Here is a 922,746-nt window from a genome sequence, read left to right as displayed (position 1 = left end):
TGCTCGCCTTCCGTGATGTTCACGGTGATGTAAATCCCTTTCTTGTCCGGCGTCAGGCTGACCTGCGTGGAGTCAATGTTGAAACGTGCGTAGCCGCGATCCAGATAGTAGCTGCGCAGGGTTTCAAGGTCGCCCGCCAGCTTCTGCTTCTGATATTTACGATCGCCCACCACGTTCCACCACGGTACTTCATCACGCAGCTGGAAGTGAGAGATCAGTTCATCAGTGCTGAAGGCGTGGTTACCAACGATGTTAATCTGTTGGATCTTCGCCGAAACACCTTCCTGGAACACCAGTTTGAGGTCCACACGGTTACGCGGCAGCGGCGTTACGACAGCTTTGACGCTGGCGCTATACTTACCGACGCTATAATAGAAGTCTTCCAGCCCTTTCTCGATATCGGCAATGGTGGTGCGATCCAGAGACTCGCCAACACGCACGCCAGACGCCTCGAGGTTTTGCTTCAGCATGTCATCTTTCACCGACTTGTTTCCGGAGAAAGTAATGCTGGCAATCGTCGGACGCTCTTTTACCTGAACCAGAAGAGTATCACCATCACGAAGGACGCGGACATCCTCAAAGTTGCCGGTAGCAAACAGTGCGCGAATGGTATTACTGATATCTTCATCATTAACCGTGTCGCCTGTGCGCACCGGCATACTGAGGAGGGCCGCACCAACGGCGACACGCTGCAGGCCTTCGAAATGAATGTCCTTCACTACGAACCCTTCAGCACCGTATACGGTCGCGCTGCTAAACAGCAGCGACGCTATGAGCAACTTTTTCATCGCCATCGTTATTATGCGTTCTTCCTAACACTCTCTTACAACCGAGAGAAATCATTGAAAAGTGCAAGCCCCATTAACAGCACCAGCAAAATCGAGCCAATGCGATAACTAAAGTCTTGAACCCGCTCGGATACCGGTCCGCCCTTAAGCTTTTCAATCGCCAGGAACAGCAGATGCCCCCCGTCAAGAACGGGCAACGGAAAGAGGTTAATTATCCCTAAGTTCACGCTAATCAGCGCCAGGAACATCAGGTAATAAATCACCCCGAACTCCGCTGACATCCCAGCCCCCTGAGCGATAGAAATCGGCCCACTGAGGTTGTTCAGTTTCACATCACCGGTTATCAATTTTCCCAGCATGTTGACCGTCAGTTTCATCAACTGCCACGTTTTATCCGTGGCCTGTGCGATGGCGCTAAACGGCCCATACTGGCGTACTGTCTTGTACTCATCTGGCAGAGGAATGATTTTCGGCACCACGCCGGCAAACCCTTCTGCCTTTCCGTTACTTGATTTCGTATCCGGAATTAGCGTCAAAGACAAGGCGCTCCCTTGTCTCTCAATTTCCAGCGCTAACGGCTTCCCTGGATTATCGCGCACAAGCGTTACGAACGTCATCCATTGCGTTAACGGTTGACCATCGACTTTAACGATCCTGTCGCCCGCTTGCAAACCCGCTTTACTTGCAGCGGACTGCGCCTGCACTTCTGACAGTACCGGTTCTATCTGTGGCCCACGTGGTCGGATACCTAAAGAAGATACAGGATCTTCCTTATCTGGCTCAAATGCCCACTGTCGCAAATCCAGCATTTTGTCTTGTCGCTGGTTGCTGCCAAAAGGCGCCACGCTGATTGTTGTGTGTTCATCACCGATTTTCGTGACCAGTTGTAAACGCACTGCATCCCAATCAGGGGTTTCGATACCATCAACGGCTTTAAGTTCCGTACCGGCAACAATTTGCGCTTGTGCAGCGATTGAATTGGGCGTTATTTCACCAACCACCGGACGAACACCGGGCACACCGATGATAAACACCAGCCAGTAAGCAAAAATAGCAAAGAGGAAATTAGCAATCGGACCTGCCGCAATAATCGCCGCACGCTGACCGACTGTTTTATTATTGAAAGCATGGTGGCGCAGTTCAGGAATAACGGGTTCCGCGCGCTCATCCAGCATTTTGACATAACCGCCCAGTGGGATTAGGGCGATAACATATTCTGTCCCTGACTTGTCGGTACGACGCCAGAGCGCTTTACCAAAGCCAATGGAAAAGCGCTCTACGCGGACACCGCAGCGCCGGGCAACCCAGAAATGGCCAAATTCGTGCACGGTGATAAGCACACCCAGTGCGACGATGAATGCAGCCAGATTCCAGAGAATACTCAGCATAAAACCTTCCGTTATAGCGTTTTGAATACCAGTAACAACAGGCAGGCGAAGACCGGTACAGCCGCCGTCAGGCTATCTATACGATCAAGAATACCACCGTGTCCTGGAATCAAATGACCGCTGTCTTTAATTCCTGCTTCACGCTTAAACATGCTCTCGGTTAAATCCCCCAGCACAGAAGCCAGAGCAGCAACAATAGAGCAGATCAATAAGGTGACAGGCGCGACTTCCAGATTCGCCCATACGCCGTAACCCCATGAGATCACCGCTGCAGTCACGAGCCCGCCAAAAAAACCCTGCCAGGTTTTACCCGGTGAGACTTTAGGCGCAAGTTTATGTTTGCCAAACAGTTTTCCAAACATATACGCCCCGGAGTCTGCACCCCAGACAAGGATCATGACATAGAGCAGCCATAGCGCGCCACTATAATGATTCTCATCATAGTGCCATGCCCGCAGCGCCAGCATCCCCCAAAAGAATGGGACGATGGTCAGTACGCCAAAAATTATGCGCAATATCTTTGAATTACGCCAGAATGTCGCCGAGCTGGGGTAAAAAAAGACCAACAAAAGCGCGAAAATCCACCACCCCAACGAGGCCCAAAGTGAAACTTCGACCAGGGGTTGGTGAATATTACGATGATATTCCGGCAGCAGAAACAGCATCAGCGCGAGTAATAACCCGCACAGCACCGCCAGCCATACGCGTTGGGTGCGAGTGGCAAAACCGCTTAACTGTCCCCATTCCCACGCGGCCAGCATACACACAACCAGCGTCACAATGGCGAACCCCACCGGCGGCAATAAAAACAGTGCCGCGATGACCACAGGTATTAAAACAAAAGCAGAAATCAGGCGATACTTCAGCAAAAGCGACCCCCATCAGGCTTTTTCATCACCGGGCTCGGTGCCGCCGAAACGACGCTCTCGATTTGCAAAGGCATGCAGTGCACCTTCAAAGTCTTGTTCATCGAAATCGGGCCAAAGAACATCTGTAAAGTAAAGTTCGGCATAGGCAATTTGCCAAAGCAAAAAGTTACTGATTCGATGCTCTCCCCCAGTCCTAATTACTAAATCTACAGGAGCCAGCTCATGCATACAGATTTGTTGATTGAGTGTTTCTTCATCAATCTGATCAGGACGCAGTAAACCTTCCTGCACCTGTTCTGCTAATTGCCTGACTCCCTGGACAATATCCCAGCGTCCACCGTAATTCGCAGCGATATTCAGCGTCAGCCCGGTGTTATGGGCAGTGATGGCTTCTGACTTACGAATACGTTCTTGCAAACGTGAGTTAAATCGACTGATATCACCAATAATGCGCAGGCGAACGTTGTGGCGGTGCAGGCTTTTCACTTCGCTATCGAGCGCCCACACAAACAGTTCCATCAACGCACTCACTTCCTGTGCAGGTCGATTCCAGTTTTCACTACTAAAGGCATACAGCGTTAACGCATCAATACCATTGTTGGCAGCAAAAGAGACGGCCCGACGAACGGATTTCGCTCCGGCCTTATGCCCGAAGGCGCGGATCTTCCCTTGCTTTTTCGCCCAGCGACCATTGCCGTCCATAATGATGGCAACATGACGACAGCCATGCGCGGGCAAATTTTCGCTTACTGGTTGAGTTGCAGACAACATAACGCGTTTTTAGTCCCTGAAAGGATTTGGCGGTACTCAGGAATACTGAAGCCTATACACAAAAAAGCCGTGTCATACCACGGCTTACCTGACCGAAAAAAGCCAAATACCTGCGATCAGGTGGCGCAGACTATATCACTGAAGCCCAACGCTAACAAATAGCACGATATCCTGTAGCGGGATAATCCTCAGCTTGCGAGTCGCATCACTTGTTTTCTGGCGACTTCTCGCGCAATTGCATCGACTTTCAGTACGTCATCAACGCTCTGAGGCTCCTGCAAGTCCATCTGCTCCAGTACGGCTAAATTCATATCGGCGATATCTGTAAAGCGAATCTCTTCAGCAAGAAACGCAGCAACGACGACTTCATTTGCTGCATTTAGCGCGGTTGTGGCTGCCTGCCCCTGCTCAAACGCCTCCATCGCCAGTTTCAGGCAAGGATAGCGCAGATAGTCCGGCGCGCTAAACGTCAACGCACTGAGCTTACAGAAATCGAGCGGCTTCACGCCAGACATCACGCGATTCGGCCACGCCATCGTATGGGCGATTGGCGTGCGCATATCGGGCTCACCCAGTTGCGCCAGTACGCTACCATCATGATAACGCACCATTGAATGAATGACCGACTGCGGGTGAATCAGCACTTCCATCTGGCGAGCACTGGCATTAAACAACCAACGCGCTTCAATGTATTCCAGACCTTTATTCATCATAGTGGCGGAATCGACGGAAATCTTACGCCCCATCGACCAGTTCGGATGACGACAGGCTTGATCGGGTGTCATTTTCACCAGATCGCGCAAGGGCGTTTCCCGAAACGGGCCACCAGACCCGGTAAGCAAAACAGACAGTACGCCATTTTGCTCGAGGTCAGCGTAACCCAGATTGTGTTGAATCGGTTGGGGCATACTCTGAAAAATAGCGTTGTGCTCGCTGTCTACCGGCAAAAGTCGTGCTTTGCTGTGCTTTACCGCGTCCATAAACAGTCGTCCGCAGGTGACCAGCGACTCTTTATTTGCCAGCAGAATGGTTTTTCCGGCACGAATAGCGGCTAACGTCGGCAGCAATCCTGCTGCGCCAACAATGGCGGCCATGACCTGATCGACGTCATCGAGCGCCGCCATATCACATGCGGCCTGCTGTCCGCTCATGACTTCAGTACGGCTACCGTGCTGACGCAGCGTCTCGCGAAGCTGGTTGGCACTGGCTTCGTCATCCATCACGGCGTAACGTGGGGAGAACTCCAGGCACTGTTCCACCATACGGGTGACGTTTTTGCCTGCAACCAGTGCAACTACGCGAAAGTCGTCAGGGTTATGGCGCACCACGTCCAGCGTGCTGCCACCGATAGAGCCGGTCGAGCCCAGAATGGTTAAATACTTCATCTTTCGTCCAAAAATTGAGACGGGATAAAAAGCAAAACGCCGCCAGTCGATCCTAACGATCTTCTGAGCGGCGTTTTAGTCGTACAGGCGAATCAGAACTGCATCAGTTCCGCTTCTTTATCTGCCAGCGCCGCATCTACTTTCTTGATAGCCGCGTCAGTCATTTTCTGTACGTCGTCCTGAGAACGGCGATCGTCATCTTCGCTGATCTCTTTGTCTTTCAGCAGGGCTTTCACTTTGTCGTTCGCGTCACGACGCACGTTACGCACCGCAACACGTGCCTGTTCAGCTTCGCCACGCACGATTTTGGTCAGATCTTTACGACGCTCTTCGGTCAGAGGCGGCAGCGGAACACGAATATCAGCGCCTGCTGAACTCGGGTTCAGACCAAGATCAGAAGCCATAATCGCTTTTTCAACGGCCGGGCTCATGGAACGGTCGAACACGTTGATTTTCAGAGTACGGGAGTCTTCTACTGTTACGCTCGCCAGTTGACGCAGCGGCGTCGGCGTGCCGTAGTATTCCACGACAATGCCATCCAGCAGGCTGGGAGAAGCACGACCCGTGCGAATTTTGCTGATTTGGGTTTTGAACGCTTCTACGCATTTTTCCATGCGTACTTCAGCATCTTTTCTGATATCGCTAATCACGTTACGAATCCTTGAATACTAGTCTCAGGCAGACTATTCGCCAGCACAGCGCTACAGGTGTGCTAAGTATAGTCGCGTTTAATTCATGACAACGCCTAAGGCGCGTCCAGGTAAGATACCACTACAAAGTAAAGCGGAATCTTACCTGTATTTATCGCCGACGGAAATTATTCCGTGATTAAAGTGCCTTCTTTTTCACCCATGACCACGCGGCGCAGTGCGCCAGGTTTATTCATGTTGAAGACACGAATCGGCAACTTATGGTCGCGAGCCAGCGTAAACGCGGCAAGATCCATCACTTTAAGTTCTTTATCCAGCACTTCATTGTAAGTCAGCTGCTCGTACATGGTCGCAGTGGGGTCCTTCGCCGGATCGGCAGTAAACACACCATCGACTTTCGTCGCCTTCAGCACCACGTCAGCTTCGATCTCAATGCCGCGCAGGCAGGCAGCCGAATCGGTGGTAAAGAAGGGGTTACCGGTACCCGCAGAAAGGATCACTACGCGGTTATTGCGCAGTAGGCTAATCGCCTCTGCCCAGCTGTAGTTGTCGCAGACGCCATTAAGCGGGATAGCAGACATCAGGCGGGCGTTCACATAGGCGCGGTGAAGCGCATCGCGCATTGCCAGACCGTTCATCACGGTGGCCAGCATGCCCATGTGGTCGCCCACAACGCGGTTCATACCCGCTTTCGCCAGACCCGCGCCACGGAACAGGTTACCACCACCAATCACCACACCGACCTGAATACCCAGTTCAACCAGTTCTTTGATTTCCTGAGCCATACGATCCAGTATGCTTGCGTCAATACCGAAGCCTTCCGTTCCCTGCAGAGCTTCGCCGCTTAACTTGAGCAGAATGCGTTTATAGACGGGTTTTGCATTGGTAGCCATGTTTCTTTCCTGAGACTGTCAACGATTTAAAAAGGGGGTGAATTCTGGCGACAATGATATGCCGCTTCTCAGTACAACGAAATAAGAGCCATACTGATTTTGCGTGATGGGTGACAAAAAGAAGCCGCCCTCAGGCGGCTCCTTTTCAATCATTAAGACTGCTTGGACATTGCAGCAACTTCAGCTGCGAAGTCAGTCTCAACTTTCTCGATGCCTTCGCCCACTTCGAAGCGGATGAAGCCAGTGACGTCAGCGTTGTGCTCTTTCAGCAGCTGAGCAACAGACTTGCTTGGATCCATAACGAAAGGCTGGCCAGTCAGAGAAACTTCGCCGGTGAATTTCTTCATGCGGCCTTCAACCATTTTCTCTGCGATTTCTTTCGGCTTACCGGACTGCATCGCGATATCCAGCTGAACCTGGTACTCTTTTTCTACCACGTCAGCAGACACGTCTTCTGGCTTAACGAATTCTGGTTTGCTTGCAGCGATGTGCATTGCCAGCTGTTTAACCAGTTCTTCGTCAGCGCCTTTAGCAGCAACCAGAACACCGATACGCGCGCCGTGCTGGTAAGAACCCAGTACTTCGCCTTCCAGGGAAGACACGCGACGGATGTTGATGTTTTCACCGATTTTAGCAACCAGCGCAACACGCTCTTCTTCGAACTGTGCTTTCAGAACTTCAACGTCAGTGATTTTGCCAGCAACAGCTGCGTCCAGAACTTTGTTAGCAAATGCCTGGAAACCACCATCTTTAGCAACGAAGTCAGTCTGGCAGTTAACTTCCAGAATGATACCGTAGTTGCCGTCGATTTTAGTGATGATCACGCCGTCAGCAGCAACGTTGCCTGCTTTCTTAGCTGCTTTGATCGCACCGGATTTACGCATGTTTTCGATTGCCAGCTCGATGTCGCCGTTCGCTTCAGTCAGCGCTTTTTTGCAATCCATCATGCCTGCGCCAGTACGCTCGCGCAGCTCTTTTACCAGGGATGCGGTAATTTCAGCCATTCTTAAATCCTCGGGAGATGTGAACTGCCCGGCCGGGGGCCAAACAGTATAAATTGAAAAAAGGGGCCGATAATGGGCCCCTTTTCATACACGGTACTAATAAGGGGTAAAGCCTTATTATTCAGCTTCTACGAAGCTTTCTTCCGCCTGGGAAGCCAGATCCTGAGAACGGCCTTCACGAACGGTAGCAGCTACAGCGCCCAGGTACAGGCTAACAGCACGGATTGCGTCGTCGTTACCCGGGATAACGAAGTCAACACCGTCCGGATCAGAGTTGGTATCAACGATAGCAAATACCGGAATACCCAGGTTGTTTGCTTCTTTGATAGCAATGTGCTCGTGGTCAGCATCGATAACGAACAGAGCGTCTGGCAGACCGCCCATGTCTTTGATACCGCCCAGGCTGTTTTCCAGTTTCTCAAGCTCACGAGTGCGCATCAGCGCTTCTTTCTTGGTCAGCTTTTCGAAAGTACCGTCCTGAGACTGAGTTTCCAGGTCTTTCAGACGTTTGATAGACTGACGAACGGTTTTCCAGTTAGTCAGCATACCGCCCAGCCAGCGATGGTTCACGAAGAACTGGTCGCAGCTGTTAGCAGCGTCTTTCACCGCTTCGCTTGCAGCGCGTTTAGTACCAACGAAAAGGATTTTGCCTTTACGAGAAGCGATCTTGTTCAGTTCAGCCAGGGCTTCGTTGAACATCGGTACAGTTTTCTCAAGGTTGATGATGTGAACTTTGTTACGCGCGCCGAAGATGAACGGCTTCATTTTCGGGTTCCAGTAACGGGTCTGGTGACCGAAGTGAACACCAGCCTTGAGCATGTCGCGCATGGAAACAGTTGCCATGTTTAAAACCTCTATATAAAAGTTGGGGTTATGCCTCCACGTATCCCATATTACCGACCCCAAAGGGCACCCCGGAATATGTGCCGATACGTGTGTGTTGTTACACAAAGTGAGATTTGTCGCTCCCGTCCAGCCTGTGTATCTGAAATGGATCGGAAGTCCGGCGCGCTTTATACCACAAATACGCCGTTGACACCAATAATTGTTGGCGTGCTGTGCTGTTAATGATTCTCAATTTTGCAGCATGTATGTCAGCCTGATACCATTGACGGCACTTACACAATTATTGTCGAAATAATCGACACTGATGGACAGAATTCATGGCTATCTCAATCAAGACCCCTGAAGAAATCGAAAAGATGCGCGTCGCAGGCCGACTGGCCGCAGAAGTGCTGGAGATGATCGAACCGTATATCAAACCGGGCGTCAGCACCGGCGAACTGGATCGCATCTGCAATGACTATATCGTCAACGAACAGCACGCAATCTCTGCATGCCTTGGCTACCACGGTTATCCGAAATCGGTGTGCATCTCGATCAACGAAGTGGTGTGCCACGGTATCCCGGACGATGCCAAGCATCTGAAAGATGGCGACATCGTTAACATTGACGTGACCGTCATCAAAGATGAGTACCACGGTGACACCTCAAAAATGTTTATCGTCGGTAAGCCGACCATCCTGGGCGAGCGTCTGTGCCGCGTAACGCAGGAAAGCCTGTATCTGGCCCTGCGGATGGTGAAGCCTGGCATTCGTCTGCGCACATTAGGCGCGGCAATTCAGAAATATGCGGAAGGCGAAGGCTTCTCTGTGGTGCGTGAATACTGCGGACACGGTATCGGTCGCGGCTTCCACGAAGAACCGCAGGTGCTTCACTATGACGCAGATGACGGCGGCGTCGTGCTGCAACCGGGCATGACCTTCACCGTCGAGCCAATGCTGAATGCCGGTGACTACCGCATCCGCACCATGAAAGACGGCTGGACGGTAAAAACCAAAGACCGTAGCTTGTCTGCGCAATACGAGCATACTATTGTGGTGACCGAAAACGGCTGCGAAATTCTGACGTTACGTAAGGATGACACCATCCCGGCGGTCATTACGCACGAAGCATAACTATTTTGCCTGATGGCTCTATCGCTTATCAGGCCTACAAATGGCACTATTCCGTAGGCCGGGTAAGGCGCTTTTGCCGCCATCCGGCCTTTTTTATGGGTGGTGACAATGAATACTCTTCCAGAACAGCACGCGAATACGGCACTCCCCACCCTACCCGGCCAGCCGCAGAATCCGGGAAGCTGGTCACGCGACAAACTCACTGTCGCCGGAATCAAAACGTATATCGATGCCTTTCAGCAGTGGCTGGGCGAGGCTTTTGACAGCGGGGTTTCCGCGGAACAACTCATAGAAGCACGCACCGAATTTATCGACCAACTCCTGCAACGCCTGTGGATTGAGGCAGGGTTCGGACAGATAGGCGATCTGGCACTGGTCGCTGTCGGCGGCTATGGCCGCGGCGAACTGCATCCGCTTTCTGACATCGACCTGCTGATCTTAAGCCGCAAAAAATTACCCGATGAGCAGGCACAAAAAGTTGGCGAACTGCTGACACTGCTGTGGGACGTTAAGCTTGAGGTCGGGCACAGCGTGCGAACGCTGGAAGAGTGTCTGCTGGAAGGGCTGTCGGATCTGACCGTCGCGACCAACCTGATTGAAACCCGCCTGCTGATTGGCGATGTCGCGCTTTTTCTGGAGCTGCAAAAACACATCTTTAGCGAGGGATTTTGGCCATCCGATAAGTTTTATGCGGCCAAGGTAGAAGAACAGGAACAGCGCCACCAGCGCTATCACGGAACCAGCTATAATCTTGAGCCGGATATCAAGAGCAGCCCCGGTGGCCTGCGTGATATCCATACGCTACAGTGGGTTGCCCGTCGCCATTTTGGCGCCACGTCGCTCGATGAAATGGTCGGTTTCGGCTTTTTAACCCAGGCCGAGCGCGCCGAGCTTAACGAATGCCTGCACATTCTCTGGCGCATCCGCTTTGCGCTGCATCTGGTGGTGCCCCGTTACGACAACCGTCTGCTGTTTGACCGCCAGTTAAGCGTCGCCCAACGTCTGAATTACAGCGGCGACGGTAACGAACCGGTTGAGCAGATGATGAAAGATTACTTCCGGGTGACGCGCCGCGTCAGCGAACTCAATCAGATGCTGCTCCAGTTATTTGACGAAGCGATCCTCGCACTGTCTGCAGATGAAAAGCCACGTCCGATCGACGACGATTTTCAATTGCGCGGTTCACTTATCGATCTGCGGGAAGAGGATCTGTTCATTCGCGAGCCGGAAGCGATCCTGCGGATGTTTTACATGATGGTGCGTAACAGCGCGATCACCGGGATCTATTCAACGACCCTGCGCCACCTGCGTCATGCCCGTCGCCATTTGAATCAGCCGCTGTGTTATATCCCGGAGGCGCGCTCGCTGTTTCTCAGCATGCTGCGTCATCCTGGCGCAGTCAGTCGCGGCCTGCTGCCGATGCACCGTCATAGCGTGCTGTGGGCCTATATGCCGCAGTGGTCGCACATTGTCGGGCAGATGCAATTTGATCTGTTCCACGCCTACACGGTGGACGAGCACACTATCCGCGTGATGCTAAAACTGGAAAGTTTTGCCAAAGAAGAGACACGCCAGCGTCACCCGCTGTGCGTGGATCTGTGGCCACGCCTGCGTCAGCCGGAACTGATCCTGATTGCCGCGCTGTTCCATGATATCGCCAAAGGGCGTGGCGGCGACCATTCTGTACTGGGTGCGCAGGACGTGCTGAAATTCGCCGAACTGCACGGCCTGAACTCACGCGAAACGCAACTGGTAGCCTGGCTGGTACGCCAACACCTGCTGATGTCGGTCACCGCTCAACGTCGCGACATTCAGGATCCTGAAGTGATCAAGCAGTTCGCCGAAGAGGTACAAACGGAGCATCGGCTACGCTTCCTGGTGTGCCTGACGGTAGCGGATATTTGCGCCACAAATGAAACGTTATGGAATAGCTGGAAGCAGAGTCTGCTGCGTGAATTGTATTTCGCCACGGAAAAACAGCTGCGGCGGGGAATGCAAAACACGCCAGACATGCGTGAGCGGGTGCGTCATCATCAGCTTCAGGCGCTGGCGCTTCTGCGGATGGACAACATTGATGAAGAAGCCCTGCACCATATCTGGTCACGTTGTCGTGCCAACTATTTTGTGCGCCACAGTCCAAACCAGCTGGCCTGGCATGCGCGTCATCTTTTGCAGCACGATCTTAAAGAGCCGCTTATTCTGCTGAGCCCGCAGGCGACACGCGGCGGAACGGAAATCTTCATCTGGAGTCCGGACAGACCGTATCTGTTTGCCGCCGTCTGCGCCGAGCTGGACCGCCGCAATTTAAGCGTCCACGATGCGCAGATTTTCACCACCCGCGACGGCATGGCGATGGATACGTTCATTGTGCTGGAGCCGGACGGCAGCCCGCTTTCAGCGGACCGGCATGAAGCGATCCGTTTTGGACTGGAGCAGGCGATCACTCAGCGCAGTTGGCAACCGCCGCAGCCGCGTCGACAACCGGCGAAACTACGCCACTTTACCGTCGATACTGAGGTGACGTTCCTGCCGACGCATACTGACCGAAAATCGTTTCTCGAACTGATTGCGCTCGATCAGCCGGGACTGCTGGCGCGGGTCGGGCAAATTTTTGCCGATCTGGGAATTTCGCTTCATGGCGCCCGAATTACAACCATTGGCGAACGAGTAGAAGATTTATTCATAATCGCCACAGCGGACCGGCGTGCCCTTAATAATGAGCTCCAGCAGGAAGTGCATCAACGGTTGACAGAGGCCCTCAATCCAAACGATAAAGGGTAGTGTTTTTATTCATTAGGGAAAGAGTTTACCAATGCAGCAGTTACAGAACGTTATTGAAACCGCTTTTGAGCGCCGTGCGGAAATCACGCCGGCTAATGTTGATACCGTCACCCGTGAAGCGGTGAATCAGGTCATTTCTTTACTGGACTCCGGCGCACTGCGTGTAGCAGAAAAGATCGACGGCCAGTGGGTAACTCATCAGTGGCTAAAGAAAGCGGTACTGCTCTCTTTCCGTATTAACGATAACCAGGTTATCGACGGTGCGGAAAGCCGCTACTACGATAAAGTGCCGATGAAATTCGCTGATTACGACGAAGCGCGTTTTCAGAAAGAAGGCTTCCGCGTGGTTCCCCCAGCGGCGGTGCGTCAGGGCGCGTTTATCGCCCGCAACACCGTTCTGATGCCGTCCTATGTCAACATTGGCGCTTATGTTGATGAAGGCACGATGGTAGATACCTGGGCAACGGTAGGCTCCTGCGCGCAGATCGGTAAAAACGTTCACCTCTCCGGCGGCGTCGGCATTGGTGGCGTTCTGGAACCCTTGCAGGCTAACCCGACCATCATCGAAGACAACTGCTTCATTGGCGCGCGTTCCGAAGTGGTTGAAGGCGTTATCGTTGAAGAAGGTTCCGTCATTTCTATGGGTGTTTACATCGGTCAGAGCACCCGTATTTACGATCGTGAAACCGGCGAAGTGCATTACGGTCGCGTTCCGGCGGGTTCAGTTGTCGTTTCCGGCAACCTGCCGTCGAAAGATGGCAAATACAGCCTGTACTGCGCAGTGATTGTGAAAAAAGTCGACGCCAAAACGCGCGGCAAGGTGGGCATCAACGAACTCTTGCGCACCATCGACTAACAGCGGTTTGAAAAAGCGGGCTTAGCCCGCTTTTTTTACATTTGCGAGTGGCAAAAACAGAGCTTTTCATTAATTATTCAATAGTTAAAGTGAGCTTAAGGGGATCGCTATGTATGACAATCTGAAAAGTCTGGGCATTACCAATCCTGAAGAGATCGATCGTTACAGTCTGCGGCAAGAAGCCAACAACGATATTCTTAAAATCTATTTCCAGAAGGATAAAGGCGAGTTTTTTGCCAAGAGCGTGAAGTTCAAATATCCCCGCCAGCGCAAAACCGTTGTCGCCGATGGCGTCGGTCAAGGCTATAAAGAGGTGCAGGAGATCAGCCCGAACCTGCGCTATGTGATCGACGAACTGGATCAGATCTGCCAGCGCGATCGCACGGAAGTCGATCTTAAGCGCAAGATCCTTGATGATTTACGTCACCTGGAAAGCGTGGTGGCGAATAAGATCACCGAAATCGAATCCGATCTGGAAAAACTGACACGTAAATAAGTGGTTGTTACGCCTTATCCAGCCTACAGGTGCTCACCTCGTAGGCCGGATAAGCGTAGCGCCACCAGCCAATCAATCACCGCTGTTCATCCAGTTGTAACGCCACATACAGTAACAGCCTGTCGTCAAAGTTCCCCAAATCCAGCCCGGTCAGTTCTGAAATACGATTTAGTCGATACTCCAGCGTATTACGATGAATAAACAGCGCCTTAGAGGTCGCCAGCGGCTGAACATTATGGCGAAACCACGCCGCCAGGGTTCTGCGCAAAAGCCCGTTATTATCCATCGCCTTTAACCGCACCAGTGGGCGCGCCAGTTCATTGGCCTGCCAGCCGCCGCGCAAACTGTCGAGTAACACCGGTAGCATCAGATCCTGATAAAAATAGCTCCGGCTTTCCGGCATTCGCTGTTTGCCGACCATCATTGTAGTACGCGCGGTACGGTAAGAACGGGCAATACTGCCGGGACCCGTAAAGTAGTTCCCCAGCGAAACGCGAAACCGCAGTTGCCCGTTCTCTTTCATTCGCGCAATCAATTGCTCAACGCGCTTACGATGATCTTCCGCGTCCCAACGGCCAAACTGGTTCAGCGCCGGTTTTAACACTACCATTTCAGTCAGCGAGACAATCGCAATCAGGTTATTACGCTCTGGTGTGGTCAATGCATTTTGTAGCTGCTGCAACTCGGCCATCGCACTATCCACACCAAGCTGACCGCTGTCGACCTCCAGCACCGCCACCACGCGCGGTTGATTAAGGTCGATGCCCAGACGTTGCGCCCACTCGGTCAACGCCGGGGTGTTTTCTTCCGCCTGGATCAGGTTCATGACCAGCTCTTCACGCAGACGGCTGTCCTGGGCTAGCAGGTGCAGCAGGCGTGATTGCTCAAGCATCATTTCCGCGGTCATACACACCAGCTCGCCATATTTGCGCAGATATTCCGGCTCTCCGGTGAGGCCAATGACGCCGACGATTTCACCTTCCAGCCGCAACGGTAAGTTGATCCCCTGGCGAACACCGTGCAAATGACGCGCTACGGCATCATCAATATCCACGACGCGCCCTTGAGATAGTACCAACAGCGCGCCTTCGTGCAATTCACCAATACGCTCTCGATCACCACTGCCGATGATCCGCCCACGGGCATCCATTACGTTGATATTGGTATCAATGATGCGCATTGTGCGCGCCACGATATCCTGCGCCATTTTGGTATCAAGATGCCAGCCAGCCATAAACCCCTCCTGTGAGCAGAGCTCAAGAATAGGGAAGATAATAAACGGCGGCATTGTGCAAATGCACAAAGCAGAGGGGAGAAGTATGGAGTTGTGGAAGGTATCACAAAAAGAACCCCCTTCCCTGTAACAGGAAGGGGTGGAGGGAGATTACTGCATCAGCAAATAGATTGTGTTGTCGCCACGCTGAATATTCAGCGCCAGGACAGACGGTTTGCTGTCGAGGATCTTACGCAGCTCGGCAATGTTTTTCACCGCCTGCTGGTTAGCACCGATAATCACATCACCTTTTTTCAGGCCAATCTGTGCGGCTGGGGTGTTCGCTTTCACGTTGTTCACCACCACGCCTTTGTCCTGGCCTTTGTTGCTCATTTCAGCGCCTTCGATACCGCTGAAGATGGAGCTGGAATCAACCTGATTCTGGCTGCTCTGCTGCAGTTCCAGATTGACGGTCACCGGCTTCCCTTCACGCAGCAGGCCGAGGGTAATTTTGCTGCCCACCGGCATGGTACCGACCTGAGCACGCAGCGCCGCAAAGCTGTTGATTGGCTTACCATTCAGAGTGGTAATCACGTCCCCTGCTTTGATTCCCGCCTTCGATGCGGAAGAGTTCGGCAGTACCTGGCTGACGAATGCACCACGCTGTGCGTCAACTTTCATCGCTTTCGCCAGCTCAGAGCTCAGTTCGGTCCCCATGATCCCCAGTTCGCCGCGTTTCACCTGGCCGAATTCAACCATCTGCGAGGTCAGGTTTTTCACCATGTTGCTTGGGATCGCAAAGCCGATACCGATGTTACCGCCGTCCGGCGCGAGGATCGCAGTGTTAATGCCGATCAGTTCCCCGTTCAGGTTAACCAGCGCGCCACCGGAGTTACCCCGGTTGATTGCCGCATCGGTCTGAATGAAGTTTTCATAGTTTTGCGCGTTCAGGCCGCTACGACCAAGTGCAGAAACGATACCGGAAGTGACCGTCTCCCCCAGACCAAATGGGTTACCGATAGCGACCGTGTAATCACCCACGCGCAGCGAATCGGAATCGGCAAGTTTAATCGCCGTCAGGTTTTTCGGATCCTGAATCTGGATCAGCGCAATATCGGAGCGCGGGTCTTTACCGACGATCTTCGCGTCGAATTTACGCCCATCGCTCAGTTGAACTTTAATCACCGTGGCGTTATCGACCACGTGGTTGTTGGTGACAACATAGCCTTTCGCGGCGTCAATAATGACCCCTGAACCCAGCGCCATAAATTTCTGCTGCTGGTTGCCGCCATTACCGCCCGGTACGCCACCCTGACAGAATGGAGAGCCCTGGAACGGTGAACCGTCCTGGCAGAACGGGGAATCATCACCGAAGAACTGCTGGAAATTACGCGGCATACGCTGAGAATTAACGGCAGTACTTCCTTCGACGTTAATGCTGACCACGGAGGGCATCACTTTTTCGAGCATCGGTGCCAGGCTTGGCATCTGCTGGGCCGTCGTTGCCGATGCCGTTTCAGCTGCGGTTGCAGAAAGCGGGGATAACGCCAGGCTCAAACTCAGAGCCAGTGCACTCATAGCTAAGGTCGTTTTTTTCATGTGTTTCAATCTCGATTACCAGATAACGCAAAATTGCTGTGTACATCAGATTCATTTTATTGCGCTAAGTTCCGGACTGAAGTTTATGGAAAAAGTAAAAATTTATAGTCCGTCTTTACAAAAGTCGTTTTATTGTTCGACCGCCATGAGACGACGATATTCATCCCATGCGTAGAGGTCGGTCATTCCGCTGATATAATCCTGGATCAGTCGGCAGCGATAATAATATTCCAGCACGGGGTACTCCGGCGAGTCTGACGCTAATTTACCGATAGCCTCAATGTAGGCCAACCGATGACGCGTTGATAATTTCTGAAATAGTCTGGATTCAATAGGGAAACGCATCAGACGCTCTTTTTCCACCAGTTCGCTAAAGTCAACCAGCGGCAGGCTTAATAAAGGCCCGTAGATGTCTAACAACCCGCTAATGACGCGGTAACCCTGCAACTCAAGCTGCTCGACGTCCGGGTGGCTAAATACATGTTTCATCGCTACATTTTTATATATCTTCAGTAAATGGCTATAATTACTGCCGTCTTCGAGCAATGCCTGATTAAAGGTTCCCTCAAAGATATGTTCCAGATTCTCAATAAAACGCTGGGCGGCGTAAGGCACCAGTTTATTAAGAGTATTCACGCGTAAATACATAAAGAACTGGTCTTCAGTACTGCGGCTTAACGTATTCGCCCGCGATTTATCCCAGGCGTTTTCGACAACCTGCGCGAACAGCGAGCTTTTTCCCTGTTCTCCCCAGGCATCCCGTAAATGCTGGAAGAGCTGTTCCACGCTGAAGATTCTTTTCTCAACCGCATCTTCCAGATCGGCCACGCAATAAGAGATATCATCGGCCGCTTCCATAATCCAGGTTAACGGGAACCGACTGTAAAGTGCGAGATCAAGTTCCTGACGTAACCTTGCAATATAGGCTTCTTCAGAAAGGTAATATCCCGGCTTTTTCATTAAGTAGCTGTGTGATGCGGGAGTTTCGCCGCGCCACCATGCCGGACGCGTATATTTCAGTATCCCCCCCACCTGCGCCCAGGTCAGGTTCATCCGCATTAAGGTATGTACCAGGCGAATTCCCTGGGCATTACCTTCGAAATGAGACAGATCCTGTCGGACCTTACGCCGCAGATCGTTGAGCGACTCTTCGCCTTCGCGCAGACGCAGCGTCGCCACTTTGCAGCGGTCTTCCGTTAATGGCTGGCTTTCAGCATCCGCCGGATGCAGTCGCTGGCGAAACCAGTCGTTGATAGCCGCCTCGCCAAAGTGGCCAAACGGCGGGTTACCGATGTCATGCATCAGGCAGGACATTTCAACAATGCTCTCGAAAGGCCCGGTCAGCTCATCCAGACCATATTGTTCGAGCAGCTTCATCTCTTTGAGGCGGCTGAGCACCTCTTTCGCAATATAGCGACCAACCTGCTGCACTTCCATGGAGTGCGTGAGGCGAGTGCGCACTGCCGCATTACGCTCAAGTGGGAATACCTGGGTCTTTTGCTGCAGCCGACGGATCGCCGGAGAATTAATAATGCGCCCGCGATCGCTTTCGAAAATGCGCAGGATCTCGTGCTCGGTTTTAACACCCTGCGGTGAACGATATCGACGATGCCAGTTTATTTTTTTCCGGAAATCAATCTGAGCCATGTCCTCTCCCGCGTGAGAATGCACTTCCCCTTAAGCGCATGATAGACTATGCCTTTAAATCTCACCTTGCGCGAGTAAATCTATGAAAATCGGCATCATTGGTGCAATGGAAGAAGAAGTTACGCTGCTGCGTGACAAAATCGAAAATCGTCAAACTCTCACCCTGGGCGGTTGTGAAATCTACACCGGTCAGCTAAACGGTACCGACGTTGCGCTGCTGAAATCCGGTATCGGTAAAGTCGCAGCGGCGCTGGGTGCGACGCTACTTCTGGAACGCTGCAAGCCGGACGTGATCATTAACACCGGTTCAGCGGGCGGCCTCGAACCAACGCTGAAAGTCGGCGACATTGTCGTCTCTGACGAAGCGCGCTATCACGACGCTGACGTTACCGCATTTGGCTACGAATTTGGTCAGCTTCCGGGCTGCCCTGCAGGCTTTAAAGCCGACGAAAAGCTGGTTGCCGCAGCAGAAACCTGCATTGCTGAACTGAACCTTAACGCCGTTCGCGGCCTGATCGTCAGCGGCGATGCTTTCATTAACGGTTCTGTGGGTCTGGCGAAAATCCGCCATAACTTTCCGCAGGCGATTGCCGTAGAAATGGAAGCGGCGGCTATCGCGCACGTGTGCCATAACTTCACGGTACCGTTTGTGGTGGTTCGCGCCATCTCCGACGTGGCCGATCAGCAGTCCCACCTCACCTTTGACGAATTCCTGGCCGTTGCCGCGAAGCAGTCAACGCTGATGGTTGAAACGCTGATACAGAAACTGGCGCATGGCTAACACATTCTTCAGGGCGCTTGCCGCCCTGCTCTTATCGTTTCCTGTGTGGCTGCACGCCGCACCCCGCGTGATTTCACTCTCCCCTGCCAATACCGAACTTGCTTTTGCCGCTGGCATCACTCCCGTTGGGGTCAGCAGCTATTCTGACTATCCACCCGCCGCACGAGACATCGAACAGGTTTCTACCTGGCAAGGCATGAACCTCGAACGCATCGTGGCGCTAAAACCAGATCTGGTCATTGCCTGGCGCGGCGGCAATGCCGAACGTCAGGTGAATCAACTCACTTCGCTGGGCATTAAGGTCATGTGGGTCGATGCCATCACCATTGAGCAAATTGCCGAGACATTGCGAAAACTGGCCGCCTGGAGCCCACATCCTGAAAAAGCGCAACGCGCCGCGCAAACCTTGTTGGACGAGTATTCGCAGCTAAAATCTCAGTATGCGGATAAAGCGAAAAAGCGCGTGTTTTTGCAGTTTGGCATCAATCCTCCGTTTACCAGCGGAAAAGGGTCGATTCAAAACGAAGTGATAGAGCTCTGTGGCGGAGAAAACATCTTTGCCGGCAGTCGGGTTCCCTGGCCCCAGGTAAGCCGTGAGCAGGTACTGGCACGGGAGCCGCAGGCGATCGTCGTCACAGGAAATTCGGGTGAAATTCTTAAAATTAAACAGTACTGGGGAGATCAGCTCCAAATTCCGGTTATTCCTCTAAACAGTGACTGGTTTGAACGTGCAAGCCCGCGTATTATCCTCGCCGCAAAACAACTCTGTAATGCGCTTTCACAGATTAGAGATACACACCCTCATTCATAATGCTTTAAAGAGGCAGCCTGAAGGATGATGCGTATGGGGATTAAAAATGCTTGTCTATTGGCTTGATATTGTCGGCACGGCTGTATTCGCTATCTCTGGCGTATTGCTGGCCGGTAAACTGCGTATGGATCCGTTTGGTGTACTGGTCTTAGGGGTGGTTACCGCCGTGGGCGGCGGGACGATCCGCGATATGGCGCTGGATAACGGTCCGGTTTTCTGGGTGAAAGATCCCACCGATCTGGTCGTCGCCATGGTCACCAGTATGCTCACCATCGTGCTGGTGCGCCAGCCCAGACGTTTACCTAAATGGATGCTGCCGGTGCTGGATGCCGTGGGTCTGGCGGTCTTTGTCGGTATCGGGGTAAATAAAGCGTTTATTGCCGGCACCGGACCCATGGTGGCAATCTGCATGGGAGTCATTACCGGCGTTGGCGGCGGGATTATCCGTGATGTGCTGGCGCGTGAAGTGCCCATGATCCTGCGTACCGAAATCTACGCAACGGCCTGTATTATTGGCGGGATGGTTCACGCCACTGCATTTTATACTTTCTCGATACCGTTAGAGACAGCCAGTATGATGGGGATGGTGGTGACACTGGTGATTCGCCTGGCGGCGATACGCTGGCATCTAAAACTGCCGACGTTTGCGTTAGATGAGAACGGGCGTTAAGGGCTCAGAGCAAGAATAGTAGGCCGGATAAGGCGTTAGACGCCATCCGGCACATCGCCCGGTGGCGACACGCTTACCGGGCCTACAGGGCAGCCTTCCGGCTATAGATCAAATGCTGAAAGAAGAACCACACCCGCAGGTGCTTTTCGCATTCGGGTTAGTGACTACGAAGCGGGAACCTTCCAGACCTTCGGTGTAATCAACAGACCCACCCACCAGATACTGCAGGCTCATTGGGTCAACAACCAGGCCCACGCCCTGTTTCTCAATGGTCATATCGCCTTCGTTGATCTGGTCATCAAAGGTAAAACCATACTGAAAACCGCTACAACCGCCACCGGTGATATAAACACGCAGTTTCAGGTTCGGGTTTTCTTCGTCTGCGATCAGGCTTTTTACTTTATTGGCTGCTGCTTCAGTAAATTGCAGTGGCAGCGCTACGTCATCACTCATTTTTTTGCTCCAAACGACATCGGCAATTGGGCAAATTATAACCCAATGATTACGGCCATTATCTAATACCCTGGTATTTCATTCAAGTATTCTCGCCGGCGGTTACCGCCTGGCTTTTTGCAGCCTGCTCCGCATCCTGCTTCGCCAAAGTACGGGCAAGGATGGTGGAGTATAACGGCTTTCCGCCGAGGAATTGTGCTAATAGTGTTGCGCCAAGACAGGTAATTATCATTGGCAAAATGAGCTGATAGTTATCGGTCATTTCCAGTACCAGCAAGATACCCGTCAACGGGGCGCGAAGCGATGCCGCCAGCAGCGCGCCCATTCCGGCAATGGCAAACGTTCCGGCGTCCAGTGAGTAATGCGGAAAGCAGACCGCCGCCGCCATGCCAAAGGCGGTACCCAACAGCGTGCCAAGTGCCAGCATCGGCGCAAAAATACCCCCCGGCGCGCCTGAAGAAAAGCACAGCAGCGTGGTAATGACTCGCGCAATAAAGATAAACAGCAGCAGCCCAACGCTAAAATTACCTGCCGCCGCAATGGGGATAAGGTTAAAGCCGCCCCCTGCCGCTTCAGGTTCGATCAACCCCAGAATACCGCACAGGCCGCCAATCACCCCACCCATCAGCACCCATTTGGTGATATTGCCGCCGTGAAAACGCTGGAACATGTCCTGCGCCCCCAGCACCAGCTTGTTAAAGAGCGGCCCTACGCAGCCAAATACCATGCCGAGGATCAGATACAGCCACAGCGTGTTGAGCGGCGCGTTGGACAACTTCCCCACCTCGATAATCGGTGCTTCACCGTTGAAGATGCGAAAGACAATGCTCGACATGATCACGCCGGTAAATACGGCTTTGATCGAAATAAGGTTGTAGCGAAACTGCGGGCGCATCTCTTCAATAATGAACAGGATCCCCGCCAGCGGTGCGTTAAAGGCCGCCGAGAGCCCCGCCGCCGCCCCTGTTGCCAACAGCGTGTGCCGTGCTTCGGCGCTGCGCATACGAAAAATATCCAGCACCATGCGGCCAATATTGCCGCCAATCTGGACCGTAGGGCCTTCGCGCCCAAGCACCATTCCAGCGCCCAGCGTCCCCATCCCGCCGATGAATTTCACTGGCAATACGCGCCACCAGCGAACGGGACGCAGCTCTTCCAGTGCACCTTCGATCTCCGGGATCCCCGAGCCCCCCGCTTCCGGGGCGAATTTACGCACCAGAAAATAGCCGACCATCGCCAGCAGCGCAGAGAGGATAAAGGCCAACGGCCAAAGGAGAAACGCGCGATCGGCAACGCTTGCCAGGGTACTAATACGCATATTCTGCACCCAGGTGACAGCATGTTCGAACGCCACGCCGACAAGCCCGGTGATCGTACCGACCACCGCCGCCATGAACAGGATTGCCAGCGGCGTTTTATCCCGTTCCAGCAGTCGACGGATCAGATCCCCGCGCCGTAAACGCACAACTTGTTGTGCTTCAAAAGTGGGAGTTTCTGTTTTCATGGATTAATCGTTAATTGGTCATACAAATGCAGGCGGACATTGTACTCGCCTGGACGGCGAAAATCCCTGGAAATCGCGTTGTTTCAAATACAGATAAGTTTACTTAGAATAGCGGGCATTCACTTTTTCTACGAACCAGGAATTCCATCCATGAGTAAGTCTGAAAACCTCTACAGCGCAGCACGCGAGCTAATTCCCGGCGGCGTTAACTCTCCTGTTCGCGCCTTTACTGGCGTGGGTGGCACTCCGCTGTTTATCGAAAAAGCCGATGGCGCGTACCTGTATGATGTCGATGGCAAAGCCTACATCGATTACGTCGGCTCCTGGGGGCCTATGGTGCTGGGCCACAACCATCCGGCCATTCGCAACGCGGTCATTGAAGCCGCCAGCCGTGGCTTGAGCTTTGGCGCACCAACCGAGATGGAAGTGAAAATGGCGGAACTGGTGACCGAACTGGTGCCGACCATGGACATGGTGCGCATGGTGAACTCCGGGACTGAAGCCACCATGAGCGCGATTCGTCTGGCGCGTGGCTTCACCGGTCGCGATAAGATCATCAAATTCGAAGGCTGTTATCACGGCCATGCGGACTGCCTGCTGGTAAAAGCCGGTTCCGGCGCGCTGACCCTCGGCCAGCCGAACTCTCCGGGCGTACCGGCAGATTTCGCCAAACATACCCTGACCTGCACCTATAACGATCTGGATTCCGTGCGCGCCGCGTTTGAACAGTTCCCGCTGGAGATCGCCTGTATCATCGTTGAACCGGTGGCTGGCAACATGAACTGCATTCCACCGCTGCCGGAATTCCTGCCGGGCCTGCGCGCCCTGTGCGACGAGTTCGGCGCGCTGCTGATCATCGACGAAGTGATGACCGGCTTCCGCGTGGCGCTGGCAGGCGCTCAGGATTACTACGGCGTGGTGCCGGATCTCACCTGTCTGGGCAAAATTATCGGCGGCGGGATGCCGGTCGGCGCCTTCGGTGGTCGTCGCGACGTGATGGATGCGCTGGCGCCAACCGGTCCGGTCTATCAGGCAGGCACGCTGTCCGGTAACCCGATTGCCATGGCGGCAGGCTTTGCCTGTCTGAACGAAGTGGCTCAACCAGGGGTGCATGAAACGCTGGATGAGCTGACCACGCGCCTGGCGGAAGGCCTGCTCGACGCGGCGCAGGAAACTCACATTCCGCTGGTTGTTAACCATGTCGGCGGTATGTTCGGGATTTTCTTCACCGATGCGGAATCTGTAACCTGCTATCAGGATGTTATGGCATGCGACGTAGAACGCTTTAAGCGCTTCTTCCACATGATGCTGGAGGAGGGCGTTTATCTGGCCCCATCGGCGTTTGAAGCGGGCTTTATGTCGGTCGCGCACAGCATGGAAGATATCAATAACACCATTGATGCCGCACGCCGGGTGTTTGCGAAGCTGTAACAGAGTACGTTGTAAACCGTAGGCCGGGTAAGGCGAAGCCGCCACCCGGCTTTTTTATTGCCGAATGGCGACGCCAAGCGTCTTATCCGGCCTACACGAAAACATCCAAATCAACGACTCTGCTTGCGTAACAGATAAATAAAGTACGGTGCGCCGATAAACGTAGACAGAATCCCGGCCGGGACCTGATACGGGAACAGCACCATCCTCCCGCACCAGTCGGCAAAGACCAGCATCAATCCCCCTGCCAACGCCGACATAACCATGTGCGGCATCGTACGGCGAAAACCTAACATCCGCGCAATATGTGGCGCCATCAAACCGACAAAGCTCAATGGCCCGATGGTCATTGTTGCCGCTGCCGTCAGCGCAGCCGCTAACAGCAGCAGGCTAATCCGCGACGGCGTCAGCGCCATACCCACTGAGCGGGCGGTATCGCCACCGAGAGGCAAAATGGTCAACCAGCGACGACACAATGGTGTGATCGCCAGCAGAATAAGCATCACAACCCCGGTACGCAGTGCCTGTTCGCCCGTCGCGTTATAGGTCGAACCGGAGATCCAGGTCAGCACGCTCGCCATGCGCGGATCGCCGCTCGCCTGGAGCATCATCAATAGCATGGTAAACGCCGTACTGAGCGCCATCCCCGCCAGCAGCATACGCTGCGGAGAAAATCCTCCGCGCCCGGCGGCGATCATAATGATCAACAGCGTGACGGCAGCGCCGAGACTCCCGGCAGGAAGCAGCCAGCCAAAAGCGTTCCCCGGCACCAGAAACAGCATTAACACCACACCAAACGCCGCGCCGGAACTTATCCCCAACACTTCGGGGCTTGCCATTGGGTTTCCGGTCAGTCGTTGAATAATACAGCCCGCCACCGCCAGCATCACCCCGGCAATGAGTGCCGCCAGAATGCGCGGCCAGCGCCACGGCAACAGATCGTCGAGTAGGACCCCGCTCGCCCAACTCCAGCCTTCCGCATTACGCCCCAGAGAAAGCGCCACAAACACGCCAAGCAGCAGTATTGCGCCGCCCATCAGGGCATAGCGCAGTACATGCTGCCGCTCGGCAGCAATACGGTCATTAACGTTCATATCGGGCGCGCTCATACTGCGCAGACGCGGCAGTAACCATAGCAGCAGCGGCGCACCAATCAGCGCCGTCACCGATCCGGTAGAGACTTCCATCCAGACGCGCGTCAGCCAGAGGATGATCTGATCGGAAAGCCAGAGGATTAACGCACCAATCAGTGGGGCCAGTATCAGACGGGGCAACAGACGGCGCGCACCGAGCATTTTTGCTAACAGCGGCGCAAACAGCCCGATAAAACCGATAATCCCCACGGCGTTAACCAACAGAGCACTGAGCACAATCGCCAGAGACAGTGCCGCCAGACGAGCCAGCGACAGCGCCAGTCCGAGGTTACGCGCGACGCCATCATCCAGCCCCATCAGCGTCAGTGGGCGCAACAACAGTAAAGTGAGCACGACACCGCCCAGCAGCTGTGGCCACAGGCGCTGCACAACGCTCCAGTCGGTTTGCGTCAGCGTACCGGTACTCCAGAGGAACATACTTTGTAGCTGATCGTGATGGAAGATCACCATCAGTTGGTTGATAGCCCCACAGTACAAGCTGACGACCAGACCTGCGAGGATCAGGGTGACCGGTGAGAGCCGTTTTCCCCAGGCAACGCCAAACACCAGCGCACCGACAATGCACGCGCCGGCAAGGGCGGCAAACTGCGACGCCAGCACGCCCGGTATCGCCCACAGCGTGGTGACCGTCATGCCCAATTGCGCACCGGTAGCCACGCCGAGCGTTGTTGGTTCCGCCAGAGGGTTACGCAGCACCTGCTGAAACAGTACCCCCACCAGCCCGAGCCCAGCCCCAACCAGCAACGAAATCACCAGACGCGGCAGCAGACTGTAGTGGAAAATCATCTGCTCAATATTATCAAGCCCGGGTGACCACCAGGCCTGCTGCCACTGACTTTGCGGCAGCGCGACGGAGAGATTCATCCAACTAAGACCGACGGCGACAATAAACAGCAGCGTCAGCAATAAGGACGGGAACAGGGCGACACGTTTACTCACGCCTTGCCTCCCAGTGCGTTATCCAGGATGCGGACAAAGCGCATACTCGACAGCGTCGCGCCATAGAACCAGACGGCAGGAACGCGCTGAAAGCGGCCTGCACGTACGAATGGCATCGCCTGCCACAGCGGCGTCGCCATAAGCGCATCCATATCTTTGTTATTACCGTGATCAAAGCAGAGTACGTCGGCATCTTTGTAGGCTGCCAGCCGGTCGATCCCTACCACTGAGCTTCCCCAGAAGTTGGTTTCCCCCTGCCAGCCGTTGCGGATGCCGTACTCATCCAAAACATCCTGGAACAAACTGTTCGCGCCAAAAACCAGCATATGGCGCGGATCAAGCTGCGTCACCAGCAATACGGGGCGATCCCCACGCTGCACAAAACGCGGTTTCTTGCTGTCGATAAAACGATCGTATTCCGCCAGATGTTGCTCAGCCGTCGGTCCCAGATTCAGCAGTTGCGCCAGTTCAACCAGCGACTGACGCGCCACGGCCAGCGGTTTTTTGCCATCACTGAAGTTAAATCCACGGCCGGGGGCGATACGCGCCAGCTTCTCCGGAGAAGGGCCATAGCCGGCTGACCAGACCATAAACGAAGGTTTCATTTCAGTCAGCAGTTCAAGATTAGGTTCTGTGCGCAGCCCAACATCAATCACTGAGTCCGGCAAACGCGGCTCACTGACCCAAAGGTTGTAGTTGGGAACATCCGCCACGCCGTAAGGAGTAATGCCCAGCGCCAGAAGGAGTTCTACAGGCAGCCATTCCAGCGCCACAATGCGCTGCAAGTCGATGGATGCCGCGCGCGCCTGGTTCATCTTCCAGAGCAACGGTGAGAGTGCCATCGCCGTTAATAAACGACGACGCGAAATGGGGTGTAAGCCAATCATTAATAAACAAAGCTCACGGGTGCGGCACCGGCCGGGTGCGCCAGAATCCCCATAGGGATGCCGTAAATCATTTCCAGGGTTTCGCTACGCATCAGTTCCGCAGGCGTACCCTGAGCAATCATTTCCCCACCGCGCAGCGCAACTAAGTAATCGCAGTAGCGGGCAGCCATGTTGATATCATGCAGGACGGCAACCACCGTCAGCCCGCGCTGCTGGCTTAAACGGTGCACCAGAGCGAGAACGTCAACCTGATGAGCGATATCCAGCGCCGAGGTGGGTTCATCGAGCAGCAGACAGCGGGTGTCCTGCGCCACCAGCATGGCGATCCAGGCGCGCTGACGTTCACCACCGGAAAGGCTGTCTACCAGACGGTGCGCCAGCGGCTTTAAGCCGACCAGCGAAATCGCTTCTTCGACCTTCTCACGGTCCGCAACGCCAAAACGCCCCAGCGCGCCGTGCCACGGATAGCGACCAATCGCTACCAGCTCGCGTACGGTCATCCCTTCCGCCTGAGGCAACTGCTGCGGCAGATAGGCCACTTTGCGGGCAAAAGCTTTACTGTTCCAGCCGTCCAGCGGCTGACCGTCAAGCAGAATATCCCCTTCCGAAGGCGGCTGATGGCGACCCAACATTTTCAATAAGGTGGATTTTCCGGAACCGTTATGGCCGATAAGGCCTGTGACTTTCCCGGCGGGAAAGGTCAATGAGAGCGGGTGTAGCAGCGTGCGCCCTGGCACATGAAAGGCGACGTTACGCAGTGCAAATGTGGTATCGGAATGCTTCGTCTGTTCCTGCATAGCAGCCAACTTGTAAAACGGGCACGCAAATTCGCGTGCCCAAAAGGTAAATTAGAAACGGAAGGTTGCCGTTGCGACGACCTGACGTTCCGCGCCCCAGAAGCAGCCATAAGTCTGGAAGCAACTCGCCACGTACTCACGATCAAGTAAGTTGTTCACGTTAACGGCAAGGCTAGACCCAGCCAATCCAAAACGGGCCAGATCGTATTTTACAACAGCATCCATCACCGCCGCGCTGCCAACTTTGAAGCTATTCGCGGGATCGCCGTAGCTGGACCCGATGAAGCGACCACCTGTGCCTAATGTCAGACCAGACAGCGGACCTTCATTAAAGGTGTAGTCACCCCACAGAGACGCCATGTGCTCAGGCACCTGTTCTGGGGTATTACCTTTAAGGTTCGTGTCTTTCGTGTACTCGGCATCGGTATAGGTATAAGAGGCCGTCATGTTGATATTCGGAGTCAGCGCAGCTTTGGCTTCCAGCTCAACGCCACGCGCACGAATTTCACCCGCAGGCACCTGTGCTATTGGATTGTTAGGATCCGCCGTCAGGTTGTTGGTCTTGGTCAGCTGATAGACCGCACCGGTAACAACGACAGGCATGTCTTTTGGCACATATTTAACACCTGCCTCGTACTGCTCACCTTTTGACGGTTTATAAGAAACACGCGGATTGCTCCACAGATCAAATGAACTCGGTTCAAAGGATTGGCTGTAACTGAAGTACGGCGTAATGCCATTATCAAACAGATAGTTTACGCCACCGCGCCAGGTGAACTGGTGGTCATTACGCTCAATATAACCTTCCGTTGGCGTATAAGAGTTCTCGCGTACCGTGGTCGCTTGTTGCGACCAGTCATAGCGGCCGCCGAGGGTAACTACCCATTTATCCCATTCAGCCTGATCCTGAACGTAGATACCGGTCTGTTTGCTTTCATTCATCTGATAGGGCTCAGCGCCACCGAAAGCAAAATACTCCGGACGGTAATGACGAGTTAAGTCAATCGACGGTGCGCTACCAAAGGTCGCGTTAATATCGTTACGCATACGCATAAAATCGACACCGGTTAACAGGGTGTGATCAACCTGACCTGTTGAAAATGCGCTTTCCAGTTGCGTATCAACGCTGAAGTTTTGCAGACGTTCGTCGTCAACCACCGTTCCACGGTTGAGCGTAAATCCATCCGCCGCAATACCTGTTCCGTAGACGCTTTTCTGCGAGGTTTTCATCTCGGCAAAACGCAGATTCTGACGCACAGTAAACGTATCGTTGAAACCGTGCTCAAAGCTATATCCCACCATTTTCTGGTTACGGGAATAGGTATTGTTGGAAGCACCTTCATTAAAATCGGTCGGCAGGCGTTTACCGTTCGGAAGCGGTTCTACAGTGCCTTCTTTCGGTAACCAACCGTAATAGCCCGTTTCCGGCTCATTCTGGAAATAGGACAAGAACGTAAAGTTCGTTTTGTCATCCGGGCGCCAGGAGAAAGACGGCGCAACGGCATAACGCTGAGATTCAGAACCGATTTGCTGCTCGTTCGTAGAACGCGCCAGCCCCGTCAGACGGTAAGAAAACTCGCCATTGTCATCCAGGGAATCACTGAAATCGAACCCCGTCTGGAACAGATTATCCGTCCCCATTTTAAACTGGATTTCTTTCAGAGGTTCCGTGGTCGGACGCTTGCTGACCATGGAGATAATGCCGCCCGGGTTGCTCTTTCCATAAAGAACAGAAGTAGGACCACGCATCAGTTCAACACGCTCAAGCATGTACGGGTCGATGACTGCGTCGTTATAAAAGTTACCCTGCAGCTTCAGGCCATCCAGATAGTTGTTCTGGCTCAGACCGACAGAAGAAAAACCACGGATAATCACGAAGTCGTAGGTATTCGATGCACCACGGCTGTTGACCGTTACGCCAGGGGTATAACCCAGCGCTTCTTTGACAGACTGGAATTGATGCATCTGCATTTCTTCATTCGTCACTACCGAAACAGACTGTGGTGTTTTTTCTATTGGGGTGTCTGTTTTAGTGGTGGTCGCAGAATGTTTGGCCGCAATGGTTGCCGCCGGGCCCCATGCGCTCTCCTGCGAAACAGGTGCGGCAGTGACGGTAATGGTGTCTTGTTTCGGTTCAACCGCTGCCTGCGCATACGCAGACATGCCGCTAACCGCGGTCGCGACTACGACTGCGATTTTACGCAGTGAGTGCTGGTGCTGTGCAGTTTTAAAACGCGCCATGGGTATATCTCTGATGTAAAGTGAATGATAACGTAAACGAGAATTATTATTATGCCGCAGCATAATATTCGAAACGTTGGCGAGATAGCAAGCAGTTCGCAGCCCTACAAAAACTAAGGGGTTAAGAAATATGCAGATGAAAATAAAGGGTTAAAAAACACACTGAAATGTTACTTTGAGGATGCCGGATGGCGGCTCACGCCTTATCCGGCCTACGAATCATACCGCGCCCGTAGGCCTGATAAGCGCAGCGTCATCAGGCATAAAAAAACCGCCGAAGCGGTTTTTTTATTACATAAACGGTTAATTGCTGCCGAACATGTCTTTTATCCAGCCTGCGACGCCGTCACTGTCCTTCTTCTCTTCCTTCGGCGGCGGTGTCTGCTGCTGTGGTTGAGACGACTGATCGAACGGGTTACCCGACGGTTGCTGCTGTTGCATCATCTCACCCTGCTGACACAACGCTTGCGGATCGCTGGTCCAGACAGGGAGCGAACGCGTACCGCCACTGCAGACCCAGTTACCGTCATAATCAACGCCCAGATCTGCAATATCTTCCGGTGGCGTCAACGTTAACGGCGTTGGCGTCTGGTTTGCCAGATAGCGCTGGTAAATCGACATTGCCCCGCTCGCACCGTACAACTTCGTCGGCTGGTTGTTATCGCGTCCCACCCAGGTAATCGTCACCTGACTGCCGTCAATCCCGGCAAACCAGGTATCAACGTTGTTGTTGGTGGTCCCGGTTTTACCCGCCAGATGCAGGCCTGGGTATTTGGCGCCAAGCTGACGACCGGTACCGCGTTGCACAACCTGCTGCATCGTCCACAGCGTCATATAAGCGGCCTGCGCCGGTACCGCACGCTCCGCCTGCGGGAAGCTCTGGTACAGCACAGTGCCGTCTTCTGCAATCACAGAACGTAGCGCCGACAGGGGGGCCCGGTTACCGCCGCTGGCGATAGTCTGGAACGCCTGCGCCACTTCGATTGGCGTCAGGTTCAGCGCCCCCAGCAGCATCGCGGGAACCGGATGCAGCTGATCTTTCGGCACGCCCAGCTTCATCCAGGTTTCCGTGACGGCAGGCAGACCCAGTGCCATCCCCAGATTCACCGTTGGCACGTTCATAGAACGCGTCAGGGCATCGACCAGCATAACTTTTCCGCTCTCGCTATAGCGGCGGTCGTCGTTTTGCGGCGACCATACCTGGCCATTTGGCTGACGCAGGGCAATTGGCGCATCGGCAATCCAGGTATTGAGGCGATACAATTTCGGCTGGCTCAACGCAGTCAGATAAGTTGCTGGTTTTGCCAGAGAGCCAATCGAACGTCGCGCCTGCATAGCACGGTTATAGCCGGCATACTGCGGTTCCGCACCACCGACCATCGCCCGCACTTCGCCACTGAAACGGTCAACCACCACCATCGCGGTTTCCAGGTCGCTCAGCTTGCGCTGTTTTTTCAGTTCCGGAATGCCTTCCACCGCGGCTTTTTCTGCGGCGTCCTGCGCGACGGAATCGAACGTCGTGAAGATCTTCACGCCGGAGAGATCTTTAACTTTATCGCCAAGTTTGGCCTGAAGCTCCTGGCGCACCATCTGCATAAACGCAGGCTGTGGTGAGATCACTCCGCCGCGTGGCTGTACCCCCAGCGGACGCGCACTCAGCATGTCGTACAGCTCTTTGTCGATGATCTGCTGCTGTTGCAACAGACGCAGCACCAGGTTACGACGTTCCAGCGCCAGCTTCGGATTACGCCACGGATTATAAATCGATGCCCCTTTCACCATCCCGACCAGCAGTGCCTGCTGATCAAGGCTCAGTTCTTCAACCGGACGGCCAAAGTAGTACAGGCTCGCCAGTGGGAAACCGCGAATTTCGTTATCACCACTCTGACCGAGGTAAACCTCGTTCATATACAGCTCAAGAATTCTGTCCTTGCTGTAGCGGGCATCCATCAGCAGCGCCATATAGGCTTCGTTGGCTTTACGCCAGTACGAACGCTCGCTGGAGAGGAACAGGTTTTTCACCAGTTGTTGGGTGAGCGTACTCGCCCCCTGCACTGTCCGCCCGGCGGTCAGGTTTGCCAGCACCGCACGGCCAATCGAGTACAGGCTGACCCCATCATGCTCATAAAAATGACGGTCTTCGGTTGCCAACAGCGTATCAATCAGCAGATCGGGGAAACCGCTGCGCGGCACAAACAGGCGCTGCTCGCCGTTTGGCGAAGAGAGCATCGTAATCAGACGTGGATCGAGACGAAAGAAACCGAACTGACGGTTGTTATCCATATTGACGATGGTGTCCAGACGACCATCATCAAACGTCAGACGCGCCCGTACCTGCCCCTCTTTACTGTCAGGGAAGTCAAACGGACGACGGATCATCTCAATGCTGTTTGCCTGAACGGTGAATTCGCCAGGACGCGTCATTTTACTGACCTGGCGATACTGCGTTGCTTCCAGCAGCTTCACCATTTCATTTTTGCTGACCGGCATTTCGGGTTCAAGGTTGACCATGCGGCCATATACCGCTGCAGGCAACTGCCAGACCTTACCGTCGATGCGGCTACGGATTTTTTGATCCAGATAAACGCCATAGATGGCAATCAGCACCACAAAAACAATCGACAGTTTTACCAGCAGCCAGAACCAGCCGCGTCTGCCACGAGGCTTACGCCCTTTGCCCTTACCCTTGCGCGGCATCGGTTCCTCATCCTCATAGTCATCATCGTATTCGTCGTCGTACTCATCATCTCGGAGCTGACGACGGCTTACCTTTTGCTTCACCGGACGCGTGGGTTTCCCTTTGCGTCCTATTGGCTCGCGGTCATTCCCGGCCATGCTTTTTCTCCGCAACATTCAGGCGCAACGGCCCGATTATCCGTTCTTCCGTCCAGCGACAGAAGAAGAAATCTCTCATTTTTTGCCCGATGGCGCTTCGCTTATCAGGCATACAGCTACAACTCATGAATACTTTTTGGTGCGCCGCGTCGGCGCGGTATTCGCCGGATCGTCCGGCCACACGTGTTTGGGATAGCGCCCTTTCATCTCTTTTTGCACCTCGCGGTACGCCCCCTGCCAGAACGCGCTTAAATCCCGCGTAATCTGTAAAGGCCGCTGCGCGGGGGATAACAATTCCAGCACCAGCGGCACACGCCCCTGGGCGATAGTCGGCGTGCTGGCCTCGCCAAACATTTCCTGCATTCTGACGGCCAGTGCCGGGGGATTATCCTCATGATAACGAATGGCAATCCGGCTTCCCGTCGGCACAGTGTAATGTGTGGGCAGCGAACTCTCCAGACGTTGCTGCATCGGATAGTCCAGCAAACCACGTAACGCCTGATACACATCCAGAGATTTCAGCCCGCGCAGTGACTTAACGCCGCTCATATGCGGCAGCAGCCAGCTTTCCAGCGTAGCCAGCAACGTCGGTTCGTCAACCGCAGGCCAGTCGAGTTCCGGCAGCCATTTCGCTGCACAATGTAAACGCAGCCGCAGTTGTTCGGCTTCGGGAGTCCAGTTAAGGACGCGTAAGCCTTTATCGCGAATCCCGTTCAGCATTGCCTGGTGCAATTCTTCCTCAGAAGGTTTCGCCAGCGGCTGTACTTTTACCGTCAGTTGCCCAATACGCAGCCTGCGCCACGCTTTCAGCGTCCCTAACGTGTCATCCCATTCAATGGTGTCTGACTGCGTTAACAGCTCAGGGCAACGCTGAACAAGGGCATCAATATCCAGCGGCTGTGCCAGCAAAATCCGCGCATCCGGAGCCGTGCTTCCCTGTAATAACATAGGGGCGATCAGCCACTCGTGTCGTCCGAGCGCATCGTCTGCATCCAGCGCGGCACCCATCCCGTTCGCCAGTTGATAGCGTCCGTCCAGGCTACGTCGACGGGCAATGCGATCGGCAAAGGCCTGGGCAAGCAGCGGCGCAATACGCGACGCATCCTCGTCACCGCTGCGAATGTTCAGTCGTTTCAGTAGCTGTTGGCTACGCTGCTTCCAGTTGGATTGAGGACGGGAAAACGCCGCGCCAAGATCGGTATTCCCCGTGCGCGGCGGCTCTTCAAGAATAGCGGCAAGCTTCCCGGCGGTAGCCGCATCATCGGGTTCAGATGTGCTGACTAACATTGCGGCCAGACGCGGATCGTTACCCATCATCGCCATGCGGTTTCCCTTCGCGCTCAGACGCTCCCCCTCCAGCGCGCCAAGCTGCTGTAATAACCGTTTCGCCGCCTGAAAATTGACCGCTGGCGGAAGATCGAGCCAGGTAAGCTGTGCCAGATCGCTACATCCCCACTGCAACAACTCCATCAGCAAACCAGAAAGATCGCTTTGCAGGATTTCCGGATCCCCCTGCGCTGCCGCACGCTCCGCCTGCTCTTTCGCCAGCAGGTGCAGACAAATACCGGGTTCAAGACGACCGGCACGCCCTGCGCGCTGGGTCATTGACGCCTGGCTAACACGCTGAGTAACCAGTCGGGTTAATCCGGTACGCGCATCGAATCTGGCGACACGTTCCTGCGCACAATCCACCACCAGACGAATGCCTTCAATGGTCAGACTGGTTTCGGCAATATTAGTCGCCAGCACGACTTTCCGCATACCTTGCGGCGCGGGCAGAATCGCTTTGCGCTGCTCGTTGAGTGAAAGCGTGCCATAAAGCGGGCAGAGCAGCACGTCGCTGCCCACGCGAGCGCTTAATTGTTCCTGTACGCGCTGGATCTCCCCGACGCCGGGTAAAAATAAAAGCAACGAGCCGGATTCCTGGCGCAGGAGTTCCGCGGTGGCGTTAGCCACGGCGTCATCAAAACGCAGATGGGTGGGCAACGGTTGGTAGCGACGCTCCACGGGAAAGGCACGACCTTCAGAAACAATCACCGGCGCCTGTGGCAGACGCTGCTGCAGGCGGTCATTATCCAGCGTGGCGGACATGATCAATAGCTTCAAGTCGTCTCGCAATCCCTGCTGCACATCCAGCAGCAATGCCAGCGCGAGATCCGCCTGCAGGCTGCGCTCATGAAATTCATCGAGAATCACTAACCCCACGCCATTCAGCTCAGGATCGCGCTGAATCATTCGGGTAAGCACCCCTTCCGTGACCACCTCCAGGCGCGTCGTCGGCCCCACGCAGGTTTGCGCCCGCATCCGGAAACCGACCGTTTCTCCCGGCTTTTCATTGAGGAGTTCCGCAAGCCGCTGCGCCACGTTACGCGCCGCCAGCCGACGCGGCTCCAGAAGGATAATTCGGCCAACAATGCCGGGGTGAGAGAGGAATTGCAGCGGTAGCCAGGTCGATTTACCCGCACCCGTTGGTGCGCTCAGCAGAACCTGCGGGGCGGTATCAAGGGCGGCAAGTATTTCAGGCAGTACAGCGGCAACAGGCAACGACGTCACAAATGGCTCCGGAGGGTTAACATTCTTCGCGCTGCATTGTAGCATCGCGTTAATACATTACCGAGTATCTACGATGTCTGAGCCGAAACGGCTGTTTTTTGCGATTGAATTGCCATCAACCGTACGCGAGCACATTATCCACTGGCGGGCGGAACACTTCCCAGCGGAAGCGGGACGCCCTGTCGCTGCTGAAAACCTGCACTTAACGCTGGCATTCCTGGGCGACGTGAGTGATGACAAACAAAAGGCGCTGGCTGCGATGGCAGGGAACATTCGCCAGTCGGGTTTCACCCTCACGCTGGATGACGCCGGGCAGTGGCTGCGTTCCCGCGTCGTCTGGTTAGGGATGCGCCAGTCGCCACGTGGCTTACTGCAACTGGCTAGTATGCTGCGTTCTCAGGCCGCGCGCAGTGGTTGCTACCAGAGTCCGCAGCCCTTTCATCCGCATATTACGCTCCTGCGCGATGCCAGCCACGCAGTGGCAATCCCGCCCCCCGGCTTTTGCTGGTCGTTCCCGGTGAAAGAATTTGCACTTTATGCCTCCTCCTTTACCCGGGGTCGCACGCGTTACACCCAACTTCAGCGCTGGACGCTCGATGAATAATTAAGGACTTAGAGATGCAGTTCACTCCCCCACTTCAACGCGCCACGCTGGTTCAACGCTATAAACGTTTTTTAGCGGACGTGATCACACCTGACGGTAATGAACTCACGTTACACTGCCCAAATACCGGCGCGATGACCGGATGTGCGCAACCGGGCAATACGGTCTGGTATTCGACGTCAGAAAATACTAAACGCAAATATCCGCATACTTGGGAATTAACTGAAACTCAAAATGGGGCCGTTATTTGTGTTAACACATTATGGGCAAATAGACTGACTAAAGAGGCTATTGAGCAGGATCGAATTTCAGAACTTTCAGGATATAGCACCCTGAAGAGCGAAGTAAAATACGGCGCCGAACGCAGCCGTATTGATTTTATGTTACAGGCAGATTCCCGGCCTGACTGCTATATTGAAGTGAAATCGGTCACGCTAGCGGAAGACGAATTTGGTTATTTTCCCGATGCCATCACTGAACGAGGTCAGAAACATCTTCGGGAACTGATGAGCGTAGCGGCGGAAGGCAAACGCGCGGTGATTTTCTTTGCCGTGCTCCATTCTGCCATTACACGGTTTTCACCCGCGCGCCATATTGACGCGAAATATGCGCAACTATTGATTGAAGCACAGCAAAAGGGGGTAGAAATTCTGATTTATAAAGCGGAACTTTCTGCCGATACTATGACTCTGAAAGAGCCATTAGCCATGATTTTATAATGGCGTAACAACTGGTTAATTAATATTCTGGTCGCGTGCGCAAATACGCTTTTCCTCACAGGGTTGTCAAGTGTCACGTTTAGATAATTGCTATCCTGAAAAGCATCTGCTATTTATAGCGACCTGATTTTTCCCCCTACAATGGGGATCGATAGTGCGTGTTAAGGAGAAGCAACATGCAAGAAGGGCAAAACCGTAAAACATCGTCCCTGAGTATTCTGGCCATCGCAGGGGTGGAGCCGTACCAGGAGAAGCCGGGCGAAGAGTATATGAACGAAGCCCAGCTGTCGCACTTCAGGCGTATTCTTGAAGCATGGCGTAATCAACTTAGGGATGAAGTCGATCGCACCGTTACTCATATGCAGGACGAAGCTGCAAACTTCCCTGATCCGGTAGACCGTGCCGCGCAGGAAGAAGAGTTCAGCCTTGAACTGCGTAACCGTGACCGTGAGCGCAAACTGATCAAAAAGATCGAGAAAACGCTGAAAAAGGTTGAAGACGAAGATTTCGGCTACTGCGAATCCTGCGGTGTTGAAATTGGTATCCGTCGCCTGGAAGCGCGTCCAACGGCCGATCTGTGCATCGACTGCAAAACGCTGGCTGAAATTCGCGAAAAACAGATGGCGGGCTAATCCCCTCCGTTTGATCACGTTGACCACAGGCGGGGGCTTCCCCCGCCTTTCATTTTTCCGTAAAGATGACGAACTCACACTATATCGGTCGATTCGCTCCCTCACCTTCCGGCGAACTGCACTTTGGCTCCCTTATTGCCGCTCTGGGCAGCTATTTACAGGCTCGCGCCCATCAGGGGATATGGCGAGTCCGTATTGAAGATATTGATCCTCCCCGTGAAGTTCCCGGTGCCGCAGACACGATCCTGCGTCAGCTGGAACATTATGGCCTGTTCTGGGACGGCGACGTGTTATGGCAGTCGCAGCGTCATGACGCTTATCGCGAAGCGCTCGCCTGGCTTAGCGATCGCGGGCTGAGCTATTACTGCACCTGTACGCGCGCGCGTATTCAAAGCATTGGCGGGATATACGACGGCCACTGCCGTGAGTTGCATAATGGGCCAGAGAATGCGGCAGTCCGCCTTAAGCAATTTCACCCGGTCACCCACTTTCATGACGCCCTACGTGGGCCAATCCAGGCCGATGAGCGACTGGCGCGGGAAGATTTCATTATTCACCGTCGTGATGGTTTATTCGCCTATAACCTGGCCGTCGTGGTAGACGACCATTTTCAGGGCGTTACCGAGATTGTGCGCGGTGCCGATTTAATTGAGCCCACCGTGCGGCAAATTTCGTTGTATCAGCAGTTCGGCTGGACACCGCCGGGCTATATTCACCTGCCGCTGGCGCTCAATACGCAAGGTGCTAAACTTTCTAAACAGAATCATGCACCTGCGCTGCCTCATAGCGACCCCCGACCGGTACTTATTGCCGCGCTACGCTTCCTCGGACAGCCAGCCGATTCCGCATGGCAGGAGTTGTCGGTGGAACAACTGTTGCAAAATGCGGTGGAAAACTGGGCGCTTTCAGCAGTGCCAGAATCGGCGATTGTAAAAATGCGTCTTGCTGAGCTATGATTAGCCGCTATTTTTACTCGTTGGCTTTCGCATTCATGCAATCCGAAAGCCATTGAGTCATCGATTTGAATATTGTTTGACACTACCGAGGTGCACTATTTTTACCCGAGTCGCTAATTTTTGCCGCAAGGTGCTAAGCCGCGAGGAGAGCGAGGCTGAAATTGCCGTCGCCCGTCCGCATATGACGGTCATCCCCCGCGAGCAGCATGCTATTTCCCGCAAAGATATCAGTGAAAACGCCCTGAAGGTAATGTACAGGCTTAATAAAGCGGGATATGAAGCCTGGCTGGTTGGCGGCGGCGTCCGCGACCTTTTACTGGGCAAAAAGCCCAAAGATTTTGACGTCACCACCAACGCAACGCCGGATCAGGTACGTAAACTGTTCCGCAACTGCCGTTTGGTTGGCCGTCGTTTCCGTCTGGCCCACGTCATGTTTGGCCCGGAAATTATCGAAGTGGCAACCTTCCGTGGTCACCATGAGGGTAGCGAAAGCGATCGCACAACTTCTCAGCGTGGGCAGAACGGTATGCTGCTGCGTGACAACATTTTCGGATCTATTGAAGAAGATGCCCAGCGTCGCGATTTCACCATCAATAGCCTTTATTACAGCGTCGCCGATTTCACCGTCCGCGACTACGTTGGCGGTATGCAGGATCTTAAAGACGGCGTCATTCGCCTGATCGGCAATCCTGAAACCCGCTATCGTGAAGACCCGGTACGTATGCTGCGCGCCGTGCGTTTTGCGGCGAAGTTGGATATGCGCATTAGCCCGGAAACGGCTGAGCCGATCCCACGTCTGGCCACGCTGCTTAACGACATTCCCCCTGCGCGCCTGTTTGAAGAAGCGCTGAAGCTCCTACAAGCGGGCTACGGCTATGAAACGTATAAAAAGCTGCGTGAATACAGTCTGTTCCAGCCACTGTTCCCGACCATCACCCGTTATTTTACCGAAAACGGTGATAGCCCGATGGAACGCATCATCGTGCAGGTGCTGAAAAACACCGACAATCGTATTCATAACGATATGCGTGTAAACCCGGCGTTTCTGTTTGCCGCGATGTTCTGGTATCCGCTGCTGGAGATGGCGCAGAAAATTGCCCAGGAAAGCGGTCTGGCCTACTATGACGCCTTCGCGCTGGCGATGAATGAAGTGCTGGATGAAGCCTGCCGTTCACTGGCCATCCCTAAACGTTTGACTTCGCTGACCCGCGACATCTGGCAATTGCAGCTGCGTATGTCCCGTCGCCAGGGTAAACGCGCCTGGAAGCTGATGGAACATCCGAAATTCCGCGCCTCCTATGACTTACTGGCCCTGCGCGCCGAAGTCGAGAACAACGCTGAACTGCAGCGTCTGGCGCAATGGTGGGGTGAGTTCCAGGTTTCAGCACCACCAGAACAAAAAGGCATGCTTAACGAACTGGAAGAAGACCCGGCACCTCGCCGCCGTCATCGTCGCCCACGCAAACGCGCGCCGCGTCGTGAGGAATAAGCGAGGAAAGCCAACACAGATGCAGCCTGAAAGACAACGGGTATATATCGCACTTGGCAGCAATCTGGCCTCTCCTCTTGAGCAGGTCAATGCTGCCATCCAGGCAATCGGCGAAATCCCTGACAGCCAGATCGTCGCCGTTTCCTCATTTTATCGCACCCCGCCGCTCGGTCCGCAGGATCAGCCCGATTACCTGAACGCCGCCGTTGCGCTGGAAACCGCCCTTGAGCCAGAAGCGCTGCTTGACCACACGCAACGCATTGAGCTACAGCAAGGTCGGGTACGCAAAGCCGAACGCTGGGGGCCACGCACGTTAGATCTCGATATTATGCTGTTTGGCGATCGGACTATCTCGACCGAGCGCCTGACCGTTCCGCATTACGACATGAAGAATCGCGGCTTTATGCTGTGGCCGCTTTTTGAAATCGCGCCTGAACTGGTTTTTCCTGACGGTATTTCTCTGCAACACCAACTCACTGCGCTTGGCGCAGAAAAACCCGCACGCTGGTAATTCCCCTCTTCAATTATCGTTAACGGCTTTCACGCCAAACGGTGACTTAAAACCATTGCCCCTCTGAATGTGACTGCTAGAATGCCGTTTAATATGCCGTCCACTTTCAGGAAGTGTTATGAAACCGACCACCATCTCATTGCTGCAAAAGTGCAAGCAAGAGAAAAAGCGCTTTGCCACCATCACCGCCTATGATTACAGCTTCGCGAAACTGTTTGCTGACGAAGGTATCAACGTCATGCTGGTGGGTGATTCGCTGGGCATGACCGTTCAGGGGCATGATTCCACCCTTCCCGTTACGGTGGAAGATATTGCTTACCATACGCGCGCAGTGCGCCGCGGCGCGCCAAATTGCTTACTGCTCTCCGACCTGCCGTTTATGGCCTACGCCACGCCAGAACAGGCGTTTGAAAACTCGGCCATAGTGATGCGCGCGGGTGCTAACATGGTCAAAATCGAAGGTGGTGCCTGGCTAGTCGACACGGTAAAAATGCTGACCGAGCGTGCGGTGCCGGTGTGTGGACATCTGGGCCTGACGCCGCAGTCGGTAAACATTTTCGGTGGTTATAAAATTCAGGGGCGCGGCGATGCCGGGCAGGTTCTGTTGGATGATGCGCTGGCCCTGGAAGACGCGGGCGCACAGCTGCTGGTACTGGAATGTGTTCCCGTTGAACTGGCCAAACGTGTCACCGAAGCGCTTTCTATTCCGGTGATCGGTATCGGCGCAGGTAACGTGACCGATGGACAGATTCTGGTGATGCATGACGCGTTCGGCATTACCGGTGGTCACATTCCGAAATTTGCCAAAAATTTCTTAAGCACCGCAGGCGACATGCGTGCCGCTGTGCGGCAGTATATTGCCGAAGTTGAGTCCGGCGTCTATCCGGGCGAAGAGCACAGTTTCCATTAATTTTTATGGTGGTCACCCCTGTAGGCCTGACAAGCGTAGCGCTATCCGGCAACGGCCTACCTGCCCCTCTGGCAACTAAAGGAGTCATGTTGTGTTAATAATTGAAACCCTGCCGCTACTGCGCCAGCATATTCGCCGCCTGCGTCAGGAAGGTAAACGCATCGCACTGGTTCCCACAATGGGCAATCTGCACGACGGTCATATGAAACTGGTTGATGAAGCTAAAGCTCGCGCTGACGTGGTGGTGGTGAGTATTTTCGTTAACCCAATGCAGTTTGACCACCCGGACGACCTGGCGCGTTACCCGCGAACACTCCAGGAAGACTGCGAAAAGTTGAATAAGCGCAAAGCCGATCTGGTGTTTGCCCCCGCCCCGGACCAGATTTATCCTCAGGGCACCGAAGGCCAGACCTATGTCGAGGTTCCCGGTCTCTCCACCATGCTGGAAGGTGCCAGCCGCCCCGGGCATTTCCGTGGCGTTTCAACCATCGTGAGCAAACTGTTTAACCTGGTCCAGCCCGATATTGCCTGCTTCGGCGAGAAGGATTTCCAACAGCTGGCGCTGATCCGCAAAATGGTTGCCGACATGGGTTACGACATAGAAATCGTTGGCGTGCCGATTATTCGCGCAAAAGACGGCCTGGCCCTCAGTTCTCGTAACGGTTATCTGACGGCGGAACAGCGTAAGATCGCGCCGGGCTTATACAAAGTGATGTGCCATATAAGTGAAAAGCTCCAGGCGGGAGAACGTGAGCTGGAAGAGATTATTGCCCTTGCCGAGCAGGAACTGACTGAAAAAGGCTTCCGTGCGGATGACATTCAGATCCGCGATGCCGACACCCTGTTAGAGCTGACTGAAAGCAGTCAACGCGCGGTAATTCTGGTTGCCGCATGGCTCGGCCAGGCACGGTTGATCGACAACCAGACCGTGATATTAACCCAGTAGACAGGGGTTAAAAATCGGGCAATACTGCCTGAGAAAATTCTCAAAGCAGGACCATCGCGCCTGCTTAGCCTAAGTAAACGACAGGGTATAGAAGTTATGATTCGCACAATGCTGCAAGGCAAGCTCCACCGCGTTAAAGTGACGCAGGCGGACCTGCACTACGAAGGTTCCTGTGCCATTGACCAGGATTTCCTCGACGCCGCCGGTATTCTCGAAAATGAGGCCATTGATATCTGGAATGTAAGCAATGGCAAACGCTTTTCAACCTACGCGATCGCCGCAGAACGCGGCTCCCGCATCATCTCTGTCAACGGTGCGGCAGCGCACTGTGCCAGCGTAGGTGATATCGTGATTATCGCCAGCTTCGTGACCATGTCTGATGAAGAAGCCCGCCGCTGGCAGCCAAAAGTCGCTTATTTTGAAGGCGACAATGAAATGAAGCGTACCGCCAAGGCCATTCCGGTCCAGGTTGCCTGATCGTTTTATTTCGAGGGACTCATTCTTTCCAATATACTGAATGAGTCCCTTTTATAATATATAAATAAAATAATAGTCACGTCTAAAATCCAGGCATAACTTTAACTACATAATTAATGTAGTTAATATCACGCCCACTCCATATATTTTGAACATAAAAGTCAATAAAATTCGCGGCGAAATTTAGTTTTCAAAAAGCATTATTATAGATTATTTATTAATTCAGCAAATATGGATATTAAAATGATTTCTAAGAAGTATGGTTTAGCTTTAGCAATGGCAACGGTTCTGGCAGCTGGCTCCGCAGTAGCAGCAGATTCTGACACAGGTACAATCACTTTCCACGGTATGGTTTCTAACAATACCTGTCAGGTATCCCTCGATCAAAAGATCGATCAAAATGGTAATGATTTTGACGTCACCCTGGACACTGTGTTTGTAAAAGATTTCGCAAATGCGCTGGGTACCACCAGCACCCTGGGCGAGAAGAAGTTCTCCCTGTCTCTGACCGGTTGCGATCCTGAAACTGTTAAGAAAGCGTCTGCACAGTTCGCTTCCTGGGCTGGTTCCAGTTCAACTGAAGGCGGTCTGCTGGTACCACCAACCAACGCTCAGGGTACAGCGAAGAACGTAAACCTGGTACTGTCCAACGACGGTAACTCTGCAACCGATCAGATTAAAGTTGACCAGACCAACAACACTCAGAAAGCCACTATCGATTCAACCAGCGGCGCTGGTAACCTGTACTACCGCGTAGCCTATACCCAGGGTCAGGGTTGGGATGCGACTGCTAACCCAGTATCTGCTGGCACAGTGCAGGCACAGGTTGCCTTCACCATGATTTACGAATAAGAAATCCGTTAATCATAATCTGGCGCCTCCCGTTTTATGCGGGGGGCGTATAAGAATTCCAAAAGGAAGTGGAAATATGATAAATGCTTCAATTATAAAAAGTTTCAAGACCTTATTACTCATGGCATCCTTTTTTGCTGCGTTTAATGCAAGCGCCGATATTGTTATCTCCGGCACGCGTATCGTGTATCCGCAGTCAATTAAAGATGTGGTAGTGAATCTTGATAACCATGGCGATAAGCCCCTTCTGGTGCAAACATGGCTGGACGATGGGCGCGACGGTGTGAACCCACAAGAACTTAAACTTCCGTTCATCATTACGCCGCCAGTATCACGCATTGATCCGAAAAAGGGTCAATCAGTCCGTATTACGTATACCGGCACGCCATTACCACAAGATCGCGAGTCTCTTTTCTGGTTTAACGTTCTGGAAATTCCACCAAAATCAAAAGCGGCAGATAAAGAAAATCTCAACCAGTTACAGCTTGCTTTTAGAACACGGATTAAGTTCTTTTTCCGTCCAGAAGGGCTGAAAGGGACACCCGGCGAAGCGGCAGAAAAATTAACCTGGTCGCAGAAGAAAGAAGGAAACACGGTGAAACTCGTGGCACATAACAATTCACCTTACAATGTTTCCGTCTCAATGGTGAACGTTAAATCCGGTTCCAAAGCGTATGAAGTTATTCATCAGTCGGTACAACCGTACAGTGATACGGCCATGGTGGTTAAAGGTTTAACCTCAACCGTAAATGGTAATGTCGAATATGACACCATTAACGATTACGGTGGAACAGACCATCATAAATCCGCAATGAAATAAACCGTACATCCCCCATAAAATATAATTGATAGCATTAACTCTGCGGATATAGATATCTGCACCGATTAAGTGGATGTGCCATGATATTTCGACGTTCTTTTTTATGCCTCGCGGTTAGCGCGGCATTACCTTTCTATGCATTTGCGGAAAAAAACACATCCACAGAAAATTCATCTGTGGATGAAGAAACTATCGAATTTAATGAACAGCTTCTGCTAAGTGGTGGTACTAATATTGATATTAGCCGGTTTGCAAATGGCAACCCGGTGATGCCAGGTGTTTATCGCACAAAAATCAATCTGAACGGTAAGCTTAAATCTACCGTTGAAGTTACATTCAAAGATAATGGGACTCCACGTGCCGCCCCCTGCGTAACAAAACTGCTGCTGGCGCAGTCAGGCGTAGACACTAGCACATTGAGCGGCGATCTGGATGTTGACGATAATACAACCTGTATTGATATTAAAACGTCTTTCCCTCAAGCCTCTGTCCATTATGACAGCGGCAAACAGGTTTTAGACCTGAATTTTCCCCAGATATATGTGCTGAAACGGCCTGCGGGATATGTTGATCCTTCTTTATGGGAGAACGGGATCCCTGCCGCGCTTCTTTCCTACGACATGAACGCATGGCATAGCGAAAGTAACGGCAGCACATCCGAAAGCGCCTATATGGGGTTACGCTACGGGCTCAATATGGGGCCATGGCGCCTCCGTTCACGTGGAAACCTGAACTGGGATCAAGACAACGGCACTAAATACTCCAGTCAGGATATTTATCTCCAGCGTGATATTACGCCACTGAGCGCTCAGTTTGTTGTCGGTGATTCCTACACGCGTGGTGAAGCATTTAACTCTTTGAGTCTGCGTGGCGCACGTATGTACAGTGACGATCGCATGTTACCTATGGGTTCAACAGGCTATGCGCCAGTCATTCGCGGCGTTGCGAACAGTAATGCGAAAGTCAGCGTACTCCAGAGCGGCAACAAGATTTATGAAACTTCTGTGCCGCCGGGTTCGTTCGAAATTAACGATCTCAGCACCACCGGCTATGGTAACGACCTCCAGGTCACTATTGAGGAAGCGGATGGCAGCAAGCGTACGTTTACAGTGCCCTTTTCATCCGTTACGCAAATGCTTCGTCCGGGAGCATCACGTTGGGACGTTGGTGTGGGTGAATTGAATGATGACTCTTTGCTCGATACGCCAAAAGTCGGCTACAGCACACTTTACTATGGTCTGAATAATACCTTCACAGGCTATATGGGCGCACAGTTTACTGATATGGACTTTTACGCCGGAATTATAGGTCTGGCGATGAATACTCAAATCGGTGCTTTTGCAATTGACGCCACGCAATCACATGCTGAGATCGAGGGTCTTGATACCCTTAGCGGTCAAAGTTATCGCGTCACTTATAGCAAAATGATTGAGACAACGAATACCTCTTTTAACGTTGCGGCCTACCGTTTCTCGACGGAAGATTATCTCAGTCTTAGCGATGCGGCCCAGCTTCGTGACGGTATTGCCCGGCAGAAATATTCAAACCGGAGCTATGATTCCAACGAAGCGCTTTACGAGGACTACCAGCGTACCAAAAATCAGGTGCAAATTAGCCTTAACCAACCGCTAAATTCTGGAGAAAATAGTTTCGGCTCCCTGTATGTCAGCGGTACGTGGCAGGATTACTGGAACGCTACCGGGTCTACGTCCAACTACAATATCGGATATAACAATAGTTTTACCTACGGCAGCTATAGCCTGTCGGTACAGCGTACCTACGACCAAAATGGGAAAAAAGACGATAGCGTTTATTTAAGTCTCAGTATCCCTTTAAGCGTATTTTCGCGTGATAGCGAACGCTCTGGCGGATTCTCAAATATCAATATGGGCTTACGTTCCGATCTTAAAGGGGGAACGAGCTTTAATACCTCCGCAGGCGGTAACACGCAAGACAATAAAGTGAGTTATTCCGTCAGCGCGGCATCAAACTCGGGGAAATTACGGCAACCTGAATCAGATCAGTGGTTATGGTTCGTATAACAGCGAGTATGGTCCACTGGGTTTATCAGCCTCCTTCGGCGATGACAACAGTAAACAGTACTCAGCGTCGTATAACGGCGGGATGGTATTGCATTCCGGCGGCGTTGCCTTTGCGCCTGGCAGTATTGGTGACAATGATGCTCTGGCTCTGGTCAAAGCGAGCGGCGCTAAAGGCGCGGGTATTGGTTTTGGTAGCAGTGAAATTGGTAACTCGGGTTATGGCATTTTGCCTTATATGTCTGCCTATCGAGAAAACCGGGTTTATTTAGATATTAGTACGCTCGAAAACGACGTAGAAATTAAGAACACCAGCGAAATTACTGTTCCTCGCAGCGGCTCCGTCGTGCTGGTTAATTTCGAAACGGATGAAGGTCGTTCATTAATTTTAGAACTCCAGCGCACCGATAAAGGCTTTATTCCACTTGGTGCCGATGTGCTAAATGAAAAAAATGAAACTGTTGGCACCGTAGGACAGGCAGGGCAGGCCTATGTCCGTGGTGTTGAAGATCAGGGCGTACTGCACGTGGTCTGGGGAAATGATAAGAACAGCAAATGTGATGTTCGCTATCAGGTTTTACCTAATGCTCAAAAAGTAGGACTTACAACGGTACTTAATAATCAACAGTGCCAAATGTAATTATTCAGGAAAATAGATGAGAATGAGTATGAAACAAAATCTTTTTAGCCTGTCCATCGTTGGCACAACGATGCTGGCGTTATCAGGTTCAGCGCTTGCCGAAGGCACCAATCTGGACGTTAACTTCACCGCCAATATCCGCGAAACCACCTGTGATATGAAACTGGTCGGCGGCGCAGGTTCTGATACGCAGCAAACGCTGACTATTGGTAACAATGGCCAGGTACGACTTGACGATGTCAAAGCCGGAACGGCAAATGCCACTTTCAAAATCGTAATGGTTGAATGCCCGGCGTCGCTGGCCTCATTAAAAACAACCGTAAAAGGAACTAAATCAGGTTATTTGCCATCAGGGATTATTAACCAGGCAGCACCAGGCGCAGCAGATTACGCTTCAGTCGAAATCGCCAGAGCGAGTGCACCTGAAGCCCCCTTTATCGTTAACTCTACCGTGGATACTGAGCGCCTGGTCTGGAGCCCAACAGAACTCCAGAATAAAGAAGTTGCTCTGGTGGCCACCTTACGTGAAACCCAGCCAAACAAAATGACAATTGGCGATTTTCAAACCGTAGCAACCTTTGAATTCAGCTACGAGTGATTGGTGCAGGAAAACGGAGCAACATTATGAAAATGAAATCAACTTTTATGGCCCTGTCCGTTTCTGCCCTTCTGTTCTCTGGAATGGCGAGTGCAGCAATTACAGGTACCAGCAGTGTCGAACTGACGATTAAATCAAAAATTGTATCAGGCACGTGTACAGCAAAAGTGCTCAATAACGCGGGAACTGAAACAACCACAGTGGCATTCGGCGATGTTTATAAATCAGACCTCGTGAATAAAACACGCGTTGAACCACTTAAAATTTCCTTTACCAACTGTTCTGGGGTAACCAAAGCGACGGTATCTGCTGCGAAAGGCTCTGGTGGGGCATGTACTGGCACTGGCGGGAATGGTGATTCTTACTCCGGTGGATTAGAGACAGGCTTCGAAGTCTGGTCCGGTATCGTTGATACCGGTCTGCTGATGAGTTGTAACACTCCGCCAGCGGCTCAGGAAGTGACCATTACCAACGGTGCCGGCGAGTTCCCGATGAACTCTCGTATCGTGATTGCGAAAGATAAGACCATTGATGATGTGGGCACTGGTGCCGTAACCGCGCCTGTAACCTTCACTATAGCGTACCCGTAATTCAGGAATGATCATGCAACTATCAGCGTTAAAATTACACCAGACCGGTCTGATGTTGCTTATCGGTCTGGCTGGTAGCACTCTGCCTGGCGTAAGCCAGGCAAGTTCAGGTGTAGACGTAAACCTGACAGCAAATATTGTTAATAATACTTGCCGGTTAAGTGTTGAAAACGGTGGAGAGATATATTTACCGACCGTAGCACGCGACTGGTTTTATAACAACGACAAGAGCGATCGTTTATCGCCAACCGATGATGAAGCAGGCACACCTTTCACTATTCACATAGACAACTGCTATGTAAGTAGCGGAGATAGCGCGAGCGTAAGCCAGTTAAAATTTAGCTTTACCCCACAAAATGGTTTCTGGAATAACCAGAAGCAGGTGTTTAAAAATGACGCCACCGCAGGTGCGGCAGAAAATGTGGGTATCGTTATTTTTTCTGATACGTTCAAGGCTAATGTTTTGAAGAGCGATGGCAGTTCTAACGTTATTTATGATGTCAGTGGAAATAGTGAGAATTATATAAAGGATTATGGGTTTTACGCGCGTTATCAGAATGTTGGAGCTATTACCAGCGGAGTGGTCATGAGTAATGTTCTGGTTAATGTGACTTACGAATAAAAGGATTTATAATGAAAAAACATTTCGTTCTCTTAGCCGTTGCAATGCTTGGTATTTCAGGCATGTCACGTGCAGATTTGCAGGAATGCAAATTTTACGGTGATGAAGATGTGTTGATTATGTCGCCAGGCGTACAGCCTGTGATTACCCCCCTCCCCGTCGGCACGGTCACCACGCCAACCTTAATCAGTAATACGATCGTTATGGAGACAACGCCTGCATTGAAATCCCACTGTTCAGGCGGTAATGATGGCGAAAACGTTTACCAAATGACCAATAACGCAATGCTGGAAGGTTATATCGACGATAAAGCGACGTTCAGAACCAACATCCCCGGCATCGTTTATACGCTGGCATTCTATCCCGATGGCAATGGCGTTTCAGCGTGGTTCCCCCCCAATCCTAACGGATGGTACGAAACGGCTAACGGCGGAGAAAATGAAGATCAGTTCCAGGAGAAAACCTGGCATGTTCGTATGGAATTCTGGCAGACAAACGGGTTTACGGGTGTGCCCTCTGATGAAAACTTTTTAACGGCAAGCGGCGGTCCTATTGGTCAAATAATTCTTGGTAATCCAAATGGAACCTCTGTATATGACCATCCACGTCCATTGGTTAATATGTCAGAAATGTCTTTTAGCATTCCGTTAAATCGGCCTAGCTGCATACTGCGTGCCCCGACGACAGTTAACCTTGGAGACTGGTATCCCGCTGAAGTCGAGAATGGAAGTACTGATAAAGTCGAATTTCATATTACGGGGACTTGCGTAAACACAACGTATGTTCACTACACTCTCTCCTCAACGCATACGACCACCGACAAGAAATATTTCACCAATGCCATCGTGGATAACAGTGGTGTGAGCGCCGCCGGAGGAGTAGGAGTCATGATTCTGGACTCACCAAACTCGAACTACCCTGTCCCTGCGGACAGTTATGACCGTGTCATCGCTGTTGGAGAAATGTACGGAGATCCCGTAAATATTGTCGATAAAGCACTAGCAGCCCAATTGGTTAAGATCGGTAGCGAACCGGTAACTGTCGGAGCATTCGGTAGCAGCGTCACGTTCCAGGTAACTTACGAGTAATCTACCCCCGCGGCTGATTGCTGATCAGCCGCGACATTGTCTCCAGCGAATCCGTTCTTAAGATATACAGGCGTTTCAGTAAGAACGGATTATCCCCCGGTTTCACCTTCCCTTTTACCGTCGTCACCGCTAAGTGAAACCCGGCCTGTTGCGCGGCCTGCACCGCCTTTGCGTTATAGCCGCCGAACGGATAGGAAAGATAAAGCACGTGCGAATTAAACTGGGCAAGCGCACGACGCGATCGCTTAAAATCCATCAGAATATTGTGCTCGCTGCGGCTCAGCAAAATGGGATGCTTATAGCCATCTACCCGATGTAGAAAATGGGTGTGCGACTGAAAATCAAACACATCGCGAATGTCGTTTAACTCTGAAACGCTCATAAACTGAAGTGATTTTGGATCCCATTTCTGCGGACGGCCTTTAATGCGCGACGAGATAATAAACGCAGTGGCCTTCATGCCGTACTGCTTCAGCACCGGATACGCGTAGCGACTCACCGACTTCAGACCATCGTCAAAGGTAATCACCACCGCCTTCGCAGGCAGGTTCATGTTGTTGCGGACATACCCTTCCAGTTGCTGCATCGACAACGTCGCGTAGCCCTGATCGCGTAACCAGGTCATCTGGTTACTGAACGCACGAACTGAAGTGGTGGTTGAGGTGTGACGAAAGCGGGTATTCTCTTCATCGCGAAGAATATGGTGATACGTTAGCACGGGCAAACCGGTGTCTTCCTGCGCATCGAGTGCGCTAATCCACGCCAGTCGCTCGCCGATACGGATCTGATACCAGGTCTGATTTAACCGATCCTTGAGCTTACTAATAATGGGATAGCGCAGATTCTCTGCCAGCACACCAAACGGCGCGCTGCCGACATTCGGCGCGTTATAAATCGGCGTGGCTTTCCAGGTTATCAAATTCTGATTGCTGAGCGGTTTATTCAGATCGCCCAGACTATCCTCGACGCGCTGCTTGCCTTGTACCGGTTCAAGGTGCTGTTTGTCGATAAATCCGGTACCGAAACCAAATTTGAATTCGTAATAGTCCGCCGCGACCGGAGTGACGGAAATAATCTGCCCGGCATGAACATTTCCCACGGTCACAGTGTTATCACCGATACGTGCCCAGATGGCGGCATTTTCAGTAGTTTGCATATAGCGGGCAGGCAACGCCGCGCTGACGAACGTCGATACGCACAGCAGCAAAAGGAAAACGTATTTCTTCATTAAAATAACCAGGGGAAACAACCAACGCGACAATTGTACCCATTCACCTCAAAAATAGAAAAGGCTAACAGTCATACAGATCATGGAGCAGAACAAACGGCGGATTTTTCTGCTGTTGATGCCAGAGGCTGGTGACTTCCGGTTCGCCAAGGGAAACGATGCGATCGCGAAACGCCGGGCTGGTCAGTGAATGACGATGTGGAATCATCTGTTCGAGCAGTGACAAATTGATGCCGGAAATGACTTCGCATTGTGGATGCTTATGACTCAGCAACGACGCGACGCGATAAGGCGCAGCGCCCGGAACATCGGTTAAGAATATGACGCCCTCGCCGGTATCCGTTTGATGTAACGCGTCGCATAACATTCGGCTCAGCATATTGGCACTCAGCCCATGCCAGAAATTGACCGCCCGACATTGCGCCAGAGGACCGTGCTTTTTTTCCAGACGACTCAGCAACTCTTCAGCTTTATCGTCGTGACAGGTAATAACCCAACCTAACATTGCTCACCTCATTAGCGGGCAAGTAGTTTAGCAGCGTGATGAATTGCGAATACTGATGGTGGTCAAAAACTCTCCTCCTCAGCGGGAGGAGAGGAAGAAGGTTCAGCTCCGCAATCCACGGCCACGTTGAATCAACGACCAGCAGATCAGATAGAACGCCACGATAAAGACCACCAGCACGCCGAACGTCGTCACCAGCGGAACGTCGTGAATGCCCAGGAAACCGTAGCGAAAACCGCTGATCATGTAGACAATCGGGTTCAACTGCGACAAACCTTGCCAGAACGGCGGCAGCAGCGTCAGGGAATAAAACACCCCGCCAAGGTAAGTCAGCGGCGTCAGCACGAAGGTGGGGATCAGGCTGATGTCATCGAAGGTTTTGGCGAATACCGCATTCAGCAAACCGGCGAGCGAAAACAGCACGGCGGTTAAGAGCAGCGTCAGCGCGACAAACAGCCACGAGTGCACCTGGAACGGTACAAAAAACAGCGAAATCGCCGTTACCAGAACCCCCACGCACAGGCCACGCGCCACACCGCCGCCAACAAACCCGGCAATAATGACATGCGTCGGCACCGGCGCGACCAACAGTTCTTCAATGTTGCGCTGGAACTTGGCGCTAAAGAACGATGAGGCCACGTTGGCATAGGCGTTGGTAATCACCGCCATCATAATCAGCCCCGGCACGATAAACTGCATATAGCTAAAACCGTGCATCTCACCAATACGCGAACCAATCAGGTTGCCGAAAATAATGAAGTAAAGCGTCATGGTAATCACCGGCGGGACCAGCGTTTGCACCCAGATACGCATAAAGCGGTTAATTTCTTTCGCCCAGATGCTTTTTAGCGCAACCCAGTAAAGCTGCATCATTTGCGATCTCCTTGTTTTTCCTGAACCAGAGAGACAAACAGTTCCTCAAGGCGGTTCGCTTTGTTACGCATACTTAATACCTGGATCCCCTGTTCGCTAAGCTGGCTGAAAACGCTGTTGATGCCCTGCTCGCGCAGAACTTCCACTTCCAGCGTTGAGGTATCCACCAAACGATACTGGTAGCCATTTAGCTTTGGCAGCGGGCTTTTGGCCGCAAGATCGAGAATGAAGGTTTCCGATTTCAGCTTGGAAAGCAGCTCCTTCATTGAGGTATTTTCGACCAGTTCACCGTGCTGAATAATGCCGATATTCCGGCACAGCATTTCGGCCTCTTCCAGGTAGTGGGTGGTCAAAATAATGGTGGTGCCTTTGTCATTGAGATCCTTCAAAAAGCCCCACATTGAACGACGCAGTTCAATATCGACACCCGCCGTCGGTTCGTCGAGGATCAGCAGTTTTGGCTCATGCATCAGCGCGCGGGCAATCATAAGACGACGCTTCATCCCACCGGATAACATCCGCGCACGTTCATTGCGTTTTTCCCACAGATCGAGCTGTTTTAAATACTTTTCGCTCCGTTCAATGGCCTCTTTACGCTCAACGCCGTAGTAACCCGCCTGATTGACGACAATCTGCTGCACCGTCTCAAAGGGGTTGAAGTTAAACTCCTGCGGCACCAGCCCGAGTTGGCGTTTGGCGTTGACGACATCTTTTTCGAGATCGTAACCAAAGACGCTAACGCGCCCGGAAGATTTATTAACCAGGGAGCTAATGATGCCGATAGTGGTCGATTTCCCGGCTCCGTTTGGCCCCAGAAGCGCGTAGAAATCCCCCGCATCCACCTGTAAATCTATCCCCCGCAGCGCCTGAACGCCACCGGGATACGTTTTTTTAAGTTGTTGAAGTTCCAGTGCAATGGTCATGAATTTTTACTTACCTTACGTTCTTACACTTTATATATGGTTTAAATAATCCCGGAGTTGCCCTATATTAGCCCAACGCAATTACTTGGTTACAGGTCGTTAACCTCCATGAAAGACATAGATACACTCATCAGCAACAATGCACTATGGTCAAAAATGCTGGTGGAAGAGGATCCCGGATTTTTTGAGAAACTGGCGCAAGCGCAGAAACCGCGCTTTCTATGGATTGGATGTTCCGACAGCCGCGTTCCTGCCGAACGTTTAACCGGTCTTGAACCTGGCGAATTATTTGTTCACCGTAATGTGGCCAACCTGGTTATCCACACCGATCTGAACTGCCTTTCCGTTATTCAGTATGCCGTTGATGTACTGGAAGTTGAACACATTATTATCTGTGGTCACTATGGCTGTGGCGGCGTTCAGGCAGCGGTCGAAAACCCGGAACTGGGTTTGATCAACAACTGGTTGCTGCACATTCGCGACATCTGGTTCAAACATAGCTCATTGCTCGGCGAAATGCCGCAGGAGCGCCGTCTGGATACCTTATGTGAGCTGAACGTGATGGAGCAGGTGTACAACCTGGGCCATTCCACCATCATGCAATCGGCGTGGAAACGCGGTCAGAAAGTAACAATTCACGGGTGGGCGTACGGCATTCATGATGGCCTGCTGCGCGATCTGGACGTTACCGCGACCAACCGCGAATCGCTGGAGCAGCGCTATCGCCAGGGTGTTTCGAACCTCAGCAAGAAGCACATCAACCACAAATAAATGACTGTGCCTGATGGCGCTTCGCTTATCCGGCCTACACGCGTAGGCCGGATGAGTCGCTCTCGCGACGCCATCCGGCATTTGCATTCTTACTCGTCCAGCAGAACCACTTTGCCCACATACGGCAGATGGCGGTAACGCTGGGCATAATCAATTCCGTAGCCCACCACAAACTCATCCGGAATCGAGAAGCCGACATATTCCACCGGCACGTTCACTTCACGGCGCGACGGTTTATCCAGCAGCGTACAAATAGCCAGTGATTTCGGCTCACGCAGACTCAGGATCTCACGCACTTTCGACAGCGTGTTCCCGGAGTCGATAATATCTTCCACAATCAGCACGTCTTTACCACGAATGTCTTCATCCAGGTCTTTAAGGATTTTCACATCACGGGTGGTGGACATACCGCTACCGTAGCTGGAGGCGGTCATAAAATCGACTTCATGAGATACCTGGACTTCACGACACAGGTCCGCCATAAACATAAATGAGCCGCGCAGCAGACCAACCAGCACCATATCACTGCCGCTGTCTTTATAACGTTCAGTGATCTGACGCCCAAGCTCGGCGATACGCGCTTTGATCTCCGCTTCGGGGATCATGACTTCTACAGTATGTTTCATATCTCTAACCATATGATTTAAAAATAAATCACTTCATGCCTGCTCTTGATAAGACAGCATCGAAGTGCAAGCCACGCAGTATACCAGCAAAAGCATTTATTCGCGGCATCTCTTAATAAAGCTCGTTTTGTGACAGCGGTCACACATGTTAAACTCTATAATTAAATGCTACTAAAATATTAATGACTTGAGATGGTGTGTTTTTATGGCAGATAACAACGCTCGTTCGCCACGGCTTCTCGTGACGCTAACGGCCCTCTTCGCAGCACTCTGCGGGCTATATCTTCTCATTGGTGGAGGCTGGCTGGTCGCAATAGGCGGCTCCTGGTATTACCCCATCGCCGGACTGGTAATGCTTGGCGTCGCGCTGTTGCTCTGGCGCGGTCAACGCGCCGCGCTGTGGCTTTATGCCGCCCTGCTGCTGGCAACCATGATCTGGGGCGTATGGGAAGTCGGCTTCGATTTCTGGGCGCTAACGCCGCGCAGTGACATCCTGGTCTTCTTCGGCATCTGGCTGATTTTGCCTTTTGTCTGGCGTCGACTGATCGTGCCTTCCGGCGGCGCAGTGGCGGCACTGCTTGTCGCCCTGCTGATTAGCGGTGGGATCCTGACCTGGGCAGGCTTCAACGATCCACAGGAAATCCACGGCACGCTGAGTGCGGAATCCACACCCGCCGAACCGATTTCGACCGTTTCGGATAACGACTGGCCGGCCTATGGCCGTAACCAGGAAGGTCAACGCTACTCTCCGCTGAAACAAATTAACGCTGATAACGTTCACAACCTGAAAGAAGCCTGGGTATTCCGTACTGGCGATCTGAAGCAGTCGAACGATCCGGGCGAACTGACCAACGAAGTCACGCCCATCAAAGTGGGCGATACGCTCTATCTCTGCACCGCGCACCAGCGCCTGTTTGCCCTCGATGCGGCAACTGGTAAAGAGAAATGGCACTATGACCCGGAACTAAAAACCAACGAGTCCTTCCAGCACGTCACCTGTCGTGGCGTTTCGTATCATGAAGCGAAAGCTGACAACGCGTCGCCGGAAGTGATTGCCGACTGCCCGCGCCGCATCATCCTGCCGGTGAACGACGGTCGTTTGATTGCAGTGAATGCGCAAACCGGCAAGCTGTGCGAAACCTTTGCCAACAAAGGCGTGCTCAATCTGCAGACCAACATGCCGGACCAAACGCCGGGACTTTATGAGCCAACCTCACCGCCGATCATCACCGATAAAACGATCGTGATTGCCGGTTCAGTGACGGATAACTTCTCCACCCGTGAAACCTCCGGCGTGATCCGTGGTTTTGATGTCAATAACGGCAAACTGCTGTGGGCGTTCGATCCGGGAGCGCAAGACCCGAATGCGATCCCTTCGGATGAGCATACCTTCTCCTTTAACTCTCCGAACTCCTGGGCACCGGCGGCCTATGACGCGAAGCTGGATCTGGTCTATCTACCGATGGGCGTGACCACGCCAGATATCTGGGGCGGTAACCGCACGCCGGAACAGGAGCGTTATGCCAGCTCAATTCTGGCGCTGAATGCGACCACCGGTAAGCTCGCCTGGAGCTATCAGACCGTTCACCACGATCTGTGGGATATGGATATGCCGTCCCAACCGACGCTGGCGGATATCACCGTCAAAGGGGAAAAGGTCCCGGTCATTTATGCCCCGGCAAAAACCGGCAACATCTTTGTACTGGATCGTCGTAACGGTGAACTGGTCGTTCCGGCGCCGGAAAAACCGGTTCCGCAGGGTGCGGCCAAAGGTGATTACGTCACCAAAACGCAGCCGTTCTCTGAGCTGAGCTTCCGTCCGAAGAAAGACCTGAGCGGTGCGGATATGTGGGGCGCGACCATGTTCGACCAACTGGTGTGCCGCGTTATCTTCCAGCAGATGCGCTATGAAGGTATCTTCACGCCGCCGTCTGAACAGGGCACGCTGGTGTTCCCTGGCAACCTGGGGATGTTCGAATGGGGCGGTATCTCGGTAGATCCAAACCGTCAGGTCGCTATTGCTAACCCGATGGCGCTGCCGTTTGTCTCTAAACTGATCCCGCGCGGACCGGGTAACCCGATGGAACAGCCGAAAGATGCCAAAGGCACCGGCACCGAGTCCGGTATCCAGCCGCAGTACGGTGTGCCATATGGCGTAACGCTGAACCCGTTCCTGTCACCGTTTGGTCTGCCGTGTAAACAACCCGCCTGGGGCTATATCTCCGCACTGGATTTAAAAACCAATGAAGTCGTGTGGCAAAAACGTATTGGTACTCCGCAGGACAGCATGCCGTTCCCGATGCCTGTTCCAGTGCCGTTCAATATGGGTATGCCAATGCTCGGCGGGCCGATCTCGACCGCAGGCAACGTGCTGTTTATTGCCGCGACCGCAGATAACTACCTGCGCGCGTACAATATGAGCAACGGTGAGAAACTGTGGCAAGGACGTTTGCCAGCGGGAGGTCAGGCGACGCCGATGACGTATGAGGTCAACGGTAAGCAGTACGTGGTGATTTCCGCAGGCGGTCACGGTTCGTTTGGCACGAAGATGGGCGATTACATCGTCGCCTATGCGTTACCGGACGACGCGAAGTAAAGTAAACGCCGGATGGCGGCTGCGCCTTATCCGGCCTACGACACATTTCTGTAGGCCGGGCAAGCGAAGCGCCCCCGGCAAAACGCCGGATGGCGGCTGCGCCTTATCCGGCCTACGGCACATTTATGTAGGCCGGGCAAGCGAAGCGCCCCCGGCATTTTTTTACACGGTGAACCCTAACATCATTCCCGTATCTTCGTGTTCCAGCAGGTGACAATGCGCCATATAGGCGTACTCCTTCGGCGCTTCATGCGCGAACTTCACTAACACTTCACTGACACCCCCTTCCACACGCACGGTATCCTTCCAGCCTGCCCGGTGTGCGGCTGGCGCGTTGCCATTCTCGGAAAGTATACGGAACTGCGTGCCGTGAATATGAAACGGATGGAGCATCATGTCGCCTACGCCGGAGATCACCCAGCGCTCATATTTCCCTTTTTCGGCGGCAAACATCGGCTTATTCATGTCAAACGCCACACCGTTAATCTTGTTGGCATTATGGAAGTCAAAGTGACCGCCGTGGTTCATCTTACCCATTCCGCCATGCTGCATATGCCCGTGATCCATCCCGGCCATCGCCTGGTCGCCATACTGTTTCATCAGCATCTGCATCCCCATCATGTCGAGCATCGGATCCATTGACAGTTGCAGTTGGCGCACCGTGGCCCCTTCGAGAGACGGGAGCGCTGGCAAAGTCGTCAGCATATCCGGCAGCAACCCTGACGCCTTAACCGCCACAGGCTGAATGCGCAATACCGGATGCGGCTTATCAAACGGCGCAATGGTCATGCCCATTTGGTTGACCGGCAGCGTCACCAGATCGAACGGTTTACCGTCGCTGACATCAACCAGAACTTCAAAACGCTCCCCCATCAGCATCGGTAATTCGTCAACCTTCACCGGCTCTGCCAGCAGTCCTCCGTCGCTGGCAATCACGTACAGCGGGCGTTTATCGCTGGTAGCGAAATTGAGCGAGCGGGCGTTACAACCATTAAGTAAACGCAGGCGCAACCAGCCACGCGGGGCGGCATGTTGCGGATAAATCGCCCCGTTGGTCAACAAGGTATCGCCAAACCAGCCAACGGCGGCGGTCATGACATCAAGCTGATAATCTATTTCTCCGGAAGCCGCGAATTTTTTGTCCTGCACAATCACCGGAACATCATCAATGCCCCACTGTTTGGGCAGCATTAGCTTTAGCATCTCATCGTCTTCAATCAGCACTAGTCCGGCTAACCCCATCGCTACCTGACGTCCGGTTTTGCCATGCTGATGAGGATGGAACCAACAGGTCGCCGCCTGCTGTTCGGGGGTAAACGAGACGCTGCGCTTTCCCCCGGCCGGGATAATTCCGTGCGGACCGCCGTCCACCTCTCCGGGGACCTCTACGCCGTGCCAGTGCACAGTCGTTTCTTCATTTAGCTGATTGTGGATGTCAACGGTAACCGCTTTTCCTCTGTGTAACTTCAGCGCGGGTCCCAGCAGATTACCGTTATAGCCCCAGGTGGTCGCCGTTTTCCCGCCGAAGGTGGATTGCCCCGCCATCACCTTTAGGGAGATGCGGTTGCTGGCGTCAGCGGTGAGAAGGTCGGGAATCGGTAAGGTGGGGCGGCCGGCGGCAAGGACGCCACGGCTCCAGAGCGGTAAGGCCGAGACAACGCCCAGCGCTACGGAATATTTCAAGAAATCACGACGTTGCATAATTATTTCCTTATTGTGTAGCAGGCGAACCAAAATCCGAATTCAGAGCATAGACCCTCCCCTTACGACAAGGTCAAGCTGGAGATATCACTAAAGTGATAATAACAGTCGTCGCCTCGTCCGCAGTATGCTAACGTTTACTTTCCGTGATGCAGTGGTAGAAGCAATGAAGACGTTTTTCAGAACCGTATTGTTCGGCAGCCTGATGGCCGTATGTGCGAACAGTTATGCACTCAGCGAATCTGAAGCTGAAGATATGGCCGATCTTACGGCAGTGTTTGTCTTTCTGAAAAATGACTGTGGTTACCAGAATTTACCCAACGGGCAAATTCGTCGCGCACTGGTGTTTTTTGCCCAGCAAAACAAGTGGGACCTCAGCAATTACGACACCTTCGATATGAAAGCCCTCGGTGAAGACAGCTATCGCGATTTGAGCGGTATCGGTATTCCTGTCGCCAAAAAATGCAAAGCGCTGGCGCGCGACTCCCTGAGCCTGTTGGCCTACGTGAAATAAACGTGCCCGATGTTCGCCGGGCTGTTCTGCCCGGCATTGGTTTCACCCGCAATTTAACGCCGCTTTACGCTGATTTTTACCGTCAGGCTGCCTATATTGTCTGCCAGCCCCACGCCATAAGAACCGGGTAAATCATCATTTGGACACAGCGCCAGTTTGCCGGTAAGTCCCGCAGGCGTTTCGCATTGATTCCCCACCCAAAAAGCCTGGTTATTGACCCGCCCCACCAGCCCGCCTTCCGGATATCCCGGCAGCGCGTAGTCTGGATACGAGATCCGACGTGGCCCGCCGTTACCGTCGCACCGTGGCAGTTGAGGACTGATAAACCACCAGCCGCTCAGATATTGAATCACCGCTTTCTCATTGGCTTCCAGCGTTATGCCCGTATCCTGCCAGGGACGATTGGCCTGAACGACAAACGTTACGGCGAAGTTGAGCCTGATGGCCATGTCGACATCACGCGACGAGTAACCACAGCGCCCCAGCGCCTCCCGTATCTCGTCTTTGCTCGCCTGGGGATAGACTTCGCCATCCAGCAGCACGGCAACCAGTTCAGCCGCGTCCGCCGCCATTTCACAAATAGCCTCTGCCAGTTCGCCTACGGATTTACTGTAAGGCCGCAGTAACTTTGCGTAGTCCAGTAGTGACAAATCTCTAAAGTGGTTGGCTGCGGCCTGAACAAACGCTTTCAGATCGGCCGCCCCCAGCTCACGACGCCCCTGGTTCAGCGTCAGAAAATCCAGGACGCGTCTCGCAGCGACGAACGAAGGCAAACCAAGCCGTTTTTGCTGCTCAACCAGTTGTGAAAAAATACCGGGTTCAATATTCATGTGTAGCCTCCATAAATAAACAAAAAGAAAATGGCTAGCCATACGCCGCTCGTATCGCGGCGACTAACGCTTTAAGGGTGAGATCCGGGCGAGCACTGGTAAGCCCCGCTAAGGTTTCTTTGGCATCGTATCCGGCATTGGCCATCGCTTTCGCCAGGTCCACGCTGCCTGTGTGTGGGTGTGCGGTAATCAGTCGCTTACCGCATTCCGCCCCGTTCAGGCCCTGCGCGAAGGCGTCCAGTGCCAGCGCTTCAGCCGTCTGAGGTGGGCCGTAGGCTGCCAGCAGCGCTGCGGCCAGTTCGTTCAGAGGCATATCCGCACGGGCACCGACCAGGCCAGCCGAGGTTTCATGCGCCGCATAACCGGCCTTCGCCATCGCTTTCGCCAGGTCCACGCTTTCGGTATGCGGATAGCGGGCAATCAGTTGCTTACCGCAGTCAGTGCCGTTAATACCCTGTGCGAAGAATTGCGCTGCTGCCTGCTCAAGCGAAAGCCCGGTGCCGTAAACGGCATCGAGCACCTGATGCATTTCAGCCCTGCTGACGTCAGGCCACGCGGCGGTTAATCCGCCATCCGCCTCCTCGCGCGAATACCCGGCACGGAATAAGCCCTTCGCCAGATCCATCAACGTGGCAGCAGTAAAGAGTTGGCGTAACGCCAGCGTGAGGTCGGTTAGCGGATACCCTGCCGCAGCCAGACAGCAGACGATCGCCTGAAGTTTTGCGGCGGGTCTGTCGTGGCGTAAAAATTGACCACATTCGAGAGCAGTGAGTCCCCGCCTCCGGGCAATCTGTGCGAGATGACATAGCGAGCGGAACACGCGTCGTTCCGCACTCCACAGCGCTGGTAACGCTTCGCTGCCATCAGCCACCCTGGCGGAAACTTGCGCGAAGAATAGCCCTGACCCCTCTTCCATCGGCAGCGCAAAAACATAGCGTTGCGCTGGTGCCTCCACACAGGCCAACCAACTTTGCCCGCCGTGTCGGGAACGCAGTTGTAGCCGGTTTTGGCTGGCCTGCGCCGGAGCCTGCCAGGTCACTGTCAGTTGCTCCGCCTGAAGCGAAAGGTTGGTCAGCGTGCTGCCAGGTATGCGGGTACGAACAACTTCCTTGCTAAAGGCGCTGCTCAGATTGGGCAACGAGGAAAGTGCCCGCACCGAAAATCGGTAATGCATCGCTGTGTGTTCCGGCAGGTCGGGGTCAAAAACAGCATGGGGTTCGTTAACCGAAAGTCGGCGTTCGCTGTTTTCGCTAGCAATTTTTAATTCGAAGCCTTCGGCACGACTGGCGGGTGATGACCATGAGAGTTGCAGCCCTTTCGTTTGCTGGTACTGCACGCTCAGCGCGGGGGAGGATAATCGGTTCAACGTGCAGCGGGCGAAGTCGCTACGTTTTCCGTTCCCCTCAGCCTGTACCGAAAGAACATATTTCTCTGTGCTGTCGCCGCTTTTACTTCTGGGGAAAATGGTCTGATAGCCATTATTTGGGACTTCATTTTTCGCCAGCGAATTACCCCCGGCATCTTGCAGCTCTGCCCTGTATTTATCCGCCAGCGCCGCCGGACTCCATGTGAAAACGATCTCCGGTTGCCCCTCGGCATTAACCCGCGTTCCTGCAAGCAAATATTCCGGCACGTCCGGTGCGACAGTCGGGTCAGGTTTAGGCTTCGGCTGCGGATGGTCTTTCGTGTGCGAGGCAATCAGCGCGAACAGTCCGGCAAGCGCGCCGGCCGCTATCTTGCCACCATACTCTTCGATAAGCGCGGCAACCGCCACACGCAGGGCATTGACGATGACCTGGTCGATCAGATTACGACAGGCCAGCGTTGCCGCCGTCTCCAGTGCTTCCTTACCGCACAGCACCAGCAGAACTTTGCTTAAGTTTTCACTGTTATTCACGATCCCCTTAATCAGCGAGGACCCGGCATCGGCCAGCGCTTGGCCGATAAGATTGGGCAGTGCATCCCAGCTCACGTTATCCGGCAGGGCAACAGAAACCAGCGACGGCAAGCTGAGAGTCAGGATCTCCTCGTCAAACATGCTCAGGGTGTAACACCCACTTAAGCACAGGCACAGATTGTTACTGCCGCGCTGTGACGCAAATGAGGGGTGCAGATGAAAGGTGGTTTGCAGTAAATGCTGGTTAATAAAGCCGGGGATGGCGCTGCAAATGCCACCCCGCGCCGAATTCGCCCACTGCTTTATCTCCTCGACAAAATCGATACACGAATGAGCGAAGTCAAAATCCGGCCAGTTTTTAAGCGAAAAACCGTCGTCGCTGTTGTAAGCAAACTCAAGCGCGACGGGCTTCGGGATCAGATTGCGGAACACATCGGCGCTGACAAAGATGCTTCCACTAACGTGCAGTTTTCCGGCCGTGTTTCGCGAACAGGAAACCGTAATATCACCGCATTTTTCGCCGAAAAAGCAGACGCCGCCGGCAAAATACATCGCCAAATCCTGCCCTTTTTTTGCCAGACCAAAATTCGGTCCTTGTCCCCCTCCTTTTCCAGTAAGCTGGATGATATACAGATCGACAGGCGCATGTAGCGCCGCACTCCCGATAACCGCATCATCAGTCACCTGTAACGTCAGAGAGAAACTGAGGGTTTTCCACAACGTCAGGCTGATATAGGCCAGGATGTTAAATCCGTTCCGATAGTCAGCAACAGAAAAACAGGAAGGAAGCGGCGTCTGCGCGGCGCGATAGTAGATCTGACTTCCCGCGCCCAGTTGCAGATCGAACAGCGAAGCGGGCCAGGAGATGCCGAGCGACTGTGCAAAAAATTGGCTGAGGGAAAAATCCTGCTCGATAGCCACACAGGCCAGCACCGGGCTCCCGTTATGCAAATACAGCTTGCCACTCAGCATCAGGCTGGCGTAACGCACGCGACCGCTGAGCCAGAGTAACGACTCGCCCGGCTGCAGCGGCACGCCCGCATTTTCCGTAAGATCCGCATCCTGATAAGCGTGATTCAGGCAGAACGCGAGATCGTCAAAGACAATTCCGCGCATTTCGCCGCTGAACGGTTTATCTAACTGGTGTGAAGAGGAAATCTCTGCATGCAGAAAGCGACTGTCAGAGTCGATACGACCATGAAATGCGTACTCCTGCCCGAAGAGATTAACCCGCACAGTTCCTGCCAACTGGAACGCGCGGCGTTGATCGGAAGCAATATGAAGACAAAAACGGGTGTTTTTGAAAGAAATGACATGCAGCAACGTCATATCCGGCAACGCGGCGCTAAGTATGACCTCGTGGAAATTATCGGTGGCGCTTTTGCCATTGTTCAGCAGCGCATGCAGCGCCAGTTGGTTCTCCTGCCCCGGCACGCCGATTTCGACTAAATGATCCAGGATATCAAGCGCGTGCAGGTTCACCACCAGCCAGAACGCGGTGGTGTTATCCATCGGTAGGACCGTGCCGGCAATGCTGTCCGGCAGGGTATGAGCCGGGAAAATCTGCTCCAGCGTTTTATCTTCGCGGATTTCCCGGCGCCTGGCGAAGGTAAAGAACCCCGCTTTATCGACGTTGATAACCCCTTCGGGCAACGAGCAGCCGAATGAGGTATTCAGCAATTGCAGAATATCCAGCCCGCCCTGCTCGCCACGCACCACATCGGCCTGAACTAAATAATAGTCACCGCAAATCGTCAGTTCACATTCCAGCGGCCAGTTTATTTCTCCGCCCAGCAGTGAGCCGATTTCTAACTCAGCATGAATACCAAGGCGCAATGTGTCCATACTTTATCTCGCTGGACGCCGAATTCCGTCGGTTTGTTATATCACCAATAAAGCAAGGAACGACCCAATATATAATTTATATTATCAACCGTTTTATCAGGCTGGTTTCGGCGTTGTGTCGAATTCACCGGTGCCGGGATTATATTTTCCTTCCTGAACTTTTACATCGAGCGCGCGGACAGTTTTATCTATTTGGGCTTTTTCGAGCAGATATTTCGGCGGCGCTACCGCAACGTAGACATGCGAACTATCACCGACCGCGACCTCAAGCATTTTTCCTCCACCCGCAGTCTCCTTTCCGTCCTTATCCGTTTGAACTGCGAAGAATTTCACCGGGTTTTTCGCAGACATTTCCCCGGCAGGAATACTGAGGTTAACATTTATTCCGCTTTCTACGACGCCTTGACTATCTGTAAACCCTAAAGACAATGAAACATCAATTTTCATAATATATCCTTAATGCGTTGAAAATATCTCAAGGGATAGAGCGAATATACACTTTTCCATAAGGCAAATTAATAGTAGGACACATGCTCTGGCAAAGAGTGACAGAAATCACAGAACGAGGAATTAACAGATATAATTATCAGAGAAATAATATTATTTACGGCGAGTACAACACCCACCGTAAAATTATATTTAGCCGATCTAATATAATTATGAAATTAATTATTAAGGCTGGACCAGCGTAAGCGCAACCGACTGCGCTTGCAGTTGGTTTTGCACCTCAAGCGGTAAATTGACATCGGTGATAACGTCAGTAAAACGGCTTAGCGGCGTCACATTGAACAGCGAATGCGCACCGTATTTACTGCTGTCCGCCAGCAGCACCTTGCGCTGGGCGTTAGCGATAATTTCCTGTTTCAGCCCCGCTTTGTCTTCCGTTGGGGTAGTCACCCCTTTTTCCATGCTCCAGGTGTTACAGCTCATAAAGGCGATATCAGGATAAACGCTACGCAGCATTTTGCGCCCAAACTCGCCAATACAGGACTGACTGCTGTCATCAATACGCCCACCGACGATGGTCACTTCTATCTGGCGAAATTCGGAAAGAAACAGAGCAATATGCAGATCAACGGTGATGACCCTGAGCGGCAAATGCGTTAAGCATTTTGCCAGTTCCAGCATGGTGGTACCGGCGTCGAGCACCACGGCATCGCCCGCACGCACCATTGAGGCGGCAAAACGCGCAATCGCCCGCTTTTCAGCAGGCGAGCGCAATTGCTTTTCGTTGGTTGTGGGTTGCGCGGGTTCAAAGCGACGCAACGCAACACCGCCGTGGCTGCGGCTGATGACGCCCTGTTCATCGAGTTTGATCAGGTCGCGGCGGATCGTTGCCGGGGATGCGTCAACGGCTTCCACCAGTTGTTCCACGGTAACCAGCGTATGATTTTTCAAATACGCGACTATCTCATCAAGACGGTGTTGCCCTTTCATAACAGGATATTACGCCAGTTGCATTGCCAGTTTAATCGATACGGCCATGCTCTCAGATTTTGCTTTTCCCGTCCAGGCGATATCAAATGCCGTACCGTGATCGGCAGAGGTGCGAATGAACGGCAACCCTGCCGTGATGTTAACACCGTCATAGAATCCCAGCAGTTTAAGCGGAATATGTCCCTGATCGTGGTACATCGCCACCACCATGTCGTACTGGCCTTCGTAAGCCTGCAGGAACACAGTATCCGGCGGACATGGCCCATAGACATCAATCCCCTTCGCTCTCATATGATCGATAGCCGGCGTGAGCACGCGGATCTCTTCATCACCAAACAGCCCATTTTCCCCCGCATGCGGGTTCACCCCGGCCACCGCGATACGCGGCTGCGCAAAGCCGACGCGCTTCAGGAAGGTATCCGCAATCCCAATCACCGTCTCCACGCGCTGCCCGTTGAGGGTATCAAGGAATTTGCGCAGGGCGATGTGGGTCGAAACGTGAATCACCTTCAGTTTATCGGTATAGAGCACCATCGCGTAGTCGCGGCTTTCGGTCAGCGTTGCCAGTAGTTCGGTATGCCCCGGGAAGTTGTGCCCGGCAAGATGCAACGCTTCTTTATTCAGCGGCGCCGTGGCGATGGCATGCACGTCGCCCTTCATCGCCAGCGCGGTCGCCCGTTTGACGCAGCGAAAAGCCAGATCGCCTGCCTGCGCCTGCACTTTGCCCGGCTCCAGCGTGTCCGGCTGCGCCAGAGGCTCATCGATCACGTGAATCACGCCCGGAGCGAAGCGGGCCTCGGCGACCTGTTCAATGGCACGAAACGTGACGCCATCCGCCAGCCCTTTGGCCTGTAGCCGTTGCAGCGTTTGCAGACACCCCACCACCACCAGCGGGGCACCGTTAAGCTCATCCTCGCTGAGTGCTTTAACAATAATTTCCGGACCAATCCCTGCCGGGTCGCCCATCGTAATCGCAATAGTTTTAGTTACCACTGTACATCTCCTCAATAAAATAAAGCGCATCACAAAGGGTACTGTCTGAACCAAAGCCACCCGCTTTGGTGATCACGGGGAGGTCGTCAATATCGCTGTTCACGAACGTGCCGCAAGGAATACAAGGCGCAACTTCGCTCTGAATACGATACCCCTCAGCCCCTAAAGCGTTGGCCACTGCCGTAGCAATGTCTCCCCCCGTCAGGAACAAACCGCCGATCCGCGCCTGTTCAATAATTTTCAGCGTGATCGCTCCAAGACGCTGACTCAGCAGCTCGCCCAACTGCTGTCGGGACATGCCAACATAGGCACAGAGCGTATCGATAAGCTGTCGGTCCTCTGCACGTCTGCTGGTGCGTAAAATCGTATGGTGCTGGTGGCTCAATAGCGCACAGGCCTGTTCCACGATTGACGCGATTTCCTGTTCAAAATGCACGGATGCCAGTCTGGAGGCGTCGATATCCACCACTTTCGCTCGCCCCTGACACAGCGCTTTTTCCACCTGACGGCGCGTGGCTTCACTCATTGAGCCTGCCACCACCAGCACGGGAAGTTCTTTCTTCTCCTGCATAAACAGCCTGACCGGCAGCGCATTCGCAAGACCCGCCGCGCCCACCAGTAGCGGCAGTTGCGGCTGTTCGCAGACGGCCTGAGCAATCAGCGACAGGTCGCGATCTTCAACGGCGTCGACCACGACCATGCATTCACCGTCGGCGGCGAAAGCGTTTAACAGCGCACTCAGTCGCCCACGACGGACGTCGTCAAGCGAGACTTCTTGCACCGGAATATCACTTTGCAACGTGACCAGTTCCGCAATCCGCGAAGAGATAATGGGGGTTTTAGGATCGCTGGCAAATTCTGTCTCCAGTAAGGGGGTTCCGTTGACCAGACACAGCCCGTCGCGCGTGGTTCTTCCTGCGGCCGGGATCGCCGCTGCGATAACAGCAAGCTTCCGGCCTGCGGCGCGCATTGCCGCCGTCACTTCAGCCCCCACATTGCCGCGAAACGTGGAGTCGATTTTTTTATACACCAGCGGCTGACGGGTTTCTTCACACCACGGGGCTAAAGCCTGCTGTACCGCCTGCGCTGCCTGTTCAGCCGGTATCGCACGGCTCTCGGTATTAATCACCAGCACATCGGCGCGGCGCGACGGTTTCTGCGCCGGGGTCAGCATCACTTCGGTACGCGCCCCTTTTTTCGCCAGCTGTACGCCGGTGTCGTTAGAGCCCGTAAAGTCATCGGCGATGACAATCATTTTCATGCTTTAGTCTCCTGAGCAGCCTGACGTGCCTGTCTCTTCGCGACCCAGGAGGTGAGGATTGGCGTCAGAATCGCGGTAGTAATGACCGAGGCGGCAATCAGCGGCGCTGCGGCAGCGGCAACCTCAGCCAGGGAGGGGTCAGCCTGAGCGATAGCCAGCGGCGTCGCAACGGCGTTCCCCGCGGTACTGGACGCTGCCGCACCGGCGATGCCTGTTCCACCAACCAGACGGTCAGCACGGATGTTAAAGAAGCCGCCAACAAAAGTGGTCAGTACGCCAAGCAGAATACCGGCCAGACCGCCCTGCAACAGCATTTCCAGGTTGATGCCCGCACCCAGCGCAAAGGCAAAGAACGGAATCAGCAGCGGGCCACCCTTCGTCAGGAAGTCGCGCATATTCGGATCGAGGTTGCCGAGGATCATGCCCACCATCAGCGGAACCAGCACCGCCACCAGCGCCATGATCGGAATGTTTGCCATCCCCGCCGCGCCCAGTGCGATCATCGTAAAGAACGGACCGTCGTTGAGAGAGAGAATAGAGATCGCGCCAACGTCACGTTCGTTGCCAAACTCACCGACTAACGCGGCATACAGCCCGCCGTTTGAGTTACTCATCGCCGCGATAATCGCCACACCGCTCAAGCCAAAGATACCTTCTGCGCCAAACAGGTGCTCGACGCCGAGGCCAATCGCAATGGCGATCAGTAATTTGGTCAGGGTAATGGTGCCGCCTTGCAGCAAAGCCTGCGGCGCAGCTTTCACGCTGATACCGGCCCCCATACAGAGCAGGAAAGCCCCGATCAGCGGCGCAGCACCATTCTTGAACAGAGCGGTGGTAAACCCGCCGATCTCGAGCGCCTGCGGGGCAAAGGTATTGATAATGGCACCGATAACCAGTGGCACGACCATCATGCCGCCAGGTACACGTTCTATTGCCTTTTTGATGTTCATGGTCTTCCCGCCTGTTGTGTTGTTGTGATTAAATAAAATCACATCGATTATATTTAATCAAATTTAGTTCACATACGCGGCTGATCACAGTTTTAAAATGATTAATAAAAATCAAACAATCATTTTTGCTGAAAAAAAAGCCGGGAACGAGCGTCCCGGCTTCATTGATGATTGAAATGTCTCACTTTTGATTCATAAATTCACGATATGCAGCGACCACCTGGAGGAAGTCTTCAACGCCACACAGTGACAGACTTTCTTCATCGTAGTAGTTCATGCCTTCTTCCATTTCGTCGCCGGTAAACTCCAGTTGGTTAGCGCGGACCATCACCTCTTCGCCATCCATCCAGAGCGTATATTCATGCCCTGTACGCTGCCAGGAACGTTCGCTCCCTTTCACCGCGCGCGCCGCTTGCTCCACTTCATCCAGCAAGGCCAGGTTATCTTTCACTTCTTCATTAAACCAGTGCCCTACCACTTCGTGGCCCATTGACATTCGTACCTTCACCCCACCGGTGATGTCACGCAGAAATTCGTAATCCATAGTGTGTTCCTCTGCTCAGCCCTTATGGTAATTATCGCAGCCTGGGCGCAGAAAAAAAGCGTAGGGAGTGGGAGGAATGAAAAATAAAAAAAATCCCTCCCGTAAGGGAAGGATTTTTAGGCGCGTATTGTGCCGGATGGCAGCTAAACGCCTTATTCAGCCGACAAGCCACAAACGAGGCCCAGGACTGATAAGCGTAGCGCCATCAGGCAAATCAGACACTTATACCGCCGTCTGGAAGATCACTCCGTCTGCTTTCTCAGTGTACTGCGAGAGCTGGTCGAAGTTCAGATAGCGATAGGTATCTACCGCAGTCTTATCTACCTGCGCGACATAGGTCTGGTACTCTTCCGGCGTCGGCAATTTGCCGATCAGCGCCGCAACCGCCGCCAGCTCCGCAGAGGCCAGGTAGACGTTCGCACCGGTCCCTAAACGGTTCGGGAAGTTACGGGTTGAGGTGGAAACCACCGTCGCACCGTCCGCAACGCGCGCCTGGTTACCCATACACAGGGAACAGCCAGGGATTTCGATACGCGCACCGCTCTTACCAAACACGCTGTAGTAGCCTTCTTCGGTCAGTTGCGCCGCGTCCATACGGGTTGGCGGCGCCACCCACAGACGGGTTGGCAACTGGCCTTTGTGCGCATCCAGCAGTTTGCCTGCGGCACGGAAGTGACCGATGTTGGTCATGCAGGAACCGATGAATACTTCGTCGATCTTATCGCCCTGTACGTCAGAGAGCAGGCGCGCATCGTCCGGATCGTTCGGCGCACAGAGAATTGGCTCTTTAATATCCGCCAGATCGATGTCGATCACCGCGGCGTATTCGGCATCCGCGTCGCCTTCCAGCAGTTGCGGATCCGCCAGCCATTTTTCCATGCCCTGAATACGACGCTCCAGCGTACGACGATCGCCGTAGCCTTCTGCAATCATCCACTTCAGCAGAACAATGTTGGAGGTCAGATATTCAACGATCGGCTCTTTGTTCAGCTTGATGGTGCAGCCCGCCGCAGAACGCTCGGCGGAAGCATCTGTCAGTTCGAACGCCTGCTCCACTTTCAGATCCGGCAGACCTTCAATTTCCAGAATGCGGCCAGAGAAGATGTTCTTCTTCCCTTTCTTCTCAACGGTCAGCAGACCCTGTTTGATCGCGTACAACGGGATCGCGTGAACCAGATCGCGCAGAGTGATGCCCGGCTGCATTTTGCCTTTGAAGCGCACCAGCACCGATTCCGGCATATCCAGCGGCATGACGCCGGTGGCAGCAGCAAACGCAACCAGACCGGAACCCGCCGGGAAGGAGATGCCGATTGGGAAGCGGGTATGGGAGTCACCACCGGTACCGACGGTATCCGGCAGCAGCATACGGTTCAGCCAGGAGTGGATAACGCCATCGCCCGGACGCAGAGAAACACCGCCACGGTTCATAATGAAGTCCGGCAGCGTGTGGTGCGTGGTGACGTCAACCGGCTTCGGATACGCCGCCGTGTGGCAGAAGGACTGCATCACCAGATCAGACGAGAAGCCCAGGCACGCCAGGTCTTTCAGCTCGTCACGGGTCATTGGGCCAGTGGTATCCTGAGAACCCACGGAGGTCATTTTTGGCTCGCAGTAGGCGCCCGGACGAATACCGGCGACGCCGCAAGCGCGACCCACCATTTTCTGCGCCAGCGAGTAGCCGCGGCTGCTCTCCGCCACATCTTTCGCCTGACGGAATACATCGCTGTGCGGCAGACCCAGCGCTTCACGCGCTTTGGTGGTCAGGCCACGACCGATGATCAGCGGGATACGGCCACCGGCACGCACTTCGTCGATCAGCACGTCGGTTTTCAGCTCAAAGCTCGCCAGCAGTTCGTTGGTTTCGTGGTTACGCACTTCACCTTTATACGGGTAAACGTCAATGACATCGCCCATATTCAGGTCAGACACATCCACTTCGATTGGCAGCGCGCCGGCATCTTCCATGGTGTTAAAGAAGATTGGGGCAATTTTGCCGCCGAGGCACAGACCACCGCCACGCTTGTTCGGCACGTGCGGAATGTCATCACCCATGAACCACAGTACGGAGTTAGTCGCGGACTTACGGGAAGAACCGGTACCGACAACGTCACCGACGTAGGCCAGCGGGTAACCTTTTTTCGCTAATGCTTCGATCTGCTTGATCGGGCCGACCACGCCAGGCTGATCCGGCTCAATGCCTTCACGGGCGTTTTTCAGCATTGCCAGGGCGTGCAGCGGGATATCCGGGCGGGACCATGCGTCCGGTGCCGGAGAAAGGTCATCAGTGTTGGTTTCACCGGTCACTTTGAAGACGGTAACGGTAATTTTTTCTGCCAGGGCTGGACGGTTCAGGAACCATTCGGCATCAGCCCAGGACTGCATCACCTGCTTCGCGTAGACGTTGCCTGCTTTGGCTTTTTCTTCCACATCGTAGAAGTTATCGAACATCAGCAGCGTTGAAGAGAGCGCTTTGGCGGCAATCGGCGCCAGCTTGTCGTTGTCCAGCGCGTCGATCAGCGGATGAATGTTGTAACCCCCCTGCATGGTGCCGAGCAGTTCAATCGCTTTTTCTGGGCTCACCAGCGGAGAGGTTGTTTCCCCTTTAGCGACGGCGGCGAGAAAACCGGCTTTAACGTAGGCAGCTTCATCGACGCCTGGGGGAACACGGTTGATTAACAGGTCTAACAGGAACTCTTCTTCGCCCTTAGGCGGGTTCTTCAGCAGCTCGACGAGTGCGGCCATTTGGGTTGCATCTAAGGGTTTGGGTACAATCCCCTCGGCGGCACGTTCTGCTACGTGCTTACGGTATTCTTCTAGCACGACGATATCTCCTCGCTCTCATTGTCATAGTGCGGCGCTTTCGTGTATTGGGCGATTCTCTTCACGCTCCTGTGAGACAGCAGTTAGTAGGGTAAATGCCCGTACCGCAACGGCCAGAATAGCAGGATTTTAGAGGGGTGTTAATCTGTTTACAAAAAAGCAACATAAAAAAGTGGCTGAATCGTTAAGGATGGTCTAATGCCCTTTTTGATTTTTCATTATGAAGATTTCCCACTGTTACGAATGGTCACATTATTTTCTCTTCAAATAATCACGCCGCTGGATCGATCCCAAGATTCGTCAAAAATTAAACTATCGTCTCTTTATACTCCCCCCACACTGCACCTGCCGGTAGCAGTGCTTCGACCTTAGCGATTTCCTCTGGAATCGGGAGTAAAAAATGTCGTTACCCTTTAAGCCCCACGTGCTGGCTCTTGTCTGTAGCGCCGGTTTACTCGCCGCTTCCGGCGTGCTGTTTGTCAAAAGCCGTACAGCACAACCTCCCGCGCAGCCCATCACGCCCGTCGCGGTGCAGACATCCGCACCAGCCCCCGTTGCTCCGGTCGTCAAACCCACCTTTACGACAGCGCAAATAGACCAATGGGTGGCCCCCATCGCGTTGTATCCGGACCCTCTGCTTTCCCAGGTGTTGATGGCTGCTACCTATCCGGCTAACGTTGTGCAGGCAGTGCAATGGTCGCACGATAACCCAACTCAGCAGGGTGATAGCGCAATCCAGGCCGTGTCAGGACAACCCTGGGACCCAAGCGTGAAATCACTGGTGGCGTTTCCGCAACTGATGTCGTTGATGGGTGAGAATCCGGAGTGGGTACAAAATCTGGGCGACGCGTTTCTGGCGCAACCGCAGAACGTGATGGATTCCGTACAACGGTTACGTTTACTGGCGCAGCAAACCGGCTCGCTGAAATCCACGCCGCAACAGACGGTCACAACCGCGCCGAAAAAGAGCGTCGCGGTCGCGCAGTCAGGAAAATCTACCACCACAAGCGTAAGCGCTGCGCCCGCCTCAACGGTCATTAAGATCGAGCCTGCTGACCCGCAGGTGGTTTATGTCCCCAACTACAATCCAACCACGGTGTACGGCACCTGGCCAAACACCGCCTATCCGCCGGTCTATCTGCCGCCGCCTCCGGGAGAACAGTTTACCAGCAGCTTCGTGAAAGGGTTCGGCTACAGCCTTGGTGTCGCAACCACTTACGCCCTGTTCAGCAATATCGACTGGGACGATCACGATCACCACGACCACGACCACGACCACGACCACGATCATGACTATGACGGCGGCCGTGGCTACCAGCACAACGGAGATAATATCAATATCAACGTTGATAACTTCAACCGTATCACCGGGCAGAATCTGCAAGAAAAAAACATGAACTGGCAGCATAACCCGGCGTTTCGCGGGGCAGTGCTGTACCAGAATTCAACAACCGCGCAGCGCTTTCATCAGACCAACGTCAGCGGCGGACTCAGCGCAACACAACCCCCCGAGACCGCTAGCCGCGACAGCCAGCGTCAGGCGGCAATGGCAGAACTTCAGCAGCGCCATTCGGATGCGGCTAAAAAAGTGGCCCAGCAACCGACGGTCAATTCACGTGATGCCCAGCGTAGGGCCGCTTCACAACAGTTAAATCAGGTCGCTCAGCGCAATAACTATCGCGGTTACGACACGGACAACAGCATTGCGCGCCGGGAAGCCGGACAGAAAACGGCACAACGCTCTACCACGCCGAAACAACAGCAACAGCGAGAACAGGTGAAAGAAAGAGCGCAGCAGCACCCGGTATCGCAGCAGCAAAGAGATACCGCTCGCCAGCGCGTCGAGTCATCCACGCCGGAGCAGCTTCAGGCGTTCAGACAAAATCGGGCGAATGCGTTCAGCGGTAACGACAGTCGTTCACCCAACTGGCAGTCACAGCAGTTGCGTGATCAGGAAAGCCGTCGCGTGAGTCAAGTAAACCTTGAACAGCGTGCGGGTGCGCGCGAAGCCAGAGCTGAGCATCATGAATTTCGCCGTCGTTAATCGGAGCCAATAATGAAAAAAATCCTGTTTAGCGCCCTGCTGATATCGCTGCCCTTAGTGAGCTACGCACAGAAAATGTTCTCTACGCCAGAGGAAGCCGCCGTCGCTTTTGCTCATGCTGTGGCGGGAAAAAACAGTCCGCAGCTAACCGCTCTGCTGGGTGACGACCAGCAACCAGTTTAGCGGGCACGAGCCGTGGAAGGCGGTGGAATGGCAGATGTAAAAAAAGCGGCCGTTAAGCCGCTTTTTATTTGCCTGATGGCGCTTCGCTTATCAGGCCTACGCCTCCACAGAAGCGCAAGCCGTCATCCGGCATAACTACTCAGAAGATTATTTCTTCTTCGCTTTCGCGTTCGGCAGGTCGGTGATGCTACCTTCGAACACTTCGGCTGCCAGACCCACGGACTCGTGCAGAGTCGGGTGTGCGTGGATGGTCAGCGCGATGTCTTCAGCGTCACAGCCCATTTCGATCGCCAGGCCGATTTCACCCAGCAGCTCGCCGCCGTTGGTGCCGACAATCGCACCACCGATCACACGGTGAGTCTCTTTGTCGAAGATCAGTTTGGTCATACCGTCTGCGCAGTCGGAAGCGATAGCACGGCCAGAAGCCGCCCACGGGAAGGTGGCAGTTTCAAAGCTGATGCCTTTCTCTTTCGCTTCTTTCTCGGTCAGACCCACCCATGCAACTTCTGGTTCAGTGTAAGCAATGGATGGAATAACTTTCGGATCGAAGTAGTGTTTCTTACCGGCGATAACTTCAGCGGCAACGTGACCTTCGTGAACACCTTTGTGCGCCAGCATCGGCTGACCGACGATATCGCCGATGGCGAAGATGTGCGGCACGTTAGTGCGCAGCTGCTTGTCAACGCGGATGAAACCACGGTCGTCCACTTCAACACCGGCTTTGCCTGCGTCGAGGTTTTTACCGTTCGGCACACGGCCGATAGCAACCAGCACGGCGTCGTAACGTTGTGGTTCGGACGGGGCTTTTTTGCCTTCCATGGAAACGTAAATACCGTCTTCTTTCGCTTCAACGGCAGTCACTTTGGTTTCCAGCATCAGGTTGAATTTCTTGCTGATGCGCTTGGTGAAGACTTTAACAATGTCTTTATCCGCAGCCGGGATAACCTGGTCGAACATTTCAACCACGTCAATCTGTGAACCCAGCGCATGGTATACGGTGCCCATTTCCAGACCGATGATACCGCCACCCATGACCAGCAGGCGTTCAGGAACGGTTTTCAGTTCCAGTGCGTCGGTGGAGTCCCACACGCGCGGATCGTTATGCGGAATGAACGGCAGTTCGATCGGACGGGAACCCGCCGCGATGATCGCGTTGTCGAAGTTGATCACGGTTTTGCCGTTTTCGCCTTCCACTTCCAGGGTGTTAGCCCCGGTGAATTTACCCAGACCGTTTACCACTTTCACTTTACGGCCTTTGGCCATACCTGCCAGGCCACCGGTCAGTTGAGTGATAACTTTCTCTTTCCAGGTACGAATTTTGTCGATATCGGTTTTCGGCTCGCCGAAGACAATACCGTGTTCAGCCAGCGCTTTGGCTTCTTCGATAACTTTCGCTACGTGCAGCAGCGCTTTAGAAGGGATACAGCCGACGTTCAGACAAACACCACCAAGGGTGTTGTAACGTTCTACGATGACGGTTTCCAGACCTAAATCCGCTGCGCGGAATGCTGCGGAGTAACCTGCCGGGCCTGCCCCAAGTACTACGACCTGAGTTTTGATTTCTGTGCTCATCATGACCTCTTAATTTATACCCGTCGTCCACCGGGTCGTTCTATCCGTCCGTATTTTACAAAATTGTTAACAATTTTGAAACAACAAAACGGCAACGATTTTTCTTTAACTCTCATAACCTCATTACCATCATGAGGTTACCAGAAAAAAGCCGGCCGTCAGGCCGGCTTTTCGATTACATCACCAGGCGGCGAATGTCGCTCAGGGTGTTGTTGATGATGGTAATGAAACGCGCACCATCAGCACCGTCGATCACACGGTGGTCGAAGGACAGAGAGATTGGCATCATCAGACGCGGCACGAACTCTTTGCCATTCCACACCGGTTCCATCGCGGATTTAGACACACCGAGGATAGCCACTTCCGGCGCGTTCACAATCGGCGCGAAGTGGGTGGTACCCAGGCCGCCGATGCTGGAGATAGTGAAGCAGCCGCCCTGCATTTCGCCGGCAGTCAGCTTACCATCACGCGCTTTTTTGGAGATGGTGGTCAGTTCGCGAGACAGCTCAGTAATGCTCTTCTTGTTCACGTCTTTGAAGACCGGAACGACCAGACCATTTGGCGTATCAACCGCAACACCGATATTGATGTATTTCTTCAGCGTCAGACGCTGACCGTCTTCAGACAGGGAGCTGTTGAAGCGAGGCATCTGCTCAAGCGCCGCAGCGACTGCCTTCATGATGAAGACCACTGGGGTGAATTTCACGTCCAGTTTACGCTTCTCAGCTTCAGCGTTCTGCTGTTTACGGAACGCTTCCAGATCGGTGATATCGGTTTTGTCGAAGTGCGTAACGTGCGGGATCATCACCCAGTTACGGCTCAGGTTAGCACCAGAGATTTTCTGAATGCGGCCCAGTTCCACTTCTTCGATTTCGCCAAACTTGCTGAAGTCCACTTTCGGCCATGGCAGCATGCCCGGGATACCGCCGCCCGTTGCTGCAGGAGCAGATTCAGCGCGCTTGATAGCCTCTTTCACATAGGTCTGAACGTCTTCGCGCAGGATACGACCTTTACGGCCAGTCCCTTTCACTTTCGCCAGGTTCACACCGAATTCGCGCGCCAGGCGGCGAATCAGCGGAGTCGCGTGGACGTAAGCGTCATTTTCAGCGAATTCAGATTTGCCTTCCGCTTTTGCCGCAGGCGCAGCAGCGGGTTTAGCAGCCTGAGCCGGTGCAGCAGCAGATGCTGGTGCTGCAGCCGGAGCTGCGGCAGGCGCAGCGCCTTCTACTTCGAAGACCATAATCAGGGAGCCGGTTTTGACTTTGTCGCCAGTGCTGATTTTGATTTCTTTTACGGTGCCCGCGAACGGCGCCGGAACTTCCATAGAAGCTTTGTCGCCTTCAACGGTGATCAGTGACTGTTCAGCGGCCACTTTGTCGCCCACTTTCACCATCACTTCGGTCACTTCAACTTCGTCACCGCCGATGTCCGGTACGTTAACCTCTTTCGCGCCGCCAGCAGCTGCGGGTGCAGCCGCCTGTGCCGGTGTAGCTTCCGCTTTCGCTGGAGCCGCAGCACCCGCTTCGCCCGCGACTTCGAAGATCATGATCAGAGAGCCGGTAGACACTTTGTCGCCCGTGTTGATCTTGATCTCTTTCACGGTGCCCGCGAACGGTGCCGGAACTTCCATTGACGCTTTGTCGCCTTCAACGGTGATCAGAGACTGTTCAGCGGCAACGGTGTCGCCGACTTTAACCATGATTTCGGTGACTTCAACTTCGTCGCCGCCGATATCCGGTACGTTGACTTCTTTCGCTGCCGCAGCAGCAGGTTCCGCTGCCGGAGCCGCTTCTTTTTTCTCTTCCTGCGCAGGTGCAGCTGCTGCTGCACCGTCGGCGGAATCGAAAATCATAATCAGTTTGCCAGTCTCGGTTTTGTCGCCAACAGAGACTTTGATCTCTTTAACAACGCCAGCCTGCGGAGACGGGACTTCCATAGAGGCTTTGTCGCCTTCTACGGTGATCAGCGACTGTTCTGCTTCAACCTTGTCGCCAACTTTGACCAGGATCTCGGTGATTTCAACTTCATCTGCCCCGATGTCCGGTACTTTGATTTCGATAGCCATTATTCTTTTACCTCTTACGCCAGACGCGGGTTAACTTTTTCTGCATCGATGTTGAATTTGGTAATTGCTTCCGCAACCACTTTCTTATCGATTTCGCCACGTTTAGCCAGTTCGCCCAGAGCCGCTACAACCACGTAGGACGCATCCACTTCGAAGTGGTGACGCAGGTTTTCACGGCTGTCAGAGCGACCGAAACCGTCGGTACCCAGTACACGGTAATCATCAGCCGGTACATAAGTACGAACCTGCTCAGCAAACAGTTTCATATAGTCAGTAGATGCTACTGCCGGTGCGTCGTTCATCACCTGAGCGATGTACGGAACGCGCGGAGTTTCCAGCGGGTGCAGCATGTTCCAGCGCTCACAGTCCTGACCATCACGTGCCAGTTCAGTGAAGGAAGTGACGCTATATACGTCAGAGCCCACGCCGTAGTCTTTCGCCAGGATCTGTGCTGCTTCACGCACGTGACGCAGGATAGAACCGGAGCCTAAGAGCTGAACTTTACCTTTGCTACCTTCGAGGGTTTCGAGTTTATAGATACCTTTACGGATACCTTCCTCAGCACCTTCCGGCATCGCCGGCATGTGGTAGTTTTCGTTCAGGGTGGTGATGTAGTAGTAAACGTTCTCTTGTTTCTCACCGTACATGCGCTGCAGACCATCGTGCATGATGACCGCAACTTCGTACGCGTAAGACGGATCGTAAGAGATACAGTTCGGGATAGTCAGAGACTGAATGTGGCTATGGCCATCTTCGTGCTGCAGACCTTCACCGTTCAGGGTGGTACGACCGGAGGTACCGCCGATCAGGAAGCCACGCGCCTGCTGGTCACCTGCTGCCCAGCACAGATCGCCGATACGCTGGAAACCGAACATGGAGTAGTAGATGTAGAACGGGATCATCGGCAGATCGTTGGTGCTGTAAGAAGTAGCAGCGGCCAGCCAGGAAGAACCTGCGCCCAGCTCGTTGATACCTTCCTGCAGGATCTGACCTTTCTCGTCTTCTTTGTAGTAGGCAACCTGCTCACGGTCCTGCGGGGTGTACTGCTGGCCGTTCGGGCTGTAAATACCGATCTGACGGAACAGACCTTCCATACCGAAAGTACGCGCTTCGTCAGCGATGATTGGCACCAGGCGATCTTTGATCGACTTGTTTTTCAGCATCACGTTCAGGGCACGGACGAAAGCGATAGTGGTGGAGATTTCTTTGTTCTGCTCTTCCAGCAGCGCACCGAAGTCTTCCAGGGTCGGCAGTTCCAGCTTCTCGGTGAAGTTCGGCTGACGAGACGGCAGGTAGCCGTGCAGCGCCTGACGACGTTCGTGCAGGTACTTGTGCTCTTCAGAACCTTCCGGGAAGGTGATGTAAGAGAGTTTTTCAACCTGCTCGTCGGTAACCGGAACATTGAAGCGGTCGCGGATATAACGCACGCCGTCCATGTTCATTTTCTTCACCTGGTGAGCGATGTTTTTACCTTCAGCGGTGTCACCCATGCCATAACCTTTGATGGTATGAGCGAGGATCACAGTTGCTTTGCCTTTGGTTTCCTGCGCTTTTTTCAGTGCAGCGTAGACTTTCTTCGGATCGTGACCACCACGGTTCAGGGCCCAGATCTGCTCATCAGTCCAGTCGGCAACCAGTGCAGCAGTCTCCGGGTATTTACCGAAGAAGTGTTCGCGAACGTACGCGCCGTCTTTGGATTTAAAGGTCTGATAGTCGCCGTCAACGGTTTCGTTCATCAGTTGGATCAGTTTACCGCTGGTATCTTTACGCAGCAGTTCATCCCAACGGCTGCCCCACATCACTTTAATGACGTTCCAGCCAGCGCCGTCGAAGATACCTTCCAGTTCGTTAACGATTTTGCCGTTACCGGTGACCGGGCCATCCAGACGTTGCAGGTTACAGTTGATGATGAAGACCAGGTTGTCCAGTTTCTCACGGGTCGCGATGGTGATCGCACCTTTAGATTCCGGCTCGTCCATTTCACCGTCGCCCAGGAAGGCGTAAACGGTCTGTTTAGAGGTATCTTTCAGGCCGCGGTGTTCCAGGTACTTCAGGAATTTCGCCTGGTAGATCGCACCGATTGGGCCCAGACCCATAGATACGGTCGGGAACTGCCAGAATTCCGGCATCAGTTTCGGGTGCGGGTAGGAAGACAGGCCATTGCCATGAACTTCCTGACGGAAGTTGTCCATCTGCTCTTCGGTCAGACGGCCTTCCAGGAATGCACGTGCGTAAACGCCCGGAGAGATGTGGCCCTGGAAGTAAACCAGGTCGCCGCCATCCTGCTCGTTGCGGGCACGGAAGAAGTGGTTGAAGCAAACATCATACACGGTTGCGGAAGACTGGAAGGATGCCATGTGACCACCCAGCTCGAGGTCTTTTTTAGACGCACGCAGCACGGTCATGATGGCGTTCCAACGGATAGCAGAACGAATACGGCGCTCCAGCTCCAGATTGCCCGGATATTCCGGTTCATCTTCAACGGCAATAGTGTTGATGTAATTGCTGGCCCCTGCACCTGCCGCCACTTTCACGCCGCCTTTGCGCGCTTCTGAAAGCAGTTGGTCGATCAGATACTGAGCACGCTCAACACCTTCTTCACGGATGACCGATTCGATCGCCTGTAGCCAGTCGCGAGTTTCGATCGGATCCACGTCATTTGGGAAACGTTCTGACATGGGTTTTTCCTTATCTATCTAATACGTTGAGTTATCTGGAACCTGTCCCATTAAGCTTTCGTGAGAAAGCTTAATAAGACAGGTTCTGCGTTTAGTTGCCGCGCTTTAAATTCGCGCTTGATTTACAACATCTTCTGGTTAACGTTCTGCCAGAAAAATCATTAATTCTTTCGCTGCTCCAGACGACGTAAGGCGCGTTCACGACGGCTCTCCTCACGGCTTCTGTCCAACAGAATTTCTTCGATAAACGCCAGGTGACGATGAGAGGCTTCACGCGCCTCTTCGGGTTTACCGGCAATAATCGCTTCGAATATACGGGTGCGGTGACTACTCACCAGCGGAAGCATCTCGCGACGCGAATAGAGCAATTCAAAGTTCTGACGGACGTTCTGAGCCAACATAGGCTCCATACACCTTAGCAGATGGAGCAAAACCACATTGTGTGCCGCTTCGGTGACAGCAATTTGATACTGGAGGACCGCATCGGACTCCCCGTCCAGATCGCCAGACTCCTGAGCCAACTCGATAGCATGGTGCAGTTCACGAATACGCGTTTTGTCTTCATCCGTGCTGCGTAGCGCCGCGTAGTATGCGGCAATGCCTTCCAGCGCATGGCGCGTCTCAAGCAGGTCAAACTGGGATTCGGGATGGTCGGAGAGCAGTTCCACCAGGGGATCGCTAAAGCTCTGCCACAAACTACTCTGAACAAACGTGCCGCCACCCTGGCGACGAAGCAGCAGTCCCTTTGCTTCAAGGCGTTGAATCGCCTCACGCAGAGAGGGACGGGAGACGTCAAACTGTTTCGCCAGTTCGCGTTCCGGAGGGAGTTTTTCGCCGGGGCGTAACGTGCCCTCAAGGATCAAAAACTCCAGCTGTTGCTCAATCACATCGGATAATTTTGGTTGGCGGATTTTGCTGTAGGCCATGATGTCCTGTCTTAAGCCATTTGCCCGGAGTCAATTGGTCTTACCAATTTAATATCTGTGACGCTAAAGTAACAAAGTATTCACCTTCTGTCCATACAGGCTTTGATTGAAATCAGGAAACAGTGCACATTTTAACAACATCACAGATGTAACGTTTCAAACTTGTAACTATGCACAAATGTTAAATTTACTCTTCGCCAGGCCGATTTAACGATATTTAAACGAAGAAAAATCCGATCTGAACCGTTTCAATTGCATGCATAGTCAATAAAAGTGAATATTCACTCACTGGCAGTTGTAAAGGATTCTTACAGGCGGGACGCGGGCAGCTTTTACAATTGTTTACTTTTCACTCGACTCGTCACAACCTGACATAAAGCAGGTGCATTCGCTGGCGCATACCATTATTCTTACCGTGACAAAAGAGTTACAGCGACATTTTAAAACCAAGCGTTGTAAACAAATAAATACAATAAATGGAATTGCAAACGTACACACGCATCCTGCGTGGTAAAAAAATAATGACTCATAATAGTTTGAGTCGCGACTAAGCGACCTGAAGTATGAAGAGTAACCACACACGAGGTTTCATGATGGAAAGTCAGCAGCATGGCGAGCAGCTAAAGCGCGGTCTTAAAAATCGCCATATTCAGCTTATCGCGCTGGGTGGCGCGATAGGAACAGGCCTGTTCCTGGGAAGCGCCTCCGTTATCCAGTCTGCGGGTCCTGGTATCATTCTGGGGTACGCAATTGCTGGTTTTATCGCTTTTCTTATTATGCGTCAGTTAGGTGAGATGGTCGTTGAAGAGCCGGTCGCGGGTTCATTCAGCCACTTTGCCTATAAATACTGGGGCAGTTTTGCTGGCTTCGCATCAGGCTGGAACTACTGGGTGCTGTATGTACTGGTGGCGATGGCGGAACTGACAGCCGTCGGGAAATATATTCAGTTCTGGTACCCGGAAATCCCCACCTGGGCTTCCGCTGCCGTCTTCTTTGTGGTGATCAACGCCATCAACCTGACCAACGTTAAAGTGTTTGGTGAGATGGAGTTCTGGTTCGCCATCATTAAAGTGATCGCAGTAGTGGCGATGATTCTGTTCGGCGGCTGGCTGTTGTTCAGCGGTAACGGCGGACCGCAGGCGACCGTGCGTAACCTGTGGGAGCAAGGCGGTTTCCTGCCTCACGGTATGACCGGACTGGTAATGATGATGGCCATCATCATGTTCTCTTTCGGTGGGCTGGAACTGGTGGGTATCACCGCTGCTGAAGCAGATAATCCGGAGCAGAGCATCCCGAAAGCCACTAACCAGGTAATCTATCGCATTCTGATTTTCTATGTGGGTTCGCTGGCAGTTCTGCTTTCACTGCTGCCGTGGACGCGCGTGACTGCCGATACCAGCCCGTTTGTCCTGATTTTCCATGAGCTGGGCGATACCTTTGTAGCGAATGCGCTGAACGTGGTGGTATTGACGGCCGCTTTGTCGGTCTACAATAGCTGCGTTTACTGCAACAGCCGTATGCTGTTTGGCCTGGCACAACAAGGCAACGCGCCGAAATTCCTGCTCAGCGTGGATAAGCGCGGCGTGCCGGTTAACACCATCATCGTTTCTGCGATCGTTACCGCGCTGTGCGTGCTGATAAACTACATGGCGCCGGAATCCGCATTCGGTCTGCTGATGGCGCTGGTGGTTTCTGCACTGGTGATCAACTGGGCAATGATTAGCCTGGCGCATATGAAATTCCGTCGCGCCAAGCAGCAACAGGGCGTGAAAACACGCTTCCCGGCTCTGCTGTATCCGCTGGGGAACTGGGTCTGCCTGATCTTTATGGCCGCCGTACTGGTCATTATGCTGATGACGCCGGGCATGGCGATTTCGGTTTACCTGATCCCGGTCTGGTTAGTCATTTTAGGTGTCGGTTATATCTGCAAGCAGAAAACCGCAAAGCCGGTTAAAGCGCATTAATCCCCCTGCCCTCACCCATCCAGGGTGAGGGTTGTTATCTGCCTCACACTTTCCTCTCAATAGCACTTTCATCCATATCAGCGACGCTATCCTGCAACGCAAATTTTCCTTAGCAGACGAATAATTCTTCTCACCACCTTGAAGGGGAGAAGTCTCAATGGTTAACGGTAAGCTGTCGGTTAAAGAAAAGATTGGCTATGGCATGGGCGACGCGGGATGCAACATCATTTTTGGTGCCATCATGCTGTTTGTAAACTATTTTTATACGGATATTTTTGGTCTGGCCCCGGCGCTGGTGGGGGTTCTGCTGCTGTCGGTTCGGGTTATCGACGCAGTCACCGACCCCATTATGGGCGCTATTGCTGACCGTACGCAGAGTAAGTACGGTCGCTTTCGCCCCTGGTTATTGTGGATTGCATTCCCTTATGCGCTGTTCAGCATTCTGATGTTTACCACTCCGGAATGGACCTACAGCAGCAAAGTTATCTATGCGTTTGTCACCTACTTTCTGCTGTCTTTGACCTACACGGCGATCAACATTCCCTATTGCTCTCTGGGCGGCGTGATCACCAACGATCCCAAGGAGCGAGTGGCTTGTCAGTCTTACCGCTTTGTTCTGGTCGGTATTGCCACCCTGCTACTGTCACTTACTCTGCTGCCCATGGTTGACTGGTTCGGTGGCGGTAATAAAGCGAAGGGCTATCAGATGGCGATGACCGTGCTGGCCATTGTCGGCATGTGCATGTTTCTCTTCTGCTTTGCTACCGTCCGCGAGCGCGTCCGCCCTGCCGTTCCCACCCATGACGACATGAAAAATGACTTCAAAGACGTGTGGAAAAATGACCAGTGGATACGCATTCTGTTGCTGACGCTGTGTAACGTCTGCCCGGGCTTCATCCGCATGGCGGCAACCATGTACTACGTCACCTGGGTGATGGGGGAAAGCACCCATTTCGCGACAATATTCATCAGTCTGGGCGTCGTCGGTATGATGCTCGGCAGCGTTTTAGCCAAAGTCCTGACTGACCGCTGGTGCAAGCTGAAGGTCTTCTTCTGGACCAACATCGCGCTGGCCATTTTCTCCTGCGCGTTTTACTTCTTCGACCCGAAAGCCACGCTGATGATTGTGGTGCTCTATTTCCTACTCAACATTCTCCATCAGATCCCTTCCCCGCTGCACTGGTCACTAATGGCAGACGTTGACGATTACGGTGAGTGGAAAACGGGTAAACGTATCACCGGCATCAGCTTCTCTGGCAATCTGTTCTTCCTGAAACTTGGCCTGGCGATTGCCGGGGCGATGGTGGGGTTCCTGCTCTCCTGGTACGGTTACGACGCGGGCGCGAAAGCGCAGAGCGACACGGCGATTAACGGCATCATGCTGCTTTTTACCGTCATTCCGGGCGTGGGGTATCTTATCACCGCAGGCGTCGTGCGCTTGTTGAAGGTTGACCGTGAGCTAATGAAGCAGATCCAGGACGACCTGGAAAAGCGTCGTACAAACTACCGCGAGCTGAATGATTATCAGGAATTAAAAGCCGCCGAAAGCGTAAGGAAAGCCTAATGCAGAACTGGCCAAACCCGTTTATTGAACAGCGAGCCGATCCGTTTATTCTTCGCGACGGTCACGACTATTACTTTATTGCCTCCGTACCGGAGTACGATCGACTGGAAATCCGTCGGGCGAATTCGCTGGAAGGCCTGCGTTCGGCACCGCCTGTCATCGTGTGGCGCAAGCCTGACACAGGCCCAATGTGTGAACTCATCTGGGCACCGGAGATTCATCACCTGAACGGCAAGTGGTACATCTACTTTGCCGCGGCGCATACCCAGGCGCTCGATAAACTGGGCATGTTTCAGCATCGTATGTACGCGCTGGAATGTGCCGATGCCGATCCGCTGAGCGGAACCTGGACGGAAAAAGGACAGATCATAACGCCGTTTGACACCTTTGCGCTGGATGCCACAACGTTCCACCATCAGGGGAAACAGTGGTATTTGTGGGCGCAAAAATCGCCGGATATCGCAGGTAATTCCAATATTTACCTCGCCGAAATGGCAAACCCGTGGACGATCAAAGGCGAACCGGTGATGCTCAGCCATCCTGAGTACGACTGGGAGTGCCGGGGCTTTTGGGTGAATGAAGGTCCGGCGGTGCTGACCCATGGCGACAGGCTGTTTATCAGCTATTCCGCCAGCGCTACGGATGAAAACTACTGCATGGGTTTGCTGTGGATTGACGTCAATGCCGATCCGCTAAACCCGGCGAACTGGCATAAATCGCCGCGCCCGGTATTCGCCACTAGCTATGAAAACCGCCAGTATGGACCAGGACACAACAGTTTCACGCAGACACCGGAAGGGGAAGATGTACTGGTGTATCACGCCCGCAACTACACTGAAATCGAAGGTGACCCGCTCTACGATCCCAACCGCCATACTCGCCTGAAGTTGGTTCGCTGGGATGAAAACGGGATGCCTGACTTCGGCATCCCGCCTGCGGATACGCTTTAACTGATTGTTTTGCCGGATGGCGCTGCGCTAATCCGGCCTACGGAAATGTACTGTCTGTAGGCCGGATAAGGCGTTTTACGCCGCCGTCCAGCATTAAATCAACGTCCCGTAAATCGTCAGCAATGCGATAACCACCACCAGCACCAGCGAGGTTTTCTTGGCCATAGACACCGCCGCTTTCGGCGTTTCGACTTTATCGGTATGAGGCTCGCGTGCCAGCGAGAACTGCGCCAGACGAGCCAGAACGTGATACTGCGACGTGTGCAAATCCGCCAGCGAAGCAAACCACGCCGGCAGCGCTTTTTCACCATGACCGATCAAGGCGTACACAACGCCAACGAGACGCACAGGGATCCAATCCACAACGTGCAAAATGGCATCAATGCCGGATTGTAAACGCTCATGTGGCGTCAGATAACGCGCCAGCCAGGACTGCCACGAGCGTAAGAACGCATAGCCCACCAGCAGCACCGGTCCCCACGATCCACCGGCGATAAACCAGAACAGCGGCGCGAGATAGAACCGAAAGTTTATCCACAGCAGCGCATTTTGTAGCTCACGCAAAAAGTCTCGCTCATCGCAGTCCGGCGGTACACCGTGGATCAGCGTAAGTTCACTGGCCATTGTCGTGCGGGCATGAGCATCGTCGCGCGAAGCGGCATTAAGGTAAGCGTGGTAGTGCATTCGCACCTTCCCGGCCCCTATACATAGCAGTCCAGTCAGGATCCACACCACGATAGTTGGCACATCAAACAGCAGTCCATCCAGCGCGCGCAGAAGCAAGAATGTGATCAGCATGGCAACGATCGTCATCCCTATCGTCCGCGCCATTGAGAAGCGTTTGATCCGCCGGAAGAACGTCTCTAACCGGTGATCTATTTGCCAGTGTTCACCCAGCTTGAACAGGCGCTCGACGAGCAGCACCAGTAATGTCGTAAACAGCGTCATGTCATCTCCTTATTTGACGAGGGGGTGACCAGGGCGCGAAACCTTGCCCAGTCAAAAGCCGGACCGGGATCGGTCTTACGCTCAGGCGCAATATTGCAGTGTCCAGTGATATTTTCGGCAATGGCCGGGTATAACTTTATCAGCGCGCGCGTCACTGTCGCCAATTGGTGGTATTGCGCATCGGTGTAGGCCAACGTATCGGTCCCTTCGAGCTCAATGCCAATCGAAAAATCATTGCAGCGCTCACGCCCCTGATAACACGACACGCCGGCATGCCACGCGCGTTTATCAAAGGGAACATACTGAACGATTTCACCGTCACGGCGAATCAGACAATGGGCGGAAACACGAAGATGCGCAATTTCAGCAAAAAAGGGATGGGCGTCAGGATCAATTGCTCCGGTGAATAGTGCATCAATCCACGGACCGCCGAACTCGCCGGGCGGCAGGCTAATATTGTGCACCACCAGCAAAGAAGGCATTTCATCATCCGGGCGGCAATCGTAATGCGGAGAAGGCACCCGGCGTGCCTCTACCAGCCAGCCCTTGTCTAACAACATGCAGAGTCTCCTTTTGAGTGGTGCAAATAGCCGCTTCAGAGTAGCATGTTTCTACCTTATGATTCGTTAGCAATTTGGAGTTTTCTCATGCCGCCTCGCCGTTATAACCCTGACTACCGACGTGACGCGCTGTTGGAACGTATTAACCTGGATATTCCTGCCGTTGTCGCCCATGCGTTGCGTGAAGATTTAGGCGGCGAAGTGGATGCCAGTAACGACATTACTGCACAACTTTTACCGGAAGATACCCGCTCACACGCCACCATCATCACCCGTGAAGACGGCGTTTTTTGTGGTAAACGCTGGGTTGAAGAAGTCTTTATTCAACTTGCGGGCGACGATGTCAGCATCATCTGGCATGTGGAAGACGGTGACAGCATTAAGGCAAATCAGCCGCTGTTTGAACTGGATGGCCCCTCTCGCGTACTGCTCACGGGCGAACGTACCGCGCTGAATTTCGTTCAGACCCTGTCCGGCGTTGCAAGTGAAGTGCGTAAATACGTCAATTTGCTGGCGGGTACCAAAACACAGCTACTGGACACGCGTAAAACCCTACCTGGGCTGCGTACCGCGCTGAAATATGCGGTGCTCTGCGGTGGCGGCACCAACCACCGTTTAGGGCTTTCAGATGCTTACCTGATCAAAGAAAACCACATCATTGCGTCCGGCTCAGTGCGTCAGGCGGTGGAAAAAGCGTTCTGGTTACATCCGGACGTTCCTGTCGAAGTCGAAGTGGAAAATCTGGATGAACTGGATGAAGCACTGAAAGCTGGTGCCGACATCATCATGCTGGATAACTTCGAGACTGAACAGATGCGTGAAGCGGTTAAACGCACCAACGGCCAGGCGCGGCTTGAAGTTTCCGGCAACGTGACGGATGAAACCTTGCGCGAATTTGCAGAAACCGGTGTGGATTTCATCTCCGTTGGCGCACTCACCAAGCATGTCCGCGCGCTCGATCTTTCTATGCGCTTTCGCTAACACCTGATTACCTTGCCCGATGGCGCTATCGCTTATCGGGCCTACAGGTTCTTCGTAACACTTCGCAATTTTATTGCTCTTCTTTGCAAACCGAATAAATTCCTCTGAACCCGCCTTCCCGTTTCTCTTTTTGCCACTCGCTTGCCTTTACCCCGTTTGCCAAAGTTGCTCCCGCTAACTCAAGGAGCGAACTATGGATAAACAACGCGGATTTACCCTGATTGAGCTGATGGTGGTCATCGGCATCATAGCCATCCTCAGCGCCATTGGAATTCCGGCTTATCAAAACTATCTGCGCAAAGCGGCACTGACAGACATGCTGCAAACCTTCGTCCCGTATCGCACCGCAATCGAACTTTGCGCGCTGGAACACGGCGGCACAGACACCTGCGATGCCGGGGTCAACGGTATCCCTTCCGCCACGACGACCCGCTACGTCTCAGGCATGAGCGTCGAACAAGGCGTTGTCACGCTGACCGGACAGGAGAGCCTGAACGGACTTAGCATCTCCCTGACCCCTGCCTGGGATAACGCGAACGGCATAACCGGCTGGACGCGCAGTTGCAACATTCAGAATGACAGCGCTTTGCAGCAAGCCTGTGAAGATGTCTTTCGTTTTGGCTCAAAATAAGGAGGCGAGATGAATATAAGCCAACTCACGGCGCTGTGTCAGCGCCATCAGGCCATCCTGCTGGATGCAGACAGTGAAGTGGTTCACGTCGCCGTTGTGGAATCGCCCTCCCTCGAACTGCTGGACGCTCTGCATTTCGCGACCACAAAGCGTATCGACATTGTTTGCTGGACTCGCCAGCAAATGGAGGGCCATCTGCATCAACCCCGCCAGACGCTTCCGGCCGTGGTTTCTGAAAGCAGTCTGAGCGCCGCTGATTTACTGGATAAAACGCTGCATACCGCGCTGACAAAACGCGCGTCGGACATCCACATTGAGCCTGCTGAAAATCACTATCGCATTCGGCTACGCATCGATGGCGTACTGTATGGGCAGCCTGACGTGGCAAAAGAGACAGGCATTGCTCTGATTGCACGCTTAAAAGTATTAAGCCATCTGGATATCGCCGAACATCGCCTTCCGCAAGACGGGCAATTTACCGTGGAACTGGCGGGAACAACGGTCTCTTTTCGCATCGCGACCCTTCCCTGCCGTTATGGCGAAAAAGCAGTGCTGCGACTGCTGCATCAGGTTAACCAACCGCTTAGCATTGCCGCGCTGGGGATGTCCGAAACGCAACTGTCTGCGTTTACCCATGCCTTGCAACAACCGCAGGGACTGGTGCTGGTCACAGGTCCTACCGGCAGCGGCAAAACGGTCTCCCTCTATAGCGCATTGCAGGCGCGTAACTTGCCCGGCGTTAATCTATGCAGCGTCGAGGATCCGATAGAAATCCCTCTGGAAGGTATCAATCAGACCCAGGTGCATCTGCGCGCTGGGCTGACCTTTCAGAGCGTGTTAAGGGCGCTGTTACGCCAGGATCCGGATGTCATCATGGTGGGCGAAATCCGCGACGGTGAAACGGCAGAAATTGCTATAAAGGCGGCGCAGACCGGGCATCTGGTTCTCTCCACCCTGCATACCAATTCTACCTGCGAAGCATTGGTTCGCTTACAGCAGATGGGCGTTGCGCGCTGGATGCTCTCCTCCGCCTTAACGCTGGTCGTGGCGCAGCGGCTGGTCAGGAAACTGTGCCCACACTGTCGCCAACTTGCAGGCGATCCCATTCATTTACCCCCGGAACTCCACCCGACACCCCTCCCGCGCTGGCAGGGCATAGGCTGCGAACATTGTTACCACGGGTTCTATGGAAGAACGGCTTTATTTGAGGTGCTTCCCGTAATGCCAGCACTCCGTCAACGCATTGCCAGCGGTACAACGGTGGAAACGCTTGAAGCCTATGCCATACAGGAAGGAATGAGCACGCTCTATGCCAGCGGCTGCCGCGCGGTTGAACAAGGATTGACGACCTTCGAAGAGTTGATCCGTGTGCTGGGTATGCCTGATGAGCACTAAACGGTTATGGCACTGGCAAGGGATCGGTGCGACAGGCGCGCCTGATGAAGGCGTTGTCTGGGCTGAAAACCGCCCTCAGCTGATGCGGGCGCTACAACAACGGCATGTCACGCCTCTTCGGATAAAACAGTTACGTGTGAAGAAAGGATTATGGACAGGTGAGAAAAACACGGAAGTCATTCATCAACTCGCTACGCTTCTGAAAGCCGGGTTAACGCTCTCTGAAGGGTTGGGACTGCTTGCTGGTCAACAACCCAGCAAGCAATGGCATGCGTTATTAAACCACCTGGCCCAGGAGCTGGAACAAGGGACGCCGCTGTCCATTGCACTGACACAGTGGCCAGAGGTTTTTCCTCCGCTGTATCAGGCGATGATACGCACCGGAGAATTAACCGGAAAACTCGATGAATGCTGTTTTGAACTGGCCCGTCAGCAAAAGGCGCAACGGCTGTTGGCAGACAAGGTCAAAAAGGCGCTACGTTACCCGATCGTCATATTAACCATGGCGATCGTGGTTGTGCTGGCAATGTTGCATTTCGTTTTGCCAGAGTTCGCCGCGATTTATCAGACCTTTAATACGCCCCTGCCGACACTCACGCGGTGGGTTATGGCCTTTGCCGACTGGAGTGCGCACTGGGGCTGGCTCGTGGTTTTTTGGGCTCTTACGCTAACTGTGGTCAACCGCGTATTAGTACGAAAACCCGCATGGCTGATTGCGCGCCAGCGCGGGTTACTCCGCATACCGGTTATGGGCCGTCTGATTCGGGGGCAAAAGCTGACGCAAATTTTTACCATCCTGGCACTGACACAGTCAGCAGGCATCGCATTTTCTCCGGCGCTTGAAAGCGTTAGAGAAACGCTCCAGTGTCCGTACTGGTCGCAGCGTATGGCACAGGTTCAGCGTGATATCAGCACGGGTATTCCGGTCTGGCAGGCGTTAAAGAATGCCGAAGAATTTAGTCCGCTGTGTCTGCAACTGGTGCGAACAGGAGAAGCCTCAGGCGCGCTGGATACCATGCTGCATAATCTTGCTCGCCACCATGATGAAAATACGCAGGCGTTAGCCGATAACCTGGCCGCGCTGCTTGAACCGGCGCTGTTGATTATTACCGGGCTGATCATCGGCACCCTGGTCGTGGCAATGTATTTGCCTATTTTCCATCTCGGGGATGCGATGAGCGGAACAGGATAAGTATGGTAGAGGATAACAACCGCGTAGGCCTGATGCGTCTCGCGCCATCAGGCATTCCGCGGTTGCATTTACGGTTTACAGGCTGTTAAACACGCGGTTCTCTTGTTCCTGAACGCGAATGAACGTCGTGCGTTTGGTCAGCTCTTTCAGGCGTGACGCCCCCACATAGGTACAGGCTGATCGCAGGCCACCAAGGATATCACGTGCGGTATATTCAACCGGGCCACGCAGCGGCAGCTTAACGGTTTTCCCTTCCGCCGCACGGTACTGCGCAACGCCGCCGACGTGGCGGGTCATCGCAGACTCGGAGCTCATGCCGTAAAACAGCATGAATTTTTCGCCATTCTCTTCAACAACTTTACCGCCGCTTTCTTCATGACCAGCCAGCATACCGCCCAGCATGACGAAATCGGCGCCGCCGCCAAATGCTTTGGCTACATCGCCAGGCATGGTGCAACCGCCGTCACTGACGATCATGCCGCCCAGACCGTGCGCCGCATCAGCACATTCGATAACCGCAGAAAGCTGCGGATAACCTACACCGGTTTTCACACGCGTGGTGCATACGGAGCCTGGACCAATCCCAACCTTCACGATGTCAGCACCAGAAAGGACCAGCTCTTCACACATTTCGCCCGTCACAACGTTACCGGCACAAATGGTTTTGTTCGGCCAGGCTTCACGCGCTTTTGAAACAAAGTTCACAAAATGTTCGGAGTAACCGTTGGCAACATCGATGCAGACAAAATTCAGCGCCGGGTTCTGGGCCAGAATCTGTTTAGTTTTTTCGAAATCAGCATCAGAGGTCCCGGTTGAAACCATCACATGTTTCAGCACATCAGCGGAGGCATCGCGAGTAAATGCGGCCCACTCTTCAACGGAATAATGCTTATGCACGGCGGTCAGGATGTCGAAAGATGCAAGGGCGGTTGCCATCTCGAACGTACCCACGGTGTCCATGTTGGCAGCGATAATCGGTACACCAGACCAGGTCTGACCTGAGTGTTTAAAGGTAAACTGACGTTCCAGCTCAACATCGGAACGACTTTTGAGAGTAGAACGCTTAGGGCGGATAAGAACGTCTTTGAAACCTAACTTCAGATCTTCTTCAATACGCATGTGCGGATTCCTGGGGTTAATGGCTTTAAGTTTGAGAGCGCAACTCCAGTGACGTTATCATACGCACTAATCAATGCCGCGCAAGACTGCGAAATTCTCTTTTTTTACGCTACAATCCCATAAATTTACCTGGCGAATGGCGGGTAGCCCTTTCGTTCTGTTCGCCGTAACACGCTTTAAGTTTAAGCATTTGATTTTTTTATTGAATCTCCAGGACAAAAGCTTATGAGGTATACAGTAGCCTTAACAGGCGGCATTGGCAGCGGTAAAAGTACCGTTGCGAACGCATTTGCTGACCTCGGAATTCATATAACAGACGCCGATATTATTGCCCGCCAGGTCGTCGAACCGGGTAAACCTGCCCTGAAGTCCATCGCCGATCATTTTGGCCCGGAACTGATTGCCGCTGACGGCACACTTGAGCGGAAAATGCTTCGCGAGCGAATATTCGCTCATCCAGAGGAGAAAGCCTGGCTCGAAGCGTTGCTGCACCCTCTCATTCAGCAGGAAACCCAGCGTCAATTTCAGCAGGCTACCTCGCCTTATGTCTTGTGGGTGGTACCGCTATTGGTTGAAAACGCACTCTATACCAAAGCCAATCGCGTGCTGGTGGTAGATGTCTCGCCTCAAACGCAGCTTTCCAGAACCATGCTTCGCGATGATGTCACCCGTGAACATGTTGAACAGATTCTCGCTGCCCAGGCGACGCGTGAAGCGCGCCTTGCCGTGGCAGACGATGTTATTAATAACAATGGCACACCAGACAGTATCATGTCGGATGTCGCCCGCTTGCACGCCCTCTATCTCCAGTTGGCGTCGCAGTTTGTCTTACAGGAAAAACCGTAATGCACACCCAGGTCCTTTTTGAACATCCTCTCAATGAGAAAATGCGTACATGGCTACGTATCGAGTTTTTGATTCAACAACTCTCCAGTCATCTGCCCATCGACAGTCATGCCAGCGCATTGCATTTTTTCCGCAATGCCGGGGATTTGCTGGACGTGTTCGAGCGTGGGGAAGTGCGTACGGAATTACTGAAAGAACTCGAACGCCAGCAGCGAAAACTTCAGGCGTGGAAAGAGGTCCCGGGTGTTGATCAAAGCCGAATTGACGCACTGCGCCAACAGTTGAAAAACGCTGGCAGCATCTTGATTTCCGCTCCGCGCATAGGTCAATACTTACGTGAAGACAGGTTGATTGGACTGGTTCGCCAGAGACTGAGCATCCCTGGTGGGTGCTGTAGTTTTGATTTACCCACCCTGCATATTTGGTTGCATATGCCACAAGCGCAGCGCGACGCTCAGGTCAATGCCTGGCTTGCCAGCCTGAACCCGCTTAATCAAGCGCTAACGCTGATCCTCGATTTGATTCGCAACTCAGCACCGTTCCGTAAGCAAACCAGTTTGAACGGTTTTTATCAGGACAATGGGGAAGATGCCGATTTGCTGCGTCTTGAGTTACCGTTAGCGTTACAGCTTTATCCGCAAATCTCCGGACATAAAAGCCGTTTTGCGATTCGTTTTATGCCGCTTGATAGCGACCGGGGCACCGTCCCTGAGCGCCTCGATTTCGAGCTGGCCTGCTGTTAAGGAGTAAAGATGTCAGAAACCATTACCGTCACTTGTCCCACCTGCGGGAAAACCGTCGTCTGGGGTGAAGTGAGCCCGTTCCGCCCGTTCTGTTCCAAACGTTGTCAGTTAATTGATTTAGGTGAATGGGCAGCGGAAGAGAAACGCATTCCCAGCAATAGCGATCTGTCAGACAGTGACGGCTGGAGCGAAGAAAAAGAGTAAAGTGTGGCTGTAACCTGTAGGCCGGATAAGACAATGTTGCCATCCGGCAGAAGCGTCCTGGCAAATAAATGCCCTGAAGCTACGCTTATCAGGCCTACAAAGACTGAATCAGCCTGGCGATTACCGGCTCGTTTGCGGGCGGAAAATCTTCCATATTCAGCGCCTCAGCGGCGATCCATTCCCCTGGCTGCCCCTCTTTACCCCACGGCTCCCCTTCCCAGCTTTCCACCAGCCAGAACCACAGCGTGATATGTCGATCCGGGAACTGATAGTCCAGCTTCTCAAAAAGCGTAGCGTTCAGCGGAGTAATGCCGACTTCTTCCTGCAACTCCCGAATTACCGCCTGTTCCGGGGTTTCATTCGCTTCTATTTTTCCACCGGGGAATTCCAGTTTATTCGCCATATGGGCATCGGCGGCACGACGGGTGATAAAAATTTCGTTGCGGGCATTACGGATAATGCCGACGGCAATTTGCAGTGTTTTCATGATGTCTGACCTGTAAAAAAGGCGCAGTTTCCTGCGCCTTCGTCTCGTTATTGAATGCAGGCCCGTATCAGCTCAGTCGGCCGTGGCACTGTTTGTATTTTTTACCGGAACCGCAAGGACACGGATCGTTACGTCCCACTTTGCGCTCGCCCGTTTGTGCTGCCAGGTCTGCTGCTGCGGCGCTGTCAGCGTCCTGATGGCTAAGCTGCTGCATCTGTGCCAGACGTTCAGCTTCCTCACGACGCTGCTGCTCCATGGCTTCAACTTCTTCCGGCATACGCACCTGAACTTTGCTCAGCGTGCTGATCACTTCATATTTCAGCGATTCCAGCATGGAAGCAAACATTGAGAAGGATTCACGCTTGTATTCCTGCTTCGGATCTTTTTGCGCATAGCCACGCAGGTGGATGCCCTGACGTAGGTAATCCATCGCTGCAAGGTGCTCTTTCCACAGTGAGTCGAGGGTTTGCAGCATGACGCCTTTCTCAAAGTGACGCATCATCTCAGCGCCAACCACTTCTTCTTTACGCTGATACACTTCAATCGCCTGCGCCAGGATACGTTCACGCAGCGTTTCTTCGTGCAACTCTGGCTCTTTATCCAACCACTCGGCGATCGGCATATCCAGGTCGAAATCATTCTTCAGACGTTCCTGAAGACCTGGAATATCCCACATCTCTTCCAAAGACTGCGGCGGGATGTAGGCGTCGATGGTCGCTTTGAACACATCTTCACGAATGCTATTGATGGTTTCGCTAACATCGCTTACGTCCAACAGTTCGTTACGCTGGGAGTAAATAGCACGACGCTGATCGTTGGCAACGTCATCATATTCCAGCAGTTGCTTACGAATATCAAAGTTACGGCTTTCGACTTTGCGCTGAGCATTGGCAATCGCTTTGGTCACCCACGGGTGCTCAATGGCTTCGCCCGGCTTCATCCCCAGCTTACGCATCATGCCGGAAACACGGTCAGAGGCAAAAATGCGCATCAACGCATCTTCCATCGACAGGTAGAAACGAGAGGAACCCGCATCCCCCTGACGGCCAGAACGACCGCGCAGCTGGTTATCGATACGACGCGATTCGTGACGTTCTGTACCAATGATATGCAGACCGCCAGATGCCAGCACTGCTTCATGGCGAACCTGCCAGTCAGCTTTAATTTTTTCGATCTGCTCCGGCGTTGGGTTTTCCAGTTCCGCCACTTCGGCCTGCCAGCTACCACCCAGCACGATATCGGTACCACGACCCGCCATGTTGGTGGCGATAGTCACTGCCGCCGGGTAACCCGCCTGTGCCACAATAGCCGCTTCGTTGGCGTGGAACTTGGCGTTCAGCACGTTGTGCTTAATGCCCGCTTTGGTCAGTTCGTTGGAAACAACCTCGGATTTCTCGATAGAGATGGTACCCACCAGCACCGGCTGGCCGTTCGCGGTACGCTCTTTAATATCTTCAATAATGGCCTGAATTTTTTCCGCTTCGGTCATATAGACCAGATCCGGCATGTCTTTACGGATCATCGGGCGGTTGGTCGGCACCACCACGGTATCCAGCTTGTAGATCGAGCTGAATTCAAACGCTTCCGTATCGGCCGTACCGGTCATCCCCGCCAGTTTTTCGTACAGACGGAAGTAGTTCTGGAAAGTAATGGAAGCCAGCGTCTGGTTCTCGTTCTGGATATCCACGCCTTCTTTGGCTTCAACCGCCTGGTGCAGACCATCAGACCAGCGACGGCCCTGCATGGTACGACCGGTGTGTTCGTCGACGATAATAACTTCGCCGTCTTTCACGATATAGTCGACATCGCGGGTAAACAGCGCATGCGCACGTAGCGCAGCGGTCACATGGTGCATCAGCATAATGTTGCCCGGTGAGTATAGCGACTCGCCTTCGTCCATAATGCCTTCTTTTACCAGCAGTTCTTCAATCAGCACCAGGCCGCGTTCGGTCAGGTTAACCTGACGCGCTTTCTCATCCACGGAGAAGTGGCCTTCACCCTGGAAGGTGTCGGAGTCTTCTTTTTCCTGACGAATCAAATACGGGATGATTTTATTCACTTTTTTGTACATTTCCGAGCTGTCTTCAGCCGGGCCGGAAATGATCAGCGGCGTACGCGCTTCATCGATCAGGATGGAGTCAACCTCATCCACCAACGCATAGTGCAATTTACGCTGTACGCGCTCTTCAGGGCTGAATGCCATGTTGTCACGCAGGTAATCGAAACCGTATTCGTTGTTGGTACCGTAGGTAATGTCTGCGGCGTAGGCTTCACGCTTAGCTGGCGCAGGCATGTTTGGCAGGTTGATACCGACGGTCATACCCAGGAATTCAAACAGCGGACGGTTGTTTTCGGCGTCACGCTGCGCCAGATAGTCGTTCACCGTTACAACGTGAACACCTTTCCCGCTCAGCGCGTTCAGGTAAGCCGGCAGCGTCGCGGTGAGGGTTTTACCTTCACCAGTACGCATTTCAGCGATGCAGCGTTCATTGAGCACCATACCGCCCAGTAGTTGCACGTCAAAGTGGCGCATACCGAACACACGCTTACTGGCTTCACGCACCACAGCAAACGCTTCAGGGATCAGGCTTTCGACACTTTCCCCTTTTTCGATGCGTGCACGAAATTCATTTGTTTTCGCTTTCAGTTCGTCGTCGGAGAGTTTTTCCATCTCCGGTTCCATCGCGTTGATCACGCCTACCACTTTACGCATACGACGCAACGTACGATCGTTACGGCTACCGAATACTTTCGTTAATAATTTGATTAGCATAATAAAATCTCAAACGCCCCGCGCTGCGGAGTCTTAATAATTAGGTAAAGGTTTTTTATTTTTTAGCTGAGGCGTTGAGGGCCAGCGCGTATGCCTTGCGCCTGGCTAATCCAGACCGGCGTAGAAAAGCGAGCCTGAGGAGTAAAATGGGAGTACGTTACGCGCGGCGTAGCGGCTGAAGGCGCAACTTCTTGCGTCAGCATCGCACTGAGCGTATTCAGCAACGCCAGATGATGCGCTTCAAGCGGTAACGGTTCTTCGGCTACGGACAGCGTTTGTGGCGCCATAGCGAAGGAAAGGTGGCGAATAACCGTACGAATCGCATGCTGATGCCAGTAGTCGACGGTAAAATTCGGGCGACGATTGGTCGCTTCCAGCAGAGCCAGTTGGCTAAAATTAACGTTTACGCTTTGATCGTGACGGGTGGCCGTCGCTTTTGCCGGTGTGTTGGGTTCTGCGGCATTGCTGAGCGCAGGCAAGCCAAAACTCGCCGCGACCATCCCTAATAAGAGATGCGGCCAGAAGTAGCGTCTACCTAACTGTCGCCAGCGCGTCAGTATTCCACTCACGTTATTGCCTTCCCAATCATTGTCGTCAAAACGTTTTTTGCGCACAAATCTTATCATTAATGCGCAGACACGGCAGCAGTATTGATAAGAAGTTGTGGGTAAAAGTGCTTAAGAAAACAGCGTTCGCTCGGCATTTCGATTCAGCAACGCGTTTTACAGAAGAGATCATCAGCCCGCTTACAAGCTTGGCATAAAAGCGCCAAAAAAAACGACTGGCTTACCTGGCCGGAGAGAGTGCCAGATTTACCAGTCGAATTTTTGCGACAACGTGTGTCGTTATGCCAGTACGGTCGAAGGCGCTTTGAAAGCCAGCGGCAGTTCTGCGTCGTCCTGGAAGGTCACATATTCCCAGGCTTCCTGTTTTGCCAGGACAGCCTGCAGCAGTTTGTTATTCAATGCATGACCGGATTTATAGGCGGTAAATGCACCAATAATGTTGTGACCACACATGAACAAGTCACCGATCGCGTCGAGCATTTTGTGACGAACGAATTCATCTTCAAAACGCAGGCCGTCTTCGTTCAATACGCGATAATCGTCAACAACGATGGCACAATCGAAGCTGCCGCCCAGGCACAGGCCACGGGACTGCAGATATTCGATATCACGCATGAAACCGAAAGTACGCGCGCGGCTGATCTGGCGCATAAACGCGTCAGCAGAGAAGTTCATCGCATAGCGCTGTGTGCTGGAATCGATCGCCGGATGGTTGAAGTCGATGGTGAAATCCAACGTAAAACCATTGTACGGTCTGAATTCGGCCCACTTGTCGCCATCTTCGACTCGAACAGTCTCTTTGATGCGTACAAATTTCTTCGCGCTGTTCAGTTCCTCAATACCGGCATCAAGCAGCAGGTAGACGAACGGCGCAGCGCTGCCATCCATGATCGGGATTTCCGGTGCGTTAACTTCGATAACAATGTTATCGATGCCCAAACCCGCCAGAGCAGCGTTAAGGTGCTCAACGGTTGAAATCCGTACATCATGCTCGTTGACCAGACACGTACAGAGCATGGTATCACGCACAGATTTGGCATCGGCCGGAAAATCTACCGGTGGATTCAAGTCGGTGCGACGATAGATGACCCCGGTGTTGGCCGGCGCAGGGCGTAAGGTCAGGGTGACTTTCTTGCCGGTATGTAAACCGACACCCGTCGCCTGAACGATACGTTTAAGTGTCCTTTGTTTGATCATCGTATTATCTCGCCAAATTACCTATCCAACCGAAGTGTACTATACATTCGGTGGGCCAGTTTAGCACAAAGAGCCTCGAATCCCAAATTCCAGCCAATTCTTAATCGGCTTGCTTACGCAGGAATGCAGGGATATCCAGATAATCCGGCTCTTTCGCGGTTTGCGGCGTATTGTCGTTAACCACTTTCGCCACCGGCTTCTGCTCTTGCGTCAACGGTGCCATACCGTGCTGCTGATAACGATCCAGTACCGGCTGCTGTACCTGCTTGTTGGTGACCAGGGTAATTTCAGGACGTTTGTCCATGCCAATACCAGTAGCAACAACGGTAACACGCAGTTCATCGTTCATATCCGGATCAAGCGAAGTACCGATCACCACGGTCGCATTATCCGAAGCAAAGGCACGGATGGTGTTACCCACGGTTTCGAACTCATCCAGACGCAGGTCGAAGCCCGCCGTGATGTTAACCAGCACGCCACGCGCACCAGACAGATCGATATCTTCCAGCAGTGGAGAAGAGATCGCCATTTCAGCCGCTTCTTCCGCACGGTCTTCACCGCTTGCCACACCGGAACCCATCATCGCGTAGCCCATTTCGGACATCACGGTGCGCACGTCAGCGAAGTCGACGTTCATCAGACCCGGACGCGTAATCAGTTCAGCGATACCCTGCACCGCGCCTTTCAGCACGTCGTTCGCCGCGCCAAACGCGTCGAGCAGAGAGATACCACGACCGAGAACTTTCAGCAGTTTATCGTTCGGGATGGTGATCAGGGAGTCAACATGCTTGGACAGCTCGGTAATCCCCTGTTCAGCGAATGCCATACGCTTCTTGCCTTCGAAGTTGAAAGGCTTAGTCACGACAGCGACGGTCAGGATGCCGAGATCTTTAGCGACTTCAGCAACCACTGGCGCTGCACCGGTACCGGTACCGCCGCCCATGCCAGCTGCGATAAAGACCATGTCTGCACCTTCGAGCGCTGCGCGCAGGGCTTCACGATCTTCATCGGCTGCGTTGCGACCCACTTCCGGGTTCGCACCAGCACCCAGACCTTTGGTAATACCGCTACCAATCTGGATGGTCTGGCCGACAGCGGTCTTTCGCAACGCCTGAGCGTCGGTATTAACCGCGAAGAATTCGACACCCTCAATGCGCTCGCGCACCATATGTTCAACAGCATTGCCGCCGCCGCCACCGACGCCGATGACTTTAATCACCGCGTCGTTGGTTAATTCCATTGGTTCAAACATAATCTCTCTCCGTTGTGCCTGTCGCCTGAGACCGTAATTTTCGTCGGTCTCATTAAAAATTAAAACTCTTTTCGCAGCCAGCTATTAAGACGTTTAATCCATGAGCCGACTGATGCCGTAACACGTTTTTCTACTTCGGCTTCACCACTTAAATGGGACTCTTTCCCGTAGTGAAGCAGCCCCACCGCCGTTGAGTAATACGGCTCCTGAGCGTAATCCGTCAAACCAGTAATATTCAGCGGCGCGCCAATACGCACTTGCGTATGAAACACGCGCTGGGCACAGGCTGCAAGACCTTCAATTTGCGCCGCGCCACCGGTTAATACAATCCCCGCCGCCAGATGATGTTTCACACCCTGCTGGCGAAGCTGTTCCTGTAATTGCAATATCTCTTCGTTGACCAGGTTGAGCAGCTCGGTATAACGCGGCTCGATTACCTCTGCCAGCGTCTGCCGTTGCAGACTGCGCGGCGGTCGACCGCCCACGCTTGGCACCTCAACGCTTTCGTCTTTACCGACGATGGAGCCCAGCGCGCACCCGTGACGCACCTTAATGGCTTCCGCGTCGCTCGGCGGTGTGCCGAAAGCATACGCGATGTCGCTGGTGACCACATTCCCGGCGTAGGGAATCACTTTGGTGTGGCGCAACGCCCCGCCAGTATAAACGGCGATATCCATTGTACCACCACCGATATCCACGACGCAGACGCCCAGTTCACGTTCATCTTCCGTCAATACGGAATAACTGGCTGCCAGCCCGGCAAATATCAGTTGGTCAACTTTCAGGCCACATCGTTCAACGGCTTTGACAATGTTTTTTGCCATATCGTTGTGGCAGGTGATCAAATGCACCTTTGCCTGCATGCGCACGCCGGAAAGACCGACAGGATTTTTGATGCCTTCCTGATAGTCAATCGCATATTCCTGCGGAATAACGTGCAGCACACGATGCTCATCGCGAACGCGCACTGACTTCGCGGTATGCACAACGTTTTCCACGTCTTCCTGCGTCACTTCTTCTTCCGAGATCGGCACCATACCGATCTCATTCTGACAGCTAATATGTTTACCTGAAAGCGCCAGATACACTGAGGAAATCTGGCAATCCGCCATCAATTCAGCCTGGTCAATGGCGCGCTGTACACACTTCACTACGGACTCAAGGTCGTTAACCCCGCCTTTGTCCATACCCCGTGACGGGCAACTGCCCACGCCAATAATATTGACCATACCGTCGGGCAGAACTTCCCCTACTAAAGCGGCTACCTTCGCGGTGCCAATCTCCAGTCCAACTACCAGTTTTCTGTCCGTCGCCTTGATCATTGTTGTTCTGCCTGTGCCTGATTCTGTTGCTGATTAGATTCCTCAGGCGGTAAGGGTACCCACCCTACTGCCGCGCCTGAGTCATAACGCAAATCAACGTAGCTAATCCGTTTGCCATCGGTTTGCGCCTGCTGCTGTAAAACCGGGTAAAGTTCTACAAAGCGAGCCAAACGTTTCATCGTGTCGCCCCTGCCAAGGTTGAGCTTAATATCGTTATTCAGCGTCAACTGCCAGGAACGACGAGCGGTCATCGCCGCTTCCTTCAGAGTAAACCTGTCCTTCGCCAGCACCTGTCCCATGTCCCGATACCCTTGCAACACTTCATTTGCGCTGCCTTCTGGACCGTACAACATGGGCAATACCTGCTTGCTGGTGCGATCGGACGGTACGCTGAAGGTATTACCTTCGGCATCCACCATATGCTGATCATTCCAACGCGCAATCGGCACATATTCAACCAGATGAATCTTCAATTCATCAGGCCATTGCTTTCTGACGCTCGCCTGTTTGATCCAGGGCAGACGCTCGATCTGGCTCTGGATGATATTCACATCCTGAGTCATAAAGGTGCCAGGCGCCCCAAGTGCCAGAATCGACTGGCGGATGTCATCATTCTTCGTGTAGTGACGCTCGCCGGTTAACACCAGCTTCGAGAGCGGTAAACGCTGCGCGTCTTCCATCCACCCCAACACCACCCAGCCGCTGGCAAACACGGTGCAGAGCACCATCAGCAGGAAGAGTATTCCTGCAAGACGTGTTCCATTATTGCGACGTGAAGAAGAAAGTTCTTCCTCACTGTTTCGCGTGTTCAGCGCAGCCTGCGACATATCAGTCCGCCAACTCCAGTATACGTACCACCAACTGCGAGAAGCTCATTCCCGCCTGACGTGCCGCCATCGGCACCAGACTGTGGCTAGTCATGCCCGGAGAGGTATTGGCTTCCAGCAAATAAAACTGTCCATCGCTGTCCAGCATAACGTCAATACGACCCCAACCTTCGCAACCCAGCGTGTTCCACGCTTTCAGCACTAATGCCTGCAAAATTGCTTCTTGTTCGCTTTCTAAACCAGCAGGACAGAAATACTGTGTCTCATCAGAGAGATACTTCGCCTCATAATCATAGAAGGTTCCGGCGGGTTGGATACGGATTGACGGTAAAATTTCATTACCGAGTATTGCCACCGTATATTCCGGACCGCTGAGCCATTTCTCAATCAGAACTTCTTCATCATGCTGAAATGCCAGCGCTAATGCACTCTGCAATGCATCATATTCCGTCACCTTTGACATCCCGACGCTGGAGCCTTCGCGGCTTGGCTTTACAATCAACGGCAAACCCAGCGCAGAAATTTGGCTTACACAGTCTTCACTCAGCCCATTTTCAAACTGCGCACGCGTCATCGCGACCCAAGGTGCTACGGGTAAACCCGCGCCCTGCCACAGCAGTTTGCTGCGCAGTTTATCCATTGAGATTGCCGAGGCCATCACGCCGCTACCGGTGTACGGCAGGCCAATCAGTTCCAGCAATCCTTGCAGCGTACCGTCTTCGCCGCCGCGACCGTGTAGAGCAATAAATACCTTGTTAAAGCCCATCGACTTTAGCTGGGTAACATCGGTTTCTTTTGGGTCGATCGGATGGGCGTCCACGCCACCTTCACGTAGCCCTGCCAGAACCGCCGCACCGGAATTCAGCGAAACTTCACGCTCTGCAGATGTCCCGCCCAACAGGACCGCGATTTTATCAGCCATGCTGTTCGTCCTCCTGAGTTTGCGGCTTCAGTTTGATTTCGGCTAAGGAACGGGCGATTTTGCCGATATTTCCTGCGCCCTGCACCAGAATCAAATCATTACCGGTCAACACAGGTGCCAGCATCTCCGCAACCTGAGCCGGATCAGACACCAGAATCGGGTCAATTTTGCCGCGGCCACGAATCGTACGGCACAGCGAACGGCTATCGGCACCTGGAATCGGCGCTTCGCCGGCAGCGTATACGTCCAGCATCAGCAGCGCATCAACCTGCGTCAGCACGTTGGCGAAATCGTCATACAGATCGCGCGTTCGAGTGAAGCGGTGCGGCTGAAACAGCATGACCAGATTTTTATCCGGCCAGCCTGCGCGTGCGGCTTTGATCGTTGCGTCCACTTCTGTTGGGTGGTGCCCGTAATCATCGACCAGCATCGCCGTACCCGCTTTGCCATTTACTGGCTCAAGCGGGAATTCACCGAGGAAGTCGAAACGGCGACCGGTGCCCTGGAAGCTTTCCAGCGCGCGCAGAATCGCGTCGTCTTCAATACCCTCTTCCGTGGCGACAGCCACAGCGGCGGCCGCATTCAGGGCGTTATGACGCCCCGGTGCGTTCAGCGTCACACGCAGATCGGCCATGCCCTGACGCAGCAGCGTAAAATGCCCCTGCGGCCCAATCTGCTGGTAATCTTCCACCCGGACATCAGCGTCGTCGCTAAAACCGTAAGTGGTTGTCTGGCGACCGACGCGCGGAAGTAGCTCGCGGATCACCGGATCGTCGACACACATCACCGCACGCCCGTAAAACGGCAGGTTATGCAGGAAGTTAATAAACGTCTGCTTCAAATTTTCGAAGTCGCCATGATAGGTATCCATATGGTCGGCTTCGATGTTGGTGACGATTGCCACCATCGGTTGCAGATGCAGGAACGACGCGTCGCTCTCATCCGCTTCCGCAATTAAATATCGGCTATGGCCGAGACGCGCATGGACGCCCGCAGCCTTCACTAATCCGCCATTAACAAACGTCGGATCCAGCCCCGCTTCCGCATAGATGCTGGACACCATCGCGGTGGTGGTGGTTTTACCGTGCGTCCCGGCAATGGCGATGCCGTGACGAAAACGCATCAACTCTGCCAACATTTCTGCGCGGCGGATAACCGGAATGCGCGCTTCATGCGCTGCCACAATCTCCGGGTTATCGGCAGAAATGGCGCTGGAGACAACCACAACGCTCGCATCGCGCACGTTTTCCGGGCGATGGTGGAAATAAATCGTCGCGCCCAGATTCGTCAACTGCTGCGTCACTGGGTTTGGCGCTAAATCGGAACCACTGATCTGATACCCTTCGTTGGCCAGAACCTCGGCAATACCGCCCATGCCAGCACCACCGATGCCAACAAAGTGAATGTGCCGGACGCGACGCATCTCGGGCACGATAGAACGCAGTTTTGCCAGTTGTTGTGTATTCATTCTCTAAACGCCATCGACTACTTAAAATTCGTGCAGCGCAACACGCGCTGCGAGGGTTAAGCCTGGGCTGCCAGACTCACTTCTTTTGCCACCCGCTCCGTCGCATCCGGAATCGCGGCCGCACGTGCGCGCTGCGCCATCTCCAGCAATGCGTCTCTGTTCCAGCTCGCCAGGGTGTTGGCGACGGCATCCACCGTAAACTGTGGCTGCTCAAAAATTTTGGCGGCACCCGCTTTTTCCAGCGGTAGCGCATTCCAGTACTGCTGGCGGTCTCTATGCTGAAACGGCACAAAGAGCGCCGGCAAGCCAGCAGCGGCAATTTCACTTACCGTCAAGGCACCAGACCGGCAGACCACCACATCCGCCCACGCATAGGCGGCGGCCATATCATCAATAAATTCGGTGACTTTATGCTGCGGTTGCCCCGCGTCGGCATAAGCCTGTTCTACTGTCTGCTGGGCGCCCTTTCCGCTCTGATGCCAGAACGTTACCGCATCGCCCAATTTTGCGGCCACCTGCGGCAGGGTCTGATTCAGAACGCGAGCGCCCTGAGAACCGCCGACAACCAGCACGCGAATCGGACCTTCGCGTCCGCCAAGACGTTCCTGCGGCAGCGGCAGCGCCAGGACATCGGTACGCACCGGGTTACCGACCACTTCCGCGTTTGGGAACGCGCCAGGAAACGCCTGCATCACCTTGGTGGCAATCTTCGCCAGCCATTTGTTGGTGAGCCCGGCGATCCCGTTTTGTTCATGCAGCACAACCGGAATACCTAACGACCACGCCGCCAGCCCGCCAGGACCAGAGACATACCCGCCCATGCCGAGCACGACATCGGGCTTGTACGATTTCATGATCGCCCGCGCCTGTCGCCAGGCGTTAAAAATACGCATCGGCGCGGCAAGCAGCGCCTTCACGCCTTTGCCACGCAGTCCGGAAATACGAATGAAGTCAATCTCGATGCCATGCTTTGGTACTAAATCCGCTTCCATACGATCTGCGGTACCCAGCCAGCGAACTTCCCAGCCCTGGGCCATTAAATGATGCGCGACCGCCAGTCCCGGGAACACATGTCCGCCGGTACCGCCTGCCATCACCATCAACCGCTTCGCTTGACCACTCATCGTGAACCTCGTACAAACGCCTGGGCTTTTTCCAGACGCGTTTCATAATCAATGCGCAACAGCATCATGATGGCTGTCGACATAATCAATAAACTCGAACCGCCGTAGCTTATCAGCGGCAACGTCAGGCCTTTCGTGGGCAGCATACCGGCCGCTGCACCGACGTTTACCAGCACCTGAAAACTAAACCAAATCCCGATTGAGCAAGCCAAAAACCCGGAGAATCGGTGGTCGATTTCCAGCGCTTTGCGCCCGATCGACATCGCACGAAAAGCGACGAAGAATACCATTAAAAGTGCAAGGACCACACCGATATAACCCAGTTCTTCGCCAATAATAGCGAAGATGAAGTCGGTATGCGCTTCCGGCAGATACTCCAGTTTTTGCACCGAGTTACCCAGTCCTTGCCCCCAAATTTCACCACGACCAAACGCCATCAGTGACTGAGTGAGCTGATAACCGCTGCCAAACGGGTCATCCCACGGGTTCCAGAACGACGTCACGCGGCGAATACGGTACGGTTCGGCAAGGATCAGCAGCACCACTGCCGAAATTCCCATGCCGATAATGGCGATGAACTGCCACAACTTCGCGCCTGCCAGAAACAGCATCGCCAGCGTGGTGACGAACAGAACCACCACCGTACCGAGGTCAGGCTGCGCCAGCAGCAGGATCGCCAGTACCAGAATCACGCCCATTGGCTTTAAAAAGCCGCGCAGGTTATTTCTCACTTCATCAACCTTGCGCACCAGATAGTTCGCCAGGTAGCAGAATAGCGATAGCTTCGTAAACTCCGCAGGCTGAATACGCAGCGGCCCCAGGGCAATCCAGCGCGATGCCCCATTTACCGAACTCCCGACCACCAGTACGATCAGCAGCATGACGATCGACGCGATCAGCATCATGGTGCTGTACTTCTGCCAGAACTCCATTGGCAGACGTAACGTGATCAAGCCCAGACAAAAGGCCAGAAAAATATAGAGCGCATCACGCTTGGCAAACAGGAACGGATCCCCCGCCAGACGCTGACCTACGGGCATGGAAGCCGATGTCACCATAACAAAGCCGATCGCCGCCAGGCCCAGTGTCAGCCACAGCAGCGTGCGATCGTACATAATCAGGCTGTCGGTATCTTTGTCCCGCGAGCCCATCACCCAGCCTTTCAGCGCCGCAAAGATCCACCCCAGGATGCCAAATCCCGGCAGGCGCGGCATTCTCAGGCGAGGGAGTGATAACCGCATCAGCCCAGCTCCTTCGCCAGACGGGTAAAGAGATCGCCCCGCTGCTCAAAATTCTTAAACTGATCGAGGCTGGCGCAGGCCGGTGACAGCAACACCATGTCACCGGACTTCACGCGCGGCGCGAGCAAACGCATCGCCTCTTCCATCGTCTCTGTCTGCTCCGCAATTTCCGGACGTAGCGCGGCCAATTGCGCGCCATCACGACCAAAGCAGTACAGCCGCACGCGGTCACCTTCCAGATAACGTCTCAGCGACGAGAAATCCGCCGACTTGCCGTCGCCGCCAAGCAGCAGATGCAGCGTTCCGTCAACCTGCAGCCCATTCAGTGCTGCCTCAGTGCTGCCCACGTTGGTCGCTTTCGAGTCGTTGATCCAACGTACGCCGTTGTGCTCAAACGCCAACTGGAAGCGGTGCGCCAGACCGGTGAACGTGGTTAATGCTTTCAGACTGCTTGCGCGAGGTAACCCTGCTGCATCCGCCAGCGCCAGCGCCGCGAGGGCGTTGGTATAGTTATGCTGACCGGAAAGCGTCATTTCTTTCACGTTCAAAACTTTCTCACCTTTGACCCGCAGCCAGGTTTCACCCTGCTGCCGGTTGAGGTGATAATCGCCCATATTCACGCCAAAACTCACGCAGCGTTCATCAGCACCACGAATCGGCATGGTCAGGGCATCATCGGCATTTACCACGCAGACTTTAGCATTCTCATAAACCCGCAGTTTTGCTGCACGATATTGTTGTAAACCAAACGGATAGCGGTCCATGTGGTCTTCGGTAACGTTAAGAATGGTTGCCGCCACCGCCTGCAGGCTGGTGGTGGTTTCCAGCTGGAAGCTGGACAGCTCAAGCACGTACAGCTCGCGCTCATCATCAAGCAGCATGAGCGCAGGCAGACCGATATTGCCGCCAACGCCCACGTTCACGCCAGCCGCTTTCGCCATCTCGCCGACCAGCGTCGTGACGGTGCTTTTCCCGTTTGATCCGGTAATAGCGATGATGGGGGCCTGCGCTTCGCGACAGAACAATTCAATGTCGCCCACAATCTCTACGCCCGCGTCTGCGGCAGCACTTAACGCCGGGTGCGCCAGCGCGATGCCCGGGCTTGCGACAATCAGATCCGCACTCAGCAGCCAGTCATTGTTCAGGCTGCCAACGTGGCGCTCTACCGTTTCCGGCAACTTATCCAGACCCGGCGGCGTCGCGCGGGTATCCATCACACGAGGGGTCACGTCGCGGGCAAGGAAAAAGTCCACGCAAGACAGTCCGGTTAAGCCCAGACCGATGATGACGACGTTTTTACCCTGGTAATCAGCCATGATTAACGTACCTTCAGCGTTGCCAGGCCAATCAGCACCAGCATCAGCGAAATAATCCAGAAGCGCACAATGACGCGCGGCTCCGGCCAACCTTTAAGTTCATAGTGATGGTGAATCGGCGCCATGCGGAAAATACGCTGCCCGCGCAGTTTGAACGAGCCCACCTGCAGGATCACCGACAGAGTTTCCACCACAAATACCCCACCCATGATCACCAGCAGGAACTCCTGGCGCAGTAATACGGCAATAATGCCCAACGCGCCGCCCAGTGCCAGCGATCCCACATCGCCCATAAAGACTTGTGCCGGATAGGTGTTAAACCACAGGAAGCCTAACCCCGCGCCGACGATCGCCGTGCAGACGATCACCAGTTCCCCCGCATGGCGGAGATAAGGTATGTGCAGGTAATTGGCGAAGTTCATGTTACCGGTTGCCCATGCTACCAGTGCGAAACCTGCCGCTACGAAGACGGTCGGCATAATCGCCAGGCCATCCAGACCATCTGTCAGGTTGACCGCGTTGCCGGTCCCGACGATCACGAAATAAGCCAGCAGAACGTAAAACAGCCCCAACTGAGGCATCACGTCTTTAAAGAACGGCACGACCAGTTCGGTCGCTGGCGTGTCTTTTCCAGCCAGATATAGCGCGAAGGCCACACCCAGCGCGATCACTGACATCCAGAAGTATTTCCAGCGCGCAATCAGGCCTTTAGTGTCTTTTCGCACCACTTTTCGATAGTCATCGACAAAGCCGATAATGCCGTAACCGACCAGCACCACCAGTACGCACCAGACGTAGGGGTTTGACGGGTAGGCCCAAAGCAGAACGGAAATGACGATTGCCGTCAGGATCATGATCCCGCCCATCGTTGGCGTTCCGCGTTTGCTGAAGTGGGACTCCGGACCGTCATTACGGACGACCTGACCGAAGGAGAGTTGTTGCAGACGAGCGATCATGCGCGGGCCCATCCACAGTGAGATGAACAGCGCGGTCAGCAGGCTGACAATGGCGCGAAACGTCAGATAGGAAAAGACGTTAAAGCCTGAATAATATTTGACCAAATGTTCGGCCAGCCAAACTAGCATGATCCTTTCTCCTGTAATGCGCGTACTACCTCTTCCATGGCGGCACTACGTGAACCCTTCACTAAAATCGTTATCATCTGATGCTCAGCCACCAACGCCTTAAGGTGTGCGATCAGCGCGGGTTTATCCGCAAAATGCGCGCCCACACTGCTGGCATCACTGATGGCCTGACTCAGTTTTCCCGTACTCAGCACGCAGTCAATGGCTGCCGCTTTCGCCGCTTCACCGACCTGTACATGACATGCTTCACTTTCTGCGCCCAACTCCGCCATATCGCCAACCACCAGTACGCGGTAGCCCGGCATTTCGGCCAGCACATGAACCGCGGCGGTCATTGAGCCAACGTTCGCATTGTAGGAGTCATCAAGCAGCAGTTTGTTCTCTGCCAACTGGACGGGGAACAGACGGCCCGGTACAGCCTGTAAATTCGCAAGACCCGTTTTAATGGCTTCCAGCGTCGCGCCGACAGCCATCGACAGTGCGGCAGCGGCCAGCGCATTGGCGATGTTGTGGCGCCCCGGTAACGGCAACAGTACATCGATGCTTCCGGTTGGGGTTTGCAGCGAAAACTCGGTGCCGTGAGAAGTCACATGAATATTGGTCGCCGTGAAATCACTGTTTGCGGCATTCGGCGAGAAACGCCAGACCTTACGATCGCCAATAATCGCCTGCCAGTTCAGCCAGTCGTTGTTATCGGCATTCATAATGGCGATACCGTTTTCCGGCAGACCGGTAAAAATTTCGCCCTTCGCTTTCGCCACGCCCGCCAGAGAGCCAAAACCTTCCAGATGCGCAGCCGCCAGGTTATTCACCAGCGCAGCCTCCGGACGCGTCAGGCTGACGGTCCATGCAATTTCGCCCTGATGATTCGCGCCCAGTTCAATGACGGCATAGTCATAATCGTTATTTAAACGCAGCAACGTCATCGGCACGCCGATATCGTTATTGAGATTACCTGCGGTATACAGCGTATTGCCGCACTGGCTGAGGATCGCGGCGGTCATCTCTTTGACCGAGGTCTTACCGGAGGAACCGGTCAGTGCCACAACGCGCGCGGGTACCTGTGCACGAACCCATGCTGCCAGCTCGCCGAACGCCAGACGGGTGTCTTTTACAATAACCTGCGGTAAATCGATATTGAGCGGACGGCTGACCAGCAGCGCGCCTGCCCCCCCCGCTTTCGCCTTATCGGCAAAATCATGGGCATCAAAACGTTCGCCTTTCAGCGCCACAAACAGGCACCCCGGCGTCAGCTTACGCGTATCGGTGGTAACGGCATCGATAGAAAGGTCATCGCCTTGCAGTTGTCCGCTAACGATCCCGGCGAGCTGGCTAAGCGTTACGCTAATCATGCGATAACCCCCAACAGGCGTGCCGCCGTGACGCGATCGGAATAGTCGAGACGCTGTGTGCCAACAATCTGATAATCCTCGTGGCCTTTACCTGCCACCAGCACAACATCGTTCTCTTTCGCCTGCATAATGGCGTTAGTCACCGCTTCTGCACGGCCTTCCATCACTTTTGCCCGACCAGCATCCATCATCCCTGCCAGAATGTCGTCGATGATGGCGCGCGGCTCTTCGGTACGCGGGTTGTCGTCGGTGACAACCACAACATCAGCAAACTGTTCGGCAATCGCCCCCATCAGTGGGCGCTTACCTTTGTCGCGATCGCCGCCGCAGCCGAAGACACACCAGAGTTGCCCGGTACAGTGCAGACGCGCCGCCTGCAGTGCTTTTTCCAGCGCATCAGGGGTGTGAGCATAATCAACGACCACGGTAGTTCTACCCGGTGCGCTAAAGACTTCCATGCGCCCGCACACGGGCTGTAAACGCGCAGCGGTGGTCAGCAGATCGGCTAGCGGATAGCCAAGCGCCAGCAATGTCGCCAGCGCCAGCAGCAGATTGCTGACGTTAAAGGCGCCCATCAGGCGGCTTTCAATTTCACCTTCACCCCAGCTTGAGGCAAAGCGGATCGTTGCACCACTGTCGTGATAGGTCACCGCAACTGCTTTCAGCCAGCGGTTGTGACAGTTCGGGTTAATATGGTCTTCCATTGAAACCGCAACCGCATCCGGCAATTTTGCCAGCCAGCGGCGGCCCACTTCGTCATCGGCGTTGACGATCGCCTGGCCGCAGTGGTGAGTGGAAAAGAGCAGCCATTTCGCCGCTTCGTACTGTTCCATGTCACCGTGATAATCAAGATGATCACGGCTCAGGTTGGTAAACACTGAGGCGGCGAATTTCAATGCAGCCACACGATGCTGAACCAGTCCGTGGGAAGACACTTCCATCGCGCCAAAGGTGGCACCTTCGTTAACCAGTCCCGCCAGAACGTGCTGTACGTCCACCGCTGAACCGGTGGTATTTTCCGTTGGGATCGCTTTACCCAGCAGACCGTTGCCCACCGTGCCCATTACCGCACTGGTTTCGCCAAGCAGTTGGCTCCACTGCGCCAGCAGTTGTGTGGTAGTGGTTTTACCGTTGGTACCGGTAACGCCGACCAGACGCAGATTTTCAGAGGGCTCGTGATAAAAGCGACCCGCCAGTGCAGATAAACGCTCGTTTAGCTGGCTGAGATAGATAACCGGGACACCGTGCATTTCACGGACTTCTCCGTCGGTCGCCTCATCTTTCGCCTCTGCAATAATGGCAGCCACACCTTGCGCTATCGCCTGCGGGATATATCGACGCCCGTCCGCCTGATGACCTTTCACTGCCACAAAGAGATCGCCCGACGCAGCCACACGGCTGTCGAGTGTCATCTCTCGCAGTGCCCGCGCAGGTAAACCGGTTACCCACGGAGCAAGAAGGTCGCGCAAATTACGATCTGCCACCTGTACCCTCGCCTTGATTAATTACAAATTCATTTTTATCGCCCGTTGCCAGCGCATCCGGCTCAATGTTCATGGTGCGAAGAACGCCACCCATGATGGCACCAAACACCGGTGCGGAAACGGCGCCGCCGTAATATTTACCCGCCTGCGGATCGTTGATCACAACAACCAGCGCGAAGCGCGGCTGACTCGCAGGCGCAACGCCTGCGGTATAAGCAATGTATTTATTGATGTAGCGACCGTCCGGCCCGACTTTTTTCGCAGTACCGGTTTTAATGGCGATGCGATAACCCTTAATCGCCGCCTTCACGCCACCGCCGCCAGGCAGTGCCACGCTTTCCATCATATGAACGACGGTGCGCACGGTCGATTCCGGGAAGATACGCTCACCGGGAACCGGAGGATCAACTTTGGTTATCGACAGCGGACGATACACGCCGTAGCTACCAATTGTTGCGTAGACTCGCGCTAACTGTAACGGGGTTACCATTAGCCCATAGCCGAAAGAGAAGGTGGCCCTCTCTATGTCAGACCACCGTTGTTTTTGAGGATATAAGCCACTGCGTTCTCCGACCAACCCCAAATTGGTCGCTTTTCCCAGCCCAAAACGTGAGTAAGTATCTACTAACGCTGAGGACGGCATCGCTAACGCCAGCTTAGAAACGCCGACGTTACTCGACTTCTGTAATACCCCAGTCAGGGTCAATTCGCTGTAACGCGCCACGTCTTTGATTTCGTGACCGTTAATTCGATAAGGCACCGTATTGAGAACCGAGTTTTCATTGACGATTCCACGCTGAAGCGCGGTCATGACGACCATCGGCTTGACGGTAGAACCCGGTTCGAAGACGTCGGTAATGGTACGGTTACGCATGGCGTCCTTCGGCGTACCACTGAGATTATTGGGGTTGTAAGACGGACTATTTGCCATCGCCAGCACTTCCCCGGTGTTAACATCCACCAGTACCGCGCTTCCTGATTCCGCTTTGTTAAACGCCACGGCATTGTTCAGTTCGCGATAAACCAGCGCCTGTAAACGTTCGTCAATACTGAGCGCAAGGTTATGTGCCGCCTGGCTGTCGGTAGAAGAGATATCTTCGATAACGCGACCATAGCGGTCTTTACGCACAACGCGCTCGCCCGGTTGACCGGTGAGCCACTTGTCGAAACTTTTTTCAACGCCTTCGATACCCTGGCTGTCGACGTTGGTAAAACCAATGAGGTGAGCGGTCACTTCCCCGGAAGGATAGTAACGACGCGACTCTTCACGCAGATAGATCCCCGGCAGTTTCAATTTCTTGATGTAGTCCGCCATATCCGGGTTTAACTGGCGCGCCAGATAGATAAAGCGCCCTTTCGGGTTAGCATTGATGCGCGCGGCCAGCTGATCGAGTGGGATATTCAACGCGGTAGACAGCGCTCTCCAGCGATCGCCGACGCTCACGCCGCCCGCTTCATGCACTTCTTTCGGGTCAGCCCAGATCGCCTTCACCGGTACGCTGACCGCCAGCGGACGCCCTGAACGATCGGTAATCATGCCGCGAGATGTCGCCACTTCCTGCACGCGCAGTGAGCGCATATCACCTTGCCGAACCAGCATGTCCGGGGCGATAATTTGCAGCCAGGCAACGCGCCCCAGCAGGAAACCCAGCGCGAGTAAAATGCAGCCGCAGAGCAACGCAAAACGCCAACTGATAAAGTTGGTTTGTTCTTCCTGGCGCTTAGTTTTGGCCGCTGCTCTCATGCGTCGCGTTTTTCCTTATTTCTGCACTACGATATTTTCTTGTGACGGATCAACATGCTGCAATTGCAGCTTTTCTGTCGCGATCCGTTCAACCCGGCTATGATCGCCGAGCGCGTTCTCTTCAAGGATCAGGTTGCGCCATTCGATATCCAGCGCATCACGTTCCAGAACCAGTTGTTCACGCTGTGCGGTCAGTAAGCGCGTATGGTGCGCCGTTGTCACCACTGTGACCGCCGTGACAATGATGCAAATGAACAGACAGAGTGGCAGCTTCCCAAACCGCAAAAGATCGTCACCGATCACGCCAGGCAAGGCATGGCGCTCGTTGCTTCCTATCGATCCCTTAACTTTGCTTAGGGCTTCTGTCACTCTGCCGATCATGCGTTCGTCCTCTCTGCAATGCGCAGAACTGAACTACGGGCACGAGGATTCTCTGCAACCTCTTCTTCGCCCGGCATCATCTTGCCTAATGCTCGTAACTCACGGCCACCCAGTTTTTTGAGCTGCGCTTCGGTCATCGGTAATCCAGCCGGAACCTGCGGACCGCGACTTTGTTCACGCATAAAACGCTTCACAATACGGTCTTCCAGCGAGTGGAAACTGATAATCGAAAGCCGCCCACCCGGGGCCAGCACGCTGAGCGAGCTTTTTAGCGCCTGCTCTATCTCCTCCAGTTCACTGTTTACCCAAATGCGCACCGCCTGGAAGGTACGGGTCGCGGGATGTTTGAATTTGTCTTTCACCGGTGTTGCCGCCGCAACCACTTCCGCCAGTTCTTTCGTGCGGGTCATGGGTTGTTCGCGATTACGCTCAACGATGGCGCGGGCAATACGTTTGGCAAAACGCTCTTCGCCAAAGGTTTTTAGCACCCAGGCGATGTCGGCTTCTTCTGCGGTTTGCAGCCACTCGGCGGCGGACTGACCACGCGTCGGGTCCATACGCATATCCAGCGGGCCATCACGCATAAAGGAAAAGCCGCGTTCCGCATCGTCAAGTTGCGGTGAAGAGACGCCAAGATCGAGAAGAATCCCGTCGATCTTGCCAGTCAGATCGCGCTCGCCGACATAGTCAGCCAGCGCAGAGAAAGGCCCATGAATGATGGAGAAGCGAGGATCATTGATGGTCTGGGCAACGGCAATAGCCTGCGGATCGCGATCGATAGCCAGCAGACGCCCTTCTTCGCCAAGTTGCGAAAGAATAAGACGTGAGTGACCCCCGCGACCAAAGGTGCCATCAATATAGATGCCGTCAGGGCGAATATTCAGGCCGTTTACGGCCTCGTCCAGCAGCACCGTGGTGTGTTTAAAGTTTTCCATCATCTTTATAGAGACAAGTCCTGCAATCGCTCCGACAACATTTCGGTAGCAGATTGCTCAGCGTCGATATCTTCCTTGACCTGTTGATACCAGGTCGTTTCATCCCACAGTTCAAATTTGTTGAACTGCCCAACCAGCATCACTTCTTTCGTCAGACCGGCATGTTGCCGCAGGACAGGCGCGATCAGCAGTCGACCGGCATTGTCCATCTGACATTCGCTCGCATGCCCCAACAGTAAACGCTGTACGCGGCGTTCAACCGGGTTCATGCTCGACAGACGCGATAATTTTTGCTCGATAATTTCCCATTCAGGCAGGGGGTAAAGCAGCAGGCACGGGTGATGGATGTCAATGGTACATACCATTTGACCGGTAGCGTTCTCGAGCAGTTGATCCCGGTAACGGGTAGGCACGGATAAGCGCCCTTTACTGTCGAGATTGACTAGCGTTGCACCTCGAAACATGCCAGTTCTTCCCCTCCTTACCACTTTACCCCACAAATTCCCACTCAAAGGAGTTTACGGAGCGGAGGAAAAGCTTGTCAAGCGAGTCACAACGCTTAACGGAGTAAAAAACCCAATGTTTACGGCTAATATCAGCATTGATTAAATAACGCCCAACGCGCGAAGCAAATTAACGTCATGAATATTTGTAAGAAAAAAATGTAAAACTCACGACCGTTTTAAATCGACCCGATATTTTAAAAAGAAAATATAAAGTGTCAGTTTGCGACGCGAGCGGCATTTTAAGACATATTGCATCATGAATACAGCCCCTGTTTATGGCTGTTGTAACCCTTGTGCCAGTAAGCCAGACGAGAGCTGCCTGACGCGGGATTGAAAAGTGTTTGTTAATTCGGCAATTGATGTCTGGCGTGTAACAAAATAATACAAGGCGCATCGGCGAGGACTTTACAATTATCCGATTAGCGGCCTATTTCGTTTAAATGCGGGGTATTTGTAAAGGTTTAGAAAAATCTAAAGAATAATCCTAATTCCGATAAGGTCATTGAAGCGCGAAAAATATAAAGGGCAATAGATGTTGGCTTGACGTGGCGCAGTTGCCGGATAGCGACGCCTTGCGCGTTATCCGGCCTGCTAAAATACACTAGCTGCGACTCAAGACGCCGCGACGATAGAGGTTACGTTTAATACGCGTTAAACCCGGCTTCGGTTTGCGCGGCTCGTCCAGGCTCGCAAGGACGATCTCCAGCACGCGCTCGGCGACATCGCGGTGGCGCTGTGCTACGGCCAGTACCGGGCATTGCAGGAAATCAAGCAGCTCATTATCGCCGAACGTCGCAATCGCCAGATCTGTCGGTAACTTGCCTTCGCGACGTAGCGTCACGTCCATCACGCCTTGTAACAGCGCAAATGACGTTGTGAACAACGCCTGGGGCATCGGGTGGGTTTCGAGCCATTTCTCAAACAGCTGTGCTGCGGCTTCGCGCTCGTAGCTGTTGGCATAGAGGAAATTCACTTCGCGCGGATCGTCTTTCCAGGCGGCACGGAACCCTTGCTCACGCAGGAAACTCACAGAAAGCTCAGGCAGCGCCCCCAGATAAAGCACGTTGTCAGCCGGGAATTTACGTAACTCCCCTGCCAGCATCTCTGCGTCGTCCTGGTCGGCCCCCACTACGCTGGTGAAATGTTCGCGATCTAATGCGCGGTCCAACGCCACAATCGGGAAGGAGTCATTAGCCCAGCGCTGATAGAAAGGATGCTCCGGTGGCAGAGATGTGGAAACAATGATCGCATCAACCTGGCGCTGCAACAGGTGTTCGATACAGCGCATTTCGTTGTCAGGCTGATCTTCCGAGCAGGCAATCAGCAGTTGATAACCACGCTGACGCGCCTGACGTTCAAGATAGTTCGCTATGCGGGTATAGCTCGTGTTCTCCAGATCGGGAATGACCAGCCCGATAGAACGTGTGCGTCCAGCACGCAGCCCAGCGGCCACGGCGTTCGGGTGATAATTATGCTCTCGCACCACCGCCATGACTTTTTCGACAGTCTTATCACTCACGCGGTATTGCTTTGCTTTTCCGTTTATCACGTAGCTTGCAGTCGTGCGCGAAACTCCCGCCAACCGAGCGATTTCATCCAGTTTCACAATTGCCCCTTGCGTAAAATGTACAATCCATAACCATTGTAACGGCATGGGTTAAACTCTTTAACATTCAAACGCAGAATAGTCACTGCGGCAACCGCTTTTATTGTGGGTTACCACGGATTTCGCAAAAAAAAGCCCAATTACATGAACTGGGCTAGGTTCGAAATTGTTTCGTTGGCCGGATAAGCGTTAGCGCCATCCGGCAGAGCAATCACGAAAATGACTAACGCATTATCTTATCGCCACGGGATAGCCCGACCACGCCGGAACGGGCAACCTCAACGATTTTCGCCACTTCACGAAGCGTTGCCAGAAAGGCATCCAGTTTATCGCTGGTCCCCGCCAGTTGAACGGTATAAAGGGTTGGCGTTACGTCAATAATCTGCCCACGGAAGATTTCCGTATTGCGCTTAACCTCTTCGCGTCCATAGCCACTGGCCTGCAGCTTCACCAGCATTATTTCACGCTCGACGTGCGCGCCCTGCCCCAGTTCACTGACCCGCAGGACATCCACCAACTTGTGCAGCTGTTTTTCAATCTGCTCCAGCACCTTTTCGTCACCAACCGTCTGGATAGTCATGCGCGAAAGCGTGGGATCGTCCGTCGGCGCAACGGTCAGACTTTCGATGTTGTAACCGCGCTGGGCAAAGAGGCCAATCACTCGTGATAATGCCCCGGACTCGTTCTCCAGCAGTACAGATAATATCCGGCGCATATCAGGTCCTCTCCGTTTTGCTTAACCACATTTCATCCATCCCACCCCCGCGAATTTGCATCGGGTAGACATGTTCACTGCCATCAACGGTGACGTCGACAAAGACCAGGCGGCGATTACGCACCTGCTCAAGCGCTTCACTCAGTTTGCTTTCCAGCTCATCAGGGCGGTTAATCTGGATCCCGACATGACCATAAGCTTCCGCCAGGCGCACAAAGTCAGGCAATGACTGCATGTAGGACTGAGAATGACGACCGGAGTAGATCATGTCCTGCCATTGCTTCACCATCCCGAGATAGCGGTTATTCAGGTTCAGCACCAGCACCGGCAGTTCATACTGTAATGCCGTCGATAGCTCCTGAATGTTCATTTGAATGCTGCCATCGCCTGTGACGCAAACCACCGTTTCATTGGGCAGCGCCATTTTCACGCCAAGCGCAGCGGGCAGGCCAAAGCCCATGGTGCCGAGTCCGCCGGAGTTGATCCAACGGCGCGGTTTATCGAATGGATAATAGAGCGCGGCAAACATTTGATGCTGGCCGACATCGGAGGTCACATAAGCATCGCCTTTGGTCAATCGCCAGATCGTCTCGATCACCGCCTGCGGTTTGATACTTTCACTTTGCGTGTCATATTTCAGGCACTGACGAGCGCGCCAGTGTTCAATCTGCTGCCACCAGTCACGAATATCGTCCAGCGGCTGCTGCGCATTTTCCTGCACCAGCAGTTCCAGCATTTGCTCCAGTACCTGGCGGGCATCGCCGACAATCGGAATATCCGCCGTGACTGTTTTGGAAATTGAAGTTGGGTCGATATCAATGTGCAACACCGTCGCATTCGGGCAATATTTTGCCAGGTTATTGGTGGTGCGATCGTCAAAACGCACACCGACGGCAAAAATCACATCGGCGTTGTGCATGGTCATATTGGCTTCATAAGTACCATGCATCCCCAGCATTCCTAACGACTGGCGATGCGTCGCCGGAAATGCCCCAAGCCCCATCAGCGAAGAGACGACGGGCAGGTTGAGCGACTCAATCGCCTGACGTAATTGCTCATGACAACCCGCAGCCACTGCGCCGCCACCAACATAGACAACCGGTTTTTTCGCCGCAACCAGCGTTTGCAGAGCACGCTTGATCTGCCCTTTATGACCAGAGGTGGTAGGATTATAAGAACGCATGCTGACCGACTCCGGCCAGGCGTAAGGCAGTTTTTTTGCCGGATTCAAAATATCTTTTGGTAAATCCACCACTACAGGCCCCGGACGACCGCTCGCCGCCAGCCAGAACGCTTTCTTCAGAACCTGTGGAATGTCTTCCGTCTGTTTCACCAGGAAGCTGTGCTTCACCACCGGGCGAGAGATCCCCACCATGTCGCACTCCTGGAAGGCATCATAGCCAATCAGCGAGGTAGCAACCTGCCCGGAAAGAATCACCAGTGGGATGGAATCCATATAAGCCGTTGCAATACCCGTAATGGCATTCGTCGCGCCAGGCCCGGATGTCACCAGCACAACGCCCACCTCTCCCGTTGCACGCGCCAGGCCGTCAGCCATATGCACGGCGGCCTGTTCGTGGCGAACCAGCACATGATCGATACCGCCAACGGTATGCAACGCATCATAAATATCGAGGACCGCGCCCCCGGGATAACCGAATACCTGCTTAACGCCCTGATCGATAAGCGACCGGACGACCATCTCGGCTCCAGACAACATCTCCATGGCTTGCCTCACTGAATGACGAATAACTAATAACGAAGTTTTAACACATTAACCGCTCGCCACGGTGCAGGCAATTCGCCTGAGCAGCCTTACTCGTCAGTAAAAAAGTACAAATGAAAGAAAAGGAGGAAGGAATTGGCGAATTACACCAACAATAGCCGGTGTGCAGAAAATTAATCGCTTAAAAAGACAAAGTTACAGCGGATCAGCCATTTTTTAGCGGCGCAGGTGACAGACCCACATCGTCAATTCAGCAGAAAATTCCAGATAAGAAATAAGATAAAGAATAAACCGGAAGTTTTAATCCGGTTTATTCCAAACGGACTTAGCGCTTACAGACAGAAACTAACAGCTCTTCCATCCATTGATGTCCTTTATCTCTTCCGGCAGCCTCATGCCAGGAAAGATAACAGGTTCTGCTATTGAGTTTTAACGGCAGCGGTAATACTTGCAGATCAAGTCCCTCAGAAAACTCTTCCGCCAGCCAGCGCGGTGCGACGGCCACTAGCTGGGTTTGAGAGACTACGTTCAGTACGCTAATTAAGGCCATGCCCTGATAAGCCACGCAGGACTGTTTATCAGGCGTATCGTACCAGGGTTGGCTAAATGACGCGAAGCGGTCGAGGGAAACGACAGCATGTTGTTCGTTATAAACATCGTTCTCTAACAACGGACCACTGATCCGCGGATGTTTGCGACTGGCAACCAAAACCATTTCATCTTTAAACAACGGCACGCTGGTGAATTCAGGACGACGGAACTCCTCGTAGCTAATAACGAATTCTGTTTCCTGATAACGTAATTGATGTTCTGTGTTTTGATTTAATGAGGATTTAAAAACGACCTGTATATTTGGCGCGATTTTTTCAACATGATTATAAATCATGGAGGTCAGGATATTATCCAGAGGGCTGCAAACACAGAGATTGAACACGCGTTCACTGCTGGCAGGTTCGAAACCTGAACCGGGTAATTCATTCTGTACCAACTGCAGCGCCTGGCGAACAGAACCAAAGAGCTGGAATGCGCGCGCAGTAGGTTGAATACCACGGCCATAACGCACAAATAATTCGTCATTAAACATCACCTTAAGGCGCGCAACCGCGTTACTGACCGCAGGTTGGGACATCCCTAACGCATGAGCTGCGCGGGTGATATTTTGCTCTTGCATCACCGCATCAAATACCGTTAACAAATTAAGGTCAACCATACGAAGTTGCGGTTTCTCCGTCTCTAAAACAGGAGAATTTGTTTTGTCTACTTTTACTTCTGGCATGCTTAACTCCACTGTCACGCTTAACTCCCTTTTCTTGCCGGATGCATAAAAATAATCTCAGGGAATATGATTTACCATGCATATAAAATAAGAAAAAGAGCTGAGTTTAATTTTAGGAATACATAAAGACGCAAGTTTAAAAAGTGAAAAACCAACGCCAGCGCGATGTGGTATCCTTCACAGCACGATAACTCATAAGTATTAATGACGCTCGCAATATAAACATAAGCCAGACAAATAGACAATCATCTGTTTTATGAATGATATTTTAAGTTTTAATTAAATGTTTATATTGTTTATACGTTATTTATTAACAAAAACTTATCAATAAAAGCGCTTTGACGAATATAAAACCTCCATAAGAAAAAACAACCATATGATAATCATACAGATAGTCTATTTAGCTTCATCGGTACGTTATCTTACCTTTTTACATGAGATGCAAAAAAGCATGCTTAGATATGTCAAATGATGAAAAGTGTGTACGCGCTCACATCGGTTAATATGGGATCCACCAAAAAGTTCAGCACAATTAGCTAAAACGCTTAGCGCATTCCTGCCGCGTTCAGCTGTGTTTTCTGATGATGGGGTTGACATCGTTGGGCGTATCCAGTACCACTAAAAGCACAACGTATTTCTCTGGAGTTGATTAATGATTCGTATCGCTCGCTTTAACAGCCTACTACTACTAAACGCATCTTCGTTGCGCGGTAGACGGGTGAGCGGCATTCAGCATTAGTCAGCACTCAGTCAAGATAAGAACCCGCGCCATTGCGCGGGTTTTTTTATGCTCGAAGCAAGGCGCCCTAAGAGACAAAGGACCTAACCATGAGCCAGCAAGTCATTATTTTCGACACCACATTACGCGACGGTGAACAGGCGTTACAGGCAAGCCTGAGTGTGAAAGAAAAACTGCAGATTGCCCTGGCCCTCGAGCGAATGGGTGTCGACGTGATGGAGGTCGGCTTTCCCGTCTCTTCTCCAGGCGATTTTGAGTCCGTACAGACCATCGCCCGTCAGGTCAAAAACAGCCGGGTCTGTGCGTTAGCGCGCTGCGTGGAAAAAGATATCGACGTCGCGGCAGAATCGCTGAAAGTCGCCGAAGCATTCCGTATTCATACTTTTATTGCCACCTCGCCAATGCATATCGCGACCAAGTTGCGCAGTACGCTGGATGAGGTTATTGAACGCGCCATTTATATGGTAAAACGCGCCCGTAATTATACCGATGACGTCGAGTTCTCCTGTGAGGATGCCGGTCGTACCCCTATTGCCGACCTGGCCCGCGTAGTCGAAGCCGCCATCAATGCTGGCGCCAAAACCATCAACATTCCTGATACCGTCGGCTATACCATGCCGTTTGAGTTCGCAGGCATTATCTCCGGTCTGTATGAACGCGTGCCAAACATCGATAAAGCCATTATTTCCGTTCATACCCACGACGATTTAGGACTGGGTGTCGGTAATGCGCTGGCTGCGGTTCACGCCGGGGCGCGTCAGGTCGAAGGCGCAATGAACGGTATCGGTGAACGTGCCGGTAACTGCTCGCTGGAAGAGGTGATCATGGCGATTAAAGTGCGCCAGGACATACTGAACGTGAACACCCGCATCAACCACCAGGAGATCTGGCGCACCAGCCAGTTAGTCAGCCAGATCTGCAACATGCCAATCCCGGCGAACAAAGCAATTGTCGGCAGCGGCGCTTTCGCCCACTCCTCCGGTATTCACCAGGACGGCGTACTGAAGAACCGCGAAAACTACGAAATCATGACCCCGGAATCCATCGGCCTGAATCAGGTGCAACTGAACCTGACGTCCCGTTCCGGACGTGCTGCCGTGAAACACCGCATGGATGAGATGGGCTATAAAGAGAGCGAGTACAGCCTGGATAACCTGTACGACGCCTTCCTGAAACTGGCAGATAAAAAAGGTCAGGTTTTTGATTACGACCTGGAAGCACTGGCGTTTATTAATAAGCAGCAGGAAGAACCTGAACATTTCCGCCTGGATTACTTCAGCGTGCAGTCCGGATCAAATGCTATCGCTACCGCCTCGGTTAAGCTGGCCTGTGGTAATGACGTCAAAGCGGAAGCGGCAAACGGTAACGGCCCGGTTGACGCCGTTTATCAAGCCATCAACCGCATTACCGCCTATGACATTGAACTGGTGAAATATAGCCTGACCGCCAAAGGTCATGGTAAGGACGCGCTGGGTCAGGTGGACATCGTTGCCAATTATAATGGTCGTCGCTTCCACGGCGTCGGTCTGGCGACCGACATTGTCGAGTCTTCCGCCAAAGCGATGGTCCACGTACTGAACAATATCTGGCGAGCCGCCGAAGTCGAAAAAGAGTTGCAACGCAAAGCTCAGAACAACGAGAACAACAAGGAAACCGTGTGATGTCGAAGAATTACCATATTGCCGTTTTGCCGGGTGATGGCATTGGCCCGGAAGTGATGGCGCAAGCCCTGAAAGTACTGGACGCGATTCGCCAGCGTTTTGATATGCGCATTACCACCAGCCATTATGACGTTGGTGGCGCCGCCATCGACAACCACGGCCAGCCGCTGCCGAAAGCAACGGTTGAAGGCTGTGAACAGGCTGATGCCGTATTGTTCGGCTCCGTGGGCGGCCCAAAATGGGAACATCTGCCGCCAGACCAACAGCCAGAACGCGGCGCGCTGCTGCCATTGCGTAAGCATTTCAAATTATTCAGTAACCTGCGTCCGGCAAAATTGTATCAGGGACTGGAAGCGTTCTGTCCGCTGCGTGCCGATATCGCCGCCAACGGTTTCGACATTCTGTGCGTGCGTGAACTGACCGGCGGTATTTACTTCGGTCAGCCGAAAGGTCGCGAAGGCAGCGGTCAGCATGAAAAAGCGTTCGATACCGAGGTGTACCACCGTTTTGAAATTGAACGTATCGCACGTATTGCGTTTGAGTCGGCGCGTAAACGTCGCCATAAAGTGACCTCCGTTGATAAAGCGAATGTCCTGCAAACCTCGATTCTGTGGCGTGAGATTGTCAATGAGATCGCCAAAGAGTATCCGGACGTGGAGCTGGCGCATATGTACATCGACAACGCCACCATGCAGTTAATCAAGGATCCGTCGCAGTTTGACGTGCTGCTGTGTTCTAACCTGTTTGGCGACATTCTGTCGGATGAATGCGCGATGATAACGGGTTCGATGGGGATGCTGCCTTCCGCCAGTCTGAACGAGCAAGGCTTTGGCCTGTACGAGCCTGCGGGCGGTTCCGCACCGGATATCGCCGGGAAAAATATCGCTAACCCGATTGCGCAAATTTTGTCTCTGGCGCTGTTGCTGCGCTACAGCCTGGATGCCGATGAAGCGGCAACCGCGATTGAACGCGCGATCAATCGCGCATTAGAAGAAGGTATCCGCACCGGTGATTTAGCCCGTGGCGCTACCGCCGTCAGTACCGATGAGATGGGTGACATCATTGCCCGTTTTGTCGCGCAAGGGGTGTAATCATGGCTAAAACGTTATATGAAAAATTATTCGACGCTCATGTAGTCTATGAAGCACCGAACGAAACCCCGCTGTTGTATATCGACAGACACCTGGTCCATGAAGTGACCTCCCCGCAGGCGTTTGATGGCCTGCGTGCACACGGTCGTCCGGTGCGTCAGCCGGGCAAAACCATCGCCACCATGGATCATAACGTCTCGACCCAAACAAAAGACATCAATGCCTGCGGTGATATGGCGCGTATTCAGATGCAGGAACTGATTAAAAACTGCAAAGAATTTGGCGTGGAGCTGTACGACCTGAACCATCCGTATCAGGGCATTGTGCACGTTATGGGGCCAGAGCAAGGCGTTACCCTGCCGGGAATGACCATCGTCTGCGGCGATTCCCATACCGCCACCCACGGCGCGTTTGGCGCACTGGCGTTTGGTATTGGTACGTCTGAAGTTGAACATGTGCTGGCGACCCAAACCCTGAAACAGGGCCGCGCCAGAACCATGAAGATTGAAGTCAAAGGCACTGCGGCACCGGGTATCACAGCGAAAGATATCGTGCTGGCGATTATCGGTAAAACCGGCAGCGCAGGCGGCACCGGCCACGTCGTTGAGTTTTGTGGCGACGCAATTCGCGCCCTGAGCATGGAAGGTCGCATGACCCTGTGCAACATGGCCATTGAATTAGGCGCCAAAGCAGGGATCGTCGCACCGGATGAAACTACCTTTAACTATGTGAAAGGCCGTCTGCATGCGCCGAAAGGCAAAGATTTTGACGATGCGGTGGAATACTGGAAGACACTGAAAACTGACGCCGATGCCTCCTTTGATACCATCGTGACCTTGCAGGCTGAAGAGATTGCCCCGCAGGTCACCTGGGGCACCAATCCTGGCCAGGTCATTTCTGTCACTGACAACATTCCCGATCCGGCCTCCTTTGCCGATCCGGTTGAACGTGCAAGCGCCGAAAAAGCGCTGGCCTACATGGGTCTGAAGCCAGGGATCCCGTTAACCGAAGTGGCGATCGATAAAGTGTTTATCGGTTCCTGCACCAACTCACGAATTGAAGATTTACGCGCCGCCGCGGTGGTGGCGAAAGGACGCAAAGTGGCTCCGGGCGTACAGGCGCTGGTTGTACCCGGCTCTGGTCCTGTGAAAGCACAGGCCGAAGCAGAAGGTCTGGATAAAATTTTCATCGAAGCAGGTTTTGAATGGCGTCTGCCTGGCTGCTCTATGTGCCTGGCGATGAACAACGATCGTCTGAACCCAGGCGAACGCTGCGCCTCAACCAGCAACCGTAACTTTGAAGGGCGTCAGGGCCGCGGTGGGCGTACCCATCTGGTGAGCCCGGCGATGGCAGCCGCTGCCGCCGTGACTGGTCATTTTGCCGACATTCGCAGCATCAAATAAGGAAACCACCATGGCAGAGAAATTTACCCAACATACCGGCCTGGTTGTTCCGCTGGATGCCGCCAACGTCGATACTGACGCGATTATCCCGAAGCAGTTTTTGCAGAAAGTCACCCGCACGGGCTTCGGCATCCATCTGTTTAACGACTGGCGTTTCCTGGATGAAAATGGGCAGCAGCCGAACCCAGAGTTTGTGCTGAACTTTCCGCAATACCAGGGCGCGTCAATTCTGTTGGCGCGGGAAAACTTCGGCTGCGGTTCATCGCGCGAGCACGCGCCGTGGGCGTTAACCGACTATGGCTTCAAAGTGGTCATCGCGCCGAGCTTTGCGGATATCTTCTACGGCAACAGCTTCAACAGCCAGTTACTGCCGGTGAAGCTGACCGATGAAGAAGTGGATGAGTTGTTTACGCTGGTACAGGCAAATCCGGGCATTCATTTTGAAGTAGATCTGGAAGCGCAGGTGGTGAAAGCAGGCGATAAAGCCTACAGCTTCCATATTGACGACTTCCGCCGCCACTGCATGCTGAATGGTCTGGATAGCATCGGACTGACGCTGCAACACGAAGAGGCGATAGCCGCTTACGAAGAGAAGCAGCTAGCGTTTATGCGTTAAACTCGCAATGCCGGATGGCGCTGCGCTTATCAGGCCTACAGGACGGTGCCATTTGTAGGCCGGATAAGGCGTACGCCGCCATCCGGCATTCCGCAAATCAAACGTCCTTCACCCGCCCGGTCATTACCAGCGTAACGAGAGAAATTGCGGCGATCACCCAATAGACCGCAAAGTGACCGTAGCTTTGTGCCACCGCCCCTTGAATCACCCCCGCCAGAATAACGCCTGTCGAAATACTGTTGGTAAATAAGGTGGTGGCAGAACCTGCCCTACCCGGCATCAGATCCTGAAACCAGAGCATCCCAATACCCGCGATAATGCCGATAAACACCGCGTTAAAAAGTTGCAGGGCCAGCAGTGCAGTCTGGCTATGAAAGAAAATCAGACCGAGATAAAACAACACGCCAGCCGCGACGGCGGTCACCATCATCCGACGTTTGCCCAAGCGTTTGACATAATAGCCTGCGAGGATCATCGCCGGGATCTCCAGCCCGGCAGCGGTGCCCATCAGGATGCCGGCAAGTTTATCCGGCAGTCCAAGCTCCGCACTGATCCATAACGGCATATCAATGATGTACATGGTGTTGCAGGTCCACATCAGGGTGGAGGCGATAAACAACATCCGCACGTTTTTATCCTGCCAGCCGCCAACCTGAGTGACCGGCACATCCGCCTGCGGCTCAACCCGCGCTACCGAGGGCAGCATAAGCGCAATCAGCAGGAAACTGATGGCGAAAATCCCGGCGGCAATCGCAAACATCACCGTAAAGCCATAATTTAACGCCAACATGAAGGCCAGCGGCGGACCAATGACCCATGCCAGCGAAAGTTGCGCACGCATGACTGAGCTGAACATCACCACTTCGCGCGCCGAGCTATCGGCGTATTCACGCGCCAGTGCAAACAACTGCGGCATGGCCGTATTCGCCAGCGAGGCCAGCAGTACGCCGCAGGTGATCAGTGTGAGGTAATGACGATTAAAGGCAAACAGCAGCGCATTCCCGATGGCCATCAGGCAGCAAAACATAATGAGCTTGCGGCGGTCACCCTGGCTGTCGGAGCGTTTAGCCAGCGCCAGGCTGACCCCAATCCCGGCAATGGCGTTAACCGTGTAAAACAACCCAACCCAAAACGGCTGCGCACCCACCTCGCGACTGAGAAACAGGCTCAGCGTCGGTGCCTGCAATGCGCCAGCGATACCCATCATAAATGCGACCAGCATAAACGCTGCGTAAACACCGTTGAGACGTCGTCCCATCGTCATTAACCAGAACATAGTGGAATCCTTTAAGCACAACGGAAGCAAAAAAAGCCAGCAGAGAGGATCTGCTGGCGGGTGATTTTACACCAATACTCAGTCACACATGATGTCTGCAATTCAGAGGTCAGGCTGTCACCTCCCACTGCATCAGTTCTTCCAGCATCTTTAAGCGCTGCGGCGCGCTCGGCCAGGCCAACCAGGACAACCCTTCTGTCGCGGTAAAGTACGTTTTAAAGAACTGGCGCATTGATGACCTCTTCATTGTGCTTCATCGGATTCTATTATTGGCCTAATATAGGGATAATAAAATTGCTGAGTTTTTGGCGGGAGTTCCCCTTTTATGTCCTCAGGTCGGCTGCAACAACAGTTCATTCGTTTATGGCAATGCTGCGATGGTAAAACGCAGGACACCACGCTTAATGAGCTTGCAGACCTGCTCAGCTGCTCACGACGCCATATGCGAACGCTGCTCAACACCATGCAGGAACGCGGCTGGCTGACGTGGGAAGCTGAAGTCGGGCGCGGAAAACGCTCACGTCTGACCTTCCTCTATACCGGGCTGGCGCTCCAGCAACAGCGGGCGGAAGACCTGCTGGAACAGGATCGCATTGACCAACTGGTGCAACTGGTCGGCGACAAAACCGCCGTGCGCCAGATGCTTATTTCTCATCTGGGCCGCAGCTTTCGCCAGGGTAGACACATCCTGCGCATTCTCTACTATCGCCCGATGCCCAACCTGCTACCGGGCACGGCTCTGCGTCGCTCAGAAACGCATATTGCCCGCCAAATCTTCAGTTCGTTAATCCGCGTAAATGAGGAAAAAGGGGAACTGGAAGCTGATATTGCCCATCACTGGCAGCAAATTTCCCCATTACACTGGCGATTTTTCCTGCGACCGGGGATCCAGTTTCATCATGGCCGCGAACTGGAGATGGACGATGTTATCTCTTCACTTACGCGGATTCGGACGCTACCGCTTTATACGCACATCAGCGAAATTGTGTCGCCAACACACTGGACATTAGATATCACGCTTTCCCAACCGGACCGCTGGTTTCCGTGGCTGCTCGGTCAGGTGCCCGCAATGATTCTGCCGCGCGAGTGGGAGACGTTGAACAATTTTTCCAGCCATCCCATTGGTACCGGCCCTTATGCGGTAATGCGTAACACCCGCAATCAGCTCAAAATTCACGCCTTTGACGACTACTTTGGCTACCGTGCGCTGATTGATGAAGTTAACGTCTGGGTCCTTCCTGATATTGGCGAGGAACCGAACGGCGGTTTAACGCTGAAGGGGCCGGTGGAAGACGAAAAAGCCATTGAAAGTCGCCTGGAAGAGGGGTGTTATTATCTCCTCTTCGACGCCAGAACCCATCGGGGCGCAAATAGTGAGGTCCGGGAATGGGTAAGTCGGGTTCTGTCACCCAGCAATTTACTCTATTGCGCCGACGAGCAGAACCAGCGGCATTGGTTCCCTGCTTACGGTCTGCTCCCCCGCTGGCACCACGCGCGCCCAGGACACGGCGAAAAACCCGCCGGGCTGGAAACCCTCACGCTGACCTACTATCGCGAACATGTTGAGCATCAGATCATTGCACAGATCATGAGTCAGTTACTGGCTGAACAGCAGGTTAAGCTGGAAATCCAGGAGATCGACTACGATCAGTGGCACGCCGGGGAAATTGAAAGTGATATCTGGCTGAACAGCGCCAACTTCACACTCCCGCTGGACTTCTCATTATTTGCGCACCTGTGTGAAGTTCCGCTGTTGCAAAACTGTATCCCAATAGACTGGGAAGCGGATGCTACACGCTGGCGTACTGGTGAGATGAACCTGGCAACATGGTGCCAGCAGCTGCTTGCCAGCAAAGCAATTGTACCGCTGATCCACCACTGGCTGATTATTCAGGGACAGCGCAGTATGCGTGGTTTACGCATGAACACCCTCGGCTGGTTCGACTTTAAATCAGCGTGGTTTGCGCCACCAGACCCATGATTGCTGCTTAGCAACAAAATCATTACACTAGGCCGTTCTCAACGGGGTGCCAGATAAAACTACGCAGAAGCAGCGTGAAGAATGATGCGTAGGGGCTGAGAAATACCCGTCGAACCTGATCCGGATAATGCCGGCGAAGGGATTTGAGGCTAGCGCTCAAAATCCTTTGCCACCCATCTATTGAGGTGCAAAGTGTTAAAAAAATATCTTCCATTCTTACTCCTGTGTGCAGCGCCCGCTTTCGCTAAGCCCGTGCTTACCGTCTATACCTACGACTCGTTCGCCGCCGACTGGGGCCCTGGTCCGTCAGTCAAAAAAGCCTTTGAAGCCGACTGCAACTGCGAACTGAAACTGGTCGCGCTGGAAGATGGCGTTTCGCTGCTCAACCGTCTGCGCATGGAAGGGAAAAACAGCAAAGCTGACGTGGTACTGGGGCTCGACAATAACCTGGTTGAAGCAGCCACGCAGACGGGTCTGTTCACAAAAAGCGGCATCGCCAGCGACACCGTCAACGTACCTGGCGGCTGGACGAATGACACCTTCGTGCCGTTCGATTACGGCTATTTCGCCTTCGTTTACGACAAAAACAAACTCAAAAATCCACCGAAGAGCCTGAAGGAACTGGTGGAGAGCGACCAGAAGTGGCGGGTGATTTATCAGGATCCGCGCACCAGCACGCCGGGACTCGGCCTGCTGCTGTGGATGCAGAAAGTCTATGGCGATAAAGTACCGGAAGCCTGGCAGAAGCTGACGGCCAAAACGGTCACCGTGACCAAAGGCTGGAGCGAAGCCTATGGTCTGTTCCTGAAAGGGGAAAGCGATCTGGTGCTGAGCTATACCACCTCCCCGGCTTACCATCTTATCGAAGAGAAAAAAGATCACTACGCTGCCGCGAACTTCAGTGAAGGCCATTATTTGCAGGTCGAAGTGGCGGCACGGACTGCGGCAAGTAAACAGCCGGAACTGGCAGAGAAATTCCTGGCGTTTATGGTCTCACCCGCATTCCAGAACGCGATCCCGACCGGCAACTGGATGTATCCCGTAACAAATATCCCTCTTCCAGCCGGGTTCGACCAACTCACCAAACCCACCACCACGCTGCAATTTACACCAGCCGAAGTGGCAGCTCAGCGTCAATCATGGATTAGCGAATGGCAACGCGCCGTCAGCCGTTAATTCCTGGCTGGCTGATTCCAGGGATATCCGCCGCCGCGCTGATGGTGGCGGTGGCCCTTGCCGCGTTTCTGGCACTATGGCTCAATGCGCCGCAGGGAGAATGGTTCGCGCTCTGGCAGGACAGTTACCTGTGGCACGTAGTGCGCTTTTCCTTCTGGCAGGCGTTTCTCTCCGCCGTGCTGTCGGTGGTGCCCGCGATTTTTCTTGCCCGTGCGCTCTACCGACGCCGTTTTCCTGGGCGTGAGATGCTGCTACGCCTGTGCGCAATGACACTGATCCTGCCGGTGCTGGTAGCGGTCTTTGGCATTCTCAGCGTCTATGGTCGTCAGGGCTGGCTGGCCTCACTCTGGCAGCTTTTCGGCCTGGAATGGACGTTTTCCCCCTACGGGCTCCAGGGCATTTTACTGGCGCACGTCTTTTTTAATCTGCCGATGGCCAGTCGCCTGCTGTTGCAGTCGCTGGAAAATATCCCCGGCGAGCAGCGTCAGCTTGCTGCGCAGCTTGGCATGCGCGGCTGGCACTTCTTCCGCTTTGTCGAGTGGCCCTGGCTGCGTCGGCAAATCCCCCCCGTCGCCGCGCTGATCTTTATGCTCTGTTTTGCCAGCTTTGCTACCGTGCTGTCACTCGGCGGCGGCCCGCAGGCCACCACCATTGAACTGGCGATTTATCAGGCGTTGAGCTTTGACTACGATCCCGCGCGAGCGGCAATGCTGGCGCTGATCCAGATGGTGTGCTGCCTGATGCTGGTGCTGTTCAGTCAACGCCTGAGCAAAGCCATTGCACCGGGCAGCACGCTGGTTTACGGATGGCGCGATCCCGAACAACGTCTGCACAGTCGAGTGTCCGACACCGTGCTGATCGTTCTCGCGCTCCTGCTGTTATTGCCTCCGCTGCTGGCGGTGATCGTTGACGGGGTGAATCGTCATCTGCTCGATGTGCTCAGCCAACCGATATTATGGCAGGCGATCGGCACCTCTTTACGCATTGCACTGGCAGCGGGCCTGCTGTGCGTCATCCTTACCATGATGCTGCTGTGGAGCAGTCGCGAACTGCGTGCGCGCCAACATTTGCTGGCAGGACAAACGCTGGAACTCAGCGGCATGCTGATCCTCGCAATGCCGGGTATTGTGCTGGCAACGGGCTTTTTCCTGCTGCTCAACAACACGATTGGCCTGCCAGAATCGGCTGATGGCATAGTGATTTTCACCAATGCGCTCATGGCGATCCCCTATGCAATCAAGGTGCTGGAAAACCCGATGCGTGACGTTACCGCCCGTTATACGATGCTCTGCCAGTCGCTGGGCATTGAGGGCTGGAAGCGGTTAAAGGTGGTAGAACTGCGCGCGTTGAAGCGCCCGTTGACGCAGGCGCTGGCCTTTGCCTGTGTTTTATCCATTGGCGATTTTGGCGTGGTGGCCCTGTTTGGCAACGATGATTTCCGCACCCTGCCCTTTTATCTGTATCAGCAAATTGGCTCCTATCGCAGCCAGGACGGCGCGGTGACCGCGCTGGCGTTGCTAATACTGTGCTTTATCTTATTTACCGTCATTGAGAAGTTACCGGGGCGACATGCTAAAACTGACTGATATCACCTGGCTTTATCACCATTTGCCGATGCGCTTTACGCTATCGGTGGAAAAAGGGGAACAGGTGGCCATTCTGGGACCGAGCGGGGCGGGGAAAAGCACCCTGCTGAATTTAATCGCCGGTTTCATCTCCCCGGCCAGTGGAAGCCTGCAAATCGAAGGTGAAGATCACACCTCAACGCCGCCTTCTCGTCGTCCGGTTTCGATGCTGTTTCAGGAAAATAACCTGTTCAGCCATTTGAATGTACAGCAAAACATTGGACTGGGACTGGATCCCGGGTTGAAGTTAAGCGCCTCGCAGCGTGAAAAGATGCAACACATCGCTCGGCAAATGGGGATAGGTGAGTTAATGCAGCGTCTGCCCGGCGAGCTTTCCGGCGGTCAACGCCAGAGGGTTGCTCTGGCACGCTGTCTGGTACGCGAGCAACCGGTGCTGCTGCTCGATGAGCCATTTTCCGCACTTGACCCCGCGCTACGCCAGGAAATGCTCACGCTGGTGAGCGACGTCTGCCGCGAGCGGCAGTTGACCTTGCTAATGGTTTCTCACAGTGTGGAAGATGCGGCGCGTATTGCTCCGCGCTCAGTGGTTGTCGCAGACGGACGGATCGCCTGGCAGGGAGAAACGGATGAGCTACTCAGCGGCAGGGCCAGCGCCTCGGTATTGTTGGGAATAAGGGGTTGAGTACGTTGCCGGATGGCGGCTTCGCCTTATCCGGCCTACGACAGCGCGGCCTGTTGGCCGGATAAGGCGCTAAAAGCCCACAACTTTCTGCAAGATATCGATGTACATCGGCATTAGCGGATGACGTATCAGCATCACCAGCGCCACCATTCCCGCGCCGAAAACCACCGGAGCCAGAACGAACAGACGCCCTTTTGGCAGATAGCGCGTTAAGCGATCGGTCGCCGCTTTGCCACTGCGCCACAGACGCCAGAACAACCAACCGCCCACCCACAGCAATATAGCCGTTGCCAGCAGCAGCCATTTAAATTCGCCGCTTTGCATACCCGCCGGGATATCAATCGCTGCCCCAGCCAGTATCCCCGGGAATAAGTAAAACGGCGGCCAGAGCAGGCAGCCGACAATGTTGGGCGTGATGAACTTGCGCACAGGGAGATCGAGCATACCGGCGACCATTGGCACCAGCGGACGCGTGGGTCCCACAAACCGCCCCACCAGGATCGTGAACATGCTGTGCTGATGCAGGGCATGCTCGGTTTTATCGAGCAGTGCCTTGTTCTTTTTCATGAACGACCAGCGATGCAGCGGCTTTTTAAAGCGCCAGCCCAGCCAGAACGAGATCCAGTCTCCGAGCAGACAACCTATCGTACCCGCCAGCCACGCATGCCAGAAATTCAGCTCGCCGCTGCCGATTAACGCACCCAGTCCGGCCATCATTACCGTACCGGGTAAAATCAGACCGACCAGCGCCAGTGATTCCAGAAAGGCCACCAGCGCCACAGCAATCAAAGAGTACATGGCCGACTGGAGAATAAAGTGTTCCAGCAATGCTTGCATAATTCGCCCGTCAGATTTACGAAGCTGGGATTCTGCAAACCAGGAGTTGCTTCGTCAAGACACTATTTATCTGAATAGTTACAGGTTATGACATCTTAACCGACACATCATTCACTTTTTCCTCACATCCGGCGCGGAACTCGCTCGGACTGGCCCCGGTACATTTTTTAAAAACCCGCGAAAAATAGAGTTGGTCATCAAAGCCAACATTGCGCCCAACAGTGGCTATCGGCATTCGCGTCGTGCTGAGCAGCAGTTTCGCCTGGCTGATGCGTTGATCTTCACGCCAGCTTAATACGCTGATCCCCAACTGCTGGCGAAACAGATGCGACAAACGCGACGGAGACAGACACACATGCTGGGCGACGCTGGCAATATCAAAATGGCTGTCCGCCAGATGGTCGCTAATATACTGGCAGGCATCACGCACGCGATTATCCATCGGTGGATGCAGCGATTCGTTGATTGCCTCCATCCTGCGCAACAGCAGTTGCTCAAGCAGGTTAATCGCCAGCAATTCTGAGTAGCGCCCTTCCCCTTGCCCGGCGCTGATAATCTGCCCAAAGAGTTCATTAAAGTCCGGCTGATGGGCCTCATCCGGGCGGAAAAAACCGGTCTGGGCAAAGATGGTCGGCCAGGTCAGCCACTCCTGCCAGTAGGCACGTGGCCGAAAGTAAACCCACTGGTGGTACCACTCGCTGGCGTCGGGATGGCGACCGTAATGGTGAATTTCGCCCGGCGGAAACAAAATGATATCGCCAGGTCGACAGGTAAATTGCTTGCCGTGGTTTTTGATCACCCCCTCGCCACGAATGGTGAGATTGAGAATATACCCCTTCATCCCCAACGGACGATCGATAAAGAAATCCAGATAGCTATTGGCGTCGATCGGCGTTAAGCCCGCCACCAGATGCGCGTTAAACGAGTACCCCGGCAGGAGGGGATCATTTTGCGGTTCAGCCATAAATTCACTTCTCCTGACTGTCTTTGAGGAAACAAATTGTCCATATTCCACAGAACGGTGGCGTCAGCGCCTTGTCGCGCCAGCCCCGGGGCTTCAACGAACCTTTAACCCCGCTTGTGAAAAGCATTTTGTAACATTTAAGCGCAACGAAAGCCGCCAAAACGACTAACAAAAGTGTCTATAACTACGGCAGAAATGTCCACATTGATTCTTTGCACAGCGTCACACTTTGCGATGCCCTAGCATTTTTATCCATAAGATTAGCGGATCCTGCCTGACGGTTTTTATCCCCACTCACTACTGTTTATCCATACCCGTATCTCTGGATGGAGTAAGACGATGGCGATTGCAATTGGCCTCGATTTTGGTAGTGATTCTGTGCGAGCACTGGCGGTGGACTGCGCCACCGGTGAAGAGATCGCCACAAGTGTAGAGTGGTATCCGCGCTGGCAGGAAGGACGGTATTGCGACGGTCCAAATAACCGGTTTCGCCACCATCCCCGCGATTATATTGAATCAATGGAAGCGGCATTAAAAAGCGTTTTGGCTGCGCTTAGCGCCGCACAGCGTGCCGACGTCGTCGGGATTGGCGTTGACAGCACTGGCTCCACCCCTGCGCCCATTGACGCCGACGGCAACGTGCTGGCGCTCAGAGAGGAATTTGCCGAAAACCCGAACGCCATGTTCGTGCTGTGGAAAGACCACACCGCCGTAGAAGAGGCTGAAGCCATTACTCGCCTGTGCCACACGCCGGGCAAGACGGATTACTCGCGCTACATCGGCGGTATTTATTCCAGCGAATGGTTCTGGGCCAAAATCCTGCACGTGACTCGCGAGGATAGCGCCGTCGCCCAGGCTGCCGTTTCCTGGATTGAACTGTGCGACTGGGTACCCGCCCTGCTTTCGGGCACCACGCGCCCGCAGGCTATCCGCCGGGGCCGTTGTAGCGCCGGGCATAAATCACTGTGGCATGAAAGCTGGGGTGGGCTGCCGCCAGCCAGCTTCTTCGATGAACTCGATCCGCTCATCAACCGCCACCTGCAATACCCCTTGTTCAATGAAACATACACGGCCGATTTGCCCGTCGGAACACTGTGTGCCGACTGGGCCCAGCGTCTCGGCTTGCCAGAAAGCGTGGTGATTTCCGGTGGCGCGTTCGACTGCCATATGGGCGCGGTTGGCGCGGGGGCGCAGCCAAATGCGCTGGTGAAAGTCATTGGTACTTCGACCTGCGACATTCTGATTGCCGACAAAGCCTCGGTTGGCGAGCGCGCGGTTAAGGGCATTTGCGGCCAGGTCGACGGCAGCGTGGTGCCTGGATTCATTGGCCTCGAAGCCGGTCAGTCCGCCTTTGGTGACATTTATGCCTGGTTTGGCCGCATCCTTGGCTGGCCGCTGGAACAGCTTGCCGCGCAGCATCCGGAGCTGAAAGAGCAACTCAAAGCCAGTCAGAAACAGTTGCTGCCAGCGCTGACAGACGCGTGGGCGAAAAACCCGTCACTGGATCACCTGCCTGTGGTGCTCGACTGGTTCAACGGTCGCCGAACGCCGAATGCTAACCAGCGTCTGAAAGGGGTTATTACCGATTTGAATCTGGCTACCGACGCCCCGGCGCTGTTCGGCGGTTTGATTGCCGCCACTGCGTTTGGCGCACGCGCCATTATGGAATGCTTTACCGAACAAGGTATTGCGGTCAACAACGTCATGGCACTCGGCGGTATCGCCCGTAAGAACCAGGTCATCATGCAAGCCTGCTGCGACGTATTGAATCGCCCGCTGCAGATCGTCGCTTCCGACCAATGCTGCGCGCTGGGTGCGGCAATCTTTGCTGCCGTCGCCGCAAAAGTGCATGCCGATATTCCTGCCGCGCAGCAAAAAATGGCGAGCGCAGTGGAAAACACGCTGCAACCTAGACCTGAACAGGCGCAACGATTCGAACAGCTTTATCGCCGTTACCAGCAGTGGGCGGTAAGTGCTGAGCAACATTATCTTCCGACTGCCACCCCGGTAAACAAAGCGCCGGCTGACCAGGCAACCCTGACTCACTAAGGACACGACAATGACTATTTTTGATAATTATGAAGTGTGGTTTGTAATTGGCAGCCAACATCTGTACGGCCCGGAAACCCTGCGTCAGGTAACCCAGCACGCGGAACACGTCGTCAAGGCGTTGAACAGCGAAGCCAAACTGCCGTGCAAACTGGTGTTAAAACCGCTCGGCACGTCGCCGGATGAGATCACCCACATTTGCCGTGATGCCAACTACGACGATCGCTGTGCGGGACTGGTGGTCTGGCTGCACACCTTCTCGCCAGCCAAAATGTGGATCAACGGTCTGACGATCCTCAACAAGCCACTGCTGCAGTTCCATACCCAATTCAATGCCGCCCTGCCGTGGGACAGCATTGATATGGACTTTATGAACCTGAACCAGACCGCGCACGGCGGCCGCGAGTTCGGCTTCATCGGCGCACGTATGCGTCAGCAGCATTCAGTCGTTACCGGCCACTGGCAGGATAAGCAGGCTCACGAGCGTATTGGCTCCTGGATGCGCCACGCCGTGTCGAAACTGGACACCCGTAACCTGAAAGTGTGCCGTTTTGGCGACAACATGCGCGAAGTGGCAGTGACCGACGGCGATAAAGTTGCCGCGCAGATCAAATTCGGCTTCTCGGTGAACACCTGGGCGGTGGGCGATCTGGTGCAGGTGGTGAACTCCATCAGCAATGGGGATATCAACGCGCTAATCGACGAGTATGAGAGCAGCTATACCCTCACTCCCGCGACCCAGGTGCACGGCGAAAAGCGCCAGAATGTCTTCGAAGCGGCGCGTATTGAGCTGGGGATGAAACGCTTTCTTGAACAGGGTGGTTTCCACGCGTTCACAACCACCTTTGAAGATTTACACGGTCTGAAACAGCTTCCTGGACTGGCCGTGCAGCGTCTGATGCAGCAGGGCTACGGCTTTGCCGGTGAAGGCGACTGGAAAACTGCCGCTCTGCTTCGCATCATGAAGGTGATGTCAACCGGTCTGCAGGGCGGCACCTCGTTTATGGAGGATTACACCTACCACTTCGAGAAGGGCAACGATCTGGTGCTCGGCTCGCATATGCTGGAAGTGTGTCCGTCTATCGCCGTGAAAGAAAAACCGATCCTCGATGTCCAGCATCTCGGCATCGGCGGTAAAGACGATCCCGCGCGTCTGATCTTCAACACCCAAACAGGCCCGGCGGTTGTCGCCAGCCTGATCGATCTCGGCGATCGCTATCGCCTGCTGGTGAACTGCATCGATACCGTGAAAACGCCGCACTCCCTGCCGAAACTGCCGGTAGCTAACGCGCTGTGGAAAGCACAGCCGGATCTGCCAACCGCCTCCGAAGCGTGGATCCTGGCGGGCGGCGCGCACCATACCGTGTTCAGCCATGCGCTGGATCTGAACGACATGCGCCAGTTCGCGGAAATGCACGATATCGAAATCGCCGTCATTGATAACGATACTCGCCTGCCCGCCTTTAAAGACGCGCTGCGCTGGAATGACGTTTATTACGGTTTTAAACGCTAACAGTTGCCGGATGGCGGCGTAAAGGCCTAATCCGGCCTACGGGGATGTGCTTCCTGTAGGCCGGATTAGCGAAGCGCCATTGGGCAAGGAGATAAATATGCTCGAAGATCTCAAACGTCAGGTACTGGAAGCCAATCTGGCGCTGCCAAAGCATAACCTGGTCACTCTCACCTGGGGGAATGTTAGCGCGGTCGATCGTGAACGCGGTGTCTTTGTGATTAAACCCTCCGGCGTTGATTACAGCGTGATGAGCGCAGAAGACATGGTGGTTGTCAGTATCGCCACGGGGGAAGTGGTGGAAGGGATGAAAAAACCCTCCTCTGATACCCCCACCCATCGCCTGCTTTACCAGGCATTTCCGACCATTGGCGGCATTGTGCATACTCATTCGCGCCACGCCACCATCTGGGCGCAGGCCGGCCAGCCGATTCCGGCGACGGGGACGACCCACGCGGACTATTTCTACGGCACCATTCCCTGCACCCGCAAAATGACCGACGCGGAAATTAACGGCGAATACGAATGGGAGACAGGTAATGTGATCGTCGAAACCTTTGAAAAGCAGGGTATCGACGCCGCGCAGATGCCAGGGGTGCTGGTGCATTCTCACGGCCCCTTTGCGTGGGGGAAAAATGCCGAAGACGCGGTGCACAATGCGATAGTCCTCGAAGAAGTGGCCTATATGGGCATTTTCTGTCGCCAGCTCGCCCCGCAGCTACCCGATATGCAGCAAACCCTGCTGGATAAACACTATCTGCGCAAGCATGGCGCTAAAGCTTATTACGGCCAGTAAGTTTACTGTTAAAGGCCATATTTATCGGCCTACGGATATGTCCTTTGAACATTCAGCGCAGCCATTGCTGCGCGAATCATTCTTTTGCAGCAGATGCCGCAGATTACCTGTACAAAATAACAGTATCATCAACGAAACCAGGTTATAATTAACGCTGGTTTTTGGATGGGTAGATACCGTGGCGCAGGCTGGCTTTATTTTAACCCGACACTGGCGGGATACGTCGCAGGGAACAGAGGTGTCCTTCTGGCTGGCAACAGACGGCGGACCTTTGCTGGTTACCCTTGCGCCGCAGGAGTCGGTGGCGTTTATTCCCACTCATCAGGTCCCGCGCGTCAACTCGCTGTTAAATGGGGAAAACGGCTATCGCCTCACACCGCTCAGCCTCAAAGATTTTCATCGCCAGGCCGTTTCCGGCCTCTATTGCCGTTCCCATCGTCAGCTGATGCGTCTGGAAAAACTGCTGCGTGAAAATGGCGTGACGGTTTACGAAGGCGATGTGCGACCGCCTGAACGCTATCTGATGGAGCGTTTTATCACCTCGCCAGTGTGGGTGGACGGTGAAATGCGCAATGGGGCGCTGGTGAATGCGCGACTAAAACCCCATCCGGACTATCGTCCGCCGCTCAAATGGCTGTCGCTGGATATTGAAACTACCCGCCACGGCGAACTGTACAGCATCGGACTGGAAGGATGCGGTCAGCGCATCGTGTATATGCTCGGCCCGCCGAACGGTGACGCCTCCGCGCTGGACTTCCAACTTGAATACGTAGCCAGCCGTCCACAGCTGCTGGAAAAGTTAAACGAATGGATTGCCCGTCACGATCCGGATGTGATTATCGGCTGGAACGTGGTGCAGTTCGATCTGCGCGTCCTGCAAAAGCACGCCGAACGTTATCGTATTCCCCTACGCTTTGGCCGCGACAACAGTGAACTGGAGTGGCGCGAGCACGGTTTTAAGAATGGCGTATTCTTCGCCCAGGCCAAAGGGCGACTGATTATTGACGGCATTGAGGCGCTTAAATCCGCCTTCTGGAATTTCTCCTCATTTTCGCTGGAAACCGTCTCGCAGGAGCTGCTTGGCGAGGGTAAGTCGATCGACAACCCGTGGGATCGGATGGACGAAATCGATCGCCGTTTTGCGGAAGATAAGCCCGCACTTGCCACCTATAACCTCAAAGACTGTGAACTGGTGACGCGGATTTTCCACAAAACCGAGATCATGCCGTTTTTGTTAGAACGCTCGACGGTCAACGGGCTACCGGTCGATCGCCACGGCGGATCGGTCGCTGCGTTTGGGCATCTTTATTTCCCGCGTATGCACCGTGCCGGATACGTTGCGCCAAATCTGGGTGAAGTTCCGCCGCACGCCAGCCCCGGCGGTTACGTAATGGATTCGCGTCCCGGCCTGTACGATTCCGTACTGGTACTGGACTATAAAAGCCTTTACCCCTCGATTATCCGCACCTTTTTGATTGACCCGGTGGGCCTGGTAGAAGGTATGGCGCATCCTGACCCTGAACACAGCACTGAAGGGTTCCTCGACGCCTGGTTCTCGCGGGAAAAACACTGCCTGCCGGAGATCGTAACCCAGATCTGGCAAGGACGTGACGATGCCAAGCGACACGGCAACAAACCGCTGTCTCAGGCGCTGAAGATCATTATGAATGCTTTTTATGGCGTGCTCGGCACAACCGCCTGTCGCTTTTTCGATCCTCGTCTCGCCTCGTCGATCACTATGCGCGGCCATGCGATTATGCGCCAGACCAAAGCACTGATAGAAGCCCAGGGCTATGACGTCATCTACGGCGACACCGACTCCACCTTTGTCTGGCTGAAGCGTGCCCACACGGAAGAGGACGCCGCGAAAATCGGCCGCGCCCTGGTGAAGCACGTCAACGCCTGGTGGACGCAATCGCTACAGCAACAAAACCTGACCAGCGCGCTGGAACTGGAGTATGAAACGCATTTCTGCCGCTTCTTAATGCCCACCATTCGCGGGGCGGATACCGGCAGTAAAAAGCGCTACGCAGGCATGATCCAGGAAGGCGATACGCCGCGGATGGTGTTTAAAGGCCTGGAAACGGTGCGCACCGACTGGACGCCGCTGGCGCAACAGTTCCAGCAGGATCTTTATCTGCGGGTATTTCGTAACGAGCCGTATCAGGATTACGTTCGGGAGACGATCGATAAGCTCATGGCAGGGGAACTGGACGATCGGCTGGTGTATCGTAAACGCCTGCGCCGCCCGTTAAGTGAATACCAGCGCAACGTCCCACCGCACGTTCGCGCCGCGCGACTGGCGGATGAAGAAAACCTGAAGCGCGGGCGTCCGGCACAGTACCAAAATCGTGGTACTATCAAATACGTCTGGACGGTAAACGGCCCGGAGCCCCTTGATTATCAGCATTCAGCCCTGGACTACGAACACTACCTGACACGCCAGTTAGAACCCGTCGCGGAAGGAATTCTTCCGTTCGTTGATGATAACTTTGCTACACTACTGACAGGCCAATTAGGGTTATTTTGAAGCGTGACGAATCCGTCTTCATCCATTACCATAGCGCCCTTCCATTCCAGGACCCAACTCACCGTGCTGCCAACCCTTCTTTTGGCAGTGGGTAATTATTGCCTGCAAACAAAGAGATAGAGCCAAACAAATATGCCTTTTACACTTGGTCAACGCTGGATCAGCGATACAGAAAGCGAACTAGGACTTGGTACCGTTGTCGCCATGGATGCGCGAACCGTCACCTTACTTTTTCCTTCCACTGGTGAAAACCGTCTGTATGCGCGCAGTGATTCTCCCGTGACCCGCGTGATGTTCAACCCCGGGGATACCATTACCAGCCATGAAGGCTGGCAACTGCAAATCGATGAAGTAAAAGAAGAAAATGGTTTGCTTTCCTATATTGGTACTCGTCTGGATACCGAAGAACCTGGCGTGACGCTGCGTGAAGTCCTGCTGGACAGCAAACTGGCGTTCAGTAAACCGCAGGATCGCCTGTTTGCCGGGCAAATTGATCGCATGGACCGCTTTGCCCTGCGCTATCGCGCGCGTAAATTTCAAAGCGAGCAGTACCGTATGCCGTGGAGCGGCCTGCGCGGTCAGCGCACCAGCCTGATCCCGCATCAGCTTAACATCGCCCATGACGTCGGTCGTCGCCACGCGCCGCGCGTCCTGCTCGCGGATGAAGTAGGCCTCGGTAAAACCATTGAAGCCGGGATGATCCTGCATCAGCAACTGCTTTCCGGCGCGGCTGAACGCGTGCTGATTATTGTTCCGGAAACCTTACAGCATCAGTGGCTGGTTGAAATGCTGCGCCGCTTTAACCTGCGCTTCGCCCTGTTTGACGACGAGCGTTACGCCGAAGCGCAGCATGATGCTCTCAACCCGTTTGAAACTGAACAACTGGTGATCTGCTCGCTCGATTTTACCCGTCGCAATAAACAGCGTCTGGAACATCTCTGTGACGCCGAATGGGATCTGATGGTGGTCGATGAAGCGCATCATCTTGTCTGGAGCGAAGATGCGCCGAGCCGCGAATATCTGGCGATCGAACAACTGGCTGAGCGCGTGCCGGGCGTTCTGTTGCTGACCGCCACCCCCGAACAACTGGGCATGGAAAGCCACTTTGCCCGTCTGCGCCTGCTGGACCCGAGTCGCTTCCACGACTTCGCTCAGTTTGTGGAAGAACAAAAAAACTACCGTCCGGTGGCGGATGCCGTCGCGATGCTGCTGGCGGGGAATAAGCTCAGCAATGACGAACTCAATATGCTGGGTGAACTGATTGGCGAGCAGGATATTGAACCCCTTCTGCAAACGGCGAACAGCGACCGCGACGGCGCTCAGAATGCGCGTCAGGAGCTGGTTTCGATGTTGATGGACCGTCACGGCACCAGCCGCGTACTGTTCCGTAACACCCGTAACGGCGTGAAAGGCTTCCCGAAGCGCGAGCTGCACACTATTAAGCTGCCGCTGCCGACGCAGTACCAGACAGCGATTAAAGTCTCCGGCATCATGGGCGCGCGGAAAAGCGCGGAAGACCGCGCGCGGGATATGCTTTATCCGGAACAAATTTATCAGGAATTTGAAGGCGATAGCGGAACATGGTGGAACTTCGACCCGCGCGTTGAGTGGCTGATGGGGTATCTGACCAGCCACCGTTCACAGAAAGTGCTGGTCATTTGTGCGAAAGCAACTACCGCATTGCAGCTTGAACAAGTGCTGCGCGAGCGCGAAGGTATTCGTGCCGCCGTATTCCATGAAGGCATGTCAATTATCGAACGTGACCGCGCCGCCGCCTGGTTCGGTGAAGAAGACAGCGGAGCACAGGTCCTGCTGTGTTCAGAAATCGGTTCTGAAGGACGTAACTTCCAGTTTGCCAGTAACCTGGTGATGTTTGATCTGCCGTTCAACCCGGATCTGCTGGAACAGCGTATTGGTCGCCTCGACCGCATCGGTCAGGCGCATGATATCCAGATCCACGTTCCGTATTTAGAGAAAACCGCGCAGTCGGTGCTGGTTCGCTGGTATCACGAAGGTCTGGACGCATTTGAACACACCTGCCCGACCGGTCGCGCCATTTATGATACGGTCTACAACGACCTGATTAACTATCTGGCCGCGCCGGAACAAACGGACGGCTTTGATGAGTTGATCAAAACCTGCCGTGAACAGCATGAAGCGCTGAAGGCACAGCTGGAACAAGGTCGTGACCGTCTGCTGGAGATCCACTCCAACGGCGGTGAGAAGGCGCAGCAACTGGCTGAAAGCATTGAAGAGCAGGATGACGATACCAGTCTGATCGCTTTCTCTATGAACCTGTTTGATATCGTTGGGATTAATCAGGACGATCGCGGCGAAAACCTGATTGTGCTGACGCCGTCCGACCATATGCTGGTGCCCGATTTCCCTGGTCTGCCGGAAGACGGCTGTACCATTACCTTTGAACGCGATGTCGCCCTGTCGCGTGAAGATGCGCAGTTCATCACCTGGGAACATCCGCTGATTCGTAACGGTCTGGATCTGATCCTCTCCGGCGACACCGGCAGCAGCACGATTTCTCTGCTGAAGAACAAAGCACTGCCGGTCGGCACGCTGCTGCTGGAACTGGTGTATGTAGTGGAAGCCCAGGCACCGAAGCAACTCCAGCTCAACCGCTTCCTGCCACCAACGCCGGTACGCATGCTGCTGGATAAAAACGGCAACAACCTGGCGTCACAGGTGGAGTTTGAAACCTTCAATCGCCAGCTGAGCGCGGTGAACCGCCACACTGGCAGCAAGTTGGTCAATGCGGTGCAGCAGGAAGTGCATGCGATTCTGCAACAGGGTGAAGCGCAGGTTGAGAAGTCTGCCCGTGCGCTGATTGACGCCGCGCGCAATGAAGCCGATGAAAAGCTGTCTGCGGAGCTGTCGCGTCTGGAAGCACTGCGCGCCGTCAACCCGAACATTCGTGATGACGAACTCGCGGCGATTGAGAGCAATCGTCAGCAGGTGCTGGAAAGCCTCAGCCAGGCGGGATGGCGTCTGGATGCGTTGCGTCTGATCGTCGTCACGCATCAATAACGGAGCGACAAATGGGGATGGAAAACTACAATCCGCCGCAGGAACCCTGGCTGGTGATCCTGTATCAGGATGAACACATAATGGTGGTCAATAAGCCGAGCGGCTTGTTGTCCGTACCAGGTCGTCTTGAGGAACACAAAGACAGTGTGATGACACGCATCCAGCGCGATTATCCGCAGGCTGAGTCCGTACATCGACTGGATATGGCTACCAGCGGTGTAATTGTAGTGGCGCTGACCAAAGCAGCAGAGCGTGACTTGAAGCGCCAGTTCCGGGAACGCGAGCCGAAAAAGCAGTACGTCGCGCGGGTTTGGGGACACCCTACGCCCGCCGAGGGGCTGGTGGATCTACCGCTTATCTGCGACTGGCCAAACCGACCAAAGCAAAAGGTGTGCTACGAAACCGGCAAAGCGGCGCAAACTGAATATGAAGTGGTGGACTACGCGGCGGATAATACCGCACGCGTGGTGCTCAAGCCGATCACCGGGCGTTCGCACCAGTTGCGTGTACATATGCTGGCCCTGGGCCACCCGATTCTTGGCGACCGCTTTTATGCGCCGCCAGAAGCGCTGGCATTGGCGCCGCGCCTGCTGCTGCATGCCGAGATGTTGACCATTACCCATCCCTCTTTTGGCAACAGTATGACGTTTAAGGCTCCGGCAGATTTTTAGCGCGACGGAATCGTAGACTTTGTAGGCCGGATAAGGCATTTATGCCGCCATCCGGCATTGAATTGCCTGATGGCGCTTCGCTTATCAGGCCTACAACTCCCTGGTTCAAAATGGCAAGTAAAATAGCCCGGATCCTACTTGAACCCTTTTTGGTCCTTGATCAATTCATACGCTTTCTGAATTTCCTGTGCCTTCTGCTTCGCCATCTCCATCATCTCGGGCGGCAGACCTTTTGCTACCAGCTTATCCGGATGGTGTTCGCTCATCAGCTTGCGATAGGCGCGTTTGATGGTGGTCGCATCGTCGGTCGGTTTAACACCTAATACATTGCAGGCATCTTCCAGCGTCGGGCCACGTTGCGCCTGCTGCCAGCCACCGCCGGCGGACTGCTGCTGATATCCACCGCCAAACTGCGCCCCGCCCTGCATCATCCGCAGGAACTGATCGAACTGGGTACGGGATATGCCCAATTCTTCGGCAATCACATACAGCACTTCGCGCTCGTTCGGATGAAGTGAACCATCTGCAAACGCCGCCTGGATCTGAATCTCAAGAAACATGCGAATGAGATCAAAACGGCCAAAACAGACGCTGCGAAACTGCCGCATCTTCTCACGCAGCGGGTAATTGTCTGATTTTCCGATCCGAAATGCGTTCTGTGCGGCAGATCGCGATTCACCGTGTAAATTCATCCGGTCCATCAGCACATTTGCAACCTGGATGTCAGCTTCCGTGACGCGACCTTTCGATTTGGTCAAATGCCCCATCACCTCAAAGGTAGTGGCAAAAAAGAGAGCCTGACGCTCGCGCTGGTTGGCAAACCACGCCATTTTTCGGCTGCGGGCTTTGTCAAACATATGACCAATTAACAACCCGAGGACCACGCCCCAGAAGCCACCGCCCATTAACAGCGCCATCGCCACGCCAATTATTTTTCCCCAGTACTGCATAGACTCCCCAAATACTCACGCTAAGGATGAGGCTATGTCTCACAAAATAAGGTGCTTTTACCGTCTTAACGGCTGCGGTCAATTGTGAGACATAGCCTATAATTTGCATTATCATACCTGTCATTAACAGCCGTGACTAACACCACAGACGCTATACCGGCAGGATTAACGCTAGCGCTCCGAACATGAGTAAGTTAGGCTGTGGCCGTTTGTCACGTGCGACGCTACTGATGATGGAACAATAAAATACAACGTATGAAAAAACGTATTCCAACCCTCCTGGCCACCATGATTGCCACGGCCCTTTATAGTCAACAAGGGCTGGCAGCCAGTCTCGCCTCACAGTGTATGTTGGGCGTGCCAAGCTACGATCGTCCTCTGGTAAAGGGCGAGACGAACGAACTCCCGGTGACCATCGATGCCGATCACGCGAAAGGGAATTATCCAGACGACGCGGTCTTTACTGGCAATGTGGATATCCAGCAGGGCAACAGTCGCCTGCGGGCTGACGAGGTACAACTTCATCAGAAAGAGGCGCAGGGTCAACCTGAACCCGTGCGCACCGTCGATGCGCTCGGCAACGTCCATTACGATGACAACCAGGTGATCCTCAAAGGGCCAAAGGGTTGGGCGAACCTGAACACCAAAGATACCAACGTCTGGGAAGGTGATTACCAGATGGTGGGTCGTCAGGGGCGCGGTAAAGCCGATCTCATGAAGCAGCGTGGCGAAAACCGCTACACCATTCTGGAGAACGGGACCTTCACCTCCTGTCTGCCAGGTTCCGATACCTGGAGCGTGGTGGGCAGTGAAGTTATCCACGACCGTGAAGAACAGGTTGCAGAAATCTGGAACGCCCGCTTTAAGGTTGGTCCGGTTCCGGTCTTCTATAGCCCCTATTTGCAACTGCCCGTCGGCGATAAACGCCGCTCCGGTTTCCTGATCCCGAACGCAAAATATTCCTCTAAAAACTATTTTGAGTTCTATCTGCCGTATTACTGGAACATCGCGCCGAATATGGACGCGACTCTCACGCCGCACTACATGCACCGCCGTGGCGGTGTGATGTGGGAAAACGAATTCCGCTATCTCAGCCAGGCCGGCGCCGGTCTGATGGAGTTCGACTACCTGCCCTCCGACAAGGTGTATGAAGACGAGCATCCGAATGATGACAGCTCGCGCCGCTGGTTGTTCTTCTGGCAGCATTCAGGGGTGATGGATCAGGTGTGGCGCTTCAACGTGAACTACACCAAGGTCAGCGACTCCAGCTACTTTAACGACTTCGATAACAAGTACGGTTCCAGTACCGACGGTTACGCAACGCAAAAATTCAGCGTCGGCTATGCCGTGCAGAATTTCGACGCCACGGTATCGACCAAGCAGTTCCAGGTATTCGATACCGCAAACAGCAGAAGTTACTCAGCACAACCGCAGTTGGACGTTAACTACTATCAGAACGACGTGGGTCCGTTTGATACCCGCATTTACGGTCAGGCGGTGCATTTTGTAAATACTAACGACAATATGCCGGAAGCGACTCGTCTCCACCTGGAACCGACGATTAACCTGCCACTGTCAAATGCCTGGGGAAGCATCAACACCGAAGCCAAAATGCTGGCAACCCACTACGAGCAGACCAATCTGGACTGGTATAACAACCGAAACACGCCCAAGTTAGATGACTCCGCTAACCGCGTTATGCCGCAGTTTAAGATCGACGGGAAGATGGTGTTTGAACGTGACATGAACATGTTCGCGCCGGGTTACACCCAAACGCTGGAGCCGCGTGCCCAGTATCTGTACGTGCCGTATCGCGACCAGAGCCACATAAACAACTACGACTCTTCGCTGCTGCAATCCGACTATACCGGTCTGTTCCGCGATCGTAGCTACGGCGGTCTGGATCGTATTGCTTCCGCTAACCAGGTCACGACCGGTGTCACATCTCGCGTATATGATGACGCTGCCGTTGAACGTTTTAATATTTCCGTTGGTCAAATCTACTATTTCACGGAGTCTCGCACTGGCGATGAAACCAATAACTGGGAGAAAAATGACCAAACGGGTTCCCTGGTGTGGGCTGGCGACACATACTGGCGTATCTCTGAACGTTGGGGTCTGCGTAGCGGTATCCAGTACGATACCCGTCTCGACAACGTGGCGACCAGCAGTAGCGGCATTGAATATCGCCGTGATGAAGACCGCCTTGTACAGTTGAACTACCGTTATGCCAGCCCGGAATATATTCAGGCGACATTGCCTACGTATTATTCCACCGCTGAGCAGTATAAAAACGGCATTTCACAGGTCGGCGGCGTTGCCAGTTGGCCGATTGCCGACCGCTGGTCGATTGTCGGTGCTTACTACTTTGACACCAATGTGAACAAAGCGGCCGACTCGATGTTAGGTATTCAGTACAACTCCTGCTGTTACGCGATTCGCGTCGGTTACGAGCGTAAGCTGAACGGTTGGGATAACGATAAACAACACGCGGTATATGACGACACAATTGGCTTCAACATTGAACTTCGCGGCCTGAGCTCCAACTATGGCCTCGGCACGAAAGAGATGTTGCGTTCGAACATTCTGCCGTATCAAAGTGCTTTGTAATTGAATTGATTTACCACGTAATCCGCATTGCGGTTAATTGAAATGGAAAATGTATGAAGAACTGGAAAACGCTGCTTCTCGGTATCGCCATGATCGCGAATACCAGTTTTGCTGCTCCGCAGGTGGTCGATAAAGTCGCAGCCGTCGTGAATAACGGCGTGGTGCTGGAAAGCGACGTCGACGGTTTAATGCAGTCAGTAAAACTCAACGCAGGTCAGGCGGGTCAGCAGCTTCCGGACGACGCCACGCTGCGTCATCAGATCCTGGAACGTTTAATTATGGATCAGATCGTCCTGCAGATGGGTCAGAAGATGGGTGTAAAAATCTCTGACGAACAGCTTGACCAGGCGATTGCCAACATCGCAAAACAGAACAACATGACGCTGGATCAGATGCGCAGCCGTCTGGCTTATGATGGGCTGAGCTACTCAACCTATCGCAATCAGATCCGTAAAGAGATGATCATCTCTGAAGTCCGCAACAATGAAGTGCGTCGCCGCGTCACGATCCTGCCGCAGGAAGTGGAAGCACTGGCGCAGCAGGTTGGCAATCAAAATGATGCCAGCACCGAACTGAACCTGAGCCATATCCTGATCCCACTGCCGGAAAACCCAAGCTCCGATCAGGTGAATGAAGCCGAATCGCAAGCGCGTTCTATTGTCGATCAGGCCCGTAACGGCAGCGATTTTGGCAAACTGGCGATCACTTACTCTGCTGACCAACAGGCGCTGAAAGGCGGCCAGATGGGTTGGGGTCGTATTCAGGAACTGCCGGGAATTTTCGCTCAGGCGCTGAGCACGGCGAAAAAAGGTGATGTTATCGGGCCAATCCGCTCCGGTGTCGGCTTCCATATTCTGAAAGTGAACGATATGCGCGGCCAGAGCCAGAACATTTCCGTCACCGAAGTGCATGCTCGCCATATTCTGCTGAAACCGTCGCCGATCATGACCGATCAGCAGGCGCGTCTGAAGCTTGAGCAGATCGCTGCCGATATCAAGAGTGGTAAAACCACCTTTGCGGCCGCGGCAAAAGAGTTCTCTCAGGATCCAGGTTCTGCCAACCAGGGTGGCGATCTCGGCTGGGCTGCGGCGGATATTTTCGATCCGGCTTTCCGTGATGCCTTAACCCGTCTGAATAAAGGTCAGCTCAGCGCGCCGGTTCATTCTTCATTTGGCTGGCACCTGATCGAACTGCTGGATACCCGTAACGTTGATAAAACCGACGCCGCGCAGAAAGATCGCGCTTACCGTATGCTGATGAACCGTAAGTTCTCGGAAGAAGCGGCGACCTGGATGCAGGAACAGCGCGCCAGCGCTTACGTTAAAATCTTGAGCAAGTAATATGACAGTTGCTCAACGTGTTGTTATCACTCCCGGCGAACCCGCCGGGATTGGTCCGGATCTCGTTGTGCAACTTGCCCAGCGCGATTGGCCGGTCGAACTGGTTGTTTGCGCTGATGCTTCATTATTAACAGACCGGGCAGCAATGCTCGGTCTGCCTCTTTCACTTCTCCCTTACGACGAGAATACCCCAGCAAAACCGCAGGCGGCCGGCACGCTTACGCTGATGCCCGTCGCGTTGCAGGCTCCCGTGTCGCCAGGCCAGCTTGCGGTCGCTAACGGGCCATATGTGGTCCAGACGCTGGCGCGCGCCTGCGATGGTTGTTTGCAGGGCGAGTTCGCGGCGCTGATTACCGGCCCGGTCCATAAAGGCGTTATCAACGACGCCGGCATTCCTTTTACCGGGCACACCGAGTTTTTTGAAGCGCGCTCGCAGGCGGAAAAAGTGGTGATGATGTTGGCAACGGAAGAACTTCGCGTTGCGCTGGCCACCACCCATCTACCGCTGCGCGACGTCGCTGATGCCATCACGCCAGCCCTGCTGCATGAGGTGATTGGTATTTTACATCACGATCTGCGCACAAAATTTGGCGTGAACGAACCGCGTATTCTGGTGTGTGGCCTGAATCCACACGCGGGGGAAGGCGGACATATGGGCACTGAGGAGATCGACACGATCATTCCGGTGCTGGATTCGTTACGCGAGCAGGGGATGGCATTAATCGGCCCGCTACCGGCGGATACGTTGTTTCAGCCTAAATATCTGCAACATGCGGATGCGGTGCTGGCAATGTACCACGATCAGGGTCTCCCCGTGCTAAAATACCAGGGATTTGGTCGCGGTGTGAATATCACGCTGGGCCTACCCTTTATTCGTACCTCGGTGGATCACGGTACCGCGCTTGAACTCGCGGGTCGTGGAGAAGCTGATGTCGGCAGTTTTATTACGGCGCTTAATCTCGCCATCAAAATGATTGTTAATACCCAATGAATAATCGAGTCCATCAGGGCCACTTAGCCCGCAAACGCTTCGGGCAAAACTTTCTCAACGATCAGTTTGTGATCGACAGTATTGTCTCCGCCATTAATCCGCAGAAAGGTCAGGCGATGGTCGAAATCGGACCGGGTCTGGCTGCGCTGACGGAACCGGTCGGTGAACGTCTGGATCAACTCACGGTCATCGAACTAGACCGCGATCTGGCAGCACGTTTACAAACCCACCCGTTTTTAGGGCCGAAGCTGACGATCTATCAGCAAGATGCCATGACCATGAACTTCGGTGAACTGTCAGAAAAGATGGGGCAACCGCTGCGCGTGTTTGGCAACCTGCCGTACAACATCTCAACCCCGCTGATGTTCCACCTGTTTAGCTATACTGACGCCATTGCCGACATGCATTTCATGTTGCAGAAAGAGGTGGTTAATCGTCTGGTTGCAGGACCGAACAGTAAGGCGTATGGTCGATTAAGCGTCATGGCGCAGTATTACTGCAACGTGATCCCGGTGCTTGAAGTGCCGCCAACGGCCTTCACACCGCCGCCCAAAGTGGATTCCGCCGTGGTGCGTCTGGTTCCTCATACGACAATGCCGTATCCGGTAAAAGACATTCGCGTGCTGAGTCGCATCACCACCGAAGCGTTTAACCAGCGCCGCAAAACGATTCGTAACAGCCTCGGCAATCTGTTTAGCGTTGAGCTGTTAACCGAACTGGGCGTTGACCCGGCAATGCGAGCGGAAAATATCTCTGTTGCGCAGTACTGCAAGATGGCGAACTATCTTGCAGAAAACGCGCCATCGAAGGAGAGTTAAGCATGATCAATTCGCCCCGAGTGTGTGTTCAGGTCCAGAGCGTGTACATTGAAGCGCAATCTTCGCCTGAAGATGAACGTTACGTCTTTGCCTACACCGTAACTATCCGCAATTTGGGGCGAGCGCCAGTGCAGCTGTTGGGTCGCTACTGGCTGATCACTAACGGTAATGGCCGTGAAACCGAAGTCCAGGGAGAAGGTGTCGTAGGCGTTCAGCCCCACATCGAACCTGGCGAAGAATACCAGTACACCAGCGGCGCGGTAATTGAAACACCGCTGGGTACTATGCAGGGTCATTACGAAATGATTGATGAAAATGGCGTCGCCTTTACCATCGACATTCCTGTTTTCCGACTCGCCGTCTCCACTCTTATTCACTAATAAAAATAGCTATGGCTACATACCTTATTGGCGATGTTCACGGTTGCTACGATGAACTGATCGCATTGCTTCAACAAGTACAGTTTTCACCCGATCGCGATACCCTATGGCTCACCGGTGATTTGGTCGCCCGTGGCCCCGGCTCTCTCGACGTGCTGCGCTATGTAAAATCACTCGGCGACTGCGTGCGCCTGGTGCTTGGCAATCACGATCTCCACCTGTTGGCCGTTTTTGCAGGCATAAGCCGCAACAAGCCGAAAGATCGTCTGAATCCGCTGCTGGAGGCACCGGATGCCGACGAACTGCTGAACTGGCTACGTCGCCAGCCTTTGCTACAGGTTGATGAAGAAAAGAAGCTGGTGATGGCACATGCCGGCATTACGCCACAGTGGGATTTACAGACCGCAAAAGAGTGTGCGCGAAATGTGGAAGCGGTGCTTTCCAGCGACTCCTATCCGTTTTTCCTTGATGCCATGTACGGCGACATGCCGAACAACTGGTCGCCAGAACTGAGCGGTCTGGCGCGACTGCGCTTTATCACCAATGCCTTTACGCGAATGCGCTACTGTTTTCCGAACGGGCAACTGGATATGTACAGCAAAGAGTCGCCAGAAGACGCGCCAGCGCCCCTGAAACCCTGGTTTGCCATTCCCGGTCCGGTCAGTGAGGCGTATAGCATTGCTTTTGGACATTGGGCGTCACTGGAAGGCAAAGGGACGCCGGAAGGGATTTACGCACTGGATACCGGCTGCTGTTGGGGTGGGGATTTAACCTGCCTGCGTTGGGAAGATAAGCAGTACTTTGTCCAGCCGTCGAATCGTCAGATGGATTTGGGCGAAGGGGAAGCGGCCAGCGCCTGAGTGTGTGATTGCCGGATGGCGCTTCGCGTATCCGGCCTACAAATTCCGTTGGCCGGATGAGGCGAAGCCGCCATCCGGCACGGGAATCGTTATCGACGTTCCAGAATCTCGAAACAGTAGCTGTGCGAGTTCTGCGCATCCGCGTCGTGAAACTCGCTGAACACGGATTCCCAGTCATCCGGCTCATAGTCCGGGAAATGGGTATCCCCTTCCACTTCAGCATCAATATGCGTCAGATAGAGTTTCTGTGCCTTTGGCAGGAACTGCTCGTAAACGCGCCCGCCGCCAATCACCATGATTTCTTCGGCATCCCCACAGGCGGCAATGGCCTCATCAATAGATTTCACCCACTGCACGCGATCGTCGGTGCCGGACTGGCTGCTGATAACGATATTTTTGCGCCCAGGCAGCGGTCGACCAATGGACTCCCAAGTGTGGCGCCCCATAACAACAGGTTTATTTAACGTATTGCGTTTAAACCAGGCGAGATCGGCTGGCAGATTCCACGGCATGGCGTTTTCCATACCAATAACGCGATCTATTGCTAACGCCGCAATCAGACTGATCATTGAAAATTTCCCGGAGACTAAAAAATTGCCGCCACTATACGGAAAGCTTAATCTTTCGTCGACTGGAGGCGCGGTAAAGAATCAGAAATTTTTTAATATTGCTGGCAATACCACTTCACGGGGAAGGTTTACTCTCCGGTTCATCCTCTGGATTACCGGTATGTTTGCCCTCCACCGTCCCCTGCCAGCCATGACGCTGAATGAGTGACAGGTGCTCGCGGTCCTCAGTAATAATTTCACTTAGCATGGCGCTGGTGCGTTTATAAACTGCCGCCCGCGAGGTAGTATCATTTTCACCTTTCGCCATCTCTTCAACCATCCTGGTGTTGTAGTGGCGGAACAGATCCGCTCGCTCACGCGCTTCATAGCGCCCAAGCCCGAGGGTTTCCAGTGCCAGACGCCCGGTTTTAAGCGCCCCTTCAAACGTTTCACGCTCCGGCTGTTCAACACCCGCCTGGCGCAAGCGAATGTAGTGGTCGACATCGCGCGCACGGGCAATAAGTTGCAGGTTCGGGAAATGGTCTTTCACCATTTCGGTCAGTTGCAGGCTGGTTTGCGGATCGTCAATCGCGTTGATTAACACTTCCGCTTTTGCCGCTCCGGCTGACTCCAGCAGATCCATGCGCGTGGCGTCACCGTAAAACACCTTCATGCCAAACTTTCGCAGCGTTTCGATGTGGTCCGGGTCGTGATCGAGCACCACCATTTTCACGCCGCTGGATAACAGCAAACGGCCGGTAATCTGACCGAAGCGCCCAAACCCGGCAATAATCACCCGTGGTTGTTCCTCATCAATTTCATCGGCTTCACGCTCTTCACCCTTGACCGACTGCTCCAGACGGGTGAGGATCACCAGCAGGATCGGCGTTGCCGCCATGGAGAGCGCTACCGCCAGCGTCAGCGCCTTGGCCCACGCCGGGTCAAGCACGTCCGCCATTTGCGCCGCGCCAAAAACGACAAACGCGAATTCACTGCCCTGCCCCAGTAGCACCGCAAACCAGCGGCGCTGTTTATTCGGCACCTGTAAAGGACGCGCCACCAGCCACAGCATCCCGGTTTTAATCACCAGGAACCCCACCAGCAGCGTGATAATTCGCAGCGGGTTATCAATCAGCGTACCGAAGTCGATAGACATGCCGACGCCGATAAAAAATAGCCCCAGCAGCAGCCCCTTAAACGGTTCGATATCGCTTTCCAGCGCGTGACGATACTCTGAACTTGCCAGCAGTACCCCCGCCAGAAACGCCCCCATTGCCATCGACAGCCCCACCTCTTCAAGCAGCAAACCAAAGCCGAAGACTAAAAACAGGGCCACGGCGCTGAAGACTTCGCGCAGTCCAGAACGGGCAACAAAACGCAGGGCTGGACGGGTCACGTAGCGCCCCAGCAGGATCACCAGCACCAGCGCCCCGGCCACTTTTAATGCTGACAGCGCAAATGCGCCGAGCGTCGTCGACGCGCCGCTGGCTGCCAGCAGAGGGATCATCGCCACCAAGGGGATCGCAGCGATATCCTGAAACAGTAATACCGCAAACGCGCTACGCCCCAGTTGGGTCACGGTAAGGTTACGCTCGTTCATCGCCTGCATCGCGATCGCCGTTGAGGAGAGCGCCAGCGTCAGGCCAATCAACGCCGCAACCTGCCAGCGCAGGCCCAGCGATATACAAAACAGGCCAATCAGCGCACCACAGGCCACCATCTGTAATGCCCCACCACCAAATACCGAGGCACGCAGTTTCCACAGCCGCTGCGGATCGAGTTCCAGGCCAATCACAAACAGCATCAGCACCACGCCGATTTCAGCAAAGTGCAAAATAGATTCGGCGTCGGTGACCAGCCGTAACCCCCAGGGACCGATAATACATCCCGCGATCAGATAACCCAGTACCGACCCCAGCCCTAGCCGCACGGCAATGGGCACGATAAGCGCCGCCGAGCCGAGATAAATCAGCGCCTGTATCAGCGTGTGACTATCCATTGTGTGCCTCCTGCCAATCCATCAGGCGCTGTTTGTAATGGCGCGCCTGCGCCTGTAGCGTCTCGTCATCGCAGATAAACGTGCAGTGCATGGCAAATGGCGGCAGCCAATTCAATCCACAGTAAAGCGCCGTCGCCTGTAAAGGCTGTGAGAGCACGTCGAAGCCCGGATGCGAGCCAATGTCGAAATGATTTTCCCCACCGCCGGTCGTCACCGCCCACAGCAGATGCTTACCGCGCAGAGCCGTACCGCGGTGGCCGTAGGCCCAGCCGTGAGAAAGGACTTTATCCATCCACAGTTTGAGTAAAGGGGGAACGCTGTACCACTGCATGGGGTGCTGCCAGATAATCAGATCGGCACGAGAAAGCGCCTCTTGTTCGGCAGCGATATCGATATTGAAGTCGGGGTAAAGATCATAGAGCGAACGTACTTCTACGCTTTCCAGCGTCCTTGCCTGCTCAAGCATCCGCTTATTCGCATGCGAATGCTGCGGATATGGATGCGCATAAATGATGAGAATCATGATTAGCCTGTTATTTTACTTCTCTATTTTAGTTAAGAGTGTAGTCAGTAATTTAACAGGCTAATAGTGAATATTATTGAGCGCTTAAGCCGAGAAAACTGAATCAGTTATCCAGCTCGCTCATCTCTTTCACCCGATCGCGGTTGATTTGTTCCGTCTGACCGGTTTCCGCGTTTTCGTAAGAAACCAGACCGGTATCGTCATCGACCTGCGGTTTACCATCGGTGACAATCGTCTTGCCATCGGTGGTTTTCACCGCCTGGTTAGAGGAGCAGCCTGCGACGGTAAAGACGGTTGCTGCGGCAAAAATGGAAGCGATTAACAGATGTTTTTGCATGGTGTTCTCCCTGCTTTTCAGTCATTTTCAGTTAACTACCCAGTAACTGTAGCCTAACTTGCTGACTGCAAAAGCAAATACAGAACACTCCGAAGCCACCGTTATTGCTGGGCTCTGCTGCGAATGGTCATCGTGCTGGTCTGCGCGAGCGTTAAACCCCGCGTCTCCGGGGCGAACGCAATTGAGACAATCAGCCCAATCAGTGAGATCCCGGCGCCCATGAGCATCACCTGGCTGATGCCGTATTTGGTGATAAAGACCGGCAACGCCCAGGTGGAAATGATGGTTCCGACCCGGCTCAGCGACATAATGACCCCCACGGCAGACGCGCGAATGTCGGTCGGGAATAGCTCGTTCGGATACAGCCACTGCAGGTTTCCCGGCCCTCCGGAGAAAAAGGCATACACGGCAAAACAGGTGACCACCAGCCAGATGCCCATCTCAGGAATCAGCCCCAGCACGGTCAGCGCCAGCGTCATCATCACAAAGCTACCGATAAGCAACGGTCGGCGTCCTGCGCTGTTCAGCCAGAACATGGGAGGAATACAGCCCAACATAAAGAACAGGCTGATGACCACGTTGCCCAGCGCGGCGTTTTTCCCGACGCCCAACCCCAACAGGCCGACAATCTGCGGACCAAAGGTATAGATGGCAAACATGGGGATCACCTGGCAGGTCCAGATGACGGCGACAAAGAGGACAAACGGAAAGTGGCGGCGATTAAACAGATGCAGAAAGTGCGTCTCCTGCGGCGGTTCATCATCAAACACCACCGGTTCGCCGAACAGCCTGATCATCATCTCCTCACACTCTTTCACCCGGCCTTTACGCAGCAGCCAGCGCGGTGACTCAGGGAGATCGAAGCGACCAATAAGGATCAGCAGACACGGAATCGCCGCACTGCCCAGCATCCAGCGCCATCCGCCCTCCATATCATAGAGCCAGTAGCCGACCAGATCGGCACAGGTGGCACCGACATACCACATCGCGGCAATAAAGCTGATTGAGAAGGCGCGCTGGCGAGTGCTGGAAAACTCGGTGATCATCGACGTGGCGATCGGGTAATCCGCGCCGATAACCACGCCGATCAGCACGCGCATCACCAGCAGTTCAACGGGGGATGAGACAAACATGGTCGCCACTGATATCACGCCAATGGCGATGATATCGATCAGGAACATTTTGCGTCGCCCGACTTTGTCCGAGATATAACCGAACAGTGAGGTGCCGACAAACAGTCCGGCCAGAGTCCCGGCACCCAGTAGCCCCAGCCACTCGGCATCAAGCTTCAGCGCTGGCGTAAGCTGTTCCAGCGCGACGCCGATCATCACCAGCACGTACCCGTCCAGGAATGGCCCACCGCTTCCCCACAGCATAATCCTGCGGTGAATAGACGAGAATTTGATGTCATCAAAGTTCCTGGGCTGCTGCATGGCTGCGTCCTTTAGTGGCGTCAATCGAGTAGGCCGGATAAGGCAAAGCCGCCATCCGGCATTGAGGCTGTCATTGCCGGATGGCGACGCAAAGCGTCTTATCCGGCCTACGAGTGCGATCGTTAACCGTAACGAAATTCCACGCCGAAGGTGCCGCGCGGGTATTCCCATTTCTCCAGCGCCGTACCGAGGCCGAGGATCCGACAGGTTCCGCACTCCAGACAGCCTGCGTAATCAAAGCGCACGCTGCCGTCGTCCTGTTTTTTGTACAACCCGGCAGGACACGCTTTCACCAGCACCTCCAGCGCCTGCTTATCCGCAGAGGTTTTCAGAACGATATGCGGATTGTCTTCATCGACGTTGAATTTATTGACGCCCAGTTTGACGTCGACGTTTACGGGAGAAGTCATAATGCAGTCACTCCTTTTATGCCATCTTTCATCAGGTTGATGAATCCCACCTTCTTCGCATGGCGCAGGATTTTCTTACGCATCGGGACCGGCGCGCTGCCGTCGACGGTAAAGAGATCGCGAGCGATCCCCACCGCCATTTCCGGGTAGCGGGTAAACATCCGTGGGTTATCGAGGAAAGCAGGCAAGCGTTGATACATCTTCATATCGCGCATCGGGCCGTCGTCGAGATACTGACGATAGGCCGCCAGCCCGTGTTTGCTAAAGTCGTTGCTTTGCATTGCTGCGAGCACCGTTTTCGCCGCCGCTTCCCCGGCCGCCACCGCTAAATCCATTCCACGAATGGTGAAACCCAGGTTCATACACATCCCGGCGGCGTCACCGGCAATCAGAACGCCCTCGCCCACCAGTTCAGGCTGCATATTGATACCGGCTTCCGGCACCACGTGCGCGGCGTACTCCACCAGCTTGCCGCCAGCGATAAGCGGCGCAACCGCCGGATGCTGTTTGAAATCTTCCAGCATTTGCGGCACCGATTTTTGGGCATCTTTCATATGATGAAGGCCGCACACCAGCCCCAGCGATACGCTGGTTTCGTTGGTATACAGGAAACCTCCTCCCATCAGGCCATCCGTAGGCGAACCGGCAAACAGGCAGGCCGCGCCCTCGTTACCCTGAAGCTGGAAGCGATCCTCAATCACTGACTTCGGTAGCTCGATCAGCTCTTTCACCCCGACCGCCACGTGTTCGGCACTGACGCGTTTTGCCATACCGAGTTTTTCCGCCAGCAGAGAATTCACCCCGTCGGCGAGGATCACCACTTTGGCTTCGATAATGTCGCCATCGGCTTCGACACCAATGACTTTACCGTCACGCTGAACCACGTTATCGACGCGGATGCCGGTGATCAGTTGCGCGCCCGCCTCTTCCGCCTGCTCCATCAGCCAGGCATCAAACTTACTGCGTAGCACGGACCAGGAAACCTGCGACGGTGCTACATTCTCACCATTGAGATAATCCACCGTCATCGCCCCGCTGTCGGTCATAAAGGCGAGTTTTTCATGGGTGATAACGCGCTCAACGGGAGCCTGCTCAGCAAATCCTGGAATAATCCGCTCAAGGCTGTGCGCGTAAATGCGCCCGCCGGTGACATTCTTCGCGCCAGCGAAATTGCCCCGTTCAATCACTAACACCTGAGCCCCTTCGCGGGCGAGCACCAGTGCCGCAACCGCCCCGGCAAGCCCCGCCCCGACAATGATGGCATCAAAGATATCTTCGGACATACGTACTCCCCGTCAGGATGGTTTAGCGCGCTAATGCGGCCGTCAGCGCAGGCAGGATCTTCAGCGCGTCACCGACAATTCCGTAATCGGCATACTGGAAAATAGGCGCATTTTTGTCTTTGTTAATGGCAAAAATCGTCTGTGCACCGTTTGCCCCGACCATGTGTTGGATCTGGCCCGAGATCCCCACCGCCAGATACAGTTCGGGTTTCAGCATCAGGTTTGAAATGCCGACGTAGCGCTCGTGCTCCATCCATTTCTCGTTTTCGGCAACGGGGCGGGAACAGGCAAGCTCAGCGCCTATTGCCTGACACAGCGATTCGGCAAGCGAGATGTTCTCTTTGCTGCCAATACCGCGCCCCACGCTCACCACCAGCCGCGCTTTGTCGAGGTCCACGCTATTACTCTGCCGCGCCTGGGTCGCGGTACGGGTAATGGTCACTGCGGGCTCCTGCCACTGCACGACATGTGTTTCACCACTGCGCGACGGGTCCGGCTGCTGTGCTTCAAAAGTTCCACTGCTGAGCGTGACGACGGCAAACGGCGAAGCGATCGTTTCTTCACCCATCGCCAGACCGCCGTAGACCATATGTTTAACCGTGGCACTGCCGTCCTGCAGCGTTACGCTGCTGGCGTCATTCGAGACAACGGCAGCCAGACGGAAGCCAAGTTTTGCCGCCAGCAGCTTGCCGCGACGGGTCGCCGGCAGCAGCACCAGTCCGGAGGTTGCCTGCTGGCGAAGGGTCTGCGCCATCACGTCGGCATAATCTTCCACCATGCGATTGTCCGGCTTTCCGCTAAGCTGCCAGACGTGATGGGCACCCAGCTGTAGCGCGGTAGTCGCTTCCGATTCAGTCTGGACAAATGCATTAATCTGTTCGCCTAAGGCCTGTGCGCCACTCATTAACTCCGCCAGGCGAGAAGGGGTATCACTAAATACCCAGACGCTGGAAAACTTGCTCATAACATCCCCTTTTAATTAATAATTTTGCGCAGACTATCGGCAAATGCGGCGATCTGTTCTTCACCATCGCCTTCAATAACAATGCGCTGACGCTCACGTTGTTTCGGCGCAGCAACGTGCTGTGCGGAACCGGCTTCCATGGCGATGAAGCCAATATCGTCAGCAGACCAGACCTGAACCGGCTTTTTCGCCGCGCCCAGAATGGCTTTCATGGAAGGTATTTGCGGTGAGTTGATATCGGTAGACACCGCGACAACGGCCGGTAAAGGAATGCTCAAGGTTTCGGTTTCATCTTCCAGTTCGCGCTCAACGATCAGCGTACTGTCGCTCAGAGAGAGAATTTTACTCACGCCGTTTACCGCCGGGATGTTCAGCGTTTCACCAACCAGCAGGCTGACCTGTTGGGCATAAAGGTCAGATGAACCATCACCACAGAGGATCAAATCAAAGCCTGACTTCTGCGCGGCAGCCGCCAGTACCACAGCGGTTTCGCGCGGCAGCGCCTGCTCGAAGCGATCGTCAATCACCACCACCAGCTCATCGGGGCCACGTGAGAGCACGTCTTTGCGCCCTTTAGCGTTGGTTAGCGCTTTGCCACCTACACTCATGGCGATAACCTGCGCGTCGCCCAGTTGCTGTTTTAACTGGCAGGCGGCTTCAATCGCATTGAGATCGTATTGGCTGATTTTGCCATCCGCTTTACTGAAATCTAATGAACCGTCGGCGTTATTCACGGCAATATCCTGCTCATCAGGCACGGATTTGTAGCAAGTAATTATCTTCATTGCATCTCCAGCAATCATAAAGGAAACGTTTTATATCGGTGGTGTTAATACAGATATCACGCTCTTTAATTCAGAATTAAAACCTTAATCACCATTATTGAAAATGTCACACACTGATATTCGCAACTTTCAATATTGTTACGTGCCTCACCAATATTGAACGCAAAGGAAAAAATAAAAATATTTTCAATATTGTCTGAGGGATCACCAATATTGAAAGCCAAACGCTGAAAAAGCCATCAAAAGCAACACTTAATCCAATAAAATCAAAAAATTAAATCTAAATCACCGATATAAAACCTCAGGCCAGAAAGTGTGATCCGCATTACAGAACACCGCTTTTCGAATACCCATTATGGGGTACCCGCCAACGCGTTCCGAGGTCAGGCAGTTATTAATAAAATATTAACAAAAATAACACAAACATGAACAACAAAAAAATTTCGCTTCCTCACTGGAATTAATTTATGAAAAATGAAAAGAGAAAATCAGGAATAGAACCGAAAGTTTTCTTTCCGCCATTAATAATTGTCGGGATACTTTGTTGGTTAACGGTTCGCGATCTTGATGCCGCCAACGTCGTAATTAACGCCGTATTCAGTTATGTCACCAATGTCTGGGGATGGGCATTTGAGTGGTATATGATCGTGATGTTGTTCGGTTGGTTCTGGCTGGTTTTTGGCCCGTACTCCAAAAAGAAACTGGGCGATGAGAAACCTGAATTCAGTACCGCCAGTTGGATATTCATGATGTTCGCCTCCTGCACCTCGGCCGCCGTCCTGTTCTGGGGGTCGATTGAGATTTATTACTACATCTCAACGCCGCCGTTTGCCCTTGCGCCTAACTCCACCGGCGCGAAAGAGCTGGGCCTCGCCTACAGCCTGTTCCACTGGGGACCGCTGCCATGGGCAACCTACAGCTTCCTGTCGGTGGCCTTTGCCTACTTCTTCTTTGTGCGCAAGATGGACGTGATTCGCCCAAGCTCCACGCTGGCACCGCTGGTTGGGGAGAAACACGCCAAAGGACTGTTCGGGACCATCGTTGATAACTTCTACCTGGTGGCGCTGATCTTCGCTATGGGCACCAGCCTCGGACTGGCGACGCCGCTGGTGACGGAATGTATGCAGTACCTGTTCGGCATCCCGCACACGCTGCAACTGGACGCCATCATCATCACCTGCTGGATCATCCTGAACGCGATTTGCGTCGCCTGCGGCCTGCAAAAAGGGGTGAAAATTGCCAGCGATGTACGTAGCTATCTGAGCTTTCTGATGCTCGGCTGGGTGTTTATCGTCAGCGGCGCCAGCTTCATCATGAACTACTTCACCGACTCCGTCGGCATGCTGCTGATGTATCTACCGCGCATGTTGTTCTATACCGATGCCATCGGCAAAGGCGGCTTCCCGCAGGGCTGGACTGTTTTCTACTGGGCATGGTGGGTCATTTACGCCATCCAGATGAGCATCTTCCTGGCGCGTATTTCCCGTGGTCGCACCGTGCGTGAGCTGTGCTTCGGTATGGTGCTGGGGCTGACCGCTTCCACCTGGATCCTGTGGACCGTTCTCGGCAGTAACACCCTGCTGCTGATGGATAAAAACATCATCAACATTCCGCAACTGATTGAACAACACGGCGTGGCGCGCGCGATTATCGAAACCTGGGCCGCACTGCCGCTCAGCACCGCCACCATGTGGGGATTCTTCATCCTGTGCTTTATCGCCACCGTCACGCTGATTAACGCCTGCTCCTATACCCTGGCCATGTCGACCTGCCGCGAAGTTCGCGACGGAGAAGAACCGCCGTTGCTGGTACGTATCGGCTGGTCAGTACTGGTCGGCGTGATAGGCATCGTCCTGCTGGCGCTGGGCGGGCTGAAGCCAATTCAAACCGCGATTATTGCCGGCGGCTGTCCCCTGTTCTTCGTCAACATCATGGTGACACTCTCTTTTATCAAAGATGCCAAAGTGCACTGGAAAGATAAATAAATTTAACCCCTTACCGACTAAAGAGGCTGGAAGATGGATTTCAATTTAAATGATGAACAGGAACTGTTTGTCGCCGGTATTCGTGAACTGATGGCCAGTGAGAACTGGGAAGCCTATTTTGCCGAGTGCGATCGTGACAGCGTCTATCCGGAGCGTTTCGTGAAGGCGCTGGCAGATATGGGTATCGATAGCCTGCTGATCCCGGAAGAGCATGGCGGCCTGGACGCCGGCTTCGTGACCGTCGCCGCCGTGTGGATGGAGCTTGGACGCCTCGGGGCGCCGACCTACGTGCTGTATCAGTTACCGGGGGGATTCAACACCTTCCTGCGTGAAGGTACCCAGGAGCAGATCAGTAAAATTATGGCGTTCCAGGGAACGGGGAAACAGATGTGGAACTCGGCGATCACCGAACCGGGAGCAGGATCGGATGTTGGCAGTTTAAAAACCACTTATACCCGCAAAAATGGTAAGGTTTATCTCAATGGTAGTAAGTGTTTTATTACCAGTAGCGCCTATACCCCGTATGTTGTGGTTATGGCAAGAGATGGCGCTTCCCCGGACAAACCGATTTACACCGAATGGTGTGTCGATATGAGCAAAGCGGGCATCAAGGTGAATAAGCTTGAGAAGCTCGGCCTGCGCATGGACAGCTGCTGTGAGATTAATTTTGACGATGTTGAGCTGGACGAAAAAGACATGTTCGGTCGGGAAGGTAATGGCTTCAACCGCGTGAAAGAAGAGTTCGATCACGAACGTTTCCTGGTAGCCCTCACCAACTACGGTACTGCGATGTGCGCCTTTGAAGATGCGGCGCGCTACGCGAACCAGCGCGTGCAATTTGGCGAAACCATTGGTCGCTTCCAGCTGATTCAGGAGAAGTTTGCCCATATGGCAATCAAGCTTAACTCCATGAAAAACATGCTCTTCGAAGCAGCGTGGAAAGCGGATAACGGCACCATTACTTCCGGCGACGCAGCTATGTGCAAATACTTCTGCGCCAACGCGGCGTTTGAAGTGGTGGATTCTGCGATGCAGGTGCTGGGTGGCGTGGGGATTGCGGGCAACCACCGTATTACCCGCTTCTGGCGTGACCTGCGCGTGGATCGCGTATCCGGTGGCTCTGATGAAATGCAGATCCTGACGTTGGGCCGTGCGGTATTGAAGCAATACCGATAACTATTATGCTGGCTGCCTTTGTAGGCCGGATAAGGCGTTCACGCCGCCATCCGGCAATGATTGCCTGATGGCGACGCTAAAGCGTCTTATCAGGCCTACAGGCAGGTAAAACCGGCCACGAGGAGCACACTATGAATCGTCTACCAATGCCCGCCTTTGGTCCCCTTGCCGGACTGCGGGTGGTTTTTTCCGGGATCGAAATCGCCGGGCCGTTCGCCGGGCAAATGTTTGCCGAATGGGGTGCGGAAGTCATCTGGATTGAAAACGTGGCCTGGGCCGATACCATTCGCGTCCAGCCCAACTATCCGCAGCTTTCACGCCGTAACCTGCACGCGCTGTCGCTCAATATTTTCAAAGATGAAGGACGGGAAGCGTTTCTCAAATTAATGGAAACCACCGATATCTTTATCGAAGCCAGTAAAGGCCCCGCCTTTGCCCGCCGAGGGATCACCGACGAGGTGCTGTGGCAACATAACCCGAAACTGGTTATCGCCCATCTGTCAGGGTTTGGGCAATACGGTACCGAGGAGTACACCAACCTGCCAGCCTATAACACTATCGCTCAGGCCTTCAGCGGCTATCTGATCCAGAACGGCGATGTCGACCAGCCGATGCCCGCCTTCCCCTACACCGCAGACTATTTTTCCGGCATGACGGCCACCACCGCCGCGCTGGCTGCCCTGCATAAAGTTAGCGAAACCGGAAAAGGCGAAAGCATTGATATCGCCATGTATGAAGTGATGCTGCGCATGGGCCAGTACTTCATGATGGACTACTTCAACGGCGGCGAAATTTGTCCCCGGATGACCAAAGGCAAAGACCCCTACTACGCCGGATGCGGGCTGTATAAATGCGCCGACGGTTACATTGTGATGGAGCTGGTTGGCATTACGCAAATTAGCGAATGCTTCAAGGATATTGGGCTGGAACACATTCTCGGGACGCCTGAAGTTCCGGAAGGAACACAGCTCATCCACCGCGTCGAATGTCCTTACGGACCGCTGGTAGAAGAGAAACTGGACGCGTGGCTGGCAACGCACACCATCGCCGAAGTGCAGACGCGTTTTGCCGAACTGAACATTGCCTGTGCAAAAGTGCTGACCATTCCGGAGCTGGAAGGCAATCCGCAGTATGTCGCCCGAGAGTCCATCACCCAATGGCAGGCAATGGATGGCCGCACCTGCAAAGGGCCGAACGTGATGCCGAAATTTAAAAATAATCCAGGGAAAATCTGGCGTGGGATGCCGTCTCACGGCATGGATACCGCCGCCATTCTGAAAAATATCGGTTACGACGAAGCAGAGATTAAGGAACTGGTCAGTAAAGGTCTGGCTAAAGTTGAGGACTAGGTGCGGTACGCTGGCCGGCACATCCGGTCAGCGTCATCGCCAGTAAAGACAGGTTGGTGTAATGGATATCGTTGGCGGTCAAAACTTACGTCAAATGTGGGACGATCTGGCCGAAGTGTATGGTCATAAAACGGCACTAATTTGCGAATCCTGCGAAGGTGACGTCCAGCAGTTTAGCTATGCCTCGCTCAATGAGGAGATCAATCGTACGGCGAATCTTTTCCTGACGTTGGGTATCCAGAAAGGCGATAAGGTCGCACTGCATCTGGACAACTGCCCTGAGTTTTTCTTTTGCTGGTTTGGTCTGGCTAAAATTGGCGCGATTATGGTGCCGATCAACGCCCGCCTGCTGCGTGAGGAAAGCGCATGGATCCTGCAAAACAGTCAGGCTCAGTTGCTGGTAACCAGTGTCGGGTTTTACCCCATGTACCGTCAGATCCAACAGGAAGACGATACCCTGCTCAACCACATCTGCCTGATTGGCGATCGCCTTCCGGCTGGCGATGGCGTGAGTCATTTTTCCCGACTTAAGGATCAACAGCCCGCCATATTGCGCGATGCCCCACTGCTGTCCACTGACGACACCGCCGAGATTCTGTTTACTTCCGGCACCACCTCGCGACCGAAAGGGGTGGTGATTACCCACTATAACCTGCGCTTTGCGGGCTACTATTCGTCGTGGCAGTGTGCGCTGCGCGAAGAGGATATCTACCTGACGGTGATGCCCGCGTTTCACATTGATTGCCAGTGCACGGCGGCGATGGCGGCGTTCTCAGTGGGTGCCACCTTTGTGCTGATTGAGAAATACAGCGCCCGCGCCTTCTGGCAGCAGGTACGTAAATACCGTGCCACCGTCACCGAATGTATCCCGATGATGATCCGCACGCTGATGGTTCAGCCCGCGACGCCGGAAGACAGACAACATCGTCTTCGTGAAGTGATGTTCTACCTTAACCTGTCGGTTGCGGAAAAAGACGCGTTTATCGAACGCTTTGGCGTGCGGCTGCTGACCTCCTACGGCATGACGGAAACCATTGTCGGTATCATCGGCGATCGCCCTGGCGATAAGCGGCGCTGGCCCTCGATTGGTCGTCCCGGATTTTGCTACGAGGCAGAGATTCGCGATGAGCAAAACCGTGCGCTTCCCGCCGGGGAAATTGGCGAAATCTGCGTTAAGGGCATCCCGGGGAAAACGATTTTCAAGGAGTATTACACCAGACCCGACGCCACTGCCCAAGCACTGGAGCCCAACGGGTGGCTGCATACGGGAGATTCCGGCTATTGTGATGAAGACGGTTTTTTCTATTTCGTCGACCGCCGCTGCAACATGATTAAACGCGGAGGTGAAAACGTCTCCTGCGTTGAGCTGGAAAATATCCTCTCCGCCCATCCCAAAATTCAGGACATTGTCATTATCGGGATTAAGGATGCTATTCGCGATGAAGCCATTAAAGCCTTTATTGTGCTTAACGAGGGCGAAACGCTCAGCGAAGAAGAATTCTTCCAGTTCTGCGAACAAAATATGGCGAAATTTAAAGTCCCCTCATTTATGGAGATACGTACCGATCTGCCCCGAAATTGTTCAGGAAAAATAATCAAAAAGAACCTGAAATAAACCCGCTGGCAGGAAGAAACCTGCCACCACCGCTATTTTTGGAGATGAACAATGAGTGAATCTTTACATCTGACCCGCAATGGATCTGTTCTGGAAATTATTCTGGATCGTCCAAAAGCAAATGCTATTGATGCAAAAACCAGCTTCGAAATGGGCGAAGTCTTTCTTAACTTCCGCGACGATCCTGAATTACGCGTGGCGATTGTCACCGGTGCCGGAGAGAAATTCTTTTCCGCCGGCTGGGATTTAAAAGCCGCTGCGGAAGGGGAAGCCCCCGATGCCGATTTTGGCCCCGGTGGATTTGCTGGCTTAACGGAGATTTTTGATCTCAACAAGCCGGTGATTGCCGCCGTTAACGGCTATGCCTTCGGCGGCGGCTTTGAGCTTGCGCTGGCGGCAGATTTTATTGTTTGCGCGGATAACGCCAGCTTCGCCCTGCCGGAAGCCAAACTCGGCATTGTACCGGACAGCGGCGGCGTACTGCGTCTGCCAAAGTTACTCCCTCCTGCAATCGTCAATGAAATGGTAATGACCGGCAGGCGGATGGATGCCGCAGAAGCGCTGCGCTGGGGGATCGTCAACCGCGTGGTCAGCCAGCAGGAACTGTTGACCAGCGCGCGCGAACTGGCACAGCAGCTGGTGAACAGCGCGCCGCTGGCGATTGCCGCGCTGAAGGAGATATACCGCGCCACCAGCGAAATGCCGGTAGAGGAAGGCTATCGCTATATTCGCAGCGGCGTGCTGAAGCACTATCCGTCGGTACTGCATTCCGAAGACGCGCTGGAAGGGCCGCAGGCGTTTGCCGAGAAGCGCGAACCGGTGTGGAAAGGGCGTTGATATTGACGTGCCGGATGACGATGTAAATACAGACCTCGTAGGCCGGATAAGCGCCAGCGCCATCCGGCGATTCAGGAGAGACAAAAGTGAGCTGTTACGCCTTTGAAGGCCTGGTTCCGGTTGTGCATCCGGATGCGTATGTCCACCCAAGCGCGGTGTTAATTGGTGATGTTATCGTCGGCGCCGGCGTTTACGTCGGTCCCCTCGCCTCCCTGCGCGGTGACTATGGTCGGCTAATCCTGGAAGCCGGATCGAACATACAGGATGGCTGTATCATGCACGGCTACTGCGATACTGACACGATCGTGCAGGAGAACGGGCATATCGGGCATGGCGCAATCCTGCATGGCTGCGTCATTGGCCGCGATGCGCTGGTCGGGATGAACAGCGTGATTATGGATGGGGCGACAGTGGGTGAAGAGAGCATTGTCGCCGCGATGAGCTTTATAAAAGCGGGGTATCAGGGAAAGGCCCGGGAGCTACTGGTAGGTTCGCCCGCGCGGGTTATTCGCGAAGTGACAGAACGAGAGTTGCGCTGGAAGCGACTGAATACCCAGGAGTATCAGGATCTGGCCGTGCGCTGTCGGGCATCGCTATGGGAAACGCAGCCTTTAACCGAGGTTGAAGAAAATCGGCCACGCCTGAAAGGCACGACCGAGGTGAAGCCTAAATCGGCATCTTAACCGTGCCGGATGTCGCTGACGTTTATCCGGCCTACGGGCCGATCACCGTTGGCGCATGCTCTTCGATAGCATCATCTGCCATTTTTGCTCGCGGTTAAGCTCCGAGGGCGGTACCGCAGTCATACGCGGCGACCTGGCGATCGTTTTTTCCTGCGCATTTTGTCCCAGACGGACATAAAGCTGCGGATCGATATGTTTCACTCTGACCAGACGCTGACACTGACATCCCCGACCTTCCAGTTCGTTCGGGATCGTCTTAGTCTCGCAGCATATTTCCCCCACTTCTGAAAGAATATAAGAGACAGTATTAATTGCTTTGCAGTGATCCATATTAAAATGCTTCGCAATCTCTTTTGCACTTACCCAACGGTTTTCGCTCATCACCCAGTCAGCAATCACCAAATAAAGCGGCTTATCTACATATTCTTCACACATGATCACACCATTTCATAAAGTTAAATTCTTGCCAGGCCCTGTCTGGAATAAACGACAACAAAGCCATATTGAAATTGTGGTTATAAGGAATAGTATGCAAGAAAAGGAATAATTAGTGTGAGCTAAATCGAGCTTGCTACATTCATTTGCTTGCATTTGCCGGATATATAGGCGCTGCTGTTCATTTGCATAAAAAAACGGCTCCGTCTCCGGAACCGTTTTTAATGCTGATAATTAACTGCTCAGCGGGTTATTTTTTAATGAGCGCGTGCATTTCCTGAACCGAAGTGACTTTTTCTGTCGCATCGGCATTCAGCGCCATCGCGGTGGCGAAACCGCCGTTGAGCGTAGTGTCATAATGCACTTTATACTGCAGCGCACTGCGGCGAATCACCCTTGAGTCCTCGATGGCACGACGACCGGCGGTGGTGTTGATGATGTATGTGTACTCGCCATTCTTGATACGGTCCTGAATGTGCGGGCGGCCCTCATGCACCTTGTTCACCAGACGCGGGTTGATACCGGCTTCACCGAGCACAATCGCGGTGCCGTGAGTGGCATCCAGCTCAAAACCCTGCTTCAGCAGCTTCGCCGCGAGGTCCACCACGCGCTCTTTGTCACCTTCGCGCACGGAGAGCAGCGCACGGCCACGTTTCTTCATCGTGGAGTTACTGCCCAGCTGTGCTTTGGCGAACGCTTCTGCAAAGGTGCGCCCCACGCCCATCACTTCCCCGGTAGAGCGCATTTCTGGCCCCAGCAGCGGGTCAACGCCCGGGAACTTGTTGAACGGCAGCACCACCTCTTTCACCGAGTAGTACGGCGGGATAATTTCTTTGGTCACACCCTGCTCAGCCAGAGATTTACCGGCCATCACGCGCGCCGCCACTTTTGCCAGCGGTACGCCGGTGGCTTTGGAGACGAACGGTACGGTACGCGCCGCACGCGGGTTGACTTCAATCAGGTAGACTTCGTTGTCTTTCACTGCGAACTGGACGTTCATCAGGCCGCGAACCTGTAATTCAAAGGCCAGCTTCTGTACCTGCTGGCGCATCACGTCCTGAATCTCCTGACTCAGGGTATACGCTGGCAGAGAACATGCGGAGTCACCGGAGTGCACGCCCGCCTGCTCGATGTGCTCCATGATGCCGCCAATCAGCACCATTTCGCCGTCGCAGATGGCATCAACGTCCACTTCAACCGCGTCGTCGAGGAAGCGGTCAAGCAGCACTGGTGCATCGTTGGAGACGCTCACCGCGGTCTGGAAGTAGCGACGCAGGTCGGCTTCGTCGTAGACAATTTCCATCGCGCGGCCGCCCAGCACGTAAGAAGGACGCACCACCAGCGGGTAGCCAATCTCTTTTGCTTTTTCTACAGCCATTTCAATCGCGGTGACGGTAGCGTTCGCCGGCTGTTTCAGCTTCAGACGGTCAACCGCCTGCTGGAAACGCTCGCGGTCTTCGGCGCGGTCAATCGCATCCGGACTGGTGCCGATGACCGGAACACCTGCGGCTTCCAGCGCGCGCGCCAGTTTCAGCGGGGTCTGACCGCCGTACTGGACGATAACGCCTTTCGGCTTCTCAACGCGGACGATTTCCAGCACATCTTCCAGTGTGACCGGCTCAAAGTAGAGGCGGTCGGAAGTGTCGTAATCGGTAGAGACGGTTTCCGGGTTACAGTTGACCATAATGGTTTCGTAACCGTCTTCGCGCAGCGCCAGCGAGGCGTGGACGCAGCAGTAGTCGAACTCAATGCCCTGGCCGATACGGTTTGGACCGCCACCCAGCACCATGATTTTGTCACGGTCGACGGACGGGTTCGCTTCACACTCGTCTTCATAGGTGGAGTACATATAGGCGGTGTCGGTCGAGAATTCAGCCGCACAGGTGTCCACGCGCTTGTAGACCGGGTGCAGGTCATACTGGTCGCGCAGCTTGCGAATTTCTGCTTCACGCACACCCGCCAGTTTAGCCAGACGCGCATCAGCGAAGCCTTTGCGCTTCAATTGGCGCAGGAAGTCTGCGTCCAGACCGTTGATACCCAGCTCTGCCACTTGCTCTTCCAGACGCACCAGCTCTTCAATCTGCACCAGGAACCAGCGGTCGATGTTGGTCAGGTTGAATACGCCGTCGACGGACATACCCGCACGGAATGCGTCGGCGATATACCAGATACGATCCGCGCCCGCGTCTTTCAGCTCACGGCGAATTTTGGTCAATGCTTCCGGATCGTCCAGGCTCACTTTCGGGTCAAAGCCGGTCGCGCCCACTTCCAGACCGCGCAATGCTTTTTGCAGAGATTCCTGCTGCGTGCGGCCAATCGCCATCACTTCACCGACGGACTTCATTTGCGTAGTCAGACGGTCATTCGCGCCAACGAATTTTTCGAAGTTAAAGCGTGGAATTTTAGTGACGACGTAGTCGATAGAAGGTTCAAACGACGCCGGAGTACGCCCGCCGGTGATATCGTTCATCAGTTCGTCGAGGGTGTAACCTACGGCCAGTTTCGCCGCCACTTTGGCAATCGGGAAGCCCGTTGCTTTTGAAGCCAGCGCAGAAGAACGCGACACACGCGGGTTCATTTCGATGACTATCAGGCGACCATTTTTCGGGTTCACCGCAAACTGAACGTTTGAGCCGCCGGTTTCCACGCCGATTTCACGCAGTACCGCCATCGAGGCGTTACGCATGATTTGGTACTCTTTATCGGTCAGCGTCTGGGCAGGCGCCACGGTGATGGAATCACCGGTATGGATACCCATTGCGTCGAAGTTTTCAATGGAGCAGACGATGATGCAGTTGTCGTTTTTATCACGCACCACTTCCATCTCGTACTCTTTCCAGCCAATCAGCGATTCATCAATCAGCAGTTCGTTGGTGGGGGAAAGATCCAGGCCACGTTCGCAAATTTCTTCAAATTCTTCGCGGTTATAGGCGATACCGCCGCCAGTGCCGCCCATGGTGAATGAAGGACGGATAATGCACGGGAAGCCAACGTCAGCGGCAACCGCCAGCGCTTCTTCCATAGTGTGGGCGATGCCTGAACGCGCAGTATCAAGGCCAATTTTCTTCATCGCGATGTCAAAGCGGCGACGGTCTTCCGCTTTATCGATGGCGTCTGCGGTGGCACCAATCATGGTGACGCCGAACTCTTCGAGTACGCCCTGACGCTCAAGCTCCAGCGCACAGTTCAGCGCCGTCTGGCCGCCCATGGTCGGCAGCACCGCATCCGGGCGCTCTTTCTCGATAATTTTACGAACCACTTCCCAGTGAATCGGCTCGATGTAAGTGGCATCGGCCATTTCCGGGTCGGTCATGATGGTCGCTGGGTTGGAGTTCACCAGAATGACGCGGTAACCCTCTTCACGCAGGGCTTTACATGCCTGCGCGCCGGAATAGTCGAATTCGCAGGCCTGGCCGATGACAATTGGGCCAGCGCCGAGGATCAGGATGCTTTTTATGTCTGTACGTTTTGGCATTGTCTTCTCAGCTCCTGATTATTTAGCGGTCTTACGGTATTGCTCGATAAGTTCGATAAAGTGATCGAACAGCGGTGCGGCGTCGTGCGGGCCGGGGCTGGCTTCCGGGTGCCCCTGGAAGCTGAACGCTGGCTTATCGGTACGATGAATCCCTTGCAGAGTGCCGTCAAAAAGGGATTTGTGGGTGACGCGCAGATTAGCCGGCATTGAGGCTTCATCAACCGCGAAACCGTGGTTCTGGGCAGTAATCATTACCGTGTTGTTGTCGATGTCTTTCACCGGGTGGTTGCCACCGTGATGACCAAACTTCATCTTCACGGTTTTCGCACCGCTCGCCAGCGCCAGCAGCTGATGGCCGAGGCAGATGCCGAAGACAGGAATGTCGGTTTCCAGGAATTTCTGAATCGCCGTGATGGCGTAATCGCAGGGTGCCGGGTCGCCAGGACCGTTCGAAAGGAAGATGCCGTCCGGGTTCATCTTCAGCACATCCTCCGCGGAGGTTTGTGCCGGCACAATCGTCAGGCGGCAGCCGCGATCCACCAGCATACGCAGGATGTTACGTTTAGCGCCAAAATCGTAAGCCACCACGTGGAACGGCAGGTCTTCTTCTTTTTTCGCTTCCGGCAGGTCACCCGCCAATGTCCAGCTTCCCTGCGTCCAGCCGTAGGCTTCATTGCAGGTCACTTCTTTCGCCAGGTCCATGCCATTCAGGCCAGGGAAGGCTTTCGCTTTTTCCAGCGCCAGGGCTGCATCAGGGTTATCCCCCGCGATAATGCAACCGTTCTGTGCGCCCTTCTCGCGCAGCAGACGCGTTAACTTACGAGTATCGATATCCGCAATCGCCACGATGTTATGGCGCTTCAGGTAAGAAGAGAGGTCCTCGGTATTGCGGAAATTACTGGCGATCAGCGGCAGGTCACGGATGACGAGGCCTTGTGCATGTACCAGGGAGGATTCTTCATCGGCGGCATTGGTGCCGACATTGCCGATATGGGGATAAGTAAGAGTAACGATTTGGCGAGAATAGGAAGGATCAGTGAGGATTTCTTGATAACCGGTCATTGAAGTATTGAAAACGACTTCCCCAACCGCCGAACCTGTTGCCCCTATGGCCCGACCGTGAAACTGGGTTCCGTCTTCCAGAACCAATAGCGCTGACTTAATCAAAACACCCTCCAGAGAATATTCACTCACTTTATTTGCATACTAATTCATTTGTGTTGCATGAATCAATGCAAATTTGCTTACCGGTGGATTTCTGGCAAACGGCGGCATTCTGGAGATATGGCGGTTAAAAGTCAACTTAAAGGCGGTATTTTTTATATTATTTTGCGACTCAGGAATGTATTGCTGCTTTTAACAGGTAAAAAGATCACCTTTGATGCGCAGGAAAACGCTTGCGTATACTTTATGGTGTGAAAATGAAGCTGGTAATGAGAAAAACCAGACCAGATGGTCAAAATTAACATGAAGGTAACGTAATTTCGATAGAAAAAACCAACTTTATAAGAGTTTATGTGAAATATTAGATGAAACGTTAAAAATAAATAGGGCAATAAAATATTACCCTATGTAATCAATGCATTACGATTACAATAACCACATCACGAAGGTAATAACTGGCTATAAATTGTTGAGATCGAGCACATCTCGCATATCAAAAAGCCCCTTTGGCTTAGAATCAATCCAAAGTGCAGATCTCACTGCGCCATTCGCAAAGGTCATGCGACTGGAGGCTTTATGGGTGATTTCGACGCGCTCACCAATATCGGCAAACATTGCGGTATGCTCACCGACAATATCTCCGGCGCGCACGGTGGCAAAACCGATGGTGCCCGGTACACGTTCTCCGGTATACCCTTCACGACTGTATACCGCGCATGCTTTTAGGTCTTTATCCAGCGCATGAGCTATCGCTTCACCCATCGCCAGCGCGGTTCCGGAAGGCGCATCCACTTTATGGCGATGATGCGCTTCGATGATTTCGATGTCGGTGTAATCCCCCATCACTTTTGCCGCTTTTTCCAGCAGCTTAAGCATTACGTTAACGCCGACGCTAAAGTTCGCGGCAAACACGATGCCAATCTCCTGCGACGCTTCACGAATCGCCTGTTTGCCCGCATCGTCAAAACCGGTGGTACCAATGACCATGCCCTTCCCGTGCTGGCGGCAAAAGGCCAGATGCGCCAGCGTACCTTCCGGCCGGGTAAAATCGATGAAGACGTCAAAATCGTCTTTTACCGCCGCCAGGCTGCTTTGCACAGTTACGCCTGTCTTGCCAACACCAGCGAGTTCCCCGGCGTCACTGCCCAATAAGGAAGAGCTCTCGCGCTCCAGCGCCGCTCCCAGCACGACACCGTCCATCTGAAAAGCCGCCTGAATTAACTGGCGTCCCATACGTCCACCCGCCCCCGCGATCGCGACGCGGACCTGTGCATCATGCATAGTTATTCTCTTAGGTTAAAATGATGTAAACCGTTTTCAGATTAACCAGCCGTTGGCAAAGTCGCCATCTGAAAACAGCGATAATTAGAATTTTATGATAAACAGGTGGACGTATCAGTAAAAGGCATGATTCATCCCGCGGGATGAATCATTCGCACGTAGGCCCGGTAAGCGCTAGCGCCACCGGGCAAGTTACGCCGAATATGGCCTTAATCCCGATACAGAGGGCCGGGAGGGAAATGGCTAAGGAAGCAGGTAACCGCAAGCAGGTCTGCACTGCCGCCGGGACTCAGATTACGGGCGATCAGGTCATCATCCAGGCGCTGTAACGCCGCAATTCCCCCTTTGGTGAGCACGCCGCCATCCCAGAGCAACCGCTGCGCCTGTTGTTGAACGTAATAAAGGCCTTTTAACGCTCCACGCGACACCAGATTGGTATCATCATTCCACGCCATCAGATGCAGTAACGTCTGGAGCAGCGCAAGGTTATCGTCCTCATGGAGTTCCCGGACCCGGTTATAGACCGGAAGCGCCTGCGTTCTTACAGTATTAAAACCGCTTTCGGCCTCCCCTCGCGCTCCTGAAAGGCCGTAATGCACAAAATGACTGACGCTTTTGCTGGTTTCTGGCGCCAGGGCTGAAGCCGAAAGTTCCAGCGCCACAATGTTCCGACACATTTTCGCGACGCAATAACAGAGGCCATTTTGTTCAAGCGGTTCCCCCCGCGCGACCAGCCTGCCCGTTGCCGCGCTGAGCAAGCCGAAGGCAAATATTGCCCCACGGTGAGTATTCACACCGCCCGTTGCCCGCAGCATATCCGCTTCGCAGGCCATGCCAATAGGACGCAGCATCGGCAGAACCTGTTCGGCAGGAAGCGCAGAGCTATCGCGCCCGATAATGTAAAAATTCTCCATCCATGGCGTAACGGCGGCAATGCTTCTCTCAAATGTCGCCAGATCCATATCCTGATGCGCCCCGGAGTTACGGATATCGACTAAACCGGGCTTCGGGGTTAATTGAACTTCAGTGAATAGCGCCCTCTCAATCAGGCCTACAACATCGCTGGCCTGTAAAACCGAAGAGGCATGGGCGGGTTGTTTAATCGCGATCATTTCGCTCATAACGTTCAATCCTTTTTGCAATTTCTTCCAACAGCAAATCGGGTTCATGTCTCCTGGCTCGCGCGCAGACATGAGCGTCTTCGTTGCAGATCAGACACGGACGCGATGCTTTCCCCAATGCGCTGCGAGAAATAACACTGCCGTCGCAGTCAATAACATCAATATCCCAGAGACGCCCCAGCGGGTGCTCATCTTCCAGCAGCAGCATGGCCTGCTTTAGCTGCTTTGCCGGGGCGCAAAGCGCTGCCATCCATTCCGGACCGCTTCGGGCGGCGGTGGTTGTCTCCCAGACGCAGACCCACTGATTGCGTTCGCAACAGGCGACAATCTCTGCTCGTGCTAAGTCAGCCACCCGTCGCCAGGCGGGAGTATTTTTTATCGGGCCGGGGGCGACCAGCGTTAAGGAGATTAGAGGCAGCCGATAACAGGCCAGCGCATGGCGCTGGCGTGCTACCCGTTTTTCTCGTGCCTGGAGTATCTCCTCAAGCGACACACACTGGCCGCCGGATAACAGGTCTGCGCCAGTCATCAGCTTTTTACCTGCTTAATGACATCGATCACCGAACCATCGCGGTAACGTACAACTGCCACCACACGTTCGGTGAAAGCGATGGGCTCCGGTTTTCCTGTCAATGTTTCTGCGCGCGCCTGCAGTTGCTCGATAGTCGTCAGCGGGATCCCGGCATCGCGCAGGTTGTCGATCAAATCCTGACGAGCAGGGTTCACCGCAATGCCGTGATCGGTAACCAACACATCGACGCTGGCCCCCGGCGTCACCGTGGTAAGCACTTTTTCCACCACGCAGGGAATGCGCCCGCGAACCAGAGGGGCGGTAATAATGGTGAGGTCCGCTCCTGCAGCCGTATCACTATGCCCGCCGGAGGCACCACGCAGGACGCCGTTTGAACCGGTCATCACGTTCACGTTAAAGTTGACGTCAATTTCCAGCGCGCTCAGCATGACAACGTTGAGACGTTCGCAGGAGGCGCCTTTCGAGCTTGGGTTCGCGTATTGATTCGCCGAGATTTCGATGTGGTTCGGGTTAGTCGCCAGCGAGCGGGTTGCGTCACCGTCAAAGGACTGCGTATCCAGCAGCGCTTTGATCAACCCTTTCTCGTGCAGATCGACCATCGTGCCAGTAATACCGCCGAGGCCAAATGCCGCCGTAATTTCGCGACGGCGCATTTTCTCTTCGAGGAAGCGAGTCACCGCCAGCGACGCGCCGCCTGTGCCCGTCTGCAAGGAGAAGCCGTCGTTGAAATAGCCAGAATGCTCGATCACGTTCGCCGCCTGGCGGGCAATCAGCAGTTCGCGCGGATTACTGGTTAAACGGATCGCCCCGGCGGTGATCTTGTCCGGATCGCCAACCTCCTCGACCTGAACGATATAGTCCACCTGATCCTGAGCAATGCTGGCAGGATAGTTGGGATACTCCACCCACTCTTCGGTTAGCAGCACCACGCACTTAGCCGCTTCGGCATCTACTCTTGCATAGCCCAACGATCCGCAGCGGGATTTACCGCTGAAGCCGTTGGCATTACCGAACTCGTCGCAGCACGGCACGCCGAGAAACGCGACGTCTATTTTCAACTCGCCCGTTTTAACCAGATGCGCACGGCCGCCGTGGGAGTGGATCTGCACCGGATTTTCCATCAATCCCGCAGAGATCTCTTCGCCCAGTTTACCGCGCAGGCCAGAGGTGTAGATCTGCCGGATCACGCCGTTTTTGATGTGTCCGATCAGCGGCCAGTGCGCGTCGATCAGCGAACTGGAGGCCAGCGTCAGGTCACGAAACCCCATTTCCGCCAGTTGCGCGACCACCAGGTTAACCACTTTATCGCCGCCACGGAAAGCGTGGTGGAAGGAGATGGTCATTCCATTTTGTAACCCTGAACGTTCTATAGCTTCTCTGAGTGACTGGCACACTTTCCGGCTGCGCTTCGCCTGTTCATTCGCCAGCCACGGGCTGTTGACAGTCACGCCAGCATAAGGCTGTAATCCTTCCGGCATCACGTACTGCTGATTGAGCATGGATATTGTCTCTTTCATTGTTTCCTTCCTTAGTCACGAATACCGGAAGCCGATAACGCCACCACTTTGCGGGCGTGGTCGATAATCGGACCATCTATCATCTTGCCATTGAGCGACACGACGCCGAGGCCACGTTCTTCGGCCTCTTCGGCTGCGGCAATCACCTCCAGTGCATGACCAACCTCCGCGCGAGTTGGGGCGTAAACCTGATGCAAGAGTTCAATTTGCCGTGGGTTAACCAACGACTTACCGTTAAAACCAAGCCCTTTCGCCAGATGCGCCTCTTTCAGGAACCCTTCTTCGTTGTTTACGTCGGACCACACCACGTCGTAGGCGGCAATGCCGGCCACGCGGGCGGCATGCAGCACCGCACAGCGGGCATAGAACAGCTCGCTACCGTCACCGCGACAGGTCCCCATATCCATTACGTAGTCAAAGGCCGCCAGGGCAATCGCCACCATCCGAGGCGAGGCGGTTGCAATCTCAATGGCGTTCACTACCCCTAATGCCGACTCGATGGCCGCCATTAGTTTCGTACTGCCCACGTTGCGTCCGCATTCACGTTCAATACGCTCAACGTGAGCTTCCAGCTCCAGCACATCTTCTTTACGATCGGTTTTCGGCAGCCGGACAATGTCCACACCGGCGCGCACCACGGCTTCCAGATCGTCCAGACCAAACGGGGTGTTCAGGGGATTGATGCGCACCACTTTTTCGACATACTGATAAAACGGATGCTGTAGTGCGTGATGCACCAGCAAACGCGCGGCATCTTTTTCACGCAATGCGACCGCGTCTTCAAGGTCGAACATCACGGCATCGGCACCATAGACAAAGGAAGTGCTCAACATGGCGGCATTTGCCCCAGGGATAAACAACATGCTACGGCGCGGTTTCATAATGCCTCCCAGTGAATGGCTTGTTGTTCGGCAGCACGGATCGCCGCCGTTTGTACGCGGGCGCGCAACACGCATTCCAGCGCGCCTTTGTCATCGATGACGACGTGCGCGGAGGTCACCCCCAGTTTTGCTAACGTATCGCGGGTGACATGTTCAATGGCCCGGCCAAACTGCTGCTTGACCAGGCTCTCCAGCTCCAGTTGGATCCCTGGTTCCGTAGCGGGGCCAATTCTGACCATGACATCGCTGGATTCCAGCGTGCCGGCCAGAGCGTCTTTAATGATTTCCATCGGCTCTTTCCTTATTAATGAAGGTCATGTGATGCAATTTCCGTATTTCCGGCAGCGAGACGCGTCAGAAATGCAAGCGTCGAAGGGGGGACTAATGGCGCGATAGCCTGCCAGTTCCGCTCGGCATACAGCTTGCGGACGCGGGAGGCGGAAACCGCCTCGCCCTGTTTCTCGATTCGCGTCAGTTCCACCACTTCAATCGTGGGAGACAGTCGCATTTTCATTCTCTGGTTGTAGGCACGGGTCAACGCGCAGGTGGGCTCCGTACCGACAAAACGGTGGGTGATCCCCAGCGCAGGGGCGAGATGTTCACGAAATAGTTGCAGGTCGATCTGGCTGTGGCATTCATCGACAACGCCCTGATCCTTCAGGAAATAGCCAGGAAACGTTGCGCGGGAAATGAGATAAGCCGAACCCGGATGCAGCGTGACGCGCTCGATCCCCTGGATACCTTGCTCAATCAGTCGCCAGCGGTCGGGATAAGAGAAGAAAGAAGCCTCTTCTTTCACCACAAATAGATGCAGCCAGTCACACGCTTGCGCCGCCTGCTCAACTAGCCAACGGTGCCCAAGCGTGAACGGATTGGCATTCATCACGACGGCACCGATCTTATTGCCGGGCTGGCGATACAGCGCCAGTTGCCGACAGTAACGCGCCAGCCGTTCGCGACTGTTTTCCATCAGGACTGCCTGGTCGGTGTAAGCAATTGGCCAGAATCCGGCCCCAGAGAAGAGCACCACGTTTTGCGGTTTGGTATACAGAAAGAGTTCGCTGCGCCCTTTTTCGCAAGCCAGCACCAGCAATTCTGTCAACAGCTTCAGGCTCAGCCCTGCACCGTGCAGGGTGGGATCCACGGCAATCTCTTTAATCACATTGCCAGCAAGGGCGCCGCAACCAACAATACGGCCACGTTGTTCAGCGATAATGACCGTCTCGCAATCCGCTTCCAGCACCAGCCCCGACATTTCGAGAAAGGCGCACAGACGTGCTTTATTGTGAGGGTCCGAATGCGGCTGACACTGCTTAAAGATAATGTTCACAATGATCGACCCGTATAAAAATAACGCGAGATATTTCGCCATTGCTGGCAATATCATTCTTTTATTCAGGTCACACTCTGTAGGGTATTTTTATTACGCTTACTGTTTTTATTTCCTTAATTAATTGGGTGAAATAAAACAATTAAATCAATAAAAACACTCACCATTCGGTGAACAATATCACACCGCTATCCTTTGCTGATTGCTTAACATTCCTCCCGCCTCGCCGTATTCACTTATTTAATTACAGGAACGTTCTATGACTAACATCAGCCAGGCTCCCGTTGCGGAGAAAAAAGGCGTTAATGCCTTGCTGAGTTTTAAAATATTCGGCATACCGCTACCGCTTTACACTTTTGCGTTAATTACATTATTACTTTCCCATTTTTATGATTCGCTACCTGATGATTTGGTCGGTGGGTTTGCGATCATGTTTATTATCGGCGCCATCTTTGGAGAAGTAGGCAAGCGCTTACCTATCTTCAACAAATACATTGGTGGTGCGCCAGTGATGATCTTTCTGGTCGCCGCCTGGTTTGTTTATGCCGGGATCTTCACACAAAAAGAAATTGATACTATTAGCAATGTAATGGATAAAAGTAACTTCCTAAATTTATTCATTGCGGTATTAATTACCGGTGCGATTTTATCGGTAAACCGTCGCCTGTTACTCAAATCGTTATTAGGTTACATCCCGACAATTCTGTTAGGCATTTTGGGGGCCTCTATATTTGGTATCGCCATCGGTTTATGTTTCGGTATTCCGGTGGATCGCATCATGATGCTATACGTACTGCCTATTATGGGTGGTGGTAACGGTGCAGGCGCTGTGCCATTGTCTGAGATCTACCACTCCGTTACCGGACGTTCGCGCGAAGAATATTATTCAACGGCAATTGCAATTCTGACCATTGCGAATATTTTCGCCATTGTTTTTGCGGCGCTGCTGGATATCCTCGGCAAAAAATATACTGCGCTGAGCGGAGAAGGTGAACTGGTACGCAAAGCCTCCTTCCAGGTCGAAGATGACGAAAAAGCCGGCCAGATTACTCATCGTGAAACGGCCATCGGCATGGTACTCGCCACGACCTGTTTCCTGCTGGCCTACGTGGTCGCAAAGAAAATCCTGCCCAGCATTGGTGGCGTCGCTATTCACTACTTTGCCTGGATGGTCTTGATTGTTGCGGCGCTTAACGCTTCTGGCCTTTGCTCACCAGAGATTAAAGCGGGCGCTAAGCGTTTATCTGACTTCTTCTCTAAGCAATTGCTGTGGGTGCTGATGGTCGGGGTCGGCGTTTGTTACACCGACCTGCAAGAGATCATCGACGCCATCACTTTCGCTAACGTAATCATCGCGGCCGTCATCGTGGTGGGTGCGGTCGTCGGCGCAGCCGTCGGCGGTTGGCTGATGGGCTTCTATCCGATCGAATCCTCAATTACTGCGGGTCTGTGCATGGCTAACCGTGGCGGCTCTGGTGACCTTGAGGTTCTCTCAGCCTGTAACCGTATGAATCTTATCTCTTATGCGCAAATCTCCTCCCGTCTGGGCGGCGGTATCGTGCTGGTCATCGCCAGTATCGTATTTGGGATGTTTATTTAACCAATTCGCACGATGGCGTAATGGTTCGTTAGACCTGAGGCTATAAAGGGGTCCAGAGCCGGGGGCGGCTCAGGGAATTCCACCCCATCCTTAGCCGGAAATGCCGAAGGCTAGCACCCCGTCACGTCATCGTGCCTCCGTACTGAGACGTTTTCATGAACGCTGCACAACTGTTGGGCGAAGGTTTCACCCTGATGTTCCTGGGGATGGGTTTTGTGCTCGCTTTTCTACTCCTACTCATCTTCACCATTCAGGGCATGTCTGCCGCCATCACGCGTTTTTTTCCCGAGCCCGTCGTTCAGACACAGCCTGCGCCTGCCGCCACGTCCGGCGACAGCTTCACGCAATTAAAACCGGTGATTGCCGCTGCTATTCACCATCATCGCCGCCACAACCCGTAATACACAGAGGAATTTATGACCGTTTCCATCACTGACGTTGTCCTGCGCGACGCTCACCAGTCCCTTTTCGCTACCCGTCTTCGCCTCGATGACATGCTGCCCATTGCCCAGGAATTAGATAACGTGGGGTATGGTTCACTGGAATGTTGGGGCGGCGCAACGTTTGACGCCTGTATCCGCTTTCTTGGAGAAGATCCCTGGGTACGCTTGCGCGAGCTGAAAAAAGCAATGCCAAAAACGCCGCTGCAAATGTTGTTACGTGGACAAAACCTGCTGGGCTATCGCCACTACGCTGATGATGTGGTTGCGCGCTTTGTTGAACGAGCAGTGAAAAACGGGATGGACGTTTTCCGTGTTTTCGACGCCATGAACGACGCACGCAATATGCAGGCGGCGCTACGGGCGGTGCGTAGCCACGGAGCCCACGCGCAGGGCACACTCTCTTACACCACCAGCCCGGCCCATACGTTACAAACCTGGTTGGATCTGACTGAACAACTGCTGGAGATCGGCGTCGACTCCATCGCCATTAAGGATATGTCGGGGATCCTCACACCATGGGCGGCTTACGATCTGGTACGTGAAATTAAGCAGCGTTACGACGTTAAACTCCATCTCCACTGCCATGCCACTACCGGAATGGCGGAAATGGCGCTACTAAAAGCGATTGAAGCGGGCGTCGACGGCGTGGATACCGCCATCTCCTCAATGAGCGCAACCTACGGTCATCCGGCAACGGAGTCGATCGTCGCCACCCTTGCCGGGACCGGGCATGATACGGGACTCAATATTCTGCAACTGGAGAAAATCGCTGCGTACTTCCGCGACGTACGTAAGAAGTACCATACCTTCGAAGGTCAATTAAAAGGCTACGACAGTCGCATTTTAGTCGCGCAGGTGCCTGGTGGGATGCTGACCAACCTTGAAAGCCAACTGAAGCAGCAAAACGCCGCTGAACGCCTGGATGAGGTGCTGGCAGAAATTCCTCGCGTGCGTGAAGACCTGGGCTATATCCCGCTGGTTACGCCCACCTCACAGATTGTCGGCACTCAGGCGGTGCTCAACGTTCTTACCGGCGAGCGCTACAAAACCGTGGCTAAAGAAACCGCCGGGATCCTGAAAGGGGAATACGGACACACGCCTGCACCGGTCAATGCCGCGCTACAGGCGAAGGTGCTGAACGGCGAGGAGCCCATTTCCTGTCGTCCCGCCGATCTACTGAAACCTGAACTGGCGCAGCTTGAAGCTGACATTAAACGTCAGGCGGCGGAAAAAGGCATTACGCTGGCGGTTAATGCGATTGATGACGTGCTCACCGTCGCGCTGTTCCCACAGCCGGGAATGAAGTTCCTTGAAAACCGCAATAACCCGGCGGCGTTTGAGCCTGCCCCACAATTGAACCCACCTGCGCCAGCCGCAAAACCGACGCCTCAGACCACCAGCGGTATTTATACCATCGAAGTGGAAGGCAAAGCCTATGTGGTGAAAGTGAGCGACGGCGGCGATATCTCACAGGTGACTCTCACATCCACGCCCGTAGCAGCGCCAACGCCTGCTGGAAACGGCACCCCGGTCACCGCGCCGCTGGCAGGTAACATCTGGAAAATCATCGCTACGGAAGGCCAGAGCGTTGTCGAAGGTGACGTGCTGTTGATTCTGGAAGCCATGAAGATGGAAACCGAAATTCGTGCTGCGCAGGCGGGTACCGTGCGAGGGATCGCCGTTAAAGCCGGGGACGCCGTGTCTGTCGGCGACACCCTGATGACCCTGGCGTAACGGAGAAGATACATGGAAAGTTTGAACGCTCTCATTCAGGGGATGGGGCTGATGCACATCAGCGCGGGGCAGGCGATCATGCTACTGATCAGCCTGCTGCTGCTCTGGCTGGCAATCGTAAAAAAGTTTGAGCCGCTACTGCTGTTACCCATTGGCTTCGGCGGCCTGCTCTCCAACATACCGGAGGCCGGGCTGGCGATGACGGCGCTGGAAAGCCTGCTGGCACATCACGATGCCGGTCAACTGGCGGTCATTGCAGCCAAACTCAACTGCGCCGTGGATGTCCACGCGATAAAAGAGGCGCTCGCCCTGGCGCAGCCCTCTGTGCAGGCGCAGTTGGAAACGCAGGCCGTAGATATGGGGTACGCACCGGGCGTGCTGGCGCTGTTTTACAAGGTCGCGATTGGTTCAGGTGTTGCTCCGCTGGTGATCTTCATGGGGGTGGGCGCAATGACCGATTTTGGTCCCCTGCTGGGCAATCCCCGCACGCTATTACTGGGCGCGGCAGCGCAGTTTGGCATCTTTGCGACCGTACTGGGCGCATTGCTTCTGAACTACGTTGGCATTATTAGCTTTACCCTGCCCCAGGCCGCCGCCATTGGCATTATTGGCGGCGCGGATGGCCCTACCGCCATTTACCTTGCCAGCAAGCTCGCACCAGAACTGCTCGGTGCTATCGCGGTCGCCGCTTACTCCTATATGGCACTGGTCCCGCTTATCCAGCCGCCGATCATGAAGCTGCTGACTACCAAAGAAGAACGCAAGATCAGGATGGTGCAACTGCGTACCGTCAGCAAACGGGAAAAAATTATCTTCCCGGTCATGCTCCTGATGCTGGTTGCCCTGCTGCTACCCGATGCCGCACCGTTACTGGGGATGTTCTGCTTCGGTAATTTAATGCGGGAAAGCGGCGTAGTGGAACGTCTGAGCGACACTGTTCAAAATGGGCTGATCAACATCGTAACGATTTTTCTCGGTCTTTCTGTGGGCGCAAAGCTGGTGGCAGATAAATTCCTCCAGCCCCAGACGCTGGGGATTTTGCTGCTTGGCGTCATTGCATTCTGCATTGGTACCGCTGCCGGAGTGCTGATGGCGAAGCTCATGAACCTGTTCAGTAAAAATAAGATCAATCCGCTGATCGGCTCTGCGGGCGTCTCCGCCGTACCGATGGCGGCCAGGGTATCTAATAAAGTCGGGCTGGAGTCGGATGCACAGAACTTCCTGTTGATGCATGCAATGGGGCCAAACGTGGCGGGTGTGATTGGTTCAGCCATCGCGGCGGGCGTCATGTTGAAGTACGTGCTGGCAATGTAGGTCTGTCTCATCATGGCGGGAGTTTCCCGCCATTTCCGCCCCCGAAAGAATTTTGTCTGAAAAAGGGCGAACTATGCGCTAGTCCTGTATCCGACAAGTCTGGATAGATGAGAATGACATTTTATAAAATTCAATCATATATGATGATCCGAAAAGTTACGGGCTGGTTCGCCAAGCGATCTTTTCAAAACCGCATATTTTTACTCATCCTGTTCACGTCTACGGTGGTGATGCTGGCGATCTCCTGGTACCTGACCAATATCACCAAAGAGCGCCTGCATTATCAGGTCGGACAACGTGCCCTCATTCAGGCAATGCAAATTTCGGCCATGCCGGAGCTGGTTGACGCCGTCAAAAAACGCGACCTGCCGCGCATTAAAGCCTTAATCAACCCCATGCATTCGTTTTCCGATGCCACCTACATTACCGTCGGTGATTCCCACGGCGTACGCCTGTACCACGTCACGCCGGGGGAGATCGGTAAATATATGGAAGGCGGCGACAGTGATGATGCGCTGCTGAATGCCAGAAGCTATGTTTCGGTGCGGCAGGGTTCGCTCGGTTCTTCGCTGCGCGGGAAATCCCCGGTGCAGGACGAGACGGGAAAAGTGATTGGCATTGTTTCGGTGGGCTATACGCTGGAGCAACTTGAAAGCTGGCTCAGTCTTCAACATAGCTCGCTGATGTTTCCGATGGTTGGCCTGCTGTGCCTGCTGTTGTTTTCTGCGCGGCGCTTTTCCCTGCACATCAAAAGACAAATGCTCGATATGGAGCCGCAGCAAATTTCGCAACTGGTATTGCAACAAAACGTCCTGTTTGAATCCGTCTTTGAGGGCCTCATCGCCATTGATTCTGACTATCAAATTACCGCAATTAACCAGACGGCGCGGCAGATGCTTAATCTTTCCTATCCCGAACACCGGCTGATTGGCAAGAAAATTGCGGACGTCGTCTCAGCAGACGGCTTTTTCTATGGTAAGCCGCAGACCAATAAAAAAGACGAAATTGTGACCTTTAATAATATAAAAGTGATCGCCAGCCGCATGGCGGTCATTTTAAATGAGAAGCCTCAGGGTTGGGTGATCAGTTTCCGAAGTAAAGATGATATTAATACACTGAGTTTGCAGCTTAGTCAGATTCAGCAATATGCGGATAATCTGCGCGCGGTGCAGCACGAACATCGTAACCAGATCTCCACTATAGCCGGGTTGCTTTACCTGAAGCGCTATGACAACGCGCTTGAGCTTATCCAACAGCAGTCCCATAGCCATCAGAAGGTGCTGGACTTCATTGCGCAAAAATTCAAAAACAGCCACCTGGCAGGATTACTGATTGGCAAATACTATCGGGCGAAAGAGCTGGGTCTGGAGCTGATTTTCGATCCCGCCTGCTATGTTGACACGCTTCCTACAACCCTCACCCATAACGAATGGATTTCCATTGTCGGCAATCTTCTCGATAACGCCTATAACGCGACGTTAAAACAGCCGGAAGGGAATCGCAAAATAGAGTGTCTGATCAATAGCGAAAGCCAGGAAGTGCTGATAGAAGTCGCCGATCAGGGTTGCGGTATCGACGAAAATATTCGCGACCGCATTTTCGAAAGAGGCGTCAGCAGCAGTAATAATGCTGAACATGGCATTGGCCTTTGGCTGGTGAAAAGCTACACCGAGCAGGCTGGTGGACATATTGTCATTGATAATAATATTCCTTACGGCACCATTTTTACCCTGTACATCCCCCTGACCCGAGAAAAGCATCATGGATAAGATAACTACCCTTATCGTTGAGGATGAACCCTTACTGGCTGAAATATTAGTGGATACCCTCAACCAGCTCTCGTCGTATGAAGTTATTGGTCTTGCAGATAAAAAAGAGAGCGCCCAAAAGCTGATCCGTCTTTACCAACCGCAACTTATCCTACTGGATAATTTTTTGCCTGATGGCAAAGGCATCGATTTAATTCGCCACACCGTCAACATTAAATATAACGGTCGAATCATCTTTATTACCGCAGATAACCATATGGATACGATCAGCGAAGCGCTGCGGCTTGGCGTATTTGATTACCTGATTAAGCCCGTCCATTACCAGCGCCTGCAACATACGCTGGAGCGATTTGCCCGTTACCGTAGTTCGCTAAGATCCAGCGAACAGGCTAATCAGACGCATGTGGACGCTTTGTTCAACATTCAGGCCAAAGATGAAAATTTCGCTCAGGAATCGGCCATGCGCGGGATAGATGAGTCCACGTTACAGCGTGTCCGCCAGTGTTTCAGCATTCCGCAGGTGGTGCATACCGCCGACTCGCTCTCACGTCTGTTGGGCAGCAGCAAGACCACCGCCCGTCGCTATCTGGAGCAAGGTGTAAAAGATGAGTTCCTCGAAGCGGAAATTATCTATGGCAAAGTCGGCCGTCCGGAACGGATCTACCGCGGGAAGTGATATTCCACCCATAAAAAATGCCGGGTATCGGACCCGGCATTTCGCATCGATTCGCACACAAAATGTCACTCGACTTCGCGGACATCCATGCGCAGCTCTTTCGGCACTTCAAAGACAATATTCTCTTCACGGCCTTCCAGTTGTACCGCCTCGCCGCCACCCAACTGTTGCAGGCGAGTAATGACGTTCTGTACCAGAATATCCGGTGCGGAAGCCCCAGCAGTAACGCCGACGCAGTCAGCCCCTTTGACCCACTCTTCCCGGATGTCGGCGGCATCGTCGATCAAAAAGGCTTTTTTCCCCATCCGTTGGGCAAGTTCCGCCAGACGGTTGGAGTTTGAGGAGTTCTTCGAACCGACCACCAGCACCACGTCCGCCTGCTCCGCCAGAGCGCGAACCGCTTCCTGACGGTTGGTGGTGGCGTAACAAATGTCATCTTTACGCGGGCCGACGATTTTCGGGAAGCGCTGGCGCAGCGCGTCAATGACATCCGACGTATCGTCCACTGAGAGCGTGGTCTGGGTCATGAAGGAGAGCTTGCCTTCATTTTTTACGTTAAGCGTCCAGACATCGTCCGGCGACTCAACGAGGTACATGCCCCCTTCGGGATTGCTGTACTGGCCCATTGTGCCTTCTACTTCCGGGTGCCCGGCGTGACCGATTAGAATGGACTCTTCACCGCGACGGCTGGCGCGCGCCACTTCCATATGCACTTTGGTCACCAGCGGACAGGTGGCGTCAAACACGGTGAGATCGCGGCTTTTCGCCTCGTTACGCACCGCCTGAGAAACCCCGTGGGCAGAAAAGATCAGGATCGCGCCGTCCGGCACTTCACTGATTTGCTCAATGAAGATCGCCCCGCGTTCACGCAGGCTATCCACCACATAGCGGTTATGCACCACTTCGTGACGAACATAAATTGGCGCGCCATAAATTTGCAGCGCGTTTTCAACAATGCTGATAGCGCGGTCTACACCAGCGCAGAAGCCGCGCGGGTTGGCCAACAGGATCTGCATTTTACGCCTCCAGTGCCGGTTCGACTTCCAGCACTTCAATGTCAAAATGAACGGTATGCCCGGCCAGCGGATGGTTGAAATCGACCGTGATCGAGTCACCGTTGATTTCGCGGATCACACCAGGCATTTCACTGCCATCCATTGCGGTAAAAAGCATAATCGCCCCGATTTCGGGCTCGCCCGCGTCCATAAATTCACGACGCGAGAAATACTGGACCAGATCCGGGCTCGGCACGCCAAAAGCCGCATCAGGCTCCAGGGAAAAGGTGATTTTATCGCCCCCTTTCAGGCCGAGCAGATGCTGTTCCAGTCCTTCAGACAGAGAACCATCCCCCAGGCGAAAAAGCGCTGGCTTGCCGTTGTTACGGGTTGACTCTGCGGTGGAGCCATCGTCGAGTTTTAAGGTGAAGTGCACCAGCACCGCACTGTTACTCTGTACTGATTTAGACATGCACATTGCTCTTTAATGTTGTCTCGCCTGTGTGCCGGGTGGCGCTGCGCTTACCCGCCCTACAAGTGTCGGCATATTCGGTAGGCCGGGTAAGCGCAGCGCCACCCGGCTGGTTTTGTTACGCCTGTTCTTTCGCAGCCGGTTTAGGCAAGAAGCCTTCCAGCACAATTAACGCGGCACCTACGCAAATGGCGGTATCGGCAAGGTTAAAGGTCGCAAAATGCCAGTCGCCGACATAGAAATCGATCATGTCGACAACGAAGCCATGCCACAGGCGATCGAACAGATTGCCCAGCGCCCCGCCAATAATTAACGCATAGGCGATGTTATTCAGCTTCTGCGTGGCTTTTGAGCGGTACATCATCACCGTCAAAATGACACAGATGCCGATCGCAATACCGGCAAAGAACCAACGCTGCCAGCCACCGCTATCAGCAAGGAAGCTAAACGCCGCGCCATAGTTACGCGCATAATGCAGATTCAGCGATGGGAACAGCGGCACTGTATCCCCCAGAGCAAAGTCCTGGAGGATCAGATACTTGCTGCCCAAATCGATGATCAGCACGACTACCACCAGCCACAGCCAGCGTAGTCCTGTTGAACAGAGAGGCTTACTCATCAGGCAAACTTACGTTTTTCGCCATCACCGGCGACGTTGGTGACACAGCGGCCGCAGATTTCTGCATGTTCCGCTACCTTGCCGACATCGGTAGTGTAATGCCAGCAGCGCGGGCATTTCTCACCTTCGGCTTTACTCAATGCGACTTTCAGCCCTTTGAGCAGTTCGCTTTGCTGTGCGTCCGCAGAAGCCTCCGCATAGTCATCGACTTTCGCCCCAGAGGTCAACAGGACAAATCGCAATTCGTCACCCAGCGCGGTCAGCTTCGCAGCCAGTTCGGGTTCGGCGTACAGGGTCACTGCCGCTTCCAGAGAACCGCCGACTTTCTTATCCGCACGAGCCTGTTCGATCACTTTGTTCACTTCGCTACGCACTTTCAGCAGCTCGTCCCAGAAGGCATCGTTCATGGCTTCGGTATCCGCCAGTCCAAACAGACCGTCGTACCACTCGCCGGTAAAGACGTACTTCTCACGATCGCCCGGCAGGTAGCCCCAGATTTCATCGGCGGTGAAGGACATGATCGGCGCCATCCAGCGAACCAGCGCTTCTGCGATATGGTACAGCGCGCTCTGGCAGCTGCGACGCGCCACGCTGTCCGCTTTCGCGGTGTACTGGCGGTCTTTGATGATGTCGAGATAGAACGAGCCCATCTCTACGGAGCAGAAACGCATCAGACGCTGAACCACTTCGTGGAAGTCATAGGCTTCATACGCTTTCAGGATCTCTTCCTGCGCGGCTTGTGCGCAGCCTACCGCCCAGCGATCCAGCACCACCATCTCTTCCGGTTTCACCATGTCTTTCGCCGGATCAAACCCGTTCAGGTTCGCCAGCAGGAAGCGCGCGGTATTACGGATACGACGATAGCTGTCGGCTGCACGCTTCAGGATCTCGTCGGACACGGCCATTTCGCCGGTGTAGTCCGTTGATGCCACCCACAGACGCAGAATATCTGCACCCAGTTTGTTCATTACATCCTGCGGAGAAACGGTATTACCGATGGACTTGGACATCTTGCGTCCCTGACCATCAACGGTAAAGCCGTGGGTCAGCACCTGGCGATACGGCGCTTTGCCTTTCATCGCGGTGGAAATCATCAGCGATGACATGAACCAGCCACGGTGTTGGTCAGAACCTTCCAGATACATATCTGCGGCATGACCAGCAAATTCAGGACGCACATCCACCACAGAAGAGTGAGTAGAACCGGAGTCAAACCAGACGTCCAGGGTATCCGGCACTTTCACGTACTGGTCGGCTTCATCACCCAGAATGTCTTTCGGGTCAAGATCCCACCAGGCCTGAATGCCGTCAACTTCAACGCGCTTCGCCACTTCTTCCATCAGTTCAATGGCGCGCGGGTGCAGCTCTTCGGTGTCTTTGTGAACGAACAGCGACATCGGTACGCCCCAGGTACGCTGACGGGAGATACACCAGTCAGGACGGTTCGCCACCATCGATTCGATACGCGCCTGACCCCAGTCCGGGATCCACTGCACGCCTTTGATCTCTTTCAGAGACTGCTCGCGCAGGCCTTTCTGATCCATGCTGACGAACCACTGCGGGGTCGCACGGAAGATGATCGGCGTTTTGTGACGCCAGCAGCACGGATAGCTATGCTGCATTTTCTCGACGTGCAGCAGCGCGCCTTTTTCAGTCAGCAGAGATACCACGACGTCGTTAGCCTTGAAGACGTTAACGCCGTCCAGACCCGGGTAGGTGCCCGGTAGATACGCGCCATCCGGACCCACCGGGTTCGCCACTTCCAGACCGTATTTTTGACCGATGACATAGTCATCAGGACCGTGACCCGGCGCGGTATGTACTGCACCGGTACCCGCGTCCAGAGTGACGTGATCGCCGAGGATCGCCGGAACGTCAAAGCCCATAAACGGATGGCTAAAGCGCAACAGCTCCAGTTCTGCACCTTTTACCGTGCCGAGAAGGGTGAAATTCGTTGCGCCAATGCGCTGCATCACGCTCTCAACCAGGTCTTTCGCCAGGATCAGCGCCTGACCATCGATCTGCACCAGCGCGTAGTCAAAGTCCGGCGCCAGAGAGATCGCGCGGTTCGCCGGCAGCGTCCACGGGGTAGTGGTCCAGATCACCAGCGAGATCGGGCCGTTAACAGACGATACGCCAAATTTCGCTTTTACCGCATCCTGATCGACCGCATGGAAGGCCACGTCGATGGAAGGTGAGGTTTTGTCGTAATACTCAACTTCCGCTTCCGCCAGCGCAGAACGGCAGTCTACGCACCAGTGCACTGGCTTCGCGCCCTTGTGCAGGTGGCCATTGCCGATGATTTTGCCCAGCGCGCGGATGATGTTGGCTTCAGTTTTGAAGTCCATGGTCAGGTACGGATGTGACCAGTCGCCCAGCACACCCAGGCGGATAAAATCTTTACGCTGACCGTCCACCTGAGTGGCGGCATATTCGCGGCATTTCGCACGGAACTCAGCGGCGGTAAATTTTTCACCCGGCTTACCGAATTCCTGCTCCACTTTCAGCTCGATCGGCAGACCGTGGCAGTCCCAGCCCGGAACGTAAGGCGAGTCATATCCCGCGAGTCCTTTGGACTTCACGATAATGTCTTTCAGAATCTTGTTAACCGAGTGACCAATATGAATGCTGCCATTCGCATAAGGAGGGCCATCATGCAGAATGAAGGTTTTTTTGCCTTTTTTGGCCGCACGAATGATGCCGTACAGATCATCATCAGTCCAACGCGCCAGCATTCCCGGTTCACGCTTGGCGAGATCGCCGCGCATCGGGAACCCTGTTTCCGGCAAATTCAGGGTTGATTTATAGTCACTCATCAGATTCTCGGTTCCGTATTTAAAACTCGTATAGGCGTTAAGCCGGTTTTGATAGCCCAAAAAAATCCCGGGCGGTTAATTCATCTCGCGCAATCTGCGCTTTGAGTTCATCCAGCGAGGCAAATCGCTGCTCGCTGCGAATTTTTTTACGCAGCACTACATCTATATGGCGACCATATAGGTCCATTGCAACGTCCAGTAGATGCACTTCTAACTGCTGGCGGACGCCTGAAACCGTCGGACGGGTTCCAATATTCGCCACGCCGGGCATGGGTTGCTCACCAAGCCCCATGACTTCTACCGCATAGACCCCTTTTACCGGGGAAACCTGACGGCGTAGCGGTAAGTTTGCCGTCGGGAAGCCAATGGTGCGCCCAAGTTCATCGCCATGCACCACGCGCCCGGAGATGGTAAACGGATGCCCCAGCAGGCTTTCAGCCAACGCTAAATCATCCTGCGCCAGCGCCTGTCGCACGGCGGTACTGCTGATCCGCACGCCGCCTTCACAGAAGGTTTGAGTACTGGTGATATCAAAACCGTACTCCGCACCTGCCTTCTGTAATAACAAGAAATCGCCTTCACGACCAGCGCCAAAGCGGAAATCATCACCCACTGCCAGAAATTGCACCCCGAGGCGCTCTACCAGCAGAGAGCTGATAAAGCTCTGCGCCGTGAGCGCGGCAAAACGGCGGTCAAATCGCACGCACAGAACGTAGTCGACGCCGCACTGGGCGAGATAACGCAGTTTCTCACGCAGCCGGGTCAGTCGCGCTGGCGCTTTGTCCGTGGCGAACAGCTCCAGCGGCTGTGGTTCGAAAATCATCACCATTACCGGTAAGCCACGCTTGCGCCCTTCTTCCTGCAACCCTTGCAGCAGCGCGCGATGGCCACGATGCACGCCGTCGAAATTACCAATAGTCAGCACACACCCGTGCGGGGCCTGACTGAGATTATGTATGCCGCGTATCAGCTTCATGTCTGGCTCAAAACAGTGAAAATCGCCAAAGTATACCTTGTACAGCGTTCAAGGTTAACCGGCGATTGATGCGGCGAAACAGAAAGCAGATGGATTTCATCAGCCTGAGGTAAAGACTGACAACGCAATTCAATTTTTATCGTGGAAAAGCTGTATTCACAGCACGCAAGCTGGTAGAATCCTGCGCCATCACTACGTAACGAGTGCCGCTAGATTAACGGCGCTTATTTGCACAAATCCATTGACAAAAGAAGGCTAAAAGGGCATATTCCTCGGCCTTTGAATTGTCCATATAGAACACATTTGGGAGTTGGACCTTGGCTAATATCAAATCAGCTAAGAAGCGCGCCGTTCAGTCTGAAAAGGCTCGTAAGCACAACGCAAGCCGTCGCTCTATGATGCGTACTTTCATCAAGAAAGTATACGCAGCTATCGAAGCTGGCGACAAAGCTGCTGCACTGAAAGCATTTAACGAAATGCAACCAATCGTGGACCGTCAGGCTGCTAAAGGTCTGATCCACAAAAACAAAGCTGCGCGTCATAAGGCTAACCTGACTGCACAGATCAGCAAACTGGCTTAATCGTCCGTTCGTTGTTGCTTTGTGAAAAAACCCGCGCAAGCGGGTTTTTTTATGCGTGCGATAAGGCGATTGATTAAGCCGGAAAGCAACTGCGCACTCTCCGGCCCAGGAGTTTTATTTATTTGTCTGAAGGCATAAATAACGCCGAGTAGTTGGCATTGCAGATTCGCTGCACAGCCGGATGCTGAATCATCCGCTCGGCAAAAATGGCGTGATACTCCTCCATTACGTTCTCCACGCGCCCTATTTCCACAATGGAATCGTCAGCATAAAAATCGCTCGCGTAAAGCGTTGGGGCAACGAAAATCGCATTGTGGGTTGCGCCAAAGGCTTTCATCAAGGCGGCATCATCAAACTCACCCAGAATCTCTACATTGAGTCCCTGCGAATTGATCCAGTTCAGGAGCTTGCGTCCCAGCATGGAACGGCGCCCAGGGATCAACAAGCGTCGCTCTTCCAGGCAGTCCGGAAACGGCTTTTGCGGCAGCGGATTCGTACACCAGAAACTCACGCTGCATTCGCCAATCTTCACCGAAAAGAGGCCTTCCTGCTGCGTGGAATCAATCGGGCAGTCCGAAATAATCATGTCCAGCTTATGCTGGCTCAACTGCTCCAGCAGCATCTCATGCGTTGATTCAAAACAGCGCAAATGGATGGGCTCGCCGTCGACGACCGCTGCGTCCAGTACGCTGCTGACCAGCCGTTTTGACAGCGCATCCGCCACGCCAACGTCAAACAGCAGGTTGGACTCTTTACGGTAGTTCACGATATCCAGCATCTCCTGGCTTAACGTGAACATCTTGTCCGCGTAGCGGAAAACCAGCTCGCCAAGCTCGCTCGGCTCCAGCCCGCGCCCCTTGCGCTTGAAGAGTTTGCCCTGCAAACGCTCCTCAAGCGCTTTGATCTGTCCGGTAATGGTCTGCGGCGTCAAATAGAGTGCTTCCGCCGCGCCGACCACGGATCCTTCTTTATACACATGCCAGAAATAATAAAGATGGTTGTAGTTTATATGGGACATACCTCTCTCCCCGTAATCTCACCCGATCACACCGCCGGGCGTAAACGCGTACGTAACCAGCCGTAACCAATAACGGCAGACAACAAAGAGCCAATCAGGATCCCTAGCTTCGCCCAATTGATAAGCTCAGGATCGACGTTGCCGAAAGCCAGACTGGCAATAAAGATCGACATCGTAAAGCCAATGCCGCACAGGATGCCGACCGCCATGATTTGCGTAAAGCTCGTCCCTTCCGGAAGCTGAGCTATTTTTAACCGCAGCGCCAGCCAGCAAAACAGCGTAATGCCCAGCGGTTTACCGATCAGCAGACCGGCAATGATACCCAGCGGTAGAATCGAGGTCAGCCCGTCAACGGTCACTCCCTGCAAGGAAACGCCCGCGTTGGCAAAGGCAAACAGCGGCAGGATCATATACGCGACCCACGGGTGTAACACGTGTTCAAGACGCTTCGCCGGGGAACGACCATATTTCTCCTTAAGTGGAATAAAGAATCCAACGATAACCCCTGCCAGCGTCGCATGAACGCCTGACTTGAGAACCGCAGTCCACAGCACCACTCCGACGAGAATGTAAACCCCGGTACGCCTTACCCCGCAGACGTTCAACAGCGCCAGTACTGCGATGGCACATGCCGCCACGGCCAGCGAAGCCATCGACAGGTCGCTGGTATAGAACAGCGCGATAATAACAATCGCCCCAAGGTCGTCGATAATCGCCAGCGCCATCAGGAATATCTTCAGTGCCAATGGCACTCGACTGCCCAGCAGGGCCAGTACGCCCAAAGCAAACGCGATATCGGTGGCTGCAGGAATAGCCCAACCCTCGCGGGTAATCGGATCGGCATAGTTGAAGGCCAGATACAGCAGCGCCGGAACAATCATGCCGCCAATCGCGGCGATCACCGGGAAAGCCGCCTGGCGCAAGCTCGCTAGGGATCCCTGCATCAGCTCGCGTTTTACCTCAAGACCAATTAACAGGAAAAACACCGCCATCAGTGCGTCGTTAATCCACAGCAACATGTTTTTATTGATCTCAAGCGCGCCGACGCGCAGTTGAACGGGCGTATCCAGGAAGGCGTGATACCAACCACTGGTTCCTCCCATATTGGCCATCAGCATGGCCAGCGCAGCGGCGATGATAAGAATGATGCCTCCGGAGGCATCGCTGCTAAAGAATCGATGCAGATGTTTCACTTTTTATTCTCTCTTACAGGTGAATACTTCGTGATAACCATCTTACCGCGCCTGAATCATCGATAAAATTAGATTATATATGATTAATAGCTCGGTTTTTACGACTATTGTATATTTCGTTACGTAGGCAAAAAGCCAATAAAAAAGCCTGAGGCTTTGCAGACTCAGGCTTCTCAGCGTTCCGGTAAGAGATTAACGCGTCAAATCGTCAAAGAACTTTTTCACGCCGTCGAAAAAACTCTTCGAACGTGGACTGTTCTTTTCACCTGTTGGGCCGCCAAAGCTCTCCTGCAGATCTTTCAGCAGCTGTTTCTGCTTCTCGTTCAGGCCGACCGGGGTTTCGACAACGACACGACACAGCAGATCGCCCTGAGCGCCGCCACGTACGGATTTCACCCCTTTACCACGCATACGGAACAGTTTCCCGGTCTGCGTTTCGTGCGGAACCTTCAGCTTCACACGGCCATCCAGCGTCGGAACTTCAATCTCACCGCCAAGCGCCGCCATCGCAAAGTTGATCGGGACTTCGCAATACAGGTTGTTGCCTTCACGTTCGAAGATCGGGTGCTGTTTCACCTGTACCTGAACATACAGATCGCCCGCCGGTGCGCCATGCTCGCCGGCTTCACCTTCGCCAGAAAGACGAATACGGTCGCCGGTATCAACGCCTGCCGGAATTTTAACCGACAGCGTTTTGCTCTTTTCTACGCGACCGTGACCATGGCATTTATTGCACGGGTCTTTGATCAGCGTACCGCGCCCCTGACAGTGCGGACAGGTTTGCTGCACCGCGAAGAACCCCTGGCGCATCTGCACCTGGCCGGAACCATGACAAGTCGGACAGGTCTGCGGCTGCGTTCCTGCTTTCGCCCCGCTGCCGTGGCAAACATCACACTCTTCCAGCGTCGGAATGCGGATCTCTTTGGTCACGCCACGTACAGCTTCTTCCAGGGTGAGATCCATGTTGTAACGTAAATCGGCCCCACGCGCAGCACGTTGACGACCCCGGCCACCGCCAAAAATATCGCCAAAAACGTCACCAAAGATATCGCTGAAGTCTGCGCCGCCGCCAAAACCGCCGCCGCCGCCCATGCCACCCTGTTCGAACGCAGCATGACCATACTGATCGTAGGCCGCACGTTTCTGGGAATCGGTCAGGATTTCGTACGCTTCTTTGATCTCTTTAAACTTGGCTTCGGCCTCTTTATCGCCCTGGTTACGGTCCGGGTGATATTTCATGGCCAGGCGCTTGTAGGCCTTTTTGATTTCACGCTCTTCCGCTGACTTGGGAACGCCTAAAATCTCGTAATAATCTTGCTTTGCCATTGTGGTTTTTCTGCCCCTTCACATACGAGCACGGGCGTGGAGAAATCTCTCTACGCCCGTGCTGATTAACTACCCTGCATCAGGGCGATTATTTTTTGTCTTTCACTTCTTCAAACTCGGCGTCGACAACGTCGTCATCTTTTGCGTTGTTTGCAGATGCATCACCGCCTGCCTGCTGCTGTGCGTGCTGCTGCTGAGCGATTTCCATCAGTTTCTGGGAAGCCTGTGCCAGTTCCTGCATCTTCGCTTCGATTGCCGCTTTGTCTTCGCCTTTCAGCGCTGTTTCCAGTGCGGTCAGGGCAGACTCAATAGCAGTCTTGTCGTCAGCCGGCAGTTGTTCACCCGCTTCTTCAACCTGCTTGCGAGTGCTGTGCAGCAGATGGTCGCCCTGGTTGCGGGTCTGAACCAGCTCTTCAAACTTACGGTCAGATTCAGCATTCGCTTCTGCATCGCGAACCATTTTCTGAATTTCTTCTTCGTTCAGACCAGAAGACGCCTTGATGGTGATCTTCTGCTCTTTACCGCTGTTTTTGTCTTTCGCAGAAACGTGCAGGATACCATCAGCATCGATATCGAAGGTGACTTCGATCTGCGGCATGCCGCGCGGTGCCGGGTTGATACCATCCAGGTTGAACTGCCCCAGAGATTTGTTATCAGAAGCACGTTTACGCTCACCCTGCAGCACATGGATGGTGACCGCAGACTGGTTGTCTTCAGCGGTAGAGAACACCTGGCTGTGCTTGGTCGGGATGGTGGTGTTTTTGCTGATCAGTGCCGTCATCACACCGCCCATGGTTTCGATACCCAGAGACAGCGGGGTAACGTCCAGCAGCAGTACATCTTTCACATCACCCGTTAACACACCGCCCTGTACAGCAGCGCCGATCGCGACTGCTTCATCCGGGTTAACGTCTTTACGTGGTTCTTTACCAAAGAACTCAGCCACTTTCTTCTGAACCATTGGCATACGCGTCTGACCACCGACGAGGATAACGTCGTCGATATCAGATACGGACAGGCCAGCGTCCTGCAGAGCAACTTTCAGCGGCTCGATGGAACGGTTCACCAGGTCTTCGACCAGGCTTTCCAGTTTCGCACGAGTCACTTTGATGTTCATGTGTTTTGGACCGGTGGCATCTGCGGTAATGTACGGCAGATTCACGTCGGTCTGCTGTGCGGATGACAGCTCGATTTTCGCTTTTTCAGCCGCTTCTTTCAGACGCTGCATAGCCAACGGGTCGTTACGCAGGTCAATGCCCTGATCTTTCTTAAACTCTTCAACAAGATAGTTGATCATACGGCTATCGAAGTCTTCACCACCGAGGTGGGTATCACCGTTGGTTGCCAGTACTTCGAAGGTTTTTTCGCCGTCAACTTCATCGATTTCGATAATAGAGATATCGAAAGTACCACCACCGAGGTCGTAAACCGCGATAGTGCGGTTGCCCACTTCTTTATCCAGACCATAAGCCAGAGCAGCAGCGGTCGGTTCGTTGATGATACGTTTTACTTCCAGACCGGCGATACGACCCGCGTCTTTGGTTGCCTGACGCTGAGCATCGTTAAAGTAAGCCGGTACGGTGATAACAGCTTCAGTTACCGGTTCGCCCAGGTAATCTTCTGCGGTTTTCTTCATTTTCTTCAGCACTTCAGCAGAAATCTGCGGCGGTGCCATTTTCTGACCTTTCACATCAAGCCATGCGTCGCCGTTGTCGGCACCAATGATTTTGTACGGCATGATGGAAACATCGCGCTGAACTTCTTCGTCCTGGAAGCGGCGGCCAATCAGGCGTTTAATCGCAAACAGGGTGTTTTGCGGGTTTGTCACTGCCTGACGTTTAGCCGGCTGACCAACCAGAGTTTCACCATCCTGGGTATAAGCAATGATAGAAGGCGTGGTGCGATCGCCCTCGGCATTCTCCAGCACACGAGCAGTCGTGCCATCCATAATCGCTACACAAGAGTTGGTAGTACCCAGGTCGATACCAATAATTTTACCCATCTAAACGTCTCCACTATAAATTCGGTCAACATGTGGTTGTGAATCTGTAATAAGGGCGAAACGTGCGGTTTCAACACCCCTGAATCGTTTTTTTTCAGACTCACCACTGCGGTTGACTACTAAGTGGGGTCGTAACCCACTTCATCAAGGGGGGAATGAAAAAAATTTTTAATTTCGATGAAAAAATGGGTCCCAAATGGGTCGTGATGGCGATCACGAAACAAAATAGGCCTTTTCCCGTTATCAGATCATAGACAGCCACTCTGCCCCTGATTATTATGCCGCGCCCCGGGAGGAGTCCTGTTGCCTGGGGAAATTATTTCACCATTCAATTAATGATGATTTTGAGGAATTATGGGCAACACTAAGTTGGCTAACCCGGCACCGCTGGGCCTGATGGGCTTCGGCATGACCACCATTCTGCTTAACCTGCATAACGCGGGTTTCTTCGCCCTTGACGGTATTATTCTCGCGATGGGAATCTTCTACGGCGGTATCGCGCAAATTTTTGCCGGTCTGCTGGAATACAAAAAAGGCAACACGTTCGGCTTGACCGCGTTCACCTCTTACGGTGCGTTCTGGCTGACGCTGGTCGCCATTCTGCTGATGCCGAAAATGGGTCTCACTGAAGCGCCGAATGCGCAGTTCCTGGGCGTGTATCTGGGTCTGTGGGGTGTGTTTACACTGTTTATGTTCTTCGGCACGCTGGTAGCCGCACGCGCGCTACAGTTCGTATTCCTGAGTCTGACGGTACTGTTCGCCCTGCTGGCGGTCGGTAACATTGCCGGTAACGAAGCCGTGATTCACGTTGCGGGTTGGGTTGGCTTAGTCTGTGGCGCCAGTGCCATTTACCTGGCAATGGGCGAAGTGCTGAACGAGCAGTTTGGCCGGACCATCCTGCCGCTGGGTGAGAAGCACTAATCCTCGCTAATTTGTCGTGCCGGATGGCGCTTCGCTTATCCGGCCTACAAAAATTTGTAGGCATGATAAGACGTTAATACCGCCATCAGGCTGTCGCGCGACAATCTCTAACGTCGCGCGCTTTTCGGGCGAAACGCCGCAACAACATTGTCAGCCGTTTCGACATACGGGCCTTCCAGCAGCTGAATGCAATAGGGTACGCTGGCGAAAATGCCCGCCACGACCACATTACCGTCTGCATCTTTTACCCCTTCCAGGGTTTCTTTAATTGATTTCGGCTGCCCCGGCAGATTCAGAATCAACGCCTGCTTGCGGATCACGCCAACCTGACGTGACAGGATCGCTGTCGGAACAAAATGCAAGCTGATCTGGCGCATTTGTTCACCAAATCCCGGCATTTGTCGATCGGCAACCGCCAGGGTGGCATCCGGTGTGACATCACGACGCGCAGGTCCGGTTCCGCCAGTAGTCAGCACCAGATGGCAACTCATTTCATCGACCAACTCACACAGCGTTTGCTCTATCACCGCCTGCTCATCAGGAATTAACCGTGTGAGGAGTTCAAAAGGCGTTGTTAGCGCTGACGTTAACCACTCTTCCAGTGCCGGGATACCTTTGTCCTGATAGACACCGCTCGAGGCGCGGTCAGAAATGGAAACTAAGCCAATGCGTAAAGTATTCATAGTGTTACACGTTGAGGGGGGAGAGATAAACAGGCGTGGCCGGGACTCCGGCCACGCCGTAATGATTACAGCAGATCGCCGATCATTTTTTCCAGTTTTTCCTGGTCTACAGCAAACTTACGGATACCGTCCGCCAGTTTGTCTACTGCCATCGGATCCTGGTTGTGCTGCCACAGGAACTCAGACTCGGTGATACGTTCCGGACGTGCTTTCACTTCACCAGAGAAGGACAGTTTACGCTCGATGGCACCTTCGCTCTCCGCCAGCTCTTTCAGCAGTGCTGGTGCGATAGTCAGACGGTCACAGCCGGCCAGCTCAAGGATTTCACCCAGGTTGCGGAAGCTTGCGCCCATCACGACGGTTTCGTAACCGTGCTCTTTGTAGTACTGGTAGATTTCCGTTACGGAAACCACGCCTGGATCTTCCGCCGGCGCATACTCTTTCTTGTCGGTATTGGTTTTATACCAGTCAAGAATGCGACCAACGAACGGGGAGATCAGGAATACGCCAGCTTCAGCACATGCACGCGCCTGTGCGAAGGAGAACAGCAGCGTCAGGTTACAGTTGATGCCTTCTTTTTCCAGCTGTTCAGCAGCGCGGATGCCCTGCCAGGTAGAAGCCAGTTTAATCAGAATGCGATCGTTGCTGATACCTGCATCGTTATAAAGCTTAATGATGCGTTTAGCTTTGGCGATAGAAGCGTCGGTGTCATAGGACAGACGAGCGTCTACTTCGGTAGAAATACGACCCGGCACCAGTTTCAGGATTTCCAGACCAATGTTTACCGCCAGCTTGTCGGTCGCGTCTACAATCTGCTGCGCGCGATCGCTGCTCTGCTGCTTCGCCCAGGCTACAGCGTCGTCAATCAGCTTACGGTATTCCGGGATCTGCGCTGCGTTAAGAATGAGGGAAGGGTTGGTTGTGGCATCCTGCGGCTGGTACAGCTTCATTGCCGCGATGTCTCCGGTGTCGGCCACTACGGTAGTGAACTGACGAAGGGAGGTCAATTTGTCCGTCATAATTGAGTTTCTCTTTAAACAGCTTGTTAGGGGGATGTAACCGGTCTGCCCTGATGATAACACGCCCCTCTTACAGCGCAACCGCATACAATGCGGTTATCCCTCTGGCATCCATTGGCCATCTATTTGCTTTGCACTTGATGTTGCGCGTCATTCAACCGTGCGGCTTCAGGTATGATAAATGCACCATATCACTCCGCGATAGCATATATACTAATCGGTAATTGGTAGCGCTTACACCGGACTGTCAAAGCGTACCGGCAGAAACAAGAGGGATGTTAATGCCTGATTTCTTCTCATTTATTAATGAAATCGTCTGGGGATCGGTGATGATTTACCTGCTTTTTGGAGCAGGTTGTTGGTTTACCTTTCGTACAGGCTTCGTCCAGTTTCGCTATATTCGTCAGTTTGGCAAAAGTCTGATAAACAGCGTCACGCCACAGCCTGGTGGGTTAACGTCTTTTCAGGCGCTGTGTACCAGCCTTGCCGCCCGAATTGGTAGTGGTAACCTGGCCGGCGTTGCGCTCGCCATCACCGCTGGCGGTCCCGGCGCGGTGTTCTGGATGTGGGTCGCGGCAATTATCGGTATGGCTACCTGCTTTGCCGAAAGTGCCCTGGCGCAGTTGTACAAAGAACGCGATCGTCACGGCCAGTTTCGCGGCGGCCCGGCATGGTACATGGCGCGTGGCTTAGGTATGCGCTGGATGGGCGTACTTTTCGCCATTTTTTTGCTGATCACCTACGGGATGGTTTTCACTGGCGTACAGGCCAACTCCGTTTCCCGAGCACTGCTTTACGCCTTTGATTTTCCGCCCGTTGCCACCGGTGTTGCTATGGCGCTGGTCGTCATGCTGGTCATCCTTGGCGGCATTAAGGGTGTCTCCCGGATGATGCAGTGGTTCGTTCCCTTCATGGCGCTATTGTGGGTCTTCACCAGTCTTGTCGTTTGCCTCATGCACGTCGGTGAACTTCCTGACGTGATTATCTCTATTTATCAAAGCGCTTTTGGCTGGCAGGAAGCGGCGGGCGGCGTCGCGGGTTATACGCTAAGTCAGGCGGTCACCAGCGGTTTTCAGCGCAGTATGTTTTCTAACGAAGCGGGAATGGGTTCCACACCTAATGCCGCCGCCGCGGCAGCATCTTGGCCGCCGCACCCTGCGGCTCAAGGGATCGTACAAATGATCGGTATCTTCATCGATACCATGGTGGTATGCAGCGCAACCGCCATGATGGTTTTGCTGGCGGGTAATGGCACCACCTATGCGCCAATGGAAGGAATGCAACTGGTACAAAAAGCGATGATTGCTTTGGTGGGGGACTGGGGAGCCGGTTTTGTCGCTATTGTGGTTGTTCTGTTTGCCTTTAGTTCCATCGTGGTTAACTACATTTACGCCGAAAATAACCTGTTTTTCCTGAATCTGGACAACAAGCGCGCTATCTGGACTTTACGCATCGTCTCCTGTTCCACCGTGGTTATCGGAACTCTGGTGAGTTTCCCCCTACTCTGGCAACTGGCTGATATCATGATGGCCTGCATGGCGATCACCAACCTGACCGCCATTCTGTTGCTTTCTCCGGTGGTCCATACCCTTGCCAGCGATTATTTGCGCCAGCGTAAACTGGGAGTGCGCCCGCAGTTTGATCCCATGCGTTATCCAGACATTGAACAGCAACTGGCCCCTGATACCTGGGACGATATACATCGGGAGTAATCGCAACTATCGATCAACTCTGTCACGTTTTTTGCTACAGTCGCAGTAAATTTCCTGCAAGGACTGGATATGCTGATTCTGATTTCACCTGCAAAAACGCTCGACTATCAAAGCCCGCTGGCGACCACGCGCTTTACGCTGCCTGAGTTGCTTGACCACTCTCAGCAGCTTATTCATGAGGCTCGTAAACTGTCAGCGCCCCAAATCGGTAAGCTGATGGGTATCAGCGACAAGCTCGCTGATCTGAATGCGACCCGCTTCCACGACTGGCAGCCCAATTTCACGCCAGAAAATGCACGCCAGGCCATTCTGGCGTTTAAAGGCGATGTATACACGGGATTACAGGCAGAAACCTTCAGTGAAGCCGATTTCGATTTCGCCCAACAGCATTTACGTATGCTCTCTGGCTTATATGGCGTATTACGCCCACTGGATCTGATGCAGCCTTACCGTCTGGAAATGGGTATTCGACTGGCGAATGCTAAAGGGAAGGATCTTTATCAGTTCTGGGGCGATGTGATCACTCAAAAGCTGAACGAGGCGTTGGCGGCCCAGGGCGACGAAGTGGTGATTAATCTGGCTTCTGATGAGTATTTTAAGTCCGTGAAGCCGGCGCAACTGAAAGGTGAACTGATTAAACCCGTGTTCCTCGACGAGAAGAACGGCAAGTTCAAAATCATTAGCTTCTACGCCAAAAAAGCGCGCGGCCTGATGAGCCGCTACATCATTGAAAACCGTTTGACGAAGCCAGAGCAGCTTACCGCGTTTAACAGCGACGGCTATTTCTTTGATGAAGCGTCATCAGGCAATGGGGAGATGGTGTTTAAGCGCCACGAGCAGTAATCGTATTCGCCGGATGGCAGGTACGGCCACCCATTGTTGGCCGGATAAGCCGCTTACGCCACCATCCGGCACAATCCTCTGCTTAGCGCGTCATCATCAGTTTACGCAGCGCTGCGAAATCGGCCGGCAGATGGTGCGACAGCAGCGGCAGATCGGCGCGCTCCGCCAGTTCTTTCGGCAAATCCAGCGTTTCATTTAAGATCTCTTCCACACTCTCTTTAAACTTCGCCGGATGCGCGGTGCCCAGGAACAGGCCGTATTCGCCTGGATTAAGCTGGTCACGCAGCGCGCGATAGGCGACGGCCGCATGCGGCTCTGAGGTGTATCCCTTCGCTTTCAGCTCGCGCATTGTCTCTTGCGTGGTTTCATCGTTGACGGCGGCATAGCCCAGTTCGTTCAGACGCCAGATTTTACGCCGGAACAACTCTTCAACACGCGGCCAGTTATTCGGCTGACTCACGTCCATCGCATTCGACAGTGTTGCCTGTGTCGCTTTCGGTGCCCACTGGCCGTCCTGCAGGAAACGCGGCACGGTGTCATTGACGTTGGTTGCAGCAATAAAACGCTTCACCGGCAGGCCAAGGGATTTCGCCAGCAGCCCCGCCGTCAGATCGCCAAAGTTTCCGCTCGGAACAGAAATTACCAGTTGATTTCGCGCTTCTTGCGGCAACTGCGCAACAGCTTCAAAGTAGTAACAAATCTGCGCCAGCAGGCGGCTGATGTTGATCGAATTCGCTGAATTCAGCCCCAGCGCGACCTTCAGCTCTTCATCGTCAAACGCCTGCTTGACCAGCGCCTGGCAGGCGTCAAAATCACCGTCGATCGCCACGGTTTCGATGTTGCCACCCAGCGTACAGAACAGTTTTTCCTGTAACGGGCTGATCTTACCGTTCGGATAGAGGATCACCACGCGAACGTTCGGCAGACCATAAAACGCATGCGCGACGGCCGCACCGGTGTCACCAGAGGTCGCAGTCAGAATGGTCACCGGCTTATCGCCACTGATATGCGTCAGCATCTGTGCCATAAAACGACCGCCGAAGTCTTTAAACGCCAGCGTTGGACCGTGGAACAGTTCCAGACAGCCGACGTCACTTTCAACCTGGGCCACTGGTGCAGGGAACGCAAACGCCGCACGCACGCGCTCTTCGAGGATCTCCTGCGGAATTTCATCGTCTATAAACGCAGAAAGGATCTTCGCGCTACGGCTGACGAAATCCTGGCCCAGCATTTCATCCACTTCCGTCAGGCTGAATTCCGGCAGTTCGTGCGGAAAAAACAGCCCCTGATTTTTACCCAGTCCCTGCGTCACGGCTTGCGCAAAGCTAACCTGTTCGTTGTGATCTTTAAGATTGTAGAGTTTCATAAATTATCCCAATACTCGTGCGCCCGCCGCATCCAGCCGGCAAATATGAACGAAGCCTTCCTGATTTTGCAGATAGTTTTTTTCCAGCCAGTCCGCTACCCGCTGCGCTGTATCCGGTTTTTCACAAAGCGCAAACAGGGTCGGTCCTGAACCGGAGATACCGCTCGCCAGCGCGCCAATGTCAGCGACCGCCTGTCGTGCCTGGCTAAAGCCGGGCAATAAACGTGCACGATAAGGCTCAGCAATCACGTCTTTCATCAGTTTTGCCGCGAGCTGCGGCTGACGGGAATAGCAGGCGTGAATAAACCCGGCCAGGTGGCGCCCGTGAGCAATACAGTCCTGACGACGATACTGCGCGGGTAAAATGGCCCGCGCCTCCGCAGTGGATACTTTGATCCCCGGATAAGCCAATACCCATAACCACTCATCAAAGCCTGGTACCTGCTGGCTGATAATGCCGTTTTCCTCGATCATTAACTGCATGCCGCCCAAAAAACACGGTGCGACGTTGTCGTAATGAATACTGCCCGAAATGCGCCCTTCCAGCTCACCCATCAACGCCAGCAAACGCATGTCGTTGAACGGTTTCCCGCAGTGCTCATTCATCGCCACTAGTGCGGCGACTACTGAACAGGCGCTGGAACCTAACCCGGAGCCTATCGGCATGTTCTTTTCCAGAGTCATCGCGACCGGGACGCTCTTACCGAGCTCCTGGCAAAAACGCTCCCAGCACTGGTAAACAATATTTTCGCGCGGCTCCGGCGGCAGTTTGTCAGCAAATTGCCCCAGATTATTCAGGCTGAAGCTGTCCGCCGCTTCTACCGTTACGACGTCGCCCAACAGCGAGCCATCAACGGGCGTCACCGCAGCCCCAAGGACGTCGAAACCGACGCTCATATTGGCGCTGGAAGCAGGGGCATAAACTTTGACCATGTTAAACTCCTAACTTCCATGAGAGGGTGCGCAGCAGGTCGGCAAAGACCCCGGCCGCCGTTACGTCGTTACCTGCGCCATAGCCGCGAAGAACCAGCGGCAATGGCTGATAATAGTGACTGTAGAAAGCCAGCGCGTTTTCGCCATTTTTCACTTTGTAGAGCGGATCGTTACCATCAACTTCCGCAATTTTCACGCGACACACACCATCTTCTTCAATATTGCCGACATAGCGCATGACTTTGCCCTCATCGCGAGCTTTCGCCACCCGCGCGGCAAACACATCGTCAAGCTTCGGCAGATTGGCCATGAACGCAGCGACATCACCGGAATCATCGAACCCTGACGGCAGAACGGGCTCAATGACGATGTCGGAAAGCTCAAGATCGCGACCGGTTTCACGCGCCAGGATCAGCAGCTTACGCGCCACGTCCATTCCTGAAAGATCGTCACGCGGATCCGGTTCGGTATACCCCATTTCACGCGCGACTTTCGTGGCTTCCGAAAAGCTCATGCCCTCATCGAGCTTACCGAAAATAAACGACAGTGAACCTGAAAGAATACCGGAGAATTTTTGCAGCTCATCACCCGCGCTCAGCAGATTTTGCAGGTTTTCGATAACCGGCAAACCTGCGCCAACGTTGGTATCATAGAGGAATTTACGCCGTGATTTTGCGGCGGCAAAACGCAGTTGATGGTAGTAATCCATCGACGACGTATTGGCCTTTTTATTCGGCGTGACTACATGGAAGCCCTCACGCAGGAAGTCAGCGTATTGATCCGCCACCGCCTGACTGGAGGTACAGTCGACTATCACAGGGTTCAGCAGGTGATACTCCTTCACCAGGCGAATCAGGCGTCCCAAATTAAACGGCTCTTTCGCTTCCGCCAGTTCCGCCTGCCAGTTTTCCAGGTTCAGACCGTGAACGTGGGTCAGCAACGCCCTGGAGTTCGCCACACCGCAGACGCGCAAATCGATATGTTTGTTCTTCAGCCAGGTTTGCTGACGTTTAAGCTGCTCCAGCAGCGCGCCGCCAACGCCGCCGACGCCAATAACGAACACTTCAATCACCTGATCGGTGTTGAACAGCATCTGATGCGTTACGCGCACGCCAGTGGTGGCATCATCATTATTCACCACGACTGAAATGGAGCGCTCAGAGGATCCCTGGGCAATGGCAACAATATTAATGTTAGCGCGCGCCAGGGCGGCGAAGAACTTCGCTGAAATCCCGCGCAGTGTGCGCATACCGTCGCCGACCACGGAGATGATCGCCAGACGTTCAGTGACCGCCAGCGGTTCAAGCAGTCCCTCTTTCAGTTCAAGGTAAAACTCATCCTGCAACGCACGCTGGGCGCGAGCGCAGTCGGCCTGCGGTACGCAAAAGCTGATGCTGTACTCTGAGGAGGACTGAGTGATCAGCACCACCGAAATCCCCGCCCGGGACATGACCGCAAAGACGCGCGCCGCCATTCCCACCATCCCCTTCATTCCGGGACCAGAGACGTTGAACATCGCCATATTATTCAGGTTCGAAATGCCTTTCACCGGCAGACCGTCTTCATCACGGCTGGCTCCAATCAGCGTACCTGGCGCCTGTGGGTTACCGGTGTTTTTGATGAGGCAAGGGATCTGGAACTGAGCAATAGGGGTAATGGTACGAGGGTGAAGAACTTTGGCCCCGAAGTAGGATAGCTCCATGGCTTCCTGATACGACATCGACTTCAGCAGCCTGGCGTCTGGTACCTGACGCGGGTCGCAGGTATAAACGCCGTCAACGTCAGTCCAGATCTCGCAACAGCCGGCGCGTAAACACGCAGCCAGAACGGCGGCAGAGTAATCGGAGCCGTTACGCCCCAATACTACCAGTTCGCCTTTCTCGTTACCGGCGGTGAAGCCGGCCATCAGCACCATGTGGTCGGCAGGTATGCGCGCGGCGGCGATGCGACGGGTGGACTCAGCAATATCGACAGTGGATTCGAGGTAATGACCGACTGCCAGCAATTTTTCGACAGGATCGATAACGGTAACCTTATGCCCGCGCGCTTCCAGCAATGCGGCCATAATCGCGATAGACATTTTTTCGCCGCGGCAGATAAGCGCCGCGTTGATGCTGTCCGGGCATTGGCCCAGCAGGCTGATCCCATGCAGGACGTGCTTGATTTGGGCAAACTCTTGTTCAACGAAGACTTTTAGCTGTGCCAGCGGGAAACCCGGCTGAGCGTCGGCAAGACCGGTCAGAAGTTCGGAGAAAATACGTTCGGCATCACTGATATTGGATAACGCATCCTGACCACTGATGGTCTTTTCGATCATTGCCACCAGATGGTTGGTAATTTTCGCAGGGGCAGAGAGTACGGTCGCTACCTGCCCCTGCCTGGCATTGCTTTCCAGAATATCGGCAACCCGCAGAAAACGTTCTGCATTTGCCACTGATGTACCGCCGAACTTCAACACTCGCATGGTTGTTACCTCGTTACCTTTGGTCGAAAAAAAAGCCCGCACTGTTCGGTGCGGGCTTTTTTCTGTGTTTCCTGTGCGCGTCAGCCCGCCCCGTTACCTGTGGTAATGGTGGTGGTTGTGGTAATGGTCATGCTGATGCGTTTCATGGATGTTGTGTACTCTGTAATTATTATCTGTCTGTGCTGTATGCCTATATTGGTTAAAGTATCTGCTGACCTAAGTCAATAAATATTTACATTACTCACGCAGCGAAACTTGTTCACGTGCTGCTGCCAGTGGGATTATTTTCGACCAATTCAAAGTGAGCCCACCTCTTGAAAGTGGTATCTTTCACTTCTTAATATAAAAATAACAAAACATTATTTTGCGATATTTTTCTCTATATCATGGACTAAACGGTGCAACATTGCCGTGTCTCGCTGCCCTAATAAGCCCAAACGTTGCTGTAGCCAGTCGACCAGTTTGACGTCTTCGGCAACGTCGAGGGTGGTTAATAACGTCATCACGCGAGCTCGCAGCGCCTGAAGCTGAAATTCATCAGAAACATCAGCGGTTTTCGCAGGTTGTTGCATTAAACTTGCTAATTGATAACAGTAAACCATCACCGCCTGCCCCAGATTCAGCGAAGGATAATCTGCAACCATCGGAACGCCGGTCAATACATCGGCCAGCGCCAGTTCTTCGTTTGTTAATCCGGAATCCTCACGGCCAAACACCAGCGCGGCATGCTTCATCCACTGCCCTTTTTCTTCTAACAGTGGCACCAGTTCGCCAGGCGTTGCGTAGTAATGGAACTTAGCGCGGCTGCGTGCTGTGGTGGCAATGGTGAAATCGACATCCTTGAGCGCGGCGTCCAGAGTATCGAAAACTTCAATATTATCAATAATATCTCCAGACCCATGCGCCACCCAACGCGTCGCCGGTTCAAGATGAGCCTGGCTATCGACAATTCGCAACCGCGTGAAACCCATGGTCTTCATCGCGCGAGCCGCCGCGCCGATATTTTCCGCCCTGGCAGGCGCAACAAGGATGATGGTTATGTGCATATTTTCACTCTCAAGGCGTTGCTTGCGATGCATTCTGTGACCTGTGTCAAGATATTACGCAGCGCAAATTTACAATTTTTTAACGAATATCACTGAAAGACCATTTCACCTTTGGTAAAAAGGGCTAAACTATTTCATGTCGTTACCAATGATTAATATGTTAACAGAATCAGCATATCCTTCTGTTTAAATGAGATAATTTCATTTAAAATGAATTTCATTGATAGGATTCACTGCGTTAATTAGTTATCTGCTGCAACTAGTTGGATTATTGCAATATTGTGATGAAAGCTAGCATTTAGATACGATGATTTCATCAAACTGTTAACGTGCTACAATTGAACTTGATATATGTCAACGAAGCGTAGTTTTATTGGGTGTCCGGTACGTCTTAACCTGTTATGTTGCTGTTAATATGGTTAGGATGACAGCCGTTTTTGACACTGTCGGGTCCTGAGGGAAAGTGCCCACGACCAAGCTAATGATGTTGTTGACGTTGATGGAAAGTGCATCAAGAACGCAATTACGTACTTTAGTCATGTTACGCCGATCATGTTAATTTGCGATATGTATCAGGCAGGTCAGGGACTTTTGTACTTCCTGTTTCGATTTAGTTGGCAATTTAGGTAGCAAACATGCAGACCCCGCACATTCTTATCGTTGAAGACGAGTTGGTAACACGCAACACGTTAAAAAGTATTTTTGAAGCGGAAGGCTATGATGTTTTCGAAGCGACCGATGGCGCGGAAATGCATCAGATCCTTTCTGAATATGACATCAACCTGGTGATCATGGATATCAACCTGCCAGGGAAAAACGGTCTTCTGTTAGCGCGTGAACTGCGCGAACAGGCTAACGTGGCGCTGATGTTCCTGACCGGCCGTGATAACGAAGTCGATAAAATTCTCGGCCTCGAAATCGGTGCGGATGACTACATCACCAAGCCGTTTAACCCACGCGAGCTGACGATTCGTGCGCGCAACCTGCTGTCCCGTACCATGAATCTGGGTACCGTCAGCGAAGAGCGCCGTAGCGTTGAAAGCTACAAGTTCAACGGTTGGGAACTGGACATCAATAGCCGTTCTCTGATCGGTCCTGATGGTGAGCAGTATAAGCTGCCGCGCAGCGAGTTCCGCGCCATGCTTCACTTCTGTGAGAACCCGGGTAAGATCCAGTCTCGTGCAGAGCTGCTGAAGAAAATGACCGGTCGCGAGCTGAAGCCGCATGACCGTACCGTTGACGTGACAATCCGTCGTATTCGTAAGCATTTCGAATCCACGCCAGACACGCCGGAAATTATCGCCACCATTCATGGTGAAGGATATCGCTTCTGCGGCGATCTGCAGGATTGACAGCGTGACCCTCGTCAGCAAAAACGGCGCACCTTGCGCCGTTTTTTATTGGTATCGGATGACAGCGTAAACGCCTGCATTCCGTTCTGCCCAGGCCTGATAAGCGTAGCGCCATCAGGCAAAACGGTAACTCACTTCCATAACCGTAACGTATCATCCTCCACGGCCTCAGCTGTTGGCTTTATGCGGGAAAACGAGTACCAGTCCAGATGACGCGTCAGGAACATCACGCCTCCCAGCGCCAGCAGCAGTACCCCCGTCCCCAGCAGCAATGCGCTATCCTCTGAACGTAGCAGCGCCCACATCACCCCATCCAGCGCCAGCAACGCCAGGATAAACAGCAGACTGTTACGCCAGCCCTTCAACACCGCCTGGAGATATACCCCATTCATCAATGCGCCCACCAGACTTGCGACAATCCATGCCAGAGTAAAACCGATATGTTCTGATAGCGCCAGCAGCAGCAGATAAAACATCACCAGCGACAACCCCACCAGCAAATACTGCATCGGGTGCAGCTTTTTACCCGTCAGCGTTTCGAAAACAAAGAAAGCCATAAACGTCAGGCTAATCAACAGAATCGCGTACTTTGTCGCTCTGTCAGTCAGTTGATACTGATCGGCCGGGGTAGCCACGGCGACGCTAAACGAGGGCAGACCGTACCAGCGAATCTCTTTCGTATCTGTAAACCGTTCGCCGAGATTATTGGCAAACCAACTGCTCTGCCACTGCGCCTGATATCCCGACTCACTGATTTCGCGCTTGCCGGGCAAAAAGTCACCAAGGAAGTTCGGGTGCGGCCAGTTGCTGGTCAGGGTCATTTCACTGCTACGCCCAACGGGAACCACCGAGAACGAGCCGGTGCCGCTTAAATTCAATGACATCGCCAGGCTCAGATTTCGCGTCGCCCACTGACTGTCCGGCAATGGGATATGGATCCCCTCTCCGCTCCCGGATAAGCCCGTCCCCGGTTCAACGGCGAGCGCGGTACCGTTGATTTTCGGCGCTTTCACCACCCCAATCCCTCGCGCATCGCCGACTCCCACCACGATAAACGGTGTGCCAAGGGTGACATTGGGCTTATTCAGTTCACTCAGGCGCGCAACATCAAATTCCGCTTTTAGTTCGACATCGGTATGCCAGACCTGCCCCTGATAAATACCGATTTTACGCGCTTCGACGTTCTGATTACCCTCCACCACAAGCGATTCGGGTAGCCAGAAATGGAGGAAGCTGCGTTTATGCTGCACCTCTTTGTCATTTTCAAGGACGGTGTATAACTCAGTGACCGGAACCGCAATCAGCGGGCCCACCACTTTTTGCGGCCCACTGGTGCTCTGACGAATGGCATCATCGACCTTATCGCGGTAATCAGCGCGTTCGACAATAATTGCCCGAACCATCATCAGAGGTATCAACAACAATATGATCGCACCACCTAAAGTCACGATCTTCCAGAACAGGGGGGATTTCAACATAGCGTTCTCCTTATGCAATATTTGCAGAGTACGCACGCTATGTGCGGGGAATTTGAAGTTATGTGAAGTGACGGTGAAGTGTAAACCTGGCTTCCACACCTCCCGCAGGACGATTATTCAGCTCAATGCTTCCCTTCAACAAACGTGCCACTTCGCTGACAAAAGCCAGCCCTAATCCACTGCTTTTGTGGCCATCTTCGCGCGGCAATGAATAAAAGCGCTCGAAGATACGCGGCAAGGCATAGTCGGGGATCCCTGCACCGGTATCTTCGACTTTCAGCGTTACTCGATCGCCCTGAGACTCTGCGCTTAGGGTAATAGAGCCTTCCTCCGGCGTGAAATCGATAGCGTTATCCAGCAGATTACCCAGCGCCTGTTCAAGAAGCGCGGGCTCTGCCGAAACGGTGAACGCAGAAGTGAGAATCTTCAGAGTGATTTTTTTTGCTGCGAGCTGGATGCTTCGCACCTCGCTAATCTGTGAAAACAGGGCCTCAACCGCGACCGGAGAAAAGGCAATCTCCTGTCGATTTTCCAGACGCGCCTGGCGTAACAGGGTTTCCACCAGCACCTGCATGCGCGCGTTTTGCGTCAGGATATTGTCGGTAAAACGCGCAACGATATCCGGCGGTGGCCCCTCACGCAGAATTTCCGCCGCTCCGCGAATGGCCGCCAGCGGGCTCTTCAGTTCGTGGGTCAGGGCATACACATACTGTTCAATGTAGTTTTTCCCCTCCAGCTTCAGGCGCATACTCTCCAGGGCCTGCGCCAGCTTGCGTAATTCGCTGCTTCCCAGCTCCGGTAGTGGCAAGGGGTGACTGTCGCTCACCGAATCCGCGTAGCGCGTCAGGCGAGCAATCGAGCGGTTAATCCACCAGACCATCCCGGCACCGATGACTAACGCAATGCCAAGCAGCACCGCGCTGGCCCACAGGATCCGCCGTTCGCTACGTTTAATGACTGGTGCCATCGCAGCATTGGGCTTGCCTACGCTCAGCACACCGACGATCTTCCCGCCGTCGAGTATCGGTGCGGCAACATACATCACCGAACTTTCAGGATCGGCGGGATCCTGGGGCGTACTTCGCGCACCATACTGTCCGCGTAGCGTTAACCAGACATCGTTCCAGCGGGAGTAGTCCTGCCCAACCGCTTTGTTGGCGGAATCAAACACCACTTTGCCCTGCGCGTCTGTCATGTAGACATGGTATTCGTTACGCACTTTATTGATGCCGCTGATATTGGCGCGAAAAGGACGGTTGTGTAATTGCGCAAATGCCTGCGCCATCTGCCCATGAGCCGGATCGCCAGACTTGAGATCGTCGCGCGCCAGCGCGGCCAGCAGCGTAGCGGTATCAATCAGCGTGCCTTCAGTTGCGCGACGCACGCCTGGTTTAATTTCCTGCACGAAAATCGACAGCACAAACCACGCAGCGACGGCGACAATCAGAAAATAGCCGAGCAGCAGACGCATGCCAATACGCATCAGAGGCTCCTCAGGCTGTAGCCCATCCCACGGTGCGTATTGATGGGGGAAAGATCCGGGTTGATGGCGCGCAGTTTGGCACGCAGCGTTTTGATATGGGTATCTACCGTCCGGTCGAAGGTATCTTGCGCATCGGCCCAGACGATATCCATCAGTTGCTGGCGAGAATAGACGCGACCGGGGGACAACAGCAACGTTTTCAGCAGCAGAAACTCGTAGCGAGTGAGCGATAACGGCGTACCGAACCAGGCGACTTCCGCTGCCGGTTCATTCAGTTCAAAATGGCCGGTTCGTACCACATCGGAAGGCGCGGCGAATTTCTTCACCCGGCGCAGCAGCGTGCGCACCCGGGCACAGACTTCTCTGGGGGAAAACGGTTTGGCAACGTAATCATCAGCACCAATTTCCAGCCCCAACAGCCGATCGACTTCATCACTACGCGCGGTCAGAAAGAGGATGGGTAAAGCCGGATAACGTTCGAGCAGCCGTCGGCACAGTTCAAAACCGCTGATATCAGGCAACCCTACGTCCAGAATCGCTACGTCCGGGCACTGATGCCGCGCTTTATCCAGCGCGGGCAGTCCACGCTCAAACGCCTCTACGGCAAATCCTTCCTGCTGGAGCATATAAATCAGGGTATCGGCGATACCCTGCTCATCTTCGACCAGCCAAACTGACACCTGCTGCATATTGCTTCCCTGTAATTACCGCCACGGCATGATGGGCACTGCGCTAATGGCATTTTTAGGCGACCCATCAACAACCTTGTCGGAGTAGGCCAGATACGCCAGCGCATTGCGTTTGGCATCGTAGAAACGGACAACCTGTAATGACTTAAACACCAGCGAGGTGCGTTTTTTAAAAACCACTTCGCCCTGCGCTTTACCGTTCTTGATTCGTTCGCTCAGTTCAACCGGACCAACCTGCTGACACGAGATGGCGGCATCTGAGGTATCTTCGGCCAGCCCCAGGCCACCTTTAATTCCACCGGTCTTGGCGCGACTGACGTAACACGTCACGTTTTTCACGTCAGGATCGTCAAAAGCTTCCACGACGATTTTATGATCCGGCCCGAAAATTTTGAAGACGGTATCGACAGAACCAATCTGTTCCGCATGGGCCATTGATCCCAGCATCAGCATACCTAAGGAAAGTACTAAACTCTTGTATTTCATATTGTTACCATTAATAAAAATTAAGCTGCGCAATTATTCGTCATTGTAGAATAAAGTGTTTAAAGATCACATGATTACAATAATCATCCTTTCGTTTATCGAACAAAAGCACTAATGCGCAAAAAAAACACCGAATGCTAAAATAACAAAAAATGCTATTATCCAAGTACCTGATGTCAGGTGCTCGTAGTTGAAAGGATGAGGATATTTTATGGATCAGGCCGGCATTATTCGCGACCTCTTAATCTGGCTGGAAGGTCACCTGGATCAGCCCCTGTCGCTTGACAATGTGGCGGCAAAAGCGGGTTATTCCAAGTGGCACCTGCAAAGAATGTTTAAGGACGTGACGGGCCACGCGATTGGTGCCTATATCCGCGCGCGCCGTTTATCAAAATCCGCTGTCGCGCTTCGCCTGACAGCACGCCCGATTCTGGATATTGCTCTGCAATACCGCTTCGACTCTCAACAAACGTTCACCCGCGCCTTTAAGAAGCAGTTTTCTCAAACGCCAGCGCTGTATCGCCGTTCTCCGGAATGGAGCGCATTTGGTATCCGCCCTCCCCTGCGTCTGGGTGAGTTCGCTGTACCTGCCCATAAATTTGTCACGCTGGAAGATACTCATCTGGTCGGAATCACGCAGAGCTATTCCTGTTCCCTGGAGCAAATCTCCGATTTCCGTCACGAAATGCGCGTCCAGTTCTGGCAAGATTTCCTCGCTCATGCGCCAGCCATTCCGCCCGTTCTCTATGGCCTCAACGAAACGCGTCCCAGTCAGGATAAAGATGACGAGCAGGAAGTTTTCTACACCACAGCGCTTGCGCCGGAGCTTGCAAACGGGTACGTGCAATCCTCTCAGCCTGTACTCTTACAGGGCGGCGAGTATGTGATGTTTACCTACGAGGGACTGGGTACGGGCGTGCAGGAGTTCATCCTGACGGTATACGGAACCTGTATGCCGATGCTCAACCTGACGCGTCGCAAAGGTCAGGATATCGAGCGGTACTACCCGGCTGAAGATGCTAAAGCCGGTGACCGCCCGATCAATCTGCGCTGCGAATTCCTTATTCCGATCCGCCGTTAACGCTGTAGCTCATCAAGCGCAGGGGCGTCCAGATGCGAGATGTCTCCTGCGGTTTCCACCACCCAACCTGGCGCCAGCCAGAGGCTTTCCTGATAATCCACCCGCGAGATCGAGCAGTTCCGCAAACGTAAGCGGCGCTCTGCATACGCCGGAAGGCCGAGGATGGTACTCACCAGACACCCCAGGGCGATGCCGTGACTGACCAGCAGCGGACGACTTCCCTGTGGCAACTCGAGGCATGAGGCCAGTGCGGCATGAACACGCTCGCTCAGCTCCTGCATCGACTCACCATCGGGAATACGACCATCAACGGTGCCGTTGACTAACTGGCGACGCCAACCCTCTTCTTCTTCCGTCAGGGAATCGAGATGGCGCTTTTCCAGCACGCCCATATCCAGTTCGCGCAGGCGGGAATCAAAAGTGATATCACAGCCGCATGCCTGGGCGATGATTTCAGCGGTGCGACGGGTACGTCCCAGATCGCTACTGATCACGTGAGTAATACCGAGCGTTTTTGCGCGCTCACCTACCTGCATAGCTTGTTGCTCACCCTTAGCGGTCAGCGGACTGTCGGACTGGCCTTGAATGCGTCGCTCGGCGTTCCACTGCGTTTCACCGTGGCGAACAAGGTATACCTGTAACATGCTTTTTTTCCGTTATACTGCGATGAATTTTTAGTAATCGAGTTTAATTATGCACCATGTTGTCGCAGCAACCACCAATCCTGCCAAAATTCAGGCAATTCTAAAGGCATTTGCTGAGATCTTCGGCGAAGGATCCTGCCATATTGAGTCTGTGAACGTCGAGAGCGGTGTGCCGGAACAACCCTTCGGAAGTCATGAAACGCGTGCTGGCGCACGAAACCGCGTTGAAAATGCGCGCCGCACCCGACCTGACGCTGACTACTGGGTCGCGATTGAAGCCGGTATTGATGAAGACGCCACGTTTAGCTGGGTGGTGATTGAAAACGGTACGCAGCGCGGCGAAGCACGTTCCGCGACGCTGCCGTTACCGACGGTGATCCTCGAAAAGGTGCGTCAGGGCGAGGCGCTCGGCCCGGTGATGTCGCATTACACGGGCATTGATGAGATTGGTCGTAAAGAGGGGGCCATTGGCGTGTTTACCGCCGGGAAGCTGACGCGCTCAAGCGTTTATCATCAGGCGGTTATTCTGGCGCTCAGCCCGTTTCATAATGACGTGTATCGGTAATTATTTGCCGGATGGCGGCTTCGCCTTATCCGGCCTACGGATATATGCATTGTAGGCCTGATAAGCGCAGCGCCATCAGGCATGACGCAGTGAGATGGCCGAATGGTGGCCTCGCCTTATCCGGCCTACGGGAGAATCAGCCATTTTTCAGCAGCACCTGCTCCAGCCACTGACGCAGCTCCACCGGGGCAGATTTAAGACTGTTTGAGCCTCGGGTGATAGTGGCGATACCCGCGCCCAGCTCGCTTTTCAGCTCGCGCTGGCTCATTTCGCCGCGCAATAACTCTTCGATAATGCGCACTCGCGTTCCCAGCGCTTCGCGCTCATCCGGCGTCAGCATCAGCTGCAGTAGCGGTAGATGCAAATCCTCTGCATAAGACTGGCGGAGCAACTCCACAAAACGAAGCCACTCCTGATGACGTTGTTCGGCCATCGCCGATGAATAAGGGGATTGCTGGGTCATGTTATGCCGCCATTTGTACTCTTACACGAGTACAAATCATAACATAACCCAACGGATTAATAACGTCTCTGCCACTCAGAATCGCTCATCAGGGTATCTTTCTCGCCCATGAAATAACGATAGTAAGCATCATAGGCCAGCACATTCTTCACATACCCGCGTGTTTCCGAGAATGGAATGCTCTCAACAAAAGCAACGGCATCAATTCGTCCGGCACTGTTTCCCAGCCAGGTGCGCACACGTCCCGGACCGGCATTGTAGGCCGCAGAAGAGAAGATGCGGTTATTACCGAACTGCTGGTAGACGTACTGTAAGTAGCTGGTGCCGATGTTGATATTGGTTTCTGGATCAAGCAACTGGTTTTGGCTGCTGTATCCCGGAATGGAGAACATCTTCACCGTATGCGTCGCGGTCCCTGGCATAATCTGCATCAGGCCGCTGGCCCCTACCGGCGATTTAACCTTCGGGTTCCAGGCGCTCTCCTGGCGCGCTATCGCCATCGCATAGCTTTGTGGGATATCTTTACCACGGGTGTAACGGGCGAATAGATCCTTGTAAGCCAGCGGGAAACGCTCTTCGAGATGATCCCACAGCTTCCCGGCGATCGTAGCCTGTACGCTCAGATCCCACCAGTGGTTGTTAAACGCATAGCGCGCCAACTGTGCCTGTTCGGTTTTTGTCCGGCTAGTAACCAGGTTAGCCCATTCGCTGCGCGCGGTGTTATCCAGGTTCCAGTACATCAGTTCGCGAACGCGCGCCATTTCCGCCCCCTGGGTCAGCGCGTTGTCCACACTGGCGGGCGCTTTATCAATTTTAAGCTCATACTCTTCGCCCAGACGCTGGGCGGCGACCATCGGATAGAAGCCACGCTGCTGCATCAACGCATGCAGGATCTCTTTAGCTTCCGCCTCGCGTCCACGCTCCAGCAGCAAATCGGCCTGCCAGTAGCGCCACTCGTCTTTCTCTTTCGCTTCCATCGGCAGGCGTGCCAGCCAGGTATTCAGGCCTCGGCGGTCGCCGGTTCCCAGCGCCATGCGTACCCGGCGTTCCACAAGCGAAGTGGAATTCGAGCGCATAATGGCATCATCACGCCACTTCGCCTGCTCACTGGTCACATCGTTACCCATCAACCGCCAGGCGACGATATCCCGGAGTTCCTGAGTTTGATCTTCGTTAAGCTGCTGCGCCTGAGTCAGCGATGGAATCATCAGTCGCGCATTTTCCGCATCCTGACGGGCGACGCTGGCAAACGCTACCGCAGCCATCTGGCGGGTAAAGTCGGTGGCCCCGGTCGAGCGCGCAAAGGCCATCACGCTGTTCGGGTCATTGGCCAGCGCGATAATCGATGAGGCGATAGTTTGATACTCCGCTGGCATCTGCCCGGCCAGCACCGTCACCAGTCCGGTATTGCCCGCTTTCATCGCCAGACGGATCCGCTCTAAATACGCCAGCGGATCCTGGGTTCCGGAAGCCCGCCAGACGCTGAAAAGTTTGTCACAGGCATTAGGCTGACTTTTCCCGGTCAACCAGAGCTCCTTTGCCCCCTGCCAGGCCTCTTCCGCCTGCCCGGTATTCCACTTTGCGTAGTAATAGTTACACTGCGCTTCGGTCGTGCGCGGTTTTTCAGGGCTGAAGGCTAATAACCCGCGCCAGTCCTCACGCCGCGCCAGTTCGTTAACAAAACGCGACTCAAGGGTGCGCGCCGGAGGCAGCGTTGGGTTAGCGCGTACAAAGTTGGTCACCGTAATCGTCGGTTGATTCATCAGGTCGTCAGTGATTTGACGGTATTCAAGGTAAGGATAAAGCGGATAGTTCTTCAGGCCAGGCATCATCTGTTCAACGACGTCCATCTGTCGATTATCCCAGGCCTGCTTAATTTGTGCGTAACGGTTACGCTGTTCATCCAGTGAATCGGCTCGCGCGGCCTGGCTGATTGTCAGCAGGCATACGCTGGCGGCCAACAGACGCCAGGTCAATCTTGGGGCTTTGTTCACAAGCTCTTCCTCTAATTCGGATACGTCATCGCAGCATCATGCTATCTAATGATTTCATGCTAACCAGTCATTGGCGTTTACGCCACGTTGCGGACACTTTTTTACTTTTACTGCGAGTGAGATCTGCTGGCTGGGATTGCGTCATGAAAAAGGCTACACTTCGCCTTTGACTACGATTAATCATCACGAAAATTAGAGGCGAGTCCAACGTGGCCCAATTCGTATATACCATGCATCGTGTCGGCAAAGTCGTGCCGCCGAAGCGTCATATATTAAAAAACATCTCTCTGAGCTTCTTCCCTGGCGCCAAAATCGGTGTCCTGGGTCTTAACGGTGCCGGTAAGTCTACGCTGCTGCGCATCATGGCGGGCATCGATACCGACATCGAAGGCGAAGCCCGTCCGCAGCCAGGCATTAAGATCGGTTACCTGCCGCAGGAGCCACAGCTGAACCCGGAACACACCGTGCGTGAGTCCGTTGAAGAGGCCGTTGCTGAAGTCGTTAACGCGCTGAAAGGCCTGGATGAAGTGTACGCCAAGTACGCCGAGCCGGATGCCGACTTCGATAAACTGGCCGCTCAACAGGGCAAGTTTGAAGAAATTATCCAGGCGCACGACGGTCACAACCTGAATGTGCAACTGGAGCGCGCGGCTGACGCCCTGCGTCTGCCAGACTGGGACGCGAAAATCGCTAACCTTTCCGGTGGTGAACGCCGCCGCGTGGCGCTGTGCCGCCTGCTGCTGGAAAAACCAGACATGCTGCTGCTCGACGAACCGACCAACCACCTGGATGCGGAATCCGTGGCATGGCTGGAACGCTTCCTGCATGACTTCGAAGGTACCGTGGTGGCGATTACCCACGACCGTTACTTCCTCGACAACGTAGCAGGCTGGATCCTTGAGCTTGACCGTGGTGAAGGTATTCCGTGGGAAGGCAACTACTCTTCCTGGCTGGAGCAGAAAGATCAGCGTCTGGCGCAGGAAGCTTCTCAGGAAGCGGCACGACGCAAGTCTATTGAGAAAGAGCTGGAGTGGGTACGTCAGGGCGCGAAAGGCCGCCAGTCGAAGGGTAAAGCCCGTCTGGCACGCTTTGAAGAACTGAACAGCACCGAATACCAGAAACGTAACGAAACCAACGAACTGTTTATTCCGCCTGGACCACGTCTGGGGGATAAAGTGATTGAAGTCAGCAACCTGCGTAAGTCTTACGGCGATCGCCTGCTGATTGACGATCTGAGCTTCTCCGTACCGAAAGGCGCTATCGTCGGGATCATCGGTCCGAACGGCGCGGGTAAATCTACCCTGTTCCGCATGATGTCCGGTCAGGAACAGCCTGACAGCGGCTCTATCACCCTGGGTGAGACCGTGAAGCTGGCGTCCGTTGACCAGTTCCGTGACGCAATGGACAACAGCAAAACGGTGTGGGAAGAAGTGTCTGGCGGTCTGGATATCATGCGTATCGGCAACACCGAAATGCCAAGCCGCGCGTACGTTGGCCGCTTTAACTTCAAGGGCACTGACCAGGGCAAACGCGTAGGCGAGCTGTCCGGCGGGGAGCGTGGTCGTCTGCATCTGGCGAAACTGCTGCAGGTTGGCGGTAACGTTCTGCTGCTCGATGAACCTACCAACGACCTGGACATCGAAACCCTGCGCGCGCTGGAAAACGCCCTGCTGGAGTTCCCGGGCTGTGCAATGGTTATCTCGCACGACCGTTGGTTCCTCGACCGTATTGCGACCCACATTCTGGATTATCAGGATGAAGGGAAAGTGGAGTTCTTTGAAGGTAACTTCACCGAATACGAAGAGTACAAGAAACGCACGCTGGGCGCAGACGCGCTGGAGCCGAAGCGTATCAAGTACAAGCGTATTGCGAAGTAAATCTGTAGGCCCGGTAAGCGTCAGCGCTACCGGGCAAATTGCCGGATGGCGGGGTAACCGCCTTATCCGGCCTACAGGGCAGGTTTACTGTGCTTTCGCTGCCGTTGCCTGCTGCTGTCCTGCCGCAGGTTCAAGCTGGAATACCACATCGACCTGATCGTCAAACTGAATCGCCGCCTGCTCGTAAGTTTCCTGTGCAGAAACCGGTGCCGCATCCGCTTTCATCATCCGCACCATTGGGCTTGGCTGATAGTTCGAGACATGGTAGCGCACGCTATAAACCGGCCCCAGCTTGCTGTTAAAGCCCGCCGCCAGCTCCTGCGCCTGGTGAATCGCGTTATCAATCGCCGCCTTACGCGCTTTGTCCTTATAGGCATCCGGTTGTGCCACGCCTAACGACACGGAACGGATCTCATTCAGTCCCGCCTTCAGCGCGCCGTCCAGTAGCGGGTTGAGCTTATCCAACTGACGCAGCGTCACTTCCACAGTACGAACCGCACGATACCCTTTCAGAATGCTTTTACCGTTCTGGTAGTCGTAGTCCGGTTGGGTGCGCAGGTTAGCGGAGCTGATGTCTTTTTTCGCTATCTGATTTTGCTCCAGGAAGGACAGGTACTGCGCAACGCGCTCATCGGCCTGCTTCTTCGCCGTGGCTGCGTCTTTCGCCGCCACATTCACTTCAATTGCCAGTGTGGCAATATCAGGAGCCGCGTCCACGCTTGCCGTTCCGGAAGTCACGATATGCGGTCCGTCAGGCAACTCGCCTGCCTGCACCGCCATTGCACTGAATCCGACTAATGCCGCCAGGGCCATCACTTTGAACTTCACTGTCGTTCCTCCTTGTTACGTTTGTTGCCCTGGATTTTAGGGCGCATGCAGGCAAGCTTAGCGCGAAACCACCTAATGTCCATCAGACAACGCTTAGTTGAACAGGGCGTGAACGTGCGCAACCCCCTCTTTTGCCAGCTGAAAGGCGATAAACCACATCACCATCCCTACCAGCGTATTGATGATCCGCTGCGCTTTTGCGGTCCGCAGTCGCGGTGCAAGCCACGCGGCCAGTAACGCCAGTCCAAAGAACCACAGGAAAGAGGCGCTAACGGTGCCGAGGGCAAACCAGCGTTTCGGCTCCACGTCCAGTTGCCCGCCAAGGCTCCCGAGCACCACGAAGGTATCAAGGTAAACGTGTGGATTCAGCCAGGTGACCGCCAGCATAGTAGCGATTATCTTCCAGCGCCCCTGCTTCATCACTTCTGCACTGGCCAGCTCAAGATTACTGCTCATGGCGGTTTTTAACGCGCCAAACCCGTACCAAAGCAGAAAAGCTACGCCGCCCCAGGTGACCAGCGCTAACAGCCACGGCGACTGCATCAGCAGCGCGCTGCCACCAAAGATCCCGGCACAAATCAGCAGCAGATCGCTGACGGCGCACAGCAGTGCAATCATGATGTGATACTGACGGCGAATCCCCTGGTTCATCACGAATGCGTTCTGCGGACCAAGTGGAAGGATCATCGCCGCGCCAAGGGCAAGACCTTGAAAGTAATACGATATCATGTGAAAAATTCCGATTAATGCGTGACTGGCGGAACTATAGCGCAGGGAGATTATTAGCGGAAATTGAAAGTTTTAATCGGGTATAAGAAAGGTTAATAATCAGGGGGAATAGCCGGATTGCGCTGCGCTTATCCGGCCTGGACGTTTGTGCTTATTGTAGGCCGGATAAGGCGTCAGTCGCCATCCGGCAGTCAAAACGTTACTCCGCCGCGTTCTCTTTCACGCGTTTGAAATTCACGTCCATTTGCGGATACGGGAAGCTGATGCCGGCGGCATCAAACTCACGCTTAATACGCTCCAGCACGTCCCAGTACACATTTTGCAGATCGCCGCTGTTACTCCAGACACGGATCACAAAATTAATCGACGACGCACCCAACTCGTTCAGACGCACCGTCATTTCGCGGTCTTTCAGAATTCGCTCATCTGATTCAATAATGTCGGTGAGGATCTTCTTCACCTGATCGATGTCTGAATCATAGGCCACGCCAATAATGAATTCATTACGGCGCACCGGCTCACGCGAAAAGTTAATGATATTACCGGCGATGATTTTACCGTTCGGGATCACCACAATTTTACCGTCGACGGTACGCATCGTGGTGGAGAAGATCTGCACGTTCAGCACGGTTCCGGCGACGCCGCCCAGATCAACATACTCACCGGCACGGAACGGCCGGAACATCACCAGCAGTACGCCTGCGGCCAGGTTAGACAGCGAGCCCTGCAAAGCCAGACCGACCGCTAAACCGGCGGCACCGAGCACGGCGATCACCGAGGCAGTCTGTACGCCCACCCGCCCCAGGGCGGCAATCAGGGTGAAGGCAATAATCCCATAGCGCACCAGTGCGGAGAGGAAGTCAGCAACGGTGGCGTCGATATGACGCGTAACCATCAGGCGGTTAACGGTATTAGATACCAGACGCGCCACGATCATCCCGACGATAATAATGGCGATAGCCGCAACGATGTTGACGGCATAGCTCAGCAATAACGCCTGGTTACGGACCAGCCAGGTCCCCGCGCCGTTGATGCTATCAACAACATTCAAATCTTCCATTTCATATTCCTTGGTCATAACTAATCAGAGCAAATGAGATCAATCTCACGAAATACCCTGTTAAAGGTAAACAAAAATAAGGGAATACGCCATTTTCGTTATTAACCAATAGAGAACATGCTTACTTTTGCCGCTCAGCAGGCCGATCCACCATCCGCAAAAATCCACCGACCAGGGGCAGCTTTTGCCGGAAAATGTCGGCAATTTCACTGACCACTTTCCCGCTTCCGGCATTCTTCCAGGCAAGTGATAGCGGCGACGGCTGCCGGGAGTTCGCCACCGAACGGGCTACCAGCGCGCCGGACTCGACGTAAGGCCGACACAGACGCTCCGGCAAAAAACCGACGCCCAGGCCGCTTAAATGACACGCTAGCTTAGTACTGAGATCGGGAACCTTGATCTCCTTCTGCCCGCTCAGCAGCCATGCGACGCGGCGGGTAAGGGTTCGCGAGGTGTCCTCAATATTGATCGCCGGATAACGTCGCAGCATATCATCAGATAACACCGCCGCCGGATGGCGGGCTAAAGGGTGGTTTTGTGCAACCACAAACTGCCAACTGATATCCCCCAGCGGCAGCAGAGAAATGTTATTCGACAATGATTCCGACCCGGTGACGCCTATCGCCAGTTGAAAGTCGTCATACAGCAGCGAATCCCAGACGCCCATATAGACCTGACGGGAAATCTGGAAGCGGGTAAAGGGAAATTGTTGATGCAGCCATGTCAGTAAATCGGCGGTCGTTTGCGGTTGATACAGCAGATTGTTGATGACGATATTCACCTGACGTTCAACGCCAGCGTTGATCTGCTGAAGCTCATCCGGCATCGCATCCAGCCAGTTAAGCCACTGTCGGCAATGCTCGAGCAGGTGCTGACCCGCCAGCGTCAGGCTGACGGAACGGGTGGTACGCAAAAAAAGCTGCGTCCCGATCTGTTCTTCCAGCGTTTTAATCCGGTAGCTGATCGCTGCGGGTGTTTTATGTAACGAACTGGCGGCACGGGAAAAACTCTCCGTCTCAGCCACCCGTAAAAACGTGCGTATTGTTTCCTGATCGAGCATTCATTCCCCTTGAGTCAGCCCTGAGGAGCCAGCGTTGCGCTAACGCCATTCCCACGATGGTATCGGCACCGGAAGTGTGTCCTACCGCGAGCAGGCGATGAAGCGCACGGTTGGCGTCGCGTCGAGTTTGTAAACCACGAATCACGCTCAGAACCGGCGTCGAAAACTCACCCAGCCTGGCGCTGTTCAGATAGCTACAGCTTACCGCAGTTGTAAGTAATGCCAGTTGATCCGCCGAGGGTAAAAAAAGGTGAATCGGTATACGTTCGGCGCAAAATACTGCCAGCATTCCCGTCAACATATCGTCCCCGCTGGGTGTCAACCCTGGCCCGCGTCCGATAAGCCACTGCCAGTCCGGGATGTTCCCGTGCTGCCAATGCTCGAGCCCGTCCATGATTTCCGGAAACAACGGCATGGCTTCGAGGGGTTGATTAAGCCTTCCGCACAGGCCGCTTAGGTGCAAAAAAGAAGAGAGATCGACGGGGAGGACTGCCCCAGAAGTCAGGTGCAGTTTGAGCGAACGACGAGGATGAATGGCATGATCCGAACCGCTCAGGATGTTTCCGTTTTTAATGAGCTGCGTCGCCATCGTCAGGCTGGAAAACTGCGCATGGCTCAGCAGTGCACCCGTCGGCCCCATGCCTTTTCCATAGCGATACAACGTCAGCAGTTCGCCATTCGCATGGATGAAGTTGATCGCCTGCGAGAATCGGCTGTGCAATAGCCATTCTCCGTCCGGGAGGCGATCAAGCCCGGCGGAGGCCAGCGCGTTAATCCTGATCATCACTTCACTCCGATATGCCGGATGGCGGCTTCGCCTTATCCGGCCTACAACCAATGCCGTCCGTAGGCCCGGTAAGCGTAAACGCCACCGGGCAATTTAGCTACGCGGTGATGTGGTGCTCTTCCGCCAGCGCCTCGAGCGCTTTTTCAAAGCACAACAGCGGCGCGCGAACCGTACCTGCACCTACCTGACCAATCCCCGCTTCGCGGTGAGCGATACCGGTATTGATCAACGGCGTGATCCCCGTTTCCACTACGCGACGGATATCCAGCCCCAGACAGGCTCCTTTGAAGTCCCATGATGGGATCTGGAACAGCGGATTGTTGGCGAGGTAAATTTCCGCCATCTCTTCGGAGGTTTCCAGCGCCGCGCCCATTCCGCCTGCGCCGACAAAACGGGTCACGCCCGGTGCGGCAATCATCGCCGCGCCGCCAATGCCCAGCGTTTCGGTAATTGCGCTGTCACCAATGTCCGGGTTTGCATCGGCCTGGCTGTAGCCGGTGAAGAACAAACCCTGTGGTGTATTCACCGGTGCGGTGAACCAACGGTCCCCGGTACCACTAACGCGAATGCCGAACTCACGACCGTTGCGCGTCATCGCCGTGACTACCGACCCGGCTTTAATCTCTGCCGCCGCATCCATGACCGCTTTGCTGTAGGCCATCGCCAGGTTGAGGAAGAACTGATCGGTGACGCTGAGGAACTGCAGCACCTCAATGATTTCCGCTTTCGGGCGATCCAGGCCGGCAATCACCGGGGACAAGGTGCGCAGCAGCAGCGAAGAGGCCGCGATGTTACGCTGGTGGAACTCGTCGCCCATGGTGATTGCTTGCGCCATCATCGCTGTCAGGTCAATACCGTTCTCCATACGAGACAGCGCGTCCTGTAGCACGGGTGCCAGGGTATCACGCATCCAGCGCAGGCGCGCCTGCACGTCGTCGCCGTAAGCGCCAAAGCGCATCACTTTGCCAATCCCTTCGTTCAGGTTGCAACAGGACTGGTTGCCATGTACCACATCTCGCACCACCAGCACCGGCATGTTCGCAGAGGTGATACCGCCCATCGGCCCAACGGCCCCTACGTGATGACAAGGAATAAATTCCACTTCACCCTGCGCCAGCAGACGCACAGCCTCTTCTTCACTCGCCGCCCAGCCTTCAAACAGCGATGCGCCAATGCAGGCGCCGCGCATCGGGCCGGTCATCTCTTCCCAGGCAATTGGCGGACCGGCATGCAGTAATTTACGTCCCGAAGACAATTCCGCTACCGCTTCTTTTGCCGGACGAACGGCAACCCAATGCGGACGCGCGGCTTTAATACGTTCAATAATGGCGTCGTTGGCCTGTGCAATTGATGAATACATATCGGTACCTCTGAAATTAATGTAACTGCTTGAGTAAACTGGCAAGACGGGCATTACCACCGGCAATGGGCGCCCACTGATAATGCACAACCGGCGTGCCGCTGCTTTGCAGATCCAGCGCAAAGCTGCGCAACCCGGCGTTAATCACCTGGATACCGTCCAGCAGGGCACAGTGTTCAACCGCTACGCTGACGTCCTGATGATGGGTCAGGCTGATGGCGAGCAGCACGGCTTCTTCGAGGGTTTCCACCACCGCGATGCCTGCCGCCTGGAGAATGTCGATTTGGCCGCTGCGCCCCTGTGGGTCAGCGTCGGTGCCGGTCATGGTGGCGATGGTCACCAGTGGCGCGGCACGCTTGGCACGGACCTGTTCGATGGCTTCAACCACTGCACCCGCCGGGTCTGCACACGCGCCGTAGCCCAGTACCACATCCAGCAACAGCACGCCCACTTCCGGCATTGCCGCCAGTTTTTCTATTTCAATACTGCGGGTGGTCGGGTCGATCATCGGGTGCGGTCTGCCCAGCGTATAACTGTCATCGCCCAGGTCGACAATCCGGTGCCCTTCTGCCTCCAGCATCACGCCGTCGGCATGGCTTTCACTCACCGGTACACCCAGACCGGCAGACAGAAGCATCGCCGCTTCAGCGGCCAGCGTGCCGCCCGCATACAGGCCATAAATGCCTTTTCCGGCGACTTCAGGCTGTATCTCTCGCTGTTGCGCCACGCGCATCAGCAGAACTGCCAGCTGCGCGGCATCAGACAGTGAATTCGCCAGCCAGACATTCCCTTCGCGGCGCTGTTCCGGCTTACTGCCCAAAAAGAGCGCAACAACCGGTTTTCCCACTTTCTGCATCGCTTCAATAATACGGGTTCTGACCTGCGGTGCTGGCGGCTTGGAGACAAAGGCAATGACGCGCGTGGCAGCGTCTGCGGCCAGCATCTCAAGCGCGGTTAAGGCACTAATCCCGCCAACGTCTGCGCTCAGGTCACGCCCACCTAAACCGATAGCATGACTAATACCTTGCTGATGCAGCGCAATCTGCGAGGTGACTTCCTGAATACCGGTGCCGGATGCGCCAATCACGCCAATCCCACCGTCCGGGAGCACGTTAGCGAACGCCAGGGGACTGCCCGCAACCATCGCCGTTCCGCAGTCCGGTCCCATCACAATCAGCCCACGCTCACGCGCCAGCGTTTTCAGTTCAACCTCCTGTTCCAGAGGCACGTTGTCGGAAAACATCATCACGTTTTTGCCCGCCAGCAGCCCTTCTCTGGCCACCGAGGCGGCATATTCTCCGGCAACGGAAACCAGCAGCAAATTGGCCTGCGGTAATTTCTGGCAGGCGCTCTCCCAGCGGCGTGCCTTCAGTAACTGCTGCGAACTGCCCGATGCATTGGCAATAGCACTCAGCTCGGTTTCCAGCTGCTCGCGAATTAATTCGAGGATCTCAGGCTGTTCCTCATGGGTTCTTACTGCCACGCAAATGTCGTTCGGGGTAGCTTCGGCAAAGTCGTCATGCCAGAAGCCGGTTGAATCCAACATGGCTTTATTCGCTGGCGTTCCCATCATGACTGAAACCTGATCGACTTCCGGGCGTTCACTTAATTTGCGGGAAATAATCATCAGGCTGACGGAGTCCTGAAAACTTCCCTTTTTAATAAAGGCGTAAATCATTACCGCTACCTCTTATGTACGTTTTTCTTTCAAAAACAGCATGGCGACCAGGCCAATACCCAGCAGAATGGCAGAGACATAAAAACTGGATGCCAGGCTGCCCGTTATATCGCGCGCTGCGCCAGCAATAATGGGTGCCAGAATAGATGAACTCATACCGATGAAATTAAATAAGCCAAACGCGGTGCTGTAATTATTTTCATCAACGCTATCCGCAACCAGTGCCACCAGAACCGGATCCAGCGCCAGTTTGCCGACAAGGCCGTAAACGCACAGCGCGATAACCACGCCGGTCATCGTTGGCATCCAGATAATTGACAGCATGCTGATGATCGCAACCGGAACCAGGAACAAAATGAGCGGTTTACGCTTACCTAATTTGTCAGACAGGCTGGAGAATAGCAGTGCGCCGGGAATAGAAATCCATGCCACCAGCGAAGAGATAAACCCTGTTTCGCTCCCGGCAATGCCGCGTTCGCTTTGCAGATAATAAGGAAGCCAGGTGAGGATAACGAAGAAACCAAACAGGCTACAGAACACCATAATATAAGTCAGGATCAGGTTACGGTTTTTCAGGAGATCGCTAAATTTCCCTTTTTTCACCGCCTGGCCATCAACATCTGCGCTACGCTTCTTCTCTTTGACTAACAGCCAGATAGCCACACCCACGAGGATTGATGGGATCGCCATGGCGTAGAACGGCATGCGCCAGGAATAACCCTGATCGTAAACCAGCCAGCTTGAGGTCATCAGACCCAACGCGATACCGAAGGCCATGCCGCTGTTGATAATGGCGCTACCCAGCGAACGATATTTTCTGGGGATCTGCTCAGAGGATAAGCCGTACTGCGGGCCATAGTAGGTCCCTTCTCCCGCGCCGGTAACAACGCGGGCAAACAGCAGGGTGTACCAACTTTTTGCCCAACCGGTCACGGCGGTGAAAAGACCAAACAGAATAAAGCCTGGCACCAGTACTTTTTTCTTACCGATTTTGTCGCCAAGAATTCCTGCCGGTACCTGTAATAAGGCATAAGAAAAATAGAATACCGAATTAAGAATACCTAATTGCGTTCCACTTAAGCCGAATTCTTTTTCCAGTTCACCCATCACCGGGTTCAATATTGTCCGGTCGGCGTACATAAAAATCCATCCCAGCCAGAACAGGAAAATAGTGACCCACCAGGCCGGTATTCCTTTTTTCTTTGTGATCTCAGTCACTTCGCATGATTCAGACATAAACTGTCTCCGGGTATTAATTTCCCCAGTCGATGAGGAAAGAGGTTTAAACTTCGCCTACCTTATCGGGCTAAAACATCTTTTCTTTTGAACAAAGTCACACAAAATCCATTGTTATAAATTCCTGGGAATTAAGACCAATATTATTAAAAAAAATCTAATAATCACTTTTAAATTAATTTAAATAAAATCCGTTGGTATTAGTGAGATATTTTTGCGGATAAAAGCATTGTCGAGTGAGTCACATTATAAAAGCCATTACACGTTATTTTGACCGCGAGATATTTGCTTATTGAGGTCATAATGAAAAAGAAACTGGTTATTGCCCTGGGTGGCAATGCGTTATTACAGCGTGGAGAAATTCTGAGCGCAGAAAACCAACAGCGCAGCATTCAGCTTTTTGCGCAAATGGTGACAACGCTGGCCCGCGATTACCAGCTGGTGATTGTTCACGGTAACGGTCCGCAGGTGGGTCTGCTGGCCTTACAGAATGCGGCGTACACGGAAGCCCCGGCCTGGCCGTTGGATATTCTGGTCGCCGAAAGCCAGGGGATGATTGGCGTCGCGATAGCGCAGGCGCTGACGCAAAGCAGTGGCGGCGTCCCCGTGACGACGCTGATGACGCGTGTTGAAGTCGACCCGCAGGATGAAGCCTTTGCCGCGCCGGGTAAATACATCGGTCCGGTGTATCAACCGGAGCAGCAGGCTGAACTGGAGGCGCGTTACGGCTGGACGATGAAGGCCGATGGTCAGTACATCCGCCGCGTCGTCGCCTCCCCGATGCCGCAAAACATTATCGACAGCGACGCGATCCTCACGCTGATGGAAGCGGGACATACGGTGATTTGCTGCGGCGGCGGTGGCGTTCCGGTTGTTGCACAGAACGGTGGATACCAGGGGACCGAAGCGGTGATCGATAAAGATCTGACTGCGGCGGTACTCGCTAACGCCATTAATGCCGATCACTTGCTGATCCTGACCGATGCCGACGCCGTCTATGAAAACTGGGGAACACCTCAGGCGCGCGCACTGCGTCACGTCACAACAGAAGAACTGGCACCGTTCGCCGCACCGGACGGTGCGATGGGGCCGAAAGCGGGCGCCGTCATTCAGTTTGTTAAACAGACCGGGAATACGGCGTTTATCGGTGCGTTGAAAGACGCACCGCAGATTCTCGCAGGAGAAAAAGGCACCTGCGTGACGCGTTAGACTGTCATTGCCGGATGGCAACGCTGTCGCGTCTTATCCGGCCTACGGAGTGCCTCGCGGATTTGTAGGCCGGATAAGGCGTAGCCGCCATCCGGCACCCTGCTCAATGCCAAAAAAAATGGCTTCCCGAAGGAAGCCATTTCTACATTCACGAGGCTAAATTACAGAACGTCAACCGCGTTCAGTTCTTTGAAAGCCTGTTCCAAACGAGTGATCATGGTTGCCTGACCAGCGCGAAGCCATACGCGCGGATCGTAGTATTTCTTGTTCGGCTGATCTTCGCCTTTCGGGTTACCCAACTGACCCTGCAGGTAAGCTTCGTTCGCTTTGTAGTAGTTCAGAACACCTTCCCAGGTCGCCCATTGGGTATCGGTATCAATGTTCATTTTCACTACGCCGTAGCTTACGGAGTCTTTGATTTCCTGAGCGGTAGAACCAGAACCGCCGTGGAAGACGAAGTTCAGGCTGTTGTGCGGCAGGTTATGTTTCTTAGAAACATATTCCTGAGAGTCGCGCAGGATGGTCGGGGTCAGAACCACGTTACCCGGCTTGTAAACGCCGTGTACGTTACCGAAGGAAGCGGCGATGGTGAAACGCGGGCTGATTTTGCTCAGCTCGGTGTAAGCGTAATCAACGTCTTCCGGCTGGGTGTACAGTGCGGAAGCGTCCATGTGGCTGTTGTCCACGCCGTCTTCTTCACCACCGGTGCAACCCAGTTCGATTTCCAGGGTCATGCCCATTTTGGACATGCGCGCCAGGTATTTGGAGCAGATTTCGATGTTCTCTTCCAGAGACTCTTCAGACAGGTCGATCATGTGAGAAGAGAACAGCGGTTTGCCGGTTGCTGCAAAGTGTTTTTCACCCGCGTCCAGCAGACCGTCGATCCACGGCAGCAGTTTCTTCGCGCAGTGGTCAGTGTGCAGGATAACCGGAACACCGTAGTGTTCAGCCATCTGGTGAACGTGATGCGCACCGGAGATAGCACCCAGGATTGCCGCACCCTGAGGAACGTCAGATTTCACGCCTTTACCCGCGATGAAAGAAGCGCCACCGTTGGAGAACTGAACGATGACCGGCGCTTTAACTTTTGCAGCAGTTTCCAGAACGGCGTTAATGGAGTCGGTACCCACGCAGTTAACCGCTGGCAGAGCAAAGTTGTTTTCTTTAGCTACCTGGAAAACTTTCTGTACGTCATCACCAGTGATCACGCCTGGTTTTACGAAATCAAAAATTTTAGACATGTTGCGAGTCCTGTATCTTCGGCCTTGGAAAGGGCGCGCGCTCTAAAGCGCGCTGAAATAAGGGCAGGTTTCCCTGCCCGTCAATGTCTTACTTCTTAGCGCGCTCTTCGAGCATCGCTACTGCTGGCAGTACTTTGCCTTCCACGAATTCGAGGAATGCGCCACCGCCAGTGGAGATGTAGGAGATTTTGTCAGCAATGCCGAACAGGTCGATTGCTGCCAGGGTGTCACCGCCGCCCGCGATAGAGAACGCTTCGCTGTCTGCAATAGCGTTAGCGACGATTTCAGTTCCTTTACGGAAGTTAGGGAATTCAAACACGCCAACCGGGCCATTCCACAGAATGGTTTTCGCATTCTTCAGAATTTCAGCCAGTTGCTGTGCAGAAGCGTCGCCGATATCCAGGATCTGCTCATCTTCTTTCACGTCGCTGACGGATTTCAGAGTTGCCGCTGCGGTTTCAGAGAACTCGGTAGCTACGCGAACATCAGTCGGAACCGGAATATCACAGGTGGTCAGCAGACGTTTGGCTTCGTCAACCAGATCCGCTTCGTACAGGGATTTACCCACGTTGTGGCCCTGAGCGGCAACGAAGGTGTTAGCAATACCACCACCCACGATCAGTTGGTCAGCAATTTTTGACAGGGAATCCAGAACGGTCAGTTTGGTAGAAACTTTAGAACCACCAACGATGGCAACCATTGGGCGAGCCGGTTCTTTCAGTGCTTTACCCAGCGCGTCCAGTTCAGCCGCCAGCAGCGGGCCTGCGCAAGCAACATCAGCAAATTTGCCGATACCGTGAGTAGAAGCCTGTGCACGGTGTGCAGTACCGAATGCGTCCATCACGAATACGTCACACAGTGCGGCATATTTTTTGGACAGCGCTTCGTCGTCTTTCTTCTCGCCTTTGTTAAAGCGAACGTTTTCCAGAACCACCAGCTCACCGGCAGCCACTTCTACGCCGTCGAGGTAATCTTTTACCAGGCGAACTGGGTTAGACAGTTTGTCTTTCAGGTAGTTAACAACCGGCAGCAGAGAGAATTCTTCGTTGTACTCGCCTTCGGTAGGACGACCCAGGTGGGAAGTTACCATCACTTTTGCACCTTGTTTCAGGGCCAGTTCGATGGTCGGCAGAGAAGCACGGATACGCGCATCGCTGGTTACTTTCCCTTCTTTAACTGGTACGTTCAGATCCGCACGGATGAAAACGCGTTTACCAGCAAGATCCAGATCGGTCATCTTGATTACAGACATGGTGAATCCTCTCGTTGATTCTTAAAGTTTTGCAAGCGCTTACGCGCTTTACCTGAAACCAATAGCAGCCATCGCTAACGTGGTGTCGAGCATTCTGTTAGCGAAGCCCCATTCATTGTCGCACCAGACCAGCGTCTTAATGAGGTGCGCACCACTGACCCGCGTCTGAGTACCATCCACAATGGCGCTATGCGGGTCGTGATTAAAATCTACTGAGACCAACGGCAATTCCGTATAGTCAACTATACCATGAAATGCACCTTGTGCCGCTTTTTGCAGCAACTGGTTGACTTCATTAGCTTTTACGGGTTTCTTCACCGTAACACTTAAGTCAATTGCGGTGACGTTAATCGTCGGCACACGCACCGCAATCGCTTCAAAGCGATCGTTAAACTGCGGGAAAATTCGGGTGATCCCCGCCGCCAGTTTGGTATCAACCGGAATGATCGACTGGCTCGCCGCACGCGTACGGCGCAGATCCGGATGATAGGCATCGATGACCTGCTGATCGTGCATCGCGGAGTGAATGGTAGTCACCGTACCGGACTCAATGCCATAGGCATCATCCAATAATTTGATGACGGGAATGATGCAGTTCGTGGTGCAGGAGGCGTTGGAGACGATACGGTGCTCTGCGCGTAGCAGATCCTGGTTAACGCCAAACACTACGGTGGCATCAAGATCATTACTGCCGGGATGGGAAAAGAGCACCTTTTTTGCGCCGGCGGCGAGATGCGCTTCACCGTGTTCGCGGTTGCCGTACACGCCCGTGCAGTCCAGCACCACGTCAACACCCAGTTCTCGCCAGGGTAGCGCTTCAAGTGTCGATTCATGCAGGATGCGAATGGTGTCGTCGCCGACATTCAGTTGCTCGCGTTCCTGACGCACGTCCCAGGCAAAACGCCCATGGCTGGTGTCATATTTCAATAAATGCGCCATGCCCTCAGCATCCGCCAGTTCATTGATTGCCACCACGGTCATTTCCGCCCGACGTCCGGATTCATACAAAGCACGAACCACATTACGTCCGATACGACCAAAGCCATTAATCGCTACGCGTACGGTCATAGATCTCCTGCAAGGCTATCCCGATTCAGATGTGGCTGACAGAGTAATCCAGCGCAACGTTCAGGGAAACCTTACCTATCGCAAACTGCGACTGATTGATTATTTGTCGAACATTTAATCGACTGAAACGCTTCAGCTAGAGTAAGCGAAACGGTGAATAAAAGGAATGTTTGTCCAGATGGATTCGCGAATTTTCTGACTTACATCACATTTTACCCCGTATATCGGGGCGGAATTATTCCAGTGTGTCGTAATAATCATCACGGCATAACTGGAATAATTTGCCTTCAGGAGAGGCGGTATTCCCCTTCAGCGTTCATTTGCAGAGTCAGGTCCGCAGGACGGCTCTGCGTCAGGACACGCTCGACGTTTGGCCCGTCAGTACGGGTATAAAAGGCCTCCGCGTCGGCAAGCGAAAGGCCACCGGCCAGCTTGCGGTTGATCAGTCGTGTGCGAAGGGCATCCGCCGGGGCGCGAATAAACAGTGAGAAATCGCAGAATTCAGCCAGCGTCCGCCACCGTTCATCGTCCCGCAGGAGCCAGTTCCCTTCAACTATGACCATCGGCGCGGTCACCACAATGGCGTCTTCCACCGGATCGTGCTTTTGTCTGTCATATTGCGGCCAGCGGCTTTGCCCCTCTCGCAGTTGTCGCAGGTTTTGCGCGAGCTTGTCGACGTCAAAGGTTTCCGGCGCGCCTTTATACGCGCGCAGACCGTGTGCCTCCAGCCAGACGTTGTAATGGTGGAAGCCGTCCATCGGCAGCGTTTGGATTTCTGGAAGATTGCTATCCTGCCGGGAAAGATATTCCCAGAAGGTGGTCAGCGTAGATTTTCCCGTACCGGGCGGCGCGCTGAGAAACACTATTGTGCGCCGTTCTGGATGCGCATGGTGGAATGCCGCTAAACGATGCAATAACGGTTTATGGACGTTTTCTATTTCTTCATCACGATAATACGCTTCAACCTGCAACCCATTCACTGTCAGTCCGATTTTCACGGCGTTAATTCCTTTAAAATTGACGTTATCGCCAGCGTCATTGCCGTCTTGACCATTCCGGTAAAGCGAACTTCAGACCACGCGGCAAAATCGGCGAATTTCATCGACTCCAGCGCGCCATATAAAGTGGCATTACGGGTAATACTGTTGACGTTGCTAATAAAATCCCAGGTAATGTCATCGGCAAAGCCCAGAACCTGATCCTGCTCTTTTATGTATTGATAAAACTGTGAAAAATGAGTGATATCCGCGTAGAGCCATTTATCCATTTTTCCCAGTGCATAAATCAGACGTAACGCAACATCAATATCGTCAAGCGGCCCGCTCTGGGCGAGTAACGGCTTCACTGCATATTCAAGGATCTCTTCATCGTTATCGACAAACAGCGACGGCAGAAAGCGCTTAATACCCTGTAGCAAAATCGAATGTGCCGTAGTCATAAACGCGAGCAAGTCATTTTGAGCATCCAGTTGCTCAAGTACATCGTCTTCTGTCAGCGTCGTCATTCGCTATCCGTTAAATCACCATGAATGCAGAGAGTCTATTATATTACACGTTTGATCCGCGCCGCCGATCAGTAAAGTTTGTGTACGCACACCCTTTGCCACGCGCTGTACCCCTTTAACCAGATCGCCACCCGTTACGCCCGTTGCGCTAAAGAGGATGTCACGACTCCCCACCAGTTCGTCGAGAGCATAGACACAGTTAACCGCAACACCCATCTCTTTACAGCGCTGACGCTCCTCTGCTGCAACCAGGCGGTGGTCAGCACAATCCCCTTTCGCCTGGCAAAAATCGATCAGTTCCGCCTGCATGTCACCGCCAAGGGCTTTTACTGCACAGGCAGAAATCACCCCTTCTGGCGCACCGCCAATCGTGTACATCAGATCATAAGGATTATCCTGCATGCAGGTCAGGACACTGGCCGCCACGTCGCCATCGGAGAGGGCAAAGACTTTAACGCCCAGCGCCGTCGCCTCGATAATGGCGGGATGGAGCCGCGGTTTGTCGAGCGTTACCATTCGCAACTCGTCCAGCGGCTTGCCCAACGCGTGTGCCACCTTATGCAAATTGTCCGCCAATGGCAGGGTCAAATCGATCGCGCCTTTCGCCTGACGATTCACCACCAGCTTTTTCATATACATATCGGGGGCGTGCAGCAGGCTGCCCTTTGGAGCAAATGCCATGACTGCCAACGCGTTACTTTGCCCCATCGCAACCATGCGGGTGCCTTCAATAGGATCGACTGCGATATCGACCTCCGGCCCACCACCACTGCCGACCTCTTCACCGATCCACAGCATCGGGGCATGATCGATCTCCCCTTCACCAATGACGATCCGCCCACGGATAGCGATCCCATTAAGCGCCTGACGCATTGCTGATACGGCCAGCCCGTCAATTTTGTTTTTATCACCGCAGCCGGTTTGCGGCCAGGCAGCCAACGCTGCCTGTTCCGTAACGCGAAATAGCGGCCATGCCAGAGCACTCATGCCGCCTCCCCGGTATCGACACCGAATTGCGCCAGCAAATATTTCTCCGCCTTTTCGTTCCAGATACCGTGCGTTTCCTCAATCAGGCGCGCAAGTTCTCTGAAAAGCGGATCGGTTCTGCCTTTTTCAGCGAAGTCAGCCAGTGCGGTCAGCGGCATCGTCACGCCGTTGTAAATGAGCTTTTTCCCGCCAGGGATATTTGGCAGATTAAGCACCGTATCCGGCACCGCATCTAGCCCGCCAATATGCGTAACCATAAAAGAAGGCTGAAGCTGCCCGGTCGCACTCAACGCTATGGCCTCTTTCATATCGTCCGTAGACCCCCCGGACGTTCCCACAACGTGGGTGCTGTTGTAGTGAACGTTGTAGAAATTAAACGGCACCTTGAACTGGCTATCCGTTGGACCGGCAAAGAAATTCAGACAGCCATCTTCGGCAAGAATATCGTCTGCCATTTCAATCACGGCGGGAACGGCCGCGTAGACAAAGACGTCGTCAAAGCCAACGCCATCGGTTAACGCGCGAAGCTGAGTCGCCGGCGCCTCCATTCCTGACGTATTCACATAGATCAGTTCGATTCCCTTACTGGCTGCCAGCTCAACCGGCAATAACTTTTTCGCCTGCGCCAGTCGGGCTTCATCAATATCGACCACAACGACGCGCGATGGTTTTATCCCGCCGTTAATCGCATAATCAATCGCGCCAATACCCATCGGCCCAGCACAGGCTAAAAGTGCGATATTACCGCCGGGTTTTATCCCCATGCGATGCTCATAGACATACGGTGTCGTATGATAATTCGCGTTATAAGCGCCAATGATGCAGCACAGGGGTTCTGCCAGCGATGCTGCCGCAAAATAAGATCCCTGATACGGTAAGACACAGCCCAGATTTATCGCTATCTCCGGGATAATCATATACGTCGCATTACCGCCAAAATACTCATAGCTGTATCCTGCGGAATAACCGCTGGGCAGCCCCATCGCCGGCTGTAAAACAAAGCGCTGACCTTTTTTAAATTGTCCAGTCAGGTTCTTGCCCACTTCAACAATAACACCTGCGCATTCATGACCGGTAATAACCGGGTGGTTGATCAAATCGTCCGGCACGCGTTTATGCTCACTGCCTAATGCTGCCGCTTTCCAGGTCGATAAACAGACGCTGTCCGATATAACACTCACTAACAGTTCATTATCGGTTATTTCTGGCAATTCAAATTCACGGATACGCACATCCTGCTTGCCATATATCGCTGCAACTTTTGTTTTCATACTTACTCCAGAAATCAGACAAGCGAGTTCGCAGTTAATTGTTTAAATAATTCTTCAAGTTGTGGGTCGCCAATATAATTCTTGATTAACACCAGAGGCCGGTCGCTCACACGTTTCACACGACCTTCAAGGCTGGCATGGGTAACGATAATATCTGCATCATCCGGAACGTTTTCGATGGCATAATGTTTGACATCAATAGACAGCCCGGCCTTTTCCAGACGCTTACGGAACGTTGTAGCCCCCATTGCACTGGACCCCATTCCCGCGTCACAGACGAAGGCGATATTTTTCACATTGCGCCAGGAGAATTTGCCTTCCTGTTTCATCGCCTTCACGACATTCGCAGAATCATTGAAAGTATCTTCCTCTTCAGCCAGGCCCCTTTTTTCCATTTTCAAAATCAGGCCGGTAATAATGAAGGTCACCAGCGTCCCTGCTGTCACACCGGCGATCGTCGCGAGGAACGAGCCTTTCGGCGTCAGCGCCAGATAGGCGAAGATAGAGCCCGGACTTGGCCCCGCAACCAGGCCGCCATTTAACAGATTGAATACCCATGTACCGCTCATGCCCCCGGCAATCATGCCAATCAAGGTCAGCGGTTTCATCAACACATAAGGGAAGTAAAGCTCATGAATACCCCCGAGAAAATGAATAATCATCGCGCCTGGCGCAGACTTCTTCGCCATCCCTTTGCCAAAGAAGGTAAATGCCAGCAGCAAGCCTAAGCCCGGCCCCGGATTAGAGGCGACCATAAAGAAGATGGATTTCCCGGTTTCAGAAGCCTGTTGCATTCCCAGCGGGTAATAAACCCCCTGGTCGATGGCATTATTTAAAAAGAGGATTTTCGCGGGTTCATTAATCAATGACAGCAGCGGCAGATACCCTGCATGCACCATTGCTTCAATGCATTCTTTGACAAAATTATTGGCAATAAGCACCGCCGGGCCAATAACTTCAAACCCGAGCAGGCACAGGATCATCCCGGCAATACCCAGAGAAAAGTTATTGATAACCATCTCAAAGCCTGCGGGAATACGCTTATCCAACAGGCGATCGATATGTTTAATGACCAGACCACCGAGGGGCCCCATGATCATTGAACCAAGGAACATGGGGATATCCGCACCAATAATGACCCCAATGGTACCAATGCCCCCCATCACCGCGCCGCGTTTCCCCCCGACCAGGTGCCCCCCGGTAGAACCGATCATCACCGGAAGTAAATAGGTAATCATCGGGCCGACAATTTTGGCGAAATGCTCATTGGGCATCCAGCCCGTTGGAATAAATAAGGCAGTAATAAAACCCCAGGCAATAAAAGCACCAATATTGGGAATGACCATTGCAGTCAAAAATCCCCCAAAAGCCTGGACCTTTGCACGAGCAGACTTGTTTTCCATGATAATATCCTGTTAAGGAGAAATAATTATGCGTGAGCGATAATATCCGCCAACTGTTTTTCAGATTTAGCCGCTAATAACGAGGCTACGGTTTCCTCTTCACATAACAATTCGCTTAATGCCTGGATAGCGCCGATATGTGAATCGGCATTCGCCGCTGACAAGCCAATTAATAATGTTATGGGTTCATCATCATCGGCAAACTGGACTGCTTTTTTAAGTAACGTAAGAGACAACCCCGTCTTTAATGCGCCACATTCTGGGCGCGCATGAGGCATCGCCACACCGGGTGCCAGAATATAATAAGGACCATTATTGAGAGTGGAGTCCTTAATTGCCTGGATATAATCAGCATTTATATAATGTTTCGCTAGCAGGGGAGACATGGAAAAATCAATCGCTTCCTGCCAATCCTTTGCCCCTTGTTTTATTGAAATTGATGCTTCCGGAAAATAATCAATCAAACGCATAAACCATCCTTATTTTATTTTTGGGTACAGCGTATCGTTAAAAACAAAATACTCGCGAGACAAAGTGAAATCAATTGAGAGGGAAAATGCTGACTGGAAAAAGAAGGTTTTCGTAAATTGTTTTAAAACAATGATTTGATGAAGGTATTTATAAAAGCAACTGCAATTACGTGACTTGCATTGCAATTACTAATAATTTTTAAATAACATAATTGCTAATCAGATCACAAATAATGACTTGTTTGAGAAAAAATAATTTGAAGTGATAAATAAAACGGGCCGCCAGAGCGACCCGTTTTTGTTCTCTAAAATGATTTAGAGCAGTTCTTTCGCTTTCGCGACTACGTTCTCAACGGTAAAGCCGAACTCTTCGAACAGCAGTTCTGCCGGAGCAGATTCACCGAAGGTGGTCATCCCGACGATAGCGCCGTTCAGGCCAACATATTTGAACCAGTAGTCAGCAATACCCGCTTCGACTGCCACGCGAGCGGAGACCGCTTTCGGCAGTACGGATTCACGGTATGCGGCATCCTGCTTGTCGAACGCATCGGTAGACGGCATGGAAACCACGCGCGCTTTAACGCCTTCGGCAGACAGTTTGTCCCATGCAGCCACAGCCAGTTCAACTTCAGAACCGGTGGCGATGAGGATCAGCTGCGGCTGGCCAGCACAATCTTTCAGCACGTAACCACCGCGAGCGATGTTTGCCAGTTGCTCTTCAGTACGTTCCTGCTGAGCCAGGTTCTGACGAGAGAGGATCAGCGCGGTCGGGCCGTCCTGACGCTCAACGCCGTATTTCCACGCCACTGCGGATTCAACCTGGTCACATGGACGCCATGTGCTCATGTTCGGGGTCACACGCAAAGACGCAACCTGCTCTACCGGCTGGTGAGTTGGGCCATCTTCGCCCAGACCGATGGAGTCGTGGGTGTAGACCATCACCTGACGCTGTTTCATCAGCGCAGCCATACGCACCGCGTTACGGGCGTACTCAACGAACATCAGGAAGGTAGAGGTGTACGGCAGAAAACCACCGTGCAGAGAGATACCGTTCGCAATAGCGGTCATACCGAATTCACGAACACCGTAATGGATATAGTTACCCGCTGCGTCTTCGTTAATCGCTTTAGAACCGGACCACAGAGTCAGGTTAGACGGCGCCAGGTCAGCGGAACCGCCGAGGAATTCTGGCAGTAAAGGACCGAACGCTTCGATCGCATTCTGAGACGCTTTACGGCTGGCGATCTTGGACGGATTCGCCTGCAGTTTTGCGATGAACTCTTTCGCTTTCGCGTCGAAGTCAGCCGGCATTTCACCTTTCATACGACGGGTGAATTCTGCGGCTTCCTGCGGGAAGGCTTTGGCATACGCAGCGAATTTTTCGTTCCATGCGGACTCTTTCGCCTGGCCTGCTTCTTTCGCATCCCACTGGGCATAAATTTCAGACGGGATTTCGAACGGCGCGTACTTCCAGCCCAGCTGTTCGCGGGTCAGTGCGATTTCTGCATCGCCCAACGGCGCACCGTGGGAATCGTGAGTACCGGCTTTGTTCGGAGAACCGAAACCGATGATGGTTTTGCACATCAGCAGGGACGGTTTGTCAGTGACTGCACGCGCTTCTTCGACTGCGCGTTTGATTGCTTCGGCATCGTGACCGTCTACACCGCGTACAACGTGCCAGCCGTAGGCTTCGAAACGCTTCGCAGTATCGTCAGTGAACCAGCCTTCAACGTGACCATCGATAGAGATACCGTTGTCATCGTAGAACGCAACCAGTTTGCCCAGTTTCAGGGTACCGGCCAGGGAGCATACCTCGTGAGAGATACCTTCCATCATGCAACCGTCGCCCATAAAGGCGTAGGTGTAGTGGTTTACAATGTCATGACCCGGACGGTTGAACTGTGCGGCCAGCGTTTTTTCCGCGATAGCCATACCGACTGCGTTGGCAATCCCCTGACCCAGCGGACCGGTGGTCGTTTCAACACCAGCGGTATAACCCACTTCCGGGTGGCCCGGAGTTTTAGAATGCAGCTGACGGAAGTTCTGCAGCTCAGACATCGGCAGATCGTAACCGGTGAGGTGCAGCAGGCTGTAAATCAGCATGGAACCATGACCGTTAGACAGCACAAAGCGGTCACGATCGGCCCAGGATGGGTTTTGCGGGTTGTGGTTCAGGAAATCACGCCACAGGACTTCGGCAATGTCAGCCATACCCATCGGGGCACCCGGGTGACCGGATTTGGCTTTCTGTACTGCGTCCATGCTCAGCGCACGAATAGCATTGGCAAGCTCTTTACGTGAGGACATTTTGACTCCAGATCGGATGATGAAGGCCGGCCCGTAACGACTTGACTACCGCGCGTTTTGGGCTACGCCGGAAAAAAGTCCGAACAATGTAACCCAAGCCGCCTGTCATGTACATGGAGCATCCTTTTGCCGCTTCAGAAATCTCTGGATCAAGCCCGCATGTTGCGCAAACTTCTCGCCCGTTTATCGTGCTTTTCTTTATACTTAGCCTGGGCGCGAGTTCACCTGCGAACGGCGCATTTTTGGATCACTATTGATTTCGTGCGGAAGAGAAAAATGAAAATTCGCGCTTTACTGCTGGCAATGAGCGTGGCAACGGTACTGACCGGTTGCCAGAATATGAACTCCAACGGACTGCTCTCATCGGGTGCCGAAGCTTTTCAGGCATACAGCCTGAGCGATGCCCAGGTTATCGCGTTAAGTAACCAGGCGTGTGCGGATATGGACAGCAAAGCCACTATTGCCCCGGCCAGCAGCGAGTACGCTAAACGCCTGAGCAAAATCGCCACGGCGCTGGGCGATAACATCAATGGACAGGCGGTAAACTATAAGGTTTACATGGCGAAAGACGTGAATGCCTTTGCCATGGCGAACGGCTGTATCCGCGTGTACAGCGGCCTGATGGACATGATGAACGATAACGAAGTCGAAGCGGTGATTGGCCACGAAATGGGGCACGTTGCGCTTGGACACGTGAAGAAAGGGATGCAGGTTGCGCTCGGCACCAATGCCGTACGTGCAGCAGCGGCGTCCGCGGGCGGGATTGTCGGCAGCCTGTCGCAGTCGCAGCTTGGCGACCTGGGCGAAAAACTGGTGAACTCGCAGTTCTCCCAGCGCCAGGAAGCAGAGGCGGATGACTACTCTTACGATCTGTTGCGCAAACGCAACATTAGCCCGGCAGGTCTTGCCACCAGCTTCGAGAAACTGGCGAAACTGGAAGCCGGACGTCAAAGCTCGATGTTTGACGATCACCCGGCGTCCGCCGAACGTGCGCAACATATTCGCGATCGTATGAGCGCCGACGGAATTAAGTAATCTTCAAACAGTGCCGGATGGCGGCGTAAACGCCTTATCCGGCCTACCCGTAGGCCCGGTAAGCGCAGCGCCACCGGGCAATACGTGCAAAATGACGAGCAAAATAGTCCGACTACTACTCGCCTTTCTTCGCCGCCTGGATATACAGCATTTCTAACGCTAACGTCGCTGCCGCCAGCGCGGTAATTTCAGACTGATCGTAAGCCGGAGCCACTTCCACCACGTCCATACCCACGATGTTCAGATCTTTCAGACCACGAACCAGCTTAATCGCACGGTCAGACGTCAGGCCGCCAATCACCGGCGTACCGGTGCCAGGCGCAAACGCCGGATCCAGGCAGTCGATGTCAAAAGTCAGATAAACGGGCATATCACCCACAATCTGTTTCACCTGCGCGATGATGTCATCCACGCCACGATCGTTCACCTGACAGGCATCCAGCACGGTAAAACCATTATCTTTGTCGAACTCGGTACGAATACCAATCTGCACGGAGTGATTCGGATCGATCAGCCCTTCGTTCGGCGCGGTGTAGAACATGGTGCCATGGTCAAACTCGCAGCCGTTGGCATAAGTATCAGTATGTGCATCAAAATGCACCAGCGCCATTTTGCCGAAGTGCTTCGCATGCGCGCGCAGCAGCGGCAGCGTTACAAAGTGGTCACCACCGAAAGAGAGCATGCGTTTACCCGCCGCCAGCAGTTTTTCGGCGTGCGCCTGTAATTTTTCGCTCATCTCACGGGCATCGCCAAAAGCGTACACCAGATCGCCACAGTCAACGACGTTCAGACGCTCGCGCATGTCGAAATTCCACGGGAAGCGGTTATGTTCCCAGGCAAGGTTGGTGGATACCTGACGGATCGCCGCCGGACCGTGACGGCCGCCTGCACGACCGGAAGTCGCCATATCAAACGGCACGCCAGTAATCACCCAATCCGCGTCGCTGTCATAGGGCTGGAAATTCATCGGCAGACGCAAAAAACCAAACGCGTTAGATACCAGAGAGTTATCGTACTGATGACCTAAAGTGCTCATGTCCTGACCTCATTTAAAGTCGATACATTAAAAACAGATGAAAAAAAATCCCCTCCGCGTCGTTAAACCCGACGAGGAAGGGATTGATTCGTAAATCGCTTATTGGGGCGAATTATCGCCGTTAATTCATACGGGTTCAAGTGAGTATAGCATTCTGCCGGATGGCGACTTCGCCTTATCCGACCTACATTCGTAGGCCCGGTAAGCGCAGCGCCACCGGGCATCAACGGCTACTCGTCTTCCAGGTAAGTGTACCCGTACAGACCCGCTTCGAACTCTTCGAGGAACTGCTGCTGCAGCGCATCGTCCAGCCCGGTTTGTTTTACCTGATCGCGGAAGTGCGTCAGCAGGGTGTTCGGATCCAGCTGCACGTATTGCAGCATGTCCGCCACCGTATCCCCTTCGTCAGACAACTCAACTTCTACGCTGCCGTCCGGGAAGACAAACACGTCAACTGCTTCGGTATCACCGAACAGATTGTGCATGTTGCCGAGGATCTCCTGATAGGCGCCAACCATAAAGAAACCGAGCATTGGCGGGTTCTCTGGATCGTACTCCGGCATTGGCATCGTGGTGGCAATACCATCACCGTCGATGTAGTGATCGATCGCCCCGTCGGAGTCACAGGTGATATCCAGCAGCACCGCACGACGTTCCGGCACCTGATCCAGCCCTTCCAGCGGTAGAACCGGGAACAACTGATCGATGCCCCATGCGTCCGGCATCGACTGGAACAGCGAGAAGTTGACGTACATTTTGTCCGCCATACGCTCCTGCAGTTCGTCGATAATCGGGCGATGCGCACGGTTCTGCGGGTCCAGTTGCTTTTGCACTTCATGGCACATGCTTAAGTAAAGCTGCTCTGCCCACGCGCGCTCCTGCAGGCTGAACGTGCCAGAAGAATAGCCGATGTGAATGTCGTGCAGATCCATCTGGCTGTCGTGCAGCCATTCGCGCAATGAGCGGCGCGTACCCGGTTCATGCATCTCCTGCCAGGTTTCCCACATGCTTTGCAGCGCGCGCGGTGCGTCGTCGGCAGGCTGAACAGGCACGGTATATTCGTTACGTTCCACGCCGATAATGTTGGAAACCAGCACCGTATGGTGCGCGGTTACCGCACGTCCCGACTCGGTGATCACCGTCGGGTGCGGCAAGCCGTTCTCTTCACAGGCATCGCCAATCGCCCAGATGATGTTATTGGCGTATTCATTCAGGCCGTAGTTCACCGAGCAGTCAGACTGCGAACGGGTTCCTTCGTAGTCGACGCCCAGGCCGCCGCCCACATCGAAGCACTGAATATTGACGCCCAGCTTGTGTAGTTCAACGTAAAAACGCGCGGATTCACGCACACCTGTCGCAATATCACGAATGTTCGCCATCTGCGAGCCAAGGTGGAAGTGCAGCAGTTGCAGGCTGTCCAGACGCCCGGCTTCACGCAGGGTTTCAACCAGTTGCAGAACCTGAGTTGCCGCCAGACCAAATTTGGATTTTTCGCCGCCGGAAGACTGCCATTTGCCGGACCCCTGAGACGCCAGACGGGCGCGGACGCCGAGGCGCGGGATGACGTTCAGACGCTCAGCTTCATCCAGCACAATCGCGATTTCAGACATCTTCTCGATGACCAGATAGACTTTGTGGCCCATCTTCTCGCCAATTAACGCCAGGCGGATGTATTCGCGGTCTTTATAGCCGTTACAGACAATCACGCTGCGGGTCATACCGGCATGTGCCAGAACCGCCATCAGTTCCGCTTTTGAACCCGCTTCCAGACCCAGCGGTTCCCCGGAGTGGATCAGCGATTCAATGACGCGACGGTGCTGGTTGACCTTGATCGGGTAAACGAGGAAGTAGTCACCGTTATAGCCGTAAGACTCCCGCGCACGTTTGAACGCCGCGTTAATCGAACGCAAACGGTGTTGCAGGATCTGCGGGAAGCAGAACAGTGCTGGCAGGCGTTGTCCCTGCGCTTCGCGAGCTTTCACCAGCTTGGCGAGATCGACGCGCGCTTCCGGTACGTCAGGATCCGGGCACACGCTAATGTGTCCCAGTTCATTGACGTCGTAGTAGTTATTGCCCCACCAGGCAATATTGTAAGTACGCAGCATCTTGCTGGCTTCCTGGGAGCTCATTGCAACCTCCTGCATGGAGCGTAGTACACCCTGTTCGCCTGCTGACGAAGGCGAACCCAAAGACATGTCGTCAGACATAGCGAACCTCAAATTTTAGTAACAAGTGTAAAACAGTTGACTACTATCGCAATCAGAAGAAGCGATAACAACCCATATACAGACGAATTTTCCAGCAGTTCGTGCTGGCGCTGCGTCTGAACGACCGGTTTCATTTTCATATCATCGGCAGGTATGCAAAGCAGAGATGCAGATTGCGGGGGACATCATCACACCAGAACGGCGCGACAGATTCAGCAGAAAACAGCGGTTCATTATCTCGTATCACCTCCACGGCCGCCCCTGACGGAACGAACCCACAAGCTAAAGTGTTAACCCGGCTGGAAGTGGCGACACGATGAATTCATCGAGCGCTTTTTTGGATGAGCCGCGCGTCGCGTTTTATACCGACAAGACGGGGAAAAAGCAAAAGATAAATGCGCAGAATGCCACCAGAGTTTGCAAATAATTTTCCTTCGCGATTACAACGTAATGCGACATGTTTCAAAAATAGCTGGAAATCCGATGAAGAAATCACCTAAAATAGCCGTCCAGATGTTAATCCATCTATACTGATTAACACTCAGACTGCCAGTGTCAGTAACCTGCAGGCCTTGGTAGAACCCTCTGCTATGGCTTTTCCGCACAACAGTTTGAGCTAAACATATTCTCCTTAGGTGAAACAAAATATGGCAAAACACCTTTTTACGTCCGAGTCCGTATCAGAAGGGCATCCTGACAAAATCGCTGACCAAATCTCTGATGCCGTGCTGGATGCTATCCTCGAGCAGGATCCTAAAGCACGTGTCGCATGTGAAACTTACGTGAAAACCGGCATGGTTTTAGTGGGCGGTGAAATCACCACCAGCGCATGGGTTGATATCGAAGAGATTACGCGTAATACCGTTCGCGAAATTGGCTATGTGCATTCCGACATGGGCTTTGATGCCAACTCTTGTGCCGTCCTGAGCGCCATCGGTAAGCAATCTCCGGATATCAACCAGGGCGTTGACCGTGCCGATCCGCTGGAACAGGGCGCGGGCGACCAGGGCCTGATGTTCGGCTATGCCACCAACGAAACTGACGTGCTGATGCCAGCACCAATCACCTACGCGCACCGTCTGGTACAGCGTCAGGCTGAAGTGCGTAAGAACGGCACGCTGCCATGGCTGCGTCCGGATGCGAAAAGCCAGGTCACCTTCCAGTATGACGACGGTAAAATCGTTGGCATTGATGCCGTGGTGCTTTCCACTCAGCATTGCGAAGATATTGACCAGAAATCCCTGCAAGAAGCGGTGATGGAAGAGATCATTAAGCCGGTTCTGCCGACCGAATGGCTGAGCGCGTCCACGAAATACTTCATCAACCCGACAGGACGCTTTGTGATCGGCGGCCCGATGGGCGACTGCGGCCTGACCGGACGTAAAATCATCGTTGATACCTACGGCGGCATGGCGCGTCACGGCGGCGGTGCGTTCTCTGGTAAAGATCCATCCAAGGTTGACCGTTCTGCAGCTTACGCGGCGCGTTATGTAGCGAAAAACATCGTCGCTGCCGGTCTGGCGGATCGTTGTGAGATCCAGGTTTCCTACGCTATCGGCGTAGCAGAACCAACCTCCATCATGGTAGAAACGTTCGGTACTGAAAAAGTCTCTTCTGAGCAACTGACTCTGCTGGTTCGTGAATTCTTCGACCTGCGTCCATACGGCCTGATTCAGATGTTGGATCTGCTGCACCCGATCTATAAAGAGACGGCGGCATACGGTCACTTTGGTCGCGAACATTTCCCATGGGAAAAAACCGACAAGGCGCAGCTTCTGCGCGAAGCGGCTGGTCTGAAGTAATTCCTCCTTACGGTGCCGGACACATCCAGTCCGGCCCGTTTGCGCCCTCTCTTCTTTTGCTGCGTAAGTTTGCGTGAAAGCGATTACAAACGCGATTACCTTCCCCTGCATACACCTTCTTCCTCGTACATTTCCTGTTTTGTTACACCATTTTTCAGTCTGGTCTTAATTCCAGGGGGTGTAATTCGGTCTATGGTTTAGAAATCCTTTTATTTTCATCTTTTTAAAATTTCACCTGACAAAATCAACATGTAAGCGATTACATGAGTGGAGGAAATAATGCCTGATAATAAAAAACAGGGGCGTTCAAATAAGGCGATGACATTTTTTGTCTGCTTTCTTGCAGCCCTGGCAGGGTTACTGTTTGGCCTGGATATTGGCGTCATTGCCGGAGCTTTACCATTCATTACCGATGAGTTCAAAATTTCCGCGCACACCCAGGAATGGGTGGTCAGCTCGATGATGTTTGGGGCCGCGGTCGGCGCTGTCGGTAGCGGCTGGCTCTCCTTTAAGCTCGGGCGCAAAAAGAGTTTGATGATCGGCGCGATCCTGTTTGTTGCCGGTTCCCTCTTCTCTGCCGCCGCGCCGAACGTTGAAGTACTTATTCTCTCTCGTGTGCTACTGGGTCTGGCGGTGGGCGTTGCCTCCTACACCGCGCCGCTGTATCTGTCGGAGATCGCACCTGAAAAGATCCGTGGCAGCATGATCTCGATGTATCAGTTAATGATCACCATCGGGATCCTTGGCGCTTACCTTTCAGATACCGCTTTCAGCTACAGCGGCGCATGGCGCTGGATGCTGGGCATCATTATCATTCCCGCCATTTTGCTGCTGATTGGCGTCTTCTTCCTCCCCGACAGCCCGCGCTGGTTCGCCGCGAAACGCCGCTTCCATGATGCCGAACGGGTGCTATTGCGCCTGCGCGATACTAGCGCAGAGGCCAAACGTGAACTGGAGGAGATTCGCGAAAGCCTGCAGGTAAAACAGAGCGGCTGGGCACTGTTCAAAGAGAACAGCAATTTCCGCCGCGCGGTCTTTCTTGGCGTGCTGTTGCAGGTGATGCAGCAGTTTACCGGGATGAACGTCATCATGTATTACGCGCCGAAAATCTTCGAACTGGCTGGCTACACCAATACCACCGAACAGATGTGGGGCACCGTGATTGTCGGTTTGACCAACGTGTTGGCAACCTTTATCGCCATTGGCCTGGTCGACCGCTGGGGCCGTAAGCCGACGTTAACGCTGGGCTTCCTGGTAATGGCCGCCGGAATGGGGATCCTGGGGACGATGATGCACATCGGCATTCATTCACCGACCGCGCAGTACTTCGCCATCGCCATGCTGCTGATGTTCATCATTGGTTTTGCGATGAGCGCCGGTCCGCTGATTTGGGTGCTGTGCTCTGAAATTCAGCCGCTGAAGGGGCGCGATTTCGGTATCACCTGCTCTACCGCCACAAACTGGATTGCCAATATGATCGTCGGCGCGACGTTCCTGACCATGCTTAACACCCTGGGTAATGCCAATACCTTCTGGGTTTACGCTGGCCTGAACGTCCTGTTTATTCTGTTGACGCTGTGGCTGGTGCCGGAAACCAAGCACGTCTCGCTGGAGCATATTGAGCGTAACCTGATGAAGGGGCGCAAACTGCGCGAAATTGGCGCACACGATTAATCCCCCTTGCGTCCTCCCTCAGCGGAGGACGCTCCCTCTTGCAGTCCCGCGTCTGGCGCACTATTCTCTGCCGTTATGAAAACCGCCCGTCTCCCCATCGCCGTCCAGCAAGCTGTCATGCGCAGCCTGCGAGAACATCTCGCCCAGGCTAACCTGAAGCTCGGACGCAACAACCCTGAACCGAAGCTGGTTTACCAGCAGCGCGGTACGTCTGCCGGAACCGCATGGCTGGAAAGCTACGAAATCCGCCTGAATCCGGTTCTGCTGATGGAAAATGTCGACGCCTTTATCAACGAAGTGGTGCCGCACGAGCTGGCGCATTTACTGGTGTGGAAGCAGTTTGGCCGGGTCGCGCCGCACGGCAAAGAGTGGAAATGGATGATGGAAAGCGTACTGGGCGTTCCCGCCCGCCGAACGCATCAGTTCGAGCTGCAATCCGTGCGCCGCAATACGTTCCCGTATCGCTGCCAGTGCCAGGAGCATCAGTTGACGATTCGCCGCCATAATCGCGTCGTGCGCGGTGAAGCCACCTACCGCTGTGTTCACTGCGGTGAACTCTTAGTTCCGCAAAGAAAATAATCATAATTTACAGGAACTTTTCTGATCTAACTGATTGCATCGCCGAACCACATTCGCTACGTTGCGGGCTCGTTTTGATACGGAGTTCATGATGTACCGTAATCTCTCCTTCGCCACCGCCCTTTTCACTGTGGCGTTTTCAGGCCAGACGTTAGCCGCTGGCATCAACAATTTCTCCCAGGCAAAAGCCGCTGGCGTAAAGGTCAACGCAGACGTTCCCGGCGACTTCTATTGCGGATGCAAAATCAACTGGCAGGGCAAGAAAGGCGTGGTCGATCTCGCCTCCTGCGGCTATAAAGTGCGCAAAAATGAGAATCGGGCCAGCCGAATCGAATGGGAACATGTGGTTCCAGCATGGCAGTTTGGCCACCAGCGCCAGTGCTGGCAGGACGGGGGACGGAAAAACTGTGCCAAAGATCCGGTCTACCGCAAGATAGAAAGCGACATGCATAACCTGCAACCTTCGGTCGGCGAGGTCAACGGCGATCGGGGGAACTTTATGTACAGTCAGTGGAACGGCGGTGAAGGCCAGTACGGACAGTGCGCCATGAAGGTCGATTTCAAAGAGAAATTGGCCGAGCCGCCTGCCCGCGCCCGTGGCGCCATCGCGCGGACTTACTTTTATATGCGCGACCAGTACAACCTGACCCTTTCCCGTCAGCAGACGCAGCTTTTTAACGCCTGGAATAAGATGTATCCGGTGACGGACTGGGAGTGCGAGCGCGACGCACGCATCGCCAGGATTCAGGGAAACCATAACCCTTACGTGCAACGCGCTTGCCAGGCGCAAAAGAGCTAACCTACACTAGCGGGATTATTTTTAACCCCTCCCCCACGCCCGGCAATCGCGTGGGGAGATAAGCGGATTTTAAACTATGCGCATTCCCCGCATTTATCACCCTGAACCTATCACCCCCGGCAGCCAGTTCTCTCTGTGTGAAGATGCCGCCAACCATATTGGCCGCGTCCTGCGGATGGGGGCAGGTCAGGCTCTGCAACTGTTTGATGGCAGCAATCAGGTCTTTGACGCGGAAATCACAAGCGCCAGCAAGAAAAGCGTGGAAGTTAAGGTATTACGCGGCGAGATCGACGATCGTGAATCGCCGCTGCATATTCACCTTGGACAGGTGATGTCTCGCGGCGAAAAAATGGAATTCACTATCCAGAAATCGATCGAGCTGGGTGTAAGCCTCATTACGCCACTTTTTTCTGAGCGCTGCGGCGTTAAACTGGACAGCGAACGTCTGAACAAGAAGCTCCAGCAGTGGCAGAAAATTGCAATTGCTGCCTGCGAGCAGTGCGGTCGTAACCGGGTGCCGGAAATTCGCCCGGCGATGGATCTGGAAGCCTGGTGTGCGGAACAGGATGAAGGCCTGAAGCTGAACCTCCATCCCCGCGCCAGTGACAGCATCAACACGTTACCGCTGCCGGTTGAGCGCGTTCGCCTGCTGATAGGTCCGGAAGGCGGACTGTCGGCGGATGAAATTGCCATGACCGCGCGTTATCAGTTTACTGATATTCTGTTAGGACCTCGCGTTCTGCGTACTGAGACAACTGCGCTCACCGCCATTACCGCACTACAGGTGCGATTTGGCGATCTGGGCTAACGGAGAAGAATAATGATCAAGCTCGGCATCGTGATGGACCCCATCGCAAGCATCAACATCAAGAAAGATTCCAGCTTCGCTATGCTGCTGGAAGCGCAACGTCGTGGTTACGAACTTCATTACATGGAGATGGCCGATCTTTATCTGATCAACGGCGAAGCCCGCGCCCGTACACGCACGCTGAGCGTCGAACAAAATTACGACCAATGGTATGAATTCACCGGTGAACAGGATCTGCCGCTCGCCGATCTCGACGTCATTCTGATGCGTAAAGATCCGCCGTTTGATACCGAATTCATTTACGCCACTTACATTCTGGAACGTGCGGAAGAGAAAGGGACGCTGATTGTTAACAAGCCGCAGAGCCTGCGCGACTGTAACGAGAAGCTGTTTACCGCCTGGTTCTCCGATCTCACCCCAGAAACGCTGGTCACGCGCAATAAGGCGCAGTTGAAAGCCTTCTGGCAGAAACACAGCGATATCATTCTTAAACCGCTGGATGGCATGGGCGGCGCGTCCATTTTCCGGGTGAAGGAAGGCGATCCGAACCTCGGCGTGATAGCCGAAACCCTGACCGAGCACGGCACTCGCTACTGCATGGCGCAGAACTATCTGCCCGCGATTGTCGATGGCGACAAGCGTGTGCTGGTCGTGGATGGCGAACCGGTGCCGTACTGCCTGGCGCGTATTCCGCAGGGGGGCGAAACCCGTGGTAACCTCGCCGCCGGTGGACGCGGTGAGCCACGTCCGTTAACCGAAAGCGACTGGGAAATCGCCCGCCGCATTGGGCCGACGCTGAAAGCTAAAGGGCTAATTTTTGTCGGTCTGGACATCATCGGCGATCGCCTGACGGAGATTAACGTCACCAGCCCGACCTGTATTCGCGAGATCGAAGCCGTATTCCCGGTTTCTATTACCGGGATGCTGATGGACGCCATTGAAGCGCGCCTGAAGAAGTAAACGTTGATTGCCGGATGGCGATGCTTTCGCGTCCTATCCGGCCTACCTGTTGCACCCCCAGGCCGGATAAGGCGAAGCCAGCATCCGGCAAAGCTATTTTCAGAGGGTGACAACTGAGCGCTTTGCCCACATACTGACCCCCTGTTGTTTTTTTGAACCAGGAAACAGAACCTCTGACAATGAATTTACAGCATCACTTTCTTATTGCCATGCCTGCTCTCCACGATCCGTTTTTCCGCCGCTCCGTGGTGTACATTTGCGAACATAACGAAGATGGCGCAATGGGGATTATTGTGAATAAACCCCTGGAAAATCTCCAGATCGATGGGATTCTGGAAAAACTGAAAATTAAGCCCGAACCACGGGATCCGGCGATCCGTCTGGATAAAGCGGTCATGCTCGGCGGCCCGCTGGCGGAAGATCGAGGGTTTATTCTCCACACGCCGCCGTCACGTTTCTCTTCCAGCATTCGTATTTCGGATAACACCGTGATCACCACCTCACGCGACGTGCTCGAAACGTTGGGGACGAGCGAACAACCTGCCGAAGTGCTGGTTGCGCTGGGCTATTCCTCCTGGGACAAGGGCCAGCTTGAGCAAGAGCTGCTGGATAACGCATGGCTGACCGCGCCTGCGGATCTCAATATCCTGTTTAAAACGCCAATTGCCGACCGCTGGCGTGAAGCCGCTAAACTGATTGGCATCGACATTCTGACCATGCCCGGTGTGGCGGGGCACGCCTGATGAGCGGAACGTTACTGGCCTTTGACTTTGGCACCAAAAGTATCGGCGTGGCGATTGGCCAGCGCATCACCGGCACCGCGCGCGCGCTGCCGGCCATTAAAGCGCAGGACGGTACACCGGACTGGAACCTGATCGAGCGCCTGCTAAAAGAGTGGCAGCCGGATGAAATCATCGTCGGGCTCCCACTCAACATGGACGGCACCGAGCAGCCGCTGACGGCACGCGCCCGCAAGTTCGCTAACCGCATACATGGCCGCTTTGGCGTTACCGTCACACTGCATGACGAACGCCTCAGTACCGTCGAAGCCCGTTCCGGCCTGTTCGAGCAGGGCGGCTATCGTGCGCTGAATAAAGGTAAGATCGACTCCGCCTCCGCCGTGATTATCCTCGAAAGCTATTTCGAGCAGGGATACTGATTCCTCCCGGCAAACTGGCCTATAAACGCCCTTGCGCCTGTCGCTGTTGCAGGCTTTGGGCAAAAGTCATCATTCCTGACTGCTGCCCGGTCTGAACGATATGCGGCAACTGGTGGGTTTTCCCTTCACGAATTAAATTTCCTGTCGCAGGCGTATTGATCAGCAGTTCAAACAGCGCAACGCGTCCCGACTGCTTATCAGGCTCCAGCTTTTGTGACAGTACGGCGCACAGGCTACCCGCCAGTTGACTGCGTACCGGATCTTTTTCCTGTGCCGGAAAGGTATCCACCAGCCGTTCGATCGCCTGCACTGCCCCCCGCGTATGCAGCGTTGCCAGTACCAGGTGCCCTGTTTCCGCCGCCGTCAGCGCCAGTCGAATGGTTTCGCTGTCGCGAAGTTCTCCCAGCAGGATGACGTCCGGATCTTCCCGCAGCGCGGCGCGTAGCCCTGACGCGAACGACGGGCAGTGCAGCCCCACCTCGCGTTGCTGAATCAAACAGCGCTGGCTGGAATAGAGAAATTCGATGGGGTCTTCCAGCGTCAGAATGTGTCCGTCAACGTGCTGATTCAGCCACTCCACCATTGCTGCAAGCGTGGTTGACTTGCCGCTGCCCGTCGCGCCCGTGACCAGAATCAGTCCGTTCTCGCGGGTCAGCAGTTCAGGTAATGCAGATGGTGTCCCCAGTTCTTCAAGCGTCGGACAGTGTGTCGGCAACAGACGCAGCGCCAGCGATGTCCCCTGCCGCTGGTGAAAAGCACTGGCTCGCAGGCGCTGGTTATCCGCAAGCGTGACCGCGAAATCAAGCTGGCCGTTTTGTCGTAACGCCGCCAGTTGCCCTTCATCCAGCCAGTGCACCAACAGGCGGGCAACATCTGGCGCGGTGAGCGGCGCGCTCTCCATGCGCCCTCGCTTTCGCCAGCGTGCGGGCCATGCATCACTCAGGTGTAGATCCGAGACGTTATGCTTTACACTAAGGGCCACAATTTCTTCCATATTCATAGATACCTCCTCGGAAAATGAACGATATCGCGCATAACCTGGCACAGGTCCGGGACAAAATCTCAGCGGCCGCATCGCGTTGCGGCCGCGCTTCAGAAGAAGTCACGTTGCTTGCAGTGAGTAAAACCAAACCTGCGAGTGCCATCGAAGAAGCGATTGCCGCCGGGCAGTCTGCATTCGGTGAAAACTATGTGCAGGAAGGGGTGGAAAAAATCCGTCACTTTCGTGAGAAAGGTGTTGAGGGGTTGCAGTGGCACTTTATTGGTCCGCTACAGTCCAACAAAAGCCGTCTGGTGGCAGAGCACTTTGACTGGTGCCATACCATCGACCGCCTGCGCATTGCGGCACGACTGAGCGAACAGCGTCCGGAAGGGATGGCGCCTTTGAACGTGCTGATTCAAATCAACATCAGCGATGAAAACAGTAAGTCTGGTATTACGCTTGACGCACTGGATGCGCTTGCCGCAGAGGTTGCCGAATTGCCGAAACTCCGCCTGCGCGGACTGATGGCGATCCCCGCGCCTGAGTCAGATTATGTAAGGCAGTTTGAAGTCGCACGCCAAATGGCTGTAGCATTTGCCGGGCTGAAAACACGCTATCCTGACGTCGATACCCTGTCACTGGGTATGTCGGACGACATGGATGCCGCCATTGCGGCAGGTAGCACGATGGTTCGTATCGGCACTGCCATTTTTGGTGCCCGTGATTACACAAAAAATTAAGGAAATCTGAGGAACGCCATGAATACGTTGACCTTCTTGCTCTCAACGGTAATTGAGCTGTACACCATGGTGCTGTTATTGCGCATCTGGATGCAATGGGCTCGCTGTGACTTTTATAACCCTTTATCCCAGTTTGTGGTGAAGATTACACAACCGGTCATTGGACCATTGCGCCGTATTATTCCTGCAATGGGGCCGGTCGATAGCGCATCATTACTGGTGGCGTATATCCTCAGCTTTATCAAAGCGATTGTGCTGTTTAAAGTGGTGACTTTTCTGCCGATCATCTGGATCGCAGCGTTACTCATCGTACTCAAAACGATTGGCTTACTGATCTTCTGGGTGTTGCTGGTGATGGCGATTATGAGCTGGGTGAGCCAGGGGCGTAGCCCGATTGAGTACGTACTCATTCAGCTTGCGGAACCGTTGCTACGCCCGATTCGCCGTATTCTTCCGGGAATGGGCGGCATCGATTTTTCTCCGATGATCCTCGTGTTGCTTCTGTATGTGGTCAATATGGGTATCGGCGAAGTCCTGCAGGCTACCGGTAATATGCTGCTGCCGGGGCTGTGGATGGCGCTATGAGTGCCGTGACACGCTGCGATGACGGTCTGGTTTTACGGCTCTATATTCAGCCGAAAGCCAGCCGCGACAGCATTGTGGGATTACATGGCGACGAGCTGAAAGTCGCCATTACCGCGCCCCCCGTAGACGGCCAGGCGAACAGTCATCTGGTGAAGTTTCTCGGGAAGCAGTTCCGCGTGGCCAAGAGCCAGGTCGTGATTGAAAAGGGCGAACTTGGCCGCCATAAACAGGTTAAAATCATTCATCCGCAACAGATCCCGCCAGAAGTCGCGGCGTTAACTGATTAGGTATCCTATGCAAAAAGTAGTCCTCGCAACCGGCAATGCCGGTAAAGTGCGTGAGCTTGCGTCGCTGTTAAGCGACTTCGGGCTTGAAGTCGTGGCGCAAACCGACCTCGGCGTCGATTCTGCCGATGAAACCGGCCTGACCTTTATTGAAAACGCGATCCTGAAAGCGCGTCATGCCGCACAGGTGACCGGACTTCCGGCTATTGCCGATGATTCTGGCCTGGCCGTGGATTTTCTGGGCGGTGCGCCGGGGATCTACTCCGCCCGCTATTCCGGCGAAGGCGCGACCGATCAAAAGAACCTGGAAAAGCTGTTAGAAACGCTAAAAGAGGTGCCTGATGAGAAACGCCAGGCGCGCTTCCACTGCGTTCTGGTCTATCTGCGCCATGCTGAAGATCCGACGCCGCTGGTGTGCCACGGCAGTTGGCCTGGCGTGATCGCCCGTACAGCCGCAGGCAGCGGCGGCTTTGGCTACGATCCCATCTTCTTCGTTCCTTCAGAGGGCAAAACCGCCGCTGAACTGACGCGTGAAGAAAAAAGTGCTATTTCGCACCGTGGTCAGGCGCTGAAGCTGCTACTGGAAGCCCTGCGTAATGGTTAAGTTGCCACCGCTGAGTCTTTACATTCACATCCCGTGGTGTGTGCAGAAATGCCCGTACTGCGACTTCAACTCGCATGCATTAAAAGGCGAAGTCCCACACGATGATTACGTCCAGCATCTGCTGAACGACCTCGACGCGGATGTCGCGTATGCACAGGGGCGTGAAGTAAAGACCATTTTTATTGGTGGCGGTACGCCGAGCCTGCTCTCCGGCCCGGCAATGCAAACGTTGCTTGACGGAGTACGCGCGCGCCTGAACCTGGCAGCGGATGCAGAAATCACGATGGAAGCGAACCCCGGAACAGTAGAAGCCGACCGCTTCGTTGACTATCAGCATGCCGGGGTGAACCGTATCTCCATCGGCGTACAGAGCTTCAGCGAAGACAAGCTGAAACGTCTTGGACGCATTCACGGTCCGGAAGAAGCTAAACGCGCGGCGAATCTCGCCGGCGGTTTAGGGCTGCGCAGTTTCAATCTCGATCTGATGCACGGCCTGCCCGATCAGTCACTGGAGGAGGCACTGGCCGATCTGCAACAGGCCATTGTGCTGAATCCGCCGCACCTGTCGTGGTATCAACTGACCATTGAACCCAACACATTGTTTGGTTCACGGCCACCGGTATTACCGGATGACGACGCGCTGTGGGATATCTTCGAGCAGGGCCATCAGTTACTGACTGCCGCCGGTTATCAGCAGTATGAAACCTCTGCCTATGCCAAACCGGGCTATCAGTGCCAGCATAATCTGAACTACTGGCGCTTCGGTGACTATCTGGGGATTGGCTGCGGTGCACATGGCAAAATCACGTTTGCCGATGGCCGCATTCTGCGTACCACTAAAACGCGCCACCCGCGCGGATACATGCAGGGGCGTTATCTCGAAAGCCAGCGCGAGGTCGATCAGGCCGATAAGCCGTTTGAGTTCTTTATGAACCGCTTCCGCCTGCTGGAAGCCGCACCGCGCAGTGAATTTAGCGCCTATACAGGACTCAACGAAACGGCGATCAGGCAGCAGCTAGATGAAGCAATTGCGCAGGGTTACCTCACCGAAAATGAAACGTCCTGGCAGATTACGCAGCACGGAAAATTCTTCCTGAATACCCTTCTTGAATTATTTCTTCCCGAATAATAATGATGCGCCTTTTAAACGGCGCACATTCACCCACGCTATTAATTCGGTAATACCGAACTCATAGATCGTCTTTATTTGATAATTTTAATGCTCATTATTATTAATTGTTGAATAACACTTTTCTTATTCAAAAAAATATATCCAACCCAGCGCACAAAACGCGAATAAACTCCTTTCGGCCCACGCATTAGCCATTAAGATGGCGCATAGATGTACGACAACTATGTCAATCTATCATACAGAACATCATTTATTACCATCAGATATAAACCAACCTTTGCCCTGGTGCATGGAGCTGACCTATGAAAAATAGATTGTTTTCTCGTTCATTATTATGTGCTTCCCTTCTCGCCCTGCTGAGTACGAGCGCCATCGCGGCAGAGAAAGTCACCCTTAAACTTGCACACAATCTTGAACGTAGCCATGTTGTACACCAGGCTTTTGAAGAACTGGCAAAAGAGGTGAAACAACTTTCTGATGGCAAAATGACGGTGCGAATTTATCCCAGCAGTCAGATGGGTAATCCCCGCGAAACCATGGAACTGCTACAAAACGGCGCGCTGGATATGACCAAAGGCTCCGCCAGCGATCTGGAATCATTTGACAACGTTTATGCAATTTATAATTTGCCTTTCTTATTTAAAGACCAAAATCATTTCAACAAAGTGGTATTTGGCGAGGTGGGCAAAGAAATTATGGATTCCACGAAAGATAAAGGATTTTTTGCGCTTTCTGCCTACGTAGCCGGTACGCGTAGCTTCTACGCGAAAAAGCCCATCACTAAACCAGAAGATTTGAAAGGGCTGAAAATCCGCGTTCAGCCAAGCCCAACGACCATCAAAATGATTGAGCTGATGGGCGGTTCCCCAACGCCAATCTCCTTTGGCGAGGTTTATACCGCCATGCAGCAAGGTGTGGTTGATGGCGCAGAAAATAACGTGCCTTCCTGGGTGCAGACCCGCCACATCGAGATCGCCAAAGTTTTTTCTGAAGATGAACACGCCTCCATTCCGGACTTTTTAGTGATCTCAACAAAAACCTGGGACACGTTGACGCCAGAGCAGCAGCAGATCCTGACTACCGCGGCTAAAAACTCAGAAGCGTACCAGCAGAAGTTGTGGGACAAGATCGATGCCGATACCCGCGCTCAGGCAAAAGCCATGGGCGGCGAGATTGTGAAAGTGGAAAAAGCGCCGTTCCGCGCCGCTGTCCAGCCGCTGTTCGATGATTTCAAGAAAGATCCAAAGCAGGCGGCTCTGCTGGAAAAATTTGAGAGCGCAGCACAGTAACCATCTTTCTGGGCCAGCCTCTGGCCCAGTTCACCAGGATTTTAATGATGATATTTAACCGCCTTAAACTTGCGGTAGACCGCGTCATTGCCGCATTTTCAGTCATCGTCATGGTTGCGCTGGTTGTCTGCGTCGTCTGGCAGGTATTTAGCCGTTATGTACTCAACCAGCCAAGTACTTTAACCGACGAGCTTGCGCGTTTTTTGATGATCTGGGTCGGCCTGCTCGGCGCCGCCTACACGGTGGGCGCGCAGCGTCATCTATCAATCGACCTTCTCGCTATGTCACTGAATAAGCGCAAGCAAGCGCTGCTTAATTTGCTGATAAATTTACTGATTTTCTGCTTCGCGGGTTCGGTCATCGTGACGGGTGGTATCAAACTGATCAACAAAACACTGGCGACTGCACAGGTTTCTGCGGCAATGCAGATCCCGATGGGCTACGTGTACATTATTTTGCCGCTGTGTGGCGGAGTGATGATGTTCTATGCCCTGTGGTTTATTTATCAAAGCATTCAGCAACTGAAAAATTGTTCGCAGGGAGTCGTCTGATGGATAGCTATATCGCCCTTACCCTCTTCGGCTGTTTCTTTCTGTTAGTGTTCATCGGCGTTCCTATCTCTTTTTCCATCGGCATTGCCACCGTTGCCTCGATGCTGCTGATGTTCCCCTGGGATATCGCCGTCATTACCGTCTCTCAGCGTCTGGCGAACGGGCTGGATAATTTTGCGCTGCTCGCCATTCCCTTCTTTATTTTCGCCGGTACGCTGATGAACAGCGGTGGGATTGCCATCCGCCTGATTAACCTGGCGCAGGTGATGGTAGGTCGTGTTCCGGGCTCGCTCGGTCACGTTAACGTGCTGGCGAATATGATGTTTGGATCGATCTCCGGCTCCGCTGTGGCAGCTGCCGCAGCAGTAGGCGGGACGCTTAACCCAATCCAGACGAAGCAGGGCTATGACCCGACGTTTTCCACCGCAGTGAACGTTTCATCCTGCATTACCGGTCTGTTGATCCCACCGTCCAACGTGTTGATCGTTTTTTCCCTGACCGCGGGTGGCGTTTCGGTTGCGTCATTGTTTATGGCGGGCTACCTGCCAGGGATCCTGATGGGGCTGGCGATTATGGTGGTGTGCGCGATTATCGCCAGACGTCGCAACTACCCGCTTTCTGAACGACCGACCTGCGCACAGGCGTTTAAAGCGCTGCTGGATGCGCTGCCAAGTCTGCTGCTGGTGATTATCGTGATGGGCGGCATTCTCGGCGGGATCTTTACCGCGACCGAGGCTTCAGCTATCGCCGTGGTTTATACCTTCATTCTATCTGTGCTGATTTATCGCGAAGTGAAATGGCGCGATCTGCCGAAATTGATCCTGGAATCGGTGGTGACGACCTCGATCGTCCTGTTGCTGATCGGCTTCTCGGTGGGTATGTCATGGGCAATGACCAACGCGGACATTCCTTACATGATCAGCGATACGCTAATGGGCATTTCGGATAATCCGCTCATCATCCTGTTGTTAATCAATATCGTGCTGCTGATTGTCGGCATCTTTATGGATATGACACCTGCTGTGCTGATCTTTACCCCAATCTTTCTGCCGATTGCGCAGGAGCTGGGCATGGACCCGGTCCACTTCGGCATTATGATGGTGTCGAATCTGTGTATCGGCCTGCTGACCCCACCGGTGGGAAGCGCGTTGTTTGTTGGCTGTTCGATTTCCGGGGTGAAGATACAGCAGCTCATTCAACCGCTGCTGCCGTTCTATGCCGCGCTGCTGATCGCGCTGATGATGATCACCTATATCCCGCAGATTTCCCTGTTTGTTCCACAGTTGTTGGGATTGATGTAAAAGAAAACCGGGTGAGGACATGCCCTCATCCGGCTATTGTTACTCGTTGTAGGCCGGATAAGGCACTTAGTGCCGCCATCCGGCATTTCTTATCGGACCGTTAATGCGTTCCGTGTTAGTACTGATTAAACATGGTCTGGATCTGCTGCGGATCTTTGGTCTGCGTCAGAGCCAGTTGCAGCAGAACGCGCGCTTTCTGCGGGTTCAGTGAACCAGACGCAACGAAACCATACTTCGCATCATCGATTTCTGCATCCTGAGTGGTAGCCCCCGTTGGAACACGGGAGGAACGCACGACTAACGTCCCTTTCTGCGCGGCGGTCGCCAGCGTATCAAACATAGTTTTATACAGGTTACCGTTACCAACACCGGCAGTCACAATCCCTGCGTAGCCCGCATCAATCAGCGCTTTAGCAGGAAGGTCAGAGGCGTTGGCATAGCTGTAAACGATGCCGACTTTCGGCAGTTCGCTCAGTTTAGAAACATCGAACGGAGTAGAGGTGGTGTGCTTACGCGCCGGCGTGCGCTGATAGTCAATCTTACCGTTATGAATGTAACCCAGCGGTCCATAGTTCACGGATTTAAAGGTCGCGACATCAGTGGTATTGGTTTTGGTCACGTCGCGGCCGTCAAGAACCGTATCGTTCATGACCACCAGCACGCCACGGTTAGCAGAAGCTTTGTCCGCTGCTGTGACTACCGCGTTATACAGGTTAAACGGACCGTCTGCACTCATCCCGGTGGATGGACGCATTGCCCCCACCAGCACCACTGGCTTATTACACTTCACGGTCAGGTCGAGGAAATAAGCGGTTTCTTCCATGGTGTCCGTACCGTGGGTAATCACGAACCCATCGGTATTATCACAGTCGGCGTTGATCTTCTTCGCCAGCGTCAGCCAGACCTCATCATTCATGTCCTGCGAACCAATATTGACGACCTGCTCGCCTTTAACGTTCGCAATGTCCTTAAGCTGGGGAACGGCATTCACCAGGTTTTGTACACCCACCTTACCCGCCGTGTAATTGGATTTGGTCGCGGAGTCACCGCCACCGGCGATGGTTCCCCCGGTCGCCAGAATGGTGACATTTGGTAAAGCCAGTGCAGCACCGCTAAAGCCCATAACCAATGCGGCAAGTGCCGTTTTCTTGAAAAACTCCATGTTATTTCTCCAGTTACGTGAATTTGCCGCATTATCCCAATGTTACAGATGAATAATGTGACACCCTCCGATTAACCAGATAAATATATTATGAGAAATGTTAAATTTAGAGCTTGATATCAAAATGAAGCAAAACGAGAAAACAAAATGGCACAGAGACGATCTGTGCCATTGTTTTTTATGACGGGATTATTTCAGGCTGCTGACCAGCGCCTTGCGACTGTCTTCCAGCGTGACAACGCGGCTACAGACATCTTTACCGAACTGCTGGAAGTCTTTTTCCTGCTTCTTCCATTCGTCCTGAATAGAGGTTTGTAAGCCACCGAGGCTACCCAGCACGCCCTGCAATGGATTACCGCCGCCTTTGAGCACCGCTTTGGCTCCCATCTCGTTGATGCTGTCCTGCAGAATGCCGCCCATTGCCTGGTTCACCAGCTGCTGCCCCTCAGAGCGCACCTGGTCAATGGCTTTATAGTGGAAGGTCAGGCCGTCGGTACGGTGCTCAATGATGCGATTCATCTGCTCTTTCAACTGGGCATCGAGTTTGGTCAGACGACCACGCATGTTGCTGCTTTCGCCCACTTCTTTGGCGATGATTTTATCCAGCGCCACGCGGCCTTTTTCCACTCGGTTTCTGGCACCTTCGTCAATCCAGGGCAGGGCGCTTCGCAGATCCGCCTGGTAATCTCTCGCCTGCTCACGCTGTACGGCGCTAAGCGTGTATTGTTTACCGTTGTACATGACGTTGCCGTCAGGCGTGATAACCAGATTGCCGTTCTCGCCCTTCACCTGCACCGTTTGCGGACTCAGAATCACATCATCACGCGGGTTAACGCTGCACTGGTAATCTGCGTGAGCGGTCATTGCGGTAACAGAAAGCGCTGCCGCCAGCAGCATTTTGCGCATCATAACTTTCCCTCAAGACAAATCGGGCCAGCAATTGCTGGCCCCGTATGTTTTGTTAGTCCCACCAAACGTCGAAAAGTTCGCTGGTACGCACTTCTTCAAGCTTATGCTCTTCCAGCCACTTACGCACAACGGCCTGATGTTCTTCAGTGCATTTGCCAATTTCCTGCATGCAGATCAGACCTTCCCAGGCCAGATAGCCGCTGCCGTCAAAGGCCAGTTTATTTGGCTCGATGACGTCATTGATAAAGTCGTCGACGAGTTTATCAACCTGCTCGCCTGTGGTGCCTTCCGGGAAACGCCATGCCACCGAAAACCCTAACTCCTGGAATTCGTCAATGTGCATTTTTTTACGCAGACGACGGCTACGGTTCTTTGCCATTATTTCACCCTCTCGAACATTAAGTCCCATACGCCGTGACCAAGACGATGGCCACGTTGTTCAAATTTGGTTACCGGGCGCGATTCCGGGCGCGGTACATAATCGTTACTCTCTGACAGGTTTTTGTACCCGTCGATGGAGGACATCACTTCCAGCATGTGTTCTGCATAGGCTTCCCAGTCGGTCGCCATATGGAACACGCCGCCCAGCTTCAGTTTACTTTTAACCAACTCCGCAAAGGGAACCTGAACGATACGGCGTTTATTATGACGCGCTTTATGCCACGGGTCAGGGAAAAAGAGCTGTACCATGGTTAAAGAATTGTCAGGAATCATTTTATGCAGCACTTCGACGGCGTCGTGACACATCACTCGCAGGTTTTCGACACCCTCTTCATGGGCAGATGACAGGCACGCGCCGACGCCCGGTGAATGGACTTCAATGCCGAGGAAATTCTGTTCCGGGCGCGCTTTGGCCATCGCCACCAGAGAGGCACCCATGCCGAAACCAATCTCAAGCGTAACCGGTCCTTCACGGCCAAACAGCGCGGCGAAATCAACAGATTCTTCGCTGAACTCAACGCCCATCACCGGCCAGTAATTTTCCAGCGCGTGTTCCTGCCCTTTCGTCAGTCGCCCCTGGCGACGAACGAAGCTACGAATCCGGCGCAGTGGACGGCCGTTTTCATCAAATTCCGCTGAGATGACGTCGTTTTTCATAAAAGTTAAGTCTGCTTGTGATTGAGGTCTGAAAACGGGCATTATCCAAAGTTAGTTGCCGGATGCAAGTAAAGGAAGAGTGTGAGCTGCGGAAAGTTCCGGTTTACACCCCGTTGCCTCTGTGCTGGAATCTCGCCCCCAACACTAAAGAATTCGGTGACCATGCAAGCGTCTCAATTTTCAGCCCAGGTTCTGGACTGGTACGATAAATACGGGCGAAAAACCCTGCCCTGGCAAATCGATAAGACGCCTTACAAAGTATGGCTCTCAGAAGTGATGCTGCAACAGACTCAGGTTGCGACGGTTATCCCCTATTTTGAACGCTTTATGGCCCGCTTCCCAACGGTGACTGACCTTGCTAACGCGCCGCTGGATGAAGTACTGCACCTGTGGACCGGGCTGGGCTATTACGCCCGCGCGCGCAATCTGCACAAGGCGGCTCAGCAGGTCGCCACGCTGCACAACGGCGTTTTTCCGCAAACCTTCGACGAAGTGGCCGCCCTGCCTGGCGTTGGCCGTTCAACCGCAGGGGCTGTGCTTTCTCTCTCACTGGGTAAACCTTTTCCGATTCTCGACGGTAACGTAAAACGCGTACTGGCTCGCTGCTATGCTGTTAGCGGCTGGCCAGGAAAAAAAGAGGTCGAGAATACGCTGTGGGCGCTGAGCGAAGACGTGACGCCGGTTAATGGCGTGGAGCGTTTTAACCAGGCGATGATGGATTTAGGCGCGATGGTTTGTACGCGATCAAAACCTAAGTGTGCGCTGTGCCCTTTGCAGAACGGATGTATTGCCGCCGCAAATGAAAGCTGGTCGTTGTACCCTGGCAAAAAACCGAAACAAACGCTGCCGGAGCGAACCGGTTATTTTCTGCTGATGCAGCATGAGGATGAGGTGCTGCTGTCGCAGCGTCCCCTCAGTGGATTGTGGGGCGGATTATACTGTTTCCCACAGTTCTCCAGCGAAGAGGAACTACGTGAATGGCTGGCGCAACGGCATCTGAACGCTGATAATCTGACCCAGCTAAACGCCTTTCGTCATACCTTCAGCCATTTCCATCTGGATATTGTGCCTATGTGGCTTACTGTGTCCTCATCAGTTTCCTGCATGGATGAAGGTAACGCGCTCTGGTATAACTTAGCGCAACCGCCATCCGTTGGTCTGGCTGCTCCCGTGGAGCGTTTAATACAGCAGTTACGTACCGGTGCGCCCGTTTAACGCAGCGGTCGAATAAGAGGATTTGTTATGAGCAGAACAATTTTTTGCACGTTCCTGCAACGTGAAGCAGAAGGTCAGGACTTCCAGTTGTACCCCGGCGAGCTGGGAAAACGCATTTACAACGAGATTTCGAAAGAAGCGTGGGCGCAGTGGCAACAGAAGCAGACCATGCTGATCAACGAAAAGAAACTCAATATGATGAACGTCGAGCATCGTAAGCTGCTGGAGCAGGAGATGATCAACTTCCTGTTTGAAGGTAAGGACGTTCACATTGAAGGGTATACGCCAGAATCATAAGAACCGTTGCCGGATAGCGCTGCGTTATCCGGCCAACGATTAAATCTGGGCCTTTCAAAACAACAAACACAACACGCACTCCCGGAATGATGAAAAAATTACTCGCGCTTGCTGTTATTGCGCCGTTGCTCATCTCCTGCTCCAGTTCGACCAAAAAAGGCGATTCTTATAATGAAGCCTGGGTCAAGGATACCAACGGTTTTGATATTCTCATGGGGCAATTTGCCCACAACATTGAAAATCTGTGGGGCTACCAGGAAGTCCTGATCGCCGGTCCGAAGGACTATGTGAAGTATACCGATCAGTACCAAACACGCAGTCACATTAACTTCGATGCCGGTACCATGACCGTAGAAACCATCGCCGGAACTGACCCCGCAGGCCATTTGCGTCGCGCCATCATCAAAACGCTGCTGATGGGGGACGATCCCAGCTCGGTCGACCTTTATTCTGACGTCGATGACATTCAGATTTCGCGTGAGCCGTTTCTGTACGGTCAGGTGCTCGATCACACCGGGCAACCTATCCGCTGGGAAGGACGCGCCACCAGCTTCGCCGATTATCTGTTACAAACGCGCCTGAAAAGCCGCAGTAACGGTATCCGTAAGATCTTCAGCGTGACGATAAACCTGGTGCCGAATCACCTGGATAAACGTGCGCACAAATACCTCGGCATGGTCCGCCAGGCCTCGCATAAATACGGTATCGACGAGTCGCTGATTCTGGCGATCATGCAAACTGAATCATCATTTAACCCTTACGCGGTCAGCCGTTCTGATGCGCTGGGTCTGATGCAGGTCGTGCAGCATACCGCCGGGAAAGACGTCTATCGTTCGCAAGGGCGCTCGGGTACGCCAAGCCGCAGCTATCTGTTCGATCCGGCCAGCAACATTGATACCGGTACCGCGTATCTGGCGATACTCAATAACGTCTATTTAGGCGGCATTGATAACCCGACCTCACGACGCTATGCGGTCATCACTGCCTATAACGGCGGCGCAGGCAGCGTTTTACGCGTGTTCTCGAACGATAAAATTCAGGCGGCTAATATCATCAACAGCATGACGCCTGGAGATGTTTACCAGACACTGACTACCCGCCACCCTTCGGCTGAATCACGTCGCTATTTGTATAAAGTGAATTCGGCACAAAAATCCTATCGGCGTAAATAAACGCCCTGCCCGCTCCCGGTTAAGCCGACGAGCGGGCAACCCCAAAATGTTAACTTCGTCACTCTTTTGCATTGCAAAAAAGGAATTGTTTGCAATTATTTGTCGCAGGTAACAAAAAAACATCCGCACTCATTGATAGAATCACATCATATTGCAACGGCGAATGTGCCAATTGAAACATCCATCCGCATTTTGGTGTGAGGAAATTAACATGAATCTTAAGCTGCAGCTGAAAATACTCTCCTTTCTGCAGTTCTGTCTGTGGGGAAGCTGGCTGACCACCCTCGGCTCCTATATGTTCGTCACCCTCAAATTTGACGGTGCTTCTATTGGCGCAGTGTATAGCTCACTGGGGATCGCCGCCGTCCTGATGCCGACGCTGTTAGGGATCGTGGCGGATAAATGGCTGAGTGCAAAATGGGTCTATGCCATTTGTCACGCGGTGGGCGCGGCAACGTTATTTATGGCTGCCGAAGTCACCACGCCCGGAGCGATGTTCTTTGTTATCTTGCTGAACTCGCTGGCCTATATGCCAACGCTGGGCTTGATCAATACGATCTCTTATTACCGCCTCCAGTCTGCGGGAATGGACATCGTGACCGACTTCCCGCCAATCCGCATCTGGGGCACCATCGGCTTTATTATTGCTATGTGGGCGGTGAGCTTCTCTGGCTTCGAACTGAGCCACATGCAGCTGTATATCGGTGCCGTACTCTCTGTAGTGCTGGTGCTCTTTACCTTCACGCTGCCGCATATTCCAGTCGCTAACCAGCAGAAAAACCAAAGCTGGACCGCGATGCTGGGTCTGGATGCGTTTGCCCTGTTTAAAAACAAGCGCATGGCGATCTTCTTTATTTTCTCGATGATGCTGGGCGCAGAGCTGCAGATTACCAATATGTTCGGTAACACCTTCCTGCACAGCTTCGATAATAACCCTCTCTTCTCCGGCAGCTTTATCGTGGAACATGCGTCGGTGATGATGTCGATTTCGCAGATCTCCGAAACGTTGTTCATCCTGACGATCCCGTTCTTCCTGAGCCGCTACGGCATCAAAAATGTCATGCTGATCAGTATCATCGCGTGGATGCTGCGCTTCGGTTTGTTCGCCTATGGTGACCCGACGCCGTTCGGTACCGTGCTGCTGGTATTGTCGATGATTGTCTACGGTTGCGCCTTCGACTTCTTCAACATCTCCGGTTCGGTATTTGTGGAAAAAGAAGTTCGCCCGGAAATCCGCGCCAGTGCGCAGGGGATGTTCCTGATGATGACCAACGGCTTCGGCTGCATCCTGGGTGGCGTGGTGAGCGGTAAAGTGGTGGAAATGTATACTCAGAACGGCATTACTGACTGGCAGACCGTATGGTTGATCTTCGCGGGTTACTCGCTGGTACTGGCCTTCGCGTTTGTAGCGCTGTTTAAGTACAAACACGTTCCGGCTCAGGCAGGTACGCAGACCATCGCACATTAATATTGCTTATTCCGGCCTACCCCAAGCGGTAGGCCGGATAAGACGCCAAAGCGCCGCCATCCGGCGCTTCTGCCCCGCTTATTTCAGCACATAGCCATACAACCGCTTAATCCCGTCGGCATCAGTTTCACTGTAAACCCCCTGCAACTCCGGCGAGAAGCCTGGCAACATATTGACGCCTTCTTCCAGCGCCAGGAAATAACGCTGTACTGCACCGCCCCACTCTTCTCCCGGCACCACGCAAAGCACGCCTGGAGGATAAGGCAACGCCCCTTCCGCCGCGATACGCCCTCCGGCATCAGCGATACGCACCAGCTCGACGTCGCCGCGAATAAACGCACTGTTAGCATCCTGCGGATTCATCGCGATCCGTGGCAAACTTTCCCGGCGGAACATTGCTTTTTGCAGGTCCTTCACGTTAAAGCTGACATACAGGTCGTGCATCTCCTGACACAGTTCCCGCAGCGTGTAGTCGCGATAACGTACCGGATATTTGTTGAAAATGGTCGGCAGCACCTCGGCAAGCGGCGTATCCTCGTCAATATGCTGTTCAAACTGCGCGAGCATGGCCACCAGATGCGCCATCTTCTCGGGACTTTCCGCTGGAGTGAGCAGGAAGAGAATCGAGTTAAGATCGCATTTCTCCGGCACGATGCCGTTTTCCCGCAGATAGTGCGCCAGAATCGTTGCCGGAATGCCAAAGTCGCTGTAACGCCCGGTTTGCGCATCAATCCCCGGCGTGGTGAGGAGGAGCTTGCAGGGGTCAACAAAATACTGATCATCAGCATAGCCTTCAAAGCCATGCCATTTTGCCCCTGGCACGAAGCTGAAGAAGCGTCGCTCGCTGGCAATCACCGCTGTCGGATGTTCCTGCCAGGGCTTGCCGTCGACGACAGGCGGAATAAACGGTTGGAGCATTTTGCATCTGGCAAGGATTGCCTTACGCGCTTCAATACCTGATTCCACGCATTCCGCCCAAAGACGGCGACCACTCTCCCCTTCATGAATTTTGGCATTAACGTCCAGTGCAGCAAACAGCGGGTAAAACGGGCTGGTCGAGGCGTGCAGCATAAACGCATTGTTCAGCCGTTTATGGGGGCAAAAACGAGCCTGACCGCGAATGTGGTTATCTTTTTTGTGGATCTGCGAACTCTGCGAGAATCCGGCCTGTTGCTTATGCACCGACTGGGTAACAAAAATACCCGGATCGTTTTCATTCAGCTCAAGCAGCAGCGGCGAACTATCGGCCATCATCGGGATAAATTGCTCGTAGCCGACCCAGGCGGAGTCAAACAGAATGTAGTCACAGAGATGGCCGATTTTATCGATGACCTGACGAGCGTTATAAATGGTGCCGTCATAGGTGCCAAGCTGGATGATCGCCAGGCGGAACGGACGCGCTACGTCGGCTTTTTCAGGACTCACTTCGCGTATCTGCGCGCGCAAATACGCCTCGTTAAAGCAGTGCTCATCAATACCACCGATAAAACCAAACGGGTTGCGGGCCGCTTCCAGATACACCGGCGTAGCACCCGCCTGGATTAGCGCGCCGTGGTGATTTGACTTGTGGTTGTTGCGATCGAACAACACCAGATCGCCGCGCGTCAGTAACGCATTGGTGACCACCTTATTCGCCGCCGAGGTGCCATTCAGGACAAAGTACGTTTTGTCGGCATGAAACACCTTCGCCGCGAACTTCTGCGCGTGTTTCGCTGAGCCTTCGTGGATCAGTAAATCCCCCAGCTTGACGTCGGCGTTGCACATATCCGCCCGAAAGACATTCTCGCCAAAAAAGTCATAAAAGTGACGCCCGGCAGGATGCTTTTTAAAGAACGCCCCATGCTGATGTCCCGGACAGGCGAAGGTGCTGTTCCCCATCTCAACGTATTGCGTCAGCGTGTCGTAAAACGGCGGCAGAAGATTCTCCTCATACTGACAGGCCGCAGACTCCAGCTCCAGCCAGTCCTGCGCGTTACCGCTGATAAGCGCCGTCACCCCGGCAGGCACGTCCAGTTTCTCTTCAGAAAGGATAAACACCGGAAGATGGAAGCCCGTACGCTTAAGCAGCGCAAGAATGCCGCTGCGACTGTCGGCGGCAGTGATTACCACTGCCGCGACATCGGTAAAGTCGGTACTGTCCAGCGTCACAACGCCACGGTGGGTAGATAAACGAGAAACCAGTTCACCACTGGCGGCAATGTTCATTGAATTCATAAGCGCAAAAACCCGTTCGGGAGAGTAAGGGCCCCGGACAAGACATACTGCCTTGCCCCATAAGATGTTGCGTCCCGACTGGACACCAGCCTCGGCCGCCAGACATCACACACTTCCTGAGCATACATGTTGCGGTTAAACAATACTGCAAATGAGAACCAGGTCATAATAATGCATTATGCGAAAATAATTAGCAGGAGCTTACGTGGTAATCGGTCCTTTTATTAACGCCAGTGCCGTGTTGGTCGGCGGCGTTATCGGTGCCCTTCTCAGCCAACGTTTACCAGAACGGATTCGTGTCTCAATGACCTCTATTTTCGGTCTGGCCTCGCTGGGGATTGGTATTTTGCTGGTGGTTAAATGTGCCAACCTGCCCGTTATGGTTATGGCAACCCTGGTAGGTGCATTGATTGGTGAGTTTTGCTATCTGGAAAAGGGCATTAATAGCGCGGTGGCGAAAGCGCAGAAGCTCTTTATGAAGCCAGGTAAAAAGCCTACCCATGAGTCATTCATTCAAAACTTCGTGGCGATTATTGTGCTGTTTTGCGCCAGCGGTACGGGGATTTTTGGCGCCATGCGCGAAGGGATGACCGGCGACCCGAGCATTTTGATTGCCAAATCTTTTCTCGATTTCTTTACCGCCATGATATTCGCCTGTTCGCTGGGTCTTGCGGTTTCCGCCATCTCGGTACCGATGCTGCTCATCCAGCTTTCGCTGGCGGCCTGTGCCGCCCTCATCCTGCCGTACACAACGCCGGCGATGATGGCGGATTTCAGTTCGGTCGGCGGATTGTTACTCGTCGCGACGGGTTTACGCATTTGCGGGATCAAAATGTTTGCGGTGGTAAATATGCTGCCCGCCCTACTCCTGGCGATGCCAATTTCTGCAGCCTGGACAGCCTTTTTCGGTTGAGGCTGCGTGCAATAGCGGCAAAGTGGTGATAGATTGTGCAGTCTGCGTTGATTTGAAGAAATTTCGTTGACGAAACGAGGCGATTACGGTTTAATGCGCCCCGTTGCCCGGATAGCTCAGTCGGTAGAGCAGGGGATTGAAAATCCCCGTGTCCTTGGTTCGATTCCGAGTCCGGGCACCACTATTTAGAAAAACCAGCCTTAGGGCTGGTTTTTTGCTTTTGGGGTTCAGGTAGATTTCTGGTCGGGCTGACCACTGATGTCACAGCCCTGCGCCTTCCAACCTGCCTGAAGCGGCTAATCCCCTGCAGGTCGCTGTAGCCTTGACGGTCAGATTTCAATTTCCAATAAAACTACATTGGCAGCGTGTTACGCCGGTGGGTGGAACAAAAATTCGGTGAGCCCAAAAAAACTGTAATGAAGATGCTATCAAAACGAGCTTCACTGATGAGGCGAGTAAGGCGCGATTAATGCAAAAATTAACCCTTACCAGTTAATGCGAGTGCATGCATCGGCTGGGCTATGGTCGCAGGCATTCAGGTTGCTTCAGAACATATAAACGAAAGCGCTGGCATACAGCGCTTTCCCACTGTGCATTACAGATGAATGCCCACGTTTTATTCATTTGCACAATAACAAAATTCCCAAACGCAAAAAATTAACTTGTTTATAAAATATTCTTAACAAATTTTGCAGACTGACACGCAAAAGCCACCGTTGTAATGGCATTCTGCCATTGGCATTTTTCACAACGGAGGGCGTACGAGTATCAGATTAAGATGTGAAACCTTCCTCGTTTTTCATGCAGTCCGATTTTCTATACTTCCTCCATCCAGAAGTTGAGCAAACAGGATATCGGTTATGCATACATCACCGTCGGTCGTTCAAAATTTGTATCAAAGCCTACAGCACAGCGTGGAAAGCCGTTCAGAGTGCACTGCTCTCTATTTTGAAGGACACAAGTATAGCTATCGGCAGTTCCAGCAGAATGTACAGGCAAGCCTCTTTTGCCTGAAGGATTGTTTCGGGCTGCAAAAGGGTGATGTCATTGTGCTGGCACTGGGGAATCGTCCTGAATTTTGCTTTCTGTTCTATGCCGCCATGGCATTAGGCGTGGTTGTGGTTCCATTAAGCACCAAGCTGAAATCTGATGACAGCCTGTCGATTCTGGAAAATGTCGAAGCCCGGGTGATCTTTTATGATTCTGAGTATCAGCCCTGGCTGGGTTCTATCGCCAGTGAAACCCAACCCTGTGAGCGTGTTTCGCTGTCTAACTGGCAGTTTATGGTACGCAACATCGACAACCCACCGGCTGGTCGTTCACAGAGTCAAACGGAAGTCAGCCGGGATGATGTTGCGGCCATCATTTATACGTCTGGCACCACGGGTTCACCTAAAGGCGCGGCGATTACGCACGACAACTTTCTTCATGCGATAAACGCCTATCACCACGCGCTCGGTCTGACCGAAAACGACAGTACCGTGCTGCCGATTCCCATTTGCCATATCACCGGCCTGTCTGCGCTTCTCTGCCTTTTTATCCACATAGGCGGAACGATCCATCTGCACCAGCGTTTTCATGCTGAGGAAGTTTTACGGGCGATTGAACAACACAACATCACCTTTTTACACGGCTCACCGACGGTTTTTATCCTGCTTACGCAGCAGGCTGAAAAAGAGCAGCATAACAATAGCTACCCCAGCCTACGCACGATCGCCTGCGGCGCGGGCCACCTGAATACGGGGATTATCGACAAGCTTTCTACAATATTTCCTCATACCGAAATTCGTCCCATCTATGGACTGACAGAAACAACATCTCCCGCCAGCATCTTCCCCGGCGACGTTCGCCACAGCGAGAAGAAAGGGAGTTCAGGTCTTCCCGTTCCGGGGCTGGAGTTTCAGGTTAGGGATGGCGATAACCAAATTCTTCCGCCCGGCGAGGCAGGACACCTTTGGCTAAAAGGTCCGGTGGTGATAAAACGCTATTGGAAAAATGACAAAATAAACCGTCAATATTTTAATGACGGCTGGTTTTATACCGGCGATATCGCTTCTGTAGATAAAGATAACTATCTGTATATTAAAGACAGAAGTAAAGACATGATTAATCGCGGCGGCGAAAAAATTTACTGTATTGAAATAGAGAATCTTATATCGAATTATCCTGGCGTGAAGGATATTGCTATTGTCCCAAGACATAGTGATATTTATGGCGAAGAGGCAGTTGCTTTTATTATTGCCGACAAGTCGCGTCCGCTGGTCAGTGACAACATCACACAGTGGCTTTCCGAAAGGATTGCGAAGTTTAAGATACCGTCAAAAATTATCTTTATCTCTGAATTGCCTAAGAATGCGAATGGCAAAACAGATAAAATTGCTCTGCGGCAAAGAGCTAATGGCAGTTAGAAGAACAGGCGCATATTTATTAATAAGAGGTAAAACCTCCAACTCTGGCATTAGTTACTCGCATACGCAAATTCAGGCGTAACTCAGTCGTATTATAAATGCTGAGCGGCTAATGACGCCCTACATAGATTAATAAACCTCTATATCGAGGGGAGAATATTAACCATGCCAAATATACAGTCCAAAGTGGCCTCATCAGCCCAGGCCGCAATAACGAATGCCAAAATATATAAGCATTTAATACCCTTGCTGATTATCGTCTACATCATCAGCTTTATCGACCGGACGAATATCGGTATCGCCAGAGCCTCGATGTCCATCGATCTTGGACTCTCGGCGACGGCGTATGGGCTGGGTGCGGGGCTGTTTTTTCTGACCTATTCCACCATGGAAATCCCCAGCAACCTGATCATGGCTCGCGTCGGGGCGCGTTTTTGGATCACCCGAATCATGATCACCTGGGGGATCATCTCCGCGGGTATGGCTTTTGTCACCGGCCCTGTCTCTTTTTACATCATGCGCCTGCTGCTTGGCGCAGCGGAAGCCGGTTTGTATCCGGGGATTATCCTCTATCTGACCTACTGGTTTGGCCGTGAAGAACGCGCCCGCGCCGTTGGGATGTTCCTGCTCGGCGTTTGTATCGCCAATATTCTGGGTGCTCCGTTGGGCGGTGCGTTACTGATGCTGGACGGTCTGGGCGGTTTGCACGGCTGGCAGTGGATGTTCATCGTTGAAGGTGTCCCGGCCATTTTACTGGCGTTCTACGTCTATGCCGTCCTGCCCGACCGCCCTCGCGACGCCAAATGGCTGACGCGTGAAGACGTAAATTATATTGAGAAAACCCTCGAGTCAGAGCGCCCTGCCGGCGTGGATAAAGACCAGAAATTCTCGTTTAAGACGGCGTTCTCGAATAAGACGTTCCTGCTGATTGTTGCTATCTATTTTACGCACCAGATCGCCGTCTACAGTCTGACGTACTTCCTGCCGAGCATCATCCGCGGCTATGGCGAAATGAGCACCTTTACGCTCGGCCTTCTCACGGCAATTCCGTGGATTGCAGCGGCATTAGGTGGATTCTTTCTGCCCAAATACGCCAACACCGCGAAGCGTTCGCAGCTCATGCTGATTTCCGGCTTTATGTCGATGGCAATTGGCTTTGTGATCGGCGCACTCGGCGGGCCGGTGCTCGGACTTATCGGCTTCTGTATTGGTGCCTCAATGTTCTTCGTTGTTCAGTCCATCATTTTTACCTATCCAGCAACGCTGATGAGCGGAAACATGCTGGCAGGCGGACTTGGACTGCTGGCCTGTCTTGGGATTACAGGCGGGTTCTTCGGGCCCTATGTTTTCGGCCTGCTGGAGGACATGACCGGCTCACCGAGCGTCGGGCTGTGGTTTGCCGTCGCGCTTTTAACCTGCGCAACTTTTGGCGCTGCCATCGTTAAACAACCGCCCAGCGTTAAAGACACCAGCCAAAGCCGTGAAAATGACGCTTGTGAACCGCGTAATAACCCGGCGACCGAACAACACGGATAGTCTTAACCTGGACGTATGACAGAGGATTTATGAAAAGCAAAGTTATCACGGCGCAACAGGCCGCAGAACTTATTCAGGATGGCGAAACCGTCTGTACGGTGGGTATGACGCTGATCGGTGCCGCCGAGTCTATCCTCAAGGCGCTGGAGACGCGCTTTCTTGAGACGGGATCACCGCACGATCTGACCTTTATTCACTCAGCCGGTCAGTCTAACCGTGACCGTGGTAACCAACACTTTGTTCACCAGGGAATGGTCAAGCGCATCATCGGCTCCCACTGGGGATTGGCCCCCCGCTGGATGGAACGCATCGCCTCGGACAGCGTTGAGGCGTTCTGCTTACCCCAGGGTCAAATCGTGCATCTCTATGCCGCGATGGCCGCCGGTCAACCCGGCTATCTGTCCAGGGTCGGTCTGGGCACCTTTATCGACCCACGTCAGGAAGGTGGGCAAATGAATGCCAGAACCCGCCGCCTGCCTCATCTGGTTGAGGTCGTCACGATGCGCGGCGAGGAGTATCTGTTCTATCCCGCCATTCCGCTGGATGTGGTCATTATTCGCGGCACCACAGCCGATACGGACGGCAACCTGACCTGCGAAGAAGAAGCGATGAAGCTTGAGCTCATTCAGGCGGTTCTTGCGGCCCGGCGATTTGGCGGCAGGGTTATCGCCCAGGTGAAAAACCTCGCGCAAAAGGGAACGCTCCATCCTAAGCAGGTGGTTGTGCCGGGTAATTTCATCGATGCGATCGTGCTCTGCGACAATCCGCAGGAAGATCATCGCCAGACCGCCTCCTGGTTCTATGACCCGGCCTATTGCGGAAATCTCATCGCCCCGGTCGGGGAAACGGAAAGATTACCTCTCAGCGTGCGCAAAGCGATTGGCCGCCGGGCCTGCCAGTTTCTCCATCCCGGCTGCGTCATCAATCTCGGGACCGGCATTCCGAACGACGTCATTGGCACAATCATCCATGAAGAAGGCGTTAATGACGACATCACGATTACCGTCGAGTCAGGTATTTATGGCGGCATTCAGGCTGGTGGCATCGACTTTGGCATCGGAAAAAACCTGACGGCGATGATCAATCATCAGGAGCAGATGCTTTATTACAACGGCACCGGTGTCGATATCACCTACATGGGAGCCGGAGAAATGGACGCCAATGGCCACATCAACGCCACCAAAATGGGCGACCGGTGTACGGGCGCAGGCGGCTTTATCGACATCACCCAGAACGCCCGCCACGTCGTGTTCTGTTCGACGTTTACCGCGAAGGGGCTGGAGGTCGAATTCCGTGACGGCCGGGTCAACATCGTCCGCGAAGGCGCGGTGAAGAAGCTGGTGAAAACAATCAATCAAATCTCTTACAACGGGGAAATCGCCCGCGCGAAGGGACAAAAAATGCATCTGGTTACTGAACGCGCGGTCTTCGAACTCACCGAACGCGGCCCGATGCTGACGGAAATTGCGCCCGGCATCGATCTGGAAAAAGACATATTGCAGCAGATGGAATTCAGACCGCTGATTGCCGAACCACTCACTCTGATGGACGCCGCACTGTTCAGCGAAGAAAACTTCGGCCTTGCGCAAACGCTCTCTCCGGTGAATGGCCGCTAAACAGATTCAACCTACTCAGGAGTGTCCTATGTCATTAAGCAACAAAGTCGCCCTTGTTACGGGCGCAAGCCGCGGCCTCGGGCGTGGTATCGCACAGGTTCTTGCCGCACAAGGCGCAGCGGTCGTTATCTGCGATGTGGATAAAGAGGGTGGCGAAAAAACCGCTCAGGAATTTATCCGCGCGGGTCATAAGGCGGTTTTTATTCCCTGCAATATTGCAAAACGCGAGGAGGTAAATCGCCTGTTTATCGAAGCAGAAGAGACGCTCGGCACTATCGATATTCTGGTCAACAACGCCGGTATTAACCGGGACGCCATGCTGCATAAGCTCACCGAAGAAAACTGGGATCTGGTGATGGACGTCAATCTCAAAGGCACGTTCAACTGCATGCAGGAAGCCGTTGTTCGCATGAGAGAGCGCGGGTATGGACGCATCATCAATATTTCTTCCGCCAGCTGGCTGGGCAACGTCGGCCAGGCCAACTATGCCGCCTCCAAGGCAGGCGTGGTGGGATTAACGAAAACAGCCTGTCGCGAACTGGCCCGTAAGGGCATCACCGTCAACGCTATTTGCCCCGGTTTTATCGAAACCGACATGACGAAGGGCGTGCCGGAAAAGGTCTGGGACATCATGGTTAGCAAGATCCCTGCGGGCTATGCAGGCGATCCGCAGGATGTTGGTCATTGCGTAGCATTTCTGGCCTCTGAAGGGGCGCGTTATATCAATGGTGAAGTCATTAACGTCGGCGGCGGCATGGTGCTTTAAGGGGATAAAAAATGAAAAAGCCAAACGATATTGTTGTCGTCAGCGGCGTTCGTACCGCCATTGGCACAATGGGAGGAAGTTTTAAGGATGTTCATCAACACGATCTGGGTGCAGCCGTCATTCGGGATGCCGTACTGAGAGCCGGTCTTAAACCTGAGCAGATTGATGAAGTCGTGGTGGGCAACGTCGGCCAAATCGCCGAAAGCGGCTTCATCGCCCGCGTGTGCCAGCTACGTGCCGGATTACCCAACGAAACAACCGCCTATTCCGTGAACCGCCAGTGCGGTTCGGGTCTGCAGGCGATTGCGGACTGCATGATGGAACTGCAAACGGGCAATGCGGAAATTACCGTTGCCTGCGGCACAGAGAACATGACGCAGCTCCCCCACTACATCCGTAAGGCGCGCTACGGCTACCGCCTGGGCGATGGCGAACTGCAGGATGGCATCATTTCAATTCTGACCTGGCCAGAAGGCCCTTATCACAATGGCATGACCGCAGAATTCGTGGCGGAACGCTTTAACATTACCCGCAATGATATGGATGAGTTTGCATGGAACAGCCAGCAAAAGGCGCTGGCGGCCATTCAGGCTGGACATTTTGAGTCACAGATCCTGCCCATTGAGGTGCGGGAAGGAAAAACCACGCGTCTTTTCAGCGTAGATGAGCACCCGCGCGATACGCCAAGGGAAAAATATGCCCAGCTTAAACCCGCCTTTAAAGCGGACGGGACGGTCACCGCAGCCACATCGTCGGGGATTAACGACGGTGCGGGCGCGCTGGTACTGACTACGCGAGCCAAGGCGGAGGAATTAGGGCTCCCGGTTCGTATGGTAGTACGCGGCTGGGCAGTGGCGGGCTGCGAGGCGGAAATCATGGGCTTTGGCCCGGCTCCCGCGACGAAGAAGCTCATGAAAAAGCTCAATATGTCTGTCCACGATGTGGATCTTATTGAACTTAACGAAGCCTTTGCCGCGCAGTCTCTCGCCGTTATCAACGATCTGAAGCTCGACCCGGCAAAAGTGAACGTCAATGGGGGTGCGATTGCGCTCGGTCACCCGGTTGGTGCCAGCGGTGCCATCATCTCCGTTAAATTGATGTATGAAATGGAGCGTCGCGGTGTCAACACGGGCTTAGCCACGATGTGTATTGGCGGCGGTCAAGGGATCTCGATGCTGTTTGAACGCGAACGGTAACAACAGAGTCGGAGGCGCACGCCTCCGGCTATTTCCATCCCGCGTCATTAAGGATAAAGAATGAATATTGTCATCGCCATTGACTCCTTTAAAGGCAGTTGCAGCGCCTCGCAGGCCTGCGAGGCCATTGCTCACGGCATTACGCGCTATCGTAGCGATATTACGGTCTGCCAACTTCCCATCACCGATGGTGGAGAAGGGTTATTACAGGTGCTCCAGGAGAGCCCCTTGTTATCAGGAAAAGAGATATGCACGCTAGAAGTTACCGGCCCCTACGGGCAGCGCGTAGAAGCTAAGTATCTCAAGGTAGATGGACAAAAGGCTATTATCGAGATGGCTCAGGCATGTGGCCTGGAGCTAACGCTAAAAGCGATGCGCAATGCATCAAAGGCCAGCTCTTATGGCCTTGGTGAACTGGTCAAGCACGCGCTGGATAATGGTGCCAGGCATCTCATTATAGGGCTAGGCGGAAGCGCGACAAACGACGGCGGTATCGGTTTCGCCCAGGCGCTTGGCGTGCGTTTTTATGACCAAAACAACCGGTTACTTTCAGCGCCAGCCTGCGGTGAAGATTTGATACGCGTTGCGCGGATTGATAGTAGCCAACTGCATCCGGCTATCTCCACTGCGCAGTTTGACGTTTCCTGTGATGTGAGCAATCCGCTTCTTGGGCCAAACGGCGCGACCTGGATTTACGGGCCGCAAAAAGGGGCCGATGACGCACAGCTCACCCGGCTGGAAGGGGGTATGGAAAACTATCATCGCGTACTCACTGAGGCATCAGGAAAAGATGTTAATGCCCTTCCCGGTTCAGGCGCTGCCGGAGGAATGGGTGCCGCTTTACTCTGGTTCACGCATGCCGAACTCAAGCCCGGCATTTCAATGGTACTGGGGCTTTTAGACGCACAGAAATACATTCAGGCAGCGGATCTGGTCATCACCGGAGAGGGGCGCCTGGACGCACAAAGCCGCTTCGGCAAGGCGCCAGTCGGCGTGGCCGCATTAGCTGCCGCCTATCACAAACCAGTAATTGCTATCGCTGGCTCGCTCGGTGAAGGGGCTTCCCTACTCCATCAGCATCATATTGATGCAATGTGGTCGATCTGCCCGCGCCCAATTTCGCTGGATGACGCGATGCAAAATGTACAAAAGCTGCTTGCCGACACGGCTGAATCTCTTATCCGTACGCTTACCGTTGGTTCAGGGCTTGCCTATAAATCATAAGATGATCCCGTAAAAATACGCGATTTCACATTATGATTGAGAAACAGATACTGACAGGATACGCCATGCTGATTTCGCCAGAACTTGCCAATACCATTGTGAAACGCGCAATGGACATTATTCATCATAATGTGAACGTTATCGATCATCAGGGGATTATCATTGCTTCTGGCGAGAATCACCGGATCGGCGAGCGGCATGAAGTCGCCTGCGAAGTCATAAAAAACCGTCAGCGCATGACGATCGAAACCCCGCAACAGGCCGCGAAGTATCAAAACGTTCAGCCTGGTATTAATCATCCGATCATTGTCGATGACCGGGTGGCTCTGGTCATTGGCATCAGTGGTAACCCCGTCGCGATAGGTCGCTATGCTGAACTGGCAATTCTGACCGCCGAGTTATTGGTCAAACAGCTATTAGAAATCCGGGAGATTAACTGGCAGTATCGCATCCGCGATTTGCTGATAAAGCAATTTATTGAGCAGGATGACACCAAACGGAAAAAAGATATTTTATTGCAACTTCAACAGCAAAATATCTGCCTGGATGCCGCTTATATTCCCATCCTTATTAATATTGAAACCGGCGGCAATTTACTGGGTAAAACGATCGACCATATTCTCAATGAAATATCGAAAATACTGCAATCTCAGAACGTGATTCTGCTCAGCCATAATGAAATCCTGCTTCTGGTCTCTGAACCTAAACGCTCGGATTTGATAGTAGACAAAATCAATGCGTTCCTCGAAACACAGCTTAGCCACTATACGATTGCGATTGGCGTGGAATCAACCGAGCCAGAGGCATTTCGTCGCTCTGTCTTTATGCTAAAAGAGATGCAGAGCCAGGCGAAGTCCTTATGTTCTGACCAGCGGATCGTGAATGGTAAACAATTGGCGTTCGACGGTTTGCTCAATGAAGCCAAAAGCAGTCATTTCACCCTTTACTACCAACACCAGTTGAACAAAATCCTGACGTCGAATAGCGGGAAAACACTCTTTAAAACGCTGTCTACCTATATTAATAACAATGCCGAAGTAAATGCCACTTCGCAAAATCTGGGCATTCACCGCAATACGCTGAACTATCGTCTTCATCAGATAAAAGAGATCACGGCACTGGATCCCTTCATGTTTAAGGATTTATGCCAGTTAACCATCGCCCTGCATTATTATCAGGACAGAGAGTGCATCGCTGAAACAGATATCCGTCATTACTTATAGATCAAATCCAGACCCGCCGTTGCCTCAAACAGGCCGCTGGAAGGAATTTTGCCCCTGGCATTGACCGGATAGGCCTGAAGCTCAATTTCACCATACTGATTATTAACAGGCACCGTAATCTCAGTGCGCTGAGGTACGACTTTATTATTTTCATGTTCAAGCACAATGCCAACGTCAGGATTGCTGGTCTGTATGGCAGGCAGGTCGGCACCCACGATTTTCGCGCTGAGTTTAAGCTTAACCTGTACTGCTTCATTCACGTTTGAGCATTTCAGGGTTATTTTGACATTCTCATCAACATACTGCTCGGGTTTCATCCCCCCACTGCGTTAACGCGTTGCGATTGATGGAATGCATATCAACGTTAATAATATTGCCATCATTGATGACGCAGGATGCCGGGCCAATAATTTCACCTTCCAGCCATAGCTCACTGACCGGTACCGTACCGAATCCCTCATTAGGCGCGCTGTTTTTGTATTTCCGCTCCACCGAAGAGAAAATCGATTGTACGGCGACGGTTAAATGGATTGATTACCAGAAACAAAAGACGTTTAGCGGTACTATCGTCTTTGATTTAGAACCGAGGGATGAAGGGCTAATCAGCATTAATGGTATTCTCAAGGACGACTGTCATAACCAGACTCACCATATCCGTCGCGAGATCAGGGTTACCTCCGCCTGGCTTATCAGTACGCCCTATACCGCAGCGATCATGTGCGTGAACACCGACTGATGCCGTTGTGTTGCCGGATGGCAGCCATACTGCCATCCGTCATATGCCAGCTTTTACGCTTTCTCTACAATCAGCGGTTCGATATCACTCTCTTTCTTGATAACCAACGAGTCGTCGCCGCGCAGGCAGGTTCCGCCGTAGTTGCCACCGACGGTAAAAGTGCATACTTGGATATATTTACCGGCCACGTTTGGCAAACACCAAAGCTGTTGGTAGATATTTTTCTGCTCAGCAAATTTACCGCTGGTTTTATCCAGCAACTCCTCCTGATGGCTCACCAGGTCGATGTTGCTGCCACAGCGTCCGGCAATAGGCTTCACCGCATAGCCGGTTTGTGCCAGTTCCTCATTCACCACGAAGTCGGTATCCAGCAGATAGCGATGATGCGGGAAAAGCTGCCACAGAATCGGCAGGATCGCTTTGTTCCCCGGGATCACCGTCCATAGCGGCTCGAAAACCAGTACTTCCGGGCGCAACAGTACGTCAATCAAGCGCACTTTCTGCTCGGTATGTCCGGTACGAATCGGCACTGCGGCATATTCCGTTTCGCTGACTTCGCGGATCTGTTCAATCGCTGTCTCCCATGCCCAGGTTTTCCATACGCAGTTCACCAGTCGGCTTTCGTCGTCAATCAACTGTCCCGCGTCATCCCAGCGCAGTCCATCCAGGCCACGCAGGATTTTTGTGTCAAATCCGGCCTGGTGTAGCGCCTGCTGCATAAACTGAGCGTGGTAGTTTTCCTCGATATCCTTATCCTGCATGATATGCACGAACGGACGCGCGTGACTGTGCTTCCACGCCCCCGCCAGTTCGTTAATCAAGCCTTCCGCCGGGTTATGTCCAGACCCCGTGTAACCCTGCTCCGCCCAGCGTTCGAGGATCAACCCAGCCTCTGTATGACAAGAAGCGGAATCGGCGTTGTATTCGTAGACCTTCAGCCCACGCTCATCCATACAAAAATCCATCCGCCCGGTAATCATATGGTGGCGGCGGCGCTGCCAGGAGAGACGTAGACGCGGCCAGAGGATTTTGGGAATGTCGAACAGTGCCAGCAGGTTGTCATCTTTCAGCACCTTATCTGTGGCATGCAGATACATCAGATGCAATTCGTTGGTTGCTTTAATCAGCTCCTGCTCAGCACTTTCGGTAATCGTGAAATACTGGTGAGGATCACGGTTAATCACGTGGCCGTTAGCCAGTACATAGGCTTTTTGCAGGGGATCCTGCTCATTCAGCCATTTACCAGCGAACTGGCCGCGATCGTCCAGTCGCGCCCCACGGATTTTCAACGAATCATTGGCAATTTCCGGCTGCGGCAGACTGTACTGAGTATCAGCAGTCTGAATCATCCAGCCCAGGATAGTGGTATCGTCAAAAGTATCTTTCAGCGTGTAGCAGCCATTCTCAACCACCATCTCCAGCTCACGGGTCCACTGCTGTCCGGGAGGTAGCGGCGTGTGCAGGACATTCTGTTCAGCGATACGGATTTTGTTTTCCAGCAACTGAGTGATAATCGCCACATGACCGGTGTCTTTGAATTCACCCCCTTTTTGCCAGATCAGCAACGCACCAGCAACCGGCGCGCGAGGTGAACCGTTCGGGAAGGCCTGTAGCGGTAGGATGTTATCGTTCACCACTTCGCGCAGAAAGCGCAGCGAGAATATCTCCCACGCCATGCCGACGTCGGTAAACACAACACCATAATTCAGGAAGAGGAAACGGCGGGCAAACTCAACGCACTGCCATTTATGACCCATATATTCGTTGTCGATGTAGCTGCGAAACGCGGCGTCGTCGGCGTAATCCCTTGGGTCGAGGGAGCTGTAATCTGAAGAGTAGATCGCTACACCACCGGGGGCATAGCCCAATAATGTCCCGAAGGGGGCATCCTGACTGGTCGTTCCTTTGCTCATGCAATTTACCTCAAAAACAATACCGCCTGAGCAGCATCTGTTCGTCTGCTCAACAACGTTGACTATCATACACCTCAACGTAACGGCTGAACGCCAGGTGACAAAAAATAGCCAGGGGGAATGCGTCATTCTGCTAAGTGTGTCGATGGCGAACTGCTACACTGCTTCAACACAACCACTCAGAAGGCAGGTCAACATGTCAGAGAAAACCTATCAACCCGCGAAGGTCTGGACGTGGGATAAATCCAACGGCGGCGCGTTCGCCAATATTAACCGTCCGGTTTCCGGCCCGACTCACGATAAAACGCTGCCGGTCGGCAAACACCCCCTTCAGCTTTACTCGCTGGGCACACCAAACGGTCAGAAAGTCACCATCATGCTGGAAGAACTGCTGGCGCAAGGCGTGAGCGGCGCGGAATACGATGCGTGGTTGATCCGCATCGGCGAAGGCGACCAGTTCTCCAGCGGCTTTGTTGAGGTTAACCCGAACTCGAAGATCCCGGCACTGCTCGATCGCTCGCAAACCCCACCGGTTCGCGTGTTTGAGTCAGGATCGATCCTGCTTTATCTGGCAGAGAAATATGGCTATTTCCTGCCTCAGGATCTGGCTAAGCGCACCGAAACCCTGAACTGGCTGTTCTGGTTACAGGGCGCAGCCCCGTTCCTCGGCGGCGGCTTCGGCCATTTCTACCACTATGCGCCGGTGAAGATCGAGTACGCGATCAACCGCTTCACGATGGAAGCCAAGCGCCTGCTGGACGTGCTGGATAAACAGTTAGCCCAGCATCAATTTGTTGCGGGCGATGAATATACGATTGCCGACATGGCGATCTGGCCGTGGTTCGGCAATGTGGTATTGGGCAACGTTTACGATGCCGCAGAATTTCTCGACGCGGGCAGCTACAAGAACGTGCAGCGCTGGGCGAAAGAGATTGCAGAGCGCCCGGCGGTGATACGTGGGAAAATCGTCAACCGGACCAACGGCCCGCTGAACGAACAGCTTCACGAGCGGCATGACGCCAGCGATTTTGAGAACAATACGGAAGATAAGCAGTAGGCCGGATAAGGCGTTGGCGCCGCCATCCGGCGTCACAACGCCTGATGGCGCTATGCTTATCAGGCCTACGGGCGAAAACAATCTAATTCACGCGCTGGTCACGTCGTAATCCATACGGCGCAGCGCGTCTAGCGTGGCCTGGGCTTCATCCTCATCAATGATGCTCATAGCAAACCCCACGTGCACCAGCACCCACTGCCCGACAAGCTCGGCTGGGTTACCTTCGCAAATCAGGGCAATATTGACATCACGTTTAATGCCACAAACTTCAACCTGCGCAAGCTGGTGAATATCTTCACCCACCGCCAGAACCTGACCCGGAACGCCAATACACATAATTAACCACCCAGAGGTTTATTCAACTTCAATACTTTTCACTTTCAGCGAATCGCCGGTTTCAATCCGCAAACGATCGCCCTGACAGCGCGGACACTGCGAATCATGTTGAGAAATTTCAACCACCTGGCTGCAATCCCAACACCACGCCTGAGCCGGTTTATAGACGATATGCAACTCACAATCCTGCGCGACCGTCCCCTGGCAAACAATGTCAAAACTAAAGCGTACTGCGCTCTCTTCAACGCAGGAAAGCGCGCCAATCTCCAGCCAGACGCCGGTGACGCGCTTAACACTATGCTGCTCAGCCTGCTGTTGAATGATTTCAACCGCGCTCTGGCAAAGCGACAGCTCATGCATGTTCACTGCTCCGACGCCCAAACAGCAACGCCCGGCGACTGGTCTGCGGAGCGTCAGGATTGCTGACCGGCAGCGAGAGCAGCATACGTGCGCAGTCGTCCGCCAGTCGTACTCCTTCTTCCGCCGACAGGCTGTGATTGAGCGGGGACATCAGCGAGCAAGAGAGATATTGTGATACCCCATCCAGTTCGCCAACGGTAAACGTCATTTCACCATAGGGCAGACGCAATCCGAGCTTTTCGCTGACCTTGCGCAACGGCCAGAGCTGATCCGGACCTGGGAAAATCAGTGCGCTCAGCATCCATGGGGTGATCACACTTGCCGTCCACTGCCCTTCAAACAGCGTGAAGTCAGAGACATACACGGGCATTGAAGGATGCAGGAACGAAAGATCGTGCATCGAACGCTGAGCAATAGCTTCAAACGCGGTCTGGACTTCCGCCCTCGGGGCCACCGGGAATCCTGGAATCTCTTCAGACATGTGCCGCCTCCCGAGGAATGGCTTCCACACCCGATTCGCGCAGCGCGGCCAGAACCTGCTCAAGCGCAGGTTCAATCATCGCTTCTACCGTCGGCGTTAAACCGATATTCGGCTCCAGTGATTCCGGAATGACGCCCACAAGCGTCAATTTTTTCGGGAACTCACCGGTGAAGCGCAGGGCCGACAGAACGTCGGCCAGACCAAGCTGATGCGGAGAGATTTTGTTGGTAAACAGTGCCGGAACCTCATCATCGCGCAAGACCATGATCGTTCCCGGCGCGTTTTTTCTTGAGACAATGGCATCCGCGATGATCAAGTGATCCCGGTCCGCCATGTCGCCAAGAAGCTCCATTCCCGCCGTTCCGCCATCCAGGATTTCAACGAAATCCGGTAATGCGTATCGCTGTGCTAATGCTTCAACGATACGAACGCCGATGGCTTCATCGGTCAGCAAAATATTGCCGACCCCTAAGACTAAAATCCGCATTACAGAACCTTCACTGATACCACTTCATTCCCGTCAGCGTCTACCACGTGCACCGCACACGCCATACAAGGATCGAAAGAGTGAATAGTACGTACCACTTCCAACGGTTTTTCCGGATCGGCAATTGGCGTACCCACCAGCGACTGCTCGTAAGGGCCAACTTCGTCATTAAAGTTACGTGGACCGGAGTTCCATGTGGACGGTACAACCGCCTGATAGTTACTGATAATTCCGTCTTTGATCACCATCCAGTGAGAGAGCATACCGCGCGGCGCCTCAAGGAAGCCTACGCCCTTGAATTCGCCCGTTGCCGGGATATTCGGCTTAACGAAGGTGGTATGGTCGCCCTTACCAATATTGGCGATCAAGGCGTTGTACTGGTTCTGCAAAATACCCTGCAGTTCGCAGCAGTGAACCGTACGACCCACGATGCGGCCCAGCGTAGAGTGCAATTGCGCCACTTCAATGGTTTTGCCGGTCAGCTTCTGGTAAATAGCAATGATTTCATTCAGCTTCGCCCTGGTGGACTCACGTCCGGAAGCCAGTTTCACCAGCATGTTCGCCAGCGGGCCGACTTCTACCGTTTTACCGTAGAAGGTCGGGGCTTTAACCCACGAGTATTTGCCGTCGTCTGACCATCCATCATATTCCGGGATAGTGGTGCCTTCCCACGGTGCCTGAGGCGCTTCATCTTTATACCAGGCGTGCTTCGCGCTTTCCTGAATGCCTTTAATCAGGTATTCGTCAGAATGCGAGGTGATCGGGCGATAGCTGGCCAGATCCGCATTTTCGATATAGCCGCCCGGGAACAGGAAGCTGCCGTTTTTACCGTCGGTCGGGAATTCCGGCGCGGCCAGATAGTTCACCGCACCTTTGCCGCGCTCCAGCCATTCTGGATAGAACGCCGCGATCACCGCCGTATCCACCTTGTAAACCTGCTCAACAAAGTCGCTCAACTTGTCGATGAAGGACTTGATGTACATCAGGCGCTCAAGGTTCAGTACGCCCAGGCCGTCGAGGTTGATAGGGTTAGCAACGCCACCCACCGCCAGGTTCTGAATATGCGGCGTTTTACCGCCCAGCAGCGCCACCACACGGTTGGCGTCACGCTGGCATTCCAGTGCCTGCAAATAGTGGGCAACGGCGATCAGGTTCACTTCCGGCGGCAGTTTCATCGCCGGGTGGCCCCAGTAGCCATTGGCGAAAATCCCCAACTGACCGCTGGCGACCAGGTCTTTGATCTTCTTCTGTACTTTGGTGAACTCTTCGGTGCTGTTCAGGTGCCAGCTCGACACGCCGTTCAACAACGCAGACGCTTTCGCCGGATCGGCATTCAGCGCAGAGGTAATGTCCACCCAGTCCAGCGCAGAAAGCTGGTAGAAGTGAACGATGTGGTCATGCGTGGTATGCGCCGACAGAATAATGTTACGGATGTACTGGGCGTTAACCGGAACGTCGATGTTCAGCGCGCTTTCTGCCGCACGAACGGAAGAAATTGCGTGAGTTGTGGTACAAACGCCGCAAATACGTTGCACAATCATCCACGCATCGCGAGGATCGCGGTTCTTCACGATCTCTTCCATACCGCGCCACATGGTACCGGAAGCCCATGCTTTAGATACGACGCCATTTTCGATTTCGCAATCGATGCGTAAATGCCCTTCAATACGGGTTACCGGATCAATAGTTATTCTCTGGCTCATGCTTTGCTCGCCTCATGACGATTGTGATCGTTTTGTTTTAAAGGAGGAAGTATCGGCAGTAGACGAATGAGTACGATATATGCGCAAATCTCAATAGCCACAAAACCAATAGAAATCAACAGTTCTTCCCAGGTCGGGAAGTAGTCATAGCCGCCGCCAGGATTGAACGCCACCAGCGAATAGGACAGACGCCATGCCGCACAACCCAGCAGCGTACTCAGCGCAGACAGGTACAGCATGCGTGAGTCATTACGCCATTTCGCGACGCGCAGCACGACCAGCGGGAAGACCATCAGCACGACTTCAACCCAGAACATGGCAGAGTAGAAATCTCCCGCGAACGCATACGACAGCTTGTCGCGGTAGATCAGCTCACCAAAGCGCAGGACGACGAAGATCGCCAGCAGCACACTGATGGTGTTCGTCAGTTTAACGAACAGACTCTTCTCATCTGGACCATTCCCCTTCAGACCCGCCTGAACCAGTGAACCTTCGAAGATAACGATCGAGAAGCCCATGATAAACGCGGTCAGTACCGAGAAGAGCGGCAGCATTTCATAGCTTTGCCACAGCGGATGCACCTTGTAGCCCGCGGAGATCATCAGCGACCCCATTGAGGACTGGTGCATCGTCGGCAGCAGTGCACCGAGCGCGATGATGAAGAACATCACCTTGTTCAGACGCTTCAGCGACAACTTCCAGCCCAGGCGTTCAAACAGCGCAGGGGCAAACTCCAGCGCCATCACCCCGATGTAGATCGTCATACAGACCGCCGTCTCGAACAGCACCGAGTTCACGTTGAAGTGTCCCGGGATGTAGAAGTACGGCAGGTTCCAGTAACGACCCACGTCAATGGTGATCGACAGGCCACCCAGAGAGTAACCAAACAGGCTTGCCAGCAGTGCCGGACGCACCAGCGGATGGTATTGGCCTCGGTTAAAGACATAGACCGCCCACGCCAGCGCCCAACCGCCACAGGCGAAGCCGGTGCCGATTAACAGGTCGAAGGCGATCCAGACGCCCCAGGGGAACCCCCCGTTCAGGTCGGAGACGGAACCCAGTCCGAACACCAGACGCTTCACGATCAGGAGCATACACAGAACGATTAACGGCCCGAAAATAATGACCGGTTTACTCAGTATTTTGCCGCCCAGCGGTTTAGGATCATGACTCATGATCGTCTCCTCCGTCGTGATGGTCGTTTTTAGTGTTACGACGAACCAGCACGGTCAAGCCCGCCAGCACGGCCAGTGGTAGCATCATGCCTTTATACAGGGTGTGTTGAACATGTTCGGAACGCGCGCCGGTTGAGAGATCATCCAGCTTCGGCAGATCCAGATCTTCATAAGGAACACCGGTTAGCACCAGCACCTGAGTTCCGCCGCCCTCTTTCTCACCGTAAAGGTGCGGATAGTACTTCGGCACGGTGTGCACGTAGGTGTCGCCCGCTTTCACGGTCTGACGCGGGTAGTGGTATTCGCTGCCGGGCTTCAGCGCCAGACGCTTTTGCGCCTCGGCCATCAGCTCTTCGCGGGTACCAAAAATGACCGCGCCGGCAGGACACACTTCGACGCAGCCAGGCAGACCGCCTTTGTCGAGACGCTCAACGCCTTTCTGGTTACACAGTTCACATTTGTGAAGCGCACCGAACGGGTTGTTGTAGTCGTACTTTGGCACGTTGTAAGGACAGGCGACCATGCAGTAGCGGCAGCCAGTACAAACGTCTTTGTCGTAGTGGACGATGCCGGTTTTCGGGTCTTTTTTCAGCGCGGAAACCGGGCAAACGGAGACACAGTTAGGATCGACGCAGTGCATACATTGTTTCTTAATGTATGCATAGCCATTCTCCTGCTGGTCTTTGTTGACACCCGTGCCGCTACGCCACACCTGAATGATGTTGTTGGTATAGGGTGACAGCTTGTCGTTGTTCGACCAGGTCTGTTCGCCTTGTGGATTACGCTCAGGGAAGTTGATGTCCTGACACTTAGTCACACAGGCCTGACAGCCTACGCACAGCGTCGAGTCATACAACATTCCAAGCGATCCTGGAATGGGTGGGCGGTTTTCTGCAGCCGCATGGCTGATAGACGGCGCGGCGCCTAGCAGCAATGCCCCACCGGAGGCTGCCTTAATAAAGTTACGTCTGTTCACGGTTATTCTCCCCGTGAGTCAGCGTTATCTTTCTTCTGCTGACGCCCCAGTTCACGTACTGCCATCACGCTGACGCCGGCAACCAGACCGACAACGCCGCCCAGCAACCCGATTGCGCCAGCGGAAACATTACCGCCTTCTTTCATCGCAACATCAGGTTTTTCGGAGCGTGGCGTCTGGTTTTCCACATGAGCGAGCTGATGAATGCCCTTATGGAAGCCAACACCCTCTTCGTTACAGCCGTAGCAAGGGTGACCGATCGCCACCGGCCACACGCCGCCAACGTCACAGAATTGCAGCGTGGAGCAGTTACCGTAGGTTTCCGGACCTTTACAGCCGAGATGATAGAGGCACCAGCCCTCACGGTGACCGTCATCGCCATACTCTTTCGCGAAGCGACCCGCATCAAAGTGCGGACGACGTTCACAATGTTCGTGGATCAGGCGGCCATAGGCGAAGGTAGGACGATTTTTCGCATCCAGCTTCGGCGGCTTGCCGTAGGTGATGATATGCGCGACCGTCGCCAGGAAGTTATGCGGGTTCGGCGGGCAGCCTGGAATGTTGATAACGGTTTTACCCGGCAGGACTTCCTGCAGGCCGACGGCGCCAGTCGGGTTAACACCCGCCGCCGCAACGCCACCCCATGCAGAGCACGAGCCGATAGCGATAATTGCCGCCGCGCCTTCCGCCGCTTTGCGGATGTGATCCACAATCGGCTCACCGGCAACCATGCAGTAAATACCATTATCTTTTAAAGGAATAGACCCATCGACAACCAACACATACTGCCCTTTGTACTTCTCAAGCGCGTTGTGTTTGTTCTCTTCAACCTGATGGCCGAAGGCGGCGGAAAGAACCTCATGATATTCCAGAGAGATGGTATCCAGAACGAGGTTTTCTACCGTAGGGTGGGTCGCACGAAGGAGAGATTCGGTACAGCCCGTACACTCCTGAGCGCCAATCCAGATTACGGGTGGGCGCTGCGGACGGGATACCGACTCAGCCATTTCTGCAGCGGCTTTGCTACTGAGCCCCATGGTGGCGGCTAGTGCGGCACAAAGCTTCATGAAATCACGACGATTTACGCCGTGAGAATTAATGAGGGTATTTTCTCCAGTCATTTTATAGTTATTCCGTTGCGAAGACCTGGCTTTTATCTTGCATCAATCACGCAATGGTTACTGCGATCAATGCGCCATTTACCACACTTTGTCTATGGTTATGCAACTTATGATACTGCGGGGAAATAACAAAACGAAGGGATGAGCTGGTAGTGTAAGTATTTAAAGCGAAGTAAACCCCCTGTTGGATCAATTTTCGCGTCGATAGCCCGCCAACACTGCTATCAGACTCTGGACAATCAGATTTTTCACGGCTGTGTTTTAATCGCCGCATAACAAATTATGCGGCGACTTTTTCAGCGAAGGTCAGCGACGGTTGTCACTTTTTTCAACAATCAGAAGGCTGCCCACTCCTCGGAAGCGGCTTTCGTGCGGCGTTCAACCGTTGGGGTAGAGGACTGTGTCATCGCTACCGTTTCGTTTTGCGACAGACGGAATTTCTGTACAGCGCGCTGTAACTCTTCAGTCTGCCCCTCCAGGGCGACAGCGGCGGCGGAAACCTGTTCCACCAGCGCGGCGTTTTGCTGCGTAACGCTATCCATCTGCGTAATGGCCACGCCGACCTGCGAGATACCTTTACTCTGTTCTTCAGAGGCAAAGGCGATTTGTTTCATGATGGTATCCACTTCCGAAACCCCTCGCAGAATCGCCTCCATGGTCGAACCGGTATCTTTCACCAGCACCGCGCCCTGATCGACACGGCGAACAGATTCGGCAATCAGCGTTTCAATCTCTTTTGCGGCATTGGCGCTGCGGCTAGCCAGATTACGCACCTCACCCGCCACCACGGCGAACCCACGCCCCTGCTCTCCTGCACGCGCAGCTTCAACGGCGGCGTTCAAAGCGAGAATATTGGTCTGGAAGGCAATGCTGTTAATGACGGTGGTGATTTCCGCGATCTGCTTAGAGCTGGCGGAAATACCGTTCATGGTGTCGACAACTTCAGATACCAGCGAGCCGCCCTTGCTGGCGGTGCGGGAGGCGGTTTCCGTAAGTTGACTGGCCTGACGCGCGTTATCTGCGTTCAGTTTTACCGTTGCGGTGAGCTGTTCCATGCTGGCGGCGGTTTCTTCCAGCGCAGCGGCTTGCTCCTCGGTACGCGAAGACAAATCGTTATTGCCGCTGGAAATCTCGGTCGCCCCCTGCCAGATATTGTCACTGCCGGTACGAATCGCGCTCACCGCTTCGCGCAGGCTATCCTGCATTGCCCGCAGTAATGGCACCAGTTGCCCTACACAGTTACGCCCAATATCGTCGATAGGCTGACTCAGATCGCCCAGGGCAATCTGGCTGAACTGCTGGCGGATCCGCGCCAACGGTTTCACCAGCATTGCCACCAGATAACGATCGGTAAAGATCAGAAGGGCAATCCCGAGAATCACCGCAGTGATAATCATCGTGCGGATCACCGACGTCTTGCCATCTACCATGACCCGGGTTTGATCAAGCATCACCCCTGCGGCTTTGTTGAACCGCTCGGCACTCGCGCCAAAAGCACGGCTCAGTGCTGGCGTCACATTATTCGCCTGCTCGGTCCACGCGGTCAGCGACCCGTTCTGTGCCAGTTGCATCTGCGGCGTGACCCCTTTGTCGAGGAGATCCTGCCATTTCGCCAACACCTCAGCAGCAACCTCAGGATCCATCGGACCTGGGGAGAGCGTTTTCATCTCCTCCAGTTTTTTACTCATGTTATTCAGCGCCTGCTGTACGGGCGCAAAATCCGGGGTCCCGCCACCGATTTTGACGTCCATCGCACGACTGAGGCGAGTGACAAAGCGGAAATACTGATCGTTGCCCTGGCTAAGCACCGTCATCTGGCGAACAAGATGACGATCCACTTCATTGCCATCGGCAACACGAGAAAGTGACCAGGTACTGTAGAGCCCAACACCGAGCCACATTAAACAGAAAATGCCGAGGATCGTCAGCATGACAACCCGGATGGTGAAATTACGAAGTATATACATACGTTTTCCTTGCCATTAGGGAGAAGTCGTCCAGAGACGCGTCTTACCTCGTTATCGGCAGGAAATTGTGAATGTATAATTTTTCGCGCGTAATTTTATAAAATTTTTTACTCCCTCTGGACGTTAACGCAAACGATAATCGCCGGGCGAGATATCCATGTAAAGTTCACGTGTTATCATTTTTCAGCGAATGTAAAAATGTAAGATAACCGCTCATTAATTTACTCATGCACCACAAAAGGATTATCCCCTTCAGATGGCTCTGCCTATCAATATGCACGTTTAACGCTACAACCTCAAAAAATTGCTTATCATTTAAACCATGGTATTTATGACAAAAATACTTCAATAGTTATTAATTTATTACATTGAGATTAATATTTAAATTTCCCTAACGAGTCTCTTAAGATTTCATTACATCACTTTAGCTTCAGAACATTCTTAAATTCGTTTATTTCATTTAAAAAGAAAGCCGACTCATTCGGATATTAATGGAATAAATAATGCGCAAATTAATGAACCGCACGTTGCTGTCGCAATGTGTATTAATGGCTTTAGCTTCCTTCAGTACTTATGCTTCAGCTTCAGATGTCACAGCGTGTGCTGATGGAAATACTTCGCTGACCTGTGGTTTAACACCAACCACCTCAGACGGTATCGATATTTATCACCAGTACGGAACTGATGCGGTGATGGCGGACCCGACTGCAGGATCGATTTTTATGGATGCTCATAATGGCGATGGCCTGACGCAATCCTTGACCGTCAACGGGACGAATATGACGAATAGTTATATTCAGGGGAGCAACGGAGGCACGGCAAATATCACCGTTATGAACGGTGCCACCGTCGATATGATTGAAGTGGGTGACAAAGGAGCCACCACAAATACCACCGTGACGGTTGACAACTCTACGCTAAATGGCGAAAACGACGCGGTTTCCTACCCGAATAACAAAAAATACATGATGGGTTCGGCGATTTACATCGACCCGCAGGATGGCGGTATTCATACCACGACTATCAAGAACGGTAGCGTATTGCATGGCAGTATTATTAGCGGAGGCGCAGGGAGTCAGACTATTTCCATGAGCGATAGCACAATGGATAATGGCGGTATTTATGCAGGTAGCGAAAAGTCTAATACGACGATTTCTTTAACGAATGCTAGCGTCAATGCCAGCACCAGTGAAATCGCGAAAAATATTGCCCGCGCAGCAAGTGCGATGGACAAGTTTAAGGATATCAACCTTGACGCTTTTAATGATGTCGCGATTGGGATCTATGGCACCAGTCAAGATACGCTGGCAATGAATAATAGTACCGTCACTGGCGGTATTGGCATCATTAATGAAAATGGCACGACCAGCCTTGCTCTCAGCAATAATAGCGTAGTGAACGGTGATGTGACGTTCGACGGCAATTCTGCGAACTCCCTTTTGGTGGATAACAGCACGATCAATGGCGATGTGAATACCAGTGCAAACAGCGGAAATACTACCATCGCGCTGCAAAATAATGCCAATGTTAACGGTAATATCACCACTGGCACAGGTGATGACACGCTGGTGCTGACCAATAATTCCCATGTCAATGGCAACGTCAACGGCGGTGACGGTAGCGATACGCTGTCTATGGATGCGGGGAGTTCGATCACCGGGCAGATTGCTCAATTTGAAACGGTAAACACCACCAGCAATAACAGCATTAGCATTGATAAAATTAACGATGCGACCGCCTGGAATTTGCAAAACGGCTCAAGACTGGTCGCACAAACGACAGGCAGTAATGCCACCGTTAACATGAGCACAGACAGTTTTGTCGATTTCGGCAGCATCACGGGGACAAACAATGCCGTGGTGGTGAGCAGTATTACGCCATCAGCACAGAACCAGTCAAACGTCCTGCTGGGAACCTTCACCACTGCCAGCACCACAACGCCGCAATATTACGCGGGCGCAACGTTCAGCAACGGGCAGCAGTCGGTTGAAAACCGCAGTGGCGCGTATAACTACGACAACAGCCTGGATATTGTTGCTGCCGACAGCGCACCGCAGGCGATGCTCAAAGCAGCTGACTCCCAGAGCTGGAATATCCTGTTTAACAGTACGCAAGGGTCACTGGCCAGTGACGTTCAGGGGCTGATTGCCGGTCTGGACGCAGCCGAGCAGGCGGGACATCAGGTCGCTGACGATATCAGCAACCATATGAACCAGGTCCACCTCGCTAGCCTGCTGGGCGAACAGCAGGACGGCGCGCAGCTTTGGGGCGACTTCCTCTATCAGAATGGAAACTTCAGTAATGACGTCGATTACCAGAGCATCACCCAGGGTGCGCAGGGCGGCGTTGACTGGACGACACATCTGGCTAACGGCGATAGCGTAACGGGCGGGATCGCACTGGCCTGGACCCGTAGTCGCGTACAGGATACCAGCAGCAGCGCCGACAGCTTTAAAGATACCGTTTATGGTAATTATTACAGCCTGTACGGCGGCTGGCAGCAGGCGCTGAACGGCAGAAACTGGGGGCTGTTTGCCGACGGCAGCTTCAGCTACGGTGATATGCGCTATTCCCTCTCCGCAAATAACGTGACCGGCGATACCAGCGGCATGACCGAGGCTCTGAGCGGCTCGACGGACGGCAGTCTGTATATGGCACAGGGCCGTGCCGGGGTAAATGTGTTGCTGCCTGGCGAAACACTGCTGCAACCTTACGCCACCTTAGGTTGGGATCAGACCAAAGCGGACGGTTTCTCCAATCAGGAAATTAGCTTCGCTGACAGCCAGGTTTCATCCTGGAACGGCGGTGCGGGTGTGCGTCTGACCACCACGCTTCGCGATCTCAATAAGAACGTGCAGGTGATGCCGTGGATCGACGCGCGCTTTCAGAAAGAGTTTAGTGATGATACCGACATCAAAGCGGCGGATTATCACAATACCGCCGGGCATAACAACACGATGGGCATCTTTGGTGCCGGTATCAACGCCACTATCGCGCATAACTTCACGCTGAATACCGGCGTGTATGTGGGAACAGGGGATGTCGATAACGACGCCAGCGTGCAGGCAGGTCTGAGCTACAGCTTTTAAGGGATGAATTGCCGGGTGGAGGCTTCGCCTTACCCGGCCAACAAACGTTTAATGGTTAGCGTAAATATTTCTCGAACCAGTCCAGCGTTCGTTTCCACGCCAACTCTGCGGCGGCCTCGTCGTAGCGCGGCGTGGAATCATTATGAAATCCGTGATTAACCCCTGGGTAAATGTACGCTTCATAGACTTTCTCGTGTGCCTTTAATGCTGCTTCATAGGCAGGCCAGCCTTCATTTATGTTCTTATCCAGTTCCGCATAATGCAGAAGGATTGGCGCTTGTATTTTTTCCACGTCCGCCGCCTGAGGCTGACGACCATAGAACGGTACTGCACAATTAAGTTCCGGATACGCCACTGCCGCCGCGTTTGAGACTCCACCGCCATAACAAAAGCCCGTAATACCTACTTTGCCGCTGGCATCCGGATGCTTCTGCATAAATTCGACGGCGGCAAAAAAGTCATTCATTAGCTTCGTTGGGTCCACCTTCTGCTGTAACGCTTTACCTTCTTCATCGTTACCGGGATATCCGCCTACCGAGCTTAAGCCGTCTGGTGCCAGCGCAATATAGCCCGCCTTTGCCACGCGTCGCGCCACATCTTCGATATACGGGTTCAGGCCCCGATTCTCATGCACCACCACCACCGCCGGCACTTTCCCGGTCGTTTTCGTCGGACGCACCAGATAACCCCGGACCTCACCATGTCCGTTGGGCGACGGATAGTGAATGTACTCGGGTAAAATATCGGGATCGGTAAATTTCACCTGCTCCGCCAGCGCATAGTTTGGTTTGAGCATATTGAGCAGCGCCAGCGCGGTGACCCCGCCGACGGCATACTTTGCTGCAAGATTAAGAAACTCACGCTTCGATATTTTCCCATGCGCGTAGTAGTCATAATAATCGAGCAATTCCTGCGGAAAATCTTTTGCTGTCAGACGCGTCATCGCATATCTCCCGGATTTGTGATTGTATAAGCATAGAATGAAAACGCTGTTTCGAAAATTCATCACCTGAAAGGAGACATCATGTCCTGGAACGCCTCCCCTGACCGTTATGAGCAGATGCAGTACCGCTATTGCGGAAAAAGCGGGCTGCAACTGCCCGCGCTGTCACTCGGTCTGTGGCATAGCTTCGGCCACGTTCAAGCTCTCGATTCACAACGCGCCCTGCTGCGCAAAGCTTTTGATTGCGGCATCACCCACTTCGATCTGGCGAATAACTACGGGCCGCCTCCCGGCAGCGCGGAAGAGAACTTCGGTCGTCTGCTGCGGGAAGATTTTGCCTCATACCGCGATGAACTGATTATCTCCACCAAAGCCGGATATGACATGTGGCCCGGCCCGTATGGTTCTGGCGGCTCGCGAAAATACCTGCTTGCCAGCCTCGATCAGAGCCTCAAACGAATGGGGCTGGATTACGTGGATATCTTCTATTCGCACCGCGTAGATGAAAAGACGCCGATGGAAGAGACGGCATCTGCACTGGCGCAGGCGGTACAAAGCGGGAAAGCGCTGTACGTGGGTATTTCGTCCTACTCCCCAGAGCGCACGCAAAAAATGGCCGAGTTGTTAAGGGAGTGGAAGGTGCCGTTATTGATCCACCAGCCATCCTATAACCTGTTGAATCGCTGGGTAGACAAAAGCGGCTTGCTGGATACGCTGGACGCCAATGGCGTGGGCTGTATTGCATTTACGCCACTGGCGCAGGGGCTGTTGACCGGCAAATATCTTAATGGCATCCCGGACGGTTCACGCATGCAGCGGGAAGGGAAAAAGCTGCGCGGGCTGACGGAAAACATGCTCACCGAAGCCAACCTCAACAGCCTGCGTTTGCTGAACGAGATGGCACAACGGCGCGGCCAGTCAATGGCGCAAATGGCATTAAGCTGGCTGTTGAAAGATAACCGGGTGACGTCAGTGCTGATCGGCGCAAGTCGACCGGAACAGTTGGAAGAAAACGTGCAGGCGCTGAAGAATCTCACTTTCACCACCGAAGAACTGGCGCAGATCGATCAGCATGTGGCAGATGGTCAACTGAATTTGTGGCAGGCCTCTTCCGATAAATAGTCCTGAATGCCGGGTGTCGGCCTACAGCCTTGTAGGCCGGATAAGCACAGCGCCATCCGGCACAATCGCCCTTCACACGTCGTCGGGTTTGACCCACGGACGCTGATATTCTGGCCAGACGGTGGCCACCAGGCTGGGATATGCCTCAAGACTAAATTCCATAAAACACTGGCGCAGGTTCAGCACGTCCAGATCAGAATGCGCGACCTGCTCTCCATTGAGGCAGCGTTTTTTAATCGTGTCGTAGTATTTATAGACCGCTGAGTTGAGATCGCTACAGCGTCGCTGCGCTTCAAACAGACCGGGCGTATCATTCAACTGTGTCATCGTCATGCGTTTTATTGTGGCATGCAGGAAATCAATATATTCATGATTCACCCGCCAATACCACACAGGAGTAATCGCATTCATCAGTGCGGAAAAGTGATCTTCACCCTCTTCTTTGGTCAAGGGGATAGAATGAGCCGCCAGCGGCTGTTCTTTCGCTCTGCGCTGTATATTAAATTCATGCATTAAAAAAAAGACAATGCTCAAGAGCAATAGCAGGCAAATAACGGAATAAAAAGCACTATTCATCGTGTGGCTCCATTTTTTTTGATTTTAAAATTACGCCATGTTATTGTCAACGCGGCCTGCCGAATAAAGATAATTATACATTTGATAATAAAGGATAATGCAACATGCTTCCCGAGCATCTTGTTCCGCCGCGTTTTCATCTGTCTCCCAGCGCTCAGGCGGATAAAACCGCAGATAACAAAAATAATTTAACTCAGGGAAAGCGAACCCTGGGCGACTATGAGGCTGACATATTAATCAGTGCAGTATCCACGGGACAAGCAAAAAATATATTGCTCGAAGAGCATGACCGACATTTCAAAGAACGGCTTAATCGCGTAGCTAAAATTGAGACCTTTGCCAAAGTCATTAATGCATTACAGGCGGAAGGCGACATCGACGCTCAAACCTTAAGTAAAATAATGCGCGAAACCACGACCCATATTAACGAAAACGGCAATGAAATTTGGCTTAATTTAATTACTCAGGAACGCGACTCGCCTATTTTTTATTCTCTGGATGACGAATCATGATTAAAGATGTTGAAGATAACAATGTCTATTTGGCTTTAGACGATCATAAAAGCGACCAGTTTATCTTAAAGGAAAATCTTGCCGCGCTTATCGCGAATAAAAACGCGATACTGGAAAGCGTTGCGCAAGAATCCACGCCTATTCCTGCCGCATTGGTCCGTCTCAAATGGCAGAATCGCCGGGAGATCTATGCACTTCAGGTGAAAGAAGAGATTTATGGTGCGGTCATTAACGCCATCATGAAGCAGCAGCCCGCGCTGCGCGATAAAATCATGGCTCGCCTCGAAGGGACCTGGCAGCATCTGCTGGCTCGCGAAACGGCAACGTTACGCTTAACGCGCAGGCTCTCGGAAGAGAAATACCGCACGATCAATATCAGCAGCGTTGCGCTGGACGAGAAGCTGTCGCTTAAAAAACCTTAAGCGACGCACCGTTAAGGATCGTCCTGGTTCCCGCTCACCCGCGCCACAGCGTCTACCCTTAAAGGATGTTCAACCTGAAGGGGAGAAACGCAATGGCCCATTTAAACGATCCCACCACCCTGTATTACACCGGCGAATATCCTAAGCAGAAGCAACCCGCCCCCGGCGTTCAGGCGAAGATGACACCGGTGCCTGACTGTGGCGAGAAAAGCTATGTTGGTCACGATCGCCTTAAAGATCGTAAGGCACTGGTGACAGGAGGCGATTCCGGTATTGGACGCGCTGCCGCCATTGCTTACGCGCGTGAAGGTGCGGATGTGGCGATCAATTACCTGCCAGCGGAAGAGGAAGACGCGCAACAGGTGAAAGCCCTCATTGAAGAGTGCGGGCGTAAAGCGGTGCTTATCCCCGGCGATCTCAGCGACGAATCCTTTGCTCGTTCACTGGTACATAAAGCCCGTGAAGCCCTGGGGGGTCTGGATACGCTGGCGCTGGTTGCCGGTAAGCAGGTGGCCATTCCAGAGATAAAAGACCTGACCAGCGAGCAAGTTCAAAAAACGTTCGCAGTCAACGTCTTTGCCCTGTTCTGGATAACACAGGAAGCCATCCCACTGCTGCCAAAAGGGTCCAGCATTATCACCACATCATCCATTCAGGCATACCAGCCCAGCCCGCACCTGCTTGATTACGCAGCTACCAAAGCGGCGATTCTGAACTACAGTCGTGGACTGGCAAAACAGGTAGCAGAAAAAGGGATTCGCGTTAATGTCGTCGCGCCGGGCCCTATCTGGACTGCACTGCAAATATCAGGCGGCCAGACACAGGAAAAAATCCCTAAATTTGGTCAGCAGACGCCGATGAAGCGCGCGGGGCAACCGGCAGAACTGGCACCTGTTTATGTCTATCTGGCGAGCCAGGAGTCAAGCTATGTCACGGCGGAAGTGCACGGCGTGTGCGGCGGGGAGCATTTAGGTTAGTGTTCGTAGGCCGGGTAAGGCGAAGCCGCCACCCGGCATTTTTTATTACCTGACTATTTCGCTTTCGCGACCTCTTCACCCACCAGACCAATCTTCAGATAGCCTGCCTGGTGCAGCGTATCCATGACTTTCATCAGGGTTTCGTAATCCACGGTTTTATCCGCCCGGAAGAAAATCGTAGTGTCTTTCTTCCCTGCTGTCAGCGTATTCAGCTGCGCAATCATGGTGTCATCCGTCACCGGATCGTTACCAATAAACATGGTGTTGTCCGCTTTTACGGACAGATACACCGGTTTTTCCGGACGCGGCTGCGGAGTGCTGGAAGACGCAGGCAGGTTCACCTTCACATCCACCGTTGCCAGCGGCGCGGCGACCATAAAGATGATCAGCAGCACTAACATGACATCGATAAACGGCGTCACGTTAATTTCATGCATTTCACCGTTATCGTCCAGGTTTTCGTTAAGACGCATTGCCATGAACCATTACCCTACACGTAATTTCTGCGCGCTACGGACCGGATGCGCCGATGCGCTGGCATCGAGATCGAGATCGCGGCTTTGCAGTAACAGCACCTGTGCTGCCACATCGCCCAGCATCGCTTTCAGGCCGCCAATCTGACGGGCAAAGATGTTATAGATAACAACCGCAGGAATAGCGGCAATCAGACCGATGGCCGTCGCCAGCAGCGCTTCTGCGATACCCGGCGCGACAACAGCCAGGTTGGTCGTTTGCGTCTGCGCAATACCAATGAAGCTATTCATAATGCCCCACACCGTACCGAACAGACCCACGAACGGTGAAATCGCACCGATAGTCGCCAGATAGCCGTTACCGCGCCCCATATGACGTCCAACCGCCGCAACGCGACGCTCCAGACGAAAACCGGTACGCTCTTTAATACCTTCATTGTCTTCGCTGCCCTGCGACAGTTCGAGTTCGTTCTGCGCTTCATTAAGCAATTGCGCACTTAAACTTTTGGCAGCAAATTCAGCGGCAATATCACTTGCCTGATCCAGAGAACGGGCTTCTGCCAGGCATTGTTGTTCGCGCTTAAGGCGACGCTTCTGGGACATAAACTCAACGCTCTTGCTGAAGAAAATAGCCCAGGTGACAACGGAAGCCAGAATCAAACCAATCATCACGCACTTAACAACGATATCAGCGTGCTGATACATACCCCAAACGGAAAGATCCGTCTGCATCAAATTATTACCCACTCTGTATCTCCAGGACGCAAATCACAAAAACTGAGCGTAATAATATCAAATCGACGTCGAATTGATAGTCGTTCTCATTACTATTTACATAGTGCCGCACCTTTGGTTCCTTTTCTTTGCGCTTACGCAGTAAAACGTCACACGAGACGATTTTGAGAAAATATTGTGCTTTATCCCTTTCGACGGGATGCGCAATTTGTCATTCGTGGTAGTTTAGACATCCAGACGTATAAAAACAGGAAACACAACATGGCAGAGAAGAAACTGGACACCACGCTTGTTAGCGCCGGACGGAGTAAGAAATACACCCTGGGTTCGGTAAACAGCGTGATTCAGCGTGCCTCATCGCTGGTTTTTGCGACAGTCGAAGCCAAAAAGCACGCCACCCGCAACCGCGCCAACGGCGAGTTATTTTATGGTCGTCGCGGTACGCTGACCCATTTCTCGCTCCAGGAAGCGATGTGTGAACTGGAAGGCGGTGCCGGTTGTGCCCTCTTCCCCTGCGGCGCCGCAGCGGTAGCCAATACGATCCTCGCCTTTGTCGAACAGGGCGACCACGTCCTGATGACCAACACAGCCTATGAGCCCAGCCAGGACTTCTGCACGAAAGTGCTGGGCAAGTTGGGCGTGACCACCGGCTGGTTCGATCCGCTGGTCGGCGCGGATATTGTTAAGCATATTCAGCCCAATACCAGAGTGGTATTTCTGGAATCGCCGGGTTCGGTAACCATGGAAGTGCATGACGTTCCGGCAATTGTTGCCGCCGTCAGACGCGTCGCGCCGGATGCCATCATTATGATTGATAACACCTGGGCGGCTGGCGTTCTGTTTAAAGCGCTCGATTTCGGCGTCGACATCTCCATTCAGGCTGGCACCAAATACCTGATTGGTCATTCTGATGCGATGATCGGTACGGCTGTTGCTAACGCCCGCTGCTGGGATCAACTGCGCGAGAATGCCTATCTGATGGGGCAGATGGTTGATGCCGATACCGCCTATATGACCAGTCGCGGCCTGCGAACGTTGGGCGTGCGTCTGCGTCAGCATCACGAAAGCAGCCTGAAGATCGCCGAGTGGCTGGCTGCACATCCTCAGGTCGCGCGCGTAAATCATCCGGCGTTGCCGGGCAGTAAAGGACACGAATTCTGGCAGCGAGACTTTACAGGCAGCAGCGGTCTGTTTTCATTCATCCTGAGCAAGAAACTCAATAATGAAGAGCTGTCCGCTTATCTGGACCACTTCAACCTCTTCAGTATGGCCTATTCCTGGGGCGGCTTTGAGTCGTTAATTCTCGCCAATCAGCCTGAACATATTGCGGAAATTCGCCCTGAAGGCGGCGTGGATTTCAGCGGTACGCTAATTCGTGTACATATCGGTTTAGAAGATGTGGACGATCTGATTGCGGATTTAGACGCTGGATTTTCGCGTATTGTATAAAATTGACGCCCATGGACAGCATTGCAGACACTTTTGATTAAAATTGTCTGCATTAGTTGCGTCCGTGATCAAGGCATCCCGGCCCGTTCAGGAGTACAATAGGCTCATTAAGGCTTAAACGCTGTTCCACAGGAAAGTCCATGGCTGTCATTCAAGATATTATCGCTGCGCTCTGGCAACACGATTTTGCTGCGCTGGCGGACCCTCACGTTGTTAGCGTCGTCTACTTTGTGATGTTTGCCACGCTGTTTTTAGAGAATGGTTTATTACCTGCCTCATTTCTACCCGGCGATAGTCTGCTGTTACTGGCAGGCGCACTGGTTGCGCAAGGCGTGATGAGCTTTGTGCCGACCCTGGTTATTCTGACCACGGCGGCCAGTCTGGGCTGCTGGCTCAGTTATATTCAGGGCCGCTGGCTGGGAAATACGAAAACGGTGAAAGGCTGGCTGGCGCAACTTCCGGCGAAATACCACCAGCGCGCGACCTGCATGTTTGACCGCCACGGCCTGTTAGCGCTGCTGGCCGGTCGCTTTCTGGCGTTTGTGCGCACCCTGCTGCCAACCATGGCCGGCATTTCCGGGCTCTCTAACCGTCGCTTTCAGTTTTTCAACTGGCTGAGCGGCCTGCTGTGGGTTGGTGTGGTCACGAGCTTCGGCTATGCGCTGAGCATGATCCCCTTCGTTAAGCGTCATGAAGATCAGGTGATGACCTTCCTGATGATCCTGCCGATTTTTCTGCTGGCAGCCGGGTTGATCGGTACGCTGTTTGTGGTGATCAAAAAGAAATACTGTAGCGCCTGATGTTTTGATTGCCGGATGGCGCTGACGCTCATCCGGCCTACGGTAACGTAGTTAACTTCCCTGCATGGTGCGGATCCGCGCCGCATCCTCTCCCGGCGTCACGCCAAAATAGCGCTTAAATTCGCGACTAAACTGTGACGCGCTTTCGTAGCCCACCTGCATTGCCGCCGCGCTGGCCTTCATGCCATCGTGGATTATCATCATCCGCGCCTTATGTAAGCGATAGGTTTTCAGATACTGCAACGGCGATGTGCTGGTTACTGACTTAAAATTATGATGAAACGCCGAGACGCTCATATTGGCTTCAGCCGCCAACTGCTCAACGTTGAGGTTTTCAGTGTACTTATTTTCGATGCGCTTCAATACGCGACTGATCAGGCTGAAGTGGGTCTGACGACTGACCAGCGCCAGCAGCGCGCCGCCGCGCGGCCCGGTCAGTACGTGATAGAGGATCTCGCGGATAATTTGCTTACCGAGGATCCGCGCATCCAGCGGCCGTTCCATCACATCGAGCAGGCGTTCTGCAGCGCAGAGTATCTCTTCTGAGAGGGTGGCCGAGTTAATCCCGCTGGCCGCCATCGATGGCTGAAACTGGTCATCCTCGCCAATGTCCATTAACAACTCCTGCAATTGCAGGAGATCGACATTAATGCGCAACCCTGCCAGCGGTACCTCCGGCGTTGCGTAGGTTTCACACTCGAAGGGTAAGGGCACGGTCAACAGCAGATATTCATTGGTGTCATAGCGAAAAACACGCTCATTGATATAACCGATCTTATGCCCGGAAAAGAGAAATATGATGCCAGGGTCGTACATCACTGGAGTGCGTGCGCCTGGCTCAGTGCCATACAGCAGACCCACGTCCGGCAGCAAACTCTGTGTTAAATTTCCTTTTTCTTTCAAAATCTTAATTTTATCAGTTAGCTGTAAACAGATCGCTTCACGGGTCATGGCGGGTTCTTTTCTCAATCAATGTCGACGCTTTGATTGTGCGCAATTTTGTCTCTTTTCTCCAGCACTCTGGAGAAATGGGCAAGACATTGGCAGAAATGAGCATTGAGAGGAAGAGCGTGCGCGACCACAATGTTCTCCATCAGGCAGACCTTCGCCTGCCCTCTTTTTACCTACATATAGGGAACGAGCAATGAATAACTTTAATCTGCATACCCCGACCCGCATTCTGTTTGGTAAAGGCGCCATTGCCGAACTGCGCGAACAAATCCCGCAGGACGCTCGCGTGCTGATCACCTACGGCGGCGGCAGCGTGAAAAAGACCGGCGTTCTGGCACAGGTCCAGGAGGCGCTAAAAGGGATGGACGTCCGCGAATTTGGTGGCATCGAACCCAATCCGTCTTACGAAACGCTGATGAACGCGGTCAAAATCGCCCGTGATGAGAAGATCACCTTCCTGCTGGCCGTCGGCGGTGGCTCTGTGCTGGATGGCACGAAATTTATTGCCGCTGCAGCGCACTATCCGGAAGGCACCGACCCGTGGCACATTCTGCAAACCAGCGGTAGCGAGATTAAAAGCGCTATTCCGATGGGCTCCGTGCTGACGCTGCCAGCGACCGGTTCTGAATCCAACAAAGGCGCGGTGATCTCCCGTAAAACCACGGGTGACAAGCAGGCCTTCCATTCACCACACGTCCAGCCGGTATTTGCGGTGTTAGATCCGGTTTACACCTACACTCTGCCGCCACGTCAGGTGGCTAACGGCGTGGTAGATGCTTTTGTTCACACCGTCGAGCAGTACGTAACCTACCCGGTTGACGCCAAAATTCAGGATCGTTTCGCGGAAGGGATTCTGCTGACGCTGATTGAAGACGGTCCGAAAGCGCTGCAAGAGCCGGAAAACTACGATGTCCGTGCCAACGTCATGTGGGCAGCCACTCAGGCGTTGAACGGCCTGATTGGCGCGGGCGTTCCCCAGGACTGGGCAACCCATATGCTGGGCCACGAACTGACGGCAATGCACGGGCTGGATCACGCCCAGACGCTGGCGGTTGTTCTGCCTGCGCTGTGGAATGAAAAACGCGATACCAAACGTGAAAAACTGCTGCAATACGCGGAGCGCGTGTGGAACATCACCGAAGGTTCTGACGACGCGCGTATTGATGCCGCCATCGCAGCGACGCGTAATTTCTTCGAGCAGTTGGGCGTACCTACTCGCCTCTCCGGGTACGGTCTGGACGGCAGCTCCATCCCGGCACTGCTGGCGAAACTGGAAGAACACGGTATGACACAGTTGGGTGAACATCACGACATTACTCTCGACGTCAGCCGCCGTATTTACGAAGCCGCCCGCTAAGCTTTTTTGCCCTCTGACTTTCGTTTTCAGGCATTTCGTCCAGACTTAAGTCACACATTCTCACCGGGGGCTCCCCCCGGTGATGAACATATGGAGGAGAAAAAATGGCAAACCAAACCGTAATTAAGCTTCAGGATGGCAATGTCATGCCCCAACTGGGGTTAGGTGTATGGAAAGCCGGTAACGACGAAGTCGTATCCGCCATTCATAAAGCGCTGGAAGTGGGGTATCGCTCAATTGATACCGCAGCCGCCTACAAAAATGAGGAAGGCGTCGGTAAAGCGCTTAAAAACGGGGGCATCCCTCGCGACGAACTGTTCATTACCACCAAACTGTGGAATGACGATCAGAAACGCCCACGCGAAGCGTTGCAGGAAAGTCTGGAAAAACTCCAGCTCGATTATCTTGATCTGTATCTGATGCACTGGCCGGTGCCGGCGATCGACCATTATGTCGAAGCCTGGGAAGGCATGATCGACCTGCAAAAGCAGGGACTGATTAAAAGCATTGGTGTGTGTAACTTCCAGGTGAATCATCTTCAGCGTCTGATAGATGAAACGGGGGTCACCCCGGTGATCAACCAAATCGAGCTTCATCCGCTGATGCAACAACGCCAACTGCACGCGTGGAATGCGACACACAAAATTCAGACCGAAGCCTGGAGCCCGCTGGCTCAGGGCGGTGACGGCGTTTTCGATCAGAAAATCATTCGTGACCTGGCGGATAAATACGGTAAAACCCCGGCGCAGATCGTGATCCGCTGGCATCTGGACAACGGTCTGGTGGTGATCCCGAAATCCGTAACCCCTTCCCGCATTGCGGAAAACTTTGATGTCTGGGACTTCCGCCTCGACAAAGACGAACTCAGCGAAATCGCTAAACTCGACCAGGGCAAACGCCTGGGGCCGGATCCGGACCAGTTCGGCGGTTAATTGCCTTTCCTGTGCCCGACACTCTGTCGGGCCTTTCTTTGAAATATTTTGGCACAAACAGTCCCTATTTTTTTGTTTATTTCCTGTCCATGCAAGCGCAGCATAGTTTCCAAATAACCCTGTATTCAATGATGGTTATTATAATTAGTAAACAAATATATCAAATACTTATAGGTGCAAAACCGTGGCGGAAAATAAGCCTTCGGGCGTCAAATGGCTCCCATTAATTCTTATTCTTTTTATCGCCGCCGGGCTGTGGCAAATTTCGCCACCAACAGGGCTAAGCGCCCCGGCCTGGCATTCAGCCATCATCTTTGTCGCCACAATCGCCTCTATCGTGGCAAAGGTTTTGCCCATAGGCGCCGTTGGGATTATTGGCATCACGGTCTTTGCCCTCGCCTATGCGGCGGGCGATAAAACGGCGAGTGGCGCCATCACTACCGCGCTGAGCGAACTCAACAGTTCACTTATCTGGCTGATTGTCGTGGCCTTTATGATTGCCCGAGGCTTTATTAAAACCGGATTAGGACGACGTATTGCATTACAAATGATCCGCCTGCTGGGGAAAAGAACGCTGGGCCTTGCCTATGGCCTGGCGTTTGCGGATCTGATCCTCTCTCCCGCCATGCCAAGCAACACCGCGCGATGCGGTGGCGTTATCTATCCCATTGCCGACTCGCTAGCGCGTAGCTTTGACTCGCGCCCAGACGATGAGTCACGCCGTAAAATAGGCACGTTTCTCATCACCTGTATCGGCAACGTTAACGATGTCACTGCAGCCCTGTTTATGACGGGCTATACCGGAAACCTGCTGGCAGTAAAACTGGCAGCTAATGCGGGTGTGACGCTGACATGGAGTAGTTGGTTTATGGCGGCACTACTTCCCTGCCTGATATCTCTGCTCATCGTGCCGCTATTGGTTTACTGGCTGACGCGTCCTGAGATCAAACACACACCGAACGCACCGGAGCTGGCACGAAAAGAACTGGCGCAAATGGGGCGAATGTCGCGCGGCGAATGGCTGATGCTGGCAACCGTTGGTGTGCTGCTGGTGCTGTGGATTTTTGGTGATATGTTGGGTGTCGATGCCACCACCGCCTCGTTTGTAGGGCTTTCTATTCTGCTGCTCAGCGGCGTTTTAAGCTGGGAAGATGTCAAAAGCGAAAAAGGCGCGTGGGATACGCTGATCTGGTTTGCTGCCCTGCTGATGATGGCCAACCAGTTGAAAAAACTCGGATTCACTACCTGGTTCGGCAATCTGATTGGCGAAAGTATCGGCAGCACCATGCACGGCACAAGCTGGGTCATCGTTCTGCTGTTGCTAAACGCCGCCTATTTTTACACCCACTATTTTTTCGCCAGCGGCAACGCACAGATTGCCGCACTGTATGCGGTGTTCCTTGGGGTGGGGATTCATTTGAACATTCCGACCGTGCCCATGGCGCTGATGCTGGCATTCACCAGCAGCCTTTATTGCTCTCTGACCCAGTATACCCACGCGCGGGGACCGATTCTGTTTGGGGCCGGGTATGTTCCTACCGGCGTCTGGTGGAGGACGGGATTTGTCATCAGCCTCTTTAACCAGGCGGTATTTATCACCGTCGGTTTGGCCTGGTGGAAAGTGTTAGGTTTGTACTAATCACAGGTCCGGTAAAATAAGCCGGATGGCGGCTTCGCCTTATCCGGTCTACTGGTTCCGTAGGCCCGGTAAGCGCCAGCGCCACCGGGCATTGGGATTAACGTCCTGCGACCTTACCGCGTTTTTTGTTTGCAGCCAGCGTCTGACGCTGATGCGCCACCGGCGTGTGCTTGGTCAGTGCCGGACGGGTATTGCGGTTCTGACGACGCGCTTCGCGCATCTCTTCCAGCGTTGGCGCGGGTACCAAACAGTCCCGGCGTCCGCCGATCAGGTGCTTTTTACCCATCTCTTCCAGCGCCTGACGGATCATCGGCCAGTTGGCAGGATCGTGATAACGCAGCAGCGCCTTATGCAGACGACGCTGTTTGTCCCCTTTCGGCACCACCACATCTTCACTCTTATAACCAATTTTACCCAGCGGGTTCTTGCCGGTGTAATACATGGTCGTTGAGTTCGCCAGCGGTGACGGGTAGAAGTTCTGCACCTGATCCAGGCGGAAACGGTGCTTCTTCAGCCACAGCGCCAGGTTCACCATATCTTCGTCACGCGTCCCAGGGTGCGCAGAGATAAAGTACGGGATCAGGTACTGCTCTTTCCCGGCCTGCTTCGAGTAGAGATCAAACAGCTCTTTGAAGCGGTCATAGCTGCCCATGCCCGGCTTCATCATCTTCGATAGCGGCCCTTCTTCCGTATGTTCTGGGGCAATCTTCAGATAACCGCCTACGTGGTGGCTCGCCAGCTCTTTGATATAGCGAGGATCTTCCACGGCGATGTCGTAGCGCACGCCAGAGGCGATGAGGATCTTCTTGATGCCTTTTAGATCGCGGGCGCGGCGGTAGAGATTGATCGTCGGCTCATGGTTAGTATCCATATGCGGACAAATATCCGGATAAACGCACGACAAACGGCGGCAGGTCTGCTCCGCGCGCGGAGACTTACAGCGCAGCATGTACATGTTAGCCGTCGGTCCGCCAAGATCGGAGATCACCCCGGTAAAGCCCGGCACGGTATCGCGGATCGCTTCGATCTCATTGATGATCGAATCTTCAGAGCGACTCTGGATAATGCGCCCTTCGTGTTCGGTGATCGAACAGAATGAACAGCCGCCAAAGCAGCCGCGCATGATATTGACCGAGAAGCGGATCATCTCGTAGGCAGGAATACGGCTCGTACCATACGCAGGGTGCGGCACACGCTTATAAGGCAGTGCAAAAACGCTGTCCATCTCTTCGGTTGAGAGCGGGATCGCCGGCGGGTTAATCCAGATATAGCGGTCACCGTGCTTTTGCATCAGCGCGCGGGCGCAGCCAGGGTTGGTTTCATGGTGGAGAATGCGCGAAGCGTGGGCGTACAGTACCTTATCGCCCTTCACTTTCTCAAAAGAAGGCAGCAGAACGTAGGTCTTCTCCCACGGCTTAGGGCGCGCCGGTTGCACAGTAATGGCTTTCGCCTCCTGCTTTTTCGGCGCGACCGGTTTGTTATCTGCACACGGTAAATCTTCGCCATACGGGTGTGGGATCGGGTCGATTTTGCCCGGCGTATCCAGACGCGTGGAGTCGACACCGCTCCAGCCCGGCAGGGCTTCTTTCACCATAATCGCGGTATTACGCACGTCGCGGATCTGATCGATGGTTTCACCCATCGCCAGACGATGTGCCACTTCCACCAGTGGACGCTCACCGTTGCCGAACATCAGCATGTCGGCTTTGGAATCTACCAGTACCGAACGGCGTACCGTATCAGACCAGTAATCATAATGCGCAGTACGGCGCAGGCTGGCTTCGATTCCGCCAAGGATCACCGGCACATCTTTCCACGCTTCTTTGCAACGCTGGGTATAGACCAGCGTAGCGCGGTCCGGACGCTTGCCCGCGACGTTATCCGGGGTGTAGGCGTCATCATGGCGCAGTCGACGATCCGCCGTGTAGCGGTTGATCATCGAGTCCATATTTCCGGCGGTAACCCCAAAGAACAGGTTCGGTTTTCCCAGACGCATAAAGTCGTCTTTACTGTTCCAGTCCGGTTGGGCAATGATCCCTACGCGGAACCCTTGCGCTTCCAGCATACGACCACAGATCGCCATGCCAAAGCTTGGGTGATCGACATACGCGTCACCGGTTACCAAAATAATGTCGCAGCTATCCCAGCCAAGTTGATCCATTTCGTCGCGAGACATCGGCAAAAAAGGAGCAGGACCAAAACAGGCCGCCCAGTACTGAGGCCAGGAGAAGAGATCTCTGTCTGGCTGGATCAGGGATATTGCGCTCATATTGCTTCCACAAATGGTAAAAAAATAATCAAAGGCCGGCGATTATAAGCCGGAACGAAAGAGAAAGGTATTTACTTCTCGCCCTTGCGGGCGAGAGGATTACGGGGCCGGATTCACCAGGAGCTGTCCGATAGAGCCACGGTCCGCCATTTCCAGCGTCTGGCTGTTGAAGTAGAACGGGAAGTGCGCCCAGGAAGGCTGTCCGTAATAGACCAACAGTTCGACCTGACCATCGACCCAGACGGTGTCTTTCCAGCCGCGATCTTCCGGGAACGGCATTGCGCCATTGACGTTACGCACAAGGAACGCGACACCCTCAATGTGAAACGACTGCGGCATATCGGCGCGCACCGTCCAGCGTTCCCAGGTACCCTGCTGCGCAGTGATATCAATACGGCTCACATCCCAGAGCTGGCCGTTAATGCCAGGATCGTCGCCCAGGCTGATATCACGGCTGCGGATCGGCGCGCCGCTGATGATATCCGTAGGCAGCAGGCGCATCGGCAGGCTGTCGGTGACCAGCGGCAACAGGCCGGTCGGACGCAGCGTTAGCACCAGTGTTGAAACCAGAATACTGGAAGGTTCGAAGAAGCCCCGGATCCGGTCGACAATGCTCGCCGCCTCACCACAGGTAATCGATACTTCATCACCGTTGGTCATATCGACCAGTATTTCCCGGCGCTCACCCGGTGCCAGCGACAGTTGCTTCACCGATACCGGGGCTGGCAAAAAGCCTTGATCGCCAGAGATCACGTGCAGGGCGCGGCCATCGCTCATTTGTAATTGATAACGGCGCGCATTTGAGGCGTTCAGCAAACGCAGACGCACCCAGCCACGGGAAACTTCAACGTAAGGGCTCTGCGCACCATTGACCAGCAGCGTGTCGCCAACAAAGCCGCCGCTTCCGGGTTCGCTGTATTCCGGCGTGCCGAAGTTATCCAGGCGCTTATCCTGGATAATGACCGGGAAGTCATCAACGCCATAATGATTGGGGATAGGCAGAGATTTGCTGATCTCATCTTCCACCAGCCACATACCCGCCAGACCGTTGTAAACCTGCTGCGCGGTGCGGTTTGGCGTGTTGGCGTGATACCACAACGTGGCGGCATTCTGGCGAACCGGCAGCACCGGCGCCCAGTCCGCATTTGGCGTCATCATTCGTGCCGGACCGCCCATCAGCGGCCCCGGAACCTGCAACCCGGCAATGGTCATGGAGACGTTCTCCGCCAGGCGGTTGCTGTAAATCAGCTTAACGTCGTCCCCTTTCCAGACGCGGATCGTTGGCCCCAGATAGCGTCCGTTAATGCCCCACACCGACGCGCGACTTCCCTGAGTAAAGGACCAGTGCGTGCGCTGCAACGTCATGAACAACGGTTGCCCGCGGCGGGACTCCAGTAGCGGCGGAACGGGCAGCGGCGGTTGCTGACCGGCAGCATTGGCCCTCAGCGGAACAGCACCGGCACACAGTGCGATTCCCGAAGCCTGAATGAACTGACGCCGACTGAGTGACATAATAACTCCATGAAAAACGGGCAGGAATTCGTTTCCTGCGAAAAAACATTAACCCGGATTAAACGTTACCGGAGGCTTCTCGCTCGGCGACTTCTTTATCGAGCTCAGCGATCTTCTGCTCCATTAACGAGCGGCAGTGTGCGGCCAGTTCCCGGACCTGATCTTTACCGTACTGGCTGACATCTACCGGCGGTAGCATCTCGACGATCACCAGACCATTTTTCAGTCGGTTCAGGTTAATTTTATTCGAGGTATTGGAAACGCACACAGGAATAATAGGTACCCCTGCGGCAATGGCAGCATGAAAGGCACCGGTTTTAAACGGCAGCAGACCACGGCCACGGCTACGGGTCCCTTCCGGGAACATCCAGATTGAAATACGTCGCTTTTTAAAATGGTTCACCACTTCCGCAATGGTGCCGTGGGCTTTCGCGCGGTTATTACGGTCAATCAACAGGTTACCCGTTAGCCAGTACAACAGGCCAAAAAACGGGACCCACAGCAGGCTTTTCTTTCCGACCGTCACGGTTGGCGGCTGAACGATATTCGCTGCCGTCACCATGTCATAGTTGTTCTGATGGTTAGCGATATAGATAGCATTACCGTAACTTTCGGCGTCCTCTGGCTTACGGCACTCCACTTTCAGACCAAAGATCGGCGACAGACGACCAAACATATGGCCGAAGGTGGCAACGTGTTTAGGATTACGCGGGCTGAACAGGCAGTAAATGCAACCGAAAACACAGACCAGAATGGAATAAATTACGGTAATAATAAATCGAAAAATAAATAGCATAACAACCTCTGAAGGCCTAAGAGCCTGGCATTGTACTTCACCTGAAGTCAGGTTAGGGCATTGTTAAGGGGGCTCTCTGGAAAACTGTATTGTTAATCGCTACTCACGAATAAACAACGGTTTTACGGGAAATTTTAATATCATCAATGCGTACAATTCTGATGCCGGATGCGGACGGCGGCGTAAACGCCTTATCCGGCCTACCAGTGATATTCCCGCTGGCCGGATAAGGCAATGCCGCCATTTTATCAGGTGATTTACTCTTCGCTGTCGCCCTGACCTGCACGACGTGGCGAATCAATATCGATACGATCGATACGCTGTAAACCGCGCATCAACGTACCGCGACGTCCACGCTCGCCGGCCACCTTCTGCAATTCTTCCGGACGCAGTTTGATCTTGCGCTTGCCGACGTGAATGGTCAGGGTGCTTTGCGGCGGCAGAACGTAGAGCAGTGCCAGCCCATCTTCCCCTTTCGCCGCTTCCGCTGATGGGATATTGATGATCTTGTTGCCTTTACCTTTTGACAGCTCCGGTAGATCGCTGACCGGGAACATTAGCATGCGCCCTGCCTGGGTGATTGCCAGCAGCATGTCAGCATCATCTTCAATGACGACGGGCGGCATCACGTGGGCGTTTTCCGGCAGCGTAATGAGCGCCTTACCAGCACGGTTACGCGCAACCAGATCGTTGAAGGTACAGACAAAACCGTAGCCCGCATCTGACGCCATCAGCAGCTTCTGCTCGTCACCTTCCATCAGCATATGCTCAACGGTCGCGCCTGGCGGCAAGGTCAGCTTACCGGTCAGCGGTTCGCCCTGCCCGCGCGCCGACGGCAGGGTAATCGGATCAATGGCGTAACTGCGTCCGGTGGTATCAATAAACACCACCGGCTGGTTGCTCTTACCTTTCACCGCCGCTTTATAGCTGTCGCCGGCTTTATAGCTCAGCCCCTGGGCGTCGATATCATGGCCTTTCGCACTGCGCACCCAGCCCATCTGTGACAGCACAATGGTGACTGGCTCAGAAGGCAGCATGTCGTGCTCGCTCATCGCTTTCGCTTCTTCACGCTCTTGCAGCGGAGAACGGCGATCGTCGCCATAGGCGTCAGAGTCTGCCTGCAGCTCTTTCTTCAGCAGCGTATTCATTTTGCGTTCAGACGCCAGGATACCCTGCAACTGATCGCGTTCTTTCGCCAGTTCGTCCTGTTCACCGCGAATCTTCATCTCTTCCAGTTTGGCAAGATGGCGCAGTTTCAGTTCAAGAATGGCTTCGGCCTGGGTTTCGCTGATACCAAACCGCGACATCAACGCGGGTTTCGGCTCATCCTCGGTGCGAATGATTTCAATCACTTCGTCGATATTAAGGAACGCTATCAGCAAGCCTTCAAGGATATGCAGACGTTTAAGGACTTTCTCAAGACGATAGTTCAGACGGCGGCGCACGGTATCGCGGCGGAACGCCAGCCATTCGGTGAGAATTTCCAGCAGGTTTTTCACCGCCGGGCGACCGTCCAGACCGATCATATTCAGGTTGATGCGATAGCTTTTTTCCAGGTCGGTGGTGGCAAACAGGTGGTTCATGACCTGTTCCATATCCACGCGGTTGGAACGCGGCACGACAACCAGACGGGTCGGGTTTTCGTGGTCAGACTCGTCACGCAGATCGTCGACCATCGGCAGTTTTTTATTGCGCATCTGGGCGGCAATCTGTTCCAGCACTTTCGCGCCGGAAACCTGATGCGGCAGTGCGGTAATAACGACCGCACCGTCTTCTTTGGTCCACACCGCACGCATACGCACAGAGCCGCGACCATTTTCGTAAATCTTACGAATTTCGGCGCGCGAGGTGATGATTTCCGCTTCGGTCGGGTAATCCGGCCCCTGCACAATATCCAGCAGCTCATCCAGCGTGGTTTTCGGCTGCTCAATCAGAGTGATAGCGGCTTTTGCGACTTCACGCAGGTTATGCGGCGGGATATCCGTCGCCATACCGACGGCGATACCGGTTGTACCGTTTAACAGAATGTTTGGCAGACGCGCAGGCAGCATTTTTGGCTCCTGCATCGTCCCGTCGAAGTTAGGGACCCAGTCCGCCGTGCCCTGGCCCAGTTCGCTCAGCAGCACTTCGGCATATTTCGACAGGCGTGACTCGGTATAACGCATTGCCGCGAACGATTTCGGATCGTCTGGCGCCCCCCAGTTCCCCTGGCCATCCACCAGCGGGTAACGGTAAGAGAACGGCTGCGCCATCAGCACCATCGCTTCATAGCAGGCGCTGTCGCCGTGCGGATGGTATTTACCCAGCACGTCACCCACGGTACGGGCGGATTTTTTAAATTTGGCGCTGGCATTTAGCCCCAGTTCGGACATCGCATACACAATGCGGCGCTGAACGGGTTTCAGACCATCTCCAATAAACGGCAACGCCCTGTCCATGATGACGTACATGGAGTAATTCAGATATGCGTTTTCCGTGAATTCATGTAGCGCGAGGCGCTCTGCCATATCGCTCATTACGTGTGATTCCTCAACTCAGAAACCGATGGGTTTCAGGCAATATTGCCGCAGATACTACCTTATCTGTCGCGTTGAGTCACAAAGAAAAGGGCCGCGAACGCAGCCCTGATGGGGTTTATTTGCTGACTTTCTTGATTTGCTTCACGTCTATTTCAACGGAATTCCAGTCTTTGTCCACTTCGCCCTGAATTTCAACGGTATCCTGCGGGGTTACCGTCACGCCATTCCAGCGTTTGTGGTCGATATCGACATTGATGGTGCCCGTGGAATCCTTGAACAGATAGAGATCGTCCGAGATGCGCTCGACGATGTTGCCACGCAACGTTACCCAGGTATCATCACGCAGTGATTTCGCGCTTTCTACCGTCGCGCTACTGCCGTTAGGTCCCACAAATCCACCGCTCTGGGTTTGCGTTGCGGTTGGGCCGGAAAAACCGCCCTGCTGCGCCGCAAAAACCGGGGCAGTACAGAGTGCGAATACGGCAAACATAGCAGCCAGTTTCTTCATGATATTTTCTCCCTTTGATGTCTACTCGTCGCTATTACACAGCGTAATTCTTAACAACTTCTTAAGACAAAAAAAGAAACATTTTTTGCTGTACATCACCGACTGCAACGGGGTTTACTGACGTTTTCTGAGACAGACGCAGGGATGAAAAAATGCGAATTTTACTGATTGAGGACGATCTGTTAATTGGTGATGGTATCAAGACAGGTCTAAGTAAAATGGGCTTTTGCGTCGACTGGTTCACCGAAGGGCGTCAGGGTAAAGAAGCGCTGTATAGCGCCCCTTATGATGCGGTGATCCTGGACCTTACGCTGCCGGGTATCGATGGGCGAGATATTTTGCGCGACTGGCGTGAGCAAGGAAAGCATGAACCGGTCCTGATTTTAACGGCACGTGATGCACTGGCTGAACGGGTCGAAGGGCTGCGCCTTGGTGCGGATGATTATCTGTGTAAACCGTTCGCTCTCATTGAGGTTGCCGCCCGACTGGAGGCGTTGATGCGCCGCGCCAGCGGCCAGGCCAGCAGCGACCTGAGTCACGGACAGGTCACGTTAAACCCTGGCGATCGTGTCGCCACGCTCGCAGGCGTTCCGTTAGCGCTAAAACCAAAAGAGTTCGCGCTGCTGGAACTGCTAATGCGCAATAAAGGTCGCGTACTGCCCAGAAAGCTCATCGAAGAGAAGCTGTATAACTGGGATGAAGAAGTGACCAGTAATGCCGTTGAAGTTCACGTTCACCATCTGCGCCGTAAACTGGGCAGTGATTTTATTCGTACCGTCCACGGGATCGGCTACACGCTTGGCGAGGCATAACGGTGGTACAGCGACTTAGCCTGCACGTCAGGCTCACCCTCATTTTTTTGGTTCTGGCTGCGATTACCTGGGCAGCGTCAAGCTTTGTTGCCTGGAAACAGACCACCGATAATGTGGATGAGCTGTTTGATACGCAGTTAATGCTCTTCGCCAAGCGGCTGGTGACGTTGGATCTGAATGAACTGAAAGCCTCAGAGCGGATGTCGCGTACGCCGAAAAAATTCAAACATGGTCATATTGATGATGACGTGCTGATCTTTGCCGTTTATACCCCTGACGGCAAAATGGTGCTGCACGACGGCGATAATGGGCAGTACATTCCCTACAACTACCGCCGGGAAGGGTTTGATGACGGCAAGTTAAATGGCGACGACGATTTATGGCGCTTTATCTGGCTGACCTCCGCGGACGGTAAATACCGTATTGTGGCCGGCCAGGAATGGGAGTATCGCGAAGAGATGGCGCTGGCCATTGTGACCGCACAACTGGTCCCCTGGCTTATCGCTCTCCCATTGATGCTGCTATTACTGATTATGCTGTTGCATCGGGAGTTAATCCCGCTGAAAAAGCTGGCTCAGGCGTTACGTATACGCGACCCGGAATCCAGCGAACCGCTTAGTCCACACGGGGTACCAAGTGAAGTACGCCCGCTGGTGGAGTCGCTCAACCAGCTGTTTACCCGCACGCACGCTATGATGGTGCGCGAACGACGCTTCACCTCTGATGCCGCCCATGAACTGCGCAGCCCGCTGACGGCGCTAAAAGTCCAAACCGAAGTCGCACAGCTTTCTGTCGACGACCCGCAGGCGCGGGAAAAAGCGTTGTTGCAACTGCATACCGGCATCGATCGTGCTACCCGCCTGGTCGACCAGCTTTTGACGCTTTCTCGTCTCGATTCGCTGGATAATTTGCAGGATGTGGCAACGCTCTCGCTCGAAGATGTGCTTCAATCCGCTGTTATGGATATCTGGCCACCCGCACAACAGGCACAAATTGATGTGCGTTTGCAGATCAACGCCCACGACGTAACGCGCACCGGCCAACCGCTGTTGCTGAGCCTGCTGGTGCGTAATCTGCTCGACAATGCGGTTCGCTACAGCCCGCCGGGCAGCGTAGTGAATGTGACCCTCAACGCGAACCACTTTACCGTCAGAGATAACGGTCCCGGCGTGACTCCAGAAGCGCTGGCGCATATTGGCGAACGCTTTTATCGCCCGCCGGGGCAAAGCGTCACCGGTAGCGGACTGGGCCTGTCGATTGTCCGCCGCATCGCCGCCCTGCATGGCATGAAGGTGGAGTTCGGCAATGCGCCGGAGGGCGGATTTGAGGCGATAGTGAAGTGGTATTAGCTGATTTTTGCGCCAGCTGCAAAAGACTTTGCACATTTTGCTCATTACACCGCACCATCCATTGCCGTAAAATTAGCCTCAAACGCATTCCTGAGAGGATAAAAAATGAGCAACATCCTGATTATTAACGGCGCGAAGAAATTCGCACACTCCAACGGTCAACTGAATGACACCCTGACCGAAGTCGCGGACGGTACGCTGCGTGACCTCGGGCATGATGTTCGTATCGTGCGCGCAGACGGCGAATACAATGTGAAAGAGGAAGTACAAAACTTCGTCTGGGCCGATGTGGTGATTTGGCAAATGCCGGGCTGGTGGATGGGTGCGCCGTGGACAGTGAAAAAATACATTGATGATGTATTCACTGAAGGTCACGGTACGCTGTATGCCAGCGATGGTCGTACGCGCTCAGATGCCTCGAAAAAATACGGTTCCGGCGGTCTGATTCAGGGCAAGACCTATATGCTGTCCCTGACCTGGAACGCGCCGATGGAAGCCTTTACCGATAAAGATCAGTTCTTCCACGGCGTTGGCGTTGATGGCGTTTATCTGCCGTTCCACAAAGCGAATCAGTTCCTGGGTATGGAAGCGCTGCCAACCTTTATCACCAATGATGTGATTAAAATGCCGGACGTCCCACGCTCAATTGCAGAATATCGCGAGCATCTAAGCAAAATTTTTGCTTAACTAGTAGCCTGGAATTAGAAGGAGTTAACCATGCTGACAGTTATTGCTGAAATCCGTACCCGTCCAGGTCAACATCACCGCCAGGCGGTTCTGGATCAGTTTGCGAAAATCGTTCCTATCGTGCTGAAGGAAGAAGGTTGCCACGGCTATGCCCCTATGGTCGATCACGCGGCGAACGTGAGTTTCCAGACCACGGCACCTGATTCAATCGTAATGATTGAACAGTGGGAAAGCATCGCGCACCTTGAAGCGCACCTGCAAACCCCGCACATGAAAGCCTACAGCGAAGCGGTCAAAGGCGACGTGCTGGATATGAGCATTCGTATCCTGGAATCAGGTATTTAAGTTCCCGCTCTCCCGTCAGGCCTACCATCGTAGGCCTGATGAGGTTCAACCGTTACGGCAGCGCTTTTTTCAGTCTGCGCACCGCTTCTTCCAGTTCATTCATTGTTGGCGTCGCGAATGATAAACGCAGCGTGCGTTTATCCGGATGATCGCTAAAGAAAAACTCGCCCGGGACATACACCACTTTTTCCTCTAAGGTGCGGGAAAGCCACGCGGTGGTATCGAAATCGTAACGGAACGTCGCCCACAGGAACATCCCCCCCTGCGGCATGTGAAACGAAATATGATCGCCTAATTCACTGCGCATCATGTCAGCCAGGAAATAACCCTTCTCGCGGTATGCCTGACGGATAATCTGGATCTGATCCGTCAAACGCCCTAATGCCAGATAGCTCGCTGCCATCGCCTGAGAATGGGCGCTGGTATGCAGGTCGGTGGCCTGTTTAACGATAGTCGCCTTTTGTCTTACCCATTCCGGTAACACCACCCAACCGACGCGTAAGCCCGGCGCAAGAATTTTGGAAAACGTTGACGTATAAATCACGTGCCCTTCGCTGCCGCTCTCCTGCGCATGCTGGAAAAGCGTTTTATAGGTCTGGTCTGTGAAGTTAATTTCACCGTAGGGATCATCTTCGATGATGACAAAGCTGTACTGCTTCGCCAGTTGCACCAGCTTGCGCCGACGCGCATCGCTCAGAACCACGCCGCCAGGGTTACCAAAGGTTGGAACAATGTAGACCGCCTTGAGCGAGTGTTGCTGGAGCAGAGCTTCCAGCTCATCGACGATCATGCCGTCTTTGTCGGTGCCAACAGAGAGAATATTCGCCTGTGACAGTTGCAGAACTTGCAGGGCGGCAAGATAGGTCGGACGCTCTACCACCACTTTGTCACCCGGATTAATCAGCGTTCTGACAAGAATATCCAGCGACTGCTGGGAACCGTTCGTTATCAGGATCCCTTCCGGCGTTGCCTCAATGCCGCGACCACGGCACAACGCGCCGATCGCCTCGCGCAGCGGTGGATAACCTTCACTCAGCCCATACTGGAAAGCATCCAGAAACTGATTTTCCATCATATTGCGCGTGGCTATTTCCAGTCCGGCCTTGTCAAAAAGCTCAGGGCTGGGGATACCGCCACCCAGCGATATCACGCCAGGCATTTTGCTATGTTTTAGTAATTCACGAATTGCTGATGGTTTCAGGGCGTCGACGCTCTTTGCCAGATGTGTGTTGTTCATCCTGTATCCTTGTTATGTGTTCCGGCGTCAGTCCCGGCAGTTGGTATACCCGCGCTCTCGCCTCCGTTTTCAGCGTAATAGACCTCCCAGGCAAGATCAATCAGATAGTGCTTCGTCAGCGACGACATAATCCCCATCGCCCACTGCTGATAGCGTTCGCGATCCGGGTCAGTGACCGGCAGATGTTTAACCAGTTCCAGCAGGCCGCAAACGGCAATCGCCGCCGATGAAGAATCGCGCAGCGCATCGGTCCCCACCAGCGCCAGATCCCAATGACAGACCGCATCTTCCGGTAGTCGGTTCAGGAAATAGTTCGCCAGTTTTTTCGACAGCGCTACCATCTCTTTGTCGCCGGTGTAGAAGTACACCATCCGACCAGGGCGGATGTTCTTTTTCCGCCGTTTACTCTGCATAAAGTCAGGCTCGAGGCGCTGGCCAAAGAAATGGGCAAATCAAAGAGCTACGTTTCGCGACGCTTCCACATTGAAACGGGGGAAAGCATCCTCGACTATCTTAATACGCTGCGCCTGAGAAAGGCCTGTGAAGCGCTGTTACACAGCAGTGAGAGCGTGCGGGAGACCGCAGGGAAGGTGGGGTTTTCCGACGTAACCTATTTCATTAGCGCGTTCGGAAAAAGGATTGGCGAGACGCCATTGCAGTATAGAAAAAGACACACCCTGTAATTTTCTCGCCGCCATCCGGCAAAGTGCCCGGTGGCGCTCTCGCTTACCGGGCCTACGGATTGTCGCCGTTCTGTAGGCTGGATAAGACCCCACGGGTCGCCATCCGCCAAAGTGCCCGGTGGCACTGTCGCTTACCGAGCCTACGGAGTAGCGCTGTTCTGTAGGCCGGATAAGACCCTACGGGTCGCCATCCGGCACTGTCACAACGGTTCCAGTTAGACGTCGAGATCGGCGAGGTCGCCTTTTTCCTGCAACCAGTTACGGCGGTCTTCGGAGCGTTTCTTCGCCAGCAGCATATCCATCATCGCGTTGGTACGCTGATCGTCCTCATCGCTGATAGTAAGCTGCACCAGGCGGCGGGTATTGGGATCCAGCGTCGTTTCACGCAACTGCATCGGGTTCATTTCACCCAGACCTTTAAAGCGCTGGACGTTTGGCTTGCCTTTCTTACGCTTCAACTGCTCAAGAACGCCCGCTTTCTCTTCTTCCGTTAATGCGTAATAGACCTCTTTACCCAGGTCAATACGGTACAACGGCGGTAGCGCGACATGGACGTGCCCATGTTTCACCAGCGTGCGGAAGTGCTTCACAAACAACGCGCAAAGTAGCGTCGCAATGTGCAGACCATCGGAGTCCGCATCCGCAAGGATACAGATCTTGCCGTAACGCAGTTGGCTCAGATCGTCACTGTCCGGATCGATGCCGATCGCCACCGAAATATCGTGAACTTCCTGCGAAGCCAGTACTTCATCCGACGAGACTTCCCAGGTATTCAGGATCTTACCTTTGAGCGGCATAATCGCCTGATATTCGCGATCGCGCGCCTGCTTGGCAGATCCGCCCGCCGAGTCCCCTTCCACAAGGAACAGTTCGGTACGATTGAGGTCCTGCGCGGTACAGTCGGCCAGTTTTCCTGGCAGGGCCGGTCCGCTGGTCAGCTTTTTACGCACCACTTTCTTGGCAGCGCGCATCCGGCGCTGAGCGCTGGATATCGCCATTTCCGCCAGCAGTTCTGCTGACTGGACGTTCTGGTTCAGCCACAGGCTAAAGGCATCTTTTACTACACCGGAAACAAAGGCCGCGCACTGACGTGAAGAGAGACGCTCTTTGGTCTGCCCGGCAAACTGCGGGTCCTGCATTTTCACCGACAGCACATACGCGCAGCGGTCCCAGATATCTTCTGCTGAGAGCTTCACGCCGCGCGGCAGAATGTTGCGGTATTCGCAGAACTCGCGCATTGCGTCGAGCAGCCCCTGGCGCAGGCCGTTAACGTGCGTGCCGCCCTGCATGGTGGGGATCAGGTTGACATAGCTTTCAGTCAGCAGCTCGCCACCCTCTGGCAGCCACAGCAGCGCCCAGTCAACGGCTTCCGTATCGCCAGCAAAATTGCCGATGAAGGGTTTTTCAGGCAGCGTCGGCAGGCCGTTAACCGCTTCGCCCAGATAATCATTCAGACCATCCTGGTAGCACCAGCGCTGTTCGCTATTGTTGACCTCATCCTTAAAGGTGATTTCAACGCCAGGGCACAGCACCGCTTTGGCTTTCAGGATATGGGTCAAGCGAGAAACGGAGAAACGCGGACTATCGAAAAAAGTTTCGTCCGGCCAGAAGTGGACGCTGGTCCCGGTATTACGCTTACCGCACGTACCGACGACCTGAAGATCCTGAACCTTGTCACCGTTTTCAAACGCAATGTTATACACCTGACCATCACGGCGGACGTTGACTTCCACGCGCTTAGACAGGGCGTTCACCACGGAGATACCCACGCCGTGCAGACCACCGGAGAACTGATAGTTCTTGTTAGAGAACTTACCGCCCGCATGCAGTCGGCAAAGAATCAATTCAACCGCCGGAACACCCTCTTCCGGGTGAATGTCCACAGGCATACCGCGCCCGTCATCGATAACTTCCAGTGATTGATCGGCATGAAGAATGACGTCCACGCGTTTAGCGTGGCCAGCCAGTGCTTCATCCACACTGTTATCAATAACTTCCTGCCCAAGATGGTTGGGGCGGGTCGTATCTGTGTACATTCCCGGGCGACGGCGCACCGGCTCGAGCCCAGTGAGTACCTCAATGGCATCAGCGTTATAAGTTTGCGTCATGGTTTCAATAGCAGTTCGAAATGATTGTCAGCAACTGTGCAGTCCAAGGAAATCGACAATCTGGTTGAAATAATCTTCGAAGCCCGTAAAGGCATGGCATCCGCCCTCAATAACAGTCTGGCGGCAAGAGGCGTAATGCGCCACTGCCTGGCGGTAATCCAGCACTTCATCGCCCGTCTGTTGCAGCAGCCAGATCAAATCAGGCGCTTCCAGCGGGTCAATCTGCATGACTTTGAGATCGTAAATATGGCGTGACTCTAGCACATATTGCTGCCCCGTGTAGGGGTTCTCGTTCTGGCCCAGGTAACCGACCAGCAGTTCAAATGGCCGTACCGCCGGGTTAACCACGACGGCAGGCAACATAAAACACTGCGACAACCAGGTGGCATAATAGCCGCCCAAAGAGGAACCGACGACACCCAGCGGCTCGCCGCCATGCGCCAGTATGATCGATTCCAGCATTTCCGCCGCGTCCGCCGGATACGGCGGCAACTGCGGAATGATCATCTCAATTTCAGGATGTTTCTCGTGCAGCCACTGTTTCAGCAGACACGCTTTCGCGGAACGCGGTGAGCTATTGAAGCCATGCAGATAGAGGAGCGTAGACATCAGTAGCCTTCTGAAGCGGTGTCAGGGCGGAACTCGGTTCCCTCCAGACGGCAGACGTCGGTTCGCAACGTGCCGTCGGCGAATAACTCCAGCGTGCGCCAGCCTGGTGCTTTCGTATCAAGGGTAAAGTTCGCGCAGTGAGGTTTAAACTGAACGCAGGTCGAGGGTGTCGCCAGCAGGCGGCGGCCATTCCAGTCGACATCCAGTTCCTGATGAATATGCCCACAGAGCAGATGCTTCACGCGGGGGAAATTCACCAGCACGTTGTCCAGTTCGGCGGCGTTACGCAGACTATGCTGGTCCAGCCAACTGCACCCTGCGGGCATCGGATGATGATGCAAAAGCAGCAACGTGTGGCGCTCCGGCGCTTCGGCCAGTTTGTGCTCCAGCCATTCGAGCTGGAATTCACTGAGTTCACCATGGGGAACGCCAAAAACCTGACTGTCCAGCAGCAGGATTTGCCACTGTTCGCCAATGAAAATGCGCTTTGCCGGGGAGATCCCCGCGTCTTGTAACGCGCTGTACATCGCGGGCTGAAAGTCGTGATTGCCGGGCAACCAAACGCAGGGCGCACGAAAGCTTGCGATACCCTCAGCGAAATGCTGATAGGCCGCAGCAGTTTGGTCCTGCGCTAAATCACCTGTCGCGACCACCAGATCGTATTCCTGCCCTTCGGCATGAATCGCATCCAACACCGCCCGGTAGCTCTCCCAGGTGTTGACGCCCAGTAGCGTTTCGTGTTTTTCGGCAAACAGGTGAGTATCAGTAATTTGTAAAATCCTGACGCTGGCCTCACCAGACAGTGACAGGTTTAACAGGCTTTCCAAATGGTGTCCTTAGGTTTCACGACGCTAGTAAACCGGAATCGCCATCGCTCCATGTGCTAAACAGTATCGCAGCCAATCGGCCAGAAACTGGTTAATTTGATGCTTTTCGTCGCGTTGATGCAACTTTTTATTTGGGTAATCATACCGCGCTTTGAAGCGAAAGATCTGCTGACTTGAACACACTTCAGCCACCATCGCATCATGATAGAGGCGAACTGTCAGCGACGGCAGGCTCCAGTAAGTGATAGCAGGCGCCGTCTGCTCGATCGTCACAAGCGTCGTGTAGCGGGTCGATTCCACGATCGTTAACCGGTATTGCGCATTGCCCACCTGATAGCTGACCGTTTCGCCAGGCGCGTCATTGCGCGGCAACAGGCGGCGCAGTTGCGAAAAATTAGTTTCGCAAAGGCGCATCATTTCAGGAAAGTCGGGTGTATAGCGCTTCATTTTTTCCACTCGTGTATTAACTCTTTATAGTGCAGCTGCAGCCATTGCAGGGCGATGACAGAAGCCGCGTTATCAATTTTCCCCTCTTCTACCCAACGGTAAGCCTGCTCCCGGCTTACCACATGAACCCGAATATCTTCGTTTTCATCAACCAGACCGTGAATCCCGCTCGCGGTCGTGGCGTCCACTTCACCCACCATTATTGACGAGCGCTCGCTGGTGCCGCCAGGGCTTGCCAGATAACTGAGCACCGGTTTGGTTCGCTTAACCGTGATACCGGCCTCTTCCAGCGCCTCGCGCCGGGCGACATCTTCGACGGTTTCACCCTCTTCGATCATCCCTGCCACCAACTCCAGCAGCCACGGCGTTGGGCTTGTGTCAAACGCCGCAATCCTAACCTGCTCGATCAACACCACTTCATCCCGCTCAGGGTCAAAGGGTAGCAAGACTGCGGCGTGACCGCGCTCAAAAATTTCTCGACGAACTTCCTGACTCATTTCGCCGCTGAATAAACGATGGCGGAAACGATAAAGATCCAGCGAAAAAAAACCGCGATACAGCGTTTCTCGTGCAATAATTTCTACATCGTTTTTAGAGAAAGTGACCGGCGAGTTGCCTGATTTACGCATTGTGCTGTCCTGTACCAATAGTGATTTAAATGTGAATTTCAAGGCCGTTTGACTGCCGTTTCATCGACCTTGTGATAAATTGGTGCAAATTAACGCCTGATGGCACAGAACGCCAACTTTTTGAAGTGGCGGATTCTGCTAGAATCAGCAATTATTTTTCAAATTTGATCAGCGCTAAATACTGCTTCATAACAAGGAATGCAAATGCAAATGAAGAAATTGCTCCCCATCCTTATCGGCTTGAGCCTGTCGGGGTTCAGCACTCTGAGCCAGGCAGAAAACCTGATGCAAGTTTATCAGCAAGCACGCCTGAGCAACCCGGAATTACGTAAATCCGCCGCCGATCGCGATGCTGCATTCGAAAAAATCAATGAAGCACGTAGTCCTTTATTGCCGCAACTGGGCCTGGGTGCCGATTACACCTACAGCAACGGCTTCCGTGATGCAAACGGTGTGGACTCCAACGCAACCAGCGCCTCTCTGCAATTGACGCAAACCCTTTTCGACATGTCGAAATGGCGCGCGCTGACCCTGCAGGAAAAGTCTGCGGGTATTCAGGACGTGAGCTTTCAGACGGATCAGCAAACCCTGATCCTTAACACCGCCAGCGCGTACTTCAAAGTACTGAACGCCATTGACGTTCTCTCCTATACCCAGGCGCAGAAACAAGCTATTTATCGTCAGTTGGACCAAACCACCCAGCGTTTCAACGTGGGGCTGGTCGCCATCACTGACGTGCAAAACGCCCGTTCACAATACGACACCGTACTGGCGAACGAAGTGACTGCCCGTAACGATCTGGACAACGCGGTAGAAGAACTGCGCCAGGTCACCGGTAATTACTATCCGGAGCTGGCGTCGCTGAACGTGGACAGCTTCAAAACCGACAAGCCGCAGGCCGTTAACGCCCTTCTGAAAGAAGCGGAAAACCGCAACCTGTCGCTGTTGCAGGCGCGTTTGAGCCAGGACCTGGCGCGTGAACAGATTCGTCTGGCGCAGGATGGTCATTTGCCAACCCTGGATTTAACCGCCTCTACGGGGGTTTCTGATACGTCCTACAGCGGTTCTAAAACTAACTCAGCGCAGTATGACGATAGCAACATGGGTCAGAACAAGGTCGGCCTGAGCTTCTCCCTGCCTATTTATCAGGGCGGGATGGTTAACTCGCAGGTGAAACAGGCCCAGTACAACTTTGTTGGCGCCAGCGAACAGCTGGAAAGCGCGCACCGTAGCGTAGTACAGACCGTTCGCTCATCCTTCAACAATATCAATGCCTCCATCAGCAGCATTAACGCGTATAAACAAGCCGTTGTCTCTGCGCAAAGCTCTCTGGATGCAATGGAAGCGGGTTACTCCGTCGGTACGCGCACGATCGTTGACGTATTGGACGCAACCACCACGCTGTACAACGCTAAGCAACAGCTGGCGAACGCGCGTTACACCTACCTGATCAACCAGCTGAATATCAAATCCGCGCTGGGTACGCTGAACGAACAGGATCTGGTCGCACTGAACAATACGCTGGGTAAACCCATTCCGACCTCACCGGAAAGCGTAGCGCCAGAAACGCCGCAGCAGGACGCCGCGGTAGATGACTTTACCGGCAGCGCACCGGCCGCACAGCCTGCGGCAGCACGTAGCACTTCGGGTAACAATCCGTTCCGCAATTAAGTTTGACCTTGCCCGATGGCGTTTTGCTTATCGGGCCTACAGATGCGTCGTTCCTGTAGGCCCGGTAAGCACAGCGCCACCCGGCATAAAACCCGCCTGAACGTAAGACAACGTAAAGATCCCGCCATTCACCCGCATTCCAGGCTTATCTCGCTTCATTTTCAACCACTCATCCTCTATCCTGAGCAGTAATTATCACTGGGTCCTGGAAGACGAAAATGAAACGGACAAAATCCATACATCACGCTTCGTTCCGTAAAAACTGGAGCGCGCGCCATCTGACGCCTGTGGCGTTAGCCGTTACCGCTGTGTTTATGCTGGCGGGTTGTGAAAAAAGCGACGAAACCGTATCGCTGTATCAAAACGCGGATGACTGCTCAGCAGCCAATCCGGGCAAAAGCGCGGAATGTACAACGGCCTTCAACAATGCACTGAAAGAAGCCGAACGTACCGCGCCGAAATATGCCACGCGTGAAGACTGTATCGCTGAATTCGGCGAAGGCCAGTGCCAGCAGGCACCTGCGCAGGCAGGTATGGCCCCTGAAGGCCAGGCTCAGGCGCAGCAGCAGTCCAGCGGCAGCTTCTGGATGCCGTTGATGGCGGGCTACATGATGGGCCGTATGATGGGCGGCGGCGCAGGCTTTGCCCAACAGCCGCTGTTCAGCTCGAAAAACCCGGCCAGCCCGGCCTACGGTAAATACACCGATGCCAGCGGTAAAAACTACGGCGCTGCTACGCCGGGCCGCACGATGACGGTTCCGAAAACCGCGATGGCGCCGAAGCCTGCAACAACGTCTACCGTGACGCGCGGCGGCTTCGGTGAATCCGTTGCTAAGCAAAGCACCATGCAGCGTAGCGCCAGCGGCACCTCTACCCGTTCAATGGGTGGCTGAGTCGCATGGAAAGAGTCAGTATTACCGAACGCCCGGACTGGCGCGATAAAGCGACAGAATATGGCTTCAATTTTCACACTATGTACGGCGAACCGTACTGGTGTGAAGATGCCTACTACAAGCTGACGCTGGCCCAGGTTGAAAAGCTGGAAGAGGTCACCGCCGAGCTGCACCAGATGTGCCTCCAGGTGGTTGAGAAAGTGATCGCCAGCGACGAGCTGATGACCAAATTCCGCATCCCTAAGCACACCTGGGGCTTCGTCCGTCAGTCGTGGCAGACGCAGCAGCCGTCACTCTATTCACGTCTCGATCTGGCATGGGATGGCACCGGCGAACCGAAGCTACTGGAGAACAACGCGGATACACCGACCTCGCTGTACGAAGCGGCGTTTTTCCAGTGGATCTGGCTCGAAGATCAGATCAATGCGGGCAACCTGCCGGAAGGCAGCGATCAGTTTAATAGCCTTCAGGAAAAGCTGATCGAACGTTTTGCCGAGCTGCGTGAGCAGTACGGGTTTCAACTTCTGCATCTCACCTGCTGCCGCGATACCGTTGAAGATCGCGGGACGATCCAGTATTTACAGGACTGCGCGGCGGAAGCCGAAATCGCCACCGAATTCCTCTACGTTGAGGATATTGGCCTGGGCGAAAAAGGCCAGTTCACGGACCTGCAGGATCAGGTGATTGCCAACCTTTTCAAGCTGTATCCGTGGGAATTTATGCTGCGCGAGATGTTCTCCACCAAGCTGGAAGATGCCGGGGTTCGCTGGCTGGAACCCGCATGGAAGAGCATTATCTCCAACAAGGCGCTGTTGCCGCTGCTGTGGGAGATGTTCCCGAACCACCCGAACCTGCTGCCAGCCTATTTCGCTGAAGACGATTACCCGCAGATGGAAAAATTCGTCGTCAAGCCTATCTTCTCGCGTGAAGGCGCTAACGTCTCCATCATTGAGAACGGTAAAACGATCGAAGCGGTGGAAGGCCCCTATGGCGAAGAAGGCATGATCGTGCAGCAGTTCCATCCGCTGCCGAAATATGGGGACAGCTATATGCTGATCGGCAGTTGGCTGATCAACGACCAGCCTGCCGGGATCGGTATTCGCGAGGACCGTGCGCTGATCACTCAGGATCTGTCGCGCTTTTATCCGCATATCTTTGTTGAATGACAGGGAGTGCCGGGTGGCGGTTTCGCCTTACCCGGCATACCTTTTCTTACCCCACCTGGACTGACAGCATACTCAGACTGCCCATCTCAATGCCTTCCACCGGGATCGTAACAGGCTCTTTGCCATCCCATGCGCCCAGCACGTACAGCAGTGGCAGATAGTGATCCGGCGTCGGGTTCGACAACGAACCACCTTCATGATCAAGATAATTCACCAACGGATGCTGCTCCACCGGCCCCTGCCAGGTCAGGTTCGCTTTTACAAAATCATTGAAGGACGTGGCCCATGGGTACGGTGAGTTATCACCATGCCAACGCACGGTACGCAGGTTATGCACCACGTTACCGCTGGCCACCAGCATAATGCCCTGATCCCGTAGCGCAGCCAGCTTGCGGCCAATTTCAAGATGCCAGGCCGGCGGTTTGGTGCTGTCGATACTTAACTGCACCATTGGAATATCCGCGTTCGGGTACATCTTGATCAGCACGCCCCACGAGCCGTGATCAAACCCCCACGCCTCTGTATCAAGCGTTACAGGAACCGGCGACAGGAGATCGACCAGCTGTTGCGCTAATTCAGGGGAACCGGGTGCCGGATAGTGGGTGTCATACAACGCCTGCGGAAAACCACCAAAATCATGGATCGTTTTTGGCGCTTCCATCGCCGTAACGCCCGTCCCGCGCGTAAACCAGTGTGCAGATACCACGACGATCGCTTTTGGACGCGGCAATGCCTCCCCCAATTGCTGCCAGGCGCGGGTATACTGGTTATCTTCGAGAACGTTCATCGGACTGCCGTGTCCCAAAAACAATGCTGGCATACGAGAATGAGTCATGGTGATATCCTTAAATAGGGTGTCAATGCAATGGTTCTACATTACGCGCAACCCGCAAAAGATGAACGCAGATAAGCATGATGATCATCATCAGGAAATTTGAATGTAAGAAATGTGTAAAGCAAAACGATCACACTCGCTTTGCTGGCAATGAATTATTAATATAAATGAGAATTATTATCACGAGGAGAGGTGAATGTCAGTCCCCTTGATTCTGACCATACTGGCAGGTGCTGCGACCTTCATCGGCGCGATCCTTGGTGTACTTGGTCAAAAGCCATCTAACCGTGTGCTGGCCTTCTCACTGGGCTTTGCTGCCGGGATCATGTTACTCATCTCGCTGATGGAAATGCTGCCTGCCGCGCTGCGAACAGAAGGTATGTCGCCGGTTCTGGGCTACGGCATGTTCGTATTTGGCCTTCTGGGGTACTTTGGCCTTGACCGTATGCTGCCCCACGCACACCCACAGGATTTGATGCAAAAAACCGTTGCGCCGATGCCGCGCAATATTAAACGTACCGCTGTTTTACTGACGCTCGGCATCAGTTTGCACAACTTCCCGGAAGGGGTTGCGACCTACGTCACCGCCAGTAGCAACCTGGAACTCGGGTTTGGTATTGCGCTGGCGGTTGCCTTGCACAACATTCCAGAAGGTTTAGCGGTCGCCGGTCCGGTGTACGCCGCAACCGGCTCTAAGCGTACGGCCATCTTCTGGGCGGGCATTTCCGGCATGGCGGAAATCCTGGGCGGCGTGCTGGCGTGGTTGATTCTGGGTAGCCTGATTTCTCCGGTGGTTATGGCGGCTATTATGGCGGCCGTTGCCGGAATTATGGTGGCGCTATCGGTTGATGAACTGATGCCGCTGGCGAAAGAGATCGATCCGAACAACAACCCCAGCTATGGCGTTCTTTGCGGCATGTCTGTGATGGGGTTAAGTCTGGTCTTACTTCAGACAATGGGAATTGGCTGACAAAAAGAGCAGGAAACTGTTATTCCTGCTCTTTGCGCATAACGCGCGCTTCATCATGACGACGAAGTAATTTATTACGGATTTCCATCAGCGCATCTCTGTCCTGGCGAAACGCCTTACAGCAGCGCTTCATATGGCAAATATACGCCGCAACCACCAGAACAATTAAAACAATCCAATACCAGGCAATAAACATCCTTTTAACCTTAAAGCGTAACGTTAACAAATATATAGCATCAAAACATGCCGTACCCCTATCGGGTTAGTTTTATATACTGGCACAGTATGAAATCGAAAGTATGATTTCGATCATAGAGAAAAAGGTTGGGCGTTTATTAAACAGATGGATGTTTGAAAAGTTAAACTGACAGGATAAATGACGCTACCGTCTGTGAGCGCGTCGGCTTATCGGGTCTACAGGTTTAGCACCTTAGGGAGTAGACCCGATAAGAGAGTACAGCGTCTTAACTGGCTTTACGCTCGTGAGCCTGGCGGTAGGCCACCAGGTCTTCGATCGTAACAACGGCCATGTTATGTTTGCCCGCAAACGCGATGCACTCTGGCGCGCGCGCCATGCTGCCATCGTCATTGGTCAGTTCACACAGCACGCCTGCCGGTTTGAAACCTGCCAGCGTCACCAGATCGATGGTCGCTTCGGTGTGCCCACCACGGGTCAAAACACCGCCCGGCTGAGCGCGCAGCGGGAAGACGTGTCCCGGACGGTTCAGATCGGAAGGTTTCGCGCCGTCGGCAATGGCCGCACGAACGGTCGTTATGCGATCAGCGGCGGAAACGCCGGTGGTCACGCCTTCAGCCGCCTCAATGGTCACGGTAAAACCGGTACCATAGGCGCTGGTGTTATTTTCCACCATCATCGGCAGATCGAGTTGTTTACGACGATCTTCGGTAATGCACAGGCAGACAATACCGCTACCGTGACGGATAGTCAGTGCCATCTGTTCAACGGTCATGGTTTCTGCGGGGAAAATCATATCGCCTTCGTTTTCACGATCTTCATCGTCCAGCACCATCACACCGCGGCCTTCGCGCAACGCAGACAGAGCGTGTTCGACACGTTCAAAAGGCGTACCAAAAGAGGAAAGTAGCGTCTGATTCATGGTAAAAAAACCTCACTAAAATTATGGTTACCAGAATCAGGGCAGTCTTAGGAGTGCCGACAAGCGGCTAAAAAAATAACGTGAGCGGGTCCATGCCCGACAGAATCGTTACTCTCTCCCATCCGGACTCTAACCGTCGGCCCCGGAATTACACCGGATCTGCTGACCTTCAGATTTGCATCCGAAGCGCTCGCGGGCTTTCAGCATCAAGCTGATTTACCGCCGGTGGGGAATTTCGCCCCGCCCTGAGAATAAGCGGGTTAACTATAACGCTATTGATTACCTTCATCAACGCCTTTGCCTGCATAAGCTTCACACAATTCTGGTTTATGCCTTGCGCATATCGCACTACAATGGGCATTAACACTTACCAGTTCAGGGAAACCACTATGATTGACCCGAAAAAAATTGAGCAAATTGCTCGCCAGGTTCATGAGTCGATGCCGAAAGGGATCCGCGAGTTCGGGGAAGATGTCGAGAAGAAAATCCGTCAAACGTTGCAGTCGCAGTTGACGCGTCTCGACTTGGTGAGCCGCGAAGAGTTTGATGTGCAGACGCAGGTCCTGCTGCGCACCCGCGAAAAGCTGGCGCTGCTGGAACAGCGTCTCAGTGAACTGGAAGCACGTCAGGGTAGCGAAGCCGTTAAACCCGCGCCTGCCATCCCGCCGGTAGAATCACAAGAGTAATCATCCACGGGCCGCAAGGCCCGTGGCTATTTTTCATCGCCAATTTATTCCTTTCTTACCGCCGCCCTTGATGCCCATTTCGACCATTACGATTCCCTTTCTTCCGGTAATATCGGGCAAGCGCTGCATTACCTCAATATCGGGCGCATTCCCGCGCTGATCGTGCTTTGTCTGCTCGCCGGTTATTTCGGTCTTTTTGGCATTCTTATCCAGCATGGCTGGATCGCGTTGTGGCAAGCCCCGCTGAGCAATTTCCTGCCTGGCCCGCTCTGCTTCATCCTCTCCGTGTTTGCTGTGCATTACAATGGAAATGGCTGCCACAGGATAACAGCAGGTGAAAACCCGCACCGCCGAGCAGAATGCGAAAATCGCGGCGTTTGAGGCCGAACGTCACCGTGAAGCTGAACAAACCCGTATCCTTGCTGAGCGCCAGATTCAGGATGCGGAAACCAAAGCGGTTGAACTGACCGTGCGTGCCAAAGCTGAGAAAGAAGCGGCTGAGCAACAGGCGGCTGCTATCGTCGAACTGGCGAAAGCTGAAGCACAGCGCGCCAACGTACTCTCTAATGAGCAAACCACTCTGAAGTTTAAACTGGCCCTGTTGCAGTCTCTGCCTGCGGTTATTGAGAAGTCCGTTGAGCCGATGAAGTCGATCGACGGCATTAAGATCATTCCGGCGGTTCACTGTCAGCACTGGCAGAGCCGCTGAAAATGATTAGCGAAAGCGAGTCGGAAGATGAGCTGAAGCCTGAAGAAATTTAATACCGGATGCCTGATGGCGCTACGCTTATCAGGCCTACGAAGCAAATGCCTGTAGGCCGGATAAGGTGTTTACACCGCCATCCGGCACTTTACCGGGCGCTTATTTATCGCTGTCTTTCTGGATCTTCTTGATGATATTGGTGGTCGAGCAACCATCTTCAAAGTTCAGCACCAGCACTTCGCCGCCGTTGGCCCAAACCTCTTTGCTGCCCGCGATATCTTCCGGCTTGTAATCTCCCCCTTTCACCAACAGATCCGGCAATACACCCGCGATCAGACGCTGCGGCGTGTCCTCTTCAAAAGAGACAACCCAGTCCACCGCTTCCAGCGCACCCAGTACGATCATGCGCTGTTCGAGCGGATTCACCGGACGCGTTTCGCCTTTCAGCCGTTTGGTCGACGCGTCGCTGTTCACTGCCACGATCAGCCGGTCGCCCAGCTTACGCGCGTTAGCAAGATAAGAGACATGGCCCGCATGCAGAATATCGAACACGCCGTTGGTCATCACCACCTTCTCGCCGCGCTTACGGGCGCTGGCAACGGCCTGCTTCAGCTCATCTTCGGTCATTACGCCAAAGCCGGTTTCCGCACGTCCGCGCACGGCGTTTTCCAGTTCGATAGGTGAAACGGTTGAAGTACCGAGCTTGCCAACCACCACGCCTGCCGCCGCGTTCGCGAAGAAGCAGGCTTCTTCCAGCGAATTACCCGCCGCCAGCGTTGCCGCCAGCACGCCAATCACCGTGTCACCGGCACCGGTGACGTCATACACTTCCTGCGCCTGGGTTGGCATATGCAGCGGGGCTTTACCCGGTTGCAGCAGCGTCATACCCTGCTCAGAGCGCGTGACCAGCAGCGCGGATAATTCGAAATCGGCAATCAGCTTCATGCCGCGCTCAACAATCTCTTCTTCGCTTTTGCATTTTCCCGCCACCGCTTCGAACTCAGAGAGATTCGGCGTCAGCAGCGTTGCGCCACGGTAGCGTTCAAAATCGGTTCCTTTCGGGTCGATCAACACCGGTACGCCAGCCTTGCGCGCCAGCGCAATCATCTGCTGAACGCTTGCCAGTGCACCTTTCGCGTAGTCGGAGAGGATCAGTGCGCCAATCGACCCCAGCGCCTGGCTGATACGCTCATGGATCGGCTGCGGATCCACGCCCTCAAAGCCTTCTTCAAAATCCAGACGAATGAGCTGTTGGTTACGGGAAAGGACGCGCAGCTTGGTGATAGTTGGATGGGTCGGCACAGAAACGAAGTCGCACTTCACGTTGACGTCTGCCAGCGTTTTGCTAAGCGCACGTGCCGCGTCGTCAATCCCGGTTAAGCCTACCAGACGCGAATTGGCACCCAGAGAAGCGATGTTCATCGCCACGTTCGCCGCGCCACCCGGACGTTCTTCAATAGTATCCACTTTGACCACAGGGACTGGCGCTTCTGGTGAAATACGGCTGGTTGGCCCGTACCAGTAGCGATCCAGCATCACATCACCTACAACCAAGACTCCTGCACGTTCAAACTCTGGCAGCGTTACTTTCATTCCTGTCTCCTGAGAGATTCAAAATTTGCGCGCGATAATAGCACACTTCAAACGGCGACCAGCCACTTCTGCCAGCTTGCCCGTACCAGTGCGCGTTCCGCCTCAAAGCATGTTTGCGCCACATGGCCCGGCTGCTCCTGCAAGGCCAGATGATGCAGCTCATCGCGTAGCGTGGTATAGGCGTGCGTCAACGCCATCGCCTCCTGCTCGTCCATAATGTCGTTCTGCGCTAACAGTTCCAGAATGCGTACATTATCCGACCAGCGAGTCAGTTTGGGTTTTTCATGAGCATAACGCAGCACCAGGTACTGCGTGATGAATTCGATATCGGTAATTCCGCCCTCATCGGCTTTAATATCAAAGCGATCGCGGTGTTTGTTTCCCAGATGCGCACGCATTTTCTCGCGCATTTCGCGCACATCGGTCTGCAACATTTTTCCGTCACGAGGCAACGTCATAATATCGCGGCGCACCGTATCAAATTGTGACGTCAACTGCGGGTCGCCATACACCACGCGAGCGCGCACCAGCGCCTGATGCTCCCACGTCCAGGCTTCGTTTTTCTGATAATCCGCAAAGGCCTCGGTGGAGGTCACCAGCATGCCCGCCGCGCCGGAAGGACGCAAACGCGCATCCACTTCATACAGAATGCCGGAGGAGGTGCGGGTGCTGAACAGGTGCATAATGCGTTGCGCCAGTCGCAGATAAAACTGTCGCCCGTCGATTTCACGATCGCCGTCAGTCATTACGTCGACCGGACAATCATGCAGGAAGATTAAATCAAGATCGGAACTGTAACCCAGTTCCCACCCCCCCAGCTTGCCGTAGCCCACCACTGCAAATCCGCGCCCTTCCCGTTCGCTCAGATGCGTCGGCTGTCCGTAGCGCGCCACCATCTGCAGCCATGCTTGCTGCACCACCGCGTCGATCATCGCTTCGGCCAGCCAGGTCAGATGATCGCTGACTTTCATCACCGGCAAGGTGCCGGCGATATCAGCGGCGGCAATGCGCAGCAGTTGAGCCTGCTTGAACTGACGCAGCGCTTCCAGCTGTTGCTCTTCATCCTCTTCCGGCACGCGCAGCAGATACTGCCGCAGCTCATCGCGATACGCATCGGTCGCGGTCGGCTGATACAGCGTGTTCGGGTCGAGAAGTTCATCCAACAATAACGGATAGCGGGCCAACTGACTTGCAACCATTGGCGAGGCCGCACAAAGGGAAATCAGATGCTTTAACGCGCCGGGGAATTCACTCAGCAACTCGAGATAGGTGGTACGGGTGACAATCCCCACCAGCAGCGGCGTAATGCGCGACAGCGGTACGGAGGCATCCTGACGCGAACAGACGTCGCTTAACAAATGCGGCATCAGGTGATCGAGCACCTGGCGACCGCGCGGGCCTATAGGCCGCTTGTCCAGCTCTTTGCGGAAATCGGCAATCAGCGCGAGCACGCGCAGGCGGTCGTCATCTGCAAGATGCGATAGCACCGCCGGAGTATCATCCTCCTGCAACGCGTCCTGCCACAACTCGCGCCACTGTTCAGACAGCGCGTCTTCCTGCGTTTCGCTTTCGTCATCGCCGATCAGTTCGTTGAACACGCGCCGCACGTTCGCCATGTGGACATCCAGCGCGTCGGTTAACTGCTGCCAATTGTCGAGGTTCATCCCCCACGCCAGTCGCGCCCGGTTTAGCTCATCCCCCGGCAGGGTCTGGGTTTGTTCATCGTTGATGCTTTGCAGCAGGTTTTCCAGGCGACGCAGAAAAAGATAAGCCGAGCGTAACGCGTCGGCGTCGCTTTCCGACAGCAGATGCAGCGCGGCGATCGCGCTTAAAGTGGGTAGCAACGAGCGGGACTGTAGCGACGGCTCGCGCCCACCGCGAATTAACTGGAACACCTGCACAATAAATTCAATTTCGCGAATGCCGCCCGCGCCGAGTTTGATGTTATCTTTCAGCCCCCGGCGGCGCACTTCACGGGCGATCATCCCCTTCATGTTACGCAGGGACTGGATCACGCTGAAGTCGATATAGCGGCGGAAAACGAACGGGCGCAGCATCGCGCGTAGCTCATCGACATAGCGGCCATCGGTATCACCCATGATCCGCGCCTTGACCATCGCGTAGCGCTCCCAGTCTCGCCCTTGCTCCTGGTAATAATCTTCCAGCGCCGCAAAGCTCAACACCAGCGGGCCGCTGTCACCAAACGGACGCAGGCGCATATCGACCCGATAGACAAAACCGTCCTGTGTCGGCTGATCCAGGACTTTGATCAGCCGTTGCCCCATGCGCGTGAAGAACTGCGCATTATCCAGCTCACGTCGCCCGCCCTGGGTTGAACCATGCTCCGGCCAGGCAAAAATGAGATCGATATCGGAGGAAAAATTCAGCTCGCCGCCGCCCAGCTTCCCCATGCCCAAAATCAGCAATGGCTGAGGAAGCCCCTCCTGGTTACACGGCGTGCCCCACTCGCGGCAGCAGGCATCGTACAGCCAGTCACGGGCGCTGATAATCAGTGTCTCAGCCAGATGACTCAACTGCTGCAAAATGTCGGTATCTTCGACGAGAGAAAGCGTCTGCGCCCAGGCAATGCGAACCATTATGCGGCGGCGGAAAAGCCGCAGAGTGTGCATCAGCGCCGCTTCGTCATTCACCGTTGCCAGCGCAGCCTGTAACCATTCGCCGTAACGTTGCCACTCATCGGCCTGAGGCGGAGTGCTTTCCAGTTCAGCCAACCATTCGGGATGGGCAATGATGCCATCCTGGACAAAATCGCTGAAGGTAAGCACTGACTTCGCCTGAGCGCTAAGCGTGGCTTCAGGTAAAGTTTCTGGTAACCGCTCAACAACGGTGTGCCAGTATTGCTGTAACGGTGAAGAGAGCGGCTTCATTAAGGCGTTCCTTGTAAAGGTGCCGGATGGCGGCGTTCGCTTTATCCGGCCTACAAAACGGTGCTGTTACGTAGGCCTGATAAGCGCAGCGCCATCAGGCATCATTCTCAATTTGAATTACCGTTTTCCGCTGTGCAACCAGAACGGCTCCTGATTGTTCGCTTCGTTACGGAAATGTTCAATTTCAATGCGTTGACCGGTGACAATAGCGTGGCGTAATCCCTGCCAGTTCTCCAGCCAGGCCTGCACAACAACGGCATCGTAATATCCGGCCAGCAGCAAAATCGTATCAATATCACGGGTCAGGCGCGGGAGTTGATCGCGGTACTGCTCACCCAGCGGCTGGCCAAACACGCTTTTCAGTTCTGCGGCGGTCCGTGACAGGTGAATATCAGAGAAACGTTTGAAGGAATCGGCAATTTTGTCCTGCGCTTTTGCATCGAGAAACGGCTGCCAGGCTTTAGTCACCAGCCACTCGGTCAGCGCCAGCTTCGCCATCGCCGTCTGCGTGGTATAGACCGCCGTTGCCGCTGATACCGCCGAAGCCATGGTGGCTTCTGACTGCGTCAGCAGATCGCGTAAGTGAGCGCTCGCTTTACGCGGAACAATGCCGCCAAACAGCGTCAGTGTATGACGTACCAGCCCCATTGCCCGTAGCACTTCCACTTTTGCCGCCTCATCACCACGAATCCATAACTCTTCATGGTATTGCCATTGCGCCAGCGCCAACTCCATCGCCGCTTCCAGCGCCTGTTCCACAGTGGCTTTGGCTGGCGCTTTCAGCACCTCTGTCGGCCTGACGGTTCGCGTGGCATTCCCCTGCGCCAGATGATAACCACGTGCCGCTTTGCTCAGGCTGCCCTGGCGCAACCCCGCTTGAGTCACCAGTTGGCTTGCCAGCTTCAGCACCGCCCGGGTATCGCCGCTCAGGAGTTCAAGCTCCAGTTCGCAGATAGGTTCCGCAAACTCACCGGCTTTAACTTCCCCAAGATCGAGCGCGATTTCAATCTGGCTACCGTCCACTTCGACCTGCCATTTTTCCCGGTAAAAATCGGTACTGAACAACGGCTGAACGCGGGAGGCGAGATCGACCGGCAGTTCGCCGTTAGGCCAGACCTCTGGAGGAAATTGCGCTAAGTCCAGCGTCGGCTCGCTCAGCGGGACATTGTACTCAGGCCGCTGATGTAAACCGCCCGTCACTCGTCCGGCGATTTTCATGGTCATTTCATAGCGACCACTCTCACCGCGAATGCGCAGACCCATATCATGACTACGCAGCCAGTTGTCCGGCGTTTCAAAGTAGATATTCAGCAGTTGGCTGGGCGCGTGATGTTCACCGCCAAAGGTGGTCAGATGCTCACGTAGCGCATCGACGGCGTCGTGATTGACGATAAATTTTAATTCGATTTCCTGAGCCATGGCCTTGTACTTATTGGTTATGTCACAGTTGACGCACCAACTGCGAACTAAGTGCATTATTGAGTGTCAGTAGATAGTATTTTGCGCCAAATTGCCATGCAACGAGCAATTTGACGGGCGTAAAAGTTTAGAGTGGTGGAAAAGCGGACACAGAGGATTCTGATTGATGTCTAATGCTTTACGCAGGGACACTGATACCACTACTATCGTTCCACTTTCTACGACAATAACGACAGTCTGATGCCAAAATTACGCCTGATTGGATTTACATTACTTGCGCTTAGCGCCACCGCTGTCTCTCACGCTGAAGAGAAGCGTTATGTTTCTGACGAACTGAACACCTGGGTTCGCAGTGGCCCCGGTGATAATTATCGCCTGGTGGGCACCGTCAACGCGGGTGAAGAAGTGACGCTGTTGCAAACCGACGCTAACACCAACTATGCGCAGGTTAAAGACAGCACCGGGCGTACTGCCTGGATCCCCCTGAAAGAGCTCAACAGCACGCCAAGTCTGCGTACCCGCGTACCAGACCTCGAAAATCAGGTCAAAACGCTGACCGATAAGCTCAACAATATTGATACCACCTGGAACCAGCGCACCTCTGACATGCAGCAAAAAGTGTCGCAGAGCGACAGCGTGATCAATGGACTGAAAGAAGAGAACCAGAAGCTGAAAAACGAGCTGATTGTGGCGCAGAAAAAGGTTAGTGCCGCAAACCTTCAGCTGGATGATAAGCAACGTACCATCATCATGCAGTGGTTTATGTATGGCGGCGGCGTTCTGGGACTCGGTCTGCTTCTGGGCCTGGTGCTACCGCACATGATCCCAAGCCGCAAACGCAAAGACCGCTGGATGAACTAAATCGCCTTCTCCGCCACACTGTCATATGATTAAGGAATAGTATTTCTCAGGAGAGGTGGTGTGGCGTGAAGATTTATCTGGTCGGTGGTGCAGTTCGGGATACGTTGTTAGGGCTACCGGTTAAAGATAAAGATTGGGTGGTGGTTGGTGCCACACCGCAAGAGATGCTCGACGCGGGCTACCAGCAGGTAGGTCGCGATTTTCCTGTTTTTCTCCATCCTCAGACGCGTGAAGAACATGCGCTGGCGCGTACTGAGCGGAAATCCGGCTCGGGGTATACTGGTTTCACCTGCTATGCCGCGCCGGATGTGACGCTGGAAGATGATTTACAGCGACGCGATCTGACCATCAATGCCCTTGCGCAAGATGATAACGGTGAAATCGTGGATCCGTATAACGGTCGCCGCGATCTGGAAGACCGCCTGCTGCGTCATGTCTCCCCCGCGTTTTCCGAAGATCCGCTGCGCGTCCTGCGCGTCGCTCGTTTTGCTGCCCGCTATGCCCATCTCAGCTTCCGTATCGCCGACGAAACCCTGGCGCTGATGCGCGAGATGACCAGGGCGGGTGAACTGGAGCACCTGACGCCTGAACGCGTGTGGAAAGAGACGGAAAGCGCGTTAACCACGCGAAACCCGCAGGTTTACTTTCAGGTTCTGCGCGACTGCGGCGCATTACGCGTGCTGTTTCCTGAAGTGGATGCCCTGTTTGGCGTCCCGGCGCCGGAAAAGTGGCATCCGGAGATCGACAGCGGCGTTCATACGCTGATGACGCTTTCCATGGCGGCGATGCTCAGCCCGGACGTTGACGTCCGTTTTGCCACGCTGTGTCACGATCTGGGGAAAGGGCTCACGCCGCCGGAACTCTGGCCGCGTCATCATGGTCATGGTCCAGCGGGAGTGAAGCTGGTGGAGCGGTTATGTCAGCGATTGCGGATACCGAATGACATTCGTGACTTAGCTAAACTGGTGGCGGAGTTCCACGATCTCATCCACACCTTCCCGGTACTGCAGCCGAAGACCATTGTGAAGTTGTTTGATTCAATCGATGCCTGGCGTAAGCCGCAGCGCGTAGAGCAAATCGCCTTAACCAGCGAAGCGGATGCGCGTGGCCGTACCGGTTTTGAAGATACAGACTATCCCCAGGGGCGTCTGTTGCGCGAAGCCTGGCGGGTTGCTCAGTCAGTGCCAACGAAAGAAGTGGTTGAGGCGGGGTACAAGAGCATTGAAATTCGCGAGCAGCTAACTAAACGCCGAATTGCGGCAGTCGCCAACTGGAAAGAGCAGCACTGCCCGAAAGCGGCTGATTGAAAAGGCATTACCCGGTAGCGCTATCGCTTACCGGGCCTACACGACCGTAGGCCGGATAAGGCATTTACGCCGCCATCCGGCACAACGGAATAATCAGAAGAACACCACGTAAACCGCTGCCGCCACGATAAAGCGATAGATCGCAAACGGGATAAAAGAGATGCGCTTAATCAACTGCAGGAAGGTTTTGATGGCAATCAACGCAACCACAAACGCAGTAATAAAGCCGACGGCAAACATCGGGATATCGGCGGTGGTCAGAAATGACCAGCTTTTGTAGAGATCCAGCGCCGTTGCGCCCATCATCATCGGCACCGCCAGCAGGAAGGAGAATTCAGAGGCCGCGTAACGGCTTACCCCCATCAACATCCCACCAGAAATCGTCGCCCCGGAACGCGAGAAACCTGGCCAAAGCGCCAGACACTGGAAGCAACCAATCATAAACGCCTGACGGTAGGTCATATCGTCCAGACCCGGCGCACGCGGTTCTTTCGGCTTCAGGCATTCTGCCGCAATCAGCAGCAAACCACCCACCACCAGTGCATACATCACGTTAATCGGGTTAAACAGCGATTTGATCGTATCGTGGAAAACCAGCCCCACCACCACCGCCGGGATCATCCCGAGCAGAATGTGGATCAGGGTTAAGCGGCCTTTGCTTTCCCCTTCACGCTGCAACGGACGCCCAAAATGAATGCCGATCAGGCCAAACAGTCTGCGCCAGAACATCACCACCACCGCGAGAATGGAACCCAACTGGATCACCACTTCAAAGGTTTTCGCCGTGTCCCCTTCAAACCCCAACAAATGACCCACAATGATCATATGGCCAGTGCTGGAAACAGGTAAAAACTCAGTCAGTCCTTCGACCACACCCAAAATTGCCGCCACCAGCAGCGAGTGCATATCGCTCATCAATAAACCCCTAGAAAAAGATTACAACCAAAACGAGTCCAGCTTTCAGACCCATTTATATCCGTTTGGTTTAATAATTATGAAGTTAATTATTCACTTTCAGATTAGCGCTACGCTCAATGATAACCCCCACGTTCGCCGCACGGGCAACTGCGCCAGGCTTGCTTAATTTAATACGTACCCATGGTGAGTTAAAGCGACTCAGCAGCAGCTCAGCCACCTCTTCGGCCACGCGCTCGACCAGCGCAAAGCGCCCCCCTTCCACATGACGAACCACCGTCTCGGCAATGTCAGCGTAGCTCAGGCAATCCGCAACGTCGTCGCTTTTGGCTGACTGACGGTTGTCCCACGCCATTTCGATATCGAACACTAACTTCTGTTCGATGGTCTGCTCCCAGTCATAAACACCAATCGTGGTGATGACCTCAAGTTGCTCTATAAACACAATATCCATCACGACCTGCCTGCTTTTTAGCTAACCCGGATACCACTTCCGGCGAAATATGCGTATTATCCATAGAAGTAGCGTTTTACACGACATTTTCAAAACGGAACAGCTTATGAGTGCAATCGCGCCTGGAATGATCCTCTTCGCGTACCTCTGCGGCTCCATTTCCAGCGCCATTCTGGTCTGCCGCATTGCTGGCTTGCCCGACCCGCGTACCAGTGGTTCCGGTAACCCTGGCGCGACCAATGTGTTGCGAATCGGTGGCAAGGGAGCAGCCGCAGCGGTACTGATTTTTGACGTTCTGAAAGGAATGTTACCCGTCTGGGGTGCCTGGGCGCTAGGTGTCAGCCCGTTCTGGCTGGGGCTTATCGCTATCGCCGCCTGTCTGGGCCATATCTGGCCGGTTTTCTTTGGCTTTAAAGGTGGAAAAGGCGTTGCTACTGCGTTTGGCGCAATCGCCCCTATCGGCTGGGATTTAACGGGCGTGATGGCCGGCACCTGGCTGCTTACCGTCCTGCTGAGCGGTTATTCTTCTCTCGGCGCCATTGTCAGCGCACTCATCGCCCCGTTCTATGTGTGGTGGTTTAAACCGCAGTTTACCTTTCCGGTTTCGATGCTCTCCTGCCTGATTTTGCTTCGCCATCATGACAATATCCAGCGCCTTTGGCGTCGTCAGGAAACCAAAATCTGGACCAAGCTGAAGAGAAAGAAAAAGGAATAAGCCCGGAAAGCAAGGCGCCTCCGGGCAAGATATTTACGCAGCGGGTAACTCCGCCAGTGGCCAGCGCGGGCGCACCGTAACGCCAAGATCGGCCAGCGCACCTGCTTTAAAGCGCACCATGCCTGCATAAGCGATCATCGCCCCGTTGTCGGTACAAAATTCAGGGCGAGCGTAGAACACTTCACCGCGCCGTTTTTGCATCATCTCAGCCAGTTTCGCCCGCAGTGTGCGGTTGGCACTTACCCCGCCCGCCATGACCAGACGCTTAAATCCGGTCTGATCCAGCGCGCGTTTGCATTTGATCATCAGCGTATCGACCACGGCATCCTCAAAGGCGCGCGCGATATCAGCACGGGTCTGCTCGTCATTCTCGTTATTGCGAATGGTATTCGCGGCGAATGTTTTCAGCCCGGAGAAGCTAAAATCCAGCCCTGGACGATCGGTCATCGGGCGTGGGAAGACAAAGCGCCCTTCCGTTCCCTGCGAGGCCATTTTCGACAGCATCGGGCCACCAGGATAGTCCAGCCCCAGCAGCTTGGCGGTTTTATCAAACGCTTCGCCTGCGGCATCATCGATGGATTCACCCAGCAGTTCGTACTGGCCGATGCCGGTCACGCTGATAAGCTGCGTATGGCCACCGGAAACCAGCAGCGCCACGAACGGGAATTCCGGTGGGTTATCTTCCAGCATAGGCGCCAGGAGGTGCCCTTCCATATGATGTACCGGAATTGCCGGCACGTTCCACGCGAACGCCAATGAACGCCCGACGGTGGCACCAACCAGCAGCGCCCCCACCAGACCCGGACCAGCGGTATAGGCCACCGCATCAATATCGGTCGCGTTTAATCCGGCCTCTTTCAACGCCGCCTGGATTAGCGGAACGGTTTTACGGACATGATCGCGGGAAGCCAGTTCAGGCACGACACCGCCGTAGTCAGCATGTAATTTCACCTGACTATACAATTGGTTGGCTAACAGACCTTTTTCGTCGTCGTAAATCGCGATGCCGGTTTCATCGCACGATGTTTCAATACCCAGTACACGCATGACTTGTTTTACCTCACTCTGATACCGCGCAGTGTAGGTCTAATGCGGGTAGATGTATACCCTCCCTCCTGACTTCGTGTATACTCTGTCCCCTTATAAAAGTCCCTTTCAAAAACGCGTCGGTGCTTTACAAAGCAGCAGCAATTGCAGTAAAATTCCGCACCATTTTGAAATAAGCTGGCGTTGATGCCAGCGGCAAACCGATTTAATCAAAGGTGAGAGGCACATGCCGGTAATTAAAGTACGTGAAAACGAGCCGTTCGACGTAGCACTGCGTCGCTTCAAGCGTTCCTGTGAGAAAGCAGGTGTTCTGGCGGAAGTTCGTCGTCGTGAGTTCTATGAAAAACCGACTACCGAACGTAAGCGCGCTAAAGCTTCTGCTGTGAAACGTCACGCGAAGAAACTGGCTCGCGAAAACGCACGCCGCACTCGTCTGTACTAATCTATTTGAGAGCTGAGTCTCTCAATTCAGACTGAGTAGTAGTTGTAAGGCCGTGCTTCCGGAAGGAAAGCGCGGCTTGTTTTCGTTTATACACGTCATCATTCAAGCTGCCTCTGTGTTGGCTGCAGTCGCTCACCCCAGTCACGTACTGATGTACGCTCCTGAGGATAAATGCGGGACATCCATGTCCCTCACCGAAGGCAGCCTGCGGCTGTTCAAATTCGTTCCCGACGAATTTGTCGCTCCCTTGCCGCCTTGATGCATCTTGAATGATTTTGTGTATATAAGTCATAACAAAATAAATGGGGCATATGGCTGGACGAATCCCACGCGTATTTATCAATGACCTGCTGGCGCGCACCGACATCGTCGATCTCATCGACGCGCGGGTGAAGCTGAAAAAGCAGGGCAAGAATTACCATGCGTGCTGTCCGTTCCATAACGAAAAAACCCCCTCGTTTACCGTTAACGGTGAGAAACAGTTTTATCACTGCTTTGGTTGTGGCGCGCACGGCAATGCTATCGACTTCCTGATGAACTACGACAAGCTCGAGTTCGTGGAAACCGTCGAAGAGCTGGCGGCGATGCACAATCTTGAAGTGCCGTTTGAAGCAGGCACAGGCCCCAGTCAGATCGAACGCCATCAACGGCAAAGTCTGTATCAACTGATGGACGGCCTGAACACGTTTTATCAGCAATCTCTGATGCAACCCGCCGCTACCCCTGCGCGCCAGTATCTGGAAAAGCGAGGACTCAGTAGCGAAGTGATCGCGCGTTTTGCTATTGGCTTTGCGCCCCCCGGTTGGGACAACGTCCTGAAACGGTTTGGCGGCAATAGTGAAAACCGTCAGTCGCTGGTTGATGCGGGCATGTTGGTTACCAACGATCAGGGACGTAGTTACGATCGCTTCCGCGAACGGGTGATGTTCCCCATCCGCGATAAGCGTGGCCGGGTTATAGGTTTTGGTGGTCGTGTGCTGGGCGATGCCCTGCCGAAATACCTCAACTCCCCGGAAACCGATATTTTCCATAAAGGCCGTCAGCTGTATGGTCTTTATGAAGCCCAGCAGGATAATGCGGATCCGCAACGTCTGCTGGTGGTTGAAGGTTATATGGATGTGGTGGCGCTGGCGCAGTACGGCATTAACTATGCCGTGGCTTCTCTGGGTACATCGACCACTGCCGATCACATCCAGTTGCTTTTTCGCGCAACGAACAATGTTATTTGCTGCTATGACGGCGACCGGGCAGGACGAGACGCAGCCTGGCGCGCGCTGGAAACCGCGCTGCCCTACATGACCGACGGTCGTCAGTTACGCTTTATGTTTTTACCTGATGGCGAAGACCCCGACACGCTGGTGCGTAAAGAGGGGAAAGAAGCATTTGAAGCGCGGATGGAGCAGGCACTGCCGCTCTCTGCGTTTTTGTTCAATAGTCTGTTGCCGCAGGTGGATCTCAGCACCCCAGACGGACGCGCGCAGCTCAGTACGTTGGCATTACCCTTAATTACCCAGGTGCCGGGCGAGACGCTTCGCATTTATCTGCGACAGGAACTGGGGAACAAGCTCGGGATCCTTGATGACAGTCAGCTTGAACGATTAATGCCAAAAATATCTGAAAATGGCGCAGTCCGGCCCGCTCCGCAGCTAAAACGCACGACCATGCGTATACTTATAGGGCTGCTGGTGCAAAATCCGGAACTGGCACCGCAGGTGCCGCCATTAACCGGCCTGGATCAGAATAAATTGCCAGGACTTGGCTTATTTGCCGAACTGGTCAACACTTGTTTGTCCCAGCCAGGTCTGACCACTGGGCAACTTTTAGAACATTATCGTGGCACAAATGATGCGGCCACCCTTGAAAAATTGTCGATGTGGGACGATATAGCAGATAAGGATATTGCTGAAAAAACCTTCACCGACTCTCTCAACCATATGTTTGATTCGATGCTTGAGCTGCGCCAGGAAGAGTTAATCGCTCGCGAGCGCACACATGGTTTAAGCAGCGAAGAACGCCGGGAGCTCTGGACGCTGAACCAGGAGCTGGCGAAGAAATAAACAGGAAGACAAGATCATTCAAGTTGCATTAAGACAGCAAGAGCACGCTGTTAACGCAGAGACAACTTGAAGGATAACGTATTCAACGGCTTAAGTGCCGAATATCGATCGGGAAGCCCCCGAAAGCCGCACTGAGAGGCAGCGGCAAAAATATAAGTATGCTCTCGCTTTAAATGTTGGCGGCAACAGCTTGCTGACTCAAATCAAACGAATTAAGTGTGGATACCGTCTTATGGAGCAAAACCCGCAGTCACAGCTGAAGCTTCTTGTCACCCGTGGTAAGGAACAAGGCTATCTGACCTATGCCGAGGTCAATGACCATCTGCCGGAAGATATCGTCGATTCAGATCAAATCGAAGATATCATCCAAATGATCAATGACATGGGTATTCAGGTGATGGAAGAAGCACCGGATGCCGATGATCTGCTACTTGCTGAAAACACTACCAGTACCGATGAAGACGCGGAAGAAGCCGCGGCGCAAGTGCTGTCCAGCGTGGAATCTGAAATCGGCCGCACCACTGACCCGGTCCGCATGTATATGCGTGAAATGGGTACCGTTGAACTGTTGACCCGCGAAGGCGAAATCGACATCGCAAAACGCATCGAAGACGGGATCAATCAGGTTCAGTGTTCTGTTGCGGAATACCCGGAAGCCATCACCTATCTGCTTGAGCAGTACGATCGTGTTGAAGCCGAAGAAGCGCGTCTGTCCGATCTGATCACTGGTTTTGTCGATCCGAACGCGGAAGAAGATCTGGCACCTACCGCTACTCACGTCGGTTCTGAGCTTTCTCAGGAAGATATAGATGACGACGAGGACGAAGACGAAGAAGAAGACGACGACAGCGCTGACGACGATAACAGCATCGACCCAGAACTGGCGCGTGAAAAATTCGGCGAACTGCGTACGCAGTATGAAGTCACTCGCGACACCATTAAAGCGAAAGGCCGCAGCCACGCCGATGCGCAGGCTGAAATTCTGAAGCTCTCTGAAGTATTCAAGCAGTTCCGTCTGGTGCCGAAGCAGTTCGACTACCTCGTGAACAGCATGCGCGTCATGATGGATCGCGTGCGTACTCAGGAACGCCTGATCATGAAGCTCTGCGTTGAGCAGTGCAAAATGCCGAAGAAGAACTTCATCACCCTGTTCACCGGTAATGAAACCAGCGAAACCTGGTTCAACGCTGCCGTTGCGATGAACAAGCCGTGGTCTGAAAAGCTGCATGATGTGGCTGATGATGTTCACCGCGGCCTGCAAAAACTGAAACAGATTGAAGAAGAAACCGGCCTGACCATCGAGCAGGTTAAAGACATCAACCGTCGTATGTCCATCGGCGAAGCGAAAGCGCGTCGTGCGAAGAAAGAGATGGTTGAAGCTAACCTGCGTCTGGTTATCTCTATCGCCAAGAAATACACCAACCGTGGTCTGCAGTTCCTCGATCTGATCCAGGAAGGCAATATCGGTCTGATGAAAGCGGTAGATAAGTTTGAATATCGTCGTGGTTATAAGTTCTCCACCTACGCAACCTGGTGGATCCGTCAGGCAATCACCCGCTCTATCGCGGATCAGGCGCGCACCATCCGTATTCCGGTGCATATGATTGAGACGATCAACAAGCTCAACCGTATTTCCCGTCAGATGCTGCAAGAGATGGGCCGCGAGCCAACGCCGGAAGAGCTGGCCGAACGTATGCTGATGCCGGAAGACAAGATCCGTAAAGTACTGAAGATCGCTAAAGAGCCGATCTCCATGGAAACCCCGATCGGTGACGATGAAGATTCGCATCTGGGTGATTTCATCGAGGATACCACCCTCGAGCTGCCGCTGGACTCTGCGACTACCGAGAGCCTGCGCGCCGCCACTCACGACGTTCTGGCTGGCCTGACCGCCCGTGAAGCAAAAGTCCTGCGTATGCGTTTCGGTATCGATATGAACACCGACCACACGCTGGAAGAAGTGGGTAAACAGTTCGACGTTACCCGTGAACGTATCCGTCAGATCGAAGCGAAGGCGCTGCGTAAACTGCGTCACCCGAGCCGCTCTGAAGTGCTGCGTAGCTTCCTGGACGATTAATCTCGTCGCATAAAATACTAACGCCACCTTCGGGTGGCGTTTTTTTTTACTCTCTACCTTCCACGCACTACCAGCGCCTCATCCAGTTCCCTGAACGCTTCAACCAGCTTATCGAGCGTAATTCGACTCAACCCGCTAGTGTTAGGCAATACCCAGACCTGTGTCGCACCAATGGTAATACGCTGTTTTCCCCACTGCGCACCGCGCTGACTAAAGCCCTGCTCAAATGCCTGCTTGCCTAAAATCGCCAATGCCTGCGGCTGGTAGTCCTCAATTTTGGCGATCAGGTTCCGTCCACCTTCGTGCATTTCCTGACGCGAGATCTCGTTTGCCTGCACCGTTGGCCTGTCGACCAATTTAGTCACGCCACAGCGGAAATCGAGTAGTGTCTCTGCCTCTTCTGGCTTGAGCTGCCGGTCAGTAAATCCAGCCTGATGGATGACCTTCCAGAATCGATTTGCCGGATGAGCAAACGGTAACCCTCTCCCCGCCGAAGAAAGCCCAGGATTGATACCGCAAAACACCACGCGCAGCCCCGGCGCTAAAATATCTTTAACCATGATTACTCCACCCTATCGCCCATGGGAAAAGTATAACGGATTGAAAATACGTTGTTTATAAAAACAGCATCCGTACGGTTATGTCTGGATTGCAGCACCGAGTTACTTTATAATTCACCGCCACGGCCCCTTAGCTCAGTGGTTAGAGCAGGCGACTCATAATCGCTTGGTCGCTGGTTCAAGTCCAGCAGGGGCCACCAGACACCGCAAGGGCTGGCGAGAAATCGTCGGCCCTTTTGTTTTTTCTGGAACATCGATGGGGAAATGCTCCAGTAACAATCTACTTTTTTATCTGAAGTTTTTGATCGGCACCTGACTCATTTCACTATCCCATACTTCTTCACAAACCACATATACTGCTGAATGATTACATAGCAACGCATATAAATGCCCATCTTGTTATTTCTTTCATAAATATCATCGATATATGTCAAAAATTCATAGCACTATTTGTATTATGCGCAGGTAAAAAACGAGGATGATGACATCTTCTGGTTTACTGAAATGGATTTTTAATCATGGCTATTCCTGCATATCTCTGGTTAAAAGACGACGGAGGCGCAGACATTAAAGGGGCTGTAGACGTTCACGATCGTGAAGGAAGTATTGAGGTGTTAGGATTTGGGCATGGGCTGTTGCTGTCTGGTTCAATAATGGTCACAACTCAATTAAGGGCATTTGGTACAGTGCAGGTATTCTAATGAATGCAAAATATCACGCTTTAATGTGGGCACTAGAACCTTAATGTTTTTCGCCGTATATTCACTCCTATGTTTGCTATCCCCTGACATTTTGTTGTATGACTTATACACTGAAAAATTTAGCTTCGTTACGGAACTGGAATGGTCAGATAATTATACCTTACTACTTTTTATGATTTCATTCGTAATCAATACCTGCATCATATATTTATTGATGCGCTTAAAAGGTACTCCTGCCATAAAGGATACATCGAGATAATTATTGATATTGCGGTGTTCCTAACGAAACGATCCCGCGCTTCTACGAAAAATCATTTAACGTTTCACAGAAGGGAATGTTGACTATTTAGACGTTGAAACAAAACTACAACAAGACGCCCTCACCTCAACGGCGAGAGCATCATCAAAGGTTAATTTTCTCGAGCATGCTCAGCTTATACCAGGGCCTGGAGTTGCTCGCGCATGTACTGCGAAAAATACTCAGGATCTCGGATCAGAAGACGCTCTCCGGACTCCAGTTTTTCCGCCCACCTGGCAACCTTCTTCGTAAACCCGGCATCCCAGCCCTCTTGTTCTCCCCGCGCGGTGATGTCAGCGGCGCTGGCCGGATGGCCCAGTTCTTTCAGGTACTTAAGGATCCCTTTGGCGGTGCTCTCATCCATAGGTTGCGGAGTTGGAGCTGATGTGTTCATACCGTTAATAAAATCTAATGCTTTATCAATGACTGCTGGCATACTTTTATCCTTAAAATTAACCACGTAAAACACAAGACCACACTACGACCATAAACCGATTTTAGCAGCAAAGAAAACATTAAGTTTCATTTGTAAGACGTCACGACGAAGATGCTTAAATTTCAGACTAAGCGCGCCCTGGACAAGCTCCGACACCGCGTTTACTTGTTGTGCCAGTAAGCTGCCGCACGGACTAACTGCGAATCAAAAGCCTCGCTTTCAAAGCGACTGCTCAGGTTTTTAACGACCTTTCCTTCCCCGGTGATCCAGATAAAGTAATCCTCTGCGGGTACTTGAAGCCGTGCCAGACGCGCCGCCATCGCCGGTTCATCGTGACCCAGCCATTCAATATCGAAAGTCGCAAGATGCGCGAGGTAATCCTGATACGCAGGGTTTTCTACGCTTACCAGCGCGGTGACGGCTGGCCTGACCGACAAACGGCTCAGACCTTCAAGACGACGACGCAGCGCGGGCATTCCGGACTCATCGCAGACATAGACCTGATACGCATAATCCTCCGGTACCACCAGCGATCCGCGCGGCCCAGCGACGGTGAGTAAATCGCCTTCCCGTGCTTGCATAGCCCAGGCGCTTGCCACGCCGCCATCGTGGATGAAGAAATCCAGCGCCAGCTCATGCCGTTCAGCATCGTATAGTGGCGTGTAGTCACGGGACGGAGGACGCATACCATCTCCCCAGACAATCCCTTCATCGGTAACGATGGGCGGCGTGAAGCGGCAGCCCGGTTGCGGGAAGAAGACTTTGATGTGATCGTCAAAGCCGCGTGATGAAAAGCCCTCAAGCGCCTCGCCGCCGAGAACTATGCGCTGAAACCCAGCGCTGATGCGCTCTGTGCGCAGGACAGTCAGTTCGCGAAAGCGCAGTTCATTGCGCACGCGCTGCGGATAGCGTGAGGCTTTATCGTTCATTTCGTACCTTTTTGATAATAATCAGCGTGAGCAAAACCCATTCTTAAATAATAATGATTATTAATCAAAGATAATGGCACAGACGGCCAACGCCGGAGGATGTCCCCGACGCTGGCCTGCCTATGGTACGACTAGTGCAGCACGGTCACTGCATCTGCCAGACGACTGGCTCGGTGTTTGACCATCGCTGAAACCTGTGCGCTCTCCTCAACCAGTTGCGCATTTTTCCGGGTGAGAAGGCTTAGTTCGTCAACGGCGCGCGTCAGGCTGGTCAGCCCGTCAGACTGCTCCAGCGTTGACTGGCTGATTTGCGCGATAAGCTGGGTGACGTTTTGCACCTGAGAAACGATGTCGTCCATCATACGTCCTGCGGCATGAACCTGCTGCGCACCCGACTGGACCTTATCCGCACTGGCATCTATCAGCTTACGAATGTCGTTTGCGGCGCTGGCGCTACGGCTGGCCAGATGACGCACCTCGCCAGCCACAACGGCAAACCCTTTCCCCTGCTCGCCGGCGCGCGCTGCTTCAACCGCCGCATTAAGCGCCAGGATATTTGTCTGGAAGGCAATGTCGTTGATCAGTGCCGTGATGGTACCAATACGCTGCGTACTGTCCGCAATGTCATCCATGGTTTTAATCACGGTGTCCATAGCATCGCCGCCCTGTGTCGCTGCGCTACTGGCAGCAATGGAGAGTTTATCGGCAGCGAAAGCCGTTTCGGAATTCTGTTTAACGGATTCCGCCATTTGGTTCATGGTGGTCACCGTTTGCTGCACATTATCCGCTGTCTGGTGGGTGTGCTTATTCAGATCCTCGTTACCCTTTGCCAGGGTCTCACTGCCGTTTCTGACGCTGGAAACCTGGCCAGATACATCGTGAATCAACCAGCGACACATCAGCCCAAGCTGACCGATGGCGCGTAGCGTCAGGCCCAGTTCATCGCTGCGATTCAGATGTTCCACGCTGTTGCGCTCCCCGGTCGCCACTTTCAACGCCTGCTTCGCCACGTTCTCTATCGGGCGAACGATCTGCCATTCAAACATTGCCGTGCCGAGCAACAGGATCAGCGCACTCACCACCTGCGCAGGCCAGGAGGCGCCTGAAACGTATAGCGTCGCCGCCAGTAGCAGATAAATAAATACCATCACGCTGCGGACCCGCCAGCGCACCGGGATGCCCGGAAGTTTACCTAACCATCCCTTGCGCACCACCAGACCTTTACGGACCTGACGATGGCAACGCCCCTCGTTAAGCGCCTTGTATAATGGCTCAACAGCAGCAATTTCGGCATCCGTTGCCCGGGTGCGGATCGACATATAGCCGGTGGTTTTACCGTCGCGTACCATCGGCACGGCATTCGCCCGCACCCAATAGTGATCGCCATTTTTGCGTCGATTTTTAACAATTCCGCTCCACGGCTCTCCCTGCTGCAGGGTGTACCACATATCCGCAAACGCGGCTTTGGGCATATCCGGGTGGCGCACCAGATTGTGTGGCTGTCCTGTTAGCTCACTGAGCGAGTATCCGCTGATGTTAACGAATGTATCGTTAGCGTGGGTGATATAGCTGTCGAGATCGGTCGTTGACATGAGCGTCGTATCGTCAGTCAGCGGCGTGTTTTGCTGGGTAACGTAGCGATTGGAAGACATAGATGCGTCCTGTGCAGGTTATCTGGTTGTTAATTTTTTGTCAGATACCTTTTCGGCGCGAATGAATTTATCTTTAGTTATAGATGATGATTTACATCACATTTCCCGGTTAAACCGTATTTTTTGAGTGCCTTCTAATCTATTGATTTAAAATACTTTCGCTGCAAAACTATCTGGCACCTTGAAAGTTACCGCCCCATAATCGCCCATTATTCGCACTGTTTATGCGCAAATTTTCACCTTTGGTGACCGCCGCCCAAGGCGTTTCTCATAAAAAAACGCTGAAAATGTTAACAATTGAGATTAAATGTTGCACGTCTACGTTTCGGCCTGTCGTTTATCCCGATTTTCGTTCTGCCCGCCGGAGTGGCGCAATCCCTGCAATACTTAAATTGGTATCATGTGATACGCGAGCCCCGGGAGCATATTTTGAACAGGTTACCTTCCAGCGCATCGGCTTTGGCCTGTAGCGCACACGCACTGAATCTCATAGAAAAGCGAACGCTTGACCATGAGGAAATGAAAGCACTAAATCGAGAGGTGATTGAGTATTTCAAAGAGCATGTGAATCCGGGGTTTTTAGAGTATCGCAAATCTGTTACCGCCGGCGGGGATTACGGAGCCGTAGAGTGGCAAGCGGGAAGTCTGAATACGCTTGTCGACACCCAGGGACAGGAGTTTGTTGACTGCCTGGGAGGTTTTGGAATTTTCAACGTGGGGCACCGTAATCCAGTTGTCGTTTCCGCCGTACAGAACCAACTTGCGAAACAACCTCTGCACAGTCAGGAACTGCTTGACCCACTGCGGGCCATGCTGGCAAAAACCCTTGCCGCCCTGGCACCCGGAAAACTCAAATATAGCTTCTTTTGTAACAGCGGTACGGAATCCGTCGAGGCCGCATTAAAACTGGCGAAAGCCTACCAGTCGCCGCGCGGTAAATATACGTTTATCGCCACCAGCGGCGCCTTCCACGGTAAGTCGCTGGGCGCACTCTCGGCCACCGCAAAATCCACCTTCCGTAAGCCGTTTATGCCGCTATTGCCGGGATTCCGTCACGTACCGTTTGGTAATATTGAAGCGATGCGTAGCGAACTGAACGAATGCAAAAAAACCGGCGATGATGTGGCGGCGGTGATCCTGGAGCCGATCCAGGGTGAAGGCGGCGTGATCCTCCCTCCGCCAGGGTATCTGACCGCTGTGCGTAAGCTCTGCGACGAGTTTGGTGCGCTGATGATCCTGGACGAAGTGCAAACCGGAATGGGGCGCACCGGCAAGATGTTTGCCTGCGAGCATGAGAATGTGCAGCCTGACATTCTCTGTCTGGCGAAGGCGCTGGGCGGTGGCGTAATGCCGATTGGTGCAACGATCGCCACCGAAGAGGTGTTCTCGGTGCTGTTCGATAACCCGTTCCTGCATACCACCACCTTTGGCGGTAACCCGCTGGCCTGTGCGGCTGCGCTGGCGACCATTAACGTGCTGCTGGAGCAGAACCTGCCAGCGCAGGCGGAGCAGAAAGGCGATATGCTGCTGGATGGTTTCCGCCAACTGGCGCGGGAATATCCCGATCTGGTTCATGATGCGCGCGGCAAAGGAATGTTGATGGCGATTGAGTTTGTCGACAATGAAACGGGCTACCGTTTCGCCAGCGAGATGTTCCGCCTGCGGGTGCTGGTTGCCGGTACGCTCAACAACTCGAAAACGATCCGCATCGAACCACCGCTGACGCTGACCATCGAACAGTGCGAACTGGTGCTGAAATCAGCACGAAAAGCGCTGGCGGCGATCCGGGTGAGCGTGGAAGAGGTGTAGTCTGAGCGGAAGATGCCTGATGGCGCTGCGCTTATGCGGCCTACGGGTTTCGTGCCGTAGGCCGGGTAAGGCGCAGCCTCCACCCGGCATTTTAATGTCTACACAATTCGCACGCCCGCAGGCATGACGCGCTCCGGCGTTAACAGGACGCTCTCGCTGCCGTCATCGGTTTCTGCGCACAGCAACATACACTCAGACGTCTCACCGCGCATTTTCGCTTTTTGCAGGTTGCACAGCACCACCACCGTTTTTCCCAACAAGTCGGCCTCCGTGTAATACGGCACCAGGCTGGTGACGGTTTGCAGCGTTCTCTCTCCAACATCTACCTGTACGATGTACAGCTTGTCGGCGTTCTCATGCCGCTTCACATCAGTAATCCTGCCAACCCGAATCTCCATGCGGGCGAAATCCGCAAATGCCACGGTCTCCATGTATCCTCCACTTAGTAAAATTTTACTAAATGATAGCAAAATATTTTCTTGTCACTGCGTAAAATAACAGGAAAATGTTGTATAGATCACATTCGAAAAGCGGCGTTTTACCCTGAACGCGTCAAATATTCTCGCTTTATTTACTGAAAACAGATGCATAGAAAAGCGCTTCCTTTACAATGACAAAGCGTACCCGGATAACGTCGAGATAAAGTAACCATGGCCACACTTAAAGATATTGCAATTGAAGCGGGTGTTTCCCTGGCGACAGTGTCCCGGGTGTTGAACGACGATCCTACGCTGAACGTGAAGGAGGCGACCAAGCATCGCATACTGGAAATTGCCGAAAAGCTGGAATACAAAACCAGCAGCGCCCGCAAGAGCCAGAGCGGTACGGTCAGCCTGCAGCATATCCTTGCTATCTACAGCTATCAGCAGGATCTGGAAATCAACGATCCCTACTATCTGGCGATCCGCCACGGTATTGAAACCCAGTGTGAAAAGCTGGGCATTGAGTTGACCAACTGCTACGAGCACAGTGGGCTGCCGGACATTAAAAACATCACCGGCATTTTGATTGTCGGCAAGCCGTCTCCTGCCCTGCGCAGCGCCGCCACCGCATTGACCGATAATATCTGTTTTATCGACTTCCACGAGCCGGGCAGCGACTACGACGCCGTCGATATTGATTTAGCGCGAATCAGCAAAGAGATTATCGATTTCTACAGTGCCCAGGGCGTCACCCGCATCGGTTTTATCGGCGGTGAAGACGAGCCGGGTAAGGCGGATATTCGTGAAGCGGCGTTTGTCGAATACGGGCGTCTGAAGCAGGTGGTGCGCGAAGAAGATATCTGGCGCGGCGGCTTTTCCAGTTCCTCCGGCTATGAGCTGGCGAAAAAGATGCTGGCGAAAGCAGACTATCCGCGGGCGCTGTTTGTCGCCTCGGACTCCATAGCCATCGGCGTTCTGCGCGCCATTCACGAACGCGGGCTGGCGATCCCAACCGATATCTCACTGATCAGCGTTAACGACATTCCCACGGCACGTTTTACCTTTCCGCCACTTTCTACCGTACGCATCCATTCGGAAATGATGGGCAGCCAGGGGGTGAATCTGCTGTTTGAAAAAGCGCGTGACGGACGCGCGCTGCCGCTGCTGGTCTTTGTTCCCAGCAAACTGAAGCTGCGCGGCACCACCCGATAATTCCCTTTTCACGTCCGGTATTCTGCCGGGCGTGCATTTTCATGCACAACACCCGCAAAACGCTATTTTCGTGATCCAGTTAAAGTAAATGGGTTTAACTGCTATTTTTTAGTAAAACTTTTACCAAACTCTCCGACAATTCTTTTACCCACCATGCCATTGATGGTTACGATTTCTCTCCGCCGGGAGGCATTATGAATCGCTGGGAAAACATTCAGCTCACACACGAAAACAGACTGGCGCCGCGCGCCGCATTTTTCTCCTATGACTCCGTTTCCCTGGCGCGCTCGTTTGCCCGCGAAACCAGCAGCCACTTTCTGCTGCTGAGCGGCCAGTGGAACTTCAGGTTCTTCGATCACCCGCTGCGCGTGCCGGAAGCGTTTACTTCGCAATACATGACGGACTGGGGAAGCATTACCGTCCCCGCAATGTGGCAAATGGAAGACCACGGCAAGTTGCAGTACACCGATGAAGGCTTCCCTTTCCCCATCGACGTGCCATTTGTCCCCAGCGATAACCCGACCGGGGCGTATCAGCGCATCTTCACCCTGAGCGAAGGCTGGCAGGGCAAGCAAACGCTGATTAAGTTCGACGGCGTCGAAACCTATTTCGAAGTCTACGTCAATGGTCACTATGTTGGCTTCAGCAAAGGGAGTCGCCTGACGGCGGAGTTTGATATCAGCGCCTTTGTGAACACCGGTGACAACCTGCTTTGCGTGCGGGTCATGCAGTGGGCCGACTCCACCTACGTTGAAGATCAGGATATGTGGTGGACGGCGGGGATCTTCCGCGACGTCTATCTGGTCGGCAAAAACGCCACCCATATTCAGGATTTCACCGTACGCACCGATTTCGATGACGACTACCGCGACGCCACACTCTCCTGCTCGCTGGAACTGGAAAACCTGACCAGCACGCCTGCAATAACGTCGCTGGAATATATGCTGTTTGACGGCGAAACCGTGGTGCATTCCGGCGAAATAAGCAGCCTGAGCGTGGTGCAGCGCAGCGAGGCGCACTTCGCTTTTACCGTCACCGCGCCGCAGCAGTGGTCCGCTGAAACCCCGTATCTGTATCACCTGGTGATGATCCTGAAGAATGCGGATGGCAAGGTGCTGGAAGTGGTGCCGCAGCGCGTAGGTTTTCGCGATATCAAAGTGCGTAACGGCCTGTTTTACATTAATAACCACTACGTAATGCTGCACGGTGTGAACCGTCACGATAACGATCATCTGAAAGGTCGCGCGGTCGGTATGGACCGCGTGGAAAAAGATCTTCAGTTGATGAAGCAGCACAACATCAACTCAGTACGCACAGCGCACTACCCAAACGACCCGCGCTTTTACGAGCTGTGCGACATTTACGGCCTGTTTGTGATGGCGGAAACGGATGTTGAATCGCACGGTTTTGCCAACGTGGGCGATATCAGCCGCATTACCGACGATCCTGAATGGGAAAACGTCTACGTCGAACGGATCGTCCGCCATATTCATGCGCAGAAAAACCATCCGTCCATCGTCATCTGGTCCCTCGGCAACGAGTCCGGCTACGGCTGTAACATTCGCGCGATGTATCACGCCGCCAAAGCGCTGGACGACACCCGACTGGTACATTACGAAGAAGATCGTGACGCTGAAGTCGTGGATATCATCTCTACCATGTACACCCGCGTTCCGCTGATGAATGAATTTGGCGAATACCCGCATCCGAAGCCGCGCATTATCTGCGAATATGCGCATGCGATGGGCAACGGTCCCGGCGGCCTGACGGAGTATCAGAACGTCTTTTATCAGCATGATTGCATTCAGGGTCATTATGTCTGGGAGTGGTGCGATCACGGCATTCAGGCCAAAGATGACCACGGCAACGTCTGGTACAACTACGGCGGCGACTACGGTGACTACCCGAACAACTACAACTTCTGTCTGGACGGCCTGATCTATCCTGACCAGACGCCGGGGCCGGGGCTGAAAGAGTACAAGCAGGTGATTGCGCCGGTGAAAGTGTTCGCCCACGATCTGGTGCGCGGCGAGTTGCGCATTGCTAATAAACTGTGGTTCACCAGCCTGGACGACTACACCCTGCACATAGAAGTCCGCGCCGAAGGGGAAACTCTCTCAACGCAGCAGGTCAAACTGCACGACGTCGGCCCCAACAGCGAAACCATTTTGCGCTGCACGCTGCCGGAACTGGATGCACGGGAAACCTTCCTCAACGTCACCATAACCAAAGATTCGCGGACGCTGTACAGCGAAGCAGGCCATCCGGTTGCCCGCTATCAATTCTCACTCAAGGCCAGCACTGCCGCGCTCGCGCCATTCAACCAACCGCAGGCCTGTCCGCTTGCGCTGGAAAACGATCGCCTGAGCTGCACTGTTCGTGGGGCCAACTTCCAACTGACCTTCTCCAGACTGAGCGGTAAGCCGACAGCGTGGACGGTAAATGGCGAAGCGATGCTCACCCGTGAGCCAAAGATTAACTTCTTTAAGCCGACAATCGATAACCACAAGCAGGAGTTTGAAGGGCTGTGGCAGCCGAACCACCTGCAAATTATGCAGGAACATCTGCGCGAGTTTAGCGTTGAGCAAACCGACGATGCCGTGCTGATCACCTGTCGTACCCTCATTGCGCCGCCGGTCTTTGACTTCGGCATGCGCTGCACCTACCGCTGGCGCATTGCGGCGGACGGCCAGGTTAACGTGGCGCTGTCTGGCGAACGCTACGGCGACTTTCCGCACATTATTCCGTGCATTGGCTTCACGATGGGGATTAACGGCGATTTCGGCGAGGTGGCTTATTACGGACGCGGTCCGGGTGAAAACTATCCCGACAGCCAGCAGGCCAACATCATCGACCTCTGGCAGAGCAGTGTTGACGTGATGTTTGAAAACTATCCCTTCCCGCAAAACAACGGCAACCGCCAGCACGTGCGCTGGGCGGCGTTAACCAACCGTCACGGAAACGGCCTGCTGGTCGTCCCCCAGCAGCCAATCAATCTGAGCGCCTGGCGCTATACCCCAGAAAACCTGTTTGCCGCGCAGCACTGTAATGAGCTACAGCGCAGCGATGACATCACTCTGAATCTGGACCATCAACTGTTGGGACTGGGTTCTAACTCCTGGGGAAGCGAAGTGCTGGACAGCTGGCGCGTCTGGTTCAACGACTTCAGCTACGGATTCACGCTGCTGCCGATCGCTGGGGGAGCCAGCACCGCGCAGACCGTCGCGCGTCACGCTTTTGGCGCGGATTTCTTTTCCACGAATTTGCACAGCGAGAATCAACAATGAGAATCCTCGATAACTTACAACAGTTCCGCCAGATCTACGCATCCGGTCGGAAGTGGCAGCGCTGCGTTGAAGCGATTGAAAACATCGACAACATCCAGGCGGGCGTCGCGCATTCCATTGGCGATTCACTGACCTATCGCGTGGCAATCGACTCGGCGACCGATGCGCTGTTTACCGGGCATCGCCGCTATTTTGAAATTCATTATTACCTGCAAGGCCGGCAAAAAATTGAGTTCGCCGCAAAAGACCAACTCCAGGTCGTCGAATATTACCGCGATGAAACCGATCGCGAATATCTGAAGGGCTGCGGTGAAACCGTAGACGTCCATGAAGGACAAATGGTCATTTGCGACAACCGCGAAGCGTACCGTTTCATTTGCCAGGATGCCGTTAAAAAAGTGGTACTCAAAGTCACCATCGAAGATGGTTATTTCCATAACAAATAAAAAAACGGCGCGGTAGATATCGCGCCACTTACCACCCTGTCCCTATAGGAAGTGTGATATGTCGAATACAAAACGAAATACAATCGGCAAATTCGGGCTGCTTTCGCTGACCTTTGCCGCCGTATACAGTTTTAACAACGTCATCAATAATAATATCGAGCTTGGGCTGGCATCAGCCCCCATGTTTTTCCTCGCCACGATATTTTACTTCATCCCCTTTTGCTTAATTATCGCGGAATTTGTTTCACTGAATAAAAACTCGGAAGCCGGCGTTTACGCGTGGGTAAAAAGTTCGCTGGGCGGACGCTGGGCATTTATTACCGCCTACACCTACTGGTTTGTGAATCTGTTCTTTTTTACCTCGCTGCTGCCGCGCGTCATTGCCTACGCCTCATATGCCTTTCTCGGCTATGAGTATATGCTCACGCCGGTGGCGACCACGATCCTGAGCATGGTGCTGTTTGCCTTTTCAACCTGGGTATCCACCAACGGGGCGAAAATGCTCGGGCCGATTACCTCCGTCACCTCTACGCTGATGCTGCTTCTGACGCTCTCCTACATTCTGCTGGCGGGAACGGCGCTGGTCGGCGGCGTACAGCCAGCGGATCCCATCTCCGTTGAGGCCATGATCCCCAATTTTAACTGGGCGTTCCTCGGCATCACGACCTGGATATTTATGGCGGCAGGCGGCGCGGAGTCGGTGGCGGTTTACGTTAACGACGTCAAGGGGGGTTCTAAGTCATTCGTGAAGGTGATTATCCTGGCAGGCCTCTTTATCGGCGTGCTGTATTCCATCTCCTCAGTACTGATTAACGTTTTTGTCAGCAGCAAAGAACTGAAGTTTACCGGCGGTTCCGTGCAGGTATTCCACGGCCTGGCGGCGTACTTTGGCCTGCCGGAAGTGTTAATGAACCGCTTTGTCGGGCTGGTTTCTTTTACCGCGATGTTCGGCTCCCTGCTGATGTGGACGGCAACCCCGGTAAAAATCTTCTTCTCCGAAATTCCGGAAGGCATTTTTGGCAAGAAGACCGTCGAGCTGAATGAAAACGGCGTACCGGCGCGCGCGGCGTGGATCCAGTTTTTCATCGTCATCCCGCTGATGATTATCCCCATGTTGGGATCAAATACGGTGCAGGATCTGATGAACACCATCATCAACATGACCGCTGCGGCCTCTATGCTGCCTCCGCTGTTTATTATGCTGGCCTACCTACATTTACGCGCCAAACTGGACCATTTACCGCGGGATTTCCGCATGGGTTCGCAGCGTACCGGGATTATTGTTGTCTCAATGTTGATTGCTATTTTCACGGTCGGTTTTATCGCCTCAACCTTCCCGACCGGCGGCAATATAATGACCATTATTTTTTATAATGTCGGCGGCATTGTTATTTTCCTTGGCTTCGCCTGGTGGAAATACAGTAAATATATAAAGGGATTGACCCAACAAGAAAAAGATATTGAAGCCGCTCCTGCTTCCAATATCGAATAACAATAAGACAATAAAAGGCTGTCTATTTTTTAACGCATGGAATAACATAATGAAATTGAATATTCAGTCTTGCAGGGCAATCATTGCCCTGCCCTTCTGCTGCGCCTTAAATGTGGCGGCAGAAGATATTCGTCCGGCCGAACATGATGACACCCGAACGCCTGCAATATCCTCTCCGTCATTTCGCTTTTATGGCGAGATGGGCATTGGTGGCTATATGGATTTAGAAGGCGACGATAAGCATAAATACAGCGATGGTACCTATATTGAAGGCGGTCTGGAGATAAAACACGGTGCCTGGTTCGGCCTGATCTACGGTGAAGGCTGGACGGTACAGGCAGACCACGACGGCAACGCCTGGGTGCCCGACCACAGTTGGGGCGGTTTTGAAGGCGGCATTAATCGCTTTTACGGCGGCTATCGCACCGACAACGGCACAGAGGTGATGCTGAGCCTGCGCCAGGACTCCTCGCTGGATGACCTGCAGTGGTGGGGCGATTTCACGCCGGATCTCGGCTACGTCATCCCCAACACCCGCGACATTATGACTGCACTGAAGGTGCAAAACCTGACCGGCCCACTGCGCTACAGCGTAACCGCAACACCCGCCAGTCACCATGACGAAAGCAAAGCCTGGCTGCACTTCGGCAAGTACGATCGTTATGACGATAAGTACACCTACCCGGCGATGATCAACGGCTACGTGCAGTACGACCTGGCCGAAGGCGTTACCTGGATGAACGGGCTGGAGTTAACCGACGGCACCGGGCAACTCTACTTAACCGGGCTCCTCTCACCCAACTTCGCCGCTCGCGCCTGGCACCACACCGGACGCGCCAACGGCCTGGACGAACCCGGCAGCGAAACCGGCACGATGGTCAGCGCGATGTACGAGGCCCTCAAGGGCGTCTATCTCTCCACGGCGTACACCTGGGCCAAACATCGCCCTGACCATGCCGACGAAGAGACGACCTCATTCATGCAGTTTGGCATCTGGTACGAATATGGCGGCGGCCGTTTCGCCACCGCCTTTGACAGCCGTTTTTATATGCAGAATGCCTCTGGCGATCCCAGCGATCAGATCTTCCTGATGCAATATTTCTACTGGTAACAAGGACAGAGAAACCATGAAAATGAATACGTTACTGACGCCGCTCGCCTGCGCGCTGCTGCTGAGCTTTACCGCACACGCCTCGACCGCCAACGACTTTAAAAACGTCATCAACCGCAGCGGTGTGCCGGGCTATATGCACGATTACGACTACGACGACCATCAGCGCTTTAACCCGTTTTTTGATCTCGGAGCCTGGCACGGTCATCTGTTGCCGGATGGACCCGCCTCAATGGGCGGCTTTCCGGGCGTTGCGCTGCTGACGGAAGAGTACATCAACTTTATGGCGGCGAATTTCGACCGCCTGACGGTCTGGCAACACGGTCAAAAGGTCGATTTCGCCCTTGAGACGTACAGCATCCCAGGCGCGCTGGTGCAAAAACTGTCCTCCAAAGAGGTGCAGGTAGAAATGACGTTGCGCTTTGCCACTGCGCGCACGTCGCTGCTGGAGACGAAAATCACCAGCAAGCAGCCGCTGGATCTGGTCTGGGACGGTGAACTGCTGGAGAAACTGGAAGCCAAAGAGGGCAAGCCCACTTCTGATAAAACTATTGATGCGGCTTTTCCCGATTATCAACGCAAAATCATCGCCACCCCGGACGGCCTGAAAGTCACCTTCGGCAAAGTACGCTCGACGTGGGATCTGTTGACCAGCGGCGAGTCGGAATATCAGGTGCATAAATCGCTGCCCACTCAAACGAAGATTGACGGGCATCGCTTTACCAGTAGGGCGCACGTCAACGGTTCCACCACGATCTACACCACCTACTCCCACCTGCTGACCGCCGATGAAGCGTCAAAAGAGCAGATGCAGATCCGTGATATTCTGGCGCGTCCGGCCCACTACCTTACCGCGTCGCAAAAGCGCTGGGAGGGCTATCTGCAAAAAGGGTTAACCAACCCGCACTCGACGGCGGAACAGACCCGCGTCGCGGTGAAGGCGATAGAAACGCTGAACGGCAACTGGCGCTCGCCGGGCGGTGCGGTGAAACACAATACCGTGACCCCGTCGGTAACCGGTCGCTGGTTCTCCGGCAACCAGACCTGGCCGTGGGATACCTGGAAGCAGGCCTTCGCCATGGCGCACTTCAATCCGGAGATCGCCAAAGAGAACATCCGCGCCGTCTTTTCCTGGCAGATCCAGCCCGGCGATAAGGTGCGTCCACAGGATGCAGGCTTTGTTCCCGACCTGATCGCCTGGAATCTCAGTCCGGAACGCGGCGGAGACGGCGGCAACTGGAACGAGCGTAACACCAAGCCGAGCCTTGCGGCGTGGTCAGTCATGGAGGTCTACAACGTCACCAAAGATAAGGCCTGGCTTGAGGAGATGTATCCGAAGCTTGTGGCTTACCATAACTGGTGGCTGCGTAACCGCGATCATAACGTCAACGGCGTACCGGAATACGGCGCAACCCGGGATAAGGCGCATAACACCGACAGCGGCGAAATGCTGTTTACGGTGAAGAAAGGCAACAATGAAGAGACGCTCTCCGGCCTGAACAACTACGCGAAGGTGGTCGAGAAAGGCCAGTATGACAGTCTGGAGATCCCCGCACAGGTCGCCGCATCGTGGGAGTCCGGTCGTGACGACGCGGCGGTGTTTGGCTTTATCGACAAAGCGCAACTGGATAAATACGTCGCTAACGGCGGCAAGCGCAGCGACTGGGTGGTGAAATTTGCCGAAAACCGCAGTAAAGACGGCACGCTGCTGGGCTACTCGCTGTTACAGGAGTCGGTCGACCAGGCAAGCTATATGTACAGCGACAACCATTACCTGGCAGAAATGGCCTCAATCCTTGGGAAGAAAGAGGAGGCGCAACGTTACCGTGAGTTGGCGCAAAAGCTGGCGGATTACATCAACACCTGCATGTTTGATCCCACCAGCCGCTATTTCTATGACGTGCGCATTGAAGACAAACCGCTGGCTAACGGCTGCGCCGGGAAACCGATCGTTGAGCGCGGAAAGGGACCTGAGGGCTGGTCACCGCTGTTTAACGGCGCGGCGACGCAGTCCCACGCTGATGACGTCGTCAAAGTGATGCTGGATCCGAAAGAGTTCAACACCTTTGTCCCGTTGGGTACGGCAGCGCTGACTAACCCGGCGTTCGGCGCGGATATCTACTGGCGCGGCCGCGTCTGGGTGGATCAGTTCTGGTTCGGCCTGAAAGGCATGGAGCGCTATGGCTATCGTGACGAGGCACTGGCGCTGGCGGATACCTTCTTTAAACACGCAAAAGGGTTAACCGCCGACGGCCCGATTCAGGAGAACTACAACCCGCTGACCGGTGCACAGCAGGGTGCACCGAACTTCTCCTGGAGCGCAGCGCATTTATACATGCTGTACAACGGATTTTTTAAGAAACAGTAGTCCTTGAACAGTGCCGGGTGGCGGCTTCGCCTTACCCGGCCTGCCAAAGCGGTCCCGCCGCATTTTTTGAATCCCATCACATTCATTGCATTCCCCTTTTCCCTTTTACGTCACGATAGCTAAATTAGTAACTCATCCGACCACATAACAATAATTTTACATACTGGACAATCTTATGAGCTACCCGTCGCTGTTCGCCCCGCTTGACCTCGGCTTCACCCAGCTTAAAAACCGCGTACTGATGGGCTCAATGCACACCGGGCTGGAAGAATATCCCGATGGTGCCGAACGCCTGGCGGCCTTTTACGCCGAGCGTGCGAAGCACGGTGTCGCGCTGATTGTCACTGGAGGCATTGCCCCTGCGCTGTCTGGGGTCACGACGGAAGGTGGCGCGACGCTCAATGATGCTCGCCAGGTGCCGCATCACCGCGTCATTACCGATGCGGTACACGATGAGGGCGGCAAAATCGCCCTCCAGATCCTGCATACCGGGCGTTACAGCTTCCAGCCGAAGCTGGTCGCACCATCTGCAATCCAGGCACCGATTAACCGCTTTACCCCTCACGCACTGAGCCACGATGAAATCCTGCAACTGATCGAGGACTTCGCGCACTGTGCACAACTGGCGCGGGAAGCGGGCTATGACGGCGTGGAAGTGATGGGCTCTGAAGGCTACCTGATTAACGAATTTCTCGCCCTGCGCACCAACCAGCGTGATGACGAATGGGGCGGCGAGTATGCCAACCGGATGCGCTTTGCGGTTGAAGTGGTACGCGCGGTGCGCCAGCGCGTGGGTAGCGACTTCATTATTATCTACCGCCTGTCGATGCTCGACCTGGTGGAAAACGGCGGTACCTTTGACGAAACCATCCAGTTGGCGCAGGCCATTGAGGCCGCCGGGGCCACGATCCTCAATACCGGAATTGGCTGGCACGAGGCACGCATTCCAACCATCGCAACCCCGGTGCCGCGTGGCGCGTTTAGCTGGGTGACGCGCAAGCTGAAAGGCCATGTCTCTGTGCCGCTGGTGACGACAAACCGTATTAACGATCCACAGGTGGCTGATGAGATCCTCGCGCGTGGCGATGCCGATATGGTGTCGATGGCGCGTCCGTTCCTCGCCGACGCCGAACTGCTGTCGAAAGCGCAGTCGGGACGGGCTGATGAGATCAACACCTGCATTGGCTGTAACCAGGCGTGTCTGGATCAGATCTTCGTTGGCAAAGTCACTTCATGCCTGGTGAACCCCCGCGCCTGTCACGAAACCAAAATGCCTGTTGTCGCTGCCACCGAGGTGAAAAAACTGGCCGTTGTGGGCGCCGGTCCGGCGGGACTGGCTTTTGCCATTAACGCCGCCGCGCGCGGTCATCAGGTGACGTTGTTTGATGCGTTGGGCGAGATTGGCGGACAGTTTAATATCGCCAAACAGATCCCCGGCAAAGAGGAGTTTTATGAAACGCTCCGCTACTACCGCCGGATGATCGATGTCACCGGCGTGACGCTAAAGCTGAATCATTTTGCGATGGCAGACGATCTGCTCGCGTTTGATGAGGTGATCGTCGCCAGTGGGATCGAACCGCGCAGACCACCGATCGACGGTATCGATCATCCGATGGTCCTGACCTATCTGGACGTATTGCGCGACAAAACGCCGGTGGGGAACCGAGTGGCAATTATTGGCTGCGGCGGGATCGGCTTTGATACCGCAATGTATCTGAGCCAGCCCAGCGAACCCACCAGCCAGAACATCGCCGATTTCTGCGTGGAATGGGGCATCGACACTAGCCTGCAACAGCCCGGAGGATTACGTCCGGAAGGGCCGCATCTGCCTCGCAGCCCGCGCCAGATTGTGATGCTCCAGCGCAAGGCCAGCAAACCCGGCGAAGGGCTGGGAAAAACCACCGGCTGGATCCACCGCACCACCCTGCTCTCACGCGGGGTGAAGATGATCCCGGCGGTGAGTTATCAGAAGATTGACGATGACGGATTACACGTGTTGATCAATGGCGAAGCGCAGACGTTGCAGGTCGATAACGTGATTATCTGCGCCGGGCAAGAGCCTCGACGCGAACTGGCCGAACCGCTGCGTGACGCGGGGAAAACGGTACATTTGATTGGCGGCTGCGATGTGGCGATGGAACTGGACGCCCGTCGAGCTATCGCCCAGGGCACCCGTTTAGCGCTGGAGATTTAAGGCTTCGCTTACCTGGCTTACGTTGTAGGCCGGATAAGGCGAACGCCGCCATCCGGCGATACGCCGTTTTGCCCGATGGCGCTGCGCTTATCGGGCCTACGAGATAGCACTACGTTGTAGACCGGATAAGGCGTTAGCCGCCATCCGGCAATACGTTAGCGACGGCGACCTAATTTCACCGCTTTGAGCACCACAAACTTATTGTTAGTGGCGACGGTGACGCAGTTACCGAAAATCTTCTTCAGTTTGTGGAAGTAGTCGAGATGGCGGTTAGCGACGATGTACAGCTCACCGTTAATTTTCAGGCAGCGGCGCGCATGGTGGAACATCTCCCAGGCGATGTTATCGGTCAGCGCGTGCTTCTGATGGAACGGCGGGTTACACAGCACCGCGTTAAAGCGGAACGGCTCAACGCCGGACAGTCCGTTGTTGATCATAAACTCACAGCGATCGAATGCCTCGGGCAGGTTGGTTTCAACGTTCAGGCGACTGGATGCCACCGCCATCGGCGACTCATCCACAAACACCACGTTTGCCTGCGGATTTTTTTCCAACAACGTCAGGCCAATCACCCCATTGCCGCAGCCGAGATCGACAATCTCCCCTTCCAGGTTTTCTGGCAGATGCTGCATAAAGAAGCGCGCGCCGATATCCAGCCCGGTACGCGAGAAAACGTTGGCATGGTTATGGATGGTCCAGTCGGTACCTTCCAGCTTCCAGCTTAACGTTTCCGGCGCATACGCAAGATCAGGTTTACTGAAGGTGCAGTTAATTAAACGCGCCTTTTTCCACGCCAGGGTGGTGGTGGTTGGCCCCAGCACTTTTTCAAACAGTTCAAGCGTAGAGGTATGAATATCACGCGCCTTGGCCCCGGCAATAATGCGGGTATCTGGCGTGACGACGTTACGCAGCGCCCGCAGCTGCTGCTCCAGCAGCGCCAGCGTTTTCGGCACTTTAATCAGCACCACGCCCGGTGTCTGCGGGTACTCTGCCGTGCTGTCGAGAAATTTAACGCTGGATTCAGCGATGTCGTTATGACGCAGGTTTTCCCGCGTCGCCAGTTCGCTCAGGTAAGAGTCGCCAATACTGTACGGCGTATGCTCGGCCAGCGCACAGCTCAGAGCGCCGAAGGTATCGTTCAGGATCAGCACCGGGCCGCGAATCTCCGTATCGTCCAACTGTTGCAGCAGATATTCATCTGCCGCTTCCCACGCCAGCAGTGGGTTAACGTCGTCCGTTTCTGGAAAACGTTTTAGTGTCAGTGAACGGAAACCGTTGTCTGTGTGGCTCATCGGCCCTCCTGAATGGTAAAATTTCGGCTTATCCCTGAAAAGGGTGCGTGAGTATACAATAATTTTGTTGATTGGCGTGGAATGATATGACCCCTCTGACTTACCTCCAGGGCTACCCGGAGCATTTACTTTCTCAGGTACGCACGTTGATTGCCGAACAGCGTCTGGGTGCTGTGCTGGAGAAGCGCTATCCGGGAACGCATGATTTCTCCACCGACAAAGCGCTCTGGCAGTATACGCAGGATCTGAAAAGCCAGTTTCTGCGCAACGCCCCGCCGATCAATAAGGTGATGTATGACAACAAAATTCACGTGCTGAAAAACGCGCTCGGCCTGCACACAGCAGTGTCTCGCGTTCAGGGCGGCAAGCTAAAAGCCAAAGCGGAGATCCGCGTTGCCACCGTCTTTCGCAGCGCGCCGGAACCGTTTTTACGCATGATCGTGGTGCATGAACTGGCACATCTGAAGGAAAAAGAGCACAACAAAGCGTTTTATCAGCTCTGCTGTCATATGGAACCACAGTACCACCAGTTGGAGTTTGATACCCGGCTGTGGCTTACCGCACAGGCATTAAAGGAAACTGCGCAGTAGCGCACTGGCTTTGTCAAAAAGCCGTGCTAAATTGACGAAAGAATCCCTTTATGGAGCCTGAAGGCGTTTATGATACGTTTCGCAGTGATTGGCACAAACTGGATCACCCGTCAGTTTGTCGATGCCGCCCATGAAACCGGCAAATACAAGTTAACCGCAGTGTATTCCCGCAGCCTCGAACAGGCACAAACGTTCGCCAATGATTATCTCGTCGAGCATCTGTTTACCTCGCTCGAAGCGATGGCGCAAAGCGACGCTATCGATGCGGTGTACATTGCCAGCCCGAACGCGCTACATTTTTCCCAGACCCAGCTTTTCCTGAGCCATAAAAAGCACGTGATCTGTGAAAAGCCGCTGGCGTCGAATCTGGCTGAAGTCGAAGCCGCTATCGCCTGCGCGCGGGAAAACCAGGTGGTGCTGTATGAGGCGTTTAAAACCGCCAGCCTGCCTAACTTTCTCTTGCTGCAACAGTCGCTGTCGAAAGTCGGCAAGATACGCAAAGCCTTTCTCAACTACTGCCAGTATTCTTCGCGCTATCAGCGCTATCTCGACGGTGAAAACCCCAACACCTTTAATCCTGCGTTTTCAAACGGCTCGATTATGGACATCGGTTTCTACTGTCTCGCCTCTGCCGTGGCGCTGTGGGGTGAACCCCATGGTGTACAGGCCACCGCCTGCCTGCTGGAAAGCGGCGTCGATGCCCACGGCGTGGTAGTCATGGACTACGGTGATTTCAGCGTGACGCTTCAGCATTCAAAAGTCAGTGACTCGGTTATCGACAGCGAAATCCAGGGTGAAGCGGGATCGCTGGTGATCGAAAAAATATCTGAATGCCAGAAGGTGTGCTTTGTTCCGCGCGGCGGCAAGACCCAGGAGCTCACTCAGCCTCAACATATCAATACTATGCTGTATGAGGCGGAGGTATTTGCCGCTCTGGTAGAAGCCAATGAAGTAAATCACCCGGGGTTGTCGAACAGTCGTATCACGGCAAAACTGCTGACGGAAATTCGTCGCCAGACGGGGGTAATTTTCCCGGCTGATGATGTGAGTCGCACAGCCACAGCGTAAAACATTGTAAAACATTGTAAAACAGATGTTACAGACCATTGACGAAGCCAATGGTCTGTCATACTTTGTTGCACGCAAAGGGGAGTAACTTCGTTGTCGGTCGATCGTCATTACGATGTGTGAAAAACCACATCCGGTCACCGGGCAACCAGAATGGAATACGATGTGGTATTCCATTCTGGTTGTAAGTGAGACCTTGCCGAAAGGCGAGGTCTATGCATATAAAAGCAGCGGCTGACGCCTTTCGACGTCAGCCGTTTTTTTATGTGTAAGGAATATTTATGAATACTGTCGGCACACCGTTGTTATGGGGCGGATTCGCTGTCGTTGTGGTGATTATGCTGGCTATCGACCTTCTGCTTCAGGGGCGTCGTGGCGTACATACGATGACCATGAAACAGGCGGCCGCCTGGTCCTTAGTCTGGGTAACCCTCTCATTACTGTTTAATGCCGCCTTCTGGTGGTATCTGGCTGAAACTCAGGGGCGCGCGGTTGCCGATCCCCAGACGCTGGCCTTCCTCACCGGCTATCTGATTGAAAAATCTCTGGCCGTCGATAACGTCTTTGTCTGGTTAATGCTGTTTAGCTATTTCTCCGTACCGCCTGCTTTGCAGCGCCGGGTGCTGGTCTACGGCGTACTGGGCGCGATTGTGCTGCGCACCATTATGATTTTCGCCGGGACGTGGCTTATCACCCAATTTGAATGGCTGCTGTATGTGTTTGGTGCCTTCCTCCTTTTCACCGGTGTGAAGATGGCGCTGGCAAAAGAAGACGCTTCAGGTATTGGCGACAAACCGCTGGTACGCTGGTTGCGCGGGCATTTGCGCATGACGGACACCATCGAGAACGAACATTTCTTTGTGCGTAAAAACGGTCTGCTTTATGTTACGCCGCTGATGCTGGTGCTGATTCTGGTTGAACTAAGCGACGTGATTTTCGCCGTCGACAGTATTCCGGCTATTTTTGCCGTCACCACCGATCCGTTCATTGTGCTGACCTCAAACTTATTCGCCATTCTGGGGCTGCGTGCGATGTATTTCCTGCTGGCGGGAGTCGCAGAGCGCTTCTCTATGCTGAAGTACGGGCTGGCAGTGATCCTGGTGTTTATCGGTATTAAGATGCTGATCGTCGATTTTTACCATATCCCGATCGCCCTCTCGCTGGGCGTGGTGTTTGGGATCCTGGTCGTGACGTTACTGATTAACGCCTGGGTAAACCATCAGCACGATAAGCAGCAGCGCGCTTCTTAACGCTGTGCCGGGTGACTTTCGCGTCGCCCGGCCTGCGTTTTTGCTGAACATGTCACATCAATGTTAACATTAAGTTATAAAATATGATCTCAGCTTAAATTCCAGCATTTTTCACTTCCCGAAGCTTGAAGTTTCCTTATACTTATCCAGGCAAACACTTTGTTACATCCTGTTAGATGCGTCGACAGAACGCACGCTGGATGGGCTACAACACACTGAAAGGATCGTGAAATGACTACGCAACGTTCACCGGGGCTGCTCCAGCGTTTGGCTCAAGGAAGCCTGGTAAAACAAATTATGGTCGGCCTCGTACTGGGGATCATACTGGCATGGCTGTCCAAACCCGCTGCTGAAGCTGTCGGCTTGCTGGGTACGCTGTTCGTCGGCGCATTAAAAGCCGTCGCCCCCGTTCTGGTTCTGATGCTGGTCATGGCGTCTATCGCCAACCATCAACACGGACAAAAAACCAATATTCGTCCCATTCTGTTTCTTTATCTGCTGGGCACCTTTTCTGCGGCGCTCGCAGCGGTCGTTTTCAGTTTCGCCTTCCCGTCCACGCTGCACCTTTCCAGCAGTGCCAACGATATTGTTCCGCCTTCCGGTATTGTGGAAGTCCTGCGTGGTCTGCTGATGAGCATGGTGTCTAACCCGATCGATGCGCTACTCAACGCCAACTACATCGGGATTCTGGTCTGGGCTGTCGGCCTCGGTTTCGCGCTGCGTCACGGCAACGACACCACCAAAAACCTGGTGAATGATATGTCCAACGCCGTAACCTTCATGGTTAAGCTGGTCATTCGTTTTGCCCCTGTCGGTATTTTTGGTCTGGTGTCCTCAACCCTGGCAACAACCGGTTTCTCCACGCTGTGGGGCTATGCGCAACTGCTGGTCGTTCTCGTCGGCTGTATGCTGCTGGTCGCGCTGGTAATTAACCCGCTGCTGGTGTTCTGGAAAATTCGTCGCAACCCGTATCCGTTGGTGTTTCTCTGCCTGCGTGAAAGCGGCGTGTATGCCTTCTTCACCCGCAGTTCAGCGGCGAATATCCCGGTCAACATGGCGCTGTGTGAAAAACTGAACCTGGACCGCGATACCTACTCCGTTTCGATTCCGTTAGGCGCGACCATTAATATGGCGGGTGCGGCAATTACCATTACCGTGCTGACGCTGGCGGCGGTTCACACTCTGGGTGTGCCAGTAGATCTGCCGACGGCGCTGCTGCTGAGCGTGGTCGCGTCTCTGTGTGCGTGTGGCGCATCGGGTGTTGCAGGCGGTTCTCTGCTGCTGATCCCGCTGGCCTGTAACATGTTTGGTATTCCAAACGATGTGGCAATGCAGGTAGTGGCGGTGGGCTTCATCATCGGCGTGCTGCAGGATTCCTGTGAAACCGCGCTGAACTCGTCCACTGACGTGCTGTTTACCGCAGCGGCCTGTCAGGCTGAAGACGAGCGCCTGGCGAATAACGCCCTGCGCAGCTAATTCTTTCATCATTAATGCCGGATGGCGGCTGACGCCTTATCCGGCCTACCCTAAGTAGTGCGTAGGCCAGATAAACGCAGCGCCGTCCGGCATTTTTTTACAGCGTTACGCCGCTCTTAAAGATAGCCAGTTCCCTGAAATCATTTCGCTCGTTACAGGTTTGCTTGCCGTTGGCGAACTCGACGATGGTGTCGATAAACTCCTCCAGCAGCTGCGGCATCGCTTTACCGTGAATTAACTGCCCGGCGTCAAAATCAATCCAGTGCTTTTTCCGGTTCGCCAGTTCGCTATTGGTGGCAATCTTCACCGTTGGCACAAAGCCGCCGTATGGCGTGCCGCGACCAGTGCTGAACAGCACCATATGGCAGCCAGCCCCCGCCAGCGCACTGGTGGCAACGGCGTCATTGCCCGGCGCGCTCAGCAGGTTGAGTCCGTGAGTCTTCAAACGCTCGCCGTAGCGCAGAACATCAACCACCTGGCTGGAACCCGCTTTCTGGGTGCAGCCCAGCGATTTATCCTCCAGCGTAGTGATGCCCCCGGCTTTGTTGCCCGGCGAAGGGTTTTCGTAAATCGGCTGGTTGTGGGCGATAAAGTACTGTTTGAAGTCATTGACCATGGTGACCAGCTTATCGAACGTCTCTTCGTCGCGGCAGTGGCTCATCAGCAGTTGCTCTGCGCCAAACATCTCCGGGACTTCCGTCAGCACGGTGGTGCCGCCGTTGGCAATCATAAAATCAGAGAAGCGTCCCAACATGGGGTTAGCGGTGATCCCGGAAAGCCCATCTGAACCGCCGCATTCCAGACCAAACTTCAGTTCGCTCAGCTTACCCGGTTCACGTTTGTCGTGACGCATCGCGGCATAAAGCTGATGCAGGTGTTCGATACCCGCTTCCACTTCATCATCCTGATGCTGGCAAATCATAAAATGTACGCGCTCGGGATCGAACTCCCCCAACGTTTCGCGGAAAGCATCCACCTGGTTATTCTCACAGCCGAGGCCGATCACCAGCACCGCGCCCGCGTTCGGGTGGCGTACCATATTTTGTAGCATGGTACGGGTGTTGATGTGATCGTCACCGAGCTGAGAACAGCCATACGTGTGGTTGAACAAGAAGACACCGTCAGTGCCTTCGGCGTCGTTCGTCTCTTTCAGAAAACGGCTCTGGATCTGCCGCGCAATGCCGTTGACGCAGCCGACGGTGGGCAGGATCCACAGCTCGTTGCGCACCCCCACCTCACCGCTGGCGCGGCGGTAGATCTGGACGTCACGATCTGCCGGCTGCCCAGGTAGATCCTGAATTTCAGGTTGATAGCGATACGTGTCCAGATCGCTCAGATTGGTGCGCGTATTGTGGGCATGAATATGCTCACCCGCTGCAATGTCCGCGAGAGTATGGCCAATAGGCTGGCCGTACTTAATCACGTGCTGATTACGCGCGATATCACACAGCGCAAATTTATGCCCGCGAGCGATATCCTGACGAAGCGTGATGATGTGGTTATCAACACTCACCTCGCTGCCCTGCGCCAGATCATCCAGCGCTACAGCAACGTTATCCTGCGCATGGATCTTGATGAATTGCATATCAACCCCAGACCTTAGTTCAGTTCAATGGCGAAGTAATCACGCGCATTGTTAAAGCAAATATTTTTCACCATCTCACCCAGCAACTGGATATCTGCCGGCGCTTCACCCGCCTGCACCCAGCGGCCGATCATCTGGCACAGAATGCGGCGGAAATACTCATGGCGGGTGTAGGAAAGAAAGCTGCGGCTGTCTGTCAGCATCCCGACAAAGCGACTCAGTAAGCCAAGCTGTGCCAGTTGGGTCATCTGCCGTTCCATGCCGTCTTTTTGATCGTTGAACCACCAGCCGGATCCGAACTGCATCTTGCCCGGCATCCCCTCACCCTGGAAATTGCCGATCATGGTGCCCAGCACTTCGTTATCGCGCGGGTTCAGGCAATAGAGGATGGTTTTCGGCAGCAGATTTTCTTCGTTCTGCTTGCTGAGTAGTTTCGAAAGTTCTTCCGCCAGTGGACGGTCATTAATGGAGTCAAAGCCAACGTCCGGCCCCAGCAGCCTGAACTGGCGCTGGTTGTTATTCCGTAGCGCGCCAATGTGGTACTGCTGAACCCAGCCGCGGCGCGCATATTCAGCGCCGAGGAACACCAGCACCGCCGTTTTAAACTGCGCGACCTGATGTTCGCTCAGGGATTCACCTGCCAGACGACGCGCCAGAATACTGTCCAGTTCGGCTTCATTCGCTTCTGCAAAAAGCACCACATCAAGCGCATGGTCAGAGACTTTACAGCCGTGCGCGGCAAAGTGATCCAGGCGTTTACAGAGCGCGCTTTGCAAATCGGCAAAACGACGAATGTCGGTATCGGACACCTCACCCAGCTTCGCCATGTAATCATTGAAAGTCGCCTGCTCAATATTAAACGCTTTGTCCGGACGCCAGCTTGGCAGCACCTTCACCGAGAAACTGCTGTCTTTTGCCACGGCGGCATGGTGTTCCAGCGTGTCGATCGGATCGTCAGTGGTGCCGACCATCTTCACGTTCATCTGCTGCATAATGCCGCGCGCAGAAAAGTTATCCTGCGCCAGCAGTTCGTTGCACCGATCCCAGATTTCATCTGCGGTGGAAGGTGACAGTAGCTTGCCGGTAATGCCAAACGGACGGCGCAGTTCGAGGTGCGTCCAGTGGTACAGCGGATTGCCAATGGTATGCGGCACGGTCGATGCCCATGCATCAAACTTCTCGCGGTCAGTGGCATCACCGGTACATAAGCGCTCGGCGACACCGTTGGTGCGCATAGCGCGCCATTTGTAATGATCGCCCTTCAGCCAGATGTCATACAAATTTTTGAAACGATAATTTTCGGCAACCTGCTGCGGCGGTAAATGGCAGTGGTAGTCGAAAATCGGCTGGTCTTTGGCGTAGTCATGATAAAGGCGGCGAGCAAATTCAGTATCGAGCAGAAAATCTTCGGTCATAAACGGGGTCATTATCGTCATCCTCTCAACGAACAGGTCTGCGTGCTAATGGAGCAATGCGATAAAGTTATCACACCAATTTCCAGACTCAGAAGATATTTTCGTGAGTTAGATCAATTAATGCTGACAAATTAATTACTCTCAATGGAGTAATTATTCCGCCAGGCCGCGCCACTCCTGACATCATCGAATTTAAATAATGTCCCTGCTAAGAATAACACTTTTGTGATGGTACTCACCTTTTAAAGTTGTATGACAAGTTATCTTTCTGCCGTCGCGACACATAACTCAACTGAATACAAATAATACCGATGATTCACCATCGGATTGACCGGTACGGATACCGAATGAGCAGATTCACTTTATGGCAACGTTCGGGCGTACCGATTTTATTGGTTTCCCCGTCGTAAATCGCTTCCCCGTCTCTGGCAGAGAAGATGACCGCTTTGAGCGGGAATAATAAAACGATGAGGTTTTACATGCGTAAAATTAAAGGGTTACGTTGGTATATGATCGCACTGGTGACGCTTGGCACCGTGCTGGGTTACCTGACACGTAACACTGTGGCGGCAGCTGCGCCAACTCTGATGGAAGAGTTGCACATCTCTACCCAACAGTATTCCTATATCATCGCAGCGTATTCTGCTGCTTATACCGTTATGCAACCTGTTGCCGGTTATGTCCTGGATGTGCTGGGTACGAAAGTTGGCTACGCAATGTTCGCCGTTCTTTGGGCCGTTTTCTGCGGGGCAACGGCGCTGGCAGGAAGTTGGGGCGGACTGGCGCTGGCGCGTGGCGCAGTAGGTGCCGCTGAGGCCGCGATGATCCCTGCGGGTTTAAAAGCCAGTTCTGAATGGTTCCCGGCTAAAGAACGTTCGATTGCCGTGGGCTATTTTAACGTCGGCTCCTCAATTGGCGCGATGATTGCACCGCCGCTGGTCGTCTGGGCGATCGTGATGCATAGCTGGCAAATGGCCTTCATTATCTCTGGTGTCCTGAGCTTCGTCTGGGCCATCGCCTGGCTGGTCTATTACAAACACCCGCGCGATCAGAAAAAGCTGACCGATGAAGAGCGTGATTACATCATCAATGGTCAGGAGGCGCAGCACCAGACCAGCAGCGAAAAGAAAATGTCACCGCTGCAAATCCTGCGTAACCGTCAGTTCTGGGGTATCGCCCTGCCACGCTTTCTGGCTGAACCGGCGTGGGGGACTTTCAACGCCTGGATCCCGCTGTTCATGTTTAAAGTGTATGGTTTTAACCTGAAAGAAATCGCCATGTTTGCGTGGATGCCGATGCTGTTTGCCGACCTGGGCTGTATCGTCGGTGGTTATCTGCCGCCGCTGTTTCAGCGCTGGTTTGGGGTGAACCTGATCGTTTCCCGTAAGATGGTGGTCACGATGGGCGCCCTGCTGATGATTGGCCCAGGGATGATCGGCCTGTTCACCAGTCCATACATCGCCATTATGCTGTTGTGTATCGGGGGTTTTGCTCATCAGGCGCTTTCTGGCGCGCTAATTACGCTCTCTTCGGACGTCTTTGGTCGTAACGAAGTCGCCACCGCCAACGGCCTGACCGGTATGTCCGCCTGGCTGGCGAGTACGCTGTTTGCCCTGGTGGTCGGCGCGCTGGCAGACACCATCGGTTTTAGCCCGCTGTTTGCGGTGCTGGCAGTGTTCGACCTGTTGGGCGCGCTGGTCATCTGGACCGTGCTGCAAAACAAACCGGCCAACAATGCGGATTCCACGCCGCAGGTTAATACGCCCGCCACACAAGGTTAGCCTGTGCAGTAAGCCGGGCATATCACTTACCCGGCTTATTAAGGCGTTCACCCCGCATCCCATCAAAACCCAGGCCGTCTGCTCCAGGCGGCTTTTTCGTGTTGGAAAGTGGAGCCAAACTCGCGAAAGTGGTATAACAAATAGAGTCTGCCGTATTATGCCTGGAGCGCATATGGAAATCACTGAACCACGACGTTTGTATCAACAACTCGCTGCTGACCTGAAAGAACGCATTGAACAGGGCGTCTATCTGGTGGGCGACAAACTTCCCGCTGAACGCTTTATTGCCGATGAAAAAAACGTGAGCCGCACAGTGGTTCGTGAAGCCATCATCATGCTGGAAGTGGAAGGGTTTGTTGAGGTGCGCAAAGGTTCCGGCATCCATGTCATTTCCAACCAGTCGCGCCACCAGCAAACGCATGATGATTCGATGGAGTTTGCCAATTATGGTCCCTTCGAACTGCTACAGGCTCGCCAGCTCATTGAAAGTAATATTGCGGAGTTTGCGGCGACGCAGGTCACCAAGCAGGACATCATGAAACTCATGGAGATTCAGGAGCATGCACGCAACGAAAAATGCTTCCGCGACTCCGAATGGGATCTTCAGTTCCATATTCAGGTAGCGTTAGCCACGCAGAACTCCGCGCTGGCGGCCATTGTTGAAAAAATGTGGACTCAGCGCAGCCATAACCCGTACTGGAAGAAACTGCACGAACATATCGACTCACGCACGGTTGATAACTGGTGTGACGACCACGATCAAATCCTTAAAGCACTGATTCGTAAAGATCCAAATGCAGCCAAGCTGGCGATGTGGCAGCATCTTGAGAACACTAAAATCATGCTGTTTAACGAAACCAGCGACGATTTTGAATTCAATGCCGATCGTTACCTTTTTGCCGAAAATCCGGTGGTTCATCTCGATACGGCGACTAACGCGGCAAAATAACATTTCCCGCTTCGACAGGCGCACCGTTGCGCCTGTTCTTCTTTTAAAAACAGTAAGCGTTAGGTATAAAGTGTCAGCCTGTGTAAATCCTCTCGCCACCCTCTCTCGCAACCCGCAAAATCAAACGCTATCGACGCGTAATTTCTATTACGAATAACGTTGAGCTTTGTTACAATTAGATGCAATTCGAATGTTTGCTCGTAGTGCTTACTTCACCATTTTACAGGGATTAGTTCAGGCCGAGAATTTGCGCTATCCATCCGCCCAGTAGAAAAATCAATCATAATGCGGTGTAGCAAACTCCTGTAACCTGCATGACATTAACCGATTCACCAGGATTACTGAATGGAACTTTTGTCCCAATTACTGAATGCTCTGTGGGCGCAGGATTTTGAAACCCTGGCCAATCCTTCCATGATTGGCATGCTCTATTTTGTGTTATTTATGATTTTGTTCCTCGAAAACGGCTTGTTACCCGCGGCCTTTTTACCGGGTGACAGCTTACTGGTGTTAGTTGGCGTCCTGATAGCTAAGGGGGCCATGGGCTACCCGCAAACAATCCTCTTGCTTACCGTCGCGGCGAGCCTGGGCTGCTGGCTGAGCTATATCCAGGGCCGCTGGTTAGGAAATACGCGAACCGTCCAAAACTGGCTGTCGCATTTGCCCGCGCATTACCATCAGCGCGCCCACCATCTGTTTCATAAACATGGTCTTTCCGCGCTGTTGATTGGTCGTTTTATTGCCTTTGTCCGCACCCTGCTCCCGACCATTGCCGGCTTATCGGGTCTTAACAATATTCGCTTTCAGTTCTTTAACTGGATGAGTGGGCTGCTGTGGGTGCTGATCCTGACAACGCTGGGCTATCTGTTAGGCAAGACACCGGTGTTCCTCAAGTATGAAGATCAGTTAATGTCATGCCTGATGCTGCTGCCCGTTGTTCTGTTGGTGTTTGGTCTGGCGGGTTCGCTGGTCGTGTTATGGAAAAAGAAATACCGGAACCGAGGGTAAAGGATGCTTAAACCGCGCGTAACGATAAAACAGCTCGCCTGGAGCACCGCGTTTCTGATTCTCATGGGAACGCTGCTGCTGGTATGGTCAGCGATTCGCCAGCAAGAATCCACGCTGTCGATACGTGCTGTACACCAGGGAACCAGCATGCCCGATGGCTTTTCTATCTGGCACCATCTTGATGCCAACGGCATCCAGTTTAAGAGCATTACCCCGCAAAAAGACACCCTCCTGATCACCTTCGATTCCAGCGCTCAGAGTGCGGCCGCCAAAGTCGTACTCGATAAATCCCTCCCGCAAGGCTACATCATTGCCCAGCTAGATGATGACAACCAGGCTGTACAGTGGTTGTCACGTTTACGGGATACCCCTCACCGTTTGGGATAATTACCAGGAATCCGAATAAGATCACATGGTTTGGTGATTTCGGCATTTACTGTCTAAGCTTAATGAGTCGGTTGGCTCCGCCGCCGCGTTATTACCTGGATCATCGTTTCTGAATTCATGGGGACGAGTCACAATGGAAGGTTCAAGAATGAAATACCGCATCGCTTTCGCTATTACCCTTTTCGCCCTCAGTGCCAGCAGTTATGCCAACACGCTTTGTCAGGAAAAAGAGCGCGACATTCAGCGGGAAATTAGCTATGCCGAGAAACACAATAACCAAAACCGTATCAATGGCTTGAAAAAAGCCCTCAGTGAAGTCAAAGCGAACTGTACTGACAGTAAGCTTCGCGCTGAACATCAGAAAAAAATTGCTGAACAGAAAGAAGAGATTGCTGAACGCAAAAAGGATCTCGCAGAAGCACAACAAAAAGGCGATGCGGAAAAGATTACCAAGCGTGAACGCAAGCTGGCAGAAGCTCAGTCTGAGCTGAAGTCACTTGAAGCGCGTGACTATTAAGCTACCGTAACACTGACTCTTTTGGAGAAAAACTATGTCTAAAGATACCTCATCGGAACATCTGCGTGCTGAGTTGAAATCCCTGGCGGATACGCTTGAAGAGGTGCTGAGCTCCTCTGGCGATAAATCTAAAGAAGAGTTGAGTAAGATCCGCAGCAAGGCCGAGCGTGCGCTGAAAGAAAGCCGTTACCGCCTGGGTGAAACTGGTGATGCCATTGCCAAACAGACCCGTGAAGCGGCAGCGCGCGCTGATGATTACGTTCGCGAAAACCCATGGACCGGCGTCGGTATTGGAGCAGCAGTCGGCCTGGTTCTGGGCGTTCTGCTGACGCGTCGCTAATTATGGCGGATTCTCATCACGCACAAGGCCCCGGCAAGAGCGTTCTGGGCATCGGGCAGCGGATTGTCACCATCCTCGTGGAGATGGTCGAAACCCGGCTGCGTCTGGCCGTCGTTGAACTTGAGGAAGAAAAAGCCAACCTCTTTCAACTATTGCTGATGCTGGGACTGACCATGCTGTTTGCGGCGTTTGGCTTGATGAGTCTGATGGTGCTCATCATCTGGGCCGTAGACCCGCAGTATCGGCTGAATGCGATGATTGCCACCACGGTCGTGCTTCTGGTCCTGGCGTTAATTGGCGGCATATGGACGTTGCGTAAGTCGCGCAAATCCACCCTGCTACGCCATACGCGCCATGAACTAGAAAACGACAGGCAGCTTCTTGAGGAGGAAAGCCGTGAGCGATAAAGCCGAACGTGCAAAACGTAAGGCCCAATTGCTTAGCACGATCCAACAGCAGCGGTTGGATCTTTCAGCCAGTCGTCGTGACTGGCTGGAAGCCACTGGCGCTTACGATCGAGGCTGGAACACGCTGCTGAGCTTCCGCTCGTGGGCGCTGGTTGGCAGCAGCGTAATGGCAATCTGGACCATACGCCACCCAAATATGCTGGTCCGCTGGGCACGGCGCGGATTTGGCGCATGGACAGCCTGGCGGCTGTTTAAAAAGACGCTGAATTCGTCGGTCGGATAAAGTCAAAACCTGCCCGATGGCGCTACGCTTAACGGACATGCAAAACAGAACCGTAGGCCGGATAAGGCGTCAGCCGCCATCCGGCACTTTCCTCAATACCTCAAAATTTTTGACAATTTTTAACAGTTTTCCTTGCTAACAATTGTCATTCTTCACGTTTATGATTCTCTCCATCGACAGCAATGACGCGGAACAACGCAGCATTGCACTAAAAAAACACAATCAGCAGCCTGAGTGGTTCCCTGGAGAGTAACATGAAAAAATTAGAAGATGTTGGTGTACTGGTAGCACGTATCCTGATGCCAATCCTGTTTATTAGCGCAGGTTGGGGGAAAATCACCGGTTACGCGGGTACGCAACAATATATGGAAGCGATGGGAGTCCCTGGGTTTATGCTGCCGCTGGTTATCCTGCTTGAGTTTGGCGGCGGTCTGGCGATTCTATTTGGTTTCCTGACCCGTACCACCGCACTGTTTACCGCAGGCTTCACGCTGTTGACGGCGTTCCTGTTCCACAGCAACTTTGCTGAAGGCGTAAACTCGCTGATGTTCATGAAAAACCTGACCATCGCAGGCGGCTTCCTGCTGCTGGGCATCACTGGTCCTGGCGCGTTCAGTATCGACCGCGTCCTGAATAAAAAGTGGTAAGCACGCTATAATGTAGAATCTAAAACGAGGAGATAATCTCCTCGTTTTTGCTATCTGAGGGAGATACACCATGGGACAACTTGTTGACGGCGTCTGGCATGATACCTGGTACGACACCCAATCTACCGGGGGCAAATTTCAACGCTCAGTGTCGGCTTTTCGTCACTGGCTCACTGCGGATGGCGAACCTGGGCCTTCCGGCGTTGGCGGTTTCGCCGCTGAAAAAGACCGCTACCATCTGTACGTTTCACTCGCCTGTCCGTGGGCGCACCGCACGCTAATTCTGCGCAAGCTCAAAGGACTGGAACCGTTTATTTCGGTTTCTGTCGTCCACCCCTTGATGCTGGAAAATGGCTGGACCTTTGATGACAGTTTCCCGGCGGCCACGGGCGATACGCTGTATCAGCATGAATATCTGTATCAGCTTTATTTGCATGCCGACCCTCATTACAGCGGGCGCGTTACCGTGCCAGTGCTATGGGATAAAAAAAACCACACCATTGTCAGCAACGAATCCGCTGAAATTATTCGCATGTTCAATACTGCGTTTGATGCTCTGGGAGCAAAAGCCGGAGACTACTACCCGCCGGAACTGCGTTCCAAAATCGACGAACTCAATCACTGGATTTATGACAACATCAACAATGGCGTCTATAAAGCCGGTTTTGCAACCAGCCAGCAGGCCTATGATGAGGCGGTGAATAATGTATTCACCCATCTTGCCCGGGTGGAGAAGATCCTCGGACAGCATCGCTACCTGACAGGGGATCGGCTAACGGAAGCAGACATTCGCCTGTGGACTACCCTGATCCGCTTTGATCCGGTCTACGTCACCCATTTTAAATGCGACAAACATCGCATCAGCGACTATCTCAATCTTTATGGTTTCCTGCGCGACATTTATCAAATGCCGGGCATTGCGGAGACGGTCAACTTCGACCATATACGCAACCACTACTTCCGCAGCCATAAAACCATTAACCCGACGGGCATTATTTCCATCGGACCGTGGCAGGATCTTAATGAGCCGCACGGGCGCGACAGTCGCTTTGCCTGACAAATTGCCGCCATCTGGTCTTTGTTGATAGCCCGATGGCGGCACAGACCACAATCATTCACATAACAAATATTTACCACCTATTCATTCGCGACTATTCTTACCTTGATTGCTTTAAAAACAAGTGATTGACTGAACATTGAGGCGAAAATGGATTGGTATTTGAAGGTTTTAAGAAATTATATTGGGTTCGGTGGTCGGGCACGACGTAAAGAATACTGGATGTTCATTCTGGTCAACGTCATCCTGACGTTTGTGCTTGGCGTACTGGATAAACTTCTTGGCTGGCAGCGCGCTGGAGGAGAAGGCGTACTGACAACACTATATGGAATCCTGGTATTTTTACCGTGGTGGGCAGTCCAGTTCCGACGTCTGCATGACACCGACCGCAGCGCCTGGTGGTTATTGCTGTTATTGATTCCTGTTATCGGTTGGCTGGTTATTATTATCTTTAACTGCCAGGACGGTACACCCGATGAGAATCGATTTGGCCCGGATCCAAAATCTCTCGCGTAAACATGAAAAAGGCAGAGAAAATTCTGCCTTTTTTTATTTCACATTCTAAACCATTGTTATATTTATCTGTTAATAACTCATTCACTTCCTAAGCATACTATTTAAAATTATTATATTTGCATATATCACTCTGAAATGTTCTTAAATTATTAGAATGCGAATGACCAGGCCGAAATAGCATGTTATATTTCGCCATCTTTTTTAAGTAATAAGGATATTGAATGAATTGGTATATTGACGTATTAAAAAATTATGCAGTCTTTAATGGCCGTGCGCGCAGAAAAGAGTACTGGATGTTCGTGTTGATTAACATGATCGTCAGTATTGTACTGAACGTAATTCAGGGTGTTATTGGTCTGGAAATTCCATGGATCTCGATCATCTATATGCTGGGTGTGCTGCTGCCGAGCATTGGCGTTGCGATTCGTCGTCTGCATGATACCGATCGCTCCGGTTGGTGGCTGCTTATTTCCTTTATTCCGGTTGTGGGTACCATCGTACTTATCGTGTTCCTGTGCCAGAACGGGACCGCTGGAAACAACCGTTTCGGTGCTGATCCGAAAGCAGGTCAAATTAACTGATCTTATTCGGGGCACATTGTTGCCCCGAATTTCGACAGTGCGGAAGACCCTATTTTTACTTTTTGGCAAACAGCTTAGGAATTTCTCGCAGGCACCAGGATTTCGCCTCGCCCATACTGTCTCGCCGCCAGGCCATAATAATATCAATTTCCGTGGTCGACTCCGGGCTCACCACCCGCAGGCGCCCTTCGGCAATGTCTTTTTCCACCAGCGGATAAGGCATTGTTGCCACACCCAATCCGGCTAACAGCGCCTGACGCTTATCTTCAATCGTACTGACGGTCAGACGCGGTTGCTTATCCAGCAATTGCACCGTTAATACCGGCCTCTCACGCGCAGTATCCGCCACTGCAACCCCACGATATTTCACGCGCGTCACTTCCGACAACGGTTCTGGTTCCTGATGAATAGGATGATCCGGTGCTGCAACATAGACGTTCATCAGGGTATACAGCTTGCGGGAATTAATTTCTGACGACGAACGGAAGTGCATATCCGGGGCGATAACAATATCCGCTCTCCCCTGCTCCAGTCGCTCCCATGCCCCAGCCAGCACCTCGGTAATCACCGACAGTTGGGTATTCGCTTTCCCGGCCAGTCGATCAATCAGCGGAAAGAATGCCGACGTTGGCACCAGCGCTTCAGTCACAATGGTCAGGTGCGTTTCCCACCCGCGCGCCAGCGCTTCCGCATCCGTAGTGAGCTTATCTGCCGCTTCCAGCAGCACGCGCCCGCGTTCCAGAAGCATACGGCCAACGTTGGTAAATTTGGTGCGGTGACCCGAGCGGTCAAACAGCACCACGTCCAGTTCTTCCTCCAGCTTTTGCATGGTGTAGCTGAGCGCAGAAGGTACACGCCCCAGCTCATCTGCCGCTGCGGCAAAGCTGCCGCGTCGGTCTATCGCGTCCATTACGCGTAATGCTTCAAGCGTTAATGCCCTTTCTTTAGCCATCTCGTTCTCATTCAGGAAATTTGAACATACCTGGCAGAATATCTGGCTAACAATGCAGCGTCCAGCCCATTAACATAAAAGGAAGTAAAGAGAGGTCAGGAAATATGATTACAACCCGAACAGCCAAACAATGCGGAAAAGCAGACTACGGATGGCTGCAGGCCCGCTATACCTTCTCCTTTGGACACTACTTTGACCCGCAACTGCTGGGCTTTGCCTCGCTGCGCGTACTCAATCAGGAAGTGCTCGCCCCGGGCGCAGCCTTCCAGCCGCGCACCTGGCCGAAGGTCGATGTCCTGAACCTGATTCTGGAAGGGGAAGCGGAATACCGCGACAGTGATGGAAACCATGTGCAGGCAAAGGCAGGAGAAGCCTTACTTCTCGCCGCACAGCCTGGCATCAGCTATAGCGAACATAACATCAGTAAAGACATCCCATTGACGCGGATGCAACTGTGGCTGGACGCATGTCCGCAGCAGGAAAACCCCCTGGTGCAAAAAACGACGCTAACGATGGACAAGCAGCAGCTTATCGCCTCGCCGGACGGTGCCGACGGAAGTCTGCAACTGCGGCAACAAGCGTGGGTTCACCACATTAAACTGGAGCAAGGCGAATCGTTGAGCTTTCAGCTACATGGCCCCCGTGCTTATCTGCAATCCATTCATGGCACATTTCATGCGGTGACGCATGATAAGGCTCGTGAAGCGCTGACCTGTGGCGACGGTGCTTTTATTCGTGATGAAGCTAACATAACGCTGGTTGCTGATACGCCATTGCGCGCTTTGCTGATAGATTTGCCTGTGTAGCCCGAAAATGGAGTTGCCCATGAGTAAGAAAGCCATTAAGAAATCCGCTCCAAAAGCGAAACCTGCGGTCACCGAAGCAAGAGTAGTGCCTTGTAGCTTTGGCTACGAGGAAATGTTGACCGAGCTGGAAGCCATTGTCGCTGATGCCGAAGTGCGGCTGGCCGAAGAAGAAGCCAGCGCCTGACTGTCTGGATTTCCCTGGTGCCGGATGGCGGCGTTCCGCCTTATCCGGACCCGTAGGCCCGATAAGCGAAGCGCCATCGGGCATTCAGAGATCATTAATGCGCTTTACGGGCCATGATCTCGATGATCTGTTTGTCCGTTTGCTGCATTGAATTGCATGCCAGCGCGCACAGGTTGGCAATCGACTGTTCAACGTTGTGCGCCACAATTCCTTCGTTTCCCGTTACCGCCGTATTGTCCAGCGCCATCAGCACCGCCTTCCACGCCGCCGACGCACTGGTGGAGACTTTCATCGCACAACTGTTCGATGCGCCGTCGCAGATCATCCCGCTGACGTCGCCAATCATGCTACCGATCGCCATGGAGATTGTGCTGTAGCGGCCTTCATCCACCAGCCACGCCATCCCTGCTGCTGCGCCCATTGCTGCGGTCGTCGCCGCACATAGCGCAGACAAACGCGGTAGCTGATGGTGGATATAAATCGCGCTCAGGTGCGAGAGCATCAACGCGCGCGCCAGTTTCTCCTCATCAGCGCCAAAGTGCTCTGCCACTACCATGACCGGTACCGTGGCGGTGATGCCCTGATTACCGGAGCCTGAATTGCTCATCGCGGGCAGCGTCGCGCCTCCCATACGCGCATCCGATGCCGCGCTGGTGCGGATCACAATTGCCGTGGAGAGATCGTCTGCCAGTAACCCGCGCGCGCACTGTTTTTCCAGCGTCGCGCCAATGTGCAATCCCCAGTTCCCCCGCAACCCTTCCCGCGACAGCGCGCCGTTGAGCCGGGCGGCATCAAGGATAAAGCGAATGTCCTCAAACGGTACCGCATTAACAAATGCCAGAATCTCTTCCAGCGACGTTTTCGACAACACCGCCAGCGGTGATTCCTGCTCTTCACCGCGTGCCCCCGCTTCCTGCGCAAACTTCACGCCTGCGTGGGTTTCAATGCGCACAATATGGGTATGGCCGCCGACAATGGTGACACAGGCCCATCCGTCATGGCTGTAAACCTTCGCACGGGAAAAAAGGATCTCATCGCAGGGTTGTTGCAACATCACCGAGACTTTCCCCGCCTTCAGCAGCGCTTTTGCGTCGGCTACTGCCTGCGCGGAGGCATCTTTGAGCACCTCAAGCCCGGCCTTGCTGTTCCCCCCAAGAGCGCCTAGCGCGGCGGCGATCGGCAGGCCAACCATGCCGGTGCCTGGCACCGTGACGCCCAGACCGTTTTTCATCAGATTCGGTGATACCCAGGCGTCAATCCGCTCTACTGCGCCATGCAGCTCGGCTGCCGCAACCGCCGCCGCCAGCGCCAGTGAGATAGGTTCCGTACAGCCCAGCGCCGGTTTCACTTCCTCTTGCACGGCGAGGATAAAACGCTGCCACAATGGGTTTTCTGTAGTCTCAAACATAACAACAACCTTCAAAATCAATCAGGAGAAAGCCAGGAACGGAGATACGCACAGCAGCAAACCGGTGACGATAATCAGATACAGCGACGCCCCTTTGTATTTGTGCAGTGCAGGAACTTTGTAGACCAGCCAGGCGGGGATCAGGCATCCCACCATGCCAAAGATTGGGCTACAGATAGAGGTAAAGCTCAGTACCGGCGCGTTGAGCACGATCGCACTCCAGGCCAGCAAAATGGCGAACAGCATGATGCCGCGTTGAACGAGCGTTTCGTTAATCTTCCCGTCGGGCATCTTACGGCGCAGGATGTTCATCACAATCCCCTGAGTCGCTTCACGAAAGCCCAGATAGACGCCAAAGAACGCGGTCATTACGGCGAAGATATTCAGGATGACGCTCACCACTTTCACCCAGCCAGCGCCCGCGCCGCTGATGAACTGTGCGGCAATGGCAAGCGCGGAGATGTTTTGCTCATAGGCTTTTACCGCTTCGTCGTGCCCCATCGCCAGGGTGAAGGAGACGGCATAGAAGAACACGGTAACAAACAGAATGCCGAAAGCGATGTTCATCGCGCGCAGCGCTTTGTGACGCGCCACTTCAATGGATTTCTCACGGGAACGATAGGAGATCACCATCGGACTTAAGGTCTGGATAAACAGGATTGAGGTCAGGGTGAACGGCAGAGTGATAATCGCGTTCTTTACCAGCAAACCCATCGGCGGCAGCGCGCCTACGTTATACAGATGCCACATCCCGATCATCGACACACCCAGCGCCGCCACCACCAGCAGTTTGGTCAGTACCATTCCGGTGGATATTTTGAACAGCAGCTTTTCGCCGCGCGAGGAGATGGCTACCAGGATGCAGATCAGCACCAGACCATAGAACGGGCTGTCAGAAAGCAGTCCTTCGGTGGCGCCAAAGGTATGCAGATAGGAAGCACTGTCGTTGGTGATGGCGGTGGAGTAAACAAACATCCAGATCACCAGCATGACGAAGTACAGCGCGCCTAGCAGGATCCCCCAGTTTTTACCGAGGTAGCCGCTGATGACGCTCGGATAGTCCTTACATTCCGAAGATTCCGCGAGGGTGTTGATAAACAGACGCTGGAAAAGATACATCGCCGGGTAGCCAATAATGGAGGAGAGCAGGAAAACCCATAATCCCATCAGCCCAACCTGCACCGGGAGAAACACAATCCCCGCACCAATCGCCATCCCGATACTCATAATCACCCAGCCGGTGTCGGTGCTGTCGAATTTAATCGCTTCGCGCCATTCGCTCTCGCTCATCCCTGCCCGACGCGCCGGGGCAGAGCCGTCGAGGATCACACTGCTGTTCGTTACCGTTTCCATAAAATACTCGCTCACTATGTAGGGTAAGTTTTTTTTAATTTTTACGTGCCGCATCAAGGCGATAGGCGGTACGGAGTGTGCAGGCGAGTCGTTAGAATGGAAAAAATCATACCCCCGGGGGCAGAGAAAAACTTCACAAACAAACCCTGATATTTGCCATAGGTTAAGAATTATTTTCTATATAATGATTAGATAAGTACTGTATTTTCTTAATTTGAAGGCGATCACAATAAAAAAAGCACACCGAAGTGTGCTTTCAGGCGTTATCGCCGGATGGCGGCGTTCCGCCTTATCCGGCCTACATATAGAGCAGTCCTTAGGTCAGATACGGGCAATGCCCGTTACATCGCGTGGGTGAACGTTCGCGAAATGACATCCTGCTGCTGCTCGCGGGTGAGCGCATTGAAGCGCACCGCATAGCCCGAAACGCGGATCGTCAGGTTCGGGTAGTTTTCCGGATGTTCAATGGCATCCAGCAGCATCTCCCGGTTCATGACGTTAACGTTCAGGTGTTGCCCCCCCTCGACGTGCGCTTCGTGATGGAAGTAACCGTCCAGCAGCCCAACCAGGTTGGTTTTCCGCACCGGATCTTCTTTACCAAGTGCCGCAGGCACAATCGAGAAGGTGTACGAAATCCCATCTTTGGCGTAGGTGAACGGCAGCTTCGCCACCGAAGTCAGTGAGGCAACGGCACCTTTGCGATCACGCCCATGCATCGGGTTGGCCCCCGGCGCGAAAGGTGTTCCCGCGCGGCGTCCATCCGGTGTATTCCCGGTTTTCTGCCCATACACGACATTGGAGGTGATGGTCAGAATCGACTGCGTCGGTACCGCATTGCGATAGGTCGGCAACACTTTAATTTTCTTCATAAAGCGTTCAACCAGGTCGCAGGCAATACTGTCCACACGCTCGTCGTTGTTGCCGTACTGCGGGTAGTCCCCTTCGATGACGAAATCCACTGCCAGTCCGTTGTGATCGCGTACCGGTTTCACCTGCGCGTATTTGATTGCAGAAAGTGAATCCGCCGCCACCGACAGTCCGGCAATACCGCATGCCATCGTGCGATAGACGTCGCGGTCGTGCAGCGCCATCAGCGAGGCTTCGTAGCTGTATTTGTCGTGCATGTAGTGGATGATGTTCAGCGCGCTGATGTACTGCACCGCCAGCCAGTCCATAAAGTGATCCAGACTGTCCATCACGGTGTTGTAATCGAGCACGTCGTCCAGCAACGGCGCGGTTTTCGGCCCGACCTGGATTTTCAACTTCTCATCCACGCCGCCGTTAATTGCGTACAGCAACGTTTTGGCGAGGTTGGCGCGGGCACCAAAGAACTGCATTTGCTTGCCGATGACCATCGGACTGACGCAGCAGGCAATGGCATAGTCGTCACTGTTAAAGTCAGTACGCATCAGATCGTCGTTTTCATATTGCAATGACGAGGTGACGATGGAGACCTGAGCGGCATACTTTTTAAAGGCAATCGGCAGCGCTTCGGACCACAGCACGGTCAGGTTCGGCTCCGGTGCGGGTCCCATCGTGTGCAGAGTGTGCAGGTAACGGAACGAGTTCTTCGTGACCAGCGTGCGGCCGTCCAGCCCCATCCCGCCAATCACTTCAGTTGCCCAGATCGGATCGCCGGAGAACAGAGTGTCAAATTCCGGCGTGCGCAGGAAACGCACCATACGGATCTTCATGATGAAGTGGTCGATCAATTCCTGCGCCTGCTGTTCCGTCAGGATCCCGGCCCTGAAGTCGCGCTCAATATAGATATCGAGGAACGACGCGGTGCGCCCCAGCGACATCGCACCGCCGTTCTGCGATTTCACCGCCGCCAGATAGGCAAAGTAGACCCACTGTACGGCTTCCTGTGCGTTACGCGCCGGACGGGAGATATCACAGCCATACTTCGCCGCCATCTCCTGCATTTGCAGCAGCGCACGACGATGCTCCGCCAGCTCTTCGCGCAGGCGGATAGTGGCTTCCAGATTCTGGCCAAATTCTAGACTCGACTGGAGATCGGCAAACTGCAGTTCACGCTCGCGCACCAGATAGCGAATGCCGTACAGCGCCACGCGGCGGTAGTCGCCGATGATGCGCCCGCGACCATAGCCGTCCGGCAGACCGGTCAGTACACCTGATTTACGACAGCGCAGCATATCCGGCGAGTAGGCGTCGAACACACCCTGGTTGTGCGTTTTACGCAGCTCGGTGAACAGATATTCAAAGTTCGGATCCATTTCACGACCGTAAGCGTCAAACGAGCTTTTGATCATGTTTACGCCGCCAAAAGGATGTAACGCGCGCTTGAGCGGCTTATCCGTTTGCAAACCGACAATCTTTTCTAATTCTTGCTCAATATAACCCGCATCGTGAGCGGTAATGGTGGTGGCAATATTGGTATCGAAATCGACCGGCGCATGGGTCGCGTTCTCGATACGAATGCCCGCCATCACCTTTTCCCACAATGCCGTGGTAGCCGGCGTCGCGTCGGCGAGAAAGGATTCATCGCCTTCATAAGGCGTGTAGTTGTGCTGAATAAAATCACGGACGTTAATTTCTTCTTTCCAGTCCGTACCTTTAAAGCCAAGCCATGCTTCGGCATACAGCATATCGCTGGTATCGATATTTACCTTCATGAAAAATAATCTCTCTACAAAACGACAATAAATTAGGCGTATTCCACGGCGGCATTAATGCGGCCTAAGGTAATGGCATCGAGCGCAATCATTTTCTCTTCGTTAGTTGGAATAACGGCGCAAATAACTCGGGAATCGTTGGCGGAAATAATTCTTTCGCCGTGCGAATTCGATAATTGGTTACTTTCGCTGTCGATATTCACGCCGAGAACCGCTAAATGCTCACACACCAGACGACGAATTAAGACTGAGTTTTCACCAATGCCGCCGGTGAAAATAAGGCCGTCCAGACGGTGTAACGAGGCGGCGTGTCCGGCAATGTGGCGGGCGATGCGATGAACAAAGGTTTTAATGGCCAGTTGCGCGCGCTCGTGTCCTTCATGCCAGGCCTTTTCCAGCACTCTCAGGTCGGATGACAGACCGGAAATCCCCAGCAGACCGGACTCCTTGTTCACTACGCGTTCCAGGTCACTCAGTGTCTGGTTGGTTTCACTTGCCACCCACGCCATTGCGCCGAAGTCGACGTCACCGCTGCGGGTGCCCATCATCAGCCCTTCCAGCGGCGTCATGCCCATTGACGTATCCACGCTCAGACCGTTGCGCACGGCGCAGATCGAGGCTCCGTTACCGAGATGAGCGATCACCACGCCAGAGTCATGTTCTGAGAGCGCCAACAGCTCATGGGCGCGCTGGGAAACATAGCGATGTGACGTGCCGTGAAAACCGTAGCGCCGCACGCCAAGCTCGGCGTAGTAATTCCACGGTAGGCCGTACAGATAAGCTTCTGGTGCCATTGTCTGGTGGAAGCTGGTATCAAATACCGCCACCTGCGTGACGCCAGGGAAAAGCTGCTGTGCGGATTCAATACCGCTCAGGTTCGCGTAATTATGCAGCGGAGCTAACGGCGAAACCTGACGAATATTATCGATAACCTCATCGGTAATAATCGCGGACTCCGTAAAAATATTTCCGCCGTGGGCAATGCGGTGGCCAATTAAGGCCACACTGTCATTTAAATTACGTTTTTCCAGTTCAAATGCGATGGCCTTTAATGCGCCTTCGTAGCTGTGGTGAGCCAGCGGTGCTGGCTCTCCTCCATTAATTGCTAAAAAAGCGTTTTCAGTATTAATCCCGTCGGCGATTCCTGACATTAAGGCGTCGCAGTTATTCGCATCCAGCACTGAAAACTTAATTGAAGACGATCCGCAGTTGATCACCAGCACTACCGGAAATTCATTCATTTCATTACTCATCCTGAGTTATGGCTTAAAACAGTTTGTACACGATGTTCAGAATGGTCAGCAGACCAATGGCAGTGACAAACACGTTATCCAGACGGCCACGGTATTTCGCCAGCGACGGCGCTTTACGAATAGCGTACATCGGCAGCAGGCACAGCAGCGAGGCGATAATCGGCGCACCCATTGCTTCAATCAGGTCCAGAATGTTCGGGTTAGCGTAAGCCACAACCCAGGTGGACCCCATAATGAAGACCATGCTGATGGTGTTGAGCTTGCCAGAGGAAACTTTGGTTTTATCGCCTTTATAGCCGAACTTCAGTACCAGTCCGTTCAACCCTTCCAGCGTCCCCAGGTAGTGACCGAAGAACGATTTGAAGATCGCAACCAGCGCAATAATAGAAGCCCCATATTCCAGCACCGTCGCGAAGGTGGATTTAGTGCCGGACATTGTCGCAAAGTGGTTGGCGAGGTAGGAAAGCACCGGGATATTCTGCGCTTTCGCGTCCGCCATGTTTTGCGGAGACAGCGTGAACAGGCAACTGAAGGCGAAGAACATTACCACCGCCACCATCAGCATGCTGGCGCGCGAGATAATTTGTGAACATTTCTGCTCGGTGTACTGGCGGCCAAAGTCTTTCTCGTACTCTTCGCGCTTGGACACGACAAAAGAAGAGACAATCGGGGAGAAGTTAAACGAGAACACCATGATGGAGATACCCAGCCACACGGTAACCAGAATGCCATCATGACCCGTCAACGCGATATTGCTCAGATCCACCTGCTCAATCACCGCCGCGTTCCAGTAAGGAATCAACGACAGAGAAATCAGCACCAGGCTGGCAATAAACGGCCATACCAGGTAGCTCATCACTTTAACCATCAAATCCTTACCAAACCAGATGACGAAGGCCATCAGGAGTAGCAGGAACAGGGCGACAAAGCCACGATTCAATGCCGGCATCTGCAACTGATTTTCCCAGAAGGTCATGAACGTATTGGTAATGGTGACGCCATAAATCCACAGCAGCGGACAAATCGCGAAGAAATAGAGGAACGTGATAACCACGCCGCCCGTCTTACCAAAATGCTCTTCGACCGTTTCCGTGATGTTACCGGATGGATTTGACCCGGACAGGCACAACCGCGCCAGCGCGCGGTGGCAATAGAAGGCGATGGGGTAAGCCAGCACCAACATCAAAAGAATGGGGATTAAGCCGCCGAACCCTGCGCGAATGGGGAAGAACAACACCCCGGCGCCGATGGCGGTACCAAATAAACCCAGTGTCCAGGTGGTGTCCGATTTACGCCAGGACGACTGTTTTGTCTGGCTGGATACAATGCTATCAGTAGTACTCATATCCTATCCTCAACGATAAAATTTATTATCCAGATTTATGCGTCAGCTAAACCTGTAATTTGCGATACACGAGAAAGATCGATATTGCCGCCAGAAATAATGCTGACCGTTTTTCTGTTCTGGATATAGCTATCTAATTTCCCACTTAATAAAGCCGCACATGCCAGCGCACCTGCCCCTTCAGTCACCACTTTATTGCGTTGAATTAAGGCAATCATGCTGTTGCGAATTTCGTCTTCGCTGACCAGAACAATGTCATCGACTAATTCACGAACGATTTCGTAAGTTAAATTCCCTGGGCGAGATACATCACAGCCATCCGCCAGGGTGCCGGTCGTTCGATGGGTGGTTATTTCTCCGGCGCGGTAAGAAGCAGCCATGCCGTGAACATTTTCCGCCTGGACGCCAATCACTTTAATAGTCGGGTTAATGGATTTAATCGCAATGGCGATACCGGCAATTAAACCGCCGCCGCCGATGGGGACAATCACGTTATCGACGTCATACAGATCTTCCATAATTTCCAGGCCGATGGTGCCCTGACCAGCAATTACTTTCGGGTCGTCATACGGCGGGATAAAAATGCGGCCTTCCATTTCGACAATCTCACTCACCTTCGCGATAGTGTCGTTGAAGTTCTCCCCGTGCAGCACCACTTCAGCGGAGTAGTCGCAGGTGGCGGCCACTTTGGATTTCGGTGCGCCTTTTGGCATCACGACTTTGCCGTCGATCCCGAGCATGGCGCAAGAGAGCGAAACGCCCTGCGCGTGGTTACCCGCAGAACAGGCGACAACGCCTTTACGTTTTTCCGCATCGGTCAGTGAACTTAATTTGTTAAACGCGCCGCGAATTTTAAAAGAGCCGGTACGCTGCATGTTCTCAAATTTAAGGAATATTTCTCCCTTACAACGTTCGCTAAAATAATTCGAGCGAGGCATACCGGTTTTATATATTTTTCCTGCGAGTCGTTTTTTTGCTTCGAGGATATCTTCAATGGCAACCGGGAGATCGTAAGTAATGTGCATTGTAACCTCTTACCTGGATATTTAAATAATAGATAGCCGTTACCAAAGGCTGATGCACAGCGCAATGGCGCTATTCGTGGATTAAATAAAATTTAATCAGCTAGCCGATTTCAATTAATTGTTTTCTTCTACAACTGTTATATGACGAATACTCTTTCGCTAATTCCACTAAAATGGATGCTGCTTTTTTAATACGATAATTTTTGGACCATATTGCGGCATAGCGCGCTATGGGTAACGATTCTTCTATCGGTAATGTTATAAACTGGTTGGAACCAAAAGGGGCGGCCATATCGCAGGGAATAACCGTCAGAAAATCAGCATTGAGAACAAGATTATAAATGGTGACGACGGAGTCGGTTTTAACGATGTTTTCAATACTGATGCCGCTTCTTTGCAGGGTGGTGAGGAGTTCGCTGTAGTAGCCCATATTCGTTTGTGGCAACACCCACTGTTCGTTCTGCAACGATTCCAGCGTGGTGGTGCCGGTGCATGTTCGGGACTTGTTTGCCACCAGAACGAACTCGGATTCGAAGAGCGGCTCCACGTGCAGATCCTGCAACTTCATTTCATCGCTGAGCGTACCGATAGCAAAATCCAGCCGTCCGTCACGAATCGCCGGTAAGAAGGAAGAGAGCTGCGCTTCATACATGGAAACCTGCGATTTCGGGTAGACCTCTTTGAACTTCTGAATCATGTCGGACATAAAGGTAAAGCCAATCAGCGAAGGGAAACCGAATGAGACATCGACCACCGCGTTGTCGGTCATGCTGTTCATCTCATTCACCATGTTTTTCATCTCACGAGTGATCGATTCAGACCAGGAGAGCAAAACCTGCCCGGCCTGGGTTAAGGTAACGCCGGTATTTTTTCGTACCACCAACTCAACGCCAAAATAAGCTTCAATATCATTAATGATTTTACTGACCGCCGGTTGCGTTAAGCCCAACTCTTTTGCCGCAGAACCGATAGACCCACTTCTGATGACTTCCTGAAAGACCACCAACTGCTGAGTTTTAGGGAGAATAAAAGTATTCATATCGTCCTGCGTTAATAACTTTGTTGACGGCGTGGAGTGTAACAAATTAAGCAAAGAAGGATATGTGCGACCCCTCACAAATTGCCTGGGGCTATATTTCATCAAGTGACACTTATTTTATAAAACCTTTTATTTTCAATAATATAAATAAAAACAATGTCACATTAGACTGATTTCAGTCAAAAAAAAGGGGGGGGATAACAATATTTTATGGCGATAACAATACATTTTTTATGGCTATTATAAAAAGCGAGGAACGACGATATTTCAAGCAATTATCGTGTGATTAACAGGCAAAATATTCATTAAATTTAATGAGTAATTAATCAAATAAAATTTGTATTAATATATAAATTACGTTAAAGGGCGTTATGTATCACATTTTTCCGCCTTATTTGTTTGTAAATAAACATTACATTTATCAATAATCAAACATTGGTAAACACAATCACATCATTTACAACAACACATTAACACTGGAAATTGACGTTTTTACAGCGTGTAATTTTGCATTAGCAATCGATTGGTTTCTGTTTCTCTCGCTAAATTTATCACAGGTAGCGATTTGTGTTGCCTGTCACAAAACACGAAAATTCTTATCGGCAGGTCTGGTATCGCCGCCGGATGGCGACACCAAAGCGTCTTATCCGGAAGACAGAACACCCTCAAGGAATTATTCCGCGCCCAAAAGCAAAAACCCGCCGAAGCGGGTTTTTAACGGAAAGAGTGAAGCTGACCGATAAGCCGGGTTCTGTCGTTGGACAGTCATTCATCTAGGCCAGCAATCGCTCACTGGCTCAAGCAGCCTACCCGGGTTCAGTACGGGCCGTACCTTGTGAACCCCTATTTGGCCTTGCTCCGGGTGGAGTTTACCGTGCCACGGACTGTTACCAGCCGCGCGGTGCGCTCTTACCGCACCCTTTCACCCTTACCTGATCCCACTTGCGTGGGCCATCGGCGGTTTGCTCTCTGTTGCACTGGTCGTGGGTTTCCCCCCCAGGCGTTACCTGGCACCCTGCCCTATGGAGCCCGGACTTTCCTCCCCTCCGCCCGTCTCCCCCGAGAGGGACGACGACGAAGCGGCGACTGTCTGGTCAGCTTCGGCGCGAAGTATAGAGGGTTTGTGCGCCCTTGTCACCCTGCACTGCGCATTCCAACTGCCAGCGTCGCCGCAATGTTTCTCGACGCCCGGTAGATGTTGTCAAATGCGCCACGAAACGCCTCTTCCAGCGTGCTAATGCGGGTGAGAACGCTGAAGACGGCATCAATGCCATGTTGATGTACCACGCCCACATCCTGCGTCAGACTGCCCGCAATGCCAATTACCGGTTTATGGTATTTCTTCGCCACGTTCGCTACGCCCACCGGAACTTTGCCGTGAATACTCTGGCTGTCGATGCGTCCTTCCCCTGTGATCACCAGCGTACAGTCATGGATATGCTCTTCCAGATTCAACGCCTGGGTGACAATTTCGATCCCACTTTTCAGATCCGCCCCCAGGAAGGCCATCAGCGCCGCCCCCATTCCACCGGCGGCTCCAGCACCAGGCACCTGTTTCACATCCACGCCCAGCGATTTTTTAATCATTGCTGCGTAATGGGCAAGGTTATTGTCCAGCTCAACGATCTGCGCTTCAGTTGCCCCTTTCTGCGGACCAAAAATTCGCGATGCGCCGGATTGGCCCACCAGCGGATTCGTCACATCGCAGGCAACACGGATAACACAGGTTTTCAGGCGCGGGTCCAGACCGGAGATATCAATTGTGTTGAGGCTGTTCAGGCTGCCGCCACCATAACCAATCTCCGTGCCGTTGGCATCGCATAGCTTTGCGCCCAGCGCCTGCACCATTCCCGCACCGCCGTCATTCGTGGCGCTACCACCAATGCCGATAATAATATTCTTCGCCCCGCTTTCCAGCGCCTGAAGGATCAGTTCCCCCGTTCCGCGTGACGTCGTAATAAGAGGGTTGCGTTTATCCGGAGGAACCAGCGCCAGTCCACTGGCCGCTGCCATTTCGATAAACGCGGTTTGACCATCGCCAGACATACCCCAGTTGGCATTCACTTCTTCGCCCAGCGGTCCGGTCACCCGAGCGGAATGTGCAAACCCCTGCGTGGCAGCAATCATGGCTTCAACCGTCCCTTCACCACCATCGGCAAGCGGAACGGTAACATATTGCGCATCGGGGAAAATTTCCCGAAATCCTTTTTCTATCGCCTGAGCTACCTCGGGGGCAGATAGGCTTTCTTTATAAGAGTCTGGAGCGATAACAATTTTCATAGTTGTAGCCTGTTACTGCACATTTCCGGCCTGGACTGTAGGCCCGGTAAGCATTGCGTCACCGGGCACGACGTCATTAGCGAGTGACTTCTACTTTTGCCAGTTTTTCGTAATAGCATGCCAGTGCGCTGTGATCGGCGGTACCCAGACCGTCCGCGCGCAGTGCCTGCATCATTTCCATCACCGCGGCCGTCAGCGGCAGCTGTGCGCCAACGCCGTGAGAGGTATCAAGCGCATTTGCCAGATCTTTAATATGCAGATCGATACGGAAGCCCGGCTTGAAGTTGCGGTCCATCACCATCGGCGCTTTCGCATCCAGCACGGTGCTGCCCGCGAGGCCGCCACGGATCGCCTGATAAACCAGATCCGGACTCACCCCCGCTTTCGTTGCCAGCGTCAGCGCCTCAGACATTGCCGCAATGTTCAGCGCCACAATCACCTGATTCGCCAGTTTCGTCACGTTACCCGCGCCAATGTCCCCGGTATGGACCACGGAACCTGCCATTGCTTTCAGCAGGTCGTAGTATTTGTCAAAAATCGCTTTGTCACCGCCGACCATGACCGACAACGTGCCGTCAATCGCTTTCGGTTCGCCACCGCTGACCGGCGCATCGAGCATATCGATGCCTTTTGCCTTCAGCGCTTCGCTAATCTCACGGCTCGCCAGCGGCGCGATGGAGCTCATATCAATCAGTACGGTGCCCGGTTTTGCACCTTCAATAATGCCGCCTTCTCCCAGCGCCACCTCTTTTACATGCGGAGAGTTTGGCAGCATGGTGATAATCACGTCACACTGCTCGGCGATCGCTTTTGCGCTGCTGGCCGTTTCTGCCCCTGCGGCAATCACTTCAGCTATCGTTTCAGGGTTACGGTCAGAAACCACCAGCGAGTAACCTGCTTTAAGGAGGTTTTTACTCATTGGTTTACCCATAATGCCCAGGCCAATAAAACCAACTTTCATAGTCATATCAATTATCTCTCTTGTTTCGGTGGTGGTTATTTCTTGAAGGAATCTGCCAGTTTCTGCGTCGCGGAGCGGAAGACACCCAGATCGCTGCCGACGGCGACAAAGGTTGCGCCCCACTCCAGATAGCGGCGCGCATCGGCCTCAACAGGCGCCAGGATGCCGCACGGTTTGCCGTGCGCTTTCGCGCGAGCAAAAATGTGCTGAATGGCTTTTTGAACCTCAGGATGTGACGCGTTACCCAGGTGACCTAAAGCAGCCGCCAGATCGCTTGGGCCGACGAAAATCCCGTCAACGCCTGCGGTGGCAGCAATGGCATCGACGTTATCTACGCCCTGCTGGCTCTCGATCTGCACGATGATGGTGATGTTCTGATTCGACTGAGCAAAGTAATCCGGAACCGTACCAAACATGTTGGCGCGGTGGGAAACCGAGACACCGCGAATCCCTTCCGGCGGATAGCGGGTAGAGGCCACGGCATTTACCGCCTCTTGTTCCGTTTCCACAAACGGGATCAGGAAGTTGTAAAAACCGATATCCAACAGACGCTTAATAATCACCGGTTCGTTAGTCGGCACGCGTACTACCGGCGCGCTGACACTGCCTTTCAGCGCCATCAGCTGCGGAATAAAGGTGGAGACATCGTTGGGCGCATGTTCGCCATCCAGTACCAGCCAGTCGAAGCCCGCCAGCCCTAGCACCTCGGTGCTGATGGGGTTTGCCAGCGCAGACCAACAGCCAATCTGAACCTGATGCGCTGCCAGCGCCGCCTTGAATTTGTTCGGGAAAATGTCGTTATTCATTACGTTTACCTTGTCACTTAACCGTTAATTATTTCTGCAGTTCCATACGTTTGATGTCACCGACAATAAACAGGTAGCAAACCATCGCCATCAGCGCGGAACAGCCAACGAAAACCAGCGCGGCGTTGAAGGAGTGCAGTTCACTCACCAGATAACCGATGACCAGCGGGGTCACGATGGATGCCACGTTGCCAAAGACGTTAAATACGCCGCCACACAGGCCAACAATCTCTTTCGGCGCAGTGTCCGAAATCACCGGCCAACCCAGTGCGCCAAAGCCTTTCCCGAAGAAAGCCAGCGCCATCAGGGACACGACCAGGGCTGTGTTATCGGTGTAGTTGCATAAGATGATGGTCGACGCCAGCAGCATGCCCAGCACAATCGGCAGCTTACGTGCGACGGTGATGGTAAAGCCGCGCTTAATCAGATAGTCAGAGAACACGCCGCCCAGTACGCCACCGGCAAAACCACACAGTGCCGGAATTGATGCCACCAGCCCCACTTTGAGGATCGACATGCCCTTTTCCTGCACCAGATAAATCGGGAACCATGTCAGGAAGAACCAGGTAATGGTGTTGATAAAATACTGACCGAAGAAGACGCCGAGCATCATGCGATTGGATAGTAGCTGCTTGATATAATGCAGCTTCGGGCCACTCGCCACGGCGTTCCCCGGTTTTTTGTGGTCCATGTCGACCACGGCGCCGTTTTCAGAAATGAATTTTAGTTCTTCAGCGGACATACGCGGGTGGTCAGTTGGGTTATGAATCAGTTTGATCCACAGCCCCGTCAACACAAAGCCAATGACGCCCATCACGGTAAAAACATGCTCCCAACCCCAGGCGAAGGTCAACCAGCCCAGCAGCGGCGAGAACAGCGCCAGCGAGAAATACTGCGCCGAGTTAAAAATGGCTGATGCGGTACCGCGCTCTTTGGTTGGGAACCAGGCCGCGACAATGCGCGCGTTCGCCGGGAAAGAAGGCGCTTCCGAAAACCCCAGCATAAAGCGCATAAAGAACATTGAGACGCCTGCCCAGGCCAGCGGAAACAGATCCACAAAGCCTTGCAGGAAGGTGAACAGCGACCAGAAAAACAGGCTATACGTATAGACTTTTTTCGAACCAAACTTGTCGAGCAGCCAGCCGCCGGGGATTTGCATTAGCAAATAGGCCCAGCCAAAAGCAGAGAAGATATACCCCATCGACACCGCGCTAAGCTGTAACTCTTTAGCGACTTCGGTTCCGGCAATCGACAACGTCGCACGGTCAGCATAGTTAACCGCAGTGACAATAAAAATTATCAGCAAGATTAAATAGCGGGTATGCGTTCCTTTCTTTTTTTCTTCAACCGTATCCAGGATCATTTTATTTACCTCAGGCACTCAGGCAGATATTTTATTATTATTTATTGATGGCAGACGCTATCGATTATTAATAAACAGAATGTACTTAGTTCGTGATTCAGTATAATCAGCGCACGGCCATTAGGCATTGTGCAAACGCTCATTTAAGGCATCGTGAATAAATAATATTTTGAGCATTTGCCCATACCGCTGGGCGCTAATGCACAGATTTACGCTTTCCCCCCTTGGCCGGCGGGGCGTTGGCCATAATGAGTGATCCCGATCACATTCTTATTTCTGAACTCCTGACATTCTTATTTCATCACGTCATAACTTTCTTTTTTATATTTTCTGAAAACATTTACATTAATATCATCATCCGGCTGGAGAAGAGTGAGCAATGGCCAACATCGAAATTAGACAAGAATCGCCGAGCGCGTTTTATATAAAAGTCCACGATACCGATAACGTGGCGATAATTGTTAATGACAATGGTCTAAAAGCCGGAACGCGTTTTTCGGATGGCCTGACGCTTATTGAACATATTCCGCAGGGCCATAAAGTCGCGCTGATGTACATTCCCGTTCACGGTGAAATAGTGCGCTACGGCGAAGTGATCGGCTATGCCGTGCGCGACATTGCATGCGGTAGCTGGATTGATGAATCAATGGTCGAACTGCCCAAAGCGCCGCCGTTAAATACCCTGCCGCTGGCAACTAAAGTGCCGGAGCCGCTACCCCCGCTGGAAGGTTATACCTTTGAGGGCTACCGCAACGCCGATGGCAGCGTAGGCACCAAAAATTTGCTTGGCATCACCACCAGCGTCCACTGTGTGGCGGGCGTGGTCGATTATGTCGTGAAAATCATTGAGCGCGATCTGCTGCCGAAATACCCGAACGTCGACGGCGTGGTGGGACTCAATCACCTGTACGGCTGCGGCGTGGCGATTAACGCGCCGGCGGCGGTAGTCCCCATTCGTACCATTCATAACATTTCGCTGAACCCGAACTTTGGCGGCGAAGTCATGGTGATTGGCCTGGGCTGTGAAAAGCTCCAGCCGGAGCGGCTGCTGGAAGGCACCCCTGATGTCCCGGGCATTCCGGTTGATAGCGCCAGTATTGTCAGCCTACAGGATGAAAAACATGTCGGCTTCCGCTCCATGGTCGATGACATTTTGCAGGTTGCCGAACGCCATCTGGCAAAGCTGAACCTGCGCCAGCGCGAAACCTGTCCGGCTTCGGAGCTGGTCGTCGGGATGCAGTGTGGTGGCAGCGACGCGTTTTCCGGCGTGACGGCGAACCCGGCGGTGGGCTATGCCTCGGATCTGCTGGTACGCTGCGGCGCAACGGTCATGTTCTCGGAAGTGACCGAAGTCCGCGATGCGATCCACCTCCTGACACCGCGCACCATCAACGAAGAGGTTGGCAAGCGTCTGCTGGAAGAGATGGCCTGGTACGATAACTATCTCGATATGGGGAAAACTGACCGCAGCGCGAACCCGTCGCCGGGCAATAAAAAGGGCGGCCTCGCCAACGTAGTGGAAAAGGCGCTGGGCTCCATTGCGAAATCCGGTAAGAGCGCCATTGTCGAGGTTCTCTCTCCGGGACAGCGCCCAACAAAACGCGGTTTAATCTACGCTGCGACGCCCGCCAGCGATTTTGTCTGCGGGACTCAGCAGGTCGCTTCCGGTATCACCGTGCAGGTGTTTACCACCGGACGCGGCACGCCGTACGGCCTGATGGCGGTACCGGTCATTAAGATGGCGACGCGCACAGAACTGGCGAACCGCTGGTTTGACTTAATGGATATTAACGCGGGGACCATCGCTACAGGGGAAGAAACCATCGAAGAGGTGGGACAGAAATTGTTTGAATTCATACTGGATGTTGCCAGCGGGCGTAAGAAAACGTTCTCTGACCAATGGGGTCTGCACAACCAACTGGCAGTGTTTAACCCAGCACCGGTGACCTGATTACTTGATTGCCGGATGGCGGCGTAAACGCCTTATCCGGCCTACAAACATTCCTGTCGGCGAGTCGAAAGCATGCTTATCAAGCATGCTTTTTTTTCGTTCATCTACTTTCGCAATCCTTCCATTCCTTTCGTAACTTTCATTTTTCCGATCGAAATCACATTAAAGCATTACGAAAGCCTATATCTTCTTTCGAAGAAAACAAACGAAAGATTTCGGAGGAAGGATGTTTATCATTTCCAGCAAAACAATGCTAAAGAAGGCCCAGCAGGAAGGTTACGCCGTACCGGCATTTAACATCCACAATCTCGAAACACTACAAGTGGTGGTGGAGACGGCAGCAGAGCTGCGCTCTCCCCTGATCGTTGCGGGAACCCCCGGTACATTTAGTTATGCTGGAGTAGGCAATATCGTCGCGATCGCAGCAGAGCTGGCAAAAGAGTGGAATCACCCCCTTGCGATCCATCTCGATCATCATGAAAAGATCGACGATATCGAAAGTAAAGTGGCTGCTGGCGTTCGTTCAGTCATGATCGATGGCTCGCATTTGCCGTTTGCTGACAATATTGCACTCGTGAAAAACGTTGTCGATTACTGCCATCGCTATGACGTCAGCGTAGAGGCAGAACTGGGGCGACTGGGCGGCCAGGAGGATGACCTGATCGTTGATGGAAAAGATGCCCTCTATACCCACCCGGAGCAGGCGCGTGAGTTTATCAACAAGACCGGGATTGACTCTTTAGCGGTCGCCATCGGCACCGCGCATGGCCTGTATAGTGCCGAACCCAAACTGGATTTTGAACGACTGAATCAGATTCGCCAACGGGTTGATATTCCTCTGGTTCTACACGGTGCGTCTGGGCTCCCCACGCAGGATATCAAGCATGCTATCTCACTGGGCATCTGCAAAGTTAATGTCGCTACCGAACTCAAAATCGCCTTTTCTGATGCCCTGAAAACGTATCTCAGCACACATGCCAATGCTAACGATCCCCGACATTACATGGTGCCAGCCAAAGCCGCGATGAAAGAAGTGGTTCGCAAAGTCATTGCTGACTGCGGTTGTGAAGGCAAGCTTTAACCCCTATTCCCGAAACAATTTGAAGATAAATAGACGCTATCGGAGCCAGAAGTGAAAGAAATTATCTCCCGTCATAAAGCAGGTGAACATTTAGGGATCTGCTCGGTCTGTTCAGCCCATCCGCTGGTCATTGAGGCGGCCCTGCGCTTTGATCTGCATACTGACAACAAGGTGCTGATCGAAGCGACCTCCAACCAGGTTAATCAGTTCGGCGGTTATACCGGTATGAAACCTGCTGATTTCCGCGATTTTGTCTATGGTATCGCGCAGGAAGTCGGTTTTCCGCGTGAACGGTTGATCCTCGGCGGCGACCATCTGGGGCCAAACTGCTGGCAGGATGAACCGGCAGCTGACGCGATGGAAAAGTCCGTGGCACTGATCGAGGCCTATGTTGCCGCCGGATTCAGTAAGATCCACCTGGACGCCTCAATGTCCTGCGCTGACGACCCCACGCCACTCGACCCGAGGGTTGTCGCCGAGCGTGCCGCTGTACTGTGCCAGGCGGCCGAAGCGACGGCAACAGAAGAACAAAAACGCCATCTCACTTACGTTATTGGTACCGAAGTGCCAGTGCCGGGCGGCGAAGCCAGCACCATCGGCACTGTCCATGTGACTCGCGCCGATGACGCCGCACGCACCCTGGAAACCCATCAGGCTGCCTTTCGCGCTCTCGGGCTTGATGACGCCTTATCCCGCGTGATTGCTATCGTGGTACAGCCCGGCGTTGAGTTTGATCATACCCAGATTATCCATTACCAGTCCGAGGCGGCAAAAGCGCTCTCCAGTTGGATAAAAGCCACGCCTATGGTCTACGAAGCGCACTCCACGGATTACCAGACTCGTCAGGCCTATCGTGCGCTGGTGCGCGATCACTATGCGATTTTGAAAGTGGGTCCGGCGCTGACCTTCGCGCTACGTGAAGCCATCTTTGCGCTGGCGCAAATGGAAAACGAGCTGATTTCCCCCGAGCAGCGCAGCCGGGTACTGGAAGTGATTGATGAAGTGATGCTCAACGAACCGGGTTACTGGAAAAAATATTACCGACCGACCTGGAGCCAGGCGATGGTGGACATCCACTTCAGCCTGTCGGATCGCATTCGTTACTATTGGCCGCATCCGCGCATTCGACAAAGTGTGGAAAAACTGCTCGCCAATCTGAGCGGTGTCTCATTACCGTTGGGGTTAATCAGCCAGTTTATGCCTGTACAGTTTGAACGACTGTCAGAAGGTGTGCTAACCGCAACGCCACATGAACTCATTATTGACAAAATCCAGGACGTTTTACGCGCCTATCGTTTTGGTTGCGTGTCCGAAACTGCTTAAGACAGGGAAAACGTATGAGCCAACTGTTTGTCCGAACCGGAATAGACTTTACCTCGTGCCAGCAGGCGCTGGCACACATTGGCGAGGAGATGCTGGCGAAAGGCGTGGTACACGACACGTATCCGCAGGCATTAATCGAGCGCGAAGCCACCTTCCCGACCGGTATTGCCCTCGAACGCCATGCCGTTGCCATTCCACATTGCGAAGCGGTACATGCGAAATCACCGGCGATTTACCTCATCCGTCCGGACAACCCAGTCAAATTCCAGCAGGCGGATGATGACGATGAAATTGCCGTCTCGTTGATTATCGCCCTGATCGTAGAAAACCCGGCGGCACAACTGAAACTGCTGCGTCGCCTGTTCAGTGAACTGCAAAATCCGGACGTGATTGAATCCTTATTAAACACCCCTGAAAACCTGCTGGCGGCGCGTTTTCAGGAAGCTATCCTTGCGTCTGAGCCCTGCGCACAGGCCTGATAATATACTGATAATAAAAGGAACATCCGATGAAACGTAAAGTTATTGTGGCCTGTGGCGGCGCTGTCGCAACCTCTACGATGGCCGCAGAAGAGATTAAAGAGCTGTGTGAAGCCAACAATATTACTCTCGACCTGGTGCAGTGCCGGGTGACTGAAATTGAAACCTATATGGACGGTGCCGATCTGATCTGCACAACTGCCCGCGTTGACCGGACGTTTGGCGAGATTCCCGTCGTTCACGGCATGCCGTTTGTTTCCGGCGTCGGGATCGAAGCCTTACAGCAAAAAATTCTGACAATCCTCGTGGGGTGACGCCATGTTTAGCGAAATCATGCGTTATATCCTCGACTTAGGCCCAACAGTTATGCTGCCGTTGGTGATCATCATCTTCTCCAAATTGTTGGGAATGAAGTTAGGGGATTGCTTTAAGTCCGGTCTGCATATCGGGATCGGCTTTGTGGGGATCGGGCTGGTAATCGGCCTGATGCTCGACTCCATTGGCCCGGCCGCAAAAGCGATGGCTGAGCACTTTGAGATCAACCTGCACGTCATTGACGTCGGCTGGCCAGGATCGTCGCCGATGACATGGGCCTCGCAGATCGCATTGATCGCCATTCCGGTCGCTATCGGCGTCAACATTCTGATGCTGGTAACGCGCATGACGCGGGTGGTAAACGTCGATATCTGGAACATCTGGCATATGACCTTTACCGGCGCGATGCTGCACCTGGCGACCGGCTCATACTGGATCGGTATTCTGGGCGTCGTTCTTCACGCGGCCTTTGTTTACAAGCTGGGTGACTGGTTCGCCAAAGACACCCGCGATTTCTTTGGTCTGGAAGGGATTGCTATCCCGCACGGTTCCTCTGCTTATCTGGGTCCCATCGCCGTGCTGGTTGATACCATCATTGAAAAAATTCCGGGTCTGAACCGCATCCATTTTAGCGCCGACGATGTTCAGAAACGCTTCGGTCCCTTTGGTGAACCGGTGACCGTCGGGTTTGTGATGGGGCTGGTGATTGGCTTTTTGGCGGGCTATGACATTAAAGCCGTCCTGCAACTGGCGGTGAAAACCGCAGCGGTCATGCTGCTGATGCCGCGCGTGATTAAGCCAATCATGGATGGCTTAACGCCCATTGCCAAACATGCACGTAAGCGGCTACAGGCGAAATTTGGCGGTCAGGAGTTCCTGATTGGTCTGGATCCTGCGCTGTTGTTGGGCCATACCTCTGTCGTCTCCGCCAGCCTGATTTTTATCCCGCTGACGATCCTGATTGCGGTACTGGTACCAGGCAACCAGGTGCTGCCGTTCGGCGACCTGGCCACTATCGGTTTCTTTGTCGCCATGGCGGTGGCGGTGCATCAGGGCAACCTGTTCCGCACGCTGATTTCGGGCGTCATTATTATGGGCATCACGCTCTGGATTGCCACGCAGACCATCGGCCTGCATACCCAACTCGCCGCTAACGCCGGGGCGCTAAAAGCGGGTGGCATGGTGGCCTCAATGGACCAGGGCGGCTCGCCGATCACCTGGCTGCTAATCCAACTCTGCACCTGGGAAAGCATCGCTGGCTTTGTGATCATCGCCGCCCTCTATGGGACTGGCGTACTGCTCACCTGGCGTCGGGCACGCAACTTTGTCGCGGCTGAACAACGCGCGGCGCTCATGGAAAGCCAGACCACACCGTAATTTCTGGGGGAGCAATCGCTCCCCATCATTTTTCTGGAGAAAGCTATGAAATCAGTGGTGATTCACGCTGAGGGAGACGTGCGCGTTGAAGAACGTCCGATGCCGCAATTGCAAAGCGATGACGACGTGCTGGTGAGGGTGTTCAGCTCTGGCCTGTGCGGTTCCGATATCCCGCGTATCTTTGCCAAAGGCGCGCATTATTACCCCATTACTCTTGGTCATGAGTTCAGCGGCTACGTCGAATCTTATGGCAAAGGGGTGACCGATATGCAGCCTGGTGATGCCGTCGCCTGCGTTCCGCTTCTTCCCTGCTTTCACTGCCCGCAGTGTGAGCGCGGTTTTTACTCACTGTGCAAACAGTACCAGTTTGTCGGCTCACGTAGCGAAGGCGGGAACGCAGAGTTCGTGGTGGTGAAACGGGCAAACCTGTTCCGTTTACCCTCCGCTATGCCCATTGAAGATGGCGCATTTATTGAACCCATCACCGTTGGCCTGCACGCCTTTCATCTGGCGCAGGGCTGTGAAGGGAAAAACGTGATTGTTGTCGGTGCAGGCACCATCGGCCTGCTCGCGCTTCAGTGCGCACGGGAATTAGGTGCGAAAAGCGTCACCGCTATCGACATTAATCCGCAAAAACTCGAACTGGCAAAAACGCTGGGCGCAACGCAGGTTTTTAACAGCCGCGAGATGAGCGCCGCAGAGATTCATGCCGCACTCGGCGACGTCCAGTTCGATCAACTGGTGCTGGAAACGGCAGGCACTCCGCAGACTGTCTCACTCTCTATTGAAATTGCCGGGCCACGCGCACAGCTTGCTTTAGTCGGCACGCTGCACCACGACCTGACGCTCACCAGTAGCGTTTTCGGGCAGATTCTGCGTAAAGAGCTGACGGTTCTTGGCAGTTGGATGAACTACTCCAGCCCGTGGCCCGGAGAAGAGTGGGAAACGGCTGCACGCTTGTTGACCGAAAAACGTCTGCAACTGACACCGCTGATCGCCCATCGTGGCAACGCGGAAAGTTTCGCAGAGGCGGTAAAAGCGCTGAACGGCGCGCCCATGCAGGGAAAAATCCTGTTAGATCTCTCCTGACCGTACGAGCCAGCAACCTGCGCTGGCTCACATTTACTTTCGAAATTTGTCGTTCACCTTTCGCAATGCTTCGATTAAACTAGCTGCAGTTAATTATCAGGCAAATCAATATGAACTCATTTGAGAGAAGGAATAAAATTGTCGACCTGATTAATATGCAGGGCAGCGTGCTGGTACTGGATCTTTCGAATACCTTTGGTATCTCAGAAGTGACTATACGTGCCGACCTGCGTTTGCTGGAGGAGAAAGGTCTTGTCACCCGCTTTCATGGTGGTGCGGCAAAACCCGGAAGCCATCTGGCGGAAGGCGACAATCAGGAAGTCATACTTGAAGATCGATACCAGCTTGCCAGCGATCCGAAAAAGCGGATTGCTCAGGCAGCGGCGGCAATGGTGGTAGAAGGTATGACCGTAATCCTCGACAGCGGCAGCACCACGTTATTGATCGCCGAAGCGCTGAACCGCAAAAGCAATATCACCGTCATCACCAACAGCTTACCGGCGGCCTTTACGCTATCAGACAATAAAGACCTGACGCTGGTCGTTTGCGGCGGCACCGTGCGGCATAAAACCCATTCAATGCATGGCACCATCGCCGAGCGCTCCCTGCAGGGGATCAGCGCCGACCTGATGTTCGTTGGCGCAGACGGCATCGACGCGACAAACGGTATCACAACCTTTAACGAAGGGTATTCCATCAGCAGCGTGATGGCTGCGGCGGCGCATAAAGTGGTTGCCGTCCTTGACGCCACGAAGTTCAACCGTCGCGGCTTCAACCAGGTTCTGCCCATGGAAAAGATTAACTGTGTGATTACCGACGACAGCATCAACAAGCAGGACAAAACCGCGCTGGCTAAAACAGGCGTTGAGTTGGTGATTGTTTAAAAATGCATTTTGTCAGCTCATCACATTAACGCGTATTCAGTGCGCTGAGACGCGCTTGTCGCGATCACGAACTCTGCTGCTCCAGCGCATATTTATACAGCGCGTTCTTCTTCACCCCATGAATGTCTGCCGCCAGCGCGGCAGCTTTCTTCAACGGCAGTTCAGTCTGTAATAACGCCAGAGTGCGCAGCGCATCGGCAGGCAGCGCATCGTCCTGCGCTTTATGTCCTTCAACGATCAGCACCATTTCGCCTTTGCGTCGGTTTTCATCCTCTTTAACCCACGCCAGCAGTTCACCCACCGGCGCGCCGTGAATGGTTTCCCAGGTTTTCGTCAACTCACGCGCCAGCACCACATAACGAGATTCCCCCCACACGGCGACCATATCCTCCAGGCTCTCCAGCAGGCGGTGTGTGGACTCATAGAAGATGAGGGTGCGCGGCTCGGCCTCGACCGCTTTCAGGGCATCGCGCCGACCTTTTGACTTAGCAGGTAAAAAGCCTTCATAACAAAAACGGTCGGAGGGAAGTCCCGCTGCGCTCAACGCAGCAATAGCGGCACACGGCCCCGGCAGCGGCACTACGCGAACGCCATGTTCACGACAGGTGCGTACCAGGTGATAGCCGGGATCGTTAATGAGCGGCGTTCCTGCATCCGAAACCAGCGCGATGTTTTGCCCTTCTTTCAGCTTCGCCACCAGCGTTTCCGCCTTTTGCTGCTCGTTATGGTCATGCAGCGGGAACATGCGGGCGTTTATCGCAAAATGCTGCAACAACAATCCGGTATGGCGGGTATCTTCGGCGGCAATTAAATCAACGGCTTGCAGCACTTCAAGGGCGCGTTGGGTAATATCAGATAAATTCCCGATAGGAGTAGGTACAATAAAGAGGTGGCCGTAAGAATTCTCCGCCGATTCGTGTTGTTTCATTGTGTCGTCCGTATTGCCGATTTAATATTGAGCACTGCGTATAAAAACTATCACTGGATACAGTATGGTACCCTTAACACTTTCTCGTTTAAAAGCCGCGCGCTGTCTGCCCATTGTTCTGGCAGCACTGATTTTCGCCGGCTGTGGCACCCAGGCGCCCGATCAGAGCACTGCCCATATGCAGGGCACTGCACAGGCTGATTCCGGCTTTTATCTGCAACAAATGCAGCAAAGCGCAAATGATAGCAAGACCAACTGGCAATTACTCGCCATTCGTGCACTGCTGAAGGAAGGAAAGAGCCAGCAGGCTATCGAGTTGTTCAATCAACTCCCGCAGAATTTGACGGATACCCAACGTCAGGAACAGGCTCTGCTGGCAGCAGAAGTGAAGCTGGCGCAGCAAGATTATGCCGGTGCGAAGAAGCAACTCGGTGATATCAATGTTGACGCTCTGGAAAAAAACCAGCAGTTGCGTTTCTGGCAAACCGGCATTGCCGCTGAACAGGGACGCCCTTCTCTGACGCTGCTGCGCGCGCTGATAGCCCAGGAACCGCTGCTCGGCGAGCAGGAAAAACAGAAAAACATGGACGCCACCTGGCAGGCTCTCTCCTCTATGACCCCGGAGCAAGCCCAGGCGCTGGTGATCAATGCCGATGAAAACGTCCTGCAAGGCTGGCTGGATCTGCAGCGCGTCTGGTTTGATAACCGTAACGACCCGGACATGATGAAAGCCGGCATCGCCGACTGGCAAAAACGCTATCCGCAGAACCCCGGTGCAAAACTCCTGCCGACGCAACTGGTGAATGTCCAGAGCTTTAAACCCGCCTCCACCAGTAAAATTGCCCTGCTGCTACCGCTCAATGGCCAGGCGGCTGTTTTTGGTCGGACTATCCAGCAAGGCTTTGAAGCAGCCAAAAATCTGGGGACGCAACCTGTCGACGCGCAGCCCCAGCCCGCCGCGCAGCCTGCGCCCGTCGCCGCTCCCGATGCCGCGGCTGAACAACAACTGCAGACAACTGACGGCGTTGCCAGCCCTTCTCAGGCTTCTGTCAACGACCTGACTAACGAGGAACAACCTCAACAGCCAGCTCCTGTCAGCGCGCCACAGGCGGTTACTGCGCAGCCTACCACCGCCAGCGCGGCGGCGAATCCCTCTGCAGAACTAAAAATTTATGACACCAGTTCGCAGCCGCTCGACCAAATCCTGACGCAAGTTCAACAGGATGGCGCGAGCATTGTGGTCGGCCCCCTGCTGAAAAATAACGTGGATGAACTGCTGAAGAGCAACACGCCGCTGAACGTGCTGGCGCTGAACCAGCCAGAGACTGTGCAAAGCCGTGCCAATATCTGTTATTTCGCCCTTTCCCCGGAAGATGAAGCGCGCGATGCGGCTCGCCATATCCGCGCTGAAGGCAAACAGTCGCCGCTGGTGTTGATCCCACGCAGTGCGCTGGGTGACCGCGTGGCAAAGGCGTTTGCTCAGGAATGGCAGACGCTGGGCGGCGGTACTGTGCTGCAACAGAAGTTTGGCTCGATGTCTGAGTTAAGAGCAGGGGTAAACGGGGGTTCTGGCATTGCGTTAACAGGTAGCCCTATTACGACTGCTGCGCCACAGCCTGGCGTTACCATTGGCGGTCTGACGATTCCGGCTCCGCCAACTGACGCGCAAATCAGTGGTGACGGCGGACGTGTGGATGCCGCGTATATTCTGGCAACACCGAACGAAATCGCCTTTATTAAGCCGATGATCGCTATGCGCAACAGTAGCCAGAGCGGCGCTACGCTTTACGCCAGCTCGCGCAGCGCGCAGGGCAACGCCGGCCCCGACTTCCGTCTGGAAATGGAAGGCTTACAGTACAGTGAAATCCCGATGCTGGCCGGTGCGAATTCGTCGTTAATGCAGCAGGCGCTCGGCGCTGTTCGTAACGACTACTCGCTGGCTCGCATGTACGCGATGGGCGTTGATGCCTGGTCGCTGGCGAATCATTTCTCGCAAATGCGCCAGGTTCAGGGTTTTGAAATCAACGGTAATACCGGCGCATTAACCGCCGACCAGGATTGTGTGATTAACAGGAAGTTATCATGGCTCAAATACCAGCAAGGGCAGATCGTCCCAGCCAGTTAACGAGCAAACAGGTCGGCGACGCGTGGGAATTGACCGCGCGCCGCTGGCTGGAGTGCAAGGGACTGCACTATATCGCCGCCAACGTCCGTGAACGAGGCGGTGAAATCGATCTGGTCATGCGTGATGGCAAGACAACCGTTTTTGTCGAGGTTCGGTATCGCCGTTCTGCGGGCTTCGGTGGCGCAGCGGCGAGTGTGACACGTAGCAAACAATCTAAATTATTACAGACGGCCCGATTGTGGCTCGCGCGTCACAATGGAAGTTTTGATACTGTGGATTGCCGGTTCGATGTGTTAGCCTTCACCGGAAATGAAGTTGAGTGGTTTAAGGATGCATTTAGCGACTGCTCATAATGTTTAAACCAGTACCTGGTTTTTAAGGACTAGCGTGTTAGAAAGAATTAAGGTCTGCTTTACAGAGAGCATTCAAACTCAAATTGCTGCGGCGGAAGCCCTTCCTGATGCTATCTCCCGTGCCGCCATGACGCTGGTTCATTCGTTGCTTAACGGCAACAAAATTCTTTGTTGTGGTAATGGGACATCTGCCGCCAATGCGCAGCATTTTGCTGCCAGCATGATCAACCGCTTTGAAACTGAGCGTCCCAGCTTACCCGCGATTGCACTAAATACGGATAACGTGGTCTTAACTGCGATTGCTAACGATGGTCTGCATGATGAAGTGTATGCAAAACAGGTCCGGGCGCTGGGCCACGCAGGCGATGTCCTGCTGGCAATTTCGACGCGGGGTAACAGCCGCGATATCGTAAAAGCGGTAGAAGCTGCCGTGACGCGCGACATGACAATTGTGGCGCTGACCGGTTATGACGGAGGGGAACTGGCAGGTCTGCTGGGGCCGCAGGATGTGGAAATCCGTATTCCTTCGCACCATAGCGCCCGTATTCAGGAAATGCATATGCTGACGGTAAACTGCCTGTGCGATCTTATTGATAACACCCTTTTCCCTCACCAGGATGATTAAGGAGTATACATGAAGGCTTTATCGCCAATCGCAGTCCTTATTTCTGCGCTGCTTTTGCAAGGTTGTGTGGCTGCTGCCGTTGTTGGTACTGCAGCGGTGGGAACAAAAGCGGCAACAGACCCACGTAGCGTTGGCACCCAGGTGGATGACGGGACCCTGGAATTACGCGTCAACAGTGCGCTGTCTAAAGATGAACAAATCAAGAAAGAAGCGCGTATCAACGTGACGGCTTATCAGGGCAAAGTGCTGTTGGTCGGCCAGTCGCCAAACAGTGAACTCTCTGCGCGGGCAAAACAAATTGCGATGGGCGTAGAAGGCACAACTGAAGTCTTTAACGAAGTACGTCAGGGACAGCCTATTGGTTTGGGTGCAGCCTCTAACGACACGTGGATCACCACGAAAGTGCGTTCCCAGCTGTTGACCAGCGACCAGGTGAAATCATCCAACGTGAAAGTCACGACCGAGAACGGCGAAGTATTCCTGCTGGGTCTGGTCACTGAACGTGAAGCCAAAGCGGCAGCGGATATTGCCAGCCGTGTCAGCGGCGTGAAACGTGTGACCACAGCGTTTACGTTTATTAAGTAATTATTGCGGATGGTTTGCCGGATGGTGGCGTAAACGCTTTATCCGGCCTACCTACCCCGTAAGCCCGGTAAGCGACAGCGCCACCGGGCATTCCCACGGCTATATCAGCGCAAGACTTCCTACAATCACACCCGATACCGCCACCAGTGCGCCGGTTAACCACAGCGCTTTTGCCGGGAACGCTTTACGCAGCATAATCAGCGATGGCAGGCTGACTGCGGGTAAGGTCATCAGCAGCGCAAGCGCCGGTGCGGTACCCATTCCAGCCAGCATCATGGTTTGCACGATCGGAATTTCAGCCGCCGTCGGTATGACAAAAAGACAACCCGCCACGGCCAGCGCAATGACCCACATCACGCTGTTATCAATCGCGCCATCAGCATGAGGGAACAGCCAGACGCGTGCGGCACCCAGTACGAGAACCGCAAGGATATAGACCGGGATCGTGCTCCAGAACAATAACCACAGCGCTTTACCCCAACGGCTAAAAAAACCGCCCTGGGCATCGGATTCGGTCATCTCGACGGGCATTTCAACCTGTGGCGACTCTTTGACCCATTTTTGCACCAGCGTTGCCACAACCAGCACCATTGCCAGCCCGGCGACCAGTCGAATCGCGGCAAAATGCCAGCCGAGGACAAAGCCCATAAAGACCAATGTTGCCGGGTTCAGCAGCGGATTGCCCAGCCAGAACGCCAGCGCGCCGCCCATCGATACCTGCTGACGGCGCATCCCTGCAGCGACCGGCGCGGCGCAACAGGTACACATCATACCGGGCAATGAGAAAAGCGTCCCAAACAGCGTACCGCGAAAGCGCGATTGCCCGAGCGTGCGTAAAAGCCAGTCACGAGGGATCAGCACCTGGATCAACGAGCCGAGAATCACGCCGAGCACCGCCGCCTTCCACACCGCCATGAAATAGACCATTGCGTAATCCCAGGCCGCCTGCCATGGGTTCGCTTCTGCCTGCGCGAGGATAGATTTACCGATGCTGTGCGTTTCTGCGGCGGTAAAGGCTTTGCCATAATAAGGCTGCCATTTCACATACCAGAGGCCGACGATAACGACGAGAAAGAAAAGAGCGGGTTTCCACCATTGAAATGGCGCTGCCGCCTGAGATGAAGACTGACCAGCCATAGCATTCCCCAGGGAGTGTTAGATTATTTAGCGGGTGAATATTACGCCGATGATTAATATTTGGAAATGGCAATTTTGCCCGGTGGCGCTGGCGCTTATCGGGCCTTTGGGTCAGTGCAATCTTGTAGGCCGGATAAGACGCTATGCGTAGCCATCCGGCAAAATGCTACTATGCGCGTTCCCGCAATTGTGATGATGTCAGGATTGTCACCCCGTCTTTCTCCGGTGCCAGCGCCTCCGCCAGCAGCGCCCGCGCCACATCGCGCGCTTCAATCGATTTCCAGTTTCCGGGTAATAGCCGGAACAACGGGGCAAAAATCGTTTCATTGGTTCGCTGTTTCGCCCTGTCACCGAGCAGCATTGACGGGCGCGCAATGGTGAGTCTCGGCCAGTTCTGGCCAATCAGTGCCTCTTCCATCTCCCCCTTCACGCGATTATAGAAAAACGGTGAATGGGCGTTTGCCCCCATCGAACTCACCACCAGCATATGCTGTGCACCCAGACGACGGCCCGTCAGCGCGGTATCAACCACCAGCGTGTAATCGGCATGGATAAATGCCTCTTTGCTGCCCGCTTCGCGTCGGGTGGTTCCCAGACAGCAGAAAACAATGTCTACCGGATCGGTGACCTGCGCCAGCGCATCGGTTAATTGTGGATCGTGGGGATTAAAGACCCCTGGCATATCCGCCAGCGGACGGCGCGTAGGCGCAGCCACCGAATGGATCTTAGGCTCATTAAGCAACATCCGCAGCAGATGCCCACCCACCAGCCCCGTCGCGCCTGTAATCAATACCTGACTCATCCTCACCCCTTTACAGAATTGTCCGCCTTGCGCTCTCAGCTTCATCGACCAGACTTAATGGTTCACAGGGTAATTATCCATCATCATGGAAATATTGCCTCATCCAAGGCCTTAAAGCGGAGGACGCATGAGTAAGAAAATTGCCGTATTAATTACTGATGAATTTGAAGATTCCGAATTCACTTCACCCGCAGAAGCATTCCGTCAGGCCGGACACGAGGTCATCACCATTGAGAAGCAGGCGGGGAAAACGGTGAAAGGCAAAAAAGGCGAAGCCAGCGTCGTGATTGATAAAGCGATTGAGGACGTTCGTCCCGCTGAGTTCGATGCACTACTGCTGCCAGGCGGCCACTCGCCGGATTATCTGCGTGGTGACGACCGCTTTGTGACCTTTACGCGAGATTTTGTGAATAGCGGAAAACCCGTATTCGCGATTTGCCATGGCCCGCAGTTGCTGATCAGTGCCGACGTTCTTCGCGGACGTAAGGTCACTGCCGTTAAACCCATTATTATTGATGTGAAAAATGCGGGTGCGGAATTTTACGACCAGGAAGTGGTGATCGATAAAGATCAACTGGTCACCAGCCGAACGCCTGACGATCTCCCGGCGTTTAACCGTGAGGCGTTACGCATCCTCGGAGCCTGAGCGACGCAGCCAGACTAACTTTTTACCGAAGCCCAGCGTGTTGTCAGTGAATTTAATTTCATCCAGACGAATTTCCCAGACTGGCGCTGACAGCATTCTGGCAACCGGGAAGCGACGATTATATTTCTGTCTTGCGGCGTCGCTTTCCCCCCCCTCCAGCTTACAAATAACCCCTTTAAACTGCACGCCGCGAATTAGCGCTACCGTTTTCGGCTGGCCGTTGACCGTTCCGGCAATGTTTGCCTGGGAGCCGGACATTTGCGCGTGACGCGTTTTCTCCTCTGTCAGCACGTAGAAGGCCACTTTTTGCGCATCATAAATGTAGAACGCATTCGCACACCACAATTCCCCCTCATGGTGTACGCACCATGTCACAACGTGCTGTTTCGCCAGCCAACGGCTAATCGCAGTGAGTGTTTCCATCTCTGTTCTCTTTTATACTGAGTGCCAGAAACGTAACACGACGAAGGTCATGATGACACCCTGGTATCTCTATTTGATCCGTACTGCCGACAATGCCCTGTACACCGGCATCACCACCGATGTGGCGCGCCGTTATCAGCAGCATCAGAGCGGAAAAGGCGCAAAAGCGCTACGGGGAAAAGGGGAACTGACGCTGGCGTTTTCTGCGCAGGTTGGCGATCGTTCGCTGGCGTTACGTATGGAATACCGCATCAAGCAACTCACCAAGCGTCAGAAAGAGCGCCTGGTGGTCGATGGTGTTGGGTTTGCGGCATTGCTTAACAGCCTGCAAACCCCGACGCTTAAAAGCGATTAAAATGATCGTGATACTCGACCAGTCCTGTCACACCCTTGAGCGCATCGTCAGCTAAGCGATGCACCTGAAACGCGCTTTCGGTCCCCGGCCAACGGCAGTGAAGATCGTAATGCGCGGCAAGTTCAAATCCTAAACGTCCGTACAGCGCCGGATCGCCCAGCGTAACAACGGCGGCGTAGCCAAATTCGTTTAGCGAATCCAGTCCTTCATAGACCAACTGACGCGCCAGGCCTTGTCCCCGGTAATTTTCATCTACCGCCAGCGGCCCCATCCCGACCCATTGCAGATCTTCTCCCTGCACGTCGACGGGACTGAATGCCACATAGCCCACCACCTGACCTTCATCGTCCGTGGCAACCAGACCGAGCGTCAGAAAACCGTCTTCACGCAGATCGTGAACCAGTTTTGCTTCCGCATCGCTTTCGAATGAGCGACGCAGCAGGGCATCAATGCCCGGCGCGTCAATGGGAATTTCTACTCGAATTAGCATGGTTCACCTACCGATGTCTGTTTGGTTTCTGTTGAGGGCTTCATGCCCGCTTCAACAAAATCTGCCAGTTGCAGCAGCAAGACGCGTAACGCTTTTGGCATCTGCTCCAGCTCAATGGCATCCATCAGGTTTTTAACATACAACCCTAGTTCCGTGTCGCCTTCAATAACCAGACGACGCTGGAAGAAAAGCGTATCCGGGTCCTGCTTACGCGCCGCAATCATCAGCAGATCGCTGGCATCCGCGCTAAAACTCACGTCGGCTTGTGCATTCTGGCTGACGATCAGTTTGTCGTTCTCTACAGAGGTATACCATGTAAGGCCAATATCGCGAACTGTAATACTTAACCAACGGCCTTCGAGGAACTCCAGCTCCCCATCTGCCAGCGCCTGGCGAAATTGCCAGCTCAGGACCTGTTGCAGAACCTGGCGCTGCAGCGCAAAGGGCGTCAGTTTAACCGGCACACTCATCAGAGACGGACCTAAATGTACTAAGCGTGAACGCAGCTTATCTAACACGAGCTTTACTCCCTGTTTCAGTTGTCCCGCTATTCTGCCATATCAGAAAAATGACATAGCGGCATAAATCAACAATTGCGTGCGAAAACCGTACCTCTTTATTGCTGATATCAATACGACTTTAACTGCCTTAAATCAAAAATTGTCGCAGCAAGGTTAACTAAAATTCCTGTTCTTTAACAATTATGCGTCCCAGGCGGCGCAACCTTCAGGAAAAATTATGGAGCTGCTCTGCCCTGCCGGAAATCTCCCGGCGCTTAAGGCGGCAATTGAAAACGGCGCTGATGCCGTTTACATCGGGCTTAAAGACGATACTAACGCCCGTCACTTTGCCGGTCTTAACTTTACCGAGAAAAAACTGCAGGAAGCGGTGAGTTTCGTCCATCAACATCGACGTAAATTACATATTGCGATCAATACCTTCGCTCACCCGGACGGCTATGCCCGCTGGCAGCGTGCCGTCGATATGGCAGCACAGCTGGGTGCTGACGCGCTGATCCTCGCCGACCTCGCGATGTTGGAGTATGCCGCAGAGCGCTACCCCCATATTGAGCGCCATGTCTCAGTTCAGGCTTCCGCGACCAACGAGGAAGCGGTGAACTTTTACCACCGTAATTTCGACGTCGCGCGCGTTGTCCTGCCACGTGTGTTGTCGATCCATCAGGTGAAACAGCTTGCTCGCGTAACGCCGGTGCCGCTGGAGGTTTTTGCATTCGGAAGTCTGTGCATTATGGCGGAGGGCCGTTGCTATCTCTCTTCTTATTTGACCGGAGAATCGCCGAATACGGTAGGCGCCTGTTCCCCAGCCCGCTTTGTGCGCTGGCAGCAGACACCGCAGGGGCTGGAGTCTCGCCTCAATGAAGTGTTGATTGATCGCTATCAGGATGGGGAAAACGCCGGGTATCCGACGCTATGCAAAGGCCGCTATCTGGTCGGCGGCGAGCGATACCACGCGCTGGAAGAACCGACCAGCCTCAATACGCTTGAACTGCTGCCGGAATTGTTGGCCGCGAACATCGCCTCGGTGAAAATCGAAGGTCGCCAGCGCAGCCCGGCCTATGTTAGCCAGGTGGCCAAAGTCTGGCGCCAGGCCATCGACCGCTGCATCGCCGACCCGCAGAATTATGCCCCGCAGGCCGCGTGGATGGAGACACTCGGTGCCATGTCCGAAGGCACCCAGACCACGCTTGGCGCGTATCACCGTAAATGGCAGTGAGGGAAGCAATGAAATATTCCTTAGGACCCGTGCTCTATTACTGGTCGAAAGAGACGCTGGAAGATTTTTATCAGCAGGCAGCAACTAGCAGTGCTGATGTGATTTACCTTGGCGAAGCGGTATGCAGCAAGCGCCGTGCGACCAAAGTGGGCGACTGGCTGGATATGGCAAAATCGCTCGCCGGCAGTGGCAAACAGGTGGTGCTCTCAACGCTGGCGTTGGTGCAGGCATCGTCGGAACTCAACGAGCTGAAGCGCTATGTTGAAAACGGCGATTTTTTGCTGGAGGCCAGCGATCTCGGCGTAGTGAACATGTGTGCTGAACGCAAGCTGCCGTTTGTTGCCGGACACGCATTGAACTGCTACAACGCGGTCACGCTGCGCCTGCTGCTCAAACAGGGCATGGTGCGCTGGTGTATGCCGGTGGAGCTTTCCCGTGACTGGCTGATCAACCTGCTCAACCAGTGTGATGAACTGGGCATACGCAATCAGTTTGAGGTAGAAGTGCTGAGCTACGGGCATCTGCCCCTGGCCTATTCTGCGCGCTGCTTTACAGCCCGTTCCGAAGACCGCCCGAAGGACGAGTGCGAAACCTGCTGCATTAAATATCCAAACGGTCGGGACGTGCTTTCGCAGGAAAATCAGCAAGTGTTTGTGCTCAATGGCATTCAAACCATGAGCGGCTATGTCTATAACCTGGGCAACGATCTCACGTCGATGCTGGGTCTGGTGGATATTGTGCGCTTGTCGCCCCTGAGTACGGAGACGTTCGCCATGCTCGACGCTTTCCGCGCTAATGAGCACGGCGGCGCACCGCTACCGCTTGCGGCACACAGCGACTGTAACGGCTACTGGAAGCGTCTGGCGGGACTCGAGTTGCAGGTGTAAATTTGTCGGATGGCGGCATGAATGCCTTATCCGGCCTACTCTGACCTGTAGGCCTGATAAGCGTAGCGCCATCAGGCATGTTATATTCGGCACTTGCCATATAAAGCTCACTTTGTTAACAACATTCGCTAATCTTTAATGCAGTATGGAAAGATTAATCGGAACAAAGTGAGCCGTTATGACTGATAAAACCATTCCCTTTTCGGTGCTGGATCTGGCGCCGATCTCCGAAGGTTCTTCTGCTAAAGAAGCCTTCACACACTCACTAGACCTTGCTCGCCTCGCGGAAAAACGGGGCTATCATCGCTACTGGCTGGCTGAACACCATAATATGACCGGGATCGCCAGTGCAGCAACCTCTGTACTGATTGGCTATCTGGCGGCGAACACCACCACCCTGCATCTGGGTTCCGGTGGCGTGATGCTGCCGAACCATTCTCCGCTGGTGATTGCCGAACAGTTTGGGACGCTCAATACTCTCTACCCCGGGCGTATTGACCTGGGCCTTGGTCGTGCGCCAGGCAGTGACCAGCCGACGATGCGCGCGCTGCGTCGTCATATGAGCGGTGATATCGATAATTTCCCGCGCGATGTGGCCGAGCTGGTGGACTGGTTCGACGCGCGCGATCCGAACCCGCACGTGCGGCCGGTTCCAGGCTACGGTGAGAAGATCCCGGTGTGGCTGTTAGGCTCAAGCCTGTATAGCGCCCAGCTCGCCGCGCAGCTGGGACTGCCGTTTGCGTTTGCTTCCCATTTTGCACCGGACATGCTGTTCCAGGCGCTGCATCTGTACCGTACCCAGTTCAAGCCTTCTGTGCGTCTGGATAAACCGTACGCGATGGTATGCATCAATATCATTGCCGCCGACAGCAACCGCGACGCGGAGTATCTGTTCACTTCCATGCAGCAGGCGTTTGTGAAATTGCGCCGGGGTGAAACCGGACAGCTTCCTGCGCCGATTCAAAATATGGATCAGTTCTGGTCGCCTTCGGAGCAGTACGGCGTGCAGCAGGCTCTGAGCATGTCGCTGGTGGGGGATAAGGTGAAAATCCGCCATGGGCTGGAATCTATTCTGCGTGAAACCCAGGCCGATGAGATTATGGTTAACGGGCAGATTTTCGATCATCAGGCGCGCCTGCATTCGTTTGATTTGGCAATGCAGGTGAGAGAAGAGTTGGTGGGGTAGCCATTGCTTTGCCCGGTGGCGCTTCGCTTACCGGGCCTGCGGGATCGCGTAGGCCGGATAAGGCGTAGCCGCCATCCGGCACAAAAGGATCACTGATACACCGGCAACAGATTAAAACTCGATAAGATATGTACCAGCGCGTTGCCCACGCCGAATACCAGAATCAGCGCAATCATCGGCTTACCGCCCCAAACGCGGAATTTCGGGCTGCCAAAGCGTTTGCGCGATTTACGTGCCAGCAGCGCCGGGACAATCGCCGCCCAGATGGTTGCCGCAAGTCCTGCGTAGCCGATGGCGTACAGAAAACCGTTCGGCCACAGCAGGCCGCCCACAATCGGTGGCAGGAAGGTCAACAGTGCGGTCTTGAAACGCCCCATCGCCGAGTCGTCAAAACCAAACAGATCCGCCAGATAGTCAAACAACCCCAGCGTAACCCCAAGGAATGAGCTCGCCACTGCAAAGTTTGAGAACACTACCAGCAGCAGATCCAGACTGCGGCTATTCAGCACACCGCTCAGCGCTTGTACCAGCACATCAATATTGCCGCCCTTCTGTGCAATGCCGATAAATTCCGGACGCGGGATGTTACCCATCGTCCCTAACAGCCAGATGCTGTACAGCACCAGCGCCAGCAGCGTGCCATAAACCAGGCACTTCACGATGGTGCGCGGATCTTTTCCATAGTATTTCATCAGGCTTGGCACGTTACCGTGGTAGCCAAACGATGCCAGACAGAACGGTAGAGTCATCAGTAAGTAAGGCGTATAGGAAGCATGACTCTCCGCGACGTTAAACAGCGTTGCAGGCTGAACATGTCCCAACAGGCTGCCGAAGGTCAGGAAGAAAGTGATCACCTTCGCACCCAGCACAATCGCCGTCATACGGCTAACTGCTTTAGTGCTCATCCACACCACCACCGCGACCAGCAGCGCAAACCCCAGCCCCGCAGCGCGCGCCGGAACGTTAAGCGACATCTCAGCAAAGGTGTGATGCAAAATCGAACCGCTGGCGGAAATGTACGCGTAGGTCAAAATGTAGAGCACAAAGGCAATCGAAATGCCATTCACCACGTTCCAGCCTTTACCCAGCAGATCTTTGGTAATGGTGTCGAAGCTGGAGCCAATTCGATAGTTCAGGTTCGCCTCAAGGATCATCAGCCCGGAATGAAGCATACAGAACCAGGTGAACACCAGCGCCGCCATGGACCAGAAAAACCAGCTACCCGCCATAACCACTGGCAGAGAGAACATCCCTGCGCCAATGATGGTGCCGCCGATGATCACCACACCGCCGAGCAGCGAAGGTGACGTCTGGGTAGTGGTTAGTGTTGCCATGTAGCGATTTCTCCAGCGAAAAATAATGTGACCGCATTTTATTGTGTTGCACTGTACCAGTACAAGAGTACAAAAGGAATAAAAAAAGCCCCGATAATTTCTATCAGGGCTGTATCTTTTACTTTACGTCAGTAAACGGAAAGTTTACGCGTCACGACGACGGCTGGAGCCTTCTTCACGACGCGGAGCGCGGCCTTCACGACGCTCGCCGCTGAAACGACGACCATCACCACGACCCCCTTCACGACGCTCGCCACCGAAGCTACGGCCACCTTCGCGACGTTCACCACCGAAGCTACGACCACTGCCACGACGTTCGGTATGCGGCTGTGCATCGCCGACCAGTTGCATGTTCATCGGCTTGTTCAGGATGCGAGTGCGCGTAAAGTGCTGCAGTACTTCACCCGGCATACCTTTCGGCAGTTCGATGGTAGAGTGCGAAGCGAACAGCTTGATGTTACCAATGTAACGGCTGCTGATATCGCCTTCGTTAGCGATCGCGCCAACGATATGACGAACTTCAACACCATCATCACGGCCCACTTCAATGCGGTACAGCTGCATATCGCCAACGTCACGACGCTCGCGACGCGGACGATCTTCACGATCGCCACCACGGTCAGCACGTGGGCCACGATCGTTGCGGTCACGCGGACCACGGTCATCACGGTCACGGAACTCACGCTTAGGACGCATCGGCGCATCTGGCGGAACGATCAGGGTACGTTCACCCTGTGCCATTTTCAGCAGCGCGGCAGCCAGCGTTTCGAGATCCAGCTCTTCGCCTTCAGCGGTAGGCTGAATCTGCGACAGCAGCGCACGGTACTGATCCAGATCGCTGCTTTCCAGCTGCTGCTGAACTTTAGCGGCGAATTTTTCCAGACGGCGTTTACCCAGCAGTTCTGCGTTCGGCAGTTCTACTTCCGGAATGGTCAGCTTCATGGTGCGTTCGATATTGCGCAGCAGACGACGCTCGCGGTTCTCAACGAACAGCAGCGCGCGGCCCGCACGACCCGCACGGCCGGTACGACCGATACGGTGAACATAAGACTCAGAATCCATCGGGATATCGTAGTTTACAACCAGGCTGATACGCTCAACGTCCAGGCCACGGGCCGCAACGTCGGTTGCAATCAGGATATCCAGACGACCGTCTTTCAGACGCTCCAGCGTCTGCTCACGCAGTGCCTGGTTCATGTCGCCATTCAGCGCGGCGCTGTTATAGCCGCTACGCTCCAGCGCTTCTGCCACTTCCAGGGTCGCGTTTTTGGTACGAACGAAGATAATCGCCGCATCAAAATCTTCCGCTTCCAGGAAACGCACCAGCGCTTCGTTTTTACGCATGCCCCACACAGTCCAGTAGCTCTGGCTAATGTCCGGACGGGTCGTCACGCTGGACTGAATGCGCACTTCCTGCGGCTCTTTCATGAAGCGGCGGGTAATGCGACGGATCGCTTCCGGCATGGTGGCAGAGAACAGAGCGGTCTGATGACCTTCCGGGATCTGCGCCATGATGGTTTCGACGTCTTCGATGAAGCCCATACGCAGCATTTCATCGGCTTCGTCCAGCACCAGACCGCTCAGTTTAGAGAGATCAAGCGTGCCGCGTTTTAAGTGATCAAGCAGACGACCCGGCGTACCGACGACGATCTGCGGCCCTTGACGCAGGGCGCGTAACTGCACGTCATAACGCTGGCCGCCGTACAGGGCAACCACGTTCACGCCGCGCATATGTTTAGAGAAATCCGTCATGGCTTCAGCAACCTGAACCGCCAGTTCGCGGGTCGGTGCCAGCACCAGAATCTGAGGTGCCTTCAGCTCAGGATCAAGATTGTTGAGCAGCGGTAAAGAGAACGCTGCGGTTTTGCCGCTACCGGTCTGGGCCATACCCAGAACATCGCGACCGCCCAGCAGATGCGGAATGCACTCTGCCTGGATTGGAGATGGTTTTTCGTAACCCAGATCGTTAAGGGCTTCAAGGATAGGAGCCTTCAGGCCCAGATCTGCAAAAGTGGTTTCGAATTCAGCCATGTAGTACGTGTGCCTCAAAATTAATGGCGGCCAGTCTACATAACTCATCATGAAATTGATCTGCAATTTTCATTGAAAAGTGTGAACCGGCTCAAAGTAGGTGTATTGACGAACAACAACGCCCTCACCCGCGAAGGTGATGGCAATCAAAAGAGATTACGGGCTGATGTGTACGTCAGCTATTGCTGGTCCGATTCTGCCAGGTCATCTTGGTCCTGGCCCAGGAGCGATAATTCCAACAATGCATATCGGTGCTCAACAAAGTTATGAACGTTGTTAGCCACCGCCAGTTTGAACAATGCCGTAGCGCTGTCCAAATCCCCCAGACTTAGGTAGTACTTACCTAAATAGAAGTTGGTTTCACTGAGATGCTCAGCGAGCGAGGTGTTATCCGTTGCGTCCGCCTTGAGCCTTTCCATTAGCGTGGATTCGCTAATGTTGCCCAGGTAGAACTCGACAATGTTCCATCCCCATTGCTCTTTATCCGATTTCTCGAAGCGCTCGTTTAACGCTTCTTTCGCCTGCTTCTCATTGAGCTTCTGCTCAGCGAGATAAAGCCACAGACTGCGGAAAGGATCATTGGGATCGTCTTGATAAAACGCCAGCAGATCATCTTGCGCTAACTTGTCACGGCCGCCGTAATACAATGCGATACCGCGATTTAAGTGCGCGTAGTTGTAAGTTGGATCAAGCTCAAGTACAGAATCAAACGCTTCATAGGCAGCATCAAAATTGCCTGCCTGCGTTAAATAAATGCCTAAGTAATTGAATACTTCAGGCATATCAGGTCGGATGGCTAACGCTTGTGAAAAATCATTTCGCGCTAATGCCCTCAGACCGAGACTATCATACAACACTCCGCGCTCATATAAAAGCTGCGCGCGTTCGTCATCGGTTAAAGCCCGACTGGCAAGAATTTGTTCCATGCGTGCCAGAATCACTTCCTGCTGTAACGTCGGTTGCAATGGTACCGCGAGGACTTCACTCTTACGCCAGGCGGAATTACTGCATCCAGCCAGCGTGAGTGCTGTCGCAACGAAACACCAGCGCAAAAAAGGCTTCATTTCCCACTCCCGAAGACAACGATTGAATGAACGTCCTGTTCCCCGGTTGTTAACAAGGCGTCCTGCCAGGTTAAAAGCCCTCCGCTGATGCGGAGGGCAAAAACAACCTTACTCGCCCTGCTCTGCCGGAGCTTCCGGCGCAGCGCCTGGCTGAGACTGCTCAGTTGCTTCTTTGATGCTCAGACGAACGCGGCCCTGGCGGTCAACTTCCAGAACTTTAACCGGTACTTCCTGGCCCATCTGCAGATAGTCAGTCACTTTCTCAACGCGCTTGTCAGCGATCTGAGAGATGTGAACCAGACCTTCTTTACCGCCGCCGATAGCAACAAACGCGCCAAAGTCAACGATACGGGTCACTTTACCGTTGTAGATACGACCCACTTCGATTTCAGCGGTGATCTCTTCGATACGCTGGATAGCATATTTTGCTTTTTCGCCGTCGGTCGCTGCGATTTTCACAGTACCGTCATCTTCGATTTCGATGGTGGTGCCGGTTTCTTCAGTCAGCGCACGGATCACAGAACCGCCCTTACCGATCACGTCTTTGATCTTGTCCGGGCTGATCTTAATGGTGTGGATACGCGGAGCGAACTGAGAGATATCGCCACGCGGCGCGTTGATCGCCTGTTCCATCACGCCCAGGATGTGCAGACGCGCACCTTTAGCCTGATTCAGCGCAACCTGCATGATCTCTTTAGTGATACCTTCAATTTTGATATCCATCTGCAGTGCAGAGATACCGTCGCGGGAACCCGCCACTTTGAAGTCCATATCGCCCAGGTGGTCTTCGTCGCCCAGGATGTCAGACAGAACAACATAGTTGTCGCCTTCTTTCACCAGACCCATCGCGATGCCTGCAACGGCCGCTTTGATCGGCACACCTGCATCCATCAGCGCCAGGGAAGCGCCACACACGGAAGCCATAGAAGAAGAACCGTTGGATTCAGTGATTTCAGAAACCACACGCACGGTGTACGGGAATTTGTCCAGATCCGGCATGACTGCCAGTACGCCACGCTTCGCGAGACGACCGTGACCAATTTCACGACGCTTCGGAGAACCAACCATACCCGTCTCACCGACGCAGTACGGAGGGAAGTTGTAGTGGAACAGGAAGTTGTCAGTACGCTCGCCCATCAGCTCGTCGAGGTTCTGCGCATCACGCGTGGTACCCAGAGTTGCAGTAACCAGTGCCTGAGTCTCACCACGGGTGAACAGTGCGGAACCGTGAGTACGCGGCAGAACGCCAGTACGCACGTCCAGACCACGGATCATGTCTTTTTCACGACCATCAATACGCGGTTCGCCAGCCAGTACGCGGCTACGAACGACATTTTTCTCGATAGCGTGCAGGATTTCACCCAGTTCGTTAGCGTCCAGGGTTTCGTCTTCAGCCAGCAGAGCATCGATGGTTTCAGATTTGATCACGTCAACCTGAGCATAACGCTCTTGTTTGTCGGTGATACGGTAAGCGTCGCTCAGACGGGACTCTGCCAGTGCTGCAACGCGCGCATTCAGCGCGTCGTTTACGGCTTCCGGCTGCCAGTCCCAACGCGGTTTACCCGCTTCTTTCACCAGCTCGTTGATCTCTTTGATAACAACCTGCTGCTGATCGTGACCAAACACAACCGCGCCCAGCATCTGATCTTCACTCAGCAGTTCCGCTTCGGATTCAACCATCAGCACAGCCGCTTCGGTACCCGCAACTACCAGGTCCAGTTTGCTCTCTTTGAGTTCATCCTGAGTCGGGTTCAGTACGTACTGGTCGTTGATGTAACCTACGCGCGCAGCACCAATCGGGCCGTTGAACGGAATACCAGACAGGGACAGCGCAGCCGATGCGCCGATCATCGCGACGATATCCGGGTTAACCTGCGGGTTAACGGAAACAACGGTAGCGATAACCTGAACTTCGTTAACGAAGCCTTCCGGGAACAGCGGGCGAACCGGGCGGTCAATCAGACGCGCGATCAGGGTTTCGCCTTCGCTTGGGCGGCCTTCACGACGGAAGAAGCTGCCTGGGATACGGCCAGCAGCGTAGGTACGCTCCTGATAGTTAACGGTCAGCGGGAAGAAGTCCTGGCCGGGTTTCGCTTTTTTCTGGCCAACCACGGTTACGAATACCGCAGTGTCATCCATGCTAACCATAACAGCGGCAGTGGCTTGACGCGCCATCATGCCAGTTTCCAGCGTAACGGTATGCTGACCGTACTGGAATTTACGAACGATCGGATTAAGCAAAATAATATCCTTTCCAATATTGATGACATGAGTTATGCCATCGTTAATACCCGATCTTCAGCGCATCCTCGCGACTAATGACAACCCTAACCCATTCACTTTGGGTAAAGCCTCTCATTAGCCGCGCGAACCTCTGCGACGGAAGATCATTCATAGCAACAATACATTAGTTTCCAGTGAATTGCTGCCATCCACTTGAAAAAAGGGGCCTTGAAGGCCCCTTTTTTTGAAACTCGCAAGAATTAGCGACGCAGACCCAGACGCTCGATCAGCGCGGTGTAGCGTGCAACATCTTTACGTTTCAGGTAGTCGAGCAGTTTACGACGCTGAGAAACCATGCGCAGCAGACCACGACGGCTGTGGTGATCTTTTTTGTGCTCTGCAAAGTGACCCTGCAGGTGGTTAATCTGTGCAGTCAGCAGAGCAACCTGAACTTCGGTAGAACCGCTGTCGTTAGTACCACGACCAAACTCGGAAACGATTTTAGCTTTAGCTTCAACGCTTAGAGACATGATGAACTCCAAAAATAAAAAGAATGAAAGGGTGCCAATCTCTAATTCAGCAACCCCATGTTAAACACCGTGCGAACTGTTAAAAAGTTTACGCGATGTTAAGCGGCAATATTCTACTCGCAGCGCCCCTTTATCGCAAGACGGCGCTGCATTAAGCAGGATACTCAACCACCAGTCGACGAGGCGCCACGCGGCCTTCATCGTCGATCTCGCCCATACCGATAAATTTGCCGTCATCGCCTTCCGTCACGCGAACCAGCCCTTCCAGCGGCGCGCCCGAAGTGCGAACCGGATTACCATTTTTAAAGTAGACAGAAGAGGTTAGCGGCAGATTAACGACTGGGTAGTCCGATGCCGGACTGTCCATCGGCATCAGCAGCGGATCAAGCCGTTGTGCTGCCGGGATCCCCTCCAGCTCCGCCTGCTCAACCAGCTCGCGCAAACGCTCCAGGGTGACCATCCGGTCGACTGGATATTTGCTGACGGTCAGACGACGCAGGTAGGTCACATGCGCGCCACAGCCCAACTTCTCACCCAAATCGTCAATGATGGTACGAATGTAGGTGCCTTTCGAGCAGTGGACTTCCAGCTCCAGTTCATCCCCTTCATGGCGGATAAACAGCAATTCATAAACGGTTATCGGCCGGGCTTCGCGCGGGACTTCAATGCCCTGGCGCGCGTATTCATACAGCTTTTTGCCCTGGTACTTCAGTGCCGAATACATCGACGGAACCTGTTCGATATCGCCCCGGAATGTCTCCAGCGCGGCGGAAAGTTGTTCCGCCGTAAAGGTCACCGGACGCTCCTGCACGATTTGCCCATCGGCGTCGGAGGTGTCAGTACGCTGACCCAGACGGGCAATCACCCGGTAACGCTTGTCGGAATCCAGCAGATACTGCGAAAACTTAGTCGCTTCTCCGAGGCAGATCGGCAACATGCCGGTCGCTAACGGATCCAGCGCCCCGGTATGACCGGCGCGGTTGGCATTGTAGAGGCGTTTTACTTTTTGCAGAACGTCATTGCTGGACATGCCCTGCGGCTTATCCAGCAGCAGGACACCGTGAATGTCGCGACCACGACGACGAGGACGACTCATTAGTCCTCCTTGCTGTCGTCCGCTGGGTTCACACGACGTTCATCGTCATGTTTTACCACGCTGGTCACCAGGTTAGACATGCGCATCCCTTCAACCAGCGAGTTATCGTAGAAGAAGGTCAGTTCCGGCACGATACGCAGACGCATCGCTTTACCCAGCAGAGAGCGGATAAAACCGGACGCTTCCTGGAGCGCTTTGATGCCCGCTTTGATCGCGGCTTCATCTTTGTCATTCAGGAAGGTGACAAACACTTTCGCATAAGCCAGATCGCGAGACATTTCGACACCAGAAACGGTGGTCATCATGCCCAGACGCGGATCTTTAATTTCGCGCTGCAGGATGATTGCGATTTCTTTCTGCATCTCCTGCGCCACACGCTGTGGGCGACCAAATTCTTTCGCCATATTCAATTCTCCAGACAAAAAAGGGGCATCAGCCCCTTTTTAAAATTCATGCCGGGTGGCGCTTCGAAGCCTGATGGCGCTACGCTTATCAGGCCTACAACCCGGCCGTAGGCCCGGTAAACGAAGTGCCACCGGGCATTACGAAGATTATGCAATCGTACGTTGGATCTCGATAATTTCGAACACTTCGATCATGTCGCCTACGCGAACGTCGTTGTAGTTCTTCACGCCGATACCACATTCCATGCCGTTACGGACTTCGTTAACGTCATCTTTGAAGCGGCGCAGGGATTCCAGCTCGCCTTCATAGATAACCACGTTGTCGCGCAGAACGCGGATCGGGTTGTGACGTTTGATCGTGCCTTCAGTAACCATACAGCCCGCGATCGCACCAAATTTCGGTGATTTGAACACGTCACGCACTTCAGCCAGACCGATGATCTGCTGTTTCAGTTCCGGAGACAGCATGCCGCTCATCGCCGCTTTCACTTCGTCGATCAGGTTATAGATGACGGAGTAGTAACGCAGATCCAGACTTTCAGATTCGATCACTTTACGTGCAGACGCATCAGCACGTACGTTGAAGCCAACCAGGATAGCGTTGGACGCAGCAGCCAGCGTCGCGTCGGTTTCGGTGATACCGCCAACGCCAGAACCGATGATCTTCACTTTCACTTCGTCGGTAGACAGTTTCAGCAAGGAGTCGGAGATCGCTTCTACAGAACCCTGAACGTCAGCCTTCAGTACGACGTTCACTTCGTGAACTTCGCCTTCGGTCATGTTGGCGAACATGTTCTCAAGTTTAGATTTCTGCTGACGAGCCAGTTTAACTTCACGGAATTTGCCCTGACGGTACAGTGCAACTTCACGCGCTTTCTTCTCGTCACGTACCACGGTCACTTCATCACCGGCAGCCGGAACACCGGACAGGCCGAGGATTTCCACCGGAATGGACGGACCCGCTTCCAGCACTTCCTGGCCCAGTTCGTTACGCATCGCACGAACACGGCCGTATTCGAAACCACACAGAACGATGTCACCCTTATTCAGGGTACCTTCACGAACCAGAACGGTTGCAACCGGACCACGACCTTTATCCAGGAAGGATTCGATGACTGCGCCGCTCGCCATACCTTTACGAACCGCTTTCAGTTCCAGAACTTCAGCTTGCAGCAGGATAGCGTTCAGCAGGTCGTCAATACCGGTACCGGCTTTTGCAGATACTGGGATGAACTGCGCTTCACCGCCCCACTCTTCCGGCATAACGCCGTACTGGGACAGTTCATTTTTAACGCGATCCAGATCGGCTTCTGGCTTATCGATTTTGTTCACTGCAACAACCAGAGGCACCTGCGCCGCTTTCGCGTGCTGGATCGCTTCGATGGTCTGCGGCATTACGCCGTCGTCTGCTGCAACAACCAGAACAACGATATCCGTTGCCTGCGCACCACGAGCACGCATAGAGGTAAACGCGGCGTGACCCGGGGTGTCCAGGAAGGTGATCATACCGTTGTCAGTTTCAACGTGGTATGCACCGATATGCTGGGTAATGCCACCCGCTTCGCCAGAGGCCACTTTCGTTGAACGAATGTAGTCCAGCAGAGAGGTTTTACCGTGGTCAACGTGACCCATGATGGTTACAACCGGTGCGCGCGGTTCTGCCGCAGCACCCGTATCACGGTCGCTCATTACCGCTTCTTCCAGCTCGTTTTCACGACGCAGGATAACTTTATGGCCCATCTCTTCGGCAACCAGCTGTGCGGTTTCCTGGTCGATAACCTGGTTGATAGTGGCCATTGCGCCCAGCTTCATCATCGCTTTGATGACCTGAGAGCCTTTAACCGCCATCTTGTTCGCCAGATCGCCAACGGTGATGGTTTCGCCAATCACAACGTCACGGTTAACAGCCTGCGCTGGCTTCTGGAAGCCCTGCTGCAGTGCGGAACCTTTACGCTGTTTGCCACCTTTGCCACCGCGAACCGCTGCACGCGCTTCTTCACGATCGGCTTTGGATTCGGCATGCTTGTTGCCTTTTTTCGCCGGACGCGCAGCTTTGGTACTGCGTCCACGACCACGGCCGCCTTCTACTTCACGGTCGTTTTCGTCTTCTGCCTGGCGAGCGTGCTGAGAAGTTGTAACGTGGTAATCGCTGGTATCTTCAGTCGGTTCAGCGGTATTCACACCGTTCTTCTCGTTTTCTTCTGCCATACGGCGAGCTTCTTCTGCTATACGACGTGCTTCTTCTTCAAGCTTGCGACGTGCTTCTTCTTCCGCTTTACGCTTCAGCTCTGCAGCTTCATTCTCACGGCGGGCTTTTTCGGCCTGGGCGGTTTTGGTCATATCGTCAGTCTGTTGATTGCTCACTTTGTCTTTTTCCGCAGCTTCGCGTTTCGCTTTATCAGCGGTGTCACGCTTAGCTTGTTCTGCGGCCTCACGGTCAGCTTTTTGTTGCGCCTCGCGTTTGGCCGATTCTTCTGCCTCACGACGGGCTTGCTCTTCCGCTTCACGCTGCGCTTGCTCTTCCGCTACAAGACGTTCAGCCTCTTGCGGATCGCGTTTCACAAAGGTGCGCTTCTTGCGGACTTCGATTTGTACCGATTTACTTTTTCCACCGGTACCAGGAATGTTCAGGGTGCTACGCGTTTTACGTTGCAGCGTCAGCTTATCCGGACCTGAGCCATTTTCACGGTTCAGGTGGGCAAGTAAAGTCTGTTTTTCTTGTGCGGACACAGAGTCATCAGCAGACTTCGGGATACCGGCATCAGCAAATTGCTGTACCAGGCGATCCACCGAGGTCTGTATCTCTGCGGCCAGCGTTTTTACGGTTACATCTGTCATGCTGTTCCTTCCTGCTACAGTTTATTACGCTTCGTCACCGAACCAGCAAATATTACGGGCAGCCATAATCAGCTCTCCGGCTTTTTCGTCGGTCAACCCTTCGATATCAGCCAGATCATCAATGCCCTGTTCGGCGAGATCTTCCAGCGTACAAACACCACGGGCTGCCAGTTTGAAAGCCATTTCACGATCCAATCCTTCCAGATTCAGCAGATCGTCAGCCGGTTTGTTGTCACCGAGGCTTTCTTCCTGGGCCAGTGCCAGAGTGGTCAGTGCGTTTTTAGCACGCTCACGCAGTGCTTCAACGGTCGGCTCATCAAGGCCATCAATTTCCAGCAGTTCTTTCATTGGCACGTAGGCCAGTTCTTCCAGGGTCGCAAAACCCTCTTCAACCAGAACTGTGGCAAAATCTTCATCAATATCGAGATATTTGGTGAAGGTGTCGATAGCAGCGTGTGCTTCTGCCTGATGTTTAGCCTGAAGGTCATCAACGGTCATCACGTTGAGTTCCCAACCGCTTAACTGCGAAGCCAGGCGAACGTTCTGACCATTACGTCCAATCGCCTGTGCCAGGTTACCGGCTTCAACAGCAATATCCATGGTGTGTTTATCTTCATCCACCACGATAGATGCGACGTCAGCGGGTGCCATCGCATTAATCACAAACTGCGCCGGGTTATCATCCCACAGGACGATATCGATGCGTTCGCCGCCCAGTTCGGTAGAAACCGCCTGAACACGTGCGCCACGCATACCGACGCAAGCACCGACCGGGTCGATACGCTTGTCGTTGGTTTTCACCGCGATTTTCGCACGGGAACCCGGATCGCGCGCCGCCGCTTTAATTTCGATCACTTCTTCGCCAATTTCTGGCACTTCAATGCGGAACAGTTCGATCAGCATTTCCGGTTTGGAACGCGTAACGAACAGTTGCGCACCACGCGCTTCCGGACGCACTGCGTACAGAACGCCACGGATACGGTCGCCAGGGCGGAAGTTTTCACGCGGCAGCATGTCTTCACGCAGGATCACGGCTTCAGCGTTGCTGCCCAGATCCAGAGAGATGTTGTCACGGTTTACTTTCTTCACCACGCCAGTGATGATTTCGCCTTCGTGTTCACGGAACTGATCGACAACCATTGCGCGTTCAGCTTCACGAACCTTCTGTACGATAACCTGCTTCGCAGTCTGGGTTGTGATACGGTCGAAGGTGACAGATTCAATCTGATCTTCAACATAACCACCCAGGTTCAGGCTCTCGTCTTCAAAGCGTGCCGCTTCCAGCGTAATTTCTTTCGTTGGTTGGGTCACTTCTTCGACGATCAGCCAGCGACGGAACGTATCGAAATCACCGCTTTTACGATCGATTTCTACGCGAACGTCGATCTCTTGTTCATATTTTTTCTTCGTTGCTGTGGCCAGCGCACTTTCCAGCGCTTCAAAAATCTTCTCGCGTGGCAGCGCCTTTTCGTTCGATACGGCTTCAACAACGGCCAAAATTTCTTTGTTCATCGCGGGCTTTTCACCTCAATCCAGACTTTTAAAAGTGGGGAACCAGGTTCGCCTTCTGGATATTACTCAGCGCGAACACTTCATCTTTACCTTCGACAGTGACAGTGATCATTTCACCGTCCACCGCTTTGATGACACCCTGCCATTTACGACGGTTCTGCACCGCCATGCGGAGTACCAGCGACACTTCTTCACCCAGGAAACGGACATAATGCTCAGCAGTGAACATTGGACGATCGAGCCCCGGTGAGGAGACTTCCAGGTTGTAAGCCACAGTGATCGGGTCTTCAACATCCATCACCGCGCTTACCTGGTGGCTCACATCAGCACAATCATCAACATTGATGCCATCTTCACTATCAATATAGATGCGCAGTGTGGATGTGCGACCGCGGATAAATTCGATGCCGACCAGTTCGTAACCCAGGGCTTCAACTGGCGCTGTAATCATCTCTGTTAATTTTTGCTCTAATGTGGACAAGCCCACCCCCAAGACATAAAAAAAGGGCCTAAAGCCCAGTTATTCTGTAGTCAGATAACAAAAAACCCCGATAAATCGGGGCTTTAGATAACTGAACCCTATAACCGCAACTGCGGTCTGGAGAACCTTCCAGAAGAATTTTTTTCAAATCCAGCTACGAAGGCCAAAGTCTTCACAGTATATTTGAAAAAGAACTCTAAGGGAAAGTTGGTTGCGGGGGCCGGATTTGAACCGACGACCTTCGGGTTATGAGCCCGACGAGCTACCAGGCTGCTCCACCCCGCGCCTGAAACGTGGCAAATTTTACTCGTTTTGGGTAAAAGATGCAAATACTGCTGGGATTTGGTACCGAGGACGGGACGTAAAATCTGTGCGTAGTATATTGATATTTGCCCCATTCTGTCAACCTTGAAAACCCGCAACCTTTCTGGTCATGACTGGCGTTATTTCAGGAAAAAATGACTAAACTCTTCCTGTCTTCGAAAAAAAATGATTAAATGAAAACTCATTTATTTTGCATAAACATGCACTGAGAGCAGAAAGCCAAACTCACTATCAGTCAATCAAGCAGGGTTCTATTTTATGACGACGATTCTCAAGCATCTTCCGGTAGGTCAACGCATTGGCATCGCTTTTTCTGGCGGTCTGGACACCAGCGCGGCGCTGCTGTGGATGCGAAAAAAAGGGGCAGTCCCATATGCATATACTGCGAATCTGGGCCAGCCAGACGAGGACGATTACAATGAGATCCCTCGTCGCGCAATGGAATACGGTGCGGAGAACGCTCGTCTGATTGATTGCCGTAAGCAATTGGTTGCCGAAGGTATTGCAGCGATTCAATGCGGCGCATTCCATAACACCACCGGCGGGCTCACCTATTTCAATACCACGCCGCTGGGACGCGCAGTGACCGGCACCATGCTGGTCGCGGCGATGAAAGAAGACGGCGTGAACATCTGGGGCGACGGCAGCACCTATAAAGGCAACGATATCGAACGTTTCTATCGTTACGGCCTGCTGACCAATGCCGAACTTCAGATTTATAAGCCGTGGCTGGATACTGACTTCATCGATGAGTTAGGTGGCCGCCACGAAATGTCAGAGTTCATGATCGCCTGCGGGTTCGACTATAAAATGTCCGTCGAAAAAGCCTACTCCACTGACTCCAACATGCTCGGTGCGACGCATGAAGCGAAAGATCTGGAATTTCTCAACTCCAGCGTCAAGATTGTCAATCCCATCATGGGTGTGAAGTTCTGGGATGAAAACGTGAAGATCCCAGCGGAAGAGGTTACCGTGCGTTTTGAGCAGGGTCATCCGGTGGCGCTGAACGGTAAAACCTTTAGCGACGACGTGGAAATGATGCTGGAAGCCAACCGTATTGGTGGCCGTCATGGTCTGGGCATGAGCGACCAGATCGAAAACCGTATTATCGAAGCGAAAAGCCGTGGCATTTATGAAGCGCCGGGAATGGCGTTACTGCATATCGCCTACGAGCGTCTGCTGACCGGAATTCACAACGAAGACACCATTGAGCAATATCACGCTCATGGTCGTCAACTGGGTAAACTGCTGTATCAGGGTCGTTGGTTTGACTCGCAGGCGCTGATGCTGCGTGATGGTCTGCAACGCTGGGTTGCGAGCCAGATAACGGGTGAAGTCACGCTGGAACTGCGTCGCGGCAATGACTACTCGATCCTGAACACCGTTTCTGACAATCTGACCTATAAGCCAGAGCGTCTGACGATGGAGAAAGGGGATTCCGTATTCTCGCCGGACGATCGTATCGGTCAGTTGACTATGCGTAACCTGGATATCACCGACACCCGTGAGAAGCTGTTCGGCTACGCGAAGTCTGGCCTGCTTACCGCCTCTTCTGCAACGGGTCTACCGCAGGTTGAAAACCTGGAAAACAAAGCGAAGTAAGCATGCGCTCTGTTAAGGCCGCGAAAGCGGCCTTTTTTATGTGCGGAATAGAGTGGGATGTCCTGCAGGCCAGATAATCGTAGCGCCATCAGGCGTTGTCAATGATGTCGGATGGCGGCGTAAACGCCTTATCCGGCCTACTGGCCTACACAACAGCCACAAATAACAGACGAAAAAAAAGACGCTTTTCAGCGTCTTTCTTTCGGAATATTGGTACCGAGGATGGGACTCGAACCCACAAGCCCGTTAGGGCACTACCACCTCAAGGTAGCGTGTCTACCAATTCCACCACCTCGGTACGGAATACTTACTGCGGGATATCGCTGGTCGGCTTAGCCGGAGCAGCGGGTTGAGGTTGCTCGGTTTTCGCCGGCGCGCTCAGGTTATCCCACTCACTTCCTTTATTGGTTTTGTTGCTATTGATATTGCCCAACACCAGACTGATGATGAAGAATAACGTTCCCAGAATAGCCGTCATGCGGGTCATGAAGTTACCAGAACCACTTGAACCAAACAGCGTAGCGGAAGCGCCTGCTCCAAAGGAGGCTCCCATATCAGCGCCTTTACCTTGTTGCAGCATGATCAGACCTACAAGGCCAATGGCTACAATAAGGAAAACTACTAAAAGAGCTTCGTACATAATCAACCTGTTCCTTGCGGAGTTGCCGCATACCAATGCTTCAAACCAATAATGCGGGATAATTTACTGTTTCCCACTGAAGCGGGTGTGAATACTAACCAAAGCGAATGACCTTCGCAAGGGCAATTTTGGCGCATTGTATCAACTGCGGAAAAAAACAGCAAAACCCTTGTCTTCCAGTCGTAAAAAGGCGGCAAATGCCGCCTTTTTATGCAGTTAAGTTAATCTTTAAACCGCTTTTACTGCATCTGCAATCCGGTGAGCAAATTCTGTCACCTGCGCTTCGTCTTCGCCTTCCACCATCACGCGGATTAACGGCTCGGTACCCGACTTACGCAGCAGAACACGGCCACGGCTTCCCAGCGCCGCTTCAACGTCGGCCATCACCGCTTTAACCGTTTCATTTTCCAACGGATCGCCACTGCCTGCCGTGTAGCGCACATTGACCAGAATCTGCGGGAACATTTTCATACCGCTGCACAGGTCATGGAGGCTCATGTGATTACGCACCATCGCCGCCAACACCTGCAGGCCCGCTACAATGCCGTCGCCGGTGGTGGTTTTATCCAGCAGAATGACGTGACCGGAGTTTTCCGCCCCGATGCGCCAGCCTTTTTCCTGCATTTTTTCCAGAACGTAGCGGTCGCCCACTTTCGCGCGGGTAAACGGAATGCCCAGTTGTTTCAGCGCCAGCTCCAGCCCCATGTTACTCATCAGGGTCCCCACCGCGCCACCGCGCAGTTGCCCCTGGCGCAGTGCTTCACGGGCGATGATATACATAATCTGATCGCCATCGACCTTATTGCCTTCATGGTCAACCATAATGACGCGGTCGCCGTCGCCGTCGAGCGCAATACCCAGATCGGCTTTTTCTGCAATGACACGCGCCTGCAAAGCACGCACATCGGTGGCGCCTACTTCTTCATTGATGTTGACGCCGTTTGGCTCACAACCAATCGCAATCACAGTCGCACCCAGTTCACGCAGTACGTTTGGCGCAATGTGATAGGTCGCGCCGTTAGCGCAATCCACGACAATTTTAAGTTCATTCAGGCTCAGTTCATTCGGGAATGTGCCCTTACAAAACTCAATGTAGCGGCCGGCGGCGTCAACAATGCGGCTGGCTTTGCCCAGCTCTGCGGAGTCCACGCAGGTGATCTCTTTTTCCATTTCCGCTTCAATAGCTTCTTCTACCGCATCCGGCAGTTTAGTCCCGTCGATGGAAAAGAATTTGATACCGTTATCATAGAATGGGTTATGTGATGCTGAGATCACAATCCCGGCCTCGGCACGGAACGTGCGCGTCAGATACGCCACCGCTGGCGTCGGCATCGGGCCAGTAAACGACGCGGACAAACCTGCCGCAGCCAGCCCTGCTTCAAGAGCAGATTCCAGCATGTAACCGGAAATACGCGTGTCCTTACCGATGATGATTTTACGAGAACCGTGGCGTGCCAACACTTTTCCAGCCGCCCAACCAAGCTTAAGCACAAAATCAGGTGTAATTGGCGCATCACCTACCCGCCCACGAATCCCATCGGTTCCAAAATATTTACGGTTACTCATAGCGTTTATTTTCCTTTGCTGACAATGTGGCTTCCACCACACGCATCGCTTCTACAGTTTCTTTGACGTCATGAACACGAATGATATGCGCTCCCTGCATAGCCGCAATGACCGCACAGGCCAGGCTACCGCTCAGACGCTCGGAGGGCCCTACGTTGAGCAGTTGGCCTACCATCGATTTACGTGACATTCCTACCAGCAGCGGCAGGTTAAAATGGTGAAATTCAGCCAGACGCGCCAGTAATGTATAGTTGTGAGAGAGATTTTTACCGAAACCGAATCCCGGGTCGAGCAACAATTTCTCTTTTGCGATACCGGCCCTTTCACAACGTGCTATTTGCTCAATAAAGTAGCGATTGACCTCAGCAAACACGTCGTCGTATTTGGGCGCTTCCTGCATGGTTTTTGGCTGCCCTTGCATATGCATCAGGCAGACTGGCAAATCGGTTTCCGCAGCCGCTTCCAGCGCGCCGGGTTCAGTGAGGGAACGAATGTCGTTAATGATGTGAGCACCGACTCTGGCCGATTCGCGGATCACCTCTGGCTTAGAGGTATCGACGGAAATCCAGACTTCAAAGCGTTGAGCAATCGCCTCGACAACCGGAATCACCCGCGACAACTCTTCCTCTACGCTGACATCTGCCGCGCCAGGACGTGTGGATTCACCGCCCACATCAATAATGGTGGCCCCAGCGTTAATCATCAGATTGGCATGTTTCACCGCCTCTACCAACGTATTGTGCGTACCACCATCGGAGAACGAATCCGGCGTGACGTTGAGAATGCCCATTACGTGTGGGTGAGAGAGATCCAGCGTGGAGCCCTGGGCGGAGAGTTTCATAGCTAATCCTTCTGAAGTTTATTGCGAAAAGAAAAAACCCCGGAGCAAGCCCCAGGGTTTCAGGTGTAGCAGCGTCATCACTAAACGATAACTTATTTGTCGCCTAACTGCTCTGACATGGTGTTACCTGGGTTCGGCGTGCGCGGTTCATCAACCGGGCGCGGCGCACGAGGAGTGCCATTGTTGTCAGAATTGTTAGAACCGGGTTCTTCCCAGCCTGCTGGCGGACGAACATCGCGGCGAGCCATCAGGTCATCTATCTGCGGCGCATCGATGGTTTCATATTTCATGAGCGCATCTTTCATTGCGTGCAGGATGTCCATGTTGTCATTCAGGAGCTGACGCGCACGATTGTAGTTACGTTCAATCAGTGCTTTCACTTCCTGGTCGATGATACGCGCCGTCTCATCGGACATGTGTTTCGCTTTCGCCACGCTGCGGCCGAGGAATACTTCTCCCTCTTCTTCCGCATACAGCAGCGGACCGAGTTTGTCGGAGAACCCCCATTGCGTGACCATGTTACGCGCCAGGTTTGTCGCGACTTTAATGTCGTTCGACGCACCGGTAGAAACATGCTCTACGCCGTAGATGATCTCTTCTGCCAGGCGGCCACCGTACAAGGTTGAAATCTGGCTTTCCAGCTTCTGACGACTGGCGCTAATTGCGTCACCTTCAGGCAGGAAGAATGTCACACCCAGCGCACGGCCACGAGGAATAATCGTGACTTTATGGACCGGATCGTGTTCCGGCACCAGACGACCGATAATCGCGTGGCCCGCTTCGTGATACGCGGTCGACTCTTTCTGCGCTTCCGTCATCACCATGGAGCGACGTTCCGCACCCATCATGATTTTGTCTTTCGCTTTTTCGAACTCAACCATTGAAACGACGCGCTTGTTACCACGGGCAGCAAACAGCGCAGCTTCGTTGACCAGGTTCGCCAGGTCCGCACCGGAGAAGCCAGGGGTACCACGGGCAATGATTGCCGCGTCGATATCCGGCGCCAGCGGTACGCGACGCATATGGACTTTCAGAATCTGTTCACGACCGCGAACATCTGGCAGACCGACCACAACCTGACGGTCGAAACGGCCAGGACGCAGCAGCGCTGGGTCAAGGACGTCCGGACGGTTAGTTGCCGCGATAACGATGATACCTTCGTTACCTTCGAAGCCGTCCATCTCAACCAGCATCTGGTTCAGCGTCTGTTCACGTTCATCGTGACCACCACCCAGGCCCGCACCACGCTGGCGGCCTACGGCGTCGATTTCATCGATAAAGATAATGCACGGTGCTGCTTTCTTGGCCTGCTCAAACATGTCACGCACACGAGATGCACCGACACCCACGAACATTTCAACGAAGTCAGAACCAGAAATCGTAAAGAATGGCACCTTCGCTTCCCCGGCGATGGCTTTCGCCAGCAGGGTTTTACCGGTACCCGGAGGGCCGACCATCAGAACACCTTTCGGGATCTTACCGCCCAGTTTCTGGAAGCGGCTCGGCTCACGCAGGTATTCGACCAGTTCGCCCACTTCTTCTTTCGCTTCGTCACACCCGGCAACGTCAGCAAAGGTGGTTTTAATCTGATCTTCCGTCAGCATGCGCGCTTTGCTCTTGCCGAACGACATGGCACCTTTGCCACCACCGCCCTGCATCTGACGCATAAAGAAGATCCAGACACCAATCAATAGCAGCATTGGGAACCAGGAAATGAAGATCGAAGCCAGCAGGCTTGGCTCTTCAGGTGGTTCGCCAACAACTTTAACGTTCTTGGTCAGCAGGTTATCAAGCAGCTTCGGATCGTTTACCGGAATGTAGGTCGTGTAACGGTTACTATCTTTCTTGGTAACGTTGATCTCACGTCCATTGATACGCGCTTCACGAACCTGGTCGTTATTGACCTCTTGCAGGAAGGTAGAGTAATCCACCTTACGGCCATTAGACTCGCTGGGCCCAAAGCTCTGGAATACTGACATCAGCACAACGGCTATGACCAGCCAGAGTATTAGGTTTTTCGCCATGTCACTCAAGGGATTAACCTCTTATTACAACTATGTTAAAAACAGCGTCAGGATACTCCATATCCAACGTCTTTCATACTTTCGTCTGAAATCGGCCAGTTATGGTTTACGCCCGGTCGCTACAATATACACTTCACGCGAACGTGCGCGAGAAGAGTCCGGCTTACGAACTTTCACCTTCGTAAACAGGGAGCGAATTTCTCTAAGGTATTCATCGAAACCTTCGCCCTGGAACACCTTCACTACAAAACTGCCACCCGGCGCCAGCACATCACGGCACATTTCTAACGCCAGTTCCACCAGATACATGGCTCGCGGGATATCCACCGCGGGTGTTCCGCTCATGTTTGGTGCCATATCGGACATGACAACTTGAACTTTACTATCACCTACACGATCCAGCAGCGCCTTCATGACCAGTTCATCACGAAAGTCACCCTGAAGAAAGTCCACACCAACGATAGGATCCATAGGTAAAAGATCGCATGCGATGATACGGCCTTTGCCGCCGATCTGCGAGACGACATATTGCGACCAGCCGCCTGGCGCAGCACCGAGATCGACTACCGTCATTCCCGGTTTAAAAAGTTTGTCACTTTGCTGTATTTCATCAAGTTTAAACCAGGCACGGGAACGTAACCCCTTTTTCTGTGCCTCTTGAACATATTTATCGCTAAAGTGTTCCTGGAGCCAGCGGCTTGAGCTGGCAGAACGCTTTTTACCTGTCATTTAACATTTCCGTCCTGGTTCATCGTAGCTTGCCTGTGACGTAAATTTCTACGCAGCTATTTGGCGATATGAGGGAGATGGCGGTAGAATGACCCGTTTTCAATCCCAACGTAAGCAAAAATATACGATGAATCTGAGTACTAAACAAAAACAGCACCTGAAAGGTCTGGCACATCCGCTCAAGCCGGTCGTTATGCTTGGCAATAATGGTTTGACCGAAGGGGTACTGGCCGAGATTGAACAAGCGTTAGAGCACCATGAGCTTATCAAGGTGAAAGTCGCATCTGAAGATCGCGAAACTAAAACCCTGATCGTGGACGCTATCGTGCGCGAAACCGGCGCCTGTAACGTACAGGTCATCGGTAAAATGCTGGTGCTTTATCGCCCAAGTAAAGAACGTAAAATCTCGCTGCCACGCTAAAAATCACCTGAAGTTGGACACAAATACTGTGTAAAACGATGGGGTTTCCGCTAGCAGTAGAGCAAAATGCCACGCTCTGTTCGTTGATAAAAGGCCGCTATGCGGCCTTTTTCCTTTCTTTACAATACATCAACATTGTAAGTATGTATGAATTCTTACAGGTATTCGACCTTCGTCACTTCATACTCAACTTCGCCACCGGGCGTTTTGATGACGACGACGTCATCCTGCTCTTTGCCAATCAGGCCACGCGCAATTGGCGAATTCACTGAAATCAGGTTCTGTTTAAAGTCGGCTTCGTCATCACCCACGATGCGCCAGGTTTGCTCTTCGTCGTTATCCAGATTCAGAACGGTAACCGTTGCACCAAAAACGACGCGGCCATTGTTAGGCATTTTAGTGACGTCAATCACCTGCGCATTAGACAGTTTTGCTTCGATATCTTTGATGCGTCCTTCGCAGAACCCCTGCTGTTCACGCGCTGCGTGATATTCCGCATTCTCTTTCAGGTCACCGTGCTCGCGCGCTTCAGCAATGGCGGCAATAATTTCAGGACGGCGTACGGACTTAAGAAAATCCAGCTCTTCGCGCAGTTTTTCTGCACCGCGTAAGGTCATCGGAATAGCTTGCATTTGTTATACCTCTTAAACATTCCTGTAGGGGGCGAAGGCTTCACCCCGGCTGTTAAGCCTGCTCAGGTTGCATGTCATACCTGAGCCAGAAGCAAAAAAATACCGACCCGGGCAAAAGGCCCAGGTCAGCTACAATTCTTCGTTTGATGCTCATTTTACCCTGGAGTTCCCTATGGGTCATCGTTTACTTTCCAGGGCATTGCACCGTAGTATGACGGCTTGTTTCCAGGTTGTTAGCGCGAGATTATGCGATTTTCCAGATTTATCATCGGATTGACCACCAGTGTAGCGTTCAGCGTCCAGGCCGCGAACGTCGACGAGTACATCAACCAACTGCCTGCAGGAGCCAACCTTGCCCTGATGGTGCAGAAGGTCGGCGCGCCAGCTCCCGCGATTGATTATCATAGTCAACAAATGGCACTTCCTGCCAGTACGCAGAAAGTGATCACCGCGCTAGCGGCATTAATCCAGCTTGGTCCAGACTTCCGCTTTACGACCACACTGGAGACGAAAGGCAGCGTGGATGCGGGCGTTCTTCGAGGTGACTTAGTGGCGCGATTTGGCGCCGATCCGACGCTAAAACGTCAGGATATTCGGAATATGGTCGCAACTTTGAAAAAGTCAGGTGTGACGCAAATTACCGGTAATGTCCTGATTGATACCTCGATTTTTGCCAGCCACGATAAAGCCCCGGGATGGCCGTGGAACGATATGACCCAGTGCTTCAGTGCACCGCCTGCGGCAGCCATTGTTGACCGAAATTGCTTCTCTGTTTCACTCTACAGCGCGCAAAAAGCAAACGATCTCGCCTATATACGCGTGGCGTCATACTACCCTGTCACTATGTTCAGCCAGGTTCGCACTCTCGCGCGCGGCTCTGCGGATGCACAATATTGTGAACTGGACGTGGTCCCTGGCGACTTAAATCGCTTCACCTTGACCGGTTGCTTACCACAGCGTTCCGAACCGCTTCCGCTGGCGTTTGCCATTCAGGACGGTGCCAGCTATGCCGGGGCTATTTTAAAAGATGAATTAAAACAAGCAGGTATCACTTACAGTGGGACGCTGCTGCGCCAGACTCAGGTCAATGAGCCCGGTACGGTGGTGGCAAGCAAGCAGTCCGCTCCGCTGCACGATCTGCTTAAGATTATGCTGAAAAAGTCGGACAACATGATTGCCGACACCGTTTTCCGCATGATCGGCCATGCGCGGTTTAATGTACCGGGAACGTGGCGCGCAGGTTCCGATGCGGTACGCCAGATCCTGCGTCAGCAAGCGGGCGTGGATATCGGCAACACAATCATTGCCGACGGCTCTGGTCTTTCCCGTCATAACCTGATTGCCCCTGCCACCATGATGCAGGTGCTGCAATATATCGCACAGCATGACAACGAGCTGAATTTCATCTCTATGCTGCCGCTGGCGGGCTATGACGGCTCGCTGCAATACCGTGCGGGTCTGCATCAGGCGGGTGTTGACGGTAAAGTCTCAGCCAAAACAGGGTCGTTACAAGGGGTGTATAATCTGGCAGGGTTTATCACCACCGCCAGCGGGCAGAGGATGGCATTTGTGCAATATCTGTCTGGCTATGCGGTAGCGCCAGCCGATCAGCGTAATCGACGTATTCCGCTGGTGCGCTTTGAAAGCCGGTTGTACAAGGACATCTATCAGAACAACTAGGTGTGAGTTTGATTGCCGGATGGCGGCTGACGCTTTATCCTGCTACTGCACAGATAACAAAACGGGCCGCAGATGCGGCCCGTTAGCTTTTGTAGGCCGGATAAGCGCTAGCGCCATCCGGCAACGAGATTAACGTTTATAAATGAACTCGACGCCTTCTTCGTCGTCTTCGTCCCAGTCGTCATCCCAGTCATCTTCTGCTTCGTCTTCCACTTCCGCGAGCTGCTGGCGATGATAATCATCCCACATGAACTCGACTTTCTCTGGCTGTTTCGCTTCTTCCGCCTGTGAGATCGGGTTCTCAATGATAAAGGTCATCACATCCCAGCAGAGATCCTTCACGCCCAGCTGGCTGGCAGCAGAGATGAGATAATATTTATCGTCCCAGCCCAGCGCTTCGGCGATGGCTTTCGCCTTTGCTTCCGCTTCTTCTTTGTCCAACAGATCGATCTTGTTGAACACTAACCAGCGTGGTTTAGCCGCCAGATCCTGACTGTATTTTTCCAGCTCGCCGATGATGATCCGCGCGTTCTCCACCGGATCGGAACCGTCGATCGGATCGATGTCGATAAGGTGCAGCAGCACGCGGCAACGCTCGAGGTGTTTGAGGAAGCGAATCCCCAGGCCAGCCCCTTCCGCAGCACCTTCGATCAGACCCGGAATGTCGGCGACGACAAAGCTCTTCTCGTTGTCCATACGAACAACGCCGAGGCTCGGCACCAGCGTCGTAAACGGATAATCCGCGACTTTTGGCTTCGCCGCAGATACCGCACGGATAAAGGTCGATTTCCCGGCGTTTGGCATACCCAGCATGCCGACATCCGCCAGCAGCATCAGTTCCAGCAGCAGGTCGCGCTTGTCGCCCGGCGTCCCCATCGTTTTCTGACGCGGGGTACGGTTTACCGACGATTTGAAACGGGTGTTGCCCAGGCCGTGCCAGCCGCCTTTTGCGACCATCAGACGCTGACCATGTTTGGTCATATCGCCCATGGTTTCGCCCGTGCCCTGGTCAATTACGCGCGTACCGACCGGTACTTTAATGGTGACGTCTTTACCCCGTTTACCGGTACAGTCACGGCTGGCGCCATTCTGACCACGCTCAGCGCGGAAAGATTTCTCAAAACGGTAGTCGATCAGGGTGTTCAGGTTTTCGTCGGCTTCCATCCAGACGTCACCACCATCACCACCATCACCACCGTCCGGGCCGCCTTTCGGGATGTATTTCTCGCGGCGGAAGCTTACGCAACCATTACCGCCATCGCCTGCAACGACCAGAATCGTTGCTTCATCAACAAACTTCATTTTACTCTCCGTAAATCATTCGCCTGAGCGGGGTTGCGATACCACCGATTCATGCTTACGTAATCCGCCCCAAATACGATGACCAATGGCGGAGTACATCGCGCCCGCAACCACGACAAACGCACCGAGATAACCTAAAAGGTTTAACATCGGTCTGGCGAAGAAATCGGGCCAGGCCATAGATAAAAGATCTGAAAATAACAGGGTAAACAGCGGCGTGAGCGTGATTAACGCACTCACCTGCGCTGCCTGCCAGCGCGCCATCGCTTCCGCCAGGGCGCCATATCCTACCAGCGTATTCAGCCCGCAGAAAATCAAACAGGCCAGTTGCCAGTCATTGAGCTGGGATATCACACCCGGTTCGGCTAACGGCAACAACGCCAACGTACATAAAGTGTACAGTAAAAACAGGATCTGCTGTGATGCCAGACGTCGTAATAACACCTTTTGCGCGACGCCATAACTCACCCAGACCATTGCCGCGCTGACACCAAAAATGACACCCCAGGTGTAGTCGGTCAGCCGGGTAAAAATTTCGATCAGGCTGGTATTGAAGAACATCACCAGCCCGCTCAGCAACATTATCGCGCCAATAATCTGCGTGCCGCGCATCTTTTCTTTCAGAATAAATACGCTGGCGACCATCATGCCAACCGGTGACAGTTGACCGATTACCTGCGAAGCCGTCGGGCTTAAATATTGCAGGGATGAGCTAAACAGGATGAAGTTACCAAAGAGCCCACCGGTAGCGATCGCCAACAGCACCAACCAGCGTGGCTTGCGAAATATTCGCAGCGGCGGAAGCTTGCGCTTCACGGCCAGGATCGCGCCAAGGCCAATACTGGCCATTAAAAAACGGTAAAACACGATGGTAGGAGGTTCCATCACCTCCAACACCTGCTTCATTGCAATTGGCAGTGCCCCCCAACAAATCGCTGTGGTTAGCGCCAAAATAATGCCAATGCCAGCCTGCTGCTTCATGCCCGTTTTCCCTGCAAGGGCTCGTTTTCCGGCACTGCGGGGTCACGAGCATATTTACCGGTCGTCGAATGTAAAAAGCCCCGCAACTGGGTGCGGGGCTTTAATCCGTTACCGGACCACGAAAAACTTACTCAGCAACGATGCTGATGTATTTACGGTTGTTCGGGCCTTTAACTTCAAATTTCACTTTACCGTCTGCTTTAGCAAACAGAGTGTGGTCACGACCGCAACCTACGTTAGTACCAGCGTGGAACTTGGTGCCACGTTGACGAACGATGATGCTACCCGCCAGAACGGATTCGCCACCGAAACGCTTAACGCCGAGGCGTTTAGCTTCTGAATCGCGACCGTTACGAGTGGAGCCGCCAGCCTTTTTATGTGCCATTTAAATCTCTCCTCAGGTCTTAGGCGCTGATGCCAGTAATTTTCACATCAGTGAACCACTGACGGTGGCCCTGCTGCTTACGATAGTGTTTACGACGACGAAACTTAACGATTTTAACTTTCTCGCCACGACCGTGAGCAACAACTTCAGCTTTGATTACGCCGCCATCAACGAAAGGAACGCCGATTTTGACATCTTCACCGTTTGCGATCATCAGAACTTCAGCGAATTCAATAGATTCGCCAGTTGCGATGTCCAGCTTTTCCAGGCGAACGGTCTGACCTTCGCTTACTCGGTGTTGTTTACCACCACTTTGGAAAACCGCGTACATAAAAAACTCCGCTTCCGCGCACACCTTTTCAATGATTCAGAGTGCGCTATAAATATTCACAATAGGGCGCGAATATTACGCAAAACGTGAGCCTTTGACAAGTGCTACCATCAATACATGAAGAAAAAAAACACAACACGTACGGCGACGTTTATCTGTGGCGTTTTTTCAGTACAATCAGTGTATATCTCTAACCCTAAACCCTGAGTTACCTTAGCAGACGACGAGGTAAACGGGGCGGAAAGCCCGGCTTTTGCGATGAATTTAGATAAAATCAATGAGTTAACCGCGCAAGATATGGCGGGTGTCAATGCGACCATCCTTGAACAACTCAATTCCGACGTCCAACTGATCAATCAGTTAGGCTATTACATTGTCAGCGGAGGTGGAAAACGTATCCGACCAATGATAGCCGTACTGGCTGCTCGTGCCGTTGGTTATCAGGGAAATGCACATGTCACTATCGCCGCCTTGATCGAGTTTATCCACACTGCGACCCTGCTCCATGATGACGTGGTGGATGAATCAGATATGCGTCGTGGTAAAGCGACGGCCAACGCCGCGTTCGGGAATGCGGCCAGCGTACTGGTCGGTGACTTTATCTATACCCGCGCATTCCAGATGATGACCAGTCTCGGTTCGTTAAAAGTACTGGAAGTGATGTCTGAAGCGGTGAACGTGATTGCCGAAGGCGAAGTGTTGCAGTTAATGAACGTCAACGACCCCGACATCACTGAAGAAAACTATATGCGCGTAATCTACAGCAAAACAGCGCGACTGTTTGAAGCTGCAGCACAGTGCTCAGGCCTCCTTGCCGGCTGTAGCGAAGCACAGGAAAAAGGTTTGCAGGACTATGGCCGCTTCCTGGGAACCGCTTTCCAGTTGATTGACGATCTGCTGGACTACAATGCCGACGGCGAGCAGCTCGGTAAAAATGTCGGTGATGATCTCAACGAAGGCAAGCCAACCCTACCGCTGTTGCATGCCATGCATAACGGTACGCCAGAGCAGGCGCAAATGATTCGTTCCGCCATTGAGCAGGGAAATGGTCGGCATCTTCTGGAGCCTGTTCTGGAAGCAATGAACGCCTGTGGCTCTCTTGCGTGGACCCGTCAACGTGCAGAAGAAGAAGCGGACAAAGCCATTGCCGCACTGCAAGTGCTGCCTGATACCCCGTGGAGAGAGGCGTTAATCGGCCTGGCGCATATCGCGGTACAGCGCGACCGCTAAGCGCTAATGAATCATCCCGTATCCTCTGCGGGATGGTTCACATAAGTTCCACTAAGAACTCTGTCATTTTTCAATGATGCCAATAACAAGTGGTGTCAACCTTGGCATATTCTGAATATTCATGCTCTATACGCGAACTTTTTAGAACATTTGTTCTCTGGGCGTATAGTGTCTTTCGCGGACTGATTGTTCAAAGTCAAAATGAATGACCCAAGGAGCGAAATAAAAATGGAGAGCAAACTCATTGACTGGCATCCGGCAGATATCATCGCTGGATTACGTAAAAGAGGAACGTCGATGGCAGCCGAATCGCGCAGAAACGGATTAAGTTCCTCCACGCTGGCAAATGCCTTAACCCGACCGTGGCCGAAAGGTGAACTGATTATTGCGAAAGCACTTGGAACGGACCCTTGGGTAATTTGGCCGTCACGCTATCACGACGCTAATACACATGAGTTCATCGACAGAACGCGTTTACTACGTGGCGCACGTAAAGAGAAGTTGAGTAGTCAGTAGATCGGAAGGCGGTAGCCCCCTGCCATCCGCAGAGGGGCTACATAAAACGACGGTTATTCGCCTTTCACGCGCTCGATATTCGCGCCCAACGCCCGCAGCTTATCTTCAATACGTTCATATCCGCGATCGATGTGATAAATACGATCCACGACTGTCGTGCCTTCCGCAATACATCCTGCCAGCACCAGGCTTGCAGAGGCGCGCAGATCGGTTGCCATAACCTGAGCGCCAGACAGTTTATCTACGCCATGGCAAATGACTGTCGTGCCTTCGATTTCCGCATGAGCGCCCATACGGCTTAGTTCAGGTACGTGCATAAAGCGGTTTTCAAATACGGTTTCCGTGATGAAGCCAGTGCCTTCCGCCACCAGGTTCAACAACGTGAACTGGGCCTGCATATCGGTCGGGAATGCCGGATGCGGCGCAGTACGCACGTTAACGGCTTTCGGACGTTTGCCATGCATATCGAGACTGATCCAGTCTTCACCTACTTCAATATCCGCACCCGCGTCGCGCAGTTTAGCGAGCACGGCGTCCAGCGTATCCGGCTGAGCGTTACGGCAGACAATTTTGCCGCGAGAAATCGCCGCTGCCACCAGGAATGTACCGGTTTCGATACGGTCCGGCAGGACGCGGTAGACACCGCCACCCAGACGCTCTACGCCTTCAATGGTGATACGGTCGGTGCCCTGGCCGGAAATTTTTGCGCCCAGCGCAATCAGGAAGTTGGCGGTATCGACAATTTCTGGCTCACGCGCAGCGTTTTCAATAACGGTAGTGCCTTCTGCCAGCGTCGCGGCACACATGATGGTGACCGTTGCGCCAACGCTGACCTTATCCATCACGATATGCGCGCCTTTGAGACGTCCATCCACGGAAGCCTTCACATAGCCCTCTTCCAGCGTGATGGTCGCGCCCAATTGCTCCAGACCGGTGATATGTAAATCAACCGGACGTGCGCCGATGGTGCAGCCGCCCGGCAGAGATACCTGACCCTGACCAAAGCGAGCGACCAGCGGCCCCAGCGCCCAAATTGACGCGCGCATGGTTTTTACCAGGTCATATGGCGCGCAGAACACATTGACGTTACGCGCATCAATATGCACGGAACCATTGCGTTCTACTTTCGCGCCGAGCTGGCTCAGCAGTTTCATTGAGGTGTCAACGTCCTTCAGTTTCGGGACGTTCTGGATCTCTACTGGCTCTTCCGCCAGCAAAGCCGCAAACAGGATAGGCAGTGCGGCGTTTTTGGCGCCTGAAATTGTGACTTCGCCCTGGAGCGTGGTTGGCCCCTGAACACGAAATTTATCCATGATGTTGTTCTCAGTTAAAATTCATCATCACCACCGGTTTCTCACCCGTGGCTCAAAAACCATTAAGTTTGCGATCGCGGGCCCACTCTGCGGGGGTATACGCTTTGATCGACAAGGCATGGATGCGGTTGTCCGCAATATATTCCATCAGCGGCGCATAGACCGACTGCTGCTTTTTAACCCGACTCATGCCGTCAAACATCTCACCCACGGCAATAACCTGAAAGTGACTGCCATCGCCAGAGACGTGGACTTCCTGGAGAGAGAGCGCGTTCATCAGTACGCTCTGAATTTCATTATTTTCCATGGGCTCTTCATTCGTAGTATGTGAAAACAGCCAAACATCTTAGAGCAAAGTTGCGTCGGCATATAGATCATCGCCGCAAAAATGCCGGATAGCGACGCTAGCGCATCTTATCCGGCCCAGGGCTCAGAGATAATGCCATGCCGGATAAGGCACACACGGTGCCATCCGGCAGACATTACAGGCGGGGAAGTACGTCGTCGGGCAGGTTATATAACTGCGCGAGAGTGTAAACCTTGTCGTTTACCCCTTTTAACGTTACGTGGTTACCCTGCTGCTTTGCCAGGTCGATAAGATGCACCAGCAGCGCCAGCCCGCCGGTATCCACCCGGGATACCAGGCTGAGGTCGATGACGGTGACTCCCGCCATCGCCTCAACGCGCGCATCCCATAACGGGTTAAGCACGTCCTGGTCCAGTTCTCCCACCAGCGCCAGCTTATCGCCGTCACGGTTCCAGCGGAGTGACTGCGTCATTACTTTTTCTCTTCCAGGGTAATTTTCTGCTGCGCGATAGATTTCAGCTGCGCGGTCAGGCCGTCGATCCCTTTCGTACGCAGCAGGTCGCTCCACTCATTCTGTTTGGTAGTGATCATGCTGACGCCTTCGGCGATCATGTCATACGCCTGCCAGTGACCGCTCTGGGAATTTTTACGCCACTGGAAGTCCAGACGCACCGGAGGACGGCCGTTGGGATCGATAATAGTGACGCGGATCGGTACGATGGTCGCGTCACCAATCGGCTGTTCAGGCGCAATCTGGTAAGTCTGACCATGATACATTGCCAGTGCCTGGCCATATGCCTGCTTCAGGTATTCGCGGAACGCGGTGAAGTAGGCTTCACGCTGCGCCGGCGTTGCGTCTTTATAGTAACGGCCCAGCACCAGCGCACCGGCATATTTTACCTGCACATACGGCAGCAGTTCCTGGTCGACCACGTCACGCAGATAATCCGGGTTCGCGCGGATTTTGGGTTGTTCATTTTTCAGGCGGTCGAAGGTTTTCTGCGCCGCTTCGTCCATGAGCTTATATGGATTAGTCTGATCGGCGGCGGTGGCCGCGCTCAGCGGTGCAATCACCAGCAGCGCCACCATCATTAAGCGTTTAAACATTGTCGATTCTCCTGAGATTAATTCGTTGTGCCCGCAGGCCCAGTGGCTTCATTATGGCCTTCAGCCGGGGCCGGCGCATCGCCAGTATTCTTATTGTCATCGCCTTTACTGTTACTGTTGTAAAGGAACTGACCAATCATATCTTCCAGTACCATGGCGGATTTAGTGTCCTGAATGGTGCCGCCATCCTTGAGGATAGACGTTCCCAGCTCAGGATCTTCGAAACCGACGTTCAGCGCCAGGTACTGCTCGCCCAGCAGACCGGAGGTTCGGATGCTCAGCGAACTGGTATCCGGAATGTGGTTATAGCGTTGCTCGATATCCAGCGTGACGCGTGGCAGGTAGGTTTTCGGATCTAAAGAGATGTCCGTCACCCGACCAACAACCACCCCACCGATACGCACCGGTGAACGCACGTTCAGACCACCGATATTATCGAATGTCGCATAAATCGTGTAGGTAGGTTCCGTGCGCATAGAGGTCACGTTAGCCACTTTAAGGCAGACAAAGAGGGCTGCCAGCAGTGCTGCTAATAAGAAGATCCCCACCCAAATTTCATTTTTTTTCGTTTGCATGAACTCAATTCCCAAACATCAATGCGGTCAGCACAAAGTCCAGGCCCAGTACGGCCAGCGACGAGTGCACAACGGTGCGTGTGGTTGCCCGGCTGATTCCCGCCGAGGTTGGAATCGCATCATAGCCATTGAACAATGCAATCCACGTTACCGTGATGGCGAACACCACGCTTTTAATCAAACAGTTCACCAGGTCGAGGCGCCAGTCGACGGCATTTTGCATCGCTGACCAGAAGAAACCGGCGTCGATCCCCTTCCAGCTTACGCCAACCAGCGAACCGCCCCAGATGCCAACCGCCACGAAAAGGATCGTCAGCAGTGGTAGCGAAATGACGCCGGCCCAGAAGCGAGGGGAGATCACCCGACGCAGCGGATCGACGGCCATCATTTCCATACTGGAAAGCTGCTCGGTGGCGCGCATCAGGCCAATTTCCGCCGTCAGTGCGGAACCCGCCCGTCCGGCAAAGAGCAGTGCAGCCACAACCGGACCAAGTTCACGCAGCAGTGAAAGCGCGACCAGCATCCCGAGACTGGTTTCCGCACTGTAGGTCGTCAGAACCAAATAGCCCTGTAACCCCAGCACCATCCCGATGAACACGCCAGAAACCACAATAATGAGCATCGACAGGACACCCACATTATAGAGTTGGCGCACCAGCAGCGGCGCATGTTTGCGAAATTCCGGTTTGCCTACCAGCGCATTGAATAACATTAACCCGGCGCGCCCGAACGTTCTGAGGGTTTTTATCCCTTTATGTCCCAGCGTCGCCAGTGCATTTAACAGCATGAGTGGCTTAACTCCCTGTTCCGAGTAAATCAGAGTGATAATCGCCCGCAGGATAGCGGAACGGGACCGGCCCGTCAGCTATGCCATCCAGGAACTGACGCACGCGCGGGTCGTCATTCTCTTGCAACGACTGTGCGCTGCCGTGGGCCACTATTTTTTTATCCGCCATAATATAGGCGTGATCCGCAATGCTCAGGACTTCTGGCACATCGTGCGATACCACGACGCAGGTGACGCCCAGCACACTGTTTAATTCTGAGATCAATTTTACCAGCACGCCCATGGTGATCGGGTCCTGGCCGACGAATGGCTCATCAAACATGATCAGATCCGGCTCCAGCGCAATTGCACGCGCTAAAGCGGCACGTCTCGCCATCCCGCCTGAAAGCTCTGAAGGCATCAGCCTGGCCGCACCGCGCAGGCCGACAGCTTCCAGTTTCATCATCACCGTACTTTTCAATAGCGCAGCGGGAAGCGTGGTATGCTCGCGTAGCGGATAGGCCACGTTGTCGAAAACGTTCATATCGGTAAACAGCGCACCCGACTGAAACAGCATGCTCATCCGCTTGCGTACAGTGTAAAGCCGCGAGCGGGACATGGCTGGGATATTCTCGCCATCAAAAAGGATCTCGCCGTGGTCTGGCGGAATTTGACCGCCAATCAGGCGCAACAGCGTCGTTTTACCGATGCCGGAGGGCCCCATGATCGCGGTGATCTTTCCACGCGGCACCGTCAGGGAAATATTATCGAAAATGCAGCGCTCGCCACGCGTGAAGCTGACATCGCGCATGTCGACTAGATTCGCCACAGGCTGCTCCATTGATTCATCCTTTACTCTTGCCTCGTTAATCGAAGATTTTGGCGTTCAGTTTCATCATGACCCACCATATTTACAGAATATTACCCGTCGTGGTTAGCGAAAGCTGGCATTTGTTTTACTTTTTAGCCGCATATAGTCAAAATTAAGACTTCATTGCGGCTTCCAGAGAGATCCCCGTGGATCTGGCGAGTATACCTGAAGAAAGGACTATAGATGCTTTTAGCAACGGCGCTGTTAATCATTGGTTTACTTCTGGTCGTCTACGGCGCCGACCGCATGGTGTTTGCCGCGTCTATCCTGTGCCGAACCTTCGGGATCCCTCCCCTCATTATAGGCATGACGGTTGTCAGTATCGGCACCTCGCTGCCCGAGATTATCGTCTCGCTCGCGGCGTCGCTACATGGACAGTTAGATTTGGCCGTCGGCACAGCGCTCGGCTCCAACATTACGAATATTCTGTTGATCCTCGGACTGGCGGCCTTAATCCATCCATTTACCGTGCATTCCGATATTCTGCGCCGCGAGTTACCGTTAATGTTATTGGTCAGCGTGGTGGCCGGTTCCGTACTGTTTGACGGACAATTAAGCCGCACCGATGGTATCTTTTTGCTATTGCTAGCCGTGCTATGGCTGCTGTTCATTGTTAAAATCGCGCGGCTGGCCGAACGACAAGGCAACGACAGCCTTACCCGCGAGCAGATGGCAGAACTCCCGCGCGAAGGCGGGCTACCAGTGGCGTTTTTGTGGCTGGGCGTTGCGCTGATCATCATGCCGATGGCTACCCGCATGGTGGTGGATAACGCGACTGTGATCGCCAATTATTTCGCCATGAGCGAGCTGACAATTGGCCTGACGGTTATTGCCATAGGCACCAGCCTGCCGGAACTTGCCACTGCCATTGCCGGTGTACGAAAAGGCGAAAGTGATATCGCAGTGGGCAATATTATTGGCGCAAACATTTTTAACCTTGCCATTGTCCTCGGACTTCCAGCACTGATCACCCCTGGCGAGGTGAATCCGCTGGCGTTTAGCCGTGACTATAGCGTGATGCTGTTGGTAAGTATTATTTTTGCAGTTCTCTGCTGGCGGCGCCCCCGCCAGTCCGGTCGGAGCGCGGGCATGCTGCTGACCGGCGGTTTTATCGTATGGCTGGCGATGCTGTATTGGCTATCGCCGCTTCTCGTTGGATAACTGGAACAGATTATGTCGCACTTAGCGTTACAACCGGGTTTTGACTTTCAGCAGGCCGGCAAAGAGGTCCTGTCGATTGAACGTGAAGGCCTGGCCGAGCTTGATCAGTATATCAACCAGGATTTCACTCTCGCCTGTGAAAAGATGTTTAACTGCACCGGTAAAGTCGTGGTGATGGGCATGGGGAAATCGGGGCATATCGGGCGCAAAATGGCCGCCACGTTTGCCAGCACCGGAACCCCTTCGTTCTTTGTGCATCCAGGTGAAGCCGCCCATGGCGATCTCGGGATGGTCGCGCCGCAGGATGTCGTCATTGCCATCTCCAACTCCGGCGAATCCAGCGAGATTGCCGCCTTGATTCCGGTCCTTAAGCGGTTACAGGTTCAGCTTATCTGTATCACCGGTCGACCAGAAAGCAGCATGGCGCGTGCCGCGGATGTGCATCTGTGTGTTAAAGTACCGAAAGAGGCCTGTCCGCTTGGGCTTGCACCGACCAGCAGCACGACCGCCACATTAGTCATGGGCGATGCGCTGGCCGTGGCTTTATTAAAGGCGCGCGGCTTTACCGCTGAAGACTTCGCGTTGTCGCATCCGGGTGGCGCACTGGGGCGTAAACTGCTGCTGCGCGTAAACGATATTATGCACACGGGCGATGAGATTCCGCATGTCACTAAAGACGCCAGCTTGCGCGACGCGCTGCTGGAGATCACCCGCAAGAATCTCGGCATGACCGTGATCTGCGATGCTTCGATGAAGATCGACGGTATCTTCACCGACGGTGATTTACGTCGTGTGTTTGACATGGGCGTTGACGTGCGCCAGCTCGGCATTGCCGACGTCATGACGCCAGGCGGCATTCGCGTGCGCCCGGGCATTCTGGCCGTTGATGCCCTGAACTTAATGCAGTCCCGCCATATCACCTCCGTCATGGTTGCTGATGGCGACCAGTTACTCGGTGTGTTACATATGCATGATCTGCTGCGTGCAGGCGTAGTGTAGAAATTCAAGGATAATGAGAAATGAGTAAAGCAGGTGCGTCGCTTGCGACCTGTTACGGCCCCGTCAGCACTGAAGTCATTGCCAAAGCAGAGCAAATCCGTCTGCTGATCCTCGATGTGGATGGCGTGCTGTCCGATGGCCTGATCTATATGGGCAATAACGGCGAGGAGCTAAAGGCCTTCAATGTCCGCGACGGTTACGGTATTCGCTGTGCGCTCACATCTGATATCGAAGTCGCTATCATTACCGGGCGAAAGGCTAAACTGGTAGAAGATCGCTGTGCCACATTACGGATAACGCACCTGTATCAGGGTCAGTCCGACAAGCTGGTGGCCTTTAACGATCTGTTGGGTAAACTGGCAATTGCCCCGGAAAACGTGGCTTACGTGGGTGACGATCTCATCGACTGGCCGGTGATGGAAAAAGTGGGCTTAAGCGTCGCTGTCGCCGATGCGCATCCATTACTGATCCCGCGTGCGGATTATGTGACAAAAATCGCTGGTGGACGCGGCGCGGTTCGGGAAGTCTGTGATTTATTATTACTGGCGCAGGGTAAGCTTGATGAGGCCAAAGGGCAATCGATATGAGTAAAGCCAGACGTTGGGTTATCATTCTACTGTCATTGGCCGTGCTGGTGCTGATTGGTATTAATTTGGCCGATAAAGACGATACCACGCAGGTCGTCGTGAACAATAACGACCCGACCTACAAAAGCGAGCACACGGATACCGTCGTATACAGCCCGGAAGGTGCGCTGAGCTATCGGCTGATTGCTCAACACGTTGAGTATTATTCCGAGCAGGCCGTATCGTGGTTTACTCAACCGGTATTAACCACCTTTGATAAGGACAAGGTCCCGACGTGGTCAATTAAGGCGGATAAAGCCAAACTGACTGAAGATCGGATGCTGTATCTGTATGGACACGTTGAAGTCAATGCGCTGGTGCCTGACGCTCAACTTCGTCGAATTACCACCGATAACGCGCAGATCAATCTGGTAACGCAGGATGTTACCTCTGAAGACCTCGTCACGTTATACGGAACAACATTTAACTCCAGCGGACTGAAAATGCGCGGCAACTTACGCAGCAAGAACGCCGAGCTGATTGAAAAGGTTAGAACCTCTTATGAAATTCAAAACAAACAAACTCAGCCTTAATCTTGTGCTTGCCAGCTCACTTCTGGCCGCCAGCATTCCGGCGTTCGCCGTAACCGGCGATACCGAGCAGCCGATCCACATTGAATCGGATCAGCAGTCTCTGGACATGCAGGGTAATGTTGTTACCTTCACCGGTAACGTCATCGTCACCCAGGGCACCATCAAAATTAACGCCGACAAAGTGGTCGTGACCCGTCCTGGCGGTGAAGAAGGTAAAGAAGTCATTGATGGCTTTGGTAATCCGGCAACGTTCTATCAGATGCAGGACAACGGCAAGCCGGTGAAAGGCCGCGCCGCGAAAATGCATTACGAACTGGCGAAAGATTTCGTTGTGCTGACCGGCAACGCCTTCCTCGAACAGATCGACAGCAATATCGCAGGCGACAAAATTACCTATCTGGTGAAAGAGCAGAAAATGCAGGCCTTTAGTGAAAAAGGCAAACGCGTGACCACCGTACTGGTGCCGTCGCAGTTGCAGGACAAAAACAAAGACCAGGCTCCGGCTCAGAAGAAGAGTAACTAATTCGTTATGGCAACATTAACTGCAAAGAATCTGGCGAAGGCCTACAAGGGTCGCCGCGTCGTAGAAGATGTCAGTCTGACCGTCAACTCTGGCGAGATTGTGGGTCTGCTCGGGCCGAACGGCGCCGGTAAAACCACCACTTTCTACATGGTTGTCGGTATCGTTCCGCGTGATGCGGGCAATATCATCATCGACGAAGAAGATATCAGCCTGCTGCCGCTGCATGCCCGTGCCCGCCGTGGCATTGGCTACCTGCCGCAGGAAGCGTCCATTTTCCGCCGTCTGAGCGTGTTCGATAACCTGATGGCGGTACTGCAAATTCGCGACGATCTTTCCAACGAGCAGCGTGAAGATCGTGCCAATGAGCTGATGGAAGAGTTCCACATTGAACACCTGCGTAACAGCCTGGGGCAATCGCTCTCTGGGGGGGAACGCCGTCGTGTTGAAATCGCCCGCGCTCTGGCCGCTAACCCGAAATTTATCCTGCTGGATGAACCCTTTGCGGGCGTCGACCCGATCTCCGTTATCGATATCAAACGCATTATCGAGCACCTGCGTGACAGTGGCCTCGGCGTGTTGATCACGGACCATAACGTCCGCGAAACGCTGGCTGTTTGTGAACGCGCCTATATCGTGAGTCAGGGCCACCTGATCGCCCATGGTACGCCGACAGAAATCCTCCAGGATGAGCATGTTAAGCGCGTATACCTTGGGGAAGACTTCAGACTCTGATAGGGTAGAAGTTTGCGACGTAATAGCGGGAGACAACGACTCTGAACATGAAGCAAGGTTTGCAACTCAGGCTCAGCCAGCAGTTGGCCATGACCCCACAGCTACAACAGGCTATCCGCCTGTTGCAGTTGTCTACGCTTGAACTGCAGCAGGAGCTTCAGCAGGCGCTGGAGAGTAATCCACTGCTAGAGCAAACCGATCTTCACGACGAAGTTGATACCCAGGAAACCCCAGACAGCGAAACGCTGGACACTGCTGACGCGCTCGAACAAAAAGAGATGCCGGAAGAGCTGCCGCTCGATGCCAGCTGGGACGAAATCTACACCGCCGGAACACCATCCGGTACCAGCGGCGACTACATCGACGATGAGCTTCCTGTTTATCAGGGCGAAACCACTCAGACGCTGCAAGATTACCTGATGTGGCAGGTGGAGCTGACGCCGTTTACCGACACTGACCGCGCGATTGCCACCTCGATTGTCGATGCCGTCGACGATACTGGCTATCTCACCGTCTCGCTGGATGAGATCCTTGAAAGCATGGGCGACGAAGAGGTCGGGCTTGATGAGGTCGAAGCCGTACTTAAGCGTATTCAACGGTTTGATCCCATTGGCGTGGCAGCGAAAGATCTGCGCGACTGTCTGCTGATCCAACTCTCCCAGTACGCGAAATCCACGCCCTATCTCGATGAGGCAAAGCTCATCATCAGCGATCATCTGGATCTGCTGGCGAACCATGATTTCCGGACCCTAATGCGCGTCACCCGTCTTAAGGAAGAGGTGCTGAAAGAAGCGGTAACGCTTATCCAGTCGCTTGATCCCAGACCGGGACAGTCGATCCAGACCGGCGAGCCGGAATATGTGATCCCAGACGTGCTGGTGCGCAAGCACAACGGTCACTGGACGGTAGAACTTAACGGTGACAGCATTCCCCGTTTGCAGATCAACCAGCACTACGCAGCCATGTGTAACGGTGGGCGTAATGACGCCGACAGCCAGTACATCCGCAGCAATTTGCAGGATGCGAAGTGGCTGATTAAAAGTCTGGAGAGCCGCAACGATACCCTGCTGCGCGTCAGTCGCTGCATCGTAGAACAGCAGCAAGCGTTCTTTGAGCAGGGCGAAGAATTTATGAAACCGATGGTACTGGCCGATATCGCCCAGGCCGTCGAGATGCACGAATCGACTATATCTCGTGTGACCACGCAAAAGTATCTGCATAGTCCGCGCGGCATTTTCGAACTGAAGTATTTTTTCTCCAGCCATGTGAATACTGAAGGCGGGGGCGAAGCCTCCTCCACGGCGATCCGCGCGCTGGTGAAGAAGTTGATTGCGGCAGAAAACCCTGCAAAACCACTTAGCGATAGCAAGTTAACATCTATGCTGTCGGAACAGGGTATCATGGTGGCACGCCGCACCGTTGCGAAGTACCGAGAGTCTTTATCCATTCCGCCGTCGAATCAGCGTAAACAACTGGTTTGACCCAACCGATAAGGAAGACACTATGCAGCTCAACATCACTGGAAACAACGTCGAGATCACAGAAGCTCTGCGTGATTTTGTGAATACCAAGTTCGCCAAACTCGAACAGTATTTTGACAGGATCAATCAGGTCTATATTGTGTTGAAGGTGGAGAAGGTGACCCACATCTCGGATGCAACACTGCATGTAAACGGTGGCGAAATTCACGCCAGCGCGGAAGGTCAGGACATGTACGCCGCCATTGATGGCTTAATCGATAAGCTGGCAAGACAGCTCACGAAACACAAAGATAAACTGAAACAACACTAATTGTCCGGGCAGTTAGCGGGTGCAGGAAGGCCTGTTGTGCTGCACAACAGGCCATTTGTACAGTTAGCGCTCCGAACCCACTTTCTCTCTGAGAGGGCGGGTTCTTAGGTGAAATTATGATAAATAACGATACGACTCTACAACTGAGCAGTGTGCTTAATCAGGAATGTACGCGCAGTGGCGTGCATTGCCAGAGCAAGAAGCGTGCACTGGAAATCATCAGCGAACTGGCGGCAAAGCAGCTTAGCTTGCCTTCTCAGGTGGTTTTCGAGGCCATCCTGACACGGGAAAAAATGGGCAGTACCGGCATCGGCAATGGGATCGCAATCCCGCACGGTAAGCTGGAAGAAGATACCTTGCGTGCTGTCGGCGTTTTTGTGCAACTTGAAACGCCAATTGCGTTTGACGCCATTGATAATCAACCTGTCGATCTCCTCTTCGCCCTGCTGGTGCCTGCGGACCAAACCAAAACGCATTTGCACACGCTGTCGCTGGTGGCTAAACGACTCGCGGATAAAACGATTTGCCGCCGCCTGCGCGCTGCCCAGAGTGATGAAGAGCTGTATCAAATCATCACTGACACCGAAGGCGGTCAGGATGAAGCATAACGCCCTTTTTGACATGGTGAGGAGATACAGTACATGGTACTGATGATCGTCAGCGGTCGCTCCGGATCAGGGAAGTCTGTCGCCCTGCGTGCGCTGGAAGATATGGGTTTTTACTGCGTGGATAACCTTCCCGTGGTGCTGTTGCCCGATCTGGCACGTACGCTTGCCGATCGCCAGATTTCTGCCGCGGTCAGCATTGACGTGCGTAATATGCCAGAGTCACCTGAAATCTTCGAGCAGGCAATGAACAACCTGCCGGATGCATTCTCACCGCAGTTGCTGTTCCTGGATGCCGACCGTAACACGTTGATTCGCCGCTATAGCGATACGCGCCGCCTCCATCCTCTCTCCAGCAAAAACCTGTCGCTGGAAAGCGCTATCGATCAGGAAAGCGATCTGCTTGAACCGTTACGTTCCCGCGCAGACCTGATTGTCGACACCTCCGAGATGTCGGTACACGAACTGGCCGAAATGCTGCGCACCCGCCTGCTGGGCAAACGCGAACGTGAGCTGACGATGGTGTTTGAATCCTTTGGCTTCAAGCACGGCATCCCGATTGACGCCGACTATGTGTTTGATGTGCGCTTTCTGCCAAACCCGCACTGGGATCCGAAACTGCGTCCTATGACCGGTCTTGATAAGCCCGTTGCCGCGTTCCTCGACAGGCACACAGAAGTACACAATTTTATTTATCAGACTCGTAGCTATCTTGAGCTATGGTTACCGATGCTGGAAACCAACAACCGCAGCTACCTGACCGTGGCTATCGGCTGTACCGGCGGGAAACACCGTTCGGTGTATATTGCAGAACAGCTGGCTGACTATTTCCGCTCGCGCGGGAAAAACGTTCAGTCACGCCATCGTACGCTGGAAAAACGTAAAACATGACCGTGAAGCAAACAGTTGAAGTCACGAATAAGCTGGGTATGCATGCCCGGCCCGCGATGAAACTATTTGAATTAATGCAGGGTTTTGACGCCGAAGTCTTGTTACGCAATGATGAGGGTACAGAAGCAGAGGCGAATAGCGTTATTGCATTACTGATGCTGGACTCCGCTAAAGGCCGCCAGATTGAGGTTGAAGCCTCAGGTCCCGAGGAAGTCGAAGCACTTGCCGCCGTTATTGCCCTGTTCAATTCGGGATTCGACGAAGACTAAACCTTCCCGCTTTAACACATTCACAGAAAACGCCGTCTGGCGTTTTTTATTTTTATCGTGAATATTTGTACATTTTGTGCGCTTTACACATTAATAATTACCTTAAGAAAACCTTAAGCGCGATCGTTTAGCTTTTATTTAATCAGGGTGGTGATACTGGAGAATAGTTAATAAATATTTCCAGGATAACACTCATGATTCGTCTTTCTGAACTGACTCCCCTGGGCACCGGACGACATCGTAAATGTTATGCGCATCCGGATGATGCCCAACGCTGCATTAAGATTGTGTATAACAGTGACCACGGCGGCGATAAAGAGACGCAGCGCGAATTAAAATATTACGCGCATCTTTCCCGTTACCTGAAAGACTGGAGTGGTATTCCCCGCTATTACGGCACGGTAGAAACCGACTGCGGTACTGGCTATGTTTACGACGTGATTGCAGATTACGATGGCAAACCGTCCGTGACGCTGACCGAATTTGCCAGACAATGTCGCTACGAAGACGACGTTGCTCTTTTGCGCCAGCTGCTGAAGAAGCTGAAACGCTATCTGCGTGAAAATCATATCGTGACGATGACGCTCAAGCCGCAGAACATTCTCTGCCGCCGCATCAGCGAATCGGAAGTGGTGCCTGTGGTATGCGACAACATTGGCGAAGGGACACTGATTCCGCTGGCCACCTGGTCAACCTGGTTCTGTCACCGGAAGCAGGAAAGATTATGGCAGCGTTTTATTGCTCAACCGGTGCTGGCCATGGCATTTGAGACAGACGTAAAGCCTAAAGAGCGCAGCGGATTGTCACTCTCTTCCCGCGAAGCATAATTCACGCAATCCTGTGCCTGATGGCGCTTCGCTTATCAGGCCTACGGGCACAGCGCAATTTGTAGGCCGGATAAGGCGCAGCCTCCTTCCGGCAATACTACTTAAGCTTATTACGGGTCATAAACGACTCGCCGCCTAACTGGCGCATCTGACGCATAATCCACGCCTGGCGATTTCGCACATAACCTGAAGGTGCGTCGGCTTTAAAGCGCAAAGGATTGGGCAGTACGGCGGCGAGCAACGCCGCTTCTGACTGGGTCAGCCTGCTGGCGGGTTTGCCAAAGAAATGCCGGGACGCGGCTTCAACGCCAAATATCCCCTCGCCAAACTCGGCAATATTCAGGTAAACGGTCAGAATACGCTTTTTGCTCCAGACCGTTTCAACCCCCAGCGTCAGGCCAGCCTCCAGCCCTTTACGCACCCAGCTCCGCCCATCCCATAAAAAGAGATTTTTAACGGTTTGCTGAGAAAGCGTTGACGCGCCGCGAATGCGGTTTTCGTTGCGTTCATTGTGCGACAGCGCCTTTTCAATGGCCGCGACGTCAAATCCCCAGTGGTCCGGGAAAGTTTGATCTTCCGCTGCGATCACCGCCAATCCCATCCACGGAGAGATCGCATCCATGCTCACCCAATCAGAATGGGCGACATAACCAAAGTCCCCCTGCAACCACGCGCCAATTTGTCGCTCAGCCATGACTGCCGAAAACGGAACTGGGACCACGCTGAACAGGGCGATGCCGCCCCCCCAGAAAACGGCGAGCACCAGCACGATCCGCACGATTATGCGGCGCAAAAAGGCGCTTACGCCTCTTTTCATTCCGCGAGAACCAGCACGCGTGACACCAGCTTCTCAATGCCGCTCGCCGCCTGGGCGATATCCTGCGCCAGCATATACGCGGGTGTAGTCACAATCTTGTTGTCTTCATCCACCACGATGTCATCAACCGGACACGGGACATGCTCCGCCCCCATATCTTCCAGCACTTCCGCCGTATCAATATCAGTGCCAATAGTCAGACGCAGTGGAAAACCGAAAATTTTCGGCAGCATCGCCGGTGCGATACACATAAAACCCAGCGGTTTTCCCGACTGGTGCATCGCGATAGCCAGCGCAGCCAAATCATTGTCAACACGGCATTCACTGCCCTGACTAGCAAAATTACTTAAATTTTTCGCCGCGCCAAAACCGCCGGGGACGATCAGCGCATCGAGTTCACCAGAAACGGCCTGAGAGAGCGGGCGAATATTGCCACGCGTAATACGGGCAGCTTCGATCAGTACATTACGGGTTTCTGCCATGACGTCGCCCGTCAGGTGATTAATAACATCAGCCTGCGCTTTGTCTGGGGCAAAACAGACAGCCTGCGCACCGCTACGGGCAATCGCCAGCAGCGTTAATACGGCTTCATGAATCTCTGCGCCGTCATAGACACCGCACCCGCTGAGTACCACGCCAATTTTTTTCATTTACTTCGTCCTGTTTACCACTTGCTGACGCGCATTAATAAATGTGATTAAAATGCTACGCTTCACACATTTAACTGATTCATGTAACAAAACATTTAAGATTTGCTATCTTAACTGCGTGCGGCCTGAAAATAAGCGCTGCGCCCTTGTTCCAAATGATAATAACTTACGGCGCAGCCAAGATTTCCCTGGTGTTGGCGCAGTATTCGCGCACCCCGGTCAAGCCGGGGTCATTTTTTTCCAGCGTTTGCCACCCAGTTTTTCAGCACCGCTACATCGTGTTGCCACTCCTGCTTCATCTCTTCAATCCATTCCCCAACATTATCTTCCCACGCCGGGAGATCGGGTGACTGGATCTGCTGTCCTAGCTGTTGCAAATGACGAAGCCCAACGGACCCGGCAGCACCTTTAATTTTATGCCCCTCTTCTACTACGCCTTTTTTATCACGCGCGGTGAGGTTTGATTCCAGTACGCTTAAATAGCCCGGCATCATTTTTTCAAATACCGCCAGTCCATCTGTGATCAATTTCGGACCCACTAATTCGATATACTGTTCCAGCATCGGAATATCTAACAGCGCTTGTGATTTACTGCTCTCTTCAGAGTTCACCGGGCTCTCCTCTTCTTCCTGGGTATCCCAGTACTTTTTGATCATGGCGGTTAACGCCGGTACGGACAGCGGCTTGCTCAGCACGTCATCCATTCCGGCATCCAGATACTCTTTTTTATCTTTCAGTACGTTAGCCGTAAGCGCCACCAGCGGCGGCAGATCATCGCGGCTGTAGCGCTGGGTCAGTTCGCGTGAAATATCCAACCCGGTCATATCCGGTAACTGAATATCCAGCAGGACAAGGTCATATTCACCCGGCTTAAACATCTCCAGCGCCGCCTTCCCGGTCATGGCCACATCTACACTATTGCCGAGTTTTTCCAGCACCGAACGCGCCACAATCACGTTAAGTTCGATATCTTCCACCAGCAGCACGTTGAGCGCTGGCAGCGGTAAATCGTCTTCGTCGAACGCGTCCTCGACCTCTTCCGCCACGGCGGGTGCATTGACGGTGAGCGTAAAGACAGAACCTTTTCCGGGCTGGCTCGAAACGGTAATATCGCCACCCATATTTTTCGCCAGACGGCGCGAAACGGCGAGGCCAATCCCGGTACCGGTCGCCGGCTTCCCACCGTGCTGATCTTTCACCTGATAATACATGACGAATATTTTATCCTGCTCGCCTGGCGGAATACCGATACCGGAATCTTCCACTTCAAAATGCAGCGTCTTGCCATCGTCATAACGCACCCGCACCGTTACCTGCCCTTGCTGGGTAAATTTCACTGCGTTGCTGATAAGATTCCACAGGATTTGTCGCAAGCGCGTGCCGTCAGTGATGACCTTATGCGGCAGCGGCAGGGTCGGTTCAAGCACAAACCGCAACCCTTTCTGCTGCGCCTGCAAGCCGGAGAGGTTTTCCAGATCGGCCATAAAGCTGGTGAAATCGACGGGTTGATTATCGAGCTGGACTTTACGTCGCTCCATTTTATCCATATCAATGATATCGTTGAAGATATTACCTAACGTCACCGCCGATACGTGAATGGTTTTGAGGTATTTTTCCTGCTCAGCCGTCAGTTCAGTATCCAGCAAAATGCGGCTCAGCCCGACGATGCCGTTTAACGGTGTCCGCAGTTCATGACTGATGGTGGAAATAAAGGTGGTTTTATCGCGACTGGCGCGCTCAAGAGCATCCTGATAACGCTTGCGTTCGGTGATATCGCGGCCAAAGCCCATCAGGCCGTGACGCTTACCAACGCGATCATAATAGGGCACCTTACGAATTTCGAAACAGGCTTTACGCCCGTCCGGGTAGTCCAGCCACTGTTCATACGTCAGCGACACATTATGGCGAAAGACTTTTTCATCCGTTTCGATCACTTTTTCTGCCGCTTCAGGCGAGTAAACGTCAGCGGGTTTTAAATTCACCAGCTGCTTTTCGCTTTTACCTGTCAGTAATTCCATTGCCCGGTTACAGCCGGAAAACTCTTTGTCTTCGTTGCGATAAAAGACCAGATCGGGTGAAGCATCGAGAAAGGAGCGCAAAAAAGAGGATTGTTGCTCAAGCTGAATTTGCGCTTCTTCACGCTCCTGGATTTCAACTTTGAGCTGTTCAAACGTCGACTGGCGTTCTGCCTCCGCCTTTTCACGATCGGCAATCTCCTGATTAAGCTGCGCGATGTTGTCTTTAAGCTGGACGTTGAGTTTGAGGTCGCGTTCGCGCATCTCTTCCAGCTTTTGGACCAGCCGCGAGAGTCGCTGTCGGGACTCTTCCAACTGTTCGACCACCACCGACAAGAAATAGACGGCCCAGGGGGTGATGAGCAGCCCAAAGAAAATGGAACGGATAACGTCGATTTGTTCGACACGTCCATGCAATACCATGGTGACGGCCATTTGCACCACAATCGCCAGCACGACCAGGGCTAATGCCAGCAGCAGCGAGAAACGCACCAGACCCAGTTTCATCATCAGGTCCACATAATACTGCGCCAGCATACGAATTTGCTTCATCAGGAATTTCCTTTACGACAATCTGGCACAATAATACTCAATTCTGGGCATGACGTTGAAGATTGTGCAAAAAATGCGGAGGTTATCGGTGAAAATGATCGACGAGGGGGTAGTGCCCGTAGGCATGATAAGCGCAGCGCCATCAGACACAGTATTGCCGGATGGCGGCTTTGCTTTATCCGACCAGGGGGAAGTTAACGCTCCGGCGGCACCCACGGTGAACCCAGTGCTGAACCCTGTACGCCGTGTTCATTCAGATAGCGATCCAGCTCGACCATTCCGGTCCAGCGATTTTCACACCACAGCGGTGCCAATAACGTCGGGCGGCGGGCGCTGGCGGAGATGCGATGATAAATCACCTCCGGCGGCGTATGGCGGATCATTTCACCGGCGGTAACCGTGTAATCCTCCAGCGCAATGCCGTTGAGACGCCCAGCTTCCCAGGCTTTTGCCATGATGCTGCCTTTAACAATGTGCAACGGGTGCAACTTGATACCATCCACGCCAGTCTCGACCACCTGTTCGAGGGTTTGCAGGCATTCTGCTTGTCCCTCACCCGGCAGGCCGACGATCAAATGTGCACAGACCTTCAGTCCGCGCTCGCGTGCCAGCCGGGTAGTGTGCTGATAACAGGCAAAATCATGGCCGCGATTAATACGGTGCAGCGTTTTGTCGTGCGCGGTTTGTAATCCCAGTTCTAACCAGACTTCGTAACCCTGATCGTGATATTCACAGAGCAAATCGAGCACCGCATCCGGCACACAGTCGGGCCGCGTCCCCACGCAAAGGCCGACAATACTGGCCTGGTTCACCGCCTGCTGATACATCGAACGCAGCACCTGGACTTCCGCAAAGGTGCTGGTGTAAGCCTGAAAATAAGCGAGGTAGCGTTTGGCACGGTTCACCAGATGCGCCTGACGTTCAAGCTGCTCGGCGATCGAATGGTGTTGCTGTGCTTCATCGGCAAAAGAGGCGACATTACAGAAAGTGCAACCGCCACGTCCGATAGTGCCATCACGGTTTGGGCAGCTAAACCCGCCGTGTAGCGTCAGTTTATGAACCTTTTGCCCGTAACGACGAGAAAGATCCCCACCAAACATATTGACTAATTTCTGTAACTGCATAATCTGATAGACCGCGCCTTATAAAGAGGCCAAAGCCTGCCATTTTTTGCCCTTTCCGGCGATGACCTGGATCAATCGCCCCGGCAGGCTTTTATCATTTGCATATTCAAGCATTTTTAACGATATTTCATTCACAACCCACTCAAGCAATTTTCTTTTATTCCCAACTACTTTTTTTATCTTCTGACGCTTATTGCGCAAAAACGGTATTTTGAATTACCAATGAAGTATTAACCAGCATAAATAGCTAGATTAAGCGGCTAATCAAGCGAAGATAAGGCTTAACCGGCCTCTCTTTTAGTGAGAGAGATCACACTCACTGTCTTGTTCCTGAAGCGTTAAAACCCTGTAAAAATCAGATTATTATCAATAATTTCATAGCGATACATGCGCTATGGCACATTTTTCGAGACATAAGCTTGCCATTTGACCTGTGTGTGGAATCCCGATAAGTTGGAAATCCGCTGGAAGCTTTCTGGATGAGCGGTGTGCTCATCATATTTATGCAGTAATTGAGATTCCCTCTGACAGCAAGTCCTCAAACTTGTTTGACCTAAGCGCAATGGATCAAGAGGGCGAATGCGAGGTACGCGTATGAAACGCAAACCCCGTCGCCATGCTCTTGCTGTGCCTGTGCGCCAACGGTATCGGCAGGGGATCACGCAGAGCCTGGGGAGGTTCACAGATATGTTGTACGATAAATCCCTTGAGAAGGATAACTGTGGTTTCGGCCTGATCGCCCACATAGAAGGCGAACCTAGCCACAAGGTAGTGCGTACCGCCATACACGCACTGGCCCGTATGCAGCACCGTGGTGCCATCCTCGCTGACGGTAAAACCGGCGACGGTTGTGGCCTGCTGTTGCAAAAACCTGACCGCTTTTTTCGCATCGTCGCCGAAGAGCGCGGCTGGCGTTTAGCCAAAAACTACGCGGTCGGGATGATCTTCTTAAATAAAGATCCCGAACTGGCCGCGGCGTCACGCCGTATTGTTGAAGAAGAACTCCAGCAGGAAACCCTGTCAATTGTCGGCTGGCGCGATGTGCCAACCAACGAAGGCGTGCTGGGTGAAATCGCCCTCTCCTCTCTGCCGCGTATTGAACAAATTTTTGTGAACGCCCCTGCGGGCTGGCGTCCACGCGATATGGAACGCCGTCTGTTCATCGCCCGTCGCCGCATCGAAAAGCGTTTGCAGGAAGATAAAGACTTCTACGTTTGTAGCCTGTCGAACCTGGTGAACATTTATAAAGGTCTGTGTATGCCGGCGGATTTGCCGCGCTTTTACCTGGACCTCGCGGATCTGCGCCTGGAATCAGCCATCTGCCTGTTCCATCAGCGCTTCTCCACTAACACCGTGCCGCGCTGGCCGCTGGCGCAGCCGTTCCGCTATCTTGCGCACAACGGCGAGATCAATACCATTACCGGTAACCGTCAGTGGGCGCGTGCGCGTACCTATAAATTCCAGACGCCGCTGATCCCTGACCTGCATGACGCCGCGCCGTTTGTTAACGAAACCGGCTCCGACTCCAGCTCCATGGATAACATGCTGGAACTACTGCTAGCCGGTGGGATGGACATCGTGCGCGCCATGCGTCTGCTGGTGCCGCCTGCCTGGCAGAACAACCCGGATATGGACCCTGAACTGCGCGCCTTCTTCGACTTTAACTCCATGCACATGGAACCGTGGGACGGCCCGGCAGGGATCGTGATGTCGGACGGGCGTTTTGCCGCCTGTAACCTCGACCGTAACGGTCTGCGTCCGGCGCGTTATGTCATTACCAAAGACAAACTGATCACCTGCGCTTCAGAAGTCGGCATCTGGGACTACCAGCCTGACGAAGTCGTGGAAAAAGGCCGCGTTGGGCCAGGCGAACTGATGGTGATCGACACCCGGGGTGGGCGCATTCTTCACTCCGCCGAAACCGATGACGACCTGAAAAGCCGCCACCCGTATAAAGAATGGATGGCGAAAAACGTGCGTCGTCTGGTGCCGTTTGAAGATCTGCCGGATGAAGAAGTCGGCAACCGTGAGCTGGACGACGATACGCTTGCCAGCTATCAGAAACAGTTTAACTACAGCGCCGAAGAGCTGGACTCGGTGCTTCGAGTCCTCGGCGAAAACGGCCAGGAAGCCGTCGGTTCAATGGGAGACGACACCCCGTTTGCCGTGCTATCCAGCCAGCCGCGCATTATTTATGACTATTTCCGCCAGCAGTTCGCCCAGGTGACCAACCCGCCTATCGATCCGCTGCGTGAAGCTCACGTTATGTCGCTTGCCACCAGCATCGGTCGCGAGATGAACGTCTTCTGCGAAGCGGAAGGCCAGGCGCACCGTCTGAGCTTTAAGTCACCGATTTTGCTCTATTCCGATTTCAAACAGCTCACCACCATGACAGAGGAGCACTATCGCGCCGATCGGCTTGATATTACCTTCGACGCGACGCAAACCACGCTTGAAGAGACGGTCAAAGCGCTGTGCGATACCGCCGAACAAATGGTGCGTAGCGGCACGGTGCTGCTGGTGCTCTCGGATCGTAATATCGGTAAGAACCGCCTGCCGGTTCCGGCACCGATGGCCGTTGGCGCGGTGCAAGCGCGTTTGGTTGAACAGAGCCTGCGCTGCGACGCCAACATCATCGTCGAAACCGCAAGTGCGCGCGATCCGCACCACTTCGCGGTGCTTCTCGGCTTTGGCGCAACGGCCATTTATCCTTACCTGGCCTACGAAACGCTGGGGCGTCTGATCGACACTCACGCGATTGCCAAAAACTACCGCACCGTGATGCTGAACTACCGTAACGGCATCAACAAAGGGCTGTATAAAATCATGTCCAAAATGGGCATCTCGACCATCGCCTCCTACCGCTGTTCCAAACTGTTTGAAGCGGTCGGTCTGCACGATGACGTGGTGAACCTCTGTTTCCAGGGCGTGGTCAGCCGCATCGGTGGCGCGGGCTTTGCCGACTTCCAGCAGGATCTACTGAACCTGTCGAAACGCGCCTGGCTGGCACGCAAGCCGATTAGCCAGGGCGGCCTGCTGAAGTACGTCCACGGTGGCGAGTACCATGCCTATAACCCGGACGTGGTGCGTACGCTGCAACAGGCGGTACAGAGTGGTGAATACAGCGACTATCAGCAGTATGCCGCGCTGGTCAACGAACGCCCGGCGACGACGTTGCGTGACCTGCTGGCGATCGCCCCGGGTGATGAAGCGGTGAGCATCGACGATGTCGAACCGGCCAGCGAACTGTTCAAACGCTTTGATACCGCCGCGATGTCCATCGGCGCCCTGAGTCCGGAAGCGCACGAAGCGCTGGCGGAAGCGATGAACAGCATCGGTGGGAACTCTAACTCCGGTGAAGGCGGTGAAGATCCGGCGCGCTACGGCACCAACAAAGTCTCCCGTATCAAGCAGGTTGCCTCCGGTCGCTTTGGCGTCACCCCGGCGTATCTGGTGAACACCGATGTAATTCAAATTAAAGTTGCCCAGGGCGCGAAGCCAGGCGAAGGCGGTCAGCTCCCGGGTGATAAAGTCACGCCTTACATCGCCAAACTGCGTTATTCGGTACCGGGCGTGACGCTCATCTCCCCGCCGCCGCATCACGATATCTACTCTATCGAGGATTTAGCGCAGCTGATTTTCGACCTGAAACAGGTTAACCCAAAGGCCATGATCTCCGTGAAGTTGGTTTCCGAACCGGGCGTGGGCACGATTGCTACAGGCGTGGCAAAAGCCTATGCGGATCTGATCACCATTGCCGGTTATGACGGTGGTACGGGTGCCAGTCCACTCTCTTCCGTTAAGTACGCGGGCTGTCCGTGGGAGCTTGGCCTGGTGGAAACCCAGCAGGCGCTGGTCGCTAACGGCCTGCGTCATAAGATCCGTTTGCAGGTCGACGGCGGCCTGAAAACCGGCGTGGATATCATTAAAGCGGCAATACTCGGTGCAGAAAGCTTCGGCTTTGGGACCGGCCCGATGGTCGCTCTCGGCTGTAAATACCTGCGTATTTGCCACCTGAACAACTGTGCCACCGGTGTCGCAACTCAGGACGAAAAACTGCGTAAGAACCATTACCACGGCCTGCCGTTCAAAGTGACCAACTACTTTGAATTTATTGCTCGCGAAACCCGCGAACTGATGGCGCAGCTGGGCGTGAAACGCCTGGTAGACCTGATTGGCCGCACCGACCTGCTCAAAGAGCTGGAAGGCTTCACGGCCAAGCAGCAGAAGCTGGAATTGTCCCGTCTGCTGGAGACCGCGGAGCCTAAGGCGGGCAAAGCGCTTTACTGCACCGAGAACAACCCGCCGTTTGATAACGGCGTGCTGAATGCGCAGCTATTGCAGCAGGCAAAACCGTTTGTCGATGAGCGCCAGAGCAAAACCTTCTGGTTTGATATTCGCAACACCGACCGCTCCGTTGGCGCGTCGCTGTCGGGTTATATCGCCCAGACGCACGGCGATCAGGGGCTGGCATCGGATCCGATTAAAGCACACTTTAACGGTACCGCAGGTCAGAGCTTCGGCGTCTGGAATGCGGGCGGCGTTGAGCTGTACCTGACTGGCGATGCGAACGACTATGTCGGTAAAGGCATGGCGGGCGGTCTGCTGGCAGTGCGTCCTCCGGTGGGTTCTTCCTTCCTCAGTCATAAGGCGAGCATTATCGGTAATACCTGTCTGTACGGCGCAACCGGCGGTCGTCTTTACGCCGCAGGCCGCGCGGGTGAGCGTTTCGCGGTGCGTAACTCCGGCGCCATCACCGTTGTGGAAGGGATTGGTGATAACGGTTGTGAATATATGACCGGTGGCATCGTCTGCATCCTCGGCAAAACCGGGGTGAACTTCGGCGCAGGTATGACCGGCGGCTTTGCCTACGTGCTGGACGAAGATGGCGAGTTCCGTAAGCGCGTGAATCCGGAACTGGTTGAAGTGCTGGGCGTGGATGAACTGGCGATCCACGAAGAGCATCTGCGTGGGCTTATTACCGAACACGTGCAGTACACCGGCTCCCAGCGCGGGGAAGAGATTCTGGCGAACTGGTCAGCGTTTGCCGCTAAGTTCGCGCTGGTTAAGCCAAAGTCCAGTGATGTCAAAGCACTGTTGGGTCATCGTAGTCGTAGCGCAGCTGAGCTGCGCGTGCAGGCGCAGTAAGGGGTCATCATGAGTCAGAACGTTTATCAATTTATCGACCTGCAGCGCATTGAACCGCCGAAGAAGCCGCTGAAGATCCGCAAGATCGAGTTTGTGGAAATCTACGAACCGTTTTCGGAAGGCCAGGCCAAAGCGCAGGCGGATCGCTGTCTTTCCTGCGGTAACCCGTACTGTGAGTGGAAGTGCCCGGTTCATAACTACATCCCGAACTGGCTGAAGCTTGCCAATGAAGGACGCATCTTTGAAGCTGCGGAACTCTCACACCAGACCAACACCCTGCCGGAGGTGTGTGGTCGCGTCTGTCCGCAGGATCGTCTGTGCGAAGGTTCCTGTACCCTGAACGATGAGTTTGGCGCGGTGACCATCGGCAACATTGAGCGCTATATCAACGATAAAGCGTTTGAGATGGGCTGGCGTCCGGATATGACCGGCGTTAAGCAAACCGACAAGCGCGTAGCCATTATCGGTGCCGGCCCGGCTGGGCTAGCCTGCGCCGACGTCCTCACTCGCAACGGCGTGAAGGCGGTAGTGTTTGACCGTCATCCGGAGATTGGCGGCCTGCTGACCTTTGGTATTCCCGCCTTTAAGCTGGAAAAAGAGGTCATGACCCGCCGCCGTGAGATATTCACCGGGATGGGTATTGAGTTCAAACTGAACGTCGAAGTCGGTCGTGACGTGCAACTCGACGAGCTGCTGAAAGAGTACGATGCCGTATTCCTCGGCGTCGGTACCTACCAGTCGATGCGCGGCGGACTGGAAAACGAAGACGCTGACGGCGTGTTCGACGCCCTGCCGTTCCTGATCGCCAATACCAAGCAGATTATGGGCTTCGGCGAAACGACCGACGAACCGTTCGTCAGTATGGAAGGCAAGCGCGTCGTGGTTCTCGGCGGTGGCGATACCGCGATGGACTGCGTGCGTACCTCGGTTCGCCAGAAGGCGACGCATGTTACCTGTGCCTACCGTCGCGATGAAGAGAACATGCCCGGCTCACGGCGCGAAGTGAAAAACGCGCGTGAAGAAGGCGTTGAGTTCCAGTTCAACGTGCAGCCGCTGGGGATTGAGGTGAATGCCAACGGCAAGGTGAGCGGCGTGAAGATGGCGCGCACCGAGATGGGGGCACCGGATGCGAAGGGTCGTCGCCGCGCGGAGATCGTCGCGGGTTCCGAGCACGTGGTGCCGGCTGATGCGGTAGTGATGGCGTTTGGCTTCCGTCCGCACAGCATGGAATGGCTGGCAAAACACAGCGTCGAGCTGGATTCTCAGGGACGCATTATCGCCCCGGAAGGTAGCGACAACGCGTTCCAGACCAGTAACCCGAAGATCTTCGCCGGTGGCGACATCGTGCGCGGTTCGGATCTGGTGGTTACCGCCATCGCCGAAGGCCGTAAAGCGGCTGACGGGATCCTGAATTATCTGGAAGTGTAAGCCCCTCTGACTCCCCAGCAGAAGCATAACGCGGATAGCTGGGGAGCCTGTTTTCAATAACATACCTTTTAGTCAGCGATATCCTTTTCCTCATAAATGCGCTGTAAATCCAGACGTAAACGTTTGCATTCATCTAAAAAATGTATATTATGCGGCGGATTTTTTGGCCAAAACTCAAGGAGGCGTTGTGTCGCAAGATAACAATTATAGCCAGGGCCCCGTCCCTCTGGCGGCGCGGAAAGGCGTGGTTCCACTCACTTTTGTGATGTTAGGATTAACGTTTTTTTCCGCCAGTATGTGGACCGGAGGCACACTCGGTACCGGTCTTTCCTATAATGATTTCTTCCTCGCAGTTCTCTTCGGCAATCTCCTCCTCGGTATATACACTGCTTTTCTTGGCTTTATCGGCGCAAAAACCGGCCTCTCAACCCATCTTCTAGCCCGTTACTCATTCGGTATAAAAGGCTCCTGGCTTCCCTCCATGCTATTAGGCGGTACGCAGGTCGGATGGTTTGGCGTTGGCGTGGCGATGTTTGCCATCCCGGTGAGTAAAGCGACAGGCATTGACGTGAATATCCTGATTGCGGTTTCCGGCCTGTTGATGACGTTGACCATTTTCTTTGGTATCTCGGCGCTGACGATTTTATCCATCATCGCTGTACCTGCTATTGTCATCCTGGGAAGCTATTCCGTCTGGCTGGCGGTGGACGGCGTAGGAGGTTTAGATCATTTAAAATCCATTGTGCCGCAGACGCCGCTCAACTTTTCCAGCGCGCTGGCGCTGGTTGTCGGTTCGTTTATCAGCGCAGGCACGCTGACCGCCGACTTCGTCCGCTTTGGTCGCAATGCTAAAGGCGCTGTCCTTGTGGCGATGGTGGCCTTTTTCCTTGGCAACTCGCTGATGTTTATCTTCGGTGCGGCAGGTGCTGCTGCAGTAGGACAGGCCGATATTTCTGACGTGATGATCGCTCAGGGACTGCTGCTGCCGGCGATTGTCGTTCTCGGCCTGAATATCTGGACCACCAACGACAACGCGCTGTATGCCTCGGGTCTGGGTTTCGCCAATATTACCGGCCTTTCCAGCCGTACGCTGTCGGTGGTTAATGGCATTATCGGTACGCTGTGCGCACTATGGCTATACAACAACTTTGTTGGCTGGCTGACCTTTCTGTCGGCAGCGATTCCGCCGATTGGCGGGGTGATTATCGCCGACTACCTGATCAACCGCCGCCGCTATGCCAGCTTCGACCACGCAAAATTTGTGTCCGTTAACTGGATTGCCATTTTATCGGTCGCCCTGGGTATTGCTGCCGGGCACTACATTCCGGGAATTGTCCCCGTAAACGCAGTATTGGGTGGCGTCTTCAGCTATTTGGTGTTAAACCCATTCGCCAAACGTACCCTTGCTAACCCTTCGGAGGTTTCCCATGCAGAATAATTCCCTCACTATCCGTCAGGCCCGTTTGCAGGGGCAAGAGGGTTTATGGCAAATCACGATTGAGAACGGACGCTTCAGCCGTATCGTTCCTCAGGAAACCGCCTCTGCGCCAACCGGTGAGGTGCTGGACGCCGAATGCGGACTGGCTATCCCCCCATTCGTCGAACCACATATTCACCTGGATACGACACAAACGGCGGGCGAACCGAACTGGAATCAGTCAGGCACCCTTTTCGAGGGAATCGAGCGCTGGGCCGAACGTAAAGCGATGCTCACCCATGAAGACGTTAAAACCCGCGCTATGCAGACCCTGAAATGGCAGATCGCCAACGGCATCCAGTACGTACGTACACACGTTGACGTGTCAGATCCCACCCTTACGGCGCTAAAAGCCATGCTGGAGGTGAAGCAGGATGTCGCCCCGTGGGTCGATCTGCAAATTGTGGCATTCCCGCAGGAAGGCATTCTGTCTTATCCGAACGGTGAAGAGTTGCTAGAGGAAGCCGTGCGTTTAGGGGCGGATGTCATCGGCGCGATCCCTCACTTTGAATTTACGCGTGAGTATGGCGTCGAGTCACTGCATAAAACGTTCGCCCTGGCGCAGAAGTACGACCGACTGATCGATGTCCACTGTGACGAGATTGATGATGAGCAATCGCGCTTCGTTGAAACCGTCGCCGCGCTGGCGCATCGTGACGGAATGGGTTCGCACGTGACCGCCAGCCATACCACGGCGATGCACTCCTATAATGGCGCGTATACGTCCCGACTGTTCCGCTTGTTGAAAATGTCTGGCATTAACTTCGTGGCAAACCCGCTGGTGAACACGCATTTGCAGGGCCGTTTTGATACCTACCCCAAACGCCGCGGCGTAACGCGCGTGAAAGAGATGCTGGAAGCGGAGATCAACGTCTGCTTTGGGCATGATGACGTTTTCGATCCGTGGTATCCGCTGGGAACTGCGAATATGCTTCAGGTCCTGCATATGGGGTTACACGTCTGTCAGTTGATGGGCTACGGACAAATAAACGATGGACTTAACCTGATCACCACCCACAGCGCGAAAACACTACACTTGCAGGACTATGGCCTGAGCGTGGGGAATTCAGCAAATCTGGTGATTCTCCCGGCAGAGAATGGGTTTGATGCGGTTCGTCGTCAGACGCCTGCACGATATTCTGTTCGTCACGGCAAGGTGATTGCCGAGACAGTGCCCAGTCAGACAACCTTGCACCTGACGCAGCCGGAAGCGGTGACGTTTAAACGCTAGAACGTGGGTAACATTGCCGGATGGCGGCGTGACCGCCTTATCCGGCCTACAGGCCTGATAAGCGAAGCGCCATCAGGCATACAAACTACGCGTCCAGCAAGCTGGCGCGTACCTTCACCACCACTTTCTTAATTTCGCCCGGTTCACGAATTGCGCAGCCTGGCTTATGCGGTTCCCCGGGCATAAAGACGGCAAACATGCCCGGTTGCAGCGTGACGGACTGTTTATCTGTGATCTCATTGCAAAGCTGGTAATCCTCTTCGGCATGGAACGTTTCACACTGACGTGCTGAACCCATAACGCCGAACTGGATGCGCTCCTCTCCCGATAATAGCAACTGGATATCAATGTACTGTTCATGCAGTTCCGCTTTTTTCTCGGCCGGAAACTGCGTAGTGAACGTCATCACATTCATAAAGATATCGTCACCGCGAAGCTCTACGCGTCCGGGTGTTTTTTCCTGCGGTCTTGCCGTCAGGGCAAGCGTTAGCGCCTCCTGAAGTACAGGATGCAAACCGGTGGACGGTAACGAACGGACTTCACCCAGAATCATTTTTTATCTCCTTGAGCCAGCAGCGCCGCGCCCAGCAACCCTGCGTCATGACGATAGTGTGCCGCGCTAAGTTCAACATGATAGACCGCAGGCATTTGCGTAAGATAAGCACGCACCTGCGACAAATAGCCTTCAGCCAGACCTACGCTGCCGCCAATCACGACGCGCTGGCAGTCGGTTACCGCCTTTGTATCCGCAATCAGTCGCGCTAACACCTGCGCGGACCGTTGAACCAGCGTGCAAGCCTGTTCATCACCTTCTGCCGCGCGGGCAAAAATAGTTTTGGCGTCACACCCCGCAAGATGCCCCTGTGCAGCGGCAGAAATTCCGCGCCCTGAGGCGATGGCCTCGACGCACCCCACCCGACCACAGCCGCATACCGGTCCGTTGGGATCGGCCAGCGTATGTCCGAGATGCCCAGCCAGTCCGCCGCTTCCGGTCACCAGCCTTCCATTACTGACGACGCCACCTCCCACGCCGGTTGAAACGGTCAGGAACACCATGTCCTCGATCTCATCCGCAATTGCATGGTATTCCGCCCATGCCGCAGCCTGAGCGTCATTAATGGCTAATGTCGGCAAACCCGCGATCTCTTCAAGTGTCTGCACCAGCGGAAAGTGTAGCAATCCCCCCAGATTTTGCGGGTTAATCGCCAGCAGGTTACCTTCGCGGATAATCCCCGTTGAGGCGATGGCCACCCGGCGCGCCTGATGCTGTATCGGCTCCACCAGCGCTTTTAGCGCTTCTCGCAGCGCCTCTGGTGTTTTACTGGCGGGCGTCGGAAGTTCCCTCCGCAACCGGATCGCTAAATCGTTATCCACCAGTGCGGCGGCAAGTTTGGTACCGCCTATGTCTATTGCCAGCGTCGTCATAGCACCGCCTTTTTCAGCGCCGTGTTATACCACTCGCAGATGTGCTCCAGCCGGGTAATAGCAGAACCGACCGTTACCGCCCAGGCACCGTGGCGCATGGCTTCTGCGGCCTGTGCTGGGGTGTTGTATCGCCCTTCGGCAATCAACCGACAGCCGGCATCGCTTAACGATTTCACTAATGCCAGATCCGGCTCTTCCGGTATTACCGGTGTGGTATAGCCTGAAAGCGTAGTACCAATGATTTCTGCCCCGAGCGTCTGACAGGCCAGACCGTCCTCCTGTGAGGAGCAGTCGGCCATCGCCAGCAGTTGATGATGGTGGATACGCGCCAACAGCGTCTCTACCGGCACCGGACGCGGACGATCGGTCCCGTCAATGGCGATAATATCCGCGCCCGCCTCCGCCAACGCATCGACATCCTCCAGAAACGCGGTAATGCGCACAGGAGAATTGTCCAGATCGCGCTTGAGAATACCGATAATCGGCACGGAAACGACAGCGCGTGTCGCCCGTAGGTTTTCAATACCTTCAATACGCAGCGCGACTGCGCCCGCCTGTTCTGCCGCCAGCGCCATTGCCGCGACAATCTCAGGTTTTTCCAAAGGACTACCAGGAACCGGCTGGCAGGAGACGATCAGACCGCCATGCGCGGCAATGCTTTTATCCAGTTGTGCAAGTAACGACATAGATCTTCCCTTACGAATTTTGCCCGGCACAAGGCCGGGCAAGCGGATCAACTTTTGCTTTTGACTAAGGCGCTTTTGTCGCCGCCGAACGGCACGGCCCCGCTAAACGGCTTGCCGTCGATGGCATCATGGGTACGAATCGCTTCCGGTCGCAGCCAGCGCTGTACGCGGGACGGCATATCCAGACCAATCAGCAGGATCACCACAAAGGTCAGGCTGAAAGAGAGCGAGCCGAGCGCGGTGCCTAAATCCAGACGCTGTGCGATCAGCGCTCCCAGGATCGGTGCCAGCGCGCCGCCCAGGGCTCCAACGTTATAGGTAAAGCCCAGCCCTGCCGCTCGCTGATCGGTATCGAAGTAGCCGCCAATCAGCTTCGGTAAGATCCCCGATATCCCTTGTCCCAGCATCTGCTGGAAAAACAGCAGCAACCCCAGTACCCATACGTTGGTTCCACCAATCGCAAATACTGGAATGATCAGCACCTGCGAGGCCAGGAGGCTACAGACATAGGCTTTCCGGGTGCCCAGCCAGTCGCCGAGGAAACCGCCCACGCAACAACCGACCGCTGCGCCAAAGCCGCTGAAGAAGAGCACCCGCGCCACGGTTGAAGGATCGTAAGCCAGCTCGGTTTTCAGGTAGGTTGGAAGCAGCGCCTGTATCGGCCATGAGTAGAGGAAAGCAAACAGTACGACGACCATCAACATCACGCCCGTCGGCCAGCGCTTGCCGCTGCTTTGCACCATAAAGCTAATAAAGATGATTGCGCACAGCAGGCCGAGAACCGCGACAATCGCCGCATTTTGCAGATTGCCCGCGAAACAGAACCACAGTGCGCCGGCAGCGGCTGCCGTCATCAGCATGTTGATAATGCGATGTTCGCCGCGATAAAGAATATCGACCATCGTACGTACTGGCGCTTTACCTTCGTGTTTCTCTTTCCAGTCCTCTGCTTCCGGGATGTTTTTACGCAGCCAGAGGGCGAAAATGATGGGCAGGATGCCAATGAAGAACAACGCGCGCCAGCCCCAGACCGGTACCACCAGGCTGTAGACCTGGGCCGCCAGAACCGCGCCTACCGAGAAACCAGAGATCAAAAAGCCGCTGGCTTTATTACGTAAATGCTTCGGCCAGCTTTCAATGACATAGGTGGCGCTGGAGCCATATTCGCCCGCCATCCCCATGCCAATCACCAGACGGGCGATAAACATAGTGGTATAGCCTGGCGCAAAACCGCAGGCCAGGGTCCCTACCGAAAACAAGATAATACTGGTGACCATTGCCAGGCGACGCCCGTAACGGTCGCCCATCGCGCCCAGCATTAGCCCGCCAAACCAGCGTGAAATAAAAGCTGCCGAAATCAGGCTTGCCGCCTGAACCGTCGTTAGGCCGAATTCGCCCTGTACTTCGGTCAGCACAAGGGCAATTAACACAAAATCAAAACCATCCAATAAATATCCCAGCCAGGCGGCAGAGAACGCCCGCCATTGGGCCCGGTTGAGATGGCGATACCACGGAATGCTTTGGGTAGAAGTACTCATTTTACTCTCCCGACAATTCTTGCTGTGATGCCGGATGGCGACGTAGCCTTATCCGGCCTACACGTTATGTTTTGTAGGCCGGGCAAGCGAAGCGCCCCCGGCTGTTCGCGGTTACACCTTCTCTGCCATCAATTGCTGAGCCAGCGCCTTCAGTTCCGGTAGATACTTCTCATCTACTGGAGCAAACGGCTTACGGCACAGTGGGACAGACACAACGTCCATATAGTGCAGAACCGTTTTCAGCCCACGGAATACGCCGGTTTTAATAAGCAGATCGATAACCTTATTGCACTCTTTTTGCAGCTTTTGTGCGGTCTGGATGTCACCTTCTTTGAGCGCTTTCACAATTCCCAGATATCGCCAGCCCATAATGTTGTATGTGCTGCCGATACCACCGTCTGCCCCCGCCAACAGGCCGGAAGCAAATATTTCGTCATAGCCGTTGTAAAGCACCAGATCCGGATGCGCGCGGCGGATCTGCTCCATCTGATACAGATCCCCTGACGTCTGCTTCAGCGCGCCAACGCCCGGTAAGGTCACGAGCGTGTTGATCTGATCCAGCGATAGCTTCACGCCACTCAGCGCAGGAATGTTATAGACCACCATCGGCAAACCATCCGCAGCATCAATGATTGCCCGGTAATGATCGCAATGCTCGTCAAAGCTGAATGGGTAGTAGAACGGGGTCACCGCGGAAACGGCATCAAAACCATAACGGTGCGCCGCGCGGGCTAACTGCTGGCTCTCATCGGTACTCACCGTACCCACATGCGCAATCAGCGTGACTTTCCCCTTTGCCTCATCGGCAACGACTTCCAGCACCTGCTCTCTTTCCGCAACGCTCTGCACGAAGGCTTCCCCCGTCGAGCCGCCGACATACAGCCCATCAATTCCCTGCGCGACGTTGAAACGCACCAGACGGCGCAGGCTTTCAATATCCAGTTTCTGCTGGTTATCGAAAGGGGTTAACAATGCTGGCATTACGCCTCGTAAATCTTTTGCCATAACGACCTCTGTCAATGATTAGTGTTATCTGACTACATACCTTTATACCTGTTATACCAGATCAAATAAGCAGCGGTGCAATACAGAACGCGTATATTGCGATCCATCTCACTAAACGATCGTCAGGATCGTCTTTGGACAGGGGGGAGTGTGGCCAGTCAGGGAGGCAATGAGAGTGTCAATTGGCGCAAAGACCTGAAGAACCGGTCCTGAAGATAAAAAAGGAGAATAAATACCTTGTACTTATTCTCCGTAAGAACGAACGCTTAAGCGTAATTAACGATTAAAGATACTTCAGCGTGAAAGTCGCCTGACCGTCCAGGTTTGTATCGTCGGTAATCGCCAGCGTTGCGGTATTTTGCACAGCCGTTGAAACCGCCATCGGGACTACCAGTTGTGAAAACGCTAACGGCGTGGTCTGACCCGTTGCTGCGACAGTCACGACCTGGCTCGCATTATTTTGCATCAGGTTGCCAACATCTGACCATGATACGCCATTGTCATCACTGTAAATAGCAGACACAGTTGTTCCATCGGCGACTACGCTGTCTGTTTTAAGGAACATACTGTAGTTACCAATATTCACATTGTCTGCGGTCTTATTCAGACCAAACAGATTAACCGGCTGGACAATATCATTACCGGTAAATGAGCCATTTTTAACCACGATGTTTGGTGCAGTACCAGAACGGTCATCCACTACGGTAAAGCCCACTTTAGACGGAGATGAACAATTGATGGTTACCGAGAAATCCCGGAGCCCCAGTTGGTTGACATCTGTGGAGCTCAACGATGCAAGAGCAATTGAACCATAATCCACCACTCCGCCGTTGCTAATTTCGGGCGTACAGGCAGCGTTAGTCAACGTTCCTTTTACCTTCAGGACCGCAGTGTCCGCTGCAAATGCTGAAGAAACGCACATAGAAAGAACGGTGGCTAATATTACTTTTTTCATTAGTTATTCCTTAACTCTATTTAATTGATGTTTAGCAAAATATATATACTTTTACGTCCACAAGTTATAATCATGTCCCTTTATGATTATTCAGGACGTTTTAGCATCATATCAGCATGACAAAAACAATCAATTTAGGAATACTTAATAAAAAATTCAGATCTATTCTTTCTGTAAATCCCAGGAATTAGGTTAATACATTCAAATATTATTAAGAATAAAAAAGACCAAAATAAAAAAGCAAAATAGTTAAAGCAGTTATACAACATTTATTTTCGCAATTTTTTATTTTGACCAAGAGCGTGCCAGGTCGCGGAAACGCTGTTGAGATGAGTCTGAAGCGCACGATCGGCTTCATCCGGATCGCGCTGACGAATGGCTTCAACAATGGCAATATGCTGCTGATAACTTACGCTATTGTGCTCATACAGCTCACGATCGGGTACGGTCGGACGCGCGGCGATCAGCCAGTCAAGAAGGGCGACATGGATCGCCATGAAGATCGGGTTGCCGGGCATCTCGGCCAGGATGCGGTGAAAATCGACGTCAGATCGGATGAACAATGCGTTATCTTCCAGCGACTGGCTGTTAATCTCCAGCGCCTTCGCCAGCAGATCGATTTGCTCATCGGTGGCGTGTTCTGCGGCGTAGCGCACCAGGCTGGATTCAAAAAACAGGCGCAGCTGCTCAAAATGGGCAATTCCGCCTGGATGCGCGAGGAAATCTTTCGCCATGCCGGAGAGTTCGCTGATAATGGTATCGGCGGAAGGACGCGATACGCGAGCGCGCTCGCCGTTATTGATTTGCACCAGACCTTTACGTTTGAGCGCTGCCAGCGCTTCACGTACCGAAGGACGCCCCACGTTGAAAAAGGTCATCAGTTCCCGCTCGGACGGTAGCTGTTCGCCTTCGCCAAACTCCCGACGACGAATCATCTGTTCCAGCTCTTCTTCAACCATTTCGGATAGCTTTTTCCGCGCCAGCGGACGACGGCGTAAGCTACGACCAATGGTTTCAGTCGAGTTTTCAGCGGTGGGATCGGTCGGTTTCATTGCATTCCAGTGCCATTGAAGGAAAACGATTCATCATAACACAGGAAATCCGAGGGGGCGAAACGGTGCCTTACTGTGCTTGTTGCAGTATAAGGCACATGAGTTAAGTTATTATTTAGTCAATATTTTCCAGGTCAGATCGCTTTCCAGTGGCGTCACGTCCGTCGCGTTTCTGAACGCGGTATCTTTCAGTACCGGGAAGATCGTCACCGTGAAGCTCATCTGCTGCGCGACAGGCACCTGATTGTTCTCCACCGCAACAACGGCTTCGTTATTTTTCAGGTATAACGACGTGGCGGCATCGCCCTGGGGCGTTAAGTTAACCTGGTCGAGAGTTTTACCCGCGTGGTAGTTTTTGCCATCAACAACCACGTTGTCGATTTTGATGGCAACACCGCCCTTCTCGCCAAACAGAAAGCGGCCTTTCTCACCCGCTACGCCCTGGACCAGCACACCGATCTGCTTTTCATCCGGGCAGTAGACGTTGACGTTAACTTCGCGCTCCGGCATTTTGTGCCAGTCCTGCTGGCTCATCACAATGTTGTCACGCTGCAACTGGTGATAATCTATCACCGATTGTGAAAGCGTGATATTGCAGTCATCGGCAAGCGTCAGGCCGGGCAAAAAGAGTGCCAACAGTGCCGCTAACTTGATTCCAGGCTGAATTCTCATCGGCATACTCCGTTTACTTCTTCGTAGAAAGCGTCTTCATCTCGCGTGTCGCTTAGGGTGTAATGGATCTGACACAACTGCTTGTTGTTATCATCCATAGCGTATAGCGCCTTCAACTGATCGGCATCAGTCAGGAAGACGTGACCATCATCGACGGTCGTCACAACATAATTGCCTTTATCGTCCACAATCGACACGCCCTTCGCCAGCGGAGTACCGTCAGCCTGCTTCACTCGCAGCATTACGCGGCGACTGTTAAGCACTTTAAAGGTGACTTCACTTACTGACGCATGCGCAGCGGCAACATACTTGGTCCCGTTCGCCAGCGTCATGCTCTGAGGCAGTTTATTGGCATCGACTTCGAGGCGAGAATTACGCCATTCCGTCAGTCCCGGCACTACCGCCTGTCCCCAGCGATCGGTCCAGACCGTTCCCTGCGGTGTGGAGATTTCTACTCCGCTCTTTGGCTCGCTCAGTTTGGCGATGGCGAAGGTATCTCTGATTGTGTAAGGCGAGAATGTGACCCCGTCTTTGTGCATCGCGATACCGCCGGACAGAGTCGCGTTATAGTTACGCTGATTATCGGCACCAGTCCCACCGCCTAAGCCGAGTTGGGTATAATGCAGATTAGACGTGATGTTGCCGTTAAAGCTGTTCTCGTGAGCATCGTCGTCGCGATCGGCAGAGATGTAGTAATTGGTGTTGTCGCCAATGGCTCCGCTGTTCGCGATGCCGTAACTGGTACTGTCACCCTGCTTACGCATATAGGAACTGATACTTTGTGAGCCGCCGAGAGGGATGCTCAGGTTGACATACAGCATGTCGTCATCCTGATCGTCATCGTCGTCATTGTTACCCACGGCCGTCTGCCAGTTTACGGTGACAGAGGCATACTTGAAGGTTTTCCCCCAGGTGAGCAGCAGGTAACGCGAATCGGGCGTATCCCCCGAACTTTGGTTGTAGTTGAACCCGGCACTGAAAGCACCTGCCATATCAGAAGAGAAATTGATATTACCCGAGTAGGTGTTATCGCTGGCGTCAAAATCATCGTCCATTGCTTCGGATAATTCGCGATATCCCCCGCTGTAATGCGTCGCGCTGGCCGAAAGGCCGATATTCTCGCCCAGAGATAAATCACTTTGTAACTCAGTTTTCACGCCGCTGTTGCTGTCACCAAAGTTCGACTTACTGGCCGCTGCGCTGGTCGAGACGCCCCAGGAATCCGTTATCATGAATTCGGTTCTGCCGCCAACGGCCTGGTAGTCTTCCGCCGCCGCGCCGGAAGCCAGGAAGTTCATCCACGGGAAAATACGCCAGCCGTCGGAGACATTGACGACCAGCGGATCGTCATAATCGCTGTCAATGTTCCGCACCTGGCCCGCAGAAACGGTCAATCCTTGGGGACGCGAAAGCCGCTGCGCTCTGACAGAGGCCGCAGGGACAATGTAGTGATTCTTGCTGCCATCCGTTTCCACAACGGTGACGTCAAGATCCACGTTGTTGCGAACCATCGGCACGTCATCCAACGTGAAGGGACCCGCCGGCACTAAGGTACTGAAAATAAGCTGCCCGGTTTGACGAATTTCTACGCGTGCCTGCGAAGAACGCGCGATACCCGACACTGTCACCCCGCTACCGTCTTTTTGCAGACCGCGCGTCGGCATCAACTGGATACCCGTGATGGGTACCCCGCTTAGCACCTGTGACATGGCGTTAATCTCACCGACCTGCATGGTTAAACGCTGCGAGACAAATACATGTTCAGCGTAGGTGTAAATGCTTTCTGCATTTTTTTCACCATCATCATCCGTCAGGATATAACGGCTGCGCAGCGACCAGTCCATAGCATTGAACCCGGCTTCCAGACTGGCCTGGGAATATTGACTGCTATCGCTATCGTACTCGTTGCGGGTACTAAACAATGAATAATTCAGCAGACCGGCGGTACCGCCATGCTGGAAGTTTTTGACATCCGCCGTCAGGCTGTTGACCGCTTCCTGCGGGACATACAACTCTACGGCCTCCTGGTTCGGCAGCGAGTTGACCACGGCCTGCGCATAATCACTACGAATATCATGGCACGTTTCGTTCGCTTTCAGCGGAACTGGCATCAACCCGGCGAATTCAATAAAATCATTATCGACACACAGTACGCCTTCATCATTGAAGCGCACTGCAGCCGTACCGCGCTCCTTACCGTTGACTTTAATTTGCACCGAGTGCGTTCCCGGCAGGAACCGCGGCGCTTTCGCAAAGTAATGGTTGAGATCGGCACTCAGGCCTCGGGATTCCAGGATCCCCGTATCAAACGTCACTTCCCTCGCATGGAGGGAAGTCGAAATCAGTAGCACCAGAGGTAACGTGCCGCAAATTATCGCGTGGACATAAAGTGCAAGGCGGCTTTTTTTACACACCGTCATATCCCTTTATTATTTATTTAAATCCGTTATAAAGCTGGGTACTTCCACCCCGTAGCGGCTTGCCGGGAAGAATTTAACTTTGCTGTCACCGCCTGCACTTTTATTTAAGGTCGCAGTAAGAGTTTCACCAGGCAGGATGTAGGTTTTCTTCAGTTGACCGACCGCACCAGAAGGTTGTAATACAACATTCTGCGCAAGGCGCACGACGTACTTGCTCGGGTTATTCACCTTCAGCGACGTCCCGTTGGCATTCCACTTCAGCTCTTTCCAGGCATCGGTTACCACCGCTAATTTTGCCGGGCGGATCAGCACTGGAATATCCTGGCGAAGGTTAATGCCAATCTTTATTTTTTTATCATCACTTTTAGGCGGAATGCCTTCGAAGGTCACACGTTTATAATGTTCAACGTTCAACGGTTCTTTGGTTTGCAAAATAAAACGAAGCTGCTGCGTCTGGCCAGGTTCAAGACGAACGACGGGTTGCGTGACAATCAGTTTCAGACCCTGGTCGTCAGGTAAATCAATGACATTAGTGTAAAGAAGAGAAGGATTGCTGTCCGTATTTTTGACGTTAATGGTTCCGCTGTGTGTTGCTTCATCTATAACAAGCAAACTGGTTTCCGGCACCATACCAGCGGCATGAGTGGAGAACTGCACAGAAAATAAGGCAGCAGTAAACAGTGTGTTGAATATTACTTTTTTAAAGCATGACATATTAGTAAATCCTTAGAAATTTACAGCATAACAATCCATGTTTATCGTGCTGTTAAAAAGAGAGTACATACTCTATGCATTGACTCCCGGGTTTATTTAACTCACGTTACTCTGAAAAAGATTACAGATATTTCAGGCTGATGGTCTGCTGACCATCCAGGTGGGTATCAGCAGCAAATGCGAAGGCAACACAAAGAGACAGAGCCGTGGCGAGTACACTCTTTTTCATTTGTGAGTCCTTAACATATGAGCAATTAGAATATCCTGTTTAGCACCGAATAATGTAATCTAACGACTAATGAGAATGTCGCGGGTAGATATGCAATATAGTATTTATTTTGGGAATACTTTCAATTTAGGATTATTAATAATTATATTAAGATTGGCTTATAACATACGTCAGAAATATAAAAAACAAAAAATCAAATGAATTGTCGATCAATAATATTCACCAAAACCATTAAATAACAAAAAAAACCTTTTGTTTATGATAATGTCAAAAGTAAAACATATTAATAATTGATTGCATAATGTTATTTTGTAGCCATTCTCAGCAATAAAAAAACCAGCCAGGTGAATATAACTGGCTGGTTTTTTAAGTAGCTAAAATTATTTTACAACACGAAGCGCAGGACGACCGCCACGCGGAGGCGGATCATCATCTGGCGTATTGTCGTCGTCATGATCCGGCTTATCGCCGTCTATAACCGACATGACCGTTTCGCTTTCAACACCAGACGCTACGTCGTCGTCATTCAGACTGGCAACGTCTTCATCATACGCAGCTTCCGGTTCAAACATCGTACCGGCGCCGTTTTCACGTGCGTAAATCGCCAGCACGGCGGCGAGCGGGACGGAAACCTGGCGAGGTACACCGCCGAAGCGCGCATTAAAACGCACTTCGTCGTTAGCCAGTTCGAGATTCCCCACCGCACGCGGCGCGATGTTCAGGACTATTTGCCCGTCACGCGCATATTCCATTGGAACATGCACGCCTGGCAACGTCACATCCACCACCAGGTGCGGCGTGAGCTGGTTGTCGAGCAACCACTCATAGAAAGCGCGCAACAGATACGGACGACGTGGTGTCAGTTGTGACATATCCATAGGCATTAACCCCGGCCGAGACGCATTTCACGTTCGGCTTCAGTTAATGAAGCCAGGAATGAATCACGCTCGAAGACGCGGGTCATGTAGCCTTTCAGCTCTTTCGCACCCGCCCCGCTGAACTCAATACCCAGCTGCGGCAAACGCCACAGCAGCGGCGCCAGGTAGCAATCGACCAGGCTGAACTCATCGCTCAGGAAGTACGGTTTCTGACCGAATACCGGCGCAATCGCCTGCAATTCTTCTCGCAGCTGTTTACGCGCAACGTCAGCTTCTGACGCAGACCCGTTCACGATGACGTTCATCAGCGTATACCAGTCTTTTTCGATACGGTGCATGTACAGGCGGCTTTCACCACGCGCAACCGGGTAAACCGGCATCAGCGGCGGATGAGGGAAACGCTCATCCAGATATTCCATAATGATGCGAGATTCCCAAAGGGTCAGCTCACGATCTACCAGTGTCGGGACGCTCTGATTCGGGTTGAGGTCAATCAGATCCTGCGGCGGATTGTCCTTTTCCACATGCTCGATCTCAAAACTTACACCTTTCTCAGCCAGCACAATGCGGACCTGATGGCTATAGATGTCAGTAGGACCAGAAAACAGCGTCATTACCGAACGTTTGTTGGCAGCGACAGCCATGAAAACCTCCAGGTATATTCAGAATTTTTACTGCTACCGGCCATCGCATGGCCAGTCAGAAGTGAAGTCACCCACTTCGGAATAGTCATCATCGTTCAAAAAGCAAACAAAAAATGAGCAATACCCGATATTTGGGCAGAAAATTGGATGATAGTTTACCAGATTTTGTGACCTTTGTGGTGAGTCGATTCTGGAAAAGGGGAAAAAGAGACGCCAGTCAGCGTATTACGCCAAATCCAGCCATAAAAAAACCCGCCGAAGCGGGTTTTTACGTCTGTAGCAATCTGCCAGAGGCAGACAACCATTAACGTTTGGAGAACTGCGGACGACGACGTGCTTTACGCAGACCGACTTTCTTACGTTCAACCTGACGAGCGTCACGAGTAACGAAGCCAGCTTTACGCAGTTCAGAACGCAGAGACTCATCGTACTCCATCAGAGCGCGGGTGATACCGTGACGGATCGCACCAGCCTGACCAGAGATACCACCACCTTTAACAGTGATGTACAGATCCAGTTTCTCAACCATGTCGACCAGTTCCAGCGGCTGACGAACTACCATGCGGGCAGTTTCACGACCGAAGTACTGTTCCAGAGAACGTTGGTTGATAACGATTTTGCCGTTGCCCGGTTTGATGAACACGCGAGCTGCGGAACTTTTGCGGCGACCAGTGCCGTAGTATTGATTTTCAGCCATTGCCTATAATCCCGATTAGATGTCAAGAACTTGCGGTTGCTGTGCCGCGTGGTTGTGCTCGTTGCCTGCGTAAACTTTCAGTTTACGGAACATAGCACGACCCAGCGGGCCTTTTGGCAGCATGCCTTTAACCGCGATTTCAATCACACGCTCAGGACGGCGAGCAATCATCTCTTCAAAGGTCGCTTCTTTGATACCACCGATGTGACCGGTGTGGTGATAGTACACTTTGTCAGTACGCTTGTTGCCAGTTACAGCAACTTTGTCAGCGTTCAGAACGATGATGTAATCACCGGTATCTACGTGCGGAGTGTATTCCGCTTTATGCTTACCGCGCAGGCGAGAAGCCAGTTCAGTAGCCAGACGGCCCAGAGTTTTACCGGTCGCGTCAACAACATACCAGTCGCGTTTTACGGTTTCTGGTTTAGCTGTAAAAGTTTTCATTAAAAGCTTACCCAATAAATAAGTTACACGTTGGTGAACACCCAAACGTTTAGTCAGTTGAGGTTCACACGACAAAGTACGGCAAACCTACCCCTTCGAATAGCTAATGCCGACACATAGAAAGTTTCGGGAAAAAAACCTTCTCGTAACGTGGGGTCGCAAGATTATAGAGAAGTTGAGGTCAAAGATCGACCCCTAAATGTGATTTGAACAGGGTAATTACGGCATATGTTCACGCTTCAGATATTCCTCGCTCTGCATCTCCTGCAAACGCGACAGGCATCGCTGGAACTCGAACTTCAGACGCTCCCCCTGGTAAATCTCATAGAGAGGCACCGCCGCGCTGACCGCCAGTTTGACATGGCGTTCGTAGAACTCATCCACCAGCGCAATAAAACGACGCGCTTCACTTTCCATAAGGGGGGTCATCACCGGCACGTCAAACAACATGACGGTGTGAAACAAACGCGACAGCGCAATATAGTCGTGCTGGCTACGCGCGTCGACGCAGAGCGTGGTGAACGAAACGGCCAGCGTCTGGTTTTCAACGCCCAGCGTCGGCAACGGTCGGTGATTGATCTCCAGCACCGGCGCATGCTGGCGCGTAACGCCTGCCAACGCCAGCCAGAGTGCGTCCATCTGCTGCTGCGTCTCATCATTCAACGGAGAAAGCCACAGGTGGGCCTGGGTCAAGGTACGCAGACGATAATCCACGCCGGCATCCACATTCATGATGTCACAATGCTGTCTAATGGCATCGATGGCGGGAAGAAAACGCGCCCGTTGTAGCCCGTTGCGGTACAGCTCATCGGGGGGAATGTTAGACGTGGCGACCAATGTAATTCCGCGCGCGAACAGCGCCTTCATTAAACCGCCGAGCAGCATCGCGTCGGTAATGTCGGACACGAAAAACTCATCAAAGCACAGCACATCGGTTTCAGCCTTGAACCGGTCAGCCAGCGTCTCCAGCGGATCGGTCTGCCCTTGCAGCGCCGTCAACTCTTCGTGGACCCGCAACATAAAACGGTGAAAGTGGAGGCGCTGTTTTCGTTCCCCCGGAAGGCTATGGTAGAAGAGATCCATCAGCCAGGTTTTACCACGTCCAACGCCGCCCCACATATATAGGCCGCGCACCGGGGCATTTTCTGTTTCTTCTTTTTTCCCCAGTAGCTTGCCAACGCGGGCCAGCAATCCTTTCGCCTCTGGCGCAGCCATTTTTTTCACCGCCAATGCCGCGTAAATCGCTTCCAGGCGGGCAACCGCTTCTTTTTGGACATTGTCAGGTTGATGAGTACCGTCTTCTAGCGCTTTACGGTAACGCGATGTTGGGGAAATGCTTTGCATGATATTATTGTAATTCCTTGATATTCGGTGCGCCGTCGTGCAGGGTTGACGAAAAAAAGGCCGTTCTACACTACGCGATATAGATACAGGATTCCACTTCTGTGGGATTAGCGGTTATAGTGGCAGTAACAGGCGCGGGCATGGAGCCTAAAGCCAATACCCTACGGAAATACAAGACAACGGGAGATGTTCATGACCTGGGAATATGCGCTCATTGGTTTAGTTGTTGGCATCATTATCGGTGCCGTAGCCATGCGTTTTGGCAATCGCAAGTTACGTCAGCAACAGGCGTTGCAGTACGAACTGGAAAAGAATAAAGCGGAACTGGAAGAGTACCGTGAAGAGCTGGTGAGTCACTTTGCCCGCAGCGCCGAGCTGCTGGATACCATGGCGCATGATTACCGCCAGCTGTATCAGCACATGGCAAAAAGCTCCAGCAGTCTGCTGCCGGAACTGTCAGCAGAATCGAACCCGTTCCGTAACCGTCTGGCGGAGTCTGAAGCCAGCAACGATCAGGCGCCGGTACAAATGCCGCGCGACTATTCCGAAGGGGCTTCCGGCCTGCTGCGTAGTGGCGCAAAGCGCGACTAATCGCACAATGTAAAGATTTTTATCGGGCGCAGCGATTGCGCCCACCTCTTCTCTCTCGTCCCGACTATCATTTAATCATTATCCTCATTGTTAGCAGACTGAAAATTCAATAACATCAAGCTGTTTTGAATCGTCTTTCCTTTCACTCAAGGTACGAGAGCAGGATCCATGAAAAAACAAACCCAGCTGTTGAGTGCATTAGCGTTAAGTGTCGGGTTAACTCTCTCGGCGCCGTTTCCCGCTACCGCGTCGATCCCCGGCCAGGCTCCAGGCCAACCGGCACTTCCCAGCCTCGCCCCAATGCTTGAAAAAGTTCTTCCGGCGGTGGTGAGCGTGAAAGTGGAAGGTACTGCGACCCAGAGCCAGAAGGTCCCGGAAGAGTTTAAAAAGTTCTTCGGCGACGAACTGCCGGATCAGTCAACGCAACCTTTCGAAGGCCTCGGTTCCGGCGTCATTATTGATGCCACTAAAGGCTATGTCCTGACCAATAATCATGTAATCAGTCAGGCGCAGAAGATCAGTGTGCAACTGAACGATGGACGCGAATTTGACGCCAAACTGATTGGCAGTGACGATCAAAGCGATATCGCCCTGTTACAAATTCAAAATGCCAGCAAGCTGACGCAAATCGCCATCGCCGACTCAGATAAACTGCGGGTAGGTGATTTTGCCGTAGCGGTAGGTAACCCGTTTGGTCTGGGGCAAACCGCCACCTCCGGGATTATCTCGGCGCTGGGACGCAGCGGGCTGAACCTCGAGGGTCTGGAAAACTTTATCCAGACCGACGCCTCAATAAACCGAGGTAACTCCGGCGGCGCGCTGCTGAATCTGAACGGGGAACTGATCGGTATTAACACCGCGATCCTTGCGCCAGGCGGCGGCAGTATCGGGATTGGTTTTGCGATTCCCAGCAATATGGCGCGGATTCTGGCGCAGCAGTTGATTCAATTTGGCGAGATTAAACGCGGTCTGTTAGGTATTAAAGGCACGGAAATGACGGCTGACATCGCCAAAGCGTTCAAGCTTGATGTTCAGCGTGGCGCATTTGTCAGCGAAGTGATGCCTAACTCCGGATCTGCCAAAGCGGGCGTGAAATCCGGTGATGTCATCACCAGCCTGAACGGTAAGCCGCTGAACAGCTTTGCGGAGCTACGTTCGCGCATTGCCACCACCGAACCGGGCACGAAAGTGAAACTGGGCCTGTTGCGTAACGGTCAGCCGCTCGAAGTCGAGGTTACGCTGGATACCAGCACTTCCTCTTCCGCCAGCGCGGAGATGATTGCCCCGGCGTTACAAGGTGCCACGTTGAGTGACAGCCAGCTTAAAGACGGCAGCAAAGGCATCAAAATCGACAGCGTAGAAAAGAGCAGTCCCGCCGCCCAGGCCGGGTTACAGAAGGATGACGTGATTATCGGTGTCAACCGTGACCGCGTGAACTCCATCGCTGAAATGCGCAAGGTTCTGGAAGCCAAACCGTCCATCATTGCGCTTCAGGTCGTTCGTGGAAACGAGCGCATTTATTTGCTCTTGCGCTAATTCCTGAAATCCGGACATCAGCCTCGCGTGTGATGTCCGGTTAACTCGTGGTATGCTGCTGCCGTTTCCTTTATTAATGACGCCTCCATCATGTTTGTGAAGCTCTTACGTTCGGTTGCAATTGGTTTGATTGTCGGCGCCATTCTGTTGGCCGCCATGCCTTCGTTACGCAATATCAACCCCCTTTCAGCCCCACAATTTGACAGTGCCGACGAGACGCCCATTAGCTATAACTCAGCGGTGCGCCGCGCTGCGCCTGCCGTCGTCAACGTGTATAACCGCAGTATGAACAGTACCGCGCATAACCAGCTGGAAATCAGAACGCTGGGGTCCGGCGTGATCATGGATCAGCGCGGCTATATCATTACCAACAAGCACGTGATCAACGATGCCGATCAAATCATCGTGGCATTGCAGGACGGGCGAGTCTTTGAAGCCCTGCTGGTCGGGTCTGACACCTTGACGGATCTTGCCGTGTTGAAGGTCAATGCGACCGGTGGTCTGCCCACGATCCCCATTAATACCAAGCGATCTCCGCACATCGGCGATGTGGTGCTGGCCATCGGTAACCCCTATAACCTTGGGCAAACCATCACCCAGGGAATTATTAGCGCTACTGGTCGTATTGGCCTGAACCCGAGCGGACGACAAAACTTCCTGCAAACGGACGCTTCTATCAACCACGGGAACTCCGGCGGTGCGCTGGTTAACTCGCTGGGAGAGCTGATGGGTATCAATACCCTGTCGTTCGATAAAAGCAATGACGGCGAAACGCCGGAAGGGATCGGTTTTGCCATTCCGTTCCAGTTAGCCACCAAAATTATGGATAAGCTGATTCGCGACGGCCGCGTTATTCGTGGCTATATTGGCATTGGCGGACGTGAGATCGCCCCGTTACATGCACAGGGTAGCGGAATGGATCAGATCCAGGGGATCGTCGTCAACGAAGTCGCGCCAGACGGTCCGGCGGCGAGCGCGGGAATTCAGACCAACGATCTGATTATCTCGGTTAACAACAAGCTCGCAGTTTCAGCGCTGGAGACAATGGATCAGGTTGCGGAGATTCGTCCAGGTTCGGTGATCCCGGTGGTCGTGATGCGGGATGATAAACAGTTGACGCTTCAGGTGACCATTCAGGAGTACCCGGCAACCAATTAGAGGCCGGGTAGTACGCATAAAAAAACCGGAGGCAATTCAAATGCTCTCCGGTTTTTTATTGCTCAATGAATCTATTACTTATTCACGAACTCTTCGCCCAACTGGATATCTTTCTTCAGGGTATCCAGCATGCCTTCCAGCGCGTTCTGCTCGAATGCGCTCAGTTTGCCGATGGACTGGCGCTCTTCCACGCCGTTTTTACCCAGCAGCAGCGGCTGAGAGAAGAAGCGCGCGTACTGGCCGTCGCCTTCTACATAGGCACATTCAACCACGCCTTTTTCGCCCTGCATTGCGCGAACCAAGGACAGACCGAAACGGGCAGCAGCCTGACCCATAGACAGGGTTGCCGATCCGCCACCGGCTTTGGCTTCAACCACTTCGGTACCCGCGTTCTGGATGCGCTTAGTCAGATCGGCCACTTCCTGCTCGCTGAAGCTCACGCCCGGGATCTGCGACAGCAGCGGCAGAATCGTCACGCCGGAGTGTCCGCCAATCACAGGAACTTCAACCTCGCCAGGCAGTTTGCCTTTCAGTTCTGCAACAAAGGTGTTGGAACGGATGATGTCCAGCGTAGTCACGCCAAACAGCTTATTCTTGTCGTAAACACCCGCTTTTTTCAGTACTTCTGCGGCGATTGCAACGGTGGTGTTTACCGGGTTGGTGATGATACCAATGCACGCTTTCGGACAGGTGGTCGCGATCTGCTGCACCAGGTTTTTCACGATACCCGCGTTAACGTTAAACAGGTCTGAACGGTCCATACCCGGCTTACGCGCAACGCCTGCGGAGATCAGCACCACATCAGCACCTTCCAGTGCCGGAGTGGCATCTTCACCGGAGAAACCTTTGATTTTCACAGCAGTAGGGATATGGCTCAAGTCAACGGCCACACCGGGAGTCACTGGAGCGATGTCATACAGGGAGAGTTCTGAACCTGAAGGCAGTTGGGTTTTTAACAGTAATGCTAGCGCCTGGCCAATACCACCAGCTGCGCCGAGGACTGCGACTTTCATCCTAAACTCCTTATTATATTGATAAACTATGTATTTGTTGCTCCGCGCGGCGACCTTAATCCACAAATTCGATGAATACAATAATCCGTATTCAAATCTGTGTAGTCCCTCGAATTTAGCGTTAATGCACTTAATTTGCGTAATTCGGGGAGCGCTATGCAGCAGAACAACTTTCCAACAGGTGGTGACAATATACCCTACTGCCTGCCCAAAACAACATCAATTTGATAACAATTAATTTACTTTTAAGCTTATTTGCGCGCCGTGACATAGGCATGTTTCTTGATAACGAAATTTGATAAAATCCCGCTCTTTCATAACATTATTTCAGCCTTCAACCAGGCAGACTATTTGCATAAAAATTCATATGTGTGCATAATAATGTTGTTTCCATCCTCATACTATGGGTGACTTATGCGAAGCTCGGCTAAGCAAGAAGAATTAGTAAAGGCGTTCAAAGCGCTACTTAAAGAAGAAAAATTCAGTTCGCAGGGTGAGATTGTTCTCGCGTTACAGGATCAGGGCTTTGACAACATTAATCAGTCCAAAGTCTCCCGCATGCTGACTAAATTTGGTGCAGTCCGCACCCGCAACGCCAAAATGGAGATGGTTTATTGCCTCCCGGCTGAACTGGGTGTGCCGACCACCTCCAGCCCGCTGAAGAATTTGGTTCTGGATATCGACTACAACGACGCCGTCGTGGTGATCCACACCAGCCCAGGTGCTGCCCAACTGATTGCGCGCCTGCTGGACTCTCTGGGTAAAGCGGAAGGCATTCTCGGCACCATCGCCGGGGATGACACTATCTTCACGACCCCGGCCAATGGATTTTCAGTCAAAGATCTCTACGAAGCCATTCTCGAACTGTTCGAACAAGAACTTTGATTCCCCTCTTCCCGCCGCGACATGTGGCGGGATAGCCCCATCTGAGATCTCTGACTCCGTTAATTGCCGTGCTGCTGATTTAACAGTAAGTGCGCTTTTCACGCATTCACGCAAAAAATACTTAGCACGGTATTAATTTATCGCGTTACTAGTGTATACTTAATTTTGTGATGAGGGTCACGAAACGAAGGCCCCCAGAAAAAAATTCGACGAGGTACTTATCATGAAAATCAAAACAACTGTAGCCGCTTTAAGCGTTCTGTCTGTTCTTTCTTTCGGCGCTTTCGCCGCTGATTCTATCAACGCTGAACAAGCGCAAAATCGTGAAGCTATCGGTTCTGTTACCGTTAGCGCAATTGGCTCAAGCCCAATGGATATGCATGAAATGCTGAACAAAAAAGCCGAAGAAAAAGGGGCTTCAGCGTATCAGATCACCGAAGCACGTAGCGGTGACACCTGGCATGCTACTGCCGAACTGTACAAATAAACCCTCGTCGTCTAGCCCGACGATGTTGCCCCCGACTGTCGGGGGCTTTTTTATGCCTCAATGGCGGACGTTAAAACGCAGTTGCCCTTCCAGCTCTTCTTCTGCTTCATCGAACAATAAAATCAGCGCGCCGTAGCGTCTGCGTAGTTTTTCAGGCAGATGAACAAACTCTATCTCCAGCGGTAACGGTAAGGCTTCCCCTGTGATGACGTCCCAGAGAGAGTCGAGATCGCTGACTTTTTCTCTGGCCAGACCGAACATCTGGGTAAATTCACGATAAAAATCGCTTTGGTCTTCAATCTCATCAAAATCAAATGTATAGATATTCATCTATCGCTACCTTCCTACCGCGACTCTGACTACAAACCACCCAAATGCAGAGTTTTGACTTCAAGAAACTCATCTAACCCCAGCACCGATCCTTCACGCCCCAACCCAGACTCTTTCACTCCGCCAAACGGTCCCAGTTCGGTGGATACCGCACATTCGTTAATACCAATCATGCCACTTTCAATGGCCTGAGAAACGCGGAACACACGCTGCAAATTTTGCGTATAAAAGTAGGCCGCCAGACCAAACGGCGTGTTGTTTGCGCGCGCAATTACCTCATCTTCGGTGCTGAAGCGGAAGCAGGCGGCAACCGGACCAAATGTCTCTTCTCTGGCAAGCTGCATATCGTCACGGCATTCGCCCAACACCGTAGGCTGCCAGAAGTTCCCCCCCAGCGCATGCGCCTTACCACCCGCGAGGACACTGGCGCCCTTCGCCACGGCATCTTCAACATGTTCGCGGACCTTATTAACCGCAGACGGTTCGATCAGCGGCCCCACAACCACGCCATCATCCAGACCGTTGCCCACTTTCAAGGCCTGAACCGCATCGGCCAGTTTGCGAGTGAATTCGTCGTAAACTTTTTCATGGATAAAAAAGCGGTTCACGCTAACGCAAACCTGCCCGGCATTACGGAATTTGTTGGCAATCGCCCCTTTCACGGCAGCGTCGATATCGGCATCGTCGAAGACGATGAAAGGCGCGTTGCCGCCCAACTCCATCGACACTTTTTTCATGGTTTCGGCGGCGTTACGCATCAACGTTTTACCGACGGCAGTTGAACCGGTAAATGAAATTTTGCGCACATCGTGGCTCGCCATGATGGCGTCGCTAATTTCTGGGGTATTGCCCGCAACGGCATTGAGTACGCCATCGGGAACGCCCGCTATTTTCGCCAGTGCGAGGAGGGCAAACGCGCTGAGCGGTGTATTATTGGCTGGTTTTATCACCCCGGTACAGCCCGCCGCCAGCGCCGGACCGAGCTTACGCGTCAGCATTGCCATTGGGAAATTCCACGGGGTTATCGCCGCCACAACGCCTATTGGCTCGCGGGTGGCAAGAATACGGGAACCGGGTTTGACCGGTGGAATGATCTCACCATTAGCTCGCTTGGCCTGCTCGGCAAACCATTGGATAAAGCTGGCGGCGTACTCTACTTCGCCTTCCGCTTCTTTCAACGGCTTACCTTGTTCAGTCGTCATCAGACGGCCAAGCCAGCTTTTATTTTCAATAATCAGTTCATACCAACGGTATAAAATCGCCGACCGCTCTTTGGCCGTTTTTGCCCGCCAGCCTGGGAAAGCCCTGCTGGCCGCTGCAATCGCCTCTTCGGTCTGCTGTTTCCCCGCTTTCGCTACCTTTGCGATCGTTTCGCCGGTCGCGGGATTAAGCACATCAAAAGTGGTTTCCAGCGTTTTCCAGTGCCCATCAACCAGATATCCCGTCTGAAAAAGTTCGTTATCCTGGAGCGTTTGCATGGTGTTTTCTCCTTTCGATGTCATGATTTGCGCACGTCGAATAAGTATAGCCATAAAAAAACCGACGCCTTTGGCATCGGTTTGTATGGGTTAGCTATCTGTCAGTGCATGCTGGTACTTGTGCAACATGCCGGTCAACCGTTTCACCGGCTCGGTCACCTGCGGCGGCGCTTCCCAGACCCGTAGTTTTTCCTGGTAGACATCAAGCTCCTCTAACAGCTGACGGAAGTAGCGCCGGCGCTTATCGTCGTTACTTGCGGAGATGACGCGATCCGCCGTACGGCGCAGTTGGCGGTGGAAGGCCGAAAGATCGTCGTTGATCGGAATGGGCGCGTCGCGCAGGCGCTGGTGCGCAATGATCATCGTCAGCGCCAGGCGGAATTTCGGCAGGTCGCCCGGGAATTTGTTCAGTAGCAAAAAGAGCTGCTGATACAGCGCGGGCAAATGGTTTTCTTTGCGCCGTACGACATTGGTCGTCATTGCCGAGACTGCCGCCGATACAAACTGATTGAGCAACACGCGTCCTGTGCGATCACGTGAGTTATCCCGCACCAGCATGATGACCAGAAAAGCCAGCACACAGCCGACAATCTGCCCTAACGCATTGTCCAGAAACAGGCTGAAATGGAACGTCATCGGGTTATCCAGCACGATGATATTAATCGTGCTCGCCAGCGCGCCCATCGACCCCAGCCGTCGCTTCTGCACTTCAATCCCAAGGAAGAACCCCAGCACCGCGAGGCTCAGACAGAGCAGTAGCATACTTTGTTGCGTATTGGGGAGGATCACCAGGAAATAGAGCGCCCCCAGCGGTAGTGCAGCAAGGGTGCCATAGATAAAGTCGATGGCGACCATGCGCGGATTAGGCAAACGCATAGCAAGGGAGGTCACTACGGCAATCATCACCATCGCCCCGCTACCTGAAGTCCAGCCGGTCCACAGCCAGAACAATGTCCCCAGCACGCAGGAAAGCGTGGTGCGCCAGAAATTCACCATGGCATGATGGCGCTCGGCGGATTCCACCTTCACCACCGGTTCGCCCTGCAATACCTCTTCTTCCGTGGCGCTGATTTTAGTATTGCTGATCACGCCGCGCTTAAGCAGCAGGTAGCGTGTAGCCGCGCCGGCCCAGGTATAAAGCGTGACCGGCGTGTCACGCTCACCGGTCCAGGCGATCACCCGACGCAGGCGTTTAAGCTGTCTATGTACATCTTGCGCGGTTTCGACCGGCGTTTCGAAAAACTCGTGAAAAGTGTCGGTAATCAGCTCTGGCCGCGTATTCTGGATCAGATAGGTTTCGCAGGATTGCGTAATCATGGTTAGCGACAGCGTGTTGATCGCTTTCAGGCGACGATTGGCCCGCGCCCAGCGGGAGGACTCCATATTGAGATTACTGCGCATCCCTTCCAGCGCCGTCGCCCGACGCACCAGATCGCTCCAGGCTTTATCCACCACCTCACTGTCACCATGCTTCACACACAGCTGCATCAATTGATATTGCGCCACCAGCAGGCTGTCCAGTTCCCGATCCACCTCCTGCTTGATGGATCGCGGCGAGAAGATCAGATCCGCCATAATGGCGCAGACAATGCCAATGACGATTTCGCTACAGCGTTCAACGGCAAACTGCGGCGTCAGCAGTGGTTCGGTCTGAATGGTGATGACGATAATCAGCGCGGTGTAGCCCGATAAGCCCCACGCGTAGGAGTTCTCAATACGGATGAGTGATGAAATCCAAGTACAAAAACCCGCCCAGATGCAGCACACCAGAATCATCAGTAGCGGCGCGCGGATCATGGTGATGATGATCACCAGCGCGGCAATACAGCCGATAAACGTGCCGACGATTCGCAGCATACCGCGATAGCGAATCGCGCCGGAGTAGGGTTCGCCACCCGCAGCAAAGGCGGGGCCAGCCGCGACAATGGCCGCCGTCAGCACCGCCCAGCGAGGCGTTTCAAGTTGAAAATGAAAGCCGACAAACAGCGCGAGAACGATTGCACACGCAAGCTTCACCGCAAAGCGGACATGCTGGTTGGCAATGGATAATATCCCCATTGCGCTTAACCAAATTCGCGCAGCCGGTGCGCCATTTTGCGGAAGAAGGAGTCGTTGTTGGCATCACGATCCTGCTTACCGGTAATCACCACGGTGGCGGTAGTACCCGCCGGCCACAGATTTTCCTTTTGATCGTCAAGGCGAATGCGTACCGGAACGCGCTGCGCCAGGCGAACCCATTCCAGATTAGAGTCGATCGTTGCCATACCCTTATCGTCACGGGTACTGCTGGCGTTAGTGACCCCTGCCGCAACGCTATCGACAGTGCCCTTGAGGACTTTATTGCTACCCAAAGGCGTAATCTCCGCCCGATAACCCGGACGCAGGCGCTCAAGCTTCGTCTCTTCCATATACGCCAGCACATAGAAGGAGTTCTGTTTCACCAGCGCAACGGCGGTGGAGCCGCGGGTGATAAACTCTCCGGTATAAACGTTCAGATTAGTTACCCAGCCGTCTGCCGGCGCGCGGATCACGGTGCGTTCAAGATCGAGTTTCGCCAAATCGCGACTGGCCTTCGCTTTCGCCAGTTGATGCAATACGGTTTGCAGAACGTTGTTGGCCTGGTCAATCTCTTCACGGGACATCGCCTGAACGCCGAGACGGTTACGACGCCCGGCCTCCTGGCGTTTTTCCTGCGCCAGAACCTGATAATAGGCCACGTCAGCTTCGGCCTCTTCCAGCGTCTTTTTATAGCGAGGCTGATCGATGGTGAACAGAACCTGATCTTTCTTCACCAACTGGTTATCATGAACATTGACGTTTGTGATAAGTCCGGCCACATCCGGAGCGATGGCGACGACGTCAGCGCTAAAGCGCGCATCGCGCGTCCACGGTGATTCGGTGTAATAGACCCAGGCGCGAAATATAGCGATGAACGCCAGGATGACCAGTGCGACGGTAATGGCCGTACGAGAGATTTTTCTTGTTAGTGTTTTCACTTCAACCTCAAACAAACAGGCGCGATATCAGATAGAAGAGACAGCAATACAGCGCGGTATTAAACAGAGCCGGATGCCAGACAAAATCATAGATGCCCGTGGGTATAAGCACCCGGCGCACCAGCCAGAAAATCGCCAGTGATAAAAGCAGTTCGAAAAATATCGGTGGGAAGGACAGACCGAACACCACGATAACGGGAAACAGACTCATGTTGACCTTGATTATTAAGAATATGCAGGTGGTACAGTTTTCAGCCAATGTCAACGCGGAGAAGGGCAAGGAAAGCCAGGCGAGTGCGACACAGCCTTTGTTTGAATAATAATATATTACCGTAACTGTTATGCTGTTATCTATGATATGTGATCTAAATCACTTTTAAGCCAGAGTGAACAATGGAAAGACTAAAGCGGATGTCGGTGTTTGCGAAAGTGGTGGAATTTGGTTCCTTCACCGCAGCCGCCAGGCAGTTACAAATGAGTGTTTCATCCGTCAGCCAGACGGTGTCTAAACTGGAAGATGAGCTACAGGTCAAGCTGCTGAACCGCAGCACGCGCAGCATTGGGCTCACTGAAGCCGGGAAAATTTATTATCAGGGCTGCCGTCGGATGCTGCATGAAGTGCAGGACGTGCACGAGCAACTTTACGCCTTTAACAACACGCCTATCGGTACGCTACGCATTGGCTGTTCTTCAACCATGGCGCAAAATGTCCTTGCCGGGATCACCGCTAAAATGCTCAAAGAGTATCCTGGGCTGACGGTAAACCTGGTTACCGGCATTCCCGCCCCCGACCTGATCGCCGATGGTCTTGATGTGGTGATCCGCGTCGGTGCGTTGCAGGATTCGAGCCTGTTTTCCCGCCGTCTGGGCGCGATGCCGATGGTGGTTTGCGCGGCAAAAAGTTATCTCGCTCAGTTCGGTATGCCAGAAAAACCGGCCGATCTGACTAACCACTCCTGGCTGGAATACAGCGTGCGCCCGGATAACGAGTTCGAACTGATTGCCCCGGAAGGGATTTCTACGCGTTTGATCCCCCAGGGACGGTTTGTGACCAACGATCCAATGACCCTCAACCGTTGGCTCACCGCCGGCGCGGGCATTGCCTATGTACCGTTAATGTGGGTGATCAATGAGATCAACCGGGGAGAGCTGGAGATCTTACTGCCGCGCTACCAGTCCGATCCTCGCCCGGTGTACGCACTCTATACCGAAAAGGATAAAATGCCATTGAAGGTACAGGTGGTGATTAACGCGCTGACAGACTATTTTGTCGACGTGGCACAGTTGTTTCAGGGAATGTACGGGCGCGGGAAAGAGAAATAATAATGCCGGATGGCGCTTCGCTTATCCGGCCTACAGTTTGCACCAAACGTAGGTTGGATAAGCGAAGCGCCATCCGGCAATCAGGTCGTTAGGCGGTACCGCCGACGGTTAAATTGTCGACTTTCAGTGTCGGCTGACCCACCCCCACCGGCAGGCTCTGCCCTTCTTTACCGCACACGCCGACGCCGTTATCCAGCTTCAGATCGTTACCCACCATCGAAATCTGCTGCATCGCTTCGATCCCCGAACCAATTAGCGTTGCCCCTTTCACTGGCTTCGTCACCTTACCGTTTTCAATCAGATAGGCTTCAGAGGTAGAGAAAACGAACTTGCCGGAGGTAATATCCACCTGACCACCGCCGAAGTTTGGCGCGTAGATCCCGTACTCAACGGATTCAATAATCTCCTGCGGCGTGGATTTACCCGGCAACATATAAGTATTGGTCATGCGTGGCATCGGCAGATGCGCATAAGATTCACGGCGACCATTACCGGTCGGCGCAACGCCCATTAAGCGCGCATTCAGTTTGTCCTGCATGTAACCTTTAAGAACACCGTTTTCAATCAATACGTTGTACTGCCCCGGCGTCCCTTCATCATCAATGGCGACAGACCCACGACGATCGATCATCGTGCCGTCATCCACCACGGTGCACAGTTCGGAGGCCACCAGTTCGCCCATATGGCCGCTGAATACTGAGGTGCCGCGACGGTTAAAGTCACCTTCCAGACCGTGCCCGACCGCTTCGTGCAACAGAACGCCCGGCCAGCCTGCGCCTAAAACAACCGGCAACGTTCCCGCCGGTGCCGCAACTGCCGACAGGTTCACCAGCGCCATGCGCACCGCTTCTTTCGCCCACGCATCGGCACGCACTTCGCCATTCAGGTCTGCGAGGAAATAATCATAGCCGAAACGACCACCGCCACCGCTGGCGCCACGTTCGCGTTTACCGTCCTCTTCCACCTGCACGCTCACCGACAGACGAACCAGCGGGCGCACATCCGCCGCCAGCGTACCGTCCGTTGCCGCCACGAGGATCAGCTCATACACCCCGGTCAGACTGGCTGACACTTCCTGCACGCGCTTGTCCGCTTCCCGTGCGACTTTATCCACGCGACGTAAAATATCGAGTTTCTCTTCGCGACTCATGCTTTGCAGCGGGTCGATGGAGGTATAAAGCGCCGAATATTCCACTGCGCCGAGGGTTTTCACTTTACCGTCGCCGCTGTCACGTACGATGGTGCGCGCGGCCTGCGCGCTCTGGGTCAGCGCCTGCAAGCTGATTTGGTCGGCATAGGCAAACCCAGTTTTCTCACCGCTGATTGCGCGAACGCCAACACCCTGATCGATATTGTAAGAACCGTCTTTAATGATGCGATCTTCTAAAACCCAGGATTCGTGATAGCTCGACTGAAAATAGAGATCGCCGTAATCGAGACGGCGTTCGGCCAGTTGGCCCAGAATGGCAAACAGGTCCTGATGTTTCAGGCCGTTCGCCGCCAGCAATTGTTCACTTACCAGGTTCAGACTCATCGTTTTGCTTACTCATTTCATTCTGCCGGATGGAGGTGAAAACGCCTTATCCGGCCTACGTTGTTAGGCTGATACAGGCCGGATTAGCGCAGCGTCATCCGGCAATACTCTGTACTGAGAGTGGGGCAATTCCCTGCCCCCGTCAAATCATTGCGGATTTTCTTTGCGCGCCTGGCGCAGGACTTCGTTGATCTGGGGTTGGTCAACCGGACCGGTGATCCGATAACGCAGAATCGAGACTTTGCTCCACAGCGGCCCTAGCACTTTACTGGCAGCAAATACCGCGGCACCGACGATCGGGTTCACCGCAAACGCAGCGGCCACGCCCACCGTGGCAGAGATTTCCGGCGCCACGACCGCTTCAATATCCAGTTCCCGGCGCACCAGATTCACAGAGCCTTTCATGGCGATATCTGCCTCCAGGCCGTCGACCAGCGTGTCGTCTGTGTGTAACACGCCATCTTTGATCCACGCCGTACTGCGGATGGAGTCAAAGTAAAATCCTTCACTAAAGGTATCACTGAAATCAAAGCGCAGTTTACGCAGCAGCGCGTCAACGCTCAGCAGACGCAGGAGTTGCCCGGCATGCCCCGTGCTTAAATCGTTGATTTCGCCCTTGCCGAGTCGGGTCTGGATAATACCATTCAGCGAGGCTTCTTCTGGCTTCCACGGTGGGTTGCGCCAGTGCAAATCGTAATCGATGTTAAACGATGAATTGCGTATCGGCGTAGACACGCCGAAGAATCCGGTCGCTGCATCAATCTTGTTTCCCTTCAGCTTACCTTTTACTGAGGTGCGTTCACTGCCAGGCGCATTAACCCACTGCCCGTCGAGTGTCAGGCGGGCAAAACCGGTATCCAGTAAGCCGTTGGTCAGGTTCAGCGTGTCACCATGAATCGCCACATCGGCATCGATACGCCCATATTTCTGTCCCCACATCCAGCACTCTTCACAACGTAACTGCACGTCAGGCCAGCCACGGAAGCTGACCTGATCAACGGCGTCAAACGGCGATGATGCCGTGGTGCTGTTTTCCGTTTTCGCTATCGTCGGGTTGTAATAGAGATATTTGATGTTCGCCAGCCACGGTGCATGATTGCGCATTGCCAACGTCGCGTTGATTTCACGCCCCTGTGCGGCGACTTTGGTGCCATTGTCCGCCGGTTCAGAGACGATGCTCAGGTTGTTCCATTGCTGTCCGCCGAGCGACAGCGATGGTGTGCGCAAGGTTACATGCTGCGGGAAGTTAGCGTTCGTTCCCACCTTGTCCGCCGCCCCCTTCTGGAAGAGCGCCAGCCAATCGGCACCGTTCATTGCGGGCAGGTTGAGCTCGACGCCCGCCTGCTCAGGCAACGGTGGGGTGGTCTGGCTTTCCGCCGTCCAGATGGCACGGTCCAGCGTCAGTTTTTCATTTAACAACCAGCGGCTATTGAAGTGGTTTTCCTTTCCGGCATTGCCGACAAGCGTGAAACTGCGCAGGTCGCCGTTGGCTTTAATGGTGACAGGAACAGCTTCACCCGCCTTTTTATCCAGCGGAGAAGGTAAGTGACTACTTACATTTTTTAGATCGCCGTTCAGTTCAACTGCGTAGGTCACTCCGGAACGATACGGTAGCTCAATGCCCACTTTACCGTTCCACGCCATACTCCCGCCGATCGCCTCATTTACCTGCGGCGGTAATACGCCAGTACGGGCTGGCTGCCAGTTGCCGCTGAGGTTAACCGCGACCTGATACGCTTTTGCCCCTTCCGCCGTGGAGAAATCTACGTTCAGCGGCTGATAGAACCAGTTGGCGGTCATCGGTTCGCTCTTCAGGTTGCCATTAACAAAACTGAATTTGCCGCTGAGGTTTTTCAGGGTGCTGTCGAGCGGTTTAATGAACAGGCTATTGTTACGCAGCGACACATCGCCTTTCGCCGTCACCAGTTCCCCATCCAGCGGGATATCGAGATGTAAGCGAGCATTCACATCGCCGTCGATCTGTAACTGTTCGAGGGTCGCGCCCAGTGAGTCTTTAAGCGGCGTCTCGTCAAAATACGGACCTACCGCCTTGCCGGGACCGTTAATATCGGCATCAATCAGCAGCTTTTCTTTGGAATAGTCCGGAATGATGGCCGTCAGGTTGGTGGCTCTCACGCCGCCTAAATTGACGCCATCGGTTTTCATCCATAAACCGTCGTTGAGAAAATCCAGTTCAATGTTTAAATCGGTGAGCGCTGGCCAGTCCGGCTGGAAGGCAAACTTCGCGTTGCGAAGCGGCACCAGTACCTCAAACTGACCTTCATTGTGTTTGTAAGGGAACAGATGCGGATTACCACCGTAAACCAACGTCGCGTTATCCGCTTCACCGCCCTGAATCGCGCCGCTAAGGTAATCAACCAACTCTTTTCCCATCAGGTTTTCCGGGAAATAACGCCAGGCTTGCGAACCGTCGTTGGTGCTGATGCCCGCCAGGATCCCCAACCATGGCTCATCGCCAGCCGGTTGCAGATAGCGAAATCCGCCGCGTGCATGTACGGCTTTCGCTTTGACGTCAATGTTGCGCCCATCCAACTGAAAGCCGTTCTCATTTTTCTGCCAGTGCAACGTTGCCACACCGTCTTCAATTTCTAATGGCGCCCGGAAAACCGTTTCATAGGGCATTTTTGCGTCTTTCATCGCGGCCGTCAGCGCCCCGTTTTCCACGCTTCCGCTTAGCGTGCCGGAAAAATGCTCTGCGCCAGGCAACAGCTTCCACTGCTTCCAGGCAAGATCGCGCCATGAGGCCTGAAAGCGCGTTTTTTCCGTTGCCTGAAGCGGAATATCCAGCGCCAGCGTGTCGATGTTGCCAGTCGGTTGCGTCGACTGCCAGACATCGCCCAGCGCAGGCGACAGCTTTTTGACCATCGGGCGAAGCCCTTCAAGGCCGGCAAGATCCAGATGGCTGGCGCGAATGCGCAATTCGTCGCTGCGTTTGTTATCGACACCGCCAACTTCTTGCTCAGGGATCCAGGCCAGCGTTAATGCACCACGCGGCCAGGGTTTGTCATCCATTGTGATGCGCGTATCAGGGATGGAAAACTGCCAGCCGGGCTGTTCGCGGCTGATATGCGCCGTCAGATTATCGACCGAGAGCGTATGGGTGTTGTCATCGCCTTTCCAGCTCGCCCCGCCCTTTTTCAGCCAGACATCACCGCCGGAGATTTCCCCCTTGCTGATGGTCATCCAGCCTTCCAGGCTGAAGCGCGCAGTTTCCAGCGCCACGTTGTCCTGCATCCATTTACCCAACCACGGCTTCACGTCAATGTCGTCAGCCTGCAGCCAGACCCGACCGTTATTGAGCAGACCTTCGTCATCGCGTAGATCCATCCGCACCTGCATGACGCCATGCTGTCCGGTCAGGCTGGAGAGACTGACCTGACCTTCTGCGCGATGACGATTTTTACCGTTCAGCCAGGTAAGTTGAGGTATAGCCAGTTCAGCGCGCTGACCGGAAAGCGTAAGGAAGCTAATCTGGCTGTCACGCAGATCGAAATGGTCAAACTGTCGCAGGAAAAGATCGCTGATCTGGCTGGCCTCAATCCCATCACCGCTTTCACTGCGCTCAATGGGCGTGTTGGTGCGGAAGTTCAGTTGCCAGAAGGTGAGATCGCGAAACTGCCAGCGCAGATGCAGCAAACTTTGCCAGACATCCAACGCCAGCGTGACGCGCTTTACGGAAAATTCACCGCCATCATTCAGGCTGGCATGAATATCGCGCGCTTCAAGGGTTGGGCCGAAATTTTGCCAGTTCGCGGAAAGTTGACTGGCGCTGACGGGCAGGCCGGTCGCTGATTCAATCTTGCTCAGGATCGTCGGACGCCAGCTATCCAGATGCGGTAACGCAAGGCGCAGGCCGCTGACCAGCAGCGCGACAATGACAACCAGCGCGGCTACAGTGATCAGTAAAATACCCGGCAATCGCCTCACGCGTCACTCCTTGTCTGCCTGAAAATGTAGCTAAATTCTACTCGCGAATCGTACCCAATAACGCTAATGCTTATTGGGCCTGGGCGTCATCTTTTTACATCATGACGACGTCAAACTGCTCCGGGTTATAGAGCGGCTCAATTTGCACTTTGACCTGTTTGCCGACAAAAATTTCCACTTCCGCCAGCGCATGCGACTCTTCACCTTTCAGTGTTTCCGCCACAGAAGGAGAAGCATAGACCAGGAAACGGTCCGAGTCGTAAGCATGATGCACACGCACGATTTCACGCATAATTTCATAGCAGACCGTTTCCACGGTTTTCACCGTGCCACGCCCGTGACAGGTCGGGCATTCATTGCATAGAACGTGCTCAATGCTCTCACGCGTTCGCTTGCGGGTCATTTCCACCAGCCCCAGTTGTGAAAAACCATTAATGCTGGTCTTCACCCGGTCTTTGCTCAGCGCCTGCTCCAGAGAATGCAGCACCCGGCGACGATGATCTTCATTATTCATGTCGATGAAATCGATAATAATAATGCCGCCCAGATTACGCAGTCGTAGCTGACGGGCTATCGCCTGAGTCGCTTCGATATTGGTATTGAAGATAGTGTCGTCAAGGTTGCGATGGCCGACAAATGCCCCGGTATTAATATCGATGGTGGTCATCGCTTCCGTCTGATCAATAATCAGATAGCCACCGGATTTCAGTTCAACCTTACGTTCCAGCGCCCGCTGGATCTCATTCTCAACGTCGAAAAGATCGAAAATCGGTTGGCGGCCGCTGTAATGCTCGAGCTTGCTGGTCATTTCCGGGATATATTCCGCCGTAAATTCCAGCAACGCCTCGTAGGTCAAACGGGAGTCCACGCGAATACGGTCCAGTTGCGCATCGGCAAAATCACGCAGTACGCGCTGCGCCAGCGCCAGTTCGCCATACATCTGATAACGCGTCTGAGGGCGCTTTTTACGCTCCATGACTTTAGTCCAGACGCGCTTGAGGTAGGCGGCATCGGCTGCCAGATCCTCTTCGCACACCCCTTCAGCCGCCGTGCGGATGATAAAACCGCCCTGCTCGTCGCAATATTCCGCCACCACTTTTTTCAGGCGTTCACGTTCAATCTCGCTTTCAATACGCTGAGAAACCCCAACGTGCGAAGCGCCCGGCATAAACACCAGATAACGCGAGGGTAAGGTGATGTCGGTCGTCAGACGTGCGCCTTTGGTGCCGAGCGGGTCTTTAACCACCTGCACCATTAGGTCCTGCCCCTGGCGTACCAGTTCTGAGATATCGCGAACGGTGAACTGCTTCTGCTCTTCACCGGCAACGCATTCGGTATGCGGCATGATGTCAGAAGCATGAAGAAATGCGGCTTTATCCAGCCCAATATCTACAAAAGCCGCTTGCATACCCGGAAGTACACGGCTTACCCGACCTTTGTAGATATTGCCTACGATCCCACGTCGCGCTTCCCGCTCAATATGAATTTCTTGCAGAATTCCGCCATCAATGTACGCCACACGCGTCTCTGATGGCGTCACGTTTACCAATAATTCAGCCGTCATGTTTATCCCTTTTCTCACGTAGTGAGTTAAAATTACTCAGCAACTCATACGTCTCAACCAGCGGTAAGCCGACCACGGCGTGATAGCTGCCATTTATCTTCCTGACAAAACAGCCACCCTGCCCCTGAATACCGTATGCACCTGCTTTATCCATCGGTTCACCGCTGGCGATATAGTCCGCGATGTCCGCATCAGTTAGCGCTCTGAAGGTGACATCAGTCACCACCAGACAGTCGAGGACATATTGACTGTCCGCCAGTGCCACCGCCGTCATCACCTGATGCGTTTGCCCCGACAATTTATGTAGCATCAACGCCGCATGCTGCGCATCACGTGGTTTTTCTAAGACCTCTCCGTTAAGAATCACGATAGTATCCGCACCCAGTACAGGCAAATCGCGCGGCGTCTGGGCTACGCCAGCCAGTGCTTTCTCTCGCGCCAGGCGAGATACGTATTGCTGCGCGCTTTCCCCTTCGCCACGTGTTTCTTCAATTCCCGTGACGACACGTTCGAAAGAAACGCCCAACTGGGTGAGCAGTTCCTGACGCCGCGGTGAACCGGATGCTAAATAGAGAGAAGTCATAGAAACCTTTATTGCACGGCAAATTGCTGGCGGATTTTACGCATCAGCAAGAACAGCCACGGCCAGAGCACACCGTTGACTACACTACTCCAGAATACTTCTGGTCGGAAAGAGACATCGATCACTAAAAACTCGGACCAGAAAACAATTATGTCCACCGTCAGTGAAAGCAACATCACCACCAGCGCCTGCTGCCAGAGAGCCAGATTGCGAAACAACTGGAATTTCAGAGCAACCAGATAGGCGACAATACTCATCGATAGCGCCCGCACGCCAAGCGTAGAACCGCTAATCAAATCCAGTATGGCACCCACCACAAAGCCCGTCCCCACATTAACGCGGTGCGGCAAGGCCAGGATCCAGTACAGTAAAATGAGCAGAACCCAGTTTGGTCGGAAGACAATAATTTCATCCGGCCAGGGCATTACTTGCAGTAAAAGTGCGATCAGGAACGAGAGCCAGATAACCCAGCGTCCCTGGCTACGATAGCTTGCCACTACTGGCCTCCCGACGCGCGCGATGGAGGCGGCGTCGCACCTGCTGGGGGCTGCGGTGAAGTCGTAATACCGGTGGCTGGCGCTGGAACAGGCAGCGGTGGCCCCATTACGTCTGGTGATGGCAACACTTGCGGCATCATTTGCATCAGACGTTCATTCGCCACACGGTGCACCTCTTCCGGCGTCATTGGATTCGCCCCGTTACGATCGGCGCCCCATAACAACAACAGATAGCGCAAACGCTGCAAGCCCGCCGTTGGGCGCGCCTGAATCACCGTATAGGCACGCTGGGTGTCGAGCTTCACAGAGGAAACCACGCCAACCGGATAACCTTCCGGGAAGCGACCGCCCAAACCGGATGTGACCAACACATCGCCCACGCGAATGTCGGTGTTGGCTGGCAGATGTTCAAGCTGTAAGTCGTCGGTACAGCCGTTACCGGCGGCAATTACACGGATGTCGTTACGTAATACCTGAATAGGCAGCGCGTGGGTGGCATCGCAAATCAGCAGTACGCGACTGGTGAGTTTAGCGACAGCGACCACCTGACCGACCACGCCCTTATCGCTGATCACCGGCTGGCCTTCGTAAACGCCGTTTACGCTGCCTTTGTCGATAACCACTTGATCGCTATAAGGGTCATTAACGGTAGAGATGACCTGAGTCACCATTTTTTGTTCATCCTGACGCAACGGCGAACCCAGCAGCTCGCGCAGACGCGCGTTCTCCTGCTTGTATTGCCCCAGCATCAGCAAGTCGCTGTTTTTTAGCAACAGTTCCTGACGAAGCGCCCGGTTTTCAAGCTCAAGCTGGTCGCGTGACGCCAGCGTTTGCGAAACGCCATCAAGCAGTTCACGAGGACCGTTAGAAATAAAATAGAATGGACTGACGGCGGTATCCATGTACGTGCGGATTTGACTGAACGTACCCAGGCGGCTGTCGGCAATAATAACGCCGAGCGCCACCAGCACCGCCAGGATAAGGCGAATCTGTAGCGACGGGCCACGGCTAAAAATTGGCTTCATAAGTGTGCGTATTCTCGTATCAGATTGGGCAGGGTCGCCTGTAACGTCCCTGCCTGCATCCGATTACTCTTCGCTGAACAGGTCGCCGCCGTGCATGTCGATCATTTCCAGCGCTTTGCCGCCACCGCGCGCCACACAGGTCAGCGGGTCTTCAGCAACAACAACTGGAATACCGGTTTCTTCCATTAACAGACGATCAAGGTTACGCAGCAGCGCGCCGCCGCCGGTCAGAACCATACCGCGTTCGGAGATATCAGAGGCAAGTTCTGGCGGACACTGTTCCAGTGCAACCATCACTGCGCTCACGATACCGGTCAACGGTTCCTGCAATGCTTCCAGAATCTCGTTAGAGTTCAGGGTAAAGCCGCGAGGAACGCCTTCAGCCAGGTTACGACCGCGCACTTCGAGTTCACGGACTTCGTCACCCGGGTAAGCAGAACCGATTTCGTGCTTGATACGCTCAGCAGTCGCTTCACCGATCAGAGAACCGTAGTTACGACGCACATAATTAATAATGGCTTCATCGAAACGGTCACCACCGATACGAACGGAAGAGGAATACACCACGCCGTTCAGGGAGATAACAGCCACTTCCGTCGTACCGCCACCGATATCCACAACCATGGATCCGGTCGCTTCAGAAACCGGCAGTCCTGCACCAATTGCGGCAGCCATCGGCTCTTCAATCAGGAAGACTTCACGGGCGCCAGCGCCCTGAGCAGATTCACGAATAGCGCGGCGCTCAACCTGAGTAGCACCAACCGGTACGCACACCAGCACGCGTGGGCTTGGGCGCATAAAGCTGTTGCTGTGCACTTGTTTGATAAAGTGCTGGAGCATTTTTTCAGTCACGAAAAAGTCGGCGATAACACCGTCTTTCATTGGGCGAATGGCAGCAATATTGCCCGGCGTACGACCCAGCATCTGCTTCGCATCATGACCTACTGCAGCCACGCTTTTCGGTGAACCGGCACGATCCTGACGAATAGCCACTACGGAAGGCTCATTCAATACGATGCCTTGCCCTTTTACATAAATGAGGGTATTCGCGGTACCCAGGTCAATGGACAAGTCATTGGAAAACATGCCACGAAATTTTTTCAACATACTAAGGGATAATCCTGAAAGCTGGGGCGGAAAAACAAAATCCGCTTACTTTACCAACCACACGCAGCAGCGACAAGGCGCAAAAATCATCTGCTACGGTGAAAATTAGTGCAGTTCGTTTCCTCTGTTACAAATCTCACCTGAGTCCCTCAGGGCTGAGCACTTCAGCAGCTATCCTCGCCCTCATTTGCAACCTGTGTAAGGTCATTCACCTGCATATGCTGCAACATACTGGCGAGCAGACAAGCACACCCCCATAAAGGCACAGCGCGCGTTATTCTACGTGAAAACTTATCAAACGGCAGGTTAAACCGAGTATCTTTGAGAATATTTTTTCACGTTGGTATCTAACGGCTGGGAGGCGGCAAAAAATTCCCCCTGTCCACCCGCGACGCCGCGCGCTGTTAATGTCTGCCACTCGCCGCGCGAACGGACGCCCGTAGCGTAAACCTGGGTATGGGTTCCCGAGCACGCTTCTACCAGACTTTGAACCAACAACTGGTTCTCCGTTCGCTTCTCAATGTTCCAGACCAGGCTCGGATGGAGCTTGATCAGTTCAACATTAATTTCTTTAATCCAACGGGTGCTGACCAGCGTTAAACCGGCCTGCGTTACGGCCACCCGGACACCCAATGCATTCACCAAGCGAATGACTGGCTGTAACCGACTGATGTGTTGACCTACATCAGCCTCCGCAAGTTCAATAATTATGCGTTTCCGCTGCGATTTTTCACACTGCATCAATGTATCACGCAGCCAGCGCTGGAAACGGGGACGTATTAATGACTCCACCGTAACCTGAATCGCCAGATTTTCTTCTGGCCAATACCCTAACAGAGGGATAACCCGGCTTATCAGCAGACGGTCATACTCTTCGGATAAACCGAACTGTAACACCATCGGCATATATTCAGCAGAGCTAACTTCTTCATTTCCATCAAAAATACGACACAATAACTCGCGATGGTGGACGTGTCCGTCCAGTGCAACCGCCGGTTTATGATAAATACGCGGTCCACCCCGGCTGAGCATCTGCTCGATTAGCGTTCGCCAGCGGACATTGCCGCGCCCTTTTTCCGGTAGCGAGTCGTCATAAACGGCCCAGCCGTTGCCACCCTGCAATACCGCATTACGGGTCGCCGCTTCCGCATGCTCCATTACCTGCTCGGTCGACTGCCCGCTTCGCCATGCGCAGATCCCCATATGTACCATATCGTCACGATCGCGCATTTTATTAGAGGGAAGTGCATCAACGGCCTTTAAAAGTTGTCCGGCAATACTTTCTGCCTCTTTCAACGTGCGGTGCGGCAGCAGTACAGCAAAGTCACTTCGGTGGTAGCGCGCCAGTAGCGAGCCCGGATAGCGCAACATAAATGTGGAGAGTAAATTAATCAGGCCAAACAGCTCTTCTTCTGCAAGATTGCGGCCCCAACTGTCACGCAGCAGATTAAAGTCCGGCAGGCGAATCATCATCACCACACCATGCGAACCCACCTTTTCCTGATCGTCGAGTAACGTTGCCAGTTGGTTATCAAAAAAGAGGCGGTTACTTAAACCCGTTTTGGTGTCCTGCGCCGCATAGGAGCGGATGAGGGAATCGAGTCGACTACGCTGCTCCTGGGCATTCTGAATTTCTAACAGCAGCATATCCAGCGCGCTGCTGGTGCGTGCTGGCCATTCATAAATGGAGCCACGAACATTCGGCCCGCGCTCACCGTTGAGGATCCGCGTTGAACGTCCCTCCAGCAGTTCCTGCCCATAAAGTTGACGCTGAAGCCAGCGCACCGAAAGAAACAGCATCACAATAAGAAAAGCAATTGCTACGGTTAGCGGCGCGGTGGTCATCAGTGAATGAAAATAGTTGCCCATCGGATCCTGATAGACCACATGCATCGTCATTCCGGGATGCTTCATCAGCGGAACGTTGGTATCACGAAAGAGATTACTCGTGCCTACCGGACGATAGCTGCTGACCCGGGACTGGCTGTAGATCTGATGGTCGTCTTGCAGCAGATCGATACGCACAATATCGGCTGAGGACATCAATTCATTGATTTGTGCCGATAACTGTTTGAAGTCGTGCGAAACGAGATGCGTATCGATGGCGGTGGCGACCGCCTGCACACGCTGGCTCATTTTGTACTGGATAGCGTTGTAAAAACTCAGCGAGCAGCCAATCAGGGTTACAAAAATGGTTAACCCGGTGAGTAGTGTGACAAACGCTGAGAATTTCGTCGTTAATCGCATCCTTGTGTTAACTCCGACTGTAAATAGTGCGACACGAAAATGCATAACCGTACGTGAATTTCGCCTGGTTGTGCAAAGAGTGAGTGCATACTACCAAATCAGGTGTATCTGGCAATTTATTGCGTTCAATCGGCATCACGTTCCATTTAGCGAGTATAGTCTTGATGACTAATTTTCCAATCCATTACGCAAATTGAGGACAGGTTATGCAGGCTTTGATCTTAGAACAGCAGGACGGTAAAACCCTCGCCTCTGTGCAGGCCCTCGACGAAAAGCAACTGCCGGAAGGCGATGTTACGGTGGAAGTTCACTGGTCCAGTCTGAACTATAAAGATGCGCTCGCCATTACCGGAAAGGGAAAAATCATCCGCAATTTTCCGATGATTCCGGGCATCGATTTTGCCGGAACCGTGCGTTCCAGCGAAGATCCACGCTTCCATGCGGGTCAGGAAGTGTTATTGACCGGTTGGGGCGTAGGCGAAAATCATTGGGGCGGACTGGCTGAGCTGGCGCGCGTGAAGGGCGACTGGTTAGTTGCGCTTCCGCAAGGGCTGGACAGCCGGAAAGCTATGGTAATCGGCACTGCCGGTTTCACTGCCATGCTGTGCGTAATGGCGCTTGAAGATGCCGGGGTTCGTCCGCAAGACGGTGAAATCGTCGTCACCGGCGCCAGTGGAGGCGTGGGGAGTACTGCGGTCGCTTTGCTGCATAAGCTGGGGTATCAGGTGGTCGCCGTCTCCGGACGCGAGAGTACGCATAACTATCTGAAACAACTCGGGGCAAGTCGCATTCTCGGTCGCGATGAATTCGCAGAATCCCGCCCCCTGGAGAAACAGCTTTGGGCCGGCGCGGTAGATACCGTTGGTGACAAGGTGCTGGCGAAAGTGCTGGCGCAAATGAACTATGGCGGCTGCGTTGCCGCCTGCGGTCTGGCGGGCGGTTTCGCCCTGCCGACGACCGTAATGCCGTTTATTCTGCGCAACGTTCGCTTGCAGGGCGTAGATTCAGTGATGACGCCACCAGCCCGCCGTGCAGAAGCCTGGGGGCGTCTGGTCCGCGATCTGCCTGAATCTTTTTACCAACAGGCGGCCACAGAAATTACGCTTGCCGATGCGCCGAAGTTTGCCGACGCCATCATTAACAATCAGGTACAAGGTCGTACGCTGGTGAAAGTCCAATAAAAGTGACTATAAGATTTACACTTTATTTAGGAATTTTAGCAGCACACTGACAGACTCCCTGCCATAGTAACTACGCGTAATGCGAAGGCCGGGAGTCTGTTATGAAGAAAATACGTCCATTTACAGAAGCCGATGTCACCGCTGAATCGGCTTTTTTTATGCATCGCCGTCAGGTATTGAAAGCGCTGGGTCTCAGTGCCGCCGCACTATCAATGCCTGCCTCCGCCGATCTTCTGAGCTGGTTTAAAGGCAACGATCGCCCACCCGCGTCCGCTGGAAAAGCGCTGGATTTCAGCAAACCAACCGCGTGGCAAAACGCGCTGCCATTAACCCCCGAAGAGAAAGTCACTGGTTATAACAATTTCTATGAATTTGGCCTCGATAAAGCCGACCCGGCCGCCAATGCCGGGAGCATGAAAACCGATCCCTGGACACTGAAAATTAGCGGCGAAGTGGCCAAGCCCTTAACGCTGGACCACGACGCCCTTACCTCACGCTTTCCGTTAGAAGAGCGTATTTATCGGATGCGCTGCGTCGAAGCGTGGTCGATGGTTGTGCCGTGGGTGGGTTTCCCTTTACACAAGCTGTTAGCTCTCGTCGAGCCGACGAGCAATGCAAAATATGTGGCGTTCGAAACGCTTTACGCACCTGACGACATGCCGGGGCAAAAAGATCGTTTCATTGGCGGCGGGTTAAAATACCCCTACGTTGAAGGACTGCGCCTGGACGAAGCGATGCATCCGCTAACGCTTTTAACCGTTGGTGTTTACGGCAAAGCGCTACCGCCGCAAAACGGTGCGCCCATTCGCCTGACAGTGCCATGGAAATACGGTTTTAAAGGCATTAAGTCGATCGTCAGTATAAAGCTGACCCGTGAACGTCCACCAACGACCTGGAATCTTGCCGCGCCGGGAGAATATGGTTTTTATGCCAACGTAAATCCTCACGTTGATCACCCGCGCTGGTCCCAGGCAACGGAGCGTTTTATCGGCTCAGGCGGAATTCTGGATGTACAACGGCAGCCGACGCTGCTGTTCAATGGTTACGCCGACGAGGTGGCAAGCCTCTATCGCGGACTGGATTTGCGGGAGAATTTCTAAGTGCGCCTGACTGCAAAACAGATTACCTGGCTGAAAGTGATTCTTCATCTGGCGGGATTGTTGCCTTTCCTCTGGCTATTCTGGGCGATTAATTCTGGGGGACTCAGCGCCGACCCGGTAAAAGACATTCAACATTTTACCGGTAGGACAGCTCTGAAATTTTTGCTCGCCACCTTGTTGGTCACGCCGCTAGCGCGCTACGCTAAGCAACCCTTATTAATTCGCACTCGTCGCCTGTTAGGGTTATGGTGTTTCGCCTGGGCAACGCTGCATTTGACCAGCTATGCGCTGCTGGAACTGGGTATCCATAATCTCAGTTTACTGGGGCGTGAACTGGTTACGCGACCGTATTTGACGCTGGGAATAATCAGTTGGCTGATTTTATTCGCGCTGACGTTGACCTCCACGCAGGCAGCACAGCGAAAACTGGGGCAGCGCTGGCAACTTCTGCACAACTTCGTCTATCTTGTGGCGATCCTGGCACCTGTTCATTATCTGTGGTCAGTAAAAATTTTGTCTCCTCAACCCATCCTTTATGCCCTGTTGGCACTCGTGCTTTTAGCCTGCCGCTACAAGAAGTTCCGCCAGTGGTGGCGCTAGTTTGACGAACTGTGGACCAGGTTACAAAACGCAGAGACTCAGATGTTATTTGTGTGTTAGCGGTTGATTATCTTCCCTGATAAGACCAGTATTTAGCTGCCAATTGCTACGAAATCATTATAATGTGCGACCTTGGCTACCTGGAGGCGGAATTTGAGCCGCTGAAAAGGTGACAATTGAGCTTTGAAGGTATACTTTGTGTTTTGCCGGAAGATTGCAGCAAATCGCAGCACGTTAACCGACAAATCTCGCATGAATCATCGAGACGAAATATACCGGCGTCCAGGCAGACCCGAACGGTTTTGCCGTCAGGACATAGCTTTACAGACAGCGTGAAAACGCCTGTCACAATCACACTAAACAAAGAGTACGGAACCCACTCATGGATATTCGTAAGATTAAAAAACTGATCGAGCTGGTTGAAGAATCAGGCATCTCCGAACTGGAAATCTCTGAAGGCGAAGAGTCTGTACGCATCAGCCGCGCAGCGCCAGTAGGTAGCTTCCCGGTAATGCAACAGGCTTACGCTGCACCAATGATGCAGCAGCAACCTGCTCTGTCTAACGCAGTTGCTCCGGCAGCAGAAGCGCCGGCGGCGGCAGCAGCAGAAATCAGTGGTCACATCGTACGTTCCCCAATGGTTGGTACTTTCTACCGCACCCCGAGCCCGGACGCGAAGGCGTTCATCGAAGTGGGTCAGAAAGTCAACGTAGGCGATACCCTGTGCATCGTTGAAGCCATGAAAATGATGAACCAGATTGAAGCGGACAAATCAGGTACCGTGAAAGCAATCCTGGTCGAAAGTGGTCAACCGGTAGAATTTGACGAGCCGCTGGTCGTCATCGAATAACGAGGCGAACATGCTAGATAAAATTGTTATCGCCAACCGTGGTGAGATTGCCCTGCGAATTCTTCGTGCCTGTAAAGAACTGGGCATCAAGACCGTCGCTGTGCACTCAAGCGCGGATCGCGATTTGAAACACGTATTACTGGCGGATGAGACGGTTTGTATCGGCCCGGCGCCGTCCGTAAAAAGCTATCTGAACATCCCGGCTATCATCAGTGCCGCTGAAATCACTGGCGCGGTGGCCATTCACCCGGGATACGGCTTCCTCTCTGAGAACGCCAACTTTGCTGAGCAGGTTGAACGTTCTGGCTTTATCTTCATTGGCCCGAAAGCCGACACCATCCGCCTGATGGGCGACAAAGTGTCCGCTATTACCGCGATGAAGAAAGCCGGTGTACCAACCGTACCTGGCTCTGACGGCCCGTTGACTGACGATATGGATGCTAACCGTGCTCATGCCAAACGCATTGGCTACCCGGTTATCATCAAAGCGTCCGGCGGCGGCGGCGGTCGTGGCATGCGCGTTGTTCGCGGTGATGCCGAGCTGGCACAGTCCATTTCCATGACCAAAGCGGAAGCGAAAGCGGCTTTCAGCAACGACATGGTTTACATGGAAAAATACCTGGAAAACCCACGCCACATCGAAATTCAGGTGCTGGCTGACGGTCAGGGTAACGCGATCTATCTGGCAGAACGTGACTGCTCCATGCAGCGCCGTCACCAGAAAGTTGTCGAAGAAGCGCCAGCACCGGGCATCACCCCGGAACTGCGTCGCTACATCGGCGAGCGTTGCGCCAAAGCGTGTGTCGATATCGGCTACCGCGGGGCGGGTACCTTTGAGTTCCTGTTCGAAAACGGCGAGTTCTACTTCATTGAGATGAACACCCGTATTCAGGTTGAACACCCGGTGACCGAAATGATTACCGGCGTAGACCTAATCAAAGAACAGCTGCGTATCGCTGCGGGTCAACCGCTGTCCATCAAGCAGGATGAAGTTGTGGTTAAAGGCCATGCGGTAGAATGCCGTATCAATGCCGAAGACCCGAACACCTTCCTGCCAAGCCCGGGTAAAATCACGCGTTTCCACGCGCCGGGTGGTTTTGGCGTACGTTGGGAGTCTCATATTTACGCGGGTTACACCGTACCGCCTTACTATGACTCCATGATCGGTAAGCTTATCTGCTACGGTGAAAACCGTGACGTGGCCATCGCCCGCATGAAGAACGCATTGCAGGAACTGATCATCGACGGTATTAAAACCAACGTTGATTTGCAGACCCGCATTATGAATGACGAGCATTTCCAGCATGGTGGTACCAACATCCACTATCTGGAGAAAAAACTCGGTCTTCACGAAAAATAAGCGTGTATTCACGTCAAAAGGCCGGATATTCCGGCCTTTTTTATTTGTGGGGGTCGCTCTCCCCATAGGGTACAATCCCCGCTTTCTTTCTGCATAAGGGACAAAAAATGGACGCGCGTTTTGTTCAGGCCCATAAAGAGGCGCGCTGGGCGCTGTGGCTGACCCTTCTCTATCTTGCTGCGTGGTTGGTAGCCGCTTACTTACCTGGTGTAGAACCCGGCATCACCGGGCTGCCGCACTGGTTTGAAATGGCCTGCCTTCTGACACCACTGATTTTCATTTTACTGTGCTGGGCCATGGTGAAGTTTATCTATCGCGACATTCCTCTGGAGGATGACGATGCAGCTTGAAGTCATTCTGCCGCTTATCGCCTATCTGCTGGTGGTATTTGGTATTTCCGTTTACGCCATGCGTAAACGACAGACCGGCACCTTTCTGAACGAATACTTCCTCGGTAGCCGCTCAATGGGCGGGATCGTGCTGGCAATGACGCTGACCGCGACTTACATCAGCGCCAGTTCGTTTATTGGCGGCCCCGGTGCGGCCTATAAATACGGGCTGGGATGGGTGCTGCTGGCAATGATCCAGCTCCCTGCCGTCTGGCTGTCTCTGGGTATTCTGGGTAAGAAGTTCGCTATCCTGGCGCGTCGCTATAACGCCGTGACGCTCAACGATATGCTGTATGCCCGCTATCAGAGTCGCCTGTTAGTCTGGCTGGCAAGCCTCAGTCTGTTAGTGGCCTTCGTCGGGGCGATGACCGTCCAGTTCATTGGCGGTGCTCGCCTGCTGGAAACTGCGGCCGGTATTCCTTACGAAACCGGTTTGCTGATTTTCGGCATCAGTATTGCGCTGTATACCGCATTCGGCGGTTTTCGCGCCAGCGTACTAAATGACACGATGCAGGGGCTGGTGATGCTGATCGGCACCCTCGTTCTACTGGTGGGTATTGTCCATGCCGCCGGTGGCCTGAGCCATGCGGTTGAGACATTAAACACCATCGACCCCAAACTGGTTTCACCGCAGGGTGCCGATGACATTCTGTCGCCAACGTTTATGACCTCATTCTGGGTGCTGGTCTGTTTTGGTGTGATCGGCTTACCGCATACAGCGGTGCGCTGTATCTCTTACAAAGACAGTAAAGCAGTACACCGGGGCATTATCATCGGAACAATTGTGGTCGCCATTTTGATGTTCGGTATGCACCTTGCTGGCGCGCTGGGACGGGCGGTGATCCCTGACCTGAAGGTGCCGGATCTGGTCATTCCTACGCTGATGGTGAAAGTGCTCCCTCCCTTTGCTGCCGGGATTTTCCTTGCCGCGCCGATGGCTGCCATCATGTCGACAATCAACGCCCAACTGCTGCAAAGTTCCGCTACGATCATTAAAGATCTCTATCTCAACATGCGTCCGGAGCAGTTGCAGAATGAGACACGGCTGAAGCGGATGTCAGCCATAATTACGATTCTCCTCGGCGCGCTGTTGTTGCTCGCTGCCTGGAAACCGCCAGAAATGATCATCTGGCTGAACCTGCTGGCGTTCGGTGGTCTTGAAGCCGTGTTTTTGTGGCCGCTGGTGCTCGGTCTGTACTGGGAGCGCGCGAACGCTACCGGGGCGCTGAGTGCAATGATGGTCGGTGGCGTCCTGTATGCCGTACTCGCCACTCTGAATGTTCAGTACCTGGGCTTTCACCCGATTGTGCCCTCGCTACTGTTAAGTTTGCTGGCTTTCCTGGTCGGAAACCGTTTTGGTTCACCGGCCCCGCAAGCCGCCGTTATTTCTCCTGATAAATAAAGAGTTTTGCCATGCCGTGGATCCAACTAAAACTAAACACAACCGGCGCTAACGCCGAAGAGCTGAGCGATGCGCTGATGGAAGCCGGTTCAGTTTCCATTACCTTTCAGGACACGCATGACACGCCGGTCTTTGAGCCGCTGCCGGGCGAAACGCGCCTGTGGGGTGATACCGACGTTATCGGCCTGTTTGATGCAGAAACCGATATGAAAGAAGTGGTCGCGATTCTGGAAAACCATCCTCTGCTGGGCACGGGCTTCGCGCACAAAATAGAACAGCTTGAAGATAAAGACTGGGAACGCGAATGGATGGATAACTTTCATCCGATGCAGTTCGGCAACCGTCTGTGGATCTGCCCAAGCTGGCGCGATGTGCCAGATGAGAACGCAGTTAACGTGATGCTCGACCCCGGCCTGGCGTTTGGTACTGGCACTCACCCCACCACATCTCTGTGCCTGCAATGGCTGGACGGTCTGGATCTGGAAGGCAAGACGGTCATCGACTTCGGCTGCGGATCCGGGATCCTCGCGATTGCAGCCCTGAAACTGGGCGCGGCGAAAGCGATCGGGATCGACATCGATCCGCAGGCTATTCAGGCTAGCCGTGATAACGCTGAGCGTAACGGCGTTTCGCAACGTCTGGAACTCTATTTACCTCAGGACCAGCCAGAAGCCATGAAAGCCGATGTCGTGGTCGCTAACATCCTGGCGGGCCCTTTACGCGAACTGGCTCCGTTAATCAGCGTACTGCCCGTTACAGGCGGCCTGCTGGGCCTTTCTGGTATTCTCGCCAGCCAGGCGGACAGCGTTTGTGAAGCCTATGCTGATCTCTTCACTCTCGACCCAGTCGTTGAGAAAGAAGAATGGTGCCGTATCACCGGACGTAAAAACTAAATCCTTCCCCACGTGGCCTCGTAGCAGGCCACGCTTTTCAGCATTTCGATGCTTACGCCTACTGCTTCCTGCGATAAAATAGTGTCGTAACTCATTGAAGTTACAAATATAAAAATCCAATTTCATTGAATGGAATAATTATATGAAGCACACTTTGAGCAAGGTAACCCTCCTGACGTTAGCCCTCCTGCCCTTCACAGCAATGGCCTCGCACTGGAGTTATGAAGGTGAAGGTTCTCCAGAGCATTGGAGTTCCCTCAGTGAAGAATTTAAAACCTGTCAGGCTGGGATGAATCAGTCACCTCTTAACATCGACCACACGATAAACGCCCATCTTACACCGCTGGAGACTCACTATGTCGACGGCCCCGTTACCCTCGTCAACAACGGCCATACGATCCAGGCCGGGTTGAAGAGTGCGACCTCGGATACTATTACCCTTGATGGCAAACCGTTCACGCTACAGCAATTTCACTTCCATGCGCCCAGTGAAAATACCGTGCACGGCAAGCATTATGCGATGGAGATGCATCTTGTGCATAAAGACGCAAATGGCGCGCTTGCGGTTGTGGCGGTTATGTTTGATCAAGGCGCAGCCAACGCTTAGCTGGATAAGCTGTGGGCAACGATGCCAGAAAAAGCTGAGCAGGATGTTAAAATCACCACACAAATGGATCTCAATGCCCTTGTACCCCAGGACAAAACGTATTGGCGCTTCAGCGGCTCGTTGACGACACCGCCATGTTCAGAGGGCGTGACGTGGGTCGTTCTGAAGCACCCATTGACACTCTCCGCTGCGCAACTGGCAAAATTTACGCATACAATGCACCACGATAATAACCGTCCAGTACAACCGCTAAATGGGCGTTTGATCGTCGAGTAAGCGCTCTTGCACTCCCCCGTTAAAACGAGAGCATAATCACATAAAGTCACTATAATCTGCTGATTAATTCAGCAGATTATCTTGTTCCCTCCGCCAACCATGAAGAAAAAACGAGAAGTTACGCAAAAATATGACCGTGTAAAAAATAGACACATTTTTGTAATGCAATGATATCTATGGCTAATTATTCAAGAGCATGTCCTTTAACGGCGATTCTTTGATCCACAGCAGGGGATTGGTTAAAGTTTGGCCTTTCATCTCGTGCGAAAAATGCGTAATATACGCCGCCTTGCAGTCACAGTATGGTCATTTCTTAACTCATGCGCATCGGACAATACCAGCTTAGAAATCGCCTGATCGCAGCGCCCATGGCTGGCATTACTGACAGACCATTTCGGACGCTGTGCTATGAGATGGGAGCAGGATTGACGGTATCTGAGATGATGTCTTCTAACCCGCAGGTATGGGAAAGCGACAAATCTCGTTTACGCATGGTGCACGTTGATGAGCCAGGAATTCGCACGGTGCAAATTGCCGGTAGCGATCCTGTTGAGATGGCCGATGCCGCACGGATTAACGTGGAAAGCGGTGCCCAAATTATTGATATCAATATGGGGTGTCCGGCTAAAAAAGTGAATCGCAAGCTCGCAGGCTCAGCCCTCTTGCAGTACCCGGATTTAGTGAAGTCGATACTAACCGAGGTCGTCAACGCAGTGGACGTTCCTGTTACCCTTAAGATTCGCACCGGCTGGGCTCCGGAACATCGTAACTGCGTAGAGATTGCCCAACTGGCTGAAGACTGTGGCATTCAGGCTCTGACCATTCATGGACGCACCCGCGCCTGTTTGTTCAATGGAGACGCTGAGTACGACAGTATTCGGGCAGTTAAGCAGAAAGTTTCCATTCCGATTATCGCGAATGGTGACGTTACTGACCCGCTTAAAGCCAGAGCTGTGCTTGACTATACGGGGGCGGATGCCCTGATGATAGGCCGTGCAGCTCAGGGAAGACCCTGGATCTTTCGGGAAATCCAGCACTATCTGGACACTGGGGAGTTGCTACCCCCCCTGCCACTGGCAGAGGTTAAGCACTTGCTTTGTGCGCACGTTCGGGAATTGCATGACTTTTACGGTCAGGCTAAAGGGTACCGAATTGCGCGTAAACACGTCTCCTGGTATCTCCAGGAGCATGCTCCAAATGACCAGTTTCGGCGCACATTCAACGCCATAGAGGATGCCAGCGAACAGCTGGAGGCGTTGGAGGCATACTTCGAAAATTTTGCGTAATGAAATAAAGAGCTGACAGAACTATGTTCGAACAACGCGTAAATTCTGACGTACTGACCGTTTCTACCGTTAACTCTCAGGACCAGGTAACTCAAAAACCCCTGCGTGACTCGGTTAAACAGGCACTGAAGAACTATTTTGCTCAACTGAACGGTCAGGATGTTAATGACCTCTATGAGCTGGTACTGGCTGAAGTAGAACAGCCCCTGTTGGACATGGTGATGCAATACACCCGTGGTAACCAGACCCGCGCTGCCCTGATGATGGGCATCAACCGTGGTACGCTGCGTAAAAAATTGAAAAAGTACGGCATGAACTGATACTCATCAGCGAACTGCTTGTGTAAAAAGGCGCGACTCGGCATGGGGAAGCGCCTTTTTTATTTGCATTTTTGAATGTACAAAGTGAAAACGCGAAGGTAAAAAACTGGCGTAAAGGTGATTAACAGAGGTTAAACGCAGCAATAATCCTGGCAAAGTAAAATCATTGTAAGGCCTCTTTTCCGCCTCCGAATTTCGTGTATATTGCCAGCCAGCATGGGCAGGTAACGGCGGGATAAGGCAATGATTCGTAAGTATGGGTGGCTGGTTGTTTTTGCTGTCTTTGTCTTCCTTTTCGACTCCTTACTGATCCAGTGGATTGAGTTCATTACCACCGAATACGAAAAGTGTCGCGACATGGACTCGGTGAACCCGCTTAAACTGGTCAACTGTGACGATCTCGATCAGGAGTAGATCGTATTTATTAAGAGACAGAGTTACTCTTTTTCCCTGACAATATTATTTCGCTGAATAAATTGCATGACATTCCCTTCAGGACTTAACATTCTTAATACATTATCCACCAGCGCGGGAGCTTGAGAAAAAAGATCAAAACTCGCAGGATTCATTAGCCAGTTTTTAACAATACCGCTAAAACTGCCGTGAATAACAATTAATATCACCTCTAAATCCAGTGTCCTGGAAACCAATCCCTTATTCATGCATGTCTGCAATACATGACGCAGAGTCAGTTGACTAAACCCCATTTTTTCCCGAATCTCCCGCTTTGAAAGCATCTCATCATTAAACTCACACTTATGATATAAGATTTGCAATAAAGCCTGCTGACGGGGAACCGTCGCGATATATTGTAAACCGACGATTAATTTCTCTCGTAGCTGTAACAAAGGATTATCATGCGTATCCGAGGATAATCTGTCATTGATGAGATCGCCCAAAGGGGGTTGTTGCAACCAGACTTCATTAAAGAGTTGCGTCTTGTTTTCAAAATGCCAGTAGATGGCGCCGCGTGTGACCTGGGCTGCATCCGCGATATCGTTCAGCGTCGTATTCCCGACCCCTTTGGTCGCAAACTGCATGATGGCGGTTTCAATCAAGTGTTGCCGCGTTTTGAGGGCATCGGCCTTCGTTTTCTTTGCCATAGGTTATCGTACCTGGAACAGGATAAAAACGATAAATGTTGCTGACCAGGTTATCGTCAAAAAAAGGAATATATCACTTCATTTATTATTTAACGATACACGCGTTGACGCACGAAGCACAAAAGATTCAAATTAATAATATCAATAAATATTTAGAGTAAAAATATTCACTCAACCAATGCATATTTCAATTTATATTGATAACAAACAGAAAATTACAATTTGGCAACAAGAGAAACCTCAACACAATCTTCTTTTTTTGCTTTTACGTGCCGAGCCCCGCCTTCTGAAATAAGTATTGCTTACATCGCATGCTAATAATTTGTAGGATAGCAAACTGCTATTTTCTATATGCACGTTACCGCCCTACCTTACCCGGTAAATAACGAGCGTTTGTTTTTTAAGGAACAGTAATGACGAGACATGCCAGGTTTTCACTCCTGCCCTCATTCATCATAATTTCTGCTGCACTTCTTGCCGGTTGTAACGATCAGGGGGAGCAACAAACTCATGCCAGTGAGCCGCAAGTGACCGTTCATGTGGTCAAAACCGAGCCTTTAGCTGTGACGACCGAATTGCCAGGACGAACCTCAGCATTCCGGATTGCTGAAGTTCGTCCTCAGGTTAGCGGTATTGTGCTGAAGAGAAACTTTACCGAAGGAAGCGATGTAGACGCGGGACAGTCGCTCTATCAGATCGATCCTGCCACCTATCAGGCGAATTACGACAGCGCAAAAGGCGAACTGGCAAAAAGTGAAGCCGCTGCCGCCATCGCGCATTTAACGGTGAAGCGCTATGTTCCGCTGGTCGGCACGAAATACATCAGCCAGCAGGAATACGATCAGGCGATTGCGGATGCTCGGCAGGCAGATGCGACCGTCATCGCCGCTAAAGCCGCCGTTGAAAGCGCGCGCATTAATCTCGCTTACACCAAAGTGACTTCGCCAATCAGTGGCCGTATTGGGAAATCCAACGTTACCGAAGGCGCTCTGGTCACTAACGGCCAGGCGACAGAACTGGCTACCGTCCAACAACTGGATCCTATTTATATTGATGTTACCCAGTCCAGTAGCGACTTCATGCGCCTCAAACAATCCGTTGAGCAGGGTAGTTTGCATAAAGACAGCGCGAGCAACAGCGTCGAACTGGTGATGGAAAATGGCAAAGCCTATCCGTTGAAAGGCACGTTGCAGTTCTCGGATGTCACCGTCGATGAAAGCACCGGCTCCATTACGCTCCGTGCGGTATTCCCTAACCCACAGCACACGCTACTCCCTGGTATGTTTGTCCGCGCTCGCATTGACGAAGGCGTACAGCCAAACGCCATTCTGATTCCCCAGCAAGGCGTAACGCGTACACCGCGCGGCGATGCCACGGTGCTGGTCGTCAACGCGAAAAATGAAGTTGAGTCGCGCCCTGTCGTCGCTTCGCAGGCCATTGGCGATAAATGGTTAATCAGCGAAGGGTTGCAGACTGGCGATAAAGTGATCGTCAGCGGCATACAAAAAGCACGGCCTGGCGCGAAAGTTAAAGCCACCGCAGATACCAATGCCCCTGCGGCCAAAGCAGCGCAATAAAGGTAACCGGAAATGGCAAACTTTTTTATCAGGCGTCCTATCTTTGCCTGGGTATTGGCCATCATATTGATGCTGGCAGGTGCCCTGGCGATTATGCAACTGCCCGTTGCGCAGTACCCGACGATTGCTCCGCCGGCGGTGTCGATTTCAGCTAACTACCCCGGCGCAGACGCACAGACGGTTCAGGATACGGTCACCCAGGTTATCGAACAGAACATGAATGGTATCGATAACCTGATGTATATGTCCTCCACCAGCGACTCTGCGGGTAGCGTGACCATTACATTGACCTTCCAGTCCGGTACCGACCCGGATATCGCCCAGGTTCAGGTGCAAAACAAACTGCAGCTTGCGACACCGTTACTGCCACAAGAAGTACAGCAGCAAGGGATCAGCGTCGAGAAATCCAGCAGCAGCTTCTTGATGGTTGCAGGTTTCGTCTCTGATAACCCACAGACCACCCAGGATGATATCTCCGACTACGTGGCATCGAACGTTAAAGACTCCATCAGCCGCCTGAACGGCGTGGGTGATGTTCAGTTGTTTGGAGCACAGTATGCGATGCGTATCTGGTTGGATGCCAATCTGCTCAATAAATACCAGCTCACGCCGGTAGACGTCATTAATCAACTGAAGGTGCAGAACGACCAAATTGCGGCAGGTCAGCTTGGCGGGACTCCGGCGCTGCCTGGACAACAGCTTAACGCCTCAATCATCGCCCAGACACGCCTGAAGGATCCTGAAGAATTCAGCAAAGTAACCTTGCGGGTGAACAGCGACGGTTCTGTCGTTCGCCTTAAAGATGTCGCCCGGGTTGAACTCGGAGGGGAAAACTATAACGTTGTCGCCCGTATTAACGGTAAACCGGCGTCTGGTCTGGGAATTAAGCTGGCAACGGGTGCAAACGCGCTGGATACCGCCACCGCCATCAAAGCAAAACTTGTTGAACTTCAACCTTTCTTCCCACAAGGAATGAAGGTCGTGTATCCATACGACACCACACCATTCGTGAAGATTTCCATTCATGAAGTGGTGAAAACGCTGTTTGAAGCGATAGTACTGGTCTTCCTGGTTATGTACCTGTTCTTACAGAACATTCGTGCGACGCTCATTCCCACCATTGCCGTACCGGTAGTCCTTCTGGGTACTTTTGCGGTACTCGCGGCGTTTGGCTACTCCATAAACACCCTGACCATGTTCGGGATGGTGCTGGCCATCGGCCTGTTGGTCGATGACGCGATAGTCGTGGTGGAAAACGTTGAGCGTGTGATGATGGAAGACAAGTTGCCCCCAAAAGAGGCAACCGAGAAGTCCATGTCACAAATTCAGGGAGCCCTGGTGGGGATCGCGATGGTGCTGTCTGCCGTTTTCATCCCGATGGCTTTCTTCGGCGGCTCCACGGGCGCCATCTATCGCCAGTTCTCTATTACTATCGTCTCAGCAATGGCGCTTTCGGTTCTGGTCGCGCTTATCCTGACCCCGGCACTTTGCGCCACGCTGCTTAAGCCGGTATCCGCCGATCACCACGAGAAAAAAAGTGGCTTCTTCGGCTGGTTTAACGCCAAATTTGATCGCAGCGTTAACCACTACACCGACAGCGTAAGCGGTATTGTGCGCAACACCGGCCGCTATCTGGTCATTTACCTGGTGATTGTTGTCGGGATGGCGGTGCTGTTCTTACGTCTGCCAACCTCCTTCTTGCCAGAGGAAGATCAGGGCGTATTCCTGACCATGATTCAGCTACCTTCCGGCGCAACACAGGAGCGCACTCAAAACGTGCTGGATCAGGTCACCCATTACTATCTGAACGATGAAAAAGCTAACGTAGAGAGCGTCTTTACGGTTAACGGCTTTAGCTTTAGCGGGCAGGGGCAAAACTCAGGGATGGCGTTTGTCAGCCTGAAACCCTGGGAAGAGCGCAGTGGAGATGAGAATAGCGTTGAATCGATTATTGCACGCGCAACTCACGCCTTTAGTCAGATTCGCGATGGTCTGGTATTCCCCTTCAACATGCCCGCGATTGTTGAACTGGGAACCGCAACGGGCTTCGACTTTGAATTAATTGATCAGGGTGGACTGGGACACACCGCCCTCACGTCGGCACGTAACCAGTTACTCGGAATGGTCACGCAGCACCCTGACGTCCTGGTACGAGTACGTCCGAATGGCCTGGAAGATACTGCCCAGTTCAAACTGGATGTCGATCAGGAAAAAGCGCAGGCGCTGGGCGTTTCGCTGTCTGATATTAATGAAACGATCTCTGCTGCGTTGGGCGGTTACTACGTTAACGACTTTATCGATCGTGGACGCGTGAAGAAAGTGTACGTTCAGGCTGATGCGAAATTCCGCATGCTTCCAGAAGACATCAACAATCTGTATGTTCGCAGCGCGAACGGCGAAATGGTACCGTTCTCGACATTCAGTTCTGCACACTGGGTCTATGGTTCACCGCGCCTGGAACGTTACAACGGTATGCCATCCATGGAGCTGTTAGGTGAAGCTGCGCCGGGAAGAAGTACCGGCGAGGCGATGGCCCTGATGGAGGGGCTGGCCTCTAAACTGCCAAGCGGTATTGGTCATGACTGGACGGGGATGTCCTACCAGGAACGCCTGTCCGGCAATCAGGCTCCGGCGCTGTATGCCATTTCGCTGATTGTCGTTTTCCTGTGTCTGGCCGCACTCTATGAAAGCTGGTCGATCCCCTTCTCTGTAATGTTGGTTGTACCGCTTGGCGTGGTGGGTGCTCTTCTGGCTGCATCACTCCGGGGTATGAATAACGATGTTTATTTCCAGGTAGGGCTCTTAACCACCATCGGACTTTCGGCTAAAAACGCGATATTGATTGTAGAGTTTGCGAAGGACCTGATGGATAAAGAGGGTCGTGGACTGATAGAAGCGACTCTGGAGGCTTCTCGTATGCGCTTGCGCCCTATCCTGATGACATCACTGGCCTTTATCCTCGGCGTTATGCCCTTAGTCATTAGCCGGGGGGCAGGCAGCGGTGCTCAGAACGCGGTAGGCACCGGTGTGATGGGGGGAATGCTGACGGCAACGTTACTGGCCATCTTCTTTGTGCCGGTATTCTTTGTCGTGGTAAGACGCCGTTTTAATAAGCATCACGATTGATATGTAAAGCAGGGCGTCTCCGGATGCCCTTTTCTTTTTCCTGAGTTGTTTTATTAATTAAGGAGATAGTTTTTCCTTCCTCCCTGACAGAAACTTTCTTCTCCATTATTTTTACAATACACATTATTTGAGATTATTTATAATATCTCTCTTTATTTTGGCAGTGATAAAATTCGTTTCGTATTCACAAGTTGATGGCATCACATTTTGCTGCGTCTGGCGGAGCGTTTTTATTTGAGGTAACACCATGAAAAGATTAATTCCAGTTGCATTGCTCACGGCATTGCTGGCGGGCTGTGCTCACGATTCGCCCTGCGTTCCGGTTTATGATGACCAGGGTCGTCTGGTTCACACCAATACCTGTATGAAAGGTTCTACTCAGGACAACTGGGAAACCGCGGGTGCGATTGCCGGGGGAGCCGCTGCCGTGGCGGGCCTGACGATGGGGATTATAGCCCTCTCTAAATAAGCACATGAGAGCGCAGCGCTGCTGCGCTCTCAACATTCAACGACGGTTTTTCCTTTCTCATTCTTTTTCATTAGTTTTTTTCCAGATACTCACCTTGTCGATATTCACGCCCCAATCTTTATTTCCCTTAATAAACGTTGTTATAAATATTTTGCTCCAAAATGTGGCTTACGTTTCAATTTCGCACCATTCCTGGGCAATGAACTTATTTTTTCCTGTCTACACTCAGCATATTGCGGCGTGTAATCGTACGCATAAATTTGGCACTCCCTTTGCTTAAGAGAGTATGGCCAAAGCCACAGACAGGTAATAGATGTTGCAAAACGTCTCTATAACAATAATTTCGCCACACAGGATGCATTATGAAAAAGATGATGATAACCACGCTGGCCGCTGCCAGCGTGCTGCTTGCGGTTGCCACTCAGGCGCATGCTGGCACAACGCTGGATGCAGTAAAAAAGAAAGGTTTTGTTCAATGTGGTATCAGTGACGGTCTGCCCGGTTTTTCTTATGCTGACGCAGATGGGAAATTCTCTGGAATAGATGTGGATGTCTGCCGTGGCGTTGCCGCCGCTGTGTTGGGCGATGATACAAAAGTGAAATATACCCCGCTCACCGCAAAAGAACGCTTTACCGCATTACAGTCTGGCGAGGTTGATCTTCTCTCCCGTAATACGACCTGGACCTCTTCCCGTGATGCCGGTATGGGCATGTCCTTCACTGGCGTAACTTACTACGATGGCATCGGTTTTCTGACGCATAACAAAGCGGGTCTGAAAAGTGCGAAAGAGCTGGATGGTGCCACCGTCTGTATTCAGGCAGGTACAGATACTGAACTGAACGTGGCTGACTACTTCAAAGCGAACAACATGAAATATACGCCAGTGACGTTTGACCGTTCCGATGAGTCAGCAAAAGCGCTGGAATCCGGACGATGCGACACGCTTGCCTCTGACCAGTCTCAGCTTTATGCCCTGCGCATTAAGCTCAGTAACCCCGCAGAATGGATCGTTTTGCCAGAAGTAATATCTAAAGAACCGCTGGGGCCAGTTGTTCGCCGTGGTGATGATGAATGGTTCTCGATCGTGCGTTGGACATTATTCGCTATGCTGAACGCAGAAGAGATGGGCGTGAACTCCAAAAACGTTGACGAAAAAGCGGCAAACCCAGCGACACCGGACATGGCGCATCTGCTAGGGAAAGAAGGGGATTATGGTAAGGATCTGAAGCTTGATAATAAATGGGCCTATAACATCATCAAACAGGTTGGTAACTACGCTGAGATCTTTGAACGCAACGTCGGTTCAGAAAGCCCACTGAAGATAAAACGTGGACAAAACAATCTGTGGAATAACGGCGGTATCCAATACGCTCCTCCTGTGCGTTGAGTCGTTGTGATGTAACGAGCGCCGTTGCTGCGGCGCTCAGTTCAGAGTCATGGTTACCGAGGTTTTCTTATGTTCCATCGCCGCTTAAATGTAAAAGGATCATTCTCCTTTTCTAATCCCGCGATCCGTGCCTGGCTATTTCAGATCCTTGCCATTATTGCGGTCATTGCCGTCGCCATTTACTTAATTCATAACACGATCAATAACCTGAGCAATCGCGGCATTACCTCGGGCTTTGCTTTTCTCGACCGTAGCGCAGGATTTGGTATCGTCCAACACCTGATCGACTATCAACAAGGCGATACTTACGGCCGCGTATTTGTGGTGGGGTTACTGAATACGCTACTGGTGTCCGCACTGTGCATTGTTTTTGCGTCGTTTCTGGGTTTTTTTCTGGGACTGGCACGTCTTTCCGACAACTGGCTGCTGCGAAAGCTCTCGACGATTTATATTGAGACGTTCCGTAATATCCCGCCTCTTCTGCAAATCTTTTTCTGGTACTTTGCCGTGCTGCGCAATTTACCCGGCCCGCGTCAGGCCGTCGACGCGCTGGACATCGTCTTTCTGAGCAATCGTGGACTTTACATACCCGCACCACAGATGGGTGATGGTCTTCTCGCTTTCGGAATTGCCGTCTTACTCGCGGTTGCAGTTTCTATTGCGCTTTTTCGCTTTAATAAGCAACACCAAACGAAAACGGGACAATTGCGCAGAACCTGGCCCGGCGCATTAGGGGTGATTGTGCTGCTGCCATTAGCAGCGCACTGGCTTTTCGGTGCTGCGCTTCACTGGGAAATCCCCCAGCTCCGTGGGTTTAATTTCCGCGGCGGCATGGTGCTAATCCCAGAGCTGGCGGCACTGACACTGGCGCTTTCGGTTTATACCTCGGCGTTTATTGCCGAAATCATCCGTGCAGGTATTCAGGCAGTACCTTATGGTCAGCATGAGGCCGCCCGCTCTCTGGGATTACCTAATACCGTGACGCTGCGCCAGGTCATTATCCCTCAGGCGCTGCGGGTAATTATTCCTCCCCTGACCAGCCAATATCTGAATATTGTTAAAAACTCTTCGCTTGCCGCCGCGATCGGCTATCCGGATATGGTTTCTCTGTTTGCCGGAACGGTGCTGAACCAGACGGGACAAGCCATTGAAACGATCGCCATTACGATGTCGGTATATCTGATAATCAGTCTTAGCATTTCGCTGCTGATGAATATCTACAACCGACGAATCGCCCTTGTTGAGCGCTAAGGAATCATGATGACGAAAGTACTGTTATCTCATCCCCCGCGCCCGGTCAGCACCGGTAGTAGTGCTCACCCACTGCTGTGGATGCGTAAGAATCTGTTTTCCAGTTGGTTTAATAGCCTGCTGACGCTCGTGTGCGTATGGCTGATGTGGGAACTCATCCCGCCATTAATCAATTGGGCGTTCTTGCAGGCCAATTGGATCGGGTCAACCCGGGCAGACTGCACGAAAGCCGGTGCCTGCTGGGTATTTGTCCATGAACGTTTTGGGCATTTCATGTATGGGCTTTATCCACACGATCAACGCTGGCGTATCAACCTGGCACTGATTATCGGGCTGCTTTCCATTGCGCCGATGTTCTGGAAAGCTATGCCACGACGTGGCCGTTATATCGTGGCCTGGGGCATTCTCTACCCCCTTGTTGTCTGGTGGCTTTTATATGGTGGACTGTTGGGGCTCGAACGCGTCGAAACCCGACAGTGGGGCGGGCTGACGCTCACGCTGATCATCGCGGCTGTTGGCATTGCAGGAGCACTTCCGCTGGGCATTTTGTTGGCGCTGGGAAGACGCTCCCATATGCCTGTCGTGCGGATCCTCTCGGTCATCTTCATCGAGTTCTGGCGAGGGGTACCGTTAATCACCGTGTTGTTTATGTCATCGGTGATGCTTCCCCTGTTTATGGCGGAAGGCACCAGTATTGATAAGCTCATTCGTGCACTGGTTGGAGTGATCCTTTTTCAGTCAGCCTATGTGGCAGAAGTCGTTCGTGGAGGATTACAGGCTCTGCCGAAAGGGCAGTACGAAGCCGCAGAATCACTGGCTCTGGGCTACTGGAAAACTCAGGGTCTGGTCATTCTTCCCCAGGCGCTGAAGTTGGTCATTCCAGGGCTGGTTAACACCATCATCGCTCTCTTTAAAGATACCAGTCTGGTCATCATTATCGGATTGTTTGATCTGTTCAGTAGCGTACAACAGGCAACGGTTGACCCGGTCTGGCTGGGTATGTCCACTGAAGGTTATGTTTTCGCTGCACTGATTTACTGGGTTTTCTGTTTCAGTATGTCGCGCTACAGCCAGCATCTGGAAAAGCGCTTTAACACCGGGCGTACACCGCACTGAGGATTCTATGAGCCAATTATTAATGCAACCTGCCGACGCGATGATTACGCTAGAAAACGTTAACAAGTGGTACGGACAGTTTCATGTTCTTAAAAATATCAATCTGAAGGTGAAACAGGGGGAGCGTATTGTGTTATGTGGGCCTTCGGGTTCGGGTAAATCTACCACTATCCGCTGCATTAACCATCTGGAAGAACATCAGAAGGGACGCATTGTTGTGGATGGTATCGAGATCAATGAAGATATTCGCAACATTGAGCGCGTCAGACAGGAAGTTGGTATGGTTTTCCAACATTTTAATCTCTTTCCTCACCTTACCGTTCTGCAAAACTGTACTCTGGCACCGATTTGGGTACGAAAGATGCCTTCGAAAGAGGCTGAAGTGCTGGCGATGCATTATCTGGAGCGTGTACGCATCGCTGAGCATGCGCATAAGTTTCCAGGGCAAATTTCAGGTGGACAACAACAGCGCGTGGCAATCGCCCGATCTTTATGCATGAAGCCCAAGATTATGCTGTTTGATGAGCCCACTTCAGCGCTGGATCCTGAAATGGTCAAAGAAGTGTTGGATACCATGATTGGACTGGCGCAGTCCGGAATGACAATGCTGTGTGTAACGCATGAGATGGGGTTTGCCAGAACAGTGGCTGACCGGGTGATCTTTATGGATCGTGGTGAGATTGTTGAGCAAGCACCACCGGATGAGTTCTTTGCGCATCCTAAGTCAGAACGTACGCGGGCATTTCTGTCGCAGGTAATTCATTAATCGTTTGTTATGCCGGGTGGCGGCTTCGCCTTACCCGGACTACAGTTTGTGCAGCGTAGAAATGCAAAAAGGCCATCCTTTCGGATGGCCTTCTCACTTATTTGATGTCTGGCAGTTCCCTACTCTCACATGGGGAGACCCCACACTACCATCGGCGCTACGGCGTTTCACTTCTGAGTTCGGCATGGGGTCAGGTGGGACCACCGCGCTACAGCCGCCAGACAAATTCTTTTCTACTGTGCCGAACTTTAACCTAATTAAGTGGTGCTGATACCCAGAGTCGAACTGGGGACCTCACCCTTACCAAGGGTGCGCTCTACCAACTGAGCCATATCAGCACGCTAAATTTGATGCCTGGCAGTTCCCTACTCTCACATGGGGAGACCCCACACTACCATCGGCGCTACGGCGTTTCACTTCTGAGTTCGGCATGGGGTCAGGTGGGACCACCGCGCTAAAGCCGCCAGGCAAATTCTGTTGCTCTGTCCTGTGTCTTTTGCGCTCATACTGCGTTGGCTGCTCTTGCGAACGTCAGTCACATACCTGTGTATGCTCCTTCCGTCGCCGCGTTTGCCGCCTTGTCTCAGCGCAAAATCCTTCGGACTCTGAATCTAAGCTGAAAATCTTCTCTCAATCCGCCAAAACATCTTCGGCGTTGTAAGGTTAAGCCTCACGGTTCATTAGTACCGGTTAGCTCAACGCATCGCTGCGCTTACACACCCGGCCTATCAACGTCGTCGTCTTCAACGTTCCTTCAGGAGACTTATAGTCTCAGGGAGAACTCATCTCGGGGCAAGTTTCGTGCTTAGATGCTTTCAGCACTTATCTCTTCCGCATTTAGCTACCGGGCAGTGCCATTGGCATGACAACCCGAACACCAGTGATGCGTCCACTCCGGTCCTCTCGTACTAGGAGCAGCCCCCCTCAATTCTCCAGCGCCCACGGCAGATAGGGACCGAACTGTCTCACGACGTTCTAAACCCAGCTCGCGTACCACTTTAAATGGCGAACAGCCATACCCTTGGGACCTACTTCAGCCCCAGGATGTGATGAGCCGACATCGAGGTGCCAAACACCGCCGTCGATATGAACTCTTGGGCGGTATCAGCCTGTTATCCCCGGAGTACCTTTTATCCGTTGAGCGATGGCCCTTCCATTCAGAACCACCGGATCACTAAGACCTGCTTTCGCACCTGCTCGCGCCGTCACGCTCGCAGTCAAGCTAGCTTATGCCTTTGCACTAACCTCCTGATGTCCGACCAGGATTAGCTAACCTTCGTGCTCCTCCGTTACTCTTTAGGAGGAGACCGCCCCAGTCAAACTACCCACCAGACACTGTCCGCAACCCGGATCACGGGCCTACGTTAGAACACCAGCCATTAAAGGGTGGTATTTCAAGGGCGGCTCCACGCAGACTGGCGTCCACGCTTCAAAGCCTCCCACCTATCCTACACATCAAGGACCAGTGTTCAGTGTCAAGCTATAGTAAAGGTTCACGGGGTCTTTCCGTCTTGCCGCGGGTACACTGCATCTTCACAGCGAGTTCAATTTCACTGAGTCTCGGGTGGAGACAGCCTGGCCATCATTACGCCATTCGTGCAGGTCGGAACTTACCCGACAAGGAATTTCGCTACCTTAGGACCGTTATAGTTACGGCCGCCGTTTACCGGGGCTTCGATCAAGAGCTTCTCCTTACGGATAACCCCATCAATTAACCTTCCGGCACCGGGCAGGCGTCACACCGTATACGTCCACTTTCGTGTTTGCACAGTGCTGTGTTTTTAATAAACAGTTGCAGCCAGCTGGTATCTTCGACTGATTTCAGCTCCACGAGCACGTCGCTTCACCTACATATCAGCGTGCCTTCTCCCGAAGTTACGGCACCATTTTGCCTAGTTCCTTCACCCGAGTTCTCTCAAGCGCCTTGGTATTCTCTACCTGACCACCTGTGTCGGTTTGGGGTACGATCTGATGTTACCTGATGCTTAGAGGCTTTTCCTGGAAGCAGGGCATTTGTCACTTCAGCACCGTAGTGCCTCGTCATCACGCCTCAGTGTTAAAGTGAACCGGATTTACCTGGTACACACACCTACACGCTTAAACCGGGACAACCGTCGCCCGGCCAACATAGCCTTCTCCGTCCCCCCTTCGCAGTAACACCAGGTACAGGAATATTAACCTGTTTCCCATCGACTACGCCTTTCGGCCTCGCCTTAGGGGTCGACTCACCCTGCCCCGATTAACGTTGGACAGGAACCCTTGGTCTTCCGGCGAGCGGGCTTTTCACCCGCTTTATCGTTACTTATGTCAGCATTCGCACTTCTGATACCTCCAGCATACCTCACAGTACACCTTCACAGGCTTACAGAACGCTCCCCTACCCAACAACACATAGTGTCGCTGCCGCAGCTTCGGTGCATGGTTTAGCCCCGTTACATCTTCCGCGCAGGCCGACTCGACCAGTGAGCTATTACGCTTTCTTTAAATGATGGCTGCTTCTAAGCCAACATCCTGGCTGTCTGAGCCTTCCCACATCGTTTCCCACTTAACCATGACTTTGGGACCTTAGCTGGCGGTCTGGGTTGTTTCCCTCTTCACGACGGACGTTAGCACCCGCCGTGTGTCTCCCGTGATAACATTCTTCGGTATTCGTAGTTTGCATCGGGTTGGTAAGTCGGGATGACCCCCTAGCCGAAACAGTGCTCTACCCCCGAAGATGAATTCACGAGGCGCTACCTAAATAGCTTTCGGGGAGAACCAGCTATCTCCCGGTTTGATTGGCCTTTCACCCCCAGCCACAAGTCATCCGCTAATTTTTCAACATTAGTCGGTTCGGTCCTCCAGTTAGTGTTACCCAACCTTCAACCTGCCCATGGCTAGATCACCGGGTTTCGGGTCTATACCCTGCAACTTAACGCCCAGTTAAGACTCGGTTTCCCTTCGGCTCCCCTATTCGGTTAACCTTGCTACAGAATATAAGTCGCTGACCCATTATACAAAAGGTACGCAGTCACCCCATAAAAGAGGCTCCCACTGCTTGTACGTACACGGTTTCAGGTTCTTTTTCACTCCCCTCGCCGGGGTTCTTTTCGCCTTTCCCTCACGGTACTGGTTCACTATCGGTCAGTCAGGAGTATTTAGCCTTGGAGGATGGTCCCCCCATATTCAGACAGGATACCACGTGTCCCGCCCTACTCATCGAGCTCACAACATGTGTGATTTTGTGTACGGGGCTGTCACCCTGTATCGCCGGCCTTTCCAGACCGTTCCACTACCACATATGCTGATTCAGGCTCTGGGCTGCTCCCCGTTCGCTCGCCGCTACTGGGGGAATCTCGGTTGATTTCTTTTCCTCGGGGTACTTAGATGTTTCAGTTCCCCCGGTTCGCCTCGTTAACCTATGTATTCAGTTAACGATAGTGCAACGAATTGCACTGGGTTTCCCCATTCGGACATCGCCGGCTATAACGGTTCATATCACCTTACCGACGCTTTTCGCAGATTAGCACGTCCTTCATCGCCTCTGACTGCCAGGGCATCCACCGTGTACGCTTAGTCGCTTAACCTCACAACCCGAAGATGTTTCTTTCGATTCATCATCGACTTGCGAAAATTTGAGAGACTCGAACACACATTGACTGTGTGTCGTTTCAATTTTTCAGCTTGATCCAGATTTTTAAAGAGCAAAACTTCGCAGTGAACCCTTTCAGGTACACTCTGAAGTTTTCTTAAGTAAATGTTCTACAGTATGGTGGAGCTATGCGGGATCGAACCGCAGACCTCCTGCGTGCAAAGCAGGCGCTCTCCCAGCTGAGCTATAGCCCCATACAGTGTAGTTAAACCTCATCCCCAATTCGTTTCCGGGCGCGGCGTGGTGAAGCGAAGCATACTTAGGTATGCGAGCTTTGCCACAACAAAGCACGGGAGCGAATTTGGTAGGCCTGAGTGGACTTGAACCACCGACCTCACCCTTATCAGGGGTGCGCTCTAACCACCTGAGCTACAAGCCTGTAGAGGTTTTACTGCTCGTTTTTCATCAGACAATCTGTGTGGACACTACAAAGGCAGGTTCTTTAAGGTAAGGAGGTGATCCAACCGCAGGTTCCCCTACGGTTACCTTGTTACGACTTCACCCCAGTCATGAATCACAAAGTGGTAAGCGCCCTCCCGAAGGTTAAGCTACCTACTTCTTTTGCAACCCACTCCCATGGTGTGACGGGCGGTGTGTACAAGGCCCGGGAACGTATTCACCGTGGCATTCTGATCCACGATTACTAGCGATTCCGACTTCATGGAGTCGAGTTGCAGACTCCAATCCGGACTACGACATACTTTATGAGGTCCGCTTGCTCTCGCGAGGTCGCTTCTCTTTGTATATGCCATTGTAGCACGTGTGTAGCCCTGGTCGTAAGGGCCATGATGACTTGACGTCATCCCCACCTTCCTCCAGTTTATCACTGGCAGTCTCCTTTGAGTTCCCGGCCGGACCGCTGGCAACAAAGGATAAGGGTTGCGCTCGTTGCGGGACTTAACCCAACATTTCACAACACGAGCTGACGACAGCCATGCAGCACCTGTCTCACAGTTCCCGAAGGCACAAATCCATCTCTGGATTCTTCTGTGGATGTCAAGACCAGGTAAGGTTCTTCGCGTTGCATCGAATTAAACCACATGCTCCACCGCTTGTGCGGGCCCCCGTCAATTCATTTGAGTTTTAACCTTGCGGCCGTACTCCCCAGGCGGTCGACTTAACGCGTTAGCTCCGGAAGCCACGCCTCAAGGGCACAACCTCCAAGTCGACATCGTTTACGGCGTGGACTACCAGGGTATCTAATCCTGTTTGCTCCCCACGCTTTCGCACCTGAGCGTCAGTCTTTGTCCAGGGGGCCGCCTTCGCCACCGGTATTCCTCCAGATCTCTACGCATTTCACCGCTACACCTGGAATTCTACCCCCCTCTACAAGACTCTAGCCTGCCAGTTTCGAATGCAGTTCCCAGGTTGAGCCCGGGGATTTCACATCCGACTTGACAGACCGCCTGCGTGCGCTTTACGCCCAGTAATTCCGATTAACGCTTGCACCCTCCGTATTACCGCGGCTGCTGGCACGGAGTTAGCCGGTGCTTCTTCTGCGGGTAACGTCAATTGCTGAGGTTATTAACCTCAACACCTTCCTCCCCGCTGAAAGTACTTTACAACCCGAAGGCCTTCTTCATACACGCGGCATGGCTGCATCAGGCTTGCGCCCATTGTGCAATATTCCCCACTGCTGCCTCCCGTAGGAGTCTGGACCGTGTCTCAGTTCCAGTGTGGCTGGTCATCCTCTCAGACCAGCTAGGGATCGTCGCCTTGGTGAGCCGTTACCTCACCAACAAGCTAATCCCATCTGGGCACATCCGATGGCAAGAGGCCCGAAGGTCCCCCTCTTTGGTCTTGCGACGTTATGCGGTATTAGCTACCGTTTCCAGTAGTTATCCCCCTCCATCGGGCAGTTTCCCAGACATTACTCACCCGTCCGCCACTCGTCAGCGAAGCAGCAAGCTGCTTCCTGTTACCGTTCGACTTGCATGTGTTAGGCCTGCCGCCAGCGTTCAATCTGAGCCATGATCAAACTCTTCAATTTAAGTTTGATGCTCGTAGAATTAAACTTCGTAATGAATTACGTGTTCACTCTTTGAGACTTGGTATTCATTTAGTGTCCGAGGACATTAAGAATCCATGTCACTTTGAGTGCCCACACAGATTGTCTGATAAATTGTTAAAGAGCAGTTGCGACGCGCTTCAGCGCTCTGTCGCGAGGTGGCGTATATTACGCTTTCCTCTTTCAGAGTCAACCCTGAATTTCAGGATTTTTCTCTTCGTTGTGACGACCATCTTGTGAAGCGTTTCACTTTGTCGTCTCAACGGAGGCGCATTATAGGGATCCCATTTTTTTGCACAAGGCTTTTTTCGATCTTTTTTTCTGTTTGCTGCTTTTTCATCCCTTTCGCTCCATTCATGCGCAAACTGGCTGATTTTTGATAGCTAAAGCACTTGCACAAGGCCCGAATTGCAACCAAAGTCATCATTACTGTTCTCTTTCCTTGAGGTAAATATGGCTGAGGTATTACGCCCTTATAAGGATCTTTTCCCGCAGATCGGCCAACGCGTGATGATCGACAACAGCAGCGTCGTCATCGGGGACGTTCGTCTGGCGGATGATGTCGGGATCTGGCCGCTTGTCGCAATCCGTGGCGATGTGAATTATGTCGCGATCGGCGCACGTACAAATATCCAGGATGGCAGTGTGCTGCACGTTACCCATAAATCCTCCTCTAACCCGGAGGGAAATCCCTTAATCGTGGGTGAAGATGTGACGGTTGGACATAAAGTGATGCTGCACGGCTGCGTCATTGGTAGCCGTGTTCTGGTCGGCATGGGTTCGATTCTGTTGGATGGCGCAGTCATTGAAGATGATGTGATGATTGGCGCGGGAAGTCTGGTGCCACAAAATAAACGACTGGAGAGCGGCTACCTATACCTGGGAAGCCCCGTTAAACAGATTCGTCCGCTCACAGAGGAGGAGAAAGCAGGTCTACTGTACTCCGCCAAAAACTATGTGAAATGGAAAGACGAATATCTCGCTCAGGATAACCAGATCCAGCCGTGATCGTCTTCCTGCTGGGACTGGATCAGCGCTTCCGCTTCTTCTTCCAGATCCCAGCGATGCTCGCAAAAGTCAGCCAACCATTGTTCCGCCGTATCGCCACCAAAGCGATTCGCCAGCGCCTCTCCCTTAATGGCACACATCAACTGCATACCATTTACCAGAGCGGGAAAACAGACGGCTTCTTTCTGCGCGTTCCACTCTTCTCTGTCAGGGAACTGAATGGCCTGATTCATGCAGAAAGTTCCTGTTTAAGTCGCGTTATTACCGGCTCAATTTCTGGTAACACGCCGTGCCAGAGCAATACGGCATGGGCAGCTTGTCCCACCAGCATCCCCAAACCATCTGCGCGATGCTTCGCCCCCTGTTGCTCAGACCAGGAAAGAAACGGCGTGTTACCTTTTTTATAGAACATGTCGTAACAACAGACCGACGGACGAATAAGCGAGGCAGGAATTGCCGGAATATCGCCACTGATTCCACTGGAAGTTGCATTGATCATCAGATCAAACTCATGCCCTTCCAGATCATCCATGCCTAACGCCTGCACACTACCGGTGTGTGCAAAGACCTGCGCAAGTTCTTTCGCACGAGATGCGGTTCGGTTGACGATAGTGACTCCGCAATCCATAGAAAGCAGCGGCAGCAGCACGCCACGCGATGCGCCTCCCGCGCCAATCAACAAAATTCGCAGGCCTGGACGAATAAAGGAGAGCCGCTCAAGATCGGTTAGCAGACCTATACCGTCAGTGTTATCGCCGAGCAAACGACCGTCATCCAGCCGCTTAAGCGTGTTCACCGCACCAGCCAGCGCTGCGCGTTCTGTGAGTTCATCCGCGCGAGCAAACGCTTCTTCTTTAAAAGGCACGGTGACATTTGCGCCTTTCCCCCCCGCCGCAAAAAAAGCGTTTAGCGTAGTAATGAAATCATCAACTGGTGCCAGAACACGCCCGTAGGGATGCTCAATATTCAGTTGCTCAGCAAATTGTCGATGAATAAAGGGGGATTTGCTGTGCGCTATCGGGTTGCCAAAAACAGCATAGGTATCCATTGTCTTACCCCTGTCGAAACAGTTCGCCCGTCAGGGCATCACGAATTTCCGAAGGATTCAAACGCCCTCCAGTTTCTCCGCAGACCACTGGGAAATCGGCACCGAACTGAGCGCGAACCTCATCCACTGTCCGGCAAGGCGGCAGCCCACTCAGATTAGCGCTCGTTGAAACCAACGGCTTTCCATAAGCCTGGCACAGCGCGACCACCAGCGGATGATTCGTCACGCGAACGGCCAATGAGTCAAAACGCCCAGTCAACCAACGCGGTGTTGTCGCGGGCGCAGGAAAAACAAAGGTAACGGGGCCTGGCCAGCGTGAAAACACAGCTTCACGCTGAGTATCAGTCAGCATACTGTCGTCGATATAAGGCTTGAGTTGCTCAAAACTCGCCGCGATCAAAATCAAACCTTTATCGACTGGCCGCTGTTTCAGCGCCAGCAGGCGATTAACGGCAATTTCGCTATCGGGGTCACACCCGACACCAAAGACGGCTTCTGTGGGATAGGCGATGACGTTTTCTTTATTAAGGACCTCTATCGCGTCAGCGATAAGGTTTGTTGGCAGGTTATTCTTCACTTTTTTGTTCCGCCGGGATCGGCTTTCCACATTGTTTACTGGCGCAAAAGAGTTTAACACCCTGCGCGGTTTTCTTTTCGATAAGTAGCGGATAGTGGCATTCAGGACACTCTCCGGCTAGCGGTTTAAAGTTAATGACAAACTGGCACTCCGGATAGCGATCGCAGGAGTGGAAGGTCTTACCATAACGGGAACGCCGCTGGACCAAATGGCCCGTCTGGCATTGGGGGCAGGTAATGGCTGTTTCATCGGGTTTATCAATCAGCTCGGTATGTTCACATTGGGGGTAGTCGCTGCAACCGATGAACATGCCAAACCGCCCCTGGCGCAACACCAGTTCGGCACCGCAGGCAGGGCAAAATTTTCCCTCCAGAACTTTGACGATATGCCCGTCCGCTGAGGATTTCAACGGACGGATGTAGTCACATTCCGGATAATGAGAACACCCGAGAAACGGACCATGTTTCCCGGAGCGTATAACCAGTTCAGCCCCGCATTGTGGGCAGGGCTCATTATTACGCACCGTAAACAGTGCTGATTTAGCCATAACAACTCATGCTGAATTAAGGTTGATTAATGCAGCATACCTTCATTCACTTCAAAGAGTAATTCTTCCATTTGCTGATAGGCATTTTCACAACCCGGAATGTTGAACAAAACCATCAGGATTACCCACTTCAGGTCTTCCAGGTCGAATTCTGCGGTATCCAGCGCGAGCACGCGTTCAATCACCATTTCTCGCGTTTCGAGGTTTAGCACCTGAATCTGCTCAAGGAATAACAAGAATCCCCGGCAACTGGCATCCAGACGATCGCACTCTTCAGGCGTATAGATACGAACAGAGAGTGGATCTGAGGCAAGTTGCATTGGCTCAGCAAGCCCTTCCTGATAGTCAGCAAGCTTTTCCAGCCACAGGAGCGCATTGTAGATGTCTTCACGATCAAAGCCAGCGTCGGTAAGATCCCGTTCTAGTTTGTCCTGATCCACACGTAATTCAGCTTCATTGTGGATATATGTCTCAAACAAATACATTAGTACGTCGAACATGGCATGCCCTCCTCAATCGGACATAGCCGCCGGGTACAGCTGCGATCCAACCTGCTAACTCCAGTTCGAGTAGCTGAGCCACTACCACTGGCACAGGTTGGCCGGCACGTTCAGCGACGACGTCAACAGGTGTTACCTCATCTCCTACGTTAGCCAGGAGCTCGGGAAATGGCAATGCTGCGTCTTCCTGATCTGACGAATAAAGTGAATTTTCAGGCTCATCTGGCAGCCAATGTAGGCCATACTGCAAATTTTCCAGGATTTCCTCTGGCGACGTCACCAGTGTTGCCCCCTGCTTTACCAGCCAGTGCGGACCTTCACTTCCCGGACTGCCGAGGGCACCAGGTATGACAAATACCTCTCTCCCCTGTTCCAGCGCACAGCGCGCCGTAACCAAAGAACCGCTACGCAATGCAGCCTCTACAACCAGAACACCTTTACTCAAGCCGCTAATGATGCGGTTTCGCCGAGGAAAATTGCGCGGAATGGGAGGCATCATGAGTGGAAACTCGGAAACCAGCGCACCTCCTGAGGCTATTAACGTTTCAGCGAGTTCAGCATGTCTGCGTGGATAAATGGCCCGCAGCCCATTTCCAAGTACGGCAATACTTTTTCCTTTTGCCTGAACAGCAGCCTTATGTGCGACACCATCTATTCCCCGCGCTAAACCACTGGTGATCGTTATTTCCCACGCCGCCAATTTTTCAGTGAACAGTCGGCCCCACCTCTCCCCATACCAGGACGGTGTTCGGCTTCCAACTACCGCAAGCTGAAAGTGATGAAGACACTGCAGGTCCCCAGCCACCAGAAGCGCACCGGGATAATCATCAATAGCGCGGAGTTGAGAAGGGTAACTGTCGCAGTCCGCCAGTAAAAGATGATGATGTGGCTGTTCCAGCCAGAGAAGCGTCTGCTCCAGTTCATCATCAGGAAAGCCGAGAAAACGTTTTGCCTGCGATGGTGATAGTCCCACACTTCGGAGTATGGAGTTATCCACATGCGGCTGAGCAATCAGCCGGTGAGCAAGTCGAACCATTTCATCGCCGAATAATTCACTTACGCACATCAAACGTAGCCAAATTTCTGTACGGGTCATCCTTATCCCCTGCCACAAGCAGTCTTAGCAATCTTTGCGATTGGTCACTGATGCTGTCAATCAGAAGGGGATTTGTCTAGAATAGAGGTAATAATCTTTCCAACTCCTGAACACAACTCTGGATAACTATGTCAGTTTTGCAAGTGTTACATATTCCGGACGAGCGTCTTCGCAAAGTCGCGAAACCGGTAGAAGAAGTGAATGCAGAAATTCAGCGTATCGTCGATGATATGTTCGAGACGATGTACGCGGAAGAAGGTATTGGCCTTGCGGCAACGCAGGTCGATATTCATCAGCGAATTATTGTGATTGATGTGTCGGAAAATCGCGACGAGCGTCTGGTGTTAATTAACCCGGAGCTGCTGGAGAAAGAAGGCGAAACCGGCATTGAAGAAGGCTGCCTGTCCATTCCGGAACAACGTGCTTTAGTACCACGTGCCGAGAAAGTGAAAATTCGCGCACTCGATCGCGAAGGTCAATCTTTCGAGCTGGAAGCCGACGGTCTGCTGGCTATCTGTATTCAGCATGAAATGGATCACCTGGTCGGTAAACTGTTTATCGATTATTTGTCGCCGCTGAAGCAGCAGCGTATTCGTCAGAAAGTTGAAAAACTCGACCGCCTGAACGCCCGAGCTTAAGGATAAGAATCAACGTGTCAGACTCACTACGGATTATTTTTGCGGGTACACCTGACTTTGCAGCGCGTCATCTTGACGCGCTGTTATCTTCTGGACATCACGTGGTCGGCGTTTTCACTCAACCTGACCGCCCGGCAGGTCGTGGCAAAAAGCTGATGCCGAGTCCGGTCAAAGTATTGGCTGAAGAGAAAGGTATTCCAGTTTTCCAACCCGCTTCTTTACGCCCGCAGGAAAACCAGCATTTGGTTTCCGAATTACATGCGGACGTAATGGTCGTGGTGGCGTATGGCCTGATTTTGCCTAAAGCCGTGCTGGATATGCCGCGACTCGGTTGCATTAACGTCCACGGCTCTCTGCTGCCACGCTGGCGCGGCGCGGCGCCAATTCAACGTTCACTCTGGGCGGGTGACGCCGAAACGGGTGTGACCATCATGCAGATGGACGTTGGACTGGATACCGGCGACATGCTCTACAAACTCGCCTGTCCTATCACCGCTGAAGATACCAGCGGGACCCTGTATGACAAACTGGCGAATCTCGGCCCACAAGGGCTGATCGAGACCCTGAAACAGTTAGCGGAAGGTCGGGCAAAACCAGAAGTCCAGGATAATGCGTTGGCCACGCACGCTGATAAACTCAGCAAAGAAGAAGCCCGCATTGACTGGTCGCTTTCTGCAGCGCAACTGGAACGCTGTATCCGTGCGTTCAACCCCTGGCCAATGAGCTGGCTGGAAATCGAAGGTCAGCCGGTAAAAGTCTGGCAGGCTTCAGTCATTGAAACGGTGACGCAGGCAGAACCTGGCACCATCCTTGAAGCCTCAAAACAGGGCATTCAGGTCGCGACGGGTGATGGAATTCTGAATCTCGTCTCCCTGCAACCCGCAGGGAAGAAAGCCATGAGCGCACAGGATCTTTTAAATTCACGTCGGGAATGGTTCATTCCTGGCAACCGTCTGGCCTGACGGCCACCTTTTACTTCGCCCGGTGATACCGGGCATTTTTATTTTTGCGGTTATGAATAAGAAACTGAACTTACGCAGTATGGCGGCACAGGCCGTTGAACAGGTCGTTGAGCAAGGGCATTCACTGAGCAATGTCCTGCCGCCGCTACAACAAAAAGTCTCCGATAAAGACAAAGCGCTGTTGCAAGAGTTGTGCTTTGGGGTATTGCGCACGCTGCCGCAGCTTGAGTGGCTAATCAATAAACTGATGTCCCGCCCGATGACCGGGAAACAGCGTACCGTACACTATTTAATTATGGTGGGATTCTATCAATTACTGCATACCCGAATTCCTCCTCATGCCGCGCTGGCGGAAACAGTCGAAGGGGCGGTTGCGATTAAACGTCCGCAGCTTAAAGGACTGATAAACGGCGTTCTTCGCCAGTTCCAGCGTCAACAGGAAGAGTTACTTGCGGAGTTTACCAGCAGTGATGCGCGCTATTTACATCCGTCGTGGCTGCTTAAGCGCCTGCAAAAAGCGTATCCCGAACAATGGGTATCCCTTGTTGAAGCCAATAACCAGCGTCCGCCTATGTGGCTACGTGTTAACCGTACACACCATTCTCGGGACAGTTGGCTAGCATTGCTCGAAGACGCCGGTATGAAAGGCGTACCACATCCTGACTATCCCGACGCCGTGCGTCTGGAAACCCCTGCCCCAGTTCATGCTCTCCCTGGCTTCGATGAAGGTTGGGTCACCGTTCAGGATGCCTCAGCTCAAGGCTGCATCACTTTTCTTGCTCCGCAAAACGGCGAACAGATTCTGGATCTTTGCGCGGCGCCAGGGGGGAAAACCACGCATATCCTCGAAGCGGCTCCGGAAGCTGAAGTGTTGGCGGTTGATGTTGATGAACAGCGCCTTTCCCGCGTCTACGACAACCTGAAACGTCTTGGAATGAAAGCCACTGTTAAGCAGGGAGATGGACGTTATCCTGCGCAGTGGTGTGGTGAGCAGCAGTTTGACCGTATTCTGTTAGATGCCCCCTGCTCTGCCACCGGCGTGATCCGCCGCCATCCCGATATCAAATGGCTACGCCGCGATCGCGATATTGCCGAGTTAGCAAAATTGCAGGCTGAAATTCTCGATGCTATCTGGCCACATCTGAAATCCGGTGGAACGCTGGTTTACGCTACCTGTTCTGTATTGCCAGAAGAGAACAGCCAACAGGTGTACGCGTTCCTACAACGCACTGCGGATGCAACGCTCAGCGAAACAGGAACGCCAGAACATCCGGGTAAGCAAAATCTACCCGGCGCAGAAGAAGGCGATGGCTTCTTTTACGCTAAGCTAATCAAAAAGTGATGAGATAACGGGTCACGACTGATGAAAATAATCATTCTGGGCGCAGGTCAGGTCGGTGGAACGCTGGCAGAGAACCTGGTCGGCGAAAACAACGATATCACCGTGGTTGATACCAATGGTGAACGTCTGCGCAGCCTGCAGGACAAATTCGATTTGCGTGTCGTTCAGGGGCACGGTTCTCACCCTCGCGTTTTGCGCGAAGCCGGCGCGGATGACGCTGATATGTTAGTTGCCGTGACCAGTTCAGATGAAACGAATATGGTGGCCTGTCAGGTTGCCTTCTCGTTATTCAATACGCCGAACCGTATCGCCCGTATTCGTTCTCCCGACTATGTCCGTGATGCAGACAAATTGTTTCATACTGAGGCCGTGCCTATCGATCACTTGATCGCGCCAGAACAGTTGGTCATCGATAGTATTTATCGTCTTATTGAATATCCGGGCGCATTGCAGGTGGTGAATTTCGCTGAAGGCAAGGTCAGTCTGGCGGTCGTCAAAGCCTATTATGGCGGCCCGTTGATTGGTAACGCACTTTCCACCATGCGTGAGCACATGCCACATATCGATACACGCGTGGCCGCGATTTTTCGCCATGACAGACCGATTCGTCCGCAGGGCTCTACCATTGTGGAAGCGGGTGACGAAGTGTTCTTTATTGCCGCATCGCAGCATATTCGTGCGGTAATGAGTGAATTACAACGCCTCGAAAAACCGTATAAGCGCATCATGCTGGTTGGCGGCGGTAACATCGGAGCGGGTCTGGCTCATCGTCTTGAAAAAGATTACAGCGTGAAATTGATCGAACGCGATCAACAGCGCGCTGCTGAACTGGCGGAAAAACTGCAAAATACGATCGTATTTTTTGGTGATGCGTCGGATCAGGAGTTGCTGGCTGAAGAGCACATCGATCAGGTTGATCTGTTTATTGCAGTGACCAACGACGACGAAGCTAACATTATGTCTGCCATGTTAGCTAAACGGATGGGCGCAAAGAAAGTCATGGTGCTTATTCAGCGCCGCGCCTATGTCGATCTGGTGCAAGGCAGCGTCATCGATATCGCAATTTCACCGCAGCAGGCAACCATTTCCGCTCTGCTCAGCCATGTGCGCAAAGCAGATATCGTTGGCGTCTCCTCATTACGCCGTGGTGTGGCAGAGGCTATCGAAGCCGTTGCGCACGGTGATGAAAGTACGTCACGCGTGGTGGGCCGCGTTATTGACGAAATTAAACTGCCGCCAGGTACAATCATTGGCGCCGTCGTTCGTGGTAACGATGTGATGATTGCTAATGATAATTTGCGTATTGAACAGGGTGACCACGTCATTATGTTCCTGACGGACAAAAAGTTTATTACTGACGTTGAACGTTTATTCCAGCCAAGTCCTTTCTTCCTTTAACTTAGAAGGGTGCATAATTAGCACCCTTCTAAATCCCCTGAGTTATCAAGGCTTAATTCACGTCATTAATATTGAGACTTAAATGGCAATTGGCTTAACATTTGTTAAACTTATTACATCAGCTGCATAGGGAGAATAAAATGAGTATTATTAAAGAGTTTCGCGAATTCGCGATGCGCGGGAATGTTGTTGACCTGGCGGTGGGTGTCATTATTGGTGCGGCATTCGGGAAGATTGTTTCATCATTAGTTGCTGATATCATCATGCCGCCACTCGGTTTATTAATTGGCGGGATCGATTTCAAACAGTTTGCGGTGACACTGCGTGAAGCGCAGGGTGACATTCCGGCAGTCGTGATGCACTACGGCGTGTTTATTCAAAATATCTTCGATTTTGTGATTGTCGCATTCGCTATTTTTATGGCGATTAAGCTAATTAACAAACTCAATCGTAAGAAAGAAGAGCCAGCGGCCGCACCTGCGCCGACAAAAGAGGAAGTCCTGCTGACTGAAATCCGCGATCTGTTAAAAGAACAAAATAACCGTTCTTAAGAGACCGTTGAAAGCAGAAGGCCAGTGGTAAAAAAGTGAATGACTTTCTTGCCACTGGCCTCCCAGTTACCTCTGTTGCCATGTTTACCTTTGCGTAAATAACTTCCCTTTCCTTTCTTATTTTTTTCAATGCGCTGTCTGAACAGCGGGTCATGCAATAACGCCTCGATAGCGTTGTCTTTTATCTGCCCTTTCGTGTGCTGATAACGACTCATAATAACTCCAGTTTGTGTGGTTTAACGGCGCGAGTTTAGTCCCGCCAATGGAATAAATCAACAGCCTGACTTGACGCCACTGGCGCCCTGTTCAAGCGCTTCCAGAATGGAACAATAAACGCTGCTATGTGCAGAACCACAGCAAGCGTCATTCAGACGTTGCAAAGAACGCTGCATCGTCTGCAGTTCCGCAATCCTTGCCTCTACGTCTTTAAGCCTCTCCTGCACGATCCCTTTCGACTCCTGGCAGGTATGGTGCTCGGGGTCGATTCTGATCGACAGCAGTTCACGGATCGAGTCGAGAGTAAACCCAAGCTGACGCGCGTAGCGAATGAATTTCAGGCGCTGAAGATCTTGTTCCGTATACAGCCGAAAACCACCCTCTGTACGCACCTCATGTTCCATCATTTGCTGTTTTTCGTAGTAGCGGATGGTATCAGGAGTCACTTCTGCCAGCTTCGCCAGCTCACCAATGCGATACATATTTTCTCCGTTAGTTATTTCTCATTTTACCCAGCAACTTTTCAGCATACTCACCACGTAAAAATTCCGTGCTTAACCCGGCCTGGCGGAGTTTCATTTCCAGCAGTGACAACCGACGACCGATCTCCGGATATTTTGGATCATCCTGATCTATATCTTTCAGGAGATCCTGTAACTGAATGGCCTCCTTTCGCTGTTCCAGTTCAGGGGGAAGGCAGCCTGAATTTTTCAATAAACGATAACCCGCGCGAAGCTCAGCGGGGATATGAGAATCATCATCCAGAACGAGAGGCTCGCCGCGACCGGGCAAATTATCAAACTCGCCTTTGGTCTGTGCGTCCATAATATGGCGCTCCGCCCACTGGTCCAGTAACCACATAGAAGACTCCAGGGGATGAACAAAAAGAGTACAGATAGTGTAGATAATGGGGGTACTTTGGATATAAAAAAACCCGCCGGAGCGGGTTTTTTTACGTTACTACAGATTACTCTGCAGCAGCTTCTGCTTTCGATTCAGAGCGATCAACCAGCTCGATGTAAGCCATCGGCGCGTTGTCACCAGCACGGAAGCCACACTTCAAAATACGAGTGTAACCACCTGCACGACTCGCGAAACGCGGGCCCAGTTCGTTAAACAGTTTTGCCACGATCTCGTTATCACGAGTGCGGGCGAATGCCAGACGACGATTAGCTACGCTATCAGTCTTGGCAAGAGTAATCAGCGGCTCAACTACGCGACGCAGCTCTTTCGCTTTAGGCAGGGTCGTCTTGATGATCTCATGACGAACCAGTGAACCTGCCATGTTGCGGAACATAGCCTGGCGATGGCTGCTGTTGCGGTTCAGTTGACGACCACTCTTACGATGGCGCATGACCTTATCCTTCTCAGTAAAACCTTAACCTGTGATCCGGTTACTCGTCAGCGATGCTTGCCGGTGGCCAGTTTTCCAGGCGCATGCCCAGAGACAGTCCACGGGAAGCCAGCACGTCTTTAATCTCAGTAAGAGATTTTTTACCAAGGTTAGGCGTCTTAAGAAGCTCAACCTCAGTACGCTGTACCAGATCACCGATATAGTGGATAGCTTCTGCTTTAAGGCAGTTAGCAGAGCGGACAGTCAATTCCAGATCGTCAACAGGGCGCAGCAGGATCGGATCGAATTCTGGTTTCTCTTCTTTCACTTCTGGCTGACGTACATCACGTAAGTCAACAAAAGCTTCCAGTTGTTCTGCCAGGATGGTCGCCGCACGACGAATCGCCTCTTCAGGATCGATTGTGCCGTTGGTTTCCATTTCGATGACCAGCTTGTCCAGGTCGGTACGCTGTTCTACACGCGCTGCTTCAACATTGTAGGCAATACGCTCTACAGGGCTGTAGCATGCGTCGACCAGCAGACGGCCGATTGGGCGCTCATCTTCTTCCGAATGAATTCGGGTAGAAGCCGGCACATAACCACGACCGCGCTGAACTTTGATACGCATGCTAATAGACGCGTTCTCATCGGTCAGGTGGCAGATCACGTGCTGCGGCTTGACGATTTCGACATCCCCATCATGGGTAATATCGGCTGCAGTCACAGGGCCAATGCCAGATTTATTCAAGGTAAGAATAACTTCATCTTTACCCTGAACTCTCACCGCCAGCCCTTTCAGGTTGAGCAGGATTTCCAGGATATCTTCCTGAACGCCTTCTTTGGTGCTGTACTCATGTAGTACACCATCAATCTCAACCTCGGTCACCGCGCAACCCGGCATCGATGAGAGCAGAATACGGCGCAGTGCGTTACCCAGAGTATGGCCGAAGCCACGCTCTAAAGGCTCAAGGGTCACCTTGGCGTGCGTCGAACTCACTTGCTCGATATCTACCAGGCGCGGTTTTAGAAACTCTGTCACAGAACCCTGCATTGTGTCCTCTCTTTGGTACTAAGCTTTACTTGGAGTAAAGCTCGACGATCAGGTGTTCGTTAATGTCCGCAGACAGATCAGAACGCTCAGGCTTACGCTTGTACGTACCTTCCATCTTGCCAGCATCAACTTCCAGCCAGGTTGGCTTTTCACGCTGCTCAGCCAGCTCCAGAGCGGCTTTCACGCGAGACTGCTTCTTCGCTTTCTCACGAATGCTAACAACGTCATTCGGACTCACCTGATAAGAAGCGATGTTAACAACACGACCGTTTACCATAATAGCTTTGTGGCTAACCAGCTGACGTGCTTCTGCACGAGTAGCGCCGAAGCCCATACGGTATACAACGTTGTCCAGACGACCTTCCAGCAGAGCCAACAGGTTTTCACCGGTGTTGCCTTTCAGACGTGCTGCTTCTTTGTAGTAGTTACGGAACTGACGCTCCAGCACACCGTAGATACGGCGAACTTTTTGCTTTTCACGCAACTGCACACCATAGTCAGACAGACGCGGTTTACGCGCACCGTGCTGGCCAGGAGCTTGTTCAATTTTACACTTGGTATCGATCGCGCGAACGCCAGACTTAAGGAATAAGTCGGTGCCCTCACGACGGCTCAGCTTGAGCTTAGGACCCAAATATCTTGCCATTTTCTTTCTCCAACAAACCTGGAAAACGAAGCGTTATACGCGGCGTTTTTTCGGCGGACGACAACCGTTATGAGGGATCGGAGTCACATCAGTAATATTAGTGATGCGGAAACCAGCGGCGTTCAGAGCACGAATAGTAGATTCGCGGCCTGGACCCGGACCTTTAACCATAACTTCCAGATTCTTGATACCGTATTCTTTCACGGCGTCAGCGCAACGCTCTGCTGCAACCTGAGCTGCGAACGGAGTAGATTTGCGAGAACCACGGAAACCGGAACCACCGGCTGTTGCCCAACCCAGCGCGTTACCCTGACGATCAGTGATAGTCACGATGGTGTTGTTGAAAGAAGCATGGATATGAGCCACGCCGTCAGAGACTTGCTTTCTTACACGTTTACGTGCACGAATTGGTGCCTTTGCCATTATTCAATCACCCCGATTATTTCTTGATCGGTTTGCGCGGACCCTTACGGGTACGTGCGTTGGTCTTGGTGCGCTGACCGCGTACCGGGAGACCACGACGATGACGCAAACCGCGATAGCAACCAAGATCCATCAGGCGCTTGATGCTCATGCTAATTTCACGGCGCAGATCACCTTCAACGACAAATTTGGCAACTTCGTCACGCAGCGTGTCGATTTGTCCTTCAGACAGCTCACTGATCTTAACATCTTCAGCGATACCCGCTGCAGCCAGGATGGCTTTGGAACGGGTCTTGCCGATGCCGTAGATCGAAGTTAATGCGATCACAGCATGTTTTTGATCAGGAATGTTAATGCCTGCTATACGGGCCACTATGCACTCCTACTATTTAATATGTACGCACCATGCTGAAAAGCCCGTTTTCAGGATACTCAAATGGAAACGTACAGACATACAAAAGATTGGCTGGCTAATCTAGCCAGCTCAACCCAACTTTGCAAGAAAAATATGCGAATAAATCAGCCTTGGCGCTGTTTATGCTTCGGCTCGGCACTGCAAATCACACGGATGACACCATCACGCTTAACGATTTTGCAGTTACGGCATAATTTCTTGACGGAAGCACGAACTTTCATTTTTACTCTCCGTAACTTCTCGGGCGACCATTAACGGCCGTAGCCTTTCAGGTTCGCCTTCTTCAATGCAGACTCGTACTGACTCGACATCATCAGAGTTTGCACTTGAGCCATAAAGTCCATAATCACGACAACAACGATAAGCAGTGAGGTTCCACCGAAGTAGAACGGTACTTTCATTGCATCACGCATGAACTCCGGGATCAGGCATATAAAGGTAATGTAAAGCGCACCGACCAAAGTCAGGCGGGTCATTACTTTATCGATATACTTCGCCGTTTGCTCTCCCGGACGAATTCCTGGTACGAATGCACCGGACTTCTTCAGGTTATCTGCTGTTTCACGCGGGTTGAAAACCAACGCCGTGTAGAAGAAACAGAAGAAGATGATCGCAGACGCATAGAGTAACACATAAAGTGGTTGCCCAGGCTGCAAATACAGCGAAATTGTTGTCAGCCAGTTCCAACCAGTACCGCCCCCGAACCATGACGCGATGGTCGCTGGGAACAGAATAATACTGGAAGCGAAGATTGCAGGGATTACCCCGGCCATATTCACTTTCAGCGGCAAATGTGTGCTCTGTGCAGCATAGACACGACGACCTTGCTGACGTTTAGCGTAGTTTACCACAATGCGGCGTTGGCCACGCTCAACAAATACAACAAAGAACGTCACTGCAAATACTAATACTGCAACCAACAGCAACACGAGGAAGTGCAGGTCGCCTTGACGCGCTTGCTCGATAGTATGGGCAATGGCTGGCGGGAGTCCCGCAACAATACCGGCGAAGATGATGATTGAGATACCGTTACCGATACCTCGTTCAGTAATCTGTTCGCCCAACCACATCAGGAACATCGTTCCCGTGACCAGACTTACAACAGCGGTGAAATAGAAAGCAAAGCCAGGGTTCATCACCAGGCCTTGCATCCCAGGCATATTCGGCAGACCGGTAGCAATACCGATCGACTGGAATATTGCCAGCACCAGAGTACCGTAGCGGGTGTACTGGCTGATCTTACGACGACCAGACTCCCCTTCCTTCTTAATTTCTGCCAACGTTGGGTGAACCACCGTCAGCAGCTGGATAATAATTGATGCCGAAATATACGGCATAATACCCAGAGCAAAGATAGAAGCACGGCTGAGAGCACCACCAGAGAACATGTTAAACATTTCAATGATGGTGCCTCGCTGTTGCTCAAGCAGTTTGGCAAGTACAGCGGCATCAATACCAGGGATCGGAATGAAAGAGCCAATACGGAACACAATCAGCGCACCGATAACAAACAGCAGTCTGCGTTTCAGCTCGCCTAAGCCACCTTTGGCACTTTGATAATCTAATCCCGGTTGTTTAGCCATCTGCTACTTATTCCTCGATTTTACCGCCAGCAGCTTCGATAGCAGCACGAGCGCCTTTAGTAACACGCAGGCCACGAACAGTTACCGGAGTAGTGACTTCACCAGCCAGGATCACTTTCGCGAACTCGATCTGGATACCGATAATGTTTGCTGCTTTCAGCGTGTTCAGGTCTACAACGCCGCCTTCTACTTTAGCCAGGTCAGACAGACGAACTTCGGCTGTAATCGCTGCTTTACGAGAAGTGAAGCCGAATTTCGGCAGACGACGGTACAGAGGCATCTGACCGCCCTCGAAACCGCGACGTACGCCACCGCCAGAACGAGACTTCTGACCTTTGTGACCACGACCACCGGTTTTACCGAGGCCAGAACCGATACCACGACCCAGGCGTTTACCCGCCTTTTTGGAGCCTTCGGCCGGAGACAGAGTATTTAAACGCATCTCTTACTCCTCAACTTTAACCATGAAGGAAACCGCGTTGACCATACCACGAACAGCAGGAGTATCCTCGCGCTCTACGGTGTGACCAATACGACGCAGACCCAGGCCAAGCAGCGTTGCCTTGTGTTTCGGCAGACGTCCGATTGCACTGCGGGTTTGAGTAATTTTAATAGTCTTTGCCATGGTTTATTTCCCCAGAATTTCTTCAACGGATTTACCACGCTTGGCAGCGACCATTTCTGGAGAATTCATATTTTCCAGGCCATCAATAGTTGCACGAACCACGTTGATCGGGTTGGTGGAACCATATGCTTTAGCCAGAACGTTATGAACTCCAGCAACTTCCAGAACGGCGCGCATTGCACCACCGGCGATGATACCGGTACCTTCGGAAGCTGGCTGCATGAATACACGAGAACCCGTGTGAACACCTTTAACCGGGTGTTGCAGGGTGCCGTTGTTCAGCGCGACGTTAATCATATTGCGACGGGCTTTTTCCATCGCTTTCTGGATCGCTGCTGGAACTTCACGCGCTTTACCGTAACCAAAACCAACGCGACCGTTACCATCGCCAACAACAGTCAGAGCTGTGAAGGAGAAAATACGACCACCTTTTACGGTTTTAGATACGCGGTTTACCGCGATCAGCTTTTCCTGCAGTTCGCCAGCTTGTTTTTCGATGTGAGCCATCTTACACCTCTACCTTAGAACTGAAGGCCAGCTTCACGGGCAGCATCTGCCAGTGCCTGGACACGACCATGATATTGGAACCCGGAACGGTCAAAGGATACATCTTTGATGCCTTTTTCCAGAGCGCGTTCAGCGACAGCTTTACCCACAGCTGCGGCCGCGTCTTTGTTACCGGTGTACTTCAGTTGTTCAGCGATAGCTTTTTCTACAGTAGAAGCAGCTACCAGAACTTCAGAACCGTTCGGTGCAATTACCTGTGCGTAAATATGACGCGGGGTACGATGTACCACCAGGCGAGTTGCGCCCAGCTCTTTGAGCTTGCGGCGTGCGCGGGTCGCACGACGGATACGAGCAGATTTCTTATCCATAGTGTTACCTTACTTCTTCTTAGCCTCTTTGGTACGCACGACTTCGTCGGCGTAACGAACACCCTTGCCTTTATAAGGCTCAGGACGACGGTAGGCACGCAGATCTGCCGCAACCTGACCGATCACCTGCTTATCAGCGCCTTTCAGCACGATTTCAGTTTGAGTCGGACATTCTGCAGTAATCCCTGCCGGCAGTTGATGGTCAACTGGGTGTGAGAAACCTAAAGACAGGTTTACAACATTCCCTTTAACCGCTGCACGATAACCTACACCAACCAGCTGCAGCTTCTTAGTGAAGCCTTCGGTAACACCGATAACCATTGAGTTCAGCAGGGCACGCGCGGTACCAGCCTGAGCCCAACCGTCTACGTAACCATCACGCGGACCGAAGGTCAGTGCATTATCTGCATGTTTAACTTCAACAGCATCGTTGAGAGTACGAGTCAGCTCGCCGTTTTTACCTTTGATCGTAATAACCTGACCGTTGATTTTTACATCAACGCCGGCAGGAACAACGACCGGTGCTTTAGCAACACGAGACATTTTTTCCTCCGATTAGGCTACGTAGCAGATAATTTCGCCGCCAAGACCAGCCTGGCGCGCTGCACGATCAGTCATAACACCTTTAGAGGTAGAAACAACTGCGATACCCAGTCCCGCCATAACTTTCGGCAGCTCATCTTTACGTTTGTAGATGCGCAGACCTGGGCGGCTGACACGCTGAATGCTTTCTACAACAGCTTTACCCTGGAAATACTTAAGAGTCAGTTCCAGTTCCGGCTTGGTGTCGCCTTCAACTTTAAAATCTTCAATAAAACCTTCTTCCTTCAGCACGTTGGCAATTGCCACTTTCAGCTTGGAGGAAGGCATGGTGACCGCAGCTTTGTTCGCGGCCTGACCGTTACGGATACGGGTCAGCATATCCGCGATCGGATCTTGCATGCTCATCTGTCTTTACTCCCGTGATTCAATTGGTGACAATTACCAGCTAGCCTTTTTCAAGCCTGGTACTTCACCGCGCATAGCGGCTTCACGAAGCTTGATACGGCTCAACCCGAACTTGCCCACATAACCATGTGGACGACCTGTTTGACGGCAGCGGTTACGCTGACGAGACGGGCTGGAATCACGCGGCAGAGACTGCAGCTTAAGAACAGCATTCCAACGATCTTCGTCAGAAGCGTTCACATCAGAGATGATCGCTTTCAGTTCAGCGCGTTTCGCGAAGTATTTATCAGCTAAAGCTACGCGTTTTACTTCGCGTGCTTTCATTGATTGCTTAGCCATTCAGTAACCCTACCTTACTTGCGGAACGGGAAGTCAAAGGCAGCCAGCAGAGCACGGCCTTCTTCGTCAGATTTCGCAGTAGTGGTAATGGTAATATCCAAACCACGAACGCGGTCGACTTTATCGTAGTCGATTTCTGGGAAGATGATCTGCTCACGGACACCCATGCTGTAGTTACCACGACCGTCGAAAGACTTAGCGGACAAGCCACGGAAGTCACGGATACGTGGAACAGCAATAGTGATCAGGCGCTCAAAGAACTCCCACATGCGTTCGCCACGCAGAGTTACTTTACAGCCGATCGGATAGCCCTGACGGATTTTGAAGCCTGCAACTGATTTGCGTGCTTTGGTGATCAACGGCTTTTGACCGGAGATTGCTGTCAGGTCAGCTGCTGCGTTATCCAGCAGTTTCTTGTCAGCGATCGCTTCACCAACACCCATGTTCAGGGTGATCTTCTCGACCCGAGGGACTTGCATGACAGAATTGTAGTTAAACTCAGTCATGAGTTTAGCAACTACTTCGTCTTTGTAGTAATCATGCAGTTTCGCCATCGTACTACTCCAAATTACTTGATAGTTTCGCTGTTAGATTTAAAGAAACGGACTTTTTTGCCGTCTTCGAATCTAAAGCCTACACGGTCAGCCTTGCCGGTTGCCGCATTGAAGATTGCAAGGTTAGAGATCTGAATAGCTGCTTCTTTCTCTACGATGCCACCTGGTTGGTTCAGAGCCGGAACCGGCTTCTGGTGTTTCTTAACCAGGTTGATACCTTCAACAATGACCTTGCCGGAAGACAGGACATTCTTAACTTTACCGCGTTTACCTTTATCTTTACCGGTTAACACGATAACTTCGTCATCACGACGGATCTTCGCTGCCATGATTCGCTCCTTAGAGTACTTCTGGTGCCAGAGAGATAATTTTCATGAACTTCTCGTTACGAAGTTCACGAGTTACCGGCCCAAAAATACGCGTACCGATAGGTTGCTCGCTGTTATTGTTTAAAATAACGCATGCATTACCATCGAAGCGAATGACAGAACCGTCCGGGCGACGAACACCCTTCTTGGTGCGCACCACTACCGCCTTCAGCACATCACCTTTTTTGACCTTACCACGCGGAATTGCTTCCTTGATGGTGATCTTGATGATGTCGCCTACGCCTGCGTAGCGACGGTGCGAGCCACCCAGAACCTTGATACACATTACGCGACGTGCACCGGAGTTGTCGGCGACGTTCAGCATAGTCTGTTCTTGGATCATTTTAGTGCTCCGCTAATGTCAACTACTACTGAGACCCGAATTCAGGTCGTTAAAAAAGCCCCATATCGGGGGCGCGGCATTATAACACCGCTCTAACGATATGGGTAGAAAAAATAAACGGCCCATCGCTGAGCCGTTTATTCGTTGAGAATGCGTACTGTATTACAGAACCGCTTTCTCTACAACGCGAACCAGCGTCCAGGACTTAGTCTTGGACAGTGGACGGCATTCACGGATTTCAACCTTGTCGCCGATACCACATTCGTTGTTCTCGTCATGTACGTGCAGTTTGGTCGTACGCTTAATGAATTTACCGTAGATCGGGTGTTTCACAAAACGTTCGATAGCAACAACAATGGATTTCTCCATTTTGTCGCTAACAACGCGACCTTGCAGAGTACGGATTTTATCGGTCATTACGCACCCGCCTTCTCAGTCAGTAAAGTCTTAACGCGTGCGACATCACGACGCACTTGCTTCAACAGGTGAGACTGTTGCAGCTGGCCACTTGCAGCCTGCATACGCAGGTTGAACTGCTCACGCAGCAGATTCAGCAGCTCGGTGTTCAGCTCTTCAACACTCTTCTCACGCAGCTCTTTTGCTTTCATTACATCACCGTCTTAGTTACAAAGGTGGTTTTAATCGGCAGTTTCGCTGCTGCCAGCTTGAATGCTTCACGGGCCAGCTCTTCCGGTACGCCGTCCATTTCATACAGGACTTTACCCGGCTGAATCAAGGCAACCCAATACTCCACGTTACCTTTACCTTTACCCATACGCACTGCCAGCGGCTTTTCAGTGATCGGTTTGTCCGGGAATACACGGATCCAGATCTTACCTTGACGCTTAACTGCACGGGTCATAGCACGACGTGCTGCTTCGATCTGACGGGCAGTCAGACGACCACGGCCAACAGCTTTCAGACCGAAGCTGCCGAAGCTAACATCCGCACCTGCAGCCAGACCACGGTTGCGGCCTTTGTGCATCTTACGGAATTTTGTACGCTTTGGTTGTAACATCAGCGACGCTCCTTATTTACGGCCTTTACGCTGCTGCTTTTTAGGTTGAGCAGCCGGTTTTTCCGGTTGTTCAACAGCAGCCATACCACCCAGGATCTCGCCTTTGAAGATCCATACCTTAACGCCGATTACACCGTATGTGGTGTGCGCTTCAGAGGTGTTGTAGTCGATGTCAGCACGCAGAGTGTGCAGCGGTACGCGACCTTCGCGGTACCATTCGGTACGTGCGATTTCCGCGCCGCCCAGACGGCCGCTAACTTCAACTTTAATACCTTTAGCGCCCAGACGCATTGCGTTCTGTACAGCACGCTTCATAGCACGACGGAACATAACACGACGTTCCAGCTGAGAAGTGATGCTGTCAGCAACCAGTTTTGCGTCCAGTTCAGGTTTACGAACTTCGGCGATATTGATCTGTGCAGGAACGCCAGCGATATCCGCTACGACCTTACGCAGTTTTTCTACGTCTTCACCTTTCTTACCGATAACGATACCCGGGCGAGCAGTGTGAATAGTTACACGGATGCTCTTAGCCGGACGCTCGATAACGATACGAGATACGGACGCTTTAGCCAGTTCCTTAGTCAGGTACTGACGTACTTTAAAATCGCTGTCCAGGTTGTCAGCGAATTCTTTGGTGTTCGCAAACCAGGTAGAGTTCCATGGTTTTACAATACCCAGGCGAATACCATTAGGATGTACTTTCTGACCCATTGCTAGTCTCCAGAGTCTCAGCGATCGGACACAACCACAGTAATGTGGCTGGTGCGCTTCAGGATGCGATCTGCACGACCTTTTGCACGCGGCATAATGCGCTTCATGCTCGGGCCTTCGTCTACGAAAATTTTCGTAACTTTCAGATCGTCAATGTCAGCGCCATCGTTGTGTTCAGCGTTAGCAATGGCAGATTCCAAGACTTTCTTAACCAATACAGCCGCTTTCTTATTGGTGTAGGTCAGAATATCCAGAGCCTGCGACACTTTCTTACCGCGAATCAGGTCAGCAACAAGGCGAACCTTCTGAGCAGAAGAACGAGCATGGCGATGTTTAGCGATAGTTTCCATCTCTTCCTCCTACCTTATTTCTTCTTCGCTTTTTTATCAGCAGCGTGGCCGCGATAAGTACGAGTCGGTGCGAATTCACCCAGTTTGTGACCGACCATTTCGTCGGTTACAAATACCGGAACGTGCTGACGACCATTATGGACAGCGATGGTCAAACCGATCATGTTAGGAAAGATCGTTGAACGACGGGACCAAGTGCGCAGGGGCTTCTTGTCTCCGCTTTCCACCGCTTTCTCTACCTTCTTCAGCAAGTGCAGGTCAATAAAAGGACCTTTCTTGAGAGAACGTGGCATGGCTTATCCTCTAAAATTATTTGCTACGGCGACGTACGATGAATTTATCAGTACGCTTGTTGCTGCGGGTCTTCTTACCTTTGGTCTGAACGCCCCACGGAGTTACCGGGTGCTTACCAAAGTTACGACCTTCACCACCACCATGTGGGTGGTCGACTGGGTTCATCGCGGTACCGCGAACGGTCGGACGAACACCACGCCAGCGTGCAGCACCTGCTTTACCCAGAACGCGCAGCATATGCTCAGCATTGCCAACTTCGCCCAGAGTTGCACGGCAGTCTGCTTCGACTTTACGCATTTCACCAGAACGCAGACGCAGGGTGACATAAGCACCATCACGAGCAACGATCTGAACGTAAGTACCAGCGGAACGCGCCAGCTGACCGCCTTTACCTGGTTTCATTTCTACGTTATGAACGGTAGAACCAACCGGGATATTGCGCATCGGCAGGGTGTTGCCTGCTTTGATTGCAGCATCAACGCCAGACTGAATCTGGTCGCCAGCTTTCAGGCCTTTAGGGGCCAGGATGTAACGGCGTTCACCGTCTTTGTACAGAACCAGCGCGATGTTCGCGGAACGGTTCGGATCGTACTCAAGACGTTCAACAACTGCCGGGATACCGTCTTTGTTGCGTTTGAAGTCAACAATACGATAAGCCTGCTTGTGACCACCACCGATATGACGAGTGGTGATACGGCCATTGTTGTTACGACCACCGGATTTGCTGTTTTTTTCAACCAGCGGAGCAAAAGGTTTGCCCTTGTGCAGCTCAGGGTTAACCACTTTAACAACGTGGCGACGACCCGGAGATGTCGGTTTACATTTAACAACTGCCATTGTATTACTCCTCCGACTTACTCAGCGCCGCCGACGAAGTCCAGGTTCTGGCCTTCCTTCAGGGTGACGTAAGCTTTTTTCCAGTCGCTACGACGACCGATACGCTGTCCGTGACGTTTAACTTTCCCTTTAACTACCAGGGTGTTAACGACTTCGACTTCGACTTCAAACAGTTTCTGCACAGCAGCTTTGATTTCTGCTTTGGTCGCGTCTTTAGCAACTTTGAGAACGATGGTATTAGTTTTTTCCATCGCAGTAGACGCTTTTTCAGAAACGTGCGGTGCGCGCAGCACCTTCAGCAGACGTTCTTCACGAATCATGCCAGCATCTCCTCAACTTGCTTAACAGCATCAGCAGTCATTACGACTTTGTCGAAGGCGATCAGGCTAACCGGGTCGATACCAGTCGCATCGCGTACGTCAACCTTGTGCAGGTTACGTGCGGCCAGGAACAGGTTCTCGTCCAGCTCACCGGTGATGATCAGCACATCTTCCAGAGCCATGTCTTTCAGTTTCTGTGCCAGCAGCTTAGTTTTAGGTGCTTCTACAGAGAACTTCTCGACAACGATCAGACGATCCTGACGTACCAGTTCGGACAGAATGCTTTTCAGCGCGCCGCGGTACATCTTTTTGTTAACTTTTTGACTGTGGTCCTGCGGACGAGCAGCGAAGGTCACGCCACCTGAACGCCAGATCGGGCTCTTGATAGAACCTGAACGCGCACGGCCGGTACCTTTCTGGCGCCACGGTTTTTTACCGGAACCAGTTACTTCAGCACGAGTCTTCTGAGCACGAGTACCCTGACGAGCACCAGCTGCATAAGCAACAACAACCTGGTGAACCAGCGCTTCGTTGAAATCACGACCGAAGGTAGTTTCGGAAACAGTCAGCGCGCTCTGCGCGTCTTTCAATACTAATTCCATTGCTATCCCCTTACGCCTTCACAGCTGGTTTAACGATCAGGTCGCAGCCGGTTGCACCCGGGACCGCACCTTTAACCAGCAGCAGGTTGCGCTCAGCGTCAACACGTACTACGTCCAGGCTCTGAACAGTTACACGTTCGTTGCCCAGCTGACCTGCCATTTTCTTGCCTTTGAACACTTTGCCCGGAGTCTGGTTCTGACCGATAGAACCCGGAACGCGGTGAGACAAGGAGTTACCGTGAGTAGCGTCCTGGGTACGGAAGTTCCAGCGCTTAACGGTACCAGCAAAACCTTTACCTTTAGAGGTACCGGTTACGTCAACTTTTTTAACGTCAGCAAACAGCTCAACGCTAATGTCCTGACCTACGGTGAACTCTTCGCCTTCAGCAAGACGGAATTCCCACAGACCACGGCCAGCTTCAACGCCAGCTTTAGCGAAGTGACCCGCTTCTGGTTTGGTTACACGGTTAGCTTTTTTAGCACCAGTGGTAACCTGAATAGCGCGGTAGCCATCGTTAGCCAGATCTTTAACCTGAGTAACGCGGTTTGCTTCAACTTCGATTACGGTTACTGGGATAGATACGCCATCTTCAGTGAAGACGCGGGTCATACCCACTTTTTTACCGACTAAACCAATCATTGTATCAACCTCTCAATCGCTCGATGACCTGATTAACCCAGGCTGATCTGCACGTCTACACCGGCAGCCAGATCCAGACGCATCAGAGCATCAACGGTTTTCTCAGTTGGCTCAACGATGTCAACCAGACGCTTGTGAGTGCGGATTTCGTACTGGTCGCGCGCGTCTTTGTTAACGTGCGGGGAGATCAGAACGGTAAAACGCTCTTTGCGGGTCGGCAGCGGGATCGGACCACGGACTTGCGCACCAGTGCGCTTAGCAGTCTCGACGATTTCCGCGGTTGATTGATCGATCAGACGATGATCAAACGCTTTCAGGCGGATACGGATTCTTTGGTTCTGCATGAGACCAGAGCTCCAATTATTTATAGACGAAAATAATTACTCCTCACACCCATTACGATTGATGGGGGAGTGTAATCGTTCTTACGTAGCCCCCCGATTGGGGGCATTGTTAGATAGCCAAATCGGCTACCCGAGGTTCAAATCGAACCTGCCGTCGATTAAGACAAGCCCGCGCATTATACGCAAATCTCAGCCTGACGCAAGGGCTGTGTAGATATTAATCACTGGAGCATTATTGCGAACGACACTCCAGACCGTTCGTAATGATATGTTTCGTCGCCGACGCTTTGGAATGCTGTACGCAAAGCAAACAAAAAGCCGTTGCCCGCCTCATTGCATTCAGTACAGTTACGCGACTTTTCATGGAGGATTATCGGATGGTCGCTGCACTACCTTTCCTGGCATTATATATTTTTCTCTCGATAGCCCTGGCCGTCTACGACCTGCGCTCAGGCCTTCTCCCCGACCGCTTTACCTGCCCGTTGCTTTGGGCCGGACTGGTCTATCAGCAATGCATTTTCCCCGGCCATTTATCAGATGCACTATGGGGTGCCGTAGCCGGCTATGGTGGCTTTGCTTTTCTGTACTGGAGCTATCGGATCATACGTAAAAAAGAGGGGCTGGGTTATGGCGATGTCAAATTTCTCGCCGCACTGGGCGCCTGGCATGGATGGATAGCACTGCCTCTGTTAGTTTTTTGTGCGGCTCTGTTGGCCACCATGGGCGTGGCAGTCATGGCCATCACGAGAGGAACAGCGATATTAAAAAACCCGCTGCCTTTTGGGCCATTTCTGGCGGCTGCGGGTTTCATTACGGGGATTCACAATCTTGTGTCGGGAACGATTAACTGGTCACTTTGATTTGCGATTGCAGGTAATTCTGTATACCCAGTTTCGCGATGAGATCCAATTCCGTCTCGAGCCAGTCGATATGCCCTTCTTCATCCGCAAGGATTTCAATCATCATATCCCGGCTGACGTAATCATGGATGGTATCGGCGTAGGCAATGGCTTCACGTAAGTCCTTTGCCCCCTCCAGCTCTAACCGGAGGTCGGATTGCAGCATCTCTTCCACATCTTCGCCAATGCCTAACTTGCCCAGATCTTGCAGGTTAGGGATCCCTTCTAAGAACAAGATACGCTCAATGTACTTATCCGCATGTTTCATCTCGTCGATAGATTCATGGTATTCAACGTCATTAAGGCGGGTCAGGCCCCAATTTTTGAACATACGTGCATGAAGAAAATACTGATTAATCGCGACAAGCTCATTTCCCAATAGTTTATTGAGATAATTTATGATTTTAACATCACCTTTCATTTTATAGTCCCTCCGCTTCCACTCTCTAGAGCGTAGATGGGGCTACAAGGATGTCAAAAAAAAGAGTGTAACTCAGGCGATTTCTTTAAATTCTGGCATTTGCGTTAACTCATCCTGCATCACTTCACGTGCTGCCCGGATGCATTTACCACATTGATTTCCTACAGGAATAAACTTTCGCAGTTGCTGGAAGGATTGTGGGTGAAACTGACGAACAGCCTGTCGAATTTTTTTATCACTTACACCATTACACAAACAAACGTACATGATCGCTCCCGTTCAATTTCTGTGCAGAGTGTAAATGAGAATAGTTATGATTACAATAGCACAATTCTCTCTGCGCAACGGGAGAAGCATAAAAATTGCGATGAAATGTGACCGCTAACTTGCAGAAAGCAAAAAGGGCGCCGAAGCGCCCTTTTTAAGTGCAAGGCTAATTATTAAATAATTAGCTCATTACTTTAGCAACAACGCCCGCACCTACAGTACGGCCGCCTTCACGGATTGCGAAACGCAGACCGTCGTCCATCGCGATCGGGTGGATCAGGGTAACAACCATTTTGATGTTGTCGCCCGGCATTACCATCTCTACGCCTTCCGGCAGTTCGATGGTACCGGTCACGTCAGTTGTACGGAAGTAGAACTGCGGACGGTAGCCTTTGAAGAACGGAGTATGACGGCCGCCTTCGTCTTTGGACAGAATGTACACTTCAGATTCGAACTTGGTGTGCGGCTTGATGGAACCCGGCTTAGCCAGTACCTGACCACGTTCGATTTCTTCACGTTTGATACCACGCAGCAGAACACCAACGTTCTCACCAGCACGGCCTTCGTCCAGCAGTTTGCGGAACATTTCAACGCCAGTACAGGTAGACTTCGCAGTCTCTTTGATACCAACGATTTCAACTTCTTCACCAACTTTGATGATACCGCGCTCTACACGACCGGTAACAACGGTACCACGACCAGAGATGGAGAATACGTCTTCGATTGGCAGCAGGAACGGCTTGTCAATCGCACGCTCTGGTTCCGGGATGTAAGAATCCAGGAAGCCAGCCAGTTCGATGATTTTCGCTTCCCACTCTGCTTCGCCTTCCAGCGCTTTCAGAGCAGAACCACGAACGATCGGAGTGTCGTCGCCCGGGAAATCGTACTGAGACAGAAGTTCACGAACTTCCATTTCTACCAGTTCCAGCAGCTCTTCGTCATCAACCATGTCGCATTTGTTCAGGAACACGATGATGTACGGAACGCCTACCTGACGACCCAGCAGGATGTGCTCACGAGTCTGCGGCATCGGGCCGTCAGTCGCAGCAACAACCAGGATCGCGCCGTCCATCTGCGCAGCACCGGTGATCATGTTTTTAACATAGTCGGCGTGGCCCGGGCAGTCTACGTGTGCGTAGTGGCGAGTCGGGGTGTCATATTCAACGTGAGACGTGTTGATGGTGATACCACGAGCTTTTTCTTCCGGCGCGTTATCGATCTGGTCGAATGCACGAGCAGCACCACCGTAGGTTTTAGCCAGAACGGTAGTGATTGCAGCGGTCAGGGTAGTTTTACCGTGGTCAACGTGGCCGATGGTGCCGACGTTAACGTGCGGTTTTGTACGTTCAAATTTTTCTTTAGACACGGCTTTATTCCTTACTATAGTGCTCTCCCCTTTGGAGAGAGCACGGGACTTAGGTTTTAATCCTGTGGATTACTTACCACGGGCTTCGATTACGGCCTGAGCAACGTTGTTAGGTGCATCATCATACTTCAGGAATTCCATAGTGTATGATGCGCGACCTTTGGTCAGAGAACGCAGCTGAGTCGCATATCCGAACATTTCAGACAGCGGAACTTCAGCATGGATCTTAACGCCAGTTACTTCGGATTCCTGACCGCGCAGCATACCGCGACGACGGCTCAAGTCACCAATTACGTCACCGGTGTTCTCTTCCGGCGTTTCTACCTCAACCTTCATGATCGGCTCAAGCAGAACTGGTTTCGCTTTCTTAAAGCCTTCTTTAAAGGCAATAGACGCAGCCAGTTTAAACGCCAGTTCAGAGGAGTCAACGTCATGGTAAGAACCGAAGTGCAGACGAACACCCATATCAACAACCGGGTAACCAGCCAGCGGGCCGGCCTTCAGCTGTTCCTGGATACCTTTATCAACGGCTGGGATGTATTCGCCAGGGATTACACCACCTTTAATGTCGTTGACGAACTCGTAGCCTTTCGGGTTGGAACCCGGCTCCAGCGGGTACATGTCGATAACAACATGACCGTACTGACCGCGACCACCAGACTGCTTAGCGTGTTTACCTTCGATATCGGTAACTTTCGCGCGAATCGCTTCGCGGTAAGCAACCTGAGGTTTACCGACGTTCGCTTCAACGTTGAATTCACGCTTCATACGGTCAACGATGATGTCGAGGTGCAGCTCACCCATACCGGCGATAATAGTCTGGTTAGATTCTTCGTCAGTCCATACGCGGAATGACGGGTCTTCTTTAGCCAGACGGCCCAGAGCCAGACCCATTTTTTCCTGGTCAGCTTTGGTTTTCGGTTCTACTGCGATGGAGATTACCGGCTCAGGGAACTCCATACGCTCCAGAATGATCGGGTGATCCGGGTCACACAGAGTGTCACCAGTGGTCACGTCTTTCAAACCGATAGCAGCAGCGATGTCGCCTGCGCGAACTTCTTTGATCTCTTCACGTTTGTTAGCGTGCATCTGAACGATACGACCGAAACGCTCACGTGCAGTTTTCACGGAGTTCAGTACGGTATCACCAGAGTTAACCACACCGGAGTACACGCGGAAGAAGGTCAGGTTACCCACGAACGGGTCGGTAGCGATTTTGAATGCCAGAGCAGCAAAAGGCTCGTCGTCGCTAGCGTGACGCTCAGCCGGAGTATCTTTACCGTCGTCCAGAATACCGTTGATCGCAGGTACGTCAACCGGGGATGGCAGGTAATCAATTACCGCATCCAGCATCGCCTGAACACCTTTGTTCTTAAATGCAGAACCACAGGTTACCAGGATGATTTCGTTGTTCAGAACGCGCTGACGCAGAGCTTTTTTGATCTCTTCTTCAGTCAGTTCTTCACCACCCAGGTATTTCTCCATCAGCTCTTCAGAAGCTTCTGCAGCGGATTCGATCAGGTTCTGGTGCCATTCTTCAGCCAGTTCCTGCATGTCAGCCGGGATATCTTCGTATTCGAAGGTAACGCCCTGGTCTGCATCGTTCCAGTTGATGGCTTTCATTTTCACCAGGTCGATAACACCGGTGAACGCTTCTTCAGCGCCAATTGCCAGCTGCAGCGGAACAGGGTTCGCGCCCAGACGGGTTTTGATCTGACCAACAACTTTCAGGAAGTTCGCACCCATGCGGTCCATTTTGTTAACGAACGCAATGCGTGGAACTTTATATTTGTTTGCCTGACGCCATACGGTTTCAGACTGCGGCTGAACACCACCAACTGCGCAGTAAACCATTACCGCACCATCAAGAACACGCATGGAACGTTCTACTTCGATAGTGAAGTCAACGTGCCCCGGGGTGTCGATGATGTTTACGCGATGCGGTTCATACTGCTTAGCCATACCAGACCAGAATGCAGTAGTCGCTGCGGAAGTGATAGTAATACCACGTTCCTGCTCCTGCTCCATCCAGTCCATGGTGGCTGCGCCGTCATGAACTTCACCGATTTTATGGTTTACACCGGTGTAGAACAGAATACGTTCGGTAGTAGTGGTTTTACCGGCGTCGATGTGCGCACTGATACCGATGTTACGGTAGCGTGCGATGGGTGTTGTACGAGCCATTTGATTCCTCGTTTATCTTTTAGGCGTTCAATTTAAGTAGCCCAAAGCGGGCTGCTTACTGGAAGCGCCCGCCTGGTGACTAAAACTCCGAAGGGATTACCAACGGTAGTGTGCGAACGCCTTGTTGGCTTCTGCCATACGGTGAACGTCTTCACGTTTCTTAACTGCAGTACCTTTGTTGTCTGCAGCATCAGAAAGTTCGTTCGCCAGGCGCAGAGCCATGGATTTATCACCGCGTTTACGAGCAGCTTCAACGATCCAACGCATTGCCAGGGCATTACGACGAACCGGACGGACTTCAACTGGTACCTGATAAGTAGAACCACCAACGCGGCGAGACTTAACTTCGACAGTCGGGCGCACGTTTTCGAGAGCTACTTCGAAAGCTTCCAGTTCAGATTTACCAGAACGCTGAGCCAGGGTCTCAAGCGCGCTGTATACGATAGTTTCGGCAGTAGATTTTTTACCATCTACCATCAGGATATTTACAAATTTAGCCAGCAGTTCTGATCCGAACTTCGGATCCGGCAGAATTTTACGCTGACCAATGACGCGACGACGTGGCATGGAAATACTCCGTTGTTAATTCAGGATTGTCCAAAACTCTACGAGTTTAGTTTGACATTTAAGTTAAAACGTTTGGCCTTACTTAACGGAGAACCATTAAGCCTTAGGACGTTTCACGCCATACTTGGAACGTGATTGCTTACGGTCTTTAACGCCGGAGCAGTCAAGCGCACCACGAACGGTGTGGTAACGAACACCCGGGAGGTCTTTTACACGACCGCCACGGATCAGGATCACGGAGTGCTCCTGCAGGTTGTGACCTTCACCACCGATGTAGGAAGTCACTTCAAAACCGTTAGTCAGACGAACACGACATACTTTACGCAGTGCGGAGTTCGGTTTTTTAGGAGTGGTAGTATATACACGAGTACATACGCCACGTTTTTGCGGGCATGCTTCCAGCGCAGGCACGTTGCTTTTTGCAACTTTGCGAGCGCGTGGTTTGCGTACCAGCTGGTTAACTGTTGCCATTAAATAGCTCCTGGTTTTAGCTTTTGCTTCGTAAACACGTAATAAAACGACCTCATACAATATGAGGACGCCGAATTTTAGGGCGGTGTCGAAAAGGTGTCAAGAAATATACAACGATCACACATTACCAGGCCAACAGGCTGGCGTGCTTAACCGTGAGTCTGACGAAGTCAGTATAGCTAACCCTGACGACACTGTCTGAAATTTGACCACCCAAACCGCGAGCTTCAATGTCTTCTTCCAGTGCGTATACCGTTATGGGGGCATTGCGAAAACTTTCAAGGAAACGGCTACCTTCTATTGCGGCGGTTACGCCATCCTGGAGCAATAAAAGTTCATCGCCGTCCTGAAGCAGACGCAGCAATGTGGAGATATCGGTCTTCCACGCGGAGCAGTGTAATGTATGCAGCATGCGATCCTCAGAATCTCAGCACGACATCAAATTTGCCAAGCTCACGGCGCAATTCTTCCGGCTCAAGCGGTACTGCCTCAACAACAAAAGATGTGTCGTTATTGAGCCCGCGTTCCCGCAGCGAGGCCGCGCAAAGCCAGCACTGTTCAATGTCATACAGTCCCAGCAGCTTGAAGGTGGAGATGTAGTCACGCATCAGGATGGCGTCCGGTTTCTGTCCCTGCAGGATCTGAAAAACGCCATCACCGACAAAAAAGACCCCGAGATCTTCGGTTAATGCCGATGTCGCCAGCAGAGCATCCAGTCCTTCACGGCCTGATGCGTTGCCATGCGGCGCGGAGGAAAAAACAAAGGCAATGCGTTTCATCAGAATTGCACCAGGCGATCGCAGGTGAGTGAAGCCTCTGCCAGTGCGCCGAGTCCGCTCAGGGTAAATCCTGGCTGAAGATTAGCAGATGCCAGCCCTAATCGTGCTGCTTCAGCGTCATCAACAACACCGCGACGCAGCGCCGCAGCCACACAGATATTCAGCGCAACGTTATGCCGGATATTCAATTGTTGCCAGGCACGGACAAGATCGAACTCATCACTGGCGGGCGAGGTCAGTTGGTTGGCGTTATAGACCCCTTCCCGATAGAAAAAGACGCTGCTTAACGTATGGCCTTCTTCAATCAGCGCCTGCGCAAACTGCAATGCGCTGCTCGCCTGCTGGGTACCGTATGCCGGACCGGTAACCATGATGGCAAAGCGCATTACTTGTCTTGCCCCTGGAAGTCGCCGCTTTTGAACTGACGAATATAGAGGTACACGGTATGTTTAGAAATATTCAGACGATCGGCCACCTGGTTGATAGCGTCTTTAATATCGAAAATACCTTTTTCGTACAGATTCAGCACAATCTGGCGATTTTTGGCGTTGTTGGACACGTTACGATCCGCGTTGACCTCTTCAATGGTGAACTCCAGAGTCTGAGTCACGAGGTCTTCAACAGAAGATGCAAAGTTAACGGCCGATCCCACTTCAGGGGTTTCTGGCGGAATAAAGGTGTTCATGATCTGCGAGAACGGAACGTCAAGGTTCATGTTGATGCACAGTAGACCAATGACACGATGCTCGCGATTGCGAATGGCAATCGTCACTGACTTCATCAGCACGCCGCTTTTCGCACGGGTAAAGTAGCATTTCGACACGCTGCTATCGGCACCGGTCATATCGTGCAACATGCGCAGCGCAAGGTCGGTTATCGGCGAACCGATTTGACGCCCAGTGTGTTCGCCGTTCGCTATGCGAATGGCAGAGCATTTCAAATCCTGCAAAGAGTGCAAAACGATTTCACAGTGGGAACCAATGAGCATCGCTAACCCGTCCACCACCGCTTCGTAGGATTTAAGAATATCAAAGTCGGTTTGATCGAATGGACGTTGATCCAGTAAATCAAGCTCACTGGTTTCGTTGGTTAAAAGCGACCTGGACATGAAAAAAAACACTCCCTTTCAGGAGCCTGTCGTTATGTTTTCAGGGCAGGCTCATTAATGACTTGGATGATTAAATTAATACAGTGGGGGTTTACGTTTCCACTACTAATTATATCCGGCCTGCAATAAAAAACCGCCGCCCAGGCAGGCGGCGGTTCTCAGTGATTATTTTTTAGCGGCTTTTGCATCAGCTTCTGCTGCGGCTTCTGGCTTAGCATCTGCTTTCGGCGCTGGTTTGATATCCAGCAGCTCTACGTCAAACACCAGGGTGGAGTTTGCCGGGATCCCCGGAACGCCAGTTTTACCGTAAGCCAGTTCAGGTGGAATAACTAACTTGATTTTTCCGCCTTTCTTGACGTTTTTCAGGCCTTCAGTCCAGCCAGGGATCACACCGTCCAGACGGAAGGAAAGCGGCTCACCACGGGTATAAGAGTTATCGAACTCTTTACCGTCGATCAGCGTACCTTTGTAGTTTACTACTACGGTGTCGCTGTCTTTAGGCGCTTCGCCAGTCCCTGCTTTCTCTACTTTATAGAGCAGGCCAGTGGCAGAGGTTTTCACGTCTTTCTCTTTGGCGAACTTAGCGCGGTACTCTTTGCCTTTCGCTTCGTTATCAGCGGCGTCTTTTTCCATCTTCGCCTGAGCAGAGGTCTTCACGCGCGCTTCAAATGCCTGCAGAGTTTGTTCGATTTCCTGATCGGACAGTTTGCTCTTGTCAGCAAACGCATCCTGAACGCCCGCGATCAGCTGGTCTTTGTCCAGCTTGATGCCCAGTTTTTCCTGCTCTTTCAGGGAGTTTTCCATGTAACGGCCCAGGGATGCCCCCAGCGCATAGGCTGATTTCTGGTCGTCATTTTTGAACGCTGCTTTACTGTCAGCGGTGGCAGCCGGTTTTGCAGCATCAGCAGCAAACGTAACAGGAGCGTGCAGAGCAACAGCCATCGTGGTTGCCAGCAGCGTGACTTTAAACAATGATTTCATCCATATCTCCAGGGCAGGGAATCTCACCCAAGGTTAACTAATTTTAGAAACGTACTATAAAGCGTTGTTGAACAAATCAACATACGGACATGCCTTATTATCACTTCTTTTGAGACTCTTTTTGTTTAAATTAGTTTCCAGGAGAATGAATCAAGGCTGCGTAACCCAAAGGAATTCAGTAGAATCCGCCGCAATCAGAGATAATCAATGAGGTGAATCATGCAGGATAAAACGATGGAAGCCCGACTGGCAGAGCTGGAAAGCCGTCTGGCTTTTCAGGAAGTCACCATTGAAGAACTCAACGTGACGGTAACCGCTCACGAACTGGAAATGGCCAAACTGCGCGATCATTTGCGTTTGCTGACGGAGAAACTCAAAGCCAGCCAACCGTCTCACCTTGCATCTCAGGCTGAAGAGACACCGCCCCCGCATTATTGAGACGTAAAAAAAGCGGGTTATTACCCGCTTTTTGATCCTTGTTACCGGATGGCGACGTAAACGTCTTATCCAGCCTACGGTAGGCCTGATAAGCGCAGCGCCCTCAGGCATTAAGGCTTAATGGCAGCCGCAACCGCCATTACCACCACAACCACCTTTGCCGTGCTCATGACCATGGTCATGGCCGTGGCCGCCGCAGCAACCTTCGTGATCGTGGTCATGATCGTGGTCGTGACCGTGTGCGCCGTGAACGTGGCCATGAGCCAGTTCTTCTTCAGTGGCTTCACGAATCGCAACGACTTCAACGTTGAACTTCAGATTCTGGCCAGCCAGCATGTGGTTACCGTCAACCACAACGTGATCGTCTTCCACTTCGGTAATTTCTACCGGTACTGGACCCTGGTCAGTTTCAGCCAGGAAGCGCATGCCAACCTGCAGTTCGTCAACGCCCATGAACACGTCTTTAGGAACGCGCTGCACCAGGTTTTCGTCGTACTGGCCGTAAGCGTCGTTCGCGCCGACAGCAACGTCAAATTTGTCGCCAACATCGTGACCTTCCAGCGCTGTTTCCAGGCCAGAGATCAGGGAACCGTGACCATGCAGGTAGTCCAGCGGCGCACTCACCGGAGACTCATCAACCAACACACCGTCTTCTGTACGTACCTGATAGGCCAGGCTGACCACCAGGTCTTTTGCTACTTTCATGATATCTCCTGAGCGTGGGAAAATTGCTGGCGCAGATTGTAGCGGAAATCTGCACCTGTGTACCCCTTAGCTTAAAAAATCTCAGCGCATATCGCTAGTCTGGATGAAAGATCCCGATCATTTGCTCATCTTTGCGCACATGATCGCGCACTTCTTTATCCGCTTCGCGCATCTGGTGACCGCACTTAACGCATTCAACAATATCAATATTATTCTCGCGCCACATCGCCAGCGAATCCTGCGCCTGACAGGATGGACATTTTGCGCCTGCAATAAAACGTTTACGCATTGCCATACCTAACCTCTATTCGAATTCATCCCAGCCGTCTAACTGGCGTCGCTCTTTCTGCATCTCGCGCTGGAAAATCTCCTCCAGCTCACGTCTGGCCTCTCTGGCGCGAGAAATTTGTACCGTGTCGGCATGCATCGGAATAAGTTCCCTTAACATCCGCATATCCAGCCGCCGAAAGTGTAGCTGCGCCCGCTGAGCCTGATGAGGATGCATGCCCAATGACACCAACGTTTTCCGCCCCAGCTCCAGCGCGCTTGAGAACGTTTCACGGGTAAACTGCGTCACACCAGATTGTAGTAACTCATGAGCCTCTACACGTCCGCGCGCTCGCGCAAGGATATGTAAATGCGGAAAATGCTGTTGGCAAATCTCCACCAGCTTCATCGTATCTTCTGGCTCATTACAGGTAATAACAATGGATTCCGCCGCGTCTGCGCCCGCTGACCGCAAAAGTTCCACCTGCGTCGCATCACCGTAATACACCTTGTAGCCATATTTTCGCATCAGATTCACGGCGCTGATATCCCGCTCAAGCACGGTAATGCGCATCTTATTTGCCATCAGCAAACGCCCGATCACCTGACCAAAACGGCCAAATCCCACCACGATAACCTGCGGCTTGTCATCATCAACCCATGGCTTTTCATCTTCTTCATCAGGGCCATTCAGTTGACGAGAAAGCCATTTATCGATGAGCTTCATCAACCCAGGCGTGGTCATCATCGATAGCGTCACCGTAACCAGCAGCAGCGCCATCTGATCGCCCTGAAAAAGCCGCTGCGAGGACGCCGTGGAAAACAGCACGAAAGCGAACTCACCGCCCTGGCTAAGCACCCCCGCAAACTGCATTCTTTCAGAACTGCGCAGGCCGTATATGCGTGCCAGCAGATAAAGCACCAATGTTTTAACTGCCACCAGCACCAGCACACTGGCCGCCACCCACAGCAAATGGGTATACAGAACGCCAAGGTTGAGCGACATCCCTACAGAAATAAAAAACAGACCGAGCAGTAAACCTTTGAAGGGATCGATTGCCGTTTCCAGCTCATGCCGATATTCGCTTTCCGCCAGCAGTACGCCTGCAATAAAAGTGCCCAGCGCCATCGACAGTCCGAGCGCATCCATAAACAGCGCGGAACCCAGCACCAATAACAGCGTAGCGGCGGTAAACACCTCGCGGACACCGGAAGCGGCAATAAAGCGAAATACCGGACGCAGCAGATAACGCCCGCCGACCAGCATGCCTGCGAAGGCCAGCACCTTCATGCCGATTTTCATCCAGTCGAAGTGTTCGTCAGCCGAACCGGCTAACAGCGGGACCAGCGCCAGCGCCGGGATCACCGCCAGATCCTGGAATAGCAGCACCGAAAAGCCAAGCTGGCCGGACTCGCTTCGGTTCATGCCCTTCTCGCGCATCAGTTGTAACGCCATCGCGGTAGAAGACATCGCGAGGCCAATTCCGCCCACCACCGCCGCCTGCCACGAAAAATCAGTCAATATCAACAGTCCGGCTAACAGCGCGGCACTGAGGAGCACCTGTGCCGCTCCCACGCCAAAGATGGAGCGCCGAAGTTGCCAGAGCTTCAACGGATTCAGCTCCAGCCCAATGATAAACATCAGGAATACCACGCCCAACTCGGAGAAATGGAGAATTTCATCCACGTCGCTAATAAAGCCCAGTCCCCACGGGCCAATCGCAATACCCGCCAACAAATAGCCCAGCACAGCGCCAATCCCCAGCTTTGAGGCCAGCGGCACCGCTGCCACTGCCGCAAAGAGAAACAGCACTCCCGCTGTCAGTAAATCGGAACCTTCCATCAGCGACCTCCCACGGGAATCGGATTAGCCAACCAGTCGCCATACGCTTTTGCATGGCTTGCCAACTCCTGTGCGCTTTGTCGTCTGGCCCAATAAATAATGATGGGACTCATCCAGTGCATCCGGCACATTCCCGCCGTCAGCTCGAAGGGGCGCAGGACGTCACTCATGGGATAACGGTTCAGGGAGTCATAGCGGTAGGCACTCTCGGGTTCACCGGTGGTGATCACGCTCCGCCAATACTTTCCCGCGAGCTGATTTCCTCCCTGCCCACTGGCAAAGCCACGATTCAGTACGCGGTCAAACCACTCCTTGAGCAGCGATGGACAGCTATAGGTATACAATGGATGTTGAAACACAATCACGTCATTCTCACGCAGCAGCGCCTGCTCATGCGGGATATCAATAAAAAAATCAGGATAGTGCGCGTAGAGATCGTGCACCGTAACGTTGCTAAGCTGCATGGCCGGTTTAAGCAGTACCCGGTTCGCCACCGAGTCCTGAGATTCCGGATGGGCAAACAGCAGCAGAACCTTCGCTGGCTGAGACATCTTCCCCCTCCCGGTATTGTTTCTGTTTTGTGTAAAGTCGTTGTTTTGGGCTACCATGGCGCCCCAGTGCGGCAGAATGCCCACTTACTACATTACCATAATGATAAATTAACATAGTCTGAACATACGGCGCCTTATGATTGTTTTCTCCTCGTTACAAATTCGTCGCGGCGTGCGCGTCTTGCTGGACAATGCCACAGCCACCATTAATCCGGGCCAGAAGGTCGGTCTGGTCGGCAAGAACGGCTGCGGAAAGTCTACCCTGCTGGCGTTACTGAAAAATGAAATCAGTGCCGATGCGGGCGGTTTTACCTTTCCCGGAAGTTGGCAACTGGCATGGGTGAATCAGGAAACGCCTGCTCTTCCCCAGCCTGCGCTGGAATACGTGATTGACGGTGACCGCGAATATCGTCAACTGGAAGCTCAGTTGCATGACGCCAACGAACGTAACGACGGACACGCCATCGCCACCGTCCACGGCAAGCTGGATGCCATCGACGCCTGGACCGTGCGCTCCCGTGCTGCCAGCCTGTTGCACGGCCTCGGTTTTAGTAACGAACAACTGGAGCGTCCGGTCAGCGACTTCTCCGGCGGCTGGCGTATGCGTCTCAACCTTGCACAGGCGCTGATTTGCCGTTCAGACTTGTTACTGCTTGATGAACCCACCAACCACCTCGATCTTGATGCGGTCATCTGGCTGGAAAAATGGCTGAAGAGCTATCAGGGCACGCTGATTCTGATCTCTCACGACCGTGACTTCCTCGACCCGGTGGTGGACAAAATTATTCATATCGAACAGCAGACAATGTTCGAATACACCGGCAACTACAGCGCGTTTGAAATTCAGCGTGCCACTCGTCTTGCCCAGCAGCAGGCGATGTACGAAAGCCAACAGGAGCGCGTGGCGCACCTGCAAAGCTATATTGACCGTTTCCGCGCCAAGGCCACCAAAGCCAAACAGGCACAGAGCCGTATCAAAATGTTAGAGCGCATGGAGCTGATTGCCCCGGCGCACGTGGATAACCCGTTCCACTTCAGTTTCCGCGCCCCAGAAAGTCTGCCGAACCCGCTGCTGAAGATGGAGAAAGTGAGCGCCGGTTATGGCGAACGCATCATCCTGGACTCAATCAAGCTGAACCTGGTGCCCGGCTCTCGCATTGGCCTGTTGGGGCGTAACGGTGCCGGTAAATCGACGCTCATCAAACTGCTGGCGGGGGAACTCGCGCCAATCAGCGGTGAAATCGGCCTCGCGAAAGGCATTAAGCTCGGTTACTTCGCGCAACATCAGCTTGAATATTTACGCGCTGACGAATCGCCATTGCAGCATCTGGCGCGACTGGCGCCGCAGGAGCTGGAGCAGAAGCTGCGCGACTATCTCGGCGGTTTCGGCTTCCAGGGCGATAAAGTCACGGAAGAGACGCGACGTTTCTCCGGCGGTGAAAAAGCGCGTCTGGTGCTGGCGCTCATCGTCTGGCAGCGCCCGAACCTGCTCTTGCTCGACGAACCGACCAACCACCTTGACCTCGACATGCGCCAGGCGCTGACCGAAGCGCTGATTGAATTCGAAGGCGCACTGGTTGTGGTTTCGCACGATCGACATTTATTACGTTCCACCACCGACGATCTCTATCTGGTTCACGATCGCAAGGTCGAACCGTTCGATGGCGATCTCGAAGATTATCAGCAGTGGCTGAGTGATGTGCAGAAGCAGGAAAACCAGCCTGACGACGCGCCAAAAGATAACGCTAACAGCGCCCAGGCGCGTAAAGATCAGAAGCGGCGGGAAGCAGAACTGCGCACCCAAACCCAGCCGTTGCGCAAAGAGATTGCTCGTCTGGAAAAAGAGATGGAGAAGCTCAATGCGCAACTGGCACAGGCGGAAGAAAAACTGGGCGACAGTGAACTGTACGATCAGAGCCGTAAAGCAGAACTGACGGCGTGTCTGCAACAGCAAGCCAGTGCGAAATCTGGACTGGAAGAGTGCGAAATGGCCTGGCTGGAAGCGCAGGAGAAGTTAGAGCAGATGCTGGCCGATTAGTCGTGATTGCCCGGTGGTGCTAGTGCTTACCGGGCCTACGAACGACTGCCTGTAGGCCGGATAAGACGAAGCCGCCAGCCGATGGCGAAAAACGTCGAAGTGCTCGCGGTTTACCATATTCCCGTTGAAGAAACGAGTCATCAGCCCCTCCTTCACCTGCTCATACGCCCAGCTTTGTTCATCCACCTGCTTCATTCCTCGTCACGCACAGCAGACCACGGGCATACTCCGTCAGCACCTGCCAGTTGTCCCAGGTATCAGGCACAAAATGGGGAAGTAAAGCTCAGCCCATTAACACGTATAGTTCATCTTGTAAATAATTGCCCTGATATTATCCACAATATAATCAAGGTTATCTTAAAAAATCGGATGGAGGCACGCATGGCTATACCCGCTTACTTATGGCTCAAGGACGACGGTGGTGCTTTGATTAAAGGCGGTTCGGATGTTAAGGATCGCGAATACAGTATCGAAGTGAAAGGATTTCACCATAACCTCATGATCCCAACAGATAACGCAACGGGTAAAGTGACCGGAACGCGTATGCATTCGCCGTTGCTCATCATTAAAGAATTCGACTACTCAAGCCCCTATTTGTATAAAGCCGTGGCAACTGGACAGAATTTGGCTTCTGCGGAGATAAATGGTTTCGCATAAATGATGCTGGCATGGAAGCTGAATACTTCAATATGATGCTTGAGGGAGTTCGTATCGTCTCAATTTCCCCGTCAATGGTGCCAGGTGATAATCCTAACGAAAACCATATGGAAACCGTCGAAATGCGCTATGAAAAAATTACATGGAAGCATAATGACGGAAACATCATTTTTACCGATTCATGGAATGACCGTCAGACAGCATAGATTATATAAGGGGTTGGTCGCCCCTAATCATACAGCCAACGACCGACCTTCGCCGACTCAATAATCATTGCCAGTGTCAATGTCTTAAACTGGCGTTCGCGCCACGCTTTTTTGAGACGAAACTGCCACCAATACAACTCAGGCATAAAATAATTATCTAAATTGAAATTACTGGCGTCAATTCCATAACGGGTGAACAAGTCAAGGAGCATATCCTCCAGATCTTCCGGGACCAGGTTAAAATGTTCCTGGAATGTCCATTCTTTCTTCGCGGGACGCTTACAATCGCTGTAATTCTCAGTGACATAATGTAAAAATTCTTTCTCATCAGGTAGTAACATTAAAAATACATCCAGGCAATCCGATCATTCGGTCGGGCTATAAGATTGAATTTCTGTTTTGTCTCTCTGGCAACGATGGCAAAAACAATGACGGCCTGCGAATAGCCAAAATACGGAACGGCTCGACCCACTGCTGTTCCAATCTTGTTCGTATGCCTTGATTTCCCAATACCAATAGTCGTTTCCACCCTCATTCCTCCCGGGAAACGAGCATCCTTAAAAATTCTACGAGCAAGCTTTGATGCTATGCTGGTCCTGGAGCCGGATGCCCCCAGCACCTTCCGTTTTGGCACTAAAGGTTGCCCCGCCAGAATGGTTGCCGCTGTCTCGACAGATATTCCGGTATGATTCGCCAGACTTTCAGCAAAAATCAGCCAGAATAGCTCTTGCGGTGTGACATTCGCATTACCATGATAGAAATATGTGCCACCCAGTTCTTCTACGGTATCCATTCCTGAACCCTGTAAGTAATTTGCACTAAATTAACCCCATGATAAGAATAAGGATAATTAAGAAACGATTTTTCAGACAATATAAACCCACTGAAATCAAGGATGCGTATAACATAAGTGTTCTCTTAACATCATTCGCAAATTTCACGGTTGTGATACATATTGGCTAACCCGCGAGAGTTCCGCGCGGTATAGTGGTCCATTAAGATTATTACTTGCTCTGGTGCTATGGTTGAAATCACCCCAACAGAAATGACCCCGACCACTGAGGATTCGCGCGATTTCCGCCCGATGCGTGGTATCAGTAACCGCCATTTGCAGACCATGCTGCCGCGCCTGTTCCGTCGGAAGGTGAAGTTCGAGGCCCACTGGCAGCGTCTGGAATTACCCGACGGCGACTTTGTCGATCTGGCCTGGAGCGAAGATCCACAGCAGGCGAAGCACAAACCGCGCCTGGTGGTATTTCATGGCCTTGAAGGCAGCCTGAACAGCCCTTATGCGCACGGGCTTATTGAAGCGGCAAAAAATCGCGGCTGGCTTGGGGTGGTGATGCACTTTCGCGGCTGTAGCGGCGAACCGAATCGCCTGAATCGTATTTATCATTCTGGTGAAACAGAAGACGGCTCCTGGTTCTTAGGCTGGTTGCAAAGAGAGTTCGGTAAGGTTCCTACCGCTGCCGTTGGCTATTCTCTCGGCGGCAATATGCTGGCATGCCTGCTGGCAAAAGAGGGGAGTAACATCCCGTTGGATGCCGCCGTGATCGTCTCCGCCCCCTTTGTTCTGGAAGCGTGCAGTTATCATATGGACAAAGGCTTTTCCCGCGTTTATCAGCGCTATCTGCTTAACCTGTTGAAGGCCAACGCGTCGCGTAAACTGGCGGCCTATCCAGGCTCGCTGCCGGTAAGTCTGGCACAGTTAAAATCCTTGCGCCGTATCCGCGAATTTGACGATCTCATCACCGCCAAAATCCACGGATTCGCCGATGCTATTGACTACTATCGTCAATGTAGCGCCATGCCATTGCTCAGTGAGATCGCCATTCCGACGCTCATTATCCATGCTAAGGACGATCCGTTTATGGACCACCACGTAATCCCAAAAGCGGAAGATTTACCGTCACAGGTGGAATATCAACTTACCAAGCATGGCGGTCACGTTGGGTTTATTAGCGGCACGTTGCGTCGGCCTGAGATGTGGCTGGAGTCGCGCATTCCCGAGTGGCTGACACCATACCTGGAGGAATAACCATGCAGATCCCCTGGCAAGACCTCTCCCCCGAAACGCTGGAAAATCTGATAGAAAGCTTTGTGTTGCGCGAAGGCACCGACTATGGTGAACATGAACGTACCCTTGAGCAAAAAGTCGCCGACGTCAAACGCCAACTCCAGTGCGGAGAAGCGGTACTGGTATGGTCTGAACTGCACGAAACGGTCAATATTATGCCGCGAAAACAGTTCCGCGAATAACTCGCCCCGTCGGCGGACGACACTATAATTACAACGAATTCATGGAGTTGTTATGTCTGCCAAACATCCGGTGATTGCAGTAACAGGATCCAGTGGCGCGGGGACCACCACCACCAGCCTCGCGTTTCGTAAAATTTTTGCCCAGTTAAATCTGCGCGCAGCCGAGGTGGAAGGCGACAGTTTTCATCGCTATACCCGTCCGGAGATGGACATGGCGATCCGCAAGGCGCGAGACGCCGGGCGGCATATCAGCTATTTTGGTCCCGAAGCCAACGACTTTGGCCTACTGGAACAAACCTTTATTGAATACGGGCAGACGGGCAAAGGCCAGTCGCGCAAGTACCTGCACACCTACGACGAAGCTGTACCGTGGAATCAGGTGCCGGGTACGTTTACCCCCTGGCAGCCTCTGCCGGAGCCCACAGATGTGCTGTTCTATGAAGGGCTACACGGCGGCGTAGTGACGCCACAGCACGAAGTCGCAAGTCATGTGGATCTGCTGGTGGGCGTAGTGCCCATCGTTAACCTGGAGTGGATCCAAAAATTAATCCGCGACACGGGTGAACGCGGTCATTCCCGCGAAGCAGTGATGGACTCCGTGGTCCGGTCCATGGATGACTATATCAATTACATCACCCCACAGTTTTCCCGCACGCATATTAACTTCCAGCGCGTCCCTACGGTAGATACTTCCAACCCGTTCGCGGCGAGAGGTATTCCGTCACTGGATGAAAGCTTTGTCGTGATTCATTTTCGTAATCTTGAGGGGATCGATTTCCCCTGGCTGTTGGCGATGCTGCAGGGCTCATTCATTTCGCATATCAATACATTAGTGGTGCCGGGCGGCAAGATGGGGCTGGCAATGGAACTGATTATGCTGCCGCTGGTACAGCGACTGATGGAAGGCAAAAAAATCGAGTAAAGTGAGGTTTGCCGGATGGCGGCTACGCCTTATCCGGCCTACAAAACGACGCCTGCTGTAGGCCTGATAAGCGCAGCGCCATCAGGCACTGACCATTACGCCGCAATCACTTCATACGAATGGGTAATGTTGACGGCTTTTTCCAGCATCAGCGCCACAGAACAATACTTCTCCGCAGAGAGATCCACCGCACGTGCGACGGCGGCATCTTTCAGCTCATTGCCGGTCACAATAAAGTGCAGATTAATATGGGTGAACAGGCGTGGTGCTTCTTCACGACGTTCAGACGTCAGTTTGACTTCACAGTTGGTCACATCCTGACGGCCTTTCTGCAGGATAGAAACGACATCAATCGCGCTACATCCCCCCGCCGCCATCAGCACCATTTCCATCGGACTGGGGGCTTTGTCACCTGAATTACCGTCCATCAAAATCTGGTGCCCGGAAGCGGACTCCCCAAGGAAGGTTAAACCCTCAACCCATTTAACACGCGCTTGCATAATTTTTAACTCCAGTGCGTTAATTTTCCTTACAGATTACGCGCACATAACAATTCTCGCAACGGAAGGCGACCTGCGTCATGCTGAAGCGAGACACCAGGAGACACACGGCTAAAGCTATGCTAAAACAGTCAGGATGCTACAGTAATATATTGACGTACCACATGTATGCAGAGGACATCAATTTACAGGCTGAAGTTCGTTTTTGTCGGCCTCTTCCCAGGATTCGGGAAGCATTTTTTTGCAAACCCAGAGCAGCGACTTTTTCTGACTCTGGAGACAGCTTATAACAGAGGATAATCGCGCATGGTGCTTGGCAAACCGCAAACAGACCCGACTCTCGAATGGTTCTTGTCTCATTGCCACATTCATAAGTACCCGTCGAAGAGCACGCTGATTCACCAGGGTGAAAAAGCGGAAACGTTGTACTACATCGTTAAAGGCTCAGTGGCTGTGTTGATTAAAGATGAGGAAGGGAAAGAAATGATCCTTTCTTATCTGAATCAGGGTGATTTTATTGGCGAATTGGGCCTGTTTGAAGAAGGCCAGGAACGTAGCGCATGGGTACGTGCTAAAACAGCATGTGAAGTGGCTGAGATTTCCTACAAAAAATTCCGCCAGTTGATTCAGGTAAACCCGGATATTCTGATGCGCCTGTCTTCTCAGATGGCTCGTCGTCTGCAAGTTACATCTGAAAAAGTCGGTAACCTGGCTTTCCTCGACGTAACCGGTCGTATCGCCCAGACTCTGCTGAACCTGGCGAAACAACCAGATGCGATGACTCACCCGGATGGCATGCAGATCAAAATCACTCGCCAGGAGATTGGTCAAATCGTTGGCTGCTCTCGTGAAACCGTTGGTCGTATCCTGAAAATGCTGGAAGATCAGAATCTGATCTCCGCACACGGTAAGACTATCGTCGTTTACGGTACACGTTAATTCCGTCGAAACGGTGCGTTACTGTGTAGCGCGCCGTTTTTTGTTTTACCCATGTGGCGCAGACTGATTTATCACCCGGAGATCAACTACGCACTACGCCAAACGTTGGTGTTGTGTTTACCTGTGGGCATCGGGCTGTTCATTGGTCAGTTACATCTGGGCTTACTCTTTGCTCTCGTCCCCGCCTGCTGCAATATCGCCGGGCTCGACACTCCACATAAGCGCTTCTTCAAACGTCTGATCATTGGCGCATCGCTGTTTGCCGGATGCAGTCTGGTGATGCAACTGCTGTTGTTTCAGGACGTCCCCCTGCCGTTGATCCTGACCGGGCTAACGCTGACTCTCGGCGTCACGGCAGAGTTAAGCGCGCTCCACGCCAGGCTGCTTCCGGCGTCGCTGATCGCCGCGATTTTCACGCTGAGTCTGGCCGGGAATATGCCGGTCTGGGAACCACTGCTCATCTATGCCCTGGGCACCTTATGGTACGGATTGTTCAACTGGTTCTGGCTCTGGCTATGGCGTGAACAACCCCTACGTGAGTCGCTTAGCCTGCTATACCGTGAACTCGCCGATTATTGTGAAGCGAAATACAGCATGCTGACACAGCATACCGATCCGGAAAAAGCCCTGCCGCCGCTGCTGGCCCGGCAACAGAAAGCCGTCGATCTGATTACCCAGTGCTATCAGCAAATGCATATGCTTTCCGCGCATCGCAATAATGACTACAAGCGAATGCTGCGCGCATTTCAGGAAGCACTTGATCTGCAGGAGCATATCTCGGTCAGTCTGCATCAGCCGGAGGAGGTACAGAAGCTGGTCGAACGCAGCCATGCGGAACAGGTCATCCGCTGGAACGCGCAGGTTATCGCAGCCCGTCTGCGGGTGTTAGCCGATGATATTCTTTATCACCGTCTGCCAACGCGATTTTCCATGGAAAAGCAGCTTGGTGCTCTTGAGAAAATCGCTAATCAACATCCTGACAATCCGGTGGGACAGTTCTGTTACTGGCACTTTAGCCGTATCGCCAGGGTGCTGCGCACCCAACGCCCGCTGTATCCCCGCGATCTCATGGCCGATAAGCAGCGGCGTCTACCGCTGCTGCCCGCATTGAAAAACTACCTTTCGTTGAAATCGCCGGCGTTGCGTAATGCCGGGCGCATCAGCGTAATGTTAAGCGTTGCCAGCCTGATGGGAACCGCGCTGCATCTGCCGAAACCCTACTGGATACTGATGACGGTGTTGTTTGTTACCCAAAACGGTTACGGGGCAACGCGTGTACGTATTCTGCACCGCTGCGCTGGGACGCTGGTGGGGCTGATCGTAGCCGGCGCCACGCTGCACTTTCATATTCCGGAGGGGTATACGCTGTTGTTGATGCTGCTCATTACCCTGGTGAGTTATCTGACGATCCGCAAAAATTACGGCTGGGCAACGGTTGGGTTTACGGTGACGGCAGTATATACCCTGCAACTGCTGACGCTGGATGGCGAGCAGTTCATCATTCCTCGCTTTGTCGATACGATTATTGGCTGTCTGATCGCGTTTGGCGGCACCGTCTGGCTGTGGCCACAATGGCAGAGCGGCCTGCTGCGCAAAAATGCCCACGATGCGCTTGAGGCCGACCAGGAGGCCATTCGCCTGATCCTGAGTGACGATCCGCAGGCCACACCGCTGGCGTATCAGCGGATGCGAGTCAATCAGGCGCACAATACGCTATTTAACTCGCTGAACCAGGCCATGCAGGAGCCGGGCTTTAACAAACACTATCTGGACGATATGAAGCTATGGGTTACGCACAGCCAGTTTATCGTCGAGCACATTAATGCCATGACGACGCTGGCGCGCGAGCACACGATGCTGACTCCAGACCTGGCGAAGCGGTATCTGCAATCGTGTGAAATCGCGCTACAGCGCTGTCAGCAGAGGCTGGAGTATGACGGGCCGGGTAGTTCGGGAGATGTGAATATTCTGGAAGCACCGGAGATGCCGCCCCACGGCTCGTTAAGCACCCTGGAACAGCATCTACAACGGATTCTGGGACATCTGAACACCATGCACACAATATCCTCAGTGGCCTGGCGTCAACGCCCACATCATGGGATCTGGCTCAGTCGTCGACTACGGGATATGAAAAGTTAACGCAACGCCTTATCCGGCCTACAAACCTAAGACCTTCGCCACCGCCTGGGCAAAACGCGCCATCCCTTCATCGATATCCGCGTCATCCACCACCAGCGACGGAGCGAAACGCATCACATCCGGTCCAGCGTTAAGAACCATTACGCCCGCATCGGCTGCGGCATAGAGGAAATCACGCGCCCGACCTTTAAACTGCGGCTTCAACTCTGCACCAATCAGCAGGCCCATACCGCGAATATCGCTGAACACGTCATAATGTGCATCGATATCCTGTAAATGCTGGACGAATCTTTGCCGCTTCGCCACAACACCGTTCAGTACGTCCGCCGTATTGATAATATCAAATGCCGCCTCTGCCACCGCACAGGCCAGCGGATTACCGCCATACGTGGAGCCATGTGAACCGACGTGAAACGCCGAGGCAATGTCCTGCGTGGTCAGCACGGCACTAACCGGGAAGCCCCCGCCCAGCGCTTTGGCACTGGTGAGAATGTCCGGCGTTACGCCATAGTGCATATAGGCAAAGAGATCGCCAGTACGCCCCATCCCGCTTTGTACTTCATCAAACACCAGCAGCGCCTGATGCTGATTGCAGAGTTCGCGCAATCCTTGCAGGAATTCCGGCGTGGCGGCAAGCACACCGCCTTCTCCCTGCACCGGTTCAACCACCACCGCGCAGGTATGGTCATCCATCACCGCTTTCACTGCATGCAGGTCGTTGAATGGCACGTGTACAATATCCGCCGGTTTGGGTCCAAAGCCGTCCGAATACTTTGGCTGACCGCCCACGCTTACAGTAAACAACGAGCGACCATGGAAGGCGTTATGGAAGGCAATGATTTTTGTTTTGAATGGGCTGTGACGCACGCAGGCGTAATGACGCGCCAGCTTAAAGGCCGTTTCGTTCGCTTCGGTACCGGAGTTCATAAATAGCACGCGCTCGGCAAACGTGGCATCAATGATCTTTCGGCCCAGGCGCAGCGCCGGTTCGTTGGTGAAAACATTGCTGGTATGCCAGAGCGTTTCCCCCTGGGTTTTCAGCGCATCCACCAGCGCCGGATGGCAGTGCCCCAGCGCGGTTACGGCAATCCCCCCGGCGAAATCAATGTAATCTTTACCTTGCTGATCCCAGACCCGACTGCCCTTACCTTTCACCGGAATAAAATCTGCCGGTGCATAAACTGGCAGAATGACTTCATCGAAAGTTGCGCGAGTTACTGCCGTTTGTTCAGTTGCCATCTTATGATCATCCAGTTACGCATACATGAATGTGAAATTATAATCACAAAATATGCATAAAAAATCACTCAATAGCAACCATAAATCAGCGATTGAGGAAATTTGCCAGCAGTTGATGTCCCTGCTCACTGAGAATACTTTCCGGATGGAATTGCACGCCTTCCAGATCCCACTCTTTGTGGCGAATTCCCATAATTTCCTGCGTTTCGCTCCAGGCGGTGACCACTAAGTCGTCAGGAAGCGTCGCGGGGTCGATAATCAGCGAATGGTAGCGGGTGACGGTTAATGGATTGGCTAATCCCTGAAATACGCCCTGTCCGCGGTGGGTAATCGGTGATGTCTTTCCGTGCATAACACGCGCGGCACGAACAATGGTAGCCCCGAATGCCTGCGCCATCGCCTGATGCCCCAGACAGACACCGAGAATGGGCACTCGCCCGGCGTAGTGACGAATCACCGCCAGCGAAATACCAGCCTCGTCCGGCGTGCAAGGGCCGGGAGAGATTACGATTTTTGCTGGGTTCAGCGCATCGATTTGCGCCAGCGTCAGCTCGTCATTACGCTTAACCACGACCTCCGCACCCAGTTCGCAAAAGTACTGGTAGAGATTCCAGGTAAATGAATCGTAGTTGTCGATAAGCAGGATCATAGCGGCTCCGGAACCAAAGAACCGCGCTATTCTACTCAGTTTCCTCGGCTTCGCTTACCCCTTTACGAAATATCGCCTGTAATGCACTCAGATCCCCCATCGCCCCTTCCTGATTCGCCCGGTTCCAGTCATCTACGAGGATATCGCGCCAGTTCAGGAGATAACCAGCGTGGAGCGCCAACTGTTCGAAAAAGATCCGCTGCGCCATTCCACTGCCGAGGCGAAACGGGTGCAGCATATTAATTTCACAGTAGTAGTGCGCAAGGCGATCGACAAACTGAGGCTTCGGCAAGCCAACCAGATACTCCTCTTCTTCCAAATCCTGCATCAGAGCGTTGCCCTCTTTTTCGATATAAGCGAAGTGGCAGAATGGCGTATCTCCCTGATAAATATCCACTTCACGCAGTCGCCCCGCCCAGTCAAAGACGTCCTGGTAAAGTTGACGGTGGATAGCACACAGGTGGGGTAATCCCCGCTTTAGTGGGCCAAGTTCAATGGTTGCCGCACGCAGTGCCGTCAGTTCCCAGGCAGCCTGCGTCAGGCGCTCCAACTGGCGAATGCCCAATCGGTTACGCATAACGTTTAACCCCGGGTACAAATACGGATCGCGATCGTCGCCAATTTTATCGCTCATAGTGCCTCCGGAGTTCATCAAGACGCGCCAGCGCCTCTTCGGCACTCAACGTTACTAGCGGGCTATCGACCCCCTCAAGAAGGCGGCTGGCCTGAAAATTCGCGTTTCGCTGCTGTTCCCAGAGAAGGGATTTTTGCCTGTCGGTGAGTTTTTTCACTTTACGCCTCCCTGATTGATCCGTGTTTGCCACAAGTATAAGCAGCAAAACGCGGTTATGCAGGGAAGGTAAAACTGCGCGGACGAGAGGCGCCCGCGCGGGAAAGGGTTAGGGCAGAACTTTAGCGGAAAGGATAACTACCGGTTTTGAAGGAACATTCTGGTAAGGTCCAACGTCTTTTGTCGGAACCTGAGAGATTTTATCGGCAACGTCCATGCCTTTCACAACTTTACCAAATACGGCGTACCCGAAGTCGCGCTGACCGTGATCGAGGAACGCATTATCAGCCACGTTGATAAAGAACTGGCTGGTCGCACTGTCTTTGTCCGCTGTGCGGGCCATCGCGATGGTGCCGCGCGTGTTGCGCAGACCGTTATCCGCTTCGTTTTTAATTGGCGGATTCGGTTTCTTCTGCTGCATCTGCTCGGTGAAGCCGCCACCCTGAACCATAAAGCCCGGAATCACACGGTGAAACGTCGTGTTGTTGTAGAACCCACTGTTCACGTAATCGACAAAGTTTTTCACCGAAACGGGCGCTTTTTGGCTATTTAGTTCCAGTTCAATATTACCCGCAGAGGTGGTCAGCAGAATGTGCGGATCCCCTTTAGCTGCCAGCGCTGCGGGAGAGATAGCAGAAAGGGCGAAAACAGCTGCGACTGCCGCCAGAGTCGATTTGAGCATGAGATTTCCTTTACGAATGCAGTAACAAAAGCAAGTGAGATGATTCTAAAGAGCCTTCAGGAACAAGGCCATCCCTTTACCTAATTTTACCTGCCAGAAACATCTGTATCTTTTAAGACCTGATTTAACATGTGATATAGATCACACTAAAAAATGTAACACCACCAGAAATTACCAATAAACATTTAAATACATCACTAAAACGCCTAATATCTGCCCACTCTCCGCGCAGTAACGCGCTTTTCATTCTCATACACAGACGCATTCAAATGTGTTTCAAAACAGGCCAGTCATGACTAACAGCAATCGCATCAAGCTCACATGGATCAGCTTTCTCTCCTACGCACTTACCGGTGCGCTGGTAATCGTCACCGGGATGGTGATGGGAAACATCGCAGAATACTTTCAGTTGCCCGTTTCCAGTATGAGTAACACATTTACCTTCCTGAACGCCGGGATTTTGATCTCTATTTTCCTTAACGCCTGGCTGATGGAAATCGTCCCACTGAAAACCCAACTACGCTTTGGCTTTATCCTGATGGTGCTGGCGGTAGCCGGCCTGATGTTCAGCCATAGCCTGGCGCTCTTTTCCGCCGCAATGTTTGTGCTGGGGCTGGTCAGTGGGATCACCATGTCGATTGGTACCTTTCTGGTGACGCAGATGTATGAGGGACGCCAGCGCGGCTCGCGCCTGCTGTTTACCGACTCCTTCTTCAGCATGGCCGGAATGATCTTCCCGATGATCGCCGCATTCCTGCTGGCGCGCAGCATCGAATGGTACTGGGTCTATGCCTGCATTGGACTGGTCTATTTCGCCATTTTCCTGCTGACCTTTGGCTGTGAATTTCCGGCACTGGGCAAACATGCGCAGTCAACCGATGCGCCAGTGGTAAAAGAAAAATGGGGTATCGGCGTACTGTTCCTGTCCGTTGCTGCGCTGTGTTACATCCTGGGTCAACTGGGCTTTATCTCCTGGGTACCGGAGTACGCAAAGGGTCTGGGCATGAGTCTGAACGATGCCGGAACGCTGGTAAGCAATTTCTGGATGTCGTACATGTTCGGCATGTGGGCGTTTAGCTTCATTCTGCGTTTCTTTGATTTGCAACGAATTCTGACCGTACTGGCAGGTCTGGCAAGCGTTCTCATGTACCTGTTCATCACCGGCACGCCCGATCATATGCCATGGTTTATTCTGGCGCTGGGCTTCTTCTCCAGCGCCATCTATACCACCATTATCACCCTGGGTTCCCAGCAGACCAAAGTGGCCTCACCAAAACTGGTTAACTTTGTGCTGACCTGCGGCACCATCGGCACCATGCTGACCTTCGTGGTGACCGGCCCTATCGTCGCGCACAGCGGCCCGCAGGCGGCGCTGCTTACCGCGAACGGTCTGTATGCTGTCGTTTTCGTGATGTGCTTTATCCTTGGTTTTGTCACCCGTCATCGCCAGCATGAGGTGCCAGCGGCACAGTAATTTGCCTTGCCCGGTGGCGCAAGCTTTCCGGGCCTCCCCCCCCCTTCTCCTGCCGGCCAGCTTTTTTTCTCTAAAAACCCCACATTTTGTATGTTATTTATACAATCGCGAAAAGTCTGATATTTCCGTGACTTAATAAAATACTGACAAATCAGTAATATACCTCTTAAGGAGTATATAAAGGGGAAATTGATTTGTATCAATAAGTGGGGGTGCTGAATCGTTAAGGTAGGCGGTAATAGAAAAGAAATCGAGGCAAAAATGAGCAAAGTCAGACTCGCTATTATCGGTAATGGTATGGTCGGCCATCGCTTTATTGAGGACCTGCTTGATAAATCCGACGCTGCCAATTTTGACATTACCGTCTTTTGTGAAGAACCCCGTAAGGCATACGATCGTGTTCACCTGTCATCCTACTTCTCACACCATACCGCTGAAGAACTCTCTTTAGTGCGTGAAGGTTTTTACGAGAAGCATGGCGTTAAGGTACTGGTCGGCGAACGCGCTATTACCATTAACCGTCAGGAAAAGGTGATTCACTCCAGCGCAGGTCGTACGGTTTACTACGACAAACTGATCATGGCGACCGGTTCCTATCCGTGGATCCCACCCATTAAAGGTTCTGAAACCCAGGACTGCTTTGTTTACCGCACCATTGAAGACCTCAACGCCATCGAGTCCTGCGCGCGTCGCAGCAAACGTGGCGCGGTTGTTGGCGGCGGTCTGTTAGGGCTGGAAGCTGCTGGCGCGCTGAAAAACCTTGGTGTTGAAACGCACGTCATTGAATTCGCCCCGATGCTGATGGCAGAACAGCTGGATCAGATGGGCGGCGAGCAGTTGCGTCGCAAAATTGAAAGCATGGGCGTGCGCGTGCATACCAGCAAGAACACCAAAGAGATCGTTCAGCAGGGCACCGAAGCGCGTAAAACCATGCGTTTTGCCGACGGCAGCGAACTGGAAGTTGACTTCATCGTCTTCTCTACCGGCATTCGCCCACGTGACAAACTGGCTACCCAGTGCGGTCTGGACGTTGCTCCGCGCGGCGGGATCGTGATTAACGACGCTTGCCAGACCTCTGACCCGGATATCTACGCCATCGGGGAATGCGCGAGCTGGAACAACCGTGTTTACGGCCTGGTCGCACCGGGCTACAAAATGGCGCAGGTCGCCGTTGACCATATCCTTGAAAATGAAAATGCCTTTGAAGGCGCGGATCTGAGCGCCAAGCTGAAGCTGCTGGGCGTTGACGTCGGCGGGATCGGCGACGCGCATGGTCGTACACCGGGCGCGCGCAGCTACGTTTACCTCGACGAAAGCAAAGAAGTCTACAAGCGCCTGATCGTGAGTGAAGATAACAAAACGCTGCTCGGGGCGGTGTTGGTCGGGGATACCAGCGATTTCGGCAACCTGCAGCAACTGGTGCTGAACGCCATCGAGCTGCCGGAAAACCCGGACGCCCTGATCCTGCCTGCTCACGCTGGCAGCGGTAAACCGTCTATCGGCGTAGATAAGCTGCCGGACAGTGCGCAGATCTGCTCCTGCTTCGACGTCACCAAAGGTATGCTGGTTGCCGCAATCAACAAAGGCTGCCACACCGTTGCCGCACTAAAAGCCGAAACCAAAGCCGGTACCGGCTGCGGCGGCTGTATTCCGCTGGTCACCCAGGTGCTGAACGCTGAACTGGCGAAACAGGGCATCGAGGTGAACAACAACCTGTGCGAGCACTTCGCATATTCGCGTCAGGAACTGTTCCATCTTATCCGCGTGGAAGGCATTAAAACCTTCGAAGAACTGCTGGCGAAGCACGGTAAAGGCTACGGTTGTGAAGTCTGTAAACCGACCGTCGGTTCCCTGCTGGCCTCCTGCTGGAATGAATACATCCTCAAGCCGCAGCACACACTGCTACAGGATACCAACGATAACTTCCTCGCGAACATCCAGAAGGACGGGACTTACTCCGTTATTCCACGTTCTGCCGGGGGTGAAATCACCCCGGAAGGGCTGGTGGCGGTAGGACGCATCGCCCGTGAATTTAACCTGTACACCAAAATCACCGGTTCCCAGCGTATCGGTCTGTTCGGTGCGCAGAAAGACGATCTACCGGAGATCTGGCGGCAGCTGATTGAAGCAGGCTTTGAAACCGGTCATGCGTATGCCAAGGCACTGCGTATGGCGAAAACCTGCGTAGGCAGCACCTGGTGTCGCTACGGCGTGGGTGACAGCGTAGGCTTCGGCGTTGAGCTGGAAAACCGATACAAAGGTATTCGCACCCCGCACAAAATGAAGTTCGGCGTCTCTGGTTGTACCCGCGAGTGTGCTGAAGCCCAGGGCAAAGATGTGGGGATTATCGCCACCGAAAAAGGCTGGAATCTGTACGTGTGCGGTAACGGCGGGATGAAACCACGCCATGCAGATTTGCTGGCGGCAGATATCGACCGTGAAACGCTGCTCAAGTATCTCGACCGCTTTATGATGTTCTACATCCGCACGGCAGACAAACTGACCCGTACCGCCCCCTGGTTAGATAACCTGGAAGGGGGTATTGAGTATCTGAGATCCGTCATCATCGACGACAAGCTGGGTCTGAACGACCATCTGGAAGAAGAGATGGCGCGTCTACGTGAAGCGGTGATCTGTGAGTGGACAGAAACCGTCAACACACCGTCTGCGCAGGTTCGCTTCAGGCACTTCATCAACAGCGACAAACGCGATCCAAACGTTCAGGTCGTACCTGAACGCGAACAGCATCGCCCGGCTACGCCGTACGAACGCATCCCGGTCACTCTGGTGGAGGAAAACGCATGAGCCAGTGGAAAGACATCTGCAAAATTGATGACATCCTGCCTGGAACCGGCGTCTGCGCGCTGTTAGGTGAGGATCAGGTCGCTATCTTCCGTCCGTATCATAGCGACCAGGTGTTTGCGATCAGCAACATCGACCCGTTCTTTGAATCCAGCGTGCTGTCCCGTGGGCTGATTGCTGAACATCAGGGCGACCTGTGGGTTGCCAGTCCGCTGAAAAAGCAGCGCTTCCGCCTGAGCGACGGCCTGTGCATGGAAGATGAAAGCCATTCCGTGGCGCACTACGAAGCTCGCGTAAAGGACGGCATCGTTCAACTGCACGGGTAATGATTTTTGGGAGGCGCAATGCCTCCCTTTTGAGCACTTATTTTTTTGTAGGCCCGGTAAGCGCAGCGTCACTGGGCGATGGCGAAAGCCGGTTGCCGGATGACGGCATAAATGCCATATCCGGCCTACGTTTTGAGCCTGCGCGTTATTTCAATTTTTTAATTTAATGGGTAATCACATGTTTACAGACACTATTAATAAATGTGCGGCTAATGCTGCGCGCATCGCTCGCCTGTCAGCAAATAACCCGCTGGGTTTCTGGGTCAGTTCGGCCATGGCCGGCGCTTATGTCGGTCTCGGTATTATCCTGATATTCACCCTCGGCAACCTGCTTGACCCGTCCGTGCGTCCGCTGGTGATGGGCGCGACCTTTGGTATCGCCTTAACGCTGGTCATTATCGCTGGATCTGAGCTGTTTACCGGGCACACCATGTTCCTGACGCTCGGCGTGAAGGCTGGCACCATCAGCCACGGACAGATGTGGGCTATTCTGCCGCAAACCTGGCTGGGTAACCTGGTCGGCTCGGTTTTTGTGGCGCTGATGTACAGTTGGGGTGGCGGCAGCCTGCTGCCGGTCGATACCAGCATTGTCCACTCTGTCGCGCTGGCAAAAACCTCCGCGCCTGCGATGGTGCTGTTCTTTAAAGGCGCACTGTGCAACTGGCTGGTATGTCTGGCAATCTGGATGGCAATCCGTACCGAAGGCGCAGCTAAGTTCATCGCCATCTGGTGGTGTCTGCTGGCCTTTATCGCCTCCGGCTACGAACACTCTATCGCCAATATGACGCTGTTTGCCCTCTCCTGGTTTGGTCATCACAGCGAAGCCTATACCCTGGCGGGTATTGGTCATAACCTGCTGTGGGTTACGCTGGGGAATACTTTGTCCGGCGTCGTATTCATGGGATTAGGTTATTGGTATGCTACGCCAAAAGCGGAGCGTCCGGCTCCGGCAAAAACTCAGCATTCTGAGGCTGTAGCCAATAATTAAGGGGTAATGTCGTGGATCATTTGCCTATATTTTGTCAACTTCGCGATCGCGACTGTTTGATTGTCGGCGGGGGGGATGTCGCAGAGCGTAAAGCGCGACTGCTGCTGGAAGCCGGTGCTCGTTTAACGGTCAATGCGCTGGCGTTTATTCCGCAGTTTACGGTATGGGCAAATGAAGGCATGCTGACGCTGGCAGAAGGGCCGTTTGATGAGGCCCTCCTCGACAACTGCTGGCTGGCCATTGCTGCTACTGACGACGACGCGGTTAACCAACGCGTCAGCGATGCCGCAGAAGCACGTCGCATCTTCTGTAACGTCGTTGATGCGCCAAAAGCCGCGAGCTTCATCATGCCATCGATTATTGACCGCTCGCCGTTAATGGTGGCGGTTTCCTCCGGCGGCACCTCACCGGTGCTCGCCCGTCTGCTGCGAGAAAAGCTCGAATCTCTGCTGCCCCAACATCTCGGACAAGTCGCACGTTACGCCGGGCAATTACGCTCCCGCGTGAAGCAACAGTTTGTGACCATGAGTGAGCGCCGCCGCTTCTGGGAGAAATTCTTCGTCAATGACCGCCTGGCGCAGTCTCTGGCGAACGCTGATCAGAAAGCCGTTGAGGAAGTCACCACTCAGATGCTCAGTGAACCGTTGGATCATCGCGGTGAAGTGGTGCTGGTTGGCGCAGGGCCTGGCGACGCCGGACTCCTGACGCTGAAAGGGCTACAGCAGATCCAACAGGCTGACGTCGTGGTTTACGACCGCCTGGTGTCAGACGACATTATGAATCTTGTGCGTCGTGATGCGGACCGCGTATTTGTTGGCAAACGCGCGGGCTATCACTGCGTGCCGCAAGAAGAAATTAACCAGATCCTGCTGCGCGAAGCGCAAAAAGGTAAACGCGTGGTGCGTCTGAAAGGCGGCGACCCGTTTATCTTTGGTCGCGGCGGTGAAGAGCTGGAAACCTTGTGCCACGCAGGTATTCCTTTCTCCGTCGTGCCGGGGATTACCGCTGCGTCCGGCTGCTCCGCCTACTCCGGTATTCCGCTCACCCATCGCGACTACGCGCAAAGCGTGCGCCTGGTCACCGGGCACCTGAAAACCGGTGGCGAGTTAGACTGGGAAAACCTGGCGGCAGAAAAACAAACTCTGGTGTTCTATATGGGGTTGAACCAGGCCGCTACCATCCAGCAAAAGCTGATTGAATTTGGTATGCAGGCCGATATGCCAGTCGCGCTGGTAGAAAACGGCACCGCGGTAAAACAGCGGGTTGTGAAAGGTGAACTCTCACAATTAGGCGAACTGGCGACGCAGGTGGAAAGCCCGGCGCTAATCATTGTAGGCCGCGTGGTAGCCTTACGTGAAAAACTAAACTGGTTCTCCAATCATTAATTCCTGCCTATTGATAAGGCCAGCATTGTCTGGCCTTTATTATTTCTCCCACACAATAAAAATAGACATCCGGATCCATACATCCCGCTAAGTGACTAATTATAAAAAATTAATCACCAACACCCTTGCCCTCAGGCTATTCCCTTGCTGACGCGATATCTATATTAGGCTATCGTCGAATTCGAATAGCAAATATATATTCGCTCATTCAATTGTTAGCTAAAAAATATATTTTTTACATAGGGAATGTAAATGAACAAGTTTATTAAAATGGCACTGGTTGGTGCGGCGCTGGCAACGCTGACAGCGTGTACAGGTCACGTTGAAAACCGTAATAAGACCTGCTCTTATGACTACCTGCTGCACCCGGCCATTTCCATCTCCAAAATTATTGGCGGTTGCGGCCCGACCGCAGAGTAATCACTCTGATTATTGCGCAGATACAAAAAAACCGGGATTTTCCCGGTTTTTTCGCTTTTAGATCTGCTTACGGCTTCGCGACAAAGCCAATCGCCTCATACACTGCTTTCAGGGTTTCAGATGCGCGCGCACTGGCTTTCGCCGCACCGTCTTTCATCACCTGCTGCAGGAAGGCTTCGTCGTTGCGGAAACGATGATAACGTTCCTGCAATTCGGTCAACATGGCTGATACAGCGTCAGCTACTTCGCCTTTCAGATGACCATACATTTTGCCTTCAAAGTGCTGTTCAAGCTCAGGGATACTCTGGCCGGTAACGGCAGAGAGAATATCCAGCAGGTTAGAAACGCCCGCTTTGTTCTGCACATCGTAACGCACCACCGGCGGCTCGTCCGAGTCGGTCACCGCGCGCTTAAGTTTCTTCACCACCGATTTCGGGTCTTCCAGCAGGCCGATAACGTTATTACGGTTATCGTCTGACTTGGACATCTTCTTGGTCGGCTCCAGCAGCGACATCACGCGTGCGCCGGATTTCGGAATGAACGGTTCTGGCACTTTGAAAATGTCACCGTACAGCGCATTGAAACGCTGAGCGACATCGCGGCTCAGTTCCAGATGCTGTTTCTGGTCTTCGCCCACGGGTACCAGGTTAGTCTGATACAGCAGAATGTCCGCCGCCATCAGAACCGGGTAGTCAAAAAGACCCGCGTTAATGTTCTCAGCGTAGCGCGCAGATTTATCTTTGAACTGCGTCATTCGGCTCAGTTCGCCAAAATAGGTGTAGCAGTTCAGCGCCCAGCCCAACTGCGCGTGCTCCGGTACATGCGACTGTACAAAGATGGTGCTTTTTTCAGGATCGATACCGCAAGCCAGATACAGCGCGAGGGTATCCAGCGTCGCTTTACGCAACTGCTGGGCATCCTGGCGAACGGTGATGGCATGCTGATCAACGATGCAATAGATGCAATGGTAATCATCCTGCATGTTAACCCACTGACGCAGCGCACCCATATAGTTGCCAATGGTCAATTCACCTGACGGCTGTGCGCCACTAAAAACGATGGGTTTAGTCATTTTTCGATTCCTGATTTTCGCTATGCGGAAGCCCGAGTGCGGGCAGTAGTTCATTAATGCGGTCGTATATTACGTCTGGCTGGCTCAGAGTAATCGGCTCGCCATAGTTATAGCCATAGGTAAGACCAACGGACGGACAGCCAGCGGCTTTTGCCGCCTGGATATCATTACGCGAATCGCCGACAAAGAGCAATTGTTCGGGCGCAATGCCGAGCTTCGTTGCCACCAGCAGAAGCGGATCCGGGTGCGGCTTTTTATTTTTAACATCGTCACCGCCGATAACCACGCTGAAATATTTACTGATATCCAGCGCATCGAGCAGAGGTGCAACAAACGGCGTCGGTTTATTGGTTACCAGACCCAGCGGCAGCCCTTTTGCATGCAGTGCCCCCAGCGTATCGGCGACGTCAGGGAAGAGAAATGTTCCTTCCTCAGCCACTTCGCCATAATATCTGTCGAACAGCTTACGCAAAATACGCACCTGCTCTTCGGCAGGAATGTCATCGTCTACGGGCGGCTTGCCCATGGTTTTACGCAATGTCGCGCGCTCCTGGCGGGACCAGGCTAACGCTCGCTCCATTAACACATCCGCGCCATTACCAATCCAGGTAATCACGCGTTCTTCGCCGGCGGTTGGCAGCTCCAGCGCGTACAGCGCCATGTCCACCGCAGCGGCTAAACCCGGTGCGCTGTCGACCAGCGTACCGTCGAGGTCAAACGCGACTCCCCGAATATCCTGCAACTTATCCATGACTTACCTTTGCCAGTTCACTGCGCATTTCATCAATGACTTTTTTATAGTCTGGCTGGTCGAAAATCGCCGAGCCTGCGACAAACATGTCTGCGCCCGCAGCGGCGATTTCCCCAATATTATTCACTTTCACCCCGCCATCCACTTCCAGGCGAATGTCGTAACCAGACTCATCAATCCGACGGCGTACTTCACGCAGTTTATCCAGCGTTTGCGGAATGAAAGACTGACCGCCAAAACCTGGGTTTACGGACATCAGAAGGATCACATCCAGCTTGTCCATGACGTAATCCAGATAGCTCAGCGGCGTCGCCGGGTTAAACACCAGACCCGCTTTACAGCCGTGTTCTTTGATGAGTTGCAGCGTGCGGTCAACGTGTTCGGAGGCTTCAGGATGGAAGGTAATAATGCTGGCGCCTGCGGCAGCGAAATCCGGGATAATTCGGTCGACCGGTTTCACCATCAGATGCACGTCGATAGGCGCGGTAACACCATATTTGCGCAGAGACTTCAGCACCATCGGCCCAATGGTCAGGTTCGGTACATAGTGGTTGTCCATAACGTCGAAATGGACAACGTCAGCACCGGCAGCCAAAACCTTCGCGGTATCCTCACCCAGACGGGCAAAATCCGCTGACAGAATTGAAGGGGCAATCAAATAGGGTTTCATCCGCTTCTCCTTAAGATTTGCTTTCGCGGGCGAAACGGCTCACGGTTTGTACAGAGCGAGCAGTTCGTCCACCTTTTTACGCGTGCCGCCATTGCTGCTTATACTGCGCCGCACTTTGACCTGAAAATGTTTCGCCCCTTTATACCATTCACGGGTATCGGGCGTGTCATGGTTCGAAATTAATACCGGAATCTGTTTACTGACCAGTTTTTCTGCCATCGCTGCCAGATGTGCCTGCTCTCTCGGGCTAAAGCTATTAGTATGGTATGCGGTGAAATTCGCCGTCGCAGACAGTGGCGCATAAGGCGGGTCGCAATAAACCACAGAATTGCTATCCGCCCGTTCCATGCAGGCTTCATACGAGAGGCAGTGGAACTCCGCACTCTGTGCTTTTTCCGCAAAGTGATACAGCTCAGCTTCCGGGAAATAGGGCTTTTTATAACGGCCAAACGGAACGTTAAACTCACCGCGCAGGTTATACCGACACAGGCCATTGTAACCATAGCGGTTCAGATACAGGAAAAGCACCGCGCGGCGAAATGAGTCCCGACTCGCGTTGAATTCTTCCCGAAACTGGTAGTAGACCTCCGCCTGATTTGATTCCGGCGTGAACAGCTCGCGAGAAGCCTGCACGTACTCTTCAGTACGCGACTTCACGATATTGTAGAGACTGATTAGGTCGCTATTGATGTCGGCGAGAATATAACGAGAAAAGTCGGTGTTAAGAAACACCGACCCGGCCCCCACAAAGGGTTCAACCAGACATTCACCCTGCGGTAAATGCCGTTTAATATCGTCAAGCAGGGGATACTTCCCCCCTGCCCACTTTAGAAAAGCGCGATTTTTTTTCATGCTGACTAACTAATTACACCTTCTCCGGCTGTGGAGAAAGCTCCGACAGCATCCTGCGCTTAACATTACTTGAGGTCTGACTGAACCTGATGCAACGGTTTTGCCCACGGGTTCTTCGCCTGTACATCGGCTGGCAATGTAGATACCGCGCGTTTTGCATCTTCTTTTGAAGCATACACGCCTGATACAAGAACATACCACGGCTGACCGTTACGCGTCGTCTGATACACCACATAGTTTTTCAGGTTCTCTTTCTTCGCCCAACCGTTCAGGTTGTCGTAGTTAGAAGAACTGCTGAGCTGCAAAGTGTAATGACTGGACGGCGCTGATTTCAGTGACCCCACGTTACCTGCGGTTTTTGAGCCTGTAGCGCTATTTGCCGTTGCCGCTGGAGCAGTTTGGGCAGGTGCTGGCGCATTGCTGGCCGTCGCTTTCGGGGCGGTAGTCGCAGCAGGTGCTGTCGCTTTCGGCGCTGCGGCAGTTTCTGTGCGTTTCGGCGTTGTAGCTGGCTTCGGTTCCGCTGGCGTCACTTTTGTGGTGGCCTGAGGTTTCTTCGGCTCGATAGTCACCTGCTTACGTTCCGGACGGCTTGTAACCGGACGTTCGCTGACCGGTGCGGTTGCCGTCTGACCAGACGCGGCGCCATTACGCACCGGCGCCACGGTAGCAGGTTCGGTTGGCAACGTGGAATTCACCACGACGTTATTAACCTGATCCTGATTCTGCGGCTGCGACAACGCATTGTTCAGATCGCCCGGGACCTCAACACGCTGCTGACCTTCGGCCGTCGCTGGCGCCTGTCCTTCAGTTGGGGTCGAGGAAATCGGCGGCAGAGAAACATCCTGCGGCGTATTTCCGGCAGTCTGCTGCGCAGGGGTGGTTCCAGCCGGCGGTTGGGCACCATTTGCCTGGTCGGCCGCATTACCAGAAAGATCGATGCTCTTTTCGCCGGATGCCACTTGTTCATTTGAAGCTGGGGTGGAAGGCGCTTTTAACGCAGAACCAATACCGATGATGAGCAGCAACAGAACCAGGATACCCACACCCATCATCATGTACTGGCGGGAAGCAGGTTTACCGGCGGCTTTTTTACGCTGACGCGGACGACGCTCTACGCGCTCTTCATCCACGTACTCCTCATCGGAATCGTAATCTTCTTCTGATTCTGGCTCATCGGCACGCTCTTTGCGACCGCGCGATGGGCGACGATCGTCCGCATCCAGATCAAGATCATCAAAGTTGATCTGCGGTTCGCCGCGTTCGGAAGATTGACGAGAACGACCAGTACGACGATCGCTGGGATCGGGTTTCAGCTCGTCTTCTGGTTTGAATTCATCCATTTAACACCCCACTCAAAGGTTAATGCTTACCACGTTGTCACTAACCTGAATTTAATGGGCCGATACGTGCTCCGTACCAGTCCGACCTTTCTTGTTGTTACGCCTGCTGACAATCAGCGATAGCGCTAAGAACTACCTCATGCGACACTCCGCCGCGTACTTCACTTTTCCCTATCGCCAACGGAAGCACCAGGCGCATCTCTCCCGCCAGCACTTTTTTATCACGGAGCATGTGCGGAAGGTAAGCCTGTGCGGACATCTCACGAGGTCCGTTGACCGGCAACCCAGCACGCTTCAGCAGCGTGATAATGCGCTGTGTCTCTTCTGGCGTAAACTGCCCCAACCGTTCTGAGGTTCGCGCCGCCATTACCATACCCGCAGCGACGGCTTCACCGTGTAACCAATTGCCATAACCCATTTCAGCTTCAATGGCATGGCCGTAGGTATGCCCAAGATTCAGTAAAGCACGTAAGCCCGTTTCGCGCTCGTCTGCTGCAACAACTTCGGCTTTCAGCTCACAACAACGACGAATACAGTACGCCATTGCCGGGCCATCCAGACGCAACAGCGCATCCAGATTCTCTTCAAGCCAGCTGAAGAAATTGCCATCAAGGATAATGCCGTACTTGATCACTTCCGCGAGACCAGAGGCCAGTTCACGCGCGGGGAGCGTTTTCAGGCAGTCGAGATCCACCACCACGGAAGCCGGTTGATAAAACGCACCGATCATGTTTTTTCCGAGGGGATGGTTTACAGCGGTTTTACCGCCAACAGAGGAGTCTACCTGCGACAGGAGCGTCGTCGGGACCTGGATGAAACGTACACCGCGCTGATAGCTGGCGGCAGCAAAACCGGTCAGGTCGCCAATAACGCCGCCGCCAAGGGCGACCAGCGTCGTATCACGACCATGCGGTTTTTGCAGTAAGGCGGTGAAAACCGTATCCAGCACCGTCAGGCTTTTATACTGCTCGCCGTCTGGCAGGATGACGCTATCAACGTTCACACCTGCGTGTTCAAGTACGCTGCGAATCTTATCAAGATAAAGGGGAGCCAGGGTTTCGTTGGTGACCAACATGACCTGATCGCCCGATTTCAGCGGTAAGAATGAAGCTGGTTCGTTGAACAAACCAGCCGCGATGGTGATAGGGTAACTACGTTCCCCGAGAGTGACGGTAATCCTCTCCATGACGCGACATCCACCTTAATGACTTGTACCCGCAGGCAAGTTTGTATTAAGCCAGAATCAGTTGCTTTCCAGCATATGGATAATCTGGTTTGCTACGACTTTGGCGCTTTGATCGTCGGTGCGAATGGTCACGTCAGCAATCTCTTCATACAGCGGATTGCGTTCGTCAGCCAACGCTTCCAGAACTTCACGAGGCGGCGCTTCTACCTGCAACAGCGGACGTTTTTTATCGCGCTGTGTACGCGCAAGTTGTTTTTCGATGGTCGTTTCAAGGTACACCACGACGCCACGCGCGGAGAGACGATTACGGGTTTCGCGTGACTTTACAGAGCCACCGCCGGTAGCCAGCACAATACCCTGTTTTTCCGTCAATTCGTTGATGACTTTCTCTTCACGATCGCGGAAGCCGTCTTCGCCTTCTACGTCGAAGACCCAGCCCACATCAGCTCCGGTTCGTTTCTCAATCTCTTGATCAGAATCGTAAAATTCCATATTGAGTTGTTGAGCTAACTGCCGCCCAATAGTGCTTTTTCCGGCACCCATAGGCCCAACCAGAAAGATATTGCGTTTCTCTGCCATTTTTTCGGTACTACTAAGACTATTCGTTAATGATAAACCCGCTTCGCACAGACTGGGCGCCGCAGGACATGAACTGAAACCTCATAAGATATTGCGAGAGTCAGACTGAAAATTATCTCAATACTCAAGCGGGTTTGGCAACTGAATAAATCATCAAACCAGAATGTTGGCAACCCGAGTCAGCATTGCCGGGTGGCGATGAGAGTACCAACTCTTAAATCGGTACTCCTTGTATGCTAAATACCATCGCACGTCAAATCCCTGAAACGAGTTAAGTGCAAAAACAAGGGCATTTCATGCATAAATTATTCTGTCGAGACTAATCTGGGGGTAATAAAGACCACCAACTCCCGCCGCTCATCTTCTTTGCCATCATGGCGAAAGAGCTGCCCGAGCCAGGGAATATCCCCTAACAGCGGTACGCTATCTCTGCCGGATTTGTTTTTTCGCGAAAATATTCCCCCCAGTGCCAGCGTTTCTCCGCTTTTCACCTCGACCTGGGTTTCAATTTCTTGTTTATCGATAGCCAGCACCTCGCCATCGGCCTGTTGCAACACCTGTCCCGGCATATTCTGACTGATATGCAGCTTGAGACGAATTCGCCCCTTCTGTAACACGGTAGGCGTCACCTCCATGCCCAGCACGGCCTCTTTAAATTCTACCGAGGTCGCGCCGCTCTCGCCGCTGGAAACCTGGTACGGAATTTCACTCCCCTGCTTAATGCTGGCGGGCTGAAGATGTGATGCCAGCAGCCGAGGACTGGCGATAATATCGAGCTGTTGTTTTTGCTCCAGCGCGGAAAGCTCCAGATCCAGCAGACGGCCATTGATACGCCCGATGTTAAAACCAACGCGCGTTGTCGCCGTGGCGACAGAAAGATCGCTGGCCAGTGCGGTGACTTGCCCCACCGTTCCCGCCTGCGACGCTTCCGCCAGCGTCCACTTCACGCCAAGCTCACGCAGGCTTTTCTCGTTAATGGTGACGATATGCGCCGCCAGTTCCACTTGTTCTACCGGAAGATCCATCTGCATTGCCCATTGCTCCAGGACCTCCAACGCGGCCCGGTTATCACGCAGTAACAGTCGGTTCGTCCGTTTATCCACCGTAAGGCTGCCTCTGGCGCTGAGCAGTTTCCCGCCCGCTTTGGCGAGCTCCACGGCATCTGCGTATTGCAGGGTGAGCTGACGATTCTCCAGCGGCAGACTGGCCTGGCGTCGGAGACTCTCCGCCTCCTGCCGCGCGGTTTCCTCGCTTTGCCAACGCCCGGAGTGAACATGAAGAATAGTGCCTTCCTGACGTGATGCCAGTCCGGCGCTTCTTAAAACCGTCTGAAATGCTTGTTTCCAGGGAACGTCAGTCAGATGCAGCGACACTACCCCGCTGACATCCGGCGAAATAATCAGGTTCTTCTGTTCCTGTTGGGCAAGTGCCTGTAGCACCTGCACAACGGGCACATCATCCAGCATTAGCGACACGTTCTGCGCTTTTCCGGCCTGTGCCGGGTGCAACATCACCAACAGCACCGCCACTATCCATTGTTTCATTAGCCTTTCCTTGTCTTTGCCACTGCCATTGCGCCGGTTCGCACGCTGCGCCTGTATTGACGACGATCGTCTGCGCATTTAGTTGCGCGATGCGCCAACCGTTATCCAGGATCTGATTCTGTTCCACGCGCCGCCATCGTTGCTGTCCATCCTGTAAAAGCCCGATATTGCGCCCCCCTTTCCCGACCATCCCCTGGTAGCGCCATTGCGCCAGCTCTCCCGTATGGCAATGGTCCTTCGGCTGCTGGAACGGATCGCGCATCCCCGTCAGCATCAGCAGAGAAAAGGTAGCCAGAAGGACATGTTTACCTTTCATGCAAAGGCTCCAACGCCAGCGTTAATATCCGCGTATGGTTTTCTGCTTTTAGCGAAAAGGCCCGTACTGCCATTCCTCGTTCCGCCAGATAAGCAAATAGTGATGGAATCGCCTCCCAGGGCGCCGTTATTGCCAGTTCGCCCCCTGACGTTGACGGCTGCCAGTGCAGCAGCTTCACATTTGGCACCTGAAACGATAACGGCGAAAAAGGAGACATCGGCAATACCGAAACAACAGGCTGTGCATTCATCGATCTGACGATCTGATAGAGGTTGAGCCAACGCTCACCGTTCGCCGCCCGAACGGCGTTAAGCGCTGCGTCCTCTGCACCACGGGTGGAAAACAGAAGTAGCGCCGCCGATATGTTCAGGGCGAGCGTCCAGAGTAGCCAGCAGACAACGCGAAGGCGTGGCGAAACCGCGCACCAACCATCAAAGAGAACGGTCATGGGCTTCGCTCCGTATCAGGGAGTAGTGAAACTGCCAGTATCCCTGCGCATCTTGTTGGGTCGCACCGGTACGGCTTATCTGAAAGGCTGGCATCTTGCGCAGTGAGGCTTCAAAAGCGGCCAGGGCGCTAAGGGTGAGCGCTTTCCCGGCAAGTTCCAGCGTATCGCGCTGAAAATCCAGCGCTGTAAACCAGACCTGCACGGGTACGCTCAGGGCAAGATTTTCCAGCTCAGGCTGCCAGCGGCGAGTCTGTTCGCGCAGGATATTTTGCGCGAAGAGCTGTTGCTGCTTCTCCTGACGCTGCTGAAAGCGAGGCTTAGCGGCGACAAGTGCCGTCGTCATCTGGTTTTCCGCGTCCCCTAATACAGCATTCACTTGTACGTTAGTGCGATCAGCAATGTACCCACTGAGCACGGATGCAAAAGCAAGCAGTGAGGACGCTACGAACATCACGCCCCAAAAACGTAAACAGGCGTTTCGCCGCCGTTGCCGCCAGGGCAGGAAATTAATGGGCTGATTCACGGACGTATCTCCCCCAGCGCCAGCCCAAGCGCAATAGCGAAAGCATGTCCTTCCGCCGGAACTGGAGGCTGCCGAACCAGAACTGAGCACCAGGGATCAAACCCGTCTTGAGCACAGAGGGCTACCGAATCCGGCGCCAGGGAGAGCGTCGCCGCCAGCTCATGGGTATCGGCAATCTCCGTGGTTGCCTTTCGTCCCCAGGCATAGCGCGTTGCCCAAAGCCACTGGGTGCTATCACGCCAGACCAGGCACTGCTGCGGCGTCGGTAAAAAAGGCAAAAGGCGCTGCAGGGCACAGGCATCCGGCGTGATGGCTGTCACCTTCATATTGAGCGATTGTGCTAACGTTAAAAGCGTGGAAATTTCTTTTTCCTGTGCGGCAGCAACCGTAAACGCCGGCATCAGGGCGTCCTCTCGGTAATCAAAACGTAGCGCGTCCAGTTCCATATCGAGTTCTCGCGCCATCGCTCCTGTCAGCCAGGCCGTTTGCTCACGCTCGCGCAGTGACATCTCTGGACGAGGAAACGCCTTTTGCCGCGTCCGACTAGAAGGGAAAGAGAGGTGAATATGGTGGCGGAACGGTAATTCACGACTCCACGGACGCAGTACGCTGGCAAGCAGCCTGGGATCGTGAATATGCCCGTCTTTAATCGTCTGTTGCGCCAGCGGCATTCGCCACCAACGCTGTAAATACCAGCCTGAAGCGCCGCGCACCACTGCAACCGCTAAAGCCTCATCTTGTTGAATATGAAGGCCTATTTGCCAGAATCTGAAAGCCATGATTGATGATCTCCTTATCACCCGTTGCGCTAACGGGTATATCAATGCGTCTGGCTTGCCTTTATACTACCGCGCGGTTGTTTATAAACTGCCCAGTTGAAACTAAATGGGAATTCTCCAGTGAAGTTCGTAAAGTATTTATTGATCCTTGCAGTATGTTGCATCCTGCTGGGAGCAGGCTCGATTTATGGCCTCTATCGTTATATCGAGCCACAGTTACCTGACGTCGCGACGCTGAAAGATGTGCGTTTGCAGATCCCGATGCTGGTCTATAGCGCTGACGGCGAGCTGATCGCGCAATATGGTGAGAAGCGTCGTATTCCGGTTACGCTGGATCAGATGCCGCCGGAAATGGTCAAAGCGTTTATCGCGACAGAAGACAGCCGCTTTTATGATCACCACGGGGTTGACCCGGTGGGGATTTTCCGTGCGGCCAGCGTTGCGTTATTCTCCGGTCACGCCTCTCAGGGGGCGAGCACGATTACTCAACAACTCGCGAGAAACTTCTTCCTCAGCCCTGAACGCACGCTGATGCGTAAAATTAAGGAAGTATTCCTCGCCATCCGTATTGAGCAGATGCTGAGTAAAGATGAGATCCTTGAACTCTATCTTAATAAAATTTATTTGGGCTACCGCGCCTATGGCGTTGGCGCAGCGGCGCAGGTCTATTTCGGTAAAACGGTTGAGCAGTTAAACCTGAGTGAAATGGCGGTCATTGCCGGCCTGCCGAAAGCCCCCTCGACGTTTAACCCACTCTATTCTATGGATCGTGCAACAGCGCGTCGCAACGTTGTGCTTTCACGTATGTTGAGCGAAGGGTACATCACTCAGGCCCAGTACGATGAGGCGCGTAATGTCCCTATTGATGCCAGTTACCATACGCCGGAAATCGCCTTCTCTTCCCCGTATCTGACAGAAATGGTTCGCCAGGAGATGTATAGCCGCTACGGCGAAAGCGCGTATGAAGACGGCTATCGCATCTACACCACCATCACCCGTAAAGTACAGCAGGCCGCGCAACAGGCGGTGCGCAATAATGTACTGGACTATGACATGCGCCATGGCTATCGCGGCCCGGCCAACGTTCTGTGGAAAGTAGGGGAAACGGCGTGGGACAACAAAAAAATCACTGATACGCTGAAAGCGCTGCCGACCTATGGGCCGCTGTTGCCCGCCGTAGTGACTAACGCGAACCCGCAGGAAGCAACCGCCATGCTGGCGGATGGCACCTCCGTTTCTCTGCGTATGGCCGGAGTACGCTGGGCGCGTCCGTACCGTTCAGATACGCAGCAAGGCCCAACGCCACGTAAAGTCACGGATGCTGTACAAACCGGTCAGCAAATCTGGGTCCGTCAGGTGGACGACACCTGGCTGCTGGCTCAGGTGCCGGAAGTCAACTCCGCTCTGGTTTCTATCAATCCGAAAGATGGCGCGGTATTAGCACTGGTGGGTGGCTTTGACTTCAACCAGAGCAAGTTTAACCGTGCGACGCAGGCATTGCGCCAGGTCGGTTCCAACATCAAACCATTCCTGTATACCGCCGCGATGGATAAAGGTCTGACGCTGGCGAGCATGCTCAATGACGTGCCGATCTCGCGCTGGGATGCGGGTGCCGGTTCTGACTGGCGTCCGAAAAACTCACCGCCAGAATATGCCGGTCCGATTCGCTTACGTCAGGGGCTGGGTCAGTCGAAGAACGTGGTGATGGTCCGCGCAATGCGAGCCATGGGTGTGGATTACGCCGCAGAATATCTGCAACGTTTCGGCTTCCCAGCGCAAAACATTGTCCACACCGAATCGTTAGCGCTCGGCTCTGCATCCTTCACGCCTTTACAGGTCGCGCGTGGCTATGCGGTGATGGCGAACGGCGGCTTCCTGGTCGATCCGTACTTCATTAGTAAAATTGAAACCGACCAGAATGGGGTAATCTTCGAAGCGAAACCGAAGATTGCCTGTCCGGAGTGTGACATTCCGGTAATATACGGCGACACGCAAAAATCAAACGTTCTGGAAAACAGCAACGTTGAAGACGTAGCTATCTCCGGCGAGCAGCAAAATGCCGCCGTGCCTATGCCTCAACTGGAACAAGCCAACCAGGCGTTAGTGGCGCAAAGCGGAGCGCAAGAATACGCCCCGCACGTCATTAACACCCCGCTGGCGTTCCTGATTAAAAGCGCATTGAACACGAATATCTTCGGTGAACCGGGTTGGATGGGTACTGGCTGGCGCGCTGGTCGTGACCTGAAACGTCATGATATTGGCGGCAAAACCGGTACCACCAACAGTTCAAAAGATGCCTGGTTCTCCGGCTATGGCCCTGGCGTGGTGACATCCGTGTGGATCGGTTTTGACGACCATCGTCGCGATCTGGGACGGACTTCCGCTTCAGGCGCTATCAAAGATCAGATCTCCGGCTACGAAGGCGGCGCGAAAAGCGCGCAACCCGCATGGGATGCCTACATGAAGGCCGTGCTGGAAGGCGTACCGGAAGAGCCGTTAACACCTCCGCCGGGTATCGTCACGATTAATATCGATCGAAGCACCGGACAGTTGGCGAATGGCGGTAACAGCCGGGCCGAGTATTTCATTGAAGGTACTCAGCCGACGCATCAGGTAGTGCAGGAAGTGGGGACAACCATTATCGATAATGGCGAGACGCACGAACTGTTCTAATCATCATGCCGGATTGCGGTGCCGTCCGGCCAAAAAACCGATACCACTCCGCAGGCCCGGTAAGCGACAGCGCCGCCGGGCAGTTTAGCGGTTCAACGCGAACTTATAATCTACCCTGCCCCTTCAACCACTCGCGTACTAAAAACAAGGCGCTGACGTTGCGTGCTTCGGTAAAATCAGGATCTTCAAGCAAGACCATCAAATGCGCCAGCGGCCAGCGCACCTGCGGTAGCGGTTCCGGCTCGTCACCTTCCAGGGATTCAGGGTAGAGATCTTCCGCAACCACGATATTCATCTTGCTGGAGAAATAGGATGGAGCCATGCTCAGCTTCTTCAAAAACGTCAGATCGTTGGCTCCGAATCCGACTTCTTCTTTCAGTTCACGATTCGCGGCTTCAAACACGCTTTCACCCGGATCAATAAGCCCTTTCGAAAAGCCAAGCTCATAAGATTCTGTTCCAACTGCATATTCACGAATCAGGATCAGATGATCGTCAACAATGGGTACAATCATTACCGCTTCGCGATTAGAAGGACGCATTCGCTCATAGACGCGACGCACGCCGTTGCTGAATTCGAGATCCACACTTTCGACGCTAAACAAACGCGACTGAGCAACGGTTTCAACATGCAGAATGGTGGGTTTTTGTAATGATTTACTCATTGTGAGAATCTTTGCCGTGGTATCTGGTGTCATTGTGCGATATACAACACGGTTTCGGCAATGTGAATTGCTGTTTATTTACATTTATGTAACCTAATAAAAATATAATTCCTATTTCAAATTAAAAGTCAATAGGTTGAAATACTCCCAGGAATTTGCTGATATTCCGCTTTTGCTGGTTTTGCTATCATCAGCATTCACATGGATGCGCTGAAATAAGCTCAGATTCAACTCCATGCTTGCCGAATGATAACCACAAATCACATTTATAGTGACAGGGTGCTTCTGGCCACACCTGACAGAGACGAGATATGGGGAAAGCATGAGCACCATTCTGTTTATTTTCGCGGCGCTGTTGGCCTGCTCATTGTTGTTCTGGTGGCGACATAAAGTTCGTGCCAGGCGGCGTAAGATGCCATGGACCAATGCTTTCTCAGACGCAGCCACGCGTAAACTCACCCCTGAAGAACGTAGCGCCGTCGAAAACTATCTGGAGAGTCTTAGCCAAATCCAGCGGGTTCCCGGTCCGACGGGAGCCAGCGCCGCGCCGGTTTCCCTGACGCTCAATAGCGAAAGCAACAGCGTCATGATCTTAACGCATTCGATCACCCGCTACGGCATTACGACTGACGATCCTAACAAGTGGCGCTATTACCTCGACTCCGTTGAAGTTCATCTGCCCCCTTTCTGGGAACAGTATATTAACGATGAAAATAGCGTTGAGTTGATCCATACCGACACGATGCCGTTGGTGATCTCACTTAACGGTCACACCTTGCAGGAGTATATGCAGGAGGCTCGTGGCTATGTGCTGCAATCAGCAACCTCAACGCAAGCGTCGATTCGTGGCGAAGAGAGCGAGCAGATCGAGCTACTCAATATTCGTCAGGAAACGCATGAAGAGTACGCACTCAGTCGCCCGGCGGGCTTCCGTGAAGCCCTGCTGATCGTCGCCTCCTTCCTGCTGTTCTTCTTTTGCCTGATTACGCCTGACGTTTTTGTGCCGTGGCTGGCTGGGGGGGCGATCCTGCTTCTGGCTGCAGGGATGTGGGGCCTGTTTGCGCCACCGTCGAAAACCGCGCTGCGGGAAATACATTGCCTGCGTGGAACGCCGCGTCGCTGGGGCTTGTTCGGAGAGAATAACCAGGAGCAGATCAACAATATTTCCTTGGGAATTATCGATCTGGTTTATCCTCCACACTGGCAACCGTGGATCGCGCAAGATCTCGGCCAGCAAACGGATATCGATATTTATCTCGACCGTCACGTTGTGCGTCAGGGACGCTTTTTATCCCTCCATGACGAGGTTAAAAATTTCCCGCTTCAGCATTGGGTTCGCAGTACCGTGATCGCAGGCGGTTCGCTGCTGGTGCTGTTTATGCTGCTGTTCTGGATCCCGCTGGATATGCCGATTAAGTTCACCCTATCGTGGATGAAAGGGGCGCAGACCATTGAGGCGACCAGCGTGAAACAACTGCAGGGATCCGGCATGCGCGTTGGCGACACGCTGAATCTTCGCGGGACGGGAATGTGTAATATTCATGCGCCTGGCAACTGGAATGCCCAGCCCAATCCACCGTTTATGCCATTTGATTGCTCGCAAATCATCTGGAATGACGCCCCGTCGCTTCCGTTACCGGAATCTGAACTGGTGAATAAAGCCACTGCGCTCTCGCAAGCCGTGAATCGCCAACTGCACCCGAAACCGGAAGATGATTCCCGCGTCAGCGCGGCGCTACGCTCTGCGATTCAGAAATCAGGCATGGTGTTGTTAGATGATTTTGGCGATATCGTTTTAAAGACCGCGGATCTGTGCGCAGCCGAAGATGAATGTGTACGCCTGAAAAATGCACTGGTTAACCTGGGAAACAGTAAAGACTGGAGCGCACTGGTTAAGCGCGCCAGCGCAGGTAAACTGGATGGGGTAAACGTACTTCTGCGCCCGGTCAGCGCCGAATCCCTTGATAACCTGGTCGCAACCTCAACCGCGCCTTTTATTACGCGAGAAACCGCCCGCGCCGCTCAGTCACTGAACAGTCCGGCGCCCGGCGGCTTCCTGATCGTGAGCGATGAAGGTAGCGATCTGGTCAATCAGCCCTGGCCTGCCGTTTCACTGTATGATTACCCGGCTCAGGAACAGTGGAATGCCTTCCAGCGCCTGGCGCAAACGTTGATGAACACGCCGTTTAGTGCGGAAGGGATTGTCACTAATCTCTACACTGATGCTAATGGCACCCAGCACATCAGCCTGCACCGCATTCCCGATCGTTCAGGGCTGTGGCGTTATCTCGGTACAACCCTGCTGATCCTGACCATGCTGGCCAGTACCCTCTACAATGGCATACAGGCCTTCCGCCGTTATCAGCGCCATCGTACCCGCATGATGGAAATTCAGCAGTACTATGAAAACTGCCTGAATCCGAAGCTCATTGCCTCTCCGGAAAGCCTCATCTGATAACATGTCTGCGCGACAGGGTGTGCTACCCTGTCGCGCAACGCGTTCTACTCTGGAGAGTTCCCATGCACATTGACGTTAACTGGCAGGAAGTGGATACCGTCCTGCTGGACATGGACGGCACCCTGCTCGATCTGGCATTTGATACCTACTTCTGGCAAAAACTGGTGCCTGAAACCTACAGCGCTCAGCGGGGGATCTCGCCACAGGAAGCCCAGCAGCACATCCGCCAGGAGTATCATGCCGTGCAGCATACGCTAAACTGGTACTGTCTTGATTACTGGAGCGAACGCCTGGGCCTGGATATCTGCGCGATGACGACGGCAATGGGGCCACGCGCTGTCCTGCGGGAGGATACCGTCCCTTTTTTAGAGGCGTTAAAGGCCTGCGGCAAACGTCGCATTTTGCTGACCAATGCCCATCCGCATAATCTGGCGGTGAAGCTGGAGCACACCGGTCTGGCCTCGCACCTTGATTTATTACTTTCCACCCACACATTTGGTTATCCCAAAGAGGATCAGCGGTTATGGCGCGCCGTGGCTGAAGAAACGGGAATGAGTGCAGAGAAAACGCTGTTTATTGATGATAGCGAACCGATTCTCGACGCAGCGGCAAATTTTGGTATTCGATATTGCCTTGGCGTGACCAACCCCGACTCTGGCGTTGCGGAAAAGCAGTATGAACGCCATCCGTCATTGAATGACTACCGCCGACTGATCCCCTCACTGATGTGAAGGAGACGCCATGAAAGAGAAGCCCTCGCTTGAGGTCAGACTGGATAAATGGCTATGGGCCGCGCGGTTTTATAAAACACGCGCACTGGCTCGCGAAATGATTGAAGGCGGTAAGGTTCACTACAACGGGCAGCGCAGTAAGCCGAGTAAGATCGTCGAGCTCAACGCCACCCTGACGCTGCGTCAGGGCAATGACGAACGCACGGTGGTGATCAAAGCGATCGTCGAACAACGCCGACCGGCCAATGAAGCCGTTAATCTGTATGAAGAGACGGCGGAAAGTATCGCTAAACGCGAGAAAATGGCGCTGGCGCGGAAGCTGAACGCGTTGACCATGCCGCACCCGGACAGGCGACCGGATAAGAAAGAACGCCGCGACCTGTTACGATTTAAACACGGCGACAGTGAATAACTGTCACCCGCAAGAGAGATGATTATGCCGCAACATGACCAATTACACCGTTATCTGTTTGAAAACTTTGCCGTCCGCGGCGAACTGGTAACCGTATCGGAAACCCTGCAACAGATCCTCGAAAATCACACCTATCCGCAGCCGGTGAAAACGGTGCTGTCAGAACTGCTGGTCGCCACCAGCCTGCTGACCGCAACGCTAAAATTTGCCGGTGATATTACCGTTCAGTTGCAGGGCGACGGCCCGTTAAGCCTGGCCGTCATCAACGGTAATAATAACCAGCAGATGCGCGGCGTGGCGCGCGTACAGGGCGATGTTCCGGAAAATGCGGATCTGAAAACCCTGGTCGGCAACGGCTATCTGGTCATTACCATTACGCCGGAAGAAGGTGAACGCTATCAGGGCGTGGTTGGGCTGGAAGGCGATACCCTGGCGGCCTGCCTGGAAGATTACTTCCTGCGCTCCGAGCAGTTGCCAACCCGCCTGTATATTCGTACCGGCGACGTTGACGGAAAAGCCGCTGCGGGCGGTATGCTGTTGCAGGTGATGCCTGCGCAGAATGCACAGGCGGATGATTTTGACCATCTTGCCGCGCTGACTGAAACCATCAAAGCTGAAGAGTTACTGACTCTGCCCGCGAACGAAGTGCTGTGGCGTCTGTACCACGAAGAAGAGGTCACACTTTACGATCCGCAGGACGTAGAGTTCAAATGCACCTGTTCGCGTGAACGTTGCGCGGGCGCGCTGAAAACCCTGCCGGATGAAGAAGTGGACAGCATTCTGGCAGAAGAAGGCGAAATCGATATGCACTGCGACTACTGCGGTAGCCACTATCTGTTTAATGCGATGGATATTGCCGAAATCCGTAATAACGCCAATCCTGCCGACCCACAGGTACATTGATCTACATCACCAATGAGCCGGATGTCGCCCTCCGTCATCCGGCTCCAATGTCAAAATACTCCGCAAAACATCGAAAATTGTTTTTCCTGGTGAATCGATATTTGATATGCAATCGCAAAAATCATTCTTCGCATAAATGTGATTTCGCTCGCATTCTGCTAGTTAAAAACTCTCGCTTTTAACGTTTTAAGAACATTATCCACAACAAAAAAGTCATTCCTGCCATAATAACTGCCGCTTCGTGACAGGAGTCACAGCGTATTCAGTCGATCGTGATTTTGTCCAGATAATAAATCTATGAGCCTTGTCGCGGTTAACGACCCCAAAAAAACCTTACTATTTCAGGTAATACATATTGGCTAAGGAGCAGTGATATGCGCGTGAAACGATTAACCCCGCAAGATCTCAAGGCTTATGGTATCAACGATGTCCATGAAATCGTCTACAACCCCAGCTATGACACCCTCTATCAGGAAGAGTTAGATCCAACCCTGAAGGGCTATGAGCGCGGTGTGTTGACCGATCTGGGTGCCGTTGCAGTTGATACCGGTATTTTCACCGGACGTTCGCCGAAAGATAAGTACATTGTTCGTGATGACACCACACGTGACACGCTGTGGTGGTCCGACAAAGGAAAAGGTAAGAACGACAACAAACCTCTCACACAGGAAACCTGGCAGCACCTGAAAGGCCTTGTCACCCAACAGCTTTCAGGCAAGCGTCTGTTCATTGTGGACGCGTTCTGCGGTGCAAACGCTGACACTCGCCTTTCTGTGCGCTTCATTACCGAAGTCGCCTGGCAGGCACATTTCGTGAAAAACATGTTCATCCGCCCGAGCGACGAAGAACTGGAAGGCTTTGAGCCTGACTTTATCGTCATGAATGGTGCGAAATGCACTAACCCGCAGTGGAAAGAGCAGGGTCTGAACTCTGAGAACTTTGTTGCCTTCAACCTGACCGAACGTATCCAGTTGATTGGTGGTACCTGGTACGGCGGCGAAATGAAGAAAGGGATGTTCTCGGTAATGAACTACCTGCTGCCGCTGAAGGGTATCGCGTCAATGCACTGCTCCGCCAACGTGGGCGAGAAGGGCGACGTAGCCGTATTCTTCGGGCTTTCCGGCACCGGGAAAACGACGCTTTCCACCGACCCGAAACGCCGTCTGATTGGCGATGACGAGCACGGTTGGGACGACGATGGCGTGTTCAACTTTGAAGGCGGCTGCTACGCGAAAACGATTAAGCTGTCGAAAGAGGCAGAGCCGGAAATCTACAACGCGATTCGTCGCGATGCACTGCTGGAAAACGTCACCGTACGTGCTGATGGTTCCATCGACTTTGATGACGGTTCGAAAACCGAGAATACCCGCGTTTCCTACCCAATCTACCACATCGAAAACATCGTTAAGCCAGTTTCCAAAGCAGGTCATGCCACGAAGGTGATCTTCCTGACCGCAGACGCCTTTGGCGTATTGCCGCCGGTATCTCGCCTGACGGCGAACCAAACGCAGTACCACTTCCTGTCTGGCTTCACCGCCAAACTGGCCGGTACGGAACGTGGCGTTACAGAACCGACGCCGACCTTCTCCGCCTGTTTCGGCGCGGCATTCCTGTCGCTGCACCCGACTCAGTATGCAGAAGTGCTGGTGAAACGTATGCAGGCCGCAGGTGCGCAGGCCTATCTGGTAAACACCGGCTGGAACGGTACTGGCAAACGTATCTCCATTAAAGATACCCGCGCCATTATCGACGCCATCCTGAACGGTTCTCTGGACGATGCAGAAACCTTCAACCTGCCGATGTTCGATCTGGCAATCCCAACCGAACTGCCGGGCGTTGATACCCGCATTCTCGACCCGCGTAATACCTACGCGTCACCAGAACAGTGGCAAGAAAAAGCCACAGCGCTGGCGAAACTGTTTATCGAGAACTTCGAGAAATACACCGATACCCCAGCAGGCGAAGCGCTGGTTAGCGCCGGACCGAAGCTGTAACTCACGTTGCCGGATGGCGGCATAACTGCCTTATCCGGCCTACGGTTTAGCGATATTCACGAGCCCCTTTTCCTTATGGATGGGGGCTTTTTATTTCCCACTCTTTTAAAGTGTACCTAGTACACTTATAATGGATGTTACAATTATCGTACGCAGGATGCGTCATGTTCACTTTCATTGAGCTACAAGGATTCAGTAAACGGCGTCCACTGCTGATGCCTGATGATGAGTTCCGCGCGTTTCAAGAAGTTCTTATAGATGACCCCGAAACGGGCGATACCATTTCTGGTACAGGTGGATTCAGAAAAATTCGTTGGAATCGAGCAGGGATGGGAAAGCGTGGCGGTGTACGGGTCATTTACTATAACGTAACACGTATGGGCCGTATTTATCTTGCGTTAATCTACCCTAAAAATGAACAGGACGATTTAACGGAAGGTCAGAAAAAATTGCTGAAGCAATTATCTGATATGCTTTTGTAACAACAGCACTCTGGGAGAGCAGAATGAAAGACGAACTTTTTGCCGATCTGCTGGCCAGTGCAGAAGAAATGGTACGTATCGAAAAAGGTGAACACACTCCAACACCAGAACACGTACACACATTCAGCGAGATTGATGTGAAAGCCATTCGCGAAGCAACAGGCCTGCGCCAGCAGGACTTCGCCGCCGCCGTTGGTGTAAGTTATGATCTGGTAAAAAGCTGGGAAACCAAAAGACGCCAGCCAACTGGGGCTCCACGCAAACTTCTTTTATTGCTCCAGACCAACCCATTCATCATCAATCAGTTAAAAGCTATCTGAGCTGTGACGCATACCATCAGGATGGCGGCATAACTGCCTTATCCGGCCTACGGTTTAGCGCCATCAGGCATCTAAAGCAAAAGGGAGGCATTCCGCCTCCCTTTTTTACGCTTCTTTTGTCGGCCCCGGGACGCGAGTCACGGGAACTGGCAGCCAGGCACGGATAGAAAGCCCGCCGCGCTCGCTGGTGCCAATTTCCAGCATCCCGTTATGGTTGTCGACAATACGCTGGACAATCGCCAGACCTAACCCCGTGCCGCTGGTACTGCGCGCACTGTCGCCGCGCACAAATGGCTGGAACAGGTGTTTACGCTGTTCAGGCTTGATCCCCGGACCGTCATCTTCCACCTGGAACCAGGCGCGATGCGGCTCCGTACCGCTGCTGACTTTAATCCAGCCATTACCGTAACGGGCGGCGTTCACCACCATATTCGCCACGGCACGTTTGATGGACAGCGGGTGCATTTTCACCTGGATGCTGCCTGGCTGCAGCGCGGTGTCGATTTCACGTTCATAGCCGCTTTCGGCCGCCACGACTTCTCCCAGGACGGCATTAAGATCTGCCATCTCCATCGGCATCTCCTGCCCGGTGCGCAGGTAGTCGATGAACTGTTCGATAATCGCGTTGCACTCTTCAATATCTTTGTTGATGGACTCAGCCAGATAGCCATCCTGCTCGCCCATCATTTCTGTCGCCAGACGAATACGCGTCAATGGCGTGCGCAGATCGTGACTGACGCCTGCCATCAATAACGTGCGGTCATCAGCTAACTGTTTCACCCCGGCCGCCATGTGGTTAAAGGCACGAGTCACCGAACGGACCTCCGAGGCACCGTACTCCCGCAGCGGTGGCGGAATTATCCCCTTCCCGACCTGCAAGGCGGCATGTTCGAGATCGACCAGGGGTCGGTTCTGAATACGAATAAACAGCCACGCCCCCCCTATCGCCATCAGCATAATTGCCAGCGTATAACGGAACAGCGGTGAGAAATCGCCCTGGTGAATCTCCGTTAAGGGTACCCGCACCCAGATGTTGGGTGACAGCCAGGTTTTTAGCCACACTACCGGCGAGCTTTTGTTGACCTCAACGCGCACTTCCGTTGGGCCCCCCAACTGCTGCGCCATTTGGTGGCTTAAGAATTCATAGTGTTGCGCCCAACGCAGCCCGGCTTCTTCTGCGGCCTCATTGGAATAGAGAGAAATTCCCAGCTCACGGTAAATCTCACGACGAAATGCAGGAGGCACCACCAGCTGCGTACCGTCCTCCAGTTGCAGTTTATCGGTCATCAGCATACGGACTTCGTAGGCCAGGACCTTATTAAACTGCTGGAGGCTCGGCAGGATCGCAAAGTTCAGCACCACCAGATAAGTCGTCACCAGGCTGACAAACAGCAGGGTGACGATGAGCAACAGCGTGCGGGCAAATGAACTTCGTGGCGAGAAGCGCATTCGCCTCATGCTTTAGAACCGTCCGGCACGAAGACATAACCCAGACCCCAGACGGTCTGAATGTAACGCGGATGTGCGGGATCTTCTTCCACCATGCGGCGCAGACGGGAAATTTGTACGTCGATGGAACGCTCCATCGCGGAATACTCACGGCCACGCGCCAGGTTCATCAGTTTGTCACGGGAAAGCGGCTCGCGTGGGTGGCTGACCAACGCTTTCAGAACCGCGAATTCTCCACTGGTAAGCGGCATCGGCTCGTCTTCGCGGAACATTTCGCGGGTGCCAAGGTTCAGTTTGAATTTACCGAAGGCAATCACCGCTTCTTCTTGCGACGGAGCGCCTGGCAGTTCGTTCGCCTGACGGCGCAGCACGGCACGAATACGCGCCAACAGTTCACGTGGATTAAACGGTTTTGGAATATAGTCGTCAGCGCCGATTTCCAGACCCACGATGCGGTCAACCTCCTCACCTTTCGCCGTCACCATGATGATCGGCATCGGGTTACTCTGGCTGCGCAAGCGACGGCAAATAGACAGGCCATCTTCACCCGGCAGCATCAGATCCAGTACCATGAGATGAAAAGATTCACGGGTCAGCAGACGATCCATCTGCTCAGCGTTAGCGACGCTTCGAACCTGGAAGCCCTGTTCGGTAAGATAACGTTCCAGCAGCGCGCGCAGACGCATGTCGTCATCTACCACCAGAATTTTATAGTTCTCTTGCATTGTTTGTACTCCCAAAGGTTCGCAACAATTGAAGGTATGTATTCTTAAAAAAGCTTACGTTCGTCACCAGCGAATTCTGGTATGAATTCCAGGCTAAATTGTTACAAAGCATATTTAACAGCAGCTTAAGTATACAATGAAACGAACGGCACATTATTTATTCTGTTAGTAGGGTGACGTAATACGAATTGTGCGCATCGTCACAGACTTAAAGGTAATCAATAAGATGAAAACGCCCCTGGTTACCCGGGAAGGGTACGAAAAGCTCAAACACGAACTCAATTATCTCTGGCGCGAAGAGCGCCCGGAAGTCACTAAAAAGGTGACCTGGGCTGCGAGTTTGGGTGACCGCAGCGAGAATGCCGACTACCAGTATAATAAAAAGCGGCTGCGTGAGATCGACCGTCGCGTCCGTTATCTGACCAAATGCATGGAAAACCTAAAAATCGTCGATTATTCCCCGCAGCAGGAAGGCAAAGTGTTTTTCGGCGCCTGGGTGGAAATCGAAAATGACGACGGTGATACCCGTCGCTTTCGTATTGTCGGCTACGATGAAATTTTCGGCCGTAAGGATTACATCTCCATTGATTCCCCCATGGCCCGCGCCCTGTTGAAAAAAGAGGTCGGCGATCTGGCAGTGGTCAATACACCAGGCGGTGAAGCCAGCTGGTACGTCAATGCGATCGAGTACGTAAAATAGTCCGAGAGCGCCCACCACGACTGGCATTTTGCCGTGCCAGTCCGTATAACTATGCCCTGATATTTACTCAGTAGATGAAACCTATCCATGATGAATGATTCTTTCTGCCGCATTATTGCGGGTGAAATTCAGGCTCGCGCCGAACAGGTCAACGCTGCCGTTCGCCTGCTTGACGAAGGGAATACCGTGCCGTTTATCGCACGTTATCGTAAGGAAATCACCGGGGGTCTGGATGATACACAGTTGCGTAATCTGGAAACCCGACTGGGCTACCTGCGTGAACTGGAAGAGCGCCGCCAGGCCATTCTCAAATCCATTACCGAGCAAGGCAAACTGACCGATGAACTGGCCAACGCCATCAACGGCACGCTAAGTAAGACCGAGCTTGAAGACCTCTATCTCCCGTATAAACCCAAACGTCGCACCCGTGGGCAAATTGCCATTGAAGCCGGACTGGAACCGCTGGCCGACCTGCTGTGGACTGACCCCTCTCACGACCCGGAAACAGAAGCGGCGAAATTTATCGACGCCGAGAAAGGCGTTGCTGATACCAAAGCGGCTCTCGACGGCGCACGCTACATCCTGATGGAGCGCTTTGCTGAAGATGCCGCCCTGCTGGCAAAAGTGCGTGATTACCTGTGGAAGAATGCGCATCTGGTCGCCACCGTCGTCAGCGGCAAAGAAGAGGAAGGGGCAAAATTCCGCGATTACTTCGACCATCACGAACCGATCGCCAGCGTCCCGTCTCACCGTGCGCTGGCGATGTTCCGTGGTCGTAACGAAGGCATATTACAGCTTTCATTGAATGCCGATCCGCAGTTTGATGAGCCACCGAAAGAGAGTCACTGCGAACAGATCATCATGGATCACCTCGGACTGCGTCTGAACAACGCGCTGGCGGATAGCTGGCGTAAAGGGGTGGTGAGCTGGACATGGCGTATTAAAGTGCTTATGCATCTCGAAACCGAGCTGATGGGCACCGTACGTGAACGTGCGGAAGACGAAGCGATTAACGTCTTCGCCCGCAACCTGCACGATCTGCTGATGGCCGCACCGGCTGGCCTTCGCGCCACCATGGGCCTCGATCCCGGCCTGCGCACCGGCGTCAAAGTGGCCGTGGTGGACGGCACCGGGAAACTGGTCGCCACCGACACCATTTACCCCCATACCGGGCAGGCAGCAAAAGCGGCCGTGGTCGTCGCTGCACTGTGCGAAAAATACCATGTCGAACTGGTCGCAATAGGGAACGGTACGGCTTCACGCGAAACCGAGCGTTTCTTCCTCGACGTGCAGAAGCAGTTCCCGAAAGTGACGGCACAGAAAGTGATCGTCAGTGAAGCTGGCGCATCTGTTTACTCCGCATCTGAACTGGCGGCCCAGGAATTCCCGGATCTCGACGTTTCGCTGCGTGGTGCCGTTTCCATTGCCCGTCGTTTACAGGATCCGCTGGCGGAGCTGGTGAAAATCGATCCGAAGTCAATCGGTGTCGGTCAGTATCAGCATGACGTCAGCCAGACGCAACTGGCCCGTAAGCTGGACGCGGTTGTGGAAGATTGTGTGAACGCCGTTGGCGTTGACCTGAACACCGCCTCCGTTCCGCTGCTCACCCGTGTGGCCGGCCTGACCCGCATGATGGCGCAGAATATCGTCGCCTGGCGCGATGAAAACGGCCAGTTCCAGAATCGTCAGCAACTGCTGAAAGTTAGCCGCCTGGGGCCAAAAGCCTTCGAACAGTGTGCCGGCTTCCTGCGCATTAACCACGGCGATAACCCGTTGGACGCCTCCACCGTTCACCCGGAAGCGTACCCGGTGGTAGAACGTATTCTGGCGGCCACCCAGCAGGCACTGAAAGACCTGATGGGTAACAGTAGCGAACTGCGTCATCTGAAAGCGGTCGATTTTACCGACGAGAAGTTCGGCGTACCGACCGTTTCCGACATCATCAAAGAGCTGGAAAAACCGGGTCGTGACCCGCGTCCTGAGTTCAAAACCGCGCAGTTTGCCGACGGCGTAGAAACCATGAACGACCTGCAGCCGGGAATGATTCTGGAAGGCGCAGTCACCAACGTCACCAACTTTGGTGCCTTTGTCGATATTGGTGTGCATCAGGACGGTCTCGTTCACATCTCGTCACTGTCGAACAAGTTTGTGGAAGATCCACATACCGTGGTGAAAGCAGGCGACATTGTGAAGGTGAAAGTGCTGGAGGTTGACCTGCAGCGTAAGCGTATTGCCCTGACGATGCGTCTGGACGAGCAGCCAGGGGAAACGAATGCGCGTCGAGGCGGCGGCAACACCGGGAGCGATCGTCCGGCAGCAAAAGCGGCAAAACCGCGCGGACGTGACGCGCAACCAGCGGGTAACAGCGCGATGATGGATGCGCTGGCAGCGGCAATGGGTAAAAAACGTTAAGACGCGATCCGGCCTGCGCACACTATTGTGGTGTAGGCCGGATAATACGCGTTTTCGTTGTCATCCGGTAATTAATATATTTATCTCTTTATTAACAGTTGCAACTTTATTCAAACAAACAACCCGTAATTATTAATCATTAAATCGTTACATGTGTCTTGAATAATTTTTGAGCCATATCAAAGATGACGCAGATTATTATCTAAACCTACATTCCGTCACATTTCTTCTATTGAAGATAAAAACCATTCTCATTATCATTGTATTGTTGATTATTTAATCTTCCCTTCGTTGGCGAATTACCTGGACTCATGCCGCGCCCCTTGCCCCATGAGCTAATCCTCCAGTTAGCGAGATACAAGTAGGTTCTTATGCAATTTACACCAGATACAGCGTGGAAAATTACCGGCTTCGCGCGTGAAATTAGTCCCGCATACCGTCAAAAATTGCTCTCCCTCGGTATGTTGCCAGGCTCCTCATTTAATGTTGTGCGCGTGGCGCCTTTAGGTGACCCAGTTCATATTGAAACGCGTCGTGTCAGTCTGGTATTGCGTAAAAAAGACCTGGCGTTATTAGAAGTGGAAGCGGTTTCCTGTTAATACAGTGAGTCTATAACGATGAAAAAATTAACCATTGGTTTAATTGGTAACCCTAATTCTGGCAAGACGACGTTATTTAATCAGTTGACCGGTGCACGTCAGCGCGTAGGCAACTGGGCAGGCGTTACGGTCGAGCGTAAAGAGGGACAATTCTCCACGACGGATCACCAGGTCACGCTGGTCGATTTACCCGGTACCTATTCGCTCACCACTATCTCTTCGCAGACATCTCTGGATGAGCAGATTGCCTGTCACTATATTCTGAGCGGCGACGCTGACCTGCTGATCAACGTGGTCGATGCCTCCAACCTTGAACGCAACCTCTACCTGACTCTGCAACTGCTGGAGTTGGGTATTCCATGCATTGTCGCGCTCAACATGCTCGATATTGCTGAGAAACAACAGATCCGCATTGATATCGACGCCCTTTCTGCCCGTCTCGGCTGCCCGGTTGTGCCGCTGGTGTCGACCCGTGGTCGCGGTATTGAAGCGCTGAAGCTGGCGATTGACCGCCACCGTACCAATGAAAACGTTGAGCTGGTGCATTATGCCCAACCACTGCTGCGTGAGGCTGACAGCCTGTCGAAAGCCATGGCGCAGGATATGCCGCAACAACAGCGCCGCTGGCTTGGCCTGCAAATGCTGGAAGGCGATATTTACAGTCGCGCATACGCTGGCGATGCGGCCCAACAGTTAGACGCCTCTCTGGCGCGCTTGAGCGAAGAGATGGACGATCCGGCACTGCACATCGCCGATGCGCGTTATCAATGCATCGCGGCAATCTGTGACGTCGTCAGCAACACCCTAACGGCAGAGCCCAGCCGCTTTACCACGGCCGTGGATAAAATCATCCTCAACCGTTTCCTGGGTCTGCCGATCTTCCTGTTTGTGATGTATCTGATGTTCCTGCTGGCTATTAACATCGGCGGTGCCCTGTCGCCGATTTTTGACGCAGGTTCCGTGGCGCTCTTTATTCATGGTATTCAGTGGATTGGCTATACCCTGCACTTCCCGGACTGGCTGACGATTTTCCTCGCCCAAGGGCTTGGAGGCGGTATCAATACCGTCCTGCCGCTGGTGCCGCAGATCGGCATGATGTACCTGTTCCTCTCCTTCCTTGAGGATTCCGGCTACATGGCGCGCGCTGCGTTTGTGATGGACCGCCTGATGCAGGCACTGGGGCTGCCGGGTAAATCGTTCGTGCCGCTGATCGTCGGCTTTGGCTGCAACGTGCCGTCGGTGATGGGCGCACGTACGCTGGATGCGCCGCGTGAGCGCCTGATGACGATCATGATGGCGCCCTTTATGTCCTGTGGTGCGCGCCTGGCGATTTTCGCCGTGTTTGCGGCGGCGTTTTTTGGCCAGAACGGCGCGCTGGCGGTTTTCTCACTTTACGTGCTGGGCATTGTGATGGCAGTTCTGACCGGCCTGATGCTCAAACACACCATTATGCGTGGCGAAGCCTCGCCGTTTGTGATGGAACTGCCGGTCTACCACGTGCCACATATCAAGAGCCTGGTGATCCAGACCTGGCAGCGTCTGAAAGGGTTTGTTCTGCGAGCCGGTAAAGTGATCGTCATCGTCAGCATCTTCCTGAGCGCCTTCAACAGCTTCTCGTTGAGCGGCAAAATTGTCGACAATATTAACGACTCCGCGCTGGCCTCCGTCAGTCGCGTCATCACCCCAATCTTTAAGCCGATTGGCGTTCATGAGGACAACTGGCAGGCTACGGTCGGTCTGTTTACGGGGGCGATGGCGAAAGAAGTGGTGGTCGGTACACTGAATACCCTGTATACCGCAGAAAATATTCAGGAAGAAGAATTCAATCCGGCGGAGTTTAACCTCGGCGACGAGCTGCTGAGTGCACTGGATGAAACCTGGCAGAGCCTGAAAGACACCTTTAGCCTGAGCGTACTGGCGAACCCCATCGAAGCCAGCAAAGGCGACGGTGAAATGGCAACCGGCGCGATGGGCGTAATGGATGCGAAATTTGGCAGCGCGGCGGCGGCTTACAGCTATCTGATCTTCGTCCTGCTGTATGTACCGTGCATCTCAGTCATGGGGGCGATTGCCCGCGAATCCAGCCGTGGCTGGATGGGATTCTCCATCCTGTGGGGTCTGAACATTGCCTACTCGCTCTCCACCCTGTTCTACCAGGTGGCAAGCTACGGTGAGCATCCGACCTATAGTCTGGTGTGCATCCTGGCGGTGATCCTGTTCAACATTATTGTGCTGGGGCTGCTGCGTCGGGCACGGAGCCGGGTTAATGTGAACCTGCTGGCAACGCGCAAAAGTGCCAGCGAGTGCTGCGCCAGCGCCGCAACCGGCGATTGTCACTAAGGTATAACAATGGCTTCGCTGATTCAGGTACGTGATTTACTGGCGCTGCGGGGGCGCATGGAGGCGGCGCAAATCAGCCGCACTCTGCATACGCCGCAGCCCATGATCGACGCCATGCTGAAGCAACTGGAAACGATGGGAAAAGCGATACGGATCCAGGATGAGCCTGATGACTGCCTCTCCGGCAGCTGCAAAAGCTGCCCGGAAGGCAAAGCCTGCCTGCGTGAATGGTGGGCTTTGCGCTAAATCCCCCCTCCTCTGCCGGATGACGTTACGCTTATCCGGCCTACGTTTTGCGAGAACCTTTCCGTTGAAATGAATCCTTTACACTCAGGACAATTCTTCCTTCGGTACTTCTCGCATGGTTAATGTTTACCAGGTGACCCACTTCCGCCTTCCATTTACCCTCTCGTCATCTTGAATCATTGTTAAAGGTCGTGCTAATGACAACCAGAGTGCGTACTAAAGCCTATTCTTCAACGCCACCAGCGCCTGACAAAACGCATCCGGATGCGAAATAAACGGCGCATGGGCAGCCTTTGCGAAAACCTGAGATTCACTCTGCGGCCACAGTTCATCAAGTAGTGGCACCACATTGCGCGGCACCAGCCCATCCAGATAGCCGTACAGGCGCAGGAAGGGCACCGTCAGTGCTTTCAGCGACTCACGTAAATCAACCGTTTTAAGCATTTCCAGTCCGCCGTTGAGAACATCAACCGGCGGCATCGGTAGCGCCAGCACCGTCTTTTTCAGCGCTCTGGCATCCTGACGCGCAGATTCCGTCCCCATGGTTTGCAGCGCGAGAAAACGCTCGACTGTGCGATGGAAATCTTCACTCAACTGATGCTGGAAGCCCGCCAGCACCTCTGGCTTAATGCCCGGCCACCCTTCACGCGCGCTGAAACAGGGCGATGACGCAACGGTCACCAGAGCCTGAACCCTTTCTGGATGGCTTAGCGCCAGTTGGCTGGCTACCAGCCCACCAAGACTCCAGCCAAGCCAGATTGCTTTTTCTGGTGCCTTTTTCAAAACCTGTTCCGTCATCTCCGCAAGCGTCATGGCACCAAAACCCTGACTGCGCCCAAAGCCTGGTAAATCAACCAGGTGCAGCGTGAAATGCGAGCTAAGTTCCTCGCTTATGCAATGCCATACTTCTGCATTCAGTCCCCATCCGTGCAGCAGCACAAGATGACAATTTCCCGTTCCCTGGGTCTGCCACCAGACATCATTCATCAGTTACTGTTCTCTTTTCGCTAACAAGGATGAATACATGCTATCAGTACCGGGATTATGCTGGCTATGCCGAATGCCGCTGACACTTGGACATTGGGGGATCTGCTCTGCCTGTACACGCGCAGCATGTCGGCATGTGCCACTCTGCCCGCAGTGTGGGTTGCCCGCCGCACATCCCACACTTCCCTGTGGCCGCTGCCTGCGAAAACCACCGCCCTGGCAACGGCTTATCACCGTCAATGACTATGCGCCGCCGCTGAGCAGTCTTATCCATCAGTTTAAATTCGCCCAACAGAGTGAAATCGCGCTGGCGCTTTCTCGCTTAATGCTGTTGGCCGTGTTACAGGCACAGAGGCAAGCGGGTTTTTCGTTACCGGACAGGTTGGTCGGCGTTCCACTCTGGCAACGCCGCCACTGGCGCAGAGGGTTTAATCAAAGCGATCTGCTGTGTCGCCCACTGGCACGATGGCTGAACTGCGCCTGGAATAGCCAGAGCGTGACGCGAGTACGCCCCACAGCCACACAGCATCATCTCAGCGCTCGTCTACGCAAACGTAATCTGAAAAATGCCTTTCGCCTTGAATTGCCCGTAAAGGGACTCCATATGGGGATAGTGGATGATGTCGTCACTACCGGCAGTACCGTCGCGGAGATCGCGCAACTGCTTTTGCGCAATGGTGCGGCGACGGTCCAGGTATGGTGCCTGTGTCGAACCTTGTAGAGCCTCGATGATGGGCGTATTATATCCCACTAAAATAGTCAACTATTAGGCCATTACTATGATCCATATTTCCGATGCTGCACAAGCGCACTTTGCCAAACTGCTGGCAAATCAGGAAGAAGGGACACAAATCCGCGTATTTGTGATCAACCCCGGAACGCCTAACGCTGAATGTGGCGTTTCTTATTGTCCTCCCGATGCCGTGGAAGCAACCGACACTGCCCTGAAATTTGATCTGCTGACGGCTTACGTCGATGAGCTGAGCGCACCGTATCTGGAAGATGCTGAGATCGATTTCGTCACCGACCAGTTGGGCTCTCAGCTGACGCTGAAAGCGCCAAATGCCAAAATGCGCAAAGTGGCTGATGATGCGCCGCTGATGGAGCGTGTTGAATACATGCTGCAGTCGCAAATTAACCCGCAACTTGCCGGTCACGGTGGCCGCGTATCGCTGATGGAAATCACCGATGAAGGTTACGCGATTCTGCAATTTGGCGGCGGCTGTAATGGCTGTTCCATGGTTGATGTCACCCTGAAAGAAGGGATCGAGAAGCAACTGCTGAACGAATTCCCGGAACTGAAGGGCGTACGCGATCTGACTGAACACCAGCGCGGCGAGCACTCTTACTACTAAGTTCGGTATGCCGTTTTGCCCGATAGCGCTACGCTTTCGGGCCTACCTTCTTTCTGGCCTGTTTTCTCCCTTCCTCATCGCCCGCATAATTTGACCTGCCTCTCATATTTTAAATTTTGCCTGCTGGGGTGATTCTCAACCACCTTATGTTACCCGTATCATTCATGTGGGCACCAGACACAAACATCACATCCGACTAAACTAGATAGTTTCACAGGTTAACAGTAATGGTGCCGTTACGTCTCTGTTCTCGGTGAGGACAACTGAAGTTAGACGTCAAAATACTGACGTTACCCATAACAAAATTAAAGGCCAGGTAAATCATGCCATTAGTCATCGTTGCTATCGGTGTAATCTTGTTATTACTCCTGATGATCCGCTTCAAAATGAACGGTTTCATCGCTCTCGTCCTGGTGGCGCTTGCTGTTGGATTAATGCAAGGCATGCCGCTGGATAAAGTTATCGGCTCCATCAAAGCCGGCGTCGGCGGTACGCTCGGAAGTCTGGCGCTCATTATGGGTTTTGGCGCCATGCTCGGCAAAATGCTGGCAGACTGCGGCGGCGCTCAGCGTATCGCCACCACGCTGATTGCCAAGTTTGGTAAGAAGCACATTCAGTGGGCCGTGGTATTAACGGGCTTCACTGTCGGCTTCGCGCTGTTCTATGAAGTGGGCTTCGTCCTGATGCTGCCGCTGGTGTTTACCATTGCTGCGGCGGCGAACATCCCGCTGTTGTATGTTGGTGTACCGATGGCCGCTGCGCTTTCTGTGACCCACGGTTTCCTGCCGCCGCACCCGGGTCCGACCGCTATCGCCACTATTTTCCAGGCCGATATGGGTAAAACCCTGCTGTTTGGTACCATTCTCGCAATCCCGACCGTTATTCTGGCGGGGCCGGTCTTTGCTCGCTGTCTGAAAGGCATTGATAAGCCCATCCCGGAAGGTCTGTACAGCGCGAAAACCTTTACTGAAGAAGAGATGCCGAGCTTTGGCGTCAGCGTCTGGACCTCCCTGGTGCCGGTTGTGCTGATGGCAATGCGTGCAGTCGCTGAAATGGTCCTGCCGAAAGGTCACGCGTTCCTGCGCGTCGCTGAGTTCCTGGGTGATCCGGTGATGGCGACCCTGATTGCGGTACTGATCGCCCTGTTCACCTTCGGTCTGAACCGTGGTCGTTCAATGGATCAGATTAACGATACGCTGACCTCTTCCATCAAAATCATCGCGATGATGCTGTTGATCATCGGTGGTGGCGGGGCGTTCAAACAGGTCCTCGTGGACAGTGGCGTCGACAAATACATCGCCTCCATGATGCACGATACCAATATCTCTCCGCTCCTGATGGCATGGTCTATCGCTGCCGTTCTGCGTATCGCGCTGGGTTCTGCAACCGTTGCGGCAATTACTGCCGGGGGTATCGTGGCGCCGCTGATTGCGACTTCTGGCGTCAGCCCTGAGCTGATGGTTATCGCTGTAGGTTCCGGTAGCGTTATCTTCTCTCACGTGAACGATCCCGGCTTCTGGCTGTTCAAAGAGTACTTTAACCTGACCATCGGCGAGACAATCAAGTCCTGGTCAATGCTGGAAACCATTATCTCTGTCTGCGGCCTGATTGGCTGTCTGCTGCTGGGAACGGTGGTCTGATAGTTGTCTTTATGCCGGATGGCGACGCGAAGCGTTTTATCCGGCACACAAAGCAAGACCATAAAAAAACCCGCCTTTGAAACAGGCGGGTTTTGTTTTACTTCTTCTTCGTGGCCTTCGCTGCCGCTTTTCGCCGCTTATCCAGATCCTTAATCAGCTTATTCACCGAATCATCGGCAAACATCGCTTCAAGGGTTGTCGACAATTTGCGACGCCAGTTCTTGTACTGATAGCTGGTGCCCGGAATATTGACCGGTTCAGCCATATCCAGCCAGTCTTCCGGCTGTAGCCCTAACAGCGCACTGTTACTGTCGGCGATATAGCGCTGCATCCCGCGATTCAGCGTCGGCGTCATCGACATCAGCGAAGCCTTATGCCCGGCGCGCTTTGGCAGACAGCCATACTTATGCAGCGCGTCGAGGAGCCCCTGCTTCGCCAGTTCGCGATCCTGATACAGACCGCGCAGCACCACTTCATCAGGATACAGTCCCAGCGTTTTGCCGAGCGTCAGATCGCCGCTTTCCCAGTAGCCTCTGAGCGTAGGAAGGTCATGCGTCGTCGCGACAGCCATTGATTGTTCCGGGTACGCTTTCGGCGCACGGTAGTTCTTCTCATGGTCATTCTCAAAGTAGAGGACTTTATACGAATACACACCGCTGCTGCGCAGCTTACCGACAATCTCTACCGGCACGGTACCCAGATCTTCTCCGATCACCATACACTGATGACGCTGGCTTTCCAGTGCCAGAATCGACAGCAGGTCGTCAACCGGATAGTGAACATACGCGCCGTGGTCGGCGGTTTCCCCATACGGGATCCACCACAAACGCAACATGGACATCACGTGGTCAATTCGCAGCGCGCCGCAGTTCTGCATATTGGCGCGCAGCAGTTCGATAAACGGTTCGTAGGCTCGCGCAGTGATGATATGCGGATCCATCGGCGGCAGGCCCCAGTTCTGCCCGAGTGGGCCGAGAATATCCGGCGGCGCACCCACGGAGGCTTTCAGGCAGTACAATTCGCGGTCGCACCACGTTTCCGCACCGCCTTCCGCCACGCCCACCGCCAGGTCACGATACAGGCCAATCGGCATGTCGAAGCCCTGACAGGTTTCCCAGCAGGCGGCAAACTGGCTGTAGGCCAGCCACTGCAGCCAGAGGTAGAAATCCACCTCGTCGCGATGGGTTTCACAGAACGCCTTCACCTCCGGCGTGTCCACCGACTGATACGCTTCCGGCCAGACCGGCCAGCCCCAGCGCAGTTCATCTTCTTTTACCTGTTGGGCATGCAGAGCATCAAACGCAGCCTGCCAGTAGAGGCTCTCGCCCTCCTGCGCCACGAATTCACGAAACGCCGCCATTTGCTCATCATCGCGCCCGGAAAACCCTTTCCACGCCATACGCAGCGCCGCCATTTTCAGCGCGGTCACGGTAGCATAATCAACCCAGTCGGCTTTACGCGCCTGTTGCAGCGTCTGCTGCGTCGTTGGCATCTTCCACCATGCCTGCGCCTCTTTGCTCAGGTGGAAATCTTCAACCGCGTTGACGTCGATATAAATAACGTTCAGCCAGCGGCGCGAAGAGGGGCTGTAAGGACTGGCGCTTTCTGGATTCGCCGGATAAAGCGCGTGGATCGGGTTCAGACCAATAAACGACCCGCCGCGTTTTGCCACGTCCGTCAGCATCGATTTAAGATCGCCGAAGTCGCCTATTCCCCAGTTACGTTCAGAACGCAGCGTGTAAAGCTGCACACAGGCGCCCCATAGCTTTTGCCCGGTCAGCAACGCCTGCGGCTCATAGCAGCGCTTAGGCGCGACGATGATGCGGCAGTGGCTCCGCGTCTCCCCCTGCCTCAGCGTCAGCGTGTGGTAGCCTAGCGGCAGCTTCGCCGGCAGGTTAAACGCCTTCCCTCCGGTGGCGTGACCTTTGAATTGCTCCCCCTCTTCCGTCGTCAAAAGCCACTCAAATTCACCGCTACCCTCTACTGCCAGTGGCATCTTTTTCCCGGCCGTATAGACCATGACGTTTGGCACAGGCGCTACCGCCACCTTTAGGGTAGGGGCAGAGCGGTGCATCGCGTCGAGCAAACGCCGCTTGGTTTCGGCACCAATTGACTGCGGCTTGCCGTGGGCATTGATATAATTGGGACTGATCCCCGCCGCCAGGGCGGCATTATCGAGACGTTTGCTATCCATCGCGTTCCCTTAGCGTTTTGCCTGCCAGATACGGGTCTGGTAATCACGGATCGAGCGATCGGAGCTGAACATGCCGCAACGCGCGGAGTTCAGGATCGCCGCACGCGTCCAGGCGTCCTGGTCACGGTACAGCACATCAACCTGTTTCTGCGCTTCGACGTAGGCAGCGAAATCCGCCATCACCAGGTACGGATCGCCGCCCTGCTTGCCGATACTGTGCAGCATCTGGTCGAAGGCGTGCTTATCACCGTCGCTGTACTTCCCGCTTTCCAGCTCTTTCAGCACCGCATCCAGCACTTTATCTTTCTTACGCCATTTCACCGGGTCGTAGCCCTTGGCCTTCAGCGACTTCACCTCTTCCACGGTATGACCAAAGATAAAGATATTCTCGTCACCGACCTTTTCGGCGATTTCAACGTTGGCCCCGTCCAGCGTCCCGACGGTTAGCGCACCGTTGAGCGCCAGCTTCATGTTGCCGGTACCGGAAGCCTCTTTGCCCGCTGTGGAGATCTGCTCGGAGATATCCGCCGCCGGGATCAGCAATTCCGCCGCCGATACGCAGTAATCCGGCAGGAAGACCACTTTCAGCTTGTCGCCAATCTTCGGATCGTTGTTGATGACCTCAGCAACTTTATTAATTGCATAGATAATATTCTTCGCCAGGTAATAGCCCGGCGCCGCTTTCGCTCCAAACAGGAACACGCGCGGAACGCGGTCAGCCTGTGGGTTTTCACGAATCTCTTTGTACAGCGCCAGAATGTGCAGCAGATTGAGATGCTGACGTTTGTACTCGTGCAGACGCTTAATCTGAATATCGAAAATCGCCTGCGGGTTGATGTCGATGCCGGTACGCACTTTTACGAATTCGGCCAGGCGAACCTTGTTAGCCTGTTTGATATCGCGCCAGGTTTGACGGAATTTCGCGTCGTCAGCGTACTTCTCAAGGTTGATTAACTGATCGAGATCGTTCGCCCACTCTTTCTTCAGCGTTTTATCAAACAGCGCGGCAAGCGCCGGGTTGCACTGTTTGATCCAGCGGCGCGGGGTGATGCCGTTGGTGACGTTATGGAATTTGTTCGGCCACAGCTGGTGGTATTCCGGGAACAGATCTTTCACTACCAGGTCGGAGTGCAGCGCTGCCACGCCGTTAACCGCAAAACCGCTCACCACGCACATGTTCGCCATGCGCACCTGTTTGTCGTGAACCACCGCCAGCTTCGCCCAAACCTGCTTGTCGCCAGGCCAGGTCTTATCCACCAGCGTCTTAAAGCGATCGTTAATCGTTTTGATGATCTGCATATGACGCGGCAGCAGGGCTTTAATCAGCTTCTCATCCCAGCACTCCAGCGCTTCCGGCATCAGCGTGTGGTTGGTGTAAGCGAAGGTTTTGGTGGTGATCGCCCAGGCGTCATCCCAGCTCAACTGATGCTCGTCGAGCAGCACGCGCAGCAGTTCCGGAATCGCGATGGTCGGGTGTGTGTCGTTCAACTGGATAACTTCGTAATCCGCCAGTTCACGCAGTTTGCGCCCGGCAAGATGATGACGACGCAAAATATCCGCGACGGAACAGGCACACTGGAAGTACTGCTGCATCAGGCGCAGTTTTTTTCCCGCCGTATGGTTGTCGTTCGGGTAGAGCACTTTGGTCAGTTTATCGGCGTCGATGCCCTGCTGCTCTGCACGCAGGAAATCACCGTCATTGAATTTAGTCAGGTTGAACGGATGGGCATGCGTCGCCTGCCACAGGCGCAGCGGTTGCGCGACGCCGTTACGATAACCGAGCACGGGAAGATCCCACGCCTGGCCCGTAATCACAAAACCCGGCTCCCAGCGACCGTCTTTAGTCACCTTACCACCAATGCCAACCTGAACATCCAGTTGCGCGTTATGACGGAACCACGGATAGATCCCGCGATGCCAGTCATCCGGCGCTTCCTGTTGCTGGCCATCGGCAAAAGATTGGCGGAACAGGCCGTACTGGTAGTTCAGGCCATAACCGGTCGCGGACTGGCCCACGGTGGCCATTGAATCAAGGAAACAGGCTGCCAGACGACCAAGGCCGCCGTTTCCTAACGCCGGGTCTATTTCCTCTTCCAAGAGGTCGGTCAGACTCACGTTATGCGCTTTCAGCGCATCGCTCACGCCTTCATACCAGCCCAGATTGAGCAGGTTGTTACCGGTCAGTCGACCGATCAGGAACTCCATCGAGATGTAGTTCACATGGCGTTGGTTTTTCGCCGGTTTCGCCGCAGGTTGTGCGTTCAGCAATTCCGCCAGCGTGCCGCTGACCGCTTGCCACCATTGATGAGAGGTCATTTCTGATGCAGATGCTAAACCGAAGCGCTGCCACTGACGTGTCAGGGCCGTTTGAAACTGATCTTTATTGAAAGTTGGCTGTGACATAGGAATTCCTGATCCTTTGGTAATCGTACAACGTTATCGCTAGTTTGCCTGGCTCAATGTTGACCTTCCTCATCCCGTTGGGGATTAGGCGGGGAGGAGTGGTAGGGATGAGCGTAAAAGTGTGATCGCCGCCACTCAAAGGTAGCGCAATCGCGCAGAAATCGGGCAAAAAAAGCATGACAAGGAGAAACGAAAAAGCCCGTGGAATATGGCAAGGAAAGGGCGAAGAAAAAATGTGTTAATGGGGAAATAGTTTCTAACCTGAAATATCAAAAAGATATCAGAACATTCGCGCTAAATTATATCCAGGTCACATTTAAACTGCGCTTTCTTTAAAAAAAGCAATAACCTTGTGAATGAAGCAGCATTATTTACCACATGCGCACTTCCTCACCAGGCCAGACGGCATGCGCCTTGCGCCAGATTAAAAGCAAATTTTTCTTTAGTTATTTAGATTTGTGACAGAGTGCAAATTCAGACACACAAAAAGTCCGCTTAACTTGCATTAAAAAGCTTTCTGGCCGAACTTATATCTATTAATTACGAAGCGCAAAAAAAATCGAAGTCCCCCATTTTTCCACAGTGAAGTGCTAACTATGTTGATTCCGTCCAAACTAAGTCGTCCGGTTCGACTCGACCATACGGTGGTTCGTGAGCGCCTGCTGGCTAAACTTTCCGGCGCGAACAATTTCAGGCTGGTCCTGATCACGAGCCCTGCGGGTTATGGGAAAACCACCTTTGTTTCGCAATGGGCAGCCGGAAAAAATGAACTCGGTTGGTATTCACTGGATGAAGGTGATAACCAGCAAGAGCGTTTTGCCAGCTATCTGATTGCTGCCATCCAGCAGGCCACCAATGGCCATTGCACCACCAGCGAAGTCATGGTGCAAAAACGGCAGTATGTCAGCCTGACCTCGCTTTTCGCACAGCTCTTTATTGAACTGGCTGAATGGCACCGCCCGCTGTTTCTGGTTATCGACGACTATCATCTGATCACCAATCCGGTGATTCATGAATCTATGCGCTTCTTCCTGCGCCACCAGCCCGAAAATCTGACGCTGGTGGTGTTGTCGCGAAATTTACCGCAGTTGGGGATCGCCAACCTGCGCGTGCGCGATCAGCTGCTGGAGATTGGTAGTCAGCAGTTGGCATTTAATCATCAGGAAGCCAAACAATTTTTTGACCGCCGTCTGACATCGCCAATCGAAGCCGCTGAAAGCAGTCGAATGTGCGATGACGTGGCGGGCTGGGCGACCGCTTTACAGCTAATCGCATTGTCCGCGCGGCAGAATAATAACTCTGCACATCAGTCTGCTCGCCGTCTGGCGGGTATCAATGCCAGCCACCTTTCCGACTATCTGGTCGATGAAGTCCTCGACAGCGTGGATCTTAGTACGCGTCATTTTTTGCTGAAAAGCGCGATTCTGCGCTCTATGAATGATGCACTAATCGTCCGCGTGACCGGTGAAGAAAACGGCCAGATGCGTCTGGAGGAGATCGAGCGTCAGGGGCTTTTCCTGCAAAGGATGGACGACACCGGCGAATGGTTCAGCTATCACCCGCTGTTTGGTAGCTTCCTGCGCCAGCGTTGCCAGTGGGAACTGGCAACCGAACTGCCTGATATTCACCGCGCCGCCGCCGAAAGCTGGATGGCTCAGGGCTTCCCCAGCGAAGCTATCCATCATGCCCTGGCGGCAGGCGATGCCCACATGCTGCGCGATATTTTGTTGAACCACGCGTGGGGGCTGTTTAACCACAGCGAACTGGCGCTGCTTGAAGAGTCTTTAAAAGCGCTACCGTGGGAAAGCCTGCTGGAAAGTCCCCGTCTGGTGCTGCTCCAGGCCTGGCTGATGCAGAGTCAGCACCGCTATAGCGAAGTGAACAACCTGCTGGCCCGCGCCGAGCAAGAGATCAAAGGGGTGATGGACGGCACGCTGCATGCGGAATTTAATGCGCTGCGCGCTCAGGTCGCCATCAACGATGGCAATCCCGATGAAGCAGAGCACCTGGCGAAACTGGCGCTTGATGAGCTGCCAATTGCCCTGTATTACAGCCGTATAGTCGCGACTTCAGTTCTTGGAGAAGTCCTGCACTGCAAAGGCGATCTGTCCCGTTCGCTGACCCTGATGCAACAAACCGAGCAGATGGCGCGACATCACGATGTCTGGCACTACGCGCTCTGGAGTCTGATTCAGCAAAGTGAAATTCTCTTTGCCCAGGGCTTTTTACAGGCCGCATGGGAAACCCAGGAAAAAGCGTTTCAGTTGATTAAAGATCAGCATCTGGAGCAATTGCCGATGCATGAGTTTCTGGTCCGCATCCGTGCGCAACTGCTATGGGCATGGGCGCGTCTGGATGAGGCCGAAGCCTCCGCACGTAGCGGAATGGCCGTGCTTTCTGCCTTCCAGCCGCAACAGCAGTTACAGTGTCTGGCACTTCTGGTGCAATGCTCGCTGGCGCGCGGTGACCTGGACAACGCTCGCAGCCATCTTAACCGTCTGGAAAACCTGCTCGGCAACGGTCATTACCACAGTGACTGGATCTCCAATGCCGATAAAGTACGGGTCATTTACTGGCAGATGACGGGTGACAAAAACTCCGCCGCCAACTGGCTGCGTCACACGCCAAAACCAGAATTTGCCAATAACCATTTCCTGCAAAGCCAGTGGCGCAACATTGCCAGGGCGCAGATCCTGCTAGGCGAGTTTGAACCCGCTGAAATCGTACTGGAAGAGCTGAATGAAAACGCGCGCAGCCTGCGCCTGATGAGCGATCTGAACCGTAACCTGCTGCTGCTTAACCAATTGTACTGGCAGGCCGGACGGAAAAACGACGCCCAGCGCGTATTGCTTGATGCCCTGCAACTCGCCAACCGCACCGGTTTCATTAGCCATTTCGTAATAGAAGGTGAGGCGATGGCGCAGCAGCTACGCCAGCTCATTCAGCTTAATACCTTACCGGAGTTGGATCAGCATCGCGCCCAGCGTATTCTGCGGGAAATTAACCAGCATCATCGCCATAAGTTCGCCCATTTTGATGAAGGATTTGTTGAACGTCTGCTGAACCATCCAGAAGTGCCAGAGCTTATCCGCACCAGTCCGCTGACGCAGCGCGAATGGCAGGTGCTGGGGTTGATTTACTCTGGCTACAGCAACGAGCAGATCGCCGGCGAACTGGCCGTGGCGGCCACCACCATCAAGACGCACATCCGCAACTTGTATCAGAAGCTCGGCGTGGCACACCGTCAGGACGCGGTACAGCACGCGCAGCAGCTGTTGAAAATGATGGGCTACGGCGTGTAATCCTGCCCGGTGGCGCTCCGCTTACCGGGCCTACAAAACCACAATCCATAGGCCGGATAAGGCGAAGCCGCCATCCGACAAAAAAACCTCAGCACAGCTCTAACTGAATATGGTGATCCGTAATGACCTGGAGCACGCCCGCAGGCGGAAGCGTATCGGTATACACCGCGTCCACCAGGCTGATACTGCCCATATTCACCATCGCGTTACGACCAAACTTTGAGTGATCGACCACCAGCATAACGTGGCGGGAATTCTCAATAATCGCGCGCTTGGTCCGCACTTCGTGATAGTCGAACTCCAGCAGGGAGCCGTCGCTGTCGATACCGCTGATCCCCAGAATGCCAAAGTCCAGACGGAACTGTGAGATAAAGTCGAGCGTGGCTTCGCCAATAATTCCGCCGTCACGACTGCGAAGCTCGCCGCCCGCGAGAATAATGCGGAAATCATCCTTCACCATCAATGTGTTCGCGACGTTGAGATTGTTGGTCACAATACGCAAATTGCTGTGGTCGAGCAGCGCATGTGCCACGGCCTCTGGGGTAGTACCGATATCAATAAACAGCGTCGAACCGTTAGGGATTTGAGTCGCGACCTTACGTGCAATGCGCTCTTTTTCCGCCGTCTGCGTGGCTTTACGATCGTGCCAGGGCGTGTTGACCGAACTGGACGGCAACGCCGCGCCGCCATGATGCCGCAGGATCATGTTCTGATCGGCCAGATCGTTGAGGTCCCGGCGAATTGTCTGAGGGCTCACGGAGAAATGTTCAACCAGTTCTTCTGTGCTGACGTATCCCTGTTTTTTTACCAGTTCAATGATCGCGTCATGTCGTTGTGTTTGTTTCATTGTTGTTCCCTGGAATTATGTTCGTTTTCGCGCGTGTAGCGAATCAACCAAAGCCATCGCCAGACCGACCGCCAACCCGGCAACATGCGCGCCGTTAGCCATCGACATCCCAAACAAATCAAACCATCCGGCGACAATCCAAATGAGTGCAAAAATAATTAACCCACGCTGAAGGAAGATGCCGCTTTGCGGATCGCGCTCGCCACGGAGCCACACGTAGCCCATCAGCGCATACACCACGCCAGACAACCCACCAAACCACGGGCCGCTAAATTTGTGTTGCACATAGCCGCTCAGCAGCGCGCTGATGACAGTTATGACAATCAGTTTTCCGCTGCCCAACCGCTTTTCCACCGCGCCGCCCAGATACCACCACCAGAGCAGGTTGAAGAGGATGTGCATCAGCGAAAAGTGCATAAAGGCATGGGTGAAATAGCGCCAAAGCTCGAATTTTAACGACGGATCGAACGGCCAGGCCAGCCAGACCATCACGGTCTGATCGCCAACAATTTGCATGACGATAAACACCAGCACGCAGGCCGCCATGATCGCCCAGGTGACAGGCCCCGCCCGTTCACGCAGGGTGGCTAAAAAGGGAAAACGTTGATAGCGCAGCCCGCTACCGGTATGTCCGGACTGCCAGCTCGCCGCCAGATAGCGCGGATCGCCGGGGTTTTCCAGAAAACGCGCTAACTCCGCCTGAACGCGCTCCGCCTGGGATTCATCCGCCAGCCAGACATCGCTTTGCTGATGCTGTTGAATGGTCAGGATAACGCCCTGCGTTGCCATATAATCGACAAACGCCTGCGCCACGCGGGGGTTAGCAAAAGAGGTAATCATCAACATTGTTGCTGTCGCTTATCCCACACAAAAAAAGACAGTATATAGGCCCTTCCGCATTCAGGCTGCATCTTTGTTGGTTTACGCACCGTGCGCTACTTCAGCAGGGAAATGGCGATGCCAGGCGTCAAACCCCCCGTCCACACTGTAAACCGCGTCATAGCCTTGTTGAAGCAGATATTGCGCCGCGCCTTTACTGCTGTTGCCGTGATAGCACATCACCATCACCACAGTGTCAAAATCATGATCGCGCATAAACGCGCCCAACGTGTCGTTGGTCAGATGAAACGCCTGCGGGGTGTGTCCCATGGCAAAACTTTGCGGATCGCGGATATCAACCAATACGGCCGCGCCCTGGTGCAGCTTCTGATGCGCTTCTTCGACATTAATACATTCAAACTGATCCATATCTTCTCTTCTTTCTTATGCAGGTAACCCATTTTAACGCTCAGTGTACGTCGCGACGGTCAGTAAACACCATAATGTTATATGTATCACTGTAAATTGTTTATTCGATGTTACCAAGGGCGCGTTTCTTTGCTATTATGCTCGATAACGAACATTTATGAGCTTTAACGAAAGCGTAGAGGGCAGCATGGAAACCAAAGATCTGATTGTGATAGGTGGAGGTATTAACGGTGCCGGTATCGCGGCAGACGCCGCTGGACGCGGTTTATCCGTGCTGATGCTGGAAGCACAGGATCTCGCTTGCGCGACCTCCTCCGCCAGTTCAAAACTCATTCACGGTGGCTTGCGCTACCTTGAGCACTATGAATTTCGTCTGGTCAGTGAAGCGCTGGCCGAGCGCGAAGTGCTTTTGAAAATGGCCCCGCACATCGCCTTTCCAATGCGCTTTCGTCTGCCGCACCGTCCGCATTTGCGTCCGGCGTGGATGATCCGCATTGGCCTATTTATGTACGACCACCTGGGCAAACGCACCAGTTTACCCGGCTCCACCGGTTTGCGTTTTGGCGCAGATTCCGTGCTGAAACCAGAAATCGTGCGCGGTTTCGAATATTCTGACTGCTGGGTAGACGATGCACGTCTGGTTCTGGCAAACGCGCAGATGGTGGTACAAAAAGGCGGTGAGATATTAACCCGCACCCGCGCGACCTCAGCGCGCCGTGAAAACGGCCTGTGGATTGTTGAAGCGGAAGATATCGATACCGGTAAAAAATATACCTGGCAAGCGCGCGGTCTGGTCAACGCCACCGGCCCGTGGGTGAAAGAGTTCTTTGACGAAGGGATGCATCTGCCGTCGCCGTATGGTATTCGCCTGATCAAAGGCAGCCATATCGTGGTGCCACGCGTCCATACACAGAAACAGGCCTATATTCTGCAAAACGAAGACAAGCGCATTGTGTTTGTCATTCCGTGGATGGATGAGTTCTCGATCATCGGCACCACCGACGTCGAGTACAAAGGCGACCCGAAAGCGGTGAAAATCGACGAGAGCGAAATTAATTATCTGCTGAAGGTCTACAACGCACACTTTAAAAAACAACTTGGCCGGGACGACATCGTCTGGACTTACTCCGGCGTGCGTCCGCTGTGTGATGATGAGTCGGATTCGCCGCAGGCGATCACCCGTGACTACACGCTGGATATTCACGACGAAAATGGCAAAGCCCCCCTGCTTTCCGTGTTCGGCGGCAAGCTGACCACTTACCGCAAACTGGCTGAGCATGCGATGGAAAAACTGGCTACGTACTATCAGGGCATTGGCCCGGCGTGGACCAAAGATTGCGTACTCCCTGGTGGTGAGATCGGCGGGGATCGCGAAGATTACGCGGCCAAACTCCGCCGTCGTTATCCTTTCCTCACCGAATCACTGGCGCGTCACTATTCACGTACCTACGGCAGCAACACAGAATGGATCCTCGGTGAAGCCACTTCTGTAGCCGATTTAGGCGAAGATTTCGGTCATGAGTTTTACGAAGCAGAGCTGAAGTATCTGGTAGATCATGAATGGGTGCGCCGCGCAGCCGATGCATTGTGGCGTCGTACCAAAGAGGGGATGTGGCTCAACGCCGAGCAGCAGTCCCGTATGACCCAGTGGTTGGCAGCATACATAGAAAAACACCAGCTTTCGCTGGCGTCGTAATCAGTCATGCCGGACGACGGCTAACGCCTTATCCGGCCTACGGTTCGAACGTAGGCCGGGCAAGCAAAGCGCCCCCGGCACCCCGTCGTTACAACCGCACCGGATCAATATGCCAGATGGCATCGGCATACTCTTTGATGGTCCGGTCAGAAGAGAAATAGCCCATGTTGGCGATATTCAGCATCGCTTTCGCGGTCCACTCTTCCGGACGACCATACAGTTCGTCTACCTTGTCCTGGCAATCGACATAGCTACGGTAATCCGCCAACACCTGATAGTGATCGCCAAAGTTAATCAGCGAGTCCACCAGATCGCGGTAGCGCCCAGGCTCTTCAGGGCTAAACACCCCGGTGGCGATTTGCGTCAACACCTGGCGCAGCTCGTCGTCCTGTTCGTAATACTCACGCGGCTTGTAACCTTTTCTGCGCAGTTCCTCAACCTCTTCTGCGGTGTTACCGAAGATAAAGATATTCTCCTCGCCGACGTGTTCGCGCATTTCAACGTTCGCCCCGTCCAGCGTACCGATGGTCAACGCCCCGTTCAGCGCAAACTTCATGTTACTGGTGCCGGACGCCTCCGTCCCTGCCAGCGAAATCTGCTCGGAGAGATCTGCCGCCGGAATGATCAATTGTGCCAGACTCACGCTATAGTTCGGGATAAACACGATCTTCAGCTTGTCGCCAATCTGCGGATCGTTATTCACCACCGCCGCCACGTCATTGATCAGGTGAATGATGTGTTTTGCCATGTAGTACGCCGAAGCGGCCTTACCGGCAAAGATATTCACACGCGGTACCCAGTCTGCATCCGGATCGGCTTTGATCCGGTTGTAGCGAGTAATCACATGCAGCACATTCATAAGCTGACGTTTGTACTCGTGGATACGTTTGATTTGCACATCAAACAGGGCTTTCGGGTTCGTCACCACGTTGAGATGCTGGGCGATGTACACGGCCAGACGCTTTTTGTTCAGCAGCTTGGCGTCGCGAACCGCTTTGTTCACCGTCGGGAAATCAACATGTTGCGTCAGTTCGCTCAGTTGGCTTAAGTCTGTGCGCCATGTGCGGCCAATATTGTCATCCAGCACTTCCGACAGCGGCGGATTCGCTAGCGCCAGCCAGCGACGCGGCGTAACGCCGTTCGTCACGTTGCAGAAGCGCGTCGGGAAGATTTTCGCAAAATCGGCAAACAGCGACTGAACCATCAGGTTCGAGTGCAACTCGGAGACGCCGTTAACCTTATGGCTCACCACCACTGCAAGCCACGCCATACGCACACGACGGCCATTGGATTCATCAATGATCGATGCGCGTCCCAGCAGAGCAGTGTCATTCGGATAATGGTCCTGCAACGTTTTCAGGAAGTAGTCATTAATCTCAAAAATGATCTGCAAATGACGCGGCAGGATTTTGCCCAGCATATCAACCGGCCAGGTCTCCAGCGCTTCGCTCATCAACGTATGGTTGGTGTACGAGAAGACCTGGCAGCAGACTTCAAACGCGTCATCCCAGCTGAATTTATGCTCGTCGATCAACAGACGCATTAATTCAGGAATCGACAGTACCGGGTGGGTGTCATTCAGGTGAATGGCGATCTTATCCGCCAGGTTGTCGTAGGTCTTATGCAACTGATAATGGCGGCTCAGAATGTCCTGTATCGTCGAAGAGACGAGGAAATATTCCTGACGCAGACGCAGTTCACGACCGGAATAGGTTGAGTCATCCGGATAAAGGACTCGCGACACGTTCTCGGAGTGGTTTTTATCCTCCACGGCTGCAAAGTAATCGCCCTGGTTGAACTTACCGAGGTTGATTTCGCTACTGGCCTGCGCATTCCACAGGCGCAGCGTATTAGTCGCGTCGGTGTCGTAACCGGGGATAATCTGGTCGTAGGCGACCGCAAGGATCTCTTCGGTTTCAATCCAGCGCGTTTTCTTGCCTTCCTGCTGGATACGCCCGCCAAAGCGGACTTTGTAACGGGTATTATGCCGTTTGAATTCCCACGGGTTCCCGTATTCCAGCCAGTAATCCGGCGACTCTTTTTGTCGTCCGTCGACGATGTTCTGCTTGAACATACCGTAGTCGTAGCGGATGCCGTAGCCACGCCCCGGAAGGCCTAAGGTTGCCAGTGAATCCAGGAAACAGGCTGCCAGACGCCCGAGGCCACCGTTCCCCAGACCGGGGTCATTTTCTTCATCGATCAGCTCTTCAAGATCTAACCCCATCTCTTCCAGCGCGCCTTTAACATCGTCATAAATACCCAACGATAACAGTGCATTGGACAGAGTGCGGCCAATCAGGAATTCCATCGACAAATAATAAACCTGGCGGGTTTCCTGGGATAATTGCGCACGGTTAGAACGCAGCCAGCGCTCCACAAGGCGATCGCGCACCGCAAACAGCGTCGCGTTCAGCCATTCATGCTTATTGGCAATGACCGGGTCTTTGCCAATGGTGAACATCAGCTTATAGGCGATAGAGTGCTTAAGCGCTTCTACGCTCAGTGTCGGTGATGCATAGGAAAATGGAGCATTCATAATAGGTGATTCCTGGATAACTATTTCAAGCGATAGTACAGCTCGCGGTATGACTTCGCCGCGACATGCCAGCTAAAATCCATCGCCATCGCTTGTCGTTGCACAAACCGCCAGAGCGAAGGTCTGGACCACAACACGAAGGCCCGTCGGATCGCCCGAAGCAATGACACAGCATTGCTGTCCTCAAAGACAAATCCGCTGGCAATACCGTCCGCAAGGTTTTCCAGTGAGCTGTCGGATACCGTATCCGCCAGCCCCCCCGTTCTCCGAACTAACGGCAGCGTGCCGTACTTCAATCCATAAAGTTGCGTTAAGCCACACGGCTCAAAGCGGCTGGGCACCAGAATAACGTCCGCGCCGCCCATAATGCGGTGTGAGAAGGCTTCGTGATAACCAATCTGCACCCCGACCTGCCCAGGATGCTGCGCCGCTGCGGCAAGGAAACCTTCCTGCAACACCGGATCGCCTGCTCCCAACAACGCCAGTTGTCCACCCTGTTCCAGTAAACCTGGCAATGCCTCCAGCACCAGGTCCAGCCCTTTCTGACTGGTCAGTCGGCTGACGACGGCAAACAGCGGCGCCTTGTCGTTGACCTTCAACCCCATCGCAACCTGCAGTTGGCGTTTGTTCTCCGCCTTATCTTCCAGCGTGTCGCGCGTATAGCACGACGTCAGTAAAAGATCCGTTTCAGGACTCCAGATCTTCTCATCCACCCCGTTCAGTACGCCGGAAAGACGTCCTTCGCGATGGCGCTGTTGCAGCAGGCCTTCCATCCCATACGCAAACTGCGGCTCGGTGATCTCCCGCGCATAGGTCGGGCTGACCGCTGTGATATGGTCGGCATAATACAAACCGGCCTTCAGGAACGAGATCTGCCCGTTAAACTCTAAGCCGTGCATGTTAAAGAATGACCATGGCAGTTGGATGTCATTCATATGCTGTGCATAAAACATGCCTTGATAGGCCAGGTTGTGTACGGTAAAGACCGACTTCGCCGGACGCCCGCGCGCCGCCAGATACGCCGGTGCCAGACCCGCATGCCAGTCATGCGCATGCACCACATCCGGGCGCCAGAATGGATCAAGGCCGCAGGCCATTTCGCAGCCCACCCACCCCAACAGGGCAAAGCGCAGCACATTATCGGTGTACGCAAACAAATTGGTGTCGTGATACGGACTTCCCGGACGGTCATACAGGTGCGGGGCATCGATCAGATAGATCCCCACACCATTGTAGTGGCCGAACAACAGACTTATTCTGCCCGCGAACGAATCCCGACGCGAAACAACCTGCGCGTCCGGGATGCCACGACGAATGTCCGGGAAAGCAGGAAGCAGCACGCGAGCATCCACACCATCCTCAATTTGCGCCGCAGGCAACGCCCCAATAACATCTGCCAGTCCACCTGTTTTCAGCAGGGGAAACATTTCCGAACATACGTGTAAAACCTGCATTATCGCTCCTGTTTAACCTGCAACTTGCGCAGCATTTCACGCGTGACCAGTACTATGCCTTCTTCAGAACGGTAGAAGCGACGAGCATCTTCTTCCGCGTTTTCACCGATTACCATGCCTTCCGGGATAACGCAGGCGCGATCGATAATGCATCGACGCAAACGGCATGAGCGCCCGATCCAGACCTCGGGTAACAATACTGACGAATCGATATTACAGAATGAATTGACCCGCACACGCGGGAACAGCACGGACTGCACGACCACAGAACCGGAGATAATACAGCCGCCGGAAACCAGTGAGTTCAGTGTCATCCCGTGACTCCCCGAGCGATCCTGAACGAATTTTGCCGGCGGTAACGATTCCATATGCGTGCGAATCGGCCAGTTCTGATCGTACATATCGAGTTCAGGGGTCACCGAGGCCAGATCGAGGTTCGCTTTCCAGTAGGCTTCCAGCGTTCCCACATCACGCCAGTATGGCTCTGACTCCGGATCGGACTGTACACAGGACAGGGGGAATGGATGCGCATAGGCCAGCCCCGCTTTCGTCACCTTTGGAATAATGTCTTTACCAAAGTCGTGGCTGGAAGCATCGCAATTGTCGTCTTCTTCCAGCAGTTCATAGAGGTAATCGGCATCAAAAATATAGATCCCCATACTGGCGAGCGATTTGGTCGCGTCGCCGGGCATCGCAGGCGGATTCGCCGGTTTTTCTACAAACTCGATAATCTTGTCGGATTCATCGACTGCCATTACGCCAAAGGCGCTGGCTTCTTCAATCGGCACAGGCATACAGGCTACGGTGCAGCGCGCGCCCTTTTCGACGTGGTCGATCAGCATGCGCGAGTAGTCCTGTTTGTAAATATGATCGCCTGCGAGAATGACCACGTACTCCGCCTTGTAGCGGCGAATGATGTCCAGGTTCTGTGTAACGGCGTCAGCGGTACCCCGGTACCAGTTTTCGCCCTGCATTCTTTGTTGCGCTGGCAGCAGGTCGACGAACTCATTCATCTCTTCGCTAAAAAACGACCAGCCGCGCTGAATATGCTGTACCAGAGTGTGAGACTGATATTGGGTGATCACGCCAATCCGGCGGATCCCGGAGTTAAGACAGTTCGATAAAGCAAAATCAATAATGCGAAACTTACCGCCAAAGTGAACGGCCGGCTTAGCGCGCTTGTTGGTTAAATCTTTCAGACGAGTACCACGACCACCTGCAAGAATCAGGGCAACAGACTTCAATGGCAACTGGCGCGCCAACATCAAACGATCGTTCTTCTCTAAACTCACCATGACTAACTCCTTTTTTATCATCTCTGGAACACGCACAATCCATGCGCAGGTCCCGGCCAGACAGCCATAACTACCGGATTATCCTCTCCGGCAAATGGGGGAACTGCACGCCACTCCCCTTCAGGTAACACAATCTCCGTGACTTCAAGCGTGGCATTGATGGCGATCAGAAAACGATCCGACAGCAAAATCTGCATCTGTTTCGGCCCGTTTTGCCACTCATCAGCGCTTAATGGCCGTGCGTAGCGGTTCAACCAGCGTACGTTACCATCGCCCTCTTCCCACCAATGGTCCCCCACCAGCGCCGGGATTTGCTGCCGCAGACGAATCAATGCAGCGGTAAAGTCGATCAACCCGCTGCTTGCCTGCGACCAGTCCAGCCAGGTCAGCGCATTGTCCTGGCAGTAGGCGTTATTGTTGCCGTGCTGGCTGTGACCGTGTTCGTCACCCGCCAGCAACATCGGCGTTCCCTGGGAGAGTAAAAGCGACGTCAACATGGCATGAATGCTATCGCGCCGACGCTCGATAATTTCCAGCGAACCGCCTAATCCTTCTTTACCATGATTATTGGTGTGGTTATTGTCGGTTCCGTCCCGATTTTCCTCACCATTTGCCTCATTGTGCTTCTGATTGAAACAAACACAGTCTCTGAGCGTAAATCCATCGTGGGCCGTCACCAGATTCACCGAAGCACTGGGTTTTCGATCCTGATGCTTAAAGACATCGCTGGAGGCGGCGAAACGCCCGGCAAATTCACCCAATGAAACATTACGCTGCAGCCAGAACCGACGAATCGCATCGCGATAATGATCGTTCCACTCCGCAAACGGGGCGGGGAAGTTCCCCACCTGATAGCCGCCTTCGCCGATGTCCCAGGGTTCTGCAATCAACTTCACCGCCGACAATACCGGGCAATTTTTAATCGCTGTAAATAGCGGCGCATCCTGGCGAAATTCGGGCGTACGGCCCATTACCGACGCCAAATCAAAGCGAAAACCGTCCACGTGGCAGGTTTCCACCCAGTAGCGCAGACATTCACAGGCATACTCCACCACGCCGGGATGACTCAGGTTGAGTGTGTTACCGCAGCCGGTCCAGTTGTGGTAATCGCCATCTTCCCTTATCCAATAATAGCTACGGTTGTCGATTCCGCGCAGGGAGAAAAGAGGTCCGTCCAGATCCAACTCCGCGCTGTGGTTCAGCACGATGTCGAGAATGACCTCAATACCCGCCTTGTGCAGCGCTTTGACCGCATCGCGAAATTCATCCAGCGCCGTCTCTGGCGAACAGGCATAGGCCGGATGTACGGCAAACAGCGCAACGGGGTTATAGCCCCAGTAATTGGACAAGCCGAGATGTTGCAGACGCGGCTCGCTGGCAAAATGTGCCACCGGCAGCAGCTCCAGCGCGGTAATGCCAAGACGCTGGAGATAGCGGATCATCACCGGGTGGGCGAGCGCTTTATACGTGCCGCGTATCTCCTGGGGAATTTCCGGATGCAAGAAAGTTAAGCCCTTAACATGGGCTTCATAGATCACGGTTTTACCCCACGGCGTGCGCGGCGGGGTGTCGTCTTCCCAGTCATAACGATCGGCGGTCACCACGCTCTTCAGCGCAATGGCCGCATTGTCACGATGGTCCGGCGCGTCATAACCCGCATGCAGCAGCGGGTTATCGTTCAGCTCACCTTCTACGCGACGCGCGCAGGGGTCAATCAACAGCTTCGCCGGATTAAACCAGTGTCCCTGAGCAGGCTCCCAGGGACCATGCACGCGATAGCCGTAGCGCAAGCCGGGACGGGCATTGGCCAAATAGCCGTGCCAGACATCGCCGGTGCGCCCCGGCAGATCGTAACGCTGTTCATTGTCCATCTCGTCAAACACGCACAGCTCAACGCGCTCGGCATGAACGGAAAACAGCGTAAAGTTTACGCCGTGCCCGTCATACGTTGCGCCATGAGGTGTGGCGCTGCCGGTGGCCAGTTTCGTCATTCGCCCTCCCGCATCAGCCAGATAGTCGACAGCGGCGGCAGCGTAAGGCTGAGCGACTGCGGACGACCATGGCTTTCAATTTGATCGGTCTGCACCGCCCCGCCGTTACCGACGTTGCTTCCGTGGTAGTGCATTGAGTCGGTATTGAGAATCTCGCGCCACTTACCCGCCTGATTCACGCCGAAGCGGTAATCGTGGCGCGGCACTGGAGTGAAGTTACTGGCGACAATGATCTCATTCCCGGCTTTGTCACGGCGCACAAAGATCAGCACCGAACGCTCATTGTCATTCACCACCAGCCATTCGAAACCATAGGAATCGAAGTCGAGCTCATGCAGCGCTTTATGATGGCGATAGGTCTGGTTGAGATCGCGCACCAGACGCTGTACGCCGTGATGCCAGTTATCGCCGCCTTCCAGCAGGTGCCAGTCGAGACTGGTGTCATGGTTCCATTCGCGCCCCTGGGCAAACTCATTGCCCATAAACAGGAGTTTCTTGCCGGGGAAGGCCCACATCCAGCCGTAATAGGCGCGCAGGTTGGCAAACTTCTGCCAGGCGTCGCCCGGCATACGGTCAAGAATCGATTTCTTACCGTGGACCACTTCGTCATGCGACAACGGCAGAACAAAGTTCTCAGTGTAGTTATAAAGCATGCCGAAGGTGAGTTTGTCGTGGTGATACTGACGGTGAATCGGGTCCAGTTTCATGTAGTCGAGCGTGTCGTGCATCCAGCCCAGGTTCCACTTGTACCAGAAGCCAAGGCCGCCCATATCCTGCGGTCGGGAAACGCCGGCAAAATCCGTAGACTCTTCGGCCATGCTTACCGCACCGGGAACCTGCTCGCCGAGAATACGGTTGGTATTGCGTAAGAACTCAATCGCTTCAAGGTTTTCGCGTCCACCAAATTCGTTCGGGATCCATTCGCCCTGCTTGCGGCTGTAGTCGCGGTAGATCATCGAGGCCACCGCATCCACACGCAGAGCATCAATGCCGAAGCGTTCAATCCAGTACAGCGCATTCCCCACCAGGTAATTACTGACTTCACGGCGACCGTAGTTGTAGATCAGGGTATTCCAGTCCTGGTGATAGCCTTCGCGCGGGTCGCTGTGTTCGTACAGTTTGGTTCCATCGAATTCCGCCAGACCAAAGTCATCGGACGGGAAATGGCCTGGTACCCAGTCAAGAATGACATTGAGGCCTGCCTGGTGCGCGGCGTTGACGAAATAGCGGAAATCGTCGCGGGTGCCAAAGCGGCGAGTGGGAGCATACAGACCGGTCGGTTGATACCCCCAACTGCCGTCAAACGGGTGTTCGTTCACCGGCAACAGCTCGATATGGGTAAAGCCCATCCATTTCACATACGGGATCAGTTGGTCCGCCAGTTCGCGGTAGCTCAGCCAGAAGTTGTTGTCGGTGTGGCGACGCCATGAGCCGAGATGCACTTCGTAGATAGAGATGGGAGCATCAAACTGATTCGCCTTTTTGCGCTCCTCAGTCTGCACCACCTTTTCCGGTAATCCGCAGATCATTGAGGCGGTTTCCGGACGCATCTGCGCTTCAAATGCGTAAGGGTCGGCTTTAACCCGAAGGTTGCCGTTGGCGTCAATGATTTCATATTTATAGAGCTGGCCCTGCTGTGCGCCGGGGATAAACAGTTCCCAGATGCCGCTCTCTTTACGCAGGCGCATGGGGTGGCGACGACCATCCCAGTAGTTAAACTCCCCGACGACCGAAACACGGCGTGCATTCGGCGCCCAGACGGAAAAACGCGTCCCCGTGACGCCATCCATCGTGTCCGCGTGCGCACCGAGCGTTTCATACGGACGTAAATGGGTGCCTTCGGATAACAGCCAGACATCCATTTCCTGAATCAACGGACCAAAGCGGTAAGGATCGTCAATGAGGTTCTGCTGACCATGCCAGGAAACGGCAAGCTGATAGCGGAAAGGATTTTTACGACGAGCTAAAACGCCACTGAAAAAACCACGGGAATCGAAACATTCCAGTTTGCCGACTTTACGTCCGGTTTTAGGTTCGATCACCCACACTTCAGTGGCATCAGGTAAAAGGGCACGGACTTCAAGTCCGGCAGCGGTTTGGTGCATTCCAAGCACAGAAAAAGGGTCTGAAAAGCGACCTTCAATTAGCGCATTAATCACGTCTCTATCAATATGAACGGACATGGTTGTCTTCCTGTTTTATGGTGTCACGCCATCCAGCTGATTTTCGATATCAGGTAGTGACACTTTTTTGACCTGAACGGCGCAGCACTATTGTGCATCCTCTCTGCTCCGTCCCACCTTCAGGCTAAGCGTTAATACCTCCGGTATTAAGCCACCCTTAAAGAATAGCCAATGCTTTACTTTACTCCCGGTTAATGTTGAAACATCTGCGCTTACTCCTGTATTACGCAAAAAAAGGGGTGACTCCGCACCCCGGTAAATCTTTAGCCAAATTGTTGCGGATGGCATCAATGCGTTATCCGGCCTGGCGATTCGCCTCATTGTGGGCCCGATAAGCGAAGCGCCATCGGGCACCGCAATATTACGCCAACTGACGCAGCATACGGCGCAGCGGCTCTGCCGCGCCCCACAGCAACTGATCGCCCACGGTAAAGGCGGACAGGAACTCCGGTCCCATATTCAGCTTACGCAGACGGCCCACTGGGGTGGTCAGCGTGCCGGTTACCGCTGCAGGCGTCAGCTCACGCATCGTGATATCCCGATCGTTGGGTACCACTTGCGCCCACGGATTGTGTGCAGCCAGCAGTTCTTCCACGGTCGGAATAGACACATCCTTTTTCAATTTAATGGTGAATGCCTGGCTGTGGCAGCGCAGCGCGCCGACGCGCACGCACAAACCATCCACCGGAATCACTGAAGGGGTGTTAAGAATCTTGTTGGTTTCCGCCTGGCCTTTCCACTCTTCGCGGCTCTGGCCGTTATCAAGCTGTTTGTCAATCCACGGAATCAGACTGCCCGCCAGCGGCACGCCAAAGTTATCAACCGGTAGGTCGCCGCTGCGGCTCAGCGCGGTGACTTTACGTTCAATATCGAGAATGGCAGAAGAAGGGGTCGCGAGCTCATCCGCGACGTGACCATACAGATGACCCATCTGGTTCAGCAGTTCGCGCATATGGCGCGCGCCGCCGCCTGACGCTGCCTGATACGTTGCCACGGACACCCAGTCCACAAGATCATTGGCGAACAGGCCGCCGAGCGACATTAACATTAGGCTGACGGTACAGTTACCGCCCACAAAGGTCTTAACCCCGTTGTTCAGGCCGTCGGTGATGACGTCCTGGTTCACCGGATCGAGAATGATAATGGCATCATCCTTCATACGCAGCGAAGATGCAGCGTCAATCCAGTAACCCTGCCACCCGCTTTCACGAAGCTTTGGATAGATTTCGTTGGTATAATCGCCGCCCTGACAGGTCACAATGATATCGAGCGCCTTCAGCGCGTCCAGATCATAGGCGTCCTGAAGTGTACCGGTCGCGGTACCGCCAAACGAAGGCGCTACCTGCCCTAGCTGGGAAGTAGAAAAGAAAACAGGGCGAATGGCGTCGAAGTCGCGTTCTTCAACCATGCGTTGCATGAGAACAGAGCCGACCATACCGCGCCAGCCGATAAAACCAACATTTTTCATAGCGTTTTTTTCCTGCGAAGATGTGTGCTGTGTATGCTGACCAGTGTCCCACTGGTTTATCCTTCACCATACAAAAAGCAGCCAAAGTCGCAAGTGAAATTAATCAATGATAGCGAAGCCATCAGTAATGCGACTTATCCCGCTGCGCAAGCAAGCAGAAAGTCCACGGCAATTATCACGGAATTTGAGTTATGAATGAAATCATTTCTGCAGCTGTTTTATTGATCTTAATTATGGATCCGCTCGGAAATCTGCCAATTTTCATGTCTGTACTGAAGCATACCGAACCAAAACGCCGTCGTGCGATTATGGTTCGCGAGCTGACGATTGCGCTGCTGCTGATGCTGATTTTTCTGTTTGCGGGCGAGAAAATTCTGGCATTTCTCAATTTGCGCGCAGAAACCGTGTCGATCTCCGGCGGCATCATTCTGTTTCTGATCGCCATTAAGATGATTTTCCCGAGCGCCACGGGAAACAGCGCCGGGCTTCCGGCGGGCGAAGAACCGTTTATCGTCCCACTGGCGATCCCTTTAGTGGCGGGCCCTACCATTCTGGCAACGCTGATGCTGCTGTCACACCAGTATCCAAATCAGATGGGACATCTGGTGATTGCCCTGCTGCTGGCCTGGGGCGGTACCTTTGCGATTCTGCTGCAATCGTCGCTGTTTTTGCGACTGCTTGGCGAAAAAGGGGTGAATGCTCTGGAAAGGCTGATGGGATTGATTCTGGTGATGATGGCGACCCAGATGTTCCTGGACGGCATTCGGATGTGGATGAAGGGGTGAGTTCGTGCCGGGTGGCGCTTGCGCTTACCCGGCCTACGAGACCTGAGGTTTTTGTAGGTCGGGTAAGGCGAAGCCGCCACCCGACACACACGGCCTCGTTAGCTCAGCAGCGTAAACGCGATCATCCCGATAATCGCGCCGACGGTGCCGAGGATGGTTTCCATCATCGTCCACGTCTTCAGCGTCTGTGCTTCAGTCGCACCAGTGAATTTACCGAACAGCCAGAAACCGGCGTCATTTACGTGGCTGACAACAATCGAACCGCCCGCGATGCAGATAGACAGCGCGGCCATCTGTGCGCCGGAGTAATTCAGTTGCTCAATCACCGGCATCACCAGCCCTACCGCCGTTAAGCACGCCACCGTTGCGGAACCCTGAATGATGCGCACCGCAGCGGCAAGCACGAAGCAGGTCAGCGCAATCGGCAATCCCATACCGGTTAACGCTTCGCCCAGCGCCGGACCGACGCCGGAATCCACCAGCACCTGCTTGAACACGCCGCCAGCGCCAATCACCAGCAGAATGATCCCCGCCGGCTGCAGCGCGTGTCCGCAAATTTCCATCACCCGGTCTTTCGCCATGCCCTGACGCACCGCCAGACCATAAATGGCCACCAGACACGCCACCAGAATCGCGGTGAATGGATGCCCGATAAACTCAAACCACTGGTAAGCGGTAGAGCCTTCCGCCACAAATCGCGCGGCAATCGTTTTCAACCCCACCAGCACCAGCGGCAGCAAGATCAGCGACAGGCTGAAGCCAAAGGATGGCATTTTGCCTTCGCCAAGGTGCGGCTCGGTAATATCATCAGGAATGTTCAGCTCAACGTAGCGGCCAATAAAGTTGCCCCACAGCGGCCCGGCGATAATCATCCCAGGAATCGCAGCGCACAGGCCAATCAGGATCATCCAGCCAAAGTCGGCGTGCATTTGCGAAGCGAGAAGCATCGGCGCAGGCCCGGGCAATAAAAACGCCGCAGCCGCCGCCACGCCCGCAAACAGCGGAATGACCAACTTCACGAGGTTAGTACCGGTGTGACGCGCCATTGAAAAGGCGACGCTAATCAGCAGCACAATCGCCACTTCGAAGAACAGCGGTAGCGCACAAATCAGCCCCGCCAGGCCTATCGCGTAGTGCGCGCGACTGTGGCCGAAGGATTTCAGCATCTTGACGGCAATCTGATCGACCGCGCCCGTTTCATGCAAAATCTTGCCGAACATCGCGCCCAGTGCGACGACTATCGCGAGGAAGCCAAGTGTCCCCCCCATCCCTTTTTCCATCGTCGCGGCGATCTTGTCGAGCGGCATTCCGGAAAAAAGACCTGCACCAATTGAAACCACCATCAAAGCGACGAAGGCGTGCATACGCGCCTTCATCACTAAAAACAGCAGCAGTAAAACAGAACCTACTGCTGTCAAAACCAGCGTTAATGTACTCAAAAGTTACTGCCTTTTATTAATGACCTCGATCGTACTTGCCACAACGCCTTCCAGCGGTTGATCGATATCGACCACCAGGACATCTTTTTCCTCTGCGCCCGGCTCTTGCAGAGTTTCAAACTGAGTGACCAGCATTTGAGTTTTGAAGAAATGGCCTTTACGCGCCTTCAGTCGGCTTTCGATCACGTCGAAATCGCCTTTCAGGTAGATAAAGGAGAGGTTCGGGTTACCGTCACGCAGCAGGTCGCGATAGGTTTTTTTCAGTGCAGAACAGACGATCAGCGACACCTTGTTGGTACGCTGCATCGCAAATGCGGCATCATTCAGCGCCTGCAGCCACGGCTTACGGTCATCGTCGTTTAACGGTTCGCCGGAGGCCATTTTCTCAATGTTGCGACGCGGATGCAGAAAATCGCCATCAAGAAACGCGGCCTGTAGCTGATGCGCCACTTCGCTGGCGACAGCGGATTTGCCACTGCCAGATACGCCCATCAGAACGTAAATGTGGTGATCATGGTTAGTCGTGCTCAAAGTGGTGCCCCCACAGTTCAAGATTCAGTGATTGTTACGGGTAACTGTTATCGGTAACATTGTCCAGCCGGATAAATAGAGAAGCAATATCCATTCGTGCCAGAAGTGAATAACTGTGAGCTACTTCAAACTTGCAGGGTTAAATAGATCCACCCGGTGACAAGGTGAAACCTAAATCTAACATTCTCGGCATCACGGACTCACCCCGTATACGCGCCAGCAGACGCTCGGCACCAATACTGCCCATCCGTTCACGCGGCGTGAGCACGCTCGCCAGACGCGGCTCCATCACTTGACCAATATCGTGGCCGTGAAAACCGGCAATGGCCATATCGTCGGGAATTTTCAGCCCCAAACGCTGACATTCAAACGCTGCGCCCACCGCCAGGTCATCGTTGGTACAGAAGATCCCGTCCAGCTGCGGGTATTCACGACGCGCCTGACGGATAAGCTCAATACCGGATGAGTAAGACGAAGATTGCTCGACCATCACACTGTAAGGCACCAGGCCTGCGTCCAGCATCGCCTGTTCATATCCCTTCTGTTTGATGATAGTACGTTCGTCGAGACGTGCGCCGAGATAAGCAATATGGCGATGGCCTCGCGCGATAATGGCGGCGGTCATCTGACGGGCAGCTTCAAAGTTATCGAAGCCAACGGCGATATCCAGACAAGGCGACTGGCTATCCATTAGCTCAACCACCGGAATACCTGCGACTTCAATCATTTTTAGCGTTCGTGGCGTATGGGTACGCTCGGTGAGGATCAGACCGTCAATGTTCCAGGAGAGCATCGACTCCAGACGCTCCTGCTCCATCTCTGGCTTATAGCCATAGTGCGCAAGCATAGTCTGATAGCCGTGAGCGTCAGTAACTGCTTCAATACCACGCAGCACTTCGGCGAAGACCTGGTTGGTTAAAGAGGGTAACAGAACGCCAATAGCCCGGCTGGTGGCATTGGAAAGAATGTCAGGCGCGCGATTGGGAATATAACCCAGCTCATCAAGTGCAGCAGCGATTTTGCCCCGTAGCGCGACGGAGACTTGCTCCGGGTTACGCAAAAAACGGCTGACCGTCATTTTGGTCACACCTACGCGGTCGGCGACATCCTGAAGTACGGGTCTTTTCTTTTTCATCGTCCTGAGAAATCTTGAGTGAGAGATTTGCTCAGTTTATCACGGACAAAGCTCAACCTTCCCCGTTTAAAGGGAAGGTTGAGAAATTATTTAGACCGGTGGCAGGTCAAACAGAAGAATTTCGCTTTCGCTGTCAGCATGAATCGATAGCGCCTGCTCGTCCCAAATTGCCAGACCATCGCTGGTGGTGGCTTTGGTGCCATTAATGGTCACCTCGCCTTTTACCACCTGGATCCAGACGCGACGTTCAGCGGCAATCTGATGCACCGACTGCTCATCTTTCAACAGCGCCCAGCGGTATAGCTCCATATCCTGATTCACTTTCAGCGAACCGTCACGAGCGTCCGGCGACAGTACCAGTTGTTTGCCCTGAGTGGCGTCAAAACGGCGCTGCTCATAGCGTGGCGTGATCCCGGTTTTTTCTGGAATGATCCAGATCTGATAAAGACGCAGACGATCCGTTTTGCTCGGGTTGTATTCGGAATGACGAATCCCGGTACCCGCACTCATAATCTGAAACTCACCGGCCGGAACCTGCTCTTTATTACCCATGCTGTCCTGGTGCTCTACCGCGCCTTCCAGCACGTAGGTCAGGATTTCCATGTCTTTATGCGGATGGGTACCAAAGCCCTGGCCTGCTTCGATCACGTCATCGTTAATCACGCGCAGCGCCGAGAATCCCATAAAGTTCGGATCGTAATAATCAGCAAAAGAGAAAGAATGCCAGGAATCCAGCCAGCCATGATTTGCGTGGCCACGGTCGTTTGCTTTGCGTAAGTAGATCATTGTGTTCACCCCCAGATGTTTTCGATGGAGTAAGTGTGGACGCAAACGCCCAGGGATCATAGAGGGTGAAAATTGACTCCTCTGTTCAAAAATTATGAACAACTACAGAGGAGTCTGTTCTGCTTATTTTGCGAGGGTTATTGTGGCAGGAGAAGCCTGCTCAAACGCGCGTTCGAGGATCTCGAGGTTGGTGAGAACTTCAGATTCCTTGACGTAATTCGCCGCACCGCTGGTGATGGTGGCATAGAGAGCATCATAGACGCGCCCATAGTCGCCCACTTCCGGCTTAAGCTCTTCTTTCACCGTTACGCCTTCGTCGTTAACGTACTCCAGCACGCCCACGGAATCATCCGCCGCAAAGCCCGGCTCGCCCGGCATGATGTTGGCCTTCAGGCTGGTTTCCTGCTGGTCGATGCCGTATTTGATAAACGAGCCTTTCGTCCCGTGAACGATAAACTTCGGGTAATCGATTTTCACCAGATGACTGGTTTTGACGATGGCTTTCAGATCGCCATAGAACAGTTGTGCTTCGAAAGTATCGTCCGGATTGGCTTTATTGCGCAGGCTGCGAATGTCATACGCTACGTGATCCGGGCGGCCAAACAGCGAAATAATCTGGTCCATGGTATGAACGCCCAGACCGTAGAACGAACCGTCCTGCGGGAGACCTGGCTTGGTTTCCGCCACCGGGCGGTAGTAATCGAAGTGGCTTTCCACTTCCACAATTTCGCCAAGCTTGCCGCTTTCAATCGCTTTTTTGGCGGTCAGGAAACAGGAGTCAAAGCGACGGTTCTGATACGGGGATACCGTAAGTCCTTTGCTCTGTGCCAGTTCAAACAGCACCTTAGCTTCTACCATCGTCGGCGTGAAGGGTTTCTCGACCAGCACGTTTTTCCCCGCTTCCAGCGCCCGTTTTGCGTATTCAAAATGGCTGTCAGCGTGTGTACAGACGATCACAAGCTTCACCTGCGGATCGTTCAGAACTTCGTCCAGATCGCTGGTGAAATGAATGTGCGAATAGATCGGGGCTTGTTCTTCCGGCTTCGGGTGACGGCGGAAGATATGCGCCACGTGCCAGGTATCTTTGCGGTTGAGAACATAAGGCAGGTGATAACGGGTGGTGCTTTTACCGAATCCAATAAATGCGCAATGTAAGGTCATGGCAATATCCTTGTGAAGGTAATTGCCTACACCATAGCGCAAAGTGGGGGGAGACTAAATGTTGGATTCTGTGCCATTGCTTTGCCGGATGGCGGCGAAGCCTTATCCGGCCTACTAATAAGCCTAACGCTCGGGCGTTAGTGGCGCAGGCAGATTAATCACGGCCTGCGCGCAGCAACCGGAGCGTACTCAATGTGCGTGAGGATTGCGAGCACAGCCCGGGTTTAAGCTGACAAGTAAACTAGCCCGAAACCCAACCACAAAAAAAAGCCAGCGCGAGGCTGGCTAAAGTAATACTGGAAGCAATGTGAGCAATGTCGTGCTTTCAGGTTCTCCGCGAGGGGTCTTCCTGAATGCAGGACAATAATAATCATTCTCATTCGCACTTGTCTACTTCTTTTTGTAAAAAAATGCGGTTGACGCCATTTTCAATCTCAGCGACTGTAAATGCTCAATTAACCCTGAAGGAGATAAGGAATGAGTGAGATAGTGATACGCCACGCTGAACAGAAAGATTATGACGCGATTCGTCAGATCCACGCCCAGCCGGAGGTGTACCACAACACGCTACAGGTTCCTCATCCCTCTGTTGAAATGTGGCAGGCGCGGCTAGCGGATCGGCCGGGTATTAAACAGCTTGTTGCCTGCATTGATGGGCAGGTGGTCGGCCATCTTTGTATTGAAGTGACGCAGCGCCCACGGCGCAGCCATGTCGCGGACTTTGGCATTTGCGTTGACGCCCGCTGGCAAAATCGCGGCGTCGCCAGCGCCCTGCTCCGCACGATGATCGACATGTGCGACAACTGGCTGCGTGTGGATCGCATTGAACTGACGGTATTTGTCGACAACGCCCCTGCGGTTGCCGTCTATAAAAAGCATGGCTTCGAAATTGAAGGCACCGGCAAGAAGTACGGCCTGCGCAACGGTGAGTACGTTGACGCGTATTTTATGGCGCGGGTGAAGTGACGAATTGCCCGGTGGTGCTACGCATACCGGGCCACAACAGCACAAAACGTAGGCCGGGTAAGGCGGAGCCTCCATCACATCCTGAATGTCAGCATCTCTTGAATTAAAATCAAACATAGTCAACGATAATATATTCTCTTACCGAATACCTAATACCAGATAAACCTCATTCCTGCATCTTAAAGTGAAAGATTTTATTTCTTCCATATCCAAATATATGTATTAAGCGTAAAAACCTCAATAACACGGATATAGAGGGAATTTAATGGAATGAGTAGTATTGTCTATATGACGGTATCAGGGGAACGACAAGGTATTATTTCAACGGGATGTGGTACTACTGCTTCCATGGGCAACCGCTGGCAAACGGGTCATGCGGATGAAATACTCGTATTTTCCCTTACTAATAACATAACCAGTACTGACCAGTGCTCTCAACGACATGATCTGAGATTTTGTAAACAGATCGATAAAAGTACGCCATTGTGGACGAATGCGATTAACAACAATGAGCAGTTGTACGTCGAGTTTTATTTCTATCGTATTAATCGTTCTGGCAGATGGGAAAAGTATTATTATATTCAATTACGGGGAGCGTTTTTATCAGGTATCCAATATAACTTCAGGGAAAATGATATTGAATCCATTACGATAAGTTATGAATATATTCTTTGCCAGCATCTTATTGCTAAGACGGAATTCAGTTTCCTCGCGCTGCCAGATAACTACAGCCGCTGGTATGTTCCCCGTCAGGATAGCGGCTTTAGAACGCTAAACAGCAAAGGGGTCGGAAGATTGCTCGCTGCGGGAGGCATTTACAACGGGAATGTTGAGGGTTTCAAGGAAACGGCAGAGAAGTTGGGAGGGGATGCGCCAACAGGTTACAAGCAGGTGCTAAATGAAAAAACAGTTGGACTAGGTATTGCTGCCGCATCTATACTTTTAACCCAGAAGCAACCTAACCTTAGTCTGTTAGAAGAATTTAAAAAAGTAACATGGGTTGATGAAAATGCAGGTATGAGCCTAAGAGCAAGAAATTATAATGATTCCGCTTCTGGTGCCCGTTCAAATATTAGTACAAAAAAAGGTCAAGCACCAACCATTAATCGAACTGATATTGACAATAATAGTAAACCAGTACGTTTTGATGGGGTTGATGGAAATGTAATGATAGACAGGAAAATATCTGTAGTTACAACCCCAAAAGCTAAGGATCAAGCTAAAAGACAATCCAACGCCTTGAAAAACAACAATATGACAGGGCGTTGGGAGGTTCCAAATCAAACTCAAGCAAATCGCGCACAAAAGATATTTGATGAGTTGGGAATTAAAAATATCGAGGTGAAAATTGTTAAAGAATAGTGAAATTAAGCTTATTCAAATTATTGCAGATCTAGCTATATTTTTAGAGTTTACCAGCCCTGATTTGCTTGACCCTGACTGCTCAATTGAAGCAATGGAAAGTATTGCCGCTGAACTACAATCCTTGAATCGTGAAGATCGGGATAATATCGCTGATTTATTTTACACCTTATCAAAACAATACGTAGATGATAAATCAGATTTTGTCAGAAACCTCCCTGAGTCATTAGGCATTATTTGATCTCACAACAGCACAAAACGTATGCCGGGTAAGGCGGAGCCTCCACCCGGCAACACATCAATAACCCGCCGTTAAATCATCCACTGACCGTGGATCAGAAGCGCCATAAAGTTCGCCGTCCGGGCCGACCATAATGCTCTGGGTGCTGCCCATCGCCTCTTTTAGCGCGACCTTCTGGCCTTTTTGTTCCAGCAGCTTCAGCGTGTCCGGGCTAAAGCCTTTTTCCACGCGCAGTTCATCCGGCAGCCACTGATGATGGAAACGCGGCGCATTGGTTGCTTCGGCGACGTTCATTCCAAAATCGATACTGTTGACCACCATTTGCAGCACGGTGGTGATAATCCGACTGCCGCCAGGACTTCCGGTCACCAGCCAGGTTTTACCGTCTTTCACCACAATGGTTGGCGACATGGATGACAGCGGGCGCTTCTTCGGCCCAACGGCGTTGGCATCCCCTCCCACCAGTCCGTACACGTTAGGCACCCCCGGCTTCGCCGAGAAGTCATCCATCTGATTATTCAACAAAATACCGGTATTACCCGCCACAATGCCAGTCCCGAAGGTGGTGTTGAGGGTGTAGGTCACCGCCACCGCGTTGCCGTCTTTATCCACCACCGAGTAGTGGGTAGTCTGGTTACTTTCATAAGGAGCAAGTTTGCCGGGACGGATTTCACTGGACGGTTTCGCCTTATTGATATCAATCTTGTCGGCAATGGATTTGGCATAGACTTTGTTGGTCAATGCCTGCCACGGCACTTTCACAAAATCCGGATCGCCCAGATACTCTGAACGGTCGGCATAGGCGTATTTTTCCGCTTCCGCCATCACCTGCATGGCATCCGCACTGCCAAAACCGTATTTCTTCATATCGAAGTTTTCGAGAACATTAAGGATTTGCACGATATGAATCCCGCCGGATGAGGGGGGCGGCATTGAGAACACCTGATATCCGCGATAGTCGCCGCTAATCGGCGGTCGCTCTACCGCTTTATAATTCGCCAGGTCGTCTTTGCTGATCAGCCCGCCGTTGTTCTGCATCTCCTGCGCGATCTGCTCGGCAATCACCCCTTTATAGAAGGCATCCGGGCCATTTTCTGCAATCATCTCCAGGCTTTTCGCCAGGTTCTTTTGTACCAGCTTGTCGCCCTTTTTCAGCGGTTCGCCGTCTTTCCAGAAGATGGCTTTGCTGTTTTCGTGTTTGGGTAACACTTCGCTGCCATAGGTTTTGAGATCGTCAGCCAGCGCGTCGTTCACCACAAACCCTTCTTCCGCCAGTTTGATTGCCGGGCGGATCACTTTGTTGAGCGGCAGGGTGCCGTATTTTTCCAGCGCCAGCGAGAATCCTGCGACTGTGCCCGGCGTACCGGAAGCCAGGTGCGAAGTCAGTGATTTTTTGCTGTCTGGATTACCCTGATCGTCGAGGAACATATCGCGCGTGGCATTGGCAGGGGCCATCTCACGAAAATCAATTGCCGTGGTGTTGCCGTCTTTGGTGCGCAGTAACATAAAGCCCCCGCCGCCTATATTCCCGGCCTGCGGATGTGTCACCGCCAATGCATATCCCACAGCCACGGCGGCATCAACGGCGTTCCCGCCCTGCCTGAGAATATCTACCCCGACCTGCGTTGCCATCGCATCCACTGAGGCGACCATCCCCTGTTTCGCCCGCACCGGATGGAAGACATCCTCTTCCACACCGTAAGAGACGGGAGGCGGCGGTGGCGCGGCAATCGCGCTAAAAAAGCTTCCTGAGAGCAGAGCAGCCAGCGCTACCCGGCGCAAAAACGTCGGTTTCATCATCGTTATTCTCCAGGTGATGGGATCCATATTCCCCGCTTAAGCCTGGTTCACAACTCCTAAAAAATCATCGTTATGACGTATTCGAGGTAAACTTAAGAGAAGCCTCAGAAGGAGGAGATGACAATGAAACGCTTTTTGATTCTTGCAGCGCTGGTTCCGTTTGTCGCGCTCGCACAGCCCCTAAACACGATGAACAATCCGAATCAGCCGGGTTATCAGATCCCCAGCCAGCAGCGGATGCAAACGCAGATGCAGACGCAGCAGATCCAACAAAAAGGGATGCTTAACCAGCAGTTAAAAACGCAGACGCAGCTTCAGCAGCAAAATCTGCAAACGCAGATGAACAACAACCAGCAGCGTATCCAGCAGGGTCAGGTGCGTGAACAGCCGCTGCCGAACACCAACGGCGGCATGCTCAATGGCGGTATGAGCCAAAGCAGCGGGCAGCAGCATATGCTACCGCCACGGCAGAATGGCGATATGCTTAATCCGCAGAATTAAAGTTCGGGCCGATCAGGTCGATTGCATCGGTGCAGATGCTGTCCACGCCCCAGCGCAGCAGTTCGGCTGCACGCTGGGGTCTGTTGACGGTATAAACCAGAATATGCAGCCCCGCCTCTTTCAGCATTTTTACCCGCGCTTCATCCAGCAGCTTGTGGTTCAGATGGATCGAGACACAGCCTAAGCGGGCCGTTAGCTCGCGCCAGTCGTTGCGCCACGCGTCCAGTAGTAGCCCGCGCGGCAGTTCCGGTACGGCCGCCTGTGCGGCCTCAAGCGCATCGATTTCGAACGAGGAGAGCAGCGGTGCTGTCATCCCTTCCCACAGCTCGCGCGCGGCAAGGGCAATCACTTTGCCCGTGAGTGGTCCGGTGCCAGTGGTCGGTTTGATTTCGATATTGGCCATCATCCCATGTTGGCGACAGCGCTCCGCCACCTGCGAAAGCAGCGGCAGCGGCTCACCTTTGTATTCGCCGCTATACCAGCTTCCGGCATCCACGCGCAATAAATCCTGCCAGTGGAGTTCCCCCGCCACACCCCAGCCGTTGCTGGTGCGTTCGAGGTTGTCGTCGTGCAACAGGAAAATTTCGCCATCTTTCGACAGTTTGGCATCAAACTCGATCATCGTGTGCCCGTAATGCGCGCCAACGTCAATCGCCGCCAGGGTGTTCTCCGGTGCCAGTTTACCGCCGCCGCGGTGGGCGACGATGCGGGGATACGGCCAGTTACTCATACGCGTTGTCCTGTTTCGCCATCAAAAAGATGCAGATGATTTTCCTGAAGATTCAGCCAGAGCGTGCTGCCTGCTTTAGGGCGTTCCTGATGCGTGAGGCGGACCACCATTTTTTGTTCGCCCCAGCGCCCGTGCGCCAGGTTGTCTGCACCCAGCATCTCCAGCGTGTCCATCACCAGCGGCACGCCGCCGTCCGCCTGAGTGGTTAAACCGATATGCTCCGGGCGGACACCGAGCGTCATCTTACGCCCGGCGTAGCCACGATAGTACCAGTTGATCGGCAATGCCATCCCGCTTTCCAGCTCAAAGTGGGTACCCGCACTACTGATGCGCCCTTCCAGCAGGTTCATCGCCGGGCTGCCGATAAAGCTCGCCACAAAGCGACTGGCCGGTTTTTCGTACACTTCCACCGGGGTGCCAATCTGCTCGGCGATGCCCTTGTTCATCACCATGACCCGCTGGGCGAGGGTCATCGCTTCAACCTGATCGTGGGTGACGTACAGGGACGTTGTGTTCAGACGGCGATGCAGATGTTGTAACTCAAGACGCATCTGCACACGCAGTTTGGCGTCGAGGTTTGAAAGCGGTTCATCAAACAGGAATACCGCCGGATCGCGCACGATGGCACGCCCCATCGCCACGCGCTGGCGCTGGCCGCCGGAGAGCTCGCGCGGGCGGCGCTTCAGCAGGCCGTCCAGCTCGAGAATGCGCGCCGCTTCTTTTACGCGTTCCTGAATATGTCCCTTGCCCATACCGCGGATTTTCAGCCCCCAGGCCATGTTCTCTTCCACGCTCATGTGCGGATAGAGCGCGTAGTTCTGGAACACCATCGCAATCCCCCGGTCTTTCGGCTCCATTTCGGTGACGCGCTGACGGTCAATCCAGATATCCCCGGAGGTGACGCGCTCCAGCCCCGCTACCATGCGCAGCAACGTGGATTTCCCGCAGCCGGACGGGCCGACCATCACGATGAATTCCCCATCCGCCACGTCGAGCGTGAGCGGCTGAATAACCTGGGTTTTGCCATCCCAGCTTTTGGTAACTGCCTGAAGTTTTAAACCTGCCATCTTATTTCTCGCTATCGACCAGGCCACGGACAAACGCACGCTGCATGGCTAAAACAATGACTACGGGTGGGATAAGGGTGAGCAGCATCGCCGCCATCACCTGGTTCCAGAGAGTGGTGCCTTCGCCGGTTGCAATCATCCCTTTGATGCCTGCCACGGCAGTGCCGAGGTTGACGTCCTGAATAATCAGCAGCGGCCACAGATACTGGTTCCAGCCGTAAATAAAGGTGATCACAAACAGCGCCGCAAGGTTGGTTTTCGACAGCGGCAGCACGATGTCGCGAAAGAAGCGCATCGGCGACGCGCCGTCGATACGCGCGGCTTCAATCAGCTCGTCCGGCAGGGTCATAAAGAACTGGCGGAACAGGAAGGTGGCGGTCGCCGAGGCCATCAGCGGCAGCGTCAAGCCCGCATAGCTGTCGAGCATACCGAGGTTGGCGATCACCTCTACCGTCGGGAAGATTCGCACCTCTACCGGCAGCATCAGGGTGATGAAGATCATCCAGAAGAACAGGTTACGCAGCGGAAAGCGGAACCAGACGATGGCGAAGGCCGAGAGCATCGACACCGTGATTTTGCCCACCGTGATGCCGAACGCCATGATGAAGCTGTTGAGCATCATCAACCAGAACGGCGCGCTGTTGGCACCGACGCCCTGGGTCCAGATGGTTTTCATGTTCTCGAACAGGTGCGTACCTGGGATCAGCGTCATCGGCGTATCAAATACGGCTCTGGTGTCCAGCGTGGCGGCAACAAAGGCCACGTACAGCGGGAACAGGATGACAACGATCCCCAGAATCAGCAGGGTGTGGCTGAAAATCGTCAGCCCGCGACGGTTCTCAATCATTGGTAGCGCACCTTACTTTCGACATAGCGGAACTGCACCACCGTGAGGATGATGACGAGGAACATCAGCACCACGGACTGCGCGGCAGAGGCGGAGAGATCAAGACCGGCGAAACCTTCGCGGTAGATCTTGTAAATCAGCGTCGTGGTCGCCTGCACCGGGCCGCCTGCGGTCGCCGCGTCGATCACCGGGAAGGTGTCGAAGAAGGCGTACACGAGGTTAACCACCAGCAGAAAGAAACTCACCGGGGCGATCAGCGGCAGTGCCAGCCTGAAGAAACGACGAATGGGCCCTGCACCATCAATGGCGGCGGCTTCCACCAGCGAACGGGGAATAGACTGCAATGCGGCAAAAAAGAACAGGAAGTTGTAACTAATCTGCTTCCAGACGGAGGCGAAAACCACCAGGAACATCGCCTGACCGCTGTTCTGCGCGTGGTTCCACTCAACGCCCAATTCCCCCAGGTAGTGGGTAATCAACCCACGCCCTGGGTTAAACAGGAAGATCCACAGTACGGCGGCGACGGCGGGTGCCACGGCGTAGGGCAGCAGCATCAACGTTTGATACAGACGTGAGCCGCGCACCACGTAGTCCACCAGTGCGGCAAAAAGCAGCGAGGCCAAAAGGCCACTGACGGTCACCAGGGTGCTGAATTTGATCGTCGTCCAGAATGAATCCAGGTAGTAGCTGTCATGAAACAGCGCAGTGAAGTTTTCCAGGTCGACAAACCGGCTGGAAAGCCCAAACGGATCGACGCTTTGCAGGGAATACCACAGCGCTTCGCCCGCAGGCCAAATGAAAAAGATAACGGTGATGACCAGCTGCGGCGCGACCAGCAGGTACGGCAGCCAGCGCGAACGGAACACCGGACGGGAAGATGACATTGAAGTTTGGTTCCTGAACAGTGCCGGGTGGCGGCTACGCCTTACCCGGCCTACATGGGACACATCGTAGGCCCGGTAAGCGCAGCGCCACCGGGCGTTTCAGCGATTACGATTTGGTCGACTGCTCAAAGCGGCGCAGTAACTGATTACCCCGCTCGGTTGCCGTGTCTAAAGCCTGCTGCGGGGTTTTCTTCCCGGTCCACACGCTTTCCAGCTCTTCATCCACGATGGTGCGGATCTGCGGCATGTTGCCCAAGCGCAGACCTTTGGTGAATGGCAACGGCGGTTTGTTCAGCATCTGACGGGTGGCGATGTCCGCCCCCGGGTTCTTCTCATAGAAGCCCTGCTCACGGGTCAGGTCGTACGCGGCTTTGGTGATCGGCAGGTAGCCGGTCTTCTGGTGCCACTCGGCGGCATTTTCAGGCTTCGCCAGGAAGTCGAGGAATTCGGCTACGCCTTTGTAAGTGTCCTTGTCTTTGCCCTGCATTACCCACAGGCTCGCCCCGCCAATGATGGCGTTCTGCGGCGCGCCTTTTGCATCGGCATCGTAAGGCATCATGCCAACGCCGTAATTGAATTTGGCGTAGTGACGGATATCGGCCAGAGAACCGGATGAGGCGGTGGTAATGGCACAGTCACCGTTGTAGAACTTCTCGGTGGATTCGTCTTTACGCCCGAAGTAGCTGAAGTCGCCCTTCTTATTCAGTTCTTCCAGCATCGCGATGTGTTTCACCTGCTCAGGCTTATTGAACTCCAGTACCGCGTCGGTACCGTCGAAGCCGTTGTTTTTGCTCGCCACCGGCAGGCCATGCCAGGCGCTGAAGTTCTCAAGCTGGATCCACCCCTGCCAGCCGCTGGCGTATCCGCACTTCATCCCTGCCGCTTTCAGCTTCGCGGTATACTCCGCCAGATCCTGCCAGGTTTTCGGCGGCTGCTCCGGGTCTAAACCCGCTTTTTTGAAGGCGTCTTTGTTGTAGTACAACACGGGAGTAGAGCTATTAAACGGCTGAGACAGCAGATGGCCTGTTTTGGAATCGGTGTAGTAACCGGAAACGGTCGGCACAAACTGCGATTCGTCGAAGTTGATGTCTGCTTCTTTAAACACTTCATAGACCGGTTTGATGGCTTTTGAAGCCATCATGGTCGCAGTGCCGACCTCATAAACCTGTAACAATGCTGGCGCGTTACCGGTACGGAAGGCAGCAATGCCCGCGCTCAGACTCTGTTCGTAGTTGCCTTTGTACACCGGCACAATTTTGTAATCCGGGTGGGTATCGTTGAAACGTTGCGCCAGGGAATCGACCTCTTTCCCCAACTCCCCTTCCATGGAATGCCAGAATGGAATGGTAGTGACAGCCATTGCGTTCGTCGCAAAAGCCAGACCGATTGCCAGACCCAAAGCTGAGTGTCGTAACGATGTCATTGTCATCTCTCTTATTGTGCCGGATGCGCGATATCACGCGTTTTATGCTCGCGAGTTAACATGACATGGTCGAATGACAGAAAAATAACTGTTTGTTTACCAAAAAATGACAAGCAGGCGTCAGGGGTATGTTGGAAAGATGATGGCTGGATGAAGGAATGATGTACGCCCGATAAGCGTTGAGCCACCAGGTATGACGTTAACTACGCAAGCGCTGAACAATTTCTTCTAGCGACAAACGACCTGCAGCGGCCTCAACCGTCATCTCGACAAAATCTGGATTAGCTTTCAGCGATATCCCGTTACGTTTGAGAAAGAGCAGCGTGATGAAGAGTGCCGTGCGTTTATTACCATCATTGAAGATATGACCGCGAGAAATAGCTAACAAATGCATCGCCGCAAGGATCCAGACATCGGCGATGCCTTCGTATTCATATTTATTCAACACTCGATACAAAAGGGCTTCCGCCCGTCCGGGATCCGGCATTCCCGGTACGCCGGGTGTGACGCTCAGCAGTTTGTCATGAAACCGAACGATCTCTTCAGCTGAGATAAATTGCAGAGTCATTTATCAGCCAGTTCCCTTATTTCGCTGCCATGAATTCCCATGATGGCATCAAACTCAGCATCCAGTTTCGCAGCCTGATAGCGCTCAAACTCTTCGGCGCTAATGATGACTGCCGACTTATGCCCTCTACGCGTGATGGTAACTGGCGTCCCTGTCGACGCAGACTCCAGCGCTGAAGCGAGATTTTGCCGGGCTTCACTATAGTTCATTGTACGCATAACCCCCCCTGTAAAGTACAAATTAATTGTACAACTATAGCGTACAAAAAACAAAAAAACTGGGTGGAGGCGTCACCTCATCCGGCTACAAAATCCCGTAGACCCGGTAAGCGAAGGCGCCACCGGGCGATAAAAACGGCTCAGCCGCCCAGATATGCGCTGCGCACTGCTTCGTTAGCGAGTAGCGCTTCCCCCGTATCGGAAAGGACCACATGACCGTTTTCCAGCACGTAGCCACGGTCGGCGAGCTTCAGCGCCTGGTTAGCGTTCTGCTCAACGAGGAAGATGGTCATCCCCTGTTCGCGGAGTTGTTCGATGGTGTCGAAGATCTGCTGGATAATGATCGGCGCCAGACCCAGCGACGGCTCATCAAGCAGCAACAAACGCGGCTGGCTCATCAGCGCACGACCGATGGCCAGCATTTGCTGTTCGCCGCCAGACATTGTGCCCGCACGCTGAATACGCCGCTCAAGCAGACGCGGGAACAGCTCATAAACCCACTTGATCCGTTCCTGAAACTGGTCGCGTTCGGCAAAAAAACCGCCCATCGCCAGGTTCTCTTCCACCGTCATGCGGGAAAATACGCGACGCCCTTCCGGAACAATCGCCACCGCTTCACGCATAATCTTCGCCGTCTGCCAGTCGGTAATGTCTTTATCATCAAACACAACCCGACCGCTGGACGCGCGGGGGTCGCCGCACAGCGTGCCGAGGAGAGTGGTTTTCCCCGCGCCGTTCGCGCCAATCAGGGTCACAATTTCCCCCTGATTAATATGCAGACTCACCTCGTGCAGCGCCTGGATTTTGCCGTAGTGGGCACTGACTTTGTCAAAGGACAACATGACTTTTTCCATTTTAGGCTCCACCACCATTATGCTTCACCTAAATAGGCGCGGATCACGTCCGGGTTATTACGAATCTGTTCCGGCGTCCCGTTCGCTAGCGGCGTGCCCTGGTTCACCACGTAAATACGGTCAGAAATACCCATCACCAGCTTCATATCGTGCTCAATCAACAGAATAGTGGTGTTGTGATGATTGCGCAGTTCGGCAATCAGCTCATCCAACTCTTTCGTTTCTTTCGGGTTAAGGCCTGCCGCCGGTTCATCAAGCATCAGGATTTCCGGCTGGGTCACCATGCAGCGGGCGATCTCCAGACGACGCTGGTCGCCATAGGCGAGGTTACTGGCCTGACGGTTCGCATGCTCCAGCAGGCCGATACGCTCAAGCCAGGTCGCTGCGCGATCAAGCGCTTCACTCTGTGCCCGACGAAACGCCGGAGTTTTCAACAAACCAGAGAACACGCCCGTTTTCAGCTGTTGATGCTGCGCTACCAGCAGGTTTTCAATCACCGTCATTTCACGGAACAGACGCACGTGCTGGAAGGTTCGCACCACGCCCATACGGGCAATCTGCTGACCCGGCAATCCTTCAAGATGCTGGTCACGCAGTTTAATGCTGCCGCCCGTTGGCTTATAAAACCCGGTCAGGCAGTTAAAAACGGTGGTTTTCCCGGCGCCGTTCGGCCCTATCAGCGAGACAATCTCCTGCGGATGCAGTTCCAGTTCAACGTTGTTCACCGCCAGCAGACCGCCGAAGCGCATCATCAGGCCGTTTACCGACAATAATGGCTGACTCATGCCTGCTCTCCTTTCGCTTCCCCGTTTTTCAGCTTCAACTGTGGACGGGTCATCGGCAGTAAGCCCTGCGGACGCCAGATCATCATCAGTACCATCAAACCACCCAGCATCAGCATGCTGTATTCATTGAAGTCACGCATCAGCTCGCGCGATACCACCAGCAGAATGGCTGCCAGGATCACCGCAAACTGCGAGCCCATCCCGCCAAGCACGACAATCGCCAGCACAAATGCCGACTCCGCAAAGGTGAACGACTCGGGGCTGACAAAGCCCTGACGCGCGGCGAACAGCGTTCCGGCGAAACCCGCAAACGCGGCGCTGATGGTAAAAGCGGTCAGCTTGATGCGCGTTGGGCTTAAACCTAATGAGCGACAGGCGATCTCATCTTCACGCAGCGCTTCCCACGCACGGCCTAACGGCATACGCAGCAGACGGTTAATTACAAACAGGCTCAGTACCACCAGCAGCAGGGCCACCAGGTAAAGGAAGATCACGCGGTCGGACGGGTCATACTTCATGCCGAAGAAATTGCTGAAGGTATCCCAGCCGCCTTCACGCGCAGTACGGCTGAATTCGAGGCCAAACAGCGTCGGTTTCGGGATCTGGCTAATGCCGTTCGGCCCACCGGTTACTTCAGTATTATTGAGCAACAGGATACGGACGATTTCGCCAAAGCCTAAAGTCACAATTGCCAGATAGTCACCGCGAAGACGCAGTACCGGGAAACCGAGCAGGAAACCCGCCCCAGCCGCCACCAACCCCGCCAGCGGCAGGCAGGTCCAGAAGCCCAGACCGTAATAGTGGTTCAGCAATGCGAAGGTATAGGCGCCGATGGCATAAAAGCCGCCATAGCCCAGCACCAGCAGGCCAGACAGCCCGACTACCACGTTCAACCCCAGACCGAGGATAATATAAATCATGGTCAGGGTTGCGATATCTACCGTCCCACGTGACACCATAAACGGCCACGCCACTGCAATCACCAGCAGGGCGACCAGGAACAGTTTCTGTTTGACGGTAGAGCCGTCAATGGCGGGCAGAATGAACTTCGGGCCAGAGACGTTCTTCAGGCTTTTCTGGAAGAGCGGCCGCAGCAACTGGAAGAAAAAGACCACCGCGGTGCCAATAAACACCCACTGCCAGCGGATGTCGGTTGCGGTGTCCACCACCAGTTTGGTGCCATCCAACTGCAACTGAACGCCCATAAAGACGCCCGCGAGGATGAAGAACATCGCCGCAGAGAGCAATGCCATCGCAAAATGCATCGGTTTCATACTTTCTCTACCTCCGGACGGCCCAGGATCCCGGTCGGCATGACCAGCAGTACCAGAATCAGCAGCGCGAACGACACCACATCTTTATATTCAGTACTGAGGTACGCAGAGGAGAGTGCTTCAGCGACGCCTAAAATCAGCCCGCCGATCATCGCGCCAGGAATACTACCGATACCGCCGAGAACCGCAGCAGTAAACGCCTTCATCCCGGCCATAAAGCCGATATACGGGTTAATGACGCCATAGAACTGACCAAGCAGAACGCCCGCCACCGCCGCCATCGCCGCGCCGATCACAAAAGTCAGGGCAATGACACGGTCGGTATTAATGCCCAGCAGACTCGCCATTTTCAAATCTTCCGCGCAGGCGCGGCAGGCACGTCCCATGCGGGAGTAGCGAATGAAAATGGTCAGCGCGAGCATCGCCAGAAAGGTCACAATCCAGATAACCAACTGCATGGTAGTGATTGACGCCGAGAAGCTCTCACTGCTGCCCACCACCCACTGACCGTTAAACAGACTCGGCAATGCGACATCGCGCGAACCTTCGGTCAGACTGACGTAGTTTTGCAGGAAGATAGACATCCCAATCGCAGAAATGAGCGCGATCAGACGCTTAGAACTTCGCACCGGGCGATAAGCCACCCGTTCAATGCTCCAGCCGTAGGCACTGGCAATGATAATTGCCCCGACGAAGCCGGCGGCGACCAGCAGCCAGCTGGTATCAATACCCATCATCATCAGCGCAGCGATGATCATGAACGAGACATAGCTGCTGATCATATACACCTCGCCGTGGGCGAAGTTAATCATGCCGATGATGCCGTAAACCATGGTGTAACCGATGGCGATCAGCGCATAGGTGCTTCCCAGCGTGACGCCGTTAAACATCTGCTGCAAGAAATAGAGAAACTGCTCGGACATAAGACTACCTTTTTCTACCCGCCCGACTGTGCCGGGCGGTGGGATAATTATTTGGCTACCGAGGACGACCCATCGGCGTGCCACTGAAAGACACCAAACTCAAATCCCTTCAGATCGCCTTTTTCATCCCATTTCAGCGGCCCAATCACGGTGTCAGCACCGTTTGCTTTTAAATCTTTCACCAGATCCAGCGGCTCGGCGCTACCGGAACGGTCCATTGCCGTTGCCAGTGACTGTACGGCGGCGTAAGTGATCCACACGTAAGGCCCGGAAGGGTCTTTTTTGTCTGCTTTCAGCGCATCAACAATCGCTTTGTTAGCTGGCTCCTGGTCATAGCGTTTTGGCATGGTGACCAGCATCCCCTCAGCAGCCTCACCCGCAATATTAGACAGCGACGCATTGCCCACGCCTTCTGGGCCCATAAACTGCGTTTTCAGTCCGACAGAACGCGCCTGGCGCAGCATTTGCCCCATTTCCGGGTAGTAACCGCCGTAGTAAACGAAATCGATATTCTCTTTTTTCAGGCGGGCGATCAGCGCGGAGAAATCTTTTTCACCGGCGGTGATGCCATCAAAGAAAACAACGTTGGCTTTCGCGGCTTTCAGCGCGTCCTGTACGGAGCGCGCCAGACCTTCACCGTACTGCTGTTTGTCGTGAATGATCGCAATGCGCTGCGGTTTTACTTTATCGAGAATGTATTTGGCTGCGGTTGGCCCCTGAGAAGAGTCCAGCCCGGCCGTGCGCATGATGTGGGCGTAACCGCGTTGGGTCAGCTCCGGATTGGTCGCACCAGGGGAAATCATCAGTATGCCTTCATCTTCGTAGATATCAGACGCAGGCTGTGTGGAAGAAGAGCAAAGGTGACCAATAACGTACCGGATACCTTCATTGACGATTTTGTTCGCCACGGCGACAGCCTGTTTCGGGTCGCAGGCGTCGTCATATTCAACGGCGACCAGTTTGTCACCCTTGATGCCGCCTTTGGCATTGATGTCTTTAATGGCCTGTCGGGCACCGTTAAACTCCATGTCGCCCCACTGCGCGACCGGGCCGGACATCGCCCCTACGACGGCGACTTTAATATCGTCGGCTATTGCCGACTGTGACATCGCCAGCGCAATCATCCCTGCGATTACTGTTTTTGCATTCCGTTTCATTTACTGAATCCCCATTCGTGACGTTGTTTCTGTGTTGTATTTTTATCGTTAAAAGCAGGCTGTGCTTTTTTTGTTCTGCGCTACTTTTATCAGTCTGATTAATGGTTTAGCGAAGTATTTTAGTCAAATACAGCGCAAAACCCCTATTTTTCAGTCGATTAAGAACAGATAATATTCTGCTTTTCACCATAGATAAACAAAAAAAAGCGCATCTGTCAGCATAAAATAACGAGACAATGAGCCGAATAAATCACTACCTTCCAGGGAATTATTCTGCCTGTTTTTCATTCTTTACTGTTTAAAACTAATGTTCAGACCGCCAAAAACTTAATCAACTGTTAAACACGCGAAAAAAGAGAAAGCGTCCGGGTGACATATTTCGGTACACTGACACCCTCTTTTATGATTTGGACACGCTGTCGATGAAGCTGACCATCATTCGTTTAGAACATTTCAGCGAACAGGATCTGACTGACCTGGGCAAAATCTGGCCGGAATATTCCGCAGCCTCTTTAAGCGTAGATGAAACGCACCGGATTTATGCCGCGCGTTTTAATGAGCGTCTGCTTGGCGCGGTTCGTGTCACGCTGAGCGGTACCGAGGGGGCGCTGGATTCATTGCGTATACGGGAAATCACCCGTCGTCGCGGTGTGGGGCAATACCTTGTGGAAGAGGTGATTCGCGATAACCCGAGCGTGACCTCCTGGTGGATGGCGGATGTCGGCGTGGAAGACCGCGGCGTGATGGCAGCCTTTATGCAAGCGTCAGGATTTACCGCCCAGCAGAACGGCTGGGAGAAGCATTAAAAAAGCCGGGTGGCGGCTGCGCCTTACCCGGCCTGAATACTTTGCCTATTTTCCCAAGCATTTCGTGTTGCAGCATGTAGGCCGGATAAGCGCAAGCGCCATCCGGCAAAGGTTAAGGCCTTTCACGTTGCAGAATTAAGCGCGAAAGGCGACGGGAAAATTATTTGGCGTCGGTCGCTGTACCGTTAGCATGCCAGTCGAACACACCGAACTCAAAGCCCTTCAGATCGCCCTTCTCATCCCATGCCAGCGGCCCCATCACGGTTTCAACAGAGTTCGCTTTCAGCCAGTTGGCGATCTCAGCCGGATCGTCTGACTGATTCAGACCTGCTTGCAGTGATTGCAGCGCAGCGTAAGTGGTCCACACGAACGCACCGCTGGGATCCTGCTTCTTGGCTTTAATGGCATCAACAATCGGTTTGTTCGCAGGCACCTGATCGTAGTTCTTCGGTTTCGTTACCAGCAGGCCTTCAGCCGACTCGCCCGCAATGTTCGACAGGGAGACGTTCGCCACCCCTTCCGGCCCCATGAACTGAGTTTTCAATCCAGCTGCACGTGCCTGGCGCAGGATCTGTCCCATTTCCGGGTGATAACCCCCGTAGTAAACAAAGTCGATATTCTCTTTCTTCAGACGCGCCACCAGCGTGGAGAAGTCTTTCTCACCGGCGGTGATACCGTCAAAGAACACCACGTTCGCGTTGCCTTTTTTCAGGTTGTCCTGTACGGCACGCGCCAGACCTTCACCATACTGCTGTTTGTCATGAACGATGGCGATGCGCTGCGGCTTCACTTTTTCCAGAATGTATTTTGCGGCAGTCGGCCCCTGGTCAGAGTCCAGACCGGTGGTACGCAGCACCAGCTTATAACCACGCGCGGTAAGCTCAGGTGCCGTCGCTGCCGGCGTGATCATCAAAATACCTTCGTCTTCGTAGATATCAGACGCAGGCTGAGTGGAAGAGGAGCACAGGTGACCGATGACGTATTTAATACCATCGTTGATCACTTTGTTGGCTACGGCGACCGCCTGTTTCGGGTCACAGGCGTCATCATATTTTACGATCTGCAGCTTTTCGCCTTTGATACCGCCCCTGGCATTAATGTCTGCAACCGCTTGTTCGGCACCAGTAAATTCCTGATCGCCGTACTGCGCTACCGGACCAGACATTGCGCCCACAACGGCAACTTTGATATCTGCCTGCGCCATCGCGCTGAATGCCAACGCGATACATCCTGCCAGCAACGCTTTACCCTTCATATTCATCCTGAGATTCCCCATTCTTATGGTTATTACGATTGTCGTGATGTTGTTGTGTAGCGCTATATTTCGTTTATTGGTGTGTTGCTCGCGCTTTTTCAGCACACTCTGCTAAAACATACCCCATTTTTATGATTTTGGAATAGCTAATTTGACAGTCAGGTAACAAGTTAATGACAAACCGGGGTTGCCGCCCATTCTGGACGGCAAGGGTTTATCGTGTCAGCGAATGGCCGATGATATTGAGCGCATGACGGAACTGCGCATCAGGAATGGTAAGGGGATAGAGGAAACGGATGACGTTACCATAAACGCCACAACTCAATAACAGCAGTCCTTCCTGCAAGGCGCGCTCCTGAACCTGGCGCGTAAATTCCGGCGACGGCTGCCCCGTTTGCGGGTCGTTAAATTCAACCGCCACCATCGACCCTTGCCCGCGAATTTCCGCAATAAACGGACAGTCCGCCTTCGCATTATTCAGCGCAGCCACCAGTTGTTGACCCAGTTCAAGGGCGCGGGCGCACAACTTTTCTTCGTCAATCACATCCAGCACCGCATGTGCGGCAGCAACGGCCAGCGGGTTACCGGCATAGGTTCCGCCGAGTCCGCCGGGCGCGGGGGCATCCATCACTTCTGCACGCCCTGCCACCGCTGAAAGCGGCATCCCGCCCGCCAGACTTTTTGCCATGGTGATGAGATCGGGCTGAACGCCATGATGCTCCATGGAAAACAGTTTGCCGGTACGGGCAAATCCGGTCTGCACTTCATCCGCAATCAGCAAAATACCGTGGGTATCACACAGAGTCCGCAGCGCCTGCATAAAATCGGTGGGGGCAACGTTGAATCCTCCTTCGCCCTGAACCGGCTCAAGGATGATGGCTGCCACCTGGTCAGGCGAGATATCCGCTTTAAAGATGCGCTCAAGGCTGTGCATTGCGTCTGCCGTGCTCACACCCTGCAGCGCGTTAGGGTACTGGGCATGGTAAACCGAACCGGGAAACGGTCCGAAGCCGAGCTTGTAGGGCGTAACCTTGCCGGTCAGCGCCATGGTCATAAAGGTGCGACCGTGGAATGCGCCGCCGAAGGTAATTAGTCCTGGCCGTTTGGTATACGCACGGGCAATCTTCACCGCATTCTCTACAGCTTCCGCGCCGGTAGAGAAGAATGCGGTTTTTGCCGGACCGCTGATGGGGACCCGTTCATTGATACGCTCGGCAAGCGTGACATAGCTGGCATACGGAACAATCTGGTAAGCGGTATGGGTGAATGACTGGAGCTGCTTTTCAATGGCAGCAATGACCTTTGGATGACGATGCCCGGTGTTCAGCACGGCAATACCCGCCGCAAAATCAATGACCTCACGGCCTTCGACATCCCACAACGTCGCATTTTCTGCTTTTTCGGCATAGAAGCCACACATCACGCCGATGCCGCGCGGCGTCGCCTGTAAACGCCGTGCATTCAATTCGTTATTATTCACGTTTTTCCCCTAAGATGCGCACAACCCATCGATAAGTGTTTGCCAGGGGGGAGAAATTCGCCAGATGAGGCGTTAAAAAAACAAAAACCCCGGACCAGGGTCCAGGGTTTTTTGCGCGCTTCGCGAGATTTACGCTTCGATAGCGGCGCGAAGTTTTTTCATGGCGTTCTTTTCAAGCTGACGCACACGTTCTGCGGATACGCCGTAGCGGTCGGCCAGTTCCTGCAAGGTGGACTTATTATCTTCGTCCAGCCAGCGGGCGCGGATGATATCCTGGCTACGCTCGTCAAGGCCTTCCATCGCATGGGTCAGTTTGTTGGCAGCCTGATCTTCCCAGTTGTCCTCTTCGATACCATCGGCAAAGTTAGAGGTTTTATCCTGCAGATACAGGACCGGGGCCATCGGCTGGCTGTCGGACTCATCATCCGAGGACATATCAAATGTCATGTCCTGCGCGGCCATCCGGGATTCCATTTCACGCACGTCTTTACTGGAAACACCCAGCTCGCGCGCGACCATTTCCACTTCATCCTGGTTAAACCAGCCCAGACGTTGCTTGGTTTTACGCAGGTTAAAGAACAGTTTGCGCTGTGCTTTGGTGGTCGCGACCTTCACGATACGCCAGTTACGCAGTACGTATTCGTGAATTTCGGCTTTGATCCAGTGTACGGCAAAGGAAACCAGGCGCACACCCACTTCCGGGTTGAAACGGCGCACGGCTTTCATCAGGCCGATGTTACCTTCCTGAATCAGATCCGCCTGCGGCAGGCCATAGCCCGCGTAGTTACGAGCAACATGAACGACAAAGCGCAGGTGAGACAGGATCAGCGTCTTAGCTGCTTCCAGATCGCCCTGGTAATGCAGCTTTTCAGCCAATGCCCGTTCTTCGTCAGCCGACAACATCGGCCACGCGTTTGCAGCCCGGATATAAGATTCCAGGTTACCAACAGGGGCTAAAGCTAAAGTTTGCATTTCTTTGGTCATTCAAATCCTCTCAATTTTTATCGCCTGGCACGAAAACAACCAATAAAAGCAACAACTGTGCCAGCGTTAATGAGCAACGAGATTAGCATTCACATTATTATCAGACCGTGATTTTATCCACAAGTTCAATGCAACAGTGTGAATAAATTACGCACAAAATGTGACATCAGATACATAGCGGGGAAGAGACTACAGGCCACTCTTTCCCTGCAAAACGGAAACCCATTGCAGGGAAAGATTATATCACGGTTTTATCAATCGGGAGTAAAGTGGCGTAAATGTTGAACAGTGGCAAGCCATGCTGCAACCCAGCCAATCATTGAGCAAACAAGCAGCAGTAACAGGCATTCATCGAATGATAAGCCATTGAGATCAAACTTAGTTCCGAAAACCTGGGCAACCTGAGTGACCGCCGACGACAAACGCAACACCAAAATTTCAGACAAAATCAGTGAAAGAAATGCGCCGGAAAAACCGAGCAGTGCGCCGCCATAGAGGAACGGGCGGAGGATAAAACCATCCGTTGCACCTATCAGTTTTTGCACGTTGATGGTATCGCGACGGGCAAAAATGCTCAGGCGCACGCTGTTGCCAATGACAAGGAACACCGCTGCGACCATCAGCACGCCAATCATCGCTGATACGCGCCCGACCAGTCCGGTGAGCGCCGCCAGACGGGCAAACCAGCTGTCGTCCATACGCACTTCATCAATACCGTTGATCTGGCTAATCCGATCGCGCAGGGTATTGAGCGAGTCGGTTCCCTGAAAGTCCAGTTTCGGCACGACAACGGCCACTGCCGGCAGCGGATTCTCTTCCAGCATATCCAGCGCGCCACCAAAGCCAGACCAATTGCGGAACTCGCCGAGCGCATCTTCACGGGAAAGGTAGTTCACCTTGTCGACGCCCTGCTCTCCCTGAAGTTGCGCCACCACGCCTGCTGCCGCATCGTCATCCAGCGTTTTTTGCAGGTAGACGGTGATTTGCGGGGACGGGTAATACTGCGTCGCAGCCTGATTCACGTTTTTATAAACCATATAGCAGACGCTGGGCAGCGTCAGAGAGATGGCAATCACCATCACCGTTAAAAATGTCGCCAGCGGTTTGCTTTTCAGATCCTGCAACGCCCCCTGGAAGGCATAACGTACCTGTTCGTTAAACACGTTGGTTTTTCGTGAGTTCGGCTTCGGTGACGGCTTCGCCCGTTTCGGCGCATTACGGCCACCGTCGCCCGACGAACCGCCTGAGCGACGCAGGCGATCGAGACGCCCACCAAACTGGCGGATGTGATTCATCGCATCACGCTTATTCATAGGCCACGCCTCCATGCAGGTGCCCATCGCTGAGCACCATCTGACGATAAGAACGACGGGAAATCAGTCCGATATCGTGGGTCGCCATTAGCACCGTTACCCCGACGCGGTTAAACTCTTCGAACAGACGCAGGATCCCTTCAGACAGGGCATCGTCAAGGTTACCGGTCGGTTCATCTGCGAGAAGAACCGCTGGTTTATTGACCACCGCACGGGCAATACCCACGCGCTGCTGTTCACCGCCAGAAAGTTGAATCGGGAAATTCTTCGCTTTGTCCAGCAGCCCAACCTTATCCAGCGCAGCCGACACACGGCGACGAATGTCGTCCCCGCTGGCACCCGCAATAATCAGCGGGATTGCCACGTTGTCGTAGACGGTTCGATCCATCAACAGATGGTGATCCTGGAAAATCATGCCGATCTGACGGCGCAAAAACGGCACTTCGCGATTTTTCAGACGCGTGATGTCATGCCCACTGAAGATGATTTTCCCGGCGCTTGGCCGCTCAATCCCACAGATAAGCTTCAGCAGGGTACTTTTCCCCGCGCCGGAATGGCCGGTCAGAAACGCCATCTCGCCCGGCTGCATATGGAACGTGACGCCCTGCAGCGCTTGTCTCCCACCGAGATAGGCCTTGCTGACATGTTCAAAGCGAATCATTGTTAATCCTCTCGGGCAAAAAGTGCCTCAATAAAATCGTCCGCTTTAAACGGACGTAAATCCTCAATACGTTCGCCCACGCCGATGTAACGGATAGGGATGCCAAACTGATCGGCCACCGAGAAGATCACTCCCCCCTTCGCCGTACCGTCGAGCTTGGTCAGCGTAATCCCGGTCAAACCAACCGCTTCATGGAACAGTTTGGCCTGGCTTATCGCATTCTGCCCGGTGCTGGCGTCGATAGTCAGCATAACTTCATGCGGCGCGTCCTCGTCCAGTTTCTTCATGACGCGAACGATTTTTTTCAGTTCTTCCATCAGGTGCGATTTGTTCTGCAAACGACCCGCGGTATCGGCAAGCAGCACATCTATGTTGCGCGCCTTCGCTGCCTGAATGGCATCGAAAATCACCGATGCGGAATCCGCGCCGGTATGCTGAGCAATCACCGGTATATTGTTTCGCTGTCCCCACACCTGGAGCTGTTCGACCGCTGCGGCACGGAAGGTATCACCCGCCGCCAGCATTACGGATTTGCCCTGCTGCTCAAACTGACGGGCCAGCTTGCCGATAGTGGTGGTTTTCCCCACACCGTTAACGCCGACCATCAGAATAACAAACGGTGTTTTGCCTTCAACGTTCAGCGGCTCATCGACTTTTGTCAGAATGTCGCGCATCTCGTCTTTAAGCAGGCCGTACAGTGCTTCGGCATCTTTGAGCTGTTTGCGGCTGGCGCCATCCGTCAGGTTGGTGATGATTTTACGCGTGGTTTCCACGCCAACATCAGCAATAAGCAGTTGTTCTTCCAGCTCTTCAAATAGATCATCGTCGATTTTTTTACCCCGGAACAGGCTGATAAATCCGGAACCGAGATTTTCTTTTGTTTTCAGTAAGCTGCGTTTAAGGCGTGCGAAGAAACCTTCTTTGGTCGGTTTTTCCTGCTCCTGCGCCAGTTCTTCAACCGGAGCATCGTCTTCCGTCACCGGCACCACCATCACGGCTTCTTCCGCCGCTTCGGCTGCCAGCGCCTGCACTTCCAGTTCGTCGTCCGTCAGTTCCGGTTCGTTCTGCGCCTCTTCTTCCACCGCTTCGATAATTTCTACGGTTTCCGCTTCCGCCTGCCACTCTTCTGGCGACGTCTCTTCGGCTGTGACCTCTTCTGGCAACGGCAGTTCTTCGTGCTCAATAAGAACCTGAGGTTCAACGGTCTTTTCGACCACCTCTTCAGCAACGACGGGCGCTTCTGCTGCTTCCGCCGTTTCAACCGGGGTTTCAGGCGCTAATTGTTCTTCTACAACCTGCTGTTCTTCGGTTTTTTGGTCTTGTTCCTGCTCTTTTTCACCAAAGCCCAGCCAGGAAAAGAAGCCACGTTTTTTCTGTTTTGCCATCTGCGGTTACACTCCTCGCGGCTCTATATACATGGAAGCTAAAAAAATGATGAAATAGTCTATCACTTTACTTAATACACATCACCGCCTGGAATGACATGTCACTGGCGGTTCGAGCAACTGAAATGAAAAAACCGAATCACTCTGGCAGCGGCCAAATCCGCATTATTGGCGGACAATGGCGCGGCCGCAAACTCCCGGTGCCGGACAGCCCTGGTCTGCGCCCGACCACGGACCGCGTGCGTGAAACGCTGTTTAACTGGCTGGCACCGGTAATGGTAGACGCAAACTGCCTGGACTGTTTTGCCGGCAGCGGCGCGCTGGGACTGGAAGCACTGTCACGCTATGCCGCCTCCGCCACGCTACTGGAGATGGACCGTGCCGTCTCACAGCAGCTACAAAAGAACCTGGCTACGCTGAAAGCAGGCAATGCGAAAGTGGTTAACACCAACACCCTGACGTTTCTGGCACAGCCGGGCACGCCGCACAACGTGGTGTTCGTTGACCCACCGTTTCGTAAAGGGTTACTCGAAGATACCCTGAACCTGCTGGAAACGCAGGGCTGGCTGGCCGACGAGGCGTATATCTACGTGGAAAGCGAAGTAGAGAACGGTCTGCCAGTCGTACCGACAGGCTGGTCTTTGTTCCGGGAAAAAGTGGCCGGACAGGTCGCATACCGTCTGTATCAACGCGAAGCACAAGGAGAAAGCGATGCTGATTAATCTGGGCCGACTGCTGATGCTCGGCGTGTGGGGATTTTTAATACTGAACCTGGTACAGCCCTTTCCACGCCCGCTGAATATTTTCGTCAACGTGGCGCTGATTTTCATGGCATTGATGCACGCTATGCAACTGGCGCTACTGAAATCTACACTGCCGAAAGACGGGCCGCAGATGACCACCGGCGAGAAAATCCGCATCTTCCTGTTTGGCGTGTTTGAACTGCTGGTGTGGCAGAAGAAGTTTAAGGTTAAAAAGTAACGCTTATGCCGGATGGCGGCTTTGCCTTATCCGGCCTGTGAGAGCTGAAATTACCGATGGGCTATAAAATCGACGAACCTCGTTCCCTTGTAGCTCAACGTTCCTTTCTCCCCCACCGTCAGTTGGTGATACTGCTTCTCGTCCAGCCGGAAAGTCTGTTCCAGTCCGCCGGTCTGCGGTTTGAAACTCGCCTCATAGCGCATGCTGCTCCCCGCAGGCGTCACCTGCTGCTGGCGTGAACGTCGGTCATTTAGCGGTTTTTCACGCTTATTACTCACTACCACCTGCTTTTGCTGCAATGGCGCCATATCATTATCAGCCTTTTCTCTGCGCTGCTGCATGAAGCGAAATGAGGCGATAACGACAATTAACGCAATGATAATAATGAAAAAAAGAGGTGGTTTGCTCATCTGATTACCCCATCAGAAAATACGGAAATAAGCATACCCTGTCCGTTATAGTGTTGTCATCTTGCGGTCGTGACCTCTACACTGGACGTCAGGGCCGTGAGCATACCGCTCGCGAAAAAATAACGAATTCAAGGAACTAAGATGCTTTGGTCGTTTATCGCAGTTTGCCTTTCCGCATGGCTATTTGTGGATGCTTCATACCGTGGACCCACCTGGCAACGCTGGGTCTTTAAACCCGTCACTTTATTGCTCCTGCTGTTACTGGCCTGGCAAGCGCCGATGTTTGATGCCATTAGCTACCTGGTACTGGCCGGTCTGTGCGCCTCGCTGCTTGGCGATGCGCTGACGCTCTTGCCGCGCCAGCGGTTGCTGTATGCGATTGGCGCCTTTTTCCTCTCGCACCTGCTGTACACCATCTATTTTGCCAGCCAGATGACGCTCTCCTTCTTCTGGCCGTTGCCGCTGGTGTTGATGGTACTGGGCGCACTTCTGATAGCGACAATCTGGACACGCCTCGAAGAGTTACGCTGGCCGGTATGTACGTTTATCGCCATGACGCTGGTGATGGTCTGGCTGGCCGGAGAGCTGTGGTTCTTCCGTCCTACGGCTCCGGCGCTGTCGGCGTTTATGGGTGCGACGCTGCTGTTCATCGGTAACATTGTCTGGTTAGGGAGCCATTACCGCTATCGCTTCCGCGCGGATAACGCGATCGCCGCGGCCTGCTACTTTGCCGGGCACTTCCTGATCGTCCGCTCACTTTATCTTTAATAGCGCTTGACTCTGGAGTCGACTCCAGAGTGTATCCTTCGGTTAATGAGAAAATTTTCATCAACCGGAGGATGCCATGTCGACGCCTGCAAACGATGGCAAAAAAGCCCCACAATTTTCATCCTTTAAGCCCGCGCCTGTTGTGAAGAAAGCCGATGATTGCTGCTGTGACGGCGCATGTGCAGCGCCAGAAACCGAGTCCGGGACGGTAAAAGGCACGCGCTATAGCTGGAAAGTGGCCGGTATGGACTGCGCCGCCTGCGCGCGGAAAGTCGAAAATGCGGTTCGCCAGGTCAGCGGCGTTAATCAGGTGCAGGTGCTTTTTGCTACCGAGAAGCTGGTTGTCGATAGCAATGGCGATCTGCGAATGCAGATCGAAAGCGCCGTGCAAAAAGCCGGTTATACCCTGCGCGATGAGCAAACCAAAAACGAAGCCCCCGAATCGCGACTCAAAGAAAATCTGCCGCTGATGACGCTGATCGTCATGATGGCCCTCAGTTGGGGGCTGGAGCAGTTCAACCATCCCTTCGGCCAGTTGGCGTTTATCGCCACCACGCTGGTCGGTCTGTACCCCATTGCCCGCCAGGCACTGCGCCTGATTAAAACCGGTAGCTGGTTTGCCATTGAAACGCTAATGAGCGTGGCAGCGATTGGGGCACTGTTTATCGGTGCGACCGCCGAAGCGGCGATGGTGCTGCTGTTATTCCTTATTGGTGAACGTCTGGAGGGATGGGCTGCTAGCCGTGCCCGCCAGGGGGTCAGCACGCTGATGGCGCTGAAGCCGGAAACCGCAACCCGCCTGCGCAATGGCACACGCGAAGAAGTCGCCATCAGCGCTCTGCAACCGGGCGACACCATTGAAGTCGCCGCAGGTGGACGTCTTCCCGCGGACGGCAAACTGATTTCGGGTTTTGCCAGCTTTGATGAGAGTGCGCTCACGGGCGAATCTATCCCGGTAGAGCGCGCCACGGGTGAAAAGGTACCGGCAGGCGCCACCAGCGTTGACCGTCTCGTCACACTGGAAGTCCTGTCCGAACCGGGCGCCAGTGCCATTGACCGCATTCTGAAGCTAATCGAAGAGGCCGAAGAGCGCCGCGCCCCTATCGAGCGTTTTATCGACCGATTCAGCCGTATCTATACGCCAGCGATTATGGCGGTAGCACTGCTGGTGACGCTGGTACCGCCGCTGCTGTTCGCCGCGTCCTGGCAGGAGTGGATTTATAAAGGCCTGACGCTGCTGCTGATTGGCTGCCCGTGCGCACTGGTGATCTCTACCCCCGCGGCCATTACCTCCGGGCTGGCTGCTGCGGCACGTCGCGGGGCGTTAATCAAAGGCGGCGCAGCGCTGGAGCAGTTGGGGAGCATTACCCAGGTTGCCTTTGATAAAACCGGGACGCTGACCGTCGGTAAACCGCGCGTGACCGCGATTCACCCTGCAACGGGGGTGAGCGGGTCTGAACTGCTGACGCTGGCAGCGGCCGTCGAACAAGGGGCAACCCACCCGCTGGCGCAGGCGATCGTGCGCGAAGCACAAAACAAAGGGCTGACAATCCCTGCCGCTGAGGCGCAACGCGCGCTGGTCGGCTCAGGCATTGAGGCTCAGGTCAACGGCGAACGCGTTCTGATTTGCGCCGCCGGGAAACAGCCTGCAGAGGAATTTACCGGGCAAATTGACCAGCTTGAAGATGCCGGACAGACGGTTGTGTTGGTACGACGGAATGAGGCAGTGCTTGGAGTGATTGCGTTGCAGGATACCCTTCGCGATGATGCCCGTACAGCTATCGCTGAACTCGGCGCACTGGGCGTGACGGGCGTGATCCTGACCGGCGATAACCCACGCGCGGCAGCCGCTATTGCCGGTGAGCTGGGGCTGGAATTCAGGGCGGGATTGCTGCCAGAAGATAAAGTACAGGCGGTGACTGCGCTGAATCAGCAATCACCTCTGGCAATGGTGGGTGATGGCATTAACGATGCGCCTGCGATGAAGGCCGCCGCCATCGGTATCGCCATGGGCAGCGGTACCGATGTGGCGCTGGAAACAGCGGACGCCGCATTGACGCATAACCGTCTGAGCGGGCTGGTCGATATGATCCGTCTGGCGCGGGCAACTCACGCAAACATCCGCCAGAATATCGCCATTGCGCTGGGACTGAAGGGGATTTTCCTCGTCACCACACTGCTCGGCATGACCGGGCTATGGCTGGCGGTACTGGCGGATACCGGGGCCACGGTGCTGGTCACGGCGAACGCGCTGCGGCTACTGCGGCGTCGGTAATATTGCCGGATGGTGGCTTACGCCTTATCCGACCTACATGGAGCACGAATTGTAGGCCGGAGAAGCGCAGCGCCATTCGGCATTCTGTTTACTGCATCCCTAATATTCCCGGCAGCCACAGTGAGATTGCCGGAATATAGGTGACCATCGCCAATACCACCAGCAACAGGCCGTAAAACGGCAGCATCGCCCGCACCACACTCTCGATCTTCTGCTTACTCACCGCACTGGCGACAAACAGCACTGAACCTACCGGCGGCGTTATCAGCCCGATCCCAAGATTCACCATCATGATCATGCCGAAATGCACCGGATCGATCCCCAGTGAATTGGTCACCGGTAAGAGCACCGGCGTCAGGATCAGGATGATCGGTGCCATGTCCATCAACGTGCCAATCAGCAGCAGCATGATATTGAGATACATCAGGATGACGTACTTATTATCAGACAGCGACGTGAAGAACTCGGTGATGCGCATCGGTAGCTGCATGTAGGTCATCACCGCGCCGAACGCCGCCGCAAAGCCAATTAATATCATCACGATAGTGACCGTTTTCACCGTCCGGCACATCAGCTTTGGCAGTTCGTTCCATTTGTAGTCGCGATAGATAAACATGGTAACGAAGAACGCCCACAGGCAGGCCACCGCCGCCGATTCCGTCGCGGTAAAAATTCCCGACAAAATACCGCCGAGAATAATCACCACCGTCATCAATCCCCACAGCGCATCAATGAAAATTTTGATCGCCTGTTTGAATGGGATGCGCTCACCTTTCGGATAGCCGCGCTTATGGGCAAAGCACAGGCAAAGCACCATCAGGCACAGACCAAGCAGCAGCCCCGGCAGCACGCCCGCAATAAACAGCGTGGCAATAGAGACCGTGCCGCCCGCCGCCAGCGAGTAGATTACCGAGTTATGGCTCGGTGGGATTAAAATCGCCTGCACCGACCCGCTGGCGGTGACCGCCGCTGCGTACTCGCGCGGATAGCCCTTCTTCTCCATTTCCGGGATCATCACGCTGCCGATGGACGCGGTATCCGCCACCGACGACCCCGAAATCGCACCAAAGAAGGTCGAGGCGACGATATTCACCAGCGACAGCCCGCCGCGAATAAAACCGACAAACAGATAGGCGAAGTTGACCAGTCGTCGGGCAATCCCCCCTTCGGCCATAATCGCCCCCGCGAGAATGAAGAACGGGATCGCCAACAGAGTAAATTTATTCACCCCGCTCGTTATCTGGATCATCAGAGCTTCCAGCGGCAGATCGATCCATAACGCCCCCGCTACGGCACTTAAGCCGACGGCAAAGGCGACCGGCATCCCCAGCGCCAGCAGGATGGCGAGGGTGAATAACAAAACAAATGCGTCCATTGTTCACCCCTTAACTATGGTTGCCGATCGTCACGACCGGGCGATTTTCCTGAGAGCCAAACAGAAGGCGCTCAAGAACAAACAGGATTAGGATCGCCGACCCAATTGGCAACGGTAGATAACTTTCACCTGAGGTCAGGAGCGGAAACTCTGCCACCGGCTGTTCCCACAGTTCGATGCACAGCAAATAGCTGTACCAGAACATGATCAGGGAAATCAGCATCATCAGCAGATCAACCAGCCTCGCGCAGAGCGTTTTCAGCATGGCAGGCAAACGGTCGGTCAGCATGTTCACCGCAATATGCGATCCCGCGCGGTAGCCTACCGCCGCGCCGATAAAGGTGAATGTCACCATACAGATAATGGCGATAGGTTCCGGCCAGGACTCCCCCCGGTTCAGCACATAGCGCGAAAAGATGCCGATGGGGATGACAATGGTCATCACTAACAGCGATATTCCCGCCACGGCCATCGCCAACAGGTACAGGCGATCCATCCACTTTAAGTAGAGTTCGGACATACGTCCTCCGCAACGGGGTTGGGTTACTTGACGTCAGCGATGGCTTTCATCAGATCCTGATGTTTTTCGCCGTATTGCGCACGTACCGGCTCAGTGGCTTTTACAAAAACCGCCTTGTCGATGTCATGAAACTGAACGCCACCCGCCTTCATTTTCGCCAGCGCTTCCTGGTTGTAAGCATCCCACAACTTACGCTGCTCAAACTGCGCTTCGCGGGCAAGGGTCAGGATTTTTTGCTGCTGGTCGGGGGTCAGTTTGTCCCACTTCACTTTGGAATAGAGCAGCATTTCCGGGGTGATAAAATGGCCGCTGAGGGTGTAGTTTTTGGCAACCGGCATGTAATTGTGGGCGACAAAGGTCGGCGGGTTGTTCTCGGCACCATCGATTACACCGGTTTGCATGCCGCTGTAAACTTCACTCACGCCCATCGCCACCGAATTCGCCCCCATGTCTTTCAGCGTTGCCAGCGCCACTGGGCTACCCTGAACGCGTATTTTCATGCTTTTTAAATCTTCCGGCTTCACCACCGGATTTTTGGTAATCAAATTACGCGTGCCGGAATCCATCCAGCCTAAAAAGACCAGACGGGACTTGGGGTTAGCCGTCAGCTTGTCGCCAATGCTTTTACCAATATCCCCATCGATTACTTTGTGCATATGGTCTTCATCGCGAAAGACATAGGGCAAGGTAAAGACTTCAATGTCCGGCAGGATGGCGGCGACCGGCGCCATGGAGACGCGGATCATGTCGATGGCCCCCATCTGCGCCTGCTCGATCATCTGTTTTTCATCCCCCAGAACGCCGCCGGGAAAGACTTTAATTTCCAGCTCATCATTGGTCTGTTGTTTTAATTTCTCGCCCATATGCTGAACAGCAACCACGTTCGGATAACCTTCAGGATGGACGTCAGCGGCTTTAATGACTTGCGCAAAAACGGAGCAGGTAAAAGCAGACAGACACAAAGCAGCCAGTAACGGCTTGAGGGTCGTTTTCATCGAGTCAACTCCAGGGTAGTGATGTAAGTGTTAAAACAGTGTTTTAGTTTTGATACCTAAAAAAACTAGACCACGCCCTGAAAAGCGGAGGTGAAGCGCCTCACAAAATTGTGAAATTTTGAAACGATGGTTTGGATTTGTGATGTTTACAGGATCCCGTTACGTTATCCGTTATGTAAACATCACGAACTTCTATTCCTCAACATTATGAGTTTTAAGGAATTCCCGGCCAGTTTCTTATACAATAAAGGTCTGTCGAGACGTTTCATGAGCATTTATTACATCAACAAACCCTTCTTCTACTAAACGGTTCACGACAGTTGGAACATAACCGAATCCGGGTATATTCCGGGTCGAAAGCACCCTATCCAATACATACCAATTCCAATCGCCGTCTTTCAGTGCCATAACCTTTAGAACGTCAATAAAACTCTTTTCCATAAGTTTTATCACCCTATATAAAATGCTCTCGGGGTTATTCTTCGCATCATGAATCTCTGTTTTTACTCAATCAGATTCCCAATCTGCGACGATAGTATAAAGGCTTGCAAATCGATTACCTTTCCTGGTACAGGAATTTACGGCTTTTCATCAGAATTCAAACTTTCGACTAATTTTAAACCTTTTTCGGAAACACGATAACATGGCATCGAGGAAACAGTAGACGGAATGAAATCTACCAAACCGTGCTCTTCCAGATTTTTCACCAGTCTGGCGACATTGCCAACTCCATCCATTTTCCTCATGCTCATAGCACGATCAAGGGTATACCAATTCCATTTAACGTCATCCCTGGAAGCTAACAGCTTAAGGATATTGTACTCGGTTTCATTTACCATGTTGGAGCATCCTTGTGATAAAGGTCATCGCCAGTAATTCTATAATCTTCAAGAGTGGCAGTATGGGCATTATTCCATAAACTATATGATTCATCATAATCATCAGGCCGGCCTGTTTCCCAACCAAGATTGCAATACCGCTGAAACTCCCTACATTCGTGAGTGTAGTAGTTTAAATCAACTTGCTCCGCCGAAATTTCACCATCCGCAATTTTCCTTAATCTGTTTACCATAAAATCATTCCCGGGATCTGCGTCAAACCGAGAGACATGTTTTTCGACAATGTCTATGCCTTCATGAGTTATCTCAACCCCTTCAGTTGTCAAATACTCGACAGGCCCACCGGCTTTCTCTGCATCAAATGGTCGCGATGTAAATGTACCTTTCGCTCCATACACCTCAAGATTTTCAGGCTGCGGAAACTTCATCCTCCCCATCGTCATTCCGGTAATCAATGAAGCACCGGCAATCAATACCCCCTGATTATCCATCACCTGGTTGTAGCCCTCAGGCGCTTCTCCACCCAGTTTTTTCGCTGTTTCCTCGAAGCCTGCGATATTCCCGTTATAAACCCCTCCAGCAGCAAGTAGTCTACCGACAGATTTGCTATTCAGCGTATGTAGGCCATTGCTGACATTTGCTTTTGGGACTGGCGTAAACAAGCGGTTATAGTTAGCCGGCAGTGCCAGATAGCTAAATTCGGTATTAGCAATTAGGTGTTTACAGAGTATATATTCATAATTTACAACAATAGTTTCCGTATCTAAATTATCTGTCAGGAATACGTTTTGGATTTTGGATGTGAAGGCCCCTTGTAGCTGAATGTAATAATACTTCTCCCATCTACCAAATCGATTGATGCGGTAGAAAGAAAACTCCATGTATAACTGTTCGTTATTATTAATCGCATTGGAAAACAGCGGTGTGCTTTTATCTATCAGTTTACAGAAACTCAACCCATGCCTTTGAGAACCGTTACCCGTACTAGTAATACTATTAGCGAGTGAAAAAGCGAATATTTCGTTCTCGTGTCCGCTTTGTCGACGATTCCCTACTGAGGCAGCAGTCCCGCAACTGTCAGAAATAGCACCCTGTTGTTCCCCTGTGACTTTCAGGTAAACAATGGCACTCATTTCATTCCTTATTTTTATTGAAGAAATGCAACTGTGCTAAAAAAATCCTTAGCGGATTATTGTTTACTCTTTATAACGCACCGGGTATATAGCTGAAATAAAATATTTCAGTTTAGCGCAGATTATTCAGGATATCCTGATCGCAAAAAAAATACGCAATGTGAATATTTAAATATAAAAATAAGTGATGATTATCTTTATAGTAATGAATATCACCGTAGGCCCGATAAGCGCAGCGCCATCGGGCATTTGGACGGGATTACCCTTTGCGAATCAAATAGCGGTACGGCAGCGCATCCGTTTGCTGGGCGAGTAGTTCATGTTCCATAAAGGTGCAAAACCCCGGAATGTCGCGAGTGGTCGCCGGATCGTCCGCCACAATCAGCAGCGTTTCGCCGGTCTGCATGTTGCGTACGGTTTTACGCACCATCATGACGGGCTCCGGGCAGCGTAATCCCTGGGCATCAAGGGTATGGTCGGGGGAGGAAAACAGATTGCTCATCGTCGTCTCATTCAGCAAAAATCGGCTGTAGTTTACGCCCAGTTAGGGTGTAAGCCAATCAGGTTAACGATTGCGTAAAAAACAGCCATTGCATTATCATTTGAAAGCAGTATTATGCGGCGGCTTTAAATTATTCAGATGTGTATTGGGTTCCCTCACCCCAATTTTCAATTAAAAAGGTCACAATATGACGCAGTTTTCTCAATCGCAGCGCCTAAAAGCGTTGTTCTGGCTATCGCTATTCCATTTGTTAGTGATTACCTCCAGCAACTATCTGGTACAGCTTCCTGTCTCCATTTTTGGTTTTCACACCACCTGGGGCGCGTTCAGCTTTCCGTTTATTTTCCTCGCGACCGACCTGACCGTGCGCGTTTTTGGCGCGCCGCTGGCCCGCAGGATCATCTTCGCGGTCATGCTCCCTTCACTGGTGATCTCCTATGCCATCTCGGCGCTTTTCTATATGGGATCATGGCAAGGTTTCGGGGCATTGCTGACATTCAATTTGTTTGTTGCCCGAATCGCCGTCGCCAGCTTTATGGCCTACGCGCTGGGTCAAATTCTGGATGTCCACGTCTTTAACCGCCTGCGGCAGAACCGTCGCTGGTGGCTGGCGCCGACGGCCTCGACACTGTTTGGCAACGTCAGCGATACCCTCGCCTTCTTCTTCATTGCTTTCTGGCGAAGCCCGGATGCGTTTATGGCTGAACACTGGATGGAAATCGCTCTTGTCGATTACTGTTTCAAAGTGTTAATCAGTATTCTGTTCTTCCTGCCTATGTATGGCGTTTTGTTGAATATGTTACTGAAAAGACTGGAAGAAAAATCAGATATCCCGGCAATGCAGACGAGTTAAGGGTTCGTTTCTCAGTTGTGATAAGATGGATGAATGCGCCGTTATGGCCGTTTATCGAAAGGAAGAAGTCAATGCGTAATCTGGTTAAATATGTCGGTATTGGCCTGCTGGTTATGGGGCTGGCGGCTTGTGATAACAGTGATACAAAAGCGCCAGCAGAAGGTGCCACAGCCGAAAACAGCGCCACCGGTCAACCTGTCACGCTGCTCGACGGCAAACTGAGTTTCTCCCTGCCTGCGGATATGACCGATCAAAGCGGCAAGCTGGGTACGCAGGCCAACAATATGCACGTTTACTCTGACGCGACGGGCCAGAAAGCGGTCATTGTGATCGTTGGGGACAACACCAGCGACGAACTGTCCGTACTGGCGAAGCGCCTGGAAGAGCAACAGCGCAGCCGTGACCCGCAGTTGCAGGTGGTAACGAATAAATCCATCGAACTGAAAGGCCACACGCTGCAGCAACTGGACAGCATTATCTCGGCGAAAGGCCAGACCGCTTATTCCTCCGTGGTGCTGGGCAAAGTTGATAACCAACTGCTGACCCTGCAAATTACGCTGCCTGCTGACGACCAGCAAAAAGCGCAGGCTGAAGCGGAAAGCATTATTAATACGCTGGTCATCCAGTAACGGTTATGACGATACAACGGCCTCCTGGGGTTCCTCCGGAGGCCGTTTTTTTAACCGCCACGTCAGCAGCAACGCGATCGCCACCAGCCCCGCTGCGCCCAGGTAAATCACCGGGACTTCCGCCCAGCTCATCACTAACCCTGCCAGCGGACCCGTTACGCCCAACGACAGATCCATAAACACCGTGTAGGTGGCCAGCGCCGCGCCCTGATTCTGCTGCGGTACGGCTTTGACCGCCACCACACCGAGCGCCGGGAACACCAGCGAGAACCCCATCCCTGCCAGCAGCACGCCCACTTTGGCCATCCACGGCACCATTGCTGTCCCGACCAGCAACAGTCCGACAATCTCCACGCTAAAGCAGATCATCGCCACGTTCAGGCCGCCAAAGCGGTTGATGCCATTCGGAAACAACAGTCGCGTACCGACAAACGCACAGCTGAACAGAGTGAGGGCAAACGCCGCGCCGTCCCAGCCTTTGGCGTCATAAAACAGGGTGATAAAGGTGGCGATGACCCCAAAACCAGCGGAGGCCAACGCCAGCGCCATCCCGTACAGCCAGACGCGCCCAAGGACGGCGCGAAACGGCAGCGGTTTGCCCTTGTTCGCCTTAACGCTCGGACGAGGAATTGCCAGCAGGATCGCCAGCAGGGCGATGCCCATAATGATCAGCGCCAGCCCCTGTAAACCGCCCCAGGCGTAGAACAGCACGCCAAGCGGCGCGCCCATCGCCATCGCGCCGTAGGTCACAATGCCGTTCCACGAGATCACCCGCCCGATATGCAGCGAACCAACCACTCCCACGCCCCACAGGGTCGAACCGGTACCAGCGAAGCTCTGCCCCACGCCCAGGATCACCCGGCCAAGGCACAGCACAACTAAACTGACAATCGGCCAGTCGCTGACGCTCCCAGCCAGGAAATAACCTGCGCCACTCAAGAAACAGCCGCACAGGCCAAACACAACAATTTTTTTCGGACCGAGCAGATCAGCGTATCGCCCGGCGTGGGGGCGGCTCAGTAACGTGGCGAAGTATTGCAGGCTAATCACCAGTCCCGCCCAGAAAGCGCTGTACCCCATGACATCATGGACATAGCCGGGTAAGACCGCGAGCGGCAGACCAATGGTCAGGTAGCTGGCGAAATTAAACATCACAACAGAAACAATGCGCAGATTGAGGCGCAATCCGTTTAGCGCCGGTTCAGCGACGGATTCGGGCATGGGGATCACCACGTTTTCACAACAGTGTTTCATTTCTACCACGCCACGGCGAGAAAATCAGCATGCAGATTAGGAATAGCGGTAACAAGCCAGCCGCTACACTTAATGAAAATCATCAGTAAGGAAAGAAGAATGACAACCCCACTCCCTGAAAAAACGGGTTTACATATGATGCTTAAATTGGCGTCACTGGTCATCATCCTCGCCGGGATCCACGCCGCCGCTGACCTGATTGTGCAACTTCTGCTGGCGCTCTTTTTCGCCATTGTTCTCAACCCTCTGGTCACCTGGTTTGTTCGTCGGGGGATAAAACGCCCGGTGGCGATCACCATCGTGGTGGTGGTGATGTTGATTGTTCTCACCGCCCTGATTGGCGTGCTGGCCGCTTCGTTCAATGAGTTCATCGCGATGCTGCCGAAGTACAATAAAGAGCTGACGCGCAAGGTGCTTTATGTACAGGAGATGATGCCGTTCCTCAATCTGCATATATCGCCTGAGCGTATGCTTCAACGGATGGACTCCGAGAAAATCGTGACCTTCACCACCGCCGTAATGACCGGGCTTTCCGGTGCCATGGCCAGCGTTGTGCTGCTGGTGATGACCGTCGTTTTTATGCTTTTTGAAGTCCGCCACGTACCTTATAAGATGCGCTTTGCCCTGCATAATCCGCAAATTCACATTGCCGGGCTCCACCGGGCGCTAAAGGGCGTTACTCACTACCTGGCGTTAAAAACGTTGCTCAGCCTGTGGACCGGCGTCATTGTCTGGCTGGGGCTGGCGTTGATGGATATTCAGTTTGCGTTGATGTGGGGCGTACTGGCGTTCCTGCTGAATTATGTTCCCAATATTGGCTCGGTAATCTCCGCCGTCCCGCCGATGATTCAGGCATTGCTGTTCAATGGTATTTACGAGTGCGTGCTGGTCGGGGTGCTATTTCTGGTGGTCCATATGGTGTTGGGAAATATGGTTGAGCCACGCATGATGGGGCACCGTCTGGGCATGTCAACGATGGTAGTTTTTCTTTCCTTGTTAATTTGGGGCTGGCTGCTGGGGCCGGTGGGAATGTTGCTGTCCGTACCGCTGACCAGCGTCTGTAAAATATGGATGGAAACCACTCAGGGCGGCAGCAAACTGGCGATATTGCTGGGACCAGGGCGACCTAAAAACCGCCTACCAGGCTGAACAAATACCCTACCAACCAGGGTAGTTTTATTCATTTATAAGTGAAATTACAATATAGCGTGCTTTTGTGACCTGAAAATCTCACGAAGCACGCTGTTTCTATAAAGAAACTGTTATGCTCACTTCGGCATTATTTTCAATGCAAATTAAATAATATTGATGATCTTGTTTAAGTAAGGGTTAATTGATTAACCTGATGATATATCGGAGAATATTAACCGCTCCATTGGATGGGGTTAATTACAGATTTTTCCCGACGGTGCCATCTTTAATCATAAGAAATACACGGTATTATTATCCTTAAAGCAAATTAAGACACGTTGACGTTAATAAATAGCTATTTTGATAGGGAGTATTCATGAAACAATACATTAAGTGGTTTGCGGCAATCGCGGTTGTAGGTGCGTTGGCTGGATGCGCGCGTACGGCGCCAATCGATCAGGTTCACTCAACTGTATCCGCAGGCCATACTCAGGATCAGGTAAAAAATGCCATCCTGAAAGCGGGAATGCAGCGTAAGTGGATCATGAATGAAGCAGGGCCGGGCGTCATTAAAGCGCGTCAGCAGTCTCGCGACCACGTTGCGGAAGTTCGCATCACCTACACCTCAACCAGCTATAACATCACCTACGACAGCAGCCTCAATCTGCAAGCGTCTGGCGGTAAAATTCATAAGAACTACAACCGTTGGGTTCGCAACCTGGATAAAGACATTCAGGTGAATTTGTCCGCAGGTGCAGGTCTGTAAACGTAATTCTTCCTAATATCGGGCCGTTTCGGTCCGATAACACTCTTATTGCCCTTATGACAGGTTGTTCTCGCCATGTACGAACAGGATTCTCTCAGCGCACTGGATGCGATCGCTGAAGCTCAACGTATCGCCTTCGCCCCTATGCTGTTTCAAACCGCGCTCTGCCTGCGTAATGCTAACGTACTGGCCTGGCTCGACAGTCAGGGAAAACAGGGCGCGACGTTAGAAGAGATCGTCGAGAATAGCCTCGTCAATGAATATGCGGTCAGCGTTCTACTGGATATGGGATTAAGCGGCAGAATTATTACCTATAAAGCGGAGCGTTATTATCTGGCTAAAATCGGATATTTCCTTTTGCACGATACGATGACCCGAGTGAATATGGATTTCACCCAGGACGTTTGTTACCAGGGTCTGTACTTTTTAGAAAACGCGTTGAAAGAAGGAAAGCCTTCCGGCTTAAAAGTGTTTGGCGACTGGCCGACAATCTATCCGGCGCTTTCGCAATTACCGGAAGCCGCGAAAAAAAGCTGGTTTGCCTTCGATCATTACTATTCTGACGGCGCCTTTAATGCCGCGCTGCCCTATGTATTCGCTAGTCGTCCTGCAACCCTGTACGATGTGGGCGGAAATACGGGTAAATGGGCAATTCGCTGCGCTCAGTACGACGAAAATATCGCGGTTACGCTATTAGATTTGCCACAACAAATTGCACTTGCCCGTGAAAATATTGAAAATGCCGGGCTGTCTCATCGCATCGATTTTCATGCGGTGGATATGCTTGGCGATGCGCCTCTGCCAAAAGAGGCCGATGTCTGGTGGATGAGTCAATTCCTTGACTGTTTTTCACCCGAGCAAATTGTCACCATCCTAAGCAACGTTGCAGACGTAATGAAAGCAGGGGCAAGGCTGTGCATTATGGAGCTATTCTGGGATGCCCAGCGCTTTGAGGCCGCGTCATTCAGCCTGAATGCGTCTTCGCTCTATTTTACCTGCATGGCGAATGGCAACAGTCGCTTTTACAGCGCAGAGAAATTTTATCGCTACCTGGACCAGGCAGGATTCCAGGTAGAAGAACGCCATGACAATTTGGGCGTTGGGCATACTTTACTGATATGCCAAAAGAAAATAACAAAATAGCGTTATCACGCTATGAGTATCACCGGTTTACCGCGGACGCGCATGAATGAAATTTACCTTGAACATTACTGACTGGCAGGCGATGGCGCCAGGTCTGAGCGAAGCAGCGCACTGGCTGGAATGGTCACGGCATGCTCACGCCATTGATCCCGCGGCAGCGCAGGGGAAGCTCAGCGAACTTCCGATGATGACCGCACGTCGCCTCAGCTCCGGCAGTAAACTCGCCGTAGAGTGCGGCCTGGCGATGCTTCGTCGCCATAAGATTGATGCCGTTCTGTACACCAGTCGTCACGGTGAACTCGAACGCAATTACCGCATCCTGCACGCACTAGCGACCGAACAGGCGCTTTCACCGACCGATTTTGCCCTCTCTGTTCATAATTCTGCGGTGGGCAACCTGACCATTGCGGCGAAAAAGCCGATTGTCTCCTCTTCGCTGTCGGCTGGGCGTGACACCTTCCAGCAAGGACTATGTGAAGTCATCAGCCTGCTCCAGGCAGGCTACCAGCGCGTGCTGATGGTCGATTTCGACGGTTTTCTCCCCGAGTTTTATCACCCGCACCTGCCGAAAAATATGCCGACCTGGCCGTATGCGGTCGCGCTGGTCTGTGAAGCGGGCAGCGACTGGCAGTGCCATACGCAGTCTGCCCCCGTTGGCGAGGAAACTTCGCTGCCGCAGAGCCTGCTGTTTTTGCAGCACTGGTTGCAGGACACGCCCGCGTTCACCCTCCCAGGTGAACGGATGCAGTGGCACTGGAGTCGGGCATGAACGGGCTTTTTAATCGCCTGAACCGGTTCTGGCGGATCGCCATGACCGGCTTCTGCTTTGCCCTCTTTGGCATTGGCGGGCTGTTGCTTTCTGTTATCTGGTTTAACGTATTGTTAGTCATTGTATGGGATAATGTCCGGCGTCGCCGCATTGCACGACGCAGCATTTCGCTCAGTTTCCGCCTGTTTTTATGGGTCACCCGCGTGCTTGGTGTGCTGGATTACCGTTTTGAAGGCGCTGATATTTTACGTCAGGAGCGGGGATGTCTGGTGGTCGCAAACCATCCCAGCCTGCTCGATTATGTGCTTCTGGCCTCGGTGATGCCCGAAACGGATTGTATGGTAAAAAGCGCGCTACTGAAGAACCCGTTCCTCAGCGGCGTTGTGCGTGCAGCGGATTATCTGATCAACAGCCAGGCGGATGCGCTTTTACCTGCCAGCCAGCAGCGGCTGCGGCAGGGGGACACGATTTTAATCTTCCCCGAAGGCACGCGTACGACATCCGGCGAAACCATGACGCTCCAGCGCGGCGCGGCCAATATTGCCGTGCGCTGCGGCAGCGATCTTCGCGTGGTGACGATTAACTGTAGCCAACGGATGCTGGATAAACACAGCAAATGGTATCAGGTTCCACCCACCAAACCGCTGTTCACCATTAAGGTGCGCGAACGGGTGAAGATTGACCAATTTTACACTGCAAATTCACAAGAACCGGCGCTGGCGGCAAGGCAGCTAAACCGGCATCTTTTGCTTCAATTACAATCAGGTACGTTACCTTTCGCAGGAATTAATGATGCAAGCGCTTTACCTTGAAATTAAAAATCTCATCATAACAACACTGAATCTGGACGAGCTGTCGGCAGACGATATTGACACCGAGGCCGCGCTGTTTGGTGACGGCCTGGGACTTGACTCGATTGATGCCCTGGAACTGGGTCTGGCGGTAAAAAATCAGTACGGCGTGGTGCTTTCCGCTGAAAGCGAAGAGATGCGCCAGCACTTCTTCTCCGTCGCCACGCTGGCGTCTTTCATTCACGCGCAACGTGCCTGAGGATAGCCGTTATGACAGAACAACAAGCCATTTATGACGAAGTCTCCGCACTGCTGGTAAAGCTGTTTGAGGTGGATCCACAGGACATTAAACCTGAGGCGCGTCTGTATGAAGACCTTGAGCTGGACAGCATTGACGCAGTCGACATGATCGTCCATCTGCAAAAGAAAACCGGTAAGAAAATCAAGCCGGAAGAATTTAAAGCGGTACGTACCGTGCAGGATGTGGTAGACGCCGTAGAACGCCTGCTCAAAGAAGCGTAATTCGTCGTGTCGGCCGCTCGCGCGTTGCCTGCCGTATCACTGCTTACAGGCGTGTTATTGCTCGCCTGGCCCTTCCTCATCTGGTTTGGCCTGGCGCATCACAGCCTGCAGTGGTTACTTCCGCTCATGGCGCTGCTGCTGTTGCTTCGCTTTCGTCAGACCCGGCGACAGGCGGGACCGCTGCGCGTGGTTTCGCAGGTGGTGGCCGTCGCGGGCATCACGCTCTGCGCCGCCAGCTATCTGCTGAAAACACACCATCTTCTGCTGTTTTACCCGGTCGTCGTCAACACCGTCATGCTCGCCGTGTTTGGCGGTTCACTATGGTCTGCCATGCCGATTGTCGAGCGCCTGGCGCGGCTGCGGGAGCCCGACCTTCCCGATGCGGCGGTGCGCTACACCCGTCGGGTCACGCAGATCTGGTGCGCCTTTTTTATCTTCAATGGCGGCGTTGCGCTTTTTACCGCGATTCGCGGCGATATGGCGATGTGGACAGCGTGGAACGGCATGATCGCCTACCTGTTAATGGGGCTGCTCATGAGCGGAGAATGGCTGGTACGTCGTCAGATGATTAAACGAGATCCTCAATGAAGCAGACCCTGCCGCTTGCCGAATGGCTTACCGCGCCTCGCCCTGCCCAGACACCGATCGCCTGGCTGGACGACAAAACCTGGACGCTCGGCCATTTACGCCACGATGTCGCAGAGTTGATGCAATACCTGCAACAGCAGGAAGGCGAACGCTGGGCGCTGTGCTTTGAAAACAGCTATCTGTTTATCGTGGCGCTGCTCGCCACCCTGCACGCGGGCAAAACACCGGTCATTCCTGGCCACAGCCGCGTCTCGCTGCTTAACGAGCAGCGTCGGTATTTCAACGGCGTGCTCAGCGATAAAACGCTGGACTGGCAGGGCCCGCTGCGCGTTGTGAGTTCATCCGCCACGTATCGCGATGAACCTTACCCTTTCCCCGCCCTGCGCCACGATGCCTGGATAGAGCTGTTTACCTCCGGTTCAACCGGCGAGCCGAAGCGGGTGATGAAACAGATAGCCGCTCTGGACTGTGAAGCTGGACTGCTGGCCATGCGCTTTGCTGAACGGCTGGCGGGCTGCCGCATCGTTTCGTCCGTCGTCCCGCAACATCTGTACGGCCTCACGTTCCGCATCTTTCTGCCGATGGCGCTCGGCCTGCCACTCCACGCGGCGATGCTCTACTATGCCGAGCAACTCGCGGCGCTCGACCATACGCATCGCTATGCGTTTATCAGTAGCCCGGCGTTCTTAAAACGTCTCGACCACCAGCTGACGCCGCCGCCCGTAGAAATGATCCTGTCGGCAGGTGGAATGTTACCGTGGGAAGACGTGACGCAAACCGCCGACTGGCTAAACGTCTGGCCGGACGAAATTTATGGCAGTACCGAAACCGGGATTCTGGCATGGCGCTATCGCCAGCAGGAAAACGACGCGTGGCTGCCATTTCCCGGCGTGTGCTTTACGCCGGAAGCTGACGCGTTTCGCGTTTTTTCCCCGCTTATCGCCGACGATAGCGGCTTGCTACTTGATGATATTTTGCAGTTTGACGCCAACGGCCAGTTCCGGATGATGGGGCGTCGCGGTCGGGTGGTCAAAATTGAAGAGAAGCGGATTTCGCTTACCGAGGTAGAACAGCGCCTGCTGGAGCTGAAAGGCGTTCGCGAAGCCGTCGCGTTGCCCGTAACCCGGGGAGGCCGTCAGGGCGTCGGCGTGCTGCTGGTGCTCGATGACGAAGCGCATCAGCACTGGCAAAACTGCGGCGGGAAACCTCAGGAGCTGGCGTGGCGCCGGGCGCTACTGCCGTGGCTGGAGCCGGTTGCCGTTCCTCGTTACTGGCGGGTGATTGACGAGATCCCGGTCAACAGTATGAACAAGCGTGTCTATGCGCAATTACAGGAGTTGTTTCATGATACCCCATGAAATTGAGCGCCATCAGGCACAGCCACAGCAGGCTGAGATCGTCCTGCATCTTGATCCTGCCCTTTTCTGGTTTAAGGGCCACTTTGCTGTGCAGCCGCTGCTGCCTGGCGTGGCACAGATGGAGTGGGTGATGCATTACGCCACCACCCTGCTTGCCCCCGGCTGGCGCTTCCATAGCATTCAGAACGTCAAGTTCCAGGCGCCGTTGCTGCCTGAAAGCACCATTACGCTCACACTAAGCTGGCAGGAAGCGCGGCAAATTCTGACGTTTAGCTACCAGCGCCACGACGGCGAGGCGCGTCATACCGCCAGCAGCGGGAAAATTCGCCTATGTCGTTAACCTTCTCCCCCTGCGTGCTGATCCCCTGCTATAACCACGGCGCGATGATGGCGCGGGTGCTCGCGCGCCTGCAGCCGTTTGGCCTGCCGTGTATTGTGGTGGACGACGGCAGCGATGCCGCCACCCGACAGGAGTTGGATCGGCTGGCGGGAGAAAACACCACTCTGACGCTCATCCGCCTTGCGGAGAATGCGGGCAAAGGGGCAGCGGTGATTCGGGGATTACAGGCGGCGGCAGACGCCGGTTTTAGCCATGCCGTTCAGGTCGATGCCGACGGCCAGCACGCAATTGAAGATATCCCGACGCTGCTGGAACGGGCGCAGGCGCATCCTGACGCGCTGATTTCCGGGCAGCCTGTTTACGACGAGAGCATCCCCCGTTCGCGCCTGTATGGACGCTGGATCACCCACGTCTGGGTATGGATTGAAACCCTGTCGCTCCAGCTGAAAGACAGCATGTGCGGCTTTCGCGTCTATCCGGTTGCGCCGACGCTACAGCTGGCCCAGCGCGTCGTCCTCGGCAAGCGGATGGATTTTGACACTGAAGTCATGGTCCGCCTCTACTGGCAGGGTAACACCAGCTATTTTGTCCCGACGCGCGTGACCTATCCTGCGGACGGTCTGTCGCACTTCGACGCTTTCAAAGACAATTGCCGCATCTCGCTGATGCACACCCGGCTGTTCTTCGGCATGTTGCCGCGCATCCCTTCCCTGCTGCTTCGCCGTTCATCGTCGCACTGGGCACGCCAGCAAGAGGTGAAAGGGTTGTGGGGAATGCGCCTGATGCTGCTGGTGTGGCACGTGCTGGGGCGCAAGGCATTTTCGCTGCTTCTGTATCCGGTGATTGCTGCGTACTGGCTTTCAGCGACCCGCGCGCGTCATGCCTCGCAAAACTGGATCGCCCGCGTGCGCCAACAGCTAACCGCTCGCCGGAAGCCAGTCCCAACGAACCTCACCAGCTATCAGCACTTCCTGCGCTTCGGCCATGCGATGCTCGATAAAATCGCCAGCTGGCGCGGTGAACTGCACTTTGGTCGTGACGTGGAGTTCGCCCCCGGTGCCGAAGCGGCGCTCAACGTGCACGATCCGCGCGGCAAACTGCTACTGGCTTCGCATCTTGGCGATGTCGAAGCCTGCCGGGCGCTGGCGCAGTTGCAGGGCAGCAAAACCATCAACGCGCTGGTATTTAGCGACAATGCCCAGCGCTTTAAACAAATTATGGAAGAGATGGCGCCGCAGGCTGGGTTGAACATGATGGCAGTCACCGACATCGGTCCAGACACCGCAATTCTACTCAAAGAGAAACTGGAGCGCGGCGAGTGGATCGCCATTGTCGGCGATCGCATTGCGGTCAATCCGCAGCGCGGCGGTGAGTGGCGCGTCTGCTGGAGCCCGTTTATGGGCCAGCCCGCCCCGTTCCCGCAGGGGCCATTTATTCTCGCTTCTCTTCTGCGTTGCCCGGTGGATCTTCTCTTTGCCCTGCGCCAGCATGACAAGCTGCGGATCTATTGTGAACCGTTCGCCGATCCGCTGGTGCTGCCACGCGCTGAACGCCAGCAGGCATTGCAGCACGCTATCGATCGCTACGCCGAACGTCTTGAGTTTTACGCGCTACAGTCGCCGCTCGACTGGTTTAACTTTTTCGATTTCTGGCAGTTGCCGGATCCCAAAAACAAGGAGTAAAGGGTGCTCAACGATCCCCGTTTTACTGCTGAAGTAGAGCTATCCATTCCGTTTCATGACGTCGATATGATGGGCGTGGCATGGCACGGCAACTATTTCCGCTACTTCGAGATTGCCCGCGAAGCCCTGCTGAACCAGTTCGACTATGGCTATCGCCAGATGAAAGCCTCCGGCTACGTGTGGCCGGTGGTCGATACCCGCGTGAAATACCGCCAACCGCTGACCTTCGAACAGCGCATCCGCGTTCGCGCACGTCTGGGAGAGTATGAAAACCGCCTGCGTATTAACTACGAAATTTTCGACGCAGAAACCGGCCAGCGCACCACTACGGGATACACCATTCAGGTGGCTGTGGAAGAAAAAAGCCGCGAAATGTGCTTCGTCTGCCCGGATATCCTGTTTGAACGCATGGGAGTAACACCATGAGATATTTGCCGTTACTGGCGCTGCTGATCAGCCCGTTCGTCAGTGCCCTGACGCTGGATGATTTACAACAGCGTTTTACCGAGCAGCCGGTGGTCCGCGCCCAGTTCGATCAAACCCGCACAATTAAAGATCTGCCGCAGCCGCTGCGATCGCAAGGCAAAATGTTGATCGCCCGCGACCAGGGTCTGCTGTGGGATCAAACCTCACCGTTCCCGATGAAGCTGCTGCTGGACGACAAGCGGATGGTGCAGACCATTAACGGTCAGCCGCCGCAAACCATCACCGCGGAGAACAATCCGCAGATGTTCCAGTTCAACCATCTGCTGCGCGCACTGTTCCAGGCAGACCGCAAAGTGCTGGAAGAGAACTTCCGCGTGGAATTCAGTGATGCAGGCGAAGGACGCTGGACACTGCGCCTGACGCCGGTCACCACGCCACTGGATAAGATTTTCGCGACCATCGACTTAGCGGGGAAGGCGTATCTGGAGCGCATCGAGCTGAACGATAAGCAGGGCGACCGCACCGAAATAACGCTCACCCAACACCAATTGACGCCCGTACAGCTGACCGATGACGAACGCCAACGCTTTGCCGCCCAGTAAACGTCCCGCGCTATTATGGGGACTCGTCTGCCTGCTGATGCTGGGCGTATTGCTGACGCTGCTACCTCAGGCGCGGATCAACAGCAGCGTGCTGGCGATGCTACCCAAGCAGACGCTGGGGGCGATCCCACCGAGCCTGAATGACGGCTTTATGCAGCGCCTGGATCGCCAGTTAGTCTGGCTGGTCAGCCCCGGGAAACAGGCCGATCCGAAAGTGGCGCAGGCATGGCTGGCGCTACTGAATCAGTCGCAGGCGCTGGCCGAAGTCAAAGGCCCGATGGATGCCAACAGCCAGCAGGCGTGGGGCGCTTTCTTCTGGCAGCACCGTAACGGCATGATTGACCACGACACCCGTGCGAGGCTGCAAAACGGTGGCGAAGCGCAGGCGCAGTGGATCCTCTCTCAACTCTACTCCGCGTTTTCCGGCGCCAGCGGTAAAGAGCTGCAAAACGATCCGCTGATGCTGATGCGCGGCTCGCAGTTGGCGATGGCAAAAAATGGTCAGCGTCTGCGGCTGATGGATGGCTGGCTGGTTGCTCAGGATACGCAGGGGAATTACTGGTATCTGCTGCACGGCGAACTGCGCGGTTCTTCGTTTGATATGCAGCAAACGCATCAGTTAGTGACCACGCTCGGTACGCTTGAATCGGAACTAAAAACACACTACCCGCAGGCGCAGCTACTGTCTCGCGGGACCATGTTCTACAGCGATTACGCCAGCCAACAGGCGAAGCAGGACGTTTCCACGCTCGGCGTGGCGACGGTTCTCGGGGTGCTGCTGCTGATTGTCGCCGTGTTCCGCTCGTTGCGTCCGCTGATGCTCTGCCTGATCTCTATTGGCGCAGGCGCACTGGCAGGCACCATGGTGACACTGCTCGTCTTTGGTGAACTGCATCTGATGACGCTGGTGATGAGCATGAGCATCATCGGCATTTCCGCCGACTATACGCTTTACTACCTGACCGAGCGGATGGTTCACGGTGCGGAAAGCACGCCGTGGCAAAGCCTCAGCAAAGTGCGCAACGCCCTGTTACTGGCGCTACTAACCACCGTCGCGGCCTACCTGATCATGATGCTGGCTCCGTTCCCTGGCATTCGCCAGATGGCCGTATTTGCCGCTGTAGGGCTTTCTGCCTCCTGCCTGACGGTGATTTTCTGGCATCCGTGGCTGTGCCGGGGTCTGCCGGTACGCCCGGTGCCGGCCATGGTGCTGATGTTGCGCTGGCTTGCCGCCTGGCGACGCAATAAAAAGCTCTCCGTCGGTCTGCCCGTCGCACTGGCGCTGTTTTCGCTGACGGGGCTGGCGACGCTACACGTTGATGACGATATCTCACAATTGCAGGCGCTGCCGCAGCCCATTCTGGCGCAGGAAAAAGCGATCACCGCGCTGACCGGGCAGAGTGTCGATCAGAAGTGGTTTGTGGTTTACGGCAAAACTGCGCAGCAAACGCTGGAGCGGCTGGAGGCCTTTCTCCCGGCGCTGGAACAGGCGAAAAAAGAGGGGCTGCTCGGGAATTATCGTGCTATTCCACTCAACTCCCTGGCGCGGCAGCAGATGGATTTATCACTGCTTAAGAATGCGACGCCAACGGTAAGTAAAACCTTGCAAAGTGCCGGGCTGGTGACAATCAATCCGGACCTTAACGCCATGCCGGTAACGGTTGATGCCTGGCTTGCCAGCCCAGCAAGCGAAGGCTGGCGACTACTTTGGCTAACGCTAAAAGAGGGTGAAAGCGGCGTGCTGGTGCCAGTCGAAAACGTCAAACAAAGCGCCGCGCTGGGTGCGCTCAGTGAAAGCTATTCCGGCGTGGCATGGGTCGACCGCAAAAGTACCTTTGATGACCTGTTCGCGCTGTATCGCAATGTGTTAACGGGGCTGCTATGTGTCGCGCTGGCCGTGATTGCCTGTGGTGCAGTCGCTCGACTGGGCTGGCGTAAAGGGTTTATCAGCCTGGTGCCGTCGGTGTTGTCACTGGGCTGCGGCCTGTCAGTGCTGGCGTTAAGCGGCCATGCGGTCAATCTGTTCTCACTGCTGGCGCTGGTGCTGGTGCTGGGGATTGGCATTAATTACACCCTGTTTTTCAGCAATTCGCGCGGCACGCCATTGACGTCGCTGCTGGCGATTACGCTGGCCATGCTGACTACCCTGCTGACGCTCGGCATGTTGGTCTTTAGCGCCACCCAGGCGATCAGCAGTTTTGGTATTGTGCTGGTGAGCGGGATTTTCACCGCGTTCCTGCTTTCGCCGCTGGCGATGCCGACGAAAAGAGAGAAGAAAAAACGATGATGACAGCGACATTTTTTGCCGGATGGCGGCTCCGCCTTATCCGGCCTGCGGGTAGGCCTGATAAGCGTAGCGCCATCAGGCATTTGGCCGTGTGCCTTTTCGCCCTCCTTCTCGCCGGCTGTAGCCACTCGCCCAACGAGCAGGCAGGCCGTCCGCAGGCGTGGCTGGAACCCGGCACACGGGTCACGCTGCCTGCGCCGGGCATCACGCCGACGGTGAATTCCCAGCAGTTGCTCACCGGCAGCTTTAACGGCAAAACCCAGTCGCTGCTGGTGATGCTCAATGCCGACGACAAAAAGCTGACCCTTGCGGGGCTGTCCTCCGTCGGTATCCGCCTGTTCCTCGTGACCTACGACGATAAAGGGTTACATACTGAACAGTCGATCGTCGTTCCACAACTGCCCCCCGCCAGCCAGGTACTGGCGGACGTGATGCTCAGCCACTGGCCGATAAGCGCCTGGCAGCCGCAGCTACCGAAGGGCTGGACGCTGAAGGATATTGGCGACAAGCGCGAACTGCGCAACGCCGGCGGCAAACTGGTTACCGAAATCAGCTACCTGAACCGCAAAGGCAAACGTGAACCAATCGGCATCGAACAGCACGTCTTTAAATACCACATCACCATTCAATATCTGGGTGACTGAGATGATTTACATTTCTGCGGTTGGCGCAATCAACGCGCTGGGCAACGATAACGACGCGATCGCCGCGAACCTGACCCGCAGCGTCGCCCCCGGCATGCGTGCGCGCACCGGCTGGCTCCAGAGGCATCCGCACGCGGTGCTGGGTGGCGTGGACGGCGAACTGCCCACCATTCCCGATGCGTTCAGTGCCCACCGCTCACGCAATAATCAGCTCCTGCTGGCGGCGCTTGCGCAGATCCAGCCGCAGGTGGATGCAGCCATCGCGCAGTACGGACGTGACCGGGTTGCCGTGGTGCTTGGCACCAGCACCTCGGGTCTGGATGAAGGCGATGCGCACGTTAACCTGACGCTGAATGGAAAAGAAAGCCGTCACTGGCAGTATCCGCAGCAGGAACTGGGCGATCCGTCACGCTTTCTCAGCCACTGGCTGGCGCTCGACGGTCCGGCATTTACCCTCTCCACCGCCTGTTCCTCCAGCGCCCGTGCGATCATCAGCGGCCGCCGCCTGATTGAAGCTGGACTGGCAGACGTGGCGATTGTTGGCGGTGCAGACACCCTGAGCCGGATGCCAATCAACGGCTTCCACAGTCTGGAGTCACTCTCCTCAACACTGTGTCAGCCGTTTGGGCGTGACCGTTGCGGCATTACCATCGGCGAGGGGGCGGCGCTGATGCTGTTAACCCGTGAGCCGCAGCCCATCGCCCTGCTGGGCGTTGGCGAGTCGAGCGATGCGTACCATATTTCTGCACCCCATCCGCAGGGCGAAGGCGCGATTCGCGCCATCCAGCAAGCGCTGAATGATGCGGGTATTCAGCCTGACGAGGTCGGTTACATTAACCTGCACGGCACCGCCACGCCGCTCAACGATCAGATTGAATCGAAGGTGGTCAACGCGCTGTTCGGTGAGCGCGTCCCCTGCAGTTCTACCAAACATTTAACCGGCCACACGCTGGGCGCGGCAGGGATTACCGAGGCGGCGTTAAGTATGCTGATTCTTCAGCGCAACCTGCCGTTGCCAGTGCAGGACTTTAGCCTGTCACCACGCGATCCGGCACTACCGCCCTGCGGCATCATTGAGCAGTCGCAGCCGCTGGAACGTCCGGTTATTTTGTCGAATTCGTTCGCCTTTGGCGGCAATAACGCCAGTATTTTGCTCGGGAGGATTTCATGAGCCACTATTTATCACCCGGCGAGTACCTGCCGCACGACGCGCCAATGCTGTTGCTGGAAGAGGTCATCAGCGTGGCCGAAGAAACCGCAACCTGCTGCGTCAGCGTTACGCCTGACGGCGTGCTGGCACCGTTTCTGGACCCTCAGGGCAACTTGCCCGGCTGGTATGCACTGGAACTGATGGCTCAGACCGTCGGCGTTTGGTCTGGCTGGCATCGGCATCAGTTGGGTAAAGGGGCGATCTCTCTTGGGATGGTGCTCGGCGCGCGCGAACTGATTTGCGCGGCGGGCGCACTGCCCGCAGGCAGCACCTTAGCCATCAGCGTCAAACTGCTGATGCAGGACGAGCGCTTCGGCAGCTTCGACTGCGCCATTAGCGCAGGGGAAGTGACATTGGCCACCGGTCGCGTCAACACCTTCCAACCGACGGCAGAAGAACTACATTCACTATTTCAACAAGGAGCGTCCGCATGAGTCGTTCAGTTTTAGTTACCGGCGCCAGCAAGGGCATCGGGCGCGCCATCGCCCAAAAACTGGCGGCGGACGGCTTCGTCGTCGGCGTTCATTATCATCGCGATGCGCAGGGTGCGCAGGAGACGCTGGACGCCATTCTCGCCGCCGGCGGCGCTGGCCGGGTGCTCAGTTTTGACGTGGCTAATCGCGAGCAGTGTCGTGAGGTGCTGGAGCAGGATATCGAGGCGCATGGGGCATGGTACGGCGTGGTCAGCAATGCAGGGATTACCCGCGATGCGGCGTTTCCTGCGCTCAGCGATGATGACTGGGATGCGGTGATCCACACCAATCTTGATAGCTTTTACAACGTTATTCAGCCGTGCATTATGCCGATGGTCAGCGCCCGTCAGGGCGGGCGTATTATCACCCTTTCGTCTGTTTCAGGCGTGATGGGCAACCGGGGACAGGTCAACTACAGCGCCGCCAAAGCCGGGATTATCGGGGCGACCAAAGCGCTGGCGATGGAGTTGGCAAAACGCAAAATTACCGTCAACTGTATCGCTCCGGGGCTTATCGATACTGGGATGATTGAGATGGAAGAGCCGGCGCTGAAAGAGGCGATGTCCATGATCCCGATGAAGCGCATGGGTCAGGCCGACGAAGTGGCCGGGCTTGCCAGTTATTTGATGTCGGATGTGGCAGGTTACGTCACCCGTCAGGTAATTTCCATCAATGGAGGGATGCTATGACACGTCGTGTCGTGATTACAGGGATGGGCGGCGTTACCGCCTTTGGTGAGAACTGGGAGAGCGTTTCTGCCAGGCTGCTGGCCTACGAAAATGCGGTCCGCAAAATGCCGGAGTGGCAGGTCTATGACGGGCTGCACACGCTGCTGGGCGCGCCAATCGATGATTTCAGTCTGCCGGAACACTACACCCGTAAGCGCATCCGCGCCATGGGCCGCGTGTCGCTAATGTCCACCCGCGCTACCGAACTGGCGCTCGAACAGGCGGGGCTGATTGGCGACGAGATCCTGACCAATGGGGAAACAGGGATCGCTTACGGTTCCTCCACCGGGAGTACCGGTCCGGTGAGCGAGTTCGCGACCATGCTCACCGAAAAACACACCAACAATATCACCGGCACCACCTACGTACAGATGATGCCGCACACGACTGCTGTGAATACTGGGCTATTTTTCGGTTTACGCGGGCGGGTCATTCCCACGTCCAGCGCCTGCACCTCCGGCAGCCAGGCAATTGGTTACGCCTGGGAAGCGATTCGCCACGGTTATCAAACGGTGATGGTCGCAGGCGGTGCGGAAGAGCTATGTCCGTCAGAAGCGGCGGTATTTGATACGCTGTTCGCCACCAGCCAACGAAATGACGAGCCGAAAACCACACCGTCACCGTTCGACGAACAACGCGATGGGCTGGTGATTGGCGAAGGCGCCGGGACGTTGATTCTGGAAGAGCTGGAGCACGCCAAAGCACGTGGCGCAACCATATACGGGGAAATCGTTGGCTTCGCCACTAACTGCGACGCCGCGCATATCACCCAGCCGCAGCGGGAGACAATGCAAATCTGCATGGAGCAGTCGTTAAAAATGGCCGGGTTAAGCGCGCTCGACATCGGTTATATTTCGGCGCACGGTACAGCCACCGACCGTGGCGATATTGCGGAAAGTCAGGCAACCGCCGCAATTTTCAGCGAAAATGTGCCAATCTCCTCGCTTAAAAGCTACTTTGGGCATACCCTTGGCGCTTGTGGTGCGCTGGAAGCCTGGATGAGTCTGCAAATGATGCGCGAAGGCTGGTTTGCACCTACGCTAAATTTACATCGGCCTGACCCCAACTGCGGCGCGCTGGATTACATCATGGGTGAAGCCCGCAAAATTGACTGCGAATATTTGCAGAGCAACAATTTTGCCTTTGGCGGCATCAACACCTCCATCATCATAAAACGTTGGTCCTGACATGTATCGGATCGTTCTGGGAAAAGTTTCTACACTCAGCGCAGGCGCGTTGCCGCCTGCACTTATTGAGCGGGCGCCGCAGGGTGCGCAACGTGCGCGCTGGCTCGCCGGCCGTGTGTTGCTTTTCCATGCTTTCTCACCGTTGCCGGAAATCGTCTACGGCGAGCAGGGAAAACCGGCATTTGCGCAGGAACACGCACTGTGGTTCAACCTGAGCCACAGCGGTGACGACATCGCGCTGCTACTGAGCGACGAAGGTGAAGTGGGCTGCGACATTGAAGTTATCCGTCCGCGCGCGAACTGGCGCGCGCTGGCGAATGCCGTGTTTAGTCTTGGAGAACATGCCGAGATTGACGCCGAGCACCCCGAGCAGCAACTCGCCGCGTTCTGGCGTATCTGGACGCGGAAAGAAGCGATGGTCAAACAGCGCGGCGGCAGCGCCTGGCAAATCGTTAGCGTCGACAGCACGTTGACTTCCGGACTTTCGGTCAGCCATTGCCAGTTCGACAGTCTGAGCCTCGCTGTCTGTACGCCAACGCCATTTACCCTCACCGCCGATGCGGTTCAACGACTGGAAACGGTATCCCTTGCCTGATGGCGCTGCGCTTATCAGGCCTACCCCGTTTTGTTAATCGGATACCATCCAGCGTTGTCAAACATATCAATTTCGTATTATTCCCGCCGCTCAGCACCCTTCTTTTGATCCAGAACACGTCAAAAGTATGATGAATCTTTAAGATCGTCATACCTTTTCAGCTTCGGGATCGTCACTTTGTCCAGACTACGTCGCACACTCTTCGCGTTGTTGGCCTGTGCGTCATTCCTCGCACATGCCGCCCCAGCGGATGAAATTACTACCGCCTGGCCGGTCAACGTTGGGCCGCTTAATCCGCACCTGTATACGCCAAACCAGATGTTTGCACAGAGCATGGTGTATGAACCGTTAGTCAAATATCAGGCAGATGGAACGGTAAAACCGTGGCTGGCGAAAAGCTGGAGCCACTCGGCGGAGGGTAAAACCTGGACCTTCATCCTGCGCGATGACGTGACGTTCTCCAATGGCGAACCCTTTGACGCCCAGGCCGCCGCAGAGAACTTCCGCGCGGTGCTCGATAACCGCCAGCGTCATGCCTGGCTGGAGCTGGTGAATCAAATTGTTGATGTTAAAGCGCTCAGCAAAACCGAGCTGCAAATCAGCCTGAAAAGCGCCTATTACCCATTCCTGCAGGAGCTGGCGCTGCCACGTCCTTTCCGCTTTATTGCTCCATCGCAGTTTAAAGACAACGAAACGTTGCGCGGCATTAAAGCCCCCATTGGCACCGGGCCCTGGGTGCTGAAAGAGACAAAGCTGAATCAGTACGATGTGCTGGTGCGTAACGAACGGTACTGGGGCGAAAAGCCGCAGATTAAGCAAATTACCGTTAAAGTGATCCCCGACCCGACCACCCGCGCCGTCGCGTTTGAAACCGGCGATATCGACCTGCTGTACGGTAACGAAGGGCTGCTGCCGCTCGATACCTTCGCCCGCTTCAGCCAGAACCCGGCCTACCATACTCAGCTTTCACAGCCGATTGAAACGGTGATGCTGGCGCTGAACTCCGCCAAAGCGCCCACGAACGAACTGGCCGTGCGCGAAGCGCTGAACCACGCGGTCAACAAGAAATCGCTGATCGATAACGCGCTGTATGGCACCCAGCAGGTCGCCGATACGCTGTTCGCGGCGACCGTGCCTTATGCCGATATCGGCCTGACGCCGCGCCAGTACGACCCACAGAAGGCAAAAGATCTGCTTGAGAAAGCAGGCTGGACGCTGCCTGCGGGCAACGCTATTCGCCAGAAAAACGGCCAACCGTTGCGCATTGAACTGTCGTTTATTGGTACTGATGCGCTGAGTAAATCAATGGCAGAAATTATTCAGGCTGATATGCGCCAGATTGGCGTCGATGTCGCCCTGATTGGCGAAGAAGAAAGCAGCGTTTATGCGCGACAGCGTGATGGTCGCTTCGGCATGATATTTAACCGTACCTGGGGCGCGCCGTATGACCCGCATGCCTTTATGAGCTCAATGCGCGTACCGTCCCATGCCGATTATCAGGCGCAGCAGGGACTTGCTGATAAGAAGATCATCGACAAAGAGATTGGCGACGTGCTGGAAACCCGCGACGAGGCGAAGCGTCAGGCGCTGTACAAAGACATTCTGACCCGTTTGCATAACGACGCGGTGTATCTGCCCATTAGCTATGTCTCAATGATGGTGGTCGCAAAACCCGAACTGGGACCTATCCCTTACGCGGCCATAGCGTCTGACATTCCGTTTGAACTGATTAAACCGGTGAAACCCTGATGTTGCGTTACGTACTGCGGCGCATTCTGCTGCTCATCCCAATGATCTTCGCCGCTTCGGTGATTATCTTTTTGATGCTACGCCTCGGCACCGGCGACCCGGCGCTGGATTATCTGCGTCTGTCGAACCTGCCGCCGACGCCAGAAATGGTGGCCTCTACCCGCGTGATGCTGGGGCTGGACCAACCGCTTGTCGTGCAGTACGGCACCTGGCTGTGGAAAGCACTGCATCTGGATTTTGGCGTCTCGTTTGCCACCCAGCGCCCGGTGCTGGATGACATGCTGAACTTTCTCCCCGCGACGCTGGAACTGGCGGGCGTGGCGCTGGTGCTGATCCTTCTCACCTCCGTGCCTCTTGGCATCTGGGCGGCGCGTCACCGCGACCGTCTGCCAGACTTTGTCGTGCGCCTTATCGCCTTTCTCGGCGTGTCGATGCCCAACTTCTGGCTCGCTTTCCTGCTGGTGATGTTCTTCTCGGTGTATCTGCAATGGTTACCCGCGATGGGCTACGGCGACTGGCAGCACATCATTCTGCCTGCGGTGTCGATCGCCTTTATGTCGCTGGCGATTAACGCCCGTCTGCTGCGCGCCAGTATGCTGGAAGTCGCCGGGCAACGTCACGTCACCTGGGCACGTCTGCGCGGACTGAATGAGAAACAAACTGAGCGCCGTCATATTCTGCGTAACGCCTCGCTGCCGGTCGTCACGGCGGTGGGGATGCACATCGGCGAACTGATTGGCGGAACGATGATCATTGAGAATATCTTTGCCTGGCCTGGCGTCGGGCGCTACGCCGTGTCGGCGATTTTTAACCGCGACTACCCGGTGATCCAGTGCTTCACGTTGATGATGGTGGTGGTGTTTGTGGTGTGTAACCTGATCGTGGACCTGCTTAACGCTGCGCTGGACCCGCGTATTCGTCGTCATGAAGGAGCGCACGCGTGAACTTCTTTCTCTCTTCGCGCTGGTCGGTGCGACTGGCGATGGTCGTCATCGCCCTGCTGGCAGTGATTGCGCTGACCAGTCAGTGGTGGCTGCCGTACGATCCACAGGTGATTGATTTGCCGTCGCGCCTGCTGGCGCCTGATAGCCAGCACTGGCTGGGGACCGACCATCTGGGCCGTGACATTTTCTCCCGCCTGCTGGCAGCAACGCGGGTGTCGCTCGGTTCGGTGTTCGCTTGTCTGGTGCTGGTGCTGGCACTGGGACTGCTCGTCGGCGGCAGCGCCGGGCTGTTGGGCGGTCGTGTCGACCAGGCGACCATGCGCGTTGCCGACATGTTTATGACCTTCCCGACCTCAATTCTGTCGTTTTTTATGGTCGGCGTATTAGGCACCGGGTTAACCAACGTAATTATTGCCATCGCCCTGTCGCACTGGGCCTGGTACGCGCGAATGGTGCGCAGCCTGGTGATCTCCCTGCGCCAGCGTGAGTTTGTACTCGCCTCGCGGCTTTCCGGTGCGGGCCATGTTCGGGTATTTATTGACCATCTGGCCGGGGCGGTGATTCCTTCGCTGCTGGTGCTGGCGACGCTGGATATCGGCCATATGATGCTGCACGTCGCCGGGATGTCATTCCTCGGCCTCGGCGTGACTGCGCCAACCGCCGAATGGGGCGTAATGATTAACGACGCGCGTCAATACATCTGGACCCAGCCGCTGCAAATGTTCTGGCCAGGGCTGGCGCTGTTTATCACCGTGATGGCCTTCAACATGGTGGGTGACGCCCTTCGCGATCACCTTGATCCTCACCTGGTCACGGAGCACGCCCACTGATGCCACAACAGATTGAATTGCAAAATATTGCCCTTAAGGCGGATCGGCCACTGGTCAACGGCGTTTCGCTAACGCTTAAGCGCGGACGGGTGCTGGCCCTGGTGGGGGGAAGCGGAAGCGGCAAGTCGCTCACCTGCGCGGCGGCGCTCGGCATTCTGCCCGCTGGGGTTCGACAGACCTCCGGCGCGCTGCTCGCTGATGGCGAACCGGTTTTACCGGGTCATCTACGCGGCGGGAAAATCGCGACCATTATGCAGAACCCACGCAGCGCGTTTAATCCGCTACACTCCATGGCGACTCATGCCCGGGAAACCTGTCTGGCGCAGGGGAAACCTGCCGATGACGCAACGCTTATCGCCGCGTTAAACGCCGTCGGACTGGAACATCCTGAGCGCGTGTTGAAGCTCTACCCGTTCGAAATGAGCGGCGGCATGTTGCAACGCATGATGATCGCGATGGCGGTCCTGTGTGATGCGCCGTATATCGTCGCCGATGAACCGACCACCGATCTGGACGTCGTCGCTCAGGCACGCATTCTCGACCTTCTGGAGAGCATTATGCGCAATCGCTCACCGGGAATGCTGCTGGTTACCCATGACATGGGCGTGGTGGCACGACTGGCAGACGACGTGGCGGTAATGGATAACGGCAACATCGTAGAACAGGGGGATGTGGAAACGCTGTTCAACGCACCGCAACACCCGGTGACCCGCGATCTCGTCGCTGCGCATCTTGCTCTGTACGGTAGGGAGTTAGCCTCATGACTTTACTCAGCGTCTGTGACCTGTCGCATTCTTATGCGCATTCGGGGTTTAGCGGCAAACATCAGCAGCAAACGGTGCTAAAAGATGTCTCGCTAAGTTTGAAAAGTGGCGAAACCGTTGCTTTGCTGGGGCGCAGCGGCTGTGGTAAAAGCACGCTGGCGCGTCTGCTCGTCGGGCTGGAATCACCTTCACAGGGGAGCGTAAGCTGGCGTGGTGAACCGCTCGCGAAGCTGAACCGGGCGAAGCAAAAAGCGTTTCGCCGCGATATCCAGATGGTGTTTCAGGACTCTATCAGTGCGGTAAATCCGCGCAAAACGATAGGCGACATTCTGCGCGAACCGATGCGCCATCTGCTGTCACTCTCGAAAAAAGAGCAACTGGCGCGGGTGCGTGAGATGCTCAGCGCGGTTGATCTCGACGACAGCCTTCTGGAGAAACGTCCACCACAGCTCAGCGGCGGTCAGCTTCAGCGTGTGTGCCTGGCACGCGCGCTGGTGGTAGAACCGCAGCTGTTAATTCTCGATGAGGCGGTGTCCAACCTCGATCTGGTCTTGCAGGCTGAAGTCATTGGCCTACTCAAAAAATTGCAGCAACAGTTTGGTACTGCCTGTCTTTTTATCACCCACGATCTGCGACTGGTGGAGCGTTTTTGCCATCGCGTCATGGTCATGGAAGAAGGACAAATTGTTGAGACACAGACCGTGGGGGAAACCTTAACCTTTTCCTCTGAGGCGGGTCGAGTGTTACAAAACGCGGTACTTCCCGCTTATCCCGTGCGCCGTCGCGCCATCGCGTAAGGTCAAATGTCTATGCAACGTGTCACTATCACCCTCGACGACGAGCTCCTTGAAACACTGGACAGTCTGAGCCAGCGCCGTGGCTATAACAACCGTTCCGAAGCGATTCGCGACATTCTGCGCAGCGCGCTGGCACAAGAAACCACACAGGAGCACGGCAATCAGGGTTTTGCGGTCCTCTCGTATGTCTATGAACATGAGAAACGTGACCTGGCCAGCCGGATTGTCTCGACGCAGCACCATCACCATGATCTCTCCGTCGCCACACTTCATGTGCATATTAATCATGATGATTGTCTCGAAATCGCCGTCCTGAAAGGGGATATGGGCGAGGTACAACATTTCGCCGATGACGTCATCGCACAGCGCGGCGTGCGCCACGGTCATTTGCAGTGTTTACCGAAAGAAGATTAAGCCGCTAAAAAACCAGGCCGGGGACGCTTTGCTTACCCGGCAAACAGACCTTCTGAAAATTCTCATTTTGCGATTAGCCCGTATTATTTCCCTGCGTAAATAGATAGCATGCTCTTTGTGATAATTTATATCACTCACACTGAAACTTATTCGGCTTAATATTATTGTGCTAATTCAGAAAAATATCTGAAAAAGTGATTTATCCGATATTCTTCAACGTGTGGTTAACACCGCAATTATTGTTATCAAAAGTGAAGCATCACTCACAGGGAAAAAAATGAAAAAGTCTTTAGCTGTCAGCTCGCTGTTATTCTGCGCCACCCTTTTCCTCTCCGCATGTGATAGCGGAAATTCAGCCGATACCGAGAAAAAAGGAACAGAAATTCTGGGCGGTAAAGCCACCATGGTTCTTCCGGAAGGCTTTATCAAAATGCCGCAGGATATGCTGGAAAAGAAATACCCGACTGCCCAGCGCCCTCAGGAAGCATGGTATGTGGAAAGTGAAAGGGGCAAAGTGTCCATCGCCTTCAGCGCCACTGAAAATGCCGTCAGTGAAGATCAGATCCCACAGTTTGCGACGGTTATGAAAAACCAGTTGAGCGCGTTTTCACCGCAGACGTCAGAAGTTACGGTCAACGGTAAGAAAATGGCGCGTGTTGAAATGACCACGCCAGCCGCCGACGGCAAGATTTACAACGTTCTGCAATTGTCTTCACGAGATGGCAAATTGCTGATTTCTACGTTTAACGCCACCGAAGATTTGAAAGAGAAATATGTGCAGTCTGGAAAAGATGCACTGTCGACGCTCGACTATTGAGTTAAACAGCGGCAAACGACAAATATCGTATCGACGTTTGTTTTTTTAATCACAGCCCGGAAAACGTCTTCAGGTTTATATTCAGGACACTGTCCCGTTCCTGAAGACGTAACAATCATTGGATGAGCAATTACTATGAATAAGAATAAAATTATGTTGGCCCTGGCGATTTCAGCGGCGACATTGCTGGTTGGCTGCAAAAGCATGAACGTAAACCAACTGACCTCCTCCGGCCTCACGGCCTTTAAAGCGGCCACCCTGAGCGACGCCGATGCCAAAGCGTTAGCAGATGCAGCCTGCAAAGAAATGGACACACAGAATCCCGTCGCGAAAGCGTCCAGCACCTACAGCAAACGTCTGAATAAGATCGCCACCGCCCTGGGCAACAATATCAACAATACCCCGGTGACGTATAAAGTTTACATGACCAACGACGTCAACGCGTGGGCGATGGCGAACGGCTGCGTGCGCGTATACAGCGGTCTGATGGACATGATGACCGATGATGAAGTGAAAGCCGTACTGGGCCACGAACTCGGCCACGTCGCGCTGGGCCATTCCCGCAAAGCGATGCAGACGGCGTATGCCACCGTGGCTGCCCGTGACGCCATTGGCGCTTCCAGCGGCGCAGCGGCAGCATTGACCCAGTCTCAGCTCGGTGATGTGGCAGAGGGCATTGTTAACTCGGCGTTCTCACGTAGCCAGGAAAGCGATGCAGATGACTTCTCGTATGACCTGCTGAAAAAACGCAACATCAAAACCATGGGACTGGTCACCAGCTTTGAAAAACTGGCGAAACTCTCCTCCGGCCATGAGAAATCCCTGTTCGATTCTCACCCGCCGTCAGAAGAACGTGCTCAGCATATTCGTGACCGTATTGCAGCCGATAAGTAATCCGCTGGCGTACATAACAGGAACATTATCGATTCCGTAATGTTCCTGTTATCAATCATGTTTACCCGGCTAAATCCTGTGCACACGCCCAGGCGCTCGACCAGGCCCACTGGAAGTTGTAGCCCCCCAGCCAGCCGGTAACGTCCATCACTTCCCCAATAAAGTAGAGTCCCGGCACTTTGCGCGCTTCCATCGTGCGTGATGACAATTCATTGGTATCGACACCGCCGAGCGTCACTTCCGCCGTACGATAGCCTTCGGTGCCATTAGGCTGGACTCGCCAGTTGGTCAGCGTGTCTACCAGCGCTTGCTGATCCCGCACATTGAGCTGCTTGAGCGAGACGTCAGGGATTTGTCCTAGCTGTTGCAGGCATTCCACCAGACGCTTCGGTAGCTGCATCGCCAGCGTGTTCTTCAGGCTCTGGTTAGGGTGGTCGCGACGCTGCTCCTCGAGGAAATCCTCCAGAGAAACATCCGGCAGCAAATTAATGCTCACAAATTCACCCGGTTGCCAGAAACTGGAAATTTGTAAAACCGCAGGGCCAGAAAGCCCACGGTGGGTGAAGAGCAGGTTTTCACGAAAAACGGTGCCGTCCTCTGCGGTGATCACCGAAGGAACGGACACACCAGAAAGCACCTGAAGCTGCTCCAGCAGCGGCTTATGCAGCGTAAAGGGCACCAGTCCGGCACGGGTTGGCAGAACCTTAAGACCAAACTGTTCTGCAATCTTGTAACCGAACGGTGATGCCCCCAGCCCTGGCATCGAGAGTCCGCCAGAGGCAATCACCAGCTTCTTTGCGCCCACTGTCAGGCCGTTCAGCTCCAGCGTAAAGCCGTCGTCATCGCGTACAACGCTAAGCACTTCGCTTCGTAACCGTAGTGTCACATTGCCTTTTTCACACTCCGCCACCAGCATATCGACAATTTGCTGAGCGGAGTCGTCGCAAAAAAGCTGGCCGAGCGTTTTTTCATGCCAGGCAATGCCGTGTTTGCCAACCAGGTCAATAAAATCCCACTGGGTATAGCGCGCCAGTGCAGATTTGCAAAAATGAAGGTTTTGACTCAAGTACGCCGCGGGCTCAACATAAAGATTGGTAAAGTTGCAGCGCCCTCCGCCTGACATCAGGATCTTGCGCCCCGGTTTTTTACCGTTATCGATCAGCAGCACACGGCTACCCGCCTGCCCCGCTTGTGCGGCACAGAACATACCCGCTGCGCCAGCGCCTATAATAACGGCATCGAACCTTTCCACTTTGCGTTCCTCTCTAAAATCCGGGCGTGAATTGTAAAGTTTCCTCAAGGGGTGCACCAGCATACAAATGGTTTGAAATAAGTATTTATCTGAATTCTATAAGATAATTCTTTAGTGTAATCATCGTATGCAGGCGTTAAATCAAAAAAAGTCTATTTTTCACTTTGCCCGCGCCGCGAAAGTCACTGATAATGCGCCGCGTTCATGTCCTCAAAATGGCGTAACGTCCTATGCTACATTTGTTTGCTGGCCTGGATTTACATACCGGCCTTTTATTATTGCTTGCTCTGGCTTTTGTGCTGTTCTACGAAGCGATTAACGGCTTCCACGATACGGCTAACGCAGTGGCGACCGTGATCTACACCCGTGCGATGCGTTCGCAGCTTGCGGTGATCATGGCGGCGCTATTTAACTTCTTTGGCGTGTTGCTGGGCGGTTTAAGCGTCGCCTATGCCATTGTGCATATGTTGCCGACAGATTTGCTGCTCAACATGGGCTCCTCGCATGGTCTTGCGATGGTGTTCTCCATGCTGCTCGCAGCCATTATCTGGAACCTCGGCACCTGGTACTTTGGTTTGCCTGCTTCCAGCTCCCACACGCTGATTGGCGCAATTATCGGTATTGGTTTAACCAATGCTCTGATGACCGGTACGTCGGTCGTTGACGCGCTTAACATCCCGAAAGTGATTGGCATCTTTGCCTCGCTTATCGTCTCGCCAATTGTTGGCCTGGTGGTAGCGGGCGGCCTGATTTTCATTTTGCGTCGTTACTGGAGCGGAACCAAAAAACGCGCCCGTATCCACCTGACGCCGGCAGAACGTGAAAAGAAAGACGGTAAAAAGAAACCGCCATTCTGGACGCGTATCGCCCTGATCATCTCTGCTATCGGCGTGGCATTCTCTCACGGCGCTAACGACGGTCAGAAAGGCATTGGTCTGGTTATGCTGGTACTGATTGGCGTTGCACCTGCAGGTTTCGTGGTGAATATGAATGCGTCCGGTTACGAAATTACGCGTACACGGGATGCCATTAATAACGTTGAAACCTACTTCCAGCAGCACCCGGATCTGCTCAAAAAAGTCACTGGCGTCGACCAACTGATCCCTTCTCCGGAAGCGGTGACGACAACGCCAAACGAGTTCCATTGCCATCCAGCGAATACGCTGAACGCGCTTAACCGTGCGAAATCGATGCTGGGGAACAATATCGAGAGCTACGATAAGCTGAGCATTGACCAGCGTAGCCAGTTGCGCCGTATCATGCTGTGCATTTCCGATACGACGGATAAAGTGACCAAGCTGCCGGGCGTCAGCGCTGACGACCAACGTCTGCTGAAGAAACTGAAAACCGACATGCTGAGCACGATTGAATATGCGCCTATCTGGATCATCATGGCCGTCGCTCTGGCGCTGGGTATTGGTACCATGATCGGCTGGCGTCGTGTGGCGACCACTATCGGCGAGAAGATTGGTAAGAAAGGCATGACCTATGCTCAGGGGATGTCCGCGCAGATGACAGCGGCTGTCTCTATCGGTCTGGCGAGCTACACCGGGATGCCGGTTTCCACCACGCACGTACTCTCCTCCTCCGTGGCGGGGACAATGGTTGTCGACGGTGGTGGCCTGCAACGTAAAACGGTTACCAGTATCCTGATGGCGTGGGTGTTTACATTGCCAGCAGCGATTCTGCTTTCCGGTACGCTGTACTGGATCTCGCTGAAGCTGATCTGATCGGCAGTTTGCCGGATGGCGGCTACGCCTTATCCGGCCTACAACATAACGTAGGCCTGAAAGCTGCGCGCCATCAGGCAGAATAAAAAATAATGAGCGGGTCAGGAAACTGGCCCGCTTTTTTATTGCTCAGTGCCAAATCATTAAAGCAATCAAACTCACCACCACCAGACCACAGAGCGCGCTGGTCAGAATGAACTGACCGCGTACCCGTTCGCAGCGGCGGATAAACTCATCATCATGATGATCGCGATAGCGCTGGGCGTAGATATACCACACCAGACGCATTTGCTTGTTGGGTTGGCCGTGTGAGGTGAAAAAGCCTCCCCCATCCACGTACTGGTAAAGCAACGGATCGCATCCACGCAGTACCACCAGCAGCGCGCGTAGCGATGAGAAATAGCGTGCCATATTAACAATGCAAACGACACATAACGCCCAGAATAATGCGACGGTGCTTATCATACGACCTCCCCGGCGACTCGCCCACGGAGTTCCTCTCCGGGACTACCGCTCCCCGAAATCTGCCAGACCGTTCAATGAAAGAGTACGACAAACCGCTCGATTTGTTATAACGCATCCGCACGGTTCTCTCATTATTGTAGGAGATCAGTTAATTTTTTTGCCACAAGGTTAATCGTTATCAACACCAAAGCTTGAAAATTTTGTTTAACTGGGCCGTAATGAAAGTATCAGACGACGGCTTTCACTTTTAGTCATCGATAACTTAAGGAAGGAGTAACACTATGGCTTACAAACACATTCTCATCGCGGTAGACCTCTCCCCGGAGAGCAAAGTTCTGGTAGAAAAAGCGGTTTCTATGGCCCGCCCTTATAATGCAAAAGTTTCCCTGATCCACGTAGATGTGAACTACTCTGACCTTTACACAGGCCTGATCGACGTCAATCTGGGCGACATGCAGAAACGTATCTCCGAAGAAACCCACCACGCGCTTACCGAACTGTCCACCAACGCAGGCTACCCGATTACCGAAACCCTGAGCGGCAGCGGCGATCTGGGTCAGGTGCTGGTTGATGCGATCAAGAAATACGATATGGATCTCGTGGTTTGTGGTCATCATCAGGACTTCTGGAGCAAGCTGATGTCCTCCGCGCGTCAGTTGATCAACACCGTCCACGTCGACATGCTGATTGTTCCGCTGCGCGACGAAGAAGAATAATTCAGCGTCGACTCTTGCTCTGCCGGATGACGGCTAACGCCTAATCCGGCCTACGCATCATACACACACGCCCGAAAGCGCCCACTTATGTGGGCGTTTTTTTATTTCCTTAGCGATTCATTCCAGCCCATGAAACATAATTAGTGTGATCGACTAATTAGATCGAAAACTATCTGTATAATAATCTATTCATTCAACTAATGACCGCAGTCTATAACGGGGTCAGAGTTTTTCGGCGCGTTTTGTTTTACGCGCCATACTTTTCGGGACGGCATTGAAAGGCGAAGAAATATGAATACATCTGCACCAACGGGTTTGTTACAGCAACCCCGCCCGTTCTTTATGATCTTTTTTGTCGAATTATGGGAACGTTTCGGCTACTACGGCGTTCAGGGCATCCTGGCGGTTTTCTTTGTTAAACAGCTTGGTTTCTCTCAGGAGCAGGCGTTTATCACTTTCGGTGCCTTTGCCGCGCTGGTATATGGGCTGATCTCCATCGGCGGCTACGTGGGCGATCACCTGCTGGGTACCAAACGCACGCTGGTGCTCGGCGCAATTGTGCTGGCGTTGGGCTACTTCATGACTGGGATGTCGCTGCTCAAGCCGGATCTGATATTTATCGCACTGGGGACAATCGCCGTCGGTAACGGGCTGTTTAAGGCCAACCCGGCGAGCCTGCTTTCCAAATGTTATCCGCCTAAAGACCCCCGTCTGGATGGCGCATTCACGCTGTTCTACATGTCGATCAATATCGGCTCGCTGCTGTCGCTCTCGCTGGCACCGGTGATTGCGGAGAAGTATGGCTATGCCGTCACGTACAACCTGTGCGGCGCCGGGCTGATTGTCGCGCTACTGGTCTACTTCGCCTGCCGGGGCATGGTGAAGAATATCGGTTCCGAACCGGACCATCTGCCGATGAGTTTCCGCCATCTGCTGTACGTGCTCCTCGGCACCGTGGCGATGATCTTCCTCTGCGCCTGGTTGATGCACAACGTACAAATCGCCAATCTGGTGCTCATCGTTCTGTCGATAGTCGTGACCATTATCTTCTTCCGCCAGGCCTTTAAGCTGGATAAAACCGGGCGCAACAAGATGTTCGTGGCGTTTGCCCTGATGATCGAAGCGGTGCTGTTTTACATTTTGTACGCGCAGATGCCGACGTCTCTGAACTTCTTCGCCATTAACAACGTGCATCATGAAATTCTCGGTTTCACCATCAACCCGGTGAGCTTCCAGGCGCTGAACCCGTTCTGGGTCGTGGTTGCCAGTCCGGTGCTGGCAGCCATTTACACCCGCCTTGGCAGCAAGGGTAAAGACCTGACGATGCCCATGAAGTTTACCCTCGGGATGTTTTTGTGCTCGCTGGGCTTTTTGACCGCCGCTGCCGCAGGCATGTGGTTTGCCGATGCACAAGGACTGACGTCGCCGTGGTTCATTGTGCTGGTTTATCTGTTCCAGAGTCTTGGTGAACTGCTGATTAGCGCGCTGGGACTGGCAATGGTCGCCGCGCTGGTGCCGCAGCACCTGATGGGCTTTATCCTGGGGATGTGGTTCCTGACGCAGGCGGCCGCATTCCTGCTGGGGGGCTATGTGGCGACGTTTACCGCCGTACCGGAAAACATTACCGATCCACTGCAAACATTGCCTATCTACACCGGCGTGTTCAGTAAAATCGGTCTGGTGACACTGGGCGTGACGGTGCTGATGGCGCTCATGGTACCGTGGCTCAACCGGATGATTAATACGCCGGATGGTACGAAGTAAGGTGAGTGCCGGATGGCGGCTTCGCCTTATCCGGCCTACAGGTCGTTAATCCACCAACGGCGTGCCGGCATAAATGTCAAACCGGTGGCCTTTGGTGACGACGGCGTTTGGTGTGGCGACATCTGCCAGCGGTGGCGCGTAGTCCGGGCGCTTCACGACCACGCGTTTGGTGGCCAGTTGGCGCGCGGGTTCCAGCAGCCCATCGGCATCCAGATCCGGTCCCACCAGCGACTGAAATACCCGCATCTCTTTCTTAACCAGCGCGCTCTTCTGCTTATGCGGGAACATCGGGTCCAGATAGACCACCTGTGGGCGTGGGGTGATATCCGTTAGCGCCGACAGACTGGAGGCGTGGATCAACTGCAAACGCTGCTGAAGCCAACCGCCAATTTCCGCATCGGCATAACCGCGCGCCAGACCATCGTCGAGCAGCGCCGCAACTACTGGGTTACGCTCCAGCATCCGCACGTGACAGCCTACCGAGGCCAGCACAAAGGCATCGCGTCCCAGACCTGCCGTGGCATCCACCACGTCCGGTAGGTAATCCCCTTTAATGCCCACCGCCTTCGCCACCGCTTCACCGCGACCGCCGCCAAACTTACGCCGGTGCGCCATCGCCCCACCGACAAAATCAACGTAAATACCGCCGAGCTTTGGTTCGTCGCGCTTACGCAGTTCCAGATGTTCCGCCGTTAACACCAGCGCCATCAGGTTATCTTCATCGTGCTCCAGCCCCCAGCGAGCGGCCAGATCAGATAAGGCGCCGTTTCCGGCGCCCGTTTCATCGACTAAGCAGATCTTCACGTAACAATCAGCCTTTGATTCCGTAATGCTCAAGCATGGCATCCAGCTTCGGTTCACGGCCACGGAAGCGCTTAAACAGCTCCATAGGCTCCTCAGAACCCCCGCGCGTCAGGATGTTGTCGAGGAATGACTGTCCAGTCTCGCGGTTGAAAATGCCCTCTTCTTCGAAGCGGGAATAGGCATCTGCCGCCAGTACATCGGCCCACAGATAGCTGTAGTAACCCGCAGCGTAGCCGCCTGCAAAGATATGGCTGAAGGCATGCGGGAAGCGCCCCCACGTTGGTCCCGGAATCACGGCGACCTGTTTCTTAATTTCAGCCAGCGTTTCGAGGATTTTAGCCCCCTGCTGCGGGTCAAATTCCGCATGCAGACGGAAGTCGAACAGGCCAAATTCCAGCTGACGCAGGATAAACAGCGCCGCCTGGTAGTTTTTCGCCGCCAGCATTTTATCCAGCAGCGCTTTCGGCAACGGTTCGCCCGTCTCGTAGTGACCTGAAATAAACGCCAGCGCATCCGGCTCCCAGCACCAGTTTTCCATGAACTGGCTTGGCAACTCGACGGCATCCCACGGCACGCCACTGATCCCGGAAACCCCGGCGGTTTCAATGCGGGTCAGCATGTGGTGCAGACCGTGACCAAATTCGTGGAACAAAGTGATCACTTCGTCATGGGTGAACAGCGCCGGTTTGCCGTTTACCGGGCGGTTAAAGTTACAGGTCAGATAGGCGACCGGCTTTTGCAACGTGCCGTCTGCTTTACGCATCTGGCCGACGCAGTCATCCATCCACGCCCCGCCGCGCTTGTTTTCACGGGCATACAGGTCAAGATAGAAGCTGCCGCGCAGTTCGTTGTTTTCATCATACAGTTCGAAGAAACGCACGTCCGGATGCCAGGTATCCACATCTTTACGCTCTTTCGCGGTGATGCCATAAATACGTTTTACCACTTCGAACAGGCCGTTAACGGCTTTGTTTTCCGGGAAATACGGGCGAAGTTGTTCGTCGCTAATGCTGTACAGATGCTGTTTCTGTTTTTCGCTGTAATACGCGATGTCCCACGGCTGTAACTCATCTACGCCGAACTCGGCTTTGGCGAAGGTGCGCAGTTGCGCCAGCTCTTTCTCGCCTTGCGGACGTGCACGTTTCGCCAGGTCGGTTAAGAAGTCGAGCACCTGCTGCGGGTTTTCCGCCATTTTGGTAGCCAGCGATTTGAACGCGTAGCTGTTAAAGCCCAGCAGTTGCGCCAGTTCGTGGCGCAACGCAAGAATTTCCGCCATGACCGGGCTGTTGTCCCATTTACCCGCATTCGGTCCCTGATCGGAGGCGCGCGTGCTGTAAGCGCGGTACATCTCTTCACGCAACGCCTGATTGTCGCAGTAGGTCATCACCGGCAGATAGCTTGGAATATCCAGCGTCAGCAGCCAGCCTTCTTGTTCTTTCGCTTCCGCCTGCGCTTTGGCCGCCGCCAGCGCGCTTTCCGGCATTCCCGCCAGCTCGCTTTCATCGGTAATCAGCTTCGTCCAGCCCATGGTGGCGTCGAGCACGTTGTTGCTGTACAGGTTGCCCAGTTCAGACAGGCGAGTGGCAATTTCACCGTAGCGTTGCTGCTTATCTTTCGGCAGGCCAATGCCGGAAAGTTCGAAGTCACGCAGTGCGTTATCGACCGCTTTTTTCTGTGCGGTGCTGAGCGTCGCGTAATGGTCGCCGTCGCGCAGGTCGCGGTACGCTTTGTACAGGCCTTCATGTTGCCCCACCCAGGTACTGTATTCAGAGAGCAGCGGCAGGGTTTGTTCATAGGCTTCACGCAGTTCAGGACTGTTTTTTACGGAATTTAAATGGCTGACCGGCGAGAACAGTTTTCCCAACACATCGTCTACTTCCGCCAGCGGCTGGCAGAGATTTTCCCATGTGTACGGCGCGCCCTGCGCCACCACGCGTTCTACATTTTCGCGGCAGTCGTTCAGCGCTTTGGTGACGGCTGGAACCACATGCTCAGGCTTGATTTGGGAAAATGGCGGTAGCTCGAAGGGGGTCAATAAAGGATTGGTCATTAGCGCCGTCCTGTTTGAATAAGGTGAATGTAGCGCGCATCCGGCGCTGTGCAATATCCCTGTAGAATGGGGATAAGTGTAGAGGATTTCAATGCCGGACGTTGTGGAAAGTGCCCGGTGGCGCGGAGCTTACCGGGCCTACGGGTAATCTGCCCTTTTCTGCGGTAAACTGTGGCCAATCGTTTATTTAGCGGAATTTAATTACCCATGCTCAGTTATCGCCACAGCTTCCACGCTGGCAACCACGCCGACGTCCTTAAACACACCGTGCAGAGTCTGATCATCGAGTCACTCAAAGAGAAAGAAAAGCCGTTTCTCTATCTGGACACCCATGCGGGAGCAGGCCGTTATCAGCTTAGCAGCGAGCAGGCTGAGCGTACCGGTGAATATCTGGAAGGGATTGCCCGCATCTGGCAGCAGGATGATTTGCCTGCCGAGCTGGAACCGTATATCAGCGTGGTCAATCACTTCAACCGCAGCGGCCAGTTGCGCTACTACCCCGGCTCGCCGCTGATCGCCCGCCAGTTGTTACGTGAGCAGGACAGCCTGCAACTGACGGAACTGCACCCGAGCGACTTCCCGCTGCTGCGCGGTGAATTTCAGAAAGATGAACGTGCCCGCGTCGCCCGTGCCGATGGCTATCAGCAGTTAAAATCCAAACTTCCGCCGGTTTCCCGTCGCGGCCTGATCCTGATCGACCCACCTTACGAAATTAAGAGTGATTACCAGGCCGTGGTTGCAGGTATCAACGAAGGCTATAAGCGTTTTGCGACTGGCACTTATGCCTTGTGGTATCCGGTGGTATTACGCCAACAAATCAAACGCATGGTCCACGATCTGGAAGCCACTGGCATCCGTAAGATTTTGCAAATTGAGCTGGCAGTACGCCCGGACAGTGACCAGCGCGGCATGACCGCCTCCGGGATGATTGTCATTAACCCGCCGTGGAAGCTGGAACAGCAGATGAACAACGTGCTGCCGTGGCTGCACAGCAAGCTGGTGCCAGCCGGCACCGGGCATGCGACGGTGAGCTGGATCGTACCGGAGTAATCGCAGCCATTGGTGGAACCAATTGATTTCAGGTATACAATCGCGGCAATCAGAACTGAAGGATAAGACGCATGAGCAAACATTATGACTACGTCGCCATCGGCGGCGGCAGCGGCGGTATCGCCTCGATTAACCGTGCAGCGATGTACGGCCAGAAGTGTGCGCTAATTGAAGCTAAAGAGCTGGGCGGCACCTGCGTGAACGTCGGCTGCGTGCCAAAGAAAGTGATGTGGCATGCTGCGCAAATCCGCGAAGCTATCCATATGTACGGCCCGGATTACGGTTTTGATACCACCATCAATAAATTTAACTGGGATACGCTGATTGCCAGCCGTACCGCTTACATCGACCGCATTCATACCTCGTACGACAACGTGCTGGGGAAAAACAATGTTGATGTGATCAAAGGCTTTGCCCGCTTTGTCGATGCCAAAACCATCGAAGTCAACGGCGAGACGATCACCGCCGATCATATTCTGATCGCCACCGGCGGTCGTCCGAGCCACCCGGATATTCCGGGCGTGGAATACGGTATCGACTCCGACGGTTTCTTTGAGCTCCCGGCGCTGCCGGAACGCGTCGCGGTGGTTGGCGCAGGGTATATCGCCGTCGAACTGGCGGGCGTGATTAACGGTCTGGGTGCTAAAACGCATCTGTTTGTGCGTAAACATGCGCCGCTGCGCAGCTTCGACCCGATGATCATGGAAACGCTGGTGGAAGTAATGAACGCCGAAGGGCCGCAACTTCACACCCACGCCATTCCAAAAGCGGTGGTAAAAAACGCCGACGGCAGCCTGACACTAGAACTGGAAGATGGTCGTAGCGAAACGGTCGATTGCCTGATTTGGGCGATTGGGCGTGAACCGGCGACGGACAACTTCAACCTCGCAGCAACCGGGGTGAAAACCAACGAAAAAGGGTACATCATCGTCGATAAATACCAGAACACGAATGTGGATGGGATTTACGCGGTGGGTGATAACACCGGCGCGGTAGAACTGACACCGGTCGCAGTGGCGGCAGGCCGTCGCCTTTCAGAACGCCTGTTTAACAACAAGCCGGACGAGCATCTGGACTACAGCAATATTCCGACCGTGGTCTTTAGTCACCCGCCTATCGGCACCGTGGGCTTAACCGAACCACAGGCGCGCGAGCAGTACGGCGACGACCAGGTGAAAGTGTACAAATCGTCGTTTACCGCGATGTACACCGCCGTCACCTCTCATCGTCAGCCGTGCCGCATGAAGCTGGTTTGTGTAGGACCGGAAGAGAAGATTGTCGGCATCCACGGTATCGGCTTCGGCATGGACGAAATGTTGCAGGGCTTTGCGGTGGCGCTGAAGATGGGCGCAACCAAAAAAGACTTCGACAACACCGTGGCGATTCACCCGACGGCGGCAGAAGAGTTTGTGACGATGCGTTAATCGTTAATAAATGCCGGATAAGCGCAGCGCTATCCGGCATCAGTTTATTATTTATTCTGCACGTACGGTGTATACACCCCGGTCTGACTTTCAAGGAAGGCGACAATATCGTCGATATCCTCCTGCGGAATCTCTTTACCCACCTGATAACGCAGCATCAGCTTCACGGCGCCATCCAGCGTGGGAACATCACCCCGGTGGAAGTACGGTGCGGTCAGCGCTACGTTGCGCAGGGTCGGGACCTTCTGGCGTAATTTATCGCGCATTTCATTGGTGACATTCATTCGACCAATATCCGCTGCGGTGATCTCACCAAAGTTAAAGTCCTTCTTCAGCCCCAACGGTTCGAAAGAGCGGCCGCCGAGGATAATCCCACCGTGGCAGGTGGCGCATTTATTATCTTTAAACAGCTGATAGCCATGCTTCTGCTGCGCCGTCAGCGCATTTTCATCGCCGCGCAGCCACTTATCGAACGGTGAATCTGGGGTAATCAACGTTTTCTCGAACTCGGCGATCGCATCGGTAATGGTGTCGCCGCTGAACCCTTGCGGATAGACCGCGAGGAACTGCTGCTTCAGTACCGGATCGGTATCCAGTTTGGCGATGATTTCATCCCAGGATTTCGAGGCCATTTCAATGGGGTTCAATGGCGGCCCACCGGCCTGCGCCTGAAGAGTTGGCGCACGTCCATCCCAGAATTGCTCAACGTTGAAGGCTGAGTTAAAGACCGTGGGGGCATTGATTGGCCCTACCGCACCCCCGACGCCAATCGATGTTTTCCGGCCGTCGACCCCGCCTGCATTCAGCGCATGGCAATGGGCACAGGAAATGGTGCTGTCGCCGGACAAACGCGGATCGTGATATAGGGTAAAGCCAAGCGCGACTTTTTGCGCATCGGTTGGGAGGGTTTTAGGGATCGGCTGGACCGGTTCATTACGATGTTGCACCGCCGTGTCGCTGCTGGCGTAATACTGCTCGCGTTGTTTCGCAATCCAGCCCAGAATCTCGGCGCGCTCTGCATCACTCACCTTACCGGCCCAGTGCAGCGCGGTATAGCGCGTTGGCGGCATGGTTTCATATTGCATTACCCATTCAATTTTATTCAGATCGCTTTGTGACACCGCTTTATCAGTAATTAACGCCTCGCGAACGGCGTCCAGATTGAAAGATTTATAACCGAGCTGAATATCATAATTCATCAGCTGTTTCGCGATGGGAAAAGAGGAATAAAAAGGTAATTCTGCAGAAGGTGTATGGCAATAATCGCATCCCTTTTCGCGTAAAAATCCCAGAACGTGATTATTTTCTTCCTTAGATGAACTTTGTACCGTTACGGACTGACTGCGCTCTTTCTCGTGAAACCAGACGTAAGCGGATAATCCTAAATAACAGATAGCGATGCCTGCGATAGCTATCGCGGTAAGACGGGGAATGATTTTCATTATTTTACCCTCACGGTTGTGAGTTATTGTGACCCAGAAAATAAAAAGTAGGGCGGGGTGTCCTTCCAGGACCCTGCCATATTAAAAAAGCGTGGGATAATGAAATTGATAATTATCAATTAAATACATGGGCGCAGGCTATCGTTGAGATAGCTTATCCCTATTAATCGTGTGGTTGTTAAGATTCATAATTCGTTGCAATCGAATGTTCCGAAAAACGCGCTTCTTCCCCACACACCGAAGCGAATGACTACCCTTAAATAAGAGCCGGGCAACGCCCGTATCCTTTATGCCGCAATCCGGAGGTCCTTCTCATTATGGTCAACCAGATACTACAACAGCTCCCGTCAGAGGAATTCACGATCGAAGCCGATCTGATCTACGAAACGGATCCGTGCGAGTTGAAGCTGGATGAGATGATCGAGGCAGAGCCGGAACCTGAGATGATTGAGGGGCTTCCCGCCTCAGACGCCCTGACGCCTGCCGATCGCTATCTTGAACTGTTCGAGCGCGTGCAGTCCGAGCGCATTTTTGCCGACAGCAAAACCTTCCCTGACTGCGCCCCCAAAATGGACCCGCTCGATATTCTGATCCGCTATCGTAAAGTCAGACGTCACCGGGATTTCGACCTGCGCCGGTTTGTCGAAAATCACTTCTGGTTGCCGGAAGACTATTCCAGCGAGTATGTCTCTGACCCCAAAAACTCGCTGAAAGAGCATATCGACCAGCTCTGGCCAGTGCTGACGCGCGAGCCTCAGGATCATATTCCGTGGTCATCGCTGCTTGCGCTACCGCAGTCCTATATCGTGCCCGGTGGACGATTCAGCGAAACCTACTACTGGGATTCCTATTTCACCATGCTGGGGCTGGCGGAAAGCGGTCGCGAGGACCTCCTGAAGTGTATGGCGGATAACTTCGCGTGGATGATTGAAAACTACGGCCATATCCCGAACGGCAACCGGACCTATTATCTGAGCCGCTCGCAGCCGCCGGTATTTGCCCTGATGGTCGAGCTGTTTGAGGAAGACGGCGTACGCGGCGCACGCCGCTATCTGGACCATTTGAAGATGGAATACGCCTTCTGGATGGATGGCGCAGAGTCGCTGGTGCTCAACCAGGCCTATCGCCATGTGGTCAGAATGCCGGACGGTTCGTTGCTTAACCGCTACTGGGATGACCGTGACACGCCGCGAGATGAATCGTGGCTGGAAGATGTGGAGACCGCCAAGCACTCGGGTCGACCGCCCAATGAGGTGTACCGCGACCTGCGCGCCGGTGCGGCTTCGGGTTGGGATTACTCCTCCCGCTGGCTGCGCGATGCCACCCGACTGGCGAGCATTCGCACCACTCAGTTTATCCCTGTCGATCTCAACGCCTTCCTGTTTAAGCTGGAAAGCGCGATCGCTAATATTTCTGGGCTGAAAGGCGAGCGCGACGTGGAAGCCGAATTTCGCCAGAAGGCCAGCGATCGCCGAGCCGCCGTGAATCGCTATTTGTGGGATGAAGAGAACGGCTGCTATCGCGACTACGACTGGCGCCGCGAGCAGCTGGCGCTGTTTTCCGCTGCCAGCATTGTGCCGCTGTATGTCGGGATGGCAAGCCATGAGCAGGCGGACCGCCTGGGCGACGCCGTTCGCGCCCGGCTGCTGACCCCTGGTGGCATTCTGGCAACCGAATACGAAACCAGCGAACAGTGGGATAAACCAAACGGCTGGGCGCCGCTCCAGTGGATGGCGATTCAAGGGTTTAAGATGTACGGCGATGACGCGCTCGGCGATGAGATTGCCCATAGCTGGTTGCAGACGGTGAACCATTTTTATCAGCAGCACCACAAACTGATCGAGAAATACAATATCGCTGGCGGTACGCCGCGCGAAGGGGGCGGTGGGGAATATCCGTTACAGGACGGCTTCGGCTGGACTAACGGCGTGGTGCGGCGATTGATTGGTTTATATGGGGAACCCTAAAGGATTGCCTGAGGGCGCTACGCTTATCAGGTCTACAGAGGAACATCGCCTTGTAGGCCGGGTAAGGCGTAAGCCACCACCCGACAATCCATATCTACGTTACCGAATAACGTCGTAAATGTCGGTATGGATTGCCAGCCATTTTTTGTTGCTCTCGTTAGGTTCAGCCGCAGCGCGCAGCCTTGCCTGTTCGGCGTCATATCGTTGGTCCGCCACAACTGCTGGCGATGTGCAGAAATATTTCAGATACGATTTATATTCAGTGGTGAGTTTCGCACCGTTGGCCATTGCATGACCAAGGGTACCGATAAACCGTCGACACGGCTTGTCTTCATCCATTAACGAAGGGTAACGCAACAGCAGTTGCAGCACTTCCGAATTACCGCGAGCAAAAGCAGTCTCGGTCCATGAAACCTGCCAGTGCATTCCACCTTGTAGAAATAACGCCGTCACCCGCGCATCGTTGCGATCGATTGCCGAGCGCATTGTGGGCACATCCCAGGTCACGCCCATTTCAGTAATCGTCTCCCGCGCGGAGCGGATTTCACGTTTCGGTTCGGCCTGTAAAATCTCGACGTTCGGCGCGTGTGAGGGCGGCTGTGAACTGATGAGCCATCCACCGCCACCGACAATAGCAATCACCATAATGCCTACCAGGCCCCAGAGCACCCCGGTGACAATCTGCTCGCGCTCCTCCGCGGTACGCTGCGTCCGCTTACGCATCGGCTCAATATTCTCACCAATCGCCTTTTCGTCATCTCCGGCCTGGCGGGCTTTTTTGCGCACATTTTCCCAGTATTGCTCCAGCTCGCCTTCCTCGACGATCATCAGCGTGGCTGGATTGACGCGAGCGCGCCCCTGTTCAAACGCCCGCTGTACAGGGCGGGCAATATGCTGATACTGACAGGAAAGTAGGGTGAGTTGCGCTGCTGATAAGGGCTCTCCAGACAGCACGCGGTTGCGAGCCTGCCGGCAATCATCAAGAAACGCCTGTAGCGTTAAGCGTGGTTCGACAAACAGCGTCAGCCCTGATGCGTCGTTAAATATGCCGGAGTAGTGACGGTTGAAGGTCTTTTTATCAACAATCATCAGCGCCAGTTCACTGAAAAGCATCCCGTCGAGTGGATTCTGGCTACCGCTTTGTTTGATCCAGCGTCTAAGCGCATCAGCACCAAAATTCTCTTTCAGAAAAGTGTTCAACTGCTGTTTATCAGGCCACATCTGTGTGATCAGGCCGTTCAGCGTCAGTTCAATGGTGCGAAGCTGACGCTCTGCACGCATTTGCTGACTGTGATCGGTCTCCTCGATATCGGTCTGGTACTTTAGCTGCGGCTGTTGCGCGCGTAATTGCTCAAGGAACGTGACGACCCGCAGAGCGGCCATTAACTGATTTTCTGTTACATCCTGTCCGCTATCATACTGCGGGACGCGCTGTTGGAGCTGACGAAGCTGCAAGGTGAACTGGCTCAATTGCGCGTCGTTCAGTTGCAGGCGTTTCGCCACCGTTCCCCAACCGCCTAAATTCAGTCGTGCCTGCTCTAACTGTTCCAGAAACCAACGCGGATCTTTGCCATCCGCAACGTAAATTCCCAATTGCATCAGTATTTCCACCGAGGCTTGCCGGATAATCCCCAGGCAGTGCTCGAAAGTGGAACGGGTCGTCTGTAAAACGCTAATCGTCATTATCTTTCTTCACCTTAAAGAGACTCTGGGTGGAGTATGAGAAATTTTGTTTTAGTTCATTGTTTTAATTATAAGTTTTCATATATATATCAAGTTCAGGATAAATTACAGTGACCTCGACCTGAACAGCGAGAAATTTTTTGTCCTGAGGAATAATCAGCGTAGAAAAGTGAAAATAAGGGCAACATGCGACAGAACGAAGGGGAAAATGAAACTGGAAATTTAGCTTAAAAAGAAAAATTCCACTTAATCACTATTTCACGGCCGAAAGCGTCAGCCGTGAAATAACGGTGATGCGTTAAGGCTGGAACAGGAGCATCGCCGCCTGGGTGCGGTTTTTGACATCCAGACGTCGATAAAGTGATTCCAGATGCGCCTTCACCGTACCGGTACTGATATTTAACGCGCGGCTAATTTCTTTATTAGATTCCCCTGCCGCCAGCATCGTGAGTATTTCCCGCTGCCGGGCACTGAGCGCATTTATATCCCGATACTCCACCGGAGGGGGGGTTAATAAAGCACCGGGCAAAAATAACATTCCCATGGCCACGCTGTTTAACGCCAGCACAAATTTCTCGGCATCGGCATCACGCGGAACCACCGCCAGAACATGATATTGCACCATCTCCTGCAACCATTTTTTGCTACAGTCCGAGACGACAATTAACGTTCTCACTCGTGGAAACTGCTGCGTTGTTTTTTGCAGCAACCAGCGACAGAATTCGCCGTCATAATCGCCGTCCAGCATCAGTACGGCATCCGGACACGCTTCCAGCTTTTTCCAGAGTTCATCAGCCTGACTGACGTCCTGAATAATTACTCCTGGAATTCGCTGTTCTAAACTGATTTTCATTCCATGAATAAAGATTGACTGCCTGTCAAACATGATGATGTTCATAACTCTCTCCACTCTTTTCGGGATGACATTAAGGAGCGAAAGGGTATTCCCCGATAGATAAAATAAAAACTCGCCATTTGGCGGTGGCCATTCTACCGATAACCCACAGGGAGAGAAGAACAAAAGACGATTCTTTACAGCTGAAACGTAATAATTACATCTTCGTCTAAAAGACGATCACTGAATTAAGGATTTCCTGATAAAGGAAGGGCAAAATAAATATTATTTTGTGAGAGTAACGAAAACGCATGTGAACGGGAACATTCACATGCGTGGAATAATGTAACAGAATTAAAATACGCATTTTTGGTTAATTTCGCGAATACCCCCAGGCAAACGCGAATTACAAAAACATCCCGCCGGACACCTCAATACGCTGCGCCGTCATCCATCCCAATTCATCGCTGAGCAGCGCAGCTATCGCATCGCCGATATCATCCGGTAAGCCCGCACGCCCCAGCGCAGTTTGCGACGCGACATAGGCATTCAGCTCTTTGTTATCCCGCAGGCGTCCACCGCCAAAATCCGTTTCTATCGCGCCGGGGGCGATGGCATTTACCGAAATGCCCCGCTCTCCCAACTCTTTCGCCTGATAGCGCGTCAGCACTTCCATCGCCCCTTTCATCGACGCATAGGCGGCATAGCCGGGCAGTGCGAAGCGCGCCAGTCCGGTTGAAACGTTGAGGATGCGTCCGCCATTTTTGATCAGCGGCAGCAGGTGCTGCGTCAGGAAAAACGGGCCTTTGAAATGAATACGCATAAGCTCGTCAAACATCTCTTCCGAGGTATCTGCATAAGGAGCGTAAAGACCAATGCCTGCATTGTTCACTAAATAATCAAACGTCTCACGGTTCCAGTGGTGTTTTAGCTGCGCTTTCACCTCTTGCGCAAAGGCCGAAAAGCTCGCACTTTCGCCGACATTCAATTGAATTGCGGCGGCTTTCCTGCCTTTCTTCTCAATCTCAGCCACCACGTCCTGTGCCGCCTGTTGCTGACTATGGTATGTAAACAAAATATCAGTTCCTTTGTCTGCCAGCTTAAGCGCGGCATTTTTACCCAGTCCACGGCTCCCGCCTGTGACTAATGCGATACGTTGCGTCATAAGAAACCTCATTTCAGGTGTTGTGATGATTGAGTACGAGCTTATTAGGTGCTAAAAAAACAATAAATAGCGCCAATTGCATATCACTGTTTCATTCAGAACAATAATAGGGTGTAAGGATGGATAAAATACACGCAATGCAGTTATTCATTCGCGTCGCGGAGCTGGAGAGTTTTACTCGTGCCGCCGACACCCTCGGACTCCCTAAAGGTAGCGTATCGCGCCAGATTCAGGCGCTGGAAAACGCGCTGGGCACGCAACTGCTTCACCGGACAACGCGGCGGGTACAGCTCACACAAGACGGGATGGTCTATTACGAGCGGGCGAAAGAGGTGTTGAGCAACCTGGATGAGCTGGATGGCCTGTTTCAGAATGATCCCTCCAGCATCAGCGGTAAACTGCGGGTTGATATGCCGGTTATCGTGGCAAGAAAACTGGTGATTCCCCGATTGCCCGCGTTTATGCAGCAGTATCCGGGGATTGAACTGGAACTGAGCAGCAGCGACCGGATGGTGGATTTGATTCGCGAAGGCTTTGACTGTGTGGTGCGTATCGGCACGCTAAGAGATTCCGGCCTGATCGCGCGTCCGCTGGGTAAGCTTACGGTTATTAACTGCGCCAGCCCGCAGTATCTGGAGCGCTTTGGTTACCCGGAGAGGCTTGACGATCTCGCCTCACATGCCGTGGTGCATTATGCGTTGAACCTGGGAACGCGGCCGTCAGGTTTTGAATTCGCCACCCCCACCGGTACCCAGTGGATCAAAACCGGGGGCTCGTTGACGGTCAACACGACCGAAAACTACCACGCCGCCTGTCTGGCAGGACTTGGCATCATCCAGGTTCCTCGCGTTGGCGTTCGGGAAGCCTTACGCAGCGGAACCCTGGTGGAGATCCTGCCGCAATACCGCGCCTCGCCGATGCCGGTTTCTCTGCTTTACCCACATCGACGTAATTTATCGCGCCGGGTTCATCTGTTGATGGAGTGGCTGAGCGGGGTGATGAAAGACTACGTGGACTGACACGCTATACTGACCATGAATGAACAAAAGAAGGACGATTGATCTGATGACGCAGGATAACGACGTAAAACCCTCCATGCAGAAACTGAAAGCGGTGACGACCACGGTTAAAAAAATCCAGCGCATCCCGATGATTGCGCATCTGATCCGCGCCACTGAGCGCTTTAACGACCGTTTAGGCAATCAGTTCGGTGCCGCCATAACCTACTTCTCGTTTCTGTCGATGATCCCCATTCTGATGGTGTCGTTTGCCGCCGCCGGTTTTATCCTCGCCTCCCATCCGACGCTGTTGCAGGATATCTTTAATAAAATCCTGACCAACGTCAGCGATCCGACCCTTGCCGCTACTCTGAAAAACACCATTAATACCGCAGTACAACAGCGTACTACCGTCGGACTGGTGGGTCTGGCGGTGGCGCTCTACTCCGGGATCAACTGGATGGGGAACCTGCGCGAGGCGATTCGCGCGCAGTCGCGGGACGTTTGGGAGCGCACACCGCAGGATCAGGAGAAAATCTGGATTAAATATCTGCGCGATTTTGTCTCGCTGATTGGTCTGTTGATTGCGCTGATTGTCACGCTGTCAATCACCTCGGTGGCCGGTTCGGCACAGCAGATAATCATCTCCGCGCTGCACCTCGACAATATCACATGGCTGAAACCCGCATGGCGACTGATTGGCCTGGCCATCTCGATTTTCGCCAACTACCTGCTGTTCTTCTGGATTTTCTGGCGCTTACCGCGTCATCGTCCACGTAAGAAGGCATTGATTCGCGGCACGTTTATTGCGGCTATTGGTTTTGAAGTGATTAAGATCATCATGACCTGGACTCTGCCGGCGCTGGTGAAATCGCCTTCCGGCGCGGCGTTTGGCTCAGTGTTGGGGCTGATGGCTTTCTTCTACTTTTTTGCCCGCCTGACCCTGTTTTGTGCCGCCTGGATCGCCACCGCTGAGTATAAAGACGACCCACGGATGCCGGGTAAAACACATCGTTGAAGCGTTGTTTGATGCCGGATGGCGACGCATGTGTCGCCATCCGGCAATTATAATGCCATCCACTCTTATTGATTCAGCAGATAAATCCAGTCATTAACTTTTATTTAACCAAAAACCAGTTTTTTCCACCAACTTTGAAATTGTGTGAAGCATTTCATAGACGTGAAATGTCTGGCATAAACATTATCCCCTTTTTGGCTACTTTTTCGCCGTTTCGTTGCCTTGTTACAGATTGAAATGTCGCTTTTGCTGTGCGTAATATGGCCCTTCGTTCGACAAAATAAGAAAATAATATGCAAGCAACCGCCACCACACTCGACCATGAACAGGAACACGTTCCGGTTAACTCACGTAACAAAGTCGTCGTTGCCTCACTCATTGGCACCGCCATTGAATTCTTCGACTTTTACATCTACGCGACCGCCGCTGTTATCGTTTTCCCGCACATCTTTTTCCCGCAGGGCGATCCGGCGGCGGCCACGCTACAGTCGCTCGCAACCTTCGCCATTGCCTTTGTCGCCCGTCCGATTGGCTCCGCGGTGTTCGGCCATTTCGGTGACAGAGTGGGACGCAAGGTCACGCTGGTGGCTTCTTTACTGACGATGGGGATCTCGACGGTGCTGATCGGCCTGCTGCCAGGCTACGCCACCATTGGTATCTTCGCCCCGCTGCTGCTGGCGCTGGCCCGTTTTGGTCAGGGTCTGGGGCTGGGAGGGGAATGGGGCGGCGCAGCGCTGCTGGCTACCGAGAACGCCCCGCCACGCAAGCGCGCACTGTATGGCTCATTCCCGCAGTTGGGCGCACCGATTGGCTTCTTCTTTGCCAACGGTACCTTTCTGCTGCTCTCCTGGCTGCTCACCGACGAACAGTTTATGAGCTGGGGCTGGCGCGTACCGTTTATCTTTTCTGCGGTACTGGTGATTATTGGCCTGTATGTACGCGTATCGCTGCACGAAACGCCGGTGTTTGCTAAAGTCGCCGCCGCAAAAAAACAGGTCAAAATCCCACTGGGTACGCTGCTGACGAAGCATGTTCGCGTGACGATCCTCGGCACCTTCATCATGCTGGCAACCTACACGCTGTTTTACATCATGACCGTCTATTCGATGACCTTCAGCACCGCCGCCGCGCCGATTGGCCTTGGCCTGCCGCGTAACGAGGTGCTGTGGATGCTGATGATGGCGGTAATTGGCTTTGGCGTGATGGTCCCCGTCGCAGGACTGCTGGCCGACGCATTTGGCCGTCGCAAAAGCATGGTGATCATCACCACGATGATTATCCTGTTTGCCCTGTTCGCCTTTAAACCGCTGCTGGGGTCAGGAAATCCGGCGCTGGTATTTGCCTTCCTGCTGCTGGGGCTGAGCCTGATGGGGCTGACCTTTGGCCCGATGGGCGCACTGCTGCCGGAACTCTTCCCGACGGAAGTGCGTTATACCGGCGCATCGTTCTCCTATAACGTCTCTTCGATTCTGGGGGCCTCCGTTGCGCCCTATATCGCCGCCTGGCTGCAGTCCAACTATGGACTGGCAGCGGTGGGGATCTATCTGGCGACGATGGCGGGGTTAACGCTGATTGCGCTGCTGTTAACCCATGAGACGCGTCACAAGTCGCTGTAATGCCTCTGTCGGATAAGACGCTCACGCGCCTTATCCGGTCTGCACGCTACTTCTTCATCTGCGACAATATCGCCCGGCACTGATTGGCATCGCCCTCAGACGGTGAAATCAGCGCCAACAGCGCGGCGGCAGGAGTCACTAACGTCGCCAGCGCTGCCGCCACTGCACCACGGGCAATGAGCGGACCCGGCTTCACTCCGGCCTGCGGGTTTTTAAACGACCCGCGCACATACAACGGTGAGCGCAGGGTAATAATGCGAATGCCTTTGCTCTCTGGATCGATGGTTAAATCCAGCTGTTCAGAAGCAAAGCTTGCCGTTCCGGTAATATTGATCAAGGCATTTTCGGTGTCGAAGGCGAAAATTTGCGGACGCGCCACGCCGTTGACCACATCGAGATTTGCCGCCGCGCAGTTCACCAGTACTTCATCATCGCCAAAGATCTGCCCGACGATATAGTTACCCACGTTCAGTCCGACAATCTCCATCAGGTTGCGACTAATTAACCCATCATTCATCAGCAGTTTCAGGTTGCCGTTGCTATTACCCAGCAGCGCCGCCACCGAATTGCCGCTACCACGAAGCTCAACGTCGCCATTCATTTCACCGAGCGTTTTCTGCATCAGTTCAACGTCCGGCATCAGTTCTTTGAGCTTCAGCCGCCGCGCCTGAACATCGGCGCGCCCCTGCATTGGCGATTTATCCCCTTCCAGATGAATGTTTGAGCTGATGCTGCCCCCCGCCAGGCCGAACTTCAGCGGCTTCAGATGCAGATCGGCATTTTTCAGAATGATATGCGTGGAGAGATCGCTAATCGGCAGGCTGCTGCCGTGCTCAATGCGCCGCCCTTTAAAGCGCACGTCGGCATCCATCACATCCCATTTGTCCGTTTCGAAGCGATCGTTAGGCAGCACTTTGTCCGACGGTTGCGTCCCCTTTTCGCCTTTTTTCTGCTCCGCACGCTTCGACTGTTCCGCACCTTTGCCGGAGTCCACGCCGATCAGTGGGCCTAAATCAGCCAGCCTGAGCTGGCGTGATTCCACGTCGCCCTCCAGTTTCGGTCGCGGCTTACCGGTGGTATAAGTCAACGAGCCGTGAACATCACTGTCGCCAATCCGCCCGTTAAATCCGCGATAATCAAAGACCGAGGACGTTTCGCTATCAATCTTCGCCACCAGCCGACCGTCCGTTTCAAACGGCGGCGTATCCGGTAACAGTACGCCCGTCAGGTCATACAGTTCGCCCAGCGAATCGCCGGAAAACTTCAGTTGCACATCGACGCCGCCCATTTTCATCGGATCGTTGACCACGCCGACGAACGCCACCCGGGTATTGCCGGATCGAAAATCAGCCTGTACCGGGAACGGTGCCCCTTCACTACGTAGCGCCAGCATACCGCCGATTTTCCCCGTCCCGCTAAGCGGCTCGCCGTTGTAACGCCCTTTCGCCTTCAGGCCAAAAACGTAATCCGCAACTTTCTCTTTTTCCTCTTTCGCTTTTGATCCCGTCACTTCGCTGAACGGCAGCGGTTTACCCAGCGGATCGACCAGGATCTCAATATCGGCTTTACTGACTTTGTCATCGACAGTCACTCGCCCCTGATCGAACAGAATGTTGTCCAGCCGGAAAGACCAGCCGGAGGGCTGCGCATTAGGATCGTTGTTCTCCTCTTTGGCGAGATCAAAGGTCCAGTTATTGTTCTTTTCTGAGAGCCGAATCAGTCGCGCATCCGGCTTCACCAGCTTGATCCACGGCAGCCAGACGGTTTTTGTGAATAACGCGAGTGGCGCAAGCGTCGCTTCCACGCGAGGAAGGTGGATCATGGTGACTTCGGGGATATCGGGCGGGTTACCAAGAAGAATATCTTCCGCATGGACATGAGGCCACGGCACCCAGCTTCGCCAGCCCGTTTCCTGCTTTTGGCGTTCCCAGACCACGCCCAAATCGCCGCGAATGGCGAACGGTCGGTTGAGTTCGGTAGAGACTTTCTGGTTGATGGTCGGTTTGAGACGATTCCAGTCAAATGTCGCAATCAGGATGATAACCACGACGATCAACAACAAGAAAGTCCCTGTTATAGCAGTAACAATCTTACCGGTTTTGCTCATGCTCGGCGTTCCTCACTTCTGTTTTGCCTGTCCTAAAGATAGTCCAGTCAGCGGAAATGTAAGGAATTCGCCGGGTTTAAAGCGTCAGAATGACCTCGTCGAGAAGATTAAATGGGACCGGACGAGAGAGGAAATAGCCTTGCGCTGCAAAGGCTGGCGAGTTTTGCACGTCGCGCCACTCCTCAAGCGTTTCGATTCCTTCAACAATGACCCCGCGGCAATAGCGATTCATCAACTGCAGCAGCATCGTGAAAAGAGTACGCCCTTCCGGCGTCTGACGAAGCATGATGAACAGTTCGCGGGCCACTTTAATATAGTCATAGCGAACTTCGCTTAACGCCGAAAAGTTTGCCATCCCGGTACCGAAGTCATCCAGCCAGAGGGGACCAAACTCACACATCCCGGCAAAGGTGGCATCTTTTGGCAGTTGGATGTGCTCCACCAGCTCAAAGCGCAGCCAGGACATCCGTTCAATCATTTTCAGCAACTCTGGCTGCTGACGCATGGCAATGAGTGTTGGGCCGTCGACATTCACTGACGCCAGCAGATCATGGTGTTGGAAAAACGCGGCTTTTTGTTCCAGTAACTGCAGTTGCTCTTTCACCACGTCGATGCGATGGCGAACCGTCACTTCCGCAAAATAGCGGTCAGGTGCGATGCGTTTACCAGGATCGTCCGGATGCGTGACCACCGTCAACAGTTCCACGGCCAACAGGCGACCGTTGGTCTGGTAAATAGGTTGATATGTGTAAGCACGCTCACACTGCAACCAATAACGCCGATCCTGCAAGCTTTCTACGCTCGCCTCGGAATTTCTTAGCTGCTGGATAACCTGGTTTATCATCTCAGATGTCCCGTGAATAAGAGTGAAGCGGCCCGGACTCGTCAAAGGTTATCGGCGCGCAAACGGAGAACTTTACGTTCAGGGAAAGGCAAAAGAGTCACGGGCGGCAAAAATCTGTTCAGAATACGGACTGGCTCAAAAAAAATAATGGAACGTTGTTTTAATATGATTGACCATTAAACACCCTCGCGCGCACACTAGCGCAACTTTATCCAGAGCAGGTTCACGACTATGTCCAAAAAGATTGCCGTGATTGGCGAATGCATGATCGAGCTGTCCCAGAAAGGCGCTGACGTTCAGCGTGGCTTCGGTGGCGACACGTTGAATACTTCCGTTTACATCGCCCGCCAGGTCGATGCGGCGGCACTTTCCGTTCACTACGTCACCGCACTGGGTACGGACAGCTTTAGTGAACAGATGCTGGCGTCATGGCAGAGTGAAAACGTCGACACCTCTCTGACACAGCGGATGGAGAACCGTCTGCCGGGTCTGTACTACATCGAAACCGACAGCACCGGCGAACGCACCTTCTATTACTGGCGTAATGAGGCGGCGGCAAAATTCTGGCTGGAGAGTGAGCAATCGCCAGCGATCTGCGAAGAGCTGGCAACGTTTGATTATCTTTATCTAAGCGGCATTAGCCTGGCGATCCTCAGCCCTGCCAGTCGTGACAAGCTGCTGTCACTGCTGCGGGAGTGTCGCGCTAACGGCGGCAAAGTCATTTTCGACAATAACTACCGTCCGCGCCTGTGGGCCAGTAAAGAAGAGACGCAGCAGGTTTATCAGCAGATGCTGGAATGTACCGATATCGCCTTCCTGACGCTCGACGATGAAGACGCGCTGTGGGGCGCGAAGCCGGTTGAAGAGGTGATTGCACGTACGCACGCTGTCGGCGTACAGGAAGTCGTGGTCAAACGCGGGGCGGACTCTTGCCTGGTGTCCATTCACAGTGAGCCGCTGCTCGACGTACCGGCGGTGAAGCTGCCTAAAGAAAAAGTGATTGATACCACCGCCGCAGGCGACTCGTTCAGCGCCGGGTATCTGGCGCTGCGCCTGACCGGTAGCGACGCGGTTGCGGCGGCGAAACGCGGCCATCTGACCGCCAGCACGGTGATTCAGCATCGCGGGGCGATTATCCCACGCGATGCCATGCCACAGTAAAACGCCCTTTTATTCATTTGCCCATTGCCGGATGGCGGCTACGCCTTATCCGGCCTACAGACAATGCTCAACTGTAGGCCCGGTAAGCGTCGGCGCCACCGGGCAATGTGCCGGATGGCGGCTAAGCCTTATCCGGCATACAGACAATGCTCAACTGTAGGCCCGGTAAGCGTCTGCGCCACCGGGCAATGTGCCGGATGGCGGCTGCGCCTTATCCGGCATACAGACAATGCTCAACTGTAGGCCCGGTAAGCGTCTGCGCCACCGGGCAATGTGCCGGATGGCGGCTGCGCCTTATCCGGCATACAGACAATGCTCAACTGTAGGCCCGGTAAGCGTCAGCGCCACCGGGCAATGTGCCGGATGGCGGCTACGCCTTATCCGGCCTACTAACAATGCTCAACTGTAGGCCCGGTAAGCGTCTGCGCCACCGGGCAATGTGCCGGATGGCGGCTGCGCCTTATCTGGCCTACAAACAATGCTCAACTGTAGGCCCGGTAAGCGTCTGCGCCACCGGGCAATGTGCCGGATGGCGGCTAAGCCTTATCCGGCCTACAAATCAGGCATTTAAAGACGTTACTGCGCAGCCGGAATATCGGTGACTTCTGGGTGCGACTCATCCGTCTCTCCTGACGCTGCCGCGGCAACGACCGGGGACATGATTTTATCCCACGTCTCCTGCAGCTCCTTCATGTTGAATTCCGGCTCGCCTTTTGGCTGTAGCAGAATCAGCGCCATATCCTGTGATAACTGCTGACGCAGGCTCTGGTTCATCATCTCCACGGTCAGCCCATTCAGGAAGTCCTGACGCAGACGCTGGTACTGCTCCGGTGCAATATCCACCACCTGGTTTTGCAGGGAACGCAGGCGTTGGCCGATCAAAATGTCGGTGCTGGTACGCGCATAGGTTGCAAACAGTTTTTGCAGTTCCAGTTTCTTTTGCGCCACCAGCGCATTGAATTCCTCTTCCGACAAGCCGTTATCACGCACATTGGCCAGTTCACGCGCCACGGTGCTCAGATTGGCGTTGATCTTGTCGTTCGGCGATTCAATGTTGATTGCGCACTGGGCGCGCAGGAACAGAACGCGGCAGTCGAAGCCGAGGCCAATATCTTTGGTGTTGTTCTTACTCAGCGTTTGCTGAACATGCCAGAACAGCGCTTCACGGGCTAAATCTGCGCGCCAGTAGCGCAACAGCGCTGAGGACTCGCGGATCGGCTGCCAGGGTGCATCCCACATCAGGGAAAGGCGATCCTGACGCACCGCGTCGGTCATGATACTCACCGCTTCAGCACGCAGTGGTGAAAGCGTCGGGACCGGTGCCGGCGTTTCGCGTTTCCCCTTCAACTCACCAAACGTTTTGTTGATTTGCTCAGCTACGGACCGCGCATCAACGTTGCCGACAATAATCAGCGTCATGGCGTCTGGGGTGTACCATTTCTGGTAGAACTCGTGAATTTTTGCCGCATCAACCGGCATTTTAATCGGCTCGGCAGGATCGTGCCCCAGCAGCGCCGATCCCTTCAGACGGTAACGCCACCAGCCTTCTTTGGTATCCACGGGCAGCGTCGTCACCATGTCCTCACTACTGAGCGCATGGTTCACGGTTTCCGGGGTAATCGTCAGGTTGCCCATGGCGTTCGCCAGAAAGTTCAGCGACTCTTTCAGCAGGTCGTTACGGTTATTAGGTAAGCTGAGATTGTACTGCGTGGAGTCGTAAGTGACGGTCACCGGCGGCATCGGATGTTTAGGGTCGAAGCCCTGCTGCCAGAGTGAACGCGCCTGGGTGGCGTCAAGGCCGCCGCTCTGGGTTAATGCAATACGGGGAATGGCATGACTGAAACCGCTCTGCTGGGTACTTTCGGTGAGCGAACCGGTATCAACCAGCAAACGGACCTCGATACGGTCACTTGGGCGCTGTGGGGTGGCTAACACTTGCCACCGTAAGCCATTAGCCAGCGTCCCCTGTTGCCATGCCGGGTCAGGCTGGAGCGCGTCTGCCTGAACATAGCCAACTGTGGCCAGCATCAGCAAACCGCCCGCGACAAGTCGAATTTTTGTGCCCTGCATGTGAACCCCTGATCAACATTCCTGGTAATAAAAAGACAGCCGCAAAAGGGCTATCTAATATGACGTTAAAAACACTTCGTGTTAGACCGCAAGAATCAGAAAATGTCACGGAAGAAGTGAAATAAACCCAAGTCTTCACATTGAAGGATTCGGGTACAGGGGGTAATTATGCGCAGGAGCCCGCAGCCCCACAAGGGACTGCGGTCATATGTGTTGAAATTATGAGGAAATTTCGTGCGTTTTGCCGTCCGGAGCACGATTATTCAGCACGTCGTCCAGCTTTTTGTGATCCAACTCTTTCACCCACTTCGCCACCACGACGGTCGCAACACCGTTACCGACCAGGTTTGTCAGCGCACGCGCTTCAGACATAAAGCGGTCGATACCGAGGATCAACGCCAGACCGGCAACCGGCAGGTGTCCTACCGCAGATATTGTCGCGGCCAGGACGATAAAGCCGCTTCCGGTGACCCCTGCCGCCCCTTTCGAGGAGAGCAACAGCACAACCAGCAGCGTTATCTGATGGAAAATATCCATATGGCTGTTGGTCGCCTGGGCGATAAACACCGCCGCCATCGTCAGGTATATCGACGTTCCATCAAGGTTGAAGGAATACCCGGTGGGGATAACCAGCCCAACCACTGATTTACGGCAGCCCAGCTTTTCCATCTTATCGAGCATACGCGGCAGCGCAGACTCAGAGGAGGAAGTCCCCAGAACAATCAGCAATTCTTCACGGATGTAGCGGATAAATTTGAAGATGCTGAAGCCCGTTGCGCGGGCAATCGACCCCAGCACCACCACCACAAACAGAATACAGGTGATGTAGAAGCAGATAATCAACTGTCCCAACTGGACCAGCGTACCAACGCCGTATTTGCCGATCGTAAAGGCCATCGCCCCGAACGCGCCAATGGGCGCCAGACGCATGATCATATTGATGATGCCAAAAATGACCTGCGAGAAGCTTTCAATCACGTTGAAAATCAACTGCCCTTTGCTGCCCAGACGATGCAGTGCAAAGCCAAACAGTACCGCGAACAGCAGAACCTGGAGGATGTTACCGCTGGCGAAAGCGCCGATGACGCTGCCCGGTATGATATCCATCAGGAAGGGAATAATGCCCTGATCTTTCGCCTGCGCGGCGTAAACCGCCACGGCCTGCGCATCCAGCGTGGACGGATCGACGTTCATCCCGGCGCCTGGCTGCACAACGTTGACGATGATCAGACCAATGATCAGCGCGATGGTACTGACGATCTCGAAGTACAGCAGCGCGACCGCCCCTGTACGACCCACGGCCTTCATGCTTTCCATGCCTGCAATGCCGGTTACGACAGTACAGAAGATGACAGGCGCGATGATCATCTTAATCAGCTTAACGAACGCGTCGCCAAGCGGTTTCATTTGTGTGCCTAATTCAGGGTAGAAATGGCCAAGGAGGATACCAATGGCGATTGCTGTCAGGACCTGAAAGTAAAGGCTTTTGAACAGAGAGGTTTTCATAGGGTGTCCTTGAAGTAAAAACCACAGGTCTTGTAAGGTTATGGTTAACCTGCGGCCTTAAAATAACACCCGGACAACATGACAGAAATGCGACTGGATCATTATTGAAACAAAAATGTTAAAAAGTTTGAACTGGCTCGCACAAGCCGGACCTTTTTAAAGTTTTGTTATCAGTTTAGCTGTGACCTAAATGGTCTTTTTCAAACATTTCTGAGGGAACAGCGCGGCCAAAAAGGAAGCCCTGTGCGATTTCGACACCCGCCTGCGCCAGCCATTCACGCTGCGCTTGCGTCTCCACGCCTTCGGCAACCATCTGCAAATTCAGGCTACGCGCCAGCAGGATAATGGCTGAGATCATGCTGTTATCCTCTGGTAGCCCTTCAACGAACATTTTGTCGATTTTCAGGATATCGATCGGCAAAGATTTCATATGCTGGAGCTGACGCAGTCCCGCATAGCCCATACCGAAATCATCCAGCGCAATTCGCACCCCCGCATTCCGTAGCGGGCGTAGAATGGCTACGGCGGCGTTCGGGTCGTCGATATGCCGACTTTCGGTGACTTCCAGAATCAGGGTCCCCGGCTGGATGCGGTAACGGTTTAATAACTCCAGCATGTCTGCCACCATATCCGGGTGCATCAGCTGCAATGCCGACAGATTTACCGATAGCGGCAGCATGATTCCCTGTGACTGCCATGCAGCGAGCAGACGGCACGACTCTTCAAGTACCCAGTGTCCCACGGTGACCATTAATCCACAGGATTCGATTCGGTCGATCAGCCCTTCCGGCAGTTCCCAACTGCCATCCGCCTGCTGCTTGCGCAGCAACGCTTCCGCGCTAACAACCTTGCCGCTGCCGATCTCCACCTGAGGCTGCAACCAGAGGGCAAACTGATGGTTATCCATTGCCGTCAGGATATCGCTCTCTTCGGTCAGCCGTTTCTGGGCGGCTTCCATCTGTTCCGGGTCGAAAAATTGAATCTGATTTTTGCCCTTGTGACGGGCCGAAAGCGCCGCAGAAACCGCCCGACTGTAGAGCTGGTCTGCGGTGAGGTCGCCATAGAACATCGCCACTCCGATGCTACAGCTCGGGCGAAGCTGTATCCCCTGAACCGGCAATCGCTCATTAATAATAGTGAGTACTTGCTGACCTAACGTAATCGCGTGCCACGGCTCTTTCACACCGTTCGCGATCACCACAAAGTCATATCCAGTGATCTGGGCGAGCACCATTCTTGGCGACAGCACCGATTTCAGCTTATCGACCAGCGTAAGCAGCAAAATTTCCCGCTGCGCCTCTTTAAGCACGCCAGCGGTGTCGCGCAGGGTTTCACAGGTGATCACCATGAGCGCGGTGGTTTGCTGTCGCGCCACTACCTGTTCCAGCAGTTCCATCAGAAACGCTTTGTTCGGTAACTCGGAAACCGGATAACGCATGCCGCTGTCCGTTTGCTCCTCGCTGTGGCGCTTTACCAACTGCTGATTGAGGTTGTAACTACGTACCAGCATGCCGATCTCATCATCCTGGTGCAGGCGCGGCAGCGCGAGCTGATGCCCCATCAAATCCTGTGGCGAAATATCGTTTAATTCGCGGGCGATTTTACGCAACGGGTGCAGAATCAGGCGGTTTACACCCCAGCTAATCCCCACCGTCAGCATTAACGACAATAGTAAGTAAATGGTCACTAACGTAGACAGCGTACTCATCACAAACTTGTACATGCGGAACGAATCCGCCTGAAGCACCAGATAGGCCAGCGGCTGGGGATTGGCAGGACGTTCGAGCGAATAGACCGGCAGGGAGATTTGCACCGGCAGTTCAAAGAGCCGGGTCACCATCACCGGCACGGGGCGCTCGGGGATGAAGCTCATTCGTAGCGCCTGGAACTGGTTTGGCAAGACGACATCCGCGCGTCTGACCACGCCAGCAGGTTTGATGCTGGCGAGAATGGATTCTGCTTCGGGAATATCTGCTTTCAGAATGGCGGCAGATAAGGGTTCGCGTACGGAGCGCGCGATGCTTTCCAGTTGCGTAGCCGTGTTATAGCGGTTCTGCTGTACCAGATGAAACAGCAAAACGGTGCAAAAGATAAAAACAAACACCATGACAATAGCCGCAACCATTGCCATCTGCTTAATTGTTAACGAGCGACTAACGCGCAATATTGTCTCCCCCCGGAAATCCCAGACTGCCGCCCGAGTATACCCGATCGCAGCGGCATTAAGAGAGGCCGTATCTGAAAAGGACTATTCTGAAGCGCTGAGCGCGGATAGCGAATAGCGAAGTACCGGATGGCTGAATGCCGGATGGCGGCGGACGCCTTATCCGGCCTACAACGCCTTATCCAATCTACAACGCCTCATCCGGCACCGCTTTTGGTAGGCCGGATAAGCGTAGCGCCATCCGGCACTGCTTCACCCGGCACAGTATCATCACCAGTCCGCGTAAGGCACCAACGGCTGCGGTGGTAAATCCATATCTCCCTGCCATCCCGCTGCGGAATAACGAACGTAAAGCAGGAAATGGCTCGGCGTGTAATCCTTCGCTTCCTGAATATCAACCGCCGTACCGATAAACCAGTTGGAGGTTACGCGCCGCTCAATGAGCGCCCGCGCGGTATAACCAAAGCCCTGGCTGCTGCCGCCATCATTGGTCTGCTCGCGAGCCGCCTGATGATAATCTGCCGGGATGAGATTCATCAGCGGATAGCGCGGCATCGTTTTGGTACGCGAATGGGACCACGACACCGATCCGCCCAATTCCCAGGACCAGTTCTCAGTGCGCTGACGCCAGAGCACCGGCACCGCGAAGGACAAATATTCCTGCGGGCTGTAGTAGCCGCCCTGGCCCAGGGTGTAGCCACTCAGGTCCTTATCGTAGTGCCAGATCATATTGTTCAGACCCACGGTGACACGACGGTTATTCTCATTGATGATTTTGTAGTAATAACCGGTCATCCAGCGCACGCGCCAGTTATCGGCCACATTTTTACCGGTCAACTGGTCGCCGCTGAGCGAAGCCCAAACGCCGTTGGCCTCCCCTTTATCATAGCTAAGACTGACTCCACCGCCGTCCGCGCGTACGCCGCCCCATTTTGTGCCGGTGTTGACCTCATTACTGTCGCCGTTATGACTGGTGGCATCTTTTTGACCGCCAAACGCCAGCAGAGAACTGGAAATCGGTCGCCGGTGCGCATTCAGCGTGTAGCCCAATGGTCCGATGTCGCTGCTGTAGCTAATGCCCCCCACCACATCAACGACGTTGAAGCCCATCGGCGTGGTGCCGATATCCCAGCTCCAGGTGTCATTTGCCCAGCCAACGGCGACGCTGGCACCGGTGTCCGACTGGCTGCGGCTACCGCTACAATCCTCCAGCGTACAGGTTCCCCAGTTTTCGTCATATCTGCCGCTCGCGTTGGTGGAGAAGCTGCCCGCATTCATATTGACCAGGTCGGTACGAAAGAACATCCGGCCATCCGAGTACGGCGCGTCGACATGCAACATGGTGGTATGCGCTTTCAGATCGGAGTAGCCACCGGTCCCGCTCGATCCCCAATAGTCATGCTCCAGCGTGACGTTCAGATCCTGCTGGCGATATAAATCCGCCGCGTCGCTGCGCACACCACGCTTCAGCCAGTCATCTTTCTCATCATTACGCGTCAGTCGGGTGAACGTGTCGTTATCCTGCGGTCGCGTCGACGTAATCCCGGAGGCGACCATGGCATCTTTGTAGGTTTCCAGCGCCTGTTGCGGATCGCCACTTTGCGCCTGCACGTTTGCCGCATCACGCAGTACCATTGCGCTTTCCATTGACGGTGGCTGTGATTTTGCCTGCGGTATCAGGGCGTTGAAGGTCTGGTTTGCGGCGGCGGTATCGCCCAGTCGCATCTGCGCCAGCGCCACCCGACGTTGCATGTTGATTGACGGCGCTTCGCTCGCGGGCAATTTTGCCAACTGTGCGCGGGCAGCCGCTTTATCGCCCTGCGCAAGATAAATTTCGGTCAGCCCAAGCATCGCATCGGCATTGTCGGGTTCCCGCGCCAGCACGGTGTCATAAGCGGTGCGTGCCGTATCGTAGTCACCCCGCTGCTGCGCCCAGTCAGCCAGCGTTAAGTCGATGCGCGTAGAGGCTGGCTGCTGACGTAATAGCGCTTCCGCTTCGGCTTCTTTGCCGCTTTCGCGCAAACGATTCGCGGTTTCCAGCACCTGATTCCCTTGCAGTCTGTCCGCCAGCTCCTGAATGTTGCTGTTCCACTGACTGCGCGGCAGGCGGTTGATTTGCGCCAGCGCCGCCCGATCCTGATCGGCACCGGAAAGATAAAGCCCGTAGGCATACACCATTTCGGGATCGTCAGGCTTTTGCTGCGCCAGCGTGCGCATCTGCGCATCGGCCTGGCTGCGCTGTCCTGCTTGCCAGAGATCGCGCGATAAGCGGTAGGTGACCCAGACGCTGCCCGGATCCAATGCCAGTCGGCGGCGATGCAGTTCCGCCGCCTGCGCCCAGTTTCCCTGACTTTCGAGGGCTTCGGCCTGCTGCGCCAGTTTGTCGTTTTCCAGACCGCGTTCAATATCATCAATACTGCGCCGCTGGCTGGCAGAGAGCGTGGCAATAAACGCCGTGGCTTTCTCCGGCGACTGTTCGCGGTAGATGTTGGCCAGCCCACGCACCGCATTGGTATTGCTGCTGTCCATGCGCAGCGTTTGCTGGTAGTAGCGCTCGGCGGCAGGGTAATCTTTACGCGCCATCGCCGCGTCACCCAGCCCCAGCACCGCGTAGCTGTCGGTATTATCGATGTTTCTGGCCTGCTGATAGAACCGTTCTGCCTGGTCAACATTATTAGCTTTCAGCGCGGCATCGCCCTGCTGAATCGCCAGCCAGTAGCTGTTCGTCTGCAGCAGGCTTTTCCATTTGTCGCTGTTTGCACTTTGCGGGTCCATCGCCAGCGCTTTCTTAAACTGCGCCACGGCACTGGCGCGATCGCCACGCTGTGAATACGCCTGACCCAGCGCGCCTACCGCCTCGCTGTCGTTCTGGTTCGCTTTAACCGCCTGCTGCAGTTCAGACACCGCTTTGCCGCCCTGGCCCGCATCAACGGCAGCCAAACCTTGCGCACGGGCGCGGAACGCCGGATCGGAGAGCTGTTGCTGCTGCTCGCTCAGCTTACTACGCGCGGCGGCAACGCTGTCACCCTCGCTAAAAACGGTGAGGTATTTTTGTAGCGCTTTCACGCTGGCATCGCTGACCGGCATATCTTTAATCTGCGCGTACCAGATATTGGCGGCAGCGTTACGCCCGGTGCTGGATTTCGCCATTTGTTCCAGTACGGCGAATCCCTCATTGCGGCGATCGTTATCAAACAGGAGGGTCGCCAGAGTGTTTTGCAGAGTATTGTTGCCCGGACTGCGCGTATTAATCGCTTTCAGCTGATTAATCGCCGCGTTGCGACGGGCGGGAATTTTAGCAACAGTCGTCCAGTATTCCACTTCCAGTTCACCTTCCGGCGGGCTGCCTTTAAACAGCTTATCGTAGGCGGCAACCGCCTCCGGCGCGTGGCCGGTGGTGGCCTGTAAACGCGCTTCCTGTAACGCCTGACGGCCGTCCGGCGTCGACAGCAGCATCGTGGTGCGCGATGACTTATAGGCCGTCGAGCTGGGTGCCAGTTGGGAAAGACGGTCGAGTTGCTTCTGTGCGCCGTCGTTATCTCCCTGACGGAGCAAATAGCGCAGACGCGCAGCGACGACATCCGGGTTATTGGGATCAATCAGTTCGAGACGATAAAGCGACTGCCGTACCAGGTCTTCACGGTGCGTTGATTCGCCGAGACGAACCTGATCCAGAAGCTGCTGTTGTGCCGACGGCGCGGCTTCAGCGGTGAAGGGAAGTAAGGCCATACCGAGCGTTAAGCCCAGCAGTGTCCGATGGAAACTCGGCGTATTTGCCGGAGGCGCTTCGCTTGCCCGGCCTACGTTAGCACCCTCATCATCCGGCAGAAGGCTGCTCAGCATTTTCATTTTATTTAGTGTGAACTTGCGCATTCCTGGCCCCAGTCAGGTAGTAACTCACCTTTGGCGGTGAAGCGATATCGATGCTGATCCCACCCTTGCCCGAAGAGGATTAGCACGTAGTTATAGTAGGCATCGCGTCCTGGGAAATGGTCTGTTACGCGCTGCCTCTGCACCGCCACCGCATCACGGTTTTGCAGGAAAGGGAGCATAGCCGCGGAAAATCCCACCGGACCCTCGCCCTGCGCTTTTCCACTGGCAACGTCAACGTCCTCCGGCGGAACGCCGTTTTTCGCCGTCAGGGTGGCCATTGGCTTGAATTTTGTCAGTAACCGCGCTTTCTGCGGATCGCTGTCATTCATCATGCCAGCCCACAGATAAACCCGAATCGCGTCGTAGCTGCTGACCAACGTTTTCTCCGGCTTCAACTGCCAGCCTTTGTTTTTTTCATACCGCACCCAGTCAGGCGAGAAGCCTTTCGGCGCGGTTTCTAACAATAAGCGCTGATTAGTTTCACGCAGCGTTGTCCACGGCGCGCCGAAGCGGGTGAAATACTGCGCCAACTGCGGCGGCAAATAGCTGGGATTAAAGCGCCAGCTCGTCTCCTCAGCAAAACCCACTTTGCCCGGCAGCAACATGGAGCCCAGACCCGGAACCGTCACCACTTCCTCTTTCGCAATCCTGTTCAGCACCGCTTTACCGATGTCGGTATAACGCGGCTCTTTCCACAATCGTCCCGCTTCCAGCAGCGACCAGGCAATCCAGATGTCCCCGTCAGACGCCGAGTTGGTATCCAGCACCGCCCAGGTGGAAGGATCTTTTTGCCCCCACAGCCAGGCGGGCAGATGTTCCTGCAACGACCCTTGCGCGAGATTGTTCTGCGTCCAGTCCAGTAGCGTTGCAAACGCTTCACGATCGTTCGCGGCAAGGGCAAAGAACATGGCGTAGCTTTGCCCTTCCGAAGTGGTAATTTTTCGTGCATCGCTGGGATCAATAACCCGGCCTTCCTGAGTGATGTAATCCTTTTTGAATTGATCCCATGCAGGCCAGCGACAGGCCGCCTGCACATTCAGCGCGACCAGCATTAACACAACAACGATTCCACTACGCAACGCGTTCATGATTAATTACTCGTGGTCCGGGTCGAGACGACGGCGACTAATAATACGCAGCAGGCGCCACAGTACCCATGCCAGTAACACCACGCTGATGGCTGCGAGGATCGCTAACAGCACTGGGTGATTCGCAAGGGCATACCACAGGCGTTCAAACCACGGCAAATGGCCTACATAGTAGATGTCGCCAACGCGCAGACTGTTAACGCCGGATTCACGGATCACCGCGACCGAACCAAACATCGCCGCACGTTTACCGCTGTCATTGACCGCCTGGTTCAGCAGTTCATAACCGCGTGGGCTATCCGCCAGCAGCGCCACGACGCTACGTTGCTCAGAGAACGGTGACTGGAAGCCGATCACCGCTGCCATGGGGCCAGTGGAGCTTACGGATGATTGCGCATCCGGTTTGCGATCGGCTTCATCCGGCATGATGCCCGGGAAAGCTGTCTGGCGCATTGGGGTTTTCACCCAGCTCTGCGCAGCCTGAACCAGCAGGTCGATACGCTTATCATCCTTCAGCTTTTCCGGAATTGAGCCAACGATCAAAATGTCAGCATCTTTGCCCTGAATCTCATTGCCGTCATCGGTGATGGTCAGGTTAATCGCCGGGAAACCGGTTTGTGCACCGATGAGCCCTGTCGCATCAAGCAGTGTTGCCATTTGCGCTTCACCTGGCGACTTCTGCATCACAGCAATGGTTTCTGACAGATCGGCCATTCGGCTGAACGGGAAACCAGCGTTAGCGAACGCGCGCAGATCCGGCATCGCAATGAAGTGGTAATACTTCGAGAAGTCGATGGTGGAATCGTCACCGATCACCACGTGGTTCTGCACCGGCTGGAAGGTGATACAGTTTTCCAGCGATCCGCCCGGCATTGGGTTCATGTATTCGAAATTAAAACGCAGTTGGTTCGTTGCCCCTAACTTCAGCGCAGGGATAGTGACATCCGTTTTGCCATCGATCAGCCCCTGCAGCACCGGCAGGCGCATCAGCAGACGGTTTTGCTTTTCATTGCTGCTCAGACTGAACGCTTGCAGGAACTGGTTATTCAGACTGATATCCATACGCGAACTGTCTTTCGTCGGCGGCGTGGTGTAGCGGTAGTTGAGGTCCATATCAATACCGGTACTGCGCAGCAGATAGAGATCCGGCGGCAGGTTCAGCGAAACGCTGATCGCCGCAGGCTCCATGCCCGTTGACTGGAGTTGCTCCTCATAGGTTTTCAGTTCGCCCAGAGTCACCGGACGATCGGTACGCACCCAATTCGGCGCATCGTACGGTTTACGCGCCAGCAACGGTTTGACATCGGTGACTTCCACGCTGCTGCCGCGGAAAAGAATGTTCCCCATCGCAATCCCTTTCGCCGCCTGCAGCAGATCCTTGTCGTCACGACCAAAGACCACCAGCAGCTTCACATAAGGGTTGTCAGGGTGGGAGATCATTTCAATCGTCGGCGCTTTGACCGGCGGGTGCTCGCGCAGGAAGTCAGGACGTTTGTCATTGGTCGCAAAGACAATCGCATTGCGATCCGGCAGTTTGTTGTACATCACCGGGAACTGTTGTCCGCGCCACCCTGAACGGGAGCCAAACCAGGAGGAGACGATCGACGCCGCCTGCTGCAACGTCCGATCCGGCGATTCCGCAAAGACCATCGGCAGTACAATCGCGCGGTTATCACGCGGATCGAAGAACGGTACCGGGAAGTGTGACAGATCGTTTTTCACTTCCAGACTTTGATAGGTGAGATCCAGTACGCTGCTGCGGCCAACATCCAGCCACAGCGTACTGTTGGCCGGGTTTTCACAGACGTGCTGATAGTGACCGACAAATTCTAAACGCACGCGGTTGAAATCGGTGATAAACAGCGGGTTGATCGGCATTTGCGCCAGCGTCTTTTTGCCCAACTGTTCCTGGGTAACAGGCAGAACTCCCATCAACTCATCGTTGAGATAGACCTTAAGCTGCGACTGCGTAGGCAGCAGTGACGGCGACGGCGTGTACTCAAGGTTGAGTACTGCTTTGGTCACGACTTCATCGCTGCGCATACCAAACTCAATACTGCCGTTGGGGTTAACGCCCCGCAGCACCATGCTGCCCGGCGGCGGCGCAATTTGGGCGAAAGTGAGCTTCACATCCCGGGAAGGACCATTTTGCGCGACGATTGGCGCATCCGCGCCCTGTACACCCGGCATGACCTGTCCCACCGGCGGATTATCATCTGCCGGTTCAGGCACTGCCGGAGCAGCGGTTGGCTCAGCATTAATCAGTGGTTGCGTTGCAGGCGTCGCATTCGTCATGAAAGAGGGGAATGCACTCATCCCCATTGCCACTGCACAAATCCAGGAAATTTTTCTTTTCATCGCGTTATCATCATTGTTGAGCCATAACCTGATCCGGTCGCTGCACGGCCACATCGTCCCGCTCCGGGCGGCGCGGAATGAACGACACAATCCATGAGATCAAAGAAGTCAGTGACCGGAAAATTATTTTGACGGAAGACGGGGCAAACTCCGCAAGATGCCGATAACCACGGAACCCCAGCTTCAGAATATCCATCAAGCTTTCCAGTGGTTTATCTTCCGGGAAGCTGTCCTGCCAGAGCGCCCATGTATCTGCGCGGGCAAACGTACACTGTACAAAATCGATATGCTGTTTGGTGGTGAGCGGCATCAGTTGCAGCCCAACCTGGTCACCCCAGACGCGAACAACCTGCGTAGGGAAGACATACTCCTGCTGGCCGCGTTTGAGCAGTAAATTCACCTTCTGCCCTTCCAGCACCTGCGCCTGACCGTTGATCTTGATCCCCAGACCGCCATCAGAGAAATCATGGACGGTGCATGAGAACAAGTGACCATCTTCCCGCGCTATCGCCGCAGGCATGGAGATCTCGACGCGGTGTGAACGTCTGACCTGTTTGCTTTCCACTGACACCGCTACCGCACCGCCGAGGATAATCAGGTTGTAGAACACCCATACCAGGCTGACGATGACGGTGAGCATTTCGGTTTCCGGCCCGTAGAAGTAGCGCCAGATGCCGACCGCGACGCCCACCAGGTTCAGCAGTACCAGATAGATATACGGACGGGAAATCACCCAGTCGACGTACTCTTCTTCCACCAGTCCCCCCTTCGCGGTGACGTTAAATTTGCCTTTGTGCGGGTTGATCAGCGCCACCAGCGTCGGCGGCGCGATATACCAGGCCAGCACGGTTTCGTAAATCTCGCTCCAGAAGGAGTGGCGATATTTCCCCTGAATTTTCGAGTTCGTCAGGCTGGCGTGAATCATGTGCGGCAAGACAAACAGCGCAATCATTAGCGCAGGCGCATAAATGATGTAGGCATGCAGCAGCAAGAACGCCAGCGGCGCGGTAAGGAAGATAAGCCGGGGCACGCCCGACAAAAAGTGGAACATCGCGTTGACGTAGCACAGCCGCTGGGCGAACTTCAGCCCCTTGCCAAACAGCGGGTTATCCAGTCGGAAGATCTGCACCATCCCACGCGCCCAGCGAATACGCTGGCCGATATGGGCCGATAAACTTTCGGTTGCCAGCCCGGCGGCCTGCGGAATACGCATATAGGCGGAAGTGTAGCCCCGGCGGTGCAGACGCAGTGAGGTATGCGCATCTTCGGTAACCGTTTCAACGGCAATCCCACCTATCTCATCCAGCGGCTTGCGGCGAATAACCGCACACGAACCGCAGAAGAATGTGGCATCCCACATGTCGTTGCCGTCCTGCACCAGACCGTAGAACAGGGTGCCTTCGTTCGGCGTTTTACGAAAACGTCCGAGGTTACGTTCAAACGGGTCCGGCGAAAAGAAGTGGTGCGGCGTTTGCATCATCGCCAGTTTTTTATCTTTCAGGAACCAGCCCATCGTCATTTGCAGGAAGGAACGCGTCGGCACGTGGTCGCAGTCAAAAATCGAGACAAACTCGCCTTTTGCGTATTTCAACGCGTTATTGATATTCCCCGCTTTGGCATGCTCGTGGGTGGTACGGGCGATGTACTTCACTCCGACGTTTTGTGCGAACTGACGAAACTCTTCGCGGCCACCGTCATCGAGGATCCAGATGTTGAGCTTATCTTTCGGCCAGTCGATACCCAGGGAAGCATAGATGGTGTTTTTCACCACGTGCAGATCTTCGTTGTAGGTCGGCACAAAAATATCGACCGTCGGCCACTGTGACATATCTTTTGGCAGCGGCACCGGCTGGCGGTTGAGCGGCCAGACCACCTGGAAATAGCCCAGCACCAGCACAATCCACGCATAGGTTTCAGCAAACAGCAGAATCAGCCCACAGACCAGACTTACCGGGTCATCCCAGTTCAACGTTGAGGTATAGCGCCACCAGATATAGCGGCACGATACGGTTAGCGACAGGACAATCAACATGAGCGCGGAAAAGCGCCCTGGCAGACGGCGTACCAGCAGCGCAACGCCCCACAGCAGCATCAGAAAGATAAACTGCGCCAGCGGGTTAAAGGGTTGGGTAACGCAAATCAGCGCCAGAATCAGGGAGAACGTCACGATAATCCCGATGATAAAGCGCCGTGCTCCGGTGCTCAGATGCCCAAGCTCTTTTTGTTCTTCCAGATGGGTGGTTTTTTTGGTCACGCGTTCCGGTAGCGCATCCAGCCACTGATGATAGCGGCCCCTCACTCCCTGCAAACGTGAAAACGTGAAAACGTCTGCCAGCGCGGCTTAACGGTTTCTTTTCTGGATGAGAACATCATCAGCCAGAGGGTTTGAATCGCATAGCGGGCGGGATCTAACGGACGCGGACGGGCGGTGTTAATATGCGGGTAGAGCGCTTTATGCTCCGCGCGGATCCGCTGCCAGCGCGGGTGTTCGAGAGGAATAAAAACCCATGCGAGAATCACCCACAGGCAGCCCAGTGCAGCGCTGAAAGGCGATGCGCCGTGGCGACGATACTCCCGATAGCGCTCACTCAGGCGGGTGCTCACTGGCGGAATAAGCAACCACCGGGAGAGGGTACTCATGATGGGCTCCCGACGGCCGTTTTCTCTTCAGTCGGTTTCCGATCGGCATAATTCAGCAAACACCAGTTTGCCAGCGTCAGTACTTCTTCTGCGGCCAATGCATCACTCCGGTATTCGCCCAACGGCTGTTTCGACGCCGTGCATTCCGCCACCGCTTCATCGCGATGGATCACCATTGGCAGCAGGCGACGCTGACTCTGAAGCCAGACCTGATACAGGTCGTCCTGGATTTGACTGCCAATGCGTAAGTCGTTAATTAAGATATGGGAATTTGTTGGCAACACCTGCTGGTGCAGCCGGATGTGACAGTTGGTATCTGCTTTTACGATCGTCAGGGTGCGATCGCAGAGTTTCACCAACTGACGCGTCAGTTGTGCTGAACCGTGGGGTAGATCGACTAAAATCCAGGAATAGCGCCCGCTCTCTTTCAGCGCACGAATAGCAGGCACGATAGCGTCTAACCGCTTCTGCCACAGCTCAGGGGTGTCGCGTTCTTGCGCCGTCAATTGACCAAACGGCAAGACGTCCAGTTGAGAGGTATAACGCATCCCGGCCTCGCGCCAGTCACGGCCGTCCAGCATCGCCCGGGCCCAACCCTCGTGATGCGCAAAATCAATGTTGAACGACATGCGCAGCAAATTATCCGCGCTGGCATCAATAACCAGAACGTTTTCCGCTAATAACTGAAATGACCAGGCTAACGCAGCGGTAAGCGACGTGGTGCCCACGCCACCATGTATGCCCTGAAGTCCCAGAATGGCCATCCACTGCTCCCTTATTGTTGTTGAGCAAATTCAGCCAGCAACGGCCAGCGTTTAATCGCAGTTGCCAATTGTTCACGCTGGGAAATATCGGTGTAATCTATTTCGGGCAATGAAAACGCCTGACTTAATGCCAAAAAATCATTTTGAAAGGTATAGCCCAGGGTTGAATCAGACTGAATGTCAGGTTCGTTATTAGACATATTCTATCCCTTAGCGTGTTCGAGTCATGCAAGCTTTAGACATTTTTTGTTTGCTTTCGGCCTAACCCCTACAAAAAACAGGGGAAAGAATTTACTCATTAAGGCTTTTTGTTCGGCGTTAAGTACGCATTATTGAATCAACAAGGCCGAAGCTGTAAGGCTTTTCACTTGCCGAATTGATTCACATGCTAAATCTGATACGTTTTAATTTCAATGTTAGGTTTATTTCTTTGCTTTCGCTAGTAAACTGATAAACAGATAAAATAGCGACCAGAGGAACGCTGTGGACTCCGTATTTTCTATTGGTATCTCTTCATTATGGGATGAACTACGCCAGATGCCCGCTGGCGGTGTGTGGTGGGTTAACACCGATCGCCCTGAAGATGCCATCAGCCTGGCAAATCAAACGATTGCTTCTCAACAGGAGACGGCGAAGGTCGCGGTCATTTGTATGGGAGACGATCCGAATAAATTAATCAAATTAGATCATAATCACGGCCCGGAAAAAAATTCAGTTATTTTCCATGCCAAATTCAGAAAAGGGACTACACTTTATGTCCCGCGATTTGTTGTGTTCACTCGATCCGCATGAGTATTTATTCATTTTTATTTGTGCAAATAACGCCTGGCAAAATACGCAGGCGGAACAGATTCGTCTGTGGCTGGATAAAATGAATAAATGGACGCGTTACCATCATTGTTCAGTTCTGGTTATCAATCCCGGTAATAATAACGATAAACAGTTCTCGCTGTTGATGGGGGAATATCGCTCGCTTTTCGGCCTCGCCAGTTTGCGTTATCAGGGTGACCAGCATCTTTTTGATATTGCATATTGGTGCAACGAGAAAGGCGTTAGCGCGCGACAACAACTTACCGTCCGTTATCATGACGGGATATGGGCGCTGGCGCAGCAGGAAGAGGCGGAAATACAGCCCCGAAGCGATGAAAAACGCATTCTGAGTAATATCACTGTGCTGGAAGGGGCACCGCCGCTGTCTGAACACTGGAAATTATTCGATAACAACGAAGCCTTGTTCAATGAAGCCAGGACGGCGCAGGCGGCTACGTTAGTTTTCTCGCTGCAGCAAAACAGCCAGATTGAACCGATGGCGCGCAGTATCCATACCCTGCGCCGCCAGCGCGGGAGCGCGTTGAAAATCCTCGTGCGGGAAAACATCGCCAGCCTGCGTGCAACCGATGAGCGCCTGCTGTTAGGCTGTGGCGCCAACATGGTTATCCCATGGAATGCCCCACTCTCTCGCTGCCTGACGCTTATCGAAAGCGTTCAGGGGCAAAAATTCAGTCGCTACGTACCGGAAGATATCTCCACGCTGTTGTCGATGACGCAACCCATGAAGCTGCGCGGGTTTCAGAAGTGGGATGTGTTCTGCGAAGCCGTGCATAACATGATGAACAACACCCTGCTTCCCGCTGACGGCAAAGGGGTGATGGTGGCGCTGCGCCCGGTACCTGGCATTCGCGTGGAGCAGGCGTTAACGCTGTGCCGTCCGCACCGTACTGGCGATATCGTCACCATTGGGGGTAATCGTCTGGTGCTGTTTTTATCCTTCTGCCGGGTAAACGACCTCGATACCGCGCTCAATCATATCTTCCCTCTGCCAACGGGCGACCTGTTCTCGAATCGCATGGTCTGGTTTGAAGATAGCCAAATCAGTGCCGAACTGGTTCAGATGCGCTTGCTGTCCCCTGAAATGTGGGGGCAGCCGCTGCCGCTGAGCCAGGACGTTAAACCGGTGATTAACGCTCAACATGATGGACGGGTGTGGCGTCGCATTCCGCAGCCGCTGCGTTTACTGGACGATGACAGGGAGCATTCATCATTATGAATATCACTGATATCATTGAGATTATTATATTTTGCGCACTCATTTTCTTTCCGCTGGGGTATCTGGCACGCCATTCGCTGCGCCGTATCAGCACGACTGCCCGACTGTTATTTGCTAAACCTCGTTATGTAAAACCGGCCGGAACATTGCGCCGCGCGGTGATTTCCAGGGCGACCAAAAAATGACTCAACACACACAAAACGTAACGCTGCCTTCACCACTCTGGCAATACTGGCGCGGCCTTTCAGGCTGGAACTTCTATTTTCTGGTGAAGTTCGGTCTGCTCTGGGCGGGATATCTTAATTTCCATCCGTTGCTGAACCTGGTGTTTATGGCTTTCCTGCTGATGCCGATTCCAAATTATCGTCTGCATCGGCTTCGTCACTGGATCGCCATCCCCATTGGATTTGGTCTGTTCTGGCACGATACCTGGCTGCCGGGCCCTGAAAGTATTATGAGCCAGGGCTCGCAGGTCGCCGGATTCAGCGCCGACTACCTGCTTGATTTGGTGACCCGTTTTATCAACTGGCAGATGATTGGCGCGGTGTTTATCCTGCTGGTAGCGTGGCTGTTCCTGTCGCAATGGATTCGGGTGACCGTGTTTGTGGTGGCGATTATGGTGTGGCTGAACGTACTGACGCTGGCCGGCCCGAGCTTCTCTTTATGGCCCGCCGGTCAACCGACCACAACAGTAACCACGACGGGCGGTTCTGCCGCCGCAACGGTCACCACCGCCGAAGGCGCGCCGGTCGTGGGGGATATTCCTGCGCAAACGGCACCGCCGACGTCAGCGAATCTTAATGCCTGGCTAAGCGCGTTTTATAACGCAGAAGCGAAACGCAAAACGCCGTTCCCGTCGGCGCTTCCGGCGGATGCGCAGCCGTTCGAACTGCTGGTCATCAACATCTGTTCACTCTCCTGGTCCGACATTGAGGCCGCCGGGTTGATGTCGCACCCGCTGTGGAAACATTTCGATATCCAGTTTGATCACTTCAACTCCGCGACTTCCTACAGCGGCCCGGCGGCGATTCGTCTGCTGCGCGCCAGCTGTGGTCAGCCATCGCATACCAACCTCTATCAACCGGCGGGTAATGACTGTTATCTGTTTGATAACCTGTCAAAGCTCGGCTTCACTCAGCATCTGATGTTGGGGCATAACGGTGAGTTCGGCGGCTTCCTGAAAGAAGTGCGTGAAAACGGCGGGATGCAGTCTGAACTGATGGATCAGAAAGGATTGCCGGTTCCACTGTTAGGCTTTGACGGTTCACCAGTATTTGACGATACCGCGGTGCTGAATCGCTGGCTGGAAACGACTGAAAAGGACAAAGATAGCCGTAGCGCGACCTTCTATAACACCCTGCCGCTGCACGACGGTAACCACTTCCCGGGCGTCAGCAAGACGGCGGATTATAAAGTGCGCGCGCAAAAATTCTTTGATGAGTTGGACGCCTTCTTTACTGAACTGGAAAAATCAGGCCGTAAGGTGATGGTGGTGGTGGTTCCGGAACACGGTGGCGCATTAAAAGGCGACAGAATGCAGGTTTCTGGTCTGCGTGACATCCCAAGCCCGTCCATCACTAACGTCCCGGCTGGGGTGAAATTCTTTGGCTTAAAATCACCGCATGAAGGTGCGCCGATTGTCATCAAGCAACCGAGTAGTTATCTGGCAATTTCGGACCTGGTGGTTCGCGTCCTCGACGGTAAAATCTTTACCGAAGATAACGTGGACTGGTCAAAGCTCACCAGTAACCTGCCACAAACCGCGCCGGTTTCGGAAAACGCCAACGCGGTGGTTATTCAGTATCAGGACAAACCGTACGTCCGTCTGAACGGTGGCGACTGGGTGCCGTATCCGCAGTAACGAAAAAGGCCGCAGGGATCTCTCCTTGCGGCCTCACAATCATTCCAGCAATAATGCCAGCAGTGGCTGGAGCCGCCAGAGATCCAGCCCCTACAACGTAACGCCTTGCAAACCTTCTGACTGGCTGGCAGATACCCACACTCTTCTGTAGAATTGCGTCCCCTCGCGGTCCATAGGCCGTGACGGCTATTTTCGGCAGGGGAATTCATGCAGCACGACACATCACTATCTGACCATAACAACACGCGCGAACCGGCTTTGCGCAGGCTACCTTTTACCCGCTACGATTTCGGCTGGGTGCTGCTGTGCATTGGCATGGCCATCGGCGCAGGTACCGTATTAATGCCTGTGCAGATTGGGCTAAAAGGCATTTGGGTGTTTATTGCCGCCGCCCTCGTCGCCTATCCCGCCACCTGGATTGTGCAGGATATTTATTTAAAAACGCTTTCGCAAAGCGAAACCTGCAACGACTACACCGATGTTATCAGTCATTACTTGGGGAAAAACTGGGGCGTGTTCCTCGGTGTGATCTATTTCCTGATGATCATCCACGGCATCTTTATCTACTCGCTTTCCGTGGTGTTTGACAGTGCGTCCTATATTCGTACCTTCGGTCTGACCGATGCCGACCTCTCGCAGTCGCTGAGCTACAAAGTGGCCATTTTCGCTGCATTAGTGGCTATCGCCTCCGGTGGCGAAAAGCTGTTGTTCAAAATCTCAGGACCGATGGTGGTGGTGAAGGTGGGCATCATTGTGGTGTTCGGGTTAGCGATGGTTCCGCACTGGAACCTCAATAATATCAGTGCCTTCCCGGATGCTTCCGTGTTTTTGCGCGATGTGTTGCTGACCATTCCCTTCTGCTTCTTCTCGGCGGTGTTTATTCAGGTTCTTAACCCAATGAATATCGCCTATCGCAAGCGCGAAGCAGACAGGGTCCTGGCAACCCGCATGGCGATTCGCACTCACCGTATCAGCTACATTACGCTCATTGCGGTCATTCTCTTTTTCTCCTTCTCGTTTACGTTTTCCATTACCCACGAGGAAGCGGTATCCGCGTTTGAGCAGAATATCTCGGCACTGGCGCTGGCCGCCCAGGTGATTCCTGGTCCCATCATTCACATTACATCGACGGTGTTGAATATCTTCGCCGTGCTGACCGCGTTCTTCGGGATCTATCTGGGTTTCCACGAAGCGATGAAGGGCATTATTTTGAACGTGCTGGGACGCATCGTTAACGTCGAGAAGATCCCCCCGCGCGTGGTAACGCTTGGGATCAGCGCGTTTATCGTGATGACGCTGGTGATTTGGGTATCGTTTCGCGTGTCTGTGCTGGAGTTCTTCCAGTTAGGCAGTCCGCTATATGGGATTGTCTCCTGCCTGATTCCATTCTTCCTGATTTATAAGGTTAAACAACTGGAATCACTGCGCGGCATAAAGAGCTGGCTGATTTTGCTGTACGGGATTTTGCTGTGTCTGTCGCCACTACTGACGCTGATTGAATAAATGCCCGGTGGCGCTGCGCTTACCGGGCCTACAGGACGGTGTAGGCCGGATAAGGCAAAGCCGCCATCCGGCACTGTTGTTAGATCGCGGGCTTCTGCGGGTTCTCATCCTGGTCAACCGCAAAACAGGCGACCAGTTGACCACCGTAGTCTTTCAGCTGCGGCTGCAACTGGGTGCAGGGGCCAAAGCGACGACGGCAGCGGGCGTTGAACGCACAGCCCGGCGGCGGATTCAGCGGGCTCGGCAGTTCGCCGGTCAGCTTGATACGCTCGCGGCGCTCGTCCGGGTTCAGACGCGGCGTCGCAGAGAGCAGCGCCTGAGTGTACGGATGACGCGGGTTGTTGAAGATCTGATCCTTCGTCCCTTTCTCCACGCAGCGACCTAAGTACATCACCATCACTTCATCGGCAATGTGCTCAACCACCGACAGATCGTGGGAGATAAAGACGTAGGACAGCCCCAGGTCCTGCTGCAAATCCATCATCAGATTCAGCACCTGCGCACGGACGGAAACGTCAAGCGCAGAAACCGGTTCATCGGCAATCACCACGTCCGGATCGAGCATTAAGCCACGCGCAATGGCGATACGCTGACGCTGACCGCCAGAGAACATATGCGGATAGCGATCGTAATGTTCGGTTTTCAGCCCCACTTTTGCCATCATCGCCAGCGCTTTTTCACGGCGCTGCTCTTTACTGAGCGAGGTGTTGATGAGAAGCGGCTCTTCCAGAATCTGCCCCACTTTCTTACGCGGGTTCAGCGAACCGTACGGGTTCTGGAACACAATCTGGATTTTCTGCCGACGCAGTTTCTGCGCATGCGGATCGTGCTTGAGCAGATCCTGCCCCTGATAATAAAGCTCGCCGCCGGTTGGCACTTCAATCATCGTCAGCAGGCGTCCCAGCGTGGATTTCCCACAGCCAGACTCCCCGACCACCGCCAGCGTTTTGCCACGCTCGAGGGTAAAGGAAACACCGTCCAGCGCCTTCACCAGGCGCTCAGGGGAGAAAATACCCTTCTTCACCGGGTAGTGTTTTTTCAGGTCGATAGCTTGCAACAGCGGCTGTTGCAAGGTGGCCTCATGCGTACTCATAGTGTGGGCCTCCCGGCATCATCGAGTGGGTAATGGCATTTTGACTGACGTCCACCGTCCAGTTGGTTGAGAGCAGGTTCTTCTGCGCGGCATCGGTCCGTGGCGTAGGGGCAGCGCGGGTTGAGCAGACAGCCCGTCGGGCGGTCATATTTCCCCGGCACCACACCCGACAACGAGGCCAGACGCGCTTTATCCTGCGCGAACTCCGGCAGCGCACGCAGCAGCGCCTGGGTGTACGGATGACGCGGTGCGCGGAAAATATCGTGTGCCGCCCCCGTTTCCACTACCTGACCGGCGTACATCACAATGATTTTGTGCGCCGCTTCCGCCACCAGCGCCAGATCGTGCGTAATCAGCACCAGCGCCATGTTCTCTTTCTGCTGAAGCTCCAGCAGTAGCTCGATAATTTGTGCCTGGATGGTGACGTCCAGCGCCGTTGTCGGCTCATCGGCAATCAGCAGTTTTGGCCGACAGGCAATCGCCATCGCGATCATCACGCGCTGGCTCATCCCACCGGAAAGCTGGTGCGGATAAACATCCAGACGCGAGGCTGGATCGGGAATACCGACCTGGTTCAGCAGGTCAATCGCCCGCTGACGACGGGTTTTCTTATTGCCGCCCTGATGCACCTTGATTGCTTCCATAATCTGGAAACCGACGGTGTAGCACGGGTTCAGGCTGGTCATCGGATCCTGGAAAATCATCGCCACTTCGGCGCCAACCAGGTTACGACGTTCTTTTTCAGAAATACGTCTCAAATCCTGATCGTTAAAAATCAGGTTTTCCGCCATCACGCGACCGGGATAGTCAATCAGCCCCATAATCGCCAGCGAACTGACTGATTTACCGGAGCCTGATTCACCCACAATGCCAACCACTTCGCCCTGATTCACGCTGTAGCTAATGCGGTCTACGGCGCGGAACTCGGAGCCAACGTCGCCGAAGTGCACCGATAATTTATCTACATTTAATAACGCCATCTCGGACCTCTTACTGCTTCAGCTTGGGATCGAGCGCATCACGCAGACCGTCACCCATCAGGTTAAATGCCAGCACCGTCAGCAGGATCGCCAGACCCGGGAAGGTCACGACCCACCAGGCGCTTTGCGCGAACTGCAACACGTCGGAGAGCATAGTGCCCCACTCCGGCGTTGGCGGTTGCGCCCCCATGCCCAGGAAGCCAAGAGCAGCCATATCGAGAATGGCGTTAGAGAAGCCGAGCGACGCCTGAACAATCAGCGGCGCAAGGCAGTTCGGGAAGATATTCACAAACATCTGACGCATCGCCCCGGCACCCGCCACGCGGGAAGCGGTCACGTAGTCGCGGTTAACCTCCACCAGTACGGCGGCGCGGGTAAGACGCACATAGTGCGGCAAGGCAACAAAGGTTAACGCCAGCGCGGCGTTGCCAATCGAGGGGCCGAAGACCGCCACCAGCACCAGCGCGAGCAGCAGGCTCGGCAATGCCAGCATGATGTCGACCACACGCATAATGATGTTATCAACGATGCCGCCGAAGTAACCGGCAATCAGACCGAGCACCACGCCCATCACCAGCGACAGCACCACCACCAGGCAACCCACCAGCAGAGACAGGCGCGCACCGTACATCAGGCGCGATAACACGTCGCGGCCCACGTCATCGGTGCCCAGAAGGTGGGCGAACGAGCCGCCTTCCTGCCATGCCGGCGGGGCCAGCAGTGCATCACGGAATTGCTCCGCCGGGTTATACGGCGCGAGGAAGTTCGCGAATACGGCAATCAGGATCATGATGACGACATACACCAGCCCGACCACCGCGCCTTTATTGCGTTTAAAATAGTGCCAGAACTCCTGCAGCGGCGTCATTGGCACCGGTGCAGTATTAACTTTAGTTTCAGTAACCTGTGACATGATGGCCCCTTACTTCTTATGCCGAATACGCGGGTTCACCACGCCGTACAGCAGGTCGACCAGCAGGTTGACGAGAATAATCATCGTCGCTACCAGTAACACCCCACCCTGCACTACTGGATAATCACGGCGTTGCAGCGCATCAATCAGCCAGCGTCCAAGTCCAGGCCACGAGAAAATGGTTTCGGTCAGAATGGCACCCGCCAGCAGCGTGCCCACCTGCAGGCCGATAACGGTCACGACCGGCAGCATCGCGTTACGCAGGGCGTGAATGATGATCACACGCATGCGGGTCAACCCTTTGGCGCGCGCGGTACGGATGTAATCTTCACCCAAAACTTCCAGCATCGACGAGCGGGTCATACGCACAATGACTGCCAGAGGAATGGTGCCAAGGACCATTGCGGGCAGGATCATATGCGCCAGCGCGTCAATAAAGTTGCCCTCTTCACCCCAGATAGCGGTGTCGATCAGCATAAAGCCGGTGAGAGGGTTGGAGTCATCAAGGAACACCATGTCGCTCACGCGCCCGGAGACTGGCGTCAGGTTCCAGTGTACGGAAACCAGCATGATGAGCATCATGCCCCACCAGAAAATAGGCATGGAATAACCAGTCAACGCAAGGCCGACAGCGGTGTGATCGAAAATAGAACCGCGCTTCACGGCGGCCAGAACACCGACGGGAATGCCGACAGCGGTCGCAAAAATCATGGCGCAGACACCGAGTTCCAGCGTCGCTTTAAAGCGAGGCACAAACTCTTCCCACACCGGTAAACGGCTCTTCAGCGAGATGCCTAAGTCACCATGCATGACCCCCCAGATATAATGGAGGTACTGTTGCCACATCGGCTTATCAAGACCGAGCTCCGCCAACAGTTGAGCATGACGCTCAGGGGAGATACCACGCTCACCTGCCATGATCATCACCGGATCGCCCGGGATCATATGGACAAAAGCAAAGGTGAGAAGGGTGATACCGATAAACGTGGGGATGACGAGTCCCAAACGTCGGAGAATGAACTGCAACATAACCCGGATTCTCTCTCATGACGCACGGCCTGGAACCGTGAGTCTGTATTGCTCACAAATCTTATCCCACGCAAAACGCATCGCGGGTAAAGCATTACGCCGGATGGCGCTGCGCTTATCCGGCCTACAAAAGGCCGGGGCGCAGCGCTTCCTTAATTGCTTTTAATTATTCAACAGAGACGTTTTCGAAGTGGTGTTTGCCCAGCGGATCAACCACATAGCCTTTGACTTCTTTACGCACTGGCTCGTAAACGGTGGAGTGAGCGACGATCAGCGCCGGAGCCTGGTCATGCATCACTACCTGAGCCTGTTTGTAGAGTTCGACACGCTTGTTATGGTCGTCGGTTGCGCGCGCCGGCTGAATCAGATCTTCAAACGGCTTGTAGCACCAGCGAGAGTAGTTGGAACCGTCTTTCGCTGCGGCACAGCTGAACAGGGTCGCGAAGAAGTTATCTGGATCCCCATTATCACCGGTCCACCCCATCATAACGGCCTGATGCTCACCCGCTTTGGCGCGTTTCAGATACTCGCCCCACTCATAGGTCACAATCTTGGCCTGAACGCCAATCTTCGCCCAGTCTGCCTGAACCATCTCTGCCATACGGCGAGCGTTCGGGTTGTACGGACGCTGTACCGGCATTGCCCACAGCTCAACGGTAAAGCCTTTATCCTGACCGGCTTCTTTCAGCAGCGCTTTCGCTTTTTCCGGATCGTAGCTGTAGTCTTTAACGTCGTCGTTATAGCCCCACATGGTTGGCGGGATCAGGTTTTTCGCGGCAACGCCTGCACCCTGATAAACGGCTTTGATGATGGCTTCTTTGTTTACCGCGTAGGTCAGCGCCTGACGAACTTTGACGTCATCAAACGGTTTCTTCTCGGTGTTGAAAGAGAGGTAGCCGACGTTAAGACCCGCCTGCTCCATCAGGTTGATGTTTTTATCCTGCTTCATGCGCGCGATATCAGCCGGGTTCGGGTATGGCATCACCTGGCATTCGTTCTTCTGCAACTTGGCATAACGCACGGAAGCGTCAGGCGTGATGGAGAAAACCAGACGGTCGATCTGCGGCTTGGTGCCCCAGTAACCTTCAAACGCTTTATAGAGGATACGAGAATCTTTCTGGTACTGCTGCAGCTGGAACGGACCGGTACCGATTGGGTTCAGATCCACTTTTTCCGGCGTACCGGCTTTCAGCATGTTGTCCGCATATTCTTTTGACAGAATAGAAGCGAAATCCATCGCCAGGTCAGCCAGGAACGGCGCTTCCGGGCGCGTCAGCACGAACTGAACGGTTTTATCGTCCACTTTCTTCACTTCAGAGATCAGATCCGGCAGGCCCATCCCTTCGAAGTATTCATAGCTGCCGCCAGAGACTTTGTGGTACGGGTTCTGCGCGTTTTTCTGACGATCAAAAGAGAACACAACGTCATCAGCGTTGAAATCGCGCGTTGGTTTAAATTCTTTGCCATCCTGCCACTTGACGCCCTGGCGCAGGTGGAAGGTATAAGTTTTACCGTCTTCGCTGATTTCCCACTTCTCAGCAAGTCCCGGAATGACTTCAGTGGTGCCGGTTTTGAATTCAACCAGGCGGTTATAGATAGGCACAGAGCTGGCATCATAGGTGGTGCCAGAGGTAAATAACTGCGGGTTGAACCCTTCAGGAGAACCTTCTGAACAATAAACCAGCGTTTTTGCCTGTACGCTTGCTGCGACGGTCATGGCCACCAGGCTCAGACCAAGCTTCAGCATCCCTGACTTCTTCAAGGAAATACTCATTCTTCTGCTCCAAATGTGATGTTGTTGTTTTACCCTTTGCAGTGGGTTTGCACCGCCTGGCCTTTTTTGTTTTTTACCCGGCCGGGTCGGCGATAGAGGTGGGGATTCCGTTCACATAAACGACTGAGTTGCAGCGCGGATTCTCCATGAAATGCCCCTCATGCCCTACAATCTGTCAACAGATTGTGAAAACGTCAATACAGGTGACCGTGATTTACGACAACGGTGAGAATTCACAAACAAAGATTAAAAAAACTTCAACGGGGTATTCTCAGCAGAGAAATTTATGCTACGCGCATAATGCCAGAATAATTGTCTTGATATTACGCAACATTTGGTGATTAACATTTGTGCATATTCCGCAAACTTTTTAAAGAAATGGTGCAGATCTGAGCGATAAATACCATGAACGAGAAGACGCTCAGCGGAAAATGCTAGCCCTACGCCTAAGTAACGCAAAAATAAGATTTATGCTGAGATAAGAAAAGACAATGGAATATGTCACAAAATCGCGAAGGGATAGTGGGAAGTGAGGGAGTTGCCTGATGGCGCTTGCCCCCAGGCCGGATAAGGCGTCTACGCCGCCATCCGGCGATGCCGCGTTTGAGGCGGTAAAATGCCTGATGGCGCTTTGCCCGTAGGCCGGATAAGGCGTCTTCGCCGCCATCCGGCGATGCCGCGTTTGGTGTGCTGAAATGCCTGATGGCGCTTTGCTTATCAGGCCTACTCATGCTGCCCCCGGAGGTTCTCATCCTCTTAGGCTACAGATGCAAAAAACCCTGCTCGTTGAGCAGGGTTTTAAATTTGGTCGGTGATAGAGGATTCGAACCTCCGACCCCTTCGTCCCGAACGAAGTGCGCTACCAGGCTGCGCCAATCACCGAATGCGGGGCGCATCTTACTGCTGAGATGCGCGCCCGTCAATCCCTTAGGGACAAAATGCCTTTTGATTGGCGAGAAAGTCGTCAGCCAGCTTACTGCGCTGCGGCTTTCTGTCCGTCAGGGATATGACACCAGTTGTTGTTCTCGTTGATCCCGCCATTTGGCGAGGTATAACCGAGGCAGCCCATGATGGTGTCGTATAGCTCAACGTGACGGCGCGGGACTTTCATTTCCGCTTTTTTCTTCAGTTGTGCAAACGCCTGCGCATTGGCTGGGTTTTCCAGGTACTTTTCAGACATCCACACCATCATCGGAACGCGGAATTGCTCCGGTGGCGCCATTTCACGCGGTGTCCCGTGCAGATGCTTGTTATCGTTGATGGACTCACCATGGTCAGATGCGTAGAACACAATTGCCTTCTTATCACGGACCTGATCAATCACCGTATCGATAAAATGATCAACATAGGTGATCGAGTTATCGAACGAATTCACCATAACCTCTTTTGGACACTTACTGTCGATGGCGTAGCACTCCGGCTTCCACTGGGCGTACTCACGCGGGTAACGCTGCGTATAGTTGTAGTGAGAGCCTTTGGTATGTAACACAATAAGATGCTTACCCTGTGGGTTCGCCTGTAAAGAGCGGTCAATCTCATTTACCAGCAGCATGTCATCGACAGCTTTGCCCCGGTTGCGCGGTTCAGCGGCAATCTGTTCACGGTAGGCAATATTGTCGGCCATGGTGTTGCTGTAGAACCAAATCTCGCTTTGCATCGCATACAGGTCGGAGCTAAAGCCTAGCTGTTTGAGCACCGCAAAGACGTTTTGCTCTTTCAGCGTGCGTTGAGGGTTATCTTTCGCTCCCCCCTGGCGCACGAACATACAGCGTAGCGATAGCTTGGTCGCCGTGTCGCACGAGTAACCGCGATACATCACCAGATTCTTCTCTTTCGCGAGCTTCGGCGTGGTATCGCGCTCATAACCCAGCATCCCCATATGGTCCCAACGGGTGGTTTCACCAATGATGAAAATGACATAGGTATCGTCCAGATTCTGCGTCGGGGTATAGGTAAATTTCTTCGCCGGATTGATCAGCGATTTGTTGTCCGAGGATTCATCCACCTGCGCCCAGGCATACAGTCCCAACGAAGAGAGCCAGTTTGAAGGCAGGTACGAGTTGGCCAGCACGCCGCCGTAGCTCGGCATATCGACGCTGGCGAGGCGGTCAGCCCGTTTCTGGTGTACTTCGAGAAGGCGGATCGGCCCCCAGACCAGCAGTCCCGCAATCAGAACGGTTAATGCGCTGCGCCAGCGGACTTTTGGTGTGCGAAGTTGACGCCAAAAGGTATCTGTCGCGCGGTTAAACCAAATGAATACCAGCGGAACGAGGCTTACTCCAACCAGCCAGAGGACAAAAGACCAGCCGACAACCTCTTTTGAGAGATCGATATCGGTCGTCATAACGGAGGCGACAATACCGTAACCGATCATGACATTCAGGAAAGTCATGTAATAACTGGCACCGGCGGAGATCAGCACCACCAGCAAAGCCAGAACACGCCACACGCTTCTGCCAAACAAAGACAAAAGGCGTAAAAGAACGAACGTTGCCAGCACAGTGCCAGCCAGTTCAACAACCGCTGCGATTCCATTCCAGACGGTGAAGTTTTGCGCATAACCATCTAATCGACGGAAATAAACTGCGCAATTCATAAACAGACCAATATAGATAGCGAGCAAGAAGCTAAGCTTTTGCTGCGATATCGACTTAATGTATTTCATGCAAACAAGCCCTGGGAATCGAGGGTAAATACCACTTGCGCCAAGGTTAATTAAACCGGGCAGGTAACGTTGCGAAGGTAGCCAGAAATGGAAAATCTACACGTGCGCGGCTAAGTAGACCACAAGAGAAGGGAAAAGTGGCAGCAGAGTGTGTGATCGAAGAAGAATTTTACAAAAAAATCAAGTTTGAAAGCGGAATAATCATACTAATGAAATCAATAAAGCCAGCGGGTCCGCTGGCTTTTTTGGGAACTCAACGCCTGTCAGGCATGTGCCATTTCCAGCACCGCGCGTTTCGGCTGACGAATCGTGGTGGATAGCGCCAGAGAAAGAATCAGCAGTGCGAAGATGACGCAGAAGGTGACATAGAAACCGCCAAACAGCGAGGCGATAATCGAACCGCAGATGCTGCCAATCCCAAAGCCAAGATAAATTACACCGTAGTTTTTCGCCAGGTTGTTCAGGCCAAAGAACTCGCTGACCAGCGACGGAAAGACAGTAATCGTACCGCCGAAGTTGAAGGCGACGCAGGCAATGGCGGCAAAGAAGGTCATCGCATTCAGCGGCGCGAACAGCAGCGCGGCCATCCCCACCAGCGACACCACCTGACCAAGAGTGATAACGCGGATACGGGAAATTTTATCCGACAGGATACCCAGCACCAGGCGGCCGGACAGGTTAGCGATGGAGATTACCGTCACCGCGTTTGCCGCTGAAGCAACATCCATATGCGCCAGTCCCTGCGCGATATCTTTCGCTACGCCAATCACATACAGCCCGCTCATGCAGGCCGTCAGGAACATGACCGCCAACATCCAGTACTGAGGTTTGCGCATGGACTGCGCCAGCGTGTAGTCATTTTCCACGACACCATTTTTCGTTTTCACTTCCTGATTCGGCGCATCGGTCATCAGCAGCGAGCCAAAGACAATCATCACCAACACAATCGCGCCCCAGATGACGAAGGTATTTTCCAGGCCCACGGTTGCCAGTAGCTGACTGTCGATAAATTTGAACCCCAGACTGCCCAGGCCATAAGAACCAATAGCGAATGCAGAAATCAGCCCTTTGCGTTCCGGAAACCACTTCACACAGTTGGAGAGCGTTAACAGGTAGCCTGCGCCATCCGCCAGGCCGACCAGTACCCCGGCGCTTAGCCACAGCATCATCAGGTTATTAGAGTGCGCTGTCAGGAAGAACCCCAGCCCCAGCAGGATCCCGGAGGCCATCGTCACGCGCTTTACGCCGAACCGTTCCTGTAATTTACCGGCCACGGACGAGGAGATCGCCAGACCTAAACTCAACAGGCCGAACGAGAAGGCGACCTGGCTGACAGGCTCACCTAACTTCTCAGAAAGCACACCATTAAACAGGCTCCAGGTATAGACGGAACCCAGTGCAAACTGAGTAATGATGGTGCCGATAAGGGTTAACCAACGGGTACGCTGATAGGATGATGTTTTCATGGCAGTGTTCCTGCATAAACAAAAGGGAAATTCTCTGCCGACAACCATATCGAATTGCAGTTTATGCAGGGAGAAAACGGCATGAAGTGCCGTCAGCGCGGAATGAATTGCCTGGAAAACGGAATGAATGACGAGACAGCATTCACCAAACTAATTATTTACGCCCAGTGAATATCCACTATCGCCCTATAACATGTTGTTTATAAGTGTAAAATGTAAATGACAGGTTAAAATCTGGCGCTCACCCCCATCGTATAAAGGTAATCGGTATCATTCGTCGTATTTTCAGCCTGTGAGAGTGCGGCATAAGCCGCGACATGAGGGTTGAGCAACATATCCGCGCCAAGAGTAACGTCAAGCCAGTTACTGTCCTGCGTTGTCGCCGCCATACGGCTCAGTCCCGACTGTGCTTTCCAGATATTGTCGCCAAACTGCTGGTTGTAACTGATTTGCGCCCACGGTCGCACTTCGCCAAATTGCGAATTCACGCGCCAGCCGAACGTACTCACGCTGGCATGCCATAAGGGATCGGCAGAGGGGTTGGCGATGCTGTCGCCATACTCGTTATAGATAGAGGTGGTTGTACCATCATAATGGACAGCCGCAATCGGCCCGGTGGTAATACCGCCAGGAACAGGAATATTCCAGCCCATGCTCATCCCGCTGTTCGCTTCGTTCGGCGTTGCGTCAGCAAAACTCACGATTAAGCCCGGCGCATTTTGTGCCGTTCTGATACGCTCAGCCAGAATGTCGTCATAGCTTGGTTGGTGATCGCTGTCCCATGTATAGCGTTCAACCGTATCTCCAGGTGCAGCATCAACGATATATTCTTGTTGCCAGGCCTGAACGGTGTTGATGGAAAGCGAACAAACAGCCACAATCGCCAGGAGAGTCATTCCCCGGCGACCACTGCGTTTTATTATCATCATCAATGCGACTCCGAAAGAGAGCCGAAATCGGCGATATTATTTCATTGTTAATAATAATCACAGGCAAGAGCCCTTTATTAAATATTATCTTTTTCGCTGGCACGTCAAGGCGGTAGGAATGATATTTTTATATCGATTCAGAGAACGAGGGAGAATATGGAACGTTGCGGTTGGGTCAGTCAGGACCCGCTTTACATTACCTATCATGATGAAGAGTGGGGCGTTCCCGAAACGGACGGGAAAAAGCTGTTCGAAATGATCTGTCTGGAAGGTCAGCAGGCAGGCCTTTCCTGGATTACCGTATTAAAGAAACGCGAGAATTACCGCGCTAATTTCCATCATTTTGATCCCGTTCGCGTCGCGGCAATGCAGGAAGAGGATATTGAAAGATTACTGCTGGACGCCGGAATTATTCGCCATCGCGGGAAGATTCAGGCCATTATTGGCAACGCCCGCGCCTGGCTTGCCATGGAACAAAACGGCGAACCCTTTGCTGACTTCGTCTGGTCGTTTGTGAACCATCAGCCTCAGGTTAGCTATGCAGCCACGCTCAGTGAGATCCCGACATCAACCCCAGCGTCAGACGCCCTGTCGAAGGCGTTAAAAAAACGGGGCTTTAAATTCGTTGGCACCACAATTTGCTACTCCTTTATGCAGGCCTGCGGATTGGTAAATGATCATATCACTGGCTGTTTTTGTCATCCGGGAGAAAAACATGATTCGCGAGTTCCATAGTTCCGACATCACCTCGATTATGGCGCTATGGCTGGAAAGTACGATCTATGGCCATCCTTTTATCCGCGAAAGCTACTGGCGCGAAAGCGAGGCGGTTGTACGCGATGTCTACCTGCCCGCAGCAAAAACGTGGGTCTGGGAAGAGGATGGTGACGTTAAGGGCTTTGTGAGCGTGCTTGAAGAGCGCTTTTTAGGTGCGCTGTTTGTCGCCCCGAATGCCTTTAACCGGGGGGTTGGCAAAGCGCTGGTGCAGTGCGTGCAGCAGCGCTATAACCTTCTTAGCCTCGAGGTGTATCAAAAAAACCTGACGGCGGTAAATTTTTACCATTCGCAGGGTTTTAGGATTGAAGACAGCGCATGGCAGGAGGATACCCAACATCCGACCTGGATCATGAGCTGGGAGGCGGGTTAAACGCCGTCAGCGTCAGCTCGGGTCCGCTGTATTTTTCCAGCCACGCCAGCGCCGTATTACCGGCGCATCCGTTCCCCAAACGAGAACTGGACAGGTCTTTGGTGAGGACATTGACCGCCCCGTTTTTGCAGATGCCCCCTGCGGAGAGATCCAGGTCCGGCCATGCGCCTTCATGAATGCAGATCACGCCCGGTTTGATGCCTTCACTGATCGTAGCCCCCGCCAGAATTTGCCCTCGCGCGTTCCACAGGCGTACCACATCACCGTCACGAATCCCCCGAGCCTGAGCATCCAGGGGATGGATCGTGATCGGCTCGCGATCCGCCACGGCGTACTGCTCACGCAACTGACTATAGTTGAGTTGGCTATGCAGGCGATGCGCGGGGTGAGCCGATAAAACCTGTAATTGCCCTGCTTGCGCATTGCCGTGCCACTCATCCGGCTCCAGCCACATCGGGTGACCCGGACAATCTGCGTAGCCGTATCCCGCAATTCGCTGCGAGAATATCTCGATTTTGCCACTGTCTGTTTTCAACGGATGCGTCTGCGGGTCACGCCGGAAATCAGCAAAACGGACAAACTGCGCGTTGGCCGGGTTTTCCGGCATCTCAATTAACGCGTTCGCGTCCCAGAACGAAGCAAATGGCGGTAACGTCACCTGCTGGCTGGCCCCGCGCTGCCCGGCAATGTTGTAAAACGTTTCCAGCCACGCAAGTTCACTTTTACCTTCGGTGAAGCGCTCCCGACCGCCGCGCTCCCAACGCTCGCTGAGTTCCGCAAAGACGTCAAAATCATTGCGCGCCTCGCCCTGCGGGGGCACAACCTGCTTCATCGGCACCAGATGCTGGTTGCTGTAATCGCCGGTCATGGTGAGATCGTTACGCTCAAAGGAAGTCGTAGCAGGCAGCACAATATCGGCATGCTTCGCAGCGGCGGTCCAGAAGCATTCGGAAATCACGACCAGTTCAGGCTTTTGCCAGGCGCGAATCAAGCGGTTGGTATCCTGATGGTGAGTAAAGTTAGCCCCGCCAGCCCACCAGACGAAACGGATATCCGGAAAGTGGCGATCCATTCCGTTGTGCTGATAGGGAGAACCCGGATTTTCCAGCGCTTCCACAATGCGGGCCACCGGGATTTTATCCACGGCATCGGTGCCGCCGGGCACGCTGCCCTGCATGGACGCAAGTACCGCAGCACGACGCGTGGGGTTGCCGCCGTTGGCAAAATGATATGAAAGGCCAAACCCACCGCCGGGCGTGCCAATTTGCCCCAGCATGGCGGCAAGGGTGACAATCATCCAGTGCTTCTGCTCGCCAAACTGCTGGCGCTGCATTCCCCAGCCGGCCATGATCATCGTGGTATTTTTGTGAAAAACCTCCGCCAGTTCGCGGATCTTAGCCGCCGGAAGGCCGCATATCTCAGCCGCCCATTCCGCCGTTTTACCAATCCCATCACTTACGCCCAGCAGGTACTCTTCGAAAATAGCGTAACCCGTGGTGCAGCGCGCAAGGAACGCCTGGTCATGCCAGCCGTTTTCCACCAGCGTATGGGCGATACCCAGCATCAGCGCGACGTCGGTGCCCATATGCGGCGCAATCCATTCCATCTTGTCGCCGAAGAAATCGACGCTCTCCGATCGCATCGGATCGATACAGATCAGCCGCTTTCCACTTTGGCGTAGCGCGTCAAAGTAAGGAATGCCCTGCTCGTCTGAAGCATTCCAGGCAATTTTTAGCGTATTTAGCGGGTTGGCGCTCCACAGCACGACGACATCGCTGTGTTCAAGCACCAACGGCCAACTGGTCTGCTGCTGGTAGACCTCGCTGCCGCCCACCACGTAAGGCATGATGGCCTGTGCCGCCCCGGTAGAGTAGTCGCCCAAATGGCCGGTATAGCCGCCTGCCAGCGACATGTAGCGCTGCAATAGCGTCGCGGCTTTATGCAATACGCCATTGGAACGCCAGCCGTATGAACCGGCAAAAATCGACGATGGGCCATACGTGTCACGAATGCGTTTATGCTGCGAGTGAATCAACGTCAGCGCCTCATCCCAACTCACCCGCACAAATTCATCCTGTCCGCGCACGCCCTGCGGCTGGTCCGGAGAAGCGAGAAAGCCTTTGCGCACCATCGGAAAACGTACCCGGGTATTGCTGTGTACCTGGTCACGAACCACCGTTTGCAGCGAGTTTGGGTGTGAAGCGGGTAGCGCCCCACGGGAAGAGAACACGGTCTTACCGTCGGTTTCAACAAGAATGGGGCCCCAATGGGCGGCGGTTAAAACCGAATAATGCGTCGTCAAGATGGGCGCTCCTGCAAATAGGCTGATTTATTGCTCCGTTCAATGTTACTTACAAATTTCAGAGAGATCCCTGGAATTTTCTTCATCTTCACACGGCATAATCTAGCGCCACGCTGGTTGTGGCAAAAATAAGAAAGTCATAAAGGAATTAAGATGAAGAAACGTGTATTAGTGATTGCCGCTATCGTGAGCGGCGCCCTTGCGGTATCTGGCTGCACCACCAACCCATACACCGGAGAACGCGAAGCGGGTAAATCCGGCATCGGCGCGGGTGTAGGTTCACTGGTCGGCGCGGGTATCGGCGCACTCTCCTCCTCGAAGAAAGATCGCGGCAAAGGCGCGCTGATTGGTGCGGCAGCAGGCGCCGCACTCGGCGGCGGCGTGGGTTACTACATGGACGTTCAGGAAGCGAAACTGCGTGACAAAATGCAGGGGACCGGTGTGAGCGTGACCCGCAGCGGCGATAACATCATCCTGAATATGCCGAATAACGTCACCTTCGACAGCAGCAGCTCAAGCCTGAAACCGGCGGGCGCAAATACGCTGACCGGCGTGGCGATGGTATTGAAGGAGTACCCTAAAACTGCCGTCAATGTGACAGGTTACACCGACAGCACCGGCGGGCAGGATTTGAATATGCGTCTTTCACAGCAGCGTGCGGACAGCGTCGCCAGCGCGCTGATCGCTCAGGGCGTCGCCGCCAACCGTATCCGCACCAGCGGGATGGGCCCGGCTAACCCAATCGCCAGCAACAGTACCGCGGAAGGTAAAGCACAAAACCGTCGCGTTGAGATCACCCTAAGTCCACTCCAGTAATATTTTGTGCCGGATGGCGACAAACCGTATCCACCTCGTAGGCCGGGCAAGCGAAGCGTCCCCGGCACTCGCAGCCGGATGACGGCTACGCCTTATCCGGCCGACAAACGCCGTTCCCCAGGCCCGGTAAGCGAAAGCGCCACCGGGCAAAAGACTTGATTAGCCAGATTTTCGCGCTAAGGTGTTCTCACTTTCTGACGAGATAACCCCTATGGCAAAATCAGCGCGCCCTACCATCAGCGATGTCGCAAAAGCGGCCAAAACCGGCAAAACCAGTATTTCTCGCTATCTTAATGGTGAAAAACATCTGCTCTCTGACGCCCTGTTGGCGCGCATTGAAAAGGCCGTTGCCGAACTCGATTATCGTCCAAGCCTGATGGCACGCAGCCTGAAACGCGGCCGCACCCGTCTGATTGGTTTGATTATTGCCGACATTACCAACCCCTATTCCGTCAATGTATTAAGCGGTATCGAAGCCGCCTGTCGCGAAAAAGGGTTTACTCCGCTGGTCTGTAATACCAACAACGAAGTGGATCAGGAGTTGCACTATCTCGACCTGCTGCGCAGTTATCAGGTTGAAGGCATTGTGGTGAATGCGGTGGGGATGCGCGAAGAGGGGTTAAACCGCCTGCAACAGTCGGCGCTGCCGATGGTGCTAATTGACCGTAAAATCCCTGATTTTGCCTGTGACGTCGTCGGGCTGGACAATACACAGGCGGCCACCACGGCCACCGAACATTTAATTGAACAAGGCTTTGAGGCCTTGTTGTTTCTCAGCGAACCCCTGGGCATGGTCAACACCCGTCGCGAACGCCTGGCCGCCTTTCGTGCAACGGTGGCGCGCTATCCGGGCGTAGTGGAGGAAAATGCGGAAGTCCCGTTGACCGAAAATACGCAAATGGACAATACCCTGCGTCAGTTTCATCAGCAGCATCGGGGAATGCGTAAAGCGGTCATTTCCGCCAATGGTGCGCTCACGCTGCAGGTCGCCCGTTCGCTAAAACGCATTGGCCTCAACTGGGGCAGCGACATCGGCCTGCTGGGGTTCGATGAACTGGAATGGGCCGAGCTGGCGGGCGTTGGGATCACCACCCTGAAGCAGCCGACGTGGCAGATTGGCTATGCCGCGGTAGAGCAGGTCGTTAGCCGGATCGAAGGGGGCAATGGCGCCATTCATGAGCAGGTTTTCTCCGGCGAGCTAATCGTTCGCGGTTCTACCGCACGTTAATTCCTTCGTGATGGCGATCATAATTTCAGCGAATGCGACTTTTCTTTGGAACCGGTTCCATCTAGCGTAATAACTATAGCGTTAGAACAGGAGTTCCCATGCAGAGAAAAATTATGGTCGTCACCGCCGCGTATGGCTATGACACTGTCCGTAACGCAGGCGGACAAACGGCAATGCTGCCGGTGATTGCCGGCGCGGGTGCCGACGGCGTCGAAATCCGTCGCGAAATGTTTACCGACGCTGAACTCAGCGCGCTTCCCACCCTGGCCTCGGCCATTGAAATATTTGATCTGCTGGCCTGCTACTCCGCCCCGCAGCCGCTGTTTCTGGAAAATGGCACGCTCAACCCACAACTCCCAGCGCTTTTGCAGGAAGCACAAACGCTGCGCGCGCTGTGGCTGAAAGTTTCGCTGGGACATTTTATCGATGCTACACCGTTCGACACCCTACGCGACTGGCTGGAAAGTAGCGGCATGGCACTGGTGGTGGAAAACGACCAGACCCCCTGTGGACGTCTTGAGCCTATGCAACGCTTTAATGCAGCCTGTCAGCAACAAGCACTGCCGATATCCCTGACCTTTGATATGGGTAACTGGCTCTGGGTTGGCGATTCGCCGGAAGAGTCGGCCCGCCAGTTGTCTTCGTCAGTCGGCTATGTCCATGTGAAAGCCGCCACAGCGCATAACGACAGCTATCGCGCCGTTCCCCCGGACAGGGCAGACCCGCGCTGGCTGGAACTCCTCGAACACCTTCCCGGCGACGTACCGCGCGGTATTGAATTCCCGCTGGAAGGCGCGGACCTGACCGCTGTCACCCGCCGCTACGTCGAATTATTGCGTAAGGAGTAAGGCATGAAAAAGGCCCTGGATGTGATCACGATAGGCGAAGCGATGGCGATGTTTGTCGCCACGCAGACCGGCGAACTGGCAGACGTTGAGCAGTTCATAAAGCGCGTTGCCGGCGCTGAGCTGAACGTCGCCACCGGGTTGGCGCGGTTGGGTATGAACGTGGGCTGGGTGAGCCGCGTAGGGAATGACAGCTTTGGGCGCTTTGTCATTAACTCGCTGAAAAAGGAGGGGATCGATACCCGGGGAGTCACTGTTGATGAGCGTTTCGCTACCGGCTTTCAGCTAAAATCTAAAGCCGGAAATGGAACCGATCCCATTGTGGAGTATTTCCGTAAAGGTTCTGCGGCCAGCCACCTTTCGATTGCCGATTACAACGAAACATACTTTTCCAGCGCCCGCCATCTGCACCTGAGCGGCGTTGCGGCAGCGCTCTCAGCCAGCTCCTATGAACTGCTGGCGCATACCGCGCGCACGCTGAAGGCTCAGGGCAAAACGATCTCCTTCGACCCGAACCTGCGCCCGGTACTGTGGAAGAGTGAAGCCGAAATGGTGGAGAAACTTAACCGCCTCGCGTTCCAGGCCGATTGGGTGCTACCAGGCTTTAAAGAAGGAATGATTTTAACCGGACAGCAGACGCTGGAAGGCATCGCGGATTTTTATCTGCGTCATGGCGTTAAGGCCGTGGTGCTGAAAACGGGGGCGGATGGTGCCTGGTACAAAACCGCTGACGGCGAGAAAGGCTGCGTTGCTCCGGTAAAAGTCGACAATGTCGTCGATACGGTTGGTGCGGGTGATGGCTTTGCCGTTGGCGTTATTAGCGCCCTGCTGGAAGGTCGCTCGCTGCATCAGGCCGTGACTCGCGGTAATAAAATTGGCGCGCTGGCCATTCAGGTTCAGGGCGACAGTGAAGGCTTACCCACGCGTGACGCGTTAGGTGAATAACGTCACGAAATGATATTGCCCCCTGTACCCTTCAAACAGCGGCGGCTAACACAACAGAGGTTGACTATGGCAAGCTCAACAAATGCAGCAAAACGCTGGTGGTACATCATGCCAATCGTGTTTATCACGTACAGCCTGGCGTATCTTGACCGCGCAAACTTCAGCTTCGCTTCCGCTGCGGGGATAAATGAAGATCTCGGTATCACCAAAGGGATCTCCTCCCTGCTGGGCGCTCTGTTCTTCCTGGGCTATTTCTTCTTTCAGATCCCCGGCGCGGTTTATGCCGAACGCCGTAGCGTACGCAAACTGATTTTTATCTGCCTGATTTTGTGGGGCGGGTGCGCCTCGCTGACCGGGATGGTGAGTAATATTCCTGCTCTGGCCGCCATTCGCTTCATCCTGGGCGTGGTAGAAGCGGCCGTTATGCCAGCGATGCTGATTTACATCAGTAACTGGTTTACGAAATCGGAGCGCTCACGTGCTAATACCTTCCTGATCCTCGGTAATCCGGTGACGGTGCTGTGGATGTCGGTCGTTTCCGGCTACCTGATTCAGGCACTCGGCTGGCGTGAAATGTTTATCATCGAAGGGGTTCCCGCCATCCTGTGGGCATTCTTATGGTGGGCGCTGGTGAGAGATAAACCGGCGCAGGTCGGCTGGCTTTCTGACGCAGAAAAATCTGCGCTGCAAACGCAACTGGAGCAAGAACAGCAGGGCATTAAAGCCGTTCGCAACTATGGTGACGCCTTCCGCTCGCGTAACGTGATCCTGCTGTGCATGCAATATTTCACCTGGAGCATTGGCGTTTACGGCTTCGTGCTGTGGCTGCCTTCTATCATTCGCGACGGCGGAGCGAACCTCGGCATGGTCGAAGTAGGCTGGCTCTCCTCCGTGCCGTATCTGGCTGCTACGGTCGCGATGATCGTCGCGTCCTGGGCTTCCGATAAATTACAGAACCGTAAGCTATTCGTCTGGCCATTGCTGCTGATCGCTGCATGTGCTTTTATCGGTTCCTGGGCGGTTGGCGCGAACAACTTCTGGGCCTCGTATATCCTGTTGGTGATTGCCGGTGCAGCAATGTACGCGCCGTATGGCCCGTTCTTCGCGATCATCCCGGAAATGCTGCCGCGCAACGTCGCGGGCGGTGCGATGGCATTAATCAACAGTATGGGCGCGCTGGGTTCGTTTCTCGGCTCGTGGTTCGTGGGTTATCTTAACGGTGCCACCGGCAGCCCATCCGCCTCGTATATCTTTATGGGTGTGGCGCTTTTCGCCTCAGTAGGGCTAACCTTGATCGTTAAGCCGGCGAATAATCAGCAGTTACCGGTTGGCGCACGCCACGCGTAAATTTTAACTCACGGAGAGTCGTATGAAGCCGTCCATTATTCTCTATAAAGCGTTACCTGACGATTTACTACAGCGCCTGGAAGCCCATTTCAGCGTGACGAAGGTGCCAAACCTGCACCCGGAAACGGTTGAACAACACGCACAGGCTTTTGCCAGTGCGGAGGGTCTGCTGGGCTCCACTCAAACCGTCGATACCGCCCTGCTGGAAAAGATGCCGAAGCTGCGCGCCACATCGACGATCTCCGTGGGTTATGACAATTTCGATGTGGATGCGCTGAATGCGCGCAATATTTTGCTGATGCACACGCCAACGGTGCTGACGGAAACCGTTGCCGATACGGTGATGACGCTGGTGCTGTCGACCGCAAGGCGCGTGGTGGAAGTGGCTGAACGCGTGAAGGTCGGCGAATGGACCCAAAACATCGGTCCTGACTGGTTTGGCACCGATGTTCACCACAAAACGATGGGCATTGTCGGTATGGGACGCATTGGCCTTGCGCTGGCACAGCGAGCCCACTTTGGTTTTAACATGCCCATCCTCTATAACGCCCGTCGCCACCATCAGGAAGCCGAGGAGCGCTTTAATGCTCGCTATTGCGACCTCGACACGCTGTTACAGGAAGCGGATTTTGTCTGCCTGATCCTGCCGCTAACGGAAGAGACACACCATCTGTTTGGCGCCACACAGTTTGCCAAAATGAAGTCCTCTGCCATTTTCATCAATGCCGGGCGAGGTCCGGTGGTCGATGAAAATGCGCTGATTGCTGCGCTACAAAACGGTGAGATTCATGCCGCGGGCCTGGATGTGTTTGAGCAGGAGCCGCTGCCGATTGACTCACCGTTACTGTCAATGACGAACGTCGTTGCGGTGCCGCATATTGGGTCCGCAACCCATGAAACTCGCTATAACATGGCGGCTTGCGCGGTGGATAATCTGATTGATGCATTACAAGGGAAGGTAGAGAAGAACTGCGTGAATCCGCAGGTGGCGAGCTAATACAAAAACAAAATGCCGGATGCCGCCAGGGCCATCCGGCATATCATCATTACTGAATGGCGTTTACTGCCGCCGTCCAGGCCTGATTAAACGCCTGGTGCTGCGAGGCCAGAGGCCCAATCAGTGTGTTGTACTGACTTGCCTGCTGTGACGTCGGGAACTGAATGCCGTTAGCGACAAAGCTCACCTGCGTCCCTTGCTGCGCGACAAAATCGCCCACCTGCACGAGCTGCTGGGTGAAGATTTGTGCGGCAGGAATCAGCGGTTGCAGCGCCTCTGCTGGCGTTGTCACCACTTTCTTGTAGACCTGATCAAAGACCGGCTTCAAATCCTCTGCCTGCTTAAGCGCGCCATGCGCTGAATCAGCCTGCAATTTCGCATTCTGCAACTGCTGCCCCAGCACGCCAAGAGAACCGTTCAAATCTCGCAGCGCGCCGCGCTGAGTCATATAGTCTTGTGGCACGCGAATGGCATTTACGCTATCAACGACCGGACGCAACGCTGCATCCATCGCCTGGTTCACCTGCTGTGAGTAGGCATACAGAACCGCATAGTCCGAAACAAACGGACCAAATGTTTTTTTCTGATCGGCGGTTAATGTAGGAAGACGTTCGCCGCTACGCATCACCGTATTCTGCAGAAAATCGATAAACGCTTTCCGCTGATCGCCTTCTTTATCAAAACACCCACTCAGGCTAACTACCATTAATAACGCCGCAAGAGGCGCAAACCAGCGAGAGCAGGACTTACCTGTCGCCATTTTAATACTCCTTTCACCCAAAAATGCGCACAACGACACATGCGTGTCTGACGCTGACAAGGATAGTCCAGGTCAGGCTTGCAGGATACCCCATCGACGTAATCTTGTAGTGGAAATTCACGCGATTAACCGACAATAGCCATATTTTCGTAATCTTTACAAATGTCCCTCATACTTTTGATATCTCGCTCGTTATCAAATCGTTAGCAGGCTAAAAATCGACTGTGTTTCCTGCTGAAACGCGCCAGGTCTATGTTCTTGCCACGTTATGCTCCTCCGAACCGCTTTTTTACGACTATTCTTAAGTGGCTTCGATGAAATTCACGATCCCGCTGTGTGATTTATTAGGAGTTCTCAATGGAATATAAAGATCCAATGTTTGAGCTGCTAAGCAGCCTGGAACAAATTGTTTTTAAAGATGAATTACCAAAAAACACCCTGATGCAAAAGCCGAATCCCTTCACCGAATTCGAACAGTTACGACGGGGAACCGGGCTTAAGACAGCTGATTTCGCCAGAGCATTAGGTGTAACAGTCGCTACGGTGCAGGAATGGGAATCCAAAAGGATTAAGCCTTCCAGTACCGAGTTGAAGCTGATGCGCCTGATACAGGCTAACCCTGCATTGAGTAAGCAGTTAATGGATTAGTTTTTGCTATTTTTTTCTGTCCGTACGGTCCTGGTGCAGGACCGTTTTCCACAAACTAAAACACATTGGTGGAAAATTTAAGTTGCATCACCCGGCGGAACATGAGTTAATGCGTGTCAACGGTTTGACGTACAGACCATTAAAGCAGTTTAGTAAGGTAGTCCCTTCAAGAGTTATCATTGATACCCCTCGTAGTGAGCATTTCCTTAACGCTTAAAAAATCTGTAAAGCACGCCATATCGCCGAAAGGCACACTTATTTTTTAAAAGGTAATACACTATGTCCGGTAAAATGACTGGTATCGTAAAATGGTTCAACGCTGACAAAGGCTTCGGCTTCATCACTCCTGACGATGGCTCTAAAGACGTGTTCGTACACTTCTCTGCTATCCAGAACGAAGGCTACAAATCCCTGGACGAAGGTCAGAAAGTTTCCTTCACCATCGAAAGCGGCGCTAAAGGCCCGGCAGCTGGCAACGTAACCAGCCTGTAAGCTTAACAAGCTCAGAATTCAAGATCCCTGCCAAACGGCGGGGATTTTTTTTATCCTTTTCCCGCCTTTGCATTACTTTACCTGCCCACCCTTTGACCTTCCCCTTAGGGAAAGCTTTATAGTGATATCCTTGTTATTCACATGGAATTGAAGCTATGTCTAAACTTCCCTTCGTTTTCGCGTTAGGTTTACTTACCAGCAGTACCGCTTTTGCTGCATCTTCTGAAGCCACTTTTCTTGCGGACCACGGTCTTGCCGGTAAAACCGTTGAGCAGATGGTGAATACCATTGATCAAACGCCACAGGCTCGCCCGTTGCCTTTTTCCGCTTCTATCACCAGCACTGAGCTGAAACTGTCTTCCGAGGGGCAAACATACGCTCTGCCGCTGGGCGATAAGTTCTATCTCTCCTTTGCCCCTTATGAACGTCAAACGCACCCGTGTTTTAACCACAGCCTTTCCGGCTGCCAGGGCGAAATGCCCAATACCACGTTCAACGTCAAAGTCACCGACCAGAAAGGGGATGTGCTGATTCAGAAGCCGATCAAAAGCTACCAGAACGGATTTGTGGGCGTATGGCTGCCGCGCAATATCGAAGGGACGATAGAAGTGAGTTACAACGGCAAAACGGCGTCACATGCAATCGCGACGAGAAATGACAGCCAGACCTGCCTGACGGAATTACAGCTCCAGTAATCGATTTGTGAATAATGCCCGATGGCGCTGCGCTTATCGGGCCTACAAAGGTCGATATAAAAAAACCTGCCCGGAGGCAGGTTTTTTATGATTAGCGCTTCGCTTATTGCAGTAGCGAAATATCCGCAACGCGCAGGAACAGCTCACGCAGTTTTTCAAGCATCGTCAGGCGGTTTACACGTAGTTCTTTGTCGTCCACGTTAACCATGACTTTCTCGAAGAAGGCATCGACCGGTTCACGCAGTTCCGCCAGCTCCACCAGCGCTTCCTGGTAACGACCATCGGCGAAGTACGGCTCGAGCTTGTCGCGTAGTACTACCACCTGCATGGCCAGAGCGATCTCTTCCGGCTCTTTCAGGGTCGAGGCGTTCACACGATCGTTCAGCGTTTCGTCAGACTTCGCCAGGATGTTGGAGACGCGTTTGTTCGCCGCTGCCAGCGCAGAGGCGGCTTCCAGAGAGCGGAAGTGGGAAACGGCCTTCATACGGGCATCGAAGTCTGCCGGACGAGTCGGACGACGCGCCAGCACTGCCTGGATGATGTCGACGGTGTAGCCTTCGTCCTGATACCAGGCACGGAAGCGACCAAGCATAAAGTCGATCACATCATCCACAACGTTGGCATTAGTCAGCTTGTCGCCGTACAGACGCACCGCTTCTTCCGTCAGGGTTTGCAGATCGAGGTTCAGGTTCTTCTCAACGATGATACGCAGCACGCCCAGCGCAGCACGACGCAGCGCAAACGGGTCTTTGTCACCTTTCGGATGCTGACCAATACCGAAGATACCCGCCAGGGTGTCCATCTTGTCAGCAATGGCCAGCGCGCAGGCAATCGGGTTAGACGGCAGGGAGTCACCCGCAAAACGCGGCTGATACTGTTCATTCAGGGCAACCGCCACATCTTCCGCTTCACCATCGTGTCGCGCGTAGTGCATCCCCATCACGCCCTGGGTGTCGGTGAACTCAAAGACCATGTTGGTCATCAGGTCACACTTAGACAACAGGCCCGCGCGGGTTGCGTGGTTAACATCCGCCCCAATCTGACCGGCAATCCAGCCTGCCAGTGCCTGTATGCGATCGGTCTTGTCGCGCAGGGTACCCAACTGCTGCTGGAACAGCACGGTTTGCAGACGCGGCAGATGATCTTCCAGACGTTTTTTGCGGTCGGTGTTGAAGAAGAATTCGGCATCCGCCAGACGCGGACGAACCACTTTCTCGTTACCAGAGATAATCTGGCTCGGATCTTTCGATTCGATGTTCGCGACGAAGATGAAGTTCGGCAGCAGTTTGCCGTCGTTAGCGTAAACCGGGAAGTACTTCTGGTCGCCTTTCATGGTGTAAACCAGCGCTTCGGAAGGCACCGCGAGGAATTTTTCTTCGAACTTCGCGGTCAGCACAACCGGCCATTCCACCAGCGAGGTCACTTCTTCCAGCAGGCTTTCGCTCAGGTCGGCGTTACCGCCAATCTTACGCGCCGCTTCTTCGGCATCTGCTTTGATTTTAGCTTTACGCTGCTCATAGTCAGCAATGACTTTGCCGCGCTCAAGCAGAATTTGTGGATACTGATCCGCATTGTCGATGGTAAATTCCGGCTCGCCCATAAAGCGGTGGCCACGAATCACGCGATCGGACTGGATGCCGAGGATAGTCGCCGGAATCACTTTATCGCCCAGCAGCAGAGTCACGGTATGCACCGGACGCACGAAGTGGACGTCAGACGCGCCCCAGCGCATCAGTTTCGGGATCGGCAGTTTTGCCAGGGACGTGGCGATCATGTTCGGCAGCAGCGCTTCAGCGCTTTCGCCTTTCACATGGGCACGATACAGCAACCACTCGCCTTTATCGGTGGTCAGACGCTCGGCCTGGTCAACGGTGATCCCGCAACCCCGCGCCCAGCCTTCTGCCGCTTTGCTCGGTTTGCCTTCAGCATCAAATGCCTGAGCAATCGCCGGACCACGTTTTTCAACTTCGCGATCGGGCTGGGATTCAGCAAGATTCGCCACTTTCAGCGCCAGGCGGCGTGGAGCAGCAAACCATTCAACATTGCCGTGTGCGATGCCAGCGTTATCCAGCTCCGCAGTCACGTTCGCAGCAAAGGACTCCGCCAGGCTGCGCAGGGCTTTTGGTGGCAGCTCTTCAGTGCCGATTTCCACCAGGAAAGTTTTCTCAGACATGGCCGCCTCTTATTTGTCTTTATTGCACATCGGGAAGCCGAGGGCTTCACGGGAAGCATAGTAAGCTTCTGCCACTGCTTTGGTCAGAGTGCGAATACGCAGAATGTAGCGCTGACGCTCGGTGACAGAGATGGCTTTACGCGCATCCAGCAGGTTGAAGCTGTGGGCGGCCTTCAGAATACGCTCGTAGGCAGGCAGCGGCAGCGGATTTTCCAGCGCCAGCAACTGCTGTGCTTCTTTCTCGTACTGCTCGAAGCAGGTGAACAGGAAATCCACATCGGCATATTCGAAGTTATAAGTGGATTGCTCCACTTCGTTTTGATGGAACACGTCGCCGTAAGTGGTTTTACCCAGCGGGCCGTCGCTCCAGACCAGGTCGTAAACGCTGTCTACGCCCTGAATGTACATAGCCAGACGTTCCAGACCATAGGTGATCTCACCGGTGATCGGTTTACATTCCAGACCGCCAACCTGCTGGAAGTAAGTAAATTGCGTCACTTCCATACCATTCAGCCACACTTCCCAACCCAGACCCCAGGCACCCAGCGTTGGGTTTTCCCAGTTATCTTCCACGAAGCGAATATCGTGAATGGTCGGATCCATACCCAGCTCTTTCAGCGACCCAAGGTACAGCTCCTGAATGTTGTCCGGTGAAGGCTTAATGACCACCTGGAACTGATAGTAGTGCTGTAAACGGTTCGGGTTTTCGCCATAGCGTCCATCGGTAGGACGACGAGAAGGTTGCACATACGCGGTTGCCATGGGTTCTGGCCCCAACGCACGCAGGCTGGTCATCGGGTGTGAGGTGCCTGCGCCTACTTCCATGTCCAAAGGTTGAACAATGGTGCAGCCCTGACGAGCCCAGTAATCCTGTAATGTCAGGATCAGGCCCTGGAAGGTCTTGGTATCAAACTTTTGCATAGTATTTCGTGCTGGATACGTGTGGTTTTAAAAGGAAGGGTTCAGTATACCCGCTGACTGCAAGATATACAGTACGAAACGGGAAAAAGGCAGGGCTTAACGCATGGAAAGATGTAAAAACTGCCCATCCGCGTCAAAAGAGCAGACAAAACTCTCTTTACGGAAGGTAAAGCCGCGCATCTCGTAGCTTCCCTGAAATTGTTCAAACCCCAGTACGTCAATTTCCTGTGTATCTGTGTTGTAACGTCGGGCCACCTCCGTTTTACACAACGCCTCCATATTTAGCGTCTGCGTTGGAGTCACCTTTACCTGTTGCGCTTTTTGAACGGGCGGTTGCTCGGTTGAGCACCCGGCCAAAAGGAAAATGACCATCGCCGGAAAGAGCCTCTTCATCATGACTTAATTACCGCCTTGTTTGCCGATCGGACTTATTATTATTAAGGTATATACACGTCATCCTTCGCGTTGCCTCTTTGTTGGCTACACTCAGAAACCCCTGTCATAGAGTTATCTATGCTCCAGAGGATTTCTTCCCTTGAAGCAGCTCGATTGATTATGTGTATAAGTCAGATGCATTTTGCGAATCCCCTCAACCATCACAAGCTTTAGCGCAAAAAATCGGATTTTTCCAACGGGATACCTTAACAAAAATTCCGCCGTCCCTGATTCAACACGCAAACAGAGGAACTGATGCAGCCCAAAATTTTCTGGATTGATAATCTGCGAGGGATCGCGTGTTTAATGGTCGTGATGATTCATACCACCACCTGGTACATCACCAATGCGCAGAGCGTCACGCCGTTCAACTGGGATCTGGCTAACGTACTGAATTCAGCGTCACGCGTTAGCGTACCGTTGTTTTTTATGATTTCAGGGTATCTCTTTTTTGGTGAACGCAGCGCGCAGCCACGTCACTTTGTGCGCATTGCGCTCTGCCTGTTGTTCTACAGCGCCATCGCCCTGATTTACATCACCTTATTCACCTCAATCAACGCCGAGCTCTCCTTAAAAAATCTGCTGCAAAAACCGGTGTTCTATCACCTGTGGTTTTTCTTTGCGATTGCGGTGGTCTACCTGGTTTCGCCGTTGATTCAGGTGAAAAACGTCAGCGGTAAAATGTTGCTCATACTGATGGTCATTCTCGGTATTGTCGCCAACCCGAATACCGTTTCGCAAAAGATCGGCGGTTTTGAGTGGTTACCAATCAATTTGTATATCAGCGGCGACACCTTTTACTACATTCTGTACGGGATCCTGGGGCGTGCTATCGGCGCATTCGAAACGCAAAAACGTGCGCTTTCCGGGGTTTGTGCCATCGTTTTTATTGCCGGGGTTGCGATCATTTCACGCGGAACGCTCCATGAACTGGAGTGGCGCGGCAATTTTGCCGACACCTGGTATCTGTACTGCGGGCCGATGGTTTTTATCTGCGCTATCGCGCTGCTGACGCTGGTCAAAAACACCCTCAATACCTCAACCGTGCCCGGGCTTGGACTGATCTCCCGCCACTCGCTGGGCATTTACGGTTTTCACGCACTGATTATCCATGCCTTACGCACCAGCGGGCTTGAGATAAAAAGCTGGCCGCCGTTAGATATGCTGTGGATTTTTAGCGCGACGCTGGCAGGCAGTTTGCTTCTTTCTATACTGTTGCAGCGTATAGATACGCGCCGACTGGTGAGTTGAACCAGCAAACGGGTAGAAAAGCCAACTGAATTCAGTGTGGCACTACCCCTTATCAGGAAAACGCCGTCGTAGACGTCGAAGCAGATAACAAGCCAGACACCATAACATTAGCGTTCTACCCTTTCAGGCGATGAACAGGCGCTTTGCGAACACATTGCAACGCGCACCTGTCCCAGTAAACCGACGAAGAGTGCCGCCGGGTAAAGCACCTTTTCAGGATATGTCAGGGGGGCATTGACGACGCCGACGAACAATAACCCAAGGGTGATGAGCGCCACGAGTTTGCAGACCAGGACAAAGCGTTCATCCGGCGACCCGCGTTTTTCTTCTCGCAAATAAACGTATGTGACAAACATGGCGGTCATTAATACGCCAAGAAAATAGCCTTTTCCGCTTAACAACGGGCATGCCCGCCACAAGCCAATAACGTAAACCAGCGTGCCTGAAATGAGTAACAGCCAAGAAATAAACGTTGCGCCTTTCATTGGGATCTCCTTATCCAATAAATGCAGATTAGGGATAACCCGTCAAAGACCACAATGGAAAATGACTTCTTCGGAAAAATTAGGAATTAATTCATGCAATTAATTTATGAATTAGGTTTTAACATACAACGAGAAAATCCCTCCTGTAGCAGGAGGGATTCAGCTTAAGACATCAGCGGAAGGAGTTGCTGATAGAGACGACGGAAAGTCTCGCGCCGTTGTTGATACTTCGCATAGTGCTCTGGGTTTGGCTCGTGTGTTTGTTCCAGCGGAAGCTGAGGTAGCAGTTCCGTCAGCGGTCGTTCCGGGTTCATGGCGATCTGTGCCAGTCGGGCCGCTCCCAGAGCCGGGCCGACGTCACCACCGGTACGGTAATCAAGCTGTAATCCGCTGATATCTGCCAGCATCTGCCGCCAGTATGCGCTACGTGCGCCGCCGCCAATCAGCGTAATGCTGCGTGGTTGTACGCCACAGGCATGCACCACATCCATTCCGTCAGCCAGCGCATAGCCTACGCCTTCCAGCACCGCTCGCGCCAGCTCAGCAGGACCGTGCTGATGAGTCAGGCCAAAGAAAACACCTTTCGCCTGCGGGTTATTATGCGGTGTGCGTTCCCCGGAGAGATACGGCAAGAACCAGACAGGGTCGGCACTCTCATCGGCCTGTTGCGCCGCATCGATCAGAGCAGGCACCGTCTCCAGTCCGGTTAACTTCGCTGCCCAGTCCAGACACGACGCCGCGCTAAGCATCACCGACATCAGGTGCCACCGATCAGGTAACGCGTGACAAAAACTGTGTACCGCGCTTTCTGGCTTGCTCAGGAACCCCTCGCTAACGGCAAAATAGACGCCTGATGTTCCCAGCGAGAGCATTGCCTGATCGGCATCGACCATTCCTACGCCGACCGCACCCGCCGCGTTATCACCCCCACCGGCAACAACGGAAACCGCAGGCATACCCCACGCCCTCGCCACTTCTGGCAGTAGCGTTCCGGTAATTTCAGTACCTTCGAAAAGCGCGGGCATATGCTCGCGAGTCAGGCCACAGGCCTTCAGCATCACGTCGCTCCAGTCGCGCTTTTCCACATCCAGCCACATGGTACCCGCCGCATCAGACATATCGCTGGCGAACTCTCCGGTCATGCGCAACCGCAGATAGTCTTTTGGCAGCAGCACTTTTGCGACCTGACGGAAAATATCCGGTTCATGACGCTGAACCCACAGCAGTTTCGGTGCAGTAAAACCGGGCATCATCAGATTGCCGGTGATAGCGCGAGACCGGGGCACCTGTGCCTCCAGCAGCGCACACTCTTCACCACAGCGCCCGTCATTCCACAAAATTGCCGGGCGAAGCACATGCTGATTGCTGTCGAGTAGCGTGGCGCCGTGCATCTGTCCGGCAATACCCAGGGCTTTCACGCCGTTCAGTGAGTGCTGCTTGCCCAACGCTTTCAGCGCGCGATCCGTTGCCTGCCACCACTGTTCAGGGTCCTGTTCCGACCACAGCGGATGAGGACGGGAGACGGTCAGTTTTTCCGTTTGCGACGCGACAACCTCACCCTGCTCATTGAGCAAAATGGCTTTTACGCCCGAGGTGCCAAGATCGATCCCGATATACATTGCGGTGACTCCTTTAACAGAAATGCCCGGTGGCGCTAAGCTTACCGGGCCTACGAACGCTTTCAGTCAGTCATTACTTGTCGAACAGATAATGATTCACCAGGTTTTCCAGGCGCTCCTGATGACCACTCTGATGCACCGGCGCCAGGTTATGCTGTTCAGCATAGTGCGACAGTTCGCTTAACGACATCTGCCCTTTCAGGATCTGCTGACCCAGCTCGCTGTTCCAACCGGCATAGCGCTTCGCAACGCGTTTATCCAGTTCGCCATCTTCGATCATGCGCGCAGCAATTTTCAGTGACAGCGCCATGGTATCCATTGCGCCAATATGGCCGTAGAACAGATCGTATTTATCCGTGCTCTGACGACGGACTTTGGCATCAAAGTTCAGACCACCCGTGGTGAAACCGCCCGCTTTCAGGATTTCGTACATCACCAGCGCATTCTCTTCCACGCTATTCGGGAACTGGTCGGTATCCCAGCCCAACTGCGCATCACCACGGTTGGCATCCACGGAACCGAACAGCCCCAGCGCAATCGCCGTCGCGATTTCATGATGGAAAGAATGGCCCGCCAGCGTTGCGTGGTTCGCTTCGATATTCAGTTTGATCTCTTTTTCCAGACCAAACTGTTTCAGGAAGCCGTAGACAGTGGAAGCATCGTAATCATACTGGTGCTTGGTTGGCTCCTGCGGTTTTGGTTCGATCAGCAGCGTGCCCTGGAACCCGGTTTTGTGTTTGTGCTCTACGACCATCTGCATGAAGCGGCCAATCTGCTCACGTTCCTGACGCAGGTCGGTGTTCAGCAAGGTTTCATAGCCTTCACGACCACCCCACAGCACGTAGTTTTCACCGCCCAGCTTGTGCGTGGCGTCCATCGCGGTGACAACCTGAGTTGCCGCCCAGCTGAACACCTCTGGATCCGGGTTAGTCGCTGCGCCTGCGCCGTAGCGCGGGTTAGTGAAGCAGTTTGCGGTGCCCCAGAGCAGCTTCACGCCGCTTTCTTCTTGCTTCGCAGCCAGCACGTCAACCATCTGCGCGAAGTTGTTTTTGTACTCTTTCAGCGACGCACCTTCCGGAGATACGTCGATGTCATGGAAGCAGTAATAAGGAACATTCAGCTTGTGGAAAAACTCGAACGCGACGTCCGCTTTGCGTTTTGCCAGTGCAATGGCTTCACCCGGCTGCTGCCATGGGCGATCAAACGCGCCAACGCCAAACATATCCGCACCGTTCCAGCAGAAGGTGTGCCAGTAGCAGGCAGCAAAGCGCAAATGATCTTCCATGCGTTTGCCCAGTACAACTTCGTCCGGATTGTAATGACGGAATGCTAATGGATTAGTGGTTTTGGTGCCTTCATAACGAACGCGATCGAGTTGGTCAAAATATGCCTGCATAATAAACTCCGTAATCAGATAATACAGCGAGTAATTGCGATGGCTTAATACTGGAATTTCCTGATTTAGAGCTCAATTACGTTATTTCATTCCGCCATTAAGAGAATACCCAAATGTGCGCTGGCTCCCAAAAAAACAACCAAAATGACCAAATAAAAAGGCGATCGCGATCGAAGGTTCAGGAATAAACAAAAAACCGTAACTGAAGGATAAGAAATGACAATTGTCTTCTCGGTTCTGGTATGGTGAATTTCGCAAGACGTCAACGCAAGTGATAGTATCGACCTGCCCATGTTCACATTTTTCAGGATATGTTCTTATGTTTGATAAACGTCACCGTATAACCCTGTTATTTAATGCGAATAAAGCTTATGACCGCCAGGTTGTAGAAGGCGTGGGTGAATATTTACAAGCGTCACAATCTGAATGGGATATATTCATAGAAGAAGACTTTCGCGCCCGAATTGATAACATCAAAGAGTGGTTGGGCGACGGCGTTATTGCTGATTATGACGATGATGAAATCGCACAATTATTAGTCGATGTCGACGTTCCCATTGTTGGCGTAGGCGGTTCTTATCATCTTGCTGAAAATTATCCCCCCGTCCATTACATTGCCACCGATAACCATGCGCTGGTCGAGAGCGCCTTCCTGCATCTGAAAGAAAAAGGGATTAACCGTTTTGCCTTCTACGGCCTGCCGGCGTCAAGCGGGAAACGGTGGGCAATGGAACGTGAACATGCGTTTCGCCAGTTGGTGTCAGAGGAAAAATATCGTGGCGTGGTGTATCAGGGTGTGGAGACGGCACCTGAACTCTGGCAGCACGCGCAAAACCGGCTGGCAGACTGGTTGCAAACGCTGCCACCACAAACGGGGATCATTGCCGTGACCGATGCCCGCGCCCGCCATGTTCTTCAGGTTTGCGAACATTTGCATATCCCCGTCCCTGAGAAGCTCTGCGTGATTGGTATTGATAACGAAGAACTCACACGTTATCTGTCGCGAGTTGCACTGTCATCCGTGGCGCAGGGTGCGCGGCAGATGGGCTATCAGGCGGCGAAACTGTTGCACCGATTACTGGCGGAGGAGGAGATGCCGCTACAACGCATTCTGGTGCCACCGGTACGCGTGGTTGAACGTCGCTCTACGGACTACCGCTCACTGACCGATCCTGCTGTTATCCAGGCCATGCACTTTATCCGCAACCATGCATGCAAAGGCATTAAGGTTGATCAGGTGCTGGATGCGGTAGGGATTTCACGATCCAATCTCGAGAAACGCTTTAAGGAGGAAGTAGGAGAGACCATCCACGCGGTGATCCACGCTGAAAAGCTGGAAAAAGCCCGCAGTTTGCTGATATCTACGACGCTGTCGATCAACGAAATCTCGCAGATGTGCGGCTACCCTTCGCTTCAGTATTTCTATTCTGTATTCAAAAAAGAGTACGACTCGACGCCGAAAGAGTATCGCGATGTGAACAGTGAAGTGTTGGTGTGAGGAGGTTTGTTTGCCTGATGGTGCTACGCTAATCAGGCCTACGGGATTGTGCAGGCCGGATTAGCATAGTGCATTACATATGCGCTGCGATTAAGCGCTGGTTATCCTGATACATCGCGAACAGATAATTGTTGTAGCTCTGTCCCTTGGTGGAATAACCCTTCAGCTTATGGATCATCGCCGTCGCTGTCACTTCCTGGTCCGCTTTACGCAGCTGCGCGCGCGATTTACGGAAAGAGGCATAGGCCGGGTGCGTGTTCAGGTTGATGACATACGCACTGACTGATTCTTTGACCGAACCAAACTGCGAGTAGCCTTTCACTTTGCCCGGCGCATTACTACAACGTCCTTTCGTACATTTCATGCCGAACAGATTGTTGTTACTGCGCGCAAGCTTAGAGGTACCCCAGCCGCTTTCTGCCGCCGCCATGGTGGCGACCATACTGGTCGGAATAATATCAACGCGTTCCAGCAGCTTATTCCACGGAATATTTTTCGTGTTGCCAGACCACTTCACCTTGTAGCGTTTGGCGATGTCTTGCATACGCGCACGCTCAGACGGTGACCACTTGCTCTGGTACTGCTTAGAGATCAGCCAGTTACGGTCGGCGGTAATCGCTGCATTTTGACTGGTAATATAAGGCATAACCGTCCGGAGAAACGCTTTTTTCCTTGGTGTTCCGGAAGGGTATTTTCGCAAATCAGGAAGTGAACTACTCTTTGCACTATTGCGAGAATACTCTTGTTTACTGCTTACCTTGATACTACTTGTCTTGTTTTCGTGGGACTTCTGACTCGCTGTTGTTGTGTGCGTCTTTGCCAGCACCTCACCCGAAAATACCACGGTGAGTAACATAAGAATCATTGCCCCATATCGTCGCATGGGAGTCAATATCATTAGGTCTCCTGGTCGGATTTACTCATTCCAACACCTTATATTTTTCACAATTTTGAGAGCGGAATCTCAAATCATATCAAAAATAGCGTTCAAGAGCACCTCAAGAAATAGTCCAAATCCGAAACCATGTCACGCTTAAATCATTCCGAAAGTGACTAATTCGAAAAAAATGTGCAGGTTATCGCAAATTTTGGCTACTTTTTGCGCAGGATCGCTCATCCATACGCCTCATCCTGTCAGGTTGCAATTGAGGGATGAGTTTTCAGCAGAGGTTCTCAGGCACACTGGTTATTATCGCCGCAATAAGGATCGCACAATGAAACTTGCCGCCTCTGTCCTGGCATTTCTGCCGGGTATCGCGATTGCCTCATCATGGAATGCTCAAGGCTTCCCTCCTTTTACCGCAGAGGGAACCGGTCAATTTACCAGCCATGCAGCGCTGACGAAGGGTACCCGACCTTTAACGTTAAATTTTGACCAACAGTGCTGGCAGCCGGCGAATGCGATAAAACTCAACCAGATGCTTTCGCTGAAGCCATGCGAAGGGGCATCGCCACAATGGCGACTGTTTAAAGACGGCGATTACACGCTGACTATCGATAAACGTTCCGGCACGCCGACATTAATGATTACCGTGCCGCGCGAAGCCGCACCGGTGGCAGCGGCGATCCGCCAGTGTCCGAAGTGGGACGGCTCGCCGGTAACGGTAGAGGTCGCACAATCCTTTCCGGAAGGCAGCGTGGTTCGTGATTTTTACAGCATGCAAACCGCCACAGTGAAAAACGGTAAAATTACGCTGCGGCCTGCGCCAGCCAGTAACGGCCTGCTACTGCTGGAAAGCGCTGGGACAAGTGCTGCAGCACCGTTCGACTGGCATAACGCCACGGTTTATTTTGTTTTGACTGATCGGTTTGAAAACGGCGACCCGACAAATGATCAGAGTTATGGTCGCCATAAAGACGGCATGGAAGAAATCGGCACCTTCCATGGCGGTGACTTGCGCGGCCTGACCAGCAAACTGGACTACCTTCAGCAATTGGGTGTGAATGCCCTGTGGATCAGCGCGCCGTTTGAGCAGATTCACGGCTGGGTCGGCGGCGGCACAAAAGGTGACTTTCCGCATTATGCCTATCACGGTTATTACACTCAGGACTGGACCCGACTGGATGCCAATATGGGCAGCGAAGCGGATCTGAAAGCCCTGGTTGACGGAGCACACCAGCGCGGAATACGCATCCTCTTTGATGTGGTGATGAACCATACCGGCTACGCCACCCTTGCCGACATGCAGGAATTCAACTTTGGCGCGTTGTATCTCTCAGATGATGAGCTGAAAAAAACGCTCGGCGAGCGTTGGACGGACTGGAAACCTGCAGCCGGGCAAAGCTGGCATAGCTTTAATGATTACATTAACTTCAGTGATAAAGCCGCCTGGGAAAAATGGTGGGGCAAAGCGTGGATCCGCACTGACATTGGTGACTACGACAACCCCGGCTTTGATGATTTGACCATGTCGCTGGCCTTCTTGCCGGATCTCAAAACCGAATCGACCACGCCTTCCGGCCTGCCGGTGTTTTATCAGAACAAAGCGGATACAAAGGCTAAAGCCATTGATGGTTACACCCCGCGCGACTATCTAACCCACTGGCTGAGCCAATGGGTTCGCGAATACGGCATTGATGGCTTCCGGGTGGATACCGCGAAACACGTCGAACTCCCGGCGTGGCAGCAACTGAAAACCCAGGCCAGCGCCGCCCTGGCAGAATGGAAGAAGGCCAACCCGGATCGCGCACTCGACGATAAGCCGTTCTGGATGACCGGTGAAGCCTGGGGCCACGGCGTGATGCAGAGCGATTACTACCGCCACGGCTTCGATGCAATGATCAATTTCGACTATCAGGAACAGGCAGCAAAAGCGGTCGATTGCCTGGCGGAGATGGATATCACCTGGCAGCAAATGGCGGAAAAACTGCAGCAATTTAATGTGCTGAGCTATCTCTCTTCCCATGATACGCGTTTGTTCCGCGAAGGCGGCGACAACGCGGCGGAGCTGCTGCTGTTAGCCCCCGGGGCAGTACAACTTTTCTATGGCGACGAGTCCTCTCGTCCCTTCGGCCCCACGGGTTCAGACCCGTTACAGGGCACGCGCTCGTCAATGAACTGGCAGGATATCAATGGCAAATTCGCTAACAATGTTGCGCACTGGCAGCGGCTCGGGCAGTTCAGAGCGCGTCACCCCGCCATCGGTGCCGGTAAGCAGACGACACTCACTCTGCAGCAAGGTTATGGTTTTGTTCGCCAGCATGGAGAGGACACTATCATGGTGATCTGGGCCGGTAAGCCTGAATAGAACGCAATATAAAACACCACCCAACGATAAATATGCAGAGTAAAGTGGATGATTACTGCGATTAGCTCGATTTGCACCCTGTCAGTGCAAGCGTTAAGGTAGTGCTCTTTTCTACTGCGTTTGACAGACCATCCGTTATGACATTTTCACAATTTGGCGATAAATTTACCCGCCATTCAGGCATTACCCGCCTGATGGAGGACCTCAACGACGGCTTACGCACTCCCGGCGCAATCATGCTTGGCGGTGGTAACCCGGCGAAAATCCCGGCCATGCAGGATTACTTCCATACCCTGCTCGCGGATATGCTGGAAAGCGGCAAAGCCACTGATGCGCTTTGCAATTATGACGGTCCTCAGGGGAAAACCGAGCTACTGAGCGTGCTCGCTTCGCTACTGCGTGAGAATCTGGGTTGGGACATTGAGCCACAGAATATTGCACTGACAAACGGCAGCCAGAGTGCGTTTTTCTACTTGTTCAATCTCTTTGCCGGACGCCGTGCCGATGGGAGCAGCAAGAAAGTCCTGTTTCCTCTCGCGCCGGAATATATTGGCTATGCGGATTCCGGGCTGGAAGAAGATCTTTTTGTATCAGCCCGCCCGAATATTGAACTGCTGCCAGAAGGCCAGTTCAAATATCATGTCGACTTTGAACATCTGCACATTGGTGAAGAGACGGGGATGATCTGTGTTTCCCGTCCGACTAACCCGACGGGTAACGTCATTACTGATGAAGAGTTGATGAAGCTCGACCAGCTTGCCAACCAGCATGGTATTCCGCTGGTGATAGATAACGCTTACGGCGTGCCCTTCCCCGGCATCATCTTTAGCGAAGCGCGTCCGCTGTGGAACCCTAACATTGTACTGTGCATGAGCCTGTCCAAGCTGGGGCTGCCCGGTTCACGCTGCGGTATTATCATTGCCAGTGAAAAAATCATCACCGCTATCGCCAACATGAACGGCATTATTAGCCTTGCCCCCGGCGGCATTGGCCCGGCGATGATGTGTGAAATGATTAAACGTAATGACTTGTTGCGCCTGTCCGAAACGGTAATTAAACCGTTCTACTACCAGCGCGTTCAGGAGACAATTGCGATCATTCGCCGCTACCTGCCGGAAAATCGTTGCTTAATTCATAAGCCTGAAGGGGCGATTTTTCTTTGGTTATGGTTCCAGGATCTGCCCATCACCACCGAACTGCTGTATCAGCGTCTGAAAGCGCGTGGCGTGCTGATGGTGCCAGGACACTATTTTTTCCCAGGGTTAGATAAACCCTGGCCGCACACGCATCAATGTATGCGCATGAACTATGTTCCCGATCCGGAAAAAATTGAAGCTGGGGTGAAGATCCTGGCGGAAGAAGTGGAACGCGCGTGGAGTGAAGCAAACCGCTGATTTTACGGCCCGATGTGAGGAAAAATCGCATCGGGCGTCACGTTATTTTCGGCATCCAGATAAGCCTGTTGGTTCGATACCATCGCCTTGCGTCCTTGCTTAAAGTTTAGAGAGAGGTGAAAGCCGTACTGATGCGCCTTTCACAGTTTAGCTGTGCGAGCTGTTCCTTGCTGACGCAGTTTAATGCCCCCGTTGGGCAGGACTCAACACAGGCGGGTCCTGTTTCACGGTGCCAACAGAGATCGCATTTAATCGCCTGGACGCGTGAAGGTTCCGCAACAACGTTCATGGCACCGAATGGGCAGGACAACATGCAGCTTTTACATCCAATGCAGCGGGATTGTTCGACGAAAATATGCCCACGTTCGCGACGAATAGCTTGCGTAGGGCAGACATTCGCGCAGGGGGCATCTTCACACTGATGGCAGGCCACGGCGGTCGTCAATGAACCTGCTTTGATGACCCGGATGCGAGAAACAAACGCTTCCGCTGACACCGACGCGCAGTCCTGATTTTCCTGATGTGAGACGACACATGCGACTTCGCAGGTACGACAGCCAATACACTTCGCCGCATCCGCCATAATAAACCGATTCATTGATCCCTCCGCGCGCCGTAAAACGACAGAGTGCCAGAGAGCACGCCGCTTCTGCTTTGATCAAACAGGGGAAACGGTGGAGATTTGTCAGATGCCCGAAGCGCTTTGGGAATACGCCTGATTTTTCACCCGATCCTCATCTTATCGGGACGCTAAAAAAAAACCCTGGACCTTAACGTTCAGGGGCTAAACCGTAGACGACATCACGCTACGGAATAATCCGGCACTGGCTGCTATCTATATTTGATAGTCTGTTTCATCCACCACCCTAAATAATGGCTGGATGTGATCCAGTGCTAGTATGTATCCGCTTCCTTTGACGCTGACGATGGAGTTCCGGGGCAAGCCAAGCATATACAATTTATTATTCAGGTTTCTTATCATCGTTGACAGACGCTGTGTGGAAGAACTGAGTTCATTTTTTTCCCAGACGTTGACGAGTAACTCATCCTTTGAAACATAATGGGTGCGGGCATTCAGCAAGAGATAAACGAAAAGACGAAGCATCGTGTCATTAAAAAACACGCCACAAAAAGCAATCACGCTCTCCATTTTATTAACCGGAAGTCTGAATATCCGCGCGTCGTGTATATCGAGAAATATTTCGCGGCCAATCATAAATCCGTATAACTGGTATTGCTTCATTTAAATACTCTTGTTTATTAAACCAGCGATAATGACATACCCACTTCCTTGTTTTTATTGCCATTCGCAAGTTTAAGAAGATTGAATTAAAATACAATAGTCACCCGAGGAGATCTTTTTCTTCCATCCTTATACCGTTAATAGACCGAGTCACTAAAGGATTACTATATTCACAGAATTATCGCTTCTAAAAACAAATTAACAGCCACATTCTCCAGTTTCGTCTGATTAATCAATCTGGCAAGTTTATTGACCGTATTTAACATAAATTGCAGTGTTTAATGCTTTTTGCATGGCATAACGGAGCCTTTATGAGTTGATATGCTCCTTGCAGTACCGACGTTTCCAGACTGCAGGCGTTAATCCGGTATGTTTACGGAAGATCTGCCGAAAATAGCCCACATCGTTAAATCCGCACAGCTCCGCCACCTCTTTTAGCGAGCGTGCGTCGCTAATCAGTAATTTCTCCGCCTCGCGAACCCGCTGCCGTTGAATGGCTTCGGTCAACGTCAGATGAAATACCCGTCGATAAACGCGCCCCAGATAATCGCCATTACAGTGTAATTCTCTGGCGAGGGTGGCGGTCGCGATAGGTCGATGATACTGCGTGCGGATCAACTGCTGCGCTTTCCATGCCAGGGACTCACCCGCATCTTCAACGCTTTCATTCTGCCGGGGATTCAACGTAATCTGTTGTAATATCAGTAGAACAATAAACTCCAGGGCCGGGCTACGCTGGAGTTTCTCTTGTTCAATCATGAACTGGCGAAAAAGCGCGATCAGCGCCTGGGGATCCGCGACACGCGTGTGCTGAGGCACAGAGAGATGCGTCAGCCAACTTGGATCGTTCTCCGGAGCTTTCACCTCAAAATGCAGCCAGTAAAACCGCAGATCGGCAGGAAAATCCTCCTCGCCGATATGTCGACGCTGTGGCCAAAGCAGCAAACTTTCACCCGCCTCCACGGTAAAAATCTTTTCTTCTTCCCGGATCGTTAGCCGTCCTTTTTCCACAAAAATAATTTCCCATGACGCCAGCGTCCTGGCTGGATGGCGTCCTATTCCACGGGAAATAAATAATCCCCCGTTTTGTACTTTAATCGGAAGCGTCATGGATAATTCAAGCATAGATATGTAATTTCCCGTCTACATCGCCGACAAATAAACGTTTACTATTTGATTATTAACTAAAAACAACAACGTCACCCGATCTAATTCACACTTTTAAGCACAGGTCGGAATCGTCCTCTTTTTTTACTCTTTTGTTGGCTTGTTGATGTTCTACTTCCAGGCAAAATGAGTCAGGTCATTAGTCACACAAAAATAATCACTGACTGAAACCTCTTTTAGCGAGGAACCTCTATGACCTCTACATCGATTACTACCACCGGACTTACTCAGAACAACGTCAACGAGACGCTCTCTGTACGCGAGAAAATAGGCTACGGGCTGGGCGATGCCGGCGGTACCGTCATCACCTGCCTGATCATGAACTTTCTCACCTTTTTCTACACCGACGTGTTCGGGCTGACGCCAGCGTTAGTCGGCACGCTGTTTATCGCGCTGCGGGTGTTTGACGCCATTTCCGACCCGGTGATGGGCATCATTGCCGACCGCACGCAAAGCCGCTGGGGACGTTTTCGCCCCTGGCAGTTATGGATTGCCCTTCCGATCGGTATTATCGGCGTGCTGACCTTTACCGTGCCGGATGCCAGTATGAGCGTCAAAATTGCCTGGGCGTTCGGCACCTATCTGTTGCTCTCTGTCGGTTATACCGCCATCAACGTGCCCTACTGCGCACTCATCAATACCATGACCACGCGGCACAATGAGGTGATCTCCTGTCAATCCTGGCGCTTTGTTCTCTGCGGCGTGGCGGGGTTCCTCGTCTCCGTCGGCTTGCCGTGGATGGTCGAGGTCTTTGGCCAGGGCGATGCGGCGCAGGGCTATCAATGGGGCGTCGGCGTTCTCTGTGCTGTCGCGGTGGCTATGTTCCTGTGCTGCTTTTTCTGGGTACGCGAGCGCGTTCCACTGGCGATGATGGGGAAATTTACCCTGCGGGAGCACCTTTCCGGACTGCGTAAAAACGATCAGCTTCTGCTGATGCTGCTGATGTCCTTCCTGCTCATCAACGTATTTAACATACGTGGCGGCGGGTATATGTATTTCATTACCTACGTGCTGAAAGGCAGTACCGCCTATACGTCGCTGTTTTTCACGATGGTCACATTTGCGTCAATTATCGGTTCGGTAATCGTCAACCCTATGACCCGGCGAATCGATACCGTCAAACTGTATTACTACACTAACCTGGTACTGGCGGCACTGGCCGTCGCGATGTGGTTTCTCCCCACCGGGCCGGCGTATCAGACGCTGTGGCTGGCGGTTATCCTCGGCAACGGCATCATTCTCGGCTTCACGCTACCGCTGCACTTCGCACTGATGGCCTTTGCCGACGATTACGGCGAGTGGAAAACGCGCGTGCGCTCTTCCGGGATGAACTTCGCTTTCAACCTTTTCTTCATCAAACTGGCCTGGGCCTCCAGCGCCGGAATCATCAGTCTGCTGTTTATTTTTGTCGCTTATCAGCCAGGTGCGGAAAATCAGACGGCCAGTTCGCTCGGCGGTATTACCGCCATGGAAACGCTGCTTCCCGCCCTGTTTCATCTGCTGCTGGCGCTGTCTATTCGCGTCTGCAAGCTTAACAATCCAATGATGTCGCGCATTGCGACCGATCTGCGCCAGCGTCATGTTCAATCATAAGGAGCACGCCATGCATATTCCGGAAATCGACCTGCATAAACTGACGGTCAGCGATCCGTTCCTCGGACAATATCAGCGACTGGTTCGCGACGTCGTGATCCCGTATCAATGGGATGCGCTAAATGACCGCATTCCGGAAGCCGATCCCAGCCATGCGATTGAAAACTTTCGCATCGCGGCAGGACGTCAGGCGGGTGAGTTCTACGGGATGGTGTTTCAGGACAGTGATGTCGCCAAATGGCTGGAAGCTGTCGCCTGGTCACTGTGTCAGAAGCCCGATCCTGAACTGGAAAAAACTGCCGACGAGGTCATTGAACTGATCGCCGCCGCCCAGTGCGACGATGGCTATCTCAACACTTACTTCACGGTTAAATCACCGCTGGAGCGCTGGACTAACCTGGCCGAGTGTCATGAGCTTTACTGTGCCGGGCATATGATTGAAGCGGGCGTGGCATTCTTTCAGGCTACCGGCAAACGTCGCCTGCTGGAGGTGGTTTGCCGCCTGGCGGATCACATCGATCGGGTATTCGGTCCCGGTGAAAATCAACTGCACGGCTATCCGGGCCATCCGGAAATTGAGCTGGCGCTGATGCGCCTGTTCGAAGTCACGCAGCAGCCGCGCTATCTGGCGCTGGTGAATTATTTTGTTGAACAGCGCGGTACACAGCCGCACTTTTACGACGAGGAGTATGAAAAGCGCGGGCAAACCTCTTACTGGAACACCTACGGCCCGGCATGGATGGTTAAAGATAAAGCCTACAGCCAGGCGCACCAGCCGCTTTCCGAACAGCAGGCGGCGATTGGCCATGCGGTGCGTTTCGTCTATCTGATGACCGGCGTGGCTCATCTGGCGCGGCTCAGTCAGGATGAACGCAAGCGACAGGACTGCCTGCGTTTATGGCAGAACATGGCACAGCGTCAGCTGTACATCACTGGCGGAATCGGCTCGCAAAGCAGCGGCGAAGCCTTCAGCAGTGACTACGACCTGCCAAACGACACGGTATATGCCGAAAGCTGTGCGTCCATCGGCCTGATGATGTTTGCCCGGCGGATGATCGAAATGGAAGCCGACAGTCAGTATGCCGACGTCATGGAACGTGCGCTGTACAATACCGTGCTCGGCGGAATGGCGCTCGACGGGAAACACTTTTTCTACGTCAACCCGCTGGAGGTCCACCCGAAAACATTAAAATTTAATCATATTTACGATCACGTGAAGCCTGTACGCCAGCGCTGGTTTGGCTGTGCCTGTTGTCCGCCCAATATTGCTCGTGTGCTGTCGTCGATCGGTCATTACATCTATACGCCACGGGAAGAAGCGCTGTATATCAATCTTTATATTGGCAACAGCGTAGAAATCCCCATCGGCAACGACGCGCTCAAGCTGCGTATTAGCGGGAATTATCCATGGCATGAGGATGTGACAATTGCCATCGAATCCCCTCTGACCGTGCAGCATACCCTGGCGCTACGCTTGCCGGACTGGTGTCCTGACGCGAAAGTGACGCTGAACGGGCTGGCTGTCGAGCAGGTTATTCGCAAAGGCTATATGCATATCACCCGCCGCTGGCAGGAAGGGGACACATTAACGCTGACGCTGCCCATGCCGGTACGCCGGGTCTACGGTAATCCGCTGGTACGCCACGTTGCGGGTAAAGTCGCCATTCAACGTGGTCCGCTGATCTATTGCCTTGAACAGGCAGACAACGGTGAAGAGCTTCACAATTTGTGGCTTCCTGAAGTCAGCAAGTTTGCGGTTTTTGAAGGCAAAGGGCTTTTCGCACACAAAATGCTTATCCAGGCGGAAGGACTAAAACAGAGCGCAGCCGACGCGACGCAGACATCACTGTGGCACTACGATACTGCCCCAGGCTCATGGCTGCCGCATACGTTGACCTTCATTCCCTGGTTTAGCTGGGCCAACCGGGGCGAAGGCGAGATGCGTATCTGGATTAACAACAGGTAATATCAGCACCGTAAGCCGAATGAGCGCAATGCCATCCGGCTTACAAAGGGCTTATCAGAAACGCCAGCTCAACCCGGTCATAAAGGTGAAAACCGCCGACGAATAAGAAGACTTTCCGCATCCAACCCGACAAGCAATGCGCCATCGGGCTGGATGTTGTGAGTTAGGACATTTTATGAAAGCGGGCTCACTGATTGCCACTTTGTTTCCAGATATAGTGAAATAGTAACACCAGGAAATTAAAGGTTTTTATCGTTTACGTGACCAATCTCAAATTCGTAATATTTTTATTTTTGCACTATATCATTCAATAATTAATGATTTGTTCATTAAAGTGTTGCTTACGTTTATTTAAGTCAAAACTCAAATCATGGACATCAATAATAATTACTTGTAAAAATGATTATCAAATGAATGATGAGGATATTATGTCTATCGAATTTATGGAAAAATTAAATTTATTAGCCTCAAAAATCAAACAACAATCAGGCGCCATTGAGACAGAGGAAGCGACAAAAAACGCCTTCGTCATGCCATTTATCAATAATGTCCTGGGCTATGATGTCTTTGATCCTACTGAAGTTATCCCTGAGTTCGTTTGCGATGTCGGTACAAAAAAGGGAGAAAAAATAGACTATGCTATTCTCAGGAATAATGAAGTTCAGATTTTGATAGAGTGTAAGAAGATAGGTGAGCCACTCAATATAAACCATGCATCTCAACTATTCCGTTACTTTCACGTGACGAATGCCAGAATATCAATCCTGACTAATGGGCAAGAGTATAAATTTTTTACTGATCTGGATGCCCCAAACAAAATGGATGAAAAACCCTTCCTCGAGATTAACCTTCTGGATCTTGATGAAATGGTCATTCCAGAGATCAAGAAGCTCACAAAATCAGCTTTCGATTTAGAATCAATCATTAATGCAGCAGGTGAATTAAAATATGTCAGTATGATCAAAAAAATTCTTCATACGCAACTCACTAATCCCGAAGAAGATTTCGTGAAATTTTTTGCTTCCAGAATTCACGATGGAATATTAACGCAAAAAGTGAAAGAAACTTTCACTGTATTAACACAAAAGGCCGCTAGCCAGTATATTAATACACAAATCAATGAGCGGTTGAAATCAGCCATAGGCGGTAACGCAGCGCCTACAGTGGAACACCAGGCCGAAGAAACAGAAGTTATGGTGAAAGATGACTCTGAAATTTCAACCACAATGGATGAACTTGAAGGTTTTCATATTGTTAAAGCCATAACCAGAGCGGTAATTGATGCCCCGCGAATTGTACATCGAGACACTAAAAGCTACTTCGGCATACTCGTCGATGACAATAACCGCAAGCCTATTTGTCGATTACACTTCAACCGCAACCAAAAATACATCGGCTTATTCGATTTAGAGAAAAATGAAACCCGGTTTCCTATTGATACTTTAGATGATATTTATGCCTTCACAGAAGAATTAAAGGCTACAGCGGCGCTTTATACTTAGCTGTTAATTGCCCGATGGCGGCTTCGCCTTATCGGGCCTACGCGGGAGGTAGGCCGAACAAGCAATGCGCCATCGGGCTGGATGTTGTGAGTTAGAACAGTCCCAGCGGTTTGTCGGAGTAGCTGACCAGCAAGCACTTGGTCTGCTGATAGTGTTCCAGCATCATTTTATGAGTTTCGCGACCAATCCCTGACTGCTTATAACCACCGAATGCGGCATGGGCAGGATAGGCATGATAACAGTTGGTCCAGACGCGCCCGGCCTGGATCCCGCGCCCCATCTTATAGGCCAGGTTCCCATTACGACTCCAGACGCCGGCACCGAGGCCATATTGCGTATCGTTGGCTAACTCCAGCGCCTCATCCATGGTTTTGAACGTCGTCACTGCCAGCACTGGGCCGAAAATTTCCTCCTGGAACACGCGCATGTTGTTCTGCCCAAACAGAATGGTCGGTTCCAGGTAATAGCCGTCCTTGAGTTCGCCTTCAAGCAGCTTGCGGCGACCGCCGGTCAGGACATCCGCACCCTCTTTCTTCCCGATATCAATGTAATTCAGGATCGTTTCCATCTGCCCGTGCGAAACCTGCGCCCCCATCTGCGTTACGCTGTCGAGCGGATTACCGCTACGGATGCTTTCCACGCGGCGAATCGCGCGCTCCATGAAGCGTTCGTAGATGGATTCCTGTACCAGGGCGCGGCTCGGACAGGTACAGACCTCGCCCTGATTGAAGGCAAACAGCGCAAAGCCTTCCAGCGCCTTGTCAAAGAAGGCATCTTCTTCATCCATCACGTCCGCAAAGAAGATGTTGGGTGACTTGCCACCTAACTCCAGCGTTACCGGAATGATGTTCTGGGTCGCATATTGCATGATTTGTTGCCCGACCTCGGTCGAACCGGTGAACGCGACTTTCGCGATGCGCTTCGAGGTCGCCAGATATTCACCAATCTCGCCCCCGGCACCGTTCACCACGTTCACCACCCCCGGCGGCAGAATGTCGCCAATGATTTCCATCAGCAGCAGCACCGAAAGCGGCGTCAGACGTGCCGGTTTGAGTACGACACAGTTCCCTGCTGCCAGCGCAGGTGCCATTTTCCAGCTTGCCATAAGTAGCGGGAAGTTCCACGGAATAATTTGCCCCACCACGCCCAGCGGTTCGTGGAAATGATAAGCCACGGTTTCGCTGTCCACTTCGCTTATCCCGCCCTCCTGGGCGCGAATACACGAGGCAAAATAGCGGAAATGGTCAATTGCCAACGGCACGTCGGCGGCACTTGTCTCGCGGATCGGCTTACCGTTGTCCCAGGTTTCCGCCGTTGCCAGCAGTTCCAGGTTTTGCTCCATGCGATCGGCGATTTTAAACAGAAGTGCAGCACGATCCTGCACGGATGTGTGCGCCCATTTATCCTTCACCTTATGAGCGGCGTCGAGCGCCAAATCAATGTCCCTTTTGCCAGATGAAGCGACTTCGCACAGCAGTTGCCCGGTGACGGGCGTCAGGTTCGGGTAGTACTCGCCATCGGCGGGCGGAACCCAGTTACCGCCAATAAAATTGTCATAACGGGTTTTTAGCTTTAGAGGAAAACCATACTCGCCGGGCTGAATACGTGGGGGGTTATTGGTCATGATCGTCTCCTTGCTCCAGGGATATATCAAGGGTAGACGCGGTTGGCGATTTTCTCGCCAGGGTGTGATAGCTTTACGACTGCGGTCACGTTATCCACATGGCTAATTCAAGGAGTGAACATGAAGCAACAACTTCCCGGTGTAGATGTCCTGTTTGTCGCCGGTTTTGGCCCAATTACCCGCGACGCTGAAGCCAGCATCTCTTTCTATCAACAAACGCTTGGCCTGCCGATTAAGGAGATGGAAGGGAATAAAGACTATTTCTATACCGAACTCGATACGCTGGGCGGCGTGAAGCATTTTGCGCTCTGGCCGCTCTCGCAGGCAGCTGAGTCCTGTTTTGGTCGCGAGGCATGGCCGCCTGAGGTACCTGTGCCTTCAGCGTGGGTTGAATTTGAGGTGCAGGATATTGAAGCGGCAACGAAGGCGTTAGTGGATCAGGGATATACGTTGTTAATTGCCAATCGCATGGAGCCATGGGGCCAGGCGGTCACAAGGTTATTGAGTCCGGAAGGCATCTTAACCGGCGTGACGATTACGCCGTGGCTGCGTTCCTGATGCCGGAAAGTTAAGTGCCGGATGGCGGCTTCGCCTTATCCGGCCTACGGTGCATTTTGTAGGCCCGGTAAGCGCAGCGCCACCGGGCAGGTTATTTACATTGCCGCGCGATAGATCGCCACGATCTCCTCGTGTGTTGCCTGGAGCGGGTTGGTCAGACCGCAGGCATCTTTCAGCGCGTTGGTTGCCAGTACGGCAAAATCCTCTTCTTTCACACCAAGATCGCTCAGACCTGCTGGAATGTTTACCTTCTGTGCCAGCGCGCGGATAGCAGCAATACAGGCTTTCGCTCCGTCTGCGTCTGACATTCCCGCGACGTTCACACCCATTGCCGCTGCACAATCACGCAGACGATCCGCTGCAACCTGGCTATTGAATACCTGCACATGCGGCAACAGCACCGCATTACACACACCGTGCGGCAGGTTATAGAACCCACCCAACTGATGCGCCATCGCATGAACATACCCCAAAGAAGCGTTGTTAAAGGCCATGCCTGCCAGGAACTGGGCATATGCCATCGCTTCACGCGCTTGCGCGTTACTGCCGTCTTCAACTGCAACGGTCAGGTTTTCTGCAATCATGGTGACCGCTTTCAGCGCACACGCATCGGTAATTGGCGTGGCCGCCACAGAAACATAGGCTTCGATTGCATGGGTCAGTGCATCCATACCCGTCGCTGCGGTCAGCGACTTCGGCATCCCCACCATCAGTGAAGAGTCATTCACCGACAGTAATGGCGTAACGTGTTTATCCACGATTGCCATTTTGATATGACGTTCGACGTCGGTGATGATGCAGAAACGGGTCATTTCAGAGGCTGTACCGGCCGTGGTGTTAATGGCGATCATCGGCAGTTGCGGTTTGGCAGAACGATCAACGCCCTCGTAATCACGAATATCACCGCCGTTTGCCGCCACCAGTGCGATCCCCTTCGCGCAGTCATGCGGGGAACCACCGCCCAGTGAAATGACGCTGTCGCAATTGTTTTCGCTCAGGATCTGTAGACCTTCAGCAACGTTTTCAGTCGTCGGGTTAGGCTGCGTTCCATCGTAAATCACGCTAAATATATCGCGTTCCTGCAACGCTTTTTGAATGTCACCCGCCATGCCTAATTGCGTCAGCATGCTGTCCGTGACAATTAACGTACGGCGAAAACCATATTCCGCCATCGTGTTCATGGCATCTTTTAATGAACCCGCGCCAATTACATTCACGGAAGGAATAAAAAACGTTGAAGCAGCCATATGCTTAATCCTTAATGACTTAAAAAGGGGTGGCAGCATACGAGTGATTTAAATTTGAAAATATGATCGCTGTAGTTATTTATTAAAAGAAAAATAAAAAAGCACATTAGGCTAATAAATTAATGTGCTTTTCTGGAATCAATATATTTATTGTATCAATCAATTTAAATTATAAATTAAATATGTCACTCTTTTTGCGGAAATAATAAAGCATCGCGTAATAAATGATCGTTTCCGCGACGACGCGTAAAGCCTATCCGGTCAAAATATTCCAGAATTTGAATAGCTAATTTCCGCCCGACGCCCAGACGATCGCGAAAATCCGCCGCACAGGTAGAACCTTTTTCCTGATCCAGTTCGCGGATCATAGTGGCGAACGCGACAATTCTGTCGTTGCGGTAATAACGATCCTTCACGATCGCCGTAATCATCCCCTGCTGTGCCGCCTGACGCAGTACCAGCCGCATGGTTTGCTCCTCCGTTGCGGTTTCCCGCGCCAGGTCGCGCACCCACCAGGGCTCATCATTAAATAGCGGTTCGACTTTTTGCCACACAGCCTGCTGTTCATCGCTAAAACCCGCCTTGTGATCCGGCAGATGCAGCCAACCGTGATGGCTGTGGATCTCGCCGCTTTCCCGCATTTGCTCAATGAGCAGCAGCACCAGCGCTTCATCTTCCATCGGCAGAGCCATCCGACGCAGACGCTCACGTCCCGGTCCAGGCTCATCGCGATGCTGTTCATGATAGGTCGCCAGCGTCTCAAGGATTTTGCGCTGCCAGTTGGCGGCAACGGGGGCATTGAGCAGACTTTGGCCCGCCTGAATAAAACCCTGCTGCTGAACCAACTGGCGCATGCCGTCGCCATTGAGTTGACGAGCCCATGCGAAGTCGGAAAGGTTTACCGCCCCTCGCTGAAGATGCACATCGAGCGCAGCGTGGTCATTACTTATCGCCGCCAGCGATGCCAGCCATTGCAGATATTCTGGCTTGCGCTTGCCGCGGCGCGGCGGGTTGAGCGCTACCACGCGTGCACCTGCCAGCGTGGCACGCGCGGAGATATCGCGCAGTACCAGTCGGTCGTTGTCTGCGACCCACAGCGGCGTATCAAACACCAGTTCCGCCAGGTTATCTTCCAGCAAAGATACGCGTCCGGTGACGTGGCTGGCAGCATGATGAATGTGTAATGGTTGCCACTGCGTTAACGGTACGTGGCTTTCCAGCGCGACGATAATGCGCGTAAAGGGTTCCGGTGGCGCTTCTGAAAGCAACCAGTCGCCACGACTAAGCTGTTCTTTTTCCGCATCACCCGCGATATTCAGCGCAATACGCTGCCCGGCATGGGCCTTCTCCGTCGCCTGGTTTTGTGCATGGAGTCCACGCACACGCATCGCTTTGTTGACCCCCGTCAGCCACAGCGTATCACCCACGTGGACTTCACCAGAGAGTGCCGTTCCGGTAACCACCAGCCCGGAACCTTTGACGGTGAAAGCCCGGTCAATCGCCAGTCGAAAACGCTGATTGCGGGCATGTTCACGAGAAGGAAGTTGCTGAAGGTGAGCGCGCAGTGCCTCAATCCCACGACCTTCACTGGCGGCCGTTACAAAGAGCGTTGCGTCCGAAAAACCGTATTCACTCAGCACGTCGCGCACCTGCTGGCTGACCTCTGCCGTCCGCGCCTCGTCCACGCGATCGGCTTTCGTCAGCGCGACCGTCAGGGTCGGATTACCGGTCAGTTGCAGAATTGCCAGATGCTCCCGCGTTTGCGCCATCACGCCATCGTCGCAGGCGACAACCAGCAGTGCGTGATCGATACCCCCCACGCCAGCCAGCATGTTAGAAAGAAACTTCTCGTGGCCGGGAACATCGATAAATCCCAGCACGCGGCCATCCGGTTGCGGCCAGTAGGCGTAACCGAGATCGATGGTCATGCCACGCTTTTTCTCCTCCGGCAAACGATCGGCATTCACTCCGGTAATCGCCTGCAACAGCGTCGTTTTACCGTGGTCAACGTGTCCGGCGGTCGCAATAATCATTTCAACAACATCTCCATAAACCGAGGTTCATCGCTCAGGCAACGCAAATCCAGCCACAGGCGTCCTTCGAAAATTCGTCCAATAACCGGAACGGGCAGCTCGCGCCAGCGGTTCGCCAGCGCGTCCAGACGGCTTCCGCGACCGTCATGCGGCGTAAAGGTTAATGCCGCGCTGGGCAGTCTATCCACCGGCAATGAGCCACTGCCAATTTGCGACAGGCAGGGCATCACGTTCACCGTGAACTCCGCGTTATAACGCGCGGCAAGTTCTGGCAGGAGCCGCTGCGCCTGAGCGTGTATGGCTTCTGCGCTACGCGTTAACAAACGCAGCGTTGGCAGTTTATCGGCCAGCGCTTCCGGGTGCAGATAAAGACGGAGTGTCGCTTCCAGCGCCGCCAGGGTCATTTTATCAGCCCGCAATGCACGTTTCAGCGGGTGACTTTGTAGCTGCGCGATCAACGCTTTCTTACCGACAATAATCCCTGCCTGCGGACCGCCCAGCAGCTTATCGCCGGAAAAGCTTACCAGGCTGACGCCTGCTGCAATGAGCTGCTGCGGCATCGGTTCTTTGGGCAAGCCGTACTGACTGAGATCGACCAGCGAACCGCTACCGAGATCGGCGACCACCGGAATACCCAACGCCTGGCCGATGTGGGCAAGCTCTGTCTCTTCTACCGCGTGGGTAAAACCTTCAATCTGATAGTTACTGGTGTGAACCTTCATCAGCAGACCGGTATTTTCATTCACCGCCTGGCGATAATCTTTCGCATGCGTTCGGTTAGTCGTTCCGACCTCGTGTAATGTACATCCGGCCTGGCGCATGACGTCCGGAATTCGGAATGCCCCGCCAATCTCCACCAGCTCACCGCGAGAGACAACGACCTCTTTGCCCGTGGCCGTGGCAGCCAACATCAGCAAGACGGCTGCCGCATTGTTATTGACGATACAGGCGTCTTCCGCCCCGGTAAGACGGCACAGTAAATCCGCCACTGCGCGGTCGCGATGCCCGCGTCCGGCACCATCCAGATCGTATTCCAGCGTGACTGGCGCACGCATTGCCTGTGCCACAGCGGTCACCGCCTCTTCGGCCTGCAACGCGCGCCCCAGATTGGTGTGCAGTACGGTTCCCGTCAGATTTATCACCTGGCGTAGCGCGCTTTGCGTCTCTTTCTCCAGGCGGATAGTCACCTCTTGCGCCCAGTTAGCACACCACGCAGGCAGTACTCCGCTGTCACGGATCGCTTCTCTTGCTTCATCAAGCAGTTGACGCAGCAGATCAACGACGCGGGTATGCCCATGAGCATCACGCAGAGTCAGAAATTCAGGGTCACGCAATAAGCGATCAATGGCAGGAAGCTGGCTGTAGAGAGAACGCGTTTCGGTTGTCATGAAATGGTCCGGCTGTAGGTGACCCTCTCCATCATGGAGAGGGGTGCGACATGGGAGGATTGTAGCGTGAGTTTGCTCAGGGGGGTATAACGTGCATCAAGCCTTTGGCGGTTCCGTACGGGCAAAACTTTCACGCTGGAAGAGCGTTTCCACCAGCTTCACCAGGTGAGGTCTGTTCACGCACCAGCCCGGCGACACGTGACGGTAATTGAGATAGCCCACGGCGCAGGCGATTGCGATGGTCCCCAGATCCACCGTTTCAGGCTTAATGGTTCCCTCCACCAGATAGCGTTCCAGCGCATCCAGACTACGATTGATTTTCTCGCGCTGACGGAGCAGTTCCGATTCCGATTGCTGCGCCACAGGACGCGCGAGTTCACGCACGATAACCAGTCCGGCGTCCATGATGCCATCGGCCAACGCTTCAATCTGCCGTACTTTCAGAGAAGCCAACGGCTTACCCGGTAGCATCGCCGGGGCGATACCAAGCTGTTCGATATATTCAGCAATAATCGGGGAATCAAACCAGAGCTCCCCGTTATCGGTGACCAACGCCGGCACTTTGCCCAGCGGGTTATACTGCGCAACGCCGTTTTCCGCGTTGTAGGGCATTTCATTCACAAATTCAAAAGTGATGCCCTTTTCCAACAACAAGATCGAAATTTTGCGTACAAACGGGCTGGTATAGCTGCCGATGAGTTTCATGATCAGTCCTTTTTGCCAACACAAAACCCTGAGTATGGCTCACGCGGCGGCAAAAGACAGGGATCCGCTTCTTAATGATCCAAATAAAGATAATGCATCCAACTGGTCATTCGCAGCAGCACCTTACGCATCACGGAAACATGAGAAAAATGGTCAGAATAGACCGCAACCTGCGCGTAGATGCCGTCCGGTAATGCCTCTACATCGGCATTCGGATCCAGCTCAATGGTCGCCAGAACACCGTCAGTGCCGGGCACGACCGTCAGGGACTGTAACGCGCCCTGCGCCTGATAGGAACCGCCAGGCACCACCGGCAGAATACTGGTTAATTTGCCGTGGAATACCTGCCCCGGCAGCGCATTGAAGACCACTTCGGCATCATCGCCCGCTTCAAGGCGTAATAACGAGTTCTGACGGAACTGCGCGACGATTTGCCGTTTTTGTTCGGGAATAAATACCATTACCGGACGCAACGGCAGCGCGGCGGCGTAGGTCCCCGGCCGGATAAGGACCTGAGTGACATAGCCATCGCTCGGCGCGCGGATGACGGTCTGATCAAGGTTATATTTAGCCTCCGCCAACTGGGCGCGCAGGCTGACAATCTGTGACTGCTCGCCGTTAACCATACTGTCTAACTGGCTTTGAATTTGCGCCTGTTCGGCCACCGAACCTTTCACCAGAGCATCCTGGGCGAGGAAGTTCTGCCGCGCGTTATCAATATCGCTTTCAGAGAACGGATTAACCCGCGCCTGACTGCCTTTCAGGTAGCGCTGATAATCTTTATACAGACGGTCGCGTTCCGCAGAGACACGCGTGGTGTTGGCCTGCGCTTCCTGAAGCTGTGCTTTTAGAGTCTGGGTGTTATGCGTTGCCGTCACCAGATCGGCCTGCAGTCGGTCAACGCGTGCCTGGTAGCGGGCAGGGTCGAGCTTAAAAAGCACCTCGCCCTTTTTAACCTGCTGATTCGTTTTATCCGTAACTTCCGTTACTACCCCGGTGACCTGAGGCGTAATTGGAATGGAAATCACCGCTTTTTGCGCATTAAAGGTATACGGATGGTTGTAGTTCATTAACAGAATCAGGCCGCTCACCAAAAACACACCGCCTAAAGCCGCTGTGGCCAGCGTCCATTGATTCACCGGAATCCGGAATATTTTAAATATCGCCCACGCCAGCGCCACGTAGGTTAATACAATCAACAGATCCATGATTAAATCTCCGGAAACGTTGTATCGTCAGCCGTTTTAGTGGCGGCCAGTTTTTTTTCCAGTTGCGATATACGCGCAGATAACGCGGCAATTTCCGGATCGGGTGGCTGGCCCGGTGGCGTGGCGTGCGACTGCATTCCCCAGCCGCGTTCAGGTTGGTAGAGGGTGGCCCAAATCCATAAAAACGGCCAGATCACATGGAGGGTGAACAGGCTGACCCAGCCTGCGGTGTGAATAGCATCGGCATGAGGATGGTTACGCTTTTTGGCGATTAAATACGGAATATCATGAATCATGATAATGCCGTAGAAGATCACCAGAAAGACGAAAACGAGCACGCCCAGAGCAAAATAATTAAGAAACATACCTGCCTCGACTTCATGCTATCACGCTAATTAGAGTTGTATTTTTTGCAGGCAGCCGAATCACGTTCGGGCTGATGATTTTAACTTAATTCGAGTTTGGCGTTTTCGCCATTACCCCGCAGGAAATATTTTTAGTGCTGAAAAGTTGCTCAATTACATCTTTTCCAATGCCGATGCAGGGAAAGCGTTCAGAATGACACTGGAGTCTGTCTGAAAGAAAATTTCTTGTGATACATATCACAAACATTCAACAAACCCGCAGCCAAATAACGTGATTCACATCACGTTATTATGTCAATCAGCGCTAAAAAGCGCCGTTTGTTGTTTATTTACACAACCATTTCGTGATCAACATCACATCAATTACCTCTCTACCCCCTATATTCATGTGATCAACATCACACCGGGGTCGCTGACTGGACAGTTGAACGATTCAGTGCCAGATTTCGCACTATCTACAGGGTCCGGCTACCTCTGCCGCTGTACTAACCAAACCTCGGGCAACCAGCCTGCGCGATAGCAAACATAAGAAGGGGCGTTTTTATGTCATCCGATATTAAGATCAAGGTGCAAAGCTTTGGTCGTTTCCTCAGCAACATGGTGATGCCAAATATCGGCGCGTTTATCGCGTGGGGTATTATCACTGCACTCTTTATTCCAACAGGTTGGTTGCCAAACGAAACGCTGGCGAAGCTCGTTGGCCCAATGATTACTTATCTGCTGCCGCTGCTGATCGGTTATACCGGTGGGCGTCTGGTCGGTGGTGAGCGCGGCGGCGTAGTAGGGGCAATCACCGCGATGGGTGTGATCGTCGGTGCTGATATGCCAATGTTCCTTGGTGCGATGATCGCCGGTCCGCTGGGCGGCTGGGCAATTAAACATTTCGATAACTGGGTAGACGGTAAGATCAAGTCCGGTTTTGAAATGCTGGTGAATAACTTCTCCGCCGGCATCATCGGGATGATCCTCGCCCTTCTGGCATTTAAAGGTATCGGTCCAGCCGTTGAAGTTCTGTCGAAAGGTCTGGCAGCAGGCGTTAACTTCATGGTTGTCCATGACATGCTGCCGCTGGCGTCTATCTTCGTAGAACCGGCAAAAATCCTGTTCCTGAACAACGCGATTAACCACGGTATCTTCTCACCGCTGGGTATTCAGCAGTCCCATGAGTTGGGCAAATCCATCTTCTTCCTGATTGAAGCTAACCCAGGCCCAGGTATGGGCGTTCTGCTGGCGTACATGTTCTTCGGTCGCGGTAGCGCAAGACAATCTGCGGGCGGTGCGGCAATCATCCACTTCCTGGGTGGTATCCACGAAATCTACTTCCCGTACGTGCTGATGAACCCGCGTCTGATCCTTGCCGTTATCCTCGGCGGTATGACTGGCGTGTTTACGCTGACTATCCTGAACGGCGGTCTGGTTTCTCCGGCTTCTCCGGGTTCCATCCTGGCGGTACTGGCGATGACGCCGAAAGGCGCTTACTTCGCTAACCTGACGGCAATTTTTGCAGCGATGGCAGTATCTTTCGTTGTCTCTGCCATTCTGCTGAAAACCAGCAAAGTGAAAGAAGACGACGACATTGAAGCGGCAACCCGTCGTATGCATGACATGAAAGCGGAATCCAAAGGCGGTGCGACTCCGCTGTCTGCGGGTGATGTCACCAATGACCTGAGCCACGTACGTAAGATCATTGTTGCCTGTGATGCCGGTATGGGTTCCAGCGCCATGGGTGCAGGCGTACTGCGTAAGAAAGTCCAGGATGCGGGCCTGACCCAAATCTCGGTCACCAATAGCGCAATCAATAATCTGCCGCCGGATGTTGACCTGGTCATCACCCACCGCGACCTGACCGAACGTGCGATGCGTCAGGTGCCGCAGGCGCAGCATATTTCGCTGACCAACTTCCTCGACAGTGGCCTGTACACCAGCCTGACCGAGCGTCTGGTTGCGGCTCAGCGCCACGAGAGCAATGAGGTAAAAGTACGTGACAGTCTGAAAGACAGTTTCGACGAAGGCGATAATAATCTCTTCAAACTGGGTGCCGAGAACATCTTCCTGGGCCGTACCGCTGCCACCAAAGAAGAAGCCATTCGCTTCGCGGGTGAGCAACTGGTAAATGGCGGCTACGTTGAGCCGGAATATGTTGAAGCGATGCTCGACCGTGAAAAACTGACCCCGACCTATCTGGGTGAGTCCATCGCGGTTCCGCACGGAACCGTTGAAGCCAAAGATCGCGTGCTGAAAACGGGCGTGGTGTTCTGCCAGTATCCGCAGGGCGTGCGCTTTGGTGAAGAAGAGGACGATATCGCTCGCCTGGTCATCGGGATCGCCGCTCGTAACAACGAGCACATTCAGGTGATTACCAGCCTGACCAATGCGCTGGATGACGAATCCGTCATCGAACGTCTGGCCAACACCACCAGCGTGGAAGAAGTTCTGGATCTGCTGGCGGGTCGTAAGTAATCCCCGTTGCCCGATGGCGCTACGCTTATCGGGCTTTCGGTACCCTCTCCCGCAAGGGAGAGGGTTTGGGTGAGAAGGAGTTCTCACCCCAGCCCTCTCGGGAAAAAACATTGATGAAGGTTACTACTATGAAAGCATTACATTTTGGCGCAGGTAATATCGGTCGTGGTTTTATCGGCAAACTGCTGGCAGACGCGGGGATAAAACTGACATTCGCTGATGTAAATCAGGTCGTTCTCGATGCCCTGAATGCCCGTCATAGCTACCAGGTTCATGTGGTAGGTGAAAAAGAGCAGGTGGATACCGTCACCGGCGTGGACGCGGTCAGCAGTATTGGCGAAGACGTGGTTGAACTGATCGCGCATGTCGACTTAGTCACCACCGCCGTGGGTCCGGTGGTGCTTGAGCGCATCGCACCGGCTATCGCTAAGGGCCTGGTAAAACGTAAAGCGCAGGGGATTGAAACCCCGCTGAACATTATCGCCTGTGAAAACATGGTACGTGGCACTACCCAGTTGAAAGGTCATGTGATGAATGTGCTGGCAGAAGACGATAAAGCCTGGGTTGAAGCCCATGTGGGTTTTGTTGATTCCGCCGTTGACCGCATCGTGCCGCCTTCTGCTTCAGCGACTAACGACCCGTTGGAAGTCACTGTTGAAACGTTTAGCGAATGGATTGTCGACAAAACCCAGTTTAAGGGCTCACTGCCGAATATTCCGGGCATGGAATTAACTGATAACCTGATGGCATTTGTCGAACGTAAACTCTTCACGCTGAACACCGGGCATGCTATAACCGCGTACCTTGGAAAGTTGGCGGGTCATCAGACCATTCGTGATGCGATTCTCGATGAGAACATCCGTGCAGTCGTAAAAGGTGCGATGGAAGAAAGCGGCGCAGTACTGATCAAGCGTTACGGGTTTGATGCCGATAAACATGCGGCCTATATCCAGAAGATCCTCGGTCGCTTTGAAAACCCATATCTGAAAGACGATGTGGAGCGCGTTGGCCGTCAGCCGCTGCGTAAACTGAGTGCTGGTGACCGCCTGATCAAACCGCTGCTGGGCACGCTGGAATACGGTCTGCCACACGTCAATCTGGTGAACGGCATTGCCGCCGCGATGCACTTCCGCAGCGAAGACGATCCGCAGGCGCTGGAACTGGCCGCGCTGATTGCCGAGAAAGGCCCTCAGGCTACGCTGGCACAAATTTCCGGGTTGGATATTAACAGTGACGTGGTTGTGGAGGCGGTTAACGCATACAACGCAACCAAATAATGGTACAGAGTGTGGCGCAGGTAAACCTGCGCCAGAATGACAGATTGTCAGAAATGCAGGCAATAATGGAACAAACCCAGGCCTTTGAAAACCGTGTCCTTGAGCGTCTGAATGCTGGCAAAACCGTCCGGAGCTTCCTGATTACCGCAGTGGAGCTTCTCACCGAGGCGGTAAATCTTCTGGTACTTCAGGTCTTTCGCAAAGACGATTACGCGGTGAAATACGCAGTAGAACCGTTGCTCGACGGTGACGGGCCGCTGGGCGATATTTCAGTGCGTCTAAAACTGATCTATGGTTTGGGCGTGTTAAGCCGTCATGAATATGAAGACGCAGAGCTGTTAATTGCCCTGCGTGAAGAGTTAAACCATGATGGCAATGAGTATGCATTCACTGACGATGAAATTCTCGGGCCTTTTGGTGAACTGAACTGCGTGATGGCACTGCCGCCAACCCCACAGTTTGACTCATCAGACCCTGACCTGTTTGCGATGCAAACGCTGCGCTATCAGCAAGCGGTGCGTTCAACGATGGTCCTTTCCCTGACAGAGCTGATTTCTAAAATCAGCTTAAAAAAAGCGTTTCAGAAGTAAGCCCACGCACATTGGTGTATCCTTCCCCCTATTCCCCCGTTTTAGAGCAATAAGTGATGAAAGAAGTCGAAAAGAACGAAATTAAACGCCTTAGCGATCGCCTGGATCTTATCCGCCACCAGCAGGCAGGCCTGTCACTGGTCGATGCCGCAGAAAAATATGCTGAGCTGGAAAAAGAGAAAGCCGCGCTAGAAGTTGAAATCACCCGCCTGCGCGAAGTTCACGGCCAGAAGCTGAGCAAAGAAGCGCAGAAGCTGCTGAACCTGCCGTTCCGCCGTGCAATTACCAAAAAAGAGCAGGCGGATATGGGCAAACTGAAAAAAAGCGTGCGTGGTCTGGTGGTCGTGCATCCGATGACTGCGTTGGGTCGCGAAATGGATCTGCAAGAGATGACCGGCTTTTCAAAGACTGAGTTTTAACACAAAAGACGTCTGCACCTTTTAAGAGATTTGCCCGATAAATGCGCGGCAAATCTCTTTTTTATGCTTCTTATTAAAGCATCTCTACCTTCGAATCTGACAGCCATATATCCAGCACTCACAGTTAACAACTTAATTCAAAATTCAGTATTTCTTAATTACTCAAGCTTATATAGTACTGTTATTATTTATTTCATTTTCCATTAATTTCAATAATACATATTCCTTTAGCAATTAATGAAATGAATAACTGAAACTATTATTAGACACTCGCTCGAAAAGAAACAAAAAAAGAAAAGGAATGATTCTCGCGGCATAACACAAGGAAATGTCTCATGTCCATTAATAAAAAATTAGCATATTTTCTGGTCCCATTATTTTCACTGATGATAACAGGATGCGACCAGCTTAAAGATAATTCTGCAAACAATGAATTAAAGCAGCAACAAGAAAAAATCCAGCAACAAATTGTTCAGCTTGAAAAACAACAGGCCGGCCTGACTCGAAGTACTCAGGCACTTGTCAGTGCGGTCAACACATTAGATCAACGTCAACAAGCGCTCAATTATACTGAGTTTGACCCAACTAAAACGCGCTATTTTATTCTGAATAATGGATCCGTAGCGTTGGCAGGTGAGGTGCTATCAATAGCGCCCGTTAATGACGGTAGCGTAATACATATAGCATTGGTGAATTTATTAAGCACGCCCATCTCCGGTGTAGGTTTTCAGATGACATGGGGAAAAGAAAGACCCCAGGATAAAAAAGAATTAACGCGTTGGCAACAAATGTTATATAGCACCCCAATGAAATCCAACTTTGAGCTTATCCCTGGTCAATGGAAGAATATTGATCTCACCTTAAAGGGTGTATCACCAAATCATCTTAAATATCTCAAGATGAGCACAATAATGGACAATGTCATTTTTGGCAGTATGCCATTAGAAAAAACGGCAGTGAAACCCAATAAACAAAGCAACAGCGCGAACCTAAAAAAATAAGGATGTTTAATTTTGAACAGAATATTTAAAGTCATTTGGGATACAACGACCAATACTTACAAAGTCGCCGGCGAAACGGCAAAAAGCCGAGGTAAAAAAACCGGTGGGAGAAAACTGGCCGCCATCGCTCTGCTGGGTTTGAGTGCTATGGCTACATCTGGCAATGCTCTGGCTGGTGCTGGTAACGATACGGGCACAGGCGTTACGGAAGATGGCGTTTCAGCAGGAAATGGCTGGATTGCAATTGGTACGGGCGTGACGGCCAATACTTATACTAACGCCGATGGTGCCAGTGCAGCCCTGGGTTATTACTCCTCTGCTATGGGTCTCTGGAGTACTGCCATTGGGTCCTACAGTAAATCCGACGGCGACGCTTCACTCGCGCTTGGCGTTAAGGCTAACTCTTCAGGGGACAGAAGTATTGCCATGGGAGCGTCTTCTAGCGCAACAGGAAGTTATTCAATGGCGATGGGCGTACGGGCAAACGCTATTGGCAGCGATTCCGTTGCTTTGGGTAATGGCGCGAAATCAACAAGAAACAATGCCGTTTCTCTGGGCCACTCCTCAGATGCAGTAGCAACTGATTCAGTCGCCATAGGTAACACAGCAACTGCAACAGGTACTGATGGGATCGCAATCGGCGACAGTACTGCCAGCGGGATCAATTCTGTTGCCATCGGTAATACGGCAAACGCAAGCGGGAGCAATACTATTGCCCTGGGTAACGCCGCAAAAGCCAACAAAGAAGATGCAATCGCCTTGGGTAATAATGCGAATGCCGATGCAATTAATGCGATCGCCATTGGTGAGGGTGCAAAAGCGAGTGGTGATAAAAGTATCGCTCTTGGCAATGATGCAAAAGTCACAGCGCTTAACTCTGTCGCACTCGGCGATGGTTCCAACGCAACAGAAGATAATACGATTGCGGTCGGTAATGCCACGATGCAACGCAGGGTAACCTATGTCGATGATGGGGTTATTTCTTCCAGCAGTACCGATGCGGTCAATGGTTCGCAACTCTATAAGTTGAGTTCATCTGTTGCTACCCGTCTGGGCGGCGGCGCATCAGTCAACGTAAACGGCTCGGTTAATGCACCTGAATATGTATTAAGTGATGGCACCTATAACAACGTCGGTGATGCACTTATCGCACTGGACAAATCTTATACAGCGGTTGCCAGCGATGCTCTGCTTTGGAACGAGACGAGCAGCGCATACAGCGCAGCACACGGTACTGAAACCACCAGCAAGATTACTAACGTGACGGGTGGGAAATTGTCCGCAGACAGTACTGATGCAGTTAACGGTGCTCAACTGTTTGATACCAAGCAGGACGTCGCGCAGAACACCACGGAAATCGCCACACTGAACACCTCGGTGACCGACATCAACACCTCGATCACCAATATGGGTACATCAATTATCAATCTGAATGAAAACGCATTGCAGTGGGATGAGACACTCAATGCTTACAGCGCGGCACACGGCACCGATACCACCAGCAAGATCACCAACGTTACGGCGGGGGCGCTGTCAGCCGAAAGCACCGATGCAGTTAACGGAGCTCAACTGTTTGAAACTAATCAGAACGTCACGCAAAACACGACGGATATCGCCACGCTGAACACCTCGGTGACCGATATCAACACCTCGATCACTGATATGGGCACCTCCATTACCACGCTCACCAATGACGCGTTGTTATGGGACAGCACCGCCAACGCTTACAGCGCGGCTCACGGCACCGACACCGCCAGCAAGATCACCAACGTTGCGGCGGGTACGCTGTCTGCCGAAAGCACCGATGCAGTTAACGGTGCTCAACTTTTTGCTACCAATCAGGACGTTGCACAAAACACGACGGATATCGCCACGCTGAACACCTCGGTGACCGACATCAACACATCGATCACTGATATGGGTACTTCAATTACCAATCTGAATGAAAACGCATTACAGTGGGATGAGACACTCAACGCGTACAGCGCGGCTCACGGCAACGATACCAGCAGCAAGATCACCAACGTTGCGGCGGGTACGCTGTCAGCCGAAAGCACCGACGCAGTTAACGGTGCTCAACTGTTTGAAACTAATCAGAACGTCACGCAAAACACGACGGATATCGCCACGCTGAACACCTCGGTGACCGATATCAACACCTCGATCACTGATATGGGCACCTCCATTACCACGCTCACCAATGACGCGTTGTTATGGGACAGCACCGCCAACGCTTACAGCGCGGCACACGGCACCGACACCGCCAGCAAGATCACCAACGTTGCGGCGGGTGAACTCTCTGCGGAAAGCAGTGATGCAGTCAATGGCGCACAACTTTTTGCTACCAATCAGGACGTTGCACAAAACACCACGGACATTGCCACGCTGAACACCTCGGTGACCGACATCAACACCTCGATCACTGATATGGGTACAACCATTACCACTCTCAGCGAGAATTCGCTGCAATGGGATGAGACACTCAACGCCTACAGCGCGGCTCACGGTTCCGATACCGCCAGCAAGATCACTAACGTTGCGGCAGGTGAACTCGCGGCAGAAAGCACTGATGCGGTGAATGGCGCACAGCTGTATGAAACCAACCTGTTAATCGAACAAACCAATGAAGCCATCACCAACATTGCGGGTGATACCAGCGAAACCTATATCACCAACAATGGTACCGGTGTGAAATATGTTCGTACCAATGACGAGGGATTAGCGGAAAACGACGCACACGCGTCTGGTCTGGGTGCAACTGCTGTCGGCTATAATGCTGTTGCCTCCGGTGCGGGTAGCCTGGCAATGGGTCAAAACAGTATCAGCAGTGTCGATACTGGCATTGCATTAGGCAGTGGTTCAACATCTAACCGCGTTATTGCCACGGGTAAGCAAGCCACAAGCGTAAGTGAAGATGGTGTCACCATTGGCTATGACACTACGGACAGAACCTTGCTGGGTGCTTTGTCACTGGGTACTGACGGCGAAAGCTATCGCCAGATCACCAACGTTGCAGACGGTACAGAGTCACAGGATGCGGTTACGGTGCGTCAGTTGCAGAACGCCGTTGCTTCCGTGTCCACCACGCCAACCAAGTACTTCCATGCTAATTCTGAAGAGGAAGACTCACTGGCCGTTGGCACCAACGCTATTGCCGTGGGTGCGAAAACCGTCGTAAATGGTGACGAAGGTATTGGTATCGGTTATGGCGCGACCGTAGAACAAACCGCAAACAACGGCATAGCGTTTGGGACTAACGCGGTGGCGAACCATGCTGACAGCATTGCGCTCGGCAGTTATTCACAGACCGGCGTTGGCGCACAGAGCAGTTATATTGCGTACAACCTAACAGCGCCACAAACGTCCATCGGTGAAGTATCGGTTGGCAATGCGAATGGTCAGCGACAGATTACCAACGTGGCCGCGGGCTCTGCGGATACTGATGCGGTAAACGTGGCTCAACTGAAAGTGACTGACAGCAAAGTAACGGAAAACACCGCCAACATCACGACTCTGACAAATCAGTACACGAATCTCAATACCAGAGTGACCACCCTTGAAAACAACATGGGTGATATCACCGTATCAGGAGGTTCAGACTATCTGGCCGTGAATACGACCGGCGATGTCGCCATCGCGACAGGTGATGAAAGCGTAGCCGTGGGTCCGTCGTCTATGGCAACAGCGAATAATAGCGTCGCTTTAGGCGCGGGCTCCATTGCGGATGAGGCAAATACGGTTTCCGTGGGTTCGTCCACTCAGCAACGCCGTATTACCAACGTTGCTGCAGGCGTAAATAACACCGACGCGGTTAACGTCGCGCAGTTGAAAGCGTCTGAGGAGGGTTCCGTGCGTTACGAAACCAATACCGATGGCTCTGTGAACTATAGTGCTATCAGCCTGGGTGACGGAAGCGGTGGAACCACGCGAATCAGCAATGTCTCTGCGGCGGTCAATGATACTGATGCCGTAAACTATGCTCAGTTGAAGCAGAGCGTCGAAGAAGCCAACTACTACACCGACCAGAAAATGGGCGAGATGAGCAGTAAGATCCAGGGCGTTGAAGACAAGATGAGCGGCGGTATTGCTTCTGCAATGGCGATGGCGGGTCTTCCTCAGGCTTATGCGCCGGGTGCCAGCATGACCTCTATTGCAGGCGGTACCTTCAATGGTGAAACGGCAATTGCACTGGGCGTCTCTGTCGTAAGCGAAAGCGGCGGTTGGGTTTATAAACTGCAGGGCACCAGCAACAGCCAGGGAGATTACTCTGCTGCGATCGGCGCGGGTTTCCAGTGGTAATTAGCTAACGCCAACAGCATCTCAAAAGGCAATGGTGTCACAGCCATTGCCTTTCTCATTCTTAATTCACCCACCAATTGGCCCTACCAATCCCACCCTGTTACGACCATTGGTTCACACTTTATTAATTTTCCACTACACTACCGTTGCCAATACATAACATTAAGTTAACTATTTGTTGTCATTATCCCTACACAACAATATTGGCAGGACCACTTTTACACATAATGTGACATCGAGATGAGCACAGACTCATGACATTATGCGCGTGGTCCTCAGGAGACCTGCAATGAATCTCTGGCAACAAAACTACGATCCAGCCGGGAATATCTGGCTTTCCAGTCTGATCGCATCGCTCCCGATTCTGTTTTTCTTCTTCGCGCTGATTAAGCTCAAGCTGAAAGGCTATGTTGCCGCTTCATGGACCGTAGCTATCGCGCTCGCCGTAGCGCTGCTGTTTTACAAAATGCCAGTCGATCGCGCGCTGGCTTCGGTGGTGTATGGTTTCTTCTATGGTCTTTGGCCGATTGCCTGGATCATTATTGCCGCTGTGTTTGTTTACAAAATCTCGGTGAAGACTGGTCAGTTCGACATTATCCGCTCGTCGATATTGTCCATTACCCCTGACCAGCGTTTGCAAATGTTGATAGTCGGCTTCTCGTTTGGCGCTTTCCTTGAGGGAGCGGCCGGGTTCGGCGCGCCTGTGGCGATTACCGCCGCGCTGCTGGTAGGGCTGGGCTTTAACCCGCTGTATGCTGCCGGACTTTGCCTGATAGTGAACACTGCCCCGGTAGCGTTTGGCGCCATGGGGATCCCGATTCTGGTCGCCGGACAGGTGACCGGACTGGACAGTTTTGAGATTGGTCAGATGGTCGGCCGTCAGTTGCCGTTCCTGACGATTATCGTGCTGTTCTGGATTATGGCAATCATGGACGGCTGGCGCGGCATTAAGGAAACATGGCCTGCGGTGATGGTCGCGGGCGGATCGTTTGCGATCGCCCAGTACCTGAGTTCGAACTTTATCGGCCCGGAACTGCCGGACATTATCTCCTCGCTGGTGTCGCTGGTCTGCCTGACATTGTTCCTGAAACGCTGGCAGCCAGTGCGCATCTTCCGCTTTGGCGATATGGGGGCATCGCAGGTCGATCAAACTCTGGCGCGCACCGGCTACACCGCCGGGCAGGTTGTCCGCGCCTGGTCACCATTCCTGTTTCTGACCGCCACGGTGACCTTGTGGAGCGTGCCGCCGTTCAAAGCGCTGTTCGCCCCCGGCGGCGTGATGTACGACTGGGTGATTAACATCCCGGTGCCGTACCTCGACAAACTGATTGCCCGTATGCCGCCGGTGGTCAACGAAGCGACCGCCTACGCTGCCGTGTATAAATTTGACTGGTTCTCGGCCACCGGCACCGCCATTCTGTTTGCCGCGCTGCTGTCCATCGTCTGGCTGAAGATGAAGCCTTCCGCAGCTATTCAGACCTTTGGCAGTACCCTGAAAGAACTGGCGTTGCCCATTTACTCCATTGGGATGGTGCTGGCGTTCGCGTTTATCTCTAACTATTCCGGCCTCTCCTCTACGCTGGCCTTAGCGCTGGCGCACACCGGTAGCGCGTTTACTTTCTTCTCGCCGTTCCTCGGCTGGTTGGGCGTGTTTCTTACCGGTTCGGATACTTCGTCGAACGCGTTGTTTGCCGCGCTTCAGGCCACCGCTGCCCAGCAAATCGGCGTCTCCGATGTGCTGATGGTCGCAGCGAACACCACCGGTGGGGTCACCGGCAAAATGATTTCTCCGCAGTCCATTGCTATCGCCTGTGCGGCGGTGGGGCTGGTCGGTAAAGAGTCGGATCTGTTCCGTTTCACTGTCAAACACAGCCTGATATTTACCTGCATGGTAGGCGTGATCACCACGCTTCAGGCGTATGTCTTAACCTGGATGATCCCGTGATTGTAATGCCCAAACGCCTGTCAGACGAGATTGCTTCTCGTGTACGGGCACTGATAGAAGAACAGCGGCTCGAGGCGGGTATGAAGTTGCCCGCCGAGCGCCAGCTAGCCTTACAGCTTGGCGTTTCGCGCAACTCTTTGCGCGAGGCACTGGCAAAACTGGTGAGCGAAGGTGTACTGCTCAGCCGTCGCGGCGGCGGCACGTTTGTTCGCTGGCAGCATGAAGAGTGGTCTGAACAAAACATTGTTCAGCCGCTGAAAGCGTTGATGGCCAACGACCCGGACTATAGCTTTGACATACTCGAAGCCCGCCACGCCATCGAAGGCAGTACAGCGTGGCACGCCGCTATGCGCGCCACGCCAGCCGACAAAGAGAAAATTAAGCTCTGCTTTGACGCCACGCTCAGTGAAGATCCGGATATCGCCTCCCAGGCCGACGTGCGTTTCCATCTGGCCATTGCTGAAGCCTCACATAACGTGGTGCTGTTGCAGACCATGCGCGGATTTTTCGATGTGCTGCATTCCTCGGTGAAACAAAGCCGTCAGCGTATGTACCTTGTCCCACCGGTCTTTGCCAGGCTGACGGAGCAACACCAGGCGGTAATGGATGCCATTCTGTCCGGTGATGCCGACAGTGCGCGTACAGCAATGATGGCGCACCTCCGCTTCGTCCATACCACCATAAAGCAATTTGATGAAGACCAGGCCCGCCAGGCGCGGATTACCCGCCTGCCCGGTGACCACAACGAACATTCCAGGGAGAACAACAGATGATTATTTCAGCAGCCAGCGATTACCGCGCCGCAGCGCAGCGCATTCTGCCGCCGTTCCTGTTCCACTACATCGACGGCGGGGCGTATGCAGAGTACACCCTGCGCCGCAACGTGGAGGATTTGTCGGAAGTGGCGCTGCGTCAGCGCGTTCTGAAAAACATGTCTGACTTAAGCCTGGAAACCACGTTGTTCAAGGAAAAGCTGTCAATGCCTGTCGCGCTGGCGCCGGTTGGTCTGTGCGGCATGTACGCCCGTCGCGGTGAAGTGCAGGCTGCCGCCGCTGCCGATGCGAAAGGGATCCCGTTCACGCTCTCTACCGTTTCCGTCTGCCCGATTGAAGAAGTCGCGCCGACCCTTACTCGCCCGATGTGGTTCCAGTTGTACGTTCTGCGCGACCGCGGGTTTATGCGTAACGCACTGGAGCGCGCAAAAGCAGCGGGTTGCTCCACGCTGGTTTTTACTGTCGATATGCCGACACCCGGCGCACGCTACCGCGATGCGCACTCAGGGATGAGCGGGCCGAATGCCGCACTGCGCCGTTACTGGCAGGCGGTCACCCATCCGCAGTGGGCGTGGGATGTTGGCCTTAATGGCCGCCCACATGATTTAGGCAATATCTCCACTTACCTCGGTAAACCCACCGGCCTGGAAGATTACATCGGCTGGCTGGCGAATAACTTCGATCCCTCAATCTCGTGGAAAGACCTTGAGTGGATCCGTGAATTCTGGGATGGCCCGATGGTGATCAAAGGGATCCTCGATCCGGAGGACGCCCGGGACGCGGTCCGCTTTGGCGCCGATGGGATTGTGGTTTCCAACCACGGCGGCCGCCAGCTCGACGGTGTGCTCTCTTCCGCGCGCGCCCTGCCCGCCATTGCGGATGCGGTAAAAGGGGATATCGCCATTCTGGCGGACAGTGGCATTCGAAATGGGCTGGACGTGGTGCGTATGATTGCTCTTGGTGCGGACAGCGTACTGCTGGGTCGTGCTTATCTTTACGCGCTGGCCACGGCAGGACAGGCTGGGGTGGCAAACCTGCTGAATCTGATCGAGAAAGAGATGAAAGTGGCAATGACGTTAACCGGCGCGAGAACGATAGGCGAAATCAGCAAAGATTCGCTGGTGCAGGAGTTGAGTAAACTGCCTGCGGCACTGGCGCCGCTGGCGCACGGTGATGCGGCGTAAAAGGTAATTTGCTATGCTGCCCGCCATCAAGGGGGCAGCCAATATGCTTAATATCGTTTTATTCGAACCAGAAATCCCACCCAATACCGGTAACATCATTCGTCTTTGCGCCAATACCGGCTTTCGTCTGCATATTATCGAGCCGATGGGCTTTACCTGGGACGATAAGCGCCTGCGTCGCGCGGGTCTGGACTATCACGAATTTACCGCCGTACTTCGCCATCACGATTACGAGGCCTTTGTCGCTGCCGAAAATCCACAGCGTCTGTTTGCCCTGACCACGAAAGGCATACCTGCTCACAGCGCGGTGAGTTACCAGGACGGCGATTATCTGATGTTTGGACCGGAAACGCGCGGCCTGCCTGCGAACATTCTCGATGCCCTGCCAGCAGAACAAAAGATTCGTATTCCGATGATGCCTGATAGCCGCAGCATGAACCTGTCCAATGCGGTATCGGTGGTGGTGTATGAGGCGTGGCGCCAGTTAGGGTATCCCGGCGCGGTTTTGCGGTCGTAGGAGAATTCAATGCCGGATGGCGGCTACGCCTTATCCAGCCTACATACGTTTGCTGATATTCGTTTCGGGCGTTATCGGCGTAGCCAGATCGAACACGGACTGCGCGCAGTCACCGGAGCGTACACGCAGTACGTGAGGATGACGAGCACAGCCCAGGTTCAATATGGCAAGTAAGATAGCCCGAAATCAAATGCCGTCGCCGTATTCGAACGTATGGTGTATCCCATTGAAATGCTGATCCATATCCATCGACGGTTTATCGCTGTCAGGCTTGCCGACAATACGTGCCGGCACGCCTGCGGCGGTGGTGTGCGGGGGAACGGGCTGTAACACCACCGAACCCGCACCAATCTTCGCCCCGCGTCCGACTTCAATATTGCCGAGGATCTTGGCACCTGCTCCAATCATCACCCCTTCACGAATTTTCGGGTGGCGATCGCCGCTGGTTTTACCGGTACCGCCCAGCGTGACCGATTGCAGAATTGACACATCGTCTTCTATCACTGCTGTTTCACCCACCACGATACCGGTGGCATGGTCGAGCATGATCCCACGGCCAATCTTTGCCGCCGGGTGAATATCAACCTGGAAGGTCACGGACACCTGGTTTTGCAGGAAAATAGCCAGCGCGCGGCGGCCTTCGTTCCATAACCAGTGACCAATACGATAAGCCTGAAGTGCATGGAAACCCTTCAGGTACAAAAGAGGAGTGGAGTATTTATCAACCGCCGGGTCGCGAGTGCGTACGGCCTGAATATCGCAGGCCGCCGAGGCGATCATTTCCGGGTCAGCGGCGTAGGCCTCTTCCACCACTTCACGAATGGCGATGGCGGGCATAATCGGTGAGGCCAGCTTGTTCGCCAGCATATAGCTCAGCGCGCTGCCCAGGTTCTCATGCTTGAGTAGCGTTGCGTGGTAAAAACTGGCAAGCATTGGCTCGCAGTCAGCCAGAGCACGGGCTTCGGCTTTAATATTGTTCCAGACGATATCCAGTTCTTCACACGACATTGCGAACTCCAGGTAATGAGGCTAACGACCGGCCCGTTCTTCGCGGGCCGGGTCATTTTGTTCAAACAGTCCTTGCGACTAGTGGCTGTTACGCTCGTCCTTGCGTGCACGACCTAATAATGTCAATGCTGCCTCGCGCGCGTTTTTTCCGCAATATAATACTTGATAAATTTCCTCGGTTATTGGCATTTCGACACCAAAACGGTGCGCCAATTCGCGAACTTCTTTGGTATTGCGGTAGCCTTCAACCACCTGTCCAATCTTGTCCTGTGCGCCTTGTACATCCATGCCCTGACCAAGCATCATGCCAAATCGACGGTTACGCGACTGGTTGTCGGTACAGGTAAGTACCAGGTCGCCCAGACCCGCCATCCCCATAAAGGTGGTCGGATCGGCACCCAGCGCCGCCCCCAGACGTGACATCTCTGAAAGGCCGCGCGTAATCAGCGCGGTACGGGCGTTGGCACCAAAGCCAATGCCATCAGACATCCCTGCGCCAATCGCAATCACGTTCTTCACCGCGCCGCCAAGCTGAACACCAATGAAGTCCGGGTTGCTGTAGACGCGGAAACTTTTGCCGCAGTGCAGCAACTGCTGAAGGTCGTCGGCGAAAGTGTCGTCGGTTGATGCCAGAGAAATCGCCGTCGGTAGCCCCGCCGCCAGTTCCTTCGCAAATGTCGGACCGGAGATGACCGCCAGCGGTATATGATCGCCTAACGCCTCGCGAGCGACGTCCTGTAACAGACGTCCCGTTTCGGCTTCCAGCCCTTTTGTCGCCCACACCAGACGCGCATCAGGACGCATCAACGGTTTAATCTGCCGCAGCACTTCACCAAAGACATGGCTTGGCACTACCACCAGAATATTACGGCTTGCTGCCAACGCGGTGGCTAAGTCGCTTTCGAGGCGGAGCGTATCGGGGAAAGGCACATCCGGAAGGAACGCAACGTTGCAGCGATCGCGCTCAAGGGTTGCGATATGTTTAGGATCGTGGCCCCACAGAACAACCGGGTGGCCATTTCTTGCCAGGGTGATGGCAAGAGCGGTGCCGTACGAGCCGGCACCGATCACAGTCATTGAAGCATTACTTTGGTTCATCAGGCATCCTGATGTTCTTCAGTACCTTCGCCAGTCTGCTGCTGTAAATAGTTCATGAACAGCGCATCAAAGTTAACCGGCGCGAGGTTCAGTTGCGGGAACGTGCCGCGTGAAACCAGACTGGTGACACATTCGCGGGCATACGGGAACAGAATGTTCGGGCAGTATGCGCCCAGACAATGTGCCATCTGGGTGCCTTCAATACCGCTGATGGAGAAAATACCGCCCTGCTGAACTTCGCACAGGAACGCTGTTTCTTCACCCAAAGAGGCGGTAACGGTGACACGCAGTACCACTTCGTATACGTCATCAGCCAGTTGGGTAGATGCCGTATCCAGATCAAGTTTAACCTCTGGTTGCCAATCTTTCTGGAAAACGTGCGGCGCATTTGGCGCTTCGAAAGAGACATCTTTGGTATAAATACGTTGGATCTGGAAAGCCATTTCGGTGTTGTTTTGTTCTGACATGTGTAGAAAACCCTTAGAAAGTAGTCCTTAAATATAACCTGATGCCAGCCTGGCGTTAGCTCAGTAGGGGATCAAGTCCACCACGCGCGTCCAGCGCATACAAGTCGTCACAGCCGCCAATGTGCTGTGCATCAATAAAAATCTGCGGAACCGTTGTACGGCCACTGCGCTTGATCATCTCTTCACGCTTTACGGCGTCGCCGTCAATCGGAAGTTCCTGGAAACTCACCCCTTTACTGTTCAACAGCGCTTTCGCACGATGGCAAAATGGGCAGGTTGCTTTGGTGTAGATCTCGATGTTGGCCATAACTTCTCTCCGTTATTAACTTACGGTGCTACTTTCCACGTACCAGTGGCAGATTTTCACCGCTCCAACCCGCAACGCCTTCTTTCAGCACAGACACTTTCTCAAAACCTGCTTTGATCAGCGCATTTGCCGAATCCTGGCACTGCATTCCGGAGCCATCAACCACAATAACTGGCTTGTCTTTGTGCTTTTCCAGCTCGCCCACGTTGTTGGCTTTAATTTCGCTCGGCAGCAGATTAACAGAACCTGCGATATGGCCTTTACGGAAATCGTCACGTTGACGTAAATCGACAACGATCGCATCTTCTTTATTGATCAGACGCGTCGCTTCACCACGAGTAATGACCTTAACTTTTGACGTCAGTCCTTTGAACGTGGTGAACAAAACAGCCACCAGTAACGCAATCCAGGCGATACTCAGTATGGGATGGCGTCCAACAAATTGCATAATTTCTTGCATGGGGGGTAACAACTCCCGACTTAGTGATTAAAAAAACCAGGAAAGGAGTATACCTGCGCGTTGGCGCAATTACAGCCAGCGCGTGCAATGGATTGCATTTTTGCGGGGCACTACGGAAAAAATAGCGCAAAACCAGGCCATACATGCACTGCGCGGCCCTATTATTTGATCTTCTGAGGCTATTTTATCGATTCAGCTGTAGTAAAATTACGCAAAATTTTTTGTCTCTTGAGTGTGAGGTTTCGCAATGTCGGTTTCTAAAAAACCTATGGTACTGGTGATTCTGGATGGCTACGGCTACCGTGAAGACAGCCAGGATAACGCCATTTTCTCTGCCAAAACCCCGGTAATGGATGCACTGTGGGCAAAACGTCCGCATACCCTGATCGACGCTTCCGGTCTGGAAGTGGGTCTGCCTGACCGCCAGATGGGGAACTCTGAAGTCGGTCACGTTAACCTGGGCGCGGGCCGCATCGTGTATCAGGACCTGACGCGTCTGGATGTTGAAATTAAAGAACGTACTTTCTTCGCTAACCCAGCACTGACGGCTGCCGTTGACCAGGCGAAAAACGCCGGTAAAGCGGTACACATTATGGGTCTGCTCTCGGCTGGCGGCGTTCACAGCCATGAAGATCACATCATGGCAATGGTTGAACTGGCCGCAGAGCGTGGCGCAGAAAAAATCTATCTGCACGCTTTCCTCGATGGTCGCGATACCCCGCCACGCAGCGCGGAAAGCTCCCTTAAAGCGTTCGAAGATAAATTTGCCGCACTGGGCAAAGGTCGCGTAGCGTCCATCATTGGCCGTTACTACGCGATGGATCGTGATAACCGCTGGGATCGCGTGGAACAAGCCTACGATCTGATGACGCTGGCAAAAGGCGAATACCAGTTCCCGACCGCCGTTGAAGCACTGCAAGCCGCTTACGCCCGTGACGAAAACGATGAGTTCGTGAAAGCGACCGTCATTCGTGCTGAAGGCCAGGCCGATGCCGCAATGGAAGATGGCGACACGCTGATTTTCATGAACTTCCGTGCCGACCGTGCGCGTGAAATCACCCGCGCTTTTGTGAACGCTGATTTCGACGGCTTCGCACGTAAGAAAGTGGTTAACCTGAACTTTGTCATGTTGACCGAATACGCGGCCGATATCAAAACCGCCGTGGCTTACCCACCAGCCTCACTGGCGAACACCCTCGGCGAGTGGATGGCAAAGCACGACAAAACCCAATTGCGCATCTCCGAAACGGAAAAATACGCACACGTCACCTTCTTCTTTAACGGTGGTGTAGAAGAGCCGTTCAAAGGCGAAGAGCGTATTCTGATCAACTCTCCGAAAGTGGCGACCTACGATCTGCAGCCGGAAATGAGCTCCGCCGAGCTGACTGAAAAACTGGTTGCGGCAATCGAAAGCGGCAAATACGACACCATCATCTGTAACTATCCGAACGGTGACATGGTGGGTCATACCGGGGTGATGGAAGCGGCGGTTAAAGCCGTTGAAGCCCTGGATCACTGTGTTGAACAAGTGGCTAAAGCCGTTGAAGCCGTCGGTGGACAACTGCTGATCACCGCTGACCACGGTAACGCCGAGCAGATGCGCGATCCGGCCACCGGTCAGGCGCATACCGCGCACACTAACCTGCCGGTTCCGCTGATTTACGTCGGTGATAAAAACGTCAAGGCTGTCGAAGGGGGTAAACTTTCTGATATCGCCCCGACCATGCTGACACTGATGGGCATGGAAATCCCGCAAGAGATGACTGGTAAGCCGCTGTTCATCGTGGAATAATCCTTCCCCATGAGGGGAAAGGCGATTAATACCAACATTGGGGCCACGAAACCGCGATGGTTTTCAGTCAGGCCCTTGATTTACGCCAGCGTGGTGAGCGCTGGCGTATTGTTGTGCGCCTTTTCTGCCCACGCGGATGACCGCGATCAGCTTAAATCTCTTCAGGCGGATATCGCCGCTAAAGAACGTGCCGTTCGTCAACAGCAACAGCAACGCGCCACTCTGCTCGCCCAACTGAAAGCGCAGGAGGAGGCGATCTCCGCTGCTGCACGTCAACTACGCGAAACGCAAAACACCCTCGCCCAGTTGAATAAACAGATTGATGAGATGAACGCTTCCATCGCTAAGCTGGAGCGGCAGAAAGCCAGCCAGGAACGCAGCCTTGCCGCGCAACTGGATGCGGCGTTTCGTCAGGGTGAACATACGGGTATCCAGCTCATACTCAGCGGTGAAGAAAGCCAGCGCGGCCAGCGTTTGCAGGCCTATTTCGGCTATCTTAACCAGGCGCGCCAGGAGACTATCGCGCAACTGAAGCAGACGCGCGAAGAGGTCGCCACACAGCGCGCTGAACTGGAAGAGAAACAGAGCCAACAGCAAACCCTGCTGTATGAGCAGCGTGCACAGCAGGCGAAGCTGGAGCAGGCACGTAATGAACGTAAAAAAACCCTCACCGGGCTGGAGTCCTCCATCCAGCAGGGCCAACAGCAGTTGAGCGAACTGCGCGCCAACGAATCTCGTCTGCGCAGCAGCATTGCACGCGCTGAAGCCGCTGCCAAAGCCCGCGCCGAGCGCGAAGCGCGTGAAGCCGAAGCCGTTCGCAATCGCCAAAAAGAAGCCACCCGCAAAGGCACCACCTATAAACCGACCGAAAATGAAAAATCGCTGATGTCTCGCACCGGCGGACTGGGTTCCCCACGCGGTCAGGCGTTCTACCCGGTTCGTGGGCCAACGTTACATCGTTATGGCGAACAGCTTCAGGGTGAGCTACGTTGGAAAGGGATGGTTATCGGTGCGTCTGAAGGCACCGAGGTGAAAGCCATTGCCGATGGTCGGGTGATCCTCGCCGACTGGCTGCAAGGATACGGGCTGGTTGTCGTCGTTGAACACGGTAAGGGTGATATGAGTCTTTATGGCTACAACCAAAGCGCGTTAGTCAGCGTCGGGACGCAGGTTCGCGCAGGCCAGCCTATCGCGCTGGTAGGTAGCAGCGGTGGCCAGGGCCGTCCATCGCTTTATTTTGAGATCCGTCGCCAGGGTCAGGCCGTCAATCCACAGCCGTGGTTGGGAAGATAAGTTTTGCCGCATTTTCGTCGTACCGTTCTTTCATTCGCCAGCTTGCTGGCATTCGTCTCCCCTGTTTTTGCTGGCAAACTCGCTATCGTCATCGACGATTTCGGCTATCGTCCGCATTACGAAAATCAGGTGCTGGCAATGCCAAACGCGATCTCCGTGGCCGTTCTGCCTAATGCGCCGCACGCGCGAGAAATGGCCACCAGAGCGCATAACAGCGGACATGAGGTTCTGATCCATCTGCCAATGGCGCCGCTGAGTAAGCAGCCGCTGGAGAAGGACACCCTGCGTCCGGCGATGAGCAGCGACGAAATAGAGCGGATTATTCGTGAAGCGGTCGGTAAAGTGCCGTATGCCGTCGGTCTTAACAACCATATGGGCAGCGCGATGACCTCCAGCCTGTTCGGGATGCAAAAAGTGATGCAGGCGCTGGAGCGCTACGATTTGTATTTTCTCGATAGTATGACCATTGGCAACAGCCAGGCGCTGCGTGCGTCCTCCGGAACGGGGGTGAAGGTCATAAAACGCAAAGTGTTCCTCGACGATACGCAAAACGAGGCAGACATCCGCCGTCAATTTAATCGCGCTATCGATCTTGCCCGTCGCAACGGTTCTGCCATCGCGATTGGACATCCGCATCCGTCAACGGTGCGGGTGCTGCAGCAGATGGTGTACAACCTGCCTGCGGATATCACCCTGGTACGCCCGAGCAGCCTGCTCAATGAACCGCAGGTGGACACCTCCACACCCAATAATACGCTGCCATCTACCACTCCACCGAGAAACCCATTTCGTGGCGTGAAGCTGTGTAAGCCGAAGAAGCCCTTAGAGCCGGTCTATGCCAGCCGATTCTTTAACGTACTCAGCGAAAGTATCGCTCAGAGCACACTGGTGGCCTATTTCCAGCATCAATGGCAGGGTTGGGGCAAAGCGCCCCGAGCCGGCGACGTTAACCCAAATTAACCGCTTTACGCGCAATTCGACGGTGTGACCGCGTTTTGTCACGCCATTGATACAGTCTGAAAGACCACAGCAGCACCTGATAGGCCGCTTTCGCGCTGCGCACATTGGTTATCATACGTTTGTACATCCCGGAGGTAAAAATCTCCGCAATCATACGTTGCTTCGTCAAAATATCGGGCTCTTTGCGTACCGCATGGCAAACGCGTAATGCCTCCCAGGTAATTTGTTGATGAAATTCCGGATAAATCGGAATTTGGTCGGCATAATCACGATTCAATTTTTCTAACAGCCGGGTAATCTTCATATAATGACGCTGATAGTTAAGATTTTTATTTCCCTGACGTTTTAATCGACTCACAGAATTGTCATGCAGGAAATATTTATAGAGCGACTCTTCGGTATAACGGACGCGAAGAGCATTAAACATAAACTCTGTGCTCCAGATAATATCCTGATGATGTAAGCCAGGAACAAATGTAATGTTATTTTTTTCGATCACTTCACGGCGATAAACGCCCATCCATACCACGTGCGTCCAACGGCGCGAAGAGAGCGCCAGCCGCAACCAGTCCGGGCCGGTTAATACTCCGGTTGAACGAATTCGGTCGGTAGGGATAGATTGCCAGCTGACGCCGGTTTCGCGTCCACACCAGTCAGCGTTACACTGCGCAACGTCCAGATTATCTTCCAGCGCCATCGTCATCAGTGTTTCGTACATATGAGGGTACGTGAGGTCATCGGCATCGACAAAGGCGACGTAGTGACCTGTAGCGGCTTCCAGCCCACGGTTGCGGGCAACCGATGCCCCCGCGTTAGCCTGGTGCAGCAACCGGACGTGCGGATAGTTGTCTGCATAATATTGTGCTATTTCAATAGAATTGTCCGTTGAGCCGTCATTAACAATGATGATTTCAAGAGCAGTCCACGTTTGCGCGATGAGAGATTCCATGCAAGCTTTAAAATCATTACCCGCATTATATAACGGGATAATAACACTGAGTCTGTTTGCATTGTTCATCATAAATTACCGATTACCTCTGAAGTTAATCGCCTTTGTACAGCCTTATTATTAAGAAACGATTAAGGCAAAAATAAGATTTGTAAATACAGGCAATACATTCAGGGTAGGGGGAATGGGAATGCAGCAGAATAAGAGTGTTACACAATTACGTAATATTTATGACAATGACATTTCTTTACAACTTTCCGGAATTTCCTGAGAAAAAAGGCCGGAATATCCGGCCTTTTACGATTAATCCCAACTCAGGATCACTTTCCCTGATTGCCCCGAACGCATTGCGTCAAAGCCTTTCTGGAATTCATCAATTGAGAAGCGGTGGGTAATAATGGGTGACAGATCCAGACCAGACTGGATCAGCGCCGCCATTTTGTACCAGGTTTCAAACATCTCACGACCGTAAATGCCCTTAATGAACAGCCCTTTAAAGATCACTTTGGTCCAGTCGATAGACATGTCTGAAGGCGGAATACCCAGCATTGCGATGCGACCGCCGTGGTTCATGGTATCCAGCATGGTGCGGAACGCTGGCGGCGCGCCGGACATTTCCAGCCCCACGTCAAATCCTTCGGTCATGCCCAGCTCGGCCATCACGTCATTAAGATTTTCTTTTGCCACGTTAACCGCGCGGGTGATGCCCATTTTACGCGCCAGTTCCAGCCGGTATTCGTTGACGTCGGTAATGACCACATGGCGCGCACCGACGTGCTTCGCCACCGCTGCCGCCATAATGCCGATAGGACCGGCGCCTGACACCAACACATCTTCACCGACCAGATCGAACGACAGCGCCGTATGCACCGCATTACCAAACGGGTCGAAAATCGAGGCCAGATCGTCAGAAATATTGTCGGGAATTTTGAAAGCGTTGAACGCCGGGATCACCAGATATTCGGCAAAACAGCCCGGACGGTTTACGCCGACGCCCGTGGTGTTGCGGCACAGGTGCGTGCGTCCGCCGCGACAGTTACGGCAATGACCGCAGGTAATGTGGCCTTCGCCGGAAACACGATCGCCGATGCTGAATCCTTTGACTTCCTGGCCGATACCCACCACTTCACCAACGTATTCATGACCGACAACCATAGGAACCGGGATGGTTTTTTGCGACCATTCATCCCAGTTATAGATGTGAACGTCAGTGCCGCAGATGGCTGTTTTACGGATTTTAATGAGCAGATCGTTGTGGCCGATTTCCGGTTCCGGAACGTCAGTCATCCAGATCCCCTCTTCCGCTTTCAGTTTGGATAACGCTTTCATCTTACATCCTCAGGCAATGACGCCCAGTTGTTTACCAATGCGCGTGAACGCTGCAACCGCGCGTGTTATTTGTTCCGGGGTATGCGCCGCAGACATTTGAGTACGGATACGCGCCTGACCTTTTGGCACCACCGGGTAGAAGAATCCCGTGACGTAGATACCTTCTTTTTGCAATTCGCGGGCAAACTCCTGCGCCACAACCGCGTCGCCCAGCATCACCGGGATAATCGCGTGATCGGCGCCGGCCAGGATAAACCCGGCGGCAGACATTTGCTCACGGAACTGACGCGCGTTGGCCCACAGGCGATCGCGCAATTCACCGCCAGACTCGACCATCTCCAGCACTTTGATGGAAGCGGCGACAATCGCCGGCGCCAGCGAGTTAGAGAACAGATACGGGCGAGAGCGCTGACGCAGCCATTCGACCACTTCTTTACGCGCCGCAGTGTAACCACCGGAAGCACCGCCCAGCGCTTTACCCAGCGTGCCGGTGATGATGTCTACGCGCCCCATCACGTCGCAATATTCGTGGGAGCCGCGACCGTTCTCACCGACAAAGCCCACGGCGTGAGAGTCATCAACCATCACCAGCGCATTGTATTTGTCAGCCAGATCGCACACGCCTTTCAGGTTGGCGATGACCCCATCCATCGAGAACACCCCGTCGGTGGCGATCAGCACGTGGCGTGCCCCCGCTTCGCGCGCTTCTTGCAGACGCGCTTCCAGTTCCTGCATATCGTTGTTGGCGTAGCGGAAGCGTTTTGCTTTACACAGACGTACGCCATCAATAATTGAAGCGTGGTTCAGAGCATCGGAGATAATCGCATCTTCCGCACCGAGCAGCGTTTCGAAAAGACCGCCGTTCGCGTCAAAGCAGGAAGAGTAGAGAATGGCATCTTCCATCCCAAGGAATTCAGCTAACTTCTTCTCAAGCTGCTTGTGGCTGTCCTGAGTTCCGCAGATAAAACGCACGGAGGCCATGCCGAAGCCGTGAGAATCCATCCCGGCCTTCGCCGCAGCAATCAGTTCTGGATGATTCGCCAGACCCAGATAGTTGTTGGCGCAGAAGTTAATGACGTGGCTTCCATCTGCCACAGTGATATCTGCCTGCTGCGCAGATGTAATAATGCGTTCTTCCTTAAACAATCCTTCCGCACGGGCGGTTTCAAGATCGTTCGTTAACTGTTTGTAAAAATCCCCACGCATTGCAATTCTCCAGACCGGGCAAATTTCAGCACATCTTACCTAACCATGGACGCTGTTACGAGATGACGCATTATCACTTCTTAAAAATGCAGGATTAATCACGCGTACCCACACAACCGATCGGTGAATGGCTGAAGCCTGAGCTATGTAGTGATATGATATGAAGTATTCGTGTCTGAGATTGTCTCTGACTCCAAAATTCATAGGTTACAGTTATGATCATCGTTACCGGCGGCGCGGGCTTTATCGGCAGCAACATCGTTAAATCCCTGAATGATAAAGGCATTACCGATATTCTTGTTGTGGACAACCTGAAAGACGGCACCAAGTTTGTAAACCTGGTGGATCTGAACATTGCCGACTACATGGATAAAGAAGATTTCCTGATTCAGATTATGGCCGGAGAAGATTTCGGCGATGTTGAAGCAATTTTCCACGAAGGTGCCTGTTCTTCCACAACTGAGTGGGATGGTAAGTACATGATGGATAATAACTATCAGTACTCCAAAGAGCTGCTGCACTACTGCCTGGAACGTGAAATTCCATTCCTGTACGCGTCTTCAGCCGCCACCTACGGTGGGCGCACGTCGGACTTTATCGAGTCTCGCGAATATGAAAAACCGCTGAACGTCTACGGCTACTCCAAGCTCCTGTTTGACGAGTATGTTCGTCAGATCCTTCCTGAAGCAAATTCGCAGATTGTCGGCTTCCGCTATTTCAACGTTTATGGGCCGCGTGAAGGTCATAAAGGCAGCATGGCGAGCGTGGCTTTCCACCTCAACACGCAACTCAATAACGGCGAAACGCCGAAGCTGTTCGAAGGTAGTGAGAATTTCAAACGTGACTTCGTGTACGTGGGTGACGTCGCAGCGGTGAATCTGTGGTTCCTGGAAAACGGTGTTTCCGGGATCTTTAACCTGGGAACCGGTCGTGCCGAATCCTTCCAGGCCGTGGCCGATGCCACGCTGGCGTTTCACAAGAAAAGCGATCTTGAGTACATCCCCTTCCCGGATAAACTGAAAGGCCGCTATCAGGCATTCACCCAGGCCGATCTGACTAACCTGCGCGCCGCAGGCTACGACAAGCCATTTAAAACTGTTACCGAAGGCGTAACGGAATATATGGTCTGGCTGAACCGCGACGCGTAAGTATGAAAATACTCGTAGTGGGCCCATCCTGGGTGGGCGACATGATGATGTCGCAAAGTCTCTATCGCACGCTCAAAGCGCGCTATCCTCAGGCGATAATCGATGTGATGGCACCTGCGTGGTGCCGTCCGCTGTTATCACGTATGCCGGAAGTCAATGAGGCGATTGCAATGCCGCTGGGCCACGGTGCGCTGGAACTGGGCGAACGTCGCAAGCTCGGCCACTCTCTGCGTGATAAACGCTATGATCGCGCCTACGTACTGCCTAACTCGTTTAAATCCGCTCTGGTACCGTTCTTTGCGGGGATCCCTCATCGCACCGGCTGGCGTGGTGAAATGCGCTATGGCCTGCTGAACGATGCGCGCGTGCTGGACAAAGACGCCTGGCCGCTCATGGTGGAACGCTATGTGGCGTTGGCGTATGACAAGGGCGTAATGCGCAGTGCGAAAGATCTGCCTCAGCCGTTGTTATGGCCACAGCTTCAGGTGAGCGACGGTGAAAAGTCGTTAACCTGCAGCGCGTTTTCGTTATCTGACGAACGTCCGATGATTGGCTTTTGCCCCGGCGCGGAGTTCGGTCCGGCTAAGCGCTGGCCGCACTATCACTATGCGGAACTGGCGAAACAGCTTATTGATGAAGGCTACCAGGTGGTGCTGTTCGGTTCGGCGAAAGATCACGAAGCCGGAAATGAAATTCTGGCGACATTAAGTGATGAACAGCAGGCGTGGTGCCGCAATCTTGCAGGCGAGACGCAACTGGAACAGGCTGTTATTCTGCTTGGTGCCTGCAAGGCTGTCGTGACTAATGATTCTGGTCTGATGCATGTTGCTGCGGCATTAAACCGTCCTCTGGTTGCGCTGTATGGCCCGAGCAGCCCGGATTTCACACCTCCGCTGTCACATAAGGCGCGCGTGATTCGCCTGATTACCGGCTATCACAAAGTGCGGAAAGGCGGCGCGGCAGAAGGCTATCATCAAAGTCTGATCGACATTACGCCCGCGCGCGTTCTGGAAGAACTCAACAGCCTGTTGCTACAAGAGGATGCCTGACGCATGCGGGTTTTGATCGTCAAAACATCCTCAATGGGTGATGTGTTACATACGCTTCCAGCGCTGACGGATGCACAACAGGCTATTCCTGGGATTCGTTTTGATTGGGTCGTTGAAGAGGGTTTTGCACAGATACCCACCTGGCATGCCGCTGTTGAACGGGTGATCCCAGTGGCGATCCGTCGCTGGCGCAAAGCCTGGTTTTCAGCCCCTATTAAAGCGGAGCGCAAGGCCTTCCGGGATGCTGTACAGGCTGAGCATTATGATGCGATTATCGACGCCCAGGGGCTGGTAAAGAGTGCCGCATTGGTTACCCGTCTGGCACATGGCACGAAGCACGGCATGGACTGGCAAACCGCCCGCGAACCGCTGGCGAGTCTGTTCTACAACCGTCGCCATCACATCGCCAAACAGCAGCACGCGGTGGAGCGCACCCGTGAACTGTTTGCGCAGAGTCTGGGCTATCAAAAGCCGGCTTCGCAGGGTAATTACGCCATCGCGCAGCATTTTCTTACTCATAGAAATGCCGATTCTCAGCCTTACGCGGTATTTTTACACGCCACTACTCGCGATGATAAACACTGGCCGGAGAACAACTGGCGGGAACTGATTCGCTTGCTGGGTGATGAGGGTATTCGCATCAAACTGCCCTGGGGAGCCTCGCATGAAGAAGCGCGTGCTAAGAGAATGGCGGAAGGGTTTGATTACGTCGATGTCTTACCGAAGATGTCCCTGGAAGAAGTGGCGCACGTACTGGCAGGCGCAAAGTTTGTGGTGTCAGTCGATACAGGCTTAAGCCATCTGACTGCTGCACTCGATCGACCTAATATGACATTATATGGCCCGACGGATCCGGGCTTAATTGGTGGTTATGGAAAAAACCAGGTTGAGATGAAATCATCTGACAATGCAACGAACAGCATTACGCCTTATGCTGTAAAGAAAAAACTAACAACCCTGAGTAAATGAGATGATCACAAAGACAGCACAGTTGTCTGCAATTCAAAAAGGAGGATACTGGATTTTATGTTTTGGTACTCTTGCTTCTTTAAGTGCACTTTTTATTCTGGACGTTAATGCCGCGACCAAAATTTTCACGCTGAGCAGTCTTGTTGCAGTAGTCATGATCCTTACTCAATGGAAAGAAGTCCTTTCGCAGAAGGCATTCTTATTATTACCAGGCGTGGTGCTATTGTTAGGGCTATCAAATCTCATCTGGCTTGATATCTTTAAGCCCAAGCACAGTGATTTCTCCGGAACATATCGCTCCTATCTTTACTCAGGAAGGATATTTATTTCAGGCGCGTTCATCATATTGGCATTTCATCTTGCAAAAATAAGCATGCGCAAAACCATTCTTTATTGCTCGATGGCGCTCCTCGCGGTGTGCCTCATTTATGCGTATCTGCAACAACCGACGCCGCGCATCACGCTTGCGTTTTTGCTGGCTACAACTACAGGCTACGCGACAGCAATACTTGGGGTCACCGTTTGTGGCTACCTGCTTAATCAGCAGCCAAAAGGTTTTATCTTCTATTTCTTTGCGGCGTTTGCCATAACGTTATTTACGCTGTTCTTAACCGAAACTCGCGCGGCAATATTGTCGTTCCCGGTAATTATTTTCATCATGCTGTTTATGCAGTTTATTAAAAACACCAAAACATTGATGAAAATAACCACTATTTTCTTTATTGTCGTCATTGCGGTACTTTTCGCTATGAAAGACATAGTGATGAGCCGTGCAAATAATCTGATGCAGGATGTTAACAGCTATCAAAATAATAATAGCCGGACATCTGTGGGGGCACGACTCGCCATGTTCGAAGTGGGAATTCTCACCGCCAAATATTCAATTATTGGTCAATCAATCGAAAGTCGTGCCTCAGCGATTCACGCTGCGAGTGTTAAAGATAAAAAATTAAATGGTGCAATGGTATTCGCAAACGTTCATTTGCATAATGAAATAGTTGAAGCGCTATCCCTAAAAGGGGTTTCGGGAGTATTATTGGTTATTGCTTTTTACCTCTCTCTGCTGTGGAGTGCAATACGTTTTCGCAACATCACCTTATTCGGAATAACACTATCATTATTATTATTTGGGTTAAGTGATGTCTTATTTTATGCCCGAGACATTCCGATCGTCACAACCCTGTGTATTGCTTTTAGCCTATTATTAAATAAGAAAGTCCATGATGACAGCAAAATTGTTTCTTAGCATCATTATTGCCACACGCAATAATGAACATTTTATCGCTGAGGCAATAACTTCAGTGATTAATAAAATGCCAATGGATTGTGAGCTTATCATTGTCAATGACGGTTCCACTGACGATTCCGATCGAATCATTAGGGAACAGATTGCTGACCATCCGCAGATAATTTATTACCCGCAGCAACAGCGGGGAGTTTCTGTTGCACGTAATGAAGGCATAAGACTGAGCCGCGGTGAATACGTCGCTTTTATCGATGGTGATGACGCGTTGCACCATGACTTTTATGACACAATCATGCCAAAAGTCAGGACGCAGCAATATGACATCATTGCGTTTAACTGGACGCGCAACTTTGAAGAGTTTTCGCAACCGACCTCTGACGAAGCTCACATTCCGGAAAACCCCGATTATCATACTATCATGCAACGGACTTTTCAGGCCTCTTACTGGCAGGTCTGGAGTCGTGTTTTTCGTAGATCGCTGATAGCAGATGACCGTTTCCCGGAAAAACTTCGCTACTATGAGGATGTGACGTTTACGCCAGCTCAGTATCTGAAAAGTGAGAAAATCTGTGTGCTCGATAAAACGCTTTATTACTACCGAGTTAACAGTAACAGTATTACGGAAAATCACTGCGAAGAAGATGTGAAGGATATGTTCCAGGCCTTAAACAGCCTGATTACATATACGAAAACGTACGAGGATAAGCTGGATTATCTTGTCCCTGCACTGATTAATTGCTATATCGAATTAAGAAAGAAAACACGGAAGATGCACGGGTATTATAAATATACCGAAGAAGAAGTTCAAATTATAGAAAAACTAAATGCGACATGCTCGCCATGTCAAATTGATAAGCCACGATTTAAGGCATTCATAAAGATTAGACTTTATAAAATTGATATTTATGTTTCCAAACTCAAATATCATTTTTTGCAAAAGTTACGATAACATAACGGAAATTTTATCATAAAACTCAGGGATGAGATAAGATTAGATTTCAATGGTGATACCTCAGTAAAGGGCAATCTATAGCAAAAACTACCCTACTATGGTATCATCCGACAAAATTATTGTATGGATATCATTATGTTTGGCGAACAACCGATATTAAACCAGAGAAGCTTCTCTGGTGGCCTTATTAATGAGAACGAGAGTGATTGTTTACATATTGCCTATGGTGTAAATAGAAGTTTTTTGTTTGGCGCATGTATATCTCTCACTTCTGTACTGACTTATAACGCCGATATTCCATTACATTTTCACATATTTTCTGATTACGTTGACGACGACTTCGCACTCCGTTTGCAAAAAGTTGCCGAGCAGCATAATACAAAGATCACCTTATACCTGATAGATAACAATTATTTTAATAAATTCCCCTATACTGTTCGTTACTCTTATGCCGCTTATTATCGCTTTTTGACCTGTGAGTACCTACAATCGTATACAGATCACGTGCTTTATCTTGATGCGGATATTATCTGTAAAGGAAGCCTGCGCCCATTCCTTAATCTGGATATGGGGGATAATATTCTGGCTGCGGTTCGTGATGTGGATATGATGCAGAAGAGGGCAGTCAACGTTTTTGGTTTTGAGCCGGATACTTATTTCAATACCGGTATGCTTTACATCGACCTGAAGAAGTGGCGAGAAGATAATATACTACAAAGTGTCATTGAAACGTTTGGCAATGAATCGCTGGCCCCTAAACTGACCTTTCCTGACCAGGATGCGTTGAATCTTCTGGTAAAAGGGAAAGTGCTATTCATGGATCGTCATTATAACAACTTCTATAATTTTGATGACGAACCTAAAATCAAAAATAATGTTCGCTATAAAGAGATTATTACCGACAATACGGTACTGATACATTTTGTTGGCGTTACTAAACCCTGGTTCGAATGGGCACAAGAATATCCAGCAGTTAAGTACTTTAAGGATATCTACGAAGCATCCATGTGGCGTGATAAACCACTTTTTGAAGCCAGTACGTTAAAGCAACTCAAGAAAAAATCAGTACACGAAAAGTATCTTGGCAAGCGTCTTGATAGCTATAAAACTTACTTACGCTATACCTGGCGTAAATGGACAAAAAAATAAACATCACTTACGCGCTGGCGAATGTAGCATCGCCAGCGCACCGCTTAGTTGCCTGTCATTACTTGCATTTTTTTTGCAAATAGCCAATATAGAATTTCAACGCGTCCAGAAGTTTACCTTTCCTGAATGCCTGGCGAGCATACACACGATAGTCGGTGGGTCGCATTCTTTCTTTATAGCTTCTTAGCGGCGTCAAACGCCAGGCAGTAAAGTTGCGGTAAAAAAGATATAAATACTGCGCAGCCCCTGTGTGTTCAACATACCAAGGCTTACGGCCACCCGTAAAATGCATAATCACGGGTAATTTTTCAGCATTGTATAAAAAGCTTTCTTTTTTATCTTCACTGAGTAGTGTATAAAGAAAATTCCATTTCTTATCTATAAACACCACCTGGTCACGTAATGCTAAATTAAGGGCATCCTGGTCGAGATATTTCAGTGCACCTTTACGCTCACTGAGGATATTTTGTGTTTTAAATTCAATATCATTATCCAACCAGCGTTGCTTGTTGACGTACATAAACCCGGCGTTGAAATATTTATCGCCATCTACGCCTAAGCGCAGGTTATTTTTGTGATTAATTTCATCACTGTTATCACTGACGACAGCACAAATGCGACCGGATATATCAATGTCTCTTAACTCAGACAGCGAAGAAAAACAGAGAACATCAACATCGAGGTAAACAAAATATTCCACATCTACTGGCAGGAGCCTAGGCACTAATAAACGAATATATGTGGATTTATTGATATGAGCCAAGGATGACTGGTTATCAAACCCAGCTAATTCATCAGCATCCAGACGGTATACTGTGATATCTGCACTGGTTTCTTTAAGTTTATCCAGTTTATCATCATCAATATCATAGCTGAAAACATGGAACTTTATGTTTTCTTGTATATTATTTAAATATACTGATGTTAACGCTGTGGCTAAATACTCAATGTAATTGCCATCAGAACAAAAAACGACATTTATCGGCGTTTTATTTTTCATTTTTATAGCCCTTTACGCTCTGTTCGTTTTTTAATTTTCTCTGCTTTATTTTTCGCGGTTTGCAAAAGATCCTGTTCTTCGGCGAGAATACTACGTAATGAATTGTTGAAATAGATTTTCAAGAAATAACAGATATCATTTCGCGTTAGCCCTACATCCAATGATGAAAAATACAAACCAATTAAATCTTTATTTCTCCAACGGAGAGGGACACGGCTTCGAATTTGTGCACGATGCAAATCGATAACGGATAACTTAGGGATGTGATGGGTATGTTCATAAGGCAGATGCAGAAGAAAGTGACATAAATAGCAATCGCGATGATTCACCCCAGCGATATGCATATCTCTGACCATCTCAGCTAATCGACGAATGATTTTTCGTTTCTCATTAAACTCAGGCTTATGCTGCTTCCACGGGCCACAATAATCTTCCAGACTAATGGTATTAGCAAGCTCTTCAGTAATAATGAATGACGTGATTTTCAGGGGGTTTAAGCCTTTCATCCCAAAAGCCACACCATGCATGGTATCCACACCGGCATCACTTAATTTATGAATCGCCTTCCACTCACGATCGGCTCCAAGAACAGGTAGTCGGAATGAAAGAAGATTTTTCAATACTTCTTTTAGCGTGGTGCCATAATGAATTTTAATAAAATATCCCGTCTGGTTCACTTCAAAGCGGAATGTTTTGCGTGTTTCAAGCGCTCGGAAAACTTTACCTGAAAGCAATTCAATCTCATGAAATGGATCTTTACCTTTCCAGAGGGAAAGGAAGGGTTCCTTTAACTCAACCATGAATATTCACCACTTAATTAATCCACACTATGCTTTTTGGCAGGGTATTTTTCCAGAACACGTTCTGCAGCAGAAATAACATCCTCAGCGGGGATACAAGACATATATCGGGCATTACGATCCAACGACTTCCTTTCTGGCATAGTCTGATAGTTGCCAGCCCAAATGAGCTCTAGCTTATCCGACCAGGGGTGCCAAAACTTATATTTTGTTGCGCCAAAAAGACTGACCACTGGCGTATCCACGGCGGCCGCAATGTGTCCTGGCGCTGAATCAACGCCAATAAACAATTGGGCGTGATCAATCAAGGCTGCAAGCTCAGGAAAAGACGTTTTTCCTGCAAAGCAGGTCACCGGAGGATGCTGGCAGTTTTCAGCGATTTTACTTATTACCTCAGCATCTTCCTTCCCAGGCCCCGATGTCAGAATGACATCCATACCTTTAGCATTCAAATAGTCGATAACCTGTGAGAATTTTTCTTCATCCCAGCATTTAAATTCTTGTCTGGCTGTAGGCTGAATAACTACATATCGCTCTGATATACCTTGCTCTTTCATCTTTGAGGATAAGGTTAGCCAGTGACGATTGTCATAAGGCATCGATGTCATCGGAACCACATCGTTAATCCCCAAAAGGGTTAAAATTGAAAGATTTTGCTCGACAATATGTTCACCGGCATCATCCAGGGTTTTATCGTAGGAATTGACCCAGTATCGCGAGTTACGTCGACCATAGTTAAATCCTATTTTTAAACCCGCAGGAATCATGCGTAAGAATAACCCAAGACCAATCTGGCTTGACAGATTAATAATAATATCATATTTATTCTTACGAAATTCTTTGATCAAAGAATAACTGTTCTGAATTTTTTTCAGTATGGTTGACTTTCTGTCCTCCATACCATAGATATTATTTACTTTATCATTTTCGCTTATAATTTGCTTTGTTGAATTATAAACTAACATATCAATAGCAGAATCAGGATAGTGTTGCTTCAACGTATTAATTACGGGCGTTGTGAGCAAAACATCACCTTGAAATTTGAGCTTAATGATAAGTATCTTTTTTGGTTTTTTTAGCATTCGCAAATTAATCGCAATATTTTTTAGCCAAGTTCGCTTGGTGATATAAAAGGTATCACTTCATAAGGAACGCGAGTGTGAGTCGACATATTAAATACTTTAATATCAACATTTTTCTGCATAAAAATAAAATATGCCATCACTTTTTTGAAGTCGTAATCCAGCCTGCATGGAAGAGCATTCTTTTCTTTGCTTTCAGGGTTTTCGTAAAAACGCCCTGTGGATTCATTCATATCCAGACCAGAGCAAATGATTCTTCTATACTTTAAACTATAGGCGATTTGCATAGCACCAAAGGCTACAGTATGGCATGGACAGTAACCTTTGACGATATCACACGAAAAACCTACTTTTCGGCTTCGCCAAAAAAGTGGAATATGGATTTTTATATCCGGTGATTTTTCGGACTTAAAAAAATACTTTACTATCTCTAACGGTCCACCAAACTGGTTGGTATATACGTCTTTTAAAATCAAACATTTCCTGCGCAATACTTCTTTGTCTTCACTCTTCGCTTTATTATATAGATCAAAGCTAATGATGGAATATTTGCTTTTATCAATGCTGTTCCAAAACTCATCTGGTTTTGCCTGATAAAATTTCTTATCTGTTACCAGATAAATAAAGGGAACAATATCATTATTAATGAGATACGTCGCTGAACCATTGACGGCGATCGTATCGTTGTTACGCAGAATATTAAGGGGAGTATCGTGAGAACTTTTACCAGACAGAAAAATAATAACATCGCTGCTGGACTTATTGTTTATTATGTTCTCAACATCACCTTGTTTAAGGTAAAGGAAGTCTACGCTTTCCATTCTCTATCTCGCCTTGACAAATATTATTATTTATACATGCCTTTTACTTCTCATAATGGTTTTTATATGTTTATCCTGATGTGAATACAGACACATGCGCCTTAAATTCGTCAGTGACGACAACAAACTTTCCATATCAAAGACGAGTTTACGCCTTACCTTTAATTTTTTTGATAAATTTACGTAATTTAGCTTTATATATTACAGAATAGTACCCGAAATCTTTAATTTCATTAGGAATCCCTAAATGTCTTTCCATCGCAATACGGTCACGCGCTTTCCTCTCGGCATTACAGCTTTTTCCGGAAAGATCAATAATGCGGACACCATTATCACTGACAATAAAATTGCCACGATGAGGATCGCCAGATAGCATATTTAATGCATGCAACCGTTCCATTGACGATTTTATTTCTTTTTTAACTTCTTCTGGAACCGCAGGCATATCGTTAAGTTCAACACCCTCGACATACTCAATCAGCATAATGAATACGCTGGCATAATTGAAAATTTTGCGCTCTGCCAGAAAATAAAAATCATTAGGAAATGTCAATCCCGCATTGCGTACCCGATCCGTTTCAAGGATGAGGCTCTTATAGTAATCCCCTTTAACGAAGGATTTAAAGAAACGCTCATTCCTTTTCGTTTTGGGAGCAAAAACTTTAAACACATACCGACCATATTGGGTATCAATTAAAGATACTTTGGTATCGTCAATATTTCTTAATACTTTTACTGTTTTAAAATTGTAGGAGAGAACTTCATCAAAGATCTTTTTATATTTTTCATCATTATCTTTGAAGTAAAATGAAAAACCCCGATATCGCGTATATGCAATCATAATATCAACTTATCCATCAAGACCACCAATAATAATATCCGCTGCCTTCTCCGGCAGAGTGTACAAATCTTGCGTATCTGCATAATGTCTCGCGTTTTCCGCCCATGCAGTGCGCAACGGTGGTTGCGTTAATGCTTTACGTAAAATGTCGTTCAACGTTTCCTGGCGAAAAGGCTCTGCGATTGTCATGCCGCAATTAGCATCGGCAATGTAATGCGCATAACCACATACTGCAGTCGTGATGACAGGCAAGCCGGCGGTAATTGCCTCAAGTAAAACGATACCCGCGGCTTCCTGATAGGCCGGATGCAACAATAAATCCGCGGCGGCCATTAATTCCGCAACGTCATTCCTTCCTGAAAAGAAATGCACATTACCCCTTACGCCACGCTTTTCCGCCAGCGCTTCGAACTTTCGCGGTTTATCCTGACCAACAATATACAAGAGTGTGTTATGTCGTAATGATGCCGGTAATGAAGCCAACGCTTCAATGGATCGATCCACCCCCTTGCGGGTAAAGTCCGAGCCTACCTGCAACAATAAGTGTTGCTGCTCCGTGATGCCATTCTTCCGACGGTATACGTCGCGGGCGTTGGGAATTTGCTCGCTATATTTTCGATCAGGATAAATCCCTGGCGGCAGAATATGAAAACGATCCGCCTCAGTCTGATAATGTTTCTGAAAGTCAGCAATCTGCTTATCCGTCAACATGAGCAACTGGGTTGCTTTTCCTTGCTCAAATGTTGCCCGTTCAAACGCAGCATAATGACGATAACGCGATGTCAGTCGGTAAAAAAAACCTTTTTCCTGGGCGACCTTCTCGGCGTAACAGACGTCGGCGGCATAATAAACATCCAGCCCCGGCATTTTATTAAAACCGACCACGCGATCTACCGGGTGTTCACGCAAATGCGCCTGCACCCAGGCATAATATTCAGCATTACGCCCATGGTTTGTTCGCGATTTCACCGGTACGCGGATGAGTTCAAAAACATCAGGACACTCGCCATCCCAGGATTGTGTATAGACACGAACCTGATGGCCACGCGCAGCAACGGTTTGCGCAATCCGCATAAAGTCACGCTGTAATCCACCGAACGGAAAATACTTATACAAGCAAAAAGCAACAATCATAATGACGCATCCATTGCATTAAATTGCACGTTACTGATTACAGGAGCTGTTAATAACATTCCCCCGTGAAAACGCATCTTTATGACCAGAATTTTTCGAAAAGGCTTTTCCACATGCGACTCTTTTTTGTGATTATCCGGCAAAGGTAAGCAGAAAAAAGCACGCTACCGCCCCAGGCTCAACAGCTACCTGATTACTGATACCGCACTGACTTTTACACGCTAGTGTACCACTTCTTTCGCTTCAATCCGACTCGAATGAAAGTTAGCCAAATTGGGATTTTTTCATATTTGAATCAGTCCGATACTCATTATTTCAGCACTTTCGCGTCCGCCCCTGGATTCTGTAGAGAAAGGCTGGGAAAGCCGACATCAATAATTGGCATAAAAATGCAAAAAATGTGTAGTCCGGGTACTGAATTAGCCGCACTTAAGGCTATTTAAGTCAAAATCAGGAAAAGTAATGGTAAAGCCCTGACTAAATACATAGAATCCCCAGCACATCCCTAAGTCAGCTATTTACTATGCTCGAATTGCTTTACACCGCTCTTCTCTACCTTATTCAGCCCTTGATCTGGATACGGCTCTGGGTGCGCGGACGTAAGGCCCCGGCCTACCGTAAACGCTGGGGCGAACGCTACGGCTTCTATCGCCGTCCCCTGAAGCCTGGCGGGATCATGCTTCATTCCGTCTCTGTTGGTGAAACATTAGCAGCTATCCCGTTAGTTCGCGCCCTGCGGCACCGTTATCCCGATCTGCCGATCACCGTCACCACGATGACGCCGACGGGTTCCGAGCGTGTCCAGTCCGCCTTCGGCAGCGATGTCCAGCACGTTTATCTTCCCTATGACTTACCCGATGCGCTGGCGCGCTTCCTGAAGAAGGTCGACCCTAAGCTGGTACTGATCATGGAAACGGAGTTGTGGCCGAATCTGATTGCCGCGCTGCACAAACGACATATTCCGTTGGTGATCGCCAATGCCCGCCTTTCTGCGCGTTCTGCTGAAGGTTATACGAAACTGGGTAAATTTGTTCGCCGCCTTCTGCGCCGCATTACGCTCATCGCCGCACAAAATGAAGAAGATGGACAACGCTTCATCAAGCTGGGTGCAAAGAATAATCAGGTGACCGTCACTGGCAGCCTCAAGTTCGATATTTCCGTCACGCCGCAGCTCGCCGCGAAGGCTGTCACGCTCCGCCGCCAATGGGCACCGCATCGCCCAGTGTGGATCGCCACCAGCACGCACGAAGGCGAAGAAAGCATCGTCATTGCCGCTCATCAGATTTTATTACATCAGTTTCCTAATCTTCTGCTCATCCTTGTGCCGCGTCATCCTGAGCGCTTCCCGGATGCCATAAATCTCGTGCGTGAGGCTGGCTTAAGCTATACCACTCGCTCATCAGGCGAGGTGCCCTCTGCCAGCACCCAGGTTGTCGTTGGCGATACAATGGGCGAACTGATGCTGCTGTACGGAATTGCAGATCTCGCTTTTGTTGGTGGATCGTTGGTTGAACGTGGGGGGCATAACCCACTGGAAGCCGCCGCACACGCCATCCCCGTATTGATGGGTCCGCACACGTTAAACTTCAAAGATATTTGTGCCCGCCTGGAACAGGCCAGCGGTTTGATTACCGTCACCGATGCGGCCAGCCTTGCCAAAGAGGTTTCCTCTTTACTGACCGATGCTGATTATCGTAACTTCTATGGTCGTCACGCAGTTGAAGTTCTGTATCAAAACCAGGGCGCGCTTCAGCGTTTACTGCAACTGCTGGAACCTTATCTGCCACCGAAAACGCATTGAGGGCCGTTATGCAAAAACGGGCGATTTATCCAGGTACTTTTGATCCGTTGACGAACGGCCATATCGACATCATCACTCGTGCCACACGGATGTTTGACCATGTCATTCTGGCCATTGCTGCAAGTCCCAGTAAAAAACCGATGTTCACGCTAGAAGAACGTGTCGCGCTGGCGCAGCAGGCAACCGCACATCTTCCTGGCGTTGAAGTGTTAGGATTTAGCGATTTGATGGCGAACTTTGCCCATGAGCAGAAAGCCAATATTCTTATCCGTGGTTTGCGCGCCGTTGCTGACTTTGAATATGAGATGCAACTGGCCCATATGAACCGTCATCTCATGCCCGAGCTCGAAAGCGTGTTTCTGATGCCGTCCAAAGAGTGGTCGTTCATCTCTTCTTCATTGGTGAAAGAAGTGGCGCGTCATGGCGGTGAAGTCGCCCATTTCCTGCCCGAGAATATTCACCAGGCGTTACTGGACAAGCTGAAGTAAAGCGCCGTCTCCGGCTTACTTCTGGCAGTTTCTGCAATAGAACGTCGCTCGCTGGGCATGTTTTGACGCGATAATCGGCGTTCCGCATACCCGGCACGGTTCTCCTTTACGACCGTAAACCTGCAATTCCTGAGCAAAATAGCCCGGCTTGCCATCGCTTTGCAGGAAGTCTTTCAGGGTTGTTCCCCCCTGCTCTATGGATCGTAACAGAACGGCCTTGATAACGCGCACCAGCAGCGCGCACTCTGCCTGAGACAATGACGACGCCAGACGGTCAGGATGGATACCCGCAGCGAACAGCGACTCACTGGCGTAGATATTACCCACTCCCACCACTAATTTGTTATCCATCAGCCAGGGTTTGATAGCTGTTTTCTTTTTCGCGCACTTCTGTTGCAGGTAGACGTCGTTAAAATCCTCGCTCAGCGGTTCTGGGCCGAGGTGAGCGAGTACGTTGTGTCCTTCCAGCTCTTTAGTCCACAACCAGGCACCAAAGCGACGAGGATCGGTGTAGCGCAGGGTTTTACCGTTGCTCATCACTAAATCGACGTGGTCATGCTTTTCGGCGGGAAGATCCTCAGGAAGAATACGTAAACTGCCCGACATTCCCAGGTGGATGATGATCCAGCCGTCGGGAAGCTCCAGCAGAAGGTATTTCGCGCGGCGCTGAACGCTGAGCACGGGTTTATCGCTCAGGCGGTAGATTTCTTCTGACACCGGCCAACGCAGGCGACCATTACGCACATTGGCATGCAGAATGGTTGCGCCAACCAGATGTGGCTCTATACCACGGCGGCTGGTTTCAACTTCGGGTAATTCAGGCATAGCTTCTCCGGCTGTAACACAGACCCTTGTATTATGGGGACGACCAGAAAACAAAAAACCCCGCCGAAGCGAGGTTTTTTTACTACATCAAAGCAAGAATTACTTAATTTTTGCTTCTTTGTAGAGAACGTGCTGACGGACAACTGGATCGAATTTTTTCAGTTCCAGTTTTTCCGGCTTAGTACGTTTGTTCTTCGTAGTGGTATAGAAGTGACCAGTACCAGCAGAAGAAACCAGCTTGATTTTCTCACGAATACCTTTAGCCATGATTTATTTCCTCTTAGTACTTAGTACTTTTCGCCACGGGCACGCAGTTCAGACAGAACTGTTTCGATGCCTTTCTTATCAATAACACGCATACCTTTAGCAGATACACGCAGGGTGACAAAACGCTTTTCGCTCTCAACCCAGAAACGGTGAGAGTGCAGGTTAGGCAGGAAACGGCGTTTAGTCGCGTTCAGTGCGTGGGAACGGTTGTTACCGGTCACCGGACGCTTGCCAGTAACTTGGCAGACTCGGGACATGTCTATTCTCCAAAAATCAAATTAGCTCGAGCTTCGTATGGGGTATCGGCGCCTCGTCAGGCTTTACAGCCCGGTCATCGCATAGTTCTAAGTGAACTCTCGATTGCCAGGCCCAAATGCCAAACCCGAGATTCTCAAAGGTGGCGTAGTATACGCTGTGTCGGCGATGTGCTCAAGTCCCGAACAGACAAAGATCCCGATGGATCGAGCAAAGTGCGTTAAATCCAACCGCGTTCCGCAAAAGAAACGTACTCTCCGCGCCCAATGACAAGATGATCAAGCACACGGATGTCCATGAACTGGCAGCATTTTACTACGCGCTCAGTGATGAGTTTATCCGCTTTGCTCGGCTCTGCACACCCCGACGGATGATTATGTGCAAGGATCACCGCAGAAGCATTGATTTTTATCGCTTCACGAACAATTTCACGCGGATGAACCTCAACGTGGCTCAGCGTGCCGGAAAAGAGGCGGCTATGTTTAATCACTTTATGTTGCGCGTTGAGGAAAATAACCATAAAAATTTCACGCGACTCCATCGCAAACTGACTCTGCAGAAAGGAGCGCGTCAATTCCGGGCTGAGCAACGGGTTCGCGCCCTCCATCTGGACGTCATAAAAGCGCCGTGCCAACTCAGCAATTCCTCTCAGCTGCGCATATTTTGCTACGCCAATCCCGGCCACACCAATGAACTGAGAGTAGTCCGCCGTTAACAAACTGTGCAGAGAACCAAAATGGTTGAGGATATCTTTAGCCAGCGTAAAGACATCTTTTCCAGGGGTTCCGGTGCGTAGGAAAAGCGCCAGCAGTTCATCATCTGTCAGCATTTCTATTCCCTTTGCCAGCAGTTTTTCCCTTGGCAGTAAGCACTCCGCTGTTTCCATACCTGACCTCCTTATGCCAGAGCGCATGGTGGCATAGCCCTTAAGGGGAATCGACGCGCTTTTTCTCGTCCTGCGTAGCGCCTCGCAAAGTGATGAGTGGGTGAACACGCGACAGTTTACGGATTGTGATAAAATATCCGCCTTCTGGTGTAATCCAACAGGAAAGATCATGATGAGCCTGGCCGGTAAAAAAATCGTTCTCGGTGTCAGTGGCGGCATTGCGGCCTACAAAACCCCTGAACTGGTGCGTCGCCTGCGCGAACGCGGCGCCGATGTCCGTGTGGCGATGACCGAGGCGGCTAAAGCCTTTATAACACCGCTCAGTTTGCAGGCGGTTTCCGGGTATCCCGTTTCCGATAGCCTTCTGGACCCCGCAGCAGAAGCTGCAATGGGCCATATCGAGTTGGGGAAATGGGCCGATCTGGTGATTCTCGCCCCCGCCACGGCAGACCTGATTGCTCGCGTTGCCGCGGGGATGGCTAACGATCTGGTTTCCACAATCTGTCTGGCGACCCCGGCCCCTGTTGCCGTCTTACCTGCGATGAACCAACAGATGTACCGCGCCGCTGCGACTCAACATAACCTTGATGTGCTCGCCTCACGTGGTCTGCTTATCTGGGGTCCGGACAGCGGCAGTCAGGCATGCGGTGATATTGGCCCGGGTCGGATGTTGGATCCCTTAACCATTGTTGATATGGCCGCGGCGCATTTCTCCCCTGTCAACGATCTGCAACATCTCAATATCATGATTACCGCAGGTCCCACGCGCGAGCCGCTGGATCCGGTGCGGTACATTTCCAACCACAGTTCCGGTAAAATGGGTTTTGCTATCGCCGCAGCTGCCGCACGTCGTGGTGCAAATGTCACGCTGGTTTCTGGCCCTGTCTCCCTCCCCACGCCACCGTTCGTTCAACGGGTTGACGTGATGACCGCCCTGGAGATGGAAGCCGCTGTGCAGGCTGACGTTTCCCGGCAGAATATTTTTATCGGTTGTGCTGCTGTTGCCGACTATCGCGCTGCCACTGTCGCCAATGAAAAAATTAAAAAGCAGGCGACACAGGGCGATGAATTAACAGTAAAAATGGTAAAAAACCCCGACATTATCGCTGGCGTCGCCGCACTCAAAAACAATCGCCCCTTTGTTGTTGGGTTTGCCGCAGAAACGAATAATGTGGAAGAATACGCCCGGCAAAAACGTATCCGCAAAAACCTTGATGTGATCTGCGCTAACGATGTTTCGATTGCAAATCAAGGTTTTAATAGCGACAGCAATGCATTACACCTTTTCTGGCAGGATGGAGATAAAATCTTACCGCTTGAGCGAAAAGAACTCCTGGGCCAATTATTACTCGACGAGATCGTGACCCTTTATGATGAAAAAAATCGACGTTAAGATTCTGGACCCGCGTGTTGGACAGCAATTCCCGCTGCCAACCTATGCCACCTCTGGTTCAGCCGGACTTGACCTGCGAGCCTGTCTCGATGACGCCGTAGAACTGGCGCCGGGCGCAACTACGCTGCTGCCAACCGGGCTGGCTATTCATATTGCCGATCCGTCTCTGGCTGCCGTTATTCTGCCGCGTTCAGGTCTGGGTCATAAACATGGTATCGTGCTGGGTAATCTGGTGGGGCTGATTGACTCCGATTACCAGGGACAGCTGATGGTTTCCGTCTGGAACCGTGGTCAGGACAGTTTCACCATTGAACCGGGTGAACGTATTGCGCAAATGGTCTTTGTGCCCGTTGTGCAGGCCGAATTTAATCTGGTGGAAGATTTTGACGCCACTGACCGTGGTGAAGGCGGGTTCGGCCATTCTGGCCGTAAGTAAGACATTTACGCATCCCAATAACGTCATAACCGCACCGCAAACCGGGTGTTTGCGGTCATAGTGTGGATGCTCGCCTGGCAAGTGCTTATTTTCAGGGGTATTTTGTAACATGGCAGAAAAACAAACTGCGAAAAGGAACCGTCGCGAAGAAATACTTCAGTCTCTGGCGCTGATGCTGGAATCCAGTGATGGAAGCCAACGTATCACGACGGCAAAACTGGCAGCGTCTGTCGGTGTTTCCGAAGCGGCCTTGTATCGCCACTTTCCCAGTAAGACTCGCATGTTCGACAGTCTGATCGAGTTTATCGAAGACAGCCTGATCACCCGAATCAACCTGATACTGAAAGATGAAAAGGACACTCACGCGCGCCTGCGCCTGATTGTGTTATTGATTCTGGGGTTTGGTGAACGAAATCCGGGCCTGACGCGTATCCTTACAGGACATGCATTAATGTTCGAACAGGACCGTCTGCAGGGGCGCATCAACCAATTGTTTGAACGCATTGAAGCCCAACTGCGTCAGGTTCTGCGAGAAAAACGCATGCGAGAAGGCGAAGGGTTCACGACAGATGAAACGCTGTTGGCAGGCCAACTACTGGCCTTCTGTGAAGGCATGCTGTCACGTTTTGTGCGTAGCGAATTTAAATACCGCCCTACGGACGATTTTGACTCCCGATGGCCGCTGCTGGCTGCGCAACTGCAGTAGCAGGGTAGCCGGATGGCGGCTTCGCCTTATCCGGCCTACGGAATCTGTAGGCCCGGTAAGCGCAGCGCCACCGGGCAAATCAATGACGCTTAAACCCCAAATGCTTCCCGATACGCCCGTACTGCCGCCAGATGTTCCGCCATTTCTGGCTTCTCTTCCAGATACGCAATCAGATCTTTCAGGGTGATGATGGAAATCACCTTACAGCCATAATCACGTTCAACTTCCTGAATCGCCGATATTTCACCACGACCGCGTTCCTGACGGTCCAGGGAAATCAGCACACCCGCAAGCGTCGCGCTATGGGCCTGGATTATCTCCATGGATTCTCGAATCGCCGTACCCGCGGTTATCACATCGTCCACCAGCATAACCCGTCCCTGTAACGGACTTCCGACCAGGCTGCCACCTTCACCGTGATCTTTCGCTTCTTTGCGGTTGAAGCAGTACGGCAGGTCTTTATCATGATGCTCCGCCAGCGCTACAGCGGTAGTGGTCGCAATCGGAATACCTTTGTACGCAGGGCCAAAAAGCAGATCAAACTCAATTCCAGAATCCACCAGCGCTTCAGCGTAGAAACGACCTAACAACGCCAAGTCGCGCCCGGTATTAAACAGCCCGGCGTTGAAGAAATAGGGGCTCTTGCGCCCGGATTTCAGCGTAAATTCGCCAAACTTGAGTACCTGTTTGTTAAGCGCAAACTCAATAAACTGGCGCTGATATGCTTTCATGGATTCGCTCCTTTCACTTTCATCATTTACAAAATCTACGGGCAAAAAAAAGGCGACTCATTGGTCGCCTTAATATCAATTTTCTAACGCCGCCTTCTGCGTCGCCACAATGGATTCGATTCCCCCTCGGGCCAACGCCAGCAAGGTGAGTAGTTCTTCGTGGCTGAACGGCTCGCCTTCCGCCGTGCCCTGCACTTCTATAATTCGCCCGTCTTCGGTCATCACCACGTTCATATCGGTTTCTGCCGCAGAATCTTCAACGTATTCCAGATCGCAAAGCGCTTCGCCGTTAACGATACCGACGGACACCGCTGCAACCATCCCTTTCATCGGGTTGGTTTTCAGCTTGCCACTGGCAACCAGTTTATTCAGCGCATCGGCCAGCGCAACACAAGCACCGGTAATGGACGCAGTGCGCGTACCGCCATCGGCCTGAATCACGTCGCAGTCCAGCGTAATGGTAAACTCACCCAGTGTTTTGAGATCAACTGCGGCGCGCAGCGCACGTGCGATGAGACGCTGAATCTCCATTGTGCGGCCACCCTGCTTCCCTTTTGCCGCTTCACGCGCATTACGGGTATGCGTCGCACGCGGCAACATGCCATATTCAGCGGTGATCCAGCCCTGCCCCTGACCTTTCAGAAAACGCGGAACGCCTTCTTCAATGGAGGCAGTGCATAACACTTTGGTATCTCCAAATTCGACCAGCACCGAGCCTTCAGCATGTTTTGTATAGTTACGGGTCAGGGTTACGGGACGCACCTGATTAGCGCTACGGCCTGCTGGACGCATATTGAGATCTCCGGCTTGAAACGAATGTGGCTGCGCATTATACGGACTTCCGGCGGTTATTCCTATCCTGACAAGGCTGGGATGGCTATAATCCTCCCATCTCTCCTTTAAAAACAGGAACGTCTATGATCCGCAGTATGACCGCCTACGCCCGGCGTGAAATCAAGGGTGAATGGGGTAGCGCCACCTGGGAAATGCGCTCGGTTAACCAGCGTTATCTGGAAACCTATTTCCGTCTGCCGGAGCAGTTCCGTAGCCTTGAGCCTGTTGTTCGTGATCGCATTCGCACACGCCTGACGCGCGGGAAAATTGAGTGCATGCTGCGTTTTGAGCCTGATGCCAGCGCACAGGGCGAACTCATCCTGAATGAGAAGCTCGCCAAGCAGCTCGTGAATGCGGCCAATTGGGTCAAGATGCAGAGCGACGAAGGGGAAATTAATCCGGTTGATATTCTTCGTTGGCCGGGCGTGATGGCAGCGCAAGAACAAGATCTGGATGCTATCGCCGCTGAAATCCTGGCCGCGCTGGACGGTACGCTGGACGACTTTATCGTCGCCCGCGAAACGGAAGGTCAGGCGCTGAAAGCGCTCATTGAGCAACGCCTTGAAGGTGTCAGCAACGAGGTGGTTAAAGTGCGCGCCCATATGCCTGAAATTCTGCAATGGCAGCGTGAGCGTCTGGTTGCTAAGCTGGAAGACGCCCAGGTACAGCTCGAAAATAACCGCCTGGAACAAGAGCTGGTATTGATGGCGCAGCGTATTGACGTAGCGGAAGAACTGGATCGCCTGGAAGCCCACGTCAAAGAAACCTACAACATCCTGAAGAAAAAAGAGGCGGTGGGCCGTCGTCTGGACTTCATGATGCAAGAGTTTAACCGCGAGTCGAATACGCTGGCCTCAAAATCCATCAATGCAGAGGTGACAAACTCCGCGATTGAACTGAAAGTCCTGATCGAGCAAATGCGCGAACAGATCCAGAATATCGAGTAAGTTTTCACCGCGTTAGCAATGCCAGATAGCGTTAATACTATCTGGCATCTACTGTCTTATTCTGTATTCTCCGTCCATCGCACCAAGAGCGGAAACCCCACAAAACGTGTCACAGTCGCGGGTCATCACCTGCATAGAACCATTCTTAAGCTGGCTAATAACTGCCACGCACATGCTCGATTGATCGCTATAGATCCAGCGGCGCTGTTGGTTTTTCGTCGGCGCAATAGATATGGCTTCGCCTTGTATCTCACAGATTGAGGTGTCGCCATGCGAAGCATTAATATTGAATTTAGCCACCTCAACCGCCGGAGAAAGCGACAAAATACCGTTGCGCTTAATATATTCCCCGGCGTGAGCCCACGGTAAACTGGCCATTAAGCATAATGTGATGATTATCTTTTTCATTATCTCTCCTTTAAGCCTTCCGTTAATGTCTAAAAAATAAAATATCCATGCACGCGCCTGTTACAGCTTTGCATTATTGTCATTCAACAGCTGCACGGCATAGACATAAAACGTATTGGCAATCTGGTTCGCATGGCCTGCGGTTACAGCCTCAAGGACATCATCGCCAGACACAAGCCCATTCAGATAGAGCTCATCATCTTCAACATGAAAGGTGAAGCCCGTTGTTGGATGCCCCTTAACTTTCATCTTAAAACCAAAATAGCTGTTATTATCAATTTTGGTAATCGATTTCAGCCCAGCGATATCAGACATTAACGATAAATACTCGCGTAATGTGCAATAGCGAACGTAATTAGAGGACATACTGATATAGATATAAGAAGATAGCTGTTCGTCTGAAAAGCCTATCTGATCAACCTGACTCGAATATTTCTCGACTAAATTCTGGAATACTTCTTTTACCGGAATTCTGTTCTTTTGATCTTCTTGTTTGGCCTTGTCGATATCGGCATTAATCTGTTTGCTAATATCCTGGGTAGAAATACATTTTGGCTTTTCGGCTGAAGATGCATATTTATCGCAAATTTCATCTACTCGCCATTCATACAAACTTCGGATGCATGCGTACTCACCACAAGCATTTCTTTTCGTGAGCCATGCCTTTTGTGACTGCTTAAGCTGGTCTTTTATTGTTTGGTCACGATCGGAATTCATCACCGCACGATAGTTATTTGATAATGCCTCATCCATTCGGTTTAGCACATCATCGGAACAGATCGTTTTCTCATAACTCGCGCTTGCCTTTGAGCAATCAAAGGATGCGGCATAACTTGAACAGTTGGCCAGCAAAAGCATAACAAACACGAGGCTCTTCATCATAAGTCCTTTTCACATCACCAAAATGTACGATTCGACATTTATCCTTATCGTCAGATCAACACTCGAGCTGTAGTAAAAAAGTCTCCACGAAGCGCAAAAACTCTGTAAGGACGTGATTCAACGCACCGGAAGGATTAGTTTTTCTATGTCATTTATTTGGCATAAATCCATTGTATACATACGAGATAAGGCATTAACTGTAATTTTACATAATAAAAAGTTATCCTTCCTGCTTCGCCTTAGAAAAACTCAATCGTGAGAATGCGCACAAATCGTTACTCTCACCTCCGCAAATTTTGGGGGAGTCATGCTGTTACATATTCTTTATCTGGTAGGAATAACCGCTGAGGCGATGACGGGTGCGCTGGCTGCGGGTCGGCGCCGTATGGACACGTTCGGCGTCATCATTATTGCGACAGCAACTGCGATTGGGGGCGGTTCCGTGCGTGACATTTTGCTCGGCCACTACCCACTTGGCTGGGTAAAACATCCTGAATACGTCATTATTGTCGCGACTGCGGCGGTGTTGACCACCATTGTGGCGCCCGTCATGCCCTACCTGCGTAAACTTTTTCTGGTTCTGGACGCGCTGGGACTCGTGGTCTTTTCCATTATTGGCGCTCAGGTCGCCCTGGATATGGGCCATGGGCCGATCATTGCCGTCGTGGCGGCGGTCACCACGGGCGTTTTTGGTGGCGTATTACGCGACATGTTCTGCAAACGTATCCCGCTTGTCTTTCAAAAAGAACTGTACGCTGGTGTCTCGTTTGCCTCCGCCGTCCTTTATATTCTGTTGCAGCACTATGTCTCCAACCAGGATGTTGTCGTTATCTCAACGCTGATGTTTGGCTTTGCTGCCCGACTGCTGGCCCTGCGCCTCAAGTTAGGGTTACCCGTTTTTTATTACCGCCACGAAAGCCACTAAGGCGTAAAGCCTTCAATGTGCTGAGCCGCCAGCCAGCGGCTCAGTGCTTTAACCTCGCTGCTGGCCAGCCATTCCATCACTTGCCTTGCTCGCCGAGGCCCTGTTGCCGGAAGCTGCTGCCAGTACTGCTCTTTCCTGTCTAAAAGTTCCCGCCATGAACTCACGCCGCTGGCATTCAACGCAGGCTGAGTCAGCGGTATGCCCATTGCCATAACCCAACGAACAAAGGGCTGTTTTCGCGCCAGAGAGAACTGATGCCACACCTGCTCCCCCTTCGCTTTTGCAAATCCGGGTGTGTTCTGGATCTGCTCCAGCGTTAAACCCAGCCATGAAAAAATATGCCCGAAGGGATGACGCTGATGCAGTGCCCGCCAGCCCGCCTCTCCGACGCCATCAAGCCCCAGGACGCCAGCTGTGCCCATCCAGACCAGTCGGGAGATAAACTGTTCCTGACATACCGCGGTGGCAAAATAGCAGGTAAGCGAATTAAAACGATCTGCCGGCGGTACAGGTTTCGTTCGATCGGAACTTCGCCAGACGACTTCATCAATGCGTGGTATACCCTGTCCTGCAAGACTCACCAGGATCTGATCGCCTGGGGCGATATCCCACTCCTCCCAGCGTCGAACGGAACCCACGTTGACGCGCTGTACCCGCTTATCATCAAGCATCACGGGGGCCAATGATGCCACTACGCTAATCTTGCCGCTCTTGCCGACAGAGAACTGAATAGCCTGAACATCAGCAACTTGCGCAACCGGAGGATACTTCCAGGCGACCAGCCAGTCACCCTGGCCGGGCAGCCAGTGACGTGCTTCCGGCTCTTTACCCCTGCGCACAACCACACCATCCGTGACAAAAGGCAACGCCGTTGTCCACCATAAGTTGCGGGCATCCTCAATAGCGTCTGAGTTGCTGACAGGCAACGTATACTGCTGTGTTAAAGGAAACCCCGCTGCGCTCAACTGTTCTACCCTTTCGGTCATAACGGAAGGGCCGTCAGGCCAGGCCCAGATAAAAATACCCAGTGAACGTAGTGCGCTGGCACTCTCTTTACGCATCAATATTCCCGCCACCTTTGAGCGGGCGTTCATCCCGCCCATTTTTTGCTGAATATGACCTTCCTGGCGTAAAAAGATCTCCCCCTGCAAAACGCTGTCTGCCAGCGCACCTGCGACCGTCTGAGGTACAGCAGGAATCTGTTGAACTTTCGCCGTCCAGTCCTCTCCTTTCAGACCATCACCACGGCTGATTGCCTGGGTCAGCCTTCCCTTTTGATAGACCAGCGTGACCGCAACGCCATCGACCTTAGGCTGTACCCACAGGTCGTTACGACCATGCATCCATTGTTGCATCGCGCGCTTATCGGCCAGTTTCCTTACGCCCGTATGGGCGACCGGATGCACGGTTGTTCCGCCAATCGCTGGCATTACGGGCTCAGAAGTCACGCTATCACCAAAGCAGCGTTGCCACTGTGTCAGCCGAACCCGCAACTGGTCGTAAACACCGTCGGGTACGGAACTGACACCCTTTTGCCAATAATCGTCATCCCACCGGGAAATTTGTTGCTGTAAGCGGGAAATTTCTGCTTTAGCCCTGGTTGCTGTCCAGACAGGACATACCGCCCAGCTCTGGGTTTGCCATAACAACAGTCCCATCAACATGCCCATCCATACCTTCATTGCAACCTCCGTCGTCCGATGACAGGCAGGTATAACGCAAGGCATGGGCAAAGCCGAATGGCAAGTGTGACGTTTGCGTCGCGGTTTCCAGAGAATCTACTCGGTTGCAAAGAATGTTCCGTAAATCAGGAAACAGGCTCGCAAAATGCAATATTCAGACGCAAAAAGTGTGACAAAGACTACGTCGCGTAGCGGCTACGTGTATAATAAGCCCGTATGTAGGTTCATTTTTGACAATCACATACGTAAGATACTCATGGCTCAAGGCACGCTTTATATTGTTTCTGCCCCCAGTGGCGCGGGTAAATCCAGCCTGATTCAGGCTTTATTGAAAACCCAACCGTTGTATGACACCCAGGTTTCTGTTTCTCACACCACGCGCGCACCGCGCCCAGGTGAGGTTCACGGCGAACATTATTTTTTTGTGAACCATGACGAATTCAGAACCATGATTGGCGACGATGCGTTCCTGGAACATGCCGAAGTTTTTGGCAATTACTATGGCACGTCTCGTGAAGCCATAGAGCAAGTGCTGGCATCCGGTGTCGATGTCTTTTTAGATATTGACTGGCAGGGCGCTCAGCAGATTCGCCAAAAGATGCCGCAGGCGCGTAGCATCTTCATTTTGCCGCCATCCAAAATTGAACTGGACCGCCGTTTGCGGGGTCGTGGTCAGGATAGCGAAGACGTAATTGCAAAACGGATGGCGCAAGCTGTTGCAGAAATGAGCCATTACGCCGAATATGATTATCTTATTGTGAACGATGATTTCGATACCGCCCTGGGCGATCTGAAAACCATCATTCGCGCCGAACGTCTGCGCATGAGCCGCCAAAAGCAGCGTCATGACGCTTTAATCAGCAAACTGTTGGCAGACTGAACCCACATTCAGTATCATGCCCAGTCATTTCTTCACCTGTGGAGCATTTTAAGTATGGCACGCGTAACTGTTCAGGACGCTGTAGAGAAAATTGGTAACCGTTTTGACCTGGTACTGGTCGCCGCGCGTCGCGCTCGTCAGATGCAGGTAGGCGGAAAGGATCCGCTCGTACCGGAAGAAAACGATAAAACTACCGTAATCGCGCTGCGCGAAATCGAAGAAGGTCTGATCAACACTCAGATTCTCGATGTTCGTGAACGCCAGGAACAGCAAGAGCAGGAAGCCGCTGAATTACAAGCCGTTACCGCTATTGCTGAAGGTCGTCGTTAATCACAAAGCGGGTCGCCCTTGTATCTGTTTGAAAGCCTGAATCAGCTGATTCAAAACTACCTGCCGGAAGACCAAATTAAGCGTCTGCGGCAGGCGTATCTTGTTGCACGTGACGCTCACGAGGGACAGGCACGTTCAAGCGGTGAACCCTACATCACGCATCCCGTGGCAGTCGCCTGTATTCTGGCCGAGATGAAACTCGACCATGAAACGCTTATGGCTGCGCTACTGCATGATGTCATTGAAGATACTCCCGCCACTTACCAGGATATGGAGCAGCTTTTTGGTAAAAGCGTTGCTGAACTGGTAGAAGGGGTATCGAAGCTTGATAAGCTCAAGTTTCGCGATAAGAAAGAGGCGCAAGCCGAAAACTTCCGCAAGATGATTATGGCGATGGTGCAGGATATCCGCGTCATTCTCATCAAACTCGCTGACCGCACCCACAATATGCGCACGCTGGGCTCATTACGCCCGGATAAACGTCGCCGTATTGCCCGCGAAACCCTCGAAATTTATAGCCCGCTGGCGCACCGTTTAGGTATTCATCATATTAAAACCGAGCTGGAAGAGCTGGGTTTTGAAGCGTTGTACCCGAACCGCTATCGCGTCATTAAAGAGGTGGTCAAAGCCGCGCGTGGCAACCGTAAAGAGATGATTCAAAAAATCCTCTCTGAGATCGACGGGCGTTTGCAGGAAGCGGGAATTCCGTGCCGCGTGAGCGGTCGTGAAAAACATCTGTACTCTATCTACTGCAAAATGGTGCTCAAAGAGCAGCGTTTTCACTCGATCATGGATATTTACGCGTTTCGCGTCATCGTTCATGACTCCGATACTTGCTACCGTGTACTCGGTCAAATGCACAGCCTGTATAAGCCGCGTCCGGGGCGCGTAAAAGACTATATCGCCATTCCGAAAGCGAACGGCTATCAATCTTTGCACACCTCGATGATCGGCCCGCATGGTGTTCCTGTTGAGGTACAAATTCGTACCGAAGATATGGACCAGATGGCGGAAATGGGGGTTGCGGCGCACTGGGCTTATAAAGAACACGGCGGCGAAAGCAGCACAACAGCACAAATCCGCGCCCAGCGCTGGATGCAAAGCCTGCTGGAACTACAGCAAAGCGCGGGTAGCTCGTTTGAATTTATTGAGAGCGTTAAATCCGATCTTTTCCCGGATGAGATTTACGTTTTCACACCGGAAGGGCGTATTGTCGAACTGCCTGCCGGTGCCACGCCTGTTGACTTTGCTTATGCGGTGCATACCGATATCGGCCATGCCTGCGTTGGCGCACGCGTCGACAGACAGCCCTATCCGCTGTCTCAACCATTAACCAGTGGACAGACGGTTGAAATCATTACCGCACCTGGCGCACGACCAAACGCCGCATGGCTGAACTTCGTTGTTAGCTCAAAAGCGCGCGCTAAAATTCGTCAGTTGCTGAAGAACCTCAAGCGCGATGATTCCGTCAGCCTTGGGCGTCGTCTACTTAACCATGCTCTTGGCGGCAGCCGTAAGCTCGCTGAAATTCCGCAGGAGAGCATCCAGCGTGAGCTTGAGCGTATGAAGCTCGCGTCGCTGGACGATCTGCTGGCCGAAATTGGTCTTGGCAATGCGATGAGCGTCGTTGTAGCGAAAAACCTGCAACAAGGCGATGCCTCCACGGTACCGCCCGCCGCGCAGAGCCACGGTCACCTGCCTATCAAGGGCGCGGACGGCGTACTGATTACCTTCGCTAAATGCTGTCGCCCGATCCCAGGCGATCCGATCATTGCCCACGTCAGCCCAGGTAAAGGGTTGGTGATTCACCATGAATCCTGCCGTAACATCCGTGGCTACCAGAAAGAGCCTGAGAAGTTTATGGCGGTGGAGTGGGATAAAGAGACGGAGCAGGAATTCATCACCGAAATCAAGGTGGATATGTTTAACCATCAGGGTGCGCTGGCGAACCTGACGGCGGCAATTAACACGACGACGTCCAATATTCAGAGCCTGAACACGGAAGAGAAGGATGGCCGCGTCTACAGCGCCTTTATACGCCTGACCGCGCGTGACCGTGTGCATCTGGCGAATATCATGCGCAAAATCCGCGTAATGCCAGACGTCATTAAAGTCACCCGTAACCGAAACTAGAAAGATGAATTCAAAACGCTATGAGCGCATTTGCGAAATGCTCGCCAGGCGTCAGCCTGACCTGACCGTCTGTATGGAGCAGGTCCATAAACCTCATAACGTTTCTGCGATCCTTCGTACCGCAGATGCCGTTGGCGTTCACGAGGTCCACGCCGTCTGGCCTGGAAACCGCATGCGTACCATGGCGTCTACCGCCGCAGGCAGTAACAGTTGGGTTAGCGTAAAAACACACAAAACCATTGCCGAAGCGGTATCGCACCTGAAAGGTCGCGGTATGCAGATTCTGGCCACGCATCTGTCTGATAAAGCCGTGGATTTTCGCGAGATCGACTACACCCGCCCGACCTGCATTTTAATGGGGCAGGAGAAAACCGGGATCTCCCAGGAAGCGCTGGATCTTGCGGATCGGGATATCATCATTCCAATGATCGGCATGGTGCAGTCACTGAACGTCTCGGTCGCTTCTGCCCTTATTCTTTACGAAGCGCAGCGCCAGCGGCAGAACGCCGGCATGTATGAGCGCAGCAACAGTATGCTGCCAGATGCTGAACAGCAGCGCTTGCTGTTTGAAGGTGGCTATCCGGTGCTGGCTCGCGTCGCCAGGCAGAAAAAATTACCTTACCCCCACGTCAACGCGCAGGGCGAAATAGAAGCCGATGCCGAGTGGTGGTCCACTATGCAGTACGCGGGATAACCCATGAAAGGCCGCCTGCTGGATGCCGTGCCGCTCAATACGCTGACAGGCGTTGGCGCCGCGCAAAGCAGTAAGCTGGCGAAGATCGGCCTGCATACCGTGCAGGATCTCCTGTTACATCTTCCCTTACGTTACGAAGACCGCACCCATCTCTATAAAATTGGCGAGCTTCTGCCTGCCGTTTACGCCACTGTTGAAGGCGAAGTGCTGAACTGCAATATCACTTTTGGCGGTCGCCGGATGATGACCTGTCAGATCAGCGACGGCACTGGCATTCTCACCATGCGCTTTTTTAACTTTAGCGCGGCGATGAAAAACAGCCTCGCGACGGGCCGACGCGTACTGGCCTATGGTGAAACGAAGCGTGGGAAATACGGTGCCGAGATGATTCACCCGGAATACCGGGTACAGGGCGATCTGAGCACTCCGGAATTGCAGGAAACCCTCACCCCGGTTTACCCGACCACTGAAGGCATTAAGCAGGCTACGCTGCGTAAACTCACCGACCAGGCGCTGGATCTGCTGGATACCTGCGCCATTTCCGAACTGCTACCGCCTGAATTATTACAGGGGATGCTTAGCCTGCCGGAAGCACTGCGCACCCTGCATCGGCCGCCGCCGTCGCTTCAGCTTAGCGAACTGGAAACCGGACAGCATCCGGCACAGCGTCGACTGATCCTCGAAGAATTACTGGCGCATAACCTGAGTATGCTGGCGCTTCGTGCCGGCGCTCAGCGCTTTCATGCCCAGCCGCTAGAGACCAACGATGCGCTGAAAAATCAGCTGTTAGCATCTCTGCCTTTTAAGCCAACGGGCGCACAGGCGCGCGTGGTCGCTGAGATTGAACGCGACATGGCGCTGGATATCCCGATGATGCGCCTGGTGCAGGGTGATGTTGGGTCGGGTAAAACGCTGGTCGCTACACTTGCTGCGCTGCGGGCAATTGCGCACGGTAAACAGGTCGCGCTGATGGCCCCCACTGAACTGCTGGCTGAACAACACGCCAACAATTTCCGCAACTGGTTCGCTCCCCTTGGCGTAGAAGTCGGCTGGCTGGCGGGCAAACAGAAAGGTAAGGCTCGCCTTGCCCAGCAGGAAGCCATTGCCAGCGGACAGGTGCAGATGGTGGTGGGTACGCATGCTATTTTCCAGGAACAGGTACAGTTTAACGGCCTTGCTCTGGTTATCATCGACGAACAGCACCGCTTTGGCGTACACCAGCGCCTGGCGCTGTGGGAAAAAGGTCAGCAGCAGGGTTTCCACCCGCATCAGCTCATCATGACCGCCACCCCTATCCCGCGAACGCTGGCAATGACCGCCTACGCGGATCTCGATACCTCTGTCATTGACGAACTGCCGCCGGGACGTACCCCCGTCACGACGGTCGCCATTCCGGATACGCGTCGCTGCGACATTATCGATCGCGTGCGCAACGCCTGTACTCAGGAAGGACGCCAGGCGTACTGGGTGTGTACTCTCATCGAAGAGTCGGATTTGTTAGAAGCGCAGGCGGCGGAAGCCACATGGGAAGAACTGAAGCTCGCCCTACCTGAACTGAACGTCGGTCTGGTTCATGGTCGTATGAAGCCCGCGGAAAAGCAGGCGGTAATGGCGGCGTTTAAACAGGGTGAGTTACACCTGCTGGTTGCTACCACGGTGATTGAAGTGGGCGTGGATGTACCTAACGCCAGCCTGATGATTATCGAAAACCCGGAACGTCTGGGGCTGGCGCAGCTGCATCAACTGCGTGGCCGCGTCGGTCGCGGCGCGGTGGCGTCGCACTGCGTGCTGCTTTATAAATCCCCGCTGTCGAAAACAGCGCAACTGCGTCTACAGGTCCTTCGCGACAGTAACGATGGCTTCGTCATTGCCCAAAAAGATTTAGAAATTCGTGGGCCTGGTGAGTTGTTGGGTACCCGACAAACCGGGAATGCAGAATTTAAAATGGCTGATTTACTGCGCGATCAGGCCATGATCCCGGAAGTTCAGCGCATTGCGCGCCATATCCATGAGCGTTACCCGCAAGAAGCAAAAGCGCTGATTGAACGCTGGATGCCCGAAACAGAACGCTATTCAAACGCCTGATACGCGGCGGCGATAACACCGCCGCATGGGCTATTTTATTGCGCAAACATTGGCAATAGCAGATACAGCTTAATCACCAGCGCGTTGACGATGTCGATAAAGAACGCACCAACCATCGGTACCACCAAAAACGCCATATGCGAAGGTCCGAAACGGTCCGTAATGGCCTGCATGTTAGCGATCGCCGTCGGTGTCGCCCCCAGACCAAATCCACAATGCCCCGCCGCCAGGACCGCAGCATCGTAGTTTTTACCCATCATCCGCCAGGTGACAAACACGGCATACAGCGCCATTGCGACTGTCTGAACGAGCAGGATCGCCAGCATTGGCAGTGCCAGCGAAGCCAGTTCCCACAGCTTCAGGCTCATTAACGCCATCGCAAGGAACAATGACAGGCAAACGTTACCCAGAACGGATACTGCGCGCTCAAAGACGCGGTAAAAGCCCATCAGCGCCAGTCCGTTGCTGACAATCACACCGACAAACAGCACGCAGACAAAGGTAGGGAGTTCCAGCACGGTTCCCAACAACAGTTGCGCAACGATTTTGCCGACCGTGAGGCAGATAGCGATAAGCGCAATGGTTTCGATCAGCACCAGCGAGGTGATAATGCGGCCAACGTCCGGTTTTTCAAACGCAGTTGGGACTTCCTGATCGTCAGGAATGCCGTCTGGCGTCGTCGAGTGCTTCACCAGATACCGCGCCACCGGGCCACCAATCAGCCCACCGAGCACCAGACCAAAGGTCGCGCAAGCCATGGCCACTTCTGTCGCATTCGCAAAACCATACCGTTCGACAAACAACTTACTCCACGCCGCACCGGTGCCGTGACCGCCGGAAAGCGTAATTGACCCGGCAATCAGCCCCATGATCGGATCCAGCCCCATCATGCTTGCCATACCAATACCGATGGCGTTTTGCAGTAGCAGTAACCCCACCACGACGATCAAGAAAATGCCCACGACGCGGCCACCCGATCTCAGGCTGGCGATATTAGCGTTCAGACCAATGGTGGCAAAAAAGGCCAGCATGAGCGGATCGCGAAGGCTCATATCAAAGCCGACTTCCCAACCCATACTTTTTTTCAGCACTAACAGCGCCAGCGCCACCAGCAAACCACCGGCCACGGGTTCAGGAATGGTGTATTTCTTCAGAAAGGAAACAGACTGTACCAGCTTGCGCCCTAGCAGCAACGTCATCGTTGCGGCAACAAGTGTCGATAACGTATCGAGATGAAACATATTTAGCTCCTTTAGGGTGCAGAATGCATGACTCATTCATGCGGGTTATTCCCTTGCGAACACTGTGCTTTTGAGGAATCGGCATGGATTTTAAGCGGAAAAATAGGAAAAGTTATATAAAAAGGTGCATTTAGTTTTTTTAAATATTAACCATTCTGGCTAGCAAACGTTTGCTTTTGCCCCCTGGTCGGCTAAAATGCCCGCTTTTCCACCACGAGATCGTCTCTGATGTCTGTTAACACCCTCGAATCAGAAAATGCGCAACCGATTGCTCACAATCACAACAGTGAACTGATTTATCGTCTTGAAGATCGTCCGCCGCTTCCACAAACCCTGTTTGCCGCGTGTCAGCACCTGCTGGCGATGTTTGTTGCGGTTATAACGCCGGCGTTACTTATCTGTCAGGCGCTGGGATTACCGGCTCAGGATACACAGCACATCATCAGCATGTCGCTGTTCGCCTCCGGCGTGGCCTCTATTATTCAAATCAAAGCATGGGGTCCGGTAGGTTCAGGATTGTTATCGATTCAGGGAACCAGTTTTAACTTTGTCGCACCGCTAATTATGGGCGGTACGGCACTCAAAACCGGTGGCGCGGATGTCCCGACCATGATGGCAGCACTGTTCGGCACGCTGATGCTGGCAAGCTGTACAGAGATGGTTATCTCCCGCGTTCTTCACCTCGCGCGACGCATTATCACTCCGCTGGTTTCCGGCGTGGTGGTGATGATCATCGGTCTGTCGCTGATCCAGGTTGGTTTGACGTCGATTGGCGGTGGCTATGCGGCGATGAGTGACAATACCTTCGGCGCGCCGAAAAACCTGATGCTGGCAGGCGTGGTACTGCTGCTGATTATTTTGCTTAACCGTCAACGTAACCCGTATCTGCGCGTGGCCTCGCTGGTTATCGCCATGGCCGCAGGCTATGCGCTGGCGTGGTTTATGGGCATGCTGCCTGAAAATACCGCCCCAACCAGCCAGGACCTGATCATGGTGCCGACGCCGCTGTATTACGGCCTGGGGATTGACTGGAACCTGCTGCTGCCGCTGATGCTGGTCTTTATGATCACTTCTCTGGAAACCATCGGTGATATTACTGCGACCTCTGATGTTTCCGAGCAGCCGGTTTCGGGTTCGCTATACATGAAACGTCTGAAAGGTGGGGTATTGGCTAACGGTCTGAACTCATTCGTTTCCGCCGTGTTCAACACCTTCCCGAACTCCTGTTTCGGTCAGAATAATGGTGTCATCCAGTTAACCGGTGTTGCCAGTCGTTACGTTGGCTTTGTGGTTGCGCTGATGCTGATCCTGCTGGGTCTGTTCCCGGCGGTGAGTGGTTTTGTGCAGCATATTCCTGAGCCAGTCCTTGGCGGGGCGACGCTGGTCATGTTCGGTACCATTGCGGCCTCCGGCGTACGTATTGTGTCCCGCGAGCCGTTGAACCGTCGCGCTATTCTGATTATTGCGCTTTCACTGGCAGTCGGCCTTGGCGTTTCTCAGCAGCCGCTGATCCTGCAATTTGCCCCGGACTGGGTGAAAAATCTGCTCTCCTCCGGTATCGCCGCAGGCGGTATTACCGCTATTGTGCTGAACCTGATTTTCCCGCCAGAAAAACAGTAATCTTATGTGGCGGTGATTCCAGTTCACCGCCGCTGTAACGCTCTTTCACTTTTCCCGCCTTGAGGATTACACGTAAATCGTGCATAACTCAGTAATGTGTTCGTCGCGGGATGGAAGACCATGAAATTTATTGGAAAGCTAATTGTTTACCTGCTGATCGCCTTTCTACTGGTGATTCTCGGCCTCTATTTTCTGCTGCAAACCCGCTGGGGCGCGGAACACGTTAGCGCCTGGATATCCGACAATAGCGACTACCATTTGGCTTTTGATGCGATGGATCATCGGTTTTCCTCACCCACCCATATCCTGCTGGAAAACGTCACCTTTGGTCGCGACGGTCAACCCGCCACGCTGGTCGCCAAAACGGTCGACATTGGCCTGAGCAGCCGCCAGCTTACCGATCCCCTGCATGTCGATACTATCCTGTTACAAAACGGGACGCTGAACATCTCCCCTCAAACAGCACCCTTCCCCTTCCAGGCCGATCGCCTGCAGTTACAGGGTATGGCGCTGAACAGTCCGGGCAGCGAGTGGGATCTCAGCGCCCAGCGCGTGAATGGCGGCGTCATTCCCTGGTCCCCTGAAGCAGGTAGAGTGCTGGGCAGCAAAGCCCAAATTCAGCTTAGCGCCGCGTCGATGACGTTGAACGACGTCCCTGCCAGCAACGTGTTGATTGAAGGCAGCATTGACAATAATCAGGTGATACTGAGCACAATTGGCGCAGATATCGCGCGCGGTGCATTAACCGGTGTGGCACAACGTAGCGCCGACGGCAGTTGGATAGTCGAAAATCTACGTCTGAACGACATTCGCCTGCAAAGCGACAAGACGCTGGCTGCGTTTTTCTCGCCGTTAAAAACCATACCGTCACTGCAAATTGGTCGCCTGGAAATCACCGACGCACGCCTTCAGGGGCCGGACTGGGCGGTGACAGACCTTGATCTTAGCTTGCGCAACCTGACGTTCAGTAAGGACGACTGGCAGACACAGGAGGGGAAACTGTCGATGAACGCCAGCGAGTTCATTTACGGCTCACTGCATTTGTTCGATCCGATACTGAATACCGAATTCTCCCCTCAGGGCATTGCCGTTCGCCAGTTTACCACCCGCTGGGAAGGCGGCATGATTCGCACGTCGGGCAATTGGCTGCGGGAAGGGAAAGCGCTGGTGCTTGATGACGCCGCGTTGGCGGGGCTGGAATACACTTTGCCGCAAAACTGGAAGCAAAAATGGATGGAGCCGCTGCCGGCATGGCTGGCTAGCCTGACGCTGAAAAAATTTAACGCCAGCCGTAATTTGATCATTGATATCGACCCGACGTTTCCGTGGCAGCTCACCGCACTGGACGGCTATGGCGCCAATCTGGGGCTGGTGCAGGATCATAAATGGGGCATCTGGAGCGGTAACGCGACCCTGAATGCGTCTGCTGCAACCTTTAACCGCGTTGACGTCCGCCGACCTTCTATGACACTGGCGGCGAATGCCAGCACGGTGAACATTAGCGAACTGAGCGCCTTTACCGAAAAAGGGCTGCTTGAGGCCACCGCCAGCGTGTCACAGTTGCCAACGCGCCAGACGCAGGTCAGCCTGAACGGGCGCGGTGTACCGGTAAACGTTCTGCAGCAATGGGGATGGCCAGCCTTACCCCTCTCCGGTGATGGCAATATTCAGCTGACGGTCAGCGGAACCGTGCAGGCCGACGCGCCGCTGAAGCCAACAATTAACGGTAAATTGCATGCAGTGAATACAGAAAAACAGCAGGTGACGCAGACCATGCAGGCAGGCGTGGTGTCAGGTGGAGAAGTGACGTCCACAGAACCTGCACAGTAAGGTGGAATTGCCCGGAGGCGCTCGCGCTTACCGGGCCTACGTTCGGCATTCACCTTTAAAGGGTTATCACCACCTCGCTACCCTGCGGCTTCACGATCACACCCTGCTCACTTTCCCTGTGTGAACCGCACTTGATGCCGCTGATCTGCGGAATATTACGCAAACACAGCGTCCAGTCGTGGGCATTTCCCATTCCGGTTACGGTGAGGGTGTTTCCGCTGCGTTTCGCTCTCAGCGTGAAGATCACCGAACCGTCCGCGGCTGGCACTTCGCACACTGCTTCACGCCCCTCATCCAGATGGAACAACTGGAACGCGGTCCCTTCATGCCAGGCGTAATCCGGTTTCTGGCTATTGCTGCCCAGCGCCAACAACGTGTTGTCACGCACGTAAACCGGCAGGCTGAGGAAGTCATGCTGCTGTTTATGCCATCGACTACCCTGGATTTCATCGTTGTGCCACAGATGTGTCCAGCGCCCTTCCGGCAGGTAAAACTGCACATCACCGGCTTCGGAGAACACCGGTGCCACCATCACCGAATCTCCGAGCATGTACTGACGGTCGAGATAATCGCACGCCGGATCGTCCGGGAACTCCAGAATCATGGCACGCATCATCGGCGTACCCTGTTCGTTAGCCCGTACCGCTTCACGATACAGATACGGCATCAGGCGGCATTTCTGCTCGGTGAAATAGCGCACCACATCGCAGGATTCATCGTCATACGCCCATGGCACACGGTAGGATTTGCTGCCGTGCAGGCGGCTGTGGCTGGAAAGTAGTCCAAACGCGCACCAGCGTTTATAAACGTGGGCCGGTGCGGTGTTCTCGAAGCCGCCGATATCATGGCTCCAGAAACCAAACCCGGACAGGCCGATAGCCAGGCCACCGCGCAGGCTTTCCGCCATGGATTCATAGTTGGCGTAGCAGTCGCCGCCCCAGTGAACGGGAAACTGCTGCGCGCCCACGGAGGCCGAACGGGCGAACAGGACAGCCTCCTCCTCGCCGACTGTCTCTTTGAGCACGTTCCACACCAGTTCGTTGTAGATGTACGCATAATGGTTATGCATTTTCTGCGGATCGGAACCATCAAACCACTGAACATCGGTCGGGATGCGCTCGCCAAAATCGGTCTTGAAGCAATCCACGCCAATGTCTGTTAGTGCTTTCAGCTTGTTGGCATACCATTCGCAGGCTTCCGGATTCGTGAAGTCGTAAATTGCCAATCCAGGCTGCCATTTATCCCACTGCCACAGAGAGCCATCCGGGCGTTTGAGCAGATAGCCTTTATCCTTCAACTCTTTAAAAACGGGTGATTTCTGGCCGATATACGGGTTGATCCACACGCAGACTTTCAACCCTTTCTCCTTCAGGCGACGGATCATGCCCTCTGGATCCGGGAAGGTCACCGGGTCCCACTCAAAATCACACCACTGGAAGGCCTTCATCCAGAAGCAGTCGAAATGGAAGACGTGCAGTGGCAAATTACGCTCCGCCATCCCGTCGATGAAGCTATTCACCGTCGCCTCGTCGTAGTTGGTGGTAAACGAGGTGGTAAGCCACAGGCCGAATGACCATGCCGGAGGTAGCGCCGGACGCCCGGTGAACCGGGTATAACGGTTTAGCACTTCTTTCGGCGTTGGGCCGTCAATCACAAAGTACTCCAGATACTCGCTCTCTACGCTGAACTGGACCTTCGAGACTTTCTCGGAGCCGATTTCAAACGACACGCACTGCGGATGGTTAACCAGTACCCCATAGCCCCGGTTGGTCAGGTAGAATGGGATATTCTTGTAGGACTGTTCGGTACTGGTGCCGCCGTCACGGTTCCAGGTTTCTACCGTCTGCCCGTTGCGCACCAGCGCGGTAAAGCGCTCCCCCAGACCGTAAACCGTTTCGCCGACGCCCAGATCGAGGCGCTCAAACATGTAGTTACGCTGGGTAGTCGCGTCCTGAACATAACCGTTATTTTTTAACTGGCTACCGGTGATCCGCACGCCGTTACGCAGGAAATCCAGTGACCAGAATTCACCTTTGGTGACGCGCACGCTCAGATTGCCGCTTTTCAGCTCCGCGAATTCGGCAGTGTTCTGGATTTCTACCTTCACGTCCTGCAAAACGTTGAGCGGATAATGCGGGCCGTTATCCAACGCGCCCTGGAAGTGCTCCATGCGCACCCCCACAATCCCTTCCTGCGGGGAGAAAAAACGCAGGGTGAACAGTGGGGTATCCAGTTGCCATGTACGTTCACGAACATCACGCGGTGCGGCATATACCACCAGCTCGTTGCCGTGCTGCTCGACATCAAATACCTGGATGGGTTGGATGACATTGAGGCCAGGCTGAATCAGCCAGTTTCCGTCGCTAATTTTCATTTTCTGTTCCTTTTTTCTCAAATTCCTTGTGCGCAACTGCTTGATGATACTGGCAACTTCACGCACTGATACCGGTTACAGTCTTGTAAACCATCCCGGCAGGCACGGGTATTCCGATATCGCATTATCAAATTACGATTCTTGTTTTCTGTGATCGTGATAGCCCCGAAAAATGTGAAAAAATGTAACTAATGGATTTTGCGAGGTTTTATATGAAACCGATCATGGTAATAGGAAAGGGAAGTTAAAAAAGTGAGCCAGGGGGTGTGGAAACCTCAGGAAGTAGCTATAATGCGCCCCGCCTCCATGTAGCAATCGAGGCGCGGAAGATCGTCATCTCCGGTGAGGTGGCTGGACTTCAAATCCAGTTGGGGCCGCCAGCGGTCCCGGGCAGGTTCGACTCCTGTGATCTTCCGCCAAAATGACTCCCCTCAGGTAAAATCCTTTATCTCCCTGTATCACCACACCTTATCTCATAACACCGTTCACATCAGTTTGCGTGTTCTCACTAACTATTTGAAAGTAGAGACGTGATTTATTATTCAGACGCCGGATCCCTTATAAACACACTGTTTACAAACATACTGGCCGTTATTCAATTCTTCGGTTTTTCCTACCGAAAAGCGAAATAAATATCTTATATATTTGACGTTATAATTGATGATAATCTTATTCTTGAGTTTATTATTCTGGTTAGTCTTCACTGGCATTATTCATGTAAATTCTTTTAACCCCAATGAATAACTGAAAGCATTCCTGGAGTGCCTCTACGAATAATGTATCTGTGAATTATCGATGGAACGATAGCATGTATACAACCTCTATGTTATTGATGATTTTCAATTCTATCAATAAGTGGACTTCATGAAATGAAATGGAATCGTATATTAAATATGTTATTCTTTCATGAGTCTTGGGATATCATGGTTATTAAAAACGATGGTTCTCATTCCTTTCCCGATAACACTCTGGACATACTGAGACGTTCAACAGCACAAAGATTAAAAAAGAAATTCACTTTTCAGGCCGATCCGTTTCTTCTTGAGAAAGAGGATAAGCTGTATATTTTTTATGAGGCATTTAATTTTCGCAACTCAAAGGGTATTCTGAGATGCCGTATCCTGGATAAAAACCTCAAAGAATTGGATGATGTGAAACTGGAGGGGTTTGATAATTTAAAATGCCATCTGTCATTTCCATTCCTGTTCACCACAAATGGAACTTTATATATGATCCCGGAATCCTCAGAAAGAAAAGAGGTGATATTATTCCAGGCGATCGATTTCCCGGTGCGCTGGAAACAAGTCAAGGTTTTACTCTCAGACGCTCCGCTTACCGACAATGTGTTACTTACTGTTAATGAACGCTTTTATTTAATGTCGACCTCGATGGAAAATGAATTGGTCATTCATACCGCGCCTGAAGTAACTGGAAAATGGGAAAAAATAACGCCATTACTTGAAGTCTGTAATGAACACAATCGTAGCGCGGGTGGTCCGTATACCATCGATAATAAAATGTATATCCTGACGCAGGAATGTACGCCAGATACTTATGGAAAATCAGTTTTTATCAAGGAGTTAAATAATTTAGATATATCAACATTTAAAGAAAGCCTCGTAGATAACATCCCTCCATCTCTCAATAACAGTGACGGAGTACATACACTTAACTTTTCCGATAACTATATCGTTTATGACACCAAAAAAAATGTCTTTAGTCCATTTTCTTTCTTAAAAAAGGTAGCGTATAAATTCATAGTTAAATACAGAACACTTCAATTGGCCTGGCGATAATAAAGGATATTGCTGTGGCAAAAACGCATTAAGCAGAAACACCGAGTCATTAGCATTTTATATATACGGATATTTTATGACAATTCTCGTCACTGGCGGCGCAGGATATATAGGTTCGCATACTGTGTTGGCTCTCCAGGAAAGGAATGATGACGTTGTAGTTCTTGATAATCTTTCTAACGCTTCGCAAACCTCTCTGGAAAGAGTTGCAGAATTAACCGGGAAGAAACCCATTTTCTATAAAGGCGACGTGATGGACAGACATCTTCTGAAGAAGATTTTTGCGTCGCATAATATTACTGATGTGATTCATTTTGCAGGTCTAAAATCCGTTTCTGAATCGATAAAAGATCCGCTCTCTTATTACCAGAATAACGTCACTGGCACACTGGTTCTGCTCGAGGAAATGCGTGCGGCCGGCGTAAACAGCTTTATATTCAGTTCTTCGGCCACCGTGTACGGCAACCCGGATCGCGTACCGCTCAATGAAAACTCCCGTACGGGCGGTACCACTAATCCATATGGCACATCCAAATATATGGTTGAACAGATTCTGGAAGATTTTTCGCGAGCTCAGCCTGAATTCCGTATTACCTGTCTGCGTTACTTCAACCCAGTCGGGGCGCATCCGTCAGGACGTATTGGTGAAGATCCCAATGGGATCCCGAACAATCTGGTCCCTTATATTGCTCAGGTGACCATTGGCAGGCTGGAAGTACTATCCGTGTACGGTAATGATTACCCCACTCCGGACGGTACGGGCGTACGCGACTATATTCATGTAATGGATCTCGCCCATGGCCATCTGGCAGCACTGGACAATAAGGATAAAGGTGACGCGTATAAAGTCTTTAATCTTGGCACCGGTATCGGCTATTCCGTACTCGACCTTGTGAACGCGTTCGAAAAAGCGGCGCAGACAAAAATCAATTACCGCTTTGCACCGAGGAGAGGAGGAGATATTGCAGAATGCTGGTCAGATCCGTCCCGAGCACGGCGGGAATTGGGCTGGCAGGCCACCCACACTATTGAAGAAATGATGCGTGATACCTGGAACTGGCAGAAAAATAACCCGAACGGCTATCGCAGCGTCTGATCCTCAGTTTAGATCCTCTTCACGATGGGCCATCAACGCCCATCGTTTCATTGCGTCGATGACAGAACAGTCACCTTTGAAATCCGGTACCAGTTGCTGCTTTGCTGCCCCTCATTAGCCAGCCGGATCCTTGGCGCCCCCGATTTATCGACAATCGCCACCTCTATAAAGTAACTGCCTCCCGGCATTGTCCGCGGCATATCCAGCAGAAAATCCACCGTATACTCACCGGGCAACCAGCGGAGGAGATCTTCCTTCGATTCTCCGCTGGCTACAGGTTTCCCGGAAGCATCCACGAGGCGGAATGACAGCGTATAAGGAAGATAAATCGGCGCGACGCCTTCGTTTACCCAACGGCTGTTGAGCGTCAGGGCGGTGCCTGGCTGCCCTACTGACTCATGACTTAACGATACCAGACGAAAACGGTAGCCGATTTTAGTCAGCGCATTATCGACAATCTGCCGGTACTCACCGGGGATAACACGTGATTTCAGATTAAGCGTGCTGGCATGGTGTGCCAGTGCCCAATCAAATATCCTCTGTACTTCCTCGCGCGTATAGTGCTGATCGCGTTGCCACTGCGCCATATACCCGCATATTTCCAGATTCACCGGTGCGCGTTTCCATGCATCATTAAAGCCTGGATAGGCTCGCTGCGCTGCCTCGAGCCGCTGAGGGTAATCATCGGCCATATGATTCCACGTTGACGAAAACATGCGTAAGTCGCCCCAGCAGTCCGCACGCCATCCGGCGCCCTTACGCACAGCATTCACCAGGCTATTACCGCCGCTTATCAACATGACTTTGGGCGTCTTTGGAAACGCTGAAAAATGCATATTGACGAACCGATCGAGCTCCTCCGTCGTGTTTCTTTCCAACAGAGGTTTCAGTTCAGGGAAGTTGCTGTTATGCCACTCTCCCCATGATCCCACCACACCAATATCCACAAACGCCAGATTGTCATTGCCATCGTAGCGTTGACCTAATGCCTGGAGCAGTCGTTGACTATAGGTAATAAAAAGCGGGTCGGCTAAGTCAGGAATGAAGCTCTTACGATCCGCAGTCCATGTACCTTTGATGCCTTTTTTTATCAGCCAGTCGGGGATCCTGGAGCCGCTACCCGGCTCGGCCAGTGCCATAAATCGCAGACCAACATTCATGGCCGGCCGATGTGCCGCTGCGTACTTAAAAGCGTCATCCACCCGCGCAAAATGATACTTGCCTTCCTCGGGCTCCAGATCGCGCCAGTAAAAACGTTCGTACTCAATGCCGGTATCGGGGTATTCCGTCAGCGGCAGTTTTTCACCATAACCCTGATGAAAACTGGCCACGCCCATGCCCGGATTGGTTAAAGGCCCCGTCAGCGCGGTTGGCATTACCGTCGTTATTGCCGCCATCGACGACAGTGGGCACACCAGGCAGAATATGGCCGTCATCCACTGATGTTTCATCACTCTCTCAAACAGATCTTTGCTACTGATTTTTTAGGCTTAACCACCAGTCCCAGATACCAACATGATAATCATGGAACACATCAATGCCTAAAGCGGATTTGATCATATACAGCGTCAGCAGGACACAAAACGTTAGAAACAGAAGCCCAGATAACAACAGAAAAGCCGCCAGCAGACTGGACAACGTCGACTCATGGCGGAATCGCTTACGCATATCCCTGCCCATCAGAAATACCAGATAAAAACGCTTGCCGAAAAACGGAAAGCTTCGGCGAAAATCCACCCTATGCCTTGAGGCCAGCGTGATCGCAATGATCGCCTTTTCAACCTCGGCTTTCTGCTGCGCAGTTAATTGCTCAGCAGTTTGCTCGTCAAGCGCTTCATAGAACCGGTCAATGACAAGAGGACGTTGTTCAGAACGGGTCAAAATTAACCTTTTTTATTTGCTAAGGAATGGTAGACACTGGCGGTTTTTCTCGCGATCACCTGCCAGTCGTAATTTTTCAGCCAGGCGCTGTAGTCAATCCGCTGTGAGGAAACCAACGCTGCTATTTTTTGCGCCAGAGCGTCGACGTTGCCGACCTCGAAATACGATTCTGGCGGCAATTTTACTTCAAGATTCGCAGGAATATCACTGACCACGGCGGGCAGTGAATAGGCCATCGCTTCGAGAAGCGCTATCGGTAACCCTTCATGGTATGAAGGCATCAAAAACAGCCGCGCCTGAGAAAAGATAGCCTGCAATTCCTCACCTTTGAGGAACCCCGTCATGATGACGTTCGGCGTATCTGCAGCCATCTTTTTAAGGCGGACGCTATATTCCGTGGGATGATCGGCATCACCCACCAATACCAGCGGCATCGTGAGCCCCAGTTTGCGGTGGGCAGCAATCGCATCATGCATACCTTTTTCTTCCACAAACCGCCCAACGACAACCAGGTAATTTTGCGGCTGCAGCGCGTAACGTCCCAACACCGTGCGCACAGTCTCTTCCTTTAACGGCAACGGTAAATTGACGCCGTTGTAGATCAAGTGTGCATCATCACGACAGTGTTTTGTGCGTATCAGTTGATTAATCACCTCTGAAATAACGATCACTTCATTGGCATACTTAACAGCCACTTTCTCTCCCAGTTGCAGCACCCTTTTAGCCAGACGCCCCCATTTCTGGCGATCGTAATCTGGACCATGGTGGGTAAACACCACCTTCTTTCCTAGCACACGCAGCAGTGGCACCAGAAGTCCGGGTCCGATGGCATGAACGTGCACAATATCAGAACCATCGAAACAGGTTCTTAACGTGGCTAAGAAGGAATGGACAATCGCTTCCAGCGATCGCTTCTTCGGAGCCCATAGAGAGTATGTTTCAACATTTTTATAATACGTCTGTTTATAGCTGACGTAGGGAGAGCGAGCGATAACGCAGATATCCATATCAAACTGCTTTTTTATAGCCGGGTAAAGATTCTGGCAGTGTGTTTCCACACCACCCTGGACATCCGGTATCCCGCGTGTACCGAGAACCGTGATTTTTTGTGACATATCAGGACCAGCTCAGAATTTCCTTATACAACGCAGTTAGCGTTTCCATATGCTTTTGAAGCGTATATTTTTCGCGCAGACGTTCGCGAGCGGATAGCCCCATGACGCGGGCCTTTTCCGGGGAATCAATCATGTAATCCATTGCATTGGCGAGATCCTGCACATTCCCGGGTTCAAACAGAACTCCGTCGATACCGTCTCGAATTTGTTCCGGAATACCCCCAATCCGCGAACCAATGACCGGTTTAGCGAAGGACATTGCCTCCAGCACCGACATGGAGCAGTTCTCATAGCATTCGGAAGGAAGGATCACCGCGCGCGCCTCTTTAATCAGCGTATTAAGCGCCTCCCCCTGCTGTACGTAGCCTAAAAATTCGACATCCGGGTAGTTGGCCACCAGCTCGTCGTAGAGTGGACCATGGCCCACCACCTTTAACGGCGCACGGTTGCGCATTTTCTGATGTGCCAGAGGCAATGTGGCGACCCCTTTTTCACGGCTGAGCCGGCCAACATACAGCAGGTAGCCTTTATCGGCGGTCTTGTCTGTCGCAGGGTCGTCATCGACACCGTTGACGATCACATCAATCCGCGAATGCGGCAATTTGCGCCTTAATATCCCTTTCAGGAATTCACTCGGCGAAATTATCACATCGAGCATGTGATAATTTCTGGCAATCGACTGCCAGGTCGCTTCCAAAGAAAGCAGTAAACTCTTCGTCGCAGAACCTTCCTGGCAGCGGTAACGAAAAGCGTTGAATACCGTCCCGGTCAGGCATGCATCGCACACCTTACCGTCCCTCAGCATGGAGTAGGCCGGACAGGCGATTTTATAGTCGTGAGCGGTGAGAACCGTTTTACAACCAAAATTGCGGGCCACCTTAATGAGGGCCGGGGTTAATTGATGATAGATATTATGAAAGTGCACAATGTCTGGGCGTTCACGCTGCAATAATGTCCGCATTTTTCGGCAAGCCTCTGCATTGTGAATAAAATTACTCGCCGTTTTCACCTCGCCCAGAAGGGTGCTTTCTTTGTGGTAATCAACATTACGGACAAAAGTATCAGCATACTCGGACGGAAAGTTTTTCTCATGCAGCATGGAGAAATCCACCACGTCGACACCCGCTGCTTTCAGCCAGTTTCTCTCCTGAAAATAAACGGTTTCCGCACCTCCTTTAATAAAGAAAAACTTGTTAACTAGTAATATTTTCATTTCGTCAACTCCATTAACGATGAATGATTTTATTGCCAGGCGGTACAATCGGATCGCGCATCGGTTGCATCAGCCCTTTCAATAATCCAGCAGCGCGAATGGTCATATTCATAGCGCTGTATAGTCCATTAACCAGCGAACGATTCTTAATAGTTTTAAGTACGATAAATACAAGTAGCGGCAGCAGCGCAACGCCGACAATATCCATATTCAGCGTAAATACTGAACATACCAACAGCATCAAATACAGTAAAAAAACCACTTCGCTTTTTACCATTTTCACTACGGTTGAAAAATACGGTTTTCCCCAGGCGCTACGTAATATTTCGCCCATACCCTGGTAATAACCACTCCGCCAGCGGTAGCGCAACATTTTGAATGTTGGCAACGTGTACGACGTATGGCGGAAATAAGGAATATTCAGGCGATGCAATTTATAGCCATGTTCCAATAAACGAAGCCCCAGTTCAGCCTCTTCATACGCGTGTAGATTGCGGTTGGTCAGATAACCAATTTTTCTGATTGCAGAACGACGGTATAACCCGCCGCCACCTAAATGGTCGCAATCCCCAACTGGATAGATCGTATCAAGGCGCTGTTTACGGGAGATAAACTCATAGTTTGCGGCCTCATCCATCTCCACCGTCCCAGCCACGCCAGCATACTCTGAATTTGCTTCCAGAAAGGTCACCGCGCGATCAATAAAGCCGGGTTCAAGCTCCATATCACCGTCCATCAGCAGAATGTAATCCCCTTCGCTGTAGAGATAACCGAGCTGATGTCCAACGCCGCAACAGCGATCGCCCGGCTCGGTGAGCGAAACCACCATTACCCCTTTGTCACCCGCCAGTTGTTGGGTGTTATCCGTGGACAGGCTATCGGCAACGATAATTTTATGTGGATAACCTCTAAGCTGCTGACGGATGCTATCGATAGTTTTCTCAATACACTCAGATTCATTGAGCGTTTTTATGCTCACTGAAATAAACGGTTTATTGTTCATACAATTACTCAACACTACGAAGAACGGTTCGACGAATTACCAGACTGCATCCCAGAGATAAATAAAAGAGAAACTGCAACATCGGTGTAATCATGAGTATCTGGCTATAGGGGATACTCAGTAAGCAGCTAATAACAAAAGCGTTGTAGGCAGGTGCGAAACTCACCAATTGCAAATCCTGCTGATCTAATTGCTCAAGGCGTAACACGGGTTTGGCCTGAGTGACTTTTAGAATAAAGATGAATAAACCAATAAATAATACCGTCCCGATGACGCCAACTTCCCACAGCAACATACTCAGAGAAGTGGAGTCCAGAATTAAATTATAAATAAGATTCAAAAATCCCGGGGAAACAGAACTGCCGCTGTTGGTAGCATTCAGTCCGTAACCAAATAACGTACCGGAAATACCTAGCAGATCATTATTCTCCCACCAGAAAAAGAGGGTAGTAAAGCGCCCTAGCTCCCCGGTCGACAATATGTAATTCGGGTCAAAAATATAGCTTAACGATTCCCAGAAGACGCTTAACGAGCTCTGAGTCGGATCGGTGCCAAAGGCAGCCGAATAGAACGATGCAAGAATAACAATTGCCAATGTAATCAGCAGCACCATACCCAGGATAATCACCAGTAGCGCTTTCAGGTTTACCTTACTGATATCTTTAACATAGCCGGGCGTGACCCACACCCATGCCAGAAACAGAGGTGAAAGTAGGATGACGAATTTCACTTCGCCAATAATGCACAACCCTAAACCAAGAATAATATGCAGAACCAAAGACTTAATTGTCGTTAACCCATGCTTATATTCAGAAAGCTTTAGCAGCATAATTAACAGGCAAAATAAGCCCATCGCTGCGGTATTTCCGCCGCCCATCGGATCACCGCCAAAGGTGCCTACGACCGAGTCCCACTTTTCATCTTCACCGAGCAGGGCCACACGCTGAGGCACGACAAAAAATACCTGATAGAACATCACCGGTATCTGGGCGTAAAACACCCAATATAAACACCGAGTGACGCGGTAGATTTGCGACTCGCGGCAAAAACCCAACAGCAGGCAGATCATGACCAGCGACAGGCCTATCTCGTTTTTAAACGCGATTATCGCCACCACTGGCCCGCCCTGGATCAAGGTCGAAAGGCCGACCAACGCCAGGAAAGAACAATAGACCGCGAGAATGATGGTTTCCTGATCATCCAACCCCTGAGTGCCGTCACGCGTTTGCATGACCAGCAGGCCCACCATCACAAGGGCGAGACAAAATGGCAGCCAGAGAACGGCCTGCATGCCGGTAAAATATTGCACTAGCCCGCACAATATCAGGGTTATGAACGTGTAAATCTGGAGATAAAATCCGGTATTTAAGGTCATGGCATCACCGGGTTGTTCTTCAAAAGCGTCGCACGTTTATTCATCGCCAGATAAATGAATGCATAACGAATAAACGTCAGAACGGAGAAAATAATCACCGAGGTGGCATAGTCGTTATAGAAATAAGGCGTCACTACAAAAGCGATCAGTACGATTGCCAGTTGTTCCAGCTGAATACGCAGGAAATATCGGTGTGATCCAAAAATCAGTTCGATGACGGTGAGAGGACTGACCGCCAGCGCCGGGAATAGATAGGGCAGCATATAACGCGAGGTATCAATGGAATTGATCCAGTCCTCACCGAAACCAAGATGCATCACAATAGGATAAAAAATAAACACCCCCAGGGTACATATCACCCCGAGCACCATCAGCAGGAAACGAACCCGCTGGTATTCCGGATAGTTAAACGTGTTATTTCTGAAGTCGATCGACCACTTTGAGAAAATGGTATTACGCACCGCATTCCCGACAATGGTCACCGGTGACAGACAGAAGCGACTGACCACGGAAAAATAGCCCGCCGTTAATGCCGAAAACCAAAAGTTTATGAGCATGATCGGCAGATTATTGTTAGCCATCGCCAATACTTCGGCACTCCCGACTCGCGAAATATGGTGAAAATGCGTCCTGAAAAACACCAGGTTGCTTTTCAGGGACAGATGCTGCGCCGTGACCGTACGGAAATTAAAAGATCGCGCGATACAACTGATGGTTAGCAGCATCATGCCGCTGGCCCAGGTCCAGTAAAACATCTGAACCTGATTCGTCAGTACAATAGACAGCACCACGACGACTGACACCGAAATACGCTGGAAGATGAGAAACCGGAAATTACCCGTGCGCAGTGACAGGTTTTCCGATATCAGAACCCATGCGTTCGACAGCGATAACAGATAGAGAAACAGCACGTTTTGATGGAATAGCCACGCCGTCAGTAGCGCGTAAGGCAGCGCCAGAATCGCGCTTTGCAGAAGGCAAAACACCACATTTTGCGTTAACTCTTCTTCCGATTGTTTAGGAATAAGCAATTGGGACGCAAAGGTACATACCTGCGCTCCGATCACAGCGATACTGTAATTGAGCGCATACAGGCCCACTTCCGCGAGATCGTATTTATACGAGATTAACCAGATTGAGAAGGCGCCAATCAGTTGCGAAATGACTGACGACCCGGCAATAGTGGAAGCACTCTTCAATAAACTCATAACCGACCTGTGGTATTCATCAATTCGTCAGTAGTGATATTGAGCGAGCGAAGACTCTCTTTCGTCTGCAGATTTTTTTCCTCAACCAGATTGAGTACCGCTCCCATGACCACTTCCTGGTTGGCGTCAACTTTCGCCAGCGCCGCCCGCAGCGTCTCCACGGACGCAGCCCCCGCTTGCACAACGAAAACCACACCATCAACCACCCGACTAATCAGCTCGATGTCCTGACTCTGGCTCACCGCAGAGACATCGACGATGATCCGCTGGTAGCGATTTCGCAGGTCACGAATGAGAGGTTCAAAACGTTCCGAAGACAGCATCAGCAAAGACGAAGCGTTCGCTTTTCCGCGGGGTAAAAAGTCCAGCGTGTCACTAAGCGTGATCCGCGCAGCGTCAAGTGTCACTTCTCCACGCAACAGCTCTGCAACTCCCGCAGAGGTCGATGTTGAAAACTCGGCGGACAGGCCATCACGGTTAAAGAAATCCAAATCAAGCAGTAAGGTTTTCTGATCAAAGCTGAAGGAGTTTGCCAGCAGACTGGCCAGTAAAGAGCGCCCCTCACCCTGCTTTGCAGAGGAGATTGCCAGAACCTGCTGCGGGCGGTTATCCAACAAAATCTGTGTACGAATGCTGTGGATAATGTCGGCGTTCAAGGGGTTTCGCGTGATCAAATCGCGAACCTGTGCACGGTTCCCGGCCCCCGCAATGCGGCGGATCTCACCCAGTGAGACGACGCCCAGTCGTTTTGTCACTTGTCCGAGCGTCCTGATGGAATTATCCATCGCCGCTTTTACAATGACGTACATAAAGAAGAAGGCCATGGCCAGCGCCACCACCATCACTAACAGTAACGCTTTATTTGGCTTAGATGGCTTCACTGCCGGGACAGCCGGATCGTACAGCACTGCATCCGCATTAATGCCGGACAGAGACAGTTCCTGGGTCCGCTGATACAGGGTTTTATAAAGATCTTCCAGTTTATCCAGTGACAATTTCTGGCTGTTATACAGGCTGCGTTTTTCAGCCAGTTTCTGAAAAATTTCTTTCTGTTGATCAAGTTGCGCCTGATAATCCTTTTCATCCGCCAGCGCGGCCAGATATTGCTGATGAATGCCTTTTTTAAGCTCACTGAGCACCACGCCCATCTGATCCTGAATAGCCTTCACCTGAGCCTGCGCTTCCAGGATCTTCGCATGTTTCGGGCCATATGATTTTTGTAACTCATACAAAGACCGCTGCGCCTGAATCATGGCGATACGCAAATCCTGAATTTGCGCATGGTTAGAGATCGTCGGTAATGAAATGATGTTATCCAGAGAGACCCGGCCCCCGGCGCTGACGGCTTTTTCCAGAGATTCTGCCGCAATACGCCGTTGGGTAGCATCGGCCAGACGGTTGGTAACAATGCTGAGTTGCTCGGTTTCGAAGCCATCAATGCCGCGGAACGTTAATAAGCCCTCTTTCGCCAGGAAGTTATCGATATCGGCTTTCTGCTGCGCGATCTCTTTCTGCACTTCCTCCATTTTCTGAAGGTTTACTTCTCTGGCTTTTTCTGTCTTCAGCCGCTTTTGGTCCAACGTATAATCGATAAACGCCTGTGCGACGCCGTTGGCAATCTCAGAGGAGAGTTGTGGCGATGTCGACTCATAAGAGACTGTCGCCAGATTAGTGGTTCGAATACCGCTAACGGTAAGATTTTTTTGCAGCGTGTTCAGCGCGCGCTCAATGCGCTGCTGTTCAGCATCTTCGCTGTTGCTGGCCTTTTCATCCGCTTTTTTGCCAATAAAGTCTGGGTTTTGATCCAGCTTTAACTCGCGAACCGCTTTCTCCAGAACAATACGCGACTGCATCAAGGCATATTGCGTCTCATAGTAGCCGGTGCGCGTGGAATCAAAATCTTCCACCTGTGGGAACGGCGAAACGTTATCAGCCTGAGCCTTTAGCAACACCGTAGCTGTTGAGACATATTTTGATGACAGCATGCTGATTAATGGGTAGGCAACTGCACCGCTGATAATTCCCGCAAGTACAATCTTACAGGCGTTCTTTTTAATTTCTTTGGCAAATCTGGAAACGTCGACGGTCTCTTCCCGTTTTTTTCCATTTTCCACTATTGATAATTTCATCGTTAGAAAAATCCCATTCCAATGATCACTACGTCCCCAGGACGGACAGAATGGGTCAATGCCACATTCTCAAGCAGTTCATTATTCCCTGAGAGTCGGATATTGATATCTTTGCGATCCGCGCGATCGGTAAACCCACCCGCCAGGGCAATAGACTTCTCAACAGTCATGCCGGGTTCATAGGCATAACCATTGGGATTTCTAACTTCTCCAGAGACATAGAATTTACGAAATTCTGCGATGCTGACGGTGACCATTGGGTTTTGCAAATAATGCCCACGTAGCTTCTGGGTAATTTCTTTCCCCACCTGCTCTGCCGTTTTCCCTTTCAGCATCAGTTTACCGATATAAGGGAAAGTAATAGCGCCGCTTTTATCGATGATAAATTTCATGGTCATCTCGGGTTCACCGTAAACCATGATATTGACCGTATCGCCGGCACCCAGAATATAACTCTCCGTGACAGTCGACGCGTCGTCTGTTAAAGGCGGTCGGGTGGATGAGCAACCCACCAACAAAATACTGCACAGTAAAAATGTGCACAAATTGATTACTTTCATTTTATATCTGAACCTTAGCAGTAAGCATAATCATTGAATTGTCATAACCTAACGTCCTTGTTACTTCCCGCTCGTCGTTAGGTCCAATGTAGAACGAATCCGTATTCTTATTCGAATCCAACTTATTCAGAAGATACTTGAGTTCAACGTTAACCGAAGGGGTATAGTCGTAACTCATTTTCATCGTAAACACGCCATTCCTGTCACGACGATTTTTGTCCTGTTTTTTGTAATCCTCCCGGCTAAGAGAATAATCCAGGGTAGTAGAAAAACGATCCCCCAACCAAAAGTGTTGGTACGAAACACCATATTTGGTGAATAAAATATATCCACCCACCTCGGACGGATCTTTAATATTCTGTGAAGTATGTAGCGTAACAACAGACTGTTTTAGCGGCTTCCACTCTCCCTGTATGTCCCAATTCAATCCATTAAAATTTCGAGCGTTGGCATTATTCTCAAACGTCTTATACAACCACGCGACATTCATGTCGATGTTTGTTTTGTCCGATAATTGGGACTTTACTCCATAGCGCAAATAGTACTCGTTGCTATCTTTTTCAGATAAACGATCGTATCGACGCTGGTTAGTAATAAAACTATAACGAAAACGTGTGTTCGCGGTATATTGGTCGTAAACTTCAGCAATAAGACTATTTTCGTACCACTCCTGCTCAAGGAGATAATTGTAAAAGTCTACATCAGCATTACGGACCCCGCCCGTCTTACCGAAACGTAACTTTTTATACTGTAATGCCAACTCAGCCTTGCCGCGTCCTTCAGGTGCACCATAACTGTAACGCAATTCGCTATTCACAAAATGGGGGCTCAAAGGAGACGTAATACCGAACTGTCTAAATTGTTCCTGGACAAAACCTTCTGTAATTCCGCGCCCGCGCTCCTCATGCCCCAGAGAATCTTCTAGATTCAGGGTCAGTCCGTGTTTCAGCCCGTATCGCCATGCGCCGTTAAAACGGAAAAAATGATCGTTGTAGTTGTCGGCAGAGTCCTTATCGTAACGACGGTAGTCACCGGAATACATCAGCAAATATTTATCCTGAAAACGCTCGCCTACCATACTTAACGTCGGCGTAATGCTCTGAAATACAGAATCTTTCTCCTTGCTGCTGTGTGGTTGAAAGGTGATGTTATCTGAATAACCATAATTCGCTGCAACGTCGCTTTGAAAATCTACCCCCGCAATGCCTGTATGTGATTTCGGGATGGGTTCGGCCCATACCGGTTGTAGAATGACAATTCCGGTAATGGCCAAAAGTTTAATACGCATTCTTTCCGACAAACCCTTTAGAAATTGTTTTAATAATAATTTTTATATCCAGCCATAAAGACCATTTCTTGATGTATTCAATGTCGTACTGAACTCTTTTTTCCATTTTATAGAGCGTATCAATTTCCCCACGGAAGCCGTTGACCTGCGCAAGACCAGTGATCCCCGGTTTTACCTTATGACGTATCATGTAGTTCTCAACCTGCTTACGGTACAGCTCGTTATGTGCAACCGCATGGGGTCGGGGGCCAACAATTGACATACTTCCCTGAATGACGTTGATAAATTGCGGCAGCTCATCGAGAGAAGTGCGGCGTAAAAAGGCCCCGAAGGGTGTCACCCGAGGATCGTTCTTCGTGGCTTGTTTCACGACATCATCGTTTTCCATGACCTTCATGGTGCGGAATTTCCAGACTTTAATCTTTTGTCCGCTTAGCCCGTACCGATCCTGTTTAAAAAATACAGGTCCACGAGAAGTCAGTTTGATGCCAATCGCAATAATCAGCATTAATAAGGAAATCATAACCATGATAATGCTGCCCACAATCAGATCTTCCGCACGCTTGATAAATGAACTCACTCCTTCGAACGGCGAACTGAAAATAGCAATGGTATGCAGATCATGGATATTGCGAAATTTGGACATATTGTTACTGTAAGTATAAAAGTCAGGAACAATATAGGTATCCACCGTAGTATCTGACATCATCGACAGAAAATGACGGATACGCTGCAAAGCAACCATCGGCAGAGCGATATAAATTTCATCAACATTCCCTCGTCTGGCCTCTTCGACCAGTGTCTGTACCGAACCCTTAAATGGACTTTTAATCTTCTTTGCTACATCATCGAGCCGCGAAAAATCCCGCTCATCATAAAAAGCAAGGTCCAGCTGCATGTTTGAGTATTCGTTTCGCAATGCCTCTTCAACTGCCAGGCCGTTTTCGGTAACACCAACAATTGCCACCCGGGTGCTTTTTCTGGACGTATACTTAAGAAGTAAATAGCGAATACACAAAAGAGCAGGAAACGGTAATAGATACCATACGACAATAGGGGAAACAAAATCATCACCCAGCGAGTTAAAATCCCCCTGAGGATATACTTGTGCAAGCGTATACCTGATTACTTCACAAAGAACTATAGCCAGTAATGCACTGCCGAGAATCCCTTTAAAATCACGAAAACGAAATTTCCTGATTTTCCGTTGGTATACCTTTGTGTATTCTGAAAATAACAAAAAGAGAGTAGAGAAGAGCAGACAAAATAATACTGCCGTACCAAAATACTTCGTTTCAAAGAACCAGGCGCTTGTAATCAATGTTGCATTGATTACAGTGAAATCAAGCACCTTGATGAATGCAGAACATTCTTCACTATTGAATTTTAATGAACATGTCGACATATTAAACACTACAACAACCTTTCACCACATGTCATTTACAATGGTAAAAAACCATTAATAAAATTAACTGATGGATGGGTTGTTATTTATCTCAGCGTAATCCCTAACATACAGTGCATTCCATGCACCGTCCCTATTAATCTGCAACGATACATTACTGTGATTATTGGGTTCAATTCGAAAAAAAATGAGATTTCTTCAGGATATTCCGAATCTGAGTCACTACAATACTGCTTCTGAGTCTTATGAATGAGATAAATGAATTCCCGTTATAGCCCAGGCTAAGGAGACGTTAACCATTGATCCCGTTAGAAATATAAATGTTAGCTCAATAACTTACACAGGAGGTGGCATTTGTAATCTACGGACTTCTATTACCTCCCTCTATCAAAAAGCCCAACGACCGCATCTTCGAAACAACAATTGGCTTATCGCACCAGCACAATCACATAGATAATGCTTTAACCACACTCTCTGTAACGTTACACTAAACCGTTGCAGTTAAGAATGGCGAGACTTAACGGGGCGTCATACCGCCATTCCCCGATTATCGCAAAGGAGAGTTATGGCGAACATTCGAGATGTCGCGAAGCATGCTGGCGTGTCAGTCAGTACCGTATCCAACGTGCTCAATGGCCGCACCGATCAAATGCGGGCCGAAACGCTTGAGCGTATTCAGCAAAGCATGCAGACCCTGAATTATTTCCCCAATCGGGTCGCCCAGCAGCTAAAAACGGGACACGCCAAAATGATTGGCCTGCTGGTTCCTTCGATTGTGAACCCAAGCTTCGCCGCCCTTGCGCGAGAGGTCGATCTGGCCGCTAAAAAACGGCTGTATCGGGTACTGATTGGGAATACCTACCGTCAGGTCGAAGAAGAAGAAGCCTTTCTGGACGATATGTTTTCTCACGGCGTCAGAGGAATCATCGTTGCCGCCTGCGATATAGAAAAACCACATTTCGTTCAGGCCGCGAAGCAGGGCATGATGATGGTGAACTACGATGGCCGAATGCCTGCCAACGTCGAATCGGATGGCTTCACGCTGGACAGCGTCTCTATGGATAACGTTGATGCCGGACGAATGGCGGCTGAACATCTGATCGCCCGCGGCTGCCGTACCCTTATTTTTGCCACCGTTGCCGGCATGACGCCCAGCCGGGCGCATAAAATCGAAGGTTTTCTCAGCGTGGTAAAACAGCATGGGCTTTATCGTGAAGGGATGATCGTCGAAGGTCAGGCCATGGCCGCCTATGGTGATACCGAAATGACGGAACTGGGTCGGGCGCTGGCGCAAAAAATCGGTCAACAATCACCGCTTCCCGATGGCATTGTCGCCATTAACGACGCATTCGGGATTGGGTTGATGACCGGCCTGCATCAGGCGGGCATTAACGTACCGGAGCAGATTTCGATTGTCGGTATCGACAACATTTCGCTCTCCGAACTGGTTTACCCCGGTCTGACGTCAATCATGCCGCCGTTGAAAGAAATGGCAGAAGTGATGGTGGAACGTCTTATCGATCGGATTGAAAACCCGGCTCTCGCGCCGCAGGAATACCTGTTCCCACCGTCACTGGTTACCCGGCAATCCGTGCGCGAAGCCTGAGATTGTGCCGGATGGCGCTGCGCTTATCCGGCCTACGGTCCGGCACTGGCATGCGAAACTAATCTTCCTGAAACGGTGCCGTTGGTCCGGCGTGAAAATCGATGAGCCGTTGTCGGCTGACCGGGTCCGCACGCAGGGACGCGGGCGGAGGGGACGGCCTGCAGGGATGCAGGCTCGACCCCGACCCGATAGTCAGACGACAAAAGGCGAATGGACCACGAAGTGGCGATTTTCCCTGCCGGGAGCCTGGGATGCAAGGGAGGCGGCGGCGAGCCTCCCTTGCGCGTTCACTTGCGTGAGAATGTCAGAGAAACGCTGAACATGCGGTGAACGCAACCCTTCTCCGAACCGCGGTGTATGAAAGTGCTGCAGGCAATAACAGTATCTACAAATCGCACTGACGTGGTGGTGGCAAAGGAGAAGAACGGCTGTTCTTCTCCGTATTTCAAAGAAACGTTGGGCCAACGGTTAAAAGAATATTGGCAAATCGGCGGGTTTCCCCCGAGGCAATAACCAGCATCGTATCTGAAGATTTTGCCTGGGAATAGAAAGCGTTGCGTTCAACATATTCAAACTCGGCCATCGGTGAAAGAATATCGCGATATTCACGCTCAATCGTATTATCGAAATCGACCGGGCTGGACATTAATGTCGCTTTTTCAACATTAATATAGCCGAGAATTTTCTCCAGAATGACTGTACTGCTGATTAACCCCGGTGAAAAATTCAACCAGACAATACGTGCCAACGGCGAGGTATTGGTCAGAAAAGAATAATTCGCATCCGTAATAAGGATATTCGCTTTATGACCACACTGCGCCAGCCCCTGCAATAAATCAGGATGAATAATATCCGACTTTATCATAATCATTCCCTTTGAGACTGGCGGGTAGAATAACCCGCCCTGTATTTACGCCCGATAAATCCCGCCGTTAATATCAATTGTTGCACCGGATACAAAACCATCATATTCAGAGGCAAGGAAGCAGATCGCTCTGGCGACGTCTTCCGGTGTTCCGGCACGCCCCAGCGGAATCGCCTGGATTGTCTGATCTGCGGAGGCCTGAGTAGTGTGCTGATCGTGAAAACGCGTGCCCAGAATCAGCCCCGGCGCAACCGCATTGACCCGAATGCCATGCTCTCCCAGCTCGGCGGCGAGCGAGCGCGTCCAGGTTAACACCGCCCCTTTCGTTGTGGAGTAAACCAATGAACCCGCATGACCGCCAGAACGCCCGGCCAGCGAGGCCAGATTCACAATACTTGCTCCTGCAGGCGCAGCCTTCAGCCACGGCAGCGCCTGCTGGGTGACATTTAGCATCGTCGTCATGTTCACATCAATTACCGTGCGCCAGAAATGCGGCTCGATATCACCAAGCCATCTGCGGGCAATAATGCCGCCGACGTTATTCACCAGAATATCAATGCCGCCCAGGAATTCAGCCGCTTCCTGAACGCAACGCGCGGCATCTTCTTCGTTAGTTAAATCGGCAAAGCCAATGGCCGCACGGCATCCTTTTTCCTGTGCCATGGCCATTAATTCTCGCGGCCCCGATTCACCGTTGAAATAATGAATATAGATGTCGCATCCTGCCTCAATCAGTTTTTTCGCGGATTCTTTACCAATACCTTGCTCAGCACCGGTAATAAACGCTTTTTTCCCTGCTAATGATCCCATTTCATACTCCCATTATTCAGATATACACAGAGACAGAAATTAATAACCCGCCAGTCCGGGCAACCAGGTGGTTAATGGCGCAACCAGCGCGACAATAATGATTCCCACAAAAACAACCGCCAGATATTTCGCCATCGGTCGGATGACATGTTTCATTTCCACGCCGCAAATCGCACAGGTGGTATACAGGCCCAGGCCGATAGGCGGAGAGAACAGACCAAAGCCCATCGCCATAATCATCACGATGCCAAAGTGCAGCGGATTGAACCCAAGCTGAATGGCAATCGGCACGAGGATTGGGGCGAAAATAATCAGCGCTGGCGCGCCTTCCAGTACGGCACCAAAAATAATCAGGATGACCACGGTTAACAGCAGGAACAGCCACGCCCCCTGCTCCATGCCAATACCGACTAACAGTTCCGCGATTTGCTGCGGGATCATCTGGATAGTCAGCGCGTAAGAAAGGCTGGTAGCACAAGCCACAATGAACAGCAGCACGCCGGACATCGCCGCGATATCAACGAACATCTTCACCGTGGCTTTCAGGGTGAGTTCCCGGAACGCCAGTCGTCCCACCACGATGGCGTAGATCACCGCAAAGGCGGAAATTTCCGTTGAGGTAGCAATCCCCATCATGACCCCACGGCCAATCATAAAGATCATCACCAGCCCTACGGCGGCACCGAGGTAAAGCTGAGTACGCGGACGTAAAACGGGATAGGCTTCGTTGACGTTGATTTTTCCGCCGAAACGGTTTGCCGCGACCATCAACAGCACCAGCAGACATGCTGCGGGGATCAACCCGGCAATAAACAGCGCCCCGATGGATATGTTGGCGACAAAGCCCATGACGATCAGGTTGACGCATGGTGGAATGGTTTCCGCCATCACTGCCGACGCAGCAAATACCCCTGCGGCCTCTTCGCTATCCTGTTTGGCGCGACGCACGGCAGGCATTAGCACGCCACCGACGGCAGCAACATCCGCCAGTTTGGAGCCGGAAATACCGGAGAAAAAGGCCATCGACAGCACGGTTGTCATGTTTAAACCACCGCGAAACCGCCCCATACCGCGCACAATCAGCTCAACCAGGCGCGTCGACATGCCGTTGATTTCCATTGCCGCACCGGCAAGCAGGAAGAACGGAATTGCCAGCAGCACAAAGTGGTCAACCCCGGCGGCGACCTGCTGCGAGAAAAACACAAATGGCAGCGAGGGATCGCAGATGAAAAAGACCATCGCGGACATGCCGAGCGTAAAGGCGATCGGTACTCCCGCCAGGATGCCCAGGACGAAGCAAATCAGCATTAATCCTGCCGCCGCGCTGGCCGGGTCAGCCATCAGCGACAATTTTAAATACCCCAGCGCCGCGAGTACCACGATACCGCCGCCGCTCAGAAGAACCACACGGGCACGTTCTTGCAGCGCATGCTCCAGCGCTGCCACCATCATCACCACGGAGCCGATGAGCACCGGAATAACATAGATGGTCTGAGGAAGTCCGGTTTCGGTCGTCTGCAATCGCGCGGCCTGTACCAGGTCATAGCTGGAAACCACGAGGCCAGTGGAAACCAGGAACAGGATCCAGCGACTGGCATGTACCACATACGGACGAATGTTTTCGGGGAGAAATCGCAGGAACAGATCGACGCCAATGTGTCCGCCTCTGCCCGTCGATGTTGCGACACCGAAGAAGACCAGTGCGATCATCAGCGCTCGTGCCACCTCTTCCGCCCAGTGGATGGGCGAATGTAACGCATAGCGCCAGATCACGGAGGCGAAGACCACCAGTACGTTGGTAAACAGCACCAAAGCACCGGCCCAGGACGTCAGGGTAGTAAGCCCTTTACTCAGTCGGCTCAGCAGCTTCAGCAACGTATTTTCACCCGTTTTTTTCAAAGGGATATCTGCCATGTTGAACTCCTTTCATGGGTTACCTGGCTAAGCCGCCGACTTTTCCCAGGGCGGGTCAATCGGCGGCTTACCGCTTACGGCGCTTCCGCAGTGATCTCATCCACTGTCGGTTTCATGTGCGGATATTGCTTAAGGAAGGCGTCCCAGACGGGCTGTACGGACTGCGCGAAGAAAGCGGTGTCCGTGGTGCGGAAGGTGACCCCTTTCGCTTCGAGATTTTTGATGGCTTCCTGCTCTTTTTGGCTGGCCTGCTGGCGCTCATACTCCGTCGCCTCTTTTGCGGCTGCCAGCACGTCGGCACGAAGCGGTTCAGGAATCTGTTCGAAGCTCTTCTTGTTCATGGCAATCATCAGCGGGTTGTAGCTGTGACGAGTGAATGTGCCGTTCTTGATGATTTCATAGTATTTACTGGCGTAGATGGTTGGCGCATCGTGTTCAACGCCGTCGATCACGCCCATTTGCAGGCTGGAATAGACTTCGCCGCCCGGCATGGGAATTGCCACTGCCCCCATGTGATTTAGCGTGGCGATAAAGTTAGGTACCGGCAGCACGCGGATTTTCAGGTTCTTTAAATCCTCCGGCTTCTCAATCGCTTTTTTGGTGTAAACGTTACGTGCGCCAAGGTTATAGCCATAACCCAGCACCATCACGTTCGCTTTTTTCATCATCAAATCGGAAAGCTGTTCACCCGCTTTGCCATCCAGCGCTTTCCCGACCTGGTCGTAGTCTTTAAACAGATAGCCGAGATCCAGTACGCCAATTTCGGGCACCAGTGTGGCCCAAATAGACGTGCCTGAGATCATCATGTTAATTGCACCGATGCGCACCTGTTGCGTGGCATCGGCTTCTTTTCCCAGCATGGCGTTGGCGAAATAATTGAGTTTAATCTGGCCTTTTAGTTTTTCGTTTTTATTCAGGTTGTCCTGAAAACGGCTGAACCAGATGTAGTGAGCAGAGGATTCATCGCCCGGTAGAGAAGAGTAAACGCGAAAATTGATGGCGGCCTCAGCAAATGAGGTTAATGCGCTACCGGCAATCAACGCGGTTCCTAGACAAGCAACGGTTAGAAAGCGTCTGGCTGAACGAAACTGTTTGGTTTTCATCGTGATGATCCTTTCTCATACCTTTGAGATAGCAATAACGCCGTCTGGCGCGGTTTAGTCGCCAAAGGGTTAAAACGGAAAGCGGCTTCACCTGTCTTCTGTAACGTTTTAGTGTAACGTTACAGAACGTATCCAGCTCGCGGCATAAATACAAGTCGCTTCCTGCTCTGATAAGGGGAGATATGTGAATTTTGCAGCGGATATCACTAAACGGCGTACTGTTGTTACACAACAGAAACCCGCTCTTTGCTGTTTAGTCACTGTTTAGAATTGCGCAGGAAATGAAAGCGAAGAGAGGAGGCTGGGGAAATTGACGTCATGCTGCCGGATGGCGGTTGCACCTTCTCCGGCCTACAAAAACCCTGACCGGAAAATTGGCGAAACGTCGCCATCCGGCTAGGTTTTTATCAAAGAGCAGGGTAATCCAGATACCCTTCTTTACCACCGCCAAAGAATTTCTCTTTGATGGGCGCATTCAGCGGTAAATCATTCTCCAGACGATGCGGCAGGTCCGGGTTGGCAATAAACGGACGACCAAAACCAATCAGATCCGCCCAGCCTTTTGTCAGCGCTTCTTCGGCGCGCGCTTTGGTGTATTTACCGGAGTAAATCAGCGTTCCGTGGAAAATAATACGCAGCGCTTCTTTAAATGCCGCAGGCATCACCGGCGCGTCTTCCCAGTCGGCTTCGGCAATATGGATATAGGCAATACCCAGTTCGTTCAATACGCTTGCCGCCGCGAGGTAAGTTGCTTCTGGCGTGTCGTCTCTGGAGCCCATCAGCGTGGTCAGCGGCGCGAGACGGATCCCTACGCGCTCTTTACCAATCGCCGCAGAGACGGCTTCCACCACCTCTTTCATAAAGCGCAGACGGTTTTGCAGCGAGCCGCCGTATTCGTCATCACGCAGATTAGCCTGCGAATCAATAAACTGGTTAATGAGATAACCGTTGGCGCCGTGCAGTTCTATACCGTCAAAGCCAGCGGCAATCGCATTACGCGCCGCCTGTGCATAGTCATTAACGATGGCAGGGATCTCTTCCAGCGTCAGCGCACGCGGCATGTCATGCTGAATCATCTCACCAACGCCATTTTCCGGGCCACGGCCTTCAACGTCGACAAAAACTTTAACCCCTTCGGCCTGAATCGCCGAAGAAGATACCGGTGCTGCGCCGTTCGGTTGCAGAACGGTGTGAGACACGCGACCGACGTGCCACAGCTGGGCGAAAATTTTACCGCCTGCGTGATGCACCGCATCGGTCACTTTTTTCCAGCCAGCAATCTGCGCCTCGGAATAAATTCCCGGCGTCCAGGCATAACCCTGCCCCTGCGGGCTGATTTGCGTACCTTCGCTGATGATAAGTCCAGCACTGGCGCGCTGTGCGTAATAGTCCGCCATCATGTCAGTCGCAACGTCACCCGCCCCGGCGCGGGAACGCGTCATCGGTGGCATTACAATACGGTTTTTTAATGGCAACGCATTCAGCGCATATTGAGCAAATAACATAATGGGTTCCTCGCGCGATTATTTATACAGTTCGGCACTCATGGTGACGGTGTTGCCCATGCGAGCGCTG

The 922,746-nt window shown here is 53.2% G+C and carries 840 protein-coding genes, 9 tRNA genes, 4 rRNA genes, 1 other RNA gene, 15 pseudogenes, 2 riboswitches and 1 other annotated feature (2 of these 872 running past the window's edge); of the genes and pseudogenes, 381 read left to right on the top strand and 488 right to left on the bottom strand.

Translation table 11 applies throughout. The annotated features are described in order from the left end of the window. From bamA to rpsB, 9 genes are all read right to left on the bottom strand, one after another. A protein-coding gene (gene bamA / locus HVY19_RS04595; protein WP_181683196.1) for an outer membrane protein assembly factor BamA crosses the window boundary here: on the bottom strand, nt 1–794 show its beginning. 1,636 nt of this gene lie to the left of the window's left edge; only the first 794 of its 2,430 coding nucleotides appear in the window; its start codon is at nt 792–794; its stop codon lies off the left edge, out of view. 29 nt (nt 795–823) lie between these two features. After that, nucleotides 824–2,176: a sigma E protease regulator RseP gene (rseP, locus tag HVY19_RS04590; protein ID WP_181683195.1), complete on the bottom strand. Its 1,353-nt coding sequence runs from the start codon at nt 2,174–2,176 to the stop codon at nt 824–826. An 11-nt stretch (nt 2,177–2,187) separates the two neighbouring features. Then, nucleotides 2,188–3,045 carry a phosphatidate cytidylyltransferase gene (cdsA, locus tag HVY19_RS04585; protein ID WP_181683194.1) on the bottom strand — a complete coding sequence of 286 codons (858 nt, stop codon included), beginning with the start codon at nt 3,043–3,045 and terminating at the stop codon, nt 2,188–2,190. Between the two features lie 12 nt (nt 3,046–3,057). Further along, nucleotides 3,058–3,816 (bottom strand): (2E,6E)-farnesyl-diphosphate-specific ditrans,polycis-undecaprenyl-diphosphate synthase, encoded by a 759-nt coding sequence (gene ispU, locus HVY19_RS04580; RefSeq protein ID WP_181683193.1) that lies wholly within the window; start codon nt 3,814–3,816, stop codon nt 3,058–3,060. Nucleotides 3,817–4,004: 188 nt separating this feature from the next. Continuing rightward, nucleotides 4,005–5,201 (bottom strand): 1-deoxy-D-xylulose-5-phosphate reductoisomerase, encoded by a 1,197-nt coding sequence (ispC, locus tag HVY19_RS04575; protein WP_181683192.1) that lies wholly within the window; start codon nt 5,199–5,201, stop codon nt 4,005–4,007. A 92-nt stretch (nt 5,202–5,293) separates the two neighbouring features. Then, nucleotides 5,294–5,851 carry a ribosome recycling factor gene (gene frr, locus HVY19_RS04570; protein ID WP_181683191.1) on the bottom strand — a complete coding sequence of 186 codons (558 nt, stop codon included), beginning with the start codon at nt 5,849–5,851 and terminating at the stop codon, nt 5,294–5,296. 167 nt (nt 5,852–6,018) lie between these two features. Next, complete coding sequence (gene pyrH, locus HVY19_RS04565; protein ID WP_046475796.1) at nt 6,019–6,744, bottom strand: UMP kinase; 726 nt, start codon at nt 6,742–6,744, stop codon at nt 6,019–6,021. A 152-nt stretch (nt 6,745–6,896) separates the two neighbouring features. Further along, nucleotides 6,897–7,748: a translation elongation factor Ts gene (gene tsf, locus HVY19_RS04560; RefSeq protein WP_181683190.1), complete on the bottom strand. Its 852-nt coding sequence runs from the start codon at nt 7,746–7,748 to the stop codon at nt 6,897–6,899. Nucleotides 7,749–7,865: 117 nt separating this feature from the next. Beyond that, nucleotides 7,866–8,591, bottom strand: a complete 726-nt coding sequence (rpsB, locus tag HVY19_RS04555; RefSeq protein WP_012133990.1) for a 30S ribosomal protein S2 — start codon at nt 8,589–8,591, stop codon at nt 7,866–7,868. A gap of 320 nt (nt 8,592–8,911) precedes the next feature. Between rpsB and map the strand changes: the two genes are divergently transcribed. From map to HVY19_RS04535, 4 genes are all read left to right on the top strand, one after another. Beyond that, nucleotides 8,912–9,706, top strand: coding sequence for a type I methionyl aminopeptidase (gene map / locus HVY19_RS04550; RefSeq protein ID WP_181683189.1), 795 nt, complete (start codon nt 8,912–8,914; stop codon nt 9,704–9,706). Between the two features lie 108 nt (nt 9,707–9,814). Continuing rightward, nucleotides 9,815–12,487, top strand: a complete 2,673-nt coding sequence (gene glnD / locus HVY19_RS04545) for a bifunctional uridylyltransferase/uridylyl-removing protein GlnD (RefSeq protein WP_181683188.1) — start codon at nt 9,815–9,817, stop codon at nt 12,485–12,487. Nucleotides 12,488–12,518: 31 nt separating this feature from the next. Continuing rightward, nucleotides 12,519–13,343: a 2,3,4,5-tetrahydropyridine-2,6-dicarboxylate N-succinyltransferase gene (gene dapD, locus HVY19_RS04540; protein WP_181683187.1), complete on the top strand. Its 825-nt coding sequence runs from the start codon at nt 12,519–12,521 to the stop codon at nt 13,341–13,343. Nucleotides 13,344–13,452: 109 nt separating this feature from the next. Next, nucleotides 13,453–13,839, top strand: coding sequence for a DUF3461 family protein (locus HVY19_RS04535; protein WP_181683186.1), 387 nt, complete (start codon nt 13,453–13,455; stop codon nt 13,837–13,839). 76 nt (nt 13,840–13,915) lie between these two features. On the opposite strand, the gene cdaR is transcribed toward HVY19_RS04535, so the two are convergent. The 3 genes from cdaR to dgt form a co-directional block, all read right to left on the bottom strand. Continuing rightward, nucleotides 13,916–15,073, bottom strand: a complete 1,158-nt coding sequence (cdaR, locus tag HVY19_RS04530; protein ID WP_181683185.1) for a DNA-binding transcriptional regulator CdaR — start codon at nt 15,071–15,073, stop codon at nt 13,916–13,918. Nucleotides 15,074–15,223: 150 nt separating this feature from the next. Next, complete coding sequence (degP, locus tag HVY19_RS04525; protein WP_181683184.1) at nt 15,224–16,651, bottom strand: serine endoprotease DegP; 1,428 nt, start codon at nt 16,649–16,651, stop codon at nt 15,224–15,226. A gap of 129 nt (nt 16,652–16,780) precedes the next feature. After that, a complete protein-coding gene (gene dgt / locus HVY19_RS04520; RefSeq protein WP_181683183.1) occupies nt 16,781–18,298 on the bottom strand; it encodes a dGTPase in 1,518 nt (505 codons plus the stop codon). 82 nt (nt 18,299–18,380) lie between these two features. On the opposite strand from dgt, the gene mtnN reads away from it, so the two are divergent. The 3 genes from mtnN to HVY19_RS04505 are packed head-to-tail and all read left to right on the top strand — an operon-like array spanning nt 18,381 to nt 20,560. Beyond that, nucleotides 18,381–19,079, top strand: coding sequence for a 5'-methylthioadenosine/S-adenosylhomocysteine nucleosidase (gene mtnN, locus HVY19_RS04515; protein ID WP_181683182.1), 699 nt, complete (start codon nt 18,381–18,383; stop codon nt 19,077–19,079). Further along, nucleotides 19,072–19,890, top strand: coding sequence for a vitamin B12 ABC transporter substrate-binding protein BtuF (btuF, locus tag HVY19_RS04510; RefSeq protein WP_181683181.1), 819 nt, complete (start codon nt 19,072–19,074; stop codon nt 19,888–19,890). Before mtnN ends, btuF begins: the two co-directional genes overlap by 8 nt. Nucleotides 19,891–19,936: 46 nt before the next feature. After that, a complete protein-coding gene (locus HVY19_RS04505) occupies nt 19,937–20,560 on the top strand; it encodes a TRIC cation channel family protein (protein WP_181683180.1) in 624 nt (207 codons plus the stop codon). A 108-nt stretch (nt 20,561–20,668) separates the two neighbouring features. On the opposite strand, the gene erpA is transcribed toward HVY19_RS04505, so the two are convergent. The 3 genes and pseudogenes from erpA to clcA form a co-directional block, all read right to left on the bottom strand. Next, the gene (gene erpA, locus HVY19_RS04500; RefSeq protein WP_046475767.1) at nt 20,669–21,013 is read right to left on the bottom strand and encodes an iron-sulfur cluster insertion protein ErpA; all 345 of its coding nucleotides are present in this window, start codon (nt 21,011–21,013) and stop codon (nt 20,669–20,671) included. Further along, nucleotides 21,010–21,072 (bottom strand): annotated as a pseudogene (gene yadW / locus HVY19_RS20675) (small protein YadW). The gene erpA and the pseudogene yadW overlap by 4 nt, the downstream one beginning before the upstream one ends. 23 nt (nt 21,073–21,095) lie before the next feature. Further along, complete coding sequence (gene clcA / locus HVY19_RS04495) at nt 21,096–22,517, bottom strand: H(+)/Cl(-) exchange transporter ClcA (RefSeq protein WP_181683179.1); 1,422 nt, start codon at nt 22,515–22,517, stop codon at nt 21,096–21,098. Nucleotides 22,518–22,667: 150 nt separating this feature from the next. Between clcA and hemL the strand changes: the two genes are divergently transcribed. After that, the gene (gene hemL / locus HVY19_RS04490; RefSeq protein WP_181683178.1) at nt 22,668–23,948 is read left to right on the top strand and encodes a glutamate-1-semialdehyde 2,1-aminomutase; all 1,281 of its coding nucleotides are present in this window, start codon (nt 22,668–22,670) and stop codon (nt 23,946–23,948) included. A 110-nt stretch (nt 23,949–24,058) separates the two neighbouring features. Here hemL and fhuB read toward each other — a convergent pair whose 3' ends face one another. The 6 genes from fhuB to hrpB form a co-directional block, all read right to left on the bottom strand. After that, nucleotides 24,059–26,041 carry a Fe(3+)-hydroxamate ABC transporter permease FhuB gene (gene fhuB / locus HVY19_RS04485; protein ID WP_181683177.1) on the bottom strand — a complete coding sequence of 661 codons (1,983 nt, stop codon included), beginning with the start codon at nt 26,039–26,041 and terminating at the stop codon, nt 24,059–24,061. Continuing rightward, nucleotides 26,038–26,928: a Fe(3+)-hydroxamate ABC transporter substrate-binding protein FhuD gene (gene fhuD, locus HVY19_RS04480; protein WP_181683176.1), complete on the bottom strand. Its 891-nt coding sequence runs from the start codon at nt 26,926–26,928 to the stop codon at nt 26,038–26,040. Before fhuD ends, fhuB begins: the two co-directional genes overlap by 4 nt. After that, nucleotides 26,928–27,725, bottom strand: coding sequence for a Fe3+-hydroxamate ABC transporter ATP-binding protein FhuC (gene fhuC, locus HVY19_RS04475; RefSeq protein ID WP_181683175.1), 798 nt, complete (start codon nt 27,723–27,725; stop codon nt 26,928–26,930). Before fhuC ends, fhuD begins: the two co-directional genes overlap by 1 nt. 51 nt (nt 27,726–27,776) lie before the next feature. Further along, the gene (gene fhuA, locus HVY19_RS04470; protein WP_181683174.1) at nt 27,777–29,966 is read right to left on the bottom strand and encodes a ferrichrome porin FhuA; all 2,190 of its coding nucleotides are present in this window, start codon (nt 29,964–29,966) and stop codon (nt 27,777–27,779) included. Nucleotides 29,967–30,269: 303 nt separating this feature from the next. Next, complete coding sequence (gene mrcB / locus HVY19_RS04465; protein WP_181683173.1) at nt 30,270–32,801, bottom strand: bifunctional glycosyl transferase/transpeptidase; 2,532 nt, start codon at nt 32,799–32,801, stop codon at nt 30,270–30,272. Between the two features lie 123 nt (nt 32,802–32,924). Then, nucleotides 32,925–35,354, bottom strand: coding sequence for an ATP-dependent helicase HrpB (gene hrpB, locus HVY19_RS04460; RefSeq protein WP_181683172.1), 2,430 nt, complete (start codon nt 35,352–35,354; stop codon nt 32,925–32,927). A 73-nt stretch (nt 35,355–35,427) separates the two neighbouring features. Here hrpB and thpR point away from each other — a divergent pair, with 73 nt between their 5' ends. From thpR to HVY19_RS04380, 16 genes and pseudogenes are all read left to right on the top strand, one after another. After that, a complete protein-coding gene (gene thpR, locus HVY19_RS04455) occupies nt 35,428–35,958 on the top strand; it encodes an RNA 2',3'-cyclic phosphodiesterase (protein ID WP_181683171.1) in 531 nt (176 codons plus the stop codon). 14 nt (nt 35,959–35,972) lie between these two features. Then, nucleotides 35,973–36,677 (top strand): DNA/RNA nuclease SfsA, encoded by a 705-nt coding sequence (gene sfsA, locus HVY19_RS04450; protein ID WP_181683170.1) that lies wholly within the window; start codon nt 35,973–35,975, stop codon nt 36,675–36,677. A gap of 176 nt (nt 36,678–36,853) precedes the next feature. Then, on the top strand, nt 36,854–37,309 hold the full coding sequence (dksA, locus tag HVY19_RS04445) for an RNA polymerase-binding protein DksA (protein WP_003829221.1): 456 nt from the start codon (nt 36,854–36,856) through the stop codon (nt 37,307–37,309). Between the two features lie 65 nt (nt 37,310–37,374). Further along, the gene (gluQRS, locus tag HVY19_RS04440; RefSeq protein WP_181683169.1) at nt 37,375–38,265 is read left to right on the top strand and encodes a tRNA glutamyl-Q(34) synthetase GluQRS; all 891 of its coding nucleotides are present in this window, start codon (nt 37,375–37,377) and stop codon (nt 38,263–38,265) included. 97 nt (nt 38,266–38,362) lie between these two features. Continuing rightward, nucleotides 38,363–39,754 (top strand): polynucleotide adenylyltransferase PcnB, encoded by a 1,392-nt coding sequence (gene pcnB / locus HVY19_RS04435; RefSeq protein ID WP_220132941.1) that lies wholly within the window; start codon nt 38,363–38,365, stop codon nt 39,752–39,754. Nucleotides 39,755–39,773: 19 nt separating this feature from the next. Continuing rightward, nucleotides 39,774–40,265: a 2-amino-4-hydroxy-6-hydroxymethyldihydropteridine diphosphokinase gene (gene folK, locus HVY19_RS04430; RefSeq protein ID WP_181683167.1), complete on the top strand. Its 492-nt coding sequence runs from the start codon at nt 39,774–39,776 to the stop codon at nt 40,263–40,265. A gap of 118 nt (nt 40,266–40,383) precedes the next feature. After that, nucleotides 40,384–41,175 (top strand): 3-methyl-2-oxobutanoate hydroxymethyltransferase, encoded by a 792-nt coding sequence (gene panB, locus HVY19_RS04425; RefSeq protein WP_181683166.1) that lies wholly within the window; start codon nt 40,384–40,386, stop codon nt 41,173–41,175. 91 nt (nt 41,176–41,266) lie between these two features. Continuing rightward, complete coding sequence (gene panC, locus HVY19_RS04420) at nt 41,267–42,121, top strand: pantoate--beta-alanine ligase (protein WP_181683165.1); 855 nt, start codon at nt 41,267–41,269, stop codon at nt 42,119–42,121. A gap of 96 nt (nt 42,122–42,217) precedes the next feature. After that, a complete protein-coding gene (gene panD / locus HVY19_RS04415; RefSeq protein WP_042323756.1) occupies nt 42,218–42,598 on the top strand; it encodes an aspartate 1-decarboxylase in 381 nt (126 codons plus the stop codon). A 243-nt stretch (nt 42,599–42,841) separates the two neighbouring features. Then, nucleotides 42,842–43,450, top strand: a complete 609-nt coding sequence (locus HVY19_RS04410; RefSeq protein WP_181683164.1) for a fimbrial protein — start codon at nt 42,842–42,844, stop codon at nt 43,448–43,450. 76 nt (nt 43,451–43,526) lie between these two features. Next, the gene (locus tag HVY19_RS04405; protein ID WP_181683163.1) at nt 43,527–44,270 is read left to right on the top strand and encodes a fimbrial chaperone; all 744 of its coding nucleotides are present in this window, start codon (nt 43,527–43,529) and stop codon (nt 44,268–44,270) included. Nucleotides 44,271–44,350: 80 nt separating this feature from the next. Continuing rightward, nucleotides 44,351–46,949 (top strand): annotated as a pseudogene (locus HVY19_RS04400) (outer membrane usher protein). A 28-nt stretch (nt 46,950–46,977) separates the two neighbouring features. Beyond that, nucleotides 46,978–47,547: a fimbrial protein gene (locus HVY19_RS04395; RefSeq protein WP_181684217.1), complete on the top strand. Its 570-nt coding sequence runs from the start codon at nt 46,978–46,980 to the stop codon at nt 47,545–47,547. 26 nt (nt 47,548–47,573) lie between these two features. Continuing rightward, nucleotides 47,574–48,137: a fimbrial protein gene (locus HVY19_RS04390; RefSeq protein ID WP_181683162.1), complete on the top strand. Its 564-nt coding sequence runs from the start codon at nt 47,574–47,576 to the stop codon at nt 48,135–48,137. Between the two features lie 13 nt (nt 48,138–48,150). After that, a complete protein-coding gene (locus HVY19_RS04385; protein WP_181683161.1) occupies nt 48,151–48,759 on the top strand; it encodes a fimbrial-like protein in 609 nt (202 codons plus the stop codon). 11 nt (nt 48,760–48,770) lie between these two features. Next, nucleotides 48,771–49,847 carry a fimbrial protein StkG gene (locus tag HVY19_RS04380; protein ID WP_181683160.1) on the top strand — a complete coding sequence of 359 codons (1,077 nt, stop codon included), beginning with the start codon at nt 48,771–48,773 and terminating at the stop codon, nt 49,845–49,847. A gap of 1 nt (nt 49,848) precedes the next feature. Here the strand turns inward: HVY19_RS04380 and HVY19_RS04375 are convergent, their stop codons facing one another. The 4 genes from HVY19_RS04375 to HVY19_RS04360 all read right to left on the bottom strand — a co-directional run bounded on the left by HVY19_RS04375 (nt 49,849) and on the right by HVY19_RS04360 (nt 53,376). Further along, entirely contained in the window at nt 49,849–51,075 is a 1,227-nt protein-coding gene (locus HVY19_RS04375; protein ID WP_181683159.1) for a polysaccharide deacetylase family protein, read from the bottom strand. 64 nt (nt 51,076–51,139) lie between these two features. Next, entirely contained in the window at nt 51,140–51,580 is a 441-nt protein-coding gene (locus HVY19_RS04370; protein WP_181683158.1) for a PTS sugar transporter subunit IIA, read from the bottom strand. A gap of 102 nt (nt 51,581–51,682) precedes the next feature. After that, nucleotides 51,683–52,453 carry an ABC transporter permease gene (locus tag HVY19_RS04365; protein WP_181683157.1) on the bottom strand — a complete coding sequence of 257 codons (771 nt, stop codon included), beginning with the start codon at nt 52,451–52,453 and terminating at the stop codon, nt 51,683–51,685. Next, entirely contained in the window at nt 52,450–53,376 is a 927-nt protein-coding gene (locus tag HVY19_RS04360) for an ABC transporter ATP-binding protein (protein WP_181683156.1), read from the bottom strand. The genes HVY19_RS04365 and HVY19_RS04360 overlap by 4 nt, the downstream gene beginning before the upstream one ends. A gap of 108 nt (nt 53,377–53,484) precedes the next feature. Between HVY19_RS04360 and can the strand changes: the two genes are divergently transcribed. Beyond that, the gene (can, locus tag HVY19_RS04355; RefSeq protein ID WP_181683155.1) at nt 53,485–54,147 is read left to right on the top strand and encodes a carbonate dehydratase; all 663 of its coding nucleotides are present in this window, start codon (nt 53,485–53,487) and stop codon (nt 54,145–54,147) included. 89 nt (nt 54,148–54,236) lie between these two features. Here the strand turns inward: can and hpt are convergent, their stop codons facing one another. Further along, on the bottom strand, nt 54,237–54,773 hold the full coding sequence (hpt, locus tag HVY19_RS04350) for a hypoxanthine phosphoribosyltransferase (protein ID WP_181683154.1): 537 nt from the start codon (nt 54,771–54,773) through the stop codon (nt 54,237–54,239). Between the two features lie 205 nt (nt 54,774–54,978). Here hpt and HVY19_RS04345 point away from each other — a divergent pair, with 205 nt between their 5' ends. After that, nucleotides 54,979–57,369 (top strand): pyrroloquinoline quinone-dependent dehydrogenase, encoded by a 2,391-nt coding sequence (locus HVY19_RS04345; RefSeq protein WP_181683153.1) that lies wholly within the window; start codon nt 54,979–54,981, stop codon nt 57,367–57,369. A 162-nt stretch (nt 57,370–57,531) separates the two neighbouring features. On the opposite strand, the gene cueO is transcribed toward HVY19_RS04345, so the two are convergent. Next, nucleotides 57,532–59,070 carry a multicopper oxidase CueO gene (gene cueO, locus HVY19_RS04340; RefSeq protein ID WP_181683152.1) on the bottom strand — a complete coding sequence of 513 codons (1,539 nt, stop codon included), beginning with the start codon at nt 59,068–59,070 and terminating at the stop codon, nt 57,532–57,534. 166 nt (nt 59,071–59,236) lie between these two features. Here cueO and HVY19_RS04335 point away from each other — a divergent pair, with 166 nt between their 5' ends. Continuing rightward, the gene (locus HVY19_RS04335) at nt 59,237–59,584 is read left to right on the top strand and encodes a YacC family pilotin-like protein (RefSeq protein ID WP_181683151.1); all 348 of its coding nucleotides are present in this window, start codon (nt 59,237–59,239) and stop codon (nt 59,582–59,584) included. Between the two features lie 53 nt (nt 59,585–59,637). Here HVY19_RS04335 and HVY19_RS04330 read toward each other — a convergent pair whose 3' ends face one another. The 9 genes from HVY19_RS04330 to acnB form a co-directional block, all read right to left on the bottom strand. Beyond that, complete coding sequence (locus HVY19_RS04330; RefSeq protein WP_181683150.1) at nt 59,638–60,414, bottom strand: hypothetical protein; 777 nt, start codon at nt 60,412–60,414, stop codon at nt 59,638–59,640. A gap of 34 nt (nt 60,415–60,448) precedes the next feature. After that, nucleotides 60,449–64,156, bottom strand: a complete 3,708-nt coding sequence (locus tag HVY19_RS04325) for a hypothetical protein (RefSeq protein ID WP_181683149.1) — start codon at nt 64,154–64,156, stop codon at nt 60,449–60,451. Between the two features lie 96 nt (nt 64,157–64,252). Further along, on the bottom strand, nt 64,253–64,603 hold the full coding sequence (locus HVY19_RS04320) for a hypothetical protein (RefSeq protein ID WP_181683148.1): 351 nt from the start codon (nt 64,601–64,603) through the stop codon (nt 64,253–64,255). Between the two features lie 225 nt (nt 64,604–64,828). Next, entirely contained in the window at nt 64,829–65,593 is a 765-nt protein-coding gene (locus HVY19_RS04315; protein WP_181683147.1) for a DeoR/GlpR family DNA-binding transcription regulator, read from the bottom strand. 9 nt (nt 65,594–65,602) lie between these two features. Beyond that, nucleotides 65,603–66,586: a D-threonate 4-phosphate dehydrogenase gene (locus HVY19_RS04310; protein WP_181683146.1), complete on the bottom strand. Its 984-nt coding sequence runs from the start codon at nt 66,584–66,586 to the stop codon at nt 65,603–65,605. Then, nucleotides 66,576–67,847, bottom strand: a complete 1,272-nt coding sequence (locus HVY19_RS04305) for a D-threonate kinase (RefSeq protein WP_181683145.1) — start codon at nt 67,845–67,847, stop codon at nt 66,576–66,578. Before HVY19_RS04305 ends, HVY19_RS04310 begins: the two co-directional genes overlap by 11 nt. Then, nucleotides 67,844–68,797, bottom strand: a complete 954-nt coding sequence (locus tag HVY19_RS04300; protein WP_181683144.1) for a 2-keto-3-deoxygluconate permease 1 — start codon at nt 68,795–68,797, stop codon at nt 67,844–67,846. The genes HVY19_RS04305 and HVY19_RS04300 overlap by 4 nt, the downstream gene beginning before the upstream one ends. A 181-nt stretch (nt 68,798–68,978) precedes the next feature. Beyond that, nucleotides 68,979–69,341 (bottom strand): protein YacL, encoded by a 363-nt coding sequence (yacL, locus tag HVY19_RS04295; RefSeq protein ID WP_181683143.1) that lies wholly within the window; start codon nt 69,339–69,341, stop codon nt 68,979–68,981. Between the two features lie 222 nt (nt 69,342–69,563). Then, a complete protein-coding gene (gene acnB, locus HVY19_RS04290; RefSeq protein WP_181683142.1) occupies nt 69,564–72,161 on the bottom strand; it encodes a bifunctional aconitate hydratase 2/2-methylisocitrate dehydratase in 2,598 nt (865 codons plus the stop codon). A gap of 400 nt (nt 72,162–72,561) precedes the next feature. Between acnB and HVY19_RS04285 the strand changes: the two genes are divergently transcribed. Together HVY19_RS04285 and HVY19_RS04280 are read left to right on the top strand one after the other, a co-directional pair. Continuing rightward, a complete protein-coding gene (locus HVY19_RS04285) occupies nt 72,562–74,205 on the top strand; it encodes a DUF3300 domain-containing protein (protein WP_181683141.1) in 1,644 nt (547 codons plus the stop codon). Nucleotides 74,206–74,217: 12 nt separating this feature from the next. Next, nucleotides 74,218–74,373 (top strand): annotated as a pseudogene (locus HVY19_RS04280) (DUF2950 family protein); the annotation flags it as partial. Nucleotides 74,374–74,535: 162 nt separating this feature from the next. Here HVY19_RS04280 and lpdA read toward each other — a convergent pair. The 4 genes from lpdA to pdhR all read right to left on the bottom strand — a co-directional run bounded on the left by lpdA (nt 74,536) and on the right by pdhR (nt 81,629). Continuing rightward, the gene (lpdA, locus tag HVY19_RS04275) at nt 74,536–75,960 is read right to left on the bottom strand and encodes a dihydrolipoyl dehydrogenase (RefSeq protein WP_181684216.1); all 1,425 of its coding nucleotides are present in this window, start codon (nt 75,958–75,960) and stop codon (nt 74,536–74,538) included. Nucleotides 75,961–76,135: 175 nt separating this feature from the next. After that, on the bottom strand, nt 76,136–78,025 hold the full coding sequence (gene aceF / locus HVY19_RS04270; protein WP_181683139.1) for a pyruvate dehydrogenase complex dihydrolipoyllysine-residue acetyltransferase: 1,890 nt from the start codon (nt 78,023–78,025) through the stop codon (nt 76,136–76,138). A 14-nt stretch (nt 78,026–78,039) separates the two neighbouring features. Continuing rightward, a complete protein-coding gene (aceE, locus tag HVY19_RS04265; protein WP_181683138.1) occupies nt 78,040–80,703 on the bottom strand; it encodes a pyruvate dehydrogenase (acetyl-transferring), homodimeric type in 2,664 nt (887 codons plus the stop codon). A 161-nt stretch (nt 80,704–80,864) separates the two neighbouring features. Continuing rightward, nucleotides 80,865–81,629 (bottom strand): pyruvate dehydrogenase complex transcriptional repressor PdhR, encoded by a 765-nt coding sequence (gene pdhR / locus HVY19_RS04260; RefSeq protein WP_181683137.1) that lies wholly within the window; start codon nt 81,627–81,629, stop codon nt 80,865–80,867. 590 nt (nt 81,630–82,219) lie between these two features. Between pdhR and aroP the strand changes: the two genes are divergently transcribed. The 3 genes from aroP to HVY19_RS04245 all read left to right on the top strand — a co-directional run bounded on the left by aroP (nt 82,220) and on the right by HVY19_RS04245 (nt 86,107). Further along, nucleotides 82,220–83,593, top strand: a complete 1,374-nt coding sequence (gene aroP / locus HVY19_RS04255; RefSeq protein WP_181683136.1) for an aromatic amino acid transporter AroP — start codon at nt 82,220–82,222, stop codon at nt 83,591–83,593. Between the two features lie 157 nt (nt 83,594–83,750). Continuing rightward, a complete protein-coding gene (locus HVY19_RS04250) occupies nt 83,751–85,157 on the top strand; it encodes an MFS transporter (RefSeq protein ID WP_181683135.1) in 1,407 nt (468 codons plus the stop codon). Then, entirely contained in the window at nt 85,157–86,107 is a 951-nt protein-coding gene (locus HVY19_RS04245; protein ID WP_181683134.1) for a family 43 glycosylhydrolase, read from the top strand. The genes HVY19_RS04250 and HVY19_RS04245 overlap by 1 nt, the downstream gene beginning before the upstream one ends. 93 nt (nt 86,108–86,200) lie before the next feature. Here HVY19_RS04245 and ampE read toward each other — a convergent pair whose 3' ends face one another. Together ampE and ampD are read right to left on the bottom strand one after the other, a co-directional pair. After that, nucleotides 86,201–87,055, bottom strand: a complete 855-nt coding sequence (gene ampE, locus HVY19_RS04240) for a beta-lactamase regulator AmpE (RefSeq protein WP_181683133.1) — start codon at nt 87,053–87,055, stop codon at nt 86,201–86,203. Next, a complete protein-coding gene (gene ampD, locus HVY19_RS04235; RefSeq protein ID WP_181683132.1) occupies nt 87,052–87,615 on the bottom strand; it encodes a 1,6-anhydro-N-acetylmuramyl-L-alanine amidase AmpD in 564 nt (187 codons plus the stop codon). The genes ampE and ampD overlap by 4 nt, the downstream gene beginning before the upstream one ends. 87 nt (nt 87,616–87,702) lie before the next feature. Here ampD and nadC point away from each other — a divergent pair, with 87 nt between their 5' ends. From nadC to hofC, 4 genes are all read left to right on the top strand, one after another. After that, the gene (gene nadC, locus HVY19_RS04230; RefSeq protein WP_181683131.1) at nt 87,703–88,596 is read left to right on the top strand and encodes a carboxylating nicotinate-nucleotide diphosphorylase; all 894 of its coding nucleotides are present in this window, start codon (nt 87,703–87,705) and stop codon (nt 88,594–88,596) included. A gap of 193 nt (nt 88,597–88,789) precedes the next feature. Next, nucleotides 88,790–89,227: a prepilin peptidase-dependent pilin gene (gene ppdD / locus HVY19_RS04225; protein ID WP_181683130.1), complete on the top strand. Its 438-nt coding sequence runs from the start codon at nt 88,790–88,792 to the stop codon at nt 89,225–89,227. Nucleotides 89,228–89,236: 9 nt separating this feature from the next. Then, entirely contained in the window at nt 89,237–90,622 is a 1,386-nt protein-coding gene (gene gspE, locus HVY19_RS04220; RefSeq protein ID WP_181683129.1) for a type II secretion system protein GspE, read from the top strand. Beyond that, on the top strand, nt 90,612–91,814 hold the full coding sequence (hofC, locus tag HVY19_RS04215) for a protein transport protein HofC (protein ID WP_181683128.1): 1,203 nt from the start codon (nt 90,612–90,614) through the stop codon (nt 91,812–91,814). Before gspE ends, hofC begins: the two co-directional genes overlap by 11 nt. 75 nt (nt 91,815–91,889) lie before the next feature. Here the strand turns inward: hofC and HVY19_RS04210 are convergent, their stop codons facing one another. Further along, entirely contained in the window at nt 91,890–92,933 is a 1,044-nt protein-coding gene (locus tag HVY19_RS04210) for a GMP reductase (RefSeq protein WP_181683127.1), read from the bottom strand. Between the two features lie 225 nt (nt 92,934–93,158). Between HVY19_RS04210 and coaE the strand changes: the two genes are divergently transcribed. The 3 genes from coaE to yacG are packed head-to-tail and all read left to right on the top strand — an operon-like array spanning nt 93,159 to nt 94,726. Beyond that, nucleotides 93,159–93,779, top strand: a complete 621-nt coding sequence (gene coaE, locus HVY19_RS04205) for a dephospho-CoA kinase (protein ID WP_181683126.1) — start codon at nt 93,159–93,161, stop codon at nt 93,777–93,779. Continuing rightward, complete coding sequence (zapD, locus tag HVY19_RS04200; protein WP_181683125.1) at nt 93,779–94,522, top strand: cell division protein ZapD; 744 nt, start codon at nt 93,779–93,781, stop codon at nt 94,520–94,522. Before coaE ends, zapD begins: the two co-directional genes overlap by 1 nt. Before the next feature lie 9 nt (nt 94,523–94,531). After that, nucleotides 94,532–94,726 (top strand): DNA gyrase inhibitor YacG, encoded by a 195-nt coding sequence (gene yacG / locus HVY19_RS04195; protein ID WP_181683124.1) that lies wholly within the window; start codon nt 94,532–94,534, stop codon nt 94,724–94,726. A 94-nt stretch (nt 94,727–94,820) separates the two neighbouring features. Here the strand turns inward: yacG and mutT are convergent, their stop codons facing one another. From mutT to leuO, 23 genes are all read right to left on the bottom strand, one after another. Beyond that, the gene (gene mutT / locus HVY19_RS04190) at nt 94,821–95,213 is read right to left on the bottom strand and encodes an 8-oxo-dGTP diphosphatase MutT (protein WP_181683123.1); all 393 of its coding nucleotides are present in this window, start codon (nt 95,211–95,213) and stop codon (nt 94,821–94,823) included. Between the two features lie 67 nt (nt 95,214–95,280). Next, nucleotides 95,281–97,986, bottom strand: coding sequence for a preprotein translocase subunit SecA (gene secA / locus HVY19_RS04185; protein WP_181683122.1), 2,706 nt, complete (start codon nt 97,984–97,986; stop codon nt 95,281–95,283). A 62-nt stretch (nt 97,987–98,048) separates the two neighbouring features. Then, entirely contained in the window at nt 98,049–98,555 is a 507-nt protein-coding gene (gene secM, locus HVY19_RS04180; protein ID WP_181684215.1) for a secA translation cis-regulator SecM, read from the bottom strand. A 276-nt stretch (nt 98,556–98,831) separates the two neighbouring features. Next, nucleotides 98,832–99,749 carry a UDP-3-O-acyl-N-acetylglucosamine deacetylase gene (gene lpxC / locus HVY19_RS04175; protein ID WP_181683121.1) on the bottom strand — a complete coding sequence of 306 codons (918 nt, stop codon included), beginning with the start codon at nt 99,747–99,749 and terminating at the stop codon, nt 98,832–98,834. A 100-nt stretch (nt 99,750–99,849) separates the two neighbouring features. Continuing rightward, the gene (ftsZ, locus tag HVY19_RS04170) at nt 99,850–101,001 is read right to left on the bottom strand and encodes a cell division protein FtsZ (protein ID WP_181683120.1); all 1,152 of its coding nucleotides are present in this window, start codon (nt 100,999–101,001) and stop codon (nt 99,850–99,852) included. Between the two features lie 59 nt (nt 101,002–101,060). Further along, a complete protein-coding gene (ftsA, locus tag HVY19_RS04165) occupies nt 101,061–102,323 on the bottom strand; it encodes a cell division protein FtsA (protein ID WP_003018755.1) in 1,263 nt (420 codons plus the stop codon). Further along, nucleotides 102,320–103,150, bottom strand: a complete 831-nt coding sequence (gene ftsQ, locus HVY19_RS04160) for a cell division protein FtsQ (RefSeq protein ID WP_181683119.1) — start codon at nt 103,148–103,150, stop codon at nt 102,320–102,322. Before ftsQ ends, ftsA begins: the two co-directional genes overlap by 4 nt. 1 nt (nt 103,151) lies before the next feature. After that, a complete protein-coding gene (locus tag HVY19_RS04155) occupies nt 103,152–104,072 on the bottom strand; it encodes a D-alanine--D-alanine ligase (protein WP_181683118.1) in 921 nt (306 codons plus the stop codon). Beyond that, nucleotides 104,065–105,540: a UDP-N-acetylmuramate--L-alanine ligase gene (gene murC / locus HVY19_RS04150; protein ID WP_181683117.1), complete on the bottom strand. Its 1,476-nt coding sequence runs from the start codon at nt 105,538–105,540 to the stop codon at nt 104,065–104,067. The genes HVY19_RS04155 and murC overlap by 8 nt, the downstream gene beginning before the upstream one ends. 56 nt (nt 105,541–105,596) lie before the next feature. After that, complete coding sequence (gene murG / locus HVY19_RS04145) at nt 105,597–106,664, bottom strand: undecaprenyldiphospho-muramoylpentapeptide beta-N-acetylglucosaminyltransferase (protein ID WP_181683116.1); 1,068 nt, start codon at nt 106,662–106,664, stop codon at nt 105,597–105,599. Further along, entirely contained in the window at nt 106,661–107,905 is a 1,245-nt protein-coding gene (gene ftsW / locus HVY19_RS04140; RefSeq protein WP_181683115.1) for a cell division protein FtsW, read from the bottom strand. Before ftsW ends, murG begins: the two co-directional genes overlap by 4 nt. Continuing rightward, on the bottom strand, nt 107,905–109,221 hold the full coding sequence (gene murD / locus HVY19_RS04135) for a UDP-N-acetylmuramoyl-L-alanine--D-glutamate ligase (RefSeq protein WP_181683114.1): 1,317 nt from the start codon (nt 109,219–109,221) through the stop codon (nt 107,905–107,907). The genes ftsW and murD overlap by 1 nt, the downstream gene beginning before the upstream one ends. 2 nt (nt 109,222–109,223) lie before the next feature. Beyond that, a complete protein-coding gene (mraY, locus tag HVY19_RS04130) occupies nt 109,224–110,306 on the bottom strand; it encodes a phospho-N-acetylmuramoyl-pentapeptide-transferase (protein ID WP_181683113.1) in 1,083 nt (360 codons plus the stop codon). Then, nucleotides 110,300–111,658: a UDP-N-acetylmuramoyl-tripeptide--D-alanyl-D-alanine ligase gene (murF, locus tag HVY19_RS04125; RefSeq protein WP_181683112.1), complete on the bottom strand. Its 1,359-nt coding sequence runs from the start codon at nt 111,656–111,658 to the stop codon at nt 110,300–110,302. Before murF ends, mraY begins: the two co-directional genes overlap by 7 nt. Further along, nucleotides 111,655–113,142, bottom strand: a complete 1,488-nt coding sequence (gene murE / locus HVY19_RS04120) for a UDP-N-acetylmuramoyl-L-alanyl-D-glutamate--2,6-diaminopimelate ligase (protein WP_181683111.1) — start codon at nt 113,140–113,142, stop codon at nt 111,655–111,657. The genes murF and murE overlap by 4 nt, the downstream gene beginning before the upstream one ends. Next, nucleotides 113,129–114,886, bottom strand: coding sequence for a peptidoglycan glycosyltransferase FtsI (gene ftsI, locus HVY19_RS04115; protein ID WP_181683110.1), 1,758 nt, complete (start codon nt 114,884–114,886; stop codon nt 113,129–113,131). Before ftsI ends, murE begins: the two co-directional genes overlap by 14 nt. Before the next feature lie 15 nt (nt 114,887–114,901). Next, complete coding sequence (ftsL, locus tag HVY19_RS04110; protein ID WP_181683109.1) at nt 114,902–115,267, bottom strand: cell division protein FtsL; 366 nt, start codon at nt 115,265–115,267, stop codon at nt 114,902–114,904. After that, nucleotides 115,264–116,205, bottom strand: coding sequence for a 16S rRNA (cytosine(1402)-N(4))-methyltransferase RsmH (rsmH, locus tag HVY19_RS04105; protein WP_181683108.1), 942 nt, complete (start codon nt 116,203–116,205; stop codon nt 115,264–115,266). Before rsmH ends, ftsL begins: the two co-directional genes overlap by 4 nt. A 2-nt stretch (nt 116,206–116,207) precedes the next feature. Then, nucleotides 116,208–116,666, bottom strand: a complete 459-nt coding sequence (gene mraZ / locus HVY19_RS04100) for a division/cell wall cluster transcriptional repressor MraZ (RefSeq protein WP_181683107.1) — start codon at nt 116,664–116,666, stop codon at nt 116,208–116,210. A 643-nt stretch (nt 116,667–117,309) separates the two neighbouring features. Beyond that, entirely contained in the window at nt 117,310–118,314 is a 1,005-nt protein-coding gene (gene cra / locus HVY19_RS04095; protein WP_181684214.1) for a catabolite repressor/activator, read from the bottom strand. 223 nt (nt 118,315–118,537) lie between these two features. After that, the gene (gene ilvN / locus HVY19_RS04090; protein ID WP_042290075.1) at nt 118,538–119,029 is read right to left on the bottom strand and encodes an acetolactate synthase small subunit; all 492 of its coding nucleotides are present in this window, start codon (nt 119,027–119,029) and stop codon (nt 118,538–118,540) included. A 1-nt stretch (nt 119,030) separates the two neighbouring features. After that, nucleotides 119,031–120,755 carry an acetolactate synthase 3 large subunit gene (gene ilvI, locus HVY19_RS04085; protein ID WP_181683106.1) on the bottom strand — a complete coding sequence of 575 codons (1,725 nt, stop codon included), beginning with the start codon at nt 120,753–120,755 and terminating at the stop codon, nt 119,031–119,033. A 325-nt stretch (nt 120,756–121,080) separates the two neighbouring features. Next, nucleotides 121,081–122,031: a transcriptional regulator LeuO gene (leuO, locus tag HVY19_RS04080; protein ID WP_181683105.1), complete on the bottom strand. Its 951-nt coding sequence runs from the start codon at nt 122,029–122,031 to the stop codon at nt 121,081–121,083. A 652-nt stretch (nt 122,032–122,683) separates the two neighbouring features. Between leuO and leuL the strand changes: the two genes are divergently transcribed. The 5 genes from leuL (at nt 122,684) to leuD (ending at nt 127,541) form a co-directional block, all read left to right on the top strand. Further along, nucleotides 122,684–122,770 carry a leu operon leader peptide gene (gene leuL / locus HVY19_RS04075; protein ID WP_181684213.1) on the top strand — a complete coding sequence of 29 codons (87 nt, stop codon included), beginning with the start codon at nt 122,684–122,686 and terminating at the stop codon, nt 122,768–122,770. 89 nt (nt 122,771–122,859) lie between these two features. After that, a complete protein-coding gene (gene leuA, locus HVY19_RS04070) occupies nt 122,860–124,431 on the top strand; it encodes a 2-isopropylmalate synthase (protein ID WP_181683104.1) in 1,572 nt (523 codons plus the stop codon). Then, entirely contained in the window at nt 124,431–125,522 is a 1,092-nt protein-coding gene (gene leuB, locus HVY19_RS04065; protein ID WP_181683103.1) for a 3-isopropylmalate dehydrogenase, read from the top strand. The genes leuA and leuB overlap by 1 nt, the downstream gene beginning before the upstream one ends. Before the next feature lie 2 nt (nt 125,523–125,524). Next, nucleotides 125,525–126,925, top strand: a complete 1,401-nt coding sequence (gene leuC / locus HVY19_RS04060; protein WP_181683102.1) for a 3-isopropylmalate dehydratase large subunit — start codon at nt 125,525–125,527, stop codon at nt 126,923–126,925. A 10-nt stretch (nt 126,926–126,935) separates the two neighbouring features. Further along, nucleotides 126,936–127,541, top strand: coding sequence for a 3-isopropylmalate dehydratase small subunit (gene leuD, locus HVY19_RS04055; protein WP_181683101.1), 606 nt, complete (start codon nt 126,936–126,938; stop codon nt 127,539–127,541). A gap of 97 nt (nt 127,542–127,638) precedes the next feature. Here the strand turns inward: leuD and HVY19_RS04050 are convergent, their stop codons facing one another. Beyond that, nucleotides 127,639–128,817 (bottom strand): sugar efflux transporter, encoded by a 1,179-nt coding sequence (locus tag HVY19_RS04050; protein WP_181683100.1) that lies wholly within the window; start codon nt 128,815–128,817, stop codon nt 127,639–127,641. 109 nt (nt 128,818–128,926) lie between these two features. Beyond that, nucleotides 128,927–129,049 (bottom strand): glucose uptake inhibitor SgrT, encoded by a 123-nt coding sequence (gene sgrT / locus HVY19_RS04045; protein ID WP_181684212.1) that lies wholly within the window; start codon nt 129,047–129,049, stop codon nt 128,927–128,929. A gap of 93 nt (nt 129,050–129,142) precedes the next feature. Between sgrT and sgrR the strand changes: the two genes are divergently transcribed. The 4 genes from sgrR (at nt 129,143) to thiQ (ending at nt 134,242) form a co-directional block, all read left to right on the top strand. After that, nucleotides 129,143–130,798 carry an HTH-type transcriptional regulator SgrR gene (gene sgrR / locus HVY19_RS04040; protein ID WP_181683099.1) on the top strand — a complete coding sequence of 552 codons (1,656 nt, stop codon included), beginning with the start codon at nt 129,143–129,145 and terminating at the stop codon, nt 130,796–130,798. A 32-nt stretch (nt 130,799–130,830) separates the two neighbouring features. Beyond that, nucleotides 130,831–130,958, top strand: a riboswitch (TPP riboswitch). A 32-nt stretch (nt 130,959–130,990) separates the two neighbouring features. Continuing rightward, nucleotides 130,991–131,974 carry a thiamine ABC transporter substrate binding subunit gene (gene thiB / locus HVY19_RS04035; protein WP_181683098.1) on the top strand — a complete coding sequence of 328 codons (984 nt, stop codon included), beginning with the start codon at nt 130,991–130,993 and terminating at the stop codon, nt 131,972–131,974. Further along, the gene (gene thiP / locus HVY19_RS04030) at nt 131,950–133,560 is read left to right on the top strand and encodes a thiamine/thiamine pyrophosphate ABC transporter permease ThiP (protein WP_181683097.1); all 1,611 of its coding nucleotides are present in this window, start codon (nt 131,950–131,952) and stop codon (nt 133,558–133,560) included. Before thiB ends, thiP begins: the two co-directional genes overlap by 25 nt. Further along, nucleotides 133,544–134,242, top strand: coding sequence for a thiamine ABC transporter ATP-binding protein ThiQ (gene thiQ, locus HVY19_RS04025; RefSeq protein ID WP_181683096.1), 699 nt, complete (start codon nt 133,544–133,546; stop codon nt 134,240–134,242). Before thiP ends, thiQ begins: the two co-directional genes overlap by 17 nt. Nucleotides 134,243–134,311: 69 nt before the next feature. On the opposite strand, the gene HVY19_RS04020 is transcribed toward thiQ, so the two are convergent. Further along, complete coding sequence (locus tag HVY19_RS04020; protein ID WP_181683095.1) at nt 134,312–135,079, bottom strand: DedA family protein; 768 nt, start codon at nt 135,077–135,079, stop codon at nt 134,312–134,314. An 85-nt stretch (nt 135,080–135,164) separates the two neighbouring features. Then, nucleotides 135,165–136,043 (bottom strand): arabinose operon transcriptional regulator AraC, encoded by an 879-nt coding sequence (gene araC / locus HVY19_RS04015; RefSeq protein WP_181683094.1) that lies wholly within the window; start codon nt 136,041–136,043, stop codon nt 135,165–135,167. A 339-nt stretch (nt 136,044–136,382) separates the two neighbouring features. Here araC and araB point away from each other — a divergent pair, with 339 nt between their 5' ends. The 6 genes from araB (at nt 136,383) to rluA (ending at nt 146,638) form a co-directional block, all read left to right on the top strand. Further along, a complete protein-coding gene (araB, locus tag HVY19_RS04010) occupies nt 136,383–138,092 on the top strand; it encodes a ribulokinase (protein WP_181683093.1) in 1,710 nt (569 codons plus the stop codon). A 10-nt stretch (nt 138,093–138,102) separates the two neighbouring features. Then, complete coding sequence (gene araA / locus HVY19_RS04005) at nt 138,103–139,605, top strand: L-arabinose isomerase (protein ID WP_181683092.1); 1,503 nt, start codon at nt 138,103–138,105, stop codon at nt 139,603–139,605. A gap of 97 nt (nt 139,606–139,702) precedes the next feature. Continuing rightward, nucleotides 139,703–140,398: an L-ribulose-5-phosphate 4-epimerase gene (gene araD, locus HVY19_RS04000; RefSeq protein ID WP_181683091.1), complete on the top strand. Its 696-nt coding sequence runs from the start codon at nt 139,703–139,705 to the stop codon at nt 140,396–140,398. 178 nt (nt 140,399–140,576) lie between these two features. Then, nucleotides 140,577–142,928, top strand: a complete 2,352-nt coding sequence (polB, locus tag HVY19_RS03995; RefSeq protein WP_181683090.1) for a DNA polymerase II — start codon at nt 140,577–140,579, stop codon at nt 142,926–142,928. 132 nt (nt 142,929–143,060) lie between these two features. Further along, a complete protein-coding gene (gene rapA / locus HVY19_RS03990) occupies nt 143,061–145,967 on the top strand; it encodes an RNA polymerase-associated protein RapA (RefSeq protein WP_181683089.1) in 2,907 nt (968 codons plus the stop codon). A gap of 11 nt (nt 145,968–145,978) precedes the next feature. Continuing rightward, nucleotides 145,979–146,638, top strand: a complete 660-nt coding sequence (gene rluA / locus HVY19_RS03985) for a bifunctional tRNA pseudouridine(32) synthase/23S rRNA pseudouridine(746) synthase RluA (protein ID WP_181683088.1) — start codon at nt 145,979–145,981, stop codon at nt 146,636–146,638. 134 nt (nt 146,639–146,772) lie between these two features. Here rluA and djlA read toward each other — a convergent pair whose 3' ends face one another. Then, nucleotides 146,773–147,588, bottom strand: a complete 816-nt coding sequence (gene djlA / locus HVY19_RS03980; protein WP_181683087.1) for a co-chaperone DjlA — start codon at nt 147,586–147,588, stop codon at nt 146,773–146,775. Between the two features lie 255 nt (nt 147,589–147,843). Here djlA and lptD point away from each other — a divergent pair, with 255 nt between their 5' ends. Genes lptD through apaH form a run of 6 tightly spaced genes read left to right on the top strand, consistent with a single transcriptional unit; the run spans nt 147,844 to nt 154,587 of the window. After that, complete coding sequence (gene lptD / locus HVY19_RS03975) at nt 147,844–150,198, top strand: LPS assembly protein LptD (protein ID WP_181683086.1); 2,355 nt, start codon at nt 147,844–147,846, stop codon at nt 150,196–150,198. A gap of 53 nt (nt 150,199–150,251) precedes the next feature. Beyond that, complete coding sequence (surA, locus tag HVY19_RS03970) at nt 150,252–151,538, top strand: peptidylprolyl isomerase SurA (protein ID WP_181683085.1); 1,287 nt, start codon at nt 150,252–150,254, stop codon at nt 151,536–151,538. A gap of 1 nt (nt 151,539) precedes the next feature. Further along, a complete protein-coding gene (gene pdxA / locus HVY19_RS03965) occupies nt 151,540–152,529 on the top strand; it encodes a 4-hydroxythreonine-4-phosphate dehydrogenase PdxA (RefSeq protein ID WP_181683084.1) in 990 nt (329 codons plus the stop codon). Next, nucleotides 152,526–153,347, top strand: a complete 822-nt coding sequence (gene rsmA / locus HVY19_RS03960; protein WP_181683083.1) for a 16S rRNA (adenine(1518)-N(6)/adenine(1519)-N(6))-dimethyltransferase RsmA — start codon at nt 152,526–152,528, stop codon at nt 153,345–153,347. Before pdxA ends, rsmA begins: the two co-directional genes overlap by 4 nt. Before the next feature lie 2 nt (nt 153,348–153,349). Then, complete coding sequence (gene apaG, locus HVY19_RS03955) at nt 153,350–153,727, top strand: Co2+/Mg2+ efflux protein ApaG (protein ID WP_181683082.1); 378 nt, start codon at nt 153,350–153,352, stop codon at nt 153,725–153,727. 11 nt (nt 153,728–153,738) lie between these two features. Then, nucleotides 153,739–154,587, top strand: coding sequence for a bis(5'-nucleosyl)-tetraphosphatase (symmetrical) ApaH (gene apaH / locus HVY19_RS03950; protein WP_181683081.1), 849 nt, complete (start codon nt 153,739–153,741; stop codon nt 154,585–154,587). 89 nt (nt 154,588–154,676) lie between these two features. On the opposite strand, the gene folA is transcribed toward apaH, so the two are convergent. From folA to HVY19_RS03905, 9 genes are all read right to left on the bottom strand, one after another. Continuing rightward, the gene (gene folA, locus HVY19_RS03945; protein WP_181683080.1) at nt 154,677–155,156 is read right to left on the bottom strand and encodes a type 3 dihydrofolate reductase; all 480 of its coding nucleotides are present in this window, start codon (nt 155,154–155,156) and stop codon (nt 154,677–154,679) included. A 115-nt stretch (nt 155,157–155,271) separates the two neighbouring features. After that, a complete protein-coding gene (gene kefC / locus HVY19_RS03940) occupies nt 155,272–157,134 on the bottom strand; it encodes a glutathione-regulated potassium-efflux system protein KefC (RefSeq protein WP_181683079.1) in 1,863 nt (620 codons plus the stop codon). Next, complete coding sequence (kefF, locus tag HVY19_RS03935; protein WP_181683078.1) at nt 157,127–157,657, bottom strand: glutathione-regulated potassium-efflux system oxidoreductase KefF; 531 nt, start codon at nt 157,655–157,657, stop codon at nt 157,127–157,129. The genes kefC and kefF overlap by 8 nt, the downstream gene beginning before the upstream one ends. Before the next feature lie 103 nt (nt 157,658–157,760). Continuing rightward, the gene (locus HVY19_RS03930; protein WP_181683077.1) at nt 157,761–157,994 is read right to left on the bottom strand and encodes a YgdI/YgdR family lipoprotein; all 234 of its coding nucleotides are present in this window, start codon (nt 157,992–157,994) and stop codon (nt 157,761–157,763) included. A 101-nt stretch (nt 157,995–158,095) separates the two neighbouring features. Next, nucleotides 158,096–159,427: an MFS transporter gene (locus tag HVY19_RS03925; protein WP_181683076.1), complete on the bottom strand. Its 1,332-nt coding sequence runs from the start codon at nt 159,425–159,427 to the stop codon at nt 158,096–158,098. Between the two features lie 122 nt (nt 159,428–159,549). Continuing rightward, on the bottom strand, nt 159,550–159,837 hold the full coding sequence (fixX, locus tag HVY19_RS03920; RefSeq protein ID WP_181683075.1) for a ferredoxin-like protein FixX: 288 nt from the start codon (nt 159,835–159,837) through the stop codon (nt 159,550–159,552). Continuing rightward, on the bottom strand, nt 159,834–161,120 hold the full coding sequence (fixC, locus tag HVY19_RS03915) for an FAD-dependent oxidoreductase FixC (RefSeq protein ID WP_181683074.1): 1,287 nt from the start codon (nt 161,118–161,120) through the stop codon (nt 159,834–159,836). Before fixC ends, fixX begins: the two co-directional genes overlap by 4 nt. Nucleotides 161,121–161,142: 22 nt before the next feature. Next, nucleotides 161,143–162,084 carry an electron transfer flavoprotein subunit alpha/FixB family protein gene (locus HVY19_RS03910; RefSeq protein WP_181683073.1) on the bottom strand — a complete coding sequence of 314 codons (942 nt, stop codon included), beginning with the start codon at nt 162,082–162,084 and terminating at the stop codon, nt 161,143–161,145. Between the two features lie 11 nt (nt 162,085–162,095). Beyond that, nucleotides 162,096–162,869, bottom strand: coding sequence for an electron transfer flavoprotein FixA (locus HVY19_RS03905; protein ID WP_181683072.1), 774 nt, complete (start codon nt 162,867–162,869; stop codon nt 162,096–162,098). Between the two features lie 467 nt (nt 162,870–163,336). Here HVY19_RS03905 and caiT point away from each other — a divergent pair, with 467 nt between their 5' ends. The 6 genes from caiT to caiE all read left to right on the top strand — a co-directional run bounded on the left by caiT (nt 163,337) and on the right by caiE (nt 170,514). Further along, nucleotides 163,337–164,854: an L-carnitine/gamma-butyrobetaine antiporter gene (gene caiT, locus HVY19_RS03900; RefSeq protein WP_181683071.1), complete on the top strand. Its 1,518-nt coding sequence runs from the start codon at nt 163,337–163,339 to the stop codon at nt 164,852–164,854. Nucleotides 164,855–164,887: 33 nt separating this feature from the next. Continuing rightward, nucleotides 164,888–166,030, top strand: a complete 1,143-nt coding sequence (gene caiA / locus HVY19_RS03895) for a crotonobetainyl-CoA dehydrogenase (protein WP_181683070.1) — start codon at nt 164,888–164,890, stop codon at nt 166,028–166,030. 131 nt (nt 166,031–166,161) lie between these two features. Then, on the top strand, nt 166,162–167,379 hold the full coding sequence (gene caiB / locus HVY19_RS03890) for an L-carnitine CoA-transferase (RefSeq protein ID WP_181683069.1): 1,218 nt from the start codon (nt 166,162–166,164) through the stop codon (nt 167,377–167,379). A gap of 61 nt (nt 167,380–167,440) precedes the next feature. After that, complete coding sequence (gene caiC / locus HVY19_RS03885; protein WP_181683068.1) at nt 167,441–168,994, top strand: crotonobetaine/carnitine-CoA ligase; 1,554 nt, start codon at nt 167,441–167,443, stop codon at nt 168,992–168,994. Between the two features lie 51 nt (nt 168,995–169,045). Next, nucleotides 169,046–169,831, top strand: a complete 786-nt coding sequence (gene caiD, locus HVY19_RS03880) for a crotonobetainyl-CoA hydratase (protein WP_181683067.1) — start codon at nt 169,046–169,048, stop codon at nt 169,829–169,831. Nucleotides 169,832–169,917: 86 nt separating this feature from the next. After that, the gene (caiE, locus tag HVY19_RS03875) at nt 169,918–170,514 is read left to right on the top strand and encodes a carnitine operon protein CaiE (protein ID WP_181683066.1); all 597 of its coding nucleotides are present in this window, start codon (nt 169,918–169,920) and stop codon (nt 170,512–170,514) included. Between the two features lie 42 nt (nt 170,515–170,556). Here the strand turns inward: caiE and caiF are convergent, their stop codons facing one another. From caiF to citC, 10 genes are all read right to left on the bottom strand, one after another. After that, complete coding sequence (gene caiF / locus HVY19_RS03870; protein WP_181683065.1) at nt 170,557–170,949, bottom strand: carnitine metabolism transcriptional regulator CaiF; 393 nt, start codon at nt 170,947–170,949, stop codon at nt 170,557–170,559. A 250-nt stretch (nt 170,950–171,199) separates the two neighbouring features. After that, on the bottom strand, nt 171,200–174,424 hold the full coding sequence (carB, locus tag HVY19_RS03865) for a carbamoyl-phosphate synthase large subunit (RefSeq protein ID WP_181683064.1): 3,225 nt from the start codon (nt 174,422–174,424) through the stop codon (nt 171,200–171,202). An 18-nt stretch (nt 174,425–174,442) separates the two neighbouring features. Further along, on the bottom strand, nt 174,443–175,591 hold the full coding sequence (gene carA / locus HVY19_RS03860) for a glutamine-hydrolyzing carbamoyl-phosphate synthase small subunit (protein ID WP_181683063.1): 1,149 nt from the start codon (nt 175,589–175,591) through the stop codon (nt 174,443–174,445). A 456-nt stretch (nt 175,592–176,047) separates the two neighbouring features. Continuing rightward, nucleotides 176,048–176,869 (bottom strand): 4-hydroxy-tetrahydrodipicolinate reductase, encoded by an 822-nt coding sequence (gene dapB, locus HVY19_RS03855; RefSeq protein WP_181683062.1) that lies wholly within the window; start codon nt 176,867–176,869, stop codon nt 176,048–176,050. A gap of 209 nt (nt 176,870–177,078) precedes the next feature. Beyond that, on the bottom strand, nt 177,079–177,990 hold the full coding sequence (citG, locus tag HVY19_RS03850) for a triphosphoribosyl-dephospho-CoA synthase CitG (RefSeq protein ID WP_181683061.1): 912 nt from the start codon (nt 177,988–177,990) through the stop codon (nt 177,079–177,081). Further along, on the bottom strand, nt 177,968–178,519 hold the full coding sequence (citX, locus tag HVY19_RS03845) for a citrate lyase holo-[acyl-carrier protein] synthase (protein WP_181683060.1): 552 nt from the start codon (nt 178,517–178,519) through the stop codon (nt 177,968–177,970). Before citX ends, citG begins: the two co-directional genes overlap by 23 nt. Next, a complete protein-coding gene (citF, locus tag HVY19_RS03840; protein ID WP_181683059.1) occupies nt 178,519–180,039 on the bottom strand; it encodes a citrate lyase subunit alpha in 1,521 nt (506 codons plus the stop codon). Before citF ends, citX begins: the two co-directional genes overlap by 1 nt. An 11-nt stretch (nt 180,040–180,050) precedes the next feature. Continuing rightward, on the bottom strand, nt 180,051–180,920 hold the full coding sequence (gene citE, locus HVY19_RS03835; protein WP_181683058.1) for a citrate (pro-3S)-lyase subunit beta: 870 nt from the start codon (nt 180,918–180,920) through the stop codon (nt 180,051–180,053). Next, nucleotides 180,917–181,210, bottom strand: coding sequence for a citrate lyase acyl carrier protein (gene citD, locus HVY19_RS03830; RefSeq protein WP_181683057.1), 294 nt, complete (start codon nt 181,208–181,210; stop codon nt 180,917–180,919). The genes citE and citD overlap by 4 nt, the downstream gene beginning before the upstream one ends. A gap of 14 nt (nt 181,211–181,224) precedes the next feature. After that, nucleotides 181,225–182,250 carry a [citrate (pro-3S)-lyase] ligase gene (gene citC, locus HVY19_RS03825; RefSeq protein WP_249419106.1) on the bottom strand — a complete coding sequence of 342 codons (1,026 nt, stop codon included), beginning with the start codon at nt 182,248–182,250 and terminating at the stop codon, nt 181,225–181,227. A 259-nt stretch (nt 182,251–182,509) separates the two neighbouring features. Here citC and citS point away from each other — a divergent pair, with 259 nt between their 5' ends. From citS to HVY19_RS03795, 6 genes are all read left to right on the top strand, one after another. Continuing rightward, nucleotides 182,510–183,850: a citrate/sodium symporter CitS gene (gene citS, locus HVY19_RS03820; RefSeq protein ID WP_181683055.1), complete on the top strand. Its 1,341-nt coding sequence runs from the start codon at nt 182,510–182,512 to the stop codon at nt 183,848–183,850. Between the two features lie 155 nt (nt 183,851–184,005). Next, the gene (locus HVY19_RS03815; RefSeq protein WP_181683054.1) at nt 184,006–184,251 is read left to right on the top strand and encodes an oxaloacetate decarboxylase subunit gamma; all 246 of its coding nucleotides are present in this window, start codon (nt 184,006–184,008) and stop codon (nt 184,249–184,251) included. A gap of 15 nt (nt 184,252–184,266) precedes the next feature. Beyond that, the gene (oadA, locus tag HVY19_RS03810; protein WP_181683053.1) at nt 184,267–186,027 is read left to right on the top strand and encodes a sodium-extruding oxaloacetate decarboxylase subunit alpha; all 1,761 of its coding nucleotides are present in this window, start codon (nt 184,267–184,269) and stop codon (nt 186,025–186,027) included. A gap of 12 nt (nt 186,028–186,039) precedes the next feature. Further along, entirely contained in the window at nt 186,040–187,341 is a 1,302-nt protein-coding gene (locus tag HVY19_RS03805; protein WP_181683052.1) for an oxaloacetate decarboxylase subunit beta, read from the top strand. A gap of 140 nt (nt 187,342–187,481) precedes the next feature. Further along, the gene (locus tag HVY19_RS03800) at nt 187,482–189,110 is read left to right on the top strand and encodes a sensor histidine kinase (RefSeq protein ID WP_181684211.1); all 1,629 of its coding nucleotides are present in this window, start codon (nt 187,482–187,484) and stop codon (nt 189,108–189,110) included. After that, nucleotides 189,103–189,786 carry a response regulator gene (locus HVY19_RS03795; RefSeq protein ID WP_181683051.1) on the top strand — a complete coding sequence of 228 codons (684 nt, stop codon included), beginning with the start codon at nt 189,103–189,105 and terminating at the stop codon, nt 189,784–189,786. The genes HVY19_RS03800 and HVY19_RS03795 overlap by 8 nt, the downstream gene beginning before the upstream one ends. Before the next feature lie 65 nt (nt 189,787–189,851). Here HVY19_RS03795 and ispH read toward each other — a convergent pair whose 3' ends face one another. The 6 genes and pseudogenes from ispH to HVY19_RS20735 all read right to left on the bottom strand — a co-directional run bounded on the left by ispH (nt 189,852) and on the right by HVY19_RS20735 (nt 195,879). Then, the gene (gene ispH / locus HVY19_RS03790) at nt 189,852–190,802 is read right to left on the bottom strand and encodes a 4-hydroxy-3-methylbut-2-enyl diphosphate reductase (protein ID WP_181683050.1); all 951 of its coding nucleotides are present in this window, start codon (nt 190,800–190,802) and stop codon (nt 189,852–189,854) included. Between the two features lies 1 nt (nt 190,803). Then, complete coding sequence (gene fkpB / locus HVY19_RS03785; protein ID WP_181683049.1) at nt 190,804–191,253, bottom strand: FKBP-type peptidyl-prolyl cis-trans isomerase; 450 nt, start codon at nt 191,251–191,253, stop codon at nt 190,804–190,806. A gap of 118 nt (nt 191,254–191,371) precedes the next feature. Then, complete coding sequence (gene lspA / locus HVY19_RS03780) at nt 191,372–191,872, bottom strand: signal peptidase II (protein WP_181683048.1); 501 nt, start codon at nt 191,870–191,872, stop codon at nt 191,372–191,374. Continuing rightward, nucleotides 191,872–194,688 carry an isoleucine--tRNA ligase gene (ileS, locus tag HVY19_RS03775; RefSeq protein WP_181683047.1) on the bottom strand — a complete coding sequence of 939 codons (2,817 nt, stop codon included), beginning with the start codon at nt 194,686–194,688 and terminating at the stop codon, nt 191,872–191,874. Before ileS ends, lspA begins: the two co-directional genes overlap by 1 nt. A 37-nt stretch (nt 194,689–194,725) precedes the next feature. Then, on the bottom strand, nt 194,726–195,664 hold the full coding sequence (gene ribF / locus HVY19_RS03770; RefSeq protein ID WP_181683046.1) for a bifunctional riboflavin kinase/FAD synthetase: 939 nt from the start codon (nt 195,662–195,664) through the stop codon (nt 194,726–194,728). Between the two features lie 7 nt (nt 195,665–195,671). After that, nucleotides 195,672–195,879 (bottom strand): annotated as a pseudogene (locus HVY19_RS20735) (DUF2575 domain-containing protein). A 102-nt stretch (nt 195,880–195,981) separates the two neighbouring features. Here HVY19_RS20735 and rpsT point away from each other — a divergent pair. Further along, nucleotides 195,982–196,245, top strand: a complete 264-nt coding sequence (gene rpsT, locus HVY19_RS03765) for a 30S ribosomal protein S20 (protein ID WP_181683045.1) — start codon at nt 195,982–195,984, stop codon at nt 196,243–196,245. Between the two features lie 118 nt (nt 196,246–196,363). On the opposite strand, the gene nhaR is transcribed toward rpsT, so the two are convergent. The 4 genes from nhaR to dnaK all read right to left on the bottom strand — a co-directional run bounded on the left by nhaR (nt 196,364) and on the right by dnaK (nt 201,784). Continuing rightward, nucleotides 196,364–197,263: a transcriptional activator NhaR gene (gene nhaR / locus HVY19_RS03760; protein ID WP_181683044.1), complete on the bottom strand. Its 900-nt coding sequence runs from the start codon at nt 197,261–197,263 to the stop codon at nt 196,364–196,366. 26 nt (nt 197,264–197,289) lie between these two features. Continuing rightward, nucleotides 197,290–198,456, bottom strand: coding sequence for a Na+/H+ antiporter NhaA (gene nhaA, locus HVY19_RS03755; RefSeq protein ID WP_181683043.1), 1,167 nt, complete (start codon nt 198,454–198,456; stop codon nt 197,290–197,292). Between the two features lie 192 nt (nt 198,457–198,648). Next, the gene (gene dnaJ / locus HVY19_RS03750; protein ID WP_181683042.1) at nt 198,649–199,782 is read right to left on the bottom strand and encodes a molecular chaperone DnaJ; all 1,134 of its coding nucleotides are present in this window, start codon (nt 199,780–199,782) and stop codon (nt 198,649–198,651) included. Between the two features lie 88 nt (nt 199,783–199,870). Then, the gene (gene dnaK, locus HVY19_RS03745; protein WP_181683041.1) at nt 199,871–201,784 is read right to left on the bottom strand and encodes a molecular chaperone DnaK; all 1,914 of its coding nucleotides are present in this window, start codon (nt 201,782–201,784) and stop codon (nt 199,871–199,873) included. 354 nt (nt 201,785–202,138) lie between these two features. On the opposite strand from dnaK, the gene satP reads away from it, so the two are divergent. Continuing rightward, nucleotides 202,139–202,705: an acetate uptake transporter gene (satP, locus tag HVY19_RS03740; protein WP_181683040.1), complete on the top strand. Its 567-nt coding sequence runs from the start codon at nt 202,139–202,141 to the stop codon at nt 202,703–202,705. A gap of 107 nt (nt 202,706–202,812) precedes the next feature. On the opposite strand, the gene mog is transcribed toward satP, so the two are convergent. Both mog and tal read right to left on the bottom strand, forming a co-directional pair. Continuing rightward, a complete protein-coding gene (gene mog, locus HVY19_RS03735; RefSeq protein WP_181683039.1) occupies nt 202,813–203,388 on the bottom strand; it encodes a molybdopterin adenylyltransferase in 576 nt (191 codons plus the stop codon). Nucleotides 203,389–203,453: 65 nt separating this feature from the next. Next, a complete protein-coding gene (tal, locus tag HVY19_RS03730; protein ID WP_181683038.1) occupies nt 203,454–204,407 on the bottom strand; it encodes a transaldolase in 954 nt (317 codons plus the stop codon). Between the two features lie 281 nt (nt 204,408–204,688). On the opposite strand from tal, the gene HVY19_RS03725 reads away from it, so the two are divergent. Together HVY19_RS03725 and yaaA are read left to right on the top strand one after the other, a co-directional pair. Continuing rightward, nucleotides 204,689–206,119, top strand: a complete 1,431-nt coding sequence (locus HVY19_RS03725) for a sodium:alanine symporter family protein (RefSeq protein ID WP_181684210.1) — start codon at nt 204,689–204,691, stop codon at nt 206,117–206,119. A gap of 69 nt (nt 206,120–206,188) precedes the next feature. Continuing rightward, nucleotides 206,189–206,962 (top strand): peroxide stress protein YaaA, encoded by a 774-nt coding sequence (yaaA, locus tag HVY19_RS03720; RefSeq protein ID WP_181683037.1) that lies wholly within the window; start codon nt 206,189–206,191, stop codon nt 206,960–206,962. Between the two features lie 82 nt (nt 206,963–207,044). Here the strand turns inward: yaaA and thrC are convergent, their stop codons facing one another. The 6 genes from thrC to yjjY form a co-directional block, all read right to left on the bottom strand. Continuing rightward, complete coding sequence (thrC, locus tag HVY19_RS03715) at nt 207,045–208,328, bottom strand: threonine synthase (RefSeq protein ID WP_181683036.1); 1,284 nt, start codon at nt 208,326–208,328, stop codon at nt 207,045–207,047. A 3-nt stretch (nt 208,329–208,331) separates the two neighbouring features. Then, on the bottom strand, nt 208,332–209,261 hold the full coding sequence (gene thrB, locus HVY19_RS03710) for a homoserine kinase (protein ID WP_181683035.1): 930 nt from the start codon (nt 209,259–209,261) through the stop codon (nt 208,332–208,334). 1 nt (nt 209,262) lies between these two features. After that, nucleotides 209,263–211,725: a bifunctional aspartate kinase/homoserine dehydrogenase I gene (thrA, locus tag HVY19_RS03705; RefSeq protein ID WP_181683034.1), complete on the bottom strand. Its 2,463-nt coding sequence runs from the start codon at nt 211,723–211,725 to the stop codon at nt 209,263–209,265. Nucleotides 211,726–211,750: 25 nt separating this feature from the next. Next, nucleotides 211,751–211,870, bottom strand: a sequence feature (Thr leader region). Then, entirely contained in the window at nt 211,806–211,871 is a 66-nt protein-coding gene (gene thrL / locus HVY19_RS03700; protein ID WP_181684209.1) for a thr operon leader peptide, read from the bottom strand. Its footprint overlaps the feature before it by 65 nt. Nucleotides 211,872–212,084: 213 nt before the next feature. After that, nucleotides 212,085–212,771 (bottom strand): tRNA/rRNA methyltransferase, encoded by a 687-nt coding sequence (locus HVY19_RS03695; protein WP_181684208.1) that lies wholly within the window; start codon nt 212,769–212,771, stop codon nt 212,085–212,087. A gap of 399 nt (nt 212,772–213,170) precedes the next feature. Further along, the gene (yjjY, locus tag HVY19_RS03690) at nt 213,171–213,311 is read right to left on the bottom strand and encodes a protein YjjY (protein WP_001303782.1); all 141 of its coding nucleotides are present in this window, start codon (nt 213,309–213,311) and stop codon (nt 213,171–213,173) included. 95 nt (nt 213,312–213,406) lie between these two features. On the opposite strand from yjjY, the gene arcA reads away from it, so the two are divergent. Continuing rightward, entirely contained in the window at nt 213,407–214,123 is a 717-nt protein-coding gene (gene arcA / locus HVY19_RS03685) for a two-component system response regulator ArcA (protein ID WP_001194359.1), read from the top strand. A gap of 131 nt (nt 214,124–214,254) precedes the next feature. Here arcA and creD read toward each other — a convergent pair whose 3' ends face one another. Genes creD through creA form a run of 4 tightly spaced genes read right to left on the bottom strand, consistent with a single transcriptional unit; the run spans nt 214,255 to nt 218,259 of the window. Next, nucleotides 214,255–215,601: a cell envelope integrity protein CreD gene (gene creD, locus HVY19_RS03680; RefSeq protein ID WP_181683033.1), complete on the bottom strand. Its 1,347-nt coding sequence runs from the start codon at nt 215,599–215,601 to the stop codon at nt 214,255–214,257. 58 nt (nt 215,602–215,659) lie between these two features. Then, nucleotides 215,660–217,084: a two-component system sensor histidine kinase CreC gene (gene creC, locus HVY19_RS03675; RefSeq protein ID WP_181683032.1), complete on the bottom strand. Its 1,425-nt coding sequence runs from the start codon at nt 217,082–217,084 to the stop codon at nt 215,660–215,662. Beyond that, the gene (creB, locus tag HVY19_RS03670; RefSeq protein ID WP_181683031.1) at nt 217,084–217,773 is read right to left on the bottom strand and encodes a two-component system response regulator CreB; all 690 of its coding nucleotides are present in this window, start codon (nt 217,771–217,773) and stop codon (nt 217,084–217,086) included. Before creB ends, creC begins: the two co-directional genes overlap by 1 nt. 15 nt (nt 217,774–217,788) lie before the next feature. Then, nucleotides 217,789–218,259 (bottom strand): protein CreA, encoded by a 471-nt coding sequence (gene creA / locus HVY19_RS03665; RefSeq protein WP_181683030.1) that lies wholly within the window; start codon nt 218,257–218,259, stop codon nt 217,789–217,791. A gap of 211 nt (nt 218,260–218,470) precedes the next feature. Here creA and robA point away from each other — a divergent pair, with 211 nt between their 5' ends. After that, nucleotides 218,471–219,340, top strand: a complete 870-nt coding sequence (gene robA / locus HVY19_RS03660; RefSeq protein ID WP_181683029.1) for an MDR efflux pump AcrAB transcriptional activator RobA — start codon at nt 218,471–218,473, stop codon at nt 219,338–219,340. Here robA and gpmB read toward each other — a convergent pair. Continuing rightward, a complete protein-coding gene (gpmB, locus tag HVY19_RS03655; protein ID WP_181683028.1) occupies nt 219,337–219,984 on the bottom strand; it encodes a 2,3-diphosphoglycerate-dependent phosphoglycerate mutase GpmB in 648 nt (215 codons plus the stop codon). The two genes, robA and gpmB, sit on opposite strands and share 4 nt — an antisense overlap. Before the next feature lie 49 nt (nt 219,985–220,033). On the opposite strand from gpmB, the gene yjjX reads away from it, so the two are divergent. Further along, a complete protein-coding gene (gene yjjX, locus HVY19_RS03650; protein WP_181683027.1) occupies nt 220,034–220,549 on the top strand; it encodes an inosine/xanthosine triphosphatase in 516 nt (171 codons plus the stop codon). 136 nt (nt 220,550–220,685) lie between these two features. On the opposite strand, the gene trpR is transcribed toward yjjX, so the two are convergent. Next, a complete protein-coding gene (gene trpR, locus HVY19_RS03645; protein WP_181683026.1) occupies nt 220,686–221,012 on the bottom strand; it encodes a trp operon repressor in 327 nt (108 codons plus the stop codon). 56 nt (nt 221,013–221,068) lie between these two features. After that, a complete protein-coding gene (sltY, locus tag HVY19_RS03640) occupies nt 221,069–223,006 on the bottom strand; it encodes a murein transglycosylase (RefSeq protein WP_181683025.1) in 1,938 nt (645 codons plus the stop codon). Nucleotides 223,007–223,215: 209 nt separating this feature from the next. Here sltY and ettA point away from each other — a divergent pair, with 209 nt between their 5' ends. Further along, nucleotides 223,216–224,883, top strand: a complete 1,668-nt coding sequence (ettA, locus tag HVY19_RS03635; RefSeq protein WP_181683024.1) for an energy-dependent translational throttle protein EttA — start codon at nt 223,216–223,218, stop codon at nt 224,881–224,883. An 84-nt stretch (nt 224,884–224,967) separates the two neighbouring features. On the opposite strand, the gene HVY19_RS03630 is transcribed toward ettA, so the two are convergent. From HVY19_RS03630 to HVY19_RS03595, 8 genes are all read right to left on the bottom strand, one after another. After that, nucleotides 224,968–225,711, bottom strand: a complete 744-nt coding sequence (locus HVY19_RS03630; protein WP_181683023.1) for an oxidative stress defense protein — start codon at nt 225,709–225,711, stop codon at nt 224,968–224,970. A 93-nt stretch (nt 225,712–225,804) separates the two neighbouring features. Continuing rightward, the gene (gene argO / locus HVY19_RS03625) at nt 225,805–226,440 is read right to left on the bottom strand and encodes an arginine exporter ArgO (protein WP_181683022.1); all 636 of its coding nucleotides are present in this window, start codon (nt 226,438–226,440) and stop codon (nt 225,805–225,807) included. A 199-nt stretch (nt 226,441–226,639) separates the two neighbouring features. Next, nucleotides 226,640–227,500 carry a small-conductance mechanosensitive channel MscS gene (locus HVY19_RS03620; protein ID WP_181683021.1) on the bottom strand — a complete coding sequence of 287 codons (861 nt, stop codon included), beginning with the start codon at nt 227,498–227,500 and terminating at the stop codon, nt 226,640–226,642. A 121-nt stretch (nt 227,501–227,621) separates the two neighbouring features. Beyond that, entirely contained in the window at nt 227,622–228,560 is a 939-nt protein-coding gene (allS, locus tag HVY19_RS03615; RefSeq protein ID WP_181683020.1) for an HTH-type transcriptional activator AllS, read from the bottom strand. Further along, nucleotides 228,517–229,344 carry a DUF2877 domain-containing protein gene (locus tag HVY19_RS03610; RefSeq protein ID WP_181683019.1) on the bottom strand — a complete coding sequence of 276 codons (828 nt, stop codon included), beginning with the start codon at nt 229,342–229,344 and terminating at the stop codon, nt 228,517–228,519. The genes allS and HVY19_RS03610 overlap by 44 nt, the downstream gene beginning before the upstream one ends. A 100-nt stretch (nt 229,345–229,444) precedes the next feature. Then, entirely contained in the window at nt 229,445–230,707 is a 1,263-nt protein-coding gene (locus HVY19_RS03605) for a DUF1116 domain-containing protein (protein WP_181683018.1), read from the bottom strand. 16 nt (nt 230,708–230,723) lie between these two features. Then, a complete protein-coding gene (locus HVY19_RS03600) occupies nt 230,724–232,385 on the bottom strand; it encodes an acyl-CoA synthetase FdrA (protein ID WP_181683017.1) in 1,662 nt (553 codons plus the stop codon). 12 nt (nt 232,386–232,397) lie between these two features. Next, a complete protein-coding gene (locus HVY19_RS03595) occupies nt 232,398–233,621 on the bottom strand; it encodes an MFS transporter (protein WP_181683016.1) in 1,224 nt (407 codons plus the stop codon). Between the two features lie 303 nt (nt 233,622–233,924). Between HVY19_RS03595 and HVY19_RS03590 the strand changes: the two genes are divergently transcribed. Then, entirely contained in the window at nt 233,925–234,830 is a 906-nt protein-coding gene (locus HVY19_RS03590; RefSeq protein ID WP_181683015.1) for a carbamate kinase, read from the top strand. 161 nt (nt 234,831–234,991) lie between these two features. On the opposite strand, the gene fbaA is transcribed toward HVY19_RS03590, so the two are convergent. The 10 genes from fbaA to tkt form a co-directional block, all read right to left on the bottom strand. Continuing rightward, nucleotides 234,992–236,071: a class II fructose-bisphosphate aldolase gene (gene fbaA / locus HVY19_RS03585; protein ID WP_181683014.1), complete on the bottom strand. Its 1,080-nt coding sequence runs from the start codon at nt 236,069–236,071 to the stop codon at nt 234,992–234,994. Between the two features lie 88 nt (nt 236,072–236,159). Next, the gene (gene pgk, locus HVY19_RS03580) at nt 236,160–237,323 is read right to left on the bottom strand and encodes a phosphoglycerate kinase (RefSeq protein ID WP_181683013.1); all 1,164 of its coding nucleotides are present in this window, start codon (nt 237,321–237,323) and stop codon (nt 236,160–236,162) included. Nucleotides 237,324–237,371: 48 nt separating this feature from the next. Beyond that, a complete protein-coding gene (gene epd, locus HVY19_RS03575; protein WP_181683012.1) occupies nt 237,372–238,391 on the bottom strand; it encodes an erythrose-4-phosphate dehydrogenase in 1,020 nt (339 codons plus the stop codon). A gap of 287 nt (nt 238,392–238,678) precedes the next feature. Continuing rightward, nucleotides 238,679–239,389 (bottom strand): nucleoside/nucleotide kinase family protein, encoded by a 711-nt coding sequence (locus HVY19_RS03570; RefSeq protein WP_181683011.1) that lies wholly within the window; start codon nt 239,387–239,389, stop codon nt 238,679–238,681. Beyond that, nucleotides 239,386–239,895: an MltR family transcriptional regulator gene (locus HVY19_RS03565; RefSeq protein ID WP_181683010.1), complete on the bottom strand. Its 510-nt coding sequence runs from the start codon at nt 239,893–239,895 to the stop codon at nt 239,386–239,388. Before HVY19_RS03565 ends, HVY19_RS03570 begins: the two co-directional genes overlap by 4 nt. Nucleotides 239,896–239,910: 15 nt before the next feature. Continuing rightward, complete coding sequence (glpX, locus tag HVY19_RS03560) at nt 239,911–240,882, bottom strand: class II fructose-bisphosphatase (protein WP_181683009.1); 972 nt, start codon at nt 240,880–240,882, stop codon at nt 239,911–239,913. After that, a complete protein-coding gene (locus HVY19_RS03555) occupies nt 240,879–242,153 on the bottom strand; it encodes a zinc-binding dehydrogenase (protein WP_181683008.1) in 1,275 nt (424 codons plus the stop codon). The genes glpX and HVY19_RS03555 overlap by 4 nt, the downstream gene beginning before the upstream one ends. Nucleotides 242,154–242,167: 14 nt before the next feature. After that, nucleotides 242,168–243,556, bottom strand: a complete 1,389-nt coding sequence (locus HVY19_RS03550; RefSeq protein WP_181683007.1) for a PTS mannitol transporter subunit IICB — start codon at nt 243,554–243,556, stop codon at nt 242,168–242,170. Between the two features lie 26 nt (nt 243,557–243,582). Further along, nucleotides 243,583–244,026 carry a PTS mannitol transporter subunit IIA gene (gene cmtB, locus HVY19_RS03545; protein ID WP_181683006.1) on the bottom strand — a complete coding sequence of 148 codons (444 nt, stop codon included), beginning with the start codon at nt 244,024–244,026 and terminating at the stop codon, nt 243,583–243,585. 315 nt (nt 244,027–244,341) lie between these two features. Next, nucleotides 244,342–246,333 carry a transketolase gene (gene tkt, locus HVY19_RS03540; RefSeq protein ID WP_181683005.1) on the bottom strand — a complete coding sequence of 664 codons (1,992 nt, stop codon included), beginning with the start codon at nt 246,331–246,333 and terminating at the stop codon, nt 244,342–244,344. Between the two features lie 276 nt (nt 246,334–246,609). Between tkt and HVY19_RS03535 the strand changes: the two genes are divergently transcribed. Further along, nucleotides 246,610–247,368, top strand: coding sequence for a M48 family metallopeptidase (locus tag HVY19_RS03535; protein WP_181683004.1), 759 nt, complete (start codon nt 246,610–246,612; stop codon nt 247,366–247,368). A gap of 115 nt (nt 247,369–247,483) precedes the next feature. On the opposite strand, the gene speB is transcribed toward HVY19_RS03535, so the two are convergent. The 3 genes from speB to yqgB form a co-directional block, all read right to left on the bottom strand. Next, a complete protein-coding gene (gene speB / locus HVY19_RS03530; protein ID WP_002434404.1) occupies nt 247,484–248,404 on the bottom strand; it encodes an agmatinase in 921 nt (306 codons plus the stop codon). 230 nt (nt 248,405–248,634) lie between these two features. Further along, nucleotides 248,635–250,611, bottom strand: coding sequence for a biosynthetic arginine decarboxylase (gene speA, locus HVY19_RS03525; protein ID WP_181683003.1), 1,977 nt, complete (start codon nt 250,609–250,611; stop codon nt 248,635–248,637). Between the two features lie 8 nt (nt 250,612–250,619). Next, a complete protein-coding gene (gene yqgB, locus HVY19_RS03520) occupies nt 250,620–250,751 on the bottom strand; it encodes an acid stress response protein YqgB (RefSeq protein WP_181683002.1) in 132 nt (43 codons plus the stop codon). 507 nt (nt 250,752–251,258) lie between these two features. Here yqgB and metK point away from each other — a divergent pair. From metK to ruvX, 8 genes are all read left to right on the top strand, one after another. Continuing rightward, a complete protein-coding gene (gene metK / locus HVY19_RS03510; RefSeq protein ID WP_181683000.1) occupies nt 251,259–252,413 on the top strand; it encodes a methionine adenosyltransferase in 1,155 nt (384 codons plus the stop codon). Nucleotides 252,414–252,692: 279 nt separating this feature from the next. Further along, a complete protein-coding gene (gene galP / locus HVY19_RS03505; RefSeq protein ID WP_181682999.1) occupies nt 252,693–254,087 on the top strand; it encodes a galactose/proton symporter in 1,395 nt (464 codons plus the stop codon). A 75-nt stretch (nt 254,088–254,162) separates the two neighbouring features. After that, nucleotides 254,163–254,666, top strand: a complete 504-nt coding sequence (locus HVY19_RS03500) for a SprT family zinc-dependent metalloprotease (RefSeq protein WP_181682998.1) — start codon at nt 254,163–254,165, stop codon at nt 254,664–254,666. 91 nt (nt 254,667–254,757) lie between these two features. Continuing rightward, nucleotides 254,758–255,465 (top strand): deoxyribonuclease I, encoded by a 708-nt coding sequence (gene endA / locus HVY19_RS03495; RefSeq protein ID WP_181684207.1) that lies wholly within the window; start codon nt 254,758–254,760, stop codon nt 255,463–255,465. A 76-nt stretch (nt 255,466–255,541) separates the two neighbouring features. Beyond that, entirely contained in the window at nt 255,542–256,273 is a 732-nt protein-coding gene (gene rsmE, locus HVY19_RS03490; protein ID WP_181682997.1) for a 16S rRNA (uracil(1498)-N(3))-methyltransferase, read from the top strand. 12 nt (nt 256,274–256,285) lie between these two features. After that, nucleotides 256,286–257,233 carry a glutathione synthase gene (gene gshB / locus HVY19_RS03485; protein ID WP_181682996.1) on the top strand — a complete coding sequence of 316 codons (948 nt, stop codon included), beginning with the start codon at nt 256,286–256,288 and terminating at the stop codon, nt 257,231–257,233. A gap of 179 nt (nt 257,234–257,412) precedes the next feature. Further along, a complete protein-coding gene (locus HVY19_RS03480) occupies nt 257,413–257,976 on the top strand; it encodes a YqgE/AlgH family protein (protein WP_181682995.1) in 564 nt (187 codons plus the stop codon). Then, the gene (ruvX, locus tag HVY19_RS03475; RefSeq protein ID WP_181682994.1) at nt 257,976–258,392 is read left to right on the top strand and encodes a Holliday junction resolvase RuvX; all 417 of its coding nucleotides are present in this window, start codon (nt 257,976–257,978) and stop codon (nt 258,390–258,392) included. The genes HVY19_RS03480 and ruvX overlap by 1 nt, the downstream gene beginning before the upstream one ends. Before the next feature lie 19 nt (nt 258,393–258,411). Here the strand turns inward: ruvX and HVY19_RS03470 are convergent, their stop codons facing one another. After that, on the bottom strand, nt 258,412–259,392 hold the full coding sequence (locus HVY19_RS03470; RefSeq protein ID WP_181682993.1) for a type IV pilus twitching motility protein PilT: 981 nt from the start codon (nt 259,390–259,392) through the stop codon (nt 258,412–258,414). Between the two features lie 17 nt (nt 259,393–259,409). Here HVY19_RS03470 and HVY19_RS03465 point away from each other — a divergent pair, with 17 nt between their 5' ends. The 8 genes from HVY19_RS03465 to HVY19_RS03430 all read left to right on the top strand — a co-directional run bounded on the left by HVY19_RS03465 (nt 259,410) and on the right by HVY19_RS03430 (nt 265,860). Beyond that, nucleotides 259,410–260,114: a YggS family pyridoxal phosphate-dependent enzyme gene (locus tag HVY19_RS03465; RefSeq protein WP_181682992.1), complete on the top strand. Its 705-nt coding sequence runs from the start codon at nt 259,410–259,412 to the stop codon at nt 260,112–260,114. Between the two features lie 18 nt (nt 260,115–260,132). Next, entirely contained in the window at nt 260,133–260,699 is a 567-nt protein-coding gene (locus tag HVY19_RS03460; RefSeq protein ID WP_181682991.1) for a YggT family protein, read from the top strand. Next, nucleotides 260,696–260,986 (top strand): DUF167 family protein YggU, encoded by a 291-nt coding sequence (gene yggU, locus HVY19_RS03455; RefSeq protein ID WP_044255664.1) that lies wholly within the window; start codon nt 260,696–260,698, stop codon nt 260,984–260,986. The genes HVY19_RS03460 and yggU overlap by 4 nt, the downstream gene beginning before the upstream one ends. A 7-nt stretch (nt 260,987–260,993) precedes the next feature. Further along, nucleotides 260,994–261,587, top strand: coding sequence for an XTP/dITP diphosphatase (locus tag HVY19_RS03450; protein ID WP_181682990.1), 594 nt, complete (start codon nt 260,994–260,996; stop codon nt 261,585–261,587). Further along, entirely contained in the window at nt 261,580–262,716 is a 1,137-nt protein-coding gene (hemW, locus tag HVY19_RS03445; protein ID WP_181682989.1) for a radical SAM family heme chaperone HemW, read from the top strand. The genes HVY19_RS03450 and hemW overlap by 8 nt, the downstream gene beginning before the upstream one ends. Before the next feature lie 305 nt (nt 262,717–263,021). Further along, entirely contained in the window at nt 263,022–264,008 is a 987-nt protein-coding gene (locus tag HVY19_RS03440) for a TRAP transporter substrate-binding protein (protein WP_181682988.1), read from the top strand. 47 nt (nt 264,009–264,055) lie between these two features. After that, nucleotides 264,056–264,559 carry a TRAP transporter small permease gene (locus HVY19_RS03435; protein WP_181684206.1) on the top strand — a complete coding sequence of 168 codons (504 nt, stop codon included), beginning with the start codon at nt 264,056–264,058 and terminating at the stop codon, nt 264,557–264,559. Continuing rightward, on the top strand, nt 264,559–265,860 hold the full coding sequence (locus HVY19_RS03430; protein ID WP_181682987.1) for a TRAP transporter large permease subunit: 1,302 nt from the start codon (nt 264,559–264,561) through the stop codon (nt 265,858–265,860). The genes HVY19_RS03435 and HVY19_RS03430 overlap by 1 nt, the downstream gene beginning before the upstream one ends. Nucleotides 265,861–265,975: 115 nt before the next feature. On the opposite strand, the gene ansB is transcribed toward HVY19_RS03430, so the two are convergent. The 4 genes from ansB to trmB form a co-directional block, all read right to left on the bottom strand. Then, on the bottom strand, nt 265,976–267,022 hold the full coding sequence (gene ansB / locus HVY19_RS03425) for an L-asparaginase 2 (protein WP_181682986.1): 1,047 nt from the start codon (nt 267,020–267,022) through the stop codon (nt 265,976–265,978). Nucleotides 267,023–267,211: 189 nt separating this feature from the next. Further along, nucleotides 267,212–267,931 carry a DUF2884 domain-containing protein gene (locus tag HVY19_RS03420; protein ID WP_181682985.1) on the bottom strand — a complete coding sequence of 240 codons (720 nt, stop codon included), beginning with the start codon at nt 267,929–267,931 and terminating at the stop codon, nt 267,212–267,214. Nucleotides 267,932–267,983: 52 nt separating this feature from the next. Continuing rightward, complete coding sequence (locus HVY19_RS03415; RefSeq protein ID WP_181682984.1) at nt 267,984–268,310, bottom strand: YggL family protein; 327 nt, start codon at nt 268,308–268,310, stop codon at nt 267,984–267,986. After that, the gene (gene trmB / locus HVY19_RS03410; protein ID WP_181682983.1) at nt 268,310–269,029 is read right to left on the bottom strand and encodes a tRNA (guanosine(46)-N7)-methyltransferase TrmB; all 720 of its coding nucleotides are present in this window, start codon (nt 269,027–269,029) and stop codon (nt 268,310–268,312) included. Before trmB ends, HVY19_RS03415 begins: the two co-directional genes overlap by 1 nt. Nucleotides 269,030–269,191: 162 nt before the next feature. Here trmB and mutY point away from each other — a divergent pair, with 162 nt between their 5' ends. The 4 genes from mutY (at nt 269,192) to HVY19_RS03390 (ending at nt 273,181) form a co-directional block, all read left to right on the top strand. Continuing rightward, the gene (gene mutY / locus HVY19_RS03405; protein ID WP_181682982.1) at nt 269,192–270,244 is read left to right on the top strand and encodes an A/G-specific adenine glycosylase; all 1,053 of its coding nucleotides are present in this window, start codon (nt 269,192–269,194) and stop codon (nt 270,242–270,244) included. 27 nt (nt 270,245–270,271) lie between these two features. After that, nucleotides 270,272–270,541 (top strand): oxidative damage protection protein, encoded by a 270-nt coding sequence (locus HVY19_RS03400; protein WP_181682981.1) that lies wholly within the window; start codon nt 270,272–270,274, stop codon nt 270,539–270,541. Nucleotides 270,542–270,627: 86 nt separating this feature from the next. Next, entirely contained in the window at nt 270,628–271,713 is a 1,086-nt protein-coding gene (gene mltC, locus HVY19_RS03395; RefSeq protein ID WP_181682980.1) for a membrane-bound lytic murein transglycosylase MltC, read from the top strand. Between the two features lie 211 nt (nt 271,714–271,924). Further along, nucleotides 271,925–273,181, top strand: coding sequence for a nucleoside permease (locus HVY19_RS03390; RefSeq protein ID WP_181682979.1), 1,257 nt, complete (start codon nt 271,925–271,927; stop codon nt 273,179–273,181). A 78-nt stretch (nt 273,182–273,259) separates the two neighbouring features. On the opposite strand, the gene HVY19_RS03385 is transcribed toward HVY19_RS03390, so the two are convergent. Then, nucleotides 273,260–275,395 (bottom strand): ornithine decarboxylase, encoded by a 2,136-nt coding sequence (locus HVY19_RS03385; protein ID WP_181682978.1) that lies wholly within the window; start codon nt 275,393–275,395, stop codon nt 273,260–273,262. A gap of 205 nt (nt 275,396–275,600) precedes the next feature. On the opposite strand from HVY19_RS03385, the gene HVY19_RS03380 reads away from it, so the two are divergent. The 9 genes from HVY19_RS03380 (at nt 275,601) to HVY19_RS03340 (ending at nt 286,277) form a co-directional block, all read left to right on the top strand. Then, nucleotides 275,601–276,308, top strand: coding sequence for a DUF554 domain-containing protein (locus HVY19_RS03380; RefSeq protein WP_181682977.1), 708 nt, complete (start codon nt 275,601–275,603; stop codon nt 276,306–276,308). 105 nt (nt 276,309–276,413) lie between these two features. Next, nucleotides 276,414–276,489, top strand: a tRNA-Phe gene (locus tag HVY19_RS03375). 679 nt (nt 276,490–277,168) lie between these two features. Next, on the top strand, nt 277,169–278,716 hold the full coding sequence (locus HVY19_RS03370) for a class I adenylate-forming enzyme family protein (RefSeq protein WP_181682976.1): 1,548 nt from the start codon (nt 277,169–277,171) through the stop codon (nt 278,714–278,716). A gap of 165 nt (nt 278,717–278,881) precedes the next feature. Then, the gene (locus HVY19_RS03365; RefSeq protein WP_181682975.1) at nt 278,882–280,252 is read left to right on the top strand and encodes an MFS transporter; all 1,371 of its coding nucleotides are present in this window, start codon (nt 278,882–278,884) and stop codon (nt 280,250–280,252) included. 29 nt (nt 280,253–280,281) lie between these two features. Next, nucleotides 280,282–281,868, top strand: a complete 1,587-nt coding sequence (locus HVY19_RS03360) for a CoA-transferase (RefSeq protein WP_181682974.1) — start codon at nt 280,282–280,284, stop codon at nt 281,866–281,868. Between the two features lie 28 nt (nt 281,869–281,896). Beyond that, nucleotides 281,897–282,634, top strand: a complete 738-nt coding sequence (fabG, locus tag HVY19_RS03355) for a 3-oxoacyl-ACP reductase FabG (RefSeq protein ID WP_181682973.1) — start codon at nt 281,897–281,899, stop codon at nt 282,632–282,634. A gap of 11 nt (nt 282,635–282,645) precedes the next feature. After that, nucleotides 282,646–283,830 carry a thiolase family protein gene (locus HVY19_RS03350; protein WP_181682972.1) on the top strand — a complete coding sequence of 395 codons (1,185 nt, stop codon included), beginning with the start codon at nt 282,646–282,648 and terminating at the stop codon, nt 283,828–283,830. A gap of 60 nt (nt 283,831–283,890) precedes the next feature. Then, nucleotides 283,891–285,054: a glycerate kinase gene (locus HVY19_RS03345; protein ID WP_181682971.1), complete on the top strand. Its 1,164-nt coding sequence runs from the start codon at nt 283,891–283,893 to the stop codon at nt 285,052–285,054. A 65-nt stretch (nt 285,055–285,119) separates the two neighbouring features. After that, nucleotides 285,120–286,277 carry a sugar diacid recognition domain-containing protein gene (locus tag HVY19_RS03340; RefSeq protein WP_181682970.1) on the top strand — a complete coding sequence of 386 codons (1,158 nt, stop codon included), beginning with the start codon at nt 285,120–285,122 and terminating at the stop codon, nt 286,275–286,277. On the opposite strand, the gene HVY19_RS03335 is transcribed toward HVY19_RS03340, so the two are convergent. Further along, entirely contained in the window at nt 286,268–286,594 is a 327-nt protein-coding gene (locus HVY19_RS03335) for a fimbrial protein (protein ID WP_181682969.1), read from the bottom strand. The two genes, HVY19_RS03340 and HVY19_RS03335, sit on opposite strands and share 10 nt — an antisense overlap. A gap of 68 nt (nt 286,595–286,662) precedes the next feature. On the opposite strand from HVY19_RS03335, the gene HVY19_RS03330 reads away from it, so the two are divergent. Then, nucleotides 286,663–287,013 carry a hypothetical protein gene (locus HVY19_RS03330; RefSeq protein ID WP_181682968.1) on the top strand — a complete coding sequence of 117 codons (351 nt, stop codon included), beginning with the start codon at nt 286,663–286,665 and terminating at the stop codon, nt 287,011–287,013. A gap of 53 nt (nt 287,014–287,066) precedes the next feature. Here the strand turns inward: HVY19_RS03330 and gss are convergent, their stop codons facing one another. Continuing rightward, nucleotides 287,067–288,926 carry a bifunctional glutathionylspermidine amidase/synthase gene (gss, locus tag HVY19_RS03325; RefSeq protein ID WP_181682967.1) on the bottom strand — a complete coding sequence of 620 codons (1,860 nt, stop codon included), beginning with the start codon at nt 288,924–288,926 and terminating at the stop codon, nt 287,067–287,069. A gap of 196 nt (nt 288,927–289,122) precedes the next feature. On the opposite strand from gss, the gene yghU reads away from it, so the two are divergent. After that, entirely contained in the window at nt 289,123–289,983 is an 861-nt protein-coding gene (yghU, locus tag HVY19_RS03320; protein WP_181682966.1) for a glutathione-dependent disulfide-bond oxidoreductase, read from the top strand. A gap of 87 nt (nt 289,984–290,070) precedes the next feature. Here the strand turns inward: yghU and hybG are convergent, their stop codons facing one another. From hybG to HVY19_RS03275, 9 genes are all read right to left on the bottom strand, one after another. Further along, a complete protein-coding gene (gene hybG, locus HVY19_RS03315) occupies nt 290,071–290,319 on the bottom strand; it encodes a hydrogenase maturation factor HybG (RefSeq protein WP_181682965.1) in 249 nt (82 codons plus the stop codon). Between the two features lie 18 nt (nt 290,320–290,337). Beyond that, the gene (hypA, locus tag HVY19_RS03310) at nt 290,338–290,679 is read right to left on the bottom strand and encodes a hydrogenase maturation nickel metallochaperone HypA (RefSeq protein WP_181682964.1); all 342 of its coding nucleotides are present in this window, start codon (nt 290,677–290,679) and stop codon (nt 290,338–290,340) included. Next, nucleotides 290,672–291,160 carry a hydrogenase-2 assembly chaperone gene (gene hybE, locus HVY19_RS03305; RefSeq protein ID WP_181682963.1) on the bottom strand — a complete coding sequence of 163 codons (489 nt, stop codon included), beginning with the start codon at nt 291,158–291,160 and terminating at the stop codon, nt 290,672–290,674. Before hybE ends, hypA begins: the two co-directional genes overlap by 8 nt. Next, nucleotides 291,153–291,647 (bottom strand): HyaD/HybD family hydrogenase maturation endopeptidase, encoded by a 495-nt coding sequence (locus HVY19_RS03300; RefSeq protein ID WP_181682962.1) that lies wholly within the window; start codon nt 291,645–291,647, stop codon nt 291,153–291,155. The genes hybE and HVY19_RS03300 overlap by 8 nt, the downstream gene beginning before the upstream one ends. After that, on the bottom strand, nt 291,647–293,350 hold the full coding sequence (gene hybC, locus HVY19_RS03295) for a hydrogenase 2 large subunit (protein ID WP_181682961.1): 1,704 nt from the start codon (nt 293,348–293,350) through the stop codon (nt 291,647–291,649). The genes HVY19_RS03300 and hybC overlap by 1 nt, the downstream gene beginning before the upstream one ends. Further along, nucleotides 293,347–294,525, bottom strand: a complete 1,179-nt coding sequence (gene hybB, locus HVY19_RS03290) for a Ni/Fe-hydrogenase cytochrome b subunit (protein ID WP_181682960.1) — start codon at nt 294,523–294,525, stop codon at nt 293,347–293,349. Before hybB ends, hybC begins: the two co-directional genes overlap by 4 nt. Continuing rightward, nucleotides 294,515–295,501 (bottom strand): hydrogenase 2 operon protein HybA, encoded by a 987-nt coding sequence (gene hybA / locus HVY19_RS03285; protein ID WP_181682959.1) that lies wholly within the window; start codon nt 295,499–295,501, stop codon nt 294,515–294,517. The genes hybB and hybA overlap by 11 nt, the downstream gene beginning before the upstream one ends. A gap of 2 nt (nt 295,502–295,503) precedes the next feature. Beyond that, on the bottom strand, nt 295,504–296,622 hold the full coding sequence (hybO, locus tag HVY19_RS03280) for a hydrogenase 2 small subunit (RefSeq protein WP_181682958.1): 1,119 nt from the start codon (nt 296,620–296,622) through the stop codon (nt 295,504–295,506). Nucleotides 296,623–296,957: 335 nt separating this feature from the next. Continuing rightward, nucleotides 296,958–298,589: a methyl-accepting chemotaxis protein gene (locus tag HVY19_RS03275; RefSeq protein WP_181682957.1), complete on the bottom strand. Its 1,632-nt coding sequence runs from the start codon at nt 298,587–298,589 to the stop codon at nt 296,958–296,960. A gap of 503 nt (nt 298,590–299,092) precedes the next feature. Here HVY19_RS03275 and HVY19_RS03270 point away from each other — a divergent pair. After that, nucleotides 299,093–301,678: an autotransporter outer membrane beta-barrel domain-containing protein gene (locus HVY19_RS03270; RefSeq protein WP_181682956.1), complete on the top strand. Its 2,586-nt coding sequence runs from the start codon at nt 299,093–299,095 to the stop codon at nt 301,676–301,678. Nucleotides 301,679–301,733: 55 nt separating this feature from the next. On the opposite strand, the gene yghX is transcribed toward HVY19_RS03270, so the two are convergent. After that, nucleotides 301,734–302,621 (bottom strand): YghX family hydrolase, encoded by an 888-nt coding sequence (yghX, locus tag HVY19_RS03265; RefSeq protein WP_181682955.1) that lies wholly within the window; start codon nt 302,619–302,621, stop codon nt 301,734–301,736. Between the two features lie 81 nt (nt 302,622–302,702). Between yghX and HVY19_RS03260 the strand changes: the two genes are divergently transcribed. Then, nucleotides 302,703–303,743, top strand: coding sequence for an aldo/keto reductase (locus HVY19_RS03260; RefSeq protein ID WP_181682954.1), 1,041 nt, complete (start codon nt 302,703–302,705; stop codon nt 303,741–303,743). Between the two features lie 72 nt (nt 303,744–303,815). Here the strand turns inward: HVY19_RS03260 and HVY19_RS03255 are convergent, their stop codons facing one another. After that, the gene (locus tag HVY19_RS03255; protein WP_181682953.1) at nt 303,816–304,319 is read right to left on the bottom strand and encodes an RNA helicase; all 504 of its coding nucleotides are present in this window, start codon (nt 304,317–304,319) and stop codon (nt 303,816–303,818) included. A 104-nt stretch (nt 304,320–304,423) separates the two neighbouring features. On the opposite strand from HVY19_RS03255, the gene HVY19_RS03250 reads away from it, so the two are divergent. The 3 genes from HVY19_RS03250 to HVY19_RS03240 all read left to right on the top strand — a co-directional run bounded on the left by HVY19_RS03250 (nt 304,424) and on the right by HVY19_RS03240 (nt 306,230). After that, entirely contained in the window at nt 304,424–304,831 is a 408-nt protein-coding gene (locus HVY19_RS03250) for a hypothetical protein (protein WP_181682952.1), read from the top strand. Next, the gene (locus HVY19_RS03245) at nt 304,831–305,253 is read left to right on the top strand and encodes a cytoplasmic protein (protein WP_181684205.1); all 423 of its coding nucleotides are present in this window, start codon (nt 304,831–304,833) and stop codon (nt 305,251–305,253) included. The genes HVY19_RS03250 and HVY19_RS03245 overlap by 1 nt, the downstream gene beginning before the upstream one ends. Nucleotides 305,254–305,345: 92 nt before the next feature. Further along, complete coding sequence (locus tag HVY19_RS03240) at nt 305,346–306,230, top strand: SDR family oxidoreductase (protein ID WP_181682951.1); 885 nt, start codon at nt 305,346–305,348, stop codon at nt 306,228–306,230. Between the two features lie 53 nt (nt 306,231–306,283). On the opposite strand, the gene exbD is transcribed toward HVY19_RS03240, so the two are convergent. Beyond that, nucleotides 306,284–306,709 (bottom strand): TonB system transport protein ExbD, encoded by a 426-nt coding sequence (gene exbD / locus HVY19_RS03235; RefSeq protein ID WP_181682950.1) that lies wholly within the window; start codon nt 306,707–306,709, stop codon nt 306,284–306,286. A 6-nt stretch (nt 306,710–306,715) separates the two neighbouring features. Then, entirely contained in the window at nt 306,716–307,450 is a 735-nt protein-coding gene (gene exbB, locus HVY19_RS03230; protein ID WP_181682949.1) for a tol-pal system-associated acyl-CoA thioesterase, read from the bottom strand. A gap of 249 nt (nt 307,451–307,699) precedes the next feature. On the opposite strand from exbB, the gene metC reads away from it, so the two are divergent. Both metC and yghB read left to right on the top strand, forming a co-directional pair. Then, entirely contained in the window at nt 307,700–308,887 is a 1,188-nt protein-coding gene (metC, locus tag HVY19_RS03225; protein ID WP_181682948.1) for a cystathionine beta-lyase, read from the top strand. 140 nt (nt 308,888–309,027) lie between these two features. Then, nucleotides 309,028–309,687 (top strand): DedA family general envelope maintenance protein YghB, encoded by a 660-nt coding sequence (gene yghB, locus HVY19_RS03220; protein ID WP_181682947.1) that lies wholly within the window; start codon nt 309,028–309,030, stop codon nt 309,685–309,687. A 51-nt stretch (nt 309,688–309,738) separates the two neighbouring features. Here yghB and HVY19_RS03215 read toward each other — a convergent pair whose 3' ends face one another. Continuing rightward, the gene (locus HVY19_RS03215; protein WP_181682946.1) at nt 309,739–310,638 is read right to left on the bottom strand and encodes an AraC family transcriptional regulator; all 900 of its coding nucleotides are present in this window, start codon (nt 310,636–310,638) and stop codon (nt 309,739–309,741) included. A gap of 193 nt (nt 310,639–310,831) precedes the next feature. Between HVY19_RS03215 and yqhD the strand changes: the two genes are divergently transcribed. The 3 genes and pseudogenes from yqhD to HVY19_RS03200 all read left to right on the top strand — a co-directional run bounded on the left by yqhD (nt 310,832) and on the right by HVY19_RS03200 (nt 314,566). After that, nucleotides 310,832–311,995 carry an alcohol dehydrogenase gene (gene yqhD, locus HVY19_RS03210; protein WP_181682945.1) on the top strand — a complete coding sequence of 388 codons (1,164 nt, stop codon included), beginning with the start codon at nt 310,832–310,834 and terminating at the stop codon, nt 311,993–311,995. Between the two features lie 104 nt (nt 311,996–312,099). Then, on the top strand, nt 312,100–312,927 hold the full coding sequence (gene dkgA / locus HVY19_RS03205; protein WP_181682944.1) for a 2,5-didehydrogluconate reductase DkgA: 828 nt from the start codon (nt 312,100–312,102) through the stop codon (nt 312,925–312,927). Between the two features lie 174 nt (nt 312,928–313,101). Continuing rightward, nucleotides 313,102–314,566, top strand: a pseudogene (locus tag HVY19_RS03200) (DASS family sodium-coupled anion symporter). A gap of 97 nt (nt 314,567–314,663) precedes the next feature. Here the strand turns inward: HVY19_RS03200 and HVY19_RS03195 are convergent. The 5 genes from HVY19_RS03195 to HVY19_RS03175 form a co-directional block, all read right to left on the bottom strand. Beyond that, entirely contained in the window at nt 314,664–316,835 is a 2,172-nt protein-coding gene (locus HVY19_RS03195; protein ID WP_181682942.1) for a YgiQ family radical SAM protein, read from the bottom strand. A gap of 99 nt (nt 316,836–316,934) precedes the next feature. Further along, nucleotides 316,935–318,347, bottom strand: a complete 1,413-nt coding sequence (gene ftsP / locus HVY19_RS03190) for a cell division protein FtsP (RefSeq protein ID WP_181682941.1) — start codon at nt 318,345–318,347, stop codon at nt 316,935–316,937. Nucleotides 318,348–318,405: 58 nt separating this feature from the next. After that, nucleotides 318,406–319,143, bottom strand: coding sequence for a 1-acylglycerol-3-phosphate O-acyltransferase (gene plsC / locus HVY19_RS03185; RefSeq protein ID WP_181682940.1), 738 nt, complete (start codon nt 319,141–319,143; stop codon nt 318,406–318,408). Nucleotides 319,144–319,400: 257 nt separating this feature from the next. Next, entirely contained in the window at nt 319,401–321,659 is a 2,259-nt protein-coding gene (parC, locus tag HVY19_RS03180; protein WP_181682939.1) for a DNA topoisomerase IV subunit A, read from the bottom strand. 118 nt (nt 321,660–321,777) lie between these two features. Continuing rightward, entirely contained in the window at nt 321,778–322,170 is a 393-nt protein-coding gene (locus HVY19_RS03175; RefSeq protein WP_181682938.1) for a YgiW/YdeI family stress tolerance OB fold protein, read from the bottom strand. A 152-nt stretch (nt 322,171–322,322) separates the two neighbouring features. Here HVY19_RS03175 and qseB point away from each other — a divergent pair, with 152 nt between their 5' ends. The 4 genes from qseB to HVY19_RS03155 all read left to right on the top strand — a co-directional run bounded on the left by qseB (nt 322,323) and on the right by HVY19_RS03155 (nt 325,363). Further along, the gene (gene qseB, locus HVY19_RS03170; protein ID WP_181682937.1) at nt 322,323–322,982 is read left to right on the top strand and encodes a quorum sensing response regulator transcription factor QseB; all 660 of its coding nucleotides are present in this window, start codon (nt 322,323–322,325) and stop codon (nt 322,980–322,982) included. Further along, a complete protein-coding gene (qseC, locus tag HVY19_RS03165) occupies nt 322,979–324,331 on the top strand; it encodes a quorum sensing histidine kinase QseC (protein ID WP_181684204.1) in 1,353 nt (450 codons plus the stop codon). The genes qseB and qseC overlap by 4 nt, the downstream gene beginning before the upstream one ends. Nucleotides 324,332–324,436: 105 nt before the next feature. Continuing rightward, nucleotides 324,437–325,018, top strand: a complete 582-nt coding sequence (locus tag HVY19_RS03160) for an NAD(P)H-dependent oxidoreductase (RefSeq protein ID WP_181682936.1) — start codon at nt 324,437–324,439, stop codon at nt 325,016–325,018. 30 nt (nt 325,019–325,048) lie between these two features. Further along, nucleotides 325,049–325,363 carry a putative quinol monooxygenase gene (locus tag HVY19_RS03155; protein WP_181682935.1) on the top strand — a complete coding sequence of 105 codons (315 nt, stop codon included), beginning with the start codon at nt 325,049–325,051 and terminating at the stop codon, nt 325,361–325,363. Nucleotides 325,364–325,415: 52 nt separating this feature from the next. On the opposite strand, the gene HVY19_RS03150 is transcribed toward HVY19_RS03155, so the two are convergent. Both HVY19_RS03150 and HVY19_RS03145 read right to left on the bottom strand, forming a co-directional pair. Continuing rightward, entirely contained in the window at nt 325,416–326,600 is a 1,185-nt protein-coding gene (locus HVY19_RS03150; protein ID WP_181682934.1) for a PLP-dependent aminotransferase family protein, read from the bottom strand. Between the two features lie 98 nt (nt 326,601–326,698). Beyond that, nucleotides 326,699–326,959, bottom strand: a pseudogene (locus tag HVY19_RS03145) (glucuronyl hydrolase); the annotation flags it as partial. 69 nt (nt 326,960–327,028) lie between these two features. Between HVY19_RS03145 and HVY19_RS03140 the strand changes: the two are divergent. Continuing rightward, nucleotides 327,029–327,283, top strand: a pseudogene (locus HVY19_RS03140) (helix-turn-helix transcriptional regulator); the annotation flags it as partial. Between the two features lie 215 nt (nt 327,284–327,498). Here the strand turns inward: HVY19_RS03140 and parE are convergent. Genes parE through nudF form a run of 5 tightly spaced genes read right to left on the bottom strand, consistent with a single transcriptional unit; the run spans nt 327,499 to nt 331,903 of the window. Further along, nucleotides 327,499–329,391, bottom strand: coding sequence for a DNA topoisomerase IV subunit B (gene parE / locus HVY19_RS03135; RefSeq protein WP_181682933.1), 1,893 nt, complete (start codon nt 329,389–329,391; stop codon nt 327,499–327,501). A gap of 27 nt (nt 329,392–329,418) precedes the next feature. Beyond that, nucleotides 329,419–330,000 carry an esterase YqiA gene (yqiA, locus tag HVY19_RS03130; protein ID WP_181682932.1) on the bottom strand — a complete coding sequence of 194 codons (582 nt, stop codon included), beginning with the start codon at nt 329,998–330,000 and terminating at the stop codon, nt 329,419–329,421. Further along, nucleotides 330,000–330,827, bottom strand: a complete 828-nt coding sequence (gene cpdA, locus HVY19_RS03125; RefSeq protein ID WP_181682931.1) for a 3',5'-cyclic-AMP phosphodiesterase — start codon at nt 330,825–330,827, stop codon at nt 330,000–330,002. The genes yqiA and cpdA overlap by 1 nt, the downstream gene beginning before the upstream one ends. A 24-nt stretch (nt 330,828–330,851) precedes the next feature. Beyond that, a complete protein-coding gene (locus tag HVY19_RS03120) occupies nt 330,852–331,274 on the bottom strand; it encodes a DUF1249 family protein (protein ID WP_181682930.1) in 423 nt (140 codons plus the stop codon). Further along, the gene (gene nudF / locus HVY19_RS03115) at nt 331,271–331,903 is read right to left on the bottom strand and encodes an ADP-ribose diphosphatase (protein ID WP_181682929.1); all 633 of its coding nucleotides are present in this window, start codon (nt 331,901–331,903) and stop codon (nt 331,271–331,273) included. The genes HVY19_RS03120 and nudF overlap by 4 nt, the downstream gene beginning before the upstream one ends. 204 nt (nt 331,904–332,107) lie before the next feature. Here nudF and tolC point away from each other — a divergent pair, with 204 nt between their 5' ends. The 3 genes from tolC to HVY19_RS03100 all read left to right on the top strand — a co-directional run bounded on the left by tolC (nt 332,108) and on the right by HVY19_RS03100 (nt 335,633). After that, complete coding sequence (gene tolC, locus HVY19_RS03110) at nt 332,108–333,574, top strand: outer membrane channel protein TolC (protein WP_181682928.1); 1,467 nt, start codon at nt 332,108–332,110, stop codon at nt 333,572–333,574. A 218-nt stretch (nt 333,575–333,792) separates the two neighbouring features. Continuing rightward, on the top strand, nt 333,793–334,467 hold the full coding sequence (locus HVY19_RS03105; protein WP_181682927.1) for a DUF1190 family protein: 675 nt from the start codon (nt 333,793–333,795) through the stop codon (nt 334,465–334,467). Nucleotides 334,468–334,472: 5 nt separating this feature from the next. Further along, nucleotides 334,473–335,633: a glutathionylspermidine synthase family protein gene (locus HVY19_RS03100; RefSeq protein WP_181682926.1), complete on the top strand. Its 1,161-nt coding sequence runs from the start codon at nt 334,473–334,475 to the stop codon at nt 335,631–335,633. A 46-nt stretch (nt 335,634–335,679) separates the two neighbouring features. Here HVY19_RS03100 and ygiD read toward each other — a convergent pair whose 3' ends face one another. Continuing rightward, complete coding sequence (gene ygiD, locus HVY19_RS03095) at nt 335,680–336,468, bottom strand: 4,5-DOPA dioxygenase extradiol (protein ID WP_181682925.1); 789 nt, start codon at nt 336,466–336,468, stop codon at nt 335,680–335,682. Between the two features lie 196 nt (nt 336,469–336,664). Between ygiD and zupT the strand changes: the two genes are divergently transcribed. Continuing rightward, the gene (gene zupT / locus HVY19_RS03090) at nt 336,665–337,438 is read left to right on the top strand and encodes a zinc transporter ZupT (protein ID WP_181682924.1); all 774 of its coding nucleotides are present in this window, start codon (nt 336,665–336,667) and stop codon (nt 337,436–337,438) included. A gap of 19 nt (nt 337,439–337,457) precedes the next feature. Here the strand turns inward: zupT and HVY19_RS03085 are convergent, their stop codons facing one another. Continuing rightward, complete coding sequence (locus tag HVY19_RS03085; RefSeq protein ID WP_181682923.1) at nt 337,458–337,634, bottom strand: hypothetical protein; 177 nt, start codon at nt 337,632–337,634, stop codon at nt 337,458–337,460. Nucleotides 337,635–337,902: 268 nt separating this feature from the next. Next, nucleotides 337,903–338,556, bottom strand: a complete 654-nt coding sequence (gene ribB / locus HVY19_RS03080) for a 3,4-dihydroxy-2-butanone-4-phosphate synthase (protein ID WP_181682922.1) — start codon at nt 338,554–338,556, stop codon at nt 337,903–337,905. A gap of 106 nt (nt 338,557–338,662) precedes the next feature. Further along, a riboswitch (FMN riboswitch) is annotated at nt 338,663–338,813 on the bottom strand. A gap of 132 nt (nt 338,814–338,945) precedes the next feature. Here ribB and ubiK point away from each other — a divergent pair. From ubiK to HVY19_RS03065, 3 genes and pseudogenes are all read left to right on the top strand, one after another. Beyond that, a complete protein-coding gene (gene ubiK / locus HVY19_RS03075) occupies nt 338,946–339,242 on the top strand; it encodes a ubiquinone biosynthesis accessory factor UbiK (RefSeq protein WP_181682921.1) in 297 nt (98 codons plus the stop codon). Nucleotides 339,243–339,293: 51 nt separating this feature from the next. Next, a pseudogene (locus tag HVY19_RS03070) lies at nt 339,294–339,574 on the top strand (hypothetical protein); the annotation flags it as partial. Then, nucleotides 339,571–339,951: pseudogene (locus tag HVY19_RS03065) on the top strand (flotillin domain-containing protein); the annotation flags it as partial. The pseudogenes HVY19_RS03070 and HVY19_RS03065, both read left to right, overlap by 4 nt. Nucleotides 339,952–340,104: 153 nt before the next feature. On the opposite strand, the gene hldE reads toward HVY19_RS03065, so the two are convergent. From hldE to HVY19_RS03050, 3 genes are all read right to left on the bottom strand, one after another. Next, complete coding sequence (hldE, locus tag HVY19_RS03060; RefSeq protein ID WP_181682919.1) at nt 340,105–341,538, bottom strand: bifunctional D-glycero-beta-D-manno-heptose-7-phosphate kinase/D-glycero-beta-D-manno-heptose 1-phosphate adenylyltransferase HldE; 1,434 nt, start codon at nt 341,536–341,538, stop codon at nt 340,105–340,107. Between the two features lie 47 nt (nt 341,539–341,585). Then, on the bottom strand, nt 341,586–344,426 hold the full coding sequence (glnE, locus tag HVY19_RS03055; protein ID WP_181682918.1) for a bifunctional [glutamate--ammonia ligase]-adenylyl-L-tyrosine phosphorylase/[glutamate--ammonia-ligase] adenylyltransferase: 2,841 nt from the start codon (nt 344,424–344,426) through the stop codon (nt 341,586–341,588). Between the two features lie 117 nt (nt 344,427–344,543). After that, nucleotides 344,544–345,845, bottom strand: a complete 1,302-nt coding sequence (locus tag HVY19_RS03050) for an inorganic triphosphatase (RefSeq protein WP_181682917.1) — start codon at nt 345,843–345,845, stop codon at nt 344,544–344,546. Nucleotides 345,846–346,085: 240 nt separating this feature from the next. On the opposite strand from HVY19_RS03050, the gene HVY19_RS03045 reads away from it, so the two are divergent. Together HVY19_RS03045 and HVY19_RS03040 are read left to right on the top strand one after the other, a co-directional pair. Next, nucleotides 346,086–346,706, top strand: coding sequence for a TIGR04211 family SH3 domain-containing protein (locus HVY19_RS03045; protein WP_181682916.1), 621 nt, complete (start codon nt 346,086–346,088; stop codon nt 346,704–346,706). Between the two features lie 65 nt (nt 346,707–346,771). Beyond that, complete coding sequence (locus HVY19_RS03040) at nt 346,772–348,013, top strand: multifunctional CCA addition/repair protein (protein WP_181682915.1); 1,242 nt, start codon at nt 346,772–346,774, stop codon at nt 348,011–348,013. Nucleotides 348,014–348,106: 93 nt separating this feature from the next. Here the strand turns inward: HVY19_RS03040 and bacA are convergent, their stop codons facing one another. Both bacA and folB read right to left on the bottom strand, forming a co-directional pair. Next, nucleotides 348,107–348,928, bottom strand: coding sequence for an undecaprenyl-diphosphate phosphatase (bacA, locus tag HVY19_RS03035; RefSeq protein ID WP_181682914.1), 822 nt, complete (start codon nt 348,926–348,928; stop codon nt 348,107–348,109). An 85-nt stretch (nt 348,929–349,013) separates the two neighbouring features. Next, nucleotides 349,014–349,382 (bottom strand): bifunctional dihydroneopterin aldolase/7,8-dihydroneopterin epimerase, encoded by a 369-nt coding sequence (folB, locus tag HVY19_RS03030; RefSeq protein ID WP_181682913.1) that lies wholly within the window; start codon nt 349,380–349,382, stop codon nt 349,014–349,016. A 106-nt stretch (nt 349,383–349,488) separates the two neighbouring features. Here folB and plsY point away from each other — a divergent pair, with 106 nt between their 5' ends. Continuing rightward, nucleotides 349,489–350,097 carry a glycerol-3-phosphate 1-O-acyltransferase PlsY gene (gene plsY, locus HVY19_RS03025; protein WP_181682912.1) on the top strand — a complete coding sequence of 203 codons (609 nt, stop codon included), beginning with the start codon at nt 349,489–349,491 and terminating at the stop codon, nt 350,095–350,097. 33 nt (nt 350,098–350,130) lie between these two features. Here the strand turns inward: plsY and tsaD are convergent, their stop codons facing one another. Beyond that, entirely contained in the window at nt 350,131–351,144 is a 1,014-nt protein-coding gene (gene tsaD / locus HVY19_RS03020) for a tRNA (adenosine(37)-N6)-threonylcarbamoyltransferase complex transferase subunit TsaD (RefSeq protein ID WP_181682911.1), read from the bottom strand. A 226-nt stretch (nt 351,145–351,370) separates the two neighbouring features. On the opposite strand from tsaD, the gene rpsU reads away from it, so the two are divergent. From rpsU to rpoD, 3 genes are all read left to right on the top strand, one after another. Next, nucleotides 351,371–351,586 (top strand): 30S ribosomal protein S21, encoded by a 216-nt coding sequence (rpsU, locus tag HVY19_RS03015; protein WP_001144069.1) that lies wholly within the window; start codon nt 351,371–351,373, stop codon nt 351,584–351,586. A gap of 311 nt (nt 351,587–351,897) precedes the next feature. Next, on the top strand, nt 351,898–353,643 hold the full coding sequence (gene dnaG, locus HVY19_RS03010) for a DNA primase (protein WP_181682910.1): 1,746 nt from the start codon (nt 351,898–351,900) through the stop codon (nt 353,641–353,643). Between the two features lie 232 nt (nt 353,644–353,875). Next, nucleotides 353,876–355,720, top strand: coding sequence for an RNA polymerase sigma factor RpoD (rpoD, locus tag HVY19_RS03005; protein WP_181682909.1), 1,845 nt, complete (start codon nt 353,876–353,878; stop codon nt 355,718–355,720). A 53-nt stretch (nt 355,721–355,773) separates the two neighbouring features. Here rpoD and mug read toward each other — a convergent pair whose 3' ends face one another. Further along, nucleotides 355,774–356,280, bottom strand: coding sequence for a G/U mismatch-specific DNA glycosylase (gene mug / locus HVY19_RS03000; protein ID WP_181682908.1), 507 nt, complete (start codon nt 356,278–356,280; stop codon nt 355,774–355,776). A gap of 124 nt (nt 356,281–356,404) precedes the next feature. Here mug and HVY19_RS02995 point away from each other — a divergent pair. After that, nucleotides 356,405–356,480 (top strand) — tRNA-Ile (locus HVY19_RS02995). 318 nt (nt 356,481–356,798) lie between these two features. After that, nucleotides 356,799–356,897 (top strand): annotated as a pseudogene (locus tag HVY19_RS02990) (type VI secretion system tube protein Hcp); the annotation flags it as partial. A gap of 518 nt (nt 356,898–357,415) precedes the next feature. On the opposite strand, the gene HVY19_RS02985 reads toward HVY19_RS02990, so the two are convergent. From HVY19_RS02985 to HVY19_RS02975, 3 genes are all read right to left on the bottom strand, one after another. Further along, nucleotides 357,416–357,715: a DUF1889 family protein gene (locus HVY19_RS02985; protein ID WP_220132936.1), complete on the bottom strand. Its 300-nt coding sequence runs from the start codon at nt 357,713–357,715 to the stop codon at nt 357,416–357,418. A gap of 161 nt (nt 357,716–357,876) precedes the next feature. Beyond that, the gene (locus tag HVY19_RS02980; RefSeq protein WP_181682907.1) at nt 357,877–358,644 is read right to left on the bottom strand and encodes a siderophore-interacting protein; all 768 of its coding nucleotides are present in this window, start codon (nt 358,642–358,644) and stop codon (nt 357,877–357,879) included. Nucleotides 358,645–358,775: 131 nt separating this feature from the next. Continuing rightward, the gene (locus tag HVY19_RS02975; protein ID WP_181682906.1) at nt 358,776–360,296 is read right to left on the bottom strand and encodes a PAS domain-containing methyl-accepting chemotaxis protein; all 1,521 of its coding nucleotides are present in this window, start codon (nt 360,294–360,296) and stop codon (nt 358,776–358,778) included. Nucleotides 360,297–360,725: 429 nt separating this feature from the next. Here HVY19_RS02975 and ygjG point away from each other — a divergent pair, with 429 nt between their 5' ends. Next, complete coding sequence (ygjG, locus tag HVY19_RS02970) at nt 360,726–362,105, top strand: putrescine aminotransferase (protein ID WP_181682905.1); 1,380 nt, start codon at nt 360,726–360,728, stop codon at nt 362,103–362,105. Nucleotides 362,106–362,203: 98 nt separating this feature from the next. Here ygjG and HVY19_RS02965 read toward each other — a convergent pair whose 3' ends face one another. Continuing rightward, nucleotides 362,204–362,536 (bottom strand): tRNA-binding protein, encoded by a 333-nt coding sequence (locus HVY19_RS02965; RefSeq protein WP_181682904.1) that lies wholly within the window; start codon nt 362,534–362,536, stop codon nt 362,204–362,206. 219 nt (nt 362,537–362,755) lie between these two features. Here HVY19_RS02965 and ebgR point away from each other — a divergent pair, with 219 nt between their 5' ends. From ebgR to HVY19_RS02930, 7 genes are all read left to right on the top strand, one after another. Beyond that, nucleotides 362,756–363,739: a transcriptional regulator EbgR gene (ebgR, locus tag HVY19_RS02960; protein ID WP_181682903.1), complete on the top strand. Its 984-nt coding sequence runs from the start codon at nt 362,756–362,758 to the stop codon at nt 363,737–363,739. A gap of 194 nt (nt 363,740–363,933) precedes the next feature. Beyond that, nucleotides 363,934–367,026 carry a beta-galactosidase subunit alpha gene (gene ebgA, locus HVY19_RS02955; protein WP_181682902.1) on the top strand — a complete coding sequence of 1,031 codons (3,093 nt, stop codon included), beginning with the start codon at nt 363,934–363,936 and terminating at the stop codon, nt 367,024–367,026. Continuing rightward, nucleotides 367,023–367,472, top strand: coding sequence for a beta-galactosidase subunit beta (locus tag HVY19_RS02950; protein ID WP_181682901.1), 450 nt, complete (start codon nt 367,023–367,025; stop codon nt 367,470–367,472). Before ebgA ends, HVY19_RS02950 begins: the two co-directional genes overlap by 4 nt. 58 nt (nt 367,473–367,530) lie before the next feature. Next, a complete protein-coding gene (locus HVY19_RS02945) occupies nt 367,531–368,964 on the top strand; it encodes an amino acid permease (RefSeq protein ID WP_181682900.1) in 1,434 nt (477 codons plus the stop codon). 49 nt (nt 368,965–369,013) lie between these two features. Beyond that, complete coding sequence (gene ygjJ / locus HVY19_RS02940) at nt 369,014–370,075, top strand: protein YgjJ (protein ID WP_181682899.1); 1,062 nt, start codon at nt 369,014–369,016, stop codon at nt 370,073–370,075. A gap of 16 nt (nt 370,076–370,091) precedes the next feature. Further along, nucleotides 370,092–372,443: an alpha-glucosidase gene (ygjK, locus tag HVY19_RS02935; protein ID WP_181682898.1), complete on the top strand. Its 2,352-nt coding sequence runs from the start codon at nt 370,092–370,094 to the stop codon at nt 372,441–372,443. A 175-nt stretch (nt 372,444–372,618) separates the two neighbouring features. Next, the gene (locus HVY19_RS02930) at nt 372,619–374,637 is read left to right on the top strand and encodes an NADPH-dependent 2,4-dienoyl-CoA reductase (RefSeq protein WP_181682897.1); all 2,019 of its coding nucleotides are present in this window, start codon (nt 372,619–372,621) and stop codon (nt 374,635–374,637) included. A 155-nt stretch (nt 374,638–374,792) separates the two neighbouring features. Here HVY19_RS02930 and rlmG read toward each other — a convergent pair whose 3' ends face one another. Next, complete coding sequence (rlmG, locus tag HVY19_RS02925) at nt 374,793–375,929, bottom strand: 23S rRNA (guanine(1835)-N(2))-methyltransferase RlmG (protein WP_181682896.1); 1,137 nt, start codon at nt 375,927–375,929, stop codon at nt 374,793–374,795. Nucleotides 375,930–376,015: 86 nt separating this feature from the next. On the opposite strand from rlmG, the gene HVY19_RS02920 reads away from it, so the two are divergent. From HVY19_RS02920 to sstT, 4 genes are all read left to right on the top strand, one after another. Continuing rightward, nucleotides 376,016–376,519, top strand: coding sequence for a M48 family metallopeptidase (locus HVY19_RS02920; protein WP_181682895.1), 504 nt, complete (start codon nt 376,016–376,018; stop codon nt 376,517–376,519). A 69-nt stretch (nt 376,520–376,588) separates the two neighbouring features. Beyond that, nucleotides 376,589–377,587, top strand: coding sequence for a Gfo/Idh/MocA family oxidoreductase (locus HVY19_RS02915; protein ID WP_181682894.1), 999 nt, complete (start codon nt 376,589–376,591; stop codon nt 377,585–377,587). A gap of 281 nt (nt 377,588–377,868) precedes the next feature. After that, a complete protein-coding gene (locus tag HVY19_RS02910) occupies nt 377,869–378,837 on the top strand; it encodes a TerC family protein (protein WP_181682893.1) in 969 nt (322 codons plus the stop codon). A 231-nt stretch (nt 378,838–379,068) separates the two neighbouring features. Continuing rightward, a complete protein-coding gene (gene sstT / locus HVY19_RS02905) occupies nt 379,069–380,313 on the top strand; it encodes a serine/threonine transporter SstT (RefSeq protein WP_181682892.1) in 1,245 nt (414 codons plus the stop codon). Nucleotides 380,314–380,410: 97 nt separating this feature from the next. Here sstT and HVY19_RS02900 read toward each other — a convergent pair whose 3' ends face one another. Continuing rightward, nucleotides 380,411–381,898 (bottom strand): altronate dehydratase family protein, encoded by a 1,488-nt coding sequence (locus tag HVY19_RS02900; protein ID WP_181682891.1) that lies wholly within the window; start codon nt 381,896–381,898, stop codon nt 380,411–380,413. A gap of 14 nt (nt 381,899–381,912) precedes the next feature. Further along, entirely contained in the window at nt 381,913–383,325 is a 1,413-nt protein-coding gene (gene uxaC / locus HVY19_RS02895) for a glucuronate isomerase (RefSeq protein WP_181682890.1), read from the bottom strand. Nucleotides 383,326–383,792: 467 nt separating this feature from the next. Between uxaC and HVY19_RS02890 the strand changes: the two genes are divergently transcribed. The 12 genes from HVY19_RS02890 to HVY19_RS02835 all read left to right on the top strand — a co-directional run bounded on the left by HVY19_RS02890 (nt 383,793) and on the right by HVY19_RS02835 (nt 391,786). Further along, a complete protein-coding gene (locus tag HVY19_RS02890; protein WP_181682889.1) occupies nt 383,793–385,094 on the top strand; it encodes an MFS transporter in 1,302 nt (433 codons plus the stop codon). Between the two features lie 172 nt (nt 385,095–385,266). After that, complete coding sequence (exuR, locus tag HVY19_RS02885) at nt 385,267–386,043, top strand: transcriptional regulator ExuR (RefSeq protein ID WP_181682888.1); 777 nt, start codon at nt 385,267–385,269, stop codon at nt 386,041–386,043. A 345-nt stretch (nt 386,044–386,388) separates the two neighbouring features. Continuing rightward, a complete protein-coding gene (gene yqjA / locus HVY19_RS02880) occupies nt 386,389–387,051 on the top strand; it encodes a DedA family general envelope maintenance protein YqjA (protein WP_181682887.1) in 663 nt (220 codons plus the stop codon). 3 nt (nt 387,052–387,054) lie between these two features. After that, nucleotides 387,055–387,438 (top strand): EnvZ/OmpR regulon moderator MzrA, encoded by a 384-nt coding sequence (gene mzrA / locus HVY19_RS02875; protein WP_181682886.1) that lies wholly within the window; start codon nt 387,055–387,057, stop codon nt 387,436–387,438. Nucleotides 387,439–387,586: 148 nt separating this feature from the next. After that, the gene (locus HVY19_RS02870; RefSeq protein WP_181684202.1) at nt 387,587–387,955 is read left to right on the top strand and encodes a DUF1090 domain-containing protein; all 369 of its coding nucleotides are present in this window, start codon (nt 387,587–387,589) and stop codon (nt 387,953–387,955) included. Nucleotides 387,956–387,989: 34 nt separating this feature from the next. Then, complete coding sequence (locus HVY19_RS02865; RefSeq protein WP_181682885.1) at nt 387,990–388,295, top strand: YqjD family protein; 306 nt, start codon at nt 387,990–387,992, stop codon at nt 388,293–388,295. 2 nt (nt 388,296–388,297) lie between these two features. After that, nucleotides 388,298–388,702, top strand: a complete 405-nt coding sequence (locus tag HVY19_RS02860) for a phage holin family protein (RefSeq protein ID WP_181682884.1) — start codon at nt 388,298–388,300, stop codon at nt 388,700–388,702. Next, on the top strand, nt 388,692–388,985 hold the full coding sequence (locus tag HVY19_RS02855) for a YqjK-like family protein (RefSeq protein WP_181682883.1): 294 nt from the start codon (nt 388,692–388,694) through the stop codon (nt 388,983–388,985). Before HVY19_RS02860 ends, HVY19_RS02855 begins: the two co-directional genes overlap by 11 nt. 254 nt (nt 388,986–389,239) lie before the next feature. Further along, a complete protein-coding gene (locus HVY19_RS02850) occupies nt 389,240–389,632 on the top strand; it encodes a DoxX family protein (RefSeq protein ID WP_181682882.1) in 393 nt (130 codons plus the stop codon). Nucleotides 389,633–389,702: 70 nt separating this feature from the next. After that, nucleotides 389,703–390,689, top strand: a complete 987-nt coding sequence (locus HVY19_RS02845) for a glutathione S-transferase family protein (RefSeq protein ID WP_181682881.1) — start codon at nt 389,703–389,705, stop codon at nt 390,687–390,689. Nucleotides 390,690–390,839: 150 nt separating this feature from the next. After that, nucleotides 390,840–391,205, top strand: a complete 366-nt coding sequence (locus HVY19_RS02840) for a DUF805 domain-containing protein (protein WP_181682880.1) — start codon at nt 390,840–390,842, stop codon at nt 391,203–391,205. Between the two features lie 221 nt (nt 391,206–391,426). Continuing rightward, nucleotides 391,427–391,786 (top strand): DUF805 domain-containing protein, encoded by a 360-nt coding sequence (locus HVY19_RS02835; protein ID WP_181682879.1) that lies wholly within the window; start codon nt 391,427–391,429, stop codon nt 391,784–391,786. 55 nt (nt 391,787–391,841) lie between these two features. Here HVY19_RS02835 and yhaJ read toward each other — a convergent pair whose 3' ends face one another. Then, the gene (gene yhaJ / locus HVY19_RS02830) at nt 391,842–392,738 is read right to left on the bottom strand and encodes a DNA-binding transcriptional regulator YhaJ (protein WP_181682878.1); all 897 of its coding nucleotides are present in this window, start codon (nt 392,736–392,738) and stop codon (nt 391,842–391,844) included. Between the two features lie 104 nt (nt 392,739–392,842). Between yhaJ and HVY19_RS02825 the strand changes: the two genes are divergently transcribed. Together HVY19_RS02825 and HVY19_RS02820 are read left to right on the top strand one after the other, a co-directional pair. Beyond that, nucleotides 392,843–393,544: a pirin family protein gene (locus tag HVY19_RS02825; RefSeq protein ID WP_181682877.1), complete on the top strand. Its 702-nt coding sequence runs from the start codon at nt 392,843–392,845 to the stop codon at nt 393,542–393,544. Nucleotides 393,545–393,563: 19 nt separating this feature from the next. Then, complete coding sequence (locus HVY19_RS02820; RefSeq protein WP_181682876.1) at nt 393,564–393,728, top strand: hypothetical protein; 165 nt, start codon at nt 393,564–393,566, stop codon at nt 393,726–393,728. Between the two features lie 94 nt (nt 393,729–393,822). Here the strand turns inward: HVY19_RS02820 and HVY19_RS02815 are convergent, their stop codons facing one another. The 12 genes from HVY19_RS02815 to garP all read right to left on the bottom strand — a co-directional run bounded on the left by HVY19_RS02815 (nt 393,823) and on the right by garP (nt 409,197). Further along, nucleotides 393,823–395,136, bottom strand: coding sequence for a serine dehydratase subunit alpha family protein (locus tag HVY19_RS02815; protein WP_181682875.1), 1,314 nt, complete (start codon nt 395,134–395,136; stop codon nt 393,823–393,825). A gap of 21 nt (nt 395,137–395,157) precedes the next feature. Next, complete coding sequence (locus HVY19_RS02810) at nt 395,158–396,489, bottom strand: amino acid permease (protein ID WP_181682874.1); 1,332 nt, start codon at nt 396,487–396,489, stop codon at nt 395,158–395,160. Nucleotides 396,490–396,830: 341 nt separating this feature from the next. Beyond that, entirely contained in the window at nt 396,831–399,125 is a 2,295-nt protein-coding gene (gene pflB / locus HVY19_RS02805) for a formate C-acetyltransferase (protein WP_181682873.1), read from the bottom strand. Between the two features lie 32 nt (nt 399,126–399,157). After that, a complete protein-coding gene (gene tdcD, locus HVY19_RS02800) occupies nt 399,158–400,366 on the bottom strand; it encodes a propionate kinase (RefSeq protein ID WP_181682872.1) in 1,209 nt (402 codons plus the stop codon). Nucleotides 400,367–400,391: 25 nt separating this feature from the next. Continuing rightward, nucleotides 400,392–401,723 (bottom strand): threonine/serine transporter TdcC, encoded by a 1,332-nt coding sequence (gene tdcC / locus HVY19_RS02795; RefSeq protein WP_181682871.1) that lies wholly within the window; start codon nt 401,721–401,723, stop codon nt 400,392–400,394. Nucleotides 401,724–401,758: 35 nt separating this feature from the next. Beyond that, nucleotides 401,759–402,748 carry a bifunctional threonine ammonia-lyase/L-serine ammonia-lyase TdcB gene (gene tdcB / locus HVY19_RS02790; RefSeq protein WP_181682870.1) on the bottom strand — a complete coding sequence of 330 codons (990 nt, stop codon included), beginning with the start codon at nt 402,746–402,748 and terminating at the stop codon, nt 401,759–401,761. A 100-nt stretch (nt 402,749–402,848) separates the two neighbouring features. Then, nucleotides 402,849–403,787: a transcriptional regulator TdcA gene (gene tdcA, locus HVY19_RS02785; RefSeq protein WP_181682869.1), complete on the bottom strand. Its 939-nt coding sequence runs from the start codon at nt 403,785–403,787 to the stop codon at nt 402,849–402,851. Between the two features lie 724 nt (nt 403,788–404,511). Next, nucleotides 404,512–404,889: RNase P RNA component class A (gene rnpB, locus HVY19_RS02780), an RNA gene on the bottom strand. A 32-nt stretch (nt 404,890–404,921) separates the two neighbouring features. Continuing rightward, entirely contained in the window at nt 404,922–406,067 is a 1,146-nt protein-coding gene (gene garK / locus HVY19_RS02775) for a glycerate 2-kinase (RefSeq protein WP_181682868.1), read from the bottom strand. A 76-nt stretch (nt 406,068–406,143) separates the two neighbouring features. Continuing rightward, complete coding sequence (gene garR / locus HVY19_RS02770) at nt 406,144–407,034, bottom strand: 2-hydroxy-3-oxopropionate reductase (protein ID WP_181682867.1); 891 nt, start codon at nt 407,032–407,034, stop codon at nt 406,144–406,146. A gap of 29 nt (nt 407,035–407,063) precedes the next feature. After that, on the bottom strand, nt 407,064–407,834 hold the full coding sequence (garL, locus tag HVY19_RS02765) for a 2-dehydro-3-deoxyglucarate aldolase (RefSeq protein ID WP_181682866.1): 771 nt from the start codon (nt 407,832–407,834) through the stop codon (nt 407,064–407,066). A gap of 28 nt (nt 407,835–407,862) precedes the next feature. After that, on the bottom strand, nt 407,863–409,197 hold the full coding sequence (gene garP, locus HVY19_RS02760; RefSeq protein WP_181682865.1) for a galactarate/glucarate/glycerate transporter GarP: 1,335 nt from the start codon (nt 409,195–409,197) through the stop codon (nt 407,863–407,865). A 379-nt stretch (nt 409,198–409,576) separates the two neighbouring features. Here garP and garD point away from each other — a divergent pair, with 379 nt between their 5' ends. From garD to HVY19_RS02720, 8 genes are all read left to right on the top strand, one after another. Beyond that, complete coding sequence (garD, locus tag HVY19_RS02755) at nt 409,577–411,148, top strand: galactarate dehydratase (RefSeq protein WP_181682864.1); 1,572 nt, start codon at nt 409,577–409,579, stop codon at nt 411,146–411,148. A gap of 226 nt (nt 411,149–411,374) precedes the next feature. Next, nucleotides 411,375–412,229, top strand: coding sequence for a tagatose bisphosphate family class II aldolase (locus tag HVY19_RS02750; protein WP_181682863.1), 855 nt, complete (start codon nt 411,375–411,377; stop codon nt 412,227–412,229). Nucleotides 412,230–412,280: 51 nt separating this feature from the next. Beyond that, on the top strand, nt 412,281–413,552 hold the full coding sequence (gatZ, locus tag HVY19_RS02745) for a tagatose-bisphosphate aldolase subunit GatZ (protein ID WP_181682862.1): 1,272 nt from the start codon (nt 412,281–412,283) through the stop codon (nt 413,550–413,552). Between the two features lie 14 nt (nt 413,553–413,566). Beyond that, nucleotides 413,567–414,031 (top strand): PTS galactitol transporter subunit IIA, encoded by a 465-nt coding sequence (gene gatA / locus HVY19_RS02740; protein ID WP_181682861.1) that lies wholly within the window; start codon nt 413,567–413,569, stop codon nt 414,029–414,031. A gap of 29 nt (nt 414,032–414,060) precedes the next feature. After that, nucleotides 414,061–414,345 (top strand): PTS galactitol transporter subunit IIB, encoded by a 285-nt coding sequence (gene gatB, locus HVY19_RS02735; RefSeq protein WP_181682860.1) that lies wholly within the window; start codon nt 414,061–414,063, stop codon nt 414,343–414,345. 4 nt (nt 414,346–414,349) lie between these two features. Further along, complete coding sequence (locus HVY19_RS02730; RefSeq protein WP_181682859.1) at nt 414,350–415,723, top strand: PTS galactitol transporter subunit IIC; 1,374 nt, start codon at nt 414,350–414,352, stop codon at nt 415,721–415,723. 45 nt (nt 415,724–415,768) lie between these two features. After that, nucleotides 415,769–416,812 carry a galactitol-1-phosphate 5-dehydrogenase gene (gene gatD, locus HVY19_RS02725; protein WP_181682858.1) on the top strand — a complete coding sequence of 348 codons (1,044 nt, stop codon included), beginning with the start codon at nt 415,769–415,771 and terminating at the stop codon, nt 416,810–416,812. A gap of 110 nt (nt 416,813–416,922) precedes the next feature. Then, complete coding sequence (locus tag HVY19_RS02720; RefSeq protein WP_181682857.1) at nt 416,923–417,696, top strand: DeoR/GlpR family DNA-binding transcription regulator; 774 nt, start codon at nt 416,923–416,925, stop codon at nt 417,694–417,696. A 64-nt stretch (nt 417,697–417,760) separates the two neighbouring features. On the opposite strand, the gene rsmI is transcribed toward HVY19_RS02720, so the two are convergent. Further along, nucleotides 417,761–418,624, bottom strand: a complete 864-nt coding sequence (gene rsmI, locus HVY19_RS02715) for a 16S rRNA (cytidine(1402)-2'-O)-methyltransferase (RefSeq protein WP_181682856.1) — start codon at nt 418,622–418,624, stop codon at nt 417,761–417,763. A gap of 64 nt (nt 418,625–418,688) precedes the next feature. Here rsmI and HVY19_RS02710 point away from each other — a divergent pair, with 64 nt between their 5' ends. From HVY19_RS02710 to dolP, 4 genes are read left to right on the top strand one after another with little or no spacing between them, the layout of a single operon-like run. Next, nucleotides 418,689–420,749: a penicillin-binding protein activator gene (locus HVY19_RS02710; protein WP_181682855.1), complete on the top strand. Its 2,061-nt coding sequence runs from the start codon at nt 418,689–418,691 to the stop codon at nt 420,747–420,749. Then, nucleotides 420,707–421,102 (top strand): YraN family protein, encoded by a 396-nt coding sequence (locus HVY19_RS02705; RefSeq protein WP_181682854.1) that lies wholly within the window; start codon nt 420,707–420,709, stop codon nt 421,100–421,102. Before HVY19_RS02710 ends, HVY19_RS02705 begins: the two co-directional genes overlap by 43 nt. Before the next feature lie 34 nt (nt 421,103–421,136). After that, nucleotides 421,137–421,727, top strand: coding sequence for a DnaA initiator-associating protein DiaA (gene diaA / locus HVY19_RS02700; RefSeq protein ID WP_181682853.1), 591 nt, complete (start codon nt 421,137–421,139; stop codon nt 421,725–421,727). 9 nt (nt 421,728–421,736) lie between these two features. Beyond that, on the top strand, nt 421,737–422,312 hold the full coding sequence (dolP, locus tag HVY19_RS02695) for a division/outer membrane stress-associated lipid-binding lipoprotein (RefSeq protein WP_181682852.1): 576 nt from the start codon (nt 421,737–421,739) through the stop codon (nt 422,310–422,312). Between the two features lie 99 nt (nt 422,313–422,411). Here the strand turns inward: dolP and HVY19_RS02690 are convergent, their stop codons facing one another. Together HVY19_RS02690 and HVY19_RS02685 are read right to left on the bottom strand one after the other, a co-directional pair. Beyond that, complete coding sequence (locus tag HVY19_RS02690; RefSeq protein ID WP_181682851.1) at nt 422,412–423,449, bottom strand: permease; 1,038 nt, start codon at nt 423,447–423,449, stop codon at nt 422,412–422,414. A gap of 169 nt (nt 423,450–423,618) precedes the next feature. Continuing rightward, a complete protein-coding gene (locus tag HVY19_RS02685) occupies nt 423,619–424,251 on the bottom strand; it encodes an NAD(P)H-binding protein (RefSeq protein ID WP_181682850.1) in 633 nt (210 codons plus the stop codon). 127 nt (nt 424,252–424,378) lie between these two features. On the opposite strand from HVY19_RS02685, the gene HVY19_RS02680 reads away from it, so the two are divergent. Continuing rightward, entirely contained in the window at nt 424,379–424,897 is a 519-nt protein-coding gene (locus HVY19_RS02680) for a type 1 glutamine amidotransferase domain-containing protein (RefSeq protein WP_181682849.1), read from the top strand. Here the strand turns inward: HVY19_RS02680 and HVY19_RS02675 are convergent. Then, nucleotides 424,877–425,320, bottom strand: coding sequence for a YhbP family protein (locus HVY19_RS02675; RefSeq protein WP_181682848.1), 444 nt, complete (start codon nt 425,318–425,320; stop codon nt 424,877–424,879). The two genes, HVY19_RS02680 and HVY19_RS02675, sit on opposite strands and share 21 nt — an antisense overlap. 52 nt (nt 425,321–425,372) lie before the next feature. Between HVY19_RS02675 and HVY19_RS02670 the strand changes: the two genes are divergently transcribed. After that, complete coding sequence (locus tag HVY19_RS02670; RefSeq protein ID WP_181684201.1) at nt 425,373–425,675, top strand: GIY-YIG nuclease family protein; 303 nt, start codon at nt 425,373–425,375, stop codon at nt 425,673–425,675. Here HVY19_RS02670 and HVY19_RS02665 read toward each other — a convergent pair. Next, a complete protein-coding gene (locus tag HVY19_RS02665) occupies nt 425,662–426,165 on the bottom strand; it encodes an N-acetyltransferase (protein ID WP_181682847.1) in 504 nt (167 codons plus the stop codon). The two genes, HVY19_RS02670 and HVY19_RS02665, sit on opposite strands and share 14 nt — an antisense overlap. Further along, the gene (locus HVY19_RS02660) at nt 426,159–426,683 is read right to left on the bottom strand and encodes an SCP2 domain-containing protein (protein WP_181682846.1); all 525 of its coding nucleotides are present in this window, start codon (nt 426,681–426,683) and stop codon (nt 426,159–426,161) included. The genes HVY19_RS02665 and HVY19_RS02660 overlap by 7 nt, the downstream gene beginning before the upstream one ends. A gap of 220 nt (nt 426,684–426,903) precedes the next feature. Here HVY19_RS02660 and HVY19_RS02655 point away from each other — a divergent pair, with 220 nt between their 5' ends. The 3 genes from HVY19_RS02655 (at nt 426,904) to HVY19_RS02645 (ending at nt 429,972) form a co-directional block, all read left to right on the top strand. Then, nucleotides 426,904–427,899: a peptidase U32 family protein gene (locus HVY19_RS02655; protein WP_181682845.1), complete on the top strand. Its 996-nt coding sequence runs from the start codon at nt 426,904–426,906 to the stop codon at nt 427,897–427,899. Then, complete coding sequence (locus HVY19_RS02650) at nt 427,890–428,786, top strand: U32 family peptidase (protein WP_181682844.1); 897 nt, start codon at nt 427,890–427,892, stop codon at nt 428,784–428,786. Before HVY19_RS02655 ends, HVY19_RS02650 begins: the two co-directional genes overlap by 10 nt. Before the next feature lie 178 nt (nt 428,787–428,964). Further along, complete coding sequence (locus tag HVY19_RS02645; protein ID WP_181682843.1) at nt 428,965–429,972, top strand: luciferase-like monooxygenase; 1,008 nt, start codon at nt 428,965–428,967, stop codon at nt 429,970–429,972. Between the two features lie 89 nt (nt 429,973–430,061). On the opposite strand, the gene mtr is transcribed toward HVY19_RS02645, so the two are convergent. The 12 genes from mtr to HVY19_RS02585 form a co-directional block, all read right to left on the bottom strand. Further along, the gene (gene mtr, locus HVY19_RS02640) at nt 430,062–431,306 is read right to left on the bottom strand and encodes a tryptophan permease (protein ID WP_181682842.1); all 1,245 of its coding nucleotides are present in this window, start codon (nt 431,304–431,306) and stop codon (nt 430,062–430,064) included. Nucleotides 431,307–431,450: 144 nt separating this feature from the next. Continuing rightward, on the bottom strand, nt 431,451–433,337 hold the full coding sequence (gene deaD, locus HVY19_RS02635) for an ATP-dependent RNA helicase DeaD (RefSeq protein WP_181682841.1): 1,887 nt from the start codon (nt 433,335–433,337) through the stop codon (nt 431,451–431,453). After that, entirely contained in the window at nt 433,330–433,410 is an 81-nt protein-coding gene (gene yrbN / locus HVY19_RS02630) for a protein YrbN (protein WP_010723222.1), read from the bottom strand. The genes deaD and yrbN overlap by 8 nt, the downstream gene beginning before the upstream one ends. A gap of 106 nt (nt 433,411–433,516) precedes the next feature. Further along, nucleotides 433,517–434,401 (bottom strand): lipoprotein NlpI, encoded by an 885-nt coding sequence (gene nlpI, locus HVY19_RS02625; protein ID WP_181682840.1) that lies wholly within the window; start codon nt 434,399–434,401, stop codon nt 433,517–433,519. Between the two features lie 108 nt (nt 434,402–434,509). Next, on the bottom strand, nt 434,510–436,642 hold the full coding sequence (gene pnp, locus HVY19_RS02620) for a polyribonucleotide nucleotidyltransferase (protein WP_181682839.1): 2,133 nt from the start codon (nt 436,640–436,642) through the stop codon (nt 434,510–434,512). A 242-nt stretch (nt 436,643–436,884) separates the two neighbouring features. After that, the gene (gene rpsO, locus HVY19_RS02615) at nt 436,885–437,154 is read right to left on the bottom strand and encodes a 30S ribosomal protein S15 (RefSeq protein WP_003861789.1); all 270 of its coding nucleotides are present in this window, start codon (nt 437,152–437,154) and stop codon (nt 436,885–436,887) included. A 151-nt stretch (nt 437,155–437,305) separates the two neighbouring features. Then, nucleotides 437,306–438,250: a tRNA pseudouridine(55) synthase TruB gene (gene truB / locus HVY19_RS02610; protein WP_181682838.1), complete on the bottom strand. Its 945-nt coding sequence runs from the start codon at nt 438,248–438,250 to the stop codon at nt 437,306–437,308. Continuing rightward, the gene (gene rbfA, locus HVY19_RS02605) at nt 438,250–438,654 is read right to left on the bottom strand and encodes a 30S ribosome-binding factor RbfA (RefSeq protein ID WP_035891095.1); all 405 of its coding nucleotides are present in this window, start codon (nt 438,652–438,654) and stop codon (nt 438,250–438,252) included. Before rbfA ends, truB begins: the two co-directional genes overlap by 1 nt. 147 nt (nt 438,655–438,801) lie before the next feature. After that, nucleotides 438,802–441,492: a translation initiation factor IF-2 gene (infB, locus tag HVY19_RS02600; RefSeq protein ID WP_181682837.1), complete on the bottom strand. Its 2,691-nt coding sequence runs from the start codon at nt 441,490–441,492 to the stop codon at nt 438,802–438,804. A gap of 24 nt (nt 441,493–441,516) precedes the next feature. After that, nucleotides 441,517–443,004: a transcription termination factor NusA gene (gene nusA / locus HVY19_RS02595; RefSeq protein ID WP_181682836.1), complete on the bottom strand. Its 1,488-nt coding sequence runs from the start codon at nt 443,002–443,004 to the stop codon at nt 441,517–441,519. A gap of 28 nt (nt 443,005–443,032) precedes the next feature. Then, on the bottom strand, nt 443,033–443,485 hold the full coding sequence (gene rimP, locus HVY19_RS02590; RefSeq protein WP_181682835.1) for a ribosome maturation factor RimP: 453 nt from the start codon (nt 443,483–443,485) through the stop codon (nt 443,033–443,035). A gap of 208 nt (nt 443,486–443,693) precedes the next feature. Beyond that, a tRNA-Met gene (locus HVY19_RS02585) sits at nt 443,694–443,770 on the bottom strand. Nucleotides 443,771–444,067: 297 nt separating this feature from the next. On the opposite strand from HVY19_RS02585, the gene argG reads away from it, so the two are divergent. Then, nucleotides 444,068–445,411 (top strand): argininosuccinate synthase, encoded by a 1,344-nt coding sequence (argG, locus tag HVY19_RS02580; protein ID WP_181682834.1) that lies wholly within the window; start codon nt 444,068–444,070, stop codon nt 445,409–445,411. A 211-nt stretch (nt 445,412–445,622) separates the two neighbouring features. Here the strand turns inward: argG and HVY19_RS02575 are convergent. The 6 genes from HVY19_RS02575 to rlmE form a co-directional block, all read right to left on the bottom strand. Next, a tRNA-Leu gene (locus tag HVY19_RS02575) sits at nt 445,623–445,709 on the bottom strand. Nucleotides 445,710–445,718: 9 nt separating this feature from the next. Further along, nucleotides 445,719–446,051 carry a preprotein translocase subunit SecG gene (gene secG, locus HVY19_RS02570; RefSeq protein WP_181682833.1) on the bottom strand — a complete coding sequence of 111 codons (333 nt, stop codon included), beginning with the start codon at nt 446,049–446,051 and terminating at the stop codon, nt 445,719–445,721. Between the two features lie 228 nt (nt 446,052–446,279). Beyond that, entirely contained in the window at nt 446,280–447,617 is a 1,338-nt protein-coding gene (gene glmM / locus HVY19_RS02565) for a phosphoglucosamine mutase (protein WP_181682832.1), read from the bottom strand. After that, the gene (gene folP / locus HVY19_RS02560) at nt 447,610–448,458 is read right to left on the bottom strand and encodes a dihydropteroate synthase (RefSeq protein ID WP_181682831.1); all 849 of its coding nucleotides are present in this window, start codon (nt 448,456–448,458) and stop codon (nt 447,610–447,612) included. Before folP ends, glmM begins: the two co-directional genes overlap by 8 nt. A 92-nt stretch (nt 448,459–448,550) precedes the next feature. Then, nucleotides 448,551–450,482 (bottom strand): ATP-dependent zinc metalloprotease FtsH, encoded by a 1,932-nt coding sequence (gene ftsH / locus HVY19_RS02555; protein ID WP_181682830.1) that lies wholly within the window; start codon nt 450,480–450,482, stop codon nt 448,551–448,553. Between the two features lie 99 nt (nt 450,483–450,581). Further along, nucleotides 450,582–451,211, bottom strand: coding sequence for a 23S rRNA (uridine(2552)-2'-O)-methyltransferase RlmE (gene rlmE, locus HVY19_RS02550; protein ID WP_181682829.1), 630 nt, complete (start codon nt 451,209–451,211; stop codon nt 450,582–450,584). A gap of 127 nt (nt 451,212–451,338) precedes the next feature. Between rlmE and yhbY the strand changes: the two genes are divergently transcribed. After that, nucleotides 451,339–451,632, top strand: coding sequence for a ribosome assembly RNA-binding protein YhbY (gene yhbY, locus HVY19_RS02545; protein WP_041686369.1), 294 nt, complete (start codon nt 451,339–451,341; stop codon nt 451,630–451,632). Between the two features lie 155 nt (nt 451,633–451,787). Here yhbY and greA read toward each other — a convergent pair whose 3' ends face one another. Then, entirely contained in the window at nt 451,788–452,264 is a 477-nt protein-coding gene (greA, locus tag HVY19_RS02540) for a transcription elongation factor GreA (protein ID WP_003025019.1), read from the bottom strand. A 246-nt stretch (nt 452,265–452,510) separates the two neighbouring features. Between greA and dacB the strand changes: the two genes are divergently transcribed. Continuing rightward, nucleotides 452,511–453,944 (top strand): serine-type D-Ala-D-Ala carboxypeptidase, encoded by a 1,434-nt coding sequence (gene dacB, locus HVY19_RS02535; RefSeq protein WP_181682828.1) that lies wholly within the window; start codon nt 452,511–452,513, stop codon nt 453,942–453,944. Nucleotides 453,945–454,073: 129 nt separating this feature from the next. Here the strand turns inward: dacB and cgtA are convergent, their stop codons facing one another. The 4 genes from cgtA to rplU form a co-directional block, all read right to left on the bottom strand. Next, the gene (cgtA, locus tag HVY19_RS02530) at nt 454,074–455,246 is read right to left on the bottom strand and encodes an Obg family GTPase CgtA (protein ID WP_181682827.1); all 1,173 of its coding nucleotides are present in this window, start codon (nt 455,244–455,246) and stop codon (nt 454,074–454,076) included. A gap of 15 nt (nt 455,247–455,261) precedes the next feature. After that, entirely contained in the window at nt 455,262–456,227 is a 966-nt protein-coding gene (locus HVY19_RS02525; protein WP_181682826.1) for a DMT family transporter, read from the bottom strand. 127 nt (nt 456,228–456,354) lie between these two features. After that, the gene (rpmA, locus tag HVY19_RS02520; protein WP_003861831.1) at nt 456,355–456,612 is read right to left on the bottom strand and encodes a 50S ribosomal protein L27; all 258 of its coding nucleotides are present in this window, start codon (nt 456,610–456,612) and stop codon (nt 456,355–456,357) included. Nucleotides 456,613–456,631: 19 nt separating this feature from the next. After that, nucleotides 456,632–456,943: a 50S ribosomal protein L21 gene (gene rplU / locus HVY19_RS02515; RefSeq protein ID WP_181682825.1), complete on the bottom strand. Its 312-nt coding sequence runs from the start codon at nt 456,941–456,943 to the stop codon at nt 456,632–456,634. 258 nt (nt 456,944–457,201) lie between these two features. Between rplU and ispB the strand changes: the two genes are divergently transcribed. Together ispB and sfsB are read left to right on the top strand one after the other, a co-directional pair. After that, nucleotides 457,202–458,173 (top strand): octaprenyl diphosphate synthase, encoded by a 972-nt coding sequence (gene ispB / locus HVY19_RS02510; RefSeq protein ID WP_181682824.1) that lies wholly within the window; start codon nt 457,202–457,204, stop codon nt 458,171–458,173. Between the two features lie 228 nt (nt 458,174–458,401). After that, nucleotides 458,402–458,689, top strand: a complete 288-nt coding sequence (sfsB, locus tag HVY19_RS02505; RefSeq protein WP_181682823.1) for a DNA-binding transcriptional regulator SfsB — start codon at nt 458,402–458,404, stop codon at nt 458,687–458,689. Nucleotides 458,690–458,742: 53 nt separating this feature from the next. Here the strand turns inward: sfsB and murA are convergent, their stop codons facing one another. The 7 genes from murA to mlaF form a co-directional block, all read right to left on the bottom strand. After that, nucleotides 458,743–460,002, bottom strand: a complete 1,260-nt coding sequence (gene murA, locus HVY19_RS02500; RefSeq protein ID WP_181682822.1) for a UDP-N-acetylglucosamine 1-carboxyvinyltransferase — start codon at nt 460,000–460,002, stop codon at nt 458,743–458,745. A gap of 52 nt (nt 460,003–460,054) precedes the next feature. Then, a complete protein-coding gene (ibaG, locus tag HVY19_RS02495) occupies nt 460,055–460,309 on the bottom strand; it encodes a BolA family iron metabolism protein IbaG (protein WP_042325065.1) in 255 nt (84 codons plus the stop codon). Between the two features lie 175 nt (nt 460,310–460,484). Continuing rightward, nucleotides 460,485–460,781, bottom strand: a complete 297-nt coding sequence (gene mlaB, locus HVY19_RS02490; protein ID WP_181682821.1) for a lipid asymmetry maintenance protein MlaB — start codon at nt 460,779–460,781, stop codon at nt 460,485–460,487. Continuing rightward, a complete protein-coding gene (mlaC, locus tag HVY19_RS02485) occupies nt 460,781–461,416 on the bottom strand; it encodes a phospholipid-binding protein MlaC (protein WP_181682820.1) in 636 nt (211 codons plus the stop codon). Before mlaC ends, mlaB begins: the two co-directional genes overlap by 1 nt. A gap of 17 nt (nt 461,417–461,433) precedes the next feature. Continuing rightward, nucleotides 461,434–461,991: an outer membrane lipid asymmetry maintenance protein MlaD gene (mlaD, locus tag HVY19_RS02480; protein ID WP_181682819.1), complete on the bottom strand. Its 558-nt coding sequence runs from the start codon at nt 461,989–461,991 to the stop codon at nt 461,434–461,436. 4 nt (nt 461,992–461,995) lie between these two features. Continuing rightward, the gene (gene mlaE, locus HVY19_RS02475) at nt 461,996–462,778 is read right to left on the bottom strand and encodes a lipid asymmetry maintenance ABC transporter permease subunit MlaE (RefSeq protein WP_181682818.1); all 783 of its coding nucleotides are present in this window, start codon (nt 462,776–462,778) and stop codon (nt 461,996–461,998) included. Nucleotides 462,779–462,785: 7 nt separating this feature from the next. Beyond that, complete coding sequence (gene mlaF / locus HVY19_RS02470; RefSeq protein WP_181682817.1) at nt 462,786–463,598, bottom strand: phospholipid ABC transporter ATP-binding protein MlaF; 813 nt, start codon at nt 463,596–463,598, stop codon at nt 462,786–462,788. A gap of 213 nt (nt 463,599–463,811) precedes the next feature. On the opposite strand from mlaF, the gene HVY19_RS02465 reads away from it, so the two are divergent. The 12 genes from HVY19_RS02465 (at nt 463,812) to yrbL (ending at nt 472,585) form a co-directional block, all read left to right on the top strand. Further along, nucleotides 463,812–464,789, top strand: a complete 978-nt coding sequence (locus HVY19_RS02465; protein ID WP_181682816.1) for a calcium/sodium antiporter — start codon at nt 463,812–463,814, stop codon at nt 464,787–464,789. Nucleotides 464,790–464,801: 12 nt separating this feature from the next. Then, entirely contained in the window at nt 464,802–465,788 is a 987-nt protein-coding gene (kdsD, locus tag HVY19_RS02460) for an arabinose-5-phosphate isomerase KdsD (protein WP_181682815.1), read from the top strand. Between the two features lie 20 nt (nt 465,789–465,808). Then, nucleotides 465,809–466,375 carry a 3-deoxy-manno-octulosonate-8-phosphatase KdsC gene (gene kdsC / locus HVY19_RS02455; protein ID WP_181682814.1) on the top strand — a complete coding sequence of 189 codons (567 nt, stop codon included), beginning with the start codon at nt 465,809–465,811 and terminating at the stop codon, nt 466,373–466,375. Then, nucleotides 466,372–466,947: an LPS export ABC transporter periplasmic protein LptC gene (gene lptC, locus HVY19_RS02450; protein ID WP_181682813.1), complete on the top strand. Its 576-nt coding sequence runs from the start codon at nt 466,372–466,374 to the stop codon at nt 466,945–466,947. The genes kdsC and lptC overlap by 4 nt, the downstream gene beginning before the upstream one ends. Then, nucleotides 466,916–467,470 carry a lipopolysaccharide ABC transporter substrate-binding protein LptA gene (gene lptA, locus HVY19_RS02445; RefSeq protein WP_181682812.1) on the top strand — a complete coding sequence of 185 codons (555 nt, stop codon included), beginning with the start codon at nt 466,916–466,918 and terminating at the stop codon, nt 467,468–467,470. Before lptC ends, lptA begins: the two co-directional genes overlap by 32 nt. Nucleotides 467,471–467,476: 6 nt before the next feature. Next, nucleotides 467,477–468,202, top strand: coding sequence for an LPS export ABC transporter ATP-binding protein (lptB, locus tag HVY19_RS02440; protein ID WP_181682811.1), 726 nt, complete (start codon nt 467,477–467,479; stop codon nt 468,200–468,202). A gap of 47 nt (nt 468,203–468,249) precedes the next feature. Continuing rightward, a complete protein-coding gene (gene rpoN / locus HVY19_RS02435; RefSeq protein ID WP_181682810.1) occupies nt 468,250–469,683 on the top strand; it encodes an RNA polymerase factor sigma-54 in 1,434 nt (477 codons plus the stop codon). Nucleotides 469,684–469,705: 22 nt separating this feature from the next. Beyond that, the gene (gene hpf, locus HVY19_RS02430; RefSeq protein ID WP_003025078.1) at nt 469,706–469,993 is read left to right on the top strand and encodes a ribosome hibernation promoting factor; all 288 of its coding nucleotides are present in this window, start codon (nt 469,706–469,708) and stop codon (nt 469,991–469,993) included. Nucleotides 469,994–470,109: 116 nt separating this feature from the next. After that, nucleotides 470,110–470,601 (top strand): PTS IIA-like nitrogen regulatory protein PtsN, encoded by a 492-nt coding sequence (ptsN, locus tag HVY19_RS02425; protein WP_181682809.1) that lies wholly within the window; start codon nt 470,110–470,112, stop codon nt 470,599–470,601. Between the two features lie 33 nt (nt 470,602–470,634). Next, nucleotides 470,635–471,489, top strand: a complete 855-nt coding sequence (rapZ, locus tag HVY19_RS02420) for an RNase adapter RapZ (protein ID WP_012135338.1) — start codon at nt 470,635–470,637, stop codon at nt 471,487–471,489. After that, a complete protein-coding gene (gene npr / locus HVY19_RS02415; protein WP_181682808.1) occupies nt 471,486–471,758 on the top strand; it encodes a PTS phosphocarrier protein NPr in 273 nt (90 codons plus the stop codon). The genes rapZ and npr overlap by 4 nt, the downstream gene beginning before the upstream one ends. A gap of 194 nt (nt 471,759–471,952) precedes the next feature. Beyond that, nucleotides 471,953–472,585 (top strand): PhoP regulatory network protein YrbL, encoded by a 633-nt coding sequence (gene yrbL, locus HVY19_RS02410; protein ID WP_181682807.1) that lies wholly within the window; start codon nt 471,953–471,955, stop codon nt 472,583–472,585. 97 nt (nt 472,586–472,682) lie between these two features. Here the strand turns inward: yrbL and mtgA are convergent, their stop codons facing one another. From mtgA to HVY19_RS02390, 4 genes are all read right to left on the bottom strand, one after another. Beyond that, nucleotides 472,683–473,402 (bottom strand): monofunctional biosynthetic peptidoglycan transglycosylase, encoded by a 720-nt coding sequence (gene mtgA, locus HVY19_RS02405; RefSeq protein WP_181682806.1) that lies wholly within the window; start codon nt 473,400–473,402, stop codon nt 472,683–472,685. Further along, nucleotides 473,399–474,052, bottom strand: coding sequence for an isoprenoid biosynthesis glyoxalase ElbB (gene elbB / locus HVY19_RS02400; protein WP_181682805.1), 654 nt, complete (start codon nt 474,050–474,052; stop codon nt 473,399–473,401). The genes mtgA and elbB overlap by 4 nt, the downstream gene beginning before the upstream one ends. A gap of 230 nt (nt 474,053–474,282) precedes the next feature. Next, entirely contained in the window at nt 474,283–476,619 is a 2,337-nt protein-coding gene (gene arcB, locus HVY19_RS02395; RefSeq protein WP_181682804.1) for an aerobic respiration two-component sensor histidine kinase ArcB, read from the bottom strand. A gap of 194 nt (nt 476,620–476,813) precedes the next feature. Beyond that, nucleotides 476,814–477,743 (bottom strand): TIGR01212 family radical SAM protein, encoded by a 930-nt coding sequence (locus HVY19_RS02390; RefSeq protein ID WP_181682803.1) that lies wholly within the window; start codon nt 477,741–477,743, stop codon nt 476,814–476,816. A gap of 687 nt (nt 477,744–478,430) precedes the next feature. On the opposite strand from HVY19_RS02390, the gene gltB reads away from it, so the two are divergent. The 4 genes from gltB to HVY19_RS02370 all read left to right on the top strand — a co-directional run bounded on the left by gltB (nt 478,431) and on the right by HVY19_RS02370 (nt 487,027). After that, nucleotides 478,431–482,891 carry a glutamate synthase large subunit gene (gene gltB, locus HVY19_RS02385; RefSeq protein ID WP_181684200.1) on the top strand — a complete coding sequence of 1,487 codons (4,461 nt, stop codon included), beginning with the start codon at nt 478,431–478,433 and terminating at the stop codon, nt 482,889–482,891. 9 nt (nt 482,892–482,900) lie between these two features. Continuing rightward, nucleotides 482,901–484,319 (top strand): glutamate synthase subunit GltD, encoded by a 1,419-nt coding sequence (gene gltD, locus HVY19_RS02380; RefSeq protein ID WP_181682802.1) that lies wholly within the window; start codon nt 482,901–482,903, stop codon nt 484,317–484,319. Between the two features lie 187 nt (nt 484,320–484,506). After that, a complete protein-coding gene (gene codB / locus HVY19_RS02375; protein ID WP_181682801.1) occupies nt 484,507–485,757 on the top strand; it encodes a cytosine permease in 1,251 nt (416 codons plus the stop codon). Then, the gene (locus HVY19_RS02370) at nt 485,747–487,027 is read left to right on the top strand and encodes a cytosine deaminase (protein ID WP_181682800.1); all 1,281 of its coding nucleotides are present in this window, start codon (nt 485,747–485,749) and stop codon (nt 487,025–487,027) included. Before codB ends, HVY19_RS02370 begins: the two co-directional genes overlap by 11 nt. Before the next feature lie 85 nt (nt 487,028–487,112). On the opposite strand, the gene nanQ is transcribed toward HVY19_RS02370, so the two are convergent. The 15 genes from nanQ to zapE form a co-directional block, all read right to left on the bottom strand. Then, nucleotides 487,113–487,580, bottom strand: coding sequence for an N-acetylneuraminate anomerase (gene nanQ / locus HVY19_RS02365; protein WP_181682799.1), 468 nt, complete (start codon nt 487,578–487,580; stop codon nt 487,113–487,115). Further along, on the bottom strand, nt 487,577–488,452 hold the full coding sequence (nanK, locus tag HVY19_RS02360) for an N-acetylmannosamine kinase (RefSeq protein ID WP_181682798.1): 876 nt from the start codon (nt 488,450–488,452) through the stop codon (nt 487,577–487,579). The genes nanQ and nanK overlap by 4 nt, the downstream gene beginning before the upstream one ends. Next, on the bottom strand, nt 488,449–489,138 hold the full coding sequence (locus HVY19_RS02355) for an N-acetylmannosamine-6-phosphate 2-epimerase (protein WP_181682797.1): 690 nt from the start codon (nt 489,136–489,138) through the stop codon (nt 488,449–488,451). The genes nanK and HVY19_RS02355 overlap by 4 nt, the downstream gene beginning before the upstream one ends. Nucleotides 489,139–489,185: 47 nt before the next feature. Then, on the bottom strand, nt 489,186–490,676 hold the full coding sequence (gene nanT, locus HVY19_RS02350) for a sialic acid transporter NanT (RefSeq protein WP_181682796.1): 1,491 nt from the start codon (nt 490,674–490,676) through the stop codon (nt 489,186–489,188). 111 nt (nt 490,677–490,787) lie between these two features. Then, a complete protein-coding gene (gene nanA / locus HVY19_RS02345; RefSeq protein WP_181682795.1) occupies nt 490,788–491,681 on the bottom strand; it encodes an N-acetylneuraminate lyase in 894 nt (297 codons plus the stop codon). 283 nt (nt 491,682–491,964) lie between these two features. After that, nucleotides 491,965–492,636 (bottom strand): DUF1120 domain-containing protein, encoded by a 672-nt coding sequence (locus HVY19_RS02340; protein ID WP_181682794.1) that lies wholly within the window; start codon nt 492,634–492,636, stop codon nt 491,965–491,967. Between the two features lie 269 nt (nt 492,637–492,905). After that, a complete protein-coding gene (gene nanR / locus HVY19_RS02335; protein WP_181682793.1) occupies nt 492,906–493,688 on the bottom strand; it encodes a transcriptional regulator NanR in 783 nt (260 codons plus the stop codon). A gap of 111 nt (nt 493,689–493,799) precedes the next feature. Then, nucleotides 493,800–494,360 carry a hypothetical protein gene (locus tag HVY19_RS02330; protein WP_181682792.1) on the bottom strand — a complete coding sequence of 187 codons (561 nt, stop codon included), beginning with the start codon at nt 494,358–494,360 and terminating at the stop codon, nt 493,800–493,802. Beyond that, nucleotides 494,357–496,780 (bottom strand): fimbrial biogenesis outer membrane usher protein, encoded by a 2,424-nt coding sequence (locus tag HVY19_RS02325; protein ID WP_181682791.1) that lies wholly within the window; start codon nt 496,778–496,780, stop codon nt 494,357–494,359. The genes HVY19_RS02330 and HVY19_RS02325 overlap by 4 nt, the downstream gene beginning before the upstream one ends. 9 nt (nt 496,781–496,789) lie before the next feature. Next, complete coding sequence (locus HVY19_RS02320) at nt 496,790–497,494, bottom strand: fimbria/pilus chaperone family protein (protein ID WP_181682790.1); 705 nt, start codon at nt 497,492–497,494, stop codon at nt 496,790–496,792. 609 nt (nt 497,495–498,103) lie between these two features. After that, nucleotides 498,104–498,601, bottom strand: coding sequence for a ClpXP protease specificity-enhancing factor (gene sspB / locus HVY19_RS02315; RefSeq protein ID WP_181682789.1), 498 nt, complete (start codon nt 498,599–498,601; stop codon nt 498,104–498,106). 5 nt (nt 498,602–498,606) lie between these two features. After that, nucleotides 498,607–499,245 (bottom strand): stringent starvation protein SspA, encoded by a 639-nt coding sequence (gene sspA / locus HVY19_RS02310; RefSeq protein ID WP_042998321.1) that lies wholly within the window; start codon nt 499,243–499,245, stop codon nt 498,607–498,609. Between the two features lie 304 nt (nt 499,246–499,549). After that, nucleotides 499,550–499,942: a 30S ribosomal protein S9 gene (gene rpsI, locus HVY19_RS02305; protein WP_000829818.1), complete on the bottom strand. Its 393-nt coding sequence runs from the start codon at nt 499,940–499,942 to the stop codon at nt 499,550–499,552. 15 nt (nt 499,943–499,957) lie between these two features. Next, complete coding sequence (gene rplM, locus HVY19_RS02300) at nt 499,958–500,386, bottom strand: 50S ribosomal protein L13 (RefSeq protein ID WP_181682788.1); 429 nt, start codon at nt 500,384–500,386, stop codon at nt 499,958–499,960. 219 nt (nt 500,387–500,605) lie between these two features. Further along, on the bottom strand, nt 500,606–501,730 hold the full coding sequence (zapE, locus tag HVY19_RS02295; protein WP_181682787.1) for a cell division protein ZapE: 1,125 nt from the start codon (nt 501,728–501,730) through the stop codon (nt 500,606–500,608). A 192-nt stretch (nt 501,731–501,922) separates the two neighbouring features. Here zapE and zapG point away from each other — a divergent pair, with 192 nt between their 5' ends. The 3 genes from zapG (at nt 501,923) to degS (ending at nt 505,015) form a co-directional block, all read left to right on the top strand. Continuing rightward, nucleotides 501,923–502,321, top strand: a complete 399-nt coding sequence (gene zapG / locus HVY19_RS02290) for a Z-ring associated protein ZapG (protein WP_042292056.1) — start codon at nt 501,923–501,925, stop codon at nt 502,319–502,321. Nucleotides 502,322–502,489: 168 nt separating this feature from the next. Beyond that, entirely contained in the window at nt 502,490–503,857 is a 1,368-nt protein-coding gene (degQ, locus tag HVY19_RS02285; RefSeq protein WP_181682786.1) for a serine endoprotease DegQ, read from the top strand. A gap of 90 nt (nt 503,858–503,947) precedes the next feature. Next, nucleotides 503,948–505,015 (top strand): outer membrane-stress sensor serine endopeptidase DegS, encoded by a 1,068-nt coding sequence (gene degS / locus HVY19_RS02280; protein WP_181682785.1) that lies wholly within the window; start codon nt 503,948–503,950, stop codon nt 505,013–505,015. 74 nt (nt 505,016–505,089) lie between these two features. On the opposite strand, the gene mdh is transcribed toward degS, so the two are convergent. Continuing rightward, the gene (mdh, locus tag HVY19_RS02275; RefSeq protein ID WP_181682784.1) at nt 505,090–506,028 is read right to left on the bottom strand and encodes a malate dehydrogenase; all 939 of its coding nucleotides are present in this window, start codon (nt 506,026–506,028) and stop codon (nt 505,090–505,092) included. Between the two features lie 414 nt (nt 506,029–506,442). Here mdh and argR point away from each other — a divergent pair, with 414 nt between their 5' ends. Together argR and yhcN are read left to right on the top strand one after the other, a co-directional pair. Beyond that, nucleotides 506,443–506,913 carry a transcriptional regulator ArgR gene (gene argR, locus HVY19_RS02270; RefSeq protein WP_181682783.1) on the top strand — a complete coding sequence of 157 codons (471 nt, stop codon included), beginning with the start codon at nt 506,443–506,445 and terminating at the stop codon, nt 506,911–506,913. Nucleotides 506,914–507,136: 223 nt separating this feature from the next. Beyond that, nucleotides 507,137–507,400 (top strand): peroxide/acid stress response protein YhcN, encoded by a 264-nt coding sequence (gene yhcN, locus HVY19_RS02265; RefSeq protein WP_181682782.1) that lies wholly within the window; start codon nt 507,137–507,139, stop codon nt 507,398–507,400. Between the two features lie 57 nt (nt 507,401–507,457). On the opposite strand, the gene HVY19_RS02260 is transcribed toward yhcN, so the two are convergent. The 5 genes from HVY19_RS02260 to aaeX all read right to left on the bottom strand — a co-directional run bounded on the left by HVY19_RS02260 (nt 507,458) and on the right by aaeX (nt 512,415). Beyond that, the gene (locus HVY19_RS02260) at nt 507,458–507,730 is read right to left on the bottom strand and encodes a barstar family protein (RefSeq protein WP_181682781.1); all 273 of its coding nucleotides are present in this window, start codon (nt 507,728–507,730) and stop codon (nt 507,458–507,460) included. A 29-nt stretch (nt 507,731–507,759) separates the two neighbouring features. Beyond that, on the bottom strand, nt 507,760–509,208 hold the full coding sequence (locus HVY19_RS02255; RefSeq protein WP_181684199.1) for an NAD-dependent succinate-semialdehyde dehydrogenase: 1,449 nt from the start codon (nt 509,206–509,208) through the stop codon (nt 507,760–507,762). Nucleotides 509,209–509,298: 90 nt separating this feature from the next. Continuing rightward, complete coding sequence (gene aaeB / locus HVY19_RS02250) at nt 509,299–511,266, bottom strand: p-hydroxybenzoic acid efflux pump subunit AaeB (protein WP_181682780.1); 1,968 nt, start codon at nt 511,264–511,266, stop codon at nt 509,299–509,301. 5 nt (nt 511,267–511,271) lie between these two features. Next, nucleotides 511,272–512,204: a p-hydroxybenzoic acid efflux pump subunit AaeA gene (gene aaeA / locus HVY19_RS02245; protein WP_181682779.1), complete on the bottom strand. Its 933-nt coding sequence runs from the start codon at nt 512,202–512,204 to the stop codon at nt 511,272–511,274. A gap of 7 nt (nt 512,205–512,211) precedes the next feature. Then, on the bottom strand, nt 512,212–512,415 hold the full coding sequence (aaeX, locus tag HVY19_RS02240; protein WP_181682778.1) for a p-hydroxybenzoic acid efflux pump operon protein AaeX: 204 nt from the start codon (nt 512,413–512,415) through the stop codon (nt 512,212–512,214). A gap of 182 nt (nt 512,416–512,597) precedes the next feature. Between aaeX and aaeR the strand changes: the two genes are divergently transcribed. Next, nucleotides 512,598–513,527: an HTH-type transcriptional activator AaeR gene (gene aaeR / locus HVY19_RS02235; RefSeq protein WP_181682777.1), complete on the top strand. Its 930-nt coding sequence runs from the start codon at nt 512,598–512,600 to the stop codon at nt 513,525–513,527. Nucleotides 513,528–513,615: 88 nt separating this feature from the next. Here aaeR and tldD read toward each other — a convergent pair whose 3' ends face one another. The 8 genes from tldD to csrD form a co-directional block, all read right to left on the bottom strand. Continuing rightward, nucleotides 513,616–515,061 carry a metalloprotease TldD gene (gene tldD / locus HVY19_RS02230; protein ID WP_181682776.1) on the bottom strand — a complete coding sequence of 482 codons (1,446 nt, stop codon included), beginning with the start codon at nt 515,059–515,061 and terminating at the stop codon, nt 513,616–513,618. Nucleotides 515,062–515,208: 147 nt separating this feature from the next. After that, on the bottom strand, nt 515,209–519,009 hold the full coding sequence (gene yhdP / locus HVY19_RS02225; protein ID WP_181682775.1) for an AsmA2 domain-containing protein YhdP: 3,801 nt from the start codon (nt 519,007–519,009) through the stop codon (nt 515,209–515,211). Between the two features lie 94 nt (nt 519,010–519,103). Next, entirely contained in the window at nt 519,104–520,573 is a 1,470-nt protein-coding gene (gene rng, locus HVY19_RS02220; RefSeq protein WP_181682774.1) for a ribonuclease G, read from the bottom strand. After that, the gene (locus tag HVY19_RS02215; RefSeq protein ID WP_181682773.1) at nt 520,563–521,156 is read right to left on the bottom strand and encodes a nucleoside triphosphate pyrophosphatase; all 594 of its coding nucleotides are present in this window, start codon (nt 521,154–521,156) and stop codon (nt 520,563–520,565) included. The genes rng and HVY19_RS02215 overlap by 11 nt, the downstream gene beginning before the upstream one ends. Nucleotides 521,157–521,164: 8 nt before the next feature. Next, nucleotides 521,165–521,653, bottom strand: a complete 489-nt coding sequence (mreD, locus tag HVY19_RS02210) for a rod shape-determining protein MreD (protein ID WP_181682772.1) — start codon at nt 521,651–521,653, stop codon at nt 521,165–521,167. Next, nucleotides 521,653–522,678 (bottom strand): rod shape-determining protein MreC, encoded by a 1,026-nt coding sequence (gene mreC, locus HVY19_RS02205; protein WP_181682771.1) that lies wholly within the window; start codon nt 522,676–522,678, stop codon nt 521,653–521,655. Before mreC ends, mreD begins: the two co-directional genes overlap by 1 nt. Before the next feature lie 63 nt (nt 522,679–522,741). Then, a complete protein-coding gene (mreB, locus tag HVY19_RS02200; RefSeq protein WP_181682770.1) occupies nt 522,742–523,785 on the bottom strand; it encodes a rod shape-determining protein MreB in 1,044 nt (347 codons plus the stop codon). 306 nt (nt 523,786–524,091) lie between these two features. Beyond that, nucleotides 524,092–526,032: an RNase E specificity factor CsrD gene (gene csrD, locus HVY19_RS02195; protein ID WP_181682769.1), complete on the bottom strand. Its 1,941-nt coding sequence runs from the start codon at nt 526,030–526,032 to the stop codon at nt 524,092–524,094. Between the two features lie 206 nt (nt 526,033–526,238). Between csrD and HVY19_RS02190 the strand changes: the two genes are divergently transcribed. The 12 genes and pseudogenes from HVY19_RS02190 to HVY19_RS02135 all read left to right on the top strand — a co-directional run bounded on the left by HVY19_RS02190 (nt 526,239) and on the right by HVY19_RS02135 (nt 536,710). Further along, complete coding sequence (locus tag HVY19_RS02190; protein WP_181682768.1) at nt 526,239–527,213, top strand: MDR family oxidoreductase; 975 nt, start codon at nt 526,239–526,241, stop codon at nt 527,211–527,213. 101 nt (nt 527,214–527,314) lie between these two features. Next, nucleotides 527,315–528,313 carry a protein-methionine-sulfoxide reductase catalytic subunit MsrP gene (msrP, locus tag HVY19_RS02185; protein ID WP_181682767.1) on the top strand — a complete coding sequence of 333 codons (999 nt, stop codon included), beginning with the start codon at nt 527,315–527,317 and terminating at the stop codon, nt 528,311–528,313. Continuing rightward, nucleotides 528,314–528,913 (top strand): protein-methionine-sulfoxide reductase heme-binding subunit MsrQ, encoded by a 600-nt coding sequence (msrQ, locus tag HVY19_RS02180; RefSeq protein WP_181682766.1) that lies wholly within the window; start codon nt 528,314–528,316, stop codon nt 528,911–528,913. Nucleotides 528,914–529,295: 382 nt separating this feature from the next. Further along, nucleotides 529,296–529,763: an acetyl-CoA carboxylase biotin carboxyl carrier protein gene (accB, locus tag HVY19_RS02175; RefSeq protein ID WP_042324957.1), complete on the top strand. Its 468-nt coding sequence runs from the start codon at nt 529,296–529,298 to the stop codon at nt 529,761–529,763. A gap of 10 nt (nt 529,764–529,773) precedes the next feature. After that, nucleotides 529,774–531,123, top strand: a complete 1,350-nt coding sequence (gene accC, locus HVY19_RS02170) for an acetyl-CoA carboxylase biotin carboxylase subunit (protein WP_181682765.1) — start codon at nt 529,774–529,776, stop codon at nt 531,121–531,123. Between the two features lie 107 nt (nt 531,124–531,230). Next, nucleotides 531,231–531,473: a YhdT family protein gene (locus tag HVY19_RS02165; RefSeq protein WP_181682764.1), complete on the top strand. Its 243-nt coding sequence runs from the start codon at nt 531,231–531,233 to the stop codon at nt 531,471–531,473. Continuing rightward, a complete protein-coding gene (gene panF, locus HVY19_RS02160; protein WP_181682763.1) occupies nt 531,463–532,914 on the top strand; it encodes a sodium/pantothenate symporter in 1,452 nt (483 codons plus the stop codon). Before HVY19_RS02165 ends, panF begins: the two co-directional genes overlap by 11 nt. A gap of 11 nt (nt 532,915–532,925) precedes the next feature. Next, the gene (prmA, locus tag HVY19_RS02155) at nt 532,926–533,807 is read left to right on the top strand and encodes a 50S ribosomal protein L11 methyltransferase (RefSeq protein ID WP_181682762.1); all 882 of its coding nucleotides are present in this window, start codon (nt 532,926–532,928) and stop codon (nt 533,805–533,807) included. 142 nt (nt 533,808–533,949) lie between these two features. After that, nucleotides 533,950–534,690: pseudogene (locus HVY19_RS02150) on the top strand (carbonic anhydrase family protein). Between the two features lie 320 nt (nt 534,691–535,010). Continuing rightward, nucleotides 535,011–535,976 carry a tRNA dihydrouridine synthase DusB gene (gene dusB, locus HVY19_RS02145; RefSeq protein WP_181682761.1) on the top strand — a complete coding sequence of 322 codons (966 nt, stop codon included), beginning with the start codon at nt 535,011–535,013 and terminating at the stop codon, nt 535,974–535,976. Nucleotides 535,977–535,999: 23 nt separating this feature from the next. After that, nucleotides 536,000–536,296, top strand: coding sequence for a DNA-binding transcriptional regulator Fis (fis, locus tag HVY19_RS02140; RefSeq protein ID WP_000462905.1), 297 nt, complete (start codon nt 536,000–536,002; stop codon nt 536,294–536,296). Between the two features lie 243 nt (nt 536,297–536,539). Then, nucleotides 536,540–536,710: a DUF2556 family protein gene (locus HVY19_RS02135; protein WP_181682760.1), complete on the top strand. Its 171-nt coding sequence runs from the start codon at nt 536,540–536,542 to the stop codon at nt 536,708–536,710. A 23-nt stretch (nt 536,711–536,733) separates the two neighbouring features. Here HVY19_RS02135 and envR read toward each other — a convergent pair whose 3' ends face one another. Then, nucleotides 536,734–537,399: an acrEF/envCD operon transcriptional regulator gene (envR, locus tag HVY19_RS02130; RefSeq protein WP_181682759.1), complete on the bottom strand. Its 666-nt coding sequence runs from the start codon at nt 537,397–537,399 to the stop codon at nt 536,734–536,736. A 413-nt stretch (nt 537,400–537,812) separates the two neighbouring features. Between envR and HVY19_RS02125 the strand changes: the two genes are divergently transcribed. From HVY19_RS02125 to HVY19_RS02095, 7 genes are all read left to right on the top strand, one after another. Beyond that, nucleotides 537,813–538,976, top strand: coding sequence for an efflux RND transporter periplasmic adaptor subunit (locus HVY19_RS02125; protein ID WP_181682758.1), 1,164 nt, complete (start codon nt 537,813–537,815; stop codon nt 538,974–538,976). A gap of 12 nt (nt 538,977–538,988) precedes the next feature. Next, on the top strand, nt 538,989–542,102 hold the full coding sequence (locus HVY19_RS02120) for an efflux RND transporter permease subunit (RefSeq protein WP_181682757.1): 3,114 nt from the start codon (nt 538,989–538,991) through the stop codon (nt 542,100–542,102). A 247-nt stretch (nt 542,103–542,349) separates the two neighbouring features. Then, complete coding sequence (locus tag HVY19_RS02115; RefSeq protein ID WP_151323983.1) at nt 542,350–542,571, top strand: hypothetical protein; 222 nt, start codon at nt 542,350–542,352, stop codon at nt 542,569–542,571. A 362-nt stretch (nt 542,572–542,933) separates the two neighbouring features. Next, nucleotides 542,934–543,959, top strand: coding sequence for an amino acid ABC transporter substrate-binding protein (locus tag HVY19_RS02110; RefSeq protein WP_181682756.1), 1,026 nt, complete (start codon nt 542,934–542,936; stop codon nt 543,957–543,959). A gap of 69 nt (nt 543,960–544,028) precedes the next feature. Beyond that, the gene (locus HVY19_RS02105; protein WP_181682755.1) at nt 544,029–545,210 is read left to right on the top strand and encodes an amino acid ABC transporter permease; all 1,182 of its coding nucleotides are present in this window, start codon (nt 544,029–544,031) and stop codon (nt 545,208–545,210) included. 9 nt (nt 545,211–545,219) lie between these two features. After that, the gene (locus HVY19_RS02100; RefSeq protein ID WP_181684198.1) at nt 545,220–546,326 is read left to right on the top strand and encodes an amino acid ABC transporter permease; all 1,107 of its coding nucleotides are present in this window, start codon (nt 545,220–545,222) and stop codon (nt 546,324–546,326) included. Nucleotides 546,327–546,333: 7 nt separating this feature from the next. Then, a complete protein-coding gene (locus HVY19_RS02095) occupies nt 546,334–547,092 on the top strand; it encodes an amino acid ABC transporter ATP-binding protein (protein ID WP_181682754.1) in 759 nt (252 codons plus the stop codon). Nucleotides 547,093–547,198: 106 nt separating this feature from the next. Here HVY19_RS02095 and rrf (HVY19_RS02090) read toward each other — a convergent pair. The 8 genes from rrf (HVY19_RS02090) to HVY19_RS02055 all read right to left on the bottom strand — a co-directional run bounded on the left by rrf (HVY19_RS02090) (nt 547,199) and on the right by HVY19_RS02055 (nt 553,158). Next, a 5S ribosomal RNA gene (rrf, locus tag HVY19_RS02090) occupies nt 547,199–547,314 on the bottom strand. 40 nt (nt 547,315–547,354) lie between these two features. Then, nucleotides 547,355–547,430, bottom strand: a tRNA-Thr gene (locus HVY19_RS02085). 14 nt (nt 547,431–547,444) lie between these two features. Next, nucleotides 547,445–547,560, bottom strand: a 5S ribosomal RNA gene (rrf, locus tag HVY19_RS02080). A gap of 191 nt (nt 547,561–547,751) precedes the next feature. Continuing rightward, nucleotides 547,752–550,658: ribosomal RNA gene (locus HVY19_RS02075) — 23S ribosomal RNA — on the bottom strand. A 183-nt stretch (nt 550,659–550,841) separates the two neighbouring features. Then, nucleotides 550,842–550,917: transfer RNA gene (locus HVY19_RS02070), tRNA-Ala, on the bottom strand. A 108-nt stretch (nt 550,918–551,025) separates the two neighbouring features. Beyond that, nucleotides 551,026–551,102, bottom strand: a tRNA-Ile gene (locus HVY19_RS02065). Nucleotides 551,103–551,171: 69 nt separating this feature from the next. Then, a 16S ribosomal RNA gene (locus HVY19_RS02060) occupies nt 551,172–552,713 on the bottom strand. The 16S, 23S and 5S rRNA genes sit together here with 3 tRNA genes alongside, the layout of an rRNA operon. Nucleotides 552,714–552,990: 277 nt before the next feature. Continuing rightward, a complete protein-coding gene (locus HVY19_RS02055) occupies nt 552,991–553,158 on the bottom strand; it encodes a hypothetical protein (RefSeq protein ID WP_181682753.1) in 168 nt (55 codons plus the stop codon). 26 nt (nt 553,159–553,184) lie between these two features. Between HVY19_RS02055 and HVY19_RS02050 the strand changes: the two genes are divergently transcribed. After that, nucleotides 553,185–553,739 carry a gamma carbonic anhydrase family protein gene (locus HVY19_RS02050; RefSeq protein ID WP_181682752.1) on the top strand — a complete coding sequence of 185 codons (555 nt, stop codon included), beginning with the start codon at nt 553,185–553,187 and terminating at the stop codon, nt 553,737–553,739. Here HVY19_RS02050 and HVY19_RS02045 read toward each other — a convergent pair. The 6 genes from HVY19_RS02045 to dprA are packed head-to-tail and all read right to left on the bottom strand — an operon-like array spanning nt 553,715 to nt 557,507. After that, nucleotides 553,715–553,972: a DUF1488 domain-containing protein gene (locus HVY19_RS02045; protein ID WP_181682751.1), complete on the bottom strand. Its 258-nt coding sequence runs from the start codon at nt 553,970–553,972 to the stop codon at nt 553,715–553,717. The two genes, HVY19_RS02050 and HVY19_RS02045, sit on opposite strands and share 25 nt — an antisense overlap. After that, nucleotides 553,969–554,787, bottom strand: a complete 819-nt coding sequence (aroE, locus tag HVY19_RS02040) for a shikimate dehydrogenase (protein ID WP_181682750.1) — start codon at nt 554,785–554,787, stop codon at nt 553,969–553,971. Before aroE ends, HVY19_RS02045 begins: the two co-directional genes overlap by 4 nt. Before the next feature lie 4 nt (nt 554,788–554,791). Further along, entirely contained in the window at nt 554,792–555,364 is a 573-nt protein-coding gene (gene tsaC / locus HVY19_RS02035; RefSeq protein ID WP_181682749.1) for an L-threonylcarbamoyladenylate synthase type 1 TsaC, read from the bottom strand. Then, on the bottom strand, nt 555,354–555,911 hold the full coding sequence (locus HVY19_RS02030; RefSeq protein WP_181682748.1) for a type I DNA topoisomerase: 558 nt from the start codon (nt 555,909–555,911) through the stop codon (nt 555,354–555,356). The genes tsaC and HVY19_RS02030 overlap by 11 nt, the downstream gene beginning before the upstream one ends. Before the next feature lie 26 nt (nt 555,912–555,937). Then, nucleotides 555,938–556,411 (bottom strand): DUF494 family protein Smg, encoded by a 474-nt coding sequence (gene smg, locus HVY19_RS02025; RefSeq protein WP_012908442.1) that lies wholly within the window; start codon nt 556,409–556,411, stop codon nt 555,938–555,940. Continuing rightward, the gene (gene dprA, locus HVY19_RS02020; RefSeq protein WP_181682747.1) at nt 556,383–557,507 is read right to left on the bottom strand and encodes a DNA-protecting protein DprA; all 1,125 of its coding nucleotides are present in this window, start codon (nt 557,505–557,507) and stop codon (nt 556,383–556,385) included. Before dprA ends, smg begins: the two co-directional genes overlap by 29 nt. Before the next feature lie 128 nt (nt 557,508–557,635). Here dprA and def point away from each other — a divergent pair, with 128 nt between their 5' ends. The 5 genes from def to mscL all read left to right on the top strand — a co-directional run bounded on the left by def (nt 557,636) and on the right by mscL (nt 562,398). Then, the gene (gene def / locus HVY19_RS02015; protein WP_181682746.1) at nt 557,636–558,145 is read left to right on the top strand and encodes a peptide deformylase; all 510 of its coding nucleotides are present in this window, start codon (nt 557,636–557,638) and stop codon (nt 558,143–558,145) included. A gap of 14 nt (nt 558,146–558,159) precedes the next feature. Continuing rightward, complete coding sequence (fmt, locus tag HVY19_RS02010; protein WP_181682745.1) at nt 558,160–559,107, top strand: methionyl-tRNA formyltransferase; 948 nt, start codon at nt 558,160–558,162, stop codon at nt 559,105–559,107. 52 nt (nt 559,108–559,159) lie between these two features. After that, nucleotides 559,160–560,449: a 16S rRNA (cytosine(967)-C(5))-methyltransferase RsmB gene (rsmB, locus tag HVY19_RS02005; RefSeq protein ID WP_181682744.1), complete on the top strand. Its 1,290-nt coding sequence runs from the start codon at nt 559,160–559,162 to the stop codon at nt 560,447–560,449. A 21-nt stretch (nt 560,450–560,470) separates the two neighbouring features. Further along, the gene (gene trkA / locus HVY19_RS02000) at nt 560,471–561,847 is read left to right on the top strand and encodes a Trk system potassium transporter TrkA (RefSeq protein WP_181682743.1); all 1,377 of its coding nucleotides are present in this window, start codon (nt 560,471–560,473) and stop codon (nt 561,845–561,847) included. Nucleotides 561,848–561,987: 140 nt separating this feature from the next. Continuing rightward, nucleotides 561,988–562,398 (top strand): large-conductance mechanosensitive channel protein MscL, encoded by a 411-nt coding sequence (gene mscL, locus HVY19_RS01995; RefSeq protein ID WP_181682742.1) that lies wholly within the window; start codon nt 561,988–561,990, stop codon nt 562,396–562,398. Here mscL and arfA read toward each other — a convergent pair. The 31 genes from arfA to rpsJ all read right to left on the bottom strand — a co-directional run bounded on the left by arfA (nt 562,395) and on the right by rpsJ (nt 577,236). After that, nucleotides 562,395–562,613, bottom strand: a complete 219-nt coding sequence (gene arfA / locus HVY19_RS01990; protein WP_181682741.1) for an alternative ribosome-rescue factor ArfA — start codon at nt 562,611–562,613, stop codon at nt 562,395–562,397. The two genes, mscL and arfA, sit on opposite strands and share 4 nt — an antisense overlap. A 57-nt stretch (nt 562,614–562,670) precedes the next feature. Beyond that, nucleotides 562,671–563,096 carry a Zn(2+)-responsive transcriptional regulator gene (zntR, locus tag HVY19_RS01985; protein ID WP_181682740.1) on the bottom strand — a complete coding sequence of 142 codons (426 nt, stop codon included), beginning with the start codon at nt 563,094–563,096 and terminating at the stop codon, nt 562,671–562,673. A 10-nt stretch (nt 563,097–563,106) separates the two neighbouring features. Beyond that, nucleotides 563,107–563,475, bottom strand: coding sequence for a DUF1992 domain-containing protein (locus HVY19_RS01980; RefSeq protein WP_181682739.1), 369 nt, complete (start codon nt 563,473–563,475; stop codon nt 563,107–563,109). 106 nt (nt 563,476–563,581) lie between these two features. Further along, nucleotides 563,582–563,968, bottom strand: coding sequence for a 50S ribosomal protein L17 (gene rplQ / locus HVY19_RS01975; RefSeq protein ID WP_001216372.1), 387 nt, complete (start codon nt 563,966–563,968; stop codon nt 563,582–563,584). A 40-nt stretch (nt 563,969–564,008) separates the two neighbouring features. After that, on the bottom strand, nt 564,009–564,998 hold the full coding sequence (gene rpoA, locus HVY19_RS01970; protein WP_001162094.1) for a DNA-directed RNA polymerase subunit alpha: 990 nt from the start codon (nt 564,996–564,998) through the stop codon (nt 564,009–564,011). 25 nt (nt 564,999–565,023) lie between these two features. Continuing rightward, nucleotides 565,024–565,644, bottom strand: a complete 621-nt coding sequence (rpsD, locus tag HVY19_RS01965) for a 30S ribosomal protein S4 (RefSeq protein ID WP_000135226.1) — start codon at nt 565,642–565,644, stop codon at nt 565,024–565,026. Nucleotides 565,645–565,677: 33 nt separating this feature from the next. Then, nucleotides 565,678–566,067: a 30S ribosomal protein S11 gene (rpsK, locus tag HVY19_RS01960; RefSeq protein WP_001029684.1), complete on the bottom strand. Its 390-nt coding sequence runs from the start codon at nt 566,065–566,067 to the stop codon at nt 565,678–565,680. A gap of 16 nt (nt 566,068–566,083) precedes the next feature. Further along, entirely contained in the window at nt 566,084–566,440 is a 357-nt protein-coding gene (rpsM, locus tag HVY19_RS01955) for a 30S ribosomal protein S13 (RefSeq protein WP_013099021.1), read from the bottom strand. Between the two features lie 146 nt (nt 566,441–566,586). Further along, complete coding sequence (gene rpmJ / locus HVY19_RS01950; RefSeq protein WP_000868187.1) at nt 566,587–566,703, bottom strand: 50S ribosomal protein L36; 117 nt, start codon at nt 566,701–566,703, stop codon at nt 566,587–566,589. Nucleotides 566,704–566,733: 30 nt separating this feature from the next. Next, the gene (gene secY / locus HVY19_RS01945) at nt 566,734–568,065 is read right to left on the bottom strand and encodes a preprotein translocase subunit SecY (RefSeq protein ID WP_181682738.1); all 1,332 of its coding nucleotides are present in this window, start codon (nt 568,063–568,065) and stop codon (nt 566,734–566,736) included. Nucleotides 568,066–568,072: 7 nt separating this feature from the next. Further along, nucleotides 568,073–568,507, bottom strand: coding sequence for a 50S ribosomal protein L15 (rplO, locus tag HVY19_RS01940; RefSeq protein WP_001238917.1), 435 nt, complete (start codon nt 568,505–568,507; stop codon nt 568,073–568,075). Nucleotides 568,508–568,510: 3 nt separating this feature from the next. Further along, nucleotides 568,511–568,690: a 50S ribosomal protein L30 gene (rpmD, locus tag HVY19_RS01935; protein WP_001140434.1), complete on the bottom strand. Its 180-nt coding sequence runs from the start codon at nt 568,688–568,690 to the stop codon at nt 568,511–568,513. Between the two features lie 3 nt (nt 568,691–568,693). After that, a complete protein-coding gene (rpsE, locus tag HVY19_RS01930) occupies nt 568,694–569,197 on the bottom strand; it encodes a 30S ribosomal protein S5 (RefSeq protein WP_000940121.1) in 504 nt (167 codons plus the stop codon). A gap of 14 nt (nt 569,198–569,211) precedes the next feature. Continuing rightward, nucleotides 569,212–569,565, bottom strand: coding sequence for a 50S ribosomal protein L18 (gene rplR / locus HVY19_RS01925; protein ID WP_000358956.1), 354 nt, complete (start codon nt 569,563–569,565; stop codon nt 569,212–569,214). Nucleotides 569,566–569,574: 9 nt separating this feature from the next. Next, nucleotides 569,575–570,108, bottom strand: coding sequence for a 50S ribosomal protein L6 (gene rplF / locus HVY19_RS01920; protein ID WP_012135817.1), 534 nt, complete (start codon nt 570,106–570,108; stop codon nt 569,575–569,577). A gap of 12 nt (nt 570,109–570,120) precedes the next feature. Beyond that, on the bottom strand, nt 570,121–570,513 hold the full coding sequence (gene rpsH / locus HVY19_RS01915) for a 30S ribosomal protein S8 (protein ID WP_000062611.1): 393 nt from the start codon (nt 570,511–570,513) through the stop codon (nt 570,121–570,123). Between the two features lie 33 nt (nt 570,514–570,546). Next, nucleotides 570,547–570,852, bottom strand: a complete 306-nt coding sequence (gene rpsN, locus HVY19_RS01910; RefSeq protein WP_001118929.1) for a 30S ribosomal protein S14 — start codon at nt 570,850–570,852, stop codon at nt 570,547–570,549. 14 nt (nt 570,853–570,866) lie between these two features. Then, nucleotides 570,867–571,406 (bottom strand): 50S ribosomal protein L5, encoded by a 540-nt coding sequence (gene rplE / locus HVY19_RS01905; protein WP_003031123.1) that lies wholly within the window; start codon nt 571,404–571,406, stop codon nt 570,867–570,869. Between the two features lie 14 nt (nt 571,407–571,420). After that, nucleotides 571,421–571,735, bottom strand: coding sequence for a 50S ribosomal protein L24 (rplX, locus tag HVY19_RS01900; protein WP_003031122.1), 315 nt, complete (start codon nt 571,733–571,735; stop codon nt 571,421–571,423). 10 nt (nt 571,736–571,745) lie between these two features. Beyond that, on the bottom strand, nt 571,746–572,117 hold the full coding sequence (gene rplN / locus HVY19_RS01895) for a 50S ribosomal protein L14 (protein ID WP_000613954.1): 372 nt from the start codon (nt 572,115–572,117) through the stop codon (nt 571,746–571,748). A 162-nt stretch (nt 572,118–572,279) separates the two neighbouring features. Beyond that, a complete protein-coding gene (rpsQ, locus tag HVY19_RS01890; RefSeq protein ID WP_002438707.1) occupies nt 572,280–572,534 on the bottom strand; it encodes a 30S ribosomal protein S17 in 255 nt (84 codons plus the stop codon). Continuing rightward, entirely contained in the window at nt 572,534–572,725 is a 192-nt protein-coding gene (gene rpmC / locus HVY19_RS01885; protein WP_000644742.1) for a 50S ribosomal protein L29, read from the bottom strand. Before rpmC ends, rpsQ begins: the two co-directional genes overlap by 1 nt. Beyond that, nucleotides 572,725–573,135, bottom strand: a complete 411-nt coding sequence (gene rplP / locus HVY19_RS01880; RefSeq protein WP_000941208.1) for a 50S ribosomal protein L16 — start codon at nt 573,133–573,135, stop codon at nt 572,725–572,727. Before rplP ends, rpmC begins: the two co-directional genes overlap by 1 nt. 12 nt (nt 573,136–573,147) lie before the next feature. Next, a complete protein-coding gene (gene rpsC / locus HVY19_RS01875; protein ID WP_000529945.1) occupies nt 573,148–573,849 on the bottom strand; it encodes a 30S ribosomal protein S3 in 702 nt (233 codons plus the stop codon). A 17-nt stretch (nt 573,850–573,866) separates the two neighbouring features. Then, nucleotides 573,867–574,199 carry a 50S ribosomal protein L22 gene (rplV, locus tag HVY19_RS01870; RefSeq protein ID WP_000447529.1) on the bottom strand — a complete coding sequence of 111 codons (333 nt, stop codon included), beginning with the start codon at nt 574,197–574,199 and terminating at the stop codon, nt 573,867–573,869. A gap of 14 nt (nt 574,200–574,213) precedes the next feature. Continuing rightward, a complete protein-coding gene (rpsS, locus tag HVY19_RS01865; RefSeq protein WP_001138117.1) occupies nt 574,214–574,492 on the bottom strand; it encodes a 30S ribosomal protein S19 in 279 nt (92 codons plus the stop codon). Nucleotides 574,493–574,508: 16 nt separating this feature from the next. Continuing rightward, nucleotides 574,509–575,330 (bottom strand): 50S ribosomal protein L2, encoded by an 822-nt coding sequence (gene rplB / locus HVY19_RS01860; RefSeq protein ID WP_000301869.1) that lies wholly within the window; start codon nt 575,328–575,330, stop codon nt 574,509–574,511. A 17-nt stretch (nt 575,331–575,347) separates the two neighbouring features. After that, the gene (gene rplW / locus HVY19_RS01855; protein ID WP_000617546.1) at nt 575,348–575,650 is read right to left on the bottom strand and encodes a 50S ribosomal protein L23; all 303 of its coding nucleotides are present in this window, start codon (nt 575,648–575,650) and stop codon (nt 575,348–575,350) included. Next, nucleotides 575,647–576,252, bottom strand: a complete 606-nt coding sequence (gene rplD, locus HVY19_RS01850; protein ID WP_000424395.1) for a 50S ribosomal protein L4 — start codon at nt 576,250–576,252, stop codon at nt 575,647–575,649. The genes rplW and rplD overlap by 4 nt, the downstream gene beginning before the upstream one ends. Before the next feature lie 10 nt (nt 576,253–576,262). Next, nucleotides 576,263–576,892 (bottom strand): 50S ribosomal protein L3, encoded by a 630-nt coding sequence (gene rplC, locus HVY19_RS01845; RefSeq protein WP_181682737.1) that lies wholly within the window; start codon nt 576,890–576,892, stop codon nt 576,263–576,265. Nucleotides 576,893–576,924: 32 nt separating this feature from the next. Then, nucleotides 576,925–577,236, bottom strand: coding sequence for a 30S ribosomal protein S10 (gene rpsJ, locus HVY19_RS01840; RefSeq protein ID WP_001181005.1), 312 nt, complete (start codon nt 577,234–577,236; stop codon nt 576,925–576,927). 377 nt (nt 577,237–577,613) lie between these two features. Here rpsJ and HVY19_RS01835 point away from each other — a divergent pair, with 377 nt between their 5' ends. Continuing rightward, entirely contained in the window at nt 577,614–578,096 is a 483-nt protein-coding gene (locus HVY19_RS01835) for an A24 family peptidase (RefSeq protein ID WP_181682736.1), read from the top strand. Here HVY19_RS01835 and bfr read toward each other — a convergent pair. From bfr to fkpA, 11 genes are all read right to left on the bottom strand, one after another. After that, entirely contained in the window at nt 578,080–578,556 is a 477-nt protein-coding gene (gene bfr, locus HVY19_RS01830) for a bacterioferritin (RefSeq protein WP_181682735.1), read from the bottom strand. The two genes, HVY19_RS01835 and bfr, sit on opposite strands and share 17 nt — an antisense overlap. Nucleotides 578,557–578,628: 72 nt before the next feature. Next, nucleotides 578,629–578,823 carry a bacterioferritin-associated ferredoxin gene (gene bfd, locus HVY19_RS01825; RefSeq protein ID WP_042293128.1) on the bottom strand — a complete coding sequence of 65 codons (195 nt, stop codon included), beginning with the start codon at nt 578,821–578,823 and terminating at the stop codon, nt 578,629–578,631. Between the two features lie 181 nt (nt 578,824–579,004). Continuing rightward, complete coding sequence (gene tuf, locus HVY19_RS01820) at nt 579,005–580,189, bottom strand: elongation factor Tu (protein WP_003031109.1); 1,185 nt, start codon at nt 580,187–580,189, stop codon at nt 579,005–579,007. 69 nt (nt 580,190–580,258) lie between these two features. After that, nucleotides 580,259–582,373 (bottom strand): elongation factor G, encoded by a 2,115-nt coding sequence (fusA, locus tag HVY19_RS01815; RefSeq protein WP_181682734.1) that lies wholly within the window; start codon nt 582,371–582,373, stop codon nt 580,259–580,261. Nucleotides 582,374–582,469: 96 nt separating this feature from the next. Further along, nucleotides 582,470–582,940, bottom strand: coding sequence for a 30S ribosomal protein S7 (gene rpsG / locus HVY19_RS01810; RefSeq protein ID WP_042322792.1), 471 nt, complete (start codon nt 582,938–582,940; stop codon nt 582,470–582,472). Between the two features lie 96 nt (nt 582,941–583,036). Continuing rightward, nucleotides 583,037–583,411, bottom strand: coding sequence for a 30S ribosomal protein S12 (rpsL, locus tag HVY19_RS01805; RefSeq protein WP_003023654.1), 375 nt, complete (start codon nt 583,409–583,411; stop codon nt 583,037–583,039). Nucleotides 583,412–583,535: 124 nt separating this feature from the next. Next, nucleotides 583,536–583,823 carry a sulfurtransferase complex subunit TusB gene (gene tusB, locus HVY19_RS01800; RefSeq protein WP_181682733.1) on the bottom strand — a complete coding sequence of 96 codons (288 nt, stop codon included), beginning with the start codon at nt 583,821–583,823 and terminating at the stop codon, nt 583,536–583,538. A 7-nt stretch (nt 583,824–583,830) separates the two neighbouring features. Next, nucleotides 583,831–584,190 (bottom strand): sulfurtransferase complex subunit TusC, encoded by a 360-nt coding sequence (tusC, locus tag HVY19_RS01795; protein ID WP_181682732.1) that lies wholly within the window; start codon nt 584,188–584,190, stop codon nt 583,831–583,833. After that, on the bottom strand, nt 584,190–584,576 hold the full coding sequence (gene tusD / locus HVY19_RS01790) for a sulfurtransferase complex subunit TusD (protein WP_181682731.1): 387 nt from the start codon (nt 584,574–584,576) through the stop codon (nt 584,190–584,192). The genes tusC and tusD overlap by 1 nt, the downstream gene beginning before the upstream one ends. After that, nucleotides 584,576–585,298, bottom strand: coding sequence for a transcriptional regulator (locus tag HVY19_RS01785; protein ID WP_103778316.1), 723 nt, complete (start codon nt 585,296–585,298; stop codon nt 584,576–584,578). The genes tusD and HVY19_RS01785 overlap by 1 nt, the downstream gene beginning before the upstream one ends. Before the next feature lie 165 nt (nt 585,299–585,463). Beyond that, nucleotides 585,464–586,279 carry an FKBP-type peptidyl-prolyl cis-trans isomerase gene (fkpA, locus tag HVY19_RS01780; RefSeq protein ID WP_181682730.1) on the bottom strand — a complete coding sequence of 272 codons (816 nt, stop codon included), beginning with the start codon at nt 586,277–586,279 and terminating at the stop codon, nt 585,464–585,466. Between the two features lie 219 nt (nt 586,280–586,498). Here fkpA and HVY19_RS01775 point away from each other — a divergent pair, with 219 nt between their 5' ends. Beyond that, on the top strand, nt 586,499–586,717 hold the full coding sequence (locus HVY19_RS01775) for a protein SlyX (protein ID WP_181682729.1): 219 nt from the start codon (nt 586,499–586,501) through the stop codon (nt 586,715–586,717). Between the two features lie 117 nt (nt 586,718–586,834). On the opposite strand, the gene slyD is transcribed toward HVY19_RS01775, so the two are convergent. The 4 genes from slyD to kefG all read right to left on the bottom strand — a co-directional run bounded on the left by slyD (nt 586,835) and on the right by kefG (nt 590,083). After that, nucleotides 586,835–587,422, bottom strand: coding sequence for a peptidylprolyl isomerase (slyD, locus tag HVY19_RS01770; protein WP_181682728.1), 588 nt, complete (start codon nt 587,420–587,422; stop codon nt 586,835–586,837). A 94-nt stretch (nt 587,423–587,516) separates the two neighbouring features. After that, nucleotides 587,517–587,717: a YheV family putative zinc ribbon protein gene (locus tag HVY19_RS01765; RefSeq protein WP_181682727.1), complete on the bottom strand. Its 201-nt coding sequence runs from the start codon at nt 587,715–587,717 to the stop codon at nt 587,517–587,519. 9 nt (nt 587,718–587,726) lie between these two features. Further along, on the bottom strand, nt 587,727–589,532 hold the full coding sequence (gene kefB / locus HVY19_RS01760) for a glutathione-regulated potassium-efflux system protein KefB (RefSeq protein WP_181682726.1): 1,806 nt from the start codon (nt 589,530–589,532) through the stop codon (nt 587,727–587,729). Next, on the bottom strand, nt 589,532–590,083 hold the full coding sequence (gene kefG, locus HVY19_RS01755) for a glutathione-regulated potassium-efflux system ancillary protein KefG (protein WP_181682725.1): 552 nt from the start codon (nt 590,081–590,083) through the stop codon (nt 589,532–589,534). The genes kefB and kefG overlap by 1 nt, the downstream gene beginning before the upstream one ends. Before the next feature lie 136 nt (nt 590,084–590,219). Here kefG and HVY19_RS01750 point away from each other — a divergent pair, with 136 nt between their 5' ends. Continuing rightward, the gene (locus HVY19_RS01750; RefSeq protein WP_181682724.1) at nt 590,220–592,121 is read left to right on the top strand and encodes an ABC transporter ATP-binding protein; all 1,902 of its coding nucleotides are present in this window, start codon (nt 590,220–590,222) and stop codon (nt 592,119–592,121) included. Here the strand turns inward: HVY19_RS01750 and HVY19_RS01745 are convergent. Next, entirely contained in the window at nt 592,098–592,316 is a 219-nt protein-coding gene (locus tag HVY19_RS01745; protein ID WP_181682723.1) for a hypothetical protein, read from the bottom strand. The genes HVY19_RS01750 and HVY19_RS01745 overlap by 24 nt on opposite strands. Nucleotides 592,317–592,502: 186 nt before the next feature. On the opposite strand from HVY19_RS01745, the pseudogene HVY19_RS01740 reads away from it, so the two are divergent. Further along, nucleotides 592,503–592,984: pseudogene (locus tag HVY19_RS01740) on the top strand (Hcp family type VI secretion system effector). Nucleotides 592,985–593,007: 23 nt separating this feature from the next. On the opposite strand, the gene HVY19_RS01735 reads toward HVY19_RS01740, so the two are convergent. Continuing rightward, entirely contained in the window at nt 593,008–593,325 is a 318-nt protein-coding gene (locus HVY19_RS01735; protein ID WP_181682722.1) for a DUF1493 family protein, read from the bottom strand. Continuing rightward, nucleotides 593,325–593,777: an STM2901 family protein gene (locus tag HVY19_RS01730; protein WP_181682721.1), complete on the bottom strand. Its 453-nt coding sequence runs from the start codon at nt 593,775–593,777 to the stop codon at nt 593,325–593,327. The genes HVY19_RS01735 and HVY19_RS01730 overlap by 1 nt, the downstream gene beginning before the upstream one ends. A 228-nt stretch (nt 593,778–594,005) precedes the next feature. Between HVY19_RS01730 and HVY19_RS01725 the strand changes: the two genes are divergently transcribed. Genes HVY19_RS01725 through HVY19_RS01715 form a run of 3 tightly spaced genes read left to right on the top strand, consistent with a single transcriptional unit; the run spans nt 594,006 to nt 596,165 of the window. Continuing rightward, complete coding sequence (locus HVY19_RS01725) at nt 594,006–595,022, top strand: hydrolase (RefSeq protein WP_181682720.1); 1,017 nt, start codon at nt 594,006–594,008, stop codon at nt 595,020–595,022. 2 nt (nt 595,023–595,024) lie between these two features. Beyond that, on the top strand, nt 595,025–595,243 hold the full coding sequence (locus HVY19_RS01720; RefSeq protein WP_181682719.1) for a YheU family protein: 219 nt from the start codon (nt 595,025–595,027) through the stop codon (nt 595,241–595,243). A 52-nt stretch (nt 595,244–595,295) separates the two neighbouring features. Next, a complete protein-coding gene (locus tag HVY19_RS01715) occupies nt 595,296–596,165 on the top strand; it encodes a phosphoribulokinase (RefSeq protein ID WP_181682718.1) in 870 nt (289 codons plus the stop codon). Between the two features lie 95 nt (nt 596,166–596,260). On the opposite strand, the gene HVY19_RS01710 is transcribed toward HVY19_RS01715, so the two are convergent. Continuing rightward, nucleotides 596,261–596,665, bottom strand: a complete 405-nt coding sequence (locus tag HVY19_RS01710; protein WP_181682717.1) for an OsmC family protein — start codon at nt 596,663–596,665, stop codon at nt 596,261–596,263. A gap of 306 nt (nt 596,666–596,971) precedes the next feature. Between HVY19_RS01710 and crp the strand changes: the two genes are divergently transcribed. Continuing rightward, entirely contained in the window at nt 596,972–597,604 is a 633-nt protein-coding gene (crp, locus tag HVY19_RS01705; protein WP_000242758.1) for a cAMP-activated global transcriptional regulator CRP, read from the top strand. Nucleotides 597,605–597,655: 51 nt separating this feature from the next. Next, the gene (locus HVY19_RS01700) at nt 597,656–599,743 is read left to right on the top strand and encodes a YccS/YhfK family putative transporter (RefSeq protein WP_181682716.1); all 2,088 of its coding nucleotides are present in this window, start codon (nt 597,656–597,658) and stop codon (nt 599,741–599,743) included. A gap of 18 nt (nt 599,744–599,761) precedes the next feature. On the opposite strand, the gene HVY19_RS01695 is transcribed toward HVY19_RS01700, so the two are convergent. The 5 genes from HVY19_RS01695 to ppiA form a co-directional block, all read right to left on the bottom strand. Further along, nucleotides 599,762–600,982 carry an aspartate aminotransferase family protein gene (locus HVY19_RS01695; protein WP_181682715.1) on the bottom strand — a complete coding sequence of 407 codons (1,221 nt, stop codon included), beginning with the start codon at nt 600,980–600,982 and terminating at the stop codon, nt 599,762–599,764. An 85-nt stretch (nt 600,983–601,067) separates the two neighbouring features. After that, nucleotides 601,068–601,631, bottom strand: coding sequence for an aminodeoxychorismate synthase component 2 (gene pabA, locus HVY19_RS01690; RefSeq protein WP_181682714.1), 564 nt, complete (start codon nt 601,629–601,631; stop codon nt 601,068–601,070). 31 nt (nt 601,632–601,662) lie between these two features. Beyond that, entirely contained in the window at nt 601,663–602,265 is a 603-nt protein-coding gene (locus HVY19_RS01685; RefSeq protein ID WP_181682713.1) for a putative adenosine monophosphate-protein transferase Fic, read from the bottom strand. Next, a complete protein-coding gene (locus HVY19_RS01680) occupies nt 602,255–602,422 on the bottom strand; it encodes a YhfG family protein (RefSeq protein ID WP_181682712.1) in 168 nt (55 codons plus the stop codon). Before HVY19_RS01680 ends, HVY19_RS01685 begins: the two co-directional genes overlap by 11 nt. 108 nt (nt 602,423–602,530) lie before the next feature. Next, nucleotides 602,531–603,103 carry a peptidylprolyl isomerase A gene (gene ppiA / locus HVY19_RS01675; protein ID WP_181682711.1) on the bottom strand — a complete coding sequence of 191 codons (573 nt, stop codon included), beginning with the start codon at nt 603,101–603,103 and terminating at the stop codon, nt 602,531–602,533. 292 nt (nt 603,104–603,395) lie between these two features. On the opposite strand from ppiA, the gene tsgA reads away from it, so the two are divergent. The 6 genes from tsgA (at nt 603,396) to HVY19_RS01645 (ending at nt 610,498) form a co-directional block, all read left to right on the top strand. Further along, complete coding sequence (tsgA, locus tag HVY19_RS01670) at nt 603,396–604,577, top strand: MFS transporter TsgA (RefSeq protein WP_181682710.1); 1,182 nt, start codon at nt 603,396–603,398, stop codon at nt 604,575–604,577. A 261-nt stretch (nt 604,578–604,838) separates the two neighbouring features. After that, nucleotides 604,839–607,382 carry an NADPH-nitrite reductase large subunit gene (nirB, locus tag HVY19_RS01665; RefSeq protein ID WP_181682709.1) on the top strand — a complete coding sequence of 848 codons (2,544 nt, stop codon included), beginning with the start codon at nt 604,839–604,841 and terminating at the stop codon, nt 607,380–607,382. Beyond that, nucleotides 607,379–607,705, top strand: a complete 327-nt coding sequence (nirD, locus tag HVY19_RS01660; protein ID WP_181682708.1) for a nitrite reductase small subunit NirD — start codon at nt 607,379–607,381, stop codon at nt 607,703–607,705. Before nirB ends, nirD begins: the two co-directional genes overlap by 4 nt. 178 nt (nt 607,706–607,883) lie before the next feature. Next, complete coding sequence (gene nirC / locus HVY19_RS01655) at nt 607,884–608,693, top strand: nitrite transporter NirC (RefSeq protein ID WP_181682707.1); 810 nt, start codon at nt 607,884–607,886, stop codon at nt 608,691–608,693. 11 nt (nt 608,694–608,704) lie between these two features. Beyond that, nucleotides 608,705–610,078 (top strand): siroheme synthase CysG, encoded by a 1,374-nt coding sequence (cysG, locus tag HVY19_RS01650; RefSeq protein WP_181682706.1) that lies wholly within the window; start codon nt 608,705–608,707, stop codon nt 610,076–610,078. A gap of 252 nt (nt 610,079–610,330) precedes the next feature. Further along, nucleotides 610,331–610,498, top strand: a complete 168-nt coding sequence (locus HVY19_RS01645; protein WP_042286337.1) for a YhfL family protein — start codon at nt 610,331–610,333, stop codon at nt 610,496–610,498. Between the two features lie 67 nt (nt 610,499–610,565). Here the strand turns inward: HVY19_RS01645 and trpS are convergent, their stop codons facing one another. The 12 genes from trpS to HVY19_RS01585 form a co-directional block, all read right to left on the bottom strand. Next, nucleotides 610,566–611,570, bottom strand: coding sequence for a tryptophan--tRNA ligase (gene trpS, locus HVY19_RS01640; protein WP_181682705.1), 1,005 nt, complete (start codon nt 611,568–611,570; stop codon nt 610,566–610,568). After that, complete coding sequence (gene gph / locus HVY19_RS01635) at nt 611,563–612,321, bottom strand: phosphoglycolate phosphatase (RefSeq protein ID WP_181682704.1); 759 nt, start codon at nt 612,319–612,321, stop codon at nt 611,563–611,565. Before gph ends, trpS begins: the two co-directional genes overlap by 8 nt. Next, the gene (rpe, locus tag HVY19_RS01630; RefSeq protein ID WP_181682703.1) at nt 612,314–612,991 is read right to left on the bottom strand and encodes a ribulose-phosphate 3-epimerase; all 678 of its coding nucleotides are present in this window, start codon (nt 612,989–612,991) and stop codon (nt 612,314–612,316) included. The genes gph and rpe overlap by 8 nt, the downstream gene beginning before the upstream one ends. Nucleotides 612,992–613,030: 39 nt before the next feature. After that, nucleotides 613,031–613,843: an adenine-specific DNA-methyltransferase gene (gene dam, locus HVY19_RS01625; protein ID WP_181682702.1), complete on the bottom strand. Its 813-nt coding sequence runs from the start codon at nt 613,841–613,843 to the stop codon at nt 613,031–613,033. A gap of 65 nt (nt 613,844–613,908) precedes the next feature. Further along, the gene (gene damX / locus HVY19_RS01620; protein WP_181682701.1) at nt 613,909–615,183 is read right to left on the bottom strand and encodes a cell division protein DamX; all 1,275 of its coding nucleotides are present in this window, start codon (nt 615,181–615,183) and stop codon (nt 613,909–613,911) included. A gap of 97 nt (nt 615,184–615,280) precedes the next feature. Continuing rightward, complete coding sequence (gene aroB, locus HVY19_RS01615) at nt 615,281–616,369, bottom strand: 3-dehydroquinate synthase (RefSeq protein WP_181682700.1); 1,089 nt, start codon at nt 616,367–616,369, stop codon at nt 615,281–615,283. Nucleotides 616,370–616,426: 57 nt separating this feature from the next. Continuing rightward, nucleotides 616,427–616,948 carry a shikimate kinase AroK gene (aroK, locus tag HVY19_RS01610; protein WP_042322869.1) on the bottom strand — a complete coding sequence of 174 codons (522 nt, stop codon included), beginning with the start codon at nt 616,946–616,948 and terminating at the stop codon, nt 616,427–616,429. 305 nt (nt 616,949–617,253) lie between these two features. Beyond that, nucleotides 617,254–618,492, bottom strand: a complete 1,239-nt coding sequence (gene hofQ / locus HVY19_RS01605; protein ID WP_181682699.1) for a DNA uptake porin HofQ — start codon at nt 618,490–618,492, stop codon at nt 617,254–617,256. After that, nucleotides 618,404–618,808 carry a HofP DNA utilization family protein gene (locus HVY19_RS01600; protein WP_181682698.1) on the bottom strand — a complete coding sequence of 135 codons (405 nt, stop codon included), beginning with the start codon at nt 618,806–618,808 and terminating at the stop codon, nt 618,404–618,406. Before HVY19_RS01600 ends, hofQ begins: the two co-directional genes overlap by 89 nt. After that, nucleotides 618,798–619,256 (bottom strand): hypothetical protein, encoded by a 459-nt coding sequence (locus HVY19_RS01595; RefSeq protein WP_181682697.1) that lies wholly within the window; start codon nt 619,254–619,256, stop codon nt 618,798–618,800. The genes HVY19_RS01600 and HVY19_RS01595 overlap by 11 nt, the downstream gene beginning before the upstream one ends. Beyond that, nucleotides 619,240–619,599: a PilN domain-containing protein gene (locus tag HVY19_RS01590; RefSeq protein WP_249419097.1), complete on the bottom strand. Its 360-nt coding sequence runs from the start codon at nt 619,597–619,599 to the stop codon at nt 619,240–619,242. The genes HVY19_RS01595 and HVY19_RS01590 overlap by 17 nt, the downstream gene beginning before the upstream one ends. A gap of 176 nt (nt 619,600–619,775) precedes the next feature. After that, a complete protein-coding gene (locus HVY19_RS01585) occupies nt 619,776–620,558 on the bottom strand; it encodes a DNA utilization protein HofM (protein WP_181682695.1) in 783 nt (260 codons plus the stop codon). A 120-nt stretch (nt 620,559–620,678) separates the two neighbouring features. Here HVY19_RS01585 and mrcA point away from each other — a divergent pair, with 120 nt between their 5' ends. Beyond that, nucleotides 620,679–623,231 (top strand): peptidoglycan glycosyltransferase/peptidoglycan DD-transpeptidase MrcA, encoded by a 2,553-nt coding sequence (gene mrcA, locus HVY19_RS01580; protein ID WP_181682694.1) that lies wholly within the window; start codon nt 620,679–620,681, stop codon nt 623,229–623,231. 103 nt (nt 623,232–623,334) lie between these two features. Here the strand turns inward: mrcA and nudE are convergent, their stop codons facing one another. After that, nucleotides 623,335–623,895: an ADP compounds hydrolase NudE gene (gene nudE / locus HVY19_RS01575; RefSeq protein ID WP_181682693.1), complete on the bottom strand. Its 561-nt coding sequence runs from the start codon at nt 623,893–623,895 to the stop codon at nt 623,335–623,337. Nucleotides 623,896–624,217: 322 nt separating this feature from the next. On the opposite strand from nudE, the gene igaA reads away from it, so the two are divergent. The 7 genes from igaA (at nt 624,218) to nadS (ending at nt 631,195) form a co-directional block, all read left to right on the top strand. Then, nucleotides 624,218–626,350 (top strand): intracellular growth attenuator protein IgaA, encoded by a 2,133-nt coding sequence (gene igaA, locus HVY19_RS01570; protein ID WP_181682692.1) that lies wholly within the window; start codon nt 624,218–624,220, stop codon nt 626,348–626,350. A 65-nt stretch (nt 626,351–626,415) separates the two neighbouring features. Beyond that, nucleotides 626,416–627,084, top strand: a complete 669-nt coding sequence (yrfG, locus tag HVY19_RS01565) for a GMP/IMP nucleotidase (protein WP_181682691.1) — start codon at nt 626,416–626,418, stop codon at nt 627,082–627,084. 10 nt (nt 627,085–627,094) lie between these two features. Then, a complete protein-coding gene (hslR, locus tag HVY19_RS01560) occupies nt 627,095–627,496 on the top strand; it encodes a ribosome-associated heat shock protein Hsp15 (protein ID WP_181682690.1) in 402 nt (133 codons plus the stop codon). A gap of 24 nt (nt 627,497–627,520) precedes the next feature. After that, the gene (gene hslO / locus HVY19_RS01555) at nt 627,521–628,399 is read left to right on the top strand and encodes an Hsp33 family molecular chaperone HslO (RefSeq protein WP_181682689.1); all 879 of its coding nucleotides are present in this window, start codon (nt 627,521–627,523) and stop codon (nt 628,397–628,399) included. A gap of 374 nt (nt 628,400–628,773) precedes the next feature. Next, nucleotides 628,774–630,393, top strand: coding sequence for a phosphoenolpyruvate carboxykinase (ATP) (gene pckA / locus HVY19_RS01550; protein ID WP_181682688.1), 1,620 nt, complete (start codon nt 628,774–628,776; stop codon nt 630,391–630,393). Nucleotides 630,394–630,557: 164 nt separating this feature from the next. Further along, the gene (locus tag HVY19_RS01545) at nt 630,558–630,875 is read left to right on the top strand and encodes a type II toxin-antitoxin system RelE/ParE family toxin (RefSeq protein WP_181682687.1); all 318 of its coding nucleotides are present in this window, start codon (nt 630,558–630,560) and stop codon (nt 630,873–630,875) included. 23 nt (nt 630,876–630,898) lie between these two features. Further along, nucleotides 630,899–631,195 carry a NadS family protein gene (gene nadS, locus HVY19_RS01540; protein WP_181682686.1) on the top strand — a complete coding sequence of 99 codons (297 nt, stop codon included), beginning with the start codon at nt 630,899–630,901 and terminating at the stop codon, nt 631,193–631,195. 105 nt (nt 631,196–631,300) lie between these two features. Here the strand turns inward: nadS and envZ are convergent, their stop codons facing one another. Further along, a complete protein-coding gene (gene envZ, locus HVY19_RS01535) occupies nt 631,301–632,653 on the bottom strand; it encodes a two-component system sensor histidine kinase EnvZ (protein WP_181682685.1) in 1,353 nt (450 codons plus the stop codon). Beyond that, entirely contained in the window at nt 632,650–633,369 is a 720-nt protein-coding gene (gene ompR, locus HVY19_RS01530; RefSeq protein WP_001157751.1) for a two-component system response regulator OmpR, read from the bottom strand. The genes envZ and ompR overlap by 4 nt, the downstream gene beginning before the upstream one ends. A gap of 226 nt (nt 633,370–633,595) precedes the next feature. On the opposite strand from ompR, the gene greB reads away from it, so the two are divergent. From greB to feoC, 5 genes are all read left to right on the top strand, one after another. After that, the gene (gene greB, locus HVY19_RS01525) at nt 633,596–634,069 is read left to right on the top strand and encodes a transcription elongation factor GreB (RefSeq protein ID WP_181682684.1); all 474 of its coding nucleotides are present in this window, start codon (nt 633,596–633,598) and stop codon (nt 634,067–634,069) included. Between the two features lie 87 nt (nt 634,070–634,156). Continuing rightward, on the top strand, nt 634,157–636,481 hold the full coding sequence (locus HVY19_RS01520; protein WP_181682683.1) for a Tex family protein: 2,325 nt from the start codon (nt 634,157–634,159) through the stop codon (nt 636,479–636,481). A 371-nt stretch (nt 636,482–636,852) separates the two neighbouring features. Next, nucleotides 636,853–637,080 carry a ferrous iron transporter A gene (gene feoA / locus HVY19_RS01515; protein ID WP_012908346.1) on the top strand — a complete coding sequence of 76 codons (228 nt, stop codon included), beginning with the start codon at nt 636,853–636,855 and terminating at the stop codon, nt 637,078–637,080. A gap of 18 nt (nt 637,081–637,098) precedes the next feature. Continuing rightward, the gene (gene feoB / locus HVY19_RS01510; protein WP_181682682.1) at nt 637,099–639,420 is read left to right on the top strand and encodes a Fe(2+) transporter permease subunit FeoB; all 2,322 of its coding nucleotides are present in this window, start codon (nt 637,099–637,101) and stop codon (nt 639,418–639,420) included. A 9-nt stretch (nt 639,421–639,429) separates the two neighbouring features. Then, on the top strand, nt 639,430–639,666 hold the full coding sequence (feoC, locus tag HVY19_RS01505) for a [Fe-S]-dependent transcriptional repressor FeoC (RefSeq protein ID WP_181682681.1): 237 nt from the start codon (nt 639,430–639,432) through the stop codon (nt 639,664–639,666). Between the two features lie 216 nt (nt 639,667–639,882). On the opposite strand, the gene bioH is transcribed toward feoC, so the two are convergent. Beyond that, on the bottom strand, nt 639,883–640,653 hold the full coding sequence (gene bioH / locus HVY19_RS01500) for a pimeloyl-ACP methyl ester esterase BioH (RefSeq protein WP_181682680.1): 771 nt from the start codon (nt 640,651–640,653) through the stop codon (nt 639,883–639,885). Between the two features lie 37 nt (nt 640,654–640,690). On the opposite strand from bioH, the gene gntX reads away from it, so the two are divergent. The 3 genes from gntX (at nt 640,691) to gntT (ending at nt 643,648) form a co-directional block, all read left to right on the top strand. Continuing rightward, nucleotides 640,691–641,374 carry a DNA utilization protein GntX gene (gntX, locus tag HVY19_RS01495; RefSeq protein ID WP_181682679.1) on the top strand — a complete coding sequence of 228 codons (684 nt, stop codon included), beginning with the start codon at nt 640,691–640,693 and terminating at the stop codon, nt 641,372–641,374. Nucleotides 641,375–641,432: 58 nt separating this feature from the next. Beyond that, nucleotides 641,433–642,008, top strand: coding sequence for a Fe-S biogenesis protein NfuA (gene nfuA / locus HVY19_RS01490; protein WP_181682678.1), 576 nt, complete (start codon nt 641,433–641,435; stop codon nt 642,006–642,008). A gap of 323 nt (nt 642,009–642,331) precedes the next feature. Continuing rightward, nucleotides 642,332–643,648 (top strand): gluconate transporter, encoded by a 1,317-nt coding sequence (gene gntT, locus HVY19_RS01485; RefSeq protein ID WP_181682677.1) that lies wholly within the window; start codon nt 642,332–642,334, stop codon nt 643,646–643,648. 97 nt (nt 643,649–643,745) lie between these two features. Here gntT and malQ read toward each other — a convergent pair whose 3' ends face one another. Both malQ and malP read right to left on the bottom strand, forming a co-directional pair. Further along, entirely contained in the window at nt 643,746–645,842 is a 2,097-nt protein-coding gene (gene malQ, locus HVY19_RS01480) for a 4-alpha-glucanotransferase (RefSeq protein ID WP_181682676.1), read from the bottom strand. A gap of 9 nt (nt 645,843–645,851) precedes the next feature. Continuing rightward, entirely contained in the window at nt 645,852–648,245 is a 2,394-nt protein-coding gene (malP, locus tag HVY19_RS01475; RefSeq protein WP_181682675.1) for a maltodextrin phosphorylase, read from the bottom strand. A 596-nt stretch (nt 648,246–648,841) separates the two neighbouring features. Between malP and malT the strand changes: the two genes are divergently transcribed. Further along, on the top strand, nt 648,842–651,547 hold the full coding sequence (malT, locus tag HVY19_RS01470) for an HTH-type transcriptional regulator MalT (RefSeq protein WP_181682674.1): 2,706 nt from the start codon (nt 648,842–648,844) through the stop codon (nt 651,545–651,547). An 88-nt stretch (nt 651,548–651,635) separates the two neighbouring features. On the opposite strand, the gene HVY19_RS01465 is transcribed toward malT, so the two are convergent. The 3 genes from HVY19_RS01465 to glpE all read right to left on the bottom strand — a co-directional run bounded on the left by HVY19_RS01465 (nt 651,636) and on the right by glpE (nt 653,642). Further along, the gene (locus HVY19_RS01465) at nt 651,636–652,394 is read right to left on the bottom strand and encodes a DeoR/GlpR family transcriptional regulator (RefSeq protein WP_181682673.1); all 759 of its coding nucleotides are present in this window, start codon (nt 652,392–652,394) and stop codon (nt 651,636–651,638) included. 15 nt (nt 652,395–652,409) lie between these two features. Continuing rightward, nucleotides 652,410–653,240 carry a rhomboid family intramembrane serine protease GlpG gene (gene glpG, locus HVY19_RS01460; protein WP_181682672.1) on the bottom strand — a complete coding sequence of 277 codons (831 nt, stop codon included), beginning with the start codon at nt 653,238–653,240 and terminating at the stop codon, nt 652,410–652,412. A 75-nt stretch (nt 653,241–653,315) separates the two neighbouring features. Continuing rightward, nucleotides 653,316–653,642, bottom strand: a complete 327-nt coding sequence (gene glpE / locus HVY19_RS01455) for a thiosulfate sulfurtransferase GlpE (protein ID WP_181682671.1) — start codon at nt 653,640–653,642, stop codon at nt 653,316–653,318. A 187-nt stretch (nt 653,643–653,829) separates the two neighbouring features. Between glpE and glpD the strand changes: the two genes are divergently transcribed. Beyond that, complete coding sequence (gene glpD / locus HVY19_RS01450; RefSeq protein ID WP_181684197.1) at nt 653,830–655,338, top strand: glycerol-3-phosphate dehydrogenase; 1,509 nt, start codon at nt 653,830–653,832, stop codon at nt 655,336–655,338. 88 nt (nt 655,339–655,426) lie between these two features. On the opposite strand, the gene glgP is transcribed toward glpD, so the two are convergent. The 6 genes from glgP to asd all read right to left on the bottom strand — a co-directional run bounded on the left by glgP (nt 655,427) and on the right by asd (nt 666,265). Further along, nucleotides 655,427–657,874: a glycogen phosphorylase gene (glgP, locus tag HVY19_RS01445; protein WP_181682670.1), complete on the bottom strand. Its 2,448-nt coding sequence runs from the start codon at nt 657,872–657,874 to the stop codon at nt 655,427–655,429. 20 nt (nt 657,875–657,894) lie between these two features. Next, complete coding sequence (glgA, locus tag HVY19_RS01440; RefSeq protein WP_181682669.1) at nt 657,895–659,328, bottom strand: glycogen synthase GlgA; 1,434 nt, start codon at nt 659,326–659,328, stop codon at nt 657,895–657,897. Beyond that, on the bottom strand, nt 659,328–660,623 hold the full coding sequence (gene glgC / locus HVY19_RS01435; protein ID WP_181682668.1) for a glucose-1-phosphate adenylyltransferase: 1,296 nt from the start codon (nt 660,621–660,623) through the stop codon (nt 659,328–659,330). Before glgC ends, glgA begins: the two co-directional genes overlap by 1 nt. A gap of 17 nt (nt 660,624–660,640) precedes the next feature. Next, nucleotides 660,641–662,614 (bottom strand): glycogen debranching protein GlgX, encoded by a 1,974-nt coding sequence (gene glgX / locus HVY19_RS01430; RefSeq protein WP_181682667.1) that lies wholly within the window; start codon nt 662,612–662,614, stop codon nt 660,641–660,643. After that, nucleotides 662,611–664,797 carry a 1,4-alpha-glucan branching enzyme gene (gene glgB, locus HVY19_RS01425; protein ID WP_181682666.1) on the bottom strand — a complete coding sequence of 729 codons (2,187 nt, stop codon included), beginning with the start codon at nt 664,795–664,797 and terminating at the stop codon, nt 662,611–662,613. The genes glgX and glgB overlap by 4 nt, the downstream gene beginning before the upstream one ends. Nucleotides 664,798–665,158: 361 nt before the next feature. Next, nucleotides 665,159–666,265, bottom strand: a complete 1,107-nt coding sequence (asd, locus tag HVY19_RS01420) for an aspartate-semialdehyde dehydrogenase (protein ID WP_181682665.1) — start codon at nt 666,263–666,265, stop codon at nt 665,159–665,161. A 191-nt stretch (nt 666,266–666,456) separates the two neighbouring features. Here asd and yhgN point away from each other — a divergent pair, with 191 nt between their 5' ends. Beyond that, nucleotides 666,457–667,050, top strand: a complete 594-nt coding sequence (gene yhgN / locus HVY19_RS01415; protein WP_181682664.1) for an NAAT family transporter YhgN — start codon at nt 666,457–666,459, stop codon at nt 667,048–667,050. 98 nt (nt 667,051–667,148) lie between these two features. On the opposite strand, the gene gntU is transcribed toward yhgN, so the two are convergent. The 5 genes from gntU to HVY19_RS01390 form a co-directional block, all read right to left on the bottom strand. Further along, complete coding sequence (gntU, locus tag HVY19_RS01410) at nt 667,149–668,489, bottom strand: gluconate transporter (protein ID WP_181682663.1); 1,341 nt, start codon at nt 668,487–668,489, stop codon at nt 667,149–667,151. A 3-nt stretch (nt 668,490–668,492) separates the two neighbouring features. Beyond that, the gene (gntK, locus tag HVY19_RS01405) at nt 668,493–669,020 is read right to left on the bottom strand and encodes a gluconokinase (protein ID WP_181682662.1); all 528 of its coding nucleotides are present in this window, start codon (nt 669,018–669,020) and stop codon (nt 668,493–668,495) included. Between the two features lie 139 nt (nt 669,021–669,159). Further along, nucleotides 669,160–670,155: a gluconate operon transcriptional repressor GntR gene (gene gntR / locus HVY19_RS01400; RefSeq protein ID WP_181682661.1), complete on the bottom strand. Its 996-nt coding sequence runs from the start codon at nt 670,153–670,155 to the stop codon at nt 669,160–669,162. Nucleotides 670,156–670,245: 90 nt separating this feature from the next. After that, nucleotides 670,246–670,941: a pirin family protein gene (locus HVY19_RS01395; RefSeq protein WP_181682660.1), complete on the bottom strand. Its 696-nt coding sequence runs from the start codon at nt 670,939–670,941 to the stop codon at nt 670,246–670,248. Between the two features lie 123 nt (nt 670,942–671,064). After that, nucleotides 671,065–672,102, bottom strand: coding sequence for an oxidoreductase (locus HVY19_RS01390; RefSeq protein WP_181682659.1), 1,038 nt, complete (start codon nt 672,100–672,102; stop codon nt 671,065–671,067). Between the two features lie 477 nt (nt 672,103–672,579). Here HVY19_RS01390 and yhhY point away from each other — a divergent pair, with 477 nt between their 5' ends. The 3 genes from yhhY to HVY19_RS01375 all read left to right on the top strand — a co-directional run bounded on the left by yhhY (nt 672,580) and on the right by HVY19_RS01375 (nt 674,671). Beyond that, complete coding sequence (gene yhhY, locus HVY19_RS01385; RefSeq protein ID WP_181682658.1) at nt 672,580–673,068, top strand: N-acetyltransferase; 489 nt, start codon at nt 672,580–672,582, stop codon at nt 673,066–673,068. Between the two features lie 270 nt (nt 673,069–673,338). Then, nucleotides 673,339–674,430, top strand: coding sequence for a type VI secretion system tube protein TssD (gene tssD / locus HVY19_RS01380; protein WP_181682657.1), 1,092 nt, complete (start codon nt 673,339–673,341; stop codon nt 674,428–674,430). Then, on the top strand, nt 674,417–674,671 hold the full coding sequence (locus tag HVY19_RS01375; protein ID WP_181682656.1) for a hypothetical protein: 255 nt from the start codon (nt 674,417–674,419) through the stop codon (nt 674,669–674,671). Before tssD (HVY19_RS01380) ends, HVY19_RS01375 begins: the two co-directional genes overlap by 14 nt. Before the next feature lie 57 nt (nt 674,672–674,728). Here HVY19_RS01375 and ggt read toward each other — a convergent pair whose 3' ends face one another. Beyond that, the gene (ggt, locus tag HVY19_RS01370; protein WP_181682655.1) at nt 674,729–676,471 is read right to left on the bottom strand and encodes a gamma-glutamyltransferase; all 1,743 of its coding nucleotides are present in this window, start codon (nt 676,469–676,471) and stop codon (nt 674,729–674,731) included. Nucleotides 676,472–676,594: 123 nt separating this feature from the next. On the opposite strand from ggt, the gene HVY19_RS01365 reads away from it, so the two are divergent. Continuing rightward, nucleotides 676,595–676,972 carry a DUF2756 family protein gene (locus HVY19_RS01365; RefSeq protein ID WP_181682654.1) on the top strand — a complete coding sequence of 126 codons (378 nt, stop codon included), beginning with the start codon at nt 676,595–676,597 and terminating at the stop codon, nt 676,970–676,972. On the opposite strand, the gene ugpQ is transcribed toward HVY19_RS01365, so the two are convergent. From ugpQ to livK, 12 genes are all read right to left on the bottom strand, one after another. Beyond that, the gene (gene ugpQ / locus HVY19_RS01360) at nt 676,956–677,702 is read right to left on the bottom strand and encodes a glycerophosphodiester phosphodiesterase (RefSeq protein ID WP_181682653.1); all 747 of its coding nucleotides are present in this window, start codon (nt 677,700–677,702) and stop codon (nt 676,956–676,958) included. The two genes, HVY19_RS01365 and ugpQ, sit on opposite strands and share 17 nt — an antisense overlap. Next, the gene (locus HVY19_RS01355) at nt 677,699–678,769 is read right to left on the bottom strand and encodes a sn-glycerol-3-phosphate import ATP-binding protein UgpC (protein WP_181682652.1); all 1,071 of its coding nucleotides are present in this window, start codon (nt 678,767–678,769) and stop codon (nt 677,699–677,701) included. The genes ugpQ and HVY19_RS01355 overlap by 4 nt, the downstream gene beginning before the upstream one ends. A 1-nt stretch (nt 678,770) precedes the next feature. Further along, on the bottom strand, nt 678,771–679,616 hold the full coding sequence (ugpE, locus tag HVY19_RS01350; protein WP_181682651.1) for a sn-glycerol-3-phosphate ABC transporter permease UgpE: 846 nt from the start codon (nt 679,614–679,616) through the stop codon (nt 678,771–678,773). After that, nucleotides 679,613–680,500, bottom strand: a complete 888-nt coding sequence (ugpA, locus tag HVY19_RS01345) for a sn-glycerol-3-phosphate ABC transporter permease UgpA (protein WP_181682650.1) — start codon at nt 680,498–680,500, stop codon at nt 679,613–679,615. The genes ugpE and ugpA overlap by 4 nt, the downstream gene beginning before the upstream one ends. 106 nt (nt 680,501–680,606) lie before the next feature. Next, nucleotides 680,607–681,923: a sn-glycerol-3-phosphate ABC transporter substrate-binding protein UgpB gene (ugpB, locus tag HVY19_RS01340; RefSeq protein WP_181682649.1), complete on the bottom strand. Its 1,317-nt coding sequence runs from the start codon at nt 681,921–681,923 to the stop codon at nt 680,607–680,609. 199 nt (nt 681,924–682,122) lie between these two features. Beyond that, nucleotides 682,123–682,491 (bottom strand): type II toxin-antitoxin system death-on-curing family toxin, encoded by a 369-nt coding sequence (locus HVY19_RS01335; protein ID WP_181682648.1) that lies wholly within the window; start codon nt 682,489–682,491, stop codon nt 682,123–682,125. Beyond that, nucleotides 682,488–682,709, bottom strand: coding sequence for a type II toxin-antitoxin system Phd/YefM family antitoxin (locus HVY19_RS01330; protein WP_181682647.1), 222 nt, complete (start codon nt 682,707–682,709; stop codon nt 682,488–682,490). Before HVY19_RS01330 ends, HVY19_RS01335 begins: the two co-directional genes overlap by 4 nt. Nucleotides 682,710–682,849: 140 nt before the next feature. Further along, complete coding sequence (gene livF, locus HVY19_RS01325; RefSeq protein WP_181682646.1) at nt 682,850–683,563, bottom strand: high-affinity branched-chain amino acid ABC transporter ATP-binding protein LivF; 714 nt, start codon at nt 683,561–683,563, stop codon at nt 682,850–682,852. Between the two features lie 17 nt (nt 683,564–683,580). Further along, nucleotides 683,581–684,348, bottom strand: a complete 768-nt coding sequence (livG, locus tag HVY19_RS01320; RefSeq protein WP_181682645.1) for a high-affinity branched-chain amino acid ABC transporter ATP-binding protein LivG — start codon at nt 684,346–684,348, stop codon at nt 683,581–683,583. Then, the gene (gene livM / locus HVY19_RS01315) at nt 684,345–685,622 is read right to left on the bottom strand and encodes a branched chain amino acid ABC transporter permease LivM (protein WP_181682644.1); all 1,278 of its coding nucleotides are present in this window, start codon (nt 685,620–685,622) and stop codon (nt 684,345–684,347) included. Before livM ends, livG begins: the two co-directional genes overlap by 4 nt. Continuing rightward, nucleotides 685,619–686,545, bottom strand: coding sequence for a high-affinity branched-chain amino acid ABC transporter permease LivH (gene livH / locus HVY19_RS01310; protein WP_181682643.1), 927 nt, complete (start codon nt 686,543–686,545; stop codon nt 685,619–685,621). The genes livM and livH overlap by 4 nt, the downstream gene beginning before the upstream one ends. A 47-nt stretch (nt 686,546–686,592) precedes the next feature. Continuing rightward, nucleotides 686,593–687,702, bottom strand: a complete 1,110-nt coding sequence (gene livK, locus HVY19_RS01305) for a high-affinity branched-chain amino acid ABC transporter substrate-binding protein LivK (RefSeq protein WP_181682642.1) — start codon at nt 687,700–687,702, stop codon at nt 686,593–686,595. A gap of 422 nt (nt 687,703–688,124) precedes the next feature. On the opposite strand from livK, the gene panM reads away from it, so the two are divergent. Continuing rightward, nucleotides 688,125–688,508, top strand: coding sequence for an aspartate 1-decarboxylase autocleavage activator PanM (gene panM / locus HVY19_RS01300; protein ID WP_181682641.1), 384 nt, complete (start codon nt 688,125–688,127; stop codon nt 688,506–688,508). A 160-nt stretch (nt 688,509–688,668) separates the two neighbouring features. Here the strand turns inward: panM and livJ are convergent, their stop codons facing one another. From livJ to ftsY, 6 genes are all read right to left on the bottom strand, one after another. Continuing rightward, nucleotides 688,669–689,769 (bottom strand): branched chain amino acid ABC transporter substrate-binding protein LivJ, encoded by a 1,101-nt coding sequence (livJ, locus tag HVY19_RS01295; RefSeq protein WP_181682640.1) that lies wholly within the window; start codon nt 689,767–689,769, stop codon nt 688,669–688,671. 208 nt (nt 689,770–689,977) lie between these two features. After that, entirely contained in the window at nt 689,978–691,243 is a 1,266-nt protein-coding gene (locus HVY19_RS01290; protein WP_181682639.1) for a 4-aminobutyrate--2-oxoglutarate transaminase, read from the bottom strand. 129 nt (nt 691,244–691,372) lie between these two features. Next, complete coding sequence (gene rpoH / locus HVY19_RS01285; protein WP_181682638.1) at nt 691,373–692,227, bottom strand: RNA polymerase sigma factor RpoH; 855 nt, start codon at nt 692,225–692,227, stop codon at nt 691,373–691,375. Nucleotides 692,228–692,481: 254 nt separating this feature from the next. Further along, entirely contained in the window at nt 692,482–693,540 is a 1,059-nt protein-coding gene (gene ftsX / locus HVY19_RS01280; RefSeq protein ID WP_181682637.1) for a permease-like cell division protein FtsX, read from the bottom strand. Next, nucleotides 693,533–694,201, bottom strand: coding sequence for a cell division ATP-binding protein FtsE (ftsE, locus tag HVY19_RS01275; RefSeq protein ID WP_181682636.1), 669 nt, complete (start codon nt 694,199–694,201; stop codon nt 693,533–693,535). The genes ftsX and ftsE overlap by 8 nt, the downstream gene beginning before the upstream one ends. Before the next feature lie 2 nt (nt 694,202–694,203). Next, the gene (ftsY, locus tag HVY19_RS01270; RefSeq protein ID WP_181682635.1) at nt 694,204–695,586 is read right to left on the bottom strand and encodes a signal recognition particle-docking protein FtsY; all 1,383 of its coding nucleotides are present in this window, start codon (nt 695,584–695,586) and stop codon (nt 694,204–694,206) included. 125 nt (nt 695,587–695,711) lie between these two features. Between ftsY and rsmD the strand changes: the two genes are divergently transcribed. Then, a complete protein-coding gene (gene rsmD, locus HVY19_RS01265; RefSeq protein WP_181682634.1) occupies nt 695,712–696,308 on the top strand; it encodes a 16S rRNA (guanine(966)-N(2))-methyltransferase in 597 nt (198 codons plus the stop codon). Further along, nucleotides 696,298–696,567 carry a DUF1145 family protein gene (locus HVY19_RS01260; protein ID WP_181682633.1) on the top strand — a complete coding sequence of 90 codons (270 nt, stop codon included), beginning with the start codon at nt 696,298–696,300 and terminating at the stop codon, nt 696,565–696,567. Before rsmD ends, HVY19_RS01260 begins: the two co-directional genes overlap by 11 nt. Nucleotides 696,568–696,617: 50 nt before the next feature. Here HVY19_RS01260 and HVY19_RS01255 read toward each other — a convergent pair whose 3' ends face one another. Continuing rightward, nucleotides 696,618–696,977, bottom strand: coding sequence for a DUF2500 domain-containing protein (locus tag HVY19_RS01255; protein WP_181682632.1), 360 nt, complete (start codon nt 696,975–696,977; stop codon nt 696,618–696,620). 141 nt (nt 696,978–697,118) lie between these two features. Here HVY19_RS01255 and HVY19_RS01250 point away from each other — a divergent pair, with 141 nt between their 5' ends. Beyond that, a complete protein-coding gene (locus tag HVY19_RS01250) occupies nt 697,119–697,745 on the top strand; it encodes a lysoplasmalogenase (protein WP_181682631.1) in 627 nt (208 codons plus the stop codon). Between the two features lie 76 nt (nt 697,746–697,821). Then, nucleotides 697,822–700,020 carry a Zn(II)/Cd(II)/Pb(II) translocating P-type ATPase ZntA gene (gene zntA / locus HVY19_RS01245; RefSeq protein WP_181682630.1) on the top strand — a complete coding sequence of 733 codons (2,199 nt, stop codon included), beginning with the start codon at nt 697,822–697,824 and terminating at the stop codon, nt 700,018–700,020. Between the two features lie 88 nt (nt 700,021–700,108). Here zntA and HVY19_RS01240 read toward each other — a convergent pair whose 3' ends face one another. The 6 genes from HVY19_RS01240 to tusA all read right to left on the bottom strand — a co-directional run bounded on the left by HVY19_RS01240 (nt 700,109) and on the right by tusA (nt 705,384). Continuing rightward, complete coding sequence (locus HVY19_RS01240; protein WP_181682629.1) at nt 700,109–701,395, bottom strand: TRAP transporter large permease; 1,287 nt, start codon at nt 701,393–701,395, stop codon at nt 700,109–700,111. Between the two features lie 10 nt (nt 701,396–701,405). Continuing rightward, nucleotides 701,406–701,915, bottom strand: a complete 510-nt coding sequence (locus tag HVY19_RS01235; protein ID WP_181682628.1) for a TRAP transporter small permease — start codon at nt 701,913–701,915, stop codon at nt 701,406–701,408. Nucleotides 701,916–701,938: 23 nt separating this feature from the next. Next, the gene (locus HVY19_RS01230; protein WP_181682627.1) at nt 701,939–702,910 is read right to left on the bottom strand and encodes a TRAP transporter substrate-binding protein; all 972 of its coding nucleotides are present in this window, start codon (nt 702,908–702,910) and stop codon (nt 701,939–701,941) included. A 578-nt stretch (nt 702,911–703,488) separates the two neighbouring features. Then, entirely contained in the window at nt 703,489–703,749 is a 261-nt protein-coding gene (locus HVY19_RS01225) for a hypothetical protein (protein WP_181682626.1), read from the bottom strand. Continuing rightward, nucleotides 703,743–704,882 (bottom strand): type VI secretion system tube protein TssD, encoded by a 1,140-nt coding sequence (tssD, locus tag HVY19_RS01220; RefSeq protein WP_181682625.1) that lies wholly within the window; start codon nt 704,880–704,882, stop codon nt 703,743–703,745. Before tssD (HVY19_RS01220) ends, HVY19_RS01225 begins: the two co-directional genes overlap by 7 nt. A gap of 259 nt (nt 704,883–705,141) precedes the next feature. After that, nucleotides 705,142–705,384, bottom strand: coding sequence for a sulfurtransferase TusA (tusA, locus tag HVY19_RS01215; RefSeq protein WP_181682624.1), 243 nt, complete (start codon nt 705,382–705,384; stop codon nt 705,142–705,144). Between the two features lie 187 nt (nt 705,385–705,571). On the opposite strand from tusA, the gene HVY19_RS01210 reads away from it, so the two are divergent. Together HVY19_RS01210 and HVY19_RS01205 are read left to right on the top strand one after the other, a co-directional pair. Next, on the top strand, nt 705,572–706,237 hold the full coding sequence (locus HVY19_RS01210) for a 7-cyano-7-deazaguanine/7-aminomethyl-7-deazaguanine transporter (protein ID WP_181682623.1): 666 nt from the start codon (nt 705,572–705,574) through the stop codon (nt 706,235–706,237). A 71-nt stretch (nt 706,238–706,308) separates the two neighbouring features. Continuing rightward, nucleotides 706,309–706,866, top strand: a complete 558-nt coding sequence (locus HVY19_RS01205) for a DcrB family lipoprotein (protein WP_181682622.1) — start codon at nt 706,309–706,311, stop codon at nt 706,864–706,866. Nucleotides 706,867–706,869: 3 nt separating this feature from the next. Here HVY19_RS01205 and HVY19_RS01200 read toward each other — a convergent pair whose 3' ends face one another. After that, nucleotides 706,870–708,120 carry an MFS transporter gene (locus tag HVY19_RS01200; protein ID WP_181682621.1) on the bottom strand — a complete coding sequence of 417 codons (1,251 nt, stop codon included), beginning with the start codon at nt 708,118–708,120 and terminating at the stop codon, nt 706,870–706,872. Between the two features lie 99 nt (nt 708,121–708,219). On the opposite strand from HVY19_RS01200, the gene HVY19_RS01195 reads away from it, so the two are divergent. From HVY19_RS01195 to HVY19_RS01060, 28 genes are all read left to right on the top strand, one after another. Next, nucleotides 708,220–709,269: an AI-2E family transporter gene (locus HVY19_RS01195; protein WP_181682620.1), complete on the top strand. Its 1,050-nt coding sequence runs from the start codon at nt 708,220–708,222 to the stop codon at nt 709,267–709,269. Between the two features lie 370 nt (nt 709,270–709,639). Then, nucleotides 709,640–710,017 (top strand): hypothetical protein, encoded by a 378-nt coding sequence (locus HVY19_RS01190; protein ID WP_181684196.1) that lies wholly within the window; start codon nt 709,640–709,642, stop codon nt 710,015–710,017. A gap of 75 nt (nt 710,018–710,092) precedes the next feature. Beyond that, nucleotides 710,093–711,160, top strand: coding sequence for a methyltransferase (locus HVY19_RS01185; protein WP_181682619.1), 1,068 nt, complete (start codon nt 710,093–710,095; stop codon nt 711,158–711,160). A 46-nt stretch (nt 711,161–711,206) separates the two neighbouring features. Further along, the gene (locus tag HVY19_RS01180; RefSeq protein WP_181682618.1) at nt 711,207–711,929 is read left to right on the top strand and encodes a beta-ketoacyl synthase chain length factor; all 723 of its coding nucleotides are present in this window, start codon (nt 711,207–711,209) and stop codon (nt 711,927–711,929) included. Continuing rightward, nucleotides 711,926–712,741, top strand: a complete 816-nt coding sequence (locus tag HVY19_RS01175) for a lysophospholipid acyltransferase family protein (protein ID WP_181682617.1) — start codon at nt 711,926–711,928, stop codon at nt 712,739–712,741. The genes HVY19_RS01180 and HVY19_RS01175 overlap by 4 nt, the downstream gene beginning before the upstream one ends. Continuing rightward, on the top strand, nt 712,722–712,979 hold the full coding sequence (locus tag HVY19_RS01170) for a phosphopantetheine-binding protein (RefSeq protein ID WP_181684195.1): 258 nt from the start codon (nt 712,722–712,724) through the stop codon (nt 712,977–712,979). The genes HVY19_RS01175 and HVY19_RS01170 overlap by 20 nt, the downstream gene beginning before the upstream one ends. An 11-nt stretch (nt 712,980–712,990) precedes the next feature. After that, nucleotides 712,991–713,242, top strand: coding sequence for an acyl carrier protein (locus tag HVY19_RS01165; RefSeq protein WP_181682616.1), 252 nt, complete (start codon nt 712,991–712,993; stop codon nt 713,240–713,242). Nucleotides 713,243–713,248: 6 nt separating this feature from the next. Further along, on the top strand, nt 713,249–713,830 hold the full coding sequence (locus HVY19_RS01160) for a hypothetical protein (protein ID WP_181682615.1): 582 nt from the start codon (nt 713,249–713,251) through the stop codon (nt 713,828–713,830). Next, on the top strand, nt 713,827–715,188 hold the full coding sequence (locus HVY19_RS01155) for an AMP-binding protein (protein WP_181682614.1): 1,362 nt from the start codon (nt 713,827–713,829) through the stop codon (nt 715,186–715,188). Before HVY19_RS01160 ends, HVY19_RS01155 begins: the two co-directional genes overlap by 4 nt. Next, a complete protein-coding gene (locus tag HVY19_RS01150) occupies nt 715,175–715,528 on the top strand; it encodes a hydroxymyristoyl-ACP dehydratase (protein WP_181682613.1) in 354 nt (117 codons plus the stop codon). Before HVY19_RS01155 ends, HVY19_RS01150 begins: the two co-directional genes overlap by 14 nt. Beyond that, nucleotides 715,519–717,210 carry a glycosyltransferase family 2 protein gene (locus HVY19_RS01145; RefSeq protein ID WP_181682612.1) on the top strand — a complete coding sequence of 564 codons (1,692 nt, stop codon included), beginning with the start codon at nt 715,519–715,521 and terminating at the stop codon, nt 717,208–717,210. The genes HVY19_RS01150 and HVY19_RS01145 overlap by 10 nt, the downstream gene beginning before the upstream one ends. 3 nt (nt 717,211–717,213) lie before the next feature. Beyond that, the gene (locus tag HVY19_RS01140; RefSeq protein ID WP_181682611.1) at nt 717,214–717,636 is read left to right on the top strand and encodes a thioesterase family protein; all 423 of its coding nucleotides are present in this window, start codon (nt 717,214–717,216) and stop codon (nt 717,634–717,636) included. Beyond that, nucleotides 717,633–718,238, top strand: a complete 606-nt coding sequence (locus tag HVY19_RS01135; protein WP_181682610.1) for an outer membrane lipoprotein carrier protein LolA — start codon at nt 717,633–717,635, stop codon at nt 718,236–718,238. The genes HVY19_RS01140 and HVY19_RS01135 overlap by 4 nt, the downstream gene beginning before the upstream one ends. Then, nucleotides 718,207–720,525 (top strand): MMPL family transporter, encoded by a 2,319-nt coding sequence (locus HVY19_RS01130; RefSeq protein ID WP_181682609.1) that lies wholly within the window; start codon nt 718,207–718,209, stop codon nt 720,523–720,525. The genes HVY19_RS01135 and HVY19_RS01130 overlap by 32 nt, the downstream gene beginning before the upstream one ends. Next, nucleotides 720,522–721,169 carry a DUF3261 domain-containing protein gene (locus tag HVY19_RS01125; protein WP_249419096.1) on the top strand — a complete coding sequence of 216 codons (648 nt, stop codon included), beginning with the start codon at nt 720,522–720,524 and terminating at the stop codon, nt 721,167–721,169. Before HVY19_RS01130 ends, HVY19_RS01125 begins: the two co-directional genes overlap by 4 nt. A 1-nt stretch (nt 721,170) precedes the next feature. Further along, the gene (locus HVY19_RS01120) at nt 721,171–722,340 is read left to right on the top strand and encodes a beta-ketoacyl-[acyl-carrier-protein] synthase family protein (protein WP_181682608.1); all 1,170 of its coding nucleotides are present in this window, start codon (nt 721,171–721,173) and stop codon (nt 722,338–722,340) included. After that, nucleotides 722,337–722,813: a 3-hydroxy-fatty acyl-ACP dehydratase gene (locus HVY19_RS01115; RefSeq protein WP_181682607.1), complete on the top strand. Its 477-nt coding sequence runs from the start codon at nt 722,337–722,339 to the stop codon at nt 722,811–722,813. Before HVY19_RS01120 ends, HVY19_RS01115 begins: the two co-directional genes overlap by 4 nt. Next, a complete protein-coding gene (locus tag HVY19_RS01110; RefSeq protein ID WP_181682606.1) occupies nt 722,810–723,541 on the top strand; it encodes a 3-ketoacyl-ACP reductase FabG2 in 732 nt (243 codons plus the stop codon). The genes HVY19_RS01115 and HVY19_RS01110 overlap by 4 nt, the downstream gene beginning before the upstream one ends. Further along, complete coding sequence (locus HVY19_RS01105) at nt 723,538–724,767, top strand: beta-ketoacyl-ACP synthase (RefSeq protein ID WP_181682605.1); 1,230 nt, start codon at nt 723,538–723,540, stop codon at nt 724,765–724,767. The genes HVY19_RS01110 and HVY19_RS01105 overlap by 4 nt, the downstream gene beginning before the upstream one ends. 1 nt (nt 724,768) lies before the next feature. Next, nucleotides 724,769–725,362, top strand: a complete 594-nt coding sequence (gene acpT / locus HVY19_RS01100) for a 4'-phosphopantetheinyl transferase AcpT (protein WP_181682604.1) — start codon at nt 724,769–724,771, stop codon at nt 725,360–725,362. Nucleotides 725,363–725,539: 177 nt separating this feature from the next. Then, nucleotides 725,540–727,111 carry a nickel ABC transporter substrate-binding protein gene (gene nikA / locus HVY19_RS01095; protein ID WP_181682603.1) on the top strand — a complete coding sequence of 524 codons (1,572 nt, stop codon included), beginning with the start codon at nt 725,540–725,542 and terminating at the stop codon, nt 727,109–727,111. After that, on the top strand, nt 727,111–728,055 hold the full coding sequence (gene nikB / locus HVY19_RS01090) for a nickel ABC transporter permease subunit NikB (protein ID WP_181682602.1): 945 nt from the start codon (nt 727,111–727,113) through the stop codon (nt 728,053–728,055). The genes nikA and nikB overlap by 1 nt, the downstream gene beginning before the upstream one ends. Continuing rightward, nucleotides 728,052–728,885: a nickel ABC transporter permease subunit NikC gene (nikC, locus tag HVY19_RS01085; RefSeq protein WP_181682601.1), complete on the top strand. Its 834-nt coding sequence runs from the start codon at nt 728,052–728,054 to the stop codon at nt 728,883–728,885. The genes nikB and nikC overlap by 4 nt, the downstream gene beginning before the upstream one ends. Then, entirely contained in the window at nt 728,885–729,649 is a 765-nt protein-coding gene (nikD, locus tag HVY19_RS01080; RefSeq protein ID WP_181682600.1) for a nickel import ATP-binding protein NikD, read from the top strand. The genes nikC and nikD overlap by 1 nt, the downstream gene beginning before the upstream one ends. After that, nucleotides 729,646–730,446 (top strand): nickel import ATP-binding protein NikE, encoded by an 801-nt coding sequence (gene nikE / locus HVY19_RS01075; RefSeq protein WP_181682599.1) that lies wholly within the window; start codon nt 729,646–729,648, stop codon nt 730,444–730,446. The genes nikD and nikE overlap by 4 nt, the downstream gene beginning before the upstream one ends. 12 nt (nt 730,447–730,458) lie before the next feature. After that, nucleotides 730,459–730,860 carry a nickel-responsive transcriptional regulator NikR gene (nikR, locus tag HVY19_RS01070; RefSeq protein ID WP_181682598.1) on the top strand — a complete coding sequence of 134 codons (402 nt, stop codon included), beginning with the start codon at nt 730,459–730,461 and terminating at the stop codon, nt 730,858–730,860. A gap of 277 nt (nt 730,861–731,137) precedes the next feature. Then, complete coding sequence (locus tag HVY19_RS01065; protein WP_181682597.1) at nt 731,138–731,677, top strand: hypothetical protein; 540 nt, start codon at nt 731,138–731,140, stop codon at nt 731,675–731,677. A gap of 135 nt (nt 731,678–731,812) precedes the next feature. Continuing rightward, nucleotides 731,813–732,571 carry a M48 family metalloprotease gene (locus tag HVY19_RS01060; protein WP_181682596.1) on the top strand — a complete coding sequence of 253 codons (759 nt, stop codon included), beginning with the start codon at nt 731,813–731,815 and terminating at the stop codon, nt 732,569–732,571. 61 nt (nt 732,572–732,632) lie between these two features. Here HVY19_RS01060 and HVY19_RS01055 read toward each other — a convergent pair whose 3' ends face one another. Continuing rightward, the gene (locus HVY19_RS01055) at nt 732,633–733,823 is read right to left on the bottom strand and encodes an NAD(P)/FAD-dependent oxidoreductase (protein ID WP_181682595.1); all 1,191 of its coding nucleotides are present in this window, start codon (nt 733,821–733,823) and stop codon (nt 732,633–732,635) included. Nucleotides 733,824–734,053: 230 nt separating this feature from the next. On the opposite strand from HVY19_RS01055, the gene pitA reads away from it, so the two are divergent. Then, a complete protein-coding gene (gene pitA / locus HVY19_RS01050; RefSeq protein WP_181682594.1) occupies nt 734,054–735,553 on the top strand; it encodes an inorganic phosphate transporter PitA in 1,500 nt (499 codons plus the stop codon). A gap of 129 nt (nt 735,554–735,682) precedes the next feature. On the opposite strand, the gene uspB is transcribed toward pitA, so the two are convergent. Further along, on the bottom strand, nt 735,683–736,018 hold the full coding sequence (uspB, locus tag HVY19_RS01045; protein ID WP_181682593.1) for a universal stress protein UspB: 336 nt from the start codon (nt 736,016–736,018) through the stop codon (nt 735,683–735,685). Between the two features lie 281 nt (nt 736,019–736,299). Between uspB and uspA the strand changes: the two genes are divergently transcribed. Both uspA and dtpB read left to right on the top strand, forming a co-directional pair. Next, complete coding sequence (uspA, locus tag HVY19_RS01040) at nt 736,300–736,734, top strand: universal stress protein UspA (RefSeq protein ID WP_000323571.1); 435 nt, start codon at nt 736,300–736,302, stop codon at nt 736,732–736,734. Nucleotides 736,735–737,025: 291 nt separating this feature from the next. Beyond that, entirely contained in the window at nt 737,026–738,498 is a 1,473-nt protein-coding gene (gene dtpB, locus HVY19_RS01035; protein ID WP_181682592.1) for a dipeptide/tripeptide permease DtpB, read from the top strand. 45 nt (nt 738,499–738,543) lie between these two features. Here the strand turns inward: dtpB and rsmJ are convergent, their stop codons facing one another. Both rsmJ and prlC read right to left on the bottom strand, forming a co-directional pair. After that, complete coding sequence (gene rsmJ, locus HVY19_RS01030; RefSeq protein ID WP_181682591.1) at nt 738,544–739,302, bottom strand: 16S rRNA (guanine(1516)-N(2))-methyltransferase RsmJ; 759 nt, start codon at nt 739,300–739,302, stop codon at nt 738,544–738,546. A gap of 7 nt (nt 739,303–739,309) precedes the next feature. Then, nucleotides 739,310–741,352: an oligopeptidase A gene (gene prlC / locus HVY19_RS01025; RefSeq protein WP_181682590.1), complete on the bottom strand. Its 2,043-nt coding sequence runs from the start codon at nt 741,350–741,352 to the stop codon at nt 739,310–739,312. Nucleotides 741,353–741,559: 207 nt separating this feature from the next. Here prlC and HVY19_RS01020 point away from each other — a divergent pair, with 207 nt between their 5' ends. After that, complete coding sequence (locus HVY19_RS01020) at nt 741,560–742,402, top strand: 23S rRNA (adenine(2030)-N(6))-methyltransferase RlmJ (protein ID WP_181682589.1); 843 nt, start codon at nt 741,560–741,562, stop codon at nt 742,400–742,402. 71 nt (nt 742,403–742,473) lie between these two features. After that, nucleotides 742,474–743,826 (top strand): glutathione-disulfide reductase, encoded by a 1,353-nt coding sequence (gene gorA / locus HVY19_RS01015; protein ID WP_181682588.1) that lies wholly within the window; start codon nt 742,474–742,476, stop codon nt 743,824–743,826. A gap of 47 nt (nt 743,827–743,873) precedes the next feature. On the opposite strand, the gene HVY19_RS01010 is transcribed toward gorA, so the two are convergent. Beyond that, nucleotides 743,874–745,268 (bottom strand): cytochrome c peroxidase, encoded by a 1,395-nt coding sequence (locus tag HVY19_RS01010; protein WP_181682587.1) that lies wholly within the window; start codon nt 745,266–745,268, stop codon nt 743,874–743,876. A gap of 317 nt (nt 745,269–745,585) precedes the next feature. Here HVY19_RS01010 and HVY19_RS01005 point away from each other — a divergent pair, with 317 nt between their 5' ends. Further along, nucleotides 745,586–747,235, top strand: a complete 1,650-nt coding sequence (locus HVY19_RS01005; RefSeq protein WP_181682586.1) for an alpha,alpha-trehalase — start codon at nt 745,586–745,588, stop codon at nt 747,233–747,235. 99 nt (nt 747,236–747,334) lie between these two features. On the opposite strand, the gene HVY19_RS01000 is transcribed toward HVY19_RS01005, so the two are convergent. From HVY19_RS01000 to HVY19_RS00990, 3 genes are all read right to left on the bottom strand, one after another. Then, complete coding sequence (locus tag HVY19_RS01000) at nt 747,335–748,918, bottom strand: STY4199 family HEPN domain-containing protein (RefSeq protein WP_181682585.1); 1,584 nt, start codon at nt 748,916–748,918, stop codon at nt 747,335–747,337. A gap of 298 nt (nt 748,919–749,216) precedes the next feature. Then, complete coding sequence (locus HVY19_RS00995) at nt 749,217–749,816, bottom strand: response regulator transcription factor (protein ID WP_181682584.1); 600 nt, start codon at nt 749,814–749,816, stop codon at nt 749,217–749,219. 343 nt (nt 749,817–750,159) lie between these two features. After that, the gene (locus tag HVY19_RS00990) at nt 750,160–750,918 is read right to left on the bottom strand and encodes an SDR family oxidoreductase (protein WP_181682583.1); all 759 of its coding nucleotides are present in this window, start codon (nt 750,916–750,918) and stop codon (nt 750,160–750,162) included. Nucleotides 750,919–751,037: 119 nt separating this feature from the next. On the opposite strand from HVY19_RS00990, the gene HVY19_RS00985 reads away from it, so the two are divergent. From HVY19_RS00985 to HVY19_RS00975, 3 genes are all read left to right on the top strand, one after another. Then, nucleotides 751,038–751,937: a LysR family transcriptional regulator gene (locus HVY19_RS00985; RefSeq protein ID WP_181682582.1), complete on the top strand. Its 900-nt coding sequence runs from the start codon at nt 751,038–751,040 to the stop codon at nt 751,935–751,937. 46 nt (nt 751,938–751,983) lie between these two features. Then, a complete protein-coding gene (gene yhjD / locus HVY19_RS00980; RefSeq protein ID WP_181682581.1) occupies nt 751,984–752,934 on the top strand; it encodes an inner membrane protein YhjD in 951 nt (316 codons plus the stop codon). 293 nt (nt 752,935–753,227) lie between these two features. After that, nucleotides 753,228–754,550 carry an MFS transporter gene (locus HVY19_RS00975; protein ID WP_181682580.1) on the top strand — a complete coding sequence of 441 codons (1,323 nt, stop codon included), beginning with the start codon at nt 753,228–753,230 and terminating at the stop codon, nt 754,548–754,550. Between the two features lie 46 nt (nt 754,551–754,596). Here HVY19_RS00975 and HVY19_RS00970 read toward each other — a convergent pair whose 3' ends face one another. Together HVY19_RS00970 and pdeH are read right to left on the bottom strand one after the other, a co-directional pair. Continuing rightward, nucleotides 754,597–756,657, bottom strand: a complete 2,061-nt coding sequence (locus HVY19_RS00970; RefSeq protein ID WP_181682579.1) for an AsmA family protein — start codon at nt 756,655–756,657, stop codon at nt 754,597–754,599. A gap of 76 nt (nt 756,658–756,733) precedes the next feature. Beyond that, entirely contained in the window at nt 756,734–757,501 is a 768-nt protein-coding gene (gene pdeH, locus HVY19_RS00965; RefSeq protein WP_181682578.1) for a cyclic-guanylate-specific phosphodiesterase, read from the bottom strand. A gap of 231 nt (nt 757,502–757,732) precedes the next feature. On the opposite strand from pdeH, the gene HVY19_RS00960 reads away from it, so the two are divergent. Next, the gene (locus tag HVY19_RS00960; protein WP_181682577.1) at nt 757,733–758,662 is read left to right on the top strand and encodes a sugar kinase; all 930 of its coding nucleotides are present in this window, start codon (nt 757,733–757,735) and stop codon (nt 758,660–758,662) included. A 576-nt stretch (nt 758,663–759,238) separates the two neighbouring features. On the opposite strand, the gene HVY19_RS00955 is transcribed toward HVY19_RS00960, so the two are convergent. The 9 genes and pseudogenes from HVY19_RS00955 to bcsR all read right to left on the bottom strand — a co-directional run bounded on the left by HVY19_RS00955 (nt 759,239) and on the right by bcsR (nt 775,325). Beyond that, the gene (locus HVY19_RS00955; protein WP_181682576.1) at nt 759,239–760,732 is read right to left on the bottom strand and encodes a pitrilysin family protein; all 1,494 of its coding nucleotides are present in this window, start codon (nt 760,730–760,732) and stop codon (nt 759,239–759,241) included. Nucleotides 760,733–760,951: 219 nt separating this feature from the next. Beyond that, nucleotides 760,952–762,238 (bottom strand): C4-dicarboxylate transporter DctC, encoded by a 1,287-nt coding sequence (dctA, locus tag HVY19_RS00950; protein ID WP_181682575.1) that lies wholly within the window; start codon nt 762,236–762,238, stop codon nt 760,952–760,954. 175 nt (nt 762,239–762,413) lie between these two features. Further along, nucleotides 762,414–764,402 (bottom strand): biofilm formation regulator HmsP, encoded by a 1,989-nt coding sequence (hmsP, locus tag HVY19_RS00945; RefSeq protein WP_181682574.1) that lies wholly within the window; start codon nt 764,400–764,402, stop codon nt 762,414–762,416. A gap of 270 nt (nt 764,403–764,672) precedes the next feature. Continuing rightward, the gene (bcsC, locus tag HVY19_RS00940; protein ID WP_181682573.1) at nt 764,673–768,275 is read right to left on the bottom strand and encodes a cellulose synthase complex outer membrane protein BcsC; all 3,603 of its coding nucleotides are present in this window, start codon (nt 768,273–768,275) and stop codon (nt 764,673–764,675) included. Next, on the bottom strand, nt 768,257–769,363 hold the full coding sequence (gene bcsZ, locus HVY19_RS00935; protein WP_181682572.1) for a cellulose synthase complex periplasmic endoglucanase BcsZ: 1,107 nt from the start codon (nt 769,361–769,363) through the stop codon (nt 768,257–768,259). The genes bcsC and bcsZ overlap by 19 nt, the downstream gene beginning before the upstream one ends. Nucleotides 769,364–769,369: 6 nt before the next feature. Then, the gene (gene bcsB, locus HVY19_RS00930; protein ID WP_181682571.1) at nt 769,370–771,721 is read right to left on the bottom strand and encodes a cellulose biosynthesis cyclic di-GMP-binding regulatory protein BcsB; all 2,352 of its coding nucleotides are present in this window, start codon (nt 771,719–771,721) and stop codon (nt 769,370–769,372) included. Between the two features lie 10 nt (nt 771,722–771,731). After that, a pseudogene (gene bcsA / locus HVY19_RS00925) lies at nt 771,732–774,361 on the bottom strand (UDP-forming cellulose synthase catalytic subunit). Beyond that, nucleotides 774,358–775,125: a cellulose biosynthesis protein BcsQ gene (gene bcsQ / locus HVY19_RS00920; protein WP_181682570.1), complete on the bottom strand. Its 768-nt coding sequence runs from the start codon at nt 775,123–775,125 to the stop codon at nt 774,358–774,360. The pseudogene bcsA and the gene bcsQ overlap by 4 nt, the downstream one beginning before the upstream one ends. A gap of 11 nt (nt 775,126–775,136) precedes the next feature. After that, nucleotides 775,137–775,325 carry a cellulose biosynthesis protein BcsR gene (bcsR, locus tag HVY19_RS00915; RefSeq protein ID WP_181682569.1) on the bottom strand — a complete coding sequence of 63 codons (189 nt, stop codon included), beginning with the start codon at nt 775,323–775,325 and terminating at the stop codon, nt 775,137–775,139. 283 nt (nt 775,326–775,608) lie between these two features. On the opposite strand from bcsR, the pseudogene bcsE reads away from it, so the two are divergent. The 4 genes and pseudogenes from bcsE (at nt 775,609) to HVY19_RS00895 (ending at nt 780,536) form a co-directional block, all read left to right on the top strand. After that, a pseudogene (gene bcsE / locus HVY19_RS00910) lies at nt 775,609–777,172 on the top strand (cellulose biosynthesis c-di-GMP-binding protein BcsE). Then, nucleotides 777,166–777,357 carry a cellulose biosynthesis protein BcsF gene (gene bcsF, locus HVY19_RS00905; protein WP_181684193.1) on the top strand — a complete coding sequence of 64 codons (192 nt, stop codon included), beginning with the start codon at nt 777,166–777,168 and terminating at the stop codon, nt 777,355–777,357. Before bcsE ends, bcsF begins: the two are co-directional and overlap by 7 nt. After that, entirely contained in the window at nt 777,354–779,033 is a 1,680-nt protein-coding gene (gene bcsG, locus HVY19_RS00900) for a cellulose biosynthesis protein BcsG (protein WP_181682568.1), read from the top strand. The genes bcsF and bcsG overlap by 4 nt, the downstream gene beginning before the upstream one ends. Nucleotides 779,034–779,240: 207 nt before the next feature. Beyond that, nucleotides 779,241–780,536 carry an amino acid permease gene (locus HVY19_RS00895; protein ID WP_181682567.1) on the top strand — a complete coding sequence of 432 codons (1,296 nt, stop codon included), beginning with the start codon at nt 779,241–779,243 and terminating at the stop codon, nt 780,534–780,536. Between the two features lie 79 nt (nt 780,537–780,615). Here HVY19_RS00895 and dppF read toward each other — a convergent pair whose 3' ends face one another. From dppF to HVY19_RS00850, 9 genes are all read right to left on the bottom strand, one after another. Then, nucleotides 780,616–781,629, bottom strand: a complete 1,014-nt coding sequence (dppF, locus tag HVY19_RS00890) for a dipeptide ABC transporter ATP-binding subunit DppF (RefSeq protein ID WP_181682566.1) — start codon at nt 781,627–781,629, stop codon at nt 780,616–780,618. Further along, nucleotides 781,626–782,609 (bottom strand): dipeptide ABC transporter ATP-binding protein, encoded by a 984-nt coding sequence (gene dppD / locus HVY19_RS00885; protein ID WP_181682565.1) that lies wholly within the window; start codon nt 782,607–782,609, stop codon nt 781,626–781,628. Before dppD ends, dppF begins: the two co-directional genes overlap by 4 nt. A gap of 10 nt (nt 782,610–782,619) precedes the next feature. Next, nucleotides 782,620–783,522, bottom strand: a complete 903-nt coding sequence (gene dppC / locus HVY19_RS00880; protein WP_181682564.1) for a dipeptide ABC transporter permease DppC — start codon at nt 783,520–783,522, stop codon at nt 782,620–782,622. 9 nt (nt 783,523–783,531) lie between these two features. Further along, the gene (gene dppB / locus HVY19_RS00875) at nt 783,532–784,551 is read right to left on the bottom strand and encodes a dipeptide ABC transporter permease DppB (protein ID WP_181682563.1); all 1,020 of its coding nucleotides are present in this window, start codon (nt 784,549–784,551) and stop codon (nt 783,532–783,534) included. A 166-nt stretch (nt 784,552–784,717) separates the two neighbouring features. After that, nucleotides 784,718–786,325: a dipeptide ABC transporter periplasmic-binding protein DppA gene (gene dppA / locus HVY19_RS00870; RefSeq protein WP_181682562.1), complete on the bottom strand. Its 1,608-nt coding sequence runs from the start codon at nt 786,323–786,325 to the stop codon at nt 784,718–784,720. 805 nt (nt 786,326–787,130) lie between these two features. After that, nucleotides 787,131–787,207, bottom strand: a tRNA-Pro gene (locus HVY19_RS00865). A 91-nt stretch (nt 787,208–787,298) separates the two neighbouring features. Further along, nucleotides 787,299–788,990 (bottom strand): kdo(2)-lipid A phosphoethanolamine 7''-transferase, encoded by a 1,692-nt coding sequence (eptB, locus tag HVY19_RS00860; protein WP_181682561.1) that lies wholly within the window; start codon nt 788,988–788,990, stop codon nt 787,299–787,301. A gap of 263 nt (nt 788,991–789,253) precedes the next feature. After that, complete coding sequence (locus HVY19_RS00855) at nt 789,254–790,456, bottom strand: MFS transporter (protein ID WP_181682560.1); 1,203 nt, start codon at nt 790,454–790,456, stop codon at nt 789,254–789,256. 227 nt (nt 790,457–790,683) lie between these two features. Continuing rightward, nucleotides 790,684–791,385 (bottom strand): autotransporter domain-containing protein, encoded by a 702-nt coding sequence (locus tag HVY19_RS00850; RefSeq protein ID WP_181682559.1) that lies wholly within the window; start codon nt 791,383–791,385, stop codon nt 790,684–790,686. 156 nt (nt 791,386–791,541) lie between these two features. Between HVY19_RS00850 and tag the strand changes: the two genes are divergently transcribed. Both tag and HVY19_RS00840 read left to right on the top strand, forming a co-directional pair. Next, nucleotides 791,542–792,120 (top strand): DNA-3-methyladenine glycosylase I, encoded by a 579-nt coding sequence (gene tag, locus HVY19_RS00845; RefSeq protein ID WP_181682558.1) that lies wholly within the window; start codon nt 791,542–791,544, stop codon nt 792,118–792,120. Further along, the gene (locus HVY19_RS00840; protein WP_181682557.1) at nt 792,101–792,532 is read left to right on the top strand and encodes an N-acetyltransferase; all 432 of its coding nucleotides are present in this window, start codon (nt 792,101–792,103) and stop codon (nt 792,530–792,532) included. Before tag ends, HVY19_RS00840 begins: the two co-directional genes overlap by 20 nt. Here the strand turns inward: HVY19_RS00840 and HVY19_RS00835 are convergent. After that, nucleotides 792,510–794,837 (bottom strand): molybdopterin guanine dinucleotide-containing S/N-oxide reductase, encoded by a 2,328-nt coding sequence (locus tag HVY19_RS00835; protein WP_181684192.1) that lies wholly within the window; start codon nt 794,835–794,837, stop codon nt 792,510–792,512. The genes HVY19_RS00840 and HVY19_RS00835 overlap by 23 nt on opposite strands. 150 nt (nt 794,838–794,987) lie before the next feature. On the opposite strand from HVY19_RS00835, the gene HVY19_RS00830 reads away from it, so the two are divergent. From HVY19_RS00830 to ghrB, 6 genes are all read left to right on the top strand, one after another. Next, complete coding sequence (locus HVY19_RS00830) at nt 794,988–795,650, top strand: OmpA family lipoprotein (protein WP_181682556.1); 663 nt, start codon at nt 794,988–794,990, stop codon at nt 795,648–795,650. Between the two features lie 211 nt (nt 795,651–795,861). Next, a complete protein-coding gene (locus HVY19_RS00825) occupies nt 795,862–796,878 on the top strand; it encodes a LacI family DNA-binding transcriptional regulator (RefSeq protein WP_181682555.1) in 1,017 nt (338 codons plus the stop codon). A gap of 98 nt (nt 796,879–796,976) precedes the next feature. After that, entirely contained in the window at nt 796,977–797,726 is a 750-nt protein-coding gene (locus tag HVY19_RS00820; protein WP_181682554.1) for a sugar phosphate isomerase/epimerase, read from the top strand. Between the two features lie 3 nt (nt 797,727–797,729). Further along, on the top strand, nt 797,730–798,668 hold the full coding sequence (locus tag HVY19_RS00815) for a sugar kinase (protein WP_181682553.1): 939 nt from the start codon (nt 797,730–797,732) through the stop codon (nt 798,666–798,668). A gap of 66 nt (nt 798,669–798,734) precedes the next feature. After that, on the top strand, nt 798,735–800,015 hold the full coding sequence (locus HVY19_RS00810) for an MFS transporter (RefSeq protein WP_181682552.1): 1,281 nt from the start codon (nt 798,735–798,737) through the stop codon (nt 800,013–800,015). Nucleotides 800,016–800,037: 22 nt separating this feature from the next. Further along, the gene (gene ghrB, locus HVY19_RS00805; protein WP_181682551.1) at nt 800,038–801,012 is read left to right on the top strand and encodes a glyoxylate/hydroxypyruvate reductase GhrB; all 975 of its coding nucleotides are present in this window, start codon (nt 800,038–800,040) and stop codon (nt 801,010–801,012) included. 49 nt (nt 801,013–801,061) lie between these two features. On the opposite strand, the gene HVY19_RS00800 is transcribed toward ghrB, so the two are convergent. Then, nucleotides 801,062–801,772 (bottom strand): DUF3053 domain-containing protein, encoded by a 711-nt coding sequence (locus tag HVY19_RS00800; RefSeq protein WP_181682550.1) that lies wholly within the window; start codon nt 801,770–801,772, stop codon nt 801,062–801,064. 357 nt (nt 801,773–802,129) lie between these two features. Here HVY19_RS00800 and HVY19_RS00795 point away from each other — a divergent pair, with 357 nt between their 5' ends. From HVY19_RS00795 to cueP, 3 genes are all read left to right on the top strand, one after another. Next, nucleotides 802,130–802,420: an HTH-type transcriptional regulator gene (locus tag HVY19_RS00795; protein ID WP_181682549.1), complete on the top strand. Its 291-nt coding sequence runs from the start codon at nt 802,130–802,132 to the stop codon at nt 802,418–802,420. Between the two features lie 279 nt (nt 802,421–802,699). Beyond that, nucleotides 802,700–802,912, top strand: a complete 213-nt coding sequence (gene cspA / locus HVY19_RS00790) for an RNA chaperone/antiterminator CspA (protein ID WP_004126446.1) — start codon at nt 802,700–802,702, stop codon at nt 802,910–802,912. A gap of 155 nt (nt 802,913–803,067) precedes the next feature. Beyond that, complete coding sequence (gene cueP / locus HVY19_RS00785) at nt 803,068–803,607, top strand: copper-binding periplasmic metallochaperone CueP (RefSeq protein ID WP_181682548.1); 540 nt, start codon at nt 803,068–803,070, stop codon at nt 803,605–803,607. Between the two features lie 103 nt (nt 803,608–803,710). Here the strand turns inward: cueP and glyS are convergent, their stop codons facing one another. From glyS to HVY19_RS00770, 3 genes are all read right to left on the bottom strand, one after another. Then, entirely contained in the window at nt 803,711–805,780 is a 2,070-nt protein-coding gene (glyS, locus tag HVY19_RS00780) for a glycine--tRNA ligase subunit beta (RefSeq protein WP_181682547.1), read from the bottom strand. Nucleotides 805,781–805,789: 9 nt separating this feature from the next. Next, on the bottom strand, nt 805,790–806,701 hold the full coding sequence (glyQ, locus tag HVY19_RS00775) for a glycine--tRNA ligase subunit alpha (protein WP_102603165.1): 912 nt from the start codon (nt 806,699–806,701) through the stop codon (nt 805,790–805,792). A 96-nt stretch (nt 806,702–806,797) separates the two neighbouring features. Beyond that, nucleotides 806,798–807,094 carry a YsaB family lipoprotein gene (locus HVY19_RS00770; protein ID WP_181684191.1) on the bottom strand — a complete coding sequence of 99 codons (297 nt, stop codon included), beginning with the start codon at nt 807,092–807,094 and terminating at the stop codon, nt 806,798–806,800. A gap of 297 nt (nt 807,095–807,391) precedes the next feature. Here HVY19_RS00770 and HVY19_RS00765 point away from each other — a divergent pair, with 297 nt between their 5' ends. Next, complete coding sequence (locus tag HVY19_RS00765; RefSeq protein ID WP_181682546.1) at nt 807,392–808,387, top strand: acyltransferase; 996 nt, start codon at nt 807,392–807,394, stop codon at nt 808,385–808,387. Between the two features lie 107 nt (nt 808,388–808,494). On the opposite strand, the gene yiaB is transcribed toward HVY19_RS00765, so the two are convergent. From yiaB to xylA, 3 genes are all read right to left on the bottom strand, one after another. Further along, nucleotides 808,495–808,872: an inner membrane protein YiaB gene (yiaB, locus tag HVY19_RS00760; protein ID WP_181682545.1), complete on the bottom strand. Its 378-nt coding sequence runs from the start codon at nt 808,870–808,872 to the stop codon at nt 808,495–808,497. Between the two features lie 164 nt (nt 808,873–809,036). Further along, nucleotides 809,037–810,491 (bottom strand): xylulokinase, encoded by a 1,455-nt coding sequence (gene xylB, locus HVY19_RS00755; protein WP_181682544.1) that lies wholly within the window; start codon nt 810,489–810,491, stop codon nt 809,037–809,039. 73 nt (nt 810,492–810,564) lie between these two features. Beyond that, on the bottom strand, nt 810,565–811,887 hold the full coding sequence (gene xylA, locus HVY19_RS00750) for a xylose isomerase (RefSeq protein ID WP_181682543.1): 1,323 nt from the start codon (nt 811,885–811,887) through the stop codon (nt 810,565–810,567). A 319-nt stretch (nt 811,888–812,206) separates the two neighbouring features. Here xylA and xylR point away from each other — a divergent pair, with 319 nt between their 5' ends. Then, on the top strand, nt 812,207–813,385 hold the full coding sequence (gene xylR / locus HVY19_RS00745; protein WP_181682542.1) for a D-xylose utilization transcriptional activator XylR: 1,179 nt from the start codon (nt 812,207–812,209) through the stop codon (nt 813,383–813,385). Between the two features lie 73 nt (nt 813,386–813,458). Here xylR and HVY19_RS00740 read toward each other — a convergent pair whose 3' ends face one another. Further along, nucleotides 813,459–814,283, bottom strand: coding sequence for a protein bax (locus HVY19_RS00740; protein ID WP_181682541.1), 825 nt, complete (start codon nt 814,281–814,283; stop codon nt 813,459–813,461). Nucleotides 814,284–814,599: 316 nt separating this feature from the next. Between HVY19_RS00740 and malS the strand changes: the two genes are divergently transcribed. Both malS and avtA read left to right on the top strand, forming a co-directional pair. Beyond that, on the top strand, nt 814,600–816,633 hold the full coding sequence (gene malS / locus HVY19_RS00735; protein WP_181682540.1) for an alpha-amylase: 2,034 nt from the start codon (nt 814,600–814,602) through the stop codon (nt 816,631–816,633). 137 nt (nt 816,634–816,770) lie between these two features. Further along, entirely contained in the window at nt 816,771–818,027 is a 1,257-nt protein-coding gene (gene avtA, locus HVY19_RS00730; protein WP_181682539.1) for a valine--pyruvate transaminase, read from the top strand. Nucleotides 818,028–818,133: 106 nt separating this feature from the next. On the opposite strand, the gene HVY19_RS00725 is transcribed toward avtA, so the two are convergent. The 3 genes from HVY19_RS00725 to HVY19_RS00715 form a co-directional block, all read right to left on the bottom strand. Continuing rightward, a complete protein-coding gene (locus tag HVY19_RS00725) occupies nt 818,134–818,625 on the bottom strand; it encodes a 4Fe-4S dicluster domain-containing protein (RefSeq protein ID WP_181682538.1) in 492 nt (163 codons plus the stop codon). Between the two features lie 237 nt (nt 818,626–818,862). Next, the gene (locus tag HVY19_RS00720; RefSeq protein WP_181682537.1) at nt 818,863–819,270 is read right to left on the bottom strand and encodes a helix-turn-helix domain-containing protein; all 408 of its coding nucleotides are present in this window, start codon (nt 819,268–819,270) and stop codon (nt 818,863–818,865) included. Between the two features lie 309 nt (nt 819,271–819,579). Then, the gene (locus HVY19_RS00715; RefSeq protein WP_181682536.1) at nt 819,580–820,395 is read right to left on the bottom strand and encodes an AraC family transcriptional regulator; all 816 of its coding nucleotides are present in this window, start codon (nt 820,393–820,395) and stop codon (nt 819,580–819,582) included. A gap of 234 nt (nt 820,396–820,629) precedes the next feature. On the opposite strand from HVY19_RS00715, the gene HVY19_RS00710 reads away from it, so the two are divergent. From HVY19_RS00710 to HVY19_RS00700, 3 genes are all read left to right on the top strand, one after another. Then, nucleotides 820,630–822,030, top strand: coding sequence for an MFS transporter (locus HVY19_RS00710; RefSeq protein ID WP_181682535.1), 1,401 nt, complete (start codon nt 820,630–820,632; stop codon nt 822,028–822,030). A gap of 10 nt (nt 822,031–822,040) precedes the next feature. Further along, a complete protein-coding gene (locus tag HVY19_RS00705) occupies nt 822,041–823,996 on the top strand; it encodes a glycoside hydrolase family 127 protein (protein ID WP_181682534.1) in 1,956 nt (651 codons plus the stop codon). 428 nt (nt 823,997–824,424) lie between these two features. Then, the gene (locus HVY19_RS00700; RefSeq protein ID WP_181682533.1) at nt 824,425–825,498 is read left to right on the top strand and encodes a type I restriction endonuclease; all 1,074 of its coding nucleotides are present in this window, start codon (nt 824,425–824,427) and stop codon (nt 825,496–825,498) included. Nucleotides 825,499–825,589: 91 nt separating this feature from the next. Here the strand turns inward: HVY19_RS00700 and aldB are convergent, their stop codons facing one another. Further along, nucleotides 825,590–827,122, bottom strand: a complete 1,533-nt coding sequence (gene aldB / locus HVY19_RS00695) for an aldehyde dehydrogenase AldB (RefSeq protein WP_181682532.1) — start codon at nt 827,120–827,122, stop codon at nt 825,590–825,592. A 120-nt stretch (nt 827,123–827,242) separates the two neighbouring features. Between aldB and HVY19_RS00690 the strand changes: the two genes are divergently transcribed. Then, nucleotides 827,243–827,680 carry a VOC family protein gene (locus HVY19_RS00690; protein ID WP_181682531.1) on the top strand — a complete coding sequence of 146 codons (438 nt, stop codon included), beginning with the start codon at nt 827,243–827,245 and terminating at the stop codon, nt 827,678–827,680. A 95-nt stretch (nt 827,681–827,775) separates the two neighbouring features. On the opposite strand, the gene yiaY is transcribed toward HVY19_RS00690, so the two are convergent. From yiaY to HVY19_RS00660, 6 genes are all read right to left on the bottom strand, one after another. Next, a complete protein-coding gene (gene yiaY, locus HVY19_RS00685) occupies nt 827,776–828,927 on the bottom strand; it encodes an L-threonine dehydrogenase (protein WP_181682530.1) in 1,152 nt (383 codons plus the stop codon). A gap of 185 nt (nt 828,928–829,112) precedes the next feature. Next, nucleotides 829,113–830,960, bottom strand: coding sequence for a selenocysteine-specific translation elongation factor (selB, locus tag HVY19_RS00680; RefSeq protein ID WP_181682529.1), 1,848 nt, complete (start codon nt 830,958–830,960; stop codon nt 829,113–829,115). Continuing rightward, a complete protein-coding gene (gene selA, locus HVY19_RS00675) occupies nt 830,957–832,348 on the bottom strand; it encodes an L-seryl-tRNA(Sec) selenium transferase (protein ID WP_181682528.1) in 1,392 nt (463 codons plus the stop codon). Before selA ends, selB begins: the two co-directional genes overlap by 4 nt. A gap of 96 nt (nt 832,349–832,444) precedes the next feature. After that, entirely contained in the window at nt 832,445–833,053 is a 609-nt protein-coding gene (locus HVY19_RS00670) for a glutathione S-transferase (RefSeq protein ID WP_181682527.1), read from the bottom strand. Between the two features lie 71 nt (nt 833,054–833,124). Then, complete coding sequence (locus HVY19_RS00665) at nt 833,125–834,261, bottom strand: HlyD family secretion protein (RefSeq protein WP_181682526.1); 1,137 nt, start codon at nt 834,259–834,261, stop codon at nt 833,125–833,127. A gap of 2 nt (nt 834,262–834,263) precedes the next feature. Further along, complete coding sequence (locus tag HVY19_RS00660) at nt 834,264–834,626, bottom strand: DUF3302 domain-containing protein (protein ID WP_181682525.1); 363 nt, start codon at nt 834,624–834,626, stop codon at nt 834,264–834,266. Between the two features lie 543 nt (nt 834,627–835,169). Here HVY19_RS00660 and mtlA point away from each other — a divergent pair. The 10 genes from mtlA to trmL all read left to right on the top strand — a co-directional run bounded on the left by mtlA (nt 835,170) and on the right by trmL (nt 849,091). Further along, the gene (gene mtlA, locus HVY19_RS00655) at nt 835,170–837,086 is read left to right on the top strand and encodes a PTS mannitol transporter subunit IICBA (protein ID WP_181682524.1); all 1,917 of its coding nucleotides are present in this window, start codon (nt 835,170–835,172) and stop codon (nt 837,084–837,086) included. 128 nt (nt 837,087–837,214) lie between these two features. Beyond that, nucleotides 837,215–838,363 carry a mannitol-1-phosphate 5-dehydrogenase gene (gene mtlD / locus HVY19_RS00650; protein ID WP_181682523.1) on the top strand — a complete coding sequence of 383 codons (1,149 nt, stop codon included), beginning with the start codon at nt 837,215–837,217 and terminating at the stop codon, nt 838,361–838,363. Then, nucleotides 838,363–838,953 (top strand): mannitol operon repressor MtlR, encoded by a 591-nt coding sequence (gene mtlR, locus HVY19_RS00645; protein WP_181682522.1) that lies wholly within the window; start codon nt 838,363–838,365, stop codon nt 838,951–838,953. Before mtlD ends, mtlR begins: the two co-directional genes overlap by 1 nt. Before the next feature lie 56 nt (nt 838,954–839,009). Continuing rightward, nucleotides 839,010–839,372: a YibL family ribosome-associated protein gene (locus HVY19_RS00640; RefSeq protein ID WP_181682521.1), complete on the top strand. Its 363-nt coding sequence runs from the start codon at nt 839,010–839,012 to the stop codon at nt 839,370–839,372. 335 nt (nt 839,373–839,707) lie between these two features. Then, a complete protein-coding gene (locus tag HVY19_RS00635; RefSeq protein WP_181682520.1) occupies nt 839,708–840,373 on the top strand; it encodes a DUF3251 domain-containing protein in 666 nt (221 codons plus the stop codon). 12 nt (nt 840,374–840,385) lie between these two features. Beyond that, entirely contained in the window at nt 840,386–844,672 is a 4,287-nt protein-coding gene (locus HVY19_RS00630) for a YadA-like family protein (protein ID WP_181682519.1), read from the top strand. Nucleotides 844,673–844,961: 289 nt separating this feature from the next. After that, nucleotides 844,962–846,617, top strand: a complete 1,656-nt coding sequence (gene lldP, locus HVY19_RS00625) for an L-lactate permease (RefSeq protein WP_181682518.1) — start codon at nt 844,962–844,964, stop codon at nt 846,615–846,617. Next, nucleotides 846,614–847,390 (top strand): transcriptional regulator LldR, encoded by a 777-nt coding sequence (gene lldR / locus HVY19_RS00620; protein WP_181682517.1) that lies wholly within the window; start codon nt 846,614–846,616, stop codon nt 847,388–847,390. Before lldP ends, lldR begins: the two co-directional genes overlap by 4 nt. Next, nucleotides 847,387–848,574 (top strand): FMN-dependent L-lactate dehydrogenase LldD, encoded by a 1,188-nt coding sequence (lldD, locus tag HVY19_RS00615; protein WP_181682516.1) that lies wholly within the window; start codon nt 847,387–847,389, stop codon nt 848,572–848,574. The genes lldR and lldD overlap by 4 nt, the downstream gene beginning before the upstream one ends. 43 nt (nt 848,575–848,617) lie before the next feature. Then, the gene (trmL, locus tag HVY19_RS00610) at nt 848,618–849,091 is read left to right on the top strand and encodes a tRNA (uridine(34)/cytosine(34)/5-carboxymethylaminomethyluridine(34)-2'-O)-methyltransferase TrmL (RefSeq protein WP_181684190.1); all 474 of its coding nucleotides are present in this window, start codon (nt 848,618–848,620) and stop codon (nt 849,089–849,091) included. A 186-nt stretch (nt 849,092–849,277) separates the two neighbouring features. Here the strand turns inward: trmL and cysE are convergent, their stop codons facing one another. The 5 genes from cysE to HVY19_RS00585 form a co-directional block, all read right to left on the bottom strand. Beyond that, a complete protein-coding gene (gene cysE / locus HVY19_RS00605) occupies nt 849,278–850,099 on the bottom strand; it encodes a serine O-acetyltransferase (protein WP_181682515.1) in 822 nt (273 codons plus the stop codon). A gap of 78 nt (nt 850,100–850,177) precedes the next feature. Continuing rightward, the gene (gpsA, locus tag HVY19_RS00600) at nt 850,178–851,197 is read right to left on the bottom strand and encodes an NAD(P)H-dependent glycerol-3-phosphate dehydrogenase (protein ID WP_181682514.1); all 1,020 of its coding nucleotides are present in this window, start codon (nt 851,195–851,197) and stop codon (nt 850,178–850,180) included. Then, nucleotides 851,197–851,664, bottom strand: coding sequence for a protein-export chaperone SecB (gene secB / locus HVY19_RS00595; protein ID WP_181682513.1), 468 nt, complete (start codon nt 851,662–851,664; stop codon nt 851,197–851,199). Before secB ends, gpsA begins: the two co-directional genes overlap by 1 nt. A gap of 55 nt (nt 851,665–851,719) precedes the next feature. Further along, a complete protein-coding gene (gene grxC / locus HVY19_RS00590) occupies nt 851,720–851,971 on the bottom strand; it encodes a glutaredoxin 3 (RefSeq protein WP_012908148.1) in 252 nt (83 codons plus the stop codon). Nucleotides 851,972–851,999: 28 nt separating this feature from the next. Further along, nucleotides 852,000–852,431 (bottom strand): rhodanese-like domain-containing protein, encoded by a 432-nt coding sequence (locus tag HVY19_RS00585; protein ID WP_181682512.1) that lies wholly within the window; start codon nt 852,429–852,431, stop codon nt 852,000–852,002. Nucleotides 852,432–852,678: 247 nt separating this feature from the next. Between HVY19_RS00585 and gpmM the strand changes: the two genes are divergently transcribed. Genes gpmM through HVY19_RS00570 form a run of 3 tightly spaced genes read left to right on the top strand, consistent with a single transcriptional unit; the run spans nt 852,679 to nt 856,476 of the window. Next, complete coding sequence (gene gpmM, locus HVY19_RS00580; RefSeq protein WP_181682511.1) at nt 852,679–854,223, top strand: 2,3-bisphosphoglycerate-independent phosphoglycerate mutase; 1,545 nt, start codon at nt 852,679–852,681, stop codon at nt 854,221–854,223. 9 nt (nt 854,224–854,232) lie between these two features. Then, nucleotides 854,233–855,516 (top strand): murein hydrolase activator EnvC, encoded by a 1,284-nt coding sequence (gene envC / locus HVY19_RS00575; RefSeq protein ID WP_181682510.1) that lies wholly within the window; start codon nt 854,233–854,235, stop codon nt 855,514–855,516. Nucleotides 855,517–855,519: 3 nt separating this feature from the next. Further along, the gene (locus HVY19_RS00570; RefSeq protein ID WP_181682509.1) at nt 855,520–856,476 is read left to right on the top strand and encodes a divergent polysaccharide deacetylase family protein; all 957 of its coding nucleotides are present in this window, start codon (nt 855,520–855,522) and stop codon (nt 856,474–856,476) included. Here HVY19_RS00570 and HVY19_RS00565 read toward each other — a convergent pair. The 3 genes from HVY19_RS00565 to kbl form a co-directional block, all read right to left on the bottom strand. After that, nucleotides 856,463–857,497: a glycosyltransferase gene (locus tag HVY19_RS00565; protein WP_181682508.1), complete on the bottom strand. Its 1,035-nt coding sequence runs from the start codon at nt 857,495–857,497 to the stop codon at nt 856,463–856,465. The two genes, HVY19_RS00570 and HVY19_RS00565, sit on opposite strands and share 14 nt — an antisense overlap. Before the next feature lie 231 nt (nt 857,498–857,728). Continuing rightward, nucleotides 857,729–858,754 (bottom strand): L-threonine 3-dehydrogenase, encoded by a 1,026-nt coding sequence (gene tdh / locus HVY19_RS00560; protein WP_181682507.1) that lies wholly within the window; start codon nt 858,752–858,754, stop codon nt 857,729–857,731. Nucleotides 858,755–858,763: 9 nt separating this feature from the next. Beyond that, nucleotides 858,764–859,960 carry a glycine C-acetyltransferase gene (kbl, locus tag HVY19_RS00555; protein WP_181682506.1) on the bottom strand — a complete coding sequence of 399 codons (1,197 nt, stop codon included), beginning with the start codon at nt 859,958–859,960 and terminating at the stop codon, nt 858,764–858,766. 215 nt (nt 859,961–860,175) lie between these two features. Here kbl and rfaD point away from each other — a divergent pair, with 215 nt between their 5' ends. The 6 genes from rfaD (at nt 860,176) to HVY19_RS00525 (ending at nt 866,473) form a co-directional block, all read left to right on the top strand. Further along, on the top strand, nt 860,176–861,108 hold the full coding sequence (gene rfaD, locus HVY19_RS00550; protein ID WP_181682505.1) for an ADP-glyceromanno-heptose 6-epimerase: 933 nt from the start codon (nt 860,176–860,178) through the stop codon (nt 861,106–861,108). Nucleotides 861,109–861,110: 2 nt separating this feature from the next. Continuing rightward, entirely contained in the window at nt 861,111–862,157 is a 1,047-nt protein-coding gene (gene rfaF, locus HVY19_RS00545) for an ADP-heptose--LPS heptosyltransferase RfaF (RefSeq protein WP_181682504.1), read from the top strand. Nucleotides 862,158–862,160: 3 nt separating this feature from the next. Further along, entirely contained in the window at nt 862,161–863,126 is a 966-nt protein-coding gene (rfaC, locus tag HVY19_RS00540) for a lipopolysaccharide heptosyltransferase RfaC (protein WP_181682503.1), read from the top strand. Nucleotide 863,127: 1 nt separating this feature from the next. Next, entirely contained in the window at nt 863,128–864,372 is a 1,245-nt protein-coding gene (locus HVY19_RS00535; RefSeq protein ID WP_181682502.1) for an O-antigen ligase family protein, read from the top strand. Beyond that, nucleotides 864,347–865,321: a glycosyltransferase gene (locus tag HVY19_RS00530; protein WP_181682501.1), complete on the top strand. Its 975-nt coding sequence runs from the start codon at nt 864,347–864,349 to the stop codon at nt 865,319–865,321. Before HVY19_RS00535 ends, HVY19_RS00530 begins: the two co-directional genes overlap by 26 nt. A 138-nt stretch (nt 865,322–865,459) precedes the next feature. Further along, entirely contained in the window at nt 865,460–866,473 is a 1,014-nt protein-coding gene (locus HVY19_RS00525) for a glycosyltransferase (RefSeq protein WP_181682500.1), read from the top strand. A gap of 58 nt (nt 866,474–866,531) precedes the next feature. Here the strand turns inward: HVY19_RS00525 and HVY19_RS00520 are convergent, their stop codons facing one another. The 7 genes and pseudogenes from HVY19_RS00520 to HVY19_RS20730 all read right to left on the bottom strand — a co-directional run. Next, entirely contained in the window at nt 866,532–867,473 is a 942-nt protein-coding gene (locus tag HVY19_RS00520; RefSeq protein WP_181682499.1) for a glycosyltransferase family 8 protein, read from the bottom strand. A 2-nt stretch (nt 867,474–867,475) separates the two neighbouring features. After that, nucleotides 867,476–868,273 (bottom strand): lipopolysaccharide core heptose(I) kinase RfaP, encoded by a 798-nt coding sequence (rfaP, locus tag HVY19_RS00515; protein ID WP_181682498.1) that lies wholly within the window; start codon nt 868,271–868,273, stop codon nt 867,476–867,478. A gap of 17 nt (nt 868,274–868,290) precedes the next feature. After that, on the bottom strand, nt 868,291–869,355 hold the full coding sequence (gene rfaQ / locus HVY19_RS00510; RefSeq protein WP_181682497.1) for a lipopolysaccharide core heptosyltransferase RfaQ: 1,065 nt from the start codon (nt 869,353–869,355) through the stop codon (nt 868,291–868,293). Between the two features lie 23 nt (nt 869,356–869,378). Then, nucleotides 869,379–870,176 carry a 3-deoxy-D-manno-oct-2-ulosonate III transferase WaaZ gene (waaZ, locus tag HVY19_RS00505; RefSeq protein WP_181682496.1) on the bottom strand — a complete coding sequence of 266 codons (798 nt, stop codon included), beginning with the start codon at nt 870,174–870,176 and terminating at the stop codon, nt 869,379–869,381. Nucleotides 870,177–870,324: 148 nt separating this feature from the next. Continuing rightward, nucleotides 870,325–871,017: a lipopolysaccharide core heptose(II) kinase RfaY gene (gene rfaY, locus HVY19_RS00500; RefSeq protein WP_181682495.1), complete on the bottom strand. Its 693-nt coding sequence runs from the start codon at nt 871,015–871,017 to the stop codon at nt 870,325–870,327. Nucleotides 871,018–871,026: 9 nt separating this feature from the next. After that, the gene (locus tag HVY19_RS00495; RefSeq protein WP_181682494.1) at nt 871,027–872,151 is read right to left on the bottom strand and encodes a glycosyltransferase family 4 protein; all 1,125 of its coding nucleotides are present in this window, start codon (nt 872,149–872,151) and stop codon (nt 871,027–871,029) included. Continuing rightward, nucleotides 872,151–872,264, bottom strand: a pseudogene (locus tag HVY19_RS20730) (lipopolysaccharide core heptosyltransferase RfaQ); the annotation flags it as partial. The pseudogene HVY19_RS20730 and the gene HVY19_RS00495, both read right to left, overlap by 1 nt. A 410-nt stretch (nt 872,265–872,674) precedes the next feature. On the opposite strand from HVY19_RS20730, the gene waaA reads away from it, so the two are divergent. Together waaA and coaD are read left to right on the top strand one after the other, a co-directional pair. After that, nucleotides 872,675–873,952 (top strand): lipid IV(A) 3-deoxy-D-manno-octulosonic acid transferase, encoded by a 1,278-nt coding sequence (gene waaA, locus HVY19_RS00490; RefSeq protein WP_181682493.1) that lies wholly within the window; start codon nt 872,675–872,677, stop codon nt 873,950–873,952. Between the two features lie 8 nt (nt 873,953–873,960). Further along, the gene (coaD, locus tag HVY19_RS00485) at nt 873,961–874,440 is read left to right on the top strand and encodes a pantetheine-phosphate adenylyltransferase (RefSeq protein ID WP_181682492.1); all 480 of its coding nucleotides are present in this window, start codon (nt 873,961–873,963) and stop codon (nt 874,438–874,440) included. A gap of 15 nt (nt 874,441–874,455) precedes the next feature. Here coaD and mutM read toward each other — a convergent pair whose 3' ends face one another. From mutM to radC, 4 genes are all read right to left on the bottom strand, one after another. Then, nucleotides 874,456–875,265 (bottom strand): bifunctional DNA-formamidopyrimidine glycosylase/DNA-(apurinic or apyrimidinic site) lyase, encoded by an 810-nt coding sequence (gene mutM, locus HVY19_RS00480; protein WP_181682491.1) that lies wholly within the window; start codon nt 875,263–875,265, stop codon nt 874,456–874,458. Between the two features lie 99 nt (nt 875,266–875,364). Continuing rightward, complete coding sequence (gene rpmG / locus HVY19_RS00475; protein ID WP_003024094.1) at nt 875,365–875,532, bottom strand: 50S ribosomal protein L33; 168 nt, start codon at nt 875,530–875,532, stop codon at nt 875,365–875,367. Nucleotides 875,533–875,552: 20 nt separating this feature from the next. After that, nucleotides 875,553–875,789, bottom strand: coding sequence for a 50S ribosomal protein L28 (rpmB, locus tag HVY19_RS00470; protein WP_003024071.1), 237 nt, complete (start codon nt 875,787–875,789; stop codon nt 875,553–875,555). Nucleotides 875,790–876,007: 218 nt separating this feature from the next. After that, complete coding sequence (gene radC, locus HVY19_RS00465) at nt 876,008–876,673, bottom strand: DNA repair protein RadC (RefSeq protein WP_181682490.1); 666 nt, start codon at nt 876,671–876,673, stop codon at nt 876,008–876,010. A 172-nt stretch (nt 876,674–876,845) separates the two neighbouring features. On the opposite strand from radC, the gene coaBC reads away from it, so the two are divergent. From coaBC to slmA, 3 genes are all read left to right on the top strand, one after another. Further along, entirely contained in the window at nt 876,846–878,066 is a 1,221-nt protein-coding gene (gene coaBC, locus HVY19_RS00460; protein ID WP_181684189.1) for a bifunctional phosphopantothenoylcysteine decarboxylase/phosphopantothenate--cysteine ligase CoaBC, read from the top strand. Then, complete coding sequence (dut, locus tag HVY19_RS00455; protein ID WP_014068349.1) at nt 878,044–878,502, top strand: dUTP diphosphatase; 459 nt, start codon at nt 878,044–878,046, stop codon at nt 878,500–878,502. Before coaBC ends, dut begins: the two co-directional genes overlap by 23 nt. A 109-nt stretch (nt 878,503–878,611) precedes the next feature. Then, nucleotides 878,612–879,208, top strand: coding sequence for a nucleoid occlusion factor SlmA (gene slmA, locus HVY19_RS00450; protein ID WP_181682489.1), 597 nt, complete (start codon nt 878,612–878,614; stop codon nt 879,206–879,208). Between the two features lie 89 nt (nt 879,209–879,297). Here the strand turns inward: slmA and pyrE are convergent, their stop codons facing one another. Beyond that, entirely contained in the window at nt 879,298–879,939 is a 642-nt protein-coding gene (gene pyrE / locus HVY19_RS00445; protein ID WP_181682488.1) for an orotate phosphoribosyltransferase, read from the bottom strand. A gap of 75 nt (nt 879,940–880,014) precedes the next feature. Beyond that, nucleotides 880,015–880,731 (bottom strand): ribonuclease PH, encoded by a 717-nt coding sequence (gene rph / locus HVY19_RS00440; protein WP_042998636.1) that lies wholly within the window; start codon nt 880,729–880,731, stop codon nt 880,015–880,017. Nucleotides 880,732–880,856: 125 nt separating this feature from the next. Between rph and HVY19_RS00435 the strand changes: the two genes are divergently transcribed. Beyond that, on the top strand, nt 880,857–881,720 hold the full coding sequence (locus HVY19_RS00435; RefSeq protein WP_181682487.1) for a YicC/YloC family endoribonuclease: 864 nt from the start codon (nt 880,857–880,859) through the stop codon (nt 881,718–881,720). 48 nt (nt 881,721–881,768) lie between these two features. On the opposite strand, the gene HVY19_RS00430 is transcribed toward HVY19_RS00435, so the two are convergent. Both HVY19_RS00430 and HVY19_RS00425 read right to left on the bottom strand, forming a co-directional pair. Further along, entirely contained in the window at nt 881,769–882,128 is a 360-nt protein-coding gene (locus HVY19_RS00430) for an acyl-CoA dehydrogenase (RefSeq protein WP_181682486.1), read from the bottom strand. 60 nt (nt 882,129–882,188) lie between these two features. After that, nucleotides 882,189–883,010, bottom strand: coding sequence for a lysozyme inhibitor LprI family protein (locus HVY19_RS00425; protein ID WP_181682485.1), 822 nt, complete (start codon nt 883,008–883,010; stop codon nt 882,189–882,191). Nucleotides 883,011–883,317: 307 nt separating this feature from the next. Between HVY19_RS00425 and HVY19_RS00420 the strand changes: the two genes are divergently transcribed. After that, nucleotides 883,318–883,935, top strand: a complete 618-nt coding sequence (locus HVY19_RS00420) for a trimeric intracellular cation channel family protein (protein ID WP_181682484.1) — start codon at nt 883,318–883,320, stop codon at nt 883,933–883,935. On the opposite strand, the gene ligB is transcribed toward HVY19_RS00420, so the two are convergent. Continuing rightward, nucleotides 883,932–885,617 (bottom strand): NAD-dependent DNA ligase LigB, encoded by a 1,686-nt coding sequence (gene ligB, locus HVY19_RS00415; RefSeq protein ID WP_181682483.1) that lies wholly within the window; start codon nt 885,615–885,617, stop codon nt 883,932–883,934. The two genes, HVY19_RS00420 and ligB, sit on opposite strands and share 4 nt — an antisense overlap. Nucleotides 885,618–885,873: 256 nt before the next feature. On the opposite strand from ligB, the gene gmk reads away from it, so the two are divergent. Genes gmk through recG form a run of 5 tightly spaced genes read left to right on the top strand, consistent with a single transcriptional unit; the run spans nt 885,874 to nt 891,739 of the window. After that, nucleotides 885,874–886,497, top strand: coding sequence for a guanylate kinase (gmk, locus tag HVY19_RS00410; RefSeq protein ID WP_181684188.1), 624 nt, complete (start codon nt 885,874–885,876; stop codon nt 886,495–886,497). A 54-nt stretch (nt 886,498–886,551) separates the two neighbouring features. Further along, nucleotides 886,552–886,827 carry a DNA-directed RNA polymerase subunit omega gene (rpoZ, locus tag HVY19_RS00405; protein ID WP_181682482.1) on the top strand — a complete coding sequence of 92 codons (276 nt, stop codon included), beginning with the start codon at nt 886,552–886,554 and terminating at the stop codon, nt 886,825–886,827. A gap of 18 nt (nt 886,828–886,845) precedes the next feature. After that, nucleotides 886,846–888,960 carry a bifunctional GTP diphosphokinase/guanosine-3',5'-bis pyrophosphate 3'-pyrophosphohydrolase gene (gene spoT, locus HVY19_RS00400; RefSeq protein ID WP_181682481.1) on the top strand — a complete coding sequence of 705 codons (2,115 nt, stop codon included), beginning with the start codon at nt 886,846–886,848 and terminating at the stop codon, nt 888,958–888,960. 4 nt (nt 888,961–888,964) lie between these two features. Continuing rightward, nucleotides 888,965–889,654, top strand: coding sequence for a tRNA (guanosine(18)-2'-O)-methyltransferase TrmH (gene trmH, locus HVY19_RS00395; protein ID WP_181682480.1), 690 nt, complete (start codon nt 888,965–888,967; stop codon nt 889,652–889,654). A gap of 3 nt (nt 889,655–889,657) precedes the next feature. After that, complete coding sequence (recG, locus tag HVY19_RS00390) at nt 889,658–891,739, top strand: ATP-dependent DNA helicase RecG (protein WP_181682479.1); 2,082 nt, start codon at nt 889,658–889,660, stop codon at nt 891,737–891,739. 35 nt (nt 891,740–891,774) lie between these two features. Here recG and gltS read toward each other — a convergent pair whose 3' ends face one another. Next, complete coding sequence (gene gltS, locus HVY19_RS00385) at nt 891,775–892,980, bottom strand: sodium/glutamate symporter (protein WP_181682478.1); 1,206 nt, start codon at nt 892,978–892,980, stop codon at nt 891,775–891,777. 228 nt (nt 892,981–893,208) lie between these two features. Between gltS and xanP the strand changes: the two genes are divergently transcribed. Continuing rightward, nucleotides 893,209–894,600, top strand: coding sequence for a xanthine/proton symporter XanP (gene xanP / locus HVY19_RS00380; protein WP_181682477.1), 1,392 nt, complete (start codon nt 893,209–893,211; stop codon nt 894,598–894,600). Nucleotides 894,601–894,720: 120 nt separating this feature from the next. Further along, a complete protein-coding gene (locus HVY19_RS00375; protein WP_181682476.1) occupies nt 894,721–896,430 on the top strand; it encodes an AsmA family protein in 1,710 nt (569 codons plus the stop codon). Between the two features lie 55 nt (nt 896,431–896,485). Here HVY19_RS00375 and yicI read toward each other — a convergent pair whose 3' ends face one another. After that, nucleotides 896,486–898,804 (bottom strand): alpha-xylosidase, encoded by a 2,319-nt coding sequence (gene yicI, locus HVY19_RS00370; protein ID WP_181682475.1) that lies wholly within the window; start codon nt 898,802–898,804, stop codon nt 896,486–896,488. A 324-nt stretch (nt 898,805–899,128) separates the two neighbouring features. Here yicI and HVY19_RS00365 point away from each other — a divergent pair. From HVY19_RS00365 to galE, 3 genes are all read left to right on the top strand, one after another. Then, a tRNA-Sec gene (locus HVY19_RS00365) sits at nt 899,129–899,223 on the top strand. Between the two features lie 450 nt (nt 899,224–899,673). Continuing rightward, on the top strand, nt 899,674–900,600 hold the full coding sequence (locus HVY19_RS00360) for a hypothetical protein (RefSeq protein WP_181682474.1): 927 nt from the start codon (nt 899,674–899,676) through the stop codon (nt 900,598–900,600). Nucleotides 900,601–900,676: 76 nt separating this feature from the next. Next, nucleotides 900,677–901,696, top strand: coding sequence for a UDP-glucose 4-epimerase GalE (gene galE, locus HVY19_RS00355; RefSeq protein ID WP_181682473.1), 1,020 nt, complete (start codon nt 900,677–900,679; stop codon nt 901,694–901,696). A 47-nt stretch (nt 901,697–901,743) separates the two neighbouring features. On the opposite strand, the gene HVY19_RS00350 is transcribed toward galE, so the two are convergent. From HVY19_RS00350 to HVY19_RS00300, 11 genes are read right to left on the bottom strand one after another with little or no spacing between them, the layout of a single operon-like run. Further along, nucleotides 901,744–903,147 carry a DUF4832 domain-containing protein gene (locus HVY19_RS00350; protein WP_181682472.1) on the bottom strand — a complete coding sequence of 468 codons (1,404 nt, stop codon included), beginning with the start codon at nt 903,145–903,147 and terminating at the stop codon, nt 901,744–901,746. A gap of 22 nt (nt 903,148–903,169) precedes the next feature. Then, nucleotides 903,170–903,577 carry a hypothetical protein gene (locus HVY19_RS00345; RefSeq protein WP_000198515.1) on the bottom strand — a complete coding sequence of 136 codons (408 nt, stop codon included), beginning with the start codon at nt 903,575–903,577 and terminating at the stop codon, nt 903,170–903,172. Between the two features lie 2 nt (nt 903,578–903,579). Next, nucleotides 903,580–904,692 carry a glycosyltransferase family 4 protein gene (locus tag HVY19_RS00340; protein ID WP_000078678.1) on the bottom strand — a complete coding sequence of 371 codons (1,113 nt, stop codon included), beginning with the start codon at nt 904,690–904,692 and terminating at the stop codon, nt 903,580–903,582. Nucleotide 904,693: 1 nt separating this feature from the next. Then, complete coding sequence (locus HVY19_RS00335) at nt 904,694–905,905, bottom strand: glycosyltransferase family 4 protein (RefSeq protein WP_000698458.1); 1,212 nt, start codon at nt 905,903–905,905, stop codon at nt 904,694–904,696. Between the two features lie 13 nt (nt 905,906–905,918). After that, nucleotides 905,919–906,908 (bottom strand): glycosyltransferase, encoded by a 990-nt coding sequence (locus tag HVY19_RS00330; RefSeq protein ID WP_001060707.1) that lies wholly within the window; start codon nt 906,906–906,908, stop codon nt 905,919–905,921. 4 nt (nt 906,909–906,912) lie between these two features. Beyond that, nucleotides 906,913–908,283 carry a capsular biosynthesis protein gene (locus HVY19_RS00325; RefSeq protein ID WP_181682471.1) on the bottom strand — a complete coding sequence of 457 codons (1,371 nt, stop codon included), beginning with the start codon at nt 908,281–908,283 and terminating at the stop codon, nt 906,913–906,915. Further along, entirely contained in the window at nt 908,280–909,491 is a 1,212-nt protein-coding gene (locus tag HVY19_RS00320; RefSeq protein WP_181682470.1) for a capsular biosynthesis protein, read from the bottom strand. The genes HVY19_RS00325 and HVY19_RS00320 overlap by 4 nt, the downstream gene beginning before the upstream one ends. Next, nucleotides 909,488–911,620: a tyrosine-protein kinase domain-containing protein gene (locus HVY19_RS00315; RefSeq protein ID WP_181682469.1), complete on the bottom strand. Its 2,133-nt coding sequence runs from the start codon at nt 911,618–911,620 to the stop codon at nt 909,488–909,490. Before HVY19_RS00315 ends, HVY19_RS00320 begins: the two co-directional genes overlap by 4 nt. Before the next feature lie 2 nt (nt 911,621–911,622). Further along, the gene (locus HVY19_RS00310) at nt 911,623–912,180 is read right to left on the bottom strand and encodes a polysaccharide biosynthesis/export family protein (protein ID WP_181682468.1); all 558 of its coding nucleotides are present in this window, start codon (nt 912,178–912,180) and stop codon (nt 911,623–911,625) included. A 1-nt stretch (nt 912,181) separates the two neighbouring features. Then, on the bottom strand, nt 912,182–913,468 hold the full coding sequence (locus tag HVY19_RS00305; RefSeq protein ID WP_001220593.1) for an outer membrane beta-barrel protein: 1,287 nt from the start codon (nt 913,466–913,468) through the stop codon (nt 912,182–912,184). Further along, complete coding sequence (locus HVY19_RS00300; protein WP_181684187.1) at nt 913,458–914,873, bottom strand: undecaprenyl-phosphate glucose phosphotransferase; 1,416 nt, start codon at nt 914,871–914,873, stop codon at nt 913,458–913,460. Before HVY19_RS00300 ends, HVY19_RS00305 begins: the two co-directional genes overlap by 11 nt. A gap of 565 nt (nt 914,874–915,438) precedes the next feature. Between HVY19_RS00300 and HVY19_RS00295 the strand changes: the two genes are divergently transcribed. Beyond that, a complete protein-coding gene (locus HVY19_RS00295) occupies nt 915,439–916,479 on the top strand; it encodes a LacI family DNA-binding transcriptional regulator (RefSeq protein WP_181682467.1) in 1,041 nt (346 codons plus the stop codon). Nucleotides 916,480–916,924: 445 nt separating this feature from the next. Here the strand turns inward: HVY19_RS00295 and HVY19_RS00290 are convergent, their stop codons facing one another. From HVY19_RS00290 to HVY19_RS00265, 6 genes are all read right to left on the bottom strand, one after another. Further along, a complete protein-coding gene (locus tag HVY19_RS00290) occupies nt 916,925–917,344 on the bottom strand; it encodes an RbsD/FucU family protein (protein WP_181682466.1) in 420 nt (139 codons plus the stop codon). A 45-nt stretch (nt 917,345–917,389) separates the two neighbouring features. Further along, complete coding sequence (locus HVY19_RS00285) at nt 917,390–918,154, bottom strand: SDR family NAD(P)-dependent oxidoreductase (protein ID WP_181682465.1); 765 nt, start codon at nt 918,152–918,154, stop codon at nt 917,390–917,392. 39 nt (nt 918,155–918,193) lie between these two features. Further along, nucleotides 918,194–920,068 (bottom strand): TRAP transporter large permease subunit, encoded by a 1,875-nt coding sequence (locus tag HVY19_RS00280; RefSeq protein WP_181682464.1) that lies wholly within the window; start codon nt 920,066–920,068, stop codon nt 918,194–918,196. A 74-nt stretch (nt 920,069–920,142) separates the two neighbouring features. Beyond that, nucleotides 920,143–921,171, bottom strand: coding sequence for a TRAP transporter substrate-binding protein (locus HVY19_RS00275; protein ID WP_181682463.1), 1,029 nt, complete (start codon nt 921,169–921,171; stop codon nt 920,143–920,145). Between the two features lie 407 nt (nt 921,172–921,578). Further along, nucleotides 921,579–922,676 carry an alkene reductase gene (locus HVY19_RS00270; protein WP_181682462.1) on the bottom strand — a complete coding sequence of 366 codons (1,098 nt, stop codon included), beginning with the start codon at nt 922,674–922,676 and terminating at the stop codon, nt 921,579–921,581. A gap of 18 nt (nt 922,677–922,694) precedes the next feature. Then, nucleotides 922,695–922,746, bottom strand: the end of a protein-coding gene (locus HVY19_RS00265; RefSeq protein WP_181682461.1) for a DUF1471 domain-containing protein. Its footprint extends 161 nt past the window's final position; 52 of the gene's 213 nt are visible here — the last part of the coding sequence; its start codon lies off the right edge, out of view — the gene reads right to left on this strand; its stop codon occupies nt 922,695–922,697.

This window comes from Citrobacter sp. RHB25-C09, assembly GCF_013836145.1.
Classification (GTDB): Bacteria; Pseudomonadota; Gammaproteobacteria; order Enterobacterales; family Enterobacteriaceae; genus Citrobacter_A.
Note: the sequence above shows the minus strand (reverse complement) of the source record. Positions and strands in the feature narration are given on the sequence as shown.

What these genes read in the sequence shown, in the direction of transcription:
- rseP (WP_181683195.1), bottom strand. Translation starts at nt 2,176, where the DNA reads ATGCTGAGTATTCTCTGGAATCTGGCTGCATTCATCGTCGCACTGGGT.
- ispU (WP_181683193.1), bottom strand. Translation starts at nt 3,816, where the DNA reads ATGTTGTCTGCAACTCAACCAGTAAGCGAAAATTTGCCCGCGCATGGC.
- ispC (WP_181683192.1), bottom strand. Translation starts at nt 5,201, where the DNA reads ATGAAGTATTTAACCATTCTGGGCTCGACCGGCTCTATCGGTGGCAGC.
- pyrH (WP_046475796.1), bottom strand. Translation starts at nt 6,744, where the DNA reads ATGGCTACCAATGCAAAACCCGTCTATAAACGCATTCTGCTCAAGTTA.
- tsf (WP_181683190.1), bottom strand. Translation starts at nt 7,748, where the DNA reads ATGGCTGAAATTACCGCATCCCTGGTAAAAGAGCTGCGCGAGCGTACT.
- rpsB (WP_012133990.1), bottom strand. Translation starts at nt 8,591, where the DNA reads ATGGCAACTGTTTCCATGCGCGACATGCTCAAGGCTGGTGTTCACTTC.
- map (WP_181683189.1), top strand. Translation starts at nt 8,912, where the DNA reads ATGGCTATCTCAATCAAGACCCCTGAAGAAATCGAAAAGATGCGCGTC.
- glnD (WP_181683188.1), top strand. Translation starts at nt 9,815, where the DNA reads ATGAATACTCTTCCAGAACAGCACGCGAATACGGCACTCCCCACCCTA.
- dapD (WP_181683187.1), top strand. Translation starts at nt 12,519, where the DNA reads ATGCAGCAGTTACAGAACGTTATTGAAACCGCTTTTGAGCGCCGTGCG.
- HVY19_RS04535 (WP_181683186.1), top strand. Translation starts at nt 13,453, where the DNA reads ATGTATGACAATCTGAAAAGTCTGGGCATTACCAATCCTGAAGAGATC.
- cdaR (WP_181683185.1), bottom strand. Translation starts at nt 15,073, where the DNA reads ATGGCTGGCTGGCATCTTGATACCAAAATGGCGCAGGATATCGTGGCG.
- degP (WP_181683184.1), bottom strand. Translation starts at nt 16,651, where the DNA reads ATGAAAAAAACGACCTTAGCTATGAGTGCACTGGCTCTGAGTTTGAGC.
- dgt (WP_181683183.1), bottom strand. Translation starts at nt 18,298, where the DNA reads ATGGCTCAGATTGATTTCCGGAAAAAAATAAACTGGCATCGTCGATAT.
- mtnN (WP_181683182.1), top strand. Translation starts at nt 18,381, where the DNA reads ATGAAAATCGGCATCATTGGTGCAATGGAAGAAGAAGTTACGCTGCTG.
- btuF (WP_181683181.1), top strand. Translation starts at nt 19,072, where the DNA reads ATGGCTAACACATTCTTCAGGGCGCTTGCCGCCCTGCTCTTATCGTTT.
- HVY19_RS04505 (WP_181683180.1), top strand. Translation starts at nt 19,937, where the DNA reads ATGCTTGTCTATTGGCTTGATATTGTCGGCACGGCTGTATTCGCTATC.
- erpA (WP_046475767.1), bottom strand. Translation starts at nt 21,013, where the DNA reads ATGAGTGATGACGTAGCGCTGCCACTGCAATTTACTGAAGCAGCAGCC.
- clcA (WP_181683179.1), bottom strand. Translation starts at nt 22,517, where the DNA reads ATGAAAACAGAAACTCCCACTTTTGAAGCACAACAAGTTGTGCGTTTA.
- hemL (WP_181683178.1), top strand. Translation starts at nt 22,668, where the DNA reads ATGAGTAAGTCTGAAAACCTCTACAGCGCAGCACGCGAGCTAATTCCC.
- fhuD (WP_181683176.1), bottom strand. Translation starts at nt 26,928, where the DNA reads ATGATTGGCTTACACCCCATTTCGCGTCGTCGTTTATTAACGGCGATG.
- fhuC (WP_181683175.1), bottom strand. Translation starts at nt 27,725, where the DNA reads ATGCAGGAACAGACGAAGCATTCCGATACCACATTTGCACTGCGTAAC.
- fhuA (WP_181683174.1), bottom strand. Translation starts at nt 29,966, where the DNA reads ATGGCGCGTTTTAAAACTGCACAGCACCAGCACTCACTGCGTAAAATC.
- mrcB (WP_181683173.1), bottom strand. Translation starts at nt 32,801, where the DNA reads ATGGCCGGGAATGACCGCGAGCCAATAGGACGCAAAGGGAAACCCACG.
- thpR (WP_181683171.1), top strand. Translation starts at nt 35,428, where the DNA reads ATGTCTGAGCCGAAACGGCTGTTTTTTGCGATTGAATTGCCATCAACC.
- sfsA (WP_181683170.1), top strand. Translation starts at nt 35,973, where the DNA reads ATGCAGTTCACTCCCCCACTTCAACGCGCCACGCTGGTTCAACGCTAT.
- dksA (WP_003829221.1), top strand. Translation starts at nt 36,854, where the DNA reads ATGCAAGAAGGGCAAAACCGTAAAACATCGTCCCTGAGTATTCTGGCC.
- gluQRS (WP_181683169.1), top strand. Translation starts at nt 37,375, where the DNA reads ATGACGAACTCACACTATATCGGTCGATTCGCTCCCTCACCTTCCGGC.
- folK (WP_181683167.1), top strand. Translation starts at nt 39,774, where the DNA reads ATGCAGCCTGAAAGACAACGGGTATATATCGCACTTGGCAGCAATCTG.
- panB (WP_181683166.1), top strand. Translation starts at nt 40,384, where the DNA reads ATGAAACCGACCACCATCTCATTGCTGCAAAAGTGCAAGCAAGAGAAA.
- panD (WP_042323756.1), top strand. Translation starts at nt 42,218, where the DNA reads ATGATTCGCACAATGCTGCAAGGCAAGCTCCACCGCGTTAAAGTGACG.
- HVY19_RS04410 (WP_181683164.1), top strand. Translation starts at nt 42,842, where the DNA reads ATGATTTCTAAGAAGTATGGTTTAGCTTTAGCAATGGCAACGGTTCTG.
- HVY19_RS04405 (WP_181683163.1), top strand. Translation starts at nt 43,527, where the DNA reads ATGATAAATGCTTCAATTATAAAAAGTTTCAAGACCTTATTACTCATG.
- HVY19_RS04395 (WP_181684217.1), top strand. Translation starts at nt 46,978, where the DNA reads ATGAAACAAAATCTTTTTAGCCTGTCCATCGTTGGCACAACGATGCTG.
- HVY19_RS04390 (WP_181683162.1), top strand. Translation starts at nt 47,574, where the DNA reads ATGAAAATGAAATCAACTTTTATGGCCCTGTCCGTTTCTGCCCTTCTG.
- HVY19_RS04385 (WP_181683161.1), top strand. Translation starts at nt 48,151, where the DNA reads ATGCAACTATCAGCGTTAAAATTACACCAGACCGGTCTGATGTTGCTT.
- HVY19_RS04380 (WP_181683160.1), top strand. Translation starts at nt 48,771, where the DNA reads ATGAAAAAACATTTCGTTCTCTTAGCCGTTGCAATGCTTGGTATTTCA.
- HVY19_RS04375 (WP_181683159.1), bottom strand. Translation starts at nt 51,075, where the DNA reads ATGAAGAAATACGTTTTCCTTTTGCTGCTGTGCGTATCGACGTTCGTC.
- HVY19_RS04370 (WP_181683158.1), bottom strand. Translation starts at nt 51,580, where the DNA reads ATGTTAGGTTGGGTTATTACCTGTCACGACGATAAAGCTGAAGAGTTG.
- HVY19_RS04365 (WP_181683157.1), bottom strand. Translation starts at nt 52,453, where the DNA reads ATGATGCAGCTTTACTGGGTTGCGCTAAAAAGCATCTGGGCGAAAGAA.
- HVY19_RS04360 (WP_181683156.1), bottom strand. Translation starts at nt 53,376, where the DNA reads ATGACCATTGCACTGGAACTTCAACAACTTAAAAAAACGTATCCCGGT.
- can (WP_181683155.1), top strand. Translation starts at nt 53,485, where the DNA reads ATGAAAGACATAGATACACTCATCAGCAACAATGCACTATGGTCAAAA.
- hpt (WP_181683154.1), bottom strand. Translation starts at nt 54,773, where the DNA reads ATGAAACATACTGTAGAAGTCATGATCCCCGAAGCGGAGATCAAAGCG.
- HVY19_RS04345 (WP_181683153.1), top strand. Translation starts at nt 54,979, where the DNA reads ATGGCAGATAACAACGCTCGTTCGCCACGGCTTCTCGTGACGCTAACG.
- cueO (WP_181683152.1), bottom strand. Translation starts at nt 59,070, where the DNA reads ATGCAACGTCGTGATTTCTTGAAATATTCCGTAGCGCTGGGCGTTGTC.
- HVY19_RS04335 (WP_181683151.1), top strand. Translation starts at nt 59,237, where the DNA reads ATGAAGACGTTTTTCAGAACCGTATTGTTCGGCAGCCTGATGGCCGTA.
- HVY19_RS04330 (WP_181683150.1), bottom strand. Translation starts at nt 60,414, where the DNA reads ATGAATATTGAACCCGGTATTTTTTCACAACTGGTTGAGCAGCAAAAA.
- HVY19_RS04325 (WP_181683149.1), bottom strand. Translation starts at nt 64,156, where the DNA reads ATGGACACATTGCGCCTTGGTATTCATGCTGAGTTAGAAATCGGCTCA.
- HVY19_RS04320 (WP_181683148.1), bottom strand. Translation starts at nt 64,603, where the DNA reads ATGAAAATTGATGTTTCATTGTCTTTAGGGTTTACAGATAGTCAAGGC.
- HVY19_RS04315 (WP_181683147.1), bottom strand. Translation starts at nt 65,593, where the DNA reads ATGAAAGGGCAACACCGTCTTGATGAGATAGTCGCGTATTTGAAAAAT.
- HVY19_RS04305 (WP_181683145.1), bottom strand. Translation starts at nt 67,847, where the DNA reads ATGAAAATGATTGTCATCGCCGATGACTTTACGGGCTCTAACGACACC.
- HVY19_RS04300 (WP_181683144.1), bottom strand. Translation starts at nt 68,797, where the DNA reads ATGAACATCAAAAAGGCAATAGAACGTGTACCTGGCGGCATGATGGTC.
- yacL (WP_181683143.1), bottom strand. Translation starts at nt 69,341, where the DNA reads ATGGATTACGAATTTCTGCGTGACATCACCGGTGGGGTGAAGGTACGA.
- HVY19_RS04285 (WP_181683141.1), top strand. Translation starts at nt 72,562, where the DNA reads ATGTCGTTACCCTTTAAGCCCCACGTGCTGGCTCTTGTCTGTAGCGCC.
- lpdA (WP_181684216.1), bottom strand. Translation starts at nt 75,960, where the DNA reads ATGAGCACAGAAATCAAAACTCAGGTCGTAGTACTTGGGGCAGGCCCG.
- aceF (WP_181683139.1), bottom strand. Translation starts at nt 78,025, where the DNA reads ATGGCTATCGAAATCAAAGTACCGGACATCGGGGCAGATGAAGTTGAA.
- aceE (WP_181683138.1), bottom strand. Translation starts at nt 80,703, where the DNA reads ATGTCAGAACGTTTCCCAAATGACGTGGATCCGATCGAAACTCGCGAC.
- pdhR (WP_181683137.1), bottom strand. Translation starts at nt 81,629, where the DNA reads ATGGCCTACAGCAAAATCCGCCAACCAAAATTATCCGATGTGATTGAG.
- aroP (WP_181683136.1), top strand. Translation starts at nt 82,220, where the DNA reads ATGATGGAAAGTCAGCAGCATGGCGAGCAGCTAAAGCGCGGTCTTAAA.
- HVY19_RS04250 (WP_181683135.1), top strand. Translation starts at nt 83,751, where the DNA reads ATGGTTAACGGTAAGCTGTCGGTTAAAGAAAAGATTGGCTATGGCATG.
- HVY19_RS04245 (WP_181683134.1), top strand. Translation starts at nt 85,157, where the DNA reads ATGCAGAACTGGCCAAACCCGTTTATTGAACAGCGAGCCGATCCGTTT.
- ampE (WP_181683133.1), bottom strand. Translation starts at nt 87,055, where the DNA reads ATGACGCTGTTTACGACATTACTGGTGCTGCTCGTCGAGCGCCTGTTC.
- ampD (WP_181683132.1), bottom strand. Translation starts at nt 87,615, where the DNA reads ATGTTGTTAGACAAGGGCTGGCTGGTAGAGGCACGCCGGGTGCCTTCT.
- nadC (WP_181683131.1), top strand. Translation starts at nt 87,703, where the DNA reads ATGCCGCCTCGCCGTTATAACCCTGACTACCGACGTGACGCGCTGTTG.
- ppdD (WP_181683130.1), top strand. Translation starts at nt 88,790, where the DNA reads ATGGATAAACAACGCGGATTTACCCTGATTGAGCTGATGGTGGTCATC.
- gspE (WP_181683129.1), top strand. Translation starts at nt 89,237, where the DNA reads ATGAATATAAGCCAACTCACGGCGCTGTGTCAGCGCCATCAGGCCATC.
- hofC (WP_181683128.1), top strand. Translation starts at nt 90,612, where the DNA reads ATGAGCACTAAACGGTTATGGCACTGGCAAGGGATCGGTGCGACAGGC.
- HVY19_RS04210 (WP_181683127.1), bottom strand. Translation starts at nt 92,933, where the DNA reads ATGCGTATTGAAGAAGATCTGAAGTTAGGTTTCAAAGACGTTCTTATC.
- coaE (WP_181683126.1), top strand. Translation starts at nt 93,159, where the DNA reads ATGAGGTATACAGTAGCCTTAACAGGCGGCATTGGCAGCGGTAAAAGT.
- zapD (WP_181683125.1), top strand. Translation starts at nt 93,779, where the DNA reads ATGCACACCCAGGTCCTTTTTGAACATCCTCTCAATGAGAAAATGCGT.
- yacG (WP_181683124.1), top strand. Translation starts at nt 94,532, where the DNA reads ATGTCAGAAACCATTACCGTCACTTGTCCCACCTGCGGGAAAACCGTC.
- mutT (WP_181683123.1), bottom strand. Translation starts at nt 95,213, where the DNA reads ATGAAAACACTGCAAATTGCCGTCGGCATTATCCGTAATGCCCGCAAC.
- secA (WP_181683122.1), bottom strand. Translation starts at nt 97,986, where the DNA reads ATGCTAATCAAATTATTAACGAAAGTATTCGGTAGCCGTAACGATCGT.
- lpxC (WP_181683121.1), bottom strand. Translation starts at nt 99,749, where the DNA reads ATGATCAAACAAAGGACACTTAAACGTATCGTTCAGGCGACGGGTGTC.
- ftsZ (WP_181683120.1), bottom strand. Translation starts at nt 101,001, where the DNA reads ATGTTTGAACCAATGGAATTAACCAACGACGCGGTGATTAAAGTCATC.
- ftsA (WP_003018755.1), bottom strand. Translation starts at nt 102,323, where the DNA reads ATGATCAAGGCGACGGACAGAAAACTGGTAGTTGGACTGGAGATTGGC.
- ftsQ (WP_181683119.1), bottom strand. Translation starts at nt 103,150, where the DNA reads ATGTCGCAGGCTGCGCTGAACACGCGAAACAGTGAGGAAGAACTTTCT.
- HVY19_RS04155 (WP_181683118.1), bottom strand. Translation starts at nt 104,072, where the DNA reads ATGGCTGATAAAATCGCGGTCCTGTTGGGCGGGACATCTGCAGAGCGT.
- murC (WP_181683117.1), bottom strand. Translation starts at nt 105,540, where the DNA reads ATGAATACACAACAACTGGCAAAACTGCGTTCTATCGTGCCCGAGATG.
- murG (WP_181683116.1), bottom strand. Translation starts at nt 106,664, where the DNA reads ATGAGTGGTCAAGCGAAGCGGTTGATGGTGATGGCAGGCGGTACCGGC.
- ftsW (WP_181683115.1), bottom strand. Translation starts at nt 107,905, where the DNA reads ATGCGGTTATCACTCCCTCGCCTGAGAATGCCGCGCCTGCCGGGATTT.
- murD (WP_181683114.1), bottom strand. Translation starts at nt 109,221, where the DNA reads ATGGCTGATTACCAGGGTAAAAACGTCGTCATCATCGGTCTGGGCTTA.
- mraY (WP_181683113.1), bottom strand. Translation starts at nt 110,306, where the DNA reads ATGCTAGTTTGGCTGGCCGAACATTTGGTCAAATATTATTCAGGCTTT.
- murF (WP_181683112.1), bottom strand. Translation starts at nt 111,658, where the DNA reads ATGATTAGCGTAACGCTTAGCCAGCTCGCCGGGATCGTTAGCGGACAA.
- ftsI (WP_181683110.1), bottom strand. Translation starts at nt 114,886, where the DNA reads ATGAGAGCAGCGGCCAAAACTAAGCGCCAGGAAGAACAAACCAACTTT.
- ftsL (WP_181683109.1), bottom strand. Translation starts at nt 115,267, where the DNA reads ATGATCGGCAGAGTGACAGAAGCCCTAAGCAAAGTTAAGGGATCGATA.
- rsmH (WP_181683108.1), bottom strand. Translation starts at nt 116,205, where the DNA reads ATGATGGAAAACTTTAAACACACCACGGTGCTGCTGGACGAGGCCGTA.
- mraZ (WP_181683107.1), bottom strand. Translation starts at nt 116,666, where the DNA reads ATGTTTCGAGGTGCAACGCTAGTCAATCTCGACAGTAAAGGGCGCTTA.
- ilvN (WP_042290075.1), bottom strand. Translation starts at nt 119,029, where the DNA reads ATGCGCCGGATATTATCTGTACTGCTGGAGAACGAGTCCGGGGCATTA.
- ilvI (WP_181683106.1), bottom strand. Translation starts at nt 120,755, where the DNA reads ATGGAGATGTTGTCTGGAGCCGAGATGGTCGTCCGGTCGCTTATCGAT.
- leuO (WP_181683105.1), bottom strand. Translation starts at nt 122,031, where the DNA reads ATGCCAGAAGTAAAAGTAGACAAAACAAATTCTCCTGTTTTAGAGACG.
- leuL (WP_181684213.1), top strand. Translation starts at nt 122,684, where the DNA reads ATGATTCGTATCGCTCGCTTTAACAGCCTACTACTACTAAACGCATCT.
- leuA (WP_181683104.1), top strand. Translation starts at nt 122,860, where the DNA reads ATGAGCCAGCAAGTCATTATTTTCGACACCACATTACGCGACGGTGAA.
- leuB (WP_181683103.1), top strand. Translation starts at nt 124,431, where the DNA reads ATGTCGAAGAATTACCATATTGCCGTTTTGCCGGGTGATGGCATTGGC.
- leuC (WP_181683102.1), top strand. Translation starts at nt 125,525, where the DNA reads ATGGCTAAAACGTTATATGAAAAATTATTCGACGCTCATGTAGTCTAT.
- leuD (WP_181683101.1), top strand. Translation starts at nt 126,936, where the DNA reads ATGGCAGAGAAATTTACCCAACATACCGGCCTGGTTGTTCCGCTGGAT.
- HVY19_RS04050 (WP_181683100.1), bottom strand. Translation starts at nt 128,817, where the DNA reads ATGTTCTGGTTAATGACGATGGGACGACGTCTCAACGGTGTTTACGCA.
- sgrT (WP_181684212.1), bottom strand. Translation starts at nt 129,049, where the DNA reads ATGCGCCAGTTCTTTAAAACGTACTTTACCGCGACAGAAGGGTTGTCC.
- sgrR (WP_181683099.1), top strand. Translation starts at nt 129,143, where the DNA reads ATGTCCTCAGGTCGGCTGCAACAACAGTTCATTCGTTTATGGCAATGC.
- thiP (WP_181683097.1), top strand. Translation starts at nt 131,950, where the DNA reads ATGGCAACGCGCCGTCAGCCGTTAATTCCTGGCTGGCTGATTCCAGGG.
- thiQ (WP_181683096.1), top strand. Translation starts at nt 133,544, where the DNA reads ATGCTAAAACTGACTGATATCACCTGGCTTTATCACCATTTGCCGATG.
- HVY19_RS04020 (WP_181683095.1), bottom strand. Translation starts at nt 135,079, where the DNA reads ATGCAAGCATTGCTGGAACACTTTATTCTCCAGTCGGCCATGTACTCT.
- araC (WP_181683094.1), bottom strand. Translation starts at nt 136,043, where the DNA reads ATGGCTGAACCGCAAAATGATCCCCTCCTGCCGGGGTACTCGTTTAAC.
- araB (WP_181683093.1), top strand. Translation starts at nt 136,383, where the DNA reads ATGGCGATTGCAATTGGCCTCGATTTTGGTAGTGATTCTGTGCGAGCA.
- araA (WP_181683092.1), top strand. Translation starts at nt 138,103, where the DNA reads ATGACTATTTTTGATAATTATGAAGTGTGGTTTGTAATTGGCAGCCAA.
- araD (WP_181683091.1), top strand. Translation starts at nt 139,703, where the DNA reads ATGCTCGAAGATCTCAAACGTCAGGTACTGGAAGCCAATCTGGCGCTG.
- rapA (WP_181683089.1), top strand. Translation starts at nt 143,061, where the DNA reads ATGCCTTTTACACTTGGTCAACGCTGGATCAGCGATACAGAAAGCGAA.
- rluA (WP_181683088.1), top strand. Translation starts at nt 145,979, where the DNA reads ATGGGGATGGAAAACTACAATCCGCCGCAGGAACCCTGGCTGGTGATC.
- djlA (WP_181683087.1), bottom strand. Translation starts at nt 147,588, where the DNA reads ATGCAGTACTGGGGAAAAATAATTGGCGTGGCGATGGCGCTGTTAATG.
- lptD (WP_181683086.1), top strand. Translation starts at nt 147,844, where the DNA reads ATGAAAAAACGTATTCCAACCCTCCTGGCCACCATGATTGCCACGGCC.
- surA (WP_181683085.1), top strand. Translation starts at nt 150,252, where the DNA reads ATGAAGAACTGGAAAACGCTGCTTCTCGGTATCGCCATGATCGCGAAT.
- pdxA (WP_181683084.1), top strand. Translation starts at nt 151,540, where the DNA reads ATGACAGTTGCTCAACGTGTTGTTATCACTCCCGGCGAACCCGCCGGG.
- rsmA (WP_181683083.1), top strand. Translation starts at nt 152,526, where the DNA reads ATGAATAATCGAGTCCATCAGGGCCACTTAGCCCGCAAACGCTTCGGG.
- apaG (WP_181683082.1), top strand. Translation starts at nt 153,350, where the DNA reads ATGATCAATTCGCCCCGAGTGTGTGTTCAGGTCCAGAGCGTGTACATT.
- apaH (WP_181683081.1), top strand. Translation starts at nt 153,739, where the DNA reads ATGGCTACATACCTTATTGGCGATGTTCACGGTTGCTACGATGAACTG.
- folA (WP_181683080.1), bottom strand. Translation starts at nt 155,156, where the DNA reads ATGATCAGTCTGATTGCGGCGTTAGCAATAGATCGCGTTATTGGTATG.
- kefC (WP_181683079.1), bottom strand. Translation starts at nt 157,134, where the DNA reads ATGGATAGTCACACGCTGATACAGGCGCTGATTTATCTCGGCTCGGCG.
- kefF (WP_181683078.1), bottom strand. Translation starts at nt 157,657, where the DNA reads ATGATTCTCATCATTTATGCGCATCCATATCCGCAGCATTCGCATGCG.
- HVY19_RS03930 (WP_181683077.1), bottom strand. Translation starts at nt 157,994, where the DNA reads ATGCAAAAACATCTGTTAATCGCTTCCATTTTTGCCGCAGCAACCGTC.
- HVY19_RS03925 (WP_181683076.1), bottom strand. Translation starts at nt 159,427, where the DNA reads ATGCAGCAGCCCAGGAACTTTGATGACATCAAATTCTCGTCTATTCAC.
- fixX (WP_181683075.1), bottom strand. Translation starts at nt 159,837, where the DNA reads ATGACTTCTCCCGTAAACGTCGACGTCAAACTGGGCGTCAATAAATTC.
- fixC (WP_181683074.1), bottom strand. Translation starts at nt 161,120, where the DNA reads ATGTCCGAAGATATCTTTGATGCCATCATTGTCGGGGCGGGGCTTGCC.
- HVY19_RS03910 (WP_181683073.1), bottom strand. Translation starts at nt 162,084, where the DNA reads ATGAGCAAGTTTTCCAGCGTCTGGGTATTTAGTGATACCCCTTCTCGC.
- HVY19_RS03905 (WP_181683072.1), bottom strand. Translation starts at nt 162,869, where the DNA reads ATGAAGATAATTACTTGCTACAAATCCGTGCCTGATGAGCAGGATATT.
- caiT (WP_181683071.1), top strand. Translation starts at nt 163,337, where the DNA reads ATGAAAAATGAAAAGAGAAAATCAGGAATAGAACCGAAAGTTTTCTTT.
- caiA (WP_181683070.1), top strand. Translation starts at nt 164,888, where the DNA reads ATGGATTTCAATTTAAATGATGAACAGGAACTGTTTGTCGCCGGTATT.
- caiB (WP_181683069.1), top strand. Translation starts at nt 166,162, where the DNA reads ATGAATCGTCTACCAATGCCCGCCTTTGGTCCCCTTGCCGGACTGCGG.
- caiC (WP_181683068.1), top strand. Translation starts at nt 167,441, where the DNA reads ATGGATATCGTTGGCGGTCAAAACTTACGTCAAATGTGGGACGATCTG.
- caiD (WP_181683067.1), top strand. Translation starts at nt 169,046, where the DNA reads ATGAGTGAATCTTTACATCTGACCCGCAATGGATCTGTTCTGGAAATT.
- caiF (WP_181683065.1), bottom strand. Translation starts at nt 170,949, where the DNA reads ATGTGTGAAGAATATGTAGATAAGCCGCTTTATTTGGTGATTGCTGAC.
- carB (WP_181683064.1), bottom strand. Translation starts at nt 174,424, where the DNA reads ATGCCAAAACGTACAGACATAAAAAGCATCCTGATCCTCGGCGCTGGC.
- dapB (WP_181683062.1), bottom strand. Translation starts at nt 176,869, where the DNA reads ATGCATGATGCACAGGTCCGCGTCGCGATCGCGGGGGCGGGTGGACGT.
- citG (WP_181683061.1), bottom strand. Translation starts at nt 177,990, where the DNA reads ATGAGCGAAATGATCGCGATTAAACAACCCGCCCATGCCTCTTCGGTT.
- citX (WP_181683060.1), bottom strand. Translation starts at nt 178,519, where the DNA reads ATGACTGGCGCAGACCTGTTATCCGGCGGCCAGTGTGTGTCGCTTGAG.
- citF (WP_181683059.1), bottom strand. Translation starts at nt 180,039, where the DNA reads ATGAAAGAGACAATATCCATGCTCAATCAGCAGTACGTGATGCCGGAA.
- citE (WP_181683058.1), bottom strand. Translation starts at nt 180,920, where the DNA reads ATGAAACCGCGCCGTAGCATGTTGTTTATCCCTGGGGCAAATGCCGCC.
- citD (WP_181683057.1), bottom strand. Translation starts at nt 181,210, where the DNA reads ATGGAAATCATTAAAGACGCTCTGGCCGGCACGCTGGAATCCAGCGAT.
- citS (WP_181683055.1), top strand. Translation starts at nt 182,510, where the DNA reads ATGACTAACATCAGCCAGGCTCCCGTTGCGGAGAAAAAAGGCGTTAAT.
- HVY19_RS03815 (WP_181683054.1), top strand. Translation starts at nt 184,006, where the DNA reads ATGAACGCTGCACAACTGTTGGGCGAAGGTTTCACCCTGATGTTCCTG.
- oadA (WP_181683053.1), top strand. Translation starts at nt 184,267, where the DNA reads ATGACCGTTTCCATCACTGACGTTGTCCTGCGCGACGCTCACCAGTCC.
- HVY19_RS03805 (WP_181683052.1), top strand. Translation starts at nt 186,040, where the DNA reads ATGGAAAGTTTGAACGCTCTCATTCAGGGGATGGGGCTGATGCACATC.
- HVY19_RS03800 (WP_181684211.1), top strand. Translation starts at nt 187,482, where the DNA reads ATGATGATCCGAAAAGTTACGGGCTGGTTCGCCAAGCGATCTTTTCAA.
- HVY19_RS03795 (WP_181683051.1), top strand. Translation starts at nt 189,103, where the DNA reads ATGGATAAGATAACTACCCTTATCGTTGAGGATGAACCCTTACTGGCT.
- ispH (WP_181683050.1), bottom strand. Translation starts at nt 190,802, where the DNA reads ATGCAGATCCTGTTGGCCAACCCGCGCGGCTTCTGCGCTGGTGTAGAC.
- fkpB (WP_181683049.1), bottom strand. Translation starts at nt 191,253, where the DNA reads ATGTCTAAATCAGTACAGAGTAACAGTGCGGTGCTGGTGCACTTCACC.
- lspA (WP_181683048.1), bottom strand. Translation starts at nt 191,872, where the DNA reads ATGAGTAAGCCTCTCTGTTCAACAGGACTACGCTGGCTGTGGCTGGTG.
- ileS (WP_181683047.1), bottom strand. Translation starts at nt 194,688, where the DNA reads ATGAGTGACTATAAATCAACCCTGAATTTGCCGGAAACAGGGTTCCCG.
- ribF (WP_181683046.1), bottom strand. Translation starts at nt 195,664, where the DNA reads ATGAAGCTGATACGCGGCATACATAATCTCAGTCAGGCCCCGCACGGG.
- nhaR (WP_181683044.1), bottom strand. Translation starts at nt 197,263, where the DNA reads ATGTCCCATATAAACTACAACCATCTTTATTATTTCTGGCATGTGTAT.
- dnaJ (WP_181683042.1), bottom strand. Translation starts at nt 199,782, where the DNA reads ATGGCAAAGCAAGATTATTACGAGATTTTAGGCGTTCCCAAGTCAGCG.
- dnaK (WP_181683041.1), bottom strand. Translation starts at nt 201,784, where the DNA reads ATGGGTAAAATTATTGGTATCGACCTGGGTACTACCAACTCTTGTGTA.
- satP (WP_181683040.1), top strand. Translation starts at nt 202,139, where the DNA reads ATGGGCAACACTAAGTTGGCTAACCCGGCACCGCTGGGCCTGATGGGC.
- mog (WP_181683039.1), bottom strand. Translation starts at nt 203,388, where the DNA reads ATGAATACTTTACGCATTGGCTTAGTTTCCATTTCTGACCGCGCCTCG.
- tal (WP_181683038.1), bottom strand. Translation starts at nt 204,407, where the DNA reads ATGACGGACAAATTGACCTCCCTTCGTCAGTTCACTACCGTAGTGGCC.
- HVY19_RS03725 (WP_181684210.1), top strand. Translation starts at nt 204,689, where the DNA reads ATGCCTGATTTCTTCTCATTTATTAATGAAATCGTCTGGGGATCGGTG.
- yaaA (WP_181683037.1), top strand. Translation starts at nt 206,189, where the DNA reads ATGCTGATTCTGATTTCACCTGCAAAAACGCTCGACTATCAAAGCCCG.
- thrC (WP_181683036.1), bottom strand. Translation starts at nt 208,328, where the DNA reads ATGAAACTCTACAATCTTAAAGATCACAACGAACAGGTTAGCTTTGCG.
- thrB (WP_181683035.1), bottom strand. Translation starts at nt 209,261, where the DNA reads ATGGTCAAAGTTTATGCCCCTGCTTCCAGCGCCAATATGAGCGTCGGT.
- thrA (WP_181683034.1), bottom strand. Translation starts at nt 211,725, where the DNA reads ATGCGAGTGTTGAAGTTCGGCGGTACATCAGTGGCAAATGCAGAACGT.
- HVY19_RS03695 (WP_181684208.1), bottom strand. Translation starts at nt 212,771, where the DNA reads ATGCACATAACCATCATCCTTGTTGCGCCTGCCAGGGCGGAAAATATC.
- yjjY (WP_001303782.1), bottom strand. Translation starts at nt 213,311, where the DNA reads ATGACTAAAGTACGTAATTGCGTTCTTGATGCACTTTCCATCAACGTC.
- arcA (WP_001194359.1), top strand. Translation starts at nt 213,407, where the DNA reads ATGCAGACCCCGCACATTCTTATCGTTGAAGACGAGTTGGTAACACGC.
- creD (WP_181683033.1), bottom strand. Translation starts at nt 215,601, where the DNA reads ATGTTGAAATCCCCCCTGTTCTGGAAGATCGTGACTTTAGGTGGTGCG.
- creC (WP_181683032.1), bottom strand. Translation starts at nt 217,084, where the DNA reads ATGCGTATTGGCATGCGTCTGCTGCTCGGCTATTTTCTGATTGTCGCC.
- creB (WP_181683031.1), bottom strand. Translation starts at nt 217,773, where the DNA reads ATGCAGCAGGTGTCAGTTTGGCTGGTCGAAGATGAGCAGGGTATCGCC.
- creA (WP_181683030.1), bottom strand. Translation starts at nt 218,259, where the DNA reads ATGAAATACAAGAGTTTAGTACTTTCCTTAGGTATGCTGATGCTGGGA.
- robA (WP_181683029.1), top strand. Translation starts at nt 218,471, where the DNA reads ATGGATCAGGCCGGCATTATTCGCGACCTCTTAATCTGGCTGGAAGGT.
- gpmB (WP_181683028.1), bottom strand. Translation starts at nt 219,984, where the DNA reads ATGTTACAGGTATACCTTGTTCGCCACGGTGAAACGCAGTGGAACGCC.
- yjjX (WP_181683027.1), top strand. Translation starts at nt 220,034, where the DNA reads ATGCACCATGTTGTCGCAGCAACCACCAATCCTGCCAAAATTCAGGCA.
- trpR (WP_181683026.1), bottom strand. Translation starts at nt 221,012, where the DNA reads ATGACCCAGCAATCCCCTTATTCATCGGCGATGGCCGAACAACGTCAT.
- argO (WP_181683022.1), bottom strand. Translation starts at nt 226,440, where the DNA reads ATGATATCGTATTACTTTCAAGGTCTTGCCCTTGGCGCGGCGATGATC.
- HVY19_RS03620 (WP_181683021.1), bottom strand. Translation starts at nt 227,500, where the DNA reads ATGGAAGATTTGAATGTTGTTGATAGCATCAACGGCGCGGGGACCTGG.
- allS (WP_181683020.1), bottom strand. Translation starts at nt 228,560, where the DNA reads ATGCTCGATCAGGAAACAATACGCACGTTTTTACGGGTGGCTGAGACG.
- HVY19_RS03610 (WP_181683019.1), bottom strand. Translation starts at nt 229,344, where the DNA reads ATGATCAGGATTAACGCGCTGGCCTCCGCCGGGCTTGATCGCCTCCCG.
- HVY19_RS03605 (WP_181683018.1), bottom strand. Translation starts at nt 230,707, where the DNA reads ATGTATTCATCAATTGCACAGGCCAACGACGCCATTATTGAACGTATT.
- HVY19_RS03600 (WP_181683017.1), bottom strand. Translation starts at nt 232,385, where the DNA reads ATGATTTACGCCTTTATTAAAAAGGGAAGTTTTCAGGACTCCGTCAGC.
- HVY19_RS03595 (WP_181683016.1), bottom strand. Translation starts at nt 233,621, where the DNA reads ATGTCTGAATCATGCGAAGTGACTGAGATCACAAAGAAAAAAGGAATA.
- HVY19_RS03590 (WP_181683015.1), top strand. Translation starts at nt 233,925, where the DNA reads ATGAAAAAGAAACTGGTTATTGCCCTGGGTGGCAATGCGTTATTACAG.
- fbaA (WP_181683014.1), bottom strand. Translation starts at nt 236,071, where the DNA reads ATGTCTAAAATTTTTGATTTCGTAAAACCAGGCGTGATCACTGGTGAT.
- pgk (WP_181683013.1), bottom strand. Translation starts at nt 237,323, where the DNA reads ATGTCTGTAATCAAGATGACCGATCTGGATCTTGCTGGTAAACGCGTT.
- epd (WP_181683012.1), bottom strand. Translation starts at nt 238,391, where the DNA reads ATGACCGTACGCGTAGCGATTAATGGCTTTGGTCGTATCGGACGTAAT.
- HVY19_RS03565 (WP_181683010.1), bottom strand. Translation starts at nt 239,895, where the DNA reads ATGACGACGCTGACAGAAGACGATGTACTTGAGCAACTGGATGCTCAA.
- glpX (WP_181683009.1), bottom strand. Translation starts at nt 240,882, where the DNA reads ATGAGTGCTCTGGCATGGCCGCTATTTCGCGTTACGGAACAGGCAGCG.
- HVY19_RS03555 (WP_181683008.1), bottom strand. Translation starts at nt 242,153, where the DNA reads ATGAAAACAAAAGTTGCAGCGATATATGGCAAGCAGGATGTGCGTATC.
- HVY19_RS03550 (WP_181683007.1), bottom strand. Translation starts at nt 243,556, where the DNA reads ATGGAAAACAAGTCTGCTCGTGCAAAGGTCCAGGCTTTTGGGGGATTT.
- cmtB (WP_181683006.1), bottom strand. Translation starts at nt 244,026, where the DNA reads ATGCGTTTGATTGATTATTTTCCGGAAGCATCAATTTCAATAAAACAA.
- tkt (WP_181683005.1), bottom strand. Translation starts at nt 246,333, where the DNA reads ATGTCCTCACGTAAAGAGCTTGCCAATGCTATTCGTGCGCTGAGCATG.
- HVY19_RS03535 (WP_181683004.1), top strand. Translation starts at nt 246,610, where the DNA reads ATGAAAATTCGCGCTTTACTGCTGGCAATGAGCGTGGCAACGGTACTG.
- speB (WP_002434404.1), bottom strand. Translation starts at nt 248,404, where the DNA reads ATGAGCACTTTAGGTCATCAGTACGATAACTCTCTGGTATCTAACGCG.
- speA (WP_181683003.1), bottom strand. Translation starts at nt 250,611, where the DNA reads ATGTCTGACGACATGTCTTTGGGTTCGCCTTCGTCAGCAGGCGAACAG.
- yqgB (WP_181683002.1), bottom strand. Translation starts at nt 250,751, where the DNA reads ATGAAAATGAAACCGGTCGTTCAGACGCAGCGCCAGCACGAACTGCTG.
- metK (WP_181683000.1), top strand. Translation starts at nt 251,259, where the DNA reads ATGGCAAAACACCTTTTTACGTCCGAGTCCGTATCAGAAGGGCATCCT.
- galP (WP_181682999.1), top strand. Translation starts at nt 252,693, where the DNA reads ATGCCTGATAATAAAAAACAGGGGCGTTCAAATAAGGCGATGACATTT.
- HVY19_RS03500 (WP_181682998.1), top strand. Translation starts at nt 254,163, where the DNA reads ATGAAAACCGCCCGTCTCCCCATCGCCGTCCAGCAAGCTGTCATGCGC.
- endA (WP_181684207.1), top strand. Translation starts at nt 254,758, where the DNA reads ATGTACCGTAATCTCTCCTTCGCCACCGCCCTTTTCACTGTGGCGTTT.
- rsmE (WP_181682997.1), top strand. Translation starts at nt 255,542, where the DNA reads ATGCGCATTCCCCGCATTTATCACCCTGAACCTATCACCCCCGGCAGC.
- gshB (WP_181682996.1), top strand. Translation starts at nt 256,286, where the DNA reads ATGATCAAGCTCGGCATCGTGATGGACCCCATCGCAAGCATCAACATC.
- HVY19_RS03480 (WP_181682995.1), top strand. Translation starts at nt 257,413, where the DNA reads ATGAATTTACAGCATCACTTTCTTATTGCCATGCCTGCTCTCCACGAT.
- ruvX (WP_181682994.1), top strand. Translation starts at nt 257,976, where the DNA reads ATGAGCGGAACGTTACTGGCCTTTGACTTTGGCACCAAAAGTATCGGC.
- HVY19_RS03470 (WP_181682993.1), bottom strand. Translation starts at nt 259,392, where the DNA reads ATGAATATGGAAGAAATTGTGGCCCTTAGTGTAAAGCATAACGTCTCG.
- HVY19_RS03465 (WP_181682992.1), top strand. Translation starts at nt 259,410, where the DNA reads ATGAACGATATCGCGCATAACCTGGCACAGGTCCGGGACAAAATCTCA.
- HVY19_RS03460 (WP_181682991.1), top strand. Translation starts at nt 260,133, where the DNA reads ATGAATACGTTGACCTTCTTGCTCTCAACGGTAATTGAGCTGTACACC.
- yggU (WP_044255664.1), top strand. Translation starts at nt 260,696, where the DNA reads ATGAGTGCCGTGACACGCTGCGATGACGGTCTGGTTTTACGGCTCTAT.
- HVY19_RS03450 (WP_181682990.1), top strand. Translation starts at nt 260,994, where the DNA reads ATGCAAAAAGTAGTCCTCGCAACCGGCAATGCCGGTAAAGTGCGTGAG.
- hemW (WP_181682989.1), top strand. Translation starts at nt 261,580, where the DNA reads ATGGTTAAGTTGCCACCGCTGAGTCTTTACATTCACATCCCGTGGTGT.
- HVY19_RS03440 (WP_181682988.1), top strand. Translation starts at nt 263,022, where the DNA reads ATGAAAAATAGATTGTTTTCTCGTTCATTATTATGTGCTTCCCTTCTC.
- HVY19_RS03435 (WP_181684206.1), top strand. Translation starts at nt 264,056, where the DNA reads ATGATATTTAACCGCCTTAAACTTGCGGTAGACCGCGTCATTGCCGCA.
- HVY19_RS03430 (WP_181682987.1), top strand. Translation starts at nt 264,559, where the DNA reads ATGGATAGCTATATCGCCCTTACCCTCTTCGGCTGTTTCTTTCTGTTA.
- ansB (WP_181682986.1), bottom strand. Translation starts at nt 267,022, where the DNA reads ATGGAGTTTTTCAAGAAAACGGCACTTGCCGCATTGGTTATGGGCTTT.
- HVY19_RS03420 (WP_181682985.1), bottom strand. Translation starts at nt 267,931, where the DNA reads ATGATGCGCAAAATGCTGCTGGCGGCAGCGCTTTCTGTTACCGCAATG.
- HVY19_RS03415 (WP_181682984.1), bottom strand. Translation starts at nt 268,310, where the DNA reads ATGGCAAAGAACCGTAGCCGTCGTCTGCGTAAAAAAATGCACATTGAC.
- trmB (WP_181682983.1), bottom strand. Translation starts at nt 269,029, where the DNA reads ATGAAAAACGACGTCATCTCAGCGGAATTTGATGAAAACGGCCGTCCA.
- mutY (WP_181682982.1), top strand. Translation starts at nt 269,192, where the DNA reads ATGCAAGCGTCTCAATTTTCAGCCCAGGTTCTGGACTGGTACGATAAA.
- HVY19_RS03400 (WP_181682981.1), top strand. Translation starts at nt 270,272, where the DNA reads ATGAGCAGAACAATTTTTTGCACGTTCCTGCAACGTGAAGCAGAAGGT.
- mltC (WP_181682980.1), top strand. Translation starts at nt 270,628, where the DNA reads ATGATGAAAAAATTACTCGCGCTTGCTGTTATTGCGCCGTTGCTCATC.
- HVY19_RS03390 (WP_181682979.1), top strand. Translation starts at nt 271,925, where the DNA reads ATGAATCTTAAGCTGCAGCTGAAAATACTCTCCTTTCTGCAGTTCTGT.
- HVY19_RS03385 (WP_181682978.1), bottom strand. Translation starts at nt 275,395, where the DNA reads ATGAATTCAATGAACATTGCCGCCAGTGGTGAACTGGTTTCTCGTTTA.
- HVY19_RS03370 (WP_181682976.1), top strand. Translation starts at nt 277,169, where the DNA reads ATGCATACATCACCGTCGGTCGTTCAAAATTTGTATCAAAGCCTACAG.
- HVY19_RS03365 (WP_181682975.1), top strand. Translation starts at nt 278,882, where the DNA reads ATGCCAAATATACAGTCCAAAGTGGCCTCATCAGCCCAGGCCGCAATA.
- HVY19_RS03360 (WP_181682974.1), top strand. Translation starts at nt 280,282, where the DNA reads ATGAAAAGCAAAGTTATCACGGCGCAACAGGCCGCAGAACTTATTCAG.
- fabG (WP_181682973.1), top strand. Translation starts at nt 281,897, where the DNA reads ATGTCATTAAGCAACAAAGTCGCCCTTGTTACGGGCGCAAGCCGCGGC.
- HVY19_RS03350 (WP_181682972.1), top strand. Translation starts at nt 282,646, where the DNA reads ATGAAAAAGCCAAACGATATTGTTGTCGTCAGCGGCGTTCGTACCGCC.
- HVY19_RS03345 (WP_181682971.1), top strand. Translation starts at nt 283,891, where the DNA reads ATGAATATTGTCATCGCCATTGACTCCTTTAAAGGCAGTTGCAGCGCC.
- HVY19_RS03340 (WP_181682970.1), top strand. Translation starts at nt 285,120, where the DNA reads ATGCTGATTTCGCCAGAACTTGCCAATACCATTGTGAAACGCGCAATG.
- HVY19_RS03335 (WP_181682969.1), bottom strand. Translation starts at nt 286,594, where the DNA reads ATGAAACCCGAGCAGTATGTTGATGAGAATGTCAAAATAACCCTGAAA.
- HVY19_RS03330 (WP_181682968.1), top strand. Translation starts at nt 286,663, where the DNA reads ATGACGCAGGATGCCGGGCCAATAATTTCACCTTCCAGCCATAGCTCA.
- gss (WP_181682967.1), bottom strand. Translation starts at nt 288,926, where the DNA reads ATGAGCAAAGGAACGACCAGTCAGGATGCCCCCTTCGGGACATTATTG.
- yghU (WP_181682966.1), top strand. Translation starts at nt 289,123, where the DNA reads ATGTCAGAGAAAACCTATCAACCCGCGAAGGTCTGGACGTGGGATAAA.
- hybG (WP_181682965.1), bottom strand. Translation starts at nt 290,319, where the DNA reads ATGTGTATTGGCGTTCCGGGTCAGGTTCTGGCGGTGGGTGAAGATATT.
- hypA (WP_181682964.1), bottom strand. Translation starts at nt 290,679, where the DNA reads ATGCATGAGCTGTCGCTTTGCCAGAGCGCGGTTGAAATCATTCAACAG.
- hybE (WP_181682963.1), bottom strand. Translation starts at nt 291,160, where the DNA reads ATGTCTGAAGAGATTCCAGGATTCCCGGTGGCCCCGAGGGCGGAAGTC.
- HVY19_RS03300 (WP_181682962.1), bottom strand. Translation starts at nt 291,647, where the DNA reads ATGCGGATTTTAGTCTTAGGGGTCGGCAATATTTTGCTGACCGATGAA.
- hybC (WP_181682961.1), bottom strand. Translation starts at nt 293,350, where the DNA reads ATGAGCCAGAGAATAACTATTGATCCGGTAACCCGTATTGAAGGGCAT.
- hybB (WP_181682960.1), bottom strand. Translation starts at nt 294,525, where the DNA reads ATGAGTCATGATCCTAAACCGCTGGGCGGCAAAATACTGAGTAAACCG.
- hybO (WP_181682958.1), bottom strand. Translation starts at nt 296,622, where the DNA reads ATGACTGGAGAAAATACCCTCATTAATTCTCACGGCGTAAATCGTCGT.
- HVY19_RS03275 (WP_181682957.1), bottom strand. Translation starts at nt 298,589, where the DNA reads ATGTATATACTTCGTAATTTCACCATCCGGGTTGTCATGCTGACGATC.
- HVY19_RS03270 (WP_181682956.1), top strand. Translation starts at nt 299,093, where the DNA reads ATGCGCAAATTAATGAACCGCACGTTGCTGTCGCAATGTGTATTAATG.
- yghX (WP_181682955.1), bottom strand. Translation starts at nt 302,621, where the DNA reads ATGACGCGTCTGACAGCAAAAGATTTTCCGCAGGAATTGCTCGATTAT.
- HVY19_RS03260 (WP_181682954.1), top strand. Translation starts at nt 302,703, where the DNA reads ATGTCCTGGAACGCCTCCCCTGACCGTTATGAGCAGATGCAGTACCGC.
- HVY19_RS03255 (WP_181682953.1), bottom strand. Translation starts at nt 304,319, where the DNA reads ATGAATAGTGCTTTTTATTCCGTTATTTGCCTGCTATTGCTCTTGAGC.
- HVY19_RS03250 (WP_181682952.1), top strand. Translation starts at nt 304,424, where the DNA reads ATGCTTCCCGAGCATCTTGTTCCGCCGCGTTTTCATCTGTCTCCCAGC.
- HVY19_RS03240 (WP_181682951.1), top strand. Translation starts at nt 305,346, where the DNA reads ATGGCCCATTTAAACGATCCCACCACCCTGTATTACACCGGCGAATAT.
- exbD (WP_181682950.1), bottom strand. Translation starts at nt 306,709, where the DNA reads ATGGCAATGCGTCTTAACGAAAACCTGGACGATAACGGTGAAATGCAT.
- metC (WP_181682948.1), top strand. Translation starts at nt 307,700, where the DNA reads ATGGCAGAGAAGAAACTGGACACCACGCTTGTTAGCGCCGGACGGAGT.
- yghB (WP_181682947.1), top strand. Translation starts at nt 309,028, where the DNA reads ATGGCTGTCATTCAAGATATTATCGCTGCGCTCTGGCAACACGATTTT.
- HVY19_RS03215 (WP_181682946.1), bottom strand. Translation starts at nt 310,638, where the DNA reads ATGACCCGTGAAGCGATCTGTTTACAGCTAACTGATAAAATTAAGATT.
- yqhD (WP_181682945.1), top strand. Translation starts at nt 310,832, where the DNA reads ATGAATAACTTTAATCTGCATACCCCGACCCGCATTCTGTTTGGTAAA.
- dkgA (WP_181682944.1), top strand. Translation starts at nt 312,100, where the DNA reads ATGGCAAACCAAACCGTAATTAAGCTTCAGGATGGCAATGTCATGCCC.
- HVY19_RS03195 (WP_181682942.1), bottom strand. Translation starts at nt 316,835, where the DNA reads ATGAGCGCAATATCCCTGATCCAGCCAGACAGAGATCTCTTCTCCTGG.
- ftsP (WP_181682941.1), bottom strand. Translation starts at nt 318,347, where the DNA reads ATGTCACTCAGTCGGCGTCAGTTCATTCAGGCTTCGGGAATCGCACTG.
- plsC (WP_181682940.1), bottom strand. Translation starts at nt 319,143, where the DNA reads ATGCTATTTATTTTTCGATTTATTATTACCGTAATTTATTCCATTCTG.
- parC (WP_181682939.1), bottom strand. Translation starts at nt 321,659, where the DNA reads ATGAGCGATATGGCAGAGCGCCTCGCGCTACATGAATTCACGGAAAAC.
- HVY19_RS03175 (WP_181682938.1), bottom strand. Translation starts at nt 322,170, where the DNA reads ATGAAGAAACTGGCTGCTATGTTTGCCGTATTCGCACTCTGTACTGCC.
- qseB (WP_181682937.1), top strand. Translation starts at nt 322,323, where the DNA reads ATGCGAATTTTACTGATTGAGGACGATCTGTTAATTGGTGATGGTATC.
- HVY19_RS03160 (WP_181682936.1), top strand. Translation starts at nt 324,437, where the DNA reads ATGAGCAACATCCTGATTATTAACGGCGCGAAGAAATTCGCACACTCC.
- HVY19_RS03155 (WP_181682935.1), top strand. Translation starts at nt 325,049, where the DNA reads ATGCTGACAGTTATTGCTGAAATCCGTACCCGTCCAGGTCAACATCAC.
- HVY19_RS03150 (WP_181682934.1), bottom strand. Translation starts at nt 326,600, where the DNA reads ATGAACAACACACATCTGGCAAAGAGCGTCGACGCCCTGAAACCATCA.
- parE (WP_181682933.1), bottom strand. Translation starts at nt 329,391, where the DNA reads ATGACGCAAACTTATAACGCTGATGCCATTGAGGTACTCACTGGGCTC.
- yqiA (WP_181682932.1), bottom strand. Translation starts at nt 330,000, where the DNA reads ATGTCTACGCTCCTCTATCTGCATGGCTTCAATAGCTCACCGCGTTCC.
- HVY19_RS03120 (WP_181682930.1), bottom strand. Translation starts at nt 331,274, where the DNA reads ATGAAGCGCTATACACCCGACTTTCCTGAAATGATGCGCCTTTGCGAA.
- nudF (WP_181682929.1), bottom strand. Translation starts at nt 331,903, where the DNA reads ATGCGTAAATCAGGCAACTCGCCGGTCACTTTCTCTAAAAACGATGTA.
- tolC (WP_181682928.1), top strand. Translation starts at nt 332,108, where the DNA reads ATGCAAATGAAGAAATTGCTCCCCATCCTTATCGGCTTGAGCCTGTCG.
- HVY19_RS03105 (WP_181682927.1), top strand. Translation starts at nt 333,793, where the DNA reads ATGAAACGGACAAAATCCATACATCACGCTTCGTTCCGTAAAAACTGG.
- HVY19_RS03100 (WP_181682926.1), top strand. Translation starts at nt 334,473, where the DNA reads ATGGAAAGAGTCAGTATTACCGAACGCCCGGACTGGCGCGATAAAGCG.
- ygiD (WP_181682925.1), bottom strand. Translation starts at nt 336,468, where the DNA reads ATGACTCATTCTCGTATGCCAGCATTGTTTTTGGGACACGGCAGTCCG.
- zupT (WP_181682924.1), top strand. Translation starts at nt 336,665, where the DNA reads ATGTCAGTCCCCTTGATTCTGACCATACTGGCAGGTGCTGCGACCTTC.
- HVY19_RS03085 (WP_181682923.1), bottom strand. Translation starts at nt 337,634, where the DNA reads ATGTTTATTGCCTGGTATTGGATTGTTTTAATTGTTCTGGTGGTTGCG.
- ribB (WP_181682922.1), bottom strand. Translation starts at nt 338,556, where the DNA reads ATGAATCAGACGCTACTTTCCTCTTTTGGTACGCCTTTTGAACGTGTC.
- ubiK (WP_181682921.1), top strand. Translation starts at nt 338,946, where the DNA reads ATGATTGACCCGAAAAAAATTGAGCAAATTGCTCGCCAGGTTCATGAG.
- hldE (WP_181682919.1), bottom strand. Translation starts at nt 341,538, where the DNA reads ATGAAAGTAACGCTGCCAGAGTTTGAACGTGCAGGAGTCTTGGTTGTA.
- glnE (WP_181682918.1), bottom strand. Translation starts at nt 344,426, where the DNA reads ATGAAGCCGCTCTCTTCACCGTTACAGCAATACTGGCACACCGTTGTT.
- HVY19_RS03050 (WP_181682917.1), bottom strand. Translation starts at nt 345,845, where the DNA reads ATGGCTCAGGAAATCGAATTAAAATTTATCGTCAATCACGACGCCGTC.
- HVY19_RS03045 (WP_181682916.1), top strand. Translation starts at nt 346,086, where the DNA reads ATGCCAAAATTACGCCTGATTGGATTTACATTACTTGCGCTTAGCGCC.
- bacA (WP_181682914.1), bottom strand. Translation starts at nt 348,928, where the DNA reads ATGAGCGATATGCACTCGCTGCTGGTGGCGGCAATTTTGGGTGTGGTC.
- folB (WP_181682913.1), bottom strand. Translation starts at nt 349,382, where the DNA reads ATGGATATTGTGTTTATAGAGCAACTTGAGGTCATCACCACGATTGGT.
- plsY (WP_181682912.1), top strand. Translation starts at nt 349,489, where the DNA reads ATGAGTGCAATCGCGCCTGGAATGATCCTCTTCGCGTACCTCTGCGGC.
- tsaD (WP_181682911.1), bottom strand. Translation starts at nt 351,144, where the DNA reads ATGCGTGTACTGGGTATTGAAACATCGTGCGATGAAACCGGCATCGCG.
- rpsU (WP_001144069.1), top strand. Translation starts at nt 351,371, where the DNA reads ATGCCGGTAATTAAAGTACGTGAAAACGAGCCGTTCGACGTAGCACTG.
- dnaG (WP_181682910.1), top strand. Translation starts at nt 351,898, where the DNA reads ATGGCTGGACGAATCCCACGCGTATTTATCAATGACCTGCTGGCGCGC.
- rpoD (WP_181682909.1), top strand. Translation starts at nt 353,876, where the DNA reads ATGGAGCAAAACCCGCAGTCACAGCTGAAGCTTCTTGTCACCCGTGGT.
- mug (WP_181682908.1), bottom strand. Translation starts at nt 356,280, where the DNA reads ATGGTTAAAGATATTTTAGCGCCGGGGCTGCGCGTGGTGTTTTGCGGT.
- HVY19_RS02985 (WP_220132936.1), bottom strand. Translation starts at nt 357,715, where the DNA reads ATGCCAGCAGTCATTGATAAAGCATTAGATTTTATTAACGGTATGAAC.
- HVY19_RS02980 (WP_181682907.1), bottom strand. Translation starts at nt 358,644, where the DNA reads ATGAACGATAAAGCCTCACGCTATCCGCAGCGCGTGCGCAATGAACTG.
- HVY19_RS02975 (WP_181682906.1), bottom strand. Translation starts at nt 360,296, where the DNA reads ATGTCTTCCAATCGCTACGTTACCCAGCAAAACACGCCGCTGACTGAC.
- HVY19_RS02965 (WP_181682904.1), bottom strand. Translation starts at nt 362,536, where the DNA reads ATGGAGACCGTGGCATTTGCGGATTTCGCCCGCATGGAGATTCGGGTT.
- ebgR (WP_181682903.1), top strand. Translation starts at nt 362,756, where the DNA reads ATGGCCACACTTAAAGATATTGCAATTGAAGCGGGTGTTTCCCTGGCG.
- ebgA (WP_181682902.1), top strand. Translation starts at nt 363,934, where the DNA reads ATGAATCGCTGGGAAAACATTCAGCTCACACACGAAAACAGACTGGCG.
- HVY19_RS02950 (WP_181682901.1), top strand. Translation starts at nt 367,023, where the DNA reads ATGAGAATCCTCGATAACTTACAACAGTTCCGCCAGATCTACGCATCC.
- HVY19_RS02945 (WP_181682900.1), top strand. Translation starts at nt 367,531, where the DNA reads ATGTCGAATACAAAACGAAATACAATCGGCAAATTCGGGCTGCTTTCG.
- ygjJ (WP_181682899.1), top strand. Translation starts at nt 369,014, where the DNA reads ATGAAATTGAATATTCAGTCTTGCAGGGCAATCATTGCCCTGCCCTTC.
- ygjK (WP_181682898.1), top strand. Translation starts at nt 370,092, where the DNA reads ATGAAAATGAATACGTTACTGACGCCGCTCGCCTGCGCGCTGCTGCTG.
- HVY19_RS02930 (WP_181682897.1), top strand. Translation starts at nt 372,619, where the DNA reads ATGAGCTACCCGTCGCTGTTCGCCCCGCTTGACCTCGGCTTCACCCAG.
- rlmG (WP_181682896.1), bottom strand. Translation starts at nt 375,929, where the DNA reads ATGAGCCACACAGACAACGGTTTCCGTTCACTGACACTAAAACGTTTT.
- HVY19_RS02920 (WP_181682895.1), top strand. Translation starts at nt 376,016, where the DNA reads ATGACCCCTCTGACTTACCTCCAGGGCTACCCGGAGCATTTACTTTCT.
- HVY19_RS02915 (WP_181682894.1), top strand. Translation starts at nt 376,589, where the DNA reads ATGATACGTTTCGCAGTGATTGGCACAAACTGGATCACCCGTCAGTTT.
- HVY19_RS02910 (WP_181682893.1), top strand. Translation starts at nt 377,869, where the DNA reads ATGAATACTGTCGGCACACCGTTGTTATGGGGCGGATTCGCTGTCGTT.
- sstT (WP_181682892.1), top strand. Translation starts at nt 379,069, where the DNA reads ATGACTACGCAACGTTCACCGGGGCTGCTCCAGCGTTTGGCTCAAGGA.
- HVY19_RS02900 (WP_181682891.1), bottom strand. Translation starts at nt 381,898, where the DNA reads ATGCAATTCATCAAGATCCATGCGCAGGATAACGTTGCTGTAGCGCTG.
- uxaC (WP_181682890.1), bottom strand. Translation starts at nt 383,325, where the DNA reads ATGACCCCGTTTATGACCGAAGATTTTCTGCTCGATACTGAATTTGCT.
- HVY19_RS02890 (WP_181682889.1), top strand. Translation starts at nt 383,793, where the DNA reads ATGCGTAAAATTAAAGGGTTACGTTGGTATATGATCGCACTGGTGACG.
- exuR (WP_181682888.1), top strand. Translation starts at nt 385,267, where the DNA reads ATGGAAATCACTGAACCACGACGTTTGTATCAACAACTCGCTGCTGAC.
- yqjA (WP_181682887.1), top strand. Translation starts at nt 386,389, where the DNA reads ATGGAACTTTTGTCCCAATTACTGAATGCTCTGTGGGCGCAGGATTTT.
- mzrA (WP_181682886.1), top strand. Translation starts at nt 387,055, where the DNA reads ATGCTTAAACCGCGCGTAACGATAAAACAGCTCGCCTGGAGCACCGCG.
- HVY19_RS02870 (WP_181684202.1), top strand. Translation starts at nt 387,587, where the DNA reads ATGAAATACCGCATCGCTTTCGCTATTACCCTTTTCGCCCTCAGTGCC.
- HVY19_RS02865 (WP_181682885.1), top strand. Translation starts at nt 387,990, where the DNA reads ATGTCTAAAGATACCTCATCGGAACATCTGCGTGCTGAGTTGAAATCC.
- HVY19_RS02860 (WP_181682884.1), top strand. Translation starts at nt 388,298, where the DNA reads ATGGCGGATTCTCATCACGCACAAGGCCCCGGCAAGAGCGTTCTGGGC.
- HVY19_RS02850 (WP_181682882.1), top strand. Translation starts at nt 389,240, where the DNA reads ATGAAAAAATTAGAAGATGTTGGTGTACTGGTAGCACGTATCCTGATG.
- HVY19_RS02845 (WP_181682881.1), top strand. Translation starts at nt 389,703, where the DNA reads ATGGGACAACTTGTTGACGGCGTCTGGCATGATACCTGGTACGACACC.
- HVY19_RS02840 (WP_181682880.1), top strand. Translation starts at nt 390,840, where the DNA reads ATGGATTGGTATTTGAAGGTTTTAAGAAATTATATTGGGTTCGGTGGT.
- HVY19_RS02835 (WP_181682879.1), top strand. Translation starts at nt 391,427, where the DNA reads ATGAATTGGTATATTGACGTATTAAAAAATTATGCAGTCTTTAATGGC.
- yhaJ (WP_181682878.1), bottom strand. Translation starts at nt 392,738, where the DNA reads ATGGCTAAAGAAAGGGCATTAACGCTTGAAGCATTACGCGTAATGGAC.
- HVY19_RS02825 (WP_181682877.1), top strand. Translation starts at nt 392,843, where the DNA reads ATGATTACAACCCGAACAGCCAAACAATGCGGAAAAGCAGACTACGGA.
- HVY19_RS02820 (WP_181682876.1), top strand. Translation starts at nt 393,564, where the DNA reads ATGAGTAAGAAAGCCATTAAGAAATCCGCTCCAAAAGCGAAACCTGCG.
- HVY19_RS02815 (WP_181682875.1), bottom strand. Translation starts at nt 395,136, where the DNA reads ATGTTTGAGACTACAGAAAACCCATTGTGGCAGCGTTTTATCCTCGCC.
- HVY19_RS02810 (WP_181682874.1), bottom strand. Translation starts at nt 396,489, where the DNA reads ATGGAAACGGTAACGAACAGCAGTGTGATCCTCGACGGCTCTGCCCCG.
- pflB (WP_181682873.1), bottom strand. Translation starts at nt 399,125, where the DNA reads ATGAAGGTAAATATCGATACCAGCGATATGCTGTATGCCGAAGCATGG.
- tdcD (WP_181682872.1), bottom strand. Translation starts at nt 400,366, where the DNA reads ATGAATGAATTTCCGGTAGTGCTGGTGATCAACTGCGGATCGTCTTCA.
- tdcC (WP_181682871.1), bottom strand. Translation starts at nt 401,723, where the DNA reads ATGAGTACTACTGATAGCATTGTATCCAGCCAGACAAAACAGTCGTCC.
- tdcB (WP_181682870.1), bottom strand. Translation starts at nt 402,748, where the DNA reads ATGCACATTACTTACGATCTCCCGGTTGCCATTGAAGATATCCTCGAA.
- tdcA (WP_181682869.1), bottom strand. Translation starts at nt 403,787, where the DNA reads ATGAATACTTTTATTCTCCCTAAAACTCAGCAGTTGGTGGTCTTTCAG.
- garK (WP_181682868.1), bottom strand. Translation starts at nt 406,067, where the DNA reads ATGAAAATTGTTATCGCTCCAGACTCTTATAAAGAAAGCCTATCTGCC.
- garR (WP_181682867.1), bottom strand. Translation starts at nt 407,034, where the DNA reads ATGACTATGAAAGTTGGTTTTATTGGCCTGGGCATTATGGGTAAACCA.
- garL (WP_181682866.1), bottom strand. Translation starts at nt 407,834, where the DNA reads ATGAATAACGACATTTTCCCGAACAAATTCAAGGCGGCGCTGGCAGCG.
- garP (WP_181682865.1), bottom strand. Translation starts at nt 409,197, where the DNA reads ATGATCCTGGATACGGTTGAAGAAAAAAAGAAAGGAACGCATACCCGC.
- garD (WP_181682864.1), top strand. Translation starts at nt 409,577, where the DNA reads ATGGCCAACATCGAAATTAGACAAGAATCGCCGAGCGCGTTTTATATA.
- HVY19_RS02750 (WP_181682863.1), top strand. Translation starts at nt 411,375, where the DNA reads ATGTTTATCATTTCCAGCAAAACAATGCTAAAGAAGGCCCAGCAGGAA.
- gatA (WP_181682861.1), top strand. Translation starts at nt 413,567, where the DNA reads ATGAGCCAACTGTTTGTCCGAACCGGAATAGACTTTACCTCGTGCCAG.
- gatB (WP_181682860.1), top strand. Translation starts at nt 414,061, where the DNA reads ATGAAACGTAAAGTTATTGTGGCCTGTGGCGGCGCTGTCGCAACCTCT.
- HVY19_RS02730 (WP_181682859.1), top strand. Translation starts at nt 414,350, where the DNA reads ATGTTTAGCGAAATCATGCGTTATATCCTCGACTTAGGCCCAACAGTT.
- gatD (WP_181682858.1), top strand. Translation starts at nt 415,769, where the DNA reads ATGAAATCAGTGGTGATTCACGCTGAGGGAGACGTGCGCGTTGAAGAA.
- HVY19_RS02720 (WP_181682857.1), top strand. Translation starts at nt 416,923, where the DNA reads ATGAACTCATTTGAGAGAAGGAATAAAATTGTCGACCTGATTAATATG.
- rsmI (WP_181682856.1), bottom strand. Translation starts at nt 418,624, where the DNA reads ATGAAACAACACGAATCGGCGGAGAATTCTTACGGCCACCTCTTTATT.
- HVY19_RS02710 (WP_181682855.1), top strand. Translation starts at nt 418,689, where the DNA reads ATGGTACCCTTAACACTTTCTCGTTTAAAAGCCGCGCGCTGTCTGCCC.
- HVY19_RS02705 (WP_181682854.1), top strand. Translation starts at nt 420,707, where the DNA reads ATGGCTCAAATACCAGCAAGGGCAGATCGTCCCAGCCAGTTAACGAGC.
- dolP (WP_181682852.1), top strand. Translation starts at nt 421,737, where the DNA reads ATGAAGGCTTTATCGCCAATCGCAGTCCTTATTTCTGCGCTGCTTTTG.
- HVY19_RS02690 (WP_181682851.1), bottom strand. Translation starts at nt 423,449, where the DNA reads ATGGCTGGTCAGTCTTCATCTCAGGCGGCAGCGCCATTTCAATGGTGG.
- HVY19_RS02685 (WP_181682850.1), bottom strand. Translation starts at nt 424,251, where the DNA reads ATGAGTCAGGTATTGATTACAGGCGCGACGGGGCTGGTGGGTGGGCAT.
- HVY19_RS02680 (WP_181682849.1), top strand. Translation starts at nt 424,379, where the DNA reads ATGAGTAAGAAAATTGCCGTATTAATTACTGATGAATTTGAAGATTCC.
- HVY19_RS02675 (WP_181682848.1), bottom strand. Translation starts at nt 425,320, where the DNA reads ATGGAAACACTCACTGCGATTAGCCGTTGGCTGGCGAAACAGCACGTT.
- HVY19_RS02670 (WP_181684201.1), top strand. Translation starts at nt 425,373, where the DNA reads ATGACACCCTGGTATCTCTATTTGATCCGTACTGCCGACAATGCCCTG.
- HVY19_RS02665 (WP_181682847.1), bottom strand. Translation starts at nt 426,165, where the DNA reads ATGCTAATTCGAGTAGAAATTCCCATTGACGCGCCGGGCATTGATGCC.
- HVY19_RS02655 (WP_181682845.1), top strand. Translation starts at nt 426,904, where the DNA reads ATGGAGCTGCTCTGCCCTGCCGGAAATCTCCCGGCGCTTAAGGCGGCA.
- HVY19_RS02650 (WP_181682844.1), top strand. Translation starts at nt 427,890, where the DNA reads ATGGCAGTGAGGGAAGCAATGAAATATTCCTTAGGACCCGTGCTCTAT.
- HVY19_RS02645 (WP_181682843.1), top strand. Translation starts at nt 428,965, where the DNA reads ATGACTGATAAAACCATTCCCTTTTCGGTGCTGGATCTGGCGCCGATC.
- mtr (WP_181682842.1), bottom strand. Translation starts at nt 431,306, where the DNA reads ATGGCAACACTAACCACTACCCAGACGTCACCTTCGCTGCTCGGCGGT.
- deaD (WP_181682841.1), bottom strand. Translation starts at nt 433,337, where the DNA reads ATGGCTGAATTCGAAACCACTTTTGCAGATCTGGGCCTGAAGGCTCCT.
- yrbN (WP_010723222.1), bottom strand. Translation starts at nt 433,410, where the DNA reads ATGAAAATTGCAGATCAATTTCATGATGAGTTATGTAGACTGGCCGCC.
- nlpI (WP_181682840.1), bottom strand. Translation starts at nt 434,401, where the DNA reads ATGAAGCCTTTTTTGCGCTGGTGTTTCGTTGCGACAGCACTCACGCTG.
- rpsO (WP_003861789.1), bottom strand. Translation starts at nt 437,154, where the DNA reads ATGTCTCTAAGCGTTGAAGCTAAAGCTAAAATCGTTTCCGAGTTTGGT.
- truB (WP_181682838.1), bottom strand. Translation starts at nt 438,250, where the DNA reads ATGAGTCGTCCTCGTCGTCGTGGTCGCGACATTCACGGTGTCCTGCTG.
- rbfA (WP_035891095.1), bottom strand. Translation starts at nt 438,654, where the DNA reads ATGGCGAAAGAATTTGGTCGCCCACAGCGTGTGGCGCAGGAGATGCAG.
- infB (WP_181682837.1), bottom strand. Translation starts at nt 441,492, where the DNA reads ATGACAGATGTAACCGTAAAAACGCTGGCCGCAGAGATACAGACCTCG.
- nusA (WP_181682836.1), bottom strand. Translation starts at nt 443,004, where the DNA reads ATGAACAAAGAAATTTTGGCCGTTGTTGAAGCCGTATCGAACGAAAAG.
- argG (WP_181682834.1), top strand. Translation starts at nt 444,068, where the DNA reads ATGACGACGATTCTCAAGCATCTTCCGGTAGGTCAACGCATTGGCATC.
- secG (WP_181682833.1), bottom strand. Translation starts at nt 446,051, where the DNA reads ATGTACGAAGCTCTTTTAGTAGTTTTCCTTATTGTAGCCATTGGCCTT.
- glmM (WP_181682832.1), bottom strand. Translation starts at nt 447,617, where the DNA reads ATGAGTAACCGTAAATATTTTGGAACCGATGGGATTCGTGGGCGGGTA.
- folP (WP_181682831.1), bottom strand. Translation starts at nt 448,458, where the DNA reads ATGAAACTCTCCGCCCAGGGCTCCACGCTGGATCTCTCTCACCCACAC.
- ftsH (WP_181682830.1), bottom strand. Translation starts at nt 450,482, where the DNA reads ATGGCGAAAAACCTAATACTCTGGCTGGTCATAGCCGTTGTGCTGATG.
- rlmE (WP_181682829.1), bottom strand. Translation starts at nt 451,211, where the DNA reads ATGACAGGTAAAAAGCGTTCTGCCAGCTCAAGCCGCTGGCTCCAGGAA.
- yhbY (WP_041686369.1), top strand. Translation starts at nt 451,339, where the DNA reads ATGAATCTGAGTACTAAACAAAAACAGCACCTGAAAGGTCTGGCACAT.
- greA (WP_003025019.1), bottom strand. Translation starts at nt 452,264, where the DNA reads ATGCAAGCTATTCCGATGACCTTACGCGGTGCAGAAAAACTGCGCGAA.
- dacB (WP_181682828.1), top strand. Translation starts at nt 452,511, where the DNA reads ATGCGATTTTCCAGATTTATCATCGGATTGACCACCAGTGTAGCGTTC.
- cgtA (WP_181682827.1), bottom strand. Translation starts at nt 455,246, where the DNA reads ATGAAGTTTGTTGATGAAGCAACGATTCTGGTCGTTGCAGGCGATGGC.
- HVY19_RS02525 (WP_181682826.1), bottom strand. Translation starts at nt 456,227, where the DNA reads ATGAAGCAGCAGGCTGGCATTGGCATTATTTTGGCGCTAACCACAGCG.
- rpmA (WP_003861831.1), bottom strand. Translation starts at nt 456,612, where the DNA reads ATGGCACATAAAAAGGCTGGCGGCTCCACTCGTAACGGTCGCGATTCA.
- rplU (WP_181682825.1), bottom strand. Translation starts at nt 456,943, where the DNA reads ATGTACGCGGTTTTCCAAAGTGGTGGTAAACAACACCGAGTAAGCGAA.
- ispB (WP_181682824.1), top strand. Translation starts at nt 457,202, where the DNA reads ATGAATTTAGATAAAATCAATGAGTTAACCGCGCAAGATATGGCGGGT.
- sfsB (WP_181682823.1), top strand. Translation starts at nt 458,402, where the DNA reads ATGGAGAGCAAACTCATTGACTGGCATCCGGCAGATATCATCGCTGGA.
- murA (WP_181682822.1), bottom strand. Translation starts at nt 460,002, where the DNA reads ATGGATAAATTTCGTGTTCAGGGGCCAACCACGCTCCAGGGCGAAGTC.
- ibaG (WP_042325065.1), bottom strand. Translation starts at nt 460,309, where the DNA reads ATGGAAAATAATGAAATTCAGAGCGTACTGATGAACGCGCTCTCTCTC.
- mlaB (WP_181682821.1), bottom strand. Translation starts at nt 460,781, where the DNA reads ATGACGCAGTCACTCCGCTGGAACCGTGACGGCGATAAGCTGGCGCTG.
- mlaC (WP_181682820.1), bottom strand. Translation starts at nt 461,416, where the DNA reads ATGTTTAAACGCTTAATGATGGTGGCGCTGCTGGTGATTGCACCGCTG.
- mlaD (WP_181682819.1), bottom strand. Translation starts at nt 461,991, where the DNA reads ATGCAAACGAAAAAAAATGAAATTTGGGTGGGGATCTTCTTATTAGCA.
- mlaE (WP_181682818.1), bottom strand. Translation starts at nt 462,778, where the DNA reads ATGCTGTTAAATGCACTGGCGACGCTGGGACATAAAGGGATAAAAACC.
- mlaF (WP_181682817.1), bottom strand. Translation starts at nt 463,598, where the DNA reads ATGGAGCAGCCTGTGGCGAATCTAGTCGACATGCGCGATGTCAGCTTC.
- HVY19_RS02465 (WP_181682816.1), top strand. Translation starts at nt 463,812, where the DNA reads ATGCTTTTAGCAACGGCGCTGTTAATCATTGGTTTACTTCTGGTCGTC.
- kdsD (WP_181682815.1), top strand. Translation starts at nt 464,802, where the DNA reads ATGTCGCACTTAGCGTTACAACCGGGTTTTGACTTTCAGCAGGCCGGC.
- kdsC (WP_181682814.1), top strand. Translation starts at nt 465,809, where the DNA reads ATGAGTAAAGCAGGTGCGTCGCTTGCGACCTGTTACGGCCCCGTCAGC.
- lptC (WP_181682813.1), top strand. Translation starts at nt 466,372, where the DNA reads ATGAGTAAAGCCAGACGTTGGGTTATCATTCTACTGTCATTGGCCGTG.
- lptA (WP_181682812.1), top strand. Translation starts at nt 466,916, where the DNA reads ATGAAATTCAAAACAAACAAACTCAGCCTTAATCTTGTGCTTGCCAGC.
- lptB (WP_181682811.1), top strand. Translation starts at nt 467,477, where the DNA reads ATGGCAACATTAACTGCAAAGAATCTGGCGAAGGCCTACAAGGGTCGC.
- rpoN (WP_181682810.1), top strand. Translation starts at nt 468,250, where the DNA reads ATGAAGCAAGGTTTGCAACTCAGGCTCAGCCAGCAGTTGGCCATGACC.
- hpf (WP_003025078.1), top strand. Translation starts at nt 469,706, where the DNA reads ATGCAGCTCAACATCACTGGAAACAACGTCGAGATCACAGAAGCTCTG.
- ptsN (WP_181682809.1), top strand. Translation starts at nt 470,110, where the DNA reads ATGATAAATAACGATACGACTCTACAACTGAGCAGTGTGCTTAATCAG.
- rapZ (WP_012135338.1), top strand. Translation starts at nt 470,635, where the DNA reads ATGGTACTGATGATCGTCAGCGGTCGCTCCGGATCAGGGAAGTCTGTC.
- npr (WP_181682808.1), top strand. Translation starts at nt 471,486, where the DNA reads ATGACCGTGAAGCAAACAGTTGAAGTCACGAATAAGCTGGGTATGCAT.
- yrbL (WP_181682807.1), top strand. Translation starts at nt 471,953, where the DNA reads ATGATTCGTCTTTCTGAACTGACTCCCCTGGGCACCGGACGACATCGT.
- mtgA (WP_181682806.1), bottom strand. Translation starts at nt 473,402, where the DNA reads ATGAAAAGAGGCGTAAGCGCCTTTTTGCGCCGCATAATCGTGCGGATC.
- elbB (WP_181682805.1), bottom strand. Translation starts at nt 474,052, where the DNA reads ATGAAAAAAATTGGCGTGGTACTCAGCGGGTGCGGTGTCTATGACGGC.
- arcB (WP_181682804.1), bottom strand. Translation starts at nt 476,619, where the DNA reads ATGAAGCAAATTCGTATGCTGGCGCAGTATTATGTGGACCTGATGATG.
- HVY19_RS02390 (WP_181682803.1), bottom strand. Translation starts at nt 477,743, where the DNA reads ATGCAGTTACAGAAATTAGTCAATATGTTTGGTGGGGATCTTTCTCGT.
- gltB (WP_181684200.1), top strand. Translation starts at nt 478,431, where the DNA reads ATGTTGTACGATAAATCCCTTGAGAAGGATAACTGTGGTTTCGGCCTG.
- gltD (WP_181682802.1), top strand. Translation starts at nt 482,901, where the DNA reads ATGAGTCAGAACGTTTATCAATTTATCGACCTGCAGCGCATTGAACCG.
- HVY19_RS02370 (WP_181682800.1), top strand. Translation starts at nt 485,747, where the DNA reads ATGCAGAATAATTCCCTCACTATCCGTCAGGCCCGTTTGCAGGGGCAA.
- nanQ (WP_181682799.1), bottom strand. Translation starts at nt 487,580, where the DNA reads ATGATTCTGGGTGAAGTCCGTTCGTTACCGTCCACCGGTTTGCATCCT.
- nanK (WP_181682798.1), bottom strand. Translation starts at nt 488,452, where the DNA reads ATGACGACGCTGGCAATAGACATAGGCGGTACCAAACTTGCCGCCGCA.
- HVY19_RS02355 (WP_181682797.1), bottom strand. Translation starts at nt 489,138, where the DNA reads ATGTCGTTACTTGCACAACTGGATAAAAGCATTGCCGCGCATGGCGGT.
- nanT (WP_181682796.1), bottom strand. Translation starts at nt 490,676, where the DNA reads ATGAGTACTTCTACCCAAAGCATTCCGTGGTATCGCCATCTCAACCGG.
- nanA (WP_181682795.1), bottom strand. Translation starts at nt 491,681, where the DNA reads ATGGCAAAAGATTTACGAGGCGTAATGCCAGCATTGTTAACCCCTTTC.
- HVY19_RS02340 (WP_181682794.1), bottom strand. Translation starts at nt 492,636, where the DNA reads ATGAAAAAAGTAATATTAGCCACCGTTCTTTCTATGTGCGTTTCTTCA.
- nanR (WP_181682793.1), bottom strand. Translation starts at nt 493,688, where the DNA reads ATGAAACCGACCGATCCCACCGCTGAAAACTCGACTGAAACCATTGGT.
- HVY19_RS02330 (WP_181682792.1), bottom strand. Translation starts at nt 494,360, where the DNA reads ATGAGAATTCAGCCTGGAATCAAGTTAGCGGCACTGTTGGCACTCTTT.
- HVY19_RS02325 (WP_181682791.1), bottom strand. Translation starts at nt 496,780, where the DNA reads ATGACGGTGTGTAAAAAAAGCCGCCTTGCACTTTATGTCCACGCGATA.
- HVY19_RS02320 (WP_181682790.1), bottom strand. Translation starts at nt 497,494, where the DNA reads ATGTCATGCTTTAAAAAAGTAATATTCAACACACTGTTTACTGCTGCC.
- sspB (WP_181682789.1), bottom strand. Translation starts at nt 498,601, where the DNA reads ATGGATATGTCACAACTGACACCACGTCGTCCGTATCTGTTGCGCGCT.
- sspA (WP_042998321.1), bottom strand. Translation starts at nt 499,245, where the DNA reads ATGGCTGTCGCTGCCAACAAACGTTCGGTAATGACGCTGTTTTCTGGT.
- rpsI (WP_000829818.1), bottom strand. Translation starts at nt 499,942, where the DNA reads ATGGCTGAAAATCAATACTACGGCACTGGTCGCCGCAAAAGTTCCGCA.
- rplM (WP_181682788.1), bottom strand. Translation starts at nt 500,386, where the DNA reads ATGAAAACTTTTACAGCTAAACCAGAAACCGTAAAACGCGACTGGTAT.
- zapE (WP_181682787.1), bottom strand. Translation starts at nt 501,730, where the DNA reads ATGCAAAGCATTTCCCCAACATCGCGTTACCGTAAAGCGCTAGAAGAC.
- zapG (WP_042292056.1), top strand. Translation starts at nt 501,923, where the DNA reads ATGACCTGGGAATATGCGCTCATTGGTTTAGTTGTTGGCATCATTATC.
- degQ (WP_181682786.1), top strand. Translation starts at nt 502,490, where the DNA reads ATGAAAAAACAAACCCAGCTGTTGAGTGCATTAGCGTTAAGTGTCGGG.
- degS (WP_181682785.1), top strand. Translation starts at nt 503,948, where the DNA reads ATGTTTGTGAAGCTCTTACGTTCGGTTGCAATTGGTTTGATTGTCGGC.
- mdh (WP_181682784.1), bottom strand. Translation starts at nt 506,028, where the DNA reads ATGAAAGTCGCAGTCCTCGGCGCAGCTGGTGGTATTGGCCAGGCGCTA.
- argR (WP_181682783.1), top strand. Translation starts at nt 506,443, where the DNA reads ATGCGAAGCTCGGCTAAGCAAGAAGAATTAGTAAAGGCGTTCAAAGCG.
- yhcN (WP_181682782.1), top strand. Translation starts at nt 507,137, where the DNA reads ATGAAAATCAAAACAACTGTAGCCGCTTTAAGCGTTCTGTCTGTTCTT.
- HVY19_RS02260 (WP_181682781.1), bottom strand. Translation starts at nt 507,730, where the DNA reads ATGAATATCTATACATTTGATTTTGATGAGATTGAAGACCAAAGCGAT.
- HVY19_RS02255 (WP_181684199.1), bottom strand. Translation starts at nt 509,208, where the DNA reads ATGCAAACGCTCCAGGATAACGAACTTTTTCAGACGGGATATCTGGTT.
- aaeB (WP_181682780.1), bottom strand. Translation starts at nt 511,266, where the DNA reads ATGGGGATATTATCCATTGCCAACCAGCATGTCCGCTTTGCGGTGAAG.
- aaeX (WP_181682778.1), bottom strand. Translation starts at nt 512,415, where the DNA reads ATGAGTCTGTTTCCCGTTATCGTGGTGTTCGGTCTGTCCTTCCCACCG.
- aaeR (WP_181682777.1), top strand. Translation starts at nt 512,598, where the DNA reads ATGGAAAGACTAAAGCGGATGTCGGTGTTTGCGAAAGTGGTGGAATTT.
- tldD (WP_181682776.1), bottom strand. Translation starts at nt 515,061, where the DNA reads ATGAGTCTGAACCTGGTAAGTGAACAATTGCTGGCGGCGAACGGCCTG.
- rng (WP_181682774.1), bottom strand. Translation starts at nt 520,573, where the DNA reads ATGACGGCTGAATTATTGGTAAACGTGACGCCATCAGAGACGCGTGTG.
- HVY19_RS02215 (WP_181682773.1), bottom strand. Translation starts at nt 521,156, where the DNA reads ATGACTTCTCTCTATTTAGCATCCGGTTCACCGCGGCGTCAGGAACTG.
- mreC (WP_181682771.1), bottom strand. Translation starts at nt 522,678, where the DNA reads ATGAAGCCAATTTTTAGCCGTGGCCCGTCGCTACAGATTCGCCTTATC.
- mreB (WP_181682770.1), bottom strand. Translation starts at nt 523,785, where the DNA reads ATGTTGAAAAAATTTCGTGGCATGTTTTCCAATGACTTGTCCATTGAC.
- csrD (WP_181682769.1), bottom strand. Translation starts at nt 526,032, where the DNA reads ATGCGATTAACGACGAAATTCTCAGCGTTTGTCACACTACTCACCGGG.
- HVY19_RS02190 (WP_181682768.1), top strand. Translation starts at nt 526,239, where the DNA reads ATGCAGGCTTTGATCTTAGAACAGCAGGACGGTAAAACCCTCGCCTCT.
- msrP (WP_181682767.1), top strand. Translation starts at nt 527,315, where the DNA reads ATGAAGAAAATACGTCCATTTACAGAAGCCGATGTCACCGCTGAATCG.
- accB (WP_042324957.1), top strand. Translation starts at nt 529,296, where the DNA reads ATGGATATTCGTAAGATTAAAAAACTGATCGAGCTGGTTGAAGAATCA.
- accC (WP_181682765.1), top strand. Translation starts at nt 529,774, where the DNA reads ATGCTAGATAAAATTGTTATCGCCAACCGTGGTGAGATTGCCCTGCGA.
- HVY19_RS02165 (WP_181682764.1), top strand. Translation starts at nt 531,231, where the DNA reads ATGGACGCGCGTTTTGTTCAGGCCCATAAAGAGGCGCGCTGGGCGCTG.
- panF (WP_181682763.1), top strand. Translation starts at nt 531,463, where the DNA reads ATGCAGCTTGAAGTCATTCTGCCGCTTATCGCCTATCTGCTGGTGGTA.
- prmA (WP_181682762.1), top strand. Translation starts at nt 532,926, where the DNA reads ATGCCGTGGATCCAACTAAAACTAAACACAACCGGCGCTAACGCCGAA.
- dusB (WP_181682761.1), top strand. Translation starts at nt 535,011, where the DNA reads ATGCGCATCGGACAATACCAGCTTAGAAATCGCCTGATCGCAGCGCCC.
- fis (WP_000462905.1), top strand. Translation starts at nt 536,000, where the DNA reads ATGTTCGAACAACGCGTAAATTCTGACGTACTGACCGTTTCTACCGTT.
- HVY19_RS02135 (WP_181682760.1), top strand. Translation starts at nt 536,540, where the DNA reads ATGATTCGTAAGTATGGGTGGCTGGTTGTTTTTGCTGTCTTTGTCTTC.
- envR (WP_181682759.1), bottom strand. Translation starts at nt 537,399, where the DNA reads ATGGCAAAGAAAACGAAGGCCGATGCCCTCAAAACGCGGCAACACTTG.
- HVY19_RS02125 (WP_181682758.1), top strand. Translation starts at nt 537,813, where the DNA reads ATGACGAGACATGCCAGGTTTTCACTCCTGCCCTCATTCATCATAATT.
- HVY19_RS02120 (WP_181682757.1), top strand. Translation starts at nt 538,989, where the DNA reads ATGGCAAACTTTTTTATCAGGCGTCCTATCTTTGCCTGGGTATTGGCC.
- HVY19_RS02115 (WP_151323983.1), top strand. Translation starts at nt 542,350, where the DNA reads ATGAAAAGATTAATTCCAGTTGCATTGCTCACGGCATTGCTGGCGGGC.
- HVY19_RS02110 (WP_181682756.1), top strand. Translation starts at nt 542,934, where the DNA reads ATGAAAAAGATGATGATAACCACGCTGGCCGCTGCCAGCGTGCTGCTT.
- HVY19_RS02105 (WP_181682755.1), top strand. Translation starts at nt 544,029, where the DNA reads ATGTTCCATCGCCGCTTAAATGTAAAAGGATCATTCTCCTTTTCTAAT.
- HVY19_RS02100 (WP_181684198.1), top strand. Translation starts at nt 545,220, where the DNA reads ATGACGAAAGTACTGTTATCTCATCCCCCGCGCCCGGTCAGCACCGGT.
- HVY19_RS02095 (WP_181682754.1), top strand. Translation starts at nt 546,334, where the DNA reads ATGAGCCAATTATTAATGCAACCTGCCGACGCGATGATTACGCTAGAA.
- HVY19_RS02055 (WP_181682753.1), bottom strand. Translation starts at nt 553,158, where the DNA reads ATGATGACTTTGGTTGCAATTCGGGCCTTGTGCAAGTGCTTTAGCTAT.
- HVY19_RS02050 (WP_181682752.1), top strand. Translation starts at nt 553,185, where the DNA reads ATGGCTGAGGTATTACGCCCTTATAAGGATCTTTTCCCGCAGATCGGC.
- HVY19_RS02045 (WP_181682751.1), bottom strand. Translation starts at nt 553,972, where the DNA reads ATGAATCAGGCCATTCAGTTCCCTGACAGAGAAGAGTGGAACGCGCAG.
- aroE (WP_181682750.1), bottom strand. Translation starts at nt 554,787, where the DNA reads ATGGATACCTATGCTGTTTTTGGCAACCCGATAGCGCACAGCAAATCC.
- HVY19_RS02030 (WP_181682748.1), bottom strand. Translation starts at nt 555,911, where the DNA reads ATGGCTAAATCAGCACTGTTTACGGTGCGTAATAATGAGCCCTGCCCA.
- smg (WP_012908442.1), bottom strand. Translation starts at nt 556,411, where the DNA reads ATGTTCGACGTACTAATGTATTTGTTTGAGACATATATCCACAATGAA.
- dprA (WP_181682747.1), bottom strand. Translation starts at nt 557,507, where the DNA reads ATGACCCGTACAGAAATTTGGCTACGTTTGATGTGCGTAAGTGAATTA.
- def (WP_181682746.1), top strand. Translation starts at nt 557,636, where the DNA reads ATGTCAGTTTTGCAAGTGTTACATATTCCGGACGAGCGTCTTCGCAAA.
- rsmB (WP_181682744.1), top strand. Translation starts at nt 559,160, where the DNA reads ATGAATAAGAAACTGAACTTACGCAGTATGGCGGCACAGGCCGTTGAA.
- trkA (WP_181682743.1), top strand. Translation starts at nt 560,471, where the DNA reads ATGAAAATAATCATTCTGGGCGCAGGTCAGGTCGGTGGAACGCTGGCA.
- mscL (WP_181682742.1), top strand. Translation starts at nt 561,988, where the DNA reads ATGAGTATTATTAAAGAGTTTCGCGAATTCGCGATGCGCGGGAATGTT.
- arfA (WP_181682741.1), bottom strand. Translation starts at nt 562,613, where the DNA reads ATGAGTCGTTATCAGCACACGAAAGGGCAGATAAAAGACAACGCTATC.
- zntR (WP_181682740.1), bottom strand. Translation starts at nt 563,096, where the DNA reads ATGTATCGCATTGGTGAGCTGGCGAAGCTGGCAGAAGTGACTCCTGAT.
- HVY19_RS01980 (WP_181682739.1), bottom strand. Translation starts at nt 563,475, where the DNA reads ATGTGGTTACTGGACCAGTGGGCGGAGCGCCATATTATGGACGCACAG.
- rplQ (WP_001216372.1), bottom strand. Translation starts at nt 563,968, where the DNA reads ATGCGCCATCGTAAGAGTGGTCGTCAACTGAACCGCAACAGCAGCCAT.
- rpoA (WP_001162094.1), bottom strand. Translation starts at nt 564,998, where the DNA reads ATGCAGGGTTCTGTGACAGAGTTTCTAAAACCGCGCCTGGTAGATATC.
- rpsD (WP_000135226.1), bottom strand. Translation starts at nt 565,644, where the DNA reads ATGGCAAGATATTTGGGTCCTAAGCTCAAGCTGAGCCGTCGTGAGGGC.
- rpsK (WP_001029684.1), bottom strand. Translation starts at nt 566,067, where the DNA reads ATGGCAAAGGCACCAATTCGTGCACGTAAACGTGTAAGAAAGCAAGTC.
- rpmJ (WP_000868187.1), bottom strand. Translation starts at nt 566,703, where the DNA reads ATGAAAGTTCGTGCTTCCGTCAAGAAATTATGCCGTAACTGCAAAATC.
- secY (WP_181682738.1), bottom strand. Translation starts at nt 568,065, where the DNA reads ATGGCTAAACAACCGGGATTAGATTATCAAAGTGCCAAAGGTGGCTTA.
- rplO (WP_001238917.1), bottom strand. Translation starts at nt 568,507, where the DNA reads ATGCGTTTAAATACTCTGTCTCCGGCCGAAGGCTCCAAAAAGGCGGGT.
- rpmD (WP_001140434.1), bottom strand. Translation starts at nt 568,690, where the DNA reads ATGGCAAAGACTATTAAAATTACTCAAACCCGCAGTGCAATCGGACGT.
- rpsE (WP_000940121.1), bottom strand. Translation starts at nt 569,197, where the DNA reads ATGGCTCACATCGAAAAACAAGCTGGCGAACTGCAGGAAAAGCTGATC.
- rplR (WP_000358956.1), bottom strand. Translation starts at nt 569,565, where the DNA reads ATGGATAAGAAATCTGCTCGTATCCGTCGTGCGACCCGCGCACGCCGC.
- rplF (WP_012135817.1), bottom strand. Translation starts at nt 570,108, where the DNA reads ATGTCTCGTGTTGCTAAAGCACCGGTCGTTGTTCCTGCCGGCGTTGAT.
- rpsH (WP_000062611.1), bottom strand. Translation starts at nt 570,513, where the DNA reads ATGAGCATGCAAGATCCGATCGCGGATATGCTGACCCGTATCCGTAAC.
- rpsN (WP_001118929.1), bottom strand. Translation starts at nt 570,852, where the DNA reads ATGGCTAAGCAATCAATGAAAGCACGCGAAGTAAAACGCGTAGCTTTA.
- rplE (WP_003031123.1), bottom strand. Translation starts at nt 571,406, where the DNA reads ATGGCGAAACTGCATGATTACTACAAAGACGAAGTAGTTGCTAAACTC.
- rplX (WP_003031122.1), bottom strand. Translation starts at nt 571,735, where the DNA reads ATGGCAGCGAAGATCCGTCGTGATGACGAAGTTATCGTGTTAACCGGT.
- rplN (WP_000613954.1), bottom strand. Translation starts at nt 572,117, where the DNA reads ATGATCCAAGAACAGACTATGCTGAACGTCGCCGACAACTCCGGTGCA.
- rpsQ (WP_002438707.1), bottom strand. Translation starts at nt 572,534, where the DNA reads ATGACCGATAAAATCCGTACTCTGCAAGGTCGCGTTGTTAGCGACAAA.
- rpmC (WP_000644742.1), bottom strand. Translation starts at nt 572,725, where the DNA reads ATGAAAGCAAAAGAGCTGCGTGAGAAGAGTGTTGAAGAGCTGAACACC.
- rplP (WP_000941208.1), bottom strand. Translation starts at nt 573,135, where the DNA reads ATGTTACAACCAAAGCGTACAAAATTCCGTAAGATGCACAAAGGCCGC.
- rpsC (WP_000529945.1), bottom strand. Translation starts at nt 573,849, where the DNA reads ATGGGTCAGAAAGTACATCCTAATGGTATTCGCCTGGGTATTGTAAAA.
- rplV (WP_000447529.1), bottom strand. Translation starts at nt 574,199, where the DNA reads ATGGAAACTATCGCTAAACATCGCCATGCTCGTTCTTCTGCTCAGAAG.
- rpsS (WP_001138117.1), bottom strand. Translation starts at nt 574,492, where the DNA reads ATGCCACGTTCTCTCAAGAAAGGTCCTTTTATTGACCTGCACTTGCTG.
- rplB (WP_000301869.1), bottom strand. Translation starts at nt 575,330, where the DNA reads ATGGCAGTTGTTAAATGTAAACCGACATCTCCGGGTCGTCGCCACGTT.
- rplW (WP_000617546.1), bottom strand. Translation starts at nt 575,650, where the DNA reads ATGATTCGTGAAGAACGTCTGCTGAAGGTGCTGCGCGCACCGCACGTT.
- rplD (WP_000424395.1), bottom strand. Translation starts at nt 576,252, where the DNA reads ATGGAATTAGTATTGAAAGACGCGCAGAGCGCGCTGACTGTTTCCGAA.
- rplC (WP_181682737.1), bottom strand. Translation starts at nt 576,892, where the DNA reads ATGATTGGTTTAGTCGGTAAAAAAGTGGGTATGACCCGCGTCTTCACT.
- rpsJ (WP_001181005.1), bottom strand. Translation starts at nt 577,236, where the DNA reads ATGCAGAACCAAAGAATCCGTATCCGCCTGAAAGCGTTTGATCATCGT.
- HVY19_RS01835 (WP_181682736.1), top strand. Translation starts at nt 577,614, where the DNA reads ATGGTCGCTGCACTACCTTTCCTGGCATTATATATTTTTCTCTCGATA.
- bfr (WP_181682735.1), bottom strand. Translation starts at nt 578,556, where the DNA reads ATGAAAGGTGATGTTAAAATCATAAATTATCTCAATAAACTATTGGGA.
- bfd (WP_042293128.1), bottom strand. Translation starts at nt 578,823, where the DNA reads ATGTACGTTTGTTTGTGTAATGGTGTAAGTGATAAAAAAATTCGACAG.
- fusA (WP_181682734.1), bottom strand. Translation starts at nt 582,373, where the DNA reads ATGGCTCGTACAACACCCATCGCACGCTACCGTAACATCGGTATCAGT.
- rpsG (WP_042322792.1), bottom strand. Translation starts at nt 582,940, where the DNA reads ATGCCACGTCGTCGCGTCATTGGTCAGCGTAAAATTCTGCCGGATCCG.
- rpsL (WP_003023654.1), bottom strand. Translation starts at nt 583,411, where the DNA reads ATGGCAACAGTTAACCAGCTGGTACGCAAACCACGCGCTCGCAAAGTT.
- tusB (WP_181682733.1), bottom strand. Translation starts at nt 583,823, where the DNA reads ATGCTGCATACATTACACTGCTCCGCGTGGAAGACCGATATCTCCACA.
- tusC (WP_181682732.1), bottom strand. Translation starts at nt 584,190, where the DNA reads ATGAAACGCATTGCCTTTGTTTTTTCCTCCGCGCCGCATGGCAACGCA.
- tusD (WP_181682731.1), bottom strand. Translation starts at nt 584,576, where the DNA reads ATGCGCTTTGCCATCATGGTTACCGGTCCGGCATACGGTACCCAGCAG.
- HVY19_RS01785 (WP_103778316.1), bottom strand. Translation starts at nt 585,298, where the DNA reads ATGTCCAGGTCGCTTTTAACCAACGAAACCAGTGAGCTTGATTTACTG.
- fkpA (WP_181682730.1), bottom strand. Translation starts at nt 586,279, where the DNA reads ATGAAATCATTGTTTAAAGTCACGCTGCTGGCAACCACGATGGCTGTT.
- HVY19_RS01775 (WP_181682729.1), top strand. Translation starts at nt 586,499, where the DNA reads ATGCAGGATAAAACGATGGAAGCCCGACTGGCAGAGCTGGAAAGCCGT.
- slyD (WP_181682728.1), bottom strand. Translation starts at nt 587,422, where the DNA reads ATGAAAGTAGCAAAAGACCTGGTGGTCAGCCTGGCCTATCAGGTACGT.
- HVY19_RS01765 (WP_181682727.1), bottom strand. Translation starts at nt 587,717, where the DNA reads ATGGCAATGCGTAAACGTTTTATTGCAGGCGCAAAATGTCCATCCTGT.
- kefB (WP_181682726.1), bottom strand. Translation starts at nt 589,532, where the DNA reads ATGGAAGGTTCCGATTTACTGACAGCGGGAGTGCTGTTTCTCTTTGCG.
- kefG (WP_181682725.1), bottom strand. Translation starts at nt 590,083, where the DNA reads ATGTCTCAGCCAGCGAAGGTTCTGCTGCTGTTTGCCCATCCGGAATCT.
- HVY19_RS01750 (WP_181682724.1), top strand. Translation starts at nt 590,220, where the DNA reads ATGATTGTTTTCTCCTCGTTACAAATTCGTCGCGGCGTGCGCGTCTTG.
- HVY19_RS01745 (WP_181682723.1), bottom strand. Translation starts at nt 592,316, where the DNA reads ATGAAGCAGGTGGATGAACAAAGCTGGGCGTATGAGCAGGTGAAGGAG.
- HVY19_RS01735 (WP_181682722.1), bottom strand. Translation starts at nt 593,325, where the DNA reads ATGTTACTACCTGATGAGAAAGAATTTTTACATTATGTCACTGAGAAT.
- HVY19_RS01730 (WP_181682721.1), bottom strand. Translation starts at nt 593,777, where the DNA reads ATGGATACCGTAGAAGAACTGGGTGGCACATATTTCTATCATGGTAAT.
- HVY19_RS01725 (WP_181682720.1), top strand. Translation starts at nt 594,006, where the DNA reads ATGGTTGAAATCACCCCAACAGAAATGACCCCGACCACTGAGGATTCG.
- HVY19_RS01720 (WP_181682719.1), top strand. Translation starts at nt 595,025, where the DNA reads ATGCAGATCCCCTGGCAAGACCTCTCCCCCGAAACGCTGGAAAATCTG.
- HVY19_RS01715 (WP_181682718.1), top strand. Translation starts at nt 595,296, where the DNA reads ATGTCTGCCAAACATCCGGTGATTGCAGTAACAGGATCCAGTGGCGCG.
- HVY19_RS01710 (WP_181682717.1), bottom strand. Translation starts at nt 596,665, where the DNA reads ATGCAAGCGCGTGTTAAATGGGTTGAGGGTTTAACCTTCCTTGGGGAG.
- crp (WP_000242758.1), top strand. Translation starts at nt 596,972, where the DNA reads ATGGTGCTTGGCAAACCGCAAACAGACCCGACTCTCGAATGGTTCTTG.
- HVY19_RS01700 (WP_181682716.1), top strand. Translation starts at nt 597,656, where the DNA reads ATGTGGCGCAGACTGATTTATCACCCGGAGATCAACTACGCACTACGC.
- HVY19_RS01695 (WP_181682715.1), bottom strand. Translation starts at nt 600,982, where the DNA reads ATGGCAACTGAACAAACGGCAGTAACTCGCGCAACTTTCGATGAAGTC.
- pabA (WP_181682714.1), bottom strand. Translation starts at nt 601,631, where the DNA reads ATGATCCTGCTTATCGACAACTACGATTCATTTACCTGGAATCTCTAC.
- HVY19_RS01685 (WP_181682713.1), bottom strand. Translation starts at nt 602,265, where the DNA reads ATGAGCGATAAAATTGGCGACGATCGCGATCCGTATTTGTACCCGGGG.
- ppiA (WP_181682711.1), bottom strand. Translation starts at nt 603,103, where the DNA reads ATGCTCAAATCGACTCTGGCGGCAGTCGCAGCTGTTTTCGCCCTTTCT.
- tsgA (WP_181682710.1), top strand. Translation starts at nt 603,396, where the DNA reads ATGACTAACAGCAATCGCATCAAGCTCACATGGATCAGCTTTCTCTCC.
- nirB (WP_181682709.1), top strand. Translation starts at nt 604,839, where the DNA reads ATGAGCAAAGTCAGACTCGCTATTATCGGTAATGGTATGGTCGGCCAT.
- nirD (WP_181682708.1), top strand. Translation starts at nt 607,379, where the DNA reads ATGAGCCAGTGGAAAGACATCTGCAAAATTGATGACATCCTGCCTGGA.
- nirC (WP_181682707.1), top strand. Translation starts at nt 607,884, where the DNA reads ATGTTTACAGACACTATTAATAAATGTGCGGCTAATGCTGCGCGCATC.
- HVY19_RS01645 (WP_042286337.1), top strand. Translation starts at nt 610,331, where the DNA reads ATGAACAAGTTTATTAAAATGGCACTGGTTGGTGCGGCGCTGGCAACG.
- trpS (WP_181682705.1), bottom strand. Translation starts at nt 611,570, where the DNA reads ATGACTAAACCCATCGTTTTTAGTGGCGCACAGCCGTCAGGTGAATTG.
- gph (WP_181682704.1), bottom strand. Translation starts at nt 612,321, where the DNA reads ATGGATAAGTTGCAGGATATTCGGGGAGTCGCGTTTGACCTCGACGGT.
- rpe (WP_181682703.1), bottom strand. Translation starts at nt 612,991, where the DNA reads ATGAAACCCTATTTGATTGCCCCTTCAATTCTGTCAGCGGATTTTGCC.
- dam (WP_181682702.1), bottom strand. Translation starts at nt 613,843, where the DNA reads ATGAAAAAAAATCGCGCTTTTCTAAAGTGGGCAGGGGGGAAGTATCCC.
- damX (WP_181682701.1), bottom strand. Translation starts at nt 615,183, where the DNA reads ATGGATGAATTCAAACCAGAAGACGAGCTGAAACCCGATCCCAGCGAT.
- aroB (WP_181682700.1), bottom strand. Translation starts at nt 616,369, where the DNA reads ATGGAGAGGATTACCGTCACTCTCGGGGAACGTAGTTACCCTATCACC.
- aroK (WP_042322869.1), bottom strand. Translation starts at nt 616,948, where the DNA reads ATGGCAGAGAAACGCAATATCTTTCTGGTTGGGCCTATGGGTGCCGGA.
- hofQ (WP_181682699.1), bottom strand. Translation starts at nt 618,492, where the DNA reads ATGAAACAATGGATAGTGGCGGTGCTGTTGGTGATGTTGCACCCGGCA.
- HVY19_RS01600 (WP_181682698.1), bottom strand. Translation starts at nt 618,808, where the DNA reads ATGAAAGGTAAACATGTCCTTCTGGCTACCTTTTCTCTGCTGATGCTG.
- HVY19_RS01595 (WP_181682697.1), bottom strand. Translation starts at nt 619,256, where the DNA reads ATGACCGTTCTCTTTGATGGTTGGTGCGCGGTTTCGCCACGCCTTCGC.
- HVY19_RS01590 (WP_249419097.1), bottom strand. Translation starts at nt 619,599, where the DNA reads ATGACGACGGCACTTGTCGCCGCTAAGCCTCGCTTTCAGCAGCGTCAG.
- HVY19_RS01585 (WP_181682695.1), bottom strand. Translation starts at nt 620,558, where the DNA reads ATGGCTTTCAGATTCTGGCAAATAGGCCTTCATATTCAACAAGATGAG.
- nudE (WP_181682693.1), bottom strand. Translation starts at nt 623,895, where the DNA reads ATGAGTAAATCATTACAAAAACCCACCATTCTGCATGTTGAAACCGTT.
- igaA (WP_181682692.1), top strand. Translation starts at nt 624,218, where the DNA reads ATGAGCACCATTCTGTTTATTTTCGCGGCGCTGTTGGCCTGCTCATTG.
- yrfG (WP_181682691.1), top strand. Translation starts at nt 626,416, where the DNA reads ATGCACATTGACGTTAACTGGCAGGAAGTGGATACCGTCCTGCTGGAC.
- hslR (WP_181682690.1), top strand. Translation starts at nt 627,095, where the DNA reads ATGAAAGAGAAGCCCTCGCTTGAGGTCAGACTGGATAAATGGCTATGG.
- hslO (WP_181682689.1), top strand. Translation starts at nt 627,521, where the DNA reads ATGCCGCAACATGACCAATTACACCGTTATCTGTTTGAAAACTTTGCC.
- pckA (WP_181682688.1), top strand. Translation starts at nt 628,774, where the DNA reads ATGCGCGTGAAACGATTAACCCCGCAAGATCTCAAGGCTTATGGTATC.
- HVY19_RS01545 (WP_181682687.1), top strand. Translation starts at nt 630,558, where the DNA reads ATGTTCACTTTCATTGAGCTACAAGGATTCAGTAAACGGCGTCCACTG.
- nadS (WP_181682686.1), top strand. Translation starts at nt 630,899, where the DNA reads ATGAAAGACGAACTTTTTGCCGATCTGCTGGCCAGTGCAGAAGAAATG.
- envZ (WP_181682685.1), bottom strand. Translation starts at nt 632,653, where the DNA reads ATGAGGCGAATGCGCTTCTCGCCACGAAGTTCATTTGCCCGCACGCTG.
- ompR (WP_001157751.1), bottom strand. Translation starts at nt 633,369, where the DNA reads ATGCAAGAGAACTATAAAATTCTGGTGGTAGATGACGACATGCGTCTG.
- greB (WP_181682684.1), top strand. Translation starts at nt 633,596, where the DNA reads ATGAAAACGCCCCTGGTTACCCGGGAAGGGTACGAAAAGCTCAAACAC.
- HVY19_RS01520 (WP_181682683.1), top strand. Translation starts at nt 634,157, where the DNA reads ATGATGAATGATTCTTTCTGCCGCATTATTGCGGGTGAAATTCAGGCT.
- feoA (WP_012908346.1), top strand. Translation starts at nt 636,853, where the DNA reads ATGCAATTTACACCAGATACAGCGTGGAAAATTACCGGCTTCGCGCGT.
- feoB (WP_181682682.1), top strand. Translation starts at nt 637,099, where the DNA reads ATGAAAAAATTAACCATTGGTTTAATTGGTAACCCTAATTCTGGCAAG.
- feoC (WP_181682681.1), top strand. Translation starts at nt 639,430, where the DNA reads ATGGCTTCGCTGATTCAGGTACGTGATTTACTGGCGCTGCGGGGGCGC.
- bioH (WP_181682680.1), bottom strand. Translation starts at nt 640,653, where the DNA reads ATGAATGATGTCTGGTGGCAGACCCAGGGAACGGGAAATTGTCATCTT.
- gntX (WP_181682679.1), top strand. Translation starts at nt 640,691, where the DNA reads ATGCTATCAGTACCGGGATTATGCTGGCTATGCCGAATGCCGCTGACA.
- nfuA (WP_181682678.1), top strand. Translation starts at nt 641,433, where the DNA reads ATGATCCATATTTCCGATGCTGCACAAGCGCACTTTGCCAAACTGCTG.
- gntT (WP_181682677.1), top strand. Translation starts at nt 642,332, where the DNA reads ATGCCATTAGTCATCGTTGCTATCGGTGTAATCTTGTTATTACTCCTG.
- malQ (WP_181682676.1), bottom strand. Translation starts at nt 645,842, where the DNA reads ATGGATAGCAAACGTCTCGATAATGCCGCCCTGGCGGCGGGGATCAGT.
- malP (WP_181682675.1), bottom strand. Translation starts at nt 648,245, where the DNA reads ATGTCACAGCCAACTTTCAATAAAGATCAGTTTCAAACGGCCCTGACA.
- malT (WP_181682674.1), top strand. Translation starts at nt 648,842, where the DNA reads ATGTTGATTCCGTCCAAACTAAGTCGTCCGGTTCGACTCGACCATACG.
- HVY19_RS01465 (WP_181682673.1), bottom strand. Translation starts at nt 652,394, where the DNA reads ATGAAACAAACACAACGACATGACGCGATCATTGAACTGGTAAAAAAA.
- glpG (WP_181682672.1), bottom strand. Translation starts at nt 653,240, where the DNA reads ATGTTGATGATTACCTCTTTTGCTAACCCCCGCGTGGCGCAGGCGTTT.
- glpE (WP_181682671.1), bottom strand. Translation starts at nt 653,642, where the DNA reads ATGGATCAGTTTGAATGTATTAATGTCGAAGAAGCGCATCAGAAGCTG.
- glpD (WP_181684197.1), top strand. Translation starts at nt 653,830, where the DNA reads ATGGAAACCAAAGATCTGATTGTGATAGGTGGAGGTATTAACGGTGCC.
- glgP (WP_181682670.1), bottom strand. Translation starts at nt 657,874, where the DNA reads ATGAATGCTCCATTTTCCTATGCATCACCGACACTGAGCGTAGAAGCG.
- glgA (WP_181682669.1), bottom strand. Translation starts at nt 659,328, where the DNA reads ATGCAGGTTTTACACGTATGTTCGGAAATGTTTCCCCTGCTGAAAACA.
- glgC (WP_181682668.1), bottom strand. Translation starts at nt 660,623, where the DNA reads ATGGTGAGTTTAGAGAAGAACGATCGTTTGATGTTGGCGCGCCAGTTG.
- glgX (WP_181682667.1), bottom strand. Translation starts at nt 662,614, where the DNA reads ATGACGAAACTGGCCACCGGCAGCGCCACACCTCATGGCGCAACGTAT.
- glgB (WP_181682666.1), bottom strand. Translation starts at nt 664,797, where the DNA reads ATGTCCGTTCATATTGATAGAGACGTGATTAATGCGCTAATTGAAGGT.
- asd (WP_181682665.1), bottom strand. Translation starts at nt 666,265, where the DNA reads ATGAAAAATGTTGGTTTTATCGGCTGGCGCGGTATGGTCGGCTCTGTT.
- yhgN (WP_181682664.1), top strand. Translation starts at nt 666,457, where the DNA reads ATGAATGAAATCATTTCTGCAGCTGTTTTATTGATCTTAATTATGGAT.
- gntR (WP_181682661.1), bottom strand. Translation starts at nt 670,155, where the DNA reads ATGAAAAAGAAAAGACCCGTACTTCAGGATGTCGCCGACCGCGTAGGT.
- HVY19_RS01395 (WP_181682660.1), bottom strand. Translation starts at nt 670,941, where the DNA reads ATGATCTACTTACGCAAAGCAAACGACCGTGGCCACGCAAATCATGGC.
- HVY19_RS01390 (WP_181682659.1), bottom strand. Translation starts at nt 672,102, where the DNA reads ATGACCTTACATTGCGCATTTATTGGATTCGGTAAAAGCACCACCCGT.
- yhhY (WP_181682658.1), top strand. Translation starts at nt 672,580, where the DNA reads ATGAGTGAGATAGTGATACGCCACGCTGAACAGAAAGATTATGACGCG.
- tssD (WP_181682657.1), top strand. Translation starts at nt 673,339, where the DNA reads ATGAGTAGTATTGTCTATATGACGGTATCAGGGGAACGACAAGGTATT.
- ggt (WP_181682655.1), bottom strand. Translation starts at nt 676,471, where the DNA reads ATGATGAAACCGACGTTTTTGCGCCGGGTAGCGCTGGCTGCTCTGCTC.
- HVY19_RS01365 (WP_181682654.1), top strand. Translation starts at nt 676,595, where the DNA reads ATGAAACGCTTTTTGATTCTTGCAGCGCTGGTTCCGTTTGTCGCGCTC.
- ugpQ (WP_181682653.1), bottom strand. Translation starts at nt 677,702, where the DNA reads ATGAGTAACTGGCCGTATCCCCGCATCGTCGCCCACCGCGGCGGCGGT.
- HVY19_RS01355 (WP_181682652.1), bottom strand. Translation starts at nt 678,769, where the DNA reads ATGGCAGGTTTAAAACTTCAGGCAGTTACCAAAAGCTGGGATGGCAAA.
- ugpE (WP_181682651.1), bottom strand. Translation starts at nt 679,616, where the DNA reads ATGATTGAGAACCGTCGCGGGCTGACGATTTTCAGCCACACCCTGCTG.
- ugpA (WP_181682650.1), bottom strand. Translation starts at nt 680,500, where the DNA reads ATGTCATCTTCCCGTCCGGTGTTCCGTTCGCGCTGGCTGCCGTACCTG.
- ugpB (WP_181682649.1), bottom strand. Translation starts at nt 681,923, where the DNA reads ATGACATCGTTACGACACTCAGCTTTGGGTCTGGCAATCGGTCTGGCT.
- HVY19_RS01335 (WP_181682648.1), bottom strand. Translation starts at nt 682,491, where the DNA reads ATGACTCTGCAATTTATCTCAGCTGAAGAGATCGTTCGGTTTCATGAC.
- HVY19_RS01330 (WP_181682647.1), bottom strand. Translation starts at nt 682,709, where the DNA reads ATGCGTACAATGAACTATAGTGAAGCCCGGCAAAATCTCGCTTCAGCG.
- livF (WP_181682646.1), bottom strand. Translation starts at nt 683,563, where the DNA reads ATGGAAAAAGTCATGTTGTCCTTTGACAAAGTCAGTGCCCACTACGGC.
- livG (WP_181682645.1), bottom strand. Translation starts at nt 684,348, where the DNA reads ATGAGTCAGCCATTATTGTCGGTAAACGGCCTGATGATGCGCTTCGGC.
- livM (WP_181682644.1), bottom strand. Translation starts at nt 685,622, where the DNA reads ATGAAACCGATGCATTTTGCGATGGCATTGCTCTCTGCGGCGATGTTC.
- livH (WP_181682643.1), bottom strand. Translation starts at nt 686,545, where the DNA reads ATGTCCGAGCAGTTTCTCTATTTCTTGCAGCAGATGTTTAACGGCGTC.
- livK (WP_181682642.1), bottom strand. Translation starts at nt 687,702, where the DNA reads ATGAAACGGAATGCAAAAACAGTAATCGCAGGGATGATTGCGCTGGCG.
- panM (WP_181682641.1), top strand. Translation starts at nt 688,125, where the DNA reads ATGAAGCTGACCATCATTCGTTTAGAACATTTCAGCGAACAGGATCTG.
- livJ (WP_181682640.1), bottom strand. Translation starts at nt 689,769, where the DNA reads ATGAATATGAAGGGTAAAGCGTTGCTGGCAGGATGTATCGCGTTGGCA.
- rpoH (WP_181682638.1), bottom strand. Translation starts at nt 692,227, where the DNA reads ATGACCAAAGAAATGCAAACTTTAGCTTTAGCCCCTGTTGGTAACCTG.
- ftsX (WP_181682637.1), bottom strand. Translation starts at nt 693,540, where the DNA reads ATGAATAAGCGTGATGCGATGAATCACATCCGCCAGTTTGGTGGGCGT.
- ftsE (WP_181682636.1), bottom strand. Translation starts at nt 694,201, where the DNA reads ATGATTCGCTTTGAACATGTCAGCAAGGCCTATCTCGGTGGGAGACAA.
- ftsY (WP_181682635.1), bottom strand. Translation starts at nt 695,586, where the DNA reads ATGGCAAAACAGAAAAAACGTGGCTTCTTTTCCTGGCTGGGCTTTGGT.
- rsmD (WP_181682634.1), top strand. Translation starts at nt 695,712, where the DNA reads ATGAAAAAACCGAATCACTCTGGCAGCGGCCAAATCCGCATTATTGGC.
- HVY19_RS01260 (WP_181682633.1), top strand. Translation starts at nt 696,298, where the DNA reads ATGCTGATTAATCTGGGCCGACTGCTGATGCTCGGCGTGTGGGGATTT.
- HVY19_RS01255 (WP_181682632.1), bottom strand. Translation starts at nt 696,977, where the DNA reads ATGAGCAAACCACCTCTTTTTTTCATTATTATCATTGCGTTAATTGTC.
- HVY19_RS01250 (WP_181682631.1), top strand. Translation starts at nt 697,119, where the DNA reads ATGCTTTGGTCGTTTATCGCAGTTTGCCTTTCCGCATGGCTATTTGTG.
- zntA (WP_181682630.1), top strand. Translation starts at nt 697,822, where the DNA reads ATGTCGACGCCTGCAAACGATGGCAAAAAAGCCCCACAATTTTCATCC.
- HVY19_RS01240 (WP_181682629.1), bottom strand. Translation starts at nt 701,395, where the DNA reads ATGGACGCATTTGTTTTGTTATTCACCCTCGCCATCCTGCTGGCGCTG.
- HVY19_RS01235 (WP_181682628.1), bottom strand. Translation starts at nt 701,915, where the DNA reads ATGTCCGAACTCTACTTAAAGTGGATGGATCGCCTGTACCTGTTGGCG.
- HVY19_RS01230 (WP_181682627.1), bottom strand. Translation starts at nt 702,910, where the DNA reads ATGAAAACGACCCTCAAGCCGTTACTGGCTGCTTTGTGTCTGTCTGCT.
- HVY19_RS01225 (WP_181682626.1), bottom strand. Translation starts at nt 703,749, where the DNA reads ATGGTAAATGAAACCGAGTACAATATCCTTAAGCTGTTAGCTTCCAGG.
- tssD (WP_181682625.1), bottom strand. Translation starts at nt 704,882, where the DNA reads ATGAGTGCCATTGTTTACCTGAAAGTCACAGGGGAACAACAGGGTGCT.
- tusA (WP_181682624.1), bottom strand. Translation starts at nt 705,384, where the DNA reads ATGAGCAATCTGTTTTCCTCCCCCGACCATACCCTTGATGCCCAGGGA.
- HVY19_RS01210 (WP_181682623.1), top strand. Translation starts at nt 705,572, where the DNA reads ATGACGCAGTTTTCTCAATCGCAGCGCCTAAAAGCGTTGTTCTGGCTA.
- HVY19_RS01205 (WP_181682622.1), top strand. Translation starts at nt 706,309, where the DNA reads ATGCGTAATCTGGTTAAATATGTCGGTATTGGCCTGCTGGTTATGGGG.
- HVY19_RS01200 (WP_181682621.1), bottom strand. Translation starts at nt 708,120, where the DNA reads ATGAAACACTGTTGTGAAAACGTGGTGATCCCCATGCCCGAATCCGTC.
- HVY19_RS01195 (WP_181682620.1), top strand. Translation starts at nt 708,220, where the DNA reads ATGACAACCCCACTCCCTGAAAAAACGGGTTTACATATGATGCTTAAA.
- HVY19_RS01185 (WP_181682619.1), top strand. Translation starts at nt 710,093, where the DNA reads ATGTACGAACAGGATTCTCTCAGCGCACTGGATGCGATCGCTGAAGCT.
- HVY19_RS01180 (WP_181682618.1), top strand. Translation starts at nt 711,207, where the DNA reads ATGAAATTTACCTTGAACATTACTGACTGGCAGGCGATGGCGCCAGGT.
- HVY19_RS01175 (WP_181682617.1), top strand. Translation starts at nt 711,926, where the DNA reads ATGAACGGGCTTTTTAATCGCCTGAACCGGTTCTGGCGGATCGCCATG.
- HVY19_RS01170 (WP_181684195.1), top strand. Translation starts at nt 712,722, where the DNA reads ATGCAAGCGCTTTACCTTGAAATTAAAAATCTCATCATAACAACACTG.
- HVY19_RS01165 (WP_181682616.1), top strand. Translation starts at nt 712,991, where the DNA reads ATGACAGAACAACAAGCCATTTATGACGAAGTCTCCGCACTGCTGGTA.
- HVY19_RS01155 (WP_181682614.1), top strand. Translation starts at nt 713,827, where the DNA reads ATGAAGCAGACCCTGCCGCTTGCCGAATGGCTTACCGCGCCTCGCCCT.
- HVY19_RS01150 (WP_181682613.1), top strand. Translation starts at nt 715,175, where the DNA reads ATGATACCCCATGAAATTGAGCGCCATCAGGCACAGCCACAGCAGGCT.
- HVY19_RS01145 (WP_181682612.1), top strand. Translation starts at nt 715,519, where the DNA reads ATGTCGTTAACCTTCTCCCCCTGCGTGCTGATCCCCTGCTATAACCAC.
- HVY19_RS01135 (WP_181682610.1), top strand. Translation starts at nt 717,633, where the DNA reads ATGAGATATTTGCCGTTACTGGCGCTGCTGATCAGCCCGTTCGTCAGT.
- HVY19_RS01130 (WP_181682609.1), top strand. Translation starts at nt 718,207, where the DNA reads ATGACGAACGCCAACGCTTTGCCGCCCAGTAAACGTCCCGCGCTATTA.
- HVY19_RS01125 (WP_249419096.1), top strand. Translation starts at nt 720,522, where the DNA reads ATGATGACAGCGACATTTTTTGCCGGATGGCGGCTCCGCCTTATCCGG.
- HVY19_RS01120 (WP_181682608.1), top strand. Translation starts at nt 721,171, where the DNA reads ATGATTTACATTTCTGCGGTTGGCGCAATCAACGCGCTGGGCAACGAT.
- HVY19_RS01115 (WP_181682607.1), top strand. Translation starts at nt 722,337, where the DNA reads ATGAGCCACTATTTATCACCCGGCGAGTACCTGCCGCACGACGCGCCA.
- HVY19_RS01110 (WP_181682606.1), top strand. Translation starts at nt 722,810, where the DNA reads ATGAGTCGTTCAGTTTTAGTTACCGGCGCCAGCAAGGGCATCGGGCGC.
- HVY19_RS01105 (WP_181682605.1), top strand. Translation starts at nt 723,538, where the DNA reads ATGACACGTCGTGTCGTGATTACAGGGATGGGCGGCGTTACCGCCTTT.
- acpT (WP_181682604.1), top strand. Translation starts at nt 724,769, where the DNA reads ATGTATCGGATCGTTCTGGGAAAAGTTTCTACACTCAGCGCAGGCGCG.
- nikB (WP_181682602.1), top strand. Translation starts at nt 727,111, where the DNA reads ATGTTGCGTTACGTACTGCGGCGCATTCTGCTGCTCATCCCAATGATC.
- nikD (WP_181682600.1), top strand. Translation starts at nt 728,885, where the DNA reads ATGCCACAACAGATTGAATTGCAAAATATTGCCCTTAAGGCGGATCGG.
- nikE (WP_181682599.1), top strand. Translation starts at nt 729,646, where the DNA reads ATGACTTTACTCAGCGTCTGTGACCTGTCGCATTCTTATGCGCATTCG.
- nikR (WP_181682598.1), top strand. Translation starts at nt 730,459, where the DNA reads ATGCAACGTGTCACTATCACCCTCGACGACGAGCTCCTTGAAACACTG.
- HVY19_RS01065 (WP_181682597.1), top strand. Translation starts at nt 731,138, where the DNA reads ATGAAAAAGTCTTTAGCTGTCAGCTCGCTGTTATTCTGCGCCACCCTT.
- HVY19_RS01060 (WP_181682596.1), top strand. Translation starts at nt 731,813, where the DNA reads ATGAATAAGAATAAAATTATGTTGGCCCTGGCGATTTCAGCGGCGACA.
- pitA (WP_181682594.1), top strand. Translation starts at nt 734,054, where the DNA reads ATGCTACATTTGTTTGCTGGCCTGGATTTACATACCGGCCTTTTATTA.
- uspB (WP_181682593.1), bottom strand. Translation starts at nt 736,018, where the DNA reads ATGATAAGCACCGTCGCATTATTCTGGGCGTTATGTGTCGTTTGCATT.
- uspA (WP_000323571.1), top strand. Translation starts at nt 736,300, where the DNA reads ATGGCTTACAAACACATTCTCATCGCGGTAGACCTCTCCCCGGAGAGC.
- dtpB (WP_181682592.1), top strand. Translation starts at nt 737,026, where the DNA reads ATGAATACATCTGCACCAACGGGTTTGTTACAGCAACCCCGCCCGTTC.
- prlC (WP_181682590.1), bottom strand. Translation starts at nt 741,352, where the DNA reads ATGACCAATCCTTTATTGACCCCCTTCGAGCTACCGCCATTTTCCCAA.
- HVY19_RS01020 (WP_181682589.1), top strand. Translation starts at nt 741,560, where the DNA reads ATGCTCAGTTATCGCCACAGCTTCCACGCTGGCAACCACGCCGACGTC.
- gorA (WP_181682588.1), top strand. Translation starts at nt 742,474, where the DNA reads ATGAGCAAACATTATGACTACGTCGCCATCGGCGGCGGCAGCGGCGGT.
- HVY19_RS01010 (WP_181682587.1), bottom strand. Translation starts at nt 745,268, where the DNA reads ATGAAAATCATTCCCCGTCTTACCGCGATAGCTATCGCAGGCATCGCT.
- HVY19_RS01005 (WP_181682586.1), top strand. Translation starts at nt 745,586, where the DNA reads ATGGTCAACCAGATACTACAACAGCTCCCGTCAGAGGAATTCACGATC.
- HVY19_RS01000 (WP_181682585.1), bottom strand. Translation starts at nt 748,918, where the DNA reads ATGACGATTAGCGTTTTACAGACGACCCGTTCCACTTTCGAGCACTGC.
- HVY19_RS00995 (WP_181682584.1), bottom strand. Translation starts at nt 749,816, where the DNA reads ATGAACATCATCATGTTTGACAGGCAGTCAATCTTTATTCATGGAATG.
- HVY19_RS00990 (WP_181682583.1), bottom strand. Translation starts at nt 750,918, where the DNA reads ATGACGCAACGTATCGCATTAGTCACAGGCGGGAGCCGTGGACTGGGT.
- HVY19_RS00985 (WP_181682582.1), top strand. Translation starts at nt 751,038, where the DNA reads ATGGATAAAATACACGCAATGCAGTTATTCATTCGCGTCGCGGAGCTG.
- yhjD (WP_181682581.1), top strand. Translation starts at nt 751,984, where the DNA reads ATGACGCAGGATAACGACGTAAAACCCTCCATGCAGAAACTGAAAGCG.
- HVY19_RS00975 (WP_181682580.1), top strand. Translation starts at nt 753,228, where the DNA reads ATGCAAGCAACCGCCACCACACTCGACCATGAACAGGAACACGTTCCG.
- HVY19_RS00970 (WP_181682579.1), bottom strand. Translation starts at nt 756,657, where the DNA reads ATGAGCAAAACCGGTAAGATTGTTACTGCTATAACAGGGACTTTCTTG.
- pdeH (WP_181682578.1), bottom strand. Translation starts at nt 757,501, where the DNA reads ATGATAAACCAGGTTATCCAGCAGCTAAGAAATTCCGAGGCGAGCGTA.
- HVY19_RS00960 (WP_181682577.1), top strand. Translation starts at nt 757,733, where the DNA reads ATGTCCAAAAAGATTGCCGTGATTGGCGAATGCATGATCGAGCTGTCC.
- HVY19_RS00955 (WP_181682576.1), bottom strand. Translation starts at nt 760,732, where the DNA reads ATGCAGGGCACAAAAATTCGACTTGTCGCGGGCGGTTTGCTGATGCTG.
- dctA (WP_181682575.1), bottom strand. Translation starts at nt 762,238, where the DNA reads ATGAAAACCTCTCTGTTCAAAAGCCTTTACTTTCAGGTCCTGACAGCA.
- bcsC (WP_181682573.1), bottom strand. Translation starts at nt 768,275, where the DNA reads ATGCGCAAGTTCACACTAAATAAAATGAAAATGCTGAGCAGCCTTCTG.
- bcsZ (WP_181682572.1), bottom strand. Translation starts at nt 769,363, where the DNA reads ATGAACGCGTTGCGTAGTGGAATCGTTGTTGTGTTAATGCTGGTCGCG.
- bcsB (WP_181682571.1), bottom strand. Translation starts at nt 771,721, where the DNA reads ATGAAAAGAAAAATTTCCTGGATTTGTGCAGTGGCAATGGGGATGAGT.
- bcsQ (WP_181682570.1), bottom strand. Translation starts at nt 775,125, where the DNA reads ATGGCCATTCTGGGACTTCAGGGCATACATGGTGGCGTGGGCACCACG.
- bcsR (WP_181682569.1), bottom strand. Translation starts at nt 775,325, where the DNA reads ATGTCTAATAACGAACCTGACATTCAGTCTGATTCAACCCTGGGCTAT.
- bcsG (WP_181682568.1), top strand. Translation starts at nt 777,354, where the DNA reads ATGACTCAACACACACAAAACGTAACGCTGCCTTCACCACTCTGGCAA.
- HVY19_RS00895 (WP_181682567.1), top strand. Translation starts at nt 779,241, where the DNA reads ATGCAGCACGACACATCACTATCTGACCATAACAACACGCGCGAACCG.
- dppF (WP_181682566.1), bottom strand. Translation starts at nt 781,629, where the DNA reads ATGAGTACGCATGAGGCCACCTTGCAACAGCCGCTGTTGCAAGCTATC.
- dppD (WP_181682565.1), bottom strand. Translation starts at nt 782,609, where the DNA reads ATGGCGTTATTAAATGTAGATAAATTATCGGTGCACTTCGGCGACGTT.
- dppC (WP_181682564.1), bottom strand. Translation starts at nt 783,522, where the DNA reads ATGTCACAGGTTACTGAAACTAAAGTTAATACTGCACCGGTGCCAATG.
- dppB (WP_181682563.1), bottom strand. Translation starts at nt 784,551, where the DNA reads ATGTTGCAGTTCATTCTCCGACGTTTGGGACTCGTCATCCCCACGTTT.
- dppA (WP_181682562.1), bottom strand. Translation starts at nt 786,325, where the DNA reads ATGAGTATTTCCTTGAAGAAGTCAGGGATGCTGAAGCTTGGTCTGAGC.
- eptB (WP_181682561.1), bottom strand. Translation starts at nt 788,990, where the DNA reads ATGAAATACATTAAGTCGATATCGCAGCAAAAGCTTAGCTTCTTGCTC.
- HVY19_RS00855 (WP_181682560.1), bottom strand. Translation starts at nt 790,456, where the DNA reads ATGAAAACATCATCCTATCAGCGTACCCGTTGGTTAACCCTTATCGGC.
- HVY19_RS00850 (WP_181682559.1), bottom strand. Translation starts at nt 791,385, where the DNA reads ATGATGATAATAAAACGCAGTGGTCGCCGGGGAATGACTCTCCTGGCG.
- tag (WP_181682558.1), top strand. Translation starts at nt 791,542, where the DNA reads ATGGAACGTTGCGGTTGGGTCAGTCAGGACCCGCTTTACATTACCTAT.
- HVY19_RS00840 (WP_181682557.1), top strand. Translation starts at nt 792,101, where the DNA reads ATGATTCGCGAGTTCCATAGTTCCGACATCACCTCGATTATGGCGCTA.
- HVY19_RS00830 (WP_181682556.1), top strand. Translation starts at nt 794,988, where the DNA reads ATGAAGAAACGTGTATTAGTGATTGCCGCTATCGTGAGCGGCGCCCTT.
- HVY19_RS00825 (WP_181682555.1), top strand. Translation starts at nt 795,862, where the DNA reads ATGGCAAAATCAGCGCGCCCTACCATCAGCGATGTCGCAAAAGCGGCC.
- HVY19_RS00820 (WP_181682554.1), top strand. Translation starts at nt 796,977, where the DNA reads ATGCAGAGAAAAATTATGGTCGTCACCGCCGCGTATGGCTATGACACT.
- HVY19_RS00815 (WP_181682553.1), top strand. Translation starts at nt 797,730, where the DNA reads ATGAAAAAGGCCCTGGATGTGATCACGATAGGCGAAGCGATGGCGATG.
- HVY19_RS00810 (WP_181682552.1), top strand. Translation starts at nt 798,735, where the DNA reads ATGGCAAGCTCAACAAATGCAGCAAAACGCTGGTGGTACATCATGCCA.
- ghrB (WP_181682551.1), top strand. Translation starts at nt 800,038, where the DNA reads ATGAAGCCGTCCATTATTCTCTATAAAGCGTTACCTGACGATTTACTA.
- HVY19_RS00800 (WP_181682550.1), bottom strand. Translation starts at nt 801,772, where the DNA reads ATGGCGACAGGTAAGTCCTGCTCTCGCTGGTTTGCGCCTCTTGCGGCG.
- HVY19_RS00795 (WP_181682549.1), top strand. Translation starts at nt 802,130, where the DNA reads ATGGAATATAAAGATCCAATGTTTGAGCTGCTAAGCAGCCTGGAACAA.
- cspA (WP_004126446.1), top strand. Translation starts at nt 802,700, where the DNA reads ATGTCCGGTAAAATGACTGGTATCGTAAAATGGTTCAACGCTGACAAA.
- cueP (WP_181682548.1), top strand. Translation starts at nt 803,068, where the DNA reads ATGTCTAAACTTCCCTTCGTTTTCGCGTTAGGTTTACTTACCAGCAGT.
- glyS (WP_181682547.1), bottom strand. Translation starts at nt 805,780, where the DNA reads ATGTCTGAGAAAACTTTCCTGGTGGAAATCGGCACTGAAGAGCTGCCA.
- glyQ (WP_102603165.1), bottom strand. Translation starts at nt 806,701, where the DNA reads ATGCAAAAGTTTGATACCAAGACCTTCCAGGGCCTGATCCTGACATTA.
- HVY19_RS00770 (WP_181684191.1), bottom strand. Translation starts at nt 807,094, where the DNA reads ATGAAGAGGCTCTTTCCGGCGATGGTCATTTTCCTTTTGGCCGGGTGC.
- HVY19_RS00765 (WP_181682546.1), top strand. Translation starts at nt 807,392, where the DNA reads ATGCAGCCCAAAATTTTCTGGATTGATAATCTGCGAGGGATCGCGTGT.
- yiaB (WP_181682545.1), bottom strand. Translation starts at nt 808,872, where the DNA reads ATGAAAGGCGCAACGTTTATTTCTTGGCTGTTACTCATTTCAGGCACG.
- xylB (WP_181682544.1), bottom strand. Translation starts at nt 810,491, where the DNA reads ATGTATATCGGGATCGATCTTGGCACCTCGGGCGTAAAAGCCATTTTG.
- xylA (WP_181682543.1), bottom strand. Translation starts at nt 811,887, where the DNA reads ATGCAGGCATATTTTGACCAACTCGATCGCGTTCGTTATGAAGGCACC.
- xylR (WP_181682542.1), top strand. Translation starts at nt 812,207, where the DNA reads ATGTTTGATAAACGTCACCGTATAACCCTGTTATTTAATGCGAATAAA.
- HVY19_RS00740 (WP_181682541.1), bottom strand. Translation starts at nt 814,283, where the DNA reads ATGATATTGACTCCCATGCGACGATATGGGGCAATGATTCTTATGTTA.
- malS (WP_181682540.1), top strand. Translation starts at nt 814,600, where the DNA reads ATGAAACTTGCCGCCTCTGTCCTGGCATTTCTGCCGGGTATCGCGATT.
- avtA (WP_181682539.1), top strand. Translation starts at nt 816,771, where the DNA reads ATGACATTTTCACAATTTGGCGATAAATTTACCCGCCATTCAGGCATT.
- HVY19_RS00725 (WP_181682538.1), bottom strand. Translation starts at nt 818,625, where the DNA reads ATGAATCGGTTTATTATGGCGGATGCGGCGAAGTGTATTGGCTGTCGT.
- HVY19_RS00720 (WP_181682537.1), bottom strand. Translation starts at nt 819,270, where the DNA reads ATGAAGCAATACCAGTTATACGGATTTATGATTGGCCGCGAAATATTT.
- HVY19_RS00715 (WP_181682536.1), bottom strand. Translation starts at nt 820,395, where the DNA reads ATGCTTGAATTATCCATGACGCTTCCGATTAAAGTACAAAACGGGGGA.
- HVY19_RS00710 (WP_181682535.1), top strand. Translation starts at nt 820,630, where the DNA reads ATGACCTCTACATCGATTACTACCACCGGACTTACTCAGAACAACGTC.
- HVY19_RS00705 (WP_181682534.1), top strand. Translation starts at nt 822,041, where the DNA reads ATGCATATTCCGGAAATCGACCTGCATAAACTGACGGTCAGCGATCCG.
- HVY19_RS00700 (WP_181682533.1), top strand. Translation starts at nt 824,425, where the DNA reads ATGTCTATCGAATTTATGGAAAAATTAAATTTATTAGCCTCAAAAATC.
- aldB (WP_181682532.1), bottom strand. Translation starts at nt 827,122, where the DNA reads ATGACCAATAACCCCCCACGTATTCAGCCCGGCGAGTATGGTTTTCCT.
- HVY19_RS00690 (WP_181682531.1), top strand. Translation starts at nt 827,243, where the DNA reads ATGAAGCAACAACTTCCCGGTGTAGATGTCCTGTTTGTCGCCGGTTTT.
- yiaY (WP_181682530.1), bottom strand. Translation starts at nt 828,927, where the DNA reads ATGGCTGCTTCAACGTTTTTTATTCCTTCCGTGAATGTAATTGGCGCG.
- selB (WP_181682529.1), bottom strand. Translation starts at nt 830,960, where the DNA reads ATGATTATTGCGACCGCCGGACACGTTGACCACGGTAAAACGACGCTG.
- selA (WP_181682528.1), bottom strand. Translation starts at nt 832,348, where the DNA reads ATGACAACCGAAACGCGTTCTCTCTACAGCCAGCTTCCTGCCATTGAT.
- HVY19_RS00670 (WP_181682527.1), bottom strand. Translation starts at nt 833,053, where the DNA reads ATGAAACTCATCGGCAGCTATACCAGCCCGTTTGTACGCAAAATTTCG.
- HVY19_RS00665 (WP_181682526.1), bottom strand. Translation starts at nt 834,261, where the DNA reads ATGGATCTGTTGATTGTATTAACCTACGTGGCGCTGGCGTGGGCGATA.
- HVY19_RS00660 (WP_181682525.1), bottom strand. Translation starts at nt 834,626, where the DNA reads ATGTTTCTTAATTATTTTGCTCTGGGCGTGCTCGTTTTCGTCTTTCTG.
- mtlA (WP_181682524.1), top strand. Translation starts at nt 835,170, where the DNA reads ATGTCATCCGATATTAAGATCAAGGTGCAAAGCTTTGGTCGTTTCCTC.
- mtlD (WP_181682523.1), top strand. Translation starts at nt 837,215, where the DNA reads ATGAAAGCATTACATTTTGGCGCAGGTAATATCGGTCGTGGTTTTATC.
- mtlR (WP_181682522.1), top strand. Translation starts at nt 838,363, where the DNA reads ATGGTACAGAGTGTGGCGCAGGTAAACCTGCGCCAGAATGACAGATTG.
- HVY19_RS00640 (WP_181682521.1), top strand. Translation starts at nt 839,010, where the DNA reads ATGAAAGAAGTCGAAAAGAACGAAATTAAACGCCTTAGCGATCGCCTG.
- HVY19_RS00635 (WP_181682520.1), top strand. Translation starts at nt 839,708, where the DNA reads ATGTCCATTAATAAAAAATTAGCATATTTTCTGGTCCCATTATTTTCA.
- lldP (WP_181682518.1), top strand. Translation starts at nt 844,962, where the DNA reads ATGAATCTCTGGCAACAAAACTACGATCCAGCCGGGAATATCTGGCTT.
- lldD (WP_181682516.1), top strand. Translation starts at nt 847,387, where the DNA reads ATGATTATTTCAGCAGCCAGCGATTACCGCGCCGCAGCGCAGCGCATT.
- trmL (WP_181684190.1), top strand. Translation starts at nt 848,618, where the DNA reads ATGCTTAATATCGTTTTATTCGAACCAGAAATCCCACCCAATACCGGT.
- cysE (WP_181682515.1), bottom strand. Translation starts at nt 850,099, where the DNA reads ATGTCGTGTGAAGAACTGGATATCGTCTGGAACAATATTAAAGCCGAA.
- gpsA (WP_181682514.1), bottom strand. Translation starts at nt 851,197, where the DNA reads ATGAACCAAAGTAATGCTTCAATGACTGTGATCGGTGCCGGCTCGTAC.
- secB (WP_181682513.1), bottom strand. Translation starts at nt 851,664, where the DNA reads ATGTCAGAACAAAACAACACCGAAATGGCTTTCCAGATCCAACGTATT.
- grxC (WP_012908148.1), bottom strand. Translation starts at nt 851,971, where the DNA reads ATGGCCAACATCGAGATCTACACCAAAGCAACCTGCCCATTTTGCCAT.
- HVY19_RS00585 (WP_181682512.1), bottom strand. Translation starts at nt 852,431, where the DNA reads ATGCAAGAAATTATGCAATTTGTTGGACGCCATCCCATACTGAGTATC.
- gpmM (WP_181682511.1), top strand. Translation starts at nt 852,679, where the DNA reads ATGTCGGTTTCTAAAAAACCTATGGTACTGGTGATTCTGGATGGCTAC.
- envC (WP_181682510.1), top strand. Translation starts at nt 854,233, where the DNA reads ATGAGGGGAAAGGCGATTAATACCAACATTGGGGCCACGAAACCGCGA.
- HVY19_RS00565 (WP_181682508.1), bottom strand. Translation starts at nt 857,497, where the DNA reads ATGATGAACAATGCAAACAGACTCAGTGTTATTATCCCGTTATATAAT.
- tdh (WP_181682507.1), bottom strand. Translation starts at nt 858,754, where the DNA reads ATGAAAGCGTTATCCAAACTGAAAGCGGAAGAGGGGATCTGGATGACT.
- kbl (WP_181682506.1), bottom strand. Translation starts at nt 859,960, where the DNA reads ATGCGTGGGGATTTTTACAAACAGTTAACGAACGATCTTGAAACCGCC.
- rfaD (WP_181682505.1), top strand. Translation starts at nt 860,176, where the DNA reads ATGATCATCGTTACCGGCGGCGCGGGCTTTATCGGCAGCAACATCGTT.
- rfaF (WP_181682504.1), top strand. Translation starts at nt 861,111, where the DNA reads ATGAAAATACTCGTAGTGGGCCCATCCTGGGTGGGCGACATGATGATG.
- rfaC (WP_181682503.1), top strand. Translation starts at nt 862,161, where the DNA reads ATGCGGGTTTTGATCGTCAAAACATCCTCAATGGGTGATGTGTTACAT.
- HVY19_RS00535 (WP_181682502.1), top strand. Translation starts at nt 863,128, where the DNA reads ATGATCACAAAGACAGCACAGTTGTCTGCAATTCAAAAAGGAGGATAC.
- HVY19_RS00530 (WP_181682501.1), top strand. Translation starts at nt 864,347, where the DNA reads ATGATGACAGCAAAATTGTTTCTTAGCATCATTATTGCCACACGCAAT.
- HVY19_RS00525 (WP_181682500.1), top strand. Translation starts at nt 865,460, where the DNA reads ATGTTTGGCGAACAACCGATATTAAACCAGAGAAGCTTCTCTGGTGGC.
- HVY19_RS00520 (WP_181682499.1), bottom strand. Translation starts at nt 867,473, where the DNA reads ATGAAAAATAAAACGCCGATAAATGTCGTTTTTTGTTCTGATGGCAAT.
- rfaP (WP_181682498.1), bottom strand. Translation starts at nt 868,273, where the DNA reads ATGGTTGAGTTAAAGGAACCCTTCCTTTCCCTCTGGAAAGGTAAAGAT.
- rfaQ (WP_181682497.1), bottom strand. Translation starts at nt 869,355, where the DNA reads ATGCTAAAAAAACCAAAAAAGATACTTATCATTAAGCTCAAATTTCAA.
- waaZ (WP_181682496.1), bottom strand. Translation starts at nt 870,176, where the DNA reads ATGGAAAGCGTAGACTTCCTTTACCTTAAACAAGGTGATGTTGAGAAC.
- rfaY (WP_181682495.1), bottom strand. Translation starts at nt 871,017, where the DNA reads ATGATTGCATATACGCGATATCGGGGTTTTTCATTTTACTTCAAAGAT.
- HVY19_RS00495 (WP_181682494.1), bottom strand. Translation starts at nt 872,151, where the DNA reads ATGATTGTTGCTTTTTGCTTGTATAAGTATTTTCCGTTCGGTGGATTA.
- waaA (WP_181682493.1), top strand. Translation starts at nt 872,675, where the DNA reads ATGCTCGAATTGCTTTACACCGCTCTTCTCTACCTTATTCAGCCCTTG.
- coaD (WP_181682492.1), top strand. Translation starts at nt 873,961, where the DNA reads ATGCAAAAACGGGCGATTTATCCAGGTACTTTTGATCCGTTGACGAAC.
- mutM (WP_181682491.1), bottom strand. Translation starts at nt 875,265, where the DNA reads ATGCCTGAATTACCCGAAGTTGAAACCAGCCGCCGTGGTATAGAGCCA.
- rpmG (WP_003024094.1), bottom strand. Translation starts at nt 875,532, where the DNA reads ATGGCTAAAGGTATTCGTGAGAAAATCAAGCTGGTTTCTTCTGCTGGT.
- rpmB (WP_003024071.1), bottom strand. Translation starts at nt 875,789, where the DNA reads ATGTCCCGAGTCTGCCAAGTTACTGGCAAGCGTCCGGTGACCGGTAAC.
- radC (WP_181682490.1), bottom strand. Translation starts at nt 876,673, where the DNA reads ATGGAAACAGCGGAGTGCTTACTGCCAAGGGAAAAACTGCTGGCAAAG.
- coaBC (WP_181684189.1), top strand. Translation starts at nt 876,846, where the DNA reads ATGAGCCTGGCCGGTAAAAAAATCGTTCTCGGTGTCAGTGGCGGCATT.
- dut (WP_014068349.1), top strand. Translation starts at nt 878,044, where the DNA reads ATGATGAAAAAAATCGACGTTAAGATTCTGGACCCGCGTGTTGGACAG.
- slmA (WP_181682489.1), top strand. Translation starts at nt 878,612, where the DNA reads ATGGCAGAAAAACAAACTGCGAAAAGGAACCGTCGCGAAGAAATACTT.
- pyrE (WP_181682488.1), bottom strand. Translation starts at nt 879,939, where the DNA reads ATGAAAGCATATCAGCGCCAGTTTATTGAGTTTGCGCTTAACAAACAG.
- rph (WP_042998636.1), bottom strand. Translation starts at nt 880,731, where the DNA reads ATGCGTCCAGCAGGCCGTAGCGCTAATCAGGTGCGTCCCGTAACCCTG.
- HVY19_RS00435 (WP_181682487.1), top strand. Translation starts at nt 880,857, where the DNA reads ATGATCCGCAGTATGACCGCCTACGCCCGGCGTGAAATCAAGGGTGAA.
- HVY19_RS00430 (WP_181682486.1), bottom strand. Translation starts at nt 882,128, where the DNA reads ATGAAAAAGATAATCATCACATTATGCTTAATGGCCAGTTTACCGTGG.
- HVY19_RS00425 (WP_181682485.1), bottom strand. Translation starts at nt 883,010, where the DNA reads ATGATGAAGAGCCTCGTGTTTGTTATGCTTTTGCTGGCCAACTGTTCA.
- HVY19_RS00420 (WP_181682484.1), top strand. Translation starts at nt 883,318, where the DNA reads ATGCTGTTACATATTCTTTATCTGGTAGGAATAACCGCTGAGGCGATG.
- ligB (WP_181682483.1), bottom strand. Translation starts at nt 885,617, where the DNA reads ATGAAGGTATGGATGGGCATGTTGATGGGACTGTTGTTATGGCAAACC.
- gmk (WP_181684188.1), top strand. Translation starts at nt 885,874, where the DNA reads ATGGCTCAAGGCACGCTTTATATTGTTTCTGCCCCCAGTGGCGCGGGT.
- rpoZ (WP_181682482.1), top strand. Translation starts at nt 886,552, where the DNA reads ATGGCACGCGTAACTGTTCAGGACGCTGTAGAGAAAATTGGTAACCGT.
- trmH (WP_181682480.1), top strand. Translation starts at nt 888,965, where the DNA reads ATGAATTCAAAACGCTATGAGCGCATTTGCGAAATGCTCGCCAGGCGT.
- recG (WP_181682479.1), top strand. Translation starts at nt 889,658, where the DNA reads ATGAAAGGCCGCCTGCTGGATGCCGTGCCGCTCAATACGCTGACAGGC.
- gltS (WP_181682478.1), bottom strand. Translation starts at nt 892,980, where the DNA reads ATGTTTCATCTCGATACGTTATCGACACTTGTTGCCGCAACGATGACG.
- xanP (WP_181682477.1), top strand. Translation starts at nt 893,209, where the DNA reads ATGTCTGTTAACACCCTCGAATCAGAAAATGCGCAACCGATTGCTCAC.
- HVY19_RS00375 (WP_181682476.1), top strand. Translation starts at nt 894,721, where the DNA reads ATGAAATTTATTGGAAAGCTAATTGTTTACCTGCTGATCGCCTTTCTA.
- yicI (WP_181682475.1), bottom strand. Translation starts at nt 898,804, where the DNA reads ATGAAAATTAGCGACGGAAACTGGCTGATTCAGCCTGGCCTCAATGTC.
- HVY19_RS00360 (WP_181682474.1), top strand. Translation starts at nt 899,674, where the DNA reads ATGAAATGGAATCGTATATTAAATATGTTATTCTTTCATGAGTCTTGG.
- galE (WP_181682473.1), top strand. Translation starts at nt 900,677, where the DNA reads ATGACAATTCTCGTCACTGGCGGCGCAGGATATATAGGTTCGCATACT.
- HVY19_RS00350 (WP_181682472.1), bottom strand. Translation starts at nt 903,147, where the DNA reads ATGAAACATCAGTGGATGACGGCCATATTCTGCCTGGTGTGCCCACTG.
- HVY19_RS00340 (WP_000078678.1), bottom strand. Translation starts at nt 904,692, where the DNA reads ATGTCACAAAAAATCACGGTTCTCGGTACACGCGGGATACCGGATGTC.
- HVY19_RS00335 (WP_000698458.1), bottom strand. Translation starts at nt 905,905, where the DNA reads ATGAAAATATTACTAGTTAACAAGTTTTTCTTTATTAAAGGAGGTGCG.
- HVY19_RS00330 (WP_001060707.1), bottom strand. Translation starts at nt 906,908, where the DNA reads ATGAACAATAAACCGTTTATTTCAGTGAGCATAAAAACGCTCAATGAA.
- HVY19_RS00325 (WP_181682471.1), bottom strand. Translation starts at nt 908,283, where the DNA reads ATGACCTTAAATACCGGATTTTATCTCCAGATTTACACGTTCATAACC.
- HVY19_RS00320 (WP_181682470.1), bottom strand. Translation starts at nt 909,491, where the DNA reads ATGAGTTTATTGAAGAGTGCTTCCACTATTGCCGGGTCGTCAGTCATT.
- HVY19_RS00315 (WP_181682469.1), bottom strand. Translation starts at nt 911,620, where the DNA reads ATGAAATTATCAATAGTGGAAAATGGAAAAAAACGGGAAGAGACCGTC.
- HVY19_RS00310 (WP_181682468.1), bottom strand. Translation starts at nt 912,180, where the DNA reads ATGAAAGTAATCAATTTGTGCACATTTTTACTGTGCAGTATTTTGTTG.
- HVY19_RS00305 (WP_001220593.1), bottom strand. Translation starts at nt 913,468, where the DNA reads ATGCGTATTAAACTTTTGGCCATTACCGGAATTGTCATTCTACAACCG.
- HVY19_RS00300 (WP_181684187.1), bottom strand. Translation starts at nt 914,873, where the DNA reads ATGTCGACATGTTCATTAAAATTCAATAGTGAAGAATGTTCTGCATTC.
- HVY19_RS00295 (WP_181682467.1), top strand. Translation starts at nt 915,439, where the DNA reads ATGGCGAACATTCGAGATGTCGCGAAGCATGCTGGCGTGTCAGTCAGT.
- HVY19_RS00290 (WP_181682466.1), bottom strand. Translation starts at nt 917,344, where the DNA reads ATGATAAAGTCGGATATTATTCATCCTGATTTATTGCAGGGGCTGGCG.
- HVY19_RS00285 (WP_181682465.1), bottom strand. Translation starts at nt 918,154, where the DNA reads ATGGGATCATTAGCAGGGAAAAAAGCGTTTATTACCGGTGCTGAGCAA.
- HVY19_RS00280 (WP_181682464.1), bottom strand. Translation starts at nt 920,068, where the DNA reads ATGGCAGATATCCCTTTGAAAAAAACGGGTGAAAATACGTTGCTGAAG.
- HVY19_RS00275 (WP_181682463.1), bottom strand. Translation starts at nt 921,171, where the DNA reads ATGAAAACCAAACAGTTTCGTTCAGCCAGACGCTTTCTAACCGTTGCT.
- HVY19_RS00270 (WP_181682462.1), bottom strand. Translation starts at nt 922,676, where the DNA reads ATGTTATTTGCTCAATATGCGCTGAATGCGTTGCCATTAAAAAACCGT.